Annotated in this window: 786 protein-coding genes, 10 tRNA genes, 1 other RNA gene, 7 pseudogenes and 4 riboswitches; of the genes and pseudogenes, 315 read left to right on the top strand and 489 right to left on the bottom strand. The window is 62.5% G+C overall.

Annotated elements, in window-relative coordinates; genetic code table 11:
• The first annotated feature begins 732 nt into the window (after nucleotides 1-732).
• A complete protein-coding gene (locus SJI03_RS08895; protein WP_099377393.1) occupies nucleotides 733-1,122 on the top strand; it encodes a hypothetical protein in 390 nt (129 codons plus the stop codon).
• A gap of 786 nt (nucleotides 1,123-1,908) precedes the next feature.
• Here SJI03_RS08895 and SJI03_RS08890 read toward each other — a convergent pair.
• A complete protein-coding gene (locus SJI03_RS08890; RefSeq protein WP_322426870.1) occupies nucleotides 1,909-2,316 on the bottom strand; it encodes a DnaT-like ssDNA-binding protein in 408 nt (135 codons plus the stop codon).
• Between the two features lie 102 nt (nucleotides 2,317-2,418).
• Between SJI03_RS08890 and SJI03_RS08885 the strand changes: the two genes are divergently transcribed.
• A complete protein-coding gene (locus SJI03_RS08885) occupies nucleotides 2,419-3,081 on the top strand; it encodes a PEP-CTERM sorting domain-containing protein (protein ID WP_322426869.1) in 663 nt (220 codons plus the stop codon).
• Nucleotides 3,082-3,340: 259 nt separating this feature from the next.
• Here the strand turns inward: SJI03_RS08885 and SJI03_RS28940 are convergent.
• Nucleotides 3,341-3,544, bottom strand: a pseudogene (locus tag SJI03_RS28940) (major capsid protein); the annotation flags it as partial.
• 280 nt (nucleotides 3,545-3,824) lie between these two features.
• Nucleotides 3,825-4,304, bottom strand: a complete 480-nt coding sequence (locus SJI03_RS08875; protein WP_322426889.1) for a transposase — start codon at nucleotides 4,302-4,304, stop codon at nucleotides 3,825-3,827.
• A 68-nt stretch (nucleotides 4,305-4,372) separates the two neighbouring features.
• Here SJI03_RS08875 and SJI03_RS08870 point away from each other — a divergent pair.
• Together SJI03_RS08870 and SJI03_RS08865 are read left to right on the top strand one after the other, a co-directional pair.
• A pseudogene (locus SJI03_RS08870) lies at nucleotides 4,373-4,714 on the top strand (helix-turn-helix domain-containing protein); the annotation flags it as partial.
• Complete coding sequence (locus SJI03_RS08865) at nucleotides 4,714-5,157, top strand: hypothetical protein (RefSeq protein WP_322426867.1); 444 nt, start codon at nucleotides 4,714-4,716, stop codon at nucleotides 5,155-5,157. The pseudogene SJI03_RS08870 and the gene SJI03_RS08865, both read left to right, overlap by 1 nt.
• A 148-nt stretch (nucleotides 5,158-5,305) precedes the next feature.
• Here SJI03_RS08865 and SJI03_RS08860 read toward each other — a convergent pair.
• The 4 genes from SJI03_RS08860 to SJI03_RS08845 form a co-directional block, all read right to left on the bottom strand.
• Nucleotides 5,306-5,380 (bottom strand) — tRNA-Val (locus tag SJI03_RS08860).
• A gap of 81 nt (nucleotides 5,381-5,461) precedes the next feature.
• Nucleotides 5,462-6,178 (bottom strand): DNA polymerase III subunit epsilon, encoded by a 717-nt coding sequence (dnaQ, locus tag SJI03_RS08855; RefSeq protein WP_099377395.1) that lies wholly within the window; start codon nucleotides 6,176-6,178, stop codon nucleotides 5,462-5,464.
• Nucleotides 6,179-6,265: 87 nt separating this feature from the next.
• On the bottom strand, nucleotides 6,266-6,715 hold the full coding sequence (gene rnhA / locus SJI03_RS08850) for a ribonuclease HI (protein WP_099377396.1): 450 nt from the start codon (nucleotides 6,713-6,715) through the stop codon (nucleotides 6,266-6,268).
• Nucleotides 6,708-7,484, bottom strand: coding sequence for a class I SAM-dependent methyltransferase (locus tag SJI03_RS08845; RefSeq protein ID WP_099377397.1), 777 nt, complete (start codon nucleotides 7,482-7,484; stop codon nucleotides 6,708-6,710). The genes rnhA and SJI03_RS08845 overlap by 8 nt, the downstream gene beginning before the upstream one ends.
• A gap of 19 nt (nucleotides 7,485-7,503) precedes the next feature.
• Between SJI03_RS08845 and gloB the strand changes: the two genes are divergently transcribed.
• Nucleotides 7,504-8,313, top strand: coding sequence for a hydroxyacylglutathione hydrolase (gene gloB, locus SJI03_RS08840; protein WP_322426866.1), 810 nt, complete (start codon nucleotides 7,504-7,506; stop codon nucleotides 8,311-8,313).
• Between the two features lie 79 nt (nucleotides 8,314-8,392).
• On the opposite strand, the gene aceB is transcribed toward gloB, so the two are convergent.
• Nucleotides 8,393-9,991: a malate synthase A gene (gene aceB, locus SJI03_RS08835; protein ID WP_099377399.1), complete on the bottom strand. Its 1,599-nt coding sequence runs from the start codon at nucleotides 9,989-9,991 to the stop codon at nucleotides 8,393-8,395.
• Between the two features lie 216 nt (nucleotides 9,992-10,207).
• On the opposite strand from aceB, the gene SJI03_RS08830 reads away from it, so the two are divergent.
• Nucleotides 10,208-11,119 carry a LysR family transcriptional regulator gene (locus tag SJI03_RS08830; RefSeq protein ID WP_322426865.1) on the top strand — a complete coding sequence of 304 codons (912 nt, stop codon included), beginning with the start codon at nucleotides 10,208-10,210 and terminating at the stop codon, nucleotides 11,117-11,119.
• A gap of 285 nt (nucleotides 11,120-11,404) precedes the next feature.
• Here the strand turns inward: SJI03_RS08830 and SJI03_RS08825 are convergent, their stop codons facing one another.
• From SJI03_RS08825 to SJI03_RS08810, 4 genes are all read right to left on the bottom strand, one after another.
• Nucleotides 11,405-11,608, bottom strand: a complete 204-nt coding sequence (locus SJI03_RS08825; protein WP_010398811.1) for a cold-shock protein — start codon at nucleotides 11,606-11,608, stop codon at nucleotides 11,405-11,407.
• A gap of 298 nt (nucleotides 11,609-11,906) precedes the next feature.
• Complete coding sequence (locus SJI03_RS08820) at nucleotides 11,907-12,269, bottom strand: Hpt domain-containing protein (protein ID WP_070280690.1); 363 nt, start codon at nucleotides 12,267-12,269, stop codon at nucleotides 11,907-11,909.
• A 22-nt stretch (nucleotides 12,270-12,291) separates the two neighbouring features.
• On the bottom strand, nucleotides 12,292-12,942 hold the full coding sequence (gene upp, locus SJI03_RS08815) for a uracil phosphoribosyltransferase (RefSeq protein WP_010398816.1): 651 nt from the start codon (nucleotides 12,940-12,942) through the stop codon (nucleotides 12,292-12,294).
• A 145-nt stretch (nucleotides 12,943-13,087) separates the two neighbouring features.
• Nucleotides 13,088-14,770, bottom strand: coding sequence for an isovaleryl-CoA dehydrogenase (locus tag SJI03_RS08810; protein WP_322426864.1), 1,683 nt, complete (start codon nucleotides 14,768-14,770; stop codon nucleotides 13,088-13,090).
• A gap of 457 nt (nucleotides 14,771-15,227) precedes the next feature.
• On the opposite strand from SJI03_RS08810, the gene SJI03_RS08805 reads away from it, so the two are divergent.
• Nucleotides 15,228-16,907, top strand: coding sequence for a putative bifunctional diguanylate cyclase/phosphodiesterase (locus SJI03_RS08805; RefSeq protein WP_416208733.1), 1,680 nt, complete (start codon nucleotides 15,228-15,230; stop codon nucleotides 16,905-16,907).
• A complete protein-coding gene (locus SJI03_RS08800; RefSeq protein ID WP_099377404.1) occupies nucleotides 16,904-18,400 on the top strand; it encodes an HDOD domain-containing protein in 1,497 nt (498 codons plus the stop codon). Before SJI03_RS08805 ends, SJI03_RS08800 begins: the two co-directional genes overlap by 4 nt.
• A 151-nt stretch (nucleotides 18,401-18,551) precedes the next feature.
• On the opposite strand, the gene aroC is transcribed toward SJI03_RS08800, so the two are convergent.
• Nucleotides 18,552-19,646, bottom strand: coding sequence for a chorismate synthase (gene aroC, locus SJI03_RS08795; protein ID WP_322426862.1), 1,095 nt, complete (start codon nucleotides 19,644-19,646; stop codon nucleotides 18,552-18,554).
• A gap of 428 nt (nucleotides 19,647-20,074) precedes the next feature.
• Here aroC and SJI03_RS08790 point away from each other — a divergent pair, with 428 nt between their 5' ends.
• Entirely contained in the window at nucleotides 20,075-22,336 is a 2,262-nt protein-coding gene (locus tag SJI03_RS08790) for a putative bifunctional diguanylate cyclase/phosphodiesterase (RefSeq protein ID WP_099377406.1), read from the top strand.
• Nucleotides 22,337-22,405: 69 nt separating this feature from the next.
• Here SJI03_RS08790 and SJI03_RS08785 read toward each other — a convergent pair whose 3' ends face one another.
• Nucleotides 22,406-22,852: a CBS domain-containing protein gene (locus SJI03_RS08785; RefSeq protein WP_010398828.1), complete on the bottom strand. Its 447-nt coding sequence runs from the start codon at nucleotides 22,850-22,852 to the stop codon at nucleotides 22,406-22,408.
• Nucleotides 22,853-22,980: 128 nt separating this feature from the next.
• A complete protein-coding gene (locus tag SJI03_RS08780; RefSeq protein WP_099377407.1) occupies nucleotides 22,981-23,604 on the bottom strand; it encodes a 2OG-Fe(II) oxygenase in 624 nt (207 codons plus the stop codon).
• A gap of 284 nt (nucleotides 23,605-23,888) precedes the next feature.
• On the opposite strand from SJI03_RS08780, the gene SJI03_RS08775 reads away from it, so the two are divergent.
• From SJI03_RS08775 to SJI03_RS08755, 5 genes are read left to right on the top strand one after another with little or no spacing between them, the layout of a single operon-like run.
• Entirely contained in the window at nucleotides 23,889-25,199 is a 1,311-nt protein-coding gene (locus SJI03_RS08775) for an O-acetylhomoserine aminocarboxypropyltransferase (protein ID WP_322426861.1), read from the top strand.
• Nucleotide 25,200: 1 nt separating this feature from the next.
• Nucleotides 25,201-26,013: an alpha/beta hydrolase gene (locus SJI03_RS08770; protein WP_322426860.1), complete on the top strand. Its 813-nt coding sequence runs from the start codon at nucleotides 25,201-25,203 to the stop codon at nucleotides 26,011-26,013.
• Nucleotides 26,014-26,047: 34 nt separating this feature from the next.
• Nucleotides 26,048-27,442: a PoNe immunity protein domain-containing protein gene (locus SJI03_RS08765; RefSeq protein WP_322426859.1), complete on the top strand. Its 1,395-nt coding sequence runs from the start codon at nucleotides 26,048-26,050 to the stop codon at nucleotides 27,440-27,442.
• Between the two features lie 29 nt (nucleotides 27,443-27,471).
• Nucleotides 27,472-29,484 carry a WG repeat-containing protein gene (locus SJI03_RS08760; protein ID WP_322426858.1) on the top strand — a complete coding sequence of 671 codons (2,013 nt, stop codon included), beginning with the start codon at nucleotides 27,472-27,474 and terminating at the stop codon, nucleotides 29,482-29,484.
• A 21-nt stretch (nucleotides 29,485-29,505) separates the two neighbouring features.
• Nucleotides 29,506-29,820 carry a hypothetical protein gene (locus tag SJI03_RS08755; RefSeq protein WP_322426857.1) on the top strand — a complete coding sequence of 105 codons (315 nt, stop codon included), beginning with the start codon at nucleotides 29,506-29,508 and terminating at the stop codon, nucleotides 29,818-29,820.
• Nucleotides 29,821-29,827: 7 nt separating this feature from the next.
• On the opposite strand, the gene SJI03_RS08750 is transcribed toward SJI03_RS08755, so the two are convergent.
• Complete coding sequence (locus SJI03_RS08750) at nucleotides 29,828-31,204, bottom strand: YihY family inner membrane protein (RefSeq protein ID WP_099377413.1); 1,377 nt, start codon at nucleotides 31,202-31,204, stop codon at nucleotides 29,828-29,830.
• Nucleotides 31,205-31,271: 67 nt separating this feature from the next.
• Here SJI03_RS08750 and wrbA point away from each other — a divergent pair, with 67 nt between their 5' ends.
• From wrbA to SJI03_RS08705, 9 genes are read left to right on the top strand one after another with little or no spacing between them, the layout of a single operon-like run.
• Nucleotides 31,272-31,880 carry an NAD(P)H:quinone oxidoreductase gene (gene wrbA / locus SJI03_RS08745; RefSeq protein ID WP_099377573.1) on the top strand — a complete coding sequence of 203 codons (609 nt, stop codon included), beginning with the start codon at nucleotides 31,272-31,274 and terminating at the stop codon, nucleotides 31,878-31,880.
• Nucleotides 31,880-32,290 carry a DUF2069 domain-containing protein gene (locus SJI03_RS08740; RefSeq protein ID WP_416208736.1) on the top strand — a complete coding sequence of 137 codons (411 nt, stop codon included), beginning with the start codon at nucleotides 31,880-31,882 and terminating at the stop codon, nucleotides 32,288-32,290. Before wrbA ends, SJI03_RS08740 begins: the two co-directional genes overlap by 1 nt.
• Nucleotides 32,287-33,702 carry an FAD-binding oxidoreductase gene (locus tag SJI03_RS08735; RefSeq protein WP_322426855.1) on the top strand — a complete coding sequence of 472 codons (1,416 nt, stop codon included), beginning with the start codon at nucleotides 32,287-32,289 and terminating at the stop codon, nucleotides 33,700-33,702. Before SJI03_RS08740 ends, SJI03_RS08735 begins: the two co-directional genes overlap by 4 nt.
• The gene (locus tag SJI03_RS08730) at nucleotides 33,699-34,127 is read left to right on the top strand and encodes a DUF4124 domain-containing protein (protein ID WP_322426854.1); all 429 of its coding nucleotides are present in this window, start codon (nucleotides 33,699-33,701) and stop codon (nucleotides 34,125-34,127) included. The genes SJI03_RS08735 and SJI03_RS08730 overlap by 4 nt, the downstream gene beginning before the upstream one ends.
• Entirely contained in the window at nucleotides 34,115-36,706 is a 2,592-nt protein-coding gene (locus SJI03_RS08725; protein WP_322426853.1) for an FtsX-like permease family protein, read from the top strand. Before SJI03_RS08730 ends, SJI03_RS08725 begins: the two co-directional genes overlap by 13 nt.
• The gene (locus SJI03_RS08720) at nucleotides 36,706-37,782 is read left to right on the top strand and encodes a carotenoid 1,2-hydratase (RefSeq protein ID WP_322426852.1); all 1,077 of its coding nucleotides are present in this window, start codon (nucleotides 36,706-36,708) and stop codon (nucleotides 37,780-37,782) included. Before SJI03_RS08725 ends, SJI03_RS08720 begins: the two co-directional genes overlap by 1 nt.
• Nucleotides 37,783-37,818: 36 nt before the next feature.
• Nucleotides 37,819-39,681 (top strand): ABC transporter transmembrane domain-containing protein, encoded by a 1,863-nt coding sequence (locus tag SJI03_RS08715; protein WP_322426851.1) that lies wholly within the window; start codon nucleotides 37,819-37,821, stop codon nucleotides 39,679-39,681.
• A gap of 12 nt (nucleotides 39,682-39,693) precedes the next feature.
• Nucleotides 39,694-40,368, top strand: a complete 675-nt coding sequence (gene leuE / locus SJI03_RS08710; protein ID WP_322426850.1) for a leucine efflux protein LeuE — start codon at nucleotides 39,694-39,696, stop codon at nucleotides 40,366-40,368.
• A 10-nt stretch (nucleotides 40,369-40,378) separates the two neighbouring features.
• On the top strand, nucleotides 40,379-41,470 hold the full coding sequence (locus SJI03_RS08705; RefSeq protein WP_322426849.1) for a threonine aldolase family protein: 1,092 nt from the start codon (nucleotides 40,379-40,381) through the stop codon (nucleotides 41,468-41,470).
• A gap of 82 nt (nucleotides 41,471-41,552) precedes the next feature.
• Here the strand turns inward: SJI03_RS08705 and SJI03_RS08700 are convergent, their stop codons facing one another.
• Nucleotides 41,553-42,986 carry an OmpP1/FadL family transporter gene (locus tag SJI03_RS08700; protein WP_322426848.1) on the bottom strand — a complete coding sequence of 478 codons (1,434 nt, stop codon included), beginning with the start codon at nucleotides 42,984-42,986 and terminating at the stop codon, nucleotides 41,553-41,555.
• 197 nt (nucleotides 42,987-43,183) lie between these two features.
• On the bottom strand, nucleotides 43,184-45,949 hold the full coding sequence (locus tag SJI03_RS08695; protein WP_322426847.1) for an EAL domain-containing protein: 2,766 nt from the start codon (nucleotides 45,947-45,949) through the stop codon (nucleotides 43,184-43,186).
• Between the two features lie 157 nt (nucleotides 45,950-46,106).
• Here SJI03_RS08695 and SJI03_RS08690 point away from each other — a divergent pair, with 157 nt between their 5' ends.
• Together SJI03_RS08690 and SJI03_RS08685 are read left to right on the top strand one after the other, a co-directional pair.
• Nucleotides 46,107-47,081, top strand: a complete 975-nt coding sequence (locus SJI03_RS08690) for a thymidylate synthase (protein ID WP_099377424.1) — start codon at nucleotides 46,107-46,109, stop codon at nucleotides 47,079-47,081.
• Nucleotides 47,081-48,124 (top strand): SMI1/KNR4 family protein, encoded by a 1,044-nt coding sequence (locus SJI03_RS08685; protein WP_322426846.1) that lies wholly within the window; start codon nucleotides 47,081-47,083, stop codon nucleotides 48,122-48,124. Before SJI03_RS08690 ends, SJI03_RS08685 begins: the two co-directional genes overlap by 1 nt.
• On the opposite strand, the gene SJI03_RS08680 is transcribed toward SJI03_RS08685, so the two are convergent.
• The 4 genes from SJI03_RS08680 to SJI03_RS08665 form a co-directional block, all read right to left on the bottom strand.
• Complete coding sequence (locus SJI03_RS08680; protein WP_322426845.1) at nucleotides 48,121-50,394, bottom strand: outer membrane beta-barrel family protein; 2,274 nt, start codon at nucleotides 50,392-50,394, stop codon at nucleotides 48,121-48,123. The genes SJI03_RS08685 and SJI03_RS08680 overlap by 4 nt on opposite strands.
• Nucleotides 50,395-50,591: 197 nt before the next feature.
• Nucleotides 50,592-51,935 carry a VWA domain-containing protein gene (locus tag SJI03_RS08675; protein WP_322426844.1) on the bottom strand — a complete coding sequence of 448 codons (1,344 nt, stop codon included), beginning with the start codon at nucleotides 51,933-51,935 and terminating at the stop codon, nucleotides 50,592-50,594.
• Nucleotides 51,936-51,944: 9 nt separating this feature from the next.
• Nucleotides 51,945-53,198 (bottom strand): TerD family protein, encoded by a 1,254-nt coding sequence (locus SJI03_RS08670; protein ID WP_322426843.1) that lies wholly within the window; start codon nucleotides 53,196-53,198, stop codon nucleotides 51,945-51,947.
• Between the two features lie 76 nt (nucleotides 53,199-53,274).
• Nucleotides 53,275-53,850, bottom strand: coding sequence for a TerD family protein (locus SJI03_RS08665; RefSeq protein ID WP_034784423.1), 576 nt, complete (start codon nucleotides 53,848-53,850; stop codon nucleotides 53,275-53,277).
• A 218-nt stretch (nucleotides 53,851-54,068) separates the two neighbouring features.
• On the opposite strand from SJI03_RS08665, the gene SJI03_RS08660 reads away from it, so the two are divergent.
• The 4 genes from SJI03_RS08660 (at nucleotide 54,069) to SJI03_RS08645 (ending at nucleotide 59,342) form a co-directional block, all read left to right on the top strand.
• Nucleotides 54,069-54,833 (top strand): alpha/beta fold hydrolase, encoded by a 765-nt coding sequence (locus tag SJI03_RS08660; RefSeq protein ID WP_233516089.1) that lies wholly within the window; start codon nucleotides 54,069-54,071, stop codon nucleotides 54,831-54,833.
• Nucleotides 54,830-55,315, top strand: coding sequence for a dihydrofolate reductase (locus SJI03_RS08655; RefSeq protein ID WP_322426842.1), 486 nt, complete (start codon nucleotides 54,830-54,832; stop codon nucleotides 55,313-55,315). Before SJI03_RS08660 ends, SJI03_RS08655 begins: the two co-directional genes overlap by 4 nt.
• Nucleotides 55,316-55,553: 238 nt before the next feature.
• Nucleotides 55,554-57,818 (top strand): arginine/lysine/ornithine decarboxylase, encoded by a 2,265-nt coding sequence (locus tag SJI03_RS08650; RefSeq protein ID WP_322426841.1) that lies wholly within the window; start codon nucleotides 55,554-55,556, stop codon nucleotides 57,816-57,818.
• 159 nt (nucleotides 57,819-57,977) lie between these two features.
• A complete protein-coding gene (locus tag SJI03_RS08645) occupies nucleotides 57,978-59,342 on the top strand; it encodes a sigma-54-dependent transcriptional regulator (RefSeq protein ID WP_322426840.1) in 1,365 nt (454 codons plus the stop codon).
• A gap of 15 nt (nucleotides 59,343-59,357) precedes the next feature.
• Here SJI03_RS08645 and SJI03_RS08640 read toward each other — a convergent pair whose 3' ends face one another.
• The 8 genes from SJI03_RS08640 to SJI03_RS08605 all read right to left on the bottom strand — a co-directional run bounded on the left by SJI03_RS08640 (nucleotide 59,358) and on the right by SJI03_RS08605 (nucleotide 67,549).
• Nucleotides 59,358-60,086, bottom strand: a complete 729-nt coding sequence (locus SJI03_RS08640) for an amidohydrolase family protein (protein WP_322426839.1) — start codon at nucleotides 60,084-60,086, stop codon at nucleotides 59,358-59,360.
• Between the two features lie 9 nt (nucleotides 60,087-60,095).
• On the bottom strand, nucleotides 60,096-60,746 hold the full coding sequence (locus SJI03_RS08635; protein ID WP_322426838.1) for a hypothetical protein: 651 nt from the start codon (nucleotides 60,744-60,746) through the stop codon (nucleotides 60,096-60,098).
• A gap of 31 nt (nucleotides 60,747-60,777) precedes the next feature.
• Complete coding sequence (locus tag SJI03_RS08630; RefSeq protein ID WP_322426837.1) at nucleotides 60,778-61,599, bottom strand: hypothetical protein; 822 nt, start codon at nucleotides 61,597-61,599, stop codon at nucleotides 60,778-60,780.
• A gap of 20 nt (nucleotides 61,600-61,619) precedes the next feature.
• A complete protein-coding gene (locus tag SJI03_RS08625; protein ID WP_322426836.1) occupies nucleotides 61,620-62,621 on the bottom strand; it encodes an aminotransferase class I/II-fold pyridoxal phosphate-dependent enzyme in 1,002 nt (333 codons plus the stop codon).
• A 27-nt stretch (nucleotides 62,622-62,648) separates the two neighbouring features.
• Complete coding sequence (locus SJI03_RS08620; RefSeq protein ID WP_322426835.1) at nucleotides 62,649-64,811, bottom strand: hypothetical protein; 2,163 nt, start codon at nucleotides 64,809-64,811, stop codon at nucleotides 62,649-62,651.
• Nucleotides 64,812-64,821: 10 nt separating this feature from the next.
• Nucleotides 64,822-66,177, bottom strand: coding sequence for a hypothetical protein (locus tag SJI03_RS08615; RefSeq protein ID WP_322426834.1), 1,356 nt, complete (start codon nucleotides 66,175-66,177; stop codon nucleotides 64,822-64,824).
• A gap of 4 nt (nucleotides 66,178-66,181) precedes the next feature.
• Nucleotides 66,182-66,919 (bottom strand): hypothetical protein, encoded by a 738-nt coding sequence (locus tag SJI03_RS08610; RefSeq protein ID WP_322426833.1) that lies wholly within the window; start codon nucleotides 66,917-66,919, stop codon nucleotides 66,182-66,184.
• 63 nt (nucleotides 66,920-66,982) lie between these two features.
• On the bottom strand, nucleotides 66,983-67,549 hold the full coding sequence (locus SJI03_RS08605) for a hypothetical protein (protein ID WP_099377440.1): 567 nt from the start codon (nucleotides 67,547-67,549) through the stop codon (nucleotides 66,983-66,985).
• A 410-nt stretch (nucleotides 67,550-67,959) separates the two neighbouring features.
• Between SJI03_RS08605 and SJI03_RS08600 the strand changes: the two genes are divergently transcribed.
• Together SJI03_RS08600 and SJI03_RS08595 are read left to right on the top strand one after the other, a co-directional pair.
• Entirely contained in the window at nucleotides 67,960-69,744 is a 1,785-nt protein-coding gene (locus tag SJI03_RS08600) for a DUF1800 domain-containing protein (RefSeq protein ID WP_322426832.1), read from the top strand.
• 9 nt (nucleotides 69,745-69,753) lie between these two features.
• Complete coding sequence (locus SJI03_RS08595) at nucleotides 69,754-71,199, top strand: DUF1501 domain-containing protein (RefSeq protein ID WP_322426831.1); 1,446 nt, start codon at nucleotides 69,754-69,756, stop codon at nucleotides 71,197-71,199.
• On the opposite strand, the gene SJI03_RS08590 is transcribed toward SJI03_RS08595, so the two are convergent.
• Genes SJI03_RS08590 through SJI03_RS08575 form a run of 4 tightly spaced genes read right to left on the bottom strand, consistent with a single transcriptional unit; the run spans nucleotide 71,196 to nucleotide 73,301 of the window.
• On the bottom strand, nucleotides 71,196-72,059 hold the full coding sequence (locus SJI03_RS08590) for an intradiol ring-cleavage dioxygenase (protein ID WP_099377443.1): 864 nt from the start codon (nucleotides 72,057-72,059) through the stop codon (nucleotides 71,196-71,198). The two genes, SJI03_RS08595 and SJI03_RS08590, sit on opposite strands and share 4 nt — an antisense overlap.
• Nucleotides 72,017-72,181 (bottom strand): hypothetical protein, encoded by a 165-nt coding sequence (locus SJI03_RS08585; protein WP_158301160.1) that lies wholly within the window; start codon nucleotides 72,179-72,181, stop codon nucleotides 72,017-72,019. Before SJI03_RS08585 ends, SJI03_RS08590 begins: the two co-directional genes overlap by 43 nt.
• 3 nt (nucleotides 72,182-72,184) lie before the next feature.
• Nucleotides 72,185-72,826, bottom strand: a complete 642-nt coding sequence (locus SJI03_RS08580; RefSeq protein ID WP_322426830.1) for a hypothetical protein — start codon at nucleotides 72,824-72,826, stop codon at nucleotides 72,185-72,187.
• Between the two features lie 16 nt (nucleotides 72,827-72,842).
• Complete coding sequence (locus SJI03_RS08575; protein WP_322426829.1) at nucleotides 72,843-73,301, bottom strand: Spy/CpxP family protein refolding chaperone; 459 nt, start codon at nucleotides 73,299-73,301, stop codon at nucleotides 72,843-72,845.
• 193 nt (nucleotides 73,302-73,494) lie between these two features.
• On the opposite strand from SJI03_RS08575, the gene SJI03_RS08570 reads away from it, so the two are divergent.
• Both SJI03_RS08570 and SJI03_RS08565 read left to right on the top strand, forming a co-directional pair.
• Nucleotides 73,495-74,184 carry a response regulator transcription factor gene (locus tag SJI03_RS08570; protein ID WP_099377446.1) on the top strand — a complete coding sequence of 230 codons (690 nt, stop codon included), beginning with the start codon at nucleotides 73,495-73,497 and terminating at the stop codon, nucleotides 74,182-74,184.
• Between the two features lie 2 nt (nucleotides 74,185-74,186).
• Nucleotides 74,187-75,692 (top strand): ATP-binding protein, encoded by a 1,506-nt coding sequence (locus tag SJI03_RS08565; protein ID WP_322426828.1) that lies wholly within the window; start codon nucleotides 74,187-74,189, stop codon nucleotides 75,690-75,692.
• 42 nt (nucleotides 75,693-75,734) lie between these two features.
• Here the strand turns inward: SJI03_RS08565 and SJI03_RS08560 are convergent, their stop codons facing one another.
• The 5 genes from SJI03_RS08560 to SJI03_RS08540 form a co-directional block, all read right to left on the bottom strand.
• Complete coding sequence (locus SJI03_RS08560) at nucleotides 75,735-76,070, bottom strand: FlxA-like family protein (protein WP_322426827.1); 336 nt, start codon at nucleotides 76,068-76,070, stop codon at nucleotides 75,735-75,737.
• Between the two features lie 110 nt (nucleotides 76,071-76,180).
• The gene (dcd, locus tag SJI03_RS08555; RefSeq protein WP_035819543.1) at nucleotides 76,181-76,750 is read right to left on the bottom strand and encodes a dCTP deaminase; all 570 of its coding nucleotides are present in this window, start codon (nucleotides 76,748-76,750) and stop codon (nucleotides 76,181-76,183) included.
• Nucleotides 76,751-76,883: 133 nt separating this feature from the next.
• Nucleotides 76,884-77,684 (bottom strand): alpha/beta hydrolase, encoded by an 801-nt coding sequence (locus SJI03_RS08550; RefSeq protein ID WP_322426826.1) that lies wholly within the window; start codon nucleotides 77,682-77,684, stop codon nucleotides 76,884-76,886.
• Between the two features lie 58 nt (nucleotides 77,685-77,742).
• Nucleotides 77,743-78,438, bottom strand: a complete 696-nt coding sequence (locus tag SJI03_RS08545) for an HAD family phosphatase (protein ID WP_322426825.1) — start codon at nucleotides 78,436-78,438, stop codon at nucleotides 77,743-77,745.
• Between the two features lie 21 nt (nucleotides 78,439-78,459).
• Nucleotides 78,460-79,221: a sulfite exporter TauE/SafE family protein gene (locus tag SJI03_RS08540; protein WP_035819546.1), complete on the bottom strand. Its 762-nt coding sequence runs from the start codon at nucleotides 79,219-79,221 to the stop codon at nucleotides 78,460-78,462.
• Nucleotides 79,222-79,371: 150 nt separating this feature from the next.
• On the opposite strand from SJI03_RS08540, the gene SJI03_RS08535 reads away from it, so the two are divergent.
• Complete coding sequence (locus SJI03_RS08535; protein WP_322426824.1) at nucleotides 79,372-80,295, top strand: LysR family transcriptional regulator; 924 nt, start codon at nucleotides 79,372-79,374, stop codon at nucleotides 80,293-80,295.
• 3 nt (nucleotides 80,296-80,298) lie between these two features.
• On the opposite strand, the gene SJI03_RS08530 is transcribed toward SJI03_RS08535, so the two are convergent.
• Complete coding sequence (locus SJI03_RS08530) at nucleotides 80,299-80,634, bottom strand: hypothetical protein (RefSeq protein WP_322426823.1); 336 nt, start codon at nucleotides 80,632-80,634, stop codon at nucleotides 80,299-80,301.
• Nucleotides 80,635-80,678: 44 nt separating this feature from the next.
• Nucleotides 80,679-83,114: a DNA internalization-related competence protein ComEC/Rec2 gene (locus tag SJI03_RS08525; protein WP_322426822.1), complete on the bottom strand. Its 2,436-nt coding sequence runs from the start codon at nucleotides 83,112-83,114 to the stop codon at nucleotides 80,679-80,681.
• A 208-nt stretch (nucleotides 83,115-83,322) separates the two neighbouring features.
• Between SJI03_RS08525 and SJI03_RS08520 the strand changes: the two genes are divergently transcribed.
• Both SJI03_RS08520 and SJI03_RS08515 read left to right on the top strand, forming a co-directional pair.
• Nucleotides 83,323-84,150 carry a class I SAM-dependent methyltransferase gene (locus SJI03_RS08520; RefSeq protein ID WP_322426821.1) on the top strand — a complete coding sequence of 276 codons (828 nt, stop codon included), beginning with the start codon at nucleotides 83,323-83,325 and terminating at the stop codon, nucleotides 84,148-84,150.
• A gap of 85 nt (nucleotides 84,151-84,235) precedes the next feature.
• On the top strand, nucleotides 84,236-86,221 hold the full coding sequence (locus SJI03_RS08515) for a helicase-related protein (protein WP_322426820.1): 1,986 nt from the start codon (nucleotides 84,236-84,238) through the stop codon (nucleotides 86,219-86,221).
• Between the two features lie 16 nt (nucleotides 86,222-86,237).
• On the opposite strand, the gene SJI03_RS08510 is transcribed toward SJI03_RS08515, so the two are convergent.
• The 6 genes from SJI03_RS08510 to SJI03_RS08485 all read right to left on the bottom strand — a co-directional run bounded on the left by SJI03_RS08510 (nucleotide 86,238) and on the right by SJI03_RS08485 (nucleotide 92,179).
• Nucleotides 86,238-86,711, bottom strand: coding sequence for a T6SS effector amidase Tae4 family protein (locus SJI03_RS08510; RefSeq protein WP_322426819.1), 474 nt, complete (start codon nucleotides 86,709-86,711; stop codon nucleotides 86,238-86,240).
• 94 nt (nucleotides 86,712-86,805) lie between these two features.
• Nucleotides 86,806-88,047, bottom strand: a complete 1,242-nt coding sequence (locus tag SJI03_RS08505; protein ID WP_322426818.1) for a PQQ-dependent sugar dehydrogenase — start codon at nucleotides 88,045-88,047, stop codon at nucleotides 86,806-86,808.
• A 4-nt stretch (nucleotides 88,048-88,051) separates the two neighbouring features.
• The gene (locus SJI03_RS08500) at nucleotides 88,052-88,849 is read right to left on the bottom strand and encodes a TatD family hydrolase (RefSeq protein ID WP_322426888.1); all 798 of its coding nucleotides are present in this window, start codon (nucleotides 88,847-88,849) and stop codon (nucleotides 88,052-88,054) included.
• 12 nt (nucleotides 88,850-88,861) lie between these two features.
• Nucleotides 88,862-89,587: a lipoprotein-releasing ABC transporter ATP-binding protein LolD gene (gene lolD, locus SJI03_RS08495; protein ID WP_225241616.1), complete on the bottom strand. Its 726-nt coding sequence runs from the start codon at nucleotides 89,585-89,587 to the stop codon at nucleotides 88,862-88,864.
• 16 nt (nucleotides 89,588-89,603) lie between these two features.
• On the bottom strand, nucleotides 89,604-90,869 hold the full coding sequence (locus SJI03_RS08490; protein ID WP_034788539.1) for a lipoprotein-releasing ABC transporter permease subunit: 1,266 nt from the start codon (nucleotides 90,867-90,869) through the stop codon (nucleotides 89,604-89,606).
• A gap of 32 nt (nucleotides 90,870-90,901) precedes the next feature.
• Nucleotides 90,902-92,179, bottom strand: a complete 1,278-nt coding sequence (locus tag SJI03_RS08485) for a lipoprotein-releasing ABC transporter permease subunit (protein ID WP_322426817.1) — start codon at nucleotides 92,177-92,179, stop codon at nucleotides 90,902-90,904.
• Nucleotides 92,180-92,341: 162 nt separating this feature from the next.
• Between SJI03_RS08485 and SJI03_RS08480 the strand changes: the two genes are divergently transcribed.
• The 4 genes from SJI03_RS08480 to SJI03_RS08465 all read left to right on the top strand — a co-directional run bounded on the left by SJI03_RS08480 (nucleotide 92,342) and on the right by SJI03_RS08465 (nucleotide 98,600).
• Nucleotides 92,342-93,406, top strand: a complete 1,065-nt coding sequence (locus SJI03_RS08480; RefSeq protein ID WP_322426816.1) for a hypothetical protein — start codon at nucleotides 92,342-92,344, stop codon at nucleotides 93,404-93,406.
• Nucleotides 93,403-95,103 (top strand): single-stranded-DNA-specific exonuclease RecJ, encoded by a 1,701-nt coding sequence (gene recJ / locus SJI03_RS08475; RefSeq protein WP_322426815.1) that lies wholly within the window; start codon nucleotides 93,403-93,405, stop codon nucleotides 95,101-95,103. The genes SJI03_RS08480 and recJ overlap by 4 nt, the downstream gene beginning before the upstream one ends.
• 20 nt (nucleotides 95,104-95,123) lie before the next feature.
• Nucleotides 95,124-95,537: a fosfomycin resistance glutathione transferase gene (gene fos, locus SJI03_RS08470; RefSeq protein ID WP_322426887.1), complete on the top strand. Its 414-nt coding sequence runs from the start codon at nucleotides 95,124-95,126 to the stop codon at nucleotides 95,535-95,537.
• A gap of 274 nt (nucleotides 95,538-95,811) precedes the next feature.
• A riboswitch (cyclic di-GMP riboswitch) is annotated at nucleotides 95,812-95,898 on the top strand.
• Nucleotides 95,899-95,981: 83 nt separating this feature from the next.
• Nucleotides 95,982-98,600, top strand: a complete 2,619-nt coding sequence (locus tag SJI03_RS08465) for a S53 family peptidase (RefSeq protein ID WP_322426814.1) — start codon at nucleotides 95,982-95,984, stop codon at nucleotides 98,598-98,600.
• Between the two features lie 64 nt (nucleotides 98,601-98,664).
• On the opposite strand, the gene SJI03_RS08460 is transcribed toward SJI03_RS08465, so the two are convergent.
• From SJI03_RS08460 to ptsJ, 3 genes are all read right to left on the bottom strand, one after another.
• Nucleotides 98,665-99,633, bottom strand: a complete 969-nt coding sequence (locus SJI03_RS08460) for an IS1595 family transposase (protein ID WP_322426813.1) — start codon at nucleotides 99,631-99,633, stop codon at nucleotides 98,665-98,667.
• A 94-nt stretch (nucleotides 99,634-99,727) separates the two neighbouring features.
• The gene (locus SJI03_RS08455; RefSeq protein ID WP_322426812.1) at nucleotides 99,728-100,447 is read right to left on the bottom strand and encodes a glutamine amidotransferase-related protein; all 720 of its coding nucleotides are present in this window, start codon (nucleotides 100,445-100,447) and stop codon (nucleotides 99,728-99,730) included.
• A 33-nt stretch (nucleotides 100,448-100,480) separates the two neighbouring features.
• The gene (gene ptsJ, locus SJI03_RS08450; RefSeq protein WP_322426886.1) at nucleotides 100,481-101,782 is read right to left on the bottom strand and encodes a transcriptional regulator PtsJ; all 1,302 of its coding nucleotides are present in this window, start codon (nucleotides 101,780-101,782) and stop codon (nucleotides 100,481-100,483) included.
• A gap of 92 nt (nucleotides 101,783-101,874) precedes the next feature.
• Between ptsJ and SJI03_RS08445 the strand changes: the two genes are divergently transcribed.
• The 3 genes from SJI03_RS08445 (at nucleotide 101,875) to SJI03_RS08435 (ending at nucleotide 107,523) form a co-directional block, all read left to right on the top strand.
• Complete coding sequence (locus tag SJI03_RS08445) at nucleotides 101,875-102,702, top strand: YggS family pyridoxal phosphate-dependent enzyme (protein ID WP_322426811.1); 828 nt, start codon at nucleotides 101,875-101,877, stop codon at nucleotides 102,700-102,702.
• Between the two features lie 94 nt (nucleotides 102,703-102,796).
• On the top strand, nucleotides 102,797-105,046 hold the full coding sequence (locus SJI03_RS08440; RefSeq protein WP_322426810.1) for a putative bifunctional diguanylate cyclase/phosphodiesterase: 2,250 nt from the start codon (nucleotides 102,797-102,799) through the stop codon (nucleotides 105,044-105,046).
• Nucleotides 105,047-105,138: 92 nt separating this feature from the next.
• Nucleotides 105,139-107,523 (top strand): S9 family peptidase, encoded by a 2,385-nt coding sequence (locus SJI03_RS08435; RefSeq protein WP_322426809.1) that lies wholly within the window; start codon nucleotides 105,139-105,141, stop codon nucleotides 107,521-107,523.
• A gap of 56 nt (nucleotides 107,524-107,579) precedes the next feature.
• On the opposite strand, the gene SJI03_RS08430 is transcribed toward SJI03_RS08435, so the two are convergent.
• Nucleotides 107,580-108,575 carry a cytochrome-c peroxidase gene (locus tag SJI03_RS08430; protein ID WP_322426808.1) on the bottom strand — a complete coding sequence of 332 codons (996 nt, stop codon included), beginning with the start codon at nucleotides 108,573-108,575 and terminating at the stop codon, nucleotides 107,580-107,582.
• 208 nt (nucleotides 108,576-108,783) lie between these two features.
• Here SJI03_RS08430 and SJI03_RS08425 point away from each other — a divergent pair, with 208 nt between their 5' ends.
• Nucleotides 108,784-109,224, top strand: a complete 441-nt coding sequence (locus SJI03_RS08425; protein ID WP_322426807.1) for a hypothetical protein — start codon at nucleotides 108,784-108,786, stop codon at nucleotides 109,222-109,224.
• A 20-nt stretch (nucleotides 109,225-109,244) separates the two neighbouring features.
• Here SJI03_RS08425 and SJI03_RS08420 read toward each other — a convergent pair whose 3' ends face one another.
• Entirely contained in the window at nucleotides 109,245-110,015 is a 771-nt protein-coding gene (locus tag SJI03_RS08420) for a hypothetical protein (RefSeq protein WP_322426806.1), read from the bottom strand.
• A gap of 119 nt (nucleotides 110,016-110,134) precedes the next feature.
• Between SJI03_RS08420 and SJI03_RS08415 the strand changes: the two genes are divergently transcribed.
• From SJI03_RS08415 to SJI03_RS08400, 4 genes are all read left to right on the top strand, one after another.
• A tRNA-Phe gene (locus SJI03_RS08415) sits at nucleotides 110,135-110,210 on the top strand.
• Between the two features lie 325 nt (nucleotides 110,211-110,535).
• A complete protein-coding gene (locus SJI03_RS08410) occupies nucleotides 110,536-111,369 on the top strand; it encodes a hypothetical protein (protein WP_158301231.1) in 834 nt (277 codons plus the stop codon).
• A gap of 302 nt (nucleotides 111,370-111,671) precedes the next feature.
• Nucleotides 111,672-114,026, top strand: coding sequence for an acyl-CoA dehydrogenase (locus SJI03_RS08405; protein WP_322426805.1), 2,355 nt, complete (start codon nucleotides 111,672-111,674; stop codon nucleotides 114,024-114,026).
• 66 nt (nucleotides 114,027-114,092) lie between these two features.
• A complete protein-coding gene (locus SJI03_RS08400; RefSeq protein ID WP_099378596.1) occupies nucleotides 114,093-114,338 on the top strand; it encodes a DUF1059 domain-containing protein in 246 nt (81 codons plus the stop codon).
• On the opposite strand, the gene SJI03_RS08395 is transcribed toward SJI03_RS08400, so the two are convergent.
• Entirely contained in the window at nucleotides 114,335-115,543 is a 1,209-nt protein-coding gene (locus SJI03_RS08395) for a TCR/Tet family MFS transporter (protein ID WP_322426804.1), read from the bottom strand. The two genes, SJI03_RS08400 and SJI03_RS08395, sit on opposite strands and share 4 nt — an antisense overlap.
• A gap of 105 nt (nucleotides 115,544-115,648) precedes the next feature.
• Between SJI03_RS08395 and SJI03_RS08390 the strand changes: the two genes are divergently transcribed.
• From SJI03_RS08390 to gdhA, 4 genes are all read left to right on the top strand, one after another.
• Nucleotides 115,649-116,287, top strand: coding sequence for a TetR/AcrR family transcriptional regulator (locus SJI03_RS08390; protein WP_322426803.1), 639 nt, complete (start codon nucleotides 115,649-115,651; stop codon nucleotides 116,285-116,287).
• An 89-nt stretch (nucleotides 116,288-116,376) separates the two neighbouring features.
• Nucleotides 116,377-117,738, top strand: coding sequence for a tRNA 5-hydroxyuridine modification protein YegQ (gene yegQ, locus SJI03_RS08385; protein WP_099378593.1), 1,362 nt, complete (start codon nucleotides 116,377-116,379; stop codon nucleotides 117,736-117,738).
• 183 nt (nucleotides 117,739-117,921) lie between these two features.
• A complete protein-coding gene (locus tag SJI03_RS08380) occupies nucleotides 117,922-119,169 on the top strand; it encodes a DUF819 domain-containing protein (protein WP_322426802.1) in 1,248 nt (415 codons plus the stop codon).
• A gap of 206 nt (nucleotides 119,170-119,375) precedes the next feature.
• Nucleotides 119,376-120,719 (top strand): NADP-specific glutamate dehydrogenase, encoded by a 1,344-nt coding sequence (gdhA, locus tag SJI03_RS08375; protein ID WP_322426801.1) that lies wholly within the window; start codon nucleotides 119,376-119,378, stop codon nucleotides 120,717-120,719.
• Nucleotides 120,720-120,770: 51 nt separating this feature from the next.
• Here the strand turns inward: gdhA and SJI03_RS08370 are convergent, their stop codons facing one another.
• A complete protein-coding gene (locus tag SJI03_RS08370) occupies nucleotides 120,771-121,328 on the bottom strand; it encodes a flavin reductase family protein (protein ID WP_322426800.1) in 558 nt (185 codons plus the stop codon).
• Between the two features lie 175 nt (nucleotides 121,329-121,503).
• Between SJI03_RS08370 and SJI03_RS08365 the strand changes: the two genes are divergently transcribed.
• A complete protein-coding gene (locus tag SJI03_RS08365) occupies nucleotides 121,504-122,133 on the top strand; it encodes a head GIN domain-containing protein (protein ID WP_322426799.1) in 630 nt (209 codons plus the stop codon).
• 42 nt (nucleotides 122,134-122,175) lie between these two features.
• Entirely contained in the window at nucleotides 122,176-122,976 is an 801-nt protein-coding gene (locus SJI03_RS08360) for an enoyl-CoA hydratase (protein WP_322426798.1), read from the top strand.
• Between the two features lies 1 nt (nucleotide 122,977).
• On the opposite strand, the gene SJI03_RS08355 is transcribed toward SJI03_RS08360, so the two are convergent.
• The 5 genes from SJI03_RS08355 to SJI03_RS08335 all read right to left on the bottom strand — a co-directional run bounded on the left by SJI03_RS08355 (nucleotide 122,978) and on the right by SJI03_RS08335 (nucleotide 129,134).
• The gene (locus SJI03_RS08355; RefSeq protein WP_099378587.1) at nucleotides 122,978-123,715 is read right to left on the bottom strand and encodes an AIM24 family protein; all 738 of its coding nucleotides are present in this window, start codon (nucleotides 123,713-123,715) and stop codon (nucleotides 122,978-122,980) included.
• A gap of 3 nt (nucleotides 123,716-123,718) precedes the next feature.
• A complete protein-coding gene (locus tag SJI03_RS08350) occupies nucleotides 123,719-124,360 on the bottom strand; it encodes an AIM24 family protein (protein WP_099378586.1) in 642 nt (213 codons plus the stop codon).
• A gap of 17 nt (nucleotides 124,361-124,377) precedes the next feature.
• A complete protein-coding gene (locus SJI03_RS08345; protein ID WP_070217680.1) occupies nucleotides 124,378-124,995 on the bottom strand; it encodes an AIM24 family protein in 618 nt (205 codons plus the stop codon).
• 157 nt (nucleotides 124,996-125,152) lie between these two features.
• Nucleotides 125,153-128,317 carry a S8 family serine peptidase gene (locus tag SJI03_RS08340; protein ID WP_322426797.1) on the bottom strand — a complete coding sequence of 1,055 codons (3,165 nt, stop codon included), beginning with the start codon at nucleotides 128,315-128,317 and terminating at the stop codon, nucleotides 125,153-125,155.
• A gap of 1 nt (nucleotide 128,318) precedes the next feature.
• The gene (locus tag SJI03_RS08335) at nucleotides 128,319-129,134 is read right to left on the bottom strand and encodes an NF038120 family PEP-CTERM protein (protein ID WP_199534414.1); all 816 of its coding nucleotides are present in this window, start codon (nucleotides 129,132-129,134) and stop codon (nucleotides 128,319-128,321) included.
• A 438-nt stretch (nucleotides 129,135-129,572) separates the two neighbouring features.
• On the opposite strand from SJI03_RS08335, the gene SJI03_RS08330 reads away from it, so the two are divergent.
• Nucleotides 129,573-130,481 (top strand): histidine kinase, encoded by a 909-nt coding sequence (locus SJI03_RS08330; protein WP_322426796.1) that lies wholly within the window; start codon nucleotides 129,573-129,575, stop codon nucleotides 130,479-130,481.
• A gap of 8 nt (nucleotides 130,482-130,489) precedes the next feature.
• Nucleotides 130,490-131,137 (top strand): response regulator transcription factor, encoded by a 648-nt coding sequence (locus SJI03_RS08325; RefSeq protein ID WP_322426795.1) that lies wholly within the window; start codon nucleotides 130,490-130,492, stop codon nucleotides 131,135-131,137.
• Here SJI03_RS08325 and SJI03_RS08320 read toward each other — a convergent pair.
• Both SJI03_RS08320 and SJI03_RS08315 read right to left on the bottom strand, forming a co-directional pair.
• Nucleotides 131,134-133,611 carry a TonB-dependent receptor gene (locus SJI03_RS08320; RefSeq protein WP_322426794.1) on the bottom strand — a complete coding sequence of 826 codons (2,478 nt, stop codon included), beginning with the start codon at nucleotides 133,609-133,611 and terminating at the stop codon, nucleotides 131,134-131,136. The two genes, SJI03_RS08325 and SJI03_RS08320, sit on opposite strands and share 4 nt — an antisense overlap.
• A gap of 91 nt (nucleotides 133,612-133,702) precedes the next feature.
• Nucleotides 133,703-134,164, bottom strand: a complete 462-nt coding sequence (locus SJI03_RS08315; protein ID WP_034784295.1) for an Lrp/AsnC family transcriptional regulator — start codon at nucleotides 134,162-134,164, stop codon at nucleotides 133,703-133,705.
• A gap of 99 nt (nucleotides 134,165-134,263) precedes the next feature.
• Here SJI03_RS08315 and ilvB point away from each other — a divergent pair, with 99 nt between their 5' ends.
• Complete coding sequence (gene ilvB, locus SJI03_RS08310) at nucleotides 134,264-136,012, top strand: biosynthetic-type acetolactate synthase large subunit (protein ID WP_322426792.1); 1,749 nt, start codon at nucleotides 134,264-134,266, stop codon at nucleotides 136,010-136,012.
• A 9-nt stretch (nucleotides 136,013-136,021) separates the two neighbouring features.
• Here the strand turns inward: ilvB and SJI03_RS08305 are convergent, their stop codons facing one another.
• A complete protein-coding gene (locus SJI03_RS08305) occupies nucleotides 136,022-136,879 on the bottom strand; it encodes a helix-turn-helix domain-containing protein (RefSeq protein ID WP_322426791.1) in 858 nt (285 codons plus the stop codon).
• A gap of 113 nt (nucleotides 136,880-136,992) precedes the next feature.
• Here SJI03_RS08305 and SJI03_RS08300 point away from each other — a divergent pair, with 113 nt between their 5' ends.
• Genes SJI03_RS08300 through bamE form a run of 5 tightly spaced genes read left to right on the top strand, consistent with a single transcriptional unit; the run spans nucleotide 136,993 to nucleotide 140,427 of the window.
• Nucleotides 136,993-138,429, top strand: a complete 1,437-nt coding sequence (locus SJI03_RS08300) for a cytochrome P450 (protein ID WP_322426790.1) — start codon at nucleotides 136,993-136,995, stop codon at nucleotides 138,427-138,429.
• A gap of 37 nt (nucleotides 138,430-138,466) precedes the next feature.
• Nucleotides 138,467-138,928, top strand: coding sequence for a GNAT family N-acetyltransferase (locus SJI03_RS08295; RefSeq protein ID WP_099378581.1), 462 nt, complete (start codon nucleotides 138,467-138,469; stop codon nucleotides 138,926-138,928).
• Nucleotides 138,925-139,284, top strand: a complete 360-nt coding sequence (locus tag SJI03_RS08290) for a nucleotide pyrophosphohydrolase (RefSeq protein ID WP_322426789.1) — start codon at nucleotides 138,925-138,927, stop codon at nucleotides 139,282-139,284. The genes SJI03_RS08295 and SJI03_RS08290 overlap by 4 nt, the downstream gene beginning before the upstream one ends.
• 49 nt (nucleotides 139,285-139,333) lie before the next feature.
• A complete protein-coding gene (locus SJI03_RS08285) occupies nucleotides 139,334-140,122 on the top strand; it encodes a hypothetical protein (RefSeq protein WP_322426788.1) in 789 nt (262 codons plus the stop codon).
• Nucleotides 140,119-140,427: an outer membrane protein assembly factor BamE domain-containing protein gene (gene bamE / locus SJI03_RS08280; RefSeq protein WP_322426787.1), complete on the top strand. Its 309-nt coding sequence runs from the start codon at nucleotides 140,119-140,121 to the stop codon at nucleotides 140,425-140,427. The genes SJI03_RS08285 and bamE overlap by 4 nt, the downstream gene beginning before the upstream one ends.
• Before the next feature lie 34 nt (nucleotides 140,428-140,461).
• Here bamE and SJI03_RS08275 read toward each other — a convergent pair whose 3' ends face one another.
• The 3 genes from SJI03_RS08275 to SJI03_RS08265 form a co-directional block, all read right to left on the bottom strand.
• Nucleotides 140,462-142,117 carry a PAS domain-containing methyl-accepting chemotaxis protein gene (locus tag SJI03_RS08275; protein WP_099378577.1) on the bottom strand — a complete coding sequence of 552 codons (1,656 nt, stop codon included), beginning with the start codon at nucleotides 142,115-142,117 and terminating at the stop codon, nucleotides 140,462-140,464.
• 437 nt (nucleotides 142,118-142,554) lie between these two features.
• Entirely contained in the window at nucleotides 142,555-144,717 is a 2,163-nt protein-coding gene (locus tag SJI03_RS08270) for a DEAD/DEAH box helicase (protein WP_099378637.1), read from the bottom strand.
• Between the two features lie 200 nt (nucleotides 144,718-144,917).
• A complete protein-coding gene (locus tag SJI03_RS08265) occupies nucleotides 144,918-145,799 on the bottom strand; it encodes an alpha/beta hydrolase (protein ID WP_322426786.1) in 882 nt (293 codons plus the stop codon).
• 134 nt (nucleotides 145,800-145,933) lie between these two features.
• On the opposite strand from SJI03_RS08265, the gene SJI03_RS08260 reads away from it, so the two are divergent.
• Entirely contained in the window at nucleotides 145,934-147,550 is a 1,617-nt protein-coding gene (locus SJI03_RS08260) for a M28 family peptidase (RefSeq protein ID WP_322426785.1), read from the top strand.
• A 39-nt stretch (nucleotides 147,551-147,589) separates the two neighbouring features.
• Here the strand turns inward: SJI03_RS08260 and SJI03_RS08255 are convergent, their stop codons facing one another.
• The 3 genes from SJI03_RS08255 to SJI03_RS08245 all read right to left on the bottom strand — a co-directional run bounded on the left by SJI03_RS08255 (nucleotide 147,590) and on the right by SJI03_RS08245 (nucleotide 151,894).
• Nucleotides 147,590-148,006 carry an SRPBCC family protein gene (locus SJI03_RS08255; RefSeq protein ID WP_099378575.1) on the bottom strand — a complete coding sequence of 139 codons (417 nt, stop codon included), beginning with the start codon at nucleotides 148,004-148,006 and terminating at the stop codon, nucleotides 147,590-147,592.
• Between the two features lie 140 nt (nucleotides 148,007-148,146).
• The gene (locus SJI03_RS08250) at nucleotides 148,147-148,845 is read right to left on the bottom strand and encodes a dienelactone hydrolase family protein (protein ID WP_322426784.1); all 699 of its coding nucleotides are present in this window, start codon (nucleotides 148,843-148,845) and stop codon (nucleotides 148,147-148,149) included.
• Nucleotides 148,846-148,936: 91 nt separating this feature from the next.
• On the bottom strand, nucleotides 148,937-151,894 hold the full coding sequence (locus SJI03_RS08245; RefSeq protein WP_322426783.1) for a DUF6701 domain-containing protein: 2,958 nt from the start codon (nucleotides 151,892-151,894) through the stop codon (nucleotides 148,937-148,939).
• A gap of 115 nt (nucleotides 151,895-152,009) precedes the next feature.
• Here SJI03_RS08245 and SJI03_RS08240 point away from each other — a divergent pair, with 115 nt between their 5' ends.
• Nucleotides 152,010-153,014, top strand: coding sequence for a GlxA family transcriptional regulator (locus tag SJI03_RS08240; protein WP_035824326.1), 1,005 nt, complete (start codon nucleotides 152,010-152,012; stop codon nucleotides 153,012-153,014).
• A gap of 4 nt (nucleotides 153,015-153,018) precedes the next feature.
• On the opposite strand, the gene SJI03_RS08235 is transcribed toward SJI03_RS08240, so the two are convergent.
• Both SJI03_RS08235 and SJI03_RS08230 read right to left on the bottom strand, forming a co-directional pair.
• Complete coding sequence (locus SJI03_RS08235; protein WP_034784311.1) at nucleotides 153,019-153,252, bottom strand: hypothetical protein; 234 nt, start codon at nucleotides 153,250-153,252, stop codon at nucleotides 153,019-153,021.
• A 117-nt stretch (nucleotides 153,253-153,369) separates the two neighbouring features.
• A complete protein-coding gene (locus SJI03_RS08230; RefSeq protein WP_035824324.1) occupies nucleotides 153,370-154,476 on the bottom strand; it encodes an S-(hydroxymethyl)glutathione dehydrogenase/class III alcohol dehydrogenase in 1,107 nt (368 codons plus the stop codon).
• 246 nt (nucleotides 154,477-154,722) lie between these two features.
• Here SJI03_RS08230 and SJI03_RS08225 point away from each other — a divergent pair, with 246 nt between their 5' ends.
• The 3 genes from SJI03_RS08225 to SJI03_RS08215 all read left to right on the top strand — a co-directional run bounded on the left by SJI03_RS08225 (nucleotide 154,723) and on the right by SJI03_RS08215 (nucleotide 157,559).
• Nucleotides 154,723-156,159, top strand: a complete 1,437-nt coding sequence (locus SJI03_RS08225) for a PQQ-dependent sugar dehydrogenase (protein ID WP_322426782.1) — start codon at nucleotides 154,723-154,725, stop codon at nucleotides 156,157-156,159.
• Between the two features lie 117 nt (nucleotides 156,160-156,276).
• Complete coding sequence (locus SJI03_RS08220; protein ID WP_099378569.1) at nucleotides 156,277-156,720, top strand: thioesterase family protein; 444 nt, start codon at nucleotides 156,277-156,279, stop codon at nucleotides 156,718-156,720.
• Between the two features lie 41 nt (nucleotides 156,721-156,761).
• Nucleotides 156,762-157,559, top strand: a complete 798-nt coding sequence (locus SJI03_RS08215; protein WP_322426781.1) for a substrate-binding periplasmic protein — start codon at nucleotides 156,762-156,764, stop codon at nucleotides 157,557-157,559.
• 55 nt (nucleotides 157,560-157,614) lie between these two features.
• Here the strand turns inward: SJI03_RS08215 and SJI03_RS08210 are convergent, their stop codons facing one another.
• Complete coding sequence (locus SJI03_RS08210) at nucleotides 157,615-158,118, bottom strand: DUF3016 domain-containing protein (protein WP_322426780.1); 504 nt, start codon at nucleotides 158,116-158,118, stop codon at nucleotides 157,615-157,617.
• Between the two features lie 436 nt (nucleotides 158,119-158,554).
• Here SJI03_RS08210 and SJI03_RS08205 point away from each other — a divergent pair, with 436 nt between their 5' ends.
• Nucleotides 158,555-160,060: a DUF3369 domain-containing protein gene (locus SJI03_RS08205; protein ID WP_322426779.1), complete on the top strand. Its 1,506-nt coding sequence runs from the start codon at nucleotides 158,555-158,557 to the stop codon at nucleotides 160,058-160,060.
• A 212-nt stretch (nucleotides 160,061-160,272) separates the two neighbouring features.
• Here the strand turns inward: SJI03_RS08205 and SJI03_RS08200 are convergent, their stop codons facing one another.
• Nucleotides 160,273-162,216, bottom strand: coding sequence for a GAF domain-containing sensor histidine kinase (locus SJI03_RS08200; RefSeq protein ID WP_322426778.1), 1,944 nt, complete (start codon nucleotides 162,214-162,216; stop codon nucleotides 160,273-160,275).
• Between the two features lie 185 nt (nucleotides 162,217-162,401).
• Between SJI03_RS08200 and SJI03_RS08195 the strand changes: the two genes are divergently transcribed.
• The 5 genes from SJI03_RS08195 to SJI03_RS08175 all read left to right on the top strand — a co-directional run bounded on the left by SJI03_RS08195 (nucleotide 162,402) and on the right by SJI03_RS08175 (nucleotide 170,110).
• Nucleotides 162,402-163,949, top strand: coding sequence for a C13 family peptidase (locus tag SJI03_RS08195; RefSeq protein ID WP_322426777.1), 1,548 nt, complete (start codon nucleotides 162,402-162,404; stop codon nucleotides 163,947-163,949).
• Nucleotides 163,950-163,978: 29 nt separating this feature from the next.
• Entirely contained in the window at nucleotides 163,979-164,359 is a 381-nt protein-coding gene (gene czcI, locus SJI03_RS08190; protein ID WP_322426776.1) for a cation efflux protein, CzcI family, read from the top strand.
• A 91-nt stretch (nucleotides 164,360-164,450) separates the two neighbouring features.
• Complete coding sequence (locus SJI03_RS08185) at nucleotides 164,451-165,689, top strand: TolC family protein (protein ID WP_322426775.1); 1,239 nt, start codon at nucleotides 164,451-164,453, stop codon at nucleotides 165,687-165,689.
• A gap of 13 nt (nucleotides 165,690-165,702) precedes the next feature.
• A complete protein-coding gene (locus tag SJI03_RS08180) occupies nucleotides 165,703-166,908 on the top strand; it encodes an efflux RND transporter periplasmic adaptor subunit (protein WP_322426774.1) in 1,206 nt (401 codons plus the stop codon).
• A 25-nt stretch (nucleotides 166,909-166,933) separates the two neighbouring features.
• The gene (locus tag SJI03_RS08175) at nucleotides 166,934-170,110 is read left to right on the top strand and encodes a CusA/CzcA family heavy metal efflux RND transporter (protein ID WP_322426773.1); all 3,177 of its coding nucleotides are present in this window, start codon (nucleotides 166,934-166,936) and stop codon (nucleotides 170,108-170,110) included.
• A gap of 13 nt (nucleotides 170,111-170,123) precedes the next feature.
• On the opposite strand, the gene SJI03_RS08170 is transcribed toward SJI03_RS08175, so the two are convergent.
• A complete protein-coding gene (locus tag SJI03_RS08170) occupies nucleotides 170,124-170,633 on the bottom strand; it encodes a hypothetical protein (RefSeq protein WP_034753470.1) in 510 nt (169 codons plus the stop codon).
• 364 nt (nucleotides 170,634-170,997) lie between these two features.
• Here SJI03_RS08170 and SJI03_RS08165 point away from each other — a divergent pair, with 364 nt between their 5' ends.
• Nucleotides 170,998-171,636 carry a PEP-CTERM sorting domain-containing protein gene (locus SJI03_RS08165; protein WP_322426772.1) on the top strand — a complete coding sequence of 213 codons (639 nt, stop codon included), beginning with the start codon at nucleotides 170,998-171,000 and terminating at the stop codon, nucleotides 171,634-171,636.
• 80 nt (nucleotides 171,637-171,716) lie between these two features.
• Here SJI03_RS08165 and SJI03_RS08160 read toward each other — a convergent pair whose 3' ends face one another.
• A complete protein-coding gene (locus SJI03_RS08160) occupies nucleotides 171,717-171,953 on the bottom strand; it encodes a hypothetical protein (RefSeq protein WP_152598828.1) in 237 nt (78 codons plus the stop codon).
• 211 nt (nucleotides 171,954-172,164) lie between these two features.
• Between SJI03_RS08160 and SJI03_RS08155 the strand changes: the two genes are divergently transcribed.
• Nucleotides 172,165-172,539, top strand: a complete 375-nt coding sequence (locus SJI03_RS08155; RefSeq protein ID WP_099378558.1) for a hypothetical protein — start codon at nucleotides 172,165-172,167, stop codon at nucleotides 172,537-172,539.
• Here SJI03_RS08155 and SJI03_RS08150 read toward each other — a convergent pair whose 3' ends face one another.
• Nucleotides 172,540-175,578: a CHASE domain-containing protein gene (locus SJI03_RS08150; RefSeq protein ID WP_322426771.1), complete on the bottom strand. Its 3,039-nt coding sequence runs from the start codon at nucleotides 175,576-175,578 to the stop codon at nucleotides 172,540-172,542. It abuts the gene before it with no gap.
• Between the two features lie 224 nt (nucleotides 175,579-175,802).
• Between SJI03_RS08150 and SJI03_RS08145 the strand changes: the two genes are divergently transcribed.
• Nucleotides 175,803-176,522 (top strand): AraC family transcriptional regulator, encoded by a 720-nt coding sequence (locus tag SJI03_RS08145; RefSeq protein ID WP_322426770.1) that lies wholly within the window; start codon nucleotides 175,803-175,805, stop codon nucleotides 176,520-176,522.
• On the opposite strand, the gene SJI03_RS08140 is transcribed toward SJI03_RS08145, so the two are convergent.
• Both SJI03_RS08140 and queC read right to left on the bottom strand, forming a co-directional pair.
• Nucleotides 176,506-177,423, bottom strand: coding sequence for a sterol desaturase family protein (locus SJI03_RS08140; protein WP_322426769.1), 918 nt, complete (start codon nucleotides 177,421-177,423; stop codon nucleotides 176,506-176,508). The two genes, SJI03_RS08145 and SJI03_RS08140, sit on opposite strands and share 17 nt — an antisense overlap.
• A gap of 81 nt (nucleotides 177,424-177,504) precedes the next feature.
• The gene (gene queC, locus SJI03_RS08135) at nucleotides 177,505-178,218 is read right to left on the bottom strand and encodes a 7-cyano-7-deazaguanine synthase QueC (protein WP_099378554.1); all 714 of its coding nucleotides are present in this window, start codon (nucleotides 178,216-178,218) and stop codon (nucleotides 177,505-177,507) included.
• A 222-nt stretch (nucleotides 178,219-178,440) separates the two neighbouring features.
• Here queC and SJI03_RS08130 point away from each other — a divergent pair, with 222 nt between their 5' ends.
• Both SJI03_RS08130 and SJI03_RS08125 read left to right on the top strand, forming a co-directional pair.
• The gene (locus SJI03_RS08130; protein WP_322426768.1) at nucleotides 178,441-180,363 is read left to right on the top strand and encodes an autotransporter assembly complex family protein; all 1,923 of its coding nucleotides are present in this window, start codon (nucleotides 178,441-178,443) and stop codon (nucleotides 180,361-180,363) included.
• On the top strand, nucleotides 180,363-184,787 hold the full coding sequence (locus SJI03_RS08125; protein WP_322426767.1) for a translocation/assembly module TamB domain-containing protein: 4,425 nt from the start codon (nucleotides 180,363-180,365) through the stop codon (nucleotides 184,785-184,787). Before SJI03_RS08130 ends, SJI03_RS08125 begins: the two co-directional genes overlap by 1 nt.
• A gap of 80 nt (nucleotides 184,788-184,867) precedes the next feature.
• On the opposite strand, the gene SJI03_RS08120 is transcribed toward SJI03_RS08125, so the two are convergent.
• Together SJI03_RS08120 and SJI03_RS08115 are read right to left on the bottom strand one after the other, a co-directional pair.
• Nucleotides 184,868-185,107, bottom strand: coding sequence for a hypothetical protein (locus SJI03_RS08120; RefSeq protein ID WP_099378551.1), 240 nt, complete (start codon nucleotides 185,105-185,107; stop codon nucleotides 184,868-184,870).
• A 24-nt stretch (nucleotides 185,108-185,131) separates the two neighbouring features.
• Nucleotides 185,132-185,284 (bottom strand): hypothetical protein, encoded by a 153-nt coding sequence (locus tag SJI03_RS08115; protein WP_168208500.1) that lies wholly within the window; start codon nucleotides 185,282-185,284, stop codon nucleotides 185,132-185,134.
• 222 nt (nucleotides 185,285-185,506) lie between these two features.
• On the opposite strand from SJI03_RS08115, the gene SJI03_RS08110 reads away from it, so the two are divergent.
• A complete protein-coding gene (locus SJI03_RS08110; protein WP_099378550.1) occupies nucleotides 185,507-186,025 on the top strand; it encodes a hypothetical protein in 519 nt (172 codons plus the stop codon).
• Nucleotide 186,026: 1 nt separating this feature from the next.
• Here the strand turns inward: SJI03_RS08110 and SJI03_RS08105 are convergent, their stop codons facing one another.
• The 8 genes from SJI03_RS08105 to SJI03_RS08070 form a co-directional block, all read right to left on the bottom strand.
• The gene (locus SJI03_RS08105) at nucleotides 186,027-186,836 is read right to left on the bottom strand and encodes a hypothetical protein (protein WP_322426766.1); all 810 of its coding nucleotides are present in this window, start codon (nucleotides 186,834-186,836) and stop codon (nucleotides 186,027-186,029) included.
• A gap of 87 nt (nucleotides 186,837-186,923) precedes the next feature.
• Nucleotides 186,924-187,502 carry a nucleotidyltransferase family protein gene (locus tag SJI03_RS08100; RefSeq protein ID WP_322426765.1) on the bottom strand — a complete coding sequence of 193 codons (579 nt, stop codon included), beginning with the start codon at nucleotides 187,500-187,502 and terminating at the stop codon, nucleotides 186,924-186,926.
• Nucleotides 187,503-187,504: 2 nt separating this feature from the next.
• Nucleotides 187,505-188,503 (bottom strand): DUF4424 family protein, encoded by a 999-nt coding sequence (locus SJI03_RS08095; protein ID WP_322426764.1) that lies wholly within the window; start codon nucleotides 188,501-188,503, stop codon nucleotides 187,505-187,507.
• Nucleotides 188,504-188,508: 5 nt separating this feature from the next.
• The gene (locus SJI03_RS08090) at nucleotides 188,509-191,340 is read right to left on the bottom strand and encodes an ATP-binding protein (RefSeq protein WP_322426763.1); all 2,832 of its coding nucleotides are present in this window, start codon (nucleotides 191,338-191,340) and stop codon (nucleotides 188,509-188,511) included.
• 8 nt (nucleotides 191,341-191,348) lie between these two features.
• Nucleotides 191,349-192,092 carry a hypothetical protein gene (locus SJI03_RS08085; protein WP_176390728.1) on the bottom strand — a complete coding sequence of 248 codons (744 nt, stop codon included), beginning with the start codon at nucleotides 192,090-192,092 and terminating at the stop codon, nucleotides 191,349-191,351.
• On the bottom strand, nucleotides 192,085-193,455 hold the full coding sequence (locus SJI03_RS08080; protein WP_099378545.1) for a hypothetical protein: 1,371 nt from the start codon (nucleotides 193,453-193,455) through the stop codon (nucleotides 192,085-192,087). The genes SJI03_RS08085 and SJI03_RS08080 overlap by 8 nt, the downstream gene beginning before the upstream one ends.
• A gap of 235 nt (nucleotides 193,456-193,690) precedes the next feature.
• The gene (locus tag SJI03_RS08075; protein ID WP_322426762.1) at nucleotides 193,691-194,455 is read right to left on the bottom strand and encodes a DUF3108 domain-containing protein; all 765 of its coding nucleotides are present in this window, start codon (nucleotides 194,453-194,455) and stop codon (nucleotides 193,691-193,693) included.
• The gene (locus SJI03_RS08070; RefSeq protein ID WP_322426761.1) at nucleotides 194,456-195,574 is read right to left on the bottom strand and encodes a DUF3108 domain-containing protein; all 1,119 of its coding nucleotides are present in this window, start codon (nucleotides 195,572-195,574) and stop codon (nucleotides 194,456-194,458) included. It abuts the gene before it with no gap.
• A 149-nt stretch (nucleotides 195,575-195,723) separates the two neighbouring features.
• Between SJI03_RS08070 and SJI03_RS08065 the strand changes: the two genes are divergently transcribed.
• The gene (locus tag SJI03_RS08065) at nucleotides 195,724-196,446 is read left to right on the top strand and encodes a PhaM family polyhydroxyalkanoate granule multifunctional regulatory protein (protein ID WP_322426760.1); all 723 of its coding nucleotides are present in this window, start codon (nucleotides 195,724-195,726) and stop codon (nucleotides 196,444-196,446) included.
• Between the two features lie 21 nt (nucleotides 196,447-196,467).
• On the opposite strand, the gene SJI03_RS08060 is transcribed toward SJI03_RS08065, so the two are convergent.
• From SJI03_RS08060 to SJI03_RS08010, 11 genes are all read right to left on the bottom strand, one after another.
• Entirely contained in the window at nucleotides 196,468-196,764 is a 297-nt protein-coding gene (locus SJI03_RS08060) for a hypothetical protein (protein ID WP_225242919.1), read from the bottom strand.
• Nucleotides 196,748-198,478, bottom strand: a complete 1,731-nt coding sequence (locus SJI03_RS08055) for a response regulator (protein ID WP_322426759.1) — start codon at nucleotides 198,476-198,478, stop codon at nucleotides 196,748-196,750. The genes SJI03_RS08060 and SJI03_RS08055 overlap by 17 nt, the downstream gene beginning before the upstream one ends.
• An 11-nt stretch (nucleotides 198,479-198,489) precedes the next feature.
• On the bottom strand, nucleotides 198,490-199,209 hold the full coding sequence (locus tag SJI03_RS08050; RefSeq protein WP_099378540.1) for a sensor histidine kinase: 720 nt from the start codon (nucleotides 199,207-199,209) through the stop codon (nucleotides 198,490-198,492).
• A gap of 157 nt (nucleotides 199,210-199,366) precedes the next feature.
• The gene (locus SJI03_RS08045; RefSeq protein ID WP_322426758.1) at nucleotides 199,367-201,172 is read right to left on the bottom strand and encodes a family 2A encapsulin nanocompartment cargo protein cysteine desulfurase; all 1,806 of its coding nucleotides are present in this window, start codon (nucleotides 201,170-201,172) and stop codon (nucleotides 199,367-199,369) included.
• Nucleotides 201,147-202,076 (bottom strand): family 2A encapsulin nanocompartment shell protein, encoded by a 930-nt coding sequence (locus tag SJI03_RS08040; protein ID WP_034784363.1) that lies wholly within the window; start codon nucleotides 202,074-202,076, stop codon nucleotides 201,147-201,149. The genes SJI03_RS08045 and SJI03_RS08040 overlap by 26 nt, the downstream gene beginning before the upstream one ends.
• 117 nt (nucleotides 202,077-202,193) lie before the next feature.
• A complete protein-coding gene (locus tag SJI03_RS08035) occupies nucleotides 202,194-202,418 on the bottom strand; it encodes a helix-turn-helix domain-containing protein (protein WP_086147172.1) in 225 nt (74 codons plus the stop codon).
• Between the two features lie 7 nt (nucleotides 202,419-202,425).
• Nucleotides 202,426-203,412 carry a serine O-acetyltransferase EpsC gene (gene epsC / locus SJI03_RS08030; protein WP_099378537.1) on the bottom strand — a complete coding sequence of 329 codons (987 nt, stop codon included), beginning with the start codon at nucleotides 203,410-203,412 and terminating at the stop codon, nucleotides 202,426-202,428.
• A gap of 19 nt (nucleotides 203,413-203,431) precedes the next feature.
• Nucleotides 203,432-203,929, bottom strand: a complete 498-nt coding sequence (locus SJI03_RS08025) for a rhodanese-like domain-containing protein (protein WP_099378536.1) — start codon at nucleotides 203,927-203,929, stop codon at nucleotides 203,432-203,434.
• 117 nt (nucleotides 203,930-204,046) lie between these two features.
• The gene (gene mnmC, locus SJI03_RS08020) at nucleotides 204,047-205,678 is read right to left on the bottom strand and encodes an FAD-dependent 5-carboxymethylaminomethyl-2-thiouridine(34) oxidoreductase MnmC (RefSeq protein WP_322426757.1); all 1,632 of its coding nucleotides are present in this window, start codon (nucleotides 205,676-205,678) and stop codon (nucleotides 204,047-204,049) included.
• A complete protein-coding gene (locus SJI03_RS08015) occupies nucleotides 205,678-206,241 on the bottom strand; it encodes a DNA-3-methyladenine glycosylase I (RefSeq protein ID WP_099378632.1) in 564 nt (187 codons plus the stop codon). The genes mnmC and SJI03_RS08015 overlap by 1 nt, the downstream gene beginning before the upstream one ends.
• Nucleotides 206,242-206,279: 38 nt before the next feature.
• Nucleotides 206,280-207,767 carry a PLP-dependent aminotransferase family protein gene (locus SJI03_RS08010; RefSeq protein ID WP_099378534.1) on the bottom strand — a complete coding sequence of 496 codons (1,488 nt, stop codon included), beginning with the start codon at nucleotides 207,765-207,767 and terminating at the stop codon, nucleotides 206,280-206,282.
• Between the two features lie 105 nt (nucleotides 207,768-207,872).
• Between SJI03_RS08010 and SJI03_RS08005 the strand changes: the two genes are divergently transcribed.
• Together SJI03_RS08005 and SJI03_RS08000 are read left to right on the top strand one after the other, a co-directional pair.
• A complete protein-coding gene (locus SJI03_RS08005) occupies nucleotides 207,873-208,334 on the top strand; it encodes an OsmC family protein (protein WP_322426756.1) in 462 nt (153 codons plus the stop codon).
• Nucleotides 208,335-208,988, top strand: coding sequence for an FMN-binding negative transcriptional regulator (locus SJI03_RS08000; protein WP_322426755.1), 654 nt, complete (start codon nucleotides 208,335-208,337; stop codon nucleotides 208,986-208,988).
• Here the strand turns inward: SJI03_RS08000 and SJI03_RS07995 are convergent.
• The 3 genes from SJI03_RS07995 to SJI03_RS07985 form a co-directional block, all read right to left on the bottom strand.
• Nucleotides 208,972-209,925, bottom strand: a complete 954-nt coding sequence (locus SJI03_RS07995; RefSeq protein WP_099378531.1) for an AEC family transporter — start codon at nucleotides 209,923-209,925, stop codon at nucleotides 208,972-208,974. The genes SJI03_RS08000 and SJI03_RS07995 overlap by 17 nt on opposite strands.
• Nucleotides 209,926-210,024: 99 nt before the next feature.
• Nucleotides 210,025-210,462, bottom strand: coding sequence for a CHRD domain-containing protein (locus tag SJI03_RS07990; protein ID WP_099378530.1), 438 nt, complete (start codon nucleotides 210,460-210,462; stop codon nucleotides 210,025-210,027).
• Between the two features lie 166 nt (nucleotides 210,463-210,628).
• Nucleotides 210,629-211,186, bottom strand: a complete 558-nt coding sequence (locus SJI03_RS07985) for a winged helix-turn-helix transcriptional regulator (protein ID WP_034753667.1) — start codon at nucleotides 211,184-211,186, stop codon at nucleotides 210,629-210,631.
• Nucleotides 211,187-211,439: 253 nt separating this feature from the next.
• On the opposite strand from SJI03_RS07985, the gene SJI03_RS07980 reads away from it, so the two are divergent.
• On the top strand, nucleotides 211,440-211,676 hold the full coding sequence (locus SJI03_RS07980) for a hypothetical protein (RefSeq protein ID WP_322426754.1): 237 nt from the start codon (nucleotides 211,440-211,442) through the stop codon (nucleotides 211,674-211,676).
• Here the strand turns inward: SJI03_RS07980 and SJI03_RS07975 are convergent.
• Genes SJI03_RS07975 through SJI03_RS07960 form a run of 4 tightly spaced genes read right to left on the bottom strand, consistent with a single transcriptional unit; the run spans nucleotide 211,673 to nucleotide 216,363 of the window.
• Nucleotides 211,673-212,680 carry a spore coat U domain-containing protein gene (locus tag SJI03_RS07975; protein ID WP_099378528.1) on the bottom strand — a complete coding sequence of 336 codons (1,008 nt, stop codon included), beginning with the start codon at nucleotides 212,678-212,680 and terminating at the stop codon, nucleotides 211,673-211,675. The genes SJI03_RS07980 and SJI03_RS07975 overlap by 4 nt on opposite strands.
• Nucleotides 212,680-215,034, bottom strand: coding sequence for a fimbria/pilus outer membrane usher protein (locus tag SJI03_RS07970; RefSeq protein ID WP_322426753.1), 2,355 nt, complete (start codon nucleotides 215,032-215,034; stop codon nucleotides 212,680-212,682). The genes SJI03_RS07975 and SJI03_RS07970 overlap by 1 nt, the downstream gene beginning before the upstream one ends.
• 57 nt (nucleotides 215,035-215,091) lie before the next feature.
• On the bottom strand, nucleotides 215,092-215,820 hold the full coding sequence (locus tag SJI03_RS07965) for a molecular chaperone (protein ID WP_233516172.1): 729 nt from the start codon (nucleotides 215,818-215,820) through the stop codon (nucleotides 215,092-215,094).
• Nucleotides 215,821-215,832: 12 nt separating this feature from the next.
• A complete protein-coding gene (locus tag SJI03_RS07960) occupies nucleotides 215,833-216,363 on the bottom strand; it encodes a spore coat U domain-containing protein (protein WP_099378525.1) in 531 nt (176 codons plus the stop codon).
• Nucleotides 216,364-216,433: 70 nt separating this feature from the next.
• On the opposite strand from SJI03_RS07960, the gene SJI03_RS07955 reads away from it, so the two are divergent.
• A complete protein-coding gene (locus SJI03_RS07955; protein ID WP_158301222.1) occupies nucleotides 216,434-216,700 on the top strand; it encodes a hypothetical protein in 267 nt (88 codons plus the stop codon).
• 12 nt (nucleotides 216,701-216,712) lie between these two features.
• Complete coding sequence (locus tag SJI03_RS07950; protein ID WP_099378524.1) at nucleotides 216,713-217,516, top strand: response regulator; 804 nt, start codon at nucleotides 216,713-216,715, stop codon at nucleotides 217,514-217,516.
• Here the strand turns inward: SJI03_RS07950 and SJI03_RS07945 are convergent.
• Nucleotides 217,513-220,080, bottom strand: coding sequence for a TonB-dependent receptor (locus SJI03_RS07945; RefSeq protein WP_322426752.1), 2,568 nt, complete (start codon nucleotides 220,078-220,080; stop codon nucleotides 217,513-217,515). The two genes, SJI03_RS07950 and SJI03_RS07945, sit on opposite strands and share 4 nt — an antisense overlap.
• 331 nt (nucleotides 220,081-220,411) lie before the next feature.
• On the bottom strand, nucleotides 220,412-221,002 hold the full coding sequence (gene pnuC, locus SJI03_RS07940; protein WP_322426751.1) for a nicotinamide riboside transporter PnuC: 591 nt from the start codon (nucleotides 221,000-221,002) through the stop codon (nucleotides 220,412-220,414).
• A 228-nt stretch (nucleotides 221,003-221,230) separates the two neighbouring features.
• Between pnuC and SJI03_RS07935 the strand changes: the two genes are divergently transcribed.
• A complete protein-coding gene (locus SJI03_RS07935; RefSeq protein WP_322426750.1) occupies nucleotides 221,231-221,986 on the top strand; it encodes a substrate-binding periplasmic protein in 756 nt (251 codons plus the stop codon).
• A gap of 6 nt (nucleotides 221,987-221,992) precedes the next feature.
• Here SJI03_RS07935 and SJI03_RS07930 read toward each other — a convergent pair whose 3' ends face one another.
• Complete coding sequence (locus SJI03_RS07930) at nucleotides 221,993-222,694, bottom strand: isochorismatase family protein (protein WP_217916680.1); 702 nt, start codon at nucleotides 222,692-222,694, stop codon at nucleotides 221,993-221,995.
• 65 nt (nucleotides 222,695-222,759) lie between these two features.
• On the bottom strand, nucleotides 222,760-223,626 hold the full coding sequence (locus SJI03_RS07925) for a pirin family protein (protein WP_099378521.1): 867 nt from the start codon (nucleotides 223,624-223,626) through the stop codon (nucleotides 222,760-222,762).
• Nucleotides 223,627-223,745: 119 nt separating this feature from the next.
• On the opposite strand from SJI03_RS07925, the gene SJI03_RS07920 reads away from it, so the two are divergent.
• Together SJI03_RS07920 and SJI03_RS07915 are read left to right on the top strand one after the other, a co-directional pair.
• Nucleotides 223,746-224,651, top strand: coding sequence for a LysR family transcriptional regulator (locus SJI03_RS07920; protein ID WP_322426749.1), 906 nt, complete (start codon nucleotides 223,746-223,748; stop codon nucleotides 224,649-224,651).
• Nucleotides 224,652-224,697: 46 nt separating this feature from the next.
• The gene (locus SJI03_RS07915; RefSeq protein ID WP_322426748.1) at nucleotides 224,698-225,501 is read left to right on the top strand and encodes a metallophosphoesterase family protein; all 804 of its coding nucleotides are present in this window, start codon (nucleotides 224,698-224,700) and stop codon (nucleotides 225,499-225,501) included.
• Here the strand turns inward: SJI03_RS07915 and SJI03_RS07910 are convergent.
• Entirely contained in the window at nucleotides 225,498-225,671 is a 174-nt protein-coding gene (locus tag SJI03_RS07910; protein ID WP_199534410.1) for a hypothetical protein, read from the bottom strand. The genes SJI03_RS07915 and SJI03_RS07910 overlap by 4 nt on opposite strands.
• A gap of 265 nt (nucleotides 225,672-225,936) precedes the next feature.
• Nucleotides 225,937-226,893, bottom strand: a complete 957-nt coding sequence (gene bla, locus SJI03_RS07905) for a subclass B3 metallo-beta-lactamase (RefSeq protein WP_322426747.1) — start codon at nucleotides 226,891-226,893, stop codon at nucleotides 225,937-225,939.
• Between the two features lie 30 nt (nucleotides 226,894-226,923).
• Here bla and SJI03_RS07900 point away from each other — a divergent pair, with 30 nt between their 5' ends.
• On the top strand, nucleotides 226,924-227,835 hold the full coding sequence (locus tag SJI03_RS07900; protein WP_322426746.1) for a metallophosphoesterase family protein: 912 nt from the start codon (nucleotides 226,924-226,926) through the stop codon (nucleotides 227,833-227,835).
• Here the strand turns inward: SJI03_RS07900 and SJI03_RS07895 are convergent.
• On the bottom strand, nucleotides 227,832-228,359 hold the full coding sequence (locus tag SJI03_RS07895) for a dihydrofolate reductase family protein (RefSeq protein WP_322426745.1): 528 nt from the start codon (nucleotides 228,357-228,359) through the stop codon (nucleotides 227,832-227,834). The genes SJI03_RS07900 and SJI03_RS07895 overlap by 4 nt on opposite strands.
• Nucleotides 228,360-228,400: 41 nt before the next feature.
• Between SJI03_RS07895 and SJI03_RS07890 the strand changes: the two genes are divergently transcribed.
• Nucleotides 228,401-228,997 (top strand): helix-turn-helix domain-containing protein, encoded by a 597-nt coding sequence (locus tag SJI03_RS07890; RefSeq protein ID WP_322426744.1) that lies wholly within the window; start codon nucleotides 228,401-228,403, stop codon nucleotides 228,995-228,997.
• Nucleotides 228,998-229,027: 30 nt separating this feature from the next.
• Here the strand turns inward: SJI03_RS07890 and SJI03_RS07885 are convergent, their stop codons facing one another.
• From SJI03_RS07885 to SJI03_RS07750, 28 genes are all read right to left on the bottom strand, one after another.
• The gene (locus tag SJI03_RS07885; RefSeq protein ID WP_322426743.1) at nucleotides 229,028-229,705 is read right to left on the bottom strand and encodes a type 1 glutamine amidotransferase domain-containing protein; all 678 of its coding nucleotides are present in this window, start codon (nucleotides 229,703-229,705) and stop codon (nucleotides 229,028-229,030) included.
• A gap of 22 nt (nucleotides 229,706-229,727) precedes the next feature.
• Entirely contained in the window at nucleotides 229,728-230,891 is a 1,164-nt protein-coding gene (locus tag SJI03_RS07880) for an iron-containing alcohol dehydrogenase (protein ID WP_322426742.1), read from the bottom strand.
• Nucleotides 230,892-230,976: 85 nt separating this feature from the next.
• On the bottom strand, nucleotides 230,977-231,579 hold the full coding sequence (locus tag SJI03_RS07875; RefSeq protein ID WP_322426741.1) for a TetR/AcrR family transcriptional regulator: 603 nt from the start codon (nucleotides 231,577-231,579) through the stop codon (nucleotides 230,977-230,979).
• A 141-nt stretch (nucleotides 231,580-231,720) separates the two neighbouring features.
• Nucleotides 231,721-232,500, bottom strand: a complete 780-nt coding sequence (locus SJI03_RS07870) for an enoyl-CoA hydratase (RefSeq protein WP_322426740.1) — start codon at nucleotides 232,498-232,500, stop codon at nucleotides 231,721-231,723.
• 202 nt (nucleotides 232,501-232,702) lie between these two features.
• Nucleotides 232,703-233,899 (bottom strand): acetyl-CoA C-acyltransferase, encoded by a 1,197-nt coding sequence (locus SJI03_RS07865; protein ID WP_070221628.1) that lies wholly within the window; start codon nucleotides 233,897-233,899, stop codon nucleotides 232,703-232,705.
• Between the two features lie 60 nt (nucleotides 233,900-233,959).
• A complete protein-coding gene (locus SJI03_RS07860; RefSeq protein WP_035828560.1) occupies nucleotides 233,960-234,406 on the bottom strand; it encodes a PaaI family thioesterase in 447 nt (148 codons plus the stop codon).
• Nucleotides 234,407-234,468: 62 nt separating this feature from the next.
• Nucleotides 234,469-236,868, bottom strand: coding sequence for a 3-hydroxyacyl-CoA dehydrogenase/enoyl-CoA hydratase family protein (locus SJI03_RS07855; RefSeq protein WP_322426739.1), 2,400 nt, complete (start codon nucleotides 236,866-236,868; stop codon nucleotides 234,469-234,471).
• Nucleotides 236,869-236,882: 14 nt separating this feature from the next.
• A complete protein-coding gene (locus tag SJI03_RS07850; protein ID WP_034753387.1) occupies nucleotides 236,883-238,673 on the bottom strand; it encodes an acyl-CoA dehydrogenase C-terminal domain-containing protein in 1,791 nt (596 codons plus the stop codon).
• Nucleotides 238,674-238,752: 79 nt separating this feature from the next.
• Nucleotides 238,753-239,355: a TetR/AcrR family transcriptional regulator gene (locus SJI03_RS07845; protein WP_034753385.1), complete on the bottom strand. Its 603-nt coding sequence runs from the start codon at nucleotides 239,353-239,355 to the stop codon at nucleotides 238,753-238,755.
• Nucleotides 239,356-239,611: 256 nt separating this feature from the next.
• Nucleotides 239,612-240,001, bottom strand: coding sequence for an RNA-binding S4 domain-containing protein (locus tag SJI03_RS07840; RefSeq protein ID WP_322426738.1), 390 nt, complete (start codon nucleotides 239,999-240,001; stop codon nucleotides 239,612-239,614).
• Nucleotides 239,998-241,161 carry a cardiolipin synthase ClsB gene (gene clsB / locus SJI03_RS07835; RefSeq protein WP_099378508.1) on the bottom strand — a complete coding sequence of 388 codons (1,164 nt, stop codon included), beginning with the start codon at nucleotides 241,159-241,161 and terminating at the stop codon, nucleotides 239,998-240,000. Before clsB ends, SJI03_RS07840 begins: the two co-directional genes overlap by 4 nt.
• 9 nt (nucleotides 241,162-241,170) lie before the next feature.
• On the bottom strand, nucleotides 241,171-241,992 hold the full coding sequence (locus SJI03_RS07830) for an endonuclease/exonuclease/phosphatase family protein (protein WP_322426737.1): 822 nt from the start codon (nucleotides 241,990-241,992) through the stop codon (nucleotides 241,171-241,173).
• Nucleotides 241,993-242,064: 72 nt separating this feature from the next.
• Nucleotides 242,065-242,358 (bottom strand): hypothetical protein, encoded by a 294-nt coding sequence (locus SJI03_RS07825; RefSeq protein WP_176387726.1) that lies wholly within the window; start codon nucleotides 242,356-242,358, stop codon nucleotides 242,065-242,067.
• A 20-nt stretch (nucleotides 242,359-242,378) separates the two neighbouring features.
• Nucleotides 242,379-242,843 carry a dihydroneopterin triphosphate diphosphatase gene (gene nudB / locus SJI03_RS07820; RefSeq protein ID WP_099378506.1) on the bottom strand — a complete coding sequence of 155 codons (465 nt, stop codon included), beginning with the start codon at nucleotides 242,841-242,843 and terminating at the stop codon, nucleotides 242,379-242,381.
• Nucleotides 242,844-242,927: 84 nt separating this feature from the next.
• Nucleotides 242,928-244,724 (bottom strand): aspartate--tRNA ligase, encoded by a 1,797-nt coding sequence (gene aspS / locus SJI03_RS07815; RefSeq protein WP_035824170.1) that lies wholly within the window; start codon nucleotides 244,722-244,724, stop codon nucleotides 242,928-242,930.
• Nucleotides 244,725-244,793: 69 nt separating this feature from the next.
• Nucleotides 244,794-245,435 (bottom strand): DUF502 domain-containing protein, encoded by a 642-nt coding sequence (locus tag SJI03_RS07810; RefSeq protein WP_099378505.1) that lies wholly within the window; start codon nucleotides 245,433-245,435, stop codon nucleotides 244,794-244,796.
• A 40-nt stretch (nucleotides 245,436-245,475) separates the two neighbouring features.
• Nucleotides 245,476-245,784: an FmdB family zinc ribbon protein gene (locus SJI03_RS07805; RefSeq protein WP_322426736.1), complete on the bottom strand. Its 309-nt coding sequence runs from the start codon at nucleotides 245,782-245,784 to the stop codon at nucleotides 245,476-245,478.
• A 79-nt stretch (nucleotides 245,785-245,863) separates the two neighbouring features.
• Nucleotides 245,864-246,466 carry a methyltransferase gene (locus SJI03_RS07800; RefSeq protein ID WP_099378503.1) on the bottom strand — a complete coding sequence of 201 codons (603 nt, stop codon included), beginning with the start codon at nucleotides 246,464-246,466 and terminating at the stop codon, nucleotides 245,864-245,866.
• Between the two features lie 18 nt (nucleotides 246,467-246,484).
• Nucleotides 246,485-248,056 (bottom strand): ubiquinone biosynthesis regulatory protein kinase UbiB, encoded by a 1,572-nt coding sequence (gene ubiB, locus SJI03_RS07795; protein ID WP_322426734.1) that lies wholly within the window; start codon nucleotides 248,054-248,056, stop codon nucleotides 246,485-246,487.
• Nucleotides 248,053-248,691: a ubiquinone biosynthesis accessory factor UbiJ gene (locus SJI03_RS07790; RefSeq protein WP_233516181.1), complete on the bottom strand. Its 639-nt coding sequence runs from the start codon at nucleotides 248,689-248,691 to the stop codon at nucleotides 248,053-248,055. The genes ubiB and SJI03_RS07790 overlap by 4 nt, the downstream gene beginning before the upstream one ends.
• Before the next feature lie 147 nt (nucleotides 248,692-248,838).
• Nucleotides 248,839-249,783, bottom strand: coding sequence for a Tim44-like domain-containing protein (locus SJI03_RS07785; RefSeq protein ID WP_322426733.1), 945 nt, complete (start codon nucleotides 249,781-249,783; stop codon nucleotides 248,839-248,841).
• Between the two features lie 31 nt (nucleotides 249,784-249,814).
• A complete protein-coding gene (gene ubiE / locus SJI03_RS07780; protein WP_034753359.1) occupies nucleotides 249,815-250,549 on the bottom strand; it encodes a bifunctional demethylmenaquinone methyltransferase/2-methoxy-6-polyprenyl-1,4-benzoquinol methylase UbiE in 735 nt (244 codons plus the stop codon).
• Nucleotides 250,550-250,578: 29 nt separating this feature from the next.
• Nucleotides 250,579-251,820, bottom strand: coding sequence for an RNA polymerase sigma factor (locus SJI03_RS07775; RefSeq protein WP_322426732.1), 1,242 nt, complete (start codon nucleotides 251,818-251,820; stop codon nucleotides 250,579-250,581).
• A gap of 2 nt (nucleotides 251,821-251,822) precedes the next feature.
• Nucleotides 251,823-252,167, bottom strand: a complete 345-nt coding sequence (locus tag SJI03_RS07770; protein WP_322426731.1) for a YciI family protein — start codon at nucleotides 252,165-252,167, stop codon at nucleotides 251,823-251,825.
• 96 nt (nucleotides 252,168-252,263) lie between these two features.
• Nucleotides 252,264-252,713, bottom strand: coding sequence for a gamma-butyrobetaine hydroxylase-like domain-containing protein (locus tag SJI03_RS07765; RefSeq protein ID WP_099378497.1), 450 nt, complete (start codon nucleotides 252,711-252,713; stop codon nucleotides 252,264-252,266).
• Between the two features lie 9 nt (nucleotides 252,714-252,722).
• On the bottom strand, nucleotides 252,723-253,166 hold the full coding sequence (locus SJI03_RS07760; RefSeq protein WP_099378496.1) for an HIT family protein: 444 nt from the start codon (nucleotides 253,164-253,166) through the stop codon (nucleotides 252,723-252,725).
• A complete protein-coding gene (locus tag SJI03_RS07755) occupies nucleotides 253,163-257,203 on the bottom strand; it encodes a DUF3683 domain-containing protein (RefSeq protein WP_322426730.1) in 4,041 nt (1,346 codons plus the stop codon). Before SJI03_RS07755 ends, SJI03_RS07760 begins: the two co-directional genes overlap by 4 nt.
• A gap of 258 nt (nucleotides 257,204-257,461) precedes the next feature.
• A complete protein-coding gene (locus SJI03_RS07750) occupies nucleotides 257,462-257,953 on the bottom strand; it encodes a YqaA family protein (RefSeq protein ID WP_099378494.1) in 492 nt (163 codons plus the stop codon).
• Nucleotides 257,954-258,154: 201 nt separating this feature from the next.
• Between SJI03_RS07750 and ilvA the strand changes: the two genes are divergently transcribed.
• The 5 genes from ilvA to rapZ all read left to right on the top strand — a co-directional run bounded on the left by ilvA (nucleotide 258,155) and on the right by rapZ (nucleotide 263,421).
• The gene (ilvA, locus tag SJI03_RS07745; protein WP_034753344.1) at nucleotides 258,155-259,690 is read left to right on the top strand and encodes a threonine ammonia-lyase, biosynthetic; all 1,536 of its coding nucleotides are present in this window, start codon (nucleotides 258,155-258,157) and stop codon (nucleotides 259,688-259,690) included.
• Between the two features lie 78 nt (nucleotides 259,691-259,768).
• The gene (queF, locus tag SJI03_RS07740; protein ID WP_322426729.1) at nucleotides 259,769-260,611 is read left to right on the top strand and encodes an NADPH-dependent 7-cyano-7-deazaguanine reductase QueF; all 843 of its coding nucleotides are present in this window, start codon (nucleotides 259,769-259,771) and stop codon (nucleotides 260,609-260,611) included.
• A 343-nt stretch (nucleotides 260,612-260,954) separates the two neighbouring features.
• Nucleotides 260,955-261,437, top strand: coding sequence for a PTS sugar transporter subunit IIA (locus SJI03_RS07735; protein ID WP_034753339.1), 483 nt, complete (start codon nucleotides 260,955-260,957; stop codon nucleotides 261,435-261,437).
• 36 nt (nucleotides 261,438-261,473) lie between these two features.
• On the top strand, nucleotides 261,474-262,409 hold the full coding sequence (hprK, locus tag SJI03_RS07730; protein WP_034753337.1) for an HPr(Ser) kinase/phosphatase: 936 nt from the start codon (nucleotides 261,474-261,476) through the stop codon (nucleotides 262,407-262,409).
• 148 nt (nucleotides 262,410-262,557) lie between these two features.
• Complete coding sequence (gene rapZ, locus SJI03_RS07725; RefSeq protein ID WP_099378492.1) at nucleotides 262,558-263,421, top strand: RNase adapter RapZ; 864 nt, start codon at nucleotides 262,558-262,560, stop codon at nucleotides 263,419-263,421.
• On the opposite strand, the gene SJI03_RS07720 is transcribed toward rapZ, so the two are convergent.
• The 8 genes from SJI03_RS07720 to SJI03_RS07685 all read right to left on the bottom strand — a co-directional run bounded on the left by SJI03_RS07720 (nucleotide 263,422) and on the right by SJI03_RS07685 (nucleotide 270,138).
• Nucleotides 263,422-264,507, bottom strand: a complete 1,086-nt coding sequence (locus tag SJI03_RS07720) for a 3-hydroxyisobutyryl-CoA hydrolase (RefSeq protein ID WP_322426728.1) — start codon at nucleotides 264,505-264,507, stop codon at nucleotides 263,422-263,424.
• A gap of 135 nt (nucleotides 264,508-264,642) precedes the next feature.
• Nucleotides 264,643-265,005 carry a ribosome hibernation-promoting factor, HPF/YfiA family gene (gene hpf, locus SJI03_RS07715; protein WP_034778388.1) on the bottom strand — a complete coding sequence of 121 codons (363 nt, stop codon included), beginning with the start codon at nucleotides 265,003-265,005 and terminating at the stop codon, nucleotides 264,643-264,645.
• A 69-nt stretch (nucleotides 265,006-265,074) separates the two neighbouring features.
• Complete coding sequence (locus SJI03_RS07710; RefSeq protein ID WP_322426727.1) at nucleotides 265,075-266,553, bottom strand: RNA polymerase factor sigma-54; 1,479 nt, start codon at nucleotides 266,551-266,553, stop codon at nucleotides 265,075-265,077.
• Between the two features lie 4 nt (nucleotides 266,554-266,557).
• On the bottom strand, nucleotides 266,558-267,313 hold the full coding sequence (lptB, locus tag SJI03_RS07705; protein ID WP_099378489.1) for an LPS export ABC transporter ATP-binding protein: 756 nt from the start codon (nucleotides 267,311-267,313) through the stop codon (nucleotides 266,558-266,560).
• A complete protein-coding gene (gene lptA / locus SJI03_RS07700) occupies nucleotides 267,313-267,894 on the bottom strand; it encodes a lipopolysaccharide transport periplasmic protein LptA (RefSeq protein WP_099378488.1) in 582 nt (193 codons plus the stop codon). The genes lptB and lptA overlap by 1 nt, the downstream gene beginning before the upstream one ends.
• Before the next feature lie 25 nt (nucleotides 267,895-267,919).
• Nucleotides 267,920-268,531, bottom strand: coding sequence for an LPS export ABC transporter periplasmic protein LptC (gene lptC, locus SJI03_RS07695; protein WP_233516169.1), 612 nt, complete (start codon nucleotides 268,529-268,531; stop codon nucleotides 267,920-267,922).
• Nucleotides 268,532-268,570: 39 nt separating this feature from the next.
• A complete protein-coding gene (locus tag SJI03_RS07690) occupies nucleotides 268,571-269,104 on the bottom strand; it encodes a KdsC family phosphatase (protein ID WP_322426726.1) in 534 nt (177 codons plus the stop codon).
• Nucleotides 269,104-270,138 carry a KpsF/GutQ family sugar-phosphate isomerase gene (locus tag SJI03_RS07685; RefSeq protein ID WP_416208732.1) on the bottom strand — a complete coding sequence of 345 codons (1,035 nt, stop codon included), beginning with the start codon at nucleotides 270,136-270,138 and terminating at the stop codon, nucleotides 269,104-269,106. Before SJI03_RS07685 ends, SJI03_RS07690 begins: the two co-directional genes overlap by 1 nt.
• A gap of 84 nt (nucleotides 270,139-270,222) precedes the next feature.
• On the opposite strand from SJI03_RS07685, the gene SJI03_RS07680 reads away from it, so the two are divergent.
• Nucleotides 270,223-272,202, top strand: coding sequence for a monovalent cation:proton antiporter family protein (locus tag SJI03_RS07680; protein WP_099378485.1), 1,980 nt, complete (start codon nucleotides 270,223-270,225; stop codon nucleotides 272,200-272,202).
• Here SJI03_RS07680 and SJI03_RS07675 read toward each other — a convergent pair whose 3' ends face one another.
• The 3 genes from SJI03_RS07675 to SJI03_RS07665 all read right to left on the bottom strand — a co-directional run bounded on the left by SJI03_RS07675 (nucleotide 272,203) and on the right by SJI03_RS07665 (nucleotide 275,469).
• Nucleotides 272,203-273,360 (bottom strand): sensor domain-containing diguanylate cyclase, encoded by a 1,158-nt coding sequence (locus SJI03_RS07675; RefSeq protein WP_322426724.1) that lies wholly within the window; start codon nucleotides 273,358-273,360, stop codon nucleotides 272,203-272,205. It lies immediately after the preceding gene.
• Between the two features lie 34 nt (nucleotides 273,361-273,394).
• Nucleotides 273,395-274,246, bottom strand: coding sequence for an MOSC domain-containing protein (locus SJI03_RS07670; RefSeq protein ID WP_322426723.1), 852 nt, complete (start codon nucleotides 274,244-274,246; stop codon nucleotides 273,395-273,397).
• A 128-nt stretch (nucleotides 274,247-274,374) separates the two neighbouring features.
• Nucleotides 274,375-275,469, bottom strand: coding sequence for a type II asparaginase (locus tag SJI03_RS07665; protein ID WP_099378482.1), 1,095 nt, complete (start codon nucleotides 275,467-275,469; stop codon nucleotides 274,375-274,377).
• 133 nt (nucleotides 275,470-275,602) lie between these two features.
• Between SJI03_RS07665 and SJI03_RS07660 the strand changes: the two genes are divergently transcribed.
• From SJI03_RS07660 to SJI03_RS07655, 3 genes and pseudogenes are all read left to right on the top strand, one after another.
• Nucleotides 275,603-276,151 carry a hypothetical protein gene (locus tag SJI03_RS07660; protein ID WP_322426722.1) on the top strand — a complete coding sequence of 183 codons (549 nt, stop codon included), beginning with the start codon at nucleotides 275,603-275,605 and terminating at the stop codon, nucleotides 276,149-276,151.
• Between the two features lie 267 nt (nucleotides 276,152-276,418).
• A pseudogene (locus SJI03_RS28935) lies at nucleotides 276,419-277,042 on the top strand (acyltransferase family protein); the annotation flags it as partial.
• Nucleotides 277,043-277,086: 44 nt separating this feature from the next.
• A complete protein-coding gene (locus tag SJI03_RS07655) occupies nucleotides 277,087-277,344 on the top strand; it encodes a hypothetical protein (RefSeq protein WP_322426721.1) in 258 nt (85 codons plus the stop codon).
• Nucleotides 277,345-277,509: 165 nt separating this feature from the next.
• On the opposite strand, the gene SJI03_RS07650 is transcribed toward SJI03_RS07655, so the two are convergent.
• The 21 genes from SJI03_RS07650 to SJI03_RS07550 all read right to left on the bottom strand — a co-directional run bounded on the left by SJI03_RS07650 (nucleotide 277,510) and on the right by SJI03_RS07550 (nucleotide 300,417).
• Nucleotides 277,510-278,193, bottom strand: coding sequence for a class I SAM-dependent methyltransferase (locus SJI03_RS07650; RefSeq protein WP_322426720.1), 684 nt, complete (start codon nucleotides 278,191-278,193; stop codon nucleotides 277,510-277,512).
• A gap of 302 nt (nucleotides 278,194-278,495) precedes the next feature.
• Nucleotides 278,496-280,949, bottom strand: a complete 2,454-nt coding sequence (locus SJI03_RS07645; protein WP_322426719.1) for a TonB-dependent receptor — start codon at nucleotides 280,947-280,949, stop codon at nucleotides 278,496-278,498.
• A 106-nt stretch (nucleotides 280,950-281,055) separates the two neighbouring features.
• The gene (locus tag SJI03_RS07640) at nucleotides 281,056-282,024 is read right to left on the bottom strand and encodes a siderophore ABC transporter substrate-binding protein (protein ID WP_416208731.1); all 969 of its coding nucleotides are present in this window, start codon (nucleotides 282,022-282,024) and stop codon (nucleotides 281,056-281,058) included.
• A gap of 1 nt (nucleotide 282,025) precedes the next feature.
• Nucleotides 282,026-282,796, bottom strand: coding sequence for an ABC transporter ATP-binding protein (locus SJI03_RS07635; RefSeq protein ID WP_322426718.1), 771 nt, complete (start codon nucleotides 282,794-282,796; stop codon nucleotides 282,026-282,028).
• Nucleotides 282,793-283,743, bottom strand: coding sequence for an iron chelate uptake ABC transporter family permease subunit (locus tag SJI03_RS07630; protein ID WP_322426717.1), 951 nt, complete (start codon nucleotides 283,741-283,743; stop codon nucleotides 282,793-282,795). Before SJI03_RS07630 ends, SJI03_RS07635 begins: the two co-directional genes overlap by 4 nt.
• Nucleotides 283,740-284,696 (bottom strand): ABC transporter permease, encoded by a 957-nt coding sequence (locus SJI03_RS07625; RefSeq protein WP_322426716.1) that lies wholly within the window; start codon nucleotides 284,694-284,696, stop codon nucleotides 283,740-283,742. Before SJI03_RS07625 ends, SJI03_RS07630 begins: the two co-directional genes overlap by 4 nt.
• Complete coding sequence (locus SJI03_RS07620; RefSeq protein ID WP_322426715.1) at nucleotides 284,693-286,450, bottom strand: ABC transporter ATP-binding protein; 1,758 nt, start codon at nucleotides 286,448-286,450, stop codon at nucleotides 284,693-284,695. The genes SJI03_RS07625 and SJI03_RS07620 overlap by 4 nt, the downstream gene beginning before the upstream one ends.
• Entirely contained in the window at nucleotides 286,444-288,210 is a 1,767-nt protein-coding gene (locus SJI03_RS07615) for an ABC transporter ATP-binding protein (RefSeq protein ID WP_322426714.1), read from the bottom strand. The genes SJI03_RS07620 and SJI03_RS07615 overlap by 7 nt, the downstream gene beginning before the upstream one ends.
• A 103-nt stretch (nucleotides 288,211-288,313) precedes the next feature.
• Nucleotides 288,314-289,282, bottom strand: coding sequence for a FecR domain-containing protein (locus SJI03_RS07610; RefSeq protein ID WP_322426713.1), 969 nt, complete (start codon nucleotides 289,280-289,282; stop codon nucleotides 288,314-288,316).
• A gap of 3 nt (nucleotides 289,283-289,285) precedes the next feature.
• Nucleotides 289,286-289,804 (bottom strand): sigma-70 family RNA polymerase sigma factor, encoded by a 519-nt coding sequence (locus tag SJI03_RS07605; protein ID WP_099378628.1) that lies wholly within the window; start codon nucleotides 289,802-289,804, stop codon nucleotides 289,286-289,288.
• A gap of 121 nt (nucleotides 289,805-289,925) precedes the next feature.
• Nucleotides 289,926-291,341 carry a lipopolysaccharide biosynthesis protein gene (locus SJI03_RS07600; RefSeq protein WP_322426712.1) on the bottom strand — a complete coding sequence of 472 codons (1,416 nt, stop codon included), beginning with the start codon at nucleotides 291,339-291,341 and terminating at the stop codon, nucleotides 289,926-289,928.
• Nucleotides 291,342-291,359: 18 nt separating this feature from the next.
• A complete protein-coding gene (locus SJI03_RS07595; RefSeq protein ID WP_322426711.1) occupies nucleotides 291,360-291,908 on the bottom strand; it encodes a dTDP-4-dehydrorhamnose 3,5-epimerase family protein in 549 nt (182 codons plus the stop codon).
• Between the two features lie 56 nt (nucleotides 291,909-291,964).
• Nucleotides 291,965-292,888 carry a glycosyltransferase family 2 protein gene (locus SJI03_RS07590; protein WP_322426710.1) on the bottom strand — a complete coding sequence of 308 codons (924 nt, stop codon included), beginning with the start codon at nucleotides 292,886-292,888 and terminating at the stop codon, nucleotides 291,965-291,967.
• 109 nt (nucleotides 292,889-292,997) lie between these two features.
• On the bottom strand, nucleotides 292,998-294,089 hold the full coding sequence (ychF, locus tag SJI03_RS07585) for a redox-regulated ATPase YchF (RefSeq protein WP_034778348.1): 1,092 nt from the start codon (nucleotides 294,087-294,089) through the stop codon (nucleotides 292,998-293,000).
• A gap of 215 nt (nucleotides 294,090-294,304) precedes the next feature.
• The gene (pth, locus tag SJI03_RS07580) at nucleotides 294,305-294,889 is read right to left on the bottom strand and encodes an aminoacyl-tRNA hydrolase (RefSeq protein ID WP_099378468.1); all 585 of its coding nucleotides are present in this window, start codon (nucleotides 294,887-294,889) and stop codon (nucleotides 294,305-294,307) included.
• 115 nt (nucleotides 294,890-295,004) lie between these two features.
• Nucleotides 295,005-295,613, bottom strand: a complete 609-nt coding sequence (locus SJI03_RS07575) for a 50S ribosomal protein L25/general stress protein Ctc (RefSeq protein WP_128141099.1) — start codon at nucleotides 295,611-295,613, stop codon at nucleotides 295,005-295,007.
• Nucleotides 295,614-295,780: 167 nt separating this feature from the next.
• Nucleotides 295,781-296,731, bottom strand: coding sequence for a ribose-phosphate pyrophosphokinase (locus SJI03_RS07570; RefSeq protein WP_034753270.1), 951 nt, complete (start codon nucleotides 296,729-296,731; stop codon nucleotides 295,781-295,783).
• Between the two features lie 150 nt (nucleotides 296,732-296,881).
• Nucleotides 296,882-296,958 (bottom strand) — tRNA-Gln (locus SJI03_RS07565).
• A 78-nt stretch (nucleotides 296,959-297,036) separates the two neighbouring features.
• Nucleotides 297,037-297,921 carry a 4-(cytidine 5'-diphospho)-2-C-methyl-D-erythritol kinase gene (gene ispE / locus SJI03_RS07560; protein ID WP_322426709.1) on the bottom strand — a complete coding sequence of 295 codons (885 nt, stop codon included), beginning with the start codon at nucleotides 297,919-297,921 and terminating at the stop codon, nucleotides 297,037-297,039.
• Complete coding sequence (locus SJI03_RS07555) at nucleotides 297,918-298,568, bottom strand: outer membrane lipoprotein LolB (RefSeq protein WP_322426708.1); 651 nt, start codon at nucleotides 298,566-298,568, stop codon at nucleotides 297,918-297,920. Before SJI03_RS07555 ends, ispE begins: the two co-directional genes overlap by 4 nt.
• Before the next feature lie 61 nt (nucleotides 298,569-298,629).
• Nucleotides 298,630-300,417 (bottom strand): tetratricopeptide repeat protein, encoded by a 1,788-nt coding sequence (locus SJI03_RS07550; RefSeq protein ID WP_322426707.1) that lies wholly within the window; start codon nucleotides 300,415-300,417, stop codon nucleotides 298,630-298,632.
• Nucleotides 300,418-300,584: 167 nt separating this feature from the next.
• Between SJI03_RS07550 and mutM the strand changes: the two genes are divergently transcribed.
• Genes mutM through SJI03_RS07525 form a run of 5 tightly spaced genes read left to right on the top strand, consistent with a single transcriptional unit; the run spans nucleotide 300,585 to nucleotide 306,978 of the window.
• The gene (gene mutM, locus SJI03_RS07545) at nucleotides 300,585-301,421 is read left to right on the top strand and encodes a bifunctional DNA-formamidopyrimidine glycosylase/DNA-(apurinic or apyrimidinic site) lyase (protein ID WP_166445896.1); all 837 of its coding nucleotides are present in this window, start codon (nucleotides 300,585-300,587) and stop codon (nucleotides 301,419-301,421) included.
• Nucleotides 301,422-301,455: 34 nt separating this feature from the next.
• Complete coding sequence (locus SJI03_RS07540) at nucleotides 301,456-303,357, top strand: dynamin family protein (protein ID WP_322426884.1); 1,902 nt, start codon at nucleotides 301,456-301,458, stop codon at nucleotides 303,355-303,357.
• A 44-nt stretch (nucleotides 303,358-303,401) separates the two neighbouring features.
• Complete coding sequence (gene mutY / locus SJI03_RS07535) at nucleotides 303,402-304,565, top strand: A/G-specific adenine glycosylase (protein ID WP_322426706.1); 1,164 nt, start codon at nucleotides 303,402-303,404, stop codon at nucleotides 304,563-304,565.
• The gene (locus tag SJI03_RS07530; RefSeq protein ID WP_322426705.1) at nucleotides 304,565-306,367 is read left to right on the top strand and encodes a sensor histidine kinase; all 1,803 of its coding nucleotides are present in this window, start codon (nucleotides 304,565-304,567) and stop codon (nucleotides 306,365-306,367) included. Before mutY ends, SJI03_RS07530 begins: the two co-directional genes overlap by 1 nt.
• Nucleotides 306,364-306,978, top strand: a complete 615-nt coding sequence (locus SJI03_RS07525; RefSeq protein WP_322426704.1) for a response regulator transcription factor — start codon at nucleotides 306,364-306,366, stop codon at nucleotides 306,976-306,978. Before SJI03_RS07530 ends, SJI03_RS07525 begins: the two co-directional genes overlap by 4 nt.
• On the opposite strand, the gene SJI03_RS07520 is transcribed toward SJI03_RS07525, so the two are convergent.
• From SJI03_RS07520 to pilM, 10 genes and pseudogenes are all read right to left on the bottom strand, one after another.
• A complete protein-coding gene (locus SJI03_RS07520) occupies nucleotides 306,975-310,196 on the bottom strand; it encodes a molybdopterin dinucleotide binding domain-containing protein (RefSeq protein WP_099378458.1) in 3,222 nt (1,073 codons plus the stop codon). The genes SJI03_RS07525 and SJI03_RS07520 overlap by 4 nt on opposite strands.
• A gap of 10 nt (nucleotides 310,197-310,206) precedes the next feature.
• Entirely contained in the window at nucleotides 310,207-311,313 is a 1,107-nt protein-coding gene (gene nrfD, locus SJI03_RS07515; protein WP_322426703.1) for an NrfD/PsrC family molybdoenzyme membrane anchor subunit, read from the bottom strand.
• Between the two features lie 3 nt (nucleotides 311,314-311,316).
• The gene (gene dsrO, locus SJI03_RS07510; RefSeq protein ID WP_322426702.1) at nucleotides 311,317-312,027 is read right to left on the bottom strand and encodes a sulfate reduction electron transfer complex DsrMKJOP subunit DsrO; all 711 of its coding nucleotides are present in this window, start codon (nucleotides 312,025-312,027) and stop codon (nucleotides 311,317-311,319) included.
• 145 nt (nucleotides 312,028-312,172) lie between these two features.
• A complete protein-coding gene (locus SJI03_RS07505) occupies nucleotides 312,173-313,309 on the bottom strand; it encodes a deoxyguanosinetriphosphate triphosphohydrolase (protein WP_099378455.1) in 1,137 nt (378 codons plus the stop codon).
• 2 nt (nucleotides 313,310-313,311) lie between these two features.
• Nucleotides 313,312-314,931, bottom strand: a complete 1,620-nt coding sequence (gene aroKB, locus SJI03_RS07500; RefSeq protein WP_416208730.1) for a bifunctional shikimate kinase/3-dehydroquinate synthase AroKB — start codon at nucleotides 314,929-314,931, stop codon at nucleotides 313,312-313,314.
• A gap of 39 nt (nucleotides 314,932-314,970) precedes the next feature.
• Nucleotides 314,971-317,151, bottom strand: a complete 2,181-nt coding sequence (locus SJI03_RS07495; protein WP_322426700.1) for an Ig-like domain-containing protein — start codon at nucleotides 317,149-317,151, stop codon at nucleotides 314,971-314,973.
• 112 nt (nucleotides 317,152-317,263) lie between these two features.
• Nucleotides 317,264-318,589, bottom strand: a pseudogene (locus SJI03_RS07490) (type IV pilus secretin PilQ); the annotation flags it as partial.
• Between the two features lie 92 nt (nucleotides 318,590-318,681).
• The gene (locus tag SJI03_RS07485) at nucleotides 318,682-319,719 is read right to left on the bottom strand and encodes a pilus assembly protein PilP (RefSeq protein WP_322426699.1); all 1,038 of its coding nucleotides are present in this window, start codon (nucleotides 319,717-319,719) and stop codon (nucleotides 318,682-318,684) included.
• A 15-nt stretch (nucleotides 319,720-319,734) separates the two neighbouring features.
• Nucleotides 319,735-320,277: a PilN domain-containing protein gene (locus tag SJI03_RS07480; protein WP_322426698.1), complete on the bottom strand. Its 543-nt coding sequence runs from the start codon at nucleotides 320,275-320,277 to the stop codon at nucleotides 319,735-319,737.
• Between the two features lie 14 nt (nucleotides 320,278-320,291).
• Entirely contained in the window at nucleotides 320,292-320,924 is a 633-nt protein-coding gene (pilM, locus tag SJI03_RS07475) for a pilus assembly protein PilM (protein ID WP_322426697.1), read from the bottom strand.
• A gap of 301 nt (nucleotides 320,925-321,225) precedes the next feature.
• Here pilM and SJI03_RS07470 point away from each other — a divergent pair, with 301 nt between their 5' ends.
• The gene (locus SJI03_RS07470) at nucleotides 321,226-323,571 is read left to right on the top strand and encodes a penicillin-binding protein 1A (protein ID WP_322426696.1); all 2,346 of its coding nucleotides are present in this window, start codon (nucleotides 321,226-321,228) and stop codon (nucleotides 323,569-323,571) included.
• Nucleotides 323,572-323,637: 66 nt separating this feature from the next.
• Here the strand turns inward: SJI03_RS07470 and cyaY are convergent, their stop codons facing one another.
• Nucleotides 323,638-323,967 carry an iron donor protein CyaY gene (gene cyaY / locus SJI03_RS07465; RefSeq protein ID WP_099378448.1) on the bottom strand — a complete coding sequence of 110 codons (330 nt, stop codon included), beginning with the start codon at nucleotides 323,965-323,967 and terminating at the stop codon, nucleotides 323,638-323,640.
• A 40-nt stretch (nucleotides 323,968-324,007) separates the two neighbouring features.
• Here cyaY and lptM point away from each other — a divergent pair, with 40 nt between their 5' ends.
• Nucleotides 324,008-324,190 (top strand): LPS translocon maturation chaperone LptM, encoded by a 183-nt coding sequence (lptM, locus tag SJI03_RS07460; protein ID WP_034778304.1) that lies wholly within the window; start codon nucleotides 324,008-324,010, stop codon nucleotides 324,188-324,190.
• Here lptM and SJI03_RS07455 read toward each other — a convergent pair.
• The 5 genes from SJI03_RS07455 to SJI03_RS07435 form a co-directional block, all read right to left on the bottom strand.
• The gene (locus SJI03_RS07455) at nucleotides 324,187-324,840 is read right to left on the bottom strand and encodes a protein-methionine-sulfoxide reductase heme-binding subunit MsrQ (protein ID WP_322426695.1); all 654 of its coding nucleotides are present in this window, start codon (nucleotides 324,838-324,840) and stop codon (nucleotides 324,187-324,189) included. The genes lptM and SJI03_RS07455 overlap by 4 nt on opposite strands.
• Nucleotides 324,841-324,849: 9 nt before the next feature.
• Complete coding sequence (msrP, locus tag SJI03_RS07450; RefSeq protein WP_322426694.1) at nucleotides 324,850-325,827, bottom strand: protein-methionine-sulfoxide reductase catalytic subunit MsrP; 978 nt, start codon at nucleotides 325,825-325,827, stop codon at nucleotides 324,850-324,852.
• Between the two features lie 84 nt (nucleotides 325,828-325,911).
• Nucleotides 325,912-327,063, bottom strand: coding sequence for a c-type cytochrome biogenesis protein CcsB (ccsB, locus tag SJI03_RS07445; protein ID WP_034753239.1), 1,152 nt, complete (start codon nucleotides 327,061-327,063; stop codon nucleotides 325,912-325,914).
• Between the two features lie 49 nt (nucleotides 327,064-327,112).
• Complete coding sequence (locus SJI03_RS07440; RefSeq protein WP_322426693.1) at nucleotides 327,113-329,209, bottom strand: cytochrome c biogenesis protein ResB; 2,097 nt, start codon at nucleotides 329,207-329,209, stop codon at nucleotides 327,113-327,115.
• A gap of 184 nt (nucleotides 329,210-329,393) precedes the next feature.
• The gene (locus tag SJI03_RS07435) at nucleotides 329,394-330,065 is read right to left on the bottom strand and encodes a c-type cytochrome (RefSeq protein WP_322426692.1); all 672 of its coding nucleotides are present in this window, start codon (nucleotides 330,063-330,065) and stop codon (nucleotides 329,394-329,396) included.
• A gap of 186 nt (nucleotides 330,066-330,251) precedes the next feature.
• On the opposite strand from SJI03_RS07435, the gene yihA reads away from it, so the two are divergent.
• Nucleotides 330,252-330,995 (top strand): ribosome biogenesis GTP-binding protein YihA/YsxC, encoded by a 744-nt coding sequence (yihA, locus tag SJI03_RS07430; RefSeq protein WP_034778293.1) that lies wholly within the window; start codon nucleotides 330,252-330,254, stop codon nucleotides 330,993-330,995.
• A gap of 78 nt (nucleotides 330,996-331,073) precedes the next feature.
• Here yihA and SJI03_RS07425 read toward each other — a convergent pair whose 3' ends face one another.
• The 5 genes from SJI03_RS07425 to SJI03_RS07405 form a co-directional block, all read right to left on the bottom strand.
• Nucleotides 331,074-331,961: a hypothetical protein gene (locus SJI03_RS07425; protein WP_233516168.1), complete on the bottom strand. Its 888-nt coding sequence runs from the start codon at nucleotides 331,959-331,961 to the stop codon at nucleotides 331,074-331,076.
• Nucleotides 331,962-332,232: 271 nt separating this feature from the next.
• On the bottom strand, nucleotides 332,233-335,343 hold the full coding sequence (locus tag SJI03_RS07420; protein WP_099378441.1) for an efflux RND transporter permease subunit: 3,111 nt from the start codon (nucleotides 335,341-335,343) through the stop codon (nucleotides 332,233-332,235).
• Complete coding sequence (locus SJI03_RS07415; RefSeq protein WP_099378440.1) at nucleotides 335,340-336,512, bottom strand: efflux RND transporter periplasmic adaptor subunit; 1,173 nt, start codon at nucleotides 336,510-336,512, stop codon at nucleotides 335,340-335,342. The genes SJI03_RS07420 and SJI03_RS07415 overlap by 4 nt, the downstream gene beginning before the upstream one ends.
• Nucleotides 336,513-336,599: 87 nt before the next feature.
• Nucleotides 336,600-337,958, bottom strand: coding sequence for an ATP-binding protein (locus tag SJI03_RS07410; protein ID WP_099378439.1), 1,359 nt, complete (start codon nucleotides 337,956-337,958; stop codon nucleotides 336,600-336,602).
• Nucleotides 337,955-338,683 (bottom strand): response regulator, encoded by a 729-nt coding sequence (locus SJI03_RS07405; protein ID WP_034753223.1) that lies wholly within the window; start codon nucleotides 338,681-338,683, stop codon nucleotides 337,955-337,957. Before SJI03_RS07405 ends, SJI03_RS07410 begins: the two co-directional genes overlap by 4 nt.
• Nucleotides 338,684-338,869: 186 nt before the next feature.
• Between SJI03_RS07405 and SJI03_RS07400 the strand changes: the two genes are divergently transcribed.
• The gene (locus tag SJI03_RS07400; RefSeq protein WP_322426691.1) at nucleotides 338,870-339,406 is read left to right on the top strand and encodes a Spy/CpxP family protein refolding chaperone; all 537 of its coding nucleotides are present in this window, start codon (nucleotides 338,870-338,872) and stop codon (nucleotides 339,404-339,406) included.
• 71 nt (nucleotides 339,407-339,477) lie between these two features.
• Here the strand turns inward: SJI03_RS07400 and dsbD are convergent, their stop codons facing one another.
• The 34 genes from dsbD to creB form a co-directional block, all read right to left on the bottom strand.
• The gene (gene dsbD / locus SJI03_RS07395) at nucleotides 339,478-341,430 is read right to left on the bottom strand and encodes a protein-disulfide reductase DsbD (RefSeq protein ID WP_322426690.1); all 1,953 of its coding nucleotides are present in this window, start codon (nucleotides 341,428-341,430) and stop codon (nucleotides 339,478-339,480) included.
• Nucleotides 341,431-341,603: 173 nt separating this feature from the next.
• The gene (gene rplQ / locus SJI03_RS07390; RefSeq protein WP_034753219.1) at nucleotides 341,604-341,996 is read right to left on the bottom strand and encodes a 50S ribosomal protein L17; all 393 of its coding nucleotides are present in this window, start codon (nucleotides 341,994-341,996) and stop codon (nucleotides 341,604-341,606) included.
• Between the two features lie 139 nt (nucleotides 341,997-342,135).
• A complete protein-coding gene (locus tag SJI03_RS07385; protein WP_008444343.1) occupies nucleotides 342,136-343,113 on the bottom strand; it encodes a DNA-directed RNA polymerase subunit alpha in 978 nt (325 codons plus the stop codon).
• 108 nt (nucleotides 343,114-343,221) lie between these two features.
• The gene (gene rpsD / locus SJI03_RS07380; RefSeq protein ID WP_010394478.1) at nucleotides 343,222-343,845 is read right to left on the bottom strand and encodes a 30S ribosomal protein S4; all 624 of its coding nucleotides are present in this window, start codon (nucleotides 343,843-343,845) and stop codon (nucleotides 343,222-343,224) included.
• A gap of 258 nt (nucleotides 343,846-344,103) precedes the next feature.
• Complete coding sequence (gene rpsK, locus SJI03_RS07375; RefSeq protein ID WP_010394475.1) at nucleotides 344,104-344,508, bottom strand: 30S ribosomal protein S11; 405 nt, start codon at nucleotides 344,506-344,508, stop codon at nucleotides 344,104-344,106.
• Between the two features lie 17 nt (nucleotides 344,509-344,525).
• Nucleotides 344,526-344,891 carry a 30S ribosomal protein S13 gene (gene rpsM / locus SJI03_RS07370; RefSeq protein WP_046681666.1) on the bottom strand — a complete coding sequence of 122 codons (366 nt, stop codon included), beginning with the start codon at nucleotides 344,889-344,891 and terminating at the stop codon, nucleotides 344,526-344,528.
• A gap of 14 nt (nucleotides 344,892-344,905) precedes the next feature.
• Nucleotides 344,906-345,019 carry a 50S ribosomal protein L36 gene (rpmJ, locus tag SJI03_RS07365; RefSeq protein ID WP_010394471.1) on the bottom strand — a complete coding sequence of 38 codons (114 nt, stop codon included), beginning with the start codon at nucleotides 345,017-345,019 and terminating at the stop codon, nucleotides 344,906-344,908.
• A 42-nt stretch (nucleotides 345,020-345,061) separates the two neighbouring features.
• Nucleotides 345,062-345,280 (bottom strand): translation initiation factor IF-1, encoded by a 219-nt coding sequence (gene infA, locus SJI03_RS07360; RefSeq protein ID WP_005663428.1) that lies wholly within the window; start codon nucleotides 345,278-345,280, stop codon nucleotides 345,062-345,064.
• Nucleotides 345,281-345,298: 18 nt separating this feature from the next.
• Nucleotides 345,299-346,633, bottom strand: a complete 1,335-nt coding sequence (gene secY, locus SJI03_RS07355) for a preprotein translocase subunit SecY (RefSeq protein WP_010394438.1) — start codon at nucleotides 346,631-346,633, stop codon at nucleotides 345,299-345,301.
• Nucleotides 346,634-346,665: 32 nt separating this feature from the next.
• On the bottom strand, nucleotides 346,666-347,097 hold the full coding sequence (gene rplO, locus SJI03_RS07350; protein WP_034753211.1) for a 50S ribosomal protein L15: 432 nt from the start codon (nucleotides 347,095-347,097) through the stop codon (nucleotides 346,666-346,668).
• A 30-nt stretch (nucleotides 347,098-347,127) separates the two neighbouring features.
• Nucleotides 347,128-347,307: a 50S ribosomal protein L30 gene (gene rpmD, locus SJI03_RS07345; protein WP_010394435.1), complete on the bottom strand. Its 180-nt coding sequence runs from the start codon at nucleotides 347,305-347,307 to the stop codon at nucleotides 347,128-347,130.
• Between the two features lie 10 nt (nucleotides 347,308-347,317).
• The gene (gene rpsE, locus SJI03_RS07340) at nucleotides 347,318-347,836 is read right to left on the bottom strand and encodes a 30S ribosomal protein S5 (RefSeq protein ID WP_010394433.1); all 519 of its coding nucleotides are present in this window, start codon (nucleotides 347,834-347,836) and stop codon (nucleotides 347,318-347,320) included.
• Between the two features lie 9 nt (nucleotides 347,837-347,845).
• Nucleotides 347,846-348,208 (bottom strand): 50S ribosomal protein L18, encoded by a 363-nt coding sequence (gene rplR, locus SJI03_RS07335; RefSeq protein WP_010394431.1) that lies wholly within the window; start codon nucleotides 348,206-348,208, stop codon nucleotides 347,846-347,848.
• A gap of 13 nt (nucleotides 348,209-348,221) precedes the next feature.
• Entirely contained in the window at nucleotides 348,222-348,755 is a 534-nt protein-coding gene (rplF, locus tag SJI03_RS07330; RefSeq protein ID WP_034778281.1) for a 50S ribosomal protein L6, read from the bottom strand.
• 10 nt (nucleotides 348,756-348,765) lie between these two features.
• Nucleotides 348,766-349,161: a 30S ribosomal protein S8 gene (gene rpsH / locus SJI03_RS07325; protein WP_034753208.1), complete on the bottom strand. Its 396-nt coding sequence runs from the start codon at nucleotides 349,159-349,161 to the stop codon at nucleotides 348,766-348,768.
• Nucleotides 349,162-349,175: 14 nt separating this feature from the next.
• The gene (rpsN, locus tag SJI03_RS07320; protein ID WP_010394423.1) at nucleotides 349,176-349,481 is read right to left on the bottom strand and encodes a 30S ribosomal protein S14; all 306 of its coding nucleotides are present in this window, start codon (nucleotides 349,479-349,481) and stop codon (nucleotides 349,176-349,178) included.
• A 2-nt stretch (nucleotides 349,482-349,483) separates the two neighbouring features.
• On the bottom strand, nucleotides 349,484-350,023 hold the full coding sequence (gene rplE, locus SJI03_RS07315; protein ID WP_010394421.1) for a 50S ribosomal protein L5: 540 nt from the start codon (nucleotides 350,021-350,023) through the stop codon (nucleotides 349,484-349,486).
• Nucleotides 350,024-350,029: 6 nt separating this feature from the next.
• On the bottom strand, nucleotides 350,030-350,344 hold the full coding sequence (gene rplX / locus SJI03_RS07310) for a 50S ribosomal protein L24 (protein WP_034753204.1): 315 nt from the start codon (nucleotides 350,342-350,344) through the stop codon (nucleotides 350,030-350,032).
• Between the two features lie 9 nt (nucleotides 350,345-350,353).
• Nucleotides 350,354-350,722: a 50S ribosomal protein L14 gene (gene rplN / locus SJI03_RS07305; protein WP_008444317.1), complete on the bottom strand. Its 369-nt coding sequence runs from the start codon at nucleotides 350,720-350,722 to the stop codon at nucleotides 350,354-350,356.
• 253 nt (nucleotides 350,723-350,975) lie between these two features.
• Complete coding sequence (gene rpsQ, locus SJI03_RS07300; protein WP_010394415.1) at nucleotides 350,976-351,248, bottom strand: 30S ribosomal protein S17; 273 nt, start codon at nucleotides 351,246-351,248, stop codon at nucleotides 350,976-350,978.
• The gene (rpmC, locus tag SJI03_RS07295; protein ID WP_010394412.1) at nucleotides 351,245-351,436 is read right to left on the bottom strand and encodes a 50S ribosomal protein L29; all 192 of its coding nucleotides are present in this window, start codon (nucleotides 351,434-351,436) and stop codon (nucleotides 351,245-351,247) included. Before rpmC ends, rpsQ begins: the two co-directional genes overlap by 4 nt.
• A 12-nt stretch (nucleotides 351,437-351,448) precedes the next feature.
• Nucleotides 351,449-351,868 carry a 50S ribosomal protein L16 gene (rplP, locus tag SJI03_RS07290; RefSeq protein ID WP_034753201.1) on the bottom strand — a complete coding sequence of 140 codons (420 nt, stop codon included), beginning with the start codon at nucleotides 351,866-351,868 and terminating at the stop codon, nucleotides 351,449-351,451.
• Between the two features lie 2 nt (nucleotides 351,869-351,870).
• Nucleotides 351,871-352,695 (bottom strand): 30S ribosomal protein S3, encoded by an 825-nt coding sequence (rpsC, locus tag SJI03_RS07285; RefSeq protein WP_034753199.1) that lies wholly within the window; start codon nucleotides 352,693-352,695, stop codon nucleotides 351,871-351,873.
• A gap of 9 nt (nucleotides 352,696-352,704) precedes the next feature.
• Complete coding sequence (gene rplV / locus SJI03_RS07280) at nucleotides 352,705-353,037, bottom strand: 50S ribosomal protein L22 (RefSeq protein ID WP_170840583.1); 333 nt, start codon at nucleotides 353,035-353,037, stop codon at nucleotides 352,705-352,707.
• Nucleotides 353,034-353,309 (bottom strand): 30S ribosomal protein S19, encoded by a 276-nt coding sequence (gene rpsS, locus SJI03_RS07275; RefSeq protein ID WP_008444295.1) that lies wholly within the window; start codon nucleotides 353,307-353,309, stop codon nucleotides 353,034-353,036. The genes rplV and rpsS overlap by 4 nt, the downstream gene beginning before the upstream one ends.
• Before the next feature lie 10 nt (nucleotides 353,310-353,319).
• Complete coding sequence (gene rplB / locus SJI03_RS07270) at nucleotides 353,320-354,147, bottom strand: 50S ribosomal protein L2 (protein WP_034753198.1); 828 nt, start codon at nucleotides 354,145-354,147, stop codon at nucleotides 353,320-353,322.
• The gene (gene rplW, locus SJI03_RS07265; protein WP_010394398.1) at nucleotides 354,147-354,464 is read right to left on the bottom strand and encodes a 50S ribosomal protein L23; all 318 of its coding nucleotides are present in this window, start codon (nucleotides 354,462-354,464) and stop codon (nucleotides 354,147-354,149) included. The genes rplB and rplW overlap by 1 nt, the downstream gene beginning before the upstream one ends.
• Nucleotides 354,461-355,081 carry a 50S ribosomal protein L4 gene (gene rplD / locus SJI03_RS07260; protein WP_034753197.1) on the bottom strand — a complete coding sequence of 207 codons (621 nt, stop codon included), beginning with the start codon at nucleotides 355,079-355,081 and terminating at the stop codon, nucleotides 354,461-354,463. Before rplD ends, rplW begins: the two co-directional genes overlap by 4 nt.
• 3 nt (nucleotides 355,082-355,084) lie before the next feature.
• Entirely contained in the window at nucleotides 355,085-355,741 is a 657-nt protein-coding gene (gene rplC / locus SJI03_RS07255; RefSeq protein ID WP_010394393.1) for a 50S ribosomal protein L3, read from the bottom strand.
• Nucleotides 355,742-356,121: 380 nt separating this feature from the next.
• Nucleotides 356,122-356,310: a hypothetical protein gene (locus tag SJI03_RS07250; RefSeq protein WP_035824017.1), complete on the bottom strand. Its 189-nt coding sequence runs from the start codon at nucleotides 356,308-356,310 to the stop codon at nucleotides 356,122-356,124.
• Between the two features lie 67 nt (nucleotides 356,311-356,377).
• A complete protein-coding gene (locus SJI03_RS07245) occupies nucleotides 356,378-356,566 on the bottom strand; it encodes a hypothetical protein (protein WP_176387683.1) in 189 nt (62 codons plus the stop codon).
• Between the two features lie 243 nt (nucleotides 356,567-356,809).
• Nucleotides 356,810-358,201 carry a cell envelope integrity protein CreD gene (creD, locus tag SJI03_RS07240; protein WP_176387682.1) on the bottom strand — a complete coding sequence of 464 codons (1,392 nt, stop codon included), beginning with the start codon at nucleotides 358,199-358,201 and terminating at the stop codon, nucleotides 356,810-356,812.
• Nucleotides 358,202-358,287: 86 nt separating this feature from the next.
• Entirely contained in the window at nucleotides 358,288-359,712 is a 1,425-nt protein-coding gene (gene creC, locus SJI03_RS07235; protein WP_322426689.1) for a two-component system sensor histidine kinase CreC, read from the bottom strand.
• Nucleotides 359,709-360,434, bottom strand: coding sequence for a two-component system response regulator CreB (gene creB, locus SJI03_RS07230; RefSeq protein ID WP_322426688.1), 726 nt, complete (start codon nucleotides 360,432-360,434; stop codon nucleotides 359,709-359,711). Before creB ends, creC begins: the two co-directional genes overlap by 4 nt.
• 175 nt (nucleotides 360,435-360,609) lie before the next feature.
• Here creB and SJI03_RS07225 point away from each other — a divergent pair, with 175 nt between their 5' ends.
• Entirely contained in the window at nucleotides 360,610-361,155 is a 546-nt protein-coding gene (locus SJI03_RS07225; RefSeq protein ID WP_322426687.1) for a tetratricopeptide repeat protein, read from the top strand.
• Nucleotides 361,156-361,177: 22 nt separating this feature from the next.
• Here SJI03_RS07225 and SJI03_RS07220 read toward each other — a convergent pair whose 3' ends face one another.
• The 6 genes from SJI03_RS07220 to rpsL form a co-directional block, all read right to left on the bottom strand.
• A complete protein-coding gene (locus SJI03_RS07220; protein ID WP_322426686.1) occupies nucleotides 361,178-362,023 on the bottom strand; it encodes a DUF817 domain-containing protein in 846 nt (281 codons plus the stop codon).
• Nucleotides 362,024-362,177: 154 nt separating this feature from the next.
• Complete coding sequence (gene rpsJ / locus SJI03_RS07215; RefSeq protein WP_010394389.1) at nucleotides 362,178-362,495, bottom strand: 30S ribosomal protein S10; 318 nt, start codon at nucleotides 362,493-362,495, stop codon at nucleotides 362,178-362,180.
• Between the two features lie 179 nt (nucleotides 362,496-362,674).
• Nucleotides 362,675-363,865 (bottom strand): elongation factor Tu, encoded by a 1,191-nt coding sequence (tuf, locus tag SJI03_RS07210; RefSeq protein ID WP_100875273.1) that lies wholly within the window; start codon nucleotides 363,863-363,865, stop codon nucleotides 362,675-362,677.
• A 72-nt stretch (nucleotides 363,866-363,937) separates the two neighbouring features.
• Nucleotides 363,938-366,043, bottom strand: coding sequence for an elongation factor G (gene fusA, locus SJI03_RS07205; protein WP_099380512.1), 2,106 nt, complete (start codon nucleotides 366,041-366,043; stop codon nucleotides 363,938-363,940).
• Nucleotides 366,044-366,151: 108 nt separating this feature from the next.
• Nucleotides 366,152-366,622 carry a 30S ribosomal protein S7 gene (gene rpsG, locus SJI03_RS07200; RefSeq protein WP_010394377.1) on the bottom strand — a complete coding sequence of 157 codons (471 nt, stop codon included), beginning with the start codon at nucleotides 366,620-366,622 and terminating at the stop codon, nucleotides 366,152-366,154.
• Nucleotides 366,623-366,774: 152 nt separating this feature from the next.
• On the bottom strand, nucleotides 366,775-367,158 hold the full coding sequence (gene rpsL, locus SJI03_RS07195) for a 30S ribosomal protein S12 (RefSeq protein ID WP_010394376.1): 384 nt from the start codon (nucleotides 367,156-367,158) through the stop codon (nucleotides 366,775-366,777).
• Nucleotides 367,159-367,584: 426 nt separating this feature from the next.
• Between rpsL and SJI03_RS07190 the strand changes: the two genes are divergently transcribed.
• Nucleotides 367,585-369,510 carry a phosphoethanolamine transferase gene (locus SJI03_RS07190; RefSeq protein WP_158301372.1) on the top strand — a complete coding sequence of 642 codons (1,926 nt, stop codon included), beginning with the start codon at nucleotides 367,585-367,587 and terminating at the stop codon, nucleotides 369,508-369,510.
• A 9-nt stretch (nucleotides 369,511-369,519) separates the two neighbouring features.
• Here SJI03_RS07190 and SJI03_RS07185 read toward each other — a convergent pair whose 3' ends face one another.
• Nucleotides 369,520-371,127: a MutS-related protein gene (locus tag SJI03_RS07185; protein WP_322426685.1), complete on the bottom strand. Its 1,608-nt coding sequence runs from the start codon at nucleotides 371,125-371,127 to the stop codon at nucleotides 369,520-369,522.
• 219 nt (nucleotides 371,128-371,346) lie between these two features.
• Between SJI03_RS07185 and SJI03_RS07180 the strand changes: the two genes are divergently transcribed.
• From SJI03_RS07180 to SJI03_RS07145, 8 genes and pseudogenes are all read left to right on the top strand, one after another.
• Nucleotides 371,347-372,612, top strand: coding sequence for an efflux RND transporter periplasmic adaptor subunit (locus SJI03_RS07180; protein WP_322426684.1), 1,266 nt, complete (start codon nucleotides 371,347-371,349; stop codon nucleotides 372,610-372,612).
• A 34-nt stretch (nucleotides 372,613-372,646) separates the two neighbouring features.
• Nucleotides 372,647-373,363, top strand: coding sequence for an ABC transporter ATP-binding protein (locus SJI03_RS07175; RefSeq protein ID WP_322426683.1), 717 nt, complete (start codon nucleotides 372,647-372,649; stop codon nucleotides 373,361-373,363).
• A 9-nt stretch (nucleotides 373,364-373,372) separates the two neighbouring features.
• On the top strand, nucleotides 373,373-374,695 hold the full coding sequence (locus tag SJI03_RS07170; RefSeq protein WP_099380514.1) for an ABC transporter permease: 1,323 nt from the start codon (nucleotides 373,373-373,375) through the stop codon (nucleotides 374,693-374,695).
• A 28-nt stretch (nucleotides 374,696-374,723) separates the two neighbouring features.
• Nucleotides 374,724-375,962 (top strand): ABC transporter permease, encoded by a 1,239-nt coding sequence (locus SJI03_RS07165; RefSeq protein ID WP_099380515.1) that lies wholly within the window; start codon nucleotides 374,724-374,726, stop codon nucleotides 375,960-375,962.
• Nucleotides 375,963-375,990: 28 nt separating this feature from the next.
• Nucleotides 375,991-376,905 (top strand): annotated as a pseudogene (locus tag SJI03_RS07160) (sigma-54-dependent transcriptional regulator); the annotation flags it as partial.
• Between the two features lie 451 nt (nucleotides 376,906-377,356).
• A complete protein-coding gene (locus SJI03_RS07155) occupies nucleotides 377,357-378,673 on the top strand; it encodes a sensor histidine kinase (RefSeq protein WP_322426682.1) in 1,317 nt (438 codons plus the stop codon).
• Nucleotides 378,674-378,911: 238 nt separating this feature from the next.
• Nucleotides 378,912-379,436, top strand: coding sequence for an FxDxF family PEP-CTERM protein (locus SJI03_RS07150; protein ID WP_099380518.1), 525 nt, complete (start codon nucleotides 378,912-378,914; stop codon nucleotides 379,434-379,436).
• Between the two features lie 59 nt (nucleotides 379,437-379,495).
• Complete coding sequence (locus SJI03_RS07145; protein WP_322426681.1) at nucleotides 379,496-380,275, top strand: spermidine synthase; 780 nt, start codon at nucleotides 379,496-379,498, stop codon at nucleotides 380,273-380,275.
• Nucleotides 380,276-380,285: 10 nt separating this feature from the next.
• On the opposite strand, the gene SJI03_RS07140 is transcribed toward SJI03_RS07145, so the two are convergent.
• Nucleotides 380,286-381,758, bottom strand: coding sequence for a PLP-dependent aminotransferase family protein (locus tag SJI03_RS07140; RefSeq protein WP_322426680.1), 1,473 nt, complete (start codon nucleotides 381,756-381,758; stop codon nucleotides 380,286-380,288).
• Nucleotides 381,759-381,867: 109 nt separating this feature from the next.
• On the opposite strand from SJI03_RS07140, the gene SJI03_RS07135 reads away from it, so the two are divergent.
• A complete protein-coding gene (locus tag SJI03_RS07135) occupies nucleotides 381,868-382,527 on the top strand; it encodes a pyridoxamine 5'-phosphate oxidase family protein (protein ID WP_322426679.1) in 660 nt (219 codons plus the stop codon).
• Nucleotides 382,528-382,615: 88 nt separating this feature from the next.
• On the top strand, nucleotides 382,616-383,443 hold the full coding sequence (locus SJI03_RS07130) for a methyltransferase (protein ID WP_322426678.1): 828 nt from the start codon (nucleotides 382,616-382,618) through the stop codon (nucleotides 383,441-383,443).
• A gap of 50 nt (nucleotides 383,444-383,493) precedes the next feature.
• Here SJI03_RS07130 and SJI03_RS07125 read toward each other — a convergent pair whose 3' ends face one another.
• The 4 genes from SJI03_RS07125 to SJI03_RS07110 form a co-directional block, all read right to left on the bottom strand.
• Nucleotides 383,494-383,688 carry a hypothetical protein gene (locus tag SJI03_RS07125; protein WP_219310361.1) on the bottom strand — a complete coding sequence of 65 codons (195 nt, stop codon included), beginning with the start codon at nucleotides 383,686-383,688 and terminating at the stop codon, nucleotides 383,494-383,496.
• A gap of 279 nt (nucleotides 383,689-383,967) precedes the next feature.
• Nucleotides 383,968-385,605: a serine hydrolase gene (locus tag SJI03_RS07120; RefSeq protein WP_322426677.1), complete on the bottom strand. Its 1,638-nt coding sequence runs from the start codon at nucleotides 385,603-385,605 to the stop codon at nucleotides 383,968-383,970.
• A gap of 22 nt (nucleotides 385,606-385,627) precedes the next feature.
• Entirely contained in the window at nucleotides 385,628-387,487 is a 1,860-nt protein-coding gene (locus tag SJI03_RS07115) for a M1 family metallopeptidase (protein ID WP_322426676.1), read from the bottom strand.
• A gap of 119 nt (nucleotides 387,488-387,606) precedes the next feature.
• Nucleotides 387,607-389,988, bottom strand: coding sequence for a M1 family aminopeptidase (locus SJI03_RS07110; RefSeq protein WP_322426675.1), 2,382 nt, complete (start codon nucleotides 389,986-389,988; stop codon nucleotides 387,607-387,609).
• 145 nt (nucleotides 389,989-390,133) lie between these two features.
• A riboswitch (yybP-ykoY riboswitch) is annotated at nucleotides 390,134-390,315 on the top strand.
• A gap of 9 nt (nucleotides 390,316-390,324) precedes the next feature.
• Between SJI03_RS07110 and SJI03_RS07105 the strand changes: the two genes are divergently transcribed.
• Together SJI03_RS07105 and SJI03_RS07100 are read left to right on the top strand one after the other, a co-directional pair.
• Nucleotides 390,325-390,900, top strand: a complete 576-nt coding sequence (locus tag SJI03_RS07105; RefSeq protein ID WP_058050181.1) for a TMEM165/GDT1 family protein — start codon at nucleotides 390,325-390,327, stop codon at nucleotides 390,898-390,900.
• Nucleotides 390,901-391,013: 113 nt separating this feature from the next.
• Nucleotides 391,014-391,223, top strand: coding sequence for a hypothetical protein (locus SJI03_RS07100; RefSeq protein WP_322426674.1), 210 nt, complete (start codon nucleotides 391,014-391,016; stop codon nucleotides 391,221-391,223).
• On the opposite strand, the gene SJI03_RS07095 is transcribed toward SJI03_RS07100, so the two are convergent.
• Entirely contained in the window at nucleotides 391,220-399,847 is an 8,628-nt protein-coding gene (locus tag SJI03_RS07095; RefSeq protein WP_416208735.1) for a GH36-type glycosyl hydrolase domain-containing protein, read from the bottom strand. The genes SJI03_RS07100 and SJI03_RS07095 overlap by 4 nt on opposite strands.
• A gap of 405 nt (nucleotides 399,848-400,252) precedes the next feature.
• Complete coding sequence (locus SJI03_RS07090) at nucleotides 400,253-402,292, bottom strand: aminotransferase class V-fold PLP-dependent enzyme (protein WP_322426673.1); 2,040 nt, start codon at nucleotides 402,290-402,292, stop codon at nucleotides 400,253-400,255.
• Between the two features lie 153 nt (nucleotides 402,293-402,445).
• On the opposite strand from SJI03_RS07090, the gene SJI03_RS07085 reads away from it, so the two are divergent.
• Nucleotides 402,446-402,943: an Lrp/AsnC family transcriptional regulator gene (locus SJI03_RS07085; RefSeq protein WP_035823969.1), complete on the top strand. Its 498-nt coding sequence runs from the start codon at nucleotides 402,446-402,448 to the stop codon at nucleotides 402,941-402,943.
• Nucleotides 402,944-403,112: 169 nt separating this feature from the next.
• Nucleotides 403,113-405,020, top strand: a complete 1,908-nt coding sequence (locus tag SJI03_RS07080) for a methyl-accepting chemotaxis protein (protein WP_322426672.1) — start codon at nucleotides 403,113-403,115, stop codon at nucleotides 405,018-405,020.
• Here SJI03_RS07080 and SJI03_RS07075 read toward each other — a convergent pair.
• Nucleotides 404,983-405,483 carry a thioredoxin family protein gene (locus SJI03_RS07075; RefSeq protein WP_322426671.1) on the bottom strand — a complete coding sequence of 167 codons (501 nt, stop codon included), beginning with the start codon at nucleotides 405,481-405,483 and terminating at the stop codon, nucleotides 404,983-404,985. The two genes, SJI03_RS07080 and SJI03_RS07075, sit on opposite strands and share 38 nt — an antisense overlap.
• A gap of 154 nt (nucleotides 405,484-405,637) precedes the next feature.
• On the opposite strand from SJI03_RS07075, the gene SJI03_RS07070 reads away from it, so the two are divergent.
• From SJI03_RS07070 to SJI03_RS07055, 4 genes are all read left to right on the top strand, one after another.
• Entirely contained in the window at nucleotides 405,638-405,928 is a 291-nt protein-coding gene (locus SJI03_RS07070) for a DUF3349 domain-containing protein (RefSeq protein ID WP_322426882.1), read from the top strand.
• A gap of 79 nt (nucleotides 405,929-406,007) precedes the next feature.
• Entirely contained in the window at nucleotides 406,008-407,174 is a 1,167-nt protein-coding gene (locus SJI03_RS07065; protein ID WP_322426670.1) for an HPP family protein, read from the top strand.
• Nucleotides 407,171-408,268: a M48 family metallopeptidase gene (locus SJI03_RS07060; protein WP_322426669.1), complete on the top strand. Its 1,098-nt coding sequence runs from the start codon at nucleotides 407,171-407,173 to the stop codon at nucleotides 408,266-408,268. Before SJI03_RS07065 ends, SJI03_RS07060 begins: the two co-directional genes overlap by 4 nt.
• A gap of 134 nt (nucleotides 408,269-408,402) precedes the next feature.
• Nucleotides 408,403-410,214 (top strand): DUF885 domain-containing protein, encoded by a 1,812-nt coding sequence (locus tag SJI03_RS07055; RefSeq protein ID WP_322426668.1) that lies wholly within the window; start codon nucleotides 408,403-408,405, stop codon nucleotides 410,212-410,214.
• Between the two features lie 72 nt (nucleotides 410,215-410,286).
• Here the strand turns inward: SJI03_RS07055 and SJI03_RS07050 are convergent, their stop codons facing one another.
• From SJI03_RS07050 to SJI03_RS07040, 3 genes are all read right to left on the bottom strand, one after another.
• Nucleotides 410,287-411,126 carry an HDOD domain-containing protein gene (locus tag SJI03_RS07050; RefSeq protein ID WP_099380531.1) on the bottom strand — a complete coding sequence of 280 codons (840 nt, stop codon included), beginning with the start codon at nucleotides 411,124-411,126 and terminating at the stop codon, nucleotides 410,287-410,289.
• A 76-nt stretch (nucleotides 411,127-411,202) separates the two neighbouring features.
• Entirely contained in the window at nucleotides 411,203-412,003 is an 801-nt protein-coding gene (locus tag SJI03_RS07045; RefSeq protein ID WP_322426667.1) for an ArsR family transcriptional regulator, read from the bottom strand.
• Between the two features lie 112 nt (nucleotides 412,004-412,115).
• Nucleotides 412,116-412,760, bottom strand: coding sequence for a TetR/AcrR family transcriptional regulator C-terminal domain-containing protein (locus tag SJI03_RS07040; RefSeq protein ID WP_322426666.1), 645 nt, complete (start codon nucleotides 412,758-412,760; stop codon nucleotides 412,116-412,118).
• Nucleotides 412,761-412,840: 80 nt separating this feature from the next.
• On the opposite strand from SJI03_RS07040, the gene SJI03_RS07035 reads away from it, so the two are divergent.
• Nucleotides 412,841-414,286, top strand: a complete 1,446-nt coding sequence (locus SJI03_RS07035; RefSeq protein ID WP_322426665.1) for an FAD-dependent monooxygenase — start codon at nucleotides 412,841-412,843, stop codon at nucleotides 414,284-414,286.
• Nucleotides 414,287-414,353: 67 nt separating this feature from the next.
• Here SJI03_RS07035 and rpoC read toward each other — a convergent pair whose 3' ends face one another.
• The 17 genes from rpoC to SJI03_RS06950 all read right to left on the bottom strand — a co-directional run bounded on the left by rpoC (nucleotide 414,354) and on the right by SJI03_RS06950 (nucleotide 434,459).
• Complete coding sequence (rpoC, locus tag SJI03_RS07030; RefSeq protein ID WP_034753138.1) at nucleotides 414,354-418,595, bottom strand: DNA-directed RNA polymerase subunit beta'; 4,242 nt, start codon at nucleotides 418,593-418,595, stop codon at nucleotides 414,354-414,356.
• A gap of 109 nt (nucleotides 418,596-418,704) precedes the next feature.
• Nucleotides 418,705-422,811, bottom strand: a complete 4,107-nt coding sequence (gene rpoB / locus SJI03_RS07025; RefSeq protein WP_099380535.1) for a DNA-directed RNA polymerase subunit beta — start codon at nucleotides 422,809-422,811, stop codon at nucleotides 418,705-418,707.
• Between the two features lie 244 nt (nucleotides 422,812-423,055).
• The gene (gene rplL, locus SJI03_RS07020) at nucleotides 423,056-423,427 is read right to left on the bottom strand and encodes a 50S ribosomal protein L7/L12 (RefSeq protein WP_034753136.1); all 372 of its coding nucleotides are present in this window, start codon (nucleotides 423,425-423,427) and stop codon (nucleotides 423,056-423,058) included.
• Nucleotides 423,428-423,494: 67 nt separating this feature from the next.
• Nucleotides 423,495-424,034 carry a 50S ribosomal protein L10 gene (rplJ, locus tag SJI03_RS07015; RefSeq protein ID WP_034753621.1) on the bottom strand — a complete coding sequence of 180 codons (540 nt, stop codon included), beginning with the start codon at nucleotides 424,032-424,034 and terminating at the stop codon, nucleotides 423,495-423,497.
• Between the two features lie 319 nt (nucleotides 424,035-424,353).
• Nucleotides 424,354-425,049, bottom strand: a complete 696-nt coding sequence (rplA, locus tag SJI03_RS07010) for a 50S ribosomal protein L1 (protein WP_034753134.1) — start codon at nucleotides 425,047-425,049, stop codon at nucleotides 424,354-424,356.
• Nucleotides 425,049-425,483, bottom strand: a complete 435-nt coding sequence (rplK, locus tag SJI03_RS07005) for a 50S ribosomal protein L11 (RefSeq protein WP_034753131.1) — start codon at nucleotides 425,481-425,483, stop codon at nucleotides 425,049-425,051. Before rplK ends, rplA begins: the two co-directional genes overlap by 1 nt.
• A gap of 115 nt (nucleotides 425,484-425,598) precedes the next feature.
• Nucleotides 425,599-426,225 carry a transcription termination/antitermination protein NusG gene (gene nusG / locus SJI03_RS07000; protein WP_034753130.1) on the bottom strand — a complete coding sequence of 209 codons (627 nt, stop codon included), beginning with the start codon at nucleotides 426,223-426,225 and terminating at the stop codon, nucleotides 425,599-425,601.
• A complete protein-coding gene (gene secE / locus SJI03_RS06995) occupies nucleotides 426,225-426,608 on the bottom strand; it encodes a preprotein translocase subunit SecE (RefSeq protein ID WP_035823944.1) in 384 nt (127 codons plus the stop codon). Before secE ends, nusG begins: the two co-directional genes overlap by 1 nt.
• Before the next feature lie 32 nt (nucleotides 426,609-426,640).
• Nucleotides 426,641-426,716 (bottom strand) — tRNA-Trp (locus tag SJI03_RS06990).
• A 65-nt stretch (nucleotides 426,717-426,781) separates the two neighbouring features.
• A complete protein-coding gene (tuf, locus tag SJI03_RS06985) occupies nucleotides 426,782-427,972 on the bottom strand; it encodes an elongation factor Tu (protein WP_100875273.1) in 1,191 nt (396 codons plus the stop codon).
• A gap of 88 nt (nucleotides 427,973-428,060) precedes the next feature.
• A tRNA-Thr gene (locus SJI03_RS06980) sits at nucleotides 428,061-428,135 on the bottom strand.
• Between the two features lie 43 nt (nucleotides 428,136-428,178).
• A tRNA-Gly gene (locus SJI03_RS06975) sits at nucleotides 428,179-428,252 on the bottom strand.
• A 63-nt stretch (nucleotides 428,253-428,315) separates the two neighbouring features.
• Nucleotides 428,316-428,400: transfer RNA gene (locus SJI03_RS06970), tRNA-Tyr, on the bottom strand.
• 233 nt (nucleotides 428,401-428,633) lie between these two features.
• The gene (locus SJI03_RS06965; RefSeq protein WP_322426664.1) at nucleotides 428,634-430,280 is read right to left on the bottom strand and encodes a response regulator; all 1,647 of its coding nucleotides are present in this window, start codon (nucleotides 430,278-430,280) and stop codon (nucleotides 428,634-428,636) included.
• Nucleotides 430,281-430,413: 133 nt separating this feature from the next.
• On the bottom strand, nucleotides 430,414-432,009 hold the full coding sequence (locus tag SJI03_RS06960) for a DUF3369 domain-containing protein (protein WP_099377894.1): 1,596 nt from the start codon (nucleotides 432,007-432,009) through the stop codon (nucleotides 430,414-430,416).
• A gap of 63 nt (nucleotides 432,010-432,072) precedes the next feature.
• Complete coding sequence (locus SJI03_RS06955) at nucleotides 432,073-433,158, bottom strand: J domain-containing protein (RefSeq protein WP_322426663.1); 1,086 nt, start codon at nucleotides 433,156-433,158, stop codon at nucleotides 432,073-432,075.
• Nucleotides 433,159-433,307: 149 nt separating this feature from the next.
• A complete protein-coding gene (locus SJI03_RS06950; protein WP_322426662.1) occupies nucleotides 433,308-434,459 on the bottom strand; it encodes a class I SAM-dependent methyltransferase in 1,152 nt (383 codons plus the stop codon).
• A 74-nt stretch (nucleotides 434,460-434,533) separates the two neighbouring features.
• Here SJI03_RS06950 and SJI03_RS06945 point away from each other — a divergent pair, with 74 nt between their 5' ends.
• The 4 genes from SJI03_RS06945 to pepF all read left to right on the top strand — a co-directional run bounded on the left by SJI03_RS06945 (nucleotide 434,534) and on the right by pepF (nucleotide 438,807).
• Nucleotides 434,534-435,322: an SDR family oxidoreductase gene (locus SJI03_RS06945; protein ID WP_099377920.1), complete on the top strand. Its 789-nt coding sequence runs from the start codon at nucleotides 434,534-434,536 to the stop codon at nucleotides 435,320-435,322.
• A 54-nt stretch (nucleotides 435,323-435,376) separates the two neighbouring features.
• On the top strand, nucleotides 435,377-435,775 hold the full coding sequence (locus SJI03_RS06940; RefSeq protein ID WP_034783508.1) for a dihydroneopterin aldolase: 399 nt from the start codon (nucleotides 435,377-435,379) through the stop codon (nucleotides 435,773-435,775).
• 5 nt (nucleotides 435,776-435,780) lie between these two features.
• Nucleotides 435,781-436,743 carry a tRNA 2-thiocytidine(32) synthetase TtcA gene (gene ttcA / locus SJI03_RS06935; RefSeq protein WP_099377919.1) on the top strand — a complete coding sequence of 321 codons (963 nt, stop codon included), beginning with the start codon at nucleotides 435,781-435,783 and terminating at the stop codon, nucleotides 436,741-436,743.
• A gap of 180 nt (nucleotides 436,744-436,923) precedes the next feature.
• Nucleotides 436,924-438,807: an oligoendopeptidase F gene (gene pepF / locus SJI03_RS06930; RefSeq protein ID WP_322426661.1), complete on the top strand. Its 1,884-nt coding sequence runs from the start codon at nucleotides 436,924-436,926 to the stop codon at nucleotides 438,805-438,807.
• Nucleotides 438,808-438,867: 60 nt separating this feature from the next.
• On the opposite strand, the gene kefC is transcribed toward pepF, so the two are convergent.
• The 9 genes from kefC to hppD all read right to left on the bottom strand — a co-directional run bounded on the left by kefC (nucleotide 438,868) and on the right by hppD (nucleotide 455,224).
• Nucleotides 438,868-440,694, bottom strand: coding sequence for a glutathione-regulated potassium-efflux system protein KefC (gene kefC, locus SJI03_RS06925; protein WP_322426660.1), 1,827 nt, complete (start codon nucleotides 440,692-440,694; stop codon nucleotides 438,868-438,870).
• A gap of 63 nt (nucleotides 440,695-440,757) precedes the next feature.
• Entirely contained in the window at nucleotides 440,758-441,330 is a 573-nt protein-coding gene (locus tag SJI03_RS06920; RefSeq protein ID WP_322426659.1) for a tyrosine-protein phosphatase, read from the bottom strand.
• A 10-nt stretch (nucleotides 441,331-441,340) separates the two neighbouring features.
• Complete coding sequence (locus SJI03_RS06915) at nucleotides 441,341-442,492, bottom strand: MGDG synthase family glycosyltransferase (RefSeq protein ID WP_322426658.1); 1,152 nt, start codon at nucleotides 442,490-442,492, stop codon at nucleotides 441,341-441,343.
• A 105-nt stretch (nucleotides 442,493-442,597) separates the two neighbouring features.
• Nucleotides 442,598-443,743 carry an ankyrin repeat domain-containing protein gene (locus SJI03_RS06910; protein ID WP_322426657.1) on the bottom strand — a complete coding sequence of 382 codons (1,146 nt, stop codon included), beginning with the start codon at nucleotides 443,741-443,743 and terminating at the stop codon, nucleotides 442,598-442,600.
• Nucleotides 443,744-443,862: 119 nt separating this feature from the next.
• On the bottom strand, nucleotides 443,863-445,662 hold the full coding sequence (locus SJI03_RS06905) for a M14 family metallopeptidase (RefSeq protein WP_322426656.1): 1,800 nt from the start codon (nucleotides 445,660-445,662) through the stop codon (nucleotides 443,863-443,865).
• A 125-nt stretch (nucleotides 445,663-445,787) separates the two neighbouring features.
• Entirely contained in the window at nucleotides 445,788-448,508 is a 2,721-nt protein-coding gene (locus tag SJI03_RS06900) for a TonB-dependent receptor plug domain-containing protein (RefSeq protein WP_322426655.1), read from the bottom strand.
• Nucleotides 448,509-448,671: 163 nt separating this feature from the next.
• A complete protein-coding gene (locus SJI03_RS06895; RefSeq protein WP_322426654.1) occupies nucleotides 448,672-450,168 on the bottom strand; it encodes a S41 family peptidase in 1,497 nt (498 codons plus the stop codon).
• 124 nt (nucleotides 450,169-450,292) lie between these two features.
• Nucleotides 450,293-453,889: an indolepyruvate ferredoxin oxidoreductase family protein gene (locus SJI03_RS06890; RefSeq protein WP_322426653.1), complete on the bottom strand. Its 3,597-nt coding sequence runs from the start codon at nucleotides 453,887-453,889 to the stop codon at nucleotides 450,293-450,295.
• Nucleotides 453,890-454,096: 207 nt separating this feature from the next.
• Entirely contained in the window at nucleotides 454,097-455,224 is a 1,128-nt protein-coding gene (hppD, locus tag SJI03_RS06885) for a 4-hydroxyphenylpyruvate dioxygenase (protein WP_099377883.1), read from the bottom strand.
• A 125-nt stretch (nucleotides 455,225-455,349) separates the two neighbouring features.
• Between hppD and SJI03_RS06880 the strand changes: the two genes are divergently transcribed.
• A complete protein-coding gene (locus SJI03_RS06880; protein WP_034753092.1) occupies nucleotides 455,350-455,874 on the top strand; it encodes an Lrp/AsnC family transcriptional regulator in 525 nt (174 codons plus the stop codon).
• Here the strand turns inward: SJI03_RS06880 and SJI03_RS06875 are convergent.
• Genes SJI03_RS06875 through SJI03_RS06860 form a run of 4 tightly spaced genes read right to left on the bottom strand, consistent with a single transcriptional unit; the run spans nucleotide 455,866 to nucleotide 460,385 of the window.
• The gene (locus SJI03_RS06875; RefSeq protein WP_322426652.1) at nucleotides 455,866-456,579 is read right to left on the bottom strand and encodes a GNAT family N-acetyltransferase; all 714 of its coding nucleotides are present in this window, start codon (nucleotides 456,577-456,579) and stop codon (nucleotides 455,866-455,868) included. The genes SJI03_RS06880 and SJI03_RS06875 overlap by 9 nt on opposite strands.
• Complete coding sequence (locus tag SJI03_RS06870; protein WP_322426651.1) at nucleotides 456,576-457,688, bottom strand: multifunctional CCA tRNA nucleotidyl transferase/2'3'-cyclic phosphodiesterase/2'nucleotidase/phosphatase; 1,113 nt, start codon at nucleotides 457,686-457,688, stop codon at nucleotides 456,576-456,578. Before SJI03_RS06870 ends, SJI03_RS06875 begins: the two co-directional genes overlap by 4 nt.
• 12 nt (nucleotides 457,689-457,700) lie before the next feature.
• The gene (locus tag SJI03_RS06865) at nucleotides 457,701-458,417 is read right to left on the bottom strand and encodes a glutathione S-transferase family protein (RefSeq protein WP_322426650.1); all 717 of its coding nucleotides are present in this window, start codon (nucleotides 458,415-458,417) and stop codon (nucleotides 457,701-457,703) included.
• 12 nt (nucleotides 458,418-458,429) lie between these two features.
• Entirely contained in the window at nucleotides 458,430-460,385 is a 1,956-nt protein-coding gene (locus SJI03_RS06860) for a lytic transglycosylase domain-containing protein (protein ID WP_322426649.1), read from the bottom strand.
• A 137-nt stretch (nucleotides 460,386-460,522) separates the two neighbouring features.
• Between SJI03_RS06860 and SJI03_RS06855 the strand changes: the two genes are divergently transcribed.
• Nucleotides 460,523-461,050: a 5-formyltetrahydrofolate cyclo-ligase gene (locus tag SJI03_RS06855; RefSeq protein ID WP_099377878.1), complete on the top strand. Its 528-nt coding sequence runs from the start codon at nucleotides 460,523-460,525 to the stop codon at nucleotides 461,048-461,050.
• Between the two features lie 14 nt (nucleotides 461,051-461,064).
• On the opposite strand, the gene metF is transcribed toward SJI03_RS06855, so the two are convergent.
• The 4 genes from metF to metK form a co-directional block, all read right to left on the bottom strand.
• Nucleotides 461,065-461,895 (bottom strand): methylenetetrahydrofolate reductase [NAD(P)H], encoded by an 831-nt coding sequence (gene metF, locus SJI03_RS06850; RefSeq protein ID WP_035823894.1) that lies wholly within the window; start codon nucleotides 461,893-461,895, stop codon nucleotides 461,065-461,067.
• Entirely contained in the window at nucleotides 461,882-462,238 is a 357-nt protein-coding gene (locus SJI03_RS06845; RefSeq protein WP_077398738.1) for a phage holin family protein, read from the bottom strand. The genes metF and SJI03_RS06845 overlap by 14 nt, the downstream gene beginning before the upstream one ends.
• Nucleotides 462,239-462,319: 81 nt before the next feature.
• On the bottom strand, nucleotides 462,320-463,744 hold the full coding sequence (gene ahcY, locus SJI03_RS06840) for an adenosylhomocysteinase (RefSeq protein ID WP_322426648.1): 1,425 nt from the start codon (nucleotides 463,742-463,744) through the stop codon (nucleotides 462,320-462,322).
• 24 nt (nucleotides 463,745-463,768) lie between these two features.
• A riboswitch (S-adenosyl-L-homocysteine riboswitch) is annotated at nucleotides 463,769-463,837 on the bottom strand.
• Between the two features lie 122 nt (nucleotides 463,838-463,959).
• Nucleotides 463,960-465,126, bottom strand: a complete 1,167-nt coding sequence (gene metK / locus SJI03_RS06835; RefSeq protein WP_035823888.1) for a methionine adenosyltransferase — start codon at nucleotides 465,124-465,126, stop codon at nucleotides 463,960-463,962.
• Between the two features lie 188 nt (nucleotides 465,127-465,314).
• Between metK and SJI03_RS06830 the strand changes: the two genes are divergently transcribed.
• The 3 genes from SJI03_RS06830 to dapF are packed head-to-tail and all read left to right on the top strand — an operon-like array spanning nucleotide 465,315 to nucleotide 467,931.
• Nucleotides 465,315-466,184 (top strand): lysophospholipid acyltransferase family protein, encoded by an 870-nt coding sequence (locus SJI03_RS06830; RefSeq protein WP_322426647.1) that lies wholly within the window; start codon nucleotides 465,315-465,317, stop codon nucleotides 466,182-466,184.
• Nucleotides 466,181-467,056: a lipid A biosynthesis acyltransferase gene (locus SJI03_RS06825; protein ID WP_322426646.1), complete on the top strand. Its 876-nt coding sequence runs from the start codon at nucleotides 466,181-466,183 to the stop codon at nucleotides 467,054-467,056. Before SJI03_RS06830 ends, SJI03_RS06825 begins: the two co-directional genes overlap by 4 nt.
• Before the next feature lie 11 nt (nucleotides 467,057-467,067).
• Entirely contained in the window at nucleotides 467,068-467,931 is an 864-nt protein-coding gene (dapF, locus tag SJI03_RS06820; protein ID WP_322426645.1) for a diaminopimelate epimerase, read from the top strand.
• A 24-nt stretch (nucleotides 467,932-467,955) separates the two neighbouring features.
• On the opposite strand, the gene SJI03_RS06815 is transcribed toward dapF, so the two are convergent.
• On the bottom strand, nucleotides 467,956-469,458 hold the full coding sequence (locus tag SJI03_RS06815; protein WP_322426644.1) for a hypothetical protein: 1,503 nt from the start codon (nucleotides 469,456-469,458) through the stop codon (nucleotides 467,956-467,958).
• Nucleotides 469,459-469,873: 415 nt separating this feature from the next.
• Here SJI03_RS06815 and SJI03_RS06810 point away from each other — a divergent pair, with 415 nt between their 5' ends.
• The 8 genes from SJI03_RS06810 (at nucleotide 469,874) to SJI03_RS06775 (ending at nucleotide 477,249) form a co-directional block, all read left to right on the top strand.
• Nucleotides 469,874-470,905, top strand: a complete 1,032-nt coding sequence (locus SJI03_RS06810) for a porin (RefSeq protein WP_322426643.1) — start codon at nucleotides 469,874-469,876, stop codon at nucleotides 470,903-470,905.
• 179 nt (nucleotides 470,906-471,084) lie between these two features.
• Nucleotides 471,085-471,762, top strand: a complete 678-nt coding sequence (locus SJI03_RS06805; RefSeq protein WP_322426642.1) for a DUF484 family protein — start codon at nucleotides 471,085-471,087, stop codon at nucleotides 471,760-471,762.
• A gap of 7 nt (nucleotides 471,763-471,769) precedes the next feature.
• Nucleotides 471,770-472,717, top strand: a complete 948-nt coding sequence (locus SJI03_RS06800; protein WP_099377870.1) for a tyrosine recombinase XerC — start codon at nucleotides 471,770-471,772, stop codon at nucleotides 472,715-472,717.
• 135 nt (nucleotides 472,718-472,852) lie between these two features.
• Nucleotides 472,853-473,947, top strand: coding sequence for a GTP-binding protein (locus SJI03_RS06795; RefSeq protein ID WP_322426641.1), 1,095 nt, complete (start codon nucleotides 472,853-472,855; stop codon nucleotides 473,945-473,947).
• 481 nt (nucleotides 473,948-474,428) lie between these two features.
• Nucleotides 474,429-474,881, top strand: coding sequence for an RNA polymerase-binding protein DksA (gene dksA, locus SJI03_RS06790; protein WP_034753066.1), 453 nt, complete (start codon nucleotides 474,429-474,431; stop codon nucleotides 474,879-474,881).
• Nucleotides 474,882-475,104: 223 nt separating this feature from the next.
• Entirely contained in the window at nucleotides 475,105-475,641 is a 537-nt protein-coding gene (gene hslV, locus SJI03_RS06785; RefSeq protein ID WP_010394217.1) for an ATP-dependent protease subunit HslV, read from the top strand.
• A gap of 36 nt (nucleotides 475,642-475,677) precedes the next feature.
• Nucleotides 475,678-477,036, top strand: a complete 1,359-nt coding sequence (gene hslU / locus SJI03_RS06780) for an ATP-dependent protease ATPase subunit HslU (RefSeq protein ID WP_322426640.1) — start codon at nucleotides 475,678-475,680, stop codon at nucleotides 477,034-477,036.
• 18 nt (nucleotides 477,037-477,054) lie between these two features.
• The gene (locus tag SJI03_RS06775; RefSeq protein WP_322426639.1) at nucleotides 477,055-477,249 is read left to right on the top strand and encodes a hypothetical protein; all 195 of its coding nucleotides are present in this window, start codon (nucleotides 477,055-477,057) and stop codon (nucleotides 477,247-477,249) included.
• A gap of 68 nt (nucleotides 477,250-477,317) precedes the next feature.
• On the opposite strand, the gene SJI03_RS06770 is transcribed toward SJI03_RS06775, so the two are convergent.
• Nucleotides 477,318-477,932 carry an outer membrane protein gene (locus tag SJI03_RS06770; RefSeq protein ID WP_099377867.1) on the bottom strand — a complete coding sequence of 205 codons (615 nt, stop codon included), beginning with the start codon at nucleotides 477,930-477,932 and terminating at the stop codon, nucleotides 477,318-477,320.
• 167 nt (nucleotides 477,933-478,099) lie between these two features.
• Here SJI03_RS06770 and SJI03_RS06765 point away from each other — a divergent pair, with 167 nt between their 5' ends.
• Nucleotides 478,100-478,879, top strand: coding sequence for a helix-turn-helix domain-containing protein (locus tag SJI03_RS06765; RefSeq protein WP_233516126.1), 780 nt, complete (start codon nucleotides 478,100-478,102; stop codon nucleotides 478,877-478,879).
• Here the strand turns inward: SJI03_RS06765 and SJI03_RS06760 are convergent.
• From SJI03_RS06760 to gpmA, 17 genes are all read right to left on the bottom strand, one after another.
• Nucleotides 478,852-481,113: a patatin-like phospholipase family protein gene (locus tag SJI03_RS06760; RefSeq protein ID WP_322426638.1), complete on the bottom strand. Its 2,262-nt coding sequence runs from the start codon at nucleotides 481,111-481,113 to the stop codon at nucleotides 478,852-478,854. The two genes, SJI03_RS06765 and SJI03_RS06760, sit on opposite strands and share 28 nt — an antisense overlap.
• A gap of 58 nt (nucleotides 481,114-481,171) precedes the next feature.
• Nucleotides 481,172-481,735: a type II secretion system protein N gene (locus SJI03_RS06755; RefSeq protein ID WP_322426637.1), complete on the bottom strand. Its 564-nt coding sequence runs from the start codon at nucleotides 481,733-481,735 to the stop codon at nucleotides 481,172-481,174.
• 15 nt (nucleotides 481,736-481,750) lie between these two features.
• Complete coding sequence (gene gspF, locus SJI03_RS06750) at nucleotides 481,751-482,971, bottom strand: type II secretion system inner membrane protein GspF (protein ID WP_322426636.1); 1,221 nt, start codon at nucleotides 482,969-482,971, stop codon at nucleotides 481,751-481,753.
• A gap of 10 nt (nucleotides 482,972-482,981) precedes the next feature.
• A complete protein-coding gene (gspE, locus tag SJI03_RS06745) occupies nucleotides 482,982-484,403 on the bottom strand; it encodes a type II secretion system ATPase GspE (RefSeq protein WP_322426635.1) in 1,422 nt (473 codons plus the stop codon).
• Between the two features lie 10 nt (nucleotides 484,404-484,413).
• Nucleotides 484,414-486,654, bottom strand: a complete 2,241-nt coding sequence (gene gspD / locus SJI03_RS06740) for a type II secretion system secretin GspD (protein WP_322426634.1) — start codon at nucleotides 486,652-486,654, stop codon at nucleotides 484,414-484,416.
• The gene (locus tag SJI03_RS06735) at nucleotides 486,651-487,427 is read right to left on the bottom strand and encodes a type II secretion system protein N (RefSeq protein ID WP_322426633.1); all 777 of its coding nucleotides are present in this window, start codon (nucleotides 487,425-487,427) and stop codon (nucleotides 486,651-486,653) included. The genes gspD and SJI03_RS06735 overlap by 4 nt, the downstream gene beginning before the upstream one ends.
• Nucleotides 487,424-487,957 (bottom strand): type II secretion system protein GspM, encoded by a 534-nt coding sequence (gene gspM, locus SJI03_RS06730; protein WP_322426632.1) that lies wholly within the window; start codon nucleotides 487,955-487,957, stop codon nucleotides 487,424-487,426. The genes SJI03_RS06735 and gspM overlap by 4 nt, the downstream gene beginning before the upstream one ends.
• Nucleotides 487,954-489,183, bottom strand: a complete 1,230-nt coding sequence (gene gspL, locus SJI03_RS06725; RefSeq protein WP_322426631.1) for a type II secretion system protein GspL — start codon at nucleotides 489,181-489,183, stop codon at nucleotides 487,954-487,956. Before gspL ends, gspM begins: the two co-directional genes overlap by 4 nt.
• A gap of 19 nt (nucleotides 489,184-489,202) precedes the next feature.
• Nucleotides 489,203-490,177 (bottom strand): type II secretion system minor pseudopilin GspK, encoded by a 975-nt coding sequence (gspK, locus tag SJI03_RS06720; RefSeq protein WP_322426630.1) that lies wholly within the window; start codon nucleotides 490,175-490,177, stop codon nucleotides 489,203-489,205.
• The gene (locus SJI03_RS06715) at nucleotides 490,174-490,797 is read right to left on the bottom strand and encodes a PulJ/GspJ family protein (RefSeq protein WP_322426629.1); all 624 of its coding nucleotides are present in this window, start codon (nucleotides 490,795-490,797) and stop codon (nucleotides 490,174-490,176) included. Before SJI03_RS06715 ends, gspK begins: the two co-directional genes overlap by 4 nt.
• Nucleotides 490,797-491,180, bottom strand: a complete 384-nt coding sequence (gspI, locus tag SJI03_RS06710; RefSeq protein ID WP_099377856.1) for a type II secretion system minor pseudopilin GspI — start codon at nucleotides 491,178-491,180, stop codon at nucleotides 490,797-490,799. The genes SJI03_RS06715 and gspI overlap by 1 nt, the downstream gene beginning before the upstream one ends.
• Nucleotides 491,177-491,671, bottom strand: coding sequence for a GspH/FimT family pseudopilin (locus SJI03_RS06705; protein ID WP_322426627.1), 495 nt, complete (start codon nucleotides 491,669-491,671; stop codon nucleotides 491,177-491,179). Before SJI03_RS06705 ends, gspI begins: the two co-directional genes overlap by 4 nt.
• Before the next feature lie 12 nt (nucleotides 491,672-491,683).
• The gene (gene gspG, locus SJI03_RS06700; RefSeq protein WP_035823835.1) at nucleotides 491,684-492,136 is read right to left on the bottom strand and encodes a type II secretion system major pseudopilin GspG; all 453 of its coding nucleotides are present in this window, start codon (nucleotides 492,134-492,136) and stop codon (nucleotides 491,684-491,686) included.
• 93 nt (nucleotides 492,137-492,229) lie between these two features.
• Nucleotides 492,230-492,991: a molybdopterin-synthase adenylyltransferase MoeB gene (locus SJI03_RS06695; RefSeq protein ID WP_322426626.1), complete on the bottom strand. Its 762-nt coding sequence runs from the start codon at nucleotides 492,989-492,991 to the stop codon at nucleotides 492,230-492,232.
• Nucleotides 492,992-492,999: 8 nt separating this feature from the next.
• Nucleotides 493,000-494,493 carry a S41 family peptidase gene (locus tag SJI03_RS06690; RefSeq protein ID WP_322426625.1) on the bottom strand — a complete coding sequence of 498 codons (1,494 nt, stop codon included), beginning with the start codon at nucleotides 494,491-494,493 and terminating at the stop codon, nucleotides 493,000-493,002.
• Nucleotides 494,494-494,544: 51 nt separating this feature from the next.
• On the bottom strand, nucleotides 494,545-496,008 hold the full coding sequence (locus SJI03_RS06685; protein ID WP_322426881.1) for a murein hydrolase activator EnvC family protein: 1,464 nt from the start codon (nucleotides 496,006-496,008) through the stop codon (nucleotides 494,545-494,547).
• Nucleotides 496,009-496,084: 76 nt separating this feature from the next.
• Entirely contained in the window at nucleotides 496,085-496,831 is a 747-nt protein-coding gene (gene gpmA / locus SJI03_RS06680) for a 2,3-diphosphoglycerate-dependent phosphoglycerate mutase (protein ID WP_099377852.1), read from the bottom strand.
• 106 nt (nucleotides 496,832-496,937) lie between these two features.
• On the opposite strand from gpmA, the gene SJI03_RS06675 reads away from it, so the two are divergent.
• The 5 genes from SJI03_RS06675 to SJI03_RS06655 all read left to right on the top strand — a co-directional run bounded on the left by SJI03_RS06675 (nucleotide 496,938) and on the right by SJI03_RS06655 (nucleotide 499,902).
• A complete protein-coding gene (locus tag SJI03_RS06675) occupies nucleotides 496,938-497,354 on the top strand; it encodes a rhodanese-like domain-containing protein (RefSeq protein WP_034783578.1) in 417 nt (138 codons plus the stop codon).
• Between the two features lie 25 nt (nucleotides 497,355-497,379).
• Complete coding sequence (grxC, locus tag SJI03_RS06670) at nucleotides 497,380-497,646, top strand: glutaredoxin 3 (protein ID WP_034753025.1); 267 nt, start codon at nucleotides 497,380-497,382, stop codon at nucleotides 497,644-497,646.
• 160 nt (nucleotides 497,647-497,806) lie between these two features.
• Nucleotides 497,807-498,280: a protein-export chaperone SecB gene (secB, locus tag SJI03_RS06665; RefSeq protein WP_034783580.1), complete on the top strand. Its 474-nt coding sequence runs from the start codon at nucleotides 497,807-497,809 to the stop codon at nucleotides 498,278-498,280.
• A gap of 83 nt (nucleotides 498,281-498,363) precedes the next feature.
• Nucleotides 498,364-498,825: an SH3 domain-containing protein gene (locus SJI03_RS06660; protein WP_322426624.1), complete on the top strand. Its 462-nt coding sequence runs from the start codon at nucleotides 498,364-498,366 to the stop codon at nucleotides 498,823-498,825.
• 36 nt (nucleotides 498,826-498,861) lie between these two features.
• A complete protein-coding gene (locus SJI03_RS06655) occupies nucleotides 498,862-499,902 on the top strand; it encodes an NAD(P)H-dependent glycerol-3-phosphate dehydrogenase (RefSeq protein WP_322426623.1) in 1,041 nt (346 codons plus the stop codon).
• Between the two features lie 13 nt (nucleotides 499,903-499,915).
• Here the strand turns inward: SJI03_RS06655 and SJI03_RS06650 are convergent, their stop codons facing one another.
• The 4 genes from SJI03_RS06650 to mscL are packed head-to-tail and all read right to left on the bottom strand — an operon-like array spanning nucleotide 499,916 to nucleotide 502,639.
• Nucleotides 499,916-500,260 (bottom strand): hypothetical protein, encoded by a 345-nt coding sequence (locus SJI03_RS06650; RefSeq protein ID WP_233516124.1) that lies wholly within the window; start codon nucleotides 500,258-500,260, stop codon nucleotides 499,916-499,918.
• 15 nt (nucleotides 500,261-500,275) lie between these two features.
• Nucleotides 500,276-500,968, bottom strand: a complete 693-nt coding sequence (locus SJI03_RS06645; protein ID WP_099377849.1) for a DUF2461 domain-containing protein — start codon at nucleotides 500,966-500,968, stop codon at nucleotides 500,276-500,278.
• Nucleotides 500,969-500,989: 21 nt separating this feature from the next.
• On the bottom strand, nucleotides 500,990-502,150 hold the full coding sequence (locus SJI03_RS06640; protein WP_322426622.1) for a Do family serine endopeptidase: 1,161 nt from the start codon (nucleotides 502,148-502,150) through the stop codon (nucleotides 500,990-500,992).
• 39 nt (nucleotides 502,151-502,189) lie between these two features.
• Entirely contained in the window at nucleotides 502,190-502,639 is a 450-nt protein-coding gene (gene mscL / locus SJI03_RS06635) for a large conductance mechanosensitive channel protein MscL (RefSeq protein WP_099377847.1), read from the bottom strand.
• Between the two features lie 413 nt (nucleotides 502,640-503,052).
• On the opposite strand from mscL, the gene petA reads away from it, so the two are divergent.
• The 7 genes from petA to SJI03_RS06600 all read left to right on the top strand — a co-directional run bounded on the left by petA (nucleotide 503,053) and on the right by SJI03_RS06600 (nucleotide 507,740).
• A complete protein-coding gene (gene petA / locus SJI03_RS06630; RefSeq protein WP_034783594.1) occupies nucleotides 503,053-503,661 on the top strand; it encodes a ubiquinol-cytochrome c reductase iron-sulfur subunit in 609 nt (202 codons plus the stop codon).
• A 2-nt stretch (nucleotides 503,662-503,663) separates the two neighbouring features.
• The gene (locus tag SJI03_RS06625) at nucleotides 503,664-505,076 is read left to right on the top strand and encodes a cytochrome b (protein ID WP_099377846.1); all 1,413 of its coding nucleotides are present in this window, start codon (nucleotides 503,664-503,666) and stop codon (nucleotides 505,074-505,076) included.
• A 36-nt stretch (nucleotides 505,077-505,112) separates the two neighbouring features.
• Nucleotides 505,113-505,877 carry a cytochrome c1 gene (locus SJI03_RS06620; protein ID WP_322426621.1) on the top strand — a complete coding sequence of 255 codons (765 nt, stop codon included), beginning with the start codon at nucleotides 505,113-505,115 and terminating at the stop codon, nucleotides 505,875-505,877.
• 120 nt (nucleotides 505,878-505,997) lie between these two features.
• The gene (locus tag SJI03_RS06615; RefSeq protein ID WP_010394154.1) at nucleotides 505,998-506,609 is read left to right on the top strand and encodes a glutathione S-transferase N-terminal domain-containing protein; all 612 of its coding nucleotides are present in this window, start codon (nucleotides 505,998-506,000) and stop codon (nucleotides 506,607-506,609) included.
• A 117-nt stretch (nucleotides 506,610-506,726) separates the two neighbouring features.
• The gene (locus SJI03_RS06610) at nucleotides 506,727-507,239 is read left to right on the top strand and encodes a ClpXP protease specificity-enhancing factor (RefSeq protein WP_225243046.1); all 513 of its coding nucleotides are present in this window, start codon (nucleotides 506,727-506,729) and stop codon (nucleotides 507,237-507,239) included.
• Nucleotides 507,240-507,265: 26 nt separating this feature from the next.
• Nucleotides 507,266-507,341: transfer RNA gene (locus SJI03_RS06605), tRNA-Thr, on the top strand.
• Nucleotides 507,342-507,533: 192 nt separating this feature from the next.
• Complete coding sequence (locus tag SJI03_RS06600) at nucleotides 507,534-507,740, top strand: dodecin (protein ID WP_034753599.1); 207 nt, start codon at nucleotides 507,534-507,536, stop codon at nucleotides 507,738-507,740.
• Between the two features lie 15 nt (nucleotides 507,741-507,755).
• On the opposite strand, the gene SJI03_RS06595 is transcribed toward SJI03_RS06600, so the two are convergent.
• Nucleotides 507,756-508,067 carry a hypothetical protein gene (locus SJI03_RS06595; RefSeq protein WP_322426620.1) on the bottom strand — a complete coding sequence of 104 codons (312 nt, stop codon included), beginning with the start codon at nucleotides 508,065-508,067 and terminating at the stop codon, nucleotides 507,756-507,758.
• Nucleotides 508,068-508,226: 159 nt separating this feature from the next.
• On the opposite strand from SJI03_RS06595, the gene SJI03_RS06590 reads away from it, so the two are divergent.
• Nucleotides 508,227-508,601 (top strand): hypothetical protein, encoded by a 375-nt coding sequence (locus SJI03_RS06590; protein WP_322426619.1) that lies wholly within the window; start codon nucleotides 508,227-508,229, stop codon nucleotides 508,599-508,601.
• Between the two features lie 210 nt (nucleotides 508,602-508,811).
• On the top strand, nucleotides 508,812-509,798 hold the full coding sequence (locus SJI03_RS06585) for an EDSAP-1 family PEP-CTERM protein (protein ID WP_322426618.1): 987 nt from the start codon (nucleotides 508,812-508,814) through the stop codon (nucleotides 509,796-509,798).
• Nucleotides 509,799-509,865: 67 nt separating this feature from the next.
• On the opposite strand, the gene SJI03_RS06580 is transcribed toward SJI03_RS06585, so the two are convergent.
• From SJI03_RS06580 to SJI03_RS06515, 14 genes are all read right to left on the bottom strand, one after another.
• The gene (locus SJI03_RS06580; protein WP_322426617.1) at nucleotides 509,866-510,942 is read right to left on the bottom strand and encodes a LytR C-terminal domain-containing protein; all 1,077 of its coding nucleotides are present in this window, start codon (nucleotides 510,940-510,942) and stop codon (nucleotides 509,866-509,868) included.
• Between the two features lie 11 nt (nucleotides 510,943-510,953).
• Complete coding sequence (locus SJI03_RS06575) at nucleotides 510,954-511,892, bottom strand: type II secretion system F family protein (RefSeq protein ID WP_322426616.1); 939 nt, start codon at nucleotides 511,890-511,892, stop codon at nucleotides 510,954-510,956.
• 13 nt (nucleotides 511,893-511,905) lie between these two features.
• Entirely contained in the window at nucleotides 511,906-512,883 is a 978-nt protein-coding gene (locus SJI03_RS06570; RefSeq protein WP_322426615.1) for a type II secretion system F family protein, read from the bottom strand.
• Between the two features lie 8 nt (nucleotides 512,884-512,891).
• The gene (locus SJI03_RS06565) at nucleotides 512,892-514,238 is read right to left on the bottom strand and encodes a CpaF family protein (protein ID WP_199534321.1); all 1,347 of its coding nucleotides are present in this window, start codon (nucleotides 514,236-514,238) and stop codon (nucleotides 512,892-512,894) included.
• A 49-nt stretch (nucleotides 514,239-514,287) separates the two neighbouring features.
• The gene (locus SJI03_RS06560; RefSeq protein ID WP_099377836.1) at nucleotides 514,288-515,457 is read right to left on the bottom strand and encodes an AAA family ATPase; all 1,170 of its coding nucleotides are present in this window, start codon (nucleotides 515,455-515,457) and stop codon (nucleotides 514,288-514,290) included.
• A 53-nt stretch (nucleotides 515,458-515,510) separates the two neighbouring features.
• Complete coding sequence (locus SJI03_RS06555; protein WP_322426614.1) at nucleotides 515,511-516,119, bottom strand: TadE/TadG family type IV pilus assembly protein; 609 nt, start codon at nucleotides 516,117-516,119, stop codon at nucleotides 515,511-515,513.
• A complete protein-coding gene (locus SJI03_RS06550) occupies nucleotides 516,109-516,591 on the bottom strand; it encodes a TadE/TadG family type IV pilus assembly protein (protein ID WP_322426613.1) in 483 nt (160 codons plus the stop codon). The genes SJI03_RS06555 and SJI03_RS06550 overlap by 11 nt, the downstream gene beginning before the upstream one ends.
• Nucleotides 516,588-518,009, bottom strand: coding sequence for a pilus assembly protein TadG-related protein (locus SJI03_RS06545; protein WP_322426612.1), 1,422 nt, complete (start codon nucleotides 518,007-518,009; stop codon nucleotides 516,588-516,590). Before SJI03_RS06545 ends, SJI03_RS06550 begins: the two co-directional genes overlap by 4 nt.
• Nucleotides 517,999-518,301 (bottom strand): hypothetical protein, encoded by a 303-nt coding sequence (locus SJI03_RS06540; protein ID WP_322426611.1) that lies wholly within the window; start codon nucleotides 518,299-518,301, stop codon nucleotides 517,999-518,001. Before SJI03_RS06540 ends, SJI03_RS06545 begins: the two co-directional genes overlap by 11 nt.
• 16 nt (nucleotides 518,302-518,317) lie before the next feature.
• Entirely contained in the window at nucleotides 518,318-519,766 is a 1,449-nt protein-coding gene (locus SJI03_RS06535; protein WP_322426610.1) for a type II and III secretion system protein family protein, read from the bottom strand.
• An 18-nt stretch (nucleotides 519,767-519,784) separates the two neighbouring features.
• Nucleotides 519,785-520,642 carry a Flp pilus assembly protein CpaB gene (gene cpaB / locus SJI03_RS06530; protein WP_322426609.1) on the bottom strand — a complete coding sequence of 286 codons (858 nt, stop codon included), beginning with the start codon at nucleotides 520,640-520,642 and terminating at the stop codon, nucleotides 519,785-519,787.
• On the bottom strand, nucleotides 520,639-522,012 hold the full coding sequence (locus tag SJI03_RS06525; RefSeq protein ID WP_322426608.1) for an ATP-binding protein: 1,374 nt from the start codon (nucleotides 522,010-522,012) through the stop codon (nucleotides 520,639-520,641). Before SJI03_RS06525 ends, cpaB begins: the two co-directional genes overlap by 4 nt.
• Nucleotides 522,013-522,106: 94 nt before the next feature.
• The gene (locus SJI03_RS06520) at nucleotides 522,107-522,640 is read right to left on the bottom strand and encodes an A24 family peptidase (RefSeq protein WP_099377829.1); all 534 of its coding nucleotides are present in this window, start codon (nucleotides 522,638-522,640) and stop codon (nucleotides 522,107-522,109) included.
• Between the two features lie 53 nt (nucleotides 522,641-522,693).
• A complete protein-coding gene (locus SJI03_RS06515; protein WP_034752975.1) occupies nucleotides 522,694-522,876 on the bottom strand; it encodes a Flp family type IVb pilin in 183 nt (60 codons plus the stop codon).
• A 481-nt stretch (nucleotides 522,877-523,357) separates the two neighbouring features.
• On the opposite strand from SJI03_RS06515, the gene SJI03_RS06510 reads away from it, so the two are divergent.
• Nucleotides 523,358-524,404: a GGDEF domain-containing protein gene (locus SJI03_RS06510; RefSeq protein ID WP_099377828.1), complete on the top strand. Its 1,047-nt coding sequence runs from the start codon at nucleotides 523,358-523,360 to the stop codon at nucleotides 524,402-524,404.
• On the opposite strand, the gene SJI03_RS06505 is transcribed toward SJI03_RS06510, so the two are convergent.
• Nucleotides 524,401-525,627, bottom strand: coding sequence for an HD-GYP domain-containing protein (locus SJI03_RS06505; protein WP_322426607.1), 1,227 nt, complete (start codon nucleotides 525,625-525,627; stop codon nucleotides 524,401-524,403). The two genes, SJI03_RS06510 and SJI03_RS06505, sit on opposite strands and share 4 nt — an antisense overlap.
• 138 nt (nucleotides 525,628-525,765) lie before the next feature.
• Between SJI03_RS06505 and SJI03_RS06500 the strand changes: the two genes are divergently transcribed.
• Complete coding sequence (locus SJI03_RS06500) at nucleotides 525,766-526,707, top strand: LysR substrate-binding domain-containing protein (protein ID WP_322426606.1); 942 nt, start codon at nucleotides 525,766-525,768, stop codon at nucleotides 526,705-526,707.
• 194 nt (nucleotides 526,708-526,901) lie between these two features.
• Complete coding sequence (locus SJI03_RS06495) at nucleotides 526,902-530,498, top strand: indolepyruvate ferredoxin oxidoreductase family protein (protein WP_322426605.1); 3,597 nt, start codon at nucleotides 526,902-526,904, stop codon at nucleotides 530,496-530,498.
• Nucleotides 530,499-530,533: 35 nt separating this feature from the next.
• On the opposite strand, the gene SJI03_RS06490 is transcribed toward SJI03_RS06495, so the two are convergent.
• On the bottom strand, nucleotides 530,534-531,544 hold the full coding sequence (locus SJI03_RS06490) for a substrate-binding domain-containing protein (protein WP_322426604.1): 1,011 nt from the start codon (nucleotides 531,542-531,544) through the stop codon (nucleotides 530,534-530,536).
• Nucleotides 531,545-531,979: 435 nt separating this feature from the next.
• On the opposite strand from SJI03_RS06490, the gene SJI03_RS06485 reads away from it, so the two are divergent.
• The gene (locus SJI03_RS06485; RefSeq protein ID WP_158301185.1) at nucleotides 531,980-532,312 is read left to right on the top strand and encodes a hypothetical protein; all 333 of its coding nucleotides are present in this window, start codon (nucleotides 531,980-531,982) and stop codon (nucleotides 532,310-532,312) included.
• A gap of 1 nt (nucleotide 532,313) precedes the next feature.
• Here the strand turns inward: SJI03_RS06485 and SJI03_RS06480 are convergent, their stop codons facing one another.
• Complete coding sequence (locus SJI03_RS06480) at nucleotides 532,314-533,357, bottom strand: MBL fold metallo-hydrolase (protein WP_099377824.1); 1,044 nt, start codon at nucleotides 533,355-533,357, stop codon at nucleotides 532,314-532,316.
• 169 nt (nucleotides 533,358-533,526) lie between these two features.
• Here SJI03_RS06480 and SJI03_RS06475 point away from each other — a divergent pair, with 169 nt between their 5' ends.
• Nucleotides 533,527-534,150 (top strand): TetR/AcrR family transcriptional regulator, encoded by a 624-nt coding sequence (locus SJI03_RS06475; protein ID WP_099377823.1) that lies wholly within the window; start codon nucleotides 533,527-533,529, stop codon nucleotides 534,148-534,150.
• On the opposite strand, the gene SJI03_RS06470 is transcribed toward SJI03_RS06475, so the two are convergent.
• Entirely contained in the window at nucleotides 534,123-535,229 is a 1,107-nt protein-coding gene (locus SJI03_RS06470) for an exo-alpha-sialidase (RefSeq protein WP_322426603.1), read from the bottom strand. The genes SJI03_RS06475 and SJI03_RS06470 overlap by 28 nt on opposite strands.
• Nucleotides 535,230-535,233: 4 nt before the next feature.
• Entirely contained in the window at nucleotides 535,234-535,503 is a 270-nt protein-coding gene (locus SJI03_RS06465; RefSeq protein ID WP_099377821.1) for a MoaD/ThiS family protein, read from the bottom strand.
• Between the two features lie 92 nt (nucleotides 535,504-535,595).
• Here SJI03_RS06465 and SJI03_RS06460 point away from each other — a divergent pair, with 92 nt between their 5' ends.
• Nucleotides 535,596-535,907, top strand: coding sequence for a hypothetical protein (locus SJI03_RS06460; protein WP_071325785.1), 312 nt, complete (start codon nucleotides 535,596-535,598; stop codon nucleotides 535,905-535,907).
• A gap of 1 nt (nucleotide 535,908) precedes the next feature.
• Here SJI03_RS06460 and SJI03_RS06455 read toward each other — a convergent pair whose 3' ends face one another.
• The 13 genes from SJI03_RS06455 to SJI03_RS06395 form a co-directional block, all read right to left on the bottom strand.
• On the bottom strand, nucleotides 535,909-536,199 hold the full coding sequence (locus SJI03_RS06455; RefSeq protein ID WP_099377820.1) for a 2Fe-2S iron-sulfur cluster-binding protein: 291 nt from the start codon (nucleotides 536,197-536,199) through the stop codon (nucleotides 535,909-535,911).
• Nucleotides 536,200-536,215: 16 nt separating this feature from the next.
• Nucleotides 536,216-537,364, bottom strand: a complete 1,149-nt coding sequence (locus SJI03_RS06450; protein WP_233516122.1) for a Gfo/Idh/MocA family protein — start codon at nucleotides 537,362-537,364, stop codon at nucleotides 536,216-536,218.
• Nucleotides 537,365-537,373: 9 nt separating this feature from the next.
• Nucleotides 537,374-538,426 (bottom strand): sugar phosphate isomerase/epimerase, encoded by a 1,053-nt coding sequence (locus SJI03_RS06445; RefSeq protein WP_322426602.1) that lies wholly within the window; start codon nucleotides 538,424-538,426, stop codon nucleotides 537,374-537,376.
• Between the two features lie 46 nt (nucleotides 538,427-538,472).
• Entirely contained in the window at nucleotides 538,473-539,408 is a 936-nt protein-coding gene (locus SJI03_RS06440; protein WP_225243231.1) for a substrate-binding domain-containing protein, read from the bottom strand.
• A gap of 88 nt (nucleotides 539,409-539,496) precedes the next feature.
• A complete protein-coding gene (locus tag SJI03_RS06435; protein WP_322426601.1) occupies nucleotides 539,497-540,504 on the bottom strand; it encodes an ABC transporter permease in 1,008 nt (335 codons plus the stop codon).
• On the bottom strand, nucleotides 540,485-541,972 hold the full coding sequence (locus SJI03_RS06430; protein WP_322426600.1) for a sugar ABC transporter ATP-binding protein: 1,488 nt from the start codon (nucleotides 541,970-541,972) through the stop codon (nucleotides 540,485-540,487). The genes SJI03_RS06435 and SJI03_RS06430 overlap by 20 nt, the downstream gene beginning before the upstream one ends.
• Nucleotides 541,972-543,000 carry a LacI family DNA-binding transcriptional regulator gene (locus SJI03_RS06425; protein WP_322426599.1) on the bottom strand — a complete coding sequence of 343 codons (1,029 nt, stop codon included), beginning with the start codon at nucleotides 542,998-543,000 and terminating at the stop codon, nucleotides 541,972-541,974. The genes SJI03_RS06430 and SJI03_RS06425 overlap by 1 nt, the downstream gene beginning before the upstream one ends.
• Nucleotides 543,001-543,126: 126 nt before the next feature.
• Nucleotides 543,127-543,714, bottom strand: coding sequence for a hypothetical protein (locus tag SJI03_RS06420; RefSeq protein ID WP_099377813.1), 588 nt, complete (start codon nucleotides 543,712-543,714; stop codon nucleotides 543,127-543,129).
• A 24-nt stretch (nucleotides 543,715-543,738) separates the two neighbouring features.
• Nucleotides 543,739-544,650 carry a glycerophosphodiester phosphodiesterase gene (locus SJI03_RS06415; RefSeq protein ID WP_322426598.1) on the bottom strand — a complete coding sequence of 304 codons (912 nt, stop codon included), beginning with the start codon at nucleotides 544,648-544,650 and terminating at the stop codon, nucleotides 543,739-543,741.
• Complete coding sequence (locus tag SJI03_RS06410) at nucleotides 544,625-546,229, bottom strand: hypothetical protein (RefSeq protein WP_233516120.1); 1,605 nt, start codon at nucleotides 546,227-546,229, stop codon at nucleotides 544,625-544,627. Before SJI03_RS06410 ends, SJI03_RS06415 begins: the two co-directional genes overlap by 26 nt.
• A 1-nt stretch (nucleotide 546,230) precedes the next feature.
• A complete protein-coding gene (locus tag SJI03_RS06405) occupies nucleotides 546,231-547,106 on the bottom strand; it encodes a hypothetical protein (protein WP_322426597.1) in 876 nt (291 codons plus the stop codon).
• A gap of 28 nt (nucleotides 547,107-547,134) precedes the next feature.
• Nucleotides 547,135-548,163 (bottom strand): hypothetical protein, encoded by a 1,029-nt coding sequence (locus SJI03_RS06400; RefSeq protein ID WP_322426596.1) that lies wholly within the window; start codon nucleotides 548,161-548,163, stop codon nucleotides 547,135-547,137.
• Nucleotides 548,160-548,924 (bottom strand): hypothetical protein, encoded by a 765-nt coding sequence (locus SJI03_RS06395; protein WP_322426595.1) that lies wholly within the window; start codon nucleotides 548,922-548,924, stop codon nucleotides 548,160-548,162. Before SJI03_RS06395 ends, SJI03_RS06400 begins: the two co-directional genes overlap by 4 nt.
• Before the next feature lie 176 nt (nucleotides 548,925-549,100).
• Between SJI03_RS06395 and SJI03_RS06390 the strand changes: the two genes are divergently transcribed.
• The 4 genes from SJI03_RS06390 (at nucleotide 549,101) to SJI03_RS06375 (ending at nucleotide 553,450) form a co-directional block, all read left to right on the top strand.
• On the top strand, nucleotides 549,101-550,468 hold the full coding sequence (locus tag SJI03_RS06390; RefSeq protein ID WP_099377808.1) for a caspase family protein: 1,368 nt from the start codon (nucleotides 549,101-549,103) through the stop codon (nucleotides 550,466-550,468).
• A gap of 85 nt (nucleotides 550,469-550,553) precedes the next feature.
• A complete protein-coding gene (locus SJI03_RS06385; RefSeq protein WP_099377807.1) occupies nucleotides 550,554-551,375 on the top strand; it encodes a hypothetical protein in 822 nt (273 codons plus the stop codon).
• A 31-nt stretch (nucleotides 551,376-551,406) separates the two neighbouring features.
• Nucleotides 551,407-552,138, top strand: coding sequence for a hypothetical protein (locus SJI03_RS06380; protein WP_322426594.1), 732 nt, complete (start codon nucleotides 551,407-551,409; stop codon nucleotides 552,136-552,138).
• Between the two features lie 46 nt (nucleotides 552,139-552,184).
• Nucleotides 552,185-553,450: a DUF6445 family protein gene (locus tag SJI03_RS06375; RefSeq protein WP_322426593.1), complete on the top strand. Its 1,266-nt coding sequence runs from the start codon at nucleotides 552,185-552,187 to the stop codon at nucleotides 553,448-553,450.
• A 147-nt stretch (nucleotides 553,451-553,597) separates the two neighbouring features.
• Here SJI03_RS06375 and SJI03_RS06370 read toward each other — a convergent pair whose 3' ends face one another.
• The 18 genes from SJI03_RS06370 to SJI03_RS06285 all read right to left on the bottom strand — a co-directional run bounded on the left by SJI03_RS06370 (nucleotide 553,598) and on the right by SJI03_RS06285 (nucleotide 577,632).
• Nucleotides 553,598-554,539 (bottom strand): LysR family transcriptional regulator, encoded by a 942-nt coding sequence (locus tag SJI03_RS06370; protein WP_099377804.1) that lies wholly within the window; start codon nucleotides 554,537-554,539, stop codon nucleotides 553,598-553,600.
• A gap of 91 nt (nucleotides 554,540-554,630) precedes the next feature.
• Entirely contained in the window at nucleotides 554,631-555,605 is a 975-nt protein-coding gene (locus SJI03_RS06365; RefSeq protein ID WP_322426592.1) for a glycoside hydrolase family 43 protein, read from the bottom strand.
• A 5-nt stretch (nucleotides 555,606-555,610) separates the two neighbouring features.
• Nucleotides 555,611-556,585 (bottom strand): galactofuranose ABC transporter, permease protein YjfF, encoded by a 975-nt coding sequence (yjfF, locus tag SJI03_RS06360; protein ID WP_322426591.1) that lies wholly within the window; start codon nucleotides 556,583-556,585, stop codon nucleotides 555,611-555,613.
• Nucleotides 556,582-557,664, bottom strand: a complete 1,083-nt coding sequence (locus SJI03_RS06355; RefSeq protein ID WP_099377801.1) for an ABC transporter permease — start codon at nucleotides 557,662-557,664, stop codon at nucleotides 556,582-556,584. The genes yjfF and SJI03_RS06355 overlap by 4 nt, the downstream gene beginning before the upstream one ends.
• On the bottom strand, nucleotides 557,661-559,214 hold the full coding sequence (locus SJI03_RS06350) for a sugar ABC transporter ATP-binding protein (RefSeq protein WP_322426590.1): 1,554 nt from the start codon (nucleotides 559,212-559,214) through the stop codon (nucleotides 557,661-557,663). The genes SJI03_RS06355 and SJI03_RS06350 overlap by 4 nt, the downstream gene beginning before the upstream one ends.
• A 9-nt stretch (nucleotides 559,215-559,223) precedes the next feature.
• The gene (locus tag SJI03_RS06345; protein WP_099377799.1) at nucleotides 559,224-560,186 is read right to left on the bottom strand and encodes an ABC transporter substrate-binding protein; all 963 of its coding nucleotides are present in this window, start codon (nucleotides 560,184-560,186) and stop codon (nucleotides 559,224-559,226) included.
• A 166-nt stretch (nucleotides 560,187-560,352) separates the two neighbouring features.
• On the bottom strand, nucleotides 560,353-562,710 hold the full coding sequence (locus tag SJI03_RS06340) for a glycoside hydrolase family 127 protein (protein ID WP_322426589.1): 2,358 nt from the start codon (nucleotides 562,708-562,710) through the stop codon (nucleotides 560,353-560,355).
• 9 nt (nucleotides 562,711-562,719) lie between these two features.
• On the bottom strand, nucleotides 562,720-563,745 hold the full coding sequence (locus SJI03_RS06335; protein ID WP_322426588.1) for an arabinan endo-1,5-alpha-L-arabinosidase: 1,026 nt from the start codon (nucleotides 563,743-563,745) through the stop codon (nucleotides 562,720-562,722).
• Between the two features lie 65 nt (nucleotides 563,746-563,810).
• Nucleotides 563,811-565,358 (bottom strand): alpha-N-arabinofuranosidase, encoded by a 1,548-nt coding sequence (locus tag SJI03_RS06330; RefSeq protein WP_322426586.1) that lies wholly within the window; start codon nucleotides 565,356-565,358, stop codon nucleotides 563,811-563,813.
• 155 nt (nucleotides 565,359-565,513) lie between these two features.
• A complete protein-coding gene (locus SJI03_RS06325) occupies nucleotides 565,514-566,281 on the bottom strand; it encodes an SDR family oxidoreductase (RefSeq protein ID WP_322426585.1) in 768 nt (255 codons plus the stop codon).
• A gap of 34 nt (nucleotides 566,282-566,315) precedes the next feature.
• Complete coding sequence (locus SJI03_RS06320; protein ID WP_322426584.1) at nucleotides 566,316-567,893, bottom strand: aldehyde dehydrogenase (NADP(+)); 1,578 nt, start codon at nucleotides 567,891-567,893, stop codon at nucleotides 566,316-566,318.
• Nucleotides 567,890-568,882, bottom strand: coding sequence for an AraD1 family protein (araD1, locus tag SJI03_RS06315; RefSeq protein WP_322426583.1), 993 nt, complete (start codon nucleotides 568,880-568,882; stop codon nucleotides 567,890-567,892). The genes SJI03_RS06320 and araD1 overlap by 4 nt, the downstream gene beginning before the upstream one ends.
• A 12-nt stretch (nucleotides 568,883-568,894) precedes the next feature.
• Nucleotides 568,895-570,637, bottom strand: a complete 1,743-nt coding sequence (locus SJI03_RS06310; RefSeq protein ID WP_035823649.1) for an IlvD/Edd family dehydratase — start codon at nucleotides 570,635-570,637, stop codon at nucleotides 568,895-568,897.
• Nucleotides 570,638-570,832: 195 nt separating this feature from the next.
• On the bottom strand, nucleotides 570,833-571,903 hold the full coding sequence (locus tag SJI03_RS06305; RefSeq protein ID WP_322426582.1) for an aldose epimerase family protein: 1,071 nt from the start codon (nucleotides 571,901-571,903) through the stop codon (nucleotides 570,833-570,835).
• Nucleotides 571,904-571,920: 17 nt separating this feature from the next.
• On the bottom strand, nucleotides 571,921-572,868 hold the full coding sequence (locus SJI03_RS06300) for a glycoside hydrolase family 43 protein (RefSeq protein ID WP_322426581.1): 948 nt from the start codon (nucleotides 572,866-572,868) through the stop codon (nucleotides 571,921-571,923).
• 24 nt (nucleotides 572,869-572,892) lie between these two features.
• A complete protein-coding gene (locus SJI03_RS06295) occupies nucleotides 572,893-574,245 on the bottom strand; it encodes an MFS transporter (RefSeq protein ID WP_099377790.1) in 1,353 nt (450 codons plus the stop codon).
• Nucleotides 574,246-574,434: 189 nt separating this feature from the next.
• Nucleotides 574,435-577,092, bottom strand: coding sequence for a TonB-dependent receptor (locus SJI03_RS06290; protein WP_322426580.1), 2,658 nt, complete (start codon nucleotides 577,090-577,092; stop codon nucleotides 574,435-574,437).
• Between the two features lie 464 nt (nucleotides 577,093-577,556).
• A tRNA-Arg gene (locus tag SJI03_RS06285) sits at nucleotides 577,557-577,632 on the bottom strand.
• Nucleotides 577,633-577,831: 199 nt separating this feature from the next.
• On the opposite strand from SJI03_RS06285, the gene SJI03_RS06280 reads away from it, so the two are divergent.
• Complete coding sequence (locus tag SJI03_RS06280; protein ID WP_046681924.1) at nucleotides 577,832-578,392, top strand: c-type cytochrome; 561 nt, start codon at nucleotides 577,832-577,834, stop codon at nucleotides 578,390-578,392.
• A gap of 133 nt (nucleotides 578,393-578,525) precedes the next feature.
• On the opposite strand, the gene SJI03_RS06275 is transcribed toward SJI03_RS06280, so the two are convergent.
• The 3 genes from SJI03_RS06275 to SJI03_RS06265 all read right to left on the bottom strand — a co-directional run bounded on the left by SJI03_RS06275 (nucleotide 578,526) and on the right by SJI03_RS06265 (nucleotide 583,587).
• A complete protein-coding gene (locus SJI03_RS06275; RefSeq protein ID WP_322426579.1) occupies nucleotides 578,526-580,601 on the bottom strand; it encodes a M13 family metallopeptidase in 2,076 nt (691 codons plus the stop codon).
• A 185-nt stretch (nucleotides 580,602-580,786) separates the two neighbouring features.
• Complete coding sequence (locus SJI03_RS06270) at nucleotides 580,787-582,862, bottom strand: M13 family metallopeptidase (RefSeq protein ID WP_322426578.1); 2,076 nt, start codon at nucleotides 582,860-582,862, stop codon at nucleotides 580,787-580,789.
• A 131-nt stretch (nucleotides 582,863-582,993) separates the two neighbouring features.
• Nucleotides 582,994-583,587 (bottom strand): hypothetical protein, encoded by a 594-nt coding sequence (locus tag SJI03_RS06265; RefSeq protein WP_322426577.1) that lies wholly within the window; start codon nucleotides 583,585-583,587, stop codon nucleotides 582,994-582,996.
• 324 nt (nucleotides 583,588-583,911) lie between these two features.
• On the opposite strand from SJI03_RS06265, the gene SJI03_RS06260 reads away from it, so the two are divergent.
• The 3 genes from SJI03_RS06260 to ybaL all read left to right on the top strand — a co-directional run bounded on the left by SJI03_RS06260 (nucleotide 583,912) and on the right by ybaL (nucleotide 588,573).
• Nucleotides 583,912-585,354 carry a S41 family peptidase gene (locus tag SJI03_RS06260; RefSeq protein WP_099377780.1) on the top strand — a complete coding sequence of 481 codons (1,443 nt, stop codon included), beginning with the start codon at nucleotides 583,912-583,914 and terminating at the stop codon, nucleotides 585,352-585,354.
• Between the two features lie 175 nt (nucleotides 585,355-585,529).
• A complete protein-coding gene (locus SJI03_RS06255) occupies nucleotides 585,530-586,651 on the top strand; it encodes a beta-ketoacyl-ACP synthase III (RefSeq protein WP_322426576.1) in 1,122 nt (373 codons plus the stop codon).
• A gap of 209 nt (nucleotides 586,652-586,860) precedes the next feature.
• Nucleotides 586,861-588,573, top strand: coding sequence for a YbaL family putative K(+) efflux transporter (gene ybaL, locus SJI03_RS06250; protein ID WP_099377778.1), 1,713 nt, complete (start codon nucleotides 586,861-586,863; stop codon nucleotides 588,571-588,573).
• Between the two features lie 57 nt (nucleotides 588,574-588,630).
• Here the strand turns inward: ybaL and SJI03_RS06245 are convergent, their stop codons facing one another.
• Nucleotides 588,631-590,676 (bottom strand): NADPH-dependent 2,4-dienoyl-CoA reductase, encoded by a 2,046-nt coding sequence (locus SJI03_RS06245; RefSeq protein ID WP_099377777.1) that lies wholly within the window; start codon nucleotides 590,674-590,676, stop codon nucleotides 588,631-588,633.
• 160 nt (nucleotides 590,677-590,836) lie between these two features.
• On the opposite strand from SJI03_RS06245, the gene SJI03_RS06240 reads away from it, so the two are divergent.
• The gene (locus SJI03_RS06240; protein ID WP_233516116.1) at nucleotides 590,837-591,418 is read left to right on the top strand and encodes an SRPBCC family protein; all 582 of its coding nucleotides are present in this window, start codon (nucleotides 590,837-590,839) and stop codon (nucleotides 591,416-591,418) included.
• Between the two features lie 2 nt (nucleotides 591,419-591,420).
• Here SJI03_RS06240 and SJI03_RS06235 read toward each other — a convergent pair whose 3' ends face one another.
• From SJI03_RS06235 to SJI03_RS06220, 4 genes are all read right to left on the bottom strand, one after another.
• Nucleotides 591,421-591,876 carry a hypothetical protein gene (locus SJI03_RS06235; RefSeq protein WP_099377775.1) on the bottom strand — a complete coding sequence of 152 codons (456 nt, stop codon included), beginning with the start codon at nucleotides 591,874-591,876 and terminating at the stop codon, nucleotides 591,421-591,423.
• 42 nt (nucleotides 591,877-591,918) lie between these two features.
• A complete protein-coding gene (locus SJI03_RS06230; protein ID WP_035823621.1) occupies nucleotides 591,919-592,359 on the bottom strand; it encodes a DUF2721 domain-containing protein in 441 nt (146 codons plus the stop codon).
• Nucleotides 592,360-592,471: 112 nt separating this feature from the next.
• Entirely contained in the window at nucleotides 592,472-593,428 is a 957-nt protein-coding gene (pip, locus tag SJI03_RS06225) for a prolyl aminopeptidase (RefSeq protein ID WP_322426575.1), read from the bottom strand.
• Nucleotides 593,429-593,506: 78 nt separating this feature from the next.
• Entirely contained in the window at nucleotides 593,507-593,989 is a 483-nt protein-coding gene (locus tag SJI03_RS06220; RefSeq protein WP_034752896.1) for an Lrp/AsnC family transcriptional regulator, read from the bottom strand.
• Nucleotides 593,990-594,142: 153 nt separating this feature from the next.
• Between SJI03_RS06220 and SJI03_RS06215 the strand changes: the two genes are divergently transcribed.
• A complete protein-coding gene (locus SJI03_RS06215; RefSeq protein WP_322426574.1) occupies nucleotides 594,143-594,763 on the top strand; it encodes a LysE family translocator in 621 nt (206 codons plus the stop codon).
• Here the strand turns inward: SJI03_RS06215 and SJI03_RS06210 are convergent.
• From SJI03_RS06210 to SJI03_RS06190, 5 genes are all read right to left on the bottom strand, one after another.
• Nucleotides 594,700-596,145: a hypothetical protein gene (locus tag SJI03_RS06210; RefSeq protein ID WP_322426573.1), complete on the bottom strand. Its 1,446-nt coding sequence runs from the start codon at nucleotides 596,143-596,145 to the stop codon at nucleotides 594,700-594,702. The genes SJI03_RS06215 and SJI03_RS06210 overlap by 64 nt on opposite strands.
• A 118-nt stretch (nucleotides 596,146-596,263) precedes the next feature.
• Complete coding sequence (gene phbB, locus SJI03_RS06205) at nucleotides 596,264-597,004, bottom strand: acetoacetyl-CoA reductase (RefSeq protein ID WP_099377910.1); 741 nt, start codon at nucleotides 597,002-597,004, stop codon at nucleotides 596,264-596,266.
• 211 nt (nucleotides 597,005-597,215) lie between these two features.
• Complete coding sequence (locus SJI03_RS06200) at nucleotides 597,216-598,394, bottom strand: acetyl-CoA C-acetyltransferase (RefSeq protein WP_034783723.1); 1,179 nt, start codon at nucleotides 598,392-598,394, stop codon at nucleotides 597,216-597,218.
• A 213-nt stretch (nucleotides 598,395-598,607) separates the two neighbouring features.
• On the bottom strand, nucleotides 598,608-599,093 hold the full coding sequence (locus SJI03_RS06195; protein WP_099377772.1) for a phasin family protein: 486 nt from the start codon (nucleotides 599,091-599,093) through the stop codon (nucleotides 598,608-598,610).
• Nucleotides 599,094-599,222: 129 nt separating this feature from the next.
• Nucleotides 599,223-600,131 (bottom strand): LysR family transcriptional regulator, encoded by a 909-nt coding sequence (locus SJI03_RS06190; protein WP_099377771.1) that lies wholly within the window; start codon nucleotides 600,129-600,131, stop codon nucleotides 599,223-599,225.
• A 118-nt stretch (nucleotides 600,132-600,249) separates the two neighbouring features.
• Between SJI03_RS06190 and SJI03_RS06185 the strand changes: the two genes are divergently transcribed.
• The 4 genes from SJI03_RS06185 (at nucleotide 600,250) to minE (ending at nucleotide 604,223) form a co-directional block, all read left to right on the top strand.
• Nucleotides 600,250-602,139 carry a 5-methyltetrahydropteroyltriglutamate--homocysteine S-methyltransferase gene (locus SJI03_RS06185; protein WP_322426572.1) on the top strand — a complete coding sequence of 630 codons (1,890 nt, stop codon included), beginning with the start codon at nucleotides 600,250-600,252 and terminating at the stop codon, nucleotides 602,137-602,139.
• A gap of 228 nt (nucleotides 602,140-602,367) precedes the next feature.
• Nucleotides 602,368-603,117, top strand: coding sequence for a septum site-determining protein MinC (gene minC / locus SJI03_RS06180; protein ID WP_035828495.1), 750 nt, complete (start codon nucleotides 602,368-602,370; stop codon nucleotides 603,115-603,117).
• Between the two features lie 37 nt (nucleotides 603,118-603,154).
• Complete coding sequence (minD, locus tag SJI03_RS06175; protein WP_034783730.1) at nucleotides 603,155-603,970, top strand: septum site-determining protein MinD; 816 nt, start codon at nucleotides 603,155-603,157, stop codon at nucleotides 603,968-603,970.
• Between the two features lies 1 nt (nucleotide 603,971).
• Nucleotides 603,972-604,223 carry a cell division topological specificity factor MinE gene (gene minE / locus SJI03_RS06170; RefSeq protein WP_034752886.1) on the top strand — a complete coding sequence of 84 codons (252 nt, stop codon included), beginning with the start codon at nucleotides 603,972-603,974 and terminating at the stop codon, nucleotides 604,221-604,223.
• Between the two features lie 3 nt (nucleotides 604,224-604,226).
• Here minE and SJI03_RS06165 read toward each other — a convergent pair whose 3' ends face one another.
• Entirely contained in the window at nucleotides 604,227-604,730 is a 504-nt protein-coding gene (locus tag SJI03_RS06165; protein ID WP_099377769.1) for a hypothetical protein, read from the bottom strand.
• A 168-nt stretch (nucleotides 604,731-604,898) separates the two neighbouring features.
• Here SJI03_RS06165 and SJI03_RS06160 point away from each other — a divergent pair, with 168 nt between their 5' ends.
• From SJI03_RS06160 to SJI03_RS06130, 7 genes are all read left to right on the top strand, one after another.
• Nucleotides 604,899-605,588: a response regulator transcription factor gene (locus SJI03_RS06160; RefSeq protein WP_046681910.1), complete on the top strand. Its 690-nt coding sequence runs from the start codon at nucleotides 604,899-604,901 to the stop codon at nucleotides 605,586-605,588.
• Between the two features lie 81 nt (nucleotides 605,589-605,669).
• Nucleotides 605,670-606,944 carry a glutamyl-tRNA reductase gene (gene hemA / locus SJI03_RS06155; RefSeq protein WP_099377768.1) on the top strand — a complete coding sequence of 425 codons (1,275 nt, stop codon included), beginning with the start codon at nucleotides 605,670-605,672 and terminating at the stop codon, nucleotides 606,942-606,944.
• 95 nt (nucleotides 606,945-607,039) lie between these two features.
• Entirely contained in the window at nucleotides 607,040-608,116 is a 1,077-nt protein-coding gene (gene prfA / locus SJI03_RS06150; RefSeq protein ID WP_099377767.1) for a peptide chain release factor 1, read from the top strand.
• A 147-nt stretch (nucleotides 608,117-608,263) separates the two neighbouring features.
• The gene (locus tag SJI03_RS06145) at nucleotides 608,264-608,734 is read left to right on the top strand and encodes a disulfide bond formation protein B (RefSeq protein ID WP_322426571.1); all 471 of its coding nucleotides are present in this window, start codon (nucleotides 608,264-608,266) and stop codon (nucleotides 608,732-608,734) included.
• Between the two features lie 10 nt (nucleotides 608,735-608,744).
• Nucleotides 608,745-609,575 (top strand): peptide chain release factor N(5)-glutamine methyltransferase, encoded by an 831-nt coding sequence (gene prmC, locus SJI03_RS06140; RefSeq protein WP_322426570.1) that lies wholly within the window; start codon nucleotides 608,745-608,747, stop codon nucleotides 609,573-609,575.
• A gap of 214 nt (nucleotides 609,576-609,789) precedes the next feature.
• Nucleotides 609,790-611,391: a glutamate--cysteine ligase gene (gene gshA, locus SJI03_RS06135; protein ID WP_322426569.1), complete on the top strand. Its 1,602-nt coding sequence runs from the start codon at nucleotides 609,790-609,792 to the stop codon at nucleotides 611,389-611,391.
• A gap of 25 nt (nucleotides 611,392-611,416) precedes the next feature.
• A complete protein-coding gene (locus SJI03_RS06130; protein ID WP_099377764.1) occupies nucleotides 611,417-612,460 on the top strand; it encodes a histone deacetylase family protein in 1,044 nt (347 codons plus the stop codon).
• A 6-nt stretch (nucleotides 612,461-612,466) separates the two neighbouring features.
• Here the strand turns inward: SJI03_RS06130 and SJI03_RS06125 are convergent, their stop codons facing one another.
• Both SJI03_RS06125 and SJI03_RS06120 read right to left on the bottom strand, forming a co-directional pair.
• Nucleotides 612,467-613,249 (bottom strand): LytTR family DNA-binding domain-containing protein, encoded by a 783-nt coding sequence (locus tag SJI03_RS06125; RefSeq protein ID WP_322426568.1) that lies wholly within the window; start codon nucleotides 613,247-613,249, stop codon nucleotides 612,467-612,469.
• Nucleotides 613,242-614,501 carry a histidine kinase gene (locus SJI03_RS06120; RefSeq protein ID WP_099377762.1) on the bottom strand — a complete coding sequence of 420 codons (1,260 nt, stop codon included), beginning with the start codon at nucleotides 614,499-614,501 and terminating at the stop codon, nucleotides 613,242-613,244. Before SJI03_RS06120 ends, SJI03_RS06125 begins: the two co-directional genes overlap by 8 nt.
• A 286-nt stretch (nucleotides 614,502-614,787) precedes the next feature.
• Between SJI03_RS06120 and SJI03_RS06115 the strand changes: the two genes are divergently transcribed.
• The 3 genes from SJI03_RS06115 to SJI03_RS06105 all read left to right on the top strand — a co-directional run bounded on the left by SJI03_RS06115 (nucleotide 614,788) and on the right by SJI03_RS06105 (nucleotide 616,587).
• Nucleotides 614,788-615,213, top strand: coding sequence for an organic hydroperoxide resistance protein (locus SJI03_RS06115; protein WP_099377761.1), 426 nt, complete (start codon nucleotides 614,788-614,790; stop codon nucleotides 615,211-615,213).
• 229 nt (nucleotides 615,214-615,442) lie between these two features.
• Complete coding sequence (locus SJI03_RS06110) at nucleotides 615,443-615,919, top strand: GNAT family N-acetyltransferase (protein ID WP_322426567.1); 477 nt, start codon at nucleotides 615,443-615,445, stop codon at nucleotides 615,917-615,919.
• On the top strand, nucleotides 615,916-616,587 hold the full coding sequence (locus SJI03_RS06105) for a diphthine--ammonia ligase (protein ID WP_322426566.1): 672 nt from the start codon (nucleotides 615,916-615,918) through the stop codon (nucleotides 616,585-616,587). The genes SJI03_RS06110 and SJI03_RS06105 overlap by 4 nt, the downstream gene beginning before the upstream one ends.
• A gap of 66 nt (nucleotides 616,588-616,653) precedes the next feature.
• Here SJI03_RS06105 and SJI03_RS06100 read toward each other — a convergent pair whose 3' ends face one another.
• Together SJI03_RS06100 and SJI03_RS06095 are read right to left on the bottom strand one after the other, a co-directional pair.
• Nucleotides 616,654-617,130 carry an FKBP-type peptidyl-prolyl cis-trans isomerase gene (locus SJI03_RS06100; protein WP_099377758.1) on the bottom strand — a complete coding sequence of 159 codons (477 nt, stop codon included), beginning with the start codon at nucleotides 617,128-617,130 and terminating at the stop codon, nucleotides 616,654-616,656.
• A gap of 145 nt (nucleotides 617,131-617,275) precedes the next feature.
• Nucleotides 617,276-619,153 carry a potassium transporter Kup gene (locus SJI03_RS06095; protein WP_099377757.1) on the bottom strand — a complete coding sequence of 626 codons (1,878 nt, stop codon included), beginning with the start codon at nucleotides 619,151-619,153 and terminating at the stop codon, nucleotides 617,276-617,278.
• Nucleotides 619,154-619,391: 238 nt separating this feature from the next.
• On the opposite strand from SJI03_RS06095, the gene rarD reads away from it, so the two are divergent.
• Both rarD and ettA read left to right on the top strand, forming a co-directional pair.
• Complete coding sequence (gene rarD / locus SJI03_RS06090) at nucleotides 619,392-620,276, top strand: EamA family transporter RarD (RefSeq protein ID WP_322426565.1); 885 nt, start codon at nucleotides 619,392-619,394, stop codon at nucleotides 620,274-620,276.
• Between the two features lie 93 nt (nucleotides 620,277-620,369).
• On the top strand, nucleotides 620,370-622,037 hold the full coding sequence (ettA, locus tag SJI03_RS06085) for an energy-dependent translational throttle protein EttA (protein ID WP_034783756.1): 1,668 nt from the start codon (nucleotides 620,370-620,372) through the stop codon (nucleotides 622,035-622,037).
• Between the two features lie 72 nt (nucleotides 622,038-622,109).
• On the opposite strand, the gene SJI03_RS06080 is transcribed toward ettA, so the two are convergent.
• Nucleotides 622,110-622,691 (bottom strand): porin family protein, encoded by a 582-nt coding sequence (locus tag SJI03_RS06080; RefSeq protein WP_034752848.1) that lies wholly within the window; start codon nucleotides 622,689-622,691, stop codon nucleotides 622,110-622,112.
• Nucleotides 622,692-622,926: 235 nt separating this feature from the next.
• Between SJI03_RS06080 and SJI03_RS06075 the strand changes: the two genes are divergently transcribed.
• The gene (locus tag SJI03_RS06075; RefSeq protein WP_099377755.1) at nucleotides 622,927-623,508 is read left to right on the top strand and encodes a molybdopterin-dependent oxidoreductase; all 582 of its coding nucleotides are present in this window, start codon (nucleotides 622,927-622,929) and stop codon (nucleotides 623,506-623,508) included.
• A gap of 142 nt (nucleotides 623,509-623,650) precedes the next feature.
• On the opposite strand, the gene SJI03_RS06070 is transcribed toward SJI03_RS06075, so the two are convergent.
• Complete coding sequence (locus tag SJI03_RS06070) at nucleotides 623,651-624,013, bottom strand: hypothetical protein (RefSeq protein WP_034783761.1); 363 nt, start codon at nucleotides 624,011-624,013, stop codon at nucleotides 623,651-623,653.
• 265 nt (nucleotides 624,014-624,278) lie between these two features.
• Here SJI03_RS06070 and SJI03_RS06065 point away from each other — a divergent pair, with 265 nt between their 5' ends.
• Complete coding sequence (locus tag SJI03_RS06065) at nucleotides 624,279-625,733, top strand: sensor domain-containing diguanylate cyclase (RefSeq protein WP_322426564.1); 1,455 nt, start codon at nucleotides 624,279-624,281, stop codon at nucleotides 625,731-625,733.
• A gap of 1 nt (nucleotide 625,734) precedes the next feature.
• Here SJI03_RS06065 and SJI03_RS06060 read toward each other — a convergent pair whose 3' ends face one another.
• The 7 genes from SJI03_RS06060 to SJI03_RS06030 all read right to left on the bottom strand — a co-directional run bounded on the left by SJI03_RS06060 (nucleotide 625,735) and on the right by SJI03_RS06030 (nucleotide 632,818).
• On the bottom strand, nucleotides 625,735-626,562 hold the full coding sequence (locus SJI03_RS06060) for a Rossmann-like and DUF2520 domain-containing protein (RefSeq protein ID WP_099377753.1): 828 nt from the start codon (nucleotides 626,560-626,562) through the stop codon (nucleotides 625,735-625,737).
• A gap of 9 nt (nucleotides 626,563-626,571) precedes the next feature.
• On the bottom strand, nucleotides 626,572-627,159 hold the full coding sequence (locus SJI03_RS06055) for a DUF924 family protein (RefSeq protein ID WP_322426880.1): 588 nt from the start codon (nucleotides 627,157-627,159) through the stop codon (nucleotides 626,572-626,574).
• 16 nt (nucleotides 627,160-627,175) lie between these two features.
• Entirely contained in the window at nucleotides 627,176-627,916 is a 741-nt protein-coding gene (locus SJI03_RS06050) for an MgtC/SapB family protein (protein WP_046681890.1), read from the bottom strand.
• Nucleotides 627,917-628,171 (bottom strand): hypothetical protein, encoded by a 255-nt coding sequence (locus tag SJI03_RS06045; protein ID WP_077398459.1) that lies wholly within the window; start codon nucleotides 628,169-628,171, stop codon nucleotides 627,917-627,919.
• Nucleotides 628,171-629,982, bottom strand: coding sequence for an aminopeptidase P family protein (locus tag SJI03_RS06040; protein WP_322426563.1), 1,812 nt, complete (start codon nucleotides 629,980-629,982; stop codon nucleotides 628,171-628,173). The genes SJI03_RS06045 and SJI03_RS06040 overlap by 1 nt, the downstream gene beginning before the upstream one ends.
• A 105-nt stretch (nucleotides 629,983-630,087) precedes the next feature.
• The gene (locus tag SJI03_RS06035) at nucleotides 630,088-632,133 is read right to left on the bottom strand and encodes a DUF4132 domain-containing protein (RefSeq protein WP_322426562.1); all 2,046 of its coding nucleotides are present in this window, start codon (nucleotides 632,131-632,133) and stop codon (nucleotides 630,088-630,090) included.
• Nucleotides 632,120-632,818, bottom strand: coding sequence for a Crp/Fnr family transcriptional regulator (locus SJI03_RS06030; protein ID WP_322426561.1), 699 nt, complete (start codon nucleotides 632,816-632,818; stop codon nucleotides 632,120-632,122). Before SJI03_RS06030 ends, SJI03_RS06035 begins: the two co-directional genes overlap by 14 nt.
• A gap of 180 nt (nucleotides 632,819-632,998) precedes the next feature.
• Here SJI03_RS06030 and SJI03_RS06025 point away from each other — a divergent pair, with 180 nt between their 5' ends.
• The 9 genes from SJI03_RS06025 (at nucleotide 632,999) to SJI03_RS05985 (ending at nucleotide 642,351) form a co-directional block, all read left to right on the top strand.
• Entirely contained in the window at nucleotides 632,999-634,930 is a 1,932-nt protein-coding gene (locus SJI03_RS06025) for an AMP-binding protein (RefSeq protein ID WP_322426879.1), read from the top strand.
• A 14-nt stretch (nucleotides 634,931-634,944) separates the two neighbouring features.
• On the top strand, nucleotides 634,945-635,760 hold the full coding sequence (locus SJI03_RS06020; protein ID WP_035828489.1) for an ABC transporter ATP-binding protein: 816 nt from the start codon (nucleotides 634,945-634,947) through the stop codon (nucleotides 635,758-635,760).
• A 19-nt stretch (nucleotides 635,761-635,779) separates the two neighbouring features.
• On the top strand, nucleotides 635,780-636,676 hold the full coding sequence (locus tag SJI03_RS06015; RefSeq protein WP_322426878.1) for a branched-chain amino acid ABC transporter permease: 897 nt from the start codon (nucleotides 635,780-635,782) through the stop codon (nucleotides 636,674-636,676).
• 43 nt (nucleotides 636,677-636,719) lie between these two features.
• Nucleotides 636,720-637,778, top strand: a complete 1,059-nt coding sequence (locus tag SJI03_RS06010) for a branched-chain amino acid ABC transporter permease (protein ID WP_034752817.1) — start codon at nucleotides 636,720-636,722, stop codon at nucleotides 637,776-637,778.
• A gap of 65 nt (nucleotides 637,779-637,843) precedes the next feature.
• The gene (locus SJI03_RS06005; protein WP_034752814.1) at nucleotides 637,844-639,163 is read left to right on the top strand and encodes an ABC transporter substrate-binding protein; all 1,320 of its coding nucleotides are present in this window, start codon (nucleotides 637,844-637,846) and stop codon (nucleotides 639,161-639,163) included.
• A gap of 67 nt (nucleotides 639,164-639,230) precedes the next feature.
• On the top strand, nucleotides 639,231-640,076 hold the full coding sequence (locus SJI03_RS06000) for an ABC transporter ATP-binding protein (RefSeq protein ID WP_099377745.1): 846 nt from the start codon (nucleotides 639,231-639,233) through the stop codon (nucleotides 640,074-640,076).
• Between the two features lie 17 nt (nucleotides 640,077-640,093).
• Nucleotides 640,094-640,453: an MmcQ/YjbR family DNA-binding protein gene (locus SJI03_RS05995; RefSeq protein WP_322426559.1), complete on the top strand. Its 360-nt coding sequence runs from the start codon at nucleotides 640,094-640,096 to the stop codon at nucleotides 640,451-640,453.
• A complete protein-coding gene (locus SJI03_RS05990; protein WP_322426558.1) occupies nucleotides 640,450-641,706 on the top strand; it encodes a phenylacetate--CoA ligase family protein in 1,257 nt (418 codons plus the stop codon). Before SJI03_RS05995 ends, SJI03_RS05990 begins: the two co-directional genes overlap by 4 nt.
• A 63-nt stretch (nucleotides 641,707-641,769) precedes the next feature.
• Nucleotides 641,770-642,351 carry a hypoxanthine-guanine phosphoribosyltransferase gene (locus tag SJI03_RS05985; protein ID WP_099377742.1) on the top strand — a complete coding sequence of 194 codons (582 nt, stop codon included), beginning with the start codon at nucleotides 641,770-641,772 and terminating at the stop codon, nucleotides 642,349-642,351.
• A gap of 48 nt (nucleotides 642,352-642,399) precedes the next feature.
• Here SJI03_RS05985 and SJI03_RS05980 read toward each other — a convergent pair whose 3' ends face one another.
• The 3 genes from SJI03_RS05980 to SJI03_RS05970 form a co-directional block, all read right to left on the bottom strand.
• Complete coding sequence (locus tag SJI03_RS05980; RefSeq protein WP_099377741.1) at nucleotides 642,400-643,353, bottom strand: NAD(P)H-dependent flavin oxidoreductase; 954 nt, start codon at nucleotides 643,351-643,353, stop codon at nucleotides 642,400-642,402.
• 99 nt (nucleotides 643,354-643,452) lie between these two features.
• Entirely contained in the window at nucleotides 643,453-644,376 is a 924-nt protein-coding gene (locus SJI03_RS05975) for an MBL fold metallo-hydrolase (protein WP_322426557.1), read from the bottom strand.
• A gap of 8 nt (nucleotides 644,377-644,384) precedes the next feature.
• On the bottom strand, nucleotides 644,385-644,618 hold the full coding sequence (locus SJI03_RS05970) for a DUF1289 domain-containing protein (protein ID WP_322426556.1): 234 nt from the start codon (nucleotides 644,616-644,618) through the stop codon (nucleotides 644,385-644,387).
• A 278-nt stretch (nucleotides 644,619-644,896) separates the two neighbouring features.
• Here SJI03_RS05970 and SJI03_RS05965 point away from each other — a divergent pair, with 278 nt between their 5' ends.
• Nucleotides 644,897-645,310 (top strand): CopG family transcriptional regulator, encoded by a 414-nt coding sequence (locus SJI03_RS05965; RefSeq protein WP_034783786.1) that lies wholly within the window; start codon nucleotides 644,897-644,899, stop codon nucleotides 645,308-645,310.
• Nucleotides 645,311-645,364: 54 nt separating this feature from the next.
• Nucleotides 645,365-646,624, top strand: a complete 1,260-nt coding sequence (locus tag SJI03_RS05960) for an alpha/beta hydrolase family esterase (RefSeq protein ID WP_233516114.1) — start codon at nucleotides 645,365-645,367, stop codon at nucleotides 646,622-646,624.
• Here the strand turns inward: SJI03_RS05960 and SJI03_RS05955 are convergent.
• The 3 genes from SJI03_RS05955 to SJI03_RS05945 form a co-directional block, all read right to left on the bottom strand.
• Entirely contained in the window at nucleotides 646,617-647,768 is a 1,152-nt protein-coding gene (locus SJI03_RS05955) for a response regulator (RefSeq protein WP_099377737.1), read from the bottom strand. The genes SJI03_RS05960 and SJI03_RS05955 overlap by 8 nt on opposite strands.
• 31 nt (nucleotides 647,769-647,799) lie before the next feature.
• The gene (locus tag SJI03_RS05950) at nucleotides 647,800-650,856 is read right to left on the bottom strand and encodes a response regulator (protein WP_099377736.1); all 3,057 of its coding nucleotides are present in this window, start codon (nucleotides 650,854-650,856) and stop codon (nucleotides 647,800-647,802) included.
• 97 nt (nucleotides 650,857-650,953) lie between these two features.
• Nucleotides 650,954-651,151, bottom strand: a complete 198-nt coding sequence (locus tag SJI03_RS05945; RefSeq protein WP_322426555.1) for a cysteine-rich CWC family protein — start codon at nucleotides 651,149-651,151, stop codon at nucleotides 650,954-650,956.
• Between the two features lie 231 nt (nucleotides 651,152-651,382).
• Between SJI03_RS05945 and argB the strand changes: the two genes are divergently transcribed.
• Together argB and SJI03_RS05935 are read left to right on the top strand one after the other, a co-directional pair.
• Nucleotides 651,383-652,276 carry an acetylglutamate kinase gene (gene argB / locus SJI03_RS05940; protein ID WP_010393729.1) on the top strand — a complete coding sequence of 298 codons (894 nt, stop codon included), beginning with the start codon at nucleotides 651,383-651,385 and terminating at the stop codon, nucleotides 652,274-652,276.
• A gap of 65 nt (nucleotides 652,277-652,341) precedes the next feature.
• Nucleotides 652,342-652,416: transfer RNA gene (locus SJI03_RS05935), tRNA-Thr, on the top strand.
• Between the two features lie 67 nt (nucleotides 652,417-652,483).
• Here the strand turns inward: SJI03_RS05935 and SJI03_RS05930 are convergent.
• Nucleotides 652,484-653,353, bottom strand: a complete 870-nt coding sequence (locus SJI03_RS05930; RefSeq protein ID WP_322426554.1) for a TraB/GumN family protein — start codon at nucleotides 653,351-653,353, stop codon at nucleotides 652,484-652,486.
• Between the two features lie 95 nt (nucleotides 653,354-653,448).
• Between SJI03_RS05930 and SJI03_RS05925 the strand changes: the two genes are divergently transcribed.
• From SJI03_RS05925 to pabB, 3 genes are all read left to right on the top strand, one after another.
• Nucleotides 653,449-654,183 carry a pyrimidine 5'-nucleotidase gene (locus SJI03_RS05925; protein WP_322426553.1) on the top strand — a complete coding sequence of 245 codons (735 nt, stop codon included), beginning with the start codon at nucleotides 653,449-653,451 and terminating at the stop codon, nucleotides 654,181-654,183.
• Between the two features lie 101 nt (nucleotides 654,184-654,284).
• Entirely contained in the window at nucleotides 654,285-654,860 is a 576-nt protein-coding gene (gene slmA, locus SJI03_RS05920) for a nucleoid occlusion factor SlmA (protein ID WP_034752791.1), read from the top strand.
• 21 nt (nucleotides 654,861-654,881) lie between these two features.
• Complete coding sequence (pabB, locus tag SJI03_RS05915; protein WP_322426552.1) at nucleotides 654,882-656,726, top strand: aminodeoxychorismate synthase component I; 1,845 nt, start codon at nucleotides 654,882-654,884, stop codon at nucleotides 656,724-656,726.
• An 84-nt stretch (nucleotides 656,727-656,810) separates the two neighbouring features.
• On the opposite strand, the gene SJI03_RS05910 is transcribed toward pabB, so the two are convergent.
• Together SJI03_RS05910 and SJI03_RS05905 are read right to left on the bottom strand one after the other, a co-directional pair.
• A complete protein-coding gene (locus SJI03_RS05910; RefSeq protein ID WP_070258351.1) occupies nucleotides 656,811-657,170 on the bottom strand; it encodes a DUF1428 domain-containing protein in 360 nt (119 codons plus the stop codon).
• A gap of 115 nt (nucleotides 657,171-657,285) precedes the next feature.
• On the bottom strand, nucleotides 657,286-657,879 hold the full coding sequence (locus tag SJI03_RS05905) for a glutathione peroxidase (RefSeq protein ID WP_322426551.1): 594 nt from the start codon (nucleotides 657,877-657,879) through the stop codon (nucleotides 657,286-657,288).
• 181 nt (nucleotides 657,880-658,060) lie between these two features.
• Here SJI03_RS05905 and SJI03_RS05900 point away from each other — a divergent pair, with 181 nt between their 5' ends.
• Entirely contained in the window at nucleotides 658,061-659,197 is a 1,137-nt protein-coding gene (locus SJI03_RS05900) for a poly(3-hydroxybutyrate) depolymerase (protein ID WP_322426550.1), read from the top strand.
• A 6-nt stretch (nucleotides 659,198-659,203) separates the two neighbouring features.
• On the opposite strand, the gene gabD is transcribed toward SJI03_RS05900, so the two are convergent.
• The 15 genes from gabD to SJI03_RS05825 all read right to left on the bottom strand — a co-directional run bounded on the left by gabD (nucleotide 659,204) and on the right by SJI03_RS05825 (nucleotide 676,075).
• Entirely contained in the window at nucleotides 659,204-660,658 is a 1,455-nt protein-coding gene (gene gabD / locus SJI03_RS05895; protein ID WP_070218955.1) for an NADP-dependent succinate-semialdehyde dehydrogenase, read from the bottom strand.
• Nucleotides 660,659-660,750: 92 nt separating this feature from the next.
• Nucleotides 660,751-661,593 (bottom strand): PPK2 family polyphosphate kinase, encoded by an 843-nt coding sequence (locus SJI03_RS05890; RefSeq protein ID WP_099377730.1) that lies wholly within the window; start codon nucleotides 661,591-661,593, stop codon nucleotides 660,751-660,753.
• Complete coding sequence (locus SJI03_RS05885) at nucleotides 661,590-662,012, bottom strand: CoA-binding protein (protein WP_099377729.1); 423 nt, start codon at nucleotides 662,010-662,012, stop codon at nucleotides 661,590-661,592. The genes SJI03_RS05890 and SJI03_RS05885 overlap by 4 nt, the downstream gene beginning before the upstream one ends.
• A gap of 64 nt (nucleotides 662,013-662,076) precedes the next feature.
• Nucleotides 662,077-662,730, bottom strand: coding sequence for a bifunctional 2-keto-4-hydroxyglutarate aldolase/2-keto-3-deoxy-6-phosphogluconate aldolase (locus SJI03_RS05880; RefSeq protein ID WP_099377728.1), 654 nt, complete (start codon nucleotides 662,728-662,730; stop codon nucleotides 662,077-662,079).
• 13 nt (nucleotides 662,731-662,743) lie between these two features.
• Entirely contained in the window at nucleotides 662,744-663,640 is an 897-nt protein-coding gene (locus tag SJI03_RS05875; protein WP_416208729.1) for an SMP-30/gluconolactonase/LRE family protein, read from the bottom strand.
• Nucleotides 663,641-663,655: 15 nt separating this feature from the next.
• Entirely contained in the window at nucleotides 663,656-665,386 is a 1,731-nt protein-coding gene (gene araD, locus SJI03_RS05870) for an L-arabinonate dehydratase (RefSeq protein WP_322426549.1), read from the bottom strand.
• The gene (locus tag SJI03_RS05865; RefSeq protein WP_099377726.1) at nucleotides 665,383-666,396 is read right to left on the bottom strand and encodes a 2-dehydro-3-deoxygalactonokinase; all 1,014 of its coding nucleotides are present in this window, start codon (nucleotides 666,394-666,396) and stop codon (nucleotides 665,383-665,385) included. Before SJI03_RS05865 ends, araD begins: the two co-directional genes overlap by 4 nt.
• 84 nt (nucleotides 666,397-666,480) lie before the next feature.
• A complete protein-coding gene (locus SJI03_RS05860; RefSeq protein ID WP_322426548.1) occupies nucleotides 666,481-667,254 on the bottom strand; it encodes a hypothetical protein in 774 nt (257 codons plus the stop codon).
• A complete protein-coding gene (locus tag SJI03_RS05855; RefSeq protein WP_322426547.1) occupies nucleotides 667,251-668,450 on the bottom strand; it encodes a DNA-binding transcriptional regulator in 1,200 nt (399 codons plus the stop codon). The genes SJI03_RS05860 and SJI03_RS05855 overlap by 4 nt, the downstream gene beginning before the upstream one ends.
• Before the next feature lie 32 nt (nucleotides 668,451-668,482).
• On the bottom strand, nucleotides 668,483-669,625 hold the full coding sequence (locus tag SJI03_RS05850; protein WP_099377723.1) for a sugar ABC transporter permease: 1,143 nt from the start codon (nucleotides 669,623-669,625) through the stop codon (nucleotides 668,483-668,485).
• Entirely contained in the window at nucleotides 669,622-671,193 is a 1,572-nt protein-coding gene (xylG, locus tag SJI03_RS05845; RefSeq protein ID WP_322426546.1) for a D-xylose ABC transporter ATP-binding protein, read from the bottom strand. Before xylG ends, SJI03_RS05850 begins: the two co-directional genes overlap by 4 nt.
• A 76-nt stretch (nucleotides 671,194-671,269) precedes the next feature.
• On the bottom strand, nucleotides 671,270-672,244 hold the full coding sequence (gene xylF / locus SJI03_RS05840; RefSeq protein ID WP_099377905.1) for a D-xylose ABC transporter substrate-binding protein: 975 nt from the start codon (nucleotides 672,242-672,244) through the stop codon (nucleotides 671,270-671,272).
• Nucleotides 672,245-672,335: 91 nt separating this feature from the next.
• Nucleotides 672,336-674,123, bottom strand: a complete 1,788-nt coding sequence (locus SJI03_RS05835; RefSeq protein WP_322426545.1) for an IlvD/Edd family dehydratase — start codon at nucleotides 674,121-674,123, stop codon at nucleotides 672,336-672,338.
• Nucleotides 674,120-674,887: an SDR family oxidoreductase gene (locus tag SJI03_RS05830; protein WP_322426544.1), complete on the bottom strand. Its 768-nt coding sequence runs from the start codon at nucleotides 674,885-674,887 to the stop codon at nucleotides 674,120-674,122. The genes SJI03_RS05835 and SJI03_RS05830 overlap by 4 nt, the downstream gene beginning before the upstream one ends.
• A gap of 27 nt (nucleotides 674,888-674,914) precedes the next feature.
• Nucleotides 674,915-676,075: a fumarylacetoacetate hydrolase family protein gene (locus SJI03_RS05825; protein ID WP_322426543.1), complete on the bottom strand. Its 1,161-nt coding sequence runs from the start codon at nucleotides 676,073-676,075 to the stop codon at nucleotides 674,915-674,917.
• Nucleotides 676,076-676,505: 430 nt separating this feature from the next.
• Here SJI03_RS05825 and chvE point away from each other — a divergent pair, with 430 nt between their 5' ends.
• The 3 genes from chvE to mmsB all read left to right on the top strand — a co-directional run bounded on the left by chvE (nucleotide 676,506) and on the right by mmsB (nucleotide 680,389).
• On the top strand, nucleotides 676,506-677,528 hold the full coding sequence (chvE, locus tag SJI03_RS05820) for a multiple monosaccharide ABC transporter substrate-binding protein (RefSeq protein WP_223278970.1): 1,023 nt from the start codon (nucleotides 676,506-676,508) through the stop codon (nucleotides 677,526-677,528).
• Nucleotides 677,529-677,640: 112 nt separating this feature from the next.
• Nucleotides 677,641-679,182 carry a multiple monosaccharide ABC transporter ATP-binding protein gene (gene mmsA / locus SJI03_RS05815; protein WP_322426542.1) on the top strand — a complete coding sequence of 514 codons (1,542 nt, stop codon included), beginning with the start codon at nucleotides 677,641-677,643 and terminating at the stop codon, nucleotides 679,180-679,182.
• Complete coding sequence (mmsB, locus tag SJI03_RS05810; RefSeq protein ID WP_099377717.1) at nucleotides 679,172-680,389, top strand: multiple monosaccharide ABC transporter permease; 1,218 nt, start codon at nucleotides 679,172-679,174, stop codon at nucleotides 680,387-680,389. Before mmsA ends, mmsB begins: the two co-directional genes overlap by 11 nt.
• Nucleotides 680,390-680,457: 68 nt before the next feature.
• Here the strand turns inward: mmsB and SJI03_RS05805 are convergent, their stop codons facing one another.
• Both SJI03_RS05805 and SJI03_RS05800 read right to left on the bottom strand, forming a co-directional pair.
• Nucleotides 680,458-682,089: an NAD(P)-binding protein gene (locus SJI03_RS05805; protein WP_322426541.1), complete on the bottom strand. Its 1,632-nt coding sequence runs from the start codon at nucleotides 682,087-682,089 to the stop codon at nucleotides 680,458-680,460.
• Entirely contained in the window at nucleotides 682,089-683,600 is a 1,512-nt protein-coding gene (locus tag SJI03_RS05800; RefSeq protein ID WP_322426540.1) for a polyamine aminopropyltransferase, read from the bottom strand. The genes SJI03_RS05805 and SJI03_RS05800 overlap by 1 nt, the downstream gene beginning before the upstream one ends.
• Nucleotides 683,601-683,659: 59 nt before the next feature.
• Between SJI03_RS05800 and SJI03_RS05795 the strand changes: the two genes are divergently transcribed.
• The 7 genes from SJI03_RS05795 to rsgA all read left to right on the top strand — a co-directional run bounded on the left by SJI03_RS05795 (nucleotide 683,660) and on the right by rsgA (nucleotide 689,087).
• On the top strand, nucleotides 683,660-684,046 hold the full coding sequence (locus tag SJI03_RS05795; RefSeq protein ID WP_322426539.1) for a DUF350 domain-containing protein: 387 nt from the start codon (nucleotides 683,660-683,662) through the stop codon (nucleotides 684,044-684,046).
• Between the two features lie 27 nt (nucleotides 684,047-684,073).
• On the top strand, nucleotides 684,074-685,114 hold the full coding sequence (locus SJI03_RS05790; protein WP_322426538.1) for an SPFH domain-containing protein: 1,041 nt from the start codon (nucleotides 684,074-684,076) through the stop codon (nucleotides 685,112-685,114).
• Nucleotides 685,115-685,124: 10 nt separating this feature from the next.
• Complete coding sequence (locus SJI03_RS05785; protein WP_322426537.1) at nucleotides 685,125-686,588, top strand: DUF4178 domain-containing protein; 1,464 nt, start codon at nucleotides 685,125-685,127, stop codon at nucleotides 686,586-686,588.
• Nucleotides 686,585-686,755: a hypothetical protein gene (locus SJI03_RS05780; RefSeq protein WP_157814714.1), complete on the top strand. Its 171-nt coding sequence runs from the start codon at nucleotides 686,585-686,587 to the stop codon at nucleotides 686,753-686,755. Before SJI03_RS05785 ends, SJI03_RS05780 begins: the two co-directional genes overlap by 4 nt.
• Nucleotides 686,756-686,757: 2 nt before the next feature.
• Nucleotides 686,758-687,129, top strand: coding sequence for an adenosylmethionine decarboxylase (speD, locus tag SJI03_RS05775; RefSeq protein ID WP_322426536.1), 372 nt, complete (start codon nucleotides 686,758-686,760; stop codon nucleotides 687,127-687,129).
• A 63-nt stretch (nucleotides 687,130-687,192) separates the two neighbouring features.
• Nucleotides 687,193-687,747 carry a hypothetical protein gene (locus SJI03_RS05770; RefSeq protein ID WP_322426535.1) on the top strand — a complete coding sequence of 185 codons (555 nt, stop codon included), beginning with the start codon at nucleotides 687,193-687,195 and terminating at the stop codon, nucleotides 687,745-687,747.
• Nucleotides 687,748-688,022: 275 nt separating this feature from the next.
• Entirely contained in the window at nucleotides 688,023-689,087 is a 1,065-nt protein-coding gene (gene rsgA / locus SJI03_RS05765; protein ID WP_322426534.1) for a ribosome small subunit-dependent GTPase A, read from the top strand.
• A 73-nt stretch (nucleotides 689,088-689,160) separates the two neighbouring features.
• Here rsgA and SJI03_RS05760 read toward each other — a convergent pair whose 3' ends face one another.
• The 13 genes from SJI03_RS05760 to mnmG form a co-directional block, all read right to left on the bottom strand.
• Nucleotides 689,161-689,580 (bottom strand): F0F1 ATP synthase subunit epsilon, encoded by a 420-nt coding sequence (locus tag SJI03_RS05760; protein ID WP_058050961.1) that lies wholly within the window; start codon nucleotides 689,578-689,580, stop codon nucleotides 689,161-689,163.
• Nucleotides 689,581-689,642: 62 nt separating this feature from the next.
• Nucleotides 689,643-691,043, bottom strand: coding sequence for a F0F1 ATP synthase subunit beta (gene atpD / locus SJI03_RS05755; RefSeq protein ID WP_010393778.1), 1,401 nt, complete (start codon nucleotides 691,041-691,043; stop codon nucleotides 689,643-689,645).
• Nucleotides 691,044-691,072: 29 nt separating this feature from the next.
• The gene (gene atpG, locus SJI03_RS05750; RefSeq protein WP_046681852.1) at nucleotides 691,073-691,948 is read right to left on the bottom strand and encodes a F0F1 ATP synthase subunit gamma; all 876 of its coding nucleotides are present in this window, start codon (nucleotides 691,946-691,948) and stop codon (nucleotides 691,073-691,075) included.
• Nucleotides 691,949-692,010: 62 nt separating this feature from the next.
• Nucleotides 692,011-693,552: a F0F1 ATP synthase subunit alpha gene (gene atpA, locus SJI03_RS05745; protein ID WP_077398373.1), complete on the bottom strand. Its 1,542-nt coding sequence runs from the start codon at nucleotides 693,550-693,552 to the stop codon at nucleotides 692,011-692,013.
• Between the two features lie 78 nt (nucleotides 693,553-693,630).
• Complete coding sequence (locus SJI03_RS05740; RefSeq protein ID WP_034783838.1) at nucleotides 693,631-694,176, bottom strand: F0F1 ATP synthase subunit delta; 546 nt, start codon at nucleotides 694,174-694,176, stop codon at nucleotides 693,631-693,633.
• A 2-nt stretch (nucleotides 694,177-694,178) separates the two neighbouring features.
• Nucleotides 694,179-694,649 carry a F0F1 ATP synthase subunit B gene (locus SJI03_RS05735; protein ID WP_034752697.1) on the bottom strand — a complete coding sequence of 157 codons (471 nt, stop codon included), beginning with the start codon at nucleotides 694,647-694,649 and terminating at the stop codon, nucleotides 694,179-694,181.
• A 43-nt stretch (nucleotides 694,650-694,692) separates the two neighbouring features.
• Nucleotides 694,693-694,971 carry a F0F1 ATP synthase subunit C gene (gene atpE / locus SJI03_RS05730; RefSeq protein WP_034752695.1) on the bottom strand — a complete coding sequence of 93 codons (279 nt, stop codon included), beginning with the start codon at nucleotides 694,969-694,971 and terminating at the stop codon, nucleotides 694,693-694,695.
• 59 nt (nucleotides 694,972-695,030) lie between these two features.
• A complete protein-coding gene (gene atpB, locus SJI03_RS05725; RefSeq protein ID WP_051959258.1) occupies nucleotides 695,031-695,840 on the bottom strand; it encodes a F0F1 ATP synthase subunit A in 810 nt (269 codons plus the stop codon).
• 51 nt (nucleotides 695,841-695,891) lie between these two features.
• Nucleotides 695,892-696,260 carry an ATP synthase subunit I gene (locus SJI03_RS05720; protein ID WP_099377709.1) on the bottom strand — a complete coding sequence of 123 codons (369 nt, stop codon included), beginning with the start codon at nucleotides 696,258-696,260 and terminating at the stop codon, nucleotides 695,892-695,894.
• 270 nt (nucleotides 696,261-696,530) lie between these two features.
• Complete coding sequence (locus SJI03_RS05715; RefSeq protein WP_099377708.1) at nucleotides 696,531-697,415, bottom strand: ParB/RepB/Spo0J family partition protein; 885 nt, start codon at nucleotides 697,413-697,415, stop codon at nucleotides 696,531-696,533.
• A gap of 64 nt (nucleotides 697,416-697,479) precedes the next feature.
• Complete coding sequence (locus tag SJI03_RS05710) at nucleotides 697,480-698,250, bottom strand: ParA family protein (protein WP_046681849.1); 771 nt, start codon at nucleotides 698,248-698,250, stop codon at nucleotides 697,480-697,482.
• 159 nt (nucleotides 698,251-698,409) lie between these two features.
• The gene (gene rsmG / locus SJI03_RS05705) at nucleotides 698,410-699,054 is read right to left on the bottom strand and encodes a 16S rRNA (guanine(527)-N(7))-methyltransferase RsmG (RefSeq protein WP_099377707.1); all 645 of its coding nucleotides are present in this window, start codon (nucleotides 699,052-699,054) and stop codon (nucleotides 698,410-698,412) included.
• On the bottom strand, nucleotides 699,051-701,000 hold the full coding sequence (gene mnmG / locus SJI03_RS05700; protein ID WP_099377706.1) for a tRNA uridine-5-carboxymethylaminomethyl(34) synthesis enzyme MnmG: 1,950 nt from the start codon (nucleotides 700,998-701,000) through the stop codon (nucleotides 699,051-699,053). Before mnmG ends, rsmG begins: the two co-directional genes overlap by 4 nt.
• A gap of 316 nt (nucleotides 701,001-701,316) precedes the next feature.
• On the opposite strand from mnmG, the gene sugE reads away from it, so the two are divergent.
• The 4 genes from sugE (at nucleotide 701,317) to SJI03_RS05680 (ending at nucleotide 704,087) form a co-directional block, all read left to right on the top strand.
• Nucleotides 701,317-701,637 (top strand): quaternary ammonium compound efflux SMR transporter SugE, encoded by a 321-nt coding sequence (sugE, locus tag SJI03_RS05695; RefSeq protein WP_322426533.1) that lies wholly within the window; start codon nucleotides 701,317-701,319, stop codon nucleotides 701,635-701,637.
• Between the two features lie 11 nt (nucleotides 701,638-701,648).
• Nucleotides 701,649-702,008, top strand: coding sequence for an NADH-quinone oxidoreductase subunit A (locus SJI03_RS05690; protein ID WP_099377705.1), 360 nt, complete (start codon nucleotides 701,649-701,651; stop codon nucleotides 702,006-702,008).
• An 85-nt stretch (nucleotides 702,009-702,093) separates the two neighbouring features.
• Complete coding sequence (locus tag SJI03_RS05685) at nucleotides 702,094-703,251, top strand: iron-containing alcohol dehydrogenase (protein ID WP_322426532.1); 1,158 nt, start codon at nucleotides 702,094-702,096, stop codon at nucleotides 703,249-703,251.
• A gap of 44 nt (nucleotides 703,252-703,295) precedes the next feature.
• Nucleotides 703,296-704,087: an EAL domain-containing protein gene (locus SJI03_RS05680; RefSeq protein ID WP_322426531.1), complete on the top strand. Its 792-nt coding sequence runs from the start codon at nucleotides 703,296-703,298 to the stop codon at nucleotides 704,085-704,087.
• Between the two features lie 46 nt (nucleotides 704,088-704,133).
• On the opposite strand, the gene SJI03_RS05675 is transcribed toward SJI03_RS05680, so the two are convergent.
• The 7 genes from SJI03_RS05675 to SJI03_RS05645 form a co-directional block, all read right to left on the bottom strand.
• A complete protein-coding gene (locus SJI03_RS05675; protein ID WP_322426530.1) occupies nucleotides 704,134-706,200 on the bottom strand; it encodes a 3-hydroxybutyrate oligomer hydrolase family protein in 2,067 nt (688 codons plus the stop codon).
• Nucleotides 706,201-706,276: 76 nt separating this feature from the next.
• Nucleotides 706,277-707,257: a branched-chain amino acid ABC transporter permease gene (locus SJI03_RS05670; RefSeq protein ID WP_322426529.1), complete on the bottom strand. Its 981-nt coding sequence runs from the start codon at nucleotides 707,255-707,257 to the stop codon at nucleotides 706,277-706,279.
• A 31-nt stretch (nucleotides 707,258-707,288) separates the two neighbouring features.
• Nucleotides 707,289-708,173 carry a branched-chain amino acid ABC transporter permease gene (locus tag SJI03_RS05665; protein WP_034752662.1) on the bottom strand — a complete coding sequence of 295 codons (885 nt, stop codon included), beginning with the start codon at nucleotides 708,171-708,173 and terminating at the stop codon, nucleotides 707,289-707,291.
• A 164-nt stretch (nucleotides 708,174-708,337) separates the two neighbouring features.
• Complete coding sequence (locus tag SJI03_RS05660) at nucleotides 708,338-709,546, bottom strand: ABC transporter substrate-binding protein (protein WP_099377701.1); 1,209 nt, start codon at nucleotides 709,544-709,546, stop codon at nucleotides 708,338-708,340.
• A gap of 76 nt (nucleotides 709,547-709,622) precedes the next feature.
• Nucleotides 709,623-710,345, bottom strand: a complete 723-nt coding sequence (locus SJI03_RS05655) for an ABC transporter ATP-binding protein (RefSeq protein WP_099377700.1) — start codon at nucleotides 710,343-710,345, stop codon at nucleotides 709,623-709,625.
• Nucleotides 710,345-711,115, bottom strand: coding sequence for an ABC transporter ATP-binding protein (locus SJI03_RS05650; protein WP_035823437.1), 771 nt, complete (start codon nucleotides 711,113-711,115; stop codon nucleotides 710,345-710,347). The genes SJI03_RS05655 and SJI03_RS05650 overlap by 1 nt, the downstream gene beginning before the upstream one ends.
• 133 nt (nucleotides 711,116-711,248) lie before the next feature.
• Nucleotides 711,249-712,874, bottom strand: a complete 1,626-nt coding sequence (locus tag SJI03_RS05645) for a GMC family oxidoreductase (protein WP_322426528.1) — start codon at nucleotides 712,872-712,874, stop codon at nucleotides 711,249-711,251.
• Between the two features lie 1,451 nt (nucleotides 712,875-714,325).
• On the opposite strand from SJI03_RS05645, the gene SJI03_RS05640 reads away from it, so the two are divergent.
• From SJI03_RS05640 to SJI03_RS05630, 3 genes are all read left to right on the top strand, one after another.
• Complete coding sequence (locus SJI03_RS05640; RefSeq protein ID WP_322426527.1) at nucleotides 714,326-715,102, top strand: 5'-methylthioadenosine/adenosylhomocysteine nucleosidase; 777 nt, start codon at nucleotides 714,326-714,328, stop codon at nucleotides 715,100-715,102.
• Nucleotides 715,103-715,218: 116 nt separating this feature from the next.
• Nucleotides 715,219-716,187, top strand: coding sequence for an IS1595 family transposase (locus tag SJI03_RS05635; protein ID WP_322426526.1), 969 nt, complete (start codon nucleotides 715,219-715,221; stop codon nucleotides 716,185-716,187).
• Between the two features lie 140 nt (nucleotides 716,188-716,327).
• Nucleotides 716,328-717,182: a hypothetical protein gene (locus SJI03_RS05630; RefSeq protein WP_158301309.1), complete on the top strand. Its 855-nt coding sequence runs from the start codon at nucleotides 716,328-716,330 to the stop codon at nucleotides 717,180-717,182.
• Nucleotides 717,183-717,195: 13 nt separating this feature from the next.
• Here the strand turns inward: SJI03_RS05630 and SJI03_RS05625 are convergent, their stop codons facing one another.
• On the bottom strand, nucleotides 717,196-717,720 hold the full coding sequence (locus tag SJI03_RS05625; protein WP_322426525.1) for a GNAT family N-acetyltransferase: 525 nt from the start codon (nucleotides 717,718-717,720) through the stop codon (nucleotides 717,196-717,198).
• Nucleotides 717,717-717,992, bottom strand: a complete 276-nt coding sequence (locus tag SJI03_RS05620; protein WP_322426524.1) for a hypothetical protein — start codon at nucleotides 717,990-717,992, stop codon at nucleotides 717,717-717,719. Before SJI03_RS05620 ends, SJI03_RS05625 begins: the two co-directional genes overlap by 4 nt.
• A 109-nt stretch (nucleotides 717,993-718,101) precedes the next feature.
• Here SJI03_RS05620 and SJI03_RS05615 point away from each other — a divergent pair, with 109 nt between their 5' ends.
• Nucleotides 718,102-720,405 carry a UvrD-helicase domain-containing protein gene (locus SJI03_RS05615; protein ID WP_322426523.1) on the top strand — a complete coding sequence of 768 codons (2,304 nt, stop codon included), beginning with the start codon at nucleotides 718,102-718,104 and terminating at the stop codon, nucleotides 720,403-720,405.
• Nucleotides 720,406-720,555: 150 nt separating this feature from the next.
• On the opposite strand, the gene SJI03_RS05610 is transcribed toward SJI03_RS05615, so the two are convergent.
• The 3 genes from SJI03_RS05610 to SJI03_RS05600 all read right to left on the bottom strand — a co-directional run bounded on the left by SJI03_RS05610 (nucleotide 720,556) and on the right by SJI03_RS05600 (nucleotide 722,785).
• Nucleotides 720,556-721,347 (bottom strand): BPSS1780 family membrane protein, encoded by a 792-nt coding sequence (locus SJI03_RS05610; protein ID WP_322426522.1) that lies wholly within the window; start codon nucleotides 721,345-721,347, stop codon nucleotides 720,556-720,558.
• Between the two features lie 2 nt (nucleotides 721,348-721,349).
• Nucleotides 721,350-722,306 (bottom strand): homoserine kinase, encoded by a 957-nt coding sequence (locus SJI03_RS05605; protein WP_322426521.1) that lies wholly within the window; start codon nucleotides 722,304-722,306, stop codon nucleotides 721,350-721,352.
• Nucleotides 722,307-722,389: 83 nt separating this feature from the next.
• Complete coding sequence (locus SJI03_RS05600; protein WP_035824640.1) at nucleotides 722,390-722,785, bottom strand: hypothetical protein; 396 nt, start codon at nucleotides 722,783-722,785, stop codon at nucleotides 722,390-722,392.
• Nucleotides 722,786-723,077: 292 nt separating this feature from the next.
• Here SJI03_RS05600 and polA point away from each other — a divergent pair, with 292 nt between their 5' ends.
• On the top strand, nucleotides 723,078-725,840 hold the full coding sequence (gene polA, locus SJI03_RS05595; protein ID WP_322426520.1) for a DNA polymerase I: 2,763 nt from the start codon (nucleotides 723,078-723,080) through the stop codon (nucleotides 725,838-725,840).
• A 163-nt stretch (nucleotides 725,841-726,003) separates the two neighbouring features.
• Nucleotides 726,004-726,888 carry a dienelactone hydrolase family protein gene (locus SJI03_RS05590; protein ID WP_322426519.1) on the top strand — a complete coding sequence of 295 codons (885 nt, stop codon included), beginning with the start codon at nucleotides 726,004-726,006 and terminating at the stop codon, nucleotides 726,886-726,888.
• Between the two features lie 133 nt (nucleotides 726,889-727,021).
• Here the strand turns inward: SJI03_RS05590 and SJI03_RS05585 are convergent, their stop codons facing one another.
• Nucleotides 727,022-727,246 (bottom strand): hypothetical protein, encoded by a 225-nt coding sequence (locus tag SJI03_RS05585; RefSeq protein WP_233516289.1) that lies wholly within the window; start codon nucleotides 727,244-727,246, stop codon nucleotides 727,022-727,024.
• On the opposite strand from SJI03_RS05585, the gene SJI03_RS05580 reads away from it, so the two are divergent.
• Nucleotides 727,158-727,892 (top strand): ZIP family metal transporter, encoded by a 735-nt coding sequence (locus SJI03_RS05580; RefSeq protein WP_034785349.1) that lies wholly within the window; start codon nucleotides 727,158-727,160, stop codon nucleotides 727,890-727,892. The genes SJI03_RS05585 and SJI03_RS05580 overlap by 89 nt on opposite strands.
• Nucleotides 727,893-728,168: 276 nt before the next feature.
• Nucleotides 728,169-729,905 carry an ABC-F family ATP-binding cassette domain-containing protein gene (locus SJI03_RS05575; RefSeq protein ID WP_322426518.1) on the top strand — a complete coding sequence of 579 codons (1,737 nt, stop codon included), beginning with the start codon at nucleotides 728,169-728,171 and terminating at the stop codon, nucleotides 729,903-729,905.
• A gap of 44 nt (nucleotides 729,906-729,949) precedes the next feature.
• Here SJI03_RS05575 and SJI03_RS05570 read toward each other — a convergent pair whose 3' ends face one another.
• Nucleotides 729,950-730,801 carry a sulfurtransferase gene (locus SJI03_RS05570; protein ID WP_322426517.1) on the bottom strand — a complete coding sequence of 284 codons (852 nt, stop codon included), beginning with the start codon at nucleotides 730,799-730,801 and terminating at the stop codon, nucleotides 729,950-729,952.
• A 473-nt stretch (nucleotides 730,802-731,274) separates the two neighbouring features.
• Between SJI03_RS05570 and SJI03_RS28930 the strand changes: the two are divergent.
• A pseudogene (locus tag SJI03_RS28930) lies at nucleotides 731,275-731,391 on the top strand (hypothetical protein); the annotation flags it as partial.
• Here the strand turns inward: SJI03_RS28930 and SJI03_RS28925 are convergent.
• Nucleotides 731,346-731,723: pseudogene (locus tag SJI03_RS28925) on the bottom strand (EamA family transporter); the annotation flags it as partial. The pseudogenes SJI03_RS28930 and SJI03_RS28925 sit on opposite strands and share 46 nt — an antisense overlap.
• A gap of 71 nt (nucleotides 731,724-731,794) precedes the next feature.
• Complete coding sequence (locus SJI03_RS05560; RefSeq protein WP_046683421.1) at nucleotides 731,795-732,895, bottom strand: aromatic ring-hydroxylating oxygenase subunit alpha; 1,101 nt, start codon at nucleotides 732,893-732,895, stop codon at nucleotides 731,795-731,797.
• 406 nt (nucleotides 732,896-733,301) lie between these two features.
• Between SJI03_RS05560 and SJI03_RS05555 the strand changes: the two genes are divergently transcribed.
• From SJI03_RS05555 to SJI03_RS05520, 8 genes are all read left to right on the top strand, one after another.
• The gene (locus SJI03_RS05555; RefSeq protein ID WP_046683420.1) at nucleotides 733,302-733,553 is read left to right on the top strand and encodes an exodeoxyribonuclease VII small subunit; all 252 of its coding nucleotides are present in this window, start codon (nucleotides 733,302-733,304) and stop codon (nucleotides 733,551-733,553) included.
• A gap of 8 nt (nucleotides 733,554-733,561) precedes the next feature.
• On the top strand, nucleotides 733,562-734,461 hold the full coding sequence (locus SJI03_RS05550) for a farnesyl diphosphate synthase (RefSeq protein ID WP_322426515.1): 900 nt from the start codon (nucleotides 733,562-733,564) through the stop codon (nucleotides 734,459-734,461).
• Complete coding sequence (gene dxs / locus SJI03_RS05545; protein WP_322426514.1) at nucleotides 734,462-736,330, top strand: 1-deoxy-D-xylulose-5-phosphate synthase; 1,869 nt, start codon at nucleotides 734,462-734,464, stop codon at nucleotides 736,328-736,330. It begins immediately after the preceding gene.
• Nucleotides 736,331-736,521: 191 nt separating this feature from the next.
• On the top strand, nucleotides 736,522-738,597 hold the full coding sequence (locus tag SJI03_RS05540; RefSeq protein WP_322426513.1) for an FUSC family protein: 2,076 nt from the start codon (nucleotides 736,522-736,524) through the stop codon (nucleotides 738,595-738,597).
• An 86-nt stretch (nucleotides 738,598-738,683) separates the two neighbouring features.
• Complete coding sequence (locus SJI03_RS05535) at nucleotides 738,684-739,823, top strand: cytochrome-c peroxidase (RefSeq protein ID WP_322426512.1); 1,140 nt, start codon at nucleotides 738,684-738,686, stop codon at nucleotides 739,821-739,823.
• A 283-nt stretch (nucleotides 739,824-740,106) separates the two neighbouring features.
• The gene (locus SJI03_RS05530) at nucleotides 740,107-740,292 is read left to right on the top strand and encodes a hypothetical protein (protein WP_099379706.1); all 186 of its coding nucleotides are present in this window, start codon (nucleotides 740,107-740,109) and stop codon (nucleotides 740,290-740,292) included.
• 81 nt (nucleotides 740,293-740,373) lie between these two features.
• A complete protein-coding gene (locus SJI03_RS05525; RefSeq protein ID WP_322426511.1) occupies nucleotides 740,374-740,754 on the top strand; it encodes a glutaredoxin family protein in 381 nt (126 codons plus the stop codon).
• A 31-nt stretch (nucleotides 740,755-740,785) separates the two neighbouring features.
• Nucleotides 740,786-740,977, top strand: a complete 192-nt coding sequence (locus tag SJI03_RS05520; protein ID WP_099379707.1) for a hypothetical protein — start codon at nucleotides 740,786-740,788, stop codon at nucleotides 740,975-740,977.
• Nucleotides 740,978-741,053: 76 nt separating this feature from the next.
• On the opposite strand, the gene SJI03_RS05515 is transcribed toward SJI03_RS05520, so the two are convergent.
• Nucleotides 741,054-741,326: a hypothetical protein gene (locus SJI03_RS05515; protein ID WP_322426510.1), complete on the bottom strand. Its 273-nt coding sequence runs from the start codon at nucleotides 741,324-741,326 to the stop codon at nucleotides 741,054-741,056.
• Nucleotides 741,327-741,358: 32 nt separating this feature from the next.
• Here SJI03_RS05515 and SJI03_RS05510 point away from each other — a divergent pair, with 32 nt between their 5' ends.
• The gene (locus SJI03_RS05510) at nucleotides 741,359-741,559 is read left to right on the top strand and encodes a hypothetical protein (RefSeq protein WP_322426509.1); all 201 of its coding nucleotides are present in this window, start codon (nucleotides 741,359-741,361) and stop codon (nucleotides 741,557-741,559) included.
• A 50-nt stretch (nucleotides 741,560-741,609) separates the two neighbouring features.
• Here the strand turns inward: SJI03_RS05510 and SJI03_RS05505 are convergent, their stop codons facing one another.
• Entirely contained in the window at nucleotides 741,610-742,164 is a 555-nt protein-coding gene (locus tag SJI03_RS05505) for a cob(I)yrinic acid a,c-diamide adenosyltransferase (RefSeq protein ID WP_322426508.1), read from the bottom strand.
• 151 nt (nucleotides 742,165-742,315) lie between these two features.
• Between SJI03_RS05505 and SJI03_RS05500 the strand changes: the two genes are divergently transcribed.
• From SJI03_RS05500 to glcF, 3 genes are read left to right on the top strand one after another with little or no spacing between them, the layout of a single operon-like run.
• Nucleotides 742,316-743,806, top strand: a complete 1,491-nt coding sequence (locus SJI03_RS05500) for an FAD-linked oxidase C-terminal domain-containing protein (protein ID WP_099379711.1) — start codon at nucleotides 742,316-742,318, stop codon at nucleotides 743,804-743,806.
• Between the two features lie 16 nt (nucleotides 743,807-743,822).
• Nucleotides 743,823-744,893, top strand: a complete 1,071-nt coding sequence (gene glcE, locus SJI03_RS05495; protein ID WP_322426507.1) for a glycolate oxidase subunit GlcE — start codon at nucleotides 743,823-743,825, stop codon at nucleotides 744,891-744,893.
• 6 nt (nucleotides 744,894-744,899) lie between these two features.
• The gene (gene glcF / locus SJI03_RS05490) at nucleotides 744,900-746,129 is read left to right on the top strand and encodes a glycolate oxidase subunit GlcF (protein WP_322426506.1); all 1,230 of its coding nucleotides are present in this window, start codon (nucleotides 744,900-744,902) and stop codon (nucleotides 746,127-746,129) included.
• Here the strand turns inward: glcF and SJI03_RS05485 are convergent.
• From SJI03_RS05485 to SJI03_RS05470, 4 genes are all read right to left on the bottom strand, one after another.
• A complete protein-coding gene (locus tag SJI03_RS05485; RefSeq protein ID WP_322426505.1) occupies nucleotides 746,122-748,233 on the bottom strand; it encodes a putative bifunctional diguanylate cyclase/phosphodiesterase in 2,112 nt (703 codons plus the stop codon). The two genes, glcF and SJI03_RS05485, sit on opposite strands and share 8 nt — an antisense overlap.
• Before the next feature lie 186 nt (nucleotides 748,234-748,419).
• Entirely contained in the window at nucleotides 748,420-748,905 is a 486-nt protein-coding gene (locus SJI03_RS05480; RefSeq protein ID WP_322426504.1) for a glutathione peroxidase, read from the bottom strand.
• A 1-nt stretch (nucleotide 748,906) separates the two neighbouring features.
• Nucleotides 748,907-750,046 (bottom strand): PilT/PilU family type 4a pilus ATPase, encoded by a 1,140-nt coding sequence (locus tag SJI03_RS05475; protein ID WP_416208728.1) that lies wholly within the window; start codon nucleotides 750,044-750,046, stop codon nucleotides 748,907-748,909.
• A 3-nt stretch (nucleotides 750,047-750,049) separates the two neighbouring features.
• A complete protein-coding gene (locus SJI03_RS05470) occupies nucleotides 750,050-751,093 on the bottom strand; it encodes a type IV pilus twitching motility protein PilT (RefSeq protein ID WP_322426503.1) in 1,044 nt (347 codons plus the stop codon).
• 70 nt (nucleotides 751,094-751,163) lie between these two features.
• Here SJI03_RS05470 and SJI03_RS05465 point away from each other — a divergent pair, with 70 nt between their 5' ends.
• Together SJI03_RS05465 and proC are read left to right on the top strand one after the other, a co-directional pair.
• Nucleotides 751,164-751,865 (top strand): YggS family pyridoxal phosphate-dependent enzyme, encoded by a 702-nt coding sequence (locus SJI03_RS05465; RefSeq protein ID WP_322426502.1) that lies wholly within the window; start codon nucleotides 751,164-751,166, stop codon nucleotides 751,863-751,865.
• A gap of 16 nt (nucleotides 751,866-751,881) precedes the next feature.
• Nucleotides 751,882-752,712 carry a pyrroline-5-carboxylate reductase gene (proC, locus tag SJI03_RS05460; RefSeq protein WP_322426501.1) on the top strand — a complete coding sequence of 277 codons (831 nt, stop codon included), beginning with the start codon at nucleotides 751,882-751,884 and terminating at the stop codon, nucleotides 752,710-752,712.
• Nucleotides 752,713-752,715: 3 nt separating this feature from the next.
• Here the strand turns inward: proC and SJI03_RS05455 are convergent, their stop codons facing one another.
• The 8 genes from SJI03_RS05455 to SJI03_RS05420 form a co-directional block, all read right to left on the bottom strand.
• Nucleotides 752,716-753,432 (bottom strand): anti-sigma factor domain-containing protein, encoded by a 717-nt coding sequence (locus SJI03_RS05455; protein WP_322426500.1) that lies wholly within the window; start codon nucleotides 753,430-753,432, stop codon nucleotides 752,716-752,718.
• On the bottom strand, nucleotides 753,429-753,986 hold the full coding sequence (locus SJI03_RS05450; protein WP_322426499.1) for a sigma-70 family RNA polymerase sigma factor: 558 nt from the start codon (nucleotides 753,984-753,986) through the stop codon (nucleotides 753,429-753,431). The genes SJI03_RS05455 and SJI03_RS05450 overlap by 4 nt, the downstream gene beginning before the upstream one ends.
• Before the next feature lie 91 nt (nucleotides 753,987-754,077).
• On the bottom strand, nucleotides 754,078-754,635 hold the full coding sequence (locus SJI03_RS05445) for a DUF3455 domain-containing protein (protein WP_322426498.1): 558 nt from the start codon (nucleotides 754,633-754,635) through the stop codon (nucleotides 754,078-754,080).
• Between the two features lie 89 nt (nucleotides 754,636-754,724).
• Complete coding sequence (locus SJI03_RS05440; protein ID WP_322426497.1) at nucleotides 754,725-755,072, bottom strand: hypothetical protein; 348 nt, start codon at nucleotides 755,070-755,072, stop codon at nucleotides 754,725-754,727.
• Complete coding sequence (locus tag SJI03_RS05435) at nucleotides 755,069-755,455, bottom strand: phage holin family protein (RefSeq protein WP_046683403.1); 387 nt, start codon at nucleotides 755,453-755,455, stop codon at nucleotides 755,069-755,071. The genes SJI03_RS05440 and SJI03_RS05435 overlap by 4 nt, the downstream gene beginning before the upstream one ends.
• Nucleotides 755,456-755,500: 45 nt before the next feature.
• Complete coding sequence (locus SJI03_RS05430) at nucleotides 755,501-755,857, bottom strand: glycine zipper domain-containing protein (protein WP_046683402.1); 357 nt, start codon at nucleotides 755,855-755,857, stop codon at nucleotides 755,501-755,503.
• A gap of 108 nt (nucleotides 755,858-755,965) precedes the next feature.
• Nucleotides 755,966-756,820 carry a 4-hydroxybenzoate octaprenyltransferase gene (gene ubiA / locus SJI03_RS05425; protein ID WP_322426496.1) on the bottom strand — a complete coding sequence of 285 codons (855 nt, stop codon included), beginning with the start codon at nucleotides 756,818-756,820 and terminating at the stop codon, nucleotides 755,966-755,968.
• Between the two features lie 77 nt (nucleotides 756,821-756,897).
• Nucleotides 756,898-757,836, bottom strand: a complete 939-nt coding sequence (locus tag SJI03_RS05420) for a hydrogen peroxide-inducible genes activator (protein WP_099379724.1) — start codon at nucleotides 757,834-757,836, stop codon at nucleotides 756,898-756,900.
• Between the two features lie 134 nt (nucleotides 757,837-757,970).
• Between SJI03_RS05420 and SJI03_RS05415 the strand changes: the two genes are divergently transcribed.
• The 8 genes from SJI03_RS05415 (at nucleotide 757,971) to SJI03_RS05380 (ending at nucleotide 768,043) form a co-directional block, all read left to right on the top strand.
• A complete protein-coding gene (locus tag SJI03_RS05415; protein ID WP_322426495.1) occupies nucleotides 757,971-758,210 on the top strand; it encodes a DUF3717 domain-containing protein in 240 nt (79 codons plus the stop codon).
• Nucleotides 758,211-758,254: 44 nt separating this feature from the next.
• On the top strand, nucleotides 758,255-758,737 hold the full coding sequence (gene rfaE2, locus SJI03_RS05410; protein WP_322426494.1) for a D-glycero-beta-D-manno-heptose 1-phosphate adenylyltransferase: 483 nt from the start codon (nucleotides 758,255-758,257) through the stop codon (nucleotides 758,735-758,737).
• Between the two features lie 126 nt (nucleotides 758,738-758,863).
• Nucleotides 758,864-760,348 (top strand): hypothetical protein, encoded by a 1,485-nt coding sequence (locus tag SJI03_RS05405; protein ID WP_322426493.1) that lies wholly within the window; start codon nucleotides 758,864-758,866, stop codon nucleotides 760,346-760,348.
• Nucleotides 760,345-761,820, top strand: coding sequence for a hypothetical protein (locus SJI03_RS05400; RefSeq protein ID WP_322426492.1), 1,476 nt, complete (start codon nucleotides 760,345-760,347; stop codon nucleotides 761,818-761,820). The genes SJI03_RS05405 and SJI03_RS05400 overlap by 4 nt, the downstream gene beginning before the upstream one ends.
• 44 nt (nucleotides 761,821-761,864) lie before the next feature.
• Nucleotides 761,865-762,302, top strand: a complete 438-nt coding sequence (locus SJI03_RS05395; RefSeq protein ID WP_322426491.1) for a hypothetical protein — start codon at nucleotides 761,865-761,867, stop codon at nucleotides 762,300-762,302.
• Between the two features lie 36 nt (nucleotides 762,303-762,338).
• Nucleotides 762,339-766,037, top strand: coding sequence for a tubulin-like doman-containing protein (locus tag SJI03_RS05390; RefSeq protein WP_322426490.1), 3,699 nt, complete (start codon nucleotides 762,339-762,341; stop codon nucleotides 766,035-766,037).
• Between the two features lie 33 nt (nucleotides 766,038-766,070).
• Complete coding sequence (locus SJI03_RS05385) at nucleotides 766,071-767,279, top strand: hypothetical protein (RefSeq protein ID WP_322426489.1); 1,209 nt, start codon at nucleotides 766,071-766,073, stop codon at nucleotides 767,277-767,279.
• Nucleotides 767,280-767,296: 17 nt separating this feature from the next.
• A complete protein-coding gene (locus tag SJI03_RS05380) occupies nucleotides 767,297-768,043 on the top strand; it encodes a hypothetical protein (protein WP_158301311.1) in 747 nt (248 codons plus the stop codon).
• Here SJI03_RS05380 and trmL read toward each other — a convergent pair.
• Both trmL and SJI03_RS05370 read right to left on the bottom strand, forming a co-directional pair.
• Nucleotides 768,040-768,510: a tRNA (uridine(34)/cytosine(34)/5-carboxymethylaminomethyluridine(34)-2'-O)-methyltransferase TrmL gene (trmL, locus tag SJI03_RS05375; protein WP_322426488.1), complete on the bottom strand. Its 471-nt coding sequence runs from the start codon at nucleotides 768,508-768,510 to the stop codon at nucleotides 768,040-768,042. The genes SJI03_RS05380 and trmL overlap by 4 nt on opposite strands.
• Nucleotides 768,511-768,535: 25 nt before the next feature.
• Nucleotides 768,536-769,285: a ComF family protein gene (locus tag SJI03_RS05370; RefSeq protein ID WP_322426487.1), complete on the bottom strand. Its 750-nt coding sequence runs from the start codon at nucleotides 769,283-769,285 to the stop codon at nucleotides 768,536-768,538.
• Nucleotides 769,286-769,342: 57 nt separating this feature from the next.
• Between SJI03_RS05370 and SJI03_RS05365 the strand changes: the two genes are divergently transcribed.
• From SJI03_RS05365 to SJI03_RS05335, 7 genes are all read left to right on the top strand, one after another.
• The gene (locus tag SJI03_RS05365) at nucleotides 769,343-770,266 is read left to right on the top strand and encodes a methyltransferase domain-containing protein (protein ID WP_322426486.1); all 924 of its coding nucleotides are present in this window, start codon (nucleotides 769,343-769,345) and stop codon (nucleotides 770,264-770,266) included.
• Between the two features lie 465 nt (nucleotides 770,267-770,731).
• Nucleotides 770,732-771,940, top strand: coding sequence for a cytochrome c oxidase subunit II (coxB, locus tag SJI03_RS05360; RefSeq protein WP_099379735.1), 1,209 nt, complete (start codon nucleotides 770,732-770,734; stop codon nucleotides 771,938-771,940).
• Nucleotides 771,941-771,953: 13 nt separating this feature from the next.
• Entirely contained in the window at nucleotides 771,954-773,552 is a 1,599-nt protein-coding gene (ctaD, locus tag SJI03_RS05355) for a cytochrome c oxidase subunit I (protein WP_034749009.1), read from the top strand.
• Nucleotides 773,553-773,605: 53 nt separating this feature from the next.
• Complete coding sequence (locus SJI03_RS05350; protein ID WP_216350353.1) at nucleotides 773,606-773,722, top strand: cytochrome oxidase small assembly protein; 117 nt, start codon at nucleotides 773,606-773,608, stop codon at nucleotides 773,720-773,722.
• A 1-nt stretch (nucleotide 773,723) separates the two neighbouring features.
• The gene (locus tag SJI03_RS05345) at nucleotides 773,724-774,296 is read left to right on the top strand and encodes a cytochrome c oxidase assembly protein (RefSeq protein ID WP_081344910.1); all 573 of its coding nucleotides are present in this window, start codon (nucleotides 773,724-773,726) and stop codon (nucleotides 774,294-774,296) included.
• A 9-nt stretch (nucleotides 774,297-774,305) separates the two neighbouring features.
• A complete protein-coding gene (locus SJI03_RS05340) occupies nucleotides 774,306-774,512 on the top strand; it encodes a DUF2970 domain-containing protein (protein WP_034749002.1) in 207 nt (68 codons plus the stop codon).
• Between the two features lie 40 nt (nucleotides 774,513-774,552).
• A complete protein-coding gene (locus tag SJI03_RS05335) occupies nucleotides 774,553-775,413 on the top strand; it encodes a cytochrome c oxidase subunit 3 (RefSeq protein ID WP_099379804.1) in 861 nt (286 codons plus the stop codon).
• 123 nt (nucleotides 775,414-775,536) lie between these two features.
• Here SJI03_RS05335 and SJI03_RS05330 read toward each other — a convergent pair whose 3' ends face one another.
• Nucleotides 775,537-775,737 (bottom strand): twin transmembrane helix small protein, encoded by a 201-nt coding sequence (locus SJI03_RS05330; RefSeq protein WP_034748996.1) that lies wholly within the window; start codon nucleotides 775,735-775,737, stop codon nucleotides 775,537-775,539.
• 78 nt (nucleotides 775,738-775,815) lie between these two features.
• Here SJI03_RS05330 and SJI03_RS05325 point away from each other — a divergent pair, with 78 nt between their 5' ends.
• From SJI03_RS05325 to SJI03_RS05300, 6 genes are read left to right on the top strand one after another with little or no spacing between them, the layout of a single operon-like run.
• A complete protein-coding gene (locus SJI03_RS05325) occupies nucleotides 775,816-776,529 on the top strand; it encodes an SURF1 family protein (RefSeq protein WP_322426485.1) in 714 nt (237 codons plus the stop codon).
• On the top strand, nucleotides 776,510-777,133 hold the full coding sequence (locus tag SJI03_RS05320) for a cytochrome C oxidase subunit I (protein ID WP_322426484.1): 624 nt from the start codon (nucleotides 776,510-776,512) through the stop codon (nucleotides 777,131-777,133). The genes SJI03_RS05325 and SJI03_RS05320 overlap by 20 nt, the downstream gene beginning before the upstream one ends.
• 18 nt (nucleotides 777,134-777,151) lie before the next feature.
• Nucleotides 777,152-778,327 (top strand): COX15/CtaA family protein, encoded by a 1,176-nt coding sequence (locus SJI03_RS05315; protein ID WP_322426876.1) that lies wholly within the window; start codon nucleotides 777,152-777,154, stop codon nucleotides 778,325-778,327.
• Complete coding sequence (gene cyoE, locus SJI03_RS05310; protein WP_070258805.1) at nucleotides 778,328-779,227, top strand: heme o synthase; 900 nt, start codon at nucleotides 778,328-778,330, stop codon at nucleotides 779,225-779,227. It abuts the gene before it with no gap.
• Nucleotides 779,224-779,817, top strand: coding sequence for an SCO family protein (locus tag SJI03_RS05305; protein ID WP_322426483.1), 594 nt, complete (start codon nucleotides 779,224-779,226; stop codon nucleotides 779,815-779,817). Before cyoE ends, SJI03_RS05305 begins: the two co-directional genes overlap by 4 nt.
• Before the next feature lie 43 nt (nucleotides 779,818-779,860).
• Nucleotides 779,861-780,940 (top strand): AI-2E family transporter, encoded by a 1,080-nt coding sequence (locus tag SJI03_RS05300; protein ID WP_322426482.1) that lies wholly within the window; start codon nucleotides 779,861-779,863, stop codon nucleotides 780,938-780,940.
• Here SJI03_RS05300 and SJI03_RS05295 read toward each other — a convergent pair.
• The 3 genes from SJI03_RS05295 to nhaR all read right to left on the bottom strand — a co-directional run bounded on the left by SJI03_RS05295 (nucleotide 780,937) and on the right by nhaR (nucleotide 784,781).
• Nucleotides 780,937-782,277, bottom strand: coding sequence for a hemolysin family protein (locus tag SJI03_RS05295; protein WP_034785374.1), 1,341 nt, complete (start codon nucleotides 782,275-782,277; stop codon nucleotides 780,937-780,939). The two genes, SJI03_RS05300 and SJI03_RS05295, sit on opposite strands and share 4 nt — an antisense overlap.
• A gap of 131 nt (nucleotides 782,278-782,408) precedes the next feature.
• The gene (locus tag SJI03_RS05290; protein ID WP_322426481.1) at nucleotides 782,409-783,743 is read right to left on the bottom strand and encodes an MFS transporter; all 1,335 of its coding nucleotides are present in this window, start codon (nucleotides 783,741-783,743) and stop codon (nucleotides 782,409-782,411) included.
• A 123-nt stretch (nucleotides 783,744-783,866) separates the two neighbouring features.
• On the bottom strand, nucleotides 783,867-784,781 hold the full coding sequence (gene nhaR / locus SJI03_RS05285) for a transcriptional activator NhaR (protein ID WP_322426480.1): 915 nt from the start codon (nucleotides 784,779-784,781) through the stop codon (nucleotides 783,867-783,869).
• Between the two features lie 117 nt (nucleotides 784,782-784,898).
• Between nhaR and SJI03_RS05280 the strand changes: the two genes are divergently transcribed.
• The 5 genes from SJI03_RS05280 to SJI03_RS05260 all read left to right on the top strand — a co-directional run bounded on the left by SJI03_RS05280 (nucleotide 784,899) and on the right by SJI03_RS05260 (nucleotide 788,367).
• Nucleotides 784,899-785,978, top strand: a complete 1,080-nt coding sequence (locus SJI03_RS05280; protein ID WP_322426479.1) for a DUF475 domain-containing protein — start codon at nucleotides 784,899-784,901, stop codon at nucleotides 785,976-785,978.
• Between the two features lie 130 nt (nucleotides 785,979-786,108).
• Nucleotides 786,109-786,684: a TerD family protein gene (locus SJI03_RS05275; protein WP_034784897.1), complete on the top strand. Its 576-nt coding sequence runs from the start codon at nucleotides 786,109-786,111 to the stop codon at nucleotides 786,682-786,684.
• 72 nt (nucleotides 786,685-786,756) lie between these two features.
• Nucleotides 786,757-787,452 (top strand): TIGR00266 family protein, encoded by a 696-nt coding sequence (locus SJI03_RS05270; RefSeq protein ID WP_322426478.1) that lies wholly within the window; start codon nucleotides 786,757-786,759, stop codon nucleotides 787,450-787,452.
• Nucleotides 787,453-787,486: 34 nt separating this feature from the next.
• A complete protein-coding gene (locus SJI03_RS05265) occupies nucleotides 787,487-788,068 on the top strand; it encodes a TerD family protein (RefSeq protein ID WP_099379746.1) in 582 nt (193 codons plus the stop codon).
• A gap of 80 nt (nucleotides 788,069-788,148) precedes the next feature.
• Nucleotides 788,149-788,367 carry a hypothetical protein gene (locus SJI03_RS05260; RefSeq protein WP_034784905.1) on the top strand — a complete coding sequence of 73 codons (219 nt, stop codon included), beginning with the start codon at nucleotides 788,149-788,151 and terminating at the stop codon, nucleotides 788,365-788,367.
• A gap of 70 nt (nucleotides 788,368-788,437) precedes the next feature.
• Here SJI03_RS05260 and SJI03_RS05255 read toward each other — a convergent pair whose 3' ends face one another.
• The 5 genes from SJI03_RS05255 to SJI03_RS05235 form a co-directional block, all read right to left on the bottom strand.
• Nucleotides 788,438-790,090 (bottom strand): patatin-like phospholipase family protein, encoded by a 1,653-nt coding sequence (locus SJI03_RS05255; protein WP_322426477.1) that lies wholly within the window; start codon nucleotides 790,088-790,090, stop codon nucleotides 788,438-788,440.
• 72 nt (nucleotides 790,091-790,162) lie between these two features.
• Nucleotides 790,163-792,484 carry a type II CAAX endopeptidase family protein gene (locus SJI03_RS05250; protein WP_322426476.1) on the bottom strand — a complete coding sequence of 774 codons (2,322 nt, stop codon included), beginning with the start codon at nucleotides 792,482-792,484 and terminating at the stop codon, nucleotides 790,163-790,165.
• Complete coding sequence (locus SJI03_RS05245) at nucleotides 792,481-793,206, bottom strand: ABC transporter ATP-binding protein (RefSeq protein WP_322426475.1); 726 nt, start codon at nucleotides 793,204-793,206, stop codon at nucleotides 792,481-792,483. Before SJI03_RS05245 ends, SJI03_RS05250 begins: the two co-directional genes overlap by 4 nt.
• A gap of 88 nt (nucleotides 793,207-793,294) precedes the next feature.
• Entirely contained in the window at nucleotides 793,295-794,149 is an 855-nt protein-coding gene (locus SJI03_RS05240; protein WP_322426875.1) for a DUF3667 domain-containing protein, read from the bottom strand.
• 134 nt (nucleotides 794,150-794,283) lie between these two features.
• The gene (locus tag SJI03_RS05235; protein WP_322426474.1) at nucleotides 794,284-794,988 is read right to left on the bottom strand and encodes a helix-turn-helix transcriptional regulator; all 705 of its coding nucleotides are present in this window, start codon (nucleotides 794,986-794,988) and stop codon (nucleotides 794,284-794,286) included.
• A gap of 76 nt (nucleotides 794,989-795,064) precedes the next feature.
• Between SJI03_RS05235 and SJI03_RS05230 the strand changes: the two genes are divergently transcribed.
• On the top strand, nucleotides 795,065-796,180 hold the full coding sequence (locus SJI03_RS05230; protein ID WP_322426473.1) for a cytochrome P450: 1,116 nt from the start codon (nucleotides 795,065-795,067) through the stop codon (nucleotides 796,178-796,180).
• Nucleotides 796,177-796,524, top strand: coding sequence for an antibiotic biosynthesis monooxygenase family protein (locus SJI03_RS05225; RefSeq protein WP_099379753.1), 348 nt, complete (start codon nucleotides 796,177-796,179; stop codon nucleotides 796,522-796,524). The genes SJI03_RS05230 and SJI03_RS05225 overlap by 4 nt, the downstream gene beginning before the upstream one ends.
• On the opposite strand, the gene SJI03_RS05220 is transcribed toward SJI03_RS05225, so the two are convergent.
• Nucleotides 796,521-796,973, bottom strand: a complete 453-nt coding sequence (locus tag SJI03_RS05220; protein ID WP_099379754.1) for a hypothetical protein — start codon at nucleotides 796,971-796,973, stop codon at nucleotides 796,521-796,523. The two genes, SJI03_RS05225 and SJI03_RS05220, sit on opposite strands and share 4 nt — an antisense overlap.
• Before the next feature lie 179 nt (nucleotides 796,974-797,152).
• Here SJI03_RS05220 and SJI03_RS05215 point away from each other — a divergent pair, with 179 nt between their 5' ends.
• Nucleotides 797,153-797,419 carry a hypothetical protein gene (locus SJI03_RS05215; protein ID WP_071079406.1) on the top strand — a complete coding sequence of 89 codons (267 nt, stop codon included), beginning with the start codon at nucleotides 797,153-797,155 and terminating at the stop codon, nucleotides 797,417-797,419.
• 89 nt (nucleotides 797,420-797,508) lie between these two features.
• On the opposite strand, the gene rpoH is transcribed toward SJI03_RS05215, so the two are convergent.
• From rpoH to SJI03_RS05190, 5 genes are all read right to left on the bottom strand, one after another.
• On the bottom strand, nucleotides 797,509-798,402 hold the full coding sequence (rpoH, locus tag SJI03_RS05210; protein ID WP_035824784.1) for an RNA polymerase sigma factor RpoH: 894 nt from the start codon (nucleotides 798,400-798,402) through the stop codon (nucleotides 797,509-797,511).
• Between the two features lie 404 nt (nucleotides 798,403-798,806).
• Complete coding sequence (ftsX, locus tag SJI03_RS05205) at nucleotides 798,807-799,727, bottom strand: permease-like cell division protein FtsX (RefSeq protein WP_099379755.1); 921 nt, start codon at nucleotides 799,725-799,727, stop codon at nucleotides 798,807-798,809.
• On the bottom strand, nucleotides 799,724-800,461 hold the full coding sequence (locus SJI03_RS05200) for a cell division ATP-binding protein FtsE (protein WP_099379756.1): 738 nt from the start codon (nucleotides 800,459-800,461) through the stop codon (nucleotides 799,724-799,726). Before SJI03_RS05200 ends, ftsX begins: the two co-directional genes overlap by 4 nt.
• 8 nt (nucleotides 800,462-800,469) lie before the next feature.
• Nucleotides 800,470-801,528: a signal recognition particle-docking protein FtsY gene (gene ftsY / locus SJI03_RS05195; RefSeq protein ID WP_099379757.1), complete on the bottom strand. Its 1,059-nt coding sequence runs from the start codon at nucleotides 801,526-801,528 to the stop codon at nucleotides 800,470-800,472.
• Nucleotides 801,529-801,692: 164 nt separating this feature from the next.
• Nucleotides 801,693-802,634, bottom strand: a complete 942-nt coding sequence (locus tag SJI03_RS05190) for a MerR family transcriptional regulator (RefSeq protein WP_099379758.1) — start codon at nucleotides 802,632-802,634, stop codon at nucleotides 801,693-801,695.
• A 204-nt stretch (nucleotides 802,635-802,838) separates the two neighbouring features.
• On the opposite strand from SJI03_RS05190, the gene SJI03_RS05185 reads away from it, so the two are divergent.
• The 10 genes from SJI03_RS05185 to SJI03_RS05140 all read left to right on the top strand — a co-directional run bounded on the left by SJI03_RS05185 (nucleotide 802,839) and on the right by SJI03_RS05140 (nucleotide 812,503).
• Nucleotides 802,839-804,149, top strand: coding sequence for an NAD(P)/FAD-dependent oxidoreductase (locus SJI03_RS05185; protein ID WP_322426472.1), 1,311 nt, complete (start codon nucleotides 802,839-802,841; stop codon nucleotides 804,147-804,149).
• Nucleotides 804,139-804,936 carry a DUF1365 domain-containing protein gene (locus tag SJI03_RS05180; RefSeq protein ID WP_322426471.1) on the top strand — a complete coding sequence of 266 codons (798 nt, stop codon included), beginning with the start codon at nucleotides 804,139-804,141 and terminating at the stop codon, nucleotides 804,934-804,936. The genes SJI03_RS05185 and SJI03_RS05180 overlap by 11 nt, the downstream gene beginning before the upstream one ends.
• A complete protein-coding gene (locus SJI03_RS05175; protein WP_416208727.1) occupies nucleotides 804,933-806,174 on the top strand; it encodes a class I SAM-dependent methyltransferase in 1,242 nt (413 codons plus the stop codon). The genes SJI03_RS05180 and SJI03_RS05175 overlap by 4 nt, the downstream gene beginning before the upstream one ends.
• A 2-nt stretch (nucleotides 806,175-806,176) precedes the next feature.
• A complete protein-coding gene (locus SJI03_RS05170; RefSeq protein ID WP_322426470.1) occupies nucleotides 806,177-806,725 on the top strand; it encodes a chalcone isomerase family protein in 549 nt (182 codons plus the stop codon).
• Nucleotides 806,722-808,002: an MFS transporter gene (locus SJI03_RS05165; protein WP_322426469.1), complete on the top strand. Its 1,281-nt coding sequence runs from the start codon at nucleotides 806,722-806,724 to the stop codon at nucleotides 808,000-808,002. The genes SJI03_RS05170 and SJI03_RS05165 overlap by 4 nt, the downstream gene beginning before the upstream one ends.
• Entirely contained in the window at nucleotides 807,990-808,550 is a 561-nt protein-coding gene (locus SJI03_RS05160; protein WP_322426468.1) for a DUF3833 domain-containing protein, read from the top strand. Before SJI03_RS05165 ends, SJI03_RS05160 begins: the two co-directional genes overlap by 13 nt.
• Nucleotides 808,547-809,314 carry an SDR family NAD(P)-dependent oxidoreductase gene (locus SJI03_RS05155; protein WP_322426467.1) on the top strand — a complete coding sequence of 256 codons (768 nt, stop codon included), beginning with the start codon at nucleotides 808,547-808,549 and terminating at the stop codon, nucleotides 809,312-809,314. Before SJI03_RS05160 ends, SJI03_RS05155 begins: the two co-directional genes overlap by 4 nt.
• Nucleotides 809,311-809,748 (top strand): nuclear transport factor 2 family protein, encoded by a 438-nt coding sequence (locus SJI03_RS05150; RefSeq protein ID WP_322426466.1) that lies wholly within the window; start codon nucleotides 809,311-809,313, stop codon nucleotides 809,746-809,748. The genes SJI03_RS05155 and SJI03_RS05150 overlap by 4 nt, the downstream gene beginning before the upstream one ends.
• Nucleotides 809,749-810,723: 975 nt before the next feature.
• The gene (locus SJI03_RS05145) at nucleotides 810,724-811,809 is read left to right on the top strand and encodes a porin (protein WP_099379765.1); all 1,086 of its coding nucleotides are present in this window, start codon (nucleotides 810,724-810,726) and stop codon (nucleotides 811,807-811,809) included.
• A gap of 151 nt (nucleotides 811,810-811,960) precedes the next feature.
• On the top strand, nucleotides 811,961-812,503 hold the full coding sequence (locus SJI03_RS05140; protein WP_322426465.1) for a hypothetical protein: 543 nt from the start codon (nucleotides 811,961-811,963) through the stop codon (nucleotides 812,501-812,503).
• A gap of 73 nt (nucleotides 812,504-812,576) precedes the next feature.
• Here SJI03_RS05140 and SJI03_RS05135 read toward each other — a convergent pair whose 3' ends face one another.
• Nucleotides 812,577-814,280: a thiamine pyrophosphate-binding protein gene (locus tag SJI03_RS05135; protein ID WP_322426464.1), complete on the bottom strand. Its 1,704-nt coding sequence runs from the start codon at nucleotides 814,278-814,280 to the stop codon at nucleotides 812,577-812,579.
• A gap of 197 nt (nucleotides 814,281-814,477) precedes the next feature.
• On the opposite strand from SJI03_RS05135, the gene rnpB reads away from it, so the two are divergent.
• From rnpB to SJI03_RS05050, 17 genes are all read left to right on the top strand, one after another.
• An RNA gene (gene rnpB, locus SJI03_RS05130) (RNase P RNA component class A) lies at nucleotides 814,478-814,832 on the top strand.
• A gap of 662 nt (nucleotides 814,833-815,494) precedes the next feature.
• On the top strand, nucleotides 815,495-815,923 hold the full coding sequence (gene mraZ / locus SJI03_RS05125) for a division/cell wall cluster transcriptional repressor MraZ (protein WP_034748899.1): 429 nt from the start codon (nucleotides 815,495-815,497) through the stop codon (nucleotides 815,921-815,923).
• A gap of 9 nt (nucleotides 815,924-815,932) precedes the next feature.
• Entirely contained in the window at nucleotides 815,933-816,904 is a 972-nt protein-coding gene (gene rsmH, locus SJI03_RS05120) for a 16S rRNA (cytosine(1402)-N(4))-methyltransferase RsmH (RefSeq protein WP_099379768.1), read from the top strand.
• Nucleotides 816,901-817,170 carry a cell division protein FtsL gene (gene ftsL / locus SJI03_RS05115; RefSeq protein ID WP_034748894.1) on the top strand — a complete coding sequence of 90 codons (270 nt, stop codon included), beginning with the start codon at nucleotides 816,901-816,903 and terminating at the stop codon, nucleotides 817,168-817,170. The genes rsmH and ftsL overlap by 4 nt, the downstream gene beginning before the upstream one ends.
• Entirely contained in the window at nucleotides 817,170-818,948 is a 1,779-nt protein-coding gene (locus SJI03_RS05110) for a peptidoglycan D,D-transpeptidase FtsI family protein (RefSeq protein WP_034748891.1), read from the top strand. Before ftsL ends, SJI03_RS05110 begins: the two co-directional genes overlap by 1 nt.
• Nucleotides 818,949-818,956: 8 nt before the next feature.
• The gene (locus SJI03_RS05105; RefSeq protein WP_322426463.1) at nucleotides 818,957-820,465 is read left to right on the top strand and encodes a UDP-N-acetylmuramoyl-L-alanyl-D-glutamate--2,6-diaminopimelate ligase; all 1,509 of its coding nucleotides are present in this window, start codon (nucleotides 818,957-818,959) and stop codon (nucleotides 820,463-820,465) included.
• Between the two features lie 11 nt (nucleotides 820,466-820,476).
• Nucleotides 820,477-821,907: a UDP-N-acetylmuramoyl-tripeptide--D-alanyl-D-alanine ligase gene (locus SJI03_RS05100; RefSeq protein ID WP_322426873.1), complete on the top strand. Its 1,431-nt coding sequence runs from the start codon at nucleotides 820,477-820,479 to the stop codon at nucleotides 821,905-821,907.
• Between the two features lie 2 nt (nucleotides 821,908-821,909).
• Nucleotides 821,910-823,085, top strand: coding sequence for a phospho-N-acetylmuramoyl-pentapeptide-transferase (mraY, locus tag SJI03_RS05095; protein WP_099379770.1), 1,176 nt, complete (start codon nucleotides 821,910-821,912; stop codon nucleotides 823,083-823,085).
• The gene (gene murD, locus SJI03_RS05090) at nucleotides 823,085-824,641 is read left to right on the top strand and encodes a UDP-N-acetylmuramoyl-L-alanine--D-glutamate ligase (RefSeq protein ID WP_322426462.1); all 1,557 of its coding nucleotides are present in this window, start codon (nucleotides 823,085-823,087) and stop codon (nucleotides 824,639-824,641) included. The genes mraY and murD overlap by 1 nt, the downstream gene beginning before the upstream one ends.
• A complete protein-coding gene (ftsW, locus tag SJI03_RS05085; RefSeq protein ID WP_035824835.1) occupies nucleotides 824,641-825,852 on the top strand; it encodes a putative lipid II flippase FtsW in 1,212 nt (403 codons plus the stop codon). The genes murD and ftsW overlap by 1 nt, the downstream gene beginning before the upstream one ends.
• Nucleotides 825,849-826,943 carry an undecaprenyldiphospho-muramoylpentapeptide beta-N-acetylglucosaminyltransferase gene (gene murG / locus SJI03_RS05080; RefSeq protein WP_322426461.1) on the top strand — a complete coding sequence of 365 codons (1,095 nt, stop codon included), beginning with the start codon at nucleotides 825,849-825,851 and terminating at the stop codon, nucleotides 826,941-826,943. Before ftsW ends, murG begins: the two co-directional genes overlap by 4 nt.
• 10 nt (nucleotides 826,944-826,953) lie before the next feature.
• Nucleotides 826,954-828,357, top strand: coding sequence for a UDP-N-acetylmuramate--L-alanine ligase (gene murC, locus SJI03_RS05075; protein ID WP_102295549.1), 1,404 nt, complete (start codon nucleotides 826,954-826,956; stop codon nucleotides 828,355-828,357).
• Between the two features lies 1 nt (nucleotide 828,358).
• Nucleotides 828,359-829,327 carry a D-alanine--D-alanine ligase gene (locus tag SJI03_RS05070; protein WP_322426460.1) on the top strand — a complete coding sequence of 323 codons (969 nt, stop codon included), beginning with the start codon at nucleotides 828,359-828,361 and terminating at the stop codon, nucleotides 829,325-829,327.
• A gap of 1 nt (nucleotide 829,328) precedes the next feature.
• Nucleotides 829,329-830,141 (top strand): cell division protein FtsQ/DivIB, encoded by an 813-nt coding sequence (locus SJI03_RS05065; RefSeq protein ID WP_034784973.1) that lies wholly within the window; start codon nucleotides 829,329-829,331, stop codon nucleotides 830,139-830,141.
• Nucleotides 830,142-830,175: 34 nt separating this feature from the next.
• On the top strand, nucleotides 830,176-831,408 hold the full coding sequence (ftsA, locus tag SJI03_RS05060; RefSeq protein WP_010394955.1) for a cell division protein FtsA: 1,233 nt from the start codon (nucleotides 830,176-830,178) through the stop codon (nucleotides 831,406-831,408).
• 154 nt (nucleotides 831,409-831,562) lie between these two features.
• The gene (gene ftsZ, locus SJI03_RS05055; protein WP_034784974.1) at nucleotides 831,563-832,771 is read left to right on the top strand and encodes a cell division protein FtsZ; all 1,209 of its coding nucleotides are present in this window, start codon (nucleotides 831,563-831,565) and stop codon (nucleotides 832,769-832,771) included.
• Nucleotides 832,772-832,994: 223 nt separating this feature from the next.
• A complete protein-coding gene (locus SJI03_RS05050; RefSeq protein WP_035824845.1) occupies nucleotides 832,995-833,501 on the top strand; it encodes a peroxiredoxin in 507 nt (168 codons plus the stop codon).
• Nucleotides 833,502-833,545: 44 nt separating this feature from the next.
• Here SJI03_RS05050 and SJI03_RS05045 read toward each other — a convergent pair whose 3' ends face one another.
• Complete coding sequence (locus SJI03_RS05045) at nucleotides 833,546-834,313, bottom strand: class I SAM-dependent methyltransferase (protein ID WP_322426459.1); 768 nt, start codon at nucleotides 834,311-834,313, stop codon at nucleotides 833,546-833,548.
• Between the two features lie 104 nt (nucleotides 834,314-834,417).
• Here SJI03_RS05045 and SJI03_RS05040 point away from each other — a divergent pair, with 104 nt between their 5' ends.
• From SJI03_RS05040 to lpxC, 3 genes are all read left to right on the top strand, one after another.
• Nucleotides 834,418-835,188, top strand: coding sequence for a helix-turn-helix transcriptional regulator (locus SJI03_RS05040; protein ID WP_322426458.1), 771 nt, complete (start codon nucleotides 834,418-834,420; stop codon nucleotides 835,186-835,188).
• Between the two features lie 165 nt (nucleotides 835,189-835,353).
• Entirely contained in the window at nucleotides 835,354-836,196 is an 843-nt protein-coding gene (locus SJI03_RS05035) for a DMT family transporter (RefSeq protein ID WP_322426872.1), read from the top strand.
• 75 nt (nucleotides 836,197-836,271) lie between these two features.
• Complete coding sequence (lpxC, locus tag SJI03_RS05030; protein ID WP_099379778.1) at nucleotides 836,272-837,207, top strand: UDP-3-O-acyl-N-acetylglucosamine deacetylase; 936 nt, start codon at nucleotides 836,272-836,274, stop codon at nucleotides 837,205-837,207.
• 127 nt (nucleotides 837,208-837,334) lie between these two features.
• Here the strand turns inward: lpxC and SJI03_RS05025 are convergent, their stop codons facing one another.
• Entirely contained in the window at nucleotides 837,335-837,847 is a 513-nt protein-coding gene (locus tag SJI03_RS05025) for a DciA family protein (RefSeq protein WP_322426457.1), read from the bottom strand.
• A gap of 279 nt (nucleotides 837,848-838,126) precedes the next feature.
• Between SJI03_RS05025 and secA the strand changes: the two genes are divergently transcribed.
• The 6 genes from secA (at nucleotide 838,127) to SJI03_RS04995 (ending at nucleotide 844,335) form a co-directional block, all read left to right on the top strand.
• On the top strand, nucleotides 838,127-840,895 hold the full coding sequence (secA, locus tag SJI03_RS05020) for a preprotein translocase subunit SecA (RefSeq protein ID WP_099379780.1): 2,769 nt from the start codon (nucleotides 838,127-838,129) through the stop codon (nucleotides 840,893-840,895).
• 154 nt (nucleotides 840,896-841,049) lie between these two features.
• Entirely contained in the window at nucleotides 841,050-842,288 is a 1,239-nt protein-coding gene (gene argJ, locus SJI03_RS05015) for a bifunctional glutamate N-acetyltransferase/amino-acid acetyltransferase ArgJ (RefSeq protein ID WP_322426456.1), read from the top strand.
• A complete protein-coding gene (locus SJI03_RS05010) occupies nucleotides 842,285-843,166 on the top strand; it encodes an ATP-binding protein (protein ID WP_322426455.1) in 882 nt (293 codons plus the stop codon). The genes argJ and SJI03_RS05010 overlap by 4 nt, the downstream gene beginning before the upstream one ends.
• On the top strand, nucleotides 843,163-843,585 hold the full coding sequence (locus SJI03_RS05005; RefSeq protein WP_099379783.1) for an NUDIX domain-containing protein: 423 nt from the start codon (nucleotides 843,163-843,165) through the stop codon (nucleotides 843,583-843,585). The genes SJI03_RS05010 and SJI03_RS05005 overlap by 4 nt, the downstream gene beginning before the upstream one ends.
• A gap of 120 nt (nucleotides 843,586-843,705) precedes the next feature.
• The gene (locus SJI03_RS05000) at nucleotides 843,706-843,915 is read left to right on the top strand and encodes a FitA-like ribbon-helix-helix domain-containing protein (RefSeq protein WP_070219361.1); all 210 of its coding nucleotides are present in this window, start codon (nucleotides 843,706-843,708) and stop codon (nucleotides 843,913-843,915) included.
• Nucleotides 843,916-843,918: 3 nt separating this feature from the next.
• Nucleotides 843,919-844,335 carry a VapC toxin family PIN domain ribonuclease gene (locus SJI03_RS04995; protein ID WP_322426454.1) on the top strand — a complete coding sequence of 139 codons (417 nt, stop codon included), beginning with the start codon at nucleotides 843,919-843,921 and terminating at the stop codon, nucleotides 844,333-844,335.
• Nucleotides 844,336-844,348: 13 nt separating this feature from the next.
• Here the strand turns inward: SJI03_RS04995 and yacG are convergent, their stop codons facing one another.
• From yacG to SJI03_RS04955, 8 genes are all read right to left on the bottom strand, one after another.
• Entirely contained in the window at nucleotides 844,349-844,540 is a 192-nt protein-coding gene (gene yacG, locus SJI03_RS04990; protein ID WP_034748814.1) for a DNA gyrase inhibitor YacG, read from the bottom strand.
• A gap of 18 nt (nucleotides 844,541-844,558) precedes the next feature.
• Nucleotides 844,559-845,314 carry a cell division protein ZapD gene (gene zapD, locus SJI03_RS04985; RefSeq protein WP_034748811.1) on the bottom strand — a complete coding sequence of 252 codons (756 nt, stop codon included), beginning with the start codon at nucleotides 845,312-845,314 and terminating at the stop codon, nucleotides 844,559-844,561.
• Nucleotides 845,315-845,376: 62 nt separating this feature from the next.
• A complete protein-coding gene (coaE, locus tag SJI03_RS04980; RefSeq protein WP_322426453.1) occupies nucleotides 845,377-846,024 on the bottom strand; it encodes a dephospho-CoA kinase in 648 nt (215 codons plus the stop codon).
• A gap of 39 nt (nucleotides 846,025-846,063) precedes the next feature.
• Nucleotides 846,064-846,933, bottom strand: coding sequence for an A24 family peptidase (locus SJI03_RS04975; RefSeq protein ID WP_322426452.1), 870 nt, complete (start codon nucleotides 846,931-846,933; stop codon nucleotides 846,064-846,066).
• 106 nt (nucleotides 846,934-847,039) lie between these two features.
• Nucleotides 847,040-847,372 carry a helix-turn-helix domain-containing protein gene (locus SJI03_RS04970; protein WP_322426451.1) on the bottom strand — a complete coding sequence of 111 codons (333 nt, stop codon included), beginning with the start codon at nucleotides 847,370-847,372 and terminating at the stop codon, nucleotides 847,040-847,042.
• A complete protein-coding gene (locus SJI03_RS04965; protein ID WP_416208734.1) occupies nucleotides 847,369-847,647 on the bottom strand; it encodes a type II toxin-antitoxin system RelE/ParE family toxin in 279 nt (92 codons plus the stop codon). The genes SJI03_RS04970 and SJI03_RS04965 overlap by 4 nt, the downstream gene beginning before the upstream one ends.
• A 90-nt stretch (nucleotides 847,648-847,737) precedes the next feature.
• A complete protein-coding gene (locus SJI03_RS04960) occupies nucleotides 847,738-848,934 on the bottom strand; it encodes a type II secretion system F family protein (protein ID WP_322426450.1) in 1,197 nt (398 codons plus the stop codon).
• Between the two features lie 73 nt (nucleotides 848,935-849,007).
• Nucleotides 849,008-850,480, bottom strand: coding sequence for a DHA2 family efflux MFS transporter permease subunit (locus SJI03_RS04955; RefSeq protein ID WP_233516285.1), 1,473 nt, complete (start codon nucleotides 850,478-850,480; stop codon nucleotides 849,008-849,010).
• Nucleotides 850,481-850,686: 206 nt separating this feature from the next.
• Here SJI03_RS04955 and SJI03_RS04950 point away from each other — a divergent pair, with 206 nt between their 5' ends.
• Nucleotides 850,687-851,841, top strand: coding sequence for a hypothetical protein (locus SJI03_RS04950; RefSeq protein ID WP_322426449.1), 1,155 nt, complete (start codon nucleotides 850,687-850,689; stop codon nucleotides 851,839-851,841).
• Nucleotides 851,842-851,844: 3 nt separating this feature from the next.
• Here SJI03_RS04950 and SJI03_RS04945 read toward each other — a convergent pair whose 3' ends face one another.
• The 12 genes from SJI03_RS04945 to cobT form a co-directional block, all read right to left on the bottom strand.
• Complete coding sequence (locus SJI03_RS04945; protein ID WP_322426448.1) at nucleotides 851,845-853,305, bottom strand: cobyric acid synthase; 1,461 nt, start codon at nucleotides 853,303-853,305, stop codon at nucleotides 851,845-851,847.
• Nucleotides 853,302-854,201, bottom strand: coding sequence for a cobalamin-binding protein (locus tag SJI03_RS04940; protein ID WP_322426447.1), 900 nt, complete (start codon nucleotides 854,199-854,201; stop codon nucleotides 853,302-853,304). The genes SJI03_RS04945 and SJI03_RS04940 overlap by 4 nt, the downstream gene beginning before the upstream one ends.
• Nucleotides 854,198-855,184, bottom strand: a complete 987-nt coding sequence (cobD, locus tag SJI03_RS04935; protein ID WP_099379790.1) for a threonine-phosphate decarboxylase CobD — start codon at nucleotides 855,182-855,184, stop codon at nucleotides 854,198-854,200. Before cobD ends, SJI03_RS04940 begins: the two co-directional genes overlap by 4 nt.
• Nucleotides 855,177-856,130 carry an adenosylcobinamide-phosphate synthase CbiB gene (gene cbiB, locus SJI03_RS04930; RefSeq protein ID WP_322426446.1) on the bottom strand — a complete coding sequence of 318 codons (954 nt, stop codon included), beginning with the start codon at nucleotides 856,128-856,130 and terminating at the stop codon, nucleotides 855,177-855,179. Before cbiB ends, cobD begins: the two co-directional genes overlap by 8 nt.
• Nucleotides 856,124-856,690, bottom strand: coding sequence for a bifunctional adenosylcobinamide kinase/adenosylcobinamide-phosphate guanylyltransferase (cobU, locus tag SJI03_RS04925; protein WP_322426445.1), 567 nt, complete (start codon nucleotides 856,688-856,690; stop codon nucleotides 856,124-856,126). Before cobU ends, cbiB begins: the two co-directional genes overlap by 7 nt.
• Nucleotides 856,691-856,697: 7 nt before the next feature.
• Entirely contained in the window at nucleotides 856,698-857,336 is a 639-nt protein-coding gene (gene cobO / locus SJI03_RS04920; protein WP_099379793.1) for a cob(I)yrinic acid a,c-diamide adenosyltransferase, read from the bottom strand.
• Between the two features lies 1 nt (nucleotide 857,337).
• The gene (locus SJI03_RS04915; RefSeq protein ID WP_322426444.1) at nucleotides 857,338-858,105 is read right to left on the bottom strand and encodes an ABC transporter ATP-binding protein; all 768 of its coding nucleotides are present in this window, start codon (nucleotides 858,103-858,105) and stop codon (nucleotides 857,338-857,340) included.
• Complete coding sequence (locus SJI03_RS04910; protein ID WP_322426443.1) at nucleotides 858,102-859,127, bottom strand: iron ABC transporter permease; 1,026 nt, start codon at nucleotides 859,125-859,127, stop codon at nucleotides 858,102-858,104. The genes SJI03_RS04915 and SJI03_RS04910 overlap by 4 nt, the downstream gene beginning before the upstream one ends.
• A gap of 131 nt (nucleotides 859,128-859,258) precedes the next feature.
• The gene (locus tag SJI03_RS04905; RefSeq protein ID WP_322426442.1) at nucleotides 859,259-861,241 is read right to left on the bottom strand and encodes a TonB-dependent receptor; all 1,983 of its coding nucleotides are present in this window, start codon (nucleotides 861,239-861,241) and stop codon (nucleotides 859,259-859,261) included.
• An 82-nt stretch (nucleotides 861,242-861,323) separates the two neighbouring features.
• Nucleotides 861,324-861,566: riboswitch (cobalamin riboswitch) on the bottom strand.
• A gap of 44 nt (nucleotides 861,567-861,610) precedes the next feature.
• The gene (locus SJI03_RS04900) at nucleotides 861,611-862,165 is read right to left on the bottom strand and encodes a histidine phosphatase family protein (protein ID WP_322426441.1); all 555 of its coding nucleotides are present in this window, start codon (nucleotides 862,163-862,165) and stop codon (nucleotides 861,611-861,613) included.
• Between the two features lie 6 nt (nucleotides 862,166-862,171).
• A complete protein-coding gene (locus tag SJI03_RS04895) occupies nucleotides 862,172-862,978 on the bottom strand; it encodes an adenosylcobinamide-GDP ribazoletransferase (RefSeq protein ID WP_322426440.1) in 807 nt (268 codons plus the stop codon).
• A gap of 4 nt (nucleotides 862,979-862,982) precedes the next feature.
• The gene (cobT, locus tag SJI03_RS04890; protein ID WP_322426439.1) at nucleotides 862,983-864,023 is read right to left on the bottom strand and encodes a nicotinate-nucleotide--dimethylbenzimidazole phosphoribosyltransferase; all 1,041 of its coding nucleotides are present in this window, start codon (nucleotides 864,021-864,023) and stop codon (nucleotides 862,983-862,985) included.
• Between the last annotated feature and the right edge of the window lie 92 nt (nucleotides 864,024-864,115).

The raw sequence follows: 864,115 nt of genomic DNA, 5'->3' as shown, positions 1-864,115 counted from the left end.
TGCTGGGCTTCATACTATGGCGTAGCAAGAATCAAGCGTAACAATGGCAAAGCCACCCAAAAGGTGGCTTCTTTTTTTTGCTGCCACGACCATATTGCGTGGTGAACGGCACATGCAGGGCGAGCAGATCCAATGCTGGGTCCCAGTACTGTCGCGAGTTCCAGCTATCGGTGGCGCAAAGCGCAGCCCTTGCACTTGCCGTCCAGCCGGTGTGCCAGCGACTTCCCGGCCGCGCTCGATCGCCTCGACAGTCCAGCTGCGCCAGATTCTGTTACTTGCCCTCTCACATGCAGTTAAGCGTGCCGTTGGCGGACTTCGCGTTTAGCGAAAACACACAATCCTCAATATGTGCCAGACACAAGATTCGCACATTCAGCGCCGAGTTGATAAGCGGAAAGATTATCATAGCGTGCACTAGCAATCTCAAGCCTGGTTCCAATAGTAAAGAAACTCTGATGCATTGGAACAAGAACGTTCGGGAACCTCATCAGGCGCTGGAGATTATCATGCAAAATACTATCATCCGGATTATTCCGCATCACTGGACATAATTTTAAGCTGTGGCAGTTATATTTGGTGACAAAGCGAGTATTTACGTGACATTTTCAGAATCGCATCATTAATAAATATAATTATTTTCAAAAATAATGTTTTACAACAATAATATGGTGTAGCATTCCATTCAGCTGAGCAGTTACATTTCTTTTCTTTTACATTGAAAGGTAATTTATCATGAGCAATGTACCAGTACCCGGAAACTATGTTTCTGAAGATAAGAATTTTACATTTAAAATCAGTTCGGCCGATTCCTCGAATGGCGTCATCAGCGGCGTGTATAACGCAAGCTATAGTCCTGTCGGCCCACTGACCGCCGAAGGCAATATCGGACACTATTCATGGGTATTTAACAAGGCCCAAGGCAAGGATGGCGTGGCGCCATTCGTTATCAGTTTCGGCGGAAGTGCTCGTCCTAACGGTCGGCCATATTGCATCAGCGATGCGTGGAACGGGGCATACCAGACCGACAATAGCATCCTTGCAGAAGGCGTTCGTTCATTCGTCAATCAAGATGGCGTGGTCCAGGTACGCAGCCTGGGTACCTTGCGTTTCGCAATCGGCTAATTAGCAGCGGCAGAACGAAATAAAGTAGTTATTTTATGTAACTGCTCAGCCAAGATAGACAATATCAGTCGCATAAAAAATCGTTATATTTAGTGATGATTAACTTACCACCCTATAGCAATTATTTCCAAAATAAAATATTCTCCATTGGCAGCTGATCAAGATGTGATATGCCTCTGACTCTTCTAAAGAATTCATAAGCAGAGTAAGCATCATTAACTGAAACGGAAGCACGGATATACCTGCCTCGATCTTGGCCAAGACTCATACCTTGGAGCAGTCCAGCGCCTGCAAGCCGAGCGCCTGAATTCTTCGTCCGCCATGCATTGCCGCTCAGCCCGCGCCAAGCGCAGCGCCTGCTGCAGAGTAAGCCGGATCACCTCTCCCCTCAAAAAAACGCTCTAAAGGTGCGATCTAGCACCTCGGCCGCCGTCGGTGCCGGCATTGGCGCCCCCTTTGCGCTGCAACGGCAACAGCAGCAATTGCTGGTCGTGCGCGATGCCTTAGGCCGAACCGACAGGAGTCCAGACCTCGCGGAGTAGATCGCCGCCAGTGGCAGGTCGAACGGCTCCAAATTCATGGCGCGCGCGATCAGGTTTGTGACGTTCCATACCTTTCCATCGGAACTGTATGTGTTATCAGCGACGAAACAGCCATCGATCTTCACGGCGGGGTATGCGCTCATGCTCGTATCACCTTCATCGCGTTGCCGCAGCCGGCCGAGCCCAAATAAGGCGCGAGCAACGTATCAACTGCCACGAAGCGCTCGCGTGCGTCAGTGGTGTTCTAGAAATACTCCGTTTCCAGTGGGCCAGTCTTGTCTTTTTTGATGGCGTTGGAACCAGTGTCGAGGTCGGGCAGCAGATCCTCGCCGCTGCCGGCGCGCACGGCCAGATCGATGCGGGCATTGACGATGTCCAGCGGCGCGATGGTGCTGGGCACGATGAAGCCGTCGACTGCCACGTTGTAACGCGGCCAGTCCAGCGCCTGGTGCTGATACACCCGGCGGCCGGCCCAGCGCGTGCGGTAGGTCGCCATGAACAGCGTAGCCCTGCGCAAGGCGAGCTCTTTATCGGCCTCGGTCAGCGCAGCCCAAGCGGTCAGGCCCAGGCTGGCGCAACGCGCATCAGCTGCGGCGACACTGGCATAGGATTCGGCTTCGGCCAGACCTGCGCCAGTTTCAATCGTAAGCATAAGAAATCCTACATTTTTAATAAATATTCAATTGCTGCAATTTAGAAAAAATTATCGTATAATTAATTTTCATATCTTTTTTGCATCAATATAAGGAAAATGATGAGCTTACATACAATTATCAAAATTGCACTTACGAACATTGCTTTGTGCGCCTCCTTCCACGTGCAAGCAACAACCTTTTCCAACGAGTTCAACTCTGGCGAATTAGGTTACTTGGGCGCAATAGGTGTGGTTACTTATGGAGAAACTTTCACTTCTCCGGGCGGAGTGCTGAACGATTTCACCCTCTATGCGTCTTCAGGTTACGGCACTTCAAATTATGGCACCGGCTATATCGGATTCGGGATTGCAGCATGGGACGGAACCAAAGCCGTCGGTCCCGCCTTGTACACGAGTGCTCCAATGCCATACAGTGGCAAAAATGCAGCATTTGAAGCAACTGGACTCAATCTGGCATTGCCACTTAATAAAGAATACGTAGCATACTTAACAGTTGCAGGCATCGAGAATCCAGTTTATTTCATTAGGCCGCAAGGATCCAACAACAATGGCGGTTTAACAGGGAACCACGTTTATTCGAATGCCAAGGATCCCCTTAACGCGAGTCAGCCTTGGGGTGTGGACAAGACGGTTTACATGAGATTTACGGCAAATTTCACAAATAACACCATTCCTATTCCTGAGCCAGAAACCTACGCCATGTTACTGGCCGGCTTGGGCATAGTCGGTTTCGCTGGCCGACGCAGGCTTAAGTCGGCTTGATGGTGACGGCCAAGATTTAATTCTTGGCCGCTTTAGCTGGCTTTTCGGCGGAGGCAGCAGCAACAGTGGCAGTAGCCGCAGCGCTCTTGGCGGCCTGAAGACTCACGGCTTCGTCGCGCAGGCGCTGGGCTTCGGCTTCGTTCGCTGCAGCCTGCTCCGCGTTGCAGGTCGCGGCAAGCTCATTTTCATGCGCCTGCTTGGCAACGCGCTCTTTCTCGGCTGCTAGCTCTCGTTCACGTTGCTGCAGGTCATCGTGCGCGGCCACCTTGTCCCAGTTGGCACCGGTGCCCAGCGCAGCATCGGATGGCGATTTGCCGCCTGAAGCTTCGTCCCAGGTGTAGCCCTTCAAGCCCAGGCCGAAGGTGTAGTCGACCTGCATCGTCGTTTCGATGCAATCTTTGCCGTTGGTCGTGTCGATGTTGCTGATGATGTCGGAACCATCGGTACCGACAGCAGCGCCCCTATTGACCTGCCTGGCCCAGTTAGCCACCCACTCACCCGCCGACATTGCCATGGCCGCCCTGTCAGGAGAAACGGTCGCTGGCGAAGCTTAGACAGGCGGAGGCAATGCTTCGCGAAACGGGCCTGTGCAGCCTTGAGGGGCGCGTGCTCCGCTTACAGGCGGGACGGCTGGCCGCTTATCGACACGAAACCACTGTCGGCTTCGAAGATACTGCGTTTCGAGATCCTTAATCTTCGCAAATTGTCCCAGAACCTCCCACCAACGAGTAAGACCTAAGTAGTCAGACGAAATTTATTGTGAAAGCAGTACCGAAACCTTTCATCAACGATTCCACTTCGGTCAGCAACTCGCTTCCTTTCAGCCCGACGAAACGGCGCCAGAAGTACTTGGCCTGTTTCCACAGGATCTCGATGCGATTCCGTTCCGAGCTGTAAGGCGGCAAGTAGTACAGAAACAGCCCCTGCGCCATCCATTTTCGTCGGCATTTCTCGATCTGCGGCCCTTTGTGAAATGACGCGTTGTCCACCACGACAATGCGCGGCACGGTATGGTCTTGCGCCGCGAGCTCATCGAAGAAACTGATCACGTCGTCGCGCACTGTCGGTCGACGTTGCGTTCGCCAGTACAGCGTATGGTCATGGCGCAGCGCACCGAGAACATTGACGTGCTCGCAATGCGACAGCGGCTCCACGCCACGCGTCTGTCCAATTGGCGACCAACCATGTTGATTTGCACCGAAAACTGACCCACTTAGCCGCATAATTTGCATCGAAAATTGACCCCCGTTTAGCACACAATCCTACTTATCTGAATGAGTAGGGGATCGGAGTGATTGACGTGGCATTACTAGGAATTATTAGGCGCTGGCATCTTCGCGACCAAGTCTCATTGAGGGAAATCGCGAAGCGCCTCGGCATTTCGCGCAACACCGTCCGGCGCTATCTGCGCTCGGAGACAACCGAGCCCGCCTATGCGGAGCGCCAATCGGCCAGCGCTATCGACCCATACGCTTTTGACCTCGCAGGCTGGCTCAAGACCGAAGCGGCCAAATCACGCAAGCAACGGCGCAGCCTAAAACAGCTTCACGAGGATCTAACGGAATTGGGGTTCAAGGGGTCTTACGACCGAGTGGCGGCGTTCGCCAGGCAATGGAGGGAGGGTCAAACAGAGTGGGTCAATTCGGCGCGCAAAAGAACACGCTGAGCGGCCTGCGCACGATCGACATGCGTTGCGGCGCGCTAGCCGCGCTGCAGGCACAGTACGCGCTGACGGGCGCTGGCGCCGGAACGGTATTCCTGCACCCGCGTAGCGGCAAGCCGTGGCAGGGAGACAAGCCCATTTACAACTGCTGGAAACGCATCATCAAGGCCAGTGGTGTGCGCTTCCGCAATCCCTATCAGACGCGCCATACTTTCGCCTCCAACCTGCTCATGCTTGGTGCGCTGCCGCTGTATGTCGCCACGCAAATGGGCCATGCAGACACGACCATGATAGTGCGCACCTACGGCAAGTGGATCGCCGCAGGCTTGGACCATGGACGTCGGGAACGGCTACTGCGCCTGTACGCGCAGACGAACCCGCTGCGGGCAGATGAATTCCCGAAATACAATTAAATATAGCTGGATATGAAAACGGCCGCAGGAAGCGGCCGTATCGTTTGGGGCTGGACAATGAACGAAAAACCCATTGCCCCAGATTTGCCCTAAGTTCGTATTCAGACCAGATGAGAAATCTTAAGTCATTGAATAGAAACGAATAATTTGGTGGGAAGTGCAAGTTTCGAACTTGCGACCCCTGCAGTGTGAATGCAGTGCTCTACCCCTGAGCTAACCTCCCGAAGCGAGGCGAATTATCGCATAGGTGCTGCGGCATCTGCAAGGGCTGGCGAGAGGAAATTTACCATACCCCCGCTTTTTCTCAGGCGGCCGCTGGCGGGGCCATGACGGCGGTCCAGATGCACTGGCCTTTGGCGGCCTTGTCGAGGCCGGCGATGGTGGCTTCGTGGGCGGCGAGTTCGTCGGCCGTGGCGCTCTGGAAGATGACTTCGGCCAGCGGCACGATTTCCAGGGCGGCGCCATCGGCGGCCACTTCCACTTCTTCTTCCATGCTCAGGCTGTTTTGCCCGCGCGTCATGGCCAGGTAGACGTCGGCCAGCAATTCCGAGTCAAGCAACGCGCCGTGCAGCTTGCGGTGGGCGTTCGAGACACCATAGCGGTCGCACAGGGCGTCCAGCGAGTTGCGCTTGCCCGGATGCATTTCCTTCGCCTGCACCAGGGTGTCGATCACGCCAACCACTTGCTCATGCACGGGCGGCAGGTTCAGACGCTTGAATTCCGCGTTCAGGAAGCCAATATCGAACGGGGCGTTGTGGATGATCAGTTCGGCGTCAGCGATGTAGGCACGAAACTCCTCGGCGATTTCCGCGAATTTCGGCTTGTCGCTGAGGAATTCCGTCGTCAATCCGTGGACGGCCAATGCGCCCTCTTCCGAGTCGCGCTCGGGATTGATGTAATGGTGGAAATTATTCCCCGTCAACATGCGGTTGTTCAGTTCGACCGCGCCGATCTCCAGGATGCGGTCGCCCGTGCGCGGGTTCAGGCCGGTGGTTTCAGTATCGAGAACAATTTGACGCATGGCGGATTCATTCGTAAAAGCAAAAAGCGAAGGGCACAGTATAGCAAACCTGTGCCCTGCGATTACAACTAGCGACCTTGGGTGTTCTTACGCGCGCACGGTTTCCACGCCCAGGTTGGCTAGCTGATCGGCCCGCTCGTTGCCCGGATGGCCATTGTGGCCGCGCACCCAGCGCCATTCCACTTCATGGACGGCCTGGGCCGCATCGAGGGCTTGCCACAGGTCGACGTTTTTCACGGGCGCCTTGGCCGCCGTTTTCCAGCCGCGCGCCTTCCAGCCGTGGATCCATTCGCTGATGCCCTTTTGCACGTACTGGCTATCGGTATACAGCACCACCTGGCAGGGACGTTTGAGCGCCGTCAAGGCTTCGATCACGGCCTTCAATTCCATGCGGTTATTCGTCGTATTGAGTTCCCCGCCGTAAATTTCTTTCTTGGCGCCATCGGCCACCATCAGCGCGCCCCAGCCGCCCGTGCCGGGATTGCCCTTGCATGCGCCATCGGCGTAAATCTCTACCTTATCTTCAAACTTAGCCATCTTGCTGTTCCCGCCTTTTATTCGTGACCGGTGCGCCTGCGGGCGCCGTCGCCGGTTTCTTGGTCCACGCCGGACCGATCAAACGCATCCCTTTGACGCGCTTGATCGCCTGCACTATATACACTGCGCCCAGATATGGCCACCAGCGCGCACCGGCCTTGTCCATGAAGGCGTTGCGGCGCAGCCATTTTTCTGTCCTGCAGGCAGGTGCGTAGCAGCCGAAGTAGCTTTGGCTGACGCCCATGTTGAGCAATTTTAACCAGTCTTTCATGCGCGGCATAGAGATCAGCTCGCCTGCCTGCGGCAGGTAATGGCGTCCCGTGACCCGTCCCAGCCCCTGGCGCATGCCCCACAGGCTGGCCGGATTGAAGCCGCAGACGATCACGCGCCCTTCCGGGATCAGCACGCGCTCGACCTCGCGCAAGACCTGGTGCGGCTCGGCGGCAAATTCGAGTACGTGCGGCAAGACCACCAGGTCCAGGCTTTGCGAGTCGAACGGCAACTCGTCGAAGGCCGACACGAGGGTCAAACGGCTCTCTTGTGACGGACGCGACGGCAGGCGCGCATCGAGCAACCATTTGTTCGGCATGCGGTTGGCCGCCAGCGCATCGAGCTGGGGCAAGCCGATCTGCACGGCATTAAAACCGAAGATATCGACCGTCAGACTGTCGAGGCATTGCTGCTCCCAGGCACGCACGTACAGACCGGCCGGCGTCTGCAGCCAGCCGTCAAGCGCTATAATGGATTTTTCGGATGCCACACTGTCCATTCAGTTTTCTCTTTTGCTCATGACACAATCCCCTGAACACGCTTTATCGGTACTTGCCGTGCCCGCCTTTGCCGACAATTACCTGTGGCTGATCCATGACGGCCGCCATGCCGCCGTGGTCGACCCCGGCGACGCGACGGCCATCCTCGATGCGCTGCAAGCCCATCAATTGACCTTATCCGCCATTTTACTCACGCATCACCACGCCGACCACACGGGTGGCGTGCCTGAATTGTTGCAGCATTTCGCCATCCCCGTCTTCGGCCCGCGCAATGAGGCTATCACAGCCATCACGGAACCGCTTGCCGAAGGCGATGTCGCCCATGTGCCCGAGCTGGGTTTGCAGATGAGCGTCATCGACGTGCCCGGCCACACGAAGGGGCATATTGCCTATGTGCGCCAGCGCGACGAGCGCAGCGGCGCACCGTGGCTGTTTTCCGGCGACACCCTGTTTGCGGGCGGCTGCGGCCGCCTGTTCGAAGGCACGCCGGGCCAGATGGCCGACTCGCTGGGCAAGCTGGCCGCCCTGCCCGACGATACCGAGGTATTTTGCGCGCATGAGTACACCTTGTCCAATCTGCGCTTCGCCAACGCTGTCGAGCCGGGCAATGTGGCCTTGCAGGAACGCATCGCCATCGACACGGAAAAGCGCCAGCAGGGTTTGTCGACCGTGCCGTCGACCATTGCCCTGGAAAAAGCCACGAATCCTTTCCTGCGCTATCGCGAACCGGCGATCTTGAGCAGCCTGAAGGTGGAAGGCAAGCTGGCGGCAGACGCCTCGCCCGTGGAAGCGTTTGCAGCCTTGCGAATGTGGAAGAATAATTTTTAAGCAAACTCTTCCACAATAAAAAATCCCGGCAGATGCTTAAGGCATCGCCGGGATTTTTTATGCTGCTATTTGATCAGGATCAGATTTCTTCGTACAGCGGCAAGGTCAGGAATTCGGCGAACGATTCCGACGTCGACATTTCCTCGAAAATCTGGCCGGCACGCACATAGGTCGGGCCGTTGCCGCCTGGCGCATCGCGCTGCACCTTGGCCAGCTCTTCCGGAATCATGGCGCGCACCATCTCGGCCGTTACCTTGCGGCCATCTTCCAGCACGCCCTTGCTGGAACGAATCCACTGCCACACTTGCGAGCGGCTGATCTCGGCCGTGGCCGCATCTTCCATCAGGTTGTGGATGGGCACGCAACCGTTGCCAGCCAGCCAGCTGCCCAGGTAGTGGATGCCCACATTGATGTTGTAGCGCAAGCCCGCTTCCGTAATCGGCGCTTCCGGCTGGAAGTTCAGCAGATCCGACGCTTTCACGTCGATGTCGGGACGCTGCTTCTCGATCTGGTTCGGCTTGTCGCCCAGCACTTTGGTGAATTCGCCCATGGCCAGTTCCACCAGGCCCGGATGGGCAACCCAGCCGCCGTCGTAGCCGTCGGTGGCATCGCGCGCCTTGTCGTTGCGCACGCCGCCCATGGCGATGTCGTTCTTTTCCGGATCGTTCTTGATCGGGATCAAGGCTGCCATGCCGCCAATGGCTGGTGCACCCCGCTTGTGGCAGGTTTTCAGCAGCAGCAAGGCGTAGGCGCGCATGAAGGGCGCCGTCATCGTGACTTTGGCGCGGTCGGCCAGGCAGAAATCCTTGTCCAGCTTGAATTTCTTGATGCACGAAAAGATGTAATCCCAGCGGCCCGCGTTCAGGCCCGAGCTGTGTTCTTTCAGTTCGTACAGAATTTCATCCATCTCGAAGGCCGCCAGGATGGTTTCGATCAGGACAGTCGCCTTGATCGTGCCTTGTGGCAAGCCCAATTCGTTTTGCGTCATGACGAAAATATCGTTCCACAGGCGCGCTTCCAGGTGCGATTCCATCTTCGGCAGGTAGAAGTACGGGCCGGCGCCGCGCGCCAGTTGTTCCTTGGCGTTATGGAACATGAACAGGGCGAAATCGAAGATGCCGCCGGAAATGCGCTTGCCATCGACCAGCACGTGCTTTTCATCAAGGTGCCAGCCGCGCGGGCGCACGACGAGTGTCGCGATCTTGTCGTTCAGCTTGTAGGACTTGCCATTTTGCTCCAGCGAAATCGTCTTGCGCACGGCATCGAACATATTGATCTGGCCCGTCAGCTGGTTATCCCAGTTTGGCGTGTTCGAATCCTCGAAGTCCGTCATGTAGCTGTCCGCGCCGGAATTGAAGGCGTTGATGACCATCTTGCGTTCGACGGGACCCGTGATTTCCACGCGGCGGCATTCCAGCGCCTTCGGGATCGGCGCGATCTTCCAGTCGCCGTCGCGGATATGCGCGGTTTCAGGCAGGAAATCAGGACGCTCGCCCGCGTCGAGGCGCTTGGCCCGTTCCACGCGCACGGCCAGCAACTGCTGGCGGCGCGGTTCGAATGCACGCGTCAGCTTGGCCACCAGGGCCAGTGCGGCCGGGGTCAGGATCTGTTCGTAGCCGGGCTGGATTTCCCCCGTGATTTGCATGCCTTCTGGAAGTGCGATCGTGTTCTGCGTCATGAAGTTCTCCGGTTTTTAATAAATATAAGCAAAGGTAATCTGGTGATCCAAGTATAAGCCGAACGACTGCGCTGGCAAGCTGGGCAGAGGCGCAAAAACACTCTGCCTGGCGGCGCGTTTGTTCTATAGTATTGCACTATAAGGCATGGAAACGAGATTAAAAATCACTTCATCTATGCGTTTTTATCACAAGTGACGGCATCGCGGGAGCACGACATGGGACAGTTCAGACAAATATCGACCTTCGTGGAAGTGGTGGCCAAGGGCAGCCTGTCGGCGGCCGCGCGCGCGGAAGGCATCGCCCCGGCCATGATAGGGCGGCGCCTCGATGCACTGGAGCAGCGCCTCGGCGTCAAATTGCTGCAGCGTACGACGCGCAAGCTGGCGCTGACGAATGAAGGCGCCGCCTTCCTGGAAGATTGCCAGCGCATCCTCGGCGAACTGGAAGAAGCTGAAGCGGCCGTGGCCGTGCGCAGCGTCAAAGCCAGCGGCCATTTGCTCATTTCCGCGCCGGCAGGCTTCGGCCGCCAGCACGTGGCGCCATTAATCCCCTCCTTTGTCGCCGAGCACCGCGACGTGACGGTGTCGCTGCACCTGAACGACCGCCTCGTCGACCTGATCGGCGAAGGCATCGACGTGGCTATCCGCATCGCCAGCCTGTCCGATTCCTCGCTCGTGAGCACCAAACTGGCGGACAACCAGCGCGTGCTCGTCGGTTCACCCGCCTATCTGAAACGGGCGGGCACGCCGCGCATCCCGGCCGACCTGGCCAAGCACAATTGCCTGGCGATCAGCAGCGAAGGCAGCCAGCGGGGCTGGACCTTCCGCGAAAACGGCAAGAATGTGATTTTAAAGGTGGCAGGCAATATGGTATGCAACGACGGCGAAGTGCTGCACGACTGGGCGCTCGCCGGCAAGGGACTGGCGTGGCGCTCGATGTGGGAAGTGGGCGCGGAGATCGCCTCGGGCCAGTTGGTGACGGTACTGGACCAGTTCGCCGCGCCGGGCAATGACATTTATGCCGTGTTCGCCCAGCGCCGCCACTTGCCGCTGCGCATACGGGCGTTTGTGGATTTTCTAAGGCACTCGTACTCACAGCCTGACTACTGGCGTGAGCGGGCTATTTGAGGACGCCCAATCAGACCTACTGCGCGGCGCGCTTTGCAGCCGGCGATGCTCACCGTACTAAAGTACGGTTGCGCTTCTCGGCCACAAATCACTGCCGCTCGCTACGGGCTGATTGGGCGCAGTGAAGGTCCAGGCGTAGGTCGGCTTAGCGTAAGCCGACCTACGCGGCGACGCAAGCACGCCAAAAGAACGCACAGCCGACGCAAAATCGATGCCTCACGGAAATTCAGGCGAAAAAAAATCCTCGGAGACCGAGGATTTCTTTATTTCGTTTGATCCAGCGTATTAGATTGGCTGAATGTTCGAAGCTTGCTTGCCTTTAGGGCCAGCGGTCACTTCAAAAGAAACGCGTTGGTTCTCTTGCAGGGACTTGAAGCCGTTCGACTGGATAGCCGAGAAGTGAGCGAACAGATCTTCGCCGCCTTCGTCAGGGGTAATAAAGCCGAAACCCTTCGAATCATTGAACCATTTTACGATGCCAGTTGCCATTACAATTTCCTATTTCAGTTAAGTTGGGCTTGCGCCCGTTATATCGTTTGAAGCAAGAAAGAAATGACAGACAAACTGCACTACTACCTCGAATCCAACGATGCCCAATTATACCAACAAAACTGAGAAAAACCATTCTTTCGCAAAATAAACTTGCGAACACTACTTTAATAGCCAAATCCCCGTCTTGCGGCGCCCTGTACCAGCGGCATGGACACACTATATCCTAATCTGCGACGCGGGTGCTTTGCGTTGCATCAAATGAATCATTGCAACCACATTACTATGACGCGGTCACTCACGCGGTGAAGTGAGTGGCGGCCGCATCGCGCCCTGCCCAGTCCAATAGCGCCACCACTTGCGCCCGCACGGCGGGCCATTCCGCCACCGCTTGCGCAGGGGCATTGAGCATGGCACGCACCAACTGCTCGATGCGCCGGCATTCCTGGCCCAGCGCGGCAAAGCCAAAGGTAGCGGCAGAGCCGGCCACCGCGTGCAGCGCACGGTGCAGCTCCGTCAAGGGTTCCAGGCGGGGGCCTTCGCTGTCGCAGCGGCCGCTTGCCTGCGTGATCGCCTGCAACAGGGCCGGCACGCCAGCCGCATATTTTTCATTCAGGGCACGCAAACGCGCGCGGAAATCCGGATCGATCAAGGTTGCCATCGCAATACTCGCCTGACGTGGATTACTTGGTGCCGAAGATACGGTCGCCGGCGTCGCCCAGGCCTGGCACGATGTAGGCGTGGTCATCGAGGTGCGAATCGAGCGAGGCGCAGAACATCTTGACGTTCGGATGCGCATTCTGGAACACGGTCACGCCTTCCGGTGCGGCAACCAGGGCCAGGAAGATGATCTGCTCATCCGTCACGCCCCGTTTTTTCAGCACATCGACGGCATACACGGCCGAATTGCCGGTCGCTACCATCGGGTCGCACAGGATAAAGGTACGCTCGTTCAGGTCAGGCAGGCGCACCAGGTACTCCACGGGCATATGCGTGGCCGGGTCGCGGTACACGCCGATGTGTCCCACGCGTGCCGATGGCACCAGGTTCAGCAAGCCATCGCTCATGCCGATGCCGGCGCGCAGGATGGGCACGATGGCCAGTTTCTTACCAGCAATGACAGGCGCATCGATGGTGACCAGCGGGGTCTTGATTTCGCGCGTGGTCAGCGGCAGGTCGCGCGTGATTTCATAGCCCATCAGCAAAGTGATTTCCTTGAGCAGCTCGCGGAAGGTGCGCGTCGACGTGTCGTGCTCGCGCATGTGGCTCAGTTTGTGCTGGATCAAAGGGTGATCGGTAATGAACAAATTCGGGAAGCGTGGATCTTGTTTCATCTTGTTTTTCTTTCTCTGTAGCTGGCGCGGCGGCAAGCCTGGGCCGCAAGCGCGCTGTGTATCGATAAAATGATGGATTGCAGCATTATCCCAGCCCCCAGCCCGCCTGTGGCCGGAATTTTCGAAATAATCGGATTTATTGAAATCAATACTCGCGCAGCGCGCGCGCCAGGATGGCCTTGCAATCGGTGCCGGCCGGCAAGCGGCCATACACGCCGCCCGGCGCTTGCACCAGCCGCGACTGCAGGAACGCTTGCGCAACAAACGGTGGCGCATGGCGCAGCAGCAAGCCGGCCTGCACGGCCAGCACGATGCGTTCGGATAATTGCCGGGCGCCAAATTCATCCGTTTGCGGCCCGTCCAGGTCGGCCAGCAGCCGCGCGCGGTAGCCCGCGAAAATGGCATCGTCATCGCCGGCCAGCGCCAGCTCGACAGCCAGGGCGTCGCGCGCGGCCGGCGACTTGCCGAAGGCGCGCAAGACGTCAAGGCACATGACGTTGCCCGAGCCTTCCCAGATCGAGTTGACGGGCAGCTCTCTATATAAACGCGCCAGCGGCGCGTCTTCCACATAGCCGGTGCCGCCCAGCACTTCCATCGCTTCAAAGCCGAAACCGGGACCGCGTTTGCAGATCCAGTACTTGCCGGCCGGCGTGAGCACGCGCGCCAGCATGGCTTGCCCTGCATCCTCCTTTTCATCGAAGCAGCGGGCCAGGCGCAGTGCAAAGGCCGTGGCAGCTTCCGATTCCAGCGCCAGGTCGGCCAGCACGTTCTGCATCAGCGGCTGTTCGGCCAGCGGCTTGCCGAACACGGCCCGCTGGCGCGCGTGGTGCAGCGCCTGCGTCAGGGCGGCGCGCATGATACCGGTGCTGCCCAGCACGCAATCAAGGCGCGTGTGGCTGGCCATTTCCAGGATGGTGGGTATGCCCCGCCCCGCCTGCCCTACCAGCCAGCCGTAGGCATTGGTGAACTCCACTTCCGACGAGGCATTCGAGCGGTTGCCCAGCTTATCCTTCAGGCGCTGCACGCGGATGGCGTTGCGGCTGCCGTCGGGCAGGTAGCGGGGCAGGAAGAAGCACGACAATCCCCCCTCGTCCGCCTGCGCCAGGATCAGATGGGCGTCGCACTGGGGCGCCGAGAAAAACCATTTGTGGCCGACGATGCGCCAGGCGCCGGCAGCCTCGCCGCCGAACAGGGTACGCGCCTCGGCCGGCGGCACCTGCGTCGCGCGCGTGGTATTGCTGCGCACGTCCGAGCCGCCCTGCTTTTCCGTCATGCCCATGCCGACCAGGGCGCCCCGCTTCTGCTCCACGGGCAGGGAGCGGGGATCGTAGTCGCGCGAGAGGATTTTCGGCAGCCAGCGCTGCGCGATTTGCGGCAGCTCAAGGGCCTGGCGCAAGGCCGGCACCGAGGCATACGTCATCGTCACGGGACACTGCGTGCCGTTTTCCACCTGTCCCACTAATAGATAGGCCGCCGCGCGCGCCACCTGGGCGCCGGGACCGGGCGAGGCCCAGGGCGAAGCATGCGCGCCGGCGCCCACGAGGATGGCCATCAGTTCATGCCAGGCCGGATGGAACAGCACCTCGTCGATGCGGCGCCCGGCCCGGTCGAACTGCTGCAGCTCGGGCGTGTGGATATTCGCCAGGCGCGCCAGCGCATAGGTTTCGGCGCGGCCCAGCTTTTCGCCCAGCGCGTCGAGCTCCTGCAGCGCCGCGCCGCCGCCCTCGCGCAGCAGCGCTTCGATCAGCGCCGGGTCGCAGGCGAACAGATTGACGTTTTCAAAGGGCGTGGCCTGGTTGAAAACTTCATGCGTGTCAAAGGCATTCATGGGAGCCCCCCGCGATTTGTTATCATGGCGCCCTTGCCGTCGCTGGCGCACCGTCAATACCGTCTGCCAGCCAGACTAGCGCAAAGCGCATGGCGGGGCAAGCGCGCCAGTGGAAGCAGGCGCAGATAAATGTTTCCATGTGGAATGAAAATGCCTGCATGTGTCGCGCGGCATGATTTTTTTCATGGAAGGCAGGAATATTTACAAAACCTGAAGCAATGTTGCTCTATTTCATGTAATCGGGTGCTTTTCAATGATACATTTCGTGTGGATCGCGTTCCGATAGCCGCCCTTTCGGCCCCTATGGCACGCGTCATGCACGATGCACTCTTTCCGTTGGCGCCCCGCCCTGCAGCGAGCGCCGGCACTGATAACAAAAAAGGTAAAAGCCAGCACGATGTTTTCCAGTACCCCATCCGCCGCCCACCGCGAGGCTCGTCACGAGTTGGACAACCTCATGGAAGAGGCAGGCGACGTCGTGTTCAGGCTCGATACGGACGGCCTGATCCTGTTCGCCAGCAAGCGCGCGGCCACCCTGTTTGGCGCACCTTCGGGCCTGTCCGGCCATTTGCTGCTGCCGCTGGCCGCCGAAGCATCGCGTGCGGCGCTGCAAGCGGCGCTGGAAGACGCCCTGGAAGAACCGGGCCGCCTGGAAGTGCGGCTGCAAACGCCGGATCAGGAAATCTGGTTCGAACTGCGCCTGTCTTCTTATATGAACGCGGCCGGCGTGGCCGAACTGCTGGTGGTCGGGCGCGACACGTCGGCCCAGCACAATACGGAAGAACGGCTGCGCCACATGGCTACGCACGATGCGCTCACGGGCTTGCCGAACCGCTTGCTGCTGTCGGACCGCATCCGCATGGTGATCGCCCAGGCCGCGCGTTCGGGCCAGGGCTTTTCCGTCGCCACCATCGGCCTCGATGGTTTTAAAAAGGTCAACGATGGCCTGGGACACCCGGTCGGCGACGCCGTGCTGCGCCTGGCCGCGGCGCGCCTGCGCAAGACCCTGCGCGACAGCGACACCCTGGCCCGCGTGGGCGGCGATGAATTCGTCGCCGTGCTGCCAGGCAGCGCCACGGACGCGCAGATCAAGCTGGTGACGGGCCGCCTGCTGGCCACCCTGCAGGCGCCGTTCGAAGTCGATGGCCACACGATCTACGTGGGCGCCTCCGTCGGCGTGGCTATCTATCCGCTGCACGCGGAAGATGAAGTGCGCCTGGTGGCGCTGGCCGATGCGGCCATGTCGCGCGCCAAGGAAACGGGCAAGGCCCGCTGCCTGGTCTACAGCCCGCGCCTGAATGGCCCGTCGGAACACGATATTTCGCTGGAAGCGGCCATGTTCCAGGCCGTGCGTGAAGGCGAGTTCTTACTCTTTTACCAGCCCATCGTCGATGCGCACACGCGGCAAATCCAGGGTTTCGAAACCCTGATGCGCTGGAAGCACCCGACCCTGGGCCTGGTGCCGCCCGTGCGCTTCATCCCGATTGCCGAAGCCAATGGCCTGATCAACCTGCTGGGCGCCTGGGCGCTGAAAGCGGCCTGCGTGCAGCTCAAGCAATTCCAGGAAGTAGCCAAGCGGCCGCTGTACATCTCCGTCAACATCAGCCCGCGCCAGTTCCGCAACGACAAATTCCTCGACGTGCTCGATGACGCCATCGCGTTTTCGGGGCTGTCCGGCGAACACCTGGTGCTGGAAATTACGGAAGGCACCCTGATGATCGACCCCGTGCATGCGGAAACCATCCTCGTCAAGATGACGGAGCGCCGCGCGCGCATCGCCATCGACGATTTCGGCACCGGCTATTCCTCGCTCGCGTATCTGAAGCGCTTCCCCATTTCCGTGCTGAAGATCGACCGCACCTTCATCAAGGACTTGCCAGAATCGAGCAAGGATGCGGCCATCTGCAACACCATTCTCGACCTGGCCAAGCATTTGAACCTGTCCGTGGTGGCCGAAGGCGTGGAAACCGAAGAGCAGATGCACTTCATGGAGTCGCGCGGCTGCCAGTATGTGCAAGGCTACCTGACGGGCAAACCGATGCCCGCCCACGCCGCGCTATCGGCCTTGAGCGACAAAACCTATGCGGCGCTGGTGCCTGCGCCGTCTGCCAATGAACCGCGCGGAGGGGTGCAATGAATCCAGGTCATTTCACGGCGCCGACACAGCTCGGCAAAAACACCCTGGACCTGCTGTGGGCGCGCACGCGCCAGCAGGGCGACATGCCCGGCTTCGCGAAAGCCATCAGCGCCATCCTGGGCGCCATGCGCGGCGAGGACGACCACGAATTCGACATCACGCAAACGGTGCTGTCCGACCCTGTCCTCACGCACAAGGTGCTGCGGCTGGCCAACAGCGGCATGTATTCGGCCTTCGGCCAGCGCGTCAACACGGTCTCGAAGGCCGTGCTGGTGCTGGGCATCGACGCCATCGGCCACCTGGCGCTGGGCCTGAAACTGATCGAGGAACTGTCGCAGGCGTCGCCCGATTCCGTCAGCGCCCACGTGGAAATGGAAAAGGCCGTGCTGGCCGGGATGGTGGCGCAGCAGGTGGCCACCAGCGCCGGCAGCCTGCAGGCGGAGCAGGCCGTCGTCTGCTCGATGCTGCACACCCTGGGCCGCATGATGGTGACGTTCTACATGACGGACTTCTGGGCGCGCATGCAGGCGCATGCGGGTCCGGGCAACGAGGCGGCCGCCGCGCGCGAAATCCTCGGCCTGTCTCTGCCGGAAGTGGGCTATGCCACGGCCGCCCACTGGGGCTTGCCGCAGCACCTGATCAACGGCATGCGTCCGATGGACCCGTCGCCGGACAATTCTCCCGTCAGCGGCGCCGACTGGATGGCCGGACTGTCAACGATGGCGGCGCGCTGCGCCGACTCGCTGTGGCATGACGATGCTGCCGGCGCGGCGCAAGTGCACGCGCTGATCGACGACTACGCGGGCACCCTGGGTATCACCGCGACGGACCTGGTGGTGGCGGTGGACAAGGCCAAGGCGATGGCGGCGGCCGATCTGTCGATCGCGCCCCTGTCGAAACCGGCCGAACGGCGCGCGCGCCAGCTGGCCTCGACACGCATGCGCGCCGAAGGCAACCGTGTGCTGATCGGCGGCCTGGCCGACCTGCGCGGCGCCATCGGCAGCGCCAGTCCGGGCCAGATGGTCTCGATGGCGCTTGAAACGCTGCACCAGGGCTTCGATTTTTCGCGCTCGGTGGCGTTCGTGCGCAACCACAGGGATCATTTGTATTCGGCGCGCATCAGCATGGGCGAAGGCATGGCCGACCTGCAGGACCTGATGGTGTTTGGCGATGCGTATGAACCGAACGTCTTCCACGCGGCCCTCAACAGCGACCGCGTGATCTTCATCGACAACGCGCGCGACCCGAAATTTGCCGCCAAGCTGCCGCAATGGTGGAAAGCGACATTGTCGGAAGCGCGCAGCTTCGTCGTGCTGCCCCTGTCGGCCAACGGCCACCCAACGGGATTTTTATATGGCGACTGGGACGACAGCTTCCCGCCGATTCAATTGAATCAGACGGAATTCAACCTGATCAACGATATCCGGGCGTTATTGGTGCAGTCTGTGGAGATGCGCCATCAATTGGAATTGGTGGCGAATAAGGTGGCATGAGAACACCTGACCAAACCTACTGCGCGTCGGTATAGGCGGCCTGCGATGCTCACCGTACCTTCGTACGGTTGCGCTTCTTAGCCACCTCTCCCTTCCGCTCGCTACGGTTTTGTCAGGTGTCGCAAGCGTCTTTGTTAAGCGACAAAATTAATCATTTCAACTTCGGCGTACTCACCGACACATCGCCGCATTGCGCGCGGTGCATCAGGGCGTGGTCGATCAGCACCAGGGCCAGCATGGCTTCGGCGATCGGCGTGGCGCGGATGCCCACGCACGGGTCGTGGCGGCCGAAGGTTTCGACCATCACGGGATTGCCTTCCTTATCGATCGAGCGGCGCGGCGTGCGGATCGACGACGTCGGCTTGATGGCGATCGAGACTTTGACATCCTGCCCCGTCGAAATACCGCCCAGTACGCCGCCGGCGTTATTGCCGATAAAGCCTTCCGGCGTCAGTTCGTCGCCGTGCTCGGAACCTTTTTGCGCCACCGAATCGAAACCGGCGCCGATTTCCACGCCCTTGACAGCATTGATGCCCATCATGGCGTAGGCGATGTCGGCGTCGAGCTTGTCGTAGATGGGCTGGCCCAGGCCGACAGGCACGTTTTGCGCGATCACGTCGATGCGCGCGCCGATGGAATCGCCGTCGCGGCGCAACTGGTCCATGGCATCTTCCATGCGCGCGATCAGGTCCGCGTCGCCGCTGGCGGCGAAGAACGGGTTCGCATGCACGTGCTCCCACGACTGGAACGGCACGGGAATGTCGCCCAGCTGGCTCATGCAGCCCTTGAAGGTGGTGCCGTACTGCTGCAGCAGCCATTTCTTGGCGATCGCCGCTGCGCCGACCACGGGCGCCGTCAGGCGCGCCGAGGAGCGCCCGCCGCCGCGCGGATCGCGCACGCCGTATTTATGCCAGTAGGTGTAGTCGGCATGGCCAGGGCGGAAGCTTTCCGCGATATTGCCGTAATCCTTGCTGCGCTGGTCTTCATTGCGGATCAGCAGCGCGATGGGCGTACCCGTCGTCACGCCCTGGTACACGCCGGACAGAATCTCGACCGTATCGGATTCCTGGCGCTGCGTCACGTGGCGCGACGTGCCCGGCTTGCGGCGGTCCAGCTCGGGCTGGATATCGGCTTCCGACAGGACCAATCCCGGAGGACAGCCATCGATCACGCAGCCGATGGCCGGGCCATGCGATTCGCCGAAAGTGGTAACAGTAAACAGCTTGCCAAAAGAATTGCCGGACATAGTAGGAAGTGTGAGGACTGGAAAACTCAATTCTACCAGCCTGCGGGGCATGCCATGCCGCTAATGCCCCGCCAGGGACCGATATTCCCCCACCCGCCTCGCCATTTTAAAATCCCGCGTATTTTTTCATATAAAAAATACCAAATATGAGTTGCAATCATGCAATACAAGAAATATTGCTCGACGGAATAGACTTAAAAAAACATTTTGCTTATTAAATAGCTATATACTTGGATCAAAGCGCGCCACACAATACTGGTTATCAAACCGGATTTGGACTGCGCCGAGAGCACGTCACAAATGCCCAGGGCTAGGCGTCGTTGCCGAAGACAGTACGCAAGTACAGTACGGTAAAGGCAACGCAACAACGCCATGGGCTTTTGCGACGCGCTCGTAAAAAATATCGAGTCATCCTGGAGAAGCTATACATGCCCGCACCGATCATCCCCCTTGACGCCAACAAGGACGATCACGACGACCTGGTATTCCTCGATGAGCAACCAGCGCCGCCGCTGGCCGTCGCACCGCGCAGCGTCTGGCGGGTGATGATCATCGACGACGATGAAGACGTCCACTCCACCACCACTTTCGCCCTGGGCAACCTGGAAATGCAGCACCGCCCGCTGGAATTCGTGCATGCGTATTCAGCCGGCCAGGCGCGCGAACTGCTCAAGCATGAAGACGACATCGCCGTCATCCTGCTCGACGTGGTGATGGAACAGGATGACGCGGGCCTGCACCTGGTGCGCTACATCCGCGAAACCCTGAAAATGACGGACGTGCGCATCATCCTGCGCACGGGCCAGCCCGGCTACGCCCCGGAAATCGACGCCATCCGCGATTTCGACATCAACGACTACAAGACCAAGTCCGAACTGACGCGCATCAAGCTGTTTACGACGGTGACGGCCGCCATCCGCTCGTACGAGCAGATCCGTTCGATCAGCAGCAGCCGGCGCGGCCTGGACCGTATCGTCCACGCCAGCACGCAGCTGATGGCGCTGCACGGCGTGCAGAACTTCTCGGCCGGCGTGCTGGCGCAGATCGCCGACCTGCTGGGCATCCGCGCCGACGGCGTGCTGTGCGTGCAGGACTTGCAGGACAATGGCGCACGGGAACTGCTCGTTTCGGCCTGCACGGGCAGCTTTTCCAGCTTGCCGCACAGCGCCCTGTGCGGCCTGCAAAACCCGCGCGTGATGGCCGCCATCGAGCACACCCTGGCGCAGCGGCGCAATGTGTACGCGCACGACTACGCCACCCTGTACTTCGCGGGCAAGGCCAGCCGCGACGCGGCCGCCTACCTGGTGCTGCCGCGCCCCCTGTCGGCCATCGATGAAAGCCTGCTGGAAGTCTTCTGCAGCAATGTCGCCGTGGGCCTGGACAACGTCGAGCTGGTGTCGCACCTGCACAACGCCGCCTTCTACGATCAATTGTCGAAGCTGCCCAACCGCACGCGCCTGGTGGAAATCCTCGACGCCACCCTGGCCGGCCCCGCGCGCGACGACGCCACCCTGTCGCTGGTGGACCTCGACCATTTTGCCGAAACCAACGACGCGCTGGGACACCAGTTCGGCGACATGCTGCTGGTGGCCGTGGCGGGACGCCTGCAAACCCAGCTGGGCCCGCAACTGACGGTGGCGCGCCTCGGCGGCGACATCTTCTGCGTGCTGGGCGACTCGTCGCAAGTCAATCCGACCAAGATCCTGGCCCTGTTCCAGGCGCCGTTCAGCATCGATGGCCAGGACGTGCAATTGTCCGCCACCCTGGGCCTGGTGCGGCTGGGCGAACACGCGGGCACGGGCGCCGATGCGCTGAAGGATGCCGATATCGCCCTGAAACGGGCGAAAAGCCAGCAGCGCGCCGGGCATTTCTACTTCTCGCGCAGCATGGGCATCGAAATCCGCGAACGAGTGCGCATGATGCACGCGCTGCGCACGGCTTTCAGCCAGGGCCAGCTGTTTGTCGTGTATCAGCCGCAGATCGACCTGACCACGCGCCGCCCCGTGGGCGCCGAAGCGCTGCTGCGCTGGCAGACGCCGGACGGCAAATTCATCTCGCCCGACCGCTTCATCCCGATTGCCGAGTATTCGGGCATCATCATCGACCTCGGCGAATGGGTGCTGCGCACGGCGTGCCGCGAACTGGTGCTGCTGCGCGAGCAGGGCCACCGCAACTTCGTCATGTCCGTCAACGTGTCGCAAGTGCAGTTCCGCCACCCGCTGTTCCTGGAAATGCTGCGCGCGGCGCTGGAAGAGACGCAGGCGCCGCCCGAATTCATCGAGCTGGAAATCACGGAATCGATGGCCATGGAAGAGCCCGATTTATTGATCAAGATGTTGTGGCAGATCAAGCAAACGGGTGTGAGCATCGCCATCGACGACTTCGGCACAGGTTTTTCCTCGCTGTCCTATTTGCAGCGCCTGCAAGTCGACCGCCTGAAGATCGACCGCGCCTTCGTCACCGAGATCACGGGTTCCGCGCGCGGCAGCAGCATCGCCGAAATGGTCATCCAGCTGGGCCGCAACCTGGGCCTGGCCGTGATCGCGGAAGGCGTGGAAGACGAGCGGCAGGCGCAAATTTTGCAGGCGCTGGGCTGCCCCATGGCGCAAGGGTTCCTGTTCGCCCGCCCGATGACGGCCACGGCGCTGGGTACCTGGCTGAACAACGAAGCGCTGCAGGGCGCGGCATAGACGTCACATTGCATACGCAATGCAAAACGCCGGCAGTTGCCGGCGTTGTTTTTACTGGATGAGCGAAGCTTAATCAGTGGTTTCGGCCGGCCAGTCGCGGATATACGCTTTCAGCATCTGGTTTTCAAAGCTTTGCGCTTCGAGCACGGCGCGCGCCACGTCGTAGAAGGAAATGACGCCCAGCAAGGTCTTGGCGTTCATGACGGGCAGGTAGCGCGCGTGTTTTTCCAGCATGATGCGGCGCACTTCGTTGACTTCCGTATCCGGGGTCACGGTGATCGGGTGGTCATCCATGTGCTTGCGCACGGTGCCGCCGCCGATCTGGCCCGCGTTTTCATGCAGCGCGTTGAGTACTTCGCGGAAGGTCAGCATGCCGACCAGGTCGCCAAATTCCATGACCACCAGCGAACCGATGTCCTTTTCAGCCATGGTATTGGCCGCGTCAAGCAGGGGCTGGTCAGGCGTGACCGTGTAGAGGATATTGCCCTTGACTTGGAGAATTTCAGATACTTTCATATTGGCCGTCCTGTCCGCGTGATTGGTATTTTAGTTATTCTAGCCCTTACTGCGACTGTAGCCTATGCCTGCGGAAAAATCCAGCCTTGCGCGCAATCAAATCGAGGGGGATTGCGCGCACCTTTTCGTTACGCTCTGCGGCGGAACCAGCCGGCGATGGACAGGCGTTCGCGCGCTGTCGGCAACACTTCGTGCAGCATCTCGCCCGACATGAACATGGCCATGCGTCCCGCTTGCGGCAAGACGTCCACCACGGGCCCGCCTTGCGGGTGCAGGCGCAGGGCGCCGCCGTGCTCTGGCAGCCAGTCGTCGTTCAGGTACAGCACGACGGACACGGTGCGCTTGTCGTCATCGCGGAAACGGTCCAGATGGGCACGGTAAAAGGCGCCCGGTGCATACAGGGCGAAATGGCTTTCGTACTCTTCCAGCCCCAGGAACAGCTCGCGGTTGAGCACGCAGCGCAGCGCTTCCATGTGTTCCAGGTAGCGGTCGCATGCCGCTGAGCGGCCCGTTTCCAGCCATTCGATATGGTCGCCGCGGATGTCCGGCTGCAGCAGCGGTGCATGGCCGCTGCCCACGCCGGCCCCCTTCATCTTGCCGCTGAGCATGGATTGCACGCATTCGGCGGCCAACTGGCGGCTCAGTTCAGGGGAGATGAAATGCTCTTGCATGAGCCAGCCTGCGTGGCACAGGCCGTCGACGATAGAAGGTCCGGGTACGGCAAGGGCGCCGTCGAACGATATTGCGGGCATAAAATCTTTCCTGGTGGACATGCGATGAGAGTTCGCCTGAAGCCCAGGATTTCGCTGGAACGTAGCGGCCTTCCCTGCGGCGCGGCGCACGCGCACAAGTCAAACAGCCCGAATATCGCTGATCCGGTATCCTACCACCGCCGCACCGTGCCGGTCACTTTTTTTACACTGCAGGTTACACGCGCGGCCCGCCAGCACGGCGCCATGCGCCCTGCACAGGAGCCCTTTTGCTCAGCTGCAAATCAGGTTACGATCTTGCCACTATAAAACTTGGCGGAGACACCATGAGCGGCCCGAAATACCCCGGTTTCGATACTTTATCCCTGCATGCGGGCGCGGCGCCCGACCCGGCCACGGGCGCGCGCGCCACGCCCATCCATTTCACGTCCTCGTTTGCCTTCAAGAGTTCGGAACACGCGGCTTCGCTGTTCAATATGGAGCGGGCCGGCCACGTGTACTCGCGCATCTCGAATCCCACCAATGCCGTGCTGGAAGAGCGCATCGCCGCCCTCGAAGGGGGCGTGGCCGGCATCGCCACGGCCAGCGGCCAGGCCGCCATGCACCTTGGCTTATGTACCATCGCGGGCGCCGGATCGCACGTCGTGGCCTCGCGCGCCCTGTACGGCGGCTCGCACAACCTGCTGGCCTACACCTTGAAACGCTTCGGCATCGAGACGACCTTCGTCGACCCGCGCGACGTGGACGCCTGGCGCGCCGCCATCCGGCCCTCTACCCGCGTGCTGTTTGCGGAAACCCTGGGCAATCCCGGCCTCGACGTGCTGAACATCCCCCAGATTGCCTCCCTGGCGCACGAACACCAGCTGCCGCTGATGCTCGATTCGACGTTTACCACCCCGTATCTGCTGCGCCCCTTCGAGCATGGCGCCGACCTGGTGTTCCACTCGGCCACCAAATTCCTGTGCGGGCATGGCACGGCCATCGGCGGCTTGCTCGTCGATGGCGGCACCTTCGACTGGCAGGCGGCATACGACAAGACGGGGCGTTTCGCCGAACTGTGCGAGCCGTATGACGGCTTCCATGGCATGGTCTTCGCCGAGGAATCGACGGTGGCGCCGTTCGCCCTGCGCGCGCGGCGCGAAGGCTTGCGCGATTTCGGCGCCGTCATGAGCCCGCACAATGCCTTCGCCATCCTGCAAGGCATCGAAACCCTGGGCTTGCGCATGGATCGCCACGTGGCCAACACGCGCAAGGTGATCGATTTTCTGCTGGCCAATCCAGCCGTCGAATCCGTGTCCTACCCCGAACTGCCGTCGCATCCCGACTATGAGCTGGCGAAAACCCTGCTGCCGAAAGGCGCGGGCGGCGTCTTCACCTTCAGGCTGCGCGGCGACCGCGCGGCCGGCCAGCGCTTTGTCGACAGCCTGAAGATCTTCTCGCACCTGGCCAACGTGGGCGACGCCAAGTCGCTCGTCATCCACCCCGCCTCCACCACGCATTTCCGCGTGCCCGACGATCAACTCGAACAGGCGGGCATCACGCAGGGCACCATGCGTCTGTCAGTCGGCCTGGAAGACGCGGATGATTTGATCGAAGACCTGGCCCGTGGCCTGAAACTGTCGCAGAAAGGCGCCTGAGATGCTGCTCACCATCGAGAACACCACGGCTTACTGCTACACGGGCGGCAAACCATTCAACCCGGGCCAGCCGACGGCCGTCTTCATCCACGGCGCGCAGAATGACCATTCCGTGTGGGCCCTGCAGACGCGCTATTTTGCCCACCACGGCTGGAACGTGCTGGCCGTCGATTTGCCGGGCCACGGCCGCAGCCTGGGCGCGGCGAAAACCACGGTGGAAGAGCTGGCGCGCTGGATACTGGCCGTGCTGGATGCGGCCGGCGCGGCCAGGGCCATGCTGATCGGCCACAGCATGGGTTCATTGATCGCGCTGGAAGCAGCATTCCTGGCGCCCGGGCGTGTCAGCCACCTGGCCATGCTGGGCTCCACCTACCCGATGAAGGTCTCGCCGGCCCTTCTGGAAACGTCACTCAACGATGAACAGGCAGCCATCGACATGGTCAATATCTGGTCGCACTCGTCGATCGCGCAAAAGCCGTCGTTCCCCGGCCCCGGCTTTTATGCCATGGGCGGCGCGCGGCGTCTGAAACAGCGCATCGCCGCCCTCAACCCCGATCACGTGTTTCACACGGATTTTTTCGCCTGCAATGCCTACGCGAACGGCGAAATCGCCGCCGCTTCGGTACACTGCCCGACTTTATTTATTTTTGGCGCGCGCGACATGATGACGCCGCCCAAATCGACCCGCTTGCTCACGTCTGCCATCGCGCATGGCACGGTGGTGCAGGTCGACAGCGGGCACGAATTGATGGCCGAGCAGCCGGACGCCGTGCTCGACGCGCTGTTTGCGTTTGCGCAAACGGCAGCAGCATAAGCACCCGCCACGCGGACTTTTTTAGGATAGACGAATGATGTTGTTGAATACCCTGCACGATGAATTGACTGGCCGCGGCAGCGGCACGGAAGCGGAGCGGCACGAACGCTATAAATGGCTGGAACAGCTGCGCTTCACTAACCCGCTGGCGGACGAAGGCGGTCCCATGGCCGGCATTCCATACTACCAATGGTGCCGGCTGCCGCAGGCGCTCGTCGTGGCGGGCCAGCACACGGATCTGCTGGTCGGCACCACGAGCTCCCAGTACCTGGTCTTCGAGGGCCGCCACGCGGCAGCCTTCGCGGCCGAACTGGACTTGCAATACGACGCCAACAACCGCATCGACCGCCCCGGCGGCCTCGACGAACTGCTCGACGCCTATGAAGAGCAGGAGGACGGCAGCTGGGCGACCTTGCCGAATGAACCGCCAGCGGCACCGCTGGCCGGCTGGGACGATGTGTACTTCCGCGTGCGCGACCTGAGCGACGGCAGGACCATCCAGAGCGTGACCACCATCGCCTACGAGAGCAGCCGCTTCCCTGGCTACACCCTGCTGGGCACGACCTTTGTGGGCGTCGGCGCCATCGTCCACGACGACGAAACGGCGCAGTATATGCAGCAAATCTTCGCCGACTGGGCCATCCAGCGCGAATGCGCCGCCACCTGCCCGGTTTCATCCACGCCCTGGCCCCACGCGCCGCGCCAGGTGCCGCCCGCCCCGTTCGACTTTAGCCGCAATCTCGCTTACCTCGACGCCCTGCTGGCCGCCTACGGGCGCGCGCAGGCGCAGGCGGAAATCGATGGCGGCGATGATGCCTACTGGGCGTGCGCCGCCGCCAGCACGGCTTACCAGGTCTTCTCGCTGCGCTACACGGCAGGCTTGCCCTTGCCTGACGTGGAACCGGCGCTGGAAGCGGCCGTCGCCGCCTGCGAAACGGCACGCGCCGCCCTGGCCGCAGCCTACGATGACGATGCCTTGCCCGCCTTTGATTTCGAACAATTGACGGATTACGCGCGCACCCTGCAGTTGCTGGGCGCGACCCTGCTGTTCGGCCGCCACGACCTGGCTGCCCGCCTGGCCGCCCTGCAGACGGCCTTCGATGGCGAAGACGCCGTGTACGAGGCGCTGCTGTCCGCCGTTGATCCCCAGCGTCCCGCCGTCGACGAATGGTATTTCGCAGAACCCTATTCAGCCCTGTTCGAGTGCCTGGATGCGGACGATGCCGCGCAGCAGCTGGAACACCTGCGGCAGTACCTGGCCAGCTGGCATGGCGCGCTGGTGCGCGAAGACTGGTTCAACGGCCATTTGCGTGCACACGGCCTGGGCGGCTACTACGGCTTGTGGGCCTTCGAAGCGGCTGCCGCGGCCAAACAGCTGGGCCTCGATCGCAGCGCGCTGGCGCACTGGGTCATGCCGCCAGCGCCCTGAATCCCCCGTTCACTTTTAGACAAATATCAATGATCAATACCGCAGCCCTGTTCAGCACCGCATTTTTACCCGGCCAGGCCGGCTTCGACACCGAGACGATCACGGGCCTGGCCGAATGGCGGCTGGACGTACCTACGCTGTTCAAACTGCTCATCGGCGCCGGTACGCAAGCTGTCGCCTGGCCCATCTATGGCGATGGCGAAGACTGCGCCTGCGTGCTGGCCGCGCCGATGGCGCAGGCGCAGGCCAGCTGGCAAGCCTTGTCCGCGCTGATGGGCAGGCCGCGCGACGCGGCCGCCATCGTCGCGCGCAGCGCCATCAGCGCCCTGCTGGCGAGCGGCCAGCCATGGCTGATCCTCGACTGCGTGCAGCTGATCCCGCACGATATCGGCACGCCGGAATACGCGGCCGGGCTCGAGGCCTTGCGCGCCGAGGCGCAAGCCTTGCACGCTGCCCTGCTGCGCGGCGAGCGGGAAGCGCTGGCGCCTCTGCTGGCCGCCGGCGCCGCATCGCCCGCCACCGGTTACTGGTCGGCCACGGCCGTCGCGCAGCTGGCCGATGTCGAGGAACTGGGCACGGACGAACTGCCTTTCCTGCAAGGCCTGGAAGTGGTGGGATGGGAGGAAGATGTGCTGTGCCATGAAGTGAGCGCCGCCGGCGAACCGGACGTTACCGGCCTGGTCACGCCCTATGGCCGCTGGATCGTGCCGCTGTCGCAGCGCTATGTGGACCTGGGTGTGTACTATGCGGACGATGGCTGGATCACCTTTGCCACGGCGGACGCCCCCGATGCGCACGGCGTGCTGGACCTCAACGGCACGGTGGTGCTGCCGCCCGCCCCCGGCGCCCTGTATGTGATCAGCCCCCATCTGTTGCAGCAGATCGATGCGGACGGCGCCAGCCGCTTGCTGCACCTGCCCGACGGTGCGCTGCTCATCGACAGGGTGGATAACGTGTGCCAGCGCGAAGATGGCTTGATCGACATCGAGCGCCAGACAGACCAGACAGACGATGACGCCAAGCGCAATGTGCACGGCGTGCTCGACAAGACGGGCAAGGTCGTGGTGCCGCCCGCCTACAGCTCCGTGCAGGATTTTGGCACGAAGAAAAAAATCGCCATCGTCAGCCAGCGCATCGCCGGGCGCTTCCTGTTTGGCCTGGTCAATAGCCAGGGCGAGCTGCTGGCGCCCTGCCAGTATGAAGCCATCGATTGCGCCACCACCTCGTCGCCGCCCAAGCTGCGCAAGAACCTGATCTTCGCCATCGACGCGCAGGGGCTGGCCTGCATGCTGACGCTCGATGGAAAACAAGCCTTCACGCCCCTGTATCCGCCCGCCCACCATTTGCGCGGCGTGGCCGTGCAAAGCGACTTTTTATATGTCGTCAAGGATGGCATGGCCTGGAGCATGGATTTCACGGGCCAGTTGCTGGAACAGTTCGACACCATGGAAAACTTCAAGGCGGCGATCACGGCCCAGTTGAGCGAGTCTATCGGCCTGGGCAAGAAAAATCCCGAGAAGAAGCCCGCCAAGCGCCGCAGCTTCACACCCGCGCAAATCATGGCCAAGGCGGACCGCGAGCAGTTGCGCAGCATGGCCGCCCTGCTCTTGCAAGGCGATGCGGAACTGGCCGCGCGTTGCGTGGACATCACTTTGGAAGAGCTGGCGCAGGACGATCCGGAAGAGGAATACGAAGGCGACTCGCCCGAGGCGGCCTGTTTCTTCCTGCTCTGGTCCACGGCCTCCCACACGCAGGGCCACGGCACCACCCTGGACTGGAAAGCCGTCGATGAAGTGCCCCGCATAGCCCAGCATATCGAGCTGCCCGCGCTGCAGGACTTCCGCTGGAAGGAACGCGAGGATGGCGATGCGATGGCCGAGGGCCTGGCCGCCATCGCCGCCCACCTGGCGCCGCACCAGCTGCGCCTGGTCAACATGCACGGCGGCGAAGACACGTATTATCTGGGCGTGGTGCGGGCGCAGGATGCGGCGGCGTTCAGCAAGGTGGCGCTGCAGGCGGCTTTGCGGCCCGTGCTGCTGTGATTTTTACAAGACAAGGAATCCATGCACGCGAAAAAATTCATCGATGATGTCGTCGCATCCAATGCGTCGCTGCTGGCGCTATATGCGCAGGGAAGCGAGGGACAGACCCGGCTTGGCGCCCTGCTCGACGGGCTGGCACTGGCCGAGGGCCAGCGCCAGCAAATCCTGGCCCTGATCAAGCTGGCGATCGATGACGCGACGTACCAGCTGGTGTGCGGCATCGAGGGCAGCGCCTCGCTCGGCGATAGCCAGCAGGATTACACGCTGCTCGACGAAGAGGGCAATACGCTGACGGGCGCGCTCGATGCCCTGCTGTACGAGCGGCTCAACCCCTGATTGCCCGTCAGGCGCAGCGCACGTCCCCAAAATGCTGGGCCAAGGTCAAGCCCAGCCCCTGCTCCACGGCGTTTTCCACCTGTGCCGCCAGGGCGGCCGCTTCTTCGGCCGCCTTGATGTCGCGTTCATTCGTCGAGCCGGCCGGGTAGCCGGAGTTCACGCGCATGCCGCCGAAGACGAACAGGCGGTAGACATCGGCCAGGCTGATGCGGCTGACGTTGCCCAGCAAGACCCAGTGGTCGGAACTGTCGGCCACGCGCTTGCCCCACTGGACCCGCACGGCGCCATCCACGTTCACTCGTCCCACCCAGCCCTGCTGCACCATCTTGTCGAGCAGGGTTTCCATCTCTTCGAAGCCCAGGCGCGTGCTGCGGCGAATTTCCGCCGCGCCCACCAGGGCCGAATCGGCGCAGTGACAGGCCTGGTGCAGCACCTTCAGGATGGCGACCGCGTCGACGAATTCACTGCCCGGCGCCGCCTCGTACCACCAGCGTTCATATTTCACGACGGGCAAGGCTGCCACCAGCAAGGCGCCCACCAGGGTGATCATCCAGCTCAGGTAAATCCATACGAGGAACAGCGGCAAGGCGGCCAGTGCGCCGTAGATGCGCGAATACGTGGGGAATTCCTGGATGAATTCGCCGAAGCCCCGCTTGGCCACCTCGAACGCCAGCGCCGCCAGCAAGCCGCCCCAGGCCGCATCGCGCCAGTCCACGTCGCGGTTCGGCACGGCGATGTACAGCAAGGTAAACGCCAGCATGGTCAGGCCGATCGACACCAGGGTATAAAACACGGCGCCGAGGAATGGCACGGCGCCCACCACGCCGCTGGTGGCCATGAAGAGGCGCGAGGTCACCGTCAGCGACACGCCCACCAGCAGCGGCCCCAGGGTGACGATGGCCCAGTAAACCAGCAGACGCTTGGTCCAGCGGCGCTCCTGGCGCACGCGCCAGATGCGGTTGAAGACGCGTTCGATCAAGCCCATCATGCCCACCGACGTGACGATCAGCGCGCCCGCGCCGATGGCCGACAGGCGCGTGGCCTTCGAGGCGAACGTGGTCAGATAATCGAGGATGGTGTTCGATATGCCCTTGGGCATCACGCTTTGCACGAAATAATCTTCCAGCGCATGGCGGAAGGTATTGAATAGCGGGAAAGTGGTGAAGATGGCCAGGGCCAGGGTGAGCAGCGGCACCAGCGCGAACACGGTGGCGAATGTCAGGCTGCCGGCCACTTGCGGCAGGCTTTCCTCGCGCACGCGGCGGCGCGCGAACTGCAGCAGGTCGCGCGTTTCGGACCAGGTCAGGCCGCGCACGACGGCCAGCCCGATGCTCAGGGCGCGCCACAGGTATTGGAAGAACGGGAATATATATTTTGAAAACATGTGCAAAATCAGAACGGCGCCATGACAGCAGTCGTATCAGGCTGTAAAGCGCCCTATAATACCAATGATGAAGCCAACCAATCTGATTATTCTCGTATTGTTTTATTCACGCCATGGCGCCACGCGCCAGTTGGCCGAGCTGATAGCCCAGGGAGTGGAAAGCGTGCCGGGCTGCGATGCGCGCCTGCGCACCGTGCCCGCCGTCTCGACGGTGACGGAGGCGACGGCGCCGGAAGTGCCGCTTGACGGCGCACCCTACGTGGAACTGGAAGACTTGCAGGAGTGCGCAGGCCTGGCCCTGGGTTCGCCCACGCGCTTCGGCAACATGGCCGCCGCCATGAAGTACTTCTGGGACGGCACGGCCAGCGACTGGCTGGCCGGCAGCCTGTCCGGCAAGCCCGCCTGCGTGTTCACGTCCACGGGCAGCCTGCATGGCGGCCAGGAATCGACCCTGCTGTCGATGATGATCCCCCTTTTCCACCACGGCATGCTGGTCATGGGCCTGCCCTACACGCATCCCGAACTGATGACAACATCGACTGGCGGCTCGCCTTATGGCGCCACACACTGGTCGGGAATCGATGGCGACAAGGCCTTGAGCGAGGATGAAAAACGCCTGGCCATCGCCCTGGGCCGGCGCCTGGCGGAAAACGCCGCGAAACTGGCAGGCGCATGATGCACGGCGCACTGCACAAATATTTTCACTGGGGCGCCATCGCCAGCCTCGTCACCCTGATCGTCTGGTGCGTGCTGTGGGAAACCGTCGTCGCACCGCTGCAGCCGGGCGGCTCCTGGGTCGTCCTGAAGGCGGCGCCCCTGCTCATTCCCCTGTACGGCGTCATCAAGCGCGACGTCTACACCCTGCAATGGTCGTCGATGGTGATCCTGCTGTACTTCACGGAAGGCGTGGTGCGCGGCTACAGCGACACGAACCCCACCTCGGCCCTGATGGCCTGGGGCGAAGCGGCCATCGTCTGCATCTATTTTGTCTGCGCCGTGCTGTATCTGCGCCCGTATAAAAAGGCGGCCAAGCGCATGGCCAGGGAACTGCTGGAAAAAGTGACGAAAGTGAGCATCAAGAAATGACTGACCAAACAGATTTTCTCGCCGCCTGCCGCGACCTGCTCGGTGACGCCTACGTACTCACCCTGGACGCCGACACGGCGCCCTTCCTCACCGACTGGCGCGACAGGTTTACGGGCAAGGCCCTGGCCGTGCTGCGCCCCGCCACGGTGGAGCAGGTGGCCGGCGTGCTGCGCGCCTGCGCGCAATGGCAGATTCCCGTCGTGCCGCAAGGCGGCAACACGGGCCTGGTCCTGGGCAGCATCCCGGACGCCGCTGGCACGGCCGTCGTGCTGTCGCTGGCGCGTTTGAACAGCATCCGCGCGCTCGATCCCGTCAACCGCACCATCACGGTGGACGCGGGCTGCATTTTGCAAACCATCCAGGAAGCGGCCAGCGCCGCCGGCTGTCTGTTCCCCCTGTCGCTGGCGGCCGAGGGCAGTTGCACCATCGGCGGCAACCTGGCGACGAACGCAGGCGGCACGGCCGTGCTGCGCTACGGCAATACGCGCGAGCTGTGCCTGGGCCTGGAAGTGGTTACGCCGCAAGGCGAAATCTGGAGCGGCTTGCGCGGCTTGCGCAAGGACAATACCGGCTACGATTTGCGCGACCTGTACATCGGCGCCGAAGGCACCTTGGGGGTCATTACCGGCGCGGTGATGAAACTGTACCCGCAGCCGAAAGCGTGCATCACGGCGCTGGCCGCCATGCCCTCGCCCGCCCACGCCCTGCGTTTATTAAGCCTGATGCAGGACCATTGCGGCGCCAGCCTGACGGGTTTTGAATTGATGTCGCAATACTGTTTGCAACTGGTGGCGGAGCAATTCCCGCAGCTGCCGCGTCCTTTCGCCGAGGCGCATGGCCAATATGTGCTGCTCGAATTATCGAGCAGCCAGTCCGAGGCGCACGCCGTCGAATTGCTGGAAGCGAGCATCGGCGCGGCGCTGGAAGATGAGTTGATCGAGGACGCCGTCGTCGCCAGTTCCGTGGCGCAGTCCGAGGGACTATGGCAGCTGCGCGAACACATCCCGCTGGCGCAGGCGCAGGCGGGCAAGAACATCAAGCACGATATCTCGCTGCCGATTTCCTGCATCGCCGATTTCATCAGCGTCACGGATGCCGCATTGGCAACGGCCTTCCCCGGCTGCCAGCTCGTGTGCTTCGGCCACCTGGGTGACGGCAACTTGCATTACAACGTGGCGCCGCCCGCCGGCATGACGGACCGTGACTTCCTGGCCAACCAGGATGCCATCAACCGTATCGTGCACGACCAGGTCCACGCATTTGGTGGTTCCATCTCGGCCGAACACGGTATCGGCGCTCTGAAAAAGGACGACCTGGCGCGTTATAAATCGCCGCTGGAACTGCAGCTGATGCGCGCCGTGAAGCAGGCGCTGGACCCGCAGAACATCATGAATCCGGGGAAGATATTGTGAAGTCGCCATCCATCCTGCTCTGCGCCATGGCCTTGCTGGCCGGTTCCACCAGTGCGCAGGACGTCTACAAATGCGTGAAGGATGGCCAGACCAGCTATAGCGCCACGCCATGCACGGGCGGCCAGCTGCAAATCCTGGAGGTGCCCGCACCGCCGCCTGCCGTCGACAAGGGCGCGGCCACGCGCCAGGAGCGGGTGGCGAGCCAGCTGGAAGCGGCACGCAAGAAACAGGAAAAACTGGAAGACCAGGCGCGCGAGCGGGCCGCCAAGCAGCTTGAGGCGCGCGACAAGCACTGCGCGCAGCTGCGCCTGGAACAAAAATGGGCGGCGCAGGACGCCGTCGGCGCGGGCGACAAGAACCGCGATGCGGCCCAATTGAAAGCGCGGCGCGCCGGCGAACGCCTGGCCGTCGAATGCTTGAATTGAGTGCGCCGGCAGCAAATCCCGCGGGCACGCGCCTGCTGTCGCGCTGGCTGCTGCTGGGCGAATGGCGCGCGCATCCCGTGCGCGCCCTCGTCGCCATCCTCGCCATCGCCATCGGCGTGTCGCTGGGCTTTGCCATCCATCTGATCAACGCGGCCGCCTTCAACGAATTTTCCACGGCCGTCAAAAGCCTGTCCGGCCAGGCCGATGTGCAGGTGGCGGGGCGCGAAGCGCTGTTCGACGAATCCATCTACCCGTGGCTGGCGCAGCGCGACGGCGTGGCCGTCGCTTCACCCGTGCTGGAACTGCAAGCCACGGTGGCCGGGAAGAAGGACGGCGGCCCGCTGCATATCCTGGCGCTCGACGTCTTTCGCGCCGGCTTCATCTCGCCCGACCTGATCGGCGCACCCGCCGAAGGCCTGCCTTTCGACACCCTGGCCGACGACGCCGTCTTTCTGTCGCCAGCCGCCTTGCGCTGGCTGGCTGTCGCCGAAGGCGGCCAGGTGGCCCTGCAATCGGGCACGGGCACGGTAGCGCTGCGCGTGGCCGGTTCGCTGCAGCGGGCGCGCGCCGGCCAGCGCATCGCCGTGATGGATATCGGCGCGGCGCAGTGGCGCTTCAACAAACTGGGCAAGCTGTCGCGCATCGACTTGAAACTGCGCCAGGGCGTGAACCGCGACGCCTTCCAGGCGGATCTCGCGCGCACACTGGAAGCGCAGTATCCGGGCCGTTTCCAGGTGGGCCAGCCGAATGACGAAAACCAGAATAGCCGCAACAATAACCTCAGCCGCGCCTACAGGGTCAACCTGACGGTGCTGGCCCTCGTCGCCCTGTTCACAGGCGCCTTTTTGGTCTTTTCCACGCAGGCGCTGTCCGTCATCCGCCGCCGCGGACAGTTCGCGCTGCTGCGCGTGCTGGGCATGGAACGGGGCACACTGCTGCGCCAGGTGCTACTGGAAGGCGCCAGCCTCGGTATCATCGGCGCGGCGCTGGGCATCGCCGGCGGTTATGTCATGGCGGCCGTCGCCCTGCGCTTCTTCGGCGGCGACCTGGGCGCAGGCTATTTCGCGGGCGTGCAGCCGCAGGTGCAGTTCACGCCCGTCGCCGCCTTCGTGTATTTTGCCCTGGGCCTCGGTGTCGCCTTGCTGGGTTGCGCCGCGCCCGCGCTGGAAGCGGCGCGCGCGGCCCCCGCCATCGCCCTGAAATCGGGCAGCGAAGAAGTGGTGACGACGCGCCTGGCCAAGACGTGGCCCGCGCTGGCTTGTCTGCTGCTGGCCGGTGCATTGACACTCCTGCCGCCCGTGTTCGAGCTGCCCCTGTTCGGCTACTTGTCCATCGCCCTGCTGCTGATCGGCGCCATCGCCCTGATGCCGCAGCTGGCCGCCGTCGTCTTCCGCTGCCTGCAGCGCGCCTGGCTGCGCATAGACACCAGCGCGCACGCGCCCGTGCGCAGCCTGACCCTGGCCCGCCTGGCGAACGCCTCGGGCCAGGCCGGCATCGCCCTCGGTGGCGTGCTGTCGAGCTTTAGCCTGATGGTGGCAATGGCCATCATGGTGTCGAGTTTCCGCGTTTCCGTCGACGACTGGCTGCTGCAGATCTTGCCGGCCGACGTGTATGCGCGCACGACCGCCAGCGCTGGCACGGCAGGCTTGAATCCGCGCGAACAGGCCAGCATCACCGCCCTGCCCGAGGTGGCCAGGGTGGATTTCCAGCGCGTGCGTTCGCTGTCGCTGGCGCCTGACCGCCCGAACGTGGCGCTGCTGGCGCGCCCCGTCAACCTGGCCGATCCGGGCAAGAGCATGGTGCTGGTGGGCGACACGCTGCCCGTGCCAGCGGGCGCGAAACCAGTCTGGCTGTCCGAAGCGGCGGCCGACCTGTACAACGTCAAACCGGGCCAGCAGATCGCCCTGCCGCTGGCGGGCGGCCTGCACACCTTCTTTGTCGCCGGCATCTGGCGCGACTACGCGCGCTCGTCCGGCGCCATCCAGATGCCGCTGGACGACTACCGCGCGCTGACGGGCGACCTCGATGTCAGCGATGCGGCCCTGTGGCTGGCCAAGGATGCCACGGGCGACGCGCTGCAGCAACGCCTGAAAGCGCTGCCGTTTGGCGCCAGCCTGGAAGTGTCGAATCCTTCGACCATCCGCGCCCTGAGCCTGCAGATTTTCGACCGCAGCTTCGCCGTCACGTATCTGCTGGAAGCCATCGCCATCGTCATCGGCCTGTTCGGCGTGGCGGCCACGTTCTCGGCGCAAACCCTGGCGCGCGCCCGCGAATTCGGCATGCTGCGCCACGTGGGCGTGACGCGCGGGCAGATCTTGTCCATCCTGGCGCTCGAAGGCGGCGCGCTGACGGCGCTGGGCATCGCCACCGGTTTTATCCTCGGCCTGTTGATCAGCTTTGTGCTCGTCTTCATCGTCAATCCGCAATCGTTCCACTGGACCATGCAGCTGCACCTGCCGTGGCCCTTGATCGCCACCGTGGCAGCAGCCCTGTTGACGGCGGCCGCCCTCACAGCCCTCATCGCGGGCCGCCAAGCCCTGTCCGCTGGCCCCATCCGCGCCGTCAGGGAGGACTGGTAATGCGTCGTTTGACTCTTTTACTCGCGTTCTGCAGCGCCGCCGCCATCGCCGCGCCGCCCGCCTTCGCCCCCGTCACGCCGCTGCCGGCCGGCCAGACCCTGCGCCTGCCGCACGACTTCGGCGCCCATCCCGCGTACAAAACGGAATGGTGGTACGCCACGGGCTGGGTAAAAACCGCCGGCGGCGAGCAACTGGGCTACCAGGTGACCTTCTTTCGCAGCGCCACGGCCACCGATGCGGACAACCCCAGCGCCTTTGCGCCCAAGCAGCTGATCATCGGCCATGCGGCCCTGTCCGACCCGAAGGTGGGCAAGCTGCTGCACGACGAGAAAAGCGCGCGCGAGGGCTTCGGCCTGGCCTACGCCAAGGTGGGCAACACGGACGTGAAGCTCGATGACTGGCGCATGCAGCGGCAGGCGGACGGCAGCTACCGGGTCAGCCTGGCCGCGCGCGAATTCAACTTGCAGCTGACCCTCGCCCCTACGCAGCCCGTGCTGCTGCAGGGCGAAGGCGGCTACTCGCGCAAGGGCGCGCGGCCCGCGCAATCGAGTTACTACTACAGCGAGCCGCAGCTTGCCACCCGCGGCACGATCGCGCGCGCGGGCGGCAAGCCGGAAGCCGTGACGGGCACCACCTGGCTCGATCACGAGTGGTCCAGCCAGGTGCTCGATGCGGACGCCAGCGGCTGGAACTGGATAGGCGCCAACCTCGACGACGGCGGCGCCCTGATGGCCTTCCAGATCCGCAGCAAGACAGGTGCTAAACTATGGGCGCACGCGACATGGCGCGATGCGTCCGGTAAGATGACGCAGTTCGCGCCCGGCGACGTCGATTTCACGCCCACGCAGCTGTGGCGCTCGCCCCGCACGCAGGCCGAATACCCGGTCGCCACCGAGATCCGCACGGGCGCCACGCGCTGGCACATCAAGCCTTTGCAGCCGGACCAGGAACTCGATTCGCGCCGCTCGACGGGCGCCGTGTACTGGGAAGGCGCCGTGACGGTGGAGCGCGACGGCCAGCCGGTCGGCCGCGCCTACCTGGAAATGACGGGCTACGTGCAGCCGATGAAGTTATAAGCAGTACAAAATACAGTAAATACTAAGCGAAAAACAATGACAACCAGCACAGAAACAGGCAGTACGAGTACAGCAACCGCCGCAAGCACCGCACCGACTCCCGACACCGGCACCAGCCGCGAACTGAAAAAAGGCAGCCTGGCCGCCTTCAAGGGTTTGATGCCCTTTCTGACGCCGTACCGCAAGCAGTTCTTCCTGGCCGGTATCGCGCTGGTGGTGGCCGCCGCCTCGACCCTGGCCATTCCCGCCGCCTTCAAGCAGATGATCGACCTCGGTTTCGGCGGCGCTGCAGGCTCGAGCAGCATCCAGCACGTCGACCTGGTCTTCCTCGCCCTGTTCGGCGTGGCGTCCATCCTGGCGCTGGCCACGGCGGCGCGCTTTTATACGGTATCGTGGCTGGGCGAAAGAGTCACGGCCGACATCCGCAGCGCCGTGTACCGCCATGTCGTCACGCAAAGCCCGGAATTCTTTGAAACCACGCAGACGGGCGAAGTCCTGTCGCGCATCACCACCGACACGACCCTGATACAGGCCGTCGTCGGCACCAGCATCTCGATGGCGCTGCGCAATGTGCTGTTGTTCCTGGGTGGCCTGGTGATGCTGTTCGTCACCAGCGCCAAGCTGGCCGGCATCATCATCGGCCTCTTGATTCTCGTCGTCGTGCCCATCATCGTGTTTGGCCGCCGCGTGCGCAAGCTGTCGCGCGACTCGCAGGACCGCATCGCCGACGCCTCGGCCATGGCCGGTGAAATCCTCAACGCCATGCCCACCGTGCAGGCGTTTACGCACGAAAAAATCGAATCGACACGCTTTGGCGACTCCGTCGAAGGCGCCTTCATGACGGCCATGCGCCGCATCCGCGCCCGCGCCTTGCTCACCATGATCGCGATTTTGCTGGTCTTCGGCACCATCGTCTTCGTACTGTGGCTGGGCGCGCGCGCCGTGCTGGAAGGCTCGATGACGGGCGGAGATCTGGGTCAGTTCATCCTGTACGCGTCCATCGTGGCCGGCGCCATCGGCGCCTTGTCGGAAGTGATGGGCGAAGCGCAGCGCGCCGCCGGCGCCACCGAGCGCCTGCTGGAACTGATGGCCGTCAAATCGGAAATCGAATCGCCTGTCACGCCGCTACCGCTGCCCGCGCGCGCCGCCACTGGCGCCGCGCTGTCGCTGGACGATGTCATGTTCTCGTACCCGTCGCGCCCGGACACCCACGCGCTCGATCACGTCAGCCTCGACATCCGCGCCGGCGAAACGGTGGCCGTCGTCGGCCCTTCCGGCGCTGGCAAGACCACCCTGTTCCAGCTATTCCTGCGCTTCTATGACCCGCAAAGCGGCAGCATCCGCCTCGATGGCGTCGATATCAAGCAACTGGAACTGCATACCCTGCGCGACGCCATCGGCATCGTGCCGCAAGATACCGTGATCTTCTCGGCCGACGCCATGGAAAACATCCGCTACGGCCGTGCCGGCGCCAGCGACGAGGAAGTGATCGCGGCCGCGAAAATGGCGGCAGCCCACGAATTCATCGAGCGCCTGCCCAACGGTTACAAATCCTTCCTCGGCGAACGCGGCGTGCGCCTGTCCGGCGGCCAGCGCCAGCGCATCGCCATCGCCCGCGCCCTGCTGAAAAACCCGCCGCTGCTGCTGCTCGATGAAGCCACCAGCGCACTGGATGCGGAATCGGAACGCCTGGTGCAAAAGGCGCTGGAAGCGGCCATGGTGGGCCGCACCACCGTCATCATCGCGCACCGCCTGGCGACAGTGCAACGGGCCGACCGCATCATCGTCATGGAAGACGGCAAGATCGTCGAGACGGGCACGCATGCGTCGCTCGTGGCCCTGGGTGGCATTTACGCCAACCTGGCTGCCCTGCAATTTCATCACGTACAACTCAACTAAACACGACTCGCCATGAACGCCTTATTCCACGCCAACCTGGGCATCACCGATTTCTGGACCTTCTTATTGGGAACGATCTTCATCGTCATCCTGCCCGGCCCCAATTCCATGTATGTGCTGTCGGTCGCCGCCCAGCGCGGCGTGCGCCCCGCCTATCAGGGCGCCTTCGGCATCTTCGCCGGCGACCTGATTTTGATGGTGCTGTCGGCCTGCGGCGTGGCCTCGCTGCTGAAAGCCAGCCCGGCCCTGTTCTACGTGGTGAAATACATCGGCGCGGCCTACCTGGGCTGGATCGGCCTGCAAATGCTGATCGGTTGCTGGCGCAAGCTACGCGCGCCCGTACCGGCCGACGGTGAAGCGGCAGCCGTACCTGCCCCCGTCAAGGAAAGCGACCCGTTCCGCAAGGCCCTGATCATCAGCCTGATGAACCCGAAAGCCATTTTGTTCTTCATTTCCTTCTTCATCCAGTTCGTCGATCCGGCCTTCCCTAACCCTGTGCTGTCCTTCATCGGCCTGGGCCTGATCTGCCAGGTGATCAGCTTTACCTATCTGACGGCCATCATCTTTGTCGGCGCCCGCCTGGCCGAGACCTTCCGCCGCCGTCGCCGCCTGTCGGCCGGCATGGGCGGCGGCGTCGGCGCCATGTTCATCGGCTTCGGCGCGAAACTGGCCACGGCCACACTGTAAGGAAAACACCGTGAACGAACTTGAGCTGCGCCAGCGCTGCCATACCGTCCTGCCGGGCCACCGGCAGCCCACGCCAGCAGCCACCTTCGCCGCCATGGCCGCCTGGTGCGACGCCAACCATGTTGCGCACGACACCTATGGCGAAGGCGCGCTGATCGAACAGTTCGAGAACAAGATCGCCAGCCTGCTCGGCTTCGAGGCGGCCGCGTTCTGCATCACGGGCACCATGACGCAGGTCACCGCCCTGCGCCTGGCGTGCCAGGACCGGGGTTCGCGCCTGGTGGCGTTGCATCCCACTTCGCACATCCTGCGCCACGAGCGGGGCAACCATGAATTGCTCGATCACTTCAAGGGCTTGATGCTCGGCGACCCGCACCGTCCGTGGACGGTGGACGACTTGCGCGCCGTGCCCGATGCGCTGGGCGCCGTGCAGCTTGAACTGCCGATGCGCGAAATCGGCGGCCAGTGCCCATCGTGGGAAGACTTGAGCCAGATCAAGCGGCACTGCCGCGAGCACAATATTCACCTGCACATGGATGGCGCGCGCCTGTGGGAAGCGCAAGCGGGTTTCAAGCAACCCCTGCCCGCCATCTGCGATGGTTTTGATTCCGTGTATGTGTCGCTGTACAAGGGCATCGGCGGCCTCGGTGGCGCCATGCTGGCCGGCAGCCGCGGCTTTGTCGAACGGGCGCGCGAATGGTTCCGCCGCCAGGGCGGCAACATCGTGCACCGCACGCCCTACGTGGTAGCCGCCGCCATGCAGTTCGACGCGCGCATCGCCGCCATGCCGCAGTATTTTGCACGCACCCAGTGGCTGTACGCACTGCTGCGCGACTTCCCGTCAATAGCCGTCAATCCGGCCCAGCCGCAGGCCAACATGCTGCATCTGCACTTGCCCGTCTCGCGCGAGCGGGCCATTGCCATCCGCAACCAGGTGGCCGCCGACCACGGCATCTGGCTGTTCAGCCGCGCCAGCCACGCAGCACTCCCCGGGCACAGCGTGGTGGAATGGTATGTGGGAGACCAGTTGCTGGAAATGCCGGACGACACCGTGCGGCATGCCTTGAGCCTGCTGGATCAGGCCATGCACGCCAGGGCTTGATCGACAATCGTGACACCAAAAAAAAAGCGCCCGAAGGCGCTTTTTTCATTTCATGGCGGCCGGGTCGGCCGCCACTACCTGCTTAGAACTTGTAGTTATAAGCGAGACCGATCAACTGCATGCGGGTCTTGAACAGGCCCTTGGTGGTTTCACCGTTGCCGGTGCAGCCAGGGGTCACCGGCGAGCAGTCATTCTTGTAGTTGACAGTGGCATCCTTGAAGTCGATATAGCTGTAAGCCAGGTCGAGCGAGGAATTGGCGTTCAGCTTCCAGTTCGCGCCGATCGAGTACTGCATGCGGTCGCTGTCCGGCAAGGCTGGATGGCGCAGCTCGGCGCTGCGCACTGGCGCCTGGTCATGCGCGATACCGGCGCGCAGCAGCAGGTTTTCGCTGTACTTGTAGTTGGTGCCCAGCGATACGCGGTAGGTGTTCTTCCACTGCTGGCGGATGCGCTCCGGGCCTTCGGCCGTCGGCGGGAACTGGATATCCAGGTTCTCCAGGCGCGAAGTGCGGGTCCAGGTGACGTCCCCCATCAGGGCCCACTTGTCATCCATCTGATGGAAGGCATTGACCGACAGGGTTTCCGGCGTGCGCACTTCAACCAGCGCCTTGGAGTTGACCTTGCCCGATGCGGCGCTGATGAAGCCATTCACGGCGGCATTGTTCGACACTTGCGAGAAGTCCCAGATCGTGTCGCCTTTCAGCTTGTGCGAAATCGACGAACGGTAGGAAATACCGAAACGCGTACCTTCATTCATCTGGTACAGATAACCCAGATTGAAGCCGAAGCCCCAGTCATCGCCATCCATCGAGGCATGGCCATCCTTGGCGCCCTTCAGTGCGGCGCCAGCTGCCTGCGCGGCGGCCTGGCCCTGCGTTTTGGCGATATTGGTCAGGAAGGCTGTCGACGCGGCTGGCGCGTGCTGGGCCAGGAAGGCCACGGAACCCGGCACGTCGACTGCCTGGCCCAGTTCCGCCTTCATGTGTTCAGCGGTGACGCCGAAACCGAAGGAGTGGTGTTCATTGACCTTGAAGGAAACAGAAGGATTCAGGGCGATGGCTTCGAGCTTGATGTTGGTGATCGCATAGCGGCCGCTCCAGTCATTGCCGTAATCGAGCTTGGCGCCGTATGGCACGAACAGGCCCATGCCGACGGTCCATTGGTCATTGACCTTCTTGCTGGCATACAGGGCTGGTGCGAAGACGGCGTCCGGCGCGTAGTCCTTGGTCGTGCCGCCCGGCGTGCGGCCGGTGAAAGTCTTCGAACCCGTGTCTTCATAGGTCGAATGCGGTACCACCAGGGTGCCGCCGCCCATGAACTGCGTGCCTTCCAGGCGCGACAGGCCGGCCGGGTTGTAGAAAATGGTCGAAGCGTCGGCCGCTTCGGCGCCGCTGGCATCAGCCGTGCCCTGGGCGGACACGCTTTGCGAACCGAAACGGTAGCCCGATGCTTGTGCGGTGGAGGAAATGCCGGCGAACGCGGCAACGATCAGGAGGGGCAGATATTTATGTTTCAAGTTGGTCTCTCTTTATTATATGAAGGTCTTCGGCACACTATCGCGGGCGTCTCAAGCTGCCCCGTCTTGCACTTTTCTTGCCGCCGTGAACTCCAATTCACTGACGGCATGAGCGAAGCATATAATATTTTTTAGAAAAAAGCGAACGTTCGCTCTTTTATTGAAACGGCGTTGTTTTCCTCGCCAGTCGCGACGTTCTACAGCGCCAGCGCCGGGGCTGGAAGCGGTATCAGAAAGCGCTGATGCATCAGCGACAGCATCTGTTCGGCGGGTACGGGACGCGAAATGAAATAGCCCTGCACCTCGTTGCATTGCAGCGCGCGCAGGATGTCGAGCTGCTCGCGCGTCTCCACCCCTTCAGCCACCACGCTCATGCCCAGCGCATGCGCCATCGACAGGATGGCGCGCACGAACACTTCGCCCTGCTCCGAGCGGCCCAGCTCCATGGTGAAGGCGCGGTCGATCTTCAAGCCATCCATGGCGAACTTCTGCAGCTGCGACAGCGACGAGTATCCCGTGCCGAAATCGTCGACCAGCAGGCGCACGCCCAGCGCGCGGATGGCAGACAGCTGCTCCACGGCGCGGTTCTGTTCATCCATCATGGCCGATTCCGTGATTTCCACCTCGATCAGCCGCGCATCGATGCGGTGGCGCGTCAGGGCGGACGCCAGCACCTGGTGCACGTCGCCGCGGCCGAACTGGCGCGCCGAGACGTTGATGGAGACGGGCACCAGTTCCAGCCCGCTCGCCTGCCAGCGCGCCATCTGCAGGCACACCTTTTCGATGACGACTTCGCCCAGCTGCGAAATCAGGCCGCTGCTCTCGGCCACGGGGATGAATTCCAGCGGCGGCACCATGCCGTGCTGCGGATGGTGCCAGCGCACCAGCGCCTCCATGCTGCACAGCTGCCCGCTCATGGCGTCGACGCGCGGCTGGTAGACGACGAGGAACTGATCCTGCTCCAGCGCCGCCACCAGGCTTTGCTCGAGTTCGCGGCGGTTGCGGATGGTCTCGAACAACTCCGGCTGGAAGAAGCGGTGATGGCCCTTGCCCGCCACTTTCACGGCATACATGGCGATATCGGCGTTCTTCAACAACACTTCCGTCTCGGCGCCATCGCGCGGATACAGGCTGATGCCGATCGAGGCGCCCATCTTGTGGCGTTCGCTGCCCAGGTAAAACGGTTCGTCGAAGGCGATGGCGATGCGCTGCGCCACCTGTTCGGCGCGGCTGTCGTCTTCCACCGGGTCGAGCACGACGACGAATTCATCGCCACCGAGGCGCACCACGTGGTCGCCCGGCCGCAGCACGGCCTTCAGGCGCAAGGAGGCGGCGCGCAGCACCTTGTCTCCCTCGGCGTGGCCCTGCGTATCGTTGATATCCTTGAAGCCGTCCAGGTCGATGAACAGCAGCGCCAGCATGTGCCGCGCAATGGCGGCGCGCCCCAGGGCGCCGGGCAGGAATTGCTGCAGCCAGTAGCGGTTGGGCAAGCCCGTCAAGCCATCTTCATTGGCCAGGCGGCGCAAGTCGCGCTCGTGCTCCTTGGCCGTGCTGATGTCCTGCAGGGTGACGGCCAGGCGGTCGCCGCTGCGCACCAGGCGCCGGCGTATCCAGCGCAGCTTGAACGGGTTACCTTCCGGCAACTCGATTTCTTCCTCGGAAAAACCGGAGACCATGGCAGCCCGGTAATTATGGATCAGGTCGCGGAAATACGGCTCGTGGGCGCGCGACTGCAGGCGCATGCCCAGCAGCTGTTCGCGGCGCACGCCAAAGTAGCCGGCGCCCGGCTCGTTGCAATCGACGATCTCGAAATCGAGGATGCTGCCATCCGTGCCGCGCAGGGCGGCGATGATATAAAAGCCGTCGCTCGTGCCTTCGGTGGCCATGCGGTAGGCATTGCGCACGCCTTCGGACTGGTGGTGGCGCCACGCCAGGCGCAGCGACAGCACGGTGGCGACGGCGGCAAAAGCCAGCAGCAGCAAGGTGACGGCCAGGGCGATGCCGAGATAAATCGTGCGCGTTTCCTCGTAGGGATGCAGCATTTCGCCATCCGACAGTCCGACCACGGCCGTAAACGGATAGGCTTTCAGCGCCTGCCAGCCCACATAGCGATTTTGCTTGTCGGAAAAAGCGATTCGGCCGCCCGAATGCAGGGCGCCGCTCTCCGTTTCCAGGAAGCTGGTGTCGAGAAACGGCGTGCCTTGGGCGTTCTGGGTCGGCAGCACGCGCGAGCCGAGGCGCGTGCTGAACAGCTCGCCCTCCTCGCCCACCATGGCGGACATGCCGAACTTGCCAAAATTGACACTGTTATAGAATTCGGAAAAATAGCTGGAATGAAGAGAAATCAGCAACACGCCGTCGAAATTGCCATCCTCGTCTTCCAGCCGGCGCGTGAAATGCACGAGGCTGTCGTCGGGCGCCGTGGCCTCGCTGCCTGCATTGGGCGCGTTGGCCGCACTGGCCCGCCCCAGCGCAATGCGCAGCGCGCTGGAATTGCTGCGCCAGTGGCGCAACAGGAAATCGCTGCGCTCGTTGACGCGCAGGCGCTGCAGCGGCGCCGTGGCCGTCACGGGATGGCCCTTGCGGTCGAGGATGGCGACGATGGCAAATTGCGGCAAGGCATACATGCCCTGCGTCTTCAATTGGTCGAGACGCAACTGGCCGCGCGAGTTTTCCCACTCGTACTTGAGCTGCAAGGTCAGCTGGTCCATCTGCTCCAGGGTGCGCAGCAGATACTGGCCATACGCTTTCGACAACGAAGACACGCTGTCGAGCGCCTGCTGCTGCGCCACCTTCTTTTCCGCCTCCAGTTGCAGCAAGGTGGCCGTCCACAGCACCGCGCACAGGACCAGGCCCAGCAAGGGCCAGGCCAGGATCAGGCGCAGATTAGCCTTGAGAAAATCGGCCCTGCTCATCTCCACCACGGCGGCGTTATTATTATTTACAAATTGTCGCAAGAACATGGTGCAGCATCTGCCGTTTCTATGTATTTCTTTAAGGACACACAAATTACCACAGAGTCATGTTTGCAGGTAAGGCAGCAGCGTAATTATGTGTGTGGGCCGCGGCCCGCCTGTCGCGCCTGCGTTACAATCACCATCCTTACCGTTGGAGAAATACATGCAGCAATATCAAGATTTGATCAAGACCGTGCTCGAAACGGGCAGCTGGCAAGACAACCGCACGGGCATCCGCACCCTGAGCGTGCCGGGCGCCATGATGCGTTTCGACTTGGCCAACGGCAACTTCCCTGCCGTGACGACCAAGAAACTGGCTTTCAAATCCGTGATCGGCGAATTGTGCGCCTTCCTGCGCGCCTCGCGCAACGCGGCCGAGTTCCGCGCGCTCGGCTGCAAGGTCTGGGACCAGAACGCCAATGAAAACGCGCAATGGCTGGCCAACCCCTACCGCGAAGGCGAGGATGACCTCGGCCCCGTGTACGGCGTGCAATGGCGCCAGTGGCCCGCGTACAAGCTGCTCGACGCCGACCAGCCAGCGCAAATTGCCGACGCACAAGCCAATGGTTTTACCTTGATCGCCCCCATCGCCGAAGACGGCGTGCAAAAAGTGCTGCTGTACAAGGCCGTCGACCAGTTGCGCGAATGCCTGGACACCATCATGACGAACCCGGGCAGCCGGCGCATCCTGTTCCACGGCTGGAACCCGGCCGTGCTGGACGCCGTCGCCCTGCCCGCCTGCCACTTGCTGTACCAGTTCATCCCGAATGCCAGCACGCGCGAAATCTCGCTGTGTTTATATGTGCGCAGCAACGATATCGGCCTGGGCACGCCGTTCAACATCGCCGAAGGCGCCGCCCTGCTGCACCTGGTGGCGCGCCTGACGGGCTACACGCCGCGCTGGTTCACGTATTTCATCGGCGACGCACACATCTATGAAAACCACCTCGACATGGTGGAAGAACAATTGAAGCGCACGCCCTTCCCGGCGCCGCGCTTCGTCATTTCCGACCGCGTGCCCGACTACGCAAAAACGGGCAAGTACGAGCCGGAATGGCTGGAAAAGATCGAACCGTCGGATTTCTCGCTGGAAGGCTATGAACACCATGCGCCCATCAAGGCGGCGATGGCCGTCTGATGGCGGTCACAGCACTCGCCGCCCTGCACCGCAAGCTGTTTGACGAAACGGATGGCAGCAAGTTCGCCCGGCTGAAAGAGCGGCTGATCAAGAAGCATGCCACGGACGACCGCCTGGCCGTGCTCGATATTCTGACGGCGTATGCGCGCGATGGGCAACTGCTGCACTGGCGCAGTTTTTTGATGAGCGATATCGTGCACCTGGTGGAAGGCAGTCAACATGCGGCCTTTTTCGCCTGGGCACTGGAGCAGCCCGCACTGGCGTACTGGGCCGTCGATGGCTTGCTGAAAAGTACAGGCGTGGACGCGTATGCGCCCCTGGTCGCGCTGGCAGCGTCCGGCGCCACCAGCCTGGACGTGCGCGCCAAGGCGATCAAGAGCCTGGCCGTGTTCAGCCGCCAGCCGTTTGACCAGGGCTTGCCATCCGATCCCGGCCACTGGAAGGCAGAGCAGCTGCGACTCAGCGCCGTGCTGGGCTGGCAAGCGGACGGCTACCCTGACGGCGCAGGCTACAAGGCGCCCGCCAGGCATTACTCGCTGGCCCAGCCGCTGTCGCGCCTGGAAAAGGCAGCCGCCTTCCTGGAACGGCAACTGGCGCTGCGGCGCCAGCGCGAACAGGACCTGGCGCAACCGTCGAACTGGCTGACGCTCGCCAGCGCCGAGGACATGGCCGCCATCGACGCACACTGGGTATTGCCGGAGATATACCGCCGCTTCCTGGAATGGTATTCGCCGCTGCGCGTGCATGTCGACGGCAAGCGCTTTCCCCAGGGACTGCACCTGTACGGCGCGGCCGAGCTGGTGAAGGCCCAGCACGGCTACTCCGTCCATGCCGTGCACCAGCACAACATCGCGGGCTGGCTGCCGAAGCTGGTGGTGATTGCCGATGCGGGCGGCGACCCGTACTGCGTGCCTCTGGAAGAAAGAAGCATCGACGGCGACTTGCCCGTGTACCGCGCCACCCATGGCACGGGCGAATGGCGCTTTGAGCTCCATACGGACGATTTCATCGACTTCCTGAACGAAATCGCGCTGGCGGTCTAGCCTGCTTCGCCTCCCGGTCCGCCCGGACCGGGGCCGCCTGGCCCGCCTGGCCCCCGTCCGCCCGGCGGAGCGAAACGCGGTTCACGCTCCCCCTCTTTCGCCGCCGACGTGGCACCGCCCAGGCGGTACGACAGCCCCACATAAATCATGCGCCCATCGAAGCGCCGCGTGCTCGTTTCGCGCAGCGAGGCGCTGTTGATGACGGTTTCCATCTTGTTGCTGCTGAACACATCGGTCACATTCATGACCAGGCTCAGCTGCGGCGTCACCGTGTGGCGCCAGCTCACATTCAAGGTGTTGTTCGGCGAGCGATAACCCTGTCCCGACAGCATCTTGCCTTGCATTTGCAGGGCCAGCTGCAGCTGGTTGGCGGTGTTGAACTGGTAATTGAGGCGCGCGCGGCCGCTCAGGGCATTCGCCGTGCGCGTGCTGCGGTTGCCCAGGTCGTCCGAACTCGTTTGCTGGCTGCGCGCCAGGTTGCCGCTCGTGTTCAGGGTCAAGGATGGCGTCAGCTTGCCGCTGACGCTGAATTCCAGGCCGCTAGAATGGCTGCCTTCGCCGTTTTCCCGCGTGGTCAAGAGCACATTGTCGCTGATAAAGTAGCGGTAATCGACGATGGCGTCCGTGTCGCGCCGGTGGTAGGCGCGCAAGCTGCTTTCCAGGCCCGCGATTTTCGTTTCATAGCCGATCTCGAACGAATCCGTCTGCGTCGGTTTCAGCTTCGGGTTGCCGGCCGACACATTGAACTCGTCGCGGTAGACCACGTACGGGTTCAGGTCGCCCGCATTCGGGCGGCGGATGCGGTGCGCATAGCTGAAGCGCACATTGCTCTCGTCGCTGACCTTGTAGGTGGCGAACAGGCTGGGGATGTAATTGACGTAGTTGTTGCTGGCCTCGACGCTGCTGGTGATCTGGCGCACGTTCAGGTCCGTGTATTCGGCGCGCAGGCCGGCCAGCGCGCCCCAGCGTTCGTTCAGGCGCATCTGGTAGGAGCCGTACAGCGCGATGGTGCGCTCGTCGAGCTCGAAACGGTTGCTGCGCATGGGGTTGACGGTTTCCGCCAGGCTGGCCGGGTTGATGTCCGTATATAAAGTGTCAAAACTGCTCTTGTTGTCAGCCACCTTGTAGCCCAGCTTGGCCGTGCCGCCCGCCAGCGGACGCTCGTAGTCGCCGCTGAAGTCGACGATGCGGTTGCCCGTTTCGCTATGCTGGCGCGCGCGGCTGTCGAAAGCGTTGACGGGCGTCACCGCGTAGGTATTGGCGTAATCGCTGTCGCTCTCGTTGGTCGACGAGGACACGCGCAAGTCGATTTTGAGGGTTTCGCCCGGCAATTCTCCCTTGTGGTCGTAGCGCGCGCCCCAGCTGTAGTTGCGGCTGTCGCCGTTGCGCACGGTGCTGCGCACATAGTCGCCGATGGTGCTGCCCGTGCTGTCGCCATTGATGTAGCGGTCGAGCGAGCGCTGGTCGTTGCTGCGCCCGTTATATGACACGCTGGCGGCCAGCGTGTCATTGGCGTTCAGATTGTAATTGACGGTGCCGTGCAAGCCCAGCGAGTCATTCAAGCCATTGTTGCTGGATTGCTGGCTGCTGGGGGCGAAAGCGCCCGTGTCGCGTTCCAGGCGTTCGCGGCTGACCTCGCCCACGGAATTGCGGCCGTCATGGCGCACATTGATGCCGCCCTGGTAGCCCCACGGACCTTCGTTGTAGGTGCCGGACACGGCACTGTTGTAGCGCCCCGCGATACCGGTATTCGCTTTGACGGTGGCAAAGCCGCCCGGCTTGCGGTTGCGCCGCATCACCAGGTTCAGGATGGGACCGCCACCGGCTTCGTTGCCGAACTGGGCGCCGGGATTGTTGATCACTTCCACGGACTCGATATCGTCGGCCGCCATGGCGTTCAGGGTAGCGCCGCGCGAATCGCCCTGCAGCATGGCTGACGGCTTGCCATCGATCAATATCTGCACATTGCTGCTGCCGCGCAGGGACACGCTGCCATCGGGGTCGACGGCGACGGACGGCACATTATTCAAGGCATCGGCCGCCGTGCCATTGCTGCTGCCCACGTCGGACTTGACGTCGTAGACTTGCCGGTCGATGCGGCCCGTGGGGCGTTCGGCCGTCACACTGACGGAAGGCGTAGATTCAGCGGCGGGCGCCTTGGCTGGTGCGGGTTTGACGACGGTATCGCCAGTGACAGTTTGCGCCTGGACGGCGGCGCCGGAGACGAGCAGGCTGCCGCCCGCCAGACAGTGAAAGAGGATTTTATGCATTTGCTTAAAAAATAATCGAGACGCTACGGATGAGGCACTACGCCGCAGCGTGAGGGCACATGTGTGGGCACATTCAAAGCATGCCACGATTGCAAGGAGCAAAGCAAATGCGAACCATTGTTATTTACTTCAATTTACAAATCTCTCGCACTTGTGGTCATACAGCCTCATCCGATGAACTTTGCGCTACCGTTACGCTAGCTGAGCAAACCCTTGCCGCGCGCCAATTTCAACCAGCCCGGATACTCCGTCATCAACAAATCATACAGTTCCGCATCGCTGTGCTCATCGGGCGAGCTGACGGAAAAGTAATTGGCATTGTCGACCAGGCGGCCCTGCAATTCGTCGAGCTTTTCCAGGAAGGGGAAGTCGGAATCGGCGAAGGCGGCGAGGAACTTGCTTTTCGATTTGCGCCCCTTGCCGATGCCCATGAATTGCCAGAAGATCGGTTCATTGCTGGCCCAGCGCAATTGTTTCTCCGTCGTCGCCTGGTCGCTCGTGCCGCCATCGGTCACGAACATGACGTACACGGGCAATTCGGCGGCGACGGGCCGCGTGCGCTCGCCGCCAGCAGAGTCGGGGAAATAAAACGCGCGTATCGCCTGCATGGCGGCGCCATAGCGCGTATCGCCTTCCAGCGGATGGCGCTGTATCGCCTGGCCCACGTAGGTATTGCAATTGCTTAAAGCCATGGGCGCCGGATGGTGGACGTTCTTGCCGAAGAGGAAAACATCGATCTCGCCATCGTCGTCGAACTTGCAGCCCAGGGCCAGGATGCGTTCGGCAAAGCGCTGCACCAGCCCTTCTTTATATAACCGCCCCATGGAGCCGGAAATATCCAGGCATAAGCAGACCTTGGCGCGATGCTCCGATAGTCCCACTTTTTGCAGGGACACGCCCGCCTGCTTGACGAGGCTGACCAGTTGCGGCGCTTCGCGTTCGACCCGTTTTTCCAGGTTGATCTTCGCCTGCATGACGGCCGACGCCGCCGCAGGGGTGGCAGCAGCGGCAGGCGCGGCCTGGTCGACTTCGCCGCCGAAGTGGCGCACCAGCGCGTCGAGTCCCCCATTGAAACCTTGCCCCACGGCCATGCAGCGCCAGCCGCCATCCTTGCGGTAGAGTTCAAGCAGCATGACGGCTTTTTCTTGCGCAAAATCAGATCCCGCGAAGGCGAAGCGCGCCAGCTCGCGTCCGCCTGCCTGCAGGCGCACGTGGCCAGCCTGCAGCTGCGACATCACGCCGCCGCCATCGATGGACGCCGTCACGACGAGGCGGTCTATGCCGGCCGGCAAGCGCGCCAGTTGCAAGGCAAACTCGGCCATGTCGCCGCCACTGCCCGCGCGCGCTTCCACACCGCCGCACGGCGTGCGCGGCTGGTTGAAAAAGGTCATGTAGCGCTCGTCGGACAGCTTGCTTGCCGCATCGAGGCCGAAACAGGCCACGTCGAGCGCCAGGCCCTGCGCGGCCACGCCGATCTGCAATACGCCATCGGGAACGAGATTGGCCAGCGGCAAGCGCTGTCCCTTGGACAAGGTTTCCATCAGTGCCTCCTAGGCGATATAGCGGCGTGGATTGTTCGCATTGCAATCATCTTCATCTTCCTTGTCTTCGCCCTTGAAGACGACGGGACCGTTGAAGGCTAGCTGCAGGTTCTCGCCCTGCCAGCTCAGCCAAGGCGTCGCTTCGCTGCCCGGTTCCGACGTCTTGCCAGACGGTTCAAGGATGATGCTGTCAGGCGTGATGCGCGCCATGCCGATCACATAGGTGTAGACGGAATCGTCGTCGGCCGCCTTGGACAAACGAAAATCGAACGCGCACTCGACGATCTGCTCACCGTATTGCATGACCATCTTCGGCCGCATGGAAGCGACGGAGACGGCGCCATTGGCCAGCGCCGAATACACGCTGAAGACAAGCCCCACCGTGCCGCCGTAATGCTGCGCCAGGGCGGGATTGACTTCCACGGTTTCCGTGGCCGGCTCCTTGCCGGATGCGCCCGCCACATCGCCCAGGTGGCGCACGAAGGGCATGGCGCCAAAATTGCCGGGCGTATCGGGCGCCTGGATGAAACGCATCTGGCCGTTCGGCAAGAGGATGCCGACTCTTAAATCGAGGTCGTCGTTATCGTCGTCGCCATCGCCGTTATCTACCCAGGTCGCCTTGACGGTGAGCTTGCTCGGCGCGCCGGCGCCCTTTTCCAGCGACACCTTGTGCGTCTGGCCCGCCTTGGTCAGCGAGATTTTCGACAGGGAAATTTTGGGCGACGGCGCCGGTTCCGCGACCGCCTGCGCCACTTCACCGCCGAAATGCGCGACCAGCGCATCGAGGCCGCCGTTGAAACCCTGGCCCACGGCCATGAAGCGCCAGCTCCCGTCCTTGCGGTAGAGCTCGCCCAGCATGACGGCTTTTTCTTGCGCGAAATCAGCACCCGCATACGCGTAGCGGGCCAGTTCGCGCCCGCCGTCGAGCAGGCGCAGGTAGCCGCTGCTCAGCTGCGCCATGCTGGCCGCGCCATCGATGGCGGCCGTGACGACTAGGCGCTCGATGGAGGCGGGCAAACGCTCCAGCTGATAGCTGAAGCCGGCCGCATCGCCGGACGGCGCCGCGGTTTCCACGCCGCCGCACGGCGTGCGCGGCTGGTTAAAGAAAGTCATGTAGCGGTCGTCGGACAGCTTGCCGTTGGCATCGAGGCCGAAACAGGCAAAGTCCAGCGGCACGCCAGCGCTGGCGAGACCCAGTTGCACGACATTGCCCGTGACGAGGCCGGACAGCGCCAGGCGCTGCCCCTTGATCAGGTTTTCCATGGAATCAGGGAGAAAGAAGGGAGAGACAGAACCGGGCAGCGGTGCCACCCGGTACATTTACGCAAACAACTGGTTTTTATGCGTTGATGCCGAACGAGCGGGCCAGAGGACCTAATCCACCCTTGAAACCCTGGCCAATGGCCTTGAATTTCCATTCGCTGCCGGCACGGTAGATTTCACCGAAGATCATGGCCGCTTCCGTCGAACCGTCTTCCGACAGGTCGTAACGGGCGATTTCCGCGCCGTTATCGCCGTTCAGGCAACGGATGTAGGCCTTGCCGACCATGCCGAAGTTCTGCTTGCGGTTTTCCGCGTCGTGGATGGTGACGGCCACGGCAATCTTGTCGATGTCGGCCGGCACGTTGGCCAGGTCGACGGCAACTTTCTCGTCGTCGCCATCGCCGCCGCCCGTCGTGTTGTCGCCCGCGTGGACGATGGAGCCATCAGCCGACTTCAGGTTGTTATAAAAAATGAAATCGGCATCGGAACGGGCCTTGCCATCCGTTTTCAGCAGGAAGGCGCTGCCGTCCAGGTCGAACGCGGCGCCATCGGTGGCGCGCGGGTCCCAGCCCAGGCCAATCACGATTTTCTTCAAGCCAGGAGCTTCCTTGCTCAGGTTGACATTGCCGCCTTTTTGCAAACTGATCGCCATGGTGTTTCCTCTTTAATGTGGGGGTTGCATTCGGTGTTTCAGGTCACGTCGCCGGCACGCCGGCTTGATGAGCCATGAGCCTACCATAAAGTTCCGGCTTGCCAGCCGCGCACTATTGAAAATAATGCCATGCGAAAAATATCGTGCCGCTGCCCGGATGTGCAAAATGACGGATAATACCGCTCGACAAAAATTTTCACTATCACCAAGGTTTGTCCTTGAACAAGATACGACTCGACTGTATTCCTGGCACCCTGTGCGACGAGCGCCTGTGGTCGCGCCTGGCACCTGCCCTGGGCGACGCCATTGATCTGCAGCACGTGCCCCTGCACCAGGCGCGCACGCGTCCGCAAATGCAGCAGATGATCGCCAGCCACAGCGCGCCGCAAGCCCATCTGGTGGGCTTTTCGCTGGGCGCCTACCTGGCGCTCGAACACGCGCTGGCGCACCCGCAGCGCGTCAAGTCCCTCACTTTGATCGCCAATTCGGCCAAAGGTTTGCTGCCGGCGGAAATCGAAGCGCGCCAGCGCATCGTCGCCATGCTCGAGCGCAATGCCTATGCGGGCATCACACGCCAGCGCCTGCGCGAACTGCTGCACCCGTCGCACCTGGACGATGTCGCCATCACGGGCCTGATCCAGCAGATGGGGCTGGACCTGGGCAAGGACGTGCTGCTGGCGCAATTCATCACCACCATAGCCCGCCCCGACCTGATGGCGCGCTTGCCGGAACTCGCCTTTCCCGTGCTGATCGTGGGTGCCGAAGACGACAAGCTCGTCAATCCCGACGATCTGCGCGCCATGGCGGCCCGCCTGCCGCAAGCCACCCTGCACCTGCTGAAAGACAACACCGGCCACATGATTCCGCTGGAAGCGCCAGGCGCGCTGGCGCAAGCCATGCGTGCGCATCTGGAGGCTGCCGGCAATATCAACGATAATGACGGGCATCGGGCCTCGCCCCCACCTTTTTCACCGAACCAATGAGCCATTTGACCATCATCGTCGCCACCGACCAGCAAGGCGGCATCGGCATCGACAACACCCTGCCGTGGAAATTGCCGGAAGACCTCGCGCATTTCAAGCGTTTGACGACGGGCCACCCCATCCTCATGGGCCGCAAGACCTTCGACTCCATCGGCCGCCCGCTGCCGAACCGCCGCAACATCGTCATCACGCGCAATCCGGACTGGCGCCACGAGGGCGTGGAAGCCGTGTCGTCGGTGGAAGCGGCCATCGCGCTGCTGGACGGTGCCGAAGGCTATGTCATCGGCGGTGCCGAAATCTACAAGCAGGCATTGCCCCTGACACTGCGTTTGATCATCACGGAAATCGGCCAGACGTTTGACTGCGACGCCTTTTTCCCTGCCGTTGATCATGCCGTGTGGCAAGAAACTGCGCGCGAAGCACATGTTTCGGAGAAATCCGGCCTGCCTTACGCCTTTGTCACCTTGCAACGCAAAGCCTGATAAGGTTGAGAGTTATTGACAGAATGTTGCTGTAATACCCCTGTCACACCGTTGCGTCACGCTAGCGCAAGCTTGTGACGCTGTGGGGTGATATTTTTTTCCCGCAGAGGCCGCATTTCTGCGAGAATCCCGTTCTTATTTTTTTTATGTGGCTGCCGGGTTGCACTACCGCCTGAAGTCGCGCCCTAGTCCGCCCCTCCACATAAGTCAGGGGCGGCTTGCTTTTTTGGAGACATGCATGAAATTTCGTTTCCCTATCGTCATCATTGACGAGGATTTCCGTTCTGAAAATACGTCCGGCCTGGGCATTCGCGCCCTTGCCGCCGCAATGGAAAAAGAAGGCATGGAAGTGCTGGGCGTGACCAGCTACGGCGATTTGTCGCAATTTGCCCAGCAACAATCGCGCGCGTCAGCCTTCGTGCTGTCAATCGACGATGAAGAATTCGGCGCCGGTTCCATTGAGGAAACCGATCATGCCTTGAAATCGCTGCGCGCTTTCGTCGAGGAAATCCGCTACAAGAACGCCGACATCCCTATTTACCTGTACGGCGAAACGCGCACCTCGCGCCATATTCCGAACGATATCCTGCGCGAACTGCATGGTTTCATCCACATGTTCGAAGATACGCCGGAATTCGTTGCGCGCCACATCATCCGCGAAGCGAAGTCCTACCTGGACGGCCTGTCGCCGCCATTTTTCCGCGCGCTGGTGCACTACGCCAATGACGGCTCCTACTCGTGGCATTGCCCCGGCCACTCGGGCGGCGTGGCGTTCCTGAAGTCGCCGATCGGCCAGATGTTCCACCAGTTCTTCGGTGAAAACATGCTGCGCGCCGACGTCTGCAACGCCGTCGAAGAGCTGGGCCAGTTGCTCGACCATACGGGCCCTGTCGCCGCGTCGGAGCGCAATGCCGCGCGCATCTTCAATGCCGATCATTGCTATTTCGTCACCAACGGTACGTCGACCTCGAACAAGATGGTATGGCATTCGACCGTGGCGCCCGGCGACATCGTCGTCGTCGACCGCAATTGCCACAAGTCAATCTTGCATTCGATCATCATGTGCGGCGCCATTCCCGTGTTCCTGATGCCGACGCGCAACCACCTGGGCATCATCGGCCCTATCCCGCTGCATGAATTCACGCCGGAAAGCATTGCCCGCAAGATCGAAGCGAATCCGTTCGCGCGCGAAGCGAAGAACAAGAAACCGCGCATCCTGACCATCACGCAATCGACCTACGATGGCGTGATCTACAACGTGGAAACCCTGCGCGAAATGCTGGACGGCAAGATCGACACCCTGCACTTCGACGAAGCGTGGCTGCCGCACGCCACCTTCCACGATTTCTACAAGAATATGCACGCCATCGGCAAGGACCGTCCGCGCGCCAAGGAATCGATGATCTTCTCGACCCAGTCCACGCACAAATTGCTGGCTGGCCTGTCGCAGGCCTCGCAAATCCTCGTGCGCGAATCGGACACGGTCAAGCTGGACCAGGACGCCTTCAACGAGGCTTACCTGATGCACACGTCGACGTCGCCGCAGTACTCCATCATCGCCTCATGCGACGTGGCCGCGGCCATGATGGAAGCGCCGGGCGGCACGGCCCTGGTGGAAGAATCGATCATGGAAGCGCTCGATTTCCGCCGCGCCATGAAGAAGATCGACCAGGAATGGGGCCAGGACTGGTGGTTCCAGGTCTGGGGTCCGGCCACCTTCAACGACGAAGGCATGGGCCAGCAAGAAGACTGGATGATACGCGCTGAGGATGACTGGCACGGCTTCGGCGACCTCGCTCCCGGCTTCAACATGCTCGACCCGATCAAGGCGACCATCGTCAACCCGGGCCTGTCGCTGGACGGCCAGTTCGGCGACACGGGCATCCCCGCGTCCATCGTCACCAAATACCTGGCCGAGCACGGCGTCATCATTGAAAAATGCGGCCTGTACTCGTTCTTCATCATGTTTACCATCGGCATCACCAAGGGCCGCTGGAATACCCTGTTGACCGCCTTGCAGCAATTCAAGGACGACTACGACAAGAACCAGCCGATGTGGCGCATCCTGCCGGAATTTGCGGCGGCCAACCCACGCTATGAAAAAATGGGCTTGCGCGACCTGTGCCAGCAGATCCACGATTTCTACAAGGCCTACGACGTGGCGCGTCTGACGACGGAAATGTATCTGTCCGACATGATCCCGGCCATGAAGCCGTCGGACGCGTTCGCCAAGATGGCGCACCGCGAAATCGAGCGCGTGGCCATCGACGAACTGGAAGGCCGCATCACGTCCATCCTGCTGACGCCGTATCCACCGGGCATCCCGCTCTTGATCCCGGGCGAACGCTTCAACAAGACCATCGTCGACTACCTGCGCTTCGCACGCGACTTCAACGAGCGCTTCCCCGGCTTCGAGACGGATGTGCATGGCCTAGTGAAACGCGAAGTCGACGGCAAGCGTGGTTATTTTGTTGACTGCGTAAAATTGGACGAGAACGTCTAAAGACGTCGTCGTTCCATAAATTACGGTCATGAACGCCGCCTGATGCAAATCAGGCGGCGTTTTTCATTTGATGACTACCGCGCACGCTTGCGCCAGATCAAACGGTTGCGGTATCGGGCTACTAAGATGGGCGACTCGTGCCCTCGTGACGGCAGGCATATGACGCTCAAGGTGTGGCTGGAAATCGCGCAGCAGGCGGCGGCTGACAGTGGCGCCTTGCTGATGGCGGCCTTGAAGCAGGCTCAGGTAACTGTAGCCCGGCGGTACGATGGCGAAGAGGACGGAGCGGGCATCGTGCTGTTTGCCGAGGCCAATGCCACGTTGCTGCAAGCGCTGCCGGCGCTGTGCCGCCATGCCCGCGTGCTGGCCATTGCCGCCTGCGGCCAGGCTCCCAGCTGCGCGCAACAGCGGGCCCTGATGGCCGCTGGCGCGCTCGATGTGCTGCTGTGGCCTGCCGGCGCCGTCGATGCAGGCCAGGTGCTGGCGCGCCTGCAGCGCTGGCAAGCCGTGGCGCAGCTGCTGGCATCCAGTGCCGTACGCCAGCACCTGGTGGGCGACAGCGCAGCCTGGGCCGCCTTGCTGCACCAGGTGGTGGAAATGGCCGCCTTCAGCCAGGCTCCGATGCTGATCACGGGCGAAACGGGCACGGGCAAGGATTTACTGGCGCAACTGGTCCACCGTCTCGGCAACTGCAGGGGAGACTTCACCATTCTCGACTGCACCACCCTGTCGCCGGAACTGGCCGGCAGCGAGCTGTTCGGCCACGAGCGGGGCGCGTTTACGGGCGCGGCGGCCGCGCGCGACGGCGCGTTTGCCCTGGCCGACGGCGGCGTGCTTTTCCTCGACGAGGTGGGTGAACTGCAACTGCCCCTGCAGGCGCAGTTGCTGCGCGCCATCCAGGAACGCAAATACAAGCGCGTGGGCGGCAATACCTGGCAACCGACGCAATTTCGGCTCGTCTGCGCCACCAACCGCGAACTGGAAGACGAGGTGGCGCGCGGCGCCTTCCGCGCCGACCTGTATTACCGCATCGCCGGCTGGCGTTGCCAGACGCCGCCGTTGCGCGAACGCCAGGACGATATCCTGCCGCTGGCCCGGCATTTCCTCGCCGAACTGGCACGACAGCCGCCGCCCCCGCTGGACGCCGCCGTGCGCGAATACCTGCTGCTGCGCGACTATCCGGGCAATGTGCGCGAGCTGCGCCAGACCGTCACGCGCATCTGGCACCGCCATTGCGGCCCCGGCCCCATCACCATCGGCGCCCTGCCGCCCGAAGAACGGCTGTTGGCGCCGCCCTGGCCCGACCAGCACTTCGAAGCGGCCGTACGGCGGGCTCTGGCGCAGGGCTGCAAGCTGCCGCACATCACGCGCTGCGCCACCGACGTGGCCATCCGCCTCGTGCTGGCCGAGGAACACGGCAACAACCAGCGCGCCGCCGCCCGCCTGGGCGTGTCCGACCGCGCCCTGCAGATACGCCGCAAGGCGGCAGCCTGTGCGGCGCTGTCCAGGCCCGCCTCCCATTGATCCCTTTGATCCACCTCAAGCCAGCCCCGTCAGGCGCAAGAAATTGCCGCCCGTGATCAGCGCCGCATCGCGCGGCGGCAAACCCAGCAGGTCGATCTTGTGCAATTCCAGCCCCGGATGCAGCCAGGGGCCATCCGAGCCAAACAAGACCTTGTGCGGCCCCGCACGGCGCACGGCCTGCTGCAGCAAGTCGAAGCGGCGCACGCCCGAACTGTCCGTGTAAATGTTCGGGTGGCGCGCCAGATGGTCGATCAACGCCAGCTGCGCCGCCCAGTCGTCGCCAAAGCTGCCCAAATGGGGCAGGATGAAATTGACGTCCGGATACTGCTGCGCCAGCAATTCCGCCACGGCCACCTCGCCTGCCAGGTCGTACAGCACGGGCAAGCCGAAGAAGCGCGCCGCCTCGCACACTTCGCCGCTGATGCGCGCGTCAAGCCGGTGCGCCTTGATGCCGACAAAGCCGTAGCGCTCGACGGCCGTGCGCACCAGGTCCTGGATGCGGCCCCGGTCGCGCCGCGCATGCACGAAGGCAAAGCCGTAAAAACGCTGCGGATCGGACGCCACCAGGCGCGCCACGCCATGGTTGGCGATGGCGTAGTCGGAGTGGAAGGCGGCGAACAGCACGCTGCGGGCGATGCCGGCCGCCTGGGCGCGGCGCAGGTAGGCTTGCAGCGGCGCATCGCTGTCCCACGGCCCGCTCAAGCCGTCGCCCGGTCCCGCATGGCAGTGGCAATCGATGATCATCGTGCCACGCTATTGCCAGTCGCCCATGACGACGATGCGGTTGCCGCGCCGGCGCCAGCGCCCGCTCTCCTCTTCCTGCTGCGGCGCAGGTGAGCGGAAGTGCGGCAATTGCTGATGCAGGGCCCGCGTCAGCGCGCTTTCCACGGCGCGCGCGCTGCCGTCGCCGTCGGCCGCCAGGCGCGCCGCCTGCCCCGCGATGCGCACGAAGCGGCGCGCCAGTTCCAGTTCGCGGTCGGCCGGTGCATCGGCTGCCATTTCGAGTTCCAGCGCATTGCTGGCGGCGCGCCCCAGGGTCGAGCCGAGCGCCGTGCCCACGCCCGGTATCGGGATCATCGAACCGAGCGCGCCGCCGACAAAGGGCAAGGCCGTCTTGGCCACGGCCTTCAAGGCGCCACCCAGGGGCTTGGCCACCTTGGCAAGGGTAGCACCCACCGTCTTGACGCCCTTCCACACGCTCTTGAAGACATTGCCGAGAAACTGTTCCAGCTCCTCCTCGCTGGACACTTCCAGCAATTCCATGGCCAGCTGCAACTCTTCCTCTTCGCTGAAGAGGGCCGGGGCGCTCCCCTTGCCGGACCAGGTTTCGCCAAACTCCAGCACTTCAAACGCGGCTCCGGCCCGCTGGCGGCATTGCACGCATTCACATTCGAGTTGGTGCATGATGCTCTCCTTCGCAGTCATCCTGTTATGGTCAGCCCCACATTTCACCGAGCACGGCCAGTTCCAGTTCGCGCCGCTGGTTGGTCAGCACGCCGCGCTGGTTGGCGAACATGTCGTCGTGGATGCGCTGCTCGATGCGGCGCCGCTGCGCCGCCGACGATAGCGGCGCCACATACACCTGGTGCGCGCTCACGTCGACGGCCAACATCTGGCCGCACAGCCGGTGCTGCAGCAAACGCCGGTGCAGATCGTCCGTCTGGCCGCTGTAGGCACGGCGCCGTCCGCCCGCATCGAACTCGATGACGTACAGGCCCGGACCCCGGCCATTCGCGTTGCCCAAGGCGTTGGCGAGTGTCCCCAGCGCCTGGTAGCGCAAGGCGGCCGTTTCCGGCACCCGGCCCATGGTGCCGGCCAGGGTTGGCGGGACTTCGCCCTGCTGCTGCTCATCGTCCTGATCCTGGCCCTGGCCTGCATCCGCGCCCTGGTCCGGCTCCTGCCGGTCGTCAAAGGCAGGTTCCGCCACAGGATAGGCTTGCTGCGGATAAATGGTCGGGTAGATGGGCGCATAGCCGCCCCAGCCCCGGTAGCGTGGCGGCAGATAAGGCAAAGGCTGGGGAGCAAAGCGGGGCGGACGGCGGCCCTGTCCCTGGTAACGCGGCGGCGCGGGACGGCGCGGCCCCCGCAGCGGCGGCCTTGCACGCAGGCCGCCGCGCCCGCCGCCAGGACGCATGCGCTCTTCCTCCCATTCGCCTTCCCCCTCTTCCTCGCCTTGCCACTGCCACTCACCCAGCCACTCCGTTTCGCCCGCTCCTGGCTGCCCCGCAAAGGGCAGCATTTCAAATGCTTCGTGCATATCGCCTCCTGATGTGATGTTCAAGCAAGTTCAAGCAAGTTCATCGCCTGCTCCAGTTGCCCGGGCGTCTGGTCGGCCCGCAGCAGAAAAGTCAGCGCGCCGGGACCATCCCCCGCTTGCGCCAGCGCCAGCACGCCCGCTGCGCGCAAGGCCGGCTGCAAATGGGCGCGCCCGGGCAGGCGCTGCACGGGAAAGCCGCCACCGCGGCAAACGATGCCGGCCGCCGCCATCCCCGTCCTCCATTGCGCCACCCTGTCCGCCAGCCGGGCGCGCAGGGCGTCGCCATGGCTGGCATTGAGCGCCAGCGCCCGCCGCGCCGCCGCCAGCACGGCTGCCGAAGGCGGACTGGCATGCACGCGCGTCTGGCTGTGCGCCGCGAAGCTCCGCAGCAGCGCGCCGCTGCCTGCCAGCACGGCCAGCGGCACGCCGAAACCCTTGGCCAGCGAAGCGCCGACGATCAGCGATTCGCCATGCAAGCCATGCAGCCGCGCCGAGCCGCCGCCCTGCGTACCGGCCACGCCCAGCACCTGCGTGTCGTCGAGCAGCAGATAACCGCCCCCCTGGCGCGCCAGAGCCGCGTAGCCGGCCAGCGGCAAGAAGTGTTCGCTGCCCGGCACATAGCCATCGGCCAGGATCAATGGACGCCGCCCCTGCCGGCCCCAGGCCGCCACCAGCCGCCGCAAGGCCGCCATCTCGCCGCTGGGAAACACTTGCTGCGGCAAGCCCAGCGCCTGCGCCCGCTCGGCGCCCCAGCGCGCGATGGCGTAGCTGCCGCTATCGACGAGGATCACCAGCCGCTCGGCAGCAAGCATGCCGAACAGGTCCCAGAACAGGTGCAGGGTCGACGGCAGCACGCAGGCCGCCTCGCAGCCTTGCAGCGCAGCCAGGTCTGCGGCCAGGGCCTGCGCGCCGGGCGGCTCCTGCAGCGCGGCCGGCTGGCCCAGGCTCAAGCGGCTCCACGGCGTCAGCGCGGCCGCCGGATGACGCATGCCCAGGTACAGGGCACTGCTAAAGTCGAGCATGCACGCGCCCCGCTCCCACCCTAGACGCTAGACGCTGCGCAGCTGCTGGCTCAGGCGCTGGCGCAGCAGCACCGAGGGCATCGTCGATTCAACCACCGGGTCGCTGCTGTCGACGGACAAATCGACCCCGGTGGCGGCGCGGTAGCCGTGGATATAGCCTTGCACTTGCGGCCTCCAGAAGCGCGCCCAGTTGAACGCTTGCGTCGGTTCATAGATATCGCTCCAGTTGCCATAGCGCACGGACAACAGCAATTGCTCGCCGAAGATGGCCAGGTTGCGGAAGTGCATCACGCTCGTGTCCGTCCAGCCCTGCAGTTTCTTCATGGCATCGACCCGGTCCATCCACGGCTCCGGATACGCCACCATCACGCGCGTGGGCAAAAATTCGCGGAATTCCGGGCGTGCCAGCATCCATTGCTGCATCAGCATCTCGATGCGCGCCGTCGACGGCAAGTCGCCGAACTGGTTGTGCGCGCCCTGCGACAGGATCAGGTGGATCTCTTTCAAGGCATTCAGCACGGGGAAGGCGTCCGCCTTCACGGTGGTGTCGTCATCCTGCTTGTAGAAAGAGGTCAGCAGGCGCAGCAAGTGGTGGAAGGCCTCCAGGAATTTGGAGCGGCTATCGGCTGGCCGGAAGTGCTGCACTGCCTTGCCGTCCAGGCGCACACCATAGTGATGGTCATACTCATAGTTCCGGCGCATCACGGTCAGCCGATGCTGTTCATCCTGCGTGTATCCCCAGAGTAAGTTATTCAGCGGACGCAGCATGTCGATTTCCGTATTTGACAGGGGATCTGCATGATTACCCGGCGCGCGCAGGTTCTGGAAGCGTTGCGCGATGGCATTCATGGTTTGCACCAGCATGCCCTCTTCATGCCAGTACGACCAGATCAGTTCCAGCAGGCAGGGATTGGCCAGCTTTTCCTGGATGATGCCAAAGCACAGGTCGACTTCCCCTTCCTGACCGCGCGGGATGCTGATGGGAATATCGGGCAGCTTGCGGCGGATCACGGCCAGATACGGCAAGGTCTGGAAGCCGTCGATGTTTTCCAGGTAATCGTTGCGCAGCACGGTTTCCAGGTCGCGCCCCTGGGGAATGTCGCGCCGGTCCAGGTAGGCGTTGTCCTCGGCGGGATTGAACGCCAGCGGCTGGTTCAGCACGCCGCAATTGACCATCACGAACGCTTCCGTCGCCACTTTCAGCACGCGGTAGGAATCGGCATCGGAAAACGGCAGCGCGCGGCGCTGCTTGAGCTGCTGGAACATGTCGGCCTTTTTCACGAAGCGCTCCTGCTCGAAGCCGCGCACATTGGCCAGGTCGCCGCAAAACAGGCTGTCCATGAAATGCAGATAATTGGTAAACGACATCGCCTCGGTGCTATTGCGTATCAAGGTCCACAGCGGCAAGTCTTCCGTCGGCTCCGTTTCCGTGCGCGTCAGCGACACGCCGACATTGCCCGAGATGGGCTGCGGCTGGCGCTCTTCCGTCTCGTATTCCGCGTCCACGGCCAGCATGGCGTTCGGGCTCAGCCCTTCCGGCATGGGCAAGGCGCTGCGCAGTTCGGGACGCTGCGACAGCATCATCTGTCCCATGAAACGGTGCATGCCGGCGCGCCGCACGGGCGTGGAAAAGGCGTTCCCCGCGCCGCGCATGGGCACCCATGGCGCGGCGGCCAGCACCTGCACCTGGTCGCGCCCGTCGGCGCTTTGATCGCCGTCAAACGAGACGCTGGCCACGGCACGGTCGCCCACCCTGCCGAAATGGCAGTCGCTGGGATGGCAGTCGGCCGTTTCAAACACCAGCCCCACCTGCGGATTGAGCTGCGGCTTGAAGCACAGCACGGCGCTGCAGCCGGCCTGCACCGTCACGCACTGGGGCGCCGTGGCGGGGAAATTGCCATACACGCCCACGTAGCTGCCCGTCGCCAGGTCGGCAAACACGGTACAACCATTGCCATCGGTCCAGCGCACGCCCACCAGCATGGCAGGGTCTGGCACCCAGGTGGCGGCATTGAACAGATGGCAATCGGCATCCATGCCCCGGTACAGGCTGATGGCGGCATTGACGACCCTCACCCCGCTGTCCTGTTCGTGTACGGTGACAGCGATGCTGCCGCCGTGGTGTTTCGGACCGGCCTGACCCGCCGCCCTGCTCTTGCCACCCATATTGCTGCTTATCTTGCTGCTCATGTCATTCTCCTCAATGGATAATCAAACGAGATGCCAGGGGCGACAGCGGCCTGCCGGACTGGCGGCCATGCCGCACGACATCCGCGCACAGCTCCGACGTGTCCAGGGTGCTGCGCAGGGCCCAGTGGGTCAGCAAGCGCCCCAGCAGCTCGCTTTCGTCTTCCGGGTTCAAGGTGCCGCTGGCGCGCGCCTGGCCCAGCACGGCGAACACCAGGGTCGGCGTCGCCTGGTACATCTGCGCCGGCGTCAGGGTCCAGCTGCGAAACAGCTGTGCCAGCATGGCCGGCTGGCGTGTGTGCACGGCCATGGCCTCGACCAGCGAACCGCCGCGCAAGGCCGGCGGCCGGTGCTGCACCAGCAAGCCGACCAGGGCAGCCATGCTGGCCTGCAACTGTTCCAGCAGCCGCTGCCGGGCCGGCGGCAGGCCGGCCAGCGGGTAATACGATAGCCACAGCTGTTCCAGGCGGTCCCACTGCGGATGCGGAAACAAGGCCCGCCCCATGGCGCAGCTCAGGCGCACCCGCAGCCAGGGCACCGGGTGGGGATCGTCGGTATTGAGGCGGAAGACAAACACGCGCGGCAGACTGACCACGCCGATCAGTCCCAGGGTGGCGGCCACGCCGACCCGCGCCAGCGACCAGAAATCGGCCACGATCTCGGATATCCACCGCTCCCACAACTGCCACACGTGTACGAGGCCGCTGCCGCCGTGCTGCATGGCTTGCAGCACGGGCCGCAGGGACGGCACCAGGTCCAGCAGCGCCGCGCCCTGGTGGCCCACCTCGTGCACGAGCGACGAGGCGATGCTGCTGCCGATCATGCGTTCGCGCGGCAGGCGGATGATGGCGACGGGATTGTCGCCGCCACCCGGCAGGCGCGTGCGCGCGCGACGGATGGCCGCCCCCGGCCCCCGGTCCAGGTAGCAGATCACGGGCGGCGCCTGATACACATTGCCGGGCAGCGCCAGCGCGTCGGCGGCAACGATGTCCAGGCCGGCCAGCCACACGCCCGTCTTGTGCTCGCTGCGCTGGGTGATGACTTCATTGAACAGGTCGAACTGGGTCAGCGCCGCATTGAATTTCAGGCGCAGGAAAGTGAAACGGCGCTGCGCCTCGGCGGTCGTGGCCATGCTGGCGCCGTCGGCGTGCTCGCGCCGCAGCCACCACTGGAACCGGGCGACCATGCGCCGCAGTTCGCGCCGGCCCTGCACCAGCTGGCTTTCGATGGCAGACTGGGCGCTGGGCATCAGGGCGGCGCCCAGCACCGTCGGCTCGATCAGCGCGAACGGTTCCAGCCGGGCCAGCCGCGTCAGCAGCGAGCGTGCCTCCTGCTCCAGCATCCAGGCAGCGTAAGCGCCGATGGCCATGATGTCAGACGCCGTACAGGACGATTTTGTGGCCCTGGCGCGCCCAGCGGCCGCTGGATGGGCGCATGCCGCCCTGGCTGCCCTGGCTGCGCACACCGCCCTGCGCCATGCCGCCGGCCGCACCGGCGCCGCTGCCGTTCTGCGTGGCGACCTGGCTGCCGGGGCGTCCCAGCAAGCCGGGCGCAAACTGGCGCGCCGCCGCGCTGGCCGCCGCCTGGGCAATGGCGCGCGGGTCGCCCGCACCGCGCGCTTGCGCTGCGCGGTTGACGGTATCGGCGGCCAGGCGAACGAATTGCTTGGCGCCTTCGAATTCGCGGTCCTCGTTCGACGACGCTTCCGCTTCCAGCCCCAGGGCGCCGCCAGCGGCCGAGGCCAGGCCGCTGCCGATCTTGGCCCCCAGCGGGCCGCCGAAATAGCCGCCGATGGCGCCGCCGGCCAGGGGAATGGCTTTCTTCGCCACGCCCTTGAGCACGCCGCCGATGGCTTGCCCCACGGGCGACTTGATGATGCCGCCCGCGACGGAAGCAGCCTTGCGCAGGAAATTGCCGAGAAACTGCTCGAGTTCGGCTTCATTGCTCACCGACAACAATTCATTCGCCAGCTCCATCTCCTCGGTCTCGGAAAACATGGCGTTCGCGCCCCCCTCGCCGCTCCACTCGCCCTGGCCAAACTCGAACTGTTCCGCTTCAAAGCCGGACATCTCCTGTCCGTATTCCAGGGTCGTACGATCCAAGTCATGCATGATGAACTCCTCAAAGTGATTACCTCGGTTGGGACTACCTTGCCGGACAGACTGGCCGTCCGGCTAACAATCGAGCACGACGATGTGCCCGCCCTCGCGGCGCCAGCGGCCAGCGTCCCGCACCGACGTTTGCGCCGCCTGCCTGAGCAAGCCTGGCGCCACGCTGCGTGCCACTTGCAGCAGGGCCGTCTCCACCCGCGCCCCGGGTGTGCGCGCGCCCGGGCCGCCATCCTGCGCCAGCGCGGTGTTGACGGCATCGATCAGGTGCACCACCTGGCGCGCCAGTTCGAATTCCTTGTCTTCCGGGCTGAGTCCTTCCAGTTCCATGCCGAAGATGCCGGCAGCGCGCCGCTTGAGCGCCTGCGGCGAACCGCCATGCAGGGGCAGCAAGGGCGCCACCACCTTGCCCAGCAACTGGCGCAGCGACCGTTCCAGCGGCGTACCGCGTACTTGCCGCCCCGCCGCGGTGGCGCCCAGCTGGCGCGCCAGGAAAGCGTCGAATTGGGCCGGCCCCTGCAGTTCCAGCAACTGCGCCGCCAGGGCCAGCGCATCTTCCTGCTGCAGGGGCAGCGCGCCCGGTGCTTCAGGCAATTCCATTTCAGGACGATAGGCGAGCAGGCGGCTGGTCATGACAGGCTCCGGTGAAGACGGGCGGCTGGCCCATGCCTCCCTGATGCAAGGGGCATGCCCGTCAGGCGCAGGGGAAAAAGAGACAGGACGGCGAACGGCGTTTCGCCGATAGCGTAAAAACCATGGTTTCCGGCGAAGCGAGTTTCGTTGTCAAGGTGAGCTTTCAAACAAGCTTAATTGGCAGGAATGATTACGTCGCCTATCCGCCACAGTGCTAGTTATCGGCAAAAAATATTTTTCATTTTCAAAAAACAAACTTCGCGCTACGTCGCCAAAAACCCTATCAACGTCACTTCAACATGCGATAAAAATAAACTTGGCCAACACGTAAATAGTTAATTGAAAACAGAATTTTGGTAGGCAAGCCCTACAATTAATGGGCCAGAATTTGATTGCTTGAAAGAAACTAAATGATAGACCCGACTTTGCGCCGTTTATTGGCCATCACCCTATTCAGCCTGCTTGCCGCCTGCGGCGGCGGTGGCGACAGCAAGACCGGCGCCACCCAGAACCCGGACATCTCGGCCGTGCCACCGGGGACCACCGCCCCCGGCACCAAGCCGGGCGACACCCTTCCACCGCCGCCCCTGACCACGCCACCGGGCGGCCAGACGGCGACCTTCACGCGCCCGGAAGCGTCGCGTTTCCTGGGCCGCGCCACGTTCGGGCCGGACATGGCGGCCATCGATGCCCTGGCCGCCAGCGACAGCGACGCCTGGTTCCGCGCGCAGTTTTCCAAGCCGCAAACCTTGCACCGAAAATATATCGACGCGAAATATCCCACTGCGGGCGCGGCGGCCACCAAGGCCGTGCCGAACGACTTTTATGAGTCGTTCTGGCAGCAAGCCGTGCGTGGCGACGACCAGCTGCGCCAGCGCGTGACCTTTGCCCTGTCGGAAATCTTCGTCGTCTCCACGCAAAACGAGGCCGTGTGGCCGCAAACGCGGGGCGTCGCCAGCTACTACGACATGCTGGGACAACATGCGTTCGGCAACTTCCGTACCCTGCTGCAGGGCGTGGCCACGCATCCGATGATGGGGCTGTACCTGTCGCACCTGCGCAACCAGAAGGAATCGGCCACGCGCACACCCGACGAAAATTTCGCCCGCGAAGTGATGCAGTTATTTACCATCGGCCTGTACCAGCTGAATGCGGATGGTTCATTGAAATTGAACGGCGGCAAACCCATCGACACCTACACGCGCGACGATGTGAGCGGCCTGGCGAAAGTGTTTACGGGCTGGAGCTGGGCCGGACCGGACCAGGGCGCGAACCGTTTCTTTGGCAGCGTGGCCGATCCGGACCGTGACTGGATGCCGATGCAAAACTATGCGGCGTACCACTCCACCAGCGAAAAACGCTTTCTGGGCGTCAGCGCGGCGGGCGCCGCCGGCGGCGAAGCGGACATGGCGCTGGCCCTCGACACCCTGTTCAACCATCCGAATGCTGGCCCCTTCTTTGGCCGCCAGCTGATCCAGCGCCTGGTCACCAGCAACCCCAGCCCGGCTTATGTGGGCAGGGTCGCGGCCGCCTTCGCCAACAATGGTTCGGGCGTGCGCGGCGACATGCAGACCGTGATCCGTGCCGTGCTGCTCGATCCCGAAGCGCTGGCGCCAGCCGGCAGCAGCCTGCGCACGGGCAAATTGCGTGAACCGCTCGTGCGTCTGGGCAACTGGATGCGCGCATTCCACGCCAAGGATGCCGCCTTGCAGTACCGCATCTATTACCTCAGCGATCCGCTGTCGGGACTGGGCCAGAATCCCATGAACGCGCCATCCGTCTTCAACTATTTCCGCCCCTCGTACGTGCCGCCCAATTCGGCGTTGGCGACGGCGGGCCTGGTGGCGCCGGAAATGCAGATCACGTCGGAGCCGTCCGTCACCGGTTACCTGAACTTCATGCAGGATGCCATCAGCGGCGGCGTGGCGGAAAACAGCGCCGTGCGGGCCGACTACTCGGCCGAACTGGCGCTGGCCGAGCAGCCCGCTGCCCTGCTGGACCGGGTCAACTTGCTATTAATGTCCGGCAATATGTCGTCCCGCCTGCGCACCAAGATCCTGTCGGCCGTCACGAGCATCGCCATTCCCGCCGCCAACGGCAGCAATGCCGCGCAAGTGACGAAGGCGAAATCCAACCGCGTGTACCTGGCCATTTTCCTGGCCATGGCCTCGCCTGAATACCTGGTTCAAAAATAAGGAAGCTGCATGACTACCCCTACTCACTTCTCGCGCCGCCGCTTCCTCGGTTCCATGCTGGGCCTGGCAGGCAGCACGGCCGCGCCCTTCGCCCTCAACCTGGCCGCCATGGGTCAGGCTGCGGCCCAGTCCGCCGACGACTACAAGGCCCTCGTCTGCCTGTTCATGAACGGCGGCAACGATACCTTCAACACGGTGCTGGCCACCGACACGCCTTCATGGAGTGAATATATGCGCCTGCGCAATACGGGCAGCAACGATTCGATCCACCTGCCCGGCGTCGGCGAAACGGGCGGCGTGCTGCCGATCACCCCCGCCACGGCCCAGGCGGGCCGCAGCTTTGCCCTGCATCCCGCCCTCGCTCCCGTGAAAGACCTGTTCGACGGCGGCCGCGCCGCCATCGTGGCCAATGTCGGCACCCTGATCCAGCCCGTGACCCTGGCGCAATACAAGGCGGGCAATGTGGCGCTGCCGCCGAAACTGTTTTCGCATAACGACCAGCAATCGACGTGGCAATCGGGCTTGCCCGAAGGCGCCAGCATCGGCTGGGGCGGACGCCTGGGCGACCTGCTCGGCGCCGGCAACGCCAATGCGACGTTTACCGCCATCTCGGCCGCGTCGAACGCGCTCTTCCTCAGCGGGCGCCAGGTGCGCCAGTTCCAGGTGGGCCAGGCGGGCGCCGTGCCGATCCGCAATATCGGCAGCGGCTACCTGTTCGACACTACCGAGGGCGAAACCGCCTTGCGCGACATCATCAGCACGGCAGGCGACGACATGATGGAGCAGGAACACGTGGCAACGGTGCAACGCGCCATTTCCAGCCAGAGCGTGCTGAGCGGCGCCATGCTGGCGGCCGGCGCGGGCGGCGTGCCCAATCCGCCGCCCTATATCAACCCGAACACGGGCGCGTCCAGCGTCAACCAGCTGGCCGTGCAATTGCAGACGGTGGCGCGCATCATCGGCGGGCGCGGCCCCCTTGGAGCGAAACGGCAAGTGTTTTATGTGACCCTGGGCAGCTTCGACACGCATGACCGCCAGAAGGAGCTGCATGGCGACCTGATGGCGCGCCTGGCGCACGCGCTGGCGTATTTCGACGCGACCCTGGCGTCCCTGCAGGGCGCCGACGTACGGCGCCAGGTGACGACGTTTACGGCCTCGGACTTCGGCCGCACCTTCAGCAGCAATGGCGACGGCACGGATCACGGCTGGGGCGCGCACCACTTCGTCGTGGGCGGCGCCGTGAAGGGCCGCGACATCTACGGCGCCTTCCCCACCACGGGCCTGGGCCATGAGCTGGACGTCGGTTCCGGCGCCCTGCTGCCAACCACCTCCGTCGACCAGTACGGCGCCACCCTGGCCAAATGGTTCGGCGTGGCCGACAGCCAGCTGGCCGAAGTGTTCCCGAATATCGGCAACTTCAGCCGGCGCGACCTGGGTTTCATGACAGCAACTTAGCCGTTCACGGCGACCGTCAAGGTGACGACATAGCCCTGCGTGGCATTGCCCGTCACCGTGGCCATCTGCAAGCTGGTGCCGTCGCTGAAAACATTGTCGGTGGCATAGCTGATCTGCGCCAGGTTGCGCACGCTGGCCGTGTAGCCGCTGGCCGTGTAGGCCTCGTTCAGCGTTGCCATCGGGAAAGTGAACTGCGACGTCTTGATGCGGTTCGCGGCACTGGCCGCCTTCGCCAGGCTGGGGTAGACCTCGAAATGCACGTGCGGCATGCGCCCTGCGTAGCAACCGGGAAAGATGGTCGTGAAGGCAAGGTTGCCGGCGCTGTCCGTTTCCTGCACGCCGCGCAAGTAATTTTGCGCCGTCACGCCACTTGAATACAGCGAATACAGGCCGTCGCGGTCGCAATGCCACAGATAGACGGCGTAGCCGGCCAGGCTGGCGCAGCCGCCGCTGGCGTTGAGCAACTGCAAATGAATGGTCAAGGGCACGCCTGCCGCCACGCCCGTGGCGCCATTGAAACTGGCGCGGATATCGCTGCGCACGACGCCCGACTGGTTCAGCACGTTGATGATGCTGCCGCCACTCGTGTTCGTGCCATCGGCCGGATACGGCCCGCCCGTTTCCTCGGGAATCACCGTGCAGGCGCCCGTGGCAGGTATCGTTACCGCCGCCGTACCGGAAGTGCCCGTGCCAGCGCCGCTGCTAGCCGCCGTGCCGCTGGCGTCCGACCCGCCGCCGCAGCTCATCAAAGGCAAGGTGGCGGCGCCGGCCAGCAGCCAGCGCAGGACTTGCCGCCGCTCAGCCGCCTGTTGCCGCATCATTTCGAGGTCGGATGCCAGACCGTGATCATGTAATTCCATATATATTCCATCAAGTGGGGCAAGCCCGCCAAGGCGGGGCTCAGGCTGGCGCACAGGAACAGAGCCTGTGTCGCATGGCGCGAAAGCGCCTTCCTGGCGGCAATGGCGAACTTGCGTTCCATGCTTCAGGCCGTTGTATTGACCAGGTTGCCGCTGGCAGACAGGCTGCCGCCCGCATTCGCCGCGCCCAGGCTGCCCGACAGCGCCTGCAGGAAACTGCCCAGTTTGCTGTTACTGGCGCTCGTGCTGCCTTCATCGCCGCCCAGCGCGCTGAGCAGGCTGGCAAAGCTGGACTGCAAGTCCGTCACGCTGTTGTCCGTGATCTCCGCGCTGTCGCTGCCGGACGACGAGAGTTTTTGCAGCAGGCTTTGCAAATCCGATTCGATATTGCCGGGGCCGCCGCGCGCGCCACCGCCGGGTGGTGGCGCGGCAGGCGGTTCGCCAGCCTCCTCTTGCCCGCCAGCACTGCCGCCACCCTGCGCGTGCAGGCTGCCCATCAGCTGGTGCAGGAAGGCGCCCAGCGCCTGGCCCACGTCGCTGCTGGCGGTGGCGCCGGTGCTGTCCGTCGCGCTATCGCTGGTATCGACCGTCACGCCTATCGATGACAAGGCGCTGGAAATGGCGTCGAGAAATGCGCCATCGTCGGGCTTTGGCGGCCGCGTCCCGTCCACGCTGCTGGTATTGCTGGAACTGCCGCTGCCGCCCAGGCGGCTGAACGCGCTCAACTGGCTGGTGACGCTGGTCGAACTCAATGCACTGATGCTCATGCTTAATCTCCTGTGCTTATTGGCGGCGGCGTGGGCCGGGACGGCTGTCTTGACGCTGTTGCGCCTGCTGGCGCTGTTCCGGCGTCAGCACGGCCAGCAATTGCTGCTCCAGCCGCGCCTGCTGCAAGCTGATCTTCGCCATGGCTTGCGCCGCCGTACTGGCCAGCGCGCTGGCCTTCGCATCGTCGTAGGCGCTGGAGCCGGCCAGCGCGCGCAGCTGTTCATGGGCCTTGAAGGCAATCTTTTCCTGTTCCCGCAGCAAGGGTGCCTGGGCGTAAGTGGCGGCGAAAATCTTGTCCTGCTGCGCTTCGCTCAAGTCCATGCCGCGCAGAAACGGCGGCAAGCCTGGCGGCGGCCCTTCCATGGCACGCGGCGGCGGGCCGTCCGCCGCAGGTTCTTGCTGGGCCAGCGCCAGCAGCGGCATGCTGCAGGCGGACAACAGCAACAGGGATACGGCAATGCTCAGGTATTTCATCGGGCTTTCCTTTCGTGGCGATCAGCCCTGATTGTCGGCCTCTGACATGTAAAGCAACGTTAGGCCGGCGTAAAAGCATGTAAAGGAAGCTGCGCAAATGTAAGCGGAGGTATGTAAAAGCGGGTAAAACCGCCCTGAACGGCATCCTTTGGCTGCTATCATCGGGCGATATTCACCCGAAAAAAGCACAGGCATGAGCAAGGTTTTGTTAATCGATGACGACGTGGAACTGGTCGGCATGTTCCAGGAATACCTGACGCAGGAAGGTTTTGACGCCCGCGCCGTGCATGACGGTGAAAGCGGCGCGGCTGAGGCGCTGACGGGCCTGTACGCCATCGCCATCCTCGACGTCATGATGCCGCGCATGAATGGCCTGGAAACCCTGCGCCGCATCCGCGCCGGCAGCAACCTGCCCATCCTGATGCTGACGGCGCGCGGCGACGATACGGACCGCATCGTGGGCCTGGAGCTGGGCGCCGACGATTACGTCACCAAACCGTGCACGCCGCGCGAGCTGACGGCGCGCATCCGCGCCATCCTGCGCCGTGCGCAAGCCGCGCCGCACGACACATCGGGGCTGGCGCCGCTGGCCGTGGGGCAACTGACGATGTGGCCAGAACAGCGCCGCGTTGCCTGGGCCGGCGCGCACCTGGAACTGACGAGCACGGAGTTCAACCTGCTGGAAGTGCTGGTACGCCATGCGGGCAAGCCCGTGAGCAAGAATCAATTGTCGGAACTGGGCCTAGGCCGGCCCATGGCCCGCTTCGACCGCAATATCGATGTGCACTTGAGCAGCCTGCGCCGCAAACTCGGCAGCCTGGCCGATGGCCGCTCCTGCCTGCAGACCGTGTACCGTCTCGGCTACCAGCTGATCAAGGAGTAAGCGTGGGCCGTCTGTTCTGGAAGTTTTTTCTGTGCATCATGCTGGCGCAAGTGACGGCCACCATCGGCATCGGCGGCACCTTCTGGCTGAAAAACCGGGCCGCGCAGCAGGAACGGGCCCTCGACATCGACACCAGCCCGCCCGCGCAAATGATCATCGAGGCCGCCAGCGCCACCGTGGAAGCGGGCGGCAGCCAGGCCTTGCGGCAATTCCTGGGCAAGCTCGAACGCATGCGCGTGTTTGCCGTCGATGCCAAAGGGCAAGAACTGATGGGCCGCACGGTGCATCCCGCCATGCTGGCCAAGGCGCGCGCCATGCTGGAGCAAAGCCAGGCCCATGCCGTCGTGCGCGAAGCGGCCGGCAGCGATGGCAAGCGCTACCTGCTGTTCCTGCCTTCGTCCGAACGTTTCCGCAATGCCGAGGCGGGCGCCGCGCGCGACACGCTCAATGCCGTCACCATGAGCGGCCCGCGCGCCATGGGAGCCGGCCCACGGCCCCACGAAGCGGGCGCGCCGCCGCCACGCGGCGACTTCGGCCGCGGCATGCCGCCCGGCCCGCGCATGGACAGCCCCTACCGCACCTTCATTCCCCTGGCCGCCGCCATCGCCGCCAGCCTGCTGTTCTCTTTCCTGCTGGCCTGGTATTTTGCGCGCCCCATCCGCGACCTGCGGCAAGCGTTCGAGGCCGCCTCGCACGGCAACCTGGCGCCGCGCTTTCACGCCAGCGGCAAGCGCGGCGATGAATTGACGGACCTGGGACGCGATTTCGACCGCATGACGGGCCGCTTGCGCAGCCTCATGGATAGCCAGACGCGATTGCTGCATGATGTGTCGCACGAGCTGCGCTCGCCGCTGGCGCGCTTGCAGGCCGCCATCGGCCTGGCGCACCAGCAGCCGGAAAAAATGGCCGCCTCGATGCAGCGCATCGAACGCGAAAGCGAGCGCATGGATAAACTGATCGGTGAACTGCTGACCCTGTCCCGGCTGGAAGCGGGCGCCGTGCAAGCGGGAGCCGGGCAGACGCACAGCGAAGACGTCAGCATCGCCGATCTCGTGCACGACATCGTGGACGACGCCCGCTATGAAGCGAGGGCGCGCCTGCTGGGCATAGCCTTGGCGGGCGACGCGGCCACGGCGGACGCCAGCGTCACGGGTCAGCCGGAACTGCTGGCGCGCGCCGTGGAAAACGTCGTGCGCAATGCCGTCAAACACAGTCCCGATGGCGGCACGGTGCACGTGGAACTGTCGCGCCTGCATGATGGCAAGCAGGAATGGCTGCGCATCGCCGTGCAGGACCGTGGTCCTGGTGTGGCCTCAGCCGACCTGGCCCGTATTTTTGAACCGTTCTTCCGCGCCAGCAATACCCAGCACAGCACGGATGGCCACGGCCTGGGCCTGGCCATCGCCCGGCACGTCATCAACGCCCATGGCGGCCGCATCAGTGCCAGCTTGCGCAGTGGTGGCGGACTGTGCGTGGAAATGTTGTTGCCCGTCAAAACGCCAGGCTGACCTGTCGGCGAGCCTGGCGTTTTTTTATGCGCGAATAAACTGTTACGCCTGCGTATCGATGATGCTGCCCAGGGTGGACGAGGTCGATTTGGCCGGACTCGTCGCCGTATCGGCGCTGCTGGCCGGCTGAGCGTCTTGCTGCGCCTGCGCGGCGGCAGCGTGCAACTGGGCAATTTGCGCCTGCAAGGCCTGGATTTGCTGCGCCAGCTGCTGCTGCAGCTTTTGCGACGCCTCCGTCTGCTCGCCCTTCTGCGATTCCGTCAACTGTTTTTGCGCCGCCGTGATCTGCTTTTGCAGCGCCGCGATCTGCGAACTGCTGCCCGAACTGGCGCTACTGGCCGCGCTGACTGCGCCGCCTGAACCGATTGCCGCTACCATGATGCCTCCTCAGTGTTTCAATACCAAGGTTAACGGCAAGCATGGGGACGGATGTAGGGCGGCGGGTGTAAAGGCAGGTAAAGACGGCTGGCACCCCGCCCTTCCAGCAATCAGGTCTTCGGCAAGGTCACGCCAACCTGGCCCTGGTATTTGCCGCCGCGATCCTTGTACGACGTTTCGCACACTTCATCGGATTCGAAGAACAGCACTTGCGCCACGCCTTCGTTGGCGTAGATTTTTGCCGGCAACGGTGTCGTGTTGGAAAACTCCAGGGTCACAAAGCCTTCCCATTCCGGTTCGAACGGGGTGACGTTGACGATGATGCCGCAGCGCGCATAGGTGCTCTTGCCCAGGCAAATCGTCAGCACATTGCGGGGAATGCGGAAATACTCGACCGTACGGGCCAGCGCGAACGAGTTCGGCGGAATGATGCAATAGCCCTTGCCCGATACGTCGACAAAGTTATTCGCGTCAAAATCCTTCGGGTCGACGATGGTGGTGTTGATATTGGTAAACAACTTGAACTCGTCGGCGCAACGGATGTCATAACCATAGCTGGAGGTGCCGTAGGAAACGATGCGGTTGCCGTCGCGTTCCTTGACCTGGCCCGGCTCGAACGGCTCGATCATGCCCGTTGTTTCCGCCATGCGGCGTATCCATTTATCGCTTTTAATCGTCATCGCAGGGGTATCTTTCTAGAATATCGGAATGGCTGGGGCCGCACGCCTGCTGCAGGCACGGCCCGGATGGCAGGATTTTACGCGAAAATCCGCCGCTGTTGGCCCCCATCCCCTGAAAATCCTTGGCGATCGGCTATTGTTTCGCCAGCAATGCCGTGATCATCTCGCGCACCACTTGCGCCGTCAGTTCCGGGTTTTCCATGGGAAACAGATGGCCGCCCGGCACCTGGCGGAAAAATTTGCCGACCAGCTTGCGCGTGGCCGTCAAACCCGCCTGGCGGCATTCCACCGATTCCGTGCCGCCGATAAAACCGATGGGCACGGGAAAGCCATCCTTGACGAGGCCGCCAATATGATGGGGCAAGCTGCGGTACACCTGCGTTTCCACTTCGCGCGTAAAGCGCAGCTGCACCCCTTCCGGATGGGGCACCAGGCCGTTGTCGATGTAGTCGCGCAAGACCTGCGGCGCCCAGACGGCGAACATGTCCTTGGCAGCGAAATGTTCATACGCGGCTTGCGCATCGGGCCACAGCTTGCGCCGCCGGGCGGAAAAACGTGACGGCGAGAACCGCTCGCCCAGCGCCGTGTTGCGCGCCAGGCGCACCAGCAAGGCGCGCCAGCCCGCCACCACGGGCGAATCGAGCAAGACCACGCAGCGCACCAGATCGGGCCGCTGCTTGGCCACCATCACGCTGAGCATGCCTCCCAGCGAATGGCCGACGAGGATGACGGGCGCGCTGTAGCGGCGCTCCAGCTCGTCGATATACTCGCGCACCAGCTCGGGCCAGCCCGTGCTGACGGGATAATTCGGGTCGTGCGCATGCATGTCGAGCGCCTGCACGGTGTAGTGCTGGCCCAGCAGGCCGAACAGCTTGCGGTAGGTGCCGGCAGGATAACTGTTGGCATGGGCAAAATGCAGTTGCGGGAGAGTCATCGTAGGGCTGTGCCGGTGAATGCGATAAACAATTGTAATGGCATGCCGGCAAGACGGATCAGAGGAAGGCCTCTAATTGTCCCTGCGACCGCGTCATGCCGGGCACGAACGAGGCCAATACCTCGCCCAGCTCGGCGTTTGAATCCACCACGCAAAAAGCGTCGTCAAACGCATGGTGACGGTTCATCTGATTGCGCACGACGATGCATTCCAGTCCGGCCGCATTCGCGGCGCGCAAGCCGCGCGGCGAGTCTTCGACGGCCACGCAGTCGGCGGCGGCCAGGCCCAGCCGCTGCAAGCCCAGCTGGTAGCCGTCGGGCGCCGGCTTGCTGTCGCCATACATTTCACGCGTCAGCACGAAGTCGAAGTGGCCAAGCAAACCGGTGGCCGCATGGCTGATCCGGAAATGCTGTTCGTAGGCACTGGTGACCACGCCCATGGCCACGTGCGGGCGCAGCGCCGCCAGCACTTGCCCGATGCCGGGCATGGCCAGCTGCCGCGCCTGGCGCAGGCGCTGCGCAAACAGCACGGTGCGCTCGGCCCGCAGGCGTTCGACCAGCTCGATGTCGTGGCCCTGCCCCAGCAGCACATGCCAGGCACCGTAGTTATTGTCCAGGAACCAGTCAAAAAATTGCTTCGGCGTCAGGTCTATGCCGTAAGGCAAGAGCAAGTCGCGGTTGCTTTCGTAAAACAGCTGCTCGGTGTTGACCAGCACGCCATCGTTGTCCCACAGCACGCCCTGGATGGTTTTCATGGCTTGTTGTCGTTCAAAAACTTACTTGAAGAAGATGTCGTAAGACAATTTCACAATCAGCAGCACCAGCAGCACGAGGAAGAGGATGCGCACGAAGGCGGCGCCGCGGCGCACGGCGATCCAGGTGCCCGTCAGCGCGCCCAGGATATTGCACACAGCCATTGGAGCAGCCACGGCGTAGACCACGTGGCCGGCGGGAATGAAGAAGGCCAGCGCGGCAACGTTGGTGGCGATATTCACCAGCTTCGAGCAGGCCGAGGCGAGGATGAAATCGAAGCCGAAGACGCGGATGAACAGGAAAATCAGGAAACTGCCCGTGCCTGGACCGAACAGGCCGTCATAAAAGCCGATGGCGCCGCCGATGACGATGGCGAGGATGCGTTCGCGCGGACCGATGGGGCGCGCTTCGCGCGTCGTGCCGAAATCCTTCTTGATGAAGGTGTAGATGGCCATGATGATGATCAACACCAGCACCATCGGGCGCACCACCTGCTGCGGCACGTAGGACACGGCGGCCGCACCAATAAACGACATGATGAAGGCGCTGGCCACGGCCGGCAGCACCAGCAACCACGGAATGTGCACCTTGCCAACGAAGGAACGGGCGGCAAACGTGGTGCCGCAGGCGGACGCCAGTTTATTCGTGCCCAGCAACGAGGTCGAGGCCATGTTCGGCATCAGGTTGAACAGGGCCGGCAGCTGTATCAGCCCACCCCCGCCTACGGCGGCATCGATCAGGCCGGCAAAGAAGGCAAATAAACACAGCAGCGAGATGGTTAGCATGATAGGCAAGGAGGAATGGGCGACAGCGGCAGTATAGGCGCCGTGGATTTTTCCGGATGCAACTTCATATTGCGGAAAACGCAATCAGGCGTAACGCTTGACGGAATGCGCCCCATGCGGTCTACTGGCCTCTTTTGCCGGGAGTCACCGATGTCGATGAAACTGATGTGGGAGATCCGCGCCTTCTGTACCGTAGTCGAAAAGCGCAGCTTTATCCACGCGGCGCGCATGCTGGGACGCTCGCCGTCCGCCGTCACGCGCGCCATCCAGTTCCTCGAAGACGCCATCGGCGCCGAGCTGATCCTGCGCACGCAAAAGCAGTTCACCCTGACGACGGCCGGCGAAACGTATTACGCGTCCGCCAAGCACTTGCTGGAAACGCAGGCCGAGGCGGAAGACCAGTTGGCGGAATTGAGCAACTCGCCGCAAGGCTGGGTGCGCCTCTCGGCGCCGGAAATTTTGTCCTTGGGCTTTCTGCCGAAAGTGGTGGCACAGTTTTCGCGCGACTACCCGAACGTGTCGGTGGACATCCATTTTTCGGATAAATCGATCGACCCCATCCAGGAAAAGCTGGACTTCGCCATCCGCGGCGCCTTCCCTCAGTCGAGCGAGCTGATCGGCTACCCACTGTGGAATTACCGCCGCTACATGTACGCCTCGCCCGGCTATATCGAGCGCATGGGCGCGCCCGAGGAACCGGAAGAGCTGGCCGGCCACGACATCATCATGCACTCGGCCCCCCGCATCCTGCGCGACTGGCATTTCGTTTCCAGCGAACGCAACGTGCGCTACCAGGTGCAACCGCGCTTCCGCTTCACCTCCGGCATCGCCACGTTCCAGGCGGCCCTGGAAGGCGCCGGCATCGTGCGCCTGGCCAGCTGGCTGGCCGAGCCCGCCGTAGCCGCAGGCACCCTGCGCCGGGTCTGCACAGCGTATCGGCTCACTTCATCGAAGGAACTCGACCCCAGCATCCATGCCGTTTACGGCACGTCGAGGATGGCCAAGGGAGCGCGGCTGTTTCTGGAATATGTGCGGCAGCGGGGGCTGGAGATACCCGATGAACGAGTCATTTAGCAACTATGACGCGACGATAGCATCGCTGTACACGGCGAACTGCGCCCCGTCGAAGACAAAGGCGGCCACCTCGCGCATGCCCAGCCGTTCATGCGCGCGCAGCGAGCCGATATTGTCGCGCCGGATGAACAGTACGCCAACAACAGGTCCGTCCGCTGTGCGCCGCGCCACGATCACGGGCGACGCGCCATCCGCCATGCTGGCCACCTTGTCGCGTGAAAACTCGCCCGTCAGGCTGCCGCCCTGCGAGGGGGAATTGGCTTGCAGCAAGGCTGTGATGGTGTCGATGTCAGCGGCTTGGGCCGTGCTGACAAGATAAGCGTGACTGGAATGACTCACCCTGGACTCCTGGAACGATGTACCTGCAGCCTAGCATGAAAGCGCTAGCGCCCATGCCAGTAGCGCGGCCGGTTGGCACGATACCGCGTCACATCGATATTTTCGCCAAAATCCAGCACTACCGCCCCTTCCACATCCGTGCGCAACCGCGCAATCCCCATGTCGCCATAGCGCGCATACACTTGCGCCTTCGGGTGTTTATAGCGATTCCTGTGCCCGACCTGAAAAATCGCCAGGGTCGGATGGACGGCGTTCAAAAATGCCTGCGTGGAAGACGTCCCACTGCCGTGATGCGGTGCCAGCAGCACGTCGGCGGCCAGTTCGCCTTCAGCGGAGCGCGCCAGCAATTGCGCCTCTTGCGCCGCCTCGATGTCGCCGGCCAGCAAGATTGAATGTTTCCCTGCCTTGATTTTCACGGTGCAGCTGCGGGCGTTCGGTTTCAGGGCGATGTCCATGTGACTGGCGGGCAAAGGGTGCAACATGGCGAAGTGCACGCCTTCCCAGGTCCAGCTCTGGCCCGCCATGCAGTGCAGATAGGGTCTGTGCAACTCCCGCCGCGCCTCGACGGCCGGGTGGCCTTCGAACAGGGACGAGGCCAGCCAGCCCACTTGCACGTTTTCCAGCAGCGACACGGCGCCACCCGCGTGATCGAGGTCGCTGTGAGAAATGATCACGCCATCGAGTTTGGCGATGCCGCGTGTACGCAGGTAAGGCACGATGACCCTGCTGGCGCCATCGGAATCGAGGCTGTAGGCGGGGCCCGTGTCGTACAGCAGGCGGTGGCCATGCGTTTCCACCAGCACGGCCATGCCTTGTCCCACGTCAAAGGCCGTGATCCACATGTGGCCCTGTGGCGGACTGGACGGCAAGGCCGTCAGCAGCGGCAGCCAGCCCAGCATGCCCGCCCAGCGGTGCGGCCATCCGCGTGGCGCCAGCAGCCATGCCGTGCCAAACAATCCCCAGCAAAAACTCCACATTGGCGGCGCGGGCGCCGTCCACACGGCAAAGCGGCGCGCGCCCAGCCATTCGAGCACCTGCGCCAGCATCTGCACGATGGCATGCGCCAGCAGCAGCAACCCATCGGACAGGGGCGCCGGCAGCAGGCTGCCAGCCAGGGACAAGGGCGTGACGACCAGGCTGATGATGGGGATGGCCAGCGCATTGGCGACGGGAGACACCAGCGACACTTGCGAGAACAGCAGCATCGTCAACGGCACCAGCCCTACCGTGACCACATACTGCGTATGCGCGCCCAGCGCCACGGCCGCGCGCAAACGGCGCCAGCGGCCGGCCTGCAGCGGAATGGGCGCCGTGATACGACCCGCTGTCGCGTACAGCATGGTGGCGACGGCGCCGAACGACAGCCAGAAACCGGGCCACAGCACGGCCCACGGGTCGAGCAGCACCACCACGCCCAGCGCCAGGCACAGGATATGCACGATGCTGGTGATGCGTCCCAGCCACAGGGCCAGCGCCACCACCAGCAACATATACAAGGTGCGCTGCGCGGGCACGCCAAAGCCGGCCAGCAGCACATAGGCAAATGCCGCCAGCGCGCCGGCCAGGGCCGCCACCTTTTGCGCCGGCAGCCGCAGTGGCAGTTGCCGGTCCGTGAAAAACGAGCGGCGCCACAGCGCGCCTGCGCCCAGGGCGAACAGTCCCGCGATCATGGTGATGTGCAAGCCTGAAATCGAAATCAGATGGCTCACGCCCGTGCGGTTGAACACTTGCCAATCCGACTGGGGAATGGCGCGCTGATCGCCGACCACCAGCGCCACGATCACGCCCGCATACTGCCTGTCTTCCAGGCTGCGCAAGATGCGCGCGCGCAGGGCCGCGCGGCTGGCTTCCACCACGTTGCCGAAGCCGGGCACGAAGGCGGCAAGGCGCACGTTCGGCGTATCGGCGCGCGGCTGCGGCCGCACATAGCCCGTGGCGCGCACGCCCTGCTCCAGCAGCCACGCTTCATAGTCAAAACCCATGGGATTGGCGTTGCCGTGCGGACGCTGCAGCCGCACCGTGAGGCGCCAGCGCTCGCCCGGCTGCACGTCGCCGACATCGTTCGTCACTTCATCACGAAAACCTGCGTACCAAGACAGGGCGATCAAGGGCGGCACCTTCGCCCCAACAGCCTTTTCCACGGCAAAATTGAAGCGCACGCCCTGCTCGAAGCGGTACGGCAGGCTGGCTACCGTACCCGTGACAACAATGTCCTGGCCTTCATCAGCCAGCGCCAGTTGCGGCGCCATGGCGGCCTGGGCCAGCCATGCGGCCCAATAAAAGCCGAGGCCCGCGCCTGCGGCAAGCGCAACAGCGGCATGCAACCCGGAACGCCAGCGCGCTTGACGGCTCAGCACCAGACTCGCCGTCAACCCTATGCCGGCGATCACCGACAGCAGCACGCCCGCGTACAGCGGCAAGCTTGCCTGCGTCTGCAACCAGGCGGCGCCAGCGGCAAAGCCGAGTATCAGGGTGCGCATGAGAAGGCAGGATCAAGGCAGAATCATCGCTCGCTGCGAAAGGGGCTCAGCTACTATGATCGCTTTCCACGCCTTGCCCTCTGATCTGGCGCAGTGGTGCCTTGAATAAGAAAGCTCAGGCATGCCATTCGGCAGCACCGCTGGCGAAACTTTCCGCATGCTAAGATGACCATCCGGCGCCCAGGCGCCACGACTTTGCGGATCCTGCATGACCCCACTGACTGCGGCAGAAACCTATTTGCAGGACTTTCATCAAAGACAAGTGAGCGTGACCAGCGCCGCGTTTGCCCATCTGCCGGCCAATTCCCCCGCAGGCACTTGGGCCTCGTCCTACCATGTGCTGACCAGCCTGGTACCGGCTGTGGATACGCCATTGACTGTGCTCGACCTGGCCTGCGGCGACGGCTATCTGCTGGGCTTGCTGGCAGCCAGACGGCAGCTGCAACTGCTCGGCGTCGACATGAGCCAGGCGGAACTTGCCGTCGCGCGCGCAGCCCTGCCCCCGTCCGTGCAACTGCTGCAAGGCCGCGGCCAGGCGCTCGACGTACCATCGGCCAGTATCGATTGTCTCGTCTCGCACATGGCGCTGATGCTGATGGACGACATCGAGCAAGTCATGCGCGAAATGCGCCGCGTGCTGCGTCCCGCTGGCCAGTTCGCGGCCATCGTCGGCCGGACGTTCTTGCTGGGTGAAGTGAACGACGTTTTCATGCGCGTGTTCAAACCGATCGCCAGCACCGAGCTGCCGCCGCTGCGCTTCGGCGACCGCCGCACGGGGTCGGAAGCCGGCTGGAGGGAACTGCTCGATGGCAGTTTCGCAGATGTTGAATTTGACGACATCGACGTCCCATGGACGCCCACGCCGGGCGAACTGTGGGCCGCCCTGCTGGACACCTACGACATCGACCGCCTGGACGACGGCGGCAGGCAGCGCCTGCGCGGCGCGTTCATGGATGCCGTGGCATATCTGCAAGGCAGCGATGGCAAGATCGCCACGGGCTGGGGCCTGCGCCTGGTGTGCGCGCGTGCCGCCTGAACACGCAAGTGGCAATGCCACCCACCACCGCCCGCCCCCATCGACGGTATAATCGGCCTCGCTTACTTCAACACCCAGGCACGACATGACTTCCTCCGCACTTCCCCCCGATACTTCCACCGACATTTCCGACAGCAGCGAAGACAATAACGACGCCACCCTGGTCGCGGAACTGGGGGAACTGGCCGAGCATATCCGCCTGGTGAAAATGGAAGGCCGCGTCTTCGTGCGCTTTTCCGGCGTGGTCAAGGCTGGCCATCTCGTGGTGCCATATGCGCTGGTACCAAGCCAGGGCGTGCTGGCACGGCCGGCCAAGTGGCGCAAGATGGACCGCGAGACCAAGCTGGCCCTGGTGCGCGAACGGGCCAGCGCGGCCGTGTTCGATGAACTGCGCCAGCACGTGATCGATTTCGTCGCCGATATCGCGGGCTTGAGCGAGGATGTGGACACGGACCCGATGGTTTTCCTGCACACGCTGGCCGACATGCAGACGTCCGAGCCGGCCGGCATGGTGTTCGACCGCATCCGCCAGCGCTTCAATCACGCCATCGAGCGCCAGCAGGAAGAACAGCATGCGGCGCGCACGCGCCAGAGCATCAACCTGGCCGAGTATCCGGCCTCGTTCGAAATGGCACGCCGCCTGCCGCGCCGCTTCATCGCCCTCTTGGGTCCGACCAATTCCGGCAAGACGCACCGCGCCATGGAAGCGCTGGTCAAGGCGAAAAGCGGCATCTACCTGGCGCCCCTGCGCCTGCTGGCCCTGGAAAACTACGAACGCCTGCAGGAAGCCGCGCCGCACGGCAAGCCGCTGGCCGTGAGCCTGATCACGGGCGAGGAGCGCCGGGTCGTCGACGGCGCCACGCACGTGGCCAGCACGGTGGAAATGCTGGACACGAAAACCGTCGTCGAGGTGGCCGTCATCGATGAAATCCAGATGCTGGCCGACCCGGACCGGGGCGCCGCGTGGACGGCGGCCGTCTGCGGCGCGCCCGCCCACACCGTCTACCTGGTAGGGGCGCCCGAAGCGCGGCACGCCATCGAGGCGCTGGCCGAGCGCCTCGACTGCCCTTTGGTCGTGCATGTATTAAAACGCATGGCGCCCCTGTCGATGGAACCGAGCGCCGTGCGCAAGGTGCGCAACCTGCGCCGCGGTGACGCCGTCATCGCCTTTTCGCGCCGCGAAGTGCTGATGTGGCGCGACATGATCACGGAAACGGGCCTGTCGGTGGCCACCGTCTACGGCAACCTGTCGCCCGAAGTGCGGCGCGCGCAGGCGCAACGCTTCCGCGACGGCACGGCCGATATCGTCGTCGGCACGGATGCGCTGGCGATGGGCCTGAACATGCCGATCGCGCGCATCGTCATGACTACCTGCGTCAAATACAATGGCCGGGAAGAGGAAGAGATTTCAGCCGCGCTGGCGCGCCAGATCGCCGGCCGCGCGGGCCGCTACGGCGTGCATGAAGAGGGCCTGGTGGCAGGCTACGACAACGAGACGCATGAAGTGATGCGCGCCCTGCTGAAGGAAAAGCTGCATCCGCTGAACACCAGCGGCTTTGCCGTGGCGCCCTCGCTTGAACATCTGCACCGCATTTCGTCGGTGACGGGCGAACTGTTGCTGTCAAAACTGCTGCGCCGCTTCATCCACAATATCGACGTGCCGGACGGCTTCTTCTTCCCCCGCATCACGGAAGACCAGAAGGAGCGCGCCGTCTGGCTCGACACCCTGCCCCTGTCCGTGGCAGACAAGTTCACCCTGTCGCTGGTGCCGATATCGAGCAAGGTGCCCTCGCTGCAAACGGCGTGGGAACACTGGGCGAGGAATCTGTCGCAGGGAAAAACGAGCACCTTGCGCCAGCACGCGTACGGCGGCGGCACGCAGAATTTGCAGCAGGTGGAAGACACCTGCCGCTACTACTCGGCGTATGCGTGGCTCAGCTACCGCCTGCCCGAATTCTTCCCCGATATCGCCGTGGCGCAAAATCTGTCGCGCGACGCGTCCGAGCGGGTCGATTCCATCCTGCGCGCGCACAATGCGGCGTCGCGCGGACGCTCGAAGAAGTTCAAATAAGCGTAAAAAGCAAGCGTCAACCGAGTGGCCAGAACCAGACCTCGCCACAATCCCAGTAGCATTCGGTGCCGCACACCTTGACGCCGATGGATGGCAGCAGGAGGTCGATATGGCCGCCCGCGCCGCCCAGGTAGCCGGGGATGCGGAAGAAGGCGACCAGGCCCTGGCGCTGGCCGATGCCGGCCATGGCCGCATCGCGGCTGAATTTTTCGGGCGCGCCGAACATCGACGGGCTGGCCAGCATGTGCGCCAGCTTGGCCTGTCCCGGCTCGATCAGCGCGCCCTTGAATGGCCCCTTGCGAATCGCCATGCGGCCTTTGACCTGGACGCCGGCCTTGATCAGGGCCAGGCTGACGCGGATGGCGCAGGTATTGGCAAAGCTGTCCTTGCCGATCAAGTCTTCCCAGCCGATTTCGCGGAACAGGGCCGCCTGATCGACGGCGGCCACGCTCGCGTAATTTTCACGCAGCTTGATGAATGCAGGTTTCACGTCAGCCTCCCGTTGCCCCTGGTCGACAGGGAACCTCAGGCCGATTGTAGAAGGATGCGGCAAACCCGCACTGAGCGAGGTCAAGCGATATGCATTAGGGCTTGGCCGCCGCATAATGCAGTTTCAGCACCAGCCCATTGTGATCATCGGCCATATAGATATCGCCATCCTGCCCCTGTTTCACGTCGACGGGCGCGCCCCTGCCCTGCTTGCCCTTGCGTTCCCAGTTGCTGATCAAGTCGACGGACTTGCCCAGCGGCGCGCCGGCCTTGTCGGGCAACAGGGCGACCAGGCGGTGGCCGTTGCTGCGGTAGCCGTGGTAGCCGATAATCAGGCTATTCTTGTACAACGCCGGGTAGCGGCTGGCCGTATAAAAGGTCATGCCCAGCGGCGCGGCATGGCCGGGCAACAGACGCTGCGGCGCCGCATATTGGGCGTCGCATGCCGTCTTCGGATATTCAGGGCTGGCGACGTTATCGTCGTAGCAGTACGGCCAGCCATAGTGCCGGTCGGCCTTGATCAGATTGAGTTCTTCGTGCGGCAGGTTTTCGTCGCTTTTCAGTTGCGGCATGGCCGCCTGGATGGCGTCGCGCGAGTTTTCCGCCTGCCACAGCTCGCCCGTCGCAGGGTGGAAGGCCAGCGCCATCGAATTGCGCAAGCCGCGCGCATGCGTGCGCCAGCTCGTCACCGTGCCGGCCGGCCACGCCATCGTGTATTCGCGGATGGCGCCCAGCGCTTCCGGGCCTTCAGCCGAAGGACAGGCCTTGGCCGGATCGGGCGCCTTGCCATCGTTCTCGCAATGGTCGGTGCTCGAGCCCACGTTCACATACAGGTCGCCCTTGGGGCTGAAACGCATGTTCGTCAACAGGTGCAAACCGAGGCCCGGCAGGCGCGGCGTCTTGGCCGTGCCGCCGATCACGTCGGTCAGCGTGCGCGTGGTGTCGCGCAAGTCGAAGCGGAAAATACGTCCCACTTCGCCCACGTAGACCATGCCGTCCGGTCCCTGCACGATGCCGTTCGGACGATCGAGCTTGTCGAGCAGCAGCTTGCGCTCATAGCCGGCGCCGGCCGCCTTCGGCTGCAACAGCCATAGTTTGCCCTGCTTCGGCGCCCATCCCGCCATGTCCGTGACGAGAATGTCGCCATTCGTCAGCGGCAGCACGCCCCGTGGGAATTTCAGGCCGTCGGCCAGCACGGCCACGCAAAAGCCGGGCGGCGTGGTGACGTCGAGACGGGGCAAGCCGTCGCACTGAGCGCTGGCCGTCGCCGCCATGGCGGGCGCAAACGCGCCGGCAAGGCAGGCTGCCAGGGCGCCCGCAAGCATTTTCTTGTTCATGGTCTCACTCCATCAGGGGTAATCGGGGCATCACGGCGCGCGCATTGGCGCTGGTGGCAGCTGCTACTTGCGCAATATCAAGGCCGCGCAACCCGGCCAGCACGGCGCCGATGCGCGGCAATTCTTCGGGACTGTTGCGGCCAGGGTGTATCCAGGCAGGGGAAATGTCGGGCGCATCCGTCTCCAGCACGATGGCGTCGAAAGGCAGGTCCGTGGCCATGCGGCGTATCTGCAAGGCGCGGGTAAACGTCATGGCGCCGCCAAACCCCAGCTTGAAACCGAGATCGATATAGCCTTGCGCCTGCTGGAAGCTGCCATTGAACGCATGCGCGATGCCGCCGTTCGGGCGGATCTGGCGCGCGTGCTTGAGGACGATGTCCTGCGAGCGGCGCACGTGGGTCAGCACGGGCAAATCGAAGTCGCGGGCGATCTTCAGCTGCTCGCGCAAGAAATGCTCCTGTTTGGCGCGCATGGCAGGTTCGCACAGCATGGGGAGGAAGAAATCGAGGCCGATCTCGCCGATGGCAACAAAACGCGGGTCGTCCATGGCCAGCGCCACGGCTTCGCGCAGGGCGATCAATTCGTCTTCCGTGGCGTGCGGCACGTAGATCGGGTGTATGCCAAGGGCATAACAGGCGTTGGGCGCCGTTGCCGCCAGATCGCGCACGATGGCGAAATTGGCCCGTTCGACGGCGGGAATGACGATCATGCCCACGCCCTCCTGCTCGGCGCGTGCCGCCACCTGCAGCGATTCGCTGCCGAATTCATGCGCGTCGAGGTGGCAGTGCGTGTCGATCCACAGCATGGCGGTTCCTTAATATTGGTACGGCTGCAGCCCTTCGTCCGTCAGGCGCAGCACGCGGTCGCAGCGCTTGGCCAGTTCGATATCGTGCGTGACGATGACGAAAGCCGTGCCCAGGGTGCGCGACAATTCCAGCATCAGGTCGAAAATCTGTTCGGCCGTGGCGTGATCGAGGTTGCCCGTCGGTTCATCGGCCAGCACGCAGGCCGGCTGCGTGACGAGGGCGCGGGCCAGGGCCACGCGCTGACGCTCGCCGCCCGACAATTCGCCCGGCGTGTGCGTAACCCGCTTGGCCAGATTTACGCGCGTGAGGATCTGCTGCGCCAGCTCGGTGGCTGGCGCGCGCTTCATGCGCCGTATCATCAGCGGCATGGCGACGTTGTCCAGCGCGGAAAACTCGGGCAGCAGGTGGTGAAACTGGTAGACGAAGCCCAGCGAGGCGTTGCGCAAGTCGCCGCGCGCCTTTTCGCTGAGGGTGGCGAAGTCCTTGCCCAGCAGGGTGACCTTGCCGCTGGTGGGCGTATCGAGGCCGCCCAGCAGGTGCAGCAGGGTCGACTTGCCCGAGCCGGAGGCACCGACGATGGCGACGCGCTCGCCGCGGTGGACGTCGATGTCGATGCCGGCCAGGACCTGCACCTTGTAGCTGCCCTGCGTAAAAGTCTTGCCCAGGCCACGGCAGCTAAGGACGGCAGTATCGGCGGAAGCGCCATTGGAGGCAGGTTTATTCAGATCGGTCATGGTCATAGTCAGTGGTTTATTCATAGCGCAGGGCTTCCGCAGGTTTCACGCGGGCAGCCCACCAGCTTGGGTACAGGGTCGCCAAAAAGGCGAGGATCACGGCCAGCACGCCGATCTTGGTGACGTCGGGCCAGCGCAGGTCGGACGGCACGGTGCTGATGAAATAGATGTCCTTGGAGAGGAACTGCACCCCCAGCAAATGCTCGATGAAAGGCACGATGACGTCGATATTCATCGCCACCAGCACGCCGCCGCCGACTCCCAAAATCGTGCCCAGGATGCCCACCAGTGCGCCCTGGATCATGAAGATCTTCATGATGGAACGGGGCGAGGCGCCCAAGGTGCGCAAAATCGCGATATCGGCCTGCTTGTCCGTCACCGTCATCACCAGGGTCGACACGAGGTTGAAGGCGGCCACCGCGATGATCAGGGTCAGGATGATGAACATCATGCGCTTTTCCGTCTGCACGGCGGCGAACCAGTTGGCGTTCAGCTTCGACCAGTCGCGCAGCCACAGGTCGCCCGGCATGGTTTTTTTCAGTTCCGCCGCCACTTGCGGCGCCTGGTTCATGTCGGCCAGGCGCAAACGCAGGCCCGATGGGCCGTCAAGGCGCAGCAGGCGCTGGCCGTCCTCGATATTGATGAAGGCCAAACCGGCGTCGAATTCATTGTGGCCCGCCTGGAAAATGCCGCTGACGGTAAAGCTGCGCATGCGCGGCAGCACGCCGGCCGGCGTGACCTGGCCCTGGGCCAGCATCAAGGTAACTTTTTCACCGAGGTTGACGCGCAGGGCGCGCGCCAGCTCGATGCCCAGCACAATATTGAAGGTGCCCGGCTGCAGCGCCTTGAAGCTGCCCATGCGCGTCTGGCCGGCCACGTCGGAGACATTCGGCTCTTCCTCGGGCAGCACGCCGCGCACGATGGCGGGACGCAGCGCATCGTCGCGCAGCAGCATGCCTTGCGTTTCCACAAACGGCGCGGCGCCTTTGACGGCCGGATTTTTAAAGGCCTGCGCCGCTTCGGCGCGCCAGTCCGGCATGCTGCCGCTGTTGTCGAACACTTCCACGTGGGCCAGCACGGACAGCATGCGGTCCGTCACTTCCTTCTGGAAGCCGTTCATCACGGACAGCACGACAATCAGTGCCGCCACGCCCAGGCCGATGCCGGCCATGGAAATGAGGGAGATGAAGGAGATAAAACTGTTGCGGCCACTGCGCTTGCCGGCCCGCGTGTAGCGCAAGCCGACCAGCCATTCGAAGGGCAAATTCTTGAAAATACTCATTATGCAGGCGGTCTTTATCGTTTCTTGATGTGTTATTCGTAGCGCAGCGCCTCGGCCGGCTTGACACGCGCGGCGCGCCAGCTCGGGTAGATGGTCGCCACCAGCGCCAGGCCAAAGGCGATCAGGCCGATCTGCGCCACGTCCAGCCAATGCACGTCGGACGGCACGGCGCTGATCTGGTAGATTTCCTTGGAGATGAAGTGCAGGCCGAAGATGCCTTCGATGAAGGGCACGATGACACCCACGTTCAGCGCCAGCACGACGCCGCCGATCACGCCCAGGGCACTCCCCAGCAAGCCGACCAGCGCGCCCTGGATCATGAAAATCTTCATGATGGAGAGCGGCGAGGCGCCCAGGGTGCGCAGAATGGCGATGTCGGCCTGCTTGTCGGTGACCGACATCACCAGGGTCGAGACGAGGTTGAACGCGGCCACGGCGATGATCATGCTGAGGATGATGAACATCATGTTCTTCTGGCTTTGCACCAGCGCATACCAGCTGGCACTGGCGCGCGACCAGTCGCGCATCCACAGCTGGCCCGGCATCGATGCCTTGAGTTCGCGCGCCACCTGCGGCGCCTGGTTCATGTCATGCAGGCGCAGACGCAGGCCGGACGGGCCGTCGAGCTGCAGCAGCTGCTCGGCGTCCTGCATGTTGACGAAGGCCAGGCTGCCATCGAGTTCATTATGGCCTGCCTCGAAGATGCCAGATACCTTCAGCGCGCGCATGCGCGGCATGACGATGCCATTGGCCGGGTCGCCCGCCCTTGGCTCGCGTTCCAGCATCAATGTGACGTTCTGCCCCACTTTCACGTCGAGCGCCTTGGCCAGGTCGATGCCCAGCACGATGTTGTACGAGCCTGGCGTGAGGTCCTTGAAACTGCCCTGCTTCATCTGGCTCGCCACGCTGGAGACGGTGGCTTCCTGCTGCGGCAGCACGCCGCGCACGACGGACGGGCGCATGGTTTCGTCGTTGAGCAGCATGCCCTGCGTTTCCACGAACGGCGACACGGCTTTCACTTGCGGGTTGGCGTAGGCGGCGCGCTCCTGCGCCTGCCAGTTCGGCATCGAGCCGCTCGTATCGAACACCTCGACGTGGGCCAGCACCGACATCAAACGGTCCGTGACTTCCTTCTGGAAGCCGTTCATGACGGAGAGGACGACAATCAGGGCGGCTACGCCCAGGCCGATGCCGGCCACGGAAATGAGGGAAATGAAGGAAATGAAGCTGTTGCGGCCACTGCGTTTCCCGGCGCGCGTATAGCGCACGCCGACCTGCCACTCGAAAGGAAATTGTTTGATGATGCTCATGCGCTCCCGCGACAACGATGATATGCGAGCGCGCAGTGTGCCACACAAATGGTATTTCATGCGCGAAACACATCACCGTGGCGCCATTTTTGCTGCACGCGCGGCCAAGGGGAAAACCACGGGGACTACTCCCCCAGCGCCACAATCGCCTACAATCTCGGGATGAATCAACTTACCCTCGTCCTGCCCTTCGCCTTGCCCAATGCCGAACTGGCTGCCGACCTGCTCAAGGTCTTGCAGGCGCCCGCGCTGGCGGCCCTGCTGTCGCGCACCTCCAATTGCAATTTAGAAACTTTTGACAACGCCAACCGCCTGCTGCCGCACGAAGCGTGGCTGGCGCATGCCTTGACCCTGTCGCCCGCGCCCAACGGCGAGGCGGCGCAGGCGGCCTTTGCGGCCCAGGCCATGCGCGGCTACGGCTTCGTACCGGAACCGGGCGCGCGCTACTTCCTGCTGCATCCGGCCCACCTGGCCATCGCCCGCAGCCATATCAGCCTGGAAGACTTGCGCCAGCTCAAGCTGAGCGAGTCCGATGGCCGCACCTTGTTCGACACGGCTCGCCCGTATTTCGACGAAATCGGCCAGCCCCTGTCGTATGGCGACGCGGGCACCTGGTTCATGCGCGCCGATGGCTGGAGCGACTTGCAGTGCGCCACGCCGGACGCCGCCACCACGCAAGACCTGTCCGTGTGGATGCCGGAAGGCGAGCATGCGCGCGCCGCGCGCCGCCTGCAAAACGAAGTGCAGATGCTGTGGCACGAACATTCCGTCAATGCGGCGCGCGAAGAGCGGGGCTTGAAAGCCATCAATTCCTTCTGGATCTGGGGCGCCAGCCTGGCCACGGCGGAATCTGCATCTGCACCGGCGCGCTGCGCGGCCAGCCTGTATACCAAGGACGCACCGGGCTGGCTGGCCGCGCTGGCGGAACCGGCGCGGCGCGATGCCAGTCCAAACAGTGTGCTGGCAAGCGAACAGGATGCGATCGTCGTGCTGGGCGGCTTGACCGAAGCGGCGCAGGCTCAGGAATGGGGCATGTGGCTGCAGCAGTTACAGGCACTGGAAGCGGACTGGTTCGCGCCCCTGCTGGCGGCCGTAAAAGATGGCCGCCTGGGCCAGCTGCGCCTGGTGCTGAGCCACCGCGACGCCTGGCTCGATTGCACCACCAGCAAGCATGCGCAGCGCAAATTCTGGCGCGCGATTACCTTGAACAAGTTGAAAGCATCATGACCCGTACCCGCATCGCCACCCGTCCCTGCCCTTACCGCGAATCCGAATTGCTGCGCCAGGGCGGCATCCATCCCGTGCTGGCCCGGCTGTACGCGTCGCGCGGCCTGTCCGACGCGAAAGAACTCTCGATTGAAGCGAAGGACTTGATACCGCCGTCCGGCTTGCTGCACATTGGCGCGGCCGGCGTTTTCCTGGCCGACGCGATTGCGGCCAAGAAACGCATGGTCATCGTGGCCGACTACGATTGCGACGGCGCCACCGCCTGCGCCGTGGCCATACGCGGCTTGCGCGCCATGGGCGCCGACGTCGATTTCATCGTGCCCAACCGTTTTGAATACGGCTACGGCCTGACGCCGGAAATCGTCGAACTGACGGCCCGCGAAAAGTCGCCCGACATCATCATCACCGTCGACAATGGCATCGCCAGCATCGACGGCGTGGCCGAAGCGAACCGGCGCGGCATCCAGGTCGTTGTCACCGACCACCATTTGCCGGCCGACACCCTGCCTGACGCGGCCGTCATCGTCAACCCGAACCAGCCCGCCTGCGGTTTTCCCAGTAAACATCTGGCGGGCGTGGGCGTCGTGTTCTACGTCTTGCTGGCCCTGCGCGCAGAAATGCGCCGGCGAGGCATCTTTGATGCGCAAACGCAACCCAAGCTCGACAATCTGCTCGACCTGGTAGCGCTGGGCACGGTGGCCGACGTGGTACGCCTCGATACGAATAACCGCATCCTCGTCGCCCAAGGCCTCAAACGCATGCGCAAGGGCAATATGCACGCGGGCGTGGCAGCCCTGTTCCGCGTGGCGGGCCGCGAAGCGCGCAGCGCCACGCCGTTCGACCTGGGCTTTGCCCTGGGGCCGCGCCTGAATGCGGCCGGCCGCCTGCAAGACATGTCACTGGGCATCGAATGCCTGGTCACGGACGACGAAGGCCGCGCCTGGGCGCTGGCACAGCAACTGAACGACATCAATCTGAAGCGGCGCGAAATCGAAGCGGAAATGCAGGATACGGCCCTGCTGCACCTCGATGACTTCGAGCCGGCCAACAGCAGCACCATCAGCGTCTTCGATGAGTCGTGGCACCAGGGCGTGATCGGCATCGTGGCCTCGCGCCTGAAAGAAAAATTCTACCGCCCGACCATCACGTTCGCGCCCGGCGCCGATGGCTGGATCAAGGGTTCGGGCCGCTCGATCCCCGGCTTTCACTTGCGCGACGCGCTCGACCTCGTGTCGAAACGGGCGCCCAGCCTGATCGACAAGTTCGGCGGCCACGCCATGGCGGCGGGCTTGACCATCCGCGCCGACGCCTTCGACGCGTTTTCCAAGGCATTCGAAGCCGTGGGCCAGGCCTGGCTCAGCCAGCAGCAGCTGGAGCGCGTCGTGGAGACGGACGGCCCGCTGGAAGACGCGTATTACACGACGGCCTTCATCGAGCTGATGGATGGCCAGGTGTGGGGCCAGGGCTTCGCCCCGCCCGTCTTCTGCGATGAATTCCGCGTCGTCAGCCAGCGCATCTTAAAAGAACGCCACTTGAAACTGCTGCTGGAAAAGAACGGCGTGCGCTTCGATGCCATCTGGTTCGGACATACGGACGCCTTGGGCGAACGCACGAGGGTGGCGTTCCGGCTTGATGCGAATGAATACAATGGCACCACGAAAGTTCAGCTGATGGTGGAGCACGCGGAGCCTGTCTGATGGCACCTGAAAGCAGCACCATGTTGACCGGTCTGAATCACCTCACCCTGTCCGTGCGCGACCTGGCGCGCAGCGTCGTCTTTTACCGCGACATGCTGGGTCTGCGCCTGCATGCGCGCTGGGACAGGGGGGCGTATCTGTCGGCCGGGGACTTGTGGCTGTGCCTGTCGCTGGACGGGCAAGACGCGGCTGCGCTGGCCAGCCCCGCCTACACGCATTACGCGTTTTCCATTTCCCAGCAAGACTTTCCTGCCTTTGCCGCCCGCCTGCGCGCCGCCGGCGTGCCCGAATGGCAGCAAAACCGCAGCGCCGGCGATTCCCTGTATTTTCTCGATCCGGACGGCCACCAGCTCGAAGCCCATGCGGGCAGTCTTGCGCAGCGGCTGGCCGCCTGCCGCGCAGCGCCGTATCAAGGCATGGTGTTCGAGGATTGAAGCTGGGCACATCGCACATTCAATAAATTCGTTAAATTCGTTATTCCTCAGAAAGACAAGCACCGTGATTGTGAAAAAACACTGTCATGCATCGATACACCCCTGATAACCTTGCTTTTAAGACTTAATCAAGCTGACAAGATTCCATTCATCAATAGGTAAATTTGCCACATTTTATTGCATAAATAAAAATATTGATTTAAAATAGTTAACACTTATTTGGCAAATTCACTAGAATTGATGGCGCATCAGGAAATTCCCAATGATGCATGATCAGTTTTGAGGGCAAACCCGTCGAAAGGCGGGGACGCAAAGCCACCGGCCTACCGCGCGCAAGCGCCATGGCAGCGGGGCTGCCAATGCAGGGCCGGGACCGCCAGCGCGCGGCGCCAGCCTGGATGCATTGTCGAGATGTGGCCCTCGCCCAACTCGGAGAATTTCGCCATGAAAAAATGCATTCCCCCGCATCCCCGTCACGGGCGCCTGCTGCTCGGTGCTTCTGCCGCCCTCCTGCTGGCCGCGTGCGGCCCCGGCCAGGAGACCTCGACGCCGCCTGCCGCCATCGCCACGGCGGCGACACAGTTCACTGTCGAGGTTCCCGTCATCCCCGCCGCCGTCGGCGCGCTGGTGGTGCAGCCGATGTTCCATGCGGCCCCGGCCCTGCTCGATACGCCTGACGGGCGCGACAGCGCCAACAGCAGCGGCTCGGCCCACTGGCGGCCGCATTTGCAGCGCGTGCCCGGCGCCATGACGGAAGTGGGCACGCGCCGCCTGACGGCGCAAAAAATCGCCGTCGCGGAACAGGCCGTGCAAGACATCGCGCCCTTGCTCGATGGCGGCGCGAGCGACATCGCCGCGCCCATGGCCGGCAGCAGCGTGGTGGCGACCTATTCTCCCGCGCAAATCCGCGCCGCCTACGACTTGCCCGCCCTGCCGGCGGCCGGCACGGCGCTGACGCCAGCCCAGGCGGCCCAGCTGGGCGCGGGGCAGACGATCTACATCGTCGATGCCATGCACAACCCGAACGCGGCCGCCGAACTGGCCATCTTCAACCAGAAATTCGGTTTGCCAGGCTGCACCACCAAGGCCATCGCCACGAATGCCACCCTGCCGCTGCCGCCCGCCCCGGCCAGCGGCTGTGAATTTTCCGTTGTCTACAACACGCCATCGAGCACCATGACGGCCACGGCGCCCGCCTATAACTCGGGCTGGGCCATGGAAATCGCGCTCGACGTGCAGTGGGCGCATGCCACGGCGCCGCTGGCGCGCATCGTGCTGATCGAGGCGCCCGACGCGTCCATCAACAGCCTGCTGGGCGCCGTGCGCCTGGCCAACCTGATGGGGCCTGGCGTCGTGTCGATGAGCTTTGGCGCTGCCGAAGGCAACTGGACGGCTTCAGTCGACAGCGCCTTCACGGGCAAGAACATGAGCTACCTGGCCGCCACGGGCGACTCGGGCAGCGGCGTGTCCTGGCCTTCCGTATCGTCCAACGTGCTGGCCGTGGGCGGCACCACGCTCAGCTACAGCGGCAGCGGCGTGCGCAGCGAAACGGCCTGGTCCGGCACGGGTGGCGGCATCAGCGCCTATACGGCATTGCCCAGCTACCAGACAGCCAGCGTGCCCGGCCTGACCAACTTGCTGCGCCGCAACGTGGCCGACGTGGCCTTCAATGCCGATCCCGCCACGGGCCAGTACACGGCCGTGATGACACCGGGCAGCAGCACCGCCAGCTGGCTCAGCATCGGCGGCACCAGCCTGTCCACGCCGCAATGGGCCGGCCTCGTCGCCATCGCCAACGCCAGCCGCGCGCTGCAGGCGAAGACGGCGCTCGGCTTGCCGCACAGCATGCTGTACGGCCAGATCGCCAGCGTGCCCGGCACCTTCGCCAGCAGCTTTGCCGACATCACGCGCGGCAGCAACGGCACCTGCGGCGTGTGCACGGCCAGGGTCGGCTACGACCCGCTGGGCGGCCTGGGCACGCCCAACGTGAAAAGCCTGCTGGCCAGCCTGTCTGGCACGCAGATCGCACCGGCCGCCCCCGTGGTGGCGCCAGCCAGCATCAGCGGCGCAGCCGGCAAGCCGCTGTCGTTCACCGTCTCGGCCAGCGCCGCCAATCCCCTCAGCTATACCATGCTGGGCGCGCCGGCCGGCATGAACATCGCCGCCACGGGCGTGGTCAGCTGGGCCGCCCCCATCGCGGGCACGTATGCCGTGACCATGGTGGCCAGGGATAGCGTCAGCGGCCTCAGCGGCCAGGGCGTGTACGCCATCGTCATTACCCCCGTTGCGCCGCCCGTCGTCGGCACCGGCGCCATCACGGGCAAGGTAGGCACGGCGCTGGCGTTCAATGTCAGCGTCTCCGCCCCCAATCCCGTCAGCTACACGCTCGCCGGCGCACCGGCCGGCATGAGCATCAGCAGCGCCGGGCTGGTGAGCTGGGCCGCGCCCGTGGCCGGCACCTATGCCGTCACCGTCACGGCCAAGGACAGCAAGACTGGCCTGAGCGGCAAAGGCATCTATACAGTGGCCATCGCCGCCCCGCTGCCGCCCGTGGTGACAGTCGCCAGCGTCAGCGGCAAGCCAGGCGTGGCCCTGTCGTTCACGGCCACGACGGTGGCACCCAACCCCGTCAGCTACAGCCTGTCGGGCGCGCCGTCCGGCATGAGCATCAATGCCGCCGGCGTCATCAGCTGGGCCAGTCCCGTGCTGGGCAGCTACAGCGTGACCGTCATCGCCAAAGACAGCAAGACGGGCTTGACGGGTCAGGCCGTGGCGACGGTAAAAATCGCCGCCACCGGCCCCACGATCAGCGCCGCCGCCATGACGGGCGTGGCGGGCAAGGCCATGAGCGGCAGCATCGTGCTGACGGCGCCGGGCGCGAACGCGCTGTGGATCTCGATCACCGGCGCGCCGCTGGGCATGCAGTTTTCCATGAGCGGCATGACCATCACGGCCCGCTGGCCCCTGCCGGTGACGGGCAGCTACACGCTGAAGGTCGTGGCGCTGGACAATAACGGCTTGACGGCGCAACTGAGCGTGCCGATCACCGTCACGGCCAGATAAGCGAACGCGGCCCGCCAACGGGGCGCTCCGGGACTTCCGTCCTGGCGCGCCCCGTTTTGCATGGCTATGTCACCGTCAAATGTGGGAATGCGCCCAGCGTTGCTTTCAATAACGTTTCCGGTGAGCGGATACGCCTGGCGTCGAGTATCCAGCGCCATCCCAGGTAGTTCGGCAGGTAGCGCGTCGCCACGCCATGAAACGGACCCAGCCATTGCCGCAAACGGCTGTGATAGGCATTGACGTTCTGCACATGGGCGGCGCCCTGCACGCGGATGCCGGCGCGCAAGTTGACGGCCTGGTGGCTGATGCCCGCTTCCCTCGCAAAGGCCCGGTAGGCGGCATGGCCATCGGTCACCAGCAGCACGTCCTTGTCGATAACGGGTAACAAGCAATGATGCAGCTGCGCTTTCGTCAACGCCCCTTTTCCCGTGACAAAATCGAGCGTCTGCCCCGTGCGGTCGCGTGCCACCAGGATGCAGACCTGTTCATTGGAAATGCCGCGCTTGTGGGCATGGCCGCCCCGGCGGCGCGCCGGACGCGTCATGTTTCTGGATCCCTTTTCCGATTCCAGCAGATATAACTCGTCGGCTTCGGCAATGCCGTGCAGACCATGCGGTCTGTCCGTCTTTGCCAACGACAAAAACCGGTGGCGCCAGCGGAACGTAGTGTTACGGTGTACGCCCAGCTGTAACGCCGCCTTGCGCACGGAATCCGATGCCAGAAGGCAATCGGCGTAGTCGAGCCACAGCGCCTTGTGGCGCAAGCGGGCCAGCGGCGTGCCAGTCAAGGCATTGAAGGTGCGGCCGCAGGACATGCAGCGGTAGCGCTGCAAACCGTGCGCATGGCCATGCCGGTGCAATTGGTCTGAATGGCAAGCGGGACAGGCCAATCGCGGTTGGGCCACACTTTCTAGCAGCGCGACGGTCGCGTCTTGCGGAGAGTTGCCACGCAACAGGGCAATGCCTGCCTGCCGCTGACGTTGGCTCAGCTGAGCAAACTGCGCAATCAAGGTGATCCATTCGGCTGGCCGCATGATCTGCTCCTGCAGGGTGGGTATGCAGAGTCAGACAGCACGGTCACAGGAAGATTCCGGCATTTCCCCTACTTGCCGATGACAGAGCCTTTTTTTATTGCGCTGCGTACGCCTGCATCAGCCGGTCAAGGAAAACAAACAGCTGGCCGTTCATGGCTTGCCAGTCGTGGGCGCGCAGGGTCGCTGGCTGCTGCACGAAGCGGTGCGACGCGAGCGTGGCCAGTTCCGTTTCTGACGCGGCGATCAGCAGCTCGATCACCTCCGGCGTGAACTCCATATGGCACTGGAAGCCGTATACCAGATTGCCGTATTCGATGATCTGGCGGGGGCAGCCCTGGCTATAGGCGATGACCTTCGCGCTGTCGGTCAGCCCCGGCATGTCGCTGTGCCAATGCCCGCTTTCCAGGACATCGCCGACATGCTTGAACTTGTCGTTCGCCTTTCCGTCTGCCGTCAGCACGATGGGGAACTTGCCGATCTCCTTTTCTGGGCTGTGCGCATGGCGCGCTCCCAGGGCTGCGCCGATCAGCTGCGCGCCCAGGCAAACGCCGACGACGGCCTTGCCTGCCGCGGCATAGGCGGCTATCAGGGCCTGTTCGGCTGCGGCGTCGAAATGCGGGCATTCCTCGCGCGTCGTCGACGGCGACTGCGGCCCGCCCATGACGACCAGCAAGTCGATGTCCGCGATGGAGCGAGGCAACGGCTCATGGGCATGGACGCGGGAATACGTGGCCTCGTGGCCCCGCTCACGCACCCATGTCTCATAGGCGCCCGGCGCCTCGAACGCTTCATGCACGATGAAATGGACTTTCATGATGTTCCCTTTCTGTGGCGAGGAATTAAAAAACTATGGCTGGCCCAGCACCTGGGCCAGCACCGCGGCGAACGCCTGCGCGCCAGCTTCATCGATGGTCGACACGGTGATCCGCAATCCCTGCGCCAACACCTGCACGCCGAAAGCTTCGCCGCCGCGCACCAGCCAGCCATGCCGGGCCAGCGCCAGCACGGCCGCCTGGCTGCTATCCGGCAGTGGCAGCCACAGGTTCAGGCCATCGGCGGGACTGGCGCAGACCAGGCCGTGCGCCGCCAGCGCCGCCGCCATCATGTCGCGGCGGCGCGCATAGTCGGCGCGGGCCAGGACCACTTGTGCGGACACGTCGGGCGACGACAGGCAGGCGCTCACGGCATCCTGCAAGAGATGGCTGACCCAGTTCGTGCCGGGCGCCAGGCGCAGACGCAGGCGCTGGGCGGTCGGCCCGTCGCTGGCGACAACGGCCAGGCGCAGGTCGGGGCCGAAGATCTTCGACACTGAACGGATCAGCGCCCAGCGCCGGGCCGCAGGCGGGATCACATCCTGGTAGCCGGCGACGGACAGCAGCGAGAAATGGTCGTCGACGATGACCAGCACATGCGGGTAGGCGGCCAGCACGGCGCACAGCTGCTCCGCACGCGCCGCGCTCAGGCTGCAGCCGGTCGGATTGTGCGCGCGCGGCGTCACGATGACGGCTTGCGCGCCTTGCGCCAGCGCCCGTTCCAGCGCCCCGGCCTGCATGCCCTCGGCATCGACCGCCACGCCAACGGCGTGCAGCCCGGCGCTGCGCAAGGTGTTGATGCTGCTGATGAAACACGGGTCTTCCACGGCCACCTTGTCGCCCGCGACCAGATACGCCCCCAAGAGGCGCTCGACCGCATCGACCGCACCATTCGTCAGGGTGATGTCGTGCCCCTCGGGGCAATCGCCGGCCATCCAGCGCCGCGCCAGGGCTTCAAGCTGCGGGTCCACGGTGGCTTCGCCATACAGGCGCGGACGGTATGGCTTGCGCGCCAGGGCCGCGCCGACATCGGGCAGCCAGGCAAGATTCGGATTGCCGCCGCCCAGGTCGGCCAGCGGTGAGCCAGGCAGCAGGCCTTCCTGCTCACCGGGATCGCGCTGCGCGCGGATGGCCGTGCCCAGGCGCCCTTGCGTGACCGCGATCCCGGCCGTCACCAGGCGCTGGTACGCCAGCGACACGGTATTGCGGTTGACGCCCAAGGTCGCGGCCAGCTCGCGCACGGTCGGCAGCTCCTGGCCCGGCGCCAATTCGCCCGCCTGCGTCAGCGCGCGGATGCTGTCGAACAGCTCCGCCGCGGTTTTCCCTGTGATTTTCACGATAGTCTCAGTCATGATATATTTTGGCATAGGACAATAATACATCACTGCGGCGACTCTTGCCGCCCATAAAGCGAATACAAGGCTGACACATGCACAACGACACTCTCCTGCTCACTCCCACCATGCACGAACAGCACGGGCGCTGGCCGCAAGCCGTGTCGGTGGACGACTTCCGCCGCAACCTGGCGGCAGTGCATGCCCGCATGGCGGCCGCATGCCTGCGAGTCGGGCGCGATCCGGCCAGCGTGCGCCTGCTGCCCGTCAGCAAGACCAAGCCCGAAGCGAGCCTGCGCCTGGCCTATGCCGCCGGTTGCCGCCTGCTGGGAGAAAACAAGCCGCAGGAAGCGGGCCGCAAATGGGAAGCGATGGCGGATCTGGCCGACCTGCAATGGTCGGTGATCGGCCATTTGCAGACCAACAAGGCCAAGCTGGTGGCGCGCTTTGCCAGCGAATTCCAGGCGCTCGACAGCCTGCGCGTGGCCGAGGCGCTGGAACGGCGCCTGCAAGCGGAAGGGCGCGGGCTCGATGTGTTCGTGCAAGTGAACACTTCGGGAGAAGCGAGCAAATACGGTTTGCCACCGGACGAGGTGGCCGCTTTCCTGCGCCAGCTGCCCGCCTTCCCGGCGCTGCGGGTGCGCGGACTCATGACCTTGGCCCTGTTGTTGGCGGAAGCCGTGCGCGTGCGCCGCTGCTTCGTGCTGCTGCGCGAATTGCGCGACCGGCTGCGCCAGGAGATCCCCGATGGCGTCAGGCTCGACGAACTGTCGATGGGCATGTCCGGCGATTATGAAATCGCCATCGAGGAAGGCGCCACCGTCGTGCGGGTCGGCCAGGCCATCTTCGGCGCGCGGGACACGCCGGATAGCCACTACTGGCCGGCAGCGGAAGGTGGTCGCGCAGTCAATCATGCCGAATGATCAAGATGACATGCAGAAAGATACCGCGTAATATTTTTACCATACTGCTCAGCTCGGCAGCACAGCTCCCTGGGGAAAGGACGGCAGCGTGGCCGTGTCAAACGATCTCGCGCACTGGCGCGGACAGATTTTTGCGCGCCTGTTGCAGGTGGTGCTGCTGCTGGGCATCGTCACTGCCATCCCCAGCGCCCTGCTGGCCGCGCGCGAAGCTATCTGGTCCATAGTCATCCTCGACGTGCTGGCCATCGGCTGGATCGGCGTCATCTGGCATTGGCGCGCCATGCCCTACCGCTGGCGCGTGTGGCAATTCCTCATCGTCGCCTACCTGGTGGGCGTGGGCCTGCTGCTGAAAATCGGCCCCGTCAGCCAGATCTACATGATGCTCATGCCCGTGCTGGCGGCCCTGCTGCTGGGGATGCGGCCCGCCTTGTCGACCCTGGCCCTGACTTCGCTGACCATCTTTGTCCTCGGCCTGCATCCCGACGTCGCGCTGCACGTGCAGGGCGTGCCCGACTCCCCCGTGCTGCGGGCGCTGATCGTGGCCCTGAACTTCCTGTTCATCGCCGCCGTGCTGACCCTGTCCTGCGCCTTCCTGCTGCGCCACCTGGAACACAGCAGCCAGGCCCTGTCGCAGCTGAACGCCGACCTGCGCTTGACGGCCACGGCGCTGGCCCGCCTGAACGACATGGTGATGATCGCCGAAGTGGCCGATGCCCCCACCGGCGCGGCACCGGCCACGCGCATCATCTTCGTCAACGACGCCTTCGAGCGCAGCAGCGGCTATGCGCGCGCCGAGGTGCTGGGCCGCAGCCTGCTGTTCCAGCAAGGCCCCGCCACCGATACGGACGAACTGGCGCGCATCGCCGCCGCCATGGCCCAGGCCCAGCCGGCCAGGGCGGAATTGCTGAACTACAACAAGGCCGGCAGGGCCTACTGGGTGGAAGCGGAGCTGGTGCCGTTCACGGATGCGGACGGCAAGCAGACGCACTGGGTGGCCGTCGAGCGCGAAATCGACGAGCGCAAGAAATCGGAAGCGGACATCCACCGCCTGGCCTTCTACGACGTGCTGACGGGCCTGCCCAACCGGCGACTGCTGATGGACCGCATCGCTCACCTGCTGGCCGCCGCGCCGCGCGACCATACGATCAGCGCGCTGATGTTCATCGATCTCGACCATTTCAAGCACATCAACGACGCGCGCGGCCACGCCACCGGCGACGCGCTGCTGCGCCTGGCGGGCGAACGGCTGGCGCAGCTGATGCGCAAGGCCGACACGGTGGCGCGCATCGGCGGCGACGAATTCGTCGTGCTGCTGGCCCACCTGGCCGAAGACCTGGACAGCGCCGCCCGCGCGGCCGCCCAGGTGGCCGAGAAAATCCGCGCCGCCATCGCGCGCGACTTCGATATCGAGGGGCAGTCCTATCATTGCAGCGCCAGCATCGGCGTGACCTTGCTGCCGAAAGCGGGCCAGCAGGCGCACGACCTGCTGCGCGAAGCGGACATCGCCATGTACCGCGCCAAGGCGGAAGGACGCAACGGCATCGCCTTCTTTGAAGCGGCCATGCAGGCGGGCGTGGAGCGCCGCCTGACCCTGGAACGGACACTGGCGCGCGCCCTCGCTGCCAATGAATTATGCATGCACGTGCAGCCGCAGGTCGACCGCCACGGCCGGGTGACGGGCGCCGAATTGCTGATGCGCTGGCCGCAGGCGGACGGCACGTACATCGCGCCCGGCATCTTCATTCCCATCGCCGAGGAATCGGGACTGATCGTCAGGCTCGGGCACTGGGCCCTGCGCGAAGCATGCCGCGCGGCGACCATGCTGGCGCAGGCCGGGCAGCCCGTCGCCCTGTCGGTAAATGTGAGTCCGGCCCAGTTTCGCCAGCCCGATTTCGCCGCCCGCGTGCAGGCGGCGCTGGCCGAACACGGCACGCCGGCCGGCGCCCTGATCCTGGAACTGACGGAAGGCTTGCTGATCGACCAGCGCGACGCCTCGCTGGCGCGCATGCGCGAACTGGCGGCCCTGGGCATCCGCTTTTCCATCGACGATTTCGGCACCGGCTATTCCAGCCTCGCCTACCTGACCTCGATGCCGCTGTACGAACTCAAAATCGACAAGCGCTTCATCGACGACACGCCGCGCGATGCGCGCGACACGGCCATCGTGCAAGCGATCCTGGCCATGGCGCGCCACCTGGGCTTGCGCGTCGTGGCCGAAGGCGTGGAAACGCAGGAGCAGGCCGATTTCCTGCTCGCCCACGATTGCGACGGCTTGCAGGGCTACCTGTATGCGCTGCCCATGCCCTTGCCCGACTTCATGACGTGGCTGGCCGAACGGCGTTAGCTTTACGGCATTTCCTGCACGCAACTCCTCCGCTAGAATACCGGCCTCTTAGCCTGTACCTTCACCATCCCCTTTGATTAAAGTGATCCCCGATGCGTCTGGTTCTTCCCCTGCTGCCGCTGCTGCTCTCTCTGCTGCCCGCCGCCCATGCGGCCCCCACCACCACCGCCCCCACACCGATCACGCTGGACCAGGCCATGGCCGATCCCGACTGGATCGGCACACCCGTCGAAGCGGCATGGTGGGGCTGGAATGGCCAGCTCTACTACAAGCAAAAACGCCTCGGCTCGCCCCTGCGCGACACGTATCAATTGCCAGGCGCGAACGCCAAACTCAATAGCGGCAAGAAGGTCGACGATGCGCAGCTGGCCAACCTCGATGGCCAGCAGATGGTCGTCAACCGGGCCGGCACGCGTGCCATCCTGCTGCGCAACGGCGACTTGTTCGAGCGCGACCTGAAAAACGGCGCCTTGACGCAAATCACGCGCGGCGTCTCCGCCATCAGCGACCCGCAATATTCCGCCGACGGCGGCGCCGTGCAATACCGCAGCGGCAGCGACTGGTTCAGCTGGAGCCGCGCGGAGCGCCTGAGTGCTCCCGTCGCCCTGCTGCGCGCGGCCAAGGACCCGGACGCCAAGCCGGAAGCGGACGCCCTGCGCGAACTGCAGCTGCGCCTGATCGTCAACCTGGCGCGCCAGAAAGAAGACCGCGACGCCAGCCGCGAACGCCGCCATGAAGAGCGCCGCCTGGACGCCACGCGCGCGCCGGAACCGATCTACCTGGGCGATAAAGTGACGATTTCCGGCAGCGCCCTGTCGCCGGACGGCCGCTGGCTGCTGTTCGTCACGCAAGACAAGGCTGCCGAAAAGGGCAAGCTGGGCAAGCTGGCCCGCTATGTCACGGAAACGGGCTACCCTGACGTGGACGATGAGCGCACGCGCGTGGGCCGCAACATGCCGATTGCGCAAAGCCTGAAACTGGCCGACCTGCGCACAGGCCATGTGCGCGAGATCGCTTTTGACAGCCTGCCCGGCATCGCCACCGACCCGCTCGCCTCCCTGCGCGCCGAACAGAAGCTGCCGCTGCTGAAAGGCAACCGTGCCGTGCGCATCGATGCCCAGCGCGACGGCATCGCCTGGACCGATGACGGTTCGCGCGTAGCCGTGCGCATCCGCGCCATCGACAACAAGGATGGCTGGCTCGCCAACGTCGACCTGGCCAACGGCGCCCTGCTGCCCGTGCACCGCATCAGCGATACGGCCTGGGTCAACCGCCGCGCCGACGAATTCGGCTGGCTGCCCGACAACGCCACCTTGTGGTATCTGTCCGAGGAAAGCGGCTACGCCCACCTGTACACGAAAACGGGTGCGGCCCCGGCGCGCGCCTTGACCAGCGGCCAGTGGGAAGTGAGCTCCGTCGAATGGAGCCGCGACGGCAAGCATGCCTATTTCATGTGCAACCGGCAGGCGCCCGGCACGTATGAAGTGTGCGCCAGCACGGCCAGGGATGGCGGCGCGCGCGAAGTCAGCAGTTTGAAAGGCGTGGAAAACTTCGGCCTGTCGCCCGATAACGGCAAACTGCTGCTGCGCTATTCAAGCAGCTATATGCCGGCCCAGCTGGCCACCGTTTCCGTTACGGGCGGCAAGGCGACTGTCCTGACGGATACGCGTAGCGACGCCTTCAAGGCGCGCAACTGGGTCATGCCGGAACTGGTGCAAGTACCGTCCACGCATGGCGCGGCGCCCATCTGGGCCAAGTTGTACCGGCCAAAACAGCTGGCAGCGGGCAAGCGCTATCCGATCGTCATGTTCGCGCACGGCGCCGGCTACCTGCAGAATGTCACCGAGCGCTATCCCGTGTATTTCCGCGAACAGATGTTCCACAACCTGCTGGTGGAGCAGGGTTACATCGTGCTCGACGTCGACTACCGCGCCTCGCTCGGCTACGGCAGCGCCTGGCGCACGGCCATCTACCGCCAGATGGGCCATCCGGAACTGGAAGATTTCATCGACGGCGCCAACTGGCTGGCGCAGCAGCACCAGGGCGACATCCGGAACGTGGGCATCTATGGCGGCAGCTATGGCGGCTTCATGAGCCTGATGGCCCTGATGCGTGCGCCGGACATCTTCAAATCGGGCGCCGCGCTGCGTCCCGTGACGGACTGGACCACCTACAACCACGAATACACGGCAAATATCCTGAACACGCCGGACGTCGACCCGCAAGCGTATAAAATTTCGTCACCGATCGAATACGCGGACAAACTGACGGGCAACCTCCTGATCGCCCATGGCATGATCGACGACAACGTGTTTTACCAGGATTCCGTGCGCCTGTCCCAGCGCTTGATCGAACTGAAAAAGGATAACTGGGAAATGGCCAGCTACCCGATGGAGCGCCACGGCTTCGTGCAGCCGGAAGCGTGGTATGACGAGTACCGCAGGATTTACCAATTATTCCAGCGCACGCTGAAATAAGCCGCGATGCCCGCTGTTATGCGGGCATTTTTTATGCCCGGCTGCTTACCTTGACGTCAGTCAAACGGCACCGGCCGCGGCGTCGTATCGCTCGATGGCGGCAAGATCGGCAGCACGAGGTGCGGCTGCTTGCCCGTCAGGGTTTTCAGGAAGGCCACCAGTTTCGCGTTTTCATCGGGCGTAAAGGTGCGGCCCAGCTGCAAGCGCCCCATCACGTCGACGGCTTGCGTCAGGGTTGCCGCTTCGCCATCGTGGAAATAGGGATACGTCAGCTCGACGTTGCGCAGGGTCGGCACCTTGAAGTTGAAGCGGTCCGCATCCTTGCCCGTCACGGCCGAGCGTCCCTGCGCCGTCATCGCCGTCTTGTACGGCTCGACGACACCCATCTTCTGGAAGGTGTTGCCGCCCACGGCGGGGCCGTTATGACAGGCGATGCAGCCGCTCGATTTGAACAGCTGATAGCCGGCCAGCTCGTCTTTCGTCAACGCGCTTTTCTTGCCCGACAGCCATTGATCGAAGCGGGAACCGGGCGTCACCAGCACTTCTTCAAAAGCAGCGATGGCGCGCGTGACTTGCTCGATGGTCAATTTATCCTGGCCAAACACTTGCCGGAACTCGGCGCGGTAGGCGGGAATCGAGGCCAGCACGTCGATGGCCAACTCGTGCGTAAAAGCCATCTCGCCGGGATTGGCGATGGGGCCGCCCGCCTGTTCCTGCAAATCCTTGGCGCGGCCATCCCAGAATTGCGCCACGTTCATGCTGGAATTGAGCACCGTGGGCGAATTGATGGGTCCCCGCTGCCAGTTGTGCCCGATCGAGGTCTTGATATTGTCCGTGCCGCCCATGCTCAGGTTGTGGCAGCTGTTGCAGGAAATAAAGCCCGAGCGCGACAGGCGCGGATCAAAAAACAGCTTCTTGCCCAGCTCGACCATGGCCGGATTGGCCACCTTGGCGGCAGCAATGGGCTGGATCGGCTCCTTTTCCGCGGCATGCAGGACGCCGCCAAAGGCCAGGCTGGTGATGAAGAGGAAGGGTGAGAGGGTGCGGCGCATAGTCTAACTCCTGGAAACATTCCCGAATCGGCGGCGCGCGCCGGCGCAGGAATGCAGCGCACCGGCCCGGTTGCCACCCGTACATCGCTGGTTGGATGTTGATTTATATTAACTTTGACGGGTTGACAATGGAAATGACCGGGATCAAGGTTCTGGCCAAGTGCGAATCGCGCTTGCCATTTACGCAAGCCTGGCACATGATAAAGGCATGCACACACCTACCTACCCCACCCTGTTGCCACTGCTGCGCGCCGCGTGCGCCAGCTTCCTGCTGCTGGCCGCCAGCGCCTGCGGCAGCGCCCCCACGCAAGATGATGCGCCGCCCGCCCCCGGCAATGCCGGCTTGCTGGCGCAAATCCAGGCGGAAGTGGGCGCCGCCGCCTGCGATTCCACCCAGCAATGCCAAACCATCGCCATCGGCGCCAAGGCTTGCGGCGGCCCCGAGCGCTACCTGGCCTGGTCCAGCAAGGGCAATGACGGCAAGAAACTCAAGGCACTGGCCCAGGCGCAAGCCGAGGCCAGCCGCAAGCAGCAGCAGGCGGACGGCATGATGTCGACCTGCTCCATCGTCACGGACCCGGGCGCCACCTGCGAAGCAGGGCGCTGCGTGCTGCAAAAGGGCGGCCTGGGCGGCAGCGCCGCCATGTAATCGAGTGCTGCTGCAACACGTCAGGGCTGCAGCTGCAAGGTCTTGACGATCTTGCTTTCCACTTTCTCGCCCGCGCCCGACATGGCATTCTTGCTCTCCTTGCGCAGCAACAATAAATGGTCGCCGCTGACGCCATACAGGCGCGTCTCGTCCGTCTTTTGCGTAAAGCTGATGACGACAAAGGCGCGCCCGCTCACATCCACATGGAAATGGCTGGCCAGCGGCGTGCCGTCCGCGGCGATCCACACCTCGAGGCCGCCTTCGAACTTCTTCACATACTTGCGGTCTTTCTCAGGCACTTTATCGAGCGACAAGGTAAAGCTGAGCAGCCGCGCCGGCTTGCCCTTGTAACTATCCATTTTTTCGCCGCTGAACACGGCTTCCTCGATCTCGCGCGACAAGGAGTCCGCCGCCGACACCATGGAACGCAGCTCCGTCGCCTTCATTTCCCCCAGCGCAAAGCCGATCGGCGTCTTGACCTTCGGATCCTTCACCCTGGCGCGCTGCTCGGCCTCCACTTTCGCCAGCAAGTCCTTACCGTAAAGCACCTGCAAGCCCGCCGACCCGCCCTCGACCGCCACCGTGGCCTGGCCGCTATCCTCTTCCGCCGCCTTGCCCTCGCCCTCGCGGCGCCAGGATTTCGATTCGACCTGCGCCTTGATCGGCATCTGCCCCTGCAAGCGCGCCAGCGCCGCGTTCAATTCGGCCAGCCCATCGGCCCGCGCCGCGCCGCACAACAAACTGAACAAGCCCGCCACCGCCAGGCCCTGCACTCCAATACGTCGCTGCATCGCCACATCCCTTCAGGTCATACAAGGATGCCAAAACACCATGTTTTGGCCATCTGTTGCATTTGAACACAGCCAGCTCTGGTCAGGTGGAAAGTCTTTCTGCTATAATTCGCCGCCTTGGCCTGGTAGCTCAGTCGGTAGAGCAGAGGATTGAAAATCCTTGTGTCGGTGGTTCGATTCCGCCCCGGGCCACCAAGAATGCTTCAAAGAGAACGCCAACCCATACAGGTTGGCGTTTTTGCGTTCTGCCCCTCCCACCTCAAGCAGGCCAAATCATCCAACCGTTCGCGTAGTTCCCCCACCCGAGTTTCAACTGATGTGCCTTGGGCTGAAATTTTCATGGACCGAATAATTCAGCACTTCCATATCCAAACAGCACCTCTTCTTAATTATCCAGAAACGGCTATGCCGCCTTTGCAGTGTTCAAACGATCGTGCGATGCCGGTAAAAATCTATATCTTCCCCATGGCAACATGTTACTCTAGGCAATCTGTTGTTATGCGAAAATCTGTGAGGGATCATGTCTATTAACGAAACTGTTCTGGAAATGCACTATCATCGGCCATTGATAGATTTAATTCGGGAAACCTACGGCCTTGGCCCAACCGGCAATTTTAATTTTTTTAAATATTCGCCTCAGCATGAAGTTTTCTTGGGTTTTGATCAAGCGTTTGCAAAGACCGAACTTACAGACAAAGAATTTTTCGATCAGCTTAAATCCAGTGCAATGCAAAATGGGTACAAACTGTCTAGCCGTTTTCTTGCCTATTTTCTTCAATTTAAGGTCGTAGCCGAACTTCAGAGACGTCAAAAGAAAACACCTCCACAAATTAAAAGTAGGCCCCATTATCGGGCAACCTTGGATACAACAAAGAACGATAACACTGGGTTTTCACAGCACGAGTTGCTATACAATTTAAATCAAAATCAAGGGGCAATGGTCTATTACGCCTGCCCAATGATCTTTGAGAAAGCAGCGCTGTATGAGGTAAACGTAGATCTTGATGGGCTTCGCTTGGTTGATTTAAGTTCGTGTCCATCAGATTTTTCAGATAACAGCAAGCACTATATTTACTTCGACAACACGCAATCTCAGCCTATTTGGTGCAGCGAGCCCGTTGAAGGGAAAGCGATAAATCCACAACAGTTTGCCGAGAGAGTCGTCGGCCAATTGAAGCAGACATCTCCTGACGAAAGTGTGAAACAGGTATCCGAACTTTTGTTAATGATGAAAGAAAATGATAACCATGCTCAGGATGCTTTCGGTCAAACAGGGCCCAAAAATTTCGGACTCTCAGCATTCGCAGATTCATTAACTATTATTCGCATCGATGAAATACTTCCTGAAAAATAATTCAGCAATGTCTGGAGGAGTGTTGCATTTGATCGGCTTAAAATCAGGACACTCCTCAGCTAATATTCAAGCGCTAGCTCACTTCTAAACCTCAATCTGAACAACCCTTGTTAGATGATTCGATTTTGCCCCCGTGCCAACAAAAATTTATCGATAAGTATAAAAAAACAACCATTTTGTTTGTTTGCTTTTTAGTTTCGGCGGTGTAAAGTGAACTGCCGTGCTGCGCCCTATGCGCTGTACCGCACAGTAACATCGGCCATATCGGCCTACCCTGTCCTCATTACACAGGGAGATATCGCATGCTGACGATCATACTGATGGTGGCCCTGCTGGGCCTGGTTCTACTGTTCGCGCCCGGCCCCGTGCGCCGCGCCCTGATTACGCCCCATTTGCTGGCCTTGTTCAAGCGCATCTTGCCAACCATGTCCGACACGGAACGCGACGCGCTCGAGGCGGGCACCACGTGGTGGGATGCGGACCTGTTTTCCGGCAGACCCGACTGGACAAAATTGCTGGCGTATGGCCGCGCCACGCTCACCACCGAAGAGCGCCACTTTCTCGAGCACGACGTCGAGCGGCTGTGCGAATTGGTCAATGACTGGGAAACGCAGCAGGCGCAGGATTTACCGCCGCAAGCCTGGGACTACATGAAAAACCAGGGTTTCCTCGGCATGATCATTCCCAAGCAATACGGCGGCAAGCAATTCTCCGCCTACATGCATTCCCAAGTGGTCATGAAATTGTCGAGCCGCTGCTCGGCGCTGGCCGTGACCGTGATGGTGCCCAATTCGCTGGGACCGGCCGAGCTGTTATTGCACTACGGCACCGAAGAACAGAAAAACCATTATCTGCCGAGATTGGCCGCCGGCACGGAGATTCCCTGCTTTGCCCTGACCAGCCCGTATGCGGGTTCCGACGCGGCCGCCATTCCCGACCTGGGCGTCGTGTGCATGGGCATGCATGAGGAACGCCCCACCCTGGGTTTCCGCCTCAGCTGGAACAAGCGCTATATCACGCTGGCCCCCGTGGCGACTTTGCTGGGACTGGCATTCCAGACCAGCGATCCCGACCACTTGCTCTCAGACAACGACGCGCCCGGCATCACCTGTGCCCTGATCCCCGCCAGCCACGACGGCGTGGTGATCGGCCGCCGCCATCATCCCTTGAACGCCGCCTTCCAGAATGGCCCCACTTCCGGCAACGATGTCTTCATCCCCATCGACTGGGTCATCGGCGGCCAGGCGCAAGTAGGCAAAGGATGGCGCATGCTGATGGAATGCCTGGCGGCCGGGCGCGCCATTTCGCTGCCGTCGTCCAGCGTGGGCATGGGCAAGATGGCCGTGCGAGGCACCGGCGCGTATGCGGCCGTGCGGCGCCAGTTCAACATGGCTATCGGCAAGTTCGAAGGGGTGCAGGAAGCGCTGGCCCGCATGGGCGCCAACCTGTATCTGATGGACGCGGCCCGCACCCTGGCCGCGCACGCCGTCGACCTGGGAGAGAAGCCGGCCGTCATTTCCGCCATCGTCAAATACCACGTCACGGAACGGGGCCGCGCGCTTGTCAATGATGGCATGGACATTCTCGGCGGCAAGGGCATCTGCGTGGGACCGAACAATTTCCTCGCCAATGCCTACCAGCAAATCCCCATCGCGATCACGGTCGAAGGCGCGAACATCCTCACGCGCAGCCTGATCATCTTTGGCCAGGGCGCCATCCGCGCGCATCCGTATGTGCTCAGGGAAATGGCCGCCGTCAGCGAAAGCGACGGCCGCAAGGCCCTGCGCGATTTCGATGCAGCCTTCTTTGGCCACGTGGGCTTTGTGCTGGGCAACTTGGCCAGGGGGATGTGGTACGGACTGGGCGGCGCGCGCCTGGCAGCCGCGCCCGACGCCGGCGCGCCCGCACTGGCGCCCTACTACCGCGCGTTGACGCGGCTGTCGACGGCGTTTGCCGTCATGACGGATATGTCGATGTTCGTGCTCGGCGGCGAGCTCAAGCGCCGCGAGCGGCTGTCCGCCCGGCTGGGCGACGTGCTGGCGCAACTCTATCTGGCTTCATCCGTGCTGAAACGCTACGAGGACGATGGCCGGCTCGAAGCCGACCTGCCCTATGTGCACTGGTCGCTGCAGGATGCGCTGGTCAAGGCCCAGCAGGGTCTGACGGGCGTGCTCGACAATTTCCCCGCGCGCGTGCTGGCCATGCTGCTGCGCACCCTGCTGTTCCCGTTTGGCCTGCCCCACCGTCCGCCGTCCGACGAACTGGGCAGTGAAGTGGCGCTGGCCCTGCAAACGCCAGGCGCCGACCGCGAGCGTTTGCTGGCCGACGGCTATGTGGCCAGCGACGCGGCAGATCCCGTGGCCTGCGCCGAGCGGGCGCTGGCCATGCTCCCCGACGTCCTGCACATCGAAAAACGCTTGAAAGACACGCCCGCAGGCGCAGCCCTGCGGCACCTGCCGCAAAGCCTATCCGCCATGCAGCAGTGGCTGGCAACGGCCAAGGCAGCAAGCTTGGTCAGTTGCCAGGAGCACAATACCTTGCTGGAAGTTGCGCGCTTGGTCGATGGCTTGATACAGGTCGACGACTTTCCGGCCGAGACGGCGCAGCCAACACACTTGCCGGTGCACGAGGCCGATATCAGCAGCCGCGCCGCCTAGGCGAATTTGCGACCTATACTGAATGGAGCGGGCGCGGTGCCCGCTCTTTGCAGAAAGGAGTCGATCATGACGCGCAAATTCATCGATTGCCGGGAATTTCCAAGCGACACACATTGCTCGGTGGCCATCTCGGCCGACAGCGAGGAAGAGCTATTGGGTATTGCCGTGGAACACGCGGTCTCGGTACACCATCACCACGACACGCCGGAGCTGCGCCAGCAGCTGCGTCAGCTGTTCAAGGATGGCATGCCGCCTGAACACCTGCCCATGACGGGGCAGGCCGGCAGCAGCGGAACCTCGCACGCACACTAGCCTGCCAGGGCTTGCGCCGGTTTGTGCAAGCGCAAGCCCAGCACGAGCGGCACCAGCGCCGCGTACACGACAAGCACTGACAGCCAGATGGCGACGGGCCAGTGTTCCCTGAACACAAAATACATGCTGGAAAACACCAGCGGACACAGCACGGACGCCAGGCTCACGGACGAGGCCAGCACGCCCTGGAACTGGCCTTGCCGGTCGTCGGCCACTTGCCGCGTGGCCAACGACTGCAAGGCCGGCGCGCCAATGCCGCCCAGGGCAAACACGGGCATGATGGCGAAGATCATCCAGCTGCGGCTGGCAAACGCCATGACGACCAGCGCGACGCAGGCGCAGGCGACGCCTGCCAGGATGGTGGCGCGTTCGCCCAGCAGTCTCACGGCCGGGCCTGGCAGAAACGCCTGGGCCAGCGCCTGGCATACGCCAAAGGCGCCCAGCGACAGGCCGATCCACAGCCCGTTCCACGCGAACGCATCGTGCCCCCACAGCGCCCAGCACACGCCATACACTTCGCCGGCCGCGCTGAAGGTAAAGAAGATGACAGTGATCGGCAGCAAGCTTTTCTCCGAGAAAACCCAGCGCAGCGGGCGCAGGGGATTCAATGCCGCCAGGTCGATCTTTCCACCCGTGGGCCGACGTGATTCGGGCAAGGTCAACAACGCCAGCAGCAAGTTGCCTGTATTCAAGACGGCTGCCGCCATGAACGGCAGGCGCAGCCCGTAATCGCCTAGCGCGCCGCCCAGCACGGGGCCGATGATGAAGCCCGCGCCAAACATGGCATTCAACAGGCCAAAACGGCGCGCCCGCTGGTTCTCGGCCGAAATATCGGTGATGTAGGCCGTCGCCACGGAAACGTTGGCACTCGTCAGCCCGGCGATGGCGCGCCCCAGCAGCAGCATCCACAGGCTGGGCGCAAACGCCAGGAACAGATAATTGACGGCGGCGCCCGCCAACGAAACGAGCAGCACGGGACGCCGCCCCAGGCGGTCGCTCAGCGCCCCCAGCACGGGTGCAAAGATGAACTGCATCAACGCATACAGGGCCGTCATGATGCCGATATACGGCGCCACGTTATCGGCATGGGTGACGTGCCGCAGCAGTGCCGGCAGGATGGGGAAGATCAGGCCGATGCCGACGGCGTCGAGCATGACAGTGGCAAAAATGACAGGCAGCGCTGCCACGGGAACGGATACTTTCATATACTCAATCCAAATATGTACTCAGTACATAAATAGTACGCCCAGCCTTGCCGCGCCATCAAGCGTTATCTGTACTCAGTACACTTCGTGTATGATCGGGGCAACATGACGATACCTGCCGACCTCCGCTCCCGCAAACGCCTTGCTACCCGGCAAGCCATTTCGAATGCCGCCACGCGCCTGTTCTTCGTGCGCGGCTTCGAGCAGGTGACGGTGGACGAGATCGCGGCAGCCGCCAGCGTGGGACGCATGACCGTGTTCAACCATTTCCCGCGCAAGGAAGACATGTTCTTCGACCGCGAGGAAGAGGGGCGTGAGTTGCTGCGCGCCGCGCTGCGCCAGCGCGATCCCGCCATCGCGCCCATCGAAACCCTGCGCCTGCTGGCGCACCGGCTGGCACTGGAAGACAGCCCCTACATCACGTTTTCCGCCGCTGGCCAGGGTTTCATCGCCACCATCGAGGCCAGCGACACCCTGAAAGCGCGGGCGCGGGCCATCCGCGACGAACTGGCGCAAGTCGTCGCGCAAGCGTTGACGGAATCCACGGGTCGCGATGCAAACGATCCCCTCGCCCACCTGGCGGCCAGCCTGCTGCTGGCCACCTGGAGCACCGCCCTCATCGAGGCCCACCGCGCCTTCCGCCAGCATGGCGACGCGCAGCTGGCCAAGGCCGGCTTTCTCGCCCTGGTGGACCAGGGGCATACTGGCTTGAACGCGGCCATGGCGGGCACGCCTTACGCCTGAACACATGGGCGCCGGATGTCAAACCCTTGACCCAAGGCAATGCAATACAGCACCAGCCCGCCTACAATCGCCGGCTTTGCCCCTCCTCCATGCGCCACGCTCCCGAACTCCTCCTGCCTGCCGGCTCCCTGGCCAAGATGCACGCCGCTTTCGATTTTGGCGCCGACGCCGTCTACGCGGGCCAGCCGCGCTACAGCTTGCGCGTGCGCAATAACGATTTTTCGACCTTGCAAGCCTTGCAGGAAGGAATTGATGGCGCGCATGCACGTGGCAAGCAATTCTTTGTCGCCAGCAATATCTTCGCCCACAACGCCAAGCTGAAAACCTATTTGCGCGACATGGAACCGGTGATCGCCATGCGCCCCGACGCGCTGATCATGGCCGACCCGGGCCTGATCATGATGGTGCGCGACAAGTGGCCGGAGATTCCCGTGCACCTGTCCGTGCAGGCGAACGCCGTCAACTGGGCCGACGTGAAGTTCTGGCACCGCATGGGCTTGACCCGTGTGATCTTGTCGCGCGAACTGTCGCTCGACGAGATCGAGGAAATCCGCCAGCGCTGCCCGGAAATGGAACTGGAAGTATTCGTCCACGGCGCCCTGTGCATCGCCTACTCGGGCCGCTGCCTGCTGTCCGGCTACTTCAACCACCGCGACCCGAATCAGGGCACGTGCACGAATTCCTGCCGCTGGGATTACAAGGTGAAAAATGCATCCGAAGACGCCAGCGGCGACCTGGGCGGCATGCAGGTGGTGCCGCTGGAATTCCATCAGGCGCTGGCCGAGGCCGACAATAACGCGTTTTCCGCCCTGCACCAGCAGCCGCGCCACCCGCTGGCCGACCAGCCATACCTAATAGAAGAAGCCCAGCGCCCGGGCCAGCTGATGCCCATCCTCGAAGACGAGCACGGCACCTACATCATGAATTCGAAGGACTTGCGCGCCGTCGAGCACATCGAGCGCCTGGTGAAAATCGGCGTCGATTCGCTGAAGGTCGAGGGCCGCACCAAGTCGCTGTACTACGCGGCGCGCACGGCGCAAGTCTACCGCCAAGCCATCGATGATGCCGTCGCGGGCCGCCCCTTCGACATCGGCCTGCTGGGCCAGCTGCAAGGCCTGGCCAACCGCGGCTACACGGACGGTTTCTATCAACGCCACCATACCCAGGCGCACCAGAACTACATGCGCGGCGCGTCCGAGGCCGACCGCAGCCAGTACGTGGGCGACGTGCTGGGCGTGACGGACGGCTGGGCCAGGGTGGACGTAAAAAACCGCTTCGCCGTCGGTGATCGCATCGAAGCCGTGCATCCGGGCGGCAATCGCGACTTCACCATTACACGCATGCTCAGCGACGACGGCCAAGAAATCCAGGTGGCGCCCGGCAGCGGCCACTTCGTGCGCATCGAACTCGACGGGGCCCTCGACAAGGCCTTGCTGGCCCGCTATTTGTAACCGCCAGTCTGGCGGCGGCATCGGCAAACCAGTCCGCAAGTGTTTGATTTGACAAGAAAAATTTCCGCTGGCATGGCCTAAAAAATTTGTTTAGGCTTCAACATTGCTATACGATACGGCCACCCGCGCCCGGGAGCCTGATCGGCACCCGGTGCGTCCCTGACACGTTCACCGGAATCCCCGATGCCACCTGCCACACCCGCCCTAATCACCAATGACGCCGTCGTCCTCGGCCTGCTCGCCATGACCCTGGGGGGCGTCTTCTGGACCGCCTCCCGCACGAACGGCTTCTGGAAAAAGTTTTATACGTATATCCCGTCCCTGCTGATGTGCTACCTGATCCCGGCGTTGCTCAACACCTTCGGCATCATCGACGGCAACGCTTCCGGCCTGTACGCCGTGGCGCGCGACTATCTGCTGCCCAGCGCGCTGGTCCTGCTGTGCGTGGCCATCGATTTCGGCGGCATCATCCGCCTCGGTCCCAAGGCCATCATCATGTTTCTCACAGGAACACTCGGCGTGATGCTGGGCGCCCTCGTCTCGTTCGAGGCGCTGCGTTTGATCCACCCCGAAACGGTGGCGGGCGACACCTGGCGCGGCATGACGACTGTCGCCGGCTCGTGGATAGGCGGCGGCGCCAACCAGGCGGCCATGAAGGAAGTGTTTGAAGTGGACGCCACCCTGTTCGGGCAGTTCGTCGCCGTCGACGTGCTGGTGGCCAACGTCTGGACGGCCGTGCTGCTGTTCCAGGCCGGCCGCGCGGGCGCCTTCGACCGCTGGACGGGCGCCGATCTGACGGCCATCAATGCGCTCAAGGACAGCATCGAAAGTTATCGGGCACAGCACGCGCGCGTCGCCACCCTGACTGACATCATGATCATCCTCGGCGTGGGCCTGGGCGTGACGGGCCTGTCGCACTTCCTGGCCGGCCCCATCATCAACTGGATCAACACCCTGCCGGCCACATGGCGCTTGCAGGATTACAGCCTGACGTCGAACTTCTTCTGGATCGTCGTGCTTGCCACCACCTTCGGCTTGCTGCTGAGCTTTACCCGGGCGCGCAGCCTGGAAGGCGCGGGCGCCTCGACCATCGGCTCGGCCATGCTGTACGTGCTGGTGGCCACCATCGGCATGCACATGGACTTGAAAGCCCTGCTCGACAAGCCATTTTTGTTCCTGCTGGGTCTGATCTGGATCGCCGTGCATGGCGGCCTGATGCTGCTCGTCGCCAAGCTGATCCGCGCCCCCCTGTTCTTCATGGCCGTGGGATCGCAAGCGAACATCGGCGGCGCCGCCTCGGCCCCCGTCATCGCCAGCGCCTTCCACCCGGCCCTGGCCCCCGTCGGCGTGCTGCTGGCCGTGCTCGGCTATGCGCTGGGCACCTACGGTGCCTACATCACCGGGCTGATCTTGCGCAGCATGGCGGGGTGACGCCTGTCCTGGCTTGACCAGGCGATCCGCAACGACAACGCCAGCCTTCGGGCTGGCGTTGTCGTTTACCACTCGCATCGGCCACAGAGTCCTCAAAACTCCCCACAATGTAGCAGAAACCCCTCAAAACCAAATTTCCGCACCATTTTTGTGCGAAATCTGCGATGATAGTTGCCCAAATAACCGATTACCTCCATGGAATTCTGATGAAATACGCATCTGCTCACGAGTATGTCCAGCATGTCGCCGCACGCAATCCAGGTCAACCCGAGTTTCTGCAAGCCGTCACCGAAGTCATGGAGAGCTTGTGGCCGTTCCTGGAACAGCACCCGAAATACGCGGAACAAGGCTTGCTGGAACGCTTGATCGAGCCGGAGCGCGTGGTGATGTTCCGCGTGTCGTGGGTCGATGACCATGGGCAAGTACAAGTCAATCGCGGCTACCGCATCCAGCACAGCATGGCCATCGGGCCGTACAAGGGCGGCATCCGCTTCCACCCTTCCGTCACCCTGTCGGTGCTGAAATTCCTCGCCTTCGAGCAAACGTTCAAGAATGCGCTGACCACGTTACCGATGGGCGGCGGCAAGGGCGGCGCCGATTTCGATCCGAAGGGCAAGAGCCCGGGTGAAGTGATGCGTTTCTGCCAAGCCTTCGTGAGTGAACTGTTCCGCCACGTGGGTTCGGACACGGACGTGCCGGCCGGCGACATCGGCGTGGGCGGGCGCGAAGTGGGCTATATGGCCGGCATGATGAAAAAACTCAGCAACCGCGCCGACTGCGTGTTCACCGGCAAGGGCGCCAGCTTCGGCGGCTCGCTGATGCGTCCGGAAGCGACGGGCTACGGCACCGTGTATTTCGCCGAAGAAATGCTGAAAACGCGGGGCCGCTCGTTCGAAGGCATGCGCGTCTCCGTTTCCGGTTCGGGCAACGTGGCGCAGTACGCGGTGGAAAAAGCTATGGCCATGGGCGCGAAAGTCATCACCGTCTCCGATTCCAGCGGCACCGTCATCGACGAGGACGGCTTCACGCCGGAAAAACTGGCCATCCTGATGGAGATCAAGAATCATTTGTATGGCCGGGTCAGCGATTACGCCGCGCGCACGGGCGTGCGCTTCGAAGCGGGCGTCTCGCCGTGGCATGTGCCGGTCGACATCGCCCTGCCCTGCGCCACGCAGAATGAACTGGACATCGCCGATGCCCGTCTTCTCATCGCCAATGGCGTGCAATGCGTGGCCGAAGGCGCCAACATGCCTACCACCATCGAGGCAGCCAAGGCCTTCGAAGCGGCGGGCGTGCTGTATGCGCCGGGCAAGGCCAGCAACGCGGGCGGCGTGGCCACGTCGGGCCTGGAAATGAGCCAGAACGCGGCCCGAATTTCCTGGCCCCGCGAGGAAGTCGACGCGCGTTTGCTGCAGATCATGCAAGGCATCCACGCGGCGTGCAAGCAATACGGCACGCGCGCCGATGGCACGGTCAGCTATGTGGATGGCGCCAATATCGCCGGCTTCGTAAAGGTCGCTGATGCGATGCTGGCGCAGGGGGTCATTTAAGACGACTCATTTGGGGTCAGACCCGGCGGGTCTGACCCCAGCAGTGTTCACCTACGACATTTCAGGCTTCATCAGACTCTTGCGGCTGATGGTCCGGCCCGACACCATGAACTCGCCATTCCCTCGGTAGTGCAGGGTTTCCGGCAGTTTTGGCGAGGTGGCCACATGGGCCTTCACGCACTCGAAAATGAAGAAGCCGCCCTTCGGGTTGCCCGCCACCTGCGCCAGCTTGCATTCGAAGTTGGCGTAGCACTCGGCGATCAGGGGCGCGCCCACCTGTTCGGCCGGCTGGGGCGTCAGGCCGAAGGCCGCAAACTTGTCCGTGTCTTCGCCGCTGCAGTTGCCGATGGCGACCACCTGGTCGACCATGTCGGCCGTGGGCAGGTTGATCACGCACTCCATGCTGCGCTTGATCATTTCATAGCTGTGGTTCGCGTCGGAAATGAAGCAACCCAGCAAGGATGGCGTAAATTCCATCAGCATGTGCCAGGCCATGGTCATGACGTCGCTTTCGCCCTGCCACGTTGAACTGACCAGCACCACCGGCCCCGGTTCAAGGAAGCGACGGATATCGGCGACGGGATAATCTTCTTTGTGATAATTTTTCATGCAGTCTCCAGGACGCGGTACGCCACAGCATAGCCCAACGGCGCCTTGCCGGGCGCGCGGCTGGCCGGCGGCGGCGTGTCATCCGGGCCGCGATTTGTGCCGTTCATCGCAAATTTCTCCCCAATGGAGATGTTGCACAATAGAATACACTGATCAACTACTCAAGGAAACCGCCATGCGCCCTCTGTTCCTGTTGTCAGTCCTGTCCCTCGCCTGCCTCTCCACCCTCGCGCATGCCGACGAGCAAACCCGTACGGTAGCCGCCTTCAACGCCATCGACATCCGCGGCCCCATCAGCATCGAAGTCGAATCGGGCAAGGAGCAGACCCTGCTGCTGCGCGGCGACCAGAAATTCCTCAGCGGCGTGATCACGGAAGTGGTCGATGGCGAGCTGAAAATTTCCATGAAGGACAAGGACATCAAGAAAACGGATGGCGACCCGCGCATCATCATCACCATGCCCACCTTGCGCAAGCTGATCGCGGAAGGCGCGGGCGAGAAGATATTGACCAAGCTCAATGGTCCAAGAGTCGACATCAGTTACAAGGGCGCGGGCCGCCTTGCCGCCGATGGTCAGGTCGACTGGCTGCGCCTGAAGGCGCAAGGCGTGGGCGAAGTCGATACGAAAGCCTTGCTGGCGAAAAACGTCGACGTCAATTTCGAAGGCATCGGTTCCGTCAAGGTGTATTCCTCGGGCGAACTGAACGCCGTCGTGCGCGGCATGGGCGAACTGACGTATTACGGCAAGCCGAAGATCGTGCACAAGTCGATCGCCGGCATCGGCAGCGTGAACGCCGCCAAATAAGATTTCCTAGAACAACAAGGCCATCAGGCCACTGGAGACCGCATGACCGCAACACATGACACGCAAGCACCGCTGGTGCTGCGCGAGGACGAGGGTGGCCTCGTCACCCTGCGCCTGAACCGTCCGCTGCAATTCAATGCCCTGTCCGAAGCCATGCTGGCGGCGCTGCAGGCTGAACTCGACCTCATCGCCGGGCAGCCGCACGTGCGCTGCGTGGTGCTGGCGGCCGAAGGCAAGGCCTTTTGCGCGGGCCACGATTTGCGCCAGATGCAAGCTACGCGCCAGCTTGCGTATTATCAAACCCTGTTCGCGCAATGTTCACGCGTGATGCAAGCCATTCAAACCTTGCCCGTGCCCGTGATTGCCCGCGTGCATGGCATCGCCACGGCGGCCGGCTGCCAGCTGGTCGCCAGCTGCGACCTGGCCGTGGCGGGCGCGTCCGCGCGCTTTGCCGTTTCCGGCATCAACGTGGGCCTGTTCTGCGCCACGCCATCGGTGGCCCTGTCGCGCAATGTATCGCCCAAGCGGGCCTTCGACATGCTGGTGACGGGCCGCTTCATCGACGCCGACACGGCCGCCGACTGGGGCCTGATCAACGAAACGGTGGCCGACACGGCGCTCGACGAAGCCGTGGCGCGCCTGGCGCAGCAGATCATGGCGAAAAGCCCGACGGCCATCCGCTACGGCAAGCAGATGTTCTACCGACAGCGCCAGCTGCCGCTGGACGAGGCATATGCGTATGCGGGCGACGTGATGGCGCGCAATATGATGGAAGAGGATGCAAACGAAGGCGTGAGCGCCTTCCTGGAAAAACGGCCGCCCAGCTGGGCGGCCGTCAAGTAGCTTAACGTTCCTGCTTCATCTGCTGCTGCACAGAAAGACTCAAGGTACCCAGGTCTTCCTTGCCCAGCAGCGGCAATTGCGCCAGCAGCTGCATCAGGGCGGAACTGCCCGTCACGTCCAGCTCGGATGACTGCACCAGCACCGTGCCGGCGCCCGTGAAGTCGATCTGCTTTTCCTCGCCCGACAGGGTAAAACCCGTGAGCGCACCGGCGGCCGAGGCCCAGCCCTGCACGTGGGCGTAATCGTAGTGATATGAAGGGCTGGGACAATCGGCCCAGCCCAGCACGGCCTGCTCGTCGACGCGGCACGGCAACTCGAGGAAATGCACGGGCCCGTTCGACGAGGCGATCACCTTACCCGTGCCTATCATGGTCAGATAACCGGGCAAGGTCGATTCCTGGCAAATCACATCCTTCGTAAAACCCAGCAGGTTTTTCGCGCGGATGGTCATGTTGGCGTTGTCCAGGTCGTAGCACGCCAGGTCGTTGCCGTTGTCGCCCAGGATCAATTGGCCCTGGCCTTGCGCCACGACAAAGTGGTGGATGTATTTCGGTGCATTGAAGGCGTTGCGCACGATCAGGTCGAGCACGCTGCTGCCCATGGCTTCGAAGCGCAGCTCGCCATAGAAGGCAATCATCTTGCCCTTGCGAATGAATATCTGTTCCTTGACGTCGATGACATACGAAAAACGGTTCAGGTTATCGTTCTTCGGCAAGGTATCGGGATTGTAAATCGTCATGGCTTACCTTTCGCTCGCTTGGATGTAGACCGTGCCCTGGCCCGTAAATTTCACCTGGTAGGATTCGCCGGACGCCTGGCCAACGAAAGTTTTCCAGTTCAGGTCCGTGACGATGGTCGAGCTCAGCTGCCCCGTGTGGCCGATATACGCTTGCGGGTCGACAAACACGGGCACGTCCGGCGTGACGGGCAAGCCGATGGCATTGCCGTCGGACAAAATCGCCACTTCGCCCGTGCCTTGCAAGGTGGTGGTAAACAGACCCTGGCCCGAAGCCATGCCGCGTACCACGCCCTGCACGCCGCCCTGGTTGCCGAGGAACATGGTGCCGGCCGTCAGGCGCGCATCGAAGGCCAGCAGGGAATCGCTTTCCACATAGAAAGTTTCGCCGCGCACGGGGACGATGGTGACGAACAGGCCGCCCTGCGCGTAAAACACGCTGCCGCTGCCACGCGCCGACATCATGGCGTAGCCTTCATTCGTGACGGCGCGCATGGCCAGGCTTTGCACGCCCTGGCCAGCCAGGAAGGAGCGGCTGAACGCCACGTCGCCCTGGTAGGACACCATGGCGCCCTTGCGCGCGAATACTTCTTCATTGCCGAGTTTGACCTCAAGCATCTTTTCATTGATTTGCTGATAGACAGGCATCGCGGGTCCTCGCTGACTTAACGTTCGGCGGGCTGGATGAACACCACGCCCTGGCCTGTGAATTTGTGCTGGTACGATTCGCCCGAGCTCTGGCCGATCATCGTGCGCCAGTTGACATCAAAAACGAATTCCTGGCGGATATCGCCCTTGAAGCCGACGAAGGCGTCCGGGTCCACGCGCAGCGGGTGCGCCGGCGTCACTTCCAGCATGATCAGGTTGCCGCGCGAAATGACGGCCAGGTTGCCATGGCCTTCGACGGTGGTGGAAAACAGGCCCTGGCCCGAGCTGGCGCCGCGCAGGCCGGCAAAGCTGGTGCCCGTCTTCAGGCTCGTGTCATAGGCCAGCAGGCTGCTGCTTTCGATGGTCAGCTTTTCGCCGGCCAGCGCCATGACGGTGATCTCGGCCGCATTCTGCGCGAAAAACACCGTGCCCGTGCCGGCGGCCTGCATCACCTGCATGCCTTCGTTGGTCACCTTGCGCTTGAGCGCGCCAAAGAGGCCCTCGCCGCCGAGCAGGGATTTTTCAAATTTGATGCTGCCCGTATAGGCGACCATGGCGCCGGCAATCGCCAGCACTTTTTCATCCTGCAGGCGTACTTCCAGCAGGCGGTCGGTATTGGTGCGGAAACTGGTCACGCGCGACTCCCCAAGAATGCCAGGGCACAAAGCCATGGCTATCCGACAAGATACCGTTGGCGTTACCGCCATGCAAGTGCTATTCCTCCCGAACGGGGGTGCGTGCATAAAAAAAGGCGTGCCCGGAGGCACGCCTTGCGTTCACGCAAAGAACAGTTTATTCAGCCAACACCGGCCTGGCGCCGCGCGCGTTCTGAAACAGCGGCACGGGATCATTGGTATTGACCTCGACCACCGTCACGCCTTGCACCACGCCAGCCACCTGGTAGCCGACGGCGCCCAGGTGGCGCTTGCCTTCGGCCAGGTTGGACCAGCTCAGCGAGACAGTCGCCGTGCCGCCCGTGTAGGCCGTGCCCGGCATCAGCGCCTTGAAGCCGCCATTCGACAAGCCCGGCGCCAGCACCCACGACGACAAGGTGTAGTCGGCCTGGCCGTTTTGCGGCGCAAAACCAATCACGCACACCTTGTAGGTGCCAGCGGCGGGCAGGCGCAGTTCCACTTGCTCATTGGAACTTTCATTGCCGCTGCTGCCGACCAGCACATTGGCGGCGTTGTAGACCTCCATGTCCATGTCGGTATTCGCGCCGCCCGTCGTTTCCGCATCGTAGGTGGCAAAGCGCGCCGCCAGGGTGCCGGCCGGTATCACCACGTTATGCACGTTCACACCCGTGGCGCCACCCGCCTTGCAGGCCGCCGATGCGGCAGCGCCCGTCGCCGCCTGGCCGATCGTGCGCGTTTGGCGCACGGCTTCGACGAGACCCGACTTGACGCCCACCAGCGCGCCCGTGAAGCCCGTGCCCAGGGTCAGCACCTTGCTGCCCGTGGCCGCTTCGCTGCTGACCAGCGGAATGGCGGCCAGCGAAGTGCCGCGCGCCGTCAGCGGGCTGCGCACCGTGTGCGTGCCATCCGTCCAGCTCAGCGCGCCGTAGGTCCAGGTATTGGCCGGCGCCGTGGTGCGCGTCAGCTTGACCTGGTACTGGCCCTTGGCCCCCGGCGCCAGGTTCAGGCTCGTTGGCGTCACCGCCACCGTGTAGCCGGGCAGGCTGGCCGAGACGTTGTAGACGGCGCTGCTGGCGCCCACGTTGGTCACCGTGCGCGTCAGCGTTTGCGTGCCCAGCACGTTGGCCGCCGTCAGCGATGCCAGGTTCAGGTTGTAGGCAGCGATGCCGCCGATGGCCTGGCACGTGGCGGCGCTGTAGACCTTCAGGTTCAGGCCGCACAGGAAGCGCGCATAGTCGATTTCCGACATGTCGTACACGAGGCCGGGATCGGCCGCACTGTTCGGCGCGATGTGGCCGGCGCCCTGGCCCCACGGCAGCTGGCCCGAGTTCTTCGCCGTGGCATCCCACGACACGGAACCGTTCAAGCCGTCCGAATAGGTGCTGAAGGCCGTCGTCATCAGCGCCGACTTGATGGCCGCGGGCGACCAGTCCGGATGCTGCTGCTTGAGCAATGCCGCCACGCCGGCCACGTGCGGGCTGGCCATCGAGGTGCCGGAATAGAAATCCCACTCGGCCGCCGGCGCCACGCCGCCTGCCGCCACGGCATCGCGCTGCGCCTGCGTCAGGTCGGCCGTCACGCCGGCCAGCACGTTGGTGCCGGGCGCCGACAGGTCCGGTTTCAGGATGTTCGCGTTGGCCACATTCGGCCCGCGCGAGGAACGGTCACTGACGATCGGCGCCTGCACCGTGGTGTCGGGGATGGTATGCACTTCACCCAGCGCCGCCGTGCCATCCGGCGTCGCCGCCAGAAAAGCCTTCAGCGCGTCGCCCTGCGCCTGCGCCAGGTGCACGGTCGACAGCACGTGCGCCTGGTTGATGACGGTGTTGGCGCCGCCCGCCACGTTGGCGATGATCACGCCCGCCGCGCCCGCCGTCCTGGCATTCGCGCTCTTGTTGACCAGCACGTTGCCGCCACGGTCGCACACGAGTATCTTGCCTGCCACTTTCGCCGGATCCAGATACGCCGAAGTGGCATCGGCCACGCCGAAGCAGCGCAGCAAATTGAGGTCCGTCGGCAGCACGCCGGCCAGGCCCGCGTCGCGCGACTGGATCAGCGGCAGGGCCGGTGTATTTGCATTGCTCGATGCGCCTTCCAGCTTGGTGCCATTGCTGAGAATGACGTTGGCCGCGTACAGGCGGTTGTGGGTGGAATTGGCGACCGTTGCCAGCCACGGGCTGATGTGCGACACGGGTGCCGGCACATCGGGTGCAGGCGTGGCAGGGCCGGAATTACCGCCCGACGTGGCGACAAACACGCCGGCTGCCGCCGCGCCCAGGAAGGCGACTTCCGTCGGTTCGTCGAAGGCGCCGCCGCCCGCGTTCGGGCCGATGGAGAAGTTGATGACGTTGACGCCATCCTTGACCGCCTGGTCGATGGCGGCCACGCTGTCGGCCGTGGCGCAACCGTTGCGCCCCGTCGATGCTGCCGTCCAGCACACTTTATAGGCGGCGATGCGGGCGCGCGGCGCCATGCCGGACGCCTTGCCCAGCGACACGCCGTTCGAGGTGGCCAGGGCGCCATTGTTGCCGCCGGCCGTGGACGCCGTATGCGTGCCATGGCCGCCATGCCCCGTCAGGCCGGCGACGGAATCGCGCGGCGACAAAAATTCCGTCCAGTGCAGCGCCGACGTGGCGGCGCGGTAGTAGCGCGCGCCGATCAGCTTGTTGTTGCAATTCTCGGCGGAAAATCCTTCACCCGTCTGGCAAGTGCCCTGCCAGCTGGCCGGTGGCGCGCCGTACACGACATTGTTGCCGTTGTGGCTGGGCACGCCGTTCTCGTCGAGGCGGTCGGCAAAGGCCGTGTTCTCGGGCCAGATGCCGCTGTCGACGATGCCGATGATGATGTCTTCACCGGCGTGCGCCTTGCCGCCCAGCTGCTCCCAGATGCCGCCCGGCTTGTCCAGGCCCAGGAAGCTGGGCGTGTAGCTGGTGTCGAGCTGCAGGATGGAGTCGGCGCTGATGCTGGCCACGCCGCTGTTTTTCTTCAGGGCCCGCACTTCATCGTCCGTCAGCAAGGCGGAAAAGCCGTTGAAGACGACGCTGTACTGGTGCGTGATTTCCGCCGCGCTGACGGTGCCGGCCACGGCGGCCTGTTTGGTGTCGAGGTAGCTCAAATAGGCCTGCACATCGGCGGCGCCCACGTTGATGCGCGCGCCCGGAGCCGGCTTGGTGGCGGCCAGGCCGTCGACCTGGCCCGTGTAGGTGGCGGCCGGCTTGTCGACCAGTTGCACGATGTAGGAGCGGCGTTCCTGCGCCTGCGCCGCTTGCGCCAGGCTGGCGGCCAGCAGGAGGATACCGAGTGAAACGGGACGTAATTTCATCTCACGCTCCTTGCACGGTGGCTGCGGCGAACTTGCCGCTGCGGCGGCGCGACAGCATGCCGATGGCGCCCAGGCCGACCAGCATCAGCATGTAGGTCGACGGTTCCGGCACGGCGCTGACATTGATATTGTCGAGCGCAAACTGGCCCTGATTAAAGGCGGGGAAATCGATGGAATTGCTGCACGCGCCCGTGTCATTGAAAATGCACGCATTGAAGGTCAGGCCCGTAAACGCGTAATTGCTGAAGCCGCCCAGCAGGGAAGCGCTCTGGAAAGAGTAATTGCCATCGCTGCCCTGGCCGGGAAACGCCAGCGAGGTGCTGATCACCTGGCCGTCGCTGAGGGTGCCGCTCAGCTGCAACTGGCCCCAATTCTGGTTCGGCAAGCCGGAGACAGGCGCGATGAAGGAATAATCGAAACCGGCCAGGGTGAATTCCTGGTGATCGGCACGCGCGAAATTCACGCCGCCATCATTGAGGATAGCCAGGTAATTGCCGGTGGCGCCCTGCGGGCAGGCGGCGATATCGCACGACGAACCCACACGGCCATCGAGGATGGCGCCCACGCCGCTGACGCCGCCGCCGGCCGCCGTGGTCGGATCGGCCAGGAACAGCAGGTTGTAGCTCGACGTATTGAGCGTCTGGCCGCTTTCATACACGTCGGGGCGCAAGTTGTCGAAGGTCAGGACACCGGCCATGGCCGGCGCAGTAGCCAGCACGGACAAGGTGGCCAGCGCGGCAAGGACGGTGGTGCGACCGCGGGTAGCGGGCGGATTGGCGGTGGCGGGCGATACCCGCGCATGTGATAAACGATTCATTCTATTCCCTTGATTGTTGTGGATAGATAGGTCGGCAGGTCTGACGCCCGCTTTCAGCTTTTTCACAAAAGTGTCAACAAATATAGCAAATCGCATAAAACAAATATCATATTTTTAATATCATTTATTTATTTTTTATCTAACTCCACGAAACTTTGTTTTGTTTTATCTATGAAAGCTTGAGGAATCTCAACGTTACATTTGAACAACAATTCCTCACACTGCAGACGCGTACTCCAGCGTGCCGGTCCGACTTCGGATAAGCTCGAAAACCGCGCCTGCCGCGTCGTCATCCCCGTTACATCGCGGTACACCTGTTCCATCCTGGAACACTTGCCTGCCCCCCTCTGCCCCGCCTGATCCACCCCCTGCCGCCCTTGCGCCGATGGCATGAAGCTTGCACAACAAGGACATCTACCGTGCTCAGGGAGCAGCATCATGGAACACCATCAACTTGGCGCCCAGGCAAGCGCGCGCTCCCGGCCGCGCCGGACTGTCCTGCTGTGCTGCGCGCTGGCGCTGGCTTTTTTCCTGCTGGCCGCCAGGCTGGACCTGACCGAACGGCTGACGCAAGCGCTCTGGCGCCAGGAGCACTGGCAACTCGATGAACTGATCCTGAGCCTGTTGCTGCTGGTGCTGGCGCTGGCCGGCTTTGCCGTGCGGCGCGGCCGCCAGGTGGCGCTGCTGCTGGCACAGAATCGCGCCCTCACGCAGCGCCTGCTGCGCGCGCAGGAAGAGGAGCGCTGCGCGCTGGCGCGCGAGCTGCACGATGAAGTGGGACAGGACTGCACGGCCATCCGCGCCGCCGCCAGCTACATCCTGCGCGCGCGCGAGGGCGACCAGGCGAACGTGCAGGCGTGCGCCGCCAGCATCGCCCGCTCGTCGGAAGCGCTGCACGCGATGGTGCGCACGATGTTGCGCCGGCTGCGCCCGCCCGTGCTCGACAGCCTGGGCCTGGCGCCGGCCCTGCAGGCGCTGTGCGACAGCTGGGCCCAGCAGCACGGCATCGCCTGCCATTTCGCGCCGCACGCCATCCCCGACGACCTCGACGACAGCACCGCCACCGCCATCTACCGCCTGGTGCAGGAAGGCTTGACGAACGTGGCGCGCCACGCGGGCGCCGACCAGGCCACGGTGGAATTGCGCGCCGATGCGCACGGCTTGCTGCACCTTGCCATCGAAGACAATGGCCGGGGTTTGCGCCCGGACAAGACGCCCGCAGATGGCTTCGGCATGCTGGGCATGCGCGAGCGCGTGGCCGGCCTGCGCGGCCATATCCGCTGGATCAGCGCGCTGGGCAACGGCTTGCGCATCGAAGTGGCCCTGGCGGCACGGTGCGCGGCATGAACGCGGCCATGACCCCGATCCGCGTGATGCTGGTGGACGACCATCCGGTGGTGCGCACGGGCTATCGGCGCCTGCTGGAACAGGGGGGCGATATCGCCGTCGTGGCCGAGGCGGGCAATGGCGAAACGGCGTATGGCTTGTACCAGGAGCACGCACCCGACGTCTGCGTGACGGATTTGTCCATGCCCGGCATCGGCGGCCTGGAATTGCTGCGCAAGCTGCTGGTCCGCGATGCCAGCGCCCGCGTGCTGGTGTTTACCATGCACGACACGCCGCAGCTGATCGCGCGCGCGTTTGACGGCGGCGCCTGCGGCTTCGTCAGCAAGCAGGCCGACCCGGAACACCTGGTCGACGCCGTGCGCGCCGCCCACGCGGGACGGCGCTACCTCGACCCGCACAGCGCGCCCGGCGTGCTGCAAGGCACGGCCCGCAGGGAAGCGGACCGGTTGAGCAGCCTGAGCCAGCGCGAATTCGAAATCTTCCGCCTGCTGGCCGAAGGCCGCAGCGCCGCCGACTGCGCCCGCCTGCTGCACCTGAGCAGCAAGACGGTGGCCAACCACCAGACCTGCATCCGGGAAAAGCTCGACGTGCCCGGCCCCGCCGCCCTCGTCCATCTGGCGCTGCGCAACGGGGTCATCGAGCATAGCCTGCCTTAAAACGCGTAGCGCAAACCCACATTCACGCTGCGCGGGGCACCGGCCGCATAGAAGGTCGCATTGACCATCGGATACGCGCCCCCCACGGCGGGCAGTGGCCTGGCGGAAAAATTGCCGTTGGCGTCGAAACCCGTGGCGCCCAGCTGGGCCGCCGTCGCATATTTGCGGTCGAACAGGTTATTCACCTGGGCAAACACGCTCAGTTGCGGTGTCAGCTGATATTTTCCATTGAGTTCAAAGATCGCGTAACCGCCGCTCTTGCCCGCGCCAAGGTACGACGCCCCGCCCGCCTGGTGCCGGTTGTTTTCATTGCCGCGTGCATACGCGCTGGAGACGGCCGTCATGGCCAGGCCCACCGTCCAGTCGCGTCCGCCCTGAACCTCCATGTGCGCCTTCAGGATATGGCTCGGTGTCAAAGGAATCCGGTTGCCCGGCGCGATGACGATATTGCCTTCCAGGCCAGGCGCGTCCGCATCGCTGCTGCTGTTGGCGCTGCCGTTGACGATTTCCCGGCTTTGATACGTCGCCTGCAGCCACGTGTAGTTGATGCCGAACTCCAGCGCGCCTGCCTTGCCGTCCAGCGCCAGTTCCACGCCCTGGTGGCGCGTCTTGCCGAAATTCTTGAAGTAGCCGAAACCGGCCTGGTTATCGGCCACAAACAGGATATCGTCGTGGTTTTCCGCGCGAAACACGCCCGCGCTCCAGCTGGCCACATTGGCAAGCCTGCCGCGCACGCCCGCTTCCCACGTCTTCGTCACCACCTGTTTTAACGGCGGGTCGCCGGCCATGGCGTTGGGCAGGCGGCAGGGGTTGTCCGGGTCGGCGCAGCCCAGTTCGATGGCCGTCGGCGTGCGGCTGCCTTCGTTGTAGCCGAGATAGGCGCTCACGCCCGCAGCCGGCGCATACGCCAGGCCGATGGCGGGATTGAAGCGGCTGAAGCGGTGGTCGCCATCGAGCGAACCGCTGCCGCCACCCGGCGTGAGGGCGTCGCGGTTACGCACCGTGCTGCGGTTGTAGCGGCCAGACACCGTCAAGGTCAACGCTTGATTGAACGCAATGCTGTCGCTCGCATACACGCTCCAGGTGCGCATGCGCCCGCTCAAGTCGACCCGGTTGTCCACTAGCGTGCCGTCGTCGTCGATTTCCGTGCCGTCGGCAAAGAAGTCGACTGGCGTGATGCTGCGGTCCGGGTTCAGATAGCCGAACTGGCTGGTCTGGCGGAAGGTGGCGTGACTCGTATCATAGGCGGCGCCGGCCGTGACGGCATGACGCGCGCCCGCCAGGTCGGCCAGCGCCGTGAACTGCCCCGAAAAGCCGTAGTTTTCCTGCTCGGTATGGCTGCGGTTGATCATGCCGTTGCATTTTTCGGCCGGTTCATCGTTCAACAGCACGTTGCCGATACAGCGCCACTTCGGGAACGGCGTATTGGACGCGTTTGCTCCGCTGGCGGGAATGCCCGTGTAGCCGGCCGCCGCCAAGGCCGCCCGTTCGGCCGCGCCGGGCTGGTAGATGGACTGGTCGAGCGACTCGTCGTTCAGGTCGCCATTGAAGGTATGCGTGTCGATCTTGCGGTAGTACACATTGCCGGACAAGAGCAAGGCAGCGCCGGCCTGGTGCTTGCCCGTCACGTTCAGCAGGGTCGACCTGTTTTCCGTCAAATCCGGCTTGGTGTAGACGCTGCGGTAGTCGCGCGCCAGCAGACGCTGTTCCTGCAAGCCGTTGCCCGTCAGCGCATTGTCCGCGTGGGCCATGGTGACGGCGATATCGGTGCGCGCATCGCTCCAGCCCAGCTTGCCAAACACCTGGCGCACGTCGGACGGGGAATCGTCGCGCCAGCCATCTTCCTTGAAACGGTTGCCCGTCACATACCAGTGCCAGCCTTGGGCATTGCTGCCGCCATGCTCGAACTCGACACCGCGACGTTGATCGGAACCCAGGCGCGCCTCGATGGCGGTGCCGGGACTGCTCCTGCCATCCTTGGTTTGCAGGGCCAGCGCGCCGCCCAGGGTGTTGAGGCCAAACAGGGGGTTCGAACCGGGCATCAGGGTCAGCGATTCGATCGCCATACGCGGGATCAAGTCCCAGCTGACGACATCGCCAAACGGCTGGTTCAGGCGCATGCCGTCCAGGTACACGGACAGGCCCTGCGGCGTGCCCAGCAGCGGCGACGCCGTATAGCCGCGGTAGCTGACGTCGGGCTGGAACGGATTGTTCTGCACTTCGTTCACGTAGACGCTGCCCAGGTTGCGGCGCAGAAAAGAGGATAAGTCGAGCGCGCCGCTGCGGGCAATCTGCTGCGCGCTGGCCGTCTGCACGGGCGCGGCCAGCGCATCGCGCGGCTGCTCCATGGTGGGCAGCGGCATGCTGCCCGTGATGATGACGGTGGGCAAGTCGCCCGATGCGGTCATCTCCGGTTCGGCAGCCTGCGCCTGGCACAGCGCCATGGCGGTGGCGGCGAATAAGGTCAGTTTCATGCGTATCCCCGATTTATAGTGGTTTTTATTGCGTCCAGTATCGGACAGCCACCATCAATGAACTAGGGAAAAACTCCCGCCGTGCGGGGAACTAACGTTGCAGGGGCAAGTAACTCTGTTTGAGCTGGCGCAAGACAAAGCTCGATTTGCTGTGGCGGATGCCGGGAATTTTATACAGGCGCTCGCGCAGCAGGCGTTCATAGTCGCGCGTATCGCTGACGGCGATGCGCAGGTAGTAATCGTAGTCGCCGGAGACAAGGAACGCTTCCAGCACTTCCGGGATCATGGCCAGCGCGTGGCCGAACTCGAACAGGGCCTGGTCGGAATGGTCGTCCAGCGTGACTTGCACGATGACGGTGTCGGCCAGGCCCACCTTGGCCGCGTTGACGTTCACCGTATAACCCTCGATGACGCCATCGTCTTCCATGCGCTTGATGCGGGCCCAGCATGGCGACGAGGTCAGGCCCACCTTGGCGCTCAGCTCGTGCAGGCTGATGCGGGCATCCTGCTGCAGGGCCGTCAGGATGGCGAGGTCGAATTTATCGAGCTTCATTTTGTCATATCCTTATTTCACAGTAAATTTTACTGAATATTGCATTCTATACGAGAAAACCAGCAGCCTTTTCTGCCGCATCAGGCAGAAAATAAGGCCATGAAACCCGATCCCGCTCCCCTCCTCGCTCCCGCCCACGATCTTGCGCCGCGCAACGGCGCCAGTACCCTGATCGACACCCTGCTGGCCCTGGGCGTCGACACCGTCTTCGGCTATCCGGGCGGCGCCGTGCTGCCCCTGTACGATGCGCTGCATGCGCAACCCCGCTTGCGCCACGTGCTGGTGCGCCACGAACAGGCAGCCGTGCACGCGGCCGAAGGCTATGCGCGCAGCACGGGACGGCCCGGCGTCGTCTTCGTCACGTCCGGCCCCGGCATGAGCAATACCACCACGGGCTTGCTCGACGCCCTGTGCGATTCGATACCCGTCATCTGCATCAGCGGCCAGGTGGCCACTACCAGCATCGGCACGAACGCCTTCCAGGAATGCGATGCGCTGGGCATTTCGCGCCCCGTCACCAAGTGGAACCGGCAAATCCGCACGGCCGAGGAAACGGCGGCCGTGGTGCACGAAGCATTTAAGCAAGCCACGCAAGGCCGGCCCGGTCCCGTGCTGATCGATTTCCCCAAGGATATGCAGCTGGCCCCCGTGACGGAACACACGCCGCTGCCGCCCGACACCACCACCGCCCTACCCCTGCCTTGCAGCACCGACCTGGAACGGGCCGCCAGCCTGATCGCCGGCGCGCGCCAGCCCGTGTTCTATGGCGGCGGAGGTCTCATCAATTCCGGCCTCGATGCCTGCGCCGCCTTCGGCCAACTGGTAAAACTGGCGGCCGCGCCGTGCACCTTGACCCTGCTGGGCCTGGGCGCCTTTCCCGCCGCGCACCCGGCCTTCCTCGGCATGCTGGGCATGCACGGCACCCTGGAAGCAAACCTGGCCATGCACCATGCGGATCTGATCGTCTGCGTCGGCGCCCGCTTCGACGACCGGGTGACGGGCCGGCTGGATGCCTTCTGCCCCGGTGCGAAAATCATCCACGTCGATATCGACCCGGCGTCGATCGGCAAGGTGGTGCGCGCCGACGTGGCCTTGCGCGGCGACTGCGCACCCGTGCTGGCGGCATTGCTGGAGCAGCTGCGCGGCCGCTTGCTGGCGGACCGCCAGCCGTGGTGGCAGCGCATCGATGGCTGGCGCGCGCAGGATTCGCTGGCCTTCGACGACACGCCGCAGGTGATCGCGCCGCAGGCGCTGATGCGACGGCTGCAGGCGGCGCTCGACGGCAAGGACGCCATCGTCTCCACCGACGTGGGCCAGCACCAGATGTGGGCGGCGCAGCACATGCGCTTCGAGCAGCCGCGCCGCTGGCTCACCTCGGGCGGCGCCGGCACCATGGGTTATGGCTTGCCGGCCGCCATCGGCGCGCAGATCGCCCATCCGGGCAAGCGCGTCGTGTGCGTCAGTGGCGACGCGTCGATCTTGATGAATATCCAGGAACTGGCCACGGCCGTGCAGCACCGCCTGCCCGTGAAAGTGGTGTTGTCGAACAATGGCTACATGGGCATGGTGCGCCAGTGGCAGGAACTGCACCACGGCGAGCGCTACAGCCACAGCTACACGGAAGCGCTGCCCGACTTCGTCGCCCTGGCGCGCGCCTTCGGCTGGCAGGCGCACACGGTGAGCCGGCGCGACGAGCTCGATGCGGCACTGGCGGCTTGCCTGGCGGCCGAAGGCCCGTACTTCCTCGACGTGCGCGTGCACGGCGCAGAAAACTGCTTCCCCATGATGGCGCCCGGCGCGGGGCACCATGAAGTGACCTTGCGCAAAGGCGTCGTTTACACCGAGTAAAAAACCCGTTTAACTCCACACCCGGTAGATCCAGTAACTTTCATCGTCGCGGATGGCGCGCGCCAGCTCGGTGGGGCTCAGCCCCGTGATTTCGCGCGTCTCTCGGCAAAAATGGGCCTGGTCGGCGTAACCGCCGCTGGCGGCGACGTCGGACCAGGACGCCGTGCCCTGCAGGATGGCGCCGCGCTCGTCGAGGAACAGCTGTTCCGCGCGGCGCATGCGACGCAAGGTGCGCATGGGCTGGCCGGCCCATGCCTTGATGCGGCGCTCGATATTGCGCGCGCTGCTGGCCAGGCCCGTCGATGCCGCCTGCACGCCCAGGCGGCGCACCCAGTCCTGCACGGCGCCGGCCGACACGTCGCTGCCCTTGCGCGCCAGCGCCCAGCGCGGCGCGAGAAAATCTTCCACCAGCCCGACGCGGACCGCGTCGTCGGGCGCGGCCAGCACGGCGTCCGACAGGGCCAGCCAGTCGGCATCGAACAACGCATCGAGCGGGCGAAACTGGTCCAGCAAGGCATCCATCGATACGCGCGTCAAGGCATGCAGGGCGGCCGGATACAACATCACGACAAACGAATGCACGGGGCCGGGGTTGTAGCTGACCAGCGGATACGAGCGGGGACCGCCGAACAGCGCGGTCGGCATGCGCACGTCCCGCAACGACAGGCCCGGCGCGGCCGCTTCCACGTCGCCCGCGACGGTCCAGATGATGCTGCACATGGGCGCGGCGGGAAAGCGGTTCAGGCGCTGCGCCGGTGGCAAGGGCGCGCAGCCCGTGGTATCGCGCACGAGGAAGGCGCGCACGCAGGAAGCGAGCGCGGTGCGCGGCGCGATCAGGCGGGTCAGGGGCGGTGGGGCGGCAGGCATGGCGACGATTGTACCGGCAATTTCCGGCCGCGCCCGATGTCGTATTCGTTCAAGACGCGGGCGCGCAAGCGCGCTACAGTGAGGTCATTGTCGCCATCCACCTGGAGTACGCCATGCCCCCGCTCGATCACGCCGCCGCACCCGCCACCGCCCTGCGCCAGATCCGTCACTTGCCTGGCCCCTTCGCCCTGCCCATCGTCGGCAACAGCCTGCAGATCAAGCTCCCGCGCATCCACCGCGACGTGGAAGCGTGGGTGCGGCGCTACGGCCCCTACCTGCGCGCCTGGTTCGGCCGCACGCTGGTGCTGGTGGTGGCCGACAGCGAGGCCGTCGGCGCCGTGCTGCGCGACCGGCCCGACGGTTTTCGCCGCCCCCTGAGCAGCTCCGTCGTGTCCGAGGAAATGGGCGGCATCCCCGGCCTGTTCCTGGCCGAGGGCACGGAATGGCGCAACCAGCGTCGCATGGTCATGGCCGGCATGGCGCCCGGCGCCATCAAGGCCTACTTCCCGGCGCTGGTGACGGTGGCGCAGCGCCTGCAGCGGCGCTGGCATCTTGCCGCTACGCAAGGCCAGGCGATCGACCTCGATGGCGACCTGAAACGCTACACGGTCGACATCATCGCCGGCCTGGCCTTCGGCACCGAGGTCAACACGCTGGAAGCGGGCGAAGACGTGATCCAGCGCCACATGGACGACATCCTGCCCGCCGTGGCGCGGCGCAGCCTGTCGATGTTCCCGTACTGGCGCTACGTCAAGCTGCCCGTCGACCGCCGGCTGGACCGCGACGTGGCGGCCCTTTCCGCCGCCGTGGCCGACCTGGTGCAGCACGCGCGCACGCGCATGGCGCGCGACCCGGCGCGCCGCGAGCGTCCGCCCAACCTGCTCGAAGCGATGATCGCCGCCGCCGACCTGAAAGGCAGCGGCGTGACCGACCGCAACGTGGCCGGCAATGTGCTGACCATGCTGCTGGCCGGTGAAGATACGACGGCCAACACGGTGTCCTGGATCATTTACCTGCTGCAACGCCATCCGCACACCCTGGCGCGGGCGCGCGAGGAAGTGCGGCGCCTGGCGCCCGACGTGGCCCATTTCACCATCGAGCAGATGGATAGCCTCGACTACCTGGGCGCCTGTGCCAGCGAAGCCATGCGCTTGAAACCGGTGGCGCCGTTCCTGCCCGTCGAGGCGCTGCGCGACACGGTGATCGGCGATATCGCCGTACCGGCCGGCACCCTCGTATGGTGCGTGATGCGCCACGACACGGTATCCGATGCGCACTTTCCCGACGCGCAAGCGTTCCAGCCCGAACGCTGGCTGGCCGAAAGCGGCGAGGCGAACAACAAGCGCGCCGCCATGCCCTTCGGCGCCGGCCTGCGCACGTGCCCGGGCCGCTACCTGGCCTTGTTGGAAATCAAGATCGCCATGGCCATGCTGCTGGGCAGCTTCGACATCGCCGGAGTCGACACGCCCGATGGCGGCGAGGCGCAGGAGCTGATGGGTTTTGTCATGTCGCCCATCGGCCTGAGCATGCGCCTGGCGCGGCCGCAGTGATACCATGGGGGGAATCTCAGTCAACGTGCTTTCCTCCATGCAAATTCATCTGGAATCACCACAGCAAGCCGACGTGCAAACCCTGATCGCCGAGCTTGATGCATATCAACAAACCCTGTATCCGGCCGAGTGCGTCTACTCGCTGGACCTGGCGTCCTTGCCGCCGGACACCCTGCTGTTCGCCGTCGCCCGCGATGCGGCAGGCGCGGCGCGGGCCTGCGGCGCCATCGTCGTCACGCCCGCATTCGGCGAGGTCAAGCGCATGTATGTGCACCCGGACAGCCGCGGCCTGGGCCTGGCCAAGCGCCTGCTGGCCTTGCTGGAAGAGCAGGCGCTGGCGCGCGGCTGCCGCTTGCTGACCCTGGAGACGGGCATCCACCAGCCGGAAGCGATCGCCCTGTACGCACGCCACGGCTACCAGCGGCGCGGACCGTACGGCGACTATCCCGACGATCCGTTCAGTGTCTTCATGGAAAAACCGCTGCAGGCGGCCGCATGAACGCGCCTGCCGACAGCCTGTTTGATATCCGTGCGCGCCTGCGCGCCTTTGCCGACGAACGCGACTGGGATCAGTTCCACACGCCGAAAAACCTGGCCATGGCCCTGTCCGTGGAAGTGGCGGAACTGGTGGAGCACTACCAGTGGCTACCCACGGGCGCGGATGCAGAACTCGACGATGCCAAACGCACGGGCATCCGCCACGAACTGGCCGACGTGCTGATGTATCTGGTGCGCCTGGCCGACAAGAGCGGCGTCGACCTGCACGCGGCCGCCCTGGAAAAGATGGAACTGAACGCACAGAAATACCCGGCGCAGCAGGTGCGTGGCGACGCGCGCAAATACAGCGAATACTGATGCCCCCAGCCGTGCGTGGCTGCCGCGCAAAAAGGCGTAGCATCAAGCCATGCGTACTCCTGTTTCCCTGCTGCTCGTTGGCTTGCTCCACGGCCCAGTTGCGCTGGCGCAAACCGCGCCCGTGCCGCAGGTGAAAGTGGACGCCACGCGCGGCCCCGTCGACAAATCCTACCGCAAGATGCTGCAGGGCGTGGACCGCTTCGAGCGCGACCATGCGCTGGCGCCGCAGGCGGTGCTGCGCTTTCGTTTGCTGCCACGCCAGCCCGGCGTGGACATGACGGGCGTGCAGCTGCGCATCGCCGGCGACACGGTCAGCATCCCCCTGCCCTTGGCCGAGGATAACAGCTTTGCCCCCGTGCGCCATGCGCAAGCGGCGCGCGAAGACGCCGTGCTGATCGCCAACCGCAAGGCCACCACCATGAGCTGGCGCGCGCAAGTGATCACGCCCGGCTTGCCGCCCGGAACGCGGCGCCTGGGCGACTTGCGCCTGGAATGCCGCGCCGGCATGGATTCGGGCCTGATCTCGAACGACCCGCAAATCATCGCCTGGCTGTCCAGCATGCTCTACAGCACGGACAAGGTGTGTTCCGAGCCGGACGGCAATTATCTGTTCTTTACGGACCGCCCCCTGTTCGGCGTGACCCTCGTGCATGGCGAACGCAGGGTTTCGCTACCCTTCACGATGCTGTACGCGGGCGGCGAGCAAACGCCCGCCTCGCTGCCCTACTGCGATTGCCAGGTCTTGCTTGACCGCACGTATTACGCGCCCTTGTGGGACGCGAGCTGGCCCGACGATACCCTGCTGGAATTTAGCTATATGGACGAGGTGGCGCCATGAAGTGGCTCAGTGTCTTGGCGCTGGCGCTGCTGGCCGCCTGCTCCGGCACGCGCGCCTTGCAGGCAAGCAAGAACGTGCCTTACGCTACGCTGGAACAGACGGTGCAATCGGGCAGCAGCACGCGCGAACAGGTGCGCGCCGCGCTGGGCGACAGCACCGCCATCCGTTTCGACAGCGGCAATGAAGTGTGGATGTACAGCTACCCGGCAGCCTCGGGCGCGCAGGGAGAATATGTGATTCTGTTTGGCGGGGATGGGGTGGTGAAGAAGGTGCGCAGCGGGGAAGTGTACCGGGTACAGAAGTAGCTCCCGCCAGCGTTGCGCTGGCGGGATGATGGTCTTAGCGTGCCTTCAGCAAGGCGCGCGACGCCACGCCCGTACCCACGCTGCGGCCCACGCCGGCAACCTTGCGCTTGGGCGACGCCTTCAATTTGAAGATGCCGATCGACTGGGCCACGCTGTCGGTGCGCTGCGCCAGGTTGGTGGCGGCCGCGGCCGCCTGCTCCACCAGCGCCGCATTCTGCTGCGTGATGCCATCCATGTGGATGACGGCCTGGTTAACTTGGCCGATGCCCTGGTTCTGTTCGCGCGTGGTCGAGGAAATCTCGTCCATCACTTCCGTCACGCGGGCTACCGAGGCGATCACTTCCGCCATGGTGGCACCAGCATTGCTGGTCAGCACGCTGCCCGCGTTCACGGTGGCAATCGAATGGTCGATCAGGTTTTTCACCTCTTTCGCGGCCGTTGCCGAGCGCTGCGCCAGGCTGCGCACTTCGCCGGCCACGACGGCAAAGCCGCGGCCATGCTCGCCCGCGCGCGCCGCTTCCACGGCCGCGTTCAAGGCGAGGATATTCGTCTGGAAGGCGATGCCGTCGATGAGGCCGATAATGTCGAGAATCTTGCGCGACGAGCTGCTGATCTCATCCATCGTGGTGACCACTTCACTGACGATGGTGCCGCCCTTGGCCGCAACAGTGGACGCCTGCGCCGCCAGGTCATTGGCCGTGGCCACGTGGTCGGCGCTGTTTTGCACGGTCGACGTCAGTTCTTCCATGCTGGCCGCCGTCTGCTCCAGGCTGGACGCTTGCGATTCCGTGCGGCTGGACAGGTCCATGTTCCCCGTGGCAATCTCCGCCGTGGTGATGCGGATATCCTCGAAGTTGGCGCGCACATCGCCGATGATGCTGTGCAGATTGATATTGGTCTGGCGCAAGGCCGCCATCAATTGCCCCATGTCGTCGTCGCGCACCTTGTCGATGACGCCCGTCAAGTCGCCACCGGCCATCTTGCGCGCCATCGTGACGGCATCGCCCAGCGGGGCGACGAGGGAATTGTGCAGATGGGCCCAGAAATACAACAGCAGCGCCACGGCGGCAGCAGCAGCGCCGCTGAGCCAGCTGCGCGTGGCCGTGCTCGTGTCACCGTCGATATTCCACACGGCGCAGCCGAGGATGGCCAGCACCACGCCAAAGACGATGCAATGCAGGGCCAGGTCTTGCGACAGAGTCAGCTTGCGCCACTCGGCCAGCTTGGCGGCCCAGCCCTGGCGCACGACGCGGCCATTGCGGATCGCCAGCTTGGCGGTATTTCCATCCTTAAAACTTTTATACAGGGCTGCCGCTTCGTTGATCTGCTCGCGCGTGGGCTTGGTGCGCACGGACATATAGCCGATCGGACGGCCGTTTTCGATGACGGGCGTGATATTGGCGAAGACCCAATAAAAATCGCCATTCTTGCAGCGGTTCTTGACCATGCCGGTCCAGGGCATGCCCGTCTTGATCGTGTCCCACAGGTCGGCAAACGCTTCGGCCGGCATATCGGGATGGCGCAGGATATTCTGTGGTGCACCCAGCAGTTCCATTTCTGAAAAACCGCTGACTTCAATGAAATACTGATTGGCGTAATTGATGTTTCCCTGTAAATCCGTGGTGGAAACAATCGTCATGCCTTCATTTAATACGTATTCATTTTGCGTGATAGGCGTATTGACCCGCATCGTCGCTCCTCTATTTTTTTCAACTAGCATAACAAAAACATAAAAACAATATACCACATCAAGCACCCATGATATATCGCCCCGGCGACAGTGACGCCAGTCAAACAATTTAATAAAAGCCAATTTATTTATGTTTTAGAATTTACTTTGATTCAACTTGATTGATTTTATTGAAATGCAAAATTTAAATTGCGCGCACACACAATAATTAATAAAAAATTATGTATCGCTACACCAGGCAATAAAGATGGCGTTTGCGCCGACAAAAATAGGTAAAGAAGCCGCGACCATTGCCAGCACATGACGAATCCTGCCGCCAACCATAACGCGGCAACCATGAACATTTCTTGAGGGAAAATAAAAACTGGCGCGAATGCGCCAGTGGGGGATGTGTCTCCAATCCGCGACACAGGCGCCGGAGCGCCCGTGGGGATGGATTACTTGAACGTTTTGCGCGGCGGCGACTTCGGACGCGGTGGCGCAGGCTTGCGCTCCGTCGTGCCATCGTCCAAGCTGATGCGCAGTTTCTGACCAGAAACGACGACCGATTTCAGGTGGTCGAGGATTTCCGGCGGCATGCCTTCCGGCAGGTCCAGCACGCTGTAATTGTCAAAGATATCGATACGGCCGATATGCTTGGCTTCCAGGTTCGCTTCGTTGGCGATGGCGCCGACGATATTGCTTGGCGTTACGGCGTGCTCACGGCCCACTTCGATGCGGTACGCCGTCACGCCCGGGCGTGGACGTTCCTTCTTCGGCGCGCGCGGCGCTGCTGCTGCATCGCCCGCATCCGCTGGCGCATCCTTGAACGCTGGTGCGGACTTGGCGGCAAACGGCTTGCGCGGCGCGGCTGGCGGCGCCAGGTCCGGTGCATCGCCGTCACGGCTGATGCGCAGCTGCTGGCCCGCGACCCACACGGTTTTCAACTGGTCCAGCAATTCTTTCGGCATGCTGTCCGGCAAGTCCAGGACGCTGTAGTCGTCATAGATTTCGATGCGGCCGATGTTTTTCGAATCGATGCCCGCTTCGTTGGCGATGGCGCCCACGATATTGCCTGGTTTCACGCCATGTTGATGACCGACCTCAATGCGGAAGGTCTGCATGCCGGCGTCGGCTGGACGCTGGATGCGTTCCTTTTTCGGGAAGGCCGGGCGTTCGCCACGGTCGCTGCGCTCGTTACGGTCGAAGCGGTCGCCCCGTTCCGGACGGTCATTGCGTTCGAAACGATCCTGGCGCACAGGACGGTCGTCTTGCCACGTGGCTTGCTCGCGCGCCTTGTTCTTGTCCAGCAGCAGCGGCGTATTGCCACGCGCCATCTTCGCCAGGGCGGCGGCGATTTCGATGGCGGGAATGTTTTGCTCGCGTTCGAAATCCTCGATCAGCGACTGGAACTGCTCCAGTTCGCCCAGGGCCAGGGTTTCGCTGATTTGTTCCTTGAACTTGGCGATACGCACGTCGTTGACGGCCTGGATCGTTGGCAGTTCCAGCATGCCGATCGGCTGACGGGTCGAACGTTCGATGGCTTTCAACAAGTTCTTTTCACGCGGGGTGATGAACAGGATCGCTTCGCCGCTGCGGCCGGCGCGGCCCGTGCGGCCGATACGGTGGGTATAGCTTTCCGGATCGTGCGGCACGTCGTAGTTGACGACGTGGCTGATGCGCTCGACGTCCAGGCCGCGGGCGGCCACGTCGGTTGCCACGAGGATGTCGATCTTGCCGTCTTTCAACTGCTGGATCGTGCGCTCGCGCTGGGCTTGCTGGATGTCGCCATTGATGGCGGCAGCCGAGAAGCCACGGGCTTGCAGCTTGCCGGCCAGCTCTTCCGTGCCCAGCTTGGTGCGGGCGAAGATGATCATGCCGTCAAACGCTTCCGCTTCCAGGATGCGGGTCAGCGCGTCGAGCTTGTGCATGCCCGATACCAGCCAGTAACGCTGGCGGATGTTGTCGGCCGTGCCCGTCTTGGCGGCAACCGTCACTTCGGCCGGGTTCACCAGGTAAGTGGTAGCGATGCGCTTGATGACGGAAGGCATGGTGGCCGAGAACAGGGCCGTTTGATGGCCTTCCGGGGTTTCTTTCAAGATACGTTCGACATCGTCGATAAAGCCCATGCGCAACATTTCATCGGCTTCGTCGAGCACCAGCGTTTTCAGCTTGGACAGGTCGAGCGAACCCTTGTCCAGGTGATCGATGACGCGGCCTGGGGTGCCGACGATGACGTGCACGCCGCGGCGCAGGGCCGACAGCTGCGGGCCGTAGCTTTGGCCGCCGTAGATCGGCAGCACGTGGAAGCCGGGGATGTGGGCAGCGTACACCTGGAACGCTTCGGCGACCTGGATGGCCAGTTCGCGCGTCGGTGCCAGGACCAGGGCTTGGGGTGAGCTTTGTTTCAGATCAATGCGCGACAGGATCGGCAAGGCGAAGGCGGCGGTCTTACCCGTGCCTGTTTGCGCCTGGCCCAGCACGTCGCGGTTAGCGAGCAACAATGGAATCGTGGCCGCCTGGATAGGCGACGGTGTTTCGTAACCGACATCCTTGAGCGCGCGAATCAGCGGCTCGCTCAAGTTAAGGTCGGAAAATAAGGAAATTGGTGTATCAGACATGAAATCACTCACAAGTTCGCTCGAATCGCCCAATGCGAAAGAGTGTATCTGCTAGTTTACTCTTTACTGGACCTTACCGGGTGGAACGAGGCGGCAGAACGCCATTTTTTGCATTCTAAAACGCAGAAAAATCGGCGATCCGCACGCAATTGGTGCAAAAATCAAACAATATTATGTGTTTTGCAATGGATATGCCGGTTTTACAGGTGTGCCTCGATATTCCTTGCCGCATCGACCGAGTGGCGCAAAAATTCCAGCAAGTCCTCGTTCAGCCTATCCTTGTGCGTCGTCGCCAGGCCGTGCGGCGCGCCCGCATACACGAGCAGCTTGCTGCCGATGATGAGCTCGGCAGTGCGCCGCGCCGAGGCGGCGATCGGTACGATCTGGTCGTCGTCGCCATGGATCACCAGGGTCGGCACGTCGAATTTGGCCAGGTCGCCGGTGAAATCCGTCTCGGAAAACTGCTTGATGCACAGGTAAGACGCCGGCATGCCCGCCTGCATGCCTTGCCGCCAGAAACCATCGCGCACGCCCTGCGAGGGCTTCGCATCGGGCCGGTTGTAGCCATAGAACGCCTCGCTCAGGTCGCGGAAGAATTGGCTGCGGTCAGCCTGCACGCCGGCGCGGATGGCGTCAAACGCGGACAACGGCAAGCCCAGCGGATTGTCCGGCGTCTGCAGCATCAATGGCGGCACGGCGCCCACGAGAACGGCGCCTGCCAGGCGCCCGGTGCCATGGCGGCCGATGTAGCGCGCCACCTCGCCGCCGCCCGTCGAGTGGCCGACGAGGGTGGCGCCCGTCAAGTCCAGCGCGGCGATCAGCGCGGCCAGGTCGTCGGCATAGGTATCCATATCGTTGCCGCCGAACGGCTGGCTGGAGCGGCCATGGCCGCGCCGGTCGTGCGCGATGACGCGGTAGCCGCGCGAGGCCAGATAAAACATCTGGTCTTCCCACGCGTCGGACGACAAGGGCCAGCCGTGGCTGAAGACGACGGGCGGGCCGCTGCCCCAGTCCTTGTAGTGGATCAATGTGCCGTCGGCGGTACGCAGGGTGTTGCTCGATTGCAAGTCAGGGGGTGCCATGGAACGCTCCTTGTCGTTGGACCAGCAGCCATTGTGGCCGCAATGGCGCACGCACGCCGCGCGCTACGCTGGAGCATTGCGGTAGAGTAAGATTGCCGCTGCTTTGCTTTCCCGTATTCACTTTTGGAGTTGTCATGCGCTTTCCCCTCGTCCTCGCCGCCAGCCTGTTCAGCACGGCTACCCTCGCCCAGCCGCTCGTGGCCGAGGCGCCCCTGCGCGCCCATCTGTCCTTCCTGGCCGACGATTTGCTGGAAGGACGCGGCACGGGCCAGCGCGGCGGCGACCTGGCCGTGCGCTACCTGGAAACGCAGGCGGCCGTGGCCGGCCTGCAACCGTTGAAGGATGGCACGTATCGCCAGGCGCTGACCATCGTCGGCAGCAAGGCCTTGCCATCGAGTAAAGTCACCTTCAGCGCGGGCGGCAAGACCTTGTCTCCCGCCTTCGGCCAGGACATCGTCTTTGGCGCGGCGAATGGTCAGCAGACAGTGGCGTTCGACGCGCCCGTCGTGTTTGCCGGCTACGGCATCCGCGCCCCGGAAGAGAACTGGGACGATTTCAAGGGTGCCGACTTAAAGGGGAAACTGGTCATCATGATGGTCAACGACCCGCAGCCGACCGCCGCCGAACCGAACCGCTTTGCCGGCAAGTCGCTGACCTGGTACGGGCGCTGGGTCTACAAGTACGAGGAAGCGCTGCGCCAGGGCGCGGCTGGCGTGCTGCTGATACACACGACGGCATCGGCGTCGTATCCGTGGTCAGTGCCGGCCAACGGTTTCGGCCATGAGCGCTTCAACCTGGCTGGCGCGGGCAATGCGATGGAAGGCTGGCTGCAGGAAGACATGGTACGCGCGTTGTTCCAGGCCGGCGGACAGGACCTGGACGCCTTGCGCGCGCAGGCGGAAACGCGCGCATTCCGCCCCGTGGCCCTGAACGCGACGGTCAAGGTGGCACTGAACAGCCAGATCCGCAGCATCGAGCAATTCAACGTGGCCGGCATCGTACCGGGCACGGACCCGAAGCTGAAGGATGAAGCCGTCATCTACTCGGCCCACTGGGACCACCTGGGCAAGGATGACGAAGGCAGCCAGCGCGCCGGGCAAAGCGACCATATCTACAACGGCGCCATCGACAACGCCTCGGGCGCGGCGGCCCTGCTGGCCATGGCGCAAGTGGCCGTGAAACAGCCGGCGCGCCGCACGCAGATATTCCTGTGGCCGGCCGGCGAAGAAACGGGCATGCTGGGCAGCACGGCCTATACGCGCAAGCCCCTGTGGCCACTGGCCAAGACGGCCGCCGACCTGAACCTCGACAGCATGAATTTTGTCGGCAAGACGCACGATATCGGCGTGGCCGGCGCCGAGCGCAGCAGCCTGTACGCGAGCGCCGCCAAGGTGGCCAAGCGCATGGGCCTGCGACTGGCGCCGACCATCCCCGACCTGTCCGGCGCGTTTTACCGGGCCGACCATTTTGCCTTCGCCAAGGCTGGCGTGCCCGCCTTCAACGTGGGCTCGGCCGTGTTTTCCGGCGATGGCTCGTTCGACTTCGTCCAGGAGCCGAAAGCGTCGGGCGAACGCCTGGTGGCGTTTAAAAAGGACTACCACCAGGTCACCGACGAGTACAACCCGTCGTGGGACTTGTCCGGCATGGTGCAGCAGGCGCAGTTCACCTTGAACCTCGGTTACGAAGTGGCGAACGACAAGAACTTGCCTACTTGGAACAAGGGCGAGGCGTTTGGCAAAGTAAAACGCTAGGCACCATGAAAAACACCGGCCTTGGCCGGTGTTTTTCATTCAAATCGCCATGATGCGTTTGAGGTCGACGAACGCCGTTTCATACAGGTGTTGAAATGCGCCCACCATGACTTCTTCCACGCCTTCGGCCGCGTCGAATTCGCTCGACCATTCCGCCACGCAAGAAGCGCCACCCGGTTCGCCCGTGACGCGCAGGGTAGAACGGTAGTTCTTGACGGGGATCGGGCCCGAGACGATGGTGTAGGTGTAGCTCTTGTCCGCCTCGCTGTAGCTTTGCAGGCGTTCGGCGATGATGGCGCCGTCCGTGGTTTTCAGGCGGCGCACGCGGCCGCCGTGCTCGGACAGGCTAGTCTTGATGGAGCTCGACCATTCATTCAGCGACTGGAAGCCACCGATAAAATCCCACACGCGTTCGGCGCTTGCCGCCAATGTTACAGAAACAATTACTTGGGCCATCTTTAATTCGGTTCCTCATCCAGGTTTGCCGGGCGCCGCGCCCGGCCGGCCGGAGTTGCCCGGCACAGCCGCTATTTTAGCGCCCATGCGGCTTTGCTGCTGAGCAAACCATGGCAACTGGCCAGCCTGGCGAGGCAGTCTTACAGATTTTCCGCGAGGAAAATCAAGGAATTGCCATGCGCGTGGGCGGCGGCGCGCTGCTGGTAACTGTCGCGGTGGGTGCAATTAAAACCGTGCTCGGCGCCCGGGTAGATATGGATTTCCACGTCTTGCCGGTCTTCGAAACGCTCGGCGATCTTTTGCACGGCTTCCGGCGGAATATGGCTGTCCTGGCCGCCGAAATGCATGAGCAGCGGCACCTTGATGTTGTCAGCCAGGTCCAGCTTGTTCTGGATGCCGCCGCCGTAATAGGCGATGGCGGCATCGACCAGGCCAGCCGCGGCCGTCTGGAACGACAGCCGGCCGCCGAAGCAGTAGCCGACGGAAGCCAGCTTGCCCGTCACTTCCGGGCGCGCGCGCAGGGCGGCGACGGTGGCCTTGATATCGCTCAAGGCATGTTCGTTATCGGTAGCCTGCATCAGTTCGACGGCACGCTTCCAGCCGTCCGCGTCATAGCCGAGCTCGATGTGCGCGCCGGCGCGCCAGAACAGGTCGGGCACCAGCACCACGTAGCCATCGGCCGCGTACTGGTCGGCCACGGCGCGGATGTGCTCGTTGACGCCGAAAATTTCCTGCAACAGGATGATGGCTGGACCCTTGCCCACATGCGGCACGGCCAGGTAAGCCTGGAAGCTGCCGTCCGGGCCGGCGATATCGATCCACTGCGAAGTTGTGCTCATAGAAAACTCCAGTCTGAGGTTGGGGGAGGAAATGCCACAGCCAGGCATGTTACTGGTTTTTCGCGCTGCCTGCCCCCGCCCTTGGTTCAGGCTAATACATCTCGCGCAGGTAAATCACGGGACCCGACTTGAAGACGCCAAAGACGACGGTGCCCACGGTGCTGGGCAAGTACGCAATGCCGGGCACGGAAACATCGACGCTGCCGCTCTTGCCGACGCCGGGCGCCGCCAGGATCAGGCGTCTATTTGGCGGCAAGATGCCCTTGTCGACTGTATAAGTAACAATAGTGTTATTGGGTAATAAAAAGTCCTTGCATACCAGGGTTTTCTTGCAATTGGCAAACACCACCAGCGTGTTGTCGAACGCACTGATGCTGTCCAGCAGACTGGTGACCCAGGTCTTGCCATCCCAGTACTGCGTCTGCACCGCGAGACGCACGGGATAGCGCTCGGAACCGTAGTCATGCGGCACCATCAGGCGGCCCGTGAGCACGGTCAGTTGCGCTTCCTTGCCATCGGCCGGCGCCGAGCTCACACTCCCGGCTGCCGGATAGGCATACGTCACGCGCAGCAGCAGCCCCGTCGGCGATGCCAGTGCTTTCGTTTCTTTGGGCACGGCATAGGCGGCGGGGAAACTGTAGGCGATGGAGCGCGTGGCAACGCCATTGCTGAAACTGGTGACGGGTACGCCCGTCACGGCCGCAGGTGCTTTTGCCCCATCCGTCAGCGTGCTGCCCGATGGCGCCGTGGGCGGATAGCTGTTCTTCTCCGTGGCCGCGTCATACGGGACCAGCGTCACTTGCGTTTTGTTGATGACGTCATTCCTGGCGTCAAAATTCTTGGTGTCCACGCCACCCGAGGTCTGGGCGCGGATGGTCAGATCGAAAGGCTGGCGCGAATACACGGCGCGGTCGCCGGCACACACGAACGGCGCGCTGCATGGGAAAGGAAACTCCGTCTTCGTCCCCCCCGGGAGGTCCACTTTCTTGACCACCAGTTCCGTCACAAAGTGGTGCGGATAAAAGAGTACGGCATCGCTCGTCCCCGGCGACGTCAGGCCGCTGCCCAGATAACCGTTTTTGTCTTGCAGCGCGGCCGTGAAATTGATCTTGCCCACTTCGGGCCAGACCAGCGGCGGCGCCACGATGACGCCCCCTTTTTTCACGAAATCGAGATCGCCGCCGACTTCTGGATTGCTTACGCCTGTGTAGACCGGCGCCAGCAGATTACGGCCGAGCACGACTTTTTGCACGGCGACACCGCTTTCGTTGCCAAAGTTTTTCGTCACGGCACCGAGCGCGTTGACGGCCGATAACGTGATGGGCGTCCCCGCCACGAGGGGCGCTGCCGCCAGGCCCGCGCGCTGCGTCGGCGCCAGCTTCGTCAACAGGAATTGCTGCGGCGCCACGATGACCGTATTGCTACCGGTCATGCTCAGGCCGCTATCGCTGCCGCTGTCCGGCTTGTAAGAGGCCGTCAGGAGCAGCGCTCCCGCATCGGCATACAGCATGTTCGGCTTGGCCACGCCATTGGCGCCGAACGTCACCCTCACCTTGGTGCTCGTCCCGCTGCAGCTGCTCTGGTCGCTGGCCGCCAGGGCAACATAGTTATTTTTGGCGCTGTCAAAGATGCGCGCAGGCAATGTACCCGCATTCGGATTGCTGTACGCGCAACTCAGGTTCAAATCCTTGCTCTGGCCGGCGAACATGGGCACGCAAACGTCCCTATTGCCGGACGAGGTCTGCAAGGCGCTGATTTCCAGTGCGCCCGCCTCTTCCGCGTAGCGCGGAGCGCCGCTCACCTGGAAGCCGCTGGAGAGAAAGCTGATCTGGCAATTGCTCGTGCTGCCGCCGCTCTTGCACACCAGCGCCCCCGTCGTGGCGGGCGTGCTGACCAGGCCGAGGGTGGCGATGCCCACCGTAGTCTGGCGCACCGTGACATTGGGGTTGATGCCGCTGGTATCGATCTGCGTCGGCACGCCGCCCGGGCTGACGGTGACGCTGGGGCTGGGGCTTCCCTTGTAGACCGCGCTGCAGCTGGCATCGGCGCAGGCAGTCACCGTCACCGTGGGCACCTGGCAAGTAAGCGCCGTCAGCGGGTGCTCGATCTGGAAATGGTGCAGTCCGCTAGGCGTACTGGGCCCGCACTTCGGCCCCATCGGTTCATTGAAGGCCCAGCCGCTGTTGTTCGTCACGCAGCTGCACGGGTTCGATGGCGTATACGCCTTGCAGGTGATGGTTTGCTGCACCCGGCCCTGCCAGCCCAGGGTGATGTGGTCGACCTTGGCGTTGCCCGTGATATAGGCGTTGGACGAGTCGAGCGTCACCTCGCCGGCGTCCACATTGCCCTTGATGCCATTGCCGGAGGCGATCGACAAGGAATTGCTTGCCTCCACGTCGCCAGTGACGAGCAGGCCGGACGCCTTCAGGTCGATCGTCGGCGATTTCAGGTTGCCCGTCACCTGGCTGCCGGAACCGATGGTCAGCGATACGCTGGCCGTGATATCGCCCTGGATGCGGGTACTGGCGGGCAGGATATTGACGATGGTGCCGCTGATCGGCCCGTTGATGACGGAACCGGAGGCGATTTCCACGGGGCCCTTGGCGCTGATCTTGCCCGTCACCTTGACGTTGTTCGAGCCCATCTTGATGGTCGTGGCGGAAATATTTGCCGTGATGGTCTGTTCCTGAGAACCCATGAGGAAAGTGCCGCCCTCCGCTGTCAGGTTGCCGCCCGTGACTTTCAGGTTCGGCGGATTGATGTCCTTGATATCGAGATTGCCCTTGACCGTCAGCGTGGCATTGCCGCTCATCGTCAATCCCTGGTTGTAGCTCATCGCCAGCGAACTGTTGACCGTCACGGCATACGCGCTGCCGATGACGATGACGTCGGTGGATCCCAGCGCCAGCGAGGCGCACGTGTATTGCAAGCCATCCTGGCTCTGGCTGCAGTTGCTGACGGTGCCGCCATTGAAGTTGAGCGTGGCCGCGTGGGCAAGGGATGGGCCCAGCAGCAATGTCAGGGCGGCAAAAATGTGAAGTAAGCGCACGATATCGAGGAATCCGGTGGATGGGGAGCCAGCGGGCGCGCCAATTATTTCATGCTAACCTACGCCATCGCTGTTGTTGCATTATGGCAGTATTTATCCCCCTCGCGCATATCGCATGATCAAGCAAAGCCCCAAAGAATTCCCCCTGCGCACCGTCGACATCATCGTCTATCCCGGCTTCAAGGCGCTCGAAGCCATCGGCGCCATGAAAGTGTTTGACTACGCCAATACCCATTTGCGCCTGCGCAATCTGCCCGGCGGCTACGACGTGCGCATCGTGTCGACAGCCATCGGCCCGGTCGAGTCGGACACCCTGATGTCGCTGCACGCCAGCAAGGCGCTCGATGCCAGCCGCCTGCCCGACTTGGCCGTCATCGTCGGCTGCCACCACGTCGAGCAAGTCTTGCAAGACATTCCCGCCCTCGCCGCCTGGGTGGCCGAGGCGGCGCCGCGCATCGACACCCTGGCGGCCCTGTGCACGGGCTGCTTCTTCCTGGCCGAGGCCGGCGTGCTCGACGGCAAGAGCGCCGCCACGCACTGGAGCGCCGTGGACAGCCTGCGCCAGCGCTATCCATTGATACAGGTCAATGCCGATGCGATTTTCGTGCGGGAAGGGAAATTCTGGACGTCGGCCGGCGTGACCGCCGGCATTGACCTGGCGCTGGCCCTGGTGGAAGACGATTTCAGCCGCGATATCGCCCTGGAAGTGGCGCGCGACCTGGTCGTGTATCTGAAGCGGCCCGGCGGCCAGTCGCAGTTTTCCGTGCACCTGTCGAGCCAGATGACGACGCATCCCACCATCCGCCAGTTACAGGGCTGGATCATGGAACACCTGGCCGAAGAGCTTACTGTGCCGCTGCTGGCGGCCAGGCTGGCCATGAGCGAGCGCAATTTTACGCGCGTGTTCCAGCGCGAAACGGGCACCAGCCCTACGGAATTCATCGACACGGCCCGCTTTGAAGTAGCGCGCCGCTTGCTGGAAGACAATGTGTCTTCCTTAAAACAGGTGGCCGTGCAAGCGGGCTTGCATAGCGAGGAGAGGCTGCGCCGCCTGTTTCAAAAGAAACTTGCCATCACGCCCCGCGATTACCGCGAGCGCTTTTCCAGCACGGCGCGCTAAGACGTCAGCGCGGCTTACCGTGACGCACGTGGCGCGTGGCCAGCTGGCGGCTCTGCCGGGCCAGCGGTGTAAACAGCAGTGCGCACAGCAGATACGTGGCCAGCAGCGCCAGCCAGATGGCGGGTGTGGCGAGGCTGGCGGCATTGCTCCACCACAAGGCCAGCAGGGAAGACAGGGCAGCGCCGAGGAAGACGGGCAGCATGCGGCGCAAGGTGGCGAGGTAGGCAGTGGCAAACATGAACGGCTCCCAAAGCAAGGCGGTGATATCTTCACACTAGCAGGGGCAGGCAGCGAAGTACAGCCTGCCGCCCTGCCCCGTCCGTCAAGTGTTGCGCAATGAGTACATCCGTTAAGATTAGTACAACACGACGGAACGGATCGACTCGCCGCTCTTCATCAGGTCGAAGCCTTCGTTGATGCGTTCGAGCGGCAGGCGATGCGTGATCAGGTCGTCAATATTGAGCTTGCCTTCCATGTACCAGTCGACGATCTTCGGCACGTCCGTGCGACCGCGCGCCCCGCCGAAGGCCGAACCGCGCCATTCGCGTCCCGTCACCAGCTGGAATGGACGTGTGGAAATTTCCTGGCCGGCCGCTGCCACGCCGATGATGAACGATTTGCCCCAGCCCTTGTGCGTGCACTCGAGCGCCTGGCGCATCAGGGTCGTATTGCCGACGCATTCGAAACTGTAGTCGGCACCGCCATCCGTCAGTTGCACGATGGCATCGACGACGTTTTCCACTTCGTTCGGATTAATAAAATGCGTCATGCCGAACTTGCGCGCGATGGCCTGGCGCGCCGGGTTGATGTCGATGCCGATGATTTTATCGGCGCCGACCATTTTGGCAGCCTGAATCACGTTCAGGCCGATGCCGCCCAGACCGAAGACGGCCACGTTGGCGCCCGCCTCGACCTTGGCCGAGAACAGGACGGCGCCCACGCCGGTCGTCACGCCGCAGCCGATGTAGCACACCTTGTCGAACGGCGCATCTTCGCGGATCTTGGCCAGGGCGATTTCCGGCACGACGATGTAGTTCGAAAAGGTGGACGTGCCCATGTAGTGGAACAGCGGCTGGCCATTCAGCGAGAAGCGGCTGGTGGCGTCCGGCATCAGGCCGCGGCCCTGCGTGGAACGGATGGCCTGGCACAGATTCGTCTTTTGCGACAGGCAGAACTTGCACTGGCGGCATTCCGGCGTGTACAGGGGGATGACGTGGTCGTCCTTTTTCAGGGTCGTCACGCCCGGCCCCACGTCGACGACGACGCCGGCGCCTTCATGGCCGAGGATGGCAGGGAAGATGCCTTCCGGATCAGCGCCGGACAGGGTGTAGTAATCGGTATGGCAAATCCCGGTGGCTTTCAGCTCGACCAGCACTTCGCCGGCGCGCGGGCCGGCCAGGTCGACTTCTTCGATCGTCAGCGGGGCACCCGCTTTCCAGGCAATCGCGGCTTTGGTTTTCATGTGTGTCATTCCTGCTCGGTTTCAGATGCGCCATTATCGGGCGGCAACGGACGTGACGGTGCGACTGGCCCTGCGCTTGTCTGAAAACGCGGCGCATTTGTCCGATGCCGCCGTACCGTGCAGCAGCGCACGGAAGCGTGACCCATGCGAGGCGTACGCTTGCGCAAGCTCAATCGTGCCGACGCCAAAAACGCGCATTCTTGCAGCAAACCTAGCGCCATACCGAGCAGCCAGCAGGAGACTGACATGCGCCACTTCCTATCCCGGCTTTCCCCTATCTGGCCAGCCCTGCTGCTGGCGTGCTGCCTGAGCCTGCTGGCATCGTGTGGCGGGGGCGGCGGTCACCATCCGCCTGCTGCCGGCACCGGCAGCCTGACAGTCACCATCGGCGGCTTGCCGGCCGGCGTGGCGGGCGCCGTCACGGTGAGCGGGCCTGCGGCGTACAGCAAGACGCTGACGGCGAGCACCACCTTGACAGACCTGGCGCCCGGCGCCTACACGCTCAGCGCCGCCAGCGTGGCGCAAGGCACGCCCACGCTCGTCACGCAGCAGGTGCAAGTCAATGCGGGGGCGACGGCCAGCGCCAGCGTCACCTATGCGGCCAGCGCGCCGCTGGCCCTCTCCCTGCAAGAGGTGGCCAGCGGCTTGAACGCCCCCATCTTCCTCACGGCGCCGCCCGGCGACAGCCGTTTGTTCATCATTGAACGGGCCGGCCGCATCCGCGTGGTGCAGAACGGCAACCTGCTGGCCACGCCCTTCCTCGACATCAGTACGCTCACCACCACCAGCGGCGAACGGGGCTTGCTGTCGCTGGCCTTCCATCCGCAATACGCCAGCAACGGCTATTTCTTCCTGTATTACACAAACCTGGCCGGCGATATCGTCATCGAGCGGCGGCAAGTGTCGGCCGGCAACGCCAACGTGGCCGATCCCCTGTCCGCGCTGGGCATCCTGACAATTCCCCATCCCACGTTCAGCAACCACTATGGCGGCTTGCTCAGCTTTGGACCGGACGGCTATCTGTATGCGGGCACGGGCGACGGCGGCAGCGGGGGCGATCCGCCCGGCAACGCGCAAAACACCAACGTGCTCCTGGGAAAACTGCTGCGCCTGGACGTCAACGCCAGCAGCGTCGCCCAACCGTATGCCATTCCACCCGGCAATCCATTTGCCACGGCAGGCGGGCGCCCTGAAATCTGGGCCTACGGCTTGCGCAACCCATGGCGCTACGCCTTCGACGTGCCGGCCCAGCTGCTGTATATCGCCGATGTGGGCCAGGCAAACTGGGAAGAAGTCGACGTGCGGCCCGTGGGCCAGGCGGGCAACAACTATGGCTGGAACATCATGGAAGGCACGCACTGCTACAACAGCGCCAGTTGCAACCAGGCGGGGCTGGTCCTGCCCGCCATCGAATACGGCCACGATGCAGCCGGCGGCTGCTCGATCACGGGCGGCTATGTCTACAGGGGCGCGGCCCTGCCGGAACTGGCGGGGCACTACCTGTATTCCGACTACTGCAGCGGCTGGCTGAAAAGTTTCAGCTACAGCAATGGGATGGCCTCGGCCGTAACGGACTGGGGCATCACGAACGTGGGCAACATCCTGTCGTTTGGCCAGGATGCGCAAAACGAGCTGTACATGCTGAGCGGCACGGGCAAGGTGTACAGGATAGTACGCAGGTAAGCGTACGCAAGCAGTCATGGCGGCGCACGCCTGGGGCGGCATTTTTCGACGGGGCGCGGGGAACCGGCTAGAATTGATATTTCCGCCGCGCCCTGCGCCCCAGCCCAAGAGAACACCATGGCCCGTTTGAAACTTGAATTTCCCGAAGACCAGTACTGCTATTCCTCGCAACTGACGGTACGCACGACGGACATCAACGCCGGCAACCATCTCGGCAATGATTCCATGATTTCCATGATTTCCGAAGCCCGCGCCCGCTTCCTGTTCGAATATGGCGTGCGCGACATCGAAGCGGACGGCACCGGCATCATCGTCACCGACCTGGCCACCACCTACCGCGCCGAAGCCCATGCGCGCGACCAGTTGCTGTTCGAAGTGGGTGTCATGGATTTCAACAAGTATGGCGGCGACATCACCTTCCGCATCACGCGCCCGCGCGACAGCACCCTGATCGCCATGGCCAAGTCCGGCTTTGTCTTCTTCAACTACAAGCGCAGCCAGGTCGTGCCCATGCCGGAAGATTTCGGCAGCAAGTTTCCTCAGGTGAACTGGATCGACTGAGGCGCGGTACATTCCAGCCATCATCCTGTATCCTTGTCAGGATGATATGCAAAATTGACCTGCGCCGCGCCGGCGCCTGCCTGCTGGCCGCCTGCGCGATGGCGTCACCCGGCATCGGCCATGCCGCGCCGCAAACCGTCATCCTGTACGGCGACGACGACTATGCACCGTACAGCTACGTGGAAAACGGCGTCTTCAAGGGCATGTATGTCGATATCCTGCGCCAGGCGGCCAGCGCGATGCCCGATTACCGCCTGGAACTACAGCCGCGCCCCTGGAAGCGGGGCCTCGATGCGCTGGAAAAGGGCCAGGTTTTCGGCCTGTTTCCACCCGGACGCAAAACGGAAAGGCCGTACGTGCAACCGTATTCGGCCATGCTGTACCGCGAATCGGTGGTGCTGTTTTGCCATGACGCCGTCATGCGCACGCCGCGCACGCGGTTTCCCGCCGACTTTGCAGGCCTGACCATCGGCGTCAACACGGGTTTTCTGCTCTCGGAAAAATTGATGGCGCCGGCCCGCGAAGGACTGCTGCGCCTGGAAGCGGCCAAGGGCAATGAAGCCAATCTGAAAAAACTGGCCTTGCGGCGTATCGATTGCTACGCCAGCGACCGCGGCGCGGCACGCCACACGGCGCGCCAGCTGGGCGGCGAACTGGCCAGTTACGGCTTTCAATTGCACGAAGTGCTGGAACTGTCGTCCGAAGCCACCTATATCGCCTACAGCGCGCGCAACACGCCGGCCTACAAGGCTGATTTCGTCGCGCAAATGAATGCCGCCCTGCTGGCCCTGCGGCAGAGCGGCCAGCTGGCGCGCATCGAACAGGCTTACTTGCGTTGACTACTTGCGTTGACTATTGACGTTAATTAGCCCGGCACTGCGCCCGGCGGCAAGATCATTTGCGTACCGGACGCTTCACTTGCGTGCCAAACGTGTCCGAGAACCAGTCATCGATCATCTTCTTCTCGTAGCGCAGCTTGTCGCCGCTCGCATAGCGATTGATGCGCGTCAGATAGGACATATCGGACAGGGCCGCATCCGCACTGCCGATGACCTTGCCATCCTGCTCCAGCACATAATGCAAGCGCATGTGCGGCCAATCGGCCTGACCGGTCATCACGCGGAAATCCTGCGTGGAGCGCATGGAGGGATTTTCACGGCCAGCCATGTCCAGATCCGTCACATCGATCTTCAGGGTCAGGCCAGGCTTGAGCGACTCTCCCAGTTTCTCGAAATGCGCCGTCAAGTCCTTGAGCACTTTGTCACGCTCCGTCTGATCGAAAGACACGTCCGAAAATTGTTCCGGCTTGGTGAAATGAACTTCCGTGCCCGCCCAGGCGGCAGTGCTCGCCAGCAAGGCAAGACCAGCAATGAAGGTACGCGTCGTTTTCGTTTTCATGATGAGTCCTTTCAAGAATGTGGATGGCACTCCGGCCACTTTTTACGTCTTACTATAGCGCGATGAGTTTCATTCTAAAGGGAAACTAATACATTGTTACTTTTCTTGCACCGCGTAACGAACAGGGCTCAGGCCACAGACTTTTTTTACAGATTCATTGGCAATATTAATTAAAACAAAGTATTGTCTTGAAAATATAGTTGCCTAAGCGATAAAGTATAGATAGTGTCGCCAGCGTGGATTTAAAGTGCTTTTTTGATATGCATGTTGCATGAATTTAGTCAATTATTCTTGCTTGTTGTTAATACTTGGCTGTCAGTCTACAATCGATAAAATGCGCCCGAAAAACGCGCAACGCCAGTAGTGGCGCACAGGCAAGCCTGGCGCAGGCGTCTCAGCATTGCGTCAGTTATGCCTTTTAGCGGAACTCGCCCTTATGTCATTTTTGTCTTCAGCCTCGCCCAAGTTACCTCCCTGGAAAGTCCTGCTCGTCGACGATGAACCCGACATCCACGACATCACCAAACTGACGCTGAGCCGTTTTCGCCTCGAGGGCCGCGCCCTGAGTTTCGTGCATGCCTACAGCGGCGCCGAGGCCAAGCAGGTGCTGGCGCGCGAAGAAGGCATCGCGCTGGTGTTTCTCGACGTGGTGATGGAGCGCGAAGACAGCGGCCTGGAAGTGGCACGCTGGATGCGCGAAGACCTGGGCAACCAGTTTACGCGCATCGTGCTGCGCACGGGACAGCCGGGACAGGCGCCGGAAGAGCGGGTGATCGTCAACTACGACATCAACGACTACAAGGAAAAGACGGAACTGGACCGCACCAAGCTGTTCACCACCACCTTTGCCGCCCTGCGCGCCTACCGCGACATCATGAAGGTGGAAGAGGCACGCCAGGCCCAGCTCCATTACCGCGAGGGACTGGAAAGAGTCATCGCCGCCTCGGCGCACATTTTCAAGCAGCGCAACCTGCGCGACTTCGCCAGCGGCCTGCTGCAGCAAGTCGTCGCCCTGCTGCGCCTGGAAACGAGCATGTTGCTGCGCCTGCGCGGCGCCAGCGCCATCTCGGGCGAACAGGATTATGAAATCCTCGCGCAGATCGGCGACACGGACGACGGCATCCTCAGCCCTTCCCTGCTGTCGCAACTGGACGACGCCAAGAGCAACAAGATCTCGCGCCTGCACGGCGACACCTATGTCGGCTATTTCCCGAACAGCAGCGGCAAGGCGTCCTTGCTGGTACTCAAAGGCGTGGAAGAGATTTCCGACCTCGACGCGCAGTTGCTGGAAGTATTCTGTTCCGGCGTGGCCATCGCCTTCGACAATATCCTGCTAACGCAGGAAATCACCGATACCCAGGCCGAGCTGATCCTGCGCCTGGGCGACGTGGTCGAATCGCGCTCGCACGAAGGCGGCAACCACGTGCGCCGCATGGCCGAAGTGTGCCAGCTGCTGGCGCAGGCGTCCGGCATGTCGGAAGAGGAAACCATGGTGCTGCGCCACGCGGCGCCCATGCATGACATCGGCAAGATTTCCACGCCCGACGCCGTGCTGCTCAAACCGGGCAAGCTCGATGCGGCCGAATGGGAAATCATGAAACAGCATCCGACGGTGGGCATGTCCATCCTCGACGGTTCGCAGCGTCCGCTCTTGAAGGCGGCTGCCGTGATTGCCCACCAGCACCATGAAAAATACGACGGCAGCGGCTACCCGCAAGGCCTGGTCGGCGAAAACATCCACAAATACGCACGCATCGCCGCCGTGGCCGACGTGTTCGACGCCCTCATGCACAAGCGCTGCTACAAGGATGCCTGGCCCCTGGAGCGCGTGGTCAGCTACCTGCGCGAAGTGAGCGGCAGCCACCTCGACCCGCAGTATGTGGAGTTGCTGATTGCGAATCTGGATGAAGCGCTGGCGTTGAACAAGCGCTTCCCCGATTAGCCAACATACGTCGCTGAGCGATACGCACACCGGCAAAACACGCTTCGGCCCAAGCCCCCAACATGGGCGTTCCGGGCCAAGCGGGCCTGAAAAATGTCGAGGGCAAGGCGCGGCGACGCAGACAGTACGCATGTACGGCAAGGAGCTGCAACGCCGCCATCGGCATTTTCTCAGGCCCGCGTCTCAGGCCCGCCATTTTCAAGCTTCAAATTTCAAGCACTCTTCGGCTCCAGCGGGAAGCGTATCTTGTAATGCAAGCCCATCCCCGCCGCACTGACCACCTTCACCGTCCCTCCCAGCGGTCCCGTCACCAGGTTGTACAGGATATGCGCACCGAGTCCGCTGCCGCCGGAGCCGCGCTTGGTCGTGAAGAAGGGGTCAAACAGCTGGCCCAGGGTGGCGCTGTCCATGCCCATGCCGTCGTCGCTGTAGTCGAGTTCCAGCATCTCGCCGGCCATCCTGGCTGAAATCTTGATCTTGCCCGGCTCGCCTTCGGCAAAGCCGTGCACCAGTGAATTGACCACCATGTTCGTGACGATCTGCGAGACGGCGCCCGGATAGCTGCGCAGCTGCACCTCGGGCGCACAGTCGATCTCCACCTTGACCGGCTTGCCCTTCAGCTTGGGCTGCAAGGACAACAGGATTTCATCGAGGTATTTGCGCAAGTTAAAGCTGCGCAATTCGTCCGAAGACTGATCCACGGCCACCTGCTTGAAGCTGCGCACCAGCGCCGCGGCGCGCTGCGTATTCGTCGTCATGATGCGCAGGGTCTGGTCGATGATGTCGAAGAATTGCCGCAAGCCGTCCTCATCGAGCTGGCCGCCCTCCAGGTCTTCGCGCGTGAGTTTCAATTCCTGCACCAGGTGGCTGGTGGCCGTCACGCAAATGCCCAGCGGCGTATTGATTTCATGCGCCACGCCCGCCACCAGGCGCCCCAGGGACGCCAGTTTTTCCTGGCGCACCAGTTCCGACTGCGCTTCCTGCAAGGCGCTCAGGGCGCTGTTCAGGGCCGCGTTCTGCTCTTCCAGCGCTTCCTTGGCCTGGCGCATGGCGCTGTCGGCCTGGATGCGGGCCATCGCCACGGCCACGTGGCTGGCCATGAAGGCCAGCACGTCCAGTTCCGCCTGGCCATACACGACGGATTCGTCGTAGCTTTGCACGATGATCACGCCATATTTCCGCTCGCCCAGCAGCATGGGTGCGCCCATCCAGCTGGCGATGCTGGTATTGCCCAGCGGCTCGTCCATCTCGCCGCTGGCCACCAGCGCCGCATAGCTGCCGGCATCGAGCAAGCAAGCCTGGCGCCGCGCCAGCACATACGAACTCATGCCGATGCCGTAATGAAAGCGTTTTACGGGCGCCTGCGCATCCTTCTCGTCGACAAAATACGGGATCGTGATGTCCTTGTTGTCCGGGTGGTACAGGGCGATGAGGAAATTCTTTGCCGTCACCAGCTCGCTGATGATGGCGTGCAGACGCGCGTACAAGGTCGTCGCATCGGCTGCCTGCGCCGACAGGTTGGCGATTTCATACAGCGCATGCTGCAGGTTTTCCGCGCGGCGCCGCTCGGCCACCTCGTGCGCCAGCAGGGCCGTGCGCTCCTGCACCGCCTTTTCCAGGCGGTCCATGCTTTGCATGCCTTGCAGGGCGCTCGATACATGCGTGGCAATCAGCGCGAACAGGGCCTGGTCCTCCAGGCTGAAACGGTGCTGCGCGTCATAGCTCTGGATGACGATGGCGCCCAGCACCTGGTGCTGCTGGTCCAGCAGCGGGCAGCCGATCCAGTGCTCGGCCGCCGTGCCGCCGCCCCAGGCGCCGCCGCCGATGGCACGCATGGCGTCGTCGTCAGCCGTCATCACCAGTTGCTTGCGGTTGACGATGACCCACGCCGTGGGCGACTGCGCGGCGCTGGCCAGGCGCACGCCCTCGCCTGGATCGGGCGCGGCGTCGAATTCATCGACAAAGTAGGGAAAGCGCACGAGGCCATCGTCGTGGTCGCTGAGCGCCACGTAAAAATTGGCGGCATACATGATGCGTCCCAGCGCCGCATGCACCGCCTGCAGGAATTCGCTGATATCGCTGCAGGTGCTCGAGCGTTGCCCGATTTCCAGCAACACGGTTTGAACGGCTTCCAGGCGGCTGAGACGGCTTTCCATGGGTGACTATGTACCTTGTGCAAGTATATGTTCTGAAAATCAATATTATCAGTTCAGCCCAGCCTTGGCACGGCATAAAACGCAGAATCTTGCCTTGAGGCAGAGCAACACACGCCACGCGCGCATTTGCCATGCTGGCAATACAGTGGCAGACTAGGCCCCTTCCTACAGACCAGACCGTCCTCATGACTGCCACGCTACGCGCCTCGCTTCGCCCCTACACCCTCGCCGGCCTGCTGGCCTTTGCCGCGCTGGGCATGCCGCCGCTGTGCGCCGCGCCAGCCAAGGCGCCGGCGGCGGAAACGGCCGATGGCGGACGCTATTTCGGCCCCCTCGTCGCGGGCAAGATGCATGGCCAGGGCCGGCTCGAATACGCGAGCGGCGCGTTCTACGAAGGAGGTTTTGCGCGCGGCGTGTTTTCCGGCCAGGGCAAGCTGCGACAGGCGTCCGGCGTCGAATACACGGGCGCGTTCCGCCAGGGCGCCTTCGATGGCCTCGGCCGCTACACCTCGCCCAAGGGCGAAATTTACACGGGCAGCTTCGTCAAGGGCAGCTTCGAGGGACAAGGCCGCTTCCAGGGCGCCGATGGCGCCACCTTCGAAGGCCATTTCAAGCACTGGCGCCCGCACGGCGCCGGCAAGCTGACCGACACGGACGGCACCGTCTTCGAAGGCGAATTCGTCCAGGGCCAGGTGCAGGGCAAGGCCAGGGTCACCACCAGCGATGGCATCCACTACGAAGGCGAGCTGAAAGACTGGAAATTCGAGGGTGTAGGCGTGCTGCGCACGGCCGACGGCGACGAATACCGGGGCGGCTTCAAGAATGGCCAGTTCGACGGCAAGGGCGTGCTGCGCTATGCCGTGGCGCAGGCAGACGGCCGGCGCGAAGACAGCGGCAACTGGACGGAAGGCCAGCTGGACGACCCGGCCTTGGACAAGCTCACGCGCGACAATATAGAGCTGGCCCTGTATAACCAGCGCGCCCTGCTCGACAGCGCCCTGGCCAGGATCGCGCCGCGCGATGCGGCGAAGAAAATCAATCTGTATCTGCTGAGTGTGGCCGGCGATGGAGCGCAGGAAGTGTTTCACCGCGAAACGGCCTTCGTGCAGCGCCAGTTCGACCGCGATTACGGTACCGTGGGCCGCTCCTTGATGCTGGTCAACAGCCGCAACACGGTGGCGCAGCAGCCGATGGCCACGCGCACCAGTATCGCAGCCAGCCTCGACGCGCTGGGCGCGAAAATGGACAAGGCCAACGACATCCTGTTTTTATTCCTCACCAGCCACGGCTCGCCCGAGCACGAACTGGCGCTGGCGCAAAACGGCATGGACCTGCACAGCCTGCCCGCGCAAGAGCTGGCGTCCATGCTCAAGCACAGCGGCATCCGCTGGAAAGTCATCGTGATCTCGGCCTGCTATGCGGGCGGCTTCATTGCGCCATTGAAAGATGACAACACCCTCATCATCACGGCCGCGCGCAGCGACCGCACCTCGTTCGGCTGCGACGACCAGAACGATTTCACGTATTTCAGCGAAGCGTATTTCAAGGAAGCCTTGCCCAAGAGCACCGGCTTTGCCGAAGCGTTCGACCAGGCCAGGGGGCTGGTGCAGGCGCGCGAGGCAGCCGATTTCCGCGAAGGCGGCATGGAGGCGGAAGAGCATTCCGAGCCGCAGCTGTTCCAGGGCAAGGCCATCGCCGCGCAGCTGAAGGCGTGGCGCGCCCAGCCACGTTAAGCGCTTCTTTCTGTACAATAGCCGTCACCATGCGACGATTCTTCCTCATTTTGCTGCTGTTCGTGCTTCCGCTCCAGATGTCCTGGGCCGCGGCGAGCGCGTATTGCCTGCACGAGGAAGGCAAGGCGGCGCAGCACCTGGGCCACCACAGCCACCAGCACAAGGCCGAGACCGAGGCAGATGCGGACAAGCAACCCGCCGGTGACAAAAAGGTAGCTGACCAGCAGAAAAAAGGCCAGCCGCACAGCGATTGCAACGTCTGCCACGGCATCGGCCATGCATGGCTGCCGGCCGGCTCCAGCCTGCCCATCGGTGACATGGCGTCCGTGAACGCGGACACCTCCCCCTTCTTTTACGCTTCCCACATCCCGGACGCTCCCAAGCGCCCTGACTGGTCGTCGGCCACCTAGGCCGACGGGACGTTTCAATCACTTTTCGCTGTAAGCCAGGCGCCAGCCTGCGCGTCCCGTCGAATTCTTTTTCCATACCTTGGAGAATTCGATGCACCGTTCCATCTATCTGTTATTGCTCTCCGCTGGCCTGCTGGCCGGCAACTTTGCCCATGCGCAAGCTCCACAGGAGCCTGCCGGCCCGCTGACCTTGCCCGCCGCGCTGCTGCTGGCCGAAGGCGGCAACGCCACCCTGTCGGCCGCCCGCCACGAGCTGGCGGCGCAAGACGGCGCGTTGCAACAGGCACGCGCCCTGCCCAATCCAGAATTGCAAACCGTGCTGGAAGACACGCGGCGCGCCACGCGTAGCACCACCGTGCAGCTGAACCAGTTGATCGAACTGGGCGGCAAGCGCGGGGCGCGCGCCGCCGTCGCCCAGCGCGGCGCAGACCTGGCGCAAGCGGGCCTGTCCCTGCAGCAAGCCGACACGCGCGCGGCCGTCACGTCCGCCTTTGTCGACGTGCTGGCGGCGCAGGAAGGCTTGCGCCTGGCCGACAGCGCACAGGCACTGGCCGCGCGCGCCAGCGACATCACGGCGCGCCGCGTGACGGCCGGCAAGGCCTCGCCCGTCGAGGAAACCCGCGCCCGTGTCGCCGAAGCGAGCGTGCGGCTGGAACTGAACCTGGCCCGCAGCACCCTGGCCAGCGCCCGCAAGCGCCTGGCCGCCCAATGGGGCAACGCCACGCCACGCTTCAGTATCGCCGAGGGACGCCTGGAAACTTTGCCCGAACTGCCCCAGGCAAGCGAACTGGCGGCGCGCCTTGGGCAAGCCCCGGCCGTACGACAGGCGCACAGCGCGCTGGCCCAGCGGCAAGCCATGCTGGACGTGGAACAGCGGCGCGCCACGCCCGACGTCACGGTCAGCATCGGCATGAAGCGCTCGGAAGAGCTGGGCCGCAACCAGGCCATCATCGGCCTGGCCCTGCCGCTGCCTTTGTTCGACCGCAATGCGGGCAACAAGCTCGATGCCTTGCGCCGCAGCGACAAGGCCAGCGACGAGCTGGCCGCCGCCCGCATCGCCGTGCAAACGGACGTGGCCGCCGCCATCGAACGGCTGGCCACGGCCCGGCTCGACGTGGAAAGCTTGCGCCAGGACATCTTGCCTGGCGCGCAAAGCGCCTACGACGCGGCCAGCAAGGGTTTCGAGTTCGGCAAGTTCGCCTTCCTCGACGTGCTCGATGCCCAGCGCACCTTGCTGCAAGCCAAAAACCAATACTTGCGCGCCCTCACCGAAGCACACCAGGCCGCCGCCGACATCGAGCGCCTGCTGGGCGCACCAGCTCCCCTGTAAGGAATCCCCGACCATGAATATCAAACTCGACAAAAAACAGAAGATCGCCATCGCGTCCATCGCCGCCGCCGGCATCGTGCTGGCCATCCTCATCCTCGGCACGGGCAATTCCAGGACCGCGCCGTCCACCGCCGTCAAGGCGGAAGCACATACTGAAAAGAAAGACGAACATGGCCACGAAGAAGTGGAAGGCAAGCTGGAATTGAGCGCCGCGCAAAGCAAGGCCGCCGGCGTCGTCATCGCTACGGCCGCGCCCGGTCGCATCAAGACGACGGTCGCCCTGCCCGGCGAAATCCGTTTCAATGAAGACCGCACGGCCCACGTCGTGCCGCGTCTGGCCGGCGTGGTGGAAGCCGTGCACGCGGATCTGGGCCAATTGGTGAAAAAGGGGCAAGTGCTGGCCGTCATCGCCAGCACGGAACTGTCGGAACAGCGCAGCGAGCTGCTGTCGGCGCAGCGGCGCCTGTCACTGGCCCGTTCCACGTATGAGCGCGAAGAAAAACTGTGGCGCGAGAAAATTTCGGCCGAACAGGATTATCTGCAGGCGCAGCAGGCGTGGCGCGAAGCGGAAATCGCCGTGCAGAACGCGCAGCAAAAGCTCAGCGCGCTGGGCGCCACGAGTACCAGCAAAGGGCCGCTGAACCGCTACGACATCCGCGCGCCGTTCGACGGCATGGTGCTGGAAAAACACATCACCCTGGGCGAAGCCGTCAAGGAAGACGCGAACATCTTCGTCATTTCCGACCTGTCGACCGTGTGGGCGGAAATCGCCGTGCCGGCGAAAGACCTGGCCACCGTGCGCATGGGAGGCAAGGCGGAAGTCAAAGCCAGCGCTTTCGATGCCAGCGCGCAAGGCACGATCACCTATGTGGGCGCCTTGCTGGGCGAGCAGACGCGCACGGCCAAGGCACGCATCAGCTTGCAGAACCCCGACATGGCGTGGCGTCCGGGCCTGTTCGTCACGGTGGAAGTGGTGTCCGGCGAAGCGGACGCGCCCGTCACCGTGCAGAGTACAGCCATCCAGACGGTGGAAGACAAGCCCGTCGTCTTCGTGCAGGTCAAAGATGGCTACCAGGCCACGCCCGTGGTGCCGGGCCGCAGCGATGGCACATTGACGCACATCAAGCAGGGCCTGGCCGCCGGCACGCCGTACGCGGCGCAAGGCAGTTTTGTCCTGAAGTCCGAGCTGGGCAAGGACTCCGCCGGCCACGAACACTGATCACGTCAAAGCTAAGGAAACCATCATGTTTGAACGCTTGATCCGCTTCGCCATCGACCAACGCTGGCTGGTGATGCTGGCCGTGGCCGCCATGGCTGGCCTGGGCATCTACAGCTATCAAAAGCTGCCCATCGACGCCGTGCCCGACATCACCAATGTGCAGGTCCAAATCAATACACAGTCCGCCGGCTATTCGCCGCTGGAAACCGAGCAGAGGGTCACTTTCCCCATCGAGACGGCCATGGCCGGCTTGCCCAACCTGGAGCAGACGCGCTCGCTGTCGCGCTACGGCCTGTCGCAAGTGACCGTGATTTTCAAGGATGGCACGGACATCTATTTTGCGCGCCAGATGATCAACGAGCGCTTGCAGGAAGCCAAGGAAAGCTTGCCGGCTGGCATCACACCAAAGATGGGCCCGGTTTCCACGGGCCTCGGCGAAATCTACCTGTGGACGGTGGAAACGCAGGACGGCGCGAAAAAGCCCGATGGCACGCCGTACACGCCGACGGACTTGCGCGAAATCCAGGACTGGATCATCAAGCCGCAGTTGCGCAATGTCACGGGCGTGACGGAAATCAATGCCATCGGCGGCTACGCCAAGCAATACCAGGTGGCGCCCTACCCGGAAAAACTGGCCGCCTACGGCATCAGCCTGCAAGACGTGGTGACGGCGCTCGAGCGCAACAACAGCAACGTGGGCGCCGGCTACATCGAACGGCAGGGCGAGCAATTGCTGATACGCGCGCCGGGCCAGGTGGCCTCAAAGAGCGACATCGCCAACATCGTCGTCGCCAATGTGCAGGGCGTGGCCATCCGCATCCGCGACGTGGCCGACGTGGTGCTGGGGCGCGAATTGCGCACGGGCGCGGCCACGGAAAACGGCCGCGAAGTGGTGCTCGGCACCGTCTTCATGCTGATCGGACAGAACAGCCGCGCCGTCTCGCAAGCCGTCGACAAAAAGATGGTGGAAATCAACCGCAGCCTGCCGAAAGGCGTGCACGCCGTCACCGTGTATGACCGCACGGTATTGGTCGACAAGGCGATCAATACGGTGAAGAAAAACCTGCTCGAAGGCGCCGTATTGGTGATCGCCATCCTGTTCCTGTTCCTCGGCAATATCCGCGCGGCCGTCATCACGGCCATGGTGATTCCGCTGGCCATGCTGTTCACGTTTACGGGCATGGTGCAATACCATGTGAGCGCCAATCTGATGAGTCTTGGGGCGCTCGATTTCGGCATCATCATCGATGGCGCCGTGGTGATCGTGGAAAACTGCGTGCGCCGCCTGGCCCATGCCCAGCAAAAACTGGGACGGCCCTTGACCTTGCAGGAACGTTTTCACGAAGTGTTTGCGGCATCGCAAGAGGCGCGCCGCCCCTTGCTGTATGGTCAGCTGATCATCATGGTCGTGTACCTGCCCATCTTTGCGCTGACGGGCGTGGAAGGCCGCATGTTTACGCCGATGGCCCTGACGGTCGTCATCGCCCTGCTGGGCGCCATGCTGCTGTCGATCACCTTCATCCCCGCCGCCGTGGCGCTGTTTATCGGCGACAAGGTGGCGGAGAAGGAAAACGCCATCATGCGCGCCGCCAAGCGCTGGTATGCGCCGCTGCTGGACAAGGTGATGCGCAACACGCCCGTCGTGCTGACGGGCGCGGCGGTGGCCGTCGTGCTGTCGGGCTTGCTAGCCACGCGCATGGGCAGCGAGTTCGTGCCCAGCCTGAACGAGGGCGACATCGCCATCCAGGCCCTGCGCATCCCCGGCACCAGCCTGAGCCAATCGCTGGCCATGCAGCAACAGCTGGAAAGCAAGCTGATGGCAAACCACAAGGAAATCGCGCGCGTCTTCGCCCGCACGGGAACGGCCGAGATCGCCTCGGACCCCATGCCGCCGAATATTTCCGACGGCTACATCATGCTCAAGCCCCGCGATCAGTGGCCGGAACCGGGAAAATCGCGCGAGCAATTGCTGGCGGAAATCGAAGCGACGGCCACCAGCTTGCCTGGCAATAACTACGAGTTTTCGCAGCCGATCCAGCTGCGCTTCAATGAACTGATTTCCGGCGTGCGCAGCGACGTGGCAGTGAAACTGTTCGGCGACGACATGGCCGTGCTCGACAGCACGGCGGCGAAGATCGCCGGTGTGCTGGGCAAGATTCCTGGCGCAACAGAGGTGAAGGTCGAGCAGACGACGGGGCTGCCCATGCTGACGGTGCAGATCGACCGCGAGCAGACGGCGCGCTACGGTCTCAACATTGCCGACGTGCAAGCGGCGATTGCCACGGCCATCGGCGGGCAAGAGGCAGGCACCCTGTTCCAGGGCGACCGCCGCTTCGACATCGTCGTGCGGCTGCCCGACAGCCTGCGCAGCGACCTGGAGCAATTAAAGCGCCTGCCCATCGCCCTGCCCCTGGGCGCGGCGACGGAAGGCCGTGCCCGCTTCATCCCGCTCGGTGAAGTGGCCAGCCTGCAAGTGGCGCCGGGGCCGAACCAGATCAGCCGCGAGGATGGCAAGCGCCGCATCGTCATCAGCGCCAACGTGCGCGGACGCGATATCGGCTCATTTGTGGCCGACGCCACGCAACAGTTGCAATCGCAGGTGGCCATCCCGGCCGGCTACTGGACCAGCTGGGGCGGCCAGTTCGAACAGTTGCAGTCGGCCACGAAACGCCTGCAGCTGGTGGTGCCCGTGGCGCTGGCCCTCGTCTTCGTCTTGCTGTTTGCCATGTTCGGCAACGTGAAGGATGGCTTGCTCGTGTTCAGCGGCATCCCGTTCGCCTTGACGGGCGGCATCGTCGCCCTGTGGCTGCGCGATATCCCCATGTCGATCTCGGCGGCCGTCGGCTTCATCGCCCTGTCCGGTGTGGCCGTGCTGAACGGCCTGGTGATGATCGCCTACATCCGCCAGCTGCGCGAACAGGGCATGCCCTTGCAGGAGGCGATACGGGAAGGGGCGATCACGCGCTTGCGGCCCGTGCTGATGACGGCGCTGGTGGCCTCGCTGGGTTTCGTGCCGATGGCCATTGCCACGGGCACGGGCGCCGAAGTACAGCGCCCGCTGGCCACCGTGGTGATCGGCGGCATTTTGTCGTCGACGGCCTTGACCTTGCTGGTGCTGCCGCTGCTGTACCGGCTGGCGTACCGCCGGCAAGAGGAGGTGGAAATGTCCGCCTCACGCGAAGGCGCAGCGGTGCAGATGTAGCGGCGGTGCCGGACTACGGGCGGCGGTAGCCGCCCTCGATCCAGTTCGCTGCGGACGTGGCGTTGAACTTGAACGCGGCCGAGGTACGCACCTTGGCGATCTGTTCGCCGTCGGCGTCGTAGGCGCTCAGTTCCGCGTACGGGTGGTCTTCGTCGGGGACGATGTCGAACATCACCTTGACTTGCCCCTCGTCCGTGGCGACAAACAGGTTCTTGTGCAATTGCGCATGCAGCTGCTGCTCATGGCGACGCAGCACTTCCGACGCCGTCTTGACCAAGGTATTGAACGCGTTGACGTCGAGCGGCTTCGGGTTTTTCTTGTCGCGGCCCATGGTCCACGGACCCACGAGGGCCGGCTCCGGTTCGCCATCCTTGATCATGGCCACGGCCCAGCCTTCATCTTCCTCGTTCTTGATCACGCGCGCCGTCCAGCCATTGCCTACCCACAGGCGCGGCTCCTGGATCGGGGCGTCGTTGTCCTGCTCGGCTGCTTCGTCGGAAAAGTCGGGGAAATCGGTACTCATGGCGGTGCTCGTGATGGAAGGTCGGGGCTAGCATGATAGTCGAAAACGCCCGCCCGTGCCGCCTTGCCGCAAGGTAAGGCGCGGCCCGCCATAGTCGATCCCGGCAAGAAGACAAGCTATCAATGTAGTAGCTTTACTCTAGCAATCGCGCTTTGATATTTCTCAAGCAAACCTATTATTATTTTGCAATCTGAATTGTGTTTTTTATATTTAAATATTGCATGTAGTAATGCTTGGCCTCCAGAAACTCTTTTCTCCTGCGACGCCCCTCGTCCCTGCGCGCCGCACTGCCTCGCCACGCCGGGCACTTTCGTCGTTCCTGATAAAAATAGCTGTGTACACCAATACATTCGAGGGAATCAACATGAAAATCTTGTCCACTCTGGCCTGCGCCACGCTCGCCATCGCCGCAGGCAGCGCCAGCGCAATTCCCACCTTCACTACCGGCGGTACGGTACTGGCAGGCGAGGGGCTGGTCACGTCGGTCGCGGGCGCCACCACCATCGATTTCAATGATGGCCTCGTACCCGGCAATTACACGGGTAACGTCTTTACCAGCGATCACCCAAGCTATGCCGCGCAGCCACCGAACGATCTGACGGCCTTCTATTCCGTCGGCGTGACGAATGGCCAGATCACCCCTGGCGTCGCTACCTTCGGTGGCGGATTGAGCTATTTTGGTTTCTACATGGGTTCGCCAGACGCGTATAACAGCGTCGTCTTCACCATGGGAGATCAAAGCACGGTCACCTTGACGGGATCGCAAATCGCCACCTTGGGCAGTGTCAGCGCCAATGGTGATCAATCGGTGGGCCTGTATGTGAACGCGTGGGCGGGCGAAGGGGCAACATTTACCACGATCGCCTTCCACTCGACAGGCCAGGATGCATTTGAAAGCGATAACCACGCCTTCATCGCCGCCGTGCCCGAACCGGAAACCTATGCCATGTTGCTGGCCGGCCTGGGCTTGCTGGGCTTCATGCTGCGCCGCAAACCATCCTGATTCCAGGCATGCACCGACAAAAGCCCGCGCTGCGGGCTTTTGTCACTACCAGGCGAGGCATGTCTTGCAACGACCACGCATCAGCACATGGACATGGCAGGCCGGTTGGGCCAGGTCAGCGGTGGACCGGGCGGCACCCAGCGCGGGTCGATGGCCGGCAGCGGCGCATGGTAATTGAAGGGGTTGATGATGATCGGCGGTATCGCCGATGGCGCGCCGACTGGCTCGGCGCAGGACTGCGTGGCGCTACGCTGGCGCGTGCTTCGATGGTGGGAAAGGGATAGCGATTGATCCCCGGTATCTGCAAACAAAAGCATGTTGCCCTCCTTGCGAGACTGAGGTGTTCAGTATAGGACGGCTTGCGCACATTACAAGAAAAGAAATCTTGTTCCAGATCAGCGTTTTTCTGTCCCCAGCGCCTTCCATACCGTGAAAATGACGGCCTGTCGCACGCCGCTGGCGGCCAGCCGGGCGCGCCCCTACAGTGTGACCATGCAACACCCCATCACCCACACACTGAGGCTTACCATGAAAAAATTGCTCACCTTCGTCCTCATCGTCATGCTTGCCTGTCTGTTCCTCGACAAGATCAGCGGCAGCGACATGCACATGCAGTTCCACGGCGACGATGTCGACGGGCCGCTGGAGTGGCTGTTCGGCCTGGTGTTTGCCGGCGGTGGCTTGCTGATCGCCGCCATTGCGGTGGTGTGCGCCGCCATCATCACGGGCGTGGTCCTGGCGGGAGTCGGCGTGGTGCTGATCGCCGTCGTGGCCCTGTGCGTGGTGCTGGCGCTGGCCTTGAGCACGCCCGTGCTGCTGCCGTTGCTGATTCCCGTCGCCATCGTCTGGCTGATCGTCAGCCGCAACCGCAAGCAGGCGCAAGCGCGTCAGCACAGCCTGTAATCACTGCGCCATGAACTTGCTGAGCACGCCGTCGCTGCCGCCGTCATTCTGTTCGATGCGGTTGCGCCCGCCACGCTTGGCCCGATACAGCGCCTCGTCGGCACGCGCCAGCACGGCTTCGCAATCAGCATCGGTACCGGCCATGGCGGCCATGCCGATGCTCACCGTGATGCTGATCACAATGCCACCATCGATGGTCAGCGAACTTTCCGCCACGCGCCGGCGCAACCGTTCGGCAAACACGGCGGCGGCGCTCAAATCCGTGCCGGGCAGCAAGATGGCGAATTCCTCGCCACCCACGCGGCCCGGCACGTCGACCTTGCGCAGCGCCTGGCACATCAGCGCGCCCAGGTGGCGCAGCACGGTATCGCCCACGGCATGGCCATACTCGTCGTTGACGTGCTTGAAGTGATCGATGTCGAGCATCAGCACGCTGGCGCAGCTGGCCAGTTCGCGCTGCAAGCGGGCATGCTCGTTTTCCAGCGACGCCATGAAGTGGCGCCGGTTCGGCAAACCGGTTAAAAAATCCGTAGTGGCCAGCTGCAACAGTTCCGCGTTCATGCGCTTACGCTCGGTGATATCGAGCGAGGACACCATGACGAAATCGAGGCTGTCCGCATGGCCGGGCATCACCAGCAAGCTCAATTCATTTTGCCGCGCCGCGCCATCGAGACGCACGAAGCTGCTTTCGCACTCGAACAGGTGGGCGCCGCCAGCCAGCGCCAGCAGCGCATCGCCAAAGCGCGGCAAGGCGCTGTCGTCGAAATTCTGCGCCAGGCCCAGCGCGCCGCGGCGCTGGTCATCCTCGTTGGCGCGCACCTGCGCCAGCGCGGCGCCGTTCGCATCGATGATGCGCACCAGCCCCGCCAGTTGCCGCAGCGCATCCGGATTGGCCTGGAAGTGGGCGCCCAGGTCGTGCACGCCGGCTAGCTCGAGAGCATCGAGCGCGGCGCGCACAGCCGACCAGTCCTGTTCCCACAGGGCCACGGGCGCATGGTCGTACAGACTGCGGAAACGCGCTTCGCCCGCGCGCAGGGCCAGCGCCACCTGCGCCTGTTCGATGGCCATGCCGGCCAGGTGCGCCGCCTCGCTCAGCCGCGCCAGATGGGCCGCGCCCGGCAAGGTCGGATGGCGGTGATACGCCATCAGCACGCCCAGCAGCTTGCCCGAGCCGCCACGCACGGGCTCGGCCCAGCACGATTGCAGCTGGGCCTGCCACGCCAGTTCCATCGTCTCCTGCGCATCCGCATGCAAGTCACCGACGATCACGCGCTGACCATCGCGCACGGCTTGCGCGGCGATGCCATGCACGCCCTGCAGGGTGTCGAGGTCATGGCCATGGCTGGACAGGTTGAAAAACGCGGGCAAGCCCGGCGCCGCTCCCAGCACCAGGCGGTGGCGGCTTTCATCGAGCAGCAAGATGCTGCACAGCATGGCGGGATGGTCGGCTTGCACGCTCAGCACCACGCTTTCCAGCACCCGTTCCAGCGGCGCGCCCGTGGCCAGCATTTCCAGCACTTGCCGCCGCGTATGTTCGCGCCGCTCCATCTGGCTGCGCTCGCTGATATCGCGGAAGGTCCACAAGCGCGCCTGCTCATTGCCCAGTTGCATGCTGCGCACATATTGCTCGACCACCCGTCCATCGCGCAGGTGCAGCACGTCGCGCCGTTCGCGGTGGCCATGCGGCGCATGGACGCGTGCTCCGAGGAAAGGCGCCGCCTGCTCCAGCTGGCTTTCCACATGGCGCACCAGCGCCGCGCCATCGGCTTGCCAGTCGAGCGCGTCGGGCACTTGCCACAAGTCGCGGAAACGCCGGTTCGACGTGAAGATGCGTCCCTCGGTATTGTCGACCAGAATGCCGTCGATGGTCGAATCGAGGATGCTGCGCAGCATGGCCTGGCTGCGCTGCGCTGCTTCGGCCATCGCCAGCACGCTCGCCTGCCCCTGCTCCAGCTGGCCGGTCAGCTCGCTCGAACGCGCCAGCGCCGCCTGGGCGCGGGCGCGGCCCGCCGCCAGCAGCCAGGCGGCCAGTGCCAGCACGATACTGGCCAGCACGCCGGTCAAGGCCACCAGGCGGGGCCGCGCCAGCAGTTCGCCATCAAAGCCCGGCATGGCGCGCACGCGCAAGGTCCAGGCATGGCCGGCGATGCTGATCGCTTGCTGCGACACCAGGCTGTCCGAGGCGGCAGACGACAAGGCGCCCGGCAAGCTGTCATACATCAGGGCCGCCTCGGCCAGTTGCGCGCCATCATAGATTTCCAGGTCCAGCTGGCGCGCGCTCTCGCCGCCCACGCCCGCCATCAGGTCGCCCATGCGAAATGGCGCAAACACCCAGGCGCGCAAGGCGGCGCGGCGCTGCTCCACGCTGGCATGCGGCAAGCCATTGTCATACACGGGCAGCACGACGAGGAAGCCATGCGCCTGGGCGCTGCCGCCATCCTGCACCAGGTGGATCTTTCCCGTCATGGCGGCTTGCCCCGTGTCGCGCGCCTGTTCGAGCGCGGCGCGGCGCACGGGTTCGGAGCCGATGTCGTAGCCGAAGGCCAGCAGGTTGCTCTCGCTCAAAGGTTCCAGATAGGTGATCGGCGCATGCCAGGCACGCTGGCCGTGCGGACGCACGGCATAGCCGGGATAGCCGTCCGCGCGCACGCCGGCCTCGTGCCGCGCCAGGGCGCCGCCGGACAACAGCGGCAGGTAGCCGATGCCATGGATGCCGGGAAAGTGGCGGTCCACCTGCTGCACCGCCAGGTAGGCATGGAATTCGCGGCGCGTGACTTCCTGCGAACTGGCATACAGTCCCTGCACCCCGTGCAGCACCTGGATATAGGTCTGCATGCGGCCGACGATGTTGCCCACCAGTTCGCGCACGCGGAAATCGAAATCGGCCTGCACCTGCTGCTCGCTGGCATCGTCGGCATTGCGCCAGGCGCCGTACGTCAATCCCAGGCACAGCGCCAGCACCAGCGCGGCCAACGCGCGCGGTCCCACCCAGTGCGATACTGGCCAGGCAAACCACGACGAAGACGCACGTGTAGGCATGACAGGTGGACAAGCAGAACGGACATCAAACCGCTACACGGCCAGCAACATGGCTGGCAGCGGGCTGCACGACTACCATCGGTAGTCGATGAGAATGATAGTACGTTACAGCGGGCGGCCATGCAATGCTGAATATTGTATTAAAAAAATCACATATTTCATCAATGCAACGATACGTACTCCAGGAAAATTCGATGCCATGAAAACCATCCCCGCCGGCTGGTATGATCGCCCCGCAATCCATCACCTGGGAGTCGCGTTTGCAACAGGATAGCTGGCAGGGAACACTTTGGCTGGCGCCGGACTTTGCCATCTTGCATGGCGCAGCAGGCGCCACGGACAGCCACGCCCATTATGCGCACCAGCTGATGCTGAGCACGGGGGAGCCTTTCACGGCCGAGCTCGACGGCATCGTCCACACGGCGCGGCACTTGCTGGTCGATAGCCTGCGCCCGCACGCCATCCTGAGCGCGCCGGCGCCCACGCTGACCATCTATGCGGAACCTCAGCGCCTGCGCGGCGCGACCCTGCTGGCCGCGGCCGGCAGCGCAGGCGTGCCCAGCCTGGACAATCTGGCTGCCGCGCTGCAGGCCCAGCCACGCGAAGACTTGCCCGATCCCCGCCTGCGGCGGGCGCTGGACAAGGTCGACGCGCTGCTGTCGGGCAAGGTCAGCGCGGCCACCGTGGCCGAGGCGGCGCATTTGTCGCTGAGCCAGCTGGAACGCCTGTTCAGCGCCCAGCTGGGCCTGCCCGTGCGGCGGCTGGTGCTGTGGCGCCGCTTGCGCCTGGCCATCCGTTTCATCTTGCTCGGCAGCACCTTGACGGACGCGGCCCACGGCGCCGGCTTTGCCGATGCCGCGCATTTTTCGCGCACCATGCGCAGCCTGTTCGGCGTGCGCGCCGACCGCAGCTTGCGCCAGCTCAACGTCAAGCTGCTCGATTGATGACGCGATTGAGCGCCTGCTTCAAGCCGGCCGGCAACTCGGGCGCGCGCACGCCCTCTTCCGCGCGGAACGGTTCCAGCAGTTGCGCCCCATATGCGGGCGGGTAATCGGGACGGCTGCCGATGCCCAGATCCTCACCCCGCATGCGGTAATCCGGGGCATCGAAACGCGTGCCCAGCAGGCGGTCCCAGCAAGTAAAGAACAGGCCGAAATTCACGTCGCCGGCTGTGCCGTATTTCATGTGATGAAAACGGTGCAGGGGCGCCCAGGCAAACACGTGGCGCAGCGGCCCCATGCGCATGTCGACATTCGCGTGCTGCAGCAGCAACTGGATCGCCACGGCAAACGCCAGCACGGCCATGACCTTCTCAGGTATGCCCAGCAGCAGCAAGGGCAGCATGCCGCCCGTCGCTTCCAGCAGCAAATGCAGCGGATGTTTCATCCAGCCATTAAAACCGTACAGGCGCGTCACGCTGTGGTGCACGGCATGCAGTTTCCACAGAAAATAATAGCGGTGGCTCAGGTAATGCACGAGCGTGATGCCGCAGTCGGCGAGAAGGATGGCCAGCAGCAATTGCAGCCAGAACGGCCAGGTGCCGGGCCAGAAGTCTCCCAGCGCCAGGTATCCGGCCAGCAAGGGAAACGCCGCCAGGCCCAGCAGATACAGCGCTTCATTGACGAACGCATGCAGCGTATCGCGCCAGCCATCGCCGTGATCGTGGTTCCACGCGCCGTCATACGGCAGACAGCGTTCGGCAAGAAAGGAAGTGAGCAGGGCCAGCAGCAGCAAGGGCGGCAAGACCCAGAGAGAATAGTGGCACACCGCGACCAGGCAACTGGCGGCGCCGATGAAGCCGGCCCAGAACACGGGGCCGTACAGCGCGGCAAAGAGGGATTTCATGGCAAGACGCTCCTGTGGCAAAAACCACAGCATGGCGTGTCCCCCTGCCGCGCCGCTTGAAGAAACGGCGCAAGCTGTTTTTTACTTTGCTGCCTTGCGCGCAGCGTATTGCTGGTAGCCATTCGCGCGCAGGGCGCAGGCGGGGCAGGTGCCGCAGCCATAGCCCCAGTCGTGCAGCTCGCCACGCTCGCCCAGGTAGCACGTATGCGTACCGCTACGGATCAGGTCGACCAGCGGCTGGCCGCCCAGGTCTTCCGCCAGGTCCCAGCTTTGCGCCTTGTCCAGCCACATCAGCGGCGTTTCCAGCTTCAATCGTGTATTCATGCCCAGATTCAGGGCCACTTGCAGGGCCTTCATCGTGTCGTCGCGGCAATCCGGGTAGCCGGAGAAATCCGTCTCGCACATGCCGCCCACCAGCACCGTCAAGCCGCGGCGGTACGCCACGGTGGCGGCCACGGTCATGAACAGCAAGTTGCGTCCAGGAACAAAGGTGTTTGGCAAGCCGTTTTCCTGCATGACGATCTCGACGTTCTGCGTCATGGCCGTATCGGAAATGGCGGAAATGAGCGACAGGTCGATCATGTGATCCTCGCCCAGGCGGCTGTCCCATTCGGGTGACTGCTGGCGCATCTGTTCCAGTACGCCGGGCCGCACGGTCAGTTCGATCGCATGGCGCTGGCCGTAATCAAAGCCGATGGTTTCCACGCGGCTATAGTGCTTCAAGGCCCAGGCCAGGCAGGTGGTGGAATCTTGCCCACCGCTAAAGAGCACCAGTGCGGAGTCCGTTGCTAGCATAAATTTTCTTTCTATGTTTTTATCTGTTGCAATAGTGCGCGGGGAAACATGATTCCCCATGCAAAAAATACTTATTCGTCCGCCATCAGTTTACCTATTCCGGTAACATGCAGTCAGCATTTACTCATCTGGAGCACCATGTTTTCTGCACGACCCATACGGCATACGGCTGCCGGCAAGGCGATACGACCACGAATTTTGGCACAAGTAGTGACAAAAGTAATGGGGCAACTGACACTGGCGGCCGCCGGCGGTGCCATATTGCTGTTTCCCATCGCCCATGCCGGCGCGCAGGAGGCGACGCAAGAGCGCCCGCAAGACGCCGTTGCCGACAGCTCCGCCGCCACGGAAGCGGCGCCCGCCCCGCTGCAGTACGAGGTCAAGGTCAACGCGCCGGGCGACCTCGATGAGTTGCTTGAAAAAAACCTGGACCTGGAACGCTTCCGCGGCAACCCGCGCATGGACCGCGAGCAATTGCGGCGCCTCGTGCGCGGTACGCCCGAAGAAGCCAAAAACCTCATCGCCACGGCCGGCTACTACACGCCCGTCGTCACGGTGCGCGTCGATACGACGGGCGCCAAACCCGTCGTCATCGTCGACGTCGACCCGGGCCAGCCCGCGACCATCGACAAGGTCGAGCTGGAATTGCGCGGCTTCGATCCCACGCCGCCGCTGGCCGCCAGCGAGCCCTACGATACGGAAGCCCTGAAGCGCAGCTGGTCGCTGAAGACAGGCAGCGTGTTTCGCCAGTCCGACTGGGAATCGGCCAAGCGCGCGCTGCTGCGCGAAGTGGTGCAGACGCGCTATCCGCGCGCCCAGCTGGTCGATACGCAAGCCGTGGTCGACCCGGAAACGCACAAGGTCTCCTTGCTGGTGGTGCTCGACAGCGGCCCCGAACTGCGCTTTGGCGAGCTGCGCATCGAAGGCCTGAAGCGCTACCCGGAAGCCATCATCCGCAACCTCGACAAAATCCGTCCCGGCGAGTACTACAGCGAATCGGCGCTGCAATCGTTGCAGGCGCGCCTGCAGGACACCGGCTACTTTGCCAGCGTGGAAGTGAGCGCCGACATGAGCAGCATCCTCAACGAGCAGATCGAAGCGGGCCAGGAAAGCCAGCAAGCCGAGGCCGCAAGTGCCAGCGCCGGCGCCGTGCCCGAAGCCAAACCCGTCAACCGCGGCCCCGCGCCGCAGCTGCCGCTGGTGGTGCGCGTAACGGAAAACAAGCAGCAGAACGTCAGCGCCGGTCTCGGTTTCAGTACGAATACGGGGAATCGCGCCCAGCTCAACTATGACAACCTGAACGTGTGGGGCACGCGCTTCAAGAGCGCGATCACCATGGAAACGAAGAAACAGGCAGCGCACGCCAATTTCTACTTTCCAACAACCGAGCGCGGCTACAACGACAGCGCGGGCGCCTCGTTCGAGCGCAGCGACATTTCCAACGAAATCACGGCCGTCACGACCATTTCGGCCAAGCGCAACTGGGGCGGCACCAACCTGGAGCGCAGCCTGACGTTCGAATTCCTCAGCGAAGACAAGACCGTCGTCGGCCTGGAACAGACGCGCAGCAAGAGCTTGCCGCTGACCTATGCCATCACCAAGCGCAGCCTCGACAGCCTGCTGTTTCCCACCAAGGGTTATGTCATCAACGCCCAGGTGGGCGGCGCCCTGCTGCCCGTGCTGACGGACGAGCGCTTCGTGCGCGTGGCCGGCAAGGCCGTGTATTACCGTCCACTCGGTGAAAAAGGCGAGCTGATCGTGCGCGGCGAAATGGGCGCGCTCGGTTCGAAGGAAAAACGCGGCGTGCCGGCCGTCTACCTGTTCCGCGCGGGCGGCGACCAGTCGGTGCGCGGCTATGCCTACCAGGAACTGGGCGTCAAGGAAGGCGACGCCACGGTCGGCGGGCGCTACATGCTCACCGGCAGCGCCGAATACCAGTACTGGTTCAAGCCGAAGTGGGCCATTGCCGCCTTCTATGACGCCGGCAACGCGGCCGATACCGTGAAAGCGGCCATGACGCCGAAGTCGGGCTACGGCCTGGGGGGACGCTACAAGAGCCCCGTCGGCCCCATCAATGTCGACGTGGCGTACGGCCACGCCGTCCACGCCTACCGTTTGCACTTCTCTCTGGGATTCACTTTCTGATGTCCGATATGACCACCGAGGCGCCAAACACCGCGCCCCAGCCCCCAGTAAAAAAAACGCGCCGCTGGCCCCGCTATGTGGCGATCGCCGTCGCCAGCCTGGCCGTGCTGCTGGGCGGCGCCTTCTGGTTCCTGGGCCGCGAATCGACCTTGCAGATGCTGGTGCAAAAAGTGGCCAGCGCCAGCGGCGGCGACATCGAAGTATCGGGCGTATCCGGCTCGCTGTACAACCGCATGCACCTGGGCCACGTCAGCTACCGCAGCAAGACGCAGCACATCACGGCCGACAATATCGACATCAACTGGTCGCCGTTCCAGTTCTTCTCGGAAGGCATCGCCATCAGCGAACTGCACGTGGCCAGCCTGTCCGTGGAAAGCACGGCGCCGTCCGAAGAACCGTCGACCATGCCCGCCAGCCTGGCTTCGCCGTTCAAGATCGGCATCGCCGACGCGCGCCTGGACAAGGTGACCCTGGTCAGCGCGGGCGGCAACACGGTGTTTGAAAAGATCCACTTCACCTTGTCAGGCGACAAGACGCAATGGCAGCTGGAAGACGCTTCGGCGCTGACGCCGTTCGGCCAGGCCACGGCCAGCGCGACGATTGCCGCCACGCAGCCATTCAAACTGTCAGGCAAGGCCGGCTTGACGCAGCTCAACCCCGCCGCCGGCGAAAAACCGGCCGCCCTGGCGCTGCAGCTGGGCGGCGACTTGAACGTGCTGAACGTGACAGCCAAGGGCAGCGCGGGCGCGGCCACGGCCGACGCCCAGCTGGCGCTGGCGCCGTTCGACCCTGTCATCATCCTGCGCTCGGCCAATATCCGTGGCCGCAACATCAATCCGGGCAAGTTTGACGCCACCTTGCCGCAGGCGGACCTGAGCCTGGAACTCGACGCCGCCATCGACACGCGTCCCAACGCGCAGACCGTGTCGGGCAAGCTGGCCATCCTCAACCACGCCACGCCGGGCCCCATCGACCAGCAAAAATTGCCGCTGCGCCAGTTCGAGGCGCGCCTGGGCGGCACCCTGACGGCCACCACGCTCGAGTCAGCCATCATCGACTTCGGCAACGCGGGCAAGTTCACGGGCAGCGGCAAGCTCAACCGCGATGCGGCCGACGCGCCCATCGGCAATGCGCAATTGACCCTGCACACGGACAAGATCGACTTGCAGCATATTTACAGCAGCATCAACAGCACGAAAATCGTGGGCGATATCGTGCTCGACAGCGACGGCAAGACGCAGACCCTGCGCGCCAAGCTCGGTGAAGCCAAGCTGCGCCTGGACGTGGAAGCCACCCTCGCCGATTCCTTGGTGCAACTGCGCAAGGCGACCTTGCAAGCAGGCAAAAGCAGCGTGAATGCGACGGGCCAGATCAGCCTGAAGGATGAGCAGCCCTTCAAGGCCGTGGCCAGTACCAGCCGTCTCAATCCCGCCGACTTCGGCGCCTTCCCCGTGGCCGACCTGAACCTCGACGTGCGCGCCAACGGCCACGTGGCCCCCCAGTGGCTGGCGAATGCGGACTTCACCGTGCGCCCCAGCAAGCTGCTCGACCAGCCCCTGTCCGGCAAGGGCAAGCTGACGGCCGATGCGGCCCATTTCAGCGGCATCGACGTGCAGTTGGCGCTGGGCAAGAACAACGTGACGGCCAAGGGCAACTTTGGCGGCGCCGGCGAAAAGCTCAACTGGAACGTCGATGCACGGCAACTTTCCGCCCTGCAGGGTGATTTGCTGGGTACCGTGCTGGCCAGCGGCGTGGTGCAAGGCACCCTGCAGCAGCCGCGCACGAGCTTCGTTGCGGATGCGAAAGGACTGGGATTGACCAGCGGCAAGCGTCCCGCGCCGGACAGCGCCATCCACGCCAGCGGCGACGTGGGCCTGACGGGACCGAAGAAGGAAGCGGAACTGAAAATGACGGGTTCCTTGCAGAAGATCAACCCGGCCGCGTTTGGTGCATCACTGCCCAATGGCAACGTCAATGCGGATTTCAACGGCAACGGCCGCCTGAGCGGCGACTGGCAAGTGGCCCTCAACCTGGCCCTGCGCGAATCGACCTTGCAAAACGCCCCGCTGGCCGGCTACGCCAAACTGTCGGCCAACGCCAAGCGCATCGACAGCGTGGATACGGAACTGCGCCTGGGGCCGAACAGCCTGCTGGCCAAGGGCGCGCTGGGCGGCGCCACCGACAAGCTCACCTGGAAACTCGATGCGCCGCAACTGTCGACCCTGGGCCCGCGCTTTGCCGGCGTGTTGCAGGCGGCCGGCTCCGTCTCGGGCAAGATGGATGCACCGGCAGCGCAACTGACCTTGGATGGCCGTGACCTGACCTTCTTTGGCGACCAGCAACTGAAATCCATCAAAGGCAGCGCCAGCGTGGGCGCTGGCCAGGGCGCGCTCGACCCCATGGTCAGCAGCCTGGACATCATGGGCTACAGCACGCCCACCTTCAAGCTGGCCAGCGCCCGCCTGGCCACGACGGGCACGCGCGGCAGCCATACCGTGAACCTGGCGGCGCGCAACGACGATTTCGATGCCACCGTGCAAATCCGGGGCAGCCAGAGCGGTGCCAGCTGGACAGGCACCATCGACAGCCTGCAAAACAAGGGCCGCTATGCACTGGTGCTGCAAGCGCCCGTGCCCGTCAAAGTGGCGGGCCCTGCCGGCAGCGGCGTGGCAGGCCTGGGCCAGCCTGAACAGATCAGCGTGGGCAATACCGTCATCAAATTGCCCGCAGGCAGCATCACCATGCAAAACCTCGTCAAGAACGGCCCCCGCTGGACCAGTTCCGGCCAGGCGGCCGGCGTGGCGCTGACCTATCTGGCGCAAGTGATTCCCGCGCTGCAAGCCAATGCGCGCAGCGACCTGACCTTGGGCGCGCAATGGTCGCTCGACATGCAAGTGCCGACGGCCAAGCAGAAAGATCCCTCACTGGCCGGCATGCTGCACATCTACCGCGAAAAAGGCGACGTAACGGTGGGCGTGGAACAGCCGCTGGCACTGGGCTTGCGCACCCTCGATGCAAGAGTGGACGTGGCCAACCAGCAATTGCGCCTGGCCGTGAAACTCGATGGCGCGCGCGCGGGCCAGAGCGACATCAATGCCACTGTGCAAATGCTGGGCGGACGCATCAGCAACGACAGCGCCCTCTCGCTGACGGCCACCACCAACGTCGATACACTGGCCTGGCTGGCGCCACTGACGGGCCAGCCAGGCCTGGAACTGGGCGGCGCCCTGAAAATCGCGCTGGCTGGCAGCGGCACCATCGGCGCGCCGCAATTGAATGGCGACATCAACGGCAGCAAGTTGCTGGTGAACTGGGCCGACCAGGGCTTGAAATTGCGCAATGGCGTGCTGCAAGCCAAGCTGGCCGGCGATCAATTGCAATTGCAGCGCCTGAGCTTTGACGGCGGCGATGGCAAGGTGCAGGCAGATGGCTGGGTACGCTTTGCGAATGGCGAAGCGAGCCTGGAACTGAAATTGATGGCCGACCGCCTGCAGGCGCTGTCGCGCCCCGACCGCACCTTGATCCTGTCGGGCAACAGCACCTTGGTGCGCAACGACAAGCGTTTCAGCTTCGAGGGCAAATTCAAGGCCAACCGCGCGCTGATCGAACTGGCGCCGCAGGATACCCCGACGCAAAGCAGCGACGTGGTAGTGCTGGGCAAGGAAGTCAAAGGCAGCAAGGAAGCGCCATCCTTGCCCCTGAATATCGACCTCGAGTTCGACCTGGGCAATGCCTTCCACCTGCGCGGCATGGGCATCGATGCGGACCTGGCTGGCAATGTGCGCGCCAGAGTCATCAACCGCGCCGCGCCACGCGTGACGGGCAGCATCAAGGTTACCAGCGGCCAGTACGCGGCCTACGGACAAAAGCTGTCGATCGAACGGGGCTTGATCGCCTTCACGGGCGCCTACGACAACCCGTCCCTGAACATCCTGGCCGTGCGCAAGCGTCCCGAAGGCGAAGCCTTGTCGGAAACGAATGTGGAAGCGGGCGTGGAAGTGCGCGGCACGGCCCAGGCGCCAACAGCCAAGCTGGTCTCCACGCCGAGCGTGTCGGACAGCGACAAGCTGGCCTGGCTGATCCTCGGCCACGGCGCGGAAACGGCGGCCGGCGATGAAATGGCCCTCCTGACGACGGCGGCAGGCGCCCTCTTCGGCGGCTCCGGCGGCGGCTTGCAGGGCAAGCTGGCCAGTTCGCTGGGCCTCGATGAAGTGGGCCTGTCACAGGCACAAGGGCTGGAAAGCACGGTCGTCACCGTCGGCAAGCGCCTGTCCTCGCGCGCCTACCTGACGTTCGAGCAAGGCACGAGCACGGCGACGAGTCTGGTCAAGCTGCGTTACAAGCTAAACCGCCGCATCACTTTGCAGTTCCAGACGGGCACCAACAATGCGCTGGACGTCCTTTACACCTGGGCGTTCGATTGATTCATTGATTGATTCAACGCAAGCGAAAAACACAAAGGGCGCCTCGGCGCCCTTTTCTTTGCTCTACCGCAAAAGCGATCTTACTCAGCCACGTCGAGGCCCCGCTCGATCATGCCTTCGACATACGCGCGCAGGTATTGTTCCAGCGCGGGGCCGGACAGCACGTTGGCCGTCAGCGCGCCGTGCGGCGAGCCTTTCAGCACGCCGTCGTGGTACACGCGCGCAATCCAGGCCACGTCCGTGCCCTGGGTGTAATCGAGTTCATAGTCGAACGATTCTCCGCTGACTTTGCGTGTGTAGACTTCCTTGACAATTGCCATCTAAAACAGCCTTTCTTGACGAGATTAACTGGGATGCGGGTGCGGCACGGGATCATCCTGCGGCACCGGGTGCACGGGCCCCGGATGGTGCCCGGGCGCTTCTTGCGGCTCCGGCGCCGGCATGGGTTCATCGACGGGCGCCGGGTCGGGCGCGCGGTGGGCATGGATGACTGACATGGCTGGCCTCCCTGCAGACAAAAGAAGACCATACCACGAGATGCCCGCCGCTGCCCTTATTTGCCTGCCGGTTTGATATCGGCGGCCAGCGCCCTGCCATGACAGACCATAGTGCTTGCATGCCAAGTAAATGTCAACATGCAACTTTTACCGTTTGACAAGCATCGCCGCCTGTCCCCATCTGGCTTACAATCGCTGTTTTACCCGTACCCGATTGCATACATGGAAACCACCACCCTCGCCCTGCTGTTACTGGTCCCGCTGCTGGTCTGGCGCATTTATTCGCGCCTGAAGAAACTGGTGGCGCGCCAGAAGTCGCAGCTGTGGCGGCACTGGACCGTGGCGATCGCGTTTCCCGTACTGCTGTTGTTTCTGGCGACGACGACGAAATTCGACACCCTGCCCCTGTCCAGCCTGGGCGCGGCCGCACTGGCCGGCGGCTGGCTGGGCGTGCTGGGCCTGAAGCTGACGCGCTTCGAGCACGTCGGCAAGGATTTCTTCTTTACCCAGCACCGCTACCTGGGCCTGGCCATCACGATGTTGTTCATCGCACGATTGCTGTACCGTGGTATGGAGATCTACCTGAACTCGCGCCAAGACGTGCCCGTGCCGCCGCCACCGTTCGGCCAGAGCCCGCTGACCATGGCTGCCTACGGCCTCGTCATCGGCTACTACGCCGTGTATGCGTGGGGCCTGGTGCGCTGGCGCCAGCGCAACAAGCCCTTGCAAGCCTCAGAGTAAATCAATAGTACTGGCACAGGCCAGTACACGTCGTCACCGACAGCGCCTGGCGTATCGTCGCCAGCGCCGGCGCCAAGGCAGGGTCGAGGTCCTTGTCCGCATCGGCCAGGCTGGTCAGCAGGCGCTCGCGCAAGGGCGGCGCCATCAGATTGGCATTTGCCGTGGCATGCTGCGCCGCCGTTGCCAGCATGACTTTCTTTTGCGCCACATTCCAGAACGGCACCTGCACAAACTGCACCACATTCGCAAACATGGTGCTCGATCCCTTGCTGAAGGCGCGGGCCCGCATGCGCTCGGCACCGCTCACGTCCTGCGCCGGCTGCGTGCTGAACTCGGCTTCCATCAAACCGATCAAGTGCGCATGGCAATGCACGCCGAAGGCAAACAGGGCGGCCATTTCATCGCCATAATTGGCCAGGTTCTGCGTCACCTGCTCCCGGCGCGCCTGCTGCAGCTCCGCGCCGGACAGCAGCAGCGGCCGTTGCAAGCCAAACGTGTAATACGCCTTGCCCAGGTTGGTCGCCCGCTCGCAAACGGCCACGCTCTGGTTCATGTCCTGCAGCGCGGCCACGGGCGCCTGGAACAGGCGCGGGCCATCGGCGACCTGGACAAACAATGCCGCCACGGCAGGGTCGGCCAAATGCGGCAAGCTGCCATCGGCAGTGGACGCGGCCATCATCGCTTCCAGGTGCGTGGCAGCTTGCTGGAAATCGGTATAGCTGTCGGCGCAGGCGACGGGTGCCACGAGGGCGGAGGAAAGGCAGAACAGGTGGCCGAGGCGGCGCAGCGGCGTGGAAATCAAGAAGGACATGGGATCAGGAAAACACTATTGGGAAATTGGCAATTATAGGCAATCTGTATCCACAGTGCATTTAATTGTGTTTTACACCACTTTTATCTAGGCGATGATGGTGACGCGCGGCCAGCGCGCCGCATAGTCCTTGCTGGCCAGGCGCTGCGCATAGCCGTCCAGGCTGATGCGCGCCGGGTTGCGCCGCACCACCATATTGAACAGATCATCGAGGCCATGCGGCGCGACGATGCCGATCTCGCCGTCAGGCTGCAGATAGATGCCAACCGAGGTGGCAAATTCGGGCCAGGAAGCGATGGCGTCGTCGAGCGACAGCAGCGGCGGCACGGCATAGCCAAAAGCATCTTCGAACCACAGGTGCACCCGCGCCTGGTTGCAGACCTCCCACGGCACGCCGGGCAACGCAGTTTCCAGGCGCTGGCGCAGTTCCACCTCGCGCCGGGGTTGCAAATTGTGCGCATCGAAATACGCCACGTCGACGTCGCTCAAGACCGACGGTTGCGCGTAGCCGTGCAAGGCGTCCCACACGAGGTTGCGCACGGCGCCGGCACCGATGCAGCAGTGGGGCAAGCCCAGCTGCGCCACGGCTTGCAAGGCTTGCATGCACCACGGTGTGGCGCGGGCGATGGCGCGCAGGCGCGCGGCCAGCGCTTCCTGCGTGCTCATTCCTATGGCCGGATCTGCGGCGCCACGCCGTCGTGGGCACCACCGATCTCGACATTGCCAAAGTACACGTCCAGGTCCTGTTTCGGATGGAAGTTGCGCAGCTTGACTTGCAAGGTGGTGGGGTTGATTTTCGTAAACGTACCGGGGAAGCACAGGCTGACCAGCTCGTCCGACTTGCCCTTGATCAGGTTCAAGGTAAAGTCTTCGATGCCATTCTTCCATGTATTGCCCGTCGTCAGAATGTACGAGACCCACACGGCATTGACGAAGCCGCTTTCACCCTGCTTGGCCGCCAGGCGGTTCCACGTCTTGTAGAAGGCCTTGTCGCCGCAGTATTTCTTTTCAAAGGCATTGCCATCGCCCAGGTAAGAAGCGCCAGGACCGGCCGCGACGAACGGCGCATATTGATGGCGCACGCGCACGACTTTGCCGGCGGGGAATTTCTGCTGCCACAGGTAGATGACTTTCACGGTCCAGGCCGGCACCCATTCCTCGTCGTACAGCTGGGCCAGTAGGCCTTCACGGATCATGATCTTGCTCTGCGCGGCCGTCAGCGGCGTCACTTTCTTGTCGAACGGCGTGTGCGAGGGGAAATACGCAATTTGCGCATCCGACAAGCCCAGCTGGCGCAAGCGGGCCGTCACGTCCTCGGCATCGAGCTTGGCGACAAACGTGGTTTTATAATCCTTGCGCTTGCCATCCACGTCGACAGTAAATTGCTGCGGCTGGCCGTAATACGTGGGTGAGCCATGGTAGCCGGCCGCGTATTCTGGCAAGGGGAAGAAGATCGTCTCTTCCACATCCCTGGCCGATTCATTGAGGAATTCGTACTCGACCTTGATCAAGTCCGTGCTCACGCTGAGCACTTCCTTTTTCATGGCCACGGCATCCGTCTTGCCGAACAGAATGCCGCCCGCGCTCACGGAACCGATGCCGTCGTTGGCCACGGCCGTGCAGGCCAATGCCAGCGACAGGGCCGCGGCCAGAATGAGCTTGCCCATGGCCATCACGCCACCTTGCCCGATACGGGATCGACGCGGCGCTGCAGCACGAAAATCGGTTGCGCCCATTGGGTATCCTTTTTCTTCTTGCTGGTGATCAAAGTCAGTTCCGACGGATCGTAGACATCCGTGTTGTGCGTCAACGGCGTCGTCATCAGGTATTGCGCTTCCGTGTTTTTCAGGAACTCGCCGACCAATTGAATATTGCGGATATCGAGGTGGGCAAACGGTTCGTCGATGAAGACGAAGCCGCCGGAACCGTCCTCCGATTTCAGCAAGCCGATCAGCAACACCAGCGACTTCATCACTTGCTGGCCGCCCGACGCCTCGCCATCGTTCATGCCGATGACGCCCTTGCCGTCGAACTTGAAGCGCACGTGCAAGCCCGCCTGCGACAGCTGCACGTCGTCGTTTTCCAGGCGCACGGGGTCGGCATGCACTTCGATGCCGGCCAGTTCACCCAGTTCCTTGATGTTCTTGCTGTACGTCTTGATGGTGTAGCGCAAGCGTTCCATGTAGGCGCCGCGGGCATTGCCCGTCGCTTCGATGGCGCGGTTGTTCTGGTAGCGGCGCTCGTCCGTCTCAGACTGGCGGCCATGCAACTGGTCCGACAGGCGGTGATGCTGGTCGATGACGGTAGCGTCGAGTTCCCAGTCGTCGCGCGCCAGGCTGTTTTGCAGGCTGGCCACGCGCAGATCGACCTGGTGCGCATTCTGGTGTTCGGCCACGAGCGCCGCGCGTCGGCCCGGCCTGCGCCAGCTTTTCGGCAAGTGGCGCCACGCATGGCGCAAGGCCAGCAAGACGCGCGCATGCTCGGCGCGCTGTTCGATCTGCTTCTTGTAGCCGAGGCGCGAGCCGGCTTCCGCCTCGGACAGGGCCAGGCGCGCATTTTGCCACACGGTATCGGCACGCGTACGCGCCACGGTGGCGTTCTTGGTGAGGTTTTGCAGTTCGCCCAGGCGGCCGCCCACTTCCAGACGCTCTTCCTTGAGCGGCTTCGAATTGCGCAGCGCTTCGGCAAATTCTTCCTGACGAGCACTGAGTTCCTTGGCCGCGTCGACGCCCGCGATGCGCGCCTTCAAGGCGCCCACTTCGGCCGCCAGCTTCGAGATCGCCAGGGTCAAGGTGTCTTCCTGTCCTTCCAGGCCCGGCAGGGAGCGCAGCAGCGCTTCCAGGCGGCCGCTGCGGCCAGCCTGGCCGAAGCGGTAGCGCGACGCTTCCACGAACAGGGAGCGGCCGCCGCGGCGTTCGCGGTGGTACGCCTCGGGCGTGATCCACTCTTCGTGATTGCCCAGCTTGAAGCCCGCTTCGACGGAATCGACGCGGGAAATGCGCGACAGCTGCTCGATCAGCCAGCTCGGCACGGGCGCGGAAAATTTCACCACGGCCAGCAAGCTTTCGTCCTTGGCGACAGGCGCCGTGACCAGCTCGGGCACGATGAAGTGGCGGTAGCGTTCCTTCTCGGCCAAACGGTAGGCGGCAGCCGCATCCTTGGCTTTATCGAGCAGAACGACCGAGGCGTAACCGCCCAACACGCCCTCGACGGCGCCCTGCCAGCGGCTATCCGTCACCTCGACGATATCGGACAGCATCGCGTGTGCAATCCCCGCGTCGCGCAGCGCGCGGCGCATGCCGCGCACATTGTCCGGCTCCGGCATGGCCGTCTTGCCTTGCAGTGCGGCAATCGTCGCCTGCTCGCCCGCGATGCGGGCCGACAAGGCGTCGCGCTGCTGGCGCTGGCGCAGCAGTTCCGCTTCCTTCTGTTCCAGCTGAGCCGCCACTTCGGCGATATCGCTGCCCGAGTCCGCCGCCAGCTTGTGCAGGCGGTCCTTCTGTTCCAGCAGGCTGTCCAGCGGTTTCAGCTTGCTATTGATCAGGGACAAACGGCTCTGCAAGCCTATCGATTCCTGCTCCAGCAGGGTTTCATTCATCTGCGCGTCGGACAGGGCCTTCGCCTGCGCGGCCAGCGCATTGCGTTTATCGGTCAGTTGCTGGTCCGCCTGCGCCATCGGTTTGCGCGCATCGCGCAATTGACGGCTGGCCTGAGCCGCCTTTTCGCGCGCCTCGTGGTATTGCAAGCTGGGCAGCACTTCTTCCAGCAGGTTGCGACGCTCTTTATGCAGCCCTTCCCACTGGTGGTAATTGGCCACGCGCAGGCGCAAGCCTTCCAGATTGGTTTTCGACGCTTCAAGTTCCGTCTCGAAGCGTTTCAGTTCCACTTCCGTATCGCGCTGGTGGCGCTTGGCTTCATCGTAGGCATCCAGCACTTCCTTGTCGCCGAACACCTGGAACACCAGGTCGAGCAGCTGGCGCGGCGCGTATTCGCACAATTTGTCCGTCTCGCCCTGCTCCAGCGCCAGCACTTTCGACATGGCGGGCGACAGGCCCGCATTGGCCAGGCGCTTGCGGTAGTTTTCCACACCGAGCCAGTCGTTGGCATCCGTGATGTCCTCGATCTGCACATTGCCTGGACGCATCAGATACTGGCGCTTCCAGTCGCCACCATTCTTCTGGATCTGGCAAAACAGGGTCACTTCATCGTCGCTGAAGAAGCCGGAACTGCGGAACGGGCGATTCGACAGCTGCTTGCCCACGTTCTTGTTGTCGACCACGGCGCGCAGCCAGGCCGTCTGCTGACCCGAATGGCGCGCATAGTGTTTATACGTGCGGCCCATCGAGCAGTCGAGGCCGAACAGGGTGCGCAAGGCGTCGAGCAAGGTGGTCTTGCCGGAGCCGTTCTGCCCCGCGATGGTGATGATCTTCGCGTCGAGCGGGATGTTCTTGATGCGCTGCCAATAATCCCAGTGCACCAGTTCAAGTGATTTGATATGAAACATGGGCGCTTTCAGTGAGGAAGGTCGGACGACGTCGTGTCATCGGCATCGCCGGCGTCGGGCAGGTCGCCGATGTCGGCGGACAAATCAGCCGACAAGTCAGCATCGAGGTCGACGGCCACCAGGCGCGCCGGCGCCCGCTTGAACACGTCGGCCAGGGCGCCGTTGATGATGCGTTCCTTGAGCACGTCGGTATCCATCATCAGGTCCAGCAGCGGACCTTCCAGGATGAAATCGCCACGCCGCTCGATGAAGCCCAGCTTGGCCAGGGTGCCCAGATTCATGTCCATGCGCGTCTTTTTGCCCAGCTTGTCGCCGAAGTCCGACAGCAGTGCCTTGTAGGAAATGCCGATCGACGCGTCTTCCGCGCGCGGCAGCGGTTTTTCCGTGCCGAACATGTCGTTCTGGTCATCGTCCGCGTGCTGGTGCGTTTCCTGGCGTTCACGCTTGGGCAGGATGATCTGCGCCCACAGCACCACCAGCAAGGCCACGCCATCGCGCGCCAAACCGAAATTATTGTTTTGCCACACGTCGCGCGCGCCGAAAATCTTCGGTTCGATGGTGCGCGTCAGTGCCAGGGTGACATGGTCGGCATACACGTTGTCGAGCAGCTTCAAGCCGCAGGCCAGCAATCGCGCATCGATTTCGGCGCGGAACAGCTCGTCGGACAGCACGCGCTTGACGAGCTTGTCGTCGCGGCGCAGGGTTTGATGCGTGAGCAGGCGCGCAATCAGGATTTGGGAATCGTCATTCATCGGCGGTGCCGCTATCTAAATCAAGTGAAACATTCAGTGAAAGCGAGGCGATCGACATGGCCGCCACATGGGGGTCGGTCAGCTGGACCATCTCGTCGGTCGGTGTAAAGGTAATCGGCAAACGGGCCAGTTCGGCCGTCGAGCCTTGCAAGCTCGCTTCGGAAACATCGCCGAGCAGCGGCAGCATGGAGGCGCGGTACGAGGCCACGGCAAAGCTGGCCGGCAGCAGCGAGTCCTGCACGGGCACCGATTTCGGCCCCTCTTCGCCGATGCTGGGGAAATTGCCCAGGCTGGCGAAGTTTGACAGGCGGTCCAACAGGTCATCGAGTTCAAGCTGCATGGCGGGTCCGTCGCTGATGGTGGTGGGCGCATCCTCGCCGCTAGGCAGGCCCGTGTTGATGACGCCTGCCGCCCGCTCGGACAGCAGTTCCGTTTCGGCCACATCGATCATTTCGGCCGGCGTGGAGAACAGCGGTACGACGGGCTGGTCGATGGCGCCTTCGGCCAGGCTGGCCAGGTCGTCGTGCAGCAAGAGCCAGCGCTTGATGTCGGTAGTCGACAGGCCCGACTGGCCCAGGTGCACGCGCTGGCGCTCGATCTGGTTCAGGGCGCGCGAAAACATGCCTTGCATGTTCAGCAATTTACTTTGCGCGCGGCCAATCGCCTGCGCCGCCTTGTGCGTGGCGCTGTCAGCGTTTTCATCGGACGTGATCGCCACGAGAATCTCGGAACCCTTCTCGACCCAGTCGCAGGCCATGTTCCACTTCGCTTGCGCCGTGCGCAGCCGGAATTCGGAACCGGAAGCGATGGCGTCGGAGAATTCTTCCGTCAAGTCCACCAGGCGCCCCAGCAAATGCTGAAGTTGCTCGACCGATACGCCGCCGACGGCTTGCGCACCAGCCACCTGCGACAGCAGAAAGCCCATTTCCGCTTCATCTTCCGTCTGCCCCAGGCCCAGCAAGCTGTCGATGGCGGACAGCACATTGCGCGCCATCGGGGTCACGCGGTACACGCCCTGCTGCGCATCCCAGGCCAGCAACTGGTTCGAGCGCAGGCGCAGCAAGACCGTTTCCAGGCTTTCCGGCAACAGATACGCCAGTTTCGTGTTGATATCGGCGCGCGTATAGGCGGACGTGGCCGCATCGGACGCCAGCTCGCGCAACACCAGCAGGCGCACCAGCACGCCATCGAAACCGCCGTGGAACAGGGCTGTAAACACTTGCAGCAGGGGCTGCGCCCGCTTCAAGTGAAATACCTGCTCGATCTCGTCGGCCGAAATATTGGGCTGGAAATGCGCCTGCAAGGAATCGTGATGCTCTTGCTCTGTCTGATTTGCATCCGTAGCCACGGCTGCACTTGCCATTATATCAATCATTCTTTTCCGGATGAGTGTTCAGCGGGCGGCGCTGCGGGCTAACGCGGCGCTGCGGGGCGGGGGCGTCAGTATATCAGTTCTGACATGCAATTTAGCGCATGGGAGGGGGAGGTGCGGACACGGCGCAACGCTGGCGCCTGCTTATTAAGACTCCTGATGACGAAAACCCATGAAAGGCTGGGGTCAGACCCGGCGGGTCTGACCCTACAACAACAGCGAGCACTTACTTCTTGACGATCTTTTGCAAGGTTTGCTCGACGTAATCGCCGTCTTCATCGGCGAACGTCACCTTCACGGGATACCATTCCAGCGACGGCGCCAGCCACAGGTCCACTTGCTGGCCCTTCTTGTCCGGCGGCGGCGCCTTGACCAGGTGCACGGCCTCCACCAAACCCTGGCCGGTGGCGACGGTCTCCTGCTTGACGACCTTGAAGGTCCACGGTTCGGCGTCATGGCGGCCGGCAACGAAGAAGCTCCATTCCGAGCCAGGCGTAAATTTCTCGGGGATGGCGCGCGCCACGCTGACCAGTTGCCAGACGGTGCTGTTACGGTCCTGCTCGCCGCCTTTCAGCGGATAGCTGTCATCGCCTTCGCTGAAGACGATGGTCTTGCTGTCGCGCTTGAAGGTGGTCGTGGCCGCTTCCTTGCGGAAGCGCTTTTCCACGAACTGGACCGGCGCCAGGCCGTAATCGTCGACCGTGCCTTCGCTGCGCTGTTCCAGTATTTTGCCGAACAGGGCGGCCTTGGTTTCGGCCAGCAGCGAGTACTTGCCATCGCCGGCGCGCCAGTTGCTGACGGATTCGCCCGACAGCGCAATGCCGCGCTGCTTCGCCTTGATCGAATACACGAGGTCGGCCGAGGGCGCCAGCTTGTACGGACGCTTGATGACGGGGTGATCGACGGGCTCGTCCGCCGCCATGGCGGGGGACAAGGTGGCAGCCAGCAGGCTGGCGATCAGCAATTGTTTTAAAGTTTTCAAAGTAGTCATTTATTTTCCTGTAGCGTCATTGACGCGAATTTGGGTCACGGTTTGCGTGGTCAGCGCCCCGTTCGCTTCGGTATTGCGTATTTGTACCGGATACCATTGCATGGATGGCGCCAGCCAGATATCGAGCTGCGACGAATACGTGCCGGGCTTCGGCGGGCGGCGCAGATGCCACGTCACCAGGCGGCCCATCCTGGTTTCCAGTTCTTCCTCGCCCACCAGGTGGAAGCGGAACACGGTCGCTTCCTTTTCCTCGCCGACGAGTATGTCGATATTGCCCACCAGCTGGTTGACGTCGGCGCGGCCGATGGCGGCCAGCTGGAACGGCACGGTGGCCTTGTCTTGCGCCCCCTCTTGCCATGGCACCGTGGCCGTCGTGGCCGAAAAGGTGATGGCCTTGGCGTCGCGGTTGAAATGCGTGGCCGTTTGCGCGCGGCCCTTGCGTTTCTCCGTGGCCGTGACGGGCACGATGCCGCTGCCATCGATCACGCCTTCGCTGGTCAGCACCAGCAGGTTGATGCGCGTGATCAGCATGCTCAAACCCACTTCCAGCTTCAGCTGATACGTGTCGCCCCGGTTGTCCCACGCCATCGCGGCCACGCCCTGCCATTTGGTGCCATCCGCATCGCGCCGGTCCACATGCAGGTCGAACTGGGCCGAGGCAGGCGCATTCGTCTTGTAGCGGCGTGCCTGCTCGACGGGCGGCGGCGGCGGCGCGCTGGCCGGCACGGGTGCGGCGGCCACGGCGGGCGCCGGCGCCGTGATGGCCGGGGCAGCCACGGCGGCCGCCTCGGTCGAGGCCGGGCCTTCCGGCACGTCGCTGGCGGGCGCCGTCAACTGGGGCGTTTCGCTCGACGCCAGCTCCGTCGGGGGCGGCGGTGGCGGCGGCCTGGGCTTGGGCACTGGCCGCAGTTCAGGCGGCGGTGGCTGCACCACCGGCAGCGGTTTGGGCGGCTCGGCGATCAAGGCCATGCTGACCACCTGCGCATGATTCTGTCCCAGCGGCACCATGCTGGCACGCGAAGTGAGCCATTCCAACGCCACGTAATGCAGTACGCCGATGACCGCGACAAAGACGACGGTGCGGCGGCGCGGTGGCGAAAAGAAGGAGTCAGGCATCATAGGCCGTAGTGTAACGCTTCCGCCCCGCTTCCCGCTTCTTGCCCGTGCTCAACTCTTAATGTTTTATGTAAGAAAATGTTGGCGGCATTGCGTCAGTTGCAAGCCGATATCTGCTACGCTAAGGCTATCCACCTACCAGGAGATTTCGCATGGCAAACCCGCAAATGCCCCAAATGCCGGGCGCAGCAGTTGTGACCGATACGCTCGACTTCGTCAAAAACCTGTGGGGCAGCATGAGCGTGCCCGGCATGGGCATGCCTGGCATAACGGCGCCCACCATGTCGGTGGAAGAGCTGGACAAAAAGATCAACGACCTGAAAGCCGTCGAAGCGTGGCTGAACCTCAACACCAGCATGCTGCGCGGCAGTATCCAGGCGCTGGAAGTGCAGCGCGGCACCATCGCCACATTGAAATCGATGGGCGCGTCACTGGCGGCGGCCATCACGCAACCGGGCGCCAGCGAGAAAACCGTGTTTGAATCCGTGCCCTACGCTTCCGCGTTTTTCCAGCAAGCCACACCTGCGGCACCTGAACCGAAACCGGCACCTGCACCAGCGCCTGCGCCCGTACCGGAACCAGCAGCGGCTGCGCCCGGCGATGCCGGCAGCCAGGCGGCAGCCCAGCTCGCCAATCCAAGTGCCTGGTGGAATTTGTTACAAGATCAGTTCAAGCAAGCCGTCTCGACGGCGATGTCACCCGACGCCACCAGCGCGGCAGCGGCCAGCTTTGGCAGCGTGAGCAAAGCCAAGCCAGCGGCCAGCAAGCCGGCCAAACCTGCCGAGGCAGGCACGGCAGCCAAGGCCAAGGCCCCGCTGCGCAAGGCGCCCGCGAAACGCGCAGCGCCCAAGGCTAAAGCGTCAGGCAAAGCCTGATGCTGCAAGCCGGCAATATGATCAGGCGATACGATGAATGCGGATCGCCTCGATCATGTTGTCGGCCTGGCGTTTTACGTCACCGATCGTGATCAGGCCTTCGTCGGCCAGCGCCTTGGCGTGCTCGTACGAAGACTGGAATGTTTCCAGCGTGTCTCCCTTGGCGGCGACCGGGCGTACCCAGGCAATACTGCCGACTTTCATTTTTTTGTACACTTCATTGACCACATCACGCATAGTTTCTTCCTTATTGTTGTAAAGCAACTCAAGCACGGGCGAACCCACGCTGGCCCCTAGTTTATCATCCGGCACGCTCACGCACGGCTTTTCCCCCTTTTTCCGGCGCCAAAGGCGCATTTTCCGGCGCCACGACGGCGTCTTCCGGCCCGGGCGGCGGTGTCAGCTGCACCAGTTGCTCCATCAATTGCGCGAAGCGCTGCTGCCCTGGTGCAATTTTGTCTACATATAACAACACTTCCATGGCCTCGGCCGCCAAGTCGGCCTGAAACCCGCGCTGCTGCAGGAAAGAGACGATGATTTGCGCGGAATTGAACAGGATACGCAGGTTGTTCGGCAGCTTTTCGCGCGCCGCGCGCATCCAGGCCACCGCCTCGTTGAGCTTATCCGTCTTCCACAGCAGCACGCCCTTGTTCATCAAGTCCGACGCTTCCTTGCGCGAGGCGATGATCAGGCTCGTGCCTTCGTCGCCCATCTTCGCCTTGTCGAAAATCTTTTGCACTTCGTCCTGCACCACCTGGTTGTCGTGGTTGTTCTTCACCACGTAGCACAGCAGGCCGGCCGGCGCATCCTTGACACCGACGGCGAACAGCAAGGTGGCCAGCTCCATGCAGATGGCCTTCTCAGGCCGCGCCGGGTCTTCAAGCAGCATGGCTTCGAGCTCGTCGCCGCACTTGCGCGCACGCCGGTAATCGCCCGTTTCGTGGTGCACCATGCCTTCCGTGATCTTCGCGCGCAGCCCGATCTGCTCGGGCGAGAACTCGCGCTGCGCCAGCAGCAGCCACTGCAGCGCCTCCTTGGCATCCTTCTTCAGGCCGCACACGCGCGCCAGTCCCAGGTAGGCGTCCGGCGTCTTCATGACGGAAAACTCACCGATGGAAATACACTTGCGAAAGGCCTTTTCCGCCATGCTGACATTGCCCACTTTCAGGGCCGCGAGCCCCAAGTTGCGCTGGCGCGGCACGGAATTGGGCGACAGGCGCGCCGCCTTTTCCAGCACGCCGCACGCTTCCTCGTGCTGGCCCATCAGCTGGTAGGCGACGGCCATCTGGTCGTAGGCGTCGATGTAATACTTGTTTTCGACGATCACGCCCTGGAAGATCTGCCGCGCCGCCTCGTGCTCGCCGTTGTTCATGCGGATCTTGCCCAGGCCCGCCTTGGCCCAGCTGTAATCGCGGTCGGCCAGCACTTTTTCATACACGGCGCGGGCCTTTTCCGGCTCGCCGCTTTTCAGCAGCAAACTGGCCTTCATGCGCAGCAATTCCAGCTCGTGCAGCTTGTTGAGCTCGATCTGCGCGTCGCACAATTTCGCCGCGCGCAGATAATCCTTTTCCATGCAGGCCTGGTCGATTTCGCGGAATACCTGCTTCTTGTGCCACACGCGGTTCAAGCGCGTCAGCAGCACGCCTTCCGTGATCGGCTTGATCAGGTAGGCGTCGGGCTGGTGCTCGGCCGCGCCCATCACGGATTCCACGCTTTTCTCGGCCGACACCATCAGCCACACGCTCGATGGCGCCGTCAGGTTGCGCACGCGCGTCTCTTCCAGCACTTGCTGGCCGTTCTTGCCTTCGCCCAGGTTGTAATCGCACAGCACCACGTCGTAGCGTGTCTTGGCCAGCAGCTTCATGGCTTCGCCGCCGCTGGCCGCCTGGTCGATATGGCGCGCGCCCAGGTTGCGCAAGGATTCGCGCAACAGGATGCGGATGCCGATGAAATCGTCGACCAGCAGATAATGCTTGTCGGCCCAGTCGGTGCTGCCCGCTTCGGCGGCGGTGGCGTGGCTGTCTGTCGTCATGGGTTCCTCGTTCAGGGCAGGCGCAGGATGAAGCAGCCGCCGCCCAGGGCGCCGCCATTTTCCAGCGCGATGCTGCCGCTGCTGCCCCGGTGCTTGTGCATCTTTGCCACTTCGCTGGAAAAATACAGGCCCAGTCCCGTGCTGTTGGTGGAAAAATTCACGCCCGCCGCCATGCCATCCATGGCTGCGCTGCCCGCGTCGAGCAAGGCCTGCGTATAGCCGTCGCCATTGTCTTCCACGCGCAGCTCGAGCATGCCGTCGTGCTCCCGCACGGACAGGCGGATCGTGTCTTTCGTGTAGCGGATGGCGTTGTTGATGGCATGCGCGAGCACGCCGATGACCAGGTCTTCATCGAGGGTCCAGATCAGCTCGGGCGCACAAGCCGTCTCCAGCTGGATGCCTTTCGAGGCCAGCAATATCTTTTCCTGGTCCACCACCTGGTCGACCACCTGGCTCACCAGTTGCGGCTGCACGTCGAAAGGGTAGCCGGGCTTGCCCACTTCCTTGTACAGGGCCAGCAGCTGGATCAGGTTATCGTTGAGGCGCTTGGTCTGGTACAGCATCTGCGCCATCTGCAGGTAGGCGGGGTCGGCCTGGGGGGCTGTTTTCGCCTGCTCGGCCGCCAGCAGCGATTCCAGCGTGCCGCTGACCACGCTGATCGAATTTTTCATGTCGTGCACGGTCGACGCCAGGAACAGGAAAAGCTCGGGCGAGCTGTGTTGATCTTCCACCGGATATCTCCTTGGGGCCGCAGCTTGATTATTGCCAAGGATAAATTATACCGCCAGCCTGCGGGCGCCTGCCAGCCACGCGCAAAGTCCGTGACCTGACGCAACAATGCCGCCCCCGCTTGTGCCGGGGCGGCATCAGATTGTCAGGCCAGCAAGATTAGCGGCGCGCGCCCGCCAGGCGTTTGACCACGACGATCATGCGGTCGATTTCCTCATACGTGTTGTAGAAGGCGAACGATGGCCGCACGGTCGCTTCCACGCCGAAGCGGCGCAGGATCGGCTGGGCGCAGTGGTGGCCCGAGCGCACGGCGATGCCCTCGTCGTTCAGGGCGCGCCCCACTTCCGCCGGCTCGTAGCCGGCCAGCACGAACGAGGCCACGCTGGCCTTGTCCAGCGCCGTGCCGATCAGGCGCACGCCGGGAATGGCCTGCAAATGATGCGTCGCGTATTCCAGCAGCGCGTGCTCGTAGGCAGCGATGTTTTCCAGGCCGATGCGCTGCACGTAATCGATGGCCGCGCCCAGGCCCACGGCATCGGCGATATTGCCCGTGCCCGCCTCGAAACGGTTCGGCACGCCCTGGTACACGGTGCGCTCGAACGTGACGTCGGCGATCATGTTGCCGCCGCCCTGCCATGGCGGCAATTGCTCGAGCAAGTCCGCCTTGCCATACACGGCGCCGATGCCCGTCGGGCCGAACACTTTATGGCCCGAGAAGACATAAAAATCGGCGCCCAGCGCCTGCACGTCCACGCGCAGGTGCGACACGGCTTGCGCCCCATCGACCAGCACGCGCACCCCGGCCGCATGCGCCAGCGCGATGATCTGCGCCACGGGCGTGACCGTCCCCAGCGCATTCGACACCTGCGTCACGGACACCAGTTTCGTGCGCCCATTGAGCAGCTTGCGGAATTCGTCGAGCAGTATCTGGCCGCTGTCATCGACGGGAATCACGCGCAAGGTTGCGCCCTTTTCCGCCGCCAGTTGCTGCCATGGCACGATGTTGGCGTGGTGTTCCAGCTGCGAGACGATGATCTCGTCGCCGCTGCCGATGTACTTGCGCCCAAACGTATTGGCGACCAGGTTGATGCCCTCGGTGGCGCCACGCACGAAAATAATTTCATTGGCCGAGGCGGCGCCAAGGAAATTGGCCACCTTGGCGCGTGCCGCTTCATACGCGTCGCTGGCGCGCGCCGCCAATGCGTGTGCCGCGCGGTGAATGTTCGAGTTCTCGTGCGCATAAAAATACGACACGCGGTCGATCACCGACTGCGGCTTGTGCGTGGTGGCCGCATTGTCGAACCAGGCCAGCGGCTTGCCGTTGACCCGTTCGGCCAGCACGGGAAAATCGCGCCGCACGGCGTGCACGTCGAACGGCGCCGGCGTCTGGTGTTGACCAGGCTTCGTCGCCGGGGGCAGCTCGGTCTGGAAATAGAATGCGGGCTGACCGGCGGCTGGCGCCACGGGCAGCTGGCGCGCGGGCACCTGCGGCGGCGTGGAAAACAGTCCCCGCAGATCATCGGGTGCCGCCTGCCCCAGCCCCTGCTGCGCCAGGCCGTCGAGCTTGCCGTTCGACGCGGGATAGCCATGCGCGCCGCCGACAAAGTAATACGGCGACGGCGCACCGAGGCTTGACGCCCGCGGCGTGGGAATCGATGCCGGCGCCGGCGCAAGCGGCGACTCCAGAGGCGGCGTCACGGGCGGCACTTGCGCCGTCGCCACGCCGGGGGCGATGGCAGCAAACGAAGGGCCGGGCTGCGGCGGCGGACGGTTCGCATAGCGAGGCGCCGCATCGAGCACGCTGCCGGAACCACCGAGGCTGGGCGACTTGTCCAACGCGGGGGCCACCCCCGGCAGGCGCGCAAAGAATTCACCGGCCAGGCGGTTCAGGGTCGCTTCGTCAGGTAAGAACGGGACGGCAGGCAAGCCCGCCGCGCCATCACTTGTAGGTGTCTGGGTAGTCATGGTATTTACCGATCTCCACGTCTTCCAGTACGGCCAGCGCATCGTCGGTCAGCACGGCCAGCGAGCAATACAGCGAAATCAGATAGGACGAAATCGCGTGGCGGTTGATGCCCATGAAACGCACGGACAGGCCCGGACTTTGCTCGCCCGCCAGGCCAGGCTGGAACAGGCCGATCACGCCCTGGCGCTGTTCGCCCGCGCGCAGCAAAATGATCTTCGTCTTGCCGTCTTCGATCGGCAGTTTGTCGGACGGCACCAGCGGCACGCCGCGCCACGTGAGGAACTGGGAACCGAACAGGCTGACGGTCGGTGGCGGCACGCCGCGGCGCGTGCATTCGCGGCCAAAGGCGGCAATGGCCAGCGGATGCGCGAGGAAGAAGCCCGGCTCCTTCCACACTTTCGTCAGCAGTTCGTCAAGGTCGTCCGGCGTGGGCGCGCCCGTCAGGGTAAAGATGCGCTGGTCGTCATGCACGCTGGCCAGCAGGCCGTAGTCGGGATTGTTGATCAATTCACTTTCCTGGCGCTCCTTGATCGTCTCGATGGTCAGGCGCAGCTGCTCCTTGATCTGGTCGTGCGGGCTGCTGTACAAGTCCGACACGCGTGTGTGCACGTCGAGCACCGTGCTGACGGCATTGAGAAAATACTCGCGCGGCTGGTCATCGTAGTCGACGAAAGTCTGCGGCAGTTCCGACTCGTCGCGCTGCGAGCAGGCCACGCGCACGTCCTTCGGATTTTTTACGCGATTGAGGCGGTAGATACCCGCTTCCACGGGCAGCCATTGCAGCAGGTGCACGAGCCAGCGCGGCGTGATCGTGGATAACTGGGGGACGCTCTTGCTTGCATTGGCCAGCTGGCGCGCGGCGTTATCGCCCAGCGCGAACTGGTTCTCTGTTGCTTCTGCCATGACTACTCCTGATGAGAAAAGTGAATATGCTTATCTGAAAAACGAATAAAGTATCGGACGCCCCTCTCATTTACTCAACATGCTATCGCCATCATCGTGGCGCTTAATCCACCCGCTTTAATCCACCAGCTCCGGCTCGCAGCGCGCCATCAATCCCGCCAGGCCGACGCCCAGCGCGATGGCCAGTTTTTCCACCGTCAGCAGCGACGGCGTGGCGGCGCCCCGTTCAATTTCGCCGATGAACGAGCGGTTCAAGTCGGCCGCTTCGGCCAGCCGCTCCTGCGACCAGCCATGCCCTTCGCGCAACTGGCGCACGGCCAGTCCAAACTGTTTGATCAACATGCTGTCCTCATGGGTGGTGGGCAAAAGCGGGGTGGGATGGCGCCGGCAATTCGGGCGCTTCCTGCTGGTTGTGCGCTTGCGTGACATGGCTGCCGGGCGCCACGCTGCGGGTCAGCCAGACATTGCCGCCGATGACGGAACCCTGGCCGATGGTCACCCGTCCGAGGATCGTCGCGCCCGCGTAGATGACCACGTCGTCCTGCACGATGGGATGGCGCGCCAGTCCCTTTTTCAGCACGCCGTCGGCGCCGGCGGGAAAGCGCTTGGCGCCCAGGGTGACGGCTTGATAAATGCGCACCCGTTCGCCGAGGATGGCCGTCTCGCCGATCACCACGCCCGTGCCATGGTCGATGAAAAAGCTGCTGCCGATGATGGCGCCAGGGTGGATGTCGATGCCCGTCTGCGAATGGGCCACTTCGGCGATGATGCGCGCCACCAGCGGCGCACCGAGCGCATACAAGGTGTGCGCCAGGCGGTAATGGATGATGGCCAGGATGCCCGGATAGCACAGCAGCACTTCATCGACGCTGTGCGCGGCCGGGTCGCCATGGAAGGCGGCCGCCACGTCCGTGTCGAGCTGGGCGCGGATGCGCGGCAGCGCGCGGGCAAAGCGCTGCACGATGGCCAGCGCCTGCTGTTCGATGGACACCGTCTGCTGCAAGCCATGCTGGCGCGCGTGGTAACTGAGTTCGCGCCGCACCTGTTCGTGCAGGCCCGTCAGGGTCGTGTCGAGCGTGTGGCCGACAAAAAAATCCTCGCTCTCCTGCTGCAGGTCGAGGGGGCCCAGGCGCATGGGGAACAGGGCCGCGCACAGGGCTTTGATGATGTCGTGCAAATGCTGGCGCGACGGGAATTCGCGCGCACCGCACTCCTGGTTGCTGGCCAAACCTTCGCGCCACTGCTCGCGCACGGCGCGCAATTCATCGACGATCTGGTGCAGTTCCCATTGCGGCTGCGCGGCAAGGGAGGCAGGGGGAAGGGCTCGCTGGTTCATGGTGGGTCCGGGAAGAGATTTAATCTTGCAGCCAGGGCAGCGCATGCCAGCGCCAGCCACCGCTGTGGCCACGCTGCTGCTGCTCGTCGAGGTCGCCCTCGAAGCCTTGCGCGATATTGAAGACGTGCGTGAAACCGGCCTTGGCGGCCGCTTCGGCAGCCGCGGCCGAGCGCTTTCCGCTGCGGCACAGCAGCACCACGACGGCATCCTTGCCGCCCGCCTTTGCTTCCAGTTCGCGCGTAAAGCGGGGATTGCGGTTCATGGACGTACCGGTCGCCCACGCCACGTGCAGCGAGGCGGGCACGTAGCCGACAAAAGTGCGTTCTTCATTCGTGCGCACGTCGACCAGCACGGCCTTGCCGGCCTGCACCAGCTGCCACGCATCCTGCGCGCTGACAATGCCCGCATACGGCAAGCCCTGCGCCTGCGCCTGGGTGCGCGCGAGATTGAGCACTTCGTCAAACGCCGCCTCGCCATGCGCGGCGCGGGGATCGAAAATCAGTTCTGCAGCAGCCATCTTTCCACCTCTTTATTCCGTCGTCAAAAACCAGCACGAGTCCACTGTAGCGAACTTATGTTGTTCGGAAAACAAATTAAAAAGAGTTTGGAAAGCTGAAAAACGTATATGGGAGATTTATGCAGCGCGGCGGCGTTCGCGCAGCAGGAAGCGCGCAGGATCAAGCGCAGCGGCCAATTGACTCTCCAGCGGCAACGGCTCCCCCTCCAGCTGGCAGGCCAGCAGCTCGGCCGCCAGCGGCGCCCAGATCAGGCCGCGCGAGGCGTAACCGAGCAAGCCAAACAGGCCGGGCCAGCGCGGCACGTCGCGCAGGCGCTCGCAGCGGCCTGGCACGCCGGGGTCGGGCAAGGCGCCCGCCAGCGGCAGGCGGTCCGGCGCCATGCAGCGAAAGCCCGTGCGCCCGGCCAGCGGCGCGGCGAACGGGGTCACGCCAAGAATGTCGGCGATCTTCGCGATATTGTCTTCCTGGCTCGATGGGCGCAGTTCAGTGTCTGCGTCCGCATCGTAGCTGGCGCCCACGCACACCACGCCCTGGTGCGCCGGCGTCATGTAGGCCTCGCGGCACACGACGAACGGCAAGGACGGCAAGCTGCCTTCGGCCAGGTGCGTGACCTGGCCGCGCACGGCGTCGAGCGGCAGGCCGGCCGCCTGTTCGAAATCGATGGCCCCCGTGCCCGCCGCCAGGATGACGTTGGGCGCGGCCGCAATCAGGGCGCCGTCCGCATCGCGCACCAGCCATTCCTGGTCGCCACGTTCCAGGCGCAGGGCGCTGCTGGAAAAGCGCCGCGTCAGCAAGGCGCCGCAGGCGTCCAGCATGGCCGCGCAGACGGAGGACGGGCGCGCCCAACCGCCCTGCTCGAACCACCAGGCGCCATCGGGCGCCGGCGCGCCCAGCATGGCCGTCGCTTCGGGCGCTTCCAGCCAGCGGGCGAATTCGCGCGGATACAAGCCGCTGGCGGCGATCTGCCGCTGCACCTGCGCATGCGTGCCGTCGCGCGCCAGGTGCAGCACGCCGCTTTGCGCACCCTCGATGGCCGCGCCGATGCCGCCCAGGTCTTTCCAGCGGCGCAGCGAGTACAGATAGGCGGCGCGCGTCAGGCGCGTGGCGATGTTGTCGTCCTTCGACAGCAACGGCATGAAGATGCCCGCCAGGTTGCCCGACGCTTCGCTGGCCGGCTGCGCGTGGCGCTCGATCAAGGTCACCTTCCAGCCGCGCGCGGCCAGCCGTTCGCAGGCGGCCGCACCGGCCACGCCCGCGCCGATGACGATGGCGCGGCGCTCGGGCGCCACGGCAGCCACGTGCTCGCCGCGCCGCACATAAAACATGGCACGCAGGCGGCTCTCGTCGAAGACAAAACCGTTCTTTTGCAGCGCCGTGCGCTGCGCCTCGTCCAGGTGCACGGCCTGCAGGCGGGCGCCGTCCATCATCAGGCGCGCCAGCACCGGCGTGGCGGCCGGCACCCAGGCCAGATGCACTTCATCGACACGCGCCGACAATTGCGCCAGGCAGGCATCGGGCTCGCCAATCAGCACGTCGAGCGTGACGAGGCCATCGTGCGAGACCATGCGGTGCAGGCCCGGCACGCAAGGCGGCCACTGTGCCCGCCACTGCTCGGGCAAGTGGCGGGCATCGACGGGACGCGGCGCCAGCGCGATGTAGTGCAGGCGGCGGCCGCCATGCGCCGTGCAGGCGGCGCGCAAACGGGCGCCGTCAAAATCCGTGTCGAGCAGGACCAGCACGCGGCGCATCAATGCCCCGCGCGGCAAAAGCAGGCGGGCGCATGGTCGTTGACCATGCCGATGCCCTGCATGTAGGCGTAGATGATGGTCGAGCCGACGAACTTGAAACCCCGCTTGAGCAGGTCTTTCGACAACTGGTCCGACAAGGCCGTCTTGGCGGGAAACTCGCCCGGCTGCCAGCTGTTGACGATGGGCTGGCCATCGACATACGCCCACAGGAAGCTGTCCAGGGTCTGCCCTTCCGCGCGCAGGCGCAAATAGGCTTGCGCATTCGTGATGGCGGCCGCCACCTTCAGGCGGTTGCGCACGATGCCGGGGTCCGCCAGCAGCTGCGCCACCTTGTCCGGGCCGTACGCGGCGATCTTCTGCGCGTCCCAGTTGTCGAAAGCGGCGCGGTAGGTGTCGCGCTTGTTGAGGATGGTTTCCCAGCTCAGGCCAGCCTGCGCGCCTTCCAGGTTCAGCATCTCGAACAGCCGGCGCTCGTCGTGGCAGGGCACGCCCCACTCCGTATCGTGGTAATCGAGATAGCGGGGATTGGCCGGATTGGCCCAGGAGCAGCGGGTGATGGTCATGGTCGTGTTCTTCATGTGCAGGCAACTGCCAGTATAGTTTATCGGCCGCGCAGGATGCGTCCCAGTTCCTGCAAGCCGTGCGCCATCTCGGCCGGGGGAATCGCCGCAAAGCCCAGCAGCAGCCCGGGCGGCGTGGCGCAGGCGGCACCGGCGTCGGGGTCGGCATAGTGGCCCAGCGGACGCAATTCGATGCCGCGTGCCATACCCGCGCGCGACACCATTTCTTCATCGTGGCCAGCGCGAAAGTACGCGCACAGTTCCAGGCCGCTGTCGGCCGGGCCGCACGCGAGCTGATCGTCGAGTTCGCGCGCAAGGCCACGCACCAGCGCATCGCGTCGCTCGGCATTGCTGTCGCGCGTGCGGCGGATATGCCGGCCAAAGTGGCCCTCGGCGATGAAGTCGGCCAGCGCCATCTGCGGCACGATGGCCGTGTGCCGGTCCATCACGGCCTTGGCTTGCACCAGCGCGTCGGCCAGCGCGGGCGGCGCCACCATATAGCCCAGGCGCAGGCCGGGAAACAGCACCTTCGACAGGGTCCCCACGTACACCACGCAGCCGGCCCGGTCCAGGCTTTGCAGCGAGGCCAATGGCGCGCCCGTGTAGCGGTATTCGCTGTCGTAATCGTCTTCCACCAGCCACGCTTTATGTTGCGCGGCCCAGGCCAGCAAGGCCAGACGGCGGGGCAAGCTCATGCTAACGCCCAGCGGCATCTGGTGCGACGGCGTCACGTACGCCAGCTTCGCCTGCGGGCAGTGCGCCACGCCATACGCCACGTCCAGCCCCTGCGCATCGACGGGGACGGGAAAGACGCGCGCGCCGGCCGCGCGCAGCGGACCGCTGGCGCCCCGATAGCCGGGCGACTCCATCCAGGCCGCGTCGCCCGGCGCCAGCAGGATGGTCGACAGCAGGAACAGCGCCTGCTGCGAACCGGAGGTGATGACGATCTGCTGCGGCGTGCACTGGACGCCGCGCGACGCTTTCAGATACACGCACAGCAGTTCGCGCAGCGGCAGGTAGCCGGCCGGGTCGCTGTAGCCGAAATGGTGGTCGGGCCGGCGCCAGCGCCGCGCTTCCAGGCGGTTCCACACGTCGAACGGAAAATGGTCGATGCGCGGCATGCCGACGCGGAAGGCGCGCAACGGGCCACGGTGGAAGGCCACCTGGCGCATGGCTGTCACCACGCCCTGCCCGCGCGCCGACAGGGGCCGCAGCAGGCCCGGCGCCGCGGCAGGGGCAGAGGCAGACACCGGCAGCGGGACGTCGCGACTGACAAAGGTGCCGCGCCCCACGGCGCCATCGAGATAGCCTTCGGCCGTCAGCAGCGCATACGCATTGAGCACCGTCTGGCGCGACACGGCCAGCAGGCGGCAAAAGTCGCGCGTAGGAGGCAGCTGCATGCCGGGACTCATGCGGCCATCGAGGATGGCGGCCTTGATGGCCGCATACAGCTGGCGAAACAAGGGCTCGCGGGCGCCGCGCTGCAGTGGCAAGGCGGCGATGAGCTGGTGCAGGTGGGAAGATGACATGGTGGCATTCTTGAATTGGTAGTTTCAAGATAGCACTTATTGGCTGTTTTAAATAGCCAAAACTGGCGCTAAGATGGCGCATCCCCCTACTCTTGCGGAGCACCCATGCATCAATTTTTCGCCACCGTGGCCTGGCAGCGTGACGGCCAGGATTTCGCCGGCCAGCGCTACAGCCGTGGCCATGAATGGCAATTCGACGGCGGCCTGACGGTACCCGCCTCGTCGTCGCCCCTGTCCGTGCCGCTGCCCATGTCGGTGGCGGCAAATATCGATCCGGAAGAAGCGCTGGTGGCCGCCACGTCGAGCTGCCACATGCTGTTCTTCCTGTCGCTGGCAGCGCAGCGCGGCCACGTCATCGACGACTACCGCGACGATGCCGTCGGTGAACTGGGCAAGAATGCGCAAGGCCGCCTGGCCATGACGCGCATCGTGCTGCGCCCGCGCATCGCCTTCGCGGGAACGCCGCCCTCGCCCGAGGCGCTGGCGGCCCTGCACCACGACGCGCACGAGCGCTGCTACATCGCCAATTCGCTGACGGCCGACGTGGTCGTGGAAGGAGCCGCCTGAATGTACACGCCCACCAGCTTTCGCGAAGAGCGCCTCGACGTGCTGCATGGCCTGATCGACGCGCATCCGCTGGGCGCGCTGGTGCGCCAGAGCGTCGATGGTTTGTGCGCCGACCATCTGCCATTCGAGATCGCCGCACCCACGCCTGACGCCCCATTCGGCATCCTGCGCGCCCATGTGGCGCGCGCCAACCCGCTGTGGCGTACAGCCGGCGGGAACGATGAATGCATGGTGATTTTCCAGGGGCCGCACGCCTACATCACGCCCGCCTGGTATGCGGAAAAGCAGCGCAGCGGCAAGGAAGTGCCGACCTTTAATTATGCGGTCGTGCACGCCCACGGCCCCCTGCGCGCCATCGACGATGCGGCATGGCTGCTGGGATTGGTGGAGCGGCGGACGGCGCGCCATGAAGCGGGGCTGGCCACGCCATGGCGGGTGAGCGATGCGCCAGCCGGCTATATCGACAAGCTATTGAAAGCCATCGTCGGCATCGAAATCCCCCTCACGCGCCTCACGGGAAAATGGAAGCTGGGGCAGAACCGCACGCAGGAAGATCAGGCCACGATGGCGCGCGAACTGACCGCCGGCACCCAGCCCGGCGCAGCGCAGGCCCTGGGCGCGCTGATCGCCGCCAACGTCACGCCAGCCAGCTGACGGCCGCCGAAAACGTCAGAAACGACAGCGCCGTCGACACAAGGATGATGCGGGCGATGCGCGCCGTGTTCGCCCCGAAGCGTTCGGACAGCAGCGAGACATTGCTGGCGCTGGGCAGGCAAGCCACCAGCACCATGCAGGTCAGCGCGAACGGATCGAGCGGCGCGCCCAGTGCGATGGCCGCGTGGCCGATGCCCCACACCAGCAACGGATGCAGCAGCAGTTTTTTCAGCGCCACGGGCACATATTCCCCCAGCGGCGCCGGATCGCTCGTGCTCATTTGCGAACGGGCCAGCACGGCGCCGATGGTAAACAGGGCAACCGGCGAGGCGGCGTCGGCCAGCAGGCCCACCGTCTGCATGATCGGCTTGGGCAAGGCCAGTTCCAGCCACGACGACAGGGCGCCCAGCACGATCGCCCACGGCATCGGGTTGCCGGCCATGCCCTTCAGGGCGTTGACGACGGCGGCGCGGCTGCCGTGCGCGCCGCCGCTGCCGATACGCGACAGGGCGATGCACAGCGAGCTGGTAATCAGCATGTCGACGACGATGGTGACGATGACGGGGCCAGAGGAACGGGGACCGAGCAAGGTCAATAGCAGGGGCACGCCCATGAAGCCTGTATTCGGGAAGGCCGCCACCAGCGCACCGAAGGCGGCGTTGTTCCAGTCGATGCGGTGGCTCAGGGTCATGGCCATGGTGACGCCCACCATGATCAGCGCGCACAGCAGGTAGACGCCGAACACGCTGGCGTCGAGCAGCTGCGCGATGGGCGTGGCGGCGCCGAAGCGGTACAGCATGCACGGCAGCGCGAAGTACAGGACAAAACTGTTCAAGCCGCCGATGGCGGCCAGCGGCAGCAGCTTGCGCCGCACGGCCAGGTAGCCGCACAGCACCAGGGCGAAGAAGGGAAAGGTGATGGCGAGGATGGTCAGCATGGAGCGCCATTGTAGCGCGCTGCACTGGCTGGCCGCCTGGTTCAAAAAAAGGCCGCTCGCGCGGCCCAAGGAGGTTTCGGGGATAACGCCGCTGGCCGGCTAGGGCTTGAGCTGGGCGCGGATCTCGCCGGCCGGGTAGGCGGCGCTGTGCACGTTCACGTACAGGTTGCCGGCCTGGTAGCTCGCATATTGGGGCGGCGTGAGCATGGCGCCGGGCGGCACGGCAAACATGCCTTCGGCCGTTTTCACCAGCGGCACGATGACAGGGCCATTGGCGCCGGCGGGCGCTTCATGGATATGCGCGACGGTGGCCAGCATGCCCGTGTAGCGCACGCCGCCGCTGACGCTGCGGTCGTGGGCGACGCGAAGATTGCTGCTGCCGCTGGCCGTGCTGGTATTGGCCGGCACTTCCTGCGCGCCCGTCAAGGTGACGTCATGCCCGCCAGGGTGATGCGGGCCGTGGGAACAGGCGCCCAGCAGGGCGGCCAGCGCCAGCACGCTGGCGGTGCGGCAGGCATGTTGTTGCAGTGTGCTCATCGCAATACTCCTTCAACGGACATCGGATCACGGATGGCGCACTGCCCTGCCCGCACAGCCGAGCCGGGCGTACGCCGCACTTGCGTTGCATGGTGCGACAGTAACGCCATGCCGCCGTGTCCGCTTTGCTGTACGCCAAACTTGCTGCTCGTCTGCCAGCGCGCCTTCAGGCCAGGTGGCCTTCCGCCACCCAGCCGCGGTTGGCGGCCGGCGCCTTCGGCTTGGGTGCGATGCCGCTGCTTTTTTCCGCATCGAGGATGATGCTGCGCATGCTATCGCTGGCGGCAGGCCCAGGCGCGAACGCGTAGTACTCGTCATTGATGGGCAAGCCCGTCGTGGCGTCGACCAGTACCGGGTCGGCGGCCAGGCCCGTATCGCGGCTGGCGATGACGAGGCTGGCGCCTTCCGGGGCGAAGTTTTCATTACCCCAGGCAATAAACGCCAGCAAGACGGGCTTGAAGGCGCGCCCGGACTTGGTCAGCACATAGTCGTAGCGGGGCGGCTTGGCGCAATACAGGCGGCGCGTCATCAAGCCGCCCTCCACCAGGTCGGCCAGGCGGCGCGTCAGGATGGTAGGCGCGATCTTGAGGCTTTTTTCAAATTCGTCGAAGCGCGTCTTGCCATAAAACGCTTCGCGCAGGATGAGGATGCTCCACCATTCGCCCACCTTGCCCAGGCTGCGTGCGATCGGGCAAGGCAAATTATTAAAGTTGGTATGTTTCATGGCCATCTCCTCACATTGATTCAACACAACAATCGAAAAGTATTTCAGTTGCAACACGGAAACTTAGTTACTATCATTTTGAAAGTGAGGTGCGTGCCCCTGTGGCGGGCTGAAAATACACGAAAACTCACACTTTCCTTGTTCAAGTACAATCATGGCTGGTTCTGCTCCCCCAATCCCGGTGCGAAAAACGGTGTCAGCCACGCCTTCCGGCGCTGCTGCCCACGCCCGTTTTTCACTCGATGCTTTCACGATGACCCCTTTGAAATTTGCCGTCCTGCCTGCCCTGCTCGCCGTATCCCTTTGCCAGACCACCACCGCCGGTACCGTGTCTTCCGCGTCGTTCCAGGCCACCTTCGCCGTCCACGAAACGTGCACCATCGTCTCGCAGCGCAACAGCACCCAGGTGCGCTGCCAGCACAACACACCCTATTTTCTGCACCAGCAGGCAACGCCATCGGGCACTGGCCTCGTCACCGTCACGTTCTAAAAATAAATCGTTGCCGTCACGGTGTCCTTGTAGTCACCGGGGCGCGGCGACACCTGCGCCGGCACGCGGCCGTAGATCGTCAGCGGCACGCTGGCGCCCGTGCCCGTGCCCGTCACCATGCTGGTCCCAGCCGTGCCATCGCCCCATGGCGCACCATCGAGCGTGGCTGACAGCAGGTAACTGACCTTGTCCGTGGTGACGGTGTTCTTCATTTGCCGGTTGGCCACATTGAGCGCCACGCTGCCGCCGTTCAGCGCAATCTGGTAGGCATTATTGTTCACGCAACGCACCGACAAGGTGCTGGTGCTGCGCAAGTTGCCCGTCAGGATGGAGGCGTTCGCAAACGCCATCGGCGTGGCCGTGATGGTGCAATCGTTGATGGCCGTGGCATTCACCGTGAAACCGAAGCTGCCGCTGCTGGCCGTGCAACCTTGCAGGTTGATGAGGCCGTACGTGGTGTAGGTATAGGTACCCACGCCGGCAAAGCTCGACGTATAGGCGGTATTCGCATTACCCACCGTGGGCACGGCGGCCAGGGCGGTGCCGGCAGGAATCTTCGCGTACACGGTAAAGGTGGTGGAATAGGTGCCAGGCGGCGCCAGCAAGCCGGCCGACAGGATCATGCCAAAGGTCGACGGCGCGCCCGTCACGCCGGCGCCGCCCCAGATCTTCGCCGTCGCATACGAACTGTCCACGTACACGTTGTATTCCATGCGATTGCTACCGTTGCCCAGCTTGCGCGGCAGGGCCGAGGTGGAATTCGTGCCCAGCCCCAGCGAAATGCACACTTGCGCATTCGGCGTGAGCAGCTGCCCCAGGTTCAGCGACGAAAACAGGCAGCTGAAGGTCCCCGTTGCCTGCGCCACATAATCGGTGCCGGAAATCGGACTGACGGAGCCGAAATCGATATTCGTCACGCTGACCGTGCAGGTATCGGCCGCCTGCGCCACGCTGCCCCAGGCGCAGCCCAGCAGCAGGGTCAGCCATAGCAGCAGGCGGCGCATCAGCGGCCTGCCCCGGCGCTGGCGGCAGCGGCTGCGCAGCGCAATGGCCCGATCACGGGCAAGCCGCCCGACGCCGGACGCACATAGGCAAAGCGCACGGTGCACGCGCCATCGCCCTCGCCGACTTGCAACTGATTTTGCTCGAGCAGATCGTCGACGAAAACGATGCCGTCGAATCCCACGACCGTCTGCTTGCCGCTTTGCACGTGCAACACGGGCAAGCCCGTGGCCAGCGACTTGCCCTGCGCATCCTGGACGATGACGGTGGCCGCGCTGTAACGCTCGATGGGAAAGGCCGCCAGCACGCCCGCCAGGTATTGCGGCACAACATTGATATTGCTCACAGGCACCCGCGCGTCGACGTCAAGCTCGTCCGTGGCGATGCTGATCTGGTTGTTGCCATAGGGATTCAAATTCGGTACCAGCAGATAGCCGCCCCTGCCCGTCACGCCGATCTGGCGGTTTTCATGCAGCACAGGAATATCTGCCACGCCGCCCGTGGAGACCAGCGCAAAACCGTTGCCCACCTGGCGCGCCGCCTCGACATGGCCGTCCATCAACAGCAGCGCGCCGGCCGCGCCCAGCGAGGAAGCATTGCCCATGCTGCTGCTTTGCGTGCGCGCGCTCACGCGGCCATCGCTGCCCAGGTATTCCACCTGCGCCTGGCGGTAGGCATTGCTGCCCGATGTGCCAGCCTGCACGTTCCAGCCGAAACCGCCGCCAAAGTCCGCCGCGCGCTGCGCGCTGATGCTGCGGCCGCTCTCGCCGTTTTGCCGGCTGCTGTTTACGCTGATGGCCAGATTGTTGTCGAAGGCCATGCTCAGGCCAAAGTAAAAGCCCCGCTTCTCGCGTTGCCGCAAGTCCTGGAACAGGCTGGCGTTGAAGAACAGGCCGTGAAACAGAGTGGCCGAATAGCCCACGGTGGCCAGCTTCGATGGCGGCGCGCCGGGCGTGCGGTAACTGATATAGCTGCTGCTGATGCTGCTTCCTGCTGGCAATGGCAAGCTGACGGTGAAGCGGTCGGCCGCGCGCACCACGGGGCTGCCGTCGCGCGAGGCCAGGTCGCCAAAGCCGGCGCTGGCGCGCACGCTTTGCACGTCGACGCTGAAGCGCGGCCCCATGTACTGGTAGCCGGCGCCCAGCTGCACGCCACGGCTGCGGCCGGCGCTGGCCGACAGTGAACCGTTGAGCACGCCCGCCTGGCCCAGCCGCACCAGCGCGCCCGCCCCCGCCTGATACAGGCCGGCGGCCAGTTCCGCATGGCCTTCGAGGGTGAGATTGTCGCTGACACCGTGGCGGCCGGAAGCGCTGGCGACCAGTTGCCGCGCATAGCCGAACAGGCGGCGGCCATAGTCGCGCCGCACGGCGCCCGCCTCGACCGAGTAATCGCTCAAACCGCTGGCCAGCATGCGCGTGTCGACATACAGGGGCAGCACGGTCGTCACGCTGCGCCCCAGCGCATCGCGCGTGATGATCGTGGCTTGCCCGGCGCCATTGATGCCGGCCACCTGGTTCAGCACAAACGGACCACTGGGCACGCTGGCGGCATATTGCTGCACGCCATTGACGTACAGGCTCAGCGACGATGGCACGAGCGCCGTGCCATCGACGGAGGCGACGGGAAAGGTCAGCAGGTCTGGGCGCAGCTGGAAATTCTTGCGCCACTGCACGCCACCGACGCGCACGGCGCGGCTCCAGCTCAGTGACGAGGAAATCAGGTCGCCCACCTGCCACGTTTGCAAGGTCTCGGGGTCGGCGTGGCTCCAGAAGGTGTCGAAACGCATGTATTTGCGCTGATCCGCCCCCAGGTTCACCGTGCCGGTATTGCTGAAGACGCCGCTGTCATTGAAATAGCGCAAGTCGTTGAAGATGGCGGCGCGCCGCGTCTGCCCCAGTTCCGCATAGGCTTCGTAATTGAGGACGGCGCCGGGCGTGACGCTCGATGGCGGCGTCTGCGCCGCCGTGCGCGCGCTGATGCGGTAAGGCGAGCGCAACGCGTCCGCCACCTGCAGCGACACGCTCTGGCGCGCCGCATCATATTCATAGCTGAGTCCGGGAATCGCCTCGAGCGCCACCTCGGTCTGACCGGGTGCGACCAGGCGCGCCGGGTCCAGGCCCAGCTGCTGCAAGTTGGCCACACTGCTGCGCAAGCCTTTGCCCACCTGGGTAAAGCGCAAGATCAGCCCGGTCGATTCAGCATTCACAGTGACCTCCAGATACAGTTCATTCGGCGCCGCCGGATCGCTGGGCAAGCTGGCGGGGCCAGGATCGGCGCCCGTCAGGCCCACCGCGCCATCGGCCCTGGCCAGCGGCGCCATGGCCAGCAACAGCAACGCTGCCAGTACGCGTTTCATGGTGTGGCCGCTTGCGCCCAAGGCGCGCGGCAAGCCGGCCCGTCATGGCAGCCATGTTCAAGGTGTCGAATTCTTGGCAATGAGTGCCTTGGCATTCACATTGACCGCAATACTCAACGGCCCATCCAGTTCAGCCTCCCTGGCAACGGGCAGGCGCCAGACGCGCATGCGTGCCGCCAGGACATAACCAAACAGCCCCTTGCTGATGACAAACTCCTTGCCCGCCTGGTTCGTCAACGTCATCGCGCCGATCTGCGCATGGAAATTGCCACTGTTCTTGACACGCAGCATCCACTCGCCCTGTTCGCGGAAAACCTGCCAGTCGAGCACTTCCTTGCCCGGCGCACCGGCCGGCAGCACGAATACGGGCACCGAATAGCGCAGGCGGATATCGACGCCGCTGCGGCCCGCCTCATCCTCGCGGCTGACTTCATCGATGAGCACGCGATACGTCTTTTCCTGCGCGACAGGGCCAGCCTGGGCACGCACGAGGCGGATGGTCTGCCGGCTGTTGGCGGCGATTTCGACGATCGGCGGACTGGCCACCAGTTCCTGCGTTGGCGCCAGCGTTTCTTCGCCATCGCGCTGATCCCAGACAAACACCCGCACTTGCCCGTAGATGGGCTGGTCACCGAGGTTTTGCAAGTTGAGGCCGGCCGCATTCTGCGCCGCGCGCAAATTGAGCGTCACCGGCGAAATCTGCAGACTGGCGCCGTGCGCGCCCGCGGCACAGCAGACCAGCAGCGCCAGCACGCCTTTCATCAGGGAAGCAACACCGGCCTTCACGCAGCGCCTGGCTTAAAAGTAAACGGTGGCCGTGATGGTCGACTTGTAGGTATCGGGCGCCGGTGTCGCCTGCGGCGGAATATTGCCGTACACCGTGATCGGCTGCGAAGAGCCATTGCCGGTGCCGCCGACGGTATTCGTGCCCTGGGTATCGCCCCACAAGGTACTGCCGGCCGTCTGGTACAGATTGAATTGCACCGTCCCCAGGTTGCCGCCAGTGCCGCTCAGGTAGCGTGTCGTGCCGGTCGAGCCGGTGCCCGAGCCAGCCGTCAGGCCCACGTTATACAGCGTGGTATTGGTGCAGGTGACGTTCACGGTCGTATTGACGTTCACGGCAGTAGCCAGTACACCCTGACTTTGGCCAAAGTCGAGATTGGCCGCCGCGATGGTGCAATTGGCGATGATTTTCAGGGTGACGTCAAAGGTGGTGCTGGCGCTGCCATTCAGATACACGGCGGCGTCGGCGCCACGCGGCAGGAACGCCGTGGCGGCAACAGCCACGCTGGCGGCAACGATAAGGCGGGGGAAAATAACTCGCAACATGATACCTCCTGATGATGGAACATCATTAATGAGCCCGCCAATTTGAGGGGCATCGAGGATAGTCACGGTATTGCCGGCGTTTTCTTGGGCACGCAAACCAGGACGACAGAATACTTGCGCCGAGAGTCAGGAACCCGGGGACTCCGGCACTTTTTGCAGCATTGGCAAAACAGATTTTTTGGCAATCGACATTGCTTTAAATCAATGCATGAATGAATTATTAGCGATCTGGGAAATCGCCGCTTCTTCTGGCGGAGAAACATCTTTTGAAACACGAGAAAAGCAGAAAAAAAAGAAAAAGCAGGGCATAATAAACCACAACTTGCTTTTTGGTTAAGTCATCCATGCCATGCCATTGACCAGCGAAACCATCAAAAAGAACATCTTGATCGTGGACGATTCCGCGTTCGAGCAGCGCATGCTGATGGAGCTTCTCAGCGAGCAGCCCTACCGTTTCAGCATCGCGTTCAACGGCTACCAGGGCTACCAGCTGGCACTGGCCACGCATCCCGACCTGATCCTGCTCGATGTGCGCATGCCCGAGATGGATGGCTACACGGCCTGCCGTTTGCTCAAGGCCAATCCCGAAACGGAACAGATACCCGTGATCTTTCTCAGCGGTGCCGATGCCGCCAAGGAACGCATCATGGGCTTGCAGGTGGGGGGCGTCGACTACATTTCGAAGCCGTTCACGCCGGAAGAACTGGCCGCGCGCATCCATATCCACCTGGGTTTGATGCGTAAAAGCAACAGTACCCTGCCGGCGGCGACGCCGATCAGCGACAAGCTGCAACATCCCGACCTGGTCTTCGTCAATGCCGTCAAGCAACTCATTCTCGACAACCTGGGCAGCCTGCCCAACCTGTCCGAAATCGCCCGCAGCGTGGGCACCTACCGCGAAAAGCTGACCCTGATGTTCCGCGAGCAGACGGGCATGACGGTGTTTGCCTTCATCCGCGAAGCGCGCATTGCCCGCGGCGTGGAATTGCTGCAGCAGACGGACATCGACGTGCAGGATATCGCCCTGCTGATCGGCTTTCACAACGCGGGCAACTTCGCCACCGCCTTTCGCGAACGCATGGGCGTTCCCCCCAGCGCCTACCGCCAGCGCCTGCAGGAGCAGACGGGCCAGCGGCAGGCGGCGGGCGGTTAGAACTTGTAGTTCAGCTTGAGCGCCGCGACGCGTCCACGCGGATCGGCCTGGGTAAAGTCAAAGCCGGTGGAGGCATAGTCCCAGGGCGCGCGCTTGTTGGCCAGGTTTTGCACGATGAAGGTGACGTTTGCCTGTGGCGTCACCTGCCAGGTGCTGGTCACGTCAAACGTGCTGAAGGCGGCCACCGATTCGTCGAGGTGCTGCTGCTGCGCATAGCTGCCCACGTAGTTCCAGGTCAGAGTCGACGACCACTTGCCCTGTTCCCAGGTGGCCGACGAGACGCCGCGCCATTTCGGGATGGAACCGAAGTAATTGGTGCCGGCGCCATCGGTCAGCGGCGCGCCATCGGACAGCGGTTCGGCAAAGCGCAGCACGCGGCTCAACTGGCCGGCCAGGGTCAGCTTGCCCCAGTCCTTGTCGACGAAGCGCTGGCGCAGGTCGATATCGATGCCCGACACTTCGCGCTGACCCTGGTTGCGGAACTGGCGATACAGGGTCGTGATGCGCCCATCGGCACCGCGCGTGATCTGTTGCGGCGCCGTGCCTTCATTCTCGAGAATGGTGGTGGCGCTGGCCGTGCCGATTACGCCATCCTGCTTGATGCGGTAGTAATCGAGGCCGATGCTCGAACTGCTGGTGGGAGAGACCACCACGCCCAGGTTCAGGTTTTTCGAGCGCTCGGGGCGCAGGTTCGGATTGGCGATGGTCATCACCGTCACGCCGCGCGACTGCGTCGGCGTCAGCGGATCGCGGGCATCGATCACGCCGGTATAGCTGACGGCCGTGCTGTCGGTGATTTCCGGCAGCGACGGCGCGCGGAAGGCCCGTGAAACGGTGCCGCGCAGCAACAACCATGGCGCCGCCTGGTAGCGCGCGCTGGCCTTCGGCGAAAACGCATTGCCAAAGTCGCTGTAATGGTCGGCGCGTCCCGCCACGTTGACGGACAGGTCTTTGACGACGGGTACATTGAATTCGGCAAACAGGGCCGACACATTGCGCGAGCCGTTGATGATATTGAGTGCGGGGCGCAGTTCCGTGCCCGACAGCACGGCCGTCGAGGTTTGCGAATCCATCTTTTCGCGGCGCCACTGGGCACCGGCGGCAAAGCCCAGCGGGCCGGCGGGCAAGTCCCAGATATCCTTGGCCGCCGAGAAGTCGAGCGTGTCGAGCGTCGATTCGGCCGGGCGCAGGGTCGACAGGCGCAGGCGGTTGCGCACCGCTTCGCTGTTTTGCGACTGGTCGAAGAAATTGTAGCTGCCGTCGGCCAGCACTTTCTGGAATTCGTAGCGGTTGACGAAGTTCTGCACCGTTTCCTCCAGCTTGCTGCTGGAATGGGCCACGGCCGTATCCCAGTCCCAGCCCGCCCAGGTGCCCTTGGCGCCGGCCAGCGCACGGTAAAAGGTGACGCGGTCCTGTTTCAGGCGCGGTCCCAGGTCGAACAGGGTGGCCGTGAACGGCAAGGGCGTCGTGCCCGGATTGTTCGGATGGCCCACGGGCAGCACCACGGGAATGGTGTCGAGCAGCTTGGTGCTGTTGTTCCACACGCGCGTGGCGTTATTCACCGTCAGCGGCGCGCTGAAGGTCTGGTCGGCGCGCGAATAGCTGTGCAGCAAATCGACATAGGCTTCCGTGTCCGCGTTCAGCTTGAGGGTGCCGCGCAGCGACGAGTGGATGCGCTGGATGCCCGGAATCAGCGTCTTATACGGCGCCGGATTGTAGGCCAGCACCTGGCCGCTGCGATCGGGATTGATATCGTTGTATGGCACCAGTTGCAGCGGGCCGCGCACGCCGCCGAGGGTCTGCGTAGGATCGTTGCCAGCGTAATTCGTGGCAGCCCAGCCCAGGCTGCCGCGTTGCTGCTGGCGGTAATCGGCGTCGCGCAGCCAGGCCACGTCGCTTTGCTGCAGCTTGTCGCGCTGCTGCGCGTCGACCGAGAAGACCACGCTGTAGCCATCTTCCTCGAGCTTGCCGAAACCCGTTTGCAGCGCCGCGCTCTTTTCATGCTGGCCCGTGCCTTGCGTCGAGCCGCCCCATTGCGCCGTGATGTCCGTGCCCGTGAATTCCTTGTACAGGATGATGTTGACCACGCCGGCCACGGCGTCGGAGCCATACACGGACGAGGCGCCATCCTTGAGCACCTCGATGCGCTGCACGGCCGCCATCGGCAGGCTGTTCAGGTCAACGAAGGTCTGCTGCAAATCCTGCGCCGTGGCGTAGCTGGCCACGCGGCGGCCATTCACGAGGATCAGGGTATTTTGCTGGCCGATGCCGCGCAGCGACAGGCCCGAGGTGCCGGCCGAGAAACTGCCCGTATATTGTTCGTTGTAGCTGTTGCCGCTGTTGGCGGAGATGGCGCGCAGCACGTCCGACACGCTGGTCTTGCCGCTGGCTTTCAATTCCTTGGCCGTGATGACTTGCACGGCGCTGGCGCCCTCCTTTTCGCTGACGCGGATATTCGATCCGGTGACGTTCACGCGCAGCATGTCGTCCTCGGCATGGGCGATGCTGGAAACGGCGGGAAAGGCGGCGGCGATGGCAAGACTGATGGCGAGTGGTTTGAACATGGTTTCCTCTTATTGGGATTGCAGCCTTTTTCCGATAAAAAAGGCCGAGCAGGGGCACGCAGACCGGGTGGGCCTACGGGCAGACGACAACGAAACGGATGGATTGACTTAAGGGATGCGTGGACGGGCACGCACCGGCATCCACTGCGCCATGCATTGCATGGTCAGCTGGTGCGGGGCGGCGTAAAAACAGGCAGAAAGGGTAAAACGCAACATAAAAGACACCGGTAAGCGGGGAAAGGCCACTATATCCCGGTGTCTTTATCGCGTGAACGAATTAAAAATTGATTGTATATACGATTTGAATCTAAGGACTTGGTGTAAGGCAAGATCAGGCGTCGGCAATCACCGCAGGCGCTTGCGCCGCGCGGCGTGCCTGCACGCTCCACCAGTACCAGGAAATCACGGCGTTGACCCAGTAGGCCGCATACAGCACGGCCGTCAGGTGCAGGCCGCGGCTGTAGTACAGCGGCACGGCCACGGTGTTGACCAGCAACCAGAAAGCCCAGGTTTCGATGCGTCGGCTCATCAGCAGGAATTGCGCGATGATGCTAAATACCAACACTGCCGAATCGATGAACGGCGCGTAGGCATTCGTGAAGCGGTGCAGCAGCATGCCGTAGATCGCCACGGAGACGATGCCGGCCGGCACCACCCAGGCCAGGCTGCGCCAACCCGTGCGCGTGATCGGCAACGGCTTGCCGCCGTCGCCGCGCCGCCATTGCATCCAGCCGATAACGCAGGTGACGATGAAAAACAGTTGGAGCATCACGTCGGCGTACAGGTTGACCTGGAAAAAGAGCACGGCAAACAGCACGCAGCCGACCATGCCGATCCACCAGGAATGAATATTATTGCGTCCGGCCAGGATGATGGAGGCAGTCATCAATACATTGGCGGCGATCTCGAGCGGGGCAGTCAAGCGGTCTTCCTTTGCGGGGCAGTGGTGGCACCGCGCCACTATAGCCGATTACACTGCACGGTGTTCGCCACGCCGGAGCCGATACCCATGGGGGAAAGCGGCAAAAAACGCGCAAACATCGAGGAAATGCGAACCAGGCCGGCCTTCAGCCGCCGCAGCCCTTGACTTCCGTGGCCATTCTGGCAAATTGAATAGCAAGTTGAAACTCCAGGAAGCCCCCTTATGCGCATGCGCCATCTCCTGTTTGCGGCAGTGCTCGGCGTATCTGCCCTGCCCGCCGTAGCTTGCCGCATGACGATGGCGCTGGAGCAGTGGCCGCCGTATGTCTACCGCGATGCCCAGGGCCGCCATACGGGCCTGGACCTGGAATTGCTGAAGGCCATTTTCAAGGAAGCCCGCTGCACCCTGGTCACCGTGCCGGAGCTGCCCACGGCGCGGCGCCAGCTGCTGTTCCAGAAAGGGGGGCTGGACCTGATGCTGGCCGCGTCCGAGACGCCGGAACGCCAGTCCTATGCGCGCTTTTCCCTCTCGTACCGCGATGAAGCCGTGGGCGTCTTCAGCAAATCCGGCTCGCCCGGCAACCACCAGCAGATCGCCAGCTTCGCGCAGCTCGCGCGCGGCAAGTCGACCTTGCTGGCGCCCAAGGTGGGCTGGTATGGCGCGCAATACGCGGCGGCCCGGCCGGCGCTGGAAAAGGCCGGCCGCCTGAATGCATTCGGCAGTTTCCAGCAAGGCGTGCGCATGCTTGACGCGGGCCGCGCCGACCTGCTGCTGGGCGACGTGCTGGCCGTGCGCCACGAAGCGCGCCTGCAGGGCGTTGCCTTGCGCACCCTGCCCTTCCTCGTCCTGCGCGCCCCCGTGCACCTGATGCTCAATGCGCGCACGACCAGCGCCGGCGACCTGGCGCGCCTGAACGCCGCCATCACGCACCTGGAACAGCGCGGCGTGCTGGCGGCGATACGCAACAGCTACGAAGCGCCGTAGCGACGGTCAGCCCTTGCCGGCCGCTTCGAGGATTTCCAGCTTGGTTTCGCGGCCATTCTTTTGCACACCCTGCGCCTTGTCGTAGCTTTCGATCAGGGCGCGGTATGGCGGCACGATATGGTCGGTCATGATGGCGGCGAATTCCATCGCGTCGGCGCGGTTCCAGGTGCTCATCACTTCAGCCAGCACGGCGTACGTGTCGATCGGCACGGCGCCCGCCTGCGTCACGCGCGCCATGGTAATGTCGGTGGCCATCTTCGACCAGTTGCCCGAGGCATCGATGATGGCGAACACCTTGTAGCCGGCCGCCAGCGCGCTGATGGTCGGGAAGGCCATGCACACGCTGGTGAGCGTGCCGGCGATCAGCAGGGTCTTGCGGCCCGTCTTTTCGATGGCTTCGACCCAGGCCGGATTGTCCCAGGCGTTGATCTGGCCCGTGCGCGGGATGTAGACGGCTTCCGGGTTGAAATGGTGGATTTCCGGAATCAAGGGGCCGTTCGGACCGTCGGGCACGGACGCGGTGGTAAAAGTCGGCATGTTGGCCAGGCGCGACAGCTTGGCCAGCGCCGTGACGTGGCCGCGCAGCACGTGCTGCTCGATGTCGCGCACCAGCTGGAACAAACCGCTCTGGTGGTCGATCAGCAGCATGACGGCATCGTCGGGATCGATCATCGGTGGCAAACCTTGGAAGTTGGCGGGGGTGCTCATGGTGGTCTCCTGAAAAACCATGCCGCGGGATGCGGCATGGGTACTACACAAATTCACTGCACAAATTACGTCGCGATACGGGCAAAGCGGCCGCTGTTGAAATCCTCGAACGCCTGCGCGATTTCCGCCTCGGTGTTCATGACGAAGGGACCGTGGCCGACGATGGGTTCCTCGATCGGCTCACCGCTCAGCAGCAGTACCACGGCGTCGTTGTTCGCTTCGATGGTGATGCTGTCGCCATCGCGCTCGAACAGCGCCATCTGCGCTTCGCGCACCACGCTCTCGCCATTGACCAGCACCGTGCCGTGCAAAACGATCAGCGCCGTGCTCCAGCCTCGGGTCACGGGCAGCTCCGTCAGCTTGCCCTGGGCCAGGCGCATGTCCCACACCTGCATCGGCGAGAACGTGCGGGCGGGTCCATGCTGGCCAGCGAAGTCGCCGGCGATCACGCGCACGGAACCGGCATCATCGGGCAGCGCCACTGTGGGAATCGTGTCGCTGGTGATGGCCTGGTAGCCGGGCGCCGTCATCTTGTTTTTCGCCGGCAGGTTCACCCACAGCTGCACCATTTCCAGCGTGCCGCCCGACTGTGTGAAGGCAGGCGAGTGAAACTCTTCATGCAGGATGCCGGCGCCGGCCGTCATCCACTGCACGTCGCCGGGGCCGATCACGCCGCCCTGGCCCGTCGAATCGCGGTGCGCCACTTCGCCCTTGTAGACGATGGTCACCGTTTCAAAGCCGCGGTGCGGATGCGAACCGACGCCGGGCGGACGGGTGCCGGGCGCAAATTCGGCAGGACCGGCATAGTCGAGCAGCAGGAAGGGGCTCAGCTGCTTGCCATGGCCGTTATACGAAAACATCGAGCGCACGGGGAAACCGTCGCCGACCCAATGCTGGCGGGGTGCGCTGTAGATACCTGTGACTTTGTTCATCTCGATCTCCTGTTGGGGTTTGCATTACGATGAAGACAGAATACGCTTGCAACGATGAAGGCGGTAGACGGTAAAATATGCCATCAGCGTTCCATAAATAGAACGATCAAGGAGGCGACATGCAGGACCTGAATGACTTGTATTACTTTGTGCAGGTGGTCGACCATGGCGGTTTCGCGCCGGCCGGGCGCGCGCTGGGCATGCCGAAATCAAAACTGAGCCGGCGCATCGCGCTGCTGGAAGAGCGGCTCGGCGCGCGCCTGCTGCAACGCACGACGCGGCATTTTTCCGTCACCGATGTGGGGCAGACGTTTTACGAGCATTGCAAGGCCATGCTGGTGGAGGCGGAGGCGGCGCAGGAAGCGATCGAACTGACGCGCGCGGCGCCGCGCGGCACGGTGCGCCTGTCCTGTCCCATCGCTCTGCTGCACTCGCTGGTCGCACCCATGCTGGCCGGTTTCATGCGCGAGCATCCGCAAGTGACTCTGCTATTGGAAGCGAGCAACCGCCGCGTCGATCTGGTGGCCGAGGGTATCGACGTGGCCATCCGCGTGCGTCCGCCTCCGCTGCCCGACAGCGATCTGGTATTGCGCGTGCTGGCCGAACGGGGCCAGTGCATGGTAGGCAGCCCGCTGCTGTTCGCCGGCGCGGCCTTGCCGAAGGCGCCGGCCGACCTGTCCGACTGGCCCAGCCTGGCCCTGGGCACGCCGCAACAGCACTACCAGTGGGATTTGCACGGCCCCGATGGCGCGCGCGCCCAGCTGCGCCACGTGCCGCGCTTCGTCACGGGCGACATGCTGACCCTGCGCGACGCGGCCGTGGCCGGCGTGGGCGTGGTGCAGCTGCCGACCATGATGATCACGGAACAGGTGGCCGATGGCAGCCTGCTGCCGCTGATGGAGCAGTGGCGGCCGCAGCGCGAAATCATCCACGCCGTGTTCCCGTCGCGGCGCGGTCTGCTGCCTGCCGTGCGCGCGCTGCTCGACTACCTGGCGCACAGCTTCGCCGCGCTGGAGGAAGAGTGAGGGTTTTCAGGTACGATGGCGTACTCTCCAATCGCCTGGATGCCGCATGCGTCTATTGATTCTGTCGGACCTGCACCATGAGTTATGGCGCGACGAAGCGCCGCAGGGCGACCTCGCGCTCAGCTGCCCCGACGCCGTGATCCTCGCCGGCGATATCGACACGGGCGCCCGCGCCGTGGCCTGGGCCGCCAGTGCATTCGCGGGACTGCCCGTGCTGTACGTGCATGGCAACCACGAAGGCTATGGCCACCACCTCGACAAGGTGCGCCAGGAACTCCACGCGGCTTGCGCCAGCACGCAGAACGTGCATTTCCTCGACTGCGGCACGCACGTCATCACCGACCAGGCAGGCCACGCTGTGCGCTTCCTGGGCGCCACCCTGTGGACGGATTTCCGCCTGCTGGGCGACGACACGCGCCAGGCAGCCATGCGCGACGCGGAAGCCGTCATGAACGACTACAAGCGCATCCGCCTGGCCAACATGGGCTTTCGCAAGCTGCGTGCGGCCGATACGGCCATGTTCCACGCGCAGCAAAAAGCGTGGCTAACGCGCGAACTGGCGCAGCCATTCGACGGCAGCACCGTCGTCATCAGCCACATGGCACCGTCGCTGCTGTCGGTCGACGATGCCTACGGCAGCGAAGGGTGTTCGCCCGCCTATGCCTCGCGCCTGGACGAACTGGCTGCGCGGGCGAATCTGTGGGTGCATGGCCATATCCATGCTTCGCGCGACTACCGCATCGGCCAGTGCCGCGTCGTAGCTAACCCCTGCGGTTACAAGACGCGCAGCGGCGCGCCGCAAAATCCCGCTTTTGATCCGAACTTCATCATTGACCTGCCGGCCCGCTAATCGTCAGCCTTGAGGCGGCCCGCCAGCCATTGCTGCAGGCGGTGCTTGCCGGCCCGGCGCGCCACGCGCGGCGACACTTCCGACTGGTGCGCGCCGGCGCCGCCGCGCAGCCTGGCGGCGGCCACCAGCGGATTGCGCGGCTTGGGCGCGGCTTTTACTTTGATTTTCATGCTGTTTCCTTTCAACCCGGTCGTGCAAAACAAAAAACCCCGGCGAGTTTCCTCACCGGGGTTTGAAGGACACCGGCCCGGGATCGGCAATGCTGCCGTTGGCCCCGAGCGTCATGCGCGGGGCTAGTGGTAAGTCAACTTGCTGCCAGCCTGCTCGAACATGGGTTTCCTTTCTTTTGTGTGGTTGATCTGCACTGCGGATGACGATTCTGCGCCGGATGCTGCAGTGCGTCAACCGCCTTTCATGGCACATGCGCCAACGTTGTTATTTTGTCGCAGTCTCGCCAGCCATGGCTTTTTCCTTGGCGATGCGCGCTTCGAGCTTGGCTTCATTCTTGGCACCGTAGTTGCTGCACGCCTGCGCATCGATGAAGGGATTCGGCGTGACGCCTTCCAGCAATTGCGTCAGCTTGCGATCGCCGCCCGAGTGGTCGGGGTGGGCCGAGATCAGGATGTCGCACGGCAGTTTGGCGAAGTCCTGCATGACGCGGCGGAAGGCCGGCGTCAGGTCCGCATGGCGTTCATCGCCCAGGTAGTGAAAATCGTCGGCCGCCACCGGCGTGAGGCTGGCGCCGAACACCACGTTCAGGCAGTCCTGACGCTCCGCATCCTCGCACGACACCCAGGTCCAGCTGGTGCTGCCCGGCGTATGGCCAGGCGTGTAGCGCGCCGTGACGGTCACGTCGCCCAGTTGCAAGGTTTCGCCATCGGCGATCTCGCGCACGTTTTCCACGGCCGGCATGGGGTCGATTTCGCCCGCTTGCGGGTCCATGGCGAGCACCGAACCCGCGCGCAGCGCCTGCGCACCCAGCGGGCTGGCGACCACTTGCGCGCCGCTGTCGCGGGCCAGGGCGGCGATGCCGCCCGAATGGTCGAAATGCGCTTCCGTATTCAGGATGAACTTGATGTCTTCCAGGCGAAAACCCAGCTCGAGGATATGTTCCTTGATGGCGGCCACCGATTGCGGCAGCGCGCCGTCGATCAGGATCAAGCCTTCGCGCGTGTCGATCAGCACCACGCTCAAGCCGCCCACGCCCACGTAATACGTGTCGCCGTGGATGCGCGCCGGCTGCTGCGGGCGGTTCCATTGCGCCGCATACGGCGAGGCGATCGGCTGCGTCAAGGGATCGACGGCGGGCGTGGCGGCATGCGCGGAAAACGGCAGCGCCATGGCGGCCAGCGCGATGCTGAGCAAGGTCTTGGAAAGGAAGAAAGGCGGCATGCGGCTCCAGTAATGAGTGTGCGGTAATCGATGCCACAGGGTAACGTCGCCCCCGCGCGCGGTCAAGCGGACGGGCGTGGCGACTTGCGCTACGATAGAGGCCCATTCACTGCCGTGCGCCTCGCCGCGCCTCCTGCCATGCGTTTGCTGATCCTGTCCGACCTGCATCTGGAAGTCTGGGGTGACGACACGCCCGCCATCGACCTTGCCGCCTGCCGCCCCGACGTGGTGATCCTGGCCGGCGACATCGACACGGGCAACAATGCCATCGCGTGGGCCGCGCGCACCTTCGGCGCCCTGCCCGTGCTGTACGTACATGGCAACCACGAGGGTTATGGCCACCAGCTCGAACACATGCAGGACGCCGTGCGCGACGCCTGCGCCAGCGCGAACACACAGGGCGCCAACATCCGATTGCTCGACGGTGACGCCGTGGTCTTGAACGGCGTGCGTTTTCTCGGCATCACGCTGTGGACGGATTTTTTACTCTTCGGCGCCGACAGGTACGAGGAAGCCTTGAACGCGGCGCAAACCTACATGCCCGACTACAAGCGCATCAGCACGGGCGGCGACACGCCGCGTCTCTTGTGCGCGGCCGACACGGCGCAGCTGCACGCGCAGCATCGCGCCTGGCTGGAACAGCAACTGGCGCAACCGTTCGATGGCAAGACCGTTGTCATCACGCACATGGCGCCATCGATGCTGTCGGTGGAAGAGCAATACGCGACAAACCTGGGCTCTCCCGCCTTCGCCTCACAGCTGGACGCGCTGGTGGCGCAGGCCGACCTGTGGGTACATGGCCACATGCACGCTTCGCTCGACTACCGCGTCCAGAACTGCCGCGTCGTGTGCAACCCCTGCGGCTACAAGCGGCCGGACGGCACGCCGGAAAACGAACGTTTTGACACAGGCTTCATCGTCGACCTGGCCAGCGCTGGCTAGTTTTTGCGATAGCGTAGCTGCACCACGCCACTCGGCAACTGGCGCGTGTGGTCCAGGCGCCAGTCGCTGCGCGGCAAGCCGTCCTCGAACAGGCGCACGCCCTTGCCCAGCACCACGGGCAGCACGGACAGGGTCAGGCTGTCGATGACGCCCTCGCGCAAGCCGGCTCGGATGACGGCGCCGCCATCGAGATACACGTGGCGGCATCCCTCCTCCGCCAGCCCCTCCAGCACTGCCCGCACACTGCCTGCGCGGCGCTGCTCGCCATGGCGCGGCGCGAAGTCGCGGCGGCTCAGGACCACCACGCGCTTGCCCGCATACGGCCACGGCTCAAAACCCAGCACGGCGTCATACGTGGTGCGCCCGATCAGCAGGGTATCGACCTGCTCCATCAAGGCCGTATAGCCGGTGGCGTCGGGCGAGTCGGGGGCCAGTTCGGCCAGCCAGGACAGGTCGCCGTTTTCTCCCGCGATGCAGCCGTCGAGGCTGATGCCGAGAAAAACGCTGACGAAAGTTTTTTGCATGGGTGCTCCTTGATTTAATTCTACGATGTAGAATTATGCCCATGAAAACCCCAAAACTTCAAGCCATGGAATCTCCCGTGCGCCGCGCCGGGCGTCCGCGCCGCGCCGCGCCCGCGCTGGACAACGCCAGCATCCTGCAAGCGGCCCTGGCCCTGCTGGAAGAAAAAGGCGAAGCGTTCTCCATGCGCGCGCTGGCGCACAGCCTGGGCGTCGATGCCATGGCCCTGTATCACTACTACGCGGGAAAAGAGGAATTATTGCTGGCCTTGATGGCGCAGCGTTTTGCCGCGCTCGATCCGCAGCAGCCGCCATTCACGCGGCGCCAGGCAGCGCCACGACGCCTGCTCGCGCTGTGCGCGCTGTACCTGGAACTGGTCAGCGCCACGCCGTATTTCGTGCGCCTGATGGCGCGCGGGCTGGTGACGCAAGCCGATGTGGCCGAGCGGTTTACGGCCCTGTTCGAGCTTGCCGTCGAGGGTCTCGCGCTGAATAAAAAATCCCGGCTGCGCGGGCATGATGCGCTCGTCGATTTCCTGCACGGCTATGCGCTGGCGGGCAGGCCGGCCAGCGAGACGCAATGGCACGCCTCGGTCAGCCTGATCCTGGCGGGCATGGTCGCCACACACAATGCCGTGTGACGACCAGCAGCCGGACGCCCTACCCTGGCATCAGGCCAGCAGCTTGAGCAGCGCCTGGGCGGCCGCTTCCGACGATGCGGGATTCTGGCCCGTGACCAGCAAGCCATCGGTGACGGCGTACGGCTGCCAGTCGCCCAGCTTCGAGTAGACGCCGCCATTTTCCTTGAGCATGTCCTCGACCAGGAAAGGCACGATGGCCGTCAAGCCGACGGCGTCTTCCTCGGTATTCGTAAAGCCTGTCACTTGCTTGCCACGCACCAGCGGCGCGCCGTCGACAGCCTTCACGTGGCGCAGCACGCCCGGTGCGTGGCAGACGGCGGCAACCGGCTTGCCGGCGGCGATCATCTGTTCGATCAGCGCGATCGAGTGCCGGTCTTCGGCAAGGTCCCACAGCGGGCCATGACCACCCGGGTAAAACACGGCGTCAAAGTCGGCCGCCTTCACGTCGGCCAGCTTGCCTGTGTTGGCCAGCACGGCTTGCGCATCGGCGTCCTGCTTGAAGCGGCGCGTGGCGTCCGTTTGCGAATCCGGCTCGTCGCTTTTCGGGTCGAGCGGCGGCTGGCCGCCCAGCGGCGAGACGACCGTCAGCTTTGCGCCCGCTTCTTGCAGCGCATAGTAGGGAGCGGCGAATTCTTCCAGCCAAAAGCCGGTTTTCTTGCCGGTGTTACCGAGTTGATCGTGCGAGGTCAGTACCATCAGGATGTTCATGTTGTTTCCTTTTATGTCAGGGTTACAGTGCTGCTTCGAGGATACGGCGGCTGCGCGCGAGGTCGATATCGCGGTGTTCGCCGAGGGAGGTCATGCCATGTGCTTCCAGTTGCGTCAGTACCGCTTCCACCGCTTCCTGGCCCAGCTGATAGGCCGACAAACGGGTCGGGATGCCCAGACCTTCGAAGAAGGCGCGGGTTCGCGCGATGGCGGCGTCGATGCGCTCGTCGTCGCTGCCGCTGGTGATGTTCCAGACACGTTCGCCATACTGTAGCAATTTGCCGCGTTTCTGCTCGCGCTGTACGTCCAGCAGAGCCGGCAACACCAGGGCCAGGGTGCGCGCATGGTCGATGTCGTACAGGGCCGTCAATTCGTGGCCGATCATGTGGGTGGCCCAGTCCTGCGGCACGCCGGCGCCGATCAGGCCATTCAGGGCCAGGGTGGCCGTCCACATCAGATTGGCGCGGGTATCGTAATCGTCGGGCGAGGCGATGGCCTGCGGCGCGATCTCGACCAGGGTTTGCAGCAAGCCTTCGGCAAAGCGGTCCTGCACCTTCGCCTGCACCGGATAGGTCAGATACTGTTCCGTCGTGTGGACAAAGGCGTCGACCAGGCCATTGGCCACCTGCGTGGCCGGCAAGGTAAAGGTTTTGCTCGGGTCGAGCACGGAAAACTGCGGGTACAGCAGCGGATTGCGAAAACTCAGCTTGTCATGCGTGGCTTTTTTCGTCACCACGCCGCCGCTGTTCATTTCCGATCCCGTGGCCGGCAAAGTCAGCACCGTGCCGAATGGCAGGGCGCGCTGCACATTGGCGCCACCGCGCTCGGCGATTTCCCACGGCTCGCCATCGTACATGGCGGCGGCAGCGACGAACTTGGTGCCGTCGATCACGGAGCCGCCGCCGACGGCCAGCAGGAAGTCCAGCTTTTCGCTGCGCACCTGAGCCACGGCGCGCATCAGGGTTTCATAGCTGGGATTGGGTTCGATGCCGCCAAACTCCTGCACACTGCGCTGGCCCAGCGCAAGCGCGGCGCGCACCTCGGCCAAAGTGCCCGTCTTTTCCGCGCTGGCGCCGCCGTACAGGATCAGCACGCGCGCATCGTGCGGCACCAGCGTGGACAGTTTGGCGACCGTGTCGGCGCCGAACACAATCTTCGTCGGGTTATGGAATTCAAAGTTCTTCATGCTGCTACTCCTTAATTATTAGACTGGTCGTCTAGAGTAAAATTCAAAAAAACGCGGACGTTTGCCATCCGCGTACCTAGCGTCCTTATTGATCCGGCGGCAACTGCAGCATGGACAGCGTCGCCCGCCATGCCGTTTGCAAGGCGCTGGCGTCGCGCCGCAGCTTGGTCAGCATCGCCGCGCCCAGCCACAGCTGGTACAAGGTGGCTGCCATCTGCGCCGGGTCGGCCACCGATGGCAGGGTATCGTCCACCCTGCCCCGCGCGATGGCCAGGGCCAGCCTGGCGATGATGCGGTGGGTGCCATCGAGCAGCGCCACGCGCATCGGCTCCGACATATCCGCCACTTCGCTGCTGAGCTTGACCACCAGGCAACGGCAGTCGCAACCGCTACCATCGAGGCTTTCGCTGGTCCAGTTGGCCCAGTAATGCATCAGCGACTGCGCCGCGCTCTGGCCGGGCTGGCCCAGCACGAGTTCCATTTCGTCCAGGTAGCCGGTGACGTAATCTTCCAGCATCGCTACACCAAACAATTCCTTGGACTTGAAGTAATGGTAGAACGAGCCCTTGGGCACGTCGGCGGCCGACAGGATTTCGTTCAGCCCCACACCCGCAAAGCCCTTGCGCGTGATGATGGCCTTGCCCTGGTCGATAATGTGCTGGCGCACGTCGGTGTATTCAGCTTTCATGCGAAGCATTGTAGCACAATTAGACCAGTCGTCTAGATTAAATTAAACCAGGAAGAAAATGTTGGGGTCAGACCCTCGAGGCCGCTAACGCAGAGGTTTGCTCTCACGGCTAGGGGGGGGGGGCTGACCCCGGCAGTCAGCTTAGGCAAACTTCTTGAAATCCGGCTTGCGCTTTTCAAAGAAGGCCGTAAACGCTTCCTTCGCTTCGGCGCCGCCCAGCATGGCGCTGAACAGCTTGTTTTCGTCGGCGATGGCGGCCTTCATCGGCTCCATGCGGCTTTGTTTCATCAAGCGCTTGGTGGCGCGGATGGAGGCGGCCGGCAGGGCTACCAGCTTGGCGGCCTGGCCTTGCGCGTACGTCATCAAGTCGTACAGGGGCACGACTTTCGAGACCAGGCCCATTTCCAGCGCTTCGCTGGCCGGGAACGCTTCGCCCAGCATCAGTTTTTCCGCCGCGCGCGGGTAGCCGGCCAGTTGCGTGAGCAGCAGGCTGGAGCCGAATTCCGGGCACAGGCCCAGTTGCGTGAACGGCATCGAGAAGCTGGCGTTGTCGGCCGCGTAGACAAGGTCGCAGTGCATCAGCAAGGTGGTGCCGATGCCAATGGCCGGGCCGGAGACAGCCGCCACCACGGGCTTGCTGCTGCCGTACAGGGCGCGCATGAACTGGAACACGGGACGGTCATGGTCGAGCGAACCATCCTTCGGGCGCGCCGTCTTCATGAAGTCATCGAGGTCGTTACCGGCCGTGAAAATCTCGCGCTTGCCACAGATCAGGATGGCGCGCACTTCATCATCGGTCTCGGCCGCCACCAACGCGTCGGCCAGGGTCTGGTACATGGCGCCCGTGATCGCATTCTTGCGTTCCAGGCGGTTGAATTCCAGGGTCAGAATGCCCTCGCTCTTGCTGCACAAAATATCCATGTCGTCTCCAAAAAGATAAAGGGCGCCGAGGTATCCCCAGCGCCCAAGTTTTGACTAATCTTAGCTGACCACTTACGTCACGACGCCTGGCAGAAGCGTAGCGAGCGGCAGCGAGTTGTGGCCGAGACGCGCAGCTGTGCGAAGGCACAGTGAGCATCGCAGGCCGCGAATCGCAACGCGCAGTAGCTTATGCCAGGTGTCATTAAACGCGTTCGAAGATTCCTGCCGCACCCATGCCGGCGCCCACGCACATGGTGACCATGCCGTACTTCTGCTTGGTGCGCTGCAGTGCGTGGATCACGGTCGCGGCGCGGATGGCACCGGTGGCGCCCAGCGGGTGGCCCAGGGCGATCGCGCCGCCCATCGGGTTGACCTTCGATGGGTCAAGGCCCAGGTCGCCGATGACGGCCAAGGCTTGCGCGGCAAACGCTTCGTTCAGCTCGATCCAGTCCAGCTGATCTTGCGTGATGCCGGCGGCGGCGCACGCTGCCGGAATGGCGAATTTAGGACCGATGCCCATGATTTCCGGCGGCACGCCGCGCACGGCGAACGACGAGAATTTCGCCAGCGGGGTCAGGTTGTGCTCGCGCAGGATTTTTTCGCTGACGATCAGCAGCGCGCCGGCGCCGTCGGACATCTGCGAGCTGTTGGCGGCCGTGACGGTGCCCTTGGCGGCGAAGACCGGCTTCAGTTTTGCCAGCGACTCCATCGACGAATCGGCACGCGCGCCTTCGTCGGTATCGACGGTGCGGCGGCTCACGTCGACCTGGCCGGTAGCCAGGTTCGGCGTGCGCGTGATGATTTCCACGGGCGTCGTTTCCGCCTTGAAGAAGCCGGCTTGCTGCGCGGCGATGGCGCGGCGGTGCGATTCAACGGAGAACGCATCCTGCTGTTCGCGCGACACTTTCCATTGCTGCGCCACTTTTTCAGCCGTCAGGCCCATGCCGTAAGCCATGCCGATGTTCTCGTCGCTGAACATGTCCAGGTTCATCGATGGGTGGTGGCCCATCATCGGCACCATCGACATCGATTCGATGCCGCCGGCGATCATCACGTCGGCTTCGCCCACGCGGATGCGGTCGGCCGCCATGGCGATGGCCGTGATGCCCGAAGCGCAGTAACGGTTGACGGTGACGCCGCCGACGGTTTTCGGCAAGCCGGCCAGCAGCACCGAGTTACGCGCGATATTGAAGCCCTGCTCCGCTTCCGGGAACGAGCAGCCGATGATGGCGTCGGTGATCAGCGCCGGGTCGAGGCCAGGCGCTTGCGCCAGGGCCGATTGCAGCACGCGCACCAGCAGGTCGTCCGGGCGGGTGTTTCTGAACATGCCGCGCGGCGCCTTGCCGATCGGGGTGCGGGTTGCAGAGACGATGTACGCGTCTTGAAGTTGTTTGCTCATTTTATGCTTTCAAAGATGTTGAACGAGGTTCGTGTTCTGTCGAATGTCCGGGATGCTGGCCTATCGCTTCTGCGACAAATACCAGTCCACCGTCACCTGTGCCGCCAGCGTGCCTTCGGAATCGAAAATATCGACTTCCACGGGAAACGCCACCTTGCCGTCCTGCGCCAGCTGCGCCTTCAAGGCAGCCAGGTCGCCCGGTACCCGGCCTTCCGCGCGCGTCGCGCCCCGGGCCACCTTCTGGTACTGGATGCGCGACTCCTTTGCCACCGGGCGCAAGCCCAGTATCAGCTCGGCGAAGCCGCCAGCCATGGCCGCGCCGGAAGCCGTTTCGGCCAGGGTGAACAAGGCGCCAGCATGCTGCGTGCCCAGGTGATTATTCAGTTTTGGATCTTCCGGCATCGACACCTTCGAGGTGCCGGCGCCGATGTCGTCGATGCTGATCCCCAGCAGCCGCACGAAGGGCAAGGTGTCCATCATCTGTTGTTTGATACGGTCATACACCATGCTTGGCCTCACGCGCAGCAATACTTTAAAAATAATGGACAGGATCGTCATCGACGTCAGGCTTAGTTGCGTACCGGCTTACCGGTTTGCATCATGCCCATGATCCGTTCCTGGGTTTTCGGATGGTTCAACAGCTCCAGGAATGCCTTGCGTTCCATATCCAGCAGCCACTGTTCGCTGACGAAGCTGCCCTGGTCCACGTCACCGCCCGATACGATCTCGGCGATCATCTCGCCCAGCTTGAAATCGTGCGCCGAAATGAAGCCGCCGTCGCGCATGTTGACCAGCTGCGCCTTGATGGTGCCCCAGCCGTAACGGCCCGTCACCTGGATCAGCGAAGGGAGCGCTGGACGGAAGCCCGCGTCGAACATGGCGCGCGCTTCGACCTTGGCCACGTGCAGCAGCTCGTAGGCGTTGAACACGATCACGTCGTCTTCCTTCAGGTAGCCCATTTTTTTGGCTTCCAGCGCCGATTTCGACACGTTGGCCGTAGCTGCATTGGTGAAGCCCGTTTTCAGGAATTGCAGGATGTCGTTGCCCTTGGCTTCCTTGTAGGCGCGCTGCGCCGCTTCCTTCAAGCCGCCGCCGGCTGGAATCAGGCCAACGCCCACTTCCACCAGGCCGATGTACGACTCGATCGAGGCCACGCGCTTCGATGCATGCAGCGCCAGCTCGCAACCGCCGCCCAGTGCCAGGCCAGCGACCGCGGCGATGACCGGCACGTTCGCGTATTTCAGCGACATGAAGGTGTTCTGCAGTTCGGCGATGATCGGATCGACGGCTTTCACGCCGCCTTGCATGAACGCTGGCAGGGCCGATTGCAGGTCGGCGCCGGCCGAGAAGGCGCCGCCTTCGGCTGCGTCGGCGTGCCAGATCACCAGACCTTTGAAGTTTTTCTCCGCTTCTGCCAGCGCGAGCTTGAGCCCATTAATCACGCCTTCGCCAATCACGTGCATCTTGGTCTTGAACGAGATGATCAGGACATCGTCGCCCGTATGCCAGACGCGCACGGATTCGTCTTCGAAGACGGTGGTGCCAGCGGTCTTGCCGTCGATGGCGCCGCTGCCCAAGACTGGCGCGCGGAATGGCTGGCGGTCGTACACGGACAAGGTCGAACGCGGCACGAAGCTGTTCGACACGGCGGAGTACGAACCTTCTGGCGTATGCACGCCGCCTTTTTCAGCAACCGGGCCTTCGAAGACCCAGGCTGGCAGCGGCGCGTTGCACAGCGCGTGGCCGGCGTCGATGTCTTCCTTGACCCAGTTGGCCACTTGCAGCCAGTTCGATGCCTGCCACGTTTCAAACGGACCGACGTTCCAGCCGAAGCCCCAGCGCATGGCGAAGTCGATGTCGCGCGCATTGTCGGCCACGGTATCCAGGTGGATGGCGATGTAGTGGAAAGCGTCGCGGAAGATCGCCCACAGGAACTGGCCTTGCGGATTCGTCGATTCGCGCAGCGCCTTCATCTTCTTGACCGGATCCTTTTCTTTCAGGATGCGGGCGATGATGTCGGCTGCCTTGGCGCCGCCGGCCACGTATTCACCGGTAGCGAAGTCCAGACGCTGGATCTCCTTGCCGACTTTCTTGTAGAAGCCCGCGCCGCTCTTCTGGCCCAGCGCGCCTTTTTCCACCAGCTTGGCCAGCACTTCCGGCGTCTTGTAGACGGCGGCGAACGGATCGTTCGGCAGGTAGTCCTGCATGGTCTTGATCACATGGCCCATGGTGTCCAGGCCAACCACGTCCGCCGTGCGGAAGGTGCCCGACTTGGCGCGGCCCAGCTTGGCGCCCGTCAAATCATCGACGACGTCCACGGACAGGCCGAATTTTTCAGCTTCGTGCACGATGGCCAGGATGCCGAACACGCCCACGCGGTTGGCGATGAAGTTCGGCGTATCCTTGGCGCGGACCACGCCCTTGCCCAGGGTGGTGGTCAGGAAGCCTTCCAGCTGGTCGGCGATTTCCGGCTTGGTAAACTCGGTCGGAATGATTTCGACCAGGTGCATATAGCGCGGCGGGTTGAAGAAATGCACGCCGCAGTAGCGCGATTTCAGGTCGGCGTCGAAGCCTTCGGCCAGCTTGGTGATCGACAGGCCCGAGGTATTCGAGGCGAAGATCGCGTTCGGGCCGATGTGCGGTGCGACCTTTTGATACAGGTCGTGTTTCCAGTCCATGCGCTCGGCGATGGCTTCGATGATCAGGTCGCAACCGGCCAGCAAGTCCAGGTTGTCTTCGTAGTTGGCCACCTGGATCAGCGCGGCGTCATCCTTGTTGCCCAGCGGCGCAGGCGACAGTTTTTTCAGGTTCTCGATGGCGCGCAGCACGATGCCATTCTTCGGACCTTCTTTTGCCGGCAGGTCGAACAGCACGACCGGCACTTTCGCGTTGATGCAATGGGCGGCGATCTGCGCGCCCATCACGCCGGCGCCGAGGACGGCTACTTTTTTAACGATGAAATTGGTCATATTTTCCTCAAGTCTTAGAACAGGTCTGCGTCGAGTGCCATCAGGTTGGCCGAACCGGAACGCGCCTGACGGATCAGGGTTGCCGTCTCAGGCTGCAAGCGGGCGAAGTAGAAACGTGCGGTAGCCAGTTTGGCGGTGTAGAACTTGTCGCCGCTGGATTCTTTTTCGAGGGCGATCTTGGCCATCTGCGCGAACAGGTAGCTGTAGATCATGTGGCCGACGACGCGCAGGTAAGGCACGCATGCCGCGCCCACTTCGTCAGGGTTCTGGAATGCCTTCATGCCGATTTCCATGGTCAGCTTGGTGACTTTGTCGCCCAAATCGCCCAGTGGCGTGACGAATTCGCTCATCGCTTCATCGGTACCGTTGTCTTCGACGAAAGCCTTGATCTTTTCGCCGAACTTGCGCAGCTTGGCGCCGTTGTCACCGAGGATCTTGCGGCCCAGCAGATCGAGCGACTGGATCGTGTTCGTGCCTTCGTAGATCATGTTGATGCGCGCGTCGCGCACATACTGCTCCATGCCCCATTCCGAGATGTAGCCGTGACCGCCGAACACTTGCATCGCGTCCGAGGTGGCGATCCAGGCGTTGTCGGTGATGAAGGCCTTGATGACAGGCGTCAGCAGCGCCACTTCGTCGGCCGCTTCCTTGCGCACGTCGGCGTCTGGGTGGTGCAGTTCACGGTCGATCTGCAGCGCCACGTAGGAAGTGAAAGCGCGCGCGCCTTCGGCGTAGGCTTTGCCCGTCAACAGCATGCGGCGCACGTCAGGGTGCACGATGATGCGGTCGGCCGGCAGTTCCGGGTTCTTGATGCCGGACAGCGAACGCATTTGCGTGCGGTCCTTGGCGTAGATCAGCGCGTTCTGGTAGGCGATTTCCGTCAGGCCCAGCGACTGCATGCCCACGCCCAGACGGGCCGCGTTCATGAAGACGAACATGGCGTTCAGGCCCTTGTTCGGCTGGCCGATGATCCAGCCTTTCGCGCCGTCCAGGTTCATCTGGCAGGTCGAATTGCCGTGGATGCCCATTTTTTCTTCAATGGCGCCGCAGGTGATCGGGTTGCGTTCGCCGACCGTGCCATCCGCGTTCGGCAGGAATTTCGGTACCAGGAACAGCGAGATGCCTTTCGAGCCTTCCGGCGCGTCCGGCACGCGGGCCAGCACCAGGTGCAGGATGTTTTCCGCCATGTCATGTTCGCCGGCCGAGATGAAGATCTTGTTGCCGGTGATGGTCCAGGAACCGTCCGCCTCAGGCAGCGCTTTCGAGCGCAGCAGGCCCAGGTCGGTGCCGCAGTGCGGTTCGGTCAGGCACATGGTGCCCGTCCATTCGCCCGACACCAGTTTCGGCAGATACACTTCCTTCTGGTGGTCGGTGCCGTGCTCCTTCAGGCACTCGTAGGCGCCGTGCGACAGGCCAGGGTACATGGACCAGGCCTGGTTCGACGAGTTCAGCATTTCATAGAACGAATTGTTCAGCACGACCGGCAAGCCCTGGCCGCCGTATTCCGGATCGCAAGCCAAGGCCGCCCAGCCGCCTTCGACGTACTGCTTGTAGGCTTCCTTGAAACCTTTAGGCGTGGTCACGCTTTTCGTGACGGGGTCGTGGTGGCAGCCTTCGCGGTCGCCGGAATGGTTCAGCGGGAACAATACTTCGGAGGTGAATTTGCCGCCCTCTTCCAGCACCTGGTTGATGATGTCGGCGTCGACGTCGGCGTACGACGGCATTTGCTTCAGTTCTTCTTCCACTTGCAGGAACTCATGCAGGACGAATTGCATATCCCGGATTGGCGCGACGTATTGACCCATAATTTTCTCCTGAAGGCGATTAGCTAAAGTGTTGTACTTGTGAACTGCGTATGCGTTGTTGCGGATACTGCCTGACGGCTTATTTGCTTGTGACGGAATTCTGGTACGACGCCAGCAGGCGAATAAAGCCCGCTTGCGCCCGTTCGATGCTGCCCGGCACGCGCAGGAAACGCGCGTCGTGATGCAGGGCCAGGATCAGGCCATACATCTCGTACACCAACTGCTGGGCGTCCGTGTCCGCTTTCAGGTCGCCCGTGGCGATCGATTGCTCGACACAGCGCAGCAGCGCGCCCTGCCAGGCCCGCACCATGGCCACGAGGGCTTCACGGATAGGACCGGGACGGTCGTCATACTCGACGGCGCCGCTGATATAGATGCAACCGGAAGCGATTTCCACGCTGACCCGCTTGACCCAGCGCGCAAACATCGATTGCAAGCGCTGGATGCCGCGTGGCTCTTTCATGCTGGGGAAAAAGACTTCTTGCTCGAAACGATAGTGGTAGAGCTTCAGCACTTCCATCTGCAAGTCTTCGCGCGAGCCAAAGTGGGCAAACACGCCCGACTTGCTCATGTTCATTTTGTCCGCAAGCAGCCCAATGGTCAGGCCCTCCAGGCCGTCGCGGCTGGACAGGTCCAGCGCCACGTCGAGGATGGCTGCACGGGTCAGTTCGCCCTTGCGCATGAATTTGACTGAAGTATTCAAGATTACCGTTCTAAAAGTGATGTTGCCGATTTGGCGGACTGAAGCGAGGGTAAAAAAAAGCACGCTCCGAAAAAATCCGAACGCTCGTACTATTATCCACTACCACGTAAAAGTCAAACGGGAACTTTAGAGCCGGCGTTCTATTGGTGCAGTGCAGCATTTTTTGGCTGCGTGTTTATCGCGATTTCGGGAGGCAAAAGCGTCGCGCGCCCCTGCCATCCCAGCCCGGCGAACCTCAGGAAAGGTCGCCTGCCTTGCTCAGTTGACGGCGGTCGCGCTTGGTCGGCCGCCCCTTGATGGTGGTGCCCGGCTCGCGGAACAGCTTGCGCTCCTCGGCCAGCTGCTCGCGGCGGGCGATGCTGGCCGGGGTTTCCCCGTACAGCAGGCGCGCCACGGGTGCCGCGCCGCGCTTGTCGGACAGGCCCAGCACGGCCACTTCCCACATCTCCGCGCCATTGTCGATGGCCAGCTCATCGCCCACGCGCAGGCTGCGCGCCGGTTTTACGCGTTCGCCGCCCACTTTGACTTTCCCCGTGTCGACAGCTTCGCTGGCCAGCGAGCGCGTCTTGAAGAAGCGCGCCGCCCACAGCCATTTGTCCAGCCTGACCGTTGTCATCTCGTTCATGCGTACTTGCCTACTGAAAAAATGCGCATCACCAGCCGGTACGCGAGGAATGCCGCTTCATAACCGAGCCGGCGGAAACGGCCGATGTGCTTGAAATCATCCTGGTGAATCACGATGCCGTCGGCCACGCCCTGCTCGATATGCTGGCGCAAGCTTTGCGCGAACGCCACGTCCTTGATCACGACGTTCGCTTCCTGGTTGAGGAACAGGCTCAGCGCGTCAATATTACTGGAACCGACCGTCGCCCAGTCATCGTCGACAACGGCCACCTTGGCATGCAACTGCGTCTTGCGGTATTCGACTATCTTGACGCCAGCGGCCAGCAGTTTCGGATAAAACGAGTGCGCCACGGCATCTTGCATGCGGAATTCGCCCACGCCGATCAACAGCACCACGTCGACGCCCCGCTGGGCCGCCTGGGCCAGGGCGCGGCGCAGCTTGTGCCCGGGCGCGAAATACGGGTTGGCCAGCATCACGCTCTTGCGCGCCTGGCCCAGCGCCTGCAGGTAGGCGCGCTGGATGGTGCGGCGGTTGCGCAGGTTGTCGCGCACGACAAAGCCGGCCACCACGGGGTTCTTCGCCAGCTCCTTGCTGACGACGCGCATCTTGCGGTACAGCTTGATACGCCGCACCAGGTTCATCTTGCCCAAGCGTGCCCACTGCGCCTGCACTTCTTCATGGATGGCGTCCACCAGCGGGCCCTTCACCTGCACGGCAAAGTCCCAGCGCGGCGCTTCCAGGCTGATGTTGTGGTCGTAGTCGCAAAACATGTCGTCGTTGATATTGATGCCGCCCACCAGGGCAATTTCGCCGTCGGCCACGCAAATCTTGCGATGCGTGCGCGTGATGCCGCGCCGGAACCACGGGTTGAAGATGCGGTGGTGCACGCCCGCCGCTTCCAGCTGCGCATGCATGGCGTTGACCCGGCGGTTGCCCGTGCCGAACCAGTCCGTGATCATGCACACCAGCACGCCGCGCGCGGCGGCGCGTTTCAGGGCATCGAGCACCAGGGTGCCCGTGGCGTCATCGGCAAAGATATACGTTTCAAAATACACTTCCGAGCGCGCGCCATCGATGGCCGCAATCAAGGCAGGAAAATAGTCGGTGCCGCAATACAGCAGCTGGATGTCGTTGTGGGCAATGAAATTGACTGTGCGCATGCCGGCAGTCTACGCGAGTTTCAAAGCGGCAACGATCGGCGCATGGTCCGACAATTTCGCCCACAGGGTGCCATGCATCACTTGCGCGCCTTCCACGTGGAAACCGCGCACATAGATGCGGTCCAGGCGGAACCACGGCAAGGCGGCGGGAAAGGTGCGCGCCGGCACGGGGATCGGCGTTTTCGTCTGGCGCCGCGCCAGGGTGCGCACCAGGTCGCCCAGGGCCGAGTTCGACGCACGCTGGTCGAATACCTCGACCACACCGAGCGCATTGCGCAGCTTGTCGCTGAGCGTGTTGCGCCAGTCGTTGAAGTCGCCGGCAATGATGACGGGCTCGCCATTCGGCGCCGACTCCATGACGGCGTCGATCAGCGCCTGCGTCTGCCTTCCCCGCCCCGATTCGAACAGGCCCAGGTGAACGACATAACAGTGCACGTCGGCCTGCGGCGTCTGGAGCACGCAGTGCAGGATGCCGCGCTGCTCGTAGGCATGGTCAGACACGTCGTGGTTGGTTTGCGAGGCGATGGGAAACTTGCTCAGCAAGGCGTTGCCATGGTGGCCATGGTCATACACGGCATTCATGCCATACGCGGAATGGTGTTCGGCGCCGGCAAAGAACTCGTGCTGCGACGCTTCCGGCCAATGCTTGTGGCCGTTTTTCTCGGCGCCATAGCGGGCCGCATTGCGGTCGTGCTTGCCTTGCACTTCCTGCAAAAAGACGACATCGGCATTGAAGAGAGCGATCGCCTGCTTCAATGCGTGCACCCTGGGCAAGCCCCGCACGGAGGAGACACCCTTGTGTATATTATAAGTTGCTACGCGGATTTTCATGCATTGATTCTACTCCCTGACGGGCCCCGCACGGCGCCGAAGTAGGTGCGCGTGCGCACCTAAAACCCACAATCAGGCCAGCATGCGTCCCACGCCCGCCGTCACGCTGACGAGCAGCGCGGTGATGCCGGCCGCCCAGACGATTTTGACCAGCAACGGCGCGCCGCGCCAGGCCACGGTACGCTTGCCCTTGGCAAAGGCGCCCGGATGCAGCAGCCAGCCGATCGCCATCAGCGGCATGCCGATCGGCGGCGTGCGGCCAGGCACCGTAGAGCTGAACAGCAGGAAGATAAAGCACAGGCAAAAAACGATGCCCAGGGTGCCCAGCAGTTTTTGCTGCGTCGTCAAATGTAACCAGTTCAACATGGAATGCTTTCTAGGAAAAATCAGGTGGGGCGCGCCAGGCCCGTCATGGCCGGCAATTGCAAAATCGCTTCCGCGTTGGAAGATGAGAAACAGCGGTCGGCCGCCGCCAGGTAAGGCAGCCACGCGTGCTGCAAGTGCTCGCGTGGGCTCAGGGTGATGGCGATGTCGCGCGGCACTTGCACGCTGAACACGTGTTCCGTGTTGCGCGTCACGCCGGGCGCATAGCGGTGGCGCCAGATCGGATAGATCTCGTACACATTCGACAAGTTCCAGTCGCGCAGCACGATGTCATGGCCATCGGCAACGATGCCGGTCTCTTCCGCCAATTCGCGCGCGGCCGTCTGCAGCAGCGGTTCGTCGACGGCATCGACGGAACCCGTCACCGATTGCCAGAAACCGGGTTGGCCCGCGCGCTCGATCAGCAAGACGTCAAGGTCAGCCGTATGAATGACGACCAGCACGGAAACAGGAATTTTATGAGTCATATCAACAATGAAAAAGGCGCCACAACAGCGCCTTTTTTTGCATAGTGGATCAAACAGCGGCCGCCTGGGCAGCCGCATGCTTCATTACACTACTTTTGGCTCGGCGCTGCGCAGACGGATGTGCAGTTCACGCAGTTGCTTCTCGTCCACTTCCGACGGCGCATGGGTCAGCAAGTCTTGCGCGCGCTGGGTTTTCGGGAAGGCGATCACGTCGCGGATCGATTCGGAACCCGTCATCATGGTCACGATACGATCCAGGCCGAATGCCAGGCCGCCATGCGGTGGCGCGCCGTATTGCAGGGCGTCGAGCAGGAAGCCGAATTTCAGCTGCGCTTCTTCGGCATCGATCTTCAGTGCGCGGAAGACCTTGCTTTGCACTTCTTCGCGGTGGATACGGATCGAACCGCCACCCAGCTCCCATCCGTTCAAGACCATGTCGTAAGCCTTGGCGATGCAGGCGCCCGGATCGCTTTCCAGCATGTCTTCATGGCCGTCTTTTGGCGCCGTGAATGGATGGTGGGTCGCCGTCCAGCGGTCCGCTTCTTCGTCGTGCTCGAACATCGGGAAGTCAACCACCCACAATGGCTTCCACACGTCTTCGAACAGGCCGGCTTTCTTGCCGAACTCGCTGTGACCGATTTTCACGCGCAGCGCGCCGATAGCGTCGTTGACGACCTTGGCCTTGTCCGCACCGAAGAAGATCAGGTCGCCGTCTTGCGCGCCCGTCTGCTCGAGGATCGTGGCCAGCACGTCAGCCGGCAGGAACTTGACGATCGGCGACTGCAAGCCTTCAGGACCCTTGGCTTTCTCGTTGACCTTGATGTAAGCGAGACCCTTGGCGCCGTAGATGGCAACAAATTGCGTGTAGGCATCGATTTCCGAACGGGGCATGCTGCCGCCTTGCGGTACGCGCAGGGCAACCACGCGGCCGCCTTTCATGTTGGCGGCGCCGTTGAAGACCTTGAATTCGACCGACTTCATGACTTCGGTCAAGTCCGTGAAGGCCAGCTTGACGCGCATGTCCGGCTTGTCGGAACCGTACAGGCCCATCGCTTCGGCGAAATCCATCACCGGGAACGGGTTCGGCAGGTCGATGTCCAGCGTGTTCTTGAAGACGACGCGGATCATGTCTTCGAACAGGTCGCGGATTTCCTGTTCCGTCAGGAACGAGGTTTCGCAGTCGATCTGCGTGAATTCAGGCTGGCGGTCAGCGCGCAAGTCTTCGTCGCGGAAGCACTTGGTAATCTGGTAGTAACGGTCGAAGTTGGCGACCATCAACAGTTGCTTGAACAACTGTGGCGATTGCGGCAAGGCGAAGAAGCTGCCTGCGTTGACGCGCGACGGCACCAGGTAATCGCGCGCGCCTTCTGGCGTCGACTTGGTCAGCATCGGCGTTTCGATGTCGATGAAGCCCAGCGCGTCGAGGTACTTGCGCACTTCCATCGTCACCTTGTAGCGCAGGCGCAGGTTGTTTTGCATTTGCGGGCGGCGCAGGTCCAGCACGCGGTGCGTCAGACGCGTCGTTTCCGACAGGTTGTCGTCGTCCAGCTGGAACGGCACGGGCACGGAAGGATTCAGCACTTCCAGCTCCGAACAGACCACTTCGATCTTGCCCGACTTCAGGTTGTTGTTGATGGTGCCTTCGATACGGTTGGTCACGACGCCCGTTACGCGCAGGCAGAATTCGTTACGCACGGCTTCGGCGACCTTGAACATCTCCGCTTGTTCCGGGTTGCAGACGATTTGCACCAGGCCTTCACGGTCGCGCAGGTCGATAAAAATCAGGCTGCCGTGGTCGCGGCGGCGATGTACCCAGCCGCACAGGCTGACGGTTTGTCCCAGCATGGCTTCGGTAACGAGGCCGCAGTATTCAGTACGCATAGACATAAAATTCTCAGTTCAGGTTAGTGAGTGTTCAATCCGGCCACGTCCCACGTGGGACGCCTGCCTTTATTCTTTGGCTGCCGGGGCCGGTACAGCAACAACTTCCGCAGGCGCCACCACGCCCATCGAGACGATATATTTGAGCGCCGCATCGACGCTCATGTCGAGTTCGACGACATCGCTGCGTTTCATCATCAGGAAAAAGCCCGATGTCGGATTCGGCGTCGTTGGCACGTACACGCTGACAAAGTCGCCCACCAGGTGGTTCGCCGCATCGCCGCCCGGCACGCCGGTCAGGAAAGCGATGGTCCAGGAGTTCTGGTGCGGATATGGCACCAGCACGGCCTTGCGGAAGGCATTGCCCGACGGGGAAAACAGGGTATCCGACACTTGCTTGACGCTCGAATACAGGGAATTGACGATGGGTATGCGTTGCAGCAATTTTTCCCACAGTTTCACCACGTAATTACCGACCAGGTTATTCGTCAGCAAGCCCGTGAAGAAGACGATCAGTACCGTCAATACCGTGCCCAGGCCGGGAATGGTGCTCAGCGCGGGAATCTGGCGACCGAACCAGACGCTGGGCTGCTTACTGCCGGGCACCAGCAATAGCGACTGGTCCATCGTGCTGATCACCAGATTCAGGACCCAGGCCGTAATGGCCAGGGGCACCAAAATCAGTAATCCGGTAATAAAGTATTTACGCATCGGTTTCTCAGTAAGGGATCGTAGCGGCGCGGCGCGCTTTTCAGTCCGCTTTCGGCGCAGCGGCAGCCGGGGCGGGCGCAGGTGCCGCGGCAGGCGCGCTCTCGGTGGTTACAGCAGGCTTGGCGCCGTCGGCCGGACCCGTCGGAATGGCCGTGGTGGGCGCCGTGCCGCCGCGGAAATCGGTCGCGTACCAGCCGGTGCCTTTCAATTGGAAACCGGCGGCCGTCAATTGTTTCTTGAAACTGGGCTTGCCGCACGACAGGCACACCGTCAGTACTGGATCGGAGATCTTTTGCAAGACGTCCTTGGCAAAACCACACTCGTCACAACGGTAAGCGTAAATCGGCATCTCTACTCCGAGAAAATCATCAAAAACCCTGAATTATAAAGCTTTTCCTTTGCTCCCAGCAGAAATTGCCCCGCCCGCCTCAGTCCGCCCGGCGGCGCCAGCTCATCCAGCGCTCCTTGCCGGCGAAGACGGCGATGGAATCGTCCACGACTTCGTCGGCGAGGCAATCGAAATGCGGCGCCAGCAAGTCTTGTAATTGCTCACGCGAAATACCAAATGGCGGCCCCTTGACATTGTCGTCAAAGAAAAAGTAACCGGCCAGCATGGCGCCCGGCGCCAGCAGCTGCGCCCAGCGGGCCGCCACCTGCGGCCACATGGCGCGCGGCATGGCGCACAGGAAAGCCCGCTCATAGATCAGGTCCAGTGGCGCTGCGGGTTCCCACGCAAAGAAATCCGCTTCCAGCACCTGCCCTGCCCGCGCACCGACGACGGCGCGCGCGGCGGCCACGGCGGCCGGCGAAAAGTCGATGGCCGTGGCATCCCAGCCGTGATCGAGCATGAAGACCAGCTCATAGGCCGAGCCGCAGCCGGGAATCAGGCAGCGCAGCGGCGCCGGGCTGCCTGCAACGAAGCTGCGCAGGCGCGACGGCACGCCACCGTGGTCCCAGGGCGTGAATTGCTTCTCGAAACGCTCGTCCCAGAAGGCGGGCGAGAGTGGATCGCGGGTATGGAAGTCAGCCATCACTTACGTCCTCAGCCTTTAAAACGGCAGTTGATGCCAGCGCATGAACACTTGCAAGCCCAGTGCGCCGAGGGCGAAAGCACCGACGAAGTACACGATAAAGCTCAGCAAGCGGTTCGTCTGGCGTTGCTCAGCCAGCAAGGTTTTCATCAGTTCCACATCGTTTTCACGCGGTTCGCCATGCACCGTCAAGGCCTGGTGCAGCAAGCGCGGCAGTTGCGGGAAAATGTGCGCATAGCGGGGCGCCTCGGCGCGCAGGCGCTCCATGAAGCCTTGTGGCCCCACCTGGTTACTCATCCATTTTTCCAGATACGGCTTGGCCGTTTGCCACAGGTCCAGTTCCGGGTCCAGCTGGCGGCCCAGGCCTTCGATATTGAGCAGGGTCTTTTGCAGCAGCACCAGTTGCGGCTGCACTTCCACATTGAAGCGTCGCGAGGTCTGAAACAGGCGCAGCAAGACTTGCCCAAAAGAAATATTTTTCAGCGGACGGTCGAAGATCGGCTCGCAGCAGGCGCGCACGGCCGCTTCCAGCTCATCGACGCGCGTGTCTTTCGGCGCCCAGCCCGACTCGATATGCGCCTCGGCCACGCGCTTGTAGTCGCGGCGGAAGAAGGCGAGGAAGTTTTGCGACAAATAATCTTTGTCGTAGTCGTTCAGGGTACCGACGATGCCGAAATCGAGCGCGATATAGCGGCCGAACGATTCTGGCGCGATCGACACGAGAATATTGCCCGGATGCATGTCCGCATGGAAAAAGCCATCGCGGAACACTTGCGTGAAGAAAATCTCCACACCATCGCTGGAGAGTTTACGCAAATCCACACCGGCCGCCACCAGGCGCTCAGTCTGCGACACGGGGATGCCATACATGCGTTCCATGACGATAACGCTGCTGGAGCAGTAATCCCAGTGCATTTCCGGCACCAGCAATAAGTCCGAGTTGGCGAAGTTGCGGCGCAGCTGGCTCGCGTTGGCCGCCTCGCGCATCAGGTCCAGCTCGTCGTGCAGGTATTTGTCGAACTCGCCCACCACTTCTTTCGGTTTCAGGCGCTTGCTGTCGGCCCACAGGCGGCTGGTCCAGTCGGCGGCGATGTGCATCAGGGCCACGTCTTCGTCGATCAGCTTTTTCATGCCTGGACGCAAGACTTTCACGGCCACTTCACGGCCGTCTTTCAAGGTGGCGAAGTGCACCTGGGCAATCGAGGCGGACGCCACCGGCTCGCGCTCGAAGCGGGCAAATAACTGATCCGGATGCGCGCCCAGCGACTTGGTGATTTGCGCAATGGCCAGGTCGGAATCGAACGGCGGCACCCGGTCTTGCAGACGCGCCAGTTCTTCCGCGATGTCGAGCGGCATCAAGTCGCGCCGGGTCGACAGCACCTGGCCGAATTTGACGAAAATCGGGCCCAGCTCTTCCAGCGCCAGGCGCAGGCGCAAGCCCCGTGGCGACGACAGGTCGCGCCAGAAAATCAGGGTGTCGATCAATTTGGCGGTGCGGGGAACTTGCAGACCAGAAATCGCTATCTCATCCAGACCGTACTTGATGGAAACACGGATGATTTTAAACAGGCGCAGGAATTTCAATATCATGTAGACAAATCCGGTAAGGAGGACTGCGGCTGGGCGGCGGCAGCCGCCTTTTCCAGCCGGGCAAGGCGCTTGGCCAGGCGTTCAACGTCATCGCGCACGCGCGTCACGCCAGCGGAATACTCTTGCAGGGTAGAAGGACGGATCAGCATGGGCTGTTCGTCGAGAAAATATTCGGCCACGTTTTCCGCCAGCTTTTGCTGGCCCGTGCGGACAAAGGCGGCGGCATCTTTCGCCCCGGCAACGAGGCGCGTGGCCAGCATGGGCCCGACGACCTTTTCCAGGTCGTGCTCGGCTTCCCAGCGCAAGCCCTTGCTCAATTGCGAAATCGCATTGGCAAACTCGGCATCGCCTTCGATTTTCACATACGAAAACGCCCGCTCGCGGTTTTGCAGGATCAGCGGCACGTCGGACAATTTCACGCGGATGGTGACGTTGGCCGGCATGTCGGCAGGCGCCGCCTCCAGCATGCCTGCGCTGTCGACGCGCAGGCGCAAGGCCACGGCGCCCGTGTCGATGCAGGCCAGCTTGCCGGCGTGCACGGCCAGCTGCTGGCGCGCCCACGGCTCTTGCGCCAGCAAGTGGTTGAGTGTCGCGATGACGGGCGTCATCAGGGAGAGATCGGAAAGTGGTGCCATCATGTTGCGCGCTTCGCGCCCCTAAAAAGAAAAAACCGCCCGTAAAACAACGTGGGCGGTTTCGATCTTACCAGTTCAGCAGGAAATATCTGTTAAGCATCATGCATTCCGCATGGACTTAAGCCGGTATTCAGCAAGTTTTTACAATTAATTCAATTGCTGGATGCCTGCCAGGACCCAGCCGCTATTGCCGCTGACGGGTTTCGACATATTCCATACTTCCGCGAACGGTTCGGCCGCGGCGCCCGGCGCCGAACGGATCAGGCCCGTAAACTTTACGCTGGCCAGGTAATCGTTGACGCTCGTCTCGATGCCCAGCAGTTCGGCATCGATGGTGACGACATCCGTAAAGTCCGGCTGCGCGCCACGTTCCTGGATTTGCATGCGCAATTCCGCATACACTTCCGGCGACGTGAATTCGCGGATATCGTTGACGTCCGCCTTGTCCCAGGCCGCTTGCAGGCGAATGAAATTGCTTTTCGCGTGGCGCAGGAAGGCATCCTTGTCGAAGTCGCCTGGTACGCCCCATGGGGCGGCAGCCGGGGCCGGCTTGTCCAGGCCTACGCCGGACGAGACAGGCTGCAGCGGCGGCAGCGGCGGGATGCGCGAACCGATGTCAGGCACGTTGCCTGCTGGCGCAGGCTGGTTGCCGCCAAAACCCGCGAACGGCGCATTGCCGCCGGCATTGCTGTCACGCTTGCCGCGCACCATGCGGTAGATAAAGAAGGCTACGCCGGCCAGCAAAGCCACCATCAGCAGGGTGCTGATCATGCTGGCCAAGGCGCCGCCCAGGCCGAAATGCGACAGCAAGGCGCCCAGGCCCAGACCGAGCAAGGCGCCGCCCAATAAACCCTTCCAGCGGCTTGGTGCCTTGGCGGCAGGGGCCGGTGCGGGAGCCGGCGCAGGTTGCGCCTGGCGTGGCGCGGCGGCCGGTGCCGGGGTTGGTGCCGGTGCGGGCGCCTGGCGGCCCACGTTTTGCGACTGGCGGCCAAACGAACGGCCACCGCCCATGGGACGGGCCAGCGCCTCGCCCAGCATGGATACCGTGGTCGCGGCCAGCATCATGCCGACCATAAATTTCTTCAATTTCATTCCATCTCCTAAAATCACCAACGTTGATGCATTACATCTTGATACCGGTGTGCAAAGCGGCAATGCCTGCCGTCAAATTGTAGTACTGCACGCGTTCCAGGCCCGCCGTTTCCATCATGGTCTTCAAGGTTTCCTGGTCCGGGTGCATGCGGATCGATTCTGCCAGGTAGCGATAGCTTTCCGCGTCGCCGGCGATTTTCTGCCCGAACCACGGCAAGACCGAGAACGAATACAGGTCGTACGGCTTTTGCAGGGGCGCTGCCACCTTGGAAAACTCCAGCACCAGCAACTTGCCGCCCGGTTTCAGCACGCGGCGCATTTCCGCCAGCGCCACATCCTTGTGCGTCATGTTGCGCAAGCCAAAGGCAACGCTGACACGGTCGAAATAATTATCGGGGAATGGCAGTTTTTCCGCGTCACACAACAAGGTGGGGGTGAGCAAGCCGCGATTCAAGAGGCGGTCGCGGCCCACGCGCAACATCGATTCATTGATATCGGTCAACCAGACTTCACCGGTAGGACCCGCCTGCTTGGCGAAGGCCTTCGACAGGTCGCCCGTGCCGCCGGCGATGTCGAGTACCTTGAAACCGGGGCGCACGCCCGCGTTGGCAATGGTGAACGTCTTCCACAGACGGTGCAGCCCGCCCGACATCAAGTCGTTCATCACGTCGTATTTGGCAGCGACGGAATGGAACACCTTGGCGACTTCGCGCACTTTGTCGTCTTCTGCAACTGTTTTGTATCCGAAATGGGTCGTATTGGTCATGGTAGGCAGTCTGTTTGAACTTGGGAGCATTATACAAGCGGCAGGCGCATTTCCCCGTGACGCCGGAGAAGGTATTGCCTTTCCACTGCATTCGCAGCCAGCATTGCCGCCCGGGCATACGCTGCCAGCGCCCCCGGCCGGTCCCCCTGGCGGCGCAGCAAGTCGGCCCGGGCCGCGTGCAGATAATGCGAATTGGCAAGGCTGGGCACGGCTTCCAGGCGTTCCAGCCACGCCAGGCCATGTGTGGCGCCATGCGCCATCGCGCAGGCGATCACGGCATTGAGCAAGATCAACGGCTCCGGCTTGTGCCGCAGCAAGGCGCCGTACAGGGCGCTGATCTGGCGCCAGTCCGTCTGGCTGGCCGTGGGAGCCTTGGCGTGCAAGGCGGCAATCGCCGCCTGCAATTGATATGGCCCCGGTGCGCGCGCCGGCAAGGCCAGTTCCAGCAGCGCCAGTCCCTCGGCAATCAGGGCGTCATCCCACAGGCGCCGGTCCTGCTCTTCCAGGGTCAGCAAAAAACCCTCGGGCGACAGGCGGGCCGGGCCGCGCGACGCCTGCAGCAGCATCAGGGCCAATAAGCCCTGCACTTCCGGCTGGCCGGGCTGCAGGCTGTCAAGCAGCCGTCCCAGGCGCAGCGCCTCCGCGCACAAGTCCGCGCGCAGCAAAGCATCGCCGGCGCTGGCGCAATAGCCTTCGCTGAACACCAGGTAAATCACGTGCAGCACTTGCGCCAGCCGTTGCTGCAACTCTTGCTCCGGCGGCAACTCGAAAGGAATGCGCGCCTCGGCGATCTTGCGCTTGGCGCGCAACAGCCGCTGCGACAGGGCAGCTTCCGCCAGGCCGAAGGCGCGCGCGATCTCGCCCGTGGACAGGCCACACAAGGTGCGCAGGGCCAGCGCCACCTGCGCCTCGGGTGCCAGCGCGGGATGGCAACAAATAAACAGCAGGCGCAGGCGGTCGTCTTCGATGGCGTGCGCTTCTTCAATCACGGCCGCCGGCAGGCGCGACAGCACGGCCTCGGCCTCGCCGACGCTCTTGCCCGCGCGGCGCACGTGATCGAGCCCCGCATTGCGTGCCACGGAACTGAGCCAGGCGGCGGGATTATCGGGGATGCCCGTGCGCGGCCACAGTTCCAGCGCCTTGCGGCACGCTTCCTGCAACACATCTTCCACCAGGCCCAGGTCGCCGAAACGCCGCATCAGGCCGGCCAGCACCCTGCCCCTTTCCTGGCGAAAGACGTGCTCGACGGCCGACAGGGCGTCGCCGGCCATGTTTATGCCGTGACAGGCCGTACTTCAATGGTGCCCAGGGAAGCGGCCGGACAACGCCCGGCCCAGGCCAGCGCCTCGTCCAGGTGCGCGCAGTCGAGCAGGTAATATCCGCCCAGCTGCTCCTTGGTTTCCGCGAACGGCCCATCCGTGACAACGGGCTTGCCATTGCGCACCCGCACGCTGGTGGCGCTGCGCACGGGCGCCAGCTCGGCCCCGCCGCGCAGCACGCCAGCGGCGTCCAGGTCCTGCGTATAGCTGGCAAAGTCGGCCATCAGGCTGGCCATCTGCTCGTCTGGCATGGCGGCATAGCGTGCCTCGTCGGCGTAGATCAGGATCAGGTATTCCATAGTCTCTTCTCCAAAAGAAAAATGCCCGCAAGCGCGGGCATTCATACGACGAATGGATCTGCGGCAATCCGACAAGATTACCGCATTTATTTTTCCTTAATGCTTATGCCCGCAACTCGGTCCATGAACGTGGCCGGAAGATTGCTTGATCGTCATGTCGGCCTTGGCGTCGCGGCCGCTGTCGCCCGGGTAGCCGGCTGCCGTCAGGCGGTCCAGGTAATCCTGCCACAGGGTCGCTTGCTGCGCGCCCAGCTTGTACAAATAGGCCCAGGTGTACAGGCCGGAATTGTGGCCATCGCTGAAGGTGGGCTGCACGGCGTAGTTGCCGACCGGCTCCAGGCCCGTGATGCCGACCAGGCGCTTGCCTAATTGCAAGGTTTCCTGGCCCTTGCCATGGCCCTGCACTTCGGCCGACGGCGAATACACGCGCAGGTATTCGAACGGCAGCGCAAATTCGCTGCCATCGTCGAACGCCACGTCGAGCACGCGCGACTGGTTGTGCACGGTCAAGCCGGTCGGTTGCGGTGTTGCTGTTTTTTCAGTCATGACGATACTTTATGCGGATAAACGTTGAATGATGGCGTCGCGCAGTGCCGGCAGCAGGGCGCGGCGCGCGGCCAGCACCTCGGGCGCCGTCTCGCGCTGCACGACAGCCCAGCTCGGGTTCGGGAAATGCGCGTCGTCGCGGTAGCGGGGAATCACGTGCCAGTGCACATGCGGCGTCATGTTGCCGAAACTGGCCACGTTGACCTTTTCCGGCTGCATCACTTCACGCACGGCCAGCTCGACTTGCCACACGACTTCCATGACGTAATTGCGCTCGCCGGGCGTCAAATCCGTCATTTCCTTCACGTGTTTGTTCCAGATCACGCGGCAAAAACCGGGATATGCAGGGTCATCAACGGCCACGACGGACAGGCGCTCGCTGCGCCACAGCAAGGTTTCACAACCCTGCTTGCTGGCGAAGCTGTCGAGCAACTGGCATAAATCACAGGTCACACGAGCACCCGTTCGATGCCGCCGTCATTGGCGCGTTTCACGTAATCCGGCATCCAGTTCTCTCCCAGCAAGTGTTTGGCGATCTCGACGACGATGTAGTCGGCCGTCGTGCCCGAATCATCATTGTAGCGCGAGAGTCCTTGCAGGCACGACGGGCAGCTGGTGAGGATTTTCACGTCACCTGTAAAACCATCGCCGCGCAGCTTGTCGGCACCCTTGACCATCTCTTCTTCCTTGCGGAAACGCACTTGCGTAGAAATGTCGGGACGCGTGACGGCCAGCGAACCCGATTCGCCGCAGCAACGGTCATTCTTCTCGATCTTCACGTTATCGACCGTGCTGATCAGGGAATTGATGGTCTTGCCCGATTCCTGCAGCTTCATCGGATTGTGGCATGGCTCGTGGTACATATAGCGCGTGCCGTTCACGCCTTCCAGCTTGACGTTTTTCTCCAGCAAATACTCATGGATATCCATGATGCGGCAGCCTGGGAAAATCTTTTCAAACTGATACGTTGCCAGCTGGTCGTAGCAAGTACCGCACGAGACGAGCACCGTCTTGATGTCCAGGTAATTAAGCGTGTTGGCCATGCGGTGGAACAGGACGCGGTTATCCGTCATCATCTTCTCGGCCTTGTCGAACTCGCCCGCGCCCCGCTGCGGATAACCGCAGCACAAGTAGCCCGGCGGCAAGACCGTCTGCACGCCCACTTCCCACAGCATCGCCTGTGTGGCCAGGCCCACTTGCGAGAACAGGCGCTCCGAACCGCAACCGGGGAAGTAGAACACGGCTTCCGTATCGGCCGTCGTCGTCTTCGGGTTGCGGATGATCGGAATGACCTTGTCGTCTTCGATGTCGAGCAGCGCGCGCGCCGATTTCTTCGGCAAGTTGCCCGGCATCTTTTTGTTGATGAAGTGGATAACCTGCGCCTTGACGGGCGGCTTGCCCGTCGATGGCGGCGGCGCCTTGGTTTGCTTCTTGGCAAATTTCTTCAGCAAGTCGTGGCCCAGGCGCTGCGCCTTGTAACCCCAGCCGATCATGACCTTGCGCGTGGCGTTGATGGTCACGGGATCGGTGGCGTTGAGGAACATCATCGTGGCCTTGGTGCCCGGATTAAAGCTCTTCTTGTCCATCTTGCGCAGCAAGTTGCGCATGTTCATCGACACGTCGCCGAAATCGATGTTGACGGGGCAAGGCGTGACGCATTTATGGCACACGGTGCAATGGTCGGCCACGTCCTCGAACTCTTCCCAATGCTTAATGGAAATACCGCGGCGCGTCTGCTCTTCGTACAGGAAGGCTTCGATCAGGGACGAGGTCGCCAAAATCTTATCGCGTGGCGAATACAGCAAGTTGGCGCGCGGCACATGGGTCGAGCACACGGGCTTGCACTTGCCGCAACGCAAGCAATCCTTGACGCTGTCGGCGATGGCGCCGATATCGCTTTGCTGCATGATCAAGGACTCATGCCCCATCAGGCCGAACGATGGCGTGTAGGCATTGCGCAAGTCGGCGCCCATGCCCGGCAGGTTCAGCAATTTGCCTTTATTGAAACGGCCTTCCGGGTCGATGCGCTGCTTGTAGCTGCGGAATTCGCCGATTTCTTCTTCCGTCAAAAATTCCAGCTTGGTAATGCCGATACCGTGTTCGCCGGAAATGACGCCGTTCAGCGAGCGGGCCAAAATCATGATGCGGCCCACGGCTTGGTGGGCGTCCTGCAGCATTTCGTAATTGTCCGAATTGACGGGCAAGTTCGTGTGCACGTTGCCGTCGCCCGCATGCATGTGCAGCGCGACGAACACGCGGCTACGCAAGATGCGCGCGTGAATCGCGGTGGCTTCGTCGAGGATCAGTTTGAAGGCGGCGCCGTTGAAGATCTGGCGCAACTGGGCGCGAATCTCTTGCTTCCAGGTAATGCGCACGGTGCGGTCCTGCACCACGTCGAACAGGGTGGCGTTCGGCTGCGTTTCCAGGCGCGCATCAAACACGGGCAACAAGCGCTCCAGGCCCAGCGCGGCCAATTCGCCCTTCACGTCCGCCAGCGGACGATCGAGCTGGGCCAGCAGATAGGTCCAGCGGGCCGTGACTTGCGCCAGCAACTGCTGCGCCTGCTCAGCGCGGTCGCCCAGCATTTCCGCATCATCGACACGGTCATCGGACGCGTCGTCGCTCTTGCCTACTGGCAAATTACCTTTGCCAAAGAATTCGCTCAGGGCCTCGGCCAGTTGCAGCTTGTTCTTGATCGACAGCTCGATATTGATGCGCTCGATGCCATCCGTGTATTCGCCCATGCGATTGAGCGGGATCACGACGTCTTCATTAATCTTGAACGCATTCGTGTGCTTGGCGATCGCGGCCGTGCGGGCCCGGTCAAGCCAGAATTTCTTGCGCGCTTCCGGGCTGACGGCCACAAAACCTTCACCCACGCGGGTGTTGGCGATGCGCACCACTTCCGACGCCGCTTGCGCGACGGCATTTTCATCGTCGCCGACGATGTCGCCGAACAGGGCCATCTTTGGCAGCACGCCCCGTTTCGACTTGGTGGCATAGCCGACGGCGCGCAGGTAGCGCTCGTCCAGATGTTCCAGGCCCGCCAGGCGGATGGTCGTGTATTGCTCGCCCTTGGCCGGCAAGCCATCGAGGTAATCCTTGATTTCCACGATCGACGGAATCGCGTCGCGCGCCTGGCCAAAGAATTCCAGGCAGACGGTACGGGCGAACTTCGGCATCTTGTGCAGAATCCAGCGCGCCGACGTGATCAGGCCGTCGCAACCCTCTTTCTGGATGCCCGGCAAGCCGGAGAGGAATTTATCGGTGACGTCCTTGCCCAGGCCTTCCTTGCGGAACTTGCGGCCAGGAATTTCCAGGATTTCCGTCTTGAATGGCGCGTTCGGCTTGGTCGCGTCGCGCGTGCTCGGGTGACGCCATTCCAGCTGGAAACGTGCCAGCGCGATATCATGGATCTTGCCCAGGTTATGGTCGAGGCGCGTGACGTCGAGCCAGTCGCCGTTCGGATCAACCATGCGCCACGAGGCCAGGTTGTCCAGCGCCGTGCCCCACAGCACAGCCTTCTTGCCGCCCGCATTCATGGCGACGTTGCCGCCGATGCAAGAGGCGTGCGCCGAGGTCGGATCGACGGCAAACACGAAACCGGCCTTTTCCGCCGCTTCCGACACTTTATTCGTGATCACGCCCGCGCCCGAATTGATGGTCGCGTATTCGTGGCTCAATCCCGGCAAGACGGTCATTTCCACGGCGCCCAAAGTGATGAGTTTTTCCGTGTTGATGACGGCCGACATCGGCGTCAAGGGAATCGCGCCGCCCGTGTAACCGGTGCCGCCGCCGCGCGGGATGATGGTCAATCCCAGCTCGATACAGCCCTTGACCAGGCCAGCCATTTCCTCTTCCGTGTCGGGAGTGAGCACGACGAACGGGTATTCCACGCGCCAGTCGGTGGCGTCCGTCACGTGCGAGACGCGCGTCATGCCATCGAAGCGCACATTGTGTTTTTCCGTGTAGCGGCCCAGCACCTTGACCGTGCGCTTGCGCAAGTCATAGGTCTTGCGGAATTCGTCGCCGAAATCGGCCACGGCCTTGCTGGCCGCTTTCAGCAGCAGTTCCACGTTGGCGCTGCGCGCTTGCGCCACTTCCGGCGCTTCACCGGCAGCAAGCGCGTCGCCGCCGGCCACATCGATGGACAGGCGGCGCTTGTCGACTTCGGCCAGGCGGTGGTGCAAGGCATCGATCAAACCCTGGCGGCGCTTTGGATTGTCGAGCAAGTCATCCTGCAGGTAGGGATTGCGGCGCACGACCCAGATGTCGCCCAGCACCTCGTACAGCATGCGGGCCGAACGGCCCGTCTGGCGGGCGCCGCGCAGCTCGTCGAGCAGGCGCCACGAGTCCTCCCCCAACAGGCGTATGACGATCTCGCGATCGGAAAACGACGTGTAGTTATACGGGATTTCACGCAGGCGGCTTGCTGCGGGACCATTGGGCGTTTCTGCCAGTAAAGCTTGGATATGTGCGGGAGCGTTCATGGAGTGTGGTGACGATGTGGACTGGACCCTAAAGACCCATTTTATCTTATTGCGCCGCACCATGCGGGAACAGCCTTATGCCGCCCAAGGTTTAAGCACCTCACCCGCCACCATAGCAAATACGGAAAAGCCCTATTTTGCATGAATAAAAAACCAGTCTTGATGATTTTTCGACGCAAAAATGCCAAGAATCAGAGTCTGCTGCAAACTATCGAACTGCCCAAAAATAGGGCAAACGGGCGTTGCAGCCAGTCCCATTCAGACCAGCATCTGGCCGATCCGGTGCCATACGCCATCGGGTACGTAGAGCAGCAAGCCCGTCATGGTCAGGTAGCGCGCGCACTTGCCGACGGCCATGTAGGCCACGCTGGGCCAGAACGGCAGCTTGAGCCAGCCGGCCAAGGTGCACAGCGGGTCGCCCACGATGGGCAGCCAGGCCAGCAGCATGGTCTTGGCGCCATAGCGGGCCAGCCAGCGGAACCAGCGCGTGTCGCGCTCCTTGGCGAACGCCTGCTTGGCCCGGTAGCCCATCCAGTAGTCGACGATGCCGCCCAGAGTGTTGCCCAAGGTGGCGACGCCGATGGCGGCCCAGAACAGCGCGGGATTGGCCTTGATGACGGCAAACACGGCCGGTTCCGAGCCGAGCGGCAACAGGGTGGCGGAAATAAAGCTGATCAGAAAGACCGAGGTCAGCCCGACTTCCGGTGCTGCGATCAGTTGCAGCAGCCAGGCGATTGCGGATTCGATCATGGAACACTTCGCGATGCAGTAAGGCTCTCCATTATAATGAAGAGCAGCTTGCGCGCCGCACAATCCGCGCTGGCAGGCAAAGGCATACCCGCCCGTAGTTCCACAGAGCATTATTGTCGCCAGGCTATCCGCCGCGGCGCCGCCGCTATCGCCCGACACGCTCCAGACCCTTTCTGGCCCAGAATCACTTGCTTGCAGACTATGAACATCGACTACCTCAAGAAAATCCTGACCGCCCGCGTCTATGACGTCGCTACCGAAACGCCGCTGGAACTGGCCCCTGCCCTGTCGCAGCGCCTGAACAACCAGATTTACTTCAAGCGCGAAGACATGCAAAGCGTGTTCAGTTTCAAGATTCGTGGCGCCTATAACAAGATGTCCAAGCTGAGCGAAGCGGAACGCAAGCGCGGCGTGATTTGCGCCTCGGCCGGCAACCATGCCCAGGGCGTGGCTCTGTCGGCCGCACGCATGGGTTGCCGTGCCGTCATCGTCATGCCGACCACCACGCCGCTGGTGAAAGTCGAGGCGGTCAAGGGACGCGGCGGCGTGAACGTGGAAGTGGTACTGCACGGCGAGTCCTACACGGATGCCTACAACCATGCGCTGACCCTGGAAAAGGAACAGAAGCTGACCTTCGTGCACCCGTTCGACGACCCGGACGTGATCGCCGGCCAGGGCACGATCGGCATGGAAATCCTGCGCCAGCACGCCGGCCCCATCCACGCCATCTTCGCTCCCATCGGCGGCGGCGGCTTGATCGCCGGCATTGCCGCCTACGTGAAACAGATTCGCCCCGACATCAAGATCATCGGCGTGCAAAGCGTCGATTCGAACGCCATGGCCCGCTCGCTGAAAGCGGGCGAGCGCGTGACCCTGAACGACGTGGGCCTGTTTGCAGACGGCACGGCCGTGCGCCTGGCCGGCGAAGAAACCTTCCGCCTGGTGCAGGCATATGTCGATGAAATCATCACGGTCGACACGGATGCCATCTGCGCCGCCATCAAGGATGTGTTTACGGATACGCGCTCCATCCTGGAACCATCCGGCGCCCTGGCCATCGCCGGCGCCAAAGCCTATGTGGAACGGGCCAGCCTGACCAAGCATCCTGTCAACAATGAAACCCTGGTCACCATCGCCAGCGGCGCGAACATGAATTTCGACCGTTTGCGCTTCGTCGCCGAGCGGGCCGAACTGGGCGAGTTCCGCGAAGCCGTGTTTGCCGTCACCATGCGCGAACAACGGGGCAGCTTCAAGCGCTTCTGCTCGCTCATCGGCGCGCGCAACGTGACGGAATTTAACTATCGCATCAGCGATGAAAAAGCCGCGCACGTGTTCGTCGGCATTCAAATTGCCGACCGGCATGAGTCGAGCGTCCTGGCCAAGACCTTCGAGGAACACGAATTCAAGACCCTGGACCTGACCCACGACGAACTGGCCAAGTCGCATATCCGCCACCTGGTGGGCGGCAAGAGCCGGCTGGCGCAGGACGAGCTGCTGTACCGCTTTGAATTCCCCGAGCGCCCGGGTGCGCTGATGCGCTTCCTCGACAGCATGGCGCCGAACTGGAATATTTCACTTTGTCATTACCGCAGCCAGGGCGGCGACGTGGGCCGCATCCTGATCGGCCTGCAAGTGCCGCCCGACGAGATGGGAGAATTCGCCCGCTTCCTCGATACCCTGGGCTACCGTTACTGGGATGAGAGCAGCAATCCCGTCTACAAACTGTTCTTGGGCTAAATAGCGAATTCACCCCGGTATTGCACTGGGGTGAAATAGGCTACCATGCGTGCTTGACTGAATTCACGCCACACGACCATGACCACCACCAACGACCTCGCCGAACTGTCTCCCCTGGGCAAAAGCTCCGCCTACCGCACCGATTACGCGCCGGAACTGCTGTTTCCGATTCCACGCCAGGGCAAGCGCGACGAGCTGAAATTGCACGGCACATTGCCGTTTTTCGGCCTCGATATCTGGAATGCGTATGAACTGTCGTGGCTGAACCAGCGCGGCAAGCCGCAGGTGGCCATTGCCAAGGTCAGCGCGCCGGCCGATTCGCCCAACATCATCGAATCGAAATCGTTCAAGCTGTATCTGAACTCGTTCAACCAGACCAAGCTGGACAGCGCAGATGCGCTGCTGGCCCTGCTCAAGCAGGATTTATCGAACGGCTTCGGCGCGCCCGTGCAAGTGGAACTGACCTTGCAGGACGATTTCGGCAAGCTGAAAATGGGCGAATTCGACGGCGTGCTGCTGGACCGCCTGGACCTGGAAATCACGCAATACACGCCCTCGCCGCAGCTCTTGAAGGCGGCGCTCGATGAAGCGCCCGTGGAAGAGAAACTCGTTTCGCACCTGCTCAAATCGAATTGCCTGGTGACGGGCCAGCCCGACTGGGGCAGCGTGCAGATCGAATATGCGGGACCGCAGATCGACCAGGAAAGCCTGTTGCGCTACCTGATCGGTTTCCGCGAGCATAACGAATTCCACGAGCAATGCGTGGAGCGCATCTTTGTCGATATCTTGCGTCAGTGCAAGCCGCAAAAACTGTCCGTGTATGCGCGCTATACGCGCCGCGGCGGGCTCGATATCAATCCCTGGCGCAGCAATTTCAGCACAGGAGCGATGCCGGGCAATCTGCGCAATGCGCGCCAGTAACATTGGGTAACACCGCGCAACACCACAAAACCATGCCAACAGGAATGTTGGCTGTGTTTTAAAACAACGTTGCAGTAGTACCGCAGAGCATGTCAAAGACGCTGAAAAATCGGAAAATCGGCATTCGGCGGCGGAAAAACCGGCGCACCGCGTGTTTTTAATCAGGAAATAGCCGATACACGCCGATGTTATTTTTTTGCTAAAATGATGGCTACGCGGGCTGTAGCGCCCACTGCGCCCGCAGCGGGCGTATACTGTTGAGAATTGGCGTTACAGGCCGCCGAAACAGGCCTATAATTCGGCTCGCAAGCCCTCTGCGCATTGCACCATTTCATTGAGTGTCATGACTAATCTTAGCAAAATATTATCCCTCGAAAACGTCCTGCTGGACCTGGAAGTCTCCAGTAAAAAGCGCGCCTTCGAGCAAGCCGGCCTGATCTTCGAAAACAATTACGGCATCGCCCGCTCTACCGTCTCGGACAATCTGTTTGCCCGCGAACGCCTGGGCTCGACTGGCCTGGGCCATGGCGTGGCCGTGCCGCATGGCAGAGTCAAGGGCAGCAAAACCTTGAAATCGCCGCTGGGTGCCTTCGTGCGCCTGGCCGAGCCGATTCCGTTCGAGTCGCCCGATGGCAAGCCCGTCAATCTGCTGTTTTTCCTGCTGATTCCCGATCATGTCACCCAGCAACATCTGGAAATCCTGTCGGAAATCGCGGAAATGTTTTCCGACGATGCCTTCCGCACGGCGCTGGCCACGGATCCGGAACCGAAATCCGTGCATTCGCGCATCGTCAATTGGCAACCCAGCCTGCAAGCGGCGGGTTAAACTTCAGGTATTCCTCCACTCCTGAAGAAGACTGCCATGTTGCAAACGCCGCTGACGATACAACGCCTGTACGACGATAATCGTGAAAGTCTGCAACTGGGCTGGTTCGCCGGCTTCCCCGGCGGCGAGCGCCTGATTTCGGGCGACGTCTCGTCGGCCGCCGACCAGGTGGGCCACTTGAACCTGATCCATCCGGGCCGCATCCAGGTCTTTGGCCACCAGGAAATCAATTACTACCAGCGCCTGAAGGTCAACACGCGCACCCACGTGATTGGCGAGCTGATCGCCGGCGGTCCGCCCGCGCTGATCATCGCGCAGGGGCTGGAAACGCCGCCCGACATCCTCGCCATCTGCGACGAGCAAAACATTCCCCTGTTCTCCACCCCGCTGCCGGCCGCGCAAGTGATCGACTTCCTGCGCGTCTATCTGTCGAAAAAACTGGCGCAACGCATCATCATGCATGGCGTGTTCATGGACGTGCTGGGCGTGGGCGTGCTGATCACGGGCGATTCGGGCCTGGGCAAGAGCGAGCTGGGCCTGGAACTGATCTCGCGCAGCCACGGCCTGGTGGCCGATGACGCCGTCGAATTCTCGCGCATCGCGCCCAACATGATCGAAGGACGCTGCCCGCCGCTGCTGCAAAACCTGCTGGAAGTGCGGGGACTGGGTTTACTCGACATCAAGGCCATCTTTGGCGAAACGGCCGTGCGCCGCAAGATGCGCCTGAAGCTGATCGTGCACCTGGTACGCCGCAACGCGCTGGAAGAAGAAGTCGAGCGCCTGCCCTTCCTGTTCCCCACGGAAGACGTGCTGGGTTTGCCCGTGCGCAAGGTCGTCATCCCCGTCGCCGCCGGCCGCAACATCGCCGTGCTGCTGGAAGCGGCCGTGCGCAATACGATTTTGCAACTGCGCGGCATCGATACCTTGCAGGAGTTCATGGAGCGGCAACGACTCGCCATGAGTGGCGATTAATTACCGGGGTCCGACCCGACGGGTCTGACCCCACATTGACGCCAATGGCAACAATTAAATACAAGCAATGCTCGAACAATAATTGCAATAATTTGTAAAGATAATTGCCTTGGGAGCAGAGCGCCGATCTTTATTGTATGATCGGCGTATGCATATCGTCCTTATCACCGGAATATCCGGCTCCGGTAAATCCGTCGCGCTCAATGTGCTGGAAGATACCGGTTACTATTGTGTCGACAACCTGCCACCGGCCTTGCTGCCCAGCCTGGTGCAAACCCTGCTCGACGAAGGTACACCGCAACTGGCCGTCGCCGTCGATGCGCGCAGCGCCGAGTCGCTGACCAGCCTGCCGCACAATGTGGCCCTGCTGCGCGACCAGGGGCACGACGTCAAGGTCATGTTCCTGACGGCCACCACGCATTCGCTGGTGGCGCGCTTCTCGGAAACGCGGCGCAGCCATCCGCTGTCGCATGAATTGCGTCCGAACCAGAATCCGGCCAGCCGCCGCACACTGATCGAGTGCATCTCGGAAGAACGCGAACGCCTGTCGGCCATCGAACAGCTGGGCCATGTGATCGATACGTCGGAGCTGAGCGCCAACAAATTGCGTGCCTGGATCAAGGATATCGTCGCCTCCGAGCGCGCGCCGCTGACCCTGTTCTTCGAATCGTTCGCCTTCAAGCTGGGCGTGCCGCTGGACGCCGATTTCGTCTTCGACGTGCGGGCCTTGCCAAATCCCTATTACGACCTGGCCCTGCGTCCCCTCGACGGACGCGACGCGCCCGTGATCGCCTTCCTCGATGCGCAGCCGAGCGCGCTGGAACTGCTGGCCGATATCCGCACCTTCATCGAGAAATGGTTGCCGTCATTCAAGTCCGACAACCGCAGCTACCTGACGGTGGCCCTGGGTTGCACGGGCGGCCAGCACCGCTCCGTGTACATGGCGGAACGGCTGGCGCAGTATTTCGGCCCGAACGAAAGAGTCGTGCTGCGCCATCGCGAGCGCGCTTGATTAGTCGAGGTGGCGCAGCGGATGCGCTTGCGCCGGCCAGACGGGGACAAAGAAGCGCGCCACCATGGCCGTGTCGACGTCGTCCAGGCTGGCAGGATTCCAGCGGGGCGCATTGTCCTTGTCGACCACCAGCGCACGCACGCCTTCGAGCACTTCGCCATGCTCGAAATTATGGCGCACCACCGTGCGCTCCAGGCGCAGGCAATCGGCCACGCCCAGGTGAGCGCCCCGCTGCAGCAATTCCAGGGTGACCGACATCATCAAGGGCGAACGCAAACGCATGGCCGCCAGCGCCCTGGCGGCGAACGCACAGTCGTCCTGCGCCAGCGAGGCCATGATGGTCGCCACCGAACCCGCACTGAAATGACGGTCCAGCGCCGCACGCGCCGTGGACAGGGACGATACCCCCGCCTCGGCCTGGAACGGTGCCGCCAGCGCCTTGATGGCTACCGGCAAGGCCTCGCCCGGCGTCGAGTCGAACAGGGCCAGCAGCGCCCCCATCTGCGCCTCGGGCAGGTAGACATCGGCCAGGCCCGTGTACAGGGCATCGGCCGCGTTGATCGTCAGGCCCGTCAAGCCCAGATACAGGCCCAGCTGGCCGGCCAGGCGGGACAGGAAATAACTGCCGCCCACGTCAGGGAACAGGCCGATATTGACTTCCGGCATGGCCATGCGCGTGCGGCCCGTCACGATGCGCAGGCGATTGCCGGGCCCGGCTTGCGCCACACCCATGCCGCCGCCCATCACCACGCCATCCATCACGGCGATATACGGTTTCGGATAGAAATGGATCACATGATTTAACGCGTATTCTTCCGTAAAGAAATCTTCCAGCAGGGCGCTGCCGCCTTGCGGCGTGGCCAGGCCCGCATCGTAAAAGAAACGAATGTCGCCGCCGGCGCACAGGGCTTTTTCGCTGCTGGAACGGATCACGACGGCGTCCACGTGCGGATCATCGCGCCAGGCCAGCAGGACCGCGCTCAGGGCGCGCACCATCTCCAGCGACAGGGAATTCAAGGCTTTCGGACGGTCGAGCACGATGTGTCCGGTGCGGTTGCGGATGGAGGTCTGGACGAAGTCGCTCATGGCAGGCAGGAAAGAAGTGAAAGTGCAAACATTCTAGCGCCTGCGCGGGGAAGATTGCGTTCAACAGGTCCAGGCGCAAAAAAGGGCGCAAGATGTGCGCCCTTAGTTGATCACAACTGCTGGAAGCGGGTGGCCTTAGACGGCGACGACGGCTTCTTCCTCGGAGTTGTCTGGCAGATGCTTGATCGCCTCTTTACCGTGCCCTTGCACTTTGGTTTTGTATTTCATCACTTGCCTATCGAGCTTGTCGATCAGGGTATCGATCGCGGCGTACAGGTCGTGCGCCAAGCTTTCCACATAGACAGTCTTGCCACTCAAACGCAGGTTGACTTCAGCCTTTTGACGTTTTTCTTTCTCTTTGAGGTTATCCACGGTCAGAATCACGGCGATATCGATGACTTGATCGAAATGACGTTTCACGCGCTCCAGCTTCGTTTGTACGTATTCACGGATGGCTGGTGTCACTTCGAGATGATGTCCGCTGATGGTGAGATTCATACACACTCCTAAAGATGATCGGGTTCGTGCGGTCCATCCTATCCGGCCCGCAGAGGAACCGAAAAAAACTTACAAACACTTACGCAGGCTCACTGGCGGAATTTTCAACGCTTCCCGGTATTTGGCAACAGTACGTCGCGCAATCACCATGCCTTGTTCCCCCAGCATGTCCGCAATCTTACTGTCGGATAAAGGATTTTTAGGGTCTTCTGCTCCTGTCAGTTGCACGATCAATGCCCGTATCGCCGTCGATGACGCTTCGCCCCCCGCTTCGGTGGCGACGTGGCTACCAAAGAAATATTTCAACTCGAACATGCCGTGCGGGGTCAGCATGTACTTTTGAGTTGTTACCCGCGAGATAGTACTCTCGTGTAAACCCAGTGTATCAGCTATTTCACGGAGCACAAGGGGGCGCATGGCAACGGCCCCATGCGAGAAAAAGTTCTTTTGTCTTTCTACTATCGCCTGTGCCACGCGCAGGATGGTGTCGAAGCGCTGGCGCATATTCTTGATCAGCCACTTGGCTTCCTGCAACTGTGCGCCCATGGCGCCCTCGCCCTTGCCCTGCTTGAGCAAGTTGGCGTACATGGCGTTGACACGCAGGCGCGGCATGACGTCGTTGTTCAGGGTCACTTGCCAGCCATTGCGCGCGCGCTTGACGACGACGTCGGGCACCACGTAATCGGACACGTCCGAGGCGAATACGGCACCCGGATGCGGATTGCACTGGCGAATCACCGTCTGCGCCTCGCGCAAGTCTTCATCGTCGCAATCGAGGGCTTTTTTCAGCTTGTTGAAATCGCGCTGGGCAAACCAGGCCAGGTGCTTTTCGACGATGACGAGGGCCATGCGCCGCGTCACCATGGCGATGTGCGGCAAGCGCTTGATTTGCAGCGCCAGGCATTCGGACGCATTGCGCGCGCCCACGCCGGGCGGATCGAAACTTTGCAGCAGCGACAAAGCCGTGCGCATCTCGTCGGCGTCGATTTCCAGCTCTTCCGGCAGGCGTGCCAGGATGTCGTCGAGCGACTCTTCCAGGTAGCCATTGTCGTCGAGCGCGTCGATGATCAGCTCGACCAGCGCGCGATCGCGCAATTCCAGCACCGTCACGCGCATCTGCTCCATCAGGTGCTCGCGCAGGGTGCAGTGATGGGCCTCCAGTTGCGGACGCGAATCTTCATCGTCGGGCGCCTTGCCCCGGCTCGCCTCGCTCCAGTCGCTGTCGCCGCCCTCGGCGGCGGCCGGGCTGTCGCCCGCCTCGCCATCAAAGGTTTCCGCTTCGGCCGGCGCGGCGGGCGCGTCCTGGCCTGGCGGCTGGGGTGGCGCTTCGGCCGGCGCTGCCGTGGAACTCAAGGCCCCGTCGGACAGCAGGCGCAGCGAACGGTCGAGCGGATCGTCGAGGCGTTCAAGCAAGGGATTATCCGTCAGCAATTGCTCGAGTTCCTGGTGCAATTCCAGGGTAGACAATTGCAACAGGCGTATCGATTGCTGCAACTGCGGCGTCAGTGCCAGGTGCTGCGAAGTGCGCAGCTGCAATGATTGTTTCATTGGCTTACATGCGGAAGTGTTCGCCCAGATAGACCCGGCGTACCGACTCGTTCGCGATGATGTCGTCGGGGCGTCCCGACGCCAGCACCGAGCCCTGGTTGATGATGTAGGCACGGTCGCAAATACCCAGCGTCTCGCGCACATTATGATCGGTGATCAGCACGCCGATATTGCGCTCCTTCAAGAAACGCACGATGCGCTGGATCTCGATCACGGCGATCGGATCGACGCCGGCGAACGGCTCGTCGAGCAGCACGAAACGGGGATCGGTGGCCAGCGCACGGGCAATTTCCACGCGGCGGCGTTCGCCACCGGACAGCGACAGCGCCTGGTTCTCGCGCAGCTTTTCAATCTGCAAGTCAGCCAGCAATTTATCCAGCCGCTCCTCGATCTCGGCCTTCGTCAGCGGACGGCCTTCGACGGTCTGGATTTCCAGCACGGCGCGGATATTGTCTTCCACCGTCAGCTTGCGGAAGACGGATGCTTCCTGCGGCAGGTAGGACAGGCCCATCTGCGCGCGGCGGTGGATCGGCAGGCTGGAAATGTCCACGCCGCTGATATCGATGCTGCCGCCATCGGACGGCACCAGGCCGACGATCATGTAGAACGATGTGGTCTTGCCGGCGCCGTTCGGGCCCAGCAAACCCACCACTTCGCCGCATTCGACTTGCAGCGAAACATCATGCACGACTTGCCGCTTGCCATAGGTTTTTTGCAGACCGCGAACGATCAGGGTGCTGCCGCAACGTGTATTGTCCATTATTTCTTTCCTGGCGCGGGCGTGGCCGGCGCTTTCTCCGCTGCCGGCGCCTTGGTCTTCGGCTGGATCACCATGCGCACGCTGCCGCCATCCGCGGTGCTGGTGCCGCTGTTGGAATTTTCCATCGCGAATTCTTCCTTGCGGCTGTCATACGAGATGAAGGCGCCATTCGCCACATCGGTCACTTTCGCGCCTTCCAGGCGCGTCAGCTTGGCTCTGGAAAACAGTTTCACCACTTCCGTCTTGTTGTCGTATTCCACGCGCTCCGCTTCGCCTTCCACCCACAGGTCGCCCGCGCCATCGCGCTTCTGGCGGAAGGTGGCGAGCTTGCCGGGGTCGGCCCAGAAGGTAATGAACTGGTAGCCTTGCGGGTCTTCCGTGATCAGGGCCCGGCCCGCCTTCATGGTCAGGGTACCCTTGACCAGCACGACGTCGCCCGTCAGGGTGCGCACCTGCTTGATGTCATCGACGTGGCCGCTACGTGCCGTGATGACGGCTTCCTTCTCGGAATCGGCCTTCTCGGCATGCGCCCCGCCCATGATGGCCAGGGACAATACGGTCAACAGCAAGATGTTCTTCATAGTATGGTTTCCTTGTTTCATTCTGTCATTTTGCCGCCGCGGCCGGGCGCGGTTTCGGCGGGAGGACCATGCGCAGCGCATTCTGCACTTCCACCACGCCGGTGGCGTTATTCGCCTTCATGCCGACGCCATTGATGCGCGAGGCGCCCGTCAGGATATCGACAGGCACGTCCGTTTCCATTCTTTCCTCATCCGGGAACACCGTCAGCGCTTCCGTCTTGACCGTCAGGTTCTGCGCCTTCGGACTGGCCACGCGGTCGATCACGACCTTGCGGTGCAGTTGCAGCCGCGTATTGTCCTGGTCGATATGCGCCAGCTCCGCATTCATGTTCATCGGCGGCATGCCTGGCGTGAGCTTGCGCACGAAAGGCTGGTCGATATCGGACGAATCGTCCAGCGGATAATGCGTGAGCTTGGTGCCCGACACGATATAGCTGGGCTTACCCGTCAAGTCCATGCGCACCAGGCTGAAATTGGTGATGAAATAGTCAGGCTCATCCAGATGCTTGCTGGCCGTGATGTCCTGGCTATTCTTGTTCATCACCTCGAGCAGCCAAAAGCTGGCCAGCGCGACAACAACCGCGCCCAGCACGGTAAAAATCATGCGCCAGCGATGGGCGCCTCCTGGCTTACGCATAGGGCTTCACTCTTTCAAATGTCACTGGCAAGGCGCGCCTCACTCCAGGAACGGCGCCATGACGCGCGCATAGTTGTCCTGGGCGCGCAGCAGGAATTCGCAGATCTCGCGCACCGCGCCGCGGCCGCCGCCAGCCTGCGTCACATGGTGCGCCAGGCCCTGCACTTCCGGACGCCCGCCCGGCACGCTGACGGCAAAGCCGACGCGTTTCAGGATGGGCGCATCGATGACATCGTCGCCAATATAGCCGCATTGCTCTTCCGTCAAGCCCGTCAGCGCCAGCAGTTCGCGAAACGGCGTCAGCTTGTCGTGGCCGCCCTGATGCACATGGGTAATGCCCAGGTCTTGCGCGCGGCGTGCCGTGATGGCCGAGCGGCGCGCGCTGATGATGGCCGTCTGCACGCCCGATTCCTGCAGCAGCTTGATGCCCAGGCCATCATACACATTAAACGTTTTCATCATCTCGCCGTCCGGGCCGAAATGCAGGCTGCCGTCGGTGAGCACGCCATCGACGTCAAAGATCATCAGTTTGACCTTGGCCGCGCGCGCCAGGTTGTGCGCTACGCTCTCCATCAGATCACCTTCGCTTGCGTCAGATCATGGATATGCAGCGCGCCCACCAGCTTGCCGTCGGCATCGACGACCAGCATCTGGTTGATGCGGAACTGCTCCATCACGGCCACGGCGTCGACGGCCAGGCGTTCGGGCGCGATGCTGCGCGGCTGCGCATGCATGACGTCGCGGATCGCCACTTGCGTGAAATCCTGCACGCGCTCGAACATGCGGCGCAAGTCGCCATCCGTAAACACGCCCACGGGGCGGTTGTCAGCGTCGACGACGGCTGTCATGCCCATGCCTTTCTTCGTCATTTCTTCCAGCGCCTGCAGCAAGGAAGCGTCCACGGGCACTTGCGGCACCCGTTCGCCGCTGCGCATCACATCATGCACGTGCGTGAGCAGGCGGCGGCCCAGGGCGCCGCCCGGATGCGAGCGGGCGAAATCTTCTTCCTTGAAGCCGCGCAAGTCGAGCAAGGCCACGGCAATCGCGTCGCCCAGGGCCAGGGTGACGGTGGTGCTGGCCGTCGGCGCCAGGTTCAGCGGACAGGCTTCTTTCTCAACAGAAATATCCAGGTGCACATCGGCCAGCTGGGCCAGGCTCGAGTTTGGTTTACCCGTCATGGAAATCAGTACGCCACCCATGCGCTTGACGACAGGCATGATGGCCATCAGTTCCGACGATTCGCCGGAGTACGATATGGCAATAAAAGCATCGTCCGAGGTGACCATGCCCAAGTCGCCATGGGCCGCTTCGGCCGGATGCACGAACAGGGCCGGCGTGCCGGTGGAAGCGAGGGTGGCGGCAATCTTGCGCGCGATATGGCCGGATTTGCCGATGCCGGAGACGACAACTCTTCCCTTGCATTGCAGCAACATCGCCACGGCGCGGCCCACACTGTCGTCCGTGGCCAGGCGCGCGTGCAGCGCAACGATGGCGTCGGACTCGATCTGCAAGGTGGTGCGGGCCAGCGCGACAGCGCGCTCGGTCGTCGCTTGCATGTCAATTCGATCAAAAGCTTTCAGCATTGTTTTTTCATGGGTTACACTCATGCCCAAAGTATAAACGAATTAGGAAAGCAAAAAACTTGCCAGTCACAACAAACAACGATTTCCATTGACCGTACCGGGCAACCCATGTTTTCCTCGCTTGAACTGACCCTGATGTTACTCGGCAGCGCCGTGCTGGGCGTGGTCGCTTTCAGAATGTTGCATTTGCCGCCCATGCTGGGCTACCTGGCCGTTGGCATCGTCATCGGTCCCCACGCGTTGGGCCTGGCAGCGGAAAACGAAGCCAGCCACACCCTGGCCGAGTTCGGCGTCGTCTTCCTGATGTTTTCCATCGGGCTTGAGTTCTCTCTACCCAAATTCCTCGCCATGCGGCGCATCGTCTTCGGCCTTGGCATGGCGCAGGTGGTCACCACCATCATCGCCACCGTCGTCTTCGGCTGGTTCGTCGCGCGCTATCTGTCCGCCTACATCCACCTGAGCTGGCAAGCCGCGTTCGCCCTGGGCGGCGCGCTGGCCATGTCGTCGACGGCCATCGTCTCGAAAATGCTCACGGAGCGGCTGGAACTCGAAAGCGAACACGGCCGCAAGATCATCGGCATCTTGCTGTTCCAGGACCTGGCCGTCGTGCCCCTGCTGATCCTCATTCCCGCCCTCACGCGCGATTCGGACAACCTGGCCGAAACCCTGGCCTGGGCCGGCGGCAAGGCCCTGGTGGTGCTGATCTTGCTGCTGTTCATCGGCCAGAAGATGGTGCGCGGCTGGCTGACCATCGTCGCCAAGCGCCGCTCGCAAGAATTGTTCATGCTCAACCTGCTGCTGATCACCCTGGGCGCGGCCTGGATCACGGAGCGGGCCGGGCTGTCGCTGGCCCTGGGCGCGTTTGTTGCCGGCATGCTCATTTCCGAGACGGAATTCAAGCACCAGGTGGAAGAAGATATCAAGCCCTTCCGGGACGTGCTGCTGGGCCTGTTCTTCATCACCGTCGGCATGCTGCTCAATATCCGCGTGGTGCTCGATAACTGGTGGCTCGTGCTGCTCTTGCTGTGCGGTCCCGTGCTGCTGAAATTCGCCCTGATCGCGGGCCTGGCCCGGCTGTTCGGGTCCAGCAACGGCGTGGCCCTGCGCACGGGGCTGGGACTGGCGCAGGCGGGCGAGTTCGGCTTCGTGCTGCTGAACCTGGCTGGCGGCATCAAGCTGATGGACCCGTTCGTCGTGCAGGTGGTGCTCGCGTCGATGGTGCTGTCGATGCTGGTGGCGCCCTTCCTCATCGCCAAGTCCGACGCCATCGTCATGAAACTGGCGGCCAACGACTGGATGATGCAGTCGCTGGCCCTGACCAAGATCGCCACGCGCACCATGGCCTCGCAAAAGCACGTGCTGATCGCCGGCTTCGGGCGCAGCGGGCAAAGCCTGGCCACCCTGCTGGCGGAAGAAAAAATCGAATACCACGCGCTGGACCTGGACCCGGAGCGGGTGCAGGAAGCGCAGCTGGCCGGCGCGCATGTCTCGTATGGCGACGCGGGACGGCGCGAAAGCCTGGTGGCGGCCGGCATCTACCGGGCCAGCGCCGTGGTGATCACGTATGCGAACACGCCTTCGGCACTGAAGTTATTGCATTTGCTTAACGAAATGGCACCGACCTTGCCCGTCATCGTGCGCAGCCACGACGATACCGACCTCGACCAATTGAAGAAGGCGGGCGCTGCCGAAGTGGTTCCGGAATTGATGGAAGGCAGCCTGATGCTCGCTTCGCATGCGCTGATCATGATGGGCGTGCCCCTGCGCCGCGTGGTGCACCGGGTGCAGGCGGCGCGCGAGGAGCGCTATGCGTCCCTGCGCGGCTATTTCCACGGCTCCAGCGACGCGGGCGACGATGCCGAGCTGGAACGCCTGCATACGGTCACCGTCAGCGAAGGCGCGCACTGCGTGGACTTGCCCTTGAGTGCGATCGACGTGGCCGGCTGCGGCGCGTTTGTCACGGCCATCCGCCGCGGCCGAGGCCGCCTCGATGTAACCCCCGAGACGCAACTGGCCAGCGGCGACGTGGTGGTGCTGCGCGGCACGGCCGACGCCGTGGCCAAAGCAGAAACATTACTACTTAAATAATTAACCTGACTGCGCCTGCCAGCTGATGACCTTGTTGCGGCCATCGGCCTTGGCCTGGTACAGGGCCTGGTCGGCGTGCGCCACCAGTTGCTGCGCCACCGTTTCGATGGGGAGTAGCGCCGCGTCCGCTTCCAGGCTGGCCACGCCGATCGACACGCTGACCCACGCTTGCGCGCTGCCCGGCAAGTCGAACATGGTGCCGGCGATGCTGGCGCGGATGCGTTCGGCCACGAACGTGGCACTGTCGAGGTCGGCGTCGATCAGCAGCACGACGAATTCCTCGCCGCCGAAGCGGCCCAGCGCATCGGAGCGGCGCAATTCCGTGCGGATGCGCGTGGCCACTTCGCGCAGCACTTCATCGCCGCCCTGGTGGCCATGCGTGTCATTGACCAATTTGAAATGATCGATGTCGATGTACATGCATGAGATGCAATAATTCTGGCGCCGCGCGCGGGCGATTTCTTCCAGCAGGCGGCGGTCGATATAGCGGCGGTTGTAGACGCCCGTCAGGGAATCGGTCAAACCGATGTATTTGAGCATTTCATTGCTGATCACGTTTTCCAGGCAAATGGCGATGATGGACGCCATGTGCTTGATGAAATCCGTACCCAGCGCGGGCGTAAAGCGCGTCACGTCGCTGCTGGCCAGGTTCAGGCTGCCAATCAGGCGCTTGTTGCGCAGCAAGGGCACCAGCGCCACGCTGCGCAGAGCGTCGATCTGCGGAAAACGCGGGCCATGCACGGTCGCATCAAAGGCGCCCAGCAGCGGCAGCGGCGGCAAGGCCGCTTCCCCCTCGGCCACGGGCTTTGGTGCGGCAAAACCCAGCTCCGCCACGGCATGCACGAACAGCAACTGCGGGAAGGCGCTGAAATCGACGCCCAGCTTTTCCATCACCAGCACGATATCGTCATCCTCGTCGAGCAGGCTCAAGGTAACGCCGTCGAGGTCGGAAATCACGGGCAAGGTGCGGAAGATGGTGCCGATCAGTTCGGGAAACGTGGACGCGCTGACGATTTCCAGGTCAAACGCCTGGTGGCGGCACATGATGTCGTGGTTGCGCTCGACCTGTTCCAGCAGGAAAGCCATGCGCGCCCGCAAGGCCTGGTTTTCGGCTTCGAGGCTGGCAATGCGCGGGTCCGGCGGTATTGCTTGATTCATAGAAACCTTAAACCCTTCTGTGCGGGCGCCATGCTTAAAATGCCAGTTCGAAACCGATGTCCTGCCCCACCACGATACGCTCATCGCCGCCATCGGTGACGATGGCGTTCATGCCGAAGCAGATGGCGCCGTCGAGCTCGGGCTTGGCGCGATAGCCATGCATGACGTCGAGCGGGTCCGGTCCGGGCACGCCCGTGGCCTGGTCCACCGACGGGATCGGGCAGCGCGAGCACGGCTTGACGGGTTTTAACACGGTCGCGCCGAATTGCAGGAAGTCGGCGTAGTCTTCCTCGAAGGCGCCGATCTCGCCGATGACGAGGTTGGGGCGGAAACGGTTCATCGGCAAGGCCTCGCGGCCGGCGGCGCGCAGCTTGTCGTTGACATCATCGAGCGAAGCGGCACCGGCGATCAGCACCGGGTAGCCATCGGCAAACATGGTCTCGGCAGCCACGCCGTCCGTCCATTTGGTGCTGGTGGCGCGCACCACGTCCGGGTGAAAGCGCACCAGGCGGCACGACACGCCGATGGCGTTGGAAAACCAGGTGGCCGTGACGTCGTCGCAATCGTAGGCGCGCACGCTATCGTCCCACACTTGCACGTCCAGCATCGGTGCCAGTTGCGGATGCGGCAAGCCCAGCTCGATTTCCAGCCGCAACATGCCCGGCGCGCGCAATTCCAGCGTGGTGGCCTTGATGGACGGCACGATCAGCGCCATGCGCGGATGTTCGCGCTGGGTCAGGAAGCGGCCTTGCGCGTCCACCACCATCCATTCGCGGTCGAACACGTGCTCGCTCATCAGCCCTGAACGCGTCAGGACGGCCTCGCGCAAATGGATGCCGGCGCACGATTTGATCGGATACAGGATGATGTCGGACAGGATAGCCATGAACCAGTGACAAGGAACAGTGTTGCTGCTTCTGCCAGGAAGTTATTCAGAAGCGAAGTATGGCAGCAAAGCGGGCAAGCGTAAATCGGCCAGGCTCAGCCAATAAGGCTGGCCTGGCATGAGAAGGATCAATACGTGTAGAAAATACGCTGGATTTCTTGCGTGCTATTCGTTTTGGTCAAAGCCAGCATCAGCAGGATACGGGCTTTTTGCGGGTTCAGGGTGTCGGACACGACACTGTCGAGTTCATCGTCGTTGGCTTCGCCATTGCGCGCCACGATGCCCTGGCCAACACGGCTCGAACGCACGATCAGCACGCCCTTCTGGCGCGCTTCCACCAGGGCCGGTTTCATTTGCGCGGCCACGCTGCCATCGCCCACGCCCGCGTGGATGATGCCCTTGGCGCCGGCGGCAATGAAGGCGTCCATGCCGACACGGTTCATGTTGGCGTAGCCATACACAATGTCCACTTGCGGCAGGGCATCGAGCTTGCTGATGTCAAATTCCGATTCCAAGGTGTGCTTGCGCGTCGACTGGCGGTAGAAAAAGGCCTTGCTGCCCTGGATATAGCCGAGCATGCCCAGTTCCGGCGACTTGAAGGTGTCGGTGGTCGAAGTGTTGGTTTTAGTCACTTCGCGCGCAGCGTTGATCTGGTCGTTCAAGGCCACCAGCACGCCCTTGCCCACGGCTTCCTTGCTGCCTGCCAGCATCACGGCGTTGTACAGGTTGATCGGACCGTCAGCCGAGATGGCCGTCGACGGACGCATGGCGCCCACCACGACGACCGGCTTGTGGCTTTTCACGGTCAGGTTCAGGAAATACGCCGTTTCCTCGATGGTGTCGGTGCCGTGCGTCACGACCACGCCATCGACATCGTTCGAGGCCAGCAGCACGTTGATGCGCTTGGCCAGGGCCAGCCAGTGGCTATTGCCCATGCTTTCGCTGGCGATCTGGAACACTTGCTCGCCTTTCACGTTCGCCACTTTTTTCAATTCCGGCACGGCCGCGATCAGGCGCTCGACGCCCACGGTGGCCGAGGTGTAGCCGACGGTGGTGGTGCTGTCGGCGCCGCTGCCGGCGATGGTGCCGCCCGTGGCCAGAATCACCACATTCGGCAATTTGACGGCCGCCTGCTGCGCGCGCGCGGGGGACGCGGCGATAAAGCCCATCAGCATGGTAGCCAGCATCAGCTGTGCACAAGAATGGAATTTGCGTGAAAACATGGTGCTCCCGTGAGGTGTACTGTCAAAAATAACAAAGTCGTGTGCAAATTATATGTCATCAGTGCCGCACGAATCCCCCAATTCATGCGTCCCGCGCAAACGTGTGCGCCTTCCCATGCGCTACAGTGGCGCCATGTCCACACTACTCCCCCTCCGCGCCTGCCTCGTCCTGCCGCTCGTCCTGATGGCGCTGAGCGCCTGCTCCACGCAAATCGAACTGCGCACGGCGGCGCAACAGGAACAGTTCGCGCAGGAGGCGGCCAGCCAGGGCGACTGGGAGCGGGCCATGCGCAGTTACGCGGCCGCGGCCGACAATGCCGAACTGGGTCACGGAGATGCCGCCTGGCAAGCTCACCTGCACCACCAGGCGGGACGCGCCGCCAGCGGGGCCTGCCGCTACGATGCGGCCGAATTTCATTTCCGCCAGGCCATCGCGCTGGCAAAGAAAAGCGGTCAATCAAGCGCGCTCAGCGACAAGGCGCTGATCGACCAGTATGAACGCCAGGGCAAGGCGACAGAAGCCCTGGCCGTGCGCAATGAACTGGGCTGGCATCAAGCGAGGGCGCTGGGCGCGTTAGTCCATCTGGAATCGCTGCCAACGGTGGCTAGCCAACCCGGTCATAAGCAGTGCAAGGCATCGCCTACACCAGCGATGAATAAGGCAATCGACAGCTGGGATTGAAAAAAACCACATCGCCGCATGTGCATTTCTTTCTTCTATAACAAGGAATTAAGGGTTAGCTTATTCCTCAAGACCTTACTATAATCATGTCCCCACAACTGACAGACTGCACCAATGCTTCAGAAATTCTCCTCAATTCAGATAATTAGAGCAATTGCAGCGCTGTCCGTCGTGATGTTTCATTCTCATTTTGTCGTCGCTTCCTTCCCGGACCAGTATAAAGTCACTCTTCCATTTATTTATAAATGAGGCTATCTCGGCGTCGATCTCTTTTTTGTCGTCAGTGGCTTCATCATTGCCCATATCGCAAGCAAGGGGGAAATTCAAGCAGCATCTTTTTTAACAAGACGCTTCTTCAGAATTTATCCCCTATACTGGATATTTTGCGGCCTGGCTATCTATCTGCAAATATGCCACGATTACAACCTTGGCGGCGGCGAGCTGGGAATTTCGGAAATCATCAAGTCTTTTACCATCTTCCCTCTGGAAAATCATCCACCCTACGCCGTCGGCTGGACACTGGAGCATGAAATAATATTCTATCTCCTGAGTGCAATTGTTTTATATTTTTCCAGCTTTATAACATTAATCATCATTCTCGCCTTGCTTGGCGGAATCGGTCTGGCTTTACCCATCCTGATTAACCATGGCACACTCCAACCTTTCTGGGATTACCATTTATTGCCTCCAACTCACATTAACTTCCTAACAGGAATTTTGATTTACAAAAATCAAGATCGCCTTTTGAAATTCAAATCAGCCGGGCCGCTGCTTGCCTCTGCTATTGTATTTTTCCTTTGGGAAAACATGTTGGGCTGGCCGAATGCAAGCTGGAACACCTTGATCACCACATTGGGAACGAGCATATGCTCAGCCCTGTTAATTATGGCCTTCCTGAATTCGGAGAAATTGAATGCCAACAACAAAGATAGCTTTTGGCACAGCAGATACACAAAGTTCAGATCGCCATTGGCAACGCATCATTCTCGCTCTATCTGGTTCACTGGGTCATTTTCATGGAACTCGGGCGTAACAAATGGAAGGTCGAGTTCGAGCTACCGGACCACTGGGCTGAAAGTTATCGAATAGCAATAACAGTCGCCACCGTACTTCTTGCATTTCTCATGTACAAGCTCATAGAAACGCCCTTGATCTCACTCGGTCATTGGATTGCAAAACGTCTGGAAAAATAAGAAGCATGCACCAGCCAATGGAAAGCCGGATACTGGACGAGCCGACCGAATGGAGGGAGAGCAGAACAACGGATGCAGTCTGCGGCATCTCGCGATGTGGTAACGCCTGTGCTCGCAGTGCCAGGGCACGGCCGCCAACCATTTCACCCGTTAAGGACAGCCTTGTCAGTCCTTGCCATAGGGCTCGGGTTCTTTATAGAGGATGCAGATGGAAACGCGCTCATCGCTGTCGAGCGAAAAGGCATGTTCGCTATGGGAAAAGCTGTCTTTGGCGACCAGATAATAATGACCGCTGGCGGTAAAGAAATCAGCATAGGACGTTTTGTAGGAAAAGAGGCCAGGCTTGTGATGATAGGCCCGCTTATGACGATTGCCTGGATCAAAGTCCAGGATGGCCAGAAATCCACCACTCTTCAATACCCGATCGGCCTCGGCAACCGCCTTGAGAATTTCCGTCCGGTCTACCAGGTACAGGCAAAAACCAAAGTACACCAAATCCATGCTGGCATCGCCGTGCGGAATGTGCGACGCGATAGAGACGTCCAGGTGAACGTTAACATTCGGAAATTTATCCATGCCTTCGCGCACAGCCTCGGAAGAAGGATCGATACCATGGCCCTGCGCAGCAAAAAACTGGCAGAGATCCGCCAGTTTGACGCCGTTGCCACAGCCGATTTCGAGGATATGCCCGATACGCTCACGATGACTGCCCAGGACGCGCTTGATCGTTTCGTTCTCGTAGAATGACTTCTGCTGGTTCAATGTCGATCTATTGCGGTCAAACCAGCGGTCACCCTCTCCCTCCAAAAATATCTGGCATTGCGTTTGCTCTAAGGAAGTCATCACCATGGTTAGCCCTTTGACGTCTTGCTCCTGGCTGCAAGCAGCCAAATCCCAACGATATCGGTTCCTGCAAAATAGCGTGCAACTTCGCATGCACACACTACAGGCATAGTTTTTTCACAAACATTCGAAAAATAGTAACACCAATCCTGGCGCTGCGCGCCTTCTGGTTTTGATTTTTATCAGCTGCGGCAGCGGTATTTCTTGAGCCAACTCCGAAAGCCGATCTGAACATGCACCGTGGCCCGAGAACGACAATGCCCCGTACAGGCGGGGCATTGTCAAACAGCAGGTGCGACAAACCACCGTCAGAAATCCATGGTCACCGACAGCATGAAAGTGCGCGGTGCGCCCAGGCCCAGGCTGGTCCATTGCGGCAGCGCCCAGTACGCCCGGTTGCCGACGTTCGTCACGCTGGCGCGCACGGTCAGGGGCCGGCCAGCCGCCTGCGTCGCATAGCGGGCGCCCAGGTCAAACACGGTGCGGCCCGGCACGGACATCGAATTGTCGGCATTGATGTATTGCTTCGATGCCGCCGTCGCGTTCGCCGTCAGGGTCACGCCGGGGATGGCGGGCGTATCCCACTCGACGCCCAGCTTGGCTTGCAGCTTGGGCACGCCCGTGGCCTGCTTGCCCTGGTTGCTGCCGCCCACGGTCTTGCTCAAGACGGGGTCGACATACGCCACGCCGCCCATCAGGCGCACATCGCGCAGGGGCGAACCGAAGAAGCCCCAGTCGACGCCACGGTTGCGCTGTTCGCCACCGAAGGAAAAGAGATTGCTGACTGGATCGACATAGCTGCTGGGCCGCTTGATTTCATACAAGCTGAGCGTATGCGCGAACTCGCCCAGGTCGACCTTGACGCCAAGCTCCGCCTGCTTCGACTTGTAGGGCGCAAAGACTTCGCCCGAGTTGGCCGCCGTCAGCGGCGCCGTGGCGCCCTGGCTCAAGCCTTCGATGTAGTTGCCGTACAGAGAGATAGTCTTGCTGGCCTTGACCAGCAGGGCGACGGCCGGCGTGGTGGCGCCTTCGTCATAGCGCGAGGTGCGCGCGCCCGTCTTGATGTTGAAGTTATCGCTGAGTACTTCCTGGCGGCGCAAGCCCACCGTCAGCTGCACGGTATCTTGCGCAAAAGAAAGCGTGTCGACCAGGCCGACACTGGCCAGGCGCAGTTCCGCCTTGGAAATTTGCGGCGCCTCGAAGCGCGTCGCCGGTCCCCAGACGGGGTTATAGATATTCGTGATCCAGTCTTTCGCCAGGGTATTACGGCGCCCGTACTGCTTGTCCGTGTGGTGATAATACGTGGCGTTGACGGCCCATTGATGGCCGATGTCGCCCGTGCGCAGCTTGCCCCGCAAACCAATTTCCGCCGACTGCTTTTCCACGTCAAAACCCAGGTCGGCAAGATTGGTGCGGTAGTCGCCTGCCGTGTTGAACACCTGGATCAGGTACGCGCCCGTCGACTGGTAATCGGCCCGGCTGGCGCCCACGGCGGCATACGCCATCACCTGCGCGTTCAAGTCCAGCTCGCCACGCAGCATGGCGCCCTTGTCCTTGGTATCGTAAAACGCCCAGCTGGGATTCAACAAGGTTTCCGCTTTCGGCGGACGCGGCACGGGCAAGCCGGGGGCCAGGTTGACGCCCCGGTTCAAACCATCGGCGCGGTCCTCGCTGTGATACAGGTCGGCGGACAGGCGCGCGCCGTTGCCACGCCAGTCCAGGCCCACGGAAACGAGCCGGGTCTTCTTTTTCTGGTGGTCGATGGCGCCGTCGCCATCGCGGTAGACGCCGTTGACGCGGATGCCGAACTGTTTATGCTCGCCAAAGCGCTGACCCAGATCAACATGCCCACCGAACTGCGAATCCGACATATACGATGCCGTCACGCGCGCCAACGGCACGTCACCCGCGCGCTTGGGCACGAGGTTGATGCTGCCGCCTACCGAGCCGCCCGGTGGCATGCCATTGAGCAATGCTGACGGTCCCTTCAGCACCTCGATGCGCTCGAACATTTCAGGCGAGGTGCGGTAGTAGGGCGAGATGCCGTACAGCCCGCCAAACGCCACATCGCCGATATTCGAGCTGAAGCCCCGTATCGAATAGTTCTCGCCGATGATGCCCGTCATGCCGCTGCTGAAAACGGTAGGGTCGGTGGCGGAAATCACATCGGTGATGTCGCGCGCCTGGCGGTCTTCGATGAATTTATCCGTATAGCTGATGGTGTTGAACGGGGTTTCCATGAAATCCTTGTCGCCCAGGAATCCCACGCGGCCACCGGACGCCACTTGCCCGCCTGCATAGGCATCTGTCACCGTGTTGCCCTTGCCCCACACCGTCACGGCCGGCATGGTCGCGGCGGCCTCGGCGGCGGCGCTGTGCGCCGGTTCGCGGCGCAAGGTATAGCTGCCATTACCCTCGCGCACGGCTTGCAAGCCGTGGCCGCGCAGCAATTCGTAAAAGCCTTCGGGCACGCTGTAACTGCCGGACAAGCCGGCGCTGTTCTTGCCTTGCAGCAGGCTAGCCTCGACCGTCAATTCCACGCCCGCCTCGGCGGCAAAGGTATTGAGCGCCTGGCCCAGCGAGCCGGCCGGCACGCTGAACGCTTGCCGGGCCTGCCCCGCCCCCGCTTGTGCAAAGACCGGCGGAGCCGCCACGCCCAGCGCCCCCACGGTCAAGCCCGTGATGAGCGCCAGTTGCGCGGCGGTGGCGATGCGGCTCAAATTCAAGGCGGGAAGGTGGCGCGTTGCCATGCGGTGTGTCATACGGTAAATCCTTTCAGAGGGGATGATTGCTTGTTCTCACCCTATCTCCCGAACGAAAAGGCAAAACCCTCAATGCAAATACGAATCATTACAAAAATAACTTAGATTATTGATAGCCCCTGAGCACATCGTCGATCACCCGCTTCAGCGACGTCACGCTGGCCGCCGTGATGTACCAGGCGTCCGCATCGACGAAGACCACGCGGCCGTTCTTCCAGGCATTGGTCTGGCGCAGCAGCGGATTGGCCATCTGCTCGGCCGTCATGACGGGACGGTGTTCCATCACGGCCGTGCGGTCCACCACATAGATGATGTCGGGGTTGGCTTGCTGGATGAACTCGCTGGAAATCGGCTGGCCATGCAAGCCCGCTTCGATGGCCGAACTGGCAGGTTTCACGCCCAGCGCATCGAAGACAAAACCGTAGCGCGACTGCACGCCGAATGAACTGAAGGCGCCATTGTTGTGCAAGACGATCAGCGCCTTCTCGGGACGTTCCTGCGTCACCTTGCGCGCGTCCGCCACCTTCGCGTCAAGCTCCTGCGCTTTCTGGCTGGCGAGGTCTTCCTTGCCGAAGATGCGGCCCAGGGTCAGCAAGTGTTGCTTGACCACCTCGATGTGCTTGCTCTCGCTGTTCTGGTAATCCACGTCGAAATGCAAGGTCGGCGCGATCTGGCTCAGTTCCTTGTAATGGTTGGCCTGGATCGACGTCATCAGTATCAGATCGGGCTGGAGCGCATGGATATGCTCGAGATTGGGCTGCACGATGGCGCCCAGGTCGCGGATGGCCTGGTCATCCTTGTAGCGGGTGAGGAAATGCGGCACGTAATCCTTCACCATGCCGGCCACTGGCACGCCCAGCTGGTCGAGAAAATCAACTTCGTTCATGTCCAGCACGGCCACGCGCTGCGGACGCTGTTTGATCACCGTCGTGCCCAGCTTGTGCTCGATTGTGATCGGAGTAAACGCCGAGGCAGGCGCTGCTGCCGTCGTCGTGCTCTTGTCGGTGCAGCCTTGCAGGGCGGCCATGGCGGCGAGCAGCACGGCGATTGCCAGACGGGGTTTGTTCCAGATCATCTCAAGCTCCTGTGGGGGTAAAGTAATTACAGACGCAGCCGCGCTCATTGCGCACAATGTGAAAATCGATGTCGTACAGCGCGCGCAAGCGCTCCTCGGTGACGACCTCATGCGCGGGGCCACTGAAGCGCACGGTGCCACCCTGCATGGCGACGATGTGGTCGGAATAATTGGCTGCGAAATTGATGTCGTGGATCACCAGGATCACGGTGCGGCCCTGCTCGTCGCACAGGCGGCGCAGCGCGCGCATGATCTGCACGGCGTGTTTCATGTCGAGGTTGTTGAGCGGCTCGTCGAGCAGCAAAATATCCGTCTGCTGGGCGATCGTCATGGCCAGGAAGGCCATCTGCCGCTGGCCGCCGCTCAGTTCATCGACGTAGGCGGCGCGCAAATTTTCCAGCGACAAAAAGGCGATGGCGTCATCGATCGCTTGCCGGTCCTGCGCTGTCAAGCTACCTCGGCTGTAGGGAAAGCGGCCAAAGGCGACCAGCTCTTCCACCGTCAGGCGCAAGTGAAAATCGGGCGACTGGCGCAAGGTGGCCACTTGCCGCGCATAGTCCTGGATCTTGATGGCCGCGATGCTACGCCCGTCTATCGTGATCTCGCCGCCATTCGCTTCCTGCAGGCGCGCGATGAGCATCAGCAAGGTGGTCTTGCCGGCGCCATTCGGGCCGATCAGGGAAGTCACTTTTCCCTTGGGAAACTGCGCGCTGACCTTGTCCAGCACGCACCTGGCGCCGTAGCTTTTTTCAATCTGTTTGACGTGGATCATGCGGTGCCTCGGGTGCGGACCATGAGCGCGAGGAAATACGCGCCACACACCAGATTGACGAGGATGCCGACCGTGGTCCGGTAATTGAAAACGTGCTCGACCAGCAACTGGGCGGCCAGGAAGATGGCGATGGCGATGGCGCAGCCCAGCGGCAAGGTGACGCGGTGGCGCGCCGTGCGGGCCAGAGCATACGTTGTGTTCGCCACAAAGATACCCATGAAGGCCGTGGGGCCCAGCAAGCTCGTCGACACCGCCACCAGCATGGCGATCAGGGCCAGTTGCAGCTGCACCATGCGCCGGTAGTCGACACCGAGCGAGATCGCCTGTTCGCGCCCCAGCGCCAGCACGTCGAGCGCCGGCAAGGTTTTCAGCACGGCCATGCAGGCGGCGCCCGCCAGCACGGCCGAGGTCAGCAATTGTGCGGGCTGCGCCTTGTTGAACGAGGCCTGGCTGAAGCCTTGCAAGATGGCGAACTCGCCCGGACTGATGCGCAGCTGGATGAACTGGGTAAATGTGCCGATCACCATCGTCAGCACGAATCCCAGCAGCAACAGGAAATACACGTTGTTCTTGCCATCACGAAAAAGCCAATAGTGGATGGCCCAGGAATACGCGAGCATCAACGCGATGGACACGACAAAATTGCCGTTCTGTCCCAGCAGCACTACGCTGTGCATGCCCATCGCCAGGATCAGCAACGATTGCAGCAGCAGGTACACGGCTTCGTAACCCATGACGGCCGGCGTCAGTATCCGGTTGCCGGCGATGGTCTGGAACACGATCGAGGACACGGCCACGCAAACGCCGCCGATGGCGATGGCGGCCAGGCGAGAGAGGCGCTTGGGGATGATGTAATCGACATCGAAGTTCGCGCCGAGGAGGAGGAACACCACGGCCAAAACAAGCACGGCGAGCCACAGCGTCCGCTGCTTGAATAGCCGCCTCATCGCCGCCCCCGGATGATCAATATGAGGAACAGCAGCCCACCCACGCCGCCCGCCGTCAGGCCAATCGGCACTTCGAACGGGTAGATCAGCAAGCGCCCGGCGATGTCGCAGGCCAGCAGCAGCGACGCGCCGCACAGGGCGACGAGGGGCAAGGTGCGGCCCAGATTGTCGCCGTAGCGCAAGGCCACCAGGTTGGGGATGGCGAGGCCGACAAACGGAATCGCCCCTACCGTGATCACCGTGGCCGCCACCGTGACGGCCACCAGCATCAGGCCCAGCGCCACTGTGCCCGCATAGTTCAGGCCCAGGCTGGTAGCCATGCCCTCTCCCATGCCCAGCACGGTAAAACGCTGCGCGTACACATACGTGAGGACAACGATGGGCAGGATCAGATAAATGATTTCATAGTTGCCCTGCACGATGCGGGAAAAATCGCCGAGCAGCCAGCCCTGCATGCTTTGCAACATATTGTTGCGATAGGCATAAAACTCGGCCACGGCGCCGAGCACGCCGCCATACACGAGACCGATGACAGGCACCAGGATTGTGTTCTTGAAGCGGATGCGGCGGATCAGGGCCACGTACAGTACGCTGGCGGCAAGGCAGAAGGCCAGCGCGAACGCCATCTTGCCGGCCGTACCCGCCGCAGGCACAACGGTCAGCGCCACGAGGATGCCCAGCTTGGCCGCGTCGAGGCCGCCCGAGGTGGCCGGCTCGACGAATTTGTTGCGCACGATGTGCTGCAGGATGACGCCGCACACGGACAGGCCGACACCTGTCAGCACCAGCGCCGCCAGGCGGGGCAGCCGGCTGGCCGTCAGGGTCAGCCAGGCATCGGCGGACAGCGCGTCGGACGAGGACAACAGCTGTGCCCACTCCATCTGCCTGGCGCCCACCAGCAGCGAAGCACCGCACAGCAGAAAGAACAGGGAAAACAGCCGCGCGTGTGTCAAATGCCGGACTCCGGCGCGGGCGCGGCGATGCGCCAGCCCTTGGCCGCCTGGCGCTGGGCCAGGAATTGGGCATACAGGCCACCCTGCTCACGCAAGGTGGCTGGCGCGCCCTGCTCACGGAGCATGCCGCCATCGAGCACGACGATCTGGTCGGCCATGGCCACCGTCGACAGCTGGTGGGCGATGACGATCACCGTGCGCTTGCCGCGCAGCCGCGCCAGCGCTTCGGCGATGGCGGCCTGGTTTTCCGCGTCGAGCGCGGCCGTCGCTTCATCGACCAGCAGAATCGGTGCATCCTTGACCAGCGCGCGGGCAATCGCGATGCGCTGGCGTTCGCCGCCGGACAGGCGCGCGCCGCCCTCGCCGACCAGGGTATCGAGTCCCTGCGGCAAGCGGGCGATGATCTCGGCCACGCCCGCCTGGCGCGCCGCTTCCAGCACCTCGGCCTCGGTCGCATCCGGTTTGCCGATGCGGATGTTGTCGCCGATGCTGCCCTGGAACAAATAACTGTCCTGGAAAATCTGGCTGATCTGGCCAGCCAATTGCTCGCTGGACATATTCCGCACATCGACGCCGCCCACCTGCACCGTGCCTGCACTGGCGTCAAAGAAGCGCGCCATCAGGCGTACCAGGGTCGTCTTGCCGGAGCCGGAGGCGCCGATCAGCGCCGTCATGCTGCCCGGCGCGATGTACAGGTTGATGTCCGTCAAGACGTCGGGCTGATCCTGTGCATAGCGGAAAGCCACGTCGCGCAACTCAACGGAACCATCGCGCGGCGCTTGCGGCTCGTGTACCTCCGGCAGCGGTTTCACGGCAAAGATATCGCGCGCCGCATCGAGCGGACCGCGCGCGCCGCGCAGCACTTCGCCATAGCTGGCCACTTCCTGCAGCGGGTCGACAAAGCGCACCACCAGCAGCAAGGCCACGATGATGGCGATGGCGTCTGCCACCGCTACCGTACCGAGCAGGCTCGCGGCGGCGGCCAGCAAGGCGGCGAAGATGGCTTGCACGGTCCAGGCATTGAGCACGGAAGACAGCGCGGAAAGATAGATCAGCCGCGTGCCTGAGTGGCGCTGCGCGTCGATGGCTTGCTTGAGGAAACGCGTGCCACCATCCACATTTTCACCGTTAAATGCACGCAGTACCGACTGGGCTTGCGCAAACTCCACAAGGCGCTGGCTGGTCTGGGCAAAATGATGGTGGTAGGCATCGTCCGCGCGCTGGCCCAGGTATGCCGTGAGCCGCAAGGCGCCGGCCAGCAGGGGGAGCGCCAGCAGCGCGATGAGACCCAGCTGCCAGTGCAGCGCAAACAGCGCAGCGGCCATCACGACGGGCGTGACGGCGCCGCAGATGACGGGTGTGAGCACATGGGCAGGCAGTTGCGCCACATTCATCATGCCTTGCGTAATGACGTGACCGAGTTTCGCCGTGTTGTCCGGCGTGAACCAGCCGACGGGCAGGCGCGCCACATGGTCGCCCAGGCGCTGGCGCGCGCCCTGCAAGACCGTCACGCCCACGCGCACGCCCGCCTTTTCCACCTGGCGCCGCCAGGCCCAGCAGGCGACCAGCCCGGCCAGCAGCACCAGCAGCCACAGGGCCGCGCCGTCCAGGTCGCCAGCCAGCAGCCGGCCCAGGGCCAGCACCAGCGCCGTGATCGTCAGCCCGCTGAGCACGCCATACGCGAGTGCCATGGCAACATAACGGCGGAACACGGGTGCATCATCGCCCAGCAATTGAATGAATGTTTTCAGCATGGCAGCACCGTTTCTTCCGAGGTGGCTTGGTAGCCGCCCAGCGCCCACAGTTGCGCATAGCGGCCCTGATGGGCAAGCAAGCCGGCATGGCTGCCCTGCTCGACGATGACGCCGTTCTCGACCACTACGATGTTGTCGGCATGCATGATGGTGTCGAGCCGGTGCGCGATCACCAGCAGGGTGCGGCCCTGGGCAAAGCGCGACAGCGCATCCTGGATCGCCACTTCGTTTTCCGCATCGGCCGCCGCCGTCGCTTCATCGAGCACCAGCACGTTTGGATCGAGCAGCACGGCGCGGGCAATGCTCACGCGCTGCAACTCGCCGCCGGACAGTTGCGCATCCTCGCCGATGACGGAATCGTAGCCGCGTGGCAAGGCCAGGATGCGCTCGTGGATATTCGCCACGCGCGCCGCCGCTTCGATCTCATGCGTGCTGGCAGATGGCCGGCCCAGCGCGATGTTTTCGCGCACACTGGCGTGGATCAGCCGCACTTCCTGCAGCACGAAACCGATGCGCCGGTACAACTCGGGCGTGGCGATGTGCCGCAGGTCGACGCCACCCAAGGTGATGCGTCCTTCGGTCGGATCAAAAAAGCGCAGCAGTAGCCGCGCCAGGGTCGACTTGCCGGAACCGGAAGCGCCAACGATGGCCGTCACGGTGCCAGGTTGCAAGGTCAGCGTGATGTCCGACAGCACCTTGTTCTGGCCATCGTAGGCATAGCCCAGGTTCTCCATGCGGATCTCCGTGCCGATGGGTAACTGCTGCTGCCCGGGCGCCGGCTGCGCCAGCACGGGCGTATCGAGCAAGGCTTGCACGCGCTGGGCCGCGCCCGTGGCGTTGTTGAGGTCATGCGTGAGGTAGTGCAGCAGCAGCATCGGTGCGGAAATGCCGGGCGCCACGAGGGCGAACGGCAGGATATCGACGGGCGCCATCCAGTCCAGGGCCACGAAGGCCGTGCCGGCAAGCACCACCACGCCCAGCACGGCGACAGGCGCGATCAGCGCGTTGGCGTTGGCCATGGAACCGACCAGCGGACGCGTAAATGCGGCAAACGCGTCGGCAAACGCATCGACGGCCGCGCGGTAGCTGCCGTGTGCGCGTCCTGTGGCGCCAAAGGCCTTGACCACGGGAATGCCGTTGACGAACTCCACCACGGCATTGTTGATGCGTCCCATGCCGGCGACGAATTGTTCCATGTTGCCGCCGCTGGCCTTCATGGCGCGGCCGAAGAACAGGAAAAAGCCGGGAAATGGCAATATCGAAACGATGGCCAGGCGCCAGTCCATGGCGAACAAGTAAATGACGGAGATGGCGATGGCGCCCACAGCGCGTCCCGTCGTCGTATAGAAGTGGGCGGTAAGGCTGTGCAAGGTATTGATGTCGTCCTGCATCGCCTGCTTGACCTCGCCCGAGGCGCGGCTGGTGAACCAGCCCAGCGGCACCTGCCCCAGGCGCTGCATGGCTTGCAGGCGCAATTGATGGGTGAGGCGGTTGTCGGCCAGGTGTGCGGCCAGCTCGCCCAGCGAGATCAGGGCCATGCCGGCAAACAGGCAGGCGACGCTGACGAGGATGATCTGCCACACATCGCCCTGCGCCAGCGCGGGGTTCAGGGCGATGTGCGCGAGCTGCGCGATGCCGGCCAGCGGCACCAGGGTCAGCATGGAACCCGTGCCGGCCAGCACGGCGGCGGCGATCAGGCGCCCGCGGATGGGCTGCAGTATCCGGCTGATCGGGCCGGCTTGACGGCTTGGGCTACTCATGGGAGAAACAGGAAAAAACGTGCATAAGTTCAATGGATAAGGGTGGCTCTCACCCTATATCCCGAACGAGAATGCAAAACCCTCAATCAGGCCCGCGAAATAGTCAGGCAGCGGCCTGGACGGTCACCCAGTAGCGCGTGCGCGCAACGATTTGCACGGGCAAGGCCAGCGCCAGGTTGTGCAGCGCGCGGTCCGTGTCGCGCAGGGAAAACACGCCGTTGACGCTCAGGCTGGCCACGGCCGGGTCACAGCGCAGCAGGCCGGGGCGGTAACGGGCCAGTTCCGCAAGCAGATCATCGAGGCGCATGTTGTCGGCCACCAGCACGCCCTTCGTCCAGGCCGCCGCGCTGGCAGGCACGGGGGCGGCCGATTGCACGATGTCCGCCGAGAAGATGGCACTGTAGCCAGTGGCGATGCCCACGGCGTGGCCCGGTGCATGCGCGAGGCGTATTTCGACGGCGCCCTCGAAGACGGCCACGCGCGACGTGTATTCGTCTTGCCGCAAGGTAAAACGCGTACCCAGCGCCTGCACCGTGCCGTGGCGGCCCTGCACGCGGAAAGGCCGCTGCGCCGGGTCGGGATCGTGCGCCGTGGTGACGAGGATTTCGCCGCTGCGCAGGATCAGCAAGCGCTCGCTGGCATCGAAGCGCACATCGATGGCGGAAGCGGAAGCGAGCATCACGCGCGTGCCGTCAGGCAAGATCATCTCGCGGATCTCGCCCGTGTCGGTGCTATGCCCTGCCGTGGCCACTTGCCAGGCATCCGTGCCGCGCAGCAGGTACGCCATGCCGCCCACGGGCAGCAACACGGCCAGCAGTTTCAGGGCACGGCGGCGGTTCAGGTAGGCGGCCGGCGCCGGTTCGCGCAGCGCGTGCCGGGCCGCGTCGCGCGGCACGCTGTGCAGCTTGCCTTCGAACGCCTGCAAACGCTGCCAGGCGATGGCGTGGTGCGGATGGGCGGCACACCAGCGGGCACAGGCATCCCGGTCCGCGTCGCTGGCGTCATCGGACCACAGGCGCGCCATCCACTGGGCTGCCTGCTGCACGATGGCCGGTGCAATCACCACCTCCATGGCTCAGGCTACCTGGGCGTGCATGGCCTGGTAGCAGGCCAGCAAACCGGCGGCGATGTATTTTTCGACGGACGAGACGGACACCTGCAATTCGGCGGCAATGTCGCGGTAACTCAGGCCATCAAGTTTGCACAACAGCAAGGCCTTGCGCGCCTTGGCGGGCAGCTGGTGCAGCACCGCGTCGATTTCCGTCAGCGCCTCGATCACCAGCGCGCGCTCTTCCTCGGACGGCGCCAGCGCTTCGGGCACCAGGGCCAGCACTTCCAGGTAGGCCGTTTCGATCTGGCGGCGGCGGTACAGGTCGATGACCATGCCGTTGGCGATCTGCGTAAGGTGGCGGCGCGACTCCCCGGCCGGCGGCACCCTGCCCGTCTTCATCAGGTGCAGGTACACATCGTGCGCCAGGTCGGCCGCATCGAAGGCATTGCCCAGTTTACGGCGCAGCAAGCCACGCAGCCAGTGATGGTGGTCGGTGTACAGACTGCTGACTTGCTGCTGAAGCGCTAACTCGGCGGTGCTCACGATACCCTTCCTGTCGCCAACGGCCGGCAAGCACAGGCGCATCGGATTATAAATGAGAATTATTCTCATTGTACGCGGAGTAAGCAGGAAAACGCAAGACGGCGACAGGCGGCAAACGCTGTCAGCCCTGCTGGCGGACGGGTTTGAGCAGCCTGAACGCGGCCTGCAGCGAAGGCCGGTAGACGTACAGTGCGGCCACCAGCAGCACGCCCCACGCCAGCGGAGCAAGCACCCCAAGGCGCTGGGCAAAAAACGCGTGGCCTGCCGCCAGCAGCGACAGCAGGCAGGCGCTCAGGTACAGCGAACGGCGCGGCAGCGGACGCCAGACGCGCATGCCCAGCTCCGTCTTGACAACAAAATACACGAGGAAACCCAGCAGCTGCGAGACGGCGGCGCCCGTGGCGCCACAACGTGGCACCAGCACGGCGCCCGCCAGCAAGGTGCCCAGCAAGCCTGCCGCAAAGGCGGCGATGGAGCATGCTGGACGGCGGGCCAGATTGATGCCGACACCGCTCACTTCGGCCAGCGCATACAACAGCGGCTGTCCCACGGTGGCCACCGCCAGGTAGGCGACGCCATGATAGTTGGAAGGCAAGACCCAACCGATCAGCCAGGCCAGGGCGCCCGCCAGGCAAAAGCCCACCACCACGACGGCTTGCGCATGACGGCAAATGGCCGCGATATTCGACAGGTCGCCGCCGGCCGCGGCCCATTTGTGTACTTGCGGTATCCACACAATCGTAAAAATCGACTGCACCAGCCAAGCGCCGGCGGCCACGCGCGTGGCCAGCGCATAAATACCGAGTTCGTCAAAGCCGGCAAAGAAACGCAGCAAGCCCATGCCAGCCGACAACATGGAAAGGTAGCCAATGGCGCTCACCAGCAGGGGCGCCGCCTCGGAAAGCAGGCGCCGCAGCAGCACCCGGTCCACGGCGGCGCTCCACGCTTGCGCCAGCGATACGCGCGCATGCCACAGCAGCCATAGCGTGACCAGCCAGGTGCTGGCCACGACCAGGCTTGCCAGGTGCACGAAATTGCGCTGCGGATCCCACCACAGGACAGGCAGCAGCAACAGCAGCGACATTTTCGGCAATACCTGCGCCAGGCTGAATACCCAGGCGCGCTCCTGCATGCGGAAGAGTTGCGCGATCAGGCGATTGGCCAGGGCGCTCAGCATGCCGGCAGCGAACAGGACAGCCAGTGCAGGTTGCGCCACATCAAATAACAGTTGTGCTACCGGCGCGGCAAACACGAGTATCACGGCCAGGGCCACGGGCGCGAGCAGCAGGGCCGGCAACAGGCACGCTTTCAGCAAGCCGCTACGCGCGGTGCTGTAATGGTATTCATGCAGGAAAACCTTATCCAGCCCCAGCGACAGCAGCAAACCGGCCACCGTGCATGCGGTCATGAAGAAATCCAGCTTGCCGAGGTCGGCAGGCGGAAACAGCCAGGCCACGGCAGGCACGGTGGCAAGGCTGCACAGCAGCGACAAGATGGGGCCGGCTGAAAAACCCGCGAGACGGGTCAGGCGCATCATTCAGCCGGGCAGGGCATTTCAGCCATGCCTGTCGTTGGAGAAACGATACGGCACCGTGTCCGAATCGGCCGGCACGCGCCAGTGATCCGGCGCATCATAGCGATACGCATGGTCCACCGCATTGACAAGGATGGCCGGCGTGCTGCAGTAATTCTGCACGCCATGCCAGACGCGCGGCGGCACGACGAGCAGGCCGGGGCGCCTGGTGCCCAGCTTGAATTCGTTGAGCATGCCAAAGGTCGGCGAATCCGCGCGCGCGTCGTACAGCACCACGCGCATCTGGCCCGCCGCCACGAACAGGCGGTCCGTCGTGATGGCATGCGCATGCCAGGCGCTCAGTCCGCCCGGCTCCAGGGTCGAGGCGAATATCTGGCCTATCTGCGCCGCATCGGGCACCCATTCAGTACGGAAAATTTCAGTCAGGCTGCCGTACGCCGTCAAGACAGGCTTGATTTCCTGAAAGATCACACCATCGATCAAGGAAGGTGTCGTCGGCTTCCATTCCTTGGTAATGCTTTCGCCATCCTGCTTCGCGCCAGCCAACAACCAGTTATCTTTCTCAGCCACCAGATCTACCCCCAGAAATTTTATAAAAATGCTCTTATGTATTGCAATCGCATTATCTATCGCCGCGGCATCTCCTTCAATCCCCGGCGGCGGCGCAATTCACGTAAAAAAGTACCTCTACGCCAATACTTGAGCCAATAGATGGGTTGTGGCGGCCACAGGCCCAATGAATAAAAGATTCGCCGCAGCAAAGCTTTCATGGCAAGCAGTGCACACTGGACCGGAGAAATGTAGCGCTCCCGACTCAGCTTGCCGCATAGCGTTGCGACAGCTTGCAAAATATTCACGGGATTTTGCATATGCTCCCACCAGAACGCATGCTCGCTGTGCTGCCGCTCCAGATAGGCATTGCTGCGGCTGCCAGACTGGATCAGGATGGCGCCGATGCGGGGATGGGCCAGCATAGGCCGGCCCGCGCGATACACGCGGTGCAACCAGGCTTGCGATGGCCAGCACCGCACTTCCCATGATGGCTGCCATGGGCCGATCTGCCGGGCCAGCTCACGCCGCATGACCCACAGAGTGGCCGGCACGTCCATCCACGGACGGTAAGGCTGCACACCGTCAGCCAGCGCCCCAACCATGTGATATTCCATTGGCAAGACCACCAGTCCCTGGCCAAAAACCAGGTCAGCCCCGGTGCGCTCGAGGACATCGATACTGCTTTGCAAATGATCGGGCAACCACAGGTCGTCGTGGTTCAGGAATGCGAGATAGGAGCCGCGCGCCAGGCTGACGCCGAGATTGTTGGGCCCCGTCTGTTCGCCGTAATTGGTTTCCAGATTCACAAAGCGGATGCGCGCGTCGCCGAACGCGGCAACCACCTCGGCGGTATCGTCGGTGCAGCAATCGCCGACAATAATCAGTTCCCAATCCTGCACGGTGCTGGCGAGTAGCGATTGAATCGCATACCCGAGGATATTGCTCCGGTTATACGTGGCCATGACAATGGAAACGAGCGGTTGTTTCTCTGACTGCATGGCAAGCCTTTCACATCACAGACAAAAAAATGCCGCCCAGATCACTGAGCGGCATTTCGCAATGGACGAATGCAGTATGTTGCTGGCGCTCGCCAGCAAGCATCTGTCCTTAGACGTTGAACAGGAAGTTCAGCACGTCGCCATCCTTGACGACGTATTCCTTGCCTTCGGCGCGCATCTTGCCCGCTTCCTTGGCGCCCGCTTCGCCCTTGTAGGCGATGAAGTCGTCATAGGCGATGGTTTGTGCGCGGATGAAGCCGCGTTCGAAGTCGGTGTGGATCACGCCGGCTGCTTGCGGCGCCGTGTCGCCCACATGGATGGTCCAGGCGCGCACTTCCTTCACGCCAGCCGTGAAGTAGGTTTGCAGACCCAGCAGTTTGTAGGCGCCGCGGATCAGGCGGTCCAGGCCTGGCTCTTCCATGCCCATGTCGGCCAGGAAAGCGCCCTTGTCGGCGTCGTCCAGGTCGGCGATTTCCGCTTCCAGCGCGGCGCAGATGGCGACGATAGGGGCGTTTTGCGATTGCGCATACGCCGTCAGCTGGTCCAGCAACGGGTTATTCGTGAAGCCCGTGTCGGACACGTTGGCCACGAACATGGCCGGCTTGGCCGTGATCAGGCACAGCGGCTTGATCAGTTCCATTTCGTCGGCGTCCAGGCCCATGGCGCGCACGGGCTTTGCATCGTTCAGGTAAGGCATCATGCGTTCCATGATGGCCAGCAGCTTGGCCGCGTCCTTGTCGCCCGAACGGGCTTTCTTGTTTTCGCGGTGGATGGCTTTTTCCACGGTGCCCATGTCGGCCAGTGCCAGTTCGGTCTGGATGACTTCGATATCGTCGAGCGGATTGATCTTGCCGGCCACGTGGATGACGTTGTCATCTTCGAAGCAGCGCACGACGTTGACGATGGCGTCCGTTTCGCGGATGTGCGACAGGAACTGGTTGCCCAGGCCCTCGCCCTTCGATGCACCAGCCACCAGGCCGGCGATATCGACGAATTCCACGATGGCGTTGACCATGCGTTCCGGCTTGACGATGGCAGCCAGCGCATCCATGCGTGGGTCCGGCACTTCGACGACGCCGACGTTCGGCTCGATGGTGCAGAACGGATAGTTTTCAGCCGGGATGCCGGCTTTCGTCAGGGCATTGAACAGGGTGGACTTGCCGACGTTCGGCAAGCCGACGATACCGCATTGGAGACTCATGGAAAACCTTTAATAATCAAAGCACATGGCGCCGTCTATCGGCGTGCTTGCCGTGCTGTTAGGGAAAACGGGACGATGCTTCGCCCTTTTCCGGGGATAGTGCGTGTGCTGCATTTCAAGGGGTCAATTGTACCCGTGTCGCGCGCGCTTCAAAAGCCCGATGATGGGCAAATGACGCCAAAACAGCCGTATCGTGACGCCATCAGGCCCTGTTCTCAGGCCGTATGCAGCTTCATGGTTGCGGCCTCGAACTTGCCTTCGATGATCTGCGGCATGACCTGCAAGGATTTTTCTATCGCTTGCTCGATCAGTTCCTGGTCTTCGCGGCGCGGGCGGTGCAGCACGAAGTCGGCCACCTGCTGCTGCAGGCTCAGGGTGCGCGGGTGGCCGATACCCAGGCGCAAGCGCCAGTAATCCTGCGTGCCCAGCGCGGCCGTGATGTCTTTCAAACCATTGTGGCCACCGGCCGAGCCGCCCTTTTTCAGGCGCGCGATACCGGGCATCAGATCAAGTTCGTCGTGCACGACCAGCACTTCATCGGCGGCGATCTTGAAGAAACGCGCCAGCGCGCCCACGGACTGGCCCGAGCGGTTCATGAAGGTCAGCGGTTCGAGCAGCCACACTTCGTTGCCGCCAATGGAAGTCTTGGCCAGCATGGCGTTATAGCGCGAATCGCGCTGCAAGCGCGTGCCGGGCAAGCTGTTGGCAAGGTTGTCCACCAGCCAGAAGCCGGCATTGTGGCGGGTTTGTTCGTATTCGGGTCCCGGGTTGCCGAGGCCGACGATCAGGCGTATGGGCATGGCTGTGTCTGCAGTGTAAAAACGTATTATCGGTGAAAACGGGCAGAAAAAAACCCGTCCGGAGCGAACCGGACGGGTTTTTCCTTGCGACTACCGCATTGCTGCGGCGGCAGAATTACTTCTTGTCAGCAACAACTTCAGCAGCAGCGGCTTCAGCAGCAACGTGGCCAGCCGGTACCGAAGCGGTAGCGATGGTCAGGTTGGCGCCGTGGGTGACAGCGGTCACGCCAGCTGGCAGGACCAGGTCGCCAACGTGCAGCGAGTGACCGACGTCGATGTTCGACAGGTCAACGTTGATGAATTCTGGCAGTTGGCCTGGCAGGCACGAAACTTCGATTTCGTTGGCTACGTGGCTGATGGTCGCGCCGTGCAGTTTGACTGCTGGGGAAACGTCAGCGTTTACGAAGTGCAGCGCCACTTTCACGTGGATAGCTTGCTTAGCATCAACGCGCTGGAAGTCAGCGTGCAGAACCAGTTGTTTGTATGCGTGGACTTGGAAGTCGCGCAACAGAACTTGCTGGGAAACGCCGTCGATTTCCAGATCCAGGATCGACGAGTGGAACACTTCTTTTTTCAACGCATGGTACAGGGCGTTGTGATCCAGCGAGATCAGCACAGGGGCTTCAGCGCCACCGTAGACGATACCAGGGGTTTGGCCGGAAATGCGCAGGCGGCGGCTCGCTCCGGAACCTTGCAATTCGCGTTTAAATGCGATAACTTTCATGTGAAACTCCAAGAAGAACAAGGCTTGCGCCTTGTGTTATGAAGACTCCCGCGACCAGGAATCCTCGAAAATGGGTGCAAAACACCCCGAAAACTAAAACACTGCGGCGCAACAGGCAAAAAGCCGGTCGCGCCGCAGGCATTACGTCTGTTGCTGCTCTTACCGAATTAATCGATGAACAGCGAGATGACCGAGTCACCCTTGATGATGCGTTTGAACGTCTCGGCCAGCAGCGGCGCGCACGTCAATTGACGGATCTTGCCGCAGGCCAGGGCCGCTTCGGACAGGGGGATCGTATCGGTCACGACCAGCTCATCGAGTGGCGAGGCCGAAATACGGTCGATCGCCGGGCCCGACAGCACTGCGTGCGTGCAATACGCCACGACTTTTTTCGCGCCGCGCTCTTTGAGCACTTCGGCAGCCTTGGTCAAGGTGCCTGCCGTGTCGACCATGTCATCCATGATCACGCAGTTGCGGCCTTCGACTTCACCGATGATGTTCATCACTTCGGACACGTTCGCTTTTGGACGACGCTTGTCGATGATGGCCAGGTCGCAGCCCAGGCGTTTTGCCAGGGCGCGCGCACGTACCACACCGCCGACGTCCGGCGACACCACCAGCAGATCCTGGTAGTTTTTCTTTTGCAGGTCACCCAGCAAAATTGGCGAAGCGTAAATATTGTCGACTGGGATATCGAAGAAACCTTGAATCTGATCAGCGTGCAAGTCCATGATCAGGACGCGCTCGACACCGGCTTCTTCCAGCATGTTCGCCACCACCTTGGCCGAAATCGCCACACGCGCGGAGCGGGGACGACGGTCTTGGCGGGCGTAGCCGAAGTAAGGAATTGCGGCGGTGATACGGCCAGCGGAAGCACGTTTCAAGGCATCAACCATCAGCATGATTTCCATCAGGCTGTCGTTGGTTGGAGCACAGGTGGATTGCAAAACAAAAACATCCTTGCCGCGTACGTTTTCGTTAATCTCGACCATTACTTCGCCGTCGGAGAATTTCGAAACGTTTGCTTTACCGAGAGGGATGCCGAGGTTTTTTGCGACCCCCTCTGCCAACGCTGGATTCGCGTTGCCGGTAAAAACCATCAGGTTTTCGTAAGCCATGGGAGTCCCAAGAGGTGATATAGAAGTCTTGAAAAGCACTAACCGGGCATAGGCCCGGTCAGTCATTGTTTAGTATATGCCGCGTGGCGACACATCTGCTTTTTCCCGTACTGGACGCTAACTTCGCATCGACAGACTACGGTGAAATGGTGGCAGGGGAAGAAGGATTCGAACCTTCGCATGCTGGAATCAAAATCCAGTGCCTTAACCAGCTTGGCGATTCCCCTACGTTACTGACTGCTTGCCGTCATGTTGGCCAGTATTATACCGACTATTTGACGCTAAGCAAAATCTTTTTTTGCTCTCTACAACATGGTGAGCATCGGGTGGCGATTCAGCGCTTTTGTCTTCCAGGCGATCCAGACTGGTGGCACATTGCTGAGCACCGCATCCGCTTCTTCCTGACTATCAAACGCACTAAACACACAAGCACCGGAACCAGTCATCCTGGCCTCACCGTAAGCACCCAGCCATTCTACCGCATCTGCTACCGGCTTGAAAAGACTGCATGCCACTTGCTGTAAATCATTCTTACCAAACCCGCCCGCATCGTTTCCTTCTGCGAGGTGCCTGGAAAAGTCCGCTATTGTGACGGGTTCGGTATTTCTCGTCAAGCCTTCCGCGCAAAAAATTGCGGCGGTAGGCACTTGCACGCCCGGCTCGATCACCACATACCAGCATTCGGGCGTGGCGACGGGCTGCAGGGCTTCGCCCACGCCTTCGGCAAAGGCGTTTTCGCCAAAGATGAAAAACGGGATATCGGCGCCCAGCGGCAAGCCCAGCGCCATCAATTCCTCGCGCGTCAAACCGGCCTGCCACAGACGATTGAGCGCCATCAGGGCCGTGGCCGCGTCGGACGAACCGCCACCGAGCCCGCCGCCCATGGGCAGCACCTTGTCGATGGCGATATCGACGCCGCGCGGCAAGGCGCCCGTACGGCGCAACACTTCGGCCTGCAACAGTTTCGCGGCGCGGATGATCAGGTCTTGCTCCTCCGGCACGCCGGTCAGTGCCGTCACGCGGTGGATCGCCGTGTCGTCGCGCAACGCGAAGTGCAGGGTGTCGCCATGGTCGAGCAACTGGAACACCGTCTGCAGCAGATGGTAGCCATCGGCGCGGCGGCCGTTGACGTGCAGAAAGAGGTTCAGTTTGGCCGGTGCCGGGCAGTTATTCAGGGTCGTCAATGTCATGGTGCAGGTACGGATGGGGCGGGATCGAGCACGATGCGCAGCGAGACGGCATCGGCTTGCGCGCTGGCATTGCGTTCGGCATCGATACGCCGCGGTTGGGGCAAGGCGCCCGGCGTATTGTCGGCCGCATTTTGCCCTACTTCTTGCCACGACACATAGCGCAGGCGCCAGCCGTCTTTGGTCGTCACGCTGTCGTTGGCCGGTGAAGCGACGAAGCGCTTGCCATCGGCGCCCACGGCATAGCCCTGCAGCCAGTCGCGCAAGCCCGACACGGGCAAGGACCAGCCCAGCATCTGCGCGCTCAGGGTATCGACATCGGGCGCGCTGCGCGGCGCCTTGCCGCTTTGCGTCAACACGGCTTGCTGCGGCGTGACGGCGATCGTCGCCAGGGTGCTGCCGACGGGCGAGTACAAGGTCACATCCGTGCGCTGCGCCGTCTGCTGCCAGTTGAAATTGACGGTGGCCGATTCGGGCTTGTCATCTTTCTGGTACACGACGTTCAGGCGGCCCGTCAGATCGACCTGTTCGCGGTAAGCAGCGACGGTTTTACCGGAGGGCGCGGCGCCAGACGAAAAGGGAGATGACAGGGTCGAGCAGGCCGAGAGGGCCAGGCAGACCAGTGTGAGGGGAAGGAGTTTTTTTAACATGGGCACAAGGAAAAACCAGCGCCATGGCGCTGGTTTTTTATAGTTGAGTTAATCGGTTCAATCACAAACTGACATTCAAGCGCGCCAGGGTACTTTTCAGCGCGTCGTTTTTCGGGTCCTTGCTGCGCGCTTCGCGCCACAGTTTTTGCGCTTCGGCCTTGTCGCCCTTTTGCCACAGCACTTCGCCCAGGTGGACGGCGATTTCCGGGTCGCTGCGCACGGCATACGCGCGGCGCAGCGCGTTTTCCGCGGCGGCCAGGTTACCCATGCGGAACTGCACCCAGCCCATGCTATCCATGATGAACGGGTCGCCCGGCGCCATCTGCAACGCTTTTTCGATCAACGCATGGGCCTCCTCAAGGCGGATGCCCCGTTCGGCCAGCGAATAGCCCAGGGCGTTATACGCATGCTGATTGTCGGGCGCCAGCGCCATCACGCGGCGCAGGCTCGCTTCCATCAGCTCGAGTTTATCCAGGCGCTCGGCCAGCAAGGCGTAGTCGTACAGCAGTTCCGGATTGTCGGGGAAGCGCAGCAAGGCATTTTCCAGCACCGTATAGGCGCTTTGCACGTAGCCGGCATCGCGCAGGAATTGCGCGTCGACCAGCAGCACCTGCGCCTGGCTTGCCGGATCGTCCGTTTCGATTTCCGTCAGCGCCTTGCGCGCCGCATCGAGATTGCCGCCACGGGCGATCAGCTGGGCGCGACGCAAGCGCGCCTCGACATAACCGGCGGAAGCGCTGTTGTCGACCTTGTCCAGCCAGGCGATGGCGCCGGCCGTGTCGCCGCGCGTCTCGGCGATCTGCGACAGTATCATCAAGGCCTTGAACGGATCGCGCGCGTCGCCAGGATTTTTATCCAGCACGGCCAGGAAGCGCTTGAAGTACTGCTCCGCGCCCTTGGTGTCTTCCAGCTGCAGCGCCACGATGCCCAGCGCATACAGGCCGCCCACGTTATCGGGCTGGCTTTTCAACAGCAGCAGGAACTGGTCGCGCGCCGGCTCCAGCTGTTTTTGCTCGACCAGCAGGCGCGCGTACGCGCCGCGCACTTCGACGGCATCGGGATTCTTTTGCAGGAACGTGGCCAGCACCTTGTTTGCCGCTTCGGGTTCGCCCGTCACCTGCGCCAGGGTCAGTGCGGCCAGCTCGGAGTTCGGCTTGATCGACAGCGCCTTGTTCGCTTCGCCGATGGCGCGTTCACGCTCGCCAAGCGACAAGGCGCCCTGCGCCAGCACCAGGTGCGCTTCGAACATGTCCAGGTAAGGCTGCACCAGGCGCGTGAGCATGGCATACGCAAACAGCTTGTCATTCGAGCGCGACAGGATTTGCTGCATCTGGAACAGGGCCACGCCGCGCGCGCCCCCTGGCGCATTGGCCAGGCGCTCGGCGAAGATCGGCTCCGCTTCCTCGATCTTGTCCGTCAACACGACGAAGCCGAGGAAGAACTGCGTCGCCTCGTCGGAATCGGGCGCCAGCTCGCGCCACAGACGGATGGCCGCCAGCGCTTCGCTTCCCTGCTTGGCGGCCAGCGCCATTTCGGAAGCGCGGCGCGCCAGGCGCGGGTCGCGCGTCTGCTGCGCCGCCACCATCATCGTCACGTACGGCCCTTGCCACTGGCCGCTCTTGAATTCCATTTCAGCCTTGGTCAGCTTGTACAGCAAATCGCTGCTCAATTCGACCTTCGGCAGCCCGTCGCCGCCGGCCCCCTCCTTGGAGGTGTCCGGCTCCTGCGGCGCGGCGGGCGCGGCCGCAGAGGGGCCGGCCGCGGCATCGGCAGGGGCGACAGGCGTCTGTGCCATGGCATGCGTGGCCATCAGGGCGGACAAGGTTACAATGGCGAAAGCGTTTTTCAAAGGCTGATCCTGGCTAAACGGCAAAGTCTGATTCTACGCCCAACGCGGCTATCGCGTACTTCACGTATGTAACGAAATATATATGTCGTGGCGGCGCAGCGTGTCCGGGCCAGCCATCGGCCGGCAACCCGCCTGTTTTTTACCCGGTTTTCCACCATTCGAGCCCTATGCCAGAATTGCCAGAAGTCGAAGTCACACGGCGCGGTGTCGCGCCCCATCTCGAAGGACGCGCCGTGCGCTCCGTCGTGCTGCGCCGCGACGGCCTGCGCTGGCCCTTCCCCCCTGCCCTGGGCGAACAATTGTCCGGGCAAACCATCGGCCTGACGGGGCGGCGCGGCAAATACCTGCTGATCCACTTCCGCCACGGCACCCTGATCATCCACCTGGGCATGTCGGGTCATTTGCGCGTGCTGCCGACGGGGACGGAGGCGCAAAAACACGACCATTTCGACCTCGTCGTGGAAGACGCGCAAGGGGGCAGCCAGGTGCTGCGCATGACGGACCCGCGCCGCTTCGGCGCCGTACTGTGGCACGACGAGGCCGACGGACCGCTGGACGGCCACGCGCTCCTGCGGGGACTCGGCACGGAACCGCTGGAAGGCGGCTTCACGGGCCAGCTGCTGTTCGAGAAAACGCGCAACAAGGGCACCAACATCAAGCAGGTGCTGATGGCGGGCGACATCGTCGTCGGCGTGGGCAATATCTATTGTTCCGAAAGCCTGTTCCGCGCGGGGATCAACCCGAAGACGCCAGCCCGGCGCATCGGCCTGGCCCGCTATGAGAAACTGGCACAAGCGATCCGCGACGTGCTGGCCGAAGCCATCGTGCAGGGCGGCAGCACCTTGCGCGACTTCATCGGCGTGAACGGCCAGTCCGGATACTTCCAGCAGACGTATTTCACGTACAACCGCGCAGGCAAGCCATGCCGCGTGTGCGGCGCACCGATCCGCCAGATCGTACAGGGACAGCGTTCCACGTTTTACTGCGTGAACTGTCAGAAATAGCGGTCAAAAGTAAGTCATGGAAAAAGGGAGCCAGATGGTCAGGGACTTGGAACAATACAGCGCGTGGCGCCAGGACGTGCAGGCCGCCTTGCAGGCATACCGGCAAGCCGCCAGCGCGGCGGGCCTGGTCGACGGCGCCTCCGCGCTGCGCCTGGCGCGCTGTGTCTCCCGCCTGACTGACGACCGTTTATCTGTTGCCTTCGTGGCGGAATTCTCGCGCGGCAAATCCGAGCTGATCAACGCCATCTTCTTTGCCGGCTACGGCCAGCGCATCCTGCCCTCGGGCGCGGGCCGCACCACCATGTGCCCCACCGAGCTGCTGTACGACGCGGCCTGGCCGCCATCGATCCGGCTGCTGCCCATCGAGACGCGCGCGCAAAACCTGTCGACCAGCGACTACCGCGACCTGCCCGCCGCCTGGAGCGTGCTGTCCCTGAACATCGAGGCGGGCGGCGACATGCAGGAAGCCATCCGCCAGGTGAGCCTGACGAAAAAAGTCAGCGTCGAGGAAGCGGCACGCTACGGCCTGTACGACGCCGACGACGCGGACGCCCCCGCCATGCTCGACGAGCACGGCCAGGTGGAAATCTCCATGTGGCGCCACGCCATCATCAACTTCCCCCATCCGCTGCTGAAACAGGGCCTGGTCATCCTCGATACGCCCGGACTGAACGCCATCGGCACGGAACCGGAACTGACCCTGAACCTGATCCCGAACGCGCACGCGGTGCTGTTCATTTTGGCGGCCGACACGGGCGTCACGCGCAGCGACATCGAGGTATGGCGCAACCATATCGGCGCCGGCGCGGGGCGCCTGGTGGTGCTCAACAAAATCGACAGCATGTGGGACGAATTGCGCGGCGATGCCGAGGTGGCGCAAGCGATCGAACGCCAGCAGGCCAGCGTGGCGCATCTGTTGACACTGGACCCTGGCCAGGTATTCCCCGTCTCCGCGCAAAAAGCCCTGGTGGGCAAGATCAACCACGATGCGGCGCTGCTGGAAAAGAGCCGCTTGCAGGCGCTGGAGACGGCCCTGTTCGAGGAGCTGATCCCCGCGCGCAAGGACATCATCCGGTGCCAGCTGGCGTTCGACCTGGACGCCATCGAAGCGGCGCAGCAGGTGCAGGCGGCGGCCCGCGCGCGCGGCATCGCCGAGCAGCTGCACGAGCTGCACAGCCTGCGCGGCAAGAACCAGAGCGTGATCGCACACATGATGCGGCGCATCGATATCGAGAAGAAGGAATTCGACAGCAGCCTGTTCAAGCTGCAAGCGACGCGCGCCGTATTTACGCGCCTGTCGACGGAGCTGTACACGAGTCTCGGCATGGACATCGTGCGCGACGATATCGATGGCGTGCGCGCGGCCATGCAGCGCAGCCGCTTTTTCACGGGCCTGCGCGAAGCCGTGCGCCAGTATTTCGAGCGCATCGCCAGCAACCTGGACCGCTCGGAAGGCAAGACGTCCGAGATCACGGAAATGATGAACGTGATGTACCGCAAATTCGCTTCCGAGCATGGCCTGGCGCTGGCCTTGCCGATGCCGTTTTCACTGGCCCGCTATCGCCAGGAAATCGCCGACATCGAAGCCGTCTACCATAAGCAATTCGGCACGGCGACCCTGCTCACCACCAGCCGGGTCGTGCTGATGGAAAAATTCTTCGACACCATCGCCTCGCGCGTGCGCCGCAGTTTCACCAACGCCAACGACGACGCCAGCGCCTGGCTGAAAGTCATCATGGCGCCGCTCGAAGCGCAGATCGTCGAATACAAGGAACAGCTGAAACTGCGCTTTGCCTCGATCCAGCGCATCCACGACGCCACGGGCAGCCTGGAACAGAAAATCGCCGGCTTTGAAGCGAGCCTGGCGGCGCTCGAACGCGACAAGGCGCAGCTGGTGCAATTGCTGGCCACCTTGCGCGCCGCCAGCGCAAGCTGAGCGCAGCACCAGCAACATCCAACAACAGAACACTGGAACCCTGCATGAAACGTTTGCTGCATCAACTCTCGCCCGCCACGGGCGCGGCACCTTTAGAAGACTATATCGACCCTAGTTTTTCCGCCACCGTCATCGCCTGGCAAAAGCAGCACGGCCGCCACGCGCTGCCATGGCAAAACACGCGCGATGCCTACCTGATCTGGCTGTCCGAAATCATGCTGCAGCAAACGCAGGTCACCGCCGTGCTCGGCTATTACGCGCGCTTCCTCGAACGCTTCCCCACCCTGCGCGACCTCGCTAGCGCGCCCGTCGAAGAAGTGATGGCGCAATGGAGCGGCCTTGGTTACTACACGCGGGCGCGCAACCTGCACAAGTGCGCGCAGCGCGTGGTGGCCGAATACGATGGCATCTTCCCCAGCGACCCGGCCCTGCTGGCCGACCTGCCCGGCATCGGCCGTTCGACGGCGGCCGCCATCTCCGCGTTTTCCAGCGGCACGCGCGCGGCCATCATGGACGGCAACGTCAAGCGCGTCTTTGCGCGCACGTTTGGCATCGATGCCTATCCCGGCGAAAAACGCATCGAGGAAGCCATGTGGCGCCGCGCAGAAGCGCTGCTGCCTGAAACAGGTATCGAAGCCTACACACAGGGTTTGATGGACTTTGGCGCCACCCTGTGCACGCGCAGCAGTCCCGATTGCGGCCGCTGTCCGCTGCAGCCGCGCTGCGTGGCCTACGCCACCGGCCGCACCAAGGATCTGCCCGTGCGCAAACCGAAGAAAACCAGCCCGGAAAAACACGCCGTCATGCTGGTCATCATCGACGACGGCAAGGTGCTGCTGGAGCAGCGCCCCGGTTCGGGTATCTGGGGCGGCTTGCTGTCCTTGCCAGAACTCGATGGCCACGTGCTGGCCGGAGAGGACTGTCCGCGAGAGATAAACGAGGATGCTCTCATGCGCGCCGTGGCCCCGTTTGGCGCAATCGAAACGCAGGAACGGCTGCTGCCCATCGTGCACGTGTTTACGCACTACAAACTGCACATCGTCCCCTGCCGCATCACCCTGGCGCGGCGTTTGGCGCTGGCCGGGGAAACCACGCACGTCTGGTATGACGGCGCGAAAATCGCGGACGCGCCGCTGCCCGCCCCCATCAAAAAACTGCTGCTGGACCTGTTCGGCGATGCGCGTTCGGCGCAGCGCAGCATGTTCTAGTGCGCAGGCTTGTCCTACTGGCACTGGCGCTCCTGCTCGCGCCAGTGCATGCCGACACGGCACTGCCGGAGGTACGCATTGGCGTGCTGGCCTACAAGGGCGGCGACGCCGTGCAGCAAGACTGGTCGTACGTGACGCGCCACCTGCAGGCCAGCATTCCCGGCATCCGTTTCATCCTGGCCGACTATGACCAGGCGGGCCTGACGCGCGCCGTGCAGTCGCAGGCGATTGCCTTTGCCATCACCAGCAGCGGCCACTACGTGGCGCTCGAACACAGCGACGGCGCCAGCCGCATCGCCACCCTGGAATCGCCGTGGACGGAGTCACCGCGCCAGGCCATCGGTTCGGCCATCGTCGTGCGCAGCGCGTCGCCCCTGCATGACCTGGCCGACCTGGCGGGCAAGAACGTGATGGCCGTGGCACCTGACGCCTTTGGCGGCTACCAGATCGCCGCGCGCGAATTGCGCGAAGCGGGCATCGACCCCACGCATGATTTTTCCAGCCTGCGCTACAGCGGTTTTCCCTCGCAGCAGATCATCGACGCCGTGCGTGCGGGGCGCATGGATGCGGGCATCGTGCGCACCTGTTTGCTCGAACAGATGGTGACGCGCGGCGAAGTGCGCGCCGATGAACTGCGCGTGATCACCACGCGGCCGATTCCCGGTTTTCGCTGCGCCAGCTCGTCGCGGCTGTATCCGGACTGGCCCTTTGTGGCCCTGCGCCAGACGCCGCCCGCGCTGGCGAAAAAAGTGGCGCAGGCTCTGCTCGCCATGCCGCGTACCGATGAAGGCTACAGCTGGACGGTACCCAGCGATTACCAGATCGTCGATGAACTGTTCCGCGACTTGCACATCGGCCCCTACGCCTATCTGGACAAGCTGACATTCGAGACGGCGCTGCGCCGTTACTGGGGCTGGATGCTGCTGGTGCTGGCCCTGCTCGTGGCCTGGGCCGTGCATACGGTGCGCGTGGAATACCTGGTCAGCCGGCGCACGGAGCAATTGCGCGCGGCCCAGCACCAGCAGCGCGCGCTGGAAGAGCAGGCGCGCCAGCGCCAGGCCACGCTCGATCACACGGCGCGCCTGGCGATTCTGGGCGAGATGGCCAGCGCCATCGCGCACGAATTGAACCAGCCGCTGGCGGCCATCGGCAATTTCGCGCGCGGCATGGCGCGCCGCATCACGGCGGGCAGGCTCGATGCGGCGCCCCTGCTCGACGGCGCGCAGGAAATCGCCACGCAAAGCGAGCGCGCGGGCGCCATCATCCGCCACATCCGCGCCATGGCGCAAAAGCGTCCCGCGCACAGCACGGCCTTCGCCCTGGCCGACGCTGTGGAGCAAGCGGTATCGCTGTTCCGCGCGGCCCATCCGCAAGCGAAGATAGCCTGGCGCCACGAGACGGTCAGCGCTGCACCGCGCGTGCTGGCCGACCCGCAGCAAGTGCAGCAGGTACTGCTCAATTTATTGAAAAATGCGCTCGACGCGCAGGTGGAAGGCGACAATCCCGTACACCCCATCGGCGTGCTGCTGCACCGTGAAAACGGCGCCTGCACGGTGGCCGTGCGCGATGCCGGCTGCGGCCTCGATGCGGCGCAGATGGCGCGCCTGTTCGAACCGTTTTTCACCACCAAGGCCGAAGGCCTGGGTCTGGGCATGTCGCTCAGCAAAAGCATCATCGAATCGTTCGGCGGCAGCCTGTCGGCGCACGCCAATGCCGATGCGCCCGGCTTGACGGTCTGGTTCCGCCTGCCCGAAGATAGCGGCATGGACGCGCACAAGGAAAGACAAGAGAAAACACCATGAATGAAAGCGATGCGATCATCTTTGTCGTCGACGACGACGCCGCCATGCGCCGCTCGCTGGCCTATCTGTTCGATTCGGCTGGATGGAAAGTGGAGACGTTCGAGTCCGCGCGCGACTTCCTGCAGCGCTACGAGGGCCATGCGCCTGGCTGCTTGCTGCTCGACGTGCGCATGCCCTTGATGAGCGGGCTGGAACTGCAACAGGAGCTGTCGTGCCACGCCATCGCGCTGCCCGTGATTTTCCTCAGCGGTCACGGCGACCTGGCCATGGCCGTGCAGACGATGAAGGCAGGCGCCTGCGATTTTCTGGAAAAACCGTGCAAGGACCAGGTACTGCTGGATGCCGTCTCGCGCGCCGTAGCCCGCAGCGTGGCAGAAAGCCGCAGCGCCGCCAGCGCGAATACGGCGCAAGCGGCGCTGGCGACACTGACGGCGCGTGAGCGCGAAGTGGCGCTGCTGATGGCCGAAGGCAAAGCCTCGAAAGTCATCGCCCGCGAACTGGGCATCAGCGACAAGACGGTGCAGGTGCACCGCCATAACACGATGGAAAAACTGGGCCTGCATTCAGCAGCCGAGGTGGCCCGGCTGCTGATGGCCAGCGGAGAGATTTAAGCCCGCACGATGCGCGCCGGCAGTCCCTGCCGCACTGACGTGCCCGAGACGGGATCGACAAACACGTTCTTGTCGCCGCGGCTCGGATCCGTCAAGCCCAGGTCGTTGAGGTTGATGCCGGCGCCGATGGCCGGTTCATCGGGCTGGCGCGACTTGCCGATACGGTGGGCGCGCGCGCCGTGCTCCTTGTGGCCGAAACCGTGTTCGATGGCGATCACGCCCCGCTGCACGCCATGGCGCAGCATTACCGTGGCCCTGGCCCTGCCGCCCGGCGTTTCCAGGTAAATGGTATCGCCATTTTGCAGCTTCAGGCGCGCCGCATCGTCGGGGTGCACAGCGACCGGGTTGTCGGGGTGGATGCCGCGCAAACGCCGCGCGCCGATGCTGTACGAGTTTTGCAGCGCGGATTTAAAACTGATCAGCTCGAACGGCCATTCGCTGGCCGGATAAGTCTTGCGCACGGGCGTGCCGTCGGCAAACGCCGCGACCCGCCACGCGGGCGTACCAGGAAAACGCTTGCCGCTCAGGCTATTCTTGCTCACACCCAGGCCCTCGTTGTACAGCATCATCGGTTTCAGATAGCGGTGCGTGGACCAGTCCTGCGGATATGGCGTCTCGTCGATCACAGGTGCAGGAGCTGCCGGTGCCTTGGCATTCGCCGCTGGCGGCAGGCGCAGGCCGAACATCTCGCCATAGCTCTGGTAGCGGCCTCCCCGCGCCAGCATGAAGGCCACCTTGCGCCACTCTTCCGGCTTCAGGGTGCGCTCCAGTTCGGGGCGGATGCGCGCCACGCCGGACAGGTCGATATCGTCGTCGCTGGCGTCAGGCACGGACGTTTTCCCTTGCCAGGCGATGTTGGCGCCGCCGCGCAGATACCAGTCTTCCGCGCGCTGCAGGGGGAAGCGCTGGCCATCCATGTCTTGCAATGCGTCCGGGCCAAAGCCGGGCAAGGCCATCGTTTTCGCCAGCGCGATGAAGAACGATTCCATGCAGATGGTCTGGCCGTCCGGCGTCTTTTGCACGCGCGGTTCGACCACGGGCCAGCGTGCCGTGCTCATTTTGACGGGCATGCCGCCCCAGGCGCCGGCCCAGCCCCAGCTTTCATACAACAAGGTATCGGGCAGCAGGTAGTCGGCAAACGCCGAGCTTTCATTGATGAAGGGGTCGATGGCGACGATCAGGGGAATCTTCTTCGGATCGGCCAGTTCCTTGCCGATCTGCGCGCGCAAGCCAGTGATGCCGTAGACGGGATTGCAGCTCCACAGGATCAGCGCCTTCAAGGTATACGGATAGCCGTTCATGGCGCTGGTAAGCCATTCGGTCGCCAGCGCGGGCGCATTCGGATACCACGGCGCCTTGGCCGGATACGCCTTGCCCGCTTCTTTCTTCAGCTTGAATTCCGACGTTTTTTCATACGGCACATTGCGCCCTATCGGCATGCCGGCCGCCTTGATCTCGCCGTCGAAACTCTCGAGGTTGTAGCGCGGACCGGGTCCCGCATCCTTGAAGCTGCCGCCATTGACGAGGGTGCCGCCCTTGCGGTTCAAATTGCCGATCAGGGTATTGAGCATGACCAGCGCATACGCGTTATAAAACCCGGCGCCCGACATCATGCCGCCGTGCGCATTGACGGCCGCGCGCTTGCCATGGCTGGTCAGTTCCTGCGCCAAGCCTTCGATGATGTCGCGCCCGATGCCACAGGCAGCCGAGTATTCGTCCATGCTGTGGCGCTGCGCTTCCTCGTTCAGCATCGTCATGGCCGTCTTCAGGTGCAGCGGCGCGCCAAGCACGTCCAGCGGGCCGTCGAAGAACAAACGCCCTTCTCCCTTGGCGGCATTGTGCGGCACGATGGCTTGCGTGGCGGCGTCGATCACGCAGTAGGCGTCGCCATCCTTGTAGCGCTCTTCTTCCGCCAGTTCCACGGCGCCGATGTCCGACGCGCGCAGGTAGCGGCCGTCGCGCGCGTGGCCCTTCTCGTTGATGATCAGGTGCGTGGCGTTGCACCAGGCGGCTTCGCCCGCCGCTTCCGCCACCTTCAGATTCGGCTGGACGAGGAAGTTGCGGTCATAGCGTTCGTGCTCAATGATCCAGCGGATCATTGCCATGGCCAGCGCGCCATCCGTGCCCGGCTTGATCGGCACCCAGCGGCTGCGGTCGCCCGCGGCCAGGCTGTCCGCATTCGTCAGCACGGGGTCGACGACGACGTAGCTGAATTCGCGCTTGCCGGAACGTGCCTTGGCGATCAAGGTGCCCTGGCGTTTGAACGGGTTGCCCGCATTGCCCGGCGCCGTGCCGACGAAAATGCAGAACTCCGTGTTTTCCAGATCCACTTTCGCGTGCGGCATTTTCTTCATGTCGCCGAACATGGCGCCCGAGCCGCTGCGGTAGGCGCCGCCGCAATACGAGCCGTGGTTGACCAGGTTCAGACTGCCGTACGACTGCTTGAAAAAGCGCGTGCCGAACGCCAGGCGGCCATCATCGGTGCTGCACATCAGGCCCACCTGATTGACTTGCGGGCCCAGTTCCGGCTGCGCCGGATCGATCGGCTTTTCCAGCTCGCGCAAGGCGCGCAGTCCCTGCACATGGCCTTCGCCAAACAGGTCGCCGCCTTCCGTCACTTCCTTGACCAACTGGTCAAAAGCGATCGGCTCCCACTGGCCGCCGCCGCGCGGACCCACGCGCTTCATGGGTGCCAGCACGCGGAACGGCGACTCCATCTGTTCCAGCACGCCGTTGCCGCGGCCGCAAGCGGTGGAGCGCCCTTTCAAACCCTTTTCCTGGAAGCGCGACAGCGACACAAAGCTGTCGCGTATCGAGGTTTGATATGGCAGCGCCGGGTCGGCCGACAGGGGGCTGTATGGGTTGCCCGCCACGCGCAAGACCTTGCCGCTTCTTTTATCGAGGCGCACGCGCACGCCGCAAAACGTGGTGCAGCCCATGCACATGGTGTAGCTGACCTGCTGGTCCGGATTGACGGTCAGCTTGCCCGTGGCCGTGTCGACGGAAAACTCGGGCGGCAGGGAATTGCCATGTAGTTTCTGCACAGGCTTGTCCTTGCCCAGCGCGTGGTCGACCATGCGGCCGGCCGTGGTGGAAAAGCTGGCGGCAAACGCGGCCAGGCCGCCGCCGATGGCGCCGTAGCGCAGCAGCTTGCGGCGCTTTTCGTTTTCGTCTTCAGGGCCGTCGTTGCGGTCGTCGTTGTTTGTGCGTTCGTTCATTTTTGACTCCTCAGTGCGTGGCCATGGCGGGACGGTTGCGCAGCATGCGTCCCGCCCATGGCAAAAATTCCAGCATCAGCAACAGCAGCGCGATCCACAGGCCGGCCGTGCCGATAATCCCCATCAAGCCATCGTTCCCCATCGGCAGGTGGTAGTCATACAGGCCGGCGCCCGTTTTCGGGATCGTCTGGCCGCCGATGAAAATCGTCCAGCGCATCATCCAGGCGCTATGCAGCGCGATCAGGCCATTGGCCAGGCCGCTCGTGGCCGGGCGCCAGATGGCCAGCGCCATCGGCACGATGGACGACAGCACGGCCCAGACGGCCGTGAACTGCCATTGCGGCATGCCAGCCACCTGGGTAAAGGCCATGCTGTGGCTGGCGCTCACGCCAGAGAGGCTCACGAACAGCCAGCCGCCGCCCAGGGCCAGCACCAGCGCCAGCGACAGGGCCAACGCCCGGTTCAGCGACACTTCCAGCGCCTTGTCGCGACCCGGCAGGAAGCGGTTGAACAGCAGCGCCAGACCCACCGCTCCCACGAATGCCGTGGCGGCAAATTGCGCCGGCAGGAATGGCGTGAACCACAGGGGCCTGGCACGCACCACCATCACTTCCATGCCCGTGTACAGTCCCACCACGAAGGCGGCCAGCAAGGTGAAAGCGGCGGCGGTGACGATGGCCTTGCGCGATGCGGCGCCACCGCGCCCGGCCAAGCGGTAAAGGAAGGCCAGACGGTCCTGTCCCTGCCCCCGCGTGGCGAAGTCCACGCGCAGCGCCAGCCACGCGTACAGCATCAGACAGCCCAGATACAGGGGAATGAAGAACGAGCCCCACGACATCCACGACTGCGGCTGGAAGTAAATATAGAAATGGTAGAAGCGACCCGGCCCGTGCAGGTCGGCCAGCAGCGCCACGGGCGCCGTCATGCCGCAGACGAGAGAGGCCAGCAGCGCGATGCGCCCCAGGCGTTCATACGCCTTGCGGCCGAAAACGAAGTACGGCAGGGTCAGCATGAAGCTGCCGTAACTGAGGCCGATGAGGAAAAAATACTGCACCGCCCACGGCAGCCATGCCGCCTCGCGCGTGACGTTGAGAATTTCGGTGATGTGGCTGTCCATGGTTTATTTCCCGTGTTTGCTCGGTTGCCAAAGAGTCGCTTCGCCTTCGACGTGGCCGGCGAAGCGCGTGTCCAGTCCCAGGTAGAACACGTGGGGCTGGGTGCCCTGCTCGGGTTTCAGCACCTTCACCTTGTTCTCGGTCAGCAGCTGGTGCACCATGCTTTCCGGGTCATTCAGGTCGCCGAAGATGCGCGCGCCGCCCACGCAGGTTTCCACGCAGGCCGGCAGCAAGCCTTCGTCGACCCGGTGCGCGCAGAACGTGCATTTGTCGGCCTTGCCCGTTTCGTGGTTGATGAAGCGCGCGTCGTACGGGCACGCCTGCACGCAGTAGGCGCAGCCCACGCAGCGGTCGCCATCGACGACGACAACGCCATCCTTGCGCTGAAAGGTGGCGCCCACGGGACAGACGGGAATGCAGGGGGGATTGGCGCAGTGGTTGCACAGCCGTGGCAGCATATAGGTGCCGCAGCGGTTTTCTTCCTTGACTTCATAGGTCGAGACGACGGTGCGGAAGCTGTTTTCCGGCACGGCGTTTTCCATGATGCAAGAGACCGTGCAAGCCTGGCAACCGATGCATTTCTGCACATCGACCACCATCGCCCAGCGCTGGCCGCCTTCGCCCTTCGTTGCGGCCTTGCTGGGCAGCGGCGCGATGGCCGCCCCGATGGTTACGGCTGGCAAGGCGCGCAAGAAACTGCGGCGCGATTCAATCATGACACTCTCCTTGACTATGGGCGGCAAGCCCTTGTTGACTTGCTGCCATGATAGAAAAGAAGGTGCTGCGGGGATATTGGGGTGATCGGGTGGGGACCTAGATGATCATGCCAATTGACAGAGGAGAGGAATGGGGGTAATGCGCTTACAGCTCGTCGAGCGAATACAGCCTGCGGTGCTCGCGAATCGCGTAGCGGTCTGTCATGCCGGCGATGTAGTCGGCGATCTTGCGCGCCTGGTGCGTGACGTCGCCATCCTTGAGTTGATAGTCGGGCGGCAGCAGGGCAGGTTCGGCCATGAAGCTGTCGTACAGTTCGCGCACGATGCGGCTCGCTTTGACGCGCATGCGGTTGACCTGGTAATGGCGGTACAGGTTCGCCCTTAAAAAGCGTTTCAGTTCCGTCGCATCCTTGCGCATGGCATCCGAAAAACGGATCAGTGGGGCACTGGCGCGCACTTCGCTGACGTCGCGCGGCGCCGCGTCGAGGATCAACGCATTCGAGGTGACGATCAGATCGTCGGCCAGGGCCGTGATCAGGCGGCGCAGGGTTTCGTAAATGGCGCGCCGGCCGGACAGGCCGGGAAACGCCTGCTGCACCTCGCGCCACAGACGGCCGAAGAATTCCACCTCTTCCAGCTGGGCGATGGTGATCAGGCCGGAACGCAAGCCATCATCGATATCGTGGCTGTTGTAGGCGATTTCGTCGGCCAGGTTGGTCAGCTGCGCTTCCAGGGTCGGTTGCGTGCGGTCGATGAAGCGCTGTGCCACCGGGCCCAGTTCGCGCGCATGCGCCAGCGAGCAGTGTTTTAATATGCCTTCGCGCGTCTCGAACATCAGGTTCAAGCCATCGAAGGCGCCGTAGTGCTCTTCCAGCGTGTCGACCACGCGCAGGCTTTGCAGGTTGTGCTCGAAGCCGCCGTGCGCCTGCATGCATTCATTGAGCACGTCCTGGCCCACGTGGCCGAACGGTGTGTGGCCCAGGTCATGCGCGAGCGCGATGGCTTCGACCAGGTCTTCGTTGAGGCGCAGGTTGCGCGCGATGGAACGCCCCACTTGCGCCACTTCCAGGCTGTGCGTCAGGCGCGTGCGGAACAAATCTCCCTCGTGGTTGAGGAACACCTGCGTCTTGTATTCGAGGCGGCGGAAGGCCGAGGAGTGGATGATGCGGTCGCGGTCGCGCTGGAACTGGCTGCGCGAGGCGTGCGGCGCCTCGGCAAAGCGACGTCCCTGCCCCTGTGCCGAATGGGCCGCATAGGGAGCGAGGAAGTCTTCGGGCATCATGATCAAGCCACTCCGGCGGCCAGGGTGGCCAGCACCAGTTCGTGCGGCGCGGACGTGATGCTCGGGCTGCCCAGGGGTTGCAACAGGATGAACTTGATGGCGCCGCCCTCGTTCTTCTTGTCCACTTCCATCAGTTCCAGCCAGCGCGCGACACCAAGATCCGGCGCCTTGACGGGCAGGCCGGCGGCGGCGACCAGCGCGCGCACGCGCGTCACGGCCGCTTCATCGATATAGCCCATGCGGCACGACAGGTCGGCCGCCATCACCATGCCGCAGCCGACGGCTTCGCCGTGCAGCCAGTGGCCGTAGCCCAGGCCCGCCTCGATGGCGTGGCCGAAGGTGTGGCCGAAGTTCAGGATGGCACGCAAGCCGCCTTCGCGTTCGTCCTGGCGCACCACATCGGCCTTGATTTCGCACGAGCGGGCGATCGCATACGCGAGCGCGCCCTTGTCGCGCGCCATCAGCTTGCCCATGTTCGCTTCGATCCAGTCGAAAAACGCGGCATCGATAATGGCGCCATGCTTGATCACTTCAGCCAGGCCGGCCGACAGCTCGCGCGCCGGCAGGGTTTCCAGGGTCGAGGTGTCGGCGATCACGGCGCGCGGCTGGTAGAAGGCGCCGATCATGTTCTTGCCCAGCGGATGGTTGATGCCCGTCTTGCCGCCGACGGAGGAATCGACCTGCGCCAGCAAGGTGGTCGGCACCTGCACGAAGCCGATGCCGCGCATGTAGCTGGCCGCCGCGTAGCCGGTCAGGTCGCCGATCACGCCGCCGCCCAGGGCCACGAGGGTGGTCTTGCGGTCGCATTTATTGGCCAGCAGCGCGTCGAAGATCTGCATCAGGCTGGCCCAGTTTTTATACTCTTCGCCGTCAGGCAGGACGATGCTGATCACTTCGCGGCCATCGCTGGCCAGCGCCGCCTGCAGGCGGCCCAGGTACAGGGGCGCGACGGTAGTATTGGTGACGATGGCCACCTTGTGGCCGCTGATATGGCGCAGCAGCGCATCGGCGTCGGCCAGCAGGCCGGGACCGATGGCGATCGGATAACTGCGTTCGTCGAGGTCTACGCTCAACAACATTTTGGATTGCTCGTTCATCGAAGGCTCTGCATGAATGACGCAGTTGGGCGAAGCCTCGCATTCGAGGCTGGCCAGCTGCATCAGGATGGTCTGAACCATCGATTGTACGTTAGGACGGCCCGTGTCGATCACAATGTCGGCCACTTCCATGTAATGGGGCTCGCGCTGCGACGTCAATTCTTCCAGCTTGCGGCGCGGGTCGGCCGTCTGCAGCAGGGGACGGTTCTTGTCATGGCTGGTACGCGCCAGGATGTTGCTGACGCTGGCGCGCAGGTAGACGACCGTGCCCCGTTCCTTCAGATAGGCCCGGCTGTCGGCGTTGAGGATGGCCCCGCCGCCCGTGGCCATGACGATGCCTTCCTGGGCGCTCAGGTCGCGAATGACCTCGGCCTCGCGCCGGCGAAAGCTGGCCTCGCCCTCGATTTCAAAGATCCACGGGATGGTCGCCCCCGTGCGTGCCTCGATTTCGTGGTCGGAATCGACAAAGCGCAAGCCCAGCTTGCGGGCCAGGATGCGCCCGATCGTGGTTTTGCCTGCGCCCATGAGGCCTACTAAAAACAGATTTTGCATGTGCTGCGACAATTAATTTGGATTACGACAATCAGTGGCTTGCCCATACGGACTAATGACGCCTGGAGGTGAAACATCCACGCGGTTAAAGTCCGTCGCCAGCCCCGGAAGCAAAGTGTAACCGACATAAGTTGCCTCCGTCCCGGAACTATTGCCACGAATCGTCAATTCGACGTCCAGCCAGTTCGCTCTGTCGCGCGGATAAGTCAGGGTGACGATCGCTGTTCCCGAGCTGTCGGTCTTGCCGCCGGTCGACAGATTGAGCGGAATGCCCGGGTCGAGACGGCCGTTGAGGTTGAAGTCATTATTCGGATTGAAGGTGCCGCTGCGGTCCCGGTCTTCATTGTCACATGCGTTCGCTGTCCTCACGACCAGCCACGACTGGGCAGCCTGGGAATACTGCAAATACCCCTTGTAATAATAGCGGGGCCAGGCGGCGGCCGTGATGATCACGTCCGGCACAGGGTTGCCGGCGGCGTCCGTCACAAACACGCTATACGATTTGCGATAGGTGCTGCTGTCGGAGGCGTCGAGCGCATTGCCGCTGCCGGCGCTGATGAACAGCGATTTTTTCGTCACCGTCAGCTTGACCGTGGCGGCATTGCTCGACACGCCCTGCAGTTGCGCCTTGACAACAACGCCATCGACACCGGTGGTACCCTGCCCCGCGATATAGCTGACCGTGGCCACGCCATCGCTGTCGGTGGCGACCAGAGAAGGCGAACTCAGGGAACCATTGCTGGCATCGGACTGGATCGAGAAGCTCACCTGTGCATTTTTGACCAGGTTGTTTTCCACCGTGCCATCGCGCACGATGGCGCGCAAGGCGCTGCGCTGCGCGGTGCTGCCGGCCGTATTGGCGCCGATGACCGCCGGGTCGGCTTGCAAGCTGATCGTGGCCTGCGCCGTCAGTGGCGCAACAAACTCCACTTCTGACTGCACCGAGGCGCCGCTGCCTTCATACTTCGCCGTCAGGGCGGTCAGGCCGGCGCCGCTGGCCTGCACGTAAGCGATGGCATTGCCTCCCACCAACGCCAGCGGCGCCAGCAATGGCGTTCCGCAGGCGGCATCCTGATAGATGGCGCCGCGCGACGTGCTGAAACGCACGCTGCCCGTTTGTGGCACGCCAGCCACATCACTATGCACCGTCACCGCATAGCAGGTATTCGTGTTCAAGGTGGTCAATGCCACGTTGCCGCCCGACACGGCATTGATCGTGAAGTTCGATGCATTAATTGCAATAGGCAACACAACGCTGTCGCCCTGCGCCTTGACGCTGATGCTGTCGCTGCTGCCCGCCTGGGCGTTGTAGCTCAACACCAGTTGGCCGTTGTTGTCGGTCAGCGCGGGACTGGCGCCGCCACCCTTGACCGTAATCGCATTGCTGCGGGCGCTGAAGGTCACCGGCTTGCCGACGAGGGGATTGCCGCTCGAATCGACCAGCTTGACCACCATGTCGGTGTTCGTATTGAGGTTCACCGTCGAAAAGGCACTGATGACCAGCCGGGTGCCGCTGACGCCAATGTCCGTGCTGGCCGTCTGCGCGCCGGCGCTGGCCGTGACCTTGATCGTGCGCAAGCTGGCGTCGCCGCCTGTATTCAGGCTGACCTGAGCCTGTCCCTGCGCATTGGTATTCACCTTGGTCGCGCCCAGCGCGCCCGAATCAGCACTGAATGTCACGCTGGCATTGGGCACGACGGCATTATTGGCGTCCTTGACAAAGGCGATCATGTTGACGGCCGTACCGCCCGACGAGGCCAGGGTGCCGCCGGAAGAAGTCAGCAGCAAGCTGGCAATGCCGGAGGTCACGGGCACCACTTTCACCACCACGGGGACCGATTCAACGCCGCCGCTGCTGGCCTTGATGGTAATGTCGCGCAAGCTCGCATCGCCTTTGACGCTGAGCTTTTCCGTCACCGTGCCATTGGCATCCGTCACGCGGTTGGTGTTGCTGATGATGCCGGAACTGGCGGTGAAGGTCACCGTCTGGGCTGTCATGGCATTGTTGCCGGGATTTTTCACCACTGCCGTCAGCACGACTTCCGTGCCGTCCGCGCCCGAGGCAGCAATCGTTGTTGCGCCAGCAACCAGTACCACACTGCCGACGCCGGCATTCGCGCCATCCTTGACGCCCAGGGTCGGATCACCGCCACCGCCGCCACATGCGGCCAGCAAGGTGCCCAGCGCCAGCAAGACCAGCCAATTCGATACCCTACTCCAATAAGTGTTGCCACAAGATACATTCCGCATAGTCGCCATCAGTCCGCTTTCGTTTGCATTGTTACTTAAACGTAAAGATGTGACATTAACGTGTTGCTGGCCGATCTGCCACTATTTTCGGCGTAATAAACACCATCAGTTCCGTTTTTTCTTGACTGCGGCCCGTGCTGCGAAAAAAAACACCGAGCACGGGGATGTCGCCCAGCAGCGGCACCTTGCTGTCCGTACCCCGCTCGGATTGCTGATAAATGCCGCCCAGCACCACCGTGCCGCCGTCTTCCACCATCACTTGCGTGCGCACATGCTTGGTGTCGATGGCAAAGCCGGAACGGGTTTCCTGGCCCACGCTATCCTTGTTGACATCCACTTCCAGCACCACGTTGCCGTCCGGCGTGATCTGCGGCGTCACTTCCAGGCGCAGGTTCGCCTTGCGGAACGTGATCGACGTGGCGCCGCTGCTGGTGGCCACCTGGTACGGCAGTTCGATGCCCTGTTCGATCAGCGCCAGCACCTTGTCGGCCGTCACCACGCGGGGGCTGGAAATGATCTTGCCCCTGCCGTCCGCTTCCAGCGCGGACAGTTCCAGGTTCAGGAAGCGATTGGCGGCCGCCGAAAACAGGCTCAGGGCGAAACTGGCCGGCTGCAAGCCATTGATGCTGGCGGCCGGCAAGTTGACGAATTGCGTGTTCGGCACGAAAGCGCCGGCGCCGGCCACCGTTTGCCCCGTCGCCTCGCCCACGCCCTGGTAACTGCCGCCGATGGCCGCGCGGCGCCCGCTGCCGCCCAAGGAAAAGCCGGGCAGCTGGCCCGCCGCCAGGCGCTGGTCCGTAAAACCCAGGCGCGCGCCCAGGTTACGGCTGAAGCTGTCATTCGCCTCGACGATGCGCGCCTCGATCATCACTTGTCGCGTAGCAATATCTGTCTTCGCGATCAGCTGACGAATCTGCTCCAGGCGGGCCGGTACGTCGGTGACGAACAGCTGGTTCGTGCGCGGCTCGATCAGCACGCTGCCACGGCGCGACAGCAGCCGGCTGCGCCCTTCCCCCGCGTCCAGGCCGAATACGCTGCGAAACGCTTCGGCCTTTTGGTAATTGAGCTGAAAGATGGCCGACTGCAAGGGTTCCAGTTCCGCGATCTGCGCGCGCGTTTCGAGCTCCAGCTTCTCGCGCGCCAGCATTTCCTCGCGCGGTGCGATCCACAGCACGTTACCATTGCGCCGCATGTCCAGCCCTTTCGCCTGCAGCAACACATCGAGCGCCTGATCCCACGGCAAGTCGCGCAGACGCAGGGTCACGTTGCCCGCCACGCTGTCGCTGGCAACGATATTTTGCCCGGACGCATCGGCCAGGATATGCAGGGCCGCGCGCACGCCCACATTCTGAAAGTCGACGGAGATTTTCTCGCCCGCATACAAACGCGGCGCCGTCACCAGCACCACGGCTTCCTGGGCAAGGCTGCTGGCATGCCAACACAGCATGGCGGCCAGGAGCATGCGGCGCGGCCTCATGGCGCCGCCTCGGACAAGCTGGCCTTCGCACTGGCCCCCGCCACCTGCAAGGCCAGGCTGCCGCGCCGCTCGCGCCAGGGGCCATCGGCCTCGCGCAGCAGTTCACGGTAGTGCACGGCCTGTTCAGTGATGTCCGTCACCACGCCGTGGTCTTGCCCCAGGTACTGGCCCACCGCCACCCGGTACACGCGCTGGCCCGCCAGCAGCAGCGCGTTCAGACGCCCGTCCTGCTGCACGCTGCCGACCATGCTAATGGCCGGCAAGGCCACGCTTTCCAGCGCTTCGCGCACACGGCGCGCATCAGGCCCCGCCAGGCCGCCACGCTGACCGGACTCGGGCGTTGGCGGCAATGCATGAAAAGGATCGGCCAAGGCGGCCGCCGCGTAGGGACGCGGCGCGACAGCGGCAAGCGGGCGCCATGCCGCTGCAGCTGCGGGCGCACCCGTCTTGTTCAACAATGCCGCTTGCGCCGCCCGTTCCCCCGCTTCGGGCAAGCGATACGCGTGCAGCACGGCATCGAGGGTCAGCAAACGATCCTTGCCGAGGCTCAAGGCCAGCTCATGCACCGTGACGATGCGCGGCAGGCGCGCCAGGTCCGCCAGCAGCGCGCCCATGGCGTGGTAGCCGCCGCGCAACTGTATGGCGATCGGCAAGGCGACATACGGCGCTTGCGGCAGGGCCGCACCGGGCTTGAACAGGGAAAATTGCAAGCCGCGCGACTGGCCTGCAGCATTAATCTGCGTCAACAGCAGCGCCATCGCCTGCTGGTCGGGCAGTTGCTGTTCCAGCAGGGCCAGCTCGGCGCCGGCCTGGCGCTGCTGTGCGCGCCAATGCGGCAACTGTTGCGCCCTGGCTTGGGCCGACAGATAAGCGGCGCGCACGCGGGCCTCCTCGCCTTGCCCCGCCTGCACGGCCGCCAACAGTCCATCAAGCCACGCAAGGTACAGCAGGGCCGTCACCAGCGTACCGGCCAGGGTGGCGCAAGCGAGGCGCGCGGGTAGCGGCCACAGCGACGCGGTCTTCAAGCTCAGCATGATCAACCTCCACCACTAAGATTGCCCATCGGGTGCCAAAGCCAGCCTTACCGTCCATTCCACGGCGCCATCCGCCGCGCCGTGCACTTCCAACACTTCCGGGCGGGACCAGGGCGCCGCCTGTTCGAGCGCCAGCAGCAATGCCGCGACCTTGTCCTGCGACGCAGCGTGCCCCTGCAAGCGCACCATCGCCGTTTCCTGGCGCACACTGTGCAAGGTCACGCCAGCCGGCATCGCCCGCGCCAGCGCGTCCAGCATGCGCACCCAGGCATTGCGTTGCTCTTGCAAACTGGCCATGGCTTGCTGGCGCAGCAGCAGCGCCGCCGTCTCGCCCCGCACCCGCTGGCCGGCGACAAGCATGGCATCGACTTGCTGCATGGCACTGCGCCAGCCTTCCTGGCGGCGCGACTGCGCGTCGAGCTGGTAGCGCAGCCAGGCGCCTGCCGCCACGGCCAGCAGCAATCCCAGCAGCGCCCCGCCCGCCAACTGCCACAGCAGCAACTGAATACGCCTGCGCCGTGCTGCGGGGCGATACGGCAACAGATTGATGCGCTGCATGGGTGCCCGGAGCGTCATCGGGCGTACCGGTGCAAGGCCAGGCCCCAGGCCAGCTGGTAGGCCACGCCACCGTCGGGCAAGGCTTGCCAGCCACCCTGCGCGAGCGCCGCCTGCAAGGCCAGTGCCTCGCTATCCATGACGACGGCCAGCAAGCCGGCAGCCGTGGCCGCATCGAGACGGCGCTGCACGCTGGCGCGCCGCGCCGCCACCAGCAGCACGTCGACCTCCTTGCCTGTCGTGCCGGGCAGCGGCGGCGCGGGGCCGAGAATGAAAAAATCCAGGCTGGCGTCTTCCAGCGCGAACGGCATGTACTGCGCCGCTTCCAGTTCCACGAGGATTTCCAGCTGTTCTTCCGGCAATCCGGCAGGCAGGCGGATCGCATGCGTGATCAGGGCCGTGGCCGGCATGGCCAGCGCCACCCGCGTGCAGGCGCTGCCACTGTCGCGGCGGACCTGGCGCAGGGCATCGGCCAGACCCACCATGTCTTCGACATTGCCCTCCAGTATCACGCCGGGCGCCAGCGCGGCGGCAGCGCAATGCCGGCACGACAGTTTTCCACGCCGGCGCCGCAACTCGACCACGCGCACGGCATCGTCCGCGATGTCGACGCCCAGCAAGCCGATGCCAAGCAAACTGCTGATGGACATGTTTTTCATAGAGAAACGTCAGCGTGGGAGGGGTTCCTGCCATCCGAAAGCCTAGTCCCGGCAGCGCTGGCTTGTAAACGGATTTCACGCCGGAGTCTGCGGCGTGTGGCGCCTATCTGGCCGGACCGTGATCTGGCGCAGAATAATTGTTACCAAATCCTGGTTGCCAGCGGGCCAATACACGCTTATATAGAGTATCGGCAAGTTTCGACTATCCCTCCGGCAAGCGCCACGGCGCGCTGCCACCCCGGCAAGCTCGCTTATAATTGGCCGGCATAATTAACCGAAAGACATACGACGCATGACATCTTCAAAATCCGCTGGCCCCGCTGGCTCGAAGCCGCCCACCAAGGGTAGCAAACCCAAACGTTTCCTGCTGATGGCCCTGGTATCGCTGCTGGGCCTGGGCATCGTCGGCGTCTTGCTGGTGGTCTTTGGCCTGGCCATGGCCTATCCGAACCTGCCGGCGCTCGATACCTTGACCGATTACAAGCCCAAGATGCCGCTGCGCGTGTTCACGTCCGACAGTGTGTTGATCGGCGAGTTCGGCGAAGAGCGGCGCAACATGGTGCACATCAAGGATATTCCCGATGTCATGAAGAAAGCCGTGCTGGCCATCGAAGATGACCGCTTCTATGAACATGGCGGCGTCGATTACCTGGGCATCACCCGCGCGGCCCTGCACAACCTGACGGGCGGCGCCAAGCAAGGCGCCTCGACCATCACGCAGCAGGTGGCACGCAATTTCTTCCTGTCCAGTGAACAGACCCTGAAGCGCAAGGCGTATGAAGTCTTGCTGGCCTGGAAGATCGAGAAAAACCTCAGCAAGGACCAGATCCTCGAAGTGTATATGAACCAGATTTATCTGGGACAGCGCGCCTACGGCTTCGCCTCGGCCGCGCAAATCTATTTCGGCAAGAACATCCAGGACCTGACCGTGGCCGAAGCGGCCATGCTGGCCGGCTTGCCAAAGGCGCCGTCGGCCTACAACCCCGTCGTCAATCCGAAACGCGCGCGCATGCGCCAGCAATACATCCTGCAGCGCATGGCGCAGCTGGGCTACATTACGCCAGAGCAGTATACGGAAGCCAAGAATGAAGAGCTGAAAGTGAAAACCGACAGCAGCGCCTTCGGCGTGCACGCGGAATATGTGTCGGAAATGGCGCGCCAGCTGGTCTACGAGCAATTCAAGGAAGACACGTATACGCGCGGCCTGAACGTCTACACCACCATCACCAAGGCCGACCAGGACGCCGCCTACATCGCCTTGCGTAAGGGCGTGATGGATTACGAGAAACGCCACGGCTACCGCGGCCCGGAAGCGTATATCGAGATTCCGAAAACCAAGGCTGAAGCCGATGACGCGATCGAGACGGAACTGGCCGACCACCCGGACAGCGACGACATCATCGCTGCCATGGTGCTGCAAGCATCGCCAAAATCGTTGCAGGCAGTCACCTCGGCCGGCGAGGAAATCACCATTACCGGCCCCGGCCTGACCTTCGGCGCGGCCTGGCTCTCGGACAAAGCGGCGCCGAACCGCCGCATCAAGCGCGGCGCCGTGATCCGTGTCATGCAGGAAGGCAACGCCTGGGTCTTGACGCAGATGCCGGAAGTGCAATCGGCGTTCGTCTCGGCCAGCACCACGGACGGCGCCATCCGCGCCATGGTGGGCGGCTTCGATTACAACCGCAACAAGTTCAACCACGTCACACAGGCGTGGCGCCAGCCCGGTTCGGCCTTCAAGCCCTTCATCTATTCCGCGTCGCTGGAACGGGGCCTGTCGCCTGCCACCATCATCAACGACGCGCCCATCTCGTTCGACGCGGGCCAGACTGGCGGCCAGGCGTGGGAACCGAAGAACTACGACAGCAAATACGATGGTCCGATGACCATGCGCAAGGGTTTGATGAAATCGAAGAACATGATTTCCATCCGCATCCTGCACAAGATCGGCGCCAAGTATGGCCAGGAATACGCGACGCGCTTCGGCTTTGACGCGGATAAGAACCCGCCGTACCTGACCCTGGCCCTGGGCGCCGGCAACGTGACGCCGCTGCAGATGGCGGGCGCGTACGCCGTGTTCGCCAACGGCGGCTACAAGATCAACCCGTATCTGATCGCCAAAGTGACCGATAGCGATGGCAATGTGTTGTCGCAAGCCAAGCCGGACCTGGCGGGCGAGGAAGCCAACCGGGTCATCGACGAGCGCAATGCCTTCATGATGAACAGCATGCTCAACGACGTCGTGCGCTTCGGCACGGCGAACAAGGCCATGGCCTTGAAACGCCCTGACCTGGCCGGCAAGACGGGTACCACCAACGATTCCATCGATGCGTGGTTCGCCGGCTACCAGGCCAAGCTGGTGGGCATCGCCTGGATCGGCTACGACCAGCCGCGCAACCTGGGCAACCGGGAAACGGGCGGCGGCCTGGCCTTGCCGATCTGGATCAGCTACATGGCGAAAGCCCTGAAGAGCATTCCCGTCGAGGAACGCGCCGTGCCGGAAGGGCTGATCCACGTGGGCGACGAGTATTACTATGCGGAAAATCCGCCGGGCACGGGCGTCGGCAGCCTGGAAGGCGCGGCGCGCGGCACGCCGGAGGAAGAGAAAGCCAAGGAAGCCGTGAAGAACGAGCTGTTCTAAGTTCGTTTGACGCAAAAAGGGCAGCCTGAAGAGGCTGCCCTTTTTTATTGCGCGCGGCTAAAACAATTACTTCAGCACAACGGGAGCACCCGCCTGCTCGCTGGCCATGGCCGACAGGGCCGCAAACAGTTCCGAACCGTCGCGCGTGTTGCGCCATTCGTCATCCACGCGCTTATAGTGGAAACCGCCGGAACGGGCGGCTACCCACATCTCGCGCATGGGGGCCTGGCTGTTGACGATGATTTTCGTGCCGTTATCGATGAATTCGATTTCCAGCACATTGCCGCTGCGGCTGCATTCGACGTCGAGCACGTCTTCATCGTTCAGCCGGTCCAGCGCCGCCTCGATCTGGGTCAGGGTGGCTTCGGCCAGGGCCAGGAATTCCGATTCGCTCATGCTACACTCCAAAGATCTTAATCAAACCGTGATTCTAATCGTGAAGTCATCCTCAGCGTTTTATATCGGCACCGCCATTGTGGTTTCTAGCGTCCTGGCCGGCTGCGGCCAGCCTGGCCCCCTGTACCTGCCCAAGCCGCCAGCGGCCAAGGGCGCGCCAGCCAAAGGCCCCGTAGAACCGGCGCCCGTGCCGCCGCCACCGGTGATCGTGCCGGCAACCTAAGTCGAGCGTACCGGGGTGGCTGCCTTGGCCGCCCTGACGCTCTTCTCCCGCTTGCTCCAGGCGAAAACCACGCGTATTAACAGCAGTAGCGCGACGATACCACCAAAAAGTATCGGCTGCGCGAAATTATGCTTGCCCGCCTTCATCCACCAGAAGTGCAAGATGCCCAGCGGCGCGATGATGTAGATCAACCGGTGCAGCCACTGCCAGCGCTTGCCCCCCAGGCGTTTCACCATGCCGTTCGTGCTCGTCACGGCCAGCGGAATCAGCAAGACGAAGGCGATGAAACCCACGGTGATGAACGGCCGCTTGAGCACATCCTTCCACATTTCCTGCACATCAAAAAAGTGATCGAACCATAAAAAAGTGGTGAAATGCAGGGCCGCGTAGAAAAAGGCGAACAGGCCCAGCATGCGCCGCAACTTGATCAGCCAATTCCATTGCGTGAGGCGCCGCAAGGGCGTCACCGCCAGGCTGATGCACAGGAAATACAGGGTCCAGTCACCCGTACCGCGCGTGATGAATTCCAGCGGCTCCACCAGTTGCCCCATGTACGTCAGCCACACCATGCGGGCAAACGGCAGCAGTGCCAGCAAAAAAACCAGACTTTTGAATAGCGACAATTGTCTCGGCGTGGGGTTGAAGGCCATGGTCTTTCCTTAAAAGAACTTCTTCAGATCCATGCCCGCGTACAAGGAAGCGACATCGTTGTAGCCATTGAACATCAGGGTCTTGCGCTTGCGCGTGAGGAAACCGTCCTCGCCGATGCGCCGCTCGGAAGCTTGCGACCAGCGCGGATGATCGACGTTGGGGTTCACATTCGAGTAAAAACCGTATTCGGACGGCGCCGACAGGTTCCAGGACGTGCGCGGCTGTTCCTTGACGAAACGGATCTTGACGATGGATTTGGCTGACTTGAAACCATATTTCCACGGCAAGACCATGCGCACGGGTGCGCCATTCTGGTTCGGCAAGGTTTCGCCATACATGCCCAGGGTCAGCAGGGCCAGCGGATGGTTCGCCTCGTCGATGCGCAAGCCTTCCGTATACGGCCACTGCAGCACTCTGCTGCCCACGCCCGGCATCTGCTTCTTGTCGGCCAGGGTGATGAATTCCACGTACTTGGCATTGCCCGTCGGCTCGACCTTCTTGATGATTTCCGAGAAGGAATAACCGACCCACGGGATAACCATCGACCAGCCTTCCACGCAGCGCAGGCGGTAGACGCGCTCTTCCAGCGGCGCCAGCTTCAGCAGCGCGTCGAGGTCCAGGGTCATCGGCTTCTTGACCTCGCCTTCGATGCTGACCGTCCACGGCCGCGTGCGCAGGGTGCCCGCGTTTTGCGCCGGATCGCTCTTGTCCGTGCCGAATTCGTAGAAATTGTTGTAGCTGGTGGCGTCTTTATAGGCCGTCTGCTTTTCCAGCGCCGAATAGGCAGGATTGAGCCTGGCGGCCAGCTTGGGATTGGTGCCTTGCGCGAAGGCTTCGCGGCTGGCCATTTCCAGCAAGGCCGCGCTGGACACGGAGCCCAGGGCGATTTGCTTGATGAAGCTGCGGCGCGCTTCAAACACGGCACGCGGCGTGATTTCGGAAGAATACGGCAACTCAATGCCGTTGGGACTGCGCTTGATCAACATGGCGGCTCCGGGAAAAGGTGATTATTTGTACCTTACACCAGTTTTCCCGAGCCGTTCATGACGCTTCTGTCATGCAAAAAACAATTAAAGCTTGCCGTAAGAATGTAATCCAGAAAGGAACATATTCACGCCCAAAAACGCGAAGGTCGTCACCAGCAAGCCCACCAGCGCCCACCACGAGGCGACGCGGCCGCGCAAGCCTGTCATCAGGCGCATGTGCAGCCAGGCTGCATAGTTGAGCCAGACGATCAGCGCCCACGTTTCTTTCGGATCCCATGACCAGTAGCCGCCCCACGCTTCGGCCGCCCACAGGGCGCCCAGGATGGTCGCTACCGTGAAGAAAGCGAAGCCGACGGAAATGGCCTTGTACATGACGTCGTCGAGCACTTCCAGCGACGGCAGGCGGTCGACCAGGTAGCCGCTCGACTTGAGCAGGTAGGCTGCGGCCACCATGGCCGACAGGGCGAAGGTGCCGTAGCCGATGAAATTGGCCGGCACGTGGATCTTCATCCACCAGCTTTGCAGGGCCGGCACCAGCGGCTGGATTTCGGCCGCGTCGCGCGTGACCGTGTACCACATCAGGAAGACGACGGCCGCCGAAATGACCAGCATGACGAAGGCGCCCAGCTGGCGCGTCGCGTAGTGCTGCTCGTAATACAGATAGAACATGGCCGTGATCAGGGAAAACAGGATGAACACTTCATACAGGTTCGACACGGGGATATGGCCCACGTCGGCGCCGATCAGGTAAGACTCGTACCAGCGCACCAGCATGCCCGTCAGGCCCAGCACGACGCCGGCCCAGCACAGCAGGGAACCGACGGATGAGCCGAATTCCGAGCGCGCCACCAGGCCAATCCAGTAGAACAGGGTCGACAGCACGAAAAGCGTGCCCATCCACAGGATGGCGGACTGGCTCGACAAGATGTATTTCAGGAAGAATTTCTGGTTCGCCATTTCCAGGTGGCCCGCGTACAACTCGATGGCGAACAGCGACAGCACGGCTGCCACGGGGATCAGCCAGCGCACGGGTTTCCAGTACCAGCCCAGCCACGCGAACGTGGGCGCCGCGGCCAGCAGGATGGCTTTTTCATAGATATCCATGAAGGCGCCAAAGCGCATCAGGCCGAACAGGGAGGCCGCCAGCAAGCCGGCGCCATACAGCCAATCGATCAGGCTCAGGCGCTTGAAAAATCCTGGTTCCTGCGTATATATTTGCTTGTTTGCCAATTCCATCATTTTCTCCATTCCCGGCGACGCGCAAGCGTCCCAGACACAGCGCAGCTTACGCCGATTGCGGCAGCTTTGCCTTCAAGTTCTCAAATTCTTTTTCAAAATCCAGGGTCTTGCGTTGCGTGCTCATGGCCATCAAGGCTTCGCTGCCGCCCTCGCCATCCTTGATCCACACCCACAAGCGGCGCTCGCGAATATAAAACATGGAAAACACGCCGATCACGAGGAACAGGCAACCGAGGTAGACGACGCTCTTGCCCGGCGAACGCGTCACCTGCAGCACGGATGCCTTGATTTCCGTAAAGTCATCGAGTTGCAGATACACGGGCGCGCCATAGAAGAAGCTGTCGGACAGCGCATTCGTGGCCAGCTGCAGGAAGCGGCCGTGCTTGTCATCGGCCTCGATGGCTTTCAAGCCATCCTGGGCGCGCGCCGCCTGCCACAAGTCCCACAGGCTGCCATTCAGGATTTTCATGAAGATATCGGCCGCTTTTTCTTGCTCAGCGGCAGGAATTTTCTCCAGGAATCGCGAAATGGCGAGGAAACCGCCCTCTTGCCCATTGCCGGCAAAGATGCCCAGGCTTTTCGCCGCCGATTCCTGCAACTGGCCGCGCAGGGCTTCCGCGCCCGCCTGCGGCATGGCGCGCGCCGCATAGCGCGTGGCGGCTTGCTGGCGCAGCGCGGGATCTTGCAGCGCGGCACGCAAACGCATCCATTCATTCACACTGTAATTGTCATCGGCGGGAATGCGCAAATAGCTGAACGGATCGCTGGGGTTGACGCGCATGCCGGCCAGGAACACCGTCGTGCCATCCACGGTGACGGGCTGCATGTAGTTCTGGTACTCGCGCGCCTGGCCCGTCTTGTCGCGCAATTTGTATTGCACCGAGGGACCGACGTTCTTGAGGTCCTTGTTATTCGCGTTCTTCGCGGCCGAGCCGAGGCGTTTATCGAGGCCGACAGCGAATTTATCGTTGAAACTTTCCGCCTTGCTGACGGCGCGCACATCCTGGCCCGCGCTGAGGTTTTCCACGTTAAACGGGCGGAAACCCGACCATTCCACCGTATAGGAATTGCCATCGCTGCGCTCGAGCGGCGTGCTGCCGCCCACTTCGCCGCCGATATCGAAGCGTTTCGTCGTCTTGCCCGTCATGGGAAAACCCGTCAACTTGAGCTTGCTGCCGCCATCCTCAAAGCTGGACTGATACAGGGCCAGGCCCTTGTACAACAGCGGCTGGTTGACTTTGATGGTTGCAGGGAAACTTTCACCCGTTACATGGTCGGTGATGACGACATCGCTGGCAAACAGCTTCGGCATGCCCGTGCTGTAGAAATCGATGTGGAATTTTTTCAGCAGGATGGTGATGGGCAGATCCTGGATCAGCACGCCATCGGCCTGGGGAATGATGGCCGTATTGCTCGACGAGCCTTCCGGAATCATGGTATTGCCACGGAAAGTGGGGTTCGACAGGCTCAGGCGGTGCTGGGCGGGAATATCGGCGATCACGCCGCTGCCGGAAAACGGCGTCTTGCCAAAGAACCATTGCTGTACGCGAATCGGCATTTCCGAATCGAGCAAACCGCCGACGCAAATGATGACGATGGCGCCGTGGGCAAATATATAGCCCCATTTATTGGCGGCGCCCCGCTTGGCGGCGACCAGGGTGGCGTTGTCCTTCTCGACTACCTTGGCCGCGTAGCCGGCGTCTTTCAGGCGCATCACCATCTGCTGCGCCAGCACGGCGCGCGGCAGCGGCGCCTGCCATTCCAGCTTGTGGTGGAAATTGCGCAGCGATTGCTCGCGCACGGTTTCGCGCCAGCTGCGCATGTCCTTGAGCATCTTCGGCGCATTGCGTACGATGCACAGCGAGGTCGAGGCGACGAGGAAACCCATGATCACGAGGAACCACCAGGCCGAATACACGGAGTACAGGCTCAGCTTGTCGAAGACGGCAAACCAGAACGGCCCGAACTGGTTCACATAATTGGGCATGGGCTCGTTTTGCTTGAGCACGGTGCCGATGATGGACGCGACGGCGATCAGGGTCAGCAGGCTGATGGCAAAGCGCATCGACGAGACCAGCTCGACGAATTCAGCCAGGTTGCGGCGTTGGGTCTTTAACTCGATTCCGGTCGTGCCTGTGCTCATACGTTGATACTCATACGGGATATGCAATCTTCAAGAAAATGTAGGCATGGAGCAGTAGTTTCTCCGCGCAAGGCGGCAGCATACTCCTGTTTGGCCCTTGCCATAAAAAAGGGCAGCCCGTTGAGACGGCCGCCCTTGTTCATGCGCGCTGGTGCGCCTGGCAATCGCTTGCCACTATGAAAACTTACTTCAGGCCGGCGATGTAATCGGCCACGGCGGCAATCTCGTCATCCGACATGCGGGCGGCGATGGTGTGCATTTGCGCGCTGTTCTTGCGGGCATCAGCCTTGGTGCTGCGGAACATGGCCAGCTGGGCCACCGTGTAGTCCTGGTGCTGGCCGGCGATGCGCGGATACTGGACGGGAATGCCATTGCCCGTCGCGCCATGACAGCTGGCGCAGGCAGCAACTTGCTTCGAAGCAATGCCACCACGGTAGATTTTCTTGCCCAGGTCGATCGTGTCCTTGTTTTTCGCGGCACCCGGCTTGGACAGCTGCGCACCCAGGTAGGCGGCGATATTTTTCTTGTCGGCGTCGCTGAGCATCTTCGCGTACGTCGTCATGACAGGCTGGTTGCGCTCCGGCGTGGTGAAGTCAACCAGTTGCTTGTAGATATAGCTTTCGTGCTGGCCGGCCAGTTTCGGATTGACCGTGATGGTCGAATTGCCGGCCGCGCCATGGCAGGAGACGCAGGCAGGCAAGCCGCGCGCCGCATCGCCATCGGCGTACAGGGCAGCGCCCTTGGCAGCGTCGGCCTTGACGGCCGGTTTCGGTGCTTCGACCGCGGAGGCAGTTGCCGATACAGCCAGCAAAGCGAGCAGCATGGATTTGAACAACGGTGAAAACGCACGATTCATTCAGGCACCCTGAGACAGTGAGAAATTAGTGGTGGACATTGCCGCGCCCTGTGGATTTTTGCTTTATTTTCAGGGCCGCAAGCCGCATCGCTGCTACGCCGGCAACAATAAACAACCCCTTATTGTACAATAGCTTCTTGGCGTTATCGCTCCCTTATCGCTCCCTTTTGTTGCTTTACTACTCCCATGTCAAAACTCTGGCAAGCCCGCTTCTTTACGACCGTCAACCAATTGCGTGACCTGCCCGATACCACGGTGCCGGAAATCGCCTTTGCCGGCCGCTCCAATGCCGGTAAATCGACCGCCATCAACATCTTGTGTAATCAGAAAGGCTTGGCGTTCGCCTCCAAGACACCTGGCCGTACCCAGCACATCAACTACTTCTCCATCGGCGGCGCCCACGTGGCGCAGCACCGCAAGGATGCCACCATCGTCGAAGAGATCGAATGCCTGCTGGTCGACTTGCCGGGCTACGGCTACGCGGAAGTCTCGGGCTCGGCCAAACTGCACTGGCAGCGCCTGCTGGGCGACTACGTGCAGCGCCGCGAGCAATTGGCCGGTTTGATCCTGATCATGGATTCGCGCCGCCCGTTCACCGACCTGGACATTCAGATGCTGGAATGGTTCGCCCCGACAGGCAAGCCGATCCACTGCATCCTGACCAAGGTCGATAAACTGAACCGTAATGAATCCGTGAATGCCTTGCGCCAGGCGAAAGCCAAGCTCGATAGCTACGTGGATGAAGACGGCGTCGGCTTCCCGTTCACCGTGCAACTGTTCTCGGCCCTGAAGCGCGTCGGCATCGACGAAGCCAACGACAAGATCATGGAGCTGGCCGGCATCAGCGAAGATGGCGCGGCCCAGATGGTCGAACTGATCGACATGGAAGACGACGTCGAGCCGGAAGCGGGAACCGACAAACCGGCTTGATCGAGATCAACGCTGCGTAAAAGAGGCTGCCCGTTCACACGGTGCAGCCTTTTTTATTGCCGTCAGTTTTCCGAGCGCCTAGCGCCGTCCCGGCCCTGAGCGTTTTTCGGAAAAGAATTCCTGGCGCAGGAAGGCCATCAGCTCGGCCGTGTCTTCCACGCGGGCGCTGAGGTTGACATTGCGCCCCAGGCGGCGCGATTCCCAAACGAAATCACCAGGCTTTTCAGCACGGATCAGCTGGATCATCTTTTTCACGATGGCCGTTTCGATATCGGGCTCATTGCCCAATTCCACTTTTTCCTGCTTCAGCCAATTGCGCTTGAAGTTGCCGTTCCAGCCCTTGAACTTGACTTCCGCGCTGAACGAAGTCTGGTTGACGATGGAAAACACGCCGCCCGAATCCTCGCGGTCGCTGCCGGAATTGCGTCCCTGGGCGCCGGCGATATTCGCCTTGGCCACGCGCATGGCACGGTCGTTTTCGCTTTCTTCGGCCGGCGGCGCGGGATTTTGCGCCTGGCGCTGTTTGCGGCGCTGCTCGATCATCGAGCTCATGTCTTCAGCCGGCGGCGGCGGCAACGGCACTTTCGACACCAGCGGCGGCGTGAAGGTTTCCAGTTTCGGCTTGTCGCGCGGCACGTCTTTCGTCACCACGCGCTTGCTCGGCGCCGGCGGCGGTTTCACCTTGGCCACTTTCGTGTCCTTCGGTTTCGGCGTGGGTTTCGGTTGCGGCTTCGGTTGCGGCTTGTCTTTCAGCGGCGCGATGTAGACCATCGCGCTTTCCTTCTTCGGCGGCGGAATCTTTTCGATCTTGTCGCTGTGCAACAGGACATACGCCGCCAGCAGCACGTGCAGCAAGACGGACACGCCGAGCGCCACCTTGCGCATGGTGCTGGTCCTGGACCCGTAGGCCGGTGGTGGCTTGATCACTTGCCCGCAGGTGGGGCAAACATCGGAATCGGCAGCCATCAAATGGGTCGTGTCATGCAAAATGAATCGTGCTTTCTGTGTAGCGACAAAAGTAATCTTACAGGGCAGCCATAGTGCCAGAGTCCCTTGCTTTTGGGAACACTTCCTCGGCATTTCCAACCCGAAGCGTACAGGATAGCGACATTCCTTGCAGCGGTATCAGAGTACCTGAGCCGTGTCTTGACGGTTGTTACCGTATGTATCACGGCCCATACAAAACCGGCGCCGCATTCACGCAGGAACGGGGCGCCGGTGGTGGCCGTGTGGCGGCTCAGGACTTGTTGTCGAGTGCCACCAATTGCTCGTCCGTCAACGGTCCCGTGCCGCTGTACTTATCGAGGAACAAATAGATCACGGGCGTGATGAACAGGGTAATCACTTGCGAAAACAGCAAGCCACCGACCACGGCCAGGCCCAGCGGCTGGCGCAATTCGGCGCCGGCGCCCAGGCCCAGGGCGATCGGCAAGGCGCCCATCAGCGCCGCCGCCGTGGTCATCATGATGGGGCGGAAACGCAGGATGCACGCCTGGCGGATGGCCTCGGCCGGCGCCAGCCCGTCGTTGCGCTGCGCATGCAGGGCAAAGTCGATCATCATGATGGCGTTTTTCTTGACGATACCGATCAGCATCAAAATGCCGATGATGGCGATCATTGTCAGGTCCATGCCGAACAGGCGCAGGGTCAGGAGCGCCCCCACGGCTGCCGACGGCAAGCCGGCCAGGATGGTCAGCGGATGGATGTAGCTCTCATACAGCACGCCGAGCAGCACATAGATCACGGCCAACGCGGCAATGATGAGGATGATCTGGCTCGATTGCGAGCTCTGGAACACGGCCGCATCACCGCCGTAGCGCGTGATGATGGAAGCCGGCAAGTTCATGTCCTTGGCCATCACATCGATCTTGCCCGTGGCGATACCGAGCGGCACGTCGGGCGCCAGGTTGAAGGCGATGGTGACGGCCTGCAACTGCCCCTGGTGATTCACGGACGTGGGACCGATCGTGCGTTCCACGTAGGCAATACTCGACAGTTTCACCAGTTCGCCCGTCTTGCTGCGCACGGACACGCGCGTGAGCGCATCGTCATACTGGCGGTCGGCCGTGGCCGCTTCCAGGATCACGTAATAGCTGGCGGCCGACGAATAGATGGTCGACACTTGCCGCTCGCCAAAGGCGCTGTACAGGGCCGTGCGGATGTCGGACATTTGCACGCCCAGCAGGTTGGCCTTGTCGCGGTCGATCCTGAGCGACGCCTGCAAGCCCTTGATCTGCGAATCGCTGGTAACGTCGCGGAAGGCGGGATCCGTGCGCATGCCGGCGATAAACTTTTCCGCCCAGTCATTCAAGGCGTCGGGGCTGACGCTTTGCAGGGTGTACTGGTAGCGGCTCTTGCTCTGGCGTCCGCCCAACTGCAAGTTTTGCACGGGACGGAAATACACGGCCATGCCGGGCACGGTGCTCGTCGCGCGGCGCAGGTTTTCCAGCACCACGGGCATTTTCGGCCGCTCGCTGCGCGGTTTCAAGACCATGAACATGCGGCCCGTGTTGCCGCCGCCGACGAACGAGGTCACATCCTGGACGCTGGGATCCGCCTTGAGCACGGCCGCCACGCGGGCTTGCAAGTCCTGCAGTGCCGCCGAGGAAATATCCTCCGACGCTTCCGTATTGACCTGGATCTGGCCCAGGTCTTCCTCTGGGAAGAAACCTTTCGGTATCGTCGCGTACAACAGCACCGTCAGCGCAAACGTACACACGGCAACGAACAGCACCACATTGCGGTGCGCCAGTGCCTTGTCGAGCAGATGCACATAACCGTTGCGCAATGCCGTGAAACCCGCTTCGAAATGGCGGCCGATAAAGGTTTTTTCGCCATGACTGGGGTCGCTGTCATTGTGCTCGCGCGAATCGGCCGGCAGGAAGCGGCTGGCCAGCATAGGCACCAGGGTCAGCGACACAATGGCGGATACCAGCACGGCCAGCGAGACGACAACGGCGAACTCATGGAACAGCAAGCCGATCACGCCCGGCATGAAGAAGATGGGGATGAACACGGCCACCAGCGAGACGGAAATCGAGATGATGGTAAAGCCCATCTCTTTCGCCCCTTCCAGGGCCGCGCGTATCGGTTTCTTGCCCATCTCGATATGGCGCACGATGTTTTCCAGCACCACGATGGCATCGTCGACAACCAGGCCCACGGCCAGGGTAATGCCCAGCAGCGAGACGTTGTCGAGGCTGTAGCCGAGCCAGTACAGCAGGGCCAGGGCGCCGAGCAGGGAAATCGGCATGGTGACGGCGGGAATGAAGGTGGCGGCCGCGCGGTGCAGGAACAAAAAGATCACCAGCACCACCAGCACCACCGTCAGCGCCAAGGTCAGATTCACGTCGTGGATGGCTTCGCGGATCGACAGCGAACGGTCGTTGACCAGGCTGATCTGTATCGATTGCGGCAATTGCTCCTTGAAGCCTGGCAACAAACGACGCACGCCATCGACCACTTGCACGGTGTTGGCGTCCGGTTGGCGCTGCACCATCAGGCTGATCGAGCGCTCGCCATTGAAACTGCCGACGGACTTGATCGATTGAAAACTGTCTTCCACCTCGGCCACGTCTTTCAGCCGCACGGGCTGGCCATTGCGGCTGGCGACGATCAGTTCGGCAAAATCGGCCGCTTTCATCATTTGCGGATTGCCCTGGATGGTCAGGGTCTGGCTCGGACCGTCAAGGATGCCCAGCGGGGAATTCGTGTTCGAGGTGCGCAAGGCGGTGGCCAACTCGTCCATCGTCAGATTGCGCGCATTCATCAGGTCGGCACGGGCGCGCACGCGCACGGCAAAGCGTTTCTGGCCATTCACGATGACCTGGGCGACGCCAGGCAAGGTCGACAGGCTGGGCGCGATCAGGTTTTCCGCATAATCATTGAGGTCCGACAAGTTCAGCGACGGCGACGTCATCTGGATGAACAGCACGGGCGCATCGGCCGGATTGACCTTGCGGTAGGACGGCAAATCCGTCATTTCCGTCGGTAACTGGCGCTGCGCGCGCAGCAGGGCCGCCTGCACGTCGACGGCCGCCTCGTTGACGTTGATGCTGGCGTCAAACTCCAGGGTCAGCGAAGTATTGCCCAAGGTACTCGTGGACGTGATCAGGCTGAGGCCGGAAATGGTGGAAAACTGCTTTTCCAGTGGCAAGGCCACCGACGAGGCCATGGTTTCCGGGCTGGCGCCGGCCAGGTCGGCGCTGACGTTGATGACGGGCGTGTTGTAGCTCGGCAAGGCCGCCACGGGAATTTGCAGATAGGCCAGCACGCCGGCCAGGATGATGGAGAGGGACAGCAGCACCACCATGACGGGGCGGCGGATGCTCAGTTCGGACAGGTTCATGCTGGCTTGCCCTGCGGTGCGGCGGCGCCATCGGCAGCCTTGTGTTTTTCCACCAGGCGCACCTTGCTGCCTGGGCGCAAGTTCTGCTTGCCATCGACGATGACTTTTTCATCGCCTGCCAGACCGGTGACGACGGCACTCGGTCCGAATGCATACACGCGTGTCACCTTGCGCATCTTGGCCGTACTGTCCGCTTCCATCGAGTACACGAAGGTGCCGGAGGTACTCGTGATGATGGCATTCTGCGGGATCACCAGCGCATCCTTGAGGGTGCGCACGGTCAGCTGCGTATTCACGTACTGGCCTGGCCACAAATCGGTGCCGCCATTATTGAAACGCGCCTTGATCCTGATCACACCTGTGGCGGGATCGACGGCATTGTCGATGAAGTTCAGTTTGCCATCGAGCTGCTTGCCGCCCGCATCGGACAACAGCGCCGTGACAGGCACCTCGCCCGCCTTTTGCGCCGCCAGCAAGCCGGACAGGCTGCTTTCCGGCAAGGTGAACGACACGTCGATCGGGTCGAGCTGGGTGATGCTGGTGAGCGACGTGGTCGGCTGCACCAGGCTGCCTGCGTAGACATTGATGGCGCCCACCCTGCCCGCCTGCGGCGCGCGCAGGACGGTGTAGCTGGAATCGACCTGGGCGGCGCGCAAGGCGGCCTGGTCGGCAGCCAGCAAGGCACGTGCCGCGTCGAGCTGGCTTTGCAGGGTATCGACGGCGCCCTGGGCGATGAAATTCTTGCTCAGCAAATCCTGGTTGCGCTTGAGCTGGCGCTCGAAGTCCTGCACCGAGGCGCGGTCGCGCAAGACCTGCGCCTGCGCCTTGTCGACATTCGCGTGCTCGCTGCGCGCGTCCAGCGTAAACATCAGCTCGCCCTGCTTGACGAACTGGCCTTCGCGGATATGCACCTTGGTAATCGTGCTGGTCGTCTGCGGATGCAAATCCACGCTGCTGATGGGCATCACGCTGCCATTGGCTTGCAACACCATCGGCACGTCCTCGCGCACGGGCGTGACCACGCTCACCGTCGTCGGCGCCTGTCCGCCCTTGCCCCCTTTGCCATCCTGTCCGCCGCTCGCCGCGCCGGACTGATGATTGAAATACCAGATGCCGCCACCGATACACAGGGCCGCACCCACGAGGATTGCCAGACTAGTCTTTTTCATTGTTCTGTCACGCTGTTGCAGCGCAGGGCTGCAGGTTGAAGGTAGTTGCCAGGGGGCATAAAGCACAATATTGTCGCACGGAAATGCTCACTTTCCTGCGTAATACTCTGGCACGATCAGGGTGACTTCCAGTCCACCGTCGACATGATTGAGCAGTGAAACCGTGGCGCCGTGCTGCTCGGCAATATTGCGCGCGATGGTCAGGCCCAGGCCCGTGCCGCCAGATTCGCGCGAACGCGAAGTCTCGATGCGGTAAAACGGTTCGAACACTTTCGCCAGCTGATCTGGCGCAATGCCTGGCCCGCCGTCGCGGATGCGTATGCGCGCGGCACCGGGAATGCGTTCGACGGTGACCTGCGCGTACAGGCCATATTTGACGGCATTGTCGATCAGGTTCACCAGGCAGCGCCGCATCGCGATCGGGCGCGCCATCAGGGCCATGCCTGCCTGTCCACCTAGAGTGACTTTCTGGCCGGCATCTGCCGCATCGGAGCAGACGCTGTCTAACAGGGAATCGAGATCGAGCGCCTGCATCGCTTCCGTGCTGTCCATCGAGCGGGCCAGGTCCAGCCCTTCCTTGACCATGCTTTGCATGGCTGACAGATCGCCCACCAGGCGGTCATACAATTCCGTATCCGCCACTTTTTCCAGGCGCAGCCGCAAGCGCGTCAGCGGCGTCTGCAAGTCGTGCGTGATGGCTGCCAGCATCTGTGTCCGCTGGGAAATATGCTGGCGGATGCGCGCCTGCATGGCATTGAAAGCGGCGCTGGCCTGGCGGATTTCGCTGGCGCCCGACAGGGTCAGCGGCGGGTGGTTGATGTCATTACCCAGGTCTTTCGCCGCCTGCGCCAGTTGCTTGAGCGGGCGCATGGTCATGCGCGTGACCAGGTAGGCGAGGATAGCGATACTGATCAGGAAAGGTAGCAAGGTCATCCAGTCGTTATGTTCATTGAACGGCGGCTGCTGGCGCGGCGGCAAGACCATCAGGCGCAGTACGTGGCCATCCTGCATGCGCACGTCGAGGTTTTCGCAGGTGCCGCCCCATGGCTTGGCGGAAAACATGCCCGGCGACTGGCGCGGCTTGACGCAGGCGGCCGGACGTTCGGCCAGCGCGCTGACCTTGAAACCTTCACCCAGTTTGGCTTGCAGGGCGGTGGAAAACTCCGTCGGCGCGCCGGGCGTATGTGCCGTGTCAGGACGCAATTCCAGCCGCACGCTGCCCTTGTTGGCCACCTTCAGGTAGGCGGCGCGCGAGGCCAGCGGCACCACGTCGGCCGCCATCACCAGCTGCTCGGCCCGCTCGACGGCGTGATAGTCGCGGTATTGCTCGATGGCGCGCTGGCGTTCGCCCACGGCCAGCCACTGCGTCAGCGCGGCCGAGGCGACAATGCCGATCAGCAGGAACATGAAGACGCGGCCCGTCATCGATCCCAGGAAGGCCTTCACGCGTGCGGCTCCACGTTGACCTGGCCGGCCAGCACGTAGCCGCCGTTGCGCACGGTCTTGATGATTTGCGGCAAGCGGGCATCTTCACCGAGTTTTTGCCGCAAGCGGCTGATCTGGATATCGATCGAGCGGTCGAACGGGTCGGCGTCGCGGCCCTGCGTCAGGTTCAGCAACTGGTCGCGGTTGAGCACACGGTTCGGATGCTCGAGGAACACGCGCAGCAAGCGGAATTCCGCGCCCGACAGCATGATCACCAGGCCGCTGGGATTGAGCAAATGGCGCGCCGTCAAATCCAGCGTCCAGCCAGAAAAGCGGATTTGCTGCGCCTTGTCCGACGGCACGTTCGACGGCATGGCATGGCTGCGGCGCAACACGCTGCGTATGCGCGCCAGCAATTCACGCGGTTCGAACGGCTTCGGCAAATAATCGTCGGCGCCCATTTCCAGGCCCAGGATGCGGTCCAGCGGTTCATTGCGCGCCGTCAACATGATCACCGGCACCGTCGATTGGGCGCGCAGCTTGCGGCACAGGGTCAAGCCATCGTCGCCAGGCAGGTTCAAATCGAGCACGATCAGATCGGGCCGCGTTTCATCGAGGATTTTCCACATGGCCGTGCCATCGGCCGCGCCCAGGGTGCGGTAGGCGTTCGTTTCCAGGTAGTCCGCCAGCAAGCTGCGGATATCGCGGTCATCGTCGACGATGAGAATTGTAGAAGTGGGTTCCATGATTCGAATTATCCCCACTTCCCCCGGCCTTGCACAGCGCATTTGTATCGTCTTGTATATAGGAGACCCGAAGAAACATATAGATACAAACTGTCTGGCAGCGGACACTTCGGGGAAACATGGCACGTCCAACATGGATTCATGTGCAGCAACATGTACATCCCTCACTTTTACAAAGGAATCCAGATGAACGCCTCAATGACAACCTTGCGCAAGAATTTGATCATCGCCATGAGTGTACTCGGCATGGGTGCGGCATCGCTGACCGTCCACGCCCAGGAAGCGGCCGCCAGCGCGCCTGCCGCCAGTACCAAGATGCAACATGAAGGCCAGCGCGGCCAGCACCGCGCAAGCAACCCGGCCGAACGCATGGCCAAGTACCAGTCCCGCCTGCACGACAAGCTGAAGCTGACAGCCGCGCAAGAACCGGCCTGGGCCACATTCACGGCCGCCAACGCGCCGAAAAAACCGATGGGTGACTGGAAAGCCAAGCACGAAGCGATGGCCAAGCTGTCGGCGCCGGAGCGCATGGAGCAATGGATCGCCATGTCGAAGGAACGCATCGCCAGCCAGGAAAGTCGCCTGGCCTCGCTGAAAACCTTCTACGCCGTGCTGACGCCCGAACAAAAGAAAGTGTTTGACGACAGCGTGCCTGGCGGCAAGCACGGTGGCCACCACCGCGGCGGGCACCATGGCATGCATCGGCAGCCCAAAGCTGGTTAAGTTTTAACTGGCGCAGAAACAGAAAAAGCCTGCATTGCAGGCTTTTTCTTATTCGCGAGACAAGCGACCGCTTATTGCCCGTCGAGCTTACGCAACGAGGTCAGGAAAGTAGCGGCGTTCTGGAAGCCGATCACGCGCGACTGGGCGATTTCCTGCCCTTGCTGGTTGAACATGATGATGCCCGGCGGGCCGAACAGCTGAAAACGTTTCAGCATGGCCTTGTCGTCCGCATCATTGGCCGTCACATCCACTTGCAGCAGCACGGCTTGTCCCATTTTCTCGCGCACGGCGGGATCGACGAATGTCAGCTTTTCCATCTCGATGCACGACACGCACCAGTCCGCATAAAAGTCCAGCAGGGCCGGCTTGCCGTTCAGCTGGGCCAGCGCCGCATCGAGCTGCGCCACGGTCTTTACGCGCGTAAATGGTTGCGCGTGCACTTGGCCACCGCCGAGGTGCGCCAGTGGCGCCAACGGGTCGCGGCCACCGCTGGCCACGCCCACCAGCTGCATCGCCCCCAGCACGGCAAACACGAGGCCAAAGGCCTTGGCGATCCAGGCGTTCTGCGCGCCGCTCTTGCCCACCAGCAGATACATGCCATAGCCGACGAACAGCACCGTCCAGCCCAGCATCTGCACGGCGCCCGGCAGCACGGGCGAGACCAGCCACCAGGCCACGCCCAGTTGCAGCACGCCAAAGAAGCGTTTGACGGCATCCATCCAGGCGCCGGCGCGCGGCAGCAAAGTGCCGGCCGACACGCCCACCAGCAACAAGGGCACGCTCATGCCCACGGCCATGGCAAACAGGGCGCTGCCGCCGATGACGACGTCGCGCGTCTGGCTGATGTACAACAAGGCGCCGGCCAGCGGCGCGGCCACGCAGGGTCCCACGATCAGGGCGGAAATGGCGCCCATGACGAACACGCCCGCCAGGCGGCCCGACGATTGCTGGTTCGACACGGACGTCAGCTTGCCTTGCAGGAAAGCCGGCACTTGCAATTCATAAAAACCGAACATCGACAGCGCCAGGCCGGCCATCAGCAAGGCAAAGAAACCCAGCACCCACGGGTTTTGCAGTTGCGCCGCCAGGCCTTCGCCCGCCAGGCCGGCCGCCACGCCCAGCGCCGTGTAGACGATGGCCATGCCCAGGGCGTACGTCAGCGACAGCAGCAAGCCGCGTGAACGGCTGACCTTGGCGCCATCGCCGATGATGATCGACGACAAGATCGGCACCATCGGCAGCACGCACGGCGTAAAGGCCAGGCCCAGGCCCAGCAGCATGAACAGGGGCACGATGACGAGCAATTTGCCGCCCTTCAGTGCCGCTTCGATCTTGCCCATCTCGCTTTGCGCGGGCGCGGCGCTTGCCGCCACGGGGGCCGCCGCCACCGGCTCGGGTGTGCTGGTGATGTTCGCCTGGGGAATGCTCAGCACGGACACGCCAGGCGACGCCTGCGCCTGCGGGCCGTTGACGGCCGCCGTGTCGACTGCGGGCGCGGCCGGCAGGGCGAATTTCGACGGCAGACCTGCGCCCGGCGCGATGCTCTGGCCGCCGCCACCGCCCACCAGCTGGGCCGTGGCATCCTGCGGCGCATAGCACAGGCCCTTGTCGGAGCAGCCCTGGCCCGTCGCCTTCAGGGTGAACGCGCCTGCCGCGTCCACGGGTATCGTGATGGTGAGCGTCTTGCGGAAGGTTTCCACGTTCTTCTGGAACGTGTCGTCGAACTTGACCTTGCCAGCCGGATACACGGGTGTGCCCAGCTTGGCGCCCACAGCTTCAAATTTAAAACGTTCGTGGTACATATAGTAGCCATCGGCGATCACATACGTGACGGCGATGGTGGACGGATCCTGCATGCGGGCGGAAAACTTGAAGGCCAGTTCCGGATCGAGGAATTCATCATCGGCACGGGCCTGGCTTGCGCCAAAGACGGCCATGACCAGCAGCAGACAGGTGGCAAACCAGAGCAGCAGTTGATGCAGGGGAGCGGCGCGCACGGTGGCGCTGGAGGGGAAACGGGACATGAACGACCTTTTTCTGCGGCAACAGCTGTGCCATTCGACAAGAGTCGCGCGGAGCAGGCAGCGCTTGTGCCGGGCCGGCGCGAAAGAAGAATAGTACACCGCAGCAAGGATAGCTGCAGCAGAAAACAAAAAAGCCAGGCTAGGCCTGGCTTTCTCAGATGCAATTACTGGGATTACTCGCCAGCAACTTCAACTGCTTCGGTCGTATCTGGACGATCCATCAGTTCAACGAACGCCATAGGAGCGTTATCGCCGACGCGGAAACCCATTTTCAGGATACGTACATAACCACCGTTACGGTTGGCGAAACGTGGGCCCAGTTCAGCGAACAGTTTGACGACCATTTCACGGTCGCGCAGGCGGTTGAAGGCCAGACGCTTGTTTGCCAGGGAGTCGGTTTTGCCCAGGGTCAGAATTGGCTCGACAACGCGGCGCAGTTCTTTTGCTTTTGGCAGGGTGGTTTTGATCGCTTCGTGACGCAGCAGCGATACTGTCATGTTGCGCAGCATTGCCAGACGGTGGGACGAGGTACGATTCAGTTTACGGAGGCCGTGACCGTGACGCATGATAAATCCTTTCGGTGAGTGTTTAAATTCCAGTTCTTCGATCAGCTGAGAGAGAAACCCCTTACAGCCGCGGACCGGTTTGGTACTACAAAATAAAAGCCTGGGACACCTGTCCCAGGCAGTTTGCTACAACTACGAATTACTTTTCCAGGCCGGCAGGCGGCCAGTTTTCCAGCTTCATGCCCAAGGTCAAGCCGCGCGATGCCAGCACTTCCTTGATTTCGTTCAGGGACTTGCGGCCCAGATTTGGCGTTTTCAGCAGTTCGTTTTCCGAACGTTGGATCAGGTCGCCGATGTAGTAGATGTTTTCCGCTTTCAGGCAGTTTGCCGAACGCACGGTCAACTCCAGGTCGTCGACTGGACGCAACAGGATAGGATCGACCAGCGGAGCGCGCGATGGCGCTTCGGCGGCGGCTTCCGTGCCTTCCAGGGCTGCGAACACATTCAACTGGTCCACCAGGACGCGGGCCGACTGGCGGATCGCTTCTTCCGGCGAGATCACGCCGTTGGTTTCGATATTGATGATCAGCTTGTCCAGGTCGGTACGCTGTTCAACGCGGGCCGATTCAACGAAGTACGATACGCGTCGCACTGGCGAGAACGATGCATCCAGGATGATGCGGCCGATGGTCTTGTTCGTGTCTTCCGACAGGCGACGCACGTTACCAGGAACGTAGCCGCGGCCTTTTTCAACCTTGATCTGCATGTCCAGCTTGCCACCAGCGGTCAGGTGGGCGATCACGTGGTCAGGGTTGATCAGTTCGACGTCATGCGGCAGGTCGATGTCGGAGGCCAGGATCGCGCCTTCGCCTTCTTTTTTCAGGGTCAGGGTTACCGAATCGCGGTTGTGGACTTTGAAAACCACACCCTTCAAGTTCAGCAACAGATCGACGACGTCTTCTTGCACGCCATCGAGGGAGGAATATTCGTGGACGACGCCAGCGATCGTCACTTCGGTCGGCGCGTAGCCTACCATCGACGACAGCAGAACGCGGCGCAACGCGTTACCCAATGTGTGGCCATAGCCGCGCTCGAACGGTTCCATCACGACCTTGGCGTGACCTGCACCGAGAGCTTCAACATCGATAATACGTGGCTTCAACAAACTGTTTTGCATGAAATGTCCTTTTCAATACCCTCGGCTCATTACACCGATAAGGCTGATGGCATTAGTAAAACGCCCACCCGAAAGAAAACGAGTGGGCGGTGATGGTGCTAACTGCTATTAACGCGAGTACAGCTCGACGATCAGCGATTCGTTGACGTCGTTAGCGATTTCGTTACGCTCTGGCAGGGACTTGAAGGTACCTTCCATTTTCTTGGCATCAACCGAAACCCAGCTAGGCATACCAACTTGTTCAGCCAGCGACAGTGCTTCAACGATACGCACTTGCTTTTTCGATTTTTCACGAACAGCAACGATGTCGCCAACTTTGACTGCGTACGAAGCGATGTTCACAACGATACCGTTCACGGTGAACGCTTTGTGGCTGACCAATTGACGCGCTTCAGCGCGGGTCGAGCCAAAGCCCATGCGGTAGCAAACGTTGTCCAGACGCGTTTCCAGCAACTTCAACAGCGTTTCGCCGGTGTTGCCTTTACGACGGTCTGCTTCAGCGAAGTAGCGGCGGAATTGACGTTCCAGCACGCCGTACATGCGCTTGACTTTTTGCTTTTCGCGCAGTTGGTTACCGTAGTCCGAGGTGCGGGCGCCGGATTTGACACCGTGCTGGCCTGGCTTGACGTCCAGTTTGCACTTGCTGTCCAGCGAGCGACGTGCGCTCTTCAGGAACAGGTCTGTACCTTCACGGCGGGAAAGTTTTGCTTTAGGTCCGATATAACGTGCCACGATACTTCCTTTTTTTAAATGATAACGCCCCAGCCACATGCATGATCAAACACACTGATGCGGTTAGGCGCTAGTCTGATTTGGCTTCAATCAGACGGTGGCTGAAAACGAAAAACCCGTCAAACAGGATTTGACAGGCAAGAACAGCCGGGCAGTATAACCGTTTCCGGCTCCCTGCTCCAGCGTTTTCACACAACTGTACTGAGTTACAACAGACAGCAAAGCAGCTGGCGCCGAAGCGCCCTCTGCAACACTATCTTAGATACGACGACGTTTCGGTGGACGGCAACCGTTGTGCGGTACCGGCGTCACGTCCTGGATCTCGGTGATCTTGATGCCCAGGTTGTTCAGCGCGCGAACGGCGGATTCACGACCAGGACCTGGGCCCTTGATACGTACTTCCAGGTTCTTGACGCCACACTCAACAGCCACTTTACCAGCGGCTTCCGCGGCGACCTGCGCTGCGAACGGGGTCGATTTACGCGAACCCTTGAAGCCTGCACCGCCGGAGGTAGCCCACGACAAGGCATTGCCTTGACGATCGGTGATGGTAATGATGGTGTTATTGAACGAAGCGTGGACATGCGCGATGCCTTCAGCGACGTTCTTTTTAACTTTTTTACGCACGCGTGCTGATGCGGCGTTATTTTGCGACTTAGCCATAATTATTCCCTAGCGGATTATTTTTTCAGCGATTGAGCGGCTTTACGCGGTCCCTTGCGGGTACGTGCGTTCGTACGCGTACGCTGGCCACGGCAAGGCAGACCCTTACGATGACGCATGCCGCGGTAGCAACCCAGATCCATCAAACGCTTGATGTTCATGGACAGTTCACGACGCAGATCGCCTTCGACGATGAATTTACCTACTTCATCGCGCAGCTTTTCCAGTTCGCTGTCATCCAGATCTTTGATCTTTTTGTTGGTTGCTACACCGGTCGATGCACAGATTTTCTCTGCGCGTGGACGGCCCACACCGTAGATGGCCGTCAGGCCGATAACGGTATGCTGATGATTTGGGATATTAACCCCTGCAATACGTGCCATTTGTTATTCCTCGATTAACCTTGACGCTGCTTGTGACGTGGTTCCACGCAGATAACGCGGACTACGCCTTTGCGCTTGATGATCTTGCAGTTGCGGCAGATCCGCTTGACTGATGCGAGAACTTTCATTTTTGGGCTCTTTCTTTCGCTTCTTTGGTTTGATTCAGTGTGTTACTTGGTACGGAACACAATGCGGGCTCGGCTCAGGTCGTACGGCGTTAACTCCACCGTCACCTTGTCTCCAGGGAGAATGCGAATATAGTTCATCCGCATTTTACCTGAAATATGCCCGAGCACCACGTGTCCGTTCTCCAGCTTCACTCGAAATGTTGCATTTGGGAGATTCTCAAGAATCTCGCCCTGCATCTGTATGACGTCGTCTTTTGCCATTCGGTATGTTTACCGCGCTTAACGCGTCGGAATTCCGCCCTTGAAATTTGCTTTGCGCAGCAGCGAATCATATTGCTGCGACATCACGTAGTTCTGTACTTGCGCCATGAAATCCATGGTGACAACTACAATAATCAATAAAGAAGTACCGCCGAAATAGAATGGTACTTTCCACTGGGCTTGCATAAATTCCGGCAATAAACACACCAGGGTGATGTAGACTGCGCCGGCAAGTGTCAAGCGTGTCAGGATCTTGTCGATGTAACGGGCTGTCTGTTCGCCTGGACGGATCCCGGGAATGAACGCACCGCTTTTCTTCAAGTTATCCGCTGTTTCCTTGCTGTTAAAGACCAGCGCTGTATAGAAGAAACAGAAAAACACGATCGCCACTGCGTACAACAGCGCATGGATAGGCTCACCAGGCCCCATCGATGCTGCCAAATCTTTCAAGAACCGCACCGCAGGGTTAGCGTTGTCGGCGCCCTTTGAAAACCAGTCCACGATAGTGGCCGGGAACAAGATGATCGAAGAAGCAAAGATCGGCGGGATCACGCCGGCCATGTTCAGCTTCAACGGCAAATGGCTGGTTTGACCGCCATAAATCTTGTTGCCTACCTGGCGCTTCGCGTAGTTGACCAATATTTTGCGCTGACCACGTTCGACGAATACGACGAAGTACGTTACCAGTGCTACCAGGATCACGATGAAAATCGCGCTGAAGCTGCCGATCGAGCCATTCGACACTTGAGTGAACAAGCCACCCAACGCCGACGGCAGACCTGCTGCAATCCCGGCAAAAATGATGATCGAGATGCCATTCCCCAAGCCACGCTCGGTAATTTGCTCACCCAACCACATCAAAAACATTGTTCCGGTCAACAAAGTGACGACCGTCACGAAGCGGAATGCAAGACCAGGTTCCAACACCAGACCAGCTTGCGACTCCAGTGCGACTGCAATGCCTAACGCTTGGAACAGTGCCAGGGCAACCGTGAAATACCGGGTGTACTGGGTGATCTTGCGACGACCTGCTTCGCCTTCTTTTTTCAACGCTTCCATCTGCGGTGACACGATCGACAGCAATTGCATGATGATCGAGGCCGAGATATAAGGCATGATACCCAGCGCAAACACTGTAAAACGAGACAAGGCACCGCCCGAGAACATGTTGAACATGCCCAGGACGCCGCCTTCGTGCTCCTTGAACAGCGAGGCTAATTGTGTCGGGTCAATCCCGGGAACCGGGACGTGAGCACCGATACGATAAACCACCAATGCGCCAAGCAAAAACCAGAGCCGTCCCCAAGGGAAACCGGCCGCTGCACTTTTAGCAAGTTGTGGATTAGTCGCCAATTTTCGCTCCGATCAAGCTGTTAGCGGTCAACTCAGGCTACCGAGCCGCCGGCTGCTTCGATGGCTGCTTTCGCGCCAGCGGACACTTTCAAGCCCTTCAAATTCACCGCTTTGGTGATTTCGCCGGACAAGATCACGCGCACGTCACGGGCCAACACGCCCAGAACGCCAGCTTGCTTCAAGACCAGAATGTCGACATCGCCAACAGCCAGGTTGTTCAGATCGGACAGGCGCACTTCAGCTTTGAAGGTTGCGTGCATCGATTTGAAACCGCGCTTAGGCAGACGGCGTTGCAGAGGCATCTGACCGCCTTCGAAACCGACTTTATGAAAGCCGCCCGAACGCGATTTCTGACCTTTGTGACCACGACCCGAGGTTTTACCCAGGCCGGAGCCGATACCGCGACCGACGCGACGCTTGTAGTGCTTAGCGCCTTCGGCTGGTGCAATAGTATTCAATTCCATGATTTGCTCCGTTCGTGTAAGCCCGAAGGCTTACCCGACAACTTTAACGAGATACGATACTTTATTGATCATGCCGCGTACGGATGGGGTGTCTTGCAATTCGGAAACCGAATTTACACGACGCAGACCCAGACCGCGCACGGTAGCGCGATGCGATTCGCGCGTACCGATCAAGCCCTTGACCAATTGCACTTTGACTGTGTTTGTCATTTTGTCCACCTTAAGCCAGAATGTCTTCGACCGACTTGCCGCGTTTGGCAGCGATATCGGAAGCAGTGCTCATTTTCGACAGGCCGTCCAGCGTAGCGCGTACCAGGTTGTATGGGTTGTTCGAACCGGTGGATTTCGCCACCACGTCCGTCACGCCCATCACTTCGAAGATAGCGCGCATTGCGCCACCAGCGATAACGCCAGTACCAGGCTTAGCTGGGTTCATCAGGACCTTGGAGGCGCCGTGACGACCAACAACCGTGTGATGCAAGGTACCGTTTTTGAGCGGTACTTTGATCAGGTTGCGACGGGCTTCTTCCATTGCCTTCTGCACGCCAACTGGCACTTCTTTCGATTTGCCCTTGCCCATGCCGACGCGGCCATCGCCATCACCAACTACGGTCAGCGCGGCGAAACCCATGATACGACCACCCTTGACCACTTTGGTCACGCGGTTGATCGCGATCATTTTTTCGCGCATGCCATCATCCGGCTTGTCGCTTTGCATTTTTGCTTGCATTTTTGCCATGATTGATCCTTAGAACTTCAGACCGGCTTCGCGTGCGGCTTCTGCCAACGCTTTCACACGGCCGTGGTAACGGAAACCGGAGCGGTCAAACGCAACTTCGGTAATCCCTGCTTTCAACGCTTTTTCAGCGACGCGCTTGCCGATCAAGGCTGCAGCAGCGGCATTGCCGCCTTTGCCGGATTGGCCTGCCAGTTCAGCGCGAACTTCCGCTTCAGCCGTCGAGGCCGAAACCAGGACTTTAGCGTCCGGGCTGATCAGGTTGGCGTAAATGTGCAGGTTGGTGCGATGCACCGACAAGCGATTTACTTTCAATTCCGCAATCTTGATGCGGGTTTGGCGTCCGCGGCGAAGCCGTGATTCTTTCTTATCCATCGTCAGCCCCTAATTACTTCTTCTTGGTTTCTTTAAGCTTAACCACTTCGTCCGCATAGCGAACGCCCTTGCCTTTATAAGGCTCAGGAGCGCGGTAAGCACGAACTTCAGCGGCTACCTGGCCAACCTGTTGACGGTCGATACCTTTAATCAGGATCTCGGTCGGGGTTGGTGTTGCGCAGGTAACGCCAGCTGGCATGTCATGCACTACAGGGTGCGAGAAACCCAGGGACAGATTCAGCTTGTCGCCTTGAGCTTGCGCCTTGTAACCCACGCCTACCAGGTTCAGCTTTTTCTCGAAACCCTTGGTGACGCCAACAACCATGTTGTTGACCAGTGCGCGCAGCGTGCCGGACATGGCATTGGCTTCGCGGCTGTCGTTCGCCACGTCGAAACTCAGGGTTCCTGCATTGTTTTCTACTTTGACCTGGCCGGTAAGGGCCTGGGAAAGTACGCCCAGCGGGCCTTTTACGGTGATCGCTTGTGCGGAGATGGCGACTTCGGCGCCAGCTGGCACTACGATAGGCATTTTAGCTACTCGAGACATGTGTAACTCCTTAAGCCACGTAGCAAATAACTTCGCCGCCGACACCGGTAGCGCGTGCTTTGCGGTCAGTCATGACGCCTTGCGGAGTCGACACGATCGCCACACCCAAGCCATTCATCACAACAGGGATCTCGTCTTTACCCTTGTAGACGCGCAGACCCGGACGGGACACGCGCTCCAAGCGCTCAATGACGGGACGGCCAACATAATACTTCAAACCGATTTTCAGTTCCGCTTTGCCACCAGCTTCGGCAACAGCGAAATCTTCAATGTAACCCTCGTCCTTCAGGACGCTGGCAATCGCAATTTTGACTTTCGACGATGGCATGGCCACGGTCGTCTTTTGCACGCCTTGTGCATTGCGAATGCGGGTCAGCATATCGGCGATAGGATCGCTCATACTCATTGCATATTCTCCTATTACCAGCTTGCTTTTGTCATACCCGGAATTTCACCACGCATGGCGAATTCACGGAGCTTGATACGACCCAGACCGAATTTACGGAATGTGCCGCGCGGACGACCAGTGATGGCGCAACGGTTACGTTGACGCGTCGGGTTCGAGTTACGTGGCAGCGCCTGCAATTTCAGGCGAGCTTCGTAGCGCTCTTCTTCCGATTTCGATTGGTCATCGACGATGGCCTTGAGAGCTTCGCGCTTAGGGGCGAATTTCGCCACCAGGTCAGCACGCTTGATCTCACGATTAATCAGTGACAGTTTGGCCATGATCAGTTCCTGAAAGGGAATTTAAAGGCGGCGAGCAAAGCTTTGGCTTCGTCATCGGTCTTAGCGGTTGTCGTGATGCTGATATTCATACCGCGCAACGCGTCAATCTTGTCGTATTCGATTTCAGGGAAAATGATCTGTTCCTTGACACCGATGTTGTAGTTGCCACGACCATCAAATGCACGGCCGTTCACACCACGGAAATCGCGTACGCGCGGCAGAGCCACGGTAATGAAGCGATCCAGGAACTCGTACATGCGAGCGCCGCGCAGGGTGACCATCGTACCGATCGGGTAACCTTCACGGATTTTGAAGCCTGCGATCGCTTTGCGGGACTTGGTGGTCACTGGCTTCTGGCCGGCGATCTTGGTCAAGTCAGCAACTGCGTGCTCGAGAACTTTTTTATCCGCGATAGCCTCACCAACACCCATGTTCAGGGTGATCTTGGTCAGGCGTGGAACTTCCATTACCGACTTGTAACCAAACTTGCTGGTCAGGTCGGCAACGACTTTTTCTTTATAGAATTCTTGGAGACGTGCCATGATTTCTTAAGCCTTCACTACTTCGCCGGAGGATTTAAAGATGCGAACTTTCTTGCCGTCCACTTCTTTGAAACCCACGCGATCTGCCTTGCCAGTCGCTGCATTAAACAATGCAACGTTGGACACGTGAATTGGCATGGTCTTATCGACGATACCACCAGTTACGCCAGTCATCGGGTTTGGCTTAGTCGCTTTTTTAGCGATGTTAATGCCGTCAACCACGATATGTTCAGCATCGATACGCTGCTGTACCACACCACGTTTGCCCTTGTCTTTCCCGGTCAGAACGATGACTTCGTCGTTTTTACGAATCTTATCCATTACGACTCCTTACAGGACTTCCGGTGCCAGGGACACGATTTTCATGAACTTCTCAGTGCGCAGTTCGCGCGTGACAGGTCCAAAAATACGGGTACCGATCGGTTCCAGCTTGGCGTTCAACAGAACGGCGGCATTGCCGTCGAACTTCACCAGGGAACCGTCTTGGCGGCGAACACCTTTAGCGGTGCGCACAACCACGGCGTTATAAATTTCACCTTTTTTGACACGGCCACGTGGCGCAGCAACCTTAACGGTTACCTTGATCACATCGCCAATGCCAGCATAACGGCGCTTGGAGCCGCCCAATACCTTGATGCACATTACTTCTTTGGCACCGGTATTGTCAGCCACTTCGAGCCGGCTTTCAGTTTGAATCATAGTATTCTCTTTCCCAACTTAAGCCGAAGAATCCACACAATGTAGACCCACGGTCAGTCTTGGTCCCGCCAGAGCCGCCCTGCTGGGCTTCACTGTTTGGGTGCATGACCTTCATACATCAACTGACCGCGAATGCTACTGTCTGTGGCCAGACACTTTGCGGCGTTACATGAACGAAGCCCGCAAGTATTACATACAATTTGCGGGCCTGCAAGTACTAATTAAAAGCCACCGCCGAAACGGTGGTTTTTATTTAAACGGTTGGTGCGGCTTGAACCACACGTGTCACCGTCCATGCCTTCGTTTTGGAGATCGGGCGACCTTCCTGGATCTCGACCGTGTCACCGGCCTTGACTTGGTTGGTCTCGTCATGCGCGTGATACTTGTTCGAGCGCATGATGATCTTGCCATACAAAGGATGTTTTACGTGGCGCTCGATCAGAACGGTAACGGTCTTGTCCATCTTGTCCGAAACCACTTTACCGATCAGCGTGCGCTTGAGCGACTGTTTCACTGGTTCGTTCATTTGGCTTCCTTCAGATTCATTACCGTCTTCACACGCGCGATATCGCGGCGTACCTTCTTGAGCTGCGAAGTGTTGCTCAGCTGCTGCGTAGCGATTTGCATGCGCAGGCCGAACTGTGCCTTCAACAGGTCATTCAGCTCTTTTTGCAGAGCTGGCTGGTCCTTGCCGCGGAGTTCAGATGCTTTCATATACAACTCCAATTATTGGCCGACTTGGCGGATGACAAACGTCGTCGCCAGTGGCAGTTTAGCGGCGGCAAGACGGAATGCTTCCCGTGCCAGCGCTTCATCAACGCCATCCATTTCGTACAGTACTTTGCCTGGCTGAATTTCAGCGACGTAGTACTCAGGATTACCTTTACCGTTACCCATACGGACTTCAGCCGGTTTGTTCGAAATCGGTTTGTCCGGGAAAATACGGATCCAGATACGGCCACCGCGCTTGATGTGACGCGTCATTGCACGACGCGCCGCTTCAATTTGACGCGCAGTGATACGACCGCGCGCAACTGCCTTCAGACCGAATTCGCCAAACGACACGGCGGTGCCGCGGCTGTGCGAAATACCGGTATTACGGCCTTTCTGCTCTTTACGATACTTTCTGCGTGCTGGTTGCAGCATGATTATTCTCCTGCTTTCTCAGCTGGTGCTGCTGCGGCGGCCGGTTTAGCGGCGGTACGCACACGTGCACCTGGTGCTGTGGATGGTTTCGCACCGGCACCGGCTGGACGTGGACGGCCAGCTGGCTTGCCATCGTCACGGCGTGGGCCGCGGCTTTTCTTCTCGTCAGCTGGGGTATCGATGACTGGTGCATCGCCGTTAGGCGCGCGGTCACCTTTGTATACCCACACCTTGACACCGATGATGCCGTAGGTGGTCGACGCTTCGCTGGTACCGTAGTCGATATCGGCGCGCAGGGTATGCAGAGGCACGCGGCCTTCGCGGTACCACTCTTTACGCGCGATTTCGATACCGTTCAGACGGCCGGACGACATGATCTTGATACCGAGAGCACCCAGGCGCATTGCATTTTGCATTGCACGCTTCATGGCGCGGCGGAACATGATCCGTTTTTCCAGCTGCTGAGCGATCGAATCGGCGATCAGTTGCGAGTCGATTTCTGGCTTGCGAATTTCTTCGATGTTCACGTGAACAGGTACGCCCATGATCTTGGTCAGCGCCGACTTCAGTACTTCGATGTCTTCGCCTTTTTTACCAATGACCACGCCTGGACGCGAGCTGTAGATCGTGAAGCGCGCGTTCTTGGCTGGGCGCTCGATAACGATGCGGCCAACGGAAGCGTTCTTCAGTTTCTTTTTCAGGTAAGCACGTGCTTTCAAGTCTTCGTTCAGCATGGCAGCGAAATTACCGTTGCCTGCATACCAGCGCGAAGCCCAGTTACGGGTGACCGCCAGACGGAAACCGGTTGGATGAATTTTCTGACCCATCGTGGCTCCTTAGTTACCGACAGTCACGTAAACGTGACAGGATTGTTTCGAAATACGGTCGCCACGGCCTTTTGCACGCGCGGTGAAGCGCTTCAGGACCGGGCCCTTTTCGACGTAGATCGTTTTCACGAACAATTCGTCGATGTCCGCGCCATCATTGTGTTCCGCATTGGCGATTGCCGATTCCAGAACACGCTTGATGATCGCAGCACCTTTTTTCGGGCTGAATTGCAAGATGTTGAGTGCAGCGTCAACTTTCTTGCCACGGATCAGGTCAGCAACCAGGCGGCCCTTTTGGTCCGACAGGCGCACACCTTTGAGGATAGCTTTAGTTTCCATTATTTCTTAGCCTTTTTGTCAGCTGCATGGCCCTTGAACGTACGGGTCAGTGCGAATTCGCCGAGCTTGTGACCAACCATGTTTTCGGAAACATAAACCGGCACGTGCAGCTTGCCGTTATGAACCGCGATCGTCAGGCCGATGAAGTCAGGCATGATTGTCGAACGACGCGACCAGGTTTTGATTGGCTTTTTGTCTTTGGCTGCTTGCGCGGCTTCAACTTTTTTCACCAGGTGGGCGTCACAGAACGGCCCTTTTTTCAATGAACGTGTCATGTGCTACCCCTTATTTCTTGCCGCGGCGCGAGACGATCATGGAAGTCGTACGCTTGTTGCTGCGTGTTTTCTTACCCTTGGTCTGTTGGCCCCATGGCGAAACTGGATGACGACCAGCTGCTGTTTTACCTTCACCACCACCGTGCGGGTGATCGACCGGGTTCATGACCACACCGCGAACGGTAGGACGAACACCGCGCCAGCGCATCGCACCAGCTTTACCGATTTTACGCAGGCTGTGCTCGGCATTGCCGACTTCACCAACCGTTGCACGGCACTCGATGTGCACGCGACGTACTTCACCCGAGCGCAGACGCACTTGAGCGTAGGTACCTTCACGTGCCATCAGCACAACGCCAGCGCCGGCGGTACGTGCCATTTGGGCACCTTTACCTGGCAGCATTTCGACGCAATGCATCACGGTACCGACCGGGATGTTACGGATTGGCAAGCAGTTACCCGATTTGATCGGTGCTTCCGAACCGTTCATCACGCTGTCGCCAACGGCCATGCCTTTGGTTGCGATGATGTAGTGACGTTCGCCGTCGGCGTAGCACAACAGAGCGATATTCGCGGTGCGGTTTGGATCGTATTCGATACGTTCCACTTTCGCTGGAATACCATCTTTGGTGCGCTTGAAGTCGATCAAGCGGTAGTGTTGCTTATGACCACCACCGATATGACGGGTGGTGATGTGACCGTTGTTGTTACGACCAGCGGTCTTGGATTTCTTTTCAACCAGGGCAGCGAATGGACGACCTTTGTACAGGTCAGCATTCACCACCTTCACCATGCCGCGACGGCCTGGCGAGGTTGGTTTCATCTTAACGAGTGCCATTATGCAGCCTCCTCGGAGAAGTTGATTTCCTGGCCAGGCTTCAGGCACACGAAAGCACGCTTGGTATGGTTACGACGACCGTTGAACTTGCCGGTGCGCTTTTGCTTACCTTCGCGGTTTGCAGTTTGCACGGACAGAACTTCAACCTTGAACAGCAGTTCGACCGCTGCCTTGATTTCAGGCTTGGTTGCATCCGGCAGTACGCGGAATACAATTTGCTCGTTCTTTTCCGCGACCATGGTGGCCTTTTCGGAAATCACGGGCGCCAACAGCACCTTCATCAAGCGTTCTTCGCTATGTTTCAAAATCGCGCTCATGCCAGCATCTCCTCAATCTTGGCCAATGCAGCTTTGGTGACCAGGATCTTCTTGTAGAACACCAGGGACATCGGGTCTGCGTGACGTGGCTCAACGACGAGTACGTTAGGCAGGTTGCGCGATGCCAGTTCCAGGTTTTCGTTCAGAACGTCGGTGATGATCAGAACCGAATCAAAGCCCAGGCCGTTCAATTTTTGCGACAGCAGCTTGGTTTTTGGCGCGTCGATCGTCAGATCGTCGATGACGATCAGGCGCTCTTCGCGAGCCAGCTGCGACAGGATCGAGCAGATACCTGCGCGATACATCTTTTTGTTCACTTTGTGGGTGAAGTTTTCGTCAGGCGAGTTCGGGAAAATCCGACCACCGCCGCGCCACAGTGGCGACGACGACATACCAGCACGAGCGCGGCCGGTACCTTTTTGGCGCCATGGCTTTTTCGTCGTGTGGTGAACTTCTTCACGGTCTTTTTGCTTGCGGTTACCACTACGTGCATTCGCTTGATAAGCGATGACGACTTGGTGGATCAGCGCTTCATTGTAGTCACGGCCGAAAATCGTATCGGCTGCAGCAACGTTCGAGGCGGCTTGACCTTGCGCATTCAGAAGCTTGAGTTCCATCGTTTAAGCTCCCTTCTTGGCTTTGGTTTTGATGGCTGGCGAGACAACTACCTGGCCATTTTTCGCACCTGGAATCGCGCCTTTGACCAGCAACAGCTGACGGTCGGCATCGATACGGGCGATCACGAGGTTCTGGATCGTACGGTTAACGTCACCCAGATGACCGGTCATGCGTTTACCAGGGAAAACGCGACCTGGATCTTGTGCCATACCGATGGAACCTGGAACGTTGTGCGAACGCGAGTTACCGTGCGTTGCACGGCCAGAAGCGAAGTGGTAACGTTTGATAACGCCTGCATAGCCTTTACCGATGGTAACGCCTTGCACGTCGATCTTTTGACCGACTTCGAACAGGGAAGCAGCGACAACATCGCCAGCTTTCAGTTCAGCGGCTTTGGCAGCGTCGACACGGAACTCTTTCAACAGAGTACCGGCTTCAACACCAGCTTTAGCGTGATGACCAGCAACAGCTTTGGTCACGCGGGAAGCGCGACGTTGACCGAATGCGACCTGAACAGCGGAGTAACCATCTGTTTCAGGGGTTTTGATTTGCGCAACACGGTTGTTCGATACGTCCAACACGGTGACAGGAATCGAATCCCCTTCATCCGTGAAAATGCGCATCATACCAACCTTGCGACCGAGAAGGCCTAGGCTCATTTTTTCTCCATTCCCACCTGCGATTGGGCGGGGCTTGTTTAACTACAAAGTAACGTAGGACTCAAAAAAGACGAATCCATACCGAAGCCGACTAGTATATAGCACAAAAACCCTTGACGCAACAAGTTAACACGAGGTATGTCAAAGTGTTGCAAGACGCCCCTGCGGGAATTGTCGGCGCGCCTGAAAAACGCTGCCGCAAGGCAATTTAACGGCCCCAAAGCACGGCGGCATGCGGCCTGCCGCACCGGGCGCCGCCGACGGCAAGTCAGTGGCAGCCACGGAAACAACAAGGGCGCGTACACGGCGTACGCGCCCCTTGCCCTCCTCCATCTTGCCCTCCTGTATCAGGCCTGGCGCCCGGCGCAGGGCGACTCAGCTCAGACCTTGCACTGCTCGATGCAATGCTGGTAGACCATCTCGCAAATCGGGCTCGAGGCCGAGCCGGGCATGCCGCCCGAGCACGTGTTGGCCCGGATGGCGCACTCCAGCGTGCAATCATTGCCAGCCATGGCATACGAGGCGCTGCAACCGATGGCAAACAGGAATACCGCGATTTTCTTGTACATGCATGTCTCCAATTGTGTGTTTTTCAGGAATCAAAGCGCACCCAAGCAAGCTGCCGGGAGCAGGTGCTTACTTCTGGCAATTGGCCAGGCAATGCTCGTACAGGTCCTCACAGATGGGGCTGCCGCCGAGATGCGCGCGGCAATTGGCCACCTTCTGCCCGCACTCGCTATAGCACTGCGTGACATCGCCGGCGGCAACCGCATACGAGGCGCTCAGGCCCAGTGCAAACAGGAAAGCCATCGTCTTCTTGATCATATTTCGTCTCCGTTTATCAGATGGAACAACAACCAGGACGACACGCCATCCTCGCACCGCCCCGGGCCGGCGCCACGGCGCCCGCCATTACCTAAAAAGCAATGCCAATAGAATACCGTAAACAATACCAACCAACTACCAATTATTGTGCCACCTTCGTTCCGGCCAAATAAAAAGCCAGCCAGGACACATCACCGTCACGGCTGGCTGCAAATGCGGAGGCGCATGGCGCCCGGATGGCCCCTATTCCTGCGGCGCTCCTTTGCCAATCTGATACCAGTCAACCTTGCGCGTCGCCACCATGATGGCGGCCAGGACGGCGAACAGCAGGATGCTGCCCATCACCAGCGCATTGTTTTCCGAGTTCAGCAATCCGTACAGGGCGCCATACAGCATGGTCAGCGCCACGCCGAAGCCGATGCCGCGCCAGGCGTTGTGCAATACATGCGCCAGGTAAAAACTGGTCAGCGCGATACAGGCGGCGCTGGCGATCAGGTAAGCGGCAAGGAAAGCGATATGCTCGGCCAGGCCCACCAGCAGCAGGAAGAAGATCACCAGCGACAGGCCCACCAGCAAATACTGCACCGGGTGGATCGGCAGACTTTTCAAAATTTCAAAGATGAAGAAGGCGGCAAACGTCAGCGCCACAAACAGCAAGCCATACTTGGTGGCCCGGTCCGACTGCGAATACACATTGATCGGCTCGATGAAGCCGACGCTGAAACGGTCCACCTGGCCCAGCGGTGCGCTGTCGGGCACCTTGAACTCGCCCTCGATCGTGCTCAGCTGCGTTTGCGCATTGCTGGCCAGCGACGAGATATTCCATTCGACCTGAAAGCCATCGGCATTGATCTGGCGGTGTTTCGGCGACGGCAGGAAGCGCCCGCCAAACTGCGGATGGGGCCAGTTCGACTTGATGCTGATCTGGCTGTTTTTCGCCACCGGCACGAAATGCTGGCGTTCGATGCCGTCCAGTCCCAGGTCAAAACTGAATTTCACCTGCTGCGCTTGCGCCAGCGGCATGGCGCCCAGGGGTGCATGCAGGCCGCTGCGGAAGGCAAACAGGTCGGTGCCCTGTTCGAATTCGATCTGGCGCCCGCCCCAGTCGATTTTCGGGATGTTGCGGATGCCGCGCACGTCCTCGATGGACAAGGCAACAAACGGCTCGCCCAGGGTCACGCGCGCGTCCGGCGTCTTGCGCGGCAACTGCTCAAGACTGGGCACCGTGAAGTCGCCCTTGAACGCATGCTGGCCGCTGTACACCAGCACCTGGTGGATGCCACGGTAGCGGCGGTCGGTCTCGATGGTGCCTTCCTGCAGCAAGAGGTTCGGGTACACCAGCAAGCGGCGCTGCATGACGCGGCGCTGCACCTGCGTCTGCGCCGGCACGCTGCCTTTCTGCTCCTTGTCGACGGCGATCTCGACCCGCTCGTCATATTGCTCCACATACGGGATCACGAGGATGGGACCGATGATGGTTTGTTCGCGCACCGAATCGGCGGCGATGCTGTTGACGGCTTCCTGGCGGAATTCCATCCGCTCCTTGATCGTTTCCTGAATCATCAGCAAAGGCAGGCCGATCAGCAGCATCAGGCCGAACACGATCAACGCTTTGACTAACAGAGTTTTTTGCATGGCGCATCCTTGAAGTAAGGCGGCCAGTGTAAAAAAGCTGTGTGCGCTGACGATGCAGTCTGTGTGAAGCCAGTAAATAAAGTGCGCTAAGCCAGCAGCGGCAGACACAGGCGCGCACAGGCGCCGCCCTCCGCATGATTGAGCACCTCGACCGTGCCGCCATGCAGCGAGGCCACCTCGCGCACGAAGGGCAAGCCCAGGCCCGTGCTCTTGCCGGCGCTCGGGCGCGGCAGGGAATAGAAACGCTCGAAGACGCGTTCCAGCGCATACGCGGGGATGCCCGCGCCACGGTCGCGCACGGCAATTTCGACCTGGCTGCCCTGGCGCCGCGCCGTCAGGTCGATGCAGCTGTCCGGTGGCGCAAAGCCGGCCGCGTTGTCGAGCAAATTGCCCAGCGCCTGGCGCAGCAGCAAGGCGTCCCCGGCCACACTGCCCTCTTCCGCCTGCAACTGCAGGCGCACGCCGCGCGCCGCCAGGGTGGCGGCCGCGTCCTGCGCCACTTGCGCCAGCAGGGGCGCCAGCGCGATGCGCTCAGGGTGATCCAGCCGTTGCTGTTTTTCCACGCGCACGAGGGCCAGCAGCTTGTCGATCAGCTGCCGCTGGCGCGCATTCTGTTCCAGGATGCTGGCGAGAAACTGGCGGCGCTCGGCCGGCGGCATGTCTTCCTGCAGCAGCTCGGCCGAGGCCTGGATGGCGGCGATCGGGCTTTTCAATTCATGCGCCAGGGTGTGCATCAGCTGCTCCACGTATTCCTTGCCTTCCAGGCGCGTGCGCATCGCCTCGAGCGCCCGCCCCAGAGTGCCGATCTCGTTCTTTCCCAGCGCCGGCAGCGCCACCTTGCGCCCCGCTTCCACGTCGCCGATGTAATGCATCAGCTTGCCCAGCGCATGGTGCAGCCACCAGGCGAATGCCAGGCCGATCAGCAGCGACAGCAGCAACAGGATGGCGCCGCGCTGCAATATCTTGCGTTGGCTGCGCTCGACAAACGCTTGCACGCTGGCGTTCGGCTTGGCCACCGTCAGCACGCCGATCACCTCATTGCCGTCGCGAATCGGCGCGGCCACGTGCATCACCGTCGACATCTCGTCGTCGGGCCGGCTGCGCGTGCTGCGCGCGCCATACTTGCCCTGCAAGGTGAGGTACACGTCATTCCAGCGCGAATAGTCGCGCCCCACGTCGCGCCCGCTGGAATCGAACAGCACGATGCCGTGCCGGTCCGTGATGGTGATGCGGTAATCGAGCGTGCGCTTGCGCACGCCATTGATATTGACGTCCACGCCATGGCGCGCGTAATCCTGCATGCGTTCGGCCACGGGCGACTGCGCCAGCGTGCCCGCCTTCAGGTCGGGCGCCACCAGGCTGGCCAGCAGCTGCGAAGTGTCGACCAGGGTGTCTTCCAGGGTCGAACGCACGCCGGGCTTGACCTGCTCCATGAAGACATTCAGCAGGAACCACGCAGCCAAGCCCACGATCAGGAAGTAGCCGAGCAGGATGCGCAGGCCGATCCTCATGCGCCGGCCAGGCTGTAGCCGAGGCCACGGTGGGTGTGGATGGGATCGACCTGCGCATCGACGGCACGCAGCTTGGCGCGCAGCGATTTGACGTGTGCGTCGACTGTGCGCTCAAGCGTATCGGGCGCCCCGCTCCACACGCGCTCCATCAGCTGCGCGCGCGACAGCACGTGGCCCGGATGCTCGAGCAGGGTTTTCAGTAACAGGTATTCATAGCGGGTCAGGTCCAGCGGCTGGCCGTGAAAGAGCACTTTCGCCTCCAGCGCGCGCAACTCGAAGCGCGCCGGCGCGGCGGCAGGCGCGGCTATCGTCATGCCAGTCTCGCGGGGAGCTTGCGCGACACCCGCGCGGCGCAGGATGACGCGGATGCGCGCCACCAGTTCGCGTGGCGAAAACGGCTTCGTGACGTAATCGTCGGCGCCGATTTCCAGGCCGACGATACGGTCGATCTCGTCGCTGCGAGCCGTCAGGAAGATCACCGGCACCTCGGAAAACTGGCGCAGCCGGCGGCACACTTCCAGCCCGCTCATGTCGGGCAAGCCCACGTCAAGCACTACCAGAACGGGCATCTGCGCGGCTTCGCCGGGCGTTGGGCGCAGCGCGGCCAGGGCGTGCTCGCCCAACATCACATGGCGCGGCGTAAAGCCGTCCGTGCGCAAGGCATAGGCGATGCTGTCGGCAATCGCCTGTTCATCTTCCACGATCAGGACAGTCTTGGACATGGCGGCGGCACGCATTAGTGGACAGACCCGGAGTATCCCTGAAGCACGCAAGCGGCGTCAATCGCGCGCCTTGCCACGCGCCGGCAAAAAGCCACCCGCTCGAAAAAACTTATAGTATATTTATCGCAGCATGACTCCACCGATACACCGTGTTTGACACCCGTCCGAGGAGACTATGAAGAACCATACCATCAGCCTGCTATGCGCTGTCAGCCTGCTGGCCGCCTGCGCGGCGCCAGCGACGATCACCACCTCCAATGAACAGCAAGACGCCTGCAACGCGGCCGAGCTCAAGGGCCAGTTTGGCGAAGCGGAACTGGCTTGCGTACAGGCCCTGCACAGCGCCGAGCAGGCCGGGGCCAGCGCGGACATCCTCTCGCAGCGCCAGTACAACCTGGGCCGCATCAAGCGCTTGCAGGGCAAGAATGCCGAAGCGGAGCAGCTGTACCGGCAAGCGCTGGCCACAGAAGAATCGGCGCAGCCACGCAGCGATGCGCGCGTCGGCCGCCGCATGGTGGAACTGGCGTCGGCCCTGGCCGCGCAAGGCAAGTGGCAGGAAGGCACAGACTATCTGGAACGCGTGCTGCCGTTGCTGCCGAAGCTGTCGCCCGCCTCGCGCACGTATTCGGCGCAAGTGCTGCGCCAGTACGCCAGGCAGCTGCAAGGCGGTCCGCAGGCTGCGCTCGGCAATCGCTTCGACGCGGTGGCGGCCAGCCTGTAATAAGCAAACCCCGGAGCCCGGCCTACGGCTGGGCGACGTGGATGCTGGCCTTGATGTGCTTGAGGTGGGCCACGATGGTGAACGTCATCACCACCAGCAGCGACCAGGAGCTCCATTTGCTGACATGCACGACCGACCAGGCGCCAAGCTGGTTCGGATAGCGCCACACGCCCCAGAAGGTACTGATGTTTTCAGCCAGCCAGATGAAGAAGCCAACCAGCACGAAACCGAGCAGCAAGGGCATGCTGCGGTCGCGGTCGAGCGGACGAAATACCACCGTGGTGCGCGCGTACAAACCCAGCGCGCAGGCGGCCAGATACCAGCGATAGTCGCCGATGTAGTGATGGGTGAAGAAGTTGGCGTAGATCAACACGGCGATCAGCACCGCCATCCAGTACGGCGGATGATGACGAATCCGCATGTCGAGCAGGCGCCAGGTCTGGATGATGTAGCTGCCGACGGCCGCATACATGAAGCCGGAAAACAGGGGAACGCCGAACACCTTGGTATAGGCAAAGTCGGGATAGCTCCACGACTGGATCGTCCCCGATACCTTGAACACTTCCAGCGCGAAGCCGACCGCATGGAACAGGCAGATGGCCTTCAATTCATCCCACGTTTCCAGTCCGCTCCAGACCATCGCGCCCTGGATCGCCAGCGCCACCAGCAGCAATACGTCATAGCGTGGCAGGCCGAACAGGCCGGCGCGCGGCACCAGGAACACGGCAGCAAAAAACAGTCCCACAAACAGGCACGACCTTGCCTCCTTGATGCCGAAATACAGGAATTCGGTCAGGAAGCGCGGCCAGCCGCGCAAGCACTGACGGGGAGTGGCATTTAACAGGTGGGTATCGAGGGCATTAAGCATGCAGCAACTTTATCGGCCGGCCGCGGCACTGTAAAGCGATTTTGCAGAGATGCGCAGGCACCAATAGCAATGGGGCCGGGCGCACTCACGATCGTGAGCAGGCCCGGCCCCATCATCAGGCAGCGGGACACCCCGCCGGCCTGCTTAAAAACGATTATTGCAGTTTGATTTCGACATCAACACCAGCTGGCAGGTCCAGCTTCATCAGCGCGTCAACGGTTTTGTCCGTTGGGTCAACGATGTCCATCAGGCGTTGGTGCGTACGGATCTCGAACTGATCGCGCGAAGTTTTGTTGACGTGCGGGGAACGCAGCACGTCGAAACGCTGAATACGGGTAGGCAGTGGTACTGGGCCTTTGACGACAGCGCCGGTGCGCTTCGCGGTTTCAACGATTTCCAGAGCGGACTGGTCGATCAGTTTGTAATCGAAAGCCTTCAGGCGGATACGGATTTTTTGGTTTGGTGCCGACATGATATTTCCTTAAAAGAACGAACCGCGCGGTCTGCACGGCAATGAGGTCATACGGGAATTTCTGACGCAACAACCGTCAGGGTCGACATGATAGCACCAAAATGCTTGCCAACCCCGGCAGTTGAATAAAAAGAAGGGCGCCGGGCGACGACGCGTCTTCTTTTATGCAGGCTTAAGAATTAAGCCAGGATTTTTGCAACAACACCAGCGCCGACGGTACGACCGCCTTCACGGATAGCGAAGCGCAGGCCTTCTTCCATCGCGATCGGGTTGATCAGCTTGACGGTGATCGACACGTTATCGCCTGGCATGACCATTTCTTTGTCTGCTGGCAACTCGATCGAACCAGTTACGTCCGTCGTGCGGAAGTAGAACTGTGGACGATAGTTGTTGAAGAATGGCGTATGACGGCCGCCTTCGTCTTTCGACAGAACATAGATCTCGCCGGTGAAGTGCGCATGCGGCTTGATCGAGCCTGGCTTGGCCAGAACTTGACCACGTTGCACGTCTTCACGCTTGGTGCCGCGCAGCAGCAGACCAACGTTGTCGCCAGCTTGACCTTGATCCAGCAGTTTGCGGAACATTTCCACGCCGGTGCAAGTCGTTTTGACGGTATCGATAATACCGACGATTTCGATCTCTTCGCCGACTTTAACAATGCCGCGCTCGATACGACCGGTGACCACGGTACCGCGACCCGAGATCGAGAACACGTCTTCCACTGGCATCAGGAATGCACCGTCAACAGCGCGCTCTGGCGTTGGGATGTACGAATCGAGGGCATCGGCCAGACGCAACACTGCATCCACGCCCATTTCGCCTTCTTTGCCTTCCAGCGCCATACGTGCCGAACCTTTGATGATAGGCACGTCGTCGCCAGGGAACTCATACTTCGACAACAGCTCGCGCACTTCCATTTCGACCAGTTCCAGCAGCTCTGCGTCGTCGACCAGGTCGCACTTGTTCAGGAACACGATGATGTATGGAACGCCAACTTGGCGGGCCAGCAGGATGTGTTCGCGGGTCTGTGGCATTGGGCCGTCAGCTGCGGAGCACACCAGGATCGCGCCGTCCATCTGGGCAGCACCGGTGATCATGTTTTTGATGTAATCGGCGTGGCCTGGGCAGTCAACGTGCGCGTAGTGACGCGATTCCGTTTCGTACTCGACGTGGGCGGTGTTGATCGTGATACCGCGCGCTTTTTCTTCTGGTGCTGCATCGATCTGGTCGTATGCTTTAGCTTCGCCGCCGAATTTCTTCGACAGAACCGTTGCGATTGCAGCGGTCAGCGTGGTTTTACCGTGGTCGACGTGGCCGATGGTGCCGACGTTGACGTGCGGCTTGGTCCGTTCGAATTTACCTTTTGCCATTTTATTCTTCCTTAGAACAATGATTTAAATGTAGGGACCGGCATTCTCGTGAAAGCCGGCCCGGAACTTCTATTACTTAGCTTTCGAGCTTACGATTGCTTCAGTCACATGCTTAGGTGCTTCAGCATAGTGCTTGAATTCCATCGTGTAAGTCGCACGACCTTGGGTCGACGAACGCAACGATGTGGCGTAACCGAACATTTCCGACAGAGGCACTTCGGCCTTGATGATCTTGCCGCCACCGCCAGCAATTTCATCCATACCTTGCACCATGCCGCGACGCGACGACAGATCGCCCATCACGGTACCGGCGTAGTCTTCCGGCGTTTCCACTTCCACGGCCATCATCGGCTCCAGGATGACTGGCGATGCTTTGCGGCAGCCATCTTTGAATGCCATCGAAGCGGCCATGCGGAATGCATTTTCGTTCGAGTCAACATCATGGTACGAACCGAAGAACAGCGTGACTTTCACGTCGACGACTGGGTAACCAGCCATCACGCCCGAAGTCAGCGTGTCGCGCACACCTTTTTCAACTGCAGGGATGTATTCGCGAGGAACGGTACCGCCCTTGATCGCGTCAACGAATTCGAAGCCCTTGCCCGGTTCTTGCGGTTCGATCTTCAGAACCACGTGACCGTATTGACCACGACCACCCGATTGCTTGACGAATTTGCCTTCCGACTCTTCGCACACTTTACGGATCGTTTCGCGGTAAGCCACTTGTGGCTTGCCGACGGTCGCTTCAACGTTGAATTCACGCTTCATGCGGTCAACGATGATGTCCAGATGCAACTCGCCCATACCGGCGATGATGGTCTGGCCCGATTCTTCATCGGTACGCACGCGGAACGATGGATCTTCTGCTGCCAGGCGGTTCAGCGCCAAGCCCATTTTTTCCTGGTCGGCCTTGGTTTTTGGCTCGACTGCCTGCGAAATCACTGGCTCAGGGAAGACCATGCGCTCCAGAACGACGCTTGCCTTCTCGTCGCAAAGCGTATCGCCAGTGGTGGTGTCTTTCAGACCCACGACGGCGGCGATGTCGCCAGCGCGCATTTCCTTGATTTCTTCGCGTTCGTTCGCTTGCATCTGCACGATACGGCCGATACGCTCTTTCTTCTGCTTCACGGAGTTCAACACCGAGTCGCCCGAATTCAGGGTACCCGAGTAGCAACGGATGAAGCACAGCTGACCGACGAACGGATCGGTTGCGATCTTGAACGCCAATGCCGAGAATTTCTCATTGTCGTCAGCGGCGCGCTCGACTGGCTGCTCGTCCTCGTCCAGACCTGGGACAGGTGGAATGTCGATTGGCGATGGCAGGTACTCGATGACCGCGTCCAACATGGCTTGTACGCCCTTGTTTTTAAAGGCGGTACCGCACAACATTGGAACGATTTCGCTGGCGATGGTACGCTGACGCAGGGCAGCCTTGATCTCTTCTTCCGAGAGGTCGCCTTCTTCCAGGTACTTGTTCATCAGGTCTTCCGACGCTTCAGCAGCGGCTTCAACCATGTTCTCGCGCCACTTGGCAGCATCAGCAGCCAGGTGTGCAGGAATTTCGCCGTATTCAAACTTCATGCCTTGCGAAGCGTCGTCCCAGATAACCGCTTTCATCTTGACCAGATCGATAACACCGGTGAAGACATCTTCAGCGCCGATAGGCATCTGAATAGGTACTGGGTTGGCTTTCAGACGCGAACGCATCTGATCGTAGACCTTGAAGAAGTTGGCGCCGGTACGGTCCATCTTGTTCACGAAGGCCAGACGTGGCACTTTGTACTTGTTAGCCTGACGCCATACCGTTTCCGATTGTGGCTGCACGCCGCCGACTGCACAGTAAACCATGCAGGCGCCATCCAACACGCGCATCGAACGTTCCACTTCAATGGTGAAGTCAACGTGGCCTGGGGTGTCGATGATGTTGATGTGGTGAGCTGGGAAGTTGTTTGCCATACCTTTCCAGAAGCACGTAACAGCAGCCGAGGTAATCGTGATACCGCGCTCTTGCTCCTGTGCCATCCAGTCGGTGGTGGCAGCGCCATCATGGACTTCGCCCAGCTTGTGGTTCACGCCTGTGTAGAACAGGACGCGCTCGGTCGTGGTCGTCTTACCTGCATCGATGTGAGCGGAGATACCGATATTACGATAGCGCTCAATGGGGGTCTTGCGGGCCATAATTAATCCTAAATGAATGGACAAAACCGAGCAGCATTTTTTTGCAAAAATGAGCCCGGCCTCGAACAACAGATGCTTGACAGCCGCCTTGCGGTAGCTGGCTTTATATTAGAAGCGGAAATGCGAGAACGCTTTGTTCGCTTCAGCCATACGATGGACTTCGTCGCGTTTTTTCATCGCGCCGCCGCGGCTTTCAGCCGCTTCCATCAGCTCACCGCCGAGGCGTTGTGGCATCGATTTTTCGCTGCGCTTGTTAGCAGCTTCACGCAACCAACGCATGGACAGAGCCATACGACGGACTGGGCGAACTTCGACCGGCACCTGGTAGTTTGCACCACCGACGCGACGGGATTTCACCTCAACCAACGGCTTGGCGTTGTTGATTGCGGTAGCAAAAACTTCGAGTGGATCTTTACCCGATTTTGCTGCGATGTGCTCGAAAGCACCGTAGATGATGTTTTCTGCAACCGATTTCTTACCGGACAGCATCAGCACGTTTACAAATTTAGCGACATCAGTGTTGCCGAATTTTGGATCTGGCAAAATTTCGCGCTTGGGTACTTCACGACGACGTGGCATATCAATTCCTTTCAATCTTCAGTTGAGCGCGCGTTCTTCGCACACTCGCGGACGACCATCATAGTCTTCCACTTACTCGACCAGATGCGGTCGACTACATTCACTTAGCTAGTTGCCACTGAGCGAAACTTGGGTTTGCTGCGTACAACTTATTACTTCTTGCCTGCTTTAGCGCGCTTGGTACCGTACTTCGAACGCGATTGCTTACGGTCTTTAACGCCTTGGGTATCCAGGGCACCGCGAACCATGTGGTAACGCACACCCGGCAAATCCTTGACGCGGCCGCCGCGCAACAGCACAACACTATGCTCTTGCAGGTTATGGCCTTCACCGCCAATGTACGAAATGACTTCGAAACCATTGGTCAGACGAACTTTCGCGACTTTACGCAGAGCCGAGTTAGGCTTCTTTGGAGTCGTGGTGTAAACACGTGTGCAGACGCCACGTTTTTGCGGGCTGTTTTCCAGCGCCGGCGATTTGCTCTTCACGGTCAAAGCGACGCGTGGATTGCGAATCAATTGATTGATGGTTGGCATCGTTATAAATCCAACAAAAAACTACGATTAATAACCCGGGCAAGATGCCCGGCGACTAAAACCTCGTCCCGCTTTCATCTACTGCGCACCGGAGGCGCCCGCAGCCACTCGATAAGGAGCGGCCATGAAATGCCAAGCAATACGTAAACGATGAGCAGAATAAAATCGAGAACTCGCTAGTTTAGACCTTGTGTTACAGGGGGTCAATCGGTTTACCGCTTTTTGCTATAAAAAAAGGCAAAAAAGCGCGACTTTTGTGGCATTTTGACTAATCTTTGACCGCAGCACGCGGACGCCGGCACCTCGCGGCGCTTGATGATTTGGCATTCTTTCCCTGCAACCAAGCATCGGGCGCGCACATTCTTGTATGACCGCAAGACAACAAAAGGATTGATAATAGCGGACATTTTTCGCTGCCCTCCCCTTATGCGCTCCTTGCTTCGCCCCGCCAATCTGTTCCTGCTCCTGACGTATGCCTTGCTGACGGCCGTGCCTTTCGTCCCCGCGCTGCTGGGGCGTGCGCCCGAGCATCCCTGGCAGATGCTCACCTTCGAGCTGCTGGCCTGGCTGGCCGTCTGGAGCGTGTTCAAGCGTCCCGCCTACTTCCACTGGCTGCTGGTGCCGGCCTTCCTCGCCCTGCCGACAGAAATCTACCTGTTCATCTTCTATGGCCAGGGCATTTCCACGCACCACCTGGGGATCATCTTCGAAACCAGCCCCAAGGAAGCAATGGAATTCCTCGGACAAAAGGTCTGGCTGATGGGCGCAGTCATGCTGGGCGTGATCGCCTGGTGCGCGCTCAGCTGGTATGCGGCCACCCGCACGCGCAACCTCGACTGGCGCGGCAAGACGCGCCCGGCCGCCTTCGTGCTGCTGCTCCTGCTGGGCGGCTTCTGGTGGTATGGCTACGAATTCGGTTTCGACGCCAAAGTCCTGCACAGCGCCCCAGCATCAGCCAAGGCCAGTCAACCGGCGGCCAGCGGCAAGGCGGGCGCCTCAGGCTTCGGCGACGCCAGTTCGGCCGACGACGACACGGCCGAGGAAGACGAGGAAAGCAGCAAGCCGGAGAACGCCAGCATCGCCGGCGCCGACGAGACGGGCCTGGGCTGGCCCAGCCTGCCTCATTGGGCTCGCCTGCCCTACGCCTTCGACACCGTCAGCAATTCCTGGCCCTTCGGCCTGGCCGCGCGCGGCTTCGACTTCTATAAAGAACGCCGGTACCTGGCCGAACTGGGACAGAAAAGCAGCAGCTTCCGTTTCGGCGCGCACCAGCAACAGCCCGATCCCCATCCGGAAGTGGTGGTCATGGTGATCGGCGAATCGTCGCGCTACGACCGCTGGAGCCTGAACGGTTACGAGCGCGATACCAATCCCCTGCTGAAACAGGAAAGCAACCTAGTGCCGCTGGCCGACGTCATCACGGCCGTTTCAGCCACGCGGCTGTCCGTGCCCGTCATCATCTCGCGCAAACCGGCCACGCAAAGCCTCAAGGATGGTTTCTCGGAAAAATCCTTCCTCACCGCCTACAAGGAAGCGGGCTTCAAGACCTACTGGCTGTCGAACCAGATCTCGTTCGGCCAGTTCGATACGCCCGTGTCCGTGTTTGCCAAGGAAGCGGACGTGGTGCAATTCCTGAACCTGGGCGGCTTCACCAACAATTCGAACTTCGACCAGATCCTGTTCGACCCGTTCAAGAACGCGCTGGCCGACCCGGCACCGAAAAAACTCATCGTGCTGCACACCCTGGGCAGCCACTGGAACTACAGCCAGCGCTATCCGAAGGCGTTCGACAAGTGGCAGCCGTCGCTGTTCGGCGTCGACAAGCCTGTCTACACGGACACGGCCATCAAGCCGCAGTTGAACAACAGCTACGACAGTTCCATCCTGTACACGGACTGGTTCCTGTCGAACGTGATCGGCATGCTGAAGGACGACGGCCAGCGCACCGCCCTGCGCAGCTCGCTCGTCTACGTGGCCGATCACGGCCAAACGCTGTACGACGGCACCTGCCGCCTGGCCTTCCACGGCCACAACACGCAGTTCGAATTCCACGTACCCGCCTTCGTCTGGTATTCGCCGCAATTCCAGCAGCACTATCCGGACAAGGTGACGCAGCTGCGGCGCCATCAAAAGGCCCGCCTGTCGACGGAAAACATGTTCCACACCCTGCTTGACCTGGGCGACATCCGCTTTGCCGGCGAACAGCCCGAATGGAGCATCGCCAGCCCCCGCTTCAAGCAGCACAAGCGCTACGTCGACAGCTATGGCTGGACCAACTACGACAACGCCATCATCCGCGGCGATTGCCGCGAAGTGATCGACAAGAGCACGCCCGAAAAGCAGGAAAAGTAAGCCCGGCCCTCAGGCCCGTTCGAGCACGCCGCCGCAATCGGCCGGTTGCGCCATATGCGTGCTGAGCCAGTCGAAGACGCGCCCCGCCTTGTCCGCGATGCCGGCGTCAAAACCGCGCTGTGCCAGCAAGGCGATGCCATTCGTCGCTTGCAGCACGCCGGGCGCCAGCAGCAGCGCACCGGCGTCATCGCGGCGCACGCACCACGGCGCCAGGCAGTCTTCCAGCAGCGGCCCCAGCACCAGGTTGTGCGACGAGACGATCACCAGGTGGTCTGCGGCCAGGCTGTGCAACACGGCGGCCGCGGCCGCCACGGATTCAAGGTGGTTCGTGCCGCGGAAAATTTCATCGATCAGGAACAGCGCCGGCGCGCCCTTCTCGGCCAGCGCCAGCAATTCGCGCGCGCGCCGCAATTCGGCGATATACAAACTTTCGCCGCCATCGAGCGAGTCTTCATTCTGCATGCTCGAATACAAGGGCAGCATGGGCACCAGGGCCGCCTGCGCATAACAAAAGCCGAAAGCCCGCGCACTGATCAGATTGAGCCCCACGCCGCGCAACAGGGTACTTTTTCCCACCGCATTCTGCCCCGAAATGAACGCGCCGCGGCCATCGAGCCGCAGCGACAGGGGCTTGGCACCTGCCAGCAGCGGATGCACCATGGCATCGAGCGACAACTGCCGCGCATCGCTTTCCTGCGCCCAGCAAAACTCTTCGCGACCGCGCAGATGGCGCGCCAGGGCCAGGTCCGCCTCCAGGTCGGCCAACAGCAGGAAACTCTGGCGCAGGAAGGCGCGTTCGCGCCGCACCACGCGCAGGCTGTGAAAATAGCGCCGGATATTGCCCAACATGAGCCAGTCGTCATATTCGCTCAGCAAGGGAACCATCTTGATCCAGCGCACTGGCGTAATCTGCCGACTGATCACGCCGGCAGCCCGTCCGCCTTCTCGCAGCTCCGCCGTGAATGCCGTATCGAGCGCCCCCAGACGGCCATGCACCAGCAGTATCTGCTGCAAGGTAAAGACGCTGCGCTCCCACGGCTTGCAACGCTCGTAAAAACGCATCTGCAACGCCATCAGCGAGAACCAGACGGCCACCGCGACGGCCCATGCCAGCGGCGCAAACAGCCACGCAGTCAGCAGCGATGCCAACAGCGCCAACGGCGGTAGCAGCAGCCAGCGGCTCCACCACGGCGGCGCGGGCGGCGCGGCACCACACAGCAGCGCAGCCACTTCCACGTCTGCCGTGCGCAGCAGCAGCATGGCTTGCTCGATCACCGCCTGCTGTGCCGGCGCGGCCAGCAAGGCCTCGATACGCGCACACGATGCGGCGTCCGCCGTGCCGCTGGCCAGGCGCTGATGCAAGCGCTGCTGGCCAAGAATGCTGGTCTGCGTGGCCAGTTGCGCATGGTAGGCATCCAGCAGCATTTCATTCCACGTCTGGATATCGAGCTGAGGCACACCACCGTCGATGCGCTGCAGCATGGCGATGTCGCTGGCGGCAAATGGATAATCGAGTTCCGGCGGTTCGGGCAGGCTGGCAAACTGGCGCAACCAGGGACGCAGGCGGGCAAAAAGAGAGGGCGAAGGCGACATCATGCTCCAAAAAAGGGCCAGCATGGCGCCGCGCGCCATCACTGCCTGTGCCGCAGATCAGGTCGATTGCCAGAATATCAAGATCCATGCGCAAACGCCGCGACAATGCGGCGCCCGCGGACACGCTGGACAGCGCGGACACGGCGGACAACCGGACGCCAAATTTTTTTACCATTCAAATCAATGACTTAACAACTGGCATGGATCGTGCACTGGAAACGACATCCTTCACGAGACATGACCATGATCCGCGATACTTCCTCCCAAGACGCCGTACTGTCCGCCCCGCCGGGCCAGCGCCACAAGCAACGCGCCCTGCTGCTGGCTGGAGCCGTCATCGTCATCGGCGGCGCCATCGCTGTCGTTGCCGGCTGGCGCAGCAGCGAGCATTCCGTCAACAGCAACCGCCTGCGCATCGCCGAGGTCACGCGCGGCACCCTGATCCGCGACGCGGCCGTCACTGGCCGCGTGGTCGCCTCGATCAGCCCGACCCTGTATTCGACCACCGTGGCCACCGTCACGCTGAAAGCCAAGGCGGGCGACACGGTGAAAAAGGGCGATATCCTGGCCGTGCTGGAGTCGCCGGACCTGTCCGACGCCCTCAAGCGCGAACAATCGAGCGTGCAGCAGCTGGAGGCGGAAGTGGCGCGCCAGCAGATCCTGGCCAAGAAGCAGAAGCTGCTGGCGCGGCGCGAAGCCGATACGGCCGAAATCGAGCGCCTGTCCGCACAGCGCACGCTCGAACGCTACGAAAGCGTGGCGCAGGTAGGCATCATCGCCAAGATCGATTACCAGAAGGCCAAGGATGCCTTGAATTCGGCCGATATCCGCAGCAAGCACGCTTCGCAGGCGGCAGGACTGGAAAGCGAAGACGTGACGCTGGCCCTGAAAACAAAAAGCAATGAACTCGAACGCCAGCGCCTGAGCCGCGACAACGCTCAGCGCCGGGTCGACGAGCTGACCGTGCGCGCGCCCGTCAACGGCTTTATCGGTACCCTGTCGGTGGCCAACCGCAGCGTGGTGCAAGCCAATACGGCTTTGATGACCTTGGTCGACCTGTCGCAGCTGGAAGTCGAACTCGAGGTGCCTGAAACCTATGTGGCCGACATCGGCCTGGGCATGCGCGCCGAGATCGAAACGGGCGTCATCAAGGCGACCGGCAAGCTGTCGGCGCTGTCGCCCGAAGTGGTCAAAAACCAGGTGCTGGCGCGCGTGCGTTTCGATGGCGCGCAACCGGCCGGCCTGCGCCAGAACCAGCGCGTGGCGGCGCGCCTGCTGATCGATGAAAAACCGAATGTGCTGATGCTGGCGCGCGGCTCCTTCGTCGAAGCCGAAGGCGGCCGTTTCGCCTACGTCGTGCGCGACGGCGTGGCGACGCGCACACCGATCAAACTGGGTGCGACCAGCGTCGCGGCAGTGGAAATCCTCGACGGCCTGAAGCTGGGCGACAAGGTGGTCGTCGCCGGCACGGAAAACTTCGAGAACGCTGCCCGCGTCTCGCTTAACTGACACATCATTCAACTTATATCCTGAGAGGCCCTCCATGTTGCGCATGCAAAACCTGAGCAAAGTCTACCGCACCCACATGATCGAAACCCACGCCCTGCGCGGCTTCGACATCCATGTGCGACAAGGTGAATTCGTCACCGTCACGGGGCCGTCCGGCTCAGGCAAGACAAGCTTCCTGAACATCGCCGGCCTGCTCGAGGAATTCACGGACGGCGAATACATCCTCGAAGGCGTCAACGTCAGGGGCATGGACGACAATGCCCGCTCGCGCCTGCGCAATGAAAAGCTGGGCTTCATCTTCCAGGGTTTTAACTTGATTCCCGACCTGTCGCTGTTCGACAATGTCGACGTGCCGCTGCGCTACCGGGGCTTCAACCGCGCCGAGCGCAAGGAGCGCATCGAGGAAGCACTGGCCAAGGTCGGCCTGGCGTCGCGCATGAAGCATTATCCGGCCGAATTGTCGGGCGGACAGCAGCAGCGCGTGGCGATCGCGCGCGCGCTGGCCGGCTCGCCCAAGCTGCTGCTGGCCGATGAACCGACGGGCAACCTCGATACGCAGATGGCGCGCGGCGTGATGGAACTGCTGGAAGAAATCAACGCGCAAGGCACCACCATCCTGATGGTCACGCACGATCCGGAACTGGCGCTGCGCAGCCAGCGCAATGTGCACATCATCGACGGCCAGGTGTCGGACCTGGTGCAGCACCGCGCCACGCTGTCGGCCAAGCCGCAGCACCCCGTGACAGCGTAAGGAGAGACCATGTTCCGCTACTATTTCACGCTGGGCCTGCGCAGCCTGCGCCGCAACCGCGCCCTGACGGCGCTGATGGTGCTGACCCTGGCCGTCGGCGTGGCCGCCAGCGTGTCCACCGTCACCATCCTGCACGCCATGTCGGGCGATCCGCTGCCGCACAAGAGCGACCGCCTGTTCGTGCCGATGATCGACATCCTGCCCGTCAAAGGCTACGTGCCCGGCGACAAACCCAGCTTCGCGCAATCCCAGATGAGCTATATCGACGCGCGCAATTTCATGGCCAGCAAAGTGGGCGTGCGCCGCACCGTGATGTACGGCGTGGCCGGCCCGGTCGAGCCCTTGCGCAAGGATATCGGCGTCTTCAATGCGCAGGGCATGGCGCCCACGCGCGACTTCTTTGCCATGTTCGAGCCGACGTTCCTGTACGGCCAGCCATGGAGCGAAGCCGACGACGCCAGCGGCGCCGATGTGATCGTGCTGAGCCGCGCGCTGTCCGAAAAGCTGGTCGGCAGCAGCAATCCGGTCGGCCAGCGTGTCACGGTGCTGGGCCGGCCCTACATGGTGACGGGCGTGCTGGCCACCTGGGACGTGGTGCCACGCGCCCATCACATTATCGGCAGCAAGGGCGCATTCGGCCCGGAGGATGAATTTTTCATTCCGTTTGCCAGCGCCATCCGTCACGAAACCGAGCACGATGGCGGCATGAGCTGCAACGGCGACAATAACGCACCCGGCTACCAGGGCAGGCTCGCGTCGGGCTGCACCTGGCTGCAGTTCTGGTTCGAGATGGCCAGCAGTGGTGAGCGTGGCCAGCTGCAGCAGTACCTGGACGCCTATGCGGGCGAGCAGCGCAAGCTGGGACGCATGAAGCGCAACGCGCCGAACAGCCTGTACGACCTGAACGAGTGGATGAGCTTTTTGCAGGTAGTCGACAACGACAACAAGCTGGCAGCCTGGCTGGCCTTCGGCTTTCTGCTGCTATGCCTGGTCAATACCATCGGCCTGCTGCTGGCGAAGTTTTCCGTGCGCGCCAGCGAGGTGGGCATCCGCCGCGCGCTGGGCGCCACGCGGCGCGACATCTTCCGCCAGTTCCTGATCGAAAGCGGCGTGATCGGCCTAGCCGGCGGCGTACTGGGCTTGCTGCTGGCGCTTGGCGCGCTGGCCGTGGTCAGCCGGCAGTCCGAGGACCTGGGCACCGTCGCGCACATGGATGTACCGATGCTGTTGCTGACGTTTGCCATGTCGGTGCTGGCGGCCCTGATGGCCGGCCTGTTGCCCACCTGGCGCGCCTGCCAGGTGACGCCGGCTATCCAGCTCAAATCCCAATGAACATCCTTTACCCTACATGAGGTCCAGCATGGAAATCCGTCCCATCCTGTCGGCGCTGATGCGCAGCAAAACCGGCGCCGTCCTGGTGGCCGTGCAGGTCGCGATCAGCCTGGCCATCCTGGCCAACGCCCTGTATATCGTCAACGTACGCCAGGCCGTCGCCGCGCGGCCCAGCGGCGTGGCCGCTGAAAACGACGTTTTTTACGTCAATATCCAGAACCTCAACCGAGGCAGCCATGAGCGCCAGCTCGCCGAACAGAAGCGCCAGGCGGCACTGCTGCGCGCACTGCCGGGCGTGATGTCGGTGGCGCAAACGTCACAGGCGGTGCTGTCGCGCTCAGGCCACTCCACCAGCGTGTCGGCCAAGCGCGGCCAGGCCTCGGCCAGCGCCGAAGTGTCCACCTATGTCAGTCCCGATTCGCTGATCAGAACGTATGGTTTGCAATTGGTCGAAGGGCGCGATTTCCAGCCCGACGAGGTGCCCGAAATCAACGAAGACGTCGACGAGAGCTCGCCCAAGGTGCTGATACTGACGCGGGCGGCGGCGCAAAAGATCTGGCCCGGCGAGGCCAGCTTTGTCGGCAAGACCTTGTACCAGGGCACCGGCTCGGACGACCCGGAACTGCGCGTGGTGGGCGTCGTCGAGCGGCTGCAGACCCAGGGAGCGCAAACCAAGCCCCGTGGCGAATACTCGGCGCTGCTGCCGGCGCGCCTGACGGGCGGGCGTGGACTGCTGCTGTACGCCGTGCGGGCAGAACCTGGCCAGCGTGACCGCCTGATGCAGGAGGCGGAACAGGCCATCCGCACCTCCAGCACGGACCGGCTGCTGGTCACCACCGACACCCTGGAACAGCATCGCAAGGCGCGCTACCGGGCCGACCAGGGCTTGTCATGGATGCTGATCTCCGTATCGACCCTGCTGCTGCTGGTGACGGCCAGCGGCATCGTCGGCATCGCCAGCCTGTGGGTGACGCAGCGGCGCAAGCAGATCGGGGTACGCCGTGCACTCGGTGCGCGCCGCATCGACATCCTGCGCTACTTCCTGACCGAGAATTTCATGATCACCAGCGTCGGCGTGGCGTGCGGCGTGCTGCTGGGATTGGGCTTGAACCAGCTGCTGGTGAGCCAGCTGGAAATGGCGCGCCTGCCACCCGGCTATCTGCTGGCCGGCGCGCTCGTGTTCTGGCTGCTGGGCGTGGGCGCCGTGTACGGCCCGGCCTGGCGCGCGGCCAGTATTTCGCCGGCCACTGCCACCCGCAGTACCTGAGCCGGCACCTGAGTGATATGCTGCGCGCATGCCTACCGTACTGATTATTGACGACAATGCCGCCGTGGCCATCGCGCTGGACGTGCTGTTCTCCTTGCACGAGATCGACGCCGTGCGCGCCGCCTCGCCCGAGGAAGGCCTGCAGCTGCTCGAACGCCACGCCATCGACCTGGTGGTGCAGGACATGAACTTCACTGCCGACACCACCTCGGGCGAGGAAGGCAGCGCGCTGTTCCACGCCATCCGCGCGCGCCACCCGGACCTGCCCGTGATCCTGCTGACGGCATGGACCCAGCTCGATGCGGCCGTCGACCTGATCAAGTCCGGTGCGGCCGATTACCTGGCCAAGCCGTGGGATGACCGGCGCCTGATCGCTTCCGTGCAGAACCTGCTGGAACTGGGACAGGCCAACCGCGCGCTGCGCCAGCGCGTGGTGGCCGAGCAGCGCCAGCGCCACACCCTGGAGCACGACTTCGACTTGCGCGGCATGGTGTGGCAAGACCCGGCCACGGAAAGAGTCGTGCACCTGGCGTGCCAGGTGGCGCGGGCCGACGTGGCCGTGCTCATTTCGGGGCCGAACGGCAGCGGCAAGGAACGCATCGCCGCCATCGTGCAAGCCAATTCCCACGTTGCCAGCGGCCCCTTCGTCGTGCTCAATTGCGGCGCCGTGCCGGTCGAGCTGATCGAGGCGGAACTGTTCGGCGCCGAAGCGGGCGCCTACACGGGCATCACGCGCGCGCGCGACGGCAAGTTCGATGCGGCCGACGGCGGCACCTTGTTCCTCGACGAGATCGGCAACCTGCCGCTGGCCGGTCAAATGAAACTGCTGCGCGTGCTGGAAACGGGACGCTTCGAGCGCCTCGGCTCGAACCGCGAGCGGCAGGTGAAAGTACGCGTCATCAGCGCCAGCAACGCCGACCTGCCGGCGATGATCAAGGCCGGCACGTTTCGCGAAGACCTGTTCTACCGCCTGAACGTGATCGAACTGCGCCTGCCGCCGCTGGCCCAGCGCCCGCTTGACATCCTGGTGCTGGCGCGGCATTTCCTGGGCAGTGAAAAAACCCTGGACGCCCAGGCCGAGGCCACCCTGCTGGCGCATGGCTGGCCGGGCAATGTGCGCGAACTGAAAAACGTCATGCAGCGCGCCAGCCTGCTGACGGCCGGTCCGGTGATCGGCGCGCAGGAGACGGGCTTGCCGCTGGCCGGTATGCCGTCGCTGCGCGCGCCGCAGGATGCTGCCGTGACGGAGCCGGACCGCGACAGCGTCGCCGCGGCGCTCGCGCGCGCGCACGGCGTGGTGGCGCAGGCGGCGCAGGAAAGGGGCTGTCGCGCCAGGCGCTGTACCGGCGCATGGAACGCCTGGGCATCGCGCGCGGCTGATGGCCTACCGCCCCATGCGTCTCTCCCTGCTCACGCGCTGGACGGCGCTGATCATCACCCTGCTGGTGCTGGGCATCGTCATCGCCCTGCTGCTCGCGCATTTTTTACCCGACCAGCCGCTGCTGGTGCTGGCGGGTACCCTGCTGTGCGTGCTGCCGGTGGCCGTCATTACCATCCGCGCGCAGCTGCAATCGATGCTGTCGCTGTTTCGCGCCTTGAGCGGAACGGTCGCCAGCTACCAGGACGGCGACTTCGGCTTCAGCTTGCGCTGGCAGCAGAACGATGAACTGGCCGACCTGGTGGCGGCCCACAACGCGCTCGGCGACGTGCTGCGCAAACAGCGCCTGGACCTGGTGCAGCGCGAACTGCTGCTCGACACCATGGTGCAAAACACGCCGGTGGCCATGCTGCTGGTGGCCGAGGGCAGCGCCATCGTCTACGCCAACCTGGCCGCGCGCCAGTTGCTGCATCAGGGGCGCCGGCTCGAAGGGCATCACCTGGCCGACATCGTGCAGCAGGCGGCACCGGCCCTGGCCGAAGCGCTGGCGCGCCGCAACGACGGCCTGTTTACCAGCGGCGAGGGGGAACAGGAAGAGGTGTATCACCTGGCGCGGCGCAGCTTCAGCCTGAACGGGCGCAAGCACGAACTGCTGCTGTTGCGCCAGCTGACCCTGGAACTGCGCCGCCAGGAAGTGCAGACCTGGAAAAAAGTCATCCGCGTCATCAGCCATGAACTCAACAACTCGCTGGCGCCTCTGGCCTCGCTGGCCCATTCCGGCGCCGAGCTGGTACGCCGCGGCCAGACGGAACGCCTGCCGCAAATCCTCGCCACCATCGAGGAGCGCACGCGCCACCTGGAAACCTTCATCCTCGGCTATGCGCGCTTTGCCAAGCTGCCCGCGCCGCGCCTGGCGCCGTGCGAGTGGCAGCCTTTCCTCGACAGCCTGGCATCGCAGGCGGCCTTCACGCTCGACGGCCCGCCACCCGCGCAGGCGGCCGTGTTCGATGCGGCGCAAATGCAGCAGGCACTGCTGAACCTGCTCAAGAACGCGCTGGAGTCCGGCTCCAAGCTCCAGCATATCGGCCTGCACGTCAGCCAGGCGCAAGGGCAGCTGCGCATCGAAGTGCGCGACCGCGGCCCGGGCATGAGCGGCGCCGTGCTGGAAAACGCGCTGGTGCCGTTCTATTCCACCAAGCGCAGCGGCACGGGACTGGGCCTGGCCCTGGCGCGCGAAATCGCCGAAGCCCATGGCGGGCGCATCACGCTGGCCAACCGCGAGGACGGCGGCCTGGCGGTGACCTTGATTCTTCCCTTGCTGGACAGAAATTAGTTACTGGTGTAACGATTTTTTCATCACACGCTGGGCAATTATTTTTCAGTATTATATTGATAATTAGAGTTTTTAATATTGCAACATCGCGAGCGCCATGCCCGTGTGTTAGAAATAAGCTATTTAAGTTTGCATAATGATATAAAAATAGCTCATTGACAATGAAATGTCCTGGCGATAATTTATCTGAGCGGCACGGTTTTTTTGAAACATCAATCGTTTTTTCGCGGGGATAAAAATGAAACTGAAATCACTCATCGCAGTAGCACTCTTGAGCGCGGCTTCCATCGGCGTAGCCCAGGCAACAGCGTACAACGTGGACCTGACCAACACCACTGGCGACCTGTGGACGGGCGGCTTCAACGCCACGCCCACTCCGCTCGGCGGCTTTACCGATACGTTCACCTTCACTCCCGACGCCACTTTCGGCTCGACCGCGCAAGCCTTCCTGGCCAACCTGTCGGTCACGGGAAGCGATGCGGCCTCCATCAACTTCAGCGGCGCCAACCTGAACGGCATCGCGCTGACGGGCTTTGGCGGACCCACCGTCTTCGGCTATGCCCAGGGCGAGGTGCTGGCGCAAACCAGCCTGCTATTCAACGGTCCGATGGTTCTCACCGTCATGGGCAACAGCAATGGCGGCAGCTATGGCGGCACCTTCAACCTGAACCTGGCCCCCGTTCCTGAACCGGAAACGTATGGCATGCTGCTGGCCGGGCTGGGCGTACTGGGCTTCCTGGCGCGCCGCCGCAAGCAATCTTGAGCTCTCCCCCAAAAAGACGCTGCGGCGTCTTTTTTTCGGCCGGCTGCTAAACTGGCGCCATGACGACCGACTTTACCTCCACCACCCATACCGCTTTCAGCCACCCGGGCCACCCGCCTGCCACCACCACAGAACACCGCGGCATCCGCTACCTGCACCTGGGGACCAAATGGGTACAGGGCGCCATGCGCCTGGACAAGCCCGACGCCATCGAGCTCGAATACGTGCAGATGATGATGATGTGGATGCTGTTCAAGACGCAGCCCAAACGCATCGTGCAGCTGGGTCTGGGCAGCGCCGCGCTGACCAAATTCAGCTACCGCCGCTTCCCCGATGCCACGGTCACGGCCATCGAACTCAATCCGAACGTGATCGCCATCTGCGGCGCCCAGTTCGCGCTGCCGCCGAACGACGCGCGCCTCGACGTGCGTGAAATGAATGCGCTCGACTTCGTGCTCGATCCGGCCAACCACGGCACGGTCGACGCGCTGCAAGTGGACCTGTATGACGAAGACGCGCGCGGCCCCGTGCTCGACACCCCCGAGTTCTACCAGGCTTGCCACGACTGCCTGACGGACGACGGCATCATGTGCACGAATGTCTTCGGCGACTTCCCCAACTACGACAAGAATTTGCAGGCGATGGAACTGGTCTTCGACGCCGTCGTCTGGGTGCCGGAAATGGAAGATGAAAACATCGTCGTTCTCGCTTTCAAAAAATCGCCATCGCTCGACTTCAGCGAGCTATACGAGCGCGCCGCCACCATCAGGAAGCAGTTCAACCTGCCGGCCAAGAACTGGGTCAACGGCTTGAAGCAGTGGATGCAGGACCAGCAATAGGGTAGTTGCATCACGCCGGCAGCAGCCCGCCCAGGCGGCGCGCCAGGCCATCCATGTTCTCGGCCGGCACCTGGGCATAACCGAGCAGGAAACCGTTCCAGCCCGCCCCCTCGCCCGTGCCATGCGCAGACAGCGCCAGCGCCACGAAGCCGTCCTGCGCGGCGCTGCGGCTCAGCGCCAGGTCATCCCATGCGCGATCGTGAAAACGCAGCGCCAGGTGCATGCCAGCCGTGCCGCCATGAATGGCCGCGCCGCCGCACGCATGGCGCTGCAGCGCCTCGCCCAAGGCGTCGCGGCGCTGGCAATACAGCCTGCGCATGCGGCGCACGTGGCGCGCAAACAGGCCGCTGCGCAGGAAGTCGGCCAGCGCCAGCTGCTCGGCCACGCGGCCCCGCGCGGCGCCCTGCGCCTGCATCTGCGCGAAGGCGCCGGCCAACGCGGCCGGCACGACGATAAAGGCGATGCGCAAGGCGGGAAACATGGTCTTGCTGAAGGTCCCAAGGTACACGACGGGCGCGTCGGCCACCAGTCCCTGCATCGCGGCCAGGGGTGGACCGCCATGGCGAAATTCGCTGTCGTAATCGTCTTCGATGATCAGGGCGCCGACCGCGCGCGCGCGTTCAAGCAGCGCCATGCGGCGCGCGGGACTGAGCACGCTGCCCGTCGGATACTGGTGCGACGGCGTCGTGTAGATCAGGCGCGGCGGCGTGTCGCGCCAGTCGTCATCCGTCGGCGCGATACCGTCCATGTCGACGGCGATGCCAGCCACCTGCAAGCCGGCGCCACGGCCCGCCGCCAGCGCGCCGCCATAGCCGGGATGCTCGATCCACAAGGTGTCGCCCTGGTCGGCAAAGGCGCGCAGGCAAACATCGAGGCTGCTTTGCGTGCCGTCCGTGATGAACACCTGGCCCGCATCGCAGACGACGCCGCGCGCGGCGCGCAAATGCTCGGCGATGGCCATGCGCAGCTGCGGCTCGCCGGCCGGATCGCCGTAATTGAGCTGGCGCGGCGTCAGCGCGCGCCACGCGCGGTCCAGCATGCGCCGCCACTGCGCCAGCGGAAATTCATCGAGCGCCGGCACGCCAGGCGCGAATGCGCCCATGGCATCGGCGGGAAACACCAGCGCCGCATTCACATCCTGTCCCGCCACGCCACGCAAATGCCGGGCGCGGCGCGACAAGCCATCATGGCCACCGCTCACTGACGATACCACCGGCACCCCGGCGCTGCCAGCGACGACGGTGCCGCGCCGGTCCGGCAAGACAAACCCTTCGCTGGCCAATTGCTCATAGGCGTACAGCACGGTATTGCGTGCCAGGCCCAATTCGACCGCCAGCACGCGCGTGGCGGCCAGCCGCGTGCCGGGCGCCAGCTGGCCGCCGCGGATCGCCGCGCGCAGGCATTCATGCAGCAGGCGCTGGCGCGGCCAGCCCCGCTCGCGGTGCGTGCGCTCGAATGCACTGAGCAGCAAAGCAAAATCCATATACGTCCTTCAAGCGTGGCTCTATATTATTTATCGGCTCTGGATCTTTTTTCAGGGCCAGATGCCGATTATAGTGCGGCCTGCTTCTTCAACCAACGGGATTTCCGCCATGACCGCTACCGCCCTGCCCCCCAGCCCCCGTACCCGCGTGCGCCGCGTCGCCGAACTGGCCAGCTACGAGCAAGCCAGCCTGTACGACATCCTCGACGCCGCCTATCTATGCCATATCGCTTTCCAGGACGAGCACGGAAACCATTGCATCCCGACCGCCTGCTGGCGCATTGGTGGCCACCTGTACATCCATGGCTCGAACGGCAGCCGCATGCTCAAGCAGCTGCTGCGCGATACGGGCGTCTGCGTGACGGTGACCCATCTCGACGGCCTGGTACTGGCGCGCTCCGCCTTCAATCATACGATGAACTACCGCTCGGCGATGGTGTACGGGCAGTTTGAAAAAGTCAGCGACATCGGCCAGCAGCATGCGGCGATGGATGCGTTGATGGAGAAGCTGGCGCCGGGACGCCTGGCGCACGTGCGCGGCGGCAGCGCCAAGGAATACGCGGCCACCACCGTGCTGCGCATCGCGCTCGACGAATGCGCCATCAAGCAGCGCAAGGGCGGCCCGCTCGACGACGCGGACGACATGGCGCATGCCGTCTGGACGGGCGAGCTGCCGTTTACACACGGCCGTGGCGCGGCCGTCGCCGATGCGCTCAACACCAGCGAGATGCCCGCGTATGCCGCCGCATGGGGGACTGAATCCGCTTGACCGGCCTGCGTGCTTGACCGATGATCGGCGTTGATGGCGATCGCCACCAATTGACCAACCGATCCAATCACGCATGGAGCATATGATGATGAAGCGAGTATCCCTGGCCACGGCCCTGACGGTCATGCTGGCCTGTGGCGGCAGCGGTGCGGCCCTGGCCGCCGAGGCGGGCGACGCGGCCCTGAAGGCAGCCATCGCCGGCAGCGCGCGCACGCCGGCCAACGCGCTGCGCGACAGCGCCCGCCACCCGTATGAAACGCTGACGTTTTTCGGCATCAAGCCGACCATGACGGTGGTGGAACTGGCGCCTGGCAGCGGCTGGTACACGGAAATCCTGGCGCCCTACCTGCGCGACAACGGCAAGCTGATCGCCGCCGGCAACGATCCTCAATCCGCCAGCGAAAACGCGCGCCGCGGCGCGGCGCGCTTCCAGCAAAAACTCGACGCCAATCCGGCCGCTTTCGGCAGGGTGGAGATCGGCGCCTTCGCGCCACCGACCACCTACCGCATCGCGCCCAAGGGCACGGCCGACATGGTGCTCACCTTCCGCAATATCCACAACTGGATACCGATCGGCGAAGCGGGCATGCAGACCCTGTTCAAGGAAGTGTATGACAGCCTGAAACCGGGCGGCGTATTTGGCGTCGTCGAGCACCGCCTGCCGGCGAACAAGGCGCAAGATGCCACGGCCAGCAGCGGCTACATGCACGAAGCGTATGTGATCAAGCTGGCCGAAGGTGCAGGTTTCAAACTGGCGGGCAAATCGGACATCAACGCCAATCCGAAAGACACGGCAGACCATCAGGGCGGCGTGTGGGCGCTGCCGCCCACCTACGCCAACAAGGATGTGGACCGTGCCAAATACACGGCCATCGGCGAGAGCGACCGCATGACCCTGAAGTTCGTCAAGCCATAGCGACTGACAGGCGGTGCGCCTGCCTGGCGCGCCGCCAACTGAGGTGATGCCTACACGTGGATGCCGTACACGCCGCACAGGCGTTTCACCAGAGCACAATCGTTTTCATTGCCGTTGGCGAGACAGGAGTCGCGGGCTTCTTCACACGCTTCACGCGAAGGCAAGGCATAAGCGCTGGAACTGATGGCGCCGGCAAAACCGACGGCGGCGCAAAAGACAAATACGGCTTTTTTCACATTGATCATTTTTATCCCGTTCCCAAAGAGTTGAGTTGTTATATAAAACCACTGGAAGACAAAGACGCCAGCCGCCAGAAACTGCCTGTCGAGAGACGAATTTCATGGCGCACGGAAATAGTAACACCTTGAAAAGTTAATAAATACGCAAACAAGAAAACAAGATAACGTTTCTTTTTCATCCCATTTCATGGAATAAAAACTGGCCCGCCGCCCTCCTGCCGTGCATTTGCATGGAAACAGGCGAAAAAAAACCGCAGCACAGGCTGCGGTTCTTGTATCGATACCTTATTTCTTTACTTCCTTCTGCTTCACCGGCACCAGGCTCAGATCCTGGAAGTCGTAGCTGAAATCCGTCTCGGCCGACACGGGCGCCATCTTCACCCGGTCGATGCTGCCGTCGGGATTGAGCGAGAACGTCACGTAGGCGTCGGCGTTGAAATTGCGCTCTTTCCAGCGCACGATGAAGGTGTCGTGCTGCCAGTGTTCCAGCTCGCCCGTCAGGTCCGGCGTGCGCGTGAAGCTGAGGATGTGTTTTTTCCCTTCCGGCTTGATCACGACTTTGCCATACCAGGCATCTTCATACTCGCCATCGTACGCCGCCAGCGGCAACGATGGCTGCGATTTCGCCGCGCGCGCGCTCGACGCCTTGCCCTGCTTTTTCACTTCCTCCGCATGCTGATCCTGTTCCACCTTGGCCACCAGGGCCAGCCAGTCCGACGGTGCCGCCTGCAGGTAATGGTCGAGGATGCGCCATTGCAGCGCCGTCATGGAACCGCCATTTTCCGCATTGGTCAGAATGGCCACGCCCAGTTTCGCTTCCGGCACCATCACCACGCGCGAATAAAATCCCTGCAGCGCGCCGCCGTGCATGGCCACTTTCATGCCCTTGTAGTCGCGCAACTGGAAGCCCAGGCCATACGCGCTGAAATTCGGTTTCGTCGCGGCCAGCGCCGGCTTTGGCTCGGAAATCTTGATCGGCGTTTGCGCCGTCCACATTTCGCGGCCCTGCTTTTCGCTGAACAGACGCGCGTCCTTGCCATCCTTGTCCTTCACGCCGGCGATCTTGCCGCCATCGAGCAGCACCATCATCCACTTGGCGATATCTTCCGCATTCGTGTTGATGCCGACGGCGCCCACGGCGTTCGGCACGGGCATCGATTTGACAGCGGCGATCTTGCCGTCGATCTTGCTGTGCGCACTGGCGACGTCGGACTTGCCCGCATTTTCAGCCAGGCTGGTGGTGGTGCCCGTCATGCCCAGCGGCGCCAGGATGCGTTCATGCATGGCCTCACCCCAGCTTTTCCCCGCCTTGTCGGCGATGATCTTGCCGGCCACGATGTACAGCAGGTTATCGTAGGCATAGCTGTTGCGAAAACTCGTGGCCGGACGGATGTAGCGCAGCTTCTCGATGATCTCGTCGGTGCTGAAGGTGGTGGTCGGCCACCACAACAAGTCGCCGGCGCCCAAGCCCAGGCCGCTGCGATGCGTCAGCAGATCACGCACGGTCATGGCGCCCGTCACGTAGGAATCGTGCATCTGGAAGCCTGGCAGGTGCTTGGTGACGGGATCGTCCCAGGCCAGCTTGCCATCGTCGACCAGCATGGCCAGCGCGGCGGCCGTGAAGCCTTTCGAGTTCGAGGCCACTTCGAACAGGGTCTGCGCGTCGACGGCCGCCGGTTCGCCGAGTTTACGCACGCCAAAGCCCCTGGCGGTGACGACTTTACCGTCCTTGACGATGGCGATCGCCATGCCGGGCACGTCGAACACTTTCAAAGCGGTGGCGACGTCGCGCTCAAGATCGAAGGCGGGCGCAGGTGCCGGTGCGGCGGCAACGACGGGGGCAGCGTCAAAAGCCAGCGCCGGCACGGTGATGCTGGAAAACGCCAGCACGATGGCGGCGGCAAGACGGTTCATGGTATGCATGGTCAGGAGTTCCAAGGAAGGTTCAATGCGCTTGCGCGGCCATCAATTTATCGACGCTTTCCTGCGTCACCGGGTGGTAGCGTTCACGCGCCTTCGCATACACGTCCCTGGCCCAGGCATGGCCTTGCGGCGTCTTCATCAAGGCGCTGTACAGGGGCACGACGAACTTCTGGCGGCCCACGCTCATCAGGAATGCCTGCAAGGGCTGACGCACATCGTAGCCGGCGTTCACGGAGGCCAGATAGAAGCGGTAAGCGACTTCATTGTTGCCGCTCTTGCCCACGCCGTAGACCTGGTCCAGCTCACGCAATTGCGCCGCGCTGGCCTTGTTGTTGATGTCGTTCAGGAAGTGCATCGATTCGATGGCGATCCACTTGTCCATGCCCAGGTCCTTGGTCGCCAGCTCACCCTTGAGCCAGGCATCGCGGTGCTGGTCGAGCAGCGCCAGACGCGGCGAGACGACGCGCTGCGCGCTGGCCGGCACGCCCGTGCCATACAGCCATTCATCGAGCTCCGCTGTCGGCATGACGTCCGGATGCTGCGCCAGCAAATTCTTGCGCAGGTAGGTAATGAACTGCTCCGTCGTCACGCTCTGGAACGCGTGCTGGTCGAACCAGCCGCGCAGGAAGGGATCGAACACGGCACGGCCTGCGCGGCGCTCCATGGTGGCCAGGAACCAGGCGCCTTTCGGGTAGATGATGCCGTCGTCCGTGTACGTTTCCGCGGGATTGGCATCCGCATCGCGCGTGATCAGCGCCGTTTTCGCCGCCGGCAATTCGCGGATCGAAGCGGCCAGTTCTTCCTGGTCGACCTGCACGCCCATCTGCGCCACTTCGCTGCCATACAGCTGCTCAACGATGCGCGTGGTGACGTAGGTGGTGAAACCTTCGTTGAGCCACATGTGCTTCCACGAGGCGTTGGTGACCAGGTTGCCCGACCACGAGTGGGCCAGTTCATGCGCGATCAGGTCGACCAGGCTGCGGTCGCCCGCGATCATGGTCGGCGTGAGGAAGGTCAGGCGCGGGTTTTCCATGCCGCCGTAAGGGAACGATGGCGGCAGCACGATCATGTCATAGCGTCCCCATCCATACGGGCCATATAGCGCTTCAGCTGCCTGTATCATTTTTTCCGTGTCGGCCAGCTCGTATTCGGCCGCCTTGATGCGCGGCGGTTCCGCATACACGGCGGAGCGGGGACCGAGTTTGCGCACTTCCAGTTCGCCGATGGCGATCGCCAGCAGGTACGAGGGAATCGGCTGCGGCATCCGGAATTTCCAGCCGCCCTTGCCCGTCGCCTTTTCATCGTTCTCGGCGCTCATCACGACGCGCATGCCCGCTGGCGCATCGATGCGCGCGCTGTACGTAAAGCGCACGGCCGGCGTATCCTGCGACGGCACCCACGAACGGGCGTTGATGCTTTGCGACTGGCTGAACATGAAAGGCAGCTTGCCCGACATGGTTTGCTGCGGCGTGAGCCACTGCAGCGCGATGGCGTTCGGCGCCGTGTGATAGTAGACGCGCACCTTGCCCGGCTGGCCCGTGGTGGTGATGCGCAGCGCCTGGCCCTTTTCCGGGTCGGCCTTGTCCAGCTGGTACGGCGCCATCTGCCAGGCGCCGCGCTTGTCCTGCACCTGCACTTTCGCAATCGACAGATCGCGCGTATCGAGCACCAGGGTGCGCGCCGCCGGGTCGATCCAGTTCAAGGACAGCTCGGCATAGCCGGACAGCGTCTTTTGCTTGAAGTCCGCTTTCAGGTCCAGCTGCAGGTCGCGCGTGCGCACCTGGTCGTAGCGCGCATAGCTGAGGGGGTCGGCGTGCGCGGCCAGGGTTACCTGGCAAAGTAGCGCACAGCCCAGCGCGCGCAGGAAGGTCAAAGTTTGCATGGTCGTCTTTTGAATGATTTGCGAAAGCCCCGGTCCGTGTGCGCCGAGGCGTCGCGCAGAATAGCACTTCCGGCGCAGGCCTGGCAGAAAAAAGCGCCGGACTGGCCGGCGCTTTTTCCTTATTTTGTCTCGGCCTTGGCCTCGGGCGCCTTCAGCGGCGTATTAACATCCTTCATCAGGTTGTTCTTGTCGCGATCGAGCTTGAACAGCTCCAGGCGCGATGGCGTGATTTTTCTCGGCCATGCGTTGTTGCTGGTGTCGATGTCGGCCGTCTCCCAGTACGGGTCCTGCACCAGGCCCACCATCGGTTCATCCGTGATGATCACCTTGCTGATCTTGTGCGGCGCATAGCGCCATACTTCTGCCGGCACGCGCTCGATGATCTTCTTGCCGCTTTTCAGTTCGATTTCCAGGATCAACGGCATCACCAGTCCGCCGAGATTCGAAAAGTCGACCAGGTACAGATGCTTGCCCATGTTGCGCTGTTCCAGCAGCTTGCGCTCCCACGGCTCCAGCGTTTCCTGTTCTTCCGCATAGCTGTTGCGGTCCTTGTTGGTGACCGTGAAGTCATCGTGCTGGTTGTAGAAATCCTTCAGCGCGGGATCGATGTCGACCTTCTTCGGCAGCGCCTTGTTGCGCTGGTCCGAGATCGAGATGGGCTGGGCCGCCTTCTGCGCCTTCTTCCACGCCTTCTCGACTTCCGGGTTCTTCGTGCTCACGCCATATTCGCTGATGCCGTCGATGCTGATGTCGACCGCGTCGGTGGTATAGAACCAGCCGCGCCAGAACCAGTCCAGGTCCGTGCCGGAAGCGTCTTCCATGGTGCGGAAAAAGTCGGCGGGCGTCGGACGCTTGAACTTCCAGCGCAAGGCGTACTGCTTGAAGGCGAAATCGAACAGTTCGCGCCCGAGGATGGTTTCGCGCAGGATGTTGAGGGCCGTGGCCGGCTTGTCGTAGGCGTTCGCCGTGAACTGCAGCAAGGACTCGGAATTGGTCATGATCGGTACCTGGTTCTGGCTGCGCATATAGTCAACGATCTTGCGCGGCTCGCCATTCCAGGACGGAAAGTGCTCTTCCCACGCCTGCTCGGCCAGGTACTGCAGGAAGGAATTGAGGCCCTCGTCCATCCACGTCCACTGGCGCTCGTCCGAATTGACGATCATGGGGAAATAATTGTGGCCCACTTCGTGGATGATCACGCCGATCAGGTCATATTTGGCCGTCTTCGAATACGTGCGTTCGCCCGTCTTCTTGTCCTTCACGGGGCGCCCGCCATTGAACGCAATCATCGGATACTCCATGCCGCCCACGGCGCCGTTGACGGAGATCGCGTTCGAATACGGATAATCGAAACTGTACTTGTTGTACTGCTCGATCGCGTGCACGACGGCGCGCGTGCTGTACTGCTGCCACAGCGGGTTGCCCTCGTTCGGGTAATACGACATGGCCATCACGCGCTTGCCGCCGCTATTCAAACCCTGCGCATCCCAGATGAACTTGCGGCTCGACGCCCACGCCACGTCGCGCACATTGGCCGCCTTGAAGTGCCAGGTTTTCATGCCCGCCGCCTTGCCCTTTTCCGCCGCCAGCGCCTCGGCGGGCGTGATCACCAGCAGCGGCGTATCGCTGTTTTTTGCGCGCGCCAGGCGTTCGCGCTGCACGGAGCTCAGCACGGCGACAGGATTTTGCAGCTCGCCCGTGGCAGCCACCACGTGGTCGCCCGGCACCGTCAGATACAGCTCGTAATCGCCAAACTCCAGCGTGAATTCCCCGGAGCCGAGGAACTGCTTGTGCTGCCAGCCGACGGCGTCGTAGTAGGCGGCCATGCGCGGGAACCACTGCGCAATCTGGAAAATCGCGTTCTTGTCGTCTTCGAAATATTCGTAGCCGGAGCGCTCGACCAGCACCTTCTGGTCATTGATCTGATACGACCAGTCGATGTTGAACGTGATGCTCTGGCCAGGCGCCAGCGCCACCGGCAAATCGATGCGCAGCATGGTCTGGTTGACCACATACGGCAGCGGCTTGCCGCCGGCCGCTTTCACGGCGGTAAGCTTGAAGCCGCCGTCGAATTCGCGGCCCGCATGGATGGCGCGCAAATCCTCGAATTTCAGCGCTTCGTCTTCGCTACCGCTCAGCCAGGCCTGGCGCGACGGCGCACTCAGTACGCGGCGCTGGTCGGCATCCTGGCGCAAGCCATTCTGGTCCAGCTGCAGCCACAGATACGCGAGGCTGTCGGGCGAACGGTTGTGATAGGTGATCTGTTCGCTGGCCGTGATGGCGCGCCGTGCCTCATCGAGCGTGGCGCGGATCACGTAATCGGCGCGCTGCTGCCAGTAGGCGTGGCCCGGCGCGCCGGACGCGGTGCGATAGGCATTCGGCGTGGGCAGCAGTTCTTCGAGCTGGCGGAACTTGTCGTCGAAGGGCGCGGCGGCGCACAGGCCGGGCAAGGGAGCAAACAAGGTCAAACACAAGGCAAGCAAGCGGACAAGGACCGGCATGGCGCATTCCATCTGGGAGTCGTGGACAGACTGCATTCTAAGACGAGTCTGTTTGCAAATCGATCATTGTTGTCGAAGTCCCACACACCAGGCCATGCTGTGCCCCGGCAGTACTGGCGCCGGCGCGGGCATTGGCGTATGATGCGCCTCGAACATTGGGGAGTAGTCGTCCCGCGGTCCTGCCGCGGGAACCTGTATCAACATAATTGGCCCGCAGGCCATGGTGCAGGTGGTTGCAGAACTTGACGAGACCATTGATCCAGGGCGGCCGCATGGGCCGGAGTCGCCCGTGGATCATTGGTTAATTCGTCCGGCCCACGTACCTCTTGCAATCTCATGGAAGCATTCCTCATCTCCACCGGCATCGTCGGTCTCGCTGAAATCGGCGACAAAACCCAACTCCTGGCCTTTCTGCTGGCCGCCAAATTCCGCAAGCCCTTGCCCATCGTGCTGGCGATTTTCGTCGCCACCATCGCCAATCACGCGTTTGCCGCCGCCGTCGGCGCCTGGATCACCAGCATGCTGGGGCCCGACGTGCTGCGCTGGGTGCTCGGCGTATCGTTCCTCGCCATGGCCGCCTGGACCCTCATCCCCGACAAGCTCGATGAAGACGAGACGAAGCTGGCAAAATATGGCGTCTTCCTGACCACCCTGATCGCCTTCTTCATGGCGGAAATGGGAGACAAGACGCAGGTCGCCACGGTGGCGCTGGCGGCCCGCTACCACGACATTGTTTCCGTCGTGCTGGGCACCACCTTCGGCATGATGCTGGCCAACGTGCCAGCCGTCTACCTGGGTGACAGGATCGCCAACCGCGTGTCGCTGCGCCTCGTGCACGGCATCGCGGCGCTGGTCTTTGCCGTGCTGGGCGTGGCTACCCTGCTCGGTGCGGGTGCGGCCCTGGGGTTTTGACATAACATGAAATAATTTCTCATTTACAATGTTCATGTCTATAATTACAATGTCGCCGACATGAACACTGGCGCGCCTGTCCCGAGCGGCCGGCGCGCTTTCTTGAGGAATGTATGTATTTGAATGGAAAGATCGCGGCGCTGTGCCTGGCCGCCTGCGCCAGCCAGTTCCCCGCCGCCATGGCGGCACCCTTGAACTCCCCCCCTCAGACGACAACGCAATCCGAGCCCGAAGTCCGCACGCGCGACCTGCTGTTGCTGGGCGCCGGCCTGATCCTGCTGCTTGGCCGGCGCCGTCCCGATTACGACACCTGGCAAGACTAGAGCAGCAATAGCACCGCATACTCGCGGCCCTCGTCGCGCAGGGCGATGCTGTTTCCACCCTGCACCACGCCATCGAGCGACAATCCCGCAGGCCGCCCCTGCGCCTGCTCCACCGTGATGGCATAGCTGCTGGCGCCGAAGCGGTAATGCAGCTTGAAGCGGTCCCACTCGGCCGGCATGACCGGCGCCACGCGCAGCACGTCCGCTTCGCGCGTCAGGCCAAGCAGGGATTCGACGATCAGCCGGTACAGCCAGCCCGACGATCCCGTGTACCAGCTCCAGCCGCCGCGTCCCACGTGCGGCGCCACGGCATACACGTCGGCCGTCACCACATACGGCTCGACCTTGTAGCGTTGCACCGCCTGCGCATCCACGCCATGGCGCACGGGATTGATCATGCGCAGCAGTTCCCACGCTTTTTCGCCATCGCCCAGGCGCGCAAACGCCATCGCCGTCCAGATGGCCGCATGTGTGTACTGGCCGCCGTTCTCGCGCACGCCCGGCACGTAGCCGCGGATGTAGCCCGGATTCAGGCTGGATTTATCGAATGGCGGATCGAGCAGCTGGATCACGCCGGAATCACGGCGCACCAGGCGCGCATCGACCTGGCGCATGGCGCCGGCCACCCGTTCCTGGTTGGCCGCGCCCGACAGCACGCCCCAGCTTTGCGAAATCGAATCGATCTGGCATTCCTCGTTCGTGTGCGAACCCAATGGCGTGCCGTCGTCGAAGTAGGCGCGCCGGTACCACTCGCCATCCCACGCATGTTCCTCGACCTTGGCCGCCAGTGTCACGGCTTCGTCGCGGCAGAACCGGGCAAACGCCGCGTCGCCGCGCAGCACGGCCACTTCGGCGAAACGCTGCAGCACTTCGTACAGGAAGAAGGCCAGCCACACGCTCTCGCCCTTGCCATGTTCGCCCACCTTGTCCATGCCGTCGTTCCAGTCGCAGGAACCCATCAACGGCAAGCCGTGCACGCCCAGGCGCAGGCCATGGCGGATGGCGCGCACGCAGTGTTCGTACAGGTCGGCCGACTCGCCTGAACGCACGGGCAAGTCATAGTAGGAATCTTCTTCCGGCTTGACGGCCCGTCCCTCGATGAAGGGCGCCACTTCCGACAGCACGTTGACGTCGCCCGTGGCGATCACATAGCGGCAGGCGGCCAGCGGCAGCCACAGGTAATCGTCGGAGCAATGCGTGCGCACGCCCCGGTCCGATGGCGGATGCCACCAGTGCTGCACGTCGCCTTCGACAAACTGGTGCGCCGCGCACAGCAGCAGGTGGCCACGCAGCAGTTGCGGCGCCGTGTGGATCATCGCCATCGCGTCTTGCAGCTGGTCGCGGAAGCCGTAGGCGCCACCCGACTGGTAATAGCCGCTGCGCGCCCACAAACGGCAGGCGATAGTCTGGTACATCAGCCAGCCATTGGCGATCACATCGAGCGATGGATCGGGCGTCTCGATGCGCACGGCGCCCAGGGTGCTGTCCCAGTGCGCGCGCACGGCATCGAGCGCACCGCGGGCCGCTTCCTTGCCCGCATGGCGCTGCACCATGGTGCTGGCGTCGGCATTGCGGCGCCCGCCCACGCCGAGGATGAAGACGATTTCGCGCTCCTGCCCCGGTTGCAGTTCGAACGGCACCTGGATGGCCGCGCACGGATCCAGCCCCGTGCCCGCCTTGCCGGACAGGCGCACGCGGCGCAAGGCAGCCGGCTGCGCCAGGCTGCCGTTGCGGCCGATGAATTCATTGCGGTCGCAGGTGATGGAACGGATGCTGGCGTCCGTATTGAAAAAGCCGACCCTGCCTGAAAACTCCGTGTTGTAGTTATTGCGCGCAAACAGGGCCCCGCTGATCGTGTCGACTTCGGTGGCCACGTGCATGCCGGACTTGGCGCGCAGGTCGGCCATCACCCATTCCACATAACCGGTGACGGACAGGCGGCGCGGCACGCCGCTGTCGTTGCGCACCTTGATCACCGAGTATTTGACGGCCGCATCGAGCGCCACATAGGTGCATAATTCCGTGGCGATGCCGCCCTCGCTGTGTTCAAACACGCTGTAGCCGAAGCCGTGGCGCGTCACGTAGTCGCCGCTGCCGCGCGCGGGCAGGGATGAGGGCGACCAGAACTGGCCGGTTTGCTCGTCGCGCACATAAAACGCTTCGCCGGACAGGTCGGACACGGGGTCGTTCTGCCATGGCGTGAGGCGGAATTCATGCGCATTCTCGCTCCAGGTATACGCCTGGCCGGCTTCGGACACCACCGTGCCGAATTGCGCATTGGCCAGCACGTTCGACCACGGCGCCGGCGTCTGTTTTTCTTCACCCGTGGTAATCACATATTCGCGGCCGTCGGGCGTGAAACCGCCGAAGCCATTTTCCAGGATCAGCTCGCGCCTTGGCGCCCGGTGCGGCACGCCGCCATGCTCGCGGGCCGGATCCTGCAGCAGCGGCGGCATGCGCAGGACGGGACTCGGTGGACGCTTGACCTGCTCGGCCAGGGTGCCGCGCAGGTCGCTGATGATGGCGCGCGCCACCGACTGCAGCAAGATGCGGTCTTCATTGGCGATCTGCTCGGCCAGGCGCACGAAGATGCCGCCCGGGCGGTCGATCGCCTGCGCATCGATGCCCGAGGCGATCAAGCCCATGATCTGGTCGTGCAGCAGCTGGCGGTAGCCCGATTGCTCTTCATACCAGATCACCAGGTCGACGATCAGCCCCTTCAGCCGCCAGTAGGCATGTGCCTGCACCATCTGGCGCGCCAGCTCGATATTGGCCGCGTCGCGTATCTGCAGCAGCACGATGGGCAGGTCGCCGGAAATGGCATACGCCCACAGGCCGGACTGGCCGCGCTGGTTCTTGATCAGGATGCTGGCCTCGGCGCGCAGGGCCGCATTCGGGTAGATCACGGCATTTGCCAGGCGCGCATACAGCTGCGCGTCCGCTTCGCTCGCGTTCAGCTGGCGCAGCACCACCTGGCTGTGCGTCCAGGCCAGTTCGAACACGCGGTCGGCCAGGTGGCGGTCCTGGTATTTGTCGATCAGGTGCAGCGCCGCCTCGCGCTGCTCGACCATGCCGGTGACGCTGTCGACAGTGATGGCCTGGTCGGGTTCGAGCGTGATGACGTAACGGATGGCCACGATGGGGTCGAGCACGGAACCGTGGCCGCCACTGAGCGGCCCACTATCCTGCAGCGCCTGCGGCAGCTGCGCCGTGTTGCCGCGGCCGATGAAGCGCGCGCGGTCCGTCTCAAACGATACCTCGTAGCGCTCGATATCGTGCACGGTCATCACATGCAGCAGCCACGGCATCTGCTCGTCTTTCGAGCGGGGCCGGCGCGTGCATAAAATCGCGTTTTCATGCGCGAGGATTTCCGTCTGCACGAACAGCTTGCTGAACGCGGGATGGGCCGCATCGGCCGCCGCCGGGGCCATCACCACTTCGGCAAAACTGGTGATCTCTATGCGCCGCTGGCGGTTCGAATTATTGCTGATGCGCGTGCGGCGGATTTCAATGTCGTCTTCGGGCGAGACGACGATTTCCGTGTACAGGTCGAGGCCATGGTCGGCACGGCGGAACTCGGCCCTGCCCTCGGAAAAGATCACTTCGTATTTCTTCGGTTCGGCCAAGGTCGGCTGGTACATGGTGGACCAGACGGCACCATCGTCAAGGTCGCGCAGATAGCAGAAATTGCCCCAGTTGTCGCGCGTGCAGTCTTCGCGCCAGCGCGTCACGGACAGGTCTTTCCAGCGGCTGTAGCTGCCGCCCGCATTGCTCACCATGACGTGGTAGCGGCCATTCGACAGCAGCTGCGTTTCCGGCACGGCGCTGTTGGCTTGCGTGAGGATGCGCATCGGCATGGCCTGCTCGGGCGCGCCGCTGCGCAGCACCGCCAGTTCGGCCGTGTTCGAGTAAAACGCGCCAGCCTGCGGCGTGCGTTCCTGCAGCACCAGCAAGGCCGATTGCAGCAACGGATCGGACTCGAAACGGCGCTGCATCGGGCGGTCGTGCAGCAGATAGCTGAGGGCCAGAAAACCCATGCCCTGGTGGTGCACCATGAAGGAGCGGATGATGGCGCTGCCCTGCCCGCGCGGCAGGCGCGCCGTGGTGAAATCGATCGCTTCAAAAAAGCCGTAACGGCCCATGTAGCCGGCCGCCTGCATGCGCTGCAAATTCTGGCACGACGCCTCCGGCTGGACCATCAGGCCCATCATGCTGGCATACGGCGCCACCACCAGGTCGTCGGCCAGACCCCGCTTCAGGCCCAGCCCCGGCACGCCAAACGCGCGGTACTGGTAATTCAGGCTGGCGTCAACCGTGTTGTAGCCGGACTCGGAAATCCCCCATGGCACGTCGCGCTGACGTCCGTAATCGATCTGCGCCTCGATGACGGAGTGGTAGGTCTGGTCAAGTAACGTGTTCGGATAATTCGGCATCACCAGCAGTGGCATCAGGTACTCGAACATCGAGCCGCTCCACGACAGCAGCACGGGCTGGCCAGCCACCATGCACAGCTGGCGGCCCAGGGCGAACCAGTGCTCCTGCGGCAGCTGGCCTTGGGCGATGGCGATAAAGCTGGCCAGGCGCACTTCGGAAGCGAGCAAATCGTAGTAGCTGGGATCCAGGCGCCGTTCGCTGACGTTGTAGCCGATGGCCAGCAGTTTTGTCGATGGGTTGTACAGGAAACCGTATTCGATCTGCGCAAAGTCGCGCGCCTGGCCCGCCGCGTGGGCGATGTCGCGCATGTGGCGGCCCGCCTGGTCGCGGCCCTGCGCCAGCAAGGCGGCCAGCTCGGAAGGCAGGCCTTCCGGCGTTTCCAGGTTGGCCAGTTCGCGCAGGGTCGGCACGCGCAGCCACGCCGCATCGACACCCGTTTGCGCCGCCCACGGCGCCAGTTGCAGCAATTCGGCCAGCGCCGCGCGGCACTGGCGCGCCAGGGCGCCCGTCCACATCGACAGTTCGCCATCCTCGCTTTGCAAGGTCTGCGACAGCAGCGCTTCGGCCGCGCCATTCACGGCGGCGAGATAAGCATGCCATTCGGCCAGGCTGGCGGGTGCCGCCTGCGCCTGCAGCAAGTGCATGCTCTCGCGCATGGCCTTGCCTTCGCCTTCGGCGGCGATAAATTCCTGCAGCACCTGCGCCGTCGTGCGTATGCCCTGCACCACCTGCGCGCCGATGATGGGAGTGTCGTACAGTTCCACCAGTCCCGGTTGCAAGGTCAACAGATGGCCCGCCAGGTTGCCGCTGTCGACGGTCGAGATGTACATCGGCTGCAGCGCCTTGAGCGTTTGCGTGTCGTACCAGTTATAGAAGTGGCCCTGGAAACGTTCCAGCTCGCCCATGCTGTGCAGGGTGGCGCGGCTGCGCTCGATCAACTGGCCCAAGGTGAGGTAACCGAAATCGTAAGCCGTCAAATTGGCCAGCAGGGCCAGGCCGATATTCGTCGGCGAGGTGCGGTGCGCCACCACCAGGTTCGGATGCTCCTGCATGTTATCGGGTGGCAGCCAGTGGTCATCCGGGCCGACGAAGGTATCGAAGTACGCCCAGGTCTTGCGCGCCACGCCATGCAGGAACCGTCCCTGCTCCATCGACAGGCGCGCCACGGCCCGCTCGATGGGGCGGCTGATCCACCAGGCGATGGCGGGCGCGGCTAGCCACAGCAGCAGCACCACGGCGGCGGCAGGCAAGGCTGCCGGGCGCCAGGCCAGCAAGGCGGCAAAGGTGGCCAGCGCCAGCGCGGGCGAGCACCACATGGCGCGCCAGCTATCGATCTGCGAGCCTGACGATGTGTGCAGGTTCGAGGCGCGCCAGTCGAGCAAATGCTTGTGCGAGACGCCCAGGCGCCACAGGGTGCGCACGATGGCGTCCAGGCTGAGCCACGCTTCGTACGGCAGGAAGACGAGGGTCAGCATGGCGTGCGAAAACTGCACGCCGCAGCGCCGCTCGAAGGCGGCCAAGTGCTGGCGCCACAGGGTGTCGCGCGGTTTGCGCAGCAAATCGTAGAGGGCCGAAAAGACGGGCGGCAGGAAGATGATGGCCAGCACGGCCGCGCTCCAGAAGGCCACGTGCGGCAGGAAGCCCCACACCAGCAGCAGGGATAAAGTGGTGGCAGGCGCCACGATGCTGCGGCGCAGGTTGTCGAACAGCTTCCAGCGCGACAGCATCGACAGGGGATTGCGTTCGCGCTTGCCGGCGCGGCCCGGCACACGGCCCATCAGCCAGCCGACCAGTTGCCAGTCGCCGCGTATCCAGCGCTGGCGGCGGCTCACGTCGGCGTCGTAGCGGGCCGGGTATTCCTCGTACAGCTGCGAGTCGCTCAAGAGGCCCGCGCGCAGGTAACAGCCTTCCAGCAGATCGTGGCTGAGGATTTTATTGTCGGGCAGGCGCTGGCCCAGCACGCGCTCGAACATGTCGAGATCGTAGATGCCCTTGCCGATGAAGGAGCCCTCGTAAAATACGTCCTGATACAGGTCAGACACGGTGCGCGTGTAGGGGTCGATGCCCGGCTCGCCGCCGCACAGCAGTTCGTAGCGCGAGGCGTTCGCGCTGGGCAGCGCCACGGCCACGCGCGGCTGCAGGATGCCGTAGCCGGCCACCACGCGCGTGCCGGCCACATCCAGCACGGGACGGTTCAGCGGATGCATCATGGTGGCGATGAATTCGCGCGCCGCGTCGCGCGGCAACTGCGTATCCGTGTCGAGCGTGATCACGTATTTGACCGTGCGCAGGCCCCGCAACTCGCCTTCCACCAGCGAGAATTTGTCGCGCGCGCCGCCGCGCAAGAACGCGTGCAGGTCGGACAATTTGCCGCGCTTGCGCTCCTGCCCCATCCACGCATTCTGCTGCGAATTCCACAGGCGCGGACGGTGCAACAGCAGGAACGGCCCCACATGGCCCAGCTCTTCGCGATCGGCCGGGTCGCCGTTTTCCTTGAACGCGACGCCCTCCACGCGGTACTTCTCGTTCAGGCTGCGGATAGTCTCCTGCGCCTGGCGCAGCAAGGCGTCGTCGCCTGGCATCGTTTGCGCCTCGGCGTCGACGAAGTCCGTCAGCAGGCAAAAGCGCAGGTTCGGATCGCGGTTGGCGAGATAGCGCACTTCCAGCGCCTCGCACAGGGCCGCCACGTTGTCCTCGCTGTAGATCAGGGTCGGCACCACGACGATGCCGCGCGCATCCGACGGAATGCCAGCCTGGTAATCCATGCGCGGCAGCGGGTGCGGCGACGTCATCAGGGTCGCCAGCCAGTTCACCACGGCCACGGCCAGCTGGCTGCTGCCCAGCAGCGCCAGCGCGCCCAGCGCCGCCAGGGGCCAGCCCTGCACGTCATGGCGCACGGCGCGTTCGAGCAGCAGCGCACTCGTCGCCAGGGTCAGGAACGAGATCGCGCCCAGGTAGACGGCCAGCGGCGCGGCGCGCGCCGTATGCTGCAGCGCCTCGATGAAGGGCAGCCTGGCGCCGGCCTGCTTTTCCAGTACCAGCACGCCGCGCCCCACCAGGTAAAAGCCGATGTGGCCGCGCCGCGCGTCATTGCCGTTGCCGTGCGTGTGCGCCAGCTGCACCACCATCTCGGCCACTTCCACTTCGCTGCGCGCGCTGCGCCTGGCGATGCGTTCGATGGCGTGGCGGTAGCTGTCGCGCGTGGCGAAATCCATCAGGCTATAGGTACCGGCCGGGTCCAGGCGCAAGGTCTGTTCGACCACGCTCATGGTCTCGACGAATTCCTGCCAATCCATGGTGCCGAGAAAGCGCAGGCTGCCGATACTGTTGGCGATCGATACCTGGTCGGCCGCCTGCTGCCCGATTTCGGACTGGATCTGCTGCTCGATGGTGAGGCCCGACTCGGCCAGCTTGTGCGTCAGCCACGACAGCGCCAGGGTCAGCGAGGAACTTTGTCCCTGCAGGCGGCGCGACAATTCGGCCACGAAGGCGCTGGTCATGGGCGGGTTCGAACGGGCCATGTCGGCCACCAGCAGGATCAAGCCGCTGGGATTGCGCTCGGCGATGTCCGTCATCTGGTCGGCCCAGGTATTGGCCAGGTCGCGCTGCATGCGGTCGTCGGCCACGCGCACGGCGACGCGGCGCAGGTTTTCGATCAGGGCCAGGCGCAGCATGATGGCCACGGCCCACAGTTCACCCAGGGTCAAGGTGGCCACGTCCTGGTAAGCCTCGACGAAGTGGCACAGGTTTTCCAGGTCGACGCGGCCATCGCCGTGCGAGATGATTTCCAGCGCAATTTTATACACGCGCGGGCAGCCCGCGTCCGCGCCGGAGGTCAGGCGTGGCAGCTCCTTGCTGTAGTTCTTCGGCAAGTGGCGCCGCGTGGTGCGGATCTGCTCTTCGATCAGGTAGAAATTATCGAGCAGCCATTCCGAGGCTGGCGTGACCTGGCGCCCGCTTTTGACGGTCGCCGTCAGCTCGTTGACGGTGGCCGTGATCAGGGCCGCATTGTCGGCCAGGCGCGCCAGCAGGCGGTCGCGGCCGTGATGCCGCCCTACCGCATGGCCGGCGGCCACGTGCTTGCCGTGGGCGGCCATCTGCATGGCGCTGAATAATTCGGAACGCAGGGGCAAGGCATCGTCGCGCGCGGCGTCGAAGGTGTCCGGTGCAAGGGAATGGTCGCGGAAGATTTCCTTGACTTTGGAAATCTGTTCCTTGATCTGCTGCGTGACGACTGCGGTGTACTCTTTCAACTTGGCCTCGCTAGGTGCGCGCAGGCAGCCAGCGGCCTCCGTCACGCTGGCCCAGTCTGGAAGAACACGATCGGACACTGGCGAAGACGGAAAGCGAAGCGCCGGAGCGTTGCGACGAATCTCAGGGTATAGGGAGATTTTCTGAACTTCATCGTAGGGGCGCCCTGCGCGCAAGACCGTGCGCTAGCGTACATACCCGGCGCTTTAGGGGCGTACCGGCAAAGAAATCAGCGCGTGAAGCGGGAGAAAAATGCCTGGAGGAAATGAACGGAGGGAAAGGAGTAGCAGCACCGTGCCAATGATGGCACGGTGCAATATTTCAAGGAAGAAAGTTCAAGCAGCTCATGCAGCGATGGCCAGCGGGTGACGCGTCGCCTCCGCCATTGCCATGCCGCCGTTGAGTTGCCATGCCGCGCCATGACCGAGACGGCGCAGGCAGGCGGCGGCGCGCGCGCTGCGGTTGCCGCTACGGCAGAAAAAGACCAGCGGACGCTGCGGCTGCTGCAACCATGCGGCCACCTGTCCCGCCAGACGGCTCAGCGGTACGCTGCGCACCTCGCAGCCCTCGAATACCGTGCCGGCGCAAGCCGCGTGTTCATACGCTTCGCGCACGTCGACAAGGATGGCATCGGGATGCTGGCGCAGGAAGGCGGGCAAGGCGGCCGCATCGAGCTGCAATTCGGCGGCCGGCACGATGCCGTCCCGCACGGTGCGCACGGTAGCGCAAATGCTACCGTCGTCGCATGCGGCGCACAGCACGGTATCTTGCGTCACCAGCGCCGCATCCAGCAAGGGCGTCAGCGCCTCGGGCGCCAGGGTACCGATAAAAGCGAAGCGCTGCCCCAGCACATACACATGGTTTTCGCCACACTCGACGCGGAGCAGGCGCTGCTGGCCCAGTGACAGCTCACCGTCGATATCGATGCGGCCCACCTGTTCGATGGCGAGTTCCTGCAGCAGCGACAGGCGCGCCACGCCATGGTCGGCTGGCGCCGTCGTGTGCACGATGGCACGCAAGGTCAAATGCTGGCAGCGGATGAAGGCCGCCAGGCGCGGCACGAGCGCGGCGACGGGATCGATGACGACGCAGCTGGCGCTGGCAGCGTCGCTGAGCAACCAGGTGCACTGGCCATCGACGCTCAGCTGGATTACGCCGTCCTGCGCGCCGTCCTGCGGCGATGACGCCAGCACTGACTGCAGCAAACAACTGCTGCGCAAGGCCTCGCCGCAACGCTCGATGCGCGCGCAGGCAGCGGTAATGGTCGCCGCATCGATCAGGGGGCCGAACGACAAACGAATGGCCGAGCTGGCGCGCCATTGCGGCACGTGCATCGCTTCCAGGACATAACTGGGGAGAGCTTTGGCGGCGGAACAGGCGCTGCCCGAGCTGACGCGCACGCGCGCCGCGTCGAACAGGTCGAGCAGTTCTTTCGACGACAGTCCCGGCACGGAAAAATTGAGCGTCGTCGGCAAGGACAAGTCAAACGGCATATTGAAAACGATGCCGGGGAAAGCGCGTTCCAGGCTGGCCACCAGCTGCTCGCGGAACGCGGCCAGGTCGGCGTGGCTGCGGAAGGTCTTGCCATCGTCGAGCGCGGCCAGCACGGCGCCCAGGGCGGCGATGCCGGCCATGTTTTCCGTGCCCGAGCGCAGGCCCGCTTCCTGGCCGCCGCCCATCATCAGGGGCGTAAAAGGCGCGCCGGCGCGCACGTACAGCATGCCGATGCCCTTGGGCGCATACAGCTTGTGGCCGGAAAACGGCGCGTAATCGATGCGCGTGGCGGCCAGGTTCAGTTTCAGCTTGCCCAGCGCCTGCACGCAATCGACCATCCAGTAGGCATCGGCGCCGCGCTCCTGCAGCAGTTGTGCGATGGCGGACAAATCGCTGACGACGCCCGTTTCATTATTCGCCGCCATCGTGCACAGCATGGCCGCGTCGCCGATCAGCGCACCGAGCGCCTGCAGATCGTGGCGCCCCTGCGCATCGACGGGCAGCTTGCGCACTTCCAGGTTCAAGCCCAAGAGCCGGTTCCAGTGCGCCAGACTTTCCGGCACGGCCTTGTGCTCGGTCGCGCCATACAGCAGCAGGCTGCCGATGCGCTTGCCGGCATCGCGCCGTTCGCGCAGCGCGCACAGGGCCGACAGCACGGCCGTCTGGATGCCTTCGGTGGCGCCGCTGTTGAACATCAAGCGGCCGTCGCCCACGCCCAGCAGGTCGCTGGCGCGCCGGCGCACGCCATCCATCATGGCCTTGGCCTGCAACCCCGTCGCGTGGGTGCTGCTGGGATTGCCATAGCCCTGCTCCATCGCTTGCCGGGCGGCGGCAACGGCGGCGGGCAGCACGCAAGTGGTGGCATTGCTGTCGAGGTAGATTTCTTTCATGATGGCAGTCTGAGTATTCTATAAAAAGGGCACAGCGCAGGCGGCTGGTACGTATGGATAGTCTACCGGCCTGCTCCCGTGAAGATATGCCAAAAAATGCTGCAAACAAGGTACCATGCAGCATGCTCATGCCACAAAAGCCGGAATAACAAAATGAATTCACCAAGTACTCAGCTCGACAAATTCGACTGCGCCATCCTGGCCGCCCTGCAGCAGGACGGCACCTTGTCGATCGCCGCCCTCAGCGAGAAGATCGGCCTGTCGAGCACGCCGTGCTGGAAGCGGGTCAAGCGCCTGGAGGAAGAGGGCTATATCGAAAGCCGCGTGGCCATCGTCAACCGGCAAAAAGTGGGCTTGCCCGTGACCGTGTTCGTCAGCGTGCGCACGGGCCAGCACGATGAAAAATGGCTACGCCGCTTCGCCGCCGCCGTCATCGTCTTGCCCGAGGTACAGGAATTTCACCGCATGAGCGGCGACATCGATTACCTGCTGAAAGTCGTCACCACCGATATCAAGGGTTATGACACGTTTTATAAAAAGCTCATCAAAGCGGTGCAATTGACGGGCGTGTCGTCCGCTTTTTCCATGGAACAAATCAAGTGCAGCACGGAATTACCGTTGGAATTGATCGCCCACGGCTTGCCGGCCTGAGGCGTTTTCCGGCCATGCCAGGCGGAGGTGAAAAATCACGTTGCTGCAATGCAACATAAATCAACGAAAAGCAGCAATGGTGAGGCGGGACGCGCTGCGCGGCCGGTATACTGTCCCCTTGCCTGCCCGCTTTTCTTCCTCTTGCGCAGGCCATCGCACAAGGTCTTCCATGTCTCTGCTCCGCCGCCTCTCCATCCAGAAAAAACTCCTGTTCAGCATGGGCTTGTGCCTGCTGCTCTTCATGACGATCTCGTCTTTCCTTAGCGTACGCATGAGCAGCGATTACGTGCGCGAACGCGTCGTCAGCCAGGAATTGCCGGCCCAGGTGGGCGAGATCCGTAACGACGTGCTGCGCCAGATCAGCCAGCCCCTGTCCGTGGTGCAGACCATGGCCAACGATATCTATCTGCAAGACTGGGAAGATGCTGGCTTGCCCGACAGCGGGATCGCCACCTTCCAGCGCTACGCCAGCGTGCTCAAGGAAAAGAACAAGGCCGCCTCGATCAACTGGGCCTCGGCCAGCACGGGCAAGTATTTCACCACCGAAGGCTTGTTGCGCACCCTGGACAAGAACCAGGCCGCGGACCAGTGGTTTTATGGCTTGCTGGCCGGCGACAAGGCTTATACGCTCGACATCGACAAGGCGGAAAACTCCAGCGACCTGATGCTGTATCTGAATGCGCGTGGCCAGACGGCGGGCGGCAAACAGATCGCGGCCGGCCTGGGCCTGTCCATCAATGCGCTGGCCGACACCATCCGCAGCTACAAGATCGGCCAGACGGGCCATGTCTATCTGGCACGCGCGAATGGCGTGCTGCTGGTGCACCGCGACACGGCCCTGGCCGATGGCAAGCATCAACTCAAGGATTTGCCGGGCTTTAGCGATCCCCTGAGCAAGAGCCTGCTGACAGGCAACAAATACGCGTACGCCATCTATGCCGCGCCCGCGGGACGCCAGTTCGTCGCCGCCTCCTTCGTGCCGGAACTGAATCTGTATGTGATGGCGGAAGTGCCGGAAGCGGAAGTGCTGGGCAATGTCACGCGCTCGGCCCTGATCGCCGCGCTGATCGCCGGCCTGGTCGGTGGCGGCATCGCCCTGCTCATCATTTATGTCATCAGCCGCGCCATCGCCGCCCCCGTCGCAAGGGCTGCCGACATGCTCAGCGAGATCGCCAGCGGGAATGGCGACCTGAGCCGCCGCATGCCCGTGGAATCGGAAGACGAGGTCGGTGCGCTGGCCGCCGCCTTCAATCGCTTCGTCGCGTCGCTGAACGTGACGATACGCGAAGTTCGCGACAGTACCGGGTCGATTGCCAGCGCGTCGAGCCAGATCGCGTCGGGCAACCTGGACTTGTCGGCGCGCACGGAAGCCCAGGCGTCGAGCCTGGAAGAGACGGCGGCGGCCATGGAAGAACTGACATCGACCGTAAAACAGAACGCGGACAACGCGCGTCAGGCAAACCAGTTGGTGGTATCGGCCTCGAGTCACGCCGTCAAAGGTGGCGAAGTGGTCGGACAAGTCGTGCAGACGATGGGCGCGATTACGGAAAGTTCACGCAAGATCGCCGACATTATCGGCGTGATCGACGGGATTGCCTTTCAAACCAATATCCTCGCCCTGAATGCGGCGGTCGAGGCGGCGCGCGCGGGCGAACAGGGACGCGGCTTTGCCGTGGTGGCCACCGAGGTGCGCAACCTGGCGCAACGCTCGGCAGCGGCGGCCAAGGAAATCAAGGATTTGATCGTCGATTCGGGCAGCAAGGTGGAAGCGGGCAGCAAGCTGGTCGACTCGGCCGGCGCCACCATGCAGGACATCGTCGTCTCCGTGCAACGCGTCGCCGACCTGATGGGAGAAATCGCTTCGGCCAGCCAGGAACAAAGCCAGGGCATCGCGCAAGTCAATGCCACGGTGACGCAAATGGATGACGCCACCCAGCAAAACGCAGCACTGGTGGAAGAAGCGGCGGCGGCGGCCCAGTCCTTGCAGGATCAGGCCGGCCGCCTGGCGCAGGTGGTCAGCGTCTTCAAGCTCGAAGAGATTACATCGCCGGCGCTTTCACGCTTGCCGCTTGCTTGAAGAAGTCATAAATGCCGCTCTCGCTCATGCGACGGGCATTCGCCAGTTCGCCGCCCTTGGTGGCGTACAGCACCTGGTTGCTGTCGCTCGATACGAGCACGGCAGCCGGGATGCCTTTCTTGAGCGGATTGCCATAGGCTTGCGCCACGTCAAGGTTATGGTCGAAGTTACCCACGTCGACCTTGACGACCTTGAACTGCTGTTGCATCAACTCGGCGTTCTTGCCTTCCTTCAATGCCTTGTCCAGCGCGCGGCAATCCTCGCACCAGTTGGCGCCAAAGATCAGCAAGACTGGCACGTGCGCCGCCTTGGCTTCGGCCAGCGCGCGGGCCACGTCGGCCTTGGCGTCGGCCGCCGCGTTGTACGGCAAGTGCGGCGTGGCGGCAGGGTTAGCCGGTGTGGGGGCGGCGGCAACGGCGGTGCCGGCAAGCAGCAGGCTGGCAAAGAAAATAGAAAGGCGCATGCGGGACTCCTGAGAGAAATCGTGAGGCCAGCTGAACAGCTGCCAGCGGGCGTGATTGTCTAGAATATGCGTACCTGTAGGAAATATCCACCATTTAATTGCACTGTGCTTATGCGAAAAACGTATAAGCACGCCAAGGAGAAGCCGCTTGAGCATGCCAGATACCCTGCCCCCGACATTGTCCGGCGCCGCGCGCATGCTATGCAGTGCCTATCCCGGCGGCATGCCAGACACGGCGTATTTCGCCGTACTGGCCCTACTGTATGAACACTTTTCCGACCGCAACCTGGCCGAGCTGATGGCCACCGTCACGGGCAAGGATGCGGCGCTGGTCCTCAATGACATCTATGCCTGCGCCAGCAGCAAACCGGCGCCGTCCGCCGTCGCGGCCGTCAGGAACTTGCTGGCGCGGCACGGCTTGCAAGCCGTCTGCGCCGAGGATTAATGCCCGCAGGCAGCGAAATGGAACGCATGGGATAATATCGGGCTCACACAGAGCAACGCGGCCCGAACGCGCCCTCCCCATGACGACTTCTTTCCTGGCACGCTGGCTGCCGCAACCGAACAACGGCAGCCGCCGCGAACAATTGCGCGCCTGCGCGGGCGCCATCTGCGGCTTGCTGCTGACCGGACTCATCTGCCATTTCCTGCTGGCCCCCGACAGCGCCAGCGTCTACCTGATCGCGCCCATGGGCGCCTCGGCCGTATTGCTGTTCTGCCTGCCGGCCAGCCCGCTGGCGCAACCGTGGTCCGTGGTGGGCGGCAATGTCGTCTCCGGCCTGGTCGGCATGGCTTGCGTCAAATGGCTGGGATCAAGCGTGGGCGTGGCGGCGCTGGCCGCCTGCCTGGCCATCGGCGCCATGTTTGCCCTGCGCTGTTTGCATCCGCCAGGCGGGGCCGTGGCGCTCACTACCGTGGTCGGCGGCGCCAGCGTGCATGCGGCCGGCTTTGAATTCGTCTTCATCACCGTGCTGTTCAATTCCGCCGTGCTGGTCGCCTGCGCCGTGCTGTACAACAACCTGACGGGGCGCCGCTACCCGCACATCCAGCAACTGGTCGCGCCGCATCCGCACGCCACCAAAGATGACGTACCCAGCAATCGCCTGGGCTTTTCGCCGGACGACCTCGATGCCGTCTTGCGCCAGCACAGCGAAGTGCTCGACATCAGCCGCGACGATTTGCAAGCGATCTTCCTGCAGACGGAAATGCGCGCCTACCAGCGCCGCTTCGGCGTCGTCACCTGCGCCGACATCATGTCGAAGGACGTGCTCAGCGTGGAATTCGGCACGCCGCTCGATGTGGCCTGGCGCACCATACGCGAGCACCAGGTGGGCGCCCTGCCCGTGCTGAACCGGGCGCGCCGCGTCATCGGCATCATCACGCAGACGGATTTCCTGCGCCATGGCGGCCTCGACGATTATCAGGGCATGCGCCAGCGCCTGCGCGGCTTGCTGCAGCGCAGCGGCCTGTCCCACAGCGACAAGCCGGAAGTGGTGGGCCAGCTGATGACGCCGTCACCGCACACGGCCCGCCTGGGCACGCCCATCATCGACCTGGTCCCCCTGATGGCCGATGCCGGCTACCACCATATTCCCATCCTCGACGATGAAGAGCGCCTGGCCGGCATCATCAGCCAGTCCGACCTGATGGCGGCCCTGTACGAAAGCCGCTTTGCCGAGGCGGCGGCATGACACCCTTCCAGGCACTGCTGACCGGCCCCGACGGCTGCCCGGCCGGCACGGCCGTCAGCGCGCATTTTTTCGGTGCGCAGCTGGCCATCGATGCGCCCGGCCATGGCGTCGATGTGGCGCAGCTGGTTGTCAGCGTGGGCGGTGTCGATGGACCGGAACTGTTCCTGAACTGGCTCGATGGCCAAGGCCGGCAAGCGTCGTTGCAACCGCTGACGGCGAGCGACATCGCCATCGTGTTAAAAGAAGCGCCGGCGGCGCTGCAGCCGCAATTGCAGCGCTTGTGGGGCGAACGCCAGCGCAACCGGCGGCAAGTGTCGGGCTGGCTGGCCGGTTTGACGGGCGCGGCCGTCGTCGCGGCCGCCCTGCTGTGGTGGCAAGGCGGCCATGCCGTCGGCGCGCTGGCGGGATGGATACCCCTGTCGACGGAAAAGCAGTTGGGCGAGCTGGCCCTCGCGCAAGTGCGCGCGCAGGGCGGCATCAGCGAGAGCGGCGTGGCGCAGCAGACGGTGCAGGAAATTGGCCGCAAGCTGACGGCCGGTTCGCGCTACCAGTACCGCTGGCTGGTCAAGCAGGACGATACGGTCAACGCGTTTGCCATGCCAGGCGGCATCATCGTCGTGCATACGGGCTTGCTGCGCCAGGCAGCCGATCCGGGCGAACTGGCTGGCGTGCTGGCGCATGAAGTGCAGCACGTGGAGCAGCGCCATTCGCTGCGGCAAATGATCAGCAGCCTGGGCTGGGGCGCCTTGGTGGGCGTGACTATCGGCGACATCAGCGCCGTGGCCGCCATGCTGGCGCACCAGGCCGGCACCCTGTATTTCAGCCGCGACATGGAAGAGGAAGCTGACCGCCTCGGTTTGCTGGCCTTGCAGCGCGCGCAGATCCGCCCCGACGGCATGCTGCGCTTTTTCCAGAAGCTCGATGACAAGGACAAGGCCAAGGTGCCGGGCTGGATTTCCTCGCACCCGCAAACGGCGGCGCGCGCGCAGCAGATCCGCAGCCTGATCGCCGCCACGCCCTGCCCCGCCTGCGTCCCGTTGGCCAGCCAGCACTGGCAGGCGATGAAAGCCTTGCTCGCGCCGGCAGACAAATAGCAACATTCCTCCCGCACAATTTATCCAAACGTACTGGGCAATGGCGTATGCTTACGCCCCGGCTGTTCCTCACGACCGGCCACCCCGACATCGCTAAGCCTCCGTTCATACCCTCCTTACAAAGGACATCGCGCATGAAGCATCGTTTTGCCGCCGGCACCCTCGGCACCCTGGCCATCTCCCTGTTGCTTGCTTACGCGTCCATAGCGCAAGCTGCCCAGCCCGCAGCCAAAAGCGTGGCCGTCAGCGCGCCGCAAGCCAAGCAGCGGTTGCAGGTCGTGGCCGATCAGTACTACGATGCGCTGGCCCGTTTCGAGCCGATCAACGCCACAGAGAGCGGCGACAACCGTTTTGACGACCAGCTCGGTTCAGCCATCGTCCCTGCCGCGCGGGCAAAGCAGTTCGCGCTGTACCGCCAGTACCAGAAGACCCTGCGCAGCATTGCCCGCGCACAGCTGTCGCACCAGGACCAGATCAACTACGATATCCTCGACTATGAACTGGCCACGGCGCTGAGCTTCGAGAGCTTCCCCGAATACCTGCTGCCCTTGAACCAGATGGACAGCATGCCCGTCACCCTGGCCAATTATGCGGGTGGCGAGGCATCGCAGCCTTTGACCACCGTCAAGGAGTATGACGCTTACCTGAGCCGTATCGGCCAGTTGCCGGGCTGGATAGACCAGGCCATCGCCAATATGCGCGTCGGCATGCAAAAAGGCATCGTGCTGCCGAAGGCGCTGACGGAATCGGCCTTGCCGCAATTTAAAAAGCTCGTCAGCGCCACGCCGCAGGACAGCGTCTATTACACGCCCGTCAAGAACCTGCCGTCCAGCTTTTCCGACGCGGACAAGGCGCGCCTGACGCAAACCTACACCGTCATCATCGAAGCCAAGCTGATGCCGGCCCTGCAGCGCCTGGCCACCTTCATGGAACGCGATTACCTGCCGGCCGGCCGCGCGAGCAGCGGCTGGAGCGCCCTGCCCGATGGGGCTGCCTGGTACCAGGCGCGCGTGGCCAGCAGCACCACCACGGATCTGAAACCGGAGCAGATCCACGCCATCGGCTTGAAGGAAGTGGCGCGCATCCAGGAACAATATGCGATCGTGGGCCCGAAGATGGGCTACAACGGCCCGGCCGCCGGCTTGCCCGTGTGGGTGTCGCAGCAGGAAAAATTCCGCCCGTTCAAGACGGAGCAGGAAGTGCTCGACGTCTATCGCAAGCTGAACGTGCTGCTAGACAGCAAATTGCCCGCCCTGTTTACCCTGGTGCCGAAGGCGCCGCTGGACTTGCGCCTGGAACCTGAACTGAGCCGCGACACGGCCGCCGACCACTACACGGCGCCGGCCGCCGATGGTTCGCGCCCTGGCGTGTTCTGGTCCGTCGTCACGGATCCGAAACTGTATGGCGACACGGGCATGACCACGCTGTTCCTGCACGAAGGCAAGCCTGGCCACCATTTCCACCTGGCGCTGGTGCAAGAGATGGATTTGCCGAACTTCCGCCGCTTCGGCGGCAACAATGCCTTCACGGAAGGCTGGGCCCTGTATGCGGAAACCCTGGGCAAGGAAATGGGCCTGTTCGACGATCCTGCCCAGTATTTCGGCCACTTGAACGACGAGATGCTGCGCGCCGTGCGCCTGGTGGTCGACACGGGCTTGCACACCAAGGGCTGGACACGCGAGCAAACGATCAAGTACATGCGCGACACCCTCGGCTATGACGCCGTGGCGAAAAGCGAAACGGAACGCTACATGGCCTGGCCGGGCCAGGCGCTGGGTTACAAGATCGGCTCGCTGAAAATCGTCGAACTGCGCCAGCGCGCGCAACTGGCGCTGGGCGACAAGTTCAGCCTGCCGAAGTTCCACGAAGTCGTGCTGAGCGACGGCACCCTGCCCCTGAAACTGCTGGAAGCCAAGGTCGACCGGTGGATCGCGCAGCAGAAATAAGCGGCGGCGCCTGAAAACAAAACGACAGCACCTCGATGGCGCTGCCGTTTTTTTTGCCGCTGGCGTTTCCAGCTACACCAGCAACGCCGCACTCATCGAGCGCACTTCCTCGGCCGATTCGGCCAGGATGCTTTGCAAGGTCTCGTTGTCGATAATGAAATCGATGACGGAATCGGAGGGCGTGAGCATTTCCACGTACGTCACCTGCAAGGGCGACGGTACGGGCGACAGTTGCTTAGCCAACAACAAGGTATCGAGCAGGGAGTCGGGCGGGATGGACAGCAAGCCATCGCGCAAGCCTTCGATGGCTTCGCTCACGGCCAGCGGGATCAGCAGTTTCTTCATGACTTCGCGGGAAATGATCTCTTCGGCGGACTCCATCCAGTGATCCGTATCGTCGTCGAGCAGGCCGGGAAATTCATCGGCACGTGACAGCAGGTAAAAACCGCCCACCTCATGCACGATACCGGCGAACAGCGCCGTGTCGGCATCGACGTGCGTCACGCGGCGGGCCAGCACGTGCGCCAGCGCCGCCACATGCGCCGTGTGCTCCCACAGCTGGGTCGCCTTCTGGCGCAGGATGGGGTCGATGATCTTGCTGCCGAACTGGCGCACCACCATGGCCGCCACCAGCGCATACAGATTGCGGTAACCCATGCGCATGACAGCGGCGCGCACGCTGGTCACGGGTGCCGCATCGCCGCGGCTGTACACGGCCGAGTTGGCCAGCGCGACCGTGCGCGCGGCCAGCAAGGGCTCGGCCAATACCAGTTTGATCGCATGGTCGATATGGCAGTCCGGTTCAGCCAGGGCCAATTGCAATTGCAATGCGGAATTAACACTCGTGGGAAACGTTAATTCTCCGCGCACCGCCTGAGAAACAATCAAACCGAAAGCCTGCAGTTTATTCATCATACGATCAATCCGCCTCAGATATTATTCTGGCCAACAATTTCATGCATCAGAAATTGAATGCCAGGCCCGGCCTTTAGAATACAGATGGCGTGCCAATCGCTTGCATTGAGGAATCTGGCAATGCCAGCGCATGCAATTGCGATTCATCGCCGATGACAAACAACTTCGGCTGCTGTAATACCTGCAGCAGGAATGGCTGGCCTTCACGCAGACGCCGGCGATAATCGGCCAGCGTATATAAGTTGGGATTGATTTTACGCCTTAAGGTTCGCTCCGCCGGCGCCAATCCCGTCAACAGATCGCCATAATTGGCTTCTTCGCCCACCAGCAGCAAATCGATGGCGCTGCCAGGCATGTCCTGTCCCTTCGCCGTGGCACCCGACACGAATGCCAGGTGCAACTGGTCGCGCAAGGGCGCCAGAGTCATGCTGAGGACGCCAACGATGCCGAAAGTTTTCTGCACCAGTCCGCTCAATTCCGGATACACGAGGCTTTCCTTGTTGGGCCAGAAGCGCCGCACATTGCCGATCCGCTCCGACGTGATCAGGCCTGACTCATGCAAGCGACGCAATTCCCGTTGCGCCGACGCGCTGCCAAGGCCGGTCAGGCGCATGATCTCGTTTAAGTGAAAGCCTTCATTCACGCGGACAAACAACAATCCCAGCAGTTTCTGCTGGGCGGGGGTAAACAGGGCTTGGGCAATCATGCGCCAAATCTTAGCATGAATAAACTGACAATTGGCGTGGCCCGGCCATGAGCGGGCATTTGCGCAACACGTGTTCCGGCCGCGACCAGTGCCGGCCATGCTGGCGACACTCGGCATCGCCGGACAGGCCACGGCACGATCCACAATGGTGCCGACGAGGGAAATCAATGTGAGTGCTCACTATAAAGCTAACAAGGCAACAATAAAATACGCGGCAAAAGAAGGAAAATGATCGAATATACCCGACAATAAAAATACACAGCTGTCAGACAGATTAACTCTATATACCCTGATTTGTTTTAATTTTTTCCTGCAAGCCGATCATAATCAAATCGAGGCCCGCATCAAAACGATCATCGATATCCGCATTAAAAATAGCATCCATAGAAGCGAGCACGTGCGGATAATTATCGGCCGCCATGGCCGTGAAATCGGCGCGCCGGCTCGATAATGCATTCATGGCGGCGCTCCCCGGTCCCGCGCCTTGCGCTTCCATGACAAAACCGAGCACATAATATAGCAGCGTAAATGCGCTCCAGCTGGCCAGTTTCTCCGATGCCCCAGCTGCACGCATCGGGCCGATTAACGCTTCGGCGACGCGAAACACGTTTTCCGATATCACATAGGTACCGCCAAAGACGCGCACGCCATCGCGGCGGGCCGATAACGCCGCGCGCATTTGCGCCGCCACCTGGCGCAGCCGCGCATCCCAGTCCGCCCCCTCATCGACGTTCCTTGCCACATCTTCGATCAACACGTCGGCCATGCCATCGAGCAAAGCCTGCTTGTTCGCAAAATGCCAGTACAACGAAGCGGCCTTGATGCCCATCGCATCGGCCAGGCGACGCATGGTCAAGCCCTCGATACCCACTTCGTCCAGCAGCTCGAGCGCCCTGGCCACCACGGCTTCGCGTTGAATTTTCATTTTCCTGTCATTTCCCTTGAAACTCTAACGTCGTTAGTTTACCATTTTGCGTAGACTAACAACGTTAGATTGAGAGTGACATGCACAATAGCGATATCGAAGTCATCATCGTGGGCGCCGGTCCCGTCGGCCTGACCCTGGCCTGCGAATTGCGCCTGGCCGGCATCCGCGTGGCCATCCTCGAGCGGCGGCCGCAACGCAACGCGCATTCGCGCGCGCTGACCATCCATGGCCGCACCCTGGAAATGCTGGGCTTGCGGGGTCTGGACCAGCGCTTTGTTGCGCTGGGCACGCCCTTTTCCAGCGGCCATTACGCGGGCCTCGATACCCGGCTCGACTTTTCCGGCTTCGACACGCCCCATCCCTACACCTTGTTTCTGCCGCAAAGCACGACAGAACGCCTGCTGGAAGAGCAATTGCTGGAAGACGGCGTGGCGATTGTTCGCGGCGCACTCGTGGAACAGACACAGCAGGATGACGATGGCGTCACGGTGGCCGGCACGCATGACGGCGTCCCCTTCTGCCTGCGTGCCCGTTACCTGGTCGGCACCGATGGCGGTCGCAGCCTCGTGCGCCAGCAGGCGGGCATCGCCTTCGACGGCGTGGCGGCCACTTGCAGCATGCTCATGGGAGATGTACAGCTGCGCCATCCGCCCGCGTCACCCATGCTGTCCCTGACGAACGCAGCAGGCAGCCTGATGATCGTGCCGCTGGGGCAAGGCCGCCACCGCGTCATCACCATGAATGCGCGTCGTCCCCAGCCCGCGGCAGCGGAAGCGGCCAGCGTGGAGGAATTGTCGCAAGCCAGCACGGACATCGCGGACTACGATTTCGGCCTGCATGACGCCAGTTGGCTGTCGCGCTTCAGCGATGAAACACGGCTGGCCGGGAGCTACCGCCAGGGGCGCGTCTTCCTGGCCGGCGATGCCGCCCACATCCACATGCCGGCAGGCGGCCAGGGCATGAACGTGGGCATGCAGGATGCGATGAACCTGGGCTGGAAGCTGGCCGGCGTGCTCAAGGGCTATGCACCGGACAGCCTGCTCGACAGCTACCATGCGGAGCGCCATCCCGTTGGCCTGTCTGTGCAGCACAATACCCTCGCGCAAACGGCCATGCTGACGCGTTTTGACGCGCGTACCCTGGCCCTGCGCGCCACCATCAGCGACATGCTGGCGCAGCCGGACGTCAACCGCGCGCTGGCCAGCGAGTTATCGGGCTTTGGCGTGCGCTATCCCATCTCGCTGGGCGCTGACGCGAACACCGGCAGCGCAGACTGGACCGGCCGGCGCGTGCCCGACTGGCTGCTGCGTCTGGCCGACGGCACGGCCGTGGGCATCCATGAACTGCTGCATGCGGGAAAATGGCTGCAACTGGCCGTTGGCGATGCCGCCCACGCGACACCAGCGTATCGTTTCGACGCGGCCTGGCTCACTTCGCTGACCATCAAACCCGGCTGCACGCAACTGGCCGGCATCAAGAGCCTGCTGATCCGTCCCGACGGCTATGCGGACCACGCGGTCTGATTGACTTATCTCAAGACGAAAAAAAACGGCACCCGAAGGTGCCGTTCTTGCCAGCTAGCAGCGCAAATTACGCTTCGTCGCCGTGGTGTTGCTGGGTTTCGATGTCCTGCAACGCTTCGGCAGCTTCGCCAGCCATCGAGGCTTTCTCGGCCAGCAGCAGCGCTTGACGCTCTTCCACTTCCCACGCTTCTTTCTCTTTGCGTGCGCGGTGGAAGGCCAGGCCCGTACCGCCAGGAATCAAGCGGCCGACGATGACGTTCTCTTTCAGGCCGCGCAAACCATCGCGCTTGCCCATGATCGCCGCTTCGGTCAGCACGCGGGTGGTTTCCTGGAACGATGCGGCCGAGATGAACGAATCGGTCGACAGCGATGCCTTGGTAATACCCAACAAGACATTTTCGTAGGTCGCTGGAATCTTGTTCTCAACGGCCATGCGATCGTTCTCGTCCAGCAGTTCCGAACGCTCTACCTGCTCGCCAACGATGTAGTTGGTGTCGCCGGCATTGACGATCTGAACACGGCGCAGCATCTGACGCACGATCACTTCGATGTGCTTGTCATTGATCTTCACGCCTTGCAGACGGTACACGTCCTGCACTTCGTCAACGATGTAACGTGCCAGCGCTTCGATACCCAGCAGGCGCAGGATGTCTTGCGGATCGGCCGGGCCGTCCACGATCATCTCGCCCTTGTTCACGACTTGGCCGTCATGCACCAGCACTTGTTTGTCCTTGGTGATCAAGAACTCATGCTTGTTGCCGTCCATGTCCGTGATTTCCAGACGCTGCTTGCCCTTGGTTTCTTTACCGAACGCAACCGTACCCGTGACTTCCGCCAGCATACCGGCATCTTTCGGCGAGCGCGCTTCGAACAGTTCCGCAACGCGTGGCAGACCACCGGTAATATCGCGCGTTTTTTGCGATTCGGTAGGAATACGTGCCAGCACCTCACCAACCGATACCTGTTGACCGTCCTTGACCATGATCAGCGCGCCGACCTGGAAGCCGATCGCCACCGAGTGTTCGGTGCCGGCGATCTTGACTTCTTCGTTCGCGTCGTTGATCAGCTTGACTTGCGGACGCAACGTTTTCGTCAACGAACCGCGACGTTTCGCATCGATCGCCACCAGGGTGGACAGACCGGTCACTTCGTCGACCTGACGGGCTACGGTGACGCCTTCTTCCACGTTCTCGAAACGCACTTGACCGGCGTATTCGGTAATGATCGGACGGGTCAGCGGATCCCACGTTGCCAGGGCCGTACCGGCCTTGATGACCATGCCGTCCTTGACGATCAGGGTCGCACCGTACGGTACTTTATGACGCTCACGCTCACGGCCATGGTCATCGGTAATCAGCACTTCGCCGGAACGGGAAATGACGATTTGCGCGCCCTTGCCGTTCGTCACGTAACGCATGGTTGCCGTGAAGCGGATGGTACCGTTCGACTTGGCTTCCACCGACGATGCCACTGCTGCACGCGATGCCGCACCACCAATGTGGAAGGTACGCATGGTCAGCTGGGTACCAGGCTCACCAATCGACTGCGCTGCCACCACACCGACGGCTTCGCCAGCGTTGACCAGCATGCCGCGGCCCAGATCGCGGCCATAGCACTTGGCGCACAGGCCGAAGCGCGTGTCGCAAGTCAGTGGCGTGCGGACCTTGACTTCATCGATGGACAGACGCTCGATCTCTTCGACCATGTCTTCGTCCATCAAGGTGCCGGCTTCGTACAGCGTTTCCTGGGTTTCAGGATTGACGACGTCATGCACCACCACGCGGCCGAGGATACGGTCACGCAACGGTTCGATGACTTCACCACCTTCGACCAGTGCCTTCATGACGGCGCCGTTCATGGTGCCGCAATCGTCCTCGATCACCACCAAGTCTTGCGTCACGTCAACCAGACGACGCGTCAGGTAACCGGAGTTAGCCGTTTTCAGCGCCGTATCGGCCAGACCTTTACGAGCGCCGTGGGTCGAAATGAAGTACTGCAAAACGTTCAGACCTTCGCGGAAGTTCGCGGTAATCGGCGTTTCGATAATCGAGCCATCCGGTTTGGCCATCAGACCACGCATACCGGCCAACTGGCGAATCTGGGCTGCGGAACCGCGCGCGCCGGAGTCGGCCATCATGTAAATGGCGTTGAACGATTCTTGCGTCGACTTGGTGCCGTCGCGGCGGATCACGTCTTCGACTTTGAGCTGGTCCATCATGGCCTTGCCGACTTCATCGGAGGTCTTGCCCCAGATATCGACTACCTTGTTGTAACGCTCGCCGGCGGTCACGAGACCCGAGGCGTATTGCTGTTCGATCTGCTTGACTTCCGATTCGGCCGTCGCGATCAGGGTAACTTTTTGAGGCGGTACCAGCATGTCGTCGACGCAGATCGAGATACCGGCGCGTGTCGCCAGGCGGAAACCCGATTGCATCAATTTGTCTGCGAACACCACGGTGGCGCGCAGGCCGCACTTGCGGAACGACGTGTTGATCAGCTTGGAAATTTCTTTCTTTTTCAGCGCGCGGTTCAGGACGGAGAACGGCAAGCCTTTAGGCAGAATTTCCGACAGGATCGCACGGCCGATCGTCGTTTCGTAGCGGGTTACCGTTTTCTCGAATTCGCCCGTTTCGGCGTTTTTCGGGTATTCGGTAATACGCACGGTCACGCGGGTCGTCAGTTCGACTTCCTTGTTGTCGTAGGCGCGGATCACTTCCGAGACGTCAGGGAACATCATCCCTTCGTTCTTCGCATTGATCGCTTCGCGGGTCGCGTAGTACAGACCCAGCACGATATCCTGGGAAGGAACGATCGATGGTTCGCCGTTCGATGGGAACAGGATGTTGTTCGATGCCAGCATCAACGTGCGTGCTTCCATCTGGGCTTCGATCGACAGAGGAACGTGGACCGCCATTTGGTCACCGTCAAAGTCGGCGTTGAATGCGGCGCAGACGAGCGGGTGCAACTGGATGGCCTTGCCTTCAATCAGGACTGGCTCAAAGGCCTGGATACCCAGACGGTGCAGCGTAGGTGCGCGGTTCAACATGATCGGATGTTCACGGATCACGTCTTCCAGGATGTCCCACACGACCGGCTCTTGAATCTCGACCAGCTTTTTCGCGGCCTTGATCGTGGTAGCCAGACCCATCAGTTCCAGTTTATTGAAAATGAATGGTTTGAACAGTTCCAGCGCCATCAGTTTCGGCAAGCCGCACTGATGCAGTTTCAATTGCGGGCCCACGACGATGACCGAACGACCGGAGTAATCGACGCGTTTGCCCAGCAAGTTTTGACGGAAACGACCGCCTTTACCTTTGATCATCTCTGCCAAGGACTTCAGCGGACGCTTGTTGGCGCCGGTCATCGCTTTGCCGCGACGGCCGTTGTCCAGCAGCGAATCGACTGCTTCTTGCAGCATGCGCTTTTCGTTGCGCGTGATGATCTCTGGAGCGCGCAGCTCCATCAGGCGTTTCAGACGGTTGTTACGGTTGATGACGCGGCGATACAGATCGTTCAGATCCGAGGTCGCGAAACGGCCACCGTCCAGCGGTACCAGCGGACGCAGTTCCGGCGGCAGCACTGGCAGCACTTCCATGATCATCCAGTCAGGCTTGATGCCCGAACGCTGGAACGCCTCCAACACCTTAAGGCGTTTGGCGTATTTCTTGATCTTGGCTTCGGATTTCGATTCCTTCAGTTCCACGCGCAGGGTTTCGGCATCGCGGTGGATGTCGATCGAGCGCAGCAGTTCACGGATACCTTCGGCGCCCATGAAGGCGGTGAAGTCGTCGCCGTACTCTTCGTACTTGGCGGCGTAGTCGTCTTCCGACATGATCTGGCACTTCTTCAGCGGGGTCATGCCTGGATCGGTCACGACGTATGCTTCAAAGTACAGCACGCGTTCGATGTCCCGCAGGGTCATGTCCAGGACCATGCCCAGACGCGACGGCAGCGACTTCAGGAACCAGATGTGCGCGGTCGGCGAGGCCAGCTCGATGTGGCCCATGCGCTCGCGGCGCACTTTGGCCAGGGTGACTTCGACGCCGCACTTTTCGCAGATCACGCCGCGGTGTTTCAGGCGCTTGTACTTGCCGCACAGGCATTCGTAATCCTTGATCGGGCCAAAGATCTTGGCGCAGAACAGGCCGTCGCGCTCAGGCTTGAAGGTACGGTAGTTGATGGTTTCCGGCTTCTTGACTTCGCCGTAGGACCACGAACGGATTTTCTCAGGCGAAGCGAGACCGATCTTGATTGCATCGAAGGTCTCGTTGGTCTGTACTTGCTTGAATAGATCGAGCAGTGCTTTCATGTATCACTCCAGAGGTGATTAAATTTCTATATTCCTGAGACTACATTGCCCGGCGTGGTTTCCCAGCCGGGCTTTGTGTTTCCCAAACCAAATGACAGGGTGCTGTCGTTTAGTTGCGTTCGAGGTCGATATCGATACCCAGCGAACGGATTTCCTTGACCAGCACGTTGAACGATTCCGGCATGCCGGCGTCGATCACGTGGTCGCCCTTGACGAGGTTCTCGTACACTTTGGTACGGCCATTCACGTCATCGGACTTGACGGTCAACATCTCTTGCAAGACATACGACGCGCCATACGCTTCCAGTGCCCAGACTTCCATCTCACCGAAACGCTGACCACCGAACTGGGCTTTACCGCCCAGTGGCTGTTGCGTCACCAGCGAGTAAGGACCGGTCGAACGCGCATGCATCTTGTCATCGACCAAGTGATGCAGTTTCAGCATGTGCATGACGCCGACAGTGACCTTGCGCTCGAACGCTTCACCGGTGCGACCGTCATACATGGTCACCTGGTTTTTCGAAGCGGTCATGCCCAGGTTCTTGGCGATGTCGTCCGGATACGCCAGGTCCAGCATGCGGCGGATCTCTTCTTCATTGGCGCCGTCGAACACTGGCGTGGCGAATGGAACACCTTTTTTCAGGTTTTCCGCCAGCTTCATGATCTCTTCGTCGTCGAAGTTATCCAGATCTTCCGCGCGGCCATTGTCGTTGTAGATCGTCGTCAGGTACTTGCGCACTTGCTCGACCTTGGTTTGCGCCTTCAGCATTTCGCCGATGCGGATACCCAGACCCTTGGCAGCCCAGCCCAAGTGAGTCTCGAGAATCTGACCAACGTTCATCCGCGAAGGAACGCCCAGCGGGTTCAGCACAACGTCGGCTGGCGTGCCGTCGGCCATGTATGGCATGTCTTCCACAGGAACAATACGGGAAACCACACCCTTGTTACCGTGGCGACCTGCCATCTTGTCGCCCGACTGCAGGCGGCGTTTCACGGCCAGGTACACCTTGACCATTTTTTGCACGCCTGGTTGCAGCTCATCGCCTTGCGTCAGTTTCTTGCGCTTCTCTTCGAAGGCCAGATCGAACTGGTGACGCTTCTCGTTGATCGATTCCTTGATCGCTTCCAGCGCTACCGCTGCATCGTCGTCCGCAGGGCGGATGTCGAACCAGTGGTATTTGTCCAGATCGGCCAGGTAATCCTTGGTGATCTTGGCGCCTTTGGCCAGCTTTTTAGGGCCGCCGTTGACAACTTTGCCAATCAGCATTTTTTCCAGACGCTGGAAGGCATCGCCTTCGACGATACGCATCTGGTCGTTCAGATCCAGACGGAAGCGTTTCAGTTCGTCATCGATAATTTGCTGGGCACGCTTGTCGCGCACGATGCCTTCACGGGTGAAGACTTGCACGTCGATCACGGTACCGATCATGCCCGAAGGCACGCGCAGCGACGTGTCTTTCACGTCCGAAGCTTTTTCGCCGAAAATCGCGCGCAGCAGCTTCTCTTCCGGGGTCAGCTGGGTTTCGCCTTTTGGCGTCACTTTACCAACCAGGGTGTCGCCGGCTTGTACTTCAGCGCCGATGTAGACGATACCGGATTCATCCAGACGTGCCAGCTGGTTTTCAGCCAGGTTCGAGATGTCGCGCGTAATTTCTTCCGCACCCAGTTTCGTGTCACGGGCCACCACCGACAACTCTTCGATGTGAATCGAGGTGTAGCGGTCGTCCTTGACGACGTTTTCCGAGATCAGGATCGAATCTTCGAAGTTCAGACCATTCCATGGCATGAAGGCCACGGTCATGTTCTGGCCCAGCGCCAATTCACCCAGGTCGGTCGATGCGCCATCGGCGATCACGTCGCGCTTGGCAACACGGTCGCCCACTTGCACGATAGGACGCTGGTTGATGTTGGTGTTCTGGTTCGAACGGGTGTACTTGATCAGGTTGTAGATGTCGACGCCCACTTCACCAGCGGTTGCTTCGTCATCGTTCACGCGAATCACGACACGGCCCGCATCGATGTAATCGACGATACCGCCACGCAAGGCTTGCACGGTGGTGCCCGAGTCGACCGCAACGGTGCGTTCGATACCGGTACCGACCAGCGCTTTTTCAGGACGCAAGCAAGGCACAGCCTGGCGTTGCATGTTGGCGCCCATCAATGCACGGTTCGCATCATCGTGTTCGAGGAACGGAATCAGCGAGGCAGCGACGGAAACGATCTGGCCAGGTGCCACGTCCATGTACTGGATGCGCTCCGGGGAGACCAGGATGGTTTCGCCGGCTTCACGGGCCGAGACCAGTTCATCGGACAGCGTACCTTCATCGCTGATGGTCGCATTCGCCTGAGCGATGATGTAGCGGCCTTCTTCGATGGCGGACAGGTAGTCGATCTGATCGGTAATCTTGGAGCCTTCGACCTTGCGGTACGGGGTTTCCAGGAAGCCATATTCATTCAGGCGGGCATACAGAGCCAGCGAGTTGATCAGACCAATGTTCGGACCTTCCGGTGTCTCGATCGGGCAGACGCGGCCGTAGTGGGTCGGATGCACGTCGCGCACTTCAAAGCCGGCGCGTTCGCGTGTCAGACCGCCGGGTCCCAGAGCCGATACGCGGCGCTTGTGGGTAATTTCCGACAGAGGATTGGTTTGGTCCATGAACTGCGACAACTGGGACGAACCGAAGAACTCGCGAATCGCGGCCGAAATCGGCTTCGAGTTGATCAGGTCGTGCGGCATCAGGTTGTCCGCTTCGGCTTGGCCGAGGCGTTCCTTGACGGCGCGTTCAACACGCACCAGACCGGCGCGGAATTGATTCTCGGCCAGTTCGCCTACGCAACGTACGCGACGGTTACCCAGGTGATCGATATCGTCGACTTCGCCGCGGCCATTGCGCAGTTCCACCAGGATCTTGATCACGGCCAGCACGTCTTCGTTCGACAGGGTCATGGCGCCGGTCAGTTCATCGCGGCCAATGCGGCGGTTGAACTTCATGCGGCCCACGGCCGACAGGTCGTAGCGGTCCGAGTTGTAGAACAGGCCATTGAACAGCGCTTCAACGGAGTCTTCCGTTGGCGGTTCGCCTGGACGCATCATGCGGTAGATCGCCACTTTCGCAGCCATCTGATCGGCGGTGTCGTCGATACGCAGGGTTTGCGAGATGTAGGCGCCCTGGTCCAGGTCGTTGGTGTACAAGGTCTGGATTTCGGAAATGTTGGCATCGCGCAGGCGGCCCAACAGGTCTTCGGTCAGCTCATCGTTCGCGGACGCGACGACTTCGCCGGTGTCGCCATCGACGATGTTCTTCGCCAATACGCGGCCCAGCAGGTAGTCTTCCGGTACGGAAATGTGCTTGATGCCGGCAGCTTCGATATCACGCACGTGTTTCGCGTTGATACGCTTGTCTTTCAGCACCAGGGTCTTGCCCGACTTGTCGACGATGTCGAAACGCGCCACTTCGCCGCGCAGACGCTCGGAGACGAATTCCATTTCCGCGCCTTCGGAGCGCAGGTTGAAATTGTCGAAGACGAAGAAGTTCGCCAGGATTTGCTCATGCGACATGCCGATAGCTTTGAGCAGGATCGTCACTGGCATCTTGCGGCGGCGGTCGACGCGGAAGAACAGGATGTCTTTCGGGTCGAACTCGAAGTCCAGCCACGAACCGCGGTAAGGAATGATACGCGCGGAGAACAGCAGTTTACCGGACGAGTGAGTCTTGCCGCGGTCGTGCTCGAAGAACACGCCAGGCGAACGGTGCAACTGGGAAACGATAACCCGCTCCGTGCCGTTGATGACGAACGAACCGGTGGTCGTCATGAGCGGCAATTCGCCCATGTAGACTTCCTGTTCCTTCATCTCTTTGACGACGGGCTTGGTTGGCGATTCCTTGTCCAGGATCACCAGGCGCACTTTCGCGCGCAGCGGCGACGCGAACGTCAGGCCACGTTGTTGACATTCTTTGACGTCAAAGGCAGGATCGCCCAGAACGTACGACAAGAATTCGAGACGCGCAAAACCATTGTGCGACACGATAGGGAAAATCGAAGTGAAAGCCGACTGCAGGCCATCATTCTTGCGGCCGGACGGTGCTATGTCCTCTTGCAAGAAGCTATGATAAGACTCGAGCTGGGTCGCCAGCAGGAACGGAACGTGGTGAACGTTGGCGCGCTTCGCGAATGATTTGCGAATGCGTTTCTTCTCAGTAAATGAGTAGTGCATGGACACTCCGTGAGTGACAGAAAGGATAGAAAATTCAGGTTTTGCAAGTGTTCGTTTGCACCGCTGCGTGTGACACAGACGAAACCTCAAGGCTCTGCTTTCCGGCTTGAATCGAATAAAAACTGCTGCTACAACTACATGACAAATACGATGCAGACGACAAAGGAGCCAAAGTCGGATTTCCCCCCTTGCGAGGGGAAACCTCAGACTTTGACTCGGGCGCTAACTGCCGCCGGTACAGATATTACTTGATCGAAGCGGTTGCGCCGGCTTCTACCAGTTTCTTCTGTGCTGCTTCAGCGTCAGCTTTCGACACTGCTTCTTTCACAGTTTTTGGTGCGCCATCGACCAGGTCTTTAGCTTCTTTCAAGCCCAGGCCGGTGATTTCGCGAACTGCTTTAATAACGCCAACTTTGTTTGCGCCGAAGGTGTCAAGGATGACGTTGAATTCGGTTTGTTCTTCAGCAGCTGCTGCTGGGCCTGCTGCAGGACCGGCCGAAGCCATTGCTGCTGCGGACACGCCGAATTTTTCTTCGAATGCTTTAACCAGGTCGTTCAGGTCCATTACGGACATGGCGCTAACTGCTTCCAGGATATCGTCTTTGCTAATTGCCATTTTGAAACTCCTAAATTTATTACGTTAGTTACATCAGATTGGTACTGAGAGAAAAAAGCGCGCGCAATTAAGCGGCTGCTGGGGCTTCTTCTGCTGCTGCTTCTGCAGGAGCTTCGGCGCCTTCGCCTTTTTTCGCTGCCAGGGCAGCCAGACCACGTGCAAAGCCCGAAACCGGAGCCAGCATAACGCCCAACAACTGCGAAATGAGGACTTCACGGCTAGGAATGCTCGCCAACGCGGTGACAGCAGCTGTATCCAGCGGCTTGCCTGCGTAGTTACCTGCTTTGATGACCAGTTTGTCGTTGGTTTTAGCGAAGTCAGCGATGACTTTAGCTGCTGCAACGGCATCGGCCGAGATCGAGTAGATCAACGGGCCGGTCATGGCATCTGCCAGGCTGGCGAATGCGGTACCTTCAACGGAGCGACGAGCCAGAGTGTTTTTCAACACACGCAGGTACACGCCTTGGGCACGCGCTTTAGCACGCAGTTGCGTCAAGTGACCAACCTGGATGCCACGATATTCGGCCACGACGATCGTTTGCGCATTTGCTACTTGTGCGGAAACTTCGGCGACGACGGCCTTTTTGTCATTCAGATTGAGACTCACGGTCAACCTCCTTAAATGATGTTCGGCAATCACAACCGAGTGGTTGAGCGCCTTGCATCGGTTCGAACACGGCGTCCGAAGTCAAGAAGTACTAAACTGAGCGGATGGATTCACGCAGCATGAGGACTACAAAACTTGTTCGGGTACACCATCTGCGTTGGGCACCTGCCGTTGCCGGCAAGCCTATTAACCTTCTGCATGTGCCATCGCAGTCGGCCCAACGGTCTTTGATTGTCTGCCTGCCTGGTGCGAACACCAGGCAGACAGCCCAAAGATGCGCCCACAGCGCCCGAAGGCGCGTGGGACTTGATTCTGTTACTTAAGCTGCCAGGCTAGCCTGGTCAACACGGACGCCAGCGCCCATGGTCGACGACAGCGAAACTTTGCGCAGGTACACGCCTTTGCTCGATGCTGGCTTGGCTTTGTTCAGTGCGTCGATCAGTGCGACCAGATTCGACTTCAGATCTGCGTCAGCGAACGATTTACGGCCGATGGTAGCGTGGATGATACCGGATTTGTCGGTACGGTACTGAACTTGACCGGCTTTCGCGTTTTTCACGGCGGTAGCGACGTCAGGAGTAACAGTGCCAACTTTCGGGTTAGGCATCATGCCGCGTGGGCCCAGGATCTGACCCAGGGTACCAACGATACGCATGGTATCTGGCGAAGCGATAACGATGTCGAAAGGCATGTCGCCGGCTTTGATCTGCTCAGCCAGGTCTTCCATACCAACGATGTCGGCGCCAGCTGCTTTGGCAGCTTCCGCTTTTTCGCCCGACGCGAATACAGCCACGCGTACGGTTTTGCCGGTACCAGCTGGCAGCACGACGGAGCCGCGCACCACTTGGTCGGATTTCTTAGGATCAACACCCAGTTGTACCGATACGTCGATCGATTCATTGAACTTGGCCGTTGCGCACTCTTTGATCAGAGCGACAGCGTTGTCGAAAGCGTACACTTTGGTACGGTCGACTTTGGCTTTCAAAGCCTTGATACGTTTGGATAACTTAGCCATTATACAACACCTTCCACCGTGATACCAATCGAACGAGCGGAACCAGCGATGGTGCGTACAGCAGCATCCATGTCGGCAGCGGTCAGATCAGGGGTTTTCAATTTAGCGATTTCTTCAGCTTGTGCGCGGGTCAGCGTACCGACTTTGTCGGTATGTGGCTTCGGCGAACCTTTGGTGATCGCAGCAGCTTTTTTGATCAGGTAGGTTGCTGGAGGCGTCTTCATCACGAAGGTGAAGGACTTGTCAGCGAACGCGGTGATCACGACTGGAATCGGCATGCCTGGCTCCAGACCTTGGGTCTGTGCATTGAAGGCCTTGCAGAATTCCATGATGTTCAGACCACGTTGACCCAGAGCTGGACCGATTGGTGGGGATGGGTTTGCTTTACCAGCTGGCACTTGCAGCTTGATAAAACCAATGATTTTCTTTGCCATGATGGCTCCTATCTTGGATTGAGTAGTAGCGCCCCGCCGATCCTACCCTGGCGGGGCTCCTCTGACCGGATTTTGCTGAGACTGCCGCAACGCTCCTGGTGGCGCTTGCTAATGCTTAAACTTTTTCGACCTGGCCGAATTCGAGCTCTACCGGGGTAGCGCGGCCGAAAATGGTGACCGAAACGCGTACTTTGGATTTCTCGTAGTTGACTTCTTCGACATTGCCGTTGAAATCGGTGAACGGGCCATCCTTGATACGGACTTGCTCGCCCACTTCGTACAAGGTTTTTGGACGGGGCTTTTCAACACCTTCCTGCATCTGCTTCATGATGCCGTCGATTTCGCGCGCGGAGATCGGCGTCGGCTTGTTCGACTTGCCACCAATGAAACCGGTAACCTTGCTGGTGTTCTTGACCAAGTGCCAGCTCTCGTCCGTCATTTCCATTTCAACCAGCACATAGCCAGGATAGAAACGACGCTCGGTGACGGACTTCACGCCATTCTTGACTTCGACAACTTCTTCGATCGGCACCAGGATCTGGCCGAACTGGTCTTGCATGCCCGCGCGCTCGATGCGCTCGGTCAGTGCGCGCATGACGCTTTTTTCCATGCCGGAATAAGCATGCACGACATACCAGCGCTTGCTGCTCACTGGCACGCTCAGCGCTGCACCAGTGTCCGCTACCGGAGCGTCGCCCGGAACGGACTCGTCCGCCGCTTCATCATGCACATTTTCGCTCATTATTTTTTCCAACCCAGAATTACGTCATACAACAAAAACTCGAGCAATTTATCCGTGCCCCACAGGAAAATCGCCATGACCAGCACAAAGGCAAACACGATCGCAGTAATCTGCGTGGCTTCTTTGCGGGTAGGCCAAACGACTTTCTTGGTTTCGCGCACGGCTTCTTTGGCGAAATTGAGAAATTCACGGCCGGTCGTCGAGATATACAAGAGCGCAACAGCAATAACCAAACCAGCCACAAGCGCGCTTGCACGCACCAGAGCTGGTTGGCCTGCCAGGTAATAAAACCCGACTACTCCTGCAATCGCAGCCACTATTGCCAGCGCGACTTTTATCTTGTCACTCGACGTGCTAACGGTTTGCACGGATTGATTTGACATTTTTCTACTTTCGGTGCCCTGCACCTTGACGGTGGCAGGGACGGAGGGCATCGAACCCCCAACCTTCGGTTTTGGAGACCGACGCTCTGCCAATTGAGCTACGTCCCTACGTAAAACTTTCGAGGAGTGCTATTCTACCACCCAGGACGCCCCAGGTGGAAGCAAACATTTCCTTATGCGAGGATTTTTGCAACCACGCCGGCGCCGACGGTACGACCGCCTTCACGGATAGCGAAGCGCAGGCCTTCTTCCATCGCGATCGGGTTGATCAGCTTGACGGTGATCGACACGTTATCGCCTGGCATGACCATTTCTTTGTCTGCTGGCAACTCGATCGAACCAGTTACGTCCGTCGTGCGGAAGTAGAACTGTGGACGATAGTTGTTGAAGAATGGCGTATGACGGCCGCCTTCGTCTTTCGACAGAACATAGATCTCGCCGGTGAAGTGCGCATGCGGCTTGATCGAGCCTGGCTTGGCCAGAACTTGACCACGTTGCACGTCTTCACGCTTGGTGCCGCGCAGCAGCAGACCAACGTTGTCGCCAGCTTGACCTTGATCCAGCAGTTTGCGGAACATTTCCACGCCGGTGCAAGTCGTTTTGACGGTATCGATAATACCGACGATTTCGATCTCTTCGCCGACTTTAACAATGCCGCGCTCGATACGACCGGTGACCACGGTACCGCGACCCGAGATCGAGAACACGTCTTCCACTGGCATCAGGAATGCACCGTCAACAGCGCGCTCTGGCGTTGGGATGTACGAATCGAGGGCATCGGCCAGACGCAACACTGCATCCACGCCCATTTCGCCTTCTTTGCCTTCCAGCGCCATACGTGCCGAACCTTTGATGATAGGCACGTCGTCGCCAGGGAACTCATACTTCGACAACAGCTCGCGCACTTCCATTTCGACCAGTTCCAGCAGCTCTGCGTCGTCGACCAGGTCGCACTTGTTCAGGAACACGATGATGTATGGAACGCCAACTTGGCGGGCCAGCAGGATGTGTTCGCGGGTCTGTGGCATTGGGCCGTCAGCTGCGGAGCACACCAGGATCGCGCCGTCCATCTGGGCAGCACCGGTGATCATGTTTTTGATGTAATCGGCGTGGCCTGGGCAGTCAACGTGCGCGTAGTGACGCGATTCCGTTTCGTACTCGACGTGGGCGGTGTTGATCGTGATACCGCGCGCTTTTTCTTCTGGTGCTGCATCGATCTGGTCGTATGCTTTAGCTTCGCCGCCGAATTTCTTCGACAGAACCGTTGCGATTGCAGCGGTCAGCGTGGTTTTACCGTGGTCGACGTGGCCGATGGTGCCGACGTTGACGTGCGGCTTGGTCCGTTCGAATTTACCTTTTGCCATTTTGAACTCCTAATGATTTGATTAGATTGCTCAGGCACACGCCCGACGGTCTGGTTTGAATTGCTTCTGTGCTGCCTGCTGCGAATTCTGGTGCCCTTGACGTGGATCGAACACGTGGCCTCTCCCTTACCAAGGGAGTGCTCTACCACTGAGCTACAAGGGCTGTAATTTGTTGCATGCGATGCATCAAGCATCTGAACGGAAACTGGAGCGGGTGAAGGGAATCGAACCCTCGTCGTAAGCTTGGAAGGCTTCTGCTCTACCATTGAGCTACACCCGCGAGGTATCGTTCACTTTATCTTCACTTGCTTTTTGCTACTACCCAGTTTTCCTTGCAAAAACTTGGTGGAGGGGGCTGGATTCGAACCAGCGTACTCACAGAGAACAGATTTACAGTCTGTCGCCTTTAACCACTCGGCCACCCCTCCGCGGGAACCGCAGAGTATGAAGCATCTACTCACAACTGTCAACCTTATTTGCTGATGCCTGACTGCTGCATTTGCGTATAAAGAAGAAGTTGGCTGCTTCGGGGCGTGATTATAAGCTCCCGATTTGAGAATGTGCAAGGGTTGGCGAAAAAAAGTCGACTTTTTTTGGATTTTTTTTATCACCCCTGGCGGGAAGCCGCATTTTCCCGTCATGCACCCCGCATTTTTTCCATTTACCGGGCGTCAGGCGGATGCATCCAGGAGTTGCCCAGCGGCTTATATTTGCGCAGCAACTGCTGATGCAGGCCCGACAGCACGGGCAATTTGGGGTTGCGCGGATCCAGGCGGCGCACGCCGGCGATAAACGTCAGCGCCTGCTGCCCCATGCGTTCATCCCAGCCTTCGTGCTCCAGGCATTTCAGCACGGCCACGGCCGCATTGAAGACCACTTGCGGATTGTCGGGCAGGCGCGTAACGGCCTCGCCCATCAGATCGACAGCGCCGCGGAAATCGCCCTCTCCCGCCCTGGCGGCGCCGGCTGCCACCATGTCCGCCACTTCTTGGCGGCTTTGCCGCGCCAGCGCCTTGGCCAGCTCTTCGCGCCCGGCATGCTCGAAGACGGCCATGGCGCGCGTCATGGCCGCGCTGTCGGGCGCGTTGCGCATGACTTCGCGCATCACCTCGGCGGCGCCATCCTCGCGCCCATGCGCCAGGCAATGGCGCGCCAGTTCCGTTTTCAGCATGTTCGAGCCGCCCACGCTGTGGCGGTTAGCGGCCAGGGCCGCGTCCAGCGATTGCTGCAGGCGTTCCTCATTACCCGTATGCGCATGCAGCATGGCGCTGCACAGGGCGCTGCACAATTCCGCATTCTTTTGCCCGCCCATCGACTTGTCGAGGTCGCGGATCACGGCGCCCACCTGCAGCGGGTCGCCCTTGCGCACGAGGGTCTGCACCAGGCGCACATGGTCTTCGGGGTCGCGGAATTCCGAATACTTGGCCTTGCTGACGACCAATTTGAGGGATTTTTCCGCCATCTCGATATCGTCGGCCGCCAGGGCCGCCTCACCCAGGCGGCGCAAGCGGCGCACGGCGTGCGGCGACAGGGCTACCGCTTCGCTCAAGGCGGCCTGCGCCAGTTCCGGCTTGCCTAGCGCCAGGTGCGTGCGCGCCAGCCAGTCATACGCGTCGAGAAAACGCTTGTTGTTTTCCAGCAGCCCTTCCAGGGTGCCCTGCGCCGCTTCGTACTCGCCCAGCAGGAATTGCGTCTTGGCCTGTCCCAGGCGTGCCCAGCCGATAGACTTGGCTTCATACAGGCCCGCGTAGATCGGCTCGGCGTCGGCCGCCTCGCCCAGCAGCAAATGCAATTCCGCGCGCAGGCGCAGGAAATCCGTGGCGTAGCGGGGATACAGGCTGGCGCCCTCGGCGCAGGCGGCAATCGCCGCGCGCTCATTGCCCACGTCGATCAGCTCATACACGGGCACGAAGGCATTGCGCTTGTCCAGCGCGCGGCCGATGCGCTCGAGCATATTGTCAGCAGTGAAGGGCTTGAGGATGTAATCGGTGGGCAAGAGTTCGACGGCGCTGACCACCTTGGCGAAGCTGCCTTCGCCCGTGACCATGAAGAACATGGTCGACGCGTGCATCAATTTGTGGTGGCGCAAGTCTTCCAGCATCTGCTGGCCATCCTGCCCGCCGTCGAGATCGTATTCGCACAGGATCAGATCATACGATTTGCTGCCCAGCATGCGGATCGCCTGGCCGGAGCTGGCCGCGTCGTCGATCTTCGCCAGGCCGCACAGGTTGAGCATATTGTGCAGGCTGGCGCGCATGCCCGGATGCGGCTCGATGATCAGTGCGCTAAGGCCCTTGAGTTCTTTCATGTCGTGATGTCCGAAAACTCCGCGGCGCGCCACACTGGTGCGTGGCGCCAGCCAGCATGAGGCTGCCGAGTATATGACGGCGCCGCGCGCAAGGGAATGGCGGCGTGCCGAAAAAGGCCGACGAAGTTGCTGCTCAAGCGACAGCGCGCTCCGGATGCCACAGTTGCGGCTCATGGTCGATCAGTTCCAGCAGCGCCGTTACCACTTCCGGATCGAACTGGCTGCCGCTGCGCTGCTCGATGTATTCGCGCACCTGCGGATACGGCCACGGCTCCTTGTAAGGCCGCTCGTGCAGCAAGGCGTCAAAAACATCGACCACGGCAACGATGCGCGCGGCCACGGGAATGTCGCGCCCTTTCAGGCCGTTCGGATAACCGGCGCCATCGAAGTGTTCGTGGTGGCCGCCGGCGATCTGCGCGCCATACGTCAGGTAGCTGACGCCGTCGACCATGTTGGCGGCCCGTTCCAATATGGTGCGACCGACGCTGGCGTGCAGCTGCATCTGCGCCCGTTCCTCATCCGTATGCTTGCCCGGCTTCAGCAACACGGCGTCCGGCGTGGCCACCTTGCCCACATCGTGCAGGATGCTGGCCAGGCCGATCATGTCGAGCAACTGCGGGCTGAGCTCATCGGCGTAGACGCCGCGCTGCTGCATGCGGCGGGCGATGGCGTCGGACAACAGCTGCACCCGCCGCACGTGGCCGCCCGTGTCGCTGTCGCGGAACTCGGCCAGGTCGGCCAGCGCCACCACGGTCGCCTCCTGCGCCTTGCGCAGCTGGCCGAACATGTACAGGTTGTCGAAGGCGGCGGCGATACGCTGGCAAAACACTTCCAGCAAGTCGCGCTGGATCTGCGCCAGCGGCCACGGCGGCGTAACGGAAATGGCCAGCTCGCGATTGCCTTCCGTGTGGATGAACAGCACATTGGCCGGATGCTCGAACTGACTGCGCTTTTCCGCGAACGCCTTGTCGATGGTGGCGGTGAGCGCGTGGTCGGCCGGCAAGGCTTCCGACTCGGCCAGCATGGCATAGGTACCCGTGGCGGCCACCACCTCGGGTCGCCCGGCGCCGCCCTGCATCAGGCACAGCACGCCGTCGGCGCCCACGTCGAGGATGGCGCTGACCTGGTTCAGCACACCGGAAGCGAATTCGCGCAGGGAATGGATCTGGTACAGATTGGTGGCGCCGGCGAGGATCTTGCCCAGGCCGATGCGGCTGCGTTCGAGCATCATCAGGCTCTCGTAGGCGCGCAGGGCCGAAATGACGGTGGTAAACAGCTTTTGCGTCGTCAGTTCCGTCTTGGCCTTGTAATCGTTGATGTCGTATTCGATGATGACACGCTGCTCGGGCGCCTGGCCCGGCTGGCCCGTGCGCAGCACGACGCGCACGATGGAGTTGTTCAGGTCGGCGCGGATGCGCTTGGCGAGGATCAGGCCGGCGTCATCCGTTTCCATCACCACGTCGAGCAGCACCAGCGCAATATCGGGCGTGTCGCGCAGGATGTCGTACGCTTCGCGGCCGCTGTAGGCGGAAAACAGTTCCAGCTCGCGCCCCTTGAAGCTGACATTGCGCAGCGCCAGCCGCGTGACCGCATGCACGTCGACGTCGTCATCGACGATCAGGACACGCCACAGGCGCTGGTCAGGCGCGGCAAGCCCGGCTGGACTGGCCACCGGCTCATCTTCGTCGAGCAGCCAGTTATCATCTGCATCGGCTTTGAGGTCGGTCATGAATACTCCTAATGGATAAGTTCGATGTGGACGCTGCGTTGACGCATATCAAGCATAATCAGATTAGATGCTGCTTACAACAGGATTCTGCGTACCGCCTTCGCTGGCGGACGGCGACGATGCCGAGGCACCGCTGCGCGTGGCGCCGCCGCAATTGTCCTGGCCGGGCCCGACGGCCTGGTAACGCACTTCATACTTGCCCGCGCTGAGCTGCTCCACCAGCAGCTTGTCATACGCAAGGATGTACAGGTAGCGCACGTTCGAGCGCCGCTCCGTGTCAAACAGCTTTACGAACACGGGCGCGGCATTGCCGCTGTTATCGATGCTCACGGCCAGCTCATCGCCCTTGTTACCGATCGGGAATCCATCGACATAGCCGGAATGGGCCGGCCAGGGTTCACCATTTGGCGCCACCAGCGATGGGGACTCGGCCTTGCCTGCACCATCGCAGGCGGGCTGGCTGGCTTTCAAGCTCAGCTGGGAGACGGCCAGCACGCGGATCTCGGGCGTCTTCGCTTGCGGGGGTTCGGGCGCGTACGGCTTGCCCACGGCCCAGCTATCGACTGCCACGGCCTCGCCTTTCGGCGAAGACGCGGCACTGGCCGCTGGCGTGGCCGCTTCCGCATGGGGCTTGGCGCCATCGCGGGCCAGGCCGCTCCAGGCCGACGCCAGCGCGGCAGGCACGGGCTGAGACGTGTCGAGCATCAGCAAGGCGCCCAGCCAGCCCAGCAACAGGCAGACTAGCAAACTCAACCACCAGCGCCAATTGCGCCAGACGGGCGGCAAGCCGCGCCGCTCCTTGCCTTTCGACGGGGGAACGTCCTGCGCCCAGGCATGTTCATGCGGCTGGGCATGGCCTTTCGCGCGGCCATCGCGGCTCTTGCCTTCTTCCTGGTGGGTGCTTTCCAGCCATTCGATTTCCCACTCCTCGGCGGCGATCCACTCGTCGTGTTCCTTGCGGCGCTGGGGATCGGACAAGGTGCCATAGGCGCTGTTGAGGATCGCCATGATGCGGGCGGCCTTTTCGTCGCCGGGATTCTTGTCCGGGTGGTATTTCTGGCTGAGGGCTTTGTACGCGGCACGTATGACTTCCTGCGGCGCCAGGCGCGCCACCTTCAGGTTGTCATAGTGTGTATGTATCTTTCCCATCGTTCTATCTTGAAATCGGTGCGCGGCGACGGGTTCTTGCAGGATGGAACCGTGCTGTGTCGGTCATCATATACGATATGACAAGATAATAACCACCGGCGGACAGGAAATTGCAGGGCAACACTGCCCTGCCTTGATATTGCAGGCGCTTACAAGCGGTGACTGCGGTCGCTGGACAACAGCGCTTCCGGCAACGCCACCTGGTGCCCCACCACCAGCACCTTGAACAATTCCCCCATCTCGGCGGGCGACACCAGCTTTTGCACGGCGCTGGCTTGCGGCAAATAGGTCTTGACCTGTTCCGGATCGGTGCGCAGCAGCAAGTCGCCGAGGCCCGCGCCCAGCAGGAAGGACGCCTGGTTCATATAGGCGAGCACATCGAGGCCGGCATCCTGCGCCGCCACCGCCATGGCCGTGAAATCCACGTGGGCCGTGATGTCCTGCAAGCCGGGCAGATAAAACGGTTCCGCGTGGGCGTGATGGCGGTAATGGCACATCAGCGTGCCCGTGGCGCGCAAGTCCAGGTAATACTCATGCGCCGGAAAACCGTAATCGAACAGCACGGCCGCGCCACCCTTGCCATTGGTCAGCATGCGCGCCAGCGAGCGCATGAAGCCGCAGGCGACGCCATGAATTTCCGTGACATAGCCGACCGGCAAGGCATCGGCATCCGGCACCTGGGCGGCGATCTGCGCGGCCACGTCCGCGCCGGCAGGCCGTTCGACAAACACGAACTGGCCATCGGCGATACTGACGTCGAGTTCGCACCAGCCGGCGGGCGTCTTGCTGATCAGGTTGACGGGCATGGCGTCCAGCACTTCATTGCCGAACACGGCGCCCTCGAAACTGTCGGGAAAGCCGTCGAGCCACACCACTTGCGGGAAGGCGGCCAGGGCCAGCTCCTGGCGCGCGCGCAATTCGCCGGACAATTCGACGATCGCATACTGTTCGATAGCGATGCCGGCATTCGCCGCTTCCGTCAGGATATCGCAGGCCAGCTTGCCCGTGCCGGCGCCGAATTCGAGGATGCGCGGGGCCGTTTGCGCCATAATAGCGGCAGCCACATGGGCCAGGGTGGCGCCGAACAGGGACGAAATCTCCGGCGCGGTTGTAAAATCACCATCTTTGCCCAGCTTGGCGGCGCCGCCGCTGTAATAGCCGAGGTCAGGCGCATACAGCGCCAGCTCCATGAAGCGGACAAAGGGAATGGCGCCGTCATTGCGCGCGATTTCGGCGGCAATCAGGTGCTGCAAGGCATGGGACGCGGCCAGCGCGTCGCTATCGGGTGCGGGAAGAGACATTCCCGCATTGTAGCGAATCGGCGGCGCATGCCGCCAGTGTGGCGTCCACCGAATATCTCAACCATAGCAAAGACATGACAGAAGCAACGACAACGCCATTCGACAGCACTCCCCGCGTCGCCCTCGTCACGGGCGCCGCGCGCCGCATCGGTCGCGCCATCGCGCTGGGCCTGGCGCGCGATGGCTGGGATATCGCCGTGCACTACCGCGACTCGCGCGACGAGGCGCTCAGCCTGGTGGCGGACATCGCCGCGCTGGGCCGCCGCGCGCAAGCGTTCCCCTGCGACCTGGCGCAGGAAGAGGCAGTGCGCCAGCTGTTGCCGCAGGCGCAGGCGGCGCTGGGGCCGGTTACTTGCGTGGTCAACAACGCATCGTTGTTTGAATACGACAATGCGGGCGATTTTTCCTTCACCGCGCTCGACGCCCACATGCACGCCAACCTGGCCGCTCCCATCCTGCTGGCGCAAGCGCTGTACCAGGCCACCCCGGCAGGCGGGCAAGCCGTGGTCATCAACTTGCTGGACCAAAAACTGTACAATCTCAATCCTGATTTTTTGTCGTACACCCTGTCCAAGGCGGCGCTGCTGTCGGCGACCACCATGCTGGCCCAGGCGCTGGCGCCGAAAGTGCGCGTGGTGGGCATCGCACCCGGCATCACCATGGTCTCCGGCGAGCAGACGCAAGCGAACTTTGTCAAGGCGCATGAAAACACGCCGCTGGGACGCTCCAGCACGCCCGAGGATGTGGCTGACAGCGTCTGTTACGTGGCCGGCGCGCGCGCGCTGACGGGCACGACCCTGCTGGTCGATGGCGGCCAGCATTTGATCGGCTTGCCGCGCGATGTTATGTTTTTGACCAAATAATCAGCAGCCATACCAAACAACCAGCATTCCAGCATCCCCTAAAAGGTAAAACCTATGTCGTCCGCCCTGTCCCATCCTCGCCTGGCCGATTGCCGCCGCCTGTTCCTGCGCAATTACGAAGTTCTCATCAACATCGGCGTCTACGACTTCGAGAAAAAGGGCGAGCAGCGCGTCCTCATCAACGTCGACCTGTACATTCCCCTGGCCCTGTCGACGCCGAAGGATGACCAGCTGGAAGAAGTGGTCGACTACGACTTCATGCGCGAGACCATCGCCAGGCGCATGGCGCAGGGCCACGTGCAGCTGCAGGAAAGCCTGGTCGACGACGTGCTCGCCGCCATGCTGGCCCACCCGCGCGTGCGCGCGGCGCGTGTGTCGAGCATGAAACCGGACGTGTATCCCGACTGCGAAGGCGTGGGCGTGGAAGTATTCAAGATCAAGGATGAAGCATGAGCAACATGAACAACACCGCAGTACTGGAAACAACGACAACGGCTGTGGAATTCCCGGCCAATGTGGAAGCGCAGAAACTGGCGCGCAAGAAGGCGGAAAAGATCGCCCTGGAAAACAACAAGCTGCACAAGCGCTTGTGCCGCCTGGTGGGGCAAGCCATCGGCGATTTCAACATGATCGAAGACGGCGACAAGGTGATGGTGTGCCTGTCCGGCGGCAAGGATAGCTACGCGCTGCTGGACATTTTGATGACCTTGCGCGAACGCGCGCCGATTCACTTCGATATCGTCGCCGTCAACCTGGACCAGAAGCAGCCGAACTTCCCGCCGGAAATCCTGCCCGCCTACCTGACGGAACTGGGCGTGGCCTTCCACATCGAAAACCAGGATACCTACAGCATCGTCAAGCGTCTGATCCCGGAAGGCAAGACGACCTGCTCGCTGTGCTCGCGCCTGCGCCGCGGCATCCTGTACCGCGTGGCCGACGAGCTGGGCGCCAACAAGATCGCGCTGGGCCACCACCGCGATGACATCCTGGAAACGTTCTTCCTGAATATGTTCTTCGGCGGCAAACTGAAAGGCATGCCGGCCAAGCTGCAATCGGACGACGGCAAGCACATCGTCATCCGCCCGATGGCGTATGTGAAGGAAGAAGACACGCAGCGCTATGCGGAAGTCAAAGGCTTCCCCATCATTCCATGCGACCTGTGCGGTTCGCAGGAAAACCTGCAGCGCAAGCAGATCAAGGGCTTGATGCGCGAATGGGACAAGAAGTTCCCCGGCCGCGTGGAAAGCATCTTCTCGGCCCTGTCGAACGTAGCACCATCGCATTTGATGGACCCGAAACTGTTCGGTTTCAAGGACTTGAAGGCGGACGGCGTAGCCAGCCCCATGGGCGACATCGCGTTTGACGAAGAGCCGTGCTCGACACCGACCACGTTCGGCACCATTCCGCTGCAAGCGCTGTAAGCCGCTGTTGTAAGCCCGTGTTGTTTTCGCCGCCACCGCCCAGGTGGCGGCATCCCTCCTCTTTCCCCCTGCGTCCATTTGATGTACCGTAGTCAGCTCTGCCGGTACGCGATGTGTCACGCGCGCATTCCTGCCCGGCGGTCAGCACGCATTCTTCCGACAACCTCACTGGAATGAACCATGACGCCATCCGCGCTCAAGCGCCCCCTGCTGTTCTCCCTGCTGGCCCTCGGCCTCGCCACCGCCTCTGCCGCTCCCGCCGACCGCCAAGCCGACCGCCAAGCCGACCGCTGGGACCTGACGGCGCTGTATCAAAACGACGCCGCCTTCGACGCCGACGCGAAAAAGCTGTCGGCCCAGCTGCAGCAACTGGGCGCCTGCAAGGGGCAGTTGAAAGCCTCGCCCGCCCGCCTGAAAAGCTGCCTGGGTCTGGTCGCCGAGGCGCGCAAGCGCGTCAACACGCTCAGCACCTATGCGGCGCAGTATTACGACCAGGACACGGGCGACAGCAAGGGCAACCAGCTGAACCAGCGCGCCGCCCTGCTGGGCAACGACTTTTCCCAGGCGACGACCTTTTTGCAGCCGGAAATCCTCGCCCTGGGCAGCAAGCGCATCGACGCCATGCTGGCGCAAGACAAGGACTTGCAGCTGTACCGCTTTCAACTGAGCAACATGCTGCGCAGCGCACCGCATACGCTCGACGCAGCAGGCGAACAGTTGGTGGCCCAGTTCGGCCTGGCAACAAGCTCGGCCGCCAGCGTCTACCGCACCCTGGCCAATGCGGAAATCGCGTGGCCCACCGTCACACTGTCGGATGGCACGCAGGTGCGCCTCGACCAGGCGGCCTATACCAAATACCGCGACGACGACCTGCGCGCCGACCGCAAGCTGGTGTTCGACGCCTTCTTCGGCAAGTGGAAGGAATATGAACGCACGTTCGGCGAAACCCTGTACGGCCAGCTGAAGACGGATGCCGCCTACGCCAAGGTGCGCCGCTATGCCGACTCGCAAAGCGCCGCACTCGACGCCGACCATCTGCCGCCTGCCGTCTACCAGACCCTGATCGCGCAAACCAACGCCAACCTGCCCACCCTGCACCGCTACTTCAAGCTGCGCGCGCGCATGCTGGGCGTCAAGGACCTCGCGTATTACGACATCTATGCGCCGCTGCTGAAAAGCGACCGCACGTTCCCGCTGGCCGAAGGCAAGCAGATGATGCTGGCCTCCGTCGCGCCGCTGGGTCCCGACTATGTCAAGGCATTGAGCGCCGCCGTGGACGCGCGCTGGATGGATGTGTACCCGCGCCCGCGCAAGGTGGCGGGCGCCTACATGAATGGCGACGCGTATGACGTGCACCCGTTCGTGCTGCTTAACTACACGGACAATTACGAAGCCGTCAGCACCCTGACGCACGAATGGGGCCACGCCATGCACTCGGTGCTGGCCAACAAGGCGCAGCCATCGATCTATGCGCCATACAGCATCTTTGTCGCGGAAATCGCCTCGACGACGAACGAGGCGCTGCTGCTCGACGCGCGCCTGAAGCAGGCCAGGGATGACGACGAGCGCCTGCTGTACCTGGGCGCGGCGCTGGAAAACCTGCGCGGCACCTACTTCCGCCAGGCCATGTTCGCCGAATTCGAGGCCGCCATCCACGGCAAGGTGGACAAGGGAGAATCGCTGACGGGTGAAGAAATCACGGCCATCTATGCCGGCATCCTCAAGCGCTACCATGGCGAAGCGCAAGGCGTCATGACCATCGATCCCGCCTACGCGCTGGAATGGGCCTATGTGCCGCATTTTTATCACGGCTTCTACGTGTTCCAGTACGCCACCTCGATCGCGGCGGCACAGGATTTCGCGCAGCGCATCCTCGACAAGGAACCCGGCGCGCTGGCTGCCTACCTGAAGATGCTCAGTGCGGGCGGCTCGGCCTACCCGTATGAGCTGGTGAAGGCGGCCGGCGTCGACCTGGCTTCGCCAAAACCGTACCAGGCGCTGGTGGCGCGCATGAACGGCATCATGGATCAGATCGAGGCGATTGAGAGCAAACGGGGGAAATAAGACCCCAACGTCTGAACGGCTGGGGTCAGACCCCCTCTATTGTTAGCGCAAGCCTCTGCGTTAGCGGTGTTGAGGGTCTGACCCCGGTTCTTCCACCTTCTCTGCCGCAAACGCCGCCGCATCGCTCTCGAACATGTCTTCCAGTTCCTCGCGCGCCTGGCGCGTGAGGGACATGACTTTTTGCTGGTCCTGGAAGTGCGGCGCCACTTCCAGCAGGGTTTTCAGGTTATGCCGGCCAAAGATGCCGGCCGCGCGCTGCGCCCGCTCCGCGCTGAAGCCCACCTGCTGCAAGGTCTGCTCGCCCAGCAGCAGCGCCGCGGCAAACGTCTCGCGCTCGATCAGGGTCACGCCCCGCTTCATCAATTCATAGTAATGCGTGACGTTGCGCGCGCGCGCCAAAATCGTCAGTTCCGGCAGGCGCAGGCGCACGGCGTCGACCAGGGCCAGGCTGTCTTCCACGTTGTCGATGGCGATCACCAGCGCCCTGGCCTTTTCGATGCCGGCCGCCACCAGCAAGTCCACGCGCGTGGCGTCGCCATAAAATACTTTAAAACCGAACTTGCGCAGCAGGTCGATCTGGTCCGGATCGTGATCGAGCACCGTCACGCCGATTTTATTGGCTGCCAACAGACGGCCGATGATCTGGCCGAAGCGGCCAAAGCCGGCGATGACGATGGGATTGTCCTGCGCCTCGATATGGTCGTCGGGGCGGCGCTTCTTTTCGCCTTGCAGGCGCGGCGCGACGAATTTGTCGTGCGCCAGCAGCAGCAAGGGCGTGGCCACCATCGACAGGGTCACCACCACGACCAGCAGCGCGGCCGTCTCCGGCGCAAACACGTGCGCGGCCTCGGCGGCGGCAAACACGACGAAGGCGAATTCGCCGCCCTGCGACAGCAGCAGCGCAAAGAACAGCTGCTGGCCGCGGGGAATGTCGACAAACTTCGACAGCACATACAGCAAGGCGATTTTCACCGCCAGCAGGCCCGCCACCAGGGCCAGGATCAGCAAGGGCTGGGCGCGCAGCACGCCGAAATCGACGGACATGCCGACGGCGATGAAGAACAGGCCCAATAACAGGCCCTTGAACGGCTCCAGGTCGGAAATGAGCTCATGGCGGTATTCGGAATCGGCCAGCAGCACGCCCGCCATGAAGGTACCCAGCGCCATCGACAGGCCCACCGATTCCATCAGCACGCAGATGGCGATCACCAGCAGCAGGGCAAAGGCCGTGAAGATTTCACGCAAGTCCGTGCGGGCGATGAAGCGCAGGATGGGGTTCACGAGGAAGCGCCCGCCGATCACCAGCGCCGCCAGCACGGCCGCCAGCTTGGCCACGCGCAGCCAGCCCGGTTCGCCACTGTGCGTGACGAGGCCGCCCAGCAACGGCACCAGCGCGATCATGGGAATGGCGGCGATATCCTGGAACAGCAAGATGGAAAAGCCGGCGGAACCGGCCGGCGTGCTCATTAATTTACGTTCACCCAGGGTGGCCAGCACGATGGCCGTCGACGACAGCGACAGCCCCAGCGCGCCGACCAGCGCCGTGCGCCAGTCCACGCCAAAGGCCATGGCCACGGCGCACAGCCCCGCGCTGACGACGCCCACCTGCGCCCCGCCCCAGCCGAAAATCGGGCGGCGCAGCAGCCACAATCGCTTCGGTTCGAGTTCCAGGCCGATCAGGAACAGCAGCAGCACCACGCCGAATTCGGAAAAGCTGAGGATCACCTCGACGTTCTTGATCAGGCCCAGGCCCCACGGTCCGATGACGACGCCGGCCACCAGGTAACCCAGCACGGCGCCCATGCCCAGGCGCTTGGCCAGCGGCACCATGATGATGGCGGCGACCAGATAAAACAGTATGTTGATGAGAAAGCTGTGGTGTTCCATGCGGATTCCGGAAAAACGTGATTGGAATCGCAATCATGCCTGAAGTGGCGCGCCAGCGGGGTATCAGGGCTGCGGCGCATCAATACGTGCGCGTAGTTCGTCCACATTCACGCGCTTGAGGTAGCTTTCGATATTTTTCCACACGGCGTGGTAGCCATAGCCGCCATTTTTCAGCTCGTCTATCGCCTTCTCGCGCGGCCAGCCCTGGTACAGCATGCGGTACATGGCGGCCATCATGCCAGTGCGGTCGGCGCCGTGCAGGCAGTGCAGCAGCACGGATCCCTGCTGTCCGGCGGCGCGGATGGCGCGCATGGTGTCGATCACGTGCTTGTCGCGAATGGCCCAGGTATTGATGGGAATGCGCACGGCGCGGATGCCGCTGCCATCGAGCACCTGCGTATCGGAGTGGAAGGAGCGCAGGCTGATCACCGTCTTCACGCCCAGCGCCTGCAACTGGGCCACGTCGGCGCTGTCCAGCCTGGCGCTGCGGTACAAGACGGGCGTGACCTGGTGCAGGTTCGACACCTGCGGCAGCGGCGTGGCCCAGTCAGGGTGGCGTGGCGGCGATGGCTGTGCCCCGGCCGGCACGGCGGCCAGCCCCAGGGCGAGGGTCAAAAGTACGACATGCAACATCATGGCTTCCTTGTTATTGAAGAACGGCGTCAGCGCGCAGCACCTGCGCCAGCACGTCCAACGCGGCGCGCGGGCGGCCCAGGGCCAGCGCTTTCGCGCGCATCGATTGCAACTGTTCAGGATGATCGAGCAACAGGCGCACGCGGTATTCCAGGGTCACGGCATCGAATGCCTTCAGGGCCACGCCCTGCTCCAGCAGATAGTCGGCATTGCGCTCTTCCTGGCCGGGAATCGGCGAGTTGACGATCATGGGCAAGCCCAGCGCCAGGCATTCCGAGGTGGTCAACCCGCCCGGCTTGGTGATCACCAGGTCGGCACACGCCATCAGGCGCTCGACTTCGCTGGTAAAGCCTTGCGCCAGCAGGCGGCCCGGATACTGGCCAGCCAGTGCCTGCAGCGCCGCCAGCGCGGCGGCGTTCTTCCCCGCCAGTACGATCAGCTGGAAGTCGCCCGGCAGCGCCAGCAGGCGCGCGGCGACCGTTTCAAGGCTGCCCAGTCCCGCCCCGCCGCCCATCAGCAGTATCGTCGTGCGCTGCGGGTCGAGGCCAAATGCCTGCGCGCTCTGCACGCGTCCGGGTGCCTGCGCAAACGCGGGCATGATGGGGATGCCCGTCACGTGGATGCGTTCGGCGGGGATGCCTTCGTGGCGCATGCGAAACGCCACTTCGTCGGTGGCGGCGAAATAGCCCTGCATCTGCTCGTGCACCCACATGCGGTGCAGGTCGAAATCCGTGACCTGCACCCACACGGGGCAAGCCAGCTGCTGCTGGCGTAGTGCGCGCGACAGCAGTTCGGCCGGCAGGAAATGCGTGCAGATGATGGCGTCGGGCTGGAAAGCGGCGATCTGCGCCATCAGCGCACGCGTGTTGAGGCGCTCGACGGCGCGGCGCAGGCGCTGCATCGAGCTGTCGCGCGGCGCATCGTGGGTGGCGTGATACAGATAGCCCCACAGCGCGGGCGCCTTGTTGACCAGCTTGATATACACATCCGTATACAGCTTGCGAAAGGCGGGCGTGACGAAATCCATCACGTCGAGATGCAGAGCCTGCGCCGCAGGGCCGCCGCCACCGTGGTCATCGCGCGCCGCATACGCCTCGATGGCTTGCGCCGCGCGCATGTGGCCGGCGCCGGCCGAAACGCTCAGGAGCAGAATTTTCTGTGTCATGAAAAACCGATGCGTGAACAGGTTGCGCGCGGACGCGGAAGATGCATAGTCAGGATAACATCGCTGCAGGCTGGCCGGCTTGATCTGGTCCTGTGCGCGTGCACGCTAGCCAATGACGGGGATGGGCAGGGCCGACACTTTCCAGCTGCCTTTGAGCTTGCGTTCCATCAGGACCGGCAAGGCGCTGGCGTCGGGCGCGCCTTTTTTGGTGAATGCCACCGGCACCAGCAGATAGATGGTGACCTTATCATCGTCGGCGATGTCGTCTTCCTCCGGCGCCGGATTCCAGCGCTTGTCGATGGCCAGCAACGCATCGACGCCGTCCGGCCAGGCCAGGTCCGCCAGGTGTGGATCGTCGCGCCGCAGCAGCTCGCCCGCCGCCAGGCTGGCCAGGTCGAGCGTGCGCCGTCCCAGGCGCGCCAGCAGCGCCACGGGAAAGCGCCAGGGGCTGTGCTCCGCGAAGCCATGCACGGTCAGCGGCCAGCGGGCCGGCAGGCAGATGGCCAGTTCGGTCATCGGCGATTGCTGGAACAGGCCGGCCGTAAACAACAGCTTGAAATCGCGCTTGCCGCCGATGCAGCTGATGCCCAGCGAAAAGCGCGCGTCGCCGCTGTCCGGGCTGAACACGGCCGGCAGCACCCGGCCGGCACTGTTGTGCATGAAGGTGCGGATCGCTTCCTGCGGCGAGGCGGCCGCTTGCTGCGGCACGTCGAGTATGCTGACACCGCCGGCGGCAGCGAGCAATCGGGCGATGCCGGGGAAGCCCCAGCCGGTGGCGATATCGACCGGCGCTTGGTTCCAGCGCGTATGCAGGCGGTTCGGATTGGCGCCCCGCTGCAGCAGCAATGCGACCACGTCCTGGTGGCCGCCGACGCAGGCACTGTCCAGCGGCGACAGTATATTGTCCGGCAAGCCATCGACGGCGGCGCCCTGCTCGAGCAGCCAGCGGCAGGTATCGAGGTGGCCATGGCTGGCCGCCGCGTCCAGCGGCGTAAGGTTGCGGTAACCGGGCAGGGGCAGATCGACGTCCATGCCCAGCGATACGAGCAGGGCGCAGACCTCGCGGCTGCCGCCGGCCGCGGCCAGATGCAGCAGCGATTCGCCGTCATCCATGTTGTAGCGGCGCAAGGTCAGCAGCGGCGGCGTGGCCTCGAGCAGGCTGCGCACCTGTTCCACCTGATTCTCGCCGACGGCGTCGCAGAGGCGAAAAAACGCCTCGCGGTACTGGTTGTAGAGTGTCTTGTCGACCATGCATGTTCCCTGCTCGTGGTGGCGGCGCCAGCATCGAGCGGAGAATAGCATTTTCTTTCGATTAATCTGCGCGATTTGACAACTTCGGTGTGCACCGTGCGGCGACGCGCGTATTGGCGTTACAAATCCATGAAACTGACAGGCGCGACGTCGACGCGCATGACCGGATACAGATTCAGCCGCTCATCCCACGAGGCGTGGCGGCGGGCGAAAAACTCCAGGCGCGCGCGTGGATTCTTTGCAAACTCTGGCTCGTCGGCCAGCTTCTGCCGGAACTGCGCCGCCAGCGCCGGATCGGCCGCCAACTGCGCGCGCGCCACATCCTCGGCCACATAGTCCTCCATGTATTCCTTGCGCTCGAACGCCGTGTTGAAGCTGCCCCAGGCCAGCAGCGAGTCGGGCGCGCGCGGCTCGAGCAGCGCCACCACCAGGCGCGCCTTCGGCTGGTTGACGGGCACGTAGAGCGCGCCGGCATCGACGAGGCGCTCCTCTTTCTGCCACTCGCCCTGTACCGCCGCCGTCTGGCGTCCCTCGAACGACTGCGCGCCAAACTTGACGGCAGTGGCGCGGAAGACTTCCACATTCTGCCGGGCGAAGATGCTGCGCATTTCCTTGTAGGCGATGCCGTGCTGGCGCAACTTGGCGCCCACCATGGCCGCCTCCGCGCGCGGCACCAGGTAACCGGCCTTCGGTGCGGCCAGCTGCAGGTCAGGCACGATCTCGTCGCGCAGCGGCACATTCCAGATCTGCGGTGTCTTTTCGTCATAGCGCGTCATCAGGGCGCCCGACACCTCGGACGGCGTGCGCGTATACGCATAGCCGCGAAACGCGATCATGCGGCTTTTCTCCGTGGTCTTGTAGCTGAGGGGCAGCGCACTGCCGGCCAGCTGCGTCGCCCGCTGGTCCGCTTCCATGGCGGTTTGCCGCCACTGCGCGCCATGCTGCGCCATCTGCGAAAGAAGGGAAATGATGGTGTTGCGCGTGATGCGCACGCGGGTCGGGTAGTCCTTCCACGAGTGGGTTTCCACCAGCACGCCGAAACGGTTACGCAACAGGAAATAGCCGTGCGAAAAGCGCGGGTTCGGCGTCGAATCGACAAAACCCGACTGCGGATTGTCTTCTTCGGCAAATGACATGTAGAACGGCTTCGGATCGGAACCCTGCTTTGCCAGGTCGGCCAGCACGCCGTCGCGCAGCGCCGTTCCCGCCGCGCGCAAGGCCGCATCGCCCGCATGCACGGGTTCGACCTGGATCGAGATATCGGGTTCGAACTGCGCGCCATCGGTGACGTGCAGGTCGACATACGCCAGCGGATCCCAGGCGTTCACCAGCGCCAGCATGTGCTGCATTTCGGGCGTATCGGCCTTCATGTATTCGCGGTTCAGATTGTAGTTTTGCGCCGTGCTGCGCCAGCCCATTTCCACGGGGCCGCGCTGGTTCGGACGGTTCCACTGGCCGAAGCGCTCATGGCCATCGACATTGAAGACGGGGACGAACAGCAGCACCTGCTTGTCCAGCGCTCCGGGCGCCGCCCTGCCCTCCAATACTTCGCGCAAGGCCAGGAAACCTGCATCCTTGCCGTCGATTTCCCCCGCATGGATGCCACCCTGCACCAGCAGTACCGGTATCTTGCGCAGCCTGGCCGCGTCCGGCGTCAGCGCACCCGTGTTGGAAACGGCCAGCGCCAGCATGGGGCGGTTTTCCGGCGTGCGGCCAAATTCAAAGCAGCGCACCTGTTTCGGACGGTGCTCCTCGAAGCGCCGGCACAAGGCTTCCACTTCCTCGTAGCGGCCCGTATTCTTGAAGCCCGAGTACTCGGCCACCGTTTTCAGGGAAGACAGCCGCATATCGCGCGCGGCATGCGCATTGACGGCAAACAGGGAAAACAAGGCGGCGGACAGCAGGGCGTGGCGTAGCATGGGTCAAACTCCATCGAGAGAGGACAAGCGGGCAATTATAGAGTGGCGGTCAGGTAAAAACGCCGTGGCAAATAAAAAAGCCGGAACAGCGTCAGCTGCTCCGGCCTTGCTCTGGCAAGCGTGAATTACGAGCCAAAGTGGTAGTTGAATTCGACCCATCCCTGGCGGCCTTGCGGGCTGTAGTTGCCGATCGGGTAGTACGGCCAGCCGTTGCTGGTATCGCGCTTGATCTTGTCGAACACGTTGTTGACGATCAGCGACACGGTGGCGCGGTCGTTGATGCGGTACACGGTGCTGATGTTGGCCAGCGCCGTCGGCGTCAGGTAGCCCTTGCCGGCAGAGTTAGGCACCTTGCCGTAGCGGCTGACCAGCAAGGTATTCGACCAGTCGCCTGCGCCCCAGTTGACGCTCAGGTTCAGCTTGTCAGGCCAATCCCTGTTGGTCATCGATTTGGTTTCATCGGTCTCTGCGTCACCGGCGAATTGCTGCGATTTCTTGCTCAGCACCCGCGCGTAGTTGGCCTTGAAGGCGAAGCGGCCATAGTCTGTCGTGCGCAGCAAATACTTCAGGCTGACGTCGATGCCGCTGCTGCTTTGCTTGGCCGCGTTGATCGGATTGACGGTGATGGTCTTGATCTCACCCGCCTTGTTCAAGGCATTGGCCGCGTAGCGCTCGATGCGGCCCAGGGTGTCGATACAGGTCGGCGAGCCGATGTCGGCCTTGCCCAGGCGGCAATCGGATTCGTCGCGCAGCAGCTTGTCGGCGTCCAGGTTCGTCACCAGGTCGTCGATCTTGATGTTCCAATAGTCGACCGAGACGTCGAAATTGGCACTCGGCGACCAGACGGCGCCCACGCCGAAGGACTTGCCCTTTTCCGACTGCAGGTCGCGGCTGCCGTTCTGCACGTAATCGGCGCCCGGCGATTTATTCGCGTACTCGCAGCCGTCGATGGCCTGTCCGGCGGCGTCGCAACGGTAGTAGTCGGTGGTGCTCGCATAATAGCCTTTGCCGCGGGCCTGGTAGATGTAGTTCATGTCCGGCGCGCGGAAGCTGGTGGCGTAGTTGGCACGGAACAGCAGGTCCGGCGTCGGGCGCAGTTCCAGCCCGCCGTTGTAGGTGAACTTGCCTTCCTTGCGGCCTGCAAAGCTGTAGCGGTCATAACGGCCAGCCACGGTAGCGGTCAGCTTCTCATGCAGCGGCACATTCAATTCCGCGCCCAGCGCATAGCGCGAACGGGTGCCGGCCGTGGTGCCCGAACCGGTAGCGATATTGAAATAGCCCTGGTCGATGCGCGCGTCGGGTTCGTTGCTGAAGCCCTGCTTGCTCGCCTCGGCAATCGTGGCGACTTTCACCGTGCCGGCAGGCAGCTGGAACAGGTCGCCATTCGTGGCCAGGCTCAGGGTATTCGTCCAGGCCTTGTCACGGCTGTCGCTGTAGCCCGTAATGCTGTCGAATTCGGCAGCCGTCAGGCGGCGCGACAGGCGCGCCGCATCCGGCGCGTAAATGGCCACGCCCTTGGCATCCGTGCCCAGCTTGGGTCCCAGGAAGAAGCTGTCGATGTTCGACAACATGCGCGGCGTATGGCCTTCGCTCTTGTAGATGGAAGCGTTGTAGTTGGCTTCATACTGCCAGGCGGTGCCAGAAATACGGCCCTTGGCACCCAGCGAGATGGCCGTGGCCAGGTCCTCCCAGCTGCGGTTGTAGCGCTGCACGCCGCCGATTTCCTCGGGCGCCATGAAGCGGGTCCACTCTTCGTAGGCGCCGGTGTTCTGGTTCAGGAAAGAGCCGCCGTTCAGCGATGCCGAGGTCCACGACGGGCCGCGTGTATTGTTGACGGTCTTGTTCTTGCCAAGCAGGAAATCGGCAAACAGCGTGGTCTCCGCATCGAGCTCGTAATTGGCGCTGCCGAACACGTTCTGGCTGCTGTTCTTGGTCTGCGTGGTCCAGTAGGTCGGACGGGCTTTCGGGCTGGCGCAATAGCTGCCATTCTTCGCCTGGTACTTGACGACGCTGCCGCCGAACATGTCGCCGAACTGGTTGCAGGTGTCGCCCAGGTCGACATAACTGCCGGACGTGCCGGAGGCCTGGGTGCGGCGCGAAGCAACCGTGGTCGGCACGCCGGAGCGGCTGGTCATGAAGTCGCGGTCCATGCTCCACAGCGGATCGCGTTCACTCAGCTCCACGCTGAACAGGGTATGCAGCTTGTCAAAATTGCCGCCGCCCGTCAGTTGCACGCGCTGGTTGCCGGCGCCGCCGCGCGAGGTACCGCCAACCTTGACGTTGATATCGAAGCCTTCCGCCTGTTTTTTCAGGATCACGTTGACCACGCCGGCGATCGCGTCCGAGCCATAGATGGCCGAGGCGCCGCCGTTGAGGATCTCGATGCGGTCGACAATGCTAGCCGGGATGTTCGCCAGGTTGGTGAAGTTGACGGCGCCGTCATAGGCGATGGGGAAGTCGGCCAGGCGGCGGCCGTTCAGCAGGATCAGGGTATGGTTCGGACCGAGGCCGCGCAGACTGATGGTGTTGGCCGACGGCGTGAAGGTATTGCCGTAATCCTCGCCCTGCGTAAAGCCGCTGTTCTGCACCTGGCTGGTCAGCGCGTCAAAGACGTTCTTGTAGCCCTGCTTGGTGATTTCATCGCCGGTCAGGATGGTGACGGAAGACGGGCCTTCCAGGCTGGCGCGGGGAATGCGCGAACCGGTGACCACGACGGCTGGCGGGGTGGCCGCCGGCTGCTGATCCGCTGCGGGCGCTTGCGTTTGCGCGTGCGCCTGCCATGCGGTGCCGCCCAGGATGGCCAGTACGCCAAGGCTGAGCGGGGTTAACTTGAACTGTTTCGACATCGTTGCGCTTCTCAAGGTGGGAGAAAAGCGGGAAGATAGCAAAATGCCAGTCATTCCAGAACGAATGGATTCATCTTTCTATATATCAAAATTGTTATATAGAAAGATTCATGAGCAGGAAATCGTCACGTGCTGACCCTGGCGCATGGCAGGAACCTGCGCCTTAACGGCGCATGATGGCAATTTCCTTGTGCAATGGCCGTAACAGGCGCGTAGCCGTGTCGGTCGGACTCTCGATCGAACTCAACAGCCTGATGGCGCCCGTGGCCGGCGTGCAGCTGCCGCTGCTGCGGTAGCGCAGCGCCGCCGCCAGCATGCCTTCCGCCGGATCGCCCAGCTGGTGCTGGTAATCATCGGCCACGTCGCAGGTCGGCGCCATACCATCGGCAAAGTCGCCGAAGCCCTTGGCATTGACGCCCTGGAATTGCACTGCAAAATACGTGGTGCCGCAATTCGGCGCGGGAAAGAAACCGTAGGGCTTGCCGCACGTGGTGCCGCCGACCAGGTTGACCTGCACGTCCACGCCGCGCAAGCCGTTGATGATCGCTTCGCTGGCCGAACAGGTATTGCCGGTTGTCAGCAAGGTCACGCGCTTGAGACCCAGGGAGGGCAGTGGCATCCCCTTGGACAGGGGATTGGGCGCGGGAAAGCCCTGGCTTTGCGCATGGAATGGCACGGGCGCTTCCGGCCGGGTCTTGTCATTGAAGAGCACCTGCTCGAAGGTCTTGCCGGCAGTAACTTGCGGGCCGGCAATCATGTAGGCGAGTTCGCTGGCGACATCCAGATAACCGCCGCCGTTGTAGCGCACATCGAGCACCAGGTCGCTGATGCCGGCCGCCTGGAAGCGGGTCATGGTCTCGACCAGCTGGCGTTCAGCCACGTTGTTATGCGTATTGAAGGTCAGGTAGCCCACCTTGCCCGTGGGCGTGTCGATGATGCGCTCGTTCTGCACGGCGCTGGTGTTCACGTCCACCGCCGTCAGGCTCCTGGACAGGGGCGCGCCGTTGCGGCTGAATCCCAGCGTGTGCGTGCCTTGCGCCGTGGGGAACAGGCCCGCGTTGAGGATATTCACGCTGGCCGTGTCGGGGGCATGGACGAAATCGACGCCATCGACGGTTTGCAGCACGTCGCCACGCCGCAAGCCCGCCAGGTCGGCTGGCGAGCCTGGCTCGATGATCGAGATCACGGCCGTGCGCGGCGGCGTGGTGCGCGTCAGCGCCAGCAGCATGCCGTAACCGAGTTCCACGCCGTTGAGCGAGTCTTCCCACTCTGCCGTCGACAAGGTGAAATGGAACTGGTCCTTCGGTTTGCCGGATGCCGTCGTGGCCGTCGTTTTCAGCACATCGAAGTACGCCTTGGCCGTGGTGAAGCTTTGCGGCTGGTAGGTGGTCGGCACTTCGCGGTACCACAGATACGTTTCATCGATCCAGCTGCGCACCCACGTCTGCTCATCGAGCAAGCTGCCCGGCTTGTCGATACTGCTGCCGCTGCGCGGCGCCTCGCAGCGGTTCGCCACCGTCGAGGAAGCGACCAGCGCCGTCGGGCCCGTCGGCGTCACGGGCGGCACGACAGGCGCGCTGTCGCTGCCGCCGCCTCCGCCACAGGCACTCAACAACAATACGAGAGGAACGGCCAGGGACGAGAGGCGCAGGGCAGGCATGACGAACTTTCCGAAAAGAAATTATCGAAAAATTATAAGACTTTTTACAAACAGGCGTTGTTTTCTTTGATACAAAAAAAATGGCGCCCGCAGGCGCCATTGCTACAGCGTGAAGTTCACCGCATCACGCCACGGTGGCCGCCACGGGCGCCGCCACGACGGGCGGCAGCGGCGTCGGCGCGTTAAAGGCGATCAGCAAACTGGCTTCCTTCTCTTTCGCCGCCTTCAAATGACGCTCCTTCACGTGACCATAGCCGCGGATGTCTTCCGGGATGCTGGCGATCGCCACGGCTTGCGCCAGCTTGGCCGTCGTCAGTTTCGGCAGCAAGCCGCCCACCGTCGCGCGGTATTCGAGAATCAGCGCACGCTCCATCTTGCGCTCGGCCGTATGGCCGAACACGTCGAAAGCCGTGCCGCGCAAGCCCTTGAACTTGGCCAGTACGCCGAACGCCTTCATCATCCACGGGCCGAATTCCTTCTTCACCAGGTGGCCCTGGGCGTCCGTCTTGGCCATGATCGGCGGCGCCAGGTGGAACTTGAGCTTGATGTCGCCTTCGAACATGGCGGCGATCTTCGCCTGGAAGGCGCCGTCCGTGTACAGACGCGCCACTTCATACTCGTCCTTGTACGCCATCAGCTTGTAGAAGTAGCGGGCCACGGCTTCCGTCAGACGCAAGTGCGGGCCATTCAGGGCGCTTTCGGCGGCGCGCACCTGTTTGATGAAGTCCAGATACTGCTGCGCATACGCGCGGTCCTGGTAGGCCGTCAGCAGGGCCACGCGTTTTTCGATCAGGTCGTCGAGCGTTTCGATGCGCTTGAATTCCACCACTTTCGCCGGTGTGGTCATGCGCACCAGGCTGGCCGTATCGTGAGCGCCCGCGCGGCCCCAGTTGAAGGCGGCCTTGTTGAACGCCACCGAGACGTTGTTCAAGTCGATGGCCTTCATGATGGCCGCTTCGCTCAATGGCACCTTGCCCTTTTGCCAGGCATAGCCCAGCATGAACATATTCGTGGCGATCGAGTCGCCCATCAGCGCCGTGGCGATCTGGCCCGCGTCGATGAAGTCCACGTGGTCGCTGCCGCACGCCTTTTCGATTTCCATGCGCGCGGAAGCACCGGGGAATTGCCAGTCCGGGTTCTTCACGAAGGCGGCCGTCGACGAGCTGGTCGAGTTGATCATGGCCCAGCTGCGCCCTTCGCCCATGCGCGACAGCGCGTCACGGCTGGCCGTGACGATCAGGTCGCAACCGATCACCAGGTCGGCCGCGCCCGTGCCGACGCGCGTCGAGTGGATGTCTTCCTGGCGGTCCGCCAGACGCACGTGCGACATCACGGGGCCGCCTTTTTGCGCCAGGCCGCTCATGTCGAGCACGGAACAGCCCTTGCCTTCCACGTGGGCCGCCATGGCCAGGATCTGGCCGACGGTCACCACACCCGTGCCGCCGATGCCGGTGACCAGGATGCCGAACGGCTCGGCCGTCGAGGGAATGTTTGGCGTCGGCAAGGCCGGCACGGCTGGCGCGTCCTTGTCGGCGGCAGCTGCCTTCTTCGGCTTTTTCAGGCCGCCGCCTTCCACCGTCACGAAGCTGGGGCAGAAACCCGTCGTGCACGAAAAATCCTTGTTGCAGGACGACTGGTTGATCTGGCGCTTGCGCCCCAGTTCCGTTTCCAGCGGTTCCACCGACAGGCAGTTAGATTGCACGGAGCAGTCGCCGCAGCCTTCGCAGACGGCTTCATTGATGACGGCGCGCTTGGCCGGATCCGGGTATTCATTGCGTTTCCGGCGGCGGCGTTTTTCCGAGGCGCAGGTCTGGTCGTAGATCATGGCCGACACGCCCGGCATGTCGCGCAGTTCGCGCTGCACATCCATCAGTTCCGAACGGTGGCGCACGGTGACGCCTTCCGCCCAGGCGTAATCGTCCGGGTATTTTTCCGGTTCATCCGTGACGACGATGATGGGGCCCACGCCTTCGGCGGCGATCTGGCGCGAAATGATGGCCGGAGACAAAGGACCGTCGAATTCCTGGCCGCCCGTCATGGCTACCGCATCATTGAACAGGATTTTATAGGTGATGTTCACCTTGGCCGAGACGGCGGCGCGGATGGCCAGGATGCCCGAGTGGAAATACGTGCCGTCACCGAGGTTGGTAAACACGTGCTTTTCATTCGTGAACGGCGCCTGCCCCACCCACGTGACGCCTTCGGCGCCCATGTGGGTAAATGTCGACGTTTCGCGGTCCATCCAAAGCACCATGTAGTGGCAGCCGATGCCAGCCAGCGCGCGCGAGCCTTCCGGCACTTTCGTGGAACTGTTGTGCGGGCAGCCGGAGCAGAAGAACGGCGTGCGGTCCTTTTGCGGATCGGGTTTCACGCTGATCGCTTTGAGCACATTCTCTTTGGCTTCCAGGTAGGCGATGCGCTCCTTCACGCGCTGCTCGACCGGGTGGCCCGCGTAGTAGCGCGAGATACGGCTGGCAATCGCGCGGGCGATCATGGCCGGGTTCAGCTCATACGTGGCCGGCAGCAGCCAGTCGCCGTGGCCCGTGCCCTTCTGGTTGCTCCATTCGCCCGTGTCGTCGAACTTGCCGACCACGCGCGGACGCTCGCCATCCTTCAGGTTGTACAGTTCTTCCTTCAGCGCATATTCGAGGATTTGCCGCTTTTCTTCCACCACGAGGATTTCATCGAGGCCCTTGGCGAATTCATGCACGCCGTCCGCTTCCAGCGGCCAGGTCATGCCGATCTTGTACAGACGGATGCCGATGTCGGACGCCGTCTGCTCGTCGATGCCGAGGTCGGCCAGCGCCTGGCGCGTGTCGAGATACGATTTGCCGGCCGTGATGATGCCGATGCGCGCCTTCGGGCTGTCCCAGATGATTTTATTGAGCTTGTTGGCACGCGCATACGCCAGCGCCGCATACCATTTGTAGCTGTTCATGCGGACTTCTTGTTCCAGCACCGTGTCGGGCCAGCGGATGTTCAAGCCACCGGCCGGCATCTCGAAGTCCGTCGGCAGGGTGATCTGCACGCGATCCGGGTCGAAATCGACGGCGGCGCCCGACTCGATGATGTCGGTCACGCATTTCATCGAGACCCATAGTCCCGTGTAGCGGCTCATGGCCCACGCGTGCAAGCCATAGTCGATGTATTCCTGCACCGACGACGGGTACAGCACGGGGATGCCGCAGGCATTCAGGATATGGTCGGACTGGTGTGCCGTCGAGGAAGACTTGGCCGCATGGTCGTCGCCGGCCAGCACCAGCGCGCCGCCATGCTTGGCGGAACCGGCGTTATTGGCGTGCTTGAACACGTCGCCGCAGCGGTCGACGCCGGGGCCCTTGCCATACCACATGCCGAACACGCCATCGTATTTCGCGTCTTCGAACAAGTTCGTTTGCTGCGTGCCCCAGACGGCCGTGGCGGCCAGGTCTTCGTTCAGGCCAGGGTGGAATTTGACGTGATGTTCATCGAGGTATTTCTTGGCCTTGATCGCCGTCATGTCGACGGACGTCACAGGCGAACCGCGGTAACCGGTAATGTAGCCGGCCGTATTCAGGCCAGCCTTCAGGTCGCGCTCGCGCTGCAGCATGGGCAGGCGGATCAGCGCTTGCGTGCCCGTCATGAAGGCGCGGCCACGCTCCAGCGTGTATTTATCGTTTAGCGAAATTTCAGACGCGTGCGCGCCCGGCTCAAGACTCGAGCCCTTGATTGGTGCATTCATTACTTGTCTCCATTATTCTCTGTGCTACGCGTGCAAAGTCGGTTGAACTCACACGTACCGGCTGTGCCTTGTGGACAATGCCGGTGCGGAAAAATGACTTGTTTGTCGTAGACTACCACAGGAATGCGCGCAGTTCTTTGCTGCGCTGCACTCCTGTGTTCTTACCTTTTTGCTGCTGTTTTTACTACCGTTTATTACAAAGCAACATTACGCCGCGTTCGTATCTTTCAGCACGCCGCGCTTGATCTGGTCCAGCTCGATCGACTCGAACAGGGCGCGGAAGTTGCCTTCGCCGAAGCCCTGGTCGCCCTTGCGCTGGATGATCTCGAAGAAGATCGGGCCGATCACCGTCTGCGTGAATATCTGCAGCAACAGTTCGCGTTCGGTTTCCGTGCTGTGGCCATCGATCAGGATGCGCAGGCGGCGCAGTTCTTCCAGCTGCTCGCCGTGGTTCGGCAGGCGGCGGTTGACCAGCTCATAGTACGTTTCAATCGTGTCCTGGAAATCGATACCCGTATCGCGCATGCCTTGCACGGACGCGTAGATATTGTCCGTACCCAGCGCGATGTGCTGGATACCTTCGCCATGGTACTGGTCCAGGTATTCGGCGATCTGCGACTTGTCGTCCGACGATTCATTGATCGGAATGCGGATCTTGCCGCATGGCGAAGTCATCGCCTTCGATTTGAGGCCCGTCAGCTTGCCTTCGATGTCGAAATAGCGCACTTCGCGGAAGTTGAACAGGCTTTCATAGAACGTCGCCCATTCCTTCATGCGGCCACGGTGCACATTGTGCGTCAGGTGGTCGATATACGTCAGGCCATGGCCGACGGGGTTGGCAACGGCGCCGGGAATGGCGACGAAGTCGACGTCATAGATGCTGATGTCGCCGATGCCGCCCGGTGCGGCCGCGTCCGGCTTGTCGGCGCCCTTGCCGCGCCAGCGGTCGACGAAGTACAGCAGCGAATCGCCCACGCCCTTGATGGCGGGGATATTCAGCTCCATCGGACCGGTTTTATTGTCGAAACCCCAGGCGCCCAGTTCCAGCGCGCGGCGGTAGACGAAAGCCGCGTCGTCGACACGGATGGCGATGGCGCACACGGACGGGCCGTGATGGCGGGCAAAACGCTGCGCGAACGAATCTTGTTCGGCATTGATGATGAAATTGATGTCGCCCTGACGGTACAGGGTCACATCCTTGTGGCGGTGGCGCGCGATGGCCGTGAAGCCCATGTTCTCGAACAGCTTGCCCAATGCTTTTGGGTCTGGTGCTGCATACTCGACGAACTCGAAACCATCGGTACCCATCGGGTTATCCCAAGGCTGAAATTGCATGATGTCTCCTCCAAGAAGTAGCGCACAGTATAGGCGCGGTCTGTGGGCATTAAATGCCAAAGATCTCCCGAACAATCATGATTTGCGCAATAATATTGCGTGAAACAAGAACCACCGGAGGAAGCATGAGCAAAATTACGCTGGATAAAACGGATCGCAAGATCCTCGCCGTCCTGCAGGCCGATGGCCGCCTGTCGAACCAGGACGTGGCCGAGCAGGTCAGCCTGTCGCCGTCGCCATGCTTGCGCCGCGTCAAACGGCTGGAAGAAGCGGGCGTGATCCGCCAGTACGTGGCCCTGCTAGACCCGGAAAAGATCGGCCTGGGCCTGCTCGCCTATGTGAACGTGCGGCTGGAAAAGCACAGCGATGCCACCGCCCACAGCACGGCGAGGGTGCTGGCACCGAACCTGGTGACGAACACCTCGCCGCGCGCCGACTTCGCCGTGGCAGTGGCGCAATGGCCGGAAGTGGTGGCCTGCTATGCGATGACGGGGGAGATGGATTACCTGCTGCGCGTGCACGTGGAAGACATGGAGCACTTTTCGCGCTTCATGATGGCGACCCTGCTGCGCCACCCGGCCGTGCTGGATGTGAAATCAAGCTTTGCCTTGCAGCGCATCAAGGATACGACGGCCCTGCCCTTACTGTGACGGCGGTGCCGGCGGTCCGGGCTTCTTCTTGCGCCCCGGCAAGCGATCCCACAGTTTGAACGCGGCGCGCGCATTCGCCTTGAACGTGTAGTCGAACATGGCGAACTGCTCCTGCACGGCTTCCTGCAGCATGCTGCTCGGGTTCGGCGGCAACAGTTTCAGATAGGCATCGGCTTCGCCATAGTCGCGCTGGATTTCCATGCCAGCCTTCTTGGCAATATGCATCATCGTCTTGTTCGACGACAGACAGTGCATGTACAGGGTATCGACATCGTTGTTGCGGCAGTGAATCGCCGCCCGCTCGAACAGTTTTGACCCGACCCCCATGCCACGCATGGATTTTGACACGGACACGCCAAACTCGGCCACCTGCTCCTTGTCCGTCACGATACTTTTCGCCGGCGACGTGTCCTTCGGCGCGAAGGCCAGATGTCCCACGCCCACCAGCTTGAACAGGCTGTTGTAGACGCCATAAATCATGTCGCGCGAGAAATCCATCTTTTGCACGTACTGGGCCACCAATTCATCGGGCAAGGCGCTGCCGAAGCGCAGCAGGCGGTCGCTTTTCTCAAGAGAAAGAAAATGCTTCATCATGCGGCGCCGGTCGCGCTCATGCAACTGTTTGACGAGCACGCTCGGACGCCCGCCGCCGCTACGGCTCAGCCATCGGCGAAACGGGTTCTGGAACAATTTGGGCAGGGTCATGGGAGTTCCGTACGGCTGATCACGTTCGTGACGGCCTCCACGCGCGCCGCATGGACGACGGCCGGAATGCGTCTCGGTTCCTGTGCGCAAGCTTGTGCCAGTGCTCCCGCATCGACACCGCGCACGGCCGCCAGCATGGCTTGCAGCCACGCGGACTGTGGAAATACAGGATCCTGTGCATGCACATCGCAGGCGATGGCGTCCAGCATCTGCACGAAACGCTGCGGCTTGCGCAGTCCATCGCAGCGTTCGCACAGACTGACGATCGCTTCGGCGCTCAGCGCCAGCGCGCCGTTGATATTGTCCCGCTCGCGCGCCGCCATGACGGCCAGTTCGCGGCACTCGTTGGGCACGCGCAGGCGCTCGCTCAGTTGTTCGATGGCATCCTTGCTCATATGCAGCATCAAGACGGCAAAGCGCACGGACAAGTCATGACCTTGCGCGGCGGCATGGTCGACCACTTGCAGCAACCGTTCGCTGATGCTGATTTCGCCCATGATGCGCGCCAGCGCGCCGCACTCGTGCAGCACCGTCAGCATGCGCGACGGCCGCGCTTCCATCAATCCTTTTGCCACTTCCTGCCACACGCGCTCGGCCACCAGAGCGTCGACTTCGCCGTCCTGCACCATCCGGCGCATCAATTCCATGGTGGCCGGTGCGACAGTGAAAGTATGAAAACGGGCGGCAAAGCGGGCCAGGCGCAAGATGCGCACGGGGTCTTCACCAAACGCATCGGAAACGTGGCGGAAGATTTTGTTCTCGATATCCTGAATACCGCCGAACGGGTCGGTCAGGCTACCGTCCTCGGCTTGCGCGATGGCGTTGATGGTGAGATCGCGCCGCACCAGGTCGTCTTCCAGGGTGACGTCGGGCGCCGTGTGGAAGACGAAGCCCCGGTAGCCGGGCGCCGTCTTGCGTTCCGTGCGGGCCAGCGCGTATTCTTCCTGCGTCTTCGGGTGCAGGAAGACGGGAAAATCCTTGCCGACGGGCCGGAAGCCCCGGCGCAGCATGTCTTCCGGCGTGGCGCCGACGACCACGTGGTCGTGGTCTTTCACGGGCAAGCCCAGCAGTTGGTCGCGCACCGCGCCACCGACCGTGTATATCTTCATAACACTCTTTTCTTAATCAGGCAGTTCCGCATCGTGCTTGGCAGCAACGTCCGTCTCCGCCAGCGCTTCCATGATCCAGCGGGCCACGGCCGGGTGCGCCTGCACGCGCTCGCAATACGCGTTCAGGGCCGGCGCCAGGCTCACGCCATACGTGCGGAAACGCATGACGACGGGGGCGAAATACGCATCGGCAATGGAAAAGTCGCCAAACAGGAACTGGTGGTGGCCAAAGCGCGATAAACACTCTTCCCAGATTTCACTGATGCGGCCGATGTCCGCCTGCGCGGCGGCCGTGCGGCCACGTCCCGGCAACTTCGCCTTGATATTCATCGACATATCCGTGCGCAAGCCCGTGAAACCCGAGTGCATTTCCGCGCAGACACAGCGCGCCATGGCGCGCGCGGCCACGTCTTGCGGCCACATGTGTTTATCGGGAAACTGCTCAGCCAGGTATTCGCAGATGGCCAGGCTGTCCCAGATCGTGATCTCGCCCGCCAACAGCACGGGGACCCGGCCGCAAGCCGAATATTCGGCAATTTTGGTGGCCGTGTCGCTCTGGTCGAGCAGCACGCGCACTTCCTGGAACGGGATGCCGAACGCTGTCATGGCCACCCAAGGGCGCATCGACCAGGACGAGTAATTCTTGTTGCCGATGATGAGGGTCAGGCCCGGCTCGCGCGCGGCGGCCAGGGTTTGCGTCAGGCTGGGATCAAGGATGGTCGTTTGCATGGTCGGCGAGCTTTAGTTGGATGATGGCAAATCGGCAGAAACAGCGCTGTTTTTCGGGCCCACGGTACCCAGGCGGGCTTTCAGCGATTGCGGGCTCTTCTCGAACAGGGCCGCATAATAGGTGGCGTTGGCCATCACGTTTTTCACGTAGCCGCGCGTTTCCGTGTACGGAATGATCTCGGCAAAGACGGCGCCTTCCAGCGGACGCGTCATGGTGGCGCGCCAGATGCGCAAGCGCCCCGGCCCCGCGTTGTAGGCGGCGCTGGCCAGCACTTGCGAACCGTCGAGACCGCCAAGCACCATGTTCAGGTAATTCGTGCCCAGCAACACGTTGGTGCGCACGTCGCTCAAGGTTTCTGTAACGAAATCGGTGAGGCCGATCTTCTTGGCGACGTAACGGGCCGTCGACGGCATCACCTGCATCAGGCCGGACGCGCCCACGTGCGACTGCGCATCCATGATGAAGCGCGATTCCTGGCGGATCAAGCCATACACCCACGCCTTGTCCAGGCCCAGGGTTTGCGTGGCCGGGTGCATGACGTCGTCGTGCGGCGTCGGGTAGCGCTGCGTGTAGTCCACTTCCAGGCGCGTGCGGTCCGAGGTGTTGACCATGCGGTCGAGCACATTGTTCTGGCGCGCAAATTCCGCAGCCGCCAGATGTTGCCTGTCCGTCATCGAACGCAATTCCCAGTTCCACTCGCGCGTGCCTTCGAAGCGCAAGCGCATGTTGAAGAATTTCAAGGCGCGCTGCAAGCCCGGATTGGCGGCCATGGCGGCGATTTCCGCCGGCGTGATCGGCTGGCCCGGCGGCGGCAAGACCAGGTGGTTGCCCAGCTCTTCATTGGCCAGCAAGCCGTAAAAATTCGACTGGTCAGAAATCGTGCGATACAGGGTGTCCGCCTGCGCGTTCGGGCGGCCCGGCGTTTCCGCCTGCTGCGCGCGCGCCAGCCAGTAGACCCAGGTCGGGTCGGCGCGCAGGGAGGCCGGCATGGCCTGGATGGCAGCCTTTACCAGCGGCCAGTTGCCTTCGCGCAAGGCGATACGCGCCTTCCACTGCATCTGCTCCTGGGTCAACGGTGCGCCATTGGTTTTTTGCCAATATTCAAATGCTTCCGGGGCAAGCGAGTACGACGCTTGCAGGGCCAGGCTGGCCCAGCCGATGGCCTGTTCCTGCGCCGTCAATTGCGCACTGGCCTTTTGCAAGGCCACCACGCCCAGCTTCAAGGTGCTTTTCGCCATGCGGCCGACGGCCACCAAATACATCTCGTGGTCGGCGCGGCTGGCGCCCGCCCCCTTGGCCAGCACCAGCGCGGGCAAATCGATGGCTTGCGCCATCTTCGCGTCGGACGCGCCCAGCAGCAGCGCGATGCGGCGCGCCGGGCCCGTGGCATTCGTCTGGCCCGCCAGGCGGATCTGCGCCCACAGGTCGTTCGTGTCGAACTGGCCATTTTGCGCCAATGCCGCGATCAGGCTGCCGCACGCTTCGCCATAACCAGGCGGCGAGACGAGCAGGTTGCGCGCCTCGGACGCCACGTTCTGGCCCTTGGCCGCGCGCGACATCAGCGCGTAGCACTTGAGCTGGGTGTCGTCATCGAGGGCGAATTGCGGGTATTGCTCATCGAACACGACCCAGTCGCGCTTGCGACCCAGTTCCAGCAGCCAGTCGTTGCGGAAACGGTCGGCGATGGCACTGCCCTTGTAGCGGTTCAGGTAATCGCGAAATTGCGCCTCGGTCAGCAGTTTGATGCGCGGTTTCAGCCGATAATAGTCAACATACGATGGAATCTGGTAATTCGTCAGGCGCCCCGCATAAAAGTCGGCTTTTTCGACGTCATCCTTGCGCGCGGCGTCGCGCAGCAGCAGGAAGGCATCGTCCTCGCTGCGCGTGTCGGGCGCGGCAGGCGTTGCGGTGGTCGATACCTGGGCCAGGGCGGCCAGGGGAGACAAGGCCGATGCAACACACAGCATCGTGCCGGCAATCCATTTCAGTGGGGAAATCAATGTACGACTCTCAATCTTAACTTGATGGTGATATGAATAGCGACCCTAGAATAACATGCGATCCGGCTGCACGGCCACCCATTGCGCCACAGGAAAAAGCCGGCTTGCGCAAAGCCTTGCTGACGGCCCGGCGCGCCCTGCCCGACGCCACGCGCGCGCAATGGGATGCGGCCATCGCGCAGCGCCTGCTGGACTGGTGCGCGCAGGAAAATGTCGAGGAACTGGGCGTGTACTGGCCCCTGCACGGCGAGCCGGACTTGCACGGCGCATATGCGCAATTGGCCGCGCGCGGCGTGCAATTAAGCTTGCCGGTGGTGCTGGAAAAGCATGCGCCGCTGGCATTCAGCAATTGGACGCCCGGTGAAGCCATGGTGAAGGATGGCATGGGCGTGGCCGTGCCGGCCCAACTGCGCCTGCGTGCGGCGCCCGCCACCCTGCTGGTGCCCTGCCTGGGTTTTAACCAAGAACGCTTTCGCCTCGGCTATGGCGGCGGCTACTATGACCGCACCCTGGCGGCCACGCCCCGTCCGCGCACCCTCGGCATCGCCTATGCCTGCCTGTCTGCCAGCTTTCCCAACGGCGAATACGACATCGCCCTCGATCACATCGTGACCGAGGGCGATCTTTTTTAACGCGTCAGGACGGTTTATTTCACCAGGCGCTGCCACAGTGCGGTCGTAGGCGCCGCCTGGTTCATGCTATAGAAATGCAAGCCTGGCGCGCCGCCTTCCAGCAGACGCTCGCACAAGCCCGTCACCACGTCCAGGCCAAAGGCCTTGATCGACGCGCTGTCGTCGCCGAAGCTGGCCAGCTTCAGACGCACCCAGCGAGGAATTTCCGCACCGCACATGTCCGAAAAGCGCATCAGCTGCGTGTAGTTCGTGATCGGCATGATGCCGGCCACGATAGGCACGTTGATGCCCATCTTCTGCGTCTGCTCGACAAACTGGAAATACGCGTCGGCATTGTAGAAGTACTGGGTGATGGCGGCATCGGCGCCAGCCTGCACCTTGCGCGCGAACGCGTTCAGGTCGTCCTGCGGCGAACGGGCTTGCGGATGCACTTCCGGATAGGCGGCCACTTCGATATGGAAATGGTCGCCCGTCTCGGCGCGGATGAATTCCACCAGCTCGTTGGCATAGCGGAACTCGCCCGAGGCGCCATAGCCGCTGGGCAAGTCGCCGCGCAAGGCCACGATACGCTTCACGCCGGCCGCCTTGAAATCGGCCAGCACGGCGCGGATCGATTCGCGCGAGCCGCCGACGCAAGACAAGTGCGGCGCAGCCTGTTCGCCGGCCGCCAGGATCTCGCGCACGGTGTCCAAGGTACCTTGCTGCGTGGTGCCGCCGGCGCCAAACGTCACCGAGAAATACTTCGGATGCAATTCAGACAATTTGACACGCGTGGCACGCAGCTTTTCCGCCCCTTCCGGGGTTTTCGGCGGGAAAAACTCAATACTGAAATTATGCTTTTCCATCGTCGTTACTCAAAAGTAAGGTCGACAGGGCCCAGGAAATGATGCTGTACAAAATGGCACCGCCCACGGCAGACCAGAAACTGGCAACATGGAAACCATCGATCATCTGCGCCACCAGCCAGAACATGAAGCCGTTGATGATCAAGATGAACAAGCCCAGCGACAAGAACGTCACGGGCAGGGTCAGCAGGATCAGCAAGGGACGGATCAACGCATTGACCAGCCCCAGCACGGCAGCGGCCAGCAGCGCCGTCCAGCCGCTGCTCATCGTCACCGAGTGCATCAGGTAGGGGACGGCAAACAGGGCTGCCGCATTGATAAACCAAATCAGTAGCAAGCGCATTTCTCTAGCCTGTCAAAAATAGGGTCAGGCCGGCGGCAGGCGCCGGCCCTCAGAGGGTGAGTTACAGCCCAGAGCTACCGATTAATAGCGGTAGTGTTCAGGCTTGTAGGGGCCTTCTTGACGCACGCCGATATAGTCGGCTTGCTCTTGCGTCAGTTCCGTCAGCTGCGCATTTAACTTTTTGAGTTGCAGGCGGGCGACTTTTTCGTCCAGGTGTTTTGGCAGGGTGTACACGCCGACCGGGTAGTTGGCCGTGTTCGCGTACAGCTCGATCTGGGCGATCGTCTGGTTGGCGAACGACGAGCTCATCACGTACGACGGGTGGCCCGTGCCGCAACCGAGGTTGACCAGGCGACCTTCGGCCAGCAGGATGATGCGGCGGCCCGACGGGAAGATGATGTGGTCGACTTGCGGCTTGATGTTTTCCCACTCGTATTGTTTCAACGAAGCAACGTCGATTTCATTGTCGAAGTGACCAATGTTGCAGACGATGGCCTGGTCTTTCATGCGCGTCAGGTGATCGTGCGTGAGGATGTGATAGTTGCCGGTGCAGGTGACGAAGATGTCGCCGTGTTCGCAGGCGTAATCCATGGTCACGACGCGGTAGCCTTCCATCGCCGCCTGCAGTGCGCAGATCGGATCGACTTCCGTTACCCACACTTGCGCCGACAGGGCGCGCATGGCTTGGGCCGAACCCTTGCCGACGTCACCGTAACCGGCGATAACGGCCACTTTACCGGCGATCATCACGTCGGTGGCGCGCTTGATGCCATCGACCAAGGACTCGCGGCAGCCATACAGGTTGTCGAACTTCGATTTCGTGACGGAATCGTTGACGTTGATCGCAGGGAAAGCCAGCTTGCCTTCCTTGTGCATCTGGTACAAACGGTGCACGCCGGTGGTGGTTTCTTCCGTCACGCCGAGGATTTCCGGCAGACGCTTCGAGTACCATGTCGGGTCGGCCAGCAGATGACGCTTGATCGAGTTGAACATGCAGATTTCTTCTTCCGAACCCGGATTCGCCAGCACCGACAGGTCGGTTTCCGCGCGCACGCCCAGGTGCAGCAGCAGGGTAGCGTCGCCGCCATCGTCGAGGATCATGTTCGAGTAGACCGCCTTGCCGTCCACGTTCGGCCATTCGAAGATGCGGTGCGTGTATTCCCAGTAGTCATCCAGCGACTCGCCCTTGATGGCGAACACAGGCGTGCCGGCGGCGGCGATGGCCGCGGCAGCGTGATCTTGCGTGGAGTAAATGTTGCACGATGCCCAACGCACTTGCGCGCCCAGTGCTTCCAGGGTCTGGATCAGCACGGCGGTCTGGATGGTCATGTGGATGGAACCGGTGATGCGCGCGCCTTTCAAAGGCTGCGCTGCCGCGAATTCTTCGCGGATGGCCATCAGGCCAGGCATTTCCGTTTCAGCAATCTTGATTTCTTTGTCGCCCCATGCAGCCAGAGTGATATCGGCGATGGTGTAGTCGTGTTGCGATTTGAGTACGGCGTTCATCACGCCCTCCTTTCAGTTGAAAAAGGTACGTGAGCGCAGTTGCAGGATATTCCGAGCCTGGCGAATTTCTTCGTCGCAACGCTCCTCGGACTGTGGATTTTAACATTGGCAAGGCTGGCGCGCCAGTTTGTTCGCCATGTATTGCCATGTAACAACACATAAAAAAAGCGCCCGCGGCCAGAGGCCGGGGCGCTTTTCTTGCAAGTCTGACTAGATTACTTCAGGCCGGCAGCGTCGCGCAGCAGAGCGACCTTGTCCGTGCGCTCCCACGTGAATTCCGGCTCTTCGCGGCCGAAATGGCCGTAGGCGGCGCTCTTCTGGTAGATCGGGCGCAGCAGGTCGAGCATTTGCACGATGCCTTTTGGACGCAAATCAAAGTGCGCCAGCACCAGCTTGGCGATTTCCGCGTCGGGAATCACGCCCGTGCCTTCCGTGTAGACGGTGATGTTGATCGGCTTGGCCACACCGATGGCGTAGCTGACCTGCACCTGGCATTGGCGCGCCAGGCCGGCCGCGACGATGTTTTTCGCCACGTAACGGGCCGCGTAGGCTGCCGAACGGTCTACTTTCGATGGATCCTTGCCCGAGAACGCGCCGCCGCCGTGCGGGGCTGCGCCACCGTAGGTATCGACGATGATCTTGCGGCCGGTCAAGCCGCAATCGCCTTGCGGACCGCCGATGACGAAACGGCCCGTCGGGTTGACGAGGAATTTCGTGTCGGTCAGCCATTCGCGCGGCAGGATCGGCTTGATGATTTCTTCGATGACGGCTTCTTCGATCTGCTTGTGCGAGATTTCCGGCGCATGCTGGGTCGACAGCACGACGGTGTGCACGCCGACGGGGCGGCCATCGACGTAGCGCAGGGTCACTTGCGATTTCGCATCCGGACGCAGCCATGGCAGACGGCCATCCTTACGCAGCTGCGACTGGCGCTCGACCAGGCGGTGCGCGTAGTGGATGGCGGCGGGCATCAGCTCGGCCGTTTCATCGCAGGCGTAGCCGAACATCAGGCCCTGATCGCCAGCGCCTTGATCCAGGTCAATCCCCGCACCTTCATCGACGCCTTGCGCGATGTCCGGCGACTGCTTGTCGTAGGCCACCAGCACGGCGCACCCCTTGTAGTCGATGCCGTATTCCGTGTTGTCGTAGCCGATGCGTTTGATGGTTTCGCGTGCAACTTGAATATAATCCACATTGGCGTGCGTGGTAATCTCGCCAGCCAGCACCACCAGACCGGTGTTGCACAGGGTTTCAGCAGCCACGCGGGCGGCTGGATCCTGGGTCAGGATGGCGTCAAGGATGGCGTCGGAAATTTGATCGGCAACCTTGTCGGGATGGCCTTCCGAAACGGATTCGGAAGTGAAGAGATAGTCGTTTGACATTGCAAGCTCCTGTTTACTATGTGAATGTTCTGTCGCAGTAAAGAGGATTTTGCCTGCGACGCTTTAGCGAGATTTATATTCCGCATCGCAAGTTGTCTATTAACTCAGCGGTTACTGCATACGTGGTATTTTACGCTTCTTAAAAAATTTTGGCACGGCAACACGCCATTCCTGGAAACCGCTTATACATGTTAGTCCCAATTTTCCGCTTCTTATCGATCTTTCCCCTGCCCGTCCTGCATGGCCTGGGCGCTGCGCTCGGCTGGGTGATTTACGCCATTTCCCCGTCCTACCGCCGCCGCATGCGCGAGAACATGCAAGGTGCGGGGTTTTCGCAACACTTGCACACGGCCGTGGCCGAAGCGGGCAAGAGCGTGCTGGAACTGCCCTTCATCTGGTGCGCGCCGGCCGAACGCGTGGCGCGCCATGCGACGGTGGAAAACTGGGAACTGGTGGAAAAGGCGCTGCAGCACGGCCGCGGCATCGTCTTCCTGACGCCGCACCTGGGCTGCTTTGAAATCGTCGCGCAACAGATCGCGCTGCGCACGCCGCTCACCGTGATGTACCGCCCGCCCAAGCGCGCCGCCTTGAAACCGCTGATCGAAGGGGCCCGCGCGCGCGAAAACCTGATGCTGGCGCCGGCCAATATGTCGGGCGTGCGCATCTTCGCCAAATGCCTGAAAAAAGGCCAGCCCATCGGCCTGCTGCCCGACCAGGTGCCGCAAGAGGGCGAAGGCGTGTGGGCCGATTTCTTCGGCCGCCCCGCCTACACCATGACCCTGCCGGCCAAGCTGGCGCAGATGGGCGGCGCCGAAGTCATCATCACTTACGCGGAACGCCTGCCGGGCGGACGCGGCTATGTCGTGCATTTCGTGCCGTTTACCGAATCGCTGGACAGCACTTCGGCCGAGCAGGCGCGCACCATCAACGCGGCCATGGAACAACTGATCGCGCGCAGCCCGGCGCAATACCTGTGGAGCTACAACCGCTATAAAGTGCCGCGCGGCGCGCCGCCGCCCACGCCCGCCACGTCCGATGCCGCCAAGGAGCAGGCATGAGACTGCTGATCGCCTTCATGTGGCTGCTGCACTGGCTGCCCTTGCCCATCCTCGGCCGTTTCGGCGTGGCCGTCGGCAGCCTGCTGTTCATCGCCATGCCCACGCGCCGCGACATCGCCCTGACGAATCTGCGCCTGTGCATGCCGGAATTAACGGAAAAGCAACGCGTGGCGCTGGCGCGCCAGCATTTCCAGGCGTACTCGCGCAGCGTGTGGGAACGCAGCATCCTGTGGTGGTCATCGGAAGCACGCCTGAACCGCCTGATCAAGAAGGTGCCCGCCTTCCCCGGCCAGCAGATCGCGGCCAAGCCGACCATCCTGCTGTGTCCGCACTTTGTCTGCCTCGACGTGGCCGGCGCCGCTACCGCCATGGAGATCTCCGCCTCGTCGATGTATGTGCAGCAAAAGAACGCCGCCTTCGACCAGGCCTTGCGCAACGGCCGTTCGCGCTTCAAGCCGCCCAAGCTGTTTACGCGCCAGGACGGCATCAAGACGATTCTGCGTGCGCTGCGCGACGGCTTGCCGTATTTCATGCTGCCGGACATGGATTTCGGCGAGAAGGATGCGGAATTCGTGCCCTTCTTCGGCGTGCCCGCCGCCACCCTGACGGCCACGGCGCGCCTGGCGCTGGCCGCCAAGGCGCAAGTCATTCCCGTTATCGCCACCTTTTTGCCCAATTACCAGGGCTGGCAAGTGACGTATTACCCGGCCTGGGATGACTATCCGGGCGACGACATCACGGCCGCCACGCGCCGCATGAACGAATTCATCGAGGAGCGCGTGCGCGAAGCGCCGGCCGAGTATTTCTGGACGCATAAACGCTTCAAGACGCGTCCGGAAGGCGAAGCATCGTTCTATAACCAGCACAAGTGATACGGCAGAACATGAAACTTCAATTTACCAAAATGCATGGCGCCGGCAATGACTTCATCGTCATCGATGCCATCCATCAAGATATCGACTTCACGCCGGCCCAGTGGCAGCGCCTGGCCGACCGCCGTTTCGGCATCGGCGCCGACCAGATCCTCGTGGTGGAAAAGCCGCGCCTGCCCGGCTGCGACTTCCGCTACCGCATCTATAACAACGATGGCGGCGAAGTGGAACAGTGCGGCAACGGCGCGCGCGCCTTCGTCAAGTTCGTCAGCGAAAAGGGTTTATCGACCAAGGACAGTATCCGCGTAGAAACCATGGCCGGCATCATCGCGCCGCGCCTGGAACTCGACGGCAGCATCACGGTCGACATGGGCGCGCCCGTGCTGGAGCCACAGCTGGTACCGTTCGATGCCAACGGCATCGATGGCGTGGCGCAAGGCAACGACACTGTGTGGCCGCTGGACCTGGCCTTGCCGGGCCAGACCTCTCCCGTGCTGGTGTCGGTCGTGTCGATGGGCAATCCGCATGCCGTGCAAGTGGTCGACGATGTCGATGCGCAAGACCTGGAAGTGACGGGCCCGCGCATCGAGCACCACCCGCGCTTTCCCCGCAGGGTCAACGCCGGCTACATGCAGATCGTCGACCGCCAGCACGTGAAACTGCGCGTGTTTGAACGGGGCGCGGGTGAAACCCTGGCGTGCGGCACGGGCGCCTGCGCCGCCGCCGTGGCCGGCATCCTGCGCGGCTTGCTCGATTCCCCCGTGCGCATCAGCGCGCGCGGCGGCGAACTGTCGATCGCCTGGCAAGGCCCCGGCCAGCCCGTGCTGATGACGGGCCCGGCCGTGACCGTGTTCGAAGGCACGATCGAGTTGTAGACGGGTGAAAGTGAGCAGTAAAAGTCAGGCCGCCAAAAACTGCTGTTCCTGCGCGACATCAAGTTCCGCCAGGTAGCACTTCAGGCGGTACAGGCGCTGCCGGTAATTGCCTTCCGGCCCCGCCACGCCGCAATCGACGCGCTCGAACAGGCGCACCGCCTGGTCGAGCAGCTGGCGCTCCTGCGCCGTGCGGATCAGCACCAGGCGCCGCTTGCCGCGCCCATGCGTGGCGCTGATATCGATCAGCAGACAATGCCCCTGGTCGGCTGCATGGATATCGAGCAGCAGCGCCTCGGCACGCGACAGATGAAAGCAGCGCGCCAGTGCCAGCCGCGCCGCCAGCAGGGGGTGGCTCTGGCCCAATTGCCGCAAGTGCCCATCGGCGTGCATGGCGGCGCACTGGCCCCAGTCGCCGGGTTCGCCTTGCGGCGCAATCTTCGCCAGCGCCGCCTCCGCTTCACGACTACCTTGCGCCTGCGCCTGCAGCAGCCAGTACGCGGCCCGCACATCATTGTTGACGCCGTCGCGGCGATTGCGCCAGGCATGCATGCCGCACTCGAGCTGGGCCGGGCCATGCCCCAGGTCGGCGGCACGCTCCAGGCAGGAATGGGCTTCGACCACATTGCGTTGGGAAAATTCCGGTTTCGTATAGATGCGCGACAGCACGAACCAGGCTTCGGCCAGTCCCTGCTCGCCAGCCTGCGTCAACCAGCGCACGGCCCGCTTGAAATTGGCCGCGCCATTGCGCGTGGCCAGGCGCTGGCCATGCGCATCCATGCGCGCATAGCCGAGCCCCAGCTCCAGCTGCGCCGTGCGGTCGCCGCCATGCGCGGCCAGTTCGCAACACTGCCATCCCTCCGCATCGCCGCCAGGCGCCAAGGCCTGGGCGCACCGCGACAGCAACAGCACCTGCTGCGCGTCGAGGGCGATCGTGCGCGCCCCGGCCGTTGCCTGGCGCTGCAGCAATTCGCGCGCCAGCGGCAAGCCTTGCGACAGGAAGCCCGCATGGTTGCCCTGGCTCCATGCCTGCTCCAGCCAGGCGTACAGCGGCGCGTCGCCATCGAAGGCGTGCTCGCCAGCCAGGCTGGTGGCCGGCCCGGAAGCGGCAAGCGATCCCTCTTGCATGGATAACAACCATTGCGCATCGGGCAAGCCGGCGCGCACGGCGGCGTCCAGCGCCACGCGCGCCTTGGCGCGCATGGTTTCACAGTGGCTGGCGGCATTGCCCAGCACCAGCTGCGCCAGCACCAGGCCCGCCTGCACCAGGCCCGCGTCGAACGCCTGCGCGTAATACGGGATCAGCGCCTTGGCTGCCGGTTGCGCCACTTCGAACGGCACGTGCGTGCCTATCAGCAGGCACGCTTCCTCGCTATCCTCCTGGGCCGCCCGCGCCAGCCAGTGCAAGGCCGTGGGCAAGCTTTGCGGCACACCCTGTCCAAACAGATACACGCGTCCCAACGCCAGCTGGCAAGCCACATCGCCCGCGCGTGCGCCCTTGATCAATCCTAATGTTTCGCGATTTGCCATCGATTCTCGATATTGAGTCAATGATTCTAATAATAGTGAGCCGTCTCCAGGCCCATCAATGTAGGCCGTCCCTTAGTGTAACGTCCTTGTGTCATAAATCCGCCAAAGCCGGCTTAAGAACTTGATTCAACGCAACAATGTCCTGGCCCGGACACGCCAAGATGACGAGGCGCGGCTGGCGTGACGATGGGGAAACGCGTGCCCCCGGCGCAGGACCGGCAGAAACCGCGCGTTACAAAAATACAACAGGGGCATGCAGTTATGCCGCTTTTCACCAATCTTTTCACGCACATTTGACCAATCCCGCACGTCTTGCGCGCCGACGAATTAAGGTTCATTCATCGAAACGCGACAGTTAGCGTGTTTCAATCTGCTCGGATCTCGGACGGAACTCACTTTTAATAGGGAATAAGACATGAAAAAATCACTCGTTGCCCTCGCACTCTTCGGCGCCTTTGCCGCAACCGCACAAGCGCAGTCGTCCGTCCAAATCTACGGCACGATCGATGCAGGCCTGGGCAAAGCGACTGGTTCGACCACCGCCGTCACCAAACGCGACAACAATAAACTGGGTTTCAAGGGCACGGAAGATCTGGGCAATGGCTTGAAAGCTATTTTCCAACTGGAAATTCGCTATGAATCCGACACCGGCACCGTTGAGAACACGTCGGGCATCAATTCGCGTCCCCTGTTTCAGGGTCAAAGCCGCGTCGGCCTGCAAGGCGACTTCGGTACCGTGCGCCTGGGCCGTGGCCTGACCGCCTTCCAGGAATCGAGCACCGCGTTCGAACCATGGTCGGGCATGCCTACGACAGCCGGTTTCCAAACCGACATCACGGTAGCCGCCTACAGCAGCGATCCACTGAGCGCGCCAGGCAATTCGCGTAACCGCTTCTCGAACGCCGTGTTCTACAACTCGCCAGTATTCAGCGGCTTCCAGATCAATGCCACCGTCGCCGCCAAGGAAGCCAACAACAACTTCGCCGTCCCTGCCACGGCAGCCAACCGCGCCGTGCCGCTCAATGCCGTGCCAGAAGTGAACCCGTACTCGGTTTCGGCCACGTACAACAACGCGCAATTCGCCGCCATGGCTGCCTACGAGCGCAATGCGCTGGAAGCGAAACTGTGGTCGGTTGCCGCATCGTTCAATCCAATCACGGAACTGAAACTGATGGCATCGTACCAGCATCAGGATGACAGCAACTTCAAGCTCGTCAATACGGATACCAAGGCATGGCTCGTTGGCGCCAACTACGACGTCGGCCCAGGCAAGATTCGCGCTGGCTACGGTCAAAAAACGCCAGACGGCGTGACCAAGACCAAACAAGCATCGCTGGGCTACGACTACAACCTGTCGAAGCGCACCTACCTGTACGCGGACATCTCGAACCGCAAGGATGCTGTTTCGAAGACCTACATCGGTCTGGGCTTGCATCACAACTTCTAATGGCCGGCCAGTCACCCTCCGCGGGTGATTGCTAAGCCAGGAGTACAAGGCGGCATGGGCAACCATGCCGCTTTTTTCATGGGCGCACGGAAAATGCATCGCTACCGTCCCCTTTGCGCCTATGGCGCCGCACTCTCGGTTAGAATGAAGTGTTCAACTTTCACTGACAGATATTCTCAATGACCGCCACACTCGATTCCAGCACCGTCGCCCAGTACCTGAGCGAGCACCCGAATTTCTTCGAAGAGCATACCGCCCTGCTCGGTGAGGTCAAGCTGAGCAGCCCGCTGACGGGACGCACCATCTCGCTGCAGGAACGGCAGATGGAAGTGATGCGCGACAAGTACAAGGCGCTGGAACTGCGCATGTCCAAGCTGAGCCGCCTGGCCGAGGAAAATGGCGACATCGCCAGCAAATTCCACGGCTGGAATCAGGCCATGCTGCAAGTGCGCAACGATGCAGACATGCCGCGCGTGCTGGTCGATGCCTTGCACAGCAATTTCGACGTGCCCTACGTCAGCCTGCGCCTGTGGCAAGTGCTGCCGGAACACGCCAACGGCTGGTTCACGGACGATGTCACGGCCGATGTGCGCATGTTCGCCAACAGCCTGCAAACGCCGTACTGCGGCAGCAACCGCGATTTCGAAGCCGTGCACTGGTTGCAGGCAGATAAAATCGAATCGGCCGTCATGATCGCCCTGCGCGCGCCTGGCACGACGGGCACTTTCGGCTTGCTGGTGCTCGGTTCGCCCGACAGCGAACGTTTTACCTCGAGCATGGGCACGGATTTCCTCGTGCATATCGGCGCCACGGCCAGCGCCGCCCTGGCCGCGCTGCGCGCCGGCTCGCCTGCCTGAGTCAGCCATGAACGAGGCGCGCGGCAAGGCCGAGTGGCTCGACGCCTACCTGGCGCAGCTGGCCACGCAGCGCAAGCTGTCGCCGCATACGCTCGACGCCTACGGGCGCGACCTGCGCACCTTGCTGGAACTGAGCGGCAACACGCCCTGGACGGCGCTGGCGCACAACGAAGTGCGCCGCTACACGGCCAAGCTGCATGCCGGCGGCCTCGACCCGCGCTCGATCGCCCGCAAGCTGTCGTCGTGGCGGGGATTTTTCAACTGGCTCAGCGGCGAGACGGCGCTCGACGCCAATCCCGTCGACGGCATCCGCGCCCCTAAGCGGGCCAAAACGTTGCCCAAAGCCCTGTCGGTGGATGACGCCGTGCGCCTCGTGGCGCCCGCGCAACACCAGCAAGGCGCTGCGGAACCGGAACAACTGTGCAACCGCGCCATGTTCGAACTGCTGTACTCGAGCGGCCTGCGCGTGTCCGAACTGACCAGCCTGGATACCCATTACTGCAAGGCGGAAAATGGCCAGCCCGCCTCGCTGGGCTGGCTCGACATGGCCAGCTTCGAAGTCATCGTCACGGGCAAGGGCAGCAAGATGCGCAAGGTGCCCGTCGGCAAGGCGGCCCTCGTGGCCCTGACCGCCTGGCTGGGCGTGCGCCCGCCAGCGGCCGATGGCAGCGCTGCCTTGTTTTTAAGCACGCGCGGCACGCGCATCTCGCCCCGCGTGCTGCAACTGCGCCTGAAGGCGCACGCGCTGGCCACCGAAATTCCCGCGAATGTGCACCCGCACGTGCTGCGCCACTCGTTCGCCTCGCACGTGCTGCAATCGTCGGGCGACTTGCGCGCCGTACAGGAAATGCTGGGCCATTCCAGCATCACCTCGACCCAGGTCTACACGGCCCTCGACTTCCAGCACCTGGCGCACGTGTACGATCAGGCGCACCCGCGCGCCAAGCTCAAGTAGGCGGCCGCGCCAGTGGGGCAGCCTGATCCATATCAAGCGGATGGGCGCGCATTTGCAAGCTTTTGCAAAATTCCGGCATAATCGTCCGCATTCTTCCGCTTGCGCGGCGGCACCACCGATTACAAGGCATCTCTCATGGCACTGATTCCAACCACCATCCTCACCGGTTTCCTGGGCGCAGGCAAAACCACCTTGCTCAACCGCATACTGCAGGAAGACCATGGCATGCGCATCGCCGTGATCGAAAACGAGTTTGGCCAGGAAAACATCGACAATGAAATCCTGGTGCAGGATAGCAACGAACACATCATCGAGATGAACAACGGCTGCATCTGCTGCACCGTGCGCGGCGACCTGATCGTGGGCCTCACGGAACTGGCGCGCAAGCGCGACGCCGGCTTGCTGGCCTTCGACCGCGTCGTCATCGAAACGACGGGCCTGGCCAATCCCGGCCCCGTGGCGCAAACCTTCTTTGTCGACGAAGAAGTGGGCAGCCACTACATGCTCGACGCTATTATCACGGTAGTCGATGCCCGTCATGCCATGAAGCAACTGGACGAATACGAGGAAGCCCAGCGGCAAGTGGGTTTTGCCGACAAGCTGCTGCTGTCGAAAACCGACCTCGTCAGTGAAGAGGACGTGACCACGCTGACGCGCCGCCTGAAGCGCATCAATCCCCGCGCACCGATCGCCAAGGTCGATTTCGGCCGCGCCCCGCTGGCCGAAGTGCTCGACATCCGCGGTTTCAACCTGAATGAAAAGCTGGAACTGGACCCGGATTTCCTGGCCACGGAAACGGCGCACGTCCACGACCACGATCACGCGCATGCGCACGCAGAGGAGCACGGCCACGAGCATGAACACGCACACGAACACAGCGACGCCTGCGCCACCGATTGCGGCCATGCCGACCACCACCATGCGCAGCACAGCGACGATATCGCCGCCTTTGTTTTCAAGAGCACGCAACCGTTCGACAGCGCCAAGCTCGATGAGTTCCTCGGCGGCCTGGTGCAAGTGTATGGCCCGCGCATGCTGCGCTACAAGGGCGTGCTGCTGATGCAGGGCGCCGAACGCAAGGTGGTCTTCCAGGGCGTGCACCAACTGATGGGCAGCGACCTGGGCGCCAAATGGGGCGAAAACGAAGTGCGCGGCAGCAAAATGGTGTTTATTGGCAAGAATCTACCAAAAGACATTTTTATTCGCGGACTCGAACAATGTTTGGTATAAACTAGCCGGGTTTTGCAAAGTATCCGTTGCAAAGCAGAAACAAAAGGGAAAGTTAAGCACGCTTTCCCGCTGTCTGACACCCGTCTTGCTGGCATAAACCAACAAGTAGCCGTTTCTGATCGGCTAGTCAACAAATCGGGATGGCAATATAAAGCAAAGCGTGCCAAAATCAGCGACGAAAACGGCCCATGTCGTTCGCCTGTCATGAAATGCTGGCAAACTGCCGCTGGCCGCATGCCAGGCATGCAACCGATCCACCCAACACGCCTGTTGACGCGCGCATAGCGCGACTGGCATAGAGCGGTAAAAAGTTATCAACATGGCACCTTAGCCGGCCGGTAGTCCTGGCTTTCGCCGGCAAGCCAAGGTCGCACGCAGTACAGCGGGACAGCAATGCCAAGCGGAACCTGTACAGTTGCTCGGTATCGCCGCATCAACTGATCAATTTGAAAACTCTGTCGTATCGAAGGTAAGCGAAGTTATGACCAAAACTAATAAATCGACCCCGGCCGCCAACCAAGACATCCCTCTCATCAGCGAAGACCAAATTCGCGCCATGAGCGAAGATGACTACATGAATCCGGCACAACTGGCATTCTTCAAGGCGCGCCTGCAGCAGCTCGAAAAAGACCTGCTGAAAAACGCCGGCGAAACCACGGAACACTTGCGTGAAACCGTGCTCGTACCGGACCCTGCCGACCGCGCCACCATCGAGGAAGAGCATGCGCTGGAACTGCGCACGCGCGACCGCGAACGCAAATTGCTGAAGAAAGTGCAGCAATCGATCGCCAGCATCGACGCCGGCGACTATGGCTGGTGCGAAGAAACGGGCGAGCCTATCGGCATCCCGCGCCTGATCGCCCGTCCAACGGCCACCCTGTCGCTGGAAGCCCAGCAACGGCGCGAACTGAAGCAAAAGCTGTACGGCGACTGATCACCCGCCCCTTGCGCGGCCGTCCCGGCGGCTGCGCGATGGCGCATAAAAAAGCACACAACCTTCGGTTGCGTGCTTTTTTTTCGTCCTGCGCCGACTACACTGAAGCAGGCACTGCAGCGGCAAGTGCCGCTTGCAATTGCCTTTTCCATCCCCACTTTTGAGCCATGGGCGCGCAATCGCATGGCCTTGCACGCATCGGCACGAATCTTTTGAGGTCACTATGGAACAATTTCACGGCACCACCATCCTCTGCGTCCGGCGCGGCAAGCAAGTCGCCCTGGGCGGCGACGGCCAGGTAACGCTGGGCAACATCGTCATGAAGGGCACGGCCCGCAAAGTGCGTAAGTTGTATCAGGGCAAGGTCCTGGTCGGCTTTGCCGGCGGCACCGCCGACGCTTTTACCCTGCTCGACCGGTTTGAAGGCAAGCTGGAAAAACACCAGGGCAATCTGCTGCGCGCCTCCGTCGAACTGGCCAAGGACTGGCGCACCGACCGCGTGCTGCGCCGCCTGGAAGCGATGCTGCTGGTGGCCGACAGCGAGTCGACCCTGGTCATCACGGGCAATGGCGACGTGCTGGAACCGGAAGACGGCATTGGCGCCATCGGCTCGGGCGGCACCTATGCCCAGTCCGCCGCCAAGGCGCTGCAGGAAAACACGGACTTGTCGCCGGCCGAAGTGGTCAAGAAGTCGCTGACCATCGCCGCGGAACTCTGCATTTACACGAACATGTCGCACATCATCGAGACGCTGGATTAAGCGTCCCCGAGCAAAGATAGAAAGCCAACTATGATCATGAACATGACCCCGTCGGAAATCGTTACCGAACTCGACAAGCACGTGGTGGGCCAGGCCAAAGCCAAGCGCGCCGTCGCCATCGCCCTGCGCAACCGCTGGCGCCGCCAGCAGGTGGCCGAGCCCCTGCGCCATGAAATCACACCCAAGAACATCCTCATGATCGGCCCCACGGGCGTCGGCAAGACGGAAATCGCGCGCCGCCTGGCCAAGCTGGCCGAGGCGCCGTTCATCAAGATCGAAGCGACCAAATTCACGGAAGTCGGTTATGTGGGGCGCGACGTCGACACCATCATCCGCGACCTGATCGACATCGGCATCAAGCAGACGCGCGCGCTGGAAATGAAGAAAGTGCGCGCACGCGCCGAAGATGCGGCCGAAGACCGCGTCATCGACATCCTCGTGCCGCCGGCGCGCGACTTCGGCTTCACGCCGAATACGGCAGCGGCCGTGGACAGCGGCAGCAGCAGCGGCGACAGCACGCGCCAGACCTTCCGCAAGCGCTTGCGCCAGGGCGAGCTCGATGACAAGGAAATCGAGATCGAACTGGCCGAGGCAGGCCCGCAGATGGAAATCATGGCGCCGCCGGGCATGGAAGAAATGACGGAGCAGATCAAGTCCATGTTTTCGGGCGTGGGCGGGCAGCGCAAGAAGGCGCGCAAGGTCAAGATCAAGGAAGCCTTGAAACTGCTGGTCGAAGAAGAAGCGGCCAAGCTGCTCAACGAAGATGAGCTGAAGCAGAAGGCCATCCAGAACGTCGAGCAGAACGGCATCGTCTTCCTCGATGAAATCGACAAGATCGCCTCGCGCTCGGAATCGGGCGGCGCCGACGTTTCACGCGCGGGCGTGCAGCGCGACCTGCTGCCACTGGTCGAGGGCACGACCGTCAACACCAAGTACGGCATGATCCGCACGGACCACATCCTGTTCATCGCCTCGGGCGCGTTTCACCTGTCGAAACCGTCGGACCTGATCCCCGAACTGCAGGGCCGCTTCCCCATCCGCGTGGAACTGGAATCGCTGTCGATCTCGGACTTCGAGCGCATTCTCACCAGCACCGATGCCTGCCTGACGATGCAGTACGAAGCCTTGCTGGCGACGGAAAACCTGAAACTGCAATTCGCGCCGGAAGGCATCACGCGCCTGGCCGAAATCGCCTATTCGGTAAACGAGCGCACGGAAAACATCGGCGCGCGCCGCCTGCACACGGTGATGGAAAAACTGCTGGAAGAAGTGTCGTTTACGGCCAGCGAAGGCAGCAGCACCACGGAAAACCTGCTGGTGATCGACGCTGCCTACGTCAACGAACGCCTGGAAGCGCTGTCGGTCAACGAGGACCTGTCGCGCTACGTGCTGTAGGAAGGAAGGGAGAAACCGATGGCAAACAAGGCATTGGCGACGCGGCAGAAAATGCAGTTCCGCGTCGAACCCTCGCAAAAACCGCGCAATCCGGTCGCCACTGCCGCCCTGCAGCGCGCCGCCGGAGCGCACGTGAAGACCGTGTCAGGCCAGCGCCAGCAGGAAAAACGCCTGCTGGCGAAATTGCTGTTGAAAGTCGAAACGGACAACTAGGCCGCCCGCGGACACCCTTTTCATAGGGCGTCCGCCATCAGGCCACTCTGTGCCGCAGCAGCATCCCCTTAGAAACGGTAGGACGCGCCCAGCGAAAACATGTCGACCTTGGTCGTTTGCTTGCTGTTGTACTTGACCGGCACGCGGTCCCAGTCAAGGTGCAGCGACCAGTTCTGGTTCAGCGCATACGCCGCGCCGATGCCGTAGGTCAGGCCGATCTTGCTCTTCTTGTCCGAACCGCCGCCCAGATAATCGACCTTGCCCTGCGTGTAGGCAGCGCCGGCGCGTCCGCTCAGTGTAAACGCGTCAAACTGGTAACCGAGCACGCCCTGCATGCCGAGGCCCGTGAACTTGCCGCGGCCCGCGCGCTTGCCGGCGCCCGTGTCGAAACCGGATTTGACCTCGCCACCCGTGTACCCCACCAGCTCAATCGAAGGCAGGGCCACGCCGCCCTGAAACGGCAGCGCGTCGAAACTGTAACCCAGGTAGGCCTTGCCATTGCGCTTGCTGCTCTTGTCGCAATCGCTTTGTCCGGCGATGCAATCGAGGCCGGTGCTGGCGCGAAAGCCATAGCTGGCGCCCGCATAGAACGGACCCGGTGCCGGTTCGGCTGCGGCGGCATGCAGGGGAGCGATGGCGGCCAGCGCCAGCAGCGCTGCTGAAAAATGAAATTTGGAGAACATGGATAACCTCTACAAGTGGATGGATTGCCTGGTTGTAGCGCGCTGCGCGAGCCACAAGCGGGAGTGTCATCGCTTTCGCCGAAAAGTACTATCACCTTGTGCAAAGTGCCATTAACGGCTACATTCGGTACCGTCAACCGCTACCAAACTTGCATAAAGGAACTATCGTGAGTTCACCTGAACTGGTTTTGCGCGTGCTGCGCACCCAACTGCGCGCCGCCGGCATCACCTACAAGGTATTGGCCGAACGCATCGGCATGAGCGAATCGAGCGTCAAGCGCATGTTTGGCCAGCACGACATGTCGCTGTCGCGCCTGGCCCTGATCTGCAAGGCCTCGGGCATCGCCATGGAAGATGTGCTGCGCGGCGCGGCCGACATCACGCCGCATGCCGACACGCTCACCTTGGTGCAGGAAAAGTCGCTGGTCGCGCATCCGCGCCTGCTGCTGGTGGCGATCTGCTGCCTCGGCCACTGGAGCCTGGAGCAGGTGGTGGAAACGTATGCGCTGACGCAGGCCGAATGCATCGGCTGCCTGGCCGAACTGGATCGCCTGGGCTTGATCGAACTCAAGCCCCTGAACCGCTACAGCCTGCGCGTCTCGAACGCCTTCCACTGGCTGGCCGACGGCCCGGTGCAGCAGTACTTCCGCGAACACGTGGTGGCCGATTATTTCAGCGGGCATTTTGACGGCGCCGGCGAAACCCTGATGTGCATCCCGGCGCGCCTGTCGCTGTCGAGCGCGCAGGAGCTGGTGCAAAAGATCCGCCAGCTGGCCGAGGAACTGGCGCGCCTGCACCAGAACGACCGGCGCCTGGCACCCGCCGAGCGCGACGGCTTTACCCTGCTGCTGGGCTTTCGCTCATGGGAATTTGCCGCCTTCACGGCCCTGCGCCGCAGTACGGCCGCCCCTGCGGCGCCCTACCAGACCGGCCCCAGGAACAGATAAAGCGTGCTCTCGCCGCCCTTGGTCGCGCCCGCCGCCACATACACGGGACCGAAGCGCGTGTCGACGGACACAAAGGCGCTGCTCGCCTGAGTGAATTTGCTGCTTTTCCAGCGCTCGCTCTGATCGAAGCCTCCGCCCATCTCCAGCGAAAAGCCGGCCCGCACCACGCCGCCCAGGGTGCTCGGCAGGGAACCGATGCGGCGAGCCATCACGAAGCGCGCGAAGGCGATACTGCGTCCTCTCACCGATTCAAATTCCGTGCCGGACAAGCGCAGGAAACCACCGAGATTGAGCGGCGCTTCGTCACGCTGTGAGCGCGCCCATTCGCCATACACGTGACCGGCCCAGTTGCCGCGGCCAAAGGCCTTCAGGCCCGTGATGGACGATTGGCCCAGGGCCGCCTCGCCCACCCCCGTGGTCGTATCGCGCGCCCAGGTGGCCTCAAGCAGGACGCCGCGCGTGGGAAAGCCCGGCGAATCGAGCGTATCAGCGCGGAATCGCACGAACTGCGTGGTGCCCAGCGCGCGCGACTCCGGCTGCGTAGGGTCGGCCGGAATCGCCAGCTTGCCCTTGACTTCCGTACGAGCGACGCCGAACTGCAGATCGCCCCAGGTACCGAACTGGCGTCCCAGCACCAGTGCAGCTGTCTGGCCGTTATAGGCCAGGCGGGCGTTGCGCCGGCCCTTGTCGAACAAATCTATCGCCGACGAAGTGTATTGCAGCTGCGGCGCGATATACCACGGGTTGCCGGCCCCCAGCGGCTGCCAGAACTGCAGGCCATAGCCGCGCGTATTACCGATCTGCGCCGTGCTGCGCAACTCGCCGCCCCAGCTGTTCAGGTTCGAGCGCGCATGCAGCAGCTTCAGGGCGAAATTATTGCTGTCCCTGAAATCGCTGGCCAGTTCCAGGCCCACGCGCAGGCGGTTGCTGGCCCATGGCGCTTCGACCGCCTTGATGGTGACGGCGCGCTGGTCGCCGGAATCGACCACTTCCGTCTCCACGCGCGCCACGTCGCCGCGGCCATACAGCCTGGCCGCCGCCTTGAGCACATCTTCCTGGCTGACCGACTGTCCTTCCACCAGGCCCGATTGCGCCTGCAGGATGCGCGGATTGATATCGCCTTCGCTCTCCACGGCCAGGCGCGTGAGCGGCAGGGCCACGTCCAGCAGGGCCGGAGCGGCCAGGCGCAGCTGCTCGCGCGCCGCGTACTGCTCCGGCGGCAGGGCCAGCGGCGCCAGACGGGCGGCCAGGGCCTGCGCCGCCTGCTCGCCGGCACGCATGGCGCGCGCATAGTTTTCAAAGTCGAGGAAACTGACGCCCGTCAAATCCGGCGCCACCAGGATATCCTGCGCCTGCAGTTCCTTGAGGGAGCGCTGCACGTTCTGCTCCGTGAGGATTTGCAGCATCTGCTGCGCCACGCCGATGGCGCTGCCCAGGTCTTTTTCCGGCGCCAGCGGCGTGCCCACGTTGACGGCGATGATGATGTCGGCGCCCATGGCGCGCGCCATGTCGACGGGCAGGTTGCGCACCAGCCCCCCATCGACCACCAGCCGGTTATTCACGCGCACGGGCGCAAACACGCCCGGCACGGCCAGCGAAGCGCGCATCGACAGGAACAGGGGCGTGTCCACCAGTTCCACCAGCTCGCCATTGACCAGGTCCGACGCCACAGAACGGAAAGGCAGCGGCAGCTGGCTGGCGGGGCGGTCGCGCATGCCGGCCGGCAGCAGCCGGTTCAAGGCCATCTCCAGTGCCGCATTACTGGCCGCGGCCGGCGGCGTGGAAATGCCATTGTGGCTCACACCAAACTCGATGCGCGACGGCAGCAACAAATCTTCCTCGCGGCGGCGGAACGCCAGTTCGTCGCGCGGCGGCCGGTCAGCCACCACGCGCGCCCAGTTGGTCTCGCGCGCCATCTTTTCCAGGTCCGCCACGGAAGCGCCGGCCGCATACGCGCCGCCCACCACGCCACCCATGCTGGTGCCGACCACCATGTCGATCGGCACATGCAGCTCCTGCAGCACTTTCAATACGCCGATATGCGCGAGGCCGCGCGCGCCGCCACCCGACAGCACCAGGGCGATGCGCGGACGCGCCGCCACGGGTACGGGAACGGCCAGCGGGGCAACGGAGGCAGAGGCAGTGGCGGCAGCGGGGATGTCGGCTGCGGCAGCTGGCGGCAAGGCGCACAGCGCCGCCACGCAGCCCGCCAGGACGGCACGGATCGGGAACATGAAGACTCCTGTGGCGATGGCGGCATGGCGCCATCGGCAAAATACGATAAAAACAGCGTTAATTCGACGGCGGCGGCACGCTGCCGCTCACTTGCGGCGTCGGCATCATGGTCGCCGGCCGCTGCTGCTCCATCGGCAGCGGCGGCGGCACCAAATTCGATGCCGGCGCAGGGGCCGCGGCCGGCGTTGGGGTGGCGGACACTTGCCCCGGCAAGGCCAGCGCCTTGTCGTCGGCCACCAGGTCGATGCGCTTGCTCACGCCGCCGTCACGCAGCAGCACGTGGCGCGCATGCACCTCCAGCACCGTCACGCCGGGCACTACCTCGGCGCCTTCCGGCAAGGCCACGGAAGGCTTGCCATCGGTCGAAATGATGGCCACGCTGCCGCGACCATTACCGGCGGCCACCACGCCCTTGAGCTGGTAGTTGCTGGCCGTGGCCACGCTGACCTGGCCGCCGAACAGCGAAGCGCCCGCCTCCACGCTGGCATCCTGCACCACCGGATTGGGGGGCGGATTGATGGGGCGTTGCGGCGCCTTGAACAGCTGCATGGCCCAGTAGGCCAGCGACACGGACAGCGCCACGACGGCGAGCAAACTTGTAACTTGAGGCAAACGCTTCATGGCTTCCTTGGATTCTTATCTTACGAGCTGATTGATTTCGATAATCGGCATCAGCACGGCCAGCACGATCAGCAGCACCACCACGCCCATGGCCAGGATCAGGGCCGGCTCCAGCAGGCCGGCAATCGTCAGGGTGCGGCGTTCCAGGTCCTGCTCCTGCGCGCTGGCGGCGCGTTCCAGCATGGCCGGCAGCTCGCCCGTGATTTCGCCGGCGCGTATCATGTGGATCAGCATGGGCGGAAAATGCTTTTGCGCCGACAGCGCGCGCGCCAGGCTGACGCCTTCGCGCACGGCGCCGCTGGCCTCGGCCACCAATTCCTGCATCGCCACGTTGGTCAAGGTGTCGCGGCTGGTGTCGAGCGCGCGCAGGATCGGCACGCCGGAACCCGTGGTAATGGCCAGGGTGCTGGCGAAACGCGCCGTATTCAGGCTGCGCTCAAATTTCCCATACAAAGGCGCCGTCAGCAGCCAGGTATGCCAGCGGCGTTTCAGGGCCGGTTGCTGCAAGGCGCGGCGCCAGGCAAACCAGGCGCCGGCCAGGATCACGGCCACGATGAGGCCATAGTTGCGCACGAAGTCCGACAGCGCCAGCATGATCATGGTGAGCATGGGCAGCTTCTGCTTGGTGTTGGCAAACACGGAAACGATCTGCGGCACCACGTAGGTGAGCAGGAAGATCACGATGGAAAACGCCACCACCGTGACGATGGCCGGATACGTAAACGCCAGCTTGACCTTCTGCACCAGCGCATTGCGCCGCTCGATGTAGTCGGCCAGGCGCGAGAGCACGCGCGACAGATGGCCGATCTGTTCGCCCGACGCCACCAGCGCCCGGTAAATTTCCGCGAAGTCGCGCGGATGGCGCGCCAGCACGTCGGAAAACGCGGCGCCGCCGATCACTTCCGAGCGGATCGAGGCGATCAGGTCGCGCAGATACGGCCGCTCGGCCTGTTCCAGCAGGGCGGAAAAGGCCTGCTCCAGCGGCAGGCCCGCTTCCAGCAAACTGGCCAGCTGGCGCGTAAACAGGGCCAGCTCGGTGCTGGACAGGCGCTCGCCGAAGCCGCGCCGTTTGGTGACGCCCGCGGCGTCGACCTGCGCGGTGATCGGCTCGACGGCCAGCGGCACCAGGCCTTGCACGCGCAGCTCGGCGCGCGCGGAACGGGGACTGTCGGCATTGAGCACGCCCTTGCGGGTGGCGCCTTGCGCGTCGACGGCTTCATAGCGGAATGCGGGCATGGTGGCGGGCCTAGTCTTTGGTCACGCGCAGCAATTCAGCCTGCGTGGTGGTGCCGTCGCGCAGCCAGCGTTCGCCGTCGTCGCGCATGCTCGTCATGCCGTCCTGCAGGGCCACCGCGCGCACTTCCGCTTCCGACGCGCGGTTGTGGATCTGCGCGCGGATCTGCTCCGTCGTGCGCAGCAGCTCATACACGCCCACGCGGCCCTGGTAGCCCGTCTGGCCGCAATGCTCGCAACCGACCGCCTGCCAGTATTGCCCGTCGAAGGTTTTGCACGAACCGCACAACTTGCGCACCAGGCGCTGCGCCAGCACGCCGAGCAGGGACGAGGACAGCAGGAACGGCTCGATGCCCATGTCGAGCAAACGCGTGACGGCCGCAGAGGCGTCGTTCGTGTGCAAAGTCGCCAGCACCAGATGGCCCGTCAAGGATGCCTGCACGGCGATCTGCGCCGTTTCCAGGTCGCGGATCTCGCCGATCATGATCACATCGGGATCTTGCCGCAAAATCGCCCGCAGCGCCTTGGCAAATGTCATGTCGATGCGCGGATTGACTTGCGTCTGGCCGACACCGGCCAGGTCGTACTCGATCGGGTCTTCCACCGTCAGGATGTTCGTGGTGGTGGCGTTCAGCATCGACAGCGCCGCGTACAGGGTCGTCGTCTTGCCCGAGCCGGTGGGGCCCGTGACGAGCACGATGCCGTGCGGCTGCGTGATCAGGCCGTCGAACTGCCCCAGCATGGGCGCGCTCATGCCCAGGTGCTGCAGGTCGAGGCGCCCCGCTTCCTTGTCCAGCAAACGCAATACGGCCCGTTCGCCATGCCCGGTGGGCAGGGTCGAGACGCGCACGTCGACGGGTTTGCCGCCCACGCGCAGGGTGATGCGGCCGTCCTGCGGCAAGCGCTTTTCGGCGATATCGAGCTGCGCCATGATCTTGATGCGCGAAATCAGCGAGCCGTGGATGGCCTTGCGGGGGCGCACCACGTCGCGCAGGCTGCCGTCGATGCGAAAGCGCACAACGGAGGTCTGCTCGAACGGCTCGATGTGGATATCGGACGCGCCTTCGCGCAGCGCCTGCGTCAGCAGCGCGTTGATCATGCGGATGACGGGCGCGTCGTCGGACGATTCCAGCAAATCCTCGATGGCCGGCACGTCCTGCAGCAGCTTGGTCAGATCGAGGTCGGCGTCGAATTCATCGGCCATCTGCGACGCGTCGCCGCCGCCGCCCGCGTAGGCGCCGGCAATGGCCGCATCGAGTTCGCCGCGCGGCAGCACCGTCAGCTGGACCTGGCCGAAACGGCGCGACACTTCGGCAATCGCCGCCGGCGCCGTCGATGCGGCCACCAGCACCTCGACGGGGGCGCCGTCGACGGCGCCGGGCCGGGCCAGCAAGCCGAAATCGCGCGCGTAGGCGTAGGGAAGCAGATTACTCATGGCTGTCCCATCACTTCTGCGGCTGCTGCGGTTGTTGCTGATATTGCTGCAGCAGCGACTGCGGCGGCGTGGCCGCGTTGGCCGGCGCGCCTGGCGGCGGCGTCGGTGCCGGCGGCACGGGACGCGTCACCATGTTGCCGCCCACCGGCTGGCCATCCTGCAAGGCAGGCAGCACGGGCGTGCCCAGGTCTTTCAGCATCAGATTGCCCGTAGCCGGCACGGCGGCCGTCTCGGCCGAACGCATGTAGTCGTAGCGGTCGGCCGCCAGGCTGCCGCTCTGCTCCTTGTTGCGCACGATGACAGGGCGCAGGAAGATCATCAGATTGGTTTTCTTGCGCTCGCGCGTCTGGTACTTGAACAGGTTGCCGATCAGGGGAATGTCGCCCAGGCCGCGCACTTTTTCCGCGTTGTCGCCCGTGCTGTCCTCGATCAGGCCACCGAGCACGATGATCTGGCCGTCGTCGGCCAGCACATTGTTCTCGATCACGCGGTTGTTGATGGTGATGCCGCTGACGGCTGTCGACGTGGATTTGTCGACGCTCGACGTCTCATGATAGATGCCCAGCTTGATGGTGCCGCCTTCGGAAATCTGCGGACGCACCTTCAGGGTCAGGCCCACTTCCTTGCGGTCGATGGTCTGGAACGGATTCGTGTTGGTGCCGGCCGTGCTGGTGTACTGGCCCGTCAGGATAGGCACGTTCTGGCCCACCTTGATGGTCGCCAGCTCGTTGTCCAGGGTGATCAGGTTCGGCGTCGACAGGATGTTCGCGTTGCCGTCCGATTCCAGCGCATGCGCCACGGCGCCCAGGCCCAGCGCGCCGTTGATCTGCTTGAAGATGCCCAGGGTCAGGCCGCCCGTCGGCAGCACCTTGCCGCCGCCCAGCGCCAGCTTGGCGATATTGTTGTCGGTGCCGCCGGCGAACGACTGCAGCGCGCCCACGCGGTAGCTGCTGCTGCTGTCGCCGGAAAGCCCCAGCCACTGCACGCCGAACTCGGACGCCTTGGCCGACGTCACTTCGACGATCAGCGCCTCGATGTAGACCTGGGCGCGGCGCACGTCGAGCTGGTCGATCACGGCGCGCAGGTTGCGGTAGACGGCCTCGTTGCAGGTCAGGATCAAGGTATTCGTCGATGCGTCGGCCTGGATGAAACCGGCCGCGCCGCCCGACGACAGCTGCTGCGGCCCGTTGCTCAGCGAAGCGCCGCCCGTGGTGCCGCTTTGCGTATTGCCGCCCAGGCCAGTGCTGTTCATGCCGCCGCCCTGGTTATTCTGGTTATTCGTATTCAGGCTGTTGTTGCTCGGCTGCTGCGCCGAGGCGGCCGTGCCGTCCGACGTCACCACCGAACGCAGGGTTTGCGCCAGCTTGGTGGCGTCCGCATTTTTCAGGTACACCACGTGCACATTGCCCAGCTGCGTGGTCGGCTGGTCCAGCTTCGAGATCAGCGACTTGGCCAGGTTGGCGCGCGCCGCCGACGGCGCGCGCAGCACCAGCGAATTGGTGCGCGGGTCGGCCAGCACGGACACCTTGCCCGCGTCGCCCCCTGCGGCGCCGGCCGCATTCCCGCCTTCCATCAGTTTATTCACCATCGAGGCCAGGTCGGACGCGATGGCATAGCGCACGGGAATCACGTCCAGGTCCGTCGAGGCGGGCACGTCGAGCGCGGCGATGATCTTCGCCAGGCGCTTGAGGTTATCCGCGTAATCGGTGATCACCAGCGAGTTGTTGCCCGGGTTGGCGTTGATCGTGTTGTTCGGCGAGATCAGGGGGCGCAGCACGGCCAGCAGGTTGGCCGACGATTCGTAGTTCAGGTAAAACACCTGCGTGGCGATCTGGTCGCCCTTCACCTGGCTGGCGCCGTTGCCCACCTGGGTCGGCACGGATTGCAGCTTGGCGTCCGCTTCCGGCACCACTTTCGCATAGCCGTCGCCGGAAACCACCGCATAGCCCTGCAGGCGCAAGGCCGAGGCCAGCAGCGCGAACGCCTGCGTCTTGCTGATCGATTTTTCCGACACCAGCGTGATCGTGCCCTTGACGCGCGGGTCGATGACGAAATTGATGTTGGTGTAATGGCCCACCGCCTTGATCACCGACTCGATGTCGGCGCCGACGAAATTGAGCGCCGCGTCATCGCCGGGCGCGGCCCAGAGGGGCGCCGGCATGCCGGCCACGGAACAGCACAGCAAGGCGGCGGCCGACAGGCGGCGCAGCGAGAAGGAGGAGGTAATGGGGCTCACGGATGGTTTTTTCATTGTCTGAACTCTAAGGCGATGATGTTTTTTTCGCTATTGCTACGGCGCTGTCCCAGCAAATTCAACAAACTCGCCAAGGTCTCTTCATATCCTGCTGCGGCCTGGGCCTGGCCGGAAAACTGCATGCGCCCCTGATTCAGGCTGCCGCTGCCGTCGAGCAGCAGCGGTCCCTTGATGGAGCGCAAGGTCAATGTCGCCTGCTGCCCCTGCCAATCGAAATCAAGCTCGTAACTGCCCAACGGACGCAAGGACGACAGGCGCGAGGCCATGTCCGTCATCTGCAAGGTCGTGCGCCCGACTGCGGAAAACTGCTGTTGTTCCAGTGCCAGCTGCAAGGTGCTCCACGACAGGCGCATGCTGCCCGTCGGCGCCACGGTATTTAACGGTGCACCGAGGCCGCCCAGGCCATCGGCCGGCAGCAGCAGGGCCGCCGGGCTGACTTGCCAGTGCGACCACGAGCCGCGCAAATTGACGGCCTGCGACAGCGCCTGCGCATTCTGCAATTCCACGTCCACCGATCCCCACAGCACCGACGGCGAAATGCGCCAGCTGAAGCGCCCCGGCAGCAGCGGCGTCACGGCGCCATTCGCGCTGGCCGCCCCGCCGACAAAGGCCGAGCCGCGCCACAGGGTACCTTGCGCGTCGCCCAAGGTCAAACGTCCGCCCGTCTGCTTTTCCACGAGACTGGCCACCCAGGCGGCGGGGAAGAATACCAGCAGGGTGACGCAGACGCTGACGATGATGGCCAGCAGCCAGCCAAGCAAGCGCATCATCGCGCCGCGCCCGGGCTCTGGTGCAGGCTCAAACTGGCGTCGACCAAGCCCGCCTTGCCCTGCGCCGTGATCTTCGCTTCCTGCACCGCCACGCGGCCTTCGCGGCGCAAGCCATCGAGCCACAGCATGACGCTGGCGAACGGCACGCCGTTCAATTGCACGCGCGCGTATTCTCCCGTCAGCGACAGCGATTGCGGCGCCAGGCCGCGCGCCTTCAGCGACGCATCGAGGCTGTCACGGCTCATCGGCGCCACCTGCACGGGCGCCTGGCGCGCCAGGTCGCCCGCTTCACGTGCCAGCGCCTGCAGCTGGGCCGCATTCTGGCGCAGCTCGGGCAAGCTCTTTTGCAAGGCGATGCGGCCCGTCCAGGCCGGCTCGAAAAACACGGCGTAGACGAGGGCCAGCCCCGCCACCACGCCGCCGATGGTCAAGAGCTTGCGCTCCTGCTGCGTGCGTTCGGCCCAGAAGGCCTGCACATTTTGCTGTTGTCCCGCCAGCGCGGCGCGCGCCTTGTTGACTGCTGCACTCATGCTTTTGCTCCCGTGGCCGGCGTGATCTTCCACACGCCCGGCGCCGTTTCATTCAAGGCCAGCTTGCGCGCGGCCAGGCCATCGCGCACCTGCGCCTGGGCGCTGGCGTCGACCATGTCCGGCTTCAGCCTGACGATCAGGCTGCGCTCGCGGTATTCCAGCGAAGCCACCACGCCGCGCCCGGCCAGGCCGCCCAGCGCCTCGCCCAGCGCCGCGCTCATGCTCGTGAAATCATCCATGCTGGCCTGCCCGCCCTGCAGGCGGGCCGCGGCGATATTGCGCCGCATCTGCTCCGCTTCCAGGCCATACACGGGTGCTTCGTTCGGATACGCGGCCTTGAAGGTTTGCTGCATCGAGGTGCGCACGGTGGCGGCCTCGCGCTTCAGGCGCATCCATTCGATATTCATGCCGGCCAGGTTGACGATCACGGCCAGCAGCGCCAGGCGCAGCGGCCAACGCCAGCGGCGCCATTCGGTGGCCGAGCCCGTCGCCGTGCCCAGGGCGCCGGCCAGGTCCAGTCCCGCGCCCTTGGCGCCGGCGATCCAGTGCGCCCAGTGGTCCAGCTCCACCGTCACACCCTCCATGCCGGCGGCCAGCTGTTGATAGTGCGCCAGCTCGGCCTGCGCCACATAGACCGTCAGCGGCACATCGCCGGCAAAGGCGCGCGTCGTCAGCAGCGCCTGCTGCGGCTGGGGCGGCAAGACCAGGCCCAGGCCCTCTTGCGGCGCCTGGCGCAAGGCCAGTTCCAGACCGTCGCCGCTTGCCTGCAAGGATGCCGTCACGCTGCCCGGCTGCAAGGGCAGGCACAGCTGCGACGGCAGCAGCGCCACCTTGCGCGCGCCCTGCGCCAGCAAGGCTTTCACGAGTACCTCGGCCCAGGCGCGCTGCGCCACGGCCACCGTGCGCATGCCGGCAGCGTCGGGCGCGCCGGCAGCCAGCAGGCAATCCTGCGCGTCGCCCAAAATGTGTTCTTCCACCAGGCCCGGCAAGGCTGCGCGCAAACGGGCGCCGGCCAGCGGCGGCATTTTCAGGCGCAGCAGGGTCACATCGGCCGCGGCCAGCAACAGCACCACCTGCTTCGCGCCGGCGATCAGCTGGCCCAGGCTGCCCAGCGGCGCGCTGCCCTGCTGCAACAAGGCGCCGCCGTCGCCGGCCAGCACGAAGGAGCAGGCAGGCGCGCTGTCGGTAGACGCCTTGGCCGGGTGACGGATATACAATATTGTCAAAGTGACTCGCTTTCAGCTGTTAATTTTCCCGCAGCCAGACCAGGCTGGTGGTGCGTTGCGGATCCGTTTTTCGATTGACGAGCGCCACGGCGTCCAGGGCGGCACGGTCCAGCCGCACGCGGATGACGGTGAGAAAGTAGCGGCTCTTCACATCGAGTTCCACGCCTTCAATCAATGCAGCATTAATATTATTCTGGAAATTTAACTTATCGACAAACTTTTTGCGCGGATTGCTCAAAGTCAGGGCGCTGGCCTCGGACAGCGACATCATCGTCACGGCCGCCAGCACCTCGGCCGGGGCCGTATTCACGTTCACGGGCGTTATTTCCGGCAATACGATGATGAAATCGCGCAGTTTTTCAATGATCTGTGGCGTGTAGCCGGGCACGGCCAGCAAATCCTCGATCTGCGTGAACGCCACCGGCTCGCTGCCGCCGCCCGATGCGGGCGTGGCGGCGGGCGTCTTGCCGTCGGTGCCGCTGGCAACAGTGCGCGGTTTCGGCTTCGCGCGCAGCACGGCATCGGCCGTCGCTTGCGCCAGGGAACTATCGAGCTGCAAGTTGGATAACAGTCGCTGGTAGGCCAGCACCTGCTTCGCATTGATGCCGCCCGTGGCTTCAAGCAGGTTCGTAATATTAAAGCGCGCCTGCGCATCGAGTGCGCGGCCCGAGACGGTGGCGTCGAATTTTTCCGTGTCGACCTTTTCGCGGTCCACATAATCGTCGAGCCGCGCTTCCTCGATGGGCGTGGCCCACACGCCATCGAGCGCCGTCAGCATGGGATTGTCCTGCCGCAACCAGAAGCGGGCGAAGTCGACCATGCCGCGCATGGCCCATTGCGTCTGCAGGCGCAGGCGCTGGTTTTCCATCGAGCGCACCTGCACCTGCTGTTGCCAGAACAGGCTGGCGACGACGGTAATGGCCAGTGCCGTCAGCAGCAGGGCCGTGATGACGGCCACGCCGCGCTGGCGCGAGGGAAACTTGTAGCGCGTCATCCCGGCCCCAATAAAAAGACTTTCGACAGGCCCGCGTCCTGGCCCGGCATCTGCAGGGTCACTTCCAGCCCCGGCACTTGCGTGGAGATGGTGGCGCCCGCCGTCAGCACGTTCCAGGCGCCATTGTTCCAGCCGCGCATGACCATGCTGTCGACGCCGTTCATCAAGGTGACGTCGGCGCTGGAGGTATCGGTATCGTCGCGCGCCGCCTGCCACAGGGTGTCGAGCACGGCCAGGTCGCGCGTGCCGTTCGACTCGCGCCGCGTCAGCACGCCGCCGCGCAGGCGGTAAGTGACCACTTGCAACTGCTGCGGCTCCTGTTCCGAGGCGGCCAGGCGCACCAGGGTCAGGCGGTCAGTCTCCGCCGACAGGTTGATGCGGCCATTCAGCAGGGTATTGTTCTGGCCGGCGCCGGCCAGGTGGTCGCAATCGCTTTGCATCTGGGCAAACGCCAGCTGCATGCCGCGCGCCTGTTCCAGCTGGCTGGTCAGCACTTCGCGCGAGCGCATGATGCTGTCCAGGCCGCGCCAGCCCAGCACGGCGACCATGGCCAGGATGCCGATCGCCACGAGCAGCTCGATCAGGGTGAAACCGCCGGCAGGAACAGTGCGGCGCGCCATCAGTCGTTAAAGGAAAGTAATACCAGGCGCACGATGCGCCGGGCCGGATATTGCGCGTCATACACGTTGACGCGCACTTGCCGGATGCGGGGATTCGGCGTGGCCACCACTTCCTCTTCGCAAATGAGTTTTAAATCGCCCTGCGGGCAGTCGACCGTGCGCTTGCCCGTCTGCGGAAAGGTCTTCGCCAGGCGCAAGCGCACCAAGTGGTTTTCCGCCGACCAGGTGGCCATCATGGCGCTGCGCAAGCCATCGCTGTTTTGCGTCAGGCTGCCGACGGCGCGCAAGGAGGCGCCCAGGGCCGTGCCGACGATGACGAGGGCGACCAGGACTTCCAGCAAAGTGAAGCCACGCTGGCGGCGTTGTCGTGGGAAGGCCATCATTGCTCGACCGTGAAGTGGCCGATGCCGTCGGCGCGGATGGCCACGCTGCGCTCGCCACTGGCCAGGGTCAGCACGAAAGGCTTGTCGACCGGTTCGCGGCCGAAGATGATGCGCAGCGGCTGGGCCACGCTGTTCGAGGGCTGCACGCTGAGCAGCATGGGCGTGTTGGCAAACGCGCGCTCGCGCAGCAAATCGTCCTGCGTCACGGGCTGCCACAGCTTTTCATTGAGAACCAGGAAACGGTATTGATTTTCGTCAGCCTCGAACGCCACCTGCCGGCTGCGCACGATGGCTTCATCGCGCGCCAGTTGCAGCAGCAGCGCGATGCGCTCGGCTTCCTTTTGCAAGGCTTGCTGGCCATTCGGCATCGCGTTCAGCGACACCAGGCCCAGGGTCACGCCGATGACGACCATCACCACCAGCAATTCGATCAGCGTGAAGCCGCTGGCGCGTGGCCGGGGCAATGCGCGACCGGTGGTCATGGCAGGCATGCAATGGAAAACTTACAGTTCCCAGGAACCGATATCGGCGTCGTCGCCGCTACCGCCAGGCTGGCCGTCGGCGCCCAGCGAAATGATGTCGACTTCGCCTTTCACGCCCGGCGACAGGAATTGGTACGGGTTGCCCCATGGATCCTTCGGCATTTTTTCCAGGTAGCCGCCCGCTTTCCAGCCATTCGCGGCCGGTCCCGTGGTCGGTTTTTCGATCAGCGCCTGCAAGCCCTGCTCGGTGGTCGGGTAGCGCTGGTTATCCAGGCGATACAGTTTCAAGGCTTGCATCACGGTAGCGATGTCGACTTTCGCCGCCGCCACTTTCGACTCGCCCGTGCGGGCGATCAGCTTGGGCACCACCAGCGACGCGAGGATACCCATGATCACCACCACGACCATGATTTCGATCAAAGTGAAGCCGCGCGCGCGGCGCTGGCGTATCGGATGGTTTGCTGCGTTTTGCATAAGAAAGAGAGAAGAAGGTGAGTAATGAGTGCAGAGTATAAAGCGGAAATATGACAAAGCCTGTCATATAGGGAAAAATTTCTGCGGGGCCTGTCAGGCCGGCAAGACCACTTCGCCGCAAACGGCGCAGCCGGGGTCGCGCGCGACGCGCATGCTGCTCCATTCCATGTGCAAACCGTCGAGCAGCAGCAGCCGGCCGGCCAGCGATTCGCCCGCGCCCATGATGAGTTTCAGCGCCTCGGCCGCCTGCATGGCGCCCACCACGCCGACCAGCGGCGCGAACACACCCATGGTCGAGCACGCCTCGTCAGTGAACTGCTGCTCCTGCGGAAACAGGCAGGAATAACATGGCTGGGTACCCGTGCGCGGGTCGAACACGCTCACTTGCCCGTCGAAACGGATCACGGCGCCCGACACCAGCGGCACCCTGGCCGCCACGCAGGCGCGGTTGACGGCATGGCGCGTGGCGAAGTTGTCGGTGCAGTCGAGCACCACCGTGGCGGAGCAGACCAGTTCGGCCAGGCGCGCGCCGTCGAGGCGCTCCTGCAAGGCGATGATATCGATCTCGGGATTGATGCCGGTCAAGGTCTCGCGCGCCGACAGCACTTTCGGCTGGCCCACGCGGGCCGTCGTGTGGGCGATCTGGCGCTGCAGATTGGTCAGATCGACCGTATCGTCATCGACCAGGGTCAGCTTGCCGACACCGCTGGCGGCCAAATACATGGCGGCCGGCGAGCCGAGCCCGCCAGCGCCGATCACCAGCACATGCGCGTCGAGCAAGGCTTGCTGGCCTTCGATGCCGATCTGATCAAGCAGGATATGGCGCGAATAGCGCAGCAGCTGATGGTCGTTCATGGCGGCGACTACGGTTTTTGTACAGGAATCTTCTTGTCATCGGCCTTGATGTCGGAAGCAATTTCCGGCTTGGCGCCGATCTTCTCCGCCTTCGGGTCCACCTTGGCCAGCTGCACCGGCAAGCCCTGGAAATGGTTCAAGGCTTGTTGCAGCTGGAAATCATCCTTGGCGCCGTATTCGAGCGGCTTGCGCTTTTTCGCCGTGGCAATCAGGCGCTGCTCTTCTTCCAATTGATCCTGCATGCCTTCCATCGTCGGCTTGGCCGCTTCCGGCTTGCCGTCGTTGCTGCTCAGGTGTTTTTCCAGGTCCGCCTCGCGGATGCGCAGGCTGTTCCAGCCGTCGCCCTCGGCCGTTTCATCGACCAGCAAGTCCGGCACGATGCCGCGCGCCTGGATGGCCCGGCCCTTCGGCGTGTAGTAGCGGGCCGTCGTCAGCTTGACGGCCGTGTCGGCCGTGATCTGGCGCAAGGTTTGCACGGAACCCTTGCCGAACGTTTGCGTGCCGATGACGGTGGCACGCTGGTAATCCTGCAAGGCGCCGGCGACGATTTCCGAGGCGGAAGCGGAGCCGGCATTGACCAGCACCACCAGCGGCACGGTTTTCAGCGCGGCCGGCAGCTTGGCCAGCGGGTCGGCCTTGGCGCCCGGCGGCGCATAGAATTCGCGGCGGCCATAAAACACCTGTTTCGACTCGGGTAATTGGCCCTTGGTGGAAACGATCACGGAGTTACCCGGAAGAAATGCTGTCGCCACGCCAATGGCTCCCGGCACGACGCCGCCGGGATCGTTACGCAAGTCCAGCACCAGGCCCTTGAGCTTGGGGTCTTGCGCATACAGGGCGTTGATCTTTTTGACCATGTCACCGACGGTCGGTTCCTGGAACTGGGCGATGCGCAGCCAGGCATAGCCGGGCGCGACCATCTTGGCCTTCACGCTTTGCACGCGGATTTCCTCGCGCACGATGGGGAACACCAGCGGCTTGCTTTCGCCCTTGCGCGACATCGTCAGCACCAGCTTGGTGCCCGGCTGGCCGCGCATCTTCTTGATGACTTCTTCCAGCTGCAAGCCTTTCAGCGGGATATTGTCGAGGCGGGTGATCAGGTCGCCCGCCAGGATGCCGGCCTTGGCGGCAGGGCTGTCCTCGATGGGCGAGACGACTTTCACATAGCCGTCTTCCATGCTCACTTCGATGCCGATGCCGACAAACTTGCCCTGCACGCTTTCGCGCATTTCCTTGAAGGCATTCTTATCGAGATACACGGAGTGCGGATCGAGCGACGAGACCATGCCGGAAATGGCTTCCGTCAAGAGTTTCTTGTCTTCCACCTTCTCGACGTAATCGGACTTGATCAGGCCAAAGACGTCGGACAGCTGGCGCAGCTCGTCGAGCGGCAGCGGGGCATTCGTGATCTTCTGCGCCACGGCCGGGAACTGCAGCGACATGCCGATGCCGGCCAGGACGCCCAGACCGATCAGGCCGATACTTTTGACTTTGATACCCATGTATTCTTCGCAATCTACAAATTCGCTGCCGCAGCAATGGTGGGAACTGAATTAAAACTTCACCCAGGTGGCGGGGTCGAAGGCGCGGCCCTGATGACGCAATTCAAAGTATAGCCCTGATTCCTCGTTGCCGCCGCTGTTGCCCGCGCTGGCAATGGCGTCGCCGCCCTTGACGGCGTCGCCCACTCTTTTCAGCAGGGATTGGTTGTTGCCATAAATGCTCATGTACTGGCCGCCATGGTCGACGATGATCAAATTGCCGAAACCGCGCAGCCAGTCGGAAAACACGACGCGGCCACCGGCGATGGCGTGGATCTCGCTGCCTTCGCCCGTGCGGATGAACACGCCCTTCCAGCTGGGGCCGTCACCGCGCTTGCTGCCGAAACGGGCGGCGATCTTGCCCGCCACGGGGGCGCGCAGCTGCCCTTTCAGGCTGGCAAAGGCGCCGGCTGGCGCGGCCGGGCCCAGGCTCGGGCGCTCCGGCTCCGGTTCCGGCTTGGGTTCCGGCTTAGTCGCCACCTTGGCCACTTGCGGCGGCTCGTCGTCGTCGATCGGTTCCAGTTTCACGGGCGGCGGTGGAGGCGTTTGCGGCTTGATCTTGCCCGATTTGTTTTGTTGCTCTTTTGCAATTCGCTCGCGCTCGGCCTGCGCCTGGGCGGCCTTGGCGCGTGCGGCCAGCAGGCGTTCGCGTTTTTCCGCGGCAATCTTGGCGTCGGCGGCCGCTTTGGCGGCGGCACGCTGTTCGGCCAGCAATTGCTGGCGTTTCTTTTCAGCCGCTGCGGCGGCGGCTTGCTCTTCGATCAATTTTGCCAGCTTGTCGACCAGGTTGCCCATGCGCTGTTCGTCGCGCTCGACATTGCCCACTTCCTTGCGCTGCGCCACCAGGCGTTGCGACAAGCTCGTCAGCAAGGCGGCGCGGCGCGCCTTCTCCTGCACCAGCAGGGCTTTCTGGTCGCGCTCTTCCTGCGCGATTTCTTCCAGCTCATCCTTGGCGTTCTGCACGTCCGCCTGGTTTTTCTCCACGGCCAGCAAGTTGGCGCGCAAGGCTTCCAGCAGGCGCGCCTGCGCCTGCGACACATACGCCATCAATTGCAGGTCGCGGTTGATGCGGTTCGGGTTATCGCCCGACAAGAGCAGCTTGATGCGGTCTTCATTGCCGGCGACATATTGTTCACGCAGCAACTTCGACAGCTGCGTCTTTTGTTTCTCGACGGTGGCCGTCAATTGCTGGTGCTCTTGCCCCAGCGCATTGAGTTTCACACCCGTCGCGCTTTGTTCCTGCGCCAGGTCGCGCAAGGCGCGGTTGGCATTGGAAATGGCCTCTTCCGACTCGGCCAGGGTATCGGCCGCGTCATCCTTGGCGCTTTCCGTGCGGCTGATGTCGCGCTTGAGCGCCGTCAGCTTTTGTTGCAGTCCTGCACGTTGTGCTTCCGCGGCCGCCTTCTGCTTGCTGCGTTCGGTGGGCTTGGCGCCCTGCGCGGCACTGCTGCAAAGCAGCAGCGCCAGGCACAGCATGGCACCGGCGCGCCACGCCGGCAGGGGTCGTTCAGCAGAGGGGGCGATGGCTGTGCCGCGGAAGAAAGACGACAAGTTACTTGGCCTTCCCTTGGTTCGCCACGGCTGCTTGCGCTGCCGCAATTGCTGCCGGGTCGCCCAGGTAGTAGTGACGGATCGGTTTCAGGTCGGCGTCCAGTTCATACACGAGCGGCTGGCCGTTCGGAATGTTCAGGCCGACGATATCGCTGTCGCTGATGCCGTCGAGCATCTTGATCAGCGCGCGCAGGCTGTTGCCGTGGGCCGAAATGATGATTTTCTTGCCGGCGCGGATGGCCGGGGCGATTTCTTCATCCCAGGCCGGCATCACGCGCGCCACGGTGTCTTTCAAGCATTCGGTCAGCGGAATCGATGCTTGCGGCAAGCCGGCATAACGCGGGTCGTTGTACGAGGCGCGGTCGTCGTTCGCTTCCAGCGGCGGCGGCGGCGTATCGTAGCTGCGGCGCCATACCAGTACTTGCTCGTCGCCATACTTGGCGGCTGTCTCGCCCTTGTCCAGGCCTTGCAGGGCGCCGTAGTGGCGCTCGTTCAAGCGCCAGTCGTTCTTGATTGGCAAATACATCATGTCCATCTCGTCGAGCGCCAGCCACAGGGTGCGGATGGCGCGCTTCAGAACGGAAGTGTAGGCCACGTCGAACGTAAAACCTTCCTGCTTGAGGATCTGGCCGGCGGCCTTGGCTTCGTTGACGCCCTTTTCCGTCAGATCGACGTCGGTCCAGCCGGTGAAGCGGTTATCGAGGTTCCAGGTGGACTCGCCGTGACGCATGAAAACGATTTTGTACATAGTTCTATCTTCTCAAGGGGTTCAAATCAAAAAAGCAAAACGTAAAAAGACCTCGTCCAGCTTCTATTTTATAATGCGCGGATTGACTTAAACCATTGGACCCTACGTGAAATTCATTATCGACCACATTTTTCTGTTTGCCATCGTCATTATTTCCGGCGGCGCCCTCCTCTGGCCACTGCTGTCGATGCGCGGCAAGCGCGCGACCGTGCTGGAAGTCACGCAACTGATCAACCGCGGCAAAACCATCATCGTCGACGTGCGCAGCGCGGAAGAATTCGCCACGGGTCACTTGCCTGACGCAAAAAATATTCCGCTGCCGGAACTGGCAAAACGCGTGGGCGAGCTGGAAAAATTCAAAACGCGCCCCATTGTAGTGGTTTGCCAGAAAGGTTCGCGTTCGGCAACCGCCGTCGGCCTGCTGGGCAAAGCCGGTTTCGCTGAGGCAACGAGCCTGGAAGGCGGCCTCGACGAATGGAAAAAGCAGGGTTTACCATTGAAAACCTTGTCGCTGGCGAAATAAACCAGCATTAACTGAAGGAATCATCATGACCGTCCCAGTAATTGTGTATAGCACCGCCGTGTGCCCGTATTGCGTGCGCGCCGAGCGCCTGTTGGAATCGAAGGGCGTCGCCGTGCAAAAGATCCGCGTCGACCTCGACCCGGAAGAGCGCATCAAGATGATGGAACGCACGGGCCGCCGCACGGTGCCGCAAATCTATGTGGGCGATACCCACGTGGGCGGATTCGACGATTTGTATGCGCTCGATCAAGCTGGCAAGCTGGACCCCTTGTTAAATGGCACGGCAGCCTGATATAAAGCGGGTTCGAGAAATTGCTTGGTTTTTTGTCGTATTGTTTTGATACAATTGCCCTCGCACCTGATCTGGCCGCGCCTATCCGGCGCGGTTTGAATACCGCAAGCACCATATTTGAACGGTGTGCCGTTCTTGTCCTTTACAACGAAAGCGTTCCATGTCTGACGAAAATCTGCAACCAGTCTTCCAAATCCAACGCGTCTACCTGAAAGACATGTCGCTGGAACAACCAAATTCCCCAGCTATTTTCCTGGAACAAGAAGCACCAGCCATCGAAGTGGCACTGGACGTGGGCGCTGCGCCTCTGGCCGACGGCATCTTCGAAGCCACCGTGACCATCACCGTCACCGCCAAAGTCGGCGAAAAAGTCGCTTTCCTGGTTGAAGGCAAGCAAGCCGGTATCTTCGAAGCACGCAACATTCCTGCTGATCAACTCGATCCACTGCTGGGAATCGGCTGCCCGAACATCATCTACCCTTACCTGCGCGCCAACATCGCCGACGTGATCACCCGTGCCGGCTTCCCGCCAGTGCACCTGGCCGAGATCAACTTCGAAGTGTTCTACCAACAACGTCTGCAAGCTATTGCTGACGCCGCTGCCGCAGCTCCAGCAGCCAGCGAAACGCACTAAGCTCTTGCAAGACCCCGCCAGCCGTCAAGGCTGGCCTGACACGGCGGCCTGGCCGCCGTGTTTCGTTAAGGTTCAAAAATATCATGTTGAAAAGTGCGCTCTTGAGCAAGTTCCGCTGGATGGCCGGCGCCGTGCTGCTGCTGGCGACCGCCGCCAGCCACGCCGTCGATTTCAAAACGGTGGGCGCCGCTCCCGTGATCCTGTACGACGCGCCATCCTCCAAGGGAGGCAAGCTGTACGTGGCGCCACGCGGCATGCCGCTGGAAGTGGTGCTCAGCTACGGCGAATGGGTCAAGGTACGCGACGCCAGCGGCGAAATGGCCTGGACGGAAGCCAAGGGCCTGTCGGCCAAGCGCAACGTCGTGGCGCGCGCCGCGAACCTCAAGGTTCGCGCCAGCCCCGACGACACCGCCTCCCCCATCATCCTCGTCGACAAGGGCGTGCTGCTGGAAATAAGCGAGCAGCAGAGCTCCGGCTGGGTCAAGGTGCGCCACAAGGATGGCCAGAGCGGCTACGTCAAGACCAGCGAAGTGTGGGGCCTGTAAGCACCGCGTCCGTTCCCCCTGCCCCGTTGAGGTTGCATGCAAGTTTCTCCTGAAGTCACTCCCGATAGTATTCCCGCCGCCCGCAAGATCACCATCCTGGGCGCCGGCGCCTGGGGCACGGCCGTGGCCATGGCCCTGGCTGGCCGTCATGACGTGCTGCTGTGGGGCCGCAACGGCGAGGCCATGGCCGCCATGGCCGCCAGCGGTGAAAACAGCTATTTGCCCGGTTTCCCTTTACCGCCGCAGCTGCGCATCAGCGCCGATTTCGACGCCGCCGTCGCGCATGCCAGCGGCGAACACGGCCTCCTGATCGCCGCCTGCCCTGTGGCGGGCTTGCGGCCCATGCTGCATCAGCTGAAAGACATGGCGATCGGCAACCTGGTGTGGCTGTGCAAAGGCTTTGAAGGCGGCACGGGCTTGCTGCCGCACCAGATCGTGCAGGAAGTGCTGGGCGACAAGATTCCCGGCGGCGCCCTGTCCGGCCCCTCGTTCGCGCAGGAAGTAGCGCGCGGCTTGCCGTGCGCGCTGACCATCGCTTCGCACAATGCCGCCTTGCGCGGCGCCGTCGTCTCGGCCTTGCATGGCGGCACCATCCGCGTGTACGCGAGCGACGACCTGGTGGGCGTGGAAGTGGGTGGCGCCGTCAAGAACGTGCTGGCGATCGCCACCGGCGTGGCCGACGGCCTGGGCCTGGGCTTGAATGCGCGCGCCGCGCTGATCACGCGTGGCCTGGCGGAAATCACGCGCCTGGGCACGGCGCTGGGTGGCCAGACAGAAACGTTCATGGGCTTGACGGGCATGGGCGACTTGATTCTGACGTGCACGGGCGACCTGTCGCGCAACCGCCGCGTCGGCCTGGGTTTGGCGCAAGGCAAGGCGCTGGACACCATCGTGGCTGAGCTCGGTCACGTGGCCGAAGGCGTGCCCTGCGCCAAGGCCGTACGCGAACTGGCGCGCCGCATGGGCGTCGACATGCCGATCACCAACGCGGTGGCCGGCGTGCTGTTCGATGGGGACTTGCCGCACGTGATGGTGCAGCAGCTGCTGTCGCGCGATCCGCGCGCCGAGGCGGCTTGAAGCACCCGGAAAGCTAGCGCCCCGCCTTGTGCATGAGTATGGTGAGCAATAACAGACTGTCTTCGCGCGCTTCCAGGGCGTGCGCCTGGCCGCCGAGCAGGTACAGCATCTGCCCCGATCCCAGCACCTGCACGCCGCCATGCGCCTCCACCGCCACCTGCCCTTGCAGGCACAGCAAGGTGATTTCGCCGAGCACGTGATGCTCGGGCATGGTCTTACCTTTGGGCATGCACATGCGGATCAATTCCAGCTCATCCGTTTTGGCCAGCGCGATGGCGGAAAACTGCGACAGGTCGTCGCCGTCCCTGCGCAGCACCTCGATCACCTGTCCTGAACTTGCGTGCTCCAGTGCCATCATGTGCTCCTTCCGCAATTACTCGGTGACTTCCTCCGGCTCTTTCGCGCCGCGCATCCACTCGACCAGCGGCCACGCATCCTTCAAGCCTTCCGCCAGGGTCGGCAGCAGTTTCTCGGGCGCGTTCACGGGCAGCGGCACTTCGGTCCAGACAAAAAAGCTCTTCAGCTTGATGAATTCGATATGTTCGGCGTCCGCGTCAAACCCCTTCGGCGGGCGCTGCAGCTTGCCCTCGTTCTGGATGGTGCCGAAACGGGCCTTCAAACGCTTATTTTTCAACACTTTGGAAAAGCCTGGCGCGTCGTTGAGCATATGCTCGCGCAGCGCCTTCAGGCGGCCCGGCGGCGGCATGTATTCGCCGGCGCCGAACAGTAAATTGCCCTGGCCATCGATCTGCAGATAATACGTGGGGCCGCCCGCCTTGCTGGGACGGCGCATGTCGTTCGGCGCGATGGCGGCCGAAAAGCGCGTCTTGTACGGACTCTTGTCGTGCGCAAAACGCACGTCGCGGTTGATGCGGAACAAGGCCTTCTTCGGATTGCAGTACTTCACGGCCGGGTCGAACTTGCCCAACTCACCGATCAGGCTGGTGACCAGCGCGAGGAATTCCTCGCGCAGGATGTCGTAACGGGGCTTGTTCATGACAAACCAGGGACGGTTGTTGTTGTCGCTCAGTTCACGTAAAAATTGGGTCAAATCACGCACATGCATGTGTCAAATTCCGATCAGCAACTATTTGGAAAGCTCTTTCGGGATGGGGCGCTTGCCCACCATCACGTCGAGCGCCGCTTCGCGATTCTTGCGCAGCACCGTCATTTTAGCTTTTCCGCCGGGCGGCAGTTGAGCGATCAGGTTCAGCATTTCCGTCGTATCGCCGACGGGCTTGCCTTCCACCGTCAGCAGGATGTCGCCGGGCACGATGCCCGCCTTGTCGGCCGGGCCGTTGCGCACCACGCCGGCGATGATGGCGCCGCTCGTGCGCTGCAAGCCGAAGCTTTGTGCCAGCTCGGGCGTGATGTCCTGCGTTTCCACGCCGATCCAGCCGCGCACCACGTGGCCATCCTTGATGATGGCTTCCATCACCGTCTTGGCCGTCGAGACGGGAATGGCGAAGCCGATGCCGACGGAGCCGCCGCTTTGCGAGTAGATCGCCGTATTGATGCCGATCAGATTGCCGCGCGTGTCGACCAGGGCGCCGCCCGAGTTGCCGAAGTTGATGGCCGCATCCGTCTGGATGAAGTTTTCAAAGCTGTTGATGTGCAGGTTGTTGCGACCCAGTGCAGAGATGATGCCCATGGTCACCGTCTGGCCCACGCCGAACGGGTTGCCGATGGCCAGCACCACGTCGCCCACGCGCGCCAGTTCCGACTGGCCCAGCACGATGACAGGCAGCTTGTCGAGGTTGATCTTGATCACGGCCAGGTCCGTTTCCGGGTCCAGGCCGACGATCTTGGCGGGCGCCTTGCGGCCATCCGTGAGCACGACTTCGATTTCGTCGGCGCCTTCGACCACGTGGTTGTTGGTCAGCACATAGCCTTCATGGCTGACGATGACGCCCGAACCGAGGCTGTTTTTCAAGTCGTCGTCATCCCCGTCGTCCGGGTCGCGGTCGCCGAAGAAACGTTTGAAGAAGGGATCGCGCGCCAGCGGATGGGCGCCGCGCTTGGGCACTTGCAGGGTGAGGATGTTGACGACGGCGGGCATGGCGCGCGCCGCCGCGTCGCGGTAGGAACCGGGCGCCAGGCTGCTGGACGCCGTTTCCACCACGGGCACCGGCTTGTTGGGAGAGCCCAGTTGCTGTACCCGGCTGGCCGGGCGCAGCGCGCCGTACACAAAGTACAGCGCCAACGCGATCGTCACGGTTTGCGCAAACAATAACCAGAATCGTCGCATAGCACTCCACCCAGGTCAGCCGGCCCGTGCCGGAACGACTTATTTTGCCAGATCGTTGCTATTCTGTCCGTTCTTCTGCAGGGAGTCGCGGATTTCACGCAGCAGCACGATGTCTTCCGGCGTGGCCGGTGCAACTGCCGGCGCGACCGGTTCGCTGCGGCGGGCCTTGTTCATCAGGCGCACCATCTGGAAGATGATGAAGGCCAAAATGACGAAATTGAGCAGAATGGTGAGGAAATTACCGTAGGCCAGCACGGCGCCCGCCTTTTTCGCTTCCACCAGGGTCATCGTGGTAGCTTGACCATTCAGGGGCAGATAGTAATTGGCGAAATCGAGTCCGCCGAAAATGCGGCCGATGGGTGGCATGATCACATCTTGCACCAGGGAATCGACAATCTTGCCGAAGGCGCCGCCGATGATGACACCGACCGCCAGATCGACGACGTTGCCTTTCATTGCAAATTCTTTAAATTCTTTCATCATTGCCATGAATTTCTCCTTCGGATATGTATAAAAAACATGCCGATCATACTATTGATTCCCGGGTACACCAACTTGTGGTTGCCGGCGAGACCAATTCCGGCACAGCCGTGCGCATCTAGTTCGAAAGAACTAGCCACCTCCTGCAAAAGTATATAAATTATGGTACAAGCAACGTTTTTGTTTTATTCGTTGTTTGCTTCACTTATAATTTGCGGTTGCCAGAAGTGGCTTTTTCACTTCCGGATAATCAACAAGAAACTGGCATGGGCTGCGCCATAGTCCGAAGTTCCGCAGGGATGTTGCCACTTTACCGTACAAAGATGCGGGTTGCGGCAATCAGTGGGAAAGAGCTTCGGCGACGGGTTTTTCGCGGCTGCCACTCATAATAAAGATTCGCATTTTGACTGATTGGGGTTTGCATGAGTAACGAAAAGCAGGTCGATTCAGGCCGTCGCGGCTTGCTCGTCGCCACGTGCGCGGCGGGCAGTGTAGTTGGATTGGCAACCGCGGGAGCCTTGGTAAGCACCTTCCAGCCGTCGGAGCGCGCGAAAGCGGCTGGCGCGCCGGTCGAAGTAGACATCACCACCTTGCAACCCGGCGAAATGCGCACCGTCGAATGGCGCGGCAAGCCGGTCTGGATCCTCAAGCGCACGCCGGAAATGATCGCGTCGCTCAAACAAACCGATGGCAAGGTCGCCGATGCCAATTCCCAACGCAATCCCGCCGAATTCACGCCTGAATACTGCATGAACGAGGCACGTTCGATCAAGCCTGAAATTCTCGTCGCTGTCGGCATCTGCACCCACCTTGGCTGCTCCCCTTCCTCGAAATTTACCCCCGGCCCGCAACCGTCGCTGCCCGATGACTGGGAAGGCGGCTTCCTGTGCCCTTGCCACGGCTCCACCTTCGACATGGCAGGCCGCGTGTTCAAGAACAAGCCGGCGCCGGACAACCTGCAAGTGCCGCGTCATATGTATCTGAGCGACACCAAATTGCTGATAGGTAAAGACGAGAAAGGCGAGGCTTGATCATGGCTGCTTTCAAAGAAACGAAGTTCCCGGCAGACGCTCCCGTCGCCGAAAAAGCACTGGGCTGGGTCGATGACCGCTTTCCCCTGACCAAGCTGTGGAACGACCAATGGGGCAAGTACTACGCCCCGAAAAACTTCAACTTCTGGTACATCTTCGGCTCGCTGGCCATGCTGGTGCTGGTCTTGCAGATCGTCACCGGCATCTTCCTGACCATGCACTACAAACCGGATGCGGCCCTGGCCTTCAATTCCGTCGAGTACATCATGCGCGAAGTACCGTGGGGCTGGCTGGTGCGCTACATGCACTCGACGGGCGCCTCGGCCTTCTTCATCATCGTCTACCTGCACATGACGCGCGGCCTGCTGTACGGCTCGTACCGCAAGCCACGTGAACTGATCTGGCTGTTCGGTTTCGCCATCTTCCTGTGCCTGATGGCCGAAGCGTTCTTCGGCTACCTGTTGCCATGGGGCCAGATGTCGTACTGGGGCGCCCAAGTGATCGTCAACCTGTTTGGCGCCATCCCGCTGATCGGCCCTGACCTGTCGCTGTGGATCCGCGGCGACTATGTCGTTTCCGACGCGACCCTGAACCGCTTCTTCGCCTTCCACGTGATCGCCATCCCGCTGGTACTGCTGGGCTTGGTTGCAGCGCACTTGATCGCCCTGCACGAAGTCGGTTCGAGCAACCCGGACGGCATCGAAGTCAAAGAAAATCTGGGCGCCGATGGCCACCCGGTCGATTCGATTCCTTCGCATCCGTACTACACCGTGCATGACCTGTTCGGCGTGTCGATCTTCCTCGTCATTTTCAGCGCCGTCGTCTTCTTCGCGCCGGAAATGGGCGGTTATTTCCTGGAATACAACAACTTCCTGCCCGGCGATTCGCTGAAGACCCCGCTGCACATCGCGCCTACCTGGTACTTCACGCCGTTCTACTCGGTGCTGCGTGCCACCACGGCCGACTTCATGTACGTGCTGATGGGTGTCGTGGCTGCCTACGTGGTATTCATCTGGCTCAAGTCGCGCCTGTCGACGATCGTCAAGTCGGTCATCGCCGGCATCGCCATCGTCGCCATCATCGGCATGCTGCCGCAGGTGCTGGACGCGAAATTCTGGGGCGTGGTGTTCTTCGGCGGTTCCGTCGTGATCCTGGCCTTCCTGCCATGGCTCGACCATTCGCCCGTGAAATCGATCCGCTACCGTCCGACCTGGCACAAATATGTGTACGCCATCTTCGGCCTGTCGTTCCTGATCCTCGGCTACCTGGGGACCCAGGCGCCAACGGATACGAAAACCATCGTGTCGCAAGTGTGCACCCTGATTTACTTCAGCTTCTTCCTGTTGATGCCATGGTGGAGTGCAATGGGCAAGTTCAAGACCGTGCCGTCGCGTGTGACGTTTCACCCGCACTAAGCCGCTCTCACGCCACGCTCAAAGGACATACATCATATGAAGATTGCAAAAAAACTGCTCGCCATCCTGGCCTTCGTGCCTGCCATGGCTCTCGCCAGCGAAGGCGGCTTTCCGCTGGACAAGGCTCCTGACCGCCAGACCAACATGGCGGCGCTGCAACATGGCGCCAAATTGTTCGTCAACTATTGCTTGAATTGCCACGCCGCCGTGTCGATGCGCTACAACCGGCTGCGCGACCTGGGCTTGACGGAAGACCAGATCAAGCAGAATCTGTTGTTCTCCGGCGATAAAGTCGGCGACTTGATGACGACAAGCCTGGCACCGCAGGACGCCAAGGCTTTCTTTGGCGTCGTACCGCCGGATTTGTCGGTAATTTCGCGCGCGAAATCATCTTCCGCTGGCACAGGCGGCGACTACCTGTATACTTACCTGCGTACGTTCTATAAAGACGACACTCGTCCGACCGGCTGGAACAACATGGTCGTGCCGAATGTTGCCATGCCGCATGTATTATGGGAATTGCAAGGTGTCCAGTCTGCCAAGTTCGTGGAAGAGAATGATCCGCACGACGCTGGCAAGAAGATCCACAAATTTGCCGGCTTCGAGCAGGTCAAGCCAGGTACGTTGAACAAGATCGAGTATGACAATGCGGTAGCCGACCTGGTCGGCTACATGGAGTGGATGGCCGAACCGGCACAGCAGACACGCAAGCGCCTGGGCGTGTGGGTGCTGCTGTTCCTGTCGGTCTTTGCTCTGCTGGCATGGCGCCTTAACGCGTCGTTCTGGAAGGAAGTCAAATAAGTGAGGCGCCGGCCATAGGCCGGTTTATGCCTGTTTCTGCGTTGTCCGCATGAGTGGACAAGCGACCTGGGGTGAGCCGTTCGCGGCTTCACCCCCTTTGTTTCTAAGGAACTATAAAAAATGATGGTTCTCTATTCGGGTACAACCTGCCCATTTTCGCAACGCTGCCGCCTGGTCCTGTTTGAAAAAGGCATGGACTTCGAAGTGCGCGACGTCGACCTGTTCAACAAACCGGAAGACATTTCGACCATGAATCCGTACGGCCAGGTGCCTATCCTGGTCGAGCGCGAACTGATCCTGTATGAATCGAACATCATCAACGAGTACATCGATGAGCGCTTCCCGCATCCGCAACTGATGCCGGCCGATCCGCTGATGCGTGCCCGCGCGCGCCTGATGCTGTTCAATTTCGAAAAAGAACTGTTCGTGCATGTGCACGTGCTGGAAAGCGAACGCGCCAAGAGCAACGACAAGGCCCACGACAAGGCACGCGCGGAAATCCGCGACCGCCTGACGACCCTGGCGCCGCTGTTCCTGAAAAACAAGTACATGCTGGGCGACGAATTCTCGATGCTCGACGTGGCTGTCGCGCCGCTGCTGTGGCGCCTGGACCACTACGGCATCGAACTGTCGAAGACGGCAGCACCGCTGATGAAATACGCCGAACGCATCTTCTCGCGTCCTGCGTACATCGAAGCGCTGACGCCATCCGAGAAAGTTATGCGCCGCTAAAAGATATGCCCGGCAAGCCACGCTTGCCGGGACATCTTGCGTCAGCAGCCAGTCTTTTGAATTACCGGTGCGCCACCCTGTCATTGACAGGGGCGCTCCCGCCTCACAGTGTCTACCATGTCTGAAATCTCAACCAAACCTTATATGCTGCGCGCCATCTACGAGTGGTGCACCGACAGCGGCTACACGCCTTATCTCGCGGTCAAAGTCGATTCGCGCACCACGGTACCGATGGAATACGTGAAAAAGGGCGAAATCGTGCTCAACATCAGCTTCGGCGCCACCAGCGGCCTGAAGATGGACAACGACGCCATCCGCTTCCACGCCCGCTTTGGCGGCGTCTCGCGCGAAATCTACGTACCGGTCGACAACGTGATGGCCATCTACGCCAACGAAAACGGCCAGGGCATGGCTTTCGAGCCTGTGTTGGGCAACGATGACCCCGACGCGCAACCGACGGACAGCCCGGCCTCCGCCGACGTCCCGCCGCCAGCGATCGCCCCGGTCTCCAGCGCCCCGACCCTGTCGTCCGTGCCGACCAGTTCCCCCGAACAACGCGACAACGCCACGCCCGGCGACGACGAGCCACCAAAAAAAGGCGGCCGCCCGACCCTGACACGCATTAAATAGCGTATAATTCGCAACGCGCAGTTTTTGCCGACTTAGCTCATTTGGTAGAGCAGTTGATTTGTAATCATCAGGTGGCCAGTTCGAAACCGGCAGTCGGCACCAGAATTTTAGTAGGAAATCAAAGGGTTACATGCTTCGGCAGGTAGCCCTTTTTTCTTTTCTCCCTTCCGCGAACCACTCCCGTGGCGCATTGCTGCACCGCGCAATGACTATCAGCACGTTTAGGCGCAAGATGAGCATGTGCTTGCGCAAAGCAGGCTCCCGATGTCTGGCTTGCCTACCTGGGGAAATATCATGTCCGCACATACTTACAAGCTGATCGAACTGGTGGGAACATCGACCGAGAGCAGCGATCAGGCGATACGCGATGCCATTGCCAAGGCGGCGCTGACGGTCAAGCACATGGATTGGTATGAAGTGACGGAATCGCGGGGCCATATCGTCGATGGCAAGGTGGCGCACTTCCAGGTCACGCTGAAGGTCGGCTTCCGGCTCGAATAGCGTACTGCGGCGCGCTCAGCGCCGCCCGGCTACTGTCCGGCTCTCCAGCCACTCCCGGCCGCCGCTGTCCAGCGCGGTCTCAATGACCTTTTCCGGCAAGCTGTAGACGGTCGCCCAGCTGGCGCGGCCGTCCTGCGTATTCGCGGGGAAACTGTGCGTTTCAATCGGCCAGTGGTATTTGCGTTTCAGTGCCTTGACGATAGCGGCCAACGAGACGCGGCCTTGCAGCGGTTCGGCGCCGGACTGGTCGCGGTTCGACAGCAGCACGGCCAGGACCTGGCCGCGGCCCGTGCGCGCGCCGGGGAAGATGGGGGTTTTGTTTGCCATGGCCTATTTTACCGGGCAATGATCAGCGAGAGGCGATGTGCCGCACCTTTGATCTGGCGCAAGCACCGCAGCGGCATTGCGGCCACGATGGGCATGTCACCAGGCGTGCCAGGCCCCTTTGGCAGCCTGGGCTTGATACAAGGGGCACAGGAGGACATCATGCACAGCCTGAACATCCACGCCATGCAATGGCAGCCCGTCGCCGATATTTCTGCCGTCGATCCGCTGCTGCCCGGCGATCTCGCCTGCTTTCGCGAACTGCGCGACGTGCTGCAACGCTATGGCGCACTCGACCGCTTCGGCATTTCCCTGATCCACCGCCATTTCGACATCGCCGACGACGAAGAGCTGATGGAGTACACGGATGCGGAAGCACGCATCTTGACGGTAAAACCTGTCAAGAAAAGCGACATCGACTGGAATCACACGACGATTACCAACTGGAAATTGACGGAAGGCGAGGAAGTGGCGCGCATCGGTTGCGGCTGCGCACGCAATTCGGGCGGCCACCTCGGCTATCACCGGGGCACCTGAGGCTGGCCGGCGCCACCCGCCAAGCGGCGTCGGCCTTTCTTACACTTTGCCCTCTCCAGTTCAGTCCGCTTTGCGCAAGTGTTTGATTCAATATGCTTTTTTTGTGTGGCACGCAAGCTGCTTATCACTGTCTACAAGATGAATCCAGGCAAGTCGAACTGGATTCCTTGCCCCCGGATTTTCCGAGACTGACCACGATAAGAGGCTGCGATGAACGTCGATAACACACGAAGCAAGACCCTGGGCTGGCTGGGCGCACTGGCGGCGGCGAGCCTGCTGGCCAGCGGCCAGGTGCATGCCGGCGCGTACGGCCTGGCCGTCAATGAATTAAACAATTTCCGCATCACCACGAGTGCCGGCACCTTGTCGTTGGCCGGCGCCAATCGCAATGCCAGCGACAGCGCCTTCTTTCAGGGCGGCGTGGCCGTCAATCCGCGCGCCGTCAATACGGGCCCGGCCGCCAACGCCGACGTGCTGCAAGTGTGCTCCGGCGCCGGCTGCGGCGCCTCGCCGCAAAACCACTATGCGCCCACCGCCGCGCTGGAATTCGCGCGCGGCGATGCGCATTCCTTCGGCAACATGCTCACTGCCGCCGGTTCCACCGTCAGCGCCGTGTCGGAAGCGCAACGCAACACGGTGGGGGCGGCGTCCTCCACAGCCGGCGACACGCTCACCGGCTCCGTCAACCTGACCCTGTCGAGCGCCGGCTTCATCACCTTCAGCTTCATGGGACGGCGCGACCTACTGGCCAACGTCACGACCATGGGCGACAAGTCGAACGTATCGATCATGGATATCTTCAATATCTCGTGCAACAGCGCCAGTCCCGTCGGTTGCCTGTCGAAAGCGAATGCCGACGGCGTGATCTTCCAGTTCGCGCCCGATGGCGATGCCAACAATGGCAGCGACATCAACGGCAACCATGGCGCCGGCAGCCTCGACCCGTTCAGCCTGAACATGACGGCCGGCACGAATGACCCGGCCAGCGGGCGCGCCTTCACGAATGGCTTTGCGATGTTTTCCCTGACCTCGAATTTCGCCCTGCCGGCCGGCAGCTATACCTTGAACTTTTCGAAATCCACGCGCACCGATATCGTCGTCATCGATCCCCTGGTCGTGCCCGAACCAGGCACGCTGTTCCTGCTGGGCACGGGACTGGCTGGCCTGGCTTTTACGCGCCGCCGCCGGCCAAGCTAGACACCGGCATGCCAACAACACGCGGCACCCGCAAAGGCGCCGCGTTTTTTATGCAGGCAAGAACGTGTTAACCGAGCCGCGCCAGCGCCTGGCGCGCCAGCTGCAGTTGCTGCAGATAATAGCGGTGCAGCATGGCCGGATCGCTCAGGTCGCGCCCCAGCACCAAGCGCAGCTCGCTGGCGGGGCAATCGGCGGCCTGGGTCTGCACCTGGGTTTGTACCTGCAGCCCCAGCTGGCGGGCCAGCTGACGCGCCGCCTGCTCCTGCGCGGGCCGGTACTCGACGCGCGTGCGCGCCACCTGGAAACTGGTTTCATTGGCCAAGCGCACCACCTGCACGGGAGCACCGGCCAGGCTGCGCGCCAGCGCTGCGGCCAGGCCGGGCACGCCATTGCCGTTCACAATTTCCAGGCGCGGACGGGTCACGGCAGCGGCCGGCATGGACCGCTCCGCCATGGCAGCAAGCACGCCGCGCGCGGCCACCGGCACGCGCTGCAAGCGCGCCATTCCGTCGGTTTGCGTGATGTCGATGCGCGCCATGGCAGGCGCATCCGGCAGCGGCGCGGCCACGGGCACAGCCTGCGGCGGCGCCTCGCTGCGCAAGACGGCCAGGTCGCGCCGTAAGTCATGTTCCTGCAGGCTCTGCGCCTGGCGCCGCATGACGACGGCGCGCGCGTGCTGTCCCAGCCGTTCCAGCACTTGCGCCAGGTGCTGCCAGGCCAGCGCATTGAGCGGGTCGAGCAGACACGCCTGTTCCAGCGCCGTCAACGCTTGCGCATCGCGCCCGCTCAGGGAATAGGCGTGACCGAGATTGCTGAACAGATACGCCTGCTGCGGCTGCGGCGGACTGGCCTCCCGCGTCAAGGCCAGCCAATGGGCGATCGCCGCATCGTGTTCACCGCGCTGCGCATGCAGCACGGCCAGGCCGTTGCGCGCATTCACATGGCGCGGTGCGGCGCGCAACGCCTGTTCATAGGCCGCTTGCGCGGCAGGCAAGTCGCCCCGCTCGAAATGCTGGCGCCCCGCCACGTAGGCGGCATCGGCGTCAGGCCACTGCGGCAGCGGCGCGTGGGCCAGCTGCGTGGTGCAGGCGGCCAGGCCCAGGCAGGCGCAGGCGGCGGCCAGGCGGGAAATCGTCAAGCGCATGATAGCTCCTTTCAGCGGTTGGCCATGGCCGGCACGAGCACGCGATAGACTTCGATCACGGCCGGCCCCATGAGCACCAGCATGAGGGTGGGAAAGACGCAAAAGATCAGCGGGAACAGCAGTTTCAGGGCGATCTTCGCTGCCGCCTCCTCGGCCAGCAGGCTGCGCTTGCCGCGCAGGTTTTCCGAATGCACGCGCAGCGAATCGCCCATGCTGGTGCCGAAACGTTCCGATTGAATCAGCATGGCGACCAGAGTGTCGACGTCTTCCACGCCGCTGCGCAGGGCCAGGTTGCGCAGCGCCTTTTCCTTGGAAAAGCCGGCGCGCATTTCCATCAGCACCAGTTGCAATTCCTGCGCCAGCACCACGCTCTTGATATGGATTTCGCCCGACACTTTGACGAGCGCGCGCTCCAGGCTCAGGCCCGCTTCCACGCACACGGTCAGCAAGTCGAGCGCATCGGGGATGTTTTCAAAGATGTCGCGCTGGCGCCGCTTGGCCGTGCTGGCCAGCACCAGGTTTGGCAGGTAGTAACCGACGGTGGCACTGACGCACAGCAGCAAGAGCAGCACGCTGCGCAACTGCGCCGCCATGGCGCTGGCCGCGTACAGGCCCAGCACGGTGGGAAACAGCAGGGCCAGCACGGTTTTCGCCGCAAAGTACAGGGCCGGCGCGCTGGCCTGGCGCCAGCCCGCGTTCATGAAGCGCGTGCGCAGCGGCGAGCGCTCCCAGCCCTCTTCCGGCAGAGAAAGCTTGCTGAACGGCTGCGCCACGCGCGCCACGCGCTCCACCCAGCCAGAGTCGGCCACCGCCTCGCTGGCGGCCGGCGCCATGGAACCGAACAGGCGCTGGCGCAAGGTGCCGGGAAAGAAGATCACCCATGCCAGCAGGGCCAGCGCCACCACCACGGCAAAGACGATCACGAGAAACAGCAGTTGTGCACCGCTCATGCGACCTCCTGTTTTATATCCTGATACGGATGACGTTGCGCATCCACACGACACCCAGCGCCACCATGCCGGCCGCGTACCACAGCAATTTGATGCCGCTGGGATCGGTCCACAGCAGGCGGATGTATTGCGGGTTGACCAGTGCCATGACGCCTATCATCACCACCGGCATCAGCCCCAGCACCCAGGCCGACATGCGCCCCTCGGCCGACAGCACGCGCACCTGCCCCAGCAGCTTCAAGCGGGCGCGGATGATGCGGGCGATGCTGACCAGCACCTCGGCCAGATTCCCGCCCGATTCGCGCTGCACCAGCACGGCGATGACGAGGTAGCGCAAGTCCGTCAGCGGAATGCGCGCGGCCAGGTTTTGCAGCGCCTCGTTCATCGGCACGCCGTAATTGATCTCTTCGTGCGCCATCTTGAATTCGCCGCTGATCGGCTCATTGAGTTCATCACCGACCATCTGCAGCACATTCGAAAACGAGTGCCCGGCGCGCAGCGCGCGGGCCAGGAAATCGGCCGCTTCCGGCAATTGCACCTCGATCTTTTTCAACCGCGCCGCGCGCGCGCGCAGCACGACCATGCACGGCCCGCCGCCGGCCACGCCCAGCAGCAGCAAGGCACCCGGCAGCGGCATGGGCCAGATGACCAGCCACAGCAGCGCCAGCAGCAGCAAGCCGCCCGCGCCGCCCAGGAACTGCGCCACCGACCAGGACAAGCCCGATTGCAGCAGCAGGTGGTCGAGCTTTGCCGCCTGCGGCAGGCGCCGCAGCCAGCGCTCGAGGCCGGGCGTGCGCGCATAGCGGCGTTGCTTGAGGATGGAGACCCGCTCGCCGCCCGCCTCACCGCGCGCCGCCATCAGCCGCAGGCGCCGGTTGATGCGCCGCGCCGCGCTGCCATGCGTGCCAGACCACCACAGCCAGGCCCCTTCCACCATCAGGATGCAGGCGGCGAACAGCAGCACGGCAAAGCCGTAGAAGACCAGGTCCATGCTGCCTCCTATTCGTAGATGCGGTCGGGGTCGAAGACGCTGTCTGGCACGGGCGCGCCAAACATGCGCAAGCGTTCCGTGAAACGGGGCCGCACGCCCGTGGCGCAAAAGTGACCCAGCACCTTGCCGGCGGCATCGACGCCCGTCTGCTCGAAGCGGAAGATTTCATGCATGGCGATGATGTCGCCCTCCATGCCCGTCACCTCCTGCAGGCTGACCAGCTTGCGCGCGCCGTCCGTCAGGCGCGACACTTGCATCACCACCGTCACGGCCGAACAGATCTGCTGGCGCGTGGCGCGCGGCGTCAGGTTCACGCTGGCCATGCCGACCATGTTTTCCAGCCGCGCCAGCGCGTCGCGCGCCGTGTTCGAGTGGATGGTCGCCAGCGACCCTTCATGGCCCGTGTTCATCGCCTGCAGCATGTCGAGCGCCTCGGCGCCGCGCACCTCGCCCAGGATGATGCGGTCGGGCCGCATGCGCAGCGCATTGCGCACCAGCGCGCGCTGGCTCACTTCACCCTTGCCCTCGATATTCGGCGGACGCGTTTCCAGGCGCACCACGTGCGGCTGGCGCAGCGCCAGTTCGGCCGCATCCTCGATGGTGACGATGCGCTCGCTGCCGGGGATGAAGCCGGACAGCACGTTGAGCAGGGTCGTCTTGCCGCTGCCCGTGCCGCCCGAAATCAGGATATTCACCTTGGCCTGCCCCAGCGCCTGCAGCACCTGCACCATGGGCGGCGTCAGGCTTTTGTAATCGAGCAGATTGGCGATCGTCAAAGGCTGCACGGCAAAGCGCCGGATCGACAGGATCGGGCCATCGACGGCCAGCGGCGGAATGATGGCATTCACGCGCGATCCATCGGGCAGGCGTGCGTCGACCATCGGGCTCGATTCGTCGACGCGCCGGCCCACGCGCGAGACGATCTTTTCGATGATCTTCATCAGGTGCGCATTGTCGTGGAAGGTCACGTCCGTCAGCTGCAGCCGCCCGCCCCGCTCCACGTAAACCTTGTCGCAGGTATTGACGAGGATATCGGACACGCTGGCATCGGCCAGCAGCGGTTCCAGCGGACCAAAGCCCAGCATCTCGTGCTGGATGTCGAGCACCAGGCTATGCCGCTCGTGCTGGTTCAGCACGATGCGCTCTTCCTCGATCACGCGCTGCACCAGCAGCGCCAGCTCGTGCTTGAACTGCTCCGCCGTCAGGCGTTTCAAGCGTTCCAGGTCGATACGGTCGAGTATCGTCTGGTGCATGGTTTTTTTCAGTTCCTGGTAGGCGTGCAGCGCCAGCGCGCCCTGTCCATGCGTGGCGGGGCGCACCGTTTCATTCGCCGCCAGGCGTTCGCGTAAAGTCATCTCGGCTCCCATGATGGCTCCCGGCGGGAGCCTTGACATCTATCCTGTCCTAGGCCTCGCTGCGGCTGAACAGGCGGTCGAACAGGCCGCGGCTTTCCGTCACGCGGCGCGCCGTCACCAGCTCCACCAGTTCGGCCAGGCTGCGCGCCACGGCGCTGGTGCGCGACAGCTGCAGCAGCGGGATGCCTTGGTTGACGGAATCGGTGGCGGCGATGTAATCGTTGGGCACCGTGTGCACCACTTCCGCGCCCAGCGCCTGCTCCAGGTCCGCCAGGCGCAGGCGGCCGCCCTTTTCATAGCGGTTGACGATCAGGCGCAGGCGTTCGCCCGGATAGCCGAGCGAGCGGAAAATGTCGAGCAGGCGGCGCCCGTCGCGGATGTCGGGCAAGGCCAGCTGCAGCACCGGATAGATGGCGTCGGCATTGTCGAGCGCGCGCAGCGACAGCGCATCAATCTGGCGCCCCACGTCGAGCACGATGTAATCGTAGTGTTGGCGCGCCACGGCCAGGATGCGGTCCATGTGCTCGGGCTGCATGTCGATCTTGTGCGCGGGGTCGTCGGCCGCCGCCAGCACGCCGAAGTTCGGCGTCACGTGCACCAGGCACGAGGCGAGGAAGGCGCCATCCATGCGCGCGATCTGCGCGCAGATGTCGGACAAGGTCATGGCCGGCTTCTGGTCCGAGACATACAGGGTGGCGTCGCCGAACTGGCCGTGCAGGTCGATCAGCAGCACCTTGCAGCCGGCCAGGCTTGCCAGCGCGTAGGAAAAATTCGTCGATAGAAAAGTGGCGCCGCTGCCGCCCTTGCACGAAATGAAGGCGAGCACTTTACCGTCGCGCATCTGCGTCACGCCGGCCTGGATATCGACCCGATCCATCGCCTCGTGGAAGGCCTTGTGCACCAGCGGCAGTTGCAGCACTTCACGCATGCCGGCGCGCATGGCGCGTATCAGCACATCCTGCTGCTGGCCACGCGTGAGCAGCATCAGCACGGCCAGCGGATACTGGCGCGCCAGGCGCTCGAGCAGGTCGGCTTCATCGGCATCGATGCCGCTGGCGTCGACGATCACCAGCTCGGGCGCTTCGGGCAGCATGCGCTCGACGGCGTCGCGCAGGCCGCTGCGCCGCTCCAGCAGCCGCAGCACGGGCATGCGGGCCGCGCCTTGCGCCGCGATTTCATCGTGCAGGCTGGCGTCGCGGGTAATCACCAAGGCTTTCATCCCCCCCTCCTTCATTCAAGGCACTACATTCGGCTGCGCCGACGGCTTGGCGCTCATGGACAAAAACCGGGATTGTCCGGATAGCCCAGCGACTCGGCCACCGCCATGGTGGTCCCGCTGGGCAAGCGTATGGCGCCTGCGCCAGAGGGAAACATCATCCCCAGCAGCGGCAGCACGGGCCGGTACGGCACGCGCTCGCAGCGCGCACCCTCGCCGGGCTGGCACAGGCGCGCGCGCACGAAGCGGATGCAGCTGGCGCCCTGCGGATCATCCAGGCAATTGATGCGGTTGCGCTGCGGGCAACCCGGCAGCACCGTCACCGGCACGGCCGCCAGCGCGGCGCCACCCGCGCTTTCCGACAAATAATCGATGCGCACATGCGCGTCGCTGATGCCGCCGCCCAGCGGCAGCGTGCCCGGCGTAGCGCGCAGCACGGCTTGCGTGCGCACGGCTTGCAAGGCGCCGGCATTGCTGAAATCGGTGACGGCGGCGGCGCGCGCCGCGCGCCGGGTAATCTCATGCACCATGTTCCACACGTACACGACGCGCGCCATTTCCAGCATGGCGAACAGGAACAGGAAGAACAGCAGCGCCAGCATGGCGAATTCGACGGCGAAGACGCCGCCCTGGCGCTGCCGGCGGAGGCGCGGTTCAATGGACATAGCGCAAGGTCGCGTTGGCCCGCAGCGGGATCGGCGCCAGTTGCGGCAGCCACTTGCGGGTCAGCGCGGGCAGGAAATCCACCGGCATGTCGGCGGTGACCTTGATGCGCACCTGCAGCGGCGCCGTGGCGTAGCTGCCGCAGGCATAGGAATCGTCGGCGTACACGCAATCCACATTGACCCATGCGGGATTGATGCCCGGCCAGCTTTCCGCCATCGCCTCGGCCACCATCTCCCGCGCCAGCACGGCGCCCTGGCTCGCCGTATCGAACTTGCCCATCTGCGGCAGCGGCATGGTCGCCATGTAGCGCGCCGCATCGTGCGCGCTTTTTTGCAGTGCCGTGTACACCAGCAGCGCGCGGCCGAACAGCAGCACGAAGGGCAGCAGCGCCATGAAGAACAGCAGGATCAGCGCCAGTTCGATGGCGGCGACGCCGCCCTGGCGGCGCGCGGCGCGGCAGAGCGGCCTCATTGCAGCAGCTCCGCGGGGCCGGCCAGCGTGCCCTCGTCCACCAGGCCGGCAAATTCGGCGCTCAATACGCCATTGCTGGCCGGCGCCGTCATGAAGAAGCGGCCGATGCCGCGCACCTGCGCCAGCACGTCGCCGCCGGCCGGCACGGGGCAGGCCAGCAGGGGGATATGCAGCAGGCGCCGCTGCGCCACGCCCGTGTTGCCAGTCGGCGCCGTCTGGAAGCCCAGCGTCTGGTAGGGCGGCGTGGCAGGATAGCCGGACTTGGCGGCCGGCGCGGCCGGGCTGGCCGGATACAGCTTGGGCCAGTCGCTGGTGGCAAACGGCAGATAGCCGCCGGCCGGCTTCGGGTTGCTGTACCTGGCCGCCCTGGAAAACGACCACAGCGGCCCGTAACTGCCGACGGCGGGCGGCGTCGCGTTCGATTCCGGGTCGGCCACGGACAGCAGCGGATTGCCCGTGCTCAGGGCGCTCGGCGCGTCGGGCGCGTTCGTCATCCACCAACTCGCGGCCGTATTCGGATAGGCGCGGATATTCGTGTCGGGCGGCGCCGTGACGGCATGGCAGCCGCTGCCCGCATGCTGGTTGAAGCGCGCATTGAAAGCCGTCCACAGCGCGGCGGGAAAAGGCCGGTGCACGTGCACCTGGGCACTGCCGATGCGCGGATACTGCACCGTGCCGCTGCAGACAAACGGCAACACGCTCGCTTCGCCGACCTGCTGCGACACTCCCACCACGCCCGGCTGGCCCAGCGGATTGAGCACGAAATGTTCGGCCGTGGCGCCATGCGGATTGAGTTTCAACAGGTTATACGCCACGCCGCGGCGAAAGCCATATTCCAGCAATTCGACGGCCGGCAGCAGTGCCGCATTCGTGCGCGGGCTGGCCGCGCTGGCCGACAGCGCGCAGACGGCCAGCGGCATCAGGTGCAGGCTGGTGCGCCCCGCCACGGCGCGCGCGCCCGTGTCCAGGGTGCGCAGCGCCGGCGACCAGGAGCCGAGGAAGGCCGTCGCCACCCGCCCCAGCGAGGGTGTATTGGCCTGCGTATCGACGCGCACGAACAGCGCCGTGGCGGCGTCGGGCACGGCGCCCGCCGCAAGCCACCCGCTGGCGGGTGCGTCGGGCGAGCTGGCGAAGCGGATGCTGGCGTCCGACAGGATGGCGCCCTGCATGCGGCGCCGCCATGCGCTGCGGTCGGCCGCACTGCCCTTGGCTTTTTCCACGGCGGCGAGCAAGCCCTCGGGCGTGCCCACCAGTTCCGCGGCGGCCGCCATTGCAGCATTGTCGGCCAGGTTCTGCAGTTCCGTCTTGCGGCCGATGACTTGTCCCACATCGAGCGCCAGGCCGATAAAGCCCAGCACCACGATGAGCAGGATGGAAAAGGCGATCAGCATCGCCCCGCGCTGGCGTCTATTTGCCACTGCCGCCTCCCAGCATGAATTGCACCGGCTGCGGCGCCTGGGCATTCGGTTCGGCAAACGACGCGCGGTAGCGCTGCATGACGGCGTGCGCGCTGGGTCCGTCGAGGCCATCGGCCGGCGTGCGATTGCCCGCGCTGGCCGGATCGCGCACCTGCTGCGCCATGGCCAGGCGCACGGCGTCGCCGAAGCGCCGGTCCAGCTGCGGCGTGCTGCCGTGCGCGCAGGCGGCCAGCTGCAAGGCCAGGGCCAGGGCGGCCAAGTGCCGCAGCGATGTCAGGAACGCGTTCGGCATGGCGTATCTCCCCGTCTCATTTCAACTCGAAACCGTTGGCCGCGCGCGGTGCTGGTACCGACGGCGGCACGGACGGCGGCGCCAGCGTGCCTTCCATCTTGCCGCCTAACATCAAGTCCCTGCGCGAAGGCGGCGCCAGCTGCGCCGTCGGCAGCACGGCGTCGGCCGGCAAGGGTTTCACCAGATGCGCGGTAATGACGAACAGCAATTCCGTGCGGTCATGCTGGAAATCCGTGCTGCGAAACAGCGCGCCGAGGATAGGCACTTCGCTGAGCCAGGGCACGCCCGCGATGTTGCTCACCTGGTTGTTCTTGATGAGGCCACCGATGGCGTAGCTCTGGCCGTCGTACAGCTGCACCGTGGTCGAGGCGCGCCGCGTGGTGATGACGGGCAAAATAGAACGTCCGCTGACGCCGGCGGCGGAAATGCCCACGCCCTCGCGCGACAGTTCCGACACTTCCGGCGCCACCTTCAAATTGATGCGCCCGCCCGACAGCACGGTCGGCGTAAAACGCAGGCCGACGCCGTATTCGCGCTCTTCCAAGGTGATCTTGTTGTTGTCCTGGCCGACGGGAATGAAGATCTTGCCGCCAGCCAGAAAACTGCCCTCCTGCCCGCTGATCGCCATCACCGTCGGCTCGGCCAGGATGCGCACCAGGCCATCCTGTTTCTGCGCCTCGATGGTCAGCTGCTGGCGGCCATTCGACTTGCGCACATCGAGCAAACCATTGGCCGTGCCGCTGAGGAAATTCGATAGCAAGGTGGTGGCCCAGCTGCCGGAAGCGAAGCGCAGGGTGGCGCCCACTTCCAGCCGTTCCAGCAGCGACTTCGACACTTCGGCGATCTGCACGGCCAGCATCACCTGCTGCGGCGCGCTGACGTCGAGCATGTTGATGATGCGGCTGTGCGCACCGCCCGCGCCGCCACTTGGCGCCGTGGCGGCGAGAGGCATGGCGGCGGCATCGGCAGGCTTGGGCAGCGCCAGCGGCACTGTAGCGCGGCGCACATAGGCGTGCGCCAGCTCGACGGCGCGCAGCACGGCGCCCGCATCCTGCACCGTGCCCGACAGCACCAGGGTGTCGGCCACGGCCGTGACGCGGATGGCTTTTTCTTCCGGCATCAGGGCCGCCAGGGTCGCTTGCAAGCCGGCCGGGTCCATGCTGACGCTGACGTTCACCACGCTGCACACGCCGCTCCTGCCCTGGATGATCATGTTCGTGCTGCCCACGTCGACGCCGACCACATACAAGGTGTCGGGGGCAACCAGCATGGCCTGCACGACGGCCGGATTGCCGACGCTGCGCTGTTGCACGGCTTCAGGCAGGCGCAGCATGCTCGACTTGCCCACCTGCAGCTGCAAGTTACCGGGCGAGGCCGCTTCACCGCCGCAGCGCGGGCCAGGATCGGCCGCCGCGCCCGCAAGCGGCGACAGCAGGCAGAACAGTATCAGCAGGGCGCGGTTCATGAGCGTGTCCATGGTTGGCTAAAAACATTCGCGCGACTGGCGCGTCCCGTCGATGACGCCGCTGCACTGGCGCGTCGCTTCCGGCGGCGCCTTCGCCACGCGTACCGGGCGCGGCGCCACGGCCAGCACAGGTGCGGCGGGAACGGGAGCGGGCTCGGCGTCGTGCGGTCCGCCCAGCAGGGTCAGCTTGGTGGCGCCCGCCGTCACGCCCGGCTGCGGGTCGACCTGGTTGCGCAGCACCAGCGACAGGCTGCCCACGCTGCGCGCCAGGTCCAGGTTTTCCGCCTGCTCCGGCGTCACTTCCAGGGTCACGGCATTGACCACGCGCGGCTTGGTCTCGTCGCGCCCCACTTCCTGCGCCACGGCCAGCACGAGGATGCGTTCGAGCACGATCTTGGAAATGTTGCGGCTTTGCGGAAACGCGCGGTCGCCGGCATCCTGCTGGGTACTCACGATGATGTCGACATAGTTGCCCGGCAAGGCAAAGCCGGCAACGCCGATCACGTCGTTGACGCGCACGGTGATGGCGCGGCGGCCTTCCGTGATCAGGGCCGACAGGCCGCCCAGGGTGCCGGCTGGCGCCAGCTTGGCTTCGCTCAGCGGCTCGCCGCGCAGCACGCTGGTTTTCAGCACCCGTCCCGCCAGTTTTGCCGGGTCTTGCAGCGCGCCCTGCGGCAAGCTTTCCGCCGGCCATTCGGCCATGCGCAGCATCTCTGGCGTCAGGCGCTGGCCCAGGTTGACATCGCTGGCGGCCACGACGATCTTGCCCTTGCCGGCCGGTGTCTGGCGCAGCAGCCAGTGCGAGGCCAGCAGCACGGCCAACAAGCCCAGCACGACCGCCAGGCCCATCATCAGGAGGGCGCGCCGGTTTTTCATGCGATGCGCTCGCACAGGCTGGCGGCCGGCATGTCGCAGCTGGCAAACAGGCTGCTCCAGGCTTGCTCCAGGGCGGCCACCGTCAGACAGGCCTTGCTGCCGGCAAAGCCGGCGAAGTCGCCTATGCGCGCCAGCAATTCCTGCGGATAGCTGGCCAGCAAGGGCCGTCCCTGCGCGCCATGCAGGTGCAGCAGATGGTGCACGGCCTGCTCGTCGATGGCCATGCCGGCCAGCCGGCATTGCTGGCGGAACAAGGCGCGATAGGCGCTCTCGGCCAGCGGCCCCACCTGCACCTTGTAGCCGATGCGGCGCAGCAAGGCGGCATCAAACAGCTCGCCCGGCGGCACGTTCGTGGCCAGCACGAGGGCATTGTCGAACGGCACGCTGATCTGCACGCCGCCGGGCAAGCCCAACTGGTCGCTGCCGCGTGCCAGCGGCTGCATCAGCCGCGTCAGCAATTCTTGCGCGCCCAGGCGCTGGCGGCCCAGGTCGTCGATGATCAGCATGCCGTTGTTCGCCCGCACATGGGGCGGCGCCTGGTAGCAGCCGCCGCTGGCGTCATGGCGCAGTTCCAGCATGCCGGCGTCGAGCTCGGCGCCCACGTGGATCACGGGACGCTGGCACAGCACCCAGCGGATGTCTGTACTGCGCCGCTCCAGCGCCTGGCGCGCATGGCTGACGTGCTGCGGCGCGGGCGGCAGGTGCTGGGCCGGATCGTACAGCTGGATGATGTCGTGGCCGACGACGATGGCGTAGGGCACGGCGACTAGACCGTGCAGCAATTGTCCCAGCTGCAGCGCCAGGGTCGACTTGCCGCTGCCTGGCGGACCGTACAGCAGCAGCGAACGCCCCGAATGCAGGGCCGCGCCGACCACGTCGAGCATGCCCGGTCCCGCATGCGCGCCACCGAGCACGGCGGCCAGGTCATCGCTGCCGACGCGCTGTTCCTGCGCCAGCCACGACTGGCGCGCCACCATGGCACGATACGCTTCCAGGGTAACGGGAGCGGCACCGATATATGCGCAGCGCTCAAGAAAAGCGCTGGCGCGCTGCTTGCCGGCGCCCGTCAGCTGGTACTGCACGTCGATATCGGATTCGCCGCGCCAGGCCACTTCGGCCATCTGCTCCGTCACCATGAAGTCGAGCACTTCGCGCAAGACATTGAGCGACAGACGCAAGCGCGTCGTCAGCGCGGACAGGTGCGTCTTGCCGCCCACGAACATCAGCTTGGCGATCAGTTCGACGACCAGCGGCCGCTCGAGTCCCGTTTCACGCAAGCTCTTCGGCTGCGGCGGCAAGGGCGGCATCAGGTTCGCGTCGGCAGGGCGCGGCGCACTCTCGGTGCTCAGGGAATAGTCGACCTCGGTCATGCTGCGTCTCCTTAGCCGGTTAAGCGGGCATTCAACAGAATTCATTCTAGCGAGCGGGGACTGGCGCCCATTGATCAAGAGCAATGAATACCAATCAGAAATAGTGCCGCCCTTGCACCAGCAGGCAGCCCAGGGCAATGGCCAGTCCGTACGGCATGTTGCCCACGCTGGCGCCGCTACCGAGTGCGGTTGGCGCCAGGGGAATGCCTGCCATGCGCGCGATCATCGGCCACAGCAGCTGGCGCAGATTGAGCAGGCAGGCGCGCCACTTGCCCTGGTACGTGATCATCAGCACGGCCATCAGGCCGCCCAGGACAAACGTGGCGAAACAGATCTGCAGCACGGGCCAGGGACCGGCAAAGGCGCCCGCCATGGCGATCAGCTTGACGTCGCCGGCGGCCATGCCGCGCAGCACATACAAGGGTAAAAAGAGGAAAAAGCCCGTCGCCATGCCGCCCAGCCACAGCGGCAGCACGTTTTGCGGCCACAGCCACAGGTGCACGACCAGGGCAGTGAGGATGCCGGCCAGCACCAGCCAGTTCGGAATCTTGCGGCGGATCAAATCACTGACGGCGGCCCCCGTCACGAAGCACAGCAACAGCAAATCGCACAAGGCAGTTGCAGGCATGGCACACCTCCCGAAAAAAACCCGCCACCGGCCGGCCGATGGCGGGCACCCGCTTAGGGCGTCAACACCAGGTTCGACGAAATGTCGGTGAGGACGGCCAGCAAGTTGGTCTTGATCAGCAAGAAACCGGCCGTGATGGCGGTAGCCATCAAGGCCGCAATCAGGCCGTATTCGATTGCCGTAATGCCATCCTCATCCTTGACAAACTGCTGTACTGCCGACAGGAAGGTATGCATGACAAGCTCCCAAAAGTGAATCACAAGTCCCTGGCGCAATCGGGTGTGAAACATTGCCCATTCCTGCTAATATGTTTCCTGCCGTAAATTTCTGCGCCATTGCATTGACTATAAAGCGTCCACGTTTTGGCAAATTGACGCGCCACAAGTTTCCACATGGAAATTATCAAACCCTGTTGAAATGACGGCTGACGCAAACAAATGTTGCGATCAGGATTGAAAGCCTTCGTCAGAGCAAGTTTTTTGCAATGCAGTGCATGAATCTCGTGTATTTACATGAAATATTGCATACGTTAATTGCCTATTAGGCAAAAAGACATTATCCTGCTTAGCTCTTCTTTGGAAAGGCCTCTCGCCCGGCGGTACAGAGCGTCATGCCACCAAATAAATCTTGGCTTCTTGTAGACGGACGCGAACATGCTCTTGCTTGATGCAATGCTGGTATGACGACACTTGTGTGACTACTTTCCAGAGATCGACAATGGATTCCCTACTGAAACACATGGTGGACATGACCGGGCACCGCGACCACACGATGCTCGACATCTCCGTGATCTCGGCGGTCCAGGAACTCGCTGCCGCGTCGCAGACCCGTGTGCTGGCCCTGACCACCGTGCGTGGCCAGGTGTTCGTGCGGTCGCGGGCCATCATCGTGGCGGGCAGCGTGGCCCGCATGGAAGAGCATAACGACCCTACCCTGCCGGGCGAACCGCTGTCGGACTATCCAGCCCTGGCCGCCTGCATCAAGCGCCATGAAGCGAGCGCCGACACCCTGTGCGCCGACGGCCGCCACCTGCTGTGGCTGCCCATCTGGATCGGCGACCAGGTCACCACCTGCCTGGAAATCACCAACCCCACGCCGTACACGGGCGCCACCATCCAGGTGATCGGCGGCATCGTCAGCGTGTACCGCAATTTCCAGAACCTGCTCGACTACAGCGAACGCGATTCGCTCACCGGCTTGTTGAACCGCAAGACCTTCGACGACCAACTGGCGAAAATCCTGCAAAGCCGCGGCGAACCGGAAGCGGAGAAGCCGCGTCCCGTCGATGAGGAACGGCGCCACCATACGGACACGGAACGGCAATGGCTGGCCGTGATCGACGTCGATCATTTCAAACTGGTCAATGATAAATTTGGCCACCTGTATGGCGATGAAGTGCTGATCTTGATCGCCAACCAGCTGCAATCGTCGTTCCGCTCGCAAGACCGCATCTTCCGCTTCGGCGGCGAGGAATTCGTCGTGCTGCTGCGCTCGATCACCCTGGACAATGCGCAAAAAATCATCGACCGCTTCCGCACCAATGTCGAGGCGCACGACTTCCCGCAAGTGGGCAGAGTAACCGTCAGCGTGGGCTTCGTCAGCATCAACGCCTACGAAGCGCCCGTCATCATCCTCGGCCGCGCCGACCAGGCCTTGTATTACGCGAAAAGCCATGGCCGCAACCTGGCGTGCCACTATGACGAACTCGTCGCCAAGGGCTTGCTCACCACCATTACCTCGAACGATACGGCAGAATTCTTCTAGGCATCCGCCAGCGATAAAAAACGCATGGGATCGACCTGCCACTTGGCAGCCGACTCATGGCCGACGATCTTGTCGGCGCCGCCGAAGCCGAAGCCGCGCGACAGGTCGACCGTTTCCGGCTTGATGTAGGTCTTGCTCTTCGTACTGAAAAACACATTCACCTTCGGCGCCAGCAGATTGCTTTCGTGTGCCTCGACAACGACGGCCAGGCGGCCCGATTCCAGCATCACCATGGTGCCGACCGGATAGATGCCCACGCAGCGCATGAAATCCTGCGCGAACACGGGGTTGAAATGGAATTTGCTCCATTCATAGATCTTGCGCAAGGCTTCGGCGGCGGGAATCCCCTTGTGATAGCTGCGGTCCGATGTCAGCGCGTCATACACGTCGACGATAGCGGCCATCTGCGCCAGCTCGCTGATGGCGTCGCCGGCCAACTGGTCCGGGTAGCCGCTGCCGTCGCGCCGTTCATGGTGATGCAGGGCAATGTCGAGGGGAATCGCGCCCACCTCGGGCGACTGGCGCAGGATGTCATAGCCGTCGCGCGGATGGCGTTTGATCAGGGTAAATTCTTCCGGCGTCAAGGGACCGGGCTTGTTCAGCACGCTGTCGGGCACCAGGGCCTTGCCCGTGTCGTGCAGCAAGCCACCGAGGCCCGCCTGGTGCGTGGTAGTGGCATCGATGCCGCGCGAGCGGCAAAACGCCACCAGCAGCGCGCACACGCTGACGGAATGCAAAAAGGTGTAGTCATCCTTGCTCTTGATGCGCAACAAGCCGACCAGGGCGCCGGGATTGCGCAGGATCGATTCGGTGATGTCTTGTACCGTGTGCTGCACGCGGTCAAGCTCGACCGCTTTGCCCAGGCGCACGTCGGCCATCACCGTGCGCACCAGGCTGGCCGCCTGCCGCCGCACCTGCGTGGCGCGCGCCAGCTCCATGCCCAGCGACACGCGCGTGACCACTTGCGGCAGCGTGGCGATCTGCACCAGTTCGCGCTCCGTCTCGGCGCGCGCCTGCGCCACGGTGGGCGCGTCCTGCACGTCGAGACCCTTGCCGCTGTCGATCACCACGTCGTGGATGCCGGCCTGCACGATCTTGCGGATCTCATCGTCGCTGCGCAACAGGAAACGGTTGCGCACGAACGGATGCGTCATCCAGTCGCAGCTGAGGTCATGAATGTACATGCCCACTTTTAATTGAGACGAATCAACTTTCTTGAGCATGCTGTCATCCCACAAATACGCGGCTGGAGCACCGAAGGCGCTAGAATGAGTATAACAAAATTGTTATTCTGCTGGCCGCGTTCGGCGCCGTGGCGCAACACCCCGTTTTTTCCGCTCAACGCACCGCTTCTGGGACCCATGGAACTGCGCCAATTACGCTACTTTGTTGCCATCGTCGACCACGGCTCGCTGTCGCGTGCTGCCCTGATCCTGCACGTGGCGCAGCCGGCCCTGACGCAGCAGCTGCGCCAGCTGGAAGAGGAACTGGGCGTGCAACTGCTGCACCGCTCGGCCCAAGGCGTGCTCAGCACGGACGCGGGCAAGGTGTTTTACGAACATGCGCAGGCGATCCTGAAACAGGTGGCCGACGCCCGCTCGGCCGTCACGCAAAGCGCCACGCGGCCGTCCGGCAATGTCACCCTGGGCTTACCGCACAGCATCTCCGGTGCCCTGGCCCTGCCCCTGCTGCTGGCCGCGCGCGAACGCTATCCCGAAATCACCCTGCAGCTGACGGAAGAAATCACGGGCAACCTCAATGAACAGCTCAAATCGGGCCGCATCAACCTGGCCGTGCTGTTCGACGATGGCCAGCTGACGCCGTTTTCCTGCAGCCCGCTGGTGGAAGAAGAGATGCGTTTTATCTGCCGCAGCGATTCGCCATTCGCGCCCACCGGCCATGCCGTGTCGTTCCAGCAAGCCCTGAGCGCCACCCTGATCCTGCCGGGCCTGCAGCATGGCGTGCGCCCGCGCATCGACAGCCGCGCGCGCGAACTGGGCCTGGAAACGGCGAACGTGATCGAGATCAATTCGATCGCCATCCTGAAATCGGCCATCCTGGCCGGCATGGGCGCCACCATCCTGCCGGCCGCGCCCCTGTTGGCCGAACTCGATAGCGGCGCCATGCGCAGCTATGCCATCCACAGCCCCGTCCTGTCGCGCACGGTGGCCCTGTGTGCGTCAAAAAATATCCCGCTGACGAATGCAGGCAACGCCGTGAAAAACCTCGTGCTGCAAGTGGCCGCCGAGCTGTGTGGCAGCGGGCGCTGGGTGGGGGCGAACGTGCTCTCGCCTATGACATAAGTATTTCTTATACCCCCATCGGCAAAGCGTATTTGCCCACTCCCCTGACTCGTTCTACACTGACCACATTAACTATTTTAAATTTAAAATAGTTATATGCCGCCCACACGCGGCCATCCCGTCTGCACAGCGCGCGCCTTACCGGGCGCGCCCCTTGTACAGCCGTTATCTGAAACACCCTTTTGGAGACAGCCATGTCCGTGACCACGGAAAACGGCTCCGCAGCGTTCGTTAGAAACGCCGGTGCCGCGCCATCTACACCGCTTGAACCTTCCCGTTTGACCACCGTCAGCCTCGACGACAAATACACAGCCACTTCCGGCGCCATCTTCCTGTCTGGCATCCAGGCCCTTGTGCGCCTGCCCATGATGCAGCGCCTGCGCGACCAGGCGGCCGGACTGAACACGGCCGGCTTCATCTCCGGCTACCGGGGCTCGCCCCTGGGCGGCCTCGACGAGAACCTGTGGAAAGCGAAAAAGCAGCTGGAAGCGCACCACGTGCAGTTCGTGCCCGGCGTCAACGAAGACCTGGCCGCCACGGCAGTCTGGGGTTCGCAACAGGTCGACCTGATCGGCCCGGCCAAGTACGACGGCGTATTTGCCATGTGGTACGGCAAGGGTCCGGGCGTGGACCGCTGCGGCGATGTCTTCAAGCACATGAACCACGCGGGAACGTCGAAACTGGGCGGCGTGCTGCTGGTGGCCGGCGATGACCATGGCGCGTATTCGTCGACCCTGCCGCACCAGTCCGACCATTTGTTTTCCGCCTCGATGATTCCCGTCCTGTATCCCTGCAATGTGCAGGAATACCTGGACCTCGGTATCCACGGCTGGGCCATGTCGCGCTTTTCCGGCTGCACGGTAGCCTTCAAGGCCCTGGCCGACACGGTCGAATCGTCGGCCTCCATCGATGCCGACCCGTTCCGCGTGGAAGTGAAGATTCCGCAGGATTTCATCATGCCCGAAGGCGGCCTGAACGCGCGCCTGTCGAGCATCCCGCTGGGCCAGCAGGCGCGCAACCAGGAAGCGCTGATGCAGGATTACAAGATCTATGCAGCCCTGGCCTACGCGCGCGAAAACAAGCTCAACCACACCACCATCGACAGCCCGAACGCCAAGCTGGGCATCATCGCCTCCGGCAAATCGTATCTGGACGTGCTCGAAGCACTGGAAGAGCTGGGCATCGACGAACAGATGGCGGCCGACGTGGGCATGCGGCTGTTCAAGGTCGCCATGCCGTGGCCGCTGGAACCGGATAGCGTGCGTGAGTTTGCGCAAGGTCTCGATGAAATCCTCGTGGTAGAAGAGAAGCGGCAAATCGTCGAGTACCAGTTGAAAGAACAACTCTACAACTGGCGCGACGACGTGCGCCCGCGTGTCATCGGCAAGTTCGACGAAAAGGGCGAATGGGTGGCGCCGCGCGGCGAATGGCTGCTGACCTCGAAGGCGGATTTTTCCGTCTCGCAAGTGGCGCGTGTCATCGCCAGCCGCATCGCACGCCTGATTTCCGACCCCGTCACTTGCGACCTGATCAAGGCGCGCTTGAGTTTCCTCGACGCCAAGGATGCGGTATTAAAGAAAGCCGTGAATACGCCGTTCCGCCCCGCGTTTTACTGCTCCGGCTGCCCCCACAACACGTCGACCAAGGTACCGGACGGCAGCCTGGCGCTGGCCGGCATCGGCTGCCACGTGATGGCCACGTCGATCTACCCGGAAATGAACAAGCTGACCACGCACATGGGCGGCGAAGGCGCGCCGTGGATCGGGCAAGCCGCGTTTTCCGAGCTGCCGCACGTGTTCCAGAACCTGGGCGACGGCACATACTTTCATTCCGGTTATCTGGCCATCCGCGCCGCGCAGGCGGCCAAGGTGAACATCACCTATAAAATCCTGTACAACGACGCCGTCGCCATGACGGGCGGCCAGCCCGTCGACGGCCTCATCACCGTGCCCATGATGGCGCAGCAGGTGGCAGCCGAGGGCATCGCCCGCATCGCGCTGGTCACGGAAGACCTGAGCCGCTACAGCGACCGCAGCAACCTGCCCGCCCACCTGACCTTGCACGACCGCAAGGACATGGATGCCGTGCAGCGCGAATTGCGCGAAGTAGCCGGCGTGTCCGTGCTGATCTACGACCAGACGTGTGCGGCCGAGAAACGCCGGAGAAGAAAAAAAGGCGAATATCCCGATTTACCGAAACGCATGGTCATCAACGACGCCGTCTGCGAAGGCTGCGGCGACTGCGGCGTGCAGTCGAACTGCGTGTCGATCCTGCCGAAAGAGACGGAATTTGGCCGCAAGCGCACCATCGACCAATCCTCGTGCAACAAGGATTACTCGTGCGCCAAGGGCTTTTGCCCCAGCTTCGTCACGGTCGAGGGCGGTAGCCTGAAGAAGACCAAGACGGGCGCGAGCAAAGCAGGCGAGACGGACAACTTCGGCCCCTTGCCGGAACCGGTACTGCCCGCTTGCGACGCGCCGTACAACATCCTCATCAACGGCATCGGCGGCACGGGCGTCATCACCGTGGGCGCCCTGATGGGCATGGCGGCCCACCTGGAAGGCAAGGGCGCGTCCGTGCTGGACATGACGGGCATGTCGCAAAAGAACGGTTCCGTCACCTCGCACGTGAAAATCGCCAGGTCGCCTGCGCACATCCGCGCCCAGCGCATCGCCACGGGCGAAGCGGACCTGATTCTGGGCTGCGACATGCTGACGGCCGGCGCGCAGGATGCCGTGTCGAAAATGCGTCCGGGCCGCAGCCTGGCCGTCGTCAACCTGCACGAGCAGCCGCCGGGCACGTTTGCGCAGAATGCCGACTGGCAATATCCGACGGCGGAAGTGCGCCAATTGATCGAGGAATCCGTCGGTGGCGCGGACGCGGCCGACTTCATCGACGCGACCAAACTGGCGACCGCGCTGATGGGCGACTCGATTGCCGCGAACCTGTTCATGCTCGGCTACGCCTGGCAAAAAGGCCGTATCCCGCTGACGGAAGCGGCCCTGCTGCGCGCCATTGAACTCAATGGCGTGGGCATCGAATCGAACAAGAAAAGCTTCCTGTGGGGCCGCCGCGCCGCCGTCGACGTGCGCAAGGTCACGCAGATCGCCATGCCATCGCAAGCGATCATCGTGCAAATGCCGCAAAGCCTCGATAGCGTCATCAAGAAAAGAGTGGAGTTCCTCACCGCGTATCAAAATGCCGCGTATGCGGATGGTTACTTGACCCTGGTCAAGCAGGTACGCGACCGGGAAAACACCCTGGGATTGGGCCAGAAGCTGTCGACAGCTGTTGCCAAAAGTTATTTCAAGTTGCTGGCCTACAAGGATGAATACGAAGTGGCGCGCCTGTACACGGATGGCCGTTTCGTGGAGCAATTGCAGCAGCAATTCGAAGGGAATTTCTCCGTGAAATTCAACCTGGCACCACCACTGTTTGCGAAGAAAGATGCGAAAGGCCACCTCGTGAAAGCGGAGTTCGGTTCCTGGATGTGGCGCGCCTTCAAGCTGCTGGCGAAAGCCAAGGGGCTACGGGGCGGCACCTTCGACGTCTTCGGTTATACGGCTGAGCGCAAGATGGAACGCGCGCTGATCGTCGAATACCGCGAACTGCTGGCTGGCATGCTGGTCAATCTGACGGCGGACAACCTGGCGACCTGCGTGGAACTGGCGACCCTGCCCGAAAAAATCCGCGGCTTCGGCCACGTCAAGGAAGCGGCCGTCGACACGTATCGCCTGGACAAGGCGAGATTGCTGGCCGTGCTGGCTGATGGAAGCAAGCACGCGGCATAAAAGACAACGCAGAGCCTCGGCTCTGCGTTTTTTTTTCAATCCGCGCAGCGCCCCACCGTCGCCCCCGGCAACAGCACCGGTTGCCAGATTTCCTGCAGCCGTTCCGGCGGCGTGCCAGCCAGCAGCGATTGCAGCATTTCGACCATCTTGGCGCCCGCGCGGCGCAGGTCGGGCTGGTCGATGGTGGTGACGTTGATGCCGATCAAAGTGTCTTCCACATTGCCCCAGACAATGACGGAGATTTCCTTGCCGATCTCGATGCCCGCATCCATCAGCGCGCGCACCACGCCGACGCCGGACAAGTGGTTGTCGACGATGACGGCCGTGGGACGGGGCGAGCAGGCCAGCAATTGCTGCATGGCCTGGTAGCCGCTGCGGCGATCAAAAGTATTGTCGAGCAGATAGGCGGGATCGACCGGCAAGCCCGCTTGCGCCATGCAACGGATAAAGCTTTCCTTGCGCTCATAGGCGAAATGCAAGTCCAGCGGTGCGCTCAGCAGGGCGATGCGCTGGTGGCCATGCGCCGCCAGGAAGGACACGGCCAGGTCGATGCCCGTGTCATTGTCGTAGTCAAAATATGCATACGGCGCGTCGATGCGCGTGCGGCCATTCGCGACAAAGGGAAAACCGACTTTCGTCAGGTAGGCGATACGCTCGTCGACCACCTTGGTGCGGCCCACCACCAGGCCATCGACCTGGCGCCCGCGCACCATGTTTTCATACGAAGGCTGTTCATTCTGCGGTGACACGGGGGCGATGATCAAACTCATCTTCGACGCTTCGACGGCGTCCGACATGCCATTCACCACGGAAAGAAAGACGCTGTCGCCCAGGTCGCTGGGCAGCAGGGGATAGATCATGCCCAGCACATTGGTGCGGCCGACGGCCAGGCTGCGCGCGAGCGGGTTGGGCCGGTAGCCGACTTTCTTGGCGGCGGCCAGGACGATTTCACGGGTGCGGGAATTGACTTCCGGATAGCCGTTCAACGCCCTGCTGACTGTCGTTTTCGACATGCCGAGGGCAATTGCGAGGCTCTTGAGATTCATGTTAACTACCTGTCTGTATGGCAAAAGAAACCAACTCTGACCGTCAATTATAGCCCAGAGCGCCAAACAGACCGCGCATTAGCGTGCGCAGACCCGGTAGAAAAACAACAACATATTGACTATTTAAAAAGCAACGTTTTAAATGTGACCACGTCTACCCTCTGCGCAGTGATGGTAGTCAGACAAGGGTGAAAAACGATAGCAGGTACTCACTTTGACAAGTGCTGCAGCCGCTTCAGGATGACGGCTTGGCAATGCAAGGCGTGCACGATAGCATTATCAAGAAAACATAATTTACTGGAACTGTGCGAGAATTTGTCCTACTCTTGATTCAGGTAAAGATTACCGCTTGGCATGTTGCGCCTGGTCCAGCACATCTTCCTGGATTCCCTTCTCTTCTGTACACGCCTGGGCATACTTTCAAAGGTGAACAATGTGGTCACGCTAACGTCTGTCAACAACTTGCAAGCCTCGCTGGTCACGGCGCAACGCCGGGTCGAACAAGGCCAGAACCAGGTACAGCGCGACAGTGAACAGCTGGCGCAAAGCCGCCAGTTGCTGGCGCGGGAACAGGAATCGCTGAGCCAGACACAGCGCAGCAGCCAGCAAGCCCAGGCCGATGCCCCCACCGCCATCAAGGCGCCGCAGCTGGACCAGGCGATCAAGGTGGCCGTGCCGCAACAAGCCATCCCCGCCGCGCCGAAAAGCACGCCCCAGCTGAACGGCTATGGCCAGACCCTGGGCCGCCTGATCGACGTCACGGCGTAGATTACCGCACCATCTCTTCTTCCAGCATCGCCAGCCACCATTTTTCACCTTTTTTCGGCTGCGCCAGGTCGACCGCCTCGCCCATCTGCGGCGTAGCCAGGTTCACGCCCTGCTTGGCCGCCAGCCCCGTGATGCGGTCGAACGGTTCATGCCAGGCGTGCAGCCCCAGGTCAAAGGTGCCGTTGTGCACGGGCATGAGCCACTTGCCACGCAAGTCCAGGTGGGCTTGCAAGGTCTGTTCCGGCTGCATGTGCACGTCCGGCCACAGCTTGTCGTAGGCACCCGTCTCGATCATGGTCACGTCGAACGGGCCGTACTTGTCGCCGATCTGCTTGAAGCCGTCGAAATAGCCGGAGTCGCCGCTGAAAAACACGCGTACCTCGGGCGCGTCGATCACCCACGACGCCCACAGGGTTTGATTGCTGTCAAACAAGCCGCGTCCCGAGAAATGCTGCGATGGGGTGGCGACGAGTTTCACGCCAGCAATCGTCGTGCCTTGCCACCAGTCGAATTGCTGCACCTTGTCCTTCGGCACGCCCCATTCGACCAGGGTATCGCCCACGCCCAGCGGCGCAACAAAATGTTCCGTCTTGGCGGCCAGCTGCAGCACGGCAGCATAGTCGAGGTGGTCGTAATGGTTATGCGACAGGATCACGGCCTTGATCGGCGGCAAGTCGGCGATGCTGATGGGCGGCTGGTGGAAACGCTTCGGTCCTGCCCACTGCACCGGCGAGGCCCGCTCGGAAAACACGGGGTCGGTGAGGAAAAACTCGTTGTTGAGTTTCAGCAGCAAGGTCGAATGGCCAAGGCGAAACAGGCTGTTATCGGGCGCGGCCAGCAGTTGCGCCCGGGTCAAGACTTGCACGGGCACGGCAGCAGCCGGCACTGTGCTGTCCGGTTTATCAAAGACAAATGTCCACAGCAACTTGAGCGTCGCTGTCGTGCCCAGCTTGTACATTTCCACGGGGTTGCGGAATTTGCCTTCGTGGCGTTGTGGTGATTCAGCGGGCGCGGCAGGCGCGGCGCGCAGGGTGCAAGAACTCATGATGATCAGGACTCCCAGAAAGAAGAGACGACGTGCGGCTCGGTGCAAGTGCATATGTGGTCCGGCAAGGAATGTACAAGGGTTAAATTACACTACACAGTGTAGTTCCTATTTCTGGCAAAGTAAACCAAGAGGTGTAAAATATTGTTTTCAAAGGAGATTTTCAGCCATGGCAGCACCGCAACGCCTCACCGACCGCAAGCGCGTCGCCATCGTCGATGCCGCCATCGCCGAGTTCCGCGACCACGGTTTTGATGCGACCAGCATGGACAGGATCGCTGCCACGGCCGCCGTTTCCAAGCGCACCGTGTACAACCACTTCCCCAGCAAGGACGAGTTGTTCGCGGAAATCCTGCAACGCATGTGGGAAAGCAGCGTGGCCCAGCCCGCCGTGCCCTATGTTGCCGACCAGCCGCTGCGCCCGCAAGTGCTGGCCCTGGTCGAGCAGAAAATGGTGTTGTTATGCGACGCGGCCTTCATCGACCTGGCGCGCGTGATCTTTGGCGAAACCATCCACTCGCCCGAGCGGGCGCAAGCCATGGTGGCGCGCCTGAATGAAAAGGAAACGGGCCTGAATATCTGGATTCGGGCGGCGCAGCAAGACGGGCGCATCAAGGCAGGCGAGACGCTGGAAGTGGCGCACCTGCTGATGTCGCCGTTAAAAACCTTTGCCTTCTGGCCGCAGATCACCATGGGTGAGCCTCTGCTGGGCCCGGCACGCCGGCGCGAAGTGACGGAACTGGCCGTCGATATCTTCCTGTGCTACTACGGCGTGGCAAAACAGACGGCATAAACGGGCGGCAAGTGGGCAGAGATGGTCTGCCAGTGTTCGCCCTCGTCGCCCGAATACCAGGCGCCGCCCGTCGTCGACGCCATCAATAAACTGCGCCCATCATCGGCCAGCGCCAGCCCGTGGCGGTAGATGAGGTCGTAGCAATGCTGCTGCGGCAAGCCCGCGCGCAACACTTCAAACGTTTTTCCACCATCGCGCGTGCGCGTGACGGCCAGCGCGCCATCGATGGGAATGCGCAGCACGTCCGCCTGCGCCGGCACAAACCAGGCCGTGTCGCCATCGCGCGGATGCACGGCCACGGCAAAGCCGAAATGCGACAGCGGCGCCGTGGTGACTTCCTGCCAGTGCCAGCCGGCATCGTCCGAGCGCCAGATGCCGTTATGGTGCTGGCACCACAGCGCGTCCGGCGTGCCGGTGCTGCGCACGATGCGGTGCGGATCTTGCACGGCTTCGTTTTCATCGAGCTCGGGCGGCATGTAGTCGGCGCGCATGCCCGTCGCGCTCAGGGCCCAGCTGGCGCCGCCATCGAGCGTTTGCCACACGCCGCCGCAGGACACGCCGACCAGCACTTTATGACTGTCGCGCGGGTCGACGCAGATGCTGTGGATACCGGGCACGTCGTAGCCGCCGCCAAACCACTGCGCCCGCTGCGGCACGTTCCACAAGGATTCCACCAGCTGCCAGCTGTCGCCGCGGTCGCTGGAACGGAACAGGCCGCCAGGTAAAGTCCCTGCCCACAGCACGCCAGGCTGGTCCGCGCCGCCCGCCGCCAGCGACCAGATCTGCCGCACGGTCCAGTCCACGCTATCGGTGCTGCCCTCGGGCTTGGCGGGATAGGCGGGCACGGCGACTTCGCGCCATTCTCCGCTGTCCGCATCGCGCCGGTGCAGCTTGGCGCCGAAGTGGCCCAGGTTCAGGGCCGCGTACAGGGTACCGTCGCGGCCATCGTGCAGCAGCATGGAAACGGGATCGCCGGCAAACTGCACCAGCGCCAGCTGCCAGGCGCCGGCCGCATCGACATCGAACTGGAACAAGCCCTTGCGGGTGCCGAGATACGCGCGCTGCGGGACTGCTGTCATGGCATCAACCTCCTGAAAGGGCCTGCAAGATATACACCTGGCTGTCGGGCCGCAAGGCATCGTCGAGCACGCGCCGCTCGCGGCAGCGGGCGCCGTCGATGAAGATCACCACATTGGGACGCAAGGCCCCCTGCTCATCGAGCACATAACCGCGCAGGCGCGGCTGCTGCGCAAACGCGCTATCCAAGGCGGCGCGCAGGCGTGGCGCGACCACCTCGAGCGTGGGGACGTCCAGGAAGCGTGCCAGTTGTTGCGTAAAATGCAGATGCGCCATGCTGCCCTTCGACGTCGTCGGCCTCGACTCATTCTAGTCCGCTTTGCGGCCAATACAATTAAAATAGAGGCAAGCACACAAGGAGGCCAGGCATGACGATTACCCCGGAAGAACTAGCGGTGCTGATGCAGGAAGTGGAAGTGGCCGATCCCATCGATTTTGCCGACTTGCCCTTCGATGAGCAGGAATTGCGCGGGCTGATCGCCAACCACCTGTGCGAGATGGCCGACGCGATGGAAAGTTTCAGCCCGGAAGACCGCAACCTGGCCCTGCTGGCCGTGGCGGCCAAGCTGGTGCTGGAAAACCTCGTGCTGCACGTGCAGTTGCTGCGCCGCCACGGCTTGCCCGTCAGCGACAGCGTGGAAGCGCTGCTGCAGCGCCTCAAGGGCGGCAAGCCGTCCTGAATTAATTGCCCGTGCGCACGGCGCGCGCCTGAATGGTGAGATCGCTTTCCGCCACGGCCACGCAGGGCAGGATGTAGCCGTCGAAGCGTTCATCGGGACTGATGCCGGGCCAGTCCACCGTATAGCGCACCTTTCCCTCGGGCATGTGACAGAGGCAGGTGCGGCAAGTGCCGTTGCGGCAGGAACTGAGCAGGCGGATGCCGGCCAGCTCGGCGGCGGCCAGCAGAGTCGTTCCCGCGTCGGCCGGGAATTGCCAGCCTTGCGGAAGGATGGTGATGGTAAAGGAGCGCATGGCTCCAGTGTAACAGTCAGCTTGCCAGGGTCGTCCAGCTCGCGCCATTGGCATGGCTGCGCAGCACGGCTTCCGCAAAGGCCAGGCCGGCCACGCCATCGGTGACGGTGGGCAGCCAGCTGGCTTCCTTGGGCACGGGCAAGCCCGATTGCAACGCACGTATGCGCAAAGCCGCATCCAGGTACAGCTGCGCGAACGCTTCCAGGTACCCTTCCGGATGGCCGGCCGGCACGCGCGTGGCGTGGCGCGCGGCGGCGCTGTCGACCCGGCCCGGACGCAGCAGTTGCCGGTTGCCGCCCTGCGGCGTACACCACAGTGCATTCGGTTGTTCCTGGTCAAAGTCCAGTTGCGCCTTGCTGCCGAACAGGCGCAGGCGCACCGTGTTTTCGCAACCGGTCGCCACCTGGCTGGCCCACAGGGTGCCTTTCGCCCCGTTGGCGTAGCGCAGCATCACCTGCACGTGGTCGTCCAAGGTGCGATTCGGTACAAAAGTCGACAATTCCGCCAGCACGGACTGCGGCGTCAAGCCGCTGACAAACTGCGCCAGGTGATACGCGTGCAAGCCCACGTCGAGCAGGGTGCCGCCTGGGCCAGCTTTCAGCGGGTCGTTATGCCAGTTGCCTTCGTTCATGCCGCCAGCCGCGATCGCATCGGCCAGCCAATCCTGCGAGTATTCCACCTGCACGAGGCGCAGCTCGCCGATCTCGCCCGCCTCGACCATGGCTTTCGCGTGGCGCAGCAGCGGGTAGCCGCTGTAGGTATGCGTGAGCGCAAACAGCAGATTTTTCCGCTCGGCCAGCGCCGCCAGCTTTTGCCCTTCCGCCAGCGAGATGCCCAGCGGCTTGTCGCAGATCACATGGATACCCGCTTCCAGGAACGCCGTGGCGACGGGCGCGTGCAAGTGATTCGGCGTGACGATGGCCACGGCTTCGATGCCGTCCGCACGCGCGGCCTCCGCCTGCGCCATGGCGCGGTAATCGCTGTAGCAGCGCTCGGGCGCCAGGTGCAGCGCCGCGCCGCTGTCACGCGCGCGGTCCGGATCCGACGACAGGGCGCCCGCCACCAGTTCATATTGGTCGTCGATGCGCGCCGCGATGCGGTGCACGGCGCCGATGAATGCGCCCTGCCCGCCCCCTACCATGCCCAGCCGTAAGCGTCGCTGCATGTCGTTTCCTTATTTCAAGCCAAGCAAGTGATGGATTTGATCCTGGTCAACCGCACTGCCCGCGAAATCGTCAAATGCGTGTTCGGCCACGTGGATGATGTGCTCGCGGATGAAGCGCGCCCCTTCCGCCGCCCCATCCTCGGGATGCTTCAGACAGCATTCCCATTCCAGCACGGCCCAGCCGGGGAAATCGTACTGCGCCATCTTGGAAAAGATGGCCTTGAAATCGATCTGCCCATCGCCCAGCGAGCGGAAGCGCCCGGCCCGGTCTTGCCAGTCGCCATAACCGCCATACACGCCCTGGCGCCCGTTCGGCCGGAATTCCGCATCTTTCACATGAAACGCCTTGATGCGCGCATGATAAATGTCGATAAAGGCCAGGTAGTCGAGCTGCTGCAGCACGAAGTGGCTGGGGTCGTACAAGATCGACGCGCGCGGGTGGTCGTTGACGGCGGCCAGGAAGCGCTCGAAGGTCACGCCGTCATGCAAGTCCTCGCCCGGATGCAATTCATAGCAGACGTCCACGCCGGCCGCGTCAAACGCATCGAGGATGGGCAGCCAGCGTTTGGCCAGCTCGGCAAATGCCGTTTCCACCAGGCCAGCCGGGCGCTGCGGCCATGGATACAGATACGGCCAGGCCAGCGCGCCGGAAAACGTCACGTGCGCCGTCAAACCCAGGCGCTGCGAGGCGGTGGCCGCCCACAGCAGTTGCTGCGTGGCCCAGGCCGTGCGCGCGGCGGGATCGCCGCGTACGTGCTCGGGCGCAAAGCCGTCGAACAGGGCGTCGTAGGCGGGATGCACGGCGATCAGCTGACCCTGCAAGTGCGTCGACAGTTCCGTCACCTGCAAGCCATGGCGCGCCAGCAAGGCTGTCACGTCGTCGCAATACTGCTGGCTATTGGCCGCTTGTTCCAGATCAAACAATCGCGGCGCCGTCGGCAGCTGCAAGCCCTTGTAGCCCAGGCCGGCCGCCCATTGCGCCAGGTGATCGAGCGAGTCGAACGGCGGTTCATCGCCGAGAAACTGGGCCAGGAAAATGGCCGGGCCCTGGATGGTTTTCATGGGTATCCTTTAGCCCCCAGGAATCTGGCCCTGGGGGAGGTTCAATTTAAAAAGGCGAGTTCGGAAAGTAAAACTGCTTGGCGTTCTCGCGCGTGATCAGCACCGAAGGGATGATCGTGTTGGCCGGCAATTTATCACCTTTCAGGCGCGCTTCCGTCGTCAGCTTGATGGCGTCGTACATGAACTTTGGCGAGTAGGACACGTCGGCCACGATCAGCGGGTCGGAACCGTCCATGATCTTTTTCACGGCGCCCTTGGCGCCCGCGCCGCCGAACACTTGCTTGATGTCCGTGCGCTTGGCTTGCGCGATGGCCTTTTGCACGCCGATGGCCATGTCGTCATCGGCGGCCCAGACGGCGTCGATGTGCTTGAAGCGGGTCAGGTAATCCTGCATGACCTTGAAGGCATCGTCGCGGTTCCAATTGCCATATTTGGCGTCGAGCACCTTGATCTCGGGATGGCCCTTCATCACGGCGCTAAATGCATCGTAGCGTTCGTTGTCGAGGGTGGTCGGCATGCCGCGCAGCACGACGATATTGCCCTTGCCATTCAGGCTTTTCGCCAGGTATTCGGCCGGCAGCTTGCCGAAGGCCGTGTTGTCGCCCGCGATGTACGCATCCTGCGATTGCGTGTTCGTCAAGCCACGGTCGACCACGGTCACGTAGACACCCTTGTTTTTCACTTGCGCGACGGGCTGCGTCAGCGAGGCCGATTCGATGGGGAAGATCACCAGGGTGTTGATCTTGTTCACCGTCAACATGTCCTGCAACTGATTGGCCTGCTCGGGCGCCGTGGCGGCCGTCTTGACGATGATCTTCAGGCCAGGATGGGCTTTTTCAAGTTCCGCCTTGGCCTGGTTCGCCCACCAGACGATGCCGGAAGTAAAACTGTGCGTGGCCGTGGGTATGGCCACGCCCACCACCAGCTTTTCTGCGGCTTGTGCACTCGGCAGCGCCCACGCCTGCATCACCAGCACTGCCATCCCTGCTACCCGTATAAAGCTCTTCATGCTGCTCTCCTCCAAGGTTGTGGGCGCCCGTTGGCTGCCCTTTCAGAACGCCGCTGTGTTTTTATTTGCGGCCTCGCTGCAGGAAGGCGACGGCAATGATCACCACGCCTTGCACTGCGGCATTCAGGTAGACACTGATGATGCTGGTCAAATTCAGGATATTGCTGATCACGGACAAGAGGATGGCGCCGATCACGGTGCCGACGATGCGCCCCTCTCCGCCCTTCAGGGCCGTGCCGCCGACGACGACGGCGGCGATGGCTTCGAGTTCCCACAGCAAACCCGTCGTCGGCGTGGCCGAACCCAGGCGCGGCACGTACAGCACCGTGGCGATGCCCACGCAGACGCCCAGCAGCATGTAGGTGGCAATTTTCACCTTGTCGACATTGATGGCCGCATAGCGCGCCACTTGCTCGTTGGAACCAATCGCCTGCACGTGGCGGCCAAAGGTCGTGCGGTTCAAAATGATGGCGCCGGCCGCGGCGACAAACAGGAAAATCCAGATGGGTATCGGCGCGCCCAGCACGCTCGTGTAGTACACGGGGCTGTACAGCTCGGACAGGGCGGCGTCCAGCGTCAGGGCGCCGCCGTCGGCCAGGTAGGTCAAGACGGCGCGGAAGATGCCCAAGGTGCCCAAGGTAACAATGAACGGCTCGATATTGCCCTTGCTGATGAGCAAGCCGTGCATCAGGCCGAATCCGGCACCCAATACCAGCGCCATGGCGATGCCCAGCACCAGCATGGTGATCGGCGCCAGGTTGCCGCCCGCGCCTTGCGCCAGCGCATTCATGAAATAAATCATGCAGCCGGCGATCAGGGCCGCCATCGAGCCGACCGATAAATCGATGCCGCCAGAAATAATGACAAAGGTCATGCCGACGGCGATGATGCCGATAAACGCCGTGCGCGTGAGCACGTTCATCAGGTTGTCGAGGGTGGCGAAGTCGCCGTTGAGCAAGGTGCCCGCGATGCACAGAGATAACAGTCCCAGCACGGGGCCAAAGCCCTTGATGCGCGCGCCGAATCGAGCAATAGGGGATACGGTGGTGTCAGTGCGTGCCGGTTGCATGGGCAATCAACTCCTCTTCAGTCAGGTGGTCAGCAGACAGGGTGGCTTGCAAGGTGCCGGCGCGCATCACGGCCACGCGGTGGCACAGGCCTATCAATTCGATCAGTTCGGATGAAATCACGATCACGGCGCGCCCTTCGGCGGCCAGGCGGTGGATCAGGAAATAAATGTCGCGCTTGGCGCCCACGTCCACGCCACGGCTCGGTTCATCAAGCACGACGACACGCGGGTCCGAATGCAGGTATTTCGCCAGCGCCAGCTTTTGCTGGTTGCCGCCAGACAGCATGCGCGCGCGGCTGTCCAGGTCGCCCGTGCGGATATTGAAATCCTCGACGGCCTTGGCCAGCGCCCCCTTTTCCGCTTTCAAGTCCAGCCACGGCCGCGCATAGCGCTCCATCGTCATCATGGTGAGGTTTTCCCGTAAACCCAGGTTCACGTGCAAGCCCTTGCCCTTGCGGTCTTCGCTCAGATAGGTCATGCCGTGCTGCATGGCTTCACGCGGCGTGCGGATGTCCACGGGCTGGCCATTGATCTCGATCACACCCGCGCTGCGCGGACGCAAGCCCAGCAAGGCCTCGAACGATTCCGTGCGCCCCGCGCCCACCAGGCCCGCAAAGCCCAGCACTTCGCCGGCACGCACCTCGAAGGACAGATCCTTGGCCCAGCCGGGCACAGACAAACCCTCCACTTTCAGCAACACAGGAGCGTCTTTCGCCAGCGGCACTTTGGCCGGGAACATGTCGGACAATTCGCGCCCCACCATCAGGTTCGCCATCTGCTGGCGCGTCAAGCTGGCCGTCGGCTCGCGCGTGACGAAACGCCCGTCGCGCATGACGATGACCTCGTCCGTGTTGCGCTCGACCTCGTCGAGCTTGTGCGAGATATATAAAATCGTCACGCCATCCGCTTTCAGCTGTGCCATGACGGCAAACAATCGCTGGGTTTCCGACGACGTCAGGGTGGCCGTCGGCTCGTCCATGATCAGGAAGCGGGCGCGGCGCGACAGGGCCTTGGCGATTTCCACAAGCTGCTTTTCAGCAACTATGAGGTCGCGGATTGTCGTATCGGGCGACACGTCCAGGCCCACCTGTTTCAGGTAGCGCGACGCTTCCTCGCGCATGGCGGCCTCGTCGAGCAGCCAGCCGCGCGTCTTTTCGTGGCCCAAAAACATGTTTTGCGCCACCGTCAGGTGCTCGGCCAGGTTGAATTCCTGGTGGATCAGCACGATACCGGCCGACTCCGCCGCGCGCGAACTGGCAAAGCGCCGGGGTTGGCCATCGACCAGCAACTGCCCTTCGCTCACAGCCTCGTAGCCGGCAAGGATTTTCATCAGGGTCGACTTGCCGGCGCCATTTTCACCCAGCAAGCCATACACGCGCCCCGGCGACAAGGTAAAACTGACGCCATGCAAGACGCGCACGGGGCCGAAATCCTTGCAGACCCCCTCGAAACCGACGGCAACGCTCACTATGCACTCCCTCGCAAAATTAATTGGTGTTGCAACAACACGCCCGGCACTTGCGCCGCCGGGTCCGCCAAACGCTGCAGCAACAAGCGGGCCGCCGTCTCGCCCAGTTCGCGCATCGGTTGCGCAATCGTGGTGAGACCGGGGTCGATCTGCGCGGCGATGGCGATATCGTCGAAGCCGATGACGGCCACGTCCTCGGGCACGCGTTTTTTCAGCTGGCGCAGCGCGCTCAAGACGCCAATGGCCAGGGTGTCGGAGACGGCAAAGATGGCCGTTGGGGCGGCATCCGCTTCCGCCATCATCCGCAAGGTGGCGGCCGTGCCCGCTTCGTAATCGAGGCTTTGCACCGTGTGCACCCACTGCGGCTGCACGGGCAGGCCGGCGGCAGCCAGGGTGTCCAGGTAGCCTTGCTGGCGTTGCCGTGCGTACAGATAGCGTTCATCGGAGTTGATCAGGCCGATGCGCGTATGGCCACGCGCCAGCAGATGCGCGACGGCGTCGGAGGCAGCCCGGTGATTGTCGATGCCGACATACGGCACGGCGACGGCAGGGTCGAATTCGCAGCAGGCCACCCACGGCAGGCTGACGGATTCATGTGACAGGGCGTGCTGCACCGTGTCCGGGTCGAGGCAGATGGCGCCGTCGGCGCGGTGCATGCGCAGCAAGTCGAAATACGAGCGCTCGCGGCCCGCGTCGGCGCCCGTATCGCACAGCAGCACGAAGTAACCGTGTTCGCGCGCCACCGTATCGATGCCGCGCACGATTTGCGCATAAAACGGGTTGCCCACGTCGGGCACCATGGTCAGCAGCATGCGGCTCTCGGCCGTGCGCAGGCTGCGCGCCAGGTGGTTCATGCGGTAGCCGAGCGCGGCCACGGACGCCAGCACCTTGTCGCGCGTGGGCGCCCGCACTCCCGCCTGCTCGTTCATCACGCGCGAGACGGTGGCCACCGACACGCCCGCATGCGCGGCAACGGCGCTGATGGAGACGGTTTCTGTCGGCAAAGGGGATGGGACGGCTGCTGGCATGGCGCTTTTCATATAAATGTAATCGATTACATTTATATGCCAGTCGCGCGCGCGATGCAAACATTATCGATGCTGCGATGCGCAAAAACTGTGCAAAAAGCGGCCCTGCGCAGGCCTTCGGAAAAGCTATTTCTGGGGCTGCAAGGCGCTCTGCTGCACGGCAAAACCGGCGCGCACGGCGGACAGGGCCGCCACCCACAGGATCAGGCCGGCACCGAGGCAGCCGATGGGATGGATGGGGCCGTGGCGCACGGTGAGCGGATAGCCGATGGCCCATACGCACAGGGCCATGCCGATGGCCAGGTGGCGGCGCGCCTTGAACAGCCAGGCCAGTGGAAAGAAATGCAAGCCCACGATCAAGATGACGGCGGGAATGAACCACGCCTGCAGTCCCATGTTTTTCAGGACGTTACCGACGATGAAGATGGCGATCCATTGCCCGGCGTTCACGATATTAAACAGCCTGCCCACGCGCCTGGCCTGCGGCGATTGTTCCGCCGCCGCATGCGCGGCGCGGTGGCGGCGAAACTGGCGCCACGCCAGCATGAACAGCAAGACGGTGATGCCGGCAATCGGCAGCAGCGCCGCGGATTGCGCGCCATACGTCTGCACGCACCAGGCGGCCACCCACAGGCCGCCAAACACGGAAAAGAACATGGCGCCAATGGCGCTACGGGCAAGCGCGGCGGCGGGGTCGGTGTTTGGCATGGTCATGGCATGGTCTCGCAGTGAAAGTGCTTACTTCATCATCGCACAAAACGTCTCGGGATTGCCATCAAGAATGACGCCGCTGGGCCAGCGGTGGCTGCGCTGCTGCGCGCGCAGCAAGGACGCGGCCAGGGCCGAGTCGCCATCGACGGCGTACACGAAGACGGGCATGTTCAGGCTGGCTGCATCGGCCAGCAAATTCGGATTGGCGTCCAGGCTGCGCGCATCCACGTGCACGCCCGTGGGCATGCCGATCTGTTGCTGCACGCGCTGCAGCCACGGCTTGTCCAGCTTGGGCGGACGGGCATTTTTCGCGATGTAGCGGCTGACCCGGTTGGCGCCGGCCGCCTGCGCATTGCGCGCGTCAAACACGAGCAGGCCCAGGTAACCCTGCGGGTCGGCGCGGCGCGCGCACGCCAGGTTGTTCGGCACGCCTGACGTCAAGAACCAGTTGCCGTGCTTGATATTCGCGCGCAACTGCCCCACCAGGGTGTTGATCGGCGCGCACGACGCCACGACGTCCTTGATTTCCGCATTCAGGGTTTTCGCCGGGAAAGCCGTCGCCAGGTCGGCAACATCGCTGACGAACGGCGGCGTTTCCGGCGTGGCCACGCCACGGTTCTTCATGCTGGCGGCGCGCCAGTCGTCGGCCGTCAACTGTTTCACGGTGCGGGGCGAGCCCGTGTCGACGACTCTGCCAGTCAACAGATCGTGGTGCACCACCCAGCTGCCGTCGCCGAGCAGCTGCAAGTCCGTCTCGACGCCGTCCCAGGTGCCGAAATACGTGTTGCGCAGCGCGCTCAGCGAGTTTTCCGGCGCATTGCCGGCGCCACGGTGGGCGTGCACCTTCATGCCCAGGCAGTCGGCCTGTACAAACGTGCTGAACATGGAAAGCAGCAAGGCCAGCGTGGACGCCTTATTTTTGTTGCGCGTGATAGCCATAGTGAATTCCCTGCAAAACGTGGATGCGGATCGCTTCGTTGACGGGGTAGCTGTAGCCCTGCCCCACCGCCACGACGTGCGTGATATTGGCCAGGATGGCCTTGCCGGCGAGATTCCAGCGCGTGCTGTCGGGCTCACCCTGGCGCGTCCAGTCCAGCATTTGCCGGAACAGCTCGCTACGCGTGACGTTGTTGTCGAGGATGGACAGCATGCCCCAGGTGCCTGCAAAGGCCGTCGCCAGCACGCCCGTGGCGATCCAGGCGGAACGCCGGCTCAGCTGCCCATCGGCACCCGCCTGCTCGCCACGGCGCATGGCCAGTAGCAATAATACGACGGTAGCGATCAGGTACAGCAATTTGGAAAAGTGGCCGATGGCGCCCAGCAGCGAGAAGAACAGGGCCACGGGCGGTACGATGGCGGCGCGCGCCGCTTCCTTGCCCTCGTGGAAGAACCTGCCACCCGCTTCAAAATCCGTGCGGCTGGCGCGGTATTCCACCAGTTTTTCCGCCGTCTGGCGATCGAGGAACTGCTCGAACAGGCGCCCGAACTCGGCCGGACTCGCATACGCGGCCTGCACCGTGGCGCTGGCCGGCAACTTCAACGCTTCGCGCAATTCCGCCTGCACGCCGGGGCGCGCGACAAAGGCGGCAAACGGCAAGCCCGGCGGGATGCGCTCGCCGCGCACGGAGACGCCCTTGCTGGCCGCCTCGGCCGTGTAACGGCGCTTGACGGCGGCGCGGAAGCCCTGCTCGTCGTCGGTACGCCAGTTGGCGGGCACGGGCACTTTCTTACGCACATTATTGACGACCGCCGCCTGGCGCCGCATCGGCACCGAATGCGGCTGCCAGCCGCGCCGCGACAGGCTGCTCACGTATTCCTGCCACGAGGATTGTTGCTTGGCGCGCAAGCCGGCATCGCTATCGGGGATGATGCCCGCATACAATTCCCACTTGCCGGCCAGCTCGCGCATGGCCTCTTGATATTTGTCATAGTAGCCGGACGGGCCGCCTGCCACCTGGCGCACGTTGGCCCGCACCAGCTGCTCCTTGGCCGGTCCCATGCGCTCGTCAAGATGGCCGACCGAGACGGCCAGGAAGGGGAACAGGGCCAGGAAGGACTTGCCTTCCGGCTTGGCGAACAGGGTGGGATCGTCGACCAGGCCCTGCAGCTGCAAGCTGCCGCCTACCAGCGAACGCTGCAGCAAGGTGGTGTTGAAGGCCATGCGGCGAAATTCCGCGTCGCGCGTATTGACCAGCACATTCACCGTGGTTTTCAGCACGCCGAAGACGACGCCGGCCGTCACCACGCAGCAAACGATGATCTTTGTCCAGCCCGGGCCGCTGCCATTGTTCTTCAGGCGGCGGCGCCACATCAGTTGCAGCACCACCAGCGCGGCGGCGATGCCCGACAGGCTGCGGCCGTAGAATTCCACCCCTTCCACGTCTTCCGGCTTGACGTTGCCACCCACCACGTCGAGCAGGCGGGCATTGAAGCCCAGCTCGAAGCACAGGTAGATAATCGTCAAGACGATCAGGATCAAGGTCTGCCGGATTTGCAGACTGCGCAAACTCGCGGCCATCTTATTTCCTCAAGTCAATGACGACGGGCTTGATTTCTTCCGTCTGGAAACTCATGGCGGCCGGCACGCGCGAGGCGCTGTCGGCGGCACGTGCGGCCTGAGCCGCCGTTGCCGGGGCGCCTTGCACGGTGCGGGCTGGCGCCGGCGCTTCCTGCGCCACCTGGCGGCGGTTCCGGCTGGTCGCGCGGGTGGCCGGTTTCGCGGCCGGTGCCGGTGCGGCGGCCGGAGCGGCGGGAATCACGCGTCCGCTGTCACTGCCGGGCATGTTGGCGATGACGGGGCCGGTGGCGCGCAAGGCGTCGTCGGCAAACGGCTGCGCGCGCGTATCGACGCCGGGCGGCACGGGCACGCTGGCGTTGAGCAAACGGCTGTCCGTGTAGATCATGCGCGCCAGGCGGTTGTAGTTGGGGAAGTCGATATTCAGCGATTTTGCATCCGCCGCCAGTTCCACGCGGGGGCGGTCCTTGCAATTGCCGACCGTCCACTGCAGCACGTCCGTACCCTGGAAAGCCAGCACTTCATAGCGGTAGGCGCAGCCGCGCTCCTGGGTTTCGACGATCACCACGGTGCGCTCGCCCACGTTTTCCACGCGCGCCACGCGGGCCGTGACGGCCTTGTCCAACGGCACGACGCGAAACGCCTGCGACAGCTTGATCGAATACTTGCCCTTCGGATCCTTGCGCAAGGTGCCTTCCGTGCCATCGCGCAAGCGGAAGGTGGAAATCGGCGTGCCGAACAACTCGGCCGTATCGAGGCCCATCAACACGCCGCCACGGCCGTTCGGCGTCATGGCGCAGCCCGTCAACAGGACGCCGGCGGCCAGGCCCATGGCCAGCTTGCGCCAGTGCGCGGATGCAAAATTCTTATACGTTGTCATGCTGGATAACTTTCTCTTATTTCAAAATTCAAGGATTGATCACGGCCAGCGGATTGCCCGGGCCTGGCGGCGGCAAGACTTTCTGGCGGTTGCGCGACAGCACGGTGAAAGCGCCCAAGGTGTCCGGTCCGGCGACGATTTCCAGCTGCTCGCGCTGCAGCCAGGTGCGGATTTCCGCCTCCGTTGCCTCTGCACGGAACAGCACGCGCGTGCGCACGCCCGTCTCGACGCCGCTGCCGCCGTTGCGGAACTCCGCGTTGCCAACAACGGCGCCCTCTTTCGGCAGGAACAGCCACGCCGATTGCACCACCATCACGCTGGCGGCCACGGCCGTGACGATTTTCAGCCAGCGGTTCGCATTGCCTGCCTGCACAGGCTTCGATATCGGCGCCACTGCATCGGCCGGGGCGATCTGCAATTGCTGCAAGCCCTGGCGCAGCAATTGCCGGTAGGCCACGCGGCCATCCTTGCCCAGCTCGCTCGACAGCGGTGTGCCCGTCAAGGCGTAATCGTCGCCGGGCATGGCCACGCGGGCGATCACGCCCGGCTCCGCGGCTACCCCCGCTCCGTTCGCGCGGCCATGCGTTTCCAGCCAGCGCGCCGCCTGCAGGCGCTCCTGGCTGAACACACCCAGGCAGGCGCCCAGGTCCGTCACGGCCAGGGTCACGGGCATGTCGCACAGCACCAGGCCGGCACGGGGGTCGGCGGGCGCGTCGCGCTGCTCGACCACCAGGCCGCAGGCGTCCGCATACGCTGTATCCGGCGTGACGAGCCAGCCGCGCCAGCGCTGCCGCGTGCTGTCCCAGGCGTCGAGCAGCACGGCGCCAAAGCCGGGGCAGCGTGCCAGCAGGTGAATCTGTCCGCCTGCGATGGGCCGCCCGGCCAGCGGCGCGGCGTCGCTGCGGCGCGCAAAACGTTCCATCAGGTGTTCCGGCACGGCAATGCCACGCCAGTCCGGGGTAGCGCCGGCCACATCCTCATCCAGCATGTCGATGGCAGACGGGGGCGACGGCAGGCGCGCGGCAACGATGGCCAGTGTGGGCGTCAATGCAGTCATGCCGGTGGCCTTTCATCAGTGTTCGGGTGGGTGGACACGGGGTCCAGGTGCAGGGATAACGCGGCCACGCACAAAATATCCAAAACTATTTGCGCCGCCTGCAGGTCGCGCTCGGCCAGAGTGTCGCCCACGCGCAGCTTGAGCAGGGTCAAGACCCAGCTGCCCAGCAAGGTGGCGCGGTGGGCCGGCTCGACGATCTGCCGGCCCGCGCTGGCAGGATCGCCCTTCTGCCTGTGCACGAGGCCCAGCTTGCCGCCGTGGTAATGCGCGGAAGCAATCTGCTCGGCCAGTTCCTTGACGGGCATGCCGCCGCAGCCGCAATGGCGCAGCAGCAAGATCAAGTCACGGGGCAAGGTGGTGATGAAAACCTCCGCCGCTTCGCGCACCTGCTGCGGCGTGAGCTGATAGTCGCGCAGCGGTTCCGCATAGGCGTCGGGCGCGCGCAGTGCGCAGCCTTCTTGCGCATCGGCATCTTCGTCATCGCGCTGCTTGCGCAACTGGTCGATGATGAAGCGCTTGAAGTACAGGAACAAAGCGCCGATGTGGTGGGGCGCCGCGTCGCTATCGCCGTGCAAGACTTTTTCGATGAAGAACTGGTGGCGCAAGTCGGCCAAGGAATCGCCCAGCGACGCCGCCTCACGCGGGCGGCATGGGGTCAGCGCGGCGACGACGCGCTGGTAAAACTCGCCCAGTTCGCCTTGTGTCAGCTGTTGGCGGCGGGTCCAGAAAGCATGAATCCGTTCAAATTGTTCCGATTGCACAGCCGGTCCGATCGTGTGTTGGGCGGCACGCGCCACTGGCCAGCGGCGACGCACACCGTGCGCTGGCCAGACAAGAGAAACTTGTCAGTAAGGTAAAATGCATTTAGGCAATTTTCTCATATCAGAGTGAAAATCGCTAACTTTTGTTACTTTCACGACAATTCCACCGGACACCGATGCGCCGCATATTTCCCCTGTTATTGACCATCTTGTTCTTGCTGAGCAGCAACGCCACGCAAGCCGCCAGCGGCCCTGGCAAGCGCATCGCCCTGGTGATCGGCAACGCGGCCTATCCGCAACCGCTATTGAATCCCGTGAACGATGCACGCGCCATGGCCGAACGCCTGCGCCGCCTGGGCTTTGAAGTGCTGTTGCGCACGGACATCAATGCGCAACAGCTGCAAAAGGCGTCGGCCGAGTTTTCCACGCAGGCGCGCGGCGCCGATATCGCCCTCGTGTTTTACGCGGGCCACGGCGCGCAGGCGGGCGAAGCCAACTATGTGTTGCCGCTGGGCGCCAACATGAATGCCCTGAGCGCTGCCGCCATCGCCGCGCAGGGCGTGTCCGTTTCCAGCCTGGCGGGCGATTTGCAGCGCACGGGCGCGCGCGGCGCCGTGCTGATCCTTGACGCTTGCCGCCAGGAATATACGCGCGGCGGCGCCGTGGTGGTCCCTGGCGGCAATGCGGCCAGCCACGGCTTTGCCGACACGCAAGCGCCACGCGGCGTGGTGATCGCCTATTCGGCGGGACCGGGCGCCCTGGCGCGCGATTTCTGGTCGTCCGATTCGCGCAACAGTCCCTACACGAGCGCCCTGCTCGACGCGCTGGACGCGCCGGGCTTGCCGATGAGCGACGTGTTTTCGCAAGTGGCGGCGCGGGTGGCCGCCATGACGCACGACGTGCAAAAACCCCGCGTGTCGTTCGGCGAAACGTCGGCGCGCCTGGTACTGAACATGGGCAGCGGCAAGGGCGTCAGCCAGCCGGCGCCGGGCGTGCTGGCCGGCGCGCAAGGCCAGGGCGGCATGCGCGCGCCTGCCCCGGCGGTGGAGAAGCCGGCAGCATCCGGCGCCAAGGTGTGGCCAGGCAATGTGCTGCAAGACATCAACTATGAAATCCGCATGCAGATCGCGGCCCGCCCGTTTCCCCGCCAGCAACTGGAAAAGCGCGCGCGCGGCGGAGACCTGGTGGCGCTGACGGCCCTCGGCTATGGCATCGGCGGCGGCGATGCGGGCATCAAACAGCCGAAGGCAGGCATGCAGTGGCTGGAAAAGGCGGCCGCGAAAGATTTTCCCATCGCCCAGACCTATCTGGCCGAATTGCTGATGGTCAAGGGTGACCCGGCCTCTTTGAAACGCGCGGGCGTGCTGCTGGATGCCGCCTCGCAGGCGGGCTACACGGCCGCGCACGCGTATAAATTCGACCTGGCCCGGCGCACGGGCGCGCCGCCACAGGATGCGGCCCGGCATTTGCAGGATGCTTTCATGGGCTTGATGAAGGATTACCAGGGCGCCGCCAAGGACATGATGCAGCCGCCAAAAAAATAATTCAAAATAATTTTGGATTTCTCTGAACTGCCCCCGTTATCCGTGGGTACATGCAATACAGCATGACAGTGACCAGGGAAATCCCATGCAAGCATCCAGCCCAGCAACAACAACCACCGGCCAACGTGGCCGCATCCTCGCCTACCAGCCGAGCGGACAGGGTTCCGTCAGCGTGGCCGGCATTCAACATGCGTTCGACGTCACCACGCACTGGCGCTCGGACGTGGCGCCCGCCATCAACGCCGTCGTCGACGTGCGCTTCGATGACGCAGGCAGCCTCGCCACCGTCAGCGCCGTGGCAACGCAGCAACTGGCGCAGGAAGAAATGGCCGGCGCGGCGAAACTGGCGCGCGACAAGGGCCAGCAACTGTGGGGCCAGGCCGTGTCCGCCTTGGGCATCAAGGTGCTGGCCAGCCTGGGCGTCCTGCTCGCCGGCGCCTTTGTCTTCAACACCATCGGCATCCGTTTGTTCGCCTCCGTCTCGCGTACCTATTGGCAGTTGCTGGGCCTGTCCGCCGACAGCCTGGAAAGCTTTGCCCGCGATGGCGGCGGCGGTTTTACGTCGGCACAATTTTTCTTCCTGCTGGCCATCGGCGCCTGCTGCGCCACGATGGTTAGCAAGCACCCGAAAGCGGCGCTGGGCAAGTGCGCGCCCCTGCTGTTCATCGTCATCCACAGCAGCTTGCTGTTCATCAAGATCAAGGGCGCCGTCAGCGATGCGGGTAACGCCATGGGCGGCATCATGGGCACCCGCGCGGCCCGCATGGCCGAGCAGATGGCCAGCGAAATGCTGGGGCAAGTGTGGCAAGGCCTCTCGTTTGGCATCGGTTTTTACCTGGTGCTGGCGTCTGCCATCGTCCTGGCCGCTTACGGCGTCGGCGAATACAAACGTAAAACCATCGGCTAAGCCACCTCACACATTCACTCAAGGAAATATCATGAACCGTACCCTCCCAGCCCTGCTCGCCATCGCCGTCCTGCTGTCCGCCTGCGGCAAGACGGATAACGCCACACCAGCCGCCTCCGCCCCCGTCGCCGCGAATGTCGCCGACATGGCCGCCAAGGCGCAAGTGAAGGCGGCCGCCGCCAGCCTGCCGCAAGCGGACGCTTCCACGCCAACGTCCAGCTATGTCGACATCACCAGCGGCCACCAGTTGATGTACAGCTACCTCGCCCTGTCCGGCCTGCCGCCCGACTATGCGGCCGTGGCGCAGCGCATCTCGCGCGAATATGCGGGCAGCAACGACGCCTTCCGCAAGCAGGAAGTGCTCGACGCCCTGAAACCGCAGATCGACGCCAAGGTCAATGAGGCCAAGGCGAAGCGCTACCTGCGCTACCAGATCAATGGCCAGGGCGCGCTGTCGCCGTACGCGATGGACAAGGCCGCCTTCCCCGCCAAGTTCGCCGACGCGGGCACGTATTACTACATGTACGACAACGGCGACTACAAGCTGGCGTTCACGAATGGCGACGGTTATTCGCTGCTGAAAGTGGACCAGGAGGCGGCGCGCAAGATCGAGGCGGCGCGCAGCGGCTACAAGGACTTCGCCATCGTCGTGTATGCCTATGCCCAGGAAGCGGACATGGCCAGCAACCAGGTCAAGGCGCAGATCGTCAAGGTGGCGATCAAGCTGAACGGGGAAGAAATTCCCGTCAGCCAGGCACGGTAGAACGGGCTCGGTTACACTGTTCGCCACATTGCATCGGGATAGTGACATGGGCGAACAGACACTGGCGGAACAACATCTGGCAAACGGGCAAGGGCTGCAGCAGCAGGGCAAGCTGATCGAGGCGATCAACGCCTACCAGGCCGCGTATAAACTGAACCCGGCCCTGGCCGAAGCACAGCATTTCCAGGGCCTGGCGATGCTGGAACTGGGCCAGGGCGCCATCGGCCTGGGCTTGTTGAAACTGTCGCTCAAGCAGCAGCCCGACAATGCCCTGTTCCACTACAACCTCGGCAATGTGCTGCGCGGCACGGACAGCGAGGCGGCGCTGGCCAGCTACGCCACGGCGGCGCGGCTGGCGCCGCACGAACACGATTTCGCCATCAGCCATGCCGAATTGCTGCTGGGAAAACAGCGGCTGATGGAGACCATCGCCGAACTGGAACGGGCCCACGCCCTGCGTCCGCAGCGCTGGCAAACCCTGCAGGGACTGGCCGAGCTGTACTACCGCACGGGACAGCAGGAACTGGCCTTGCAACGCTACGCGCAAGGCCTGGCGCTGCATCCGGCGCTGACGCAAACGTGCCGCATCGGCTTCGCCAGTCCGCAAGCAGAACAGGTAGAAACTTTGACAGCGATCAACGTCGCGCCATCGCTGCACGATTTCCTGCGCGAAACGGACCTGCACATCCTCGACGATTTCCTGCCCGACCCGATCGCCTGGCGCGCGCAGGCGCTGGCGTTGCCGTTCGAGCAGCAGCGCTATGCGGGACAAAACTATCCGGGCAGCCAGACGGCAGGCCAGCCCAGTCAAGCCATCATGGAGCGCATCGCCACGGCGCTGGGCCGCCCCATCCGTTTCATCTCGCCCGACAACGGTTCGTATCGCCTCAGCTATGCGGACGCGATGGCGCGCACGGATATCCACGTGGACAATGAGACGGGCAACAATTTCAATTTCTATGCGGGCGTGCTGTATCTGAACCCGCCCGAGCAATGCCAGGGCGGCACCACGTTCTGGCGCCACCAGCCCAGCGACTGGTACCGGAGGTTGCCCGAGGCAGACGTGAAAGCGGGCGGCTACGCCAGCTTCAAGGACTTCCAGAAACGCTGGCTGCCGAACAGTAAAGTGCAGAAATTCAACGACTTGCAGGAACAGCGCGACAGTTGGCAAGCCCTGCTGGAAGTGCCGATGCGCCACAACCGCCTGATCGTGTACAAGGGACATTACTTTCACTCGATCAGCAATGTATTTGGCGACACGCCGGAGAATGGCAGACTGGTGCAGCTGTTTTTCTTTGAAGTGCCCGAGTGAGCATACGGCGCAGGTGTTCGCAGTACAAATCGCCGAAGTTGATGACGGCGCCCAGGAAAATGTTCAGGGCTAGGCGCCGTGCCGCAGGCAGTACGAATGTACGACAAGGCACGGCAACAACGCCATGGACGTTTTATTGGGTGACCGTCAATACATGTCGGCAGCCGTCGCCCGTACAGCCTTGAGTAGCATGTCCGCGCCCGGCGACAGCAAATGATCCTGCTGGCGGATGATGCCGAACGCATCCATCTTGCACGGCAGTTCGATGGGCAAAATGCTCAGCACGTTCAGCGACTCATAGTAATGGGCCACTTCCGTCGGCATCACGTGCAGGGAATCCGTCTGCTGCAGCAGGGACGTGATCAGGAGCAAGGCTGTCGTGTCGACCACGTCGACGGGCGGTTCCAGGCTGGCGCGGCGGAACATCATGTCGAAGCGGTGGCGCAGGATGCTGCCTTGCGGCGGCAAGATCCACGGCTGGCCCGCCAAGTCTTTCAACTGCAGATTCTTGCGCGCCAGCAGCGGATGGCCATTGCGCGCCACGGCGCTGGCCGGCTCTTCCGTCAATTCCTCGTAGATGAGTCCCGCGCTGCTTTCCTTTTCCAGGATGCGCCCGATCATGAAGTCCAGGGTGCCGTGCTGCAGCATGTCCATCAAGGTATTGCTGTGCTCTAGGTGCACGCCGATGCGCATCAAGGGCGCCTGCTGCTTGATGCGGGCAATCGCGCGCGGCAGCAAGGCCATGGCTGGCGTCATGATGACCCCCACTTCCACCTGGCCCGTCAGGCCTGATTTGAGCGCGACGATGTCGTCATGCGCCAGCGACAGGCTCGTCAGGGCCATGCGCGCGTGGCGTATCATCGTCTCGCCGTAGATGGTCGGCTCCATGCCGCGTGGCAACCTGTCGAACAGGCGCACGTCCAGCATCTCTTCCAGGTCCTTGATTTGCTTGGACGCGGCCGGCTGCGTCATGTGCAATTCTTCCGCCGCGCGGTGGATGTTGCGCTGCTCGTCAAGGGCGATCAACAGCAGCAATTGCCGCGTCTTCAGGCGGGCTCGCAAGAACCAGTTGGGGTTGAGGGTATCCATGAATAAATCATATCATGATCGATATCGGATACTGATGGATATCGATATTGTTGATATCGGTGTGTCTCCTTTTTGTACTTGTTGAAATGGCTCAGGATGCCTTGCAGGCGGCGCTCGGGTTGGCGGCCGGGCCAGCCGTTTGATGGATGAATTCGATGGTGCCATCCGGCTTGTATTTCAGCTCTTCCACGGCCACGGAACGCCGGTATTCTCCACCGCCGGGCAACTTGTCATTGTGATAGAAGATGTAGGACTTGCCGTTGAATTCGATGATGGCCTGGTGGATAGTTTTCACGACGGCATTCTTGTCCATGATGGTGCCGCGGAAATGCCAGGGCCCCGTCGGTGTCGGCCCTGTCGAATACGCCGTCTCCTCGGGGAAATTGCGCGAGTACGACAAATAATACGTACCCGCATGCTTGTGCATGTAGGCAGCTTCCGTGAACGCATCCATGCCGAAAGTCAAAATCGGGCCGTCCAGCTCCGTCATATTGGCTTTCAGCTTGGCGTATTTCAAGACCGTGTTGCCCCAGTAAATATAGGCCTGGCCATCCGTATCGATGAAGACGGCCGGGTCGATGTCGTCCCAGGGAATCGCAGTCTGTTTCGTCATGTCGTTCGTGATCAGAGCGCTGCCGCGCGCATCGACGAACGGCCCCGTGGGGCTGTCGGACACGGCCACGCCGATGGCCTTGCCGGCGATGGTTTTATGGTCGACAGTCGAATAAAAATAGTATTTATTGCCGCGCTTGACGATGTCGCCGGCCCAGGCATCCTTGCCGGCCCACGCGAAGGTGGAAAAGCGCACGGGCGAGCCGTGGTCCGTCCAGTTCGCCATGTCGCACGAAGAATACACGCGCCACTCGTGCATGCGGTAATCCGTATCCGTGGCGCTCGCTTCATCGTGGCCCACGTACAGATACACCCTGCCATTGTCGACCAGCGCGGCCGGGTCGCCCGTGTAGATGTTTTTCACGATGGGGTTGGCCGCCTGCGCGCCAAAGGTGGCACAGGCGAGCGCCGCCGCCATGCCGATGGCTGCGGCAAGTGTGTGTTGCTTCAACATAAAGGTTAACTCCCGTTGGTATTTTTCTGGCCCATGGCCATCAGTCTTTGCACGACGCAAAAGACGAACAGCAGGCCGCCGATGACGATCTTGGTCCACCACGAGCTGAGCGTGCCGTCGAAGGCGATCAGGGTCTGGATGGTGCCCAGCACGAGCACGCCCGACAGCGCGCCCGCCACATAGCCGTAGCCGCCGCTGAGCAGGGTGCCGCCAATGACGACAGCGGCAATCGCGTCCAGTTCCGTGCCTTGCGCATGCAAGCCATAGCCGGACAGCATGTAAAACGAAAACAGCACGCCACCCAGGGACGCACAAAATCCGCTGAAGGCGTAAATGAACACCTTGGTGCGGCCCACAGGCAAGCCCATCATCCGGGCCGACTGTTCATTGCCGCCGATCGCATACACGGCGCGGCCGAACGGCGTGGCGTGCGCCAGCCAGATGGCCAGCAGCAAGGTCGCTACGGCAATCACCACGCCCGGCGAGACGAAGCCACCCAGAAAGCTCAACTGAGTCTGCGACATGGCCACGAACAGCGGGTCATCGATGGTGATGGAATTGATGCTGATCAGATAGCACAGTCCGCGCGCCAGAAACATGCCGGCCAGGGTAACGATGAACGGCTGCAATTTGAAATAATGGATCAGCGCGCCCATGCTGGCGCCAAAGACGGTGCCCAGCGCCAGCACGGTGACGATCACCAGCAGCGGCGGCCAGTGCGCCACGTTGAGCAGCCAGGCTGCGATCATGGTCGACAGGGCCAGCACGGAACCGACGGACAGATCGATGCCGCCGGAGACGATGACGAAGGTCATGCCGACGGCGATCACCAGCAAAAAGGCGTTATCGATCAACAGGTTAAAGATCACTTGCGTCGACAGCAGGCCCGGATAGGCGGCGCCACCGAGGCCCAGCATCACCACCAGCAGCAGGACCGTGACGAGCGAGGTGAAATACGGGGTATGCAGCAAGCCCTTCATGCTTTTCTCCGATGCAGCAATTGCTTGAATTCCGACGATTGCGACAGGCAGACGAGGAAGACGACGACCGACTTGACGACCATGTTCACCTCGGGCGGCACGCCCAGCGAATAGATGGTGTAGGTCAGGGTCTGGATGATAAGGGCGCCGATCATGCTGCCCACGAGGCTGAACTTGCCACCGGCCAGGGACGTGCCGCCCAGGGTCACTGCCAGGATGGCGTCGAGTTCCAGCATCAGGCCCGCATTGTTCGCGTCGGCGCTCTTGATGTTCGAGCTGATCATCAACCCGGACAGGCCCGCGCAGGCGGCACAAAAGACGTAGACGAAAAAGATCAGGGTGGCCGTCTTGATGCCAGCCAGGCGCGCGGCGACGGGATTGATGCCGACGGCCTGGATGAACAGGCCCAAGGCGGTTTTCCGCATCAGCACGGCCGTGATGAGAAACACGGCAGCGACGAGAAACAGCGAGAACGGCAAGCCGAACAGGTAGCCGCTGCCGATGAAAAAGTACGGCTGATAATAGACGGTGACGATCTGGCCATCCGTCAGTAATTGCGCCAGGCCGCGCCCCGCCACCATCAAGATCAGGGTGGCGACGATGGGCTGCAAGCCGAGACCCGCCACCAGCACGCCATTCCAGGCGCCGCACAGCAGGGCCGCGCCCAGGGCGGCCGCCAGGGCCCAGCCCATGGGGATGTTGCTGACGTAGGTCGGCACGCCATTCTCCATCACCATGGTGCCGCCGATCAGCATGGCAGCCACGGTGCCGGACAGGGCCACGACGGCACCCACGGAAATATCGATCCCGCGCGTGGCGATCACCAGGGTCATGCCCAGCGCCGCCAGCATCAAGGGCGCCGCGCGGTTGACGATGTCGATCACGCTGCCGTACAAGTGACCGTCGCGAATTTCCAGGTGAAAAAAGCCGGGGATGGCAAAGAAATCGACCAGCAACAGCAGCAACAGCGCGGCCAGGGGCCGGCTCAGGGGGTGATGCAAGACACTCTGCAACATGGAAGCATTCGTAAGGGAAGCCGCACGCGCCAGTGGCGCGCTGGAGGGCGTGGATAAACTCATGTGGCGTCTCCGGCAATCACTTGCAGCACGGAGCTGTCGTCCAGCTCGCCGCGCGCATAGTCGCCGCAGGCCTTGCGGTCGCGCATGACCAGAATACGGTCGCTGCAGCGCAGCACTTCCGGCAATTCGGACGAGATGAACAGGATGGCCATGCCCTTGCGGCAGAGTTTGCCCACATAGCTCATGATTTCCTGCTTGGCGCGCACGTCGATGCCGCGCGTCGGTTCATCGAGAATCAGCATGGCCGGCGAGGTCACCAGCCAGCGCGCCAGCAAGGCCTTTTGTTGATTCCCGCCCGACAGGCTGCCGATCGGCGTTTCGATGCTGGCCGTCTTGATGCCGAGCGCTTTCACATATTCATCGGCCAGCGCCTGCTGGCGTTTGAACGGAATGGCGCGCAGCAAGCCCGTGCGGGCCTGCAAGGCCAATATGATGTTTTCGCGCACGGACAGCGACAAAATCGCGCCCTCGTGCTTGCGGTCTTCCGAGCAAAAGCCGATATCCCGGGCAATCGCATCGCGCGGCACGTTGAACTGGCGTGCCTTGCCTTGCATGGTGATGGAACCGGAGTCAGCCTTGTCGGCGCCGAACAGCAAACGCGCCAGTTCCGTGCGGCCCGAGCCGAGCAAGCCGGCCAGGCCCAGCAGTTCACCCTGTCGGATGTGGAAATCCATGGGCAGCAAGGCACCCTTGCGGCCCAGTCCCTGCGCTTCGAGCACGGTCGGACCAAAGCTGGCGGCGCCCGCGTCTTGCGCCAGATCAAGCTCTTGCACCACGGTGTCGGCCGCCACGCCGATCATTTTATTGACCAGCGCCAGGCGCGACAGCTCGCTGCACGCATACTCTCCCTCGCGCTCGCCATTGCGCATGACGGTGATGCGGTCGGAAATGGCGTAGGTCTGGTCGAGGAAATGGGTGACAAACAGAATCGCCATGCCCTGCTCGCGCAGGCGGCGCAGCACGGAAAACAGCAGATTGACTTCCGCCTCGTCCAGGCTGGACGTGGGTTCGTCAAGGATCAGCACGCGGGCCGAAATGTTCAGCGCGCGCGAAATGGCCACCATTTGCTGGATGGCCAGCGGAAAGCTGGACAGTTGCGCCGTGACATCGATATCGATCTGCAATTGCTGCAGCAAGGCACGCGCCTGTTGCTGCATGGAACGCCAGTCAATCGGGCCAAAACGGGCGCCAAAGCGGCGCGGGTAGCGGCCGATAAAGATGTTTTCCGCCACCGACAGGTTCGGGCACAGATTGACTTCCTGGTACACGGTGCTAATGCCCAGTCCCTGGGCATCCGAGGTGGACGCGGGCGCAATGGGCTTGCCATCGAGCAAAATCTGGCCGCTGTCGGGCGTGTAGACGCCCGTCAGCACCTTGATCAGGGTCGATTTCCCGGCGCCATTTTGCCCCATCAGGGTATGCACTTCACCCGGATACAGGCGTAGGGCTACGTCGCTGAGGGCTTTGACGCCGGGAAAAGACTTGCTGATGCCGCGCAACTCCAGCAAGGGAGCTGGCGCGGCATTGTGTTTCACTTGCGTCTTCATCATGCGGCAAGCTTAGTACTTACGGTTCGGGAATTCCTTGGCTGCCACCTCGGCAGGGAACACGCCTTCCACCGTCGTGATGCGCGCCGGCACGGGTTTGCCGGCCACCACATCGCGGGCGATGGACATCAGTTGCGGGCCCAGTAGCGGGCTGCATTCCACGGTGACATTCAGCTTGCCGGCGATCATGGCCTCGAATGCGCCTTTCACGCCATCGATCGAGATGATGATGATGTCCTTGCCCGGTTTCATGCCCGCTTCTTCGATGGCCTGGATGGCGCCGATGGCCATGTCGTCATTGTGCGCATACAGCACGTTGATCTTCTTGCCCTCGGCCTTCAGGAACGCTTCCATCACTTCCTTGCCCTTGGCGCGCGTAAAGTCGCCCGTTTGCGAACGGATGATCTTCATCTTCGGATTCTTGCCGATAACTTCCAGGAAACCGGCCTTGCGGTCGATGGCAGGTGCGGAGCCCACCGTGCCTTGCAGCTCGACGATGTTCAGGGTGGCATCGGGGGTTTTCTTGGCATGCTCGAGCAGCCATTGGCCGGCGCGGCGGCCCTCTTCCACGAAGTCGGAACCGATGAAGGTCACGTACAGCGATTTATCGGCCACGTTGACGGCGCGGTCCGTCAGGATGACGGGAATCTTGGCAGCCTTGGCTTCGCGCAAGACGGTATCCCAGCCCGATTCAACGACGGGCGAGAAGGCGATCACGTCGACTTTTTGCGCGATGAACGAACGCAGCGCCTTGACCTGGTTTTCCTGCTTTTGCTGCGCATCAGCAAATTTCAGGGTGACGCCGTCTTTCTTGGCAGCATCCTTGATGGAGACGGTATTGGCGGTGCGCCATTCGCTCTCGGCGCCTACCTGCGAAAAGCCCATGACGAGGGGCTTGGCGGCGAAAGCGGAAGAAGTAGCGGACAGTGCGAGCAGCATGGCGCTGGCGAGGAGTGTGCGGCGTGTCAATTTCATTCTTGTCTCCAGTTTTTTTTGGAATACCATCACAGCCGGATGCCGGATGGGCGGTTTTTTATGAACCCATGGTAGGAGAAAGCAACATAGCCATCCAATCAATTCTTTTTCGCTTGCGATACCGATTTGCGTATCACTGGATGGCGTCCTTGCCCGTTCCTGCGACTCAGCGCAGCAAGCGCAGCCCGTACAGGCCGCCCGCCACGGAATCCTTGCCGGCGACAAATTTCACGACCAGCTTGCCGTTCTCCGCCGCCACCAGCGCCTTGGGAATGGCGATATCGAGCGTATGCAATTCCTGCGGCGCATCGGCCGTCACGGCAACCGTCTGCAGCTTCGTGCCGTTCACCAGCACGTCGAAGGTCCTGCCCGCATCGAGGGTAGAGAGGGTCAGGCGCAATATCCTCGCCTCGGCTTGCGGGTCGCTCAATTCATAGCTGAACCAGCCCGTCGCATGGCGCCAGTGCCGGCCCTTGTTGACGCCGTTTTCTCCGCCTTCGGCCTGGAAGAAATGGTCGGACTCGGGCTGCTGTTGTCCCGGTGCCACCTGGTCGATGGTTTGCGCGTCGAGCGCCAGGCGCTCGGATTCCGCCTGGCGCGTGGATTCCTGCAGCTGCGCCAGCCTGGCGGGCGTGGACACGGGCCAGTACAGCATGTAGCGCGAGTCATGCAGGCGGAAGAACGGGATCAGTTTGATCGTCGCCGCATCCTTGCCCTGGATCAAGCCGGGCGCCGTGAATGTCAGCGGCTGGCCTTTTACGGGTTTGATCTTGTGCATGAACTCTTTTGTGTCGCTGACGAACAGCGGCGACGATTCCAGCGGACACACTTGCCCCTGGGCGATATGGCCCATGCGCGAGTCGTCCGCAAAATAGTTCAGTTGTTCATTCGCAAACGGCTGCGTCCTGGCGGCCAGCACGATGGGGCCGTGCAGCACGGCGTAGTAATTCGACTGGTCCGGCATCTGTTCCAGGCGCGTCGTCATCGGCAGCACCACGTCGACCGTGTCGCCCGCTTTCCAGGCGCGCGTGATCGTCACATACTCGCCCGGCGCGCCGTTCACCCGCAGGGACTTGCCATTGAGTTTGACGCGCAACTTGCCCTTGGCTACCCACTGCGGGTAGCGTATCTTCATGCTGAAGGTTTTATTTCCCAGCACCTTGATGCGCGTCGTGTCCTGGTCGGGAAACTGGGTCGATTGCACGATCCTGACGCCCTGCTGTGCCCAGTCCAGGGTGGACGCCATGAACAGGTTCACGTACAGGGCGTCGCCGTCATGCGCGTAGATGAACTCGCCATATTTGGCCTGGCTTTCGATGCCGGAACCCACGCAGCACCACATGCCCTTGTCCACTTGCGAATACACGCGGTAGTGGTTCGGGCGCATGGGCGTGAAATACACGAAGCCACCCGTGCCCGGGCGCTGCGACGACAGGATATGGTTGTACAGGGCGCGCTCGTAGTAATCCGTGTATTTGACCTGCTCATCGCGGCGAAACAGCTGCTGCGTGAGCTTGAGCATATTGTAGGTGTTGCACGTCTCCGGCCCTTCGACCTCTTCCACCATCGAAGAAAAATCGTGCTCGTCATGAAAATGTTCCTTGACGCTATTGCCGCCGATGGCCACCGTGCGCTTGTCGTGCACAGTTTGCCAAAAGAATTGCGCCGCCTGCTGCCAGTCGCGCCGGCCCGTCAGCGCGCCGATGCGCTCGAAACCGATCACCTTCGGGATTTGCGTATTCGCATGCAAGCCCGTCAGCTTGTCTTGCCGGGCCACCAAAGGTTGCAAGACCGCCTGGTGCGAAAAACGCACGGCCAGGTCCAGGTAGCGCTGGTCGCCCGTCATCGTGTAGACGTCGGCCAGCACTTCGTTCATGCCGCCGTGCTCGGCGCGCAGCATGGCTTGCATCTGCTCATCGCTCAAGGACCCCGACAGTTTCACGGCCCAGTCCGACAAGGCGATCAGCATGCTCCTGGCTTCGGCATTTCCGGCATACTGATACGCGTCGCGCAAGCCCGCAAATACCTTGTGCAGGTTGTACCACGGCACCCATTTACCATTGACGGAGAAAGTATCCGCCTGCAACTCTCCCTTGGCGATGGCTTGCCAGGCGGCATTGCCATCGGGAATGCCGCCCAGATAACCATTGCCATTGGCGTCCTGGCATTTCTTCAGTTCCGCCACCACATAGTTCAGGCGTTCGCGAGCCTGCGCATCGCCCGTGGACGCCACCATCAGCGCCAGCGCGGACAGGTAATGCCCGCCCAAATGCCCATCGAGACCCGTCGACTCCCAGTTGCCATAGCTGGACTGGATTGGCGGCAAGCCCGCCTCGCGGCGAAACGGCGCCAGCAATTTGTCTGGCTCGAACGCCAGCAGATAGTGCAAGTCCGTCGTCTGTGCGTCGAGAAACGGCCCCGCGTTCAAGCGCACGGATGCGAGGGGAAACAGTTCGGCTGCCTGCAGGACAGGCGTGGCAAGGCCGCTGGCGGCCAGCGCCAGCATCAACACGGTCTTGTGCATGGTGCGCCCTTAGGGTTGGGCAGCCGGCAATTGGCGGCTTTGATAGCGGTTCAAGTCGCGCGCATCGACCTGCGGCCAGCCCTCCTTGTCCCACGTTATGGGCAGGATCTTGAGCTTCTGCAAATAATTGTCCGCCGTCTCATACGCGTGCAGCACCAGGTAATCCTTGCCGTCAAACGTGTAGGCGCTGTTGTGGCCCAGGCCCTTCCAATCCTTGTCGCCCTGCAGCAGCACCGTGCCGCCGCCCTGCGCCATGTCGCGGCCATCCTTGTCCAGGTACGGTCCCGTCACGCTCCTGGAGCGGCCCACGGCCAGGTGATAGGTGCTTTTTTCCTTCTGGCAGCACAAGCCCCAGGACACAAAGAGGAAGTAATCGTTGCCGTGCTGGAAGATGAACGGCGCCTCGATTTCCTCGGGCGCTGGCTTGAATTCGCCTGCCCTTGGCGGCAGCGGCACGCGGCGTGCGAGGGAATGCCACTCTTGCGGTTCCGCAATGCGGGTCCAGTCTTTGTTGAGTTTCACCAGCTTGATGCCATTCCAGAACGAGCCGAACGACATCCATGGCGTGCCCTTGGCATCGGTGATGATGTTCGAGTCGATGGCGTTCCACTCGTCGCGCTCGGGCACGGATTGCAGCAGCATGCCCTGGTCGACCCAGCGGTAATCGGGCGAGCGGGGGTTCAAGGTCGTGTTGACGGTCACGCCGATGCCGGACGTGTTCTTGCCGAAGCCGGATACCGAGTAGTACAGGTAATATTTACCGTCGTGAAATTGCACGTCGGGCGCCCAGATATGGTCGTCAAAGCTGGGAGCAGCTGTTTTTGCCCAGGTCGGCTGGCCCGCGAAGACGCGCCCTTCCGGCTGCCAGTCGACCATGTTTTTCGAACTGTAAAAGGTGATGCCGGGACCCGTGCTGTACAAATAATACGTGTCGCCTTCCTTGGCCATCACGGGGTCGTGCACGCTGACCTGGGCGGCCTGGACGGGGCTGAAGGCAAGCATGGCCACCAAGGCCATCATTATCGAAAATCGCATCGTGTTCTCCACATGACCAGCCGGCCCGTCATGCGGGCCGGCTGGATATATCAAAATCGGCAGGTTTATTCGACCGCCACCACCACCACGGCCTTGGCGGGCACCGACACGGTCAGCTTGCCGCCTTGCGCCTTGGCATTAAACGCCACCGGCTGCACGGCTTGCGGTTGCGCAAAGCTGTTGACGGCATCCATCTTGCCAGCAGTCAGCACGCGACCTGTCACGCTGGCCACTTGCTTGCCCGCCAGCGCCACGCTCACGTCGACGGCCTTGTGCGGGTTCGTATTGACCAGCGACAAGTACACCTTGCCATCCTTGGCGCGCGCGGCCGAGGCGCTCACTTCCGGAATGCTGACCTTGCCCAGGCTGTATTTGCCATTGCCACTGATGGCGACCGGCAGCGAGGTGGCATCCTGGAACGGCACGTACATTTCAAACGCGTGATACGTAGGCGTGAGGAAATATTTGTCCTTGTCCGTAATGATCATCGCCTGCAGCACGTTGACCATTTGCGCGATATTCGTCATGCGCACACGGTCCGCGTGGGCGTGGAAAATATTGAAGTTCAGGGCGGCGACGAGCGCATCGCGCAAGCTGTTTTGCTGGAACAGGAAACCCGTGTTGGTGCCCGGCTCGACGTCGTACCAGGTGCCCCATTCATCGACGTACAAGCCCGTCTTTTTCGAGGGATCGTTCTTGTCGATGGCGGCGATATTGTTCTTGATCAAACTATCGATGCGCAGGGTGCGGCTCAGGGTGGAAATCCACTCATTTTCGCCAAAGCCTGTGGCGGCGCCCTTCTTTTCCCAGACGCCGGTCGGTACCGTGTAGTAGTGGAAACTGATGGCGTCCATCATGTTCGGCTTGATTTCGCGGCTCAGGGTGCTGGACCAGCTGATGTCGTCGTCATTGCCGCCGCTGGCGATGAATTTCGGGCGCGCGCTTTCCGGCGTCTTCATGAAGGTGTGATAGTGCTTGTACAGGTCGGCGTAATACTGCGGGCGCATATTGCCGCCGCAACCCCAGGCTTCATTGCCGATGCCAAAGTAATCGACTTTATACGGCTGGGCGCGGCCATTCTTGCGGCGCAGCTCGGCCAGGGTCGATTTGCTGTCCGAGGTCATGTATTCGAGCCATTCGGACATTTCCTGCGGCGTGCCGGACCCGAGGTTGCCGTTGATATAGGTTTGCGCGCCCAGCAGCTCGGCCAGGTCGAAGAATTCGTGCGTGCCGACGGCGTTCGATTCTTCCACGCCACCCCAGTTGGTGTTGACCTTGGTCGGACGCTGGGCGCGCGCGCCGATGCCATCCTTCCAGTGGTATTCATCGGCAAAGCAGCCGCCCGGCCAGCGGACCAAGGGCACGTGCAACTGTTTCAGCGCGCCCAGCACGTCATTGCGCCAGCCTTTGGTGTTCGGAATGCTGGACTCCGGCCCCACCCACATGCCTTCATAGATACCGGTGCCCAGGTGTTCGGCGAACTGGCCGTACACGTTCTTGTTGATCACGGAACCGGGCTTGGCCACGTCGATGGTGACGTTGACGGGCGCGGCAAAGGCGCTGCCGGCCATGGCAAGGCTGAGGGCCACGATGCTGGTATGGATGAGTTTCATGCTGTCTCCTGTTTTTGAGTGAAAAGCAAGGGCCGGGATCAACCCGGCGATGGAATGGCGATGCCTCTCCTGCCGCGGGGTTGGGGCGGCAAGAGGGTATTTCTAGATCGGAGGTGCCGGTCAGTCCCGGCGCGGATTGAACAATGCGCTAAGGCTTAGATCCAGCCAGCATCCACAATGAATTCCTGGGAGGAACACATAGCACCATCGTCCGAGGCGAGGAACAGCACCATGGCGGCGATGTCCTGTGGCATCAGCTTGCTTGGCAAGCATTGGCTTTTCTTGATTTCCACTTCCGCCGCGTCGTCGACCCACAGGTCGATCTGGCGCTGCGTCATGACCCAGCCCGGTGTGACCGTGTTGACGCGGATATTGTGGGCGCCATAATCGCGCGCCAGGCCCCGCGTGAGGCCCACGACGGCCGCCTTGGTGGTGGCATACACGGGGTAGCCGCCCGACTTCATGTGCCAGGAAATCGAGCTGACATTGATAATGGAACCGCCGCCCTTACGCTTCATGCCCTCGAAGACGGCCTGGCACGTGAAGAACATCGGGCGCTGGTTGATCGCAATGCGCTCGTTCCAGTATTCCAGCGTGACATCCTGCGCCTGGTGGCGCTGGTCGTTGGCGGCATTGTTGACGAGGATATCGAAGTCGCCCAGCGTCTCCGCCAGTTCGGCCATGACGGCTTGCAAGGAGGGAATATCCGTGATGTCGCAATGGCGGAACAGTGGCGCCGCCAGACCCGCTTCGGCCAGGCGGCGGCACAGGGCCTCGCTCGCTTCCACAGCGATATCGACAAACGCCACCAGCGCGCCCTGGGCGGCAAACTCCGCCACCAGGGATTCGCCGATGCCGCTGCCGCCGCCCGTGATGAACACGCGCTTGCCCTGCAAGCTGCCATATTTCGCCAATTGCTTCATCTTGTCTCCGCCTGTGTATTTTTATTTTTGATGATTAAAGTTTGCCCAGCACGCCATCGTGACGGCGCCAGATCCCCAGCGGATTATCGTCGCGCAGCGACTCCGGCAGCAAGTCCTGCAGCAGGTTCTGGTACGACACGGGGCGCAGGAAGCGGTTGATGGCCGCCGTGCCCACCGACGTGCTGCGGCCGTCCGACGTGGCCGGGAACGGGCCGCCGTGCACCATGGCCGTCGACACTTCCACGCCCGTCGGGAAACCGTTGGCCAGGATGCGGCCCACGCGGCGTTCCAGCACGGGCAGCAGGCGGCGCGCGTCTTCCAGGTCGCCGGTATCCATCTGCAGGGTGGCCGTCAGCTGGCCTTCCAGGCTTTCCGTAATCTCCAGCAACTGTTGCATGTCGCGGCAAGCAACCAGCAAGGAGGCCGGACCGAAGACTTCGTCGCGCAGATCGTGCTTGGCCAGGAAGGCCTCGCCCGAAGTGACGAACAGGGCCGCGGCGCCCTTGCCTTCGTCGCCCGTGTTTTGCACCAGCGGCGTCACGTCGGCGTGCTGCGCCAGGGCGGCAACGCCCTTGGCATAGCTGCTGGCTATGCCGGCCGTCAACATGGTGGCGGCCGGCGCAGGTACCAGCGCGTCGGCGGCAGCGGCGGCAAAGGCCGTGAAGTCGGCGCCGGCCAAGCCCAGCACGAGGCCGGGATTGGTGCAGAACTGGCCCACGCCCATCGTCAGCGAAGCGGCAAAACCGCTGGCGATCGCCGCGCCACGGGCGGCCAGGGCTTGTGGCAGCACAAACACGGGGTTGATGCTGCTCATTTCCGCATACACGGGGATCGGCTGCGCACGTTCCGCCGCCACCTTCATCAGGGCGATGCCGCCCGAACGCGACCCCGTAAAGCCGACAGCCTGGATGGCTGGATGGGCCACCAACGCCTGGCCGATGCCATTGCCCGTGCCCGTCAGCAAGGCGAACACGCCGGCCGGCAGCTTGCAGATGGCAATCGCTTTGACGATGGCGCGCGCCACCAGTTCCGACGTGCCAGGGTGGGCCGAGTGGGCTTTCAGGACGACAGGGCAGCCGGCAGCAAGGGCCGAGGCCGTATCGCCGCCAGCCACCGAGAAGGCCAGCGGGAAGTTACTGGCAGCAAACACGGCGACGGGGCCCAGGCCGATCATGCGCAAGCGCAAGTCAGGACGCGGCGGCGTACGTTCCGGCAGCGGGCTGTCGATGCGCGCATCCGTCCACGATCCTTCGCGCAGCAAGCCGGCGAACAATTTCAATTGCCCCACCGTGCGGCCACGTTCGCCTTCCAGGCGCGCGCGCGGCAAACCGCTTTCCGTCATGGCGCGCACGATCAAGTCGTCGCCCAGTTCGCCGATTTGCGCGGCGATGGTATCGAGGAAATCGGCGCGTTCCGCATCCGTGGTGGCACGGAAAGGGTCGAACGCGGCCTGCGCCAGGCGGCAAGCTGCGTCGATTTGCGCTACGTCAACCATGTGGAAGGCAGGCGCGATGTGGGCGCGCGCGGCCGGATCCCACGCTTCGAAGGAGCCGCCATTGCCCTTGACGGCGACGCCGCCGATCAATGCATCACCGGTGATATTGAAACTCATAATGTGCTCACTTTCGCAAATTCGGTTGGGAAGACGTCGAGGCGGTTGCGCAAGGCAGGGCCAAAGGCCGGCGCTTCGATTTCAAAGGTTTCGCCCGGCGCCACGCTCACGCCATCGGCAAAGCTTAACGTTGCCGTGCCGAAGAAGTGCACGTGCACGTCGCCAGGGCGCTTGAACAGCGGATACTTGAAGTGATGATGTTCCAGGTTGGCAATCGTGTGCGACATATTCTCTTCGCCGCTGACAAACGCCTTTTCCCAGCGCACATTGCCTGCCGCATCGAGCACGCGCGAGGCACCGGCGATATGCGCGGGCAATTCGCCCACCAGCATGGCCGGACCCACGCTGCAGGCGCGCAGCTTCGAGTGGGCCAGGTACAGATAGTTCTGACGTTCCGTAATGTGGTCCGAGAATTCATTGCCGATGGCGTAGCCGACGCGATATGGCTGGCCGTCGTCGCCGATCACGTACAGGCCGGCGATTTCCGGCTCTTCGCCGCCATCGAGGGCAAAGTCCGGCATGCGCAGCGGCTGGCCGCCAGCGCGCACGATGGAGCCGTCGCCTTTATAGAACCATTCGGGCTGGGCACCGGCCGTGCCGTCAGCCGGCTTGCCGCCTTCCACGCCCAGGCGGAACATTTTCATGGAGTCGCTCAAGGATTCCGCGTCGCCGCCGATCTTCTTGTGCATGGCATCGCGCGCGCCGGCGCTGCCCAGGTGGGTCAGGCCCGTGCCCGTCACGTAGCAGTGCGCTTCATCGGCGTGGTCGAGCGGCGCCAGCAGGCGGCCGCTGGCGGCCACGTCCGCATACAAGTGCGTGGCGTTGCCAACGGTAGCGTTCACCAGCTCCGCCAGGTTGACCTTCTTGCGGATGGCGTCTTGCGCCAGCGCATAGGTCGTGTTGTAGCCTTCGATGACGCGGATCTGGTCGTCTTGCAGCAGGCCGACGAGGCGCCCGCCATGTTCATTCGTAAATTGCAGCAACAGCATGATTCTCTCCGCTTAATGTGAGTGGCGCGGCACGGCGGAACCGCGATTGCCGACCAGGAAGTCGAAATCGCAGCCTTCGTCGGCCTGCAACACGTGTTCGATGTACAGCTGCTGGTAGCCGCTCTTCGGTCCGGGCGCGCTGCCCAGTTCGCGCTTCGCCAGACGCTCGGCGATTTCCGCATCGCTGATGTCGATGTTCAGGCTGCCGTTGTGGCAATCGAGGGCGATCATGTCGCCGTCGCGCACAATGCCCAGCGGGCCGCCGGCCATGGCTTCCGGCGCCACGTGCAGGACGACGGTGCCGTAGGCCGTGCCGCTCATGCGCGCATCCGAGATGCGCACCATGTCGGTAATGCCTTGCGCCAGCAGTTTCGGCGGCAAGCCCATGTTGCCCACTTCGGCCATGCCGGGATAGCCTTTCGGGCCGCAATTCTTCATCACCAGCACGGAGTTCGCGTCCACATCGAGATCCGGATCAACGATGCGGGCCTTGTAATGTTCAAAGTCTTCGAACACGACAGCCTTGCCGCGGTGCTGCATCAGATGCGGCGAGGCGGCCGACGGTTTCAAGACGGCGCCGCGTGGGGCCAAGTTGCCGCGCAGCACGCAAATGCCGCCATCGGCCAGCAGCGGGTTGTCCAGCGTACGTACCACCTCGTCGTTGTAGATCGGCGCCTCGACGCAGTTGTCCCACAGCGACTTGCCGTTGACGGTCAGCGCATTCTTGTGCGGCAGCAAGTCGCCCTCGCCCAGGCGGCGTATCACGGCCGGCAAGCCGCCCGCGTAGTAAAACTCTTCCATCAGGAAACGACCCGACGGCAGCAGGTCGACGATGGTCGGCGTGCCGCGGCCTACCTTGGTCCAGTCTTCCAGCTCCAGGGGCACGCCGATGCGGCCGGCAATGGCTTTCAGGTGGATCACGGCGTTGGTCGAGCCACCGATGGCGGCGTTGACCTTGATGGCGTTTTCAAATGCTTCGCGCGTCAGCACTTTCGACAGGCGCAGGTCTTCATGCACCATTTCGACGATGCGGATGCCCGACATGTGCGCCAGCACGTAGCGGCGCGAATCGACGGCGGGAATAGCCGCGTTGTGCGGCAGCGAGGTGCCCAGCGCTTCGGCCATGCTGGCCATGGTCGAAGCCGTGCCCATGGTGTTGCAGGTACCGGCCGAGCGCGACATGCCCGATTCGGCCGACATGAACTGGTGCAAGGTGATGGAACCGGCCTTCATCTGCTCGTGCAACTGCCACACGGCGGTGCCGGAACCGATGTCCTTGCCGTTCAGCTTGCCGTTCAGCATGGGACCGCCGCTGACGACGATGGTCGGGATATCGACGCTGGCAGCGCCCATCAGCAGCGCTGGCGTGGTCTTGTCGCAGCCGACCAGCAGCACGACGGCGTCCATCGGATTGCCGCGGATCGATTCTTCCACATCCATCGACGCCAGGTTGCGCGTCAGCATGGCCGTCGGGCGCAAATTCGATTCGCCATTCGAGAAGACGGGGAATTCCACGGGGAAACCGCCCGCTTCCAGGATGCCGCGCTTGACGTGCTCGGCCAGTTGGCGGAAATGCGCGTTGCAGGGGGTCAGTTCGGACCAGGTATTGCAGATGCCGATGATGGGCTTGCCATGAAATTCGTGGTCAGGTATGCCCTGGTTTTTCATCCAGCTTCGGTACATGAAGCCATTCTTGTCCTGCGAGCCGAACCACTCGGCCGAGCGCAGGGCTACCTTCTTTTTTGTCTCAGACATGCCATTCTCCTGGTTGTGCCATGCCGGATCTAAGGTCGTCGGCCCGGGCAGCGATGTTGGAATACTAAAGAATCCTGCCATGCCTTTCCAATCAATTTTTAATGCGTTCCGATATCGAAAACGGTATCAGCAGGTCCCAATGAAAACGCCCTGCGGGCGCGTGGCGGCAGGGCGTGGGCTGTTTTGGCAGAGAGCTTACTCGGCGGAAAAGCGGTACACGGTTTGCGTCCGATATTCCTTACCCGGACGCAAGATGGTGTTCGGAAAGTGGGACTGGTTCGGCGCATCCGGGAAATGCTGGGTCTCCAGGCAAAGCGCGCTGCGGTAGCTGTTGGCGCGCAGCTTGCCGGGCTGCCTGCCGTCGAGGAAATTGCCCGAATAAAACTGGACACCGGGCTCCTGTGTGTACACCTGCATCACCCTGCCCGATTGCGGATCGCGCACGGTGGCGGCCAGGTTCAGCCCGTGATCTGCCTGTTTATTGAGCACAAAGTTATGGTCGTAGCCGCGGCCGATGCGCAGCTGCTCATGCGGCAGGGCTATGCTGTCGCCGATAATGGTGCTCTGGCGCAAGTCGAACGGTGTGCCGGACACGTCCGCCAGTTCGCCCGTGGGTATCGACCCCGCGTCCACGGGCAGGTAGCGGTCCGCGTTGATGGACAGCTCATGGCCAAGGATAGTGCCCTGCCCCGCCAAATTGAAATAGCTGTGGTTGGTCAGGTTGATCGGCGTGGCCTGATCCGTGACGGCATGGTAGCGCAGGCTCAGCGCGTTGTCGTTGTCCAGTTCGTACACGACGGTAACGTCCAGCTTGCCAGGGTAGCCGTCTTCGCCGTGCGGGCTGCTGCGCGTGAACGTGACGCCAACGACATCACCCCGGGTGAACGGCTTGGCCTGCCACATGACCTGGTGAAAGCCCTGGTTGCCGCCGTGCAAGTGATTCGGCGCGTTATTGACGGCAAGCTGGTAATCCTTGCCATCGAGGCTGAAACGTCCCTCGGCGATGCGGTTGCCGTAGCGGCCGATGACGGCGCCGAGAAAAGCGCCGTTGGCCAGATACGGTTCGATGCGCTCGAAACCGAGCACTACGTCGGCAAAAGTGCCGTCGCGGTCCGGCACGTGGATTTCGCTGATGATGGCGCCAAAGTCGAGCACCCTGACTTGCATGCCCTGGCGGTTCGTCAGGGTAAATACGCTGACGGGCTGGCCATCAGGCAGGGTGCCGAACGGCGCTTGCGTCACTGAAACAGAATCAACTGGGGTCATGGCGTCAGGTCCAGGTTTTACAGGGTCGATGAGCGGCCGAACACGGGCATGCCTTGCGCATCCCAGCGCAGCGGTTTGACAAAGGTGTGGCGGTCCGGGTTCCACAGCGGGTCGCCGACGATTTCCGTGTAGGTGCGGGCATGGTACACCAGCAAAACGCCGTTGCCGTCGTCGGCCGTCGTAAAGCTGTTGTGGCCGGGGCCGTAGATGCCGTGCTCATAGCAGGTGGCAAACACGGGCTCGGGCGACTTGCTCCACGAAAACGGGTCGAGCAAGTCGGCGGACTCGTCGGCCCACAGCAGACCCATCGCGTAGTTTTCATCGGTGGCGCTGGCCGAGTAGCTGATGAAGATCTTGCCGTTGCGCTTCAGCACGGACGGCCCCTCGTTGACCCAGAAGCCGCGGATTTCCCAGTCAAACTCCGGCTTGCTCAGCATCACGGGCGGGCCAGCCAGCTGCCACGGCGTGGCCATCGGCGCGATGTACAGGTTCGAATTGCCCTCGATGGCCACGTCTTTCTGCGCCCACAGGTAGTACAGCACGCCGTCGTGCTCGAACGTGGTGGCGTCCAGGCAGAAGGTGTCGATGCCCGTGTCGATCTGGCCCATGAATTCCCACGCGCCTTCGAGCGGATTCGCATGCGTATTGCGGATCGCATACATGCGGTGCTGGAACAGTTTATGTTTGATCTCGCGGCTCGGCGCGGCGGCGAAATACACATACCAGGCGCCCTGGTTGAAGTGCAGCTCGGGCGCCCACACCAGCTCGCTGTACGGCCCCGTTTCCGGCTTGTGCCACACGTCGACCGTTTGCGCGTCGGCCAGGCCGGCGATACTGTCGGCGCGGCGCAGTTCGATACGGTCGTACTGGGGCACGGACGCCGTAAAGTAATAGTAGCCGTCGCTGTGGCGGTAGATATGCGGGTCGGCGCGCTGTTCGATCAGCGGTTTCAAGACGTCTGCCATGTTGTTTACTCCATTCAATTATTCTTACGCGGCCACGTAGCCGCGCTTGTGCATTTCCGACTTGACGCCGCTGTAGTACGTATCGCTGATGCGGTATTTGAACATCAACAAGCCCATCAGCAAGTGAAAGAAGCCGGGGATGATCGACAGCATCAGGGCGATGCCGTTCAGGGCGAATTGCGTTTGCTCATGGTTGGGCTGGTAGTCGAAATACGCGAGCAGCACGCCCACCAGGCCGCCCGCCACCGCCATGCCCGCCTTCTGGCACACGGAAATGCCGCCAAAGGCGAAGCCGGAGACGCGCTTGCCCGTTTTCACTTGACCATAATCAATGGTTTCCGCGATGGCCGACCAGAATACGGGCGCATGCAAGTCCACCACGAAGGAGAGCAGGAAATACAGGGCGAAGGCCAGCACGGTATCGCTCGGTTTTACCAGGAAATAGATCGCCAGGCTGATCAGCGCGACGCCGATCTGCGTGTAGCGGAACAGTTTTACCTTGCAATAAAACTTGGTGATCCAGGTCGAGGCGATCATGGCCAGGATGGCGGCCACCACGCCCGTGGTCAAAAAGGCGGCGACAGTTTCCGTGCTGCCGCCCAGATAGTATTTCGCGTAATAAATGGCGACGGAGCCGCGTACGACATAGCCGATGGTGCCCGTGACGCACACGCCGCACAGCACCAGCCATTGGTCGTTTTGCAGCAGCACTTTCAATTGATCGAGCAGCGATTGCTTTTCCACCACGTGCACGACCCTCTCGGTGGTGGAGAAATAGCAGAACAGGAACAGGGCAACGCCCATGACGGCCATTACGGCCATGGCTGCCTGGTAGCCGACGGCCGGATTGCCGCCGCCCCAGCGCTGCGACAGGATGGGTACGACGATGGTCACCATGAAGGCGCCGATCTTGGCGAAGAACAAGCGGTAGCCGTTGGCCGACAGGCGGTCCTGCGGGTCGCTGGTCAGGCCGCTGATCAGGGAAATGTAGGGGATGCCCACGCCGGCCGTCATGATGGTCATCAAAATATACGTCGAATATGCCCAGATCAGCTTGGCGTCATACTGCCACTCGGGCGTGCTGAAGACAAAGAAGACGCTGACGCCATACGGCACGGCCAGCCACAGCAGATACGGCCGGTAGCGGCCCGAGGCAAAGCTGTAGCGGTCGGTGATCTGGCCCATGACCAGATCGGCGATGGCGCCGATGACTTTCACGGCCACAAACAGCAGGGCCAGGTCGGTGGTTTTCAAGCCATAGATATCGGTATAGAAAAAGGTGATGATCAGCATCATCGACGAAATGACGACATTGAGCGCCATGTCGCCGGCGCCGAAGCCGACCTTTTCAACGGTAGATAATTTTTGCGTCTCCATGCTTTCCGTCCATTCTTTTTATGATGAATCGTGCGTGACTGCCCAACTGACAGGGGCGTTGCCGGCCGAAACCATGGCAACGCCCTTGGATACTGCTTTTTTCACTCATGTAAAACGTTCAGGGCAAGGCGCGTTGCCGAAGACAGTACGAGGAGTACGGCGAGGCAATGCAACGCAGCCATGGACGCTTTACATTTTCCAGCGCAGGGATAAACCGACTGTCCGGTCATAGCGGCGCGTATCGCGCGCATACACGCCCGGCGTGTTCCAGTAATCCTTGAACTTGGTGTCGAGCAAGTTATTACCATCGAGGGTCACGGTGAACTGGTCGTTGATTTTGTACGACAGCGATCCGTCGAGCTGGGCTGTGGCCGCCACTTTCAGGTCCAGGCCGGGGCCGCCCTGGTTGTAGCTGTCGATGAATTTCGAGCGCCAGTTGTAGGCCAGGCGACCCGACCACGCATCTTTTTCGTACAGCAGCACCAGGTTGTAGGCATAGCGCGATACGCCAGTGATGGCATGGCTGCCCGTCTCGTCGTCCGTGGTACCGCTCATGTAGGTGCCGTTCGCTTGCAAGCCCAGGCCGCTCAACAAGCCCGGCAAGCCGTCATAAAACTGCTGGTAGCCAATTTCCAGGCCCTGCAACTTGCCGGCCGCCGTGTTGTACGGGCGGTCCACGTCGTAGGTCTTGCCGGCGATGGTTTCGCTGGAAATGCGTTGCTGGATATAGCCGTCGAACTTGTGGTGGAAGACGGTGGCCGTGACGGAACCGCCTGGCGCGAAATACCATTCCAGCGCGGCGTCGACATTGTCGCCCGTGACCGGTTTCAAGTTCGGATTGCCGCCCGCGCCTGTCGCTTTCACCGTTTCCGTCGAGTTGACGAGGGCCACGCCCGGGTTCAGCTGGGAAAAGCCGGGGCGGCTGATGGTGCGGCCCGCAGCGAAGCGGCCGACCAGGTCGCCGCGCAGCTTGATTTTCAGGGCCACGCTCGGCAGCACATCGGTGCTGGCCGTGTCGCTGATGACAGGCGTGTAGACGCCATCTTGCGAACTGTTGCCTTGCAAGCTTTGCTCGGTGCGCACGACGCGCACGCCCAGGGTGCCGTCGACGGGATATTCGGCCAGCTTGAAGGCGATTTTCGCCTTGGTATAGATGGAATACGTCTTTTCCGTATCCTTGAAAAACGAGCCCGGGTCCATGGCGCGCGCCGCGCTGCTGCCCGTGACGGCTTCGCGGATCGTGCCCGTGTTATTGAGCAGGAAGCTGGCGCACGGCGTGTACCACTGCTTCAAACCATAGTCGGGGCCGCCACTGGACATCGGTTCCGACAGGCAATTGAGGCCGGGAATCGACGTCACGCTCTGGCGGCTGAACGGAAACGCGGCACCGGAAACGTCCGGTGCTTCCGCATTGCCCTCGAAACTCTTGATCGATTCGGCCTCGCGCTTCACGCCGCGCAGGCCGACGCTGATTTCCTTGAAGATACCGCCGGCACCCGGCGTGTACGCCAGATCGGCGCGCACGTCGTTCGAGCTGCCCTGATCCCGGCCGTAACGGTCGAAAAAGCCCTTCAAATAGTAATTCGACGGGTCTTGCAAATCGATGCCCGTGTAGTCGACGTGCAAGGTGCCGTTCTGGTTGGTATTGATGCGGGCATTCGGCACGACGGTGATGGCATCGAGAATCGGGTTGCGCCAGGCATAGGTGCTTTTGGTGCTGGCCACTTCCGACGTGAAACGCCATTCCGGGTTGATATCCCACAAGCCACCCACGGCAAATTGATGCGTCTTCGTCTGGTTCTTGTTCGCCTGCGTTGACATGATGGTGTTGACGTTGGTGGAAGTGAGCGTTTGCAACTGGTCGGTGCCGGGAATCTTTGTGGCCGACACGGGCGTGCCCCACCATGGCAAGCCGACAAAGTAATCGGACTCGGCATCGAGCAGGAAGCGCGTGGCCATGCCTTCCGCGTACAGTTCGACGTCGGCGTTCGGGCGCCATTGCAGCACGGCATTGGCGGTCGTGCGGCGGCGGTCGCCCTTGATCGGCAACAAGCCCACCTGATCCGGCCCCGTCAAACCGGGCAACAGGAAACTTTTATCCACAGGCGCCGTATTGAATGCGCGCTCTTCGTGGTAACGGTGCTGCTGCTGCGACAAGCCCAACAGCGCACCCACTTCGCCGATGCCCGTCTTCCAGCGGTTAGCCACCATGCCGCTGATGTTCGGGTCCGTGGCTTTCGATTTGTCGCTGTAGACGGCGCGCGTATTCACGCTGGCCGTGAAATCCTTGAAGTCGAACGGACGGTTGGTGCGCACGTCGATGATGCCGGCCACGCCGCCTTCGACCTGGTCCGCGCCCTGCGACTTGTACACGTCCACGCGCTGCAGCATGGTGGCGGGAATGTCGGCCAGGTTGACGTAGCGGCCCGTGGTGGTGAACAGTTCGCGGCCATTGAGCAGGGTCGTGACATCGCGCAAGCCGCGGATCATGACGGCGCTGGCCTCGCCCGAATCGCGGCGGATCTGGATGCCGGAAATGCGCGCCAGGGTTTCGGCTACATTGTTATCAGGGAATTTGCCGATGTCGTCGGCCACGATGGAATCGATGACCTGGTCCGAGCGCATCTTGATCTGCTGCGAATTCTGCGCCGAGCGGCGCACGCCGCTGACGGTCACGACCGACACTTCCGCAGCCGGCTCGGCACTGGCGTCCGCCGCCACCGCCTCCTGCGCCCAGACCGATGCCGTGCTCAGCAAGCCAATACCGGCCAGTGCCGCAACGGCTGCCTTCAATGTGAATGGACGAGGGGAAGTGGCCGCGAGCGGGCCGGTGGCGTTGCGCATCATGAATCTCCAGATATTGTATTGATATTTTTTATGTCGCTTGCATGTCGTTCGCATGCTCGGCGTTTATCTTAGGGGCTGGGAGATAATCTCTCCAATCAATTTTTCCACTGTTTCGATATCAATTTTGATATCGGCGGCTGAGGGACTTGAGAGGTTGTAAAGCGACAACGGCAGGGGCGTCAGGGGTATTTTTCAGAAGAGGGTGCATAAAAAAGTGCCAGTATCGACATGAGCTGGCGCACGGTGCCCATGACGAGCAGAAACGGACACGTGCCGCTGCAAGCATCTTTCTCGATCGAAGGTGTTGAGATATTGGATTGGCGCGCCGCGCATGCCAAAGAACAGCGCAGACAAGTGACTCACAGCGTGACAAACCCTGTCGGGTTTGTTCAAATCACTATGGAGAACATGGCATGCAGCCGCATGACAATGCTGGCTGGATAAAACGGGAGTCTTGATTTGTCTGGTGCGGCTGGCGGGGATCGAACCCACGACCCTTGGCTTCGGAGGCCAATACTCTATCCACTGAGCTACAGCCGCGTAGGGGGAATTTCTGAAGTAATGCGAAGGATACCGTTTTTCTTTACCTACGTCTACGGAAACTGTCGTATCGCTGGCAATTGCATGTCGCTGCTCAATTTTTGTGCCTATAATTGTGGGTTTCATAAAGGTTTACATACAAGCATGTAAAAATGCTACCTTACACGGCCATCAGTTTCAAATCTGGACTAAGGACATCATGAGCGACGCACATAACGAACAACAATCAGCGATCAAAACGCCTAAACAATTGCTTGCCGCCGTAGCTGGCTTCTTCCTCATCACCGTCATCGGCATCATCCTGCTGGTGCAGTTCGTCACGGCGCAAAAACTGACGGGCGCCGGCACGGACAGCCAGTCGCCGGAAGCCATTGCCGAGCGCTTGAGCCCGGTGGCCAATGCCGGCTTTACCTTCAAGGATGCCAGCGGTCCGAAAGTGCTGCAAAGCGGCGAAGCCGTGTACACGGCGACCTGCGTGGCGTGCCATGGCGCCGGCGTGGCCGGTGCGCCGAAATTTGGCGACGCGGGCAGCTGGTCGGCCCGTCTGGCCCAGGGCTACGATACGGTCCTGAAACACGCCATCGAAGGCTTGCGCGCGATGCCTGCCAAGGGCGGCAATCCCGACCTCGACGATGTGGAAGTAGCGCGCGCCGTCGTCTACATCGCCAACGCGTCGGGCGGCAAATTCAAGGAACCGGAAGTGCCGGCACCGGCCGCTGCCGCGGATGGCGCTGCTCCTGCCGCAGAACCTGCCAAGTAAGCAACGTGCAGTATCAAGGAACCGCCCGGATGGGCGGTTTTTTTTTACCCGCAATTTGCGCCAGATCAAACGACGTAAAAAAGCCGCCCGGCTTGCGCGGGGCGGCTGGCAACTTATGCCTGGGACAAGCGTCTTACCACATGATGACGCGGTCTTTTGGTGGCAGATACATCTTGTCGCCCGGTTTCACGTCAAAGGCTTGATAGAAGCCGGGCTGGTTGCGCATGGTGCCGTTGGCGCGGAACTGGCCTGGCGAGTGCGGATCTGTTTTCAGCAAGACCAGTTGCTGCGCTTCGCGCATCTTCATGCGCCATACCTGGGCAAAGCCAGCATAAAAACGCTGCTCGCCCGTGAAACCGTCAATGACGGGGGCTTTCTTGCCGTTCAGCGACAATTTATACGCTTTGTACGCGATCGCCACGCCGGAATTGTCGGCGATGTTTTCGCCCAGGGTCAGCTCGCCGTTGACGAAGTGGTCCTTGACGGGGCTGAAGCTGTTGTACTGCGCCACCAGCTGCTTGGTTTTCTTGGCGAAGTTTTTATGGTCTGCCTTGGTCCACCAGTCGCGCAGGTTGCCGTCGCCGTCGTACTGGGCGCCCTGGTCGTCGAAGCCATGGCTGATTTCATGGCCGATCACGCCGCCGATGGCGCCGTAGTTGACGGCGTCGTCCGCGCTGGCGTCAAAGAACGGCGCTTGCAGGATGGCGGCCGGGAAGACGATTTCGTTCATTTCCGGGTTGTAGTAGGCGTTCACGGTCTGCGGCGTCATGCCCCACTCGTCGCGGTCGATGGGCTGGCCCAGCTTGTTCAATTCGCGGTTGTAGTTGAGCAGGTGTGAACGCTGGATGTTGCCGATCAAATCGTCCGACGCCACCGTCAGGCCCGAGTAATCACGCCATTTGTTCGGATAGCCGATCTTGGTGGTGAACTTGGCCAGCTTGATTTGCGCCTGTTTCTTGGTGACAGGGCTCATCCAGTCGAGCTTGTCGATGCTTTGCTTGTACGCCGTCATCAGGTTTTTCACCAGCGCTTCCATGCGCACCTTGCGCTCGGCCGGGAAATATTGTTCCACGTACAGCTGGCCCACGGCTTCGCCCAGCGCGCCTTCGACGGCGCCCACGCCGCGTTTCCAGCGCGGACGCATTTCCGTCACGCCCGTCAGGGTGGTGCCATAGAAGGCGAAGTTTTCATCGACATACGCTTTTGGCAGGTAGCCTGCGTTAGCGTGCAGCAAGTGCCATTGGAAGTATGCTTTCCACGTTTCCAGCGGCGTCTTGTTGGCGATCTCGGCAAAGCCTTTCAGGTAGCTGGGCTGGCTGACGATCACGTAATTGACCTTGCCGGCAATGCCCGTATCCTTCAGGTAGCGGGCCCAGTCGTAGCCTGGCGCCACGGCGGCCAGTTTCGCCAGTTCCACCTTATTGTAGGTCTTGACGGGATCACGATTCTGCACATTGCTCCATTGCGCCTTGGCCAGTTCCGTTTCCAGCGCCAGGATGGCCTTGGCATTGGCGGCCGCGTTCGCATCACCTGCCAAACTGAGCATTTTTTCCACGTGGGCCAGGTACTTGGCGCGCGTGTCGGCCTTGCCTGCTTCCAGGTAGTAATCGCGGTCAGGCAAGCCCAGGCCGCTTTGCACGATGTCGGCCACGTATTTGGTGGAATCCTTGGCGTCCTGGTGGATGGCGAAGTCGTAAGGCGAGGTCACGCCCAGCTTGCTGAAGTGCGCGATGACGGCCGGCAATTCCGCCTTGTCCTGCAGCGCGGCGATCTTCGCCAGCTCCGCGTTCAAAGGGGTCAGGCCCAGGCTTTCCAGCTTGGCTTCGTTCATGAAACTGTTATAAAAATCACCGATTTTCTGCGCATTCGAACCGGCCGCGCGGGCCTTGTCGGCGGCAGCGCCTTCAACGATGCCGCGCAGCTGCGTTTGCGTATCGTCGGCCAGCTTGGCAAAGCTGCCCCAGCTCGACTTGTCGGCTGGAATGACGGTTTCCGCCAGCCATTTGCCATTCAGGTGCTGGAACAAATCGTCCTGCGCGCGCACGGCAGGGTCGACGTATTCGACGGCGATGCCGGACGTCAGCGCCGCGGCGGCGACAGCCGTGGCGGGAGCGGCAGCAGCTTTCTTCGCAGAATCAGCGGCGCCAGCCATGCCGGACACGCCGGCCAGCAAACTCAGGGTCAATGCACTTAACAAATAACGATTCACGGTTGTCCTCTATATTATATTGTGTGGAATATAAGGGTCAGAAGGCCCAAGGCTTCTGGCCCGGTTTTTGACTGTAGCATACCGGCCGAAACGACAGAAAAAACTTTGGCCAGAATGCAAAAAAGACCACGCGAGGTGGTCTTTTCTGTTGTTACAGTAGTACGTTTTCTACGACGTGCACGTGATTACCAGATGATGACGCGGTTTTCCGGAGCGACATACATCTTGTCGCCCGGTTTCACGCCAAACGCTTCATAAAAACCTGGCTGGTTGACCATGGTGCCGTTGGCGCGGTACTGGCCCGGCGAATGCGGATCGGTCTTGATCTGCACGATTTGCTGCGCTTCGCGCATCTTGCTGCGCCACACCTGGCCAAAGCCCATGTAGAAGCGCTGGTCGCCCGTCAAGCCATCGAGCACGGGCGCCGGCTTGCCGCCCAGCGAGATTTTATAGGCTTTATAGGCGATCGCCACGCCCGAGTTGTCGGCGATGTTTTCGCCCAGGGTCAGGGCGCCGTTGACGTGGTAGCCAGGCAATGGGCTGTAGCCATCGTATTGCTTAGTCAGCGCGTCGGCCTTGGCCGCGAAATTCTTGCGGTCGGCCGGGGTCCACCAGTCGCGCAAGTTGCCGTCGCCATCGGACTGGCTGCCCTTGTCATCGAAACCGTGGCTGATTTCATGGCCGATAACGGCGCCGATGGCGCCATAGTTGACGGCGTCGTCCGCGTTGGCGTCAAAGAATGGCGGTTGCAGGATGGACGCGGGGAAGACGATTTCATTCATCGTCGAGCTGTAATAGGCGTTCACCGTTTGCGGCGTCATGCCCCACTCTTCGCGGTCGATCGGTTTGCCCAGCTTGGCCACCTGGCGCGCGGAACCGAAGTTGGCGGCGCGCATCATGTTACCTACCAGGTCGCCCTGGACGATCTGCAGCTTCGTGTAATCGCGCCATTTGTTCGGATACGCGATCTTCGGCGTGAACTTGGCCAGCTTGGCTTGCGCTTCCTTCTTGGTTTCCGGGCTCATCCAGTCCAGGGTGTCGATGCTGTCCTTGTAGGCGGCCAGCACGTTTTTCACCAATTCCTGCATGTGCGCCTTGCGCTCCGCAGGGAAATATTGCGCGACATACAGTTTGCCGACGGCTTCGCCCAGCACGCCTTCGACGGCGCCCACGCCACGCTTCCAGCGCGGCTGGTTTTCCGTCACGCCGCTGAGCACCGTGCCGTAGAAGGCAAAGCTTTCGTCGACGAAGTTTTTCGACAGGTAGCTGGCATAGCTGCGCAGCAACTGCCATTCGAAATACGCTTTCAGGGTGTCCAGGTCGCTTGAGGCCAGCACCTTGTTGTAGCCGGCCAGGTAGCTCGGCTGGTTGACGATGACGTAATCAACCTTGTTGACGATGCCCAGGGCGGCCAGGCCGGACTTCAGGTCGTAACCGGGAGTGAGGTCGTTCAGCTTGTTGATGTCGGTCTTGTTATAGCGTTTCACGGGATCGCGGTTCTCGACCTTGGTCCATTGCACTTCGGCCAGGGCCGTTTCCAGCGCAACAACAGCCTTGGCGCGGGCAGCGGCGTTCTTGTCGCCGGCCATGGCCAGCATCTTTTCCACGTGCGCCTGGTATTTCTCCTTGACGCCAGCCTGCTTGGCTTCCAGGTAGTAATCGCGGTCTGGCATGCCCAGGCCGCTCTGGCTCACGTACGCCGCATATTTCGTCGAGGCGCGGGCATCCTGGCCCACATAGACGGCGTACGGGGTCGACACGCCCGTCTGGCTCAGGTGGGCGATCAGGGCCGGTACGCCCTTCTTGTCGCGCAGCGAGCGGATGCGGTTCAGTTCGCCGGCCAGCGGCTTCGTGCCCAGCGCTTCGAGCCTGGCTTCATCCATGTAGCTGGCGTACAGGTCGCTGATTTTCTGCGCTTCGGAACCGGCCTTCTTGTTTTTGTCCTGTTGCGTGGCGACGATGATGCCGCGCAATTGCGGCGTGGTGTCATCGCGCAGCTTGGCGAACGAACCCCAGCTCGACTTGTCGGCAGGAATCTCGGCCGTGGCCAGCCACTTGCCATTCAAATGGGTGAAGAAGTCGTCTTGCACGCGCACGGCAGGGTCGATGTACTGCACATCGATGCCGGAAACGACGCCAGCGGCGGCAGGCGCGACGCTGGGCGCCACGGTCGGGGCGGCCACGGCGGATGCGGGTTCGGCGGCATGGGCAAACGCAGCCAACAGGGTCAGGGTCAGACTGCTTAAGAGATAGCGATTCACGGATTGTCCTTATGGGGCATGTCAAAGAGACCGGGCGGATAGCTGCGGGCGGATAGCCTGCCGCGCCAGGCGCTGCAGGAATGTAGCACGCGACCATGCCCTTTGACCATCCTTGCCCCCCGGACTGCTCCTCAGTTACCGGGCAACGTCATGCCGGCGCCGCCGCTGCCCATGCTCACGCCCGCACCGCCCATGCCGCCCATTCCCCCCTTGCCGCCCTTGCGCCCGCCGTGCTCGCCACCGGGCGCGCCGCGCGACTCGCTGCGGGGCGCGGCGGCGTCCATCACGCGCGCCATCTGGCCGGCGATGAACTGGGCCACCATCTGGCGCTGGTTCTCGTCGAGGGCATCGTTGACGCTCAGCCACCATTCGCGCAGCTGCTTTTCTTCGGCCAGGCTCTGCGTGCTTTCCGTGTCCAGGCCGGCGAGCAAGTCGCGCAACTCCAGCCGGGGCGTTTGCAAACCCTGCGTCACCGCCGCTTGCAGGCGTTCGCGGCGCGCCTTGCGTTCGCGCAACAGTTGGCGCGATTTCCCTTCCACCTGTTGCCACAAGGTGCTTTGATTCGCATTGAGCTTCAATTCCGTCTTGAAATCGGGCGCCATGGGCAACAAGTCTTCCAGGCGCATGTCGGCAATCGGCACGGCCGAGGCGGTCAAGGCGGTCGCACCCAGCAGCAAGGCCAGGCCGAAACGGCGCACGGCGGGGAGAAAGGTCAACGAGGTCATGGGGGCTCCGGATAAAAAAAAGCCTGCGTCCGCAGACGCAGGCAAAACCACTTCGGGTCGAGAATGCGAGTCCACTATAGGGCCGCGGCACACGCTTTTTTTCGACTCTTACAAATGCTTACTCCCCTCAAGAGTAACTATACATCGCATACAAAACCGCAACATATGGCAAGCTGACCGCCCCGTTTTCGCACGTAGACTGGGCCCAGGCACGCTTTTTCCACGACCGGCCCACGCCGGCAGAGATTCAGGTCTATACTTTCAACAAAGCGCCGCTCCACGGGGACTGGCGCTTGTGCAAGACACGCTAGCTGCAAAGGTGCAATGATGGGCAAACTCAAAAATACCGGCTTGATCGGCCTGGGCGTGGTGGCCGGCGTCGCCGTGTCGCTGCAATTTTCCGCCATGGCGCAAAAAACCGTCGAGCCGCCCCTGCCGCTGGAAGAGTTGCGCCAGCTGGCCGATGTGTTTGGCCTGATCAAGTCCGATTACGTGGAACCCGTCGAAGACAAGAAACTGCTGGAAGACGCCATTTCCGGCATGGTTGCCTCGCTCGACCCCCATTCCGCCTACCTCGACAAGAAAGCCTACGCCGAGCTGCGCGAAGGTTCCGAAGGCAAGTTCGTCGGCCTGGGCATTGAAATTGGCCTCAGCGAAGACGGCTACATCAAGATCGTCTCGCCCATCGAGGATTCGCCCGCCTACCGCGCCGGCATCAAGGCCGGCGATCTGATTACCCGCCTCGACGGCCAGCCCGTGAAAGGCGTGAGCCTGGACGACAACGTCAAGCGCATGCGCGGCGAGCCGGGCACCAAGGTGTCGCTGACGATTGCCCGCAAGGATGAACCGCAGCCGCTGGCCTTCACCATCACGCGCGAGGAAATCCATCAAAAGAGCGTGAAGGCGAAGATCGTCGAGCCGGGCTATGCCTGGCTGCGCGTGTCGCAATTCCAGGAACCCACCGTCGACGACATGGCCGCGCAGATCACGGCGCTCTACCAGCAAGACCCGAACCTCAAAGGCATGGTGCTGGACCTGCGCAACGATCCGGGCGGCGTGCTGCAGGGCGCCATCGGCGTGTCGGCCGCCTTCCTGCCGAAGGACGCGGCCATCGTCTCGACGAATGGCCAGCTGCCGGACTCGAAACAGGTGTTCTACGGCCGCGCCGAATACTATACTTTCCGCTCGGAAGGCGATGCCCTGGCGAAATTGCCAGCCGCCATCAAGAAAGTGCCGCTGGTGGTGCTCGTCAACACGGGTTCGGCTTCGGCCTCGGAAATCGTCGCCGGCGCCCTGCAGGATTACAAGCGCGCCACCATCATCGGCACGCAAACCTTCGGCAAGGGTTCCGTGCAAACCATCCGCCAGTTGACCGCCGACACGGCCGTCAAGCTGACGACGGCACGCTACTACACGCCGAACGGCCGCTCGATCCAGGCCAAGGGCATCGTGCCCGATTTGCTGGTCGATGAAAATGCGGACGGCGACGGCCTCAACGGCTTGCGCATCCGCGAAGCGGACCTGACCAAGCACCTGAGCAACGACCGCGACAAGGAAAGCACCAAGGCGGCCCCCGTCAACGACGAGATGGAAGAGCAATTGCGCATCATCGCCCTGGAAAAGACCCGCAAGCCGCTGGAATTTGGCAGCAAGGACGATTTCCAATTGCACCAGGCGCTGAACCACCTGAAGGGTTTGCCGGTGCAACTGGCCAAGGCCGAACCGGTGGTGGTGCAAGCCGACGTCAAGAAAGAACAGAAAAAGTAAGCAGTACTGACGGGGGGCGCCATGCCCTCCGGTCAGCCGTCCACGCGACAAAAATCAATCTTCCGCCACACTTCCCCTGCCCCGCAACACGAAACTCTCTACAGTCGAGCCTGTTTGTGTAAAATTTGCTTCACTTATCGGCGCCACGTCGATTGCCAAATTTGAAAGTTTAACCATGAAACAAGTCGTCATCAGCGGTACCGGACTGTACACGCCGCCATTTTCGATCTCCAACGAAGAGCTGGTCACCTGCTTCAATGCCTACGCGGAAAAATTCAATGCCGACAACGCCGACGCGATCGCCGCGGGCACAGTGACGGCGCTGGACCTGTCGAGCGTGGCCTTCATCGAAAAGGCGTCCGGCATCAAGTCGCGCTTCGTGATGGAAAAGGAAGGCATCCTCGATCCGGCGCGCATGGTCTCGCGCATTGCGGAGCGGGGCGATGACGAGCTGTCCCTGCAGGCGGAAATGGCCGTCGCCGCCGCGCGCGATGCGCTGGCCCGCGCCGGCCGCACGCCGGCCGATATCGACATGGTACTGGTCGCTTGCAGCAACATGCAGCGCGCCTACCCGGCCATGGCCGTGGAAGTGCAGGATGCGCTGGGCATCGATGGTTATGGTTTTGACATGAACGTGGCGTGCTCGTCCGCCACCTTCGGCATCCAGCAAGCCGTGGCCGCCGTGCAAAGCGGCCAGGCACGCGCCGTGCTGGTGCTGAATCCCGAAATCACCAGCGGCCACCTGAACTGGCGCGACCGCGACAGCCATTTTATTTTCGGCGACGCCTGCACGGCCATCATCGTGGAAGCGAAAGACACGGCCGTCTCTACGCACCAGTTCGAGATCATCGGCACGGAACTGAAAACGCGCTTCTCGAATGCCATCCGCAACAATTTCGGCTTCCTCAACCGTTTTGACGAATCCGGCGTGGGCAAGGCCGATAAATTATTCCGCCAGCAAGGCCGCAAGGTCTTCAAGGAAGTGTGCCCGATGGCCGCCGAGATGATCAAGGCCACCCTGGCCAAGGCCGGCGTGGAAGTGGCGCAAGTCTCCCGCTACTGGCTGCACCAGGCTAACCTGAACATGAACCTGCTGATCGCGCGCCTGATCCTGGGCCGCGACGCGGAAGCCAACGAAGCGCCCGTGATCCTCGACACCTACGCCAACACCTCGTCGGCCGGTTCCATCATCGCCTTCCATAAATATCAGGATGACATGGCGGCGGGCGCCACGGGCGTCATCTGCTCGTTCGGCGCCGGCTATTCCATCGGCTGCGTGGTCGTGCGCAAGCTCTGAGCGCATGGGTGTAACATCGCCTGACTCCTGAATTAGGCGATGTTCGAGGTGGATGACATGCGTTCGTGGCCACCTGGACGAAGATATAGCACAGGTTTTTTGCATTAAAGCCGCAGGAAATTTTCCGGCAGGGGCTTTGATGCGTTTATACTTGGTCGCTGAGCAACATCTTTTTCTACCCGCACGTCCCCATAAGGAACCCCACACGCATGCCCCATGACATCAGCCTGATCACCACCATCGCCGCCGCCCTCGGGTTCGGCCTCATCTTCGGCTTCATCGCCGCGCGCCTGAAACTGCCGGCCCTGGTCGGCTATCTGGCCGCCGGCATCATCATCGGACCGGCCACGCCCGGTTTTGTGGCGGATGCAGAAATAGCGGGACAATTGGCGGAAATCGGGGTGATGCTGATGATGTTCGGTGTCGGCCTGCACTTTTCCATCGAAGACTTGTGGGACGTGCGCAAGATCGCGCTGCCCGGCGCCATCCTGCAGATCGGTGTCGCCACGGCGATGGGCATGGGCCTGGCCCACTGGTGGGGCTGGACCCTCGGTGGCGGACTGATCTTCGGCCTGGCCCTGTCCGTGGCCAGTACCGTGGTGCTGCTGCGCGCGCTGGAAGAACGGGGCATCCTCGACTCCCTGAATGGGCGCATCGCCGTCGGCTGGCTGGTGGTGGAAGACCTCGTCACCGTGCTGGTCCTCGTGCTGCTGCCGGCGTTTGCCGGCGTGCTGGGCGGCAAGGTCGCGCCGGATGCCGAGGCCGTCAGCCTGTGGCAAACCCTGGCCATTACGCTGGGGCAAGTAGCCGGTTTCATCGTCTTCATGCTGGTAGTCGGCCGCAAGCTGTTCCCGTGGATCCTGTGGCAAGTGGCGCGCACCGGCTCGCGCGAGCTGTTCACCCTGTGCGTGATCGCCGCCGCCGTCGGCATCGCCTACGCTTCGACCAAGCTGTTCGGCGTGTCGTTCGCGCTGGGCGCCTTCTTCGCCGGCATGGTGCTGCGCGAATCCGAACTGAGCCACCGCGCCGCGGAAGAGTCGCTGCCGCTGCGCGACGCGTTTGCCGTGCTGTTCTTCGTTTCCGTCGGCATGCTGTTCGAGCCGAATATCCTCATCGACAAGCCCCTGCAAGTGCTGGCCGTGTGCGCCATCATTATCTTCGGCAAGTCGATTGCCGCCTTTTTGCTCGTGATGGCGCTGCGCTATCCGCCGAAAACGGCCATCATCGTCTCGGCCAGCCTGGCGCAGATCGGTGAATTCTCATTCATCCTGGCCGCGCTGGGCCTCTCCCTGGGCCTGATGCCGCAGGAAGGCCAAAGCCTGATCCTGGCCGGCGCCATCCTTTCCATCGCCCTCAACCCGCTCGTCTTCAGCATGGCCAAGCCGCTGCTGCGCGTGATGAGCAACAGCGATTTCGCGCGCAAGTTCGAACGCACCACGGACCCGCTGGCCGAGCTGCCGATGACGGTGCCGCAGGAAAAACTGTCGGGCCAGATCGTTCTGGTCGGCTATGGCCGCGTGGGCCGGCGCATCGCCGCCGCCCTGATGGAACGGGGCATCCACTTCGTCGTGGCCGAGGAAAACCGCGAAATCGTCGACCAGCTGCGCAAGCAGGGCATCCCGGCCGTGGCCGGCAATGCGGGCGAACCGGCCGTGCTGATCCAGGCGCACATCACGCACGCCACCATGCTCGTCATCGCCACGCCGGACACCTTCCACGTGCGCGCCATGATCGAGACGGCGCGCGCGCTGAATCCGAGCATCATGACGGTGGTGCGCACGCATAGCGAGGAAGAGGCGGAATTGCTGCGCGCGGAAAACGCGGGCAAGGTATTTATTGGCGAGCACGAGCTGGCCAATGGCATGGCCGAACACGTGCTGCAGAGTTTTGATGCGGCGAAGAAAGGGCATGGCGGGCATTAAGCCGGCACCCTTTCCATCCAGCAAGCCTGCCCGCTACCCAGCCGGCAGGCTTTCTTTTTACAGGCTGGCGGCCAGCTCCGCCCCTTCCCGTATCGCCCGCTTGGCGTCGAGTTCCGCCGCCAGCGCGGCGCCGCCAATCTTGTGGAAGCGCGGACCGCCAGTGGCCAGGGGCTTGCCATCCTTGTCGGCGGGCGGCATGAGTTCCGTCAGGCTGTCCTGGCCGGCGCAGATGACCACGTTGTCCACCGCCAGCAGGCGCTGCTCGCCGCCCACGGTGATGTGCAAGCCCTGCTCGTCGATCTTGTCGTAGCTCACGCCAGCCAGCATGGCCACGCCATTTCTCGCCAGCGCCGCGCGGTGCACCCAGCCCGACGTCTTGCCCAGCCCCGCGCCCACTTTCGACGTCTTGCGCTGCAACAGGAAGATTTGCCGCACGGGATCGGGCGCGACGGGCGGCACCAGGCCGCCGCCGGTGGCCGCGTTCAAGTCCACGCCCCACTCGCCCGCCCACGTCGCCACGGGCTGCGGCAGCGGATGCGCCGGGTCGTGCAATAAATACTCTCCCACGTCGAAGCCGATGCCGCCCGCGCCGATGATGGCCACGCGCGCGCCCACGGGTTTCTTGGCTTGCAGCACATCCAGGTACGACAGCACCTTCGGGTGGTCGATGCCGGGAATGGCCGGCAGGCGCACCTTGATGCCGGTGGCGACGATGACGTCGTCATAGCCGCCGGCCAGCAACTGCTCGCGCGTGACGCGCTGGCCCAGGCGCAGCTTGACGTCCAGCAGTGCCAGCCGGCGCGCAAAATAGCGGATGGTTTCCGTGAATTCTTCCTTGCCGGGAATTTGCATGGCCACCTTGAACTGGCCGCCCACGCTGTCGCTGCTGTCGAACAGGGTCACCGCGTGCCCGCATTCGGCGGCCACGCAGGCGGCGGACAAGCCGGCCGGGCCAGCGCCGACGACGGCCACCCGGCGCGGCACGGCCTTTTTCGCGTACACGAGTTCCGTTTCATGGCAGGCGCGCGGGTTGACGAGGCAGCTGGCACGCTTGTTGGCAAAGGTATGGTCCAGGCACGCCTGATTGCAGCCGATGCAGGTGTTGATCTCGTCGGCGCGGCCGGAAGCGGCCTTGGCGACAAAGTCGGGGTCGGCCAGGAAGGGGCGCGCCATCGACACCAGGTCGCAGTCGCCCCGCTCCAGGATGGCATTGGCTTCGTGCGGCATGTTGATGCGGTTCGACGCCACCACGGGAATCGTCACTTCGCGGCGCAATCGGCCCGCCACGGAAGCGAAGGCGGCGCGCGGCACCGAGGTGACGATGGTGGGCACCCTCGCCTCGTGCCAGCCGAAGCCGGTATTCAGAATGGTCACGCCGGCCTGCTCCAGCGCCTTGGCCACCGTTACCACGTCCTCCCAGGTGTTGCCGCCCTCGACCAGGTCGAGCAGGGAATGACGGTACATGATGATGAAGTTGGGGCCGACGGCGGCGCGGATGCGGCGCACGATGTCCACGGGCAGGCGCATGCGGTTCTCGATCGTGCCGCCCCAGCGGTCCTGGCGCAGATTCGTGCGCGCGCACAGGAACTGGTTCAGCAAATATCCTTCGCTGCCCATCACTTCGATGCCGTCATAGCCCGCCTTTTGTGCCAGGCGCGCGCAGCGCACGTAGTCGCAGATGGTGCGCTCGATGCCCCGCTCGCTCAGGGGACGGGGACGGAACGGCGAAATCGGCGATTTCTTGGCCGACGCCGAAACGACGAATGGCTGATAGCCATAGCGGCCCGCATGCAGGATCTGCATGACGATCTTGCCGCCCTCTTCGTGCACGGCGCGCGTCACCTTGCGGTGGTTCGGCACGTCGCCGAGGAAATTGAGCGTGCCGCCGAACGGCAGCAGCCAGCCCTGGCGGTTCGGCGAGATGCCGCCCGTGACGATCAGCCCCACGCCGCCGCGCGCCCGTTCGCGGTAAAACGCGGCCAGCTTGCCATAATGATAAAATCGGTCTTCCAGGCCCGTATGCATGGACCCCATGATGACGCGGTTGCGCAAAGAGGTAAAGCCCAGGTCAAGCGGGGCCAGCAGGTGGGGATAGGCAGTCATGGTGATCGGTCCGGTAGAGGTGGTATGCAGGCCGTACGGTAGCAAGCATTGCCGATCGCCGCAGTGTATTTCTCTAGACCGGGAGTTCTAAATCGCCCGGCGCACGGGCCGGCGATGCGTACAGCTTGTGCCGGGCGCAAGTTTCCCGTAGGCTAGGTGCATGACGCGACTCTTCCTTTGCCTGCTGATGCTGTGCGCCGTCCCCGCGACCGCGCTGGCACAGGCGATACGCCTGGACAAGCTGAAGGTCGACGTCAAGCGCATCGAGGTCGACGGGCAGCGCATGTATGAAGTCGATGCCAGCGGCAGCGTGCAGGCGCCGCCGGCGTCCGTGTGGAAGACCCTGACCACCTACGAGCGCATGAGCGAATTCGTGCCCGACCTCAGTTCCTGCCGCGTGCTGTCGCGCAACGGCAATGAAGTCATCATCGAGCAGCAGGGCATGGCGCGCTTCCTGTTCATGAACCACCCCATCCACCTGGTGGTGCGGGCCACGGAAACGCCGTTCACGGCCATCGACATCGCCCTGATCTCCGGCGACATGCGGCACTACGAATCGCGCTGGAATTTGTATCCCATCCCCGAGACGGGTGGCACGCGCATCGTCTTTTCCAGCCGGCTGATGCCAGGCTTCTATGTGCCCGGCATGCTGGGCACGACCATGATACGCGGTGATATCGAACGCATGATGGCGGCAGTATTGGCTCGCATCGACAGCCAGTACGCGGATAAATCGGGCTAAAATTACGCCAGATACGTGTCGCGGTCGCGGATTTCCGCGAAGTTTTCCAGGCTGCCCAGCTTGACCGTGACGGGATTCAGGCTGGCCTGCGGCTGCATCGAGCGCCAGGCGAACAGCCATTCCTGCTCGGCTGCTTCGGCGCGCGTCTTGGTGAAAGCGGCGCCCAGGGCGGCGCGCTGGCCATACTCAACGACGCCATCGATGCCTGCCCAGCTGGGCAAGGTGCGCTGCACGGCGCGGTGCAGGCGTTCGCCGAATTCTTCCGTATTGTGGATGATCAGACAGGCGTCGGCCGGGGCGAACAGGTCGAACAGTTGCTTGTCCCACACTTGCGAAAAACTCAGGGTCAAACAATTTCCCGCAGGCATCAGGCGGAACTGGCCCAGGCTCAGCGCCAGCTCGAGTTCGCTGCGCTGGCCGTAGCGGTGCAGGGTGGGGGGACGTTTGTAATCGTGCATGCTGGACTCGTTCTTCAATAGTAGGGTAAACCGGCGCGCCGCTTACCGTGGCGGGCGGATATGGCGCCGGATGCGCTGAGCCGTCGCGGCCAGATAAATTTCGCGCAGTAAATAAATAAAACAGCCGATCAGGCAAATCACGGCCAGCACAAAGAAGGCCGCGATGTATTTGTCCAGGGTCAGGTTCAGAATATCGCCCAAAAACAGCATGGCGATGATGACGCAGACGAAGAAACCGCACGCCGTGCTCAGCGAAATCGAATAATTGATCAGATGGGTACGCTGATACAAGGTATCGAGCTCATCCATATAGAAATCGTTGTAGCCGATGTCGAGCCGGTCTTCCAGCACGCGCGTACGGTCGATGATACGACCCAGGCGGTTGGTCAGCACCACCAGCATGGTGCCGATACCGGTCAACAGGAAAACCGGCGCAATCGCCAGCTGGATGATATGGCCGATGTCGCCGATCTGTATGTTCATGGATAAAAAGTCGTGGGTTCACACCGGCGCCCGACCTTGGCGCCAGCACAGGCCATAGTGTAGCAGGTGGCGCACGCCGGCTGGCCGCTTTGCCAACCGGCGTGATCTGGCGTCATGCGAAGCCGCGCCCCGGCACGAAGCGCTCGGTGGCGCGCACCAGCGCCGAAGCGATGCCGTGCTCGAGCGCGCCATGGCCCGCGTCGGGGATCATTTCCAGCTGTGCACCGGGCCAGGCTTGCTGCAGGCGGTAGGCCGACAGCGGCGGGCAGATGGCGTCATAGCGTCCCTGCACGATGACGGCCGGCAAATGCGCGATACGCCCCATGTTGCGGATCAGCTGGTCTTCCTCGAAGAAACCGAGATTGGCCATGTAGTGCGATTCGAGCCGGCCCACGCCCAGGTCCAGCGCATCGTTCGGCGCATCTTCCGGCTGCGGCATCAGGTACACGCGGCGCCCTTCGAAGCGGCTCCAGGCGCGCGCGGCCGGCCAGTACACGGCGGGATCACTGCTGAGGATGCGTTTCACGTAAGCCGCCAGCAAGTCGCCCCGTTCCTCGGCTGGAATAGGCGCGGCGAATTCTTCATACAGTTCCGGATAAAACCAGCGCACACCCTCGATGAACCAGTCGATTTCCGCTTGCGTGCACAGAAAAATGCCGCGCAGCACGAAACCGAGGCACGCTGCCGGATGCGCCTGGCCATACGCCAGGGCCAGGGTCGAGCCCCACGAGCCGCCAAACACCAGCCATTGGGCGATGCCGAACTGGGCGCGCAAGCGTTCGATATCGGCGATCAGCAGCTGCGTCGTGTTGTTGCGCCATTCGCCCAGCGGCGTGGACTTGCCGGCGCCGCGCTGGTCGAACAGGATCACGCGGTAGCGCTGCGGGTCAAAAAAGCGGCGATGCTGCGGCGACAGGCCCGCGCCCGGGCCGCCATGCAGGAACAGCACGGGAATGCCGTCGGGATTGCCGCACTCTTCCCAGTAAATGGTGTGGATGTCATCGACCGCCAGCATGCCGTGCCGGTTCGGCGACAGGACGGGAAACAGGGGGGACAAAGAATCGGGCATGGCGGTCCTTAGAATGGCAGTCAGGGCGCCAGGCACGCGTCCTGGCAACTGTTCCAATTATAGTGCGCCGCCAGCGCCTCAGGCCAGCAGCAAGGGCAGGCGGTTCGACGACTTGATTTCGCGCATCGACAGGCTGGACTGGATTTCCGCCACGCCAGGCAGGCGGCGCAGCACGGTCGAGACGAATTCGCCATACGCTTCCAGGTCGCGCGCCACCACTTGCAGGAAATAATCGGCTTCGCCCGCCACATTGTGGCACGACAATATCTCGGGAATCGTCGCGATGGCTTGCTCGAACTGCGACGGCTGTTCGCCGCCATGGTTGGCAAACACGACGCGCACAAACGCCACCAGGCCGATGCCCAGCTTCTTGCGGTTGAGCAAAGCCTGGTAGCCGGTAATAAAACCTTCCTCTTCCAGGCGGCGCAAACGGCGCCAGACGGGGGTTTCGCTCAGTTTCAAGCGCTCGGCCAGGCGCGCATTCGACAGCCGTCCTTCATCCTGCAACAGCCTGAGTATCTGTAAATCGGTGGCGTCGAGGCTAACTTCTGAAATTTTCATCTAATTTTTATTTTTATAAGAGTGGAATCTACCCTAATACTAGGGCATGCGAGGCAGGAAAAGCAAGCACATTTCATCACAGCAAGAACATAATGGGATCCCGGCGAGCAGGCCGCACCGTGCGCATGCTCCCGCTTTCTTTTCGACCGAGCCATGTCCGATTCTACCTTCCTGATGTACCTGCTGGCACTGGCTGGCGCCTTTTTATTACCGGGTCCCGACATGGCGCTGGTGCTGGCGACGGGCGCCGCGCGCGGCGTGGCCACGGCGCTGGTGACGGCCGTGGGCATTGCCGGCGCGCGCGCCGTGCACGTCGCACTGTCGGGCGCGGGCCTGGCGGCATTGATGGTGACGCATCCGCAAGCCTTGCAGTGGGTCAAATGGGCGGGCGCCGCCTACCTGCTGTACCTGGCGCTGCGCCTGCTGCAGTCGGCCCTGTCGAGCAAAACGGCACAGGGAGCAGCTGCCCCCGCCACGGCGCATGGCGCCCGCGCCAGCCTGGTGCGCGGCTTCCTGACGAATCTGCTCAATCCGAAGGCACTGTTGTTTTGCAGCATGTTCCTGCCGCAATTCGTCGTCGGCAGCGAGCAGGTCGGCATGCAATACCTGCGCCTGGGTGCCGTGCTGGTGCTGGTGGGCCTGCTGTTCGATGCCCTGTACGCCGTGCTGGCCGCGCGCCTGGCGCGCCGCCTGCGTGGTAAACCCTCGCCTTACGGCAAGTTCGTGCTGCCCACCGTCTTCGTCTTGCTGGCCGGACGGCTGGTGCTGGGCTGACCTTCAGGCGGAAGCGTCGTGCCTTCGGCAAAGAAGGCGGGGTAATCGTGCAGCAGGCTGCGCTCCAAATCGTCGACCTTGCGAAATTGCCGCAGCGACGGTGCCATGGCACGCCCCGCATCCCAGCTGCGCCAGGCGTTCGGCGCATCGAATTGCGCCAGCAAGGCGTCGCCCAGGTCCTGGTACACGGCGGCCATATGCGGTTTTGCCTGCAGCACTTGCAAATACAGCGTGGTCGCTGCCGGCCACTGCCCCAGCTTGGCACGCAAATTTCCCTCGAACAAGGCCAATACGGGCTGCTCCAGCCCCGTTTGCTTCCTCAATTCCTGCACGGTAGCCAGCGCGGCCGCGATGCCCTCCTGGTCCTTGGCCAGCAGCCCCCGCGTCACATCGTGGATGGGTTCGCATTCCTGCATGGCCCGTATCTGCTGGGGCGACAGCTTGTCGACCAGTTCGCCCGTGGAAAAATGGTCTTCCAGCATGGTCAAGAAAGCCTCGAAGGGCTTTTCCGCGGCAAAGAGCTTTTCCGCTTCGGCCCGCAGCGCGAGATGTGCCTGGGGCGCCTGGGGTCCCAGCGGCGGCAAGCGCGCCGCCTGCGCCAGCACGCGCTCGAGCGGGGACGCATCGGCCTCCAGCGGACGGGGCCGGTAGGCGGCCAGGGAATATGTGGCGGGCGCATCCATGACAAGCCGGCTGATGCGGAAATGCCGCGTCACCGTGCCGCCCACCTCCTGGTAGTGCAAGGTGAAGTCGGCAGGATGGCGCTTGCCGCCGGCCAGCATCTTCAGCACCAGCGGGTGGCCACCCCAGGTGTAGCGCAGGTACTGGGCAAACGCCGTGGCCTCGTCACCGCTGACGGGGCTGCCTGCTATGCCCAGGCGCAGCAGAGGCTGTCCGTCGAGCGACCACAGCACGGCACCGTCGAGCACGTGCGGCGCCAGCGCATTGCGCCGCCTGGCCGCCGGCACGGACAGCGCTTGCTCTTCATACACGGGCGGCGTGACGTGAGCCTGCAAGCCGCCAGCCTGGAGCGCGCCGGCCATGCCCTGGCGGTGCGCGATCTCGATGCGGCGAAAGCCCGCCACGTCGAACAGCGAATAGTTATCGTAGGTGGATGCCGCCAGATCGATCAGGTGGCGGCGGCGCGTGGCAAAGTCGAGCACGGACAGGCTCTTGCCATCACGCACGCTCAGGTAATGAGGCCCCAGCACGACATCGCTTTCCTGCATAGCGCGCGCGGGCAAGCTGGTTTTCACGCCAGGCTGGTTGACGCGCTCGGTAGTCACCGTGACGTGGAAGGCGACGCTGGCCTGGGCCACGCTGGCGCCCAGGAAAAGGATGGCGGCCACGCTGGCGCGGCGCAAGACAGGAACAAGGGTCATGGAGATGATGCATTGGAGAAATACTGATTCTAAGGCAAATCCGGCGATCTCCTTGTTTTGCTGGCAAGCATAAAAAAAGACAGCCGCAGCTGTCTTTTCTGTTTTACCTCAACAACGATTACGACATGTGCTGGCCGCCGTTGATCGAGATGTTGGCGCCCGTGACGAACGCCGCTTCATCGGAAGCCAGGTAAGCCACCAGGCCGGCCACTTCTTCCGGCTTGCCCAGGCGCGCCATCGGAATTTGCGGGATGATTTTGCTGTCGAGCACTTCCTGCGGAATCGCCATGACCATCTTGGTGCCGATGTAGCCTGGCGAGATGGTGTTGACGGTGACGTTCTTGCGCGCCACTTCCAGCGCCAGCGACTTGGTGAAACCATGCATGCCGGCTTTCGCGGCCGAATAGTTGGTCTGGCCGAAGGCGCCCTTCTGGCCATTCACGGACGAGATATTGATGATGCGGCCCCAGCCGCGTTCCACCATGCCGTCGCAGACAGGCTTGGTCATGTTGAAGACGGAGTCGAGGTTGGTGCCCATCACGGCATCCCAGTTCGGCTTGTCCATCTTCTTGAACGTCATGTCGCGCGTGATGCCGGCGTTATTCACCAGCACGTCGACAGGACCGATGTCCTTTTCCACGGCAGCCACGCAGGCGGCCGCCGAATCGTAGTCGGCCACGTCGCACGGATATGCCTTGAAGTCATAGCCCATGTCCTTCGTCGTCGCCAGCCAGTCAGCGACCTTCGGATTGCCTGGGGAATATGTGGTCACCACGCGATAGCCGAGCGCGGCCAACTTGAAACACACCGCTTCGCCCAGACCACCCATGCCACCAGTTACCAATGCAACTCTTGCCATTTTCATCCCCTCAGTGTCGTTCTGTTGCTAAAAAGTTAATTATTTAAATAAAGCAGTCCAAAACCGCTGCATGACGGCGGCGTACCGCATCGCACCCAAGCGTAGCGAGCGGCGATGATTTGTGGCTAAGAAGCGCAACCGTGCTCTAGCACGGTGAGCATCGCAGGCCGCAAAGCGCGCCGCGCAGTAGCTTGGGTGCGGTGCAAGCTACTTAATCGCGTTCGATCGCGAGGGCAACGCCCATGCCGCCACCGATGCACAAGGCAGCCAGGCCTTTCTTGGCGTCGCGGCGGATCATTTCGTGGATCAGGGTGACCAGGATGCGCGCGCCGGAGGCGCCGATCGGGTGGCCGATGGCAATCGCGCCGCCGTTCACGTTGATCTTGCTGGTATCCCAGCCCATTTCCTTGTTGACGGCAATCGCTTGCGCGGCAAACGCTTCGTTGATTTCCATCAGGTCCAGCTCTTCATGCGTCCAGCCGGCTTTTTTCAGGCACAGACGCGATGCGGAGACGGGGCCCATGCCCATGACGGCCGGGTCCAGGCCCGACGATGCGTAGGCCTTGATGCGCGCCAGCGGCTTCAAGCCCAGTTCCTTCGCTTGCGAAGCCGACATCATGATCACGGCGGCGGCGCCATCGTTCAGGCCCGAGGCGTTGCCGGCGGTAACAGTACCGTCCTTGGCGAACGCGGGACGCAGGCCGGCCAGCGATTCCAGGGTCGAACCAGGCTTGATGTATTCATCGCTGTCGAAGACGACGGTGCCTTTTTTGTTGGCGATTTCCAGCGGCAGGATTTCATCCTTGAACTTGCCCGCCTTTTGCGCCGCTTCCGCCTTCAGTTGCGATTGCAGCGCGAACTCATCCTGCTCGGCGCGCGTCACTTCGTATTTCTTGGCGACGTTTTCCGCCGTGATGCCCATGTGATACTGGTTGTACACGTCCCACAGGCCGTCGACGATCATGGTGTCGATCATCTTGAAGTCGCCCATGCGGAAACCGTCGCGCGAGCCGTTCATCGCGTGCGGCGAAGCGCTCATGTTTTCCTGGCCGCCGGCGATGATGATGTTGGCGTCGCCGCACTTGATCGCTTGCGCCGCCAGGTGCGTGGCCTTCAGGCCGCTGCCGCATACCTTGTTGATGGTAAATGCCGGGATGGAGCTAGGCAGGCCAGCCTTGATGACGGCCTGGCGCGCGGCGTTCTGGCCGACGGCGGCCGTCAGTACCTGGCCCAGGATCGCTTCGCCGATCAGGTTCGGGTCGATGCCGGTTTGTGCCAGCAAGCCCTTGATTACATGCGCGCCCAATTCGGACGCAGGAATCTTGGCCAGACTGCCACCGAATTTGCCGACTGCGGTACGGCCGGCGGCCACGATTACGACATCATCCATTTATTTCTCCGATAAGCAGGCCACGAGGGCCAAGGTCAAGGTGTTAATACAATCCAATGAGAATCCGGGAAGACACAGCAAGCTGTGTTTCATTCTAGCGCGGCATGCGCCGCAGTTCCAGCGCCGCACCGCAGGCGGCGGCGATGACAGCCTGCTTGCGGTGGCGGCGGGCGGCCTGGCGCGGCGGATAGCCGCTGCCGGGCCGCAACACGCTCAGGCCTGGCGAGCAGGACGCGTATTTTTATTTTTATCATACCCTTCATCGGCGCCGCCGAAAGTGGTTTTTAGAAAATTATTGAAGGGAATAATCAGGGGCACGGGCGTTTGCTTTACCACCTGCAACAGCTCGTCAATTTTTTGACGCGATGCAGCAAACTCACCCTTTGTCACAGTATCGAATTTCTCCTGGGTTTCCTGAGCAACATCCTTTGCCTGACGGTTATATGCACCGATGCGTTCGATGGCCAGTTGCGACTGCGTGCGCGACAGTTGCAGCAGCGCTTGCGTATCCTTCGCGGACAGCAGCTGATTGCCCGCTACCGTAGCGGCCGCCAGCGCCGCGCGGGCCGCATCGAGCTGCAATTCCAGGACGCTGGCGCCGCTGTCGACGGCGGCCTGGGCATACGCTTGCGCGCTGATCAATTGTGCTTCCACCACGGCCTTGCCGGCCAGTGCCCATTGCTCGGAAAATGAAAACATAGTGTTCCTCCCCAAAGAGTAGGCAGCGCCATGTTGCGCCGCACAGTGCTCAACTGTAAGCGGTGGTTCATTGCTGAACCTTGATATTTATCAAGCTTTGCTGTTGGTTTGTTTCCAATTCAACGTTGATCAGGACAACAACTTGATACCGTCGAGCGAGGCCGCGCACTGCTCGCGTATCACGCCGACGAAATCGCGCACATACGCCTTGTCCTGCAGGTGGTCCGGCACGGACACGTACAAATCGCTCCACAAGCCGTGCTCGCCCACAGGGCGCGCCACCACATAATCGTAATCGACGTAATTCTTGATGGCCCAGTTCGGCAAGGCGGCAATGCCGCGCCGGCTCGCCACCAGCTGCAGCACGGCGACCGTCAATTCGGCCGTGCGACGTTCAAACTGGATGCCGGCGGGCCGCAGCACTTCGCGGATCAGGTCGATGCGTTCTTCCGGCACCGGATAGGTAATCAGGGTCTCGCCCGTAAAGTCGGCCGCCACCAGCCGGCGCTGCGCCTGCAGCCGGTGCTTCTGCGCCATCACCACCAGCATTTCAAAGCGGAACAGGGGAAACACGGTGAAATCGGGGCCATACGGCGAACCGATCACGAGGTCCGCCTCGCCCGAACGCAGCAAGTCCGCCGGTTCGCTGTGAAAGCCGGAGACAAGATCGATCTCCACTTCCGGCCAGCGCTGGCGGAACGCATCCATCACGGGCATGAGCCAATCGAAACAGGTATGGCATTCGAGCGCCACGCGCAACTGCCCCTTGTCGCCCTGCGACAGGCGCGCCACGTCGCGCTCGGCCAGCTCGATCTCGGGCAGCAGCTTGTCGGCCAGCTCCAGCAACCGGCTGCCCGTGGCCGTAAACGCGATCGGCATCGACTTGCGCTCGAACAGGGGCGCCTTGTAGCGCTCTTCGAGCAAACGGATCTGGTGCGACAGGGCCGACTGGGTCAGGTTGAGCAGCTGCGCGGCGCGCACCAGGCTGCCGGACGAACGCAGGGCACTCAAGGTGCGCAGGTGACGGATTTCTAGCATCGGGGAAATGGATTCTGTGCGTGAATTATTTTCATGTTATTCGGTAAAATGTTTCGTTTTGATTATAGATCAAGTTGCCGCACACTCTAGCGCATTCACATTAAATCTCGATGACATCATGACCGTGCACACCCATATCCTTGGCTTTCCCCGTATCGGCGCCGCGCGCGAGCTGACATTGGCGCTGGAAAGCCACTGGCGCGGCGAGCTGTCCGAGGCAGCGCTGGAAGCGACGGGCCAGCAACTACGCGCGCGCCACTGGGCATTGCAAAGGGACGCCGGGCTCGATTACGTCACCGTGGGCGACTTCGCCTTGTATGACCAGGTCGCCAACCATATCCAGCTGCTGGGCTGCGAACCGGCGCGTTTCAACTTCACGCCGGAGCAATCGCCCCTGGCGCGCTATTTCACGATGGCGCGCGGTGAAGCAACGTATGCGGAGCATGCGGACTGCGGCCACGCGCACCATGGCAACGCTGCCGGCACTGCCGCGCTGGAAATGACCAAGTGGTTCGACACCAATTACCATTACCTGGTGCCCGAATTGTCGCCGCAGACCCGATTTTCTCTCGCTGGCGAGCGCCTGCTGGCGGAAGTGGCCGAAGCGCAGGCGCTCGGTCACCAGGTCAAGGCGGCCCTGATCGGCCCCCTCACCTTCCTCTGGCTGGGCAAGGAAAAGACGCCGGACGAGTCAGGCTTCGACCGTCTGGCCCTGCTGGAACAATTGCTGCCCGTCTACGGCGCCCTGCTCGACCGCCTGAAACAGCAAGGCGTGGCATGGGTGCAGCTCGACGAGCCGATCCTGGGCCTGGACTTGCCTGGTGCCTGGCGCAGTGCCTTCGAAAGCGCCTACTGGCAGCTGAACCAGGTGGGTATAAATATCCTGCTGGCCACGTATTTCTCGCCGCTGGAAGAAAACCTCAGCCTGACGTGCCGCCTGCCCGTGGCCGGCCTGCATGTGGACGGCATCCGCGCGCCGCATGAATTGATCAGCGTGACGGATTGGCTGCCCGCGCATAAAGTCTTGTCGGTCGGTATCGTCGACGGGCGCAATATCTGTCGCACCGACCTCGACGCTGCCCTGGCCGTGCTGCAGCCGCTGGCGGCCAAACGCAACGGCCACCTGTGGCTGGCGCCGTCGTGCTCCCTGCTGCACGTGCCGTTCAGCCTGGCGGCCGAGACGGAGCTCGATGGTGACATCCAGAGCTGGCTGGCGTTCGCCACGGAAAAACTGTCCGAAATCGCCGTCCTCAAGGGCGCGCTCGCAGGCCGTCCCGATGACGCCGCGCTGGCCGCATTGGCCACTTCCCGCCTCGCTATCACCGGTCGCCGCGCCAGCCATAAGCGGGGCGAACTTGGATCCGCCGAGTATGAAGCACAGATGCGCGCCGAAATCGCCCACGCTGTGGGACGCCAGGAAGCGCTGGGCCTGGACGTGCTCGTGCATGGCGAGGCGGAACGCAACGACATGGTCGACTACTTTGGCGAGCAACTGGACGGTTTTATCTTCACGCGCCACGGCTGGGTGCAATCGTACGGCTCGCGCTGTGTGAAACCGCCCGTCATTTACGGCGACGTGCAGCGCCCGGCCGCCATGACGGTGGCCTGGACGGTGCACGCGCAAAGCCTGACCAATAAACCGATGAAGGGCATGCTGACGGGCCCGGTGACGATCTTGCAATGGTCGTTCGTGCGCGACGACCAGCCGCGCGCCGCCACGGCGCTGCAGCTGGCCCTGGCCATCCGCGATGAAGTCCAGGATCTGGAAACGGCTGGCATCGGCATCATCCAGATCGACGAGCCGGCCATGCGCGAAGGCTTGCCGCTGCGCCGCGGCCAGTGGGACGCCTACCTGGACTGGGCCACGCGCGCCTTCCGCATCGCCGTCATTCCACCAGCCCAGTTATGGGTCAACCCGGACTGCGGCCTGAAGACGCGGGGCTGGGCGGAAACGGAGGCGGCTTTAAAGAATATGGTCGCGGCGGCGCGGCAGATGCGCGCAGCTTGATCCAGGACAGCGCCGTCAGGGCGCATTCTCGGCTGCTTTCAGGGCGGCGCCCCGGTTTTCCGGGGCGCCGTCCGTTTTTTTTGACATGAAGTAGGTGTTGCCCTGCGGAATAGCACGCGCCAGGCCCCTGATGCTGATTTTTTTGCAGTAGAATGCAAGAAATTTACTGCTCCCATTGTTGCCGTACGGAACATCTGGCCTGCCGCAGTTTCACTTTGATAAATGTTTATGTCCAAAAGCCCGTCGCAGAAGCCTATCGAAATCAAGATTTCCACCGTCGTTGCTGTCTCCGCCATTCTGCATAGCGCCGATACGCAGGCACTCGATGCCGCCTTGCGCGACATGACGGGAGGCGTGGCCGACTTTTTCGAGGACGACCTGGCCGTGCTGGACGTGGCGGCCTTGCCGCCCGGCAGCGTGCCCATCGACTGGGCCGCCCTCGTGGCCTTGCTGAAAAAATACCGTTTGAATGCCGTGGCCGTGCGCAATGCGCCGGCCGACATGCATGACGCCATCCTGGCGCAAGGCTTGAGCCTTGACAGCGGCAAGACGCGCGACGATGCGCCGCCCAAGGATGGTCCCAAGGATACGCCCACTGCCGCCGCCCAGTCCGGCGCCGACGCCCAGGTGATGGTGATCGACACCCCCGTGCGGGCCGGCCAGCGCATTTATGCGCGCGGCTGCGACCTGATCATCACCGCCGTCGTCAACAATGGCGCCGAAATCATCGCCGATGGCAGCATCCACGTATATTCCTCGCTGTACGGTCGCGCGCTGGCCGGCGCCTCGGGCAATGCCCAGGCCCGCATCTTCGCGCTGGCCATGGAACCGGAACTGGTCTCGATCGCCGGCGTGTACCGCACGTTCGAGGATGGTTTCCCCGCAGAAATGGCGCGCGGACCCGCGCAAATTCGTTTGGCTGGCGACAGAATCGATATACACTCTGTCAATCCGGTCACTCCCGTGAACCGCTCTTAAGCTGCACAATTCAAGAGATATCTGAAAAGGATTATTTGTGGCAAGAATTATTGTTGTGACGTCCGGCAAGGGCGGTGTCGGCAAGACGACCTCTAGCGCCAGTTTTTCCACTGGCCTGGCCATGCGCGGCCACAAGACAGCCGTGCTCGACTTCGACGTGGGCCTGCGTAACCTCGACCTGATCATGGGTTGCGAACGCCGCGTCGTCTACGACCTGATCAATGTGATCAACAAAGAGGCCACGCTGAACCAGGCCTTGATCAAGGACAAGCACTGCGACAACCTGTTCATCCTGCCCGCCTCGCAAACGCGCGACAAGGATGCCTTGTCGGAAGAAGGCGTGGAACGCGTGTTGAATGACCTGATCAACATGGGTTTCGAGTTCATCATCTGCGATTCGCCGGCCGGCATCGAGCATGGCGCGCTGATGGCGCTGACTTTCGCCGACGAAGCCATCATCGTCACCAACCCGGAAGTGTCGTCGGTGCGCGATTCGGACCGCATCCTCGGCATCCTGCAAGCCAAGTCGCGCCGCGCGCAGACGGGCGGCGAGCCCGTCAAGGAACATTTGCTGATCACCCGCTACTCGCCGAAACGCGTGGAATCGGATGAAATGCTGTCCTATCAGGACGTGCAGGAAATCCTGCGCATCCCGCTGGTGGGCATCATTCCGGAATCGGAGCAAGTGCTGGCTGCCTCGAACCAGGGCAATCCGGCCATCCACTTCACGGGCACGGACGTGGCGCAAGCCTATGAAGACGTGGTCTCGCGTTTCCTCGGCGAAGATGTCGAGTTGCGCTTTACCAACTATGAAAAGCCTGGATTACTCCAGCGCATTTTTGGGGCGAAGTGATATGGCCTTGCTTTCTTTCCTGTTCCCCCCCAAGCCGAAGACGGCCACCGCGGCCAAGGAACGCCTGCAGATCATCATCGCCCGCGAACGCAGCGGACGCGATGGTCCGGACTTCCTGCCCGCCCTGCACAAGGAATTGATCGCCGTCATTTCCAAGTACACCAAGGTGAATGCCGACGACATCAAGATCTCGCTGGACCGCCAGGGCAACCTGGAGGTGCTCGACGTCAATGTGGTGCTGCCGGACGCGTAAGCGTTAATCCGGCCTGACCGTGAGCAATTCCTGCGCCACCGCGGCGCAGGCGTTCACGTGCTGGTTGCCGATCTGGCGAAACACGGCGTAGCCAATGGCTGCCGCCACCGCCTGGCCGGCGAACGGCACGAAGCGCGCCACCTGCTTGGTGGCAATCTTGACGCCACTGCGCTTGAGCAGGTGGAGGATCAGTTCGCGCGACACCAGCTTTCCCACCAGCATGCCACCCATGCCCACCGCCGCGCGGTAGGCCATCATCTTGAACTGCGGGTTCAACCGCTCGATCTGCTCGGGCGTGAGACCGAATTCGTGGTTGATATCATTGATCAGCATGGAAAACAGGCCCACGTCGGACATCAGGTCGATGCCGGGAATGGGGATGGCCGAGGCGCCCGCCGACATCATGGCACGCCGCTGCACCAGGCGCCGGCAACGCTCGCGCACTTGCTCGATGTCCGCATGGTTGCCCGGTATCAGGGTCCAATCGGTAGTACTCTTGTCTGGCATGGCCGTTTCTCCGCGAGTAAGGGTAGATGAACAAGTGTAACGTAAAGGCCTGCGCTGCCGATTTCACTGGACACAGTTGCAATCTCTGTTATATTTCACTTGAGCATTCCTTAACATTACGATAAGCAGAGCGGACCGTCTGTTTGTTGCTACACACTCCAGCCCATTATGCGAATTGCCGTACTCGATAGCGACCATAGCCAGGCAGAACTGATCTGCCAGGTGCTCACCGCCGCCGGCCACGCTTGCCACGAGTTTCAGAGTGGCAAGGAAATGCTGGGGCAACTGCGCAAGGACAGTTGCGACATGCTCATCCTCGACTGGCATGTGAGCGATCTGGACGGTGCCGAAGTCTTGCGCCGTGCCCGGGAAAAACTGGCACCCAAGGCACCCGTGTTGTTTATGACCAACAGTTCCGGCGAAGACGACGTGGTGGCGGGCATGACGGCCGGCGCCGACGACTACATGATCAAGCCCCTGCGCCGCAGCGAACTGACCTTGCGTACCCAGGCGCTGCTGCGCGTGGCCTACCCGGCCCAGAATGGCGCCGAGTACTTGCAATTCGGTCATTACACGTTTGAAACCCGCCCCGGCCGCCTGTTGCGCGATGGCGAAGTACTGGACGTGACGCACAAGGAATTCGCCCTGGCGCTGCTGTTTTTCCGCAATCTGGGCCGTCCCCTGTCGCGCGCCTACATCCACGAAGCCGTGTGGCAACGCGATACGGCCCTGCCCTCGCGCACCATGGATACCCACGTCTCGCGCGTGCGCAACAAGCTGCAGCTGAAACCGGAACACGGCTACCGCCTGGTGCCCGTCTACAGCTACGGTTATCGCCTGGAAAAACTGGGGGGCTGAACGGCGGCAAACGGCTGACCTGCTCAAAGCGCGGGCACAAAGCGCTATAATGTCGGCATAAGTCATCCCAACAGCCCTGAAATGCAACTGCTCGCCGTCGGCCTCAACCATACCACCGCCCCAGTGTCGCTCCGCGAACAGCTGGCGTTTGCGCCTGAGCACTTGGGTTCGGCGGTGATGGCGGCGCGCACCTGGTTCCAGCGCATCGACTTGCGCGACAACGACGAAGCGGCCATCCTGTCGACCTGCAACCGCACCGAGCTGTATGCGGCCAGCCACGTGCCCAATCCGCTCGACGCGGGCGCGCATTTCCTGGCCGACTATCACAAGCTCAACTACAGCGAGCTGCGCCCCCACTTATATATGCTGCCGCAGCACGATGCCGTGCGCCACACCTTCCGCGTCGCCTCCGGGCTCGATTCGATGGTGCTGGGCGAAACGCAGATACTGGGGCAGATCAAAGACGCCATCCGCACGGCCGACGAGGCAGGCGGGCTGGGCACGTATCTGCACCAGTTGTTCCAGCGCAGCTTTTCCGTCGCCAAGGAAGTGCGCAGCAGCACGGAAATCGGCGCCCACAGCGTGTCCATGGCGGCGGCCGCCGTGCGCCTGTCGCAACGCATCTTCGACAAGATCGCCGAGCAGAACGTGCTGTTCATCGGCGCCGGCGAAATGATCGAATTGTGCGCCACGCACTTCGCGGCGCAAAACCCGAAAAGCATCACCATTGCCAACCGCACCATGGAACGGGGCGAGGAACTGGCGCACCGCTTCAACGGCAAGGCCATCCGCCTGGCCGACCTGCCGGAGCAGCTGCACCAGTTCGACATCGTCATCTCGTGCACGGCATCGTCCTTGCCGTTGCTGGGCCTGGGCCTGGTCGAGCGCGCCATCAAGGCACGCCGCCACAAGCCCATGTTCATGGTGGACCTGGCCGTGCCGCGCGACATCGAAGCGGAAGTAGGGCGTTTGAACGACGTCTTCCTGTACACGGTCGACGACCTGGGCAAGGTCGTGCAGACGGGCCTGGAAAGCCGGCAAGCAGCCGTGGCGCAAGCTGAAGCCATCATCGAGACGCGCGTGCAATCGTTCATGAGCTGGGTCGATGACCGCGCCATGGTGCCCGTCATCCAGCATTTGCATGAAAACAGCGAAGCGCTGCGCCTGCTGGAAGTGGAACGGGCGCGCAAGATGCTGGCCAAGGGCGCCGACATCGACGCCGTCCTGGAAGCGCTGTCGAAAGGCTTGACGGCCAAGTTCCTGCACGGCCCGCAGCAGGCGCTGCACCACGCGCAAGGCGACGAGCGCAAGCAGCTGGTCACCCTGCTGCCGAAACTGTTCCGCCCCCGCCGTTAGCGCAGCCCCGCTGGCCGCCCGCGCGGCCGCCCCCTGCCCGCCTGCCGGGCGTGCCGGACCCGCACCATCCCTACACTCTTTTACCGCGAATCGCTATGAAACCATCCATGCTGGCCAAACTCGATCAACTGGCGAACCGCCTGGTCGAACTCGACGAACTGCTGATGCACCCGGACGCCACGTCGAACATGGACAGCTACCGCAAGATGACGCGCGAGCATGCCGAACTGGGCCCGCTGGTGGCGCTGTACCATTCCTACCAGGAAGCGGGCAACGATATTACGACAGCGCAAGAGATGTTGTCCGACCCGGACATGAAGGAATTTGCCCAGGAAGAAATCGAGACGGCCAAGGCCACCATGACGCGGCTGGAACGCGAATTGCAAACCATGCTGCTGCCGAAGGATGTCAACGACGAGCGCAATATCTTCCTGGAAATTCGCGCGGGCACGGGCGGCGATGAATCGGCCCTGTTCGCCGGTGATTTATTACGCATGTACACGCGCTTTGCCGAGCGCAACCGCTGGCAGGTGGAACTCGTGTCGGCGTCCGACTCCGATCTGGGCGGCTACCGCGAAGTGATCGTGCGCGTGGTGGGCAATGGCGCGTATTCGAAACTGAAATTCGAGTCGGGCGGCCACCGCGTGCAGCGTGTGCCGGCCACGGAAACGCAGGGTCGCATCCACACCTCCGCCTGCACGGTGGCCGTGATGCCGGAAGCGGACGAGGTGGAAGACGTCAACATCAACCCGGCCGACCTGCGCATCGACACCTACCGCGCCTCGGGCGCCGGTGGACAGCACATCAACAAGACGGATTCCGCCGTGCGCATCACCCACTTGCCAACCGGCATCGTGGTCGAATGCCAGGATGACCGCAGCCAGCACAAGAACAAGGCGCAGGCGATGAAAGTGCTGGCCGCGCGCATCAAGGACGTGCAGCTGCGCGAACAGCAATCGAAGGAAGCGGCCACGCGCAAGAGCCTGATCGGCTCGGGCGACCGCAGCGAGCGCATCCGCACGTATAATTTCCCGCAAGGCCGGCTGACGGATCACCGCATCAATCTGACGTTATATAAGCTGGACTTCATCATGGATGGGGATTTGACGGACTTGACGAATGCGCTGGCGGCTGAACACCAGGCAGAGCTGTTAGCCGCGCTGGGCGATTAAAAAGCGTCCATGGCGGCGTTGCGTCTTGCCCTGAACACTTTTTGAAGCGCCCAGCCAGATCAAGGGTTTAAGTAGCGGCTAAGCAATAAAAATCCAGCCTTGTGCGAAAATGACCAGCTCGATTCCATCCACCTCACCGTGTCGCCCATGAAAAATTCACGCACCGTCCTCCTGTTGATCGCCGCCCTGTGTTTCCTGATGCTGGGTGTGGCCATGTATTTGCAGCATGCCATGAACATGGCGCCGTGCCCGCTGTGCGTGATCCAGCGCTACCTGTTCCTCGCCATCGGCATCGCCTGCCTGGCCGGCGCGGCGGCCAACCGTCCGAAAATCGGCGCCGGCATCGGTGTGTTGGCGGCCCTGGGCGGCCTGGGCGTGGGCGCCAAGCATTTGTATGTGCTGGCCAACCCCGGCTTCTCCTGCGGCATCGACCCGGTGGAAACGGCGCTGAACAAGGTCTTCACGGCCGAACTCATGCCCTTCATGTTTGAATCGTACGGCGCCTGCGAAAACGCCGGCGAGCCCTTCCTCGGCCTGTCGATTCCCCAATGGGCATTCGCCTGGTTCGCCATCTTCGCCATCGCCATGCTGTGGACCTTGCTGCGTCGCAAACAATAGCCATTTATCTATGCCAGAAACACTGATCCCCGCCGGCAGCACTGTCGGCGCCCTGCAAATCCGACCCCTGCTCGATCCGCTCGACAACCGCATCCTGCTGGGCCACGCGCTGGGCCTGTCGCGCGTGAGCCTGATTACGCAATCGGAGCGTGTACTCACTCCCGTTGAAGCAGAACGTTTATCAGGCTTGCTGGCGCGCCGCCTGCAGGGCGAGCCGATCGCCTACATCGTTGGCCAGCGCGAATTTTTCGGCCTGCCGTTCGAAGTCAACGACGCCGTACTGATCCCCCGCCCCGACACGGAAGTGCTGGTGGAACTGGCGCTCGAGCGCCTGCCGCCCGGCGGAAGGGTGCTCGACATGGGCACGGGCAGCGGCGCCATCGCCGTCGCCCTGGCGCATACGCGGCCCGATGCCGTCGTCACGGCCCTGGACGTGAGCAGCACGGCGCTGGCCGTGGCGCGCCGCAACGCCAGCGCCAACGGCGTCAACATCACCTTCATGGCCAGCGACTGGTTCGAAGCGCTGGGCACGGAAAAGTTCGACCTGATCGTCTCGAATCCCCCCTACATCGCCAGCGGCGACCGCCACCTGGCCGAAGGCGATTTGCGCTTCGAGCCGGCGGGCGCGCTGACCGACCATGCGGATGGCCTGTCGGCCCTGCGCACCATCGTCTCCGGCGCCGCGCGCCACCTGGCGTCCAGCGCCTGGCTGCTGATGGAACACGGCTATGACCAGGCGGCCCAGGTGCGCGAACTGCTGGCCGCGGCCGGCTACAGCAAAGTGCAAAGCTGGCGCGACCTGGCCGGCATCGAAAGAGTCAGCGGCGCCCGCCTGGGCTGACCCATCCACGTGCGCGGGACTTGATCCGGCAACGCGCCAGATCCCCCGCAGTTTGTTAAAATATCAAGCGAATTCCTGACCGAAGCGCCGCCCCCCTTGTGCGGGGCGGACGCTGGCGACGCGGCGTTTTTTGGGCCGGCGCCGACGCATTTGCCAAAATTCGGTTAATCTCAGCACAAATTATTTATATGCTGCACAAGAAAGGAAGCTCAAATTGCCCAACCTGTTGACTCGCCGCCTGGCATTGCTGACTGAAGATGCCAACCGCGCGCTGCTGGGCGGCTTGCGCGGCATCGAGCGTGAAACCCTGCGCGTCGACCACGCCGGCCATCTGGCTTCCACGCCCCACCCCGCCGCCCTGGGCTCGGCGCTGACGCACCCTGAAATCACCACCGACTACGCCGAAGCGCTGCTCGAATTCATCACGCCGGCAGAAACCGACATCGGCGTCACGCTCGACAAGCTCGACACCGTGCACCGCCACGCCTACAGCCGCCTCGGCAACGAGTTGCTGTGGAGCCAGTCGATGCCATGCCAGCTGCCGCCCGAAGCGGAAATCGAGATCGCCAACTACGGCAGCTCCAACATGGGCATGCTCAAGCACGTCTACCGGCGCGGCCTGGCCTTGCGCTACGGCAAAGCCATGCAATGCATCGCCGGCATCCATTACAACTATTCGCTCGACGAACAGCTGTGGCAAGTGCTGGCCAGCAACCCGGACACCAGCGCCAGCCCGACCCACGCGGCCGCCACGCCGAAAGACGTGCAGTCGGAAAGCTACCTGGCAACGATCCGCAATTTCCGCCGCTACAGCTGGCTGTTGATGTACCTGTTCGGCGCTTCGCCGGCCCTGTCCGCCGGTTTCCTGCGCGGCCGCGCGCACAAGCTCGACACCCTGTCCGACGACACCTTGTTCCTGCCCTACGCCACCAGCCTGCGCATGAGCGACCTCGGTTACCAGAACGATGCCCAGTCCGGCCTGCGCCCGCACGAAAACAGCCTGGAAGACTACGTCAACGCGCTCACGCATGCCGTCAACGACCCGTATCCGCCGTATGCGGCGCTGGGCACAAAGAAGGATGGCGAGTGGATTCAATTGTCCACCAACGTGCTGCAGATCGAGAATGAGTACTATTCGACCATCCGCCCGAAACGCGTGATCCGCACGGGCGAGCGCCCGATCCAGGCCCTGTGCCTGCGCGGCGTGCAATACATCGAAGTGCGCTGCATGGATGTCGACCCGTTCGAACCGGTCGGCATCAGCCTGGAAACGGGCCGCTTCCTTGACGCGTTTTTGCTGTTCTGCGCGCTCGACGACAGCGCTCCCATCTCGGCCGAGCAAAGCGCCTGCTACACGAACAATTTCGCCCGCACCGTCAAGGAAGGCCGCAAGCCGGGCCTCACCCTGCGCCGCGATGGCGAAGAGATCACCCTGCAGGCCTGGGGCGAGGAATTGCTGGCGCGCATCGCGCCCGTGGCAGCCTTGCTCGATGCGCGCATTGGCGGCACGCAGCATGCGGACAGCCTGGCGGCACAAGCCATCAAGCTGGCCGACCCGGATGCGACGCCGTCGGCGAAGGTATTGGCCGAGCTGCGCGCCAATGGCGGCTCGTTCGCCGCCTTCGGCCTGCGCCAGAGCGAACGCCACGCCGCCTACTTCCGCGCGCATCCGGCGACGCAGGAACAAAGCACGTATTTCGACGCGATGGCCGCCAGCTCGCTGGCCGAGCAGCGCGCCATGGAAGCGGCGCCAGCCGGCAGCTTCGACGATTTCGTCGCCGCCTACCGCGCCAGCACCCTGTGTTCGCACACCTGAGCCTGACCTTGCGCAAAGCGCCCCCATGCTGACCTTCTACAATGAATTGCACAGCCAGCACCGGGGCCGCTTCGAAATGTTTCGCGGCACCCTGGTGCCCTGCTTCGAGACGCCGGAGCGGGCCGACATGGTGGTGGCCGAGCTGGGACGGCGCAACCTGGGCCGCATCGTCACGCCGCACGGCGTGCCGCTGACCTCGCTGGAGCGCATCCACACGCCGCGTTACCTGCATTTCCTGCGCCACGCCTGGCACGACTGGCTGGCGCTCGATCCCGACAACGCGGGCAAGGACGCCTTGCCATCCGTCTGGCCCGTGCGCACCTTGCGCAGCGACATCGAACCGGACGACTTCACGGCCAAGCTGGGGCTGTATTCGATGGACAATGGCACGCCGCTGACGGCCGGCACGTGGACGGCAGCCAAGACGGGCGCCGACTGCGCCGTCAACGCGGCGCACGCGTTGCGCCTGGGCGAGCGGGCCACGTTCGCCCTGACGCGCCCGCCGGGCCACCATGCGGGCAGCGATTTCTTTGGCGGCTACTGTTTTCTGAACAACGCGGCCCTGGCCGCACAGCATCTGCTCGACGACGGCGCCCGCAAGGTCGCCATCCTCGATATCGACTACCACCACGGCAACGGCACGCAAAGCATCTTTTACCAGCGCGACGACGTGCTGTTCGCCTCCGTGCATGCCGACCCGCGCAGCGAATATCCGTTTTACCTGGGCCATGCCGATGAAACGGGCAGCGGCGCGGGGCTCGGCTACAACGTCAACTTGCCGCTGCCGGCCGGCAGCACCACGGCCAGCTGGTTCGCCGCGCTGGAAACGGCCTGCCTGCGCATCAATATGTATGCGCCCGATGCGCTGGTGGTCTCGCTCGGCGTGGATACTTTCGCCGGCGACCCGCTGTCGCACTTCGCCCTGCAAAGCGGCGACTACCTGCGCGTGGGCGAACGCCTCGCGCATCTGAACCTGCCCACCGCCTTCATCCTCGAAGGGGGCTATGCGGTGAAGGAAATCGGCATCAATGTCGTCAATGTGCTCGAAGGTTTCGAGACGGCTGACTAAGCCGGCCTACATATTCCGGAACAAGGCCATGAACGGCTGGCTCACGGCCAGGGTTTCCGGCCGCGTTTTCAGGCGCAAGGCGCCGCGCCCCACCTCGTCGCGCGTGACCGACGCCACCATCTTCATGTTGACGATGGTGGAGCGGTGGATCTGCTTGAAGATGGCCGGATCGAGCACATCGAGCAGTTCGCGGATCGGCTTGCGCAGCAGCGCCTCGCCCTCGGCCGTCATGACGGCCGTGTACTTGGTGTCGGACTGAAAATAGGCGATGTCTTCCACCATGATCAGGCGCGTATCCTTGCCGCTGCTGGCCGTCAGCCACACCAGCGGCGGCGACTTGGCCGCCGCCGGCAAGGCGCTGCTCAATTGCTGCAGCAGGCCGGCCAGCGCGCCGTCGCCGGCCTGGCTCTTGCCGGCCCGTGCCTGCACGCGCTGCAAGGTCGCCTGCAGGCGCTCGCGGGCTATCGGCTTCAATAAATAATCGACGGCGCCGTTATCGAAGGCATCGATCGCGTACTGGTCATAGGCAGTGACGAACACCACCTGCGTGGCGGGACTCGCTTCGAGCGCGCCGGCCGCCACTTCCAGCCCCGTCAAGCCCGGCATGCGAATGTCGAGGAAGGCGATGTCGGGGCGCAGGGTGGCGATGGCCTCGAGCGCCGCGCCGCCGTCGTCGCAGGCGGCGACGATGCGCAAGTAGGGCCACTCTTCGGCCAGCAGGGCCACCAGCGCATCGCGCAGCAGGGCTTCGTCTTCGGCGATGACGCAAGTCATCTCGGGCTTATGCATAGGAAACTCCTTGCGCCGTACTGTCCGGCACCGTGATGGTGGCCGTCACGCCATCGGGGAAATTGGCGACAATGGCAAACGCGGCGGCATTGCCGTAGGTCAGGCGCAGGCGTTCGCGCACATTGCGCAGGCCTATGCCCGTGCCGGCGCCGTCGTCGCTGAACCCCTTGCCGTCGTCGGCCACCGTGACGATCACCGTGCCATTGCCGCTGCGCGCCATGATCCAGATGGTGCCGCCGCCGCTTTTCGGCTCCAGGCCATGCTTGATGGCGTTTTCCACCAGGGTTTGCAGCATCATCGGCGGCAGCTCCGCCTGGCGCAGGTATTGCGGTACCTCAATCTGCAAGTTCAGGCGGCCGCCCATGCGGATTTTCAAAATATCGAGGTAGGCGCGCGCCCGTTCCAGCTCCGTGCCCAGGGTCGACATGGCTTGCTCCGTGCGCGGCAGCGAGTGGCGCAAATACAGGATCAGATTACCGAGCATCTCGTCGGCACGCACGGGGTCGCTGCGCGTGAGCAACTGCGCGCTGGCCAGGGTGTTGTACAGGAAGTGCGGCTCGACCTGCGCGTGCAGCAGGCTCAGCTTGGCCACAGTGAGTTCCTTTTCCGTCACCGTCTGGCGCGCCTCGGCCTGCTCGCCGCGGCGGCGCTGCGCCACGCGGCGCGTCATCGCCCGCGTCACCGCTTCCGCGTTTTCCAGGTTGCTGCCATGGTCGACGAGAAACCAGTCGGTCCAGGCGTTGCGCGCCGGCTCGCAGATCAGGGTCACGCTGCCCGCTTCGCCATTCGGCGTGACGGTGGCGAGGATCTGGTTCGGCCGCGGCTCGAGGAAGCCCAGCAGGCGCATGCGGGGCAAGCCCGTGTGCGTGTAGGGCGCGGCGCGGCGCACTCTAGCCTGCACCTGCAGGCTGTCGCGCGCGCTTTCGACCACTTCGCTGCCCGGCAGTTCGCGGATGGCCGCGTCGATCATGTCGAAGGCCTCGCCCGCCTCGAACGGAATCTCGATCTGGCGCCGCTGGCGGCTCGACAGGGTGCTGGCATTGACGGCGCCGGCGATCAGCCGCACGCGCCGCACATGGGAAAACGCATTCGTGATGACGGCGCTGGCCAGCAGCGCGCCAACGATGACAAAAAATCCTTCCGTCTGCCCGAAGATATAGCGCAAGAAATTCTCGACCAGAATCGCCATGGCGATGATGTAGGTGACCATCGTGGCCAGGGTGATGCGCAGGATAAAGAAGAGGCTAGTCATGATTTTTCCTTGGGGGGTGAAGTGGGGCCAAGCATAACTATCGGCGCCAGCGGCGGTGGCCATTATGCGATGGAAGGGCAATACTGGCGACAAAGGCATCAAAATAAAGCATCAATATGCGCCACATCGAAATAAAATCGCTTGCAATTAAATAGTACACGATATATATTGAGCACATGGACGCCGGCAAGTGCTTCTGCAGACGGGCATCCTGGGGCAACAGCCCACGAAACAAGTAGTACACTATTTAGTAGTCAACTATCTAATCAACTCAAGGAAAACCATCATGTCGATCAAACAAGTCCTGTACCGCGCTCAAGCTACCGCCACCGGAGGCCGCGAAGGCCGTGCCGTGTCGTCCGACAATGTGCTGGACGTCAAGCTGACCACGCCAAAAGAACTGGGCGGCAATGGCGCCGTTGGCACCAATCCGGAACAACTGTTCGCCGCCGGCTACTCGGCCTGCTTCATCGGCGCCATGAAATTCGTCGGCGGCCGCGACAAGATCGCCGTGCCGGCGGACCTGTCGATCGAAGGCAACGTCGGCATCGGCGCCATCGACACGGGTTTCGGCATCGAAGTGGAACTGAAAATCTCGCTGCCAGGCATGGAACGCGCCGCCGCCGAAGCGCTGGTCGCCGCCGCCCACATCGTCTGCCCGTACTCGAACGCCACGCGCGGCAATATCGACGTTACCCTGACCATCGTATGATGGCACCTGACATAAGCTACTGCGCGTCGCGCTTTGCGGCCGGCGATGCTCACCGTGCTCCAGCACGGTTGCGCTTCTCGGCCACAAATCACTGCCGCTCGCTACGCTTCTGTCAGGCGCGGTAAGCCAGAGGTTTACACATCAAAAGCCACGCTGCCCGAAAGGCAGCGCGGTTTTTTTTCGTCTGCCGCTTTAAAATGGCGCTTTTCCCTGACAACCTGGAACAGCGATGATCGCCTGGCAATGGAATACCTTCGACGAACTCGGCCCCCACGATTTGTACCAGGTGCTGGCCTTGCGCCAGCGCGTGTTCGTCATCGAACAGCAGTGTATTTACCCGGACCTCGACGGCCATGACCAGCAAGCCATGCATTTGCTGGGCTGGCAAACGGTCGACGGCCAGCGCCGGCTGGCCGCCTACCTGCGCGTGCTGGCGCCCGGCGCCAAGTATGTGGAGATGTCGCTGGGCCGCGTGCTGACGGCGCCCGAGGCGCGCACCACGGGGGCCGGCAAGCATCTGCTGGCGGAAGGGATCGCGCGCGCCGAACGCCAGCACCCCGGCCACGCCATCCGCATCGGCGCCCAGCACTACCTGGAGCGCTTCTACCAGTCGTTCGGCTTTGTCACCGTCAGCGCACCGTACGACGAAGACGGCATACAGCACGTCGACATGCTGCGCGCGGTGCAGCCGGGAGCGGCGGCATGACGACGGCCCTGATTTCCTGGAGCGGCGGCAAGGATTCCTGCCTGGCCCTGTGGCGCGCGCGCAACGCCGGCATCAGCGTGCCGCTGTTGATCACGGCCATGGATGAAGATGGCCGCAAGTCGCGCTCGCACGGCGTGCCGCCCGAGCTGCTTGAGGCGCAGGCGACCAGCCTGGGGGCGCGCCTGCAGCGCTATCACGCCAGCTGGGCCAGCTACGAGGAACAATTCGTCGCCATGCTGCGCGCGGCGAAAGACGCGGGCATCGCCCACGCCATCTTCGGCGACATCGACTTGCAGCCGCACCGCGACTGGGAAGAAAAAGTCTGCGCCGTCGCCGGCCTGACGGCGCACCTGCCCCTGTGGGGCGAAGCACGGCGCGCGCTGGTCGATGAATTTCTCGCCGCCGGCTTCAAGGCCATCGTCGTCTGCATCAATGGCCAGCACTTGCCACGCGCATTTTGCGGGCGCGAGTTCGACGCCGCCTTTTTGGCCGACCTGCCGCCCGGCGTCGACGCCTGCGGCGAAAACGGCGAATTCCACACCTTCGTCTACGACGGCCCCGCCTTCAGCGCACCGGTGGCGCTGCGCCGCATGCAGGTGCTGCAATATGACGCGCCAGCCAATCTGGGCGGCGCCACGTACTACTTCCAGGAACTGGCGCCCGCCTGAATCCGCTGCAAAAGCAAAAAGGGCGACTCCATGGAGTCGCCCTTTATCCGTGCACCTTGCGCGTGCTTACTTTTTATCTACTTTACGCAGCGTGATGTCGAACACGAGGCCGGCGTAAGGCGGGATCACCACCGCACCCGTCGAGTCACGGGTGCCGCCAACGCCATAGCCCAGGTCATACGGAATGAGCAGGCGGCGCGTGCCACCCTCTTGCATGCCGACCAGGCCACGGTCCCAGCCCAGAATCATTTTGCCGATGCCGAGGATAAACGTAAAACTTTTGGGAGGGAGTGTCGCATCGAACTGCGCGCCTTTGCCGTCCGGCTTGCTCGCGTCATACAGCCAGCCCGTGTAGACCACCGTCAAGGTATCGCCCGCGGCGGCAACCGTGCCGGTGCCTTTCACCAGGTCAGGAAAGACGAATTCTTTGACTTGCGTGTTCGGGTCAAGCACGACCGGCTTCTCGGTGTTGGCAGCGGCGCCGCAAGCGGTCAGGGCCACGGCGCAAGCGAGGGTGGCGATCATTTGAAATACCGATTTCATGGTTTCCCTTTAAATATTGGTGTGTGGCTAAGCCCGTACGGTGCGGACCGGTACGGGCTGGAGTTTAACAGGACTCGCGTAGCCCATTTGTAAGCAGACGTAAGCAGGGCAATAAATGTGTCTCGATGCAACGTTGACACAATATCTATATTTCCACCTGCGTGCCCAGTTCGATCACCCGGTTACTCGGAATCTGATAGTAGTCGGCCGCCGTGCGCGCATTGCGCGACATGGTGACGAACAGGTGCTCGCGCCACGGCATCATGCCGGCGCCGGGCGTCGAGATGATGGTCTGGCGCGCGATGAAGAACGACGTCTCCATCATCTCGAAATCGAGTCCCTGCTGCGCGCATTGCGCCAGCGCGGACGGGATGTCCGGCTCATCCTTGAAGCCGTAATGCACATTCACCTGGTAGCACTGGTGGCCCAGATCCACCACGCGCACGCGCTCCGATGGCGCCACCCACGGCTCTTCATGCATGAAGACGGTGAGGAAGATCACCCGTTCATGCAACACCTTGTTGTGCAGCAAGTTATGCAGCAGCGCATGCGGCACGCCATCCGTTTCGCCGCGCAGGAAGATGGCCGTGCCCGGTACGCGCAGCGGCGGCGCGATGAACAGCGACGAGAGGAAATCGTCGAGCGGAATCGCATGCTTTTCCAGATTCTGGAACACCAGTTGGCGGCCCCGCTTCCAGGTCAGCATGACGATGAACAAAATCGAGCCCAGCAGCAGCGGGAACCAGCCGCCATGGAACAGTTTCAGGGCAGTCGCCGATACCAGGTTGACATCGATGATCAGGAAAAAGCCCGTGGCGGCCCAGCACAGGGCCAGGTTCATCTTCCAGCGGTAGCGGATGACGAAGAAGGTCAGGATGGTGGTCGACAGCATCGTGGCCGTGACGGCGATGCCGTAGGCGGCGGCCAGGTTTTCCGAGGAACCGAAGCCGATGACGGCCAGCAACACCACGGCCAGTTGCAGCCAGTTCACGGCAGGGATGTAAATCTGCCCGATTTCGCTTTCCGACGTGTGGCGCACGCGCATGCGCGGCAAGAAGCCCAGCGCGATCGCTTGCTTGGTCATCGAGAAGGTGCCGGAAATGGTGGCCTGCGAGGCAATCACGGTGGCCATGGTCGACAGGATCACCAGCGGATACACGCTCCACGCGCCCAGCTGCTGATAAAACGGATTCGAGACGGCTTCCGGATGGGCCAGCAGCAAGCCGCCCTGGCCCAGGTAGTTCAGCGCCAGCGCGGGAAAGGCGATCAGGAACCAGGCCAGGCGGATCGGCTTCTTGCCGAAGTGGCCCATATCGGCGTACAGCGCCTCGGCGCCCGTCAGCGCCAGCACCACGGCGCCCAGGGCAACGAAGGCGACAAAACCGTTATTCATCAGGAAAGTGGCCGCGTGCAGGGGATTGAGCGCGGCCAGGATGGCCGGCGACTTGATGATGTTGACCACGCCCATGCCCGCCAGCGCGGCAAACCACAGCACCATGATGGGGGCAAAATAGCGGCCGATGCCGGCCGTGCCATGCGACTGCACCGAGTACAGCGCCACCAGCACCACCATCGTCAGCGGCACCACATACGGACTGAAGGCGGGCGTGGCCACTTCCAGGCCTTCGATCGCCGACAGCACGGAAATGGCCGGCGTGATCACACTGTCGCCATAGAACAGGGTGGCGCCGAAGACGCCGATCACCATCAGCGGGAAATGCCAGCGCGACAGGCGGCTGACGGACGACAGCACCAGCGCCATCAGGGCCATGATGCCGCCCTCGCCACGGTTGTCGGCGCGCAACACCAGTGTCACGTACTTGAGCGAGACGATCAGGGTCAGGCCCCAGAAAATCAGCGAAACGATGCCCAGCAGGTTTTCATGCGAGAGCAGCAGGCCATGGGCGGGGTCGAAGACCGTTTTGAGGGTGTACAGCGGACTGGTGCCGATATCGCCGTAAACGATGCCCACGGCCGCCAGCGTCATGCCGGCAAGGCCGCTTTTTTTATGTTCCGACGTCAAGGTTGCACCCGTTTTTGTTTTGTTGCATCGCACAATATGATAGGTATTAGCAAATAGCAAGAGTATTTTTGCATGGTTCCGCAGCTGCCCCAAAGTCGTGGTTTTGTGCCGCTCCGCCTTGCTGCGCGGGCTTGCGGCCATTGATTTGTTGCCATTCTACGCCTCGCCAGCGGCGCCGGGCAGCCCCCGATGTTTTCAGCCATAATGACAGACTGTCTACTCTCCAGCGAAGCCCATCATGAATCCAGGCATGTTGTACGCCTCCCTCGCCTTCCTGTGCTGGGGCCTGTTCCCCCTGTACTTCCACGCCATCGGCGAGATTGCACCACAGGAAATCCTGGCGCACCGCATGGTCTGGTCGCTATTGTTCCTCGGCGTCGTGCTGACCGTGCGCCGGCAGTGGAGCTGGCTGGGCAGCCTGAAAGCGCAGCCCAGGGTGGTGGCCAGCTTCGTCGCCAGTGCGTTTTTACTCTCCGCCAACTGGTTCATCTATATCTGGGCCGTCAACAACGGCCACGTGGTCGACGCCAGCCTCGGCTACTTCATTACGCCCCTGATCAACGTCATGCTGGGCTTTTTGCTGCTGCACGAACGCCTGCGCCGCCTGCAGTGGCTGGCCATCGGCCTGGCCGCCTGCGGCGTGGCCTGGCTCACGTGGCAGGCGGGGCAAGTGCCCTGGATCGCCCTGCTGCTGGCGGCCACCTTCGGCGGCTATGGCTTGCTGCGCAAGACGGCCGCGCTGGGCGCGCTGGAAGGCCTGTCGTTCGAAACATTGATTTTATTTCCCCTGGCGCTGGCCTACATGCTGTGGCTGGGCTGGCATGGCCAGAGCGGCTTCGTCAATACAGATTCCACCGCCACGCGCGCGCTGCTGCTGGCGTCCGGCCCCATCACGGCCATTCCCCTGCTGCTGTTTGCCGCCGGCGCGCGCCGCCTGCCGCTGGCCGTGCTGGGATTGTTGCAATACATCGCCCCCACGGGCCAGTTACTGATCGGCGTGTGGGTCTTCCACGAATCGTTCACGCCCGAGCGCATGCTGGGCTTCCTCGTCATCTGGACGGCGCTGGGCCTGTACGCGGCTGAAGGGCTGTGGAGCAGCCGCCGCGCGCGGCTGGCTGCGTAATCCGGTTTTACCCGCCCCGGCAGCGCGCAGCGCTGGCCGGAAGCGGGCGTTTACCGTATCCTGTCCGTCTTTGTATATCACCCGAGATTTCTAATGGCAAATTACGTCTACACCATGAATCGCGTGGGCAAAATCGTCCCGCCCAAGCGCCAGATTCTGAAAGATATTTCCCTGTCCTTCTTCCCAGGCGCGAAGATCGGCGTACTGGGCCTGAACGGCTCCGGCAAATCGACCCTGCTGAAAATCATGGCAGGCATCGACACCGACATCCAGGGCGAAGCCGTGCCGATGCCGGGCCTGAACATCGGCTACCTGCCGCAGGAACCGCAGCTGGACCCGGAAAAAACCGTGCGCCAGGAAGTGGAATCGGGCCTGGGCGAAGTGTTTGAAGCGCAAGCCAAGCTGGAAGCCGTATACGCCGCGTATGCCGAGGAAGACGCCGATTTCGACGCCCTGGCCACGGAACAGGCACGCCTGGAAGCGATCATTTCGACGTCCGACGGCGGCAATCTGAATCTGCAGCTGGAAATGGCCGCCGACGCGCTGCGCCTGCCGCCATGGGACGCCAAGGTCGGCGTGCTGTCCGGCGGTGAAAAGCGCCGCGTGGCGCTATGCAAGCTGCTGCTGTCGAAACCCGACATGCTGCTGCTCGACGAACCGACCAACCATCTGGATGCGGAATCGGTCGACTGGCTGGAACAATTCCTGCTGCGCTTCCCCGGCACCGTGGTGGCCATCACCCATGACCGCTACTTCCTCGACAACGCGGCAGAGTGGATCCTGGAACTGGACCGCGGCAGCGGCATTCCATGGAAGGGTAACTACTCGACCTGGCTGGAGCAGAAGCAAGCCCGCCTGAAGCAGGAAGAATCGACGGAATCGGCGCGCCAGAAGGCGCTGCAGAAGGAATTGGAATGGTCGCGCCAGAACCCGAAAGCGCGCCAGGCCAAGTCGAAAGCCCGCCTGGCCCGTTTCAACGAGTTGTCCGAGCACGAATACCAGAAGCGCAACGAAACGCAGGAGATATTCATTCCCGTGGCCGAACGCCTGGGCAATGACGTCATCGAGTTCAAGAACGTGTCGAAAGCGTTCGGCGACCGTTTGCTGATCGACAACCTGAGCTTTACCGTGCCGCCAGGCGCCATCGTCGGCATCATCGGCCCCAACGGCGCCGGTAAGTCGACCCTGTTCAAGATGATCACCGGCAAGGAACAGCCGGACAGCGGCGAAGTGGCCATCGGCCAGACGGCGCGCGTCTCCATCGTCGACCAGAACCGCGATAGTCTCGCTGACAACAAGTCCGTGTTCGAGGACGTCTCCGGCGGCGCCGACATGCTGACGGTCGGCCGCTTTGAAATGCCATCGCGCGCCTATCTGGGCCGCTTCAACTTCAAGGGTTCGGACCAGCAAAAAATGGTGGGCAACCTGTCCGGCGGTGAGCGTGGCCGTCTGCACCTGGCGAAAACCCTCTTGATGGGCGGCAACGTCCTGCTGCTCGATGAACCGTCGAACGATCTGGACGTGGAAACCTTGCGCGCGCTGGAAGACGCCTTGCTGGAATTTGCCGGCAGCGTCATGGTCATTTCCCATGATCGCTGGTTCCTCGACCGTATCGCCACGCACATCCTGGCCTTCGAAGGCAATTCGCAAGTCACCTTCTTTGACGGCAACTATCAGGAATATGAAGCCGACAAGAAGAAACGCCTGGGTGAAGAAGGCGCGAAACCGAAGCGTATCCGCTACAAGCCCTTGACCACGTAATTTCGGTCCGGCAATGCAAAAAGGCAGTTACCTCGCGGTAACTGCCTTTTTTTTCAGCAAACTTCCGGTGAATTAGAAGTTGTAGCGTGCGCCCAGGGCCAGGCCGGTAGCCTTGCGGCCCTGGTCGGCGCTCTTGCCGAAGTGTTCCACTTCCGCCGTCAGCGAGACTTTCTCGTTGATCGCGTACTGGGCGCCAACGGAAGCGTACACGCCCGTCTTGTCGTTGCCGCTGATGCCGGTCGACAGGCCTGTGCCGCTCAAGCTGTTCTTGACCTTGGCCACACCGAGCTTGCCGAACACGCCGACCTTGTCGGTCACGGGCATGGTGGCCTTGCCGGCCAGGTAGTAGCCGTGCGAATCGCTTTTCACGGAACCGTTGCCAGCACCGGTGACATAGCTGTAATCCTTGCTGCCGAAATCGGCGTAGCCGCCTTCGACCGCCCAGGTTTTATCGAAATCGTAACCGGCGAAGATCTTGGCGCCGGCCTTGTAGCCGCTGTGATTATCGGCGCTGGTGGCGCCAGGAATATCGAAGTTATAACGGTTGCCCGTGACGCCAGCACCCACATACGCGCCTTCGGCGTGGGCGGCGCTCATGCCGGTCAGTGCGGTAACGGAAGCGATCATTGCAAACAGGATTTTCTTCTTCATCATGTTCTCTCTCTCAATTAGTTAATGTTCCTAGATTCGTGCCTGGATTCGCAGTTCAGCGAAGTGCGATGAGGACACAATAACAGCCGAAAAAAGCTACGTCTTTCTCCATTCCGTAAGAACTGTGACAAGATGTAAGCCAACATTCCAAACTGACAATAACCGTACAATGCGCACCGTTGAGCGAACTTAAGATAGACTTAAGAGCATTAGCGATTTCAGTCCAGAGGAGAAGTGCATGCACAAACGTCAGTTTCTCGCCGCCGCCATGGCCGGCGCGGCCCTGCCCGCCATCGCCCGGGCGGCGCCCGCCGGCCTGCGCGGTCCTGCCCTGCTGACCATCACTGGCAGCATCGACAAGCCGAACCGCGGTCCATTCGACGCCGTGCGCGACCAGATGATGCACAAGCAAAAGATCAGTTTTGAGCGGGCGCGGGCCTTCGACTTTGCGGCGCTGGCGAACTTGCCGGCGCGCACCATCCACCCCACCCTGGAATACGATGGCAAGGCACACGCCCTGCGCGGGCCGTTGCTGGTCGATGTATTGAAGGCGGCGGGCGCGCCCGAGGAAGATGCCGTGCGGCTGCTGCTGCGCGCCGTGGATGGCTATGCGGCGGCGCTGACCATGGCGCAGGCGCGCGCACAGCGTTTTATTGTCGCCACCCACCTGGACGGGCAGGCGATGGCGCTGGGCGGACTGGGACCGCTATGGGCGATCCACGATGCGGACCGCATCGCGGCCGTGGCGGCCCTGCCCCTGGCCGAACGCTACACCAGCTGCCCGTGGGCGCTGTATCACATTGGCGTGGAGGCGGGATGAACTATCTAAAACGCCAAACAAAACCGTAGCGAGCGGCAGTGATTTGTGGCCGAGAAGCGCAGCCGTGCTTGAGCACGGGGGCGCCGAGCCGGTGAGCATCGCAGACTGCAAAGCGCGACGCGCAGCAAGTTTTAATAGGCGTTTAGGCGTAGGCTTCCGCCATCGACATCACGCGTGGGGCGATAGCAATGCCATGCTCCTCGAACAGCGCCGTGATGGCCGCCAGGTTGTGCGTGCACTCCTCGGTTTTCCAGCCCTTGAAGATATCCGTGCCATCCTTCTGGAAATGAAGGTCCAGCACTTTGCCCGCATCCTTGTGCAGATAAGGCGAACTATAGGTGTTCTCGAAGCCGAGCGCCTTCAATTGTCCCAGCAAGGCAAGTGGTGGATGGTCGGGATCGGTGGCGAGAAAAATGCCGAAGGTCTTGCCCGGTGGTTTGGCGGCGATGTCGACCTCGTAGATGCCGGGGGCCTTGCTGACAGACGTACTCTTTAAAAATAACATACAACACTCCCTGCGCGTAATGTCCCGCGCCTGAAACGGGCGGCAAGACAGGGGCGGTGCGCAATGATTCCCCTCGTCAAATCTTATTGCTAATTGGCATCTTTGTCGACAAATCGGCACTTTTATTTGGTAAGTCGTGGTTATCTTGTCGCGTTCGCCAGCGTAAATTATCAATAAAGCCAGTTATCATTGCGCCAATACCCGGCCTGCTGCATACTTTTGGCTTGCCTCACGATTGCCTTCCCGCCGGCCACCCCTCGTCTCCATGCGTCTTCTGTCGATCAAGTACCGCCTGCTCATCCTCCTCACCCTGATCCTGGGGGCGGGCTTCATGGCCACCAGCCTGGCCAGCTACCTGGCCTCGCGCCAGGCCATCGAGCATGGCATCGCCGACCAGACCCTGCCGCTGACGGGCGACAATATCTATTCGGAAATCCAGAAGGACATGCTGCGTCCCGTCTTCATTTCCTCGCTGATGGCGCACGACACCTTCGTGCGCGACTGGATACTGGCCGGCGAAAACAAGCCGGAACAGATCGTGCGCTACCTGGCCGAGGTTAAGAAGAAGTACGGCGCCATCACCAGCTTTCTCGTCTCGGACAAGAGCAGCAAATATTACTATGCGGAAGGCACCCTGAAATCCGTCAGCCCACAGGCCACGCGCGACATCTGGTATTACCGCGTGCGCGCCATGGAGCAGACCGATTACGAGACGAATGTCGACGTGGACATGGCCAACCGCGACAGCATGACCATCTTCATCAACCACCGCGTTTATGATTACGATGGCCAGTTCATCGGCGCTACCGGCATCGGCCTGACCCTGGCGACCATGAGCCACATCATCGACCGCTACCAGGCGCGCTTCCACCGCAACATCTATTTTGTCGACGGCGCCGGCATGCTGGTGTTGGCGGGCAAGACCATGCGCAACGGGCACGGCAACATCCGCAGCCTGCCCGGCGTGAACGCCATTGCCGAGCAGATCATCAACCACCAGAGCGAACCGACGCATCTGTCGTACCAGCTGGGGCGCGCGCAAATCCTCGTCAATTCGCGCTTCATTCCCGAACTGGGCTGGTACCTGGTGGTCGAGCAGAATGTCAGCGACGAAGTCCAGTCGCTGCAGCGCGTCTTCATCTTCAACCTGGCCATCAGCTTTGGCGTCACCCTGCTGGTACTGCTGTTGACCTTGCTGACGGTGAACCGCTACCAGCGCCGCATCGAACGCATCGCCTCGACGGATGCACTGACGGGGCTATTGAACCGCCAATCGCTGGAATTGCTGTTCCAGCGCGCCATGCTCTTGTCCAAACGCAACGAACAACCGATGTCCGCCATCCTCTTCGACATCGATTTCTTCAAGCGCGTCAACGATACTCACGGCCACCTGTGGGGCGACAAGGTCATCCGGGGTGTGGCCGACGTGGCGCGCGCCACCGTGCGCGAAAGCGACGTCATCACGCGCTGGGGCGGCGAGGAATACCTGGTACTGCTGAATAACTGCAGCCTGGCGCAAGCGGCGGAAGTAGCGGAAAACCTGCGCGCTGCCATCGAACGCCACGATTTCGGCCTGCCCGCGCCGGAGCTGCCCGTGACGATCAGCCTGGGCGTGGCCGAGTACCGGCCGGAGGAAAGCGAATCGGCCTTCTTTTCGCGCGCCGACAGCGCCTTGTATCAGGCCAAGCATCACGGCCGCAACGGCGTGCACGCCGCCTGAGTCACCCCCCGCGCTTGCGCCTGGCCAGATCCTGCGTGGGCGCCACCAGCGCCCGGTACAACTCGCCCGTGGCGGCATCCCAGTTTTGCACGGCTAGTTGCTGGCGTTGCACGGTGGCCGAGTCGCCGCGCGCGATGGGACCGGACAGCGCGGGCGCGGCGCCCAGACGGAATACATTCGCCACCGCTTCCGTCACCAGGGGCTGGGCCAGTTCGCGCGCCACCGGCTCGGGAATGCCGGCCGCCTGGTAGGCGCGCAAGGCCGCGTCGAGCACCGTCACCAGATAATTGCTGGCAAAGACGGCGGCCGCGTGATACAGGGTCTTGGCGGCCGGATCGATGGGCACGGGGCGCGCGCCGATGGCGTTCAAGGCCGGCGTGAGGAAGGCCAGCGCCAGCGGGTCGCCTTCGACGCCGCAAAACGTGCCGTCAAAGGTAGCGGCCACTTGTGCCGGATCGGCAAAGCTGCGGATCGGGTGGGCGCTGGCGACAAACGCGCCGGCCTGCGTGGCCGCCAGCAGCACGTTCGAGGCCAGCGCGCCGCTGCAGTGAAACACGATGGCGCCCGCCTGGCGCCCTTCGGCCACCAGCGCCGCGCAGGCCGGACCGATCTGATCGTCGGAGACGGCCAGCATGGTGACGTCGGCGTGGCGCAAGGCCGCATAGCTGTCGACGGGGGTTCCGGCGCCGATGAAGGCCACGGCCGCTTGCGCCGAGGCCATCGAGCGCGTGAGCACGTCCTGCACGGCGACACCTTCCACGCCGGCGAACAAACTGCCCAGCACGCGGCCCACGTGGCCGGCGCCGATGATATTCAAAGTGACGTTCATGATGATTTTCTAGAAGCTCGATCCCGGCTGGCGCAGGAATTCCACCTCTTGCGGCGTGGAAGCGCGGCCCAGGATGGCGTTACGGTGCGGGAAACGGCCAAAGCGGGCGATCACTTCCTGGTGGCGCTCGGCGTAGTCGAGCATGCCGTCAAAACCGGGCTGCGCCTGCGACAGCAGCTGGAACAGCTCGACGGCACGCGCCTGCATGGCCAGGTCTTCCGCGTGTTCGAACGGCAGGTAGGCAAAGGCGCGCAGCATCGGCGGCAATTGCCCGTCCTGTCCCGCTTGCGTCAAGGCGATGGCCAGCGCCAGCGCCCGGGCGTCGCCGGCAAAGGCGCGCGGCGTGCCGCGATACACATTGCGCGTGAACTGATCGAGCACGATGAGGCGCGCCAGCGCGCCGTGCGGCGTCGCATCCCATTCACGCAAGCCGCCGTCGATGGCGGCATCGATCAGCGCGCCGAAACGCTCGCGTATCTGCGCGTCGAAGCCGTCATCCTTGCGGAACCATTCCATGCGCGACTGGCCATAATCCGGATTATCCGGCGGCAGGAACCAGAAATCGAGTACATCTTGGGCTTGTCCATCCATATTCATTCTCTCGGCATCCGTATCAATTGCGGGCATGCGACAGCTGGAAGCCGGCGATGCCTTCGAAAGCGGCCAGTTCGGCCGACATGGCCGACAGGCTGGCGCCCGTGTTCTTGCCATGCGCGATGGCGACAAAACGCCATTCCTGCATGCCCTCGTTGCTGCCGATGGTCAGCGAACCGCCGGCGATATCGTAGCCGCGCTTGGCCGCCATGCGCCGCAGCGCATCTTCGCGGGGAATAAACCCCTGGCGGAAGCGCATGGTGATGGCCACCGCATGGCGCGACGGCAGCCAGTTCTCCAATTTTGACAGAAAAATCATCGCCATCGCGCACAGGAAGGCCAGGCCCATGGCCGACAGATAAAAGCCGATGCCGACCATGATGCCGATCACGGACGAAGCCCAGATCGAGGCGGCCGTCGTCAGGCCGCTGATATTGAACCCCTCGCGCATGATGACGCCGGCGCCGAGGAAACCCACGCCCGTGACGATGCCCTGGATGACGCGCGTGGGATCGCTGCCGACGATGGCGCCATGGCCGCCGTACCAAAATTCAGGATAGCCGCCCAGCACCGTCAGCGCGGCCGAGGCCATGCAGACAAGGCTGTAAGTGCGCATGCCGGCCGCGCGCCCGTGATAAGAACGCTCGTAACCCACCAGCAAGCCCAGCAGCAGCGCGCCCAGCAGGTTCAGCAGGATCACGCCATTCGTCGCCAGCTCGGCCGGCGACCAGTAGGCGCGCAGGAAGTCGATGGTCGGCATTTAATCCTGGGGCTTTTTGGTCAGCTGCTTTTCAAACGCCACGTCGAGCTTGCTGACGCGGCGCGCCTTTTGCGGTCCCAGGCCATTGACGAAGGCGACAAACGCATCGAGTTCCAGCGGCGGGCACAAAGGCGGCAAGCCGGGGCCTTCCGTGAGAAAGAACAGTTCATCGCCCGTGCGCGCCATCGTGTAGAGACGGTGGCCGGTGCGTTCCTTGAGCCGCTCGATGGCGGAGGTGGCGCGGGTCGAGCGCATCAGATGGCTCCCGTGCGCTGTTCCAGCCACGCCAGCGCATCGCCGGACAACAGCGGCGCCAGGCGCGCGCGCACGGTGGCGTGGTAGTTGTTCAGCCACGCCGCCTCGTCGTCGCGCAGCAGCGACCGTTCCACGCAGCGCGTGTCGATCGGGCACAGGGTCAGGGTTTCGAAGCGGAGAAATTCGCCAAACTGCGTCGTTTCCGCAGGCACGTTCAGCACCAGGTTCTCGATGCGGATGCCCCACTGGCCAGGGCGGTAGATGCCCGGTTCGATGGAGGTGATCATGCCCGGTTCCATGGCCGTCTGCGGCTCCGGCATGGCGGACTGGGAAATCGATTGCGGCCCTTCGTGGACGTTGAGGAAAAAGCCCACGCCGTGGCCCGTGCCATGACCGAAATCGATGCCCTCGGCCCACAGCGGCGCGCGGGCGATGGCGTCGAGCATGGGCGACTTCACGCCGCGCGGGAACTGCGCGCGCGACAGGGCGATCATGCTGCGCAAGACCAGGGTGAAATCGCGCCGGTGTTCGGGCGTGATCGTGCCGACGGGGACCACGCGCGTGATGTCCGTGGTGCCGCCCCAATACTGGCCGCCCGAGTCGATCAGCAGCAAACCGTCGCCTTCGATGGTGGCGGCCGAATCCGCATGCGCGTGGTAATGCATGATGGCGCCATGCGCATTGAAGCCGGCGATGGTGCCGAAACTGGGGCTGGCAAAACCGGCGCGGCGGGCGCGCGCGGCCGTCAGGTGTTCGTCGATGCCGATTTCCGTCAACGGCGCGCGCTGCGGGTCGGCCAGGGTGCAATCTAACCAGCTGAAAAACTCGCACAGGGCAGCGCCATCTTGCTCCATGGCGGCGCGCACGTGCACCGCTTCGCTATCCGTCTTGCGCGACTTGGCCAGGGTGGTCGGGTTGATGGATTCGACCACCCGCACGCCCTCGGCCACGGCCTGGCGCGTGCCGAACGTGATGCGGCGCGGGTCGAGCAACAAGGTGGCGCCGGCCGGCAAGGCGGCCAATGCAACCGCCGTGCGGTCGTACGCGGCCACGTCCACGCCTTCGCTTTCCAGGGTGGCGCGCAGGGACGCCGGCAGCTTGCCTTCGGCGATGAACAGCGTGGCGCGCTCCGGGCCCACCAGCGCATGCGCGAGGAAGACGGGGTTGTAGTGCACGTCGGCGCCGCGCAAATTGAACAGATACGCGATATCGTCGAGCGTGGAAATCACGTGGTGGCTGGCGCCGTGCACCGCCATGCCGGCGCGCAGGGCCGCCAGTTTCTGCGTGCGCGACAGCGATGGATACGCGGGCGCATGTTCATATACGGGCGCGACCGGCATGGCCGGGCGATCGGGCCACACGGCTTGCAGCACGTCGATGTCCGTACGCAGGGTCACTTGCGCGCCCAGCGCCTGCTGCAGCAGGCGCGCATTGGCCAGACCCAGCACGGCGCCATCGACGGCCACCGTCTGCCCCGGCTGCATGGTCTCGCCCAGCCAGTCGATATACAGCACGCTGGCGCCGGACGGGATTTTTTTCAGGGCGATACCGCTGCCGGCCAGCTCGTCTTCCGCCTGTTCCCAGTAACGGCCATCGGTCCACACGCCGGCGACATCCTGCGTCACGACCAGGGTACCGACGGAACCTGTAAAGCCCGACAGCCACTCGCGGCCCTGCCAGCGGGCCGGCAGGTACTCGGACAAATGCGGATCGGCCGATGGCACGATCAGGGCATCGATCTGCTGCGCGCGCATGGCGGCGCGCAGCAAGGTCAAACGGGAGGCGGGATTACTGTGAACGGATGTCTGCATGGCGGCGAAAAGGTGCTGTGCTGGGAAGCGCTCATGATACTCCGATTGCCGGCAATGCAGTACTCACGCAGCCCAGGCCAGGCCAGGCCAGGATGCGGCTCGTCTTCAATGCTGGAGCAGCTGGCCGGCAAGGCCGACGATTTTTTCCAGCAGCGCCTCATCGTGCGGCAGCCAGGGCACGGCGCCCAGCTTGCTCCCCTTCGCTGCCACCTCGCTCGCTACCTCGGCGCCATCCAGCGTGACCCTGCCGGTACTCAGGTGAATCGCATGCCTGCCGACCATCAGGTGGCGCGCTTCGAGCGCCATTCGTCCGTCCTCGATCTGGTCCGCGAATACCTGTTCCAGCACGGTGCGCCGCATGCCCGCCATCGGCCCCGGCGCCAGATTGGCCAGGTAAAACAGGCGCTCTTCGCGCTGCACGCTTTGCTCCTCTTCCAGCAGCGCCAGGGCGCTGGCGCTGACCAGCAGGTCCACCGCGCGGCACGCTTCCGAATATGCCACCGGCGCCATCGGCATCATCTGCGCGGGCGCCAGCCCGTTTGACATGCATGCGCCGCCCGCGCCTGGATAGACGTGTCCTCCGAGGCGCAGCAATACGCGCCAGGCGCCGAATTGCCGCGACAAGCCTTCATCGTAATCGAGCCGCCAGCCTTCGCGGCGGGCCAGTCCCAGCAAGGTAGGCAGCGACAACTGGTAGCCGGCAAATGGGGCGCCGCCGTCGCCGGGCGGTGCATATATTTCACGATACACCTGCCGCAGCGGCTGGCGCACGCGCCGCCGCGCGAGCAGCGCCTGCCAGGCGGCGCGCTGCTCCCCGCTGCCGTGCAGGGGATGCCACAGGCCGATGTCGCCTTGTTCAGGCAATGCCACTGGCTGCCCCTGCGCATCGATGGCGCCCTTCCCGTCGGGCATGAAGGCCAGGCCGTCGCCCGTGCGCCAGACCAGCGCGCGCGCCACCGTCTCGATATCGGCATCGTCGCGCAAGGCGCGCCATTGGTCCAGGCCAAACCACACCTCGCTGGCGTAGCCCGCTTCCAGGCGGCGCGCCAGCATGGCCTGGCGCCGCTTGCCCATGGGGCCGGGCATGCCGACCCGCCAGGCGATATCGGGCCGTTCGGCCAGCGTTCGTTCGGCCGGTTTCAGATTGCGCTCCAGCTTCTTGCGGATGCCCGCATGGCGCACCTGCGCCAGCGCCGTGCGCAGGGCCAGCAAGCTTTCCGGCGTGGGGATGGTTTCCACCGCATGGCCCAGCGCCATCGCCAGCGACTGCGACGGCGCGCTTTTTGCCGCGCCGGGCGCCACGCATGCCAAGGGCAGCAAGACGGCGATCACGGGACGGAACCATCCATCATCGCGGTAGGCGGCGACCCGCGCGGCGCGCGCCAGCACGGGAGAATCTGCCGTGGCAAAGGCGGCATCGGCCGCATACGGCACGCTGCCATCGTGGATGGCGGCGATATGGCGCGCCGCCTGTTCCAGTATCGTGCGCGCAAAAGCGGCATACGCCGCATCGTCGGCCAGCACGGCGGCGGGATCCGCCTCGCCGATACTGTTGCGGTTCCAGTAGCCGCTGTAGCGCGAACCGGCCAGCGCCAGCAGGGACGCTTGCGCCAGCTGCGGCAGCAGTGCCAATTCCTGCAAGGTCAATGGCATCGGATCACGGGCGTGACGCTCCTCCATCAGCTGCGCGAATTGGGCAGGGGCGTCGCCGCCGGCAAGACGCGTCAGCAGCCAGGCCTGGTAGGGCCGCTCGGCCCAGCCCGAGGTTTCGCCGAGAATGCGCCGCGCCTGCCCCGCCGTGCCTGCCGGTGCCTCGCCCTGCAGGCTGGCCAGGCAGCCGATGACGTACTCCCATTCCCGGTTGTAATCACCGGCCGCGTCGAGTGCGTCGAGGAACACGGCGCCGGCCAGCAATGGCGCCAGTCCGGCCTCAGTCACCTGTTCCAGCAGCGTGTGCGCCAGATTGAACCGCGCGATATCGTCATGGCCGAAGCGCGCCGCGCGGTGCAGCGCCCCCCAGATGGCGCCCAGTTCTTCAGGCGTCCAGTCTTGGAAATCGACCGGCGGCCCCGTGAAGCGCGCATGCTCGACAAAGCCGCCATCGAGGCGTGCGCGCAGGGCGGCGGCGCGCGTGGTCTCAGAGAGCATCATCGGCCTCGTAGCGGCGCAAGCCTTCCAGGTCCAGCACGCGGATGCCGCCGTAATCGAGGCGCAATAGCCCCTTTTTTTCCAGCACCTGCAAGGCCTGGTTGGCGCGCTGGCGCGAGGAACCGGACAGCAGGCCGATTTCCTCCTGCGACAGCTGCACCAGGGTTTCCACACCCGGATACAAGTGCGAGTTGAACATCGACGCCAGGCAGCGTGCCACGCGCGTGTTCAGGTCCAGCAGGCGTTCGTTTTCCACCATGCCGATGAACTGTCCCAGGCGCTCGTTGAGCTGCATCAGCAAAAAGCGCGTAAATGGCAGGCTCGTTTCCAGCAGCCAGTGGAAGGTGGCGCCGGGCAGGCGCGCCACGCGCGTGTCCCGCAGGGCCATGGTGTCGTATTTGCGGATTTCATTCTTCAGCAATGAACCTTCGCCGAACCAGCTGCCGGGCGGCACGCCGATAAAGGTCATCGCCTTGCCGGAAGCGGAAAAATTATTCATCTTGACCATGCCGCTGATGACGCCGATCCAGTTGTCCACCGGTTCGCCCTTGCGGCACACAAAGCCGCCTTTCGGCACGAAAGTCTCGAACACATCCGCTTCGACCCGGGCCAGTTGCACGGGGTCGAGCAGCTGCGCCCAGTGGGCCGCGCGCACGGCATCCTTGAGACTGATATCAGGGTAGGTCATTGTGCGATGCACCATCGAAAAGTGGGTAAATGTCCCCGAAAAGACAACTTGGCAAACTAACGCAAGCTACTATCATTGCATAAACGCCTGACACATAAAAAACACAGAGCGCCATCCAACGAGGTGGGGCCTGAGACAAGCAACAGGGAGACACTGGTGCAAACGAATACCACAGCAGCAATGCCGACTTTTCCGCGGCGCTTATTGCAACACGGGACAGTACGATCCGACAAGCCCGCCTTTCGCGAAAAACACCTGGGCATCTGGCAAACCTGGACCTGGCGCGAGGTCAACGACGAGGTGCGCGCGCTGGCCTGCGGCCTGGCCGCCATCGGCTTCCAGCGCGGCATGAACCTGGCCATCATCGGCGACAACCGTCCCCGCCTGTACTGGGCCATGCTGGCGGCGCAAAGCCTGGGTGGCGTGCCCGTGCCACTGTACCAGGACGCGCCGGCCGCCGACATGGCCTATGTGCTGCAGGATGCGGAAATCCGCTACGCCATCGTCGAAGACCAGGAGCAGGTCGACAAGCTGCTCGAACTCAAGGCCCTGTATCCGCACGTGGCCCACATCGCGTATGACGATGAACGCGGCATGCGCCATTACCGCCAGCCGGAACTGATGTCCTTTGCCGCCCTGCAGGTGCTGGGCCGGGCCTACGACCGCGAACATCCGGGCTTTTTTGACGCCGCCGTGGCAGCGGGCCAGGGCAGCGACTCCGCCGTGATCCTGTACACCTCGGGTACCACGGGCAAACCGAAGGGCGTGTGCCAGAGCCACACGGCCCTGCTGGCCGCGGGCGTTGGCGGCGTCGCCTTCGACAAGCTCACCGACGAGGAAGACATCCTGTCCTACCTGCCCATGGCATGGGTCGGCGACTGCCTGTTCTCGCTGGCGCAGGCCATGGTGGCAGGCTTCACCGTCAACTGCCCCGAGTCGGGCGGCACGGTGATGATCGACATGCGCGAAATCGGCCCCACCTGCTACTTTGCGCCGCCGCGCGTGTTCGAGAACATGCTCACCAGCGTGATGATACGCATGGAGGACGCCAGCAGCATCAAGCGCCACATGTTCAGCCATTTCATGGATGTGGCCAAGCGCTGCGGCGCGCAGATTTTGGATGGCAAGCCCGTCGCGCTGGCGGACCGCCTCAGCTACAAGCTGGGCGAGCTGCTCGTCTACGGCCCGCTGAAAAACGTGCTGGGACTGTCGCGCGTGCGCGTCGCTTATACCGCCGGCGCCGCCATCGGCCCCGATCTGTTCCGCTTCTACCGCTCCATCGGCGTCAATCTCAAGCAGCTGTACGGCTCCACCGAAACCTGCGCCTATGTGTGTCTGCAACCGGACGGCAATATCAAGTTCGACAGCGTCGGCTTGCCGGCGCCCGGCGTGGAGGTGAAACTGGCGCAAAACGGCGAAGTGCTGGTCAAGTCGCCGGCCACCATGAGCGGCTACTTCAGGCGTCCCGACGCCACCGCCGAAGTGATCGACGACGACGGCTATTTCCATACGGGCGACGCAGGCGTGTTCGACGGCGAAGGCCACCTGAAAATCATCGACCGCGCGGCCGACGTGGGCAAGATGAATTGCGGCGCCATGTTCGCCCCCAACTACATCGAAAACAAGCTCAAGTTCTTCCCCTTCATCAAGGAAGTGGTGGCCTTCGGCCACGCGCGCGACCAGGTCTGCGCCTTCATCAATATCGACATCGAAGCGGTGGGCAACTGGTCCGAGCGGCGCGGCATCGCCTATTCGGGCTACACGGACCTGGCGGCGCGCGCCGAAACCTATGGCCTGATCCGCGACTGCATCGAGCAGGTCAACGCGGAACTGGCGGCCGACCCGCTGATGGACCGCACGCAGGTGCACCGCTTCCTCGTGCTGCACAAGGAGCTCGATCCCGATGACGATGAACTGACCCGCACGCGCAAGGTGCGCCGCAAATTCATCGCTGAAAAGTACGCAGTGCTCATTTCCGCCCTGTACGAGGGCAAGGCAACGCAATACATCGAGACCCAGGTGAAATTCGAGGATGGCCGCCTTGGCTCGACCAGCGCCAACCTGCAGATCTGGGACAGCAAAACGTATCGGCCCCAGGGCCTGGCCGCATGATGGAGCACAGCACGATGCAAATGAACGAACCCGACGCCCATTTCGGCACGGCCCGCAAGACGGGTCCCGTGATCCTCGACCTGAAGAATATCTCGCTGTCGTTCGGCGGCGTGAAAGCGCTGACCGACATCTCGTTCGACGTCAAGCAGCATGAAATCCGCGCCATCATCGGCCCGAACGGCGCCGGCAAAAGCTCGATGCTCAATGTGATCAACGGCGTGTACCGCCCGCAGCAGGGCGAAATCATCTACCGGGGCGAACACCGGCGCGGCATGGATTGCTATGCGGCCGCCAAATCCGGCATCGCACGCACCTTCCAGAACATCGCCCTGTTCAAGGGCATGACGGTGCTGGACAACATCATGACGGGCAGGAACCTGAAGATGAAGTCGAATTTCCTGCTGCAAGCCCTGTACTGGGGCCCGGCGCGGCGCGAGGAAATCGAGCACCGCAAGAAGGCCGAAGAGATCATCGACTTCCTGGAAATCCAGGCCATCCGCAAGACGCCCGTGGGGCGCCTGCCCTACGGCTTGCAAAAGCGGGTGGAGCTAGGCCGCGCGCTGGTGGCCGAACCGGACATCCTGCTGCTGGACGAACCCATGGCAGGCATGAACGTGGAAGAAAAACAGGACATGTGCCGCTTCATCCTCGACGTCAACGACCAGCTGGGCACGACCATCGTGCTGATCGAGCACGACATGGGCGTGGTGATGGATATCTCCGACAGGGTGGTGGTGCTCGATTACGGCAAGAAGATCGGCGACGGCACGCCCGACGAGGTGCGCAGCAACCAGGATGTCATCAACGCCTACTTAGGTGTGGCGCACTAGACGAGGAATAGCAATGAATATCAATTTTTTCTTTGAAGTGCTGATCGGCGGCCTGCTGTCGGGCGTCATGTACGCGCTGGTGGCGATCGGTTTTGTGCTGATCTACAAGGCCTCGGGCGTGTTCAACTTCGCGCAGGGAGCGATGGTATTTTTCGCCGCCCTCACCTGCGTCGGCATCATGGACAAGTTCGGCCTGTCGCTGTGGCTGGCCATCCCGCTGACGATGGTGACCATGATCGTGCTGGGCATGGCGATTGAACGCGTGGTCTTGCGCCCGCTCGTCAACCAGCCGGAAATCACGCTGTTCATGGCCACCATCGGCCTGACCTTTTTCATCGAAGGCCTGGCGCAGCTGATGTGGGGCTCGCAGGTGCACAAGCTGGACCTGCCCATCGAAGACGTACCGATGCCCTTCCTGATGGAGCATTTCAATATCATCATCTCGCAGTTCGACATGGTGGCGGCCGGCATCTGCGCGCTGCTGGTGATCTGCCTGGCCTTGCTGTTCTCGAAAACCAAGGTGGGCCGCGCCCTGCGCGCCGTCGCCGACGACCACCAGGCGGCGCTGGCGGTCGGCATCCCGCTGCAGCGCATCTGGGCCGTGGTGTGGGGCGTGGCGGGCCTGGTGGCCATGGTGGCCGGCTTGCTGTGGGGCGCGCGCAACGGCGTGCAATTCGCCCTCACCTTCATCGCCCTGAAAGCGCTGCCGGTGCTGATCCTCGGCGGCTTTACGTCGGTACCGGGCGCCATCGTCGGTGGCCTGATCATCGGCGCGTCGGAAAAGCTGGCCGAAGTCTACCTCGGCCCGATGGTGGGCGGCGGCATCGAAGGCTGGTTCCCGTATGTGCTGGCCCTGCTGTTCCTGCTGGTGCGTCCGGAAGGATTGTTCGGCGAGAAGATCATCCGGCGCATCTGACGCCGCACCATGCATACGATGCACCCATCACAAAGGACACGCCATGATTTACCGTGAAGCAGGACAATTCAAGACCAGCTACCAGGCTGACAACCAGATTTTCCCGATCCGGCAAGACCGCCTGGCGCTGACGGCCACGCTCCTCGTCGCCGTCTTCCTCCTGCCGTATTTCGCCTCGCCCTACATGCTGTCGGCGATCCTGATCCCCTTCCTGATCTTCGCCCTGGCGGCGCTGGGCCTGAACATCCTGACCGGTTACGCGGGCCAGCTGTCGCTGGGCACGGCCGCCTTCATGGCCGTGGGCGCCTTTGCCTCGTATAACTTCATGGCCCGCCTGCCTGGCCTGCCGCTGCTGGTGTCCTTCATCCTCGGCGGCCTGTGCGCGGCCATGGTGGGCATCGCCTTCGGCCTGCCCTCCTTGCGCATCCGCGGCTTTTACCTGGCCGCCTCCACCCTGGCGACGCAGTTTTTTGTCGTCTGGTGCCTGACCAAGATCCCGTATCTGACCAACTACAGTTCCTCGGGCGTGATCACGGTGCAGAAGATGACCATCCTCGGCTACCAGTTCGACACGCCGCAAAGCAAATACCTGCTGGTGCTGGCCATCGTTGCCGGCATGGCACTGCTGGCCAAGAACATGATCCGCTCGAACGTGGGTCGCTCGTGGATGGCCGTGCGCGACATGGACATGGCGGCCGAAGTGATCGGTTTCAGACTGATGCGCACCAAGCTGCTGGCGTTCGCCGTCAGCTCGTTCTATTGCGGCGTGGCCGGCGCGCTGTATGCCTACGCCTACCTGGGCACGGTGGAGCCGGAAGCGTACAACCTGGACCTGTCCTTCCGCATCCTGTTCATGATCATCATCGGCGGCGTCGGCTCGATTCTCGGCTCCTTCCTCGGCGCGGCCTTCATCGTGCTGCTGCCCGTCTTCCTGAACACCATCGCGCATGGCCTGGCATTGCCCACCAGCGTGGCCTCGAACCTGGAACTGATGGTGTTCGGCGCGCTGATCATCTTCTTCCTGATCGTCGAACCGCACGGCCTGGCCAGGCTGTGGCAGATCGCGAAAGAGAAATTACGCCTGTGGCCTTTCCCGCACTAGGAATTTGTACCTTGCAGTCTGATGTCGGTTGACTTGAAATCAAATAAAACAAGAGGAGACACACAATGAAACACATCAAATCGCTCATGCTGGCCGCCGCCATCGCCAGTGCCGCACTCACCATGGCCGGCAGCGCTCAGGCGCAGGACAAGGAACAGTACATCGCCCTGCCGTCCTACCGCGTGGGTCCCTACGCGGCTGGCGGTTCCGGTTTCTACGGCGGCATCATCGACTACTTCAACCTGGTCAACCAGGCCGGCGGCGTCAATGGCGTCAAGATCAGCTGGGAAGAATGCGAAACGGAATACAACCCGTCGCGCGGCGTCGAATGCTATGAACGCCTGAAAACCAAGCAGGGCGGCGCCACCCTGGTCGAAACCCTGTCCACGGGCGTCGCCTACGGCATCCTGGACCGCGTGGCGCAAGACAAGATCCCCATGACGATGATCGGCTACGGCCGCTCGGACGCCGCCAACGGCAAGGTCTTCCCCTACGTGTATCCGCTGATCTCCAGCTACTGGAGCCAGGCCGCCGCCATGATCAAATACCTTGGCGACAAGGATGGCGGCATGGACAAGCTGAAAGGGAAAAAAATCGTCCACTTGTACCACGATTCGGCCTTCGGCAAGGAACCGCTGCCCGTGCTGGAAGCGCTGTCGAAACAGTACGGCTTCGAGCTGGTGAAAATTCCCGTCGCGCCGCCCGGCAGCGAACAGCAATCGCAGTGGCTGCAGATCCGCCAGGCCAAACCGGACCACGTGATCCTGTGGGGCTGGGGCGTGATGAATTCCGTTGCCATCAAGACGGCGCAGCGCAACGGCTTCCCGCGCGACAAAATGCTGGGAGTCTGGTGGGCCGGCTCCGAGGAAGACACGATTCCATCGGGCGATGCGGCCAAGGGCTACACGGCGATGACGTTCAATACGCCGGGCAACTACCCCGTGCTTGACGACATCCGCAAGAAACTCTACGCGTCCGGCAAGGGCAACCTGTCCGACCAGTCGCGCATCGGCTCCGTCTACCACATGCGCGGCGTGACGGCCGGCATCCTGTGGGTCGAAGCGATCCGCGTGGCGCAGGAAAAATTCGGCAAGGGCAAACCGATCACGGGCGAGCAGATGCGCTGGGGCCTGGAAAACCTGAACGTCGACGATGCGCGCCAGAAGGCCGTGGGCGCGCTGGGCATGTTCCCCACCGTGAAAACCAGCTGCGATGACCATGAAGGCTCGGGCGCCGTGAAAGTGCAGCAGTGGGATGGCAAGAAATGGACCGCCATCACGCCGAAATGGATCGTCGGCGACAAGGCCCTGGTGCGTAAACTGGTCGAGGAATCGTCGGGCAAGTACGCCGAAGAGAAAAAGATCACGCCGGCGTGCATGAAGTAATGCAGTAGGCGAGAGGAACCGGACCGGCTACCGCCGGTCCCGTGTTTAACATTTTAAAGAAGCAGCCATGACCCACACTGCCACGCAAGCCCCGCCCCAGGCGGACACGCCGCCGCCCTACCTGTCGGTGAACAATATCGAAGTCATCTACGACCATGTGATCCTGGTCCTGAAGGGCGTGTCGCTGCAAGTCCCGCAAGGCAAGATCGTGGCGCTCCTGGGCGCCAACGGCGCCGGCAAGTCGACCACCCTGAAGACCATCTCGACCCTGCTGCGCGGCGAACGGGGCGACGTCACCAAGGGAGAAGTCCAGTTCAAGGGCGAGCGCGTGGATCAATTGACGCCGAATGAACTGGTCAAGCGGGGCCTGTCGCAAGTGATGGAAGGGCGCCACTGTTTCGGCCACCTCACCATCGAGGAAAACCTCCTGACGGGCGCCTACACGCGCAGCCTCTCGCGCGGCGAGCTGAAAGACGCGCTGGAAAAGGTCTACCACTATTTCCCGCGCCTGAAAACCCGGCGCAGCAGCCAGGCCGGCTATACCTCGGGCGGCGAGCAGCAGATGTGCGCCATCGGCCGCGCGCTGATGGCCAAGCCGTCGATGATTTTGCTGGACGAACCGTCGATGGGCATCGCGCCGCAGATCGTTGAAGAGATCTTCGGCATCGTCAAGGATTTGAACCACAAGGAAAACGTCTCTTTCCTGCTGGCCGAGCAGAACACCAACGTGGCGCTGCGCTACGCCGACTTCGGCTACATCCTGGAAAACGGACGGGTCGTGATGGAAGGGCAAGCGCAGGAACTGGCCAGCAACGAAGACGTCAAAGAGTTTTACCTGGGCGTGTCCAGTGCCGGGCGCAAGAGCTTCCGCGACATGAAGTTCTACCGCCGCCGCAAGCGCTGGCTGGCCTGACATCGGGAGTTGCCGTCATGGATCTGGAACGGGCGAAGCAAGTGTGCCGCGGCTTTCCCGGCGCGACAGAAGACATCAAGTGGAGCAACGTGCTGGCGTTTTCCGTCGGTGGCCGCCTGTTCGCCCTGTGCGGCGCGGAAGCGCACAGCACGCGCGGCATGAGCTTCAAGGTCGATGCGGAACGCTTCCTGGAATTGACGGACCGTCCCGGCTTTCGCCCGGCGCCCTACCTGGCGCGGGCCAAATGGGTGCTGGTCGCCAGCCCAGACGCCCTCGACGACGACGAAATGGCTACCCTGCTGCAGCGCTCATACAGCCTGATTGTTGCGGGACTGACGAAAAAAATGCAACGTGACATTGGAGAATCAGCAACATGACCGATATGCTCGATAGTCTGGAAGCACGCGCCCCCGAAGCGCGCGAACGCGAATTGATGGCTGGCCTGCCGCAGCTGATCGCGCGCGCGCAAAAGGCGCCGGGCTGGGCCCGCATCCTCGACGGCGTCAACGCAGCCGACATCACCAGCCGCGCCGCGCTGGCGCAGCTGCCCGTGACGCGCAAGTCCGACCTCAAGCAATTGCAGCACGACGCGCTGCCGTTCGGCGGCTTGAACACGACGCCGAAAAACGCCCTGTCGCGCGTGTTCGTCTCGCCCGGCCCCATCTTCGATCCCGAAGGCCGCGGCCCCGACTGGTGGCGCTTCGCGCGTCCCATGTATGCGGCCGGCGTGCGCGCCGGCGGCTTGCTGCAAAACTGCTTTTCGTATCACTTCACGCCGGCCGCCTTCATGGTCGAAGGGGGCGCCGCGCGCATCGGCTGCACCGTCATCCCGGCCGGTATCGGACAGACGGAAATGCAGGTGCAGGCGATGGCCGACCTGAAGCCCGACACGTATATCGGCACGCCGTCATTTCTGAAACTGATCATCGAAAAAGCGCGCGAGATGGGCGCCGACATCAGCAGCGTCACCAAGGCCGTGATGGGCGCGGAAGCCTTGCCCGAGTCCCTGCGCAGCTGGTTTGCCGAAAACGGCGTGCCGCACGTGTTCCAGACCTATGCCTCGGCCGATATCGGCAGCATCGCCTATGAAACGGCCAGCAATGGCAAGCTCAATCCCGGCATGGTCGTGGACGAAAACGTGCTGCTGGAAATCGTCCATCCCGGCAGCGGCATTCCCGTCGCGCCGGGCGAAGTGGGCGAAGTCGTCGTCACCGTCTTCAATGCCGACTATCCGCTGATCCGCTTCGCCACGGGCGATCTGTCGGCCGTGTTGATCGACGCGCCGGAGTCGCCGTGCGGCCGCACGAATACGCGCATCAAGGGATGGATGGGGCGCGCCGATCAAACCACCAAGGTGCGCGCCATGTTCGTGCACCCATCGCAGGTGCATGAGATCGCGCGCCGCCACCCGCACATCAAAAAGGCGCGGCTGGTGGTGTCGGGGCGCATGGCCAACGACGAGATGACTTTGCATTGCGAAGTCGACGATCCGACGGACGCCAGCGGCACCGAAGCCATCATCGGTTCGATCCGCGAACTGACCAAGCTGCGCGGCGATGTGCTGCTCGTGGCCGTGGGCAGCCTGGCGCAGGATGGGAAAATCATCGACGACATGCGCGATTACAAATAAGGCCGATTTGCGGGATAATACCGGCATTGACCATCAGCCCCATTCATCGCCATGCAAGAGTCCATGCAAGAATTTCATCACAACCGTGCCCGTGACCTGATCAAGAACGCGGAACTGCTGTTCGACCAAGACGCCGTGCAGGCGTCGATCACGCGCATGGCCGATGTGCTCAACACGCGCTTCAACGCCGAGGACTCGAAAGAGTTCCCGCTGGTGCTGGGCGTGATGGGCGGCGCCGTTGTATTTACGGGCAACCTGCTGCCACAACTGAGCTTTCCACTCGAATTCGACTACATCCATGTCAGCCGCTACGGCGACGACGACAAGGGTGGCGAGGTGGTGTGGAAAGTCATCCCCCGTTCGAACGTGGCGGGCCGCACCGTCATCGTGCTCGACGATATTCTGGACGAAGGCGAGACCCTGGCGCACGTCAAACAGCGCTTGCTGGACATGGGTGCCTCGGAAGTCATCCTGGCCGTGTTCGCGGACAAGGCCATCGGCAAGAAGAAGCCGGTACAAGCCGACATCGTCGGCCTGGTGATCCCGAACCGTTTCGTCGTCGGCTTCGGCATGGATGCGTATGGCTACTGGCGCAACCTGCCGGGCCTGTGGGCCATCAAGCCCGAGGATTTGAAGCAGGAATAAGGATGGCCTGGATGACGCGACATGCCGCGTCATCCGGCAGCAGCAAGGTTACAGCTTCAAGCGCGCGCGCGCCGCATCGTATTCGGCTTTCAGGCGCGCCACCATCTCTTCCACGCTCGGCACGTCATCCATCAAGCCCACACCCTGGCCCGCGCCCCAGATGTCGCGCCAGGCTTTGGCGCTGCCCGAGCCGAAGTTCATCGCGCTCTTGTCCGCTTCGGGCAACGCTTCCGGATCGAGTCCGGCCGCTTCGATCGATTTTTTCAGGTAATTGCCGTGCACGCCCGTAAACAGGTTCGTGTAGACGATGTCCGCCGCGCTGGAATCAACGATGGCGTCGCGGTAGCCCTCGCTGACGTTCGACTCCTTGGTCGCCAGCCAGCGCGAGCCGATGTAGGCAAAGTCGGCGCCCATGGCTTGCGCGGCCAGCACGGCGTCGCCCGTGGCGATGGAACCCGACAACGCCAGCGGACCGTCGAAGAATTTTCGCACTTCGCCCACCAGCGCGAACGGCGACAGGGTGCCCGCATGGCCGCCGGCGCCGCTGGCCACCAGGATCAAGCCATCGACACCGGCTTCCAGCGCTTTTTTCGCATGGCGGATCGAAATCACGTCATGCAGCACGATGCCGCCATAGCTGTGGATGGCGTCGAGCATTTCCTTCGGCGGCGCGCGCAGCGAGGAAATGATGATGGGGATCTGGTGTTTCACACACACTGCCACGTCATGCGCGAGGCGGTCATTCGACTGGTGCACGATCTGGTTGACGGCGATCGGCCCGACCTTCTTGTCCGGATTGGCGGCCTGGAAGGCAGCCAGTTCGGCCTGCAAATCCGTGAGCCACGTGTCGAGCAATTCGGCGGGTCGCGCATTCAGGGCCGGGAAGGAACCGACGATGCCGGCCTTGCACTGTGCCGCGACGAGGGCCGGGCCGCTGGCGATGAACATCGGCGAGGCGATTACGGGTAAGGAGAGGTTTTGCAACGCAACAGGCAATGCCATGGCGGACTCGCTGGAAAGTTGATCGGGATGAGAAATACACTGAACGTTGATTATAGTGCAGAAAAAGTACGATCGTGCTGAATTTATCGCCTGACCGTTTCAGCCTTTGTTAAGCAAGTACTCACCCTCGACCCGTGCCGCTGCGGCCCTCACCAGCTGCGACACGGCCCACTCGGCCAGCGCGGCCGCTTCCTGGCGCAGAAAGCGCCGGTTGGCCTCTTCGAAGATGGGCATGCCGCGCAGCAGCGCCGGTATCTCGGCGATGGCGATGCGCTGGCGTTCCAGCAGCAGGAACTTGAGCAGCACTTTTACCGCGTTCTGCGCATTGCGCACGGGATCGGACGCCAGGTAATCGAGGCGCGACCAGGCGCGCTGCAGGGCGCCGGCGGCGTCCTGGAATGGCCGTCCATGGCCGGGAATCACCACGCGCACGTCCAGGCCGGCGATCAGGTCCAGCGTGGAGCGCGCTTCCAGAAAACCGGAGCCGCCATCGAGTTCGGGAAAGATCACGCCAAAACCGTTTTCCCACAGGGCGTCGGCAGAGATCAGGATGCCCTCGTCGGCGCAGTAAAAAATCAGCGAGTGCGGATCGTGGCCCGGTGCGCCCAGCGCTTGCCAGCGCATGTCGGCCAACGTCAACATGTCGCCCGGCGAGACGGTGGCGTCAAAGCCGAAGCGCGGGCATTGCTGGCCCGTGGCCTGGAAACTGAGGGCATCGACGTCCCACGCGCGCACCTTGTCCGCTTCCGAGACGGGAATGGCCGTGTGGCAGCCGTATTGCGCTTGCAGCAGCGCGTTACCGCCGCAATGGTCGGAATGCAGATGCGTATTGAACAGGCGGTCCAGGGGCCGGCCATCGAGACTGTGGCGCAGCAGGGCCAGGGTTTGCGGCGCATGCGTGACATATCCGCTGTCGATCAGCGCCGTGTCGTCCCGCCCCTGGAACAGGATGTTATTCGACGACAGCCAGCCGCGTTCGAACACCTGCATGGCATCGGGGAACAGCGCTGGCGATCGCGGCATGGGCTTCCTCAGTAGTCTGGCTCGAAGTCGAGCAGGGATACACGTCCTGGCAATTCGGCTAACACGGCGCGCTTGAAGTCGTCGTCGGCCTTGCTCCAGGCGATGATCTCGTCAAGCGTGCGCAGGCAGCCTTCACACAAGCCGCTGTTGCGGTTCATCTTGCACAGGCTGACACAGGGCGACGGCACCGGTGACGGCAAGGGGAGCGGAACGGCTGGCGGAGGTGGGGTAGCGACCATCATGGAGCGGCATCGGTAAACGTGAAGGCTTTCATTATGCCGCGAAACCGCGCCGGCGAGTCGGCGGCATCGCCATGCAATGTTTCTGTGAATAAAGTTTCAAGTGAAAACATGATCAAAAAATCATTTTCTGGCAATTTATTTTGCAGCCCATTCTCACTCTGCGGGTGCCCGTCCTACAGCGTTATCAGACCAAATCCTGCTTGACTTGAGATACTACACAACTATACTACCATCCATACAGATGGCAAATGGATGCCACGTGGAGTTTTTGGAGAGATATGGCCAAGCAAGACAGCAAGCCCAAAATTGGGGAATCCGAGAAAATCACGATCAACCTCGGCTTGATCGACCTGGGGCAGATCGATTTGCTGGTCCAGGAAGGATTTTATTCCAACCGCACGGATCTGATCCGTACGGCCATACGCAACCAGCTGGGTATCCACGCCGACGTGGTGAAACAAACCGTCGCCCGTAAAAGCCTGGTATTGGGCATGCAGCATTATTCGCGCGCCGACCTGGAAGCGATCCAGGCAGCCGGCCAGCGCCTGCAAATCCAGGTGCTGGGACTGGCCAGCATTGCCAGCGACGTCTCCGTGGAACTGGCACTGGCCACCATCGAGTCGATTTTCGTATTAGGTGCCCTGCACGCCAGCACCGTCGTCAAGACGGCGCTCGCAGGGCGAATTCACTAGCGTATTGGTTCGCGGCGATGACCCGGCCGATGCGCGGCACCGTTAAGGATGGTCATGAAACTACCTCTCAACATGTTGGCGCAGATGCGCGCCGCAACCCGCAATCTGATGGGCGGCGGTCCCGCCGCCGCCACCGAAGCGATCCAGCAGGCGCTGTCTGCCGCCGGCCTGACGCCGCCGGCGGCAGCCACGCAAGCGCCGCCACCGCAGCCGATGCGCGATATCAATCCACCACCTGCGTCACCACCTGCGCAGGCCCGAGCCGAGCAGCCGCAAGCTGACGCCGCGCCACCCACGCCCGCGCAGGCGGCGCAGGACTTCGCGCAGGATTTCATGGCGCGCCTGGGCGTGCCGGCCGGCCTGGGCCAGCACAGCTTCGACATGCCCAGTTTCGAGCTGCCGAATTTCCACCCGCCCGGCTTCAACACGCCGGCCGCCACGCCGGTGGAGATGCCGGCCGGTGCGCAATTCATCGACGGCGTGTACCGCAACCATGCGGGCACGCGCTCCTATAAACTGTATATCCCCAGCAGCTATCACGGCCAGGCCATGCCGCTGATCGTCATGCTGCACGGCTGCACGCAAAATCCCGATGATTTCGCCGCCGGCACGCAGATGAATGCGCTGGCCGAAGAAAAGGAATGCTTTGTCGTCTACCCGGCGCAAACGCAGGGCGCCAACAGTTCGCGCTGCTGGAACTGGTTCAATGCCATCGACCAGCAGCGCGACCAGGGCGAACCATCGCTGATCGCCGGCATCGCCCGGCAAGTCATCGACGAATATCCAGTGAATGAACGCGAAGTGTTCGTCGCCGGCCTGTCGGCGGGCGGCGCCATGGCCGTCATCGTCGGTACCCTGTACCCGGACCTGTTTGCCGCCGTCGGCGTGCATTCAGGCCTGCCCTTCGCTTCGGCGCAGGACTTGCCATCGGCGCTGGCCGCCATGAAGGGCGGCGCCATGCCCAATGCCCAGCGCAAGGCGCCGGCCGGCGGCGTGCCCATCATCGTCTTCCACGGCGACCGCGACACCACCGTCAATCCGCGCAATGGCGATGAACTGATCGCCCAGGGCGTGCGCAGCCAGGCAGGCGGCAAGGCGGCCAAGGCCGCATCCATCGACGGCAGCGTGCCGAATGGCCACCGCTACACGCGCACCACGCACAGCCAGGCCGATGGCTCCCCGCTGGGCGAACACTGGGTCATCCACGGCGCCGGCCATGCCTGGTCCGGCGGCAGCCATAACGGCAGTTATACGGATGGAAAAGGGCCGGACGCGAGCCGGGAAATGCTGCGCTTCTTCAAGACCGTCAGTTGATATTGTCGGTGTAGGGCGCGATCTGCCGCTGCTTGTCGGCGATCTCGCATACGCCGTCGGCATAGCGGGTGGAGATGGCGATGAACTGCTCCTGGATCTGCAGGAAGGCATCGACGATCTCGGCGTCGAAGTGCGAACCGCGTCCTTCGACGATGATCTGCACGGCCTGTGCATGGTCCATGCCCTGCTTGTAGATGCGCCGGCTGATCAGGGCGTCATACACGTCGGCCAGCGCCATCAGGCGCGCCGAAATCGGGATGGCTTCGCCGGCCAGGCCTTGCGGGTAGCCGCTGCCATCCCATTTCTCGTGGTGGCTGTAGGCGATCTCTTTCGCGTACTTGAGGAAATCGACTTCGATGCCCAGCTCGTGCTCGGCCGCCAGGATGGCGTCGCGCCCGAGCGTGGTGTGCGTCTTCATGATGGCCATTTCGTGCGGCTCGAAACGTCCGGGCTTGAGCAGGATATGGTCGGGGATGCCCACCTTGCCGATGTCGTGCAGCGGCGCCGTCTTGAACAGCAGTTCGATATTCTTGTCCGTCAAAAAATCGCGGAAGCGCGGCAAGCCGCGCACCTTCTCGGCCAGCGCCTTCAGGTAGTGCGAGGTACGGCGGATATGGTTGCCCGTCTCGCTATCGCGCGTCTCGGCCAGCGAGGCCATGGCGTGGATCGTGACGTCCTGCAGCGCCGCCACTTCCTGCACGCGGCGCTCCACCTCCGTTTCCAGGTATTGGTTCTGGTCGCGCAAGAAATCCTGCATCTGCTTCATCGCCAGTTGCGTCCTGATGCGCGCCAGCACGATGGGCGCCGAAATCGGCTTGGTGATGTAATCGACGGCGCCCAGGGCCAGGCCCAGCTGCTCGTCCGCCACTTCGCTCATGGCGGTGACAAAAATCACGGGGATGCCGGCCGTGGCGGGATCGGCCTTCAGCGCGCGGCACACGTCGTAGCCGCTCATGCCCGGCATCATGATGTCGAGCAGGATCAGGTCGGGCTGGTCGCTGCCGGCGGCGATCTTCAGGGCGCGCTCGCCATTCACGGCGATCTTGGTGCGGTAATCGTCTTCCAGCACCGCGCGCAGCAGGTCGATATTGTCTGGCGTGTCATCGACCACCAGAATGGTTGGCTTGCTTGCCGGCGCTCTCATGCCCGTCCTTCGCTCTGCATAGTTATCCTTGTCACAGTGTCAGCTCCAGCGCATCGGCCACCTCGCCCAGCTGCGCCAGCGCACCTTCGAAATCGTATTGTCCCAGCATGCGCTTCAACTGGCGCGCGTGTTCCGCCTGCCCGGCCGCGACCAGCACGGGGCCAATGCCGTCCAGGTGCTTGACGGCCTGCGCATCGTCCTGCAGCAGCAGCTGCGACAATTCGCGCAAACCCGCTTCCAGGTGCGCCCGGTCCACCGGCGCCACGTACGCCACCGCCGCGCCGCCCGCCTCGGCCGCATTGCCACGCGACTGCATGGCCAGCACGACTTTCGGCACCAGCTCGTCGAGCGCCAGGGCGCAGGCGGCCAGCGCCTGCGGCAAGCCGTCGTGCGAACCCAGGCTGAGCAAGTGCTCGACCCGCGCAGCGCTGTCGGCCAGGCCACCGGCACCGATATTGCCCGCCAGGCCCTTCAAGGTATGCGCTTCGCGGATCGCGGTTTCCAGCTGGTTGTTCTCGATGGCGGCAATGATGCGCTGCATGGCGTCGAACTGGGTTTCCACAAAACGGTCCAGCAATTTTCGCATCAAAACGGCATTGCCGCCCACGCGACGCATGGCTTCCGCCATTTTCAGGCCGGCGATCACGGGCAGCTCCGCTTCCGGCTGCGGCATCACCGCCGTCATTGCCTGCGGCGTGGCCGGTGCGATCCAGCGCGCCAGGGTACCGAACAGCTGCGCCACGTCGATCGGCTTGGCGATGAAATCGTTCATGCCGGCATCCAGGCATTTTTCCTTGTCGCCCACCATGGCATTGGCCGTCATGGCGATCACGGGCAAATTCGAATAGCGGGGATCCTGGCGCAGCTTGCGCGTCGCCTGGTAGCCATCCATCACCGGCATCTGGCAATCCATCAGCACGCCGTCATAGGCGTTTTCCTCGATCTTCGCCAGCGCGATGGCGCCATTGCTGGCGATGTCGACGCGGATGCCGGCGTCGTTGAGAATATGCTGTGCCACTTCCTGGTTCACTTCATTATCCTCCACCAGCAGCAGCCAGGCGCCGCGCAAGGCGCGCTCGTCATCGCGGTAGCTGCTCTGGCGCTGCGTCTTGCGGCTCTGTCCCGTCACACCGCCAAACACGAACGATATCTGGTCGAGCAGGGTCGAGGCGCTGACCGGCTTGTTCAAGACGCCGTCGAACGGCAAGTCCCGCTGGCGCGCCGCTTCCAGCAGCGCTTCGCGATGGAAGGCCGTGACCATGATGCAGGCCGGCGTCGCATCGATGCCGGCGGCATCGGCGCGGATGCCGGCCAGGGTATCGAGGCCGTTCATGCCCGGCATTTTCCAGTCCATCAGTACCAGTCCGTACGCTCGCCCCTCGGCGCGCGCCTGCGCCACGGCGCCGATGGCCAGCACGCCGCCAGACACGGCACGCGCCTCGAAGCCCAGCGCCGTCAGCATGCTGACGAAGATTTCACGCGCACTGGGGTTGTCATCGACCACCAGCACGCGCAGGCCCTGGAACTGCTGCTGATGCTGCAGTTGCGGCAGGCTGTCGCGCGGCACGGCGGCCAGGCCGAAGCGGGCCGTGAAGAAAAAGGTGCTGCCCACGCCCGCTTCGCTGACCAGGTCGATCTCGCCTTCCATCATTTCCACCAGGCGCTTGCTGATGGTCAGGCCCAGGCCCGTGCCGCCATGGTGGCGCGTGGTCGAGGTGTCGGCCTGGGTGAAGGCCTGGAACAATTTGCTGCGCTGGGGCGGCGTCAGGCCTATGCCCGTGTCGCGCACATCCACGCGCAAGACAGCCGCACGTTCTTCCAGCTGCTGCAAGCGGATGGTGACGACGATCTCGCCCTTGTCCGTAAACTTGATCGCGTTGTTGGTGAGATTGATCAGCACCTGGCCCAGGCGCAGCGGGTCGCCCTGCAAGGCGTTCGGCACGTCGGGGGCGATGTCGAACAGCAGTTCCAGTCCCTTGTCCTGGGCACGCATCACGGACAGGTCGGCGATCTGCGCCAGCACGTCCTCGAGGAAGAAATCGACTTTTTCAAAGGCCATCTTGCCCGCCTCGATCTTCGAGAAATCGAGGATGTCGTCGATGATGGCCAGCAGGTTCTTCGAAGCCGACTCCACCTTCTCCAGGTAGTTGCGCTGGGTCGACGTGAGGTCCGTCTGCAGCGCCAGGTGGGTCATGCCGATGATGCCGTTCATCGGCGTGCGAATTTCATGCGACATATTGGCCAGGAAGTCCGATTTCATCTTGGTCGCATCCTCGGCCACTTCGACGGCGTGGCGCAGGTCCTGCTCGACGGCCAGGCTGGTGCTCATGTCCTTGAGCGCCTGCAGCAATTCGCCCGTCTCGTCGCGCGACGTCACTTCGATGACGGAACTGAGGTCGCCATTGGCCACGCGCGTGGCGATCGCCACCGCCTCGCCCAGCGGACGCGTGATCGAGCGCGCCGACCAGGCAAAGGCGAGACCCGTCAGCAAGGCTGCCAGGCCGATGCCGCCCATCAGCAGTAGCGAGGTATCGATGTCGTTGCGTATCCTGGCCGCGCTGTCGCGGATCAGCTGCTGCTGCAGGTCGTCGAGCTGGCCCACGTACAGCAGCACTTTTTCCAGCACCGGCAAGGTCTGCGTCTGTATGGCCTGCTCGGCGCGGGCATCCTCGCCGCGCTCGATCAGTTCGAACATCGTCTTGAGCGAAACATAGTAATCGGCGCGGGCCAGGTGCATCTGTTCCAGCAGGCGCCGTTCCTCGGGCCGCGCATCGAGACCGTCGAGAATGCGCACCTGCTCATCGATGCCCTGCTTGATCGCTTCCAGGCGCGCCTGGTTCGCCTGGCGCAGCGCCGGCTCGTGCTGGTTCGGCAGGTTGCCGATGCGCGTGGCCGCCTCGCGCGCCAGCCCGTGGATCTTGCTGGTCGCCTTGGCGGCGACCCAGTCGCGCTGCAGGATATCGTCGGTCTCGGCGCGGATGGCATAGATGCGGCTCCCCGCCAGGACGATAACGACCAGCATCAGCACGATCAACATGGCATAACCGGCATTGATGCGCACGCCGATGCGGATATCCCTGAAACGCATGAGGGTTTCCTATCAGAAATTCTTAAAAACCGAAGTCTGAACGTATTCCCCTACAAAATGCAAGGTCTTTTGCAAAGGAAAAAGCGCGCCGATACGCTTATTTGGCCGGCGTTGCTGCCGGGGGCGTCAAGCTGGCGATATGGGCTTGCAGGCAGGCGGGACACCAGCAGCCCGCGGCGGCGCTGCCGGGCACGGGAACGGCTGGCGGCAGGGCCACGCACCAGCAGGGTTCCTTGGCGTCCGGATCGCGCTGGCCACACTGGAAGGTGGCGTCGCAGAGAGTGCACTGGCTCATGGCTGTGTGTGAATTGGCAAGTGTGTGTCATGCTGCGCCGGGATGCGACGCAGATGTAACTGGCAGTAAAAGGGCTGGCTGGGGAACATATCGGGCCAGACTATAGGATCATCAGGGAAAATACAACAAGATCGCCCTATAATGCCTCCAAGATTTTCTTCTTCCCTGTAAAATCTCACAAATCTATTTTCCGGACTCGCCATGAATCAACTAGCTAACTTGAACCTGGACATGAATGACGACTTGACGGCGGTGTCGCCACAAATCAAGGCGCAGATTCTGGCCGAGGCCCTGCCCTACATCCGCAATTTCCATGGCAAGACCATCGTCATCAAGTACGGTGGCAATGCCATGACGGACGAACGCCTGAAGCACGGCTTCGCGCGCGACGTCATCCTGCTCAAGCTGGTCGGCATGAACCCTGTCGTGGTGCACGGCGGCGGACCGCAGATCGATAATGCGCTGAAAAAAATCGGCAAGCAAGGCACCTTCGTGCAAGGCATGCGCATCACCGATGAAGAAACCATGGAAGTGGTGGAGTGGGTGCTGGGCGGCGAAGTGCAGCAGGATATCGTCATGCTGATCAACCATTACGGCGGCCAGGCTGTGGGCCTGACGGGCAAGGATGGCGGCTTGATCCGCGCGCGCAAGATGCAGATGCCGGACCGCGAACATCCGGGCGAATTCCTCGATATCGGCTTCGTCGGCGAGATCGACGCGATCAACCCGGCCGTCGTCAAGGCGCTGCAGGACGACGCCTTCATTCCCATCATTTCGCCGATCGGTTTCGGCCAGGATGGCCAGGCCTACAACATCAACGCCGACGTGGTAGCCGGCAAGATCGCGGAAATCCTGAAAGCGGAAAAACTGATCATGATGACCAACATCGCTGGCGTCCAGGACAAGCAGGGTAACCTGGTGACCGACCTGTCGGCACGTGAAATCGACGAGATGTTCGCCGATGGCACGATCTCGGGCGGCATGCTGCCGAAGATCTCGTCCGCGCTCGACGCCGCCAAGTCCGGCGTGAACACCGTGCACATCATCGACGGCCGCATCGAACACTCATTATTGCTGGAAGTGTTGACCGAGCAGGCTTTTGGTACTATGATCCGTTCGCACTAAAAAAATCGCAATGCATCACAGCGAGTAGTTTGGCGGCGCAGATCACCTGGCGCCGCTTTTAATTTGCCCTTGTAGCTCAGTGGTAGAGCACTCCCTTGGTAAGGGAGAGGCCACGTGTTCGATCCACGTCAAGGGCACCAGTATCCTTTCCCCGCAGCTAAAAAACTGTCCATGGCGGCGTTGTCCTTCCTCGCCGTACATTCAGCGCTAATACACCCGCTCGACCTTCAAGCCCTTCTGACGCAATAGCTCCGGCACGCTTTTCGTTCCGACCAGGTGCAGCACGCCGATGGCGGCCAGGCTGGACTTTTCGCGCGCAAGCAAGTTGGCGATGCCGTCGGCCAGGGCCGGGTTGCGGCCATCTAACAATACCTTTTGCACGAACTGCGCGGCGAACGAGGGGTCTGTTGCCGCCTTGGCCGCCAGCTTGTTGAAGGCGGCCGCGTCGGCCGTGCGCCATGCGTTGGCGATGTCGCGCGCTTCCTGGCTTTGTTCCTGATCCTCGATCGACGCCACGCCGTCTTCCAGGAAGCGGCACTGGTCTACCGGCGACATGGCGCCGAACAGCGCCATCTGGCCTTCCATCGATTCGAGCTCCAGCACGGGGATCTTGCGCGCCCTGGCCTGCTGCGACAGATAATTGTCGACGGCCAGGTCGGAGCGGTAGCCCAGGGTGGAAAATTCGCCGATGGCCAGCATGCTGGCCAGCATCCACGGCTTCATCGGCGCCACCGACTCGGCTGGAATGCCGTATTTTTGCAACAGCGGCGCCAGGCGTGGCGCCAGGGTCTGGCGGCAATCGGTAGGTACTTTGCTGCCCGGCGCCTCCATGCCGTATTTCAGCACGGCGCCCAGGGCGGCACGCGGATCGGCGCCCGGATCGATCTCCAGCGCCAGCGCGCCAGCCTGATGCAGCGCCTGCGTCACGGTCGGCTCGAGCGGATAAAAGTCGGGTGCGCCGACGTGGATGGTACCGAACAGATACAGGGTATGGCTGGCATCCTGCACCTTGAACAGGGCGCCCCGGTTTTGCGCCACGGGCGGCGCTTCGGCAAAGGCCGCCGGCAACGGCAGCAAGAATAATCCGCAAAACATCACTATAATCTGGCGTCGCATGGTTTTCCTGATTGTTGAATTTTTCATCCTGCTTATCATCTTGCCTAAAGACTCCTGTGCCTGTGTCCCATCTTAACCGCTCGTCGCCGGTCTGGCTGTTTGACCTCGACAACACGCTGCACAATGCCTCGTATGCCATCTTCCCCACCATCACGGCCAATATGAACACGTATATTGCCCGCGTGCTGGGCGATGGCGTCACGCCGGCCGACGAAGCCATCGTCAATGCGGCGCGCGCGGCCTACTGGCGCCGCTATGGCGCCACCTTGCTGGGCATGGTCAAGCACCACCAGGTGCAAGCCGCGCATTTTTTGCACGAGACGCACGCGTTCGACGATTTGCCGGCCATGATACGCGCCGAGCGGGGGCTGGGGGCTTTACTCAAGCGCCTGCCTGGCCGTAAAATTTTACTCACCAACGCGCCGCTGCGCTATTCGAGCGACGTGATGCGCCACCTGGGCTTGCGCCAGCATTTTTCACACCACGTCGCCATCGAAGCGATGCATGTGCACCGCCAGCTGCGGCCCAAGCCATCGACCCTGATGCTGCGCAAACTGATGCGCAAGCACCACATCCGCCCTGGCCGCTGCATCCTGGTGGAAGACACCCTGGCCAACCTGAAGGGTGCGAAAAAACTGGGCCTGCGCACGGCCTGGGTCACGCAATACCTGAAAATGGCCGATCCGATCGGCGTGGCGAAGTTGCCCAAGGCGTTAAATCGCCCCGCTTATGTCGATGTCAAAGTAAAATCTGTCCGGCATTTGGCACGCCGCCTTCACCGTCTGCGTTGAAGGGGACTCCTGGGCTTCCGGTTGACGCCGGAAGCCGCACCGCTAGCGGCGGTGACGGACCTCCCATCAAGGCAGCATTTTTTTTAACGACAAGAGAAAATATGGCAAGCACACCGCCGGGCCAACGCAGGCTACAAATTCTTCAGGCCCTCGCCGCAATGCTGGAGCAGCCGAAAGGCGAAAAGATCACCACTGCCGCACTGGCAGCCAGACTGACCGTGTCGGAAGCGGCCCTGTACCGCCATTTCGCCAGCAAGGCGCAAATGTTCGAAGGGCTGATCGAATTCATCGAGTCGAGCGTCTTCGGCCTGATCAACCAGATCGCGGAAAAGCACAGCGACGGCATGACGCAAACGCGCGACATCATCGGCATGCTGCTCAATTTCGCCATCAGCAATCCGGGCATGACGCGCGTATTGATCGGCGATGCGCTGGTCAATGAGGACGAGCGCCTGCAAGTGCGCATGAACCAGTTCTACGACCGCGTGGAACTGGCGCTCAAGCAGGCCTTGCGCGTGGCCGCCGCCGAGGGCCATGGCAAGGAAAGCGAAGTGGCGGCGCGCGCCACCCTGATCGTCAGCTTCGTCATCGGACGCTGGCACCGCTACGCCAAGAGCGGCTTCAAGATCAATCCCTCCCAGGAAGCGGCGCTGCAAATCGCCATGCTGCTGGGGTAAGTCACCGCTGCGGCTGTCCCCATGCACACCGACTGTTTCGCCCTGCTCGACGACGCCAGCACTCCGGGCGCCGGTTCGCGCCTGTACACGGGCCTGGCGGCAGTCTTGCAGTGCACCGAGGGGCGACAGTGGCCGGCCCTGCTTGAAGGGCTGCAAGAGGCCTTACATCGCGGCCAGTACGCCGTCAGCGTGTGCAGCTACGAGCTGGGCGCGCATTTGCTGGCCATGCCGCCGCGCGCGGCAGGCATCAACGCGCCGCCGCTGGCGCAAGTGCTCGTCTTCGAGCATTGCACGCAGCTGTCGCAGGACGAGGTGGCGCAGTGGCTGGACGAGCGCGTCAGCGCGGACGCCGCGCCGGCCGGCGTGGCCGATATCCGCGCGAACGTGGATCAAGCCGAATTCACGCAGGCACTGCACCGCATCCACGACTATATCGTGACTGGCGACACCTATCAGGTCAACTACACGTATCGCTTGCGCTTCGATGCTTTCGGCTCGCCCCTGGCCCTGTATGCGCGGCTGCGTGCGCGCCAGCCCGTGCCCTACGGCGCGCTGGTAATGCTGCCCGATGGCGGCGCCCTGCTGTCGCTGTCGCCGGAACTGTTCGTGCGCCATGCGCAGGGCGAGTTGATGGCGCGTCCCATGAAGGGCACGGCGCCGGCCGCCCCGCCTGAACAAACGGCAGAAAACGCGCGCCGCGCCGCGGCCTTGTCTGCCGATCCGAAGAACCGCGCGGAAAACCTGATGATCGTGGACCTGCTGCGCAACGATATCGGCCGCATCGCCGTCACGGGCTCCGTCAAGGTGCCGGCCCTGTTCGAGGTGACGCGCTACAGCAGCGTGCTGCAAATGACCTCCACCGTGCAGGCGCGCTTGCGCGGCGACGCCAGCCTGGCCGACATCTTCCAGGCCTTGTATCCATGCGGCTCGATCACGGGCGCGCCAAAACGCCGCACCATGGAAATCATCGCCGAACTGGAACCAGCGCCACGCGGCATCTACACGGGCGCCATCGGCTGGTTCGATCCGCCAGCCGCCGGCGCCGCCCACGCCGTGGGCGATTTCTGCATGTCCGTGCCGATCCGCACCCTGGCCTTGCAGCCGGCTGGCCCTGACGGCATCCGGCGCGGCGAGATGGGCGTGGGCGCCGGTATCGTCCTGGACAGCGACCCGCACGAGGAATTTGCGGAATGCCAGCTCAAGGCCCGCTTCCTCACGGGCCTCACGAACGACTTCGAACTGTTCGAGACCCTGCACGCCAGCCGCAACGATGGCTGCCGCCAGCAAGAGCGCCACCTGGCACGCCTGGCCGCCTCCTGCGCCTACTTCGGTTTTACCTGGGACCAAGATGCCGCCCGCGCCGCGCTGCAGACAGCCTGCGCAGCACGCCCCGATGATGTCCCGTTCCGCCTGCGCCTGGCGCTGCGCCAGGATGGCCGGTTTACGACGCAAAGCGGTGCCCTCACCGCCTTGCCGGAGACAGTCAACATCCTGCTGGCGCCCGACGCCACGACTGCCGACGACCTGTTCCTGCGTCACAAGAGCAGCGTGCGCGCGCGCTACGATGCGGCCTGGCGCGCGGCCGAAGCGCAAGGCGGCTTCGACATGCTGTTCTTTAACGAACGGGGCGAATTGACCGAGGGCGGACGCAGCAATGTCTTCGTCCGCCTGGACGGCCGCTGGCACACGCCGCCCCTGTCCTGCGGCCTGCTGCCCGGCGTGCAGCGCGCCGCCATGCTGGCCGATCCCGCCTGGAACGCGCAGGAAACCATCATCACGCGCGCCATGCTGGCGCGGGCCGATGCGATCGTCGTGTGCAATGCGCTGCGCGGGGCGCTGCCGGCACATATTATCGCTAGCGCCTGAAACCGTTCAAGGCAAGGCACATTGCCGAAGGCAGTGCAACGGCACGACGAGGCATTGCAACGCCGCCATGGACTGTTTCAGTCGCTAGAGATCTACCTGCATCTCGTAACCGCCGTAGATCATCCGCTTGCCATCGAACGGCAGCTTGGCCGGGTCCATCATCTCGGCCAGGCGCGGGTCTTTCATGACCTTGTCGTTGATTTCATCGCGCTTGGCGCGCGACGCATACACGATCCAGGAAAACACCACCACTTCGCCATCTTGCAAGTCCACCGCCTGCGGGAACGAAGTCAGCTTGCCTGGCTTGACATCGTCGCCCACGCATTCGCGAAATTCCAGCGCGCCATATTCGCGCCAGACGGCGCCGCAACTGCGCGACATGGCCAGATAGGCATCGAGCTTGGCCTTCGGTACGGGTACCACAAATCCATCGACATACGCCATGATGTTCTCCTTGGTTGTGACAAACGCGAACAACCAGCTTAGGACAATGATGGCAAGACGACAAGCGCGGCATTAAAAAAAAGCAGGCGATCAAGCCTGCTTGCGTCTCGGCAACTTACAGCGCCAGCGCTTTTTCCACCGCGCCAACGAGTTTCTTGTCGTCCGGCGTCACCTTGCTGGGGAAGCTTTCCACCACTTTACCGTGGCGGTCGATCAGGTATTTATGGAAATTCCAGGCCGGGGTCTTGCCCGTCTGCTTGATCAGGTCCACGTACAGCGGATTCGGCGTAGGACCGGAGACGACGGACTTCGAAAACATGGGGAACTTCACGCCATAGGTGTTGTAGCAGAAATCGGCGATTTCCTTGCTGCTGCCGGGCTCCTGCTTGCCGAAATCGTTCGACGGGAAGCCCAGTACTACCAGGCCCTTGCTGCCGTACTTGGCGTACAGCGCCTCGAGCCCTTCATATTGATTGGTAAAACCACAATAACTGGCCGTATTGACCACCAGCACGACCTTGCCCGCATACTGGCACAGGTTTTGCGGCGCTTCATCCTGCAGGCGGTTGAAAGTCTGCTTGAGGATGGCGGGGCAGGCCGCTGACGCGGCGGCAGCTGGCGCGGTGTCGGCGGCATGGGCCGGCATGGCCAGGCTGGCGCCGGCGGCAAGGGTGGTGAGCGCAAACAGCTGGGCAAGGGTCTTGGACATGAAGGGCACCATGGTTGAACGGAAAAAAACCATTCTATGTCAAACGCCGCGCGCGCGTATGAGACGGACAACAACAGCGATTGCTTGAGCGACATCAACGACGGTGCAGTACTTGCCCAAAGCACAGTTTTTTTACCTATGCTCGGCCTTCCTGTCCCTTTCCTTGCCTTCTGGAGTCGCCATGCCCTTCCCGCACCTGACCGCGCACCTGACTACACTAACCACCGCCCTGCTGGCCGCCAGCCTGCTCATCCTGGCGCCAGGCGGCGCGCACGCCGCCACGACGGCCAAGGCCGTCAAGCCCGCCACGACCAAGGACGCCCCCGCCCTGCCCGGCTACCAGGCTGACCTGAGCCAGACCACCGTGTCCGGCCTGTCCTCGGGCGGCTTCATGGCGGCGCAGTTTGCCGTCGCCTACTCGGCTACGGTGGCCGGCGCCGGCATCATCGCGGGCGGTCCGTATTTCTGCTCGGGCCAGCCGGGCCGCTTCCCCTACATCCCCTACCTGACGAATGCCCTGACCACCTGCATGAATCCCGGCAGCGCGCAGGTGGCGCCGCCCGTCGCCAGCGAATTGCTGCGCGCGGCGAACGATTTTGCGCGCGCCCGTCTCATCGACGACACGGCCAACCTGAAACGCCAGCGCGTGTATCTGTTCAGCGGAACGAAAGACCGGACCGTGACGCAGCCGGTGGTGGAGCAGGTGGGGAAATTCTACCAACTGGCGGGCACGCCGGCCGAGCAGATCCGCTTCGTCGACAATGTCGGCGCAGGCCATGCCATCATCACGGACAACAACCAGGACAAGCCTTGCGCCGTGACGGAGTCGCCCTTCATCAACGATTGCGACTACACGCAGGCGCGCGACATCCTGCAGCACCTGTACCCGGACCTGCAACCGTCGGCGACCACCTTGACGGGAAAGCTGATCGCCTTCAACCAGCGCAGCTTCATCCAGAACGCGTACTCGAGCATGAACAATACGGGCTACGCCTACATCCCGAAAGCCTGCGACAGCGAGAGCTGCCGCGTGCACGTGGTGTTCCACGGCTGCCTGCAAACGACGCAGGCCATCGGCGACCGTTTCTATACCAGCACCGGCTACAACCAGGTGGCGGACGCCAACAAGATCATCGTGCTGTATCCGCAAGCCGAACCGAGCCCCGTCTACCCGTACAACCCGAAAGGCTGCTGGGATTTCTGGGGCTACACCAGCATCAATCCGATCGACCCGGATTTCTACCGCAAGAGCGGCACGCAGATGGAAGCGGTCAAGGGCATGCTGGACCGCCTCGCCGCGCGCCGCGGCTCGCGTTAAGCGGCCTTAGATCCCGCCCATGCAAATGTATTTGATGACGAGATAGTCTTCGATACCGTAGGTCGACCCTTCACGGCCCAGGCCCGATTGCTTGACGCCGCCGAAGGGCGCGATCTCGTTCGAGATCAGGCCCGTGTTGACGCCGACCATGCCCGTTTCCAGGCCTTCGGCCACGCGCCAGATACGGCCGATGTCGCGCGAATAAAAGTAGGCGGCCAGGCCGAACTCCGTGTTGTTGGCCAGGGCGATCACTTCATCGTCCGTCTTGAAGCGGAACAGGGGTGCCAGCGGGCCGAAGGTTTCCTCGGTGGCCACGCGCATGTCGTTCGTCACATCGGCGATGATGGTCGGCTCGAAGAAGCCATTGCCCAGCGCATGGCGCTTGCCGCCGGCCAGCAGACGGCCGCCCTTGCCCAGCGCGTCGGCCACGTGTTCTTCCACCTTGGCGACGGCCTTGGCGTCGATCAGCGGGCCTTGCGTGACGCCCGCTTCGATGCCATTGCCCACCTTCAGCTTGGCCACTGCCGCCACCAGCTTGTCGGCAAACGCGTCATACACGCTGTCCTGCACGTACAGACGGTTGGCGCACACGCACGTCTGGCCCGCATTGCGGTATTTCGAGGCGATGGCGCCTTCCACAGCCGCATCCAGGTCGGCATCGTCGAAGACGATGAACGGCGCATTGCCGCCCAGTTCCAGCGACAGTTTCTTGATCGTTGGCGCGCACTGCTCGGCCAGCAAACGTCCCACCTGGGTTGAACCCGTAAACGTCAGCTTGCGCACGATGGGATTCGACGTCATTTCGCCGCCGATGTCTTTCGGCGCGCCCGTAACGATGCTGAACACGCCGGCAGGCACGCCCGCGCGCTCGGCCAGCACGGCCAGCGCCAGCGCGGAAAACGGCGTCGCTTCCGCCGGTTTCAGGACCATCGGGCAGCCCGCGGCCAGGGCCGGGCCGACCTTGCGGGTGATCATGGCGGCGGGGAAGTTCCACGGCGTGATGGCGGCGCACACGCCGATCGGTTCCTTGGTGATGACCAGGCGGCGGTCCGGCCATGGCGATTGCAGGGTGTCGCCCGCAACGCGCTTGCCTTCTTCGGCAAACCACTCGATGAACGAGGCGCCGAACTGCACTTCGCCCTTCGCTTCCGGCAGCGGCTTGCCCTGCTCGGTGGTCATGATCAGCGCCAGGTCGTCGGCGTTTTCCAGGATCAGGTCATGCCAGCGGCGCAGCACGGCGGCGCGTTCCTTGGCCGTCTTCTTGCGCCAGGCGGGCCAGGCGGCATTGGCCGCTTCGATGGCGCGGCGCGTCTCGGCTGCGCCCATCAGGGGCACCGTGCCGATATGCTCGCCCGTGGCGGGATTGCTCACATTAATCGTCTGGCCACCATCGGCATCCGCCCAGGCTCCATTCACGTAAGCCTGGTGACGCAACAAGGTAGGATCTTTCAACTGCAGCATATGGATCTCCGGTCTGGTTTGAATTATCGACGAGGGATACTATGCCACAGCGCGGCCGATTCCGCAGGCTCGGCGCTGAATTGGCCTGACCTCTACTCGACCTTGAAAGACGACAGTTTCGGGTCCGGCGCCGGGTATTCCAGCTTCATGCCCTGCAGGGTTTCCAGCAGCAGGGACGCCACCACCAGGTTGCGCTGCGTCTTGGAGTTCGATGGCACCACGTACCACGGCGCGTGGTCGGCATCCGTCTCGCGGATCGCCGTTTCATAGGCGCGCTGGTAGCCATCCCACTTCTTGCGCTGGGCGATATCGTTGGGGTCGAACTTCCACTGGCGGTCGGGATCGTCGAGCCGCTCCTGCAGCCGTCCGCGCTGCTCGTCCTTCGAGATATGCAGGAAGATTTTCAGGATGACGGTGCCTGTTTCGCTCAGCATGCGCTCGAAATCGCGGATCTGCGCGTAGCGGCGCTGGCATTCGGCCTTGTCGATCATGTCCTGCACGCGCGTGATCAGCACATCCTCGTAATGGCTGCGGTTGAAGATGGCGATCTCGCCCTTGACGGGCACGTGCTGGTGCACGCGCCACAGGTAGTCGTGCGCCAGTTCGATATCGGTGGGTCCCTTGAACGCCACGGCGCGGATGCCCATCGGGTTGATGTTGCTGAAGATCGCCTTGACCGTGCCATCCTTGCCCGACGTATCCATGCCCTGCAAGACCAGCAACAGCTTCTTTTTGTGCTGCGCATACAGCATGCTCTGGCACTCGGCGATCTGCGCCGTCAGGGCCACGGTTTCCTCGCGATCGATGGCCTTGCACTGGGCCGGCGTCAGCTTCTTGTTGGCCGCCTTGGTGGCGGCGCCCAGCAGGCGCTTGCCGGCGAAATCCTCGCTCAGGTCAAAACCCTTGCCGGCGCGAAATTGCGTGCGCGCCTTCATGCCGCCACCGCCAGCTTGCGGTGCTCGATTTTTGTGCAATGATCCATCACCACATCGAGTCCCGCCGCCCGCGCCAGTTGCGCCGCCTGCTCGTTGACGATGTCGAGCTGCAGCCACAGACAGCCGGCCTTGACGGCGATGGCTTCCTCGGCGATGGGCAGGATATCTTCCGACTTGCGGAAGCAGTCGACGATGTCGATGCGCGCCGGTGCCACCGCCGCCGCAGCCTCCGTCAGGGTGGCGTAAGCGCGCTGCCCCAGCACGTCGCGCCCGGCGAGCGCCGGATTGACGGGCAACACGCGGTAGCCATGCCGCAGCAGGTAGTCGGCCACTTCATGGCTGGCGCGTTCGGGCTTGTCGGACATGCCGACGATGGCGATGATGCGGCTGTCTTGCAGGATGCGGGCGATGTTGGACATATTCTGGTCTATGAGGCGTGCGACATTGCCCGCCTAGCGTAGCAGATTCCCGTCCCGCCGGGAGCTAGCCAGAAGACTTAGCCTTGCGCACGGCCGCCATCTTCGCCACGAAAGCTTGCGCGCGCGCCGTCACGGACGCGTAATCTCCCGTGGCGCCCGGACCACTGAGGCTGCTGCCAATGCCCACGGCCACGGCGCCGCTGGCAAACCATTCATGCAGGTTCTCCACCGTCACGCCGCCCGTCGGCATCAACGGCGCTTGCGGCAAGGGTGCCCGCAGGGCCTTGATGTAAGCGGGGCCGAACATCTCGGCGGGGAAGACCTTGACGATGTCGGCGCCGGCCTGCAGGGCCGTGACGATCTCCGTCGGCGTCATCGCCCCCGGCATGGACAGCACCTGGTAGCGCTGGCACAGCGTGATGGTTTCCACGTTGACGCTGGGTGAAATGATGAACTGGGCGCCGGCCAGGATGGCGGCGCGCGCCGTTTCCGTATCGAGCACCGTGCCCGCGCCCAGCAGCACGTCATGACCATGGCGTTCGCGCAGGGTGCGCAGCACGCCCAGGGTGTCGGGCGTGGTAAACGCCACTTCCAGCGCCGTGATGCCACCGGCGATGCACGCCTCGGCGATCTGCAGCGCCACATCGGGCGAGTCGGCGCGCACGATACCGACCATGCCCCGTGCGAGGATGCCCTCGAAAACCGTATGTTTTTGCATATGCTCTCTCTTTTCAGGCCGGCAGGGCGCCAAAGCGCACTTCCGGCAAACCGCGCACGCCCGTCTGGCGCGCGTGGAACAATCCGCCGGCCAGCGGTTCGCTCGCCAGCTGGGCCGGGGTCAAGCTCTCCTGCGCCGTCGTGACGAACAATTCGTCGTAGTGCGGGCCGCCCAGGCTCACGCAGCTGGGCTGCGAGACGGGCAGGCTGATCTTGCGCTCGACGCTGCCGTCCGGCGCGAAGCGCAAGACCGTGCCGGCGCCCCACTGCGCGCTCCACAGGTGGTCATCCGCATCGATGGTCGCGCCATCGGCGGCACCCGGTCCCGGATCGAGCACGGCAAACACGCGCACACGGCTGACGTCGCCCCCCAGGTAATCGTCCCAGCGGTAGATCGCCTTTTTCATCGAATCGCAGAAGTACATGGCCGTGCCATCGACGCTGAAGCAGATGCTGTTCGAGATGGCGATCTGCGGCAGCGGCAATCGCTCCAGCGTCAAGTCCAGGTTGAGGCGGTAAAAGCTGGCGATGGCATCGCGGCACGGACGTTCATCGAGCGTGCCGAAGACAAAACGCCCCTGGCGGTCGCAGCGGCCATCGTTCAGGCGCGTCATGGGCAAGTCCCCCTCCACCATGTGCAAGGACGTGACAGCCCCGCTACGCGCGTCAAACCAGGCCAGGCGCGAGGCCAGTCCCAGCAGCAGCACGTCGTCGCTGTCCGTCAGCGCGAAGCACGCCAGGCGCTCGGGCATGGCCCAGCTCTGGCGTTCGCCCGTGGCCAGCACCAGCGCATGCAGCTGGCAGCCTTCGATATTCGTCCAGAAAACGCGGCCGCTGCGTTCGCACCAGCGCACGCCCTCGCCGAGAAAATTTTGTGCATCGACCAGTAATTGGGCCTGTGTCCCCATCATCTTTTTTCCTTGTTTTCAGTGAGATTCGCGCGGAACGGCCGAACCCCTGCAGCCGACGAGGAAATCGAGATCCGCGCCTTCGTCGGCCTGCGTCACGTGCTTGATGTACATAGACTGGTAACCGCCCTTCATGGCCGGCTCGGGAGCGCGCCACTCTTCGCGCCGGCGCGCCAGTTCGGCCTCGTCGACGTCCAGGTGCAAACGGCGTCCCGCCACGTCCAGTTCAATCATGTCGCCATCGCGCACCAGCGCCAGCGGCCCGCCCACGGCCGCTTCCGGCGCCACGTGCAGCACCACCGTGCCGTAAGCCGTGCCGCTCATGCGCGCGTCCGAGATGCGCACCATATCGCGCACGCCCTGCTCCAGCAGTTTTTTCGGCAAGCCCATATTGCCCACTTCCGCCATGCCCGGATAGCCCTGCGGGCCGCAATTTTGCAGCACCATCACGCAACTGGCGTCGATATCGAGGGCGGGATCGTCGACGCGCTTTTTATAATGCTCGATGCTGTTGAAGACGACGGCGCGGCCACGGTGCTGCATCAGCTCGGGCGAGGCGGCGGAAGGCTTGATGACGGCGCCGCGCGGGGCCAGGTTGCCATGCAGGACGGCGATGCCGCCCTCGTCCTTGAAAGGCTGCGCCAGCGGCGTGATCACCTCGGGATTGAAATTTTCGGCTTCGGCCACGTTGACGGCCATGCTGGCGCCCGTAACGGTGAGCGCCTCGCCGTGCAATTTACCCAGCAAGTCGCGGATGATCACGGGCAGGCCGCCCGCATAGTAAAAATCCTCCATCAGGTACTGGCCCGACGGCATCAGGTTCAGCAGGCAGGGAATGTCGCGGCCCAGGCGGTCCCAGTCGCCCAGGCGCATGTCCACGCCGATGCGCCCGGCAATGGCCAGCAGGTGGATCACGGCATTGGTCGAGCCGCCGATGGCGCCGTTGACCATGATGGCGTTTTCAAACGCTTCGCGCGTGAGGATCTGCGACAGTTTCAGGTCTTCATGCACCATGTCGACGATGCGCCGGCCCGTCAGCTGCGCCTGCAGCTTGCGGCGCGCATCGACGGCGGGAATGGCCGCGTTGCCGGGCAAGGTCACGCCCAGCGCTTCCACCATGCTGGCCATGGTGGAAGCCGTCCCCATGGTCATGCAGTGGCCGGCGGAGCGCGACATGCACGATTCGGCCTGCTTGAATTCGGCGGACGTCATGCGCCCGGCGCGCACGTCTTCGGAAAATTTCCATACGTCCGTGCCCGAACCGATCGGTTTGCCGCGGTAATTCCCGTTCAACATGGGGCCGCCCGACAGCACGATGGTGGGCAAGTCCACGCTGGCCGCGCCCATCAGCAGGGCCGGGGTGGTCTTGTCGCAGCCCGTCAGCAGCACCACGCCGTCAATCGGGTTGGCGCGGATCGATTCTTCCACATCCATGCTGGCCAGGTTACGGAACAGCATGGCCGTCGGGCGCAGATTCGTCTCGCCCAGCGACATGACGGGAAACTCGACGGGGAAGCCGCCCGCCTCGAGCACGCCGCGCTTGACCATCTCGGCCAGGTCGCGGAAATGGCCATTGCAGGGCGTCAGCTCGGACCAGGTATTGCAGATGCCGATGACGGGACGGCCATCGAAGGCGTCGCTGGGATAACCCTGGTTCTTCATCCAGCTGCGGTGAATAAAACTGTCCTTGTCGTCGCCGCCAAACCACGATTGCGAACGCAAGGGACGCTTGTTCTTGTTGCTGCTCATACTGTCTCCTGCGGGAAAATCAAGCCGCGTGCGGCGGCGATCAGCAGCGCACCGTGACCGGCCAGATAGTCTTGCTGCTGGTCGTCGACGATGATGCGCTTGCCATAAAAAAATCCGTGTTCTTCGATCAGCAGCCCGAGCGCCTGGCGCAGCATGGGTTTACCTGTAATGACGAGCGGGCTATCGGGCCGCATCTGGATGGCGGTGCTGTTGCGCAGCGCCAGCAGGTCGCCGCTGAGGACGGCGCCCATCAGGAAATTGGCCCGCTCATTGCATTCGACGGCGCTGAACTGGCCCAGCGTGCGCACGCTGAAGCAGGCGCGCGCCAGCCCCGTTTTTTGCGCCGCCGCCGCGCCGGCCAGCAGCATTTTCGGCACCAGGGTCTGGGCAAAACCGCCCTCGACCGATTGCTTGATCAGCGTGTGCTGCGTGATCGCCTGCAGCAGCTCGCCCGCGATGGTGGTGCTGCAGCCGAGGATGCGGCGCTGCTCGTCCACGCTGATCAGTTTGGTATGCGAACCGGGCATGATCAGGGTCGCCGCGCCGCGTAATTGCAGGCGCTCGAGCAGCGCGACGACTTCCGTCTCTTCGCCGCGCATCATGTCCATCGCTTCGACGTTGTGCAGGCCGACGGCGCCATGCTGGTTGCGCACGCCGGGAATCAGCCACAGGGGCTGCGCCAGCACGTCGGGCAAGTCCACCGCCTGCATGCCTTGCGCCAGCTGGGCCAGGCCCGCGGGCGCCGGCAAATGCGGCACCTCCTGCACCCCCATGGGCGATGTGATCATGCCCGAGGCCAGCGCCAGGTCCACCTCGGACGGCGCGATGCCGGCGCTGGCCAGCACGCTGGCGATGGTGTCGCGCAGCGCCTGTTTCAGCGCGCCGTTATGGCCATCGATGGCGGTATTGCGCACGCCCGTTTCCAGCTGCGCCTGGGCGACGACGACGCCTGCGCGCCACAGCAAGGTACGCGTATTGGTGGTGCCGGCATCGATGGTGAGTATGTTCATGGGCAGGTTCGCAGCGTCGGTCAGGACAAAAATAAATGAGGGAAAAACTACCCCATGGTAGAACTGCCCCGCATATCTGACCAATCACTTATTTGACATCATTGATACCGGTTCCGATATGTCAAACGCATCAATATCCTGCACACCCAAACGGTAGGCGAGCTTGAAGCGCATCACCTGTCCCGGCTGCAATTGCACGCCCTGCGCCAGCAGGGAAAAACAGCGCGCATCGGAATACAAATGGCAGCTGTCCTGGGTGCTGGAAAAACGCAAGACCCGGCCGGACGCAGGGTCGGCAACCCGCGCCGCCTCGCGCAGCTGCCCGCTGCCCGTCCAGTAAAAGTCATGCCGGAATCCCGGTAAATGCACGAGCGCGGGCCAGGCCAGGCGTGTAGCGAGCGGCGCCGGCTGGCGGAAGTCAAACGCGCTGCCCGCCACATCGAGCGGCGAGCCGTCCGCGCAGCCGCCTGGCCAAGGCCGGTAACGGTCGGCGGCCAGGCGCAGCACATGATCGCCCACGGCGGCACGGCCGCCCTGCAGGTTGAACAGGGGCGCGGCAAGCGCAAAACGGGAAAGCGTCTCAGCCGAGGCATCGCAGTCGAGCTGCAGGCTGCCATCGTCATCCAACCGGTAGGTCAGCCGCACCGACAGGCCGTCCTGCAGCAGGCACAACCGCAAGTGGCCGTCTTCCGGCGGCGCGCACTGCCAGCCCGTGGAAGACCGCGCCGCAGGGGGCGCCGCGCCCAGCACATCGGCCAGTCGGCCATAGCGGTCGGGCGCCCACCAGGCCCGCACGCTGGCATCGTGCGCGTCGATGGCCACGCGCATGCCGCGCGCATTGCGCAGCAGATGCATCATGGCGCCTGCCCGGGCGCTGGCGGCGGCCGGCTGCGCTGCTGGAATTCGCGCGGCGTGCAACCGAGTTCGCGCTTGAAGACGGCATGCATGTACTGCGCCGTGGTAAAGCCGCAACGCACGGCCACCTCGGCCACCTGTCCCGGCCCGCGCGCCAGCAAGGTCTTGGCCGCATCGAGCTTGAAATGCAGGATTTCGTCGTGCACGCTGCGTCCCAGCTCGTGGCGGAAATGCGCTTCAAGGGACGAGCGCGACACGCCCACGTAATCGGCCACCTGCTCCGTCTTGATCCCCTGGCAGGCGTACTGGCGGATGAAGTGGCGCGCCTGCATTACCTGCGGATGCTGGAAAGGCTGGTGGCGCGTGGAGGCGAGCACGTTCAGGCCGGCCGGCGGCACGAGGATGCGCGTGCCGGACAGGCGCGCGCCATTCAACATCTGGTGCAGCAGATGCGCGGCCGTGCGGCCCATTTCCTCGGTGCCCTGGATCACGGAACTCAATGGAATGCGCGTGAGCATGCGCGCCAGCGGGTCGTTGTCGATACCGATCAGGGCGACCTGCTCCGGCACGGCGATCCCCGCGTGCATGCACGCTTGCAGCAGCTGGCGCGCACGCGCGTCGCTGACGGCGATGATGCCGACGGGTTTTTCCAGGCTGTTGAGCCAAGCAATCTGCTGCTCCACCGCTTCGTCCCACGAGGGCGCGCTGGTGGCGACGCCACGGTACACGTCGGCGCGCATGTGGTCGCGCTCCATCAAGGTGCAAAACGCCGTCTCGCGCTCCTGCGCCCAGCGGTTGACGTCGGCCTCGGGCAGGCTGAAACAGGCGAAACGCGTCAGGCCCGCTTCCACCAGGTGTTCATAGGCCAGCTTGACGATCTTGAAATTGTCGGTCGCCACGTACGGGATGCCGGCCGGGTAATCCTCGGCGCGCGCATACGAGCCGCCCACGGCCACCACGGGCAGGCGGCTGTGCGCCAGCGCTTCGCAGACGGCGGGATCGTCAAAATCGGCGATGATGCCGTCGCCCTGCCAGCGCTCGATGCCTGGCAGGCGGCAGCGAAAATCCTCTTCCAGGAACAGGTCCCACGACACGCGCGTGGTGTTCAGGTAGGCGGCGATGCCCGCGATGATGTCGCGGTCATAGATCTTATTCCCGTTAAACAGCAGCGCGATCCGGTGCGCGGTCGGCATCTTCATGGTGTCTCCTCCCGTGCCAGATCGTTTCACGGCTATCTACGCCCCGCTCGCGTGCTGACATCGACCCACACGGCGAGGGTGAGGATACTGCCTTTCACGATCATCTGCCAGTAGGTGTCCACGTCCAGCATGGACATGCCGTTATCGAGGCTGGCCATGACCAGCGCGCCAATCAGGGCGCCGTACACGGTGCCCGAGCCGCCGCGCATCGAGGTGCCGCCGATGAAGCAGGCGGCGATGGCATCGAGTTCGCTGAAGGTGCCGGCCGAGGGTGAACCGGCCGCCAGGCGGCCCGTGTTGATCAGGCCAGCCAGTGCGCACATCAGGCCCATGATGCCGAAGATCCACAGCTTGACGGCTTTGACGTTGATGCCGGACAGGCGCGTCGCTTCCATATTGCTGCCGACGGCGTAGATGCGGCGGCCGAACACGGTCTGGCTGGTGATATAGCTGAACAGTCCCAGCAAGGCCAGCAGCAACAGCACGGGCAGCGGGATGCCTTCATAGCCGTTCAGGGTTTGCACAAAGGCATACAGCACGGCGCCGATGACGGCCAGGCGCAAGCCGTCGGCCCAGGCCGCCGTCTGCGGCAAGCCATGCTGCGCACGGCTGGCGCGCGCGCGCCAGGTCAAAAAGGCGGCCAGCAGGAACAGGCCGATGCCCAGCACGATACCGGGCACCGCGGGCAGATAGCCCTGCCCCAGGTAGACCATCGGCTCGGAAACGGGCGCGATCGTGATGCCGCCCGTGATGCCCAGCAGGATGCCGCGGTACGCCAGCATGCCGCCCAGGCCCACGATGAAGGACGGGATGCCGCGGTACGCCGTCAGGTAGCCATTCAGGAGGCCGATCACCAGGCCGCAGCCCAGCACGGCCGCCAGATTCAAGGCCAGCGGCCAGTGCTGCGTGACGTCCAGCACGGCGGCGATGCCGCCGAGTAGCCCCAGCAGGGAACCGATCGACAGGTCGATCTCGCCGGCGATAATCACCAGCACCATGCCGCAGGCGAGGATGCCGGTGACGGACATCTGGCGCAGCAGGTTCGACAGATTGCGCGGCGTGAGGAAACTGCCCTCCGTCTTCCACGAAAAGAAGGCCCAGATCAAGGCGACCGCGATCAGCAGGGCCAGCATCTTGTATTGGGTGAACAGCTGTTTGATACTGTGCGGTTTCATGCTGCGGTTTCCTTGTTTGCGGTGTTGGCGGCGGGTGCCGGGCGCTGGTCCAGCGCCGCCGCCAGCACGGTTTCCTGGCTCAGGCCATCGTTGATAAAGTCGCCGCGCAGGCGGCCTTCGCCCATCACCAGCACGCGGTCGGACACGCCCAGCACTTCGGCCAGTTCCGACGAGACCATGATGATGGCCACGCCCCGGTCGGCCAGGGCCAGCATCAATTTGTAGATTTCATATTTGGCGCCCACGTCCACGCCGCGCGTGGGTTCGTCGAGAATCAGCACGCGCGGGCGCGTCAGCAGCATCTTGGCCAGCACGGCCTTTTGCTGGTTGCCGCCCGACAGGCTCGTAATGGGCAGCGACGGGCTGGCCGCCTTCAGTTCCAGCTGCGCGATCTCGCCACGCACGGCCGTCAATTCCGCCTCGCCATCGATGCGCGTGGCGCGCGCGAATTCCTCCAGCACGGCCAGGGTGATGTTCTGCCCGACGTCGAGGTCGGGCACGATGCCGTGGTGCTTGCGGTCTTCCGGCACCATGGCCAGGCCCATGGCAATGGCTTTTTGCGGCGAGCGGGTATCGATCTTGCGGCCATCGAGCCACACCTCGGCCTGGCATGGCCCCTGGTAGGCGCCGAACAGGGCCGACACGAGCTCCGTGCGCCCCGCCCCCACCAGACCGGCGATGCCGAGGATCTCGCCCTTGCGCAGGGTGAACGACACATCGTCGACCCGCTTGCGCTGCGGGTTGTCGGCATCGATGCACGTCACGTGGCGCGCCTCGAACAGCACTTCGCCGATAGGTGCCGGCTGCACGCGCTGCGGGTACAGCTGGCTCATTTCGCGGCCCACCATCTGCGCGATGATGCGCTCGACGTTCATCTGCGCCATCGGCGTGGTGGCGATATGCTTGCCGTCGCGGATGACGACGATGGTGTCGCAGATGGCCGCGACTTCATCGAGCTTGTGCGAAATGTAGATGCAGGTGACGCCCTTGGCCTTCAACGCGCGCAGGATATCGAGCAGCACGGCGATTTCCGACGCCGTCAGCGACGACGACGGCTCGTCGAGGATCAGCAAGCGCGCATTCTTGTTGAGCGCCTTGGCAATTTCCACCAGTTGCTGGTGGCCGCCGCCGTAATTCATCACGGGCTGCGCCACGTTCAGTTCGGGAATTTTCAGTTCGCGCAGCAGCTCGTCGGCGCGCTTGTACATGGCCGCGTAATGCATGCGCCCGCCGGGCAGGGTCAGCTCGCGGCCCATGAAGATATTCTCGGCCACGGACAGCTGCGGCACCAGCATCAGTTCCTGATGGATGATGATGATGCCCGCGTCTTCCGTGTCGCGAATCGATTGCGCGCGCAAGGGCTGGCCCTCCCACAGGATCTCGCCCTCCCAAGTGCCGTGCGGGTACACGCCGGACAGCACCTTCATCAGGGTCGACTTGCCGGCGCCATTCTCGCCGCACAGGCCGATGCACTCGCCGGCCCGCACCTGCAGGTCGATGCCGTCAAGCGCGCGGACACCGCCAAACTGTTTGACGATGCCTTTCATTTCAAGCAGATATTCAGACATCTGAGCTCACATTCAGTCACCAGGAAGGAGTAGGTCGGGTTAGCGCGCAGCGCGTAACCCGACATCAAGCGGGTGATCAATTACCCAGCTGCGCCTTGGTATAGAAGCCGTCATCGACGAGAATGTTCACATTCGCCTTGGTCAGCGGCGTAGGCTTCAGCAGTACCGTGCTGACCTTTTTCAGGCCGTTGTCATAGCTGGAGTTGTAGGCCGGCTTTTCATTGCGCGCCAGTTGCACGGCCAGCTTGGCCGCTTCGGCAGCGATGGTTTTCAACGGTTTGTAGACCGTCATCGACTGCGTGCCGGCGATCACGCGCTTCACCGCCGCCAGATCGGCATCCTGGCCCGAGACCGGCACCTTGCCGGCCAGCTTTTGCGCAGCCAGGGCCTGGATGGCGCCACCGGCCGTGCCGTCATTGGAGGCGACGATGGCGTCGATCTTGTTGCCGTTGGCCGTCAGCGCGTTTTCCACGATGGACAACGCTTCGGTGGCGCTCCAGTCCTTCACCCACTGCTGGCCGACGATCTTGATATCGCCCTTGTCGATGAACGGTTTGAGTACCTTCATCTGGCCTTCGCGCAGCATCTTGGCGTTGTTGTCGGTCGGCGAGCCGCCCAGCAAATAGTAATTACCCTTCGGCTGCAGCTTGGTCACGCCTTCGGCCTGCATCTCGCCCACTTTCTCGTTGTCGAACGAGATGTACGCGTCGATATCGGCGTTCAGAATCAGGCGGTCATACGACAGCACCTTGATACCGGCCTTTTTCGCTTCCTTGACGGTGTTGTTGAGGACAGTGGCGTTGAACGGCACGATCACCAGCACGTCAACGCCGCGCGAGATCAGGTTTTCGATTTGCGAAATCTGGCGCTGCTCGCTGGCGTCGGCCGATTGCACGAAAACCTTGGCGCCCTGCTTCTCGGCGGCGGCGATGAAGAAATCGCGGTCGCGCGTCCAGCGCTCTACGCGCAGGTCGTCGATAGAGAAGCCGATTTTCGGGTTTTTCGCATCGGCCAGGGCGGCGCTGCTGCTCAATGCCAGCATGGCGGTCATGATGGCTGCACTGATGATCTTGTTCATTGTGTGTCTCCTTGTGGATTTTATTAACTACGTTTTTTCACTACGGGTGTTGCTGCTTCAAAAATCAATGATTGTGGCGTGGCAGGGTCTGTCCCACGGCGCGGTATTTCAGCGCCAGCTCCATGCAGGCGCCCGTTTCCAGCTGGCCCACGCTGGCGCGGTAGATTTCCTGCCACGGCGTGGCGCTGTCGTTGACAGGCGGCGGCAGTTCCTGGGCGCGGCGTGCCAGTTCGTCTGCATCGACCAGCATGTCGCAGCTGCCCCCGTTCAAGTCCACCCGGATGATGTCGCCCGTGCGCAGCAGCGCCAGGCCGCCGCCCACGGCGCTCTCGGGCGAGGCGTTCAGGATCGAGGGACTGTCCGAGGTACCCGACTGGCGCCCGTCACCCAGGGTCGGCAGGTTCAGAATTCCCGCCTTGAGCAAGGCATCGGGCGGCTGCATGTTGACCACTTCGGCCGAACCGGGCCAGCCGACAGGGCCGGCGCCGCGCATGACCAGCATGCAGCTGTCGTCGATATTGAGCGCCGGGTCGTTGATGCGCGCGTGGTAGTCGCTTGAACCGTCAAAGACGATGGCGCGCGCCTCGAACACGCCTTCGCTGCCGGGACGCGACAGGTAGCGCTCGCGGAAAGCGGGCGAGATCACGCTGGTCTTCATGATGGCGAAGTCGAACAGGTTGCCCTGCAAGGCCATGAAACCGGCCTTTTCCTTCAGCGGCGCGGCAAACGGGCGGATCATCTCGCGGTCCGCGCTCTCGCGCCCCGCCAGGTTCGCCGCCATCGTCTGGCCCGTCACCGTCAACCGGTCCGCGTGCAGCAAGCCCGCCTGCTGCAGCTCCCACATCACGGCCGGCACGCCGCCGGCCCGGTGGAAGCGCTCGCCCAGATACTTCCCGGCCGGCTGCATGTTCAACAGCAGCGGCACGTCATAGCCGTGCGCCATCCAGTCGCTCGAGTGCAGTTCCACGCCCGCATGGCGCGCCATGGCCATCAGGTGCGGCTGGGCGTTGGTGGAACCGCCGATGGCCGCGTTGACGATGATGGCGTCCAAAAACGCTGCGCGCGTGAGAATGCTCGACGGGCGCACATCGTCATGCGCCATGCCGACGATGCGGCGCCCCGTTGCATAGGCGATCTGGCCCCGTTCGCGATACGGCGCGGGGATGGCCGAGCAGCCCGTCAGCGACATGCCCAGCGCTTCGGCCAGCGCATTCATGGTCGATGCCGTGCCCATGGTGTTGCAGTGGCCGGCCGACGGCGCCGAGGCGGCCGCGATCTGCAGGAATTTGTCGTTGTCGATCAAGCCGGCGGATAGCTGGCGGCGGCCTTTCCAGATGGCGGCGCCGGAACCGACCAGTTCGCCGTCCATCCAGCCGTCGAGCATGGGGCCACCCGACAGCACGATGGCGGGAATGTCCACCGTAGCGGCGGCCATCAATTGCGCCGGCGTGGTTTTGTCGCAGCCCGTCGTCAGCACCACGGCGTCGATCGGATAGCCGTGCAAAATCTCCACCAGGCCCAGATACGCGAGGTTACGGTCCAGCGCGGCCGTGGGACGACGGCAGTTTTCAAAAATCGGGTGCAGCGGGAATTCCATCGGGATACCGCCCGCATCGCGGATGCCGTCGCGCACGCGCTGGACCAATTCCAGGTGGATACGGTTGCAGGGGCTGATATCGCTGCCGCTTTGCGCGATACCGATGATGGGCCGGCCCGAGCGCAGCTCCTCGGCCGTGATACCGTAGTTCATGAAGCGCTCCAGGTACAGCGCCGTCATGTCGATATGGTCGGGATTGTCGAACCAGTCCTGCGAGCGGAAGCGCCGCGCCTTGGGTTGGGCGGGAATGCTCATGCGCCGTACCAGCCTGCGTCGACGTAGTACTCGCGTCCGGCGCACTTGGCCGCATTGTCCGACGCGAGGAACAGCGCCAGCGCCGCCACGTCTTCCGGCTCCACGCGCAGCTGCAGGCATTGTCCCTGAAGGATCACGGCTTCCGCTTCCGGCGTATGCCACAGCTTTTCCTGGCGCGGCGTGCGCACGGCGCCGGGAATGATGCAGTTGACGCGGATGCCGTCGACACCGAGGTCGCGCGCCAGGCCGCGCGTCAGGCCCTCGATGCCGGCTTTGGCCGTCATGTAGATCGACAGGCGCGCTTGCGCCAGGTGCCAGGAAATCGATCCCAGGTTGAGAATCACGCCGCCGCCCTTGGCGCGCATGGCGGGCGCCACTGCCTGAGCGCAGAAATACTGGTGGCGCAGGTTGACGGCCATGCGCTCGTCCCAGTAGGCGGGCGTGACGTCCTGCAGTTCGTGGCGGTCGTCATTGGCCGCGTTGTTGATGAGGATATCCGTGGTGCCCGCGCTATGCTCGATCTCGGCGAAGGTGGCGGCCAGGGCGGCCAGATCCGTCAGGTCGCAATAGCGGAAAACGGGCGGCTGCGGCAGGTCGGCCAGCTTTTCCTGCAGCACCAGCGACGCCTCGCGGGCGATGTCGAGAAAAGTGACGTGGGCGCCCTGGCGCGCGAACGCCTCGACGATGGCCACGCCGATGCCGGTGCCGCCGCCCGTGATGACGACGCGCTTGCCAGACAGGCTTGGGTAAGTTGCATGCTGCATGGTGTCTCTCTTTTTAAAATAATCGGATCAAAGCAAACCGCGTTTGGCCAGGTTCTGGTACAGCGCGCGCACGCCGAACGTCCAGGGAGTAATCGCATCGCAGCGCTGCACTTCGTTGACCAGCGCGCCCAGCGAAGCGCTGGCAATGGTGACCCGGTCGCCCAGGTGGTGCGTAAAGCCGCCGCCCTGCGCGCCGCGGTCCTTCACGGGCGAGAACATGGTCCCCAGGAACAGCATGAAGCCGTCCGGATACTGGTGGTACTGGCCTGCCGTCTGGCGCACCAGGTCGAGCGGGTCGCGGCTGATCTCGCGCATGAAGCTGGCGCCTTCAAGCACAAAGCCGTCGTCCGCGCCTTCGATCAGCAGCGACACTTCCGCCTGGCGCACGGTGTCGAGCGTGAAGTGTTCGTCAAACAGGCGGATGAAGGGGCCGATGGCGCAGGAGCCGTTGTTGTCCTTGGCCTTGCCCAGCAAGAGGGCGCTGCGCCCTTCGATATCGCGCAGGTTGACGTCGTTGCCCAAGGTCGCCCCCAGCACCTCGCCGCGGCTGTTGACGGCCAGGACGATCTCCGGCTCCGGGTTGTTCCAGGCGGACGAAGGCAGCAAGCCCACCTGCGCGCCGCAGCCCACCGACGACATCGGCTGCGCCTTGGTAAACACTTCCGCATCGGGACCGATACCCACTTCCATGTATTGCGACCAGGCGCCGCGCTGCTGCAGCTGCTGTTTCAGGCGCTGCGCCGCGTCCGAACCCGGTTTCAGGGCGGACAAGTCGCCGCCCAGGGTCGTTTGCAGGGCGGCGCGCAGGCTCGCCGCACGTGCCGCGTCGCCACCGGCCTGTTCTTCGATCACGCGTTCGAGCAGGCTGACGGCGAAAGTCACGCCGCATGCCTTGACGGCCTGCAGATCGCACGGCGCCAGCAGCAGCGGCTCGCCGGCCGGTGCGGCCAGCGCCTGCTCCAGCAGGGCCTGCACGGAGCCAAGCGCGATGCCGGGTGGATGGCGGGCGATATCGAGCGCATCGCTGCGCTCGAACAGCTCGGCCACCGTCGCTACCGTCTGCGTGATGTCGACCACCTCGCCGCCGCGCACGGCGACGACGCAGGGGCCGTCACGCCAGATGCGGCCGATGAGGAGGGCCTGCGCCAGGTCGGCGGGCAACAGGGAGGCGGGTGAAATCGGCTGCATGGCAAGCTTTCAAAGGAGCGTGATGGGAAGGCAATTGGTCAAGTTCGGAGCGATTCTGCGCGCCGCCCTGTGTCGCCGCAATTACGAAAATCACCAAATTGAATGATGATTATTGGTATTGCAGTGCACCAAAAAAAGCCGCCGCCCGGCCCCCGTTCCGGCCCTGCCAGCAGGTGGAAAGCGGTGTCATGGCGCATTGCATCAATTGAGTCATCGATATCGTTTTGGATATCGGCTATGCAAAAAAAGTGATTGGTGAGGGATGGATGGACAAACTAGTATCAGCCGTGGCCTGCAATCGGCCATCCGCACGGAGCCCGCCCACTGGGACGACGGCCCTGGCACATTCAACTATCGAAGACGGTGGAGACCTGAAATGAAAACAACAATGAAAATGCTGACCGCGAGCCTGGCGCTGGCCATCTCCGGCATGGCGGTAATGCCCGTAGCAAGCGCCGCAGACAAGGGCGCGATCGGCATCTCGATGCCGACCAAGTCGTCCATGCGCTGGATCGCCGATGGCGACAACATGGTCAAGGTATTCAAGGAGCGCGGCTACAAGACGGACTTGCAGTTTGCCGACGACGATATCCCGAACCAGCTGGCGCAGGTGGAAAACATGATCACCAAGGGCGCCAAGGTGCTGGTGATCGCCGCCATCGACGGCACCACCTTGTCGAACGTGCTGCAAAAGGCGGCCGACAAGGGCATCAAGGTCATCTCGTATGACCGTTTGATCCGCGGCACGAAAAACATCGATTACTACGCCACCTTCGACAACTTCCAGGTCGGCGTGCTGCAAGCGGGCTATATCGAATCGGCGCTGAAACTCAAGGAAGGCAAAGGCCCGTTCAACATCGAACTGTTCGGCGGCTCGGCCGACGACAACAATGCGCACTTCTTCTACAACGGCGCCCTGTCGGTGCTCAAACCGTACATCGACAGCGGCAAGCTGGTGGTGCGCTCGAAGCAGATGGGCATGGAAAAGGTCGCCACCCTGCGCTGGGATGGCGCCGTGGCGCAAGCCCGCATGGACAACCTGCTCAGCGCCTACTACGGCAATGCGCGCGTCGATGCCGTACTGTCGCCATATGACGGCTTGAGCATCGGCATCCTGTCCTCGCTCAAGGGCGTCGGCTACGGCACGCCGAAACAGCCGTTCCCCGTCGTGACGGGCCAGGATGCGGAAATCCCGTCGGTGAAATCGATCATCCGCGGCGAACAGGCATCGACCGTGTTCAAGGACACGCGCGAACTGGCTAAGGTCACGGCAAACATGGTCGACGCGATGATGAGCGGCAAGACGCCAACCGTCAACGACACCAAGACCTATAACAACGGCGTCAAGGTGGTGCCATCGTACCTGCTCAAACCCGTCACCGTCGACAAGGCGAACTGGAAGCAGGTGCTCGTCACCGGCAGCGGCTACTACACGGAAGCGCAAGTGAAATAAGCAATCAAGGTACTGAAGGCCCGGCGCTGCCGGGCCTTTCGCTTCATGCACGATCAAGAACAAACTGCCGCACGACCGGCGCCGACCAGCGCGGCCGTGCCAGAGAGGTTATATGACGAACACTATCCTGGAAATGCGCGGGATACGCAAAACATTCCCGGGCGTCGTTGCGCTCGACAATGTCAACCTGCAGGTACGCAGCGGCGAGATCCACGCCATCGTCGGCGAAAACGGCGCCGGCAAATCGACCCTGATGAAAGTGCTAAGCGGCGTCTACGGCCATGGCAGCTATACGGGCGACATCGATTACCTGGGCCAGACGCGGCACTTCCGCGGCATCAAGGACAGCGAAGAAATCGGCATCATCATCATCCACCAGGAACTGGCGCTCGTACCCCAGCTGTCGATCGCCGAGAATATCTTCCTCGGCAACGAACCGTCCCGCAGGGGCGTCATCGACTGGGAATACGCGCAAGCGAAAACACGCGAACTGCTGCAGAAAGTCGGCCTGAAAGAGTCCCCGGACACCCTGATCACCAACCTGGGCGTAGGCAAGCAGCAGCTGATCGAGATCGCCAAGGCGCTGTGCAAGGACGTCAAGCTCTTGATCCTCGACGAGCCGACGGCCAGCCTGAACGAAAGCGACAGCGCGGCCCTGCTCGACCTGCTGCTGGGCCTGAAAGCCCAGGGCATCGCCTCGATCCTGATTTCGCACAAGCTCAATGAAATTTCACGGGTCGCCGATGCCATCACGGTGCTGCGCGACGGGAACACGGTCGACAGTTTCGACTGCCGCGCGGAGCCCGTCAGCGAAGACCGCATCATTGAAAAAATGGTCGGGCGCGAAATGGCCGACCGCTATCCGCCGCGCACGCCCACCATCGGCGAGACCATTTTCGAAGTGCGCGACTGGCGCGTGTTCCATCCCGAGCATGCCGACCGCCCCGTCATCAAGGGCATCAACATGCATGCCAAAAAGGGCGAGATCATCGGCATCGCCGGCTTGATGGGCTCGGGGCGCACGGAACTGGCGATGAGCATTTTCGGACGCGCCTACGGCCAGCGCATCAGCGGCACGGTGCTCAAGAATGGCCAGGAGATCGACGTCAGCACCATCGGCAAGGCGATCGCCCATGGCCTCGCGTATGTCACGGAAGACCGCAAGGGCCTGGGCCTGATCCTCGAGGAAGACATCCAGAAGAACACCAGCCTGGCCAACCTGGACGCGATTTCCAAGCGTATGGTGATCGACGAGCAGCGTGAATTCGGCGTGGCCGAGGAGTTCCGCCGCAAGCTCAAGACCCGTTGCTCGAGCGTGGTGCAGAAGGTGGTCAATCTGTCCGGCGGCAACCAGCAGAAAGTGGTGCTGGCGAAGTGGCTGTTTTCGCGCCCCGACATCCTGATCCTCGATGAACCGAGCCGCGGCATCGACGTGGGCGCCAAGTACGAGATCTACAGCATCATCAGCGAGCTGGCCGCCGAAGGCAAATGCATCATCATGATTTCCTCGGAAATGCCGGAATTGCTGGGCATGTGCGACCGGATCTATGTCATGAACGAAGGCCGCTTCGCGGCCGAATTAAGCGCAGCAGAAGCGTCGCAGGAGCGGATCATGCGCGCGATCGTTACACACGGAGAAAACAATGGACAATAAATTGACAGCGGGCGCGCCGGCAGCAGCAGCGCCAGCGGCCGCACCGCAAGCGAAAAGCTATGCCGGCTTTTTGAAGAACAATATGCGCGACTACGGCATGCTGCTCTCGCTGATCGTCATCATGGGCTTTTTCCAGTACATGACCGACGGCACCCTGATGCAGCCGCTGAATCTGACCAACCTGGTGCTGCAAAACAGCTACATCGTCATCATGGCGCTGGGCATGCTGATGGTCATCGTGGCCGGCCATATCGATTTGTCCGTCGGCTCGGTGGTCGGCTTCGTCGGCGCATTGGCGGCCGTCCTGATCGTCAACTACAACATGAATTTTGTCGCCGCCAGCATCATCTGCCTGCTGGCCGGCGCCGTCATCGGCGGCGCGCAAGGCTATTTTGTCGCCTTCTTTAAAATCCCGTCCTTCATCGTCACCCTGGCCGGCATGCTGGTATTCAAGGGCCTGACCCTGGCGCTGCTGGCTGGCCAGTCGGTCGGCCCCTTCCCGGAAGGCTTTCAGATGCTCAGCTCGGGCTTTTTGCCCGATCCGTTCGGCGGCGAAAACCTGCGCGGGCTGTCGCTGCTGCTGGGCGTGATCGCCGCCGCGGCGCTGATCATCACCTCGCTGCGCAGCCGCGCCAAGCAACTGAAACACGGTATGGAAAACGAGCCGCGCGCCTTCTTCCTGCTGAAAAACGCGATCTTCGCCGCCGTAATGGTGTATTTCAGCTACCTGCTGGCGTCGTACCGCGGTTTTCCCAACGTGCTGGCCGTGATGTCGCTGCTCATCGTCGCCTACACCTTCATTACCAACCGCACCGTGCTGGGCCGCCGCGTGTATGCCGTGGGCGGCAACGAGAAGGCGGCGCGCCTGTCCGGCATCAAGACGGAACGGGTCAGCTTCTACACCTTCGTCAACATGGGCATGCTGGCCGCGCTGGCCGGCCTGATCTTCGCGGCGCGCCTGAACACGGCCACGCCGAAGGCGGGTACGGGTTTCGAGCTGGACGTGATCGCCGCCTGCTTCATCGGCGGCGCCTCGGCCTCGGGCGGCGTGGGCAAGGTGATGGGAGCCGTCATCGGCGCCTTCATCATGGGCGTGATGAACAACGGCATGTCCATCATGGGCATCGGCATCGATTACCAGCAGGTGATCAAGGGCCTGGTGCTGCTGGCAGCCGTGTTCATCGACGTCATTAATAAAAATAAATGAGAAGAACAAGGAAGCACAGGTTCGAGCCTTAGGGGGCTCAGGCCGGCGCTTGCGCCGGCCTTTTTCATTTATGTGATCGCCAGCCGCGCAGCGCGATCCCCCCACCACGCCGCCTCTTCAAATACGGAAAAGCCCGACAGATCGGCATGCGCAAACAGAATCGCGCCATCGTGCTCGCGCAGCGCCTTCAAGCCCGCATTGCTGCGAAATCCCGGCAACGGCGCTGCCATGGCGTGGCCGCGCACGGTGATATCGACGCGCTCGACGCAGCTGGCAAAATCGCGTCCATACGCCGTCTTCAAATCGACGCTGGCCAGCGCCAGCAATTCTTCGGGCGTGGCCACGTCTAACCATTTGCGCGCTTCCTGCGGCGTGCGGTCGGACAGGGCCACGTAGGCGCTGAAGACGGTTTTTTCGGGCGGACGCACGCGGATGTCCTGGTGCGTGGAGACGACATAGCCGAGGCCCGGTTCCTGGTACACGACGTTGTCCCAGCATAGCGGCGCATGCGGCAGTTCGTCGGGAAAGCGTTTCAGTAAAAAATTCGCCACCATCCACGGCGCATACGCGGGCGTATCGCGCTTCGCGTCGAAGCCATAGCCGGCGATATTCTTCACTACGCGCGCCGCTACATACAACGGCATGGCGCAGATGGCCTTGCGCGCCTTGACCAGGTAGGTGCGCGGCTGGCCGTCGACCAGTTCCAGGCACAGCGCTTCGACGCCCTGGTCCGTCGTCTGCACGGAAACCACCGTGCCCGCATGACGTTTGACGCCCGACGCCTGCTCCATGGCCGTGGCCACCGGCTGCATGCCGCCCGGCCAGGTCAGCCAGGCGCCATTGCCCGCATTCGCCGCCTGGCCCCAGCGGCTGCAATAGTAGTGCAAGCCGGCCCAGGCCGACACCTGGTCGTAGCGCGTGCCGTAGTCGTCGCGGCAGCAGTAGTTCAGATACCAGTGCAGGGTGGGCGAGGTATAGCCTTCGCGCTCCATCCACTGCTTTAACGTGATGGTGTCGAGCGCCTGCCAGGCCGGGTCTTGCGACGATTCCACGGTAGGAAAAACGAAGACGCGCTTGCCGTCGTTGCCATGCGCCTGGCGCAGGCGCCGCACCTCGGCAAAGAAGCGCTCGTGCTGCGCCAGTTCTTCGGCGGAGATACCTTCGGTGGGAATGAAGCCCTCCTGCCAGTGGCCGTTGAACAGCAGGCGTTCCTCGGGCGCGTGCAGGATGTAGCGCTCGTCGTAGTACGGCTTTTCCGCCTGTGGATCGCGCTGGATAATCCCCAGGTCGAACAGGATTTCGCGCACATGGGTCGATTCGGGCGAAGGCAGCGGCAAATAATGGCCGCCCGTAGGATAGGCCAGGTCGCCGAAGTGGCCGCCCGCCGCGTTGCCATATGGCTGCGGCCCATCGATCATGAGGAAATCCTTGTGCCCCAGCTTGTTCAAGCGCCAGGCCGCCGTCAGGCCGGCGATGCCGGAGCCGAGGATGGCCACGTCTGTGGTGATGGTGGCCGAGGGCGCCGGCAGCGCCGTGCGCTCGCGCAGCAGCTTGCGCAAGTAATGTCCCTCGCTGCGGCCCGGATACAGCACCTTCGGCGTGATTTCCTGCCAGCGCAGGTAGGCGGCGATGCTGCCGATGCCAGCGGCGGCGGCCGCCGTGCCGCCGGCGGCCCACAGCATGAAGGAACGGCGCTGCATCAGCGGATCACCCGGTTCCAGTCCTGCTCGAATTCATGCACGAGCGACTGGGTATTCAGGCGATTCGGCGCCATCGGCAGCGGCTGCATGTCGGGCGGGAAGATGAACATTTCGCGTGTGGTGTCCGCGTTCAGGTAGCGCATGGGCAGGCGGTATTTCGTCGGCGGTGTGTAGTCGAGCTGGGGCGAAGCGAGGATAAAACCCCATTCGCCGAACGAGGGCACGTAGGCGTGATAGGGCCAGGTGCGCATGCCCACTTCACGCAGGGTCGAATTGATGGTCCAGTAGGCGTGCGGGGCAAAGAACGGCGACGTCGATTGCACCACCATCAGGCCCTTGGCCGCCAGGTGCTTTTTCACCAGGTCGTAGAACGGCACCGAATACAGCTTGCCGAGCGCAAAGCTGGACGGGTCGGGGAAATCGACGATGGCCGCGTCGAACATGTCGCCGTTGTTGCGCAGCCAGACGGCGGCATCGGCATTGACGACGGTGACGCGCTTGTCGGAGAACGAATTATTATTTAACTTTGCCAGTTCCGGGCGCGTGGTAAACGCGGCCGTCATGGCGGGGTCGAGGTCGACTACGGTGACGTGTTCAATGTGGGGATAACGGAGGATTTCGCGCAGCGCCAGGCCATCGCCGCCACCCAGCACCAGCACGCGGCGCGCCCACGGCAAGGCTTCCAGCACGGGGTGCACCAGCGCCTCGTGGTAGCGGTATTCGTCGCGCGAGGAAAACTGCAAATTGCCGTTGATGTACAGGCGCGTATCGTCCTTCCAGCGCGTGATCACCAGGCGCTGGTAGGGCGTGGTGGTGGAATACACGATCTGGTCACCGAACAGGCCATGTTCGCCCCAGGCCACCATGCGGTCCGACATGGCAAAGCCGGCGATCAGCAGCAGCATCACGGCGCAGGCGCGCAGCAAACGCCCGGTGAGATTTTTCAGCTCGGCGCGGAACACATAAATGCTCCACAGGCCCACGCCCACGTTGAGCATGCCGAACAGGAAGCCCGTGCGCACCAGACCCAGGTACGGCGACAGCACCAGCGGGAACAGCAGGGAAACGGCCAGCGCGCCCAGGTAATCGAAGGTCAGCACGCGGCTGACCAGCTCGGAAAATTCCGTCTGGCGCGTGTTCAGGGCCCGCATCACCAGCGGCACTTCCATGCCGACCAGTGCGCCGATCAGGAACACCATCACATACAATAAGGTGCGAAATGGCGCGGCCATCCACGAAAAGGTCATGAACAGGATGGCGGCCGACAGGCCGCCGATCAGGCCCACGGCCAATTCGATGTCGACGAAGCGCGAAAGCACGTCGTCATCCTTGACATACTTGGAAAAGTGAGCGCCCACACCCATCGCGAACAGGTAGCAGCCAATGATGGTGGAAAACTGCAGGATGGAGTCGCCAAGCAGGTAGCTGGACATGGCGCCGGCGATCAGCTCATAGGCGAGGCCGCAGGAAGCGACCACGAAGACGGACAAAATCAGAATCTTTTTGTTCATTGGACTTTTTTTGTTCTAATATGCGTTGACGTTATCAAATGCTCATTGCGAGGAATGCCGTGCCCGACATCCTAAACTATCTGATCCACCTTTTACTGGCCGCCGCGCTGCTGATTGTATTTTTTATCATCTACACGCGCGTCACGCCGTATAACGAAGTGCTGCTGATCCGCCAGGGCAACCAGGCGGCGGCCCTGTCGCTAGGCGGCGCCATGCTGGGTTTTTCCGCCACTATCGCCTCGTCCTTGATGCACACGGCCGACTACCAGCAGTTTTTCGCCTGGGCTTTCGGCGCCATGGTGGTGCAATTGCTCGCCTATGTGGTCACCACCCGCCTGCTGCGCATGTCGAAAGACCAGATTGAATCGAACAACAGCGCTTTCGGCGGCCTGCTGGCCGCCATTTCCCTGTCGATCGGCGCCATCAACGCCGCCTGCATTTCCTGACGTTTTACCTCATTCAAGGACACCATCATGAGCCTCGGCAGCTTTATCAAGAAGCAGTTTATCGATGTACTGCAATGGAACGAAGAGACGGAAGGCGTACTGGCCTGGCGCTTCCCCATGCAGGATTTCGAGATACAGAACGGCGCCATCCTGAATGTGCGCGAATCGCAAGTGGCCGTCTTCGTCAATGAAGGCAAGATCGCCGACGTCTTCGGTCCCGGCACGCACAAGCTGACGACGCAGACTTTGCCGCTGCTGACCAACCTGAAAAACTGGGACAAGCTGTTCGATTCGCCGTTCAAGTCGGACGTGTATTACTTCAGCACCCGCGTGCAGACTGGCCGCAAGTGGGGTACGCCGCAGCCGATCACCATCCGCGACAAGGATTTCGACATGATCCGCGTGCGCGCCTTCGGCATGTACTCGTACCGCATCGCCGACGCCCGCACCTTCTTCACCGAGATCAGCGGCACGCGCGATGTCTATACGCGTGACGAGGTGGAAGATCAATTGCGCGGCATTTTGATGTCGAGCATGGCCAGCTCGCTGGGCGGGGCAAATGTCCCCTTCCTCGACATGGCGGCCAACCAGGCGCTGATGGCGCAGGAAGTCAAGGATGGCCTGGCGCAGGCGTTTGCCCGCTATGGCGTGGGCCTCGATGAATTCAACGTGGCCAGCATCAGCCTGCCCGAAGAATTGCAGGCGGCGCTCGACGAGCGCATCTCGGCCGGCATGAAGGGCGGGCTGGGCGCCGACAAGATGAGCGGCTTTACCAAATTCCAGGTGGCCAACGCGATTCCGCTGGCGGCGCAAAACGAGGGCGGCATGGCCGGCATCGGCGCGGGCCTGGGCGCCGGGCTGTCGATTGGCCAGGTGATGGCGCAAAGCATGGGCGGTGCGCTGCAGCAGCCCGCCCCGGCGCCAGCTCCGGCTGCACCACCGGCCCCCGCGGAAGAAGCGATCGAGACGCGTCTGGAAAAACTCAAGGGCTTGCTCGACAAGGGCCTCATTTCGCCGGCCGACTACGACGGCGCCAAGGCTGAACTGCTGAAAAAACTGATCGGCTAAGCGCGACTGCATGCAAACTGTTTCCTGTCCCAGCTGCGGTGCGGAAGTCCACTTCCGCTCGCATGCTTCCGTGCTCGCCGTGTGCGAGTACTGCCACAGCACCATCCTCAAGGACGCCGATTCCGTCAGGGACGTGGGCAAGATGTCGGCCGTCCTGGAAGATTATTCGCCGATCCAGATCGGCACGGCCGGCGTGCACGATGGCGTGCACTTCACGGTCGTCGGCCGCATCCAGCAGCGCTACAGCGCCGGCACGTGGAACGAGTGGTATCTGCTGTTCGACGACGCCAGCACGGCGTGGCTGGGCGACTCGTCCGGCCTGTACACGCTGACGCGCGAGCGCAGCACGCAAGACGCCCTGCCCGTCTTTGGCGAGCTGGCGCCGGGCAAGCGCTATACGATCTGCGGCGAGCCGTACACGGCGGCCGAGATCCGCAGCGCCGAATGCATCGCCGGCCAGGGCGAATTGCCGTTCAAGGTGGGCGCCGGCTGGCGCATCCAGGTGGCGGACTTCCGCAACTACGCCAGCTTTGTCACGCTCGACTACACGGATGGCCCGCATCCCGTCGTCTACCAGGGCGTCGCCGTCACCCTGGATGGTTTGCAGTGCCAGCTGCTGCGCGACGACGACGCCATCGCCAAGAGCGCCGGCAAATACCGCGGCAAGCTCGACGCGCTCGACTGCCCGTCCTGCGGCAGCGGCATCAAGTACGTACCTGGCGCGGCGGCGCAACTCGTGTGCCCCGCCTGCCACGCGCAGCTCGACGCCAGCGGCCCGGAAGCGCAGGTGCTGGCCATCGGCAAGCAGGTGCACGACAACGCCGACATCACGCTGGAACTGGGCGCCAGCGCGAAGGTCAGCAATGTCGATTTCACGGTGATCGGCATGATGCGCCGCGCCGACGACGAGGGCAGCGAGTGGAACGAATACCTGCTGTACAACGCGCGCGCCGGCTTCTTCTGGCTGGTGGAGACGGACGATGGCTGGTCGCGCTCGAACGTGCTGCCGAACTGGCCCAACTGGGCGTCGCTGGACGCCGATACCTGCACGCTCGATGGCGCCACCTACCGCAAACTGTATGACTACGGCTCGCAGGTCGTGTACGCGGCCGGTGCCTTCAACTGGAAAGTGGCCGTCGGCGACAGCACGCATGTCCATGAATTCGAGCAGGGACAGACCAAACTGGCGGCGGAGCTCACCGGCGAGGAAATGACGTGGTCGCGCTCCGTGCCCGTCGCCTATGACCAGATGGCCGCCTGGTTCGGCGCCGCCTTCCATGGTGGTACCAAAGCGCAGAATATCCAGCTGAGCCATCGCGGCATCGCCAAGGTCTTCATCGTCATCGTGCTGGTCCTGAATGCGATCCCCATGTTTGTCTCGTTCTCCAGCACCTTGATGTGGAGTTTGCTTGGCTGCCTGGCGCTGTTCCTGCCCGCCGCTTTTCTCGACAAGAATGCAAAGAATCCCCCATGAGTAAATACGTGATCTATGCCCTGATGGTGACCTTCAGTGTCACGGCCGCCAACTGGGTGCGCATGTTCAAGGTAGCCGGCAGCAGCAGCGGCAGCAGCTGGAGTTCGCGCACGGGCAGCGGCGGCGGCAGCTATGGTGGCGGCTCCAGCGGCGGCAGCCACAAGTAAGCATGGCAGCCACACCGCATCTGCCCCTGGGCACCCATTTACTGGCCGATTTGTCTGGCATCGCGCCGGAACGCCTGCGCGAGAGCGCGGCGCTCGAGCGTCTGCTGCGCGAGGCGGCCGTCGCAGCCGGCGCGCAAGTACTGCACAGCCATTTCCACAGCTTTGGCGCCGGCCAGGGCGTCACCGGCGTGGTGCTGCTGGCCGAATCGCACATCTCCATCCACACCTGGCCGGAATGCGGCTTTGCCGCCGTCGATATCTTCATGTGCGGCGCGGCGCAGCCGCAGCTGGCGCTGGACGCCATCAAGGACGCGCTGCAGGCGGCGCACTGCCAGCTGCAATCGGTGCGGCGCGCGCCACCCGGGCATTCCTAGCGTCGCTGGTGGATCGCGGAGGGATCGCTTACACTGTCGGCTCATATCCCAACCGTGACTCCCATGCACCGTTCCGCCCTCCTCGCCCTGCCCCTGCTGCTGCTGGTCTCCGCCTGCAACGACTACACGGCGCCCAGCCTGTACCAGGCCACCACGCCCGAGTGCAAGATGTGGACGGAGGGTTCGCGCTTCGAACTGCCGCGCGGTATCAGCGTGTATGCCACGCCACCCGTCACCTTGAAGGAAGGCGGCACGGAGCTGGCGCTGATTTTTACGCTTCCCATCGGCACGCAAGCCAGTTTTACGCGCCTGTCCTTCCTGCTGGAAGAACCACACAAACAGCCATTTGCCGAAGCCAAGGTGCTGACCATCTACCAGCGCGGCATGAACCGCAAGGCGGAAATCGTCGACGTCATCGAGCAGCTGCCCATCATGTTTTCCGCCGTCGGTTCGAGCGCCGAAACCCAGTGGCGCTTGCGCCTGCAACTGCCGCGCCAGCTGCCGCAGCGCTTTGACCTGTCGATGCCCGACATGCTCGTCGCCGGCAAGCGCTACCCGGTGCGCACGTTTACCTACCGCTACTTCCCCGAGCGCCAGGCTTACGGCATGTGCAGCTGAGCCACACGCTCCATTGACGGCGGCGCGCGCCGCTGGCACACTGGCGTTTTTCACCATACAACAGGAGTCAACAACATGCGCCATTCGGATACTGCCGTGCTGTCGGCTGCCTGATCACTGTTTTCCACTGCTAAGCCTTTTTAGCTCGCACTTCCCATACGCGTGATCGCGTAGCCGACTTCCCTTTCTTTCGTGCCAGTCATAGCGACTGGCGGTGCCTGCTCGCGCAGGCTACACGTCCGCACGCGGACGACAGAATCTGGAATCACGCTACCATGATCGCATTCGATTTCGCGCAACTACGCCTTATCGGGCTGCAGCAGGCCATCGCCAGCGCAGCCACCCAACTCGACCTCTCTTGCCCTGCCGCACAACTGCTGCGCGTGAGCGCCGTACACCGCGACAGCATCGGCGTGCACGACGGCATCCGGGAACACCCGGCGCACATCGTGCCGCGCCTGCTGCACGAGCTGTTGGCCCAGGACACCGTCCTCACGGTGGGTGACTGGATCGCCGCCGAACCCGATGCGCACGGCACGCTGTGGATAACGGCGCACTTATCCCCGGTCACGCAAATCGCCCGGCGCGGCAATGACGGCCGGCGGCAAGTGCTCGCCAGCAATGTCGATACGGCCCTGCTGGTGATGGGACTCGATGGGGATTTCAACCCGCGCCGCCTGGAACGCTACCTGGCCATCGTGCTGGCGGCCCAGGTCAGCCCCGTGGTGGTGCTGAGCAAGGCCGACGTGGCCGAGGACGTGGCTGGCAAGCTGGCGCAGCTCAAACAGCGCCTGCCGCCTCACGTGCCCCTGTTTGCCATCGATACGCGCCATGCGTATGACGTGGCCATCCTGGAACCCTGGCTGGATGCTGGCCAGACCCTGGTGCTGCTCGGCTCATCGGGCGCCGGCAAGTCCAGCCTGACCAACACCTTGTCAGCGGCGCAGCAAACGACCAATGGCGTGCGCCATGGCGACGGCCGTGGCCGGCACACGACGACGGCGCGCTCGCTGCACCTGTGCGCCAGCGGCGCCTGCATCATCGATACGCCGGGGCTGCGCAGCTGGCGCGCGGACGCCGACGCGCAGACCCTGGCGGCCACCTTCGACGACATCGCGGCGCTGGCGGCGACATGCCAGTTCCGCGATTGCCGGCATGCCAGCGAGCCTGGTTGCGCCGTGCGCGGCGCCGTCGATGCGGACCGCTTGCGCAATTATCACAAGCTGCTGCGCGATGCGCACCGCAGCGAGGAAACGCCGCTCGAGCGCATTGCCGCGCGCGCCAAGTGGAAGACGGTATTAAAGGCAGGAATGGAAAGGGGAAAGGACAAGCGCCGCTGATTTTTACTGAAATTCGTTTGCTGAAAAAAAAGGCAGCCCGAAGGCTGCCTTTCTTGTGCGGCGCAGATTGAAATTAAATCTTGCGCAGCTTCTGGATCGCTGCCAGCTGCGCAATAGCGCTGGCCAGCTCGGCTTGCGCTTGCGCGTAGTCGATGCCCGAATCCTTGTTGTGGATATTTTCTTCCGCCAACTTCTTCGCTTCCAGCGCTTTCGCTTCGTCCAGGTCGTGACCGCGGATCGCGGTATCGGCCAGGACGGTCACGGTATCCGGTTGCACTTCCAGCAGGCCGCCGGCAACGAAGACGAACTCTTCTTCAGCCTGGCCGACTACCTTGATGCGGACCGCGCCCGGACGGATGCGGGTAATCAAAGGCGTGTGGCGTGGGTAGATACCCAGCTCGCCCTGTTCACCCGGCAACGCGACGAATTCTGCTTCGCCTGAAAAAATCAGTTCTTCAGCGGAAACCACGTCAACGTGAATTGTGTGTGCCATGTGTGTCCTATCGGGTTGAAGAACCCCGCCTTGTAAGGGGCAGGGTTAGGCCCAGACTTAACTTAGTTAAGTTTCTTGGCTTTTTCGATTGCTTCTTCGATCGTGCCGACCATGTAGAACGCTTGTTCCGGCAGGTGATCGAGTTCGCCCGAAGCGATCATTTTGAAGCCCTTGATCGTGTCTTTGAGCGAAACGTATTTACCAGGCGCGCCGGTAAAGACTTCAGCGACGTGGAAAGGCTGCGACAGGAAACGCTGCATCTTACGTGCGCGGGCAACCAGCAGTTTGTCTTCCGGTGCCAGCTCGTCCATACCCAGAATCGCGATAATGTCGCGCAATTCCTTGTAGCGTTGCAGGGTCGTTTGCACGGCACGCGCGGTGTCATAGTGCTCTTGACCAACGATCAACGGATCGAGCTGACGCGAGGTCGAATCCAGTGGGTCCACGGCTGGGTAGATACCCAGGGAAGCGATGTCACGCGACAGCGCAACGGTCGAATCCAAGTGAGCAAACGTGGTAGCAGGCGACGGATCGGTGTAATCATCGGCTGGAACGTAGACGGCCTGGATCGAGGTGATCGAACCGGTCTTGGTCGACGTGATACGCTCTTGCAGACGGCCCATTTCTTCAGCCAGGGTCGGTTGGTAACCCACAGCCGACGGCATACGGCCCAGCAGTGCCGATACTTCGGTACCTGCCAGCGTGAAGCGGTAGATGTTGTCGACGAAGAACAGAACGTCCTTGCCTTCATCACGGAACGATTCAGCGATCGTCAGGCCGGTCAGCGCAACGCGCAGACGGTTACCTGGCGGTTCATTCATCTGACCGTAGACCATCGCCACTTTGGAGTTCTCCGGGTTTTCCAGATCGACCACTTTCGCGTCAGCCATCTCGTGGTAGAAGTCGTTACCTTCACGAGTACGCTCACCAACACCGGCGAACACGGACACGCCGCTGTGCGCTTTAGCGATGTTGTTAATCAGTTCCATCATGTTGACGGTCTTGCCTACGCCAGCGCCGCCGAACAGACCAACTTTACCGCCTTTTGCAAACGGGCAAACCAGGTCGATCACCTTGATGCCGGTTTCCAGCAGTTCTTGCGATGGCGACAGTTCGTCGTATGCAGGAGCGGTGCGGTGGATCGATGCGACTTGCTCGTGCGACACTGGGCCGCATTCGTCGATCGGGTTGCCCAGCACGTCCATGATGCGACCCAGAGTTGCTTTACCGACTGGCACCATGATAGGTTTGCCGGTGTTCTGGATCATCATGCCGCGACGCAGGCCATCGGACGAGCCGAGTGCAATGGTACGGACAATGCCGTCGCCCAACTGCTGTTGTACTTCCAGGGTCAGTTCCGAGCCTGCCATCTTCAAGGCATCAAATACCTTAGGCATCGCGTTGCGGGGAAACTCAACGTCCACCACAGCGCCGATACACTGAACGATTTTGCCATCAGCCATGTTCGTTCCTTCAATATAGTTAAATTCGTTTAAACCGCAGCCGCACCGGCGACGATTTCGGAGAGTTCTTTGGTAATCGCAGCTTGGCGGGTCTTGTTGTAGATCAGCTTCAATTCGCCGATCACACTACCCGCGTTGTCGCTTGCAGCTTTCATCGCGACCATCCGTGCCGATTGCTCGGACGCCAGATTCTCCGCGACTGCCTGGTACACCAGCGCTTCTACATAGCGCTCCAGCAATTCGTCGATCACGCTTTGCGCGTCCGGCTCGTAGATATAATCCCACGAGTGGGCACCCTTGTCGGCGACCATCTTGTCGGCCGTCAGGGGCAGCAATTGCTCCACGACTGGTTCCTGTTTCATCGTGTTGATGAATTTGGTGTAGCACAGGTACACTGCATCGATCTTGCCTGCCTGGAACTCTTCGAGCATGACCTTGACGGGTCCGATCAGTTTGTCCAGGTGGGGCGTATCACCGGTCTGAATGGCAGAGGCGACGATCTTGACGCCGATGCGATTCAAAAAACCCAAACCCTTGTTACCGATGGCAACTGCTTCAACCCGGTTGCCAGCTGCTTCCAGCTCGCGCGACTTCGACGTCACCTGGCGCAGGATGTTGGTGTTCATGCCGCCGCACAGACCTTTGTCGGTCGTGACAACGATGAAACCCACTGCCTTCGCTTGCGTACCCTGGGCAGCTGCCAGGAACGGGTGCGTGTATTCCGGATTGGCGGTCGCCAGATTGGCGGCGATATTCCGAATCTTGTCACTGTAGGGACGAGCGGCCCGCATCCGGTCTTGCGCCTTGCGCATTTTGGACGCGGCGACCATTTCCATCGCCTTGGTGATCTTCTTCGTATTCTCTACGCTCTTGATCTTGCCTCGTATCTCTTTGCTTGATGCCATGAGTCCTTACTCCTTCTGCGCGTAGGGCGGCGCCTCACTCGAGGTGGGCGCCGCCTGGCCGCTTAATATGCGCCGGATTTCTTGAAATCAGCAATGGCCGCCGACAGAGTTGCTTCGCTGTCTTTGTCGAGTTGCTTGGTTTCTTCGATCTTGGCCAGCAGAGCAGCTTGCTTGGTCTTCATGTAAGCGTGGACACCAGCTTCGAACGACAGCACTTGCTTGACTGGCACGTCGTCCATGAAGCCTTTGTTCACCGAGAACAACGATACGGCCATCAGCGAGATCGACAGTGGCGAGTACTGGGCTTGCTTGAGCAATTCCGTTACGCGGGCACCACGGTCCAGCTGCTTGCGGGTCGACTCATCCAGGTCCGAAGCGAACTGCGCAAACGCGGCCAGTTCACGGTACTGCGCCAAGTCGGTACGGATACCGCCGGACAGGTTTTTGATAACCTTGGTCTGGGCGGCGCCACCGACGCGCGATACGGAAATACCGGCGTTAATCGCAGGACGGATACCGGCGTTGAACAGCGAGGTTTCCAGGAAGATCTGACCGTCGGTAATCGAAATCACGTTGGTTGGAACGAATGCGGACACGTCGCCAGCTTGCGTTTCAATGATCGGCAGCGCCGTCAGGGAACCGGTCTTGCCTTTGACGGCGCCATCGGTGAACTTCTCGACGTAGTCGGCGTTCACGCGTGCTGCGCGTTCCAGCAGGCGGCTGTGCAGGTAGAACACGTCGCCTGGGTACGCTTCGCGACCTGGTGGACGGCGCAGCAGCAGCGAGATTTGACGGTATGCAACAGCTTGTTTGGACAGATCATCGTAGACGATCAGTGCATCTTCACCGCGGTCACGGAAGTATTCGCCCATGGCGCAACCGGAGTACGGCGAGATGTATTGCATGGCGGCCGATTCCGAAGCGGAAGCGGCGACAACGATGGTGTATTCCATCGCGCCGTGCTGTTCCAGCGAGCGCACGATGTTCTTGATCGACGAGGCTTTTTGGCCAATCGCGACGTAGATACACTTCATGCCCTGGCCTTTTTGATTGATGATCGCATCAATCGCCACAGCCGACTTACCGGTTTGACGGTCGCCGATGATCAGTTCGCGCTGGCCGCGGCCAACTGGAACCATCGCATCGATCGACTTCAGGCCGGTTTGCATTGGTTGCGAAACGGACTCACGGGCGATCACGCCCGGCGCGATTTTTTCAATCGCGGCCGTCAGTTTCGTGTCGATGGCGCCTTTGCCGTCGATTGGCTGACCCAGCGCGTTGACAACGCGGCCGAGCAGCTCAGGACCGACTGGCACTTCCAGAATGCGGCCGGTGCATTTCACCGTATCGCCTTCGGAGATGTGCTCGTAGGCACCCAGAATCACGGAACCGACGGAGTCGCGTTCCAGATTCATTGCCAGGCCAAACGTGTTGCCTGGGAATTCCAGCATCTCGCCTTGCATCACGTCCGACAAACCGTGGATGCGGCAGATACCGTCGGCGACGGAAATAACCGTGCCTTGATTACGCACTTCAGCGCCGCCGTCAAGACCTTGGATCCGGCTCTTGATCAACTCGCTGATTTCAGATGGGTTGAGTTGCATACTAACTCCTAAAAGTGTTTCTCTCAGCTTGCGCGAGGGGTAAGGGTCTGTCTAAGCTGGCCTGCCGAAGCGCGTGTCTTACGACACCAGTGCAGCATGCAGTTGCTGCAACTTGGCGCGCACCGAGGTATCGAGCACTTGGTCGCCAACGACCACGCGCACGCCGCCGAGCAGCGATGGATCCACTGTGACGGCAGGGTTGAGCTTACGACTGAATTTCTTTTCCAGCGTTGCGACCAGCTCGGCCGTTTGGCCTTCGCTCAGATCGAAAGCGCTCGTGATCTCGGCGTCAGCCGCACCTTCCAGACCGTTTTTCAACGTATGGAATTGCGCGCCGATTTCCGGCAGCAGGCTGATGCGGCCATTTTCGATCAACATCGTGACGAAGTTTTTCACTTCCTCATTGAGCGGCGATTTCAACAACGACAGGATGGTGGCGGCGACGTCGCTTTCCGAAACTTTCGGATTGCGCGCGTACGCCTGTACCTCGGGGTGGCTACCGATCTGTGCCAGTTCGGACACCAGTTCGGACCACGCCGCGAGGTTGCTTGACTCCTTACCAGCTTGGGCTACGCGGAACAAAGCTTCCGCGTAGGGACGGGCGACGGTTGCGAGTTCTGCCATGATTACAGCTCGACAGCAAGACGCTGCAACATTTCGGCGTGAGCCGTAGCGTTTACTTCACGCTTCAAGATCTGCTCGGCACCCTTGACAGCCAGGTCAGCCACCTGAGCGCGCAATTGTTCGCGTGCTTTCGACAGTTGCTGTTCGGCGTCCGACTGGGCTTGCGCAATGATACGCGCAGCTTCAGCTTGTGCATTTTGCTTGATCTCTTCAGCAACCAGCTGCGCGCGCTTTTCAGCGTCCGCAACGCGTTGCGACGCTTCTTCACGTGCACTGTTCAATGCCTCTTGCGCACGCTTTTCAGCGACTGCCATCGAAGCCTGACCTTGATCGGCCGCAGCCAATCCATCCGCGATTCGTTTGGCACGCTCATCCAGCGCATTGTTCAGCGCTGGAAATACGAACTTCATCGAGAACCAGACCAACACCGCGAAGGTGATCATCTGGCCGATGAGCGACATATTGATGTCCATACCTTTGCTCCTAACTAAAAGTTTCTCCTAGGGTTGGAGCGAATTACTGAGCAACAGCCGTCAGAGCGGACAGGAACGGGTTAGCGAACGTGTACAGCAGAGCAACACCAACGCCGATCATCGAGATAGCATCCAGCAGACCAGCGATAACGAACAGTTTGGTTTGCAGTTGTGGCATCAGTTCTGGTTGACGTGCCGAAGCTTCCAGGAATTTGCCACCCAAGATAGCGAAGCCCAGAGCGGTGCCGATTGCGGCCAGGCCGATGATGATTGCTGCTGCCAGAACGGTCATGCTTTGTACTTGTGCGATCAGAGCTTGCATAAAATTCTCCTAAATTTAAAAACGAAAGATACTAAAAAAACAAAATATAAAGTTAATGATTAATGTTTCTCAACCGCGAGGCTCAGATACACAACCGTCAACGCCATAAACACAAAAGCTTGCAAAGTTACAATCAAGATATGGAAAATTGCCCATGGACCACCCAACGCCCACTGTGCCCACCAAGGCAACAACGCGATCAAGATGAAAATCAGTTCGCCGGCATACATATTGCCGAACAGTCGCAGCGACAGGGAGATCAGTTTTGCAACCAGCTCAACCATTTGCAGCAAGAAATTGACAGGTGCCAGGGCGATCGTGGCGATCAGGCCATTCGCATGGAACGGTGCCGTGAACAGTTCCTTGATCCAGCCGCCCAGGCCCTTGGCCTTGATCGAGAAGGCGATCACGCACAGCACGACCGACAGCGACATGGCGAAGGTGTGGTTGACGTCGGCGGTCGGCACGGCGCGCAGTTTATGCACGCCAAACCAGCTCAGGATCTTCGGCAACAGGTCAACCGGCAGGAAGTCCATCGCGTTGAGCAACCAGACCCACACAAAAATAGTGATGGCCAGCGGCGCGATGACCTTGCTTTTCGCGTGGAAGGCCCCATTAATAGTGTCATTGACGATTTCCATGACCATTTCGACGAAGTTTTGCAACTTGCCAGGGACACCAGCCGTCGCGCGGCGCGACGCCATATAGAAAACAGCCAGGAAAACAAAGCCCAGAATGGCCGAAATCCAGAACGTATCCAGATTGATCATGCCGTCGGCACTTCTCAGGTGGGCCAGATGGTGACTGATGTATTCTGTGGCGTTGGCCGGGGCAGCATGGCCCGCTTCAATAGCGTGTTCTGTGGTCATAATGAATTTAGATTTGTCGTTTCAGAGCTCAACAGGCCCCAAAACCAATGATTAAACAGCGAGCAATGAAAACCAGTATGCTAAGGTTGCCACCGCGAAACCCAAGATCAGCCATAACCAGGCGGCCGACTGAAACAACACCAGTGCCAATATAAACAGCACCGCTGTGATAAATATTTTCACCACTTCTGCGCGCAAATGCGCCCGGAATGCCTTGTTGGCGTCGCTAGAACCGCGAACGACCAACAGGGCATATACCAGGCTACCGATGACTGCGATAGCGCCGCCGTATGCGGCGGACCAGCCTCTGACATGACCACCGAAAAACAGGGTGACCGTGGCAAAGCTGATAGCGATTGCTAGCTGCAATGCAACTACTTTGTAGACTGGCTTGGCAATACTTTGTTGTGAATCACTCAATTGCCAAGTTCCCAGAAAAATCTACACACGCAAAGACACGGGATTATAGTTGGCTTTGATCTATAGAGTCAAACGTTGCTGCACCGCAGCAGGGCAATTGCTGCGTGAAACTGACGCTTTACCGACTATTCGCCGCCATTTGCACCACTATATGGCAAAGTCGCTTGTCTGGCCGCTTCCAGCCGTGTTATCAAGGAATCACGTGGTGCATCTGGAAAGCATGGCCAGATTGTCCACGCCCGCATGGCCCCTGCCTTTGCAGCTTGCTATTTAACCACGCAAGCGGGTCAACAAACCATCGAGCACGTCAAGATCGGCAAAATCAATCACCAATTGGCCACGGCCCTTGTTGCCCATCTTGAACACCACGGGGGTGGCCAGCGCATCGGACAGCTCTTCTTCCAGGCGCGCGATGTCGCCCGATTTTTCCTTCTGACGCGGCTCGACCGGGTTGGCCGCTTCCTCGACCGTGCGCGTCACGAGCTTTTCCGTTTCGCGCACCGACAGGCGCTTGGCCACGACCTGATTCGCCAGCGTGATCTGGCTGGCCGCATCGACGGCCAGCAGCGCGCGCGCATGGCCCATGTCGATATCGCCGGCCATCAGCATGGTCTGCACGGGATGGGCCAGGTTCATCAAGCGCAACAGGTTCGACACGGCGCTGCGCGAGCGTCCCAGCGCAGTGGCCGCTTGCTCATGCGTAAAACTGAAGTCGGCGATCAGGCGGTGGATGCCCTGCGCTTCTTCCAGCGGATTGAGGTCTTCGCGCTGGATATTCTCGATCAGCGCCATGGCGGCGGCGGCCAGGTCGTCCACATCGCGCACCAGCACTGGCACTTCCGTCAGGCCGGCCAGTTGCGAAGCGCGGAAACGGCGTTCGCCGGCGATGATTTCATATTTAACAAGTCCGCTCAAGGTATCTTGCCCGATCGGGCGCACCAGGATCGGCTGCATCAGCCCTTGCGCCTTGATCGAGGCGGCCAGTTCATTCAGCGCTCCCTCGTCCATGCGCGTGCGCGGCTGATATTTGCCGGCTTGCATTTGTGACACGGGCAAGTTCGACGGTTGATGCGTGTCCGGACTGGCGAAGTCGCCGCCGCCGCCCAACAGGGCGTCGAGTCCGCGACCCAGTCCTTTTAATTTTTTCGTAGCCATGCTGTCCTAATCGTGTTTTCAGAGTAAGCGCTCACATCATCATGTGCAGACGCTCGCTCCTTGTTTACATATGTTTGATGCGTTCGACCATCTCGGCGCCGAAGGCGATATATGCCTGGGCGCCTTTCGAGCTGGGGTCGAAGGTCACGCCGGGCAGGCCGTACGACGGCGCTTCGGCCAGGCGTACATTGCGCGGGATGATGGTATTGAAAACCTTGTCGCCGAAGTGCTGCTCCAGTTGCGCCGACACTTGTTGCGATAATGTCATGCGTGGATCGAACATCACGCGCAGCAGACCGATGATCTTCAGATCAGGGTTCAGGTTGGCATGCACCTTCTTGATGGTGTTGACCAGATCGGACAAACCTTCCAATGCGTAGTACTCGCACTGCATCGGGATGATCACGCCATGCGCGGCGCACAGGCCGTTCAGGGTCAGCATCGATAATGCCGGTGGGCAATCTACCAGGATGAAATCGTATTCGCTGTCCACTTCGGCCAGTGCATCCTTCAGGCGGCGTTCGCGGTTGTCGAGTTCGACCATCTCCACTTCGGCGCCGGCCAGTTCGCGGTTCGACGGCAAGACATCGAAGCGTCCCGCTTCCGAACGCTGGCGTGCCGTTTTGACATCGGACTCGCCCAGCATCACTTCATAGGTCGACGCCTTCAGACCGGCCTTGTTGATGCCGGCGCCCATGGTCGCATTGCCCTGCGGGTCGAGGTCGACCAGCAGCACGCGCTGGTTCAACTTGGCCAGACCGGCGGAGAGGTTGACGCTTGTTGTGGTTTTACCAACACCACCCTTTTGATTTGCTACACAAAAAATTTTGGCCATGTATCTTCTAGTTGTAAAGAGATGCAAACTTCATCGTGCGCCCCGGCATCTGGCCGAAACGATTTATATTGTTTATTTCATTTATACGATATAAATCATTTATATCGTTTATACCGTATAAACTGTTTATTTCATTTATACCGTTTAATTTTCCGGCTTTTAAATTCTTGCTATAAAGACCAGATGCCGCTCTGCATTTAGCCCTGGCACCTGAATTGCGCGTAATTCCGTCACTTTCCAGTCTGCCGGCAGTCGCTCGCGCTCGTCTGGCGGTGCCACCCCTTTCAAGGCGATGAATTGCCCGCCCTCGGCCAGCACGTGGTTCGACCAGTTGACGAAGTCAGACAGGTCGGCAAAGGCGCGCGAAGTGATCACATCGAATTTCTGCTGCACTTCCAGCTGTTCCACCCGTTTCGTGTACACGGTGACGTTGCTCAAACCAAGTTCCGCCTTCACTTGCGTCAAAAATGCCGTCTTCTTGTGCACGGTATCGATCATCGACACCTTCACATCCGGCCGCGCGATGGCCAGGACCATGCCCGGCAAGCCGCCGCCGGCGCCCACGTCGAGCACATTCTTTGCATCCGCGAACGCCGGCACGGCGGCCAGCGAATCGAGCACGTGCAGGGTCAGCATCTGCAGTGGATCGCGCACCGACGTCAGGTTGTACACGCTGTTCCATTTGGCCAGCAAGGCCAGGTAATCGAGCAGTTTTTCCGTCTGATCCGCGCTCAGGTCGAGCCCCAGCGCGGCGATGCCTTCATTCAAAATCTGGGCCAATGCGGCCCGGTCAAACTGCTTCATTCAACAACCTCGTCCTTTAAAGTGGTGGTCTGTATTTCGGCCTGACCTGCACCAAAACCGCGCTTTTTCAGGTGTACCAGCAGCAGCGAAATCGCCGCCGGCGTCACGCCGGAAATGCGCGAGGCCTGGCCCAGGGTTTCCGGGCGCTGCTTGTCGAGTTTTTGCCGCACTTCGACGGACAGCGCGCCGATATCCAGGTAATTGAAACCTTCCGGCAAAGCCAGGTTTTCATAGTGTTCGTGGCGCTCGATTTCCTTGCTCTGGCGCTCAATGTAACCCGCGTATTTGAGCTGGATTTCCACCTGCTCGCGCACGGCCGGGTCAATCACGCCGGGGCCGGCCAGGGCCTGGCCTTCCATGCCCGTCATGCTCATCAAGGTGTCGTAGGCGACGTTCGGGCGGCGCAGCAAGTCCGCCAGGGAATACTCGCGCTCGATAGCCTGGCCAACGATGCGTTCCGATTCGGCGGCCGCCAGGATGCGCGGGTTGACCCACGTGGAACGCAGGCGCTCGAGTTCGCGCGCCACCGCTTCGCGCTTGGTCTCGAAGGCTTGCCATTGGGCGTCGCCCACGCAACCCAGGGTGCGGCCGATTTCCGTCAGACGCATGTCGGCATTGTCTTCGCGCAAGCTCAGGCGGTACTCGGCGCGGCTGGTGAACATGCGGTACGGTTCCTGCACGCCCTGGGTGATCAAATCGTCGACCAGCACGCCCAGATAGGCCTCGGAGCGGCCCGGTACCCAGGCTTCCTTGTCCTGCGTCAGCAAGGCCGCATTCAGGCCCGCCAGCATGCCTTGCGCGGCCGCTTCTTCGTAACCGGTAGTGCCATTGATCTGACCGGCGAAAAACAGGCCAGCGACGGCCTTCGTTTCCAGCGATGCCTTCAAGCCGCGCGGGTCGAAATAATCGTATTCGATGGCGTAGCCGGGGCGCAGGATGTGGGCGTTTTCCATGCCCTTCATCGATTGCACCAGGGCGATCTGCACGTCGAATGGCAAGCTCGTCGAGATGCCGTTCGGATAGAACTCATGCGTCGTCAAGCCTTCCGGCTCGAGGAATATCTGGTGCGATTCCTTGCCCGAGAAACGGTGGATCTTGTCTTCGATCGACGGGCAATAGCGAGGGCCGACGCCCTCGATCACGCCCGTGTACATGGGGCTGCGGTCCAGGCCGGCGCGGATGATATCGTGCGTCTGGCTATTCGTGTGCGTGACCCAGCACGGCACCTGGCGCGGGTGCATGGACGTGTTGCCCATGACCGAGAAGACTGGCACGGGATCGAGGTCGCCCGGCTGCTCTTGCATCACGGAAAAGTCGATCGTGCGGCCATCGATGCGCGGTGGCGTGCCTGTTTTCAGTCGCCCTTGCGGCAGTTTCAGTTCTTTCAAACGGGCGGACAGCGAAATGGCAGGCGGGTCGCCGGCGCGGCCAGCCGAGTAGTTATTCAAGCCCACGTGGATCTTGCCATCGAGGAAAGTGCCAGCCGTCAGCACGACGGCGCGCGCGAGAAACTTCAGGCCAATCTGCGTCACGGCGCCAACGACGCGGTCGCCTTCGACGATCAAATCATCAACGGCTTGCTGGAACAGCCATAAGTTCGGCTGGTTTTCCAGGCGCGTGCGGATGGCGGCCTTGTACAAAATACGGTCGGCCTGGGCGCGCGTGGCGCGGACTGCCGGGCCTTTCGAGGAATTCAAGATGCGGAACTGGATGCCGGACTCGTCAGTGGCAATCGCCATCGCGCCGCCCATGGCATCGACCTCCTTGACCAGGTGGCCCTTGCCGATGCCGCCGATGGAGGGGTTGCACGACATCTGGCCCAGTGTCTCAATATTATGCGTGAGCAATAGCGTCTTCTGCCCCATGCGGGCGGAAGCGAGGGCCGCCTCGGTACCGGCGTGACCACCACCGACAACGATGACGTCGAATTCTGTAGGAAATAACATGATAAATAGGTAACAGTGCAAGTAAAAATGCGGGAAGAGAGCTCCGATTATAGAGTCTTTTTGCAAGCGCAACCTTGCAACGGCCAATTTTTGCTTAATTTTTACTCAGCAGTGGCAAGTCAACGGTGTTTTCTGTTTCACGTGGAACACGAATCGCATCCAGGATGGAGGTGCGGCACTGGACAATGTTTGCTACAATTGCTGCATCGTCTGCATTCGTGGTCACGCCATTGGCCAACGGGACGATCATCCAGGAGGACGGCCTCCCCCATCATGGGAACACACCGGGACGGCCCGCTCTGTATAAGGAGCCGCCATGGCCTGGATACTATTACTGATTGCCGGCATGTTTGAAGTCGTGTGGGCATACTCGATGAAACTCTCCGAGGGTTTCACCAGACTCACTCCCTCCGTCATTACCATCGTCATGATGATCGCCAGCTTCGGCTTGCTGTCGCTTGCCATGCGCACCCTGCCCCTGGGCACGGCCTATACGATCTGGACCGGCATCGGCGCCGTCGGCGCCTTCATCGTCGGCATCGTCTTTCTGGGCGAGGAAGTCAATACCATGCGCGTGTGCGCCGCCGTCCTCATCGTGTGCGGCATCGTGCTGATGAAACTGTCGTCCAGTCACTGAGAGGAATTCCCATGCTCCTCGAAAACTATTTTCCCGTCCTCCTGTTCATTCTGATCGGCATCCTGGTCGGCATCGTGCCCATGCTGCTGGGACGCGTACTCGGTCCACACAAGCCCGATGCGCAAAAGCTGTCACCGTATGAATGCGGCTTCGAAGCGTTCGGCGACGCGCGCATGAAGTTCGACATCCGCTTCTACCTGGTCGCCATTCTCTTCATCCTGTTCGATATCGAGGTGATCTTCCTGATGCCCTGGGCGGCCAACGTGAACGAACTGGGCCTGCCGGGCTTCTGGGCCGTCATGGGTTTCCTGAGCGTGCTGGCCATCGGCCTGGCCTATGAATGGAAACGCGGCGCGCTGGAGTGGGAGTGACCCGCGCATCCTGTTCCACGTGAAACAGGCGCGGGGATGGAAAGCGGAGTAAGCTGGACTTCTGTCCTTACCGTCAGGAGAATGCATGTCCGCCTTCCAGTTCCGCACCGTGCCGCATCTGATCGTTGAAGCGGGCGCCGCTGCCCAGCTGGGCCCCCACATCGCCCACCACTTCCCCAGCGTGCGCTGCGCCCTGCTCGTCACCGATGCAGGCTTTTTGCGCACGGGGCTGGCCGATGCTCCCCTGCGCAGCTTGCAGGTGGCCGGCATCGAGGTCCACGTCTTTTCCGAGGTGCAAGCCGATCCGCCCGAAGCCATCGTGCTGGCCGGCGTAGCGCAGGCGCAGATGTTTCACGTGGAACTGATTATCGGCCTCGGTGGCGGCAGCTCCTTGGACGTGGCCAAACTGATCGCCGTGCTGGCGCCGGGCCGCCAGGAACTGGCCGAACTGTATGGCATCGGCAATGTCCACGGCCAGCGCCTGCCCCTGGTGCAATTGCCCACCACGGCCGGCACGGGTTCGGAAGTGACGCACATCGCCATCGTCACCACGGGCGCCACCAGCAAAATGGGCGTAGTCGCGCCGCAACTGTATGCGGACCTGGCCATCCTCGACGCCAGCCTGACCCTGGGCTTGCCGTCGGCCGTGACAGCCGCCACCGGCATCGATGCCATGGTGCACGCGATCGAAGCGTACACCAGCCGCCTGCTGAAAAATCCCTTGTCCGACATGCTGGCCACCCAGGCGCTGTCACTGCTGTCGAGCAACCTGGTCACCGCCTGCCGCGATGGCAGCAACCTGCCGGCGCGCCAAGCCATGCTGCTCGGTGCCATGCTGGCCGGCCAGGCGTTTGCCAATGCGCCCGTGGCCGCCGTGCATGCGCTTGCCTATCCCATCGGGGGACTATTCCACGTGCCACATGGCCTGTCGAATGCGCTGGTGTTGCCGCACGTGCTGCGCTTCAATTTGTCCCATGCGGCGCCCCTGTATGCGCAACTGGCGGCCATCCTGCAGCCCGGCATCACGGGCAGCGAGGAAGCGCGGGCCGTGGCCCTGATCGATGCCATGCAGAAACTTGCGCGCGCCACCGGCATTGCGCGCACGCTGCGCGAGGTGGGCATCGCGGCAAGCGACCTGGACCGGCTGGCCGATGAAGCCATGCTGCAGACGCGCTTGCTGGGCAATAATCCCCGGCCCGTCACGCACAGCGATGCGCGCGCCATCTATGCTGCCGCACTGTGAGCCAGCAAACGGAGCCAGTTCCCCCACCCTGCTACACTGCCGCCATGACGCCTCCCGACATCCCCATTCATCCTGACAGCACCAGCTTTCCGCACGGTGCCTGTGCCGGCTGCCATGACGGCACGCCGCTGCCGTTTGCCTTCGAGTATGCCTATCAGCCCATCGTCGACCTGGCTACGCGCAGCATTTATGCGCACGAGGCGCTGGTGCGCGGGCCCAACGGCGAAAGTGCGGCCAGCGTGCTGGCGCAAGTCAACGATGCCAACCGCTACCGCTTCGACCAGGCTTGCCGCGTCAAGGCAGTGGCCGGCGCAGCCAGCCTGGGCATGCAGGGATTTCTGTCAATTAACTTCCTGCCCAACGCCGTCTACCGTCCCGAAGTCTGTATACGCAGTACCCTGGAAGCGGCCAAGCTGCATCACTTTCCTACCGACAAAATCATCTTTGAAGTGACGGAAGGCGAACGGGTGCAAGACCGTCCCCACCTCGTCGAAATATTCCGCGCCTACCGGCGCTTCGGCTTCCAGACAGCCATCGATGATTTCGGCGCTGGCTATGCGGGCTTGAACTTGCTGGCCGAATACCAGCCTGACATCATCAAGATCGACATGGACCTGGTGCGCGGAATCGATACACACACGCCACGCCAGGCGATCGTGCGGGCCATCGCCAGTCTGTGCCGTGAGCTCGGTATCCGCGTGCTGGCCGAAGGCATCGAGACACGCGCCGAGCGCGACTTTCTGGCCAGCTGCGGCATTTCGCTGATGCAGGGTTACTGGTTTTCCAAGCCTGTCTTCCAGGGACTGGGGCACATCGACGATACGGCCTGGGAATAAAAACGGCCACGTGAAACGTGGCCGCAGCGTCCACAGGCGAGACAGCCTAGTTGGGAATATCGACGACAGTCCCCGTCACGCTGATGGCATTGCCAGGTGCCGGCGTCGCCGCAATCGCCGGCACGTTGACATTCGTGATCAGGGTCGACGCATCGGCGCGCGTCACCGTCCGCACCACCTGCGATGGCGGCAAGGTTTGCTTGGCGGACAAATGCGCATACATGGCGTCGAGCGCCCGATTCAGGTAGACGTGTAGCGGCACGATCAGGGTCGGCAAGGCGCTGCTGAAGGAATCAAAGTGGTTGGCGTTCGTTACCTCGATATAGCGCAGCTTGCTATTGCTCCCCTCCACGGCAGCGTTCAAGCCCAGATAGGCGCGCGAAGCGTGATTCACGGGAATCAGGGTATCGCTGCGGCCGTGCACGATGATGGCCGGCTTGCCATTCAATTTGCCACTGGCAGCCACTTCGGCCATGCCTGCCCGCACGCGCACGCTTTGCCCGGCCAAGGTGCCTTGCAAGTTGGCGCCGCTGACGGTATCGCGTCCCGTCGCCAGGCTGCGCAGGCACAGGAAGCCATCGAGCGACTGGTCCGCCAGGCTGTTTGACGGCGATACGCCGGCCGTGTAGACCCTGGCGCCACCCACACTGTTCTCGTACACGACACTACCGAGGATGCCGTTTTGCGCGGCAAAGCTGGCCGCCTTCTGTGCCGAAGTAAACGCGATCGGATTGCCGCCGCCGTCCGTCTGCGCAAACGTGAAACCGCACACTTTATCGGTCACGGGGAATTTCCCGTAGGCATACGCATACGTGACGGCCACCAGGATATTCGTGCCCGCGTGCGCTGCCTGCAGCGGATCGGCATCAAGCAGCCAGCCATATGCGCGCAAGCGCTGCTTCGCATCCGCCTGCTGTGCGGCCAGGTCGGCGCCGTTCAATAGCCCCTTGCTGACGAGCGCCGTGCAGCGTCCCGCATTGCCGGCCACCGAGGCGATGCACGGTTGATACAGGGCCGCATAGGTGGCGTAGTCGAACAGCGCGCGGCCGGGATTGGCGACCACCGCCCCGCCCTGGCGCACGCTGTAGGCAGTCGATGCCGTCGGCTGGATCTGCGGCTCGCTGGCCGCCACGCCGCCGATCAAGCCTTGCGTATCCTGTTCCGCCGCCAGCAAGGCCGAGCCGGCGCCGTTGGAAATGCTCGAGGCGATCGTGATGGTGTTCTTCGGTGTCAGGCGCACCAGGTGAGAACTGCCGTCGCGGGCCAGCACGCCATAGCGCTCGTTCAACACATAATATGCCATCTCGACCGCCTGCAAGGTGACCTTGCCCCAGTCCTTCTCGGGATTCTGCTGCGAGTGCGCATGCTTGAAGGCGATGCGGTGCGGATTGCTGCCCGCCCAGGCCAGGCGGTCGGCATCGCTCAAGTCCGGCGCGAAGAGCGCATTCTTTCCGGCGGCCACCCTGCCCGCGCGCACGCCATTTTGCAGGTTGACGCTGTCGTCCTCGAACACGTACAGGCCCGTGCCGGAACCCTTGTCGGCATACGCCACGGCGCAGCCTTTTTTCAAGCCCCATTCGCCCGAACTGCCGATGGCGCCGTAAATGCCGCGCGAGCCGCTCGACGTGCCCGTGACGATGCAGGGGTGGTCCGGATCGAAGCTGGCCGGCACCTGTACCATCAAGGTGACATTCTTCTTGCCCGTGCCATCGTCGGCATAGGCGATGTATTCACTGCCGGCAACGAGGCCCTCGCCCGTACCGATGCTACCGTTGGCATCGACATTTGGTCCGTACAAGGTGCCGTAGCCGCTGTTGGCAGCAATGTCGAGCACCGCTCGGTAATTGGCGTAAATCGCATTGCGGCGCAGTTCGAGCGGTGTCGGCTGTTCCACGTTCGCATACGCGGGAGTTGCTCCCGCCAGCCCCGTCTTGCCGAGGCCGGCCGTCAGCAGATCGTTCGTCTTGCCGTCATAGTCGGCCCGCGTGATGGTGCCCAGGTAGCCGGGCATCTGGTTCAGTTCTTCCGGCGCATGGTTGCTGCCGCAGGCTGCCAATGCCAGCAAGGTGCACAGGCTTGCGCCAGTGCCCGCGCGCGTGATCGTCGTTTGCATGGTGGTACTCTCCGTTAAGGTAACAGTGGACGCACAATGAAAAACGCCGGACGATCCGTCCGGCGTTGCTTGAAAATCAGACAGCGGCTTTGGCTGGCCTGCCGCCAAAGCGCGCGAGGGCTTCGCCGACAATGCCGCGCCGGAACATCAGCACGCAGATGACGAAGATCACGCCGGTCACCATGCCCACCGATTCGCCCAGGGTGCCGAACCACTCGATGCCAGTATGCGTCGCCAGATAGGTACCGACATCGCCCAGCTTGTTTTCCAGCGCGATGATCAAGACGGCGCCGAGGATGGGACCGGACAAGGTGCCCATGCCACCCACCAGTGTCATCAGCACGACCAGGCCCGACATGCCCCAATACACGTCGGTCAACGTCTCAAAGCCCAGCACCAACGTCTTGGTGGCGCCGGCCAGCGCGGCCAAGGAGGCCGACAGGACGATGGCCATCAGCTTGTACTTGTTGACGTCGTAGCCGAGCGAGATGGCGCGCGGTTCGTTTTCCTTGATCGCCTTGAGCACCTGGCCGAACGGCGAGTGGATGGTGCGCACGATCAGGGCGAAGCCGGCCACGAAGATGGCCAGCACGACGTAGTACAAGACGGTGTCATTGCCCAGGTCTATCGTGCCCAGCAAGGTTCCACGTGGAACACCCTGCAAGCCATCCTCGCCGCCCGTGAACGGCAGGCGCAAGGCCAGGAAGTACACCATCTGTGCCAGCGCCAGGGTGATCATCGTAAAGTAGATGCCCTGGCGGCGGATCGCCAGGCCGCCGATCACCAGACCCAGCAAGGCGCCCGTGGCGACGCCGGCCAGCAAGCCCAGTTCCGTCGGCCAGCCCCAGGTGCGCAGCGCGTAGCCGGTGACATAGCCGGCGCCGCCAAAGAAGGCCGCATGGCCGAACGAGAGCAAACCCGTGTAGCCGATCAGCAAGTTGAAGGCGCAGGCAAACAGGGCAAAGCACAGCAACTTCATCAGGAAGACGGGATAGCCGTAAAACGGGGCCGCCAACGCCAGCAGCAAGGCAATGGCGTAGCCTACATTTTTATTCATCGTGGTAGCTCCAATACATGACTGATGAGGATTACTTTTCTTTGCCGAACAGGCCGGCGGGACGCAGCAGCAGCACGATGACCATCACCACGAACACCACGGTGGCCGAGCCTTCCGGGTAGAACACGCGGGTCAGGCCCTCGATCACGCCCAGGCCCAGACCCGTCAGGATGGAGCCCATGATGGAACCCATGCCGCCGATCACCACCACGGCAAACACGACAATGATCAGGTTCGAACCCATCAGCGGTGAGACCTGGATGATCGGCGCCGCCAGCACGCCGGCGAAACCGGCCAGTGCCACGCCGAAGCCGAACGTCAACGTCACCATCAGCGGCACGTTGATGCCGAACGCTTCCACCAGTTTCGGGTTTTCCGTGCCGGCCCGCAGGTAGGCACCGAGCTTGGTTTTTTCGATGACGAACCAGGTCGCCAGGCAGACGGAGAGCGAGGCGATCACCACCCAGGCGCGGTAGTTCGGCAGGATCATGAAACCGAGGTCCGTGGCGCCGGCCAGTGCTTCGGGCACGGCATACGGCTGGCCCGAGACGCCATAGAAGGAGCGGAACACGCCTTCCATGATCAGGGTGATGCCAAAGGTCAGCAGCAAGCCATACAGGTGGTCGAGTTTATACAACCAGCGCAGCATGGTCTTTTCGATCAGGATGCCGACCAGGCCGACGAGGATCGGGGCGATGACCAGCATGGCCCAGTAATTGATGTCGAAATAACTGAGGCCCATCCAGGCCAGGAAGGCGCCCATCATGTACATGGCGCCGTGCGAGAAATTAATAACGTTAAGCAAGCCGAAGATGACGGCCAGACCGAGGGACAACATGGCATAGAACGAGCCGTTGACGAGACCCAGCAGCAGCTGGCTCATCATCGCTTGTATTGGAACGCCGAAAATTTCCATGGCATCACAGTATAAAAAGCACCGCCGGGTAGCGGTGTGGTATCAAGGGAAACGCGCCACCGCAAACGGGTGCGGCAGCGCAAGGCGAACCCTGCGAGCGAAGCGCATGCAGGACGGACCACCCGCGCACAGGCGGGCGATCCGCTGGAGGTATGGCTACAGCGTTACTTCCACAACGAACACTTAGACTCGGCCTTGGTCACATACGCCTGTGCGCCGGGCACGGTGGCGACCACCTTGTAGTAATCCCATGGATATTTCGACTCGGACGGTTTCTTGACTTCCATCAAATACATATCGTGCACCATGCGGCCATCGGGACGCACTTCGCCATTCTGGGTGAACATGTCGTTGATCTTGGTCTTTTTCAGATACGCCATGACCTTCTCGGTATCATCCGTGCCGATCGCCTTGACGGCTTTCAGGTAGTTGGCCGCGGCCGAATAGTCGGCCGCCTGCAGCATCGACGGCTCTTTCTTCATCTTGGCGAAATAGCGTTTCGACCAGGCGCGCGTTTCCGCATTCAAGTCCCAGTACCAGCCATCCGTCAGGTACATGCCCTGCGTCAGGTTCAAGCCCAACGAATGGATGTCATTGATGAAGATCAGCAGACCAGCCAGTTTCATCGATTTCGTCAGGCCGAACTCGTTGGCCGCCTTGATGCTATTGATGGCGTCGCCGCCCGCATTGGCCAGGCCCAGGATTTGCGGCTTGGCTGCCTGCGCCTGCAGCAGAAAGGACGAGAAATCGGAGGCGCCCAGCGGATGCTTGACGCTGCCCAACACCTTGCCGCCGGCCGCCTTGACGACTTCGGCCGTGTCTTTTTCCAGCGAGTGGCCAAACGCATAATCGGCCGTCATGAAGTACCAGCTCTTGCCGCCCTGCTTGACGATGGTGCCGCCCGTGCCGCGCGCCAGCGCCACCGTGTCGTAGGCGTAATGCACGGTGTAAGGCGTGCACTCTTCATTCGTCAGGCGCGAGGAACCGGCACCGATGGCAATGAAGATTTTTTTCTTTTCCGCCGCGACCTTGGCCATGGCCAGGCTGGCGCCGGAATTGGTGCCGCCGATCAGCATGTCGACGCCCTGCTGGTCGAACCATTCGCGCGCTTTCGAGGCGGCGATGTCAGCCTTGTTTTGATGGTCGGCGGAAATGAATTCCACCTTCTTGCCGGCCAGTACGACGCCGGCATCGGCGATCGCCATCTTGATGGCTTCCGCGCCCCCTAAGCCGTCGACGTCGGAATACACGCCCGACATGTCGGAAATAAAGCCGATCTTGATGGTGTCGCCCGATACCTGGGCATGCGCGGCGGCGGACAAGCCCAGTGCGCACAGGGTGGCGGTGGCAATGGCGATAGCGTTACGTTTCATAGTGTCTCCGTTGGGATTATTGTTTGCTATTCAGTCGATTGCTGGACGATGACGAGTACAACAGACTACATGGGGACTACACGCCAAGCAGCTCGGTCAATACCGGCATCTTGGCCTCCAGTTCGGATGCAGCAAAAGTCTCGACGATCTGACCGTGCTCCATCACATAAAACCGGTCCGCCAGCGGCGCGGCAAACCGGAAATTCTGTTCCACCATGACGATGGTGTAACCCTTCGCTTTCAGGGTGGTGATCATGCGCGCCAGCCCTTGCACGATGACGGGCGCCAGGCCTTCGGAAATTTCATCGAGCAGCAGCAAACGCGCGCCCGTGCGCAGGATGCGCGCCACGGCCAGCATCTGCTGTTCCCCGCCCGACAGGCGCGTGCCCTGGCTGTGGCGGCGTTCCTGCAAGTTCGGGAACATGGCGTAGATTTCCTCCACCGACATGCCCTTCTCGCCGCTGGCCAGGGTCGGCGGCAGCAGCAGGTTTTCCTCGGTCGACAGCGAGGAAAAAATGCCGCGCTCTTCGGGACAATACCCGATGCCCAGGTGGGCGATTTTGTGCGTGGCCAAACCTATCGCTTCGACGCCATTGACTTTGATCGAGCCCGTGCGCGCGCCCGTCAAGCCCATGATGGCGCGCAAGGTGGTGGTGCGGCCGGCGCCGTTACGGCCCAGCAAAGTCACCACTTCGCCCTGCTCCACTTTCAGGTTGACGTCGTGCAGGATGTGCGATTCGCCATACCAGGTGTGCAGCTGTGCAATTTCCAGTGCGGGGGCCTTGTTGCTAGCGGTCATCAATGTGCCCCTTCCAGTTCCGCGTGGGTGGTGCCCATGTACGCTTCCATCACTTGCGGATTGCGCGACACTTCCGCGTAACTGCCTTCGGCCAGCATGGCGCCGCGCTGCAGGACAGAAATCTTGTCGCAGATGCCGGAAACCACGCTCATATTGTGTTCGACCATCAAAATCGTGCGGCCAGCCGACACCTTTTTGATCAGTTCCGTCACGCGGTGCACGTCTTCGTGGCCCATGCCTTGCGTCGGTTCGTCGAGCAGCATCATTTCCGGTTCCATCGCCAGGGTGGTGGCAATTTCCAGCGCCCGCTTGCGCCCGTAGGGCATGTCGACCGTGATGGTGTCGGCAAACTCCGTCAGGTCGACTTCGGCCAGCAAGGCCATGGCGCGGTCGTTGAGCTGGTTCAATGCCCGTTCGCTTTGCCAAAAGTGGAACGAGGTACCGAGCTGGCGCTGCAAGCCGATGCGCACATTCTGCAGCACGGACAAATGCGGGAAGACGGCGGAAATCTGGAAGGAACGGATCACGCCCATGCGCGCGATCTGGGCCGGTTTGGCCGCCGTGATATCTTTCCCATTGAACAGGATCTGTCCGGAAGTGGGGACCAGGAATTTGGTGAGCAAGTTAAAACACGTGGTCTTGCCGGCGCCGTTCGGACCGATCAAGGCGTGGATATGGCCGCGCTCTACCTTCAGGTTCACCTCGCTCACAGCGGTGAAACCCTTGAATTCCTTGGTCAAATTTCTTGTTTCCAAGATTACGTTTGACATCGTGTCTCCTAGTTGTACTTTTTGTACTACTTAGTCATTTTTATAATACACAACTTAAATTTAACGCACAATACAGTATAACTACGGGGATTTTTCGCCAGCCCGAATGGCGCAAACGCGCACCTTTACTCAGCTATTTCCAGGCCGCGTGTATCATTTGCGCCGCTTTTTCCGCGATCATCACCGTGGGCGAGTTCGTATTACCAGAAGTAATGTACGGCATGATCGACGCGTCGACGACGCGCAATCCAGCCACGCCAATCACGCGCAACTGACTGTCGACCACGCTCAAGGCATCGCTGGCCTGGCCCATGCGGCAAGTACCCACCGGGTGAAAGATCGTGGTACCGATCTGGCTGGCCGCCTGCGCCAGTTCTTCCTGGCTCTGGAATTGCACGCCGGGCTTGTATTCTTCCGGAGAGAATTGTTTCAGGGCCGGTGCGGCGGCGATGGCCCGCGTCAGGCGCAAGGCATCGGCCGCGACTTTGCGGTCCTGCTCGGTACTCAGGTAATTGGGCACGATCTTCGGCGCCGCATAACTATCGGCCGACGCGATGTGCACGTGGCCGCGCGAGGTAGGACGCAGATTGCAGACGCTGGCCGTAAACGCGGGAAACGCATGCAAGGGCTCGCCGAATTTGTCCAAGGAGAGCGGTTGCACGTGGTATTGCAGGTTCGGCGTGGCTTGCAGCGGATCGGACTTGGCGAACGCCCCCAGCTGCGACGGCGCCATCGACATGGGCCCGCTCTGGAACAGCGCATATTGCAAACCGATCTGCATCTTGCCCAGCATATTGCCCGCCATGATGTTCAGCGTTTTCACGCCCTGCACCTTGTAAACCATGCGTAGCTGCAGATGGTCCTGCAAATTGCCGCCCACGCCGGCGGCATCCACCACGGGAACAATCCCATGCTGCTGCAGCAAGGCGGCCGGGCCGATACCGGACAGTTGCAGCAATTGCGGCGAACCGATGGCGCCCGCCGTCAGCAAGGTTTCCCGCCGGGCCGTCGCCTGCCACTGCGTGCCGCCCCCCGTAAACACGATGCCTGTGCAACGGGGGCCCGATTCCGCAATTTCAATCAACAAACGTTCCACGTGGCAGCCCGTCATGATGGTCAGGTTCGGGCGGCGCGATGCCGGTTTCAGGAATGCTTTTGAGGTATTCCAGCGAATGCCGCGGCGCTGGTTGACGTCAAAATATGCGCTGCCGCTGTTGTCACCGCCATTGAAATCGCTGGTTTTCGGGATGCCGACCTGCTGCGCCGCGTCGCGGAACGCGTTCAAAATATCCCACGACAGCCGCTGTTTTTCCACGCGCCACTCGCCACCAACGCCATGGTTTTCCGACGCGCCACCGTAATAATCCTCGCTTTGTTTAAAGAGCGGCAAGACCTTGTCCCAGCGCCAGGAAGCGTCGTCCGTCAAGTCGGCCCAGTGGTCGTAATCGCCGGCCTGGCCGCGCATGTAGATCATGCCGTTGATGGATGAACTGCCGCCCAGGACTTTTCCGCGCGGATACATCAGGCTGCGCCCGCCCAGGCCCGCGTCCGCCTGCGTGGAATACAGCCAGTCCGTGCGGGGATTGCCGATACAATGCAGATAGCCGACGGGGATGTGGATCCACACGTAATCGTCCTTGCCGCCCGCTTCCACAAGTAAAACGCTGGCGTCCTTGTCGCGCGTGAGCCGGTTGGCCAGCACGCAACCTGCCGTGCCGCCGCCCACGATGATGTAGTCGTATTCGCCTGCCGATTCCAATGAAGCTCCTTTCGGTATGCCATCAAGCTGTCGCGCAGCGTGTCTCCCCGCCGCGTCCCATTACCAGAGTCTGTCTTTCTTCCTGCATGCATGGCTGCTGAGCCGCCTTGAGATTACCACCAGTACCGGGCCAGGGCGACATTAATCGTGGCCGACGATATGGGAAAAGGTCAAAAAGAACATCAAAACAAGGGCTGCAAGCTGTGGATAACCGTATGGATATCCACAGGGACGATATGTGCGTAAACGAAAAATTTTTTCAGCAACATTTTTTGTCCAGAAACCGTCCCAGGCAGATACAACGCTTACTCAGCGCTTATCCGTACGCCAAGCGATTGTTTACAAGGATAAATCAGCACTTATCCACAGAAGATGCGCCCGTTAACTACTATTACTATTCTTGTATACGAACTTGTTAAGGTAAACCCGACAAGCTCGCTTTGCCTGCCCTTCCCTTGAAGAAGGTGTGCAAACGTCTCTTCAAAAAAAACTGCAAGCGCCTTTTGTTCTTAAAAAAAAACGAGCCAACAACTGAGCAACGAAAACCGGCGCGGCCAGCATCACACGCACTACACTGCCAAACCGTTTTGCAAAATGGAAACGTCAACAGACCTGAGCGGGCACAGTGCCAGCAAGCGGTTCGATGTTGAAAAGAGGGGAAATTTACAACGATTGTGGATAAGTCACTTGATATCCACAGGATGACTTGTGAGTAAACACGAAGTTATGCGCAGACCCGCATTTTATACAATTTTGCTCCTCGCGTGATACAGCGATTATGCACGTTTTATTTTTCGCGTAAACGGTTGATCCTGTTGAAAAAAAACGACTTATCCACAGAAAAAAACGCGTTTACTATTACTACTATTTTTATATATAGATCTATTGTAAACCGACAAAAAAAGCGGAAGTCCGGGGATATTTCCCAAAAGTATGCCAAAACATCAAAAAAAGAAGTCAACGACGGACAGTACGACCCACTGCCAAACCGTCTTCAGAAATCACCTGGATGCCAAGGTGTATGAAAGAACAGCGCTCGTGGTCATTCAAGCTGGATTACCAGAACACAATCAATGCAGACGAAGCACGTCAAACATGCCACTACAGCAAGAAAACCCGTGATTTTTGCTTGCTGGTGTGGATAAGTGCCTGCATATCCACAGGATGAGATGTGGGAAAAGTCGATCTTTGTCCACAGCCCGATTTTTATCCCAAATAAGTCCTCCGTAGATACAATGCTTGTGCGCCTACTTTTTTGTGCGCTAAGTTGATGATTTTTCGATGGTATACCGACTTATCCACAAAAAAATGGCCGTTTACTATCACTACTATTTTTATGTATACATCTTTATTTAAAACACAGAGACAAACACGAACGGTGGAAAAGTCGCCGAAACGGCTGTTTTCACCATGTAAACCGTTTTGCAATCCCCAAAACCTGTAAAAACAGCATGAATTCACACAAAAATATGCGTTTAGGCATCATCAGTGCCTTGCACGAAGAACAGCAGGGGCTGGTAGAAGCCATGCAAGGCCCCCAGAGGCGTTCGCACGGCATGCGCGACTACACCCTGGGAACCCTGTGGAATATCGACGCTGTGTGCGTCCTGTCGCGTCTGGGCAAGGTTGCCGCTGCCATGACAGCTTCTATCCTTGTGGAAAAGTACGGAGTTACCCACATCGTCTTCACCGGCGTGGCCGGCAGTGGGGATAAACGCGTGAAAGTGGGCGATATCGTGGTGGCCGAAGCGCTGCTGCAGCACGATATGGACGCTCGCCCTTTGTTTCCCCGCTTTGAAGTGCCGCTGACGGGCTTGCAGCGCTTTGCCACGGACCTGGAACTGAGCACGCAACTGGCTGGCGCCGCGGAAGATTTCCTGCGTGACGATGTGTCCAGCGTGCTCAAGGCGGCCGATATTGCGCAATTCGGTCTGCAACATGCGCAAGTGCACCGCGGCCTGATCGCCAGCGGCGACCAGTTCATCAGCAGCGCCGCGCATGTGAACCAGCTCAAAGCTGATATCCCCGACCTGCTGGCCGTCGAAATGGAAGGCGCCGCCGTGGCGCAAGTGTGTTTTGAACTGGGCGTGCCGTTTACCGTCATGCGCACCATTTCCGACAACGCCAACGAAGAGGCGGCAGTCGACTTCATGCGTTTTGTGCAAACCGTCGCCTCGCCGTATGCGTTGACGGTGATCCAGCAATTGTGCCAGCGCCTGGCCGGCTGATTTTTTATCCAGCGTGCATAAAAAAAGGCTCTGTCATCGGTAAATAGGGGAACTGCCGGAATCTTCCCTTGGCATTGCTGTCTGACTCTGCATACTTACCACACAGGGAGCAGATCATGCAGCCAGCCGAATGGATGCGTTTTATCGCCCAGTTTGCTCACCTGAACCGACGCCAGCGGCAGACAGGCATCGCCCTGCTGCGTGGCAACGCACCGCAAGACGCGACCTTCGCGTTGCTGGAAAGCGTGGCGCAGCCGCGCTTGGCCTGTCCCGCCTGCCGCTCGCCTCACCTGCACCGGCATGGCCATGCGCACGGCTTGCAGCGCTACCGCTGCGTGCCTTGCGGGCGCACTTTCAATGCCTTGACGGGCACGCCGCTGGCCCGCTTGCGTCACAAGGCGCTATGGATCGCGTATGCCGATTGCCTGCTCGACTCCGCCTCGGTGCGCCAGGCCGCTCAGCAGCTGGGATTACACCGCAACACCACGTTTCGCTGGCGCCACCGCTTTCTCAGCGTGGCGAAGACGGACCGGCCGCATGGCCTGCATGGCATCGCCGAGGCCGATGAACTCTACGTGCTGGAATCGGAAAAGGGATCGAGGCAGATGACGCGTCCGGCCCGCCGCCGGGGCGGCCATGCCTTTAAACGCGGTATCTCGAATGAGCAAGTCTGCATCCTGGTGGCGCGCGACCGCACGGGCCAGACTCTCGATTTCGTCACGGGCAAAGGCACGTTGACGAAGGCGCAGCTGCACCGATGTTTGTTGCCCGTTATCGACAAGGATGTTCTGCTGGTAACGGATGGCCATGCGGCCTACCGGGCGTTTGCGAGGGAAGCGGGTATCAGCCACGAGGCCGTCAACTTGCGCGCCGGCATCCGTGTGCAGGGCGCCGCGCATGTGCAGAACGTCAATGCGTATCACAGCCGCTTGCGGCAATGGCTGCGTCCGTTTCATGGCGTGGCGACGCGCTACCTGCCAAATTACCTGGGCTGGCGCTGGATACTCGACGCCGGGCGCATCCGTTCACCAGAAACGTTATTGAAAGCAACGCTGGGAGCATTCCCACATTTGATGGTGACATAGCCATTTTTTTTGCCCGCTTGCCATCCATCGTCCATGTTTGCCATCCAGGCAGGTCTTTTTGCAGCCTGTCGCAGCGCGCTGGAGGCCAGGTCCCGTTGCCGCTACAGTCAATGCTCCACTACTTTTGCGACGAGGCAGCCATGTCCACTTCCCACCGTTTGATCCTCAGCCTGGCCGGTATCCTGCTTGGCGGCAGCGCGCTGGCCGTGCAGCCGCCGCAGCCGCCCGCGCCACCGGCCCCGCCAGCCGCACCCAGCGTGCAGGTCAGCCGTTCGCTCGACAAGGGCGAAAGCTATGCGCTCGTCGATGGCGCCACGGATAGCGAGGGCGTCATCGTCGTCGACAGCGATATCCACTCGCAGCAGGTGGAAAAGCTCAAGCGCTCGATCAAGGGCCCGTTCCTGTGGTTCCGCGACCAGGGCCAGGCCTATGTGCTGCAGGATGCGGCCTTGCTGGGCAAGGTGCGCACGGCATGGCAGCCCTCGAGACAGCTCAGCAAGGAGATGAGCGCGCTCGGCGATCAAATGGGCGCGCATGGCAAGGCCATGGGCGAAATGGGCCGCAAGATGGGTGCCCGCAGCCTGGAAAAAGGCAGCGCGCGCGAGTCGGAGCAGCTGCGCGCGCTGGGCCGCCAGCAGCAGGAACTGGGCCGCAAGCTTGGCGACGCCTCGCGCCGCCAGGCGCTTGCAACGAGCGACACGGCGCGCCGCGCGGCCGAGCGCGACGTGGAGCGCCTGCAGCAGCAGATGGAAGATGCACAGGAAGAGATGGAAGAGATCAACGACCGCATTGCCGACGTGCACGAGCGCGAGGCCGAGAAAGCGGAGCAGATGTCGCGCCAGATGGAGCAGCGCAGCAAGCCGATGGAAGCGCTGGGCAAGCAAATGGGCGACCTGGGCCGCCAGCAGGAAAAAGTCGTCAAGATCGCCGACAAGACCACGCGCCAGGTGATCGCCCAGGCGCTCAGCGAAGGCAAGGCAAAACTGGTGCGCTGAGTGCCGTGCCGAATCAGCGGGCCAGCGGCTTGCGCATCAGGCAGCGCAGCGCCGGATCGTGCCCGTCCTGCACTTCGCGCGCCAGCTTGAGCGCATGCCCAGCGCCCAGCGCCACGGCCTCGATTTCGCTGAAGCCATGGCGCGCATAGTAGGGCGTGTTCCACGGCAGGTGGCGATACGTGCTCAGTGTCAGCCAGGCGCAGCCCAGCGCCCGGGCATGGACCGCCGCCGCGTCGAGCAGGCGCGCGCCCAGTCCCTGCCGTTGCTGCGGCAGTGCAACGGACAATTCCACGATGAACAACTGGCCGTCGAGCGGCTGGGCGGCCAGGAAACCCGCTGGCGCGTCCTGTCCATCGGAGGCCACCCACACGCCGCCATCCTGCTGCAGCGCCTGCAAGGTGTCCAGTGGCAAGGGTTCGCCATGCGCCAGCCAGGCCAGGTCGGGGCCGGCCTGGGCAAACAGGGTTGCGGCGCTGCGCTCGACCTGGGCCAGCAACGGCAGGTCGGCGCGAGTGGCCGCGCGGATGGTGTTGCTCATGGCGTGTTCCACGCGGCGGCCACGGCGCGGTATTGTGCCGGCAACTGCTCCCTGGCCTCATTCTCGCTGGCATACACGTCATCCTGTACGGTCTCCCAGCGCGCATCGCAGCTGAAACGGTAGACTTGCGCTTCGTCCCCGTAGCGGCACACGGCCAGGCCGTAGATGGCGATGGGGGCGGTGCCGTGCGCATCGGCGACATGGCCGAAGGGCAGGTCGGACCAGGCCCAGGCCAGTACGCGGGCGCCGTCGAGGTGAGTGGGTGGTGTCATGGGATACAGGCCGCTGTGTCGGGACGCCGATTGTAGCGCGCACATGAAAAACTGGCGCGACCGCTGGACAAATGCACAGTATTTTTAGCCATGCCGGTATAATCACGGGATGCAAAATCTTCTTCACAACCTCAATCCCGAACAATTGGCTGCCGTCACCTTGCCGGCACAACATGCGCTGATCCTGGCTGGCGCCGGTTCTGGCAAGACCCGCGTGCTGACCACCCGCATCGCGTGGCTGATCCAGACCCAGCAGGTATCGCCGCCCGGCATCCTGGCCGTGACGTTTACGAATAAAGCCGCCAAGGAAATGCTCACGCGCTTGTCGGCCATGCTGCCGATCAACACGCGCGGCATGTGGATCGGTACCTTCCACGGCCTGTGCAACCGCTTGCTGCGCACGCACTACCGCGACGCGGCCTTGCCGCAAACGTTCCAGATTCTCGATTCCCAGGATCAATTGTCCGTGATTAAGCGCTTGTTGAAGGCAAACAACATCGATGATGAAAAATTCCCGCCGAAGACGGTGATGTATTTCATCAACAATGCCAAGGACCAGGGCTTGCGCGCCACGGACGTGGAAGCGTACGACGCGCACGAGCGCAAGATGGTCGAGCTGTACCAGCTGTACGACGACCAGTGTCAGCGCGAAGGCGTCGTCGATTTTGCCGAATTGCTGCTGCGCACGTATGAATTACTGAGCCGCAACCAGCCCCTGCGCGAACACTACCAGGCGCGCTTCCGCCACATTCTGGTGGACGAGTTCCAGGATACGAATAATTTGCAATACAACTGGTTGAAATTGCTGGCTGGCCACGGCAGCCGCGATGGCGGCGCTCTGTTTGCCGTCGGCGACGATGACCAGAGTATCTACGCCTTCCGCGGCGCCAACGTGGGCAATATGAGCGCCTTCGAGCACGAGTTCCAGGTGAAGAACTTGATCAAGCTGGAGCAGAACTACCGCTCACATGGCCACATCCTCGACAGTGCCAACGTGTTGATCGCGAACAATAGCAAGCGCCTGGGCAAGAATCTGCGCACGGATGCGGGCCATGGCGAGCAGGTGCGCGTGTATGAAGCCAGTTCCGACCTGCAGGAAGCGCAGTGGATCATCGAAGAGGCGAAAAGCCTGATCGCCGATGGCGCTTCGCGCAGTGAAATTGCGATTCTGTACCGTTCGAACGCGCAGTCGCGCGTGATCGAGCACGCGTTGTTTTCAGCCAGCATTCCGTATCACGTGTATGGCGGCCAGCGCTACTTCCAGCGCGCCGAAGTCAAGCACGCGATTGCTTACTTGCAATTGATGGACAATCCGCACAACGATTCGGCCTTCTTGCGCGTGGTCAACTTCCCCACGCGCGGCATCGGCATGCGCTCGATCGAGCAATTGCAGGCCGCCTCGGAACAGTACGGCATTTCCCTGTACGCCTCCGTGCCTTACGTGGCGGGCAAGGCGGGCAGCGTGCTGGCCGGTTTCGTGAAATTGATCGAAGGCGTGCGTTTCGAAACGCAGCAATTGTCCTTGCCGGAAATGGTCAGAGTGGTGCTGGAAGCGAGTACCTTGCTGCAGCACTACCAGAATGAAAAGGAAGGCGCCGACCGCATCGAGAACTTGGAGCAGATGGTCAGCGCGGCCAGCCAGTTCATTTCCGAAGAAGGTTTTGGCCAGGGGGCACCGGCCCATCTTGGGCCAGCCGCCCAGGCGCAGTCGGGCGCGCCCGTCGTGAACCAGGATGGCATCGAAATCCTCGATGCGGACGCGCCGCTGCCGGCCGTGATGTCGCCGCTGTCCGCCTTCCTGTCGCACGCGTCGCTGGAAGCGGGCGACAACCAGGCGCAGGCGGGCCAGGATGCGCTGCAGATGATGACGGTGCACTCGGCCAAGGGCCTGGAATTCGACAACGTGTTCATCACGGGCCTGGAAGAAGGCCTGTTCCCGCACGAAAGCAGCTCGAAGGAAGACAATGGCGTGGAAGAAGAACGCCGGCTGATGTACGTGGCCATCACGCGCGCGCGCAAGCGGCTGTACATGAGTTTTTCGCAGACGCGCATGCTGCACGGCCAGACGCGCTACAACATGAAGTCGCGTTTCTTTGACGAATTGCCGGAAGAATCGCTGAAATGGCTATCGCCGAAGGTGCAGGCGAACTGGTTCGGCAACCGTAAGTCGGCCTGGGACGAGGCGCCGCGTGTGGCCAGCCTGGGTTCGGATAATGCGATTGCACAAAAGATCGCGCAAAAAGCCACGGGCGGCGGCTGGCGCATCGGTGAGTCCGTGGCGCACGCCAAGTTCGGCGAAGGCGTGATCGTCAATATCGAAGGCGGCGGCGGCAATGCGCGCGCGCAGATCAATTTCGGACAGCACGGCATGAAGGTGTTGGATCTGGGGATTGCGAAGCTGGAACGGCTGTGAAGGTAACCCGATACCACTGCGGGCGCTAACAATGTTGTCGGATTACGCGGCGTGCCGCCGCTAATCCGACCTACGCTGTGACATTGCATGGCATTCGACAAAAAAAGGGGCAGCCTGCGCAGGCTGCCCCTTTTTACATCTGGCCCGCGATCACTCGCCGCTCTTGTCCAGCGACACCGTCTTGCTCTCATCGACGGGGAGGCCGAAGATCTGGCGGTAGGCGGCGTAGAACGAGCAATGCATGATGATGGTCAAGATCATCGACAGCGGCATCATCAGTTGCATCATCAGCTGCGTGCGGCCAAAGATGATGGCCAGCAACTGGCTGGTGACGATGCTGATGGCAAACCAGGTGGCGGCGAAGACGATGAAGGCCGACAGCGAGCGCCAGACGGCGAAAAAGCTGAAGAACAGGGCCTTGCCCAGGCTGACTTGTTTCCAGTAGATCAGCGGTGCGGCAAAGCAGAAGGCCATGGCGGCCGGCACGTACAGCACGATGGCCAGCAGGATGCCCAGGCCCAGGCGCGATTCGGGGATGGCGGTGCGCGCCGCCTCCTCCGTCAATTGCCCGGTGACCAGTTGCCACAGCAAGCCATCATCGACCAGGGTCGAGGCGCCAATGGCGACGATGGCCATCAGGATGTACAGCACGCCCAGGCCGAACAGGGAAGGAAAGGCCGGCTTGCGGAAGCCCGAGATCAGCAGGCTGGGCAGGACGCGCTTGCCCTGGTCGATATTCAGGCAGCCTTGCACGAAGGCGACGGAAAACACGGGCACCAGGATGACGGGCAGCAATTGGCCGAGCACGGGCACGATGCTGACGGCCAGCATGCAGAACATATAGCCGAGAAACAGCATCGACATGCCGCCAGGTTGCTTGCGAAACAGGGCGAAGCCTTGTTTCACCCATTGCCAACCTGTACTTGCAGGTAATTTTTCCATGTTTAAAACAGTTCCGGGGCAGGTGTGGCGATACGTTCGCGCAGAATGCGTTCGAAATGCGTGGGGTCGTGCGGGGTCAGCATTTCCGCTTCGCGCGGCTGGTAATAATCGTACAGGCGCGACAGCCAGAAGCGCAGCGCGGCGGCGCGCAGCATCGGTTGCCATGCCGTCTGTTCTTCATGCGTAAACGGGCGCACGGCCTGGTAGGCGTCGAGCAGGGCGCGCACTCTTGCCGTGTCGAGCACACCCGTGGCCAGGTCCACGCACCAGTCGTTGATGGTGACGGCCACGTCGAACAGCCAGGTGTCGCAGCCGGCAAAGTAAAAGTCGAAAAAACCCGTCAGTTGTTCGCCGTCAAACATGACGTTGTTGCGGAACAAGTCGGCATGCACGGGACCGCGCGGGATGGCTTTATAGGTATCGCAGGCAGCAAAGGCGTCCTGGAAATGGATTTCCGCGCGCAGCAGATGCGCCTTGGCATCGTCGAGGTGCGGCAAGACCAGCGGCGTGGTGGTGTTCCACCAGTCCAGACCGCGCAGATTCGGCTGCTGCAGGGGGAAGTCCTGCGCCGCCAGGTGCATTTTTGCCAGCATGGCGCCGACAGCCGCGCAATGCACGGCTTGCGGCGCCATCTGCGAGCTGCCGTCGAGTTTGCTGACGATGGCGGCAGGCTTGCCTTGCAGGGCCGTCACCAGTTCGCCGTCCGCATTGGCGATCGGCGCCGGCACCAGCACGCCCCGGTCCGCCAAATGGCGCATCAGTTGCAGATAAAACGGCAATTGCTCGAAGCTGAGGTTTTCAAAGATCGTCAGCACATACTCGCCGCGCTCCGTGCTCAGGAAGAAATTGCTGTTTTCGATGCCGGACGCGATGCCCTTGAGCGCCAGAGGTTTGCCGAGTGGAAATTGCGTGATCCACTGGCCGATATCGTCCAGGTGTAGCGCGGTAAAAACTGCCATGGGAAAGAGGGGAATGGTCTAAAAGGTCAAAAAAAGCCGGCTGCCCCGCAGGTGGCCGGGGCAGGGCAGAAGAGAGTGGCTGCTTACTTCGCTGGTGCGGGCGGCGCTGGTGCGTCCGCTGCCTCTTCATCGCGTTGTTTCTGTTTCTTCTTGCCCAGGTCAAATTCCAGCACTTTCCATTGCGGGCCGCGCAGGGCGCCGCCGTGGGCCTGGTCGGCGCCAGCGGCCGGCTTCATGTAATACGTGCTGCCGCCGCTCGTGACTTTCACTTCGGACGTCACGCCCGCTTCGCGTTTTTCGGTAATCTGCTGCTTGGCCGCGGCTGGCGCCACGGTGATGGGCGCTTCGCCCATTTCCTCGATACGTTCGAGCTGTGGCGGCGCGTCGCTCGGTTTGGCCGGTGTCTGGGCGCTGGCAAGGGCCGAACATGCCAGCAGGGGCAGGGCGAGGAATGTCCAGAGTGTCGATGTACGCATCATGATGGGTTCGCTTCCATGTGTGGGACTGCAGCGCGTGCAGTGGTGTAATGCCGTCAATTTATCTATAAGGCATTGTAACAAACTGGTAGGCAATGCTGTTTAAATGAGGCGAAATGGCCCGCAGTGGCTGCCTGCGCGCCCGCACGGGGCCGCCAGGGTGGCAAAAACACCAGGAACGGCACGCGTGGCGGCCGGTGGCGCGGCCCTAAACTCTGCGATAATTGTGCGATATTCCGCCCGTTCGCCGCTGTGTCTTCCCGGCTGGCGCGGCTCACCTTATTTTATTGGCATTATGCAAAACACCCTGCTGTTAGTCGACGGTTCCAGTTATCTTTATCGTGCCTTCCATGCGCTGCCCGATCTGCGCAGCCCGGACGGCTATCCCACGGGCGCCATGCACGGCATGGTCAACATGCTGCGCCGTTTGCGCGCCGATTTCCCGGCCGCTTACATCGCCTGCGTGTTCGATGCCAAAGGTAAAACTTTCCGCGACGACATGTATCCCGAATACAAGGCCACGCGCGCCTCGATGCCGGACGACTTGCGCCTGCAGATCGAGCCGATCCACGAAGCCGTGCGCGCCATGGGCTGGCCGATCCTGATGGTCGACGGCGTGGAAGCGGACGACGTGATTGGTACTTTGGCCGTGCAGGCCGCCAGTGCCGGCATGAACGTGGTGGTGTCCACGGGGGACAAGGATCTGGCGCAGCTGGTCAACAGCCAGGTGATGCTGATCAATACCATGAGCAATGAAAAGCTCGACGAAGCGGCCGTGCTGGTCAAATTCGGCGTGCCGCCGAACCGCATCATCGATTATCTGTCGCTGATCGGCGATACGGTCGACAACGTGCCGGGCGTGTCGAAATGCGGCCCGAAGACGGCCGTCAAATGGCTGACCTTGTACGACAGCCTGGAAGGCGTGATGGAAAACGCGGCCAAGGTGGGCGGCGCCGTCGGTGAAAACCTGCGCACGGCCCTGCCATGGCTGCCGCAGGCGCGCGCCTTGATCACCGTCAAGACCGATTGCGATTTGTCGCAACACATGACGACGATCGCCGATTCGCTGGTGGCAAAACACGAAGACAAGGAAGCGCTGCTGGCCTTCTTCAACCGCTACGGCTTCAAGGCCCTGCTGCGCGAACTGGGCGCCACGCCGCCGCCGATGTCGCCTGTTGGCGCACCGGTAACGGCTGGCGCATCGACTGCGAACACCACGGGCGACATGTTCGCCGATGCCGTGCCAGCAGTCGAGGCCGTGTATGAAACCGTGCTGACCGATGAGCAGCTGGACAAATGGATCGCGCTGATCGATGCGGCTGCCCTGACGGCTGTCGACACGGAAACCACGTCGCTGGAACCGATGACTGCGCAAATGGTCGGCATTTCCCTCTCCGTTGCAGAGCACGCCGCCTGCTACATCCCGCTGGCCCACGATTACGCGGGCGCGCCGGAACAGTTGACGCGCGAACACGTGCTGGCGAAACTGCGCCCGTGGCTGGAAGATGCCAACAAGCCCAAGCTGGGCCAGAACCTGAAATATGACAGCCACATCTTCGCCAACCACGGCGTGACGTTGCGCGGCATCGCCCACGATACCCTGCTTGAATCGTATGTGTTCGAGTCGCACAAGAAGCACGACATGGACAGCCTGGCCCTGCGCCACCTGAACTACACGACGATTCCATTCGAGGATGTGTGCGGCAAGGGCGCCAAGCAGATCACGTTCAATCAGGTGGAAGTGGAGCAGGCGGCGAAATACGCTGCCGAGGATGCTGACGTCACCTTGCGTCTGCACAATGCCATATGGGGCAATGTGGCAAATGATGAAAAACTCACCTTCATCTATGAAAAGATTGAAATGCCGACGGCTGTGGTCTTGCAAAAGATCGAGCGCAACGGCGTGCTGATCGATGACGAGTTGCTTAACATCCAGTCCGCCGAGCTGGCCGTGAAAATTCTCGAGCTGGAAAAGAAGGCGTATGAGCTGGCCGAGCAGCCGTTCAACCTGGGTTCGCCCAAGCAGATCGGTGAAATTTTCTTTGAGAAATTGAAACTGCCGGTAATTAAGAAAACCCCGACGGGCGCGCCTTCGACGGACGAGGAAGTGCTGCAAAAGCTGGCCGAGGATTATCCGCTGCCGAAAGTCCTGCTCGAATACCGGGGCATGGCCAAGCTGAAATCGACCTACACGGATAAATTGCCGAAGATGATCAACGTCACGACGGGACGCGTGCACACGAATTATGCGCAAGCCGTGGCCGTGACGGGGCGTTTGGCGTCGAATGACCCGAACTTGCAGAATATTCCCATCCGCAGCGCGGAAGGGCGCCGCATCCGCGAAGCGTTTATTGCCCCGCCGGGCAGCCACATCGTTTCGGCCGACTATTCGCAGATCGAATTGCGCATCATGGCGCACATCTCGGGCGATGAAGCCATGCTGCGCGCGTTTGCCGACGGCATCGACATTCACCGCGCCACGGCCGCCGAGATATTTGGCGTGCCGGCCGCGGAGGTGCAGAGCGAGCAGCGCCGCTACGCCAAGGTCATCAACTTCGGCTTGATCTACGGCATGAGCGCATTCGGCCTGGCCGGTAACCTGGGCGTGGACCGCACGGCCGCGCAAAGCTATATCGACCGATATTTCGCCCGTTTTTCCGGCGTGAAACAGTATATGGAAGACACGCGCCAGCAAGCGAAGGCGCGCGGCTACGTGGAAACCGTGTTCGGCCGCCGTTTGTGGCTGCCGGAAATCAATTCGCCGAACGGCCCGCGCCGCCAGGGCGCGGAACGGGCGGCGATCAACGCGCCGATGCAGGGCACGGCGGCCGACCTGATCAAGCTGGCCATGATCGCCGTGCAAGGCTGGCTGGAAACGGATGGCTTGCAGACGAAGATGATCATGCAGGTGCACGATGAACTGGTGCTGGAAGTGCCGGACGCGGAACTGGAACTGGTCAAGCGCAAGCTGCCGGAACTGATGGCCGGCGTGGCCGCGCTGAAGGTGCCGCTGACGGCTGAAGTCGGTATTGGTAAAAATTGGGACGAAGCGCACTAGGACGCCAGACCAAATCTACTGCGCGGCGCGATTTCCGGCCTGCGATGCTCACTGTGCCCTGGCACAGTTGCGCTTCTCGGCCAGAACTCGGGGCCGCTCGCTACGATTTTGTCTGGGTCCAGAGATTTGACTTCACTTAATGCAACATTTTCAGGAGAAACGCATGAGCGACATGATCACCGATTGTGAAAGTTTGCTGGGCCAGAGCAGTGTGTCCGGGCCGGATGGCCGGCGTGGTTTCCTGAAGGTGGCGCTGGGCGCGGGTTTTGCCGTGGCCGTGCTGCCCGTGGCGGCGCAAAACGTCATCAAGACGGATTCCGCCGGTCTCGTCACGGGCAGCATGTCGGTGATGGTCGATGGCCAGGCCGTGCCCGTGTATGCGGCCCAGCCGGAAGGCAAGACGGGATTGCCCGTGGTACTGGTCATTTCGGAAATCTTTGGCGTGCATGAACATATCGCTGACATGGCGCGCCGCTTCGCCAAGCAGGGCTATCTGGCGCTGGCGCCCGATTTGTTCGTGCGCCAGGGCGATCCCACCAAGGTGGCCAGCATCCCTGAGTTGATGAAAGGCATCATCGCCAAGACGCCGGATGCGCAAGTGATGGCGGACCTCGATGCTGTTGTTGCGTGGGCGAAACAGAATGGCGGCGACACGAGCCGCCTGGGCATCACGGGCTTTTGCTGGGGCGGGCGCATCACGTGGTTGTACGCGGCGCACAATCCGGCCGTCAAGGCGGGCGTGGCCTGGTATGGCCGCCTGGTGGGCGAGCCGACTCCCTTGCAGCCGAGCAATCCCATCGATATTGCTGTTACCTTGAAGGTCCCCGTGCTGGGCTTGTATGGCGGCAAGGATACGGGCATCAGCCAGGAATCGATCGGCAAGATGAAGGATGCGCTGGCCAAGGGCGGCAACAAGTCGGAATTTGTCGTGTATCCCGATGCGGGCCATGCCTTCAATGCCGATTATCGCTCCAGCTATGTGGCGGCCGATGCGAAGGACGGCTATGCGCGTTGTTTAGCCTGGTTCAAGCGCCACGGCGTGGCGTGATCCGCAACAGAAAAATACCCCATCTTCCAGAAGTTGGCGCGAAAGGCGCACCGGGCTGTAAAATGCCCGGTGCGCGCCAATGCAGTACAATTGCATCTTCATCGCGCTACGCTGCCGCCAGACGCGCAAAAAATTAAACAATAGATAACAACGCATTCATCAGGCCAGACGCCAGCATCGCGGGCGCCAGTGACCCGGCGCCATTTTGAGGTAAGAAAATCATCGATCCCGTCCTTATATCCATTTTGCTCGCGACCACGATCGCGGGCGTGTTCAGCATTACCGCGGCGGCGATCTTTTCGTTTGCATTCCTCTCCAAAGTGGTTGAGCGCATGGTCAGCTTGTCCGTTGGCATCATGCTGTCGACGTCCTTGCTGCACGCCTTGCCCGAAGCGTTTGAATCGCAGGCGGATCCGCGCAGCCTGTTCGCCACCTTGCTGGCGGGCTTGCTGGCCTTTTTCATGCTGGAAAAATTCGCCATCCTGCGCCATTCGCACCACCACGAAGGCGATGGCCACCACCACGCGCACGGCCACGACAAGCACGAAGCGGGCAAGGCCGGCTGGATGATTCTCGTCGGCGACGGCATGCACAACTTTACGGATGGCATCCTGATCGCCGCCGCCTTCCTGGCCGATCCGAAGCTGGGCCTGGTGACGGGCCTGGCCATCATCGCGCATGAAATCCCGCAGGAAATCGGCGACTTCATCGTACTGCTCAATGCCGGCTTCTCGCGCTTGCGCGCCTACATCTTCAATCTGCTGTGCAGCCTGATGGCGGTGGCGGGCGGCTTGCTCGGCTATTTCACCCTGGACCGCGCCAGCAATTTGATCCCGTACGTGCTCGTGTTCGCCTCGTCCGGCTTCATTTATATAGCCCTGTCCGACCTGATGCCGCAGATGCAGCGCCGCGCCACCTTGCGCGAAACCATCCCGCAAGTGCTGTTGATCGCGCTGGGTGTGTGCATCGTGCTGTTTTTGACGCACAAGCGCCACGGCGGTTGATACGCCGTTCTGTCGGCGCAGTGCCACCTATGCTATATTGCCTTTCTGACTAACTTGCACAGAAAGGAGGAAAATATCATGGAAGAAAATTTGTTGCTCGCCTTGTGGCGCGCACGCTCTTTAAGCGCATTTGCCAGCTCTTGCCCACGTTCTATCGCGCTGCGATAACCTGGCCAGAGCAAAGTTACCCTCCTACACGAGTCCTTTCCTGGTACTCCGTTGTCGTTAGCGCTCCTGTTAACGCGGATGCTTGCATCCTGAATAAAGACAAGAGCCATGACTACCCTTATCTCGACACAAGCTTTACAACTGGATACCCACGACGGTTTCCTCTTCAATGAACTCGCCTTTACCTTGCGCCAGGGCGACCGCATCGGCCTGATCGGCCACAATGGCTGCGGCAAATCCACCTTGCTGGGATTGCTCAGCGGCACGCGGGAAGCCACTGCCGGCACCATCCACTACGCCCGTGCCTGCCGCTTGCAGCATGTGGAACAGCATTTGCCGGCGGAACTTGGCAGCCTGAGCCTGTATGACGCCTTGCTGGCGCCCGTGCTGGACCAGCCTGAGCTGCATTGGCGCGTCGACAGCCTGCTGGCCGAGTTAGGCTTCGAGCACGAGACGGCGCAAGTACCCGTGCATTCCTTATCCGGCGGCCAGCACACGCGGCTGCTGCTGGGGCGCGCCCTGCTGCAGGAGCCGAACGTGCTGTTGCTCGATGAGCCGAGCAATCACCTGGACTTGCCGTCGCTGCTGTGGCTGGAGCAATTCCTGCTGGCCTGGCGCGGCGCCTTCATCCTCGTCTCGCACGACCAGCGCTTGCTCGACAATGTGGCCACGCGCAGCTGGATCTTGCGCGATAGCCGCCTGTACGACTTCGACTTGCCGTGCGGCCCCGCGCTGGCGGCGCTGGCCGAAGCCGATCTTGCCGCGGCCGCCCGCCATGCGGCCGAACAGAAGGAAATCGACCGCCTGGCCGTGAGCAGCACCCGCCTGGCCCTGTGGGGCAAGATCTACGATAACGTCGGCATGGCGCGCAAGGCGAAGAGCATGCAGCGGCGCATCGACAAGCTGCAGGATGAACAGTCCTTCGTCAGCGACGGCGCGCCGTGGCGCTTGAGCCTGCGCGGCAAGGCGCTGGCGGCCGACCAGCTGCTGGCGCTGGATGCCCTGGACGTGCGCGCCGTGCCTGCCTCGCCGCTGCTGTTCCACGTGGGCCAGCTGTGGCTGAAACCGGGCGATCGCATCGCCTTGCTGGGCGCCAACGGCAGCGGCAAGTCGTCCTTGCTGCGCCTATGCTGGCAAGCGATCCAGGCACAGGAGGAACGGGGCGACTTGCGCTACCACAAGGCGGCAAACATCGGCTATTACGACCAGTCGCTCAAGCAACTGGCCGATACAGCTGACCTGTCCGACGCCCTCTACCCGTTTGCCGTGCAAAACGAAGCTGCGCGCAGCCAGGTGGCGCGCAAGCAGGCGTTGATTGCGGCCGGTTTCTCGTATGCGCGCCATGGCCAGACAGTCGCTACCCTGAGTGGCGGCGAGCGGGCGCGGCTGCTGTTTCTGGGGCTGTCCATGGCCAGTTACCACTTGCTGCTGCTGGACGAGCCCAGCAACCATCTGGACATGCAGGGCAAGGTGGAACTGGGACTAGCCTTGCGCGGCTTTGCCGGCGGCTGTTTATTGGTGTCGCACGACCGTGACCTGATCGAGACGGCGTGCAACCGGTTTTGGGTGGTGGCCGATGGCGGACTGGAAGAGTGGCCTGACGCGGCCAGCGCGTATGCACGGCTGAGCGCGGAAGATGGGCAAGCGTTGACGCCCGCGCCGCGCGTGGAACATGCGTCTGCGGTCCTGACGGACATCGACGTGCAGCTGGAACGCTTGTGCGAACTGGAGCAATTGCTGGCCGAGGATCTGGCCCGCAAGCCGCGCCACCAGAAGCCGGCCAGCCAGCTGGCATGGCAGGCGGAGCTGGAGCGCTTGAATCAATCGCTGGGGATAACGTCGTAGTTATCCACTGGTAAAAAATGGCGGACCATCTGGCCCGCCATTTTTTAATTTCCTGTCGCCACGGGCCGCGCCGGATCGGCGCACCATTCGCTCCACGAGCCCGGATACAGGGCCGCGCCAGGCAAGCCGGCCACTTCCAGGGCCAGCAGGTTGTGGCAAGCCGTCACGCCGGAGCCGCACTGCAGGATGGCCGCTTGCGGTGCGTCAAACAATGCGCTGAAATCGCGCTGTAGTTCGTCCGCGCTCTTGAAGCGGCCATCCGCCTGCAAGTTATCTTTGAAAAAACGGTTTTTCGCGCCGGGGATGTGGCCACCGACGGGGTCGATGGTTTCGTTCTCGCCCCGATAACGGTCGGGCGCGCGCGCGTCGATCACCGTCAGCGCCTGGGTTTCCAGGTTGGCGATGACGTCCTGCACGCTGACCGTGCGTGTCAGGCTGGCTTTTTCCGTCAGGGTGCCGACAGGGCGGGGCGCCACGGGCGTGACCAGCGGCAAGCCTTGCGCCTGCCAGGCGGCCAGCCCGCCGTCGAGCACGGCCACATTCGGATGGCCGAGCCAGCGCAGCAGCCACCACACACGGGCGGCGAACATGCCGCCCTGGCCGTCATAGGCGACCACTTGCGTGTCGTCATTGATGCCCCAGCCGCGCAGGGTGGCTAGCAGGGCGTTGCGCTCGGGCAAGGGATGCCGTCCCGTAAAGGCCGGGCCGCGCGCCGTCTTGGGGCTGGACAGGGCCGTGTCGATATCGGCGAACTGCGCGTTCTGGATATGGCCGGCGGCAAACGCGTCGCTGCCGGCCGTCGGGTTGAGCAAGTCGTGGCGGCAATCGAGGATGACCCAGTTGCTGTCATTCAGGTGGCTGGCCAGTTCGCTGGCCTGTAACAAGGTGGTGTACATCAGGAACGCTCCTTTACACTTCGCTGGCAATCGGATCCGTGCGCGCTATCGCCGCGCCTCGGGCCGTGTTGCGGGTATTGTAATAGGTTGCCGCGATGCCGGAAGCGAGAATGATGCCGATGCCGGCCCAGCCATGCCAGTCGAACAGGTCGCCAAAGATCACCACGCCCCAGAAGCTGGAAAAGACGATGCCCGTGTATTGCAAGTTCGCCACCACGAGGGTCTTGCCCAGGCGATAGGCGCGCGTCATGGCCATTTGCGCCATGGTGGCGCACAGGCCGATGGCGGCCAGCAAGCCGATGCCGTAGCCGCTCGTGTGCGCGTGCCAGACGACGTGGCCGCCGCCGGCGCTGGCCACGTGCCCGATCACGCCAGCGAGGAAATTGACGACGGAGAAATAAAACACGACGCGGTATTCGGGTTCGCCCAGCAAGCCCAGCTTGCGCACCTGCAAATAGGCGAGGGCCGACAGCATGCCGGAAATCAAGGCCGTGATGGCGCCGGCCGCCTGGTCCGTCTCGAATACGGGTTGCAGCAGCAGGGTCACGCCGACAAAGCTCATGGCAATGGCCGCCACCAGCGGCCACTCGACTTGCTTCGTCGCTTTCCACCAGCCGCCGGCCAGCAGGATCACGGCGATCCAGATGGGCGCCATGTAATTGAGCGTCATGGCCGTGGCCAGCGGCAGGATGGCGATGGCATAAAACCACAGCCACAGGGCGATCACGCCCACCACGCCGCGCCACAGATGCTGGCCCGGCATCGTGGTTTTAAAGCTGCCGCCCTGGTACAAAATCGTGCAGCTCATGACGGTCATGCCGATGATGCCGCGGTACATGACGATTTCGGAGGTCGAATACATATCCGACGCCAATTTGACGCACACGCCCATGATGGCGAACATGAAACTGGCGAATAACATCCAAAGCGATTGCATGAGTAAATCCTGGTGATGAAAATGAAAAAGGCCGCACGAGGCGGCCCTTGAGGGAGTTACAGTTCGATATTGTTGCGGTACCACTCGTGGAAATGCTGCATGCCATCTTCCATCGGCGACTGGTAAGGACCCACTTCGCTCACGCCGCGCGCCATCAGGGCCTTGCGGCCGGCATCCATGCGCTGGGCGATTTCATCGTCCTCGACGCAGGTTTCCATGTAGGCAGCCCGTTCCGCTTCGACGAAGTCGCGCTCGAACAACACAATTTCTTCTGGGTAATAAAACTCCACCACGTTGCGCGTCTTTTGCGGGCCATCGGGCCACAGGGTCGAGACGACCAGCACGTGCGGATACCATTCGACCATGATGTTCGGATACAGGGTCAGCCAGATGGCGCCATACGGCGGCGCTTCGCCGCCACGGAATTGCAGCACCTGCTCCTGCCATTTCTTGTAGGCAGGCGAACCGGCCTGCTGCAAGCCGCGGTGCACGCCCACCGTTTGCACGCTGTAATCCTTGCCGAATTCCCAGCGCAGGTCGTCGCAGCTGACGAAGCTGCCCAGGCCCGGGTGGAACGGTTCCACGTGATAGTCTTCCAGATAGACTTCGATGAAGGTCTTCCAGTTGTAGTCGCACTCGTGGATTTCCACGTGGTCGAACATATAGCCGGAAAAATCGAGGTCTTTCGAGACGGACAAATCTTTCAATTTTTCCATCACGTTGTAGCCATTTTGCTCGAACAGCAAGCCATTCCAGCTTTGCAGCGGCGTTTTCGACAGGTTCAGGCACGGCGTCTCGGGGAAATGCGGCGCGCCGATCAATTCACCCTTGAGGTCGTAGGTCCAGCGGTGCAGCGGGCAGACGATATGGTTCGCATTGCCGCGGCCATTGAACATCAGCGCCTGCCGGTGGCGGCACACGTTGGACAGTACTTCGATGCCATTGGCGTTGCGCACGAGCATGCGCCCTTCGTTCTCAGACGCCAGGGTCGCAAAATCGCCGGTTTCCGGCACCATCAGCGCATGCCCGACATAGCGCGGGCCGGCTTGGAACAATTGCTGCATTTCACGCTGCAACAGCGTTTCGTCAAAATAGACGTGGACCGGAAGTTGCGCGTTTGAACGCGCCAGCTTGGCGTGAGTAGCCAGATCGGACATCCCAACCCCCCATAAATGTACAACGGTCAGCAGTGCCCCAGGCCATTCCCTGGGCAACCGCTACAGAGAGAAAGAATCCGCAAAGACCTGAATTCAAATTTGTTGAAACGGTATTTCGGACAGAACCGGCGATTATAGCGCGGATCGGCCTCGGCATTATCAAAACCCCCCCGGCAAATAGGCTATTAATGAGAAACATTGTCATTTGGCGCGCAATTTCCGGCGGAGAGGGGCGATTCGGCTAAAATCCACTGACAAGCTGGCAACGCTATTGACTTTGAGCGCGTCGATTGCGCTTAAGTTTTCACTTAATAGTGTGGTTTGTTCTAAAATAACGCTTCTATGCTGGCCGGGAATCCCCGGCGTCTCCCTACAAGCCCCTCGTGCCACGAAGAGATCTGAGTCTATGTCGAAGAAATTAACTGCCGCTGCCGCAGCGCCGGCCTCGTTTGAAGAGGCAATGGCGGAACTGGCGCAGCTGGTAACGCAAATGGAAGCGGGCCAGCTGCCGCTGGAAGCATCGGTCGCGGCGTATCAGCGCGGCTCGGAACTGGTCAAGTATTGCGCGACCCAGCTCGACAGTGTCGAAGCGCAGGTGAAAGTATTGGAAGGCGACATGTTGAAACCGTTCGTGGATGCCGGCGAGGCCGCCCAATGATGGCGAACATGCAACAAGACAGCGTGACCTTCGGCGACTGGATGCAAAGCACCCAGTCGGTCGTGGAAGGCCGGCTCGACCAGTTCCTGCCTTCGGCGGATGCGGTGCCGCACAAGCTGCATGCCGCCATGCGTTATGCGCTGCTGGGCGGCGGCAAGCGCGTGCGTCCGCTGCTGGTGATGGCGGCTGGCGAATTGTTTGATGCGGATCAAGACACCCTCGCGCGCGCTGCTTGTGCGCTGGAAATGATTCACGTGTATTCGCTCGTGCATGACGACATGCCATGCATGGATGACGATGCCTTGCGCCGTGGCAAGCCCACCGTGCACATCGCCTACGATGAAGCGACGGCCCTGCTGGTCGGCGACGCGCTGCAATCGCAGGCCTTCATGCTGCTGGCCGACGGCGCGGCCATTCCACCTGCGCGGCAAATGGCGATGCTCAAGCTGCTGGCGCACGCATCCGGTTCGGCCGGCATGTGCGGCGGCCAGGCGATCGACCTCGACAGCGTCGGCCTGGCCTTGACCTTGCCGCAGCTGGAACAGATGCATCAACTGAAAACGGGCGCCTTGCTGCGCGCGGCCGTGATTCTCGGCGCGCTGGCCGGCAAGGACTTGACGGCGGACGATATGACGGCGCTGAACGCGTATGCGCGCGCCGTCGGACTGGCCTTCCAGGTGGTCGACGATGTGCTCGACGCCACGGCCGATTCGGCCACCCTGGGCAAGACGGCAGGCAAGGATGCGGCCGCCAACAAGCCTACTTACGTATCGATACTGGGGCTGGAGCCATCGAGAGCCCTGGCAGAACAATTGCGGTGCGACGCCCATGCGGCGCTGGCGCCATTCGGGGACAAGGCACGCCGTTTGCGCGAGCTGGCGGACCTGGTCGTGCAGCGGAAGGCATAAATGAAACTGTTAGAAACCATCAATGAACCAGCGCAAGTGCGCAAGCTGGCCCGCTCGCAACTGGTGCCGCTGGCGCAGGAATTGCGCAGCTTCCTGCTCGATTCCGTTTCCAAGACGGGCGGCCACTTGTCGTCCAACCTGGGCACCGTCGAGCTGACCGTCGCGCTGCATTACGTGTTCAACACGCCGCACGACCGCATCGTGTGGGACGTGGGCCACCAGACCTATTCGCACAAGATACTGACCGGTCGCCGCGAGCGCATGCACACCTTGCGCCAGAAAGACGGCATTTCCGGCTTCCCGAAGCGCGACGAGAGCGAGTACGACACCTTCGGCACGGCGCACTCGTCGACGTCGATCTCGGCCGCGCTGGGCATGGCGCAGGCCGCCAAAATCAAGGGTGACCCGCTGCACGCGATCGCCGTGATCGGCGACGGTTCGATGACGGCCGGCATGGCCTTCGAGGCGATGAACAATGCTGGCGTGCAAGAAGACGTCAACCTGCTGGTGATCCTGAACGACAACGACATGTCGATCTCGCCACCCGTCGGCGCGCTGAACCGCCACCTGGCGCGCTTGATGTCGGGCCAGTTCTATGCGGCCGCCAAAAATGTCGGCAAGTCCGTCCTGCCCGGCCCCGTGCTGGAACTGGCGAAGCGCTTTGAAGAGCACGCCAAAGGCATGGTCGTGCCCGCCACCATGTTCGAGGAATTCGGTTTTAACTATATCGGCCCCATCGATGGCCACGACCTCGATTCGCTGATCCCGACCTTGCAAAATATCAAGCAACTGAAGGGCCCGCAATTCCTGCACGTGGTGACCAAGAAGGGGCAAGGTTACAAGCTGGCCGAAGCGGAACCGATCCTCTACCACGGCACGCCGAAATTCAATCCGGCCGAGGGCATCAAGCCGGCCACGGCGCCTGGCAAGATGACGTACACGGAAGTGTTCGGCAACTGGCTGTGCGACATGGCCGCTCACGACAAGCGCCTGGTGGGCATCACGCCAGCCATGCGCGAAGGCTCTGGCATGGTCAAGTTCGAACAGCAATTCCCGAACCGTTATTTCGATGTCGGCATCGCCGAGCAGCATTCCGTGACGTTTGGCGCCGGCCTGGCCTGCGAAGGCCTCAAACCCGTCGTGGCCATCTATTCCACGTTCCTGCAGCGCGCCTACGACCAGCTGATCCACGACGTGGCCCTGCAGAACCTGGACGTGACGTTCGCCCTGGACCGTGCCGGCCTGGTGGGCGCCGACGGCGCCACGCACGCGGGCAACTACGACATGGCGTTCCTGCGCTGCATCCCGAACATGGTCGTCATGGCCGCGTCGGACGAAAACGAGTGCCGCCAAATGCTGACCACGGGTTACCACTATCCGGGTCCGGCCGCCATCCGCTATCCGCGCGGCGCCGGTGCCGGCGCGGCGATCGTGCCGGAACTGACCAGCATCGAGATCGGCAAGGGCGAGATCAAGCGCCAGGGCAAACGCATTGCCATCCTGGCCTTCGGCTCGATGGTGGCGCCGAGCGTGGCGGCGGCCGAGAAGCTCGACGCGACGGTGGCCAACATGCGCTTCGTCAAGCCGCTCGACGTGGCGCTGGTGAAGCAGCTTGCCGCCGAGCACGATTACCTGGTGACGGTGGAAGAGGGCTGCATCATGGGCGGCGCCGGCTCGGCCGTGGCCGAAGCCCTGGCGGCGGAAGGCATCGTCAAGCCGATCCTGATGCTGGGCTTGCCCGACACCTTTATCGACCATGGCGATCCCGTGCAACTGCTGAAAAGCGTGGGCCTGGACGCCACCGGCATCGCCGCGTCGATCGAGCAGCGCTTTGGCGGCACGCAGCCGCGCCTGGCCGTCGTCAGCTAAGTTTGCCTGTCGACAGGAAAGCGGCACTGCGGTGCCGCTCTTTTTTCGCCTGTCGGGATTTTACGTTGCACTGCAACATTTTCTGCCGGGGAATGCTACGATGACGCTTTGATACCTTCTCAAAGTCCAACTTGCATTTCAGGAAACTTCACCGCCGTACACGCGCACTGGCCGGCCGCTGGCTGACGGGCATGCACGCCTATACCGATACCCTGGCACAGCGCCGTCCCCTGTGGATGGTCAGCCTGGCTATCGACGAAACGAATCTGTCCGAGGGCTTGCGGGCCGCCTGCGCTTCCAGCGCCATGCTGCTGCTGGGCCTGCTGTTCGACCATCCCGATTTTTCCTGGGCCGCCATCGGCGCTTTCTGGACCTGCCTGGCTGACGCGGCGGGCACGCGGCGCATGCGCTTTGTCTCGATGCTGGGCTTCGGCTTGCTGTCGACGGTCGCCGGCGGCCTGACGGCGCTGGCGGCCGGGCATGGCGTGGCGGCGGCGGCCATCGCCGTGTTGCTGTTTTCCTGGGCCGGCGCGCTGGCGCGCATCTGGGGCGCGGCCACGGCGCAGGTGGCCATCCTGGCCGCCACGGCCTGCGTGGTGATGGTCACGCACCCATTGGAATCGATGACGCAGACGGCGCCTTTCCTGGGCCTGTACATGTTCGGTTGCCTGTTCGCCACCGTGCTCAGTTTTACCGTCTGGCGCATCCACCCGTTCAGCCCCGCCAGACGCGCCATCCGCGCCGCATATTCGCGCCTGGCCGGCATCGCGCGCGACAATGCGCGCTTCCTCGAACATGACGCCGCGAAAGCGGGTGTTGCCGCGCATGGCGCCAGCTACCGTTCGCAGGCGCGCGCCGCGCTGGAAGCGGCGCGGGTGGCGCTGGCCGCCGTGCCGCCCGCGCGCGCGGGACGCAGCGCCCTGTACGACAACCTGCTGCTGGCGCTCAGCGACGCCGAGCGCATCTTCGCTTATCTGATCGCTGTCACGCATACGTGCGAGCGCGAGCAGCAGCGCCTGCGCCAGGACCCGCGCGCGCGGCGCAGCCTGGAAGTGATGGCCGTGCTGCTGCGTCGCCTGGGGCAAGCCCTGCAGCGCCAGCCGGAAACGCCGCCTTTGGCCTTGCAGCGCCGCCTGGCTGGCTGTGGACGGCGCCTGGAAGGGGCGCTGGGCGCCTTGCTGCCGCTGCGCCTGAATGTGGACTTCATGGAACTGGGTTTGCCGCGCGCGGCGCAGCTGCCGTGGCGCGAAGCGGCTTTCCTGGCGCTGGGGCAGGCGTGGCAAACGGCGAAAGTCAACGCCACGCCGCAGTCGCTGAGCTGGCGCCATGCGGCGCGCGTATCGCTGGCGACGACGGCCGGCTTCCTGCTGGTCGAGGCGCTGCATATTCCGTTCGGCTACTGGGCCACCATGGCGACCTTGCTGATACTGCAGCCGTCCGTCTCGACCACCTGGCCGCGCGGCATCGAACGGGTCGCGGGCAGCGTGCTGGGCGCCGTGCTGGCCGTGCTGATCGGCCTGGTCATTTACACGCCGCTGGGCATCTCGCTGGTGGTGTTTCCCCTGATCGTCGCCACCATGGCCTTGCGCCGCGTCAGCTACAGCCTGCATGTGCTGTTCATGACGCCCGCCTTCGTGCTGGTGGCCGACTATGCGGCGCCCGCCAGCGAGATGGTGTATGCGATGAGTCGCCTCGGCAACAATGTGCTGGGCTGCGTGCTGGCCTTGCTGGCCACGTTTTTCCTGTGGCCCGACCGCGAGGCGGACGACCTGGACCAGCGCCTGGCGAAAGCCGTGTCGGCCAACCTGAAATACCTGCTGGCCGTGCTGGCGGCCGGCGGTAAATGGGACAGTGCCATTGCGCGCCTGCGCCGCGAGGCGGGACTGGCCAGCAATAATGCGGAACAGGTCTTGCAGCGCTTGCGCATCGAGCGCCGGCTGGACCGCAGCAGCGGCGTGGGCCTGGCGGCGCTGCGCACCTTGCCGCTGCTGCGTCGCGTGGCGGGCAGCACGGCGCGCATCAGCCTGAGCCCCGAGGCAGAGCCGGCGCCGCCCGCATTGCAACGGTGGATTGCCGAGGTCAGCGGGGAAATCGATGCCTTGCTGCGCGGCGAGTCCGGCGCCCCGACGCCTGGCTCCTGTGCCAGCGATGGCTTGACAGCCCTGCAAGCCGACGCCGTGGCCCAGGTGCAGTTGCTGCGCGGCTTGCTGCGCGAGCATGTGCAAGCGCAGGGGACGGCGGAAAAATTGACGCAGGTCGCCGAATAGATAACGTTTGCCCGGTTTCGCTGTGCCGCTGCCATGTTGATGGTTATCATTTGTCGATGTCAGCGTGCAAAACAGGAATGAGCGACGTGTATAGATTTACAGTAAGCAAGAATGGATGGGTGGCCGCTGCCGTGCTGGCCATGGCCGTGGGATGGCCGGCAGGAGGGGATGCGGCGGCGCGCGAAGCCGATGCCGTCGCTTGCGCCACGCCGGATGGCTGGAATTTCGCCTGCCTGCGCCAGACCTACGCGCAACCGGTCAGCAGCTGGCCCCGTCCGCAACTGCCCGATGGCGTGACCGCAGCGGAAATGGCGCCCGTCTCGGCCATGCCCGTACCGGCCGTGGCGCCGGCCATCGTGGCGCTTGGGCAGCGCCTGTTCAACGATCCCCGTTTGTCGCGCTCGAACGCGGTGGCTTGCCTCAGTTGCCACAGTCCGGCGCACAGCTTCGCCGACAGCAAGCGTGTTTCCGTGGGACACGAAGGGCGGCTGGGTCAGCGCAATGTGCCGGGCTTGCTGGGCGTGGGACAGCTCACGCCGCTGTTCTGGGATGGCCGCGCCAGCACCCTGGAAGAGCAGGCGCTGGGACCCTTGCAGCATCCGGATGAAATGGCGGCCGTGGCTGCGCAATTGCCCGCCAAGCTGGCCGCGCTCGATGACTACCCGGCACAGTTCGATGCGGCTTTCGGCAAGGAAGATGGCGTGACCTTGCCGCGCATTTTGACGGCGCTGGCCGATTACCAGCGTACCCTGCTGCCGCCCGTCACGCGCTTCGATACCTTCCTGGAAGGCGAACGCACGGCCCTGAACGACCGCGAGCTGCTGGGCCTGCACCTGTTCCGCACCAAGGCGCGCTGCATGACGTGCCACAGCGGCGCCTTGCTGACGGACCAGCAATTCCACAATCTCGGGCTGAGCAATTACGGCAGCCGCAAGTATGAAGACCTGGGGCGCTACCTGGTGACGGGCAAGAATGAGGATGTGGGCAAGTTCCGCACGCCGGGCTTGCGCGGCGTGGCGCAATCGGGGCCGTGGATGCACAATGGCGCGTTCGGGCAGATGGTGGGCATGCTGAACATGTACAACGCGGGCATGTCGCGCCCCGAGCCGCACAACGCACAGCAGGCGGCCGATCCGAAGTTTCCCGTCACCTCGCCGCTGCTGCAGCGCTTGCAGCTGACGTCCGATGAAATCATCGCGCTGAAGAGTTTTCTTGAAGTGCTGTAGCCGCTCGGCCGGCTGCGCCCGCAACCGGCCTTTACTTGCTTGCGGCGCCGATATTGTATAGACGTTTGGCGTCTCCCAATCTCTCCAAATTCCACATTTCATGGGCTTTCCCGATATATTTTCCAAACTGAAAATTTATCGGAAGGAAACGTTGACTCTAAAATAAGTGCGGTCTATAGTCGTTTTCGTAGCAAGCAAAGACGAAATCTGTATGGATTTTTACGACTGGTCTGATGCGATTGCCTGGTTTGCCTGGTGCAATCGCTAACATGGAGAGTAGTAAATGAAAAAGATTGCCGCGTTTATTTTTACCCTGGGTTTGAGCGCTTCCTATGCCATCGCTTCGGATAACAGCTGTTACAGCTGCGAGGAGGAATTGCGGGAATGCCAGATGATGTATGGCGACAGATCCCCATTCTGCAGCAGCAGTTATAAAGGCTGCCTGAGAGGCTGCCAAGCCGGCGCCTGATAGCCGTTTTGCATTGCCAGGCGGCCGCCCAGCGCATGCTGCATCCGCCGCCTTCGATCATTGAAGCCTCTGACAATACTTATGATGCAGAAAAAAATTAAAACCATCGCCATGTATGGCTTGATCCTGGCCGCCGGCCTGGGCAGCGGTTATGGCCTGTCCTTGTTGCCCGGCTTGCTCAAGTCGAATTACACCGAGGGCAATTACGCCGCGTATTTCCCGAATGCCCAGGCAAAGGTGGTGTTGTACGGCACGGACTGGTGCGGCTATTGCGCCAAGACGCGCGCGTACTTCAAGGAGAACAAGATCGATTTCGTCGATCTCGATATCGAAAAATCCCCGGAAGCAAGAAAAGCCCATGAAGAACTGGGCGGAGGCGGCGTGCCCGTGGTGTTGATCGGCAACCGCAAGATCCAGGGTTTCAATACGGGCGCGCTGGAAGCGGCGCTGAAGAAAATCTGACGTTTCAACTTGTCAACTTGAAAGGCTGACCATGTTCAAAAAAATTGCCGCGTTCCTGTTTGCCGCCGGTGCCGCCCTGTCCTTCAGTGCCCAGGCATTTGGCCCTGACTGCACCTTTGTCTGCGAACGCAACCTGCTCGATTGCGTGGAATTCGGCCAGCCGGCCTGTATGGAAAATTACCAGGCTTGCCAGAAGGAATGCCTGCGCCCACCGCGTAATTGACGCGCGGCGGCAGTATCCGCTTATGGATGGCGCGTAAGAGACGGCGCGCCATGGCTGTTGTTCATCGTCTGTCAATTCAACAGGAGTGCTTATGTTCAAAAAACTGGGTTTCTTTTTGTTTGCCATGGGCGTCAGCGCCTCGTATGCGATCGCTGGCGGCGGCGAGCCGGAATGCTATGCGCAGTGTGACGACAAGCTGGATCAGTGCATGATTGACCATCCGAACTCGCCGGCCGGCTGCGTCAGGATTCATCAGCTGTGCTATAACCGCTGCGCTCAAAATTAGCATGAAATAAAGATTGCCGGTTTGCCAGTACGCTGGCCATGCTGGCTGATTCAAATCATCCATCCGCAGTCCCTCGTTTCCACAAAGGAGTACTTATGTTCAAAAAGCTGGGTTTCTTTTTGTTTGCCATGGGCGTCAGCGCCTCGTATGCGATCGCCGGCGGCGGCGAGCCGGAATGCTATGCGCAGTGTGACGACGATCTGGTGCAGTGCATGACGGATCATCCGACGGCGCCAGGCGCGTGCACCAAGATTCACCGGATGTGCACTAAAAGCTGCGATCCGATCTTGCCGTAAATGATGATTGCCGGCTGGCCATTACGCTGGCCAGACCGGCATAGGCGGCTTTAACCCCGCGTGCGGTCATGCCGCCACAACACGTCGTCGCCGCCGGCAAAGCGGTTCAGCACGCGCGACAGCACGAACAGCAGGTCGGACAGGCGGTTCACGTACTGGCGCGGATGCTCGTGGAGGGCTTCCGCATTGGCCAGCGCGACGATGCTGCGCTCGGCGCGGCGGCACACGGTGCGGCATACATGCGCCAGCGAGGCGGCGCGCGAGCCGGCCGGCAGGATGAATTCGGAGAGCGCCGGCAAGTCCGCATTGTATTTCGCCAGCAGGTCGTCGAGGCGCAGCACGTGTTCTTCCTTGATCAGCTGGTAGCCGGGGATGCAGATTTCTCCGCCCAGGTCGAACAGGTCGTGCTGGATGGCCACCAGCTCCTCGCGCAAGGCGTCGGGCATGGCTTCGCACAGCAGCAGTCCCAGATTCGAATTGAGTTCGTCCACGTCGCCCATGGCGTGGATGCGGGCGCTGTCCTTGCTGGTGCGGCTGCCGTCGCCCAGGCCGGTGCTGCCATTGTCGCCCGTGCGCGTGGCGATTTTCGAAAGTCGGTTGCCCATGATGTCGATCCTGTAAAGAAGAATGGGGGCAGCATACGACACCGCGCGCCGCCTGGCCCCGCATTTGCCCGCCATTGTGACAAAAAATGCGCTGCGCGCCACTTTTGTGCTTACAATCGTTGCACGCCTATGCCCATTTGCCTCCCATCTTATGCTCAATGCTGCCCCTGAATCCGGATTGACCGCCGCGCGCCAGCAAGCCGTCGTCGCGGCCCTGCTGGCCGTGCTGCCGGCACGCTGCGTGCTGTCCGACGCCGAAGATACGCGCCCGTATGAATGCGATGGCCTGGCCGCCTACCGCCAGTTGCCGATGGTGGTCACCTTGCCGGACACGGAAGAGCAGGTCATCGCCATCCTCGGCGTCTGCCGCGAGTTGAAGGTGCCGATCGTGCCGCGCGGCGCCGGCACGGGCCTGTCGGGCGGCGCCTTGCCGATCGCCGATGGCGTGGTGCTGTCGACGGCGCGTTTGAACCGCATCGTGCGCGTCGACGCGTATGCGCGCATCGCCGTGGTGCAGCCGGGCGTGCGCAACCTGGCCATTTCCGAGGCGGCGGCGCAATATGCCTTGTATTACGCGCCCGACCCATCCTCGCAGATCGCCTGCAGCATCGGCGGCAACGTGGCGGAAAACTCGGGCGGCGTGCATTGCCTGAAATACGGCTTGACCGTGCACAATGTGCTGCGCGTGCGCGTTGTTACTATTGATGGCGACGTGCTGGAACTGGGCGGCGAATGTCTGGACTCGCCCGGTCTCGACCTGCTGGCCGTCTTCATCGGCTCCGAAGGCATGCTGGGCATTGTCACGGAAGTGACGGTGAAACTGATACCGAAGCCGGCCACAGCCAGAGTCATCATGGCCTCGTTCGACGACGTCGTCACGGGCGGCAACGCCGTGGCCAACGTGATCGCCGCCGGCATCATCCCGGCCGGGCTGGAAATGATGGACCAGACGTCGTCGCGCATGGTCGAACCGTTCGTCAAGGCCGGCTACGACATCGACGCGGCCGCCATTTTGCTGTGCGAAGCGGATGGCACGCACGAGGAAGTGGAAGAGGAAATCGCCCGCATGACGGCCGTGCTGGAAGGGGCGGGCGCCAGCGCGATTGCCGTCTCGCAGTCGGAAGCGGAACGCATGAAATTCTGGTCCGGCCGCAAGAACGCCTTTCCCGCCGCCGGGCGCATCTCGCCCGACTACTACTGCATGGATGGCACCATCCCGCGAAAAAAACTGGCGGAAGTGCTGACGGGCATCGCCGCCATGGAAACGACGCATGGCTTGCGCTGCGCCAACGTATTCCACGCGGGCGACGGCAATCTGCACCCCTTGATCCTGTTTGACGCCAATATGCCCGGCGAATTCGAGCGCGCCGAAGCGTTTGGCGCCGACATCCTGGCCCTGTGCGTGGCCGTGGGCGGCACCATCACGGGCGAACATGGCGTGGGCATGGAAAAGATCAATTCCATGTGCGTGCAATTTACACGCGCCGAACTCGATGCCTTCTTTGCCGTCAAGCGCGCCTTCGATCCGCATACCTTGCTGAACCCGGACAAGGCGATCCCCACCTTGAACCGCTGCGCCGAATTCGGCAAGATGCATGTGACGGCGGGGCGGCTGCCGTTCGCCAACCTGCCCCGTTTTTAATCTGCCGGAGACTCCTTTGCAAGCAATCGTGGAACAATTCAGGCAGCAGATCCTGGTGGCCAGCGCGGCGGGCAGCCCCTTGCGCCTGCGCGGCGGGGGCACGAAAGACTGGTATGGCCAGCGGTTCGACGGCGAGGTGCTCGATACGCGCGCGTATGCGGGCATCATCGACTATGAACCGACGGAGCTGGTGATCACGGCCCGCTGCGGCACGCCGCTGGCGCAGATCGAGGCGGCGCTGGCCGCCCGCAACCAGATGCTGGCCTTCGAGCCGCCGCACTTCGGCCCCGGCGCCACGGTGGGCGGCGTCGTCGCCAGCGCCTTGTCCGGCCCGCGCCGGGCCAGCGCGGGCGCGTTACGGGATTTTGTGCTGGGCGCCGTGCTGATGGATGGCCATGGCGAACGCCTGGCGTTTGGCGGGCAAGTGATGAAGAACGTGGCCGGCTACGATGTCTCGCGCCTGCTGGCGGGGTCCCTGGGGACACTGGGCCTGATCCTGGAAGTGTCGCTGAAGGTGCTGCCCTTGCCGCTGCGCGAAGCGACGTTCCGCTTGCCGTGCGCGGAAATCGCCGCCTTGCGCATGCTCAATGAATGGGCGGGCAAGCCGCTGCCGATATCGGCCAGCTGCTGGCACGATGGCGTGTTGACGGTGCGCCTGTCCGGCGCCGAGGCGGCCGTGTCGGCGGCCCTGCAATCGCTGGGGGGCGAGCTGCTGGCAGCCGATGACGCGGCCGCCTTCTGGCTGGCCGTGCGCGAGCAGACGCACACATTCTTCGCGGGCGCGGGCAGTCTGTGGCGCTTATCTCTGCCGCCGCACGCCAGCGCCATGATTTTAAAGGGGCGCCAGTTGATCGAGTGGGGCGGGGCGCAGCGCTGGCTCAAGCTCGATGGCGACGCCGATGCCGACTGCGCGCGGCACATCCGCCAGGTCGTGGCGGCCGCCGGCGGCCACGCCACGCTGTTTCGCGGCGACGACAAGGCCGTGGGCGTGTTCCACCCGCTGGCGCCGGCCATTGCCACCATCCACCAGCGCCTGCGGCAGGCGTTCGACCCTGCCGGCATCTTCAACCCGCACAGAATGTATTGAGCGCGCATGCAAACCAATCTCGCCGATTTCATCAAGAATACGCCGGCAGGCGACGAAGCCGAAGCCATTTTGCGCGCCTGCGTGCATTGCGGCTTTTGCACAGCCACCTGTCCCACCTACCAGCTGCTGGGCGACGAACTCGATGGCCCGCGCGGACGTATCTACCTGATCAAGCAGGTATTGGAGGGCGCGCCCGTCACGGCCAAGACGCAGACCCACCTGGACCGCTGTCTGACCTGCCGCAACTGCGAATCGACCTGTCCCTCGGGGGTGCAGTACGGGCGTTTGGTCGACATCGGCCGCAACGTCGTCGAGCAGCGCGTGCAGCGCCCCTTGCGCGAACGCGCGCTGCGCTTCGCCCTGAAGGAAGCCTTGCCGCGCCGCTGGCTGTTTACGCCCGTGTACAAGGCGGGGCAGGCGCTGCGCCCGCTCCTCTCGAAAAGCTTGCAGGATAAATTGCGTCCGGGCGCCGCCGCCGGTACATGGCCCGTGCGCCAGCATGCGCGCAGCATGCTGCTGCTCGACGGCTGCGTGCAGCCGGCCATGTCGCCGAACATCAACGCGGCCACGGCGCGCGTGCTCGATGCGCTCGGCGTGCAATTGATCGTCGCGCCCAAGGCCGGTTGCTGCGGCGCGCTGCGCCATCACCTGAACGACCAGGACGCGGCGCTGGACGACATGCGCCGCAATATCGACGCCTGGTGGCCATACGTGGAAAGTGCCGAAGCCATCGTCATGACGGCGTCCGGCTGCGGTGCCACGGTGAAGGAATATGGCCATCTGCTGGCGCACGATGCACAGTATGCGGACAAGGCGCGGCGCATCGCGGCGCTGACGCGCGATTTGTCCGAGATCATGCCGGCGTTTGAAAACGAGCTGGTGGCGTTGCTGAAAGGGCGCATCGGCAAAAAAGTGGCGTATCACCCGCCCTGCACCCTGCAGCACGGCCAGCAAATCCGTGGCAAGGTGGAGCAGGTGCTGCGCGCCGTCGGCGTCGACGTGCGCCTGTGCGCCGATAGCCATCTGTGCTGCGGGTCGGCCGGCACGTATTCGATCCTGCAGCCGGCACTGTCGCAGCAGCTGCGCGACAACAAGGTGGCGAACCTGGAAGCGTGCGAGCCGGAGATGATCGTGTCGGCGAATATCGGCTGCCTGAGCCATTTGCAGTCGGGCACGGAGACGCCCGTGCGGCACTGGATCGAGCTGATTGATTCAGCTTTGTCTCCGATCAAATAGGTACTTCGCTGTACTGCGCAATGCGCCATTGGGGGGCCGGCACGAAGTTGGCGGCCCATTCCAGCACGGCGTCTGCCGGCATGGGGCGGGCGATGCCGTAGCCTTGCGCCAGGTCGCAGCCCAGCTGGATCAGGCGCGCGCCATGCTCGACGCTTTCCACGCCTTCGGCGATCACCGTCAAGCTGAAGGAACGGGCCAGGCCGATGACGGCGCGCACCAGGTGCAGGTCGTCGCGGTCGTTGAGCATGTTGCGCACGAAGCTCTGGTCGATCTTGACGATATTCGCCGGCAGGCGTTTTAAATATGACATCGACGAGTAGCCGGTGCCGAAATCGTCGAGCGCAAACGTGATGCCCAGCGCCTGGCAGGCGCGGATGATGCGGCGCACGTCTTCGATGTCGTGCAGCGCCGACGATTCGAGGATTTCCAGTTCCAGCATGCTGGCGCGCACGCCGGGAAATTCGCCGAGGATGGTTTCCAGGCGCGAGACGAAGTCCGGTTGCTGGAAGTGGCGCGCCGCGATATTCACGCTGACCACCCAGTGCTTGCCGCAAGCCACCCAGCGCTGCATCTGCCACAGGGCCTGGCGCAGCACCCATTCGCCGATGTCGATGATCAAATCCGTTTGCTCCACCAGCGGCAGGAATTGCGCGGGCGCCAGCACGCCGCGGCGCGGATGCTGCCAGCGCAGCAGCGCTTCCATGCCCACCACCGTGCCGGCGCGCATGTTCACCTTGGGCTGGTAGTACAGCCGCAGTTCGCCATTGATCAGGGCCTGGCGCACTTCCGTGCGCTGGTTGTGGTGCGTGCGCACCTCCTCATCGAGGTTGGTGTCGAAGAAGTGGTACTGGTTGCGCCCCGTCAATTTCGCCTGGTAGACGGCGTGGTCGGCGTGGCGCAGCAGGCTTTCCGTATTCAAGTCCTTGCCCGCGTAGACGGCGATGCCGGCGCTGGCCGTCACGTGCAGCGCCTGCTGGTCGCACTGGTAGGGGCGGCTCAGTTCCTGCATCAATTGCGTGATGTTCTGTTCGATGCTGGCGATGCTGGCCTGGCCGCACAGCAGCAGGACGAATTCATCGCCGCCCAGGCGCGCCGCGTAATGGATCTGGCCCGTAAAGCCGTGCAGGCGGCCGGCCACCTGCTTGAGGATTTCATCGCCGGCCTCGGCGCCATAGCGGTCGTTGATGGACTGGAAGTGGTCGAGGTCGAACAGGCAGACGGCCAGCAGGCGCTGGCGTTCGCGCGCCAGGAACAGTTCCTGCTCGAAACGGGCGGCCAGCGCGGCCCGATTGGGCAGGCCCGTCAGCACATCATTGTAGTTTTGCCAGGACAGTTTTTGCAGCGCTTGCTGCATGTGCACGGTTTCGTTCAGTTGCTCGCCCAGCTGGCGCTGGCTGGTCTTTAGCGAGGTCAGCAGTTCTTCGATATCGCCGGCCATGCCGTTGAACGATTGCGACACGGCTTGCGCCTCGGGCGTGGCGCCGGCCGCCAGGCGCACGGCGAAGTTGCCATCGCGGAAGCGGTCCGTCGCTTGCACGAGTCGCGCCAGCAGCTTGCGGTGCGACGCCAGGATCAAGCCCAGCAGGAGAAAGACGAGGACGATATTGATGGTGCTGAGGACGGCTTGCCCGCGCACTCTTTGCCACACCTGCGTCAGGGGCAGGCCGGGCGCGTAATGCACGTCGAGGATGCCGTCGCCGCCATCCGGCAGCGCCACCGTCAGGCGGCTGCGGATGGCCGCCATGCCCGCCAGGCGCGCAAACCAGGCCGGCACGCCATCGGCCAGTGTGCCGGCCGGTTTGTTGTCGGCCAGCACTTCGACATGCGCGCCAGCCGTATCCCAGCGCACGGAAACGAGGCTGCGGTTCAGCGGCAGGGCGCTGCGCAGTACTTGCCGCACGCTGTCGTGCATCGCATCACTGTCCGTATGCACGGCCAGCGGCAGCACGCTATTGGCGAGGAACAGGTCGAGTTGCCGCGCGTCGCTCTGGTAGCGCGCATTGGCCAGCGCCGTTTCCGTACCGAGCAGGGCGTGATAGCGAACGGCGGAAACGGCGAGTATCAGGAAGGTAATAGGGATGAAGAGGCGGGAATAGCTGCCCATCCGCATCCATGAAGATAATATTTTCCCAAAGACTGGCATCGTTTTTTTGATCGATATCTGCGAATAATTATGTAAACATTATCACCGATATTTGCTATTTGAAACACAATATTGATATCAAGCATGAAATAAATACGGTTTTATGGATTTCGCATGATTGTTGTCTTAAATCAAAGTATTTCGTTTCTAGTCTTGTAGCAACTGCCGTATGTCGGCCGCCAGGCTGGCCGGTTTGCTGGCCGTCGCGTAGCGGCGAAATACGCTGCCATCCTTGCGCACTAAAAACTTGGTGAAATTCCATTTGATCGATTGCGTGCCCAATATGCCGGGCGCCGCCTGTTTTAATTGCGCAAATACGGGATGGGCATGCGGGCCATTCACGTCGACCTTGGCAAACAGGGGAAAGGTGACGCCGAAGTTTTTTTCGCAAAAGGCTTTGATTTCCTCATTCGACCCCGGTTCCTGCTGGCGGAATTGATTGCAGGGAAAACCCAGCACGACCAGGCCCTGCTCGTGGAATTCGCGGTACAGCGTTTCGAGCCCCTGGTATTGCGGCGTGAAACCGCAGGCGCTGGCCGTATTGACGATCAGCAGCACCTTGCCCTTGTAGCGCGCCAGGTCGACCGGCGTGCCGTCCAATGCCTCGGCCTGGAAATCGTGGATGCTGGTCATGTCAGAGGAGTCCCAGTTTGGTGGCGCCCGCTTGCGGGGCTGGTTCCGGCACCGTGGCGCCCTTGAGCTTGATCGTCAGGCGCAGGTCGTTGACGGAGTCCGCATTGCGCAGCGCGTCTTCATAGCTGATGGCGCCCGCTTCGTGCAGGTCGAACAGGGCTTGGTCGAACGTCTGCATGCCGTGCTCGCGCGATTTTTTCATCAATTCCTTGATTTCGTGTACCTGGCCCTTGAAGATCAGGTCGCTCATCAGCGGCGAGTTGAGCAGGATTTCCAGCGCCGCCTTGCGCCCGCCGCCGTCCTTGTTCGGGATCAGCCGCTGCGAAATCATGCCTTTCAAATTCAGCGACAGGTCCATCAGCAACTGCTGGCGCCGCTCTTCGGGGAAGAAATTGATGATGCGGTCCAGCGCCTGGTTGGCGTTGTTGGCGTGCAAGGTTGCCAGGCACAGATGGCCCGTCTCGGCGAACGCGATGGCGTGGTCCATGGTGTCGCGGTCGCGGATTTCTCCGATCTGGATCACGTCGGGCGCCTGGCGCAAGGTGTTTTTCAGGGCCGTGGCCCAGTCGTCCGTATCGACGCCCACTTCGCGCTGGGTGACGATGCAGTTGCCGTGCGGATGGATGAATTCCACGGGGTCTTCGATGGTGATGATGTGACCGTGGCTGTGCGCGTTGCGGTGGCCCACCATGGCCGCCAGGGTGGTCGACTTGCCGCAGCCCGTGGCGCCCACCATGATGACGAGTCCGCGCTTGCTCATCACGATGTCTTGCAGGATGGCGGGCAAACCGAGCCCATCAAGGGTGGGGATGGCGGTATTGATCAATCGCAAGACCATGCCTGCCTGGCCCATCTGCACGAAGGCGGACACGCGGAAACGCCCGAGTCCCTCCGGGCTGATGGCGAAATTGGCTTCGCGGCTGGATTCAAACTCGGCCGCCTGGCGTTCGTTCATGACGGCGTGCACATAGCCGGTCGCCTGCTGCGCGGTTAACGCGCCGCCGGCCAGCGGCGTCAGCTTGCCGTCGAGCTTGATGGCGGCAGGAAAGCCGGCCGTGATGAACAGGTCGGAGCCGCCCCGTGCGCGCATCTGCGCCAGCAGCGCGTGCATGGCGCCATAGTGTTCGTGCGTCGTCTGCATGGCTTATCCGGGGAAGTTTTCAGGCGACTTGGCGGCCGAGCGGGCCGTTTCCGCCGAGATCGTGCCGCGCCGCACCAGGTCGGAAAGGCACTGGTCCAGCGTCTGCATGCCCACATTGCTGCCCGTCTGGATGGCCGAATACATTTGCGCCACTTTCGCTTCGCGGATCAGGTTGCGCACGGCCGGCGTGGCCAGCATGATTTCATGCGCGGCCACGCGGCCCGCGCCATCCTTGGTTTTGAGCAAATTTTGCGAAATGACGGCTTGCAAGGATTCGGACAGCATGGCGCGCACCATTTCCTTTTCCTCGGCGGGGAAGACGTCGATGATGCGGTCGATCGATTTCGCCGCCGACGAGGTGTGCAGGGTGCCGAACACGAGGTGGCCCGTCTCGGCGGCCGTCAGCGCCAGGCGGATGGTTTCCAGGTCGCGCAATTCGCCCACTAAAATCACGTCCGGGTCTTCGCGCAAGGCCGAGCGCAGCGCATTGCTGAAAGAATGCGTGTGCGAACCGACTTCGCGCTGGTTGATCAGGCATTTCTTTGGTTCATGCACGAATTCGATGGGGTCTTCGATGGTCAGAATATGGTGGTGCAGGCGCTCGTTGACGTGGTTCACCATCGCCGCCAGGGTGGTCGACTTGCCGGAACCCGTCGGCCCCGTCACCAGCACGAGGCCGCGCGGACGCATGGCCAGCTCGCCGAAGATGCGCGGGGCGTTCAGCTCTTCCAGGGTCAGCACTTTCGACGGAATCGTGCGCAGCACGGCCGAGGCGCCCCGTTCCTGGTTGTAGGCGTTGACGCGGAAGCGGGCCAGGCCGGGAATCTCGAACGAGAAATCGCATTCCAGCGCTTCTTCATACGCCTTGCGCTGGCTGTCGTTCATGATGTCGTAGATCATGCCGTGCACTTCCTTGTGCTCGAGCGGCGCCACGTTCAGGCGGCGCACGTCGCCGTTGACCCGTATCATCGGCGGCAGGCCGGAGGACAGGTGCAGGTCGGAAGCCTTGTTGCTGACGGAGAAAGCGAGTAGTTCGGAAATGTCCATTTATAATCCCTGTGCCTGCATTGATGGGTTGGCGCACTGTGCCGCCGCCCCTATACACTAGAAAATGATTATGTCCACAATCGAACAGAACTTGCAAGCCGTGCGAGACAGTATTGCGCAGGCCGCCGCTGACGCGCAGCGCGCCCCGACCGACGTGACCCTGCTGGCCGTGTCGAAAACCTTCGGCGCGGACGCCGTGCTGGCAGCCATGCACGCGGGACAGACGGCGTTTGGCGAAAACTATCTGCAGGAAGCGCTCGACAAGATTAGCGCCGTCAAGCTTGCGCTGCCGCAAGGCGCACCCGTCTGGCATTTCATCGGCCCCATCCAGAGCAACAAGACGCGTCCCATCGCCGAACATTTTGACTGGGTGCATACGGTGGAGCGGGAAAAGATCGCCGTGCGCCTGTCCGAGCAGCGCCCGGCCGGCTTGCCGGACTTGAATATCTGCCTGCAAGTCAATATCAGCGGCGAAGCGAGCAAGAGCGGCGTGACGCCATTTGACTTGCCGGCGCTGGCGCATGCCGTGGCGCAGCTGCCGCGTTTGCGCTTGCGCGGCCTGATGGCGATTCCCGAACCGGAAACGGATATCACGCTGCAGCGCGCTGCTTTTGCGCAATTGCGCGTGTTGTACGAACAATTGAAGGCCGAAGGGCTGGCGCTCGACACCCTGTCGATGGGCATGTCGGCCGACTTGCGCGCCGCCGTGCTGGAAGGCGCCACCATCGTGCGCGTGGGCAGCGCCATTTTCGGTTCCCGCAACTATTCCTGATGAAGAGAGAACAAGCATGACGACAGAATTGAATATCGCCTTTGTGGGCGGCGGCAACATGGCGGCAGCCCTGATCGCCGGCCTGGCGGGCAAGCTGACCCTGGGCGGCAACATCCACGTGATCGACCCGCATGCGCCCGCGCTGAAAAAACTGCAGGCGCAATTCGGCGTGACGACGGCGACCTCCGCCAGCGACGCGCTGCGCGGCGTGGACGTGATCGTGCTGGCCGTGAAGCCGCAAAGCATGCGCGAGGTGGCGGCGCAGTTGCTGCCTTTCCTCGACGGGGAACGGGCGCCATTGATCCTGTCGATCGCTGCCGGCATTCGCGCGCAAGACCTGTCGCGCTGGCTCGGCGATTATCCCGCCATCGTGCGCTGCATGCCGAACACGCCGGCCCTGATCGGCATGGGCATCACGGGCATGGTGGCCAGCAATGGCGTCAGCGAAGAACAGAAAAAGACGGCGGACGCCATCCTGCGCGCCGTCGGCCAGACCGTCTGGCTCGATGACGAAGCCAAGATCGACCCAGTGACGGCTGTGTCCGGCAGCGGTCCCGCCTATGTGTTTTACTTTATCGAAGCGATGCAGCAGGCGGCCGCCGAGCTGGGCTTGACGCCCGAGCAAGGCACGCAACTGGCGATTGCCACGTTTACGGGTGCGGCGCAGCTGGCGGCGAACTCCAGCGAACCCGTGTCCTTGCTGCGCGAGAGGGTCACGTCGAAAGGCGGCACGACGTACGCGGCCCTGACCAGCATGGAAGAGAGCGGCGTGAAGGCGGCCATCGTCAAGGGCATCAAGGCGGCCGCGCAGCGCGGGCGCGAGATGGGGGACGAGCTGGGCAAATAAACGCTACATCACCTTGACGGCGCGGCCGATATACAGGATCGGCCCCGTCGGCCGGCCCGTCGGCGAACCGGTTGCCGGCTCCAGCGTGATTTCAAACAGTTGATCGGGCTGCAGCGGTGGCAGTTTGTCCAGGGTCAATTTGAGGCTTTGTCCCGGCTTGACCAGGCCCAGCGAGACAGGCGCACCCCAGTCCTTGCCCTTGGTCCAGAATTGCAGGGCTTTTTGCTGCGGCACGGTGGTCGGCCCCAGCGGGATCAGGCTCAGGTCGCGGTTCTTGCCACCGCGTCCGCCCGCCTGCACGATCCAGCCCGGCGATTTGTCCTGCGGCGCCACCAGCACCACCAGATAGCCGGGGCCGCCTGGCGCTTGCAGTTGCACGCTGACCAGCACGGCCAGCACAGCCGTGGCTGCGAGGCCGCCACCGGCCAATACTCGCCAGAAGGCCAGGCTGTTCCACCACGCTTGCCAGCCGCCCGCTTGCCGCACGGCTTTCGGCGTGAACAGGCTGGCGCTGATGCGCGGCCATAGCTGGGCGGAGGGTGTTTCGGGCGGCGCCAGGGTCGTCAAGGGCAGCAAACGCTGTTCCCAGGCATCGATGGCATCGCGCAAGGCAGCGTCGCGCGGCAGGCGCTGTTCCACTTCCGCGCGCTCGGCCAGTTCCAATGTGCCCAGCACGTACTCGCTGGCCAGCCTGTGCAATTCCTCGTCGCTGTTGATCATCCCATGCACTCCCGCAAGGCGGTCAGGCCCCGCTTGACCCAGGCCTTGACGGTTCCCAGCGGCGCTTGCAGGCGCTGCGCGATTTCACTGTGGGAACAGCCATCGACGTAGGCATACAGGATGCTGTTGCGCTTGGATTCGTCCAGGTGGCCCAGGCAATCGTGCAGCTTGCCCATGTTTTCCTGAAGGGCGTAGGCGTCGCCGGCGTCGTCGCCGTGGCGTTGGTGCAGCAGGGTTTCCACGGTATCCTCGTCGGCCGATACTTCATGGGCGCGGGCGCGCGCCACGTTCAGCGCCTGGTGCCGCACCACCACATAGATCCAGCCCTTGCCGCTGCCGCGCGTGGCGTCGAAACTGCTGGCGCGGCGCCATATATTCAGGAAGGCGTCGTGCAGCACGTCTTCGGCCAGAGCCCGCTGGCGCACGATGCGCAGGGCCACGCCCAGCAGGTAGCGGCTTTCCTGCTGGTACAGGCCATGCAATGCCTGCTGCTCGCCCCTGGCGCAGGCGCGCAGGGCGGCATCGTAATCGAACGGAGTGGCTAGGGTTGGCAAGGTCGGCGCAATCGTTGGAGTTAACGGTTAGCAAGTTTTCAAGACCGAGTATAGGCCAGAAACCAGCTTGCCAACCGTCGTTTTCACTGACTTATGCGGCTTTCCAAAAGATATAGTCAGCCTGGTAGGGTACCCATTGCCTGGCGCCGATGGACTCCATGCCGCAGGGGCTGCTTGGCGCCACGCCGCCGCTGGTGGCTACGCGCTGGATGTAGCTGACACCCTGCATGGCGCCGCTGCCCGTGGCAGGATTGGCTTTCACCAGCTGATACGGAATATTGCCCGCGCCGGCCGGCGCCACGGCCACTTGTGTCGCCGTCACTTTCGAGCCGTCCAGGTTGGCCCAGGTGGCCGGTGGGCCGACATAGGTGCCGACTTGCATGCCGTTGCGGTCGTTCAAGGCCGCGTCCGGTCCCACGAAGACCCATTCATGGCCCGTCATGTCTTTCTTGGTCTTGCATTCGTAGGCAATCTTGCCCACGCCCACCGTTTGCATGGCAACCTGGTGGCCATCGGGCACCTTGACGGCGTTCGGCAATTGTTCCTGCGAATAGCGTGCGCTCATGGGGGCGCAGGCGCTCAGCAGCAGGGCGGCGCCCAGCACAGTGAGGGCGGGAATGGCGTGGCGTGGGGCGGTGAAGTCAAGCATGGCGAACTCCTGGTAGTTGGCTCAACCGGCTGGTTGATACCATTACTACACATGGGTCTGCCATTTGGATGCAGCCAGCTGAAAATATTTTAGTCCGGCGTTTCTTTCTTGCGGAAACGCTGCATCAGCGCCATCACGACGGGCAGGGCGGTGGTGGCATGCTTGAGCAGCGCGCCGCTGGCCTGCAGCAGCGGCAGGAAACGGCGCGGGCGCACGAGCAGCAAGCCCAGCACGGCGCCCCCTATCATCAGGGGAATTTTGAAGCGCGTGGCTAGGGTGTGGCGCAGATTGCCGCCCGTGAGCGGTTCCAGCAACTGGCGCGTCTGCACGCCCAGGGCCAGCCGCTGCAGCGCGCATTCGGCCAGCAGGGCGTCGCGCCGCTGCGCCAGGCTGGCGGCCGTGTGCACATGCGACAACTTGGTGGGATGCGTGGTCATGGCCGCTCCGATCCCCGGCGCGCCAGCAATTGCAGCTCGTCCAGGTCTTTGTTCAGTTCGGAAAGTGTGAAGGACAGCAGTTTCGGCTTGCTGCGGAAACTGGCGCGCACGCCCAGCAGGGTGGCGATGGCGGCGACGATGAAGACGGCGGCCGTGATGGCGATGGCGGCGATGCGGTGCGTATCCCAGAACAGCACGATGACGAGGAACACGATCAATACGAGGCCGACAAACAGGCACAACAGTGCCAGCATGGCCAGCGCCAGATAGGACAGGAAGCGCAGCGACTCTTCTTCCATTTCCACGGCCGCCAGGGCCAGACGGGTCTGGACGATGGCGGCGAGGGTCGCTGCGACTTGGGCGACATGGTGCACGATAGCCATATGCTGCCTTTCGCGTCAGGAGACGGCCAAGGCCGTCGGTACTGTCTAGCGGCGTGACGAGGAAAGCAGCAGGCCGAACAGCACGCCGACGACGGCGCCCGCGCCCACGGCTTTCCAGGGATTGTCCTGCACGTATTCGTCGGTGGCCTTGGCCGCCTTCTTGGTACGTTCGAGCAAGTCTTCTTCCAGCTTGATCAAGTCTTTCTTGGCCGTTTCCAGCGTGGCGATGAACTTGTCCTTGACGGCTTTGACATTCTCGCCCGTCTGATCCTTGGCGCCATCGAGCCAGCCTTCCGCTTCATTGATGACGGTTTTCAAGTCGCCGACCAGTTTGTCGCGGGCCTTGTCGGCGTCGGCGAGGATGCTGTCGCTGCTGGATTTTCCGGTATGTATCGAGCTCATGTATTACCTCATGGAAGTGAAACTGCACAGTGAAATACCAGTGTAGGCAACTGCGGCCAGGCTAGTCTTGCGCCGCCTCAAGGGCTACTGCGGCGCAAGGGTCATTGCTTAACGGAAAGCAAAGTCCAGTGCCACGCCCGCAAACACCGCCGCTCCTAGCCAGTTATTATGCCGGAATGCCGCAAAACACGGCATACGCTCGCGTGCGCGGATCAGGGTGTAGTGGTAAACGGCGCAACCGGCCGCAACTATCAGGCCCGCGACGAACCAGTAACGCAAGCCCAGATACCAGCCGCAGGCCAGCCACAGCAGCAGGAAAACGGCATAGCAGAACATGACGATGGCCACGTCGTAGCGGCCAAAGGTGATGGCTGACGTCTTGATGCCGATTTTTAAGTCGTCATCGCGGTCGACCATCGCGTATTCCGTATCGTAGGCCACGGCCCAGAAGACATTGCCCAGCAGCAGCAGCCAGGCGACGACGGGCACGGCATCCGTGATGGCGGCAAAGCCCATGGGGATGCCGAAACCGAAGGCGATACCCAGATACGCTTGCGGGATGGCAAAGAAGCGCTTGAAGTAGGGATAGGTGCCGGCGATGATGACGGCGGCCACGGATAGCTGCTTGGTCAGCGCATTCAAGGGCAGGATCAGGCAAAAGGCCAGCACGGTCAGCACGCCGGCCACGGCCAGCGCTTCCTTGCCGCTGATGCGTCCGCTGGTGATGGGGCGCTCGGCCGTGCGCTTGACGAATTTGTCGATATCCTGGTCCGCGTAGTCGTTGATGGCGCAGCCAGCCGAGCGCATCAGCAAAGTGCCAAGAGTGAAGATGAGTAGCAGCCGCCAGTCCGGCACGCCCTGCTGCGCCAGCCACAGCGCGCACAGGGTCGGCCACAGCAGCAATACGGTACCGATAGGCTTGTCCAGCCGTATCAGGCGGAAATACAGCGCCAGCTTGTTCATGGAAGACTCGATCTTGTTGAAGAGAAAGGTCGATTATCGCAAATAGTATGTAAATGTACTATTTTGCGCCTGGGGCGCTAGTCGTCGTCTTCGCAGAGCGGCGTTATTCCAGGCAAGTTGCAGCTGGCGATGGCCGCGCACAGGGCGTCGATGGCGGCCTTGCGCGTAAAACTCTTGCGCCACAGCATGACCACCCGGCGCGATGGCACGGGGGCGGCGAAGGGCCGGTATTCGAGCATGCCGTCGGTGGCGTGCATATTGGCGACGGAGGCGCGCGGCAAGACCGTCAGGCCGATGCCGCTGGCCACCATGTGGCGGATAGTTTCCAGCGAGGAACCTTCGAAGGTGCGCTGCATGCCGTTGCCGGGCGAGGAAAAACGCGCCATTTCAGGGCACACTTCCAGCACCTGGTCGCGGAAACAGTGACCATTGCCCAGCAGCAGCATGGTTTCCGATTTCAAGTCTTGCGCGGCGATTTTCTCGCGCGCCGTCCACGGATGCTGGCGCGGCATGGCGACGACGAACGGCTCGTCATACAGTTCCTGCATGGCCATGCCATGGTCGGGCAGGGGCAGGGCCATGATGGCCACGTCCAGCTCGCCCTGGCGCAGCAATTCGAGCAGGCGAACCGTGAAGTTTTCCTGCAAGATCAAGGGCATCTGCGGTACCTGGTCTATCATGGCCTTGACCAGGGGCGGCAGCAGGTAGGGGCCGATCGTGTAGATCACGCCCAGGCGCAGGGGGCCGGCCAGCGGGTCCTTGTTCTGCTTGGCGAGTTCCTTGATGGCGGCCGTCTGTTCCAGCACGCGCTCGGCTTGCGCAATGATCTGCGCGCCCAGGGGCGTGACGGAGATTTCCGCGCCGCCCCGTTCGAACAGAACCACGCCCAATTCGTCTTCGAGTTTCTTGATGGCCACTGACAGGGTGGGCTGGGCAACGAAGCAGGCTTCGGCGGCATGGCCGAAGTGCTTCGCTCGCGCGACTGCAACGATATATTTCAGTTCAGTCAGTGTCATAGGTTGATTGAAACACAGGAAGTGCTTACTTGCAATGAATGAAAGGTGGCGCAAACGTGAAACTGTGGCGCCGATGGCGTATTGTAGCGGATCGCCCCCTATAATGCGGGACCGGGCAGCGAAGGGAGACGGCGATGGAATTGCAGATGCAGGCGCTGGAAGCGGCAATCAATTATTGGCGTGCCAGGCAACCGGCGCGCGGCAATGAATATGCGCTGTCGCCGCCCGTCAGCCGCCTGGCCGGCGTGTATGCGCTGATGATTTACTACCGGCAAGATTGCATCGCCGAAGAGGGCCTGGAACCGGCCGTCCTGGCCTTGATCGACGCCTGGCGCCGGGATGGCGGCGGCATCCAAGGCGATAGCCACGCCTGAGCGTGACCGTGGCGTGACCATAATTAACCCAACAAGAGATATCCATGCCTGATTTTGAAAACAAACTGTGCGGCCGTGACGAATTGCGCGCCCGCGCCGCGGCCCTGCCGAAACCGGTGGTGGTGACGAACGGCGTGTTCGACATTTTGCACCGTGGCCACGTGACGTATCTGGCGCAGGCGCGCGCGCTGGGCGCCTCGCTGATCGTTGCCGTGAATACCGATGCTTCAGTGAAACGCCTAGGGAAGGGCGATGACCGTCCGCTGAACAACTGCGAAGACCGCATGGCCGTGCTGGCCGCATTGGAAGCGGTGAGCCTGGTGGTGCCGTTCTCGGAAGACAGTGCCCTGGAAGTGGTGCAGGATGTCGAGCCGGAAATCTATGCCAAGGGCGGCGACTACGACATGGCGGCCATTCCCGAAGGCAAGGCCGTGCTCGCATATGGCGGCCAGGCCGTGGCCATCGATTTCGAGCACGACCGCTCGACCACCAAGCTGTTGACGAAAGTGCGGACGCAGCAAGGCTGAGGAAGCTCGTCAATGTTTCCATACAGATAAAAAGACGTTACTATGAGAACTGCCAGGGCTGCGACTTCGTTTCGACAGCCCCAGCACGTTACACCGTCTGAATGCATTGCTAGTCATAGAAAATAAATGGATCATAAAACTTCTGGGGATTGGCCACTGCCCTCCGGCGCCTGGCACGTGGATGACGAGGGCGCGTGGAGCATGCAGCGCAGCGCGGACGGCCAGAACGTCTCGCCCTTGGTGAGCCATGCCGATATCGGCAAGCTGATGCATGCGCGGCGCTTGCCCGCAGCGGCCGGCGCGTCCGTGCGGCAGTTTCCGCCCGAATTTGCGTTCGACCCCGCCTCGGGCGCGGCCTTGCAAGTGCCGCCCGACGCGGCCGCCACGCTGCCCTGGGTGCCGCCCTACGGCGCCTATCCCGTCAGCGACGTGCCGCCAGCCGGCCCGGCCGGCTTGCGCCAGGCCAGCGTACCCCTGAAACTGGCCGACCAGCGCGCGCGTGAAGAGCATGCGCAGGCCGATGCCTCGCTGCCCATGCCGCCGCCCGGCGAATACGAATTCTTTTCCGCCCAGTTCGGCACCAGCGCTGCCGCGCTGCTGGCGCTCGAACCGCGCAAGGCCGTCTTGCACGCCTGGCTGCCCGCCTCGAAACGCTGGCTGGCGCTGGATCCCGACTATGGCAGCCTGCTGGCCGAATCGGACCTGGCCCACGGCGCCTGGCGCGCCGAGCTGGTGCCGGAGTTCAATAGCGTGCTGGTCTTGCCGACCAGTCATGGTCTGGCCTGCATCCGTCCCGACGTGCCATCGCTGACCTACGTGGTCGAGCATGTGGGCGGCGCGCCATGCGTGGCCGCGCCCGTCTGGTTCCAGAACCGCCTGTGGGCGCCCCTGCGCGACGACGATGGCCGCATCCGCTTCGTCAACCTTGATGCGCAACAAAAGCCGGGCAGTGACGTGCTGCTCGACGGCGTGCTCGACCTGGGCACCGTCAGCGCCCCCGTCGCCTACAACCGCATGGCCGTGTGGCCTTGCGCCAACGGCCAGCTGCGCCTGCAATTGCAGCCGGATGGCAACGTGGCCGCCTCGTTCACACCGTGGCCCGAAGGGCTGGTGCCGCATTTCGAATTCGGCAGCCCGTACGTGTCGCGCGATGGCGGCCTGTGGCAGTTGTGCTTCGAGCGCAGCCGCGGCACCTATGTCTACGTGAAACTGGGCGCGCAGTCCGAGCGGGCCGACGCGCTGGCGCCGCGCCTGTGTTCGGGCAGCTTCAATTACCGCTTCGCCACCAAGCTGAAAACGGCGCCGTGGGAAGAGCCGGAACACGGCGACGATGGCGGCAAGAACCAGGCCGTCATGCCGCTGCTGGAGTCAAGCGGTGGCAACAGCGTCTTTGGCGTGAAGTTCGCTACCAGCGCCGGCCTGTCGAGCGTGCTGCGCTCGAACGAGCGCTTGGCGGCCCAGCTGGTGCAGGACGATGAGTTGCGCGAAACCGTGTTTCATACCTTTGCCGTCAGCGAGCCGTGGCGGGTGCGCCTGTTTGTGCATGAAGGCACTTTGTGGGCGTATCACCCCTTGTTGTCGCGCATCGATGGCTGGGCCTTGCAGGCATGAAAACGCGCGCCCTGATCGCGGCCGGCGCCGCCTTGCTCGCCTTCGCCACCGCCAGCGTGCAGGCGGCCGGCATCCAGCAAGCGTTCCTCGTGCAAAACTCGGGCTGGATGGAACCGTTCTATACGGATGAGCATTCGCAGCTGAAAGCCCTGGTGGGCGCCGTGGCGCAGGCCGCCACGAGCCCGTCCGACAAGGTCTACACGCTGGCCTTCAGCCAGAGCAGCGGCGCGCACGTGTCGCCGTCGCTGCTGGGGCAAGGGCAGGGTGGCGCCGGCGTGGCGGGCCAGCTGGCCAATCTCGGCCTGGCGCGCAAGAGCGCCGGCGGCGCGCTGGCCGACACGGATTTCCAGGAAGCCGTCACGAAGACCATCACGGGCCCGTTCCAGTCCGCCTCCGGCATCGTGTGGATATTTACGAATAACAAGAACAGCCCCAACAACGACAGCCAGACGGCCGAGCGCAACCGCGACTTTTACCGCCTGCTGCACCTGGAACCGTCGATCACCAAGACGGTGGTGTTTCCGTTACGCATGCCCGTGCAGGGCAAGCTGTACAGCGCCAAGGGCTTGATGGTGTATGCGCTCGCGTATGGCCAGCCGGCGTCCGAGGCTTTGACCCGCATCCTGGCAGAAGGGCGCTTGTCGCAAGTGCTGACGCGCCCGCCCGCCCGCCTGAAACCGGTGGACCAGGATGCCGTGCGCATCGTGCCCCAGTCCGTCAAGAACAGCGCCAATGTGCACGCCAGCCTGGGCCGCGATGGGCGCACCATCGTCCTCGACGTCGATGCGGCCAACCTGGTGCCGCAAGTGGTGCTGCAGGCGTCCCTGCAAAACATGTTTTTCCCGTACGTGATCGACAGCGCCAGGGTGCACGCCAGCCTGGCGGGCCAGAACGCGCCCCTGCACGTTGCGCCAGATCAAATCCGCCAGCTGCAGCCGGGCGCCAGCCAGTCCGTGCAGGTACAGTTTGCGCTGCCGATGGCGCAGATTCCGTCGCCGTGGTCGGCGCAGGCGATCGCCGCCATGGGCAAGCAAGTGATGCTGCCGATGCAGGCGCAGGTGGGCCTGTCGGAACAGCGGCTGGCGCTGGCGTCCAGTTTTGGCAAGGATTTGCAGGAACTGTTCCCGGGCGACCCGATATCCAGCATGTTCACGCCGCCCGACAGCGTGCGCGCGTCGCAGGCGACGATACCGCTGCTGGTGCGCATCCAGTATCCGCTGCTGCCCGTGCTGGTGATACTGGGCGGCGTGCTCGCGCTCGTGCTGGGTTTGCTGGCGCTGGGGCTGGTCAGCACGCGCGCCACGCGCTACAAGGTGCTGGCCGACGGCGTGCAGCGGCAAGTGCTGTTGAAACCATTCAAGAGCGTGCAGATCCGCGATGATGACGGCCGCGAGATCGGCGAACTCAAGCGGGGTATGGGCAAGCCGACCGTCGTGCGCGTGGCCGAAGGCCATACCCTGAGCCTGGCCTGAACAATCACTCCCTAAAAATTCCTTCCATTCAACAGAGGCATACCATGGCGCAAGAGACTCCTAAAGACAACACTGGTTTTACCCTGCCGGCCCCGGCGTCCGCGCCGCCCGCGGCGGACGCACCGGCTGCAGGTGCCGCCACCACGGCCACGACCGAACCTGCGCCCGCGCTCGATCCTGTCAGCACGACCGATACCTCGTCGCGCGACACCCTGGTCGGCGGCGTCGTGCTGTTGCTGCTGTTCATCGCTTTTTTCTTTGCCAAGAATGCCTACGCGAATGGCCTGGTGGCCAAGCGCGTGCCGCCGAACAAGGCCAATGCCTCAGGCTGGTGGCTGTTCATCTTCCTGGCCAGCCTGGCGACCGGTGTCGTGCTGGCCGCCGTGAACGCGCATAAATTCCTCGCGCCACTGTTCATGGGACCGCTGGTGCTGGTGGGTCTGGTCGCCCTGTTGCTGACATTCACCTCGAGCCGCCGCTAAGAGCACGCCGTAACACGCATCATCGAAGGAACCACCATGGCAGAGAACCTGAACCAAACCATCACCGGCGGCGCCAGCGAGCGCAAGCAGGACAAGATCATCGAACTGCGCCCGACCCTGTTCATCGGCATCGGCGGCACGGGCATGCAGGTGCTGATGCGCGTGCGCCGGCGCATCCTCAACACCCTGTGGGGCGGCGCGGGCAACCGCACGCGCATCGAGGGCTTGGCCGATTTTCCCATCGCGCAGTTCATCCATTTCGACCTCGACAATGGCGCCGTGATCGAAAGCGGCGAGTCGCAGGCGAAGGACTTGCAGTTCGACCAGGTGAAGTTCACGGACGACGACAAGGTGGTCGAATCGTTCGACATGGACAAGTACAGCCGCGATGAAGATTCCCTGGAGAAGTATCCGCACATCAAGGAATGGCTGCCGCTGACGCCGCAGCGCATCCGCGAATTACGTTTCGACATGAGCAGCGGCGCCGGCCAGATCCGCGCCGTGTCGCGCCTGTATTTCTTCGATAAATATGCAAAAATCCGCGACAAGATCCGCTTGAAGCTGAAAGCGTTGAAGGCGGGCCTGTCGCACGAGCGCCAGCTGGCCGAGCTGGGTTTACGCATGGAAACGAACCGTTTCCGCATCGTCATCGTCGGTTCCGTCGCGGGCGGCACGGGTTCCGGTTCCTTCCTCGACATGGGCTTGCTGGCGCGCTGGCTGGCGCGCAGCGAAGTGGGCGCGGCCGACGTCGAGCTGATGCTGTTCTTGCCGACCGGCTACACCAAGGCCAACAAGGACCGGGTCGAGGCCAATGGCTACGCGGCGCTGATGGAGCTGGAATCGGCGATGATGGGCAACAAGGGCTATGTGGGACGCTGGGATGCGTATGACCGCCCGGAACTGACGCGCGAGCCGTACAGCGAGGTTTACCTGATCGATTCGGGCAACCTTGCCCAGCAGCATACCAAGGATGTCAGCGACGTCTACCACATGGTGGCAGACTCGCTGTTCGAGGATTTCGCCTCGGCCGACTTCGCGCGCGCCAAGCGTTCGATCGCCGTCAACCAGGCGCAGCACAAGAATTCTCTGTACAACGCGCCCGTGCCGCAAGACCGCTTCGGCGACATGCGCCTGTATTTCTCGAAGCGCTTTTCCTCGTTCGGCATGGCCGTGCTCGATACGCGCCAGGAAGCGGCGCGCGACGAGCGGGCCCACCGCTGGGCCGGCGCCATGCTGCAAGCGTTCTTTGGCGTGGGTGGTACGGATGCGGGCGCCAACCGGGCCACGGATACGCAGCGCGATAATTTCCTCGCTGCCAATATGTTCCTGAAGGGCACGCCGTTCAGCGATTTCCCCGAGTTTTCCGACAAGAGCATCGAACTGAAGCGTTCCAGCGGCGACTTCATCGATTTCCGCGTCGTCGACGAATTGCTGGAAGACCGCCACGGCCACTTGCTGGCCGGCGTGGAAAACCGGGTCAATACGCGCATCAACGATATCCGCACGGGCTTCGACCGCAGCGAATGGCCGGCGCAGGTGCGCGACGCCATGAAACACCTGGAACGCGACGCCGTGCGCGACCAGGATTCCACGGCCGACACGACGGAAGACCGCATCAGCAAGCGCCGCCGCGAAGTGCTGGAAGACGTCAAGAAAGTCGTGCGCGACCAGCTGTATGGCTATCTTGATAATAAGGAATTTGGCGGCCTGGAATACGTGTTATCGCTGGTGGAACAGATCAAGGACCGCATCGAGGCGCCGGGCAGCGGCTTGACGGCGCAGATCGGCAACAATGCCGAGCGCTATCGCGAAATCAAGGAAGCCGTGCGCTCGCGCGAGTACGAGCGCCTGTTGAACAACCTGGAGCAGACGCGCAGCACCTTCGGTTTCCTCAGCAATGGCGAAAAGCAGGCCGGCGTGGTGATGGATCATTTGCGCACGGAAATGGCGAATGCCCTGAAATTCCATTTGCGCGCCAAGGCGGCGGACGAGTCCGTCATCCTGCTGGGCGAACTGTCGCGCTGGCTGGGCAACCGTATCGGCGTCGACGCGCAAGGCCGCGCCCAGTGGAATGGCCTGGTGGGCGAGCTGCAAACGGGCCGCGAAGGCGTGCTGGCCATGCTGGCGGAACTCAAAACGGCCAATACCATCCTGCAAAAGGACCTGGACAAGGAACACGCGACCCTGATCGTCATTCCCGTCACGGAAAAAGACATTGCGCTGCCGTCGGCGGCCACCTTGCGCCAGTGGGCCGATGAAGCGTTCAAGGACATGGGCGGCTCGAAAGCCCTGTTCCCCATGTTGGCCGAACCGGCGCAGCGGGGCTTGATCCTGGCCAAGGTCACGCGCATGGCGGAGAACATGATCGCTACGGCGGGCTTGGCGGAAGGCGCGACGAGCATGCCCGACCCGCTGTTCGAGGCGCTGGAACAGATGGATGTATCCGAACGCCTGGACCGCTTCCGCAAGTTGCTGGCCTGCTCCATGCCATGGATCGACGCCAACATGGCGGGCGATTTCACGGTCGTGTCGGACCAGTTCAAGTGCGTGATCGGTGTGGCCAATGCAGCCGCCTTCAAGGCGAAATTCGGCGCCGAGCTCGAATCGTGCGTGCCGACCCAGGTGGGCATCACGGTGAGCCAGCTGGAAATCGTCGAGACGGGCATCCGCGGGCGCGCCGTCTGCTATTGCGAGCTGGCCGGCGTGCCGATGACGGTGCTGCGCGGCCTGGAAGGCTGGCGCACCAGTTACCGCAAGGAAGGCGATAACGACAAGGCGCCGACCCACACGCACATCGATCCAACGCAATTCACGCACCCGATCGCGCCGAACACGGACGAGATGAAGCGCCTGGCGGAAGACTTCGGCGAGTTCCTGCAAGCGATCATGCTGGGCGTGCTGACGCGCCACACGGGACGCGTCGTGCCGCCGGGCCAGTACCAGTTTGCCGTCGAGCCGGGCGACTTGCGCCGTATCGGCAATGAACGGGCCGTCCGCCAGAACGGCATGCCCGCCTCGTACGAGAAAAATATCGCGCTGCGCATCGAGGAAAAATTGACGGCGCTTGACGCCGTGCAGACGGCCGCCATGGCGGCGCTGGCAAAATACTATGAGCGGGGCGTGTATGCGCCCAAGCTGGTGGCGCAGGCCGACGGCTCGCAGCTGCCCTACATCGGCTTTGGCAGCGCCATTTCCGCCGAAGTGGGCGCGCGTCTGCGCGAGTCGGCGCGCCGCAAGGGCATGGCCAGCGATGAGCTCGACCGCACGGTGCAAGCCTTGCTGGGCCGCCTGAAGGAGTGGGCGAACGTCATCGGCGACTCCGACAGCGATGCCTACGACTGGGAAGTGCGCGAGCCGGAAGCGGACGGCCAGCCCCGTTTGAAATATGCGATCAAGGGGGAAATGCTGGAAGCGGGGCGCCTCGAGCAATTGCTGCGCCCGGCCGGCGCCGCCGCTGCCCCGGCGGCAACCGCGTTCGGCATGGCGCCGCCACCGCTGGGCGGCATGCCGCCGCCGCTGGTGGAATACCAGTATTTTCTGGGCATAAACGGCCAGCAGCAGGGACCGTTCACGGCCCAGCAGATCGTGCAATACGTGCAGGCGGGACAGGTCGTGCCAGCCACCACCAAGGTGTGGCGCGCCGGCTTGCCGGCCTGGGCCGACCTGGCCCAGTTCCCCGAACTGGCGCCCTTGTTCCTCAGCGCGCCGCCACCGTTGATGCCGCCGCCTCTGTGAACGCTGGAATGACGTTGGAATGAAGGATTAGTTTTGGATATCTGCAACAAATGCAAGACGGGCCTGTGGACCGTTGTCAGCCATTGCCCGTACTGTGGCCACGCGGTGGCTGGCGCGGCCAGGCCAGCTGTGGCCGTGCCACCTCCGCTGCCCGTGCCGCCGCCAGTAGCGTCCAAGCCGCCGCCCGTGCCGGTGGCGCCCGCGCCGAAGCCGAAACCACCGCCGGTGCCGGTGTCCGCGCCGGCGGCCGTACCGCCGCCAGCGCCGCCTAAGCCGGCCCAGCCGAAAGCCGTGCCGAAGCCCGTGCCGGCAGCGCCACCGGCATCAACCGAACGGTCATCGCCGCCGCGCAAGTGGCTGCGCTGGCTGGGCGGCCTTGCCGTGCTGGCAGTCGTCATCGTCTACATGAATGGCAAGCCGGGTGGCAAGAATGAATCGGTCTGCAATGACGCCATCGACAGCGGCCTGAAATTGGTGGCAAATGGCAGCCTGGACGGCGCCCGCCAGAAGCTGGCGACGGCAAAGAATGTGTGTACGGGCAAGTCCAGCGCCAAGGCGGACGATTTGCAGGCGGCGATCGGCAAGGCCGGCGCCGCATCGGGTAGTTGCCAGCGCGGCGTGCGCGCCATCGAGCGCAATATTGATGGGCATCAATTGCAAAGCGCGGTCAGGGGCATTGCCGGGCTTGACGTTGATTGCGCGGGCGCATCGAGCGTGGATTCCTTGCGCAAGCAGCTGGCGCGCCAGCAGGCGGCAGCCGCGTCCGTGCTGGTGGGCGTGCGCCAGGCGCTCGATGGCAAGGATGCGACGGCGGCAAGAAATGGCATCGCCCGGCTGGAAGCCATCGACCGCGAAGCGGTGGAATTGCCGCAGTTGAAGGCCGATGTGCAGGCACTGTCTGCGGCAGCGGAGCCTGCCCCGACACCCGTGGAAACGGCACCGGCCCGCGTCGTGCCAACGGAACCTGCGCCCGCGCGCGCGGTCGAACGTCCAGCGGTGGCCGAACGCCGTCCGCCGGAAACGCCGTCCGTCGATAGCGGCGCGGCCATGCGCAACGAAATGGCGCAATCGTTCTTGCGCGATGCCGAGCGTTCTTTGCTGGAAGGTAAGTTCGATGCGGCGAAGACGTATCTGGAAAGCGCGCGTCGCGTCGATCCGGGCAATGCGCGCATCGACAATCTGTCGCGCCGCATCCGCGAGCGCGAACGGCAAGTGCTGCAGACGGAAACAACGATCAATTAGAAATCTGGGAAATCATCATGCTGAATCACACCACCTTGCGGACGGCCGCTGCGCTGACCATCGCGGCCATGCTGGCCGGCTGCGCCACGGCGCCGATGAGCCCGAACGGCGTGCGCCAGGACGCTTCCTATCCGCAAGGTGGAAGCCAGGCGGCCACGGATGAGGACCCGTGCAGCGTAGGCACGACGGCCGCGGCCGGCGCGGCCGTGGGGGCGCTGCTGGGTGCGCTGGCAGGCGGCAAGAATGGCGCGCTGAAGGGCGCGGCCATCGGCGGCGGCCTGGCGGCGGCCGGTTGCCTGGCCATCAATGTCAATTCGCGCCAGACCAAGACGGCGGCGCAGGCGGACCGCGACTACATCCGCACACGCGGTGCGTTGCCGCGCGAACCGCAAGTGGTGTCGTACACGCCGCAGCTGAGCGCGTCGACCGTCAAGCGCGGCCAGCCGTTCAAGGTGAATTCGGTGGTGGAGCTGGTCAACGGCAGCGCGCAAAGCGTCAACGACGTGCGTGAAGAGCTGGTGGTGCTCGACCCGCAAGGCCAGCCATTCAAGTCCGGTTCGAAATCCCTGGCCAGCAACAACAAGTCGGGCGGGCGCTTTGAAAACTCGTTCGAGCTGACCTTGCCGGCCGGCGTGTCGCAGGGCGTGTATGGCGTCAAGACGAATTTGTACGTGAACGGCAAGCTGGCCGCCACGCGCGACCTGCGCACGCAACTGGTGATGCTGGATGCGGACGGTGCCGCGCCGCAGTTGGCGCAGCGTTAAGCTCCCCCAGAGTAGCCGTGCTGGCGCCAAGCCTCGTAGACGACCACGGCCACCGTATTCGACAGATTCAAACTGCGGTTATCGGGGCGCATCGGCAGGCGGATGCGTTGCTCGGCAGGAAAACCGTCGCGCAGGGCCGGATCGAGGCCTTTTGTTTCCGAGCCGAACACGAACACGTCGCCCGGGAGGAAGGCCACGTCGCCGAACGGGCGCGAGCCGCGCGTCGTCATGGCGAACATGCGGGCCGGGTCGGGCTGGGTATCGGCCAGGAACGCGTCCCAGTTCTTGTGCACCTTCATCTTGGCGTAATCGTGGTAATCGAGGCCGGCGCGCTTCATCTTGGCATCGTCGAGTGGAAAGCCCAGCGGTTCGATCAGGTGCAGCTGCGCGCCCGTGTTCGCGCACAGGCGGATGACGTTGCCCGTATTGGGCGGGATTTCAGGTTCTACCAAAACAACGTGAAACAAAATGCTCTCCTCATATATAACTAATTCAATGCGGCGGCGTGCGCGCCACCACCAATATGCTGACCCTGGCCGCGCCTGCGCTCTTGCAGGCGGCCGCCAGCGCGTTGACGGTATGGCCGCTGCTCATCACGTCGTCGACGATGCCGACATGGCACCCTTGCAATGACGGCGCGTGTTCCGGCGCGATGGCGAACGCGTGCGCCAGGTTGGCTTGCCGTTCCTGCGGCGCCACGCCGCTTTGCGCCCGGGTTTCGCGCACCCGCTGCGCCAGGCGGGGCTGTAAAGGCACGTCCATCAGGCGCGCCAGCGGGCGGGCAATTTCCAGCGCCTGATTAAACCCCCGTTCGGCCAGCCGGGTCGGGCCCAGCGGCACGGGACATAGCAGTTGCGGCGCCTCCCAAGCCGGTTGTTGCTGAATGGCAACATACAGCAGCTTTGCCAACAGGGGCGCCAGCGCCAGGCGCGCGCCGAATTTCAGTTGCAGCAGTAGCTGGTCGATGGGCGCCGCATAGTCAAACGCCGTGACGGTGGCGTCATACGCGGGCCTGTGGCGTAAACAGCGTCCGCACAGTGTTGCCACATCGTCGAGCGGATTGGCGCACTGGCGGCAGCGGGGGCGCAGCAGACCCAGATACTGCGCGCGGCAGGGCGGGCACAGCACTTGCGGGCAGCCGATGCCGCACAGCGCGCACTGGGCCGGCAGCACCGTGGCGCCCAGCCACTGGCGCAGCGCCTGCCAGGCGGCCTCAAGGCGGAGTTGGGTGGCCGTCCGCATCGCGATGGCGTCGTTCCATGTACACTGCCGACATTATCTCACCTCACCGGTTTCAACATGCCAGTTCCCACCAGTCCGCCCAAAATGAGTGCGCCCATCGATGCGGTGCAAGTACGCGATTTCTTTTCCCGTCCGGTGCGCGTCGCGCCATCGGACTTCCTGCGCCGCGAAGTGTCGGCACGCATGCACGAGCGCCTGGAGCTGGTGAAAATCACGCCGCACCGCGTGCTCGACGCCGGCTGCGGGCCTGGCGCGGATCTGGCGCAGTTGCAAAAGGATTATCCCGCTGCGCAGATTATCGGTCTCGATGCAGCGCAAGCGATGATGCAGGCGGCGCGCGCGCCCGCGTCGAAACTGGCGAGCCTGAACCAGTTCCTCAGCAAACTGCTGCCGGCTAAGGCGGGCGTGGATTTATTGTGCGGCGACCTCGGCGATTTGCCGCTGGCGCAGGGCAGCATCGACCTCGTGTGGTCGAACCTGGCGCTGCATTGGCATGCCCAGCCCGACCGTGTGTTTGCCGAATGGCGGCGCGCGCTGCGTCTCGATGGCTTGCTGATGTTTTCCTGTTTCGGTCCCGACACCTTCCGCGAAGTGCGCGACGCCTTTGCCGAGGCCGATTTATATCCGCATGCCTTGCCCTTTGTCGACATGCACGACTTTGGCGACATGCTGGTCGAGACGGGTTTTTCCACGCCCGTGCTGGACATGGAAATCATCACTGTCACCTACGACACGGCGGAAAAATTGCTGGCGGACGTGCGCGCCTTTGGCGGCAATCCGCTGACCACGCGGCGGCGCGGTCTGATGGGCAAGGCGGCCTGGCAGCGCATGCTGGCCGCGCTGGAAAAGATGCGCCGTCCCGATGGCAAGCTGGGTCTGAGTTTCGAGGTGATCTATGGCCACGCCTTCCGTCCCGCGCCGCGCGTGACGCGCAATGGCGAGGCGATCATCCGCTTCGACCTGCCGCGAAAACCCAAATAAAAGCGTAAAGAAACCGACACTTGGTCGCCATCCGCGCATGGATGTTGCAGCAACCGTTGCAAAGCGCGCGGCGGCCGGGAGAAGGGCGCGCACAAAGCCGATTATTGCTTGATGGATTCAAGTTTACTTGATTATAATCGTTGATTGTTTGTCAGCTTGTTAAGTAGAAAAAACAAGGGCTGCATACAAAATAAAAAAAACAAAGCAAGACTAATTCGAAGTTACTGCATTAGTATAGTAACCATCTTCCACACAAGGCCATTTCAGTGTGGGGAAGAAAAACAGGGTTCCAGCATGGTTGTCCGTCAGCGTTTTGGCGTCGGCAGCCAGCATGGAATTCGCTGGTGCTTGACGCACATGGCCGCATTCTGGCCGTGTTGCTTTCATGGAGGAGCGGCAGCGGTCCAGTACGGAGAAGTCCGCAGCCGTTTAAAATATCATTATTTTTGGGTGGTTGGGGAAAACATGACACATGCAAAGCGACTTCAATCGTTGCTGCTCGGGCTGTCTTTGACAGCGTTTGGCATCGGGCGATGGGCCACGGCGGCACCGGCTGCCGGCACCTATCCCGGCACCGGCGGTCCCGTGCCGTTCGAAATGAATCTGCAACCGCCGGCGACACAGATCGCCCATGAAATCTACGATTTGCACACCCTGATGATGATCATCTGCCTGGTGATCTTCGTAGCCGTGTTCGGCGTCATGTTCTATTCCATCTTCAAGCACCGCAAGTCCCTGGGCCACAAACCGGCCACTTTCCACGAAAGCACCACCGTCGAGATCGCCTGGACCGTCGTGCCTTTCCTGATTGTCATCGGCATGGCCCTGCCTGCCACGCGCACCGTGGTCGGCATGAAGGATACCTCGAACGCCGACATCACCATCAAGGCCACCGGCATGCAGTGGAAATGGGGCTATGACTACCTGAAAGGCGAGGGCGAAGGCATTTCCTTCCTTTCCAACCTGGCCACGCCGCGCTCGCAAGTGGGTGCGCCTGGCGTGCCGCCGACGGAAAAACGGGGCGAAAACTACCTGATTGAAGTCGACAATGAAGTCGTCGTGCCGGTCAACAAGAAGATCCGCGTGGTGCTGACGGCCAACGACGTCATCCACGCCTGGTCCGTGCCCGCCTTTGGCGTCAAGCAGGATGCAATTCCCGGTTTCGTGCGCGACACGTGGTTCAAGGCTGACCATATTGGCACCTTCCGCGGCAATTGCGCCGAGCTGTGCGGCAAGGAGCACGCGTTCATGCCCATCGTCGTCAAGGTTGTCTCGGCCGATGACTACAAGGCCTGGGTTGATGTAAAACAAAAGGAAATGGCGGCATTGGCCGATGATCCAAGCAAGGTGTGGACCATCGACGAATTGAAGGTCAAGGGCGAGAAAGTGTATGCGGCCAACTGCGTGGTTTGCCACCAGGCGACCGGCAAGGGCGTGCCCGGTGCGTTCGCGCCGCTGGACGGCTCGGCCGTGGTGAACGGTCCGAAAGCGGATCAGATCCACGTCTTGCTGAACGGGCAAAAGAGCGGCAAGTATCCCGCTGAAATGCCAGCCTGGAAACAGCTGTCCGACACGGAAATTGCCGCAGTGATCACTTACACGCGCAATACCTGGTCGAACAAGGCCGCAGAGAACATCGTTCAACCAGCCGAAGTCGTGGCTGCACGCAAGTAATTAGGAGCCGCATATGAGTACTAGCACGAGCACCTTGGACCACGCCGGTCACGATCACGACCATGCCCACGACCACCCGACTGGCTACCGCCGCTGGCTGTTTGCCACCAATCATAAAGATATCGGTACCTTGTACCTGTGGTTCTCGTTCATCATGTTGCTGTCGGGCGGCGTACTGGCCCTGATGATCCGTACGGAACTGTTTCACCCAGGCTTGCAATTTTTTCACCCCGAATTTTTCAATCAACTGACCACCATGCACGGCCTGGTGATGGTGTTTGGCGCCATCATGCCGGCCTTCGTCGGCTACGCCAACTGGATGATCCCGCTGCAAGTGGGCGCCTCCGACATGGCCTTTGCCCGCATGAACAACTTCTCGTTCTGGCTGCTGCCGCCGGCCGCGCTGCTGCTGGCCACGTCCTTTCTCGTGCCGGGCGGCGCCACGGCTGCCGGCTGGACCCTGTATGCGCCGCTGTCGACGCAGATGGGCCCTGGCATGGACATGGCCATTTTTGCCATGCATCTGATGGGCGCCTCGTCCATCATGGGTTCGATCAATATCATCGTTACCATCCTGAACATGCGCGCCCCTGGCATGACCCTGATGAAAATGCCGATGTTCTGCTGGACCTGGCTGATTACCGCGTATCTGTTGATCGCCGTCATGCCCGTGCTGGCCGGCGCCATTACCATGACCCTGACGGACCGCCATTTCGGCACGTCCTTCTTTAACGCGGCAGGCGGCGGCGACCCCGTCATGTACCAGCACATCTTCTGGTTCTTCGGCCATCCCGAGGTCTACATCATGATCTTGCCAGCCTTCGGCATTGTCTCGCAGATTCTGCCTGCGTTTGCCCGTAAACCCTTGTTCGGCTACGCCTCGATGGTGTACGCCACGGCGTCGATCGCGATCCTGTCCTTCATCGTCTGGGCGCACCACATGTTTACCACCGGCATGCCGGTGACCAGCCAGCTGTTCTTCATGTACGCGACCATGCTGATCGCCGTGCCGACGGGCGTGAAAGTGTTCAACTGGATCGCCACGATGTGGAAGGGTTCCATGACGTTCGAGACGCCGATGCTGTTCTCGGTGGGCTTCATCTTCGTGTTTACCATGGGCGGCTTCACGGGCCTGATCCTGGCCGTCACGCCGATCGACATCCAGTTGCAGGATACCTATTATGTGGTGGCGCATTTCCACTACGTGCTGGTGGCCGGTTCGCTGTTTGCCCTGTTCGCCGGCTTCTACTACTGGTCGCCGAAATGGACGGGCCACATGTACAACGAGACGCGCGGCAAGATCCACTTCTGGCTGTCGCTGATCACGTTCAACGTGACCTTCTTTCCGATGCACTTCCTGGGCCTGGCCGGCATGCCGCGCCGCTACGCCGACTATCCGGCGCAGTTCACCGACTTCAACATGATCGCCTCGATCGGCGGCTTCGGTTTTGGCCTGATGCAGGTGTACTTCCTGTTCTTCGTGGTCTTGCCGACCATCCGCGGCGGCAAGGCTGCGCCAGCGAAACCATGGGAAGGTGCGGAAGGCCTGGAATGGACCGTGCCGAGCCCGGCGCCTTTCCACACGTTTGAAACGCCGCCGACAGTGAAATAATGGGTATCCCGGGCCGGCGTGTTGCGCGGCCCGTCTTGAATAAAGTGCCTGTCATGACCGAAGTGAAAACTGAGCGTAAAAAACCGAACAACCTGCGTACCGGGCTGATACTGGGGGCCCTGGCGGCCTTCTTCTTCCTGTCCGTGTTCGTCAAGCGCATGTGGCTCTGACGTGACGACGCCCCACCAACAGGAAACACGCGGCCTGAACCGCAAGATGCTGGGCAAGCTGATCGTCATTGCCGTCCTGATGTTTGGCTTTGGCTATGCCCTGATTCCCGTCTACAAGCAGATTTGCGAAGTGATGGGCATTAATGTGCTGACGCAAAAAGATGGCACGGTAGCTTACGACAACAATACGCAGGTCGACACGACGCGCAGCATCACCGTCGAGTTCGACGGCAATGCGCAGGGGCCATGGCGCTTCCGTCCGACCGTGTCGAGCATGCAGGTGCATCCGGGCGAACTGGTAACCGTCATGTATGAAGTGGTCAACACGCAAAACCGCGTCGTCAATGCGCAAGCTATTCCCAGCTACGCGCCGCAGAGCGCCACGCCGCATTTCAAGAAGGTCGAGTGCTTCTGCTTCAAGCAGCAGACCTTGAAACCCCACGAGGCGCGGCAGATGCCGGTGGTGTTCTTCCTCGATCCGGCCCTGCCGAAAGAGGTGAAAACCATCACCCTGTCGTACACGTTTTTCGAGATTGCCGGTCTGAGCCAGGCTCAGACGCCGGCCGTCCAATAGGAGAGTGCCATGGGCGAATCCAAGCAGCCTGAAAAAGCGTCGTTCCTGTATTCGCTGCGCGCCGTCGTGTGGTCATTCACGGGTCTGCGCCGCAAGAGCGATTTCGACACGGATTCGGCCAAGCTCAATCCCGTGCACATCGTCATCGCCGGCTTCCTGGTGGTGGCTTGCCTGATCGGCATCCTGATTTCAATTGTTAAATTCGTCGTTTTATAAATTATAAAAAACCACCCTATAAGTTTTTGAGGAGATGATGATGAGTTCCAACCACGCCGCCGTACCTTATTATTTCGTGCCCGGCCCGTCGCGCTGGCCCATGCTGGGCGGCGCCAGCCTGCTGCTGACCATGATCGGCGCCTCGGCCTGGGTCAACGACGTCTCCTGGGGCCCGTACGTGAATTACCTGGGCATCGCCGGCATCCTGCTGGTGCTGTATTTCTGGTTCGGCGACGCCATCAGCGAATCGGAGCAGGGCCTGTACAGCGAGCGCATCGACCACTCCTTCCGCTGGAGCATGAGCTGGTTTATCTTTTCGGAAGTCATGTTCTTCGCCGCTTTCTTCGGCGCCCTGTTCTATGCGCGCAGCATCTCGATGCCGTGGCTGGCCGACCTGGACCACAAGGTGATCTGGCCCGACTTCGCCGCCCACTGGGGCAATACGGGCCCGGCCGGCACGGTGCAGGAATTTACCACCATGACGCCGTTCTGGATTCCGACCATCAATACGGCCTTGCTGCTGCTGTCGGGCGTCACCTTGACCATCTCGCACCACGCGCTGCGCGCCGGTCACCGCGGCATGACTGCCCTGTTCCTGTTCGCCACGATTTTGCTGGGCGCCATCTTCATGGGCTTCCAGGTGTATGAATACGTGCACGCCTACAGCGAACTGAACTTGAAATTGACGTCCGGCATCTACGGCGCCACCTTCTTCATGCTGACGGGCTTCCACGGCTTCCACGTGACCCTGGGCGCCATCATGCTGTCCGTCATCCTGTACCGCGTGCTGAAAGGCCACTTCACGCCCGATCACCACTTCGGCTTTGAAGGCGCCGCCTGGTACTGGCACTTTGTCGACGTCGTCTGGCTGGGCCTGTACGTGGTCGTGTATTGGTTATAATGGCGGGGCAGGGCGCGCGTGGTTGAAGGGCGCGCCGGCACCATAAAAAAAGCCGTACCGGGAGATCCTGGGTACGGCTTTTTTCTTAGTGTGAAGAATTTGCCAATCAGGCAATGTCGAGCCTTAATGAATTCCCGTCGGCTGGATATAGCCGAGCTTGTGCGCCAGCAGGATCAGTAAAAACAGGGTGATCGACAAGCCCACGCGCAGGGCCAGCGCCTGCACGGTGCGGTTGCTCTTGCCCTTGTCGCGCATGAGGAAGAACAGGGCCGAGCCCAGGCTGCCCAGGATCAGGATGAAGGCAATGGCAACGAGGATTTTCATGGATGGTAGCGCCAGGCTTGAGGAGGTTTCATTGTAATGCGTATCCGCTTCCATTTTAGATGGATTCCATTTGTTGTAATGCTGCTACTGGTGGCCCTGGGCGTGTCGCTGGCGCAATGGCAGCAGCGCCGTGGCGACGAGAAAGTCGCCCGTGCCGCCCGGCTGGAAGCTGGCAACCAGGCCGCGCCGCTGGCATTGAGCGCCGCCCCCATGCTGCCGGCCGACGCGCAGGCGATCGAGTATCGCCGCGTCACCGTGACGGGCCGCTTTGTGCCCGCCTGGACGGTGTACCTGGATAACCGTCCTTACAAGGGCCAGGCAGGTTTCCACGTGCTCACGCCATTTCAGATCGATGGCTCCCCCATGCACGTGCTGGTGGCGCAGGGCTGGCTGCCGCGCAACAATGCTGAGCGCACGCGCATTCCCGACTACGTTACACCGGCTGGCACAGTGACGATTTCCGGCATCGCGCGCCTGAACGCGGGCCATGTGATGGAGCTGGGCACGGCGCCGCCCCTGGCACCGCACGCCATCGTGCAGAATGCCGATATCGGCCAGCTGGCCCAGGCCAGCGGCCTGGCCTTGCAACCTTTCATCCTCGAACAAACAGTCAATCCAGTCGATTCAGCAGCGGTGCCAGCGTCCAGCCAGCTTCCCGTGCGCGACTGGCCGGCGCCCGACCTGGGCGCCGACAAGCACCGCGGCTATGCCTTCCAGTGGTACGCACTGGCACTGATGGCTTTTTTATTTTTTGTCTTTACAGGATTTCGACGTGCAAACAAACAACCCTGACGCAACGCAAGACAGCAGCAATAAACAGGCACAAGGACGGTGGAAATTGCTGGCCGTCGTGGCCGTGTGCGCCTTTCCCATCATCGCTTCGTATTTCACGTATTACATCATCAAGCCCACGGGCCGCAACAATTACGGCGCCCTGATCGATCCCCGTTTGCATCCGATACCGGAAGCCCAGCTGCAGGTGACGGAACTCGATGGCAAGGCGTCACCGCTGGCCCAGTTCAAGGGCAAGTGGGTGCTGCTGCAAACGGGGCCATCCGATTGCCAGGAAGCATGCAAGAAGCAATTGTTTGACATGCAACAACTGCGCCTCATGCAGGGCAAGGAGCGCGAACGCCTGGAACGGGTCTGGCTGGTGACGGACGCCCAGCCGCTTGACACCCTGGTGATGCGCGAATTCGATGGCACCAGCATGCTGCGCGTGAATAACGATGCCTTGAAAGCCTGGCTGCCCGTGGAGCCGGGCGGCAAGACCAGCGACCATTTCTACCTGATCGATCCGCTGGGCAATCTGATGATGCGCTTCCCGAAGGATGCGGACCCGAACAAGATCAAGAAAGACATCGCCAAGCTGCTCAAAGCTTCGGCGATCGGTTGAGGAGTCTGCATGCCGACGATGCATCTCTCCGCGCTGGCCCAGCTGGGTCTGACTGGTTTGCTGGTGGCGCTGCTGCCGCTGACCATGGTCTGGGTGTCCGCGGACGCCAATAAATACCGCAAGCTCGTGTGGATTGCCGTCTTTTTGACGGTCGACCTGATCATGTTTGGCGGCTTTACGCGCCTGTCCGATTCCGGCCTCGGCTGTCCTGACTGGCCAGGCTGTTATGGTTCTGCCAATCCCTTCCTCGCGCACGAACACATCGTGGCGGCGGAAACCCTGATGCCGACGGGCCCCGTGACGGTGGTGAAAGCGTGGATCGAAATGACGCACCGCTACCTGGCCATGGCCATTGGCGTGCTGATCGTGGCGATGATGGTGCAGGCGTGGCGCCAGTGGCGTAAAAGCAAACGCGCGGAATTCGCGCCCGCGCTGCCGACGGCGCTGTTCCTGTTCGTCTGCCTGCAGGGCGCGTTCGGCGCCTGGACCGTTACCTTGAAGTTGCAACCGGTGATCGTCACCATCCATTTGTTGCTGGGTATGGGCTTGCTGGCCATGCTGACGTGGCTGGGCGGGCGCCAGGACCATGCCGTCCAACCCTTGCTGCGCGCCGATGCGGAAGAGTCCGTGCTGCGCCCCGTGCGCGCGCTGGCCATTTTTTCGCTGGTGCTGTTGACCATGCAGATCGCGCTGGGCGGCTGGGTGAGCACCAACTACGCCACCCTGGCGTGCACGGATTTCCCCCTGTGCGGCGGCAAGGTGATTCCGGAGATGGATTTCGAGCATGGTTTCCATCTGTGGCGCGAGCTGGGCAAGACGGCCGCCGGCCACTATTTGCCGTTTTCCGCGCTGACGGCCATCCACTGGGTGCACCGCAATTTCGCCTTCATCGTGGCAGCCGGCATTGGCTATACCGTGTTTCGCGCGTGGAAGCTGCCGTCCTTGCGCGGTACGGCACGCTGGGTGGCGCTGGTGCTGACCTTGCAGGTGGCCACGGGCCTGGCGACCATCTACCTGAGCTGGCCCTTGTCGATTGCCGTCATGCATAACGGCGGGGCGGCGCTGCTCGTGTTATTGCTGACCATGTTAAACTACAAGGCTAAATTCCAACTCGATGTTGCGCGCAATGTTAAGCGCGCTTGCGCCTCCGCGCCAGTGCCCTCGGCACCAGCCAGTCCTTCCCGTATCGCATAAATGACTACTCAGACCATCAGCCGTAAACCATCCCCCCGCATCGCCCAGTATTGGGCGCTGACCAAGCCCCGCGTGACGCAACTGGCCGTGTTTTGCGCCGTCATCGGCATGTTCCTGGCCAGCGAGGAGTTGCCGGACTGGCATGCGGTGGTGTTCGGCACCATCGGCATCTGGCTGCTGGCCGGCGCCGCGTTTGCCGTCAATTGCCTGGCCGAGCGCGAAATCGATGCGCGTATGGCCCGCACGGCGCGCCGCCCGATGGCCATGGGCGACATCACCGTCAAGCAGACGGTGGTGTTCGCGCTGGTGATCGGCGGCCTGGGCATGGCGATTCTGTACCACCTCGTCAATCCGCTGACCATGTGGCTGACCTTTGTCACCTTTGTCGGCTACGCCCTGATCTACACCATGGTGCTCAAACCCGCCACGCCGCAAAACATCGTCATCGGCGGCCTGTCCGGCGCCATGCCGCCCGCGCTGGGCTGGGCCGCCGTCGCCAACGACGTGCCGATGCAGGCGTGGCTGCTGGTCCTGATCATCTTTGTGTGGACGCCGCCGCATTTCTGGGCCCTGGCCATGTACCGCCGCGATGATTACGCGCGCTCGGGCTTGCCCATGCTGCCCGTCACGCACGGCTTGAAATTCACGCAATTTCACGTCTGGCTGTACTCGATCGCGCTGGCCGCCACCACCTTGCTGCCGTACGCCGTGCGCATGAGCGGCCTGATCTACCTGGCTTCGGCCGTGGTGCTCAACGCGGGCTTCCTGTATTACGCGTGGAAGATGTACCGCCACTACACGGACTTGATCGCGCGCAAAGCCTTTACGTTTTCCATCATCTACCTGGCCTTGCTGTTCGCGGCATTGCTGGTCGACCACTACATTCCCCTCGGCACATGAAAAAATACCTGACTCTGTTGTTGGCGGCCGCGCTGGTCGCCGTCATGGCCGGCTGCGGCAAGCCTGCCGCGACCAAGCTGGCCTTCAAGAATACGGACGTGACGGGCCTCGGCTACGCGCGCGAGTTCGCGCTGACGGACCACACGGGCCACCCGCGCACCCTGGCCGACTACAAGGGCAAGCTGGTGCTGATGTTCTTCGGCTACACGCAATGCCCGGACGTGTGTCCCACCACCATGGCCGACATGGCCCAGGTGATGCAGGAGATGGGTCCGCAGGCGGAGCAGGTGCAAGTGCTGTTTGTCACCGTCGACCCCGAGCGCGACACGCAAGCCTTGCTGGCGCAGTACGTGCCCGCCTTCGACAAGCGTTTCGTGGGCCTGTATGGCGACGCGGCCGCGACAGCCAAGGTGGCCAAGGAATTCAAGGTGTATTACGCCAAGGTCGAGGGCGAGACGGATGCAAGCTACACGGTCGACCACACGGCCGGCACCTATGTCTTCGACCGCGAAGGCAAGATCCGCCTGTTCGTGCGCCATGGCGAAAAGCCTGCCGCCATCGCGCACGATCTTAAACTTCTGCTATCCTGACCCGGTCGCGCCTTCAAGGCGCCATCTTCAGGATACGCAGTACATGGATAAACGTTTCGAGCCGCACGCCCGCCTGGCAGCCATCATCTTCCTGTTGATCGGCTGCTTTTTCGTCTTGCGGCCCTTCCTCGCGGCCATGCTGTTTGCCGCCTGCGTGGGCATTTCCAGCTGGCCCCTGTACCTGCTGCTGCTCGAGCGCCTGAAAGGCCGGCGCAACTGGGCGGCCGCCATCATGACCGTGTCCTTGATCCTGGTCATCGTGCTGCCGCTGGCTCTCGTCACCTACAACCTGGCCGACAATGTGTCGCGCATCTATGAACAGCTGCGCGCGGCGCTGGAATCGGGCGGCCTGCATCCGCCGGCCTGGCTGGCCAGCATTCCCGTGGTGGGCGAAACCATCGCTGGCTATGTGGAACGCCTGCTCGCCGACCGCGAGGAATTATTGAATTTGGGTAAAACCATGCTGGAACCGGCGCGCCACTTCCTCGCTTCCGGCGGCATCCTGCTGGGCACGGGCCTGGCGCAGACCAGCCTGGCCGTGTTCGTCAGCTTCTTCCTCTACCGCGACGGCCAGCAGCTGAGCCGCGCCTTGATGACGGGCGCCGGCCGCATCATCGGCGACAGCGCGCCTGGCGTGGGCCTGACCATCAGCCGCACCGTGCGCGGCGTCATGTACGGCTTGCTGGGCACGGCGCTGGCGCAGGCGCTGGTGGCCGTGATGGGCTTTCTGATCGCCGGCGTGCCGGCCGTGGCGCTGCTGGGCGTGGCCACCTTCATCTTTTCGCTGATCCCCGTGGGCCCGCCCCTGATCTGGGGCGGCGCCTCCATCTGGCTGTTTACCGACGGGCAGACGGGCTGGGGCATCTTCATGCTGGTGTGGGGCGCGCTGCTGATCAGCGGCGTGGATAACGTCGTCAAACCCATGCTGATCAGCCGCGGCAGCAGCTTGCCGTTTTTGCTGGTGCTGCTGGGCGTGCTGGGCGGCGTACTGGCCTTCGGCTTTGTCGGCATCTTTATCGGGCCGACCCTGCTGGCGGTACTGTACAGCTTGCTGCAAACGTGGACGGTGGGCGAAACCACCGTGCCACAGGGCAAAGATACGCTGACCTTGAAAAAAGATTAATCGCGCAAGTCCGCATCCAGGTCCCGTTCCTGCTTCGGGATCACCTTGATCAGCACGATGCGGGGTCCGTTCATCTTCTTGACGACGATGTCGAAGTCGACGAAGGTGATGCGCTGGCCCTGCTTCGGAATGTCACCCAGCTTGACCATGATCAAGCCGCCCACCGATTCCACGTCATCCAGGCCCAGTTCCTCGTTTTCGATATCGATGCCGAGGATGCGTTCGAGCGAGAAGATGGGCAGGCTGGCCTTGCCGATCAGGGTGCCGTCGCTTTGCTTGAGCCAGTCGTTTTCATTGCGGCGGAATTCGTCGCGGATTTCGCCGACCATGGCGCCAAGCAAGTTATCCAGCGTAATGAACCCCAGCGGGCGCTTGCCCTTCTCGCCGATCAGGGCGAAGTGGGGCGCGCCGTCGCGGAAGCGGCGGAACAGTTCCAGCGCCGGCGTGCGCGCGGAAATGATGTCCACGGGACGCAAAAACGGCGTGAGCGAGGTGATCGGCTTGCCCGCCTGCTGGGCAAAGAACAGGTCTTTCAAGTGCACGACACCGAGCACGTCGTCTTCATTCATGTCGAAATACGGATAGCGGCTGAAGCGGTTGCGCAGCACCGTGTCTAGATTTTCTTCCAGGGTGTTCGAGGCGTGCAGGGCGATCACTTCATTGATCGGGCGCATCAGATCCGATACCGTCATCTGCTCGAAATCAAGCGACTGCGCCAGGATGTTGCGCTCGTCGCGTGTAAACTTTTCGCCCGGCTGGCTGGTGCGCAGGATCAGTTTCAGTTCCTCGGATGAATAATGGGCATCGTGGCCGCCCTTGCCGGACAGGCCCGCCATGCGCAGCACCCAGTTGGCGCTGGCGTTGAGCAGGTAGATGGCCGGGTACATGGCCCAGTAAAAGCCGTACAGGGGAATCGCGCTCCACAGGCCGACGGCTTCCGGGTTGCGGATGGCCATCGATTTGGGCGCCAGTTCGCCCACGACGATATGCAGGAAGGAAATCACGCTGAAGGCGACGACGAACGAGACGCCGTGGATCAGCTCTTGCGACGTGACGCCGATGGCGCCGAACAGCGGCTCCAGCAAGCCGGCAAACGCCGGCTCGCCGACCCAGCCCAGGCCCAGCGATGCGAGGGTGATGCCCAGCTGGCAGGCGGACAGGTAGGCGTCCAGCTGGCCATGCACCTTGGCCAGGATGCGGCCCCGTAGTCCCTGTGTCTTGGCGATGGCGCGGATGCGTGTGCGCCGCAAGGTGACGATGCCAAATTCGGCGGCAACAAAAAAACCGTTCAGCGCGACCAGGAAGAGGGCGAGCAGGACTAGCAAGACATTGTGCATGGGGGCGCAAAAAGATGGGCTGTAAAAACGTCATCTTAAACGACGAAGGGCGCCATAGCCTAATTTAGCCGCGCCCGCCGCCCGTGCAGGCGGGCGGGCGCGGCAGGTTTTTCACGTTTTTTCAGCTATTTTCAGCCCTTGGCCGCCGTTTGTGGCCCGCCGCGCATGGCAAAGACCATGACGGCCGAGACGATGGCGGGGATGGCGACGACGAGGAAAATCGTGCTGTTGGGCCAGTTCAGGCGGATCAGCTCGCCACCGAGCACGGGGCCGATGATGGAGCCGATGCGCCCGATGCCCAGGCTCCAGCCGATGCCCGTCGAGCGCAGGGTGGTTGGATAGTAGCTGGCCGCCAGGGCGTTGACGGCAGGCTGGCCGCCCACCACGCAAAAACCGGCGATGAAGATCGTGATGAACAGGAAGGCCAGCGACACGTCCGGACGGCCGATCAGGGCAATGGCGACTGCGGCAACGAGGAAGCACGGCAGCAGGATGCGGCGGAAGCTCGAGCGGTCGATCAGCTGGCCCATGACGAGGGTGCCGATGGTGCCGCCCACTTGCAGGGCCGTGCCGGCCAGCACGGCGTTGGACGTCGACAAGCCCGCTTCCCTGGCGATCGTCGGCAACCAGTTCGACAGGAAATACAAGTTCAGCAAGTTCATGAAATTGATGACCCACAACAAAATCGTCATCTTGGCGCGGCCGCCCGTAAACAATTGCAGCACGGGCGCGCCCTTGTGTTCCTTCTCATGCACGACGTATTGCGTGTCGGCCGTGATGCTGACCGTCGGGTCGATGCGTTTCAGCCACTGCGCGACCTTGTCCAGCTTGCGTTTCTTGAGCACCAGGAATTGCATCGATTCCGGCAGCAGGAAGAACATCAGCACGCCGATCACCAGCGGCACCACGCCGCCCACGTAAAACACGGATTGCCAGCCGAAGGCGGGAATCAGCGCGGCCGATAATAATCCGCCCAGCACGGCGCCCAGGGTAAAGCCGCACGAGACCAGCATCATCAGGGTGACTTTCTTGCGCAGGGGGCTGTATTCGCCGGCCAGCGCCATGGCGTTCGGCATCACGGCACCGAGGCCCAGACCCGTGATGAAACGGATCAGCTGCAATTGTTCGATATTCGTTGCCAGCGGCGTGACCAGCATGCACAGCGAAAAGAAGATGGTCGAGCCGATCAGCACGGGACGGCGGCCGAACTTGTCGGCCGTGATGCTGAAGACGAGCGAGCCGACCAGCATGCCCAGCAGGCCCGCGCCAAACACGGGGCCCAGGTTGGCCTTGCTGACATGCCAGTCGGCGATGATGGCCGGTGCCACATAACCCATGGCCTGCACGTCGAAGCCATCCATGATGACGCACAGCCCGCACAGGATCAGCATGCCGATCTGGAAGGAGCCGATCTTGTTGTTATTGATGAGATCGGGAATATCGATCGTCTTGCCTGCCGTGGACATGGTGCCGCTCCTGTTTTTTATGGTGATCGCGCCCTGCCGGCGAGGGACAGGCGCGTGTTTGTCTCAGGCTTCATTACAATCGCTTTTGATTGATTATTCAAACGTTATTTTCGAATGGATTTATCAGGTTTCCTTGTGAATCTTCGGGGAAGCCTGGATGGCCGCCAGGATCACGTCGAGCGCCGGGTGCATGATCTTGCGCTCGTTGGAAATGACGTAAAACTGCTCGCGCAGGGAAGAGGCGTCACCGACCAGCACGGCGCCGAATTGTTCCTCGATGTCGGCCGCCAGGCTGGCCGAGGCGAAGAACAGGCCCAGGCCCTTGCGGCCGAAGGCGTTGAGCATGGCGTTGTCCTCGAATTCACCGACCACGTCGGGCCGCACGCCTTGCTGCACCATCCATTCGTCGATGCGTCCGCGCAAGGCATTGTTGCGCGCGGGGAGCAGAAACGGCGCGCCGTGCAGGCTGTGCGGGAAATTCTCGCGGTATTGTTTCGCCAGCGCGGGAATGCCGAACAGCTTCATGGCGCTCTCGCCCCACAGGTGGCTGGAGACGCGCAGGCTGGCGCCGGCTGGCACGGCCCGGTCTGTCAACACCAGGTCCAGCTTGTGCAGGGCCAGGTCGGCCAGCAAGGATTCGAATTCATCTTCCAGGCAGACGAGCTTGACGGGCTTGTCCAGGCTGCGCGTGGCGTCGAGCATGCGGTAGGCCATCAGTTTCGGCAAGGAATCGGAAATGCCCACCGTCAGGCGCATCTTTTCCGCGTCCGTGTCGGCCAGCGCTTCCTGCATTTGTTCGCCCAGCAAGAAAATCTGGTCCGCGTAGCCGAGCGCCAGCCGGCCCGCTTCCGTCGGCACCAGACGCCGTCCCTGTGGCTGCAGCAGGGACTTGCCCAGTTCCTTTTCCAGCAGGGCCAGTTGGGTGCTGATGGTTTGCACGGCCAGTCCCAGCCGTTCGGCCGCGCGCGTCACGCCGCCTTCCTTGGCGACCACCCAAAAGAAGTACAAATGGCGGTAGTTGAAACCCGTGGTTTTCATCGCTGCATCCTCTATCTTCTGTTTTTGCGAAGTAATACTTCCATTATCTTCTATTTTTAAATGTGTCACACGTCCCTATACTACGTTCCATTGAATTTGGATAAAGGGGAACTATCGATGAAACATTTCAGAGTGTCATTTCTAGTGACATTTATCTGCCTGGGCATTTCCGCCTGGTGGGGTTACACGCACGGTGGCGTGCAGACGATGCTGGCAGCGCTTGGTATCGCGGTGATCCTGGGCGTGATGGAAGTCTCGCTGTCGTTTGACAACGCGGTGGTCAACGCCTCGGTGCTGAAGAACTGGGACAAGTTCTGGCAGGGCCTGTTCCTGGGCGTCGGCATCATCATCGCCGTCTTCGGCATGCGTCTGGTGTTCCCGCTGGTTATCGTGGCGCAAGCGGCTGACCTGGGACTGATGGAAGTGTGGAATCTGGCACTGAGCAATCCGGAGCAGTACTCGATGCACCTGACGAATCACCATGCGGAAGTGGCGGCCTTCGGCGGCATCTTCCTGCTGCTGGTGTTCCTGAACTTCCTGCTGGACTCGGAAAAAGAAACGCACTGGCTGGGCCGTATTGAAGAAAAACTGGGCGCACTGGGCAAAATCTCGTCGATTTCCGTGATGATTGCGCTGGGTACGCTGATGGCCAGTCTGTCGATGATCGAAGAAGGCCAGAAACTGGTGGTGCTGACGGCCGGCCTGTGGGGTATCTTGACCTACGTGGGCGTCGATGTGGTCAGTGGCTTGCTGGAAGGCGATAACGGCGACGGCAACGTGGGCGACATCGTCAAGCGCGGCGGTATTGGCGGCTTCCTGTACCTGGAAGTGCTCGATGCCTCGTTCAGCTTTGACGGCGTGATCGGCGCGTTTGCCATCACCAAGGATGTCGTGATCATCATGCTGGGCCTGGCGATCGGCGCGATGTTTGTGCGTTCGATGACGGTGTTCCTGGTGCGCAAGGGTACGCTCGACGAGTTCGTTTATCTGGAGCACGGCGCGCACTATGCGATCGGTATCCTGGCTGTGATCATGTTGGTCAGCATGAAGTTCCACATTCCCGAGATCTTCACGGGTCTGATTGGGGTGGCCTTCATTCTCGCCTCGCTGTGGTCGTCGATCCGCTACAAGCGCAGGATGGCCCTCGAAGAAGGCCAGACGGAAACGCTGGAAGCGGTCAAGGCAACAGCAGTGTAAAGAATGCGCGACAAACGCTACACCCGTTTGTCGGCAAGTTGTAGCAAGCGTCGCCGCCGGCCTGGGGAGTCAGGCCGGTGGAGGGCGCCAGGTGTTTGGTCATACACAACCCACATAGGAGAAATACATCATGGCAATCAGTCTGCAAAAAGGCGGCAACGTCAATCTGAGCAAGGAAGCCCCTGGCATTTCGAAGATGATCATCGGCCTGGGCTGGGATGCCCGCGCCACCGATGGCGCCGCGTTCGATATCGACGGTTCCGTCTTCCTGTTGAAGGCCGACGGCAAGGTTCGCGCCGACGTCGACATGATTTTCTATAACAACCTGAAGTCGAGCGACGGCTCCGTCACCCACTCGGGCGACAACACCACCGGCGCCGGCGATGGCGATGATGAAACCGTCATCGTCGACCTGGCCACGGTGCCGGCCGAGATCGACAAGATCGCCGTCTGCGTGACGATACACGATGCCGAAGCGCGCAAGCAAAACTTTGGTATGGTATCGAAGGCGTACGTACGCTGCGTGAATGCCAACGGCAACACGGAAATCGCCCGCTTCGACCTGTCGGAAGACGGTTCGGCGGAAACGGCCATGGTCTTCGGTGAAATCTACCGCAATGGCGCCGATTGGAAATTCAAGGCCATCGGCCAGGGCTACAAGGGCGGCCTGGGCCCACTCGCCGCGTCTTTCGGCGTCGGCGTATAAGTTGTAAACAGTCAAGGCGGTTCGCGGTGCGGGCCGCCCCCATCATTACCGAGTTGAGGAAGGAACAGTCAGATGCCAGTGTTTACTATTACCGGGGACGTCGACCCGTTCCTGCATGTGTCGCTTGCCAAGGGCGAGAAGATTTATTGCGAATCCAATGCGATGGTGATGATGGAAACCAATCTTGAGCTGAAAGGCAAGATGACGGGCGGCATAGGCGCCGCGCTGATGCGCACCTTTGCCAACGGAGAATCGTTCTTTCAGCAGCATATCGAGGCCATGCGGGGCGACGGCGATTGTCTGCTGTCGCCCACCTTGCCCGGCGCGATGCGGGTGCTCGAGGTTGGTGCCCAACAATACATGATCAGCGACGGCGCCTTCGTGGCAGCCAGTGCCGGCGTGGAATTGAAGGTGCGCACGCAAAGCCTTGGCAATGCGCTGTTTGCCCAGAGCGGTGGTTTTTTCATCACCGAGACGGCAGGCAGCGGCCAATTGGCGGTGTCCGGTTTTGGCGCGATGTCGATACTGGAAGTGACACCTGGCAAGGACGTGGTGATCGATAACTCGCACGTCGTGTGCTGGGACAACCGCCTGCAATACGAAATTTCCATAACGACCGGCAGCAGCGGCGGCTTTCTGGGCAATTTGATCAATAGCCAGACCAGCGGCGAGGGCATGGTACTGAAGTTTTCAGGCACGGGAAAAATCCTCGTGTGCTCGCGCAACCGCGCGGCCTTCCTCGCCTGGACCCAAAGCAAGCCGGCGTAATCAAGCAGTAAACAACCTAACAGGAGCTATGCGTATGTCTGTCAATTTGAGCAAAGGCCAGAAGATTTCTCTGGACAAAGAAGCTGGTACCACCCTGACCCGTATCACCATGGGCCTGGGCTGGGATGCGGCCAAGACCAAGGGTTTCCTCGGTTTCGGTTCGAAGACGGAAGCCGTCGACCTGGATGCGTCGTGCGTCATGTTCGATGAAAACAAGAGCACGTCCGATATCGTCTGGTTCCGCCAGCTGAAAAGCAAGGACGGCAGCGTCAATCACACGGGCGACAACCGCACGGGCGCGGGCGATGGCGACGACGAACAGATCAATGTCGATCTGTCGAAAGTGCCGGCGAACGTGAAAAGCCTCGTCTTCACCGTCAACAGCTTTACTGGCCAGAACTTCTCGCAGGTGGAAAACGCCTATTGCCGCATCTTGAATGCCAGCAATAACCAGGAAGTCGCGCGTTTCAACCTGTCTGTGCAAGGTTCCCACACGGCACAGATCATGGCCAAGCTGTACCGCCATAACGGCGAATGGAAGATGCACGCCATCGGAGAAAACGGCAACGGTCGCACGTTTGACGACTTGATGCCGCAAATCTCCGTGCATCTATAAGGAGCAGTACGCAGCGGGCGGGGGACGGACCGGATACCGGCCCTTGTCCGCTGCTCTATATTGAAGGAGAGTATGTCGTGATGCGATTGCTGATAGCCTTGCTACTTCCGTGTCTCACGTTTTTCATGCTGGGGCGCCCGCTGGCCGGTGCCGCCGCCTTGATCTTGCAGTGCACTGTGATCGGCTGGGCGCCGGCGGCCCTGTGGGCCCTGTACACGGTAAACCAGCATAAAACGGAGCAGGAACTGGAAGGGGCGTTAAGCCGCAGCTACATGCGCAGGCGTAGTCGGTTGATCTAGATCAACCGGGCGCTTGGAATCCTTGCGCTAAAGCCTGCACGAGCGATCGTGCGGGCTTTTTTGTGGGCGCTCACTTCTTGCAGCGTATCGGCACGTTCACGGAATTGCCGTCCGAACTCAGGTTACGGTACTGCAAATCTTCGCTTTCGATGGCAAAGCGGGGCACGGCGTGGACATAGCGCTGCTTGCAGACGGTGTCGTCATTGATCAGCTGGCCCGCCAGCATGTAGTCGCACAGGGCGAAGCGCGACTCCTCGTCGTCGAGGATCAGCACGCGCGCGGCGCTGTACAGGGCCGATTGCAAGACTTCCGGGCTGCAATTTTCCGGGCCCGTCAGCTTCAGATGGGTTTTCGTTTGCGTGGCCAGGCGTTGCAGCTTGACGAGGGCGGCGCGCTCTTCCTTGCGGGCACTGTCGACGTGCACGTCTTCGCTGGCCAGGCGCAGCGCCAGCGAGGCGATCTGGTCGATGGAGATATGCCAGGCAAAGCCTTCCAGCCGCGTGCGGATCTGGCCCGGCAAGGGATCGGCCGCATCGACTTCGCAGCGGTACAGGCCCAGGTGGGGGCGGCACAGCACGGGGATGGCAAAGGCCGAGGTGCGCTTGCCCTTGACGAATTTCTGGCTCAGGTCGCCAAAGCTTTCATGCGTGATGGTATCGAAGCGGGCTTGCCCAAAGCCCATCTTGACGAGGTTTTCCTTGCGCTGGCGCGAAAACAGGGCGTCGACGGCGTCGTAGATATTCTTGTTGAAGATGCGGTCCAGCGGCTGGCGCTCGTCCGACATCTTTTCGAACACGGCGCTGGAATTGGGCGCGTTGGCATCGATGGAAAGGAGGATGAAGGGCTTGCTGTTCAGGCGCGGTGGCACGACGGCCATGTCGTTGCCGTACAGCTGCGTCAGGGCCACGTCCCACAGGGTTTCCACGCCCAGGTTGTCGGCCGCGCCGCCGTCGAACAGGTGGACATACGACGGCGATTCGCGCGACTCGGAACCGAGTTCCGGCACGAAACTGTTTTTCGGACGGAAACGCTCGAAGGTGACGGAATCGAACACGCCGGGAAAGGCGGCCGAGGTGGCTACGGCCGTCGCCAGGCGGATATCCTGGATCGGTGAATGCAGGGTGCTGTAGAAATACTCATAGGAAAACACCACGCGCTTGCCGCCATCGGTGGCGTCCGTCGCGTTGGCCAGGAAGATGGGGCCGTCGTGCGGCAAGTCCTGGTAGGTTTTCTTGTCGTACAGCACATCGTCCAGCACGTCAGACAGGAACGAGGTGCGTGTCTTGTTCGTCAACAACATCGTCGTCAGGTTGGCCGGTTTCAAGATGGTCTGGCCAAAGAAATCCGTTTTCAGCTTGCTGCGCAGCAAGGGCCAGTCTGTCTGTTTGCCATGCAGCGCATAGTAGCCGCCCGCGATGGCGCCGCCAGACACGCCGGAAATGGCCGAGGCGCCGCTGACGAGGCCGAACTGCTCCAGCTGTTCCAGCGAAGCGGCCGAGAAATTCGCGGCGCGGCTGCCCCCGCCGGACAGGGCGATGCCGATGAAATGGTCGTTGGGCATGGGGTTCTGGATGCGCGCCTTGGGCGCGTCGATGCGCAGGCGCGGGGTTTCCTGCACGGTAAATGTGCGGTTTTCGACGCCGCTATTGGGGCGCAGGGCGAGTACCGTGCAGCCGCTCAGCAGCGCAACGAGGATACATGGGACAAACAAGCGTGGATTCATGCGTGATCTGTGCGTAGTCAGGGGTTGGGATACGGACGGAAACGTGTGCGATTCTAGCAAACCCGGCAACAATCACCTATTCAGCTGGTAGCCGAGCATGGCAGCGTTGTAGAGCACGTGCGCGAGCATGGGGGCCAGCAGCGCGCCGCTGCGCTCGTAGGCATGGCCCGTGCACAGGCCCAGCACGAAGACGGGCAGCATGGCGGCCGGTGGATGCACGAGGGCAAACAGCGCGGCAGCGATGCCGATCGCCTGCCAGGCCGGCAGAGAACGGCGCAAACCGCCCTGCAGCAAGCCGCGGAAGAGGAATTCCTCGCACAGGGGCGCGGCCAGCATGCCCAAGGCCAGCAGCCACAGTCCGTCGCTATTGATCTGCATCAATGTTGAAGCGCTTGGCTGCAACAGGGCCGCGTAACCGATGCCGAACAGCGCCGCGGCACAGGCGCCCGCGATTCCCCGGCGCCACGGCTGGCGGCCCTGTCCGATACGCGGTACGCCGGCCGTCCCGGCGCGCCAGTAGACGAGGCGCAGCGGCGCATACGTGAGCGCGCCGGCCGCGCCAAAGGCGATGGCCAGCTGCGCCAGCGGCGTCGCATTGCTACCTTTGAGCAGGATCAAGGCCAGTGTCTGCAAGATGAAAAACAGCATGGCGGCGATCAGGCCGTCCGCCGCCGTTACTCTCGCTGGCGGCGAAGCGGCGGGGTCGAGCAGGTAGGGTAGCGCATCGCGCGCCTTTTGCCACAGGGCCACGGCCAGCGCGCCCGTGAGCACGACAAACACCAGTTGCTGCACCAGGCTGCCGGCGGCCAGGGCGGCAATGTACAGGCCGGTGAGCAGCAAATACAGGTACGTATACGTGGGGCGCAGCTTTGCCGTGGTTTCCGTGGCCAGCGGATCGCTGGCAAACACGCCCAGCGCCACGGCGATCAGCGCATACAAGGGGATGCCGGCCAGGGCCAGCAGCATCAGGCCCGCCGTCTGCCACGACCAGGCGGGCAGCCAGGCCAGCGCCACGCCGAACAGGATCAATGGATACAGCAGGGCCAGCACGGCCCACAGCTGCGCCTTTTGCCGCAGCGCCTGTTCGATGGAGACGGGGAACGTGTACAGCAGCCACAGCGCGCCGCCTTCCTTGTTGAGGGTCTGGAAAGCCGACATCATGAGCACATAGGTGCCGAGGAAAAAGCCGGTGGAGGCCAGTAGGACGGGATGATCCAGCAGCGCGTGCAGGTCGCGCGCCTGGCCCGTCACCACGGCCTGGCCGCCGAGGATCAGCAGTGGCATCAGCAGGGTTTGCACGAGAAAATTGCGGTCGCGCAAGAGTAACGTCAGCTCGCGCCGCTGGATCGCCGTGCCGAGGCGCGGGCGCCACCGCTGCGTGGGCGATGGCGCCGCTGCCGGCTTGCGCGCCGCTTCGCGTTGGCCCGCGCCCACGACGCCGTGGCGCAACTGGCGGCGCAGCACGGCCATGCCCAGCAGCATCAACAACAGCGTTTGTGCCAGCAGCAGGATAGCGGGCAGCAAGGCGGCCACGCCATCGGCATTGAGCACGCGCACCAGCAGGCCCGGCGGCGTCCAGTGGCTCCAGGCGGGCATGGCGGCCGCCCAGTCATACGCGAAGCCTCCCATGCCCATGCCGAAGGACATACCCAGATACATGGGAAACAGGCCCGCCAGCGAAATCACCGCCTGCAGGTTGCCCAGCCGGGATGGCGTGAGCGACAGGCGCAAGCCCGTGTCGACGAGGGTGCGCAGCATGGCGGCCAGGGCCAGCAGGACGAGGCTGGCGAGCAGGCCGGACAGTGGTGCAAGCCAGGCCTGGCCCGAGTACCAGGCGATCACGGTCGTGCTGGGCCACAGGGCCAGCAAACCGGCCGGATTGACGAGCGTGCGTTCGAGCACGCGCGCCCACAGCAAGGTGCTTTTCTCGGCGGGCAGGGTGACCAGCCATTCCAGGTCCCAGTCCGGTTTCGACAATTCTCCCATGCCCAGCGGCAGCAGGACGCTGACCAGCCACAACAGCGCCAGCTGCAGGGTCAGGCCGCCGATCAGCACCGCGCTGAAGGGCTCCGCCATCCATTGGGCGATGACGGGGTCGAGCAGGCCGCTGCCCGTGTGCAGGCTGCCGCGCGCCTGGCAGGCGGCGACCTGGTCCAGCAAACAGTGCATGTTCAGTACGCTGTGGCGGGCGATGCTGCCGAAGGACAACAGCATGGGCAGCAAGAGCAGCGCGCCCAGCAGCCAGCGTCCGCCGCGCTTGCCAGGCGTGGCGGGGCGGCTTTTACTGTTTTTCTTGAAGGAAAAGCCCCGGCCACTGACGTTGAGCAGGCGCTGCAGGCGCAAGCGGGTCAGCAGCCAGACGGCGCGCCAGGCAGTGGGCGGCACCGCTGTCATGTGGTTTCATCGGTGAGTTGCAAGAAGAGCTCTTCCAGGCTGCCATCGCTGGACAGTTGCTGGCGGATATCGTCCAGGCTGCCTGTGGCCACCAGGGCGCCACGGTGGATGATGGCGACCCGGCTGCACAGCTTTTGCGCCATGTCGAGCAAATGCGTGGACACAAAGATCGTGGTGCCGGCGGCGGCGCGGCGCAGCAGGCGTTCCTGCACGTCGCGCGAAGCTCGCGGGTCGAGGCCGTTGATCGGTTCATCGAGGATCAGCACGGCCGGATCGTGGATCAGTGCGCACGCCAGTCCCAGTTTCTTCTTCATGCCCAGCGAGTAATTGACGGCGAAATCCTCGCTCGCCTCGTCCAGGCCGAATTCCGTCAGCAGACGCGCGGCGCGGGCGGCCGCTTCCGCGCGCGAAAAACCATGCATTTCGGCCACGAATTGCAGGATTTCACGACCCCGCAAATAGTCGTAAAAGATGGGGGTGTCGGGCAGGTAGCCCACCTTGCGCTTGACGGCGGCGCCGTCGCGGTGGCAATCGAGGCCATCGACCAGCACGCGGCCGGCGCTGGGCACGAGGATGCCCATCAGCATGCGGATGGTGGTGGTCTTGCCGGCCCCGTTCGGGCCCAGGAAGCCGAAGACTTCACCTTTGCCCACTTGCAAGGTCAGCGGCTTGACGGCCTCGAACGTGCCGTACTGTTTGGACAAACCTTCGAAGGCAATCATCGTGCATCCCAAAAAGATAGCGTGCAGGATGATAGCCCGATATAGCGCCGCCAGAGCGCTACTTGGTGGCGTAACTTAGTGGCTTAACTTAATGTCGCAACATCACGCCGATCGCGATGCAGGCCAGGATCGCCAGGCTCATGGCGATGCCGTAGGCTGCCATCAATAACAGCCAGCGGCAGACGGTGGCGAGTTTGCCGCTTCGATACACGCGCCACATGGCCCAGGGCAGATAGGCGAGCAGCCAGGCGCCGAGCGCGAGGCGGACAATGTTGACGGGGATCAAGGTCATCAGCGCCATCGTGATGAAGGCGAAGGCATTCGTATGCAGGGCGAGCAGGAAATGTTCGCCATAGCGCCGTCCGCTGCCCAGGTAGAGAATTTTCAGGAACAGGGCGAACAGCGGCATCAGGCAAAACATGGCGTACGGCGCGTAATGGTAAAAGCTGTCCACCACGAGTTTTTGTTTCTCGGCCGTGGGCAGTTGCTCAAAGTCTTGCCATTGCTGCGGCAGGGTGGGTGTCTGGCCCAGAATGCTGAGCTGCATGGGCGAGGTCGTATTTTCCGGAATGTGACGGGGGCCGTGGGCGCTCACCTGGGCTGGCTGATCGTGGACGGTGAGGAACATGTCGGGGCTGCTGAATTTGAGGATGGCAAAGAACAGGATGCTGAAGGTCAGGTAGACGCGCAGCGGCTCCACGTAACGCACGCGGCGTCCCGCGATGTATTCATTGCTCAGCGCGCCAGGACGGAACAGCAGCAGGGCCAGGGTACGCCAGAGCTTGCCTTCGAGCGCCACATAATGGGCGACAAATTCATGCAGGAATTCACGCGCGCTGGGCATGTGCAGGGTCGTTGTCTGGCCGCAGGCGCTGCAGAAGTTGCCTGGCGCATCGGTATCGCAGTTATGGCAGGTACTGACGGGACTCGTGCTGGATGACACTGTTTTCAAGATGAACTCTTTCCATGGCCAAAAAATGATCGCTCAAGGGCGCAGCCTATGATGAAGGAAAAGAATGGTAAAAGCACATTTTTTCTCTGTGTAGTTGCTTTCGAGATACAAAATGCCTGCGCCGTTCAGGCGCCAGCAAAGGCGGCCAGCAGGCGCCGTTCGCCAGCGGGCGTGAGGCGCAGGGCGCGGCTGTCGAGTTCGCGCTCGGCCCAGCGCTGGCGCAGGGCCAGTTGCAGGATGGCGGCCCCCAACGCACCGCCCAGGTGAGCGCGCCGCTCGCTCCAGTCCAGGCAGGCACAGGCGAAGCGGCGGCGCTGGCGCTGCAATTGCGGCACGTCGATGCCCAGGGTCGCCATGCCGGCCGTGCCCGCTTCCGACAGGCAATACTCACCTTCGCTGCCATCGTCCAGCAGCCAGCCTTGCGCGTGCAACTGGTCGTGCAGGGTGACGGCAACACTGCCGGCCATGTGGTCGTAGCAGGTGCGCGCATGGCGCAGGCGGTCGGGCGTGGTGGGGGTAAAGGGCGTTGCCGCCACGCCGGCCACCACCAGCAGCGCTTCCAGCGCCCGGCCCACCTCGGCGTTGGCCAGGCGGTAATAGCGATGCTTGCCTTGCGCCAGCATCGACAGCAAGCCATCCTCGCGCAAGCGCGCCAGATGGGCGCTGGCCGTCGAGGCGCTTACCTCGGCCAAGGTCGCCAATTCCGTGGCCGTGCGCGCATGGCCATCGAGCAGGCTGCACAGCATGCGCGCGCGGGCCGGTTCTGCGATGGCGCCGGCCAGTTGCGCCAGGCCCATGTCGGCCGTGCGTTGTTGAGGGCTGTCATTCATGATTCGTCCGTGGGCGAAGTGTTGTGGTGGAAGGGCCAGCATACTCGTGTCCCTACCTCACTGCAATGGAATGCGCATGCCGCCCACCGACTTTGTTATCGAGCCCGCCGACCCTTTCTTAGCCGTTACCCACGCGGCGCCGTATGATTACTATCGCCGCCTGGCGGATGGCCCGCCGCTGCGTTTCGAGGCGTCGCTCGACTGCTGGCTGGCGACGGGCGCGGCCGGCGTGCAAGCCGTGCTGGCGCATCCCGCCTGCCGCGTGCGGCCGCCGGACCTGGCCGTGCCGCACAACCTGGCGGGCACGCCGTGCGGCGCGATTTTTGCCGAGCTGGTGCGCATGAATGAGGGCGAACGGCATGCGGTGCCGAAGCAAGTGCTGGCGCGCGCGCTGGGCCAGGTGGACCTGGGGCGCCTGCAGGAACAGGTCGCACGTCTTGCCGGCGACCGCGTGCCGGTCAGCGCCGACCAGCTGAACGATGCAATTTTTCAACTGCCCCTGTTCGCCATGGCCGACTTGCTGGGCTTTGCGCCAGCGCAATGGCCGGCGCTGGCCGCCTGGACGCGCGCTTTTGTCGCCTGTTTGTCGCCGCTGAGCAATGCTGGCCAACTGGCTGGCGCGCAAGTGGCGGCCGATGCCTTGCTGGAAGGGTTTGCCGCTTTGCTGCGCGAGGGCAACGCGAGGCCCGGTAGCCTGCTGGCCAGTATCGTGACAGAGGCCGATGCCATGGGGAGCGGCTTGCTGGCCAATCTCGTGGGCTTGCTGTCGCAGACCTGCGACGCCACGGCCGGCTTGCTGGGCAATGCCATCGCGGCCTTGCGCGCGCAGCCTGACTTGCTGCCGTCACTGCGCGCCGCACCCCAGCGATGGCCAGCCATGCTGCGCGAAGTCAGCCAGCGCGATCCCGCCATCCACAACACGCGCCGCTACACGGCGCAAGACGTGGAGTTCGATGGCGTGCGCGTGCCGGCCGGGCAGATGATCGTCGTCGTGCTGGCCAGCGCTTGCGATGCGCAGTTCGGCTTTGGCCATGGCCGCCACGGTTGTCCAGGCCAGTCCATCGCGCTGACCATCGCCACGGCGTGCCTGCAGGCGTGGACCGATGCATTGGAAGGCATGCTGCTGAGGTGGGAATATCTGCCGTCGCTGAACGCCCGCATCCCCGTGTTTATGGAAGGGACCAGCGCATGATTGCCGTGATTTTCGAAGTCTGGCCCAGCGCCGAAGGGCGCCAGCACTATCTGGACCTGGCGGCCGCGCTGCGGCCCTTGCTCGACGAAGTGGACGGTTTCATTTCCATCGAGCGCTTCAGCAGCCTGAGCGAGCCAGGCAAATTGCTGTCGCTATCCTTCTTTCGCGACGAGGCGGCGCTGGCGCAGTGGCGGCAACTGGAAGCGCACCGCACGGCGCAGTCGGCCGGCCGGCACGGCGTGTTTGACGATTACCGGCTGCGCATCGCCGCCGTCGTGCGCGATTACGGCATGCTGGACCGGCAACAGGCGCCGGCCGACAGCCTCCAGCGCCACAGCGTTTAGCGGGGCAGCGCGCCCTGCGTGATTTTCACTTTGACCCGGTAAGTGGGCTCGGCCGCATTCAGGGCCGGCGGCGTGGCCGGGTCGACGTCGAGCAAAGTAAACGTCAGGTGGTTGACGGTGACGGAACTGGCGGCGCCGGGCATGGAATCGGACAAGACGATGTCGGTCGTGCCTGCGCTGTTGAGCAAACTGAAACTGTAGCTGACGTAGCCTTTCCACACGCACACGGCGCCCTTGCGGCAGCGGCTGTCGTTGACGCGCTCCAGTTTCAGAGTGTCGGTGGCCGTGATGGCCACCTGTTCGCCTGGCGACAGCACGTGGGTGACGCTGCGCGGCGTGTTTTCCGCGTCGCCGGCGCTGCCGGCCGCGCCGCAGCCAGCCAGCATGGCCAGGCAAGCGATGAGCAGGGGCAGCAGCACGGTACGGTAAGAGCGGTTCAGAGTAGACATGGTTTTCCTTTCAGGTGGAGCGTCCCCGGCGTGCTTGTTCACGCGGAGGATAAAAATGATAGTAACAAAATGATATTTTTCCGGCGCACTATTGGCGTGCTGCCGATGAATTGATGCGCCGGCCACGCGGCGCGCCGATTACTGCGTAGAATGGCTGTTTTGAAAATCAGGAAACAACCATGAAAAAAACTGCCCTGGCGAAAAGCGATGCCAAGAAACTGATGGGAAAGATGAATGTTCCCGGCGCCGGTGCATTCGGTAAGGAAGCGGTGGTCGTCGACCGCCGCGAGCAGCGCAAGCGCGATCAGGCCCTGGGCCTGGTGCCATTCGCCGTCAAATTGAACAGCGATCTGGTCTTGCAATTGCAGACCCTGGCCAAGGAACGCGACGCGGATCTGAATGAATTGGTCGCCGAGCTGATCACCAAGGGCTTGGCTGCAGCGTAAGGGCTGACAATGTTTATCTGTTGATAAATATCAGTGGTAAAACTAAAAGGCGCCTTGCGGCGCCTTTTGCATTGCGGCATTGCTTTCGATTACACCCAGGCGGCCAGCGCGCCCTTCATTTTTTTCAGCGCCGCCACTTCGATCTGGCGGATGCGCTCGGCCGATACGCCGAACTCTTCTGCCAGCGCGTGCAGGGTGGCGCCGGAACCGTCGTCGTTGGCCAGCCAGCGCGCTTCGATGATGCGGCGCGAACGGGCGTCGAGCTTGCTCAAAGCCGTTTCCAGGCCTTCCGATTGCAAACGCGTCACTTGTTCCGCTTCCAGCACCTTGGTCGGTTCGCTTTGCTCCGACGACAGGTAGGCAATCGGCGAAAACTTGTCATCTTCATCGTCGGTCGGCGATTCGAGCGCAATGTCGCGGCCGCTCAAACGCGTTTCCATCTCGATCACTTCTTCGCGTTTCACGTCGAGCAGCTTGGCCAGCGCATCGATCTGCTTTGGCGTCATCGCATCGAGGCCCGTCTTGTGGCTGCGCAGATTGAAGAACAGCTTGCGCTGTGCTTTCGTCGTCGCGACCTTGACCAGGCGCCAGTTTTTCAGGATGTACTCATGCATCTCGGCTTTCACCCAGTGCATGGCGTACGACACCAGGCGCACGCCCTGGTCCGGATCGAAACGTTTCACGGCTTTCATCAAGCCGATATTGCCTTCCTGAATCAGGTCGGCGTGCGGCAAGCCATAGCCCAGGTAACCGCGGGCAATCGAGACCACCAGGCGCAGGTGCGACAGCACCAGTTCTTGCGCGGCGGCCAAGTCATTTTTTTCGCGCAGGCGTGTCGCCAGCGAAATTTCTTCGTCGTGGGTCAACATGGGCAGGCGGTTCACGGCCGAAATATAGGCGTCGATATTACCCAGATTGCCAGTGAACCCGAGGCCCAGCGCATTACTTTTGGTCGGAACCAATGCGGACGTTGCGGACATCATAGTCATGTTTTCTCCCTCGTAGTCTTGCTTTGTTCCAGTTGGCCACGTCACGCGACGTGGTCCGTTTGTCTGTTCGGTTTTGCGTATTCGGTCTTGCACTTTGCAGATCGCGACACCATCTTCATCTGGCGTCCTTGGCGGTTCTGCTGTTGGTATGTGCCTATATTAGCACTCTCTGCTTGAGAGTGCCAATCAGCACATTTAATCGTCCTGATAGCCTAAATACTATGGCGAATGAATGCTTGATATCTATGTCTGTACATCGCGCGATAGCGCTTCACGACAACAGGGCTAGTCTACGGCCTCTGGCTGAAGCGAGCCTTAAGAATACTTGCTTAATATCAAGATGATAGCAGTGCGGGGGGGCGCATGGCGGCGCCGGAGCGCCGCCATGGAAAGGAAGGTCAGTTCAGGCGCGCCAGGTGGCGCTGCACGCAGAGGAAGGCGCCAATCAGGCCAAGGCCGGCGCTGACGGCCAGCAAGCCGGCCATCGGTAGCGGCGCCAGCGGCACCAGCTGGAATTCGGATGCGTACAGGCGGGCAAACTCGGCAATCGCCGTATTCAGCGGTTGCATGGCCAGCGCCACGGCGCCCAGGGCCAGCGCGCCAGCGCACAGGCCCAGCAGGGCGCCCGTGTAATAGAAGGGGCGGTGGATGAAGGTGTCCGTGGCGCCGATCAATTTCGAGATGCTGATTTCATCGCGCTGCTGCATCACTTGCAGGCGGATGGTATTGAAGACAACAGCGATCACGGCCACGCCCAGGGTAATGGCCAGCAACAGCAGCACCAGGCGCAGCACGCCCAGCAGGGCCGCCAGGCGCTTGACCCAGGCCGAATCGACTTGCGCCGATTCCACGCCTGGCAAGTGGCGCAACTGTTCCGCCACGGCATCGACATCCTGCGCTTCGCTGGCGCTGCTGAAGGCGTCAAGTTTCAGCACATAGCTGTCGGGCAAGGGATTGTCGCCCAGGGTGCTCAGTACATCTGCCAGGCCATTTTTATTTTTCAGGGTGTCGAGCGCCTGTTCGCGCGCGATGAAGACGATCTTCGCCTTTTGCTCGCCGACGATCTTGCGCATGGCACCGGCCAGGGCCACGGCTTGCTCGCGCGGCGTGTCGATCTTCAGGAAGACGCTGATTTCCGGGTCGACGGACATCTGTTCCGACATGGGGCGGACATTGTCGAGCATGGTCAAGCCGGCGAATGGCAGCGACAGGGCGATGGCGACGACGACGACGTTCAAGAGAAAGCCGCCCGGCGACTTGCGCAAGTGAATCAGCGCCGAACCGAGGGCGAAGCGGTGTTGACGGAACCAGCCTCTCATGCCTGTTCTCCTTCGCCGTGATCCAGGCCAGGCGCGAAATCGGGATCGGGCGGGGCGAAGACGGGCGCCTGCGTGGCCTTGTCGATGGCCACCAGCTGGCCGTTTTTCAGGTGGATCACGCGGGCGGCTGCGTCGAGCATCTGTTCGTCATGGCTGGAAATGAGGCAGGTCACGCCGACGGAGTGGAATGCTTTCAGGGCGTCGAGCACCTTGTTGGCGCTGGCGCGGTCCAGGTTGGCCGTCGGTTCGTCGGCCAGGATGATTTGCGGCCGGTTGACGATGGCGCGCGCGATCGATACGCGCTGCTGCTCGCCGCCCGACAGCGACAGGGGGCGCGCCATGGCGCGGTCCAGCAGTCCCACCTTGTCGAGCGCGGCGCGCGCGCGCTGTTCCGCGGCAACTTTATGCGCGCCGACGACGAGCAGCGGCAGCATGACGTTGGCCAGGATGGAGCGGTCGTTGAGCAGCTTTTGCTGCTGGAAGATCAGGCCCATGTTGCGGCGCAGGAAGGGCACGCCGGCCGGCTTGATCTTCGCCATGTCCTGGCCATTGACGATCAGCTTGCCCGACGTGGGGCGTTCCATGGCGGCGATCATTTTCAGCAAGGTGGATTTGCCGGCGCCGGACGGGCCGGCCAGAAACACCAGCTCGCCCTTGGCAATACTGAGCGAAATGTCGCTGAGCGCCACGGCATCGGGGGAGTATTGCTTGGAGACGTGCTGAAATTCAATCATGTATAGGCTTATCCGAGCAGCGCTTCGACAAATTCGGCAGCCACGAAAGGCTGCAAGTCTTCAATTTTCTCACCGATGCCGATGAAATACACGGGCACAGGGCGTACGCGGGCAATCGCCGCCAGCACGCCGCCCTTGGCGGTACCGTCCAGCTTGGTGATCACCAGGCCGCTCAATTGCAGGGCATCATCAAACGCTTTCACTTGCGTGAGGGCATTCTGGCCCGTGTTGCCGTCGATGACGAGCAGGGTTTCATGCGGCGCGCCCTCCATGCCCTTGCCGATCACGCGCTTGATTTTCTTCAATTCTTCCATCAGGTGCAACTGCGTCGGCAAGCGGCCCGCCGTGTCGACCATCACCACGTCGATGCCGCGCGCTTTCGCCGATTGCACGGAGTCGTAGGCCACGGCGGCCGGGTCGCCCGATTCCTGCGAAATCACGGTGACGTTGTTGCGCTCGCCCCAGACCATCAGTTGCTCGCGCGCGGCGGCGCGGAAGGTGTCGCCCGCAGCCAGCAGCACGGACTGGTTGTTCGACTGCATGTGCTTGGCCAGCTTGCCGATGGTGGTGGTCTTGCCGGCGCCATTCACGCCGGAAATCATCATCACCAGCGGCTTGTGGCGGCCCAGCTCGAAGCGCTTTTCCAGCGGCGAGAGCAGGTCGATCAGCAGTACTTTCAGGGCGGCCTTGACGGCGGCCGCGTCGAGCAGCTTGTCTTCCTTGACCTTTTTCTTCAATTCCGTGAGCAGGAATTCCGTGGCGTCGATGCCCGCGTCGGACATCAGCAGCGCCGCTTCCAGCTCTTCGTACAGGGCGTCGTCGATCTTCGCGCCGACGAACAGCACGGACAAGGTGTTCGAGGTTTTCGACAGGCCCGCCTTCAGGCGCGTCATCCACGATTTTTTCTCGGGTTCGGCGGCCACGATCACGGGCACGAGCTCGGCCGGCGCGCCGCTCAGGGGCGTAGCGACAGGCTGCGGTGCAGGCGGCGTGGCGGCGGGAAGGACGAGGGGCTCGGCTGGTGCAGCCTCGGGAGCGATGGGTTTTTTCTTGAAGAAACTAAACATGGATGTGTGGTGGCGGGTGCTGACCTAAGGCCCGGCGGCGCCGGACACTGTGTTACGGGCTATTCTACCAGAGCGCGCCCGGCCCTTCATGCTTTACTGTTCGATTGGCAACATTGCGTCGCTATCCACGGAGATCGCCGCAGTTGCCGCGCTTTCCAGCCGGATCAATGGGTTTGCAGGGCCTGCGCCTGGTGGCGGCGACGCCAGTCGGCGATGCTTTCGTCGACTTGCCGCAAGTCCAGCACATGCAAAAAGGGCGGCGGCTGCCTGGTCAGCACGGGACTGCGTCCGCCAGCCCACAATTCCATGCTTGGAGGCAAGCTTGCATGCAGTTGCTGCAGGCTGTCGCGCGTCTGCCTTTGCTTGCTGGCGCTGGAAAATGATAGCGCGACGATATCGGCCCGCTGCGCGCGGGCGGCCGCGACGATGTCCGTCAGCGGTGTTTCCACGCCCAGCGACATGCAATGGGCGCCGGCCGCCGCACACAGGGCCTCGGCCATCAGCAGCCCCAGGCCGTGACGTTCCTGCGGCAAGGTACTGAGGACGATGCGCGGCGAGCGCATGGATGGGCTGCTTGCTTGCGGCAGGGAAAAGATGGCGTGGCGCATCACCGTTTGCAAGGTTTCGCTATACAGGTGCTCTTCATACACGGCCAGTTCGCCGCAAGCCCACGCTTCGCCCACCATGCCGGTGAGGGGAGCGATCACGTCGATGGTGAACGCTTTCAGGCCCAGCACGGCCAGCGCCTGGCGCAGGGCGTCGCCCAGTTCCGCCATCTGGTGGCTACGGCACAGGGCCAGGTAGTGTTCGAGCTGGGGGGGCGGCGTGGACGACGCCGCGCTGCCGGCGCTGGCCAGCTGCTGCAGTTGCGCGGTGCTGTGCTGCATGATTTTTCCCGGACGAAATCCGAGATCCAGCAGGCGCTTGACCATGCGCAACTTTTGTACCTGCTCGGCCGGGTAGCTGCGCTCGCCAAAGGCGTCGCGCCGTGGCTGGGGAAAGTCGTAGCGGCGCTCCCACACGCGCAAGGTTTCCTTGGCCAGCCCGGTGTCGCGTTCGACATCGCTGATGCTGAAGGCGGAAGTAGGTTGCAGGTCAGTATCCATACCAGGGGGCTTGCTCGCATGCCAAAAGAACGTGGAGTGCATTTTACGCCTTCCGCTGCCCCATACCAAATAGCTGAATCCGATTAGAAATTGCCGGCGTATAAGTTTTTGAACGGCTGAGGGCGCTCATTGACACAAATCAAGATTTCATCGATTATCCATGAAGCTCTATTTGTCCAGGACAAACTAAATACAGGTGCATTCATGAAAATTGCCGTCGTCGGAGCAGGAATCGCAGGTCTGTCGTGTGCCTATCGCCTGGCGCAAGCCGGCCAGGACGTCACCTTGTACGAGGCGGGCGACTACTTTGGCGGCCACAGCCATACGGTGGATGTGACGCTCGATGGCGTCACGCATGGCGTCGACACGGGTTTTCTCGTGTTCAATCACGCCACGTATCCGAACCTGGTGCAACTGTTTGACGAACTTGGCGTCGAGGCGGCCGACAGCGACATGTCGTTTTCCGTGAAGATGCCTTTGGGCAGGGCGTCCGATGCCCGCGTGCTGGAATGGGCGGGCGCCAACCTGGATACCGTGTTTGCCCAGCGCAGCAATCTGCTGCGCCCGGCCTTCCTGCGCATGTTGCGCGATATTCTGCGTTTCAACCGCCAGGCCAGCGCCCTGGCCACGGCCAGCGTGCCGGCGCCGGCCCTGTCGCTGGGCGAGTTTCTCGACCTGCACGGCTATGGCGACGAATTCCGGCACTGGTATCTGCTGCCGATGGCCGCCTGCATCTGGTCATGCCCGGCGCGCCAGATGCTGGCTTTTCCGCTGGCTACTTTCATCCGTTTCTGCCACAACCATGGCTTGCTGCAAGTGAGCGACCGGCCGCAATGGCGCACGGTGCGCGGCGGCTCGCGCGTGTACGTGAAAAAACTGCTGGCGGGCATCCCGCAGCAGCGCCTGGCGTGCCCCGTGCTGGCCGTGCGCCGCCAGGCCCACGGCGGCGCGCGCATGGTCGAGCTGCAGACGGCCGCCGGCGTCGAGCATGTCGATCACGTCGTGCTCGCTTGTCACAGCGACCAGTCGCTGGCCCTGCTGGGAGATATCCGCGACGACGAGCGCGCCGTGCTCGAAGCCGTGCGCTACCAGCCGAATCGCGCTGTGCTGCATACGGATGCGTCTTGTCTGCCGCAGCGCCGCCGTGCCTGGTCCGCCTGGAATTACCAGGGCCGGCCGGCCGCGCACGGCGAGGCGCCGCAAGTGTGTGTGCATTATTTGCTGAACCAGCTGCAACCCTTGCCCTTCAGCACGCCCGTCATCGTTTCGCTCAATCCGCTCGACGAGCCCGCTCCGTCCAGCATCATCGACGAATTTTCGTATGCCCACCCCGTGTTCGATGGCGCGGCCATTGCCGCCCAGGCGCGCCTGGCCGGATTCCAGGGCGCGCAGCACACGTGGTTCGCGGGCGCGTGGACCGGTTATGGTTTCCATGAAGACGGCTTGAAGTCGGGCCTGGCCGTGGCCGAAGCGCTGAACAGCATGGCGGCGGCGGAGCTCGGCCATGCCGCGTGATCCCACGCAGCCGTCGCAGCCGCAACCCCAGCTGTGCCTGGGACTGGTGCGCCATGCGCGGCTGCGTCCGCGCGCGCATGCCTTTAGTTATGGCATGTTTTATCTGCGCCTGCCCTTGCGCAGCCTGGGCGCGTACGATTTTCCTGCCAGGTTGATTTCGCGCAACGGCGCCAATGTGCTGTCCTTCCGCGACAGCGACCACGGCGATGGCACGACGCCGCTGCTGGACTGGATCGACGGTTTGCTGCGCCAGCATGGCGTGTCGGACGCGGGCGGCGAAATCTGGCTGCAAACCATGCCGCGCATGTTCGGCTATGTCTTCAATCCCGTCAGTTTCTGGTTTTGCCACCGCCCGGATGGCGCGCTGCGCGCCGTGGTCTGCGATGTGCGCAATACCTTTGGCGAACGCCATCTGTACCTGCTCGAACAGGGCGGCGCCATCGCCTATGGCAGCGAACTGGTCGCCAAGAAAATTTTCCACGTGTCGCCGTTTTGCAAGGTGGAGGGCCAGTACCGCTTCCGTTTCCTGCGCAATAGCGAACAGGACGGCGAACGCCACCTGGCCAGAGTTGATTACGACGACCTCGACGGTCCGCTGCTACAGACGAGTTTGTCCGGCACGGCCCAGCCGCTGCGCGATGGCGCCATCGCCTGGGCTTTGTTGCGCTATCCCCTGATGACGTTCGGCGTGATGGCGCGCATTCACTGGCAAGCCTTGCGCCTGTGGTTGCGCCGCGTGCCGTTTTTCAGCAAACCCCACCCCCCTCAAGAAAAGGTGTCCCGATGAGCTCCGATTCCCTGCCGACCGGCCTGCATGCGCGCAGCAGTTCCCCTCCCTTGCATGGGCATGCGCACCTGGACATGCCCGCCGCCGGGCGCATGATTGTGCGCCTGCTGGAAAAATTGCAATATGGCGCCCTGCGCCTGCGCACGCCTGACGGCGGCATCTTGCTGTACGGCGACGGCAGCCACCCCGTCACCCTGGACTTGCATAACTGGCGCCTGTGTGCGGCCGTGCTGCGCTCGGGTGACATTGGCTTTGCGGAAACGTTTATCGCCGGCGACTGGCGCACGGACAATTTGCCGGGCTTGATCGAGCTGATGATACGCAACCGCGCGCACATCGAATCGCTGATCTACGGCAACTGGTGGGGCAACCTGGTCTACAAGGTCCGGCATTTGCTCAATCGCAATTCGCGGGCCGGCAGCAAGAAGAATATCCACGCCCATTACGACATCGGCAACGCCTTTTATCAGCTGTGGCTGGACCCGTCGATGACGTATTCGAGCGCGCTGTTCACCGAAGGCGCCAGCCTGGAGCAGGCGCAAGTGGCCAAGTACCGCCGTATTGCGGATCAGCTGCAGCTGCAGCCGGGCCAGCGCGTGCTGGAAATCGGCTGCGGCTGGGGCGGCTTTGCGGAAACGGCGGCGCGCAGCTACGGCGCGCACGTGACGGGCCTGACCTTGTCGACCGAACAACTGGCGTATGCGCGCCAGCGCCTGCACGACGCGGGACTGGCGGGGCAGGCTGACTTGCAGCTGTGCGATTACCGCGACAGCGCCGGCCAGTACGACGCCATCGCCTCGATCGAGATGTTCGAAGCCGTGGGGCAAAGTTACTGGCCCGGCTATTTCGAATGCGTGGCGCGCAACCTGAAGCGGGGTGGACGCGCTTGCATCCAGACCATCGTCATCGCCGATGACTTGTTCGAGCGCTACAGCAAGAGCACGGATTTCATTCAACAGTACATTTTTCCGGGTGGCATGCTGCCTTCGCCTGTCGAGTTTCGCCGCGCCGCCGAAGCGCAGGGTTTGCGCGTGGAAGACGCCTTCCGCTTCGGCCTCGATTACGCGGAAACCTTGCGCCAGTGGCGCGCCAGCTTCCTGGCCCAGCGCACGGCGCTGGAAAAGCAGGGTTTCGATGGCCGTTTCCTGCTGACCTGGGAATTTTACCTCGCGTATTGCGAGGCCGCCTTTCAGGCGCACAACACGGATGTGATGCAATTTACCCTGATCAAGGACTGACCATGCGCCGCCTGCTTGCCACTGTTGTGCTGTCATTGACCATGTTGGGCGCTGCGGCCGCGCCGCCTGCCTTTGTCGCTGCCGACGTGCCCGAAGCCCGCCTGGCGGGTGAGGGCGACTACACGTGGTTCGGCATGCGTATTTATCGGGCGCAACTGTGGGTGGGCCCGCAAGGCTACCAGGGCGCGGCATCGGCAACGGCGCCGTTTGTACTGGAACTGCGCTACGCGCGTTCGCTCGACGGCAGGAAAATCGCCGAAGCCAGTTATGAACAGATGCAGAAAATCGGCGCCGGCACGGAAGCACAGCGGCTGGCGTGGCTGGCTACCATGCAGCGTATCTTTCCTGACGTCAAGGAAGACCAGCGCATCGCGGGCGCCTACCGTGCTGGCATCGCGCCCGGCGTGCGCTTTTATCTCGATGGCAAGGTACTGGCCGACGTGAACGATGGCGACTTCGCGCGCGCCTTCTTTGCCATCTGGCTGTCGCCGTCGAGCACGGCGCCGAAGCTGCGCGCAGCCTTGCTGCAAAGTGCGGCACCACTGCCATGAACGCCGGGGCCAGCGCGTTGAGCTTGCCTGCCTTGTTCAGCTATGGCCTGTTCGGCTTGCCGCTGGCCATGCTGGCGCTGCCCATCTATATATATGTTGCGCCGTTTTATGCGCAGCGCAGCAGTCTTGATTTGGCGCAGATCGGCGCCGTGCTTCTGGCGGCCCGCATCGCCGCCGCCTTCATCGATCCTGTCCTCGGCGCCTGGATGGCGCGTGACGGGCGCAGCTATGCCGTGCTGGTCGCCGTCTCGCTGCCCTTGCTGCTGCTGGGCTTTGGCGCCCTGTTCCATCCGCCGTCCATGCAGCAAGCGGCCACCCTGGCCTGGTTCCTGGCCTCCTTGTTGCTCGTCTACGCCGCCTATGGCCTGGCCGGCATCGCGCACCAGAGCTGGGGCGCGGCCCTGAGCCAGGCGCGCGGGCAGCGGGCGCGCGTGGCGGCCGTGCGCGAAGGCTGCGGCTTGCTGGGCGTGATCCTGGCCGCGGGCCTGACGTCCGTGCTCGGCTATGACGGACTGTCGCTGGCCTTTGCTGTCTGCCTGCTGGCGGCGGGCGCTCTGCTGCTGGCGCGCGCGCCGCGTCCGGTTTTACGCCATGGCACGCAGGCGCTGCCCGCCGGCGCCTGGCGCCTGCCGTTTCGCCAGCGCGCGTTTCGCTGGCTGTTCGCCGTTCTGCTCGTCAATGGCGTGGCGGCCGCCATTCCCGCCACCCTGTTCCTGTTCTTTGCCGCCGACTACTTGCGCCTGGGCCATTACGCAGGACCGTTCCTGATCGTCTACTTTTGCGCGGCGGCCGCCTCGATGCCCGTGTGGGTGGCCCTGGCGCGCCGTTTTGGCGAGGCGCGCGCCTGGGGCGGCGCCATGCTGCTGGCCGCGACCGTGTTTGTCTGGGCGTATGGCCTGGGTGCGGGCGCGGCCTGGGGTTTTGCCAGCATCTGCCTGCTGTCGGGCCTGGCGCTGGGCGCCGACCTGGCCTTGCCGCCGGCCCTGCTGGCAGGGTTGATCGGCGCGGCCGGCCATGCCGGGCGGTATGAAGCTGCGTATTTCGGCTGGTGGAACTGGGGCGTGCAGATGAGCCTGGCGCTGGCGGCCGGCATCGCCTTGCCCCTGCTGGCCTGGCTCGGCTATGTGCCGGGCGGCAGCGGCGGCTTGCCGGTCCTGTCCGCCGCCTACGCCTTGCTGCCCTGTGTTTTGAAACTGCTGGCGGCGTTATTGCTGTGGCGTGCGCCCCTGCAACATATATATAGTGACCACCTGGAGAATCGCGCATGCGTTTCATAACCTATTGCCAACGTTGCTTGCCGCTGGCGGCCTTGTTGTTGGCGCTGGCCGCCTGTTCCACGCCGCCCGCGCCAGCCACGTACGCGCAGGAATTGCCCGTGCTGGATCTGCAACAGTACTTCAATGGCACGCTCGATGCCCACGGCATCTTCCAGGACCGCTCCGGCAAGGTGGTCAAGCGTTTCGTGGTGGTGATGCGGGCCAGCTGGGTCGGCGATATTGGCACCCTGGACGAGGATTTCACGTATGCGGACGGCAGCAAACAACGGCGCGTGTGGACCTTGCGCAAGACGGCGCCCGGGCGCTTCATCGGCACGGCGCCCGACGTGATCGGGGAAGCCATCGGCGAAGTGGCCGGCAATGCGCTGCGCTGGCAATACGTGCTGGCCTTGCCCGTCGATGGCACGGTCTACCACGTCGACTTCGAGGACTGGATGTTCCTGATGGATGACAAGGTCATGCTCAACCGCGCCGCCATGAGCAAGTTCGGCTTCAGCCTGGGCGCCGTCACCTTATCGTTCAGCAAGCGTCCGCAGGCGGCTCCATGAATCGCAAGATCACAAGCTGGGCCGGCAAGCGCGTGTGGATCATCGGCGCGTCCAGCGGCATTGGCGCCGCCTGCGCCACCTTGCTGCTGGAGCAGGGCGCCAGCGTGGCCTTGTCTGCCCGCCATCGCGCCAGCCTGGAACAGCTGTGCGAGGGGCAGCCGCTGGCGCTGGCCTTGCCGCTCGATATCACCCAGCATGCGCAGCTGCGGGCCGTCTGCACGCAATTGCAGCAGCAGTGGACGCATATCGACCTGGTATTGGTGGTCGCCGGCGGCTATCAGGCCATGCGCGCCGATAGTTTCGACCTCGCGGCGGCCCATGGTCTGCTGGCCCTGAATGTGGGCGGCGTCTTCAATTGCCTGGAGCAGGCTTTGCCGTGGCTGTTGCGCCAGGGCAGCGGCGGCATCGGCATCGTCGGCTCGGTGGCCGGCTATGGCGGCTTGCCCAAGGCGCTCGCGTATGGCGCCAGCAAGGCGGCGCTGATCAACCTGACGGAATCCTTGTACCTGGATTTGCATCCGCGCGGCATCGGCGTGTATCAGATCAACCCGGGTTTTGTCGCCACGCCCTTGACGGCGGGCAACGATTTCACCATGCCGGCCTTGATGACGGCGCGGGACGCGGCCGCTGCCATGCTCGACGGTATCGAGCGGGGCCAGTTCCACATCCACTTTCCCAAGCGTTTTACTAATACGATGCGCCTGGCGCGGCTGTTGCCGTACCGCGCCTATTTTTGGCTGATCCGCAAGGTGACGGGCTTATGAGCGCAAGCATGGAAGGTGCGCTGGCGCGCCTGGTGGCGTTTTACGAGCACCTGAGCATCGAGAGCCTGGCCCAGCTGGGCGCCGTGTACGCGCCAGACGCCCATTTCAAGGACCCGTTTAACGAGGTGGAGGGGCATGCCGCCATCCTGGCCATCTTCGAGCACATGTTCGTGCAAGTCGATGCGCCCCGGTTTGTCGTGCTGGAAAGCCTGGGACAGGGGCAGCAAGCTTTCCTCACGTGGGAGTTTCGCTTTCGCATGAAACGCCTGGTATCTGGCGAACAATGTATCCGCGGAGCAACACATGTGCGTTTCGATGGGCAGGGGCGGGTGGTATTGCACCGCGATTATTGGGATGCGGCGGAAGAATTGTATGAAAAACTGCCGCTGCTCGGTGCTTTCATGCGCATGCTCCGGCGCGCAAGCCAGCGCTAAGCGTGTTTTCTGATGCTTTTAAGCAAAAAATGCGAAAAAGAAAAGGTAAATTGTGTGGAATTGAGGTGGCAAAAACTTGATTTCGGTCAATGTGTCGTTTTTCAGACACAAATATCTCAAAATATTGAGAAGGCAACATTGTAAGAAATTGTTTCAACTGATGCGCAATTTGCAAGCAAGAGTCGTCCTCATCCGTTCCAGGCCGGCACCCGACCTGCATGCTGGAAAACATGAAAAACATTTCTATGTGAGCAATTTAAATTACCGGAAAGTCAGTAATTGTGTTGCTACTCTGCCTATTTTTCTGGCGCGCGCGCCGACGTCGAAAATCCCGTCTACGCCCCTGAATAATGCGGCAACGCACCAAAACAGGGCGCAATATTTCCCGTTTTCGGGCGTGCGGCAGCAAACATTGGCGATGCCGTGTATGCTTCGTCCCGTTTATCCATTATCGCCTGACAAATTGTGCGCTTTGTCGCGTAAATGATGCAGGACAAATGATGGGTAAAGCATGTTGATGTTTTAATCATGCGCCTGATACTGTTGCACTAATACAACGGGTGTCGACAAGGCATGCGCTATGATGGAATGGTCAATCAGGCCAATGCATTGGTTGGCAAGGGGCACTGGCTCTATCGCGTAGTACGGTTGGCGATGACCGGGATGCCTGAAAAAGCACTCGGCCTGGTACCGGAAGTAACATGTTGGAACTTGATGGAATGTGAAACGGTCGTTATAGTGCCGCTTCCGGTGCCCTTTGAGCACCGAACCGGCGCATGAAAATACGGTCGCTCTGCAGCCTTCAAGCTTATCGGTGCAATAGCGTGCCGATACCGATATGAATTGTTCCCCTGACCGGAACAGCAATGTGGCAGGTGGAGACCTTGCCCTCACTCATAAAAAGCGCTCTGTTAGAGCGCAGCTCGAGATGCATAGGCTGTATTACTTTTTGCTTCAAAATTAAAGGAAATCGCAATGAAAAAAACTCTGATCACCCTGGCAGTCCTGGCAGCAGCCACTGGCGTAGCCCAAGCTCAATCGAGCGTTGTTATCTACGGTACCGTTGACGCTGGTTTCGTCAGCGAGCGCGGCGGCAAAGCCGGCACCGTCAACAAAATCGATAGCGGCGTTGCTTCGGCTTCGCGTATCGGCTTCAAAGGCACCGAAGATCTGGGCAGCGGCCTGTCGGCACTGTTCGTTCTGGAATCGGGTTTCAACGTTGACACCGGCGCGCAAAATGCAAACGAAGGCCTGTTCGGTCGTCAAGCCTACGTTGGCCTGAGCAGCAAAACGGCTGGTACCGTAACCCTGGGTCGTCAATACACCCCTTGGTACAACACCCTGTCGAAAGTTGCTGATCCATTCGCAGTTGGTTACTCCGGTTCCGCCAAGAACTTGTTCCCAGCGAACACCACCCGTACCAGCAACACCGTGCTGTACACCTCGCCTAACTTCAGCGGTTTCGATGCTGACGTTGCTTACAGCACCGCCAGCAACGGCCAAGAGAGCCTGGTATCCAGCAAAATCGGTCGCCAAATGGGCGCATCGGTTGGCTACGCTAACGGTCCTTTGAACGCACGTGTTGCTTACAACACCACCAGCAACGAAACCGCAATCAGCGATGCTGGCAGCGCACGCAACTGGCTGGTAGCCGCTAACTACGACTTCACCGTTGTGAAAGCGTATGCTGCATACGGCGTCAACAAAGGCGACAACAGCTCGATCCGTAACAACGCCAACGCTGGTAACTTGTTCAACACCGCATCGACCGGTGGTCTGACCAACGACAGCACCACCGCCCTGATCGGCGCAACCGTACCAGTTGGTCCAGCTGGCACCGTGATGGCTTCGGTTATCCACGTCAACGACAAATCGGGCATCAACGCCGATGCGAACCAGTTCGCACTGGGCTACTCGTACGCTCTGTCGAAGCGCACCAGCACCTACGCTTCGTACGCCAAGATCTCGAACAAAAACAACGCTGGTTACACCGTTGGTAACAACAGCAATGTTGGTTCGGGCGACCAAGCGTTCAACGTTGGTGTTCGTCACTCGTTCTAATATTCGCGCAAGCGAAGCTTAGTACCGCTGCCAGCATCCCTTCGGGGATGCTGATAAGCAAGGAAACGCGTCTCCAGGCTAGTCCTGGCGGCGCGTTTTTGCATGTGCGGCGCCAGTTATAATGGCGCCGTTACTCAAGTAAAGGAATGCCATGTATTCATACACCTCGCCACGCCTGGCCGCTTTGCTGGCCGCGCTGCTGCTTGCTGGCGCCACGGGCACCGCTGTCGCGGCCGTCAAGGGCAAGAAGCCGGCTGGACTGGAGCGCTACGGCGTGGCCGTCTATTCCGACCTGTGCCTGCAAAAGGATAGCGGCGAAATCGGCGGCCAGCGCGTCACCCTGCACCGCTTTGCCGAGGCCGATTCAGTCATCTATGAATTCACGGCAGGCGCCCTGAGCTGGCCCATCGTGGCCAACGACGTCAATCTGGACGCGGCCACGGGCGCCTTCGACTTCACCATCGCCGGTGCCGACAGCGAAGAACGCACCATCGTCGGCAAGTTTTCGAAGGATGGGCAGACCCTGACCCTGGAAGGCGATTATTGCGGCGGCAACGTGCGCATGCCCATGAAATTGAGCCGCGTGCGCGATTTCGGCCGTCCCCTGAAAAACTGCACGCCATGCCCGCAGATGCCACAAGCGCCGACCGAGACAGTGCCTGCCGAAGAAAGCGCGCCAGCGCCCGCCGCCTGAGCGATTGCCGCTGACAAAAAGAAAAAGGCCCGGTATCGACCGGGCCTTTGTCATTTTCAGCGTTGTAAGGGGCTTATTTGACCGCCTGCGCCTTTTCCGCCGTGGCGCGGATGGTGGCAAGCGTCGCGTTCGGCGTGATCAGATTGCCGTCGTAGCGCAGCTCGATCAGGGCCGGAAGATTGTGCGCCTTGGCGTGCGCCAGCGCCCGTTGCAGGGCAGGGGCGAACTCTTCTGTCGTATTCACCACTTCGCCATGCGCGCCATACGCTTGCGCCAGCGCCGCGAAATCCGGGTTGTGCAGGGTCGTACCCGACACGCGGCCCGGATAATCGCGTTCCTGGTGCATGCGGATGGTGCCGAACATCTGATTATTGAAGACGATGATGACCACGCCCGCCTGGTATTGCACGGCGGTGGCCAGTTCCTGGCCATTCATCATGTATTCGCCATCGCCGGCGAAGGTGATCACGGTACGCCCGGGATGTACGATCTTCGCCGCCACGCCCGACGGCACGCCGTAGCCCATGGCGCCATTTGTCGGCGCCAGCTGCGTGCGCAGGCCGCCGTAGCGGTAAAAACGGTGCGCCCACGAGGCGTAGTTACCGGCGCCGTTCGTCAGGATCGTGTCGGCCGGCACTTGCGTCATGATCTCTTGCGTCACTTGCCACAGGTCCAGCGGCGCCTGGCCATCCTGGAAGATGGGCGGCTGCTCCTGGTAGGCTGCAAGCTCGGCCTTCGCTTCGGCTGGCGTATGCTGCCAGGCGGACGCATCGACGGGCGCCATGGCGGCCAGCATGGCGCACACTTGCGGCATGCCGCTGTTGATCATCAGTTCGGCCTGGTAGACGCTGCCCAGTTCCTCGGCATCCGTGTGGATGTGCACCAGGCGCTGGCGCGGCACGGGCGAATCGAACAGGGTATAGCCACCCGTCGTCATTTCGCCCAGGCGCGGGCCGATGGCGATGACCAGATCGGCATTTTTCACGCGCGCTGCCAGTTTCGGATTGATGCCGATGCCGACGTCGCCGATATAGTTCGGGTGGGCATTGTCGAGCAAGTCCTGGAAACGGAAGGCGCAGGCGACGGGCAGGTGGTTGCTTTCCGCAAACTGCTGCAGGTCGGCGCACGCTTGCGGCGTCCAGGTGGTGCCGCCCAGCAAGACCAGTGGCTGCTTGGCGGTCGCCAGCATGCCGCGCAACTGCTGCAGCTGGGCGCTGGACGGCGCCGCCTGCACGGGCTGGTAGGCGCGCGTGTCGGCGACAGTCGCCATGGAAATGAGCATGTCTTCCGGCAGGGCCAGCACGACGGGGCCGGGACGCCCGCTGGTGGCCACCTGGAAGGCGCGCGCCAGGTATTCGGGAATGCGCTCGGCGCGGTCAATCTGCGCCACCCACTTGGCCATCTGGCCGTACATGCGGCGGTAGTCGATTTCCTGGAAGGCTTCGCGGTCGACGAAATCATTGCCCACCTGGCCGATGAACAGGATCATCGGCGTGGAATCCTGGTAGGCCGTATGCACGCCGATCGAGGCGTTGGTGGCGCCCGGTCCGCGCGTGACGAAGCAGATGCCCGGCTTGCCCGTCAGTTTGCCGTAGGCTTCGGCCATGAAGGCGGCGCCGCCTTCCTGGCGGTTGATGATGAAGCGGATGCCCGAATCGTGCAGGGCGTCGAGCACGTCGAGATAGCTTTCGCCAGGCACGCCAAAGGCGGTGTCGACACCGTGGATCTGCAGGGCATCGACCAGGATCTGGCCGCCGGTACGGGGTTGTTGCGTCATGTTCGGCTCTTTATATTCTAGTGGGTGGCAAAGAAATGGGGCAGCGGTGCGCATGCGCCTGCATGCAAGCAGCTTGCCTCATTCTATGTGAGCCGATTTGGCCCGGCTTTTGAAATGGCGACACCGAATTACACAATCTCCCGACTGGCGCGCCGCGTTTTTGCAGAAACTTGCTGCGGCGCGGTACAATGGCGGGTGAAGCAGGCCAGACAGTCGCTGGCCGGCGCAGCAATGCGCTGGCGGGAGGAAGGTCCGGACTCCATAGAGCGGGGTGACGGTTAACGGCCGTCCGCTGAAAGCCGCAAGCGCAGTTAGCCCATGGTATAAGGCGAGGAATAGGGCCACAGAGACGAGCGTATTAAGTTACGGTGAAACGCGGTAACCTCCACCTGGTGCAATTTCAAATAGGCACGCGATGATGCTGCTCGCGGAGCGTGCGGGTAGAAAGCTTGAGCGTCCGAGTAATCTGGCGCCTAGAGGAATGACTGTCATAGCGCCGACCTGCAAGGGAAGGCGCCGTAACAAAATCCGGCCTACCGGCCTGCTTCACTTGAATTCCTGCTTCCTGGTCTGCCAGGGAGCATCCCGGCCGCGGCGCCTTTGCCTGCTGCGCGCCACTCAAAAGCCCCCGTAAAGGGGCTTTTTTTGTTTCTAAAAATATAGCACTTAAGATAAAGTTGTATATACAACTAAAAATGAACAAATGGTTAAAGTTTCCTATCTACAATTAATTGCTGCATTGCAAAAATAGTTTTCCTGCGTCAGGCCAGCCCCGGAAAACAGGGGCGATACGCGCCTTGGACGATTATTTTTTGCTTTAAACCAAGTCTTTCGCGGCCGCTGATTGCTGTTGTGTCTGGATGACGAAAGTATTGTCATGTGTCAACTAACTGTAAAAAATTCAATTTTTCGATTTCGTTTTTTTCGATGTTTACGGTAGGAAAACACATGTGTGCAGATGAGGTAGCACATTCACTATCTTTCATAAGTATCTAATTTATCGATATATTTTTATTTGAGACTCCTTCAACGATATGCGCTAAGTCCTTAATTTCATTAATAAAATTCCTGTTTTGCCAATCGGAAACCGCTTGACCACTATCTTTGCTTCCTCTAAAGTGGGCAACTGTGTGAAAAAGTGTGTTTTTGTGGGAAATTTTCCCTTTGTATCGTGATGCGCAAGCGTCGCAACCCAAGCTCAAAAAAGGTCTTCCGTGTTTCAAGGCGCGTCCGCAATCAATCTCGATGCCAAAGGCAGGATGTCTATCCCTGCCAAGCACCGTGACGCGCTGGCGATTCAATGCGAAGGCCGCTTGACCCTGACCAAACACCCCGATGGCTGCCTGCTGTTTTTCCCCCGTCCCGTGTGGGAAAGCCACCGCCAGCAAATCGCCGCCTGGCCCATGTCGGCGCGCGCCTGGCAGCGCATCTTCCTCGGCAACGCCGTCGACGTCGAGCTTGACTCGGCCGGCCGCGTGCTGATCTCGCCCGAATTGCGCAACGCCGTCGGACTGGCGCGCGAAGTCATGATGATCGGCATGGGCAGCCACTTTGAAATATGGGATGCCGCCAAGTTGGCTGACAAAGAACAGCAGGCGATCGATGCCGGCACCCCCGATGTACTTTCCAATTTTTCTTTCTAAGGCTCCGTAATGACACAACTCACGGTGCCGGAATTTCAGCATCGCACGGTGCTGCTCGATGAAGCGGTCGATGCGCTCGACCTGTCGGGCGACCGCGCGCACGGCGTTTACGTCGATGGCACGTTTGGCCGCGGCGGCCATAGCCGATTGATTTTGTCGCGCCTGGCGCCCGACGCGCGCCTGATCGGCTTTGACAAGGATTTGCAAGCCATCGCCACGGCCGAACAGATCGCCGACCCCCGTTTCCAGATCGTCCATGACAGCTTTGCCACCATGACGGCCAGCCTGGCCGAACGCGGTGTGCAGCAGGTCGATGGCATCCTGCTCGACCTGGGCATCTCGTCGCCGCAAGTCGACGACGCGGCGCGCGGTTTCAGCTTCCGCAACGACGGACCGCTGGACATGCGCATGGATACCACGCGCGGCATCTCCGCAGCCGAATGGCTGGCGGTGGAAACCGAGCAGAATTTAGAGAAAGTGATACGCGATTATGGGGAAGAACGGTTTGCTTTTCAGATTGCAAAGGCGATTGTTGCTGGCCGGGCAGTCCAGCCAATTTCAAGCACACGACAGCTTGCCGGCATCGTGGCAGGCGCCGTCAAGACCCGCGAGAAGGGTAAGGACCCCGCTACCCGCACCTTTCAGGCCATACGCATTTTCATTAACAAAGAGCTCGAGGATCTCGAGATCGGCCTGAGCCAGGCGTATGCCTGCCTGGCGCCCGGCGCGCGCATGGCCGTGATCAGCTTTCACTCGCTGGAAGACCGCATGGTCAAGCGCTTCTTCGCCTCGAAGGCGAACGTGGAGCAGCCTGACCGCCGCCTGCCGATCCGCGCGGTCGACTTGCCGCAGCCGGAAATGAAGCTGATTTCGAAGATGAAGCCGTCCGACGCCGAGATCGAGGGCAACCCGCGTTCGCGTTCGGCCGTGATGCGCGTGGCGCAGCGCTTGCCCATTCCAGCCAGTGGCGGCTCCCGATGACTGGCAAGCTGTGTGTCGTGCTGTCGGCCCTGCTGGTGTGCTGCGGCCTGTCGCTGGTGAATGCGCAGTACCAGTCGCGCCACCTGCTGATCGACCTGGAACGCGCGCAAGCGCTGTCGCGCCAGCTCGACATCGACTGGGCGCAACTGCAGCTGGACCAGTCCACTTTGGGCAAGCATGAACGCATCGAATCGATCGCACGGCGCGATCTGAGCATGACGCCGCTGACGGCGGCGCGTACGCAATACCTGACGGAGGGCGAATAATGAAGTTGGGCGGTAACAGCAACGGCCGGGTGGCGGCATCGAAAGGCGTGCCATTCTCGAAGAACCCCGTACTGGCGGTGCGTCTGCCCGTCTGGCGTTCGCGCGTCGTGCTGTTCCTGCTGTTCTTCGCTTTCGCCGGCCTGGGCGCGCGCGCCCTGTGGCTGCAGGGCGTGTCGACGCAGTTCCTGCAAAAGCAGGGCAAGGCGCGCTATGAACGCACGCTAGAATTGCCTGCCACGCGCGGCAAGATCACCGACCGCAATGGCCAGGTGCTGGCGTCGTCCGTGCCCGTAAAAGCCATCTGGGCCATTCCCGACGACGTGCTGCAGGCGTCGCCGGAAAAAATCAATGCGCTGGCCGGCCTGCTGGAAATGAACGTCAACGAATTGCGCAAGAAGCTAGATTCGGACCGCAGCTTCGTCTACCTGAAACGCCAGGTCGAGATGGACGTGGCCGACAAGATATCCAAGCTCGGCATCGACGGCATCGACGAGCGCAAGGAATACAAGCGCTTCTATCCGCAGGGCGAAGTGATGACCCACGTGGTGGGCTTTACCAACGTGGAAGACGTGGGCCAGGAAAGCATGGAACTGGCGCAGCAGAAAACCCTCGTCGGCACCACCGGTAGCCGCCGCGTGATCAAGGACCGCCTGGGCCACATCGTCGAAGACATCGGCTTCATCCACGAACCGCATGACGGCAAGGACCTGACCCTGTCCGTCGACAGCAAGATCCAGTACATCGCCTTCACGCAGCTGAAGGAAGCGGTGGAGAAATTCAATGCCAAAGCCGGTGGTGCGGTGGTGCTCGACGTGCATACGGGCGAAGTGCTGGCCCTGGCCAACTACCCCAGCTACGACCCGAACGACCGCCGCAAGCTGACGGGCCAGCAGCTGCGCAACCGCGTCATGACCGATACCTTCGAGCCTGGTTCGACCCTCAAGCCGATCACCGTCTCCCTGGCGCTCGACACGGGCCGGGTCAAGCCGGGCACCCTCATCGACACGGGGCCGGGCCGCTATACCATCGCCGACCGCACGATCACCGATACCAAGCCGCATGGCGTGATCAATGTCTCCGAAATCATCGAGATGTCGTCGAATATCGGCACCTCGAAAATCGCGCTGGGCATGCCGTCGCAGGAAATGTGGGAAATGTTTACCAAGGTGGGCTTCGGCCAGCAGCCGAAATGGGGTTTCCCCGGCGCCGTGGCCGGCAGGGTGCGTCCGTATAAATCGTGGCGCCCGGTGGAGCAGGCGACCATGAGCTACGGTAACGGCATTTCCGTGTCGCTGATCCAGCTGGCACGCTCTTACATGATGTTCGCGCGCGATGGCGACACGATTCCCCTGTCGTTCCAGAAGGTCAATGAACTGCCCGTGGGCCAGCAAGTGATCAAGCCGAAGACGGCCGCCGAAATGCGCGCCATGCTCGAACTGGTGGTCTCCGGCGCGCACGGCTCGGCCAAGCGCGCCCAGGTCGCCGGCTACCGCGTGGGCGGCAAGACGGGCACCGCCTATAAAGTGGAAAACGGCCGCTATGCGATGCCGCGCAAATACATCGGCTCTTTCGTGGGCATGGTGCCGATGTCGGCGCCGCGCTTCATCATTGCCGTGATGATCGATGAACCGACCGGCCCGGCCCACTATGGTGGCCAGGTTGCCGCTCCCGCTTTCGCGGCGATTGCGACCAACGCGCTGCGCGCGATGAACGTACCGCCCGATTCCTCCGTTACCGAAATCGTGGTCCCGGCCAATGCCGGCCCGGAGGCCATGTGAAGTCACTCATGACCATACAAGACATCAGTTTGTGGATCAAAGCGGCCGCCCCGTCCGGGCAGCTGACGTCCGATTCGCGCCGCGTGCAGCGCGGCGACGTGTTTTTCGCCTATGCGGGCGCCACGCATTTCATCGACGCCGCCATCGAGCAGGGCGCCGCCGCCATCGTGCATGACGCCGTGGAGTGGAACGCCGCATGGGGCGTGCCGCACCTGCTGGTCAGCGACCTGAAACGCCTGGCCGGCCCCGTGGCGCATGCGTTTTACGACATGCCCGACAGCGCCATGTTCAGCGCCGGCGTGACGGGCACGAATGGCAAGACCTCGTGCGCACTGTGGCTGGCGCAAGCCCTGGCGCGCCTCGGTGAAACGTCTTCCGTCATCGGGACCCTGGGCGTGGGCCTGTGCAAGCCGCGCGGCGCCATCGAATTCGACGTGACCGGCTACACCACGCCGGACGCCGTGCTGCTGGCGCGCAAACTGGCCGCAATGCGAGACGCCGGCGCCAAGGCCGTCGCCATCGAAGTGTCGTCGATCGGCCTGGACCAGGACCGCGCGGCGGGCATGCATTTCGATGTCGCCATGTTTACCAATTTGACGCGCGACCACCTCGACTACCATGGCGACATGGCGGCCTACGAGGCGGCCAAGGTAAAACTGTTCGACTGGCCTGGCCTGAAAACGGCCGTCATCAACCTCGATGACGCCATGGGCCTGCGCCTGGCGCGCCACGTGGAGGGCAAGCTGGCCGGCGAATATCCCGTCATCGGCTACACCTTGCAGGATACGGCCGCCTTGCCCGACCTGCCGGGCGTACTGATGCTGCGCGCCAGCCAGTTCCGCAGCCGCCATGCCGGCACCGACTTCCACCTCGAATGCGCGCTCGGCGTGGCGCTGGTCAAGACGCAGCTGGTGGGCCACTTCAATATCAGCAACGCGCTGGCGGTGCTGGGCGCCTTGCTGGCGCACGGCACCGGCCTGCGCGCCGCCATCGACGGCATCGAATCGCTGCAACCGGCCCCCGGTCGCATGCAGCAGGTGGGCGGCCAGGAAGCGCCGATGGTCGTCATCGATTATGCGCATACGCCGGACGCGCTGGAAAAAACCCTGGCCGCCTTGCGCCAGGTGGCGCAGGAGCGGGGCGGTCAGCTGTGGTGCGTGTTCGGCTGCGGCGGCGACCGCGATCCGGGCAAGCGTCCGCAGATGGGCGCCATCGCGCAGCTGGCCGATCACGTGCTGGTCACCAGCGACAATCCGCGCAGCGAAGACCCGCACGCCATCATCGCGCAGATCGTCGCCGGCATGCGTGCCGACGGTCCGCAGCCGCAAGCCATCGAAGACCGCGCCGGCGCCATTTTGTCGGCCATCAAGCACGCGGCCAAGCCGGACGTGATCCTGTTGGCGGGCAAGGGCCATGAGCCGTACCAGGAAATCAAGGGCAAGAAACTGCCGTTCTCCGATGCCGACCATGCGCAACTGGCCCTGTCCGCGCGCCTGACGATGATGAGGACGAACTGATGGATAGCTTCATGCGCGCGACCCTGACAGAACTGATGCCGTCGCTGGACGACGCACAGCTGACGGGCGACGCATCCTTTGATGGCGTCTCCACCGACAGCCGCAGCGCCCAGGCCGGTTCGCTGTTCGTTGCCCTGCGCGGCGAGAGTTTCGACGCCCACGATTTCCTGGGCCAAGTGGCCGCGCGCGGCGTCGCCGCCGTGGTGGTCGAGCGCTTGCCTGAAGGCTGGGACAGCGGCAAGGTGCCGGCCATCGTGGTGGCCGATACCCTGGTGGCGCTGGGCCGCATCGCCAACCACTGGCGCGGCCGTTTCAATTTACCCGTCATCGGCGTCACCGGCAGCAATGGCAAGACCACCGTCAAGGAAATGATTTCGGCCATCCTGGCGGCGGCCTTTGGCGAAGAGGGCCGGCTGGCCACGCGCGGCAACCTGAATAATGAAATCGGCGTGCCATTGACCCTGTTCCGCCTGAGCGAGCAGCACAAGGCGGCCGTCATCGAGATGGGCATGAACCATCCGGGCGAGATCGCCCGCCTGGCCGCGATTGCCGCGCCGACGCTGGCGATGGTCAACAACGCGCAGCGCGAGCATCAGGAATTCATGCATACGGTGGAAGCCGTGGCGCGCGAGAACGGCGCCGCGCTGGCAGCCCTGGCGCATGACGGCGTGGCCGTCTTCCCGCATGGCGATGAATATACGCCCGTGTGGCGCGAGCTGGCCGGCGCGCGCGCCGTCATCACCTTCGGCCTGTCGAAAGAGGCGGACGTCAGTTGCACGCACCGCGCGGCCGAGGATTTTGGCAGCGACCTGTTCGTCAGCGCGCGCGCACCGGACGGCAGCTTGCGCCAGTTTTTTGTCGGCTTGCAGGCGGCCGGCGAACACAATGTGCGCAATGCGCTGGCGGCCGTGGCATGCGCGATCGGCGCCGGCATCGCGCCAGAACAGATCAAGCAGGGCCTGGAGGCGTTTTCTCCCGTGAATGGCCGCCTGCAGAAAAAACGTGCCGCCAATGGCGCCACCATCATCGATGACACGTATAACGCCAATCCTGATTCGGCGCGCGCGGCCATCGATGTGCTGGCGCAGGCAGCGGCACCGCGCATCCTGGTGTTGGGCGAGATGGGCGAAGTCGGCACGCAGGGGCAGCAGTTCCACGAAGAGATCGGCGCCTACGCCGCCGTCAAAGGCATCGAACACGTGCTGGCGACGGGCGGCCTGGCGCGCCATCTGGTCAATCCGGCGCAGGAAGCCGCCAGCCAGGAATCAGGCACGGTCGTGGAGTATTTCGAACAGTTCGACGGTTTGCTGGCGGCGCTCGATGCGCATTTGTCCGGCCGTTCGGATGCAACAGTATTAATCAAGGGCTCCCGTTTCATGAAGATGGAACGGGCCGTGCAGCATTTGATTGGTTCAAACAACAATAACAAGGAAGCTCACTAATCATGCTGCTCTGGCTCGCTCATTATTTCCAGGACGACATTGGCCCACTGCGGGTCTTTAACTTCATCACGTTCCGCGCCGTTTTCGCCACCTTGACGGCGATCCTGATCGGCCTGTGCGCCGGTCCCGCCGTGATCCGCATGCTCACGCGCATGAAGGTCGGCCAGGCCGTGCGTACGGACGGCCCGCAAACGCATCTGAAAAAACACGGCACCCCGACCATGGGCGGTGTGCTGATCCTCATCGCCATCGGCATTTCGACCTTGCTGTGGGCCGACCTGTCGAACCGCTTCATCTGGCCCGTATTGATCGTCACCCTGGGCTTTGGCGCCATCGGCTGGGCCGACGACTACCGCAAGGTGGTGCACCAGGATCCGGAAGGCATGCGCTCGCGCGAGAAATACTTCTGGCAGTCGCTGATCGGCCTTGCCGCCGCGTTTTACCTGGCGTTTTCCGTCTCCATCTCCGAGCCCAATGCCGGCCAGGTGTGGAATCTGATCTACGCCTGGGTGCAATCGGGCTTCGCCATGGACTTGCCGCCGAAGGCCGACCTGATCGTCCCGTTCTTCAAGACCATCAGCTATCCGCTGGGCGTATGGGGCTTCATCGCGCTGACCTATTGCGTCATCGTCGGCACCAGCAACGCCGTCAATTTCACCGACGGCCTCGATGGCCTGGCCATCATGCCGACCGTGATGGTGGGCACGGCCCTGGGCCTGTTCGCCTATCTGACGGGTAACGCCACGTATGCGCGCTACCTGTTCATCCCGCACATTCCTGGCGCCGGCGAGCTGGTGATCTTCTGCGGCGCGCTGGCCGGTTCCGGCCTGGCCTTCCTCTGGTATAACACGCACCCCGCTAAAGTGTTCATGGGCGACGTGGGCGCGCTGGCACTGGGCGGCGCATTGGGTACCGTCGCTGTCATCGTGCGCCAGGAAATCGTCCTGTTCATCATGGGCGGCATCTTCGTCGTCGAAACGCTGTCCGTGATCATCCAGGTCGTCTGGTTCAAGTACACCAAGAAACGCTTTGGCGTTGGCCGCCGCGTCTTCCTGATGGCGCCATTGCATCACCATTTTGAACAAAAAGGCTGGAAGGAGACGCAGGTTGTCGTGCGTTTCTGGATCATCACCATGATGCTGGTGCTGCTCGGCCTGACCACCTTGAAGCTGCGCTGATGATGTACGACGCTAAAACCGCACTGGTACTGGGCCTCGGGGAGTCAGGCCTGGCCATGGCCCTGTGGCTTGCCCGCAGCGGTGCCTGCGTGCGCGTGGCCGATACAAGGGAAACCCCGGAGCGCCTGGCAGCCTTGCAGGCCGCCGTGCCGCAGGCGCAGTTCATCGCCGGCGCTTTCACGGCCGACCTGCTCGATGGCGTCGACTTCGTCGCCGTCAGCCCTGGCCTGGCACCTGGCCGCGAACTGGCGCACATCGCTCCGGCCGCAGCTGAAAAAAATATCCCCGTCTGGGGCGAGATCGAGCTGTTCGCGCAGGCGCTGGCCGCGCTGAAAACGGAACGCGGCTATGCGCCGAAAGTCATCGCCATCACGGGCACGAATGGCAAGACGACCGTCACCAGCCTGGTAGGCTTGCTGTGCGAACGCGCGGGATTGCTCACGCGCGTAGCCGGCAATATCAGCCCGGCCGCGCTGGACGTGCTGCGCGAAGTGCTGGACGCCGAACCGGCGCCGCAGCCTGTGGTTGAAGGCGAAGAAGTCGCCGAACCCGTGGCCAGCACCTTGCCGCAGGCGTGGATCCTGGAGCTATCGAGCTTCCAGCTGCACACGACCTTCAGCCTGCAGGCCGATGCGGCCACGGTCTTGAATCTGTCGCAGGACCACCTGGACTGGCATGGCGACATGGCTGCCTACGCTGCCGACAAGGCGCGCATCTTCGGCGAGCAGACCGTGCGCATATTGAACCGCGACGATGCGCTTGTGATGCACATGGCCGATCCGCTGGCCGAGACGATCACCTTCGGCACGGGCGAGCCGGCGGAAGTCGACAGCTTTGGCCTGGTGAATGAACGCGGCATCTTCTGGCTGGCGCAAGCCGTGCCCAGCGAAGAAGTGATCGAGAAAAAACGCAGGAAGAACGATCCGGCGCCCGAACCGGTGCCGACGATGGCGAAAAAACTGATGCCGGCCGACGCGCTGAAAATCCGCGGCCAGCACAATGCCTCGAATGCGCTGGCGGCGCTGGCCCTGTGCCGCGCCATCGGCCTGCCATTCGCGCCGCTGCTGCACGGCTTGCGCGAATACCAGGGCGAGCCGCATCGTGTGGAGTTGATCACGGCCGTCAATGAAGTCGAGTATTACGACGACAGCAAGGGCACGAACGTGGGCGCGACAGTGGCCGCACTGTTTGGCCTGGGCAAGGCGTTTGGCGGCGCGGAACAGCGTCTGGTGCTGATCGCCGGCGGCGATGGCAAGGGGCAGGATTTCTCTCCGCTGGCGGAACCCGTGTCGCGCTACGTGCGCGCGGTGGTGCTGATCGGCCGCGATGCGCCAGCCTTGCGCGCGGCGCTTGAACCATCCGGCGTGGACATCGTCGACTGCGCCACCTTGCCGGAAGCCGTCAAGCGCGCCAGCAGCCTGGCGCTGGCCGGCGACGCCGTGCTCCTGTCGCCCGCGTGCGCGAGCCTGGACATGTTCAAGAACTATGCGCACCGCGCGCAGGTATTTGTCGACGCCGTGCGCGACATCGCCCTGGAAAACGGACAGGATATCTGATGGCCTTTCAACTGCCCTTCAGCTTTGGTTCCGGCTCGGCTGCCAAGCCGCTGGATAGCCGCGCGCGGCAGTCGAAGATGATGGACTACGACAAGCCGCTGGTGTGGGTCGTCCTGCTGCTCATGTTGCTGGGCATGGTGATGGTGTATTCGGCGTCGATTTCGCTGTCCGATGCGCGCAAGTTCGCCGCCTATACGAACAATTATTTTGTCGTGCGCCAGGCGCTGTTCATCGGTATTTCGATCATTGTCGGCGCGCTGGTATTCCGCATCCCCGTCGCCACCTGGCAAAAGATGGCGCCGTGGCTGTTCATCGGCACCCTGGTGCTGCTGGTGATGGTGCTGATACCGGGCCTGGGCGTGTCGGTCAATGGCGGGCGCCGCTGGCTGAACCTGCCGGGCCTGCGGCCGCAGCCTTCCGAGCTGATGAAAGTGGTGATGGTGCTGTACGCGGCCGATTACACGGTGCGCAAGCAGGAATACATGCACAAGCTGACCAAGGGCTTCATGCCGATGGCGCTGGCCGTCAGCTTCGTCGGCCTGCTGCTGCTGATGGAGCCCGATCTCGGTGCTTTCGGCGTGATCGTCTGCATCGCCATGGGCATCCTGTTTCTGGGCGGCGTCAATGCCATCTGGTTCGGCGGCATCGGCGCCATGCTGACGGCGATTTTCGTCACCATCATCGCCCTGTCGAAATTCCGCCGCGAGCGGTTTTTTGCGTATCTCGATCCGTGGCAGGAAGACAATGCGCTGAACAAGGCGTATCAGCTGACACACTCCTTGATCGCCTTCGGGCGTGGCGAGCTGTTTGGCGTGGGACTGGGCGGCAGCGTGGAAAAGCTGCATTACCTGCCCGAAGCGCATACGGACTTTTTGCTGGCCGTGATCGGCGAGGAACTGGGCCTGGTCGGCGTGCTGGTCGTGATCGGCATGTTTTACTGGATTATCAAGCGGGCGTTCGACATCGGCCGCCAGGCGATCGCCATCGACCAGACCTTCGCGGGACTGACGGCGAAGGGCATCGCCATCTGGATCGGCGTGCAGACCTTCATCAACATGGGCGTGAACCTGGGCCTGCTGCCGACCAAGGGTCTGACTTTGCCCTTGATGAGTTATGGCGGCACGGGTGTACTGATTAACTGTATCGGCCTGGCGATTTTGCTGCGCATCGATTATGAAAACCGGATCCTGATGCGCGGGGGGCGGCTATGAACAACGTGACGAACTTGAAAACGACAAAAAGACTGATGATCATGGCGGCAGGTACCGGCGGCCATATTTTCCCGGGTCTGGCGATTGCGCAGACGATGCGCGCGCGCGGCTGGGAAGTGAGCTGGCTGGGCACGACCCACGGCATGGAGCAGGAACTGGTGCCGAAAAGCGGCATTCCCATGGATGCCATTGCATTTTCCGGCATGCGCGGCAAAGGCCTGGCGCACACGGTGAAGGGCGGCTTCAAGATGCTGGCCAGCTTTTTTGCCATCCGCCGTTTCATCGCCAGCCGCAAGCCGGACGTGGTGATGGGCATGGGCGGCTACGTCACCGTGCCGGGCGGCCTGATGGCGCGCCTGAAGGGCGTGCCGCTGGTGCTGGTCAATGCCGACGCGGCGCTGCTGTTGTCGAACAAGACCCTGGTGCCGCTGGCGCAGCAGGTGTGCTTCGGCTTTCCCGCCGATTTCGGCAGCGCCGCCGGCAAGGCCGTCGTCACGGGCAATCCCGTGCGCGCCGAGATCCTCGCGATGGCGCCGCCAGCCGCGCGCTTCGCGGGCCGCAGCGGACCGTTGCGCATTCTGGTGGTGGGCGGCAGCCTGGGCGCGAAAGCGCTGAACGACAGCCTGCCTGCCGCGCTGGCCCTGATGCCGGAGGGCGAGCGCCCGCTGGTGACGCACCAGTCGGGCAAGAAGAATATCGACGCCCTGCATGTCGCGTATGCGCAGGCGGGCGTGGAAGCCAATGTGGTCGACTTTATCGACGACATGGCCAGGGCGTACACGGAAGCGGACCTGGTGATTTGCCGCGCAGGCGCCATCACCCTGTCGGAACTGACGGCGGCCGGCGTGGCCAGCGTGCTCGTGCCGCTGGTGGCGTCGACCACCAGCCACCAGCGCGACAATGCGCAATGGATGGCAAAACAAGGCGCGGCGATTCATCTGCCGCAGACGGAAATGAGTGCGGCGTCGCTGAGCGCCTTGCTGGCGTCGCTGAGCCGCGACACTTGCCAGCAGATGGCGCTGGCGGCGCTGGCAGCAGGCAAGCGCGACGCCAATGAGGCGATCGCACACGTATTGGAAAAACTGGCATGAGGTTAGCTCTGTGAAGCATAAAGTAAACAATATCCACTTTGTCGGCATTGGCGGCAGCGGCATGAGCGGCATCGCCGAAGTGCTGGTCAACCTGGGCTACAAGGTGTCGGGTTCCGACCTGGGCAGCAATGCGGCGACGCAGCGCCTGGCGAGCCTGGGCGCGACCGTCATGCTGGGCCACGCGGCCGAGAACATCGGCGACGCCGATGCGGTGGTGACGTCGGGCGCCGTCCCGCAAGACAATCCGGAAGTGGCGGCCGCGCGTGCGCGCAAGATCCCGCTGGTGCCGCGCGCCGTGATGCTGGGCGAGTTGATGCGTTTGAAGCGCGGCATCGCCATCGCCGGCACGCACGGCAAGACGACGACCACCAGCCTGGTGGCATCGGTGCTGGCGCAGGGCGGTCTCGATCCGACTTTCGTCATCGGCGGCCGTTTGACCAGCGCCGGCGCGAACGCCAAGCTGGGCTCGGGCGACTATCTGGTGGCCGAAGCCGATGAATCGGACGCCTCGTTCCTGAACCTGACGCCGATGATCGAAGTGATCACGAATATCGACGCCGATCACATGGACACCTACGAGCACGATTTCGAAAAGCTCAAGCAGGCCTTCGTGCAGTTCACGCACCGCTTGCCCTTCTATGGCCGCGCCATGCTGTGCATCGACGATCCGCACGTGCGCGCCATCATCCCGTCCGTGACCAAACCGGTCACCACCTATGGTTTCGCGGAAGACGCGCAAGTGCGCGCCGTCAATGCGCGCGCCGTGGGCCTGGAAATGCATTTCACCGTGCTGCAGGAAGGCTATCCGGACCTCGACGTGGTGCTGAACCAGCCTGGCATGCACAATGTGCAGAATGCCTGCTCGGCGATCGCCATCGCGCGCGAAATCGGCATCGCCGACAGCGCTACGCAGCAGGGCCTGGCCGAGTTCTCCGGCGTGGGCCGCCGCTTTACGCGCTATGGCGACGTGGCGCTGCCGAATGGCGGCAGCTTCGCGCTGGTCGACGATTTCGGCCATCACCCGGTGGAAACGGAAGTGACCCTGGCCGCCGCGCGCGCCGCCTATCCGGGTCGCCGCCTGGTGCTGGCGTTCCAGCCGCACCGCTACAGCCGCACGCGCGACCTGTTCGAAGATTTCGTCAAGGTGCTCGGTGCGCCCGACGTGTTGCTGCTGTCCGAAGTGTATGCGGCGGGCGAAGCGCCTATCGTCGCCGCCGACGGCCGCGCTCTGGCGCATGCGCTGCGCGCGCGCGGCAAGATCGAACCGATTTTCGTCGAGTCCATGACGGACATGGCCGACACCATCATGAGCGTGGCGCGCGACGGCGACGTCGTGCTGACCATGGGCGCGGGCTCCATCAGCGGCATCCCGCAACAACTGACTACGTATCAATCCAACACTGTAAAGGCCTGATGTGAACCAAGCTTCAGCTATCGACGTTAAACAATTGGGCAAGGTCGGCGTCCTGTTCGGCGGCAGTTCGGCCGAGCGCGAAGTGTCGCTGATGTCCGGCACGGGCGTGCTGGCCGCTTTGACAAGCCGCGGCGTGGACGCGCACGCGTTCGACACGGGTGAACGCAGCCTGGCCGAACTGGCCGCTGAACAATTCGACCGCGTCTTCATCGCGCTGCACGGCCGCTTCGGCGAAGACGGCAGCCTGCAGGGTGCGCTGGAGCAGCTGGGCATTCCCTACACGGGCAGCGGCGTGATGGCGTGCGCGGTGGGCATGGACAAGGTTTACACCAAGATGATCTGGCTGATGCACCAGCTGCCGACGCCACAGTACGCGGTGCTCGATGACAGCTCCGATCTGGCCAAGGTCGCCGCGCAACTGGGCTTGCCGCTGATCGTCAAGCCACCGCATGAAGGCTCGAGCATCGGCATCACCACCGTCAACGAGGCATCGGCCTTCCAGGCGGCCTACGATATCGCCGCCGGTCTCGATGATTCGGTGCTGGCCGAGGAATTCATCAAAGGCCGCGAATTCACCGTCGCGATCCTGGGCAAGGGCGCCACGGCGCGCGCATTGCCGCCGATCGAAATCGTCGCGCCGCAAGGCAATTACGATTACCAGAACAAGTACTTCACGGACGATACGCAGTATTTTTGCCCGCCGCAGCTGGACCCGGCGATCATCGCCGAGATGGAACGCATCGCCGTGGCAGCCTACCGCGCCCTCGGCTGCGAAGGCTGGGGACGTGTGGACGTGCTGCTGCGCGCGGCCGACAGCAAGCTGTTCCTGCTGGAAGTAAATACCTCGCCCGGCATGACGGGCCACTCGCTCGTGCCGATGGCGGCGCGCGCGGTGGGCATCAGCTATGAAGACCTGTGCCTGGAAATCGTCGCTGGCGCGCGTCTGAAAATGCACAAGGGACAGCGCTGATATGTGGCATGACGCTAAAAGCCTCAATACGACTGCCAACGGCTTGCTGGCCGCGGTTCTGGTCGTGTGCGTGGCCGCCGGCGTCTGGTGGGTGTCGCAGCGTCCCATGTTCGACCTGCGCACGATCAAGGTGGAAAGCGCGGACGACAAGGGCCTGCGCCACGTGAATTACCTGACCCTGCGTAGCGGCACTTTGGGCCGCATCAAGGGCAATTTCTTCACGACCAACCTGGAAAGCGTGCGCGGCGTGTTTGAATCGGTGCCGTGGGTGCGCCGCGCCAGCGTGCGGCGCGAGTGGCCGAACCAGCTGATCGTGGCGCTGGAAGAGCACGAGGCGCTGGGCACCTGGGGCGAGGATGGACGCCTGTTATCGGTCAAGGGCGACGTGTTTACGGCGAATGTGGCCGAAGCCGAAGACGACCATGAATTGCCTGCGTTTGCCGGCCCCGATGGCAGCGAAAAGGAAGTACTGGCTACCTACGTGCAGCTGGCAAAGTGGTTTGCGCCGCTGAAGATGGTGCCGGAAACCCTGTCGCTGTCGAGCCGCTATGCGTGGACCGTAAAGCTGGATAACGGCATGAGCGTGGCGCTGGGACGCGAGCAGAATCATACGACCCTGAAGGCGCGGGTCGACCGGCTGGTGGGCATTTACCCGCAGCTGGCGAGCCGGCTGGAAAATATCGACACGATCGATATGCGTTACCAGAATGGCCTGGCGCTCAGTTCCGCCGGCCTGGTGATACCGGCCGAAGGCAAGGATGGAAAGCCAGTCATGAAGAAGAAAAACAGCAGTCCGATTAAAAAACCGACTTAACTTAATAATTTAGCCCATACATTAGGCGACAGAAATGACAAAAGACGCGAAAAACCTGATCGTCGGCCTCGACATCGGCACCTCGAAAGTGGTGGCGGTGGTAGCCGAAGTGATGTCCGACGGGCGCCACGAAGTGATCGGGCTGGGCCAGCACGAATCGAAGGGCCTGAAAAAAGGCGTAGTGGTCAATATCGAGGCCACGGTGGAGTCCATCCAGCGCGCGCTGGAAGAGGCCGAGCTGATGGCTGATTGCAAGATCCGCAATGTGTACGCGGGCATTGCGGGCAGCCATATCCGCAGCTTCAATTCCAGCGGCATGGTGGCCATCAAGGACAAGGAAGTGACGGCGACCGACGTGGCGCGCGTCATCGAGACGGCAAAAGCGGTTAACATTCCGACCGATCAGCAATTGCTGCACACGGTGCCGCAAGAGTTCATCGTCGACAGCCAGGAAGATGTGCGCGAGCCTATCGGCATGAGCGGCATCCGTCTGGAGGTGAAGGTGCATATCGTCACCGGCGCCGTGTCGGCGGTGCAGAACATCGTCAAGTGCGTGCGCCGCTGCGGCCTGGAAGTGTCGGACCTGATCCTGCAGCCGATGGCGTCCGCCGATGCGGTGCTCACGCCCGACGAGAAGGAACTGGGCGTGGTGCTGATCGACATCGGCGGCGGCACGACCGATGTGGCGGTATTCTCCGATGGCGCGATCCGCCATACGGCAGTCATCCCCATCGCCGGCGACCAGATCACCAACGACATCGCCATGGCCTTGCGCACCCCGACCGCGGAAGCGGAAGAAATCAAGATCCGCTATGGCGTGGCCAAGCAGGTCCTGGCCGATCCCGGCGAATCGCTGGAAGTGCCTGGCCTGGGCGACCGCGGCCCGCGCAACCTGTCGCGCCAGGCGCTGGCGGCCGTGATCGAGCCGCGCGTCGAGGAGCTGTTCGCGATGGTGCACCAGGTGGTGCGCGAATCCGGTTACGAAGGCGTGCTGTCGTCGGGCATCGTGCTCACGGGCGGTACCTCCATCATGCCCGGCATGGTGGAAATGGCGGAAGATATTTTCCTGAAACCGGCGCGCCTGGGCACGCCCGAGTATCGGGGCCAGCTGGCCGACGTGGTGCGCAGTCCGCGCTATGCCACGGTATTGGGCCTGCTGCTGGAAGCGAAGAAGCAATACCTGCGCGGCCACATCGTGACGCGTCAGGACGGCTCGGTGAAGGCAGTCTGGCAGCGCATGAAGGAATGGTTTTTAGGGAATTTTTAAGGGCTTGATTTACGCCCGGCAGCACAGGTTTTTTGGCAGCATCGCAGGTACACACACATAACTTTATTTTATATTTAACCGCAGTTTTCAATCTCCAGTTCTCCTACCAATATGAGGCCTGGCGCTTGGAAACCGCATCTGATAGGAGCACATCATGGAGTTCGATATGGTCGATAACACAGCTTTAGGTACCGTCATCAAGGTCGTCGGCGTCGGCGGTGCGGGTGGCAATGCAGTCCAACACATGATCAACAAAGGCATGTCGGGCGTGGAGTTCATTGCCGCCAACACCGACGCACAGGCCCTGTCGACATCGAAGGCCCACAACATCATCCAGATCGGCGATACCGGTCTGGGCGCCGGCATGAAGCCTGCCGTCGGCCGCCAGCTGGCGGAAGAATCGCGCGCGCGCATCGCCGATTCGCTGCGCGGCGCGCACATGGTCTTCATCGCCGCCGGCATGGGCGGCGGCACGGGCACGGGCGCCGCTCCTATCGTGGCCGAAGTGGCCAAGGAACTGGGCGCGCTGACGGTGGCCGTGGTATCGAAACCGTTCTCGTACGAAGGCCAGAAGTGCATGGACATCGCCGATGAAGGCCTGGAGCAGCTGTCCCTGCACGTCGATTCGCTGATCATCATCCTCAATGAAAAACTGGAAGAGATCTACGAAGACGAAAGCATGCTGGAATGGATGCAGCACGCCGATGATGTGCTCAACAACGCGGTGGCCGGCATTGCCGAGATCATCAACGTGCCTGGCCATATCAACGTCGACTTCAATGACGTGAAAACCATCATGGGCGAGCAGGGCAAGGCCATGATGGGCACGGCGACGGCGTCCGGCGTCGACCGCGCGCGTATCGCCGCCGAACAGGCTGTCGCTTCGCCGCTGCTCGATGGTATCGATCTGTCCGGCGCGCGCGGCGTGCTGGTCAACGTCACGGCCAGCCGTGGCTTGAAAGGCAAGGAGATCAAGGAAGTCATGGCTGCCGTGCGCGCGTTTGCCGCGCCGGACGCGTCGATCGCGCAAGGTATCGCCTACGACGACGCCATGGGCGACGACATCCGCGTGACCGTGGTGGCGACGGGCTTGGGCCGTGCGAAGAAAAACATCCAGCTGGTACCGCAGCAAGTGCTGCGCACCGGTACCCACAACAGCCCGTTGACCCCATCGGCTGCCATGGGTAGCGCGCAGGCGGCGACGACGACGGTTGGCGTGGCCACGCCGGCAGCCGGTTTCGACGGCATGAAGGCGCCGGCAGTATGGCGCCGCGAATCGGCTTCCGAGCAAGTGCGCGCGATGGAAAAGAATGGCATGGAGACGTACGACATTCCAGCCTTCCTGCGCAAGCAAGCCGACTAAGGTGATCCGATGTCAGTAAGGATGACGGCGGCCTGAGGGCCGCCGTTTTTTTTGCCGGTTTTTGACTTTGGCCTTTGCCTTTCCTGCCATTTTCTGCACAAATACGGCAAGTCAGGCATACTATCGCGCTGAGCCAGCATCATGCTAGCCGAACCAGAATACACGCGTTTTCCGCCCGGCCGGGCGGCGAGCGTTTTCCACCGACAGCACACAAGGAGTCAACATGACCATCAAGATCGGCGACACCCTGCCAGAAGGCACCCTGGCAGAATTCATCGAAAGCGAAACCGAAGGTTGCGCACTGGGCCCGAACACGTTCAACGTGCAAGACCTGGTCAAGGGCAAGAAGATCGCCATCTTCGGCCTGCCAGGCGCCTACACCCCGACCTGCTCCGCACAGCATGTGCCAGGCTACGTGCAGCACGCTGCCGACCTGAAAGCCAAAGGCGTCGATGAAATCTGGTGCATCTCCGTCAACGACGCGTTCGTGATGGGCGCCTGGGGCCGCGATCAGAAAGCCACCGGCGTCGTGCGCATGATGGCTGACGGCAATGCCGCCTACAGCAAGGCCCTGGGCCTGGACGCCGATTTTTCCAAGCACGGCATGGGTACGCGCTCGCAGCGCTACTCGCTGCTGGTCGACAATGGCGTCGTGACGCAATTGAACATCGAGCAAGGCGGCAAGTTTGAAGTGTCGAATGCGGAAACCTTGCTGGGCCAGCTGGCTTAAGAGCTTTCTGCTTGCATGAAAACGGCGCCATCGGCGCCGTTTTTTTATTGCACCTGCGGTTTCGTCGCCTCGAACATGGCCGCATCGATGCTGAACGAATAATCGTCCTGCAACGCAAAATACTGGCGCGCTTCCTCGGGTGCGCCATCGAACAGGTTGCGGATGGCCGCCACGCGCTCGTTCGGCGTGCGCATGCGCGCCACCCACTCGTCGAACTGCATCGTCAGTTTCCACACGCTGCGCAAGCTGTGCGTGAATCCCGCATTATTGAATTTGGCGCCCCATTCGCAGGTGCGGTAGTCGCGCACGTGGGACGCGTCGCGCAGCATTTCCACCGCCTGCAAGGTGCTGTCGTACAGGGCCGTTTTCGGCGCGACGATGTCGACCACCAATAAGGTGCCGTTCGGACGCAGCACGCGCCACGCTTCGGCCAGCGCTCCCGCCACGTCGTTCCAGTGGTGCGCGGAAAAGCGCGTGACAACCATGTCGAAGCTGGCGTCGGCAAATGGCAGGCGGGCCACGTCGCCCTGTTGCGTGCTGATGTTGTGCAAGCCGCGCTGCACCTTTGCGTGGTCGACGACGTCGAGCATGGGTTGCGCCAGGTCGTAGGCGACGACGGATGCTGCCACGGGGGCGACGGCGAAGCTGGCGTGGCCGGCGCCGCAGCCCAGGTCCAGTACCACCGGCTTGCCATGGCGGCGCGCGCATTCCTGCATCAGCACCAGGTCGGCGCCTTGCGCGTGGACTGCGCTGCTCAGGTAGGCATTCGCCGTCTTGCCAAACTGTTCGGTAACGACATCGTGCTGCTGCATGGTTTTCTCCTGTTGATGGGTGAGTTCCTGCAGAATAGGGATAAAATTATCCTGTAACAAGACCATAACTTATACTGGTATATCTACTACCATGCAGGCATCTCATGTCGAACAAGCTCGCTGAATTCATCCGCGCCCGGCGCGAAGCCGTCACTCCCGCCATGGCTGGCTTGCCCGGCGGCGGGCGGCGGCGCACGCCGGGCTTGCGGCGCGAAGAGCTGGCGCAGCTGTGCGACGTCAGTCCCACCTGGCTGACGTGGCTGGAGCAGGGGCGGCCCGTGTCGGCGTCGGCCAAGATGCTGGCCCGCCTGGCGCAGGTGCTGCAGCTGAGCGCGGCCGAGCGTGCCTATCTGTTCGAAGTGGCCGACAAGCATGACCCCAGCCATGGCACAGGCGAGGGTAGCGGGCCTGCTAGCGCCGAGCTGGCCGCCATCGTCGCCGCCATCGACGCGCCTGCGTACATCCTCGACCGGGAATGGAGTGCCGTGGCGTGGAACGGGGTGGCGTCCACCTTGTTTACCGGCTGGCTGTGCAGTGACGCGGCTGCGCCGAACCAGTTGCGCTTCATGTTCCTGGACGCGGGCGCACGTGACCTGGTCATCGGCTGGCCCGAACGGGCGCGGCGCCTGGTGGCGGAGTTCCGCGCCGATATCGGCCGGCAGGCGGACCACGCGCCGCTGGCCGGCCTGATCGCCGAACTGGCCGATGCCAGCCTTGAATTTCGCCAATGGTGGGGCGCGCAGCAGGTGCAGGGCCGCGATGGCGGTTTGCGCCAGTTCCGGCATGCGCAGCAGGGCTTGCTGGCATTCAACCAGGTGACCTTGCACCTGGCGCGCCAGCATGACTTGAAACTGGTGATGCTGTTGCCTGTGTAGTTGCTCCTTTGAAAATGTAAAACGGCTGCGCTTGTTATAATCGGCTTGATGGTGTGGCCTTGCCATGCTGTCCTGGCTCCGGCCGTCGCCATGATGACGGTCCCGCTCTTTCGCCAGGAGTCTGTCCTGTTACCCCGCAATCCCAACCTGCGCAGCATCTATGTGATGCTGGTCGCCGTCGCCATGTTTTCCCTGATGGACACGGCCATGAAGCTGCTGTCCGCCCACTACCCCGCCATGCAGGTGACGGCATTGCGTGCCTTGTCGTCCTTGCCGCTCGTGTGCCTGTACCTGCTGTATCGCGGCGCTTTCAAGAACGTGCTGAAGGTGCGCTGGCCGCTGCACGTGCTGCGCGGCGCCCTGGGCGTGATGATGATTACCCTGTTTGCGTATGGCTTGAAGCGCATGTCGCTGGCCGAGGCATATTCGCTGTTCTTCGTCGCGCCCTTGCTGATTACGGTCCTGTCGGTTTTTATCCTGAAGGAAAGAGTCGACTTGGCGCGCTGGTGCGCCATCGCCGTGGGCCTGCTGGGCGTGCTGGTGGCGCTGCGCCCCGACGGTTCGGGATTCTTTTCGCTGGCCGGCCTGGCCGTGCTGGGTTCGGCCGCCTGTTATGCCATTTCCGCCGTCACGGGCCGCATCCTGAGCCGCACGGACGCCAGCGAAAGCATGGTCTTCTGGCTGATGGTGATGATGGCCCTTGGCGGCGTGGCCCTCTCGGCGCACGAGTGGGTGAGCATCCGCCGCGAAGACTGGTGGCTGCTGGCGGGCTTGTCACTGAGTGGCTTCCTGGGCCAGTTGGCCATCACGGAGGCGTTTCGCCATGGCAAGGCGTCCAGCGTGGCACCGTTCGAGTACTCGGCCCTGGCCTGGGGCATGGCCCTGGACTGGCTGCTGTGGCGTGCCTTGCCCGACCAGTACACGCTGATCGGCGCGGCCATCATCATCGGCAGCGGTATTTATCTGGTGCGCCGTGAAGCCGTGCATGCGGAAAGCGAACATCCTTAATGAGCGGTTGTGGTATTTCTGGCGTCAGCCATGCCGCGCCGCAACGAAAATCCGGCAAATAGATATAATCGACAGATGTTAAAACAACGCACCATCAAACAACAGGTCCGCACCATCGGTGTCGGTTTGCACTCCGGCACCAAGGTCGAGCTGATCCTGCGTCCCGCCGCGATCGACACGGGCATCGTGTTTCGCCGCATCGACCTCGATCCCATCGTCGAGTTCCCCGCCAGCGCCATGGCCGTGGGCGACACGCGCATGGCTTCCGTGCTGATCAAGGACGGCGCCAGGGTTTCTACCGTGGAACATCTGATGTCGGCCGCGGCTGGCCTCGGCGTGGACAATATGTATATCGACGTGAATGCGGAAGAAATTCCCATCATGGATGGTTCCGCCTCGTCCTTCGTCTACCTGCTGCAGCAGGCTGGCGTGGAAGAGCAGCAGGCGGCGAAGAAATTCATCAAGGTCATCAAGCCTGTGGAGGTGCGTCACGGCAAGGGCGACGCGGAGAAATGGGCGCGTTTGTCGCCGTACGATGGCTTCAAGCTTGATTTCTTCATCGAGTTCAACCATCCTGCCGTCGATGGCACGATGCAGCGCGCTTCCGTCGATTTCGGCGACGTGTCGTACGTGCACGATGTGGCGCGCGCGCGCACCTTCGGCTTCATGCAGGACGTGGAAAGCCTGCGCGGCATGGGCCTGGCGCGTGGCGGTTCGCTGGAAAACGCCATCGTCATGGACGAATACCGTATCCTCAACGCCGATGGCTTGCGCTATGAAGACGAGTTCGTGCGCCACAAGATACTCGACGCCATCGGCGACTTGTACCTGGTGGGCCACCCCTTGCTGGCCTATTACACGGCGCACAAGTCCGGCCACGCGCTGAACAACCAGCTGCTGCTGGCGCTGCTGGAACAGCCGGAATCCTATGAAATCGTCTCGTTCGCCACGAACGAGGCGGCGCCGCAATCGTACTTGCGCCAGATGGAGCGCGAGTGGTCCTTGACTTGACGGCCGTTGCTGTTTTTAAATAATTTTAGGGCTAGGGAGCACCTGAAAAATGTTCAGGGCAAGGCGCATTGCCGCAGGCAGTACGAATAGTACGGCCAGGCAATGCAACGCCGCCATGGACTTTTTCTCAGGTGTTCCCAGGTTCGCGGTGGTGGCGGACCATGTTGCGCAGCGCCGCGATCAATTGTTCGTTCTGCTTCGACGCCGGCAGGGCCGTACTCAGCTCTTCCAGGGCCGACATGGCTTTTTCCGGCAAGACCAGCGCCCGCGTATGCACGATGGGCGCGATGCTCTTGATGACTTGCACTTTCAGCTTGATGCCTGAAATTTGCCAGCCCTTTCTTTCCAGTTCCCCTTGTAACTTCGGCAATTGCTGCTTGAGCTTGGCCGCCAGCGCGGCGTTCGGCGTGGCCAGCACCAGTTGGCCGCCCTCGAATTGCAGGATGTCGCAATGCTCGAACATGGCCGGCAGGGCCTTGGCGCAATCTTTTTGCAGGGCGGCCAAGCGCGTGACGGTGGGCATCAGGGAGGCCATCGTCGCGTTGCCGCGCAGAAAATCGGTTGCGCCCGTGACGGCCGGGCCTGAACGGGCAAAGCCGTAGCCGCGGCGCGGTGCCGGAGAATAAGTGGGAGATCGCATGGCCGAAACATAGCACACTCGCCCGCGCATGACGAGTGCGTCGGTGGGTGTGGCGCAGGCGGGCGGGCCGTATTGCCTTACAGTATGGAAAATGTCCGCAATTTCTGCCATTTGTTTGTCATTAAGCTATTGTTATATGGCGCATTAGCCCAACCATGTCGGGAACGCATGATAAAATCATCGTCTTTTGCCATAGTCGAACTCCGTGCGGTGACGCGATACCTACCTCGTTGTTCCCTACCGAGCTTTTTTTAACGGCGTTTTTTCAAGAATTCAAGCATGTCATTACTGACCCAGATTTTCGGTAGCCGCAACCAGCGGCTGCTCAAGCAATACCAAAAAACGGTACGCGAGATCAATGCGCTCGAGCCGGCCATCGAAAAGCTGTCGGATGCCGAGCTGCAAGCGAAGACGCCTGCCTTCAAGGAACGCATCGCCGCTGGCGAATCGCTCGATGCCTTGTTGCCGGAAGCCTTTGCCGTCTGCCGCGAGGCCAGCAAGCGCGTCCTGCGCATGCGCCATTTCGATGTGCAGATGATCGGCGGCATGGTCTTGCATTTCGGTAAGATCGCGGAGATGGGCACGGGCGAGGGCAAGACCCTGATGGCAACCTTGCCAGCCTACCTGAATGCTCTGTCGGGCAAGGGCGTGCATATCGTCACCGTCAATGATTACCTGGCGCAGCGCGATGCCGAGACCATGGGCCGCCTGTATGCCTGGCTGGGACTGTCGACGGGCGTGAACATGTCGCAGATGGAGCACAGCGCCAAGCAGCAGGCGTACAACTCCGACATCACGTATGGCACGAACAATGAATTCGGTTTCGATTTCTTGCGCGATAACATGGTCTACGAAGCGCGCGAGCGCGTGCAGCGCAGCCTGAACTTCGGCATCGTCGATGAAGTCGACTCGATTCTGATCGATGAAGCGCGTACGCCGTTGATCATTTCGGGCCAGGCCGAGAACCATACGGACCTGTATCACAAGATCAATGAAGTGCCTGCGTTGTTGACTTTGCAGATCGGTGAAGAAACGCCGGATGGCAAGGGCAAGGTTGACGTGCCGGGCGACTACACCAAGGATGAAAAGGCGCACCAGGTGCTGCTGACGGAAGCCGGCCACGAAAAGGCAGAAGGCATCCTGATGGAGATGGGCCTGCTGCCGGAAGGCGCATCGCTGTACGATTCGGCCAACATCACTCTCGTGCACCACCTGTATGCGGCCCTGCGCGCGCATGCGCTGTACTTCAAGGATCAGCACTATGTGGTGCAGAACAATGAAGTGGTGATCGTCGATGAATTCACGGGCCGTCTGATGACGGGCCGCCGCTGGTCCGATGGTTTGCACCAGGCCGTCGAAGCGAAAGAAGGCGTCAAGATCCAGAACGAGAACCAGACCCTGGCCTCGATCACCTTCCAGAACTACTTCCGCATGTACGCCAAGCTGGCCGGCATGACCGGTACGGCCGATACCGAAGCGTACGAATTCCAGGAAATCTACGGCCTGGAAACGGTCGTGATCCCGCAAAACCGTCCGCTGCAGCGCAAGGATCGCCAGGATCAGGTCTACAAATCGTCGGCGGAAAAATACAACGCGATGTTGAACGACATCCGCGACTGCTACGAGCGCGGCCAGCCCGTGCTGGTCGGTACGACCTCGATCGAGAACTCGGAACTGCTGTCGGGCATCCTGACCAAGGCCGATTTGCCGCACAACGTGCTGAACGCGAAGCAGCATGCCCGCGAAGCGGAAATCATCGCCCAGGCAGGTCGTCCGAAAGCCATCACCATCGCCACCAACATGGCTGGCCGCGGTACGGACATTGTGCTGGGCGGTAACGTCGAAAACCAGATCAAGTTCATCGAAGCCAATGCTGAACTGAGCGACGCCGACAAGGCAGCCCAGTCGCAGACCTTGCGCGATGAATGGCAATCCTTGCACGACCATGTGGTCAATGCGGGCGGTTTGCACATTATCGGCACCGAACGCCATGAATCGCGCCGCGTTGATAATCAATTGCGTGGCCGTGCCGGCCGCCAGGGCGATCCGGGTTCGTCGCGCTTCTACTTGTCGCTCGACGACGCGCTGCTGCGCATCTTCGCCGGCGACCGCGTGCGCGCCGTGATGGACCGCCTGAAAATGCCGGAAGGCGAACCGATCGAGGCAGGCATCGTCTCGCGTTCGATCGAATCGGCCCAGCGCAAGGTCGAAGCGCGCAACTTCGACATCCGCAAGCAATTGCTGGAATACGATGACGTCGCCAACGACCAGCGTAAAGTCATCTACCAGCAGCGTAACGAGCTGCTGGAAACGACCGATATTTCCGACATGATCGGCTCGCTGCGCCATGGCGTGTTCACCGACCTGGTGCACGAGTATGTGCCGCATGAATCGGTGGAAGAGCAGTGGGATATCAAGGGTCTGGAAAACACCCTGGCCAGCGAATGGCAGCTCGACTTGCCGCTGCAGCAAATGCTGGAAGCCGATGCGACCCTGACGGACGACGAGATCCTGGAAAAAGTGCTGGTCGCGGCCGATGCCGTGTACCAGTCGAAGATCGATATCGTCGGCAAGGAATCGTTTGGCGGCTTCGAACGCAATGTCATGCTGCAAAGCGTGGACAGCCACTGGCGCGAACACCTGGCGGCGCTCGATCACCTGCGCCAGGGTATTCACCTGCGCGGTTATGCGCAGAAGAACCCGAAACAGGAATACAAGCGCGAAGCGTTTGAACTGTTTGGCCAGATGCTCGACATGATCAAGAACGACGTCACGAAACACGTGATGACGGTACGCATCCAGTCGCGTGAAGAAGTCGATGCGGCCGAACAGGCGATGCAGCAGTCGCACGTGGAAAACGTGCACTACCAGCACGCCGAATTCGACCCGAACGCGGCGCCGGAAGAGCTGCTGGCGCCTACTGCCGGCGGCAACATGGACAACGTCGACGACATGAGCGTGAGCATGGGTGTCAAGGTCGGTCGTAACGACCCATGCCCTTGCGGCAGCGGCAAAAAGTACAAGGCCTGCCACGGCAAGCTGGCATAAGGCGGTTTGACTGCCTGACAAAAAACGGAGACCGCGGTCTCCGTTTTTTTATGCCTTTTCAATTTGCGCGCGCGCATCTACCGGCACGCATGTTCACCGGCGCCGCGAAGGCGCTACAATAGCGCTTCCCTTTTCCCTCGCAGAAGAAATCACCATGGCCGTCAATTCTCCCAAGCCCGTCGCCGCCGACTTGAAAGCCGTCGCCGGCATTGAAATCGGTGTTGCCGAAGCAGGCATCAAGAAACCCAACCGCAAGGATTTGCTGGTATTGAAACTGGCGCCGACGGCCACCGTGGCCGGCGTGTTCACCTTGAACCGCTTCTGCGCCGCGCCCGTGCAAATTTCGAAAGCCAACCTGGCGGCCGTGACGGCCGGCGCCGCGCCGATCCGCGCGCTGCTGGTCAATACGGGCAACGCGAATGCGGGCACGGGCGAATCGGGCCTGGCCGACGCGCAGGCCAGCTGCGCCGCGCTGGCCGAGCTGCTGGGCTGCACGCCGCAGCAAATCCTGCCGTTTTCCACCGGCGTGATCCTCGAACCGCTGCCTGTGCAGCGCCTGGTCGCCGGCTTGCCGCAAGCGGTAGCAGCGCTGACGTCGGACAACTGGTTCTCGGCCGCCGAAGCCATCATGACCACCGACACGCAGCCGAAAGCCGGCTCGCGCACGGTCACCATCGGTGGCCACGCGGTCACCCTGACAGGCATCAGCAAGGGCGCCGGCATGATCAAGCCGAACATGGCCACCATGCTGGGCTTCCTCGCGTTTGACGCCACCGTGGCGCAACCGGTGCTGGACCAGCTGGTGAAGCAGGCAGCCGACAAATCGTTCAACTGCATCACCATCGACGGCGACACGTCCACCAATGACTCGTTCATGCTGGTGGCAACAGGCGCCGGCAGCCTGGTGATCGATTCCATCGACTCGCCGCACTATGCGGAACTGTCGGCCGCCGTCACCGAACTGTCGACCTTCCTGGCACAAGCCATCGTGCGTGACGGCGAAGGCGCGACCAAGTTCATGACGGTGACCGTGGAAGACGGCCGCAACGTGGAAGAGTGCCGCAAGATCGCCTATTCCATCGCCCATTCGCCGCTGGTGAAAACGGCCTTCTTCGCCTCCGACCCGAACCTGGGCCGCATCCTGGCCGCCATCGGCTACGCCGGTGTGGACGACCTCGACGTGGGCCAATTGAACCTGTACCTGGACGACGTGTGGGTGGCCAAGAATGGCGGCCGCAACCCGGACTACCAGGAACAGGATGGCCAGCGCGTGATGCAGCAAAGCGAAATCACCATCCGCGTCAAGCTGGCGCGCGGCGATGCCACGGCCACCTTGTGGACGTGCGACCTGTCGCATGACTACGTGTCGATCAACGCCGACTACCGCTCATGACCAGTCTCGATCAATTCCTGATCCGCGCCGAGCGGGTGCTGGCGCGGCTCGAGTCGATCTTGCCGCCGGCCTTGCCGGCTACCGACTGGAACAGCTTTGCCTTCCGCTGGCGCCGGCGCCAGGGCGCGCTGCCTTATTTGCAGGCCGTGGCGCATGTCTCGTCCATTGCTCTGGATGACTTGCACAATATCGGCACACAAAAGGCGCAGATCGAGCAGAACACGCGCCAGTTCGTTGCCAGCCGCCCCGCCAACAATGTGCTGCTGACGGGGGCGCGCGGCACGGGCAAGTCCTCCTTGATCAAGGCTTGCCTGAACCAGTTCGCCGACCAGGGCTTGCGCCTGATCGAAGTCGACAAGGCCGATCTGGCCGACTTGCCCGACATCGTCGACCTGGTGGCGGCGCGCCCCGAGCGTTTCATCATCTTTTGCGACGACCTGTCGTTCGAAGAGGGCGAGAGCGGCTACAAGGCGCTGAAAGTGGCGCTCGACGGCAGCATCGCCGCGCAATCGGACAATGTGCTGATCTACGCCACCTCGAACCGCCGTCACCTGATGCCGGAACGCATGTCGGATAACACCAGCTACAAGACGGACGACGATGGCGATCTGCATCCGGGCGAGACGGTGGAAGAGAAAATCTCGCTGTCCGAGCGCTTCGGCCTGTGGTTGTCTTTCTACCCGTTCAAGCAGGATGATTATCTCGATATCGCGGCGCACTGGCTGGCCTCGTTTGGCTGCACGCCGGAACAGATTGCGGCAGCACGCGGCGACGCCCTGCGCTGGGCCTTGCAGCGCGGTTCCCGTTCGGGCCGGGTGGCGTGGCAATTCGCGCGCGACTATGCGGGGAAACTTCCTGCGGGAAAGTTGCCGCAATGAGCGAAGTGAAAATTACACCGGTGGATGTCGCCGTCGGCATCCTGATGAAGCCGAACGGCGACGTGCTGCTGGGCCAGCGCCCGGCCGGCAAGCCGTATGACGGCTATTGGGAATTTCCTGGCGGTAAAGTCGAAGCCGGCGAAGCCATTCTTGACGCCTTGAAGCGCGAGTTTGTCGAAGAGCTGGGGCTATATATCGACAGTGCAGAACCCTGGTGCGGCGTCGAATATGTGTATCCGCACGCTCATGTGCGCCTGCATTTCTATATCAGCCGCGAATGGCGGGGCGAGCCGCAAAGCCTGGAAGGGCAGGCGTTCGCCTGGCAAGGCACGGTCGGCGTGGAACCCTTGCTGCCGGCCACCATTCCCCTGCTGGAATGGTTAGATGAGGTACGCCGCGAATCCCTGGCGCCTGCATAATCTTTACTTGTGCCAGCGGGCAGCATCACGCTGCGTGCTGGCGCAAGCTTTCCTGTGACTTTCCTTGTATAGTCGGCGCTTTGCGCTACAGTGCTTTCATCACGCACAGGGGAGTCTCGCATGCCGCTGACACTGACCTTTACCGATACCGATGAATTGCTGATCGCCGCCTTGCACAAGCGTGCCCGCGCGCATGGACGCAGCATCGAGGACGAGCACCGCGACATCTTGCGCAGCGCCTTGCGGCCGCTGCCGAAGCGCCCGCTCGACGATATTCTGCGCGGCATGCCCGACGTGGGGTTGGATGCGGATTTTGAGCGCCGCCCTTGAGTCATGCCCGTCTATCTGGTCGACACGGATGTGATCGTTGCGGCGCGCAAGGGCGGCGCCGCGCCAGCAGGCGTGGCTACCTTCTTCGAGCGGGTGACGCCAGAGATGCGCTATGTGCCGGTGCAAGTGATCGCGCAATTGCGCGCAGGCATACAGCGCAGCTGGCGGCGCGAAGCGGCGCTGGAAGCACTGGCGCTGGAAGGCTGGCTGGAAGCCGTGCTGGCAGAGTATGCGCCCCGCTTGCTGGAATTCGACCTCGATTGCGCGCTCGTGTGCGCCCGCCTGCATGGCCGCGGCCATGCGCATGGCATCGATGGACAGATCGCGGCGATGGGCATCGCCTATGGCTTGACGGTGGTCAGTGGCAGGCTTGACAGTTTCGCGGCGCAGGGGCTGCGCCTGGAAAATCCGTTTAATTGAAGCTAATTGCGGCTTATTGCGGCTTGTTGTCTTCGTCTGCCAGGGGATCTTCGAACGGGTCGGCCGCGGGGATCGTGTATTTCTCTTCGGCCCAGGCACCCAGGTCGATCTGCTTGCAGCGCTCCGAGCAGAAGGGGCGGAATTTGTTGGCTTCAGTCCATTCGACTTTGGCGGCACAGGTAGGGCAGTTAACGACGGTCATGATGGGGCAAATAAGTAACAATTAAAAATTACAGAGCGTGAGCTCGAACGGGACATCTTCTTCCAGCGGCTTGGGTTTCAAGTCGCCGCCCTGGGTGGTGAAGCGCACCCACAGCATGTATTTGTTGGCGGAAATTTCCGGGATGGCGCCGCTGTTTTCATCCAGGCTCAGGCGCAGCATCTGGTAGACCTTGCCTTGCAGCATTTGCTGGTAGCTGCCGCCATTGGCGATCAGTTTAACGGGTCCGCCGGAATCGCGCAGCAGGCGCAATACGAGGGCCAGCGCGTCGAACAGCGGTGCCAGCGGGGCGAACCAGGCGTGGATATCGGTCAGACGCTGTTCCGAGCTGCGTTTTTGCCAGGCAAAGTATGACGGCAAGTCGAATTCGCAGGCGCCGCCCGGAATGATGGTGCGGCCGCGGATGCTCATCAGCCATTCATTGTCGCGGATATTCTGTCCCGTCTTGCCTTGCGCCGCCACCAGGGCGCCGCTGACGCTGTCGAGTTCGCCGAGGATGGCATCGAGGGTTTCCGGTTCCACGTTGGGATTGCTGCGGTAGCCGAGCAGGCTCTGGCGCTGACGCTCGAGTTCCTGCAGCAGGTCGGACTTCAGGTCGGCGCGGCCGGCCACTTCGAGCATATCGAAAATAGTTGCCAAGGCAACATGGTGCTGCATTGCATGCTCTTGCTGGATGAAGAACTTGAATTTGTCGTACAGGTCTTCCAGCCGCAACAAGGTACGTATGCGTTCGTTGAAAGGGTATTCGTAGACAATCAAAATAATTCCCTTAAGTAAGGACCTGCAAACAATCCCGTGATTTTGAACCAAGCGTCGACAAATTACAAACGTTGCGACCCGATTCCGGCCATTCTTTTTGAAAATGCCAGATATAAATCGTGCAACTGGGCAATCTGCGGCGCCAGGGCGGCCAAATCGCCATTATTGTCGATCACATCGTCCGCCGCCGCCAGGCGCATGGCGCGCGTGGCCTGTGTGGCCATGATGGCTTTGACTTGTTCTTCCGATAAGCCATTGCGCGCCATCACGCGCGATACTTGCAGGCTTTCCAGGCAATCGATGACCAGCACCCGGTTGACCCGCTCCACCCATCCACCGGACTCGACGAGCAGGGGAACGGCAAAGATCACATAGCTGCCTGTTGCCTCGGCGGCCGCCGCCAGGGTGGCCTGGCGGATGCGCGGGTGCAGGATGGCTTCCAGTCTGGCCTTGGCGGCGGCGTCGGCAAACACGAGGTTGCGCATTTTTGTGCGGTCGAGGGCGCCGCGCGCATCGGCGTAGTCGGCGCCGAATTCCGCCACCAGGGCCGGCATGGCCGCGCCATTCGGTGCCGTCAGGCTGTGCGCGATCTGGTCGGTGTCGACGATGGAGGCGCCGCGCGCGGCGAACAGGTCGGCCACCGTGCTCTTGCCGCAGCCGATGCCGCCGGTGAGACCCACGCTGAAATAAGGGACGTTGTGTAGTTGCATGTGTTTATCCATAGGGGCGCTGCTGCGCGGGTCAGCTGGTCAGCTGGTCAGGCCCAGTGTGAGGCGCGACAGGGGCGTGCCGTATAGCAGCGCGATCAGGCCAGCCGCCGCCAGGTAGGGGCCGAACGGAATCGGTTTGTCGCGCCCCCGCTTGGCAAACACGATCAGGCCGATGCCGACCACGGCGCCGACCAGCGACGATAATAAGATGATCGTCGGCAGCATGGTCCAGCCCAGCCACGCACCGAGCGCCGCCAGCAATTTGAAATCACCATAGCCCATTCCCTCCTTGCCTGTCGCCAGTTTGAAGACCCAGTACACGGCCCACAGGGCCAGGTAGCCGGCGACCGCGCCGATGACGGCTTCCTGCAGGGGCACGAAAGTGCCGTTGATATTGACCAGCAAGCCCGCCCACAGCAGGGGGAAGGTGAGGTCGTCGGGTAGCATTTGCGTATCGGCATCGATGAAGGTCATGGCGATCAGCAGCCAGGCAAACACGAGCGTGGCCAGGCCCGTCCAGCCGCTGCCGAAGTGCCAGACCAGCAGGGCCGACAGCGCGCCAGTCAGCAGCTCGACCAGCGGATAGCGCACGGAGATCGGCGCCTGGCACGCGCTGCACTTGCCACGCAACAGCAGATAGCTGAGGACGGGGATATTTTCCATGGCCGTGATGCGGTGGCCGCAAGCGGTGCAATTCGAGTGCGGCAGCATCAGGTTGTAGCGGTCCGTGTGCGGCAAGGGCAAGCCGCTTTCTTCCGCCACATAATTATCAGATTCGCGCTGCATCATTTTCGGGACGCGGTGGATCACCACATTCAGGAAGCTGCCGACGATCAGGCCGAACAGGGCGGCGACGAGGGCGACGGGCAGATTGCCGGGCGCGGCGAACAGCAGGGTATCTTGCAGCATGGTGGATTTGTCTGAGGTGATGATGTTGCCGCGCAAACATTGCCTGGCACTGCCGCAGTGTAAAACATCTGCTGGCGCATGGGGGCAATAAAGGTCTTGCCTGCTTTTATGCGATCAGGAATTCCACGCGTTTTCCCGTTCTGGCGAGCATGTCGACCAAGGCATCGATGGTGAACTTGGGCGTTTTCTTGTTAATGACATCGGAAACACGGGGCCGCGTTATCCCGAGTATTTGGGCGGCATCGGCCTGCTTCAGGTTTTCCGTATTGATCCACAGGGCCAGTTCGGCCATCAATTTTTCCTTGATGGCGACCTTGTCCGAAATGATGCGCTTCGACCGCGCGTGAAGTTCGGCGGCTTCGCCGGACTCAAAACCCAGATCGCTAAAAACGTTCGCGCCGACAGCGGTGACGTGCGCTGATTTGGTGTCGATACTCATTTCTTGCTCCTTTCCTTGCGCACCGTTTTGTAGCGGGCAATCGCAATATCTTTATCTTGTTTTGCCGTGGTATTGGTTTTCTTCTTGAAACAGTGCAAGACATAGATGGCTTCCGGGAACTTCGCGACATACATCACCCGGAACCAGCCGTCATTCAGATTGATAATAATTTCCCTGGTGCCTGCACCCACCTCGTCAAATGGCTTCCAATGATCGGGTTCCAGTCCCGCTTGAATCAGGCTGAGCTGGTGACCAGCCTCCCGGCGCGCATCCAGAGGGAAAATATGGTCATTCCTGAGATCGTTCAGGGAGCTGCCGCGCCACTCGATGGGGCTCTTCTTAGTGTATCAAATTTTATACACTTGTCAAATCACCGCCCCCAGCTTGAAAATCGGCAAATACAGGGCGATCACGAGGGAACCGACGAGCACGCCCAGCACCACCATCAGCGCCGGTTCCAGCAGCGTGGAAAGGGTGGCCACGGTGGCGTCGATGTCGGCCTCGATGATGTCGGCCGCGCGCGACAGCATGGCGTCGAGGGCGCCCGATTCCTCGCCGATCAGGGTCAGTTGCGTCAGCAGCGGGGGAAACACGCCGCAGTGTTCCATGGCCAGGGCCAGACTGCCGCCGGCGCGGATTTCGCTTTCGATGCGTGTCGTCGCTTCCTGGTACAGCGCGTGGCCAGAGGCGGCGCCCACCAGGCCGAGAGAGTCGAGCAGTGGCACGCCGGCGGCGAACATGGCCGCCAGGGTGCGCGTCCAGCGGGCGATTGCCGCCTTGCGCAAGAGGGGGCCGAAGACGGGCAGGCGCAGCGCCCGTAGTTGCGTGTTGCGCCGCCACGTGGGATAGCGGCGCCAGGCCAGGTGCAGCAGCAGGCAAGCGAGCAGCAGCGCCGCCAGCAAGGCCAACCAGTAGCGGACAACAAAGGCGGACACGCCCATGACGACCAGGGTGGGCAGCGGCAACGGTGCGCCAAAGCTGTCGAAGACCTGGCGGAAAGCGGGCACGACCACGCTCATGATGATGGCCGTGACAACGATGGCGACGAGTACGATGGCCAGCGGATACATCAGCGCGCCGCGTACCTTCCGTCGCAGGGCGATGGCCTTTTCCTGGTGCGTGGCCAGGCGCGCCAGCAAGTCCTGCACGATGCCGGCCTGTTCGCCTGCCGCCAGCAGATTGCAATACAGTTCGTCAAACAGCAGGGGGAACTTGCGGAACGCCTGCTGCAGGCTGCTGCCCGCTTCGATATCGTGGCGCAAGTCGCGCATCAGCTCGGTGACGGCGGGTTTGGCGTGGCCCTTGCCGGCGATGTCGAAGGCGTGCAACAGCGGCACCCCGGCCGCCATCATGGTCGACAACTGGCGCGTGAACAGGGCGATATCCTTGCGCGTGATGGCCTTGCCGGGCGCGCTGCGCGCTGCCTGCACACGTGTGGCCAGGATGCCTTCGCGTCGTAGCGCGGCCTTGGCGGCGCTGGCGTCGGCGGCGCGCAAGACGCCATCGACCGGCTTGCCATGGCGGTCCGTGCCCTTCCACGCAAAGCGCCGCTCGGCCGCCATGTGCACCTCCTGCCGTCACGTTAGCAGCGTGGGGCAAAAGCACCAGCGGCGCTGGCGGCAAGCTTGATGTGGCTCAGCCTTTTGTGGTTTGTACTTCCGTCTGCACAACGGCCTGGGCCTTCACGTCGGCCGCATCATCCTCGTCGCTGTCCGTGCCCTTGCTGATGCTTTCGCCATCGTCGCGGCGCAAGGTCCAGAAGGTCAGCGAGGACAGCACCGTCAGCGCGGCCAGGGTCAGAAAGGCGTGGTGCAGGGCCGTGCTGAGCATGGCACGGTCCGACTGCGGCATGTCGCCCAGGTACCAGCCCGTGATCAGCGAACCGAAGGCGAGGCCAAAGCTCATCGACAGTTGCTGCATCGAGCTGGCGATGGTGCTGGCCATGCTCGAATCGCTCTTGTCGACGTCGGCATACGCGATGGTGTTCATGCTGGAAAACTGCAGCGAATTGAAAAAGCCCATGCACAGGCTGATGGCGACGATCACGTACAGGGGCGTCCCCACGCCCACCTGCGAAAACATGGCGATGGTGACGCCGATCAGTACGGTATTGACGATCAGTACCTGGCGATAGCCGAAGCGTGCCAGCACGCGCGCGGAAATGAATTTCATGCCCATGGCGGCCGCGGCCGACGGCATCATCAGCAAGCCCGATTGCCAGGCGGGCAAGCCCAGGCCCAGCTGGTACAGCAGCGGCAGCAGGAAGGGCAGGCCGCCCACGCCCAGGCGCGTGACGAAGCCGCCCACGACGGAGACGCGGAAGGTGCGGATCTTGAACAGGGTCAGGCGCAGCAGCGGATGCAGCACTTCACTCGAATGCCAGACATACGCGGCCAGCAGGCTGATGGAGATGAACAGCAGCACGGCAAACGAGGTGCCGTCGATGCGGTGTTCGCCGAAGATTTCCAGCAGCCACGACAGCAGCGCGATGCCCGTGCCGAACAGCACCAGGCCGATCAGGTCCAGCGGACGGGGCTTGTCGCCATAGTAATCGGGCATGTAGCGGTGCGCCAGGTACAGCGCCACCAGGCCGACAGGTACGTTGACGAAGAAAATCTCGCGCCACGACAGCCAGTGCACGATCAGCCCGCCCACCGTGGGTCCCAGCAGGGGGCCGATCAGGGCGGGGATGATGACGAAATTCATGGCCGCCAGCAATTGCGACTTGGGAAAGGTGCGGATGATGGTGAGCCTGCCCACCGGCATCATCATGGCCGCGCCCACCCCTTGCAGCAGGCGCGCAGCCACCAGCATGGGCGCATTCACGGACAGGCCGCACAGGATGGAGGCGAGGGTAAAGATGGCGACGGCGGCGGAAAACACGCGCCGCGTGCCGAAGCGGTCGGCCATCCAGCCGCTGATGGGAATGCACACGGCCAGGCTCAGGATGTAGCTGGTGACGACGGCCTTCAGGCTCAGTGGCGTCACGTTCAGGCTGGCGGCCATGGCGGGGATGGCGGTGTTGACGATGGTGGAGTCGAGTTGCTCCATGAACAGGGCGGTGGCGACCACCCAGGGAAGGTAGCTTTTGATCGGGGAACTGGTCATGGATGCGAGCCTGAGGAGAAAAAACGGAGCCGACAGTACGACGAATTGTCACATAAATGGCGCAGGCGTGCCGCCCACGCCATTCATTTTGGCAGCGTGCCGCGGGCTTAGTCCATGGAACATTTGTTCCATGGCAATAGATTGCCGGCAAGGCTAACATGTGTTTTCCGGCAGCTCCGGCCTCTTTTCCTCGAAAGTCACACCACATGAAAAATGCATTTACGTTCCTTGTCCTGGGCGCGGCCCTGTCCGCATGTGGTGGCAGCAGCGATGGCGGCAAGCCTGAGGTGCCCATCACCCCGCCCGTCGTGGTCACGCCTCCTGTTACACCCGTCGACAGCGTGGCCGTGGCGTCAGCCGCCGTGGCCAAGGAGGCCGGCTTGAGCGTCATTGCGGGCGCCAGCGCCGATGAAAGCGTGTATGACGTGGCCGCCGATATCGGCGACACCTGGCGCATCACCTTCGACAACGTCAAGAAAACCTACGCCATCCGCGTGCTGTCGACGCAGTTCGGCTTGAGCGACCGCAGCGGTACGTTCAGCGCCACCACCGTTGGCAATCTCACCACCTACACGGCAACGGATTTCAGCGTCACCGTCGATGCGCGCACGCGTCTTCTGTCGGGCAATATCAAATTGGGCAGCATGCTCTCGACCGTCAGCGGCACCGGCTATGCGGTGAGCGACGTGGCCAAGCTGGCCGGCAGTTATATCTTCCTGGGCGCCATGCGCAATGCCTCGAACGGCGGCGACCGTTTCAATCCGAAAGGCAGTCTCAAGGTGGCGGCCGATGGCAGCGCGCAACTGTGCAATGGCGGCGTGTTCAATGCGCAAGGCGTGTGTTCTGCGGTATCGCCGCAGCTGGAAGCGGAAAACGCCAGCCTGACCCTGGTCAAGGATGCAAAGAACGGCTTGCTCTTCGCCCGCCAGGGTGACCAGGACTTCGGCATCGTGCACGTGCACGCGGGCGACCGGGGGCTGGCGCTGTTTATCGACCGCTACAGCCGCAACCAGCAGAACGTGCTGCGCGTGGGCACCATCGTGGCGGCCAAACAGCAAAAGATCGGCACCGAAATCGCCGGCAGTTACGCTTGTGCGGCGTCGGGCATCAGCGCGAACATCGTCGTTGCCGGCAGCACCGCCACCATCACCAACAACACCGCTGGCAAGACGCACGCCGAAACCATCACCACCAACAAGCTGGGCCTGGGCGCGCTGGCCGTCGATTTCGATGGCATCGCCGTGTTCAAGGATCCGGCCGACGTGCCGGCAGATTATTCGATGTTCATGCCTGTGTCGTCGAGCATGGCGGTTGAGTTTTCGACCGACCGCTCGTACATGGGCATGTGCTTGAAAAATTAGTCGCTAGCGTTTGATGTGATCCAGCGCAGCCAGCAGCGGTATGGCGGCATCGGCAATCCGCTCCAGGCTGGCCTCGCGCAGGGCGGCGGTGTCCACCGTGTGGCCGGAGTCCAGCCCCGCCCAGCGCAGCAGCGCCGAACACGCGGCGGGCGTGTCGAACATGCCGTGCAAATAGCTGCCGAGGATTTGCCCGTCGCCCGACATGGCTCCTTCCGGCCGCCCATCGATGACAAAGGCCGGCTGCGCCAGCGCCGCGCCATGCGAGAGTCCCATGTGGATTTCATAGCCTGCCACGGGCGCATCGGCCGCGCCGGAAAACGCGCAGTAGCCGCTCACTTGTTCCAGGCGTTTTTCGCTCGTCAGCTCCGTCACCATGTCCAGCAATCCCAGCGCCGTTGACTCTCCCGCCGCGCCTTCCACGCCCAGCGGATCGCGCACGCTTTGCCCCAGCATCTGGAAGCCGCCACAGATGCCGAGCACCTTGCCGCCGTAGCGCAGGTGTTTTGCCAGGTAGGCGGGCCAGCCTTGCTGCTGCAGCCAGGCCAGGTCGCCCCGCGTGTTTTTACTGCCAGGCAGGATTACCAGGTCGGCCGGCGGAATCGGCTGCCCTTGCTGGACGAATTGCAGGTCGATATCGGGGTGGGCGCGCAGCGCGTCGACATCCGTGTGGTTGCTGATGCGCGGCAGTTGCGGCACCACCACCTTGAAGGCGCCGCGTTCGGCCTGCATCGCTTCGACGGCATCTTCCGCGTCGAGGAACAAGCCTTGCAGGTAGGGCAGCACGGCCAGCACGGGTTTGCCCGTCTGCTGTTCCAGCCACTCGATGCCTGGCGTGAGCAGCGAGACGTCGCCGCGGAAGCGGTTGATGACGAAGCCCAGGATGCGCGCCCGCTCACTGTCGGACAGACAGGCCAGGGTGCCGATGATGTGGGCGAAGACGCCGCCCCGGTCGATGTCGGCCACCAGGATCACGGGACAGTCGACGGCTTCGGCAAAGCCCATGTTGGCGATGTCGCGCGCGCGCAAATTGACTTCGGCGGGACTGCCCGCGCCTTCGACGACGACTGCGTCGTACTGCTGGCGCAAGCGCGCGTACGATTCGAGCACGGCGCCCATGGCGATGGTCTTGTATTGCTGGTAGTCGCGCGCATCCATCTCGGCGCGCACCTTGCCGTGGATGATCACTTGCGCGCCCGTGTTCGACGATGGTTTCAAAAGTACCGGATTCATGTCCGTGTGCGGCGCAATGCCGCACGCCAGCGCCTGCAAGGCTTGCGCGCGGCCGATCTCGCCGCCGTCGCTCGTTACGGCGCTATTCAAGGCCATGTTTTGCGGCTTGAACGGCGCTACCATCACGCCACGGCGTTTCAACAATCGACACAGGGCCGCGACGATGGTGCTCTTGCCCGCATCCGACGTCGTGCCTTGCACCATCAGCGCTGGAAACGGCACTTGCTGCGTCATGGGACGGCTTTCGTGCGGTGCTGGCGGGCCGCTTCCAGCTGCTCGCACATGGCGGCCGTACCTTCGATCATGCGCGGGCCGGCGCGGTTCAGCAGGTCGCCATTCAGGCGGAACAGGTTATTCTTGCGCACGGCCGTCATCGACGGGAAGGCGCGCCACATAGCCAGGCCGCCTTCGCTGCGCGGATCGCTTTTTTCGCTTGTCCCGAAGATGACTTCCGGGTCTTCCTGCAGCACACCTTCCGGCGTGACGACTGGCGCCACCACCTTCATCGCGGCGAACACATTCTGGCCGCCGCAGACACGCATGGAGTCGCTGATGATGCTCGCGCCGCTCAAGGTATATAACGGTTTGTCCCACACTTGGTAAAACACGCGCACGGGCGGGCGCTGCGCGTATTGCGCCGTCAAGCTGGCCAGCTTGGCGCGCAGCTGGGCGGCGGCCGGCTTGGCGACTTTTTCCGTGCCCATCAACTGGCCCAGGCGCTCCATGCTGTCGGGGATGTCGGCCAGCTTGCGCGGTTCGCTGTGATAGATGGGCACCTTCAGCTGGCGCAGCATGGCGATCTGACGTTCGGCACTGCCATGCATCCACACGACGATGAGGTCCGGCTTCAAGGCAATGATGCGCTCCATGTCGTACTGGCGGTTGTCGCCCACTTGCGTGATTTTCTTTGCCGCTTCCGGATAGTCGCTGTAGCTGACGACGCCGGCGATCTTCTCGCCGCCGCCGGCCGCGAACAGCAGCTCCGTCACATGCGGCGCCAGCGCCAGGATGCGCTGCGCCGGTTTTTCCAAAGTGACGGTATTGCCGTCGTCGTCGCGCACGGTGATGGCGGCGTGTGTTTGCAGCGAGACCAGTCCGGCCAGCAGCAGTGCTGTTTTCAAGTGGTTCATGTGTGCTTCCATGTGGTGAGGGCTTGCTGCAGGCGCAGCCAGGCGTGTTCGTCGGGGGGCAAGCCCAGGCGGATGCCATGGGCCGCGTGGCGGAACAGGCGCACCCAGATGCCCGATTCTGCCATGTGGCGCCAGAACGCTTCGGCGCGTGCTTCCGGCCACCACTGGAATAGCGCCGTGCCGTTGCTGGCGATGCCGTGCGCGGCCAACAACTGGCGCAGGCGCTCGCCATCGCCGCGCAGGCGTTCGCGCATCGCCTCCTGCCAGTGCGTATCGTTCAAGGCGGCCAGCGCCACCTGCTGCGCCGGACCGCTGACGGTCCACGGTCCAAGCATGTCGGCCAGTTGCACCAGCAGGGCGGGATGGGCGGCGACAAAACCCAGGCGCAATCCCGCCAGGCCAAAGAATTTGCCCACCGAGCGCAGCACGATCAGGCCCGGCTGGCCTGTGTGCGGCCCGAGGCTTGCTTGCGCTTCCGTGTCGCCGAACGCTTCATCGACCACCAGCCAGCCGCCGCGCGCGGCCAGCTTGCCCGACCATTCCAGCAGCAGTGCGGGAGCGATGCGCTCACCGGTGGGATTGTTCGGATTGCAGATGACCAGCACGTCGCAGTGGTCGATGGCATCGGCCAGCTGCGCATACGGCACTTGTCGCAATTCGTGACCGTGCTGGCCCCAGTGGTGCGCGTGTTCCGCATACGACGGCGCGGCGACCACCACGCGCGACGGCGCGCGCAGCCGGGGCAGGGCCTGGATGGCAGCTTGCGTGCCGGCGATCGGCAGCATGGCTGGTGCACCGTAATAGGCACAGGCGGCTGCCGCCAGCGCAGGATCGGCTTCCGGCAGCCGGTGCCAGGCGCTGGCGCTGCTGGCGGGCACGGGATAGCCGTGCGGATTGATGCCGGTCGACAGGTCGATCCAGTCGGCCAGTGGTCGTCCATATTCGCGCGCGGCGTCGCGCAGGTTGCCGCCATGTTCAAGCAAGGTATTTCCCTTTCAGGTAGAACAGGCCCGCCAGCAGTGCCATCCAGATCAGCCACAACACGGCCGTCTCGGCCACCAGGCGCCAGGCGCGGTCGATATCGCGCGCTTCGGCCGGGCGTCCGCTACCCAGTGGCGGACGCTGTTCCAGTTCACCGTCGTAGATGGCGTCGCCGCCCAAAGCCAGGCCCAGGGCGCCGGCGCCGCTGGCCATCACGGGTCCCGCGTTCGGGCTGCCCCAGCTGGGCGCCTGCGTGCGCCAGCAGTGCCAGGCGCGTTTTTTGTCGGCCATGTTCTTGCCCAGCATGACATACGACAGGGCCGTCAGGCGCGCCGGCAGGTAATTCAAGACGTCGTCGATGCGTGCGGCGCAGCAGCCGAACCAGTCGTAGCGCTCGTTGCGGTAGCCCCACATGGCGTCGAGCGTATTCGACAGGCGGAATAGCACGGCGCCGGGGCCGCCCGCCACGGCAAACCAGAACAGGGTGCCGAAGACGGCGTCGTTGCCGTTTTCCAGCAGGGATTCCGTGCTGGCCTTGGCCAGGCTGGCCGCATCGGCATTGGCCGTGTCGCGGCTGACGATGCGCGCCGTCAGCAGGCGCGCGTTGTCCAGGTCATCGATGGCCAGGGCGTCGGCGATCGGTTGATTGTGGTCGCGCAGGCTGCGCAGGCCCAGGCAAAGATAGAGCAGGACGACGTGGAGGGCGGCGCCGGCCAGGCCGCACAGCCAGTAGGCGGCATAGCTGATGGGCAGCACGGCCAGCAACCACGCCAGCGCACCGCGCAGCAAACGCCCACGGCCCCGGTTCAGCAGGCGTTCCAGAGCGCTGGCGAAGCGGCCAAAACCCACCAGCGGATGCCAGCGGCGCGTTTCTCCCAGCAGCAGGTCGAGCAGCACGCCGGCCGTCATCAAGGCGGCCAGCATGGGCAGCGACAAGCCGCTCAGCATGGACCGCCTTTCAGGTACAGGGGCAGGCCGGCGGCGACAAAGACAGCCTTGTCGCAAACGGCCGCCACGGCCTGGTTCAAGCGGCCCGCTTCATCGGTGAAGCAGCGCGAAATGGCGCCGTAGGGCACGATGCCCATGCCCACTTCATTCGATACCAGCACAATGTCGCAAGCTGTGTCTTCGATTTCCGCCAGCGCATACAGCAGGTGCGCGCGCTCGCTGTGGAACAGTTCGGGCAGGGTGATGTCGCCCACATCCGGATACGTCTCGCCAGTGGAAAACATCAGGTTCGTCAGCCACAGGGTCAGGCAGTCGACCAGCAGCAGCCTGCCGGGCCGGGCTTCCCGCAGGATGGCGTCGCCCAGGCGCAGCGGTTCTTCGATAGTCACCCACCCGGCCGGGCGCTGCGCGCGGTGATGCGTGATACGCGTGGCCATCTCGCCGTCACCCGCCTGCGCCGTGGCGAGGTAGAGTACTTCCTTGCCGGACTCGCGGGCCAGCGTTTCCGCATAAGCGCTCTTGCCGGAACGGGCGCCGCCGAAGACCAGTGTGCGCGTCATGGCGCTGTTACCACTCGGTACCGAGTTGCGCGCCGATGCCGGCCGCATACGCATGTTTGACGACGGCCATTTCGGTAACGGTGTCGGCGATCGCGATCAATTCGTCCGGCGCGCCGCGGCCCGTGATGACCACGTGCTGCATGGCCGGGCGTTCCAGCAGGTCGGCGATGATTTTATGGACGTCGAGGTAGTTGTATTTGAGGGCGATATTAAGTTCGTCGAACAGCACCAGGCCGTAGCTTGGGTCGGCCAGGAAGGTCTTCGCCTGTTCCCAGGCCAGTTCGGCCTTTTCGATGTCGCGCTCGCGGTTCTGCGTTTCCCAGGTATAGCCTTCGCCCATCGCATGAAAACTGATTTCGTCGGGGAAGCGGCGCAGGAATTTTTCTTCGCCCGTCGACATGGCGCCCTTGATGAACTGCACCACGCCTACCTTCATGCCGTGGCCCATGGCGCGGATGGCCATGCCGAAGCCGCTCGAACTCTTGCCCTTGCCATTGCCCGTGTTGACGATGATGATGCCGATTTCCTTGTCGGCCTTGGCGATGGCCGCGTCGATGATGGCCTTCTTGCGCTCCATGCGCACGCGGTGGCGTTCGTTGATAGCTGCGGTATTGGCTGCGGTGTCCGCGTCGATGTTGTCGCTCATGTCAGTCCTCTTTCGGTATGAATATCTTGCGTTTGCCGTGATCGATGATCTCGATCGGGTGGCCCAGGTAGTCGCTCAGGATGGATGCCTGCATCACGTCGGCCACGGGACCGGCCAGCCAGCCGCCGTCGCCCATCAGCAGCAGCGCATGGGTCGAGACGCTGTGCGCCAGGTTCAGGTCATGGCCCACCATCACCACGGTTTTATTCTGTTCGCGGCACAGCTTAGCCAGCAGGCCCATGACGCTGACCTGGTGCGCCAGGTCGAGCGCATTGGCCGGTTCATCGAGCAGCAGCAAGGGCGTATCCTGCGCCAGCATGGCGGCGATCGCCACACGCTGACGTTCGCCGCCGGACAGGCTGCGCACATCGCGTTCGGCCAGGTGTTCCACTTCCATCGAGGCCAGCGCCGCCAGGGCGATGCGCTGGTCGTCGCTGCCTTCCCAGTAATGGTTGTCGTGATACGGGTGGCGCGCCGACAGCACGGTTTCGATGACGCGGTACGAGAACGCGTCGTGGCGCGCCTGCGCCAGGAAAGCCCGTTCGCGCGCCAGTGCGTCCAGCGGCCAGTCGATCAGGGCGCGGCCCTGTATCGTTACGTGGCCCGTATCCGGTTCGCGCAAGCCGGCCAGGGTGCGCAGCAAGGTGCTTTTGCCGGCGCCATTGCGGCCGATCACGCTCCAGCATTCGCCATCCCTGATGTGCCAGATGAGGTTTTCCACGAGGCAGCGCGTGCCCGCCTTCAGGCCGAGTTGGTAAGTACGTATCATGTGCGGCGTAATCGGTGCAGTTGGTACAGGAAGACGGGCGCACCGATCATGGCTGTCACCACGCCGACGGGCAACTGCAACGGTGCCAGCACGGTGCGCGCCAGGGTATCGGCCAGCACGAGGAAGGTGCCGCCTGCCAGCGCGGCAGCGGGTATCAACAGGCGATGATCGGGGCCGCAGGCAAAACGCAGCGCATGCGGCACGATCAGGCCGACGAAGCCCACGCTGCCGGCGCTGGTGACGGCGCTGGCCGTGAGCAGGCCGGAACAGAAGAACAGGCCCTTGCGCAGCGCGCCCACGCGCACGCCCAGGGTGCTGGCCGCTTCCGCATGCAGCGCCATGACGTTCAGCGAGCGCGCGCAGCGCAAGGCGAAGACCAGGGCGCCAGCCAGGACCAGCCATGGCATCAGCCGCGCCGGTGCGCCGGACAGGTCGCCGATCATCCAGAACACCATGCTGCGCAAGCGGCTTTCCGGGGCAATCGAGAGCATCAGGGTGACGATGGCCATGCAGGCCGAGGCCAGGATCACGCCCGTCAGCAGCAAAAGCGAGGCGCCGCCTTCGGCCGCAGTGCCGCCGCGCAGGTCGCGCCGGGCAAAGAAGTACAGCAGCATGGAGACGCCGACGGCGCCGGCAAAGGCGGCCGCATCGACCACCCACAGCGCGCACATGAACAGCAGCGCGGCCAGTGCGCCGACGGAGGCGCCGGCGGAAATGCCCAGCACATACGGGTCGGCCAGGGGATTGCGCAGCAGCGCCTGCATCATGACGCCGGCCAGCGACAGCGCCGCGCCGGTGACAAAGGCGGTCAGCGCGCGGCCCAGGCGCAGGTCGAGCAGGGTGTCGGCGAGAGTGTCGGTCTTGCCCTGCAAAACATGGAACAGGGCGGAAGGCAGGTCGGCGAGCGGGATCGCGATCGAACCGATCATGCCGGAGAAAATCAGGCTGGCAATCGCGCACACGATCAGCACTGTGAGGATCACGGTGGCGCGGTGGCGCATATTGCGGAAAAATGGGTGCATGTACTGCCTTAGGTGAAGCGGGAGCGGTGCAAGAGGCTGCGGATTTCTTCTGATGCCTTGGTGGGACGTATACGAAAAATGGCCCGCATGCGATTGCGCGTACGGGCCATTGTAATCAACTCCTGGCCGCTTTAGAAATCGTAGCGTGCCGAGAGTTTCATCTGGCGGCCATTGCTAGGATAGATGCCGCCTTTGCAGCTGTAGGCGTTGGTGAAGTACTGCTTGTCGGTCAGGTTCAAGGCATTGACCGCCACTTCCCAGGCGCCGAACTTGCGTGCATAGCGGGCATCGAACGTCGTGAACGCCGGGATCTTGGAAGAACAGGTATTGGCAAAATCGCTGCCATAGCGCTGGCTGTCCACCCATTGCGCACCGATATCCGCGCTCTGACCATCTTTCGGCACCCACGACAGACGAGCCGACAGGGTGTTTTTCGGGATCAGGGTTAGTTCCTTGCCCGAGTTGGCCCCTTCGGTGAAGGTCGCTTTCACGTGCTGATAGTGGCCGCTGACTCTCCAGTCAGCGGCGATATTCGCGCTGGCATCGAGTTCAAAACCCTGGTGCTTGGTCGGATCGAGGTTGGTGTTGGCACCCCAGCCCATTTCGCCTGCCGTCGGATCGTAATAGATCTCGTTGGTCAGCTTGTGGCGGAAGACGCGTGCATCGAGCTTGACGATGCTGTTGTTGTAGGTCGCGCCCAGCTCCAGGTCATGCGAGGTCTGGCCTTGCAGAGGCTTGTTTGCAATAGGGGTGGAGTTGTTCTCATCGGCGTTCGCCACGCGATAGCTCTGGCCGGCCTTGGCGTACAGATTCACCTGCGGTACGACATCGAAGCTGCCCTGTACGTCCCAGGCATTGAAGTTCTGCTTGATGTTGTAGGCTGTCGTGGAGTATCCGATAGGGTCGCTGAAGTCCTTGTCGAAGGTTTCGTGGCGTACGCCTGCGGCGATGCGGAAATTTTGCGGGCTGGCGAATTTCAGTTCATCGCGCACATAGAATGCCTGCGATTTCTGATTCGCCTTGGCCAGCGAATAAGAACTGTCGATGTTGGAATCCCATTTGATGAAGTCGACACCTGCAACGATCTCATTGAGCATGCCGTCAAACTGGCCCAGGTGACGCAGGCGTGGTGAAAACTGGTTTTGTTTGGTCTTGGCTTGTCTTGGGCTGCCGTAGTTCGACTTGGCCGTCTTTTCGCTACGAGACAGTTCCGCTGCTAGATCCACAGCTCCCAGGCGTCCCTCGGCGAACGCGGTGTAGCGGTCGCTGTCAATCGAACCGAAATCTTTTGGCATCTTTGTCTGGCGTGGATTGGCTTCAAACTGGGCCATTGTGAGGCTGCCCGGGAAGCGGATATCCTGGCGCGTGCTGTCGATACGCAGGCCGGCGCGAACATCCTTGCCACTCCATTGTGCGCCGCCGCTGAAGGTATTTTGTTTGTATTCGTTGTTATCGCGGTAGTTGTCCGTTTCCAGTCGGCCGATGGCGGCGTTCAGCGCCACGTTGTCCCAGGATTGAACAACGGAGCCGCGCACTTCGCGCTGGCCAAGTTGGCCTGCTTCCGCAAATACGGTGCCGCGGCCCGCCTGCTTGCCTGGACGCTTGGTGACGATATTGATGATGCCGCCCGTCGCGCCGTCGCCGTACAGGACGCTGCTACCGCCGCGCGTGATTTCGATGCGCTCAACGCTATCGATGGCAATGGTTGTCAGCAGGGGATCGGACAGCTCATTTTCCGACAGGCGCACGCCATCGAGGACTACGACCATGTTCTGGCTGGCGGTAGCGCCGAAACCGCGCAGGTCCAGGGTGAAGTTGTCCGGATTGCCTGCCAGGCCTTGGCGGCCGTAGACGCCGCCGATCTTGCGGATGGCCTGATTCACATCCGTCACACCCGCGCGGCGGATTTCATCGGCCGTGATGACGGTGGCGCCGATCGGTTGCAACGCCGGGTCGCTGTTGAAGCGGGAGCCGGTGACAACGATCTGGTCCAGCGTGTTGTTCGCGGTTTGCGCGAATGCTGGAGCGGCGGCGATGAAGCAGAGGGAAATAGCGGAAACCAGGGCGCGCGGCGCCATTGCCGGCGCGCGGCGGTGTAATACGGGAGTTGTCATGATATCGTTTTCTTCGGAAAAAGCACCCGGCTCGCGTCCCCGCAAGCCAGATTCAACGGAAGGCGCGGCACCCGGCAAGGCCCGCACTTCCACCTGTCCTGGCCGGTATCCGGGCTGGCAAGTGCGGCTATCCCACCTTCCCATGCTCGATGATTGCAAGCACAGTGGTTGTCAGAGATAGCTTGTCGCCCGCTTCCTGTTGCGAGGGGGGACACTTGCTTACCGTTGCGGGGGCAGCACACGTTCGCCGCGACTGCGGCATCGTGTTTCCCGTTTAACTGCGCTCATGGACATGAACGCGGGCACCAAAACCCCGCCATTATACGTGCAGCAGGCGGGGACTGACATGGCTGGCTGGACGATTCGATATCAGAAATCGACGACGACCGTCGCACCGTAGGCGATTTTATGGGCGGAACGGGCGGCCAGCAGGGCCGCTTCCTCCAATGGCAGCCGGGCTTGCAGTGCCGACAGCAGGCGTATGGTGCCCGCATGGCAGATGATGATGGCCGTTTCGTGTTGTTCGCGCAACAGATCGCCTAAAAAGGCATCGACACGGGTGGCCATTGCCAGCACATTCTCGCCTCCACCGGGGCGGTACCAGGCCAGGTCGGCGGCCCAGGCATCGATGTCCGCGCGCGCAATCGCGTGCCAAGGCTGCATTTCCCATGTGCCGAAATCCATTTCGGCCAGCCGCGCGTCAAGGCGCAGGGCGCTGGAAGGCAGGTCTTGCGCCAAGGCTGACGCCAGGCCGGCGCAGCGGCGCAGCGGGCTGGCATACAGCGGCACGCCGGCCGGCAAAGTCGCTTGCAGGCTGGCGCGCACGGCGGCCAATTCGTGCGGCGCCACCGCCACGTCGCTGCGGCCATAGCAGGTGCCGCTGGTTACCTGCGGCGTGGGGTGGCGAACGAGGATCAGGCGCATGCTTGTTTAGTAGAAGCGCAATGGAGGTTGAAAGCTGGACAGGATGGCCAAGTAAATCGCCACTTCCGCCACCTGCTGCACGGCGCCCAGGCAGTCGCCTGTGTAGCCTTGCAGGCGGTGCTGGCATTTGCGGCCCAGCCAGAATGCGGCAGCTGCCGCCGCCACGACGGCAAAGACCAGCGTGGCCCAGTCAAATATCCCCAGCAGGCCGCAGGCGATGGCGGGCAACAGGGCGCAGGTAGCGGCGATGATGAACTCTCCGGTAGTCATTTCTTGCGCCATCGGCTTGGCCTTGCCTTCGTCGCGCGCGTAGTCCATGACCCAGATCAGCGACACGGCGGCCAGGCGAGACAAAGGATGGGCGATGAATAATGTCGCCACCACCGTGGCAGGTGGTGTTGAGGCGAGCGCCGCGCATTTGATGGCCAGCAGGCAGAGGATGCCGATGGCGCCATACGCGCCGATGCGCGAATCCTTCATGATTTCCAGCACCCGCCCGCGCGTCATGCCGCCGCCGAAACCGTCGCACATGTCGGCAAAACCGTCTTCATGGAAGGCTCCTGTCAGGTAGATGCCGGCGGCGACGGCCAGCAGCACGGCCACCGCCGAAGGCAGGAGCCAGCTGGCCACCAGATACACGGCGCCACTGATGGCCGCCACCACCACGCCGACCAGTGGAAAGTAGCGCGAGGCGTGCTGCAGCCAGGCCGGCTCGAAACCCACCCAGCGCGGTATTGGCAGGCGCGTGAAGAACTGCAACGCGATAAAGAACAATCGGCACTGGTGGACTGCGGCAGAAACGGGATTGGTCATCGTCTTAGTCTGGCGTGGACTTTTCGCTGACCTGGGCCGAGGCAAACGTCGCCATCTCGCGCATGAAGTTGACGGCCGCGTGCAGCAGCGGCAAGGCCAGCGCCGAACCCGTGCCTTCACCGAGGCGCAAATCGAGGTGCAGCAGCGGACGCGCGCCCAGGCTGGCCAGCAACTGGCGATGGCCGTTTTCATCGGAGCAGTGCGAAAACACACAGTAATCGAGGATGGCAGGCTGCAGACGGGCCGCCACCAGCAGGGCGCTGCTGACGATGAAGCCATCGATCAGCAGAATCATGCGCCGTTCGGCCGCCTTGAGCATGGCGCCGGCCATCATGGCGATCTCGAAGCCGCCAAAGGTGGCCAGCACGTCGAGCGGCTCATTGACTGCCGCGTGATGAGCGGCGGCCGCTTCGATCACTCGTTGTTTATGCAACACGCCATCTTTCGACAGGCCGGTGCCGGCGCCCACACAATCGGCGACGGGTGTGCCCGTCAGCTTGTGCATCAGTGCCGCGGCAGCGGTGGTGTTGCCGATACCCATTTCGCCAAAGCCCAGCACATTGCCATCCAGGGTGGCGACCAGGTCCATCCCTGCCTGCATGGCGGCCAGGCATTGCTCTTTGCTCATGGCGGGCTCTTTGGCGAAGTTGCGGGTGCCGGGGCCTTGCTTGCGGTCAAGCAAGCCGTCGCGCGGGCCGAAATCATGGTTCACGCCAGCGTCTACTATATAGAGGGCGCAATCGGCCTGGCGGGCGAAGACATTGATGGCGGCGCCGTTGCCGAGGAAGTTTTCCACCATTTGCCAGGTCACGCTTTGTGGGTAAGCGGAAATGCCTTCCGCGACGACGCCATGGTCGGCCGCGAAAACGATGATGGCGGGCTGGTGCAGTGCCAGCTGCGTGCCTTGCTGGATCAGGCCGATCTGATGGGCCAGGGTTTCCAGCATGCCGAGGCTGCCCAGCGGCTTGGTCTTGCTATTGATGGCGTGTTCGAGTGCGCTGGCCAGGGCGGGATTGGCGGTAGAGGTAATGTGTGGGATAGGCATGGGAATCTATATGGATGAGGCAGGGTATGGTCGGCACTACGATATCACACAGCAATATTTGCCCAGATGCAAATTAGCGCTTGCGGGGAGTT

This window comes from Janthinobacterium sp. GMG1 (assembly GCF_034427795.1).
Taxonomy (GTDB): Bacteria; Pseudomonadota; Gammaproteobacteria; order Burkholderiales; family Burkholderiaceae_D; genus Janthinobacterium.
This window is presented reverse-complemented; position numbering and strand designations above follow the sequence as displayed.

What these genes read in the sequence shown, in the direction of transcription:
- SJI03_RS05740 (WP_034783838.1), bottom strand. Translation starts at nt 694,176, where the DNA reads ATGGCAGAACTCGCAACCGTCGCCCGTCCCTACGCGGAAGCTTTGTTC.
- argB (WP_010393729.1), top strand. Translation starts at nt 651,383, where the DNA reads ATGAATGACGACTTGACGGCGGTGTCGCCACAAATCAAGGCGCAGATT.
- SJI03_RS07640 (WP_416208731.1), bottom strand. Translation starts at nt 282,024, where the DNA reads ATGATCTGGAACAAACCCCGTCTGGCAATCGCCGTGCTGCTCGCCGCC.
- SJI03_RS06810 (WP_322426643.1), top strand. Translation starts at nt 469,874, where the DNA reads ATGAAAAAATCACTCGTTGCCCTCGCACTCTTCGGCGCCTTTGCCGCA.
- atpD (WP_010393778.1), bottom strand. Translation starts at nt 691,043, where the DNA reads ATGGCTGATGGCAAAATCGTTCAGTGTATCGGCGCTGTGGTGGACGTT.
- SJI03_RS08875 (WP_322426889.1), bottom strand. Translation starts at nt 4,304, where the DNA reads ATGCGGCTAAGTGGGTCAGTTTTCGGTGCAAATCAACATGGTTGGTCG.
- SJI03_RS05480 (WP_322426504.1), bottom strand. Translation starts at nt 748,905, where the DNA reads ATGACCAGCATCCACGATTTCCAGGCCGAGGCATTGGACGGCACGCCG.
- SJI03_RS05335 (WP_099379804.1), top strand. Translation starts at nt 774,553, where the DNA reads ATGAGTTCCAACCACGCCGCCGTACCTTATTATTTCGTGCCCGGCCCG.
- rpoC (WP_034753138.1), bottom strand. Translation starts at nt 418,595, where the DNA reads ATGAAAGCACTGCTCGATCTATTCAAGCAAGTACAGACCAACGAGACC.
- SJI03_RS06325 (WP_322426585.1), bottom strand. Translation starts at nt 566,281, where the DNA reads ATGAAGCAATTGGCGAAATATGGCAGCTTGCAGGGCAAGCGCGTGTTC.
- SJI03_RS06345 (WP_099377799.1), bottom strand. Translation starts at nt 560,186, where the DNA reads ATGAAATTGACACGCCGCACACTCCTCGCCAGCGCCATGCTGCTCGCA.
- SJI03_RS06385 (WP_099377807.1), top strand. Translation starts at nt 550,554, where the DNA reads ATGCAAGCATCCAGCCCAGCAACAACAACCACCGGCCAACGTGGCCGC.
- SJI03_RS06460 (WP_071325785.1), top strand. Translation starts at nt 535,596, where the DNA reads ATGACGATTACCCCGGAAGAACTAGCGGTGCTGATGCAGGAAGTGGAA.
- SJI03_RS07890 (WP_322426744.1), top strand. Translation starts at nt 228,401, where the DNA reads ATGAAAACCCCAAAACTTCAAGCCATGGAATCTCCCGTGCGCCGCGCC.
- SJI03_RS08895 (WP_099377393.1), top strand. Translation starts at nt 733, where the DNA reads ATGAGCAATGTACCAGTACCCGGAAACTATGTTTCTGAAGATAAGAAT.
- SJI03_RS08410 (WP_158301231.1), top strand. Translation starts at nt 110,536, where the DNA reads ATGTCTATTAACGAAACTGTTCTGGAAATGCACTATCATCGGCCATTG.
- SJI03_RS08670 (WP_322426843.1), bottom strand. Translation starts at nt 53,198, where the DNA reads ATGGAAAACCTGATCAAGGGGCAGCGCCTGGCGCTGTCCGGCCTCGTC.
- atpA (WP_077398373.1), bottom strand. Translation starts at nt 693,552, where the DNA reads ATGCAACTCAACCCATCTGAAATCAGCGAGTTGATCAAGAGCCGGATC.
- SJI03_RS08180 (WP_322426774.1), top strand. Translation starts at nt 165,703, where the DNA reads ATGAATATCAAACTCGACAAAAAACAGAAGATCGCCATCGCGTCCATC.
- SJI03_RS06310 (WP_035823649.1), bottom strand. Translation starts at nt 570,637, where the DNA reads ATGTCTGAGACAAAAAAGAAGGTAGCCCTGCGCTCGGCCGAGTGGTTC.
- SJI03_RS08490 (WP_034788539.1), bottom strand. Translation starts at nt 90,869, where the DNA reads ATGAGTATTTTCAAGAATTTGCCCTTCGAATGGCTGGTCGGCTTGCGC.
- SJI03_RS04915 (WP_322426444.1), bottom strand. Translation starts at nt 858,105, where the DNA reads ATGATACGTACTTACCAACTCGGCCTGAAGGCGGGCACGCGCTGCCTC.
- SJI03_RS07825 (WP_176387726.1), bottom strand. Translation starts at nt 242,358, where the DNA reads ATGTTGAACTGGTTACATTTGACGACGCAGCAAAAACTGCTGGGCACC.
- ahcY (WP_322426648.1), bottom strand. Translation starts at nt 463,744, where the DNA reads ATGAACGCCGTACTCAAATCGCAACACGACTACACCATCGCCGATATC.
- rpsS (WP_008444295.1), bottom strand. Translation starts at nt 353,309, where the DNA reads ATGACACGTTCATTGAAAAAAGGGCCGTTCTGTGACGCCCACCTGGTG.
- ctaD (WP_034749009.1), top strand. Translation starts at nt 771,954, where the DNA reads ATGAGTACTAGCACGAGCACCTTGGACCACGCCGGTCACGATCACGAC.
- SJI03_RS08295 (WP_099378581.1), top strand. Translation starts at nt 138,467, where the DNA reads ATGCAAATTCATCTGGAATCACCACAGCAAGCCGACGTGCAAACCCTG.
- SJI03_RS05865 (WP_099377726.1), bottom strand. Translation starts at nt 666,396, where the DNA reads ATGAACATACTCACCATCGATGCCGGCACCACCAATACGCGTACCTTG.
- SJI03_RS05965 (WP_034783786.1), top strand. Translation starts at nt 644,897, where the DNA reads ATGGCCAAGCAAGACAGCAAGCCCAAAATTGGGGAATCCGAGAAAATC.
- SJI03_RS07385 (WP_008444343.1), bottom strand. Translation starts at nt 343,113, where the DNA reads ATGCAAAACAGTTTGTTGAAGCCACGTATTATCGATGTTGAAGCTCTC.
- SJI03_RS06465 (WP_099377821.1), bottom strand. Translation starts at nt 535,503, where the DNA reads ATGGCGCATCTGCATTTTACGCAACAACTGGCACGCTTCCTGGACGTC.
- SJI03_RS08110 (WP_099378550.1), top strand. Translation starts at nt 185,507, where the DNA reads ATGGAAACCACCACCCTCGCCCTGCTGTTACTGGTCCCGCTGCTGGTC.
- SJI03_RS07070 (WP_322426882.1), top strand. Translation starts at nt 405,638, where the DNA reads ATGCCAGATACCCTGCCCCCGACATTGTCCGGCGCCGCGCGCATGCTA.
- SJI03_RS07610 (WP_322426713.1), bottom strand. Translation starts at nt 289,282, where the DNA reads ATGGAGGTGGTGATTGCACCGGCCATCGTGCAGCAGGCAGCCCAGTGG.
- SJI03_RS06590 (WP_322426619.1), top strand. Translation starts at nt 508,227, where the DNA reads ATGCACAGCCTGAACATCCACGCCATGCAATGGCAGCCCGTCGCCGAT.
- SJI03_RS06945 (WP_099377920.1), top strand. Translation starts at nt 434,534, where the DNA reads ATGACAGAAGCAACGACAACGCCATTCGACAGCACTCCCCGCGTCGCC.
- SJI03_RS07755 (WP_322426730.1), bottom strand. Translation starts at nt 257,203, where the DNA reads ATGAACGCTCCCGCACATATCCAAGCTTTACTGGCAGAAACGCCCAAT.
- SJI03_RS06705 (WP_322426627.1), bottom strand. Translation starts at nt 491,671, where the DNA reads ATGCCTGCCATGACCACCGGTCGCGCATTGCCCCGGCCACGCGCCAGC.
- SJI03_RS06695 (WP_322426626.1), bottom strand. Translation starts at nt 492,991, where the DNA reads ATGAACGACCATCAGCTGCTGCGCTATTCGCGCCATATCCTGCTTGAT.
- SJI03_RS06055 (WP_322426880.1), bottom strand. Translation starts at nt 627,159, where the DNA reads ATGAATATGGATGGACAAGCCCAAGATGTACTCGATTTCTGGTTCCTG.
- SJI03_RS08005 (WP_322426756.1), top strand. Translation starts at nt 207,873, where the DNA reads ATGCATCAATTTTTCGCCACCGTGGCCTGGCAGCGTGACGGCCAGGAT.
- SJI03_RS04945 (WP_322426448.1), bottom strand. Translation starts at nt 853,305, where the DNA reads ATGACGCAGCAAGTGCCGTTTCCAGCGCTGATGGTGCAAGGCACGACG.
- rpmJ (WP_010394471.1), bottom strand. Translation starts at nt 345,019, where the DNA reads ATGAAAGTTCTCGCATCAGTCAAGCGGATCTGCCGCAACTGCAAGATC.
- SJI03_RS04905 (WP_322426442.1), bottom strand. Translation starts at nt 861,241, where the DNA reads ATGACAACTCCCGTATTACACCGCCGCGCGCCGGCAATGGCGCCGCGC.
- SJI03_RS06525 (WP_322426608.1), bottom strand. Translation starts at nt 522,012, where the DNA reads ATGACCGAGGTCGACTATTCCCTGAGCACCGAGAGTGCGCCGCGCCCT.
- SJI03_RS08460 (WP_322426813.1), bottom strand. Translation starts at nt 99,633, where the DNA reads ATGCGGCCAGCCGAATGGATCACCTTGATTGCGCAGTTTGCTCAGCTG.
- SJI03_RS07810 (WP_099378505.1), bottom strand. Translation starts at nt 245,435, where the DNA reads ATGCGTAAATACTTTATTACCGGATTACTGATTTTGGTGCCCCTGGCC.
- SJI03_RS07035 (WP_322426665.1), top strand. Translation starts at nt 412,841, where the DNA reads ATGCACAATAGCGATATCGAAGTCATCATCGTGGGCGCCGGTCCCGTC.
- SJI03_RS05990 (WP_322426558.1), top strand. Translation starts at nt 640,450, where the DNA reads ATGACCGATATGCTCGATAGTCTGGAAGCACGCGCCCCCGAAGCGCGC.
- speD (WP_322426536.1), top strand. Translation starts at nt 686,758, where the DNA reads ATGGCAGCCACACCGCATCTGCCCCTGGGCACCCATTTACTGGCCGAT.
- SJI03_RS08825 (WP_010398811.1), bottom strand. Translation starts at nt 11,608, where the DNA reads ATGGCAACTGGCATCGTAAAATGGTTCAATGATTCGAAGGGTTTCGGC.
- SJI03_RS06190 (WP_099377771.1), bottom strand. Translation starts at nt 600,131, where the DNA reads ATGCTAGAAATCCGTCACCTGCGCACCTTGAGTGCCCTGCGTTCGTCC.
- SJI03_RS07735 (WP_034753339.1), top strand. Translation starts at nt 260,955, where the DNA reads ATGACTAATCTTAGCAAAATATTATCCCTCGAAAACGTCCTGCTGGAC.
- SJI03_RS08620 (WP_322426835.1), bottom strand. Translation starts at nt 64,811, where the DNA reads ATGAGCAGCAAGATAAGCAGCAATATGGGTGGCAAGAGCAGGGCGGCG.
- SJI03_RS06560 (WP_099377836.1), bottom strand. Translation starts at nt 515,457, where the DNA reads ATGAAAGCCTTGGTGATTACCCGCGACGCCAGCCTGCACGATGAAATC.
- SJI03_RS06370 (WP_099377804.1), bottom strand. Translation starts at nt 554,539, where the DNA reads ATGGATACCCTCAACCCCAACTGGTTCTTGCGAGCCCGCCTGAAGACG.
- epsC (WP_099378537.1), bottom strand. Translation starts at nt 203,412, where the DNA reads ATGAACCAGCGAGCCCTTCCCCCTGCCTCCCTTGCCGCGCAGCCGCAA.
- argJ (WP_322426456.1), top strand. Translation starts at nt 841,050, where the DNA reads ATGGCCGTCAATTCTCCCAAGCCCGTCGCCGCCGACTTGAAAGCCGTC.
- msrP (WP_322426694.1), bottom strand. Translation starts at nt 325,827, where the DNA reads ATGTTGATCAAGCGCAGTCCCAACGGCATTGAGTTGCCGTATTCTTCC.
- SJI03_RS08260 (WP_322426785.1), top strand. Translation starts at nt 145,934, where the DNA reads ATGCGCTTTCCCCTCGTCCTCGCCGCCAGCCTGTTCAGCACGGCTACC.
- SJI03_RS08780 (WP_099377407.1), bottom strand. Translation starts at nt 23,604, where the DNA reads ATGCCCGCAATATCGTTCGACGGCGCCCTTGCCGTACCCGGACCTTCT.
- SJI03_RS05635 (WP_322426526.1), top strand. Translation starts at nt 715,219, where the DNA reads ATGCAGCCAGCCGAATGGATGCGTTTTATCGCCCAGTTTGCTCACCTG.
- SJI03_RS05370 (WP_322426487.1), bottom strand. Translation starts at nt 769,285, where the DNA reads ATGCGGACGGCCACCCAACTCCGCCTTGAGGCCGCCTGGCAGGCGCTG.
- SJI03_RS08790 (WP_099377406.1), top strand. Translation starts at nt 20,075, where the DNA reads ATGCCCGCACCGATCATCCCCCTTGACGCCAACAAGGACGATCACGAC.
- leuE (WP_322426850.1), top strand. Translation starts at nt 39,694, where the DNA reads ATGAACGCCTTATTCCACGCCAACCTGGGCATCACCGATTTCTGGACC.
- ftsZ (WP_034784974.1), top strand. Translation starts at nt 831,563, where the DNA reads ATGGAGTTCGATATGGTCGATAACACAGCTTTAGGTACCGTCATCAAG.
- SJI03_RS06860 (WP_322426649.1), bottom strand. Translation starts at nt 460,385, where the DNA reads ATGCTGTGTGTTGCATCGGCCTTGTCTCCCCTGGCCGCCCTGGCCCAG.
- SJI03_RS07180 (WP_322426684.1), top strand. Translation starts at nt 371,347, where the DNA reads ATGATCCGCGATACTTCCTCCCAAGACGCCGTACTGTCCGCCCCGCCG.
- rpsE (WP_010394433.1), bottom strand. Translation starts at nt 347,836, where the DNA reads ATGGCAAAAATGCAAGCAAAAATGCAAAGCGACAAGCCGGATGATGGC.
- SJI03_RS07150 (WP_099380518.1), top strand. Translation starts at nt 378,912, where the DNA reads ATGAAACTGAAATCACTCATCGCAGTAGCACTCTTGAGCGCGGCTTCC.
- SJI03_RS05005 (WP_099379783.1), top strand. Translation starts at nt 843,163, where the DNA reads ATGAGCGAAGTGAAAATTACACCGGTGGATGTCGCCGTCGGCATCCTG.
- aroC (WP_322426862.1), bottom strand. Translation starts at nt 19,646, where the DNA reads ATGTCCGGCAATTCTTTTGGCAAGCTGTTTACTGTTACCACTTTCGGC.
- SJI03_RS07950 (WP_099378524.1), top strand. Translation starts at nt 216,713, where the DNA reads ATGCCATTGACCAGCGAAACCATCAAAAAGAACATCTTGATCGTGGAC.
- SJI03_RS06210 (WP_322426573.1), bottom strand. Translation starts at nt 596,145, where the DNA reads ATGACCCTTGTTCCTGTCTTGCGCCGCGCCAGCGTGGCCGCCATCCTT.
- SJI03_RS08675 (WP_322426844.1), bottom strand. Translation starts at nt 51,935, where the DNA reads ATGGAAACCTTGTCCAAGGGACAGCGCTTGCCGCTGGCCAATCTCGTT.
- SJI03_RS08265 (WP_322426786.1), bottom strand. Translation starts at nt 145,799, where the DNA reads ATGGCACCCCCTGACTTGCAATCGAGCAACACCCTGCGTACCGCCGAC.
- SJI03_RS08420 (WP_322426806.1), bottom strand. Translation starts at nt 110,015, where the DNA reads ATGCAGCGACGTATTGGAGTGCAGGGCCTGGCGGTGGCGGGCTTGTTC.
- cpaB (WP_322426609.1), bottom strand. Translation starts at nt 520,642, where the DNA reads ATGAAAAACCGGCGCGCCCTCCTGATGATGGGCCTGGCGGTCGTGCTG.
- SJI03_RS08630 (WP_322426837.1), bottom strand. Translation starts at nt 61,599, where the DNA reads ATGCACGAAGCATTTGAAATGCTGCCCTTTGCGGGGCAGCCAGGAGCG.
- SJI03_RS07615 (WP_322426714.1), bottom strand. Translation starts at nt 288,210, where the DNA reads ATGAGTAGCCCAAGCCGTCAAGCCGGCCCGATCAGCCGGATACTGCAG.
- SJI03_RS05715 (WP_099377708.1), bottom strand. Translation starts at nt 697,415, where the DNA reads ATGGCTACGAAAAAATTAAAAGGACTGGGTCGCGGACTCGACGCCCTG.
- SJI03_RS08225 (WP_322426782.1), top strand. Translation starts at nt 154,723, where the DNA reads ATGCGCCACTTCCTATCCCGGCTTTCCCCTATCTGGCCAGCCCTGCTG.
- SJI03_RS05405 (WP_322426493.1), top strand. Translation starts at nt 758,864, where the DNA reads ATGGATCATAAAACTTCTGGGGATTGGCCACTGCCCTCCGGCGCCTGG.
- SJI03_RS05525 (WP_322426511.1), top strand. Translation starts at nt 740,374, where the DNA reads ATGATGCAGAAAAAAATTAAAACCATCGCCATGTATGGCTTGATCCTG.
- SJI03_RS08465 (WP_322426814.1), top strand. Translation starts at nt 95,982, where the DNA reads ATGAAAAAATGCATTCCCCCGCATCCCCGTCACGGGCGCCTGCTGCTC.
- tuf (WP_100875273.1), bottom strand. Translation starts at nt 427,972, where the DNA reads ATGGCAAAAGGTAAATTCGAACGGACCAAGCCGCACGTCAACGTCGGC.
- SJI03_RS07040 (WP_322426666.1), bottom strand. Translation starts at nt 412,760, where the DNA reads ATGAAAATTCAACGCGAAGCCGTGGTGGCCAGGGCGCTCGAGCTGCTG.
- SJI03_RS05800 (WP_322426540.1), bottom strand. Translation starts at nt 683,600, where the DNA reads ATGAACAAAAAGATTCTGATTTTGTCCGTCTTCGTGGTCGCTTCCTGC.
- ttcA (WP_099377919.1), top strand. Translation starts at nt 435,781, where the DNA reads ATGAACAACACCGCAGTACTGGAAACAACGACAACGGCTGTGGAATTC.
- SJI03_RS06755 (WP_322426637.1), bottom strand. Translation starts at nt 481,735, where the DNA reads ATGAAGCGTTTGCCTCAAGTTACAAGTTTGCTCGCCGTCGTGGCGCTG.
- SJI03_RS08725 (WP_322426853.1), top strand. Translation starts at nt 34,115, where the DNA reads ATGCTTGAATTGAGTGCGCCGGCAGCAAATCCCGCGGGCACGCGCCTG.
- SJI03_RS05570 (WP_322426517.1), bottom strand. Translation starts at nt 730,801, where the DNA reads ATGTACACCACCTTGTTACAGGCCAGCGAACTGGCCAGCCACCTGAAT.
- SJI03_RS08320 (WP_322426794.1), bottom strand. Translation starts at nt 133,611, where the DNA reads ATGAAACTGACCTTATTCGCCGCCACCGCCATGGCGCTGTGCCAGGCG.
- SJI03_RS05690 (WP_099377705.1), top strand. Translation starts at nt 701,649, where the DNA reads ATGCTCCTCGAAAACTATTTTCCCGTCCTCCTGTTCATTCTGATCGGC.
- SJI03_RS06240 (WP_233516116.1), top strand. Translation starts at nt 590,837, where the DNA reads ATGACGCGACTCTTCCTTTGCCTGCTGATGCTGTGCGCCGTCCCCGCG.
- SJI03_RS08430 (WP_322426808.1), bottom strand. Translation starts at nt 108,575, where the DNA reads ATGCGCCGCACCCTCTCACCCTTCCTCTTCATCACCAGCCTGGCCTTT.
- SJI03_RS05575 (WP_322426518.1), top strand. Translation starts at nt 728,169, where the DNA reads ATGACTACCCTTATCTCGACACAAGCTTTACAACTGGATACCCACGAC.
- SJI03_RS05100 (WP_322426873.1), top strand. Translation starts at nt 820,477, where the DNA reads ATGCGCGCGACCCTGACAGAACTGATGCCGTCGCTGGACGACGCACAG.
- SJI03_RS05805 (WP_322426541.1), bottom strand. Translation starts at nt 682,089, where the DNA reads ATGCAGCGCCGTTCCTTCATGCTGTGGGCCGCCGGCGGCACGGCGGCC.
- gspF (WP_322426636.1), bottom strand. Translation starts at nt 482,971, where the DNA reads ATGCCCGCATTCCGCTATGAAGCCGTCGACGCGCAAGGCGCCACCCGC.
- SJI03_RS05625 (WP_322426525.1), bottom strand. Translation starts at nt 717,720, where the DNA reads ATGAGCAACACCATCCGCGCGGCCACTCGCGCCGACCTGCCGTTGCTG.
- SJI03_RS07220 (WP_322426686.1), bottom strand. Translation starts at nt 362,023, where the DNA reads ATGCTTAATGCCCTCGATACCCACCTGTTAAATGCCACTCCCCGTCAG.
- petA (WP_034783594.1), top strand. Translation starts at nt 503,053, where the DNA reads ATGAGTAACGAAAAGCAGGTCGATTCAGGCCGTCGCGGCTTGCTCGTC.
- SJI03_RS07975 (WP_099378528.1), bottom strand. Translation starts at nt 212,680, where the DNA reads ATGCGCCGCCTGCTGCTATGGCTGACCCTGCTGCTGGGCTGCGCCTGG.
- SJI03_RS06690 (WP_322426625.1), bottom strand. Translation starts at nt 494,493, where the DNA reads ATGGGTATCAAAGTCAAAAGTATCGGCCTGATCGGTCTGGGCGTCCTG.
- SJI03_RS07555 (WP_322426708.1), bottom strand. Translation starts at nt 298,568, where the DNA reads ATGTTAAAAAAACTCCTTCCCCTCACACTGGTCTGCCTGGCCCTCTCG.
- SJI03_RS07685 (WP_416208732.1), bottom strand. Translation starts at nt 270,138, where the DNA reads ATGAGTGTAACCCATGAAAAAACAATGCTGAAAGCTTTTGATCGAATT.
- SJI03_RS05295 (WP_034785374.1), bottom strand. Translation starts at nt 782,277, where the DNA reads ATGCACAATGTCTTGCTAGTCCTGCTCGCCCTCTTCCTGGTCGCGCTG.
- SJI03_RS08360 (WP_322426798.1), top strand. Translation starts at nt 122,176, where the DNA reads ATGACCGCAACACATGACACGCAAGCACCGCTGGTGCTGCGCGAGGAC.
- clsB (WP_099378508.1), bottom strand. Translation starts at nt 241,161, where the DNA reads ATGCGCACAGTCAATTTCATTGCCCACAACGACATCCAGCTGCTGTAT.
- SJI03_RS06330 (WP_322426586.1), bottom strand. Translation starts at nt 565,358, where the DNA reads ATGAAACTCATCCATACCAGCATCGTGGCCCTCAGCCTTGCCATGGCC.
- SJI03_RS06805 (WP_322426642.1), top strand. Translation starts at nt 471,085, where the DNA reads ATGACCGCCACACTCGATTCCAGCACCGTCGCCCAGTACCTGAGCGAG.
- cyaY (WP_099378448.1), bottom strand. Translation starts at nt 323,967, where the DNA reads ATGAGCGAATCGGAATTCCTGGCCCTGGCCGAAGCCACCCTGACCCAG.
- gpmA (WP_099377852.1), bottom strand. Translation starts at nt 496,831, where the DNA reads ATGTACAAAATCGTTTTCATGCGTCACGGCGAGTCCACCTGGAACCTC.
- SJI03_RS08735 (WP_322426855.1), top strand. Translation starts at nt 32,287, where the DNA reads ATGACTGACCAAACAGATTTTCTCGCCGCCTGCCGCGACCTGCTCGGT.
- SJI03_RS07055 (WP_322426668.1), top strand. Translation starts at nt 408,403, where the DNA reads ATGAAGCATCGTTTTGCCGCCGGCACCCTCGGCACCCTGGCCATCTCC.
- SJI03_RS08095 (WP_322426764.1), bottom strand. Translation starts at nt 188,503, where the DNA reads ATGGGCAAGCTCATTCTGGCCGCGGCCCTGTCGCTGGCATTGGCCTGC.
- SJI03_RS08655 (WP_322426842.1), top strand. Translation starts at nt 54,830, where the DNA reads ATGAGCCATTTGACCATCATCGTCGCCACCGACCAGCAAGGCGGCATC.
- SJI03_RS08100 (WP_322426765.1), bottom strand. Translation starts at nt 187,502, where the DNA reads ATGAGCACGCAGGAAGCGCTGGCCGCGCGCCTGCGCGCCATCGCCCGC.
- cobT (WP_322426439.1), bottom strand. Translation starts at nt 864,023, where the DNA reads ATGCCTATCCCACACATTACCTCTACCGCCAATCCCGCCCTGGCCAGC.
- SJI03_RS06685 (WP_322426881.1), bottom strand. Translation starts at nt 496,008, where the DNA reads ATGCTGTGCCTGGCGCTGCTGCTTTGCAGCAGTGCCGCGCAGGGCGCC.
- SJI03_RS05630 (WP_158301309.1), top strand. Translation starts at nt 716,328, where the DNA reads ATGTCCACTTCCCACCGTTTGATCCTCAGCCTGGCCGGTATCCTGCTT.
- SJI03_RS07645 (WP_322426719.1), bottom strand. Translation starts at nt 280,949, where the DNA reads ATGACACACCGCATGGCAACGCGCCACCTTCCCGCCTTGAATTTGAGC.
- mnmC (WP_322426757.1), bottom strand. Translation starts at nt 205,678, where the DNA reads ATGCGCCGCGTGCTGGTCCTGCTCGACACGGATTTTGACGGCGCCCGT.
- SJI03_RS08665 (WP_034784423.1), bottom strand. Translation starts at nt 53,850, where the DNA reads ATGGCGATCAGTTTGCAAAAAGGCGGCAATGTCAACCTGAGCAAGGAA.
- glcF (WP_322426506.1), top strand. Translation starts at nt 744,900, where the DNA reads ATGCAAACCAATCTCGCCGATTTCATCAAGAATACGCCGGCAGGCGAC.
- rplO (WP_034753211.1), bottom strand. Translation starts at nt 347,097, where the DNA reads ATGGAATTGAATACTATTGCACCAGCCGAAGGCGCTAAGCACTACAAG.
- SJI03_RS06195 (WP_099377772.1), bottom strand. Translation starts at nt 599,093, where the DNA reads ATGTTTTCATTTTCCGAGCAATGGGCACTGGCCGGCAAGGCCGTGGTG.
- SJI03_RS05785 (WP_322426537.1), top strand. Translation starts at nt 685,125, where the DNA reads ATGCAAACTGTTTCCTGTCCCAGCTGCGGTGCGGAAGTCCACTTCCGC.
- SJI03_RS05605 (WP_322426521.1), bottom strand. Translation starts at nt 722,306, where the DNA reads ATGGCAGTTTTTACCGCGCTACACCTGGACGATATCGGCCAGTGGATC.
- SJI03_RS07690 (WP_322426726.1), bottom strand. Translation starts at nt 269,104, where the DNA reads ATGGAGAGCGTAGCGCACAACCTGGCGCGCGCGGCCAAGGTCAAACTG.
- SJI03_RS06410 (WP_233516120.1), bottom strand. Translation starts at nt 546,229, where the DNA reads ATGGCCGCGAGTTTGCGCAGTCTGCAAATCCGGCAGACCTTGATCCTG.
- lpxC (WP_099379778.1), top strand. Translation starts at nt 836,272, where the DNA reads ATGTTAAAACAACGCACCATCAAACAACAGGTCCGCACCATCGGTGTC.
- SJI03_RS05860 (WP_322426548.1), bottom strand. Translation starts at nt 667,254, where the DNA reads ATGATGCATCTGCTGCGCAATGCGCGCGGCATGCGCGTGGCCATCGAC.
- SJI03_RS07080 (WP_322426672.1), top strand. Translation starts at nt 403,113, where the DNA reads ATGTCTCTGCTCCGCCGCCTCTCCATCCAGAAAAAACTCCTGTTCAGC.
- ispE (WP_322426709.1), bottom strand. Translation starts at nt 297,921, where the DNA reads ATGACATTGACGACCCTGAATAACTGCCCGGCACCGGCCAAACTGAAC.
- SJI03_RS07845 (WP_034753385.1), bottom strand. Translation starts at nt 239,355, where the DNA reads ATGCGCAAGGGCGAACTGACCCGTGCAGCCATCCTCGACGTGGCGCTG.
- SJI03_RS08305 (WP_322426791.1), bottom strand. Translation starts at nt 136,879, where the DNA reads ATGCCTGCCGCCCCACCGCCCCTGACCCGCCTGATCGCGCCGCGCACC.
- SJI03_RS08250 (WP_322426784.1), bottom strand. Translation starts at nt 148,845, where the DNA reads ATGAGCACAACTTCGCAGTGGATCGATATCGCCGGCCCGGACGGCAGC.
- SJI03_RS05105 (WP_322426463.1), top strand. Translation starts at nt 818,957, where the DNA reads ATGACCATACAAGACATCAGTTTGTGGATCAAAGCGGCCGCCCCGTCC.
- slmA (WP_034752791.1), top strand. Translation starts at nt 654,285, where the DNA reads ATGGCAAGCACACCGCCGGGCCAACGCAGGCTACAAATTCTTCAGGCC.
- araD1 (WP_322426583.1), bottom strand. Translation starts at nt 568,882, where the DNA reads ATGCTGTTGCTGCAATTTACGAATGAACATGGCGGGCGCCTCGTCGGC.
- SJI03_RS05655 (WP_099377700.1), bottom strand. Translation starts at nt 710,345, where the DNA reads ATGACCGCTAGCAACAAGGCCCCCGCACTGGAAATTGCACAGCTGCAC.
- SJI03_RS06955 (WP_322426663.1), bottom strand. Translation starts at nt 433,158, where the DNA reads ATGGGAAAGATACATACACACTATGACAACCTGAAGGTGGCGCGCCTG.
- minC (WP_035828495.1), top strand. Translation starts at nt 602,368, where the DNA reads ATGTCCAAAAGCCCGTCGCAGAAGCCTATCGAAATCAAGATTTCCACC.
- SJI03_RS08680 (WP_322426845.1), bottom strand. Translation starts at nt 50,394, where the DNA reads ATGCATAAAATCCTCTTTCACTGTCTGGCGGGCGGCAGCCTGCTCGTC.
- SJI03_RS07075 (WP_322426671.1), bottom strand. Translation starts at nt 405,483, where the DNA reads ATGCGCCTTTCTATTTTCTTTGCCAGCCTGCTGCTTGCCGGCACCGCC.
- SJI03_RS06380 (WP_322426594.1), top strand. Translation starts at nt 551,407, where the DNA reads ATGAACCGTACCCTCCCAGCCCTGCTCGCCATCGCCGTCCTGCTGTCC.
- SJI03_RS07945 (WP_322426752.1), bottom strand. Translation starts at nt 220,080, where the DNA reads ATGTTCAAACCACTCGCCATCAGTCTTGCCATCGCCGCCGCCTTTCCC.
- mutM (WP_166445896.1), top strand. Translation starts at nt 300,585, where the DNA reads ATGCCAGAATTGCCAGAAGTCGAAGTCACACGGCGCGGTGTCGCGCCC.
- SJI03_RS08315 (WP_034784295.1), bottom strand. Translation starts at nt 134,164, where the DNA reads ATGAAGCTCGATAAATTCGACCTCGCCATCCTGACGGCCCTGCAGCAG.
- yegQ (WP_099378593.1), top strand. Translation starts at nt 116,377, where the DNA reads ATGCGCCACGCTCCCGAACTCCTCCTGCCTGCCGGCTCCCTGGCCAAG.
- SJI03_RS07420 (WP_099378441.1), bottom strand. Translation starts at nt 335,343, where the DNA reads ATGAACCTGTCCGAACTGAGCATCCGCCGCCCCGTCATGGTGGTGCTG.
- metK (WP_035823888.1), bottom strand. Translation starts at nt 465,126, where the DNA reads ATGTCAAACGACTATCTCTTCACTTCCGAATCCGTTTCGGAAGGCCAT.
- SJI03_RS06950 (WP_322426662.1), bottom strand. Translation starts at nt 434,459, where the DNA reads ATGTCTCTTCCCGCACCCGATAGCGACGCGCTGGCCGCGTCCCATGCC.
- kefC (WP_322426660.1), bottom strand. Translation starts at nt 440,694, where the DNA reads ATGGAACACCACAGCTTTCTCATCAACATACTGTTTTATCTGGTCGCC.
- SJI03_RS06045 (WP_077398459.1), bottom strand. Translation starts at nt 628,171, where the DNA reads ATGCGCTCGACCCGCGCCACCTCCGCCATCGAGCGGCTCAAGGAACGC.
- SJI03_RS08615 (WP_322426834.1), bottom strand. Translation starts at nt 66,177, where the DNA reads ATGGCCATCGGCGCTTACGCTGCCTGGATGCTGGAGCAGGAGGCACGC.
- SJI03_RS06405 (WP_322426597.1), bottom strand. Translation starts at nt 547,106, where the DNA reads ATGACAACGTATAAGAATTTTGCATCCGCGCACTGGCGCAAGCTGGCC.
- SJI03_RS05275 (WP_034784897.1), top strand. Translation starts at nt 786,109, where the DNA reads ATGGCAATCAGTCTGCAAAAAGGCGGCAACGTCAATCTGAGCAAGGAA.
- rplP (WP_034753201.1), bottom strand. Translation starts at nt 351,868, where the DNA reads ATGCTGCAACCAGCACGCAGAAAGTATCGTAAAGAGCAGAAAGGCCGT.
- SJI03_RS05555 (WP_046683420.1), top strand. Translation starts at nt 733,302, where the DNA reads ATGTCGAAGAAATTAACTGCCGCTGCCGCAGCGCCGGCCTCGTTTGAA.
- SJI03_RS08535 (WP_322426824.1), top strand. Translation starts at nt 79,372, where the DNA reads ATGTCGATGAAACTGATGTGGGAGATCCGCGCCTTCTGTACCGTAGTC.
- SJI03_RS08715 (WP_322426851.1), top strand. Translation starts at nt 37,819, where the DNA reads ATGACAACCAGCACAGAAACAGGCAGTACGAGTACAGCAACCGCCGCA.
- SJI03_RS06900 (WP_322426655.1), bottom strand. Translation starts at nt 448,508, where the DNA reads ATGTCGAAACAGTTCAAGTTAACCCCGCTCAGCCTTGGCGTACTGGCC.
- SJI03_RS07675 (WP_322426724.1), bottom strand. Translation starts at nt 273,360, where the DNA reads ATGAATCAAGCAATACCGCCGGACCCGCGCATTGCCAGCCTCGAAGCC.
- SJI03_RS06600 (WP_034753599.1), top strand. Translation starts at nt 507,534, where the DNA reads ATGTCCGCACATACTTACAAGCTGATCGAACTGGTGGGAACATCGACC.
- ubiE (WP_034753359.1), bottom strand. Translation starts at nt 250,549, where the DNA reads ATGACCAATACGACCCATTTCGGATACAAAACAGTTGCAGAAGACGAC.
- gdhA (WP_322426801.1), top strand. Translation starts at nt 119,376, where the DNA reads ATGAAATACGCATCTGCTCACGAGTATGTCCAGCATGTCGCCGCACGC.
- SJI03_RS07590 (WP_322426710.1), bottom strand. Translation starts at nt 292,888, where the DNA reads ATGCAGTCAGAGAAACAACCGCTCGTTTCCATTGTCATGGCCACGTAT.
- SJI03_RS06795 (WP_322426641.1), top strand. Translation starts at nt 472,853, where the DNA reads ATGGCACTGATTCCAACCACCATCCTCACCGGTTTCCTGGGCGCAGGC.
- SJI03_RS05340 (WP_034749002.1), top strand. Translation starts at nt 774,306, where the DNA reads ATGGGCGAATCCAAGCAGCCTGAAAAAGCGTCGTTCCTGTATTCGCTG.
- SJI03_RS06890 (WP_322426653.1), bottom strand. Translation starts at nt 453,889, where the DNA reads ATGAATGCACCAATCAAGGGCTCGAGTCTTGAGCCGGGCGCGCACGCG.
- SJI03_RS08690 (WP_099377424.1), top strand. Translation starts at nt 46,107, where the DNA reads ATGCAGCAATATCAAGATTTGATCAAGACCGTGCTCGAAACGGGCAGC.
- cobO (WP_099379793.1), bottom strand. Translation starts at nt 857,336, where the DNA reads ATGAGCGACAACATCGACGCGGACACCGCAGCCAATACCGCAGCTATC.
- SJI03_RS06305 (WP_322426582.1), bottom strand. Translation starts at nt 571,903, where the DNA reads ATGACCCCAGTTGATTCTGTTTCAGTGACGCAAGCGCCGTTCGGCACC.
- SJI03_RS05150 (WP_322426466.1), top strand. Translation starts at nt 809,311, where the DNA reads ATGAGCGCAAGCATGGAAGGTGCGCTGGCGCGCCTGGTGGCGTTTTAC.
- SJI03_RS04960 (WP_322426450.1), bottom strand. Translation starts at nt 848,934, where the DNA reads ATGGCGGCCGAGCGGCGCTTTGCGTGGAAGGGCACGGACCGCCATGGC.
- dapF (WP_322426645.1), top strand. Translation starts at nt 467,068, where the DNA reads ATGAAACTTCAATTTACCAAAATGCATGGCGCCGGCAATGACTTCATC.
- SJI03_RS07140 (WP_322426680.1), bottom strand. Translation starts at nt 381,758, where the DNA reads ATGGATTTTGCTTTGCTGCTCAGTGCATTCGAGCGCACGCACCGCGAG.
- SJI03_RS08800 (WP_099377404.1), top strand. Translation starts at nt 16,904, where the DNA reads ATGAATCCAGGTCATTTCACGGCGCCGACACAGCTCGGCAAAAACACC.
- wrbA (WP_099377573.1), top strand. Translation starts at nt 31,272, where the DNA reads ATGAAGCCAACCAATCTGATTATTCTCGTATTGTTTTATTCACGCCAT.
- SJI03_RS08515 (WP_322426820.1), top strand. Translation starts at nt 84,236, where the DNA reads ATGACTTCCTCCGCACTTCCCCCCGATACTTCCACCGACATTTCCGAC.
- rpsL (WP_010394376.1), bottom strand. Translation starts at nt 367,158, where the DNA reads ATGCCAACCATCAATCAATTGATTCGCAATCCACGCGTCGCTTTGACC.
- SJI03_RS06230 (WP_035823621.1), bottom strand. Translation starts at nt 592,359, where the DNA reads ATGAACATACAGATCGGCGACATCGGCCATATCATCCAGCTGGCGATT.
- SJI03_RS06540 (WP_322426611.1), bottom strand. Translation starts at nt 518,301, where the DNA reads ATGCCGAACGCGTTCCTGACATCGCTGCGGCACTTGGCCGCCCTGGCC.
- SJI03_RS05850 (WP_099377723.1), bottom strand. Translation starts at nt 669,625, where the DNA reads ATGAAACCGCACAGTATCAAACAGCTGTTCACCCAATACAAGATGCTG.
- SJI03_RS07225 (WP_322426687.1), top strand. Translation starts at nt 360,610, where the DNA reads ATGAAGAACCATACCATCAGCCTGCTATGCGCTGTCAGCCTGCTGGCC.
- SJI03_RS07720 (WP_322426728.1), bottom strand. Translation starts at nt 264,507, where the DNA reads ATGAGCGACTTCGTCCAGACCTCCATCCGCAACCGCACCGGACACATC.
- SJI03_RS07775 (WP_322426732.1), bottom strand. Translation starts at nt 251,820, where the DNA reads ATGGCCGGCGACGCCCTGTCGGCCGTCGAGCACGTCTTTCGCCAGGAA.
- SJI03_RS06515 (WP_034752975.1), bottom strand. Translation starts at nt 522,876, where the DNA reads ATGCATACCTTCCTGTCGGCAGTACAGCAGTTTGTCAAGGATGAGGAT.
- SJI03_RS06870 (WP_322426651.1), bottom strand. Translation starts at nt 457,688, where the DNA reads ATGAAGATATACACGGTCGGTGGCGCGGTGCGCGACCAACTGCTGGGC.
- ftsW (WP_035824835.1), top strand. Translation starts at nt 824,641, where the DNA reads ATGGCCTTTCAACTGCCCTTCAGCTTTGGTTCCGGCTCGGCTGCCAAG.
- atpG (WP_046681852.1), bottom strand. Translation starts at nt 691,948, where the DNA reads ATGGCATCAAGCAAAGAGATACGAGGCAAGATCAAGAGCGTAGAGAAT.
- rpsQ (WP_010394415.1), bottom strand. Translation starts at nt 351,248, where the DNA reads ATGAACGAACCAGTGAAACAGTCGCTCAAGCGCACGCTGATCGGTAAA.
- SJI03_RS08550 (WP_322426826.1), bottom strand. Translation starts at nt 77,684, where the DNA reads ATGACTCTCCCGCAACTGCATTTTGCCCATGCCAACAGTTATCCTGCC.
- SJI03_RS07915 (WP_322426748.1), top strand. Translation starts at nt 224,698, where the DNA reads ATGCGTCTATTGATTCTGTCGGACCTGCACCATGAGTTATGGCGCGAC.
- SJI03_RS07165 (WP_099380515.1), top strand. Translation starts at nt 374,724, where the DNA reads ATGGAAATCCGTCCCATCCTGTCGGCGCTGATGCGCAGCAAAACCGGC.
- fusA (WP_099380512.1), bottom strand. Translation starts at nt 366,043, where the DNA reads ATGGCCCGCAAGACCCCCATTGAGCGCTATCGTAATATCGGTATCTCC.
- SJI03_RS05975 (WP_322426557.1), bottom strand. Translation starts at nt 644,376, where the DNA reads ATGCCGCGATCGCCAGCGCTGTTCCCCGATGCCATGCAGGTGTTCGAA.
- SJI03_RS07855 (WP_322426739.1), bottom strand. Translation starts at nt 236,868, where the DNA reads ATGACCAATTTCATCGTTAAAAAAGTAGCCGTCCTCGGCGCCGGCGTG.
- SJI03_RS05305 (WP_322426483.1), top strand. Translation starts at nt 779,224, where the DNA reads ATGAAAAAATACCTGACTCTGTTGTTGGCGGCCGCGCTGGTCGCCGTC.
- creC (WP_322426689.1), bottom strand. Translation starts at nt 359,712, where the DNA reads ATGAGGATCGGCCTGCGCATCCTGCTCGGCTACTTCCTGATCGTGGGC.
- rplF (WP_034778281.1), bottom strand. Translation starts at nt 348,755, where the DNA reads ATGTCTCGAGTAGCTAAAATGCCTATCGTAGTGCCAGCTGGCGCCGAA.
- dksA (WP_034753066.1), top strand. Translation starts at nt 474,429, where the DNA reads ATGACCAAAACTAATAAATCGACCCCGGCCGCCAACCAAGACATCCCT.
- SJI03_RS06160 (WP_046681910.1), top strand. Translation starts at nt 604,899, where the DNA reads ATGCGAATTGCCGTACTCGATAGCGACCATAGCCAGGCAGAACTGATC.
- SJI03_RS06420 (WP_099377813.1), bottom strand. Translation starts at nt 543,714, where the DNA reads ATGACCATGCCAAACACCGACCCCGCCGCCGCGCTTGCCCGTAGCGCC.
- SJI03_RS05330 (WP_034748996.1), bottom strand. Translation starts at nt 775,737, where the DNA reads ATGAAAATCCTCGTTGCCATTGCCTTCATCCTGATCCTGGGCAGCCTG.
- rplD (WP_034753197.1), bottom strand. Translation starts at nt 355,081, where the DNA reads ATGGAACTCAAGCTTCTGAATGCGCAAGGTCAAGCCGCCTCGAACGTT.
- SJI03_RS08520 (WP_322426821.1), top strand. Translation starts at nt 83,323, where the DNA reads ATGACCCCACTGACTGCGGCAGAAACCTATTTGCAGGACTTTCATCAA.
- SJI03_RS08505 (WP_322426818.1), bottom strand. Translation starts at nt 88,047, where the DNA reads ATGAACAAGAAAATGCTTGCGGGCGCCCTGGCAGCCTGCCTTGCCGGC.
- rpoH (WP_035824784.1), bottom strand. Translation starts at nt 798,402, where the DNA reads ATGATGTCCGCAACGTCCGCATTGGTTCCGACCAAAAGTAATGCGCTG.
- SJI03_RS06020 (WP_035828489.1), top strand. Translation starts at nt 634,945, where the DNA reads ATGCAAATGAACGAACCCGACGCCCATTTCGGCACGGCCCGCAAGACG.
- ftsL (WP_034748894.1), top strand. Translation starts at nt 816,901, where the DNA reads ATGACTGGCAAGCTGTGTGTCGTGCTGTCGGCCCTGCTGGTGTGCTGC.
- SJI03_RS05365 (WP_322426486.1), top strand. Translation starts at nt 769,343, where the DNA reads ATGCCAGTTCCCACCAGTCCGCCCAAAATGAGTGCGCCCATCGATGCG.
- SJI03_RS06505 (WP_322426607.1), bottom strand. Translation starts at nt 525,627, where the DNA reads ATGCTCAAGAAAGTTGATTCGTCTCAATTAAAAGTGGGCATGTACATT.
- rpsK (WP_010394475.1), bottom strand. Translation starts at nt 344,508, where the DNA reads ATGGCTAAGTCGCAAAATAACGCCGCATCAGCACGCGTGCGTAAAAAA.
- SJI03_RS05615 (WP_322426523.1), top strand. Translation starts at nt 718,102, where the DNA reads ATGCAAAATCTTCTTCACAACCTCAATCCCGAACAATTGGCTGCCGTC.
- hslU (WP_322426640.1), top strand. Translation starts at nt 475,678, where the DNA reads ATGAACATGACCCCGTCGGAAATCGTTACCGAACTCGACAAGCACGTG.
- SJI03_RS08595 (WP_322426831.1), top strand. Translation starts at nt 69,754, where the DNA reads ATGACTACCCCTACTCACTTCTCGCGCCGCCGCTTCCTCGGTTCCATG.
- SJI03_RS07620 (WP_322426715.1), bottom strand. Translation starts at nt 286,450, where the DNA reads ATGCTGAAAACATTCATTCAATTGCTGGGCGATGATGCACCCGTGTTC.
- aroKB (WP_416208730.1), bottom strand. Translation starts at nt 314,931, where the DNA reads ATGGGCGCAGGCAAAACCACGATCGGGCGCATCCTGGCCCGCAAGCTG.
- SJI03_RS08120 (WP_099378551.1), bottom strand. Translation starts at nt 185,107, where the DNA reads ATGGCAATTGTCAAGGAAGTCTACACACGCAAAGTCAGCGGAGAATCG.
- SJI03_RS05200 (WP_099379756.1), bottom strand. Translation starts at nt 800,461, where the DNA reads ATGATTGAATTTCAGCACGTCTCCAAGCAATACTCCCCCGATGCCGTG.
- SJI03_RS07995 (WP_099378531.1), bottom strand. Translation starts at nt 209,925, where the DNA reads ATGCTGACCATCCTCGCCATCACCTTTCCCTTCTTCGCCCTGGTGCTG.
- SJI03_RS06965 (WP_322426664.1), bottom strand. Translation starts at nt 430,280, where the DNA reads ATGAAAGAACTCAAGGGCCTTAGCGCACTGATCATCGAGCCGCATCCG.
- mraY (WP_099379770.1), top strand. Translation starts at nt 821,910, where the DNA reads ATGCTGCTCTGGCTCGCTCATTATTTCCAGGACGACATTGGCCCACTG.
- SJI03_RS06050 (WP_046681890.1), bottom strand. Translation starts at nt 627,916, where the DNA reads ATGCCGACCATCGACTTCCTGCGCGCCTACTGGTCGCCGGCCGAGCTG.
- ftsX (WP_099379755.1), bottom strand. Translation starts at nt 799,727, where the DNA reads ATGAGAGGCTGGTTCCGTCAACACCGCTTCGCCCTCGGTTCGGCGCTG.
- creD (WP_176387682.1), bottom strand. Translation starts at nt 358,201, where the DNA reads ATGCAAAAAACTCTGTTAGTCAAAGCGTTGATCGTGTTCGGCCTGATG.
- SJI03_RS08605 (WP_099377440.1), bottom strand. Translation starts at nt 67,549, where the DNA reads ATGACCAGCCGCCTGCTCGCCTATCGTCCTGAAATGGAATTGCCTGAA.
- lptB (WP_099378489.1), bottom strand. Translation starts at nt 267,313, where the DNA reads ATGGACAATACACGTTGCGGCAGCACCCTGATCGTTCGCGGTCTGCAA.
- SJI03_RS05035 (WP_322426872.1), top strand. Translation starts at nt 835,354, where the DNA reads ATGCTGGTCGCCGTCGCCATGTTTTCCCTGATGGACACGGCCATGAAG.
- SJI03_RS05065 (WP_034784973.1), top strand. Translation starts at nt 829,329, where the DNA reads ATGTGGCATGACGCTAAAAGCCTCAATACGACTGCCAACGGCTTGCTG.
- nudB (WP_099378506.1), bottom strand. Translation starts at nt 242,843, where the DNA reads ATGACTCATAAAATTCCTGTTTCCGTGCTGGTCGTCATTCATACGGCT.
- SJI03_RS07865 (WP_070221628.1), bottom strand. Translation starts at nt 233,899, where the DNA reads ATGAGCAAACAACTTCAAGACGCGTACATCGTCTCTGCAACCCGCACC.
- rpoB (WP_099380535.1), bottom strand. Translation starts at nt 422,811, where the DNA reads ATGCACTACTCATTTACTGAGAAGAAACGCATTCGCAAATCATTCGCG.
- SJI03_RS07250 (WP_035824017.1), bottom strand. Translation starts at nt 356,310, where the DNA reads ATGTACAAGAAAATCGCGGTATTCCTGTTTGCCATCGGTTGCAGCGCC.
- SJI03_RS07155 (WP_322426682.1), top strand. Translation starts at nt 377,357, where the DNA reads ATGCGTCTCTCCCTGCTCACGCGCTGGACGGCGCTGATCATCACCCTG.
- SJI03_RS07505 (WP_099378455.1), bottom strand. Translation starts at nt 313,309, where the DNA reads ATGATGCCCGAAGACTTCCTCGCTCCCTATGCGGCCCATTCGGCACAG.
- SJI03_RS08365 (WP_322426799.1), top strand. Translation starts at nt 121,504, where the DNA reads ATGCGCCCTCTGTTCCTGTTGTCAGTCCTGTCCCTCGCCTGCCTCTCC.
- rpsN (WP_010394423.1), bottom strand. Translation starts at nt 349,481, where the DNA reads ATGGCCAAACTGTCACTGATTAATCGTGAGATCAAGCGTGCTGACCTG.
- SJI03_RS07635 (WP_322426718.1), bottom strand. Translation starts at nt 282,796, where the DNA reads ATGATCCACGTCAAACAGATTGAAAAAAGCTACGGCGCCAGGTGCGTG.
- secA (WP_099379780.1), top strand. Translation starts at nt 838,127, where the DNA reads ATGTCATTACTGACCCAGATTTTCGGTAGCCGCAACCAGCGGCTGCTC.
- SJI03_RS07110 (WP_322426675.1), bottom strand. Translation starts at nt 389,988, where the DNA reads ATGCCGGTCCTTGTCCGCTTGCTTGCCTTGTGTTTGACCTTGTTTGCT.
- SJI03_RS08070 (WP_322426761.1), bottom strand. Translation starts at nt 195,574, where the DNA reads ATGATGCCTGACTCCTTCTTTTCGCCACCGCGCCGCCGCACCGTCGTC.
- SJI03_RS08185 (WP_322426775.1), top strand. Translation starts at nt 164,451, where the DNA reads ATGCACCGTTCCATCTATCTGTTATTGCTCTCCGCTGGCCTGCTGGCC.
- SJI03_RS08350 (WP_099378586.1), bottom strand. Translation starts at nt 124,360, where the DNA reads ATGCCTGTCTATCAGCAAATCAATGAAAAGATGCTTGAGGTCAAACTC.
- yjfF (WP_322426591.1), bottom strand. Translation starts at nt 556,585, where the DNA reads ATGAAGGGCTTGCTGCATACCCCGTATTTCACCTCGCTCGTCACGGTC.
- SJI03_RS08600 (WP_322426832.1), top strand. Translation starts at nt 67,960, where the DNA reads ATGATAGACCCGACTTTGCGCCGTTTATTGGCCATCACCCTATTCAGC.
- SJI03_RS07920 (WP_322426749.1), top strand. Translation starts at nt 223,746, where the DNA reads ATGCAGGACCTGAATGACTTGTATTACTTTGTGCAGGTGGTCGACCAT.
- rplQ (WP_034753219.1), bottom strand. Translation starts at nt 341,996, where the DNA reads ATGCGTCACGGTCACGGCCTCCGTAAACTGAATCGTACCTCGTCCCAC.
- SJI03_RS05175 (WP_416208727.1), top strand. Translation starts at nt 804,933, where the DNA reads ATGAGCTCCGATTCCCTGCCGACCGGCCTGCATGCGCGCAGCAGTTCC.
- SJI03_RS07400 (WP_322426691.1), top strand. Translation starts at nt 338,870, where the DNA reads ATGAACGCCTCAATGACAACCTTGCGCAAGAATTTGATCATCGCCATG.
- SJI03_RS07520 (WP_099378458.1), bottom strand. Translation starts at nt 310,196, where the DNA reads ATGAACGAACGCACAAACAACGACGACCGCAACGACGGCCCTGAAGAC.
- SJI03_RS05685 (WP_322426532.1), top strand. Translation starts at nt 702,094, where the DNA reads ATGTCCGCCTTCCAGTTCCGCACCGTGCCGCATCTGATCGTTGAAGCG.
- SJI03_RS05265 (WP_099379746.1), top strand. Translation starts at nt 787,487, where the DNA reads ATGTCTGTCAATTTGAGCAAAGGCCAGAAGATTTCTCTGGACAAAGAA.
- SJI03_RS08090 (WP_322426763.1), bottom strand. Translation starts at nt 191,340, where the DNA reads ATGTTTCATATCAAATCACTTGAACTGGTGCACTGGGATTATTGGCAG.
- SJI03_RS08325 (WP_322426795.1), top strand. Translation starts at nt 130,490, where the DNA reads ATGACCCCGATCCGCGTGATGCTGGTGGACGACCATCCGGTGGTGCGC.
- SJI03_RS07455 (WP_322426695.1), bottom strand. Translation starts at nt 324,840, where the DNA reads ATGGCCTTCAACCCCACGCCGAGACAATTGTCGCTATTCAAAAGTCTG.
- SJI03_RS08220 (WP_099378569.1), top strand. Translation starts at nt 156,277, where the DNA reads ATGGCCCGTTTGAAACTTGAATTTCCCGAAGACCAGTACTGCTATTCC.
- SJI03_RS06510 (WP_099377828.1), top strand. Translation starts at nt 523,358, where the DNA reads ATGGATTCCCTACTGAAACACATGGTGGACATGACCGGGCACCGCGAC.
- SJI03_RS08115 (WP_168208500.1), bottom strand. Translation starts at nt 185,284, where the DNA reads ATGTCAGTCATCCATGCCCACCGCGCGCCCGACCCGGCGCCCGTCGAT.
- SJI03_RS04910 (WP_322426443.1), bottom strand. Translation starts at nt 859,127, where the DNA reads ATGCACCCATTTTTCCGCAATATGCGCCACCGCGCCACCGTGATCCTC.
- SJI03_RS05185 (WP_322426472.1), top strand. Translation starts at nt 802,839, where the DNA reads ATGAAAATTGCCGTCGTCGGAGCAGGAATCGCAGGTCTGTCGTGTGCC.
- SJI03_RS05145 (WP_099379765.1), top strand. Translation starts at nt 810,724, where the DNA reads ATGAAAAAAACTCTGATCACCCTGGCAGTCCTGGCAGCAGCCACTGGC.
- SJI03_RS06340 (WP_322426589.1), bottom strand. Translation starts at nt 562,710, where the DNA reads ATGCACAAGACCGTGTTGATGCTGGCGCTGGCCGCCAGCGGCCTTGCC.
- SJI03_RS08175 (WP_322426773.1), top strand. Translation starts at nt 166,934, where the DNA reads ATGTTTGAACGCTTGATCCGCTTCGCCATCGACCAACGCTGGCTGGTG.
- secB (WP_034783580.1), top strand. Translation starts at nt 497,807, where the DNA reads ATGTCTGACGAAAATCTGCAACCAGTCTTCCAAATCCAACGCGTCTAC.
- pilM (WP_322426697.1), bottom strand. Translation starts at nt 320,924, where the DNA reads ATGTCCATCAGCAGTTTGCTTGGCATCGGCTTGCTGGGCGTCGACATC.
- SJI03_RS07770 (WP_322426731.1), bottom strand. Translation starts at nt 252,167, where the DNA reads ATGGAATACCTGATCCTGATCTACGCCGACGAGGCACGCTATGCCGCC.
- SJI03_RS05025 (WP_322426457.1), bottom strand. Translation starts at nt 837,847, where the DNA reads ATGCGATCTCCCACTTATTCTCCGGCACCGCGCCGCGGCTACGGCTTT.
- SJI03_RS05430 (WP_046683402.1), bottom strand. Translation starts at nt 755,857, where the DNA reads ATGAGCTCGATACATACCGGAAAATCCAGCAGCGACAGCATCCTCGCC.
- SJI03_RS08765 (WP_322426859.1), top strand. Translation starts at nt 26,048, where the DNA reads ATGATGTTGTTGAATACCCTGCACGATGAATTGACTGGCCGCGGCAGC.
- coxB (WP_099379735.1), top strand. Translation starts at nt 770,732, where the DNA reads ATGACACATGCAAAGCGACTTCAATCGTTGCTGCTCGGGCTGTCTTTG.
- SJI03_RS06415 (WP_322426598.1), bottom strand. Translation starts at nt 544,650, where the DNA reads ATGGCTATCACGCGCAACAAAAATAAGGCGTCCACGCTGGCCTTGCTG.
- SJI03_RS06490 (WP_322426604.1), bottom strand. Translation starts at nt 531,544, where the DNA reads ATGAATCTCAAGAGCCTCGCAATTGCCCTCGGCATGTCGAAAACGACA.
- SJI03_RS05560 (WP_046683421.1), bottom strand. Translation starts at nt 732,895, where the DNA reads ATGTCCGATCTGGCTACTCACGCCAAGCTGGCGCGTTCAAACGCGCAA.
- SJI03_RS05640 (WP_322426527.1), top strand. Translation starts at nt 714,326, where the DNA reads ATGAATTCACACAAAAATATGCGTTTAGGCATCATCAGTGCCTTGCAC.
- SJI03_RS06065 (WP_322426564.1), top strand. Translation starts at nt 624,279, where the DNA reads ATGCGTCTTCTGTCGATCAAGTACCGCCTGCTCATCCTCCTCACCCTG.
- rplN (WP_008444317.1), bottom strand. Translation starts at nt 350,722, where the DNA reads ATGATTCAAACTGAAAGCCGGCTCGAAGTGGCTGACAATACCGGTGCC.
- SJI03_RS06255 (WP_322426576.1), top strand. Translation starts at nt 585,530, where the DNA reads ATGAAACAAGTCGTCATCAGCGGTACCGGACTGTACACGCCGCCATTT.
- SJI03_RS05955 (WP_099377737.1), bottom strand. Translation starts at nt 647,768, where the DNA reads ATGAGAGCGCCGGCAAGCAAGCCAACCATTCTGGTGGTCGATGACACG.
- pip (WP_322426575.1), bottom strand. Translation starts at nt 593,428, where the DNA reads ATGCCCGATTCTTTGTCCCCCCTGTTTCCCGTCCTGTCGCCGAACCGG.
- SJI03_RS04995 (WP_322426454.1), top strand. Translation starts at nt 843,919, where the DNA reads ATGCCCGTCTATCTGGTCGACACGGATGTGATCGTTGCGGCGCGCAAG.
- SJI03_RS04950 (WP_322426449.1), top strand. Translation starts at nt 850,687, where the DNA reads ATGAAAAATGCATTTACGTTCCTTGTCCTGGGCGCGGCCCTGTCCGCA.
- SJI03_RS07485 (WP_322426699.1), bottom strand. Translation starts at nt 319,719, where the DNA reads ATGCTGAGCTTGAAGACCGCGTCGCTGTGGCCGCTACCCGCGCGCCTC.
- ybaL (WP_099377778.1), top strand. Translation starts at nt 586,861, where the DNA reads ATGCCCCATGACATCAGCCTGATCACCACCATCGCCGCCGCCCTCGGG.
- SJI03_RS06470 (WP_322426603.1), bottom strand. Translation starts at nt 535,229, where the DNA reads ATGACAGCAGTCCCGCAGCGCGCGTATCTCGGCACCCGCAAGGGCTTG.
- fos (WP_322426887.1), top strand. Translation starts at nt 95,124, where the DNA reads ATGTTGACCGGTCTGAATCACCTCACCCTGTCCGTGCGCGACCTGGCG.
- SJI03_RS08485 (WP_322426817.1), bottom strand. Translation starts at nt 92,179, where the DNA reads ATGAGCATCATCAAACAATTTCCTTTCGAGTGGCAGGTCGGCGTGCGC.
- SJI03_RS08080 (WP_099378545.1), bottom strand. Translation starts at nt 193,455, where the DNA reads ATGGCAAGTGCAGCCGTGGCTACGGATGCAAATCAGACAGAGCAAGAG.
- SJI03_RS06335 (WP_322426588.1), bottom strand. Translation starts at nt 563,745, where the DNA reads ATGCGATTTTCGATAATGATGGCCTTGGTGGCCATGCTTGCCTTCAGC.
- SJI03_RS08340 (WP_322426797.1), bottom strand. Translation starts at nt 128,317, where the DNA reads ATGAAATTACGTCCCGTTTCACTCGGTATCCTCCTGCTGGCCGCCAGC.
- SJI03_RS05245 (WP_322426475.1), bottom strand. Translation starts at nt 793,206, where the DNA reads ATGATTGCCTTCGAAGGTTTGTCCAAACAGTACGGCACGTTCGAGGCC.
- SJI03_RS06000 (WP_099377745.1), top strand. Translation starts at nt 639,231, where the DNA reads ATGACCCACACTGCCACGCAAGCCCCGCCCCAGGCGGACACGCCGCCG.
- SJI03_RS08215 (WP_322426781.1), top strand. Translation starts at nt 156,762, where the DNA reads ATGATATGCAAAATTGACCTGCGCCGCGCCGGCGCCTGCCTGCTGGCC.
- SJI03_RS08740 (WP_416208736.1), top strand. Translation starts at nt 31,880, where the DNA reads ATGCACGGCGCACTGCACAAATATTTTCACTGGGGCGCCATCGCCAGC.
- SJI03_RS06300 (WP_322426581.1), bottom strand. Translation starts at nt 572,868, where the DNA reads ATGGCAGACGTCTTGAAACCGCTGATCGAACAGCGCGCCGACCCGCAT.
- SJI03_RS08055 (WP_322426759.1), bottom strand. Translation starts at nt 198,478, where the DNA reads ATGACGACAGACAGCCACGCCACCGCCGCCGAAGCGGGCAGCACCGAC.
- SJI03_RS06130 (WP_099377764.1), top strand. Translation starts at nt 611,417, where the DNA reads ATGCTGACCTTCTACAATGAATTGCACAGCCAGCACCGGGGCCGCTTC.
- SJI03_RS07440 (WP_322426693.1), bottom strand. Translation starts at nt 329,209, where the DNA reads ATGAGCACAGGCACGACCGGAATCGAGTTAAAGACCCAACGCCGCAAC.
- SJI03_RS08035 (WP_086147172.1), bottom strand. Translation starts at nt 202,418, where the DNA reads ATGTTGATCAAACAGTTTGGACTGGCCGTGCGCCAGTTGCGCGAAGGG.
- SJI03_RS06610 (WP_225243046.1), top strand. Translation starts at nt 506,727, where the DNA reads ATGTCTGAAATCTCAACCAAACCTTATATGCTGCGCGCCATCTACGAG.
- minE (WP_034752886.1), top strand. Translation starts at nt 603,972, where the DNA reads ATGGCCTTGCTTTCTTTCCTGTTCCCCCCCAAGCCGAAGACGGCCACC.
- SJI03_RS08140 (WP_322426769.1), bottom strand. Translation starts at nt 177,423, where the DNA reads ATGAAATCCCTCTTTGCCGCGCTGTACGGCCCCGTGTTCTGGGCCGGC.
- SJI03_RS05380 (WP_158301311.1), top strand. Translation starts at nt 767,297, where the DNA reads ATGCTGAATCACACCACCTTGCGGACGGCCGCTGCGCTGACCATCGCG.
- SJI03_RS05225 (WP_099379753.1), top strand. Translation starts at nt 796,177, where the DNA reads ATGATTGCCGTGATTTTCGAAGTCTGGCCCAGCGCCGAAGGGCGCCAG.
- SJI03_RS08330 (WP_322426796.1), top strand. Translation starts at nt 129,573, where the DNA reads ATGGAACACCATCAACTTGGCGCCCAGGCAAGCGCGCGCTCCCGGCCG.
- SJI03_RS05900 (WP_322426550.1), top strand. Translation starts at nt 658,061, where the DNA reads ATGCCCTTCCCGCACCTGACCGCGCACCTGACTACACTAACCACCGCC.
- SJI03_RS07630 (WP_322426717.1), bottom strand. Translation starts at nt 283,743, where the DNA reads ATGAGGCGGCTATTCAAGCAGCGGACGCTGTGGCTCGCCGTGCTTGTT.
- SJI03_RS05500 (WP_099379711.1), top strand. Translation starts at nt 742,316, where the DNA reads ATGCTCAATGCTGCCCCTGAATCCGGATTGACCGCCGCGCGCCAGCAA.
- SJI03_RS07670 (WP_322426723.1), bottom strand. Translation starts at nt 274,246, where the DNA reads ATGGCTATCCTGTCCGACATCATCCTGTATCCGATCAAATCGTGCGCC.
- SJI03_RS07785 (WP_322426733.1), bottom strand. Translation starts at nt 249,783, where the DNA reads ATGAAATTGAAGAAATTTATGGTCGGCATGATGCTGGCCGCGACCACG.
- SJI03_RS06825 (WP_322426646.1), top strand. Translation starts at nt 466,181, where the DNA reads ATGAGACTGCTGATCGCCTTCATGTGGCTGCTGCACTGGCTGCCCTTG.
- SJI03_RS08435 (WP_322426809.1), top strand. Translation starts at nt 105,139, where the DNA reads ATGCGTCTGGTTCTTCCCCTGCTGCCGCTGCTGCTCTCTCTGCTGCCC.
- SJI03_RS06905 (WP_322426656.1), bottom strand. Translation starts at nt 445,662, where the DNA reads ATGCTACGCCACGCCCTGCTGTCCGCCGCCTTGTTTTCCCTGTTTGCC.
- SJI03_RS08885 (WP_322426869.1), top strand. Translation starts at nt 2,419, where the DNA reads ATGAGCTTACATACAATTATCAAAATTGCACTTACGAACATTGCTTTG.
- SJI03_RS05885 (WP_099377729.1), bottom strand. Translation starts at nt 662,012, where the DNA reads ATGTCCAACATCGCCCGCATCCTGCAAGACAGCCGCATCATCGCCATC.
- SJI03_RS06280 (WP_046681924.1), top strand. Translation starts at nt 577,832, where the DNA reads ATGAGCGACGCACATAACGAACAACAATCAGCGATCAAAACGCCTAAA.
- SJI03_RS07425 (WP_233516168.1), bottom strand. Translation starts at nt 331,961, where the DNA reads ATGGCTGCCGATTCCGATGTTTGCCCCACCTGCGGGCAAGTGATCAAG.
- coaE (WP_322426453.1), bottom strand. Translation starts at nt 846,024, where the DNA reads ATGCAACTACACAACGTCCCTTATTTCAGCGTGGGTCTCACCGGCGGC.
- SJI03_RS08150 (WP_322426771.1), bottom strand. Translation starts at nt 175,578, where the DNA reads ATGCCTACACGTGCGTCTTCGTCGTGGTTTGCCTGGCCAGTATCGCAC.
- SJI03_RS05250 (WP_322426476.1), bottom strand. Translation starts at nt 792,484, where the DNA reads ATGACAGCGGTGCCGCCCACTGCCTGGCGCGCCGTCTGGCTGCTGACC.
- SJI03_RS08335 (WP_199534414.1), bottom strand. Translation starts at nt 129,134, where the DNA reads ATGAATCGTTTATCACATGCGCGGGTATCGCCCGCCACCGCCAATCCG.
- SJI03_RS06495 (WP_322426605.1), top strand. Translation starts at nt 526,902, where the DNA reads ATGTCCGTGACCACGGAAAACGGCTCCGCAGCGTTCGTTAGAAACGCC.
- SJI03_RS05670 (WP_322426529.1), bottom strand. Translation starts at nt 707,257, where the DNA reads ATGAATAAAAATGTAGGCTACGCCATTGCCTTGCTGCTGGCGTTGGCG.
- SJI03_RS07765 (WP_099378497.1), bottom strand. Translation starts at nt 252,713, where the DNA reads ATGACTGAAAAAACAGCAACACCGCAACCGACCGGCTTGACCGTGCAC.
- SJI03_RS05710 (WP_046681849.1), bottom strand. Translation starts at nt 698,250, where the DNA reads ATGGCCAAAATTTTTTGTGTAGCAAATCAAAAGGGTGGTGTTGGTAAA.
- SJI03_RS08105 (WP_322426766.1), bottom strand. Translation starts at nt 186,836, where the DNA reads ATGTCCTTCTTGATTTCCACGCCGCTGCGCCGCCTCGGCCACCTGTTC.
- SJI03_RS08170 (WP_034753470.1), bottom strand. Translation starts at nt 170,633, where the DNA reads ATGAGTACCGATTTCCCCGACTTTTCCGACGAAGCAGCCGAGCAGGAC.
- SJI03_RS07145 (WP_322426681.1), top strand. Translation starts at nt 379,496, where the DNA reads ATGACGACCGACTTTACCTCCACCACCCATACCGCTTTCAGCCACCCG.
- SJI03_RS08200 (WP_322426778.1), bottom strand. Translation starts at nt 162,216, where the DNA reads ATGGAAAGCCGTCTCAGCCGCCTGGAAGCCGTTCAAACCGTGTTGCTG.
- SJI03_RS05995 (WP_322426559.1), top strand. Translation starts at nt 640,094, where the DNA reads ATGGATCTGGAACGGGCGAAGCAAGTGTGCCGCGGCTTTCCCGGCGCG.
- SJI03_RS08770 (WP_322426860.1), top strand. Translation starts at nt 25,201, where the DNA reads ATGCTGCTCACCATCGAGAACACCACGGCTTACTGCTACACGGGCGGC.
- SJI03_RS04895 (WP_322426440.1), bottom strand. Translation starts at nt 862,978, where the DNA reads ATGACCAATCCCGTTTCTGCCGCAGTCCACCAGTGCCGATTGTTCTTT.
- yihA (WP_034778293.1), top strand. Translation starts at nt 330,252, where the DNA reads ATGTCAAAACTCTGGCAAGCCCGCTTCTTTACGACCGTCAACCAATTG.
- SJI03_RS05760 (WP_058050961.1), bottom strand. Translation starts at nt 689,580, where the DNA reads ATGGCACACACAATTCACGTTGACGTGGTTTCCGCTGAAGAACTGATT.
- SJI03_RS06735 (WP_322426633.1), bottom strand. Translation starts at nt 487,427, where the DNA reads ATGATGCGCTTGCTTGGCTGGCTGCTGGCCATCATCGTCAGCGTCTGC.
- SJI03_RS08400 (WP_099378596.1), top strand. Translation starts at nt 114,093, where the DNA reads ATGACGCGCAAATTCATCGATTGCCGGGAATTTCCAAGCGACACACAT.
- ettA (WP_034783756.1), top strand. Translation starts at nt 620,370, where the DNA reads ATGGCAAATTACGTCTACACCATGAATCGCGTGGGCAAAATCGTCCCG.
- SJI03_RS06830 (WP_322426647.1), top strand. Translation starts at nt 465,315, where the DNA reads ATGTTAGTCCCAATTTTCCGCTTCTTATCGATCTTTCCCCTGCCCGTC.
- SJI03_RS07925 (WP_099378521.1), bottom strand. Translation starts at nt 223,626, where the DNA reads ATGAACAAAGTCACAGGTATCTACAGCGCACCCCGCCAGCATTGGGTC.
- SJI03_RS06400 (WP_322426596.1), bottom strand. Translation starts at nt 548,163, where the DNA reads ATGACTGCATTGACGCCCACACTGGCCATCGTTGCCGCGCGCCTGCCG.
- SJI03_RS07990 (WP_099378530.1), bottom strand. Translation starts at nt 210,462, where the DNA reads ATGAGCACACTGCAACAACATGCCTGCCGCACCGCCAGCGTGCTGGCG.
- SJI03_RS06215 (WP_322426574.1), top strand. Translation starts at nt 594,143, where the DNA reads ATGTCCGATTCTACCTTCCTGATGTACCTGCTGGCACTGGCTGGCGCC.
- SJI03_RS06815 (WP_322426644.1), bottom strand. Translation starts at nt 469,458, where the DNA reads ATGGCAAATCGCGAAACATTAGGATTGATCAAGGGCGCACGCGCGGGC.
- SJI03_RS05890 (WP_099377730.1), bottom strand. Translation starts at nt 661,593, where the DNA reads ATGAAGGCGCGCACGCAATTTCGCGCCGGCAAGGGTTTTGACCTGAGC.
- SJI03_RS06035 (WP_322426562.1), bottom strand. Translation starts at nt 632,133, where the DNA reads ATGATGCTCTCTGAGACCACGCGCGCCGCCGCCCTGCGCGCACGCCTC.
- SJI03_RS06650 (WP_233516124.1), bottom strand. Translation starts at nt 500,260, where the DNA reads ATGATGGCACTGGAGCACGCAAGTTCAGGACAGGTGATCGAGGTGCTG.
- SJI03_RS07125 (WP_219310361.1), bottom strand. Translation starts at nt 383,688, where the DNA reads ATGATCAATGTGAAAAAAGCCGTATTTGTCTTTTGCGCCGCCGTCGGT.
- SJI03_RS05665 (WP_034752662.1), bottom strand. Translation starts at nt 708,173, where the DNA reads ATGGAAATTTTCGGCGTTCCAATACAAGCGATGATGAGCCAGCTGCTG.
- SJI03_RS06800 (WP_099377870.1), top strand. Translation starts at nt 471,770, where the DNA reads ATGAACGAGGCGCGCGGCAAGGCCGAGTGGCTCGACGCCTACCTGGCG.
- dsrO (WP_322426702.1), bottom strand. Translation starts at nt 312,027, where the DNA reads ATGATTGAATCGCGCCGCAGTTTCTTGCGCGCCTTGCCAGCCGTAACC.
- SJI03_RS06625 (WP_099377846.1), top strand. Translation starts at nt 503,664, where the DNA reads ATGGCTGCTTTCAAAGAAACGAAGTTCCCGGCAGACGCTCCCGTCGCC.
- SJI03_RS07750 (WP_099378494.1), bottom strand. Translation starts at nt 257,953, where the DNA reads ATGATCGAATCCGCAATCGCCTGGCTGCTGCAACTGATCGCAGCACCG.
- SJI03_RS08480 (WP_322426816.1), top strand. Translation starts at nt 92,342, where the DNA reads ATGAATCAACTTACCCTCGTCCTGCCCTTCGCCTTGCCCAATGCCGAA.
- SJI03_RS05980 (WP_099377741.1), bottom strand. Translation starts at nt 643,353, where the DNA reads ATGGCATTGCCTGTTGCGTTGCAAAACCTCTCCTTACCCGTAATCGCC.
- SJI03_RS07120 (WP_322426677.1), bottom strand. Translation starts at nt 385,605, where the DNA reads ATGCATACCATGAACCGTCTTGCCGCCGCCATCGTGCTGGCGTTTTCC.
- SJI03_RS06075 (WP_099377755.1), top strand. Translation starts at nt 622,927, where the DNA reads ATGCACAAACGTCAGTTTCTCGCCGCCGCCATGGCCGGCGCGGCCCTG.
- ychF (WP_034778348.1), bottom strand. Translation starts at nt 294,089, where the DNA reads ATGAGTCTCCAATGCGGTATCGTCGGCTTGCCGAACGTCGGCAAGTCC.
- SJI03_RS06500 (WP_322426606.1), top strand. Translation starts at nt 525,766, where the DNA reads ATGGAACTGCGCCAATTACGCTACTTTGTTGCCATCGTCGACCACGGC.
- SJI03_RS08575 (WP_322426829.1), bottom strand. Translation starts at nt 73,301, where the DNA reads ATGAAATACCTGAGCATTGCCGTATCCCTGTTGCTGTTGTCCGCCTGC.
- SJI03_RS07570 (WP_034753270.1), bottom strand. Translation starts at nt 296,731, where the DNA reads ATGGCTTACGAAAACCTGATGGTTTTTACCGGCAACGCGAATCCAGCG.
- SJI03_RS08755 (WP_322426857.1), top strand. Translation starts at nt 29,506, where the DNA reads ATGCACGCGAAAAAATTCATCGATGATGTCGTCGCATCCAATGCGTCG.
- SJI03_RS05660 (WP_099377701.1), bottom strand. Translation starts at nt 709,546, where the DNA reads ATGAAACGTAACGCTATCGCCATTGCCACCGCCACCCTGTGCGCACTG.
- SJI03_RS07540 (WP_322426884.1), top strand. Translation starts at nt 301,456, where the DNA reads ATGGTCAGGGACTTGGAACAATACAGCGCGTGGCGCCAGGACGTGCAG.
- SJI03_RS07175 (WP_322426683.1), top strand. Translation starts at nt 372,647, where the DNA reads ATGTTGCGCATGCAAAACCTGAGCAAAGTCTACCGCACCCACATGATC.
- SJI03_RS06080 (WP_034752848.1), bottom strand. Translation starts at nt 622,691, where the DNA reads ATGATGAAGAAGAAAATCCTGTTTGCAATGATCGCTTCCGTTACCGCA.
- lolD (WP_225241616.1), bottom strand. Translation starts at nt 89,587, where the DNA reads ATGACCGATCTGAATAAACCTGCCTCCAATGGCGCTTCCGCCGATACT.
- SJI03_RS07875 (WP_322426741.1), bottom strand. Translation starts at nt 231,579, where the DNA reads ATGAAAGCTGAATACACCGACGTGCGCCAGCACATTATCGACCAGGGC.
- atpB (WP_051959258.1), bottom strand. Translation starts at nt 695,840, where the DNA reads ATGACCACAGAACACGCTATTGAAGCGGGCCATGCTGCCCCGGCCAAC.
- SJI03_RS07060 (WP_322426669.1), top strand. Translation starts at nt 407,171, where the DNA reads ATGACACCCTTCCAGGCACTGCTGACCGGCCCCGACGGCTGCCCGGCC.
- SJI03_RS05135 (WP_322426464.1), bottom strand. Translation starts at nt 814,280, where the DNA reads ATGACGCAACAACCCCGTACCGGCGGCCAGATCCTGGTCGATGCCCTG.
- SJI03_RS08290 (WP_322426789.1), top strand. Translation starts at nt 138,925, where the DNA reads ATGAACGCGCCTGCCGACAGCCTGTTTGATATCCGTGCGCGCCTGCGC.
- SJI03_RS08585 (WP_158301160.1), bottom strand. Translation starts at nt 72,181, where the DNA reads ATGGAACGCAAGTTCGCCATTGCCGCCAGGAAGGCGCTTTCGCGCCAT.
- SJI03_RS05780 (WP_157814714.1), top strand. Translation starts at nt 686,585, where the DNA reads ATGAGTAAATACGTGATCTATGCCCTGATGGTGACCTTCAGTGTCACG.
- SJI03_RS07800 (WP_099378503.1), bottom strand. Translation starts at nt 246,466, where the DNA reads ATGGCTGACTTCCATACCCGCGATCCACTCTCGCCCGCCTTCTGGGAC.
- SJI03_RS07660 (WP_322426722.1), top strand. Translation starts at nt 275,603, where the DNA reads ATGTCCACACTACTCCCCCTCCGCGCCTGCCTCGTCCTGCCGCTCGTC.
- SJI03_RS07115 (WP_322426676.1), bottom strand. Translation starts at nt 387,487, where the DNA reads ATGCAAACTTTGACCTTCCTGCGCGCGCTGGGCTGTGCGCTACTTTGC.
- hppD (WP_099377883.1), bottom strand. Translation starts at nt 455,224, where the DNA reads ATGCAATTTCAGCCTTGGGATAACCCGATGGGTACCGATGGTTTCGAG.
- SJI03_RS05050 (WP_035824845.1), top strand. Translation starts at nt 832,995, where the DNA reads ATGACCATCAAGATCGGCGACACCCTGCCAGAAGGCACCCTGGCAGAA.
- SJI03_RS08065 (WP_322426760.1), top strand. Translation starts at nt 195,724, where the DNA reads ATGGCAAACCCGCAAATGCCCCAAATGCCGGGCGCAGCAGTTGTGACC.
- SJI03_RS08210 (WP_322426780.1), bottom strand. Translation starts at nt 158,118, where the DNA reads ATGAAAACGAAAACGACGCGTACCTTCATTGCTGGTCTTGCCTTGCTG.
- SJI03_RS07170 (WP_099380514.1), top strand. Translation starts at nt 373,373, where the DNA reads ATGTTCCGCTACTATTTCACGCTGGGCCTGCGCAGCCTGCGCCGCAAC.
- bamE (WP_322426787.1), top strand. Translation starts at nt 140,119, where the DNA reads ATGAAGTGGCTCAGTGTCTTGGCGCTGGCGCTGCTGGCCGCCTGCTCC.
- gspM (WP_322426632.1), bottom strand. Translation starts at nt 487,957, where the DNA reads ATGAGTGCAGCAGTCAACAAGGCGCGCGCCGCGCTGGCGGGACAACAG.
- SJI03_RS05515 (WP_322426510.1), bottom strand. Translation starts at nt 741,326, where the DNA reads ATGGATGATTTGAATCAGCCAGCATGGCCAGCGTACTGGCAAACCGGC.
- SJI03_RS07850 (WP_034753387.1), bottom strand. Translation starts at nt 238,673, where the DNA reads ATGGGTCAATACGTCGCGCCAATCCGGGATATGCAATTCGTCCTGCAT.
- SJI03_RS05790 (WP_322426538.1), top strand. Translation starts at nt 684,074, where the DNA reads ATGAGCCTCGGCAGCTTTATCAAGAAGCAGTTTATCGATGTACTGCAA.
- SJI03_RS06435 (WP_322426601.1), bottom strand. Translation starts at nt 540,504, where the DNA reads ATGCAACCGGCACGCACTGACACCACCGTATCCCCTATTGCTCGATTC.
- dnaQ (WP_099377395.1), bottom strand. Translation starts at nt 6,178, where the DNA reads ATGCGTCAAATTGTTCTCGATACTGAAACCACCGGCCTGAACCCGCGC.
- SJI03_RS08820 (WP_070280690.1), bottom strand. Translation starts at nt 12,269, where the DNA reads ATGGCAACCTTGATCGATCCGGATTTCCGCGCGCGTTTGCGTGCCCTG.
- SJI03_RS06865 (WP_322426650.1), bottom strand. Translation starts at nt 458,417, where the DNA reads ATGCAAACGACCATCCTTGATCCCAGCCTGACGCAAACCCTGGCCGCC.
- SJI03_RS05220 (WP_099379754.1), bottom strand. Translation starts at nt 796,973, where the DNA reads ATGTCTACTCTGAACCGCTCTTACCGTACCGTGCTGCTGCCCCTGCTC.
- sugE (WP_322426533.1), top strand. Translation starts at nt 701,317, where the DNA reads ATGGCCTGGATACTATTACTGATTGCCGGCATGTTTGAAGTCGTGTGG.
- SJI03_RS06555 (WP_322426614.1), bottom strand. Translation starts at nt 516,119, where the DNA reads ATGTCCATTGAACCGCGCCTCCGCCGGCAGCGCCAGGGCGGCGTCTTC.
- prfA (WP_099377767.1), top strand. Translation starts at nt 607,040, where the DNA reads ATGAAACCATCCATGCTGGCCAAACTCGATCAACTGGCGAACCGCCTG.
- nusG (WP_034753130.1), bottom strand. Translation starts at nt 426,225, where the DNA reads ATGAGCGAAAATGTGCATGATGAAGCGGCGGACGAGTCCGTTCCGGGC.
- SJI03_RS06550 (WP_322426613.1), bottom strand. Translation starts at nt 516,591, where the DNA reads ATGAGGCCGCTCTGCCGCGCCGCGCGCCGCCAGGGCGGCGTCGCCGCC.
- SJI03_RS07435 (WP_322426692.1), bottom strand. Translation starts at nt 330,065, where the DNA reads ATGAATCGTGCGTTTTCACCGTTGTTCAAATCCATGCTGCTCGCTTTG.
- queF (WP_322426729.1), top strand. Translation starts at nt 259,769, where the DNA reads ATGACCACCACCAACGACCTCGCCGAACTGTCTCCCCTGGGCAAAAGC.
- SJI03_RS05530 (WP_099379706.1), top strand. Translation starts at nt 740,107, where the DNA reads ATGAAAAAGATTGCCGCGTTTATTTTTACCCTGGGTTTGAGCGCTTCC.
- SJI03_RS05620 (WP_322426524.1), bottom strand. Translation starts at nt 717,992, where the DNA reads ATGACACCACCCACTCACCTCGACGGCGCCCGCGTACTGGCCTGGGCC.
- SJI03_RS08760 (WP_322426858.1), top strand. Translation starts at nt 27,472, where the DNA reads ATGATCAATACCGCAGCCCTGTTCAGCACCGCATTTTTACCCGGCCAG.
- SJI03_RS07405 (WP_034753223.1), bottom strand. Translation starts at nt 338,683, where the DNA reads ATGGAACCCACTTCTACAATTCTCATCGTCGACGATGACCGCGATATC.
- SJI03_RS08525 (WP_322426822.1), bottom strand. Translation starts at nt 83,114, where the DNA reads ATGCGCACCCTGATACTCGGCTTTGCCGCTGGCGCCGCCTGGTTGCAG.
- SJI03_RS08255 (WP_099378575.1), bottom strand. Translation starts at nt 148,006, where the DNA reads ATGGCCCAAGTAATTGTTTCTGTAACATTGGCGGCAAGCGCCGAACGC.
- SJI03_RS08545 (WP_322426825.1), bottom strand. Translation starts at nt 78,438, where the DNA reads ATGAAAACCATCCAGGGCGTGCTGTGGGACAACGATGGCGTGCTGGTC.
- rsmG (WP_099377707.1), bottom strand. Translation starts at nt 699,054, where the DNA reads ATGAAGCAGTTTGACCGGGCCGCATTGGCCCAGATTTTGAATGAAGGC.
- SJI03_RS06440 (WP_225243231.1), bottom strand. Translation starts at nt 539,408, where the DNA reads ATGGCAGTGCTGGTGATGCAGGCGTGGGCGCTGCCGAGTGCACAAGCC.
- SJI03_RS05470 (WP_322426503.1), bottom strand. Translation starts at nt 751,093, where the DNA reads ATGGACATTTCCGAACTACTCGCTTTCTCCGTCAGCAACAAGGCTTCC.
- SJI03_RS08275 (WP_099378577.1), bottom strand. Translation starts at nt 142,117, where the DNA reads ATGCGGGTCAATACGCCTATCACGCAAAATGAATACGTATTAAATGAA.
- SJI03_RS07665 (WP_099378482.1), bottom strand. Translation starts at nt 275,469, where the DNA reads ATGTTTTCACGCAAATTCCATTCTTGTGCACAGCTGATGCTGGCTACC.
- SJI03_RS06585 (WP_322426618.1), top strand. Translation starts at nt 508,812, where the DNA reads ATGAACGTCGATAACACACGAAGCAAGACCCTGGGCTGGCTGGGCGCA.
- ccsB (WP_034753239.1), bottom strand. Translation starts at nt 327,063, where the DNA reads ATGGAATTGGCAAACAAGCAAATATATACGCAGGAACCAGGATTTTTC.
- SJI03_RS06645 (WP_099377849.1), bottom strand. Translation starts at nt 500,968, where the DNA reads ATGCATGTGCGTGATTTGACCCAATTTTTACGTGAACTGAGCGACAAC.
- SJI03_RS07870 (WP_322426740.1), bottom strand. Translation starts at nt 232,500, where the DNA reads ATGGATATTTTGTGCAGCAAGAGCGAGGGCATTCTGACCCTGGAATTC.
- SJI03_RS08810 (WP_322426864.1), bottom strand. Translation starts at nt 14,770, where the DNA reads ATGAATGCCTTTGACACGCATGAAGTTTTCAACCAGGCCACGCCCTTT.
- SJI03_RS06320 (WP_322426584.1), bottom strand. Translation starts at nt 567,893, where the DNA reads ATGAGTTTCAATATCACCGGTGATGCATTGATCGGCGGCGTCGCCGTC.
- SJI03_RS08235 (WP_034784311.1), bottom strand. Translation starts at nt 153,252, where the DNA reads ATGTTTGCCACTGCCTACCTCGCCACCTTGCGCCGCATGCTGCCCGTC.
- rpsG (WP_010394377.1), bottom strand. Translation starts at nt 366,622, where the DNA reads ATGCCACGTCGTCGTGAAGTACCCAAGCGCGAAATTTTGCCAGATCCA.
- SJI03_RS08160 (WP_152598828.1), bottom strand. Translation starts at nt 171,953, where the DNA reads ATGCTTTTGTTTGCAGATACCGGGGATCAATCGCTATCCCTTTCCCAC.
- SJI03_RS05415 (WP_322426495.1), top strand. Translation starts at nt 757,971, where the DNA reads ATGGAATTGCAGATGCAGGCGCTGGAAGCGGCAATCAATTATTGGCGT.
- SJI03_RS05465 (WP_322426502.1), top strand. Translation starts at nt 751,164, where the DNA reads ATGTCCACAATCGAACAGAACTTGCAAGCCGTGCGAGACAGTATTGCG.
- SJI03_RS07790 (WP_233516181.1), bottom strand. Translation starts at nt 248,691, where the DNA reads ATGGCACCACTTTCCGATCTCTCCCTGATGACGCCCGTCATCGCGACA.
- rplE (WP_010394421.1), bottom strand. Translation starts at nt 350,023, where the DNA reads ATGGCACGTCTCCAAGAATTCTATAAAGAAAAAGTCGTTGCCGACCTG.
- SJI03_RS05855 (WP_322426547.1), bottom strand. Translation starts at nt 668,450, where the DNA reads ATGAAGATGCCGACCGCGCACCGGATCGCGCTGCTGTTTAACGGGAAT.
- SJI03_RS06105 (WP_322426566.1), top strand. Translation starts at nt 615,916, where the DNA reads ATGACGACGGCCCTGATTTCCTGGAGCGGCGGCAAGGATTCCTGCCTG.
- SJI03_RS07480 (WP_322426698.1), bottom strand. Translation starts at nt 320,277, where the DNA reads ATGCAGCGCATCAATCTGTTGCCGTATCGCCCCGCAGCACGGCGCAGG.
- SJI03_RS08785 (WP_010398828.1), bottom strand. Translation starts at nt 22,852, where the DNA reads ATGAAAGTATCTGAAATTCTCCAAGTCAAGGGCAATATCCTCTACACG.
- rapZ (WP_099378492.1), top strand. Translation starts at nt 262,558, where the DNA reads ATGCATATCGTCCTTATCACCGGAATATCCGGCTCCGGTAAATCCGTC.
- SJI03_RS07830 (WP_322426737.1), bottom strand. Translation starts at nt 241,992, where the DNA reads ATGAAAATCCGCGTAGCAACTTATAATATACACAAGGGTGTCTCCTCC.
- SJI03_RS08845 (WP_099377397.1), bottom strand. Translation starts at nt 7,484, where the DNA reads ATGGACAGTGTGGCATCCGAAAAATCCATTATAGCGCTTGACGGCTGG.
- SJI03_RS08045 (WP_322426758.1), bottom strand. Translation starts at nt 201,172, where the DNA reads ATGACTACCCAGACACCTACAAGTGATGGCGCGGCGGGCTTGCCTGCC.
- SJI03_RS07065 (WP_322426670.1), top strand. Translation starts at nt 406,008, where the DNA reads ATGACGACTTCTTTCCTGGCACGCTGGCTGCCGCAACCGAACAACGGC.
- SJI03_RS07105 (WP_058050181.1), top strand. Translation starts at nt 390,325, where the DNA reads ATGGAAGCATTCCTCATCTCCACCGGCATCGTCGGTCTCGCTGAAATC.
- metF (WP_035823894.1), bottom strand. Translation starts at nt 461,895, where the DNA reads ATGGAAAAGCATAATTTCAGTATTGAGTTTTTCCCGCCGAAAACCCCG.
- secE (WP_035823944.1), bottom strand. Translation starts at nt 426,608, where the DNA reads ATGTCAAATCAATCCGTGCAAACCGTTAGCACGTCGAGTGACAAGATA.
- SJI03_RS05505 (WP_322426508.1), bottom strand. Translation starts at nt 742,164, where the DNA reads ATGGGCAACCGACTTTCGAAAATCGCCACGCGCACGGGCGACAATGGC.
- SJI03_RS05675 (WP_322426530.1), bottom strand. Translation starts at nt 706,200, where the DNA reads ATGCAAACGACGATCACGCGCGCGGGCACTGGCGCAAGCCTGTGCACC.
- recJ (WP_322426815.1), top strand. Translation starts at nt 93,403, where the DNA reads ATGACCCGTACCCGCATCGCCACCCGTCCCTGCCCTTACCGCGAATCC.
- SJI03_RS06915 (WP_322426658.1), bottom strand. Translation starts at nt 442,492, where the DNA reads ATGACACAGAAAATTCTGCTCCTGAGCGTTTCGGCCGGCGCCGGCCAC.
- grxC (WP_034753025.1), top strand. Translation starts at nt 497,380, where the DNA reads ATGACCGTCCCAGTAATTGTGTATAGCACCGCCGTGTGCCCGTATTGC.
- murG (WP_322426461.1), top strand. Translation starts at nt 825,849, where the DNA reads ATGAACAACGTGACGAACTTGAAAACGACAAAAAGACTGATGATCATG.
- SJI03_RS06005 (WP_034752814.1), top strand. Translation starts at nt 637,844, where the DNA reads ATGAAACACATCAAATCGCTCATGCTGGCCGCCGCCATCGCCAGTGCC.
- rplC (WP_010394393.1), bottom strand. Translation starts at nt 355,741, where the DNA reads ATGAGCCTAGGCCTTCTCGGTCGCAAGGTTGGTATGATGCGCATTTTC.
- SJI03_RS05880 (WP_099377728.1), bottom strand. Translation starts at nt 662,730, where the DNA reads ATGCAAAAACATACGGTTTTCGAGGGCATCCTCGCACGGGGCATGGTC.
- hpf (WP_034778388.1), bottom strand. Translation starts at nt 265,005, where the DNA reads ATGAATCTCACCATCAGCGGACATCATCTCGAAGTGACACCAGCCATC.
- SJI03_RS05455 (WP_322426500.1), bottom strand. Translation starts at nt 753,432, where the DNA reads ATGATCAACAGCGACGAGGAATTGCACAGGCTGGCCAGCGAGTACGTG.
- pth (WP_099378468.1), bottom strand. Translation starts at nt 294,889, where the DNA reads ATGCCCATACGCCTGATCGTCGGCCTCGGCAACCCGGGACCCGAATAC.
- SJI03_RS07885 (WP_322426743.1), bottom strand. Translation starts at nt 229,705, where the DNA reads ATGAACATCCTGATGGTACTGACCTCGCACGATCAACTCGGTAACACC.
- SJI03_RS08380 (WP_322426802.1), top strand. Translation starts at nt 117,922, where the DNA reads ATGCCACCTGCCACACCCGCCCTAATCACCAATGACGCCGTCGTCCTC.
- SJI03_RS08285 (WP_322426788.1), top strand. Translation starts at nt 139,334, where the DNA reads ATGCGTACTCCTGTTTCCCTGCTGCTCGTTGGCTTGCTCCACGGCCCA.
- SJI03_RS08750 (WP_099377413.1), bottom strand. Translation starts at nt 31,204, where the DNA reads ATGTTTTCAAAATATATATTCCCGTTCTTCCAATACCTGTGGCGCGCC.
- SJI03_RS08390 (WP_322426803.1), top strand. Translation starts at nt 115,649, where the DNA reads ATGACGATACCTGCCGACCTCCGCTCCCGCAAACGCCTTGCTACCCGG.
- hslV (WP_010394217.1), top strand. Translation starts at nt 475,105, where the DNA reads ATGGAACAATTTCACGGCACCACCATCCTCTGCGTCCGGCGCGGCAAG.
- SJI03_RS07960 (WP_099378525.1), bottom strand. Translation starts at nt 216,363, where the DNA reads ATGTTGCGAGTTATTTTCCCCCGCCTTATCGTTGCCGCCAGCGTGGCT.
- czcI (WP_322426776.1), top strand. Translation starts at nt 163,979, where the DNA reads ATGCGACGATTCTTCCTCATTTTGCTGCTGTTCGTGCTTCCGCTCCAG.
- rplK (WP_034753131.1), bottom strand. Translation starts at nt 425,483, where the DNA reads ATGGCAAAGAAAATCATTGGTTTTATCAAGCTGCAAGTGCCAGCTGGT.
- SJI03_RS07895 (WP_322426745.1), bottom strand. Translation starts at nt 228,359, where the DNA reads ATGCAAAAAACTTTCGTCAGCGTTTTTCTCGGCATCAGCCTCGACGGC.
- SJI03_RS05270 (WP_322426478.1), top strand. Translation starts at nt 786,757, where the DNA reads ATGCCAGTGTTTACTATTACCGGGGACGTCGACCCGTTCCTGCATGTG.
- SJI03_RS07190 (WP_158301372.1), top strand. Translation starts at nt 367,585, where the DNA reads ATGCGCTCCTTGCTTCGCCCCGCCAATCTGTTCCTGCTCCTGACGTAT.
- SJI03_RS05970 (WP_322426556.1), bottom strand. Translation starts at nt 644,618, where the DNA reads ATGATGGTCGCTACCCCACCTCCGCCAGCCGTTCCGCTCCCCTTGCCG.
- SJI03_RS07970 (WP_322426753.1), bottom strand. Translation starts at nt 215,034, where the DNA reads ATGAAACGCGTACTGGCAGCGTTGCTGTTGCTGGCCATGGCGCCGCTG.
- SJI03_RS08195 (WP_322426777.1), top strand. Translation starts at nt 162,402, where the DNA reads ATGACTGCCACGCTACGCGCCTCGCTTCGCCCCTACACCCTCGCCGGC.
- cobU (WP_322426445.1), bottom strand. Translation starts at nt 856,690, where the DNA reads ATGACGCGCACACTGGTCTTCGGCGGCGCCCGTTCCGGCAAGAGCGCT.
- SJI03_RS05440 (WP_322426497.1), bottom strand. Translation starts at nt 755,072, where the DNA reads ATGACCACGCATCCCACCAAGTTGTCGCATGTGCACACGGCCGCCAGC.
- SJI03_RS05230 (WP_322426473.1), top strand. Translation starts at nt 795,065, where the DNA reads ATGCCGCCCACCGACTTTGTTATCGAGCCCGCCGACCCTTTCTTAGCC.
- phbB (WP_099377910.1), bottom strand. Translation starts at nt 597,004, where the DNA reads ATGGCAAGAGTTGCATTGGTAACTGGTGGCATGGGTGGTCTGGGCGAA.
- SJI03_RS08635 (WP_322426838.1), bottom strand. Translation starts at nt 60,746, where the DNA reads ATGCACCAACTCGAATGTGAATGCGTGCAATGCCGCCAGCGGGCCGGA.
- SJI03_RS07470 (WP_322426696.1), top strand. Translation starts at nt 321,226, where the DNA reads ATGACATCTTCAAAATCCGCTGGCCCCGCTGGCTCGAAGCCGCCCACC.
- SJI03_RS05985 (WP_099377742.1), top strand. Translation starts at nt 641,770, where the DNA reads ATGCAAGAATTTCATCACAACCGTGCCCGTGACCTGATCAAGAACGCG.
- SJI03_RS05280 (WP_322426479.1), top strand. Translation starts at nt 784,899, where the DNA reads ATGAAACATTTCAGAGTGTCATTTCTAGTGACATTTATCTGCCTGGGC.
- nhaR (WP_322426480.1), bottom strand. Translation starts at nt 784,781, where the DNA reads ATGAAAACCACGGGTTTCAACTACCGCCATTTGTACTTCTTTTGGGTG.
- SJI03_RS05400 (WP_322426492.1), top strand. Translation starts at nt 760,345, where the DNA reads ATGAAAACGCGCGCCCTGATCGCGGCCGGCGCCGCCTTGCTCGCCTTC.
- gspE (WP_322426635.1), bottom strand. Translation starts at nt 484,403, where the DNA reads ATGAGTAATCTGCTTCCCTACGCCTACGCGCGCGATTTCGGCTTGCTG.
- SJI03_RS05825 (WP_322426543.1), bottom strand. Translation starts at nt 676,075, where the DNA reads ATGCAGCCGATTTCACCCGCCTCCCTGTTGCCCGCCGACCTGGCGCAG.
- SJI03_RS07085 (WP_035823969.1), top strand. Translation starts at nt 402,446, where the DNA reads ATGAATTCACCAAGTACTCAGCTCGACAAATTCGACTGCGCCATCCTG.
- SJI03_RS07600 (WP_322426712.1), bottom strand. Translation starts at nt 291,341, where the DNA reads ATGATGCGCCTGACCCGTCTCGCGGGTTTTTCAGCCGGCCCCATCTTG.
- SJI03_RS06940 (WP_034783508.1), top strand. Translation starts at nt 435,377, where the DNA reads ATGTCGTCCGCCCTGTCCCATCCTCGCCTGGCCGATTGCCGCCGCCTG.
- SJI03_RS07880 (WP_322426742.1), bottom strand. Translation starts at nt 230,891, where the DNA reads ATGAAGAACTTTGAATTCCATAACCCGACGAAGATTGTGTTCGGCGCC.
- queC (WP_099378554.1), bottom strand. Translation starts at nt 178,218, where the DNA reads ATGCTAGCAACGGACTCCGCACTGGTGCTCTTTAGCGGTGGGCAAGAT.
- SJI03_RS05610 (WP_322426522.1), bottom strand. Translation starts at nt 721,347, where the DNA reads ATGGAAAAATTACCTGCAAGTACAGGTTGGCAATGGGTGAAACAAGGC.
- aceB (WP_099377399.1), bottom strand. Translation starts at nt 9,991, where the DNA reads ATGACGCAGAACACGATCGCACTTCCAGAAGGCATGCAAATCACGGGG.
- SJI03_RS06390 (WP_099377808.1), top strand. Translation starts at nt 549,101, where the DNA reads ATGCGCCGCATATTTCCCCTGTTATTGACCATCTTGTTCTTGCTGAGC.
- SJI03_RS05260 (WP_034784905.1), top strand. Translation starts at nt 788,149, where the DNA reads ATGCGATTGCTGATAGCCTTGCTACTTCCGTGTCTCACGTTTTTCATG.
- SJI03_RS05010 (WP_322426455.1), top strand. Translation starts at nt 842,285, where the DNA reads ATGACCAGTCTCGATCAATTCCTGATCCGCGCCGAGCGGGTGCTGGCG.
- SJI03_RS06535 (WP_322426610.1), bottom strand. Translation starts at nt 519,766, where the DNA reads ATGAACCGCGCCCTGCTGATACTGTTCTGCCTGCTGTCGCCGCTTGCG.
- SJI03_RS07185 (WP_322426685.1), bottom strand. Translation starts at nt 371,127, where the DNA reads ATGCTGGCCCTTTTTTGGAGCATGATGTCGCCTTCGCCCTCTCTTTTT.
- creB (WP_322426688.1), bottom strand. Translation starts at nt 360,434, where the DNA reads ATGTCCAAGACTGTCCTGATCGTGGAAGATGAACAGGCGATTGCCGAC.
- gspD (WP_322426634.1), bottom strand. Translation starts at nt 486,654, where the DNA reads ATGAAAAAACCATCCGTGAGCCCCATTACCTCCTCCTTCTCGCTGCGC.
- xylG (WP_322426546.1), bottom strand. Translation starts at nt 671,193, where the DNA reads ATGTCTGAATATCTGCTTGAAATGAAAGGCATCGTCAAACAGTTTGGC.
- rnhA (WP_099377396.1), bottom strand. Translation starts at nt 6,715, where the DNA reads ATGGCTAAGTTTGAAGATAAGGTAGAGATTTACGCCGATGGCGCATGC.
- SJI03_RS06115 (WP_099377761.1), top strand. Translation starts at nt 614,788, where the DNA reads ATGTCGATCAAACAAGTCCTGTACCGCGCTCAAGCTACCGCCACCGGA.
- SJI03_RS06350 (WP_322426590.1), bottom strand. Translation starts at nt 559,214, where the DNA reads ATGATGAAGACGCAAGTGAAACACAATGCCGCGCCAGCTCCCTTGCTG.
- SJI03_RS06200 (WP_034783723.1), bottom strand. Translation starts at nt 598,394, where the DNA reads ATGGATGATGTCGTAATCGTGGCCGCCGGCCGTACCGCAGTCGGCAAA.
- SJI03_RS08695 (WP_322426847.1), bottom strand. Translation starts at nt 45,949, where the DNA reads ATGTTCTTGCGACAATTTGTAAATAATAATAACGCCGCCGTGGTGGAG.
- SJI03_RS06845 (WP_077398738.1), bottom strand. Translation starts at nt 462,238, where the DNA reads ATGCGCTTGCTACTGATTTGGTTTATCAATGCGGCAGCCCTGTTTGCC.
- SJI03_RS07525 (WP_322426704.1), top strand. Translation starts at nt 306,364, where the DNA reads ATGAATGAAAGCGATGCGATCATCTTTGTCGTCGACGACGACGCCGCC.
- rplR (WP_010394431.1), bottom strand. Translation starts at nt 348,208, where the DNA reads ATGGATAAGAAAGAATCACGGCTTCGCCGCGGACGCCAAACCCGCATC.
- rplA (WP_034753134.1), bottom strand. Translation starts at nt 425,049, where the DNA reads ATGGCTAAGTTATCCAAACGTATCAAGGCTTTGAAAGCCAAAGTCGAC.
- SJI03_RS08300 (WP_322426790.1), top strand. Translation starts at nt 136,993, where the DNA reads ATGCCCCCGCTCGATCACGCCGCCGCACCCGCCACCGCCCTGCGCCAG.
- SJI03_RS06655 (WP_322426623.1), top strand. Translation starts at nt 498,862, where the DNA reads ATGCAAGTTTCTCCTGAAGTCACTCCCGATAGTATTCCCGCCGCCCGC.
- SJI03_RS06760 (WP_322426638.1), bottom strand. Translation starts at nt 481,113, where the DNA reads ATGTTCCCGATCCGTGCCGTCCTGGCGGGCTGCGTGGCGGCGCTGTGC.
- SJI03_RS05875 (WP_416208729.1), bottom strand. Translation starts at nt 663,640, where the DNA reads ATGATGGGGACACAGGCCCAATTACTGGTCGATGCACAAAATTTTCTC.
- SJI03_RS05550 (WP_322426515.1), top strand. Translation starts at nt 733,562, where the DNA reads ATGCAACAAGACAGCGTGACCTTCGGCGACTGGATGCAAAGCACCCAG.
- SJI03_RS05045 (WP_322426459.1), bottom strand. Translation starts at nt 834,313, where the DNA reads ATGCAGCAGCACGATGTCGTTACCGAACAGTTTGGCAAGACGGCGAAT.
- SJI03_RS06365 (WP_322426592.1), bottom strand. Translation starts at nt 555,605, where the DNA reads ATGTTGAAGCAACACACACTTGCCGCAGCCATCGGCATGGCGGCGGCG.
- SJI03_RS08650 (WP_322426841.1), top strand. Translation starts at nt 55,554, where the DNA reads ATGAAATTTCGTTTCCCTATCGTCATCATTGACGAGGATTTCCGTTCT.
- tuf (WP_100875273.1), bottom strand. Translation starts at nt 363,865, where the DNA reads ATGGCAAAAGGTAAATTCGAACGGACCAAGCCGCACGTCAACGTCGGC.
- SJI03_RS06960 (WP_099377894.1), bottom strand. Translation starts at nt 432,009, where the DNA reads ATGACCGACCTCAAAGCCGATGCAGATGATAACTGGCTGCTCGACGAA.
- lptA (WP_099378488.1), bottom strand. Translation starts at nt 267,894, where the DNA reads ATGAAGAACATCTTGCTGTTGACCGTATTGTCCCTGGCCATCATGGGC.
- SJI03_RS07860 (WP_035828560.1), bottom strand. Translation starts at nt 234,406, where the DNA reads ATGGTGTATGACCGTATCAAACAACAGATGATGGACACCTTGCCCTTC.
- SJI03_RS08025 (WP_099378536.1), bottom strand. Translation starts at nt 203,929, where the DNA reads ATGGCTGCTGCAGAACTGATTTTCGATCCCCGCGCCGCGCATGGCGAG.
- rsmH (WP_099379768.1), top strand. Translation starts at nt 815,933, where the DNA reads ATGACACAACTCACGGTGCCGGAATTTCAGCATCGCACGGTGCTGCTC.
- SJI03_RS08370 (WP_322426800.1), bottom strand. Translation starts at nt 121,328, where the DNA reads ATGAAAAATTATCACAAAGAAGATTATCCCGTCGCCGATATCCGTCGC.
- SJI03_RS05945 (WP_322426555.1), bottom strand. Translation starts at nt 651,151, where the DNA reads ATGAGCCAGTGCACTCTCTGCGACGCCACCTTCCAGTGTGGCCAGCGC.
- rplX (WP_034753204.1), bottom strand. Translation starts at nt 350,344, where the DNA reads ATGGATAAGATTCGTAAAAACGACGAAGTCATCGTTCTGACCGGGAAA.
- SJI03_RS08560 (WP_322426827.1), bottom strand. Translation starts at nt 76,070, where the DNA reads ATGGTAGCGGCAATCGGTTCAGGCGGCGCAGTCAGCGCGGCCAGTAGC.
- SJI03_RS05910 (WP_070258351.1), bottom strand. Translation starts at nt 657,170, where the DNA reads ATGGCGTATGTCGATGGATTTGTGGTACCCGTACCGAAGGCCAAGCTC.
- SJI03_RS06125 (WP_322426568.1), bottom strand. Translation starts at nt 613,249, where the DNA reads ATGCATAAGCCCGAGATGACTTGCGTCATCGCCGAAGACGAAGCCCTG.
- SJI03_RS06060 (WP_099377753.1), bottom strand. Translation starts at nt 626,562, where the DNA reads ATGAACGTCACTTTGAATATCATCGGCGCCGGCCACGTGGGCCGCGTG.
- SJI03_RS08000 (WP_322426755.1), top strand. Translation starts at nt 208,335, where the DNA reads ATGTACACGCCCACCAGCTTTCGCGAAGAGCGCCTCGACGTGCTGCAT.
- SJI03_RS06880 (WP_034753092.1), top strand. Translation starts at nt 455,350, where the DNA reads ATGAGCAAAATTACGCTGGATAAAACGGATCGCAAGATCCTCGCCGTC.
- dxs (WP_322426514.1), top strand. Translation starts at nt 734,462, where the DNA reads ATGAAACTGTTAGAAACCATCAATGAACCAGCGCAAGTGCGCAAGCTG.
- upp (WP_010398816.1), bottom strand. Translation starts at nt 12,942, where the DNA reads ATGAAACAAGATCCACGCTTCCCGAATTTGTTCATTACCGATCACCCT.
- SJI03_RS06480 (WP_099377824.1), bottom strand. Translation starts at nt 533,357, where the DNA reads ATGAGTTCTTGCACCCTGCGCGCCGCGCCTGCCGCGCCCGCTGAATCA.
- SJI03_RS06895 (WP_322426654.1), bottom strand. Translation starts at nt 450,168, where the DNA reads ATGCCTGCCCTGCGCCTCTCGTCCCTGGCCGTTCCTCTCGTATTGTTG.
- SJI03_RS05475 (WP_416208728.1), bottom strand. Translation starts at nt 750,046, where the DNA reads ATGCAGACGACGCACGAACACTATGGCGCCATGCACGCGCTGCTGGCG.
- SJI03_RS08270 (WP_099378637.1), bottom strand. Translation starts at nt 144,717, where the DNA reads ATGTCTGATACACCAATTTCCTTATTTTCCGACCTTAACTTGAGCGAG.
- SJI03_RS05905 (WP_322426551.1), bottom strand. Translation starts at nt 657,879, where the DNA reads ATGTCCAAGACCCTTGCCCAGCTGTTTGCGCTCACCACCCTTGCCGCC.
- SJI03_RS06615 (WP_010394154.1), top strand. Translation starts at nt 505,998, where the DNA reads ATGATGGTTCTCTATTCGGGTACAACCTGCCCATTTTCGCAACGCTGC.
- SJI03_RS05540 (WP_322426513.1), top strand. Translation starts at nt 736,522, where the DNA reads ATGCACGCCTATACCGATACCCTGGCACAGCGCCGTCCCCTGTGGATG.
- SJI03_RS07130 (WP_322426678.1), top strand. Translation starts at nt 382,616, where the DNA reads ATGAAGCGAGTATCCCTGGCCACGGCCCTGACGGTCATGCTGGCCTGT.
- mmsB (WP_099377717.1), top strand. Translation starts at nt 679,172, where the DNA reads ATGGACAATAAATTGACAGCGGGCGCGCCGGCAGCAGCAGCGCCAGCG.
- SJI03_RS08165 (WP_322426772.1), top strand. Translation starts at nt 170,998, where the DNA reads ATGAAAATCTTGTCCACTCTGGCCTGCGCCACGCTCGCCATCGCCGCA.
- SJI03_RS08580 (WP_322426830.1), bottom strand. Translation starts at nt 72,826, where the DNA reads ATGAGCATCAGTGCATTGAGTTCGACCAGCGTCACCAGCCAGTTGAGC.
- ftsY (WP_099379757.1), bottom strand. Translation starts at nt 801,528, where the DNA reads ATGTTTAGTTTCTTCAAGAAAAAACCCATCGCTCCCGAGGCTGCACCA.
- SJI03_RS06265 (WP_322426577.1), bottom strand. Translation starts at nt 583,587, where the DNA reads ATGACCTCGTTGACCTTTCTCCCCGCCGTGCGCCGTTTCGGCCTGGCC.
- SJI03_RS08720 (WP_322426852.1), top strand. Translation starts at nt 36,706, where the DNA reads ATGCGTCGTTTGACTCTTTTACTCGCGTTCTGCAGCGCCGCCGCCATC.
- SJI03_RS05960 (WP_233516114.1), top strand. Translation starts at nt 645,365, where the DNA reads ATGAAACTACCTCTCAACATGTTGGCGCAGATGCGCGCCGCAACCCGC.
- SJI03_RS05835 (WP_322426545.1), bottom strand. Translation starts at nt 674,123, where the DNA reads ATGAGCATTCCCGCCCAACCCAAGGCGCGGCGCTTCCGCTCGCAGGAC.
- SJI03_RS05680 (WP_322426531.1), top strand. Translation starts at nt 703,296, where the DNA reads ATGACGCCTCCCGACATCCCCATTCATCCTGACAGCACCAGCTTTCCG.
- SJI03_RS05950 (WP_099377736.1), bottom strand. Translation starts at nt 650,856, where the DNA reads ATGCGTTTCAGGGATATCCGCATCGGCGTGCGCATCAATGCCGGTTAT.
- hprK (WP_034753337.1), top strand. Translation starts at nt 261,474, where the DNA reads ATGTTGCAAACGCCGCTGACGATACAACGCCTGTACGACGATAATCGT.
- chvE (WP_223278970.1), top strand. Translation starts at nt 676,506, where the DNA reads ATGGCGGTAATGCCCGTAGCAAGCGCCGCAGACAAGGGCGCGATCGGC.
- SJI03_RS05190 (WP_099379758.1), bottom strand. Translation starts at nt 802,634, where the DNA reads ATGGATACTGACCTGCAACCTACTTCCGCCTTCAGCATCAGCGATGTC.
- SJI03_RS06355 (WP_099377801.1), bottom strand. Translation starts at nt 557,664, where the DNA reads ATGAGTTTATCCACGCCCTCCAGCGCGCCACTGGCGCGTGCGGCTTCC.
- rfaE2 (WP_322426494.1), top strand. Translation starts at nt 758,255, where the DNA reads ATGCCTGATTTTGAAAACAAACTGTGCGGCCGTGACGAATTGCGCGCC.
- SJI03_RS05770 (WP_322426535.1), top strand. Translation starts at nt 687,193, where the DNA reads ATGCACCGTTCCGCCCTCCTCGCCCTGCCCCTGCTGCTGCTGGTCTCC.
- SJI03_RS06145 (WP_322426571.1), top strand. Translation starts at nt 608,264, where the DNA reads ATGAAAAATTCACGCACCGTCCTCCTGTTGATCGCCGCCCTGTGTTTC.
- ilvB (WP_322426792.1), top strand. Translation starts at nt 134,264, where the DNA reads ATGAAACCCGATCCCGCTCCCCTCCTCGCTCCCGCCCACGATCTTGCG.
- SJI03_RS06425 (WP_322426599.1), bottom strand. Translation starts at nt 543,000, where the DNA reads ATGCCAGCAGCCGTCCCATCCCCTTTGCCGACAGAAACCGTCTCCATC.
- SJI03_RS05485 (WP_322426505.1), bottom strand. Translation starts at nt 748,233, where the DNA reads ATGGGCAGCTATTCCCGCCTCTTCATCCCTATTACCTTCCTGATACTC.
- SJI03_RS06715 (WP_322426629.1), bottom strand. Translation starts at nt 490,797, where the DNA reads ATGGCGCGCCGCACTGTTCCTGCCGGCGGTTTCACCCTGATCGAGCTG.
- SJI03_RS05445 (WP_322426498.1), bottom strand. Translation starts at nt 754,635, where the DNA reads ATGCTTGACTTCACCGCCCCACGCCACGCCATTCCCGCCCTCACTGTG.
- SJI03_RS08830 (WP_322426865.1), top strand. Translation starts at nt 10,208, where the DNA reads ATGGGACAGTTCAGACAAATATCGACCTTCGTGGAAGTGGTGGCCAAG.
- polA (WP_322426520.1), top strand. Translation starts at nt 723,078, where the DNA reads ATGCAAAACACCCTGCTGTTAGTCGACGGTTCCAGTTATCTTTATCGT.
- SJI03_RS05350 (WP_216350353.1), top strand. Translation starts at nt 773,606, where the DNA reads ATGACCGAAGTGAAAACTGAGCGTAAAAAACCGAACAACCTGCGTACC.
- SJI03_RS06910 (WP_322426657.1), bottom strand. Translation starts at nt 443,743, where the DNA reads ATGGTCGACAAGACACTCTACAACCAGTACCGCGAGGCGTTTTTTCGC.
- rpsM (WP_046681666.1), bottom strand. Translation starts at nt 344,891, where the DNA reads ATGGCACGTATTGCAGGGGTTAATATCCCAAATCATCAGCATACCGTT.
- SJI03_RS05235 (WP_322426474.1), bottom strand. Translation starts at nt 794,988, where the DNA reads ATGAATGACAGCCCTCAACAACGCACGGCCGACATGGGCCTGGCGCAA.
- SJI03_RS05180 (WP_322426471.1), top strand. Translation starts at nt 804,139, where the DNA reads ATGCCGCGTGATCCCACGCAGCCGTCGCAGCCGCAACCCCAGCTGTGC.
- SJI03_RS06220 (WP_034752896.1), bottom strand. Translation starts at nt 593,989, where the DNA reads ATGAAAATTTCAGAAGTTAGCCTCGACGCCACCGATTTACAGATACTC.
- SJI03_RS08075 (WP_322426762.1), bottom strand. Translation starts at nt 194,455, where the DNA reads ATGACTACTTTGAAAACTTTAAAACAATTGCTGATCGCCAGCCTGCTG.
- xylF (WP_099377905.1), bottom strand. Translation starts at nt 672,244, where the DNA reads ATGACCGCCATGCTGGCATTGAGCAGCAGCGCCGCCCTGGCCGATGCG.
- SJI03_RS08145 (WP_322426770.1), top strand. Translation starts at nt 175,803, where the DNA reads ATGATCGCCCCGCAATCCATCACCTGGGAGTCGCGTTTGCAACAGGAT.
- hemA (WP_099377768.1), top strand. Translation starts at nt 605,670, where the DNA reads ATGCAACTGCTCGCCGTCGGCCTCAACCATACCACCGCCCCAGTGTCG.
- SJI03_RS04940 (WP_322426447.1), bottom strand. Translation starts at nt 854,201, where the DNA reads ATGAACCACTTGAAAACAGCACTGCTGCTGGCCGGACTGGTCTCGCTG.
- lptC (WP_233516169.1), bottom strand. Translation starts at nt 268,531, where the DNA reads ATGCGTAAGCCAGGAGGCGCCCATCGCTGGCGCATGATTTTTACCGTG.
- SJI03_RS05155 (WP_322426467.1), top strand. Translation starts at nt 808,547, where the DNA reads ATGAATCGCAAGATCACAAGCTGGGCCGGCAAGCGCGTGTGGATCATC.
- rpsC (WP_034753199.1), bottom strand. Translation starts at nt 352,695, where the DNA reads ATGGGTCAGAAAATTCATCCAACCGGTTTCCGTCTGGCGGTCACCCGT.
- SJI03_RS08590 (WP_099377443.1), bottom strand. Translation starts at nt 72,059, where the DNA reads ATGGAATTACATGATCACGGTCTGGCATCCGACCTCGAAATGATGCGG.
- SJI03_RS06455 (WP_099377820.1), bottom strand. Translation starts at nt 536,199, where the DNA reads ATGCGCTCCTTTACCATCACCATCCTTCCGCAAGGCTGGCAATTCCCG.
- SJI03_RS08445 (WP_322426811.1), top strand. Translation starts at nt 101,875, where the DNA reads ATGCACAACGACACTCTCCTGCTCACTCCCACCATGCACGAACAGCAC.
- SJI03_RS05325 (WP_322426485.1), top strand. Translation starts at nt 775,816, where the DNA reads ATGCTGCTACTGGTGGCCCTGGGCGTGTCGCTGGCGCAATGGCAGCAG.
- SJI03_RS06450 (WP_233516122.1), bottom strand. Translation starts at nt 537,364, where the DNA reads ATGCAGCGACGCTTACGGCTGGGCATGGTAGGGGGCGGGCAGGGCGCA.
- SJI03_RS06595 (WP_322426620.1), bottom strand. Translation starts at nt 508,067, where the DNA reads ATGGCAAACAAAACCCCCATCTTCCCCGGCGCGCGCACGGGCCGCGGC.
- SJI03_RS06875 (WP_322426652.1), bottom strand. Translation starts at nt 456,579, where the DNA reads ATGACCCTGCCCAAATTGTTCCAGAACCCGTTTCGCCGATGGCTGAGC.
- SJI03_RS08355 (WP_099378587.1), bottom strand. Translation starts at nt 123,715, where the DNA reads ATGACGATTTACAATCCCGATACCTTGCCGAAGAACGATAACCTGAAC.
- prmC (WP_322426570.1), top strand. Translation starts at nt 608,745, where the DNA reads ATGCCAGAAACACTGATCCCCGCCGGCAGCACTGTCGGCGCCCTGCAA.
- SJI03_RS05510 (WP_322426509.1), top strand. Translation starts at nt 741,359, where the DNA reads ATGTTCAAAAAGCTGGGTTTCTTTTTGTTTGCCATGGGCGTCAGCGCC.
- cyoE (WP_070258805.1), top strand. Translation starts at nt 778,328, where the DNA reads ATGACTACTCAGACCATCAGCCGTAAACCATCCCCCCGCATCGCCCAG.
- gspG (WP_035823835.1), bottom strand. Translation starts at nt 492,136, where the DNA reads ATGCAAAACGCAGCAAACCATCCGATACGCCAGCGCCGCGCGCGCGGC.
- SJI03_RS05290 (WP_322426481.1), bottom strand. Translation starts at nt 783,743, where the DNA reads ATGTCCACGGCAGGCAAGACGATCGATATTCCCGATCTCATCAATAAC.
- SJI03_RS05255 (WP_322426477.1), bottom strand. Translation starts at nt 790,090, where the DNA reads ATGAATCCACGCTTGTTTGTCCCATGTATCCTCGTTGCGCTGCTGAGC.
- SJI03_RS07050 (WP_099380531.1), bottom strand. Translation starts at nt 411,126, where the DNA reads ATGAATAAACTGCAGGCTTTCGGTTTGATTGTTTCTCAGGCGGTGCGC.
- SJI03_RS08230 (WP_035824324.1), bottom strand. Translation starts at nt 154,476, where the DNA reads ATGAAAACCAAAGCCGCGATTGCCTGGAAAGCGGGTGCCCCGCTGACG.
- araD (WP_322426549.1), bottom strand. Translation starts at nt 665,386, where the DNA reads ATGAGCAGCAACAAGAACAAGCGTCCCTTGCGTTCGCAATCGTGGTTT.
- SJI03_RS05650 (WP_035823437.1), bottom strand. Translation starts at nt 711,115, where the DNA reads ATGTCAAACGTAATCTTGGAAACAAGAAATTTGACCAAGGAATTCAAG.
- SJI03_RS08890 (WP_322426870.1), bottom strand. Translation starts at nt 2,316, where the DNA reads ATGCTTACGATTGAAACTGGCGCAGGTCTGGCCGAAGCCGAATCCTAT.
- SJI03_RS06100 (WP_099377758.1), bottom strand. Translation starts at nt 617,130, where the DNA reads ATGAAATCGGTATTTCAAATGATCGCCACCCTCGCTTGCGCCGTGGCC.
- SJI03_RS06775 (WP_322426639.1), top strand. Translation starts at nt 477,055, where the DNA reads ATGGCAAACAAGGCATTGGCGACGCGGCAGAAAATGCAGTTCCGCGTC.
- SJI03_RS08775 (WP_322426861.1), top strand. Translation starts at nt 23,889, where the DNA reads ATGAGCGGCCCGAAATACCCCGGTTTCGATACTTTATCCCTGCATGCG.
- SJI03_RS05435 (WP_046683403.1), bottom strand. Translation starts at nt 755,455, where the DNA reads ATGGCTATCGTGCACCATGTCGCCCAAGTCGCAGCGACCCTCGCCGCC.
- mutY (WP_322426706.1), top strand. Translation starts at nt 303,402, where the DNA reads ATGAAACGTTTGCTGCATCAACTCTCGCCCGCCACGGGCGCGGCACCT.
- rsgA (WP_322426534.1), top strand. Translation starts at nt 688,023, where the DNA reads ATGATCGCATTCGATTTCGCGCAACTACGCCTTATCGGGCTGCAGCAG.
- SJI03_RS08130 (WP_322426768.1), top strand. Translation starts at nt 178,441, where the DNA reads ATGGGGCAACTGACACTGGCGGCCGCCGGCGGTGCCATATTGCTGTTT.
- SJI03_RS06165 (WP_099377769.1), bottom strand. Translation starts at nt 604,730, where the DNA reads ATGCCAGACAAGAGTACTACCGATTGGACCCTGATACCGGGCAACCAT.
- gspI (WP_099377856.1), bottom strand. Translation starts at nt 491,180, where the DNA reads ATGATGGCCTTCCCACGACAACGCCGCCAGCGTGGCTTCACTTTGCTG.
- SJI03_RS05000 (WP_070219361.1), top strand. Translation starts at nt 843,706, where the DNA reads ATGCCGCTGACACTGACCTTTACCGATACCGATGAATTGCTGATCGCC.
- SJI03_RS06185 (WP_322426572.1), top strand. Translation starts at nt 600,250, where the DNA reads ATGACCGTGCACACCCATATCCTTGGCTTTCCCCGTATCGGCGCCGCG.
- SJI03_RS05735 (WP_034752697.1), bottom strand. Translation starts at nt 694,649, where the DNA reads ATGGACATCAATATGTCGCTCATCGGCCAGATGATCACCTTCGCGGTG.
- SJI03_RS08155 (WP_099378558.1), top strand. Translation starts at nt 172,165, where the DNA reads ATGAAAAAATTGCTCACCTTCGTCCTCATCGTCATGCTTGCCTGTCTG.
- murD (WP_322426462.1), top strand. Translation starts at nt 823,085, where the DNA reads ATGATGTACGACGCTAAAACCGCACTGGTACTGGGCCTCGGGGAGTCA.
- SJI03_RS07900 (WP_322426746.1), top strand. Translation starts at nt 226,924, where the DNA reads ATGCCACAGGGTAACGTCGCCCCCGCGCGCGGTCAAGCGGACGGGCGT.
- SJI03_RS07910 (WP_199534410.1), bottom strand. Translation starts at nt 225,671, where the DNA reads ATGAAAATCAAAGTAAAAGCCGCGCCCAAGCCGCGCAATCCGCTGGTG.
- SJI03_RS05520 (WP_099379707.1), top strand. Translation starts at nt 740,786, where the DNA reads ATGTTCAAAAAAATTGCCGCGTTCCTGTTTGCCGCCGGTGCCGCCCTG.
- SJI03_RS06770 (WP_099377867.1), bottom strand. Translation starts at nt 477,932, where the DNA reads ATGTTCTCCAAATTTCATTTTTCAGCAGCGCTGCTGGCGCTGGCCGCC.
- SJI03_RS05420 (WP_099379724.1), bottom strand. Translation starts at nt 757,836, where the DNA reads ATGACACTGACTGAACTGAAATATATCGTTGCAGTCGCGCGAGCGAAG.
- rplB (WP_034753198.1), bottom strand. Translation starts at nt 354,147, where the DNA reads ATGGCACTCGTTAAGATGAAACCAACCTCGCCAGGCCGTCGCGGCATG.
- SJI03_RS05160 (WP_322426468.1), top strand. Translation starts at nt 807,990, where the DNA reads ATGCGTTTCATAACCTATTGCCAACGTTGCTTGCCGCTGGCGGCCTTG.
- gabD (WP_070218955.1), bottom strand. Translation starts at nt 660,658, where the DNA reads ATGCTGCAGTTGAAAGATCCTACCTTGTTGCGTCACCAGGCTTACGTG.
- SJI03_RS07680 (WP_099378485.1), top strand. Translation starts at nt 270,223, where the DNA reads ATGTTTTCCTCGCTTGAACTGACCCTGATGTTACTCGGCAGCGCCGTG.
- ftsA (WP_010394955.1), top strand. Translation starts at nt 830,176, where the DNA reads ATGACAAAAGACGCGAAAAACCTGATCGTCGGCCTCGACATCGGCACC.
- SJI03_RS05140 (WP_322426465.1), top strand. Translation starts at nt 811,961, where the DNA reads ATGTATTCATACACCTCGCCACGCCTGGCCGCTTTGCTGGCCGCGCTG.
- SJI03_RS08645 (WP_322426840.1), top strand. Translation starts at nt 57,978, where the DNA reads ATGACGCTCAAGGTGTGGCTGGAAATCGCGCAGCAGGCGGCGGCTGAC.
- SJI03_RS07935 (WP_322426750.1), top strand. Translation starts at nt 221,231, where the DNA reads ATGCGCCATCTCCTGTTTGCGGCAGTGCTCGGCGTATCTGCCCTGCCC.
- SJI03_RS08240 (WP_035824326.1), top strand. Translation starts at nt 152,010, where the DNA reads ATGATCAAGCAAAGCCCCAAAGAATTCCCCCTGCGCACCGTCGACATC.
- SJI03_RS06445 (WP_322426602.1), bottom strand. Translation starts at nt 538,426, where the DNA reads ATGAAAACCATCCAGGGCCCGGCCATTTTCCTGGCCCAGTTTCTCGGC.
- SJI03_RS07135 (WP_322426679.1), top strand. Translation starts at nt 381,868, where the DNA reads ATGACCGCTACCGCCCTGCCCCCCAGCCCCCGTACCCGCGTGCGCCGC.
- SJI03_RS08625 (WP_322426836.1), bottom strand. Translation starts at nt 62,621, where the DNA reads ATGCTCGACTTTAGCAGTGCCCTGTACCTGGGCATGCGTCATCCGGCG.
- SJI03_RS06640 (WP_322426622.1), bottom strand. Translation starts at nt 502,150, where the DNA reads ATGCGACGATTCTGGTTATTGTTTGCGCAAACCGTGACGATCGCGTTG.
- SJI03_RS07930 (WP_217916680.1), bottom strand. Translation starts at nt 222,694, where the DNA reads ATGAGCACCCCCGCCAACTTCCAAGGTTTGCCACCGATGATCGATCCC.
- SJI03_RS06040 (WP_322426563.1), bottom strand. Translation starts at nt 629,982, where the DNA reads ATGCAGACATCCGTTCACAGTAATCCCGCCTCCCGTTTGACCTTGCTG.
- SJI03_RS08205 (WP_322426779.1), top strand. Translation starts at nt 158,555, where the DNA reads ATGTCATTTTTGTCTTCAGCCTCGCCCAAGTTACCTCCCTGGAAAGTC.
- SJI03_RS08405 (WP_322426805.1), top strand. Translation starts at nt 111,672, where the DNA reads ATGCTGACGATCATACTGATGGTGGCCCTGCTGGGCCTGGTTCTACTG.
- rplL (WP_034753136.1), bottom strand. Translation starts at nt 423,427, where the DNA reads ATGGCAATTAGCAAAGACGATATCCTGGAAGCAGTTAGCGCCATGTCC.
- ubiB (WP_322426734.1), bottom strand. Translation starts at nt 248,056, where the DNA reads ATGATATTGAAATTCCTGCGCCTGTTTAAAATCATCCGTGTTTCCATC.
- gspK (WP_322426630.1), bottom strand. Translation starts at nt 490,177, where the DNA reads ATGACGCGCTACAAGTTTCCCTCGCGCCAGCGCGGCGTGGCCGTCATC.
- mmsA (WP_322426542.1), top strand. Translation starts at nt 677,641, where the DNA reads ATGACGAACACTATCCTGGAAATGCGCGGGATACGCAAAACATTCCCG.
- SJI03_RS07980 (WP_322426754.1), top strand. Translation starts at nt 211,440, where the DNA reads ATGACCCCTTTGAAATTTGCCGTCCTGCCTGCCCTGCTCGCCGTATCC.
- SJI03_RS06520 (WP_099377829.1), bottom strand. Translation starts at nt 522,640, where the DNA reads ATGCCTGCAACTGCCTTGTGCGATTTGCTGTTGCTGTGCTTCGTGACG.
- bla (WP_322426747.1), bottom strand. Translation starts at nt 226,893, where the DNA reads ATGCCGCCTTTCTTCCTTTCCAAGACCTTGCTCAGCATCGCGCTGGCC.
- rarD (WP_322426565.1), top strand. Translation starts at nt 619,392, where the DNA reads ATGAATCCAGGCATGTTGTACGCCTCCCTCGCCTTCCTGTGCTGGGGC.
- SJI03_RS06570 (WP_322426615.1), bottom strand. Translation starts at nt 512,883, where the DNA reads ATGGACCTGGTCTTCTACGGCTTTGCCGTGCTGCTGTTCGCCGCCTGC.
- SJI03_RS07575 (WP_128141099.1), bottom strand. Translation starts at nt 295,613, where the DNA reads ATGAAAGTTATCGCATTTAAACGCGAATTGCAAGGTTCCGGAGCGAGC.
- SJI03_RS05390 (WP_322426490.1), top strand. Translation starts at nt 762,339, where the DNA reads ATGGCAGAGAACCTGAACCAAACCATCACCGGCGGCGCCAGCGAGCGC.
- SJI03_RS06575 (WP_322426616.1), bottom strand. Translation starts at nt 511,892, where the DNA reads ATGAGCGGTGCACAACTGCTGTTTCTCGTGATCGTCTTTGCCGTGGTG.
- SJI03_RS05315 (WP_322426876.1), top strand. Translation starts at nt 777,152, where the DNA reads ATGCATCTCTCCGCGCTGGCCCAGCTGGGTCTGACTGGTTTGCTGGTG.
- SJI03_RS06030 (WP_322426561.1), bottom strand. Translation starts at nt 632,818, where the DNA reads ATGACCTACCCTGATATCAGTCTCAAGGATGCCGTGCGCGCGGCCCAC.
- proC (WP_322426501.1), top strand. Translation starts at nt 751,882, where the DNA reads ATGACGACAGAATTGAATATCGCCTTTGTGGGCGGCGGCAACATGGCG.
- gloB (WP_322426866.1), top strand. Translation starts at nt 7,504, where the DNA reads ATGACACAATCCCCTGAACACGCTTTATCGGTACTTGCCGTGCCCGCC.
- SJI03_RS05040 (WP_322426458.1), top strand. Translation starts at nt 834,418, where the DNA reads ATGTCGAACAAGCTCGCTGAATTCATCCGCGCCCGGCGCGAAGCCGTC.
- SJI03_RS07100 (WP_322426674.1), top strand. Translation starts at nt 391,014, where the DNA reads ATGTATTTGAATGGAAAGATCGCGGCGCTGTGCCTGGCCGCCTGCGCC.
- SJI03_RS04900 (WP_322426441.1), bottom strand. Translation starts at nt 862,165, where the DNA reads ATGCGCCTGATCCTCGTTCGCCACCCCACGCCGCAGGTAACCAGCGGC.
- SJI03_RS06920 (WP_322426659.1), bottom strand. Translation starts at nt 441,330, where the DNA reads ATGATGTTGCATGTCGTACTTTTGACCCTCGCCCTGGGGCTGGCCGCC.
- pepF (WP_322426661.1), top strand. Translation starts at nt 436,924, where the DNA reads ATGACGCCATCCGCGCTCAAGCGCCCCCTGCTGTTCTCCCTGCTGGCC.
- SJI03_RS07650 (WP_322426720.1), bottom strand. Translation starts at nt 278,193, where the DNA reads ATGGTGATGACTTCCTTAGAGCAAACGCAATGCCAGATATTTTTGGAG.
- rpmD (WP_010394435.1), bottom strand. Translation starts at nt 347,307, where the DNA reads ATGACAAACACAGTCAAAGTGCAATTGGTCAAGGGCTTGATCGGTACG.
- dsbD (WP_322426690.1), bottom strand. Translation starts at nt 341,430, where the DNA reads ATGTCCCGTTTCCCCTCCAGCGCCACCGTGCGCGCCGCTCCCCTGCAT.
- SJI03_RS08085 (WP_176390728.1), bottom strand. Translation starts at nt 192,092, where the DNA reads ATGAATGACGATTCCCAAATCCTGATTGCGCGCCTGCTCACGCATCAA.
- SJI03_RS08570 (WP_099377446.1), top strand. Translation starts at nt 73,495, where the DNA reads ATGAGCAAGGTTTTGTTAATCGATGACGACGTGGAACTGGTCGGCATG.
- rplW (WP_010394398.1), bottom strand. Translation starts at nt 354,464, where the DNA reads ATGAGCGCGATTTTGAAACATAGCGAAGAACGCTTGATGAAGGTGCTG.
- SJI03_RS08125 (WP_322426767.1), top strand. Translation starts at nt 180,363, where the DNA reads ATGTCCGATATGACCACCGAGGCGCCAAACACCGCGCCCCAGCCCCCA.
- SJI03_RS06120 (WP_099377762.1), bottom strand. Translation starts at nt 614,501, where the DNA reads ATGACTAGCCTCTTCTTTATCCTGCGCATCACCCTGGCCACGATGGTC.
- SJI03_RS05170 (WP_322426470.1), top strand. Translation starts at nt 806,177, where the DNA reads ATGCGCCGCCTGCTTGCCACTGTTGTGCTGTCATTGACCATGTTGGGC.
- SJI03_RS08640 (WP_322426839.1), bottom strand. Translation starts at nt 60,086, where the DNA reads ATGATCATCGATTGCCACTGCCATGCGGGACCGGGCGACGGCTTGAGC.
- SJI03_RS07710 (WP_322426727.1), bottom strand. Translation starts at nt 266,553, where the DNA reads ATGAAACAATCATTGCAGCTGCGCACTTCGCAGCACCTGGCACTGACG.
- SJI03_RS06010 (WP_034752817.1), top strand. Translation starts at nt 636,720, where the DNA reads ATGATTTACCGTGAAGCAGGACAATTCAAGACCAGCTACCAGGCTGAC.
- SJI03_RS08805 (WP_416208733.1), top strand. Translation starts at nt 15,228, where the DNA reads ATGGAAGAGGCAGGCGACGTCGTGTTCAGGCTCGATACGGACGGCCTG.
- aspS (WP_035824170.1), bottom strand. Translation starts at nt 244,724, where the DNA reads ATGCGTACTGAATACTGCGGCCTCGTTACCGAAGCCATGCTGGGACAA.
- SJI03_RS04970 (WP_322426451.1), bottom strand. Translation starts at nt 847,372, where the DNA reads ATGAGTATCGACACCAAATCAGCGCACGTCACCGCTGTCGGCGCGAAC.
- SJI03_RS06025 (WP_322426879.1), top strand. Translation starts at nt 632,999, where the DNA reads ATGCCGACTTTTCCGCGGCGCTTATTGCAACACGGGACAGTACGATCC.
- cbiB (WP_322426446.1), bottom strand. Translation starts at nt 856,130, where the DNA reads ATGCTGAGCGGCTTGTCGCTGCCCATGCTGGCCGCCTTGATGACGGCC.
- infA (WP_005663428.1), bottom strand. Translation starts at nt 345,280, where the DNA reads ATGGCAAAAGACGACGTCATACAGATGCAGGGCGAGATTCTTGAGAAT.
- SJI03_RS04955 (WP_233516285.1), bottom strand. Translation starts at nt 850,480, where the DNA reads ATGACCAGTTCCCCGATCAAAAGCTACCTTCCCTGGGTGGTCGCCACC.
- SJI03_RS07090 (WP_322426673.1), bottom strand. Translation starts at nt 402,292, where the DNA reads ATGAAAGAAATCTACCTCGACAGCAATGCCACCACTTGCGTGCTGCCC.
- ilvA (WP_034753344.1), top strand. Translation starts at nt 258,155, where the DNA reads ATGAACATCGACTACCTCAAGAAAATCCTGACCGCCCGCGTCTATGAC.
- SJI03_RS07415 (WP_099378440.1), bottom strand. Translation starts at nt 336,512, where the DNA reads ATGAAAAAGACTAGTCTGGCAATCCTCGTGGGTGCGGCCCTGTGTATC.
- SJI03_RS05830 (WP_322426544.1), bottom strand. Translation starts at nt 674,887, where the DNA reads ATGCAGCATGCAACTTACCCAAGCCTGTCTGGCAAGCGCGTCGTCATC.
- SJI03_RS06110 (WP_322426567.1), top strand. Translation starts at nt 615,443, where the DNA reads ATGATCGCCTGGCAATGGAATACCTTCGACGAACTCGGCCCCCACGAT.
- nrfD (WP_322426703.1), bottom strand. Translation starts at nt 311,313, where the DNA reads ATGGACAGCCACATCACCGAAATTCTCAACGTCACGCGCGAGGCGGCA.
- SJI03_RS07985 (WP_034753667.1), bottom strand. Translation starts at nt 211,186, where the DNA reads ATGAAACATACCAACTTTAATAATTTGCCTTGCCCGATCGCACGCAGC.
- SJI03_RS08540 (WP_035819546.1), bottom strand. Translation starts at nt 79,221, where the DNA reads ATGCTAACCATCTCGCTGCTGTGTTTATTTGCCTTCTTTGCCGGCCTG.
- SJI03_RS06295 (WP_099377790.1), bottom strand. Translation starts at nt 574,245, where the DNA reads ATGGAGACGCAAAAATTATCTACCGTTGAAAAGGTCGGCTTCGGCGCC.
- dcd (WP_035819543.1), bottom strand. Translation starts at nt 76,750, where the DNA reads ATGACGATTAAAAGCGATAAATGGATACGCCGCATGGCGGAAACAACG.
- SJI03_RS07245 (WP_176387683.1), bottom strand. Translation starts at nt 356,566, where the DNA reads ATGATCAAGAAGACGATGGCTTTCCTGTTTGCACTGGGCCTGAGCGCC.
- rpmC (WP_010394412.1), bottom strand. Translation starts at nt 351,436, where the DNA reads ATGAAAGCATCTGAACTCCGCGGCAAGGACCAGCCAGCTCTGCAAAAA.
- atpE (WP_034752695.1), bottom strand. Translation starts at nt 694,971, where the DNA reads ATGCAAGCTCTGATCGCACAAGTACAAAGCATGACCGTTCTGGCAGCA.
- SJI03_RS08015 (WP_099378632.1), bottom strand. Translation starts at nt 206,241, where the DNA reads ATGACCATCACCCGCTGCTCCTGGGCCAATCCGGCCAATCCCCGCTAT.
- SJI03_RS08040 (WP_034784363.1), bottom strand. Translation starts at nt 202,076, where the DNA reads ATGGCAGAAGCAACAGAGAACCAGTTCGCGCTGGGCGATAACGCCGCG.
- rpsH (WP_034753208.1), bottom strand. Translation starts at nt 349,161, where the DNA reads ATGAGTATGAGCGATCCTATCGCCGATATGCTGACCCGCATTCGCAAT.
- SJI03_RS04975 (WP_322426452.1), bottom strand. Translation starts at nt 846,933, where the DNA reads ATGCTGCAAGATACCCTGCTGTTCGCCGCGCCCGGCAATCTGCCCGTC.
- SJI03_RS07840 (WP_322426738.1), bottom strand. Translation starts at nt 240,001, where the DNA reads ATGAACGAGATGACAACGGTCAGGCTGGACAAATGGCTGTGGGCGGCG.
- ubiA (WP_322426496.1), bottom strand. Translation starts at nt 756,820, where the DNA reads ATGAACAAGCTGGCGCTGTATTTCCGCCTGATACGGCTGGACAAGCCT.
- SJI03_RS06245 (WP_099377777.1), bottom strand. Translation starts at nt 590,676, where the DNA reads ATGACTGCCTATCCCCACCTGCTGGCCCCGCTTGACCTGGGCTTTACC.
- mnmG (WP_099377706.1), bottom strand. Translation starts at nt 701,000, where the DNA reads ATGTTATTTCCTACAGAATTCGACGTCATCGTTGTCGGTGGTGGTCAC.
- SJI03_RS08425 (WP_322426807.1), top strand. Translation starts at nt 108,784, where the DNA reads ATGCACACACCTACCTACCCCACCCTGTTGCCACTGCTGCGCGCCGCG.
- SJI03_RS08395 (WP_322426804.1), bottom strand. Translation starts at nt 115,543, where the DNA reads ATGAAAGTATCCGTTCCCGTGGCAGCGCTGCCTGTCATTTTTGCCACT.
- SJI03_RS06260 (WP_099377780.1), top strand. Translation starts at nt 583,912, where the DNA reads ATGATGGGCAAACTCAAAAATACCGGCTTGATCGGCCTGGGCGTGGTG.
- SJI03_RS06620 (WP_322426621.1), top strand. Translation starts at nt 505,113, where the DNA reads ATGAAGATTGCAAAAAAACTGCTCGCCATCCTGGCCTTCGTGCCTGCC.
- SJI03_RS07805 (WP_322426736.1), bottom strand. Translation starts at nt 245,784, where the DNA reads ATGCCGATTTACGCTTACCGTTGTGACGAGTGTGGTTTTGCCAAGGAC.
- SJI03_RS08685 (WP_322426846.1), top strand. Translation starts at nt 47,081, where the DNA reads ATGGCGGTCACAGCACTCGCCGCCCTGCACCGCAAGCTGTTTGACGAA.
- SJI03_RS06070 (WP_034783761.1), bottom strand. Translation starts at nt 624,013, where the DNA reads ATGTTATTTTTAAAGAGTACGTCTGTCAGCAAGGCCCCCGGCATCTAC.
- rpsJ (WP_010394389.1), bottom strand. Translation starts at nt 362,495, where the DNA reads ATGTCGGCACCAAACCAAAAAATCCGTATCCGCCTGAAGGCTTTCGAT.
- SJI03_RS06565 (WP_199534321.1), bottom strand. Translation starts at nt 514,238, where the DNA reads ATGACTTTACGCGAACGCCTGGCGGCGAATGAAACGGTGCGCCCCGCC.
- SJI03_RS08610 (WP_322426833.1), bottom strand. Translation starts at nt 66,919, where the DNA reads ATGCATGACTTGGATCGTACGACCCTGGAATACGGACAGGAGATGTCC.
- SJI03_RS05395 (WP_322426491.1), top strand. Translation starts at nt 761,865, where the DNA reads ATGGCGCAAGAGACTCCTAAAGACAACACTGGTTTTACCCTGCCGGCC.
- mscL (WP_099377847.1), bottom strand. Translation starts at nt 502,639, where the DNA reads ATGGCAATGATGAAAGAATTTAAAGAATTTGCAATGAAAGGCAACGTC.
- SJI03_RS08010 (WP_099378534.1), bottom strand. Translation starts at nt 207,767, where the DNA reads ATGTCATCTTCCCACCTGCACCAGCTCATCGCCGCCTTGCCACTGCAG.
- pabB (WP_322426552.1), top strand. Translation starts at nt 654,882, where the DNA reads ATGCACACCGACTGTTTCGCCCTGCTCGACGACGCCAGCACTCCGGGC.
- SJI03_RS06375 (WP_322426593.1), top strand. Translation starts at nt 552,185, where the DNA reads ATGGGCGAACAGACACTGGCGGAACAACATCTGGCAAACGGGCAAGGG.
- SJI03_RS05585 (WP_233516289.1), bottom strand. Translation starts at nt 727,246, where the DNA reads ATGATGCCAACGGACAAGCTGACCATGCGCTCAACCACTTTGGAGAGG.
- SJI03_RS08455 (WP_322426812.1), bottom strand. Translation starts at nt 100,447, where the DNA reads ATGAAAGTCCATTTCATCGTGCATGAAGCGTTCGAGGCGCCGGGCGCC.
- SJI03_RS06660 (WP_322426624.1), top strand. Translation starts at nt 498,364, where the DNA reads ATGTTGAAAAGTGCGCTCTTGAGCAAGTTCCGCTGGATGGCCGGCGCC.
- SJI03_RS05590 (WP_322426519.1), top strand. Translation starts at nt 726,004, where the DNA reads ATGAGCGACATGATCACCGATTGTGAAAGTTTGCTGGGCCAGAGCAGT.
- SJI03_RS05215 (WP_071079406.1), top strand. Translation starts at nt 797,153, where the DNA reads ATGAAAAAAACTGCCCTGGCGAAAAGCGATGCCAAGAAACTGATGGGA.
- SJI03_RS05165 (WP_322426469.1), top strand. Translation starts at nt 806,722, where the DNA reads ATGAACGCCGGGGCCAGCGCGTTGAGCTTGCCTGCCTTGTTCAGCTAT.
- SJI03_RS06580 (WP_322426617.1), bottom strand. Translation starts at nt 510,942, where the DNA reads ATGCGCTTGACGATTTCCCGCCTGGCCGCCGCCTGCGCCTGCCTGGGC.
- SJI03_RS06290 (WP_322426580.1), bottom strand. Translation starts at nt 577,092, where the DNA reads ATGATGCGCAACGCCACCGGCCCGCTCGCGGCCACTTCCCCTCGTCCA.
- SJI03_RS06475 (WP_099377823.1), top strand. Translation starts at nt 533,527, where the DNA reads ATGGCAGCACCGCAACGCCTCACCGACCGCAAGCGCGTCGCCATCGTC.
- SJI03_RS05300 (WP_322426482.1), top strand. Translation starts at nt 779,861, where the DNA reads ATGGATAAACGTTTCGAGCCGCACGCCCGCCTGGCAGCCATCATCTTC.
- SJI03_RS05110 (WP_034748891.1), top strand. Translation starts at nt 817,170, where the DNA reads ATGAAGTTGGGCGGTAACAGCAACGGCCGGGTGGCGGCATCGAAAGGC.
- SJI03_RS05600 (WP_035824640.1), bottom strand. Translation starts at nt 722,785, where the DNA reads ATGATGCGTACATCGACACTCTGGACATTCCTCGCCCTGCCCCTGCTG.
- SJI03_RS06235 (WP_099377775.1), bottom strand. Translation starts at nt 591,876, where the DNA reads ATGCACGATTACAAACGTCCCCCCACCCTGCACCGCTACGGCCAGCGC.